Raw genomic sequence first — 912,674 nt, forward strand, 5'->3', positions numbered from 1 at the left:
TGCACAGACAGACAGCTGGACGCTGGGTGTCGGTGCAGCCTATACGCCGACCGAACATATCGAATGGCGCATCGCCGGCGCCGTGGGTCTGTTGACGAGCGGATCGTCCGGCGTTGTGACCCAGAATGGTGTCACCTTTGGAGATGATGTCTCCTATTCCTTCGGCAACGATCTGGTCACTGCACTGTCGACGAGCCTAAAGGTCAAGTTCTAATACTCCGGTTTGAAGAATTGAGAGCCCGGCACTGCCGGGCTTTTCTGTTTTACGTCCGTTAATCATACTATTCCCCGCCGATTTTGTGACGATTCAGCAACACTTTTTTACGACGGTTGGCATATGGTGACTGCGCGGCGAATTTGTCTATTTCCCGCCACAAAGAGAGCGCAGCGATATTGGCAGGCGACGAGACGGCAGACGTAGGGTGCGTGTAAAGAGTAGCATGGGTCGATTTTTTTCCGGCAACAGCAGGTCATACGACGCGATTGGCGACAGTCGTTCGATTGCGGCCGTTTCGCTCTCTGGACAAGGCTGTTCCGGCCGCAGATCCAGCCTCGCAACGAGGTTGTCGATCCGTCGAGTGCCGGTTTTTTCGACCAACACGCCTGAGCAGCGCGGCTTTGGCGGAGAAGCCGATACTGGTTTCGTCACATTTGCTGTTTACCAAAGCGATCAAGGCAGGAAGGCGAATACCGCGCCTGCCAAAGGAATGCCAGGCAGATTGCAGTGGGGCCATGCCGGGAGCCGGGTGGTTCTAGATGACATGCTGAAAATTCGGCTGGGAAACGGCCAATGGGCTGGATGCGACGCGGGCAAAGGGGCCATGGAGCCCACCGCGGGATCGCTCGCCTCGAATGAATACATCGACCGTCTGCCCGGCGCCCGCGCCGGCTGCGTGCGATGAACGAAAGAAATCGGTTGAAATGGTAACGTCCGAGTTCAAGTTGTTCAAATTCATGCTGATAGGCATAGGGATCGCGCTGGCAATGCCTGGCCCGGTTCGCGCTTTCGACATCAAAAGCGACGTCAGCAAGGAATCCGGTCCTTTCGACCTCTTCAAGTTCGGCTTCAAGGCCTACAAAAACGGACAGAAGGAGGAGGCGGTCGAAGCTTACAAATACGCCGCCGAAAAAGGCCATACCGGTTCACGCTGGGCGCTCGCCAATATGTATGCCGACGGCGACGGCGTCACCCAGGATGATTTCGAAGCCTTCAAGATCTACAGCGAGATTGCCCAGCAGGGTGTCGAACCCGGCTCGGAGGACACCGGCTTCTTCGTCAACGCGCTTCTCTCGCTCGCAAATTATTACAAGCACGGCATATCCGGCAGCCCGGTCAAGATCGATCTCACCCAGGCACGCCAGCTTTATTTCCAGGTGGCCTCCACCTTTGGCGTTCCCGAAGCTCAGTTCCAGCTGGCGCAGATGATGCTGGCCGGCGAGGGCGGCAATGCCAACCCGCAGCAGGCGAAGAAATGGTTGAACCAGGCGCGCAAGAGTGGCCATCCCGGCGCCATGGCAATTTTCGGAAATATTCTCTTCGACGAAGGCCAGACGGCCCGCGGTCTCGCGCTGATGACCGCCGCTCTCGACCGCTGCAAGCCCAAGGACTGCGGCTGGATGGAAGCCCTGCAGGAGCAGGCTTTCTCGGTTGCGAACGAGGCCGACCGCCGCACGGCAGTATCGCTGTCGCACGCCATCGCGAGCGGCTCCGACTGAAGCCTGCGATGCAGCGCCCTGATACGCGCTTGCAATGACGCGGTGCTATGGGCTGCGAATGTCAGGCCGCAAAATCGAAATAGGCGATGACAGGCACGTGGTCGGACGGCTTTTCCCAGGCCCGCACATGTTTTTCGATCGCCGCCGACGTCATCCGGTCGGCAGCCTCCGGTGAGAGCAGCAGGTGGTCGATGCGGATGCCGTTGTTCTTCGGCCACGCACCTGCCTGATAGTCCCAGAAGGAATAGAGCCGCGTCGCGTCCGTCGTTGCGCGCACCGCATCCGTCAGCCCGAGATTTTCGAGCCTGCGGAATGCCTCCCGCGTCTGCGGCAGAAACAGCGCATCGTTTTCCCAGACCTTGGGGTCGAAGCAGTCGTGCGGCTCGGGGATGACGTTATAATCGCCGGCAAGCACCAGCATCTCCTCATAGGCGAGGCGCTCTGCGGCAAAGCTCCGCAGGCGTTCCATCCAGGCGAGCTTGTAGGGATATTTCTCCGTTTCGACGGGATTGCCGTTCGGCAAATAGATGCAGCAGACGCGCAGGATGCGCGTGTTCGGCAGCGTGAACACCGCCTCGAGGAAACGCGACTGTTCATCCAGCGCATCGCCGGGCAGGCCGCGGTTGACTTCGGAAGGCGAAGTCTTGGAGAGAATCGCCACACCATTGAAGCCCTTCTGGCCGTGCGTCTCGACGTGATAGCCGAGCGCCTCAATCTCCAGCCTGGGAAAACCTTCGTCGATCGTCTTGATCTCCTGCAGGCAGACTATATCAGGATCGGAATCCTTGAGCCATTGCGTCAGATTGTCGATGCGCGCCTTGACGCCGTTGATGTTCCAAGTCGCGATCTTCATCTCTTCGTCCTATTTCGCTGCGTGCGCTTCTTTTATCGTGGTCTTTTACAACAGGACAAGACGATAAACCGGCCGGAAGCGCTTCTTCGGCCGGTTCGTTCGCACAGCGAAATGTTTCTGGAAGGTCAGATCGAGAAGCTGGTGCCGCAGCCGCAGCTTGCCACCGCATTCGGGTTCTTGATCTGGAAGGATTGACCAAGCAGATTATCGACGAAGTCGATCTCCGAGCCCGCCATATAGACGAGCGACAGACTGTCGATCAGCACTTTTGCGTCGTTCTTTTCGACGATGATGTCGTCGTCGCTCGCGCTGTCGGCGAGGTCGAACTTATAGGAAAAGCCCGAACAGCCGCCGCCTTCGACCGAAACGCGCAGCGCGCTCTTGCCGGCCTCCGCGCCGATGATCGCGGCGATACGCTTTGCCGCGGCATCTGAAAGGGTTACACTCGTATCCGTCATGTTTCCTCCTGCCGGGGTCAAGATCCGGAGAGAATGGGTTTTGGCATTGAAAGTTCAAATGCCTGATATCAAAAGAACTTACCATGATCTTCGCAAAAAGGCCATGATGTGCGCAACGGTCGGCGGGCGCCTCTTTGCCGTTTCGCCGGGCTATAGGTATGAAGAGGGCAAAGCGGCGTCAATGGGCAGATGCGGCAACAGGCAGAATGACGGTGAAGAATGACGGTTGACAGGCGGGCTTTAGGTTTCGGCGGCAGCGAAAGGGCGGTCTATGCGGCGGACCCCTGGACGACGCGTGGGCGTCTTTATCCGGAGGACGGCAGCCCGACGCGCTCGGACTTCCAGCGCGACCGCGACCGCATCGTCCACACGACGGCCTTCCGCCGGCTGAAGCACAAGACCCAGGTCTTCATCGCCCAGGATGGCGATCACTATCGCACCCGGCTGACGCATACGATCGAGGTGGCGCAGATCGCCCGCGCGCTCGCCCGCGCCATGAAACTCGACGAGGATCTGGCCGAGGGCGTGGCCCTGGTACACGACTTCGGCCACACGCCCTTCGGCCATACCGGGGAGGACGCATTGCACGAGGTGCTGCTGCCCTATGGCGGCTTCGACCACAATGCCCAATCGCTGCGCATCGTGACCAAGCTGGAGCGGCGTTATGCCGAATTCGACGGCATCAACCTGACGTGGGAAAGTCTCGAAGGCCTGGTTAAGCACAATGGCCCGCTGCTGACGCCTGATGGTGTCGGCACGCGCGGTCCGGTTCCGCAGCCGATCCTCGATTATTGCGAACTGCACGATCTCGAGCTTGCGACCTACGCCAGCCTCGAGGCCCAGGTCGCGGCGATCGCTGACGATATCGCCTACAATACCCACGATATCGACGACGGCCTGCGCTCCGGCTACCTGACCTTCGACATGCTGGAGGAAATCCCGTTTCTGGCGGGGCTAATGGCCGAGGTGAGGGCGCGGTATCCGCATCTCGAGCCGAGCCGCTTCACCCACGAGATCATGCGCCGGCAGATCACCCGTATGGTCGAGGACGTGATCGGCGTCGCCCAGCAGCGTCTTTCAATTCTTCGCCCTGAGAGCGCAGCCGACATTCGCGCTGCCGACCGGGTGATCGCAACCTTCTCCGACGCGATGGCCGAAACCGACAGGCAGATCAAGGCGATGCTCTTCAAACGAATCTACCGCAATCCGGATATCATGCGCATCCGCGCCGGCGCTGCTCAGATCGTCACCGACCTCTTCGGCGCCTACATGGCCAGCCCCAAGGAGATGCAAAGCCATTACTGGGTCGATCATATCGCCGGCCTCGCCGATGCCCCGAAGGCTCGCCATGTCGGCGACTATTTGGCCGGCATGACCGACACCTATGCAATCAGTGCCCACAGGCGATTGTTTGACCACACTCCGGATTTGCGATAGGCAGCGGTCGCCCGCCGAAGGCCGATTTGCGCCTTTGGCACAGCCTATGCATGGAAGAGTGCGATGAACCTTTTTACCGACTTCGAAGCCAGGATCAAAACCGCCCTTGAACAGATTGATCTGGTCAGGGAAAAGCGATCCGAGCTCGATTTCGGCCGCATCACCGTCGAGCCGCCGCGCGACGCCAGCCATGGCGATGTTGCGACCAACGCCGCGATGGTGCTGGCAAAGCCGCTCGGGTCCAACCCTCGCGCGCTTGCCGACGTCATCATCGCCAAGCTCAAAGAGGATGCCGACGTCGCCGATGTCTCGGTCGCCGGTCCCGGCTTCATCAACATCCGTCTCGCCGTCGGTTATTGGCAGCGGCTGCTCGCCTCGATGATCGCCTCCGGCACCGACTACGGCCGCTCGACCCTCGGTGCAGGCCGCAAGGTCAACGTCGAATATGTCTCGGCCAATCCGACCGGGCCGATGCATGTCGGTCACTGCCGTGGCGCCGTCGTAGGCGATGCGCTCGCCAACCTGCTCGCCTTTGCCGGTTACGGCGTCGAGAAGGAATATTACATCAACGACGCCGGCTCGCAGATCGACGTGCTCGCCCGCTCGGTCTTCCTGCGTTATCGCGAAGCGCTCGGGGAACGGATCGGCGAAATCCCCTCGGGTCTCTATCCAGGCGATTATCTCGTGCCCGTCGGCCAGTCGCTTGCCGCCGATTACGGCGTGCGGCTGCACAACATGCCGGAAGAGCAATGGATGCCGATCGTCAAGGATCGCACCATCAGTGCGATGATGGTGATGATCCGGGAAGATCTGGCGGCGTTGAACGTCCATCACGATATCTTCTTCTCCGAACGCACCTTGCATGCCAATGGCGCCGCCGCGATCCGCACGGCGATCAATGACCTGACCTTCAAGGGTTACGTCTACAAGGGCACTCTGCCGCCGCCGAAAGGCCAGTTGCCTGAGGATTGGGAGGATCGCGAACAGACGCTGTTCCGCTCGACCGAGGTGGGCGACGACATGGACCGGCCGCTGATCAAGTCGGACGGCTCCTACACCTATTTCGCCGCCGATGTCGCCTACTTCAAGAACAAGTTCGACCGCGGTTTCGACGAGATGATCTATGTGCTCGGCGCCGACCACGGCGGTTACGTCAAGCGCCTGGAAGCGGTTGCGCGTGGCGTTTCGGACGGTAAGGCGAAGCTGACGGTGCTGCTTTGCCAACTGGTCAAGCTCTATCGCAACGGCGAGCCGGTGAAGATGTCGAAACGCTCGGGCGATTTCGTCACGCTTCGGGACGTCGTCGAGGAAGTCGGCCGTGATTCGGTCCGCTTCATGATGCTTTACCGCAAGAATTCCGAACCGCTTGATTTCGATTTCGCCAAAGTGACGGAACAGTCGAAGGACAATCCTGTTTTTTACGTGCAGTATGCGCATGCCCGCTGCATGTCGGTCTTCCGGCAGGCGAGGGAGGCTTTCCCAGGCCTCGATGTTTCGTCTGAAGATCTGGCGAAAGCCGTTGCTGGCATTGGCGATCCGGCCGAATTGCAGCTCGTCGCCAAGCTCGCCGAATTCCCCCGTGTGGTCGAAGCAGCGGCTCAGTCGCAGGAGCCGCATCGCATCGCTTTTTACCTCTACGACCTCGCCAGTTCCTTCCACGCGCACTGGAACAAAGGTAAAGATCAGACGGAATTACGATTTGTTAATGATAAAAACCGAGAATCAAGTATTGCCAGACTAGGGCTGGTGTACGCCGTCGCGTCGGTTTTGAAGTCGGGACTTGCCATTACAGGCACTGCCGCACCTGACGAAATGCGATAACGTCACCATTTCCCCACAATGCGCTGGCATTTGAGCGTTGGCGTTTGCGAGTGGGAAAAGCATGGCTGAGAAACAACTTGCGTATGATACGCGCGGAAGAGACGATCTGTTTGCTGACGACGATCCGTTGGCCGAGCTTGCTCGTATCGTCGGCTTCGAACCGCGTGTTGCAGCAAATACGGTGACCGAAGCCGCACGGCGCGAGCCCGCCTTCGATCTCGAAGATGAGCTCGGGCGCGAATTCGACCGTTACGATTCGCCGCGTCCGCTCGCAGAGCTCGACCATCCGGCCGAGCCGATTTCCGACGAGATCGCGCCTGAGGATTATGTCGAGCCCATTCTCGATGCCTCTCCCGCTGTCGGACATGCCGAGATTTCCGAGCCGGGTTCCGTCGCCCCCGTTGTCGCCGAAGAAATAGCTGCCGCACCTGCCGCGAGCGGTGCAGACGAGCAGGCCGCCGCCTGGGCGGTTGCTCCCCAGCCGATCTCCATCGATCCTGCTTTCGAGGCGCCGGTGCAATCGGCCTTCGGCGGTGCGCGCGACCTCATCGAAGAGCTCGAATTGTCGATCGGTGCGGCGCCGGTTTCTGCTGTGCCGCAGCCTGTCAAGGCGCCGCAATGGTCGGCTGCCAGCATCCGGCTGCCGCTTGCCAATTTTCATGCCACCAAACGCGAGGAGCCGGTCGTTCAGCCGGAGCGGGTCGAGCCGGTGGCTGAACCGACCGCCGCAGCGCCGGCCGAGACGTCGCTTGCCGATCTTCCCGAGGTGGAGCCGGCGCCCGTGGTCGAGGAGCCGGCGCCCGTCGCCGCTATCGAAGCTTCGGCCGCCGTCGAACCTGCCGAGGAGTTCGCATCCGTTTCTCCGTCGCTCGGCTTCCCCGCCGAACTCGATCGTCACGATGATGAGATGGTCGCGCCGGAAGAGATTGCAGAGGTAGAGGATTTCGTTGAGATCGAGGAGGACCTTCAGGAATTTAGGCCCGACGCCGGTTTCGATCTCATTGCCGCCGCCGTCGAAGGCGAGATCCAGGCCGATGCGGCGCTGACCGAGGTCGTGCCTGAAGTGCCGCATACTGCCGGCACGTTCGATCTCGACGATCTGCTCGCCGATGTCTCGCGTTATCCCGTGCCGCATCCGGTATTGCAGCGTACCAATCCGGTGCCTGTCACATCGCAGCCTGCCTCGATCGACGTCGCGGCCGTGGCTGCTGCCCCCGTGGCCGAAGCGCCCGTCCGGCCTGCGCCGGCCGAATCGGCTCCGGCCCATGCCGTCGAAGCCGTAAGGCCGATCGCGCCGTCGCCTACTGCGGTTGCCGCACCCCAGCCTGCCGCGCCGTCATATTCGCGGGCGCCGCAGCCGGTGCCGGAAGCCGACGACCCCTTCGCCGGCCACGATTTCGAGCTGGATCTTGCCGGCATCGAGCTGGAACTTTCCGATCTCGATTTCTCGGAAGCATCCGAACCCGCGCCGCAGCCAAAGCCGCAGGCGCCGGTCATCGCGCCTCGGCCGCAGGCGGTCGCTCCCGCACCCCAGCCGATGGTGCCTCCGCCCCAGATGGAAATGCGCCCGATGGCCGCTGCCGCTCCACGACCCGCGCCGGCTTTCGTTCCCGAGCCGCCGGCCTCAGCTGCGGCTTTCAACTGGGCGCCGCCAGTCGCAGAATCGACCGAAGACCTGCCTTTCGATCCGGCGATGATCTCTGACCCGGAGGAACGTCCCGAAACCGTCGACGACATGCACGTGCCGGCGCTGCCGCCGGTCGAGCAACCTGCTCCGGTCGCGAAGACGGCAGACTTCGATTTCGATCTCGACGCGGAGATCGCGAGCTTCTTCGAACCGGCCAAGCCGCGGGAAATGCCGTCGTCGGCCCGGGATACCGAAGCCGCGGCCAAGCCGGTCAAGCCGACCATTGCCGACGGCCTCGACGATTTTGAACGGGCGCTGGAGGAGGATTTCCGCCGCAGCGTGCGCGAGCCGGTCGAGCGCCGCGAGACCTCGGAGGTCCGCATCGAGTCAGCAAGCCAGGCCGCCGATTTCAGCCGCGCCCGCTCGATGCGCCGGTTGCTAGCCGGGGCTGTCGTGCTCGTGGTCTTCGCCGGCGTCGGTTATGGCGTCTATTCCTCCGTCTGGAACGGCGAGGGACTTGGCATTGTCGCATCCGGCGAGCCGCGCGTGATCACCGCCGATAAGGAGCCGGTCAAGGTCGTTCCGGAAAATCCCGGCGGCAAGACCGTGCCCAACCAGGACAAGGCCGTTTATGATCGCGTTGCGGGTTCTGCCGAGGATCCGAAGCAGAAGGCGCTCGTGTCGTCCGACGAGGCGCCCGTCGATGTCGTCCAGCGGACACTGACACCGGAAGCGCTGCCCGAGGACGACGAGAACGCGGGCGTCGACGATCGGGTCACGCCGACTGCGGTCGGTGAGACGGAGGATCCGCGTCTGCTGCCGAACCAGGCGAACGCCGACGACGCGCCCGCAAGCAGCGCCGACAAGACGCCGTCCGTTTCGCCGCGCAAGGTCCGCACGATGATCGTCAAGCCTGACGGCACCCTGGTCGCCCGCGAGGAGATTGCGCCGCTCGATCAGCCGGAGCCGCCTGCACAGTCTGCCCAGACAACGCCGTCTGTCCAGCCGCCGGTCACCGCCCAGTCCGCGCCGTCGACCCCGGCCGTGCCGCCGGTCGGCGGAACGGCTGCAAGCTTCCCGGCAAGCGCCGAGGTTGCTTCCGCCGATTCGCGTTCGGCAGCACCTGTTGAAGCAGCGCCGGCTCAGCCGTCGCCTGCGGCAACTGCCGATGTGCAGCAGGCAAATCCCGCCCCGGTCGATGCGCCGGTACGGCCGGTCAAGACGACGGCGGTCGCCGATACGGCCCCGGTTCCGATCGCCCGCCCGGCCGATCAGCCCGTCAATGTCGTCGGCACCGTCACCGAAAGGGGCAATGTCCGCACGCCTGCGCAGCAGCCGAAGCCGACGCAGGTCGCCTCTGCCGCGCCGGCCGCCGCCCAGCCGCAGCAGGCCGCATCCACCGGCGGCTACGGCCTTCAGATCGCGTCCCTGCCGTCGGAGGACGAGGCCAACAAATCCTATGCCAACCTCTCGAAGAAATTCGCCGGGGTGCTGGGTGGCCGTGCTCACGAGATCCGCAGGGCCGATATCGCCGGCAAGGGCACTTTCTACCGTGTTCGCATCCCGGTCGGCTCTAAGGATGAGGCCGCAGCACTTTGCGAACAGTATCGCGCAGCCGGTGGAAGCTGCCTGATCTCCAAATAAAATCAGGTCACGGAATTGTGAGAGCGGCGGGCCGATCGGCCCGCCGCTCTTTTTTGTGCATCGCGCCCGCGCTTGCTCGCATTTGGCCCGGGGCGGTCTATGATTCCCAAATGACCGAATCAAAAGCGATGATCCTGGGCTGCAGCGGCCTTGCCCTCACATCCGAAGAGAAAGCCTTCTACCGGGGCGAACGGCCCTGGGGCTTCATCCTTTTTGGGCGCAACATTTCCGAAGCTTCGCAGATTGCCGATCTTGTCGCCGAACTGCGCGACAGCGTCGGTTGGCATGCGCCGGTGCTGATCGACCAGGAGGGTGGTCGCGTCCAGCGCATCCGCCCGCCGGTCCTGCCGCGTTATCCATCGGGTCAGGCGCTCGGTGATCTTTATCGCCGCGACACAGCACTCGGCCTGCGCGCCGCCTGGGTGATGTCGCGGCTGCATGCTTTCGACCTTGCGCGGCTCGGCATCAATGTCGATTGCCTGCCGGTGCTCGACGTGCCGGTCGAAGGCAGCAGCAATGTCATCGGCGACCGCGCCTATGGCGGCGATCCCGGGACCGTCATCGCCATGGGCCGGGCGGCGGCCGAAGGGTTGAAGGCAGGCGGCCTGTTGCCTGTGATGAAACATATGCCCGGCCATGGTCGCGGTTTTGCCGATTCCCATCTGGAACTGCCTGTCGTCACCGTCTCGCGCGATGAGTTGGAAACCCATGATTTCCCGCCCTTTATCGCCATGAAGGACGAGCTGATGGCGATGACCTGCCACCTCGTCTTCACCGCCATCGACCCCGACAATCCGGCGACGACCTCACGCAAGGTGATCGACGGCGTTATCCGTCAGCATATCGGCTTTACCGGTCTGCTGCTTTCCGACGACAGCTCGATGAACGCTCTTTCCGGCACAATCGGCGAGCGTGCGGCGAATATCATTGCAGGCGGATGCGATATCGTGCTGCATTGCAATGGCAAGATGGACGAGATGCTGGATGTCGTGGCAAACGTTCCGCCGCTCGCCGGCGCGTCGCTTGCGCGCGCAAAAGCGGTAGAAGCAGGTTTTGCCGCGCCGGATACAGCCCATGAGGCTGAGTTGCGGGCGGAATTCGAGGCGATGTTTGCGATTGTCTGATCGCAGAGGAGCAGGTTGGTGAACACGGTCAAGGGCACGGAGCGTCCGCAGGCGGCAACGCCGATGGACAAGCTGTGGCAGGACAACGGCGCCGAGCGCGCCAGCCATGAGCCGGCGCTGGTGATCGACGTCGCCGGTTTCGAAGGTCCGCTTGACCTGTTGCTCTATCTCGCCCGCAACCAGAAGGTCGATCTGTCGCGCATTTCGGTGCTGGCGCTCGCCGAGCAATATCTGCAGTTCGTCGAGAGCGCCCGGCGCATCCGCATCGAACTTGCCGCCGATTATCTCGTCATGGCGGCCTGGCTTGCCTATCTCAAGTCTCGCCTGCTCATTCCCCAGCAGGTCAAGGATGACGGCCCCTCGGGCGAGGAGATGGCGGCAACGCTCGCCTTCCGTCTGAAACGTCTCGAAGCCATGCGCCAGGCGGCCGAAGGCCTCGTCAACCGTAACCGCCTCGGCCGCGATATTTTTGCGCGCGGCGCGCCTGAGCATATTCCCGACCGGCAGCAGTCGGCTTATGCGGCCAGCCTCTACGATCTCCTGACCGCCTATGCGGCGCTGCGCCAGCGCCACGCCATCACCCAAGTGACGATCGAGAGGCGCAATGTCTGGTCGTTGACCGATGCCCGCGAGCTACTGACCCAGATGATCGGCGAGGTCGGGGACTGGACGGCGATGGAGCACTATCTGCTGCGTTATCTCGCGGCGCCCGAGGAACGTGTTACCGCCATCGCCAGCGCCTTTGCCGCTTCGCTGGAACTGGTGCGCGAGGGCAAGCTCGAAATCCGCCAAGACGGCGCCTTTCAGCCGATCTATATGCGCCGAGGCCCGAAACATGCGACGCTGCAGGTGGTGGAACAGGAGCGGCCGGCTTGATCGATCTGAAGGGCGACGAGGATTTCGAGGACGAGGGCCGCGATCTGCAGGCCGCGATCGAGGCCGAGCGCATCGCCGAGGCGCTGGTCTTCGCCTCATCGCAGCCGGTCCCCGAAGCTTTCCTCGCCGAGCGCCTGCCTGAGAAAGTCGATGTGCGGGCGATCATGCTGCGCCTGAAGGCGCAATATGCGCCGCGCGGCGTCAACCTCGTGCAGGTGGAGGGAGCCTGGGCCTTCCGGACTGCCGCCGATCTCTCCTTCGTCATCCGCCGCGATGAAAACGAGGTGAAAAAGCTTTCGCGCGCCGCCCTGGAAGTGCTTGCAATTATCGCTTATCACCAGCCGGTGACGCGCGCCGAAATCGAGGATATCCGCGGCGTGCAGACTTCGCGCGGCACGCTCGACGTGCTGATGGAAGCGGGCTGGGTGCGGTTTCGAGGCCGCCGGCGCACGCCGGGCCGGCCGGTTACATTGGGCACCACGCGGGATTTTCTCGACCATTTCGGCCTCGAGGAATTGCGCGATCTGCCCGGTCTCGAAGAATTAAAGGGAGCAGGCCTGCTCTCGGGCCGCATTCCGGCGAATTTCAATATTCCCTCGCCATTGATGAACGACGAGCTGAGCGAGGACGAAGACCCCATTACCCAGATGGATCTCGAAGAACTTGGGTTGCTTGCCCCGCGTTCTACGTCCGAAGATTGAAGGACTTCCTCTTGCTTTTGCCATGCTTGACGAAAACAATGGTGCTCACCATTTTTCGGCGGTTCTGTGGCTTGTCACAACGGGCGATACCGTGACATTAAGCGCAGTTCGAAGGGCTTGATGTTGGAAACGGTGTGGGAAATCCTTACATCGAGGGAACATCACAACAGGGAGTAAGCGTAATGGGTTCTTTTGGCATCTGGCACTGGCTGATCGTTCTGGTCGTCGTGCTGTTGTTGTTCGGTCGCGGCAAGATCCCGGAACTGATGGGCGATGTCGCCAAGGGCATCAAGAGTTTCAAGAAGGGCATGACGGACGAAGACGCGCCGGAAACGGCAAAGACCGTCGATCACAAGGCCGACGAAACCAAGTAACCAAGTCCGGGAAAAAGCGCCGCCCCCGCGCTTCCCGTCCAGGAGCCTTGCATGTTCGATATTGGTTGGACCGAGCTTTTGGTCATCGCGGTCGTGCTGATCGTCGTTGTCGGTCCCAAGGATTTGCCGCCGATGCTGCGCGCTTTCGGCAAGATGACGCAGCGCGCCCGCAAGGTGGCGGGTGACTTCCGTGCGCAGTTCGATGAGGCGTTGCGTGAAGCCGAGCTTGACGATGTCCGCCAGACCATCGGCGACGCCCAGAAGCTCAACCCGGTCAACAGTCTGCGCGAGGCAATGAACCCCCTTCGTCAGATGGGTAACGAGATCAAGGCCGATCTGCAGAAGGCAAGCACACCTCCTCAGAACAAGACCGAAGTGCCGCCGACTGCGGCTTCGGCCCCGGCGCCTTCGATGAGCCTGCCGGAAACGCCGCCACTGGTGCCGACACCGGCGCCGACGCCGGAACCCGTCGCCGCAGCGGCCGTCCAGGCCGACACGATTGCCGCCAAGCCGAAGGCTCCGAGGAAGCCGCGCGGCAAGGCCGCTGATAAGGCCGATGCCGTCGCGGCCACTGCAGCGCAGGTGGAAAAGCCGAAGCGCGCGACGGCAACCAGGAAGCCCGCAACGCCGAAAACGCCGGCGCAGACTGAGAAGAAGGACGAGGCATGAGCGGTGATATCGAAGACAAGCCGCAGCCGTTGATCGAGCACCTGATGGAGCTGCGCACGCGGCTTATGTGGTCGATCGGCGCGTTCTTCATCGCCTTCGTCGTGTGCTTCTTTTTCGCCAAGCACATCTTCAACTATCTGGTCTATCCCTATAAGCTCGCCGTCAGCTGGGCCAACCTCGATGTCGAGAAGGCGCAGCTCATCTACACCGCGCCGCAGGAATTCTTCTTCACGCAGGTCAAGGTCGCCATGTTCGGTGGCCTTGTGATCGCTTTTCCGATCATCGCCGCCCAGATCTACAAGTTTGTCGCTCCAGGCCTCTATAAGAATGAACGGGCGGCCTTCCTTCCGTTCCTGATCGCTTCCCCACTTCTGTTCCTCTTAGGCGCCGCGCTGGTCTATTTTTTCTTCACGCCGATGGTCATGTGGTTTTTCCTGTCGATGCAGCAAGCGCCGGGCCATGACGAGGTAGCGATCTCGCTTCTGCCGAAGGTCTCGGAATATCTGAGTCTGATCATGACGCTGGTCTTCTCCTTCGGCCTCGTCTTCCAGCTGCCTGTTGTCACGACACTGCTTGCCCGTGTCGGCCTGCTGACGTCGGAATGGCTCGCCGAAAAGCGTAAATTCGCCATCGTGCTGGCCTTTGTCGTCGCTGCCGTGCTGACGCCGCCGGACCCCTTATCCCAGATCGGCCTTGCGATACCGGCGATCCTTCTCTACGAGATTGCCATCTATGCGGCGCGACTCGTGGAGCGCCAGCGTGCCCGGCAGGCGGTCGAGAAGGAAACCGGATCCGCAGACGTTGCCAAGACGGACAGCGTCTGAAGCGGCGATCCGGCAATCCTTTCATGAGCGCCGTCCCATCCGGTCGAAGCCGATCAGGCTTTGGCCGGGTCACTTCTGTTGCAAGGACCTGGAACGACGATGCTCGATATCAAATGGATCCGTGAGAATCCCAAAGCGCTCGATGCCGCCCTTGCCAAGCGCGGTGCGGAGCCTCTTGCGCAAAGCCTCATTTCCCTCGATGAAAAGCGCCGCTCCGCCGTGCAGAAGGCGCAGGACCTGCTGTCCCGCCGCAATCTCGCCTCCAAGGAGATCGGCGCGGCGCTGTCCCAGAAGAACGGCGAACTCGCCGAGAAGCTGAAGGCCGAGGTCGCCGAGCTGAAGACGTTGCTGCCGATGGTCGAGGAAGAGGACCGGCAGCTGACGGCCGAGCTCAACGACGCGCTCTCGCGCATCCCGAACGTGCCTTTCGACGACGTCCCGGTCGGCAAGGACGAGCATGACAATGTCGTCACCCGCACCGTCGGCGAAAAGCCGCGCTGGAACCACACGCCGAAGGAGCACTTCGAAATCGGCGAGGCGCTCGGCTATATGGACTTCGACCGCGCCGCCAAGCTCTCCGGCTCGCGCTTCACGGTGCTGACCGGGCCGCTCGCCAGGCTCGAGCGCGCGCTCGGCCAGTTCATGATCGATCTCCACACCCGCGAGCACGGTTATACCGAAGTAAGCTCGCCGCTGATGGTTCGGGCTGAAGCGGTGTTCGGCACCGGCAGCCTGCCGAAGTTCGAAGAGGATCTCTTCAAGACGACGGATGGCCGCTATCTCATTCCGACGGCGGAGGTGACGCTGACCAATCTGGTGCGCGAGGAGATCCTCGACCAGGAAGAGCTGCCGCTGCGCTTTACCGCGCTGACGCCGTCCTTCCGCTCGGAAGCGGGCTCGGCCGGCCGCGACACGCGTGGCATGCTGCGCCAGCACCAGTTCTGGAAATGCGAGCTCGTTTCGATTACCGACGCCGAGAGCGCCATCGCCGAGCATGAAAGGATGACCGCCTGCGCCGAAGAAGTGCTAAAGCGTCTCGGCCTGCACTTCCGCACCATGACCCTTTGCACCGGCGACATGGGCTTCGGTTCGCGCAAGACCTACGATCTGGAAGTCTGGCTGCCGGGACAGAACACCTTCCGCGAAATCTCCTCCTGCTCGGTCTGCGGCGATTTCCAGGCCCGTCGCATGAACGCGCGCTATCGCGGCAAGGATGACAAGACCAACAGGTTCGTCCACACGCTGAACGGCTCCGGCACGGCCGTCGGCCGCTGCCTGATCGCCGTGCTTGAAAATTATTTGAACGAGGACGGTTCGGTCACGATTCCGGACGTTTTGCTGCCTTATATGGGCGGATTGACCAAGATCGAACGGGCGGCCTGAGGCGATGCGCATCCTGCTTACGAATGACGACGGCATTCACGCAGAGGGCCTGGCCGCACTGGAGCGGATCGCCCGCACGCTGTCCGACGATGTCTGGATCGTGGCGCCCGAGACCGACCAGAGCGGTCTTGCCCATTCGCTGAGCCTGTCCGAACCTCTGCGGCTGCGCAAGATTTCCGACAAGCATTTCGCCTTGCGCGGCACGCCGACCGATTGCGTCATCATGGGTATCCGCCAGGTGATGGACATCAAGCCCGATCTCGTTCTATCCGGCGTCAATTCGGGTTCGAACGTTGCCGACGATGTGACCTATTCCGGTACGATCGCCGGTGCCATCGAAGGCACGATGCAGGGCGTGCGCTCCTTCGCGCTCAGCCAAGCCTATCTCTATGAGGATGGCGCACGCATCGTGCCCTGGGAAGTCTGCGAGGCACATGCCCCGGCTCTTCTGGAAAAGCTGATGGGTCTGGACTTGCCGGAGGGCACGTTCCTCAATCTCAACTTCCCGAACTGCCGTCCCGATGAGGTCGATGGCGCCGAAGTGACCATGCAAGGCAAGCTCGCCTTCAATCTGCAGGTCGATGCCCGCTCCGACGGCCGGGGCTTTCCCTATTACTGGCTGAAGTTCGGCGAACGCGCCGGCGCCTTCATCGAAGGTACCGATATTCACGCCCTCAAGCATAACAAGATTTCGGTAACGCCTTTGAAACTGGATCTGACCGATTATTCCGTGACGGACCGCGTGGCGCGGGCCCTGGGATACGGAGCACAGGTTTGACGGCAAGACTGGCGGAGAAGGAGGGCTTTGCGGCGCTCGTCCTCAGATTGCGTGCCGAAGGCATCTCCGACCTCGATCTGCTGACGGCGGTCGAGCAGACGCCGCGCTCGCAGTTCGTGCCGGCGCAATTTTCCGACAATGCCTATTCGAGCCGAACGATCCCGATCGAATGCGGATCCTTCCTCGAAGGCATCGATTTTGCGGTCCGCATCCTGCATCACCTGAAGCTCAAGCCGGGCCAGCGGGTCCTGGAAATCGGCACCGGCAGCGGCTTCACCGCCGCCGTCATGGGGCGCCTGGCCGAGCGTGTGCTGTCGATCGACCGCTACAAGACGCTGACATCGGCAGCGCAGCGGCGCATGGAATGGCTTGGCCTGCGCAACGTCGTCATCCGCCATGCCGACGGCAGCGCCGGCATGCAGGGCGAGGGCACCTTCGACCGTATCCTGGTGACGGCGGCGTTCAATGCGATGCCGCGCTTTTATACCGACCAGCTCGTTTCCGGCGGTTCGATGATCGCGCCGCTGATGATTTCCGAAAACGAATGTCGCATGGTGCGGCTGACGAAAACCGGCAGCCGTTTCGAACGCGAGGAACTGTTCGAAGCCCCTTATCTGCCGATCGTTCCGCGTCTTGCCTCGCTGCTGTAGGCACTGCGATTTTTCACCCGTAAGCTATGGTTATCAACTCCTCAAAAATATCGCACTGATTCCAGCATCTTAACCGCGTGGTAATACTAACGCGTTTTAATAGACTCACAAATGGTTGCGTTCTCAGTGGGTCGAGTCAATGCGTTTCAGTCTTTCGCCAAAGTTCGGTAAGTCGGCCGGTAATCTTCTGGTTGTGGGCCTGCTGGCGAGTGCCGCAACGGGCTGCAGTTCCGATGTGACACGGTTTGGCAGTTTGTTTTCCTCCTCCGGTCAGGATCAGATCACCACAAGTTCCATTCCGCGCCGGGGCGGCGTCCAGGGCGATCCGGTGCCGCGTGCCGATCTCGGCGGTACGGCCCTCGCCAGCCAGCCCGGTTACGGCGGCAACAATGCGCCGAACCAGCCCTATCCGGTAAACCCGGGCTACGAGCCGGTCCGTCCATCGAGCGCACGTCTGGCTTCCTCGCCGGTCTCGATACAGCGTTCCGAGCTTGCCGCGCCGACCGCTGCCGCGCCACCCCGTCAGCGGGAAAAGGAAGTGGCGCTCGCCCAGCCGTTCCCAGCTTCGCCACGGGCTGAAAAACCGCGGCTGGTGGCGCCGAAGGCGGCGCCCGATTCGCTGACGACCGGCACGACGCCGAAGATTTCCGGCTGGTCGGCGACCAATGCGCCTTCCGTGACACTGCGTCCGGGCGAAAACATCGCCACGCTGTCCAGACGTTTCGGCGTTCCGGAAAAGGAAATCCTGCGCGTCAACAATCTGAAGACGGCCTCTGCCGCCCAACCCGGCCAGGCGATCCTGATCCCGACTTTCAATGGCGGCAATGCCGCCAAGGCGGCATCGCAGGCGGCCGACCTTTCCAAGCCCGGCAATATGCCGGGACCGGCCAAGGCGCCGGAGCAGAAGGTCGCCGTCGTCCCGGGCGCCAATTCCGCGCGTGACAAGACCATGGCGAGCGCCGATCCGACCGGCAAGCTTCCCGCCGGCGCGGGCAAGGATCCGAAGGCGCCTGCCGGCACTTATGTCGTCAAGCAGGGCGATTCGCTGGCAAAGATTGCCAAGGCGACCGGCGCCAATATCGACGATCTCAAGGCCGCCAACAATATTTCGGCGAGCTCGCTGCGTGTCGGCCAGGCCCTGAAGATTCCGAACGGCAAAGCCGACACGATCAAGACCGCCTCGATCCCGGCTGAAAAGGTCGAGTCGAAGCCGGTCGAGCCCGCGCCTGCCCAGCAGACGGCGTCCGTTCAGCCCGCACCCTATAAGGCGCCGGCCGCCACCCAGACCCTCGACGAGGTCGAGAAGAAGGCCGATGTCAGCGCCGACGCGCCGGAATCCACCGGCATCGGCAAGTATCGCTGGCCGGTGCGCGGCCAGGTCATTGCCGCCTATGGCGCCAACGTCAATGGCAACCGCAACGACGGCATCGATATCTCGGTACCGCAGGGTACGCCGATCAAGGCGGCCGAAAACGGCGTCGTCATATATGCCGGCAACGGCCTGAAGGAACTCGGCAACACGGTTCTCGTCCGTCACGACGACGGCACCGTCACCGTCTACGGCAATGCCGACACGCTGAGCGTTGCCCGCGGCCAGAAGATCCAGCGCGGTCAGACCGTCGCGGTCTCCGGCATGAGCGGCGACGTCAAGCAGCCGCAGGTCCATTTCGAGGTGCGCAAGGACGCGTCACCGGTCAACCCGATGACTTTCCTGGAATAGGTACAGCGTACCAGGAAGCGCAAAAGCCCGGCCAACCGCCGGGCTTTTGTCATTTTAGACTCTATCGATATGGACGCGCATGCGTCCCGCCAGATCCTGAATATACTGCCAGGCAACGCGGCCCGAGCGCGCACCGCGCGTCGTTGCCCATTCCAGCGCCTCGGCATGCAGCGTGTCGCGCGCGAGCCCGAGTTTGAAGTGATCGGCATAGCCGTCGATCATGCCGAGATAGTCTTCTTGGCTGCATTTATGAAATCCGAGCCAGAGGCCGAAACGGTCAGACAGCGAGACCTTCTCCTCGACGGCTTCGGACGGATTGATCGCCGTCGATTGTTCGTTTTCCATCATGTGGCGCGGCAGCAGGTGGCGCCGGTTCGAGGTGGCGTAGAAGAGCACGTTGTCCGGCCGTCCTTCGACGCCGCCGTCAAGCGCCGCCTTCAGCGACTTGTAGGCGGTGTCGTCGTGATCGAAGGAGAGGTCGTCGCAGAAGACGATCACCCGGTACGGCGTGTCCTTTAAGAGGTCGAGCAGGTTGGGCAGGCTGGCGATATCCTCGCGGTGAACTTCGACCAGCTTCAGCGCGACGCCGCTTTCGCGCCTGACATCCTCGTGCACGGCCTTGACCAGCGATGATTTGCCCATGCCCCGTGCACCCCAGAGCAAAACGTTGTTGGCCGCATAACCCTCGGCGAAACGCACCGTATTTTCATGCAGGATATCGCGCACGTGGTCGACACCGCGGATGAGCTTCAGCGCCACCCGGTTGGGTTTCTTGACAGGCTGCAGATGCTGGCGCAGCGGCGCCCAGACGAAACAGTCGGCCGCATCCCAGTCGTTGACGGAGGGTGCCGGTCCGGCAAGACGCTGGACGGCATCAGCGAGGCGCTTGAGCTCGGCAAGTAGGGCGGTGTTGATTTCCTCGGTCATCGCAAGCTCCTGATTTCTTGCTGCGGCTATCCGCTTTATCTTTCGATGCGGGTAGCATGGCGTTTTGCCCCCGGAAAGGTTATGAGGCAGCGGAATCGGTACTGTTCCCGGCTGTTTCTGTTGCATTCATCGAAGCGGCAACTATAGTCCGGCAACCTGAAAAACGAGGCGGAGTTCCGCCGCCAAGCCTGAGGAGTTTAGCATGTTCATCACCCCGGCATTCGCCCAGAGTGCGACCGATACCGCAACCGGTTTCGGCGGCTCCGGTTTCGAAATGATCATTCTGTTCGTGCCGCTGATGGTCGTCTGGTATTTCCTGCTGATCCGCCCGCAGCGCGCCCAGGCCAAGAAGCGTGAGGAAACCCTGAAGGCGATCCGTCGCGGCGACCAGGTCGTGACCGGCGGCGGTCTCGTCGGCAAGGTGACGAAAGTCGTCGACGACAAGGAAGTCGAAGTCGAGATTGCCGAAGGCGTTCGCGTGCGCATCGTCCGCAGCGGAATTTCGGAAGTTCGCGTCAAGGGTGAACCTGTAAAGGCCGACGCGGCGTAACAGGCGATAACGGCAAACCGCCGGATCGGAAGATCGTCGAGAGAATGTTGCATTTTTCCCGCTGGAAAACACTTCTGATTTGGCTGGCCGCGTTTGCGGCCGTCGTCATCGCTGCGCCCAATCTGCTGAGCGAGGCACAGCGTGCCTCTCTGCCGGATTGGCTGCGAAACGATCGCGTGATGCTCGGCCTCGATCTGCAGGGCGGTTCGCATATCGTTCTGAAGGTCGAGCGTTCCGATATCGTCAAGGACCGCCTGGAAGAGGCAGTCGCGAATGTGCGCAACGCGCTGCGCGGCGCCGGCATCCGCTATACCGGGCTGACCGGCAACGACCGGACCGTCACTGTCCGGATCACCGATCCTGCCGAGACGCAGAAAGCGGTCGATCGTCTGAAATCCCTGACGATGACCGGCGGCGATTCCGCCGCCGGACTCGCGCTGCAGCAGGGCGGCGAAGGGCAGCTTTCGCTGCAGATTTCCGACGCCGGCATTACAGCTGATGTCGCCTCCGCCCGGACCCGGTCGCTCGATATCGTCGGCCGGCGCATCGCCGGATTCGGTTACGAGAATTTCCTCGTTCGCCCCGACGGGGACGACCGAATCACCGTGCAGGTGCTGGGATCGGTCGATGCCGAGCGGTTGAAGAATCTCCTTAACCAGCCGGCCAAGCTTTCCTTTCATCTGATCGATGAAAGCATGTCGGGGCAGGAGGCGCTGAACGGCCGCTGGCCGGCGACATCGCAGGTGCTCTATTCGCTGGACGATCCGCCGGTTCCCTATCTCGTCGACCGTACGGCCTTTGTCACCGGCAGCAACATGGTCGACGTCGAGCCTGTCGTGGATCCGCAGACCCAGGATGTCTCGATCACCTATCGCCTGGACGCGGAAGGCACGCAGCGGCTGGCTGAGGCGACGGCGCGGAATATCGGCAAGCACCTTGCCGTCGTCTTCGACGACCAGGTTATGTCGGCGCCGGCCATCGATGCGGCGATAACCAACGGCGAAGGTCGGATCTCAGCGAACTTCTCCGAGGATGGCGTCCGCGACCTGGCAGTCATGCTGCGGGCAGGGGCCCTGCCGGCAACGCTGACGAGCGTCGAGGAACGCAGCGTCAGCCCGCGCTTCGGCGCCGACTCCATCTTCTCCGGCCTCATCGCCGGCTTCAGCGCCGTCGTGCTGGTCGCAGCATTGATGATCGCGCTCTATCGTATTCTCGGCCTTGTCGCCGTCGTCTCGCTCTTCTTCAATCTGATCTTGATCATTGCCGTGCTGAGCCTTGCCGGCGCGACGCTGACCTTGCCCGGTATTGCCGGCATCGTGCTCATCGTCGGCATGGCGGTCGATTCCAACGTGCTGATCTACGAGCGCATCCGCGAGGAGGAGAAAACCGCCCATTCCTTTGCGCAGGCCGTCGAGCGCGGTTTCTCGCGCGCCTTCGCAACGATCGTCGATGCGAATGTCACGATCTTCATCGCCGCCGTCATTCTCTTTTTCCTCGGCAGCGAATCCATTCGTGGATTCGCCGTGACACTGGCGGTCGGCATTCTGACGACGGTTTTAACGGCATTCACGCTGACCCGCTCGATCGTCGCCGTATGGCTGGCGCGACGCCATCCGCGGCACCTGTCGAAAAGCGTCCTGACCCATCTCTTCGAGCACGCCAATATCCGGTTCATGGGGATCCGCCGCTATGTCTTCACGGCGTCGGCTGCGATCTCGCTGATTGCCATGGCGGCTTTTGCCACTGTCGGCCTGCAGCTCGGCATCGACTTCACCGGCGGCTCGCTTATCGAGGTGACGGCGAAACAGGGCAATGCCGACATCGCCGATCTCAGATCGCGCCTCAACGATCTCAATCTCGGCGAGGTCGGGGTCGAACGCACCGGCGGGCCGGCCAACGCGCGAATCCGCATCGCGTCCCAGGGTGGCGGAGAGAATGCCGAGCAATCGGCAGCGACGCTGGTGCGCGGCGAGCTCGAGGCGGATTATGATTTCCGCCGCGTCGAAGTCGTCGGCCCTGCGATCTCGGGCGAATTGACGATGATGGCGACGCTTGGCGTCGTTGCCGCGCTGGCGGCAATCCTGCTCTACATCTGGATCCGCTTCGAGTGGCAGTTCGCCATCGGCGCCATCGTCGCAACGCTGCACGACGTCATCATCATGCTGGGGCTTTTCGTGCTAACCGGTATCGAATTCAATCTGACGAGTATCGCCGCGGTGCTGACGATTGTCGGCTATTCCCTGAACGACACCGTCGTTGTCTATGACCGGATGCGCGAGAACCTGAAGCGTTACACGAAGATGCCGCTGCCGATCCTGATCGATGCCTCGATCAATCAGACATTGTCGCGCACCGTCCTGACGGCGGCGACGACGCTGCTTGCCTTGCTGGCGCTCTACCTGTTCGGCGGCGACGTCATGCGGTCATTCGCCTTTGCGATGCTCTTCGGTGTCGCTCTCGGAACTTTCTCTTCGATCTATATCGCCGCTCCCGTGCTGATCGTCTTCCGGCTGCGGCCGGAGAGCCCCGACGGGCAAGAGAGCAACAAGACGGATGCTGGTGTAAGATCCGGCACGGTGGTTTGAGAACATGGCAAAAGGCATAGAAATCCGCGCCGCGCATTTTCCCGGCCGCGCCCCGATCGATACTTACGGCAATGGCGGTTTCCGTTTTGCCGACATGTCGCATCGCGGTTCGATCCTTTGCCTGCCCTCCGGGATTCATGGCTGGGACATGGACATGTCGAAGCCGCTGTCGCCTGAAAATTTTCGCCGCGTGCTGGAAGAGGCCGCCGATGTTGAGGTTCTGCTCGTCGGCACAGGAACCGAGCTTCGCCGTCTGCCCGAGGAATTGAAGCAGGCGCTGAAGGCGCGCGGCATCGCCTCCGATCCGATGAGCACGGGTGCCGCAGTGCGCACTTTCAACATCATGCTCGCAGAACAGCGCGCCGTCGCCGCGGCATTGATTGCGGTCTGACGATGGCGGAAGGAAATATTGCGACGAACCAGGATATCTGCCTGGCGATGCTGCGCGACAATGATCGCGACCGCTATCTCGCCTGCCTTCTGTCACCGCAGGACAAGCGCGGGGCGCTTGCGGCGCTTTACGCTTTCAATGCCGAGCTTGCCCGCATCCGCGACCTGGTGCACGAGCCGCTGCCAGGCGAGGTGCGCATGCAATATTGGCGTGACCTGCTGGAAGGCAGTGCGCATGGCTCGACGGCGGCCAATCCCGTCGCCGTGGGCCTTCTGGGCGCAATCGAAACGCATCGCCTGCCTCGTAAGACGCTGATCGATATGATCGAGGCTCGCACTTTCGATCTCTACGACGACCCTATGGAAACGCGTGTTTCGCTTGAAGGTTATGCCGGCGAAACGGCGTCCGCGCTGATCCAACTCGCAAGCCTTGTGTTGTCGCCTGAGGCAGCCGCCCAATCGGCCGGCGCGGCCGGCCATGCCGGTGTCGCCCAGGCGGTCGCCGGCCTGCTGCTGCTGATGCCGCTGCATCGTCGCCGCGGCCAGCTCTATATTCCGCTGCAGATCCTTTCGGCCACCGGCCTCGACCGCGATACCTTCCTTGCCGGCGAAGACCGGCCGCGCATCTCCGCCGCCGTCGAGGCCTTCGCCGGCCTCGGCCGCGAGCATCTGGCAAAGGCAAGGGGGGCAGGACCGATTGCGCCGGCCGTCTTTCCGGCCTTCCTGCCGGTCACGCTGGCCGAGCCGGTGCTCCGCAAGGCACAGAGGCGTGGCGCCCTTGTGTTCGAGCGGCCGCTGCAGCCGCCGCAATGGCGCCGCCAGCTCGCAATGGCGCTGGCTGCATCGCGCAGGAAAATCTGAGATCGGTCAAATTCGCGCAAGTCTCGCGCGCTACAAGCTCCTCACCGCTACCCATTGAACGGAGACTCGGCGTGGGCATTATCGTCTGGTGCGTCCTTTTCGCCATCGTCATTTTCTTTGCCTTCGTGGCAACACGCATGGCTGCGCAAAACAAGGACGACAGCCTGCACGACACCGGTCTCGCCATCATCGAGTTCGGCCGCGCCTTTCCCAACGAGGCGATCCGGCAGTTGCAGGCGACTGAAAACGGCCAGGCGATCTTCGTGCGTCTACACGACAACAAGGCTGGACTGATGCGCAACATGGCGCGCCACTTCTCCTGCCATCTGATCGAGCCCGGCCGTGTGCGCGTGGTAAGCTCGGAGACGGGCAGGGGACTGGCGATCGATTTTCTCGACGCCCCTCATCACAACGGCAAGTTCGAATTCGCCTCGCCCAAGGAGGCGTCCGAGGTCGCGCTCTGGCTGCTCGGCAACTACATCGCCGAGCCGGATAAGGATCTGCCTCCGGGCACTATCGCCGCGGCGAACAAACAGTAGAAGTGTTGCTTACGGCTTTGCGCGCTTGAAAAGACGCCCAAAAACGGTTTCAGCATAATGCAGAGGCGCTTTCGGCAACCCCCTGCGTCTGGCCGAGCCAGGCGGCGCAGTCAGCAAGCGCGCGACGCGCGATCAACTGCCGTTTCATGATCGTCTTGTCCTTGCCGCGGAAACGCTTCACGCCCTCGGGCTTGACGATCGAACCCGGCTGAAGCTCCGGAAACAGCCCGAAATTGATGTTCATCGGCTGGAATGACCGTTTGCCGGGCTCCTCGTCGGAGACGATGTGGCCGCCGGTGATATGACCGAGCAGCGAGCCGAGCGCGGTCGTTGCCGGCGGCAGCAAGATCGCTTCGCCCTTGCGTTCGGCGGCGGCGAAACGGCCGGCCATCAGCCCGACGCTGGCGCTTTCGACATAACCCTCGCAGCCGGTGATCTGGCCGGCAAAGCGCAGGCCGGGCCGCGATTTCAATGTCAGCGACGGATCGAGCAAGGTCGGGGAGTTGATGTAGGTGTTGCGATGCAGACCGCCGAGGCGGGCGAATTCGGCATTTTCCAGTCCGGGGATCATCCGGAAGATTTCCGCCTGCGCGCCGTATTTCAGCTTCGTCTGGAAACCGACCATGTTGTAGAGCGTGCCGAGCGCATTGTCCTGGCGCAATTGCACAACGGCATAGGCCTTGACTGTCGGATTATGCGCGTTCGTCAGCCCCATCGGCTTCATCGGCCCGTGGCGCAGCGTCTCGCGGCCGCGTTCGGCCATCACTTCGATCGGCAGGCAGCCGTCGAAATAGGGGGTGCCTTCCCATTCCTTGAAGCCGACGGTGTCGCCCGCTATCAACGCATCGACGAAGGCATTGTACTGCGCCTCGTCCATCGGGCAGTTGATGTAGTCCTTGCCGGTGCCGCCGGGGCCGACCTTGTCGTAGCGCGACTGATACCAACAAATATCCATGTCGATGCTGTCACGATAGGCGATCGGCGCGATGGCGTCGAAGAAGGCGAGCGAATCCTCGCCCGTCTGCGCCTGGATGGCGCTGGCGAGCGATGGCGCCGTCAGTGGCCCGGTGGCGACGATGGCAAGATCCCAGTCGCGCGGCGGCAGGCCGGTGACTTCCTCGCGCACGACGGTGATGAGCGGGTGATCGTGGATCGCCTTGGTCACGGCTTCAGAAAAGCCGTCGCGATCGACGGCCAGCGCGCCGCCGGCCGGCACCTGGTGGCGATCGGCGGCGGCCATGATCAGCGAGCCCGCCATGCGCATCTCGGCGTGGATGACGCCGACGGCATTGCTGGTCGCATCGTCGGACCGGAAGGAATTGGAGCAGACGAGCTCGGCAAGAGCGTCAGTCTTATGTGCGTCCGTGCCGCGCACCCCTCGCATTTCATGCAGAATGACGGGAACGCCGGAGCTGGCGATCTGCCAAGCGGCTTCCGAACCAGCAAGCCCGCCGCCGACGACGTGAATAGGAGGATAGGAGATCGTGTTCATTCCGGGCTGATATCATGTCGGCAGATGCGATCCAACACCCCCGAATCAAAAACGGCGCCCTGATGGCGCCGTCTTGAAGCATCGTGCCGGTTACCCGCTATTAGCGGAACGAGCGGGATGCAATATTGCGGATGTCGTAGCGGCTGACGCCGATGTCGGAAAGGGTCTGGTTCGACAGGCTGCCGAGTTCGTTCAGTGTACGGCGGTAGCTGAGCCAGCTTTTTGCAATGCGGATCGGGTTCATTGTCATCTTCCTCGAACAAATGTCCGCTGGACGGCGGGATCGCCTGTCTCTCTGCGGTTGATGTTTATATAGGCGCAAACCCTCTCATTGTGCAGTGCAAATAAAAGGCGTCTGCCATGCAAATGTGCAATATGATGCTTCAGAAATAAGCGGTGAACATTTTTTGAGCGGGCAAAGGAACCCGGAAGATCCTGCAACCGCGACGACCGTCGATCGCCGAAAAAGAAAACGCCCGCTGTGGTGCAGCGGGCGTTTTAATCTTGGAGGGATCTGCTTGGGAGGAAGCAGAAACCTTTGAATTAACGCGAAGAAGCTTCGCGGGCGACGCGATGGATGTCCGAACGGTCGATGCCGAGGTCATGCAATTCGCGGTTGGTCATGCGGCCGAGTTCGGTGACCGTCTGACGATACTTGCGCCAGTTGTTGAAAGAGCGTGTGATGTTCATGTTAAGCCCCTTTCCGAGGGTTTGATCTGCCAGCAGCCACCCATCGGCGCTGACCTCTATTTGATGGCCGGAATATATGTTGCGGCGCGAAGAACGAAAACAGCCAAGTTTTCAGGTCACCTATGCGAGATATGCAATGCTTTACACAATCTTACCGCACTCTGGTCAACGATTAGGCAAAGTCACTTGAGCGAATACTCGAGCTTTGAAGTGGCGAAGGGGCTGCGATGAGGAAAACCCGCCTCTGGCGAGTTGCGCGCTGGGCAAGTGATCCGGTGCCGGTTCGACAAGCCTGTCCGTCATTGCGTCTGGCCGCCGCAAAGCGTCGCGATCACGAATCCGGCGCCACGGCTTGATGCGAAGAAAAATCCGGTGAACCTTGTTTTCTCGGTGGCGCAGCGCAACCAGCCTCGAGGTGCTAACGCCTTGAACTTACGTAGTATGCCGTCATCAAATAAAACGCCCGCCGGGGGAGGATCCGGCGGGCGCATTATAGTGACTGGCAACTGGGAGGAGGAGTGTCGCCAGTCTATCGCGGCGCGCTTGGGAGGAGGAGTGCGCGGCTGCGAATCTCGTCACGGACAAAGCCATCCGCGGGCGTCCGGCAGTGCCGGGCCGGGGCGCCACCCCCGTGCTTCGATATGTCGGTAAATAGTATGACTAATTGATATTTTGCAGTGCAATAATTACATGTGAGATATGCCGATCGCGCATACCTCGTCCTTCATATGCTGATGTTAGCAGTTCCGACGTTAGCGCCCGGTTAACACCTGACCCAAATTAGACCAATGAGGAATTTGCATATTCAGCGCTGAGGCGTTTGCGAAGCTGCCTGCTGCGTCTATAAATGACGAAGCCGCAGCGCCGGGCGAGCGTCGCGAAACTGAGGGGTGGAATCATGTATCGCGGCAGATTGGAGCGGGATCTCTCGCTCTGGGTGGGCAAGGGTCTGCTGGCAAAGGAAACGGCCGGCGCGCTTCTCGCCGAATATGACAGCCGCCCGGCCAGCTTCAGCCTCGGCCGGGTGCTGATGGGGCTGGCGGCGGTGCTGCTTGCTGCTGCCGTTCTGCTGGTCGTCGCCTCCAATTGGGAAGCCATTCCGCGCCTCGTCCGCGTCGGCGCCATCCTCGCTCTGATCTGGGCGGTGCATATCGCCGCCGCCCTGATGCTCGCACGCGGTGCGACAGCCGCTGCAAGCGGCCTGCTGGTCATCGGGGCGATGAGCTTCGGGGGTGCCATTTCTCTGGTCGGGCAGATGTATCATCTCTCCGGCGACCAGCAGACGGTGATGTATCTCTGGTTCGCCATCGCGACGATCTCGGCGATCCTGTTCCGTTCGGGCGCTGTGGTGGTCGTCGCCGGCTTCCTCTCCTGGGCCTCCTTTGCCGTTTACCTCGAGAATAATGACACGCATTGGATCGGGCCTGATCCCTGGATGGCGCCTGTTATGGCGGTGATCGTCATCGCGCTGGTGCGTTACACCGGCGCTGCGCGGGCTCGTCATCTGGCCTATTTGCTGATGATCGGCTGGCTTGCATGGCTCTACACGCTTTATGAGGAGATGGCGGTAGCGCTTGCCTTCGCCATCGGCGGTATGGCGGTTTTCGTGCTGACGGCGTTGCCGCATCCCCGTATCGCGCCACTGGTCAGGAGTGCCGGCGCGGCCCCGGCATTCTACAGCTTCCTCGTCGCGGCGATCGGCTTGCTGCTGCTGCATATCGAGATAGAGCAGGGATGGCGGCTGGTGGTGCTCGGTCTGGCGACACTTGCCGCCGCCGTGCTGGCGATCGCGCTGCATGGCAGGAACAACGGTGCCGTGCGTTACCTTGCCTATACGGCCTTCGCTGCAGAGATGCTCTATCTCGCTTCCGTGACCGTCGGCTCGATCCTCGGCACGTCGAGCCTCTTCCTGTTTTCCGGTCTCGTGGTTGCGCTGGTCGCATGGATCGTCATCCGTCTCGAGCGGCGCTTTTCGGCAAATGCACGGGAGGAGCTCGCATGAGCTCGTTGATGGCACGGCTGCAGTCCGGCAAGGGCTACCTGCTTTCGGCAATCATCGTCGCCGGCCTGCAGACTGTGATCCTCGGCACGATCATCCAGAGCCGGGCGTCGATTCTCACCAACGGCACCGAAGTGCTGCTGAAGACGGCCCCGGTCGATCCGCGTGATTTCCTGCGCGGCGATTATGTCGTCCTGAACTACGACATTTCCACTGTGCCGGTGCAGACAGTTTCCGGCGGCATTCCGGCGGAGCCGGGCGAACGCACGCTGTGGGTCCGGTTGAAGAAGCAGGGGGACGGTTTTTGGACGGTGACCGAATCGTCCTTCCAGACGCTGCCGCGTCAGCCGGAAACGGTGATCCTGCGCAGCCAGCCATTCTATAGCGGCGGACTGGCTGCGGGTGACAGCATCCGCGTCGAATACGGCATCGAGCGCTATTACGTCCCCGAAGGTCAGGGTAAACCGCTGGAGGAGGCGCGCAATGATGGCAATGTCGCCATAGCGGTGCGCGTTTCGCCTGACGGAAGCGCGCAGATTCGCAGTCTGCTCGTTGACGGCAAGCCGGTTTACGACGAGCCGCTTTACTGATCCCGCAAGCCTTCGGAGCAGGGCGGCTGGAGACCTTAAATCCCTTGTCATTTGCCGTTCATTTTTCCTTTGCCTCGACCAAATCGGGTGATATAGAGACGCCGCGCTCCGGAAGGCCTCATGCGCAGGCATAGGCATGCGGTTCTGTGGACGCGGGTATGGTGAAATTGGTAGACACGCCAGATTTAGGTTCTGGTGCCGCAAGGCGTGGGAGTTCAAGTCTCTCTACCCGCACCAGGCTGTTTGCAGGGGGAGACTAAGATCTTAGTTGTCCCCGAATGACCGAAGGTTGTTCCGAATACTCGGAAGTGAGTGCCGTTCCCCTTTTTGGCGGAATGATACAGGAATTGGGAAAAGCCACGCGCGGCACGCAGCCGGCGTCGTGCTCATCGAAACGAACGGCGTCTGGGCACGGCCGCCACGACATGAAGGTAGGAAGACATGCAGGTTATCGAAACGCTCGCTGAAGGGCTGAAGCGCGAAATCAAGGTCGTTATCCCGGCCAAGGACATGGAAGACAAGATGAATGCGCGTCTTGCCGATGTGAAGGACAAGGTTCGCATCAACGGCTTCCGTCCGGGCAAGGTCCCCGCAGCTCACCTGAAGAAGGTCTATGGCAAGTCGATCATGGCCGAACTCGTCAACGAGATCGTCCGCGAACAGCCGTCCGCCATCCTGTCCAGCCGCGGCGAAAAGTCGGCCACGCAGCCGGAAATCGCCATGACGGAAGACAAGGACGAAGCCGACAAGATCCTCTCCGCCCAGCAGGATTTCGAATTCACCCTTTCCTATGAAGTGCTGCCGCCGATCGAGCTGAAGTCGGTCAAGGGCATCAAGGTCACGCGCGAAGTCATCGACATCTCGGATGACGAAGTCAACGAGCAGGTCCTGAAGGTTGCCGAAAGCGCCCGTTCCTACGAAAGCAAAACCGGCAAGGCCGCCAACGGCGACCGCGTCACCATGGATTATGTCGGCAAGGTCGACGGTGAAGCCTTCGAAGGCGGCACCGACCAGGGCGCCGAGCTGGTGATCGGTTCCGGCCGCTTCATCCCGGGCTTCGAAGACCAGCTCGTCGGCGTCAAGGCCGGCGAAGAGAAGACCATCACCGTGACCTTCCCGGCCGACTACCCGGCCAAGAACCTCGCTGGCAAGGACGCGACCTTCGACATCACGGTCAAGGATGTTGCAGCCCCCGGCGCTGTCGAGATCAACGACGAACTCGCCTCCAAGCTCGGCATCGAATCCGCCGACCGCCTGAAGGAGATCGTCCGTGGCCAGATCGAATCGCAGTACGGCTCGCTGACCCGCCAGAAGCTGAAGCGTCAGATCCTCGACCAGCTCGACGAGATGTACAAGTTCGACACTCCGGCTTCGCTCGTCGACGCCGAATACAACGGCATCTGGAGCCAGGTGAACAACGACCTCGCCCAGTCGGGCAAGACCTTCGAGGACGAAGACACGACCGAAGAGAAGGCGCGTGAGGAATACAAGACGCTCGCCGAGCGTCGCGTCCGCCTCGGTCTCGTTCTCTCCGAGATCGGTGAAAAGGCCGGCGTCGAAGTGACCGAAGACGAAATGCAGCGCGCCATCTACGATCAGCTGCGCCAGTATCCCGGCCAGGAAAAGCAGATCCTCGAATTCTTCCGCAGCCAGCCGGGCGCCGCCGCCTCGATCCGCGCCCCGATCTTCGAAGAGAAGGTCATTGATCACCTGCTGACCGAAATCGACGTCACCGACAAGAAGGTGACGAAGGAAGAACTGCTCGCCGAGGGAGAAGGCGAGGCCAAGGCTGACACCAAGAAGGCGGGGCCGAAGAAGAAGGCTGCCGCCAAGGCCGAAGCTGCCGACGCCGCTGAAGGCGAGGAAGCCGCTCCGAAGAAGAAGGCTGCTCCGAAGAAGAAGGCAGCCGACGAAAGCGCCGAATAATCGCTTTTCAGTTCTGAAGCTTGGAAAGGCCCCGCCATCGCGCGGGGCCTTTTGTTTTTTCGGATCATCCGGACGGTTCATTCTCCAATGCCGTCTTCGTGGTCTTGTCTTGAATGCAACAACAAAGAGTTGAAATGAAGTAGTATTCAAGGCAGATTTTACGGGGGAATGGGAGGACCGGAAAATGACTTCAACGCATGAGATGAAAAAGCTGGTAGAGGAAATCTATGCTGTGCGTGGTCGCGGCGATATCGAGGGCACGCTGGCGCTGCTCGGCGAGAATTGCACCTTTCGCATTGTCGGCAATACGCGGATGGCGCCTTTTTCTACTGAAACAGGCGGACCTGCCTTTCGCCAAGCGATTACGCAGCTGATCAATGACTGGGATCTGTCCGGCATGAGGACAGCTGGGATGTATGCCGATGAGGACCATGAGGTGGTCGTTGCGCATCGTGAAGGCGAGGTCCGACATATCCCGTCAGGGGTGCGCTTCCGCACCGAGTTCATCGACAAGATCCATTTCAGTGGCGGCAAACCAGTGAAGATCGTGGAATTTCTCGATACCCTGCAGGTGGCTGAGACCAGCCAAATGATCCGAGTGGCTTAGTCGCCGGTCAAAGTCGGAGCGCCAGGCTTCGCCTTTGACGTCTCCGGTGATTTCCGGCCAACAGGGCGTCAGCCGCCGTTGCCGGGATTGCAGCTCAATGCCGTGTCAGCTCCGCGACTTTCCGGACATGGCTGACGGCCGCCGCTCCCCCGGCGGTTTTGGTGAAGAGGCTGAGCGTCTCTTCCTCGTCGTCGGCGACCGGCGTCAGAGCCTGATCCGTGTAGCTCTTCGATTTGGCATCCCACGAAATCAGGAATGCCGAAATTGTCAGGCCGATAATCGTGCCGGCGAGCGAAGCATGTTTGCTCAAAGTTTCCCAGGCAAAGCGCGGCCAGAAGACCAGCGGGTTTTCGCGCGGCAGTTCCGGGCGTCGCTCGGCCGGCGTCTTCAGGCGCATGAGGCCGCTCTGCAGCGGATGCACGTTTTCCAGCGGAACGGTGGTCGCGAAGGAGACGAGAACCTTGACGAGCCTTGCGAGCGGCACCCCGGTCGCGACAGCGCGGCGCAGCAGCGTCTTCATATGATCAGGCGAATAATAGAGCGACCAGGCCTCGTGGTAGATGTCCTCCCACTCCTGCTTGCTCATCTTCTGATGCGCAGTGCAGACGTGCTCGACATCGTAGATGTTGAGGTCGCCATCCATCTCGACGCCCTTCTTCCACAGGACCTGATGGTCCTCGGAACCCGGCAACGGCGTCAGGATGAAGAATTCGATGACGTCGAGCGGCAGCTCTTCCTGAATGATCGCAATATCGCGGCGGATCGATTCCGGCGTGTCGGCGGGGAAGCCCAGAATGTAACCGGCCAGCGTCATGATGCCCTGCGCCTTCCAGGCGAGCAGCATCTTGCGGTATTCGGTGATCTTGTTCTGGTTCTTCTTGGCGGCGGTCAGATTGTCCGGATTGACGTTTTCAAGACCGATGAACACGCGGGTGACGCCGGCGCGCCGGGATTTCTCGATGAAGTTCGGGATTTTGTGGCAGAGCGTGTCGACCTGGATCATCAGGCCGAGCGGAATTCCGTCCCGCTCCTTGAGCTCGATCAACCGGTCGAAGATCGCTTCCCAATCTTTGTTGCGGGCGAAATTATCGTCGGTGATGAAGAATTTGTGGATGCCCTGCGCCCAGTTCATCCGCACCAGCTTTTCGACATCGTCGGCCGAGCGGAAGCGCGACTTGCGTCCCTGCACGTTGATGATGGTGCAGAACGAGCACTGGTAAGGACAGCCGCGCCCGGCATCGAAGCTGGTGCTGAGGCCGAGCGTGCGCTGGATATTGTCCTTCGGCAGGAAGGGAACCGGTGTGCCGCCGATGCCGGGAAGGTCGTTCATGAAATTGTAGAGGGGCTTCAGCTCGCCGTTGGCGGCATCGCGCAACACCATGTCCAGCCGCCCCTCGGCCTCGCCGGCGAACATCGAGATGCCCATGTCGCGGCAGGCGTCGAGCCCGACCGCCTTGCCGTCGAGCATCGACAGGCAGCCGGATACATGAAAGCCGCCCATCGAAACCGGCAGGCCGGCATCACGGAAGGGGCGGGCGATATCGAGCGCGCGCGGATACTGGTTTGACTGGACGCCGACCAGCGCGACCATGCCGAAATTGCCGTGGCGCTTGAACTGGGCGAGCAGCCTGGGGAAATCGATCCGCGTATTGGTCTCGTCGATGACGGTGATATCGATTGCGGTATCGGGCCCGAGCACCTGGCGCTCGGCGCATTCGGCGGCGATGCCGTAGAGAGCTGCGAGTGAATTGGAAGGGATCATCGCCCGCCACCAGCGGATGACGTAGCCGTCGTCATCATAATGCGACGGCTTGATCAGGATGAGCTGAAAACGTCTGCGTGCGGCTTCCAAAGCATGGGACAAGAGTATCTATCTTTCTTTAGAAACGTCTGCCCGGAGGCAAAATGGCGTTGAGGGCACAAATCAGGCACGGCGTATTAATGCGATTGATCACGGTTCAACCTAAGGCGTAAAATCGTACATTGCGCGCAAAAGTTTGGGCGGCGCGCGCCGTTCCTCAATATACTACACGATATCGAGCAGCAATGCGCGGTGGTCGGAGACCTCGGGGCTCGCCACCACCTCGAACTTGGCAATTTTCACCTCCGGCGTCACCAGCATGTAGTCGGCAAAGCGGCCTTGCTTCAGATAGTAGGAGGTCCGCGTATCGACAAGGCCGTTTCCGGTGACGAGATCGGAAAGACCTAATCGGGCGAGGATCCTAAAGGTCGCACTGTCAAAGTCTATCGCCTGGGCGATGACGGAATGCGATTTGCGCACGAAGGTCGCCAGCCCGAATTCGGCGACAATGGCGGCATCGCCGTCGAAGAGCGTGCCTCGCGATGTCGGGCAGAAGAAGCCGTCATGGCCGGGCAGGGCGGCGCTGATCTCCGCAAACAGATTGGCGCGCTGCGGCAGCTCCAGCCCCGAATCGCGATAGATCGGCCATCCGGAACCAGGATCCGGCGCCCGCAGCACCTCCTGCAGGCACAGCACATCAGCATCGGACTGCCTGACATAATCGATCAGGGCTTCATGCAGCCTGCCGCCCCATGCGTTCAGGGAAATGATGCGCAATGCCTTCGGCGCCCTTCAGGTGGCGGGATTGAGATGGCTGCTCTGTCGCCGTGCGGCTACAGTTCCGACTTGATGTCGCCCATCCGGTTCCAAGCATCGAGCCCGGCGATCTTGTAGGCTTCGGCGAGCGTCGGATAGTTGAAGGTGTTCTCCACGAAATATTCGACCGTGCCTTTGAGATTGAGCACCGCCTGGCCGATATGCACCAGCTCGGTGGCGCCTTCGCCGACGATATGCACGCCGAGCAGGCGGCGCGTCTTCAGCGAGAAGATCAGCTTCAGAAGTCCGGTGTCGAGACCCATGATGTGGCCGCGCGAGGTCTCGCGAAAGCGGGCAATACCGCATTCATAGGGAATACCGCGCTCTTTCATTTCCTCTTCGGTCAGGCCGCAAGTCGAAATCTCCGGCACGGCATAGATGCCGTAGGGGAAATATTTCTGCGGCTCCTTGGCAACCGCCCCGATCGCTACGCGCGCGGCGATGCGGCCCTGTTCCATCGAGGTCGAGGCGAGGCTCGGAAAGCCGACGACGTCGCCGGCGGCGTAGACGTTGGCAACCGATGTTTGAAACGTCTCCGGGTTGACCTTGAGGCGGCCGCGGCTGTCGGCTTCGAGGCCGATGGCCTCAAGGTTCAGCATGTCGGTCGCCCCCATACGGCCGGCGGCGAAGAGCACCATATCGGTGGTCAGGCGCCGACCGCTATCGAGCGTCAGCTCGACCTTGCCGTTTTCGAGCTTCTCAACTTTGTCGGCCTTCTGGCCGAGCAGTAGCTTCATGTTGCGGTCGCGCAGCTGATAGGTGAAGTCCTCGATGATTTCCTTGTCGATGAAGTCGAGCATCGTCGCCTTGGGGTCGATGACGGTGACGGCGGTGTCGAGTGCGCTGAAGATCGTCGCGTATTCGATGCCGATGACGCCGGCGCCGATGACGATCATCGAGCGCGGCAGCTCCTCGATGTCGAGCAGTTCGTCGCTGTCGAGGACCGTCTTGCCGTCGAAGGGCATGTAATCGGGGCGGAACGGCTTGGTGCCGACGGCGAGCAGCACGCTGGCGGCGCTGACCTGGGTGATCTCGCCGTCATCCTTGATGACCTGCAGCGTCGACGTATCGACGAAGCTCGCCCTGCCGCGCATATGGTGCACACGATTGCGGGCGAACTGATGCTCCAGCACTTCCACTTCATGGTTGAGCGTAATCAGCAGGCGACGGCGCAGATCTTCGGCGCTGATCTCCTGCTTGACGCGGTAGGATCGGCCGTAAAAACCGCGTTCGCGCCAGCCGGAAAGATTGAGCGCGGTCTCGCGCAGCGTCTTCGAGGGAATGGTGCCGGTATGGACGGACACACCGCCGACGCGCTTACCCTGCTCGATGACAAGCACTTTCTTGCCGAGCTTGGCAGCCTGGATCGCGCCGCGGCGCCCCGCAGGACCGCTACCCACCACAACGAGATCGTACTGAAACATCATCAAGCCCCGGATTGGAATGGAATCATTTGCGACAAAAATGTCGCGCCTCATCGGTAGCCGGTCAATGTTACAGATTGTTTTACGACCGCCGATTCAGCCGGACCTGTGTTTTATCAGCTTCAGCATCTTCAGGCGACATGGCCGTTCTTGCCGATGATGATCTGGTCGTGGACGATGATATCAAGTGCTTTCACCGCGTCGATGATCAGCTTCGTCCTATCGATGTCAGCACGCGACGGCTTTTCATGCGCGGGTGATGTAGTCCGCAGAAATATCGCCCACCTTGGTAACGCCGAGCAACGCCATATTGCTATGCAGTTCCGCCGTCAGGATATCCGCCGCCTTCAGCACGCCCGGCAGCCCCGCGACGGCTGCGGCATAGAGGAACGGCCTGCCGACGAACACGAAACGGGCCCCCAGCGCCAGCGCCTTCATGATATCAGTTCCCCGCCTGATGCCGCCGTCGATCATGACGGCAATGCTGTCTCCGACGCGTGCCGCAATCTCCGGAAGGACCTGAAGGGGAGATGCGGTGCCGTCGAGCTGGCGGCCGCCATGATTGGAGACGATCACGCCATCCGCCCCGGTATCGGCCGCCCGTGCTGCGTCTTCGGGATGCATGATCCCCTTGACCACGAGCTTGCCGGACCACCTCTTGCGGATCTGCTCCAAATGGGCCCAGTTGAGATGGTCACGCCTGCCGAAATCGCGCATGACGTTGGAGGAGATGATCGGCGCGCCTCTTGTGGCATAGGAATTTTCAAAATGCGGAATGCCGTGCCGGGCGATCGTGCGCAGCAATGTGCCGGTGGTCCAGCGGGGATGCGAGATGCCTTGCCATGCCAAGCGGAGGCCGGGACGCAAAGGCGTCGAAAATCCAGCCCTGACATTGTTTTCGCGGTTGGGCAGCGTGGCAGTGTCCACGGTCAGCAGAAGCGTGTCGATGCCGGCCGCACCGACGCGATCGATGAGGGCATCAATACGATCGGGTTCGCCGGGCAGATAGGCCTGAAACCATGCTTGTGGCGAAGCCGCAGCGATCTCTTCCAAGGGGATAAGCGACGAGCCGCTGATGATCATCGGGATTCCCGATTGGTCCGCGCCTTGCGCGAGCACGATGTCCCCCCGATAGGCCATCAGCGCGCTGATCCCCATCGGCGCGATGCCAAACGGGGCGGCGTGGGTCTTGCCAAAGAGGCTCGTCTCGGTGCTGCGCGTCGAGACGTCTCGAAGGACCCGAGGCCGGAAGGCATAGGCCTGGAAGGCCTCGGCGTTACGCCGCAGCGACGCATTGGTCTCGGTCGCGCCGGCGATGTAACCGAACAGCGGCTTCGGCAAATGTCGCCGTGCCTTCATTTCAAAGTCGTCGAGGCAGAGCACGCCGCGGCAGAGCCGGGTCGATCGATCAATGTTACCGCTGCGGATCGTCATGGAGCTTCATCTTCTCGGTATCCCCAGCGGGCATTGTTCAGCGAATGGAGCGCAGATTGCATACAATCGCGCGCCACCGACTGCTGTCAACTCCAGCCTTGCTTCTCAGATCAGCTTCAGCCCCTTGAGGCTGACATGTCCGTCCTTGCCGATGATGATGTGGTCGTGGACGGTGATGTCGAGCGCCTTGGCCGCCTCGATGATCACCTTCGTCATGTCGATGTCGGCGCGAGAGGGCGTCGGGTCGCCGGAGGGGTGGTTGTGGACGAGGATGATCGCTGTTGCCGAAAGCTCGAGCGCGCGCTTGACCACTTCGCGCGGATAGACTGGCGTATGGTCGACCGTGCCGCGGCCCTGTACCTCGTCGGCGATCAGCACGTTGCGCTTGTCGAGGAAGAGGATGCGGAACTGTTCGCGGGTCTCGTGCGCCATGGCGGCGTGGCAGTATTGAATGACCGAGGACCAGGAGGAGAGCACCTGTTTGCTTCTGATCTCGCTTTTCAACGTCCGGTGGGCCACCGTCGAGATCAGTTTCAGGTCGAGGGCTACATTCTCGCCGACGCCTTTGACCTCGGTCAGCAACGCCGCCGGCGCGCCAAAAACGCCGGAAAGTGAGCCGAAGCGTTCGATCAGCGCCTTGGCGATCGGCTTGGTGTCGCGCCGCGGGATCAGGCGGAAAAGCAGGAGCTCGAGGATTTCATAATCGGCCAGCGCCGTGTCGCCCTGCTCGCGGAAGCGGTCACGCAGCCGCTCGCGATGACCGTGGTAATGTTCCGGTGCGGAGAGCGAGGCGGGCAGGGCGGTCCGGGCATTCGGCACGGTTGGGTTTTGCGGCCGGCCGCCGAAGAACGAACGTTCGTCGGCAACAGGCTCTTCAGTCGCGAAAGGCAGCTCGTCGTCAGAAGATGTTGCAGCAGGCCCCTTCGCCATCGGATCGTCACCTGGCAAGCGACGGCAGTCCGGGCCGGTCGAGCCCAGCAGGTGACAGCGTGAAGATCTCGCAGCCGTCGGCGGTGACGCCGACCGTATGTTCGTATTGTGCCGAAAGCGAGCGGTCGCGGGTCACCGCCGTCCAGCCGTCGGCCAGCACCTTCACATGCGGCCGGCCGAGATTAATCATCGGCTCGATGGTGAAGATCATGCCTTCACGCAGTTCGGGCCCTTCATTGGCGCGGCCGTAATGCAGGATGTTCGGTGAATCATGGAACAGCCGGCCGACGCCGTGGCCGCAGAAATCGCGCACCACCGAACAGCGCTCGGCCTCCGCATAGGTCTGGATCGCTTCGCCGATCGCCCCGGTGCGGGTGCCCGGCCTGACCGCGGCAATGCCGCGCATCAGCGATTCATAGGTCACTTCGAGCAGTCGCTCGGCGGCGCGCTTGACGGTGCCGACGGGATACATCCGGCTGGAATCGCCGTGCCAGCCGTCGAGCACGAAGGTGACGTCGATATTGACGATATCGCCTTCGCGCAGCGGCTTGTCGTTCGGAATGCCGTGGCAGACCACATGGTTGATCGACGTGCAGGTCGACTTGGTGTAGCCGCGATAGTTCAGCGTCGCCGGATAGGCGCCGTGGTCCATGCCGAAATCGAAGACGAACCGGTCGATCTCATCGGTCAGCAGGCCGGGCTTGACGATATCGGCCAGCGCATCGAGGCAGCGGGCGGTCAGCTGGCATGCCTTGCGCATGCCTTCGAATGCTTGCGTGTCGTAAAGCCGGATGGCGCCGGTGTTCTTCGGCGGCGCGGAAGAGGCTTCGATATAGTTCACCATTGCAGGGCCTTAGCGGAGAATATTAGCTTTGTTCATAATTCAGCTATGACGGGTTCGTCCATCGCGATCAACCGTCGGGGCGAGATTTCTCAAGGGATTTGGCCGCCTCAAGCAGCCATTCGCAGCCGAATTATTCGTGCCGAACGAAATATCCACAATCTTCCCAAAGGGATAGGATTGATCGGAGGAAGCCTCCCCGCTACTCACCGATTGGTGACAGCGGGGAAGGGTCGGTCATGCTGAATGAAGCAATAAATCTTGATAGTTCGCCCGGCGCCGGTGGCGAGCCGGAACGGCGGGTGCGCGATCGCGGCGCCACCGAGCGCGCCATCCTTGCCGCCGCAAAGGGCCTGCTGGCGGAAGAAGGCTTCCAGAATTTCGGCATCAATGCCGTCGCCCGCCGCGCCGGTTGCGACAAGCAACTGATCTACCGGTATTATGGCGGCCTTGACGGTCTGGTCGAGGCGATCGGCGCCGATCTCGGCACATGGGTGAGGGATCGCATTCCGGAAGATGCTGGCGGCATGTTCCTGCTCACTTACGGCGATCTGATGGAGCGGTTGGCGCTGCTTCTGCTCGACGCCTTGAGAAATGATCCGCTGATGCGCCGCATCCTCGCCTGGGAGGTATCGGAAAATACCGAGCAGGTGAGGCGCCTTTCCGAAGCACGATCGAAGGCTCTCGCCCTTTGGCTGGATCGCATGCGCGGCTCGCTGGCGCCGCCGAAGGGTGTGGATGCGGCGGCTGTCAATGCCGTCGTCATCGCTGCAATCCAGCATCTCGTGCTTGCCGGGTCCGCCGGCGGCCAATGCGCCGGCCTGTCGCTCAAGACATCAAAGGACTGGGAGAAGGCGGCGACGGCGCTGAAGCGTCTCGTTCGCGGCGTCTATGGCTGACATTTCCGTTATCCACAGGAGGCGGATGCGGCGTTAACCTTAACGAATGGTTTACGTTGCGTGGGGCGGGTTAAGCCGACACTGTGACACCAGCAGAGATGGTACGAGTGAAAGTCCCCGAGTTGACATCCATGGGAAGCAAGATCGCCAAAGCCGCATTTTTGGTGACGGCAATGATGTTCTTCGCGCTCCTGGCGCTGGATATTGCAATTCCGACGCTGGTGCTTTGCACCATGGCATTGTCGACTTGGTTGGTCTCCCTCGATCTGCCCGTCGCGCGCAAGCATGGAGGAGAGGCCGCATGAAGTGGTTTCTGATCTTCTGGGCCGGCCCCATCGTCTTTCTGGGCGGATGGTACTGGCTCTCCTATTACGACATCAATTTCGGCATCTTCATGCTGACACGGCAGGTCCATGACCTGACGTTCCAGATCTACGGCGAGGCGCTCGGCATGCCCCCGGAGGCTATCCCGCCGCTCGTTGCCCGGGCAATCGCCGTCGACAGTGTCATCGTCTTCGCCCTCCTTGGCTTCAGAAAGCGCAAGTCGATCATTGCCTGGTGGCAGGCGCGTCAGGCGCTGAATTCCTCCCCTGCAGATCTTGCCAGCAAGGAAAGTCTGTCGAGCGCGCCCTGAAGAATGAAGCTGGCCGCGGCCGAATCGATCCGTTCGGCGCGTTTGGCGCGCGAGACGTCCATTTCGAGCAGCGTCCGTTCGGCCGCAACCGTTGAAAGCCGCTCATCCCAATAGACGAAGGGCAGCGCCGTTTTCTGCTCCATGTTGCGTACGAAGGCACGCGTCGCCTGCACGCGCGGGCCCGCCGATCCGTCCATATTCATCGGCAGGCCGATCACGAAGCCCGCGACCTTTTCCGTTGCCGCGAAACCCAGCAGCGCCTGCGCATCGATGGTGAATTTGACACGGCGGATCACCGGCCGTGGCGTGGCGAAACGCCGTCCGAGGTCGGACATCGAAAGCCCGATCGTCTTGGTGCCGAGATCGAGGCCGGCAATCGCCTTCCCGGGGGCGAGGGTTGCGGCCATTTCCTCGATGGTCAGCACCGTCATTGCCATTTCATCCCGTCAAAAGAAATTGAAGTCGCCGCCGCTTTCCTTCGCCGGCGCATGAGATATGTCCTTACCATCGAAATCAGATTTTGCATCACGTAAGGAGAGATTTTATGAAGATCACCTGGCTTGGCCATTCCGCCTTTCGCATCGAGACCGGAAAGGCGAAGATCCTGCTCGACCCGTTCCTCAATCATAACGCTTCCTTTGCCGGCCAGGACATCAAGGATGTTTCTTCAGGCATCACCCATATCCTGCTGACGCACGGCCATGGCGACCATGTAGGCGATACGGTCGCGCTCGCCAAGGAAACCGGCGCCGTCGTTCTCGCCAATGCCGATCTCGCCGGTTGGCTGGGTTCCAAGGGCGTCGACAGGATCGAAATGGGCAATACCGGCGGCACGATCACCTTCGGCGGCTTCTCGGCGACCTTCACCAATGCGCTGCATTCCTCCGCCCAGATCACCGAGGACGGCGTCTCGCATGCGCTTGGCAACGCCAACGGACTGATGCTGCATTTCGACGACGAAGCCTCGATCTTCGCCATGGGCGACACCGATATCTTTTCCGACATGGGGCTGATCAACGAACTGCACCAGCCGGATATCGGCTTCGTGCCGGTCGGCGACCGCTTCACCATGGGCGGCGCAGTGGCGGCACTCGCCTGCCAGCGTTACTTCAGCTTCAAGACCGCGATCCCCTGTCATTTCGGCACCTTCCCGATCATCGATCAGACGGCCGATAAGTTCATTGACGGCATGGAGGGATCGAAGACTGAGGTGAAGGCGCTGAAGCCTGCCGAGAGCCTGTCGATCTGACGAAACCCCGTTGCACCGGGCGGACATGGCCTTTATAGCGATAGGAAAAATCCTATCCGGAGAATGCCATGTCCGTCGATCTTGCCACCGTGAAGCGCGTCGCCAAACTCGCCCGTATTGCCGTCTCCGAGGACGAGGCAAACCGCATGGTCGGCGAGCTGAACGGCATCTTGGGCTTCGTCGAGCAGCTCTCCGAAGTCAATGTCGACGGCGTCGAGGCGATGACGTCGGTCACCCCGATGGCGATGAAGAAGCGGACCGACGAGGTGACCGATGGCAACAAGGCGGCCGATATCGTCGCTAACGCACCGGTCACCGACCACGATTTCTTCCTGGTGCCGAAAGTCGTCGAATAGGGCGCCACAAGCCTCTTTCCGACCCTGTTGCCATTTAAGATCTGAAGCGAAAACACGATGAGCGAACTTACCAGCCTGACCATTGCCGAAGCCCGCCGGAAGCTGCGCGCCAAGGAAATCACCGCACTCGAACTGACCGACGCTTACATCGCGGCGATCGATGCGGCCAATGAGCGGCTGAACGCCTATGTGAAGGTCACGCCGGATCTGGCCCGCGTCATGGCCAGGAAATCGGACGAGCGCATCGCCGCCGGCACGGCGGGCGAGCTCGAAGGCATTCCGCTCGGCATCAAGGATCTCTTCGCCACCGTCGGTGTCCACACCCAGGCCTGCAGCCATATCCTCGATGGGTTCGAGCCGCGTTATGAATCAACCGTCACGCAGAACCTTTGGGACGACGGCGCCGTTATGCTCGGCAAGCTGAACATGGACGAATTCGCCATGGGCTCGTCCAACGAGACCTCCTATTACGGCCCGGTGATCAATCCCTGGCGGGCTGAGGGCTCCAACCAGCAGCTCGTTCCGGGCGGCTCCTCCGGCGGCTCGGCCGCCGCCGTCGCCGCGCATCTTTGCGCCGGCGCCACCGCAACCGATACCGGCGGCTCCATCCGCCAGCCGGCTGCCTTCACCGGTACGGTCGGCATCAAGCCGACCTATGGCCGCTGCTCGCGCTGGGGCACCGTGGCTTTCGCGTCCTCGCTCGATCAGGCCGGTCCGATCGCCCGCGACGTGCGCGATGCCGCGATCCTTTTGAAGTCGATGGCAAGCGTTGACGCCAAGGACACGACCTCGGTCGATCTGCCCGTGCCGGATTATGAGGCAGCCCTCGGCCAGTCGCTGAAGGGCATGAAGATCGGCATCCCGAACGAATATCGCGTCGACGGCATGCCCGAGGAGATCGAGACCCTGTGGCGCCAGGGCATTGCCTGGCTGAAGGATGCCGGCGCCGAGATCGTCGATATTTCGCTGCCGCACACCAAATATGCGCTTCCGGCCTATTACATCGTCGCCCCCGCCGAGGCCTCCTCGAATCTGGCGCGCTACGACGGCGTGCGCTACGGCCTGCGCGTCGACGGCAAGGATATCGTCGACATGTACGAGAAGACGCGCGCCGCCGGCTTCGGCCAGGAAGTCAAGCGCCGCATCATGATCGGCACCTATGTGCTGTCGGCCGGCTATTACGATGCCTATTACATCCGCGCCCAGAAGGTCCGCACGCTGATCAAGCACGATTTCGAACTCGCCTTCGACGCCGGTGTCGACGCCATCCTGACCCCGGCCACCCCATCCTCTGCCTTCGGCGTCGCCGACGAGAACCTCGCCGCCGATCCGGTGAAAATGTATCTGAACGACATCTTCACCGTGACGGTCAACATGGCTGGCCTGCCGGGCATCGCCGTGCCTGCCGGCCTCGACCACAAGGGCCTGCCGCTCGGCCTGCAGCTGATCGGCAAGGCCTTCGACGAGGAAACTCTCTTCAAGACCGCTTACGTCATCGAACAGGCCGCCGGCAAGTTTACGCCGGCCAAGTGGTGGTAACGGATCTCACGATCCGAACGATAGTCCCCGCCGACCACGAAGCGGTCGGTGCCGTCGGCTTCGCCGCATGGGCCGCAGGCGGCGCCTTCGAGGATTGCTATCGCGATCCTCATGTGATCGCCAAGGTACAGCAAGAGTTCGCCGCCTTTCCACATGAGACGAAGGGCGAAATCTTCGTTGCTGAACAAGCGGGCGAGATCGTCGGCTGGACAGCACGGGAAGGCGAACGGAATTATGTGTCCGATCTCTGGGTGCATCCGTATTCTCAGGGCAAGGGTGTCGGCCGGGCTCTGCTGTCGTATTTATATGAGCTGATGGCGGCCGAAGGGCTGGCGACGGTCCGGCTCGACACACATGCAAGGAATGAGCGCGCGATCCGTCTCTACGAACGCTGCGGCTTCACCATCATCTGGCATGGCGTCGAATTCTCCAAGAGCATGGGCGTTCCGCTCGAAAAGGTGCATATGGAGAAGCAATTGGCTGATCGACCAAATCGGAGATGAGGTCTTATGGCGAATAGTGATCTTGTGCGACTGATCGAGGCAATCGATCGTCTGGCGGCAGGCGGTTTCGTCATGGGCGCGGATTGGCAGGCGGTTCACGATATCTGTCAGCGCCATGAAGGCGAACAGCCGTTCGACTGGGGCCATGCCCTCTGCCACCGCATCGAGGGCGACGACTGGAATGCCGATTACTGGTATCGCCGCGCCGGCAAGACGCGCGGCACCGGCACGATGGCCGACGAATGGTCGGCGATGCGAGCGGTATTGTCTCAGAAGGCTTGAGGCCGTGCCCTGACCGCGCCGGTTTGAGGCGCGATCAGGTTGATGGCCCTATTATCTGTTGTCCAGCTGTGATCTGACCAGCTTCAACCCCCTTTCGGTAATCCGGTAGGGCTGGCCGCCAGACGATTTGATCGCCTTCAGCCGCTTCAGCCTGCGGAAGAGATCGAGGTCGACGCCGGGATAGAGCCAGCCGTCACGGGTGAAGCAACTGACGTTCTCGATCTTCCTGTCGTCGTCGCGGGTGATTTCGATGCGGCCGCCTTGGGCCATGAGATGCAGGATGCGCTGATCCGTGCGGGAAATATCCATGTGTTGAGATCCGGTATTGCGCCCGGCAGGGCGCACAAAAACGGTCTGACGCTCAATCGAACGTCAGGGCTTCGTTTTTTCGGGCCCATGCGCGCAAGAAAACTTGCGGGCAGGGCCTTTACCGGGTCTCAGGCAGGTTCAACATAAACACCTCGATAATGTTTTGTATTGAGGTCGCAAAAAGCGGTCAAGAGCGCCCTTGTCGTTCAAAACCGGTCGAAAACCATGGTTTCCACCAGTCATCCTTTTGGGGGCACTGGTAAAATCCGCGACTCAATGGTCTAGTTGTGGGCTAACGCGGAGGTGTCGTTGATCCACATTCGCAATGCCCGCGACGGGGAAGCGGAACTTTTGAGTGAGATCGGGCTGAGGGCCTGGCAAAAGGCGATGGCGTCGATCGGCGAATCGGACGCGATGATCGACGCAGCGCGTAGCGCCTTTCGCAACTTCGTGGAAAACGACTGGCTGACCATCACCGTCCTCGAACAGAACGGCCAGGTCGCCGGCTGGGCGGCGCGCGAGGGCCTGGATGAAACCATCTCGGATTTCTGGATCGACCCCGTCTTCACTCGACAGGGGCTGGGTTCGGCGCTCCTCGAGCGCATTGAAAAGGAGATCGCCGAACAGGGCTTGGAGAAGGCGGCGATGCAGACTCACTCTGGCAACAGCGAGGCGATCGGTTTCTTTCGGAAGCACGGCTACAGCATCCATTGGCTCTCGGTCGCCTATAATCCGAAGCTCGACCGCGACGTACCCTCCGTCGGACTGACGAAGCAGCTCGTCTCCGACGGCGGCGGATACGGACAGGAATTCTGAGGTTTCAAATCCCCGCAGAAGGCGGATGAGTGCTTGCGGCGCGCATGTGCAAATGTCGCCGGGCGCCGTACGCGAGGCTATTCGGAGGTGACGCAGAAGTTGTTGCCTTCGGGGTCATTCAAGACCGTGTAGGCATCCGTCTCACGCACGAAAGTCGCGCCGAGGGATAAGAGCCGTTCCACTTCTTGTCTGCGATCCGAAGCGGCGATGTCGAGATGGACACGGTTGCGGGCGGGGCGCTCTCCCTGGCGAAGGTGGAAGCAGAGGCGTGTTCCGGGACCGTCGACCATCACGGTCGGGTCCGTCTCAGGTGTCAGCCCCATCTCGGCAAGGCGGGCCAGCTCCGCATCGTCATAAGGCATCACTTCGTAGCCATCGAGCGCCGCGGCCCAGAAACGGGCGACACGCGAGGGGATGTCGCAGTCGATGACGATCTCCTTCAGCCTTCCCATGACGCTTCTATGACTTGCGGGATCGGCGCTGGGAAACGCGCTCGACGATCGCGCCACCGATAGCCGGTAGCAGTGCGAAAAGCATGAGCTGCGGTGTTCCCTGCAGCGTCAACAAGGCGGAAATGATGAGCGCGACCAGCACCCCCGTGAGGGTTCCGACCAGATAGGGCAGATAATCCTTCAATCGAGCCTCCATATTGTCAGGGCCTCAAGTCCGAACGGTATTTTGAGACAAACATAGAGAGGACTGCGGTATCGACAATCGGGGACGGTCGAAGCTCGTTTCGGTCGCTTCGCATATCGGAGCATACCGCGCTCCGGTGCAAAGCAGCGTCTCGGCCTTAAGCGACCATAGGCGGCTGCTAACGCCGCGAAAGCCTTGCACCGGCACGCCATTTCCTTTACCTCACCAATGGAAAAGAACAGCCTGCAAAGAGTATCAGATGACCCTTGTCGACGTCCGCACGCCTGATCCGAAACGCTTCATCCCCGGCGCCACCGGCGACTGGGAAGTCATTGTCGGCATGGAGGTTCATGCCCAGGTGCTGTCCAATTCGAAGCTCTTCTCCGGCGCCTCGACGGAATTCGGTAAGCCGCAGAATTCGAACGTGTCGCTGGTCGATGCCGCCATGCCCGGCATGCTGCCCGTCATCAACGAGGAATGCGTCAAGCAGGCGGTGCGCACCGGTCTCGGCCTCAAGGCTCGGATCAACAAGCGCTCGCTCTTCGACCGCAAGAACTATTTCTATCCCGATCTGCCGCAGGGCTATCAGATCTCGCAGTTCAAGGATCCGATCGTCGGCGAGGGCAAGATCGTCATTTCGCTCGGGCCGGACCGTCAGGGCCAGTTCGAGGATATCGAGATCGGCATCGAGCGCCTGCATCTGGAACAGGATGCCGGCAAGTCGATGCATGACCAGCATGCGACCATGTCCTATGTCGATCTGAACCGGTCCGGCGTGGCGCTGATGGAAATCGTTTCCAAGCCCGACATGCGTTCCTCCGACGAAGCCAAGGCCTATATGACCAAGCTGCGTTCGATCGTGCGTTATCTCGGCACTTGCGACGGCAACATGGACGAGGGCTCGATGCGCGCCGACGTCAACGTCTCCGTCCGCCGCCCGGGCGAGGCTTTCGGCACCCGTTGCGAGATCAAGAACGTCAACTCCATCCGCTTCATCGGCCAGGCGATCGAATATGAAGCCCGTCGCCAGATCGGCATTCTCGAGGATGGCGGCGAGATCGAGCAGGAGACGCGCCTCTTCGACCCGAACAAGGGCGAGACGCGCTCGATGCGCTCCAAGGAGGATGCGCACGACTATCGTTACTTCCCCGACCCGGACCTGCTGCCGCTCGAATTCGACGATGCCTTCGTCACGGCGCTGGCAGCCGATCTGCCGGAACTGCCTGACGACAAGAAGGAGCGCTTCGTGCGCGAGCTCGGCCTGTCGGTTTACGACGCCTCCGTGCTTGTCTCCGAAAAGGCGATCGCCGACTATTTTGAGGCTGTGGCCGCGGGCCGCGACGGCAAGACAGCGGCAAACTGGGTGATCAACGACCTGCTCGGCGCGCTGAACCGCACCGGCAAGGACATCGAGCAAACGCCGGTCTCGCCGGCCCAGCTCGGCGCCATCATCGACCTTATCAAGGCTGGAACCATATCAGGCAAGATCGCCAAGGACCTCTTCGAGATCGTGCTGACCGAAGGCGGCGACCCCGCCGAAATCGTCGAAGCGCGCGGCATGAAGCAGGTGACGGATACCGGCGCGATCGAAAAGGCCGTCGACGAGATCATCGCTGCCAATCCCGATCAGGTGGAAAAGGTCAAGGCGAAGCCGACCATGGCCGCATGGTTTGTCGGCCAGGTGATGAAGGCGACCGGTGGCAAAGCCAATCCGCAGGCCGTCCAGGCGCTGGTCAAGGCAAAGCTCGGCATCGAGGAATAAGCGGTGTATTTCGTCCGCACCGCCGGCGAGGGCGACCTGGAGAAGGTTCGCGCTCTTCTGGTGGAGAGCTTTCACGCCACCTATGACGACCTGCATGGCAAGACCAAGGTGGACGAGCTGATCGCCCATCTTTTCACACCGGCGGCGCTGAAGGCGCGCCTGGCGCGCAAAGATGCCGAGTTCCTCGTTGCCGACGACGGCCGCAAGTTCGGCGGCGTGGGGTATGCGGCGATGTCGCAGGCGTTGACGAAAACGGTCATGCTGCATCTGCTCTATGTCAGCCCGACGCTGCAGCGCCAGGGCATCGGCCGCGACATCTTCGCTGAACTCGAAACCTGCTTTCCCGATGCGGAAATCATGCGTCTCGAAGTCGAGCCGCAAAATGCGGCGGCCATCGCCTTCTACCATGCGCACGGCTTCACCGAGGTCGGACGCAACGAGTATAGCGCGCCCGGGCAATCCGGCATTCCGGCGCTGATCTTGGAAAAACCGCTCGAGGGGCACTGAGCCATGCAGGTCGGGGTGCCTGATATTCTCGTTCGTCAGGCGCGAAAGGACGATCTCCCGGCCCTCGTGGCAATCTTTGCCGCCGATGCGCTCGGCGGTCACGGCGATACGACGGATCCTGAGGCCTTTGTCGATTATGTCAGGGCTTTCACAGCCATCGAGGCCTCGCCCAACCAGACGCTTTACATTGCCGAGCGCGGCGGCGAGGTCGTCGGTACGTTCCAGACGATGCTGACGATCTCGTTAACCGGCCGCGGCTCCTCGGCGATGATCATCGAGGCGGTGCAGACGCGCTCCGATATGCGCGGGCAGGGGATCGGCGCGCGGATGATCGAATTCGCCATCGCCGAGGCAAAAGGCCGCGGTGTGCGCCTTGTGCAATTGACCTCGAATGCGATACGCAAAGACGCCCATCGTTTCTATGAAAGGCTTGGCTTCAAACCTTCGCATCTGGGCTTCAAGATGGCCTTGAAATGACCCTTGGCTCTCGTGGAATCGCTGGACAATTCGGCTTGGCGACGGCATAAGCGAGAAAACGAATTCTGGTTTGGTCCGCGCTGGCGGGCACAAGGAAAAGACATGTGGAATCTTCTGGTTCAGACCTTCACCTGGTGGAATAGTCAGACGATGGGCACGCGTTTTGCGACCTGGCGTTTCGGCAAACGCGTCGGCGAGGATGAATTCGGCAACGTCTATTATGAAGGCGGCATGTCGTCCTACGGTCTGCCGAAGCGCTGGGTGATCTACAAGGGTTATGCCGAAGCCTCGGCCATTCCGCCGGGCTGGCACGGCTGGATGCACCATCGCACCGATGTACCTCCGTCCAAGGAAAACTACGTCGCCAAGGAATGGCAGAAGACGCACCGCCCCAACCTCACCGGATCGCCACAGGCTTACCGCCCGCCGGGCTCTCTCGCGGTTCCCGGCGAGCGTCCGCGCGTCACCGGCGATTACGACGCCTGGACGCCAGGCAACTGAGACGGCTGACCGGGCGATCCCCAAGCCCGGCTTTTGGCCACAATTGACCTTTACCCGCAGGTTGGCCGCGCTTGACCGCGGATGAAACTGAAAATTATCTGGAGACGGGTACATGAAGCTCTTCACGCGGAACATGGTCCTGCGTGCCGCCGGATCGCTGCTGGCGCTCACGGCTTTGCTTCCGATCGGTGCGGCACATGCCACCCGCATCGAAAACCCGGTTGCCGTCTTCTCCGGCCTCGACAAGATCACCGGCCGCATCACGACCTTCGACGTCTATGTCAACGAGACGGTGCAGTTCGGCGCGTTGCAGGTGACGCCGAAGGTCTGCTATTCGCGCGATCAGGCTGAAGCGCAGAAGATCGACGGTTTTGTCGAGGTCGACGAGATCACCCTCGACCGCAAGATCCGCCGCATCTTCACCGGCTGGATGTTTGCCGCCAGCCCCGGCCTCAACGCTGTCGAGCACCCGATCTATGACGTCTGGCTGAAGGACTGCAAGACAAGCTCCGACGTCCCGGCTCCTGACGGCACCAAGGCGACCGCCCGTTAACACGTGCCGCGCGAGGGCACCGCAGCGTCAGCGCGTCTTTTGAGACACGCAGGGGAAGCCGCAGCACTTTGCTGCGCTCGCGCGCGTACCGGTGGTGTTTTGTTCCTCGATCGCGCTTAAAACTTGAGGTGTGGCGATTCCATCGCGGCGGCAAGCAGCAGGGCATAATCGGCCTTCGGAACGTCGATCGCTCCGAACGTCTTCAGATGCTCGGTGGTGAACTGGGTGTCGAGCAGGGTGAAGCCCTTTTGCCGAAGCCGGTCGACCAGATGCACGAGGCAGATCTTCGACGCGTCCGTTCGGCGTGAAAACATGCTTTCGCCGAAGAAGGCCGAGCCGAGCGAGACGCCGTAGAGGCCGCCGACCAGTTCATCGCCGTGCCAGGCTTCAACGGTGTGGGCGTGGCCCATGTCGAACAGCGTCGAATAGAGCGATCGGATTGTCTGGTTGATCCAGGTGCTCGGGCGACCCGATGTCTCCTCGGCGCAAGCCGCAATCACCTGCTCGAAGGCGTGGTCGAAACGGATCTCGAAAGGATGCCGGCGCACCGTCTTGGCGAGGCTCTTCGATACATGGAAACGATCGAGCGGCAATACGCCGCGCATTTCCGGCTCGACCCAGAAAATCTCCGGGTCGTCTGCGGATTCGGCCATCGGGAAGAGGCCGATGGAATAGGCGCGCAGGAGAATGTCAGGGGTGATGCCTGGTGATTTCCTGCGCGGTCCTGCCATTCCTATCCTATGCCGCCGGTGTGTTGGCGAGGTGGTGTTCCAGCCAGTGGATGTCGTAGTCGCCGTTGGCGATATCCTGGTTGGAGACGAGTTCCTGGAACAACGGCAGCGTCGTCTTGATGCCGTCCACGACGAATTCATCGAGCGCGCGGCGCAACCGCATCATGCACTCGACGCGGGTGCGGCCGTGCACGATCAGCTTGCCGATCAGGCTGTCGTAATAGGGCGGGATCTTGTAGCCCTGATAGGCGCCGGAATCGATGCGCACGCCAAGGCCGCCCGGCGCATGGAAATGCGTGATCGTGCCGGGCGAGGGCACGAAGGTGCGCGCATCCTCGGCATTGATGCGGCATTCGATGGCGTGGCCGGAAAAATGCACTTCGTCCTGCGTCACCGACAGGCCGCCGCCGGAAGCGACACGGATCTGCTCGTGCACGAGGTCGATACCGGTGATCGCTTCGGTGATCGGATGTTCCACCTGCAGGCGGGTATTCATTTCGATGAAATAGAACTCGCCATTCTCGTAGAGGAATTCGATCGTGCCGGCGCCGCGATATTTCAGCTTCTTCATGGCGTCGGCGCAGATCTGGCCGATCTTCATCCGCTGCTCGACATTGAGCGCCGGCGAATTCGCTTCTTCCCAGACCTTCTGGTGGCGGCGCTGCAGCGAGCAGTCGCGTTCGCCGAGATGGATGGCGTTGCCTTCGCCGTCGCCGAACACCTGGATTTCGATGTGGCGCGGCTTGCCGAGATATTTTTCCATGTAGACGGCATCGTTGCCGAAGGCGGCTGCCGCCTCCGTGCGGGCCGTCGACCAGGCCTCGATCAGATCGGCCTCGCTCCTGGCGACCTTCATGCCGCGCCCGCCGCCGCCGGCGGTTGCTTTGATCAGCACGGGATAGCCGATTTCGGCGGCCGTCCGCAGCGCATCCTCTTCGGTCTTCACTTCGCCGTCCGAGCCTGGAACGACGGGAATGCCGAGTTCCAGTGCCGTCGTCTTGGCGGTGATCTTGTCGCCCATAATGCGAATATGATCCGCAGTCGGTCCAATGAAGGTGATGCCGTGGGCTTCGAGAATGTCGGCGAACTTTGCGTTCTCGGAGAGAAAGCCGTAGCCCGGATGCACGGCGTCGGCGCCGGTGATCTCGCAGGCGGCGACGATCTGGTGGATATTGAGATAGCTCTCGCGCGAGGAGGGCGGACCGATGCAGACGCTTTCGTCGGCAAGGCGCACATGCATGGCATCGGCGTCGGCGGTGGAATGCACCACGACGCAGGCAATGCCGAGCTCTTTGCAGGCCCGGAGCACGCGAAGGGCGATTTCCCCGCGATTGGCGATGAGGATTTTCGAAATCATGGGCATAGGCCTATTCGATGACGACGAGGGCTTGGCCGTATTCGACGGGATGTCCGTCATCGACGAGGATCTCAGTGACCTTGCCCGACTTCGGCGAAGGGATCTGGTTCATCGTCTTCATCGCTTCGATAATGATCAGCGTCTGGCCTTCCTTGACGGTGGCGCCGATCTCGATGAAGGGGCGCGCGCCCGGAGCCGGCGCCATGTAGACGGTGCCGACCATCGGCGCATTGACGACATTGGCCGGATTGCGGGTGGGTGCTGCGGCCGGTGCTGCGCCTGCCGCTGCCGGAGCGGCGACTGCGGGCGCGGCAAAGGCCGGTGCTGCGATCGGCGCCTGCACGTATTGCGTCGCGCCGGCGCGCGAAACGCGGATGCGCAGGTCGTCCTGCTCGACCTCGATCTCCGTCAGATCCGTCTCATTGAGGATGTTGGCGAGATCGCGGATCAGTGCCTGATCGATACCCGATTTCTTTTCAGCCATGGTGTTGCCCTGTCTTCTTCTTATGCCGTGATGTTTTTCAGCGCATGCAGCGCCAGGATGTAGCTGTGAGGCCCGAAACCGCAGATCACGCCCTTGCATGCAGGCGCGATCATCGATTTGTGGCGGAATTCTTCCCGTGCATGGACGTTGGAAATGTGCAGTTCGACGACGGGAATGGAAATAGCGCGGATCGCATCATGCAGCGCGACCGATGTGTGCGTATAAGCGCCTGCATTGATGGCGACGCCGACGGCCTTTTCGTCGGCCTCGTGAAACCAATCCACAAGCGTACCTTCGTGATTGCTCTGGCGGAAATCAATATCGAAGCCGAGTTCGCGGCCGGCGGCCCTGCAGTCCGTCTCGATGTCCTTCAGCGTCTTGCCGCCATAAATGCCGGGCTCTCTTTTACCGAGCATGTTCAGGTTGGGGCCGTTCAGGACAAAAATCGTTTGCGTCATCGAATGTTCCGTAAAATGCACGACGGCAACCTATAGACTCCGCGAGGGCTGAATGAAAGCCCTTACGGATTGGCCGGCCGGAATCGCGCCACATTTGTCCACATGGCTGAAACGCTTCGATTTTGGCGATTTGATGAGATGGCCGCTTTGCTCAGCAGGCGGTCTTGCCGCAGTTGCGCATATTCTTGACCTTGGCTTCGAGATCGTCGAGGCCGACGGCGCCCGGCACCAGTTCGTTGCCGATTACGTAGGACGGCGTGCCGCTGATGCCGAGGCTGGAGGCGAGCTGGTAGGTCGCCTGGACGATGCCGTCATTCGGGCTCTTCGCCATCTCGGCGCGGATCTTGTCTTCGCTGACGCCGAGCGAGGCGGCAACCCCGATCGCGCTTTCGTCGGAGGCGCGGCCCTCGCTGCTGAGCAAGGCAAAATGGAAATCGGCGTATTTCTCCGGCGCCAACTTGCGGAAGGCGTCCGCCACCTTGTGGGCGGCAACCGAATCCGGCCCGAGGATCGGAAATTCCTTGAGCACGAATCGGACATTCTTGTCCTTCTTCAGCATCGCCTGCATGTCGGAAAGCGCATGACGGCAGTAGCTGCAATTATAATCGAAGAACTCGACGACGGTGACATCGCCCTTCGGATTGCCGAGCGTGACGTCGTTCTTCGAATCGAAGATCGCGGCCGTGTTCTCTTCGATCGCCATATTGGCCTTCACCAGCCGCTGGGCTTCCTGCTTCTTCTGCAGCGCCTCCTGGACATCGAGCATGATCTCGGGATTCTCGATCAGATATTGCTTGATGAATTCGCCGAATTCCTTCTTCTGCTGGTCGTCGAGCGCTGCCGCCGGAAACGGAAGGGCGATCGATGCGGCAAGCGCCAGTGCGGTGAAGGTTTTCGGGAAGAAGGCCATGATATCCTCGTCAACGGCGATGGGTGGTCTCCTATTGAGAAGACCGTCGCCGGGTTAATGGACTTGAATGCGTCGCGTCAAGGTAGAGGGCGTTCGGTTCCGCTCAAACAGGAATTTTTCATCCCCGCGTAACGCTCGCGGGATTGTGATGAGCCGATTAATGCGGCAATTGTCGGGCCGTCATCGAAGAAGCCGAGCGAGAAACGACCTTGTTTTCCATATCCAAACGCAGCGAAGTCGAGCCTTTTCACGCCATGGATGTCCTGGCCGAGGCGACGAAGCGGCGCGCCGGCGGCCATCCCGTCATCTCCATGGCGGTCGGTCAACCCTCGCATCCGGCCCCTCAGGCGGCCCTCCAAGCGGCCCGCGAAGCGCTGGCAGAAGGCCGGATCGGTTACACCAATGCGCTGGGAACGGCGCGGTTGAAATCGGCACTTGCCTGGCATTACCGGAATCGCCACGGCCTGGAGATCGATCCGGCGCGTATCGCCGTCACCACAGGTTCCTCGGCCGGCTTCAATCTCGCCTTCCTGTCCCTCTTCGATGCCGGCGATGCGGTGGCGATCGCAAGACCCGGTTATCCCGCCTATCGCAACATCCTGGGCGCGCTGGGCCTGAAGGTTGTCGAAGTGCCGGTAAGTGCCGAGACTCACTTCACCCTGACGCCCGAGAGCCTCGAGGCGGCGCAGAGGGAAAACGACGTGACGCTGAAAGGCGTGCTGCTCGCAAGCCCAGCCAACCCGACCGGAACCGTGACTGGCCGGGACGGACTGAAGGCGCTTGCGGATTATTGCGCGGCGCATTCCATCGCCTTCATCTCCGATGAAATCTATCACGGGCTGACCTTCGCCAGTGAAGAGGCGAGCGCGCTGGAGCTGACCGACGAGGCGATCGTCATCAACTCCTTCTCCAAATATTATTGCATGACCGGCTGGCGAATCGGCTGGATGGTGCTGCCCGAGCGCCTGGTGCGGCCGATCGAGCGGGTGGCGCAGAGCCTTTATATCTCCCCGCCCGAGCTCTCCCAGATCGCCGCCACGGCGGCGCTCGGCGCAGCCGAAGAGCTTGACAAAGTCAAAGCAAGTTACGCCGCCAATCGTGATCTGCTGCTCGACCGCCTGCCGAAGATCGGCCTAGCACCCGCTTCACCGATGGACGGCGCCTTCTATGCCTATCTCGATGTCTCGCGCTTCACCAATGACAGCATGGGCTTTGCCAAGCGGATGCTCACCGAAATCAATGTCGCCGCAACCCCTGGGCTGGACTTCGATCCGCTGGAGGGACACCGCACCCTGCGCGTGTCTTATGCGGGATCGCAGGCAGAGATCGCTGAGGCGGTGGAGCGAATCGCTGCCTGGTTGAAGTAGCGTTCGGCGAGAGCAAAACTGCTTGTTCTCTTATCCATCAGCTGCGCGATGAAAACAGCGAGGCAAGCGTCGAAGCCGGCTTGTTGTTCAGCCGCGGCACGACCACGAGCTGCTTGATCTCGCCACGCTTGTAGGCGGCCAAGAAGCGCTTGTAATCCTTGAAGGAAACGCAGCCGTTGGAATCGCCGTTCTTGCCGAGCATGTAGGTGTGGGCGAGCAGGCCGACCCGATCGTAGATGGCGTCAGAGCCCTCGACCGGCGTCAGCCGCAATGCCTCGACGCCGTGGAACGGGGCCTCGCGCATGGTGAGGACATAGGTGTGGGGCGGTGTCGGTCCGCGCATCTTCTTGTTGGCGTAACGCGGATTGTCGCGCATCTTGCCGAGGCCGGAATGGGCCTCCAGCCGCTCGCCGTTCGGCAGATAGACGGTGCTGTTTTCGATATCGTAGATGGCGACGCCGGCGCGCAGCTTCGGCGAGAAGACCGGCTTGTCGTAACGCGGGACGGCGTCGTCCTCATCGTCCTCGATCGGCGCGTTCGGCTTGGCATAGGCAAGCACGGGCGCGGCGGAACGCTGCACCTCCTTGGAACCCAGGGCCGGTTTGCCGATCAGGCCATCCGGACGCGCCATCGGCAGCGGCACTGAACCGGCATCCGGCGCCAGCACGAGATCGAAGGGTTGCTGTTCTTCGGCCTCGGCAACTTCTACCGGCGCAGGCTTTTCCTGCGGCAGCGACGCCGTCTTGAGGGCGGGTGCGGCCGGCTCGACCGGGGCTGGCGCAATCTGCTGGGGCCCGGCATCCGCAAGGGCGAGCAGGGCAGGAAGTTCAACGGCTGCGACGGTTTCCTTGGAAGGAATGATGATGCGGTCGCCGTCGTTCTCTTCCGTATCCGCCCGGGCAAGCTCGACCGACGGCGTGATGCTGTCGTCCTTGACGAATTTCGCGGTGTCGGAAGGCGTTGCTGCGGCAACGGCGACCGGCGGTTCGGCAGGGGTGACAGGGCGATTCTTTGCAAGCGCCAGCGATGCCGCTGCGGCAGCGTTGGTCTTTTGCGCATGCGATTGGATGAGATGAGCCGTCAGGGCAACGACCGGCTTGGCATTGAAGGCGGCCAGCCGATCGGCTTTGCCGACATGGATCAGTCGTTCGTGCGACGTCGCCGGCTTAGACTTCGGCGCCGACGCGACATGCGTGAAGCTCTCGGACGGAGAAACGGGTGCGCCGATCGAATGCATTGTCGCGAAGGTCGCGATCAGCCATGTCGAGGTCAGGAATCCGGCGCCGACGACGCCGTAAAGAAAGCCGCGAGATCTGCGCAAACGAACAGCAGATCCACCAAGTGAGGTGGCGCCATTAAACGCCCCGACCGCAAACGCCATACCAGACTCGTCTTTCAAACTCGCTACGCAGGCCGGCGGCACTGACTGACTACACTTCGCCGGGGCCGGTAATGGCGCAAATGGGCCGAATTTAGACCATTCGCGACATCCGACTGTTTCGCAAGAATGACGAATTATGGTTTCTAATTTGTTTACGCGGGATTGCTCTTTCCCAAGACGTCTCAAAGAGAGATGCGGGTAGGCTTCTCAGACGCGTTCCATCACGTAACTTCCCGGCGCTTCCTCGATCGCATTCAGCGCATCGCCGCCGGGTTTGCGCGCCGCAACGCGTCTGCCGTCATGCGTCTCGATCCAGGCCCGCCAATGCGGCCACCACGATCCCGGCGTCTCGGTCGCCTGCTCGAGCCAGGTTTCGTACTCGCCCTTGGCCGGGCCGCCCGTCCAGAATTGATACTTCTTCTTGTCGGGCGGGTTGACAACGCCGGCGATATGTCCCGAGCCGGTGACGACGAATTCCACCTTGCCGCCGAAGAACCGGCTGCCGAGGAAGACGGATTTGGCAGGGGCGATGTGGTCCTCGCGGGTGGCGAGATTATAGATCGGGATCTTCACGTCCTTCAGCGACACGGGCTTGCCGTCGAGGATCATCTCGTTCTGCGTCAGCGCGTTGCGGAGATAGCAGTTGCGCAGATAGAAGGCATGATTTGCCGCCGCCATGCGGGTCGAATCGGCGTTCCAGAACAACAGGTCGAAGGGCAGTGGCTCCTGGCCCTTGAGGTAGCTGTTGACGAAATAGGGCCAGATCAGCTCGGAAGCGCGCAGCATGTTGAAGGCCATCGACATTTTCGAGCCGTCAAGATAGCCGGCGGACTTCATATGCTCTTCGAGCGCGGCAAGCTGCTCCTCGTCGACGAAGACTTTCAGGTCGCCGGCATGGGTGAAGTCGACCTGGGTGGTGAAGAGCGTCGCAGTCTTGATGCGCTTGTTCTTCTCCTTGGCGTGTAAGGCCAGCGTCGCCGCCAGCAGCGTGCCGCCGACGCAGTAGCCGACGGCATTGACCTCCTTCTCGCCGGTCGCCTTCTCGATTATCTCGAGCGCGAAATCGATGCCTTCTCGGGCATAGGCCGCCCAGTCCTTCTCGGCGTGCCGCGCATCCGGGTTGACCCAGGAAATCACGAAGACGGTCTGCCCCTGGTCGACGCACCATTTGATGAAGGATTTCTGCGGGTTGAGGTCGAGAATATAGAATTTGTTGATCCAGGGCGGGCAGATCAGCAGGGGCCGCTTCAGCACCGTCTCGGTGGACGCCTCGTACTGGATGATCTGGCAGATATCGTTCTGGGCGATCACCTTGCCCGGCGTCAGCGCCATGTCGCGGCCGACGGCGAATTTCGTCATGTCGGTCTGGCGAAGGCGAAGCTCGCCCCTGCCGGCGGCGATATCCTCGGCGAGCATTTTCATCCCGCGCACCAGGTTTTCGCCGTTGCTGGCAATCGTCTCGCGATAGAGCTGCGGATTGGTGGGGATAAAGTTGCTCGGCGAAAGCGCTGCCGTGATCTGCTTCACATAGAAGCCGGCCTTGTGCTTCGTGTGCTCGTCAAGGCCGTCGGTCTCCGACACCAGCTTCTCCACCCAGTCGGTGGTTACGAAATAGACCTGGCGGAGAAAATCGAAGAAGGGATTCTTCTGCCAGTCCTCGTCGGAGAAGCGCTTGTCCTTGCGGGTGTCCGGCTCGGGCGGCAGGGGCTCGCCTGGCAGTCCGCTCATGCTTTGCATGCGCTGCATCGAGCGCATCCAGATGCCGAAGAACGAAGACATCAGCTGCGTCTGCGCCTCGAAGGTGCGGCGGGGATCGGAGATCCAGTATTCGCTGACCTTGGAAAGCGTCTTGACCATGTCTGCCATCGGATCGATGACGGTTTCGCTGATCTCGCCGCGTTCGCGCGGCGCAAGCCAGGCCGAAGCGGCTTGCCCGAGATTTTCGAGCGCCCGGGCGAAATTCATCGCCATGGTCTCGGGATCCTTCAACACATAGGGATCGAGATCGGTTGCGTCGAAACCGGCCTTGCCGCCATTCTTCTGGCCGCCACTCTCCTGCTTGCTGTCGGTCACCATTTCCTCCGGCGGCAGCACCCTATTTATCCGTTCGTTGTACATCGTGATCGAACGAGAAAACAAGTTCCACCCGCATCGGCTCGTGCTATTGCTTTGTGGCTGCGACAAATTTAACAGTCGAAGCAGTCAGAACTGGATTTTGAGGCATGACGAAGAACGGCATTCGGCGCATCGCAACCTTCAACCGCACCGCATTGATTTGCGCCGCGGCGGCGATGGCCCTTGCCGGATGCAATCTTACGGCGGAGGAGAAGGCCGCGGCCGCTGCCAAGCGAGCGGCGCCGACCGCCGTCGTCATGCCGGCCACCAAGGGCGATGCAATCGAAGGTGGGCTTGCGAAGTCGCCGGACGGCTATCCGAATTTCGGCGCGCCGCTGACGGCCGCCAATGTCCAGATGAGCGACGAGCAGGCGGCCGAACTGCAGCATCAGCTGACAGCACTTGCCGCCCGGCGCAAGGCCGGCACGATCTCGGAAGCCGAATATCAGGCCAAGGTCGCCGAAATGCGCCGCCTGGCCGCCGAGCACGGCGAGCAGACGCTCTCCGAAATCTCCAAATAAACCTTGCCTTTCAAGCGATTTGGACGCAAAGCCTTCGGCAAGGATCGGAAGATGCAATTTTCCTGATAATGCGCTTTGCGCGGCCTTTTCGTCAAAGATTTGCCGCGTGGCTTGGGTCTGATGAATACGGCGCTGCGATTCTGAAGTTCGTGTCGCAGCCGCCGGGAGACGGAACGAACTTCGACTGCGGCCCGAAATGCCGCCTTTCCATGGGGAATGAAATGGAAGAGTTTCACAAAGTCCGGCGTTTGCCGCCTTATGTTTTCGAACAGGTCAACCGTTTGAAAGCAAGCGCGCGAGCGGGCGGCGCCGATATCATCGATCTCGGCATGGGAAACCCTGACCTTCCCACTCCCCAGGCGATCGTCGACAAGCTCTGCGAAGTCGTGCAGGACCCGCGCACGCACCGTTATTCGTCGTCCAAGGGCATTCCGGGGCTGCGTCGCGCTCAGGCCGCCTATTATGCCCGCCGTTTCGGCGTCAAGCTCAACCCGGATACGCAGGTGGTCGCCACCTTGGGCTCCAAGGAAGGCTTCGCCAATATGGCCCAGGCGATCACGGCGCCCGGCGATGTCATCCTCTGCCCGAACCCGACCTATCCGATCCACGCCTTCGGCTTCCTGATGGCGGGCGGCGTGATCCGCTCCATGTCGGTCGAGCCGGACGAGAGCTTTTTTCCGCCGCTCGAGCGCGCCGTCCGGCATTCGATCCCGAAGCCGCTGGCGCTGATCCTCAACTATCCCTCGAACCCGACCGCCCTCGTCGCGACGCTCGATTTCTACAAGGACGTCGTCGCCTTCGCCAAGAAGCACGACATCATCGTGCTGTCCGACCTTGCCTATTCGGAGATTTACTTCGACGGCGCTCCGCCGCCGTCGGTTCTCGAAGTGCCGGGCGCGATGGATGTGACGGTCGAGTTCACCTCGATGTCGAAGACCTTCTCCATGCCCGGCTGGCGCATGGGCTTTGCCGTCGGCAACGAGCGGCTGATCGCGGCGCTCACCCGCGTCAAGTCCTATCTTGACTACGGCGCCTTCACGCCGATCCAGGTGGCGGCGACGCACGCGCTGAACGGCGATGGTTCCGACATTGCCGAAGTCCGCAACGTCTATAAGCGCCGTCGCGACGTCATGGTCGAAAGCTTCGGCAAGGCCGGCTTCGAAGTGCCGCCGCCGGCTGCCACCATGTTCGCCTGGGCGAAGATTCCGGAAAAGTTCCGTCATCTCGGCTCGTTGGAATTCTCCAAGCTCTTGGTCGAAAAGGCCGACGTCGCCGTTGCCCCCGGTATCGGCTTCGGCGAACAGGGCGACGACTATGTCCGTCTGGCGCTTGTCGAGAACGAACACCGCATCCGCCAGGCTGCGCGCAACATCAAGAAGTTCATGTCGACGGCGGACGAGACGATGCATAACGTCATTTCGCTGAACGCACACCGCTAATTTCAACGCTCGGCAGCCGCCTTCCGCGGCTGCCGCCACACAGACATTTCAGGATCGATCCATGGCAGATGCCCTCAAAATCGGCATTGCGGGCTTGGGCACCGTTGGCGCCTCGCTTGTCCGCATCATTCAGCAGAAGAGCAACGAGCTTGCCGTCACCTGCGGGCGTCCGATCACGATCACGGCGGTCTCCGCGCGCGACAAGACGCGGGACCGCGGGATCGACCTTTCCGGCGTCACCTGGTTCGACCGGCCGGAAGAGCTTGCCGAAAAGGGCGACATCGATGTCTTCGTCGAGCTGATGGGCGGGGCCGAAGGGCCTGCCAACGTCTCGGTGCGTACAGCACTGCGGCGCGGTCTCCATGTGGTGACGGCCAACAAGGCTCTGCTTGCCTATCACGGCGTCGAGCTTGCAACGATCGCCGAGGAGAAAGGCTCGCTCCTGAACTTCGAAGCAGCGGTCGCCGGCGGCATTCCCGTCATCAAGGCCCTGCGCGAATCTCTGACGGGCAATGCCGTCTCGCGCATCTACGGCATCATGAACGGCACCTGCAATTACATCCTGACCAAGATGGAGAAGGAAGGGCTTTCCTTCGCCGAATGCCTCAAGGAAGCGCAGCGGCTGGGTTATGCCGAGGCCGATCCTGCCTTCGATATCGAGGGCAACGACACCGCCCACAAGCTCGCCATCCTGACGACGCTTGCCTTCGGCAATCGCATCGCCGCCGACGATATCTATCTCGAGGGTATCACCAACATTTCGATCGAGGATATCCATGCCGCGGCCGAGCTCGGCTACCGCATCAAGCTGTTGGGCGTTGCCCAGCGCACCGAGACCGGCATTGAGCAGCGCGTCCATCCCACAATGGTGCCGGTCGATTCGGTCATCGCCCAGGTGGACGGCGTCACCAATGCGGTGGCGATCGAATCCGATGTGCTCGGCGAGCTGCTGATGGTCGGTCCCGGTGCCGGCGGCAATGCCACGGCCTCGTCGGTGCTCGGTGACATCGCCGATATCGCCAAGAGCCGGCCGGGCGCCCAGCGCGTGCCGGTGCTCGGCCATCCTGCAAAGGCGCTCGAGCCCTACCGCAAGGCGCAGATGCAGAGCCACGAGGGCGGCTATTTCATCCGCCTGACGGTGCTCGACCGCACCGGCGTCTTTGCAAGCGTCGCCACCCGCATGGCCGAAAACCACATCTCGCTCGAATCGATCGTGCAGCGCTCCAAGCAGCATCTGGCGCCGTCGCACCACCAGACGATCATTCTCGTTACCCATGCGACGATGGAGGAATCGGTGCGTAAGGCCGTCGCCTCGATCAGGTCGGAAGGTTATCTCTTCGGCGAGCCGCAGGTCATCCGCATCGAGCGGCCGAAAGAGGAAGCTTGATCCTTTCCCGTTCGGGAACACGAGCCGCCCTGTCTTCTTGAACTGACCCGCGAAAGTTGGACATCAAACTTCGGGGCAGTTCACGATGGCAGCGCGGCTATTTCTGTTGATCGTGCAACCCGTCCGTAATGAAGTCTATATTAACAAAGACGCAAATATTGATATAAATAAAACCATAGATGGTGAGTCGTCGGCGTGGAGAATTTCATGAGCAAGGACAGCCATGCCGGGAAGGGGTATGGCTGCCCGAGCGAGGCGCCGCCAAACCGTCCTGATGTGCCTGGGGCAATTCTCAAGCCGGTCCATCGCGACATTCGCGGGGAGATTGCCGATGACATTGACGACGAAGAAAACACCGAGGGCCGCAACTGGGCCATTCTGCTGACGCTCTTTTCGTTCCTGCTGGTGCAAATCGGCGGCATTGCCATGATCATCTGGGCGATCTTCTGGTAAAAATCCGTGTCTGCACGTCGATCCCTATGTTATCTCCGCTGCTCCTGTAGAAAGAACAGATGACATCAGCGGAGTTTGGCATGGCAGATCTCGTCGATCCGGTACAACGCGCGTTTCTCGGCGTGGAGAAGTCCGCGCTCGACAATCGCTGGGTTGCGCGGCTCGACCAGGCCGGCCAGAATCGGGCGCTCGCCATGTCGCAGGTTCACGGGCTGCCGGATCTGATCGCTCGCGTGCTCGCCGGACGCGGCGTCCCGGTGGACGAGGCGATCGAATTTCTCGATCCGACGATCCGCAGCCTGATGCCCGATCCCCACACGCTGACCGACTGCGAGAAGGCGGCGACCCGCCTCATGCGGGCGATCGAGCGCGGCGAGAGCGTGGCGATTTTCGGCGACTACGATGTCGACGGCGCGGCCTCATCGGCGCTGATGTTTCGCTTTCTCAGCCATTTCGGCGTCAAGACGAACATCTACATTCCCGACCGGATCTTTGAAGGCTACGGCCCCAATCCGGCAGCGATCAACCAGCTGATCGACAATGGCGCCCGGCTGATCGTCACCGTCGATTGCGGCTCCACCAGTCACGAGGCGCTTGCGGCGGCTGCGGCGCGCAATATCGATGTCGTCGTTATCGATCACCACCAGGTGACACACGAGCTGCCGCCTTGCCATGCGCTGGTCAACCCGAACCGCGAAGACGATCTCTCGGGGCAGGGGCATCTGTGCGCGGCCGGCGTCGTCTTCATGGTGCTGGTCGCGACGCTGAGGCTGCTGCGCGCGGCCGGCAACAAGGGCATCCTGGCCATCGACCTGTTGCAATGGCTGGATATCGTCGCACTTGCGACGGTCTGCGATGTCGTGCCGCTGAAGGGGCTCAACCGCGCCTATGTGGTGAAGGGGCTGGTCGCCGCCCGCCACCAGAGCAATGCCGGACTTGCCGCGCTCTTCCGCAAGGCCGGGCTCGCCGGCCCGGTGACACCCTATCATTTCGGCTTCCTGATCGGCCCGCGCATCAATGCGGGTGGGCGAATCGGCGATGCCGCACTCGGAAGCCGCCTGCTGACGCTCGACGATGCGGGCGAGGCTGAAATGATCGCCCAACGCCTCGACGAGCTCAACCGCGAGCGCCAGGCAATGGAGGCCGTGATGCTACAGGAGGCGGAAGCCGAGGCGCTGGCCGAGTACGGCGACGGCGAGGGCGCCTCCGTCATCGTCACCGCCCACGAGAAATGGCATCCCGGCATCGTCGGGCTGATCGCGGCGCGGCTGAAGGAAAAGTTCAAACGGCCGGCCTTCGCGATAGCCTTCGATCCCTCCGGCCGCGGCACCGGCTCGGGCCGCTCCATCAACGGCTTCGACATGGGCAAAATGGTGCGGGCGGCGGTCGACGAGGGGCTGCTCGTCAAGGGCGGCGGCCACGCCATGGCCGCGGGCCTGACCGTCGAGCGCGCCGATCTCGGCAGGCTCAGAACTTTCTTTACCGAAAAGGCGGCAAGGACGGTGGCGAACCTCGTCGCCAACGAGACGCTGAAGATCGACGGGGCGATCGGCGCCAGCGGCGCCACGCTCGAACTCATCGATCGCCTGGAGGCCGCCGGCCCCTACGGCTCCGGCCACGCCCAGCCGCTCTTTGCCGTGCCGGCGCACCGCGTGCGCGACGCGCGCCTAGTCGGTGAGAAACATGTGAAGGTGACGCTGGAGGCGATGGACGGGTCGCGGCTCGATGGAATCGCGTTCCGCGCCGCCGATACGGCGCTCGGCAATCTTCTCGTCAATTCACGCGGCGCCAGCCTGCATGTGGCCGGTACGCTCGGCGCCGAGCATTACCAGGGCGCCCGCCGCCTCCAGCTGCGCGTCTGCGATGCCGCGCCGGCAAAATAGAAGGCCGCACAAAAGGGCTGATGTTGAGGAATTCGCGGGGAGAAAAGTGGCACGCCCTAGGGGAGTCGAACCCCTCTTCCCAGAATGAAAATCTGGTGTCCTAACCGATAGACGAAGGGCGCTTCCTTCGTGGTGGCGCCCTTATAGTCAGCACCTTCAAAAGCCGCAAGCGCCAAGGCGCGAAAAAATCATCGTTTTCGCCGATTTTTTTGCTGCTGTGGAAAACGTGGCGAACGGTATGGCGGACCGGGAGAATTCAAGCCCGGCGGATCATTTGGGGGGCACGCCCCACCCCTTACGAGAGCTCTGCGCAACGTCGGTTGTGTGCGTCAAGTTCAGCAAAATGGGGCAGTCATGAGACTGGTCATGCGGCATTGCGGAGAGCGAGTTTCTTGTGCTCTCTGAGGTCGTCCATGTTGATGTAGCGGTTGGCCTCCATCCAGTTTTCGTGGGTTTCGACGGCTAGTGCCCGGACTAGGCGCAAGCAGCTGTCGGTGTTGGGAAAGATGCGCACGACATAGGTTCGCAACGTCTTACGAGAGCTGTCGCCGCGATGACTGCCGCAAAGCGGTCGCCTCCTCGATGATCAGATTTTCTTCGGCGCGCCTTCGTCAAAGGCAAGCTCTAGCCCAAATGTGGTACGCCCTAGGGGAGTCGAACCCCTCTTTACAGAATGAGAATCTGTCGTCCTAACCGATAGACGAAGGGCGCAGGCCGGCTTTGCTAAAATAGGAGCGCACGCCGGCTTCTGCAAGCGGATGCGTTGGCTTCAATGTGGAGGAGAATGGCACGCCCTAGGGGAGTCGAACCCCTCTTCCCAGAATGAAAATCTGGTGTCCTAACCGATAGACGAAGGGCGCTTCCTTCGTGGTGGCGCCCTTATAGTCAGCACCTTCAAAAGCCGCAAGCGGCAAATTCAATTTTTTTCAAAAAAATGACAGATATTTTCGCGGCTCAAGGATGGGACATTACCGCTGCCGAATCAACGGCTTGTATGGCTTGCCGGAAGCGCGGCAAGCCGAGATGACGTAACGTGATGCCATTCCATGCGGTCGATATCAGATCGCTTTGGCGGTCGTCATGGGCGCGCGTTTGCCGCCGCAGCCCCAGTTCCAGTCGCGGCTCTTGCCGGTGTCGAGGTGGACGGACTCCGTGTGGCAATAGGTGCCGACGCCGCCGCGATCCGGCAAGGAGCGGATATAGGCGGCGACATCCCATTTCGACACGCCGTCGATCCGGATGTCGGCGGCCTCACAGCTCTTGTGCATCGATTCGTCAGCGCCGCCGACCAGGCGGTTATGCTCTTCGTCGCGATAGCCCGAGGTGACGATGACGGGCCGGCCGAAATGGTTTTCGACCATTTTGATCACTTTCAACAGGTCGGGCTTGAAGCAGCCGACCTCGACATGATCGTTCTGGACATGCAGCCCGTTCGGGGCGACACGCGTCACACCGGGCAGGGCGGCCTTGTGCAGGAGGCCGGAAAGGCTGCCGAGCAGGTTCTGCTTCGGCGCGCTGTAGAGCGCGTTCGTCGTCGAGGCCGGAATGCCCCCTGTTGCCAGCGCGGCGGTTTGAACGGGTAGAGGCTGCGTGCCGGAGTTCTCCGAGGATTGCTGCGGCAGCACCGGCGTCGCCGGCTGTGCGGGCACGGCAGGCTGGCTGTAAACGCTGCTTCTTGTCGGTGCCACGCCCTGCGTCGGCGCATAGGCTTGCGGCTGGATGATGGTGGACGTGCTGTTATTTTGCGGCAGCGGCTGGCGATCGGAAAAGATGCTCATCGCCTGGGCGTTGATCCGTGTCGACTGCATGACCAGCCCGCCGATATTGGCAGGCGCTGCCATTGCCGGATCGGCCGGCGGAACGGCGGCATTCGGATCCGCTAGCACGCCCTGGGGCGCGGCCTGGGCGCCGGAGACATTGACAAGGCGGGGGTCGGTGTAGACTGAGCGCGGCGCAGATTTCGCCGGCGCTGTCGCGGCAAGTTGGGGCGCTGCGGCGGCCGTTGCCGGAACGACCGGAACAGCGGCGGCTGAATCGAGCGCCTTCTTGTCCGACGCGCAGCCAGACAGCGCCAGCATCGAGGTGGCGATCAGCAAAGCGCCTGTTACGGGCATCCGCATCTCATTGTTACGCAAGCAACCAGTCTCCAGTTGATGCGGAAAACGGCCGAAAATCGCCATTTTCCGCGTCGAGTCAGCTGGAGATTGCCTGCGGGGCCGGACCGCGGCAAGCACCAAGGCGCCGGCCGGACCCGAAATCGCAAAAGCCGCAAGCTTCGCAAAAGCCTTGCGGCGAAAACCCTTACCAGGCGCCGGTATTGCCCATGGACGCCCAGGGTTCGGAAGGTGGAAGCGGGCTTCCCTTCTGCAGGATTTCGATCGAGATGCCGTCGGGCGAGCGCACAAAGGCCATATTGCCGTCGCGCGGCGGCCGGTTGATCGTGATGCCGTTGTCCATCAGCTTCTGGCAGATCGCATAAATATCGTCGACTTCATAGGCGAGGTGGCCGAAATTGCGTCCTCCGCTATAATCCTCTGTATCCCAGTTGTAGGTAAGCTCGAGGCAGGGCGCTTTTTCGCTGCGCGCACGCTCAAGATCGTCGCGGGCAGCCAGGAAAACCAGGGTGAAACGGCCCTTCTCGTTTTCGTGGCGGCGAATCTCCTCCAGCCCGAACAGGGTGGTGTAAAAGGCGAGCGAAGCGTCCAGATCTTTGACGCGAACCATCGTATGAAGATAACGCATTCTATCTACTCCTTTATTGGGGCTGGCCCTTATCGGCCAGCCGTGGTCAGCTTCGGGCAAGTCATCTTTATAAAATGTGCAGCTGGGAATAACCGAAAACTAGGACTTGCGCTTATCCGTTACCAAGATGTTAATCTTGATTTCAAGAATCAGTTAACCGTAACAGTGTGACGCGTATTCGAGGGGCTGGCGACTATGGCTGATAGGATTTCATCGAACGAATACACTGATCTCGACGAGCTGTCGTCAGAGACGGTCGATCTTGTTGAAATCACCGGGGTCGTCAAGTGGTTCGACGTCGCCAAGGGCTTCGGCTTCATCGTTCCGGACAATGGCATGCAGGATGTTCTCCTGCACGTGACTTGCCTGCGCCGCGACGGTTACCAGACGATCCTCGAGGGAACGCGGATCGTTGCCCTCATCCAGCGCCGCGAGCGTGGCTACCAGGCTTTCAAGATCCTTTCAATGGATCAGTCGACCGCGGTTCATCCCTCGCAGCTGCCCCCGGTCCGCACCCATGTGCAGGTCACCGCCACCAGCGGTCTCGAGCGTGCGCTCGTCAAGTGGTTCAACCGCACCAAGGGCTTCGGCTTCCTGACGCGCGGCGAGGGCACGGAAGACATATTCGTGCATATGGAGACGCTGCGCCGTTTCGGCCTGACGGAGCTGCGCCCCGGTCAGGTGGTTCTCGTCCGCTTCGGCGATGGCGAAAAAGGCCTGATGGCCGCGGAAATTCACCCCGATATTCCGAGCCCGGCAAGCCGGTCGCACTGAGATGCGAGATCTCGTCCTTCATGCGATTAGAAGCGCCATCACGGCGCTTTTTTTCTTGGTCGCCCTGCCGGCCCTGGCTGAGGAGCCGATGCGGTTCGACAAGGAGCCGCTGCTCATCCAGACGGCCGCCGGCAAGACGCTGCATTTCACCGTCGAGGTCGCGGTGACCCCCGACCAGCGCGCCCATGGACTGATGTTCCGCAAGACGATGGGCGATGACGCCGGCATGATCTTCGATTTCGGCGAGCCGCGGCGCGTCGCCATGTGGATGGAAAACACCTTCCTGCCGCTCGACATGCTCTTTGCCGACGACACCGGCACGATCCGCCACATCAAGGAAAACGCAACGCCCTATTCGCGCGACATCATCGATTCGATGAGCCCGGTGAAATACGTCGTTGAACTCAATGCCGGCATTGTCGACAAATTCGGAATCAAGGTGGGCGACAGGATCATGAGCGCCACGACGACAAAGGTGAAATGACGGCGCGCAAGCGTGTGCGCCCGCGGGCTGCGACGCAACTATCGAAAACTCGGGAATATCGGGATATTGAATGGTCGGAGTGGAGAGATTCGAACTCCCGACCCTCTGGTCCCAAACCAGATGCGCTACCAGACTGCGCTACACTCCGTGCCGTGATTGGCAGGGGGAATACACGGTTCACTTCGCCCTCGCAACCCATAAATCCCGCTCTGCCCGGAGATTTCTCACCTGCCTGTGGACGCAATGCGGAAAATCTTCAGCGGCCCCCGATTTGTTGGTGCGATCAGCCGCCAGCATGGTTCAGCCTTCAGCCGCGGGCGAGCAGGCCGATATATTGGGCATAGCTGATGGCGACATAGAAGAACGCGGTGATGCCGGCTCCTATCACAATGGCATTGAACTCTGCCGAACGTCTCATCATGCTTGCAAATCCACTGAAGTCGATTACGCCGTAAACTAGTTCCCGGCACCGACTGCGGCAATCAGGTTGTGATCACAACATGAGACAATCGGTTACATTGCGAAATCCGTCGGATTGGCCGTGACGGCGGGCGATAGGATGGAAGATGTCTGCAGCCGCCTGATCCGCCTTTTTTCTTGAAAAGGCAGGGATTCGCGGATAAGCAAAATTCACCTCTTCGCGTTATCCCTGACGACGAAGCAAAGCCCGGCGACGGGATTGAGACCATGAAAGGCGGGCACTGTCCCCGCATATTCGGAGATGCCGCAGTCATGTCTGCCAAGATCTATCGTCCTGCTAAGACCGCCATGCAGTCCGGCAAGGCCAAGACCCATCTCTGGGTGCTCGAATTCGATCAGGAGTCGCCCCGCAAAATCGATCCGATGATGGGATATACCTCCTCCAGCGATACCCGCCAGCAGGTCAAGCTTACCTTTGAAACGCAGGCGCTCGCGGAAGCCTATGCCCAGCGCAATGGCATCGAATACCGCGTCATCGCGCCGAAAGAGCCGGCTCGCCAGGTCGTGGCCTATCCGGATAATTTCCGATATACCCGCACGCAGCCCTGGACGCATTGAGGTTTCTCGTCCACATATGCCGCATCCGGTCGCGCTTCTTGGGCGCGGCCAGCAGACGGCCCCTTAGCTCAGCTGGATAGAGCACCTGCCTTCTAAGCAGGTTGTCGCAGGTTCGATTCCTGCAGGGGTCGCCACCATTTCAATAACTTAGCCCACGGCAGTTTCGGCAATCGGCGTCAGGGTAACAACTGGGGTAACGGTGGCGGCATTTCGCCTATGAGAAAACCCCGGCCCGCCAGTGACGGCGTCCGGGGTTTTGATAGAGGGTTTCTACGAAACCGACGTCAGTATCCATCTTCCGAAAAGTTGCTGTCCACCTCGTCGCCGTTCGGTTCCGTGTCGCCCCCGTCCTCGTCATTCTCGTCTTCGATTTCCAGATCGGTCTGTTCCGAACCCACCGGCATATACCAGTGGGTTTGCGTGACATGCTCAGGGGCGCCGAGGCTGGGTTCATTGTCGTTGTCAGGTTCCAGGTTCTCGTCGCCGTCCATGAAGTCCAGAATGCCGATAAGGTCCTCGATGCAAGCTTCGATGTTTGCACGATGGTTGACTATGGCGACGATGCCGAGTTTTTCGGCATCACTCATCGAGCCAAGTATCTGCACCAACCGCGAGACGCGCATGGTCACACCTCCTGACGAACTGGAAAGGCCGGTCGTTCGTCGCCCACGACGAGAACGAACTGAACCTTGTGGTCGATAACATGGCGCCACGCCATCTCGGGATGCATTGCGGCCATTGCTTCGGTCAGGGCGTTGGCGTGAAAGCTGGCAAGTTCGGCCGGAGTTGCCTCCGCGAAGAAAGCATTCCAGTCGAAAGTCTTCATTTTGGCAGGAGTTGCGGCTGCCGGGATAATGGCGGTCACGGCTCCAAGAAGCGTTCGTCTGCTCAATTTCGGCAAGCCTTCGGCGGCTGCCAGAATCGTTGCGTTCGGCATTTTGAGATCCTTTTGTGGTTAGTACCAAGGTTGATTGGTATCTTAACCATACGCCGCTTATTTGCTTGCAGTCAACAAGAACTTGGGTATGATACCAAAATAAATAGTCTGGAACACAAATGGCAATCACAGGAAATCAAATGCGAGCGGCACGGTCTCTCGTCGGGTTAGATCAAATCGCACTTGCCGAGATGGCTGGCGTCAGTGCCAATACCATTCGAAATATGGAGGGCGCAGGAGCCGGGCGGATAAATGTCCGGACGATGACCCTCGATGCGGTCACGGATGCATTAAAGGCAGCGGGGGTCGTTTTTGTGGAAGAGGGCATGAACGACGGTGGACCCGGCGTACGGCTGACGGCGCGCAGCGAGGATAAATAATGCAGGACGAGGACAGAAAGACGTCTCCTGGGCATAGCGGATTTTTCGCTATCGACCCGAGAAGATGGACAGAAGCTTGCGCCGACGGGATGAATTCAGCGGTCTCTTATCTGATCCTGTGCCGGGGCACTGGTGGCGACAACCGGACTACCTCATGGTCGGTTATGGCGATAGAGAGATGGACCGGCATTTCGAGACCTCGCGCTCAAGCGGCAATCGATCTCCATATAAAGAAGGGAAGGGTGGAATTGGTTCGTGGGGGAAGAAACCCACAGTATCGGATCGTAGCGTTCGAGAATGAGGGCACGGACGATGACCGGAGGATATGGCTTCCTAACACCCTAATTGACGGCGCTGCTGATGAGGCGCCTGCGATCGAACTCATTCGCCAAAACGGAAATGTAAAGGCTCTCGAATTACTGGTTGATCTCTACGAACAGCACTTTCTCGCAACTGAGGGCGGGATCGAGTGGCGTCAAGGTAAAGGCATTCGCGTAGGCTACGACCGAGACAAGGTGGTTGATTGGGGAGAATTCTCTGTTTGGACATTCACAGCCAATTCGAATGAAACAGCTTGGAGAGATTTCCCACCGTTCGCGAAGTTTTCGGAATCTTCTACCTTCTGGGAAGCTTGGCATCTTCTCCGGAATCTGGGCTTGGTCACCAGCGTTGCGCATCTGGTTGAAAGTGACAGTGAAGAAGGCGAAGTGATGCACCCACTTCCATACGATACCGATGGGATGCCCCATGAGAAAGAGATAGCCGAAGCAGCGCACGACGCAGCGGTTTCGATGATGGCCGAATGGCGGCAGGAGCACCCGGACTTTTATTACGCGGATCCGCTTGTGCCGTTGCGGCGGCATTTTCAGAAAGTCGAACTCGTAGGGATATTTCGTCTACGTTACTTGCCTCACACGAGAGCGACCGCCGAATGGATGAGGAAGCAATCTGAGTGGGCTGGCATAGCTGATGACTTCCGCGAGCTTGAGGCCGTAGCTACCGGGAAATCTGTTAGAAATCAGCATCATGCAATATCAAGGGTAGATCAAGGATGATCAATGCTGATCAAGGTAGTTCAATGGGAGATCAACGCCAGTCAAGAGCCGAAGGCGAATACTATCTGACCCACAAATCAGAAGCAGAGCAGCAACGTCACGTGACGGCCGACTGACGGTAGGAGGGTGTATGATAAACGTTCAGCTATATCGACATCTAATCAGGCAAGCGATCGACGGGGAGCGTCGAGCCAGCGGCGAGGAAGCATTGGCTCTTGAAAAGGGGCGCCGCGAGGCCCTGCCTCGATCTAACGTCGTGTGGATCGATTTCCGCAGATCAACGACGGTGAATCAGGACATGCCAGGCCCGGTACGTTAGAACGAATTGTCTCCGGCAGAGCGCGCCACGCAGACCGCTCGGCGCAAGGCGATATATGAGGAACTCCACCCGGAAACAGCGCACGGCAAAGCCACGGCAAACAAAGACGAAAAGTTTGCGTCTTTCGCTTCCGAGACGGCTAGCGCCACTGGCCATTCCGAGCGCCTTGTTCAACTGAATGCGGAGCGCGGCACGAAGGTCATCGCCGAAGTCATCGACATGATCACCGGCACGAGCGCGATACCGGCACATATCCTTACAGGCTCAAGCCACTGTCCCCGAACGAAATCGACACGCAAAGCTTGAATGCTGAGCTTTTTCAGAAAACTGAGGAAAGCTCCTGCATCGGCCTTGATTGGAACATTTTGCCACCAAGCCCCTGCCATATCATGTGCATAACTGAGAACAAATGGAAAACAAAATTCCCTTATGTACCTCGGATGTATGAGATTATGCTATGATGTGATTTGTTAGCGAGTGTGGTCACATGAACGCGAGTCAAGGAATGGAGTTCTAAACGGATGGCTTATTTGACAGCGAAACAAGTGCAGGAGCGATATCAGATCTGCTCGATGTCTCTCCACCGATGGCTGAAAAATGACGAAATGAATTTTCCCCGTCCAATGGTCATCAACCGACGGAGGCTCTTCGATGAAGACGACATCGTGGAATGGGAGCGCAGGCGCGCAAAGAAGGCCGCGTGACGGTCGCAGCGATGCAGCACGGGCGCTCCAGGTCGCCAAACTCAGAAACGCCCGTGCCGCGGATCATCGATAACGAAAGGATCGCTTTCAATGACAAGGAAAAGCAAAGCACAGGTCTATGGCCGAATCCAGCTTTATGACGGCGATATGCCGATGGGGCTGCCGATTACTGTGGTCGGCCGAGAATGGTGGGCGCTTCAGCAACTGATCCAGGCCGGTGGCAAGGGTTGCACGCCGATCGACAACCCGGCTCCTCGGTGGGCACATTATGTCTGGCTCATTCGCGGCAACGGCATTGATGTCGAGACCATCCACGAAGCCCATGGCGGGCCGTTTCCCGGATCGCATGCGCGATATGTACTACGGACAAAGCTTTCGATTGTGGAAGAGGTCGGGAGCTTGGCGGCATGACATCGAGAGACCATTCGACGGTCGACGGCGCTGCAAGGTGGCTTGCGGCGGAGATCGATCACATGCCGAACGTCATCGGCATTCTGCGGCAGAAGTTTGGGCTATCTACGGTGCAAGCTGCCCAAGCCTGCACCCTGGCGAATAAGTATCGCGTCGAGGCTCACCAGTTGCGGGCAGGACCTTCCGGAGACGTCGGGGCATCACGTGACGTCACGCGTGACCGTATCGCGTTGCGTAAAATTACGGGCGTCACCAATTCCGCGGATTCCTTGGAATTCCATCGACCCGTCAGTGCCGCGGCGCCGATCGATCTTTCCGATAGAAAGGGCGCGGCATGACGCCAATCCTCAACGTTACCCTCAACGAAGACGGCCAGTTCGAAATCACCGACGCCGGCGGCAAGATGGTCGAAGGTCCTTTTGATACCAACGCCGCAGCCTGGTCTGCGCTCGATCGCATCGACCAAGATACGATGCCCGGCAAGCCCCGCAGCAATAAAATGGTTCTCTGGGGCAAGCCCGAGAAGCCAGCAAAGCGCAATCGCAAGAAGGCGTCCAGGCGCCAGGCTGCGAAGGACGAGCACCGGATGAAGGTCAATGCCGCAAAGGCGCCTGCCTGGGTGCGGTCGGTCGCTGCAGCTAAGTTCGATCCGGCCGGCGAACGCAAGTTCCGGGATTACAAGCTAGGCACGTTCGGCGCCGCCTCCGAGGTGAAGCGTATCGATCCAGCAACGTATTTGGCAGAAAAGGCAGCGAGGGGCGAATGACGATCAAAGAACGACAGGAGCGCGAAGCGCATGATCGGGAAAACCCGTGGCGCCCGATGAGCACGGCACAGCGCGGTACCGGCATAATTTGCGATCTACTTTTCGATGATATGGTTGGACACTTCGCAGCGGAGGGGCTGCAGTTTTTCCTCGATGGTGACGGCAATTGGTATCAGATCGACCCACCGAGGCGGCACTATTCCCCGACGCCGATCAACTGGCGTCCTTCCTATGTGCGCATGACGCGAGAGCGCCGCAACGTGATCAAGAAGAGGGCCGGCGTATGAGGAACGACGATAGCATCTTTCCTTGGGTGCAGCTTGACCGATCAGGGCAGGCCGTACGGAGTGGTTATGTCATCCGCATCAAAGAGCGCGGACAGTGGAAGACGTGGGGGAATACGGTCTTCCCGACGGAGGACAGCGCGAATGTGACCGCGGCGCGTTGCGTCAACCGGGACTGCGACATCATACCCGCGAAAGAAGTCGTTCACCGCATCGGCAAGCCAGGGCGAGATGTTCGCTTCGCAACGAAGATCATCGTGGATGAAACGAGGGTATAGCAGCATGTGGAAGTATCGAAGCGCCGATGCGGTTCCAGAGGCCGAGTTTTACGAAGCAAGGAGAGGCGAGGGGCGGCGATCGGCGCCGGTGGAGACATGGTTCGCAGTTAAGGCCGCTCCTGGCGCTCAGCGCTGCCCATCAATACGGGAAGGGCAGGACCGCACGGGCGACAGCGTCGTCGAACGCAACCTCCGCAACGAGGGCTTCGAAGCCTTCATGCCGAGCTACCGGATCGAGGTCCGCCATCATCGCCAAGGGCACTGGATCGAGCGACGCTTCCCGACATTCACCGGATACCTGTTCGTCAACATAGGCCCGCACGACTACCGGGCCGTTGAAGCAGTCGACGGCGTGAGCAAGATCCTGCGCTTCACGAAGCAGTACGAAAAACGACCAATGCCATTCGAGTTCCCTCAGGAGACGATCGACCGCCTGCGCTACATCGCTTGGGAGCAGGAGCAAAACTTCCTAGTTGCCCGAGCCCGCCGGCAGCGCGAGGAAGAGATCGAGCAAGAGCAACGGAGCCGTGGGAAGCCGGTAAACGCCAGCAGCCGAAGGATTCGGAGAGCGCAGTTCACCGACCTGGGCGGCGGACTGTCATCCAGTATGTCCTCGGCGTCATCTCGATCGTTCATAACTGAAACGTTGAAAACTTTGAGCAATATTGCGGCCCGGCTTGATTAATAATAACCATCTGGTAATGTTTGCGCACTGATTTGTGGATGTACAGTGCGCAAACGACGCCGGTCCACGCGGATAAGCAGCAATCCGCGCGATGGAAGAAATGCGTCTAGCTTTAGCTGCTACCGATTTGCTGCCGGCGTCAGCCCGGCTTTCCACCAATCAACAACATCCCTGGTCAGAAGCACGGTCGGTTGCCCGGTTTTTTTGATTAACACGGCGGCCAGTTTCTCCGCCGCATCAAGGTCGGCCACCTTCTCGACCCACGGATCTTGTCCGTCGACCGGTGGGCAGTAAACCAGTACGTCTTCTGAATCGCTCGGCGCGATGATGATTACTCGGCGCATCACGCTTGTGGCGTCATAGGTGAAGTAAAATCGCATTTGCTAGCGGCCCTCATTGAATTCACTCTTCCCAGAACAGTTCGCGGCGCCGCCAAACCGCCTTCAACTGCTCTTTGATGTCGTCTTCGGTGCGATGTGAGAAATGGTCAGCCAGCATGGCGGCGACGGCCGATATATTCTGGTTCCTTGGCTTAGCTCGCTCTGCTAGATCGGCCTGAGCGTTGATTTCGCGCATCAAGAGGTCATCGTCTTCCTGACTCACTTCATCCTCCATAATGTGAGTTGCCCGGATTCAACACGTCACCGCTCAATTCTTTTGAACGGCGAACACCAGCAATTGCCAAACTATCGGAGCGAGGTTCGCGTGTTGATGGTGGTTTTGTGGTGGCAAAGGATTGCCCTTGTTTGCGGCGATTTCATCTCCGCAGTTCTTGCATCGGTAAATCCCCGAGTTCGGCGGCCTAGAGCCAGGCGCCCATTCGTTGTCATAGGCAACGCTATCCTCCTGATGGAGATGCCCACCGTATTTGTAGTTCGCCATGCATTCCTCCTTTTCGGTTGCACGGCATACCACTGCGAAAACAACTAAGAGTCGAGTCCATACTTGCGGCAATCCACTGCATTTGAGTTGCTGGCAATTGTTTAATCAATCGAAATGGGAGAAATGACGATGTACGATCTGTCAAAAGCAAACATCATCGGCGCCACGGGTATCTCTGCGGGCCTCAGTTCCCCTGCAACCCGCGCTGAGCCTAGCGCAATCAATGCCGCCGGCAGCGCTCTTGAATCTGCCCGTGAACTCGCCAATCGCATCGATGATCTGGTCAACCGTCTTTGCGGTGCTGTGCCACAGGCGGTCGGGCAAGCGGTCGATCAGAAGGCCGGCCCTATCCTCAGCGGTCTTCGCCAGGATGCCGAGCGGACAGCCGAGATGATCAGCAACGCCCAAGGCCAGCTCAACCGCCTTGAGCGCGAGGTGATGTGAGATGGACCCTTCAATTGCTCCGGCTTCCCGTGCAGCAGTGGTGACGCCGAATGATACCGCCATTGTAGGCGCCCGTGCGCTCTATATCGGCACGGCCGGCGATGTGGCGATTGCTCCGCGCCGCGACATGGATCCCGTCATCTTCAAGAGCGTGCCGGCGGGAACGATACTGCCGGTGCATGCGGCAATCGTAGCGCTGACCGGGACCACGGCGTCCAACATCGTTGCGTTGTTCTGACATGGGCACTGGCAAGAACGAACCGCTGAACGAGATCCCGTCGCTGGACAGCGGCGGTAAGGTAACCGCGCCAGTCTTCGCCACCACAGAACCGCACCAGCCGATCAGAAGGCAGGAGACAATGACAGGCAGACCGAGCAAGTTCACCCCTTCCATCGCTGACATCATCTGTGAGCGAATCGCGGATGGCGAAAGCCTCCGCTCGATCTGCAGGGATGACGCGATGCCGGCGAAGTCGACTGTGCTTGCATGGCTGGCTGATGACGAGAAGTCAGCATTTCGGACCAAGTACGCGCAGGCGCGAGAGATCCAGGCTGACGGCTTCGTCGACGAGATGATCGAGATTGCCGACGACGGCACCAACGACTGGATGGAAAAGCAGTTCGGGGAAGAAACACGCTGGGTTGAAAATGGCGAGGCGCTTCGACGCTCGCAGCTCCGTATCTCTACCCGTCAGTGGATCGCGGAAAAACTGAAGCCGAAGAAGTACGGCGCCAAGGTCGAGCTCGAGCACGGCGTGACGAGTGGCGTGGCTGAGTTGCTGGAAGCAATCAATGGCAAGACCCGCGGACTTCCAAACGGCGGTTGACCAGTTCTCGGACTGGCGCTGGCGGCTGAACAACCTGTACTGGATCACCGATAAGGGCGGCCGCCGCGTCAAGTTCGAAATGAACTGGGCTCAGATGACGTTCTTCGAGCAGATGCATTATCTGAACGTGCTGCTCAAGGCTCGCCAGCTCGGCCTGACGACGTTCATTCAGATCTTCATGCTCGATGCCTGCGTCTTCAACCGGGATATCCGCGCCGGCACCATTGCTCACACGCTCGGCGACGCCCAGACCATCTTTCGCGACAAGGTGAAATATCCTTACGACAATCTGCCGCAAGGCATCCGCGATGCGGTCCCGATCCAGAGGGACAATCAGACGGAACTGCTGCTGGGGAATAACTCGAGCATCCGCGTCGGCACGTCGCTCCGATCGGGCACGCTGCAGTACCTCCATATCTCGGAATATGGCAAGCTCTGCGCGAAGTATCCGGAGAAGGCGAGGGAGGTCAGGACCGGCGCACTCAACACCGTTCAGGCCGGGCAGCTGGTGTTCATCGAAAGCACCGCCGAAGGGCAAGAGGGTCATTTCTACAATCTTTGCGAGGACGCCCAGGTGAAGCAGCGGCAAGCCTCGGCGCTGACGCCGTTGGATTTCAAGTTCCATTTCTTCCCGTGGTGGAAAGAGCCGCAATATTCCATTGATCCGGCTGGCGTGATCATCACCGACGCCTTCGCCAAATATTTTCGAGGTCTCGCAGATCAGGGGATCGACCTCACAGATGGGCAGAAAGCGTGGTACGTGAAGAAGGCTGAGACGCAGATGGGCGACATGAAGCGGGAATATCCGTCGTCGCCGGCTGAAGCCTTCGAAGCGAGCGTCGAAGGCGCCTACTACGCCGACCAGATGGCGATGGTGGACGCAGAAGAGCGGATCGGCGCTTTTCCGCATGTGGCGGGCTATCCGGTGCACACCATCTCCGACATCGGCATGGATGACACCAACAGCGTCTGGCTGTTCCAGGTGCTCCCGAGCCGCGTGCGGATGATCGGTTACTTCGAACACACCGGCACGGGTATGGATGGCATGCTGGACGAGCTGGAGCGGCGCGCAAACGAGCGTGGTTACGTCTACGGCGTCCATAACATGCCACATGACATCCGCGTCAGAGAGTGGACGCGCGGGGGCATGACACGCATCGAGATCATGCTGCAGGAGGTCAAGGCGCGAAACCTTGGCACGGTCAGGAAGGTCGAGCGCGCCTATGTCCATGATCGCATCAGCGGTACCCGGCGCATCCTGGCGAAGGTCGAGTTCGACCAGGCCGGATGCGCCGACGGCATCAAGTGCCTGAGGAACTATCGGAAAGAATGGGACGAGGATCTAGGCGTGTTCCGCGACGAGCCGCTGCACAACTGGGCCTCGCACGGCGCCGACGCTTTTGGCGGGCTGGCAATCATTTTCACCGGATTGGCGGCCGAACCATTGAAGCCTGATCCAAAGCCTCTGCCGACGTTCCAGACAATGACGTTCAACGATTTCGTCAACTCCACACCGACATATAGAGAGCACGTTTGATGGATGACGAAGCAGCGACATTGCCGGCCGGCGACCAGTACGACCTGGCTAAGGTCGGCGCGCACTGGCAGCAGGAACTTGAGCGTGCGCAGCGCTATTTCAAGTCGTGGGTCGATCGCTGCACGAAGATTGAGAAGATCTATCTGCAGCAGCAGGCGGATCAGACGAGCGCGGCCAAGCGCCGGTTCCCTATGCTGTGGGCGAACACCTCGGTTCTTCAGCCGGCCGTCTATGCCCGGGTTCCTCAGCCTGTTGTCGAGCGCCGGTTCAAGGACTCGCAGCCTGTCGCTCGCATGGCGTCCGAACTAGTCGAGCGCAATCTAGCGTTCACCGCCGATGACGCCGATCTGGATTCCGTCATGCGGGCGGTTCGGGATGACTTCCTGCTCTGCGCCCGTGGGACTGTCTGGCTCCGATATGAAGCGGACTTCGAACCGATCGACATGGGCGTTGAACCGTCGGCGGCTGACGATGGCATGGGCGATGACCCGGTCTCTCCGCTCGAGGCGATTACGGACGAGCGCGTCTGCATCGATTATGTCCATTGGTCGGACTTCCTACATTCCCCGGCGCGCCGTTGGAAGGATGTAACGTGGGTCGCCCGGCGTGTGCCGATGACCGATCAGGAGTTCGACAAGCGATTTCCGGACGGTCGAGCAAGCCTTGCTGCCAATGGCGCCGGATCGAACCACGGCACAAACCAGACCGAGCGCGCTCAGAACGAGGGGAAGACCTACGTTTGGGAGATCTGGTGCAAAACAGAAGATTACACGGTCTGGATTGCCGAAGGCGCGCCCGTTGCTCTTGAGGTGTCGGAACCGCCGCTGAAGCTGACGCGCTTCTTCCCATGCCCGCGGCCGTCCTACGGCACGTTGTCGACGGGCTCGCTCATCCCGGTACCGGATTACGTCTACTATCAGCAGCAATGCGATGAGATCGACAACCTCACCCGGCGCATCAACAAGCTGACGGACCAACTCAGGCTGAAGGTGTTCTATCCATCGGGTGACGGCTCGGTATCGCCGGCAATCGAGAAGGCCATGCGGCCGGAGAACGACACCGTTATGGTGCCGATACCGGAATGGGCGGCGTTCACCGACAAGGGTGGATCGAAAGCCATCGTCACCTTGCCGATCGACGACGTTCAAAAGGTCATTGTCGCCTGTATAGAGGCGCGTAAGCAGCTCATCGAGGACGTTTACCAGATCACCGGTATCTCGGACATCGTCCGCGGCGATACGCAGGCTTCGGAGACGGCGACGGCCCAGCGCATCAAGAGCCAATGGGGATCCATCCGCATCCGTGACCGCCAGGCGGAACTGGCGCGATTTGCTCGGGATATCGTCAATATCGCCGGCGAGATCATCTGTGACCAGTTCCAGCCTGAGACGCTGATGCTGGTCAGCGGCATTCAGCTCCCGACCGCGGCGCAGAAGCAGCAGGTCCAGATGCAGATGCAACAGCAGCAGATGATGGCGCAACAGGCCGCGGCTCGCGCGCAGCAGATGGGTCAGCCCGCACCGCCGCCGCAAACGCCTCAGTTGCCGCCTGAGATCCAGCAGATGATGCAGCAGCCGACGATTGACGAAGTGGTGCAGTTGCTTCGCAATGACAGCGTGCGCGGCTTCCGCATTGATATCGAGACGGACTCGACGATCGAGCCGGACGAGGACGCCGAAAAGCAGCGCCGCATGGAATTCGTCGAAATGATCGGCGGTTTCATGCAACAGGCCGGCGCTATTGCACAGCAGACACCGATGCTCGTCCCCGTGATGGTCGAGACATTGCTGTTCGCCGCCCGCGGCTTCCGCGCCGGCCGCCAGCTGGAGAATACTCTTGAGCAGGTAGGGGCACAGCTTTCGCAGGCAGCGACCGCGCCAAAGCCACCTCCGGAGCCCACGCCAGAGCAGATGATCAATCTGAAGACCGCCCAGGTAAAGGCCGGCGCCGAGGAGCGAAAAGCACAGCTTGGCGTCGCTCAGGCGGAAATCGAGCATCGCACGACGGTAGAGCAGGCAAGGGGCGACATGGCACAACAGGCGCTGCAGCAGTTCCAGACGCAGCCGTCGAGTTACCAGTAGAATTTTAGGGGTCAAATAATGAGAGAACGCTATTGCCGCGTCTGCGGCGGCTGGCACGCACTCGACAGATGGCCGCACAATTGCATGCCGGCGCAGACCGTGGCGCGGTCGGATCTGCCGGCGCCGCATTTCGTCAGCGACAGCATCGAGATCCAATCGATGCATGACGGAAGACACTACACCTCGAAGGCCAAGCTGCGTTCCGCCTATCGGGCGGCAGGCGTGGTCGAGATCGGCAATGAGAAGCCGCAGCCGATCGAAAAACCCAAAGCGGACCGGAAGGCGATCCGCAACGAGTTGCGGCGGGTTCACGCCGAATACAACGCCTGAACGGGCATCAATCCCCGAGATAGGAACAGTCCGACATGGAAGACCTGATTGACGAGGCCGGGAACGGCAGCGAAGACCTCGGCGCGTCTAGCGACAAGCCTGTAAGCATCCGCGACAGCCTAAGGGCGGCCATGGACAGCGCAGAGTCCAGTCCGGCGCCAAGCGGCGCTGCCGATCGCCAGCGTGACGAGCATGGGCGTTTCGCGCCGAAGGAGACGGACAAAGCCGCTCCTGCGCAACAGCAGGCCGCTGCGCCAAAGGCTACGCAGACGCCAGCCGCGGCAAACGCTACTCCAGCCGCCCAGCAGACGCCGCAGGCTCAGCCCCAGGCATCAGAGCAGCAGTCAGCCGCGAATGCCCATCGCGTCCCGCCGGGATGGTCCGCAGAGGCAAAGGCCCAGTTCGCTACTCTGCCGCCAGAAGTGCAGGCCGCTGTCGCCAAGCGCGAGCAGGAAGTCGACAACGGCTTCCGGGTTCTCCAGGACTATAAGGGTCTCGAAGAATTCACTCCGATCGTCCGCCAAGCCGGCACCACTCACGCCGACGTCATGCGCCGCGCGATTGAATGGGAGCGTTCCCTACAGCAGGACCCGGTCAATACCGTCCTTCACGTCGCCAACATGGCTGGCGTCAATCTTCGCGCCCTTGTCGCCGGTCAGCAGGATCAAGTTCTGCAGCGCCGGCCGCAACAGGCCCAGCCACAGCCTTCGCCTCAACCCGTCAACGTCGAGGCAACGGTTGAACAGGTACTTCGGAAACGAGACACTGAAACTCAGGTCAATGCCTTCATTTCCGATCCAGCAAATGTGCATGCCGAGGCAGTTCTTGACGACATGGTCGCCCTTATCAGCGCGGGACGGGCATCGTCGCTCAAGGATGCATATGACGCAGCATGCTGGATGCGTCCGGACATTCGCCAGCAGCTGATCAGCCAGGCTGCACCAGCGAACACAGTTCAGGACCAGACTTCCCAGAGGGCAGCAGCGGCAGATCAGGCCCGCCGCGCCTCTCGATCCATCTCCGGCTCTTCCGCCCCCGGTCCGACCCAGGGCGCCGGCGCCGGCCAACCAACCTCCATCCGGGACTCGCTTCGCACTGCATTGCACGCTGCGCGCGGTCAGGTTTGATCAAAGGAAAATGATCAATGGTTTCTCCAAACCTCTCTGAAATCGTGACGACTACCCTGCGGAACCGCAGCGGTGTCGTTGCCGACGACGTGACGAAGAACAACGGTCTTCTCACGCGTCTGAACAGCCGCGGCCGCAAGAAGCCCGTCTCTGGCGGCCGCACCATCGTTCAGGAACTGCAATATGCCGAAAATAGCAGCTTCAAGCGCTACAGCGGCTACGAGATCCTGAACGTCCAGCCCTCCGACGTCATCACCGCTGCAGAATTCGATTACAAGCAGGCTGCGGTTGCCGTTTCCATGTCCGGTCTGGAACAGCTTCAGAATTCCGGCGAAGATGCCGTTCTTGATCTGCTCGAGCAGCGCATCGACAACGCGGAAACGACGTTGAAGAACAACATCGCGCTCGACTGCTATTCCGACGGCACTGCGGATGGCGGTAAGCAGATCGGCGGCCTGCAGCTGCTCGTCTCGACGTCGCCGACTTCCGGCACCGTCGGCGGCATCTCTCGCGCCACCTGGGGCTTCTGGCGGAACAACAAGTTCTCGGCCTTGGCCGATGGCGGCGCTGCAGCAACGACCGCCAACATCCAGTCCTACATGAACCGGCTCTACATGAGCTGCGTTCGCGGCGCCGATGCACCGGATCTGATCATCGGCGACAACAACTACTTCCGCCTCTACTGGGAATCGCTGCAGGCGATCCAGCGCATCACCTCGGCGGATAAGGGCATGGCCGGCTTCCAGACCCTGCAGTACATGGGCGCCGACGTCATCTTCGACGGTGGCTTCGGCGGTGGCGCACCGGCCAACCAGATGTTCTTCCTGAACACCAAATACCTGTTCTACCGCCCGCACCGCGACCGCGACATGGCTCCGATCGGCGACGAGCGCATGAACACCAACCAGGATGCCTTCGTCCAACTGATGGGCTTTGCCGGCAACCTCACCATGAACAACGCCTTCCTGCAGGGCGTGCTGTTCGCCTGATCGTCAACGAAAGGATCAACTCCAATGACTATCGCAACTTCCCAGACCGATCGTCTTGGCGCGAACCCGTTCGTCGTCGAAGGTCCGATCGTTTCGGGCTCCGGTGTTCCGGGCCCGAACTTCGCTCTTGGTGCTGTCTCTGGAGGCACCAAGGAGTCCGAATGGGTTTTCGTCAAGCTTGTCCTGGCGGCGACCACCACGCTCCAGCCCGGTCAATGGTTTCAGTGGGACCGGGACTATACCGCAACGCTGCTGACCACGGCTGCTGCTGTTGTCGGTTATCGCTGCGGCGTCTTCGCCGGGGCAAATCAGGCGCCCACGCAGTCCGGTGGACCGGCACAGGCCATCAGCCTTGCAGCCGGAACCTATTACATCTGGCTGCAGCGCAATGGTCAGGCTCCGGCACTGGTCACCACCGCAACGGCGGCTCTTGTCGTGGCCGAAACCACAGCCACGGCTGGTCTTGCAACTGCCCCGGCGTCCCCGACGGCATCGAGCAAGGCCATTCAGGGTGTCAACTTCCAGGCCGCCAACCAGACCTTCACGGCAACGACCGTCAACGGCTCGCCCGTGCTCTCGTCTCTGGGCAGCGTGACCCCGGAAGGCGGCCCGTTCATCGGGGCGTCGATCTCGGGCACCGGCATCCCCGGTTCCACGACGATCAGCAGCATCACTTACAGCCCCTCGGGCGTTGTGCAGAGCATCACCATGTCCGCTAACGCCACAGCCAATGGCTCCGCCATCACGGTCACGGCGACGGGCGTGCTCGAGGCGACACTGATGCGTCCTTACATCTCGAAGGTGAACTAACCTGCAATCCATGGCGGGCGCTTCGGCGCCCGTTTTCCTTTTCCCCGCCATCAACAGCGAGACAATCACCATGACCGACAGCAAGGGCGTCTACGCCTCCTTCAGCATCGAGCCCGTTGAACAGCCGTTCCTCACCGAACAGGAAGGACGGCCGATTTTCAAAGACACAGAATTCGTCACCATCTTCATCGCCGGCGACAAGCACACGGAAGTTCATCGCGTTGCGACAGAGCACGACAAAGAGCGGTTTTCGGACGCCTACAAGCGTTTCAAGGACGGCGCCGCGGCGCGCGAGCAGCTGATCGGCACGCCGCTTTCGCAGTGGGCGTATCTCAAGCCCAGCCAGATCAAAGAGCTGGAGGCTATCAACGTTTACAGCGTCGAACAGCTGGCCGCTCTTTCCGACACTGCCAAGCAGAAGATCGGTATGGGCGCGCACGAGCTCGTCGCTGCTGCCCAGGCGTTCCTGACGACCGCCAAAGATGCCAGCGCCGCGTCGGCTTTCGCTGCTGAGAACGAACGTCTCAAGGGTGACGTCACGCGCTTGCAGCAGCAGATCGACGAGATGGGCAAGCGTTTCGAAACCCTTGCCAAAGAACAGGGCGGCTCCGGCCGTCGCAGTGCAGCAGCCTAAACCGGAGACCCGCGCATGTCGCTGTTGTCGATCATTCAGAATGTATGCGCGGAAATCGATCTCGATCAGCCGACGGCCGTTATGTCGTCGGCTGATCCGCAAATAAGGCAGTTGCTGATCCTGTCCACCCGCGCCGGGCGTGATCTGCTGAAAGATCATGACTGGTCGGCGCTGATGACGATCCGGGATTTCACGGCAACCGGCGCAATCCCGGAGCCGACAGAGCCGCCAGCCGATTTCAAGCGCTTCGTCGCCAATTCGATGATCTGGAACGTCTCGCGTCTGTGGTCGCTCAATGGGCCGTTGGAGCCGGCAGCATGGGACCGGCTTAGGATCCAGAATTCCAACCCCGTGCCGCAGGTCTGGCGCATGCTCGGGGGTAAGCTGGCCTTCTTCCCGAACGATGTGAGCGAGATCCTTCGCTACGAATACATCTCGGGCAATTGGATCGCGGTCAACGGCGGCGCGACCTATGCCGAGAACTGGGCGAACGACACGGATACGGCGCGCTTCCCGGAAGACCTCGTTGAGCTTTCTCTCATCTGGAGATGGAAGCGAGCCAAGGGCCTCGATTACGGCGAAGAGCTCGAAAACTACGAGCGCGCCAAGGAGGCAGCCGTTGGCGCCGATCGCGCTGCGCAGCCCATGAGCATGTCGATGCCGTACCGCGGCGAAGTCCCTGAAAACTACTGGCCTGGCACGATCACGGTATGACGAGAAAACCAGTTCCCCCCGGACGCACCGGCCGCGTCTCGCCCAGCAAAGACTGGATTGCGCCTATTGGCGGCTGGCGAACCGACGTCGAAATGGCGGACATGCCGAAGGACGCGGCGTTCCAACTGGATAACTTCTTCCCGGAAGCGAACCGAGTCCGCGCGCGATATGGGCATAACGCCTTTGCGACAGGGCTTGGCGCTTCGGTGCTGACCGTCATCCCGTATGTCGGCGCAAGCAATCGTCTCTTCGCGGCCGCAGGGGGCAACATCTTCGAAATCACGGCCGGCGGCGCGGTCGGGGCTGCTGTCGTAAGCGGGCAGAGCAGTGCGCGCTGGTCCGTCCAGCAATATACGAACCCTGCCGGCCAGGAGTATCTTCGCCTCGTCAACGGGCTCGATCTGCCGCTACTCTACAATGGCACGACGTGGACCAACAACATACTCGTCGGCACCGCCACGCTCGCCACGCAGAACGTTGCGGTGAAGGCGGTTCAGTATACCCTCAGTTTCTTCGGAACGGGCTCCGTGACGCTCTCCGGTGCCTTCGCGGGCGTCCTGAACGGAACGGGCGTCGGCAACCGGGTGACGCTGACATTCACGCCAACGGCCGGCACGCTGACATTGACCGTGGCCGGATCGGTGACCAATGCCCAGTTGGAGACCGGCGCGACAGCCACGCCTTATGTCTCGTCGACGATGATCACCGGCATTTCGGATTCGTCGCTGCTGATCGCGGTGACGGCCTATCGTTCGCGCTTGTGGTTCATCGAGAAGAACTCAACCAACGTCTGGTATCTTGCCACGGACGCGGTGAGCGGAACCGCCACTGTACTGCCTGTCGGCGGCAACATGAAATATGGCGGCACGCTGGTGGCGATCGGCGCATGGACCATCCCTGTCTCCACCGGGCTGCAGCAGTGTCTGGTCCTCATGTCGACCGAGGGCGAGGTGATCGTCTATCAGGGCTCCGATCCCTCGAGCGCTTCGAATTGGAGCCTGCTCGGCACCTTCAAACTCGGCCGGCCGCTCGGGACAGAACGTTGCTTTCTCTCGGTCGGCGCCGATCTCGCCATCATGACCACGGACGGGATTGTTCCGATCACGAAAGCGGTGCAGCTCGATCGCGGCGCGACCAGCCTCGGAGCAATCACCGCGAAGATCGGCCCGACGTGGCGCGAAACCGTCATGACCGGCGGCACGACATCGCAGGAATGGCAGCTGGCAAGCTTCCCGGCGCGCCAAATGGCGATTGTCAACCTGCCGTCGTCTCTCGGGCCGTATCAGTATGTGATGAACACGGAAACGGGGGCATGGTGCCGCTTTGTCGGGCTTGCTGCGTCCTGCTGGGCCAACTGGCAAGACCGGCTGTTCTTCGGCTCCAGTGATGGCACAGTCTATGAGGCCGAGGTCGGGGCCAACGACAACGGCGCGGCGATCGACGCTCTCATGGTCGGTGCTTGGAACCGGTACGGTGAGGACCTGGCAACGAAGTTTTCCAAACTTATCGGCGTGACGGGCCGGATCGGCGTTTCGACGCTGATGTATGCCGGCATGTCCTTCGATTATCAGGTGAAGATCCCGACCGCGCTTCTGTCGTCGGTGGACAGCAATGCGGCGGCCAAGTGGGGAACCGCAATCTGGGGCGTGTCGATATTCCCAGGAACGTCGCTTGTCCGGAAGTTTGCGGCTGCAGGAGGTGTCGGCTCTGCCTTGGCGCCGACGATCCGGGCGCTGATTTCGGGGGCAACAGGTTCGGTATCCGAAGCGGCGGTCGTCGGCGGGTCGGTCCTCTATGAAAAAGGCGCTCCGATTTGATCGTCTCCGAACCCCGCGAGGATATCGCGGCGTGGGTCGGCGGGAAGATCGGGGTGGCCTTCCATCCGCCCTTCACAGCCATCGCCCAGGTTGAGGGCGGCCGGATCATCGCCGGCTATGTCTTCAACGTCTGGACTGAACATGACGTCGAGGTCTCGCTTGCCGCCGACCGCCTATCCAAGACGCTGATGCGGGCGGCGTTCCAGTATGTTGTCGAGCAGCTTGGATGCCGCCGTGCAACGTTCAGAACGCGCGCAGACAACATCCCGGCCCAACGGGCGCTGGAAAGGCTCGGTGCGCGTCTGGAAGGCCGACAGCGGGCTTATTTCGGCGACAGTGATGCGCTGCTCTACGGAATTTTGAAAGAGGACTTCCCCTATGGTCTCCACACCCAAGGCGCCTAAGGCACCGGACCCGACGCAGACCGCGGCGGCGCAGACAGCGACGAACGTGGATACCGCGATTGCGAACGCTGGCCTGAGCCATACGAACCAGTACACGCCCGATGGCTCACTTGAGTACAAGGTCAGCGGTTACACGACCATGACCGACCAGAACGGCAAGACCTACAAGCTGCCGACCTATTCCGCCTACCAGACCTATTCGCCCGAAAATCAGGCGATCTACGACCAAACACAGCAGACCCAGCTCGGGCTTGCCAAGCTCGCCAACGATCAAACCCAAAAGGTCTCCGGCATCCTTGGCACGAATGTCGATCTCAGTTCGGGCAACGTTGACAAATACGTCAACGACCATTGGCAGTCGGGGTTCAACAACCAGTGGGACCGCGAACAGGCGAGTCTTGATCAGAGCCTGGCTGATAAAGGCATCTCGATGGGCTCGGCAGCCTACAACAATGCCATGCAGGACTTCACCACACGCAAGCAGGCGGCGGCGGATCAGTACCTGGGCGACATGTATTCGAACGCACAGAATTCGATCCTCACGGAACGCAATCAGCCGCTGAACGAGATTTCAGCGCTGATGTCCGGGTCTCAGGTCAACCAGCCGAACTACGTCAACACGCCGACGACGCAGTTGCCGACGGTCGACCAGGCCGGGCTGATCAATGAGAACTTCAATCAGAAAATGGGCATCTACGATCGGCAGGTGCAGCAGTCCAACGCGGCCATGGGCGGCTTGTTCGGCCTTGGTGGTTCTCTGCTCGGCGGCTGGGCGATGTCCGATCGTCGGTTGAAGCGTGACATTCACCAGATCGGTGCAACTGCTTCCGGCATCCCGGTCTACGAGTACGAATATTCCTGGGGCGGCGGCCGGCAAGTCGGCGTCATGGCCGACGAGGTCGAGGCGATTGCTCCTCACGCCGTCGCTGAAGGCCCTGGCGGCTTCAAGATGGTCAACTACGCGGGGATTTTGTGATGGGGTTCATCTTCGGCGGCGATACCGGCCAGTCGCAAGCAGACGTCACCGACGCCCGCAAGCGCCTTGCCGCAGCGATGCTCCAGCAGGGCACCGACACGAGCCCTATTCAGTCGCCTTGGGAGGGTGCAGCCCGCATGGCCCAGGCGCTTATGGGTGGCCTTGCCATCAAGAACCAGGCGAACCAGCAGAAAGCCGCCGACGCTCAAGTGATCGCAGCCATCACCGGACAGCCTTACACGCCTCCAGAGCAGCCCAAGGGCTTCCTGTCATCGCTGTTCGGCGGCGGCAATAAGCCGGCCAACCCCGGCGCTTCCGGCTCCTCCATGCCGAAGGTGGACTCATCGGGGAATATTGCCGCCACCCCGACCAATGGTGACCTCCCGTCGTCTTTCCTTGCCGCGGTCGACAGGACCGAAGGGGCGGGCGATTACGACACTCTCTTCGGCCACGCTCAAAAGGATGGCCCTTTCGCTGGCACATCCATTTCGAGCATGCCGATCAGAGACGTCTTGGCCTTCACCGACCCGAGCGGCCCATATGCCCAGTATGTCAAAGGCAAGGTTGGCCGTGTCGCAACTCCGGTCGGGAAGTATCAGACTGTTGGCACAACGCTGCGCAACGCTGTTGGTGCGCTTGGCCTTGATCCGAACGCTCCCTATGACCGAGCCACTCAAGATCGGGTGGCGTCTTATCTCGCTCGCCAGCGTATCGCTTCCGCCGACACACTGCCTGGGAAGATCCAGGCGCTGCGTTCTGAGTGGGAAGGGTTCAAGAATATTCCCGATGCCGAGATGGCGCAGATCGTGGCCGATTTTCAATCTGGCGCTACGGCTGTCCCCGCTGGCACTCAGGTCGCAAGCGCGGGCCCCGTCGCGCCTCCTGCAGCGCCGATCCAGCCGCCCCCGGTCAATGCACCGGCAGCGGCGCCGACGCCCGGGTATCGTGATCCGATGGTGACGACGTCCGGACGCCCCGACGCACCACAGCCGCCAGCAGCTGCACCGGGTGAAGTTGCAAGCCTCGACCCTTCGATCGGCATTCCCATGCCCGGCGCTGCTGGCCAGATGCGCGCATCCGATCCGGCGCAGGTCATGCCGCCTCAGGCAGGCCCCCAGGTTGCGTTGCTTCCGACGTCGACAGTCGGCCCGACACCTCCCGTTGCGAGCGCGCCGTCTCTTGATCAGCAGCAGCCAGCGCCTGTTCGCCTCGCACAGGCGCTCGACAACGCCCCCCAGCAGCAGCCGAACCCGATGGCGAACCCGCGCGTCCAAGCGCTGGTGCAGGCGATCATGAATCCGAATACTTCGCCTCAGATTAAGGCGCTGGCAGCGCAGCAGTTGCAGGTTCTTACGCGGCCGCCGGAATACGGATTTGAGACGCTGCCCGACGGAACGGTTCTTCGTTCAGATCCGCGCACCGGGACGCTGACGCCGGTCTATCGGTCGGAAATGTCGCAGGCCGATCGGGCAAAGCTTGATTTCGATCGGGAGAAATTCGAGCAGGAGCAGGAAAACCGCCGGACGCTCACCGCAGCTGAGCAGGCAAACATCGATCTCGAGCGGCAGAAGTCCGATTTCGAGAGGAACAAGCCTGTGGTCGTGCAGCCAGGTGAGACCCTCTTCAGCCCCGGCCAGGAGCGCGTCGTCTACCAAGGCACCGGCTACAAGCCAGAAGATGTGTCGAACCTCCGCAAAGAGGTGCAGAACCTTCCGACCTACAAGAGCTATCAACAGGCAGCGCCGGTCTACCAGTCGATGATCGACACAGCGAAGACCGACAGCAAGGCGTCCGACCTGAACCTTGTCTATGGCCTCGGCAAGATCATGGATCCGAATTCCGTGGTCCGAGAGGGCGAAATGGTCATGGTCAACAACACGGCCAGCCTGCCGGACTGGTTTTCCGGAATAATCAACAGCGTCAACGGTGGCCAAAGGCTCACCCCGGAGACGCGCCAGGCAATCCTTGCAGAGGCTCGAAGCCGCATGGGCGCCTACCGAGGCGCGCTCGACAACGACATCGGGCAGTATCGCGGCATTCTCGGCCGGCGTGGCATGAACGAGGCGGACGTGTTGCCGACGCTTGGGGATATCCCCGAAGTGCCGAGTTTGGCGCCGCCGTCAGCGGGGGACATTGGAGCGCCGCCGGAAGGTATCCCGGCCGATGTTTGGGGCGCGATGACGCCCGCGGAGCGTAAGCTATGGCAGAAATGACACCCGAGCAGCAGAAAGCTATGGCGATTGCCGCCGCGCGCCTGCGTCTGAGTCGAACCCAGCAGACGCAGCAGCCTTCGGCGGCAGACCCGGCAGCAGAGCCGCCACCTAAGACTGGCGAAGAGTTGCGGGCCCGCGTCTACGCTGACCTCGCTGCCGAGCGCGAGGCCGCGCAGAGGCCGCCGGTGCTTGACCGGTATGGAGTGCCGGCGGACGACGCCCTTTCAGTCGCTAGAACAGGCGTCGGCGGACTGATCGAGGGTATTCCGATCATTGGTCCGCCCATCCGCTACGGTACCGAGAAGGCTGCAGCAGCGACTGTCGCGGCGTTCTCGGACGAAACCTACGACCAAGTCATGGATCGTATGAATGAAGCGACCAGAGCGGAAAAAGCAGCGAACCCGATAGTCGACAAGGGAGCGCAGTTAACTGGAGCCGTTGCTGGGACCATCCCGGCGGTCATGGCCGCCCCCGTCGCATTTGGAGCCGGCGGCGGGAGCTTGCTCGTCCGTTCGGGCATCTCTGGGTTGACAGGCGCGACAATTGGCGGGGCTGACGCTGGTGTTCGCTCTGGGGGTGACCCGGAGAAGATATGGGAAGGCATAAAGCTGGGTGGCCTGTTTGGCTTGGGCGGTCCCCTGGCGGGCAAGGTCATTGGGGCCGGAGCCAGATCGCTCGTCGATGCACTCCGCGCGCGCACGGCGGCGCAGACTGCCGGCATGGACCCTCAGGCGTTCGGCTACTTCCGGCGCGCAGTGACCGATGACGGCCTTGACGCGGTGACTCTTCCTCAAAGATTGGATGAGATGGGGTCTCAGGCTATTCCCGCGGACCTCGGGCCGAACCTTCAGAAGCAGGCCGGCGCGCTTGCGGCAACGCCTGGACCGGCGCAGACGACGATCCGAACCACGCTCGCCGATCGCGCGGCGGGCGCGAACACCAGAATTGGTCAAACGATCGACGAAACGACCGGTAGAAACATCGTCCCTTCCGAGATCCAAGCAGATATCGCCGCGAACCAGAATGCTTATTCGCCGCTCTATCGCGAGGTGTTCCGCGAGGCTAGGCCGTACAATACAGAGCCGATAGCATCCGCGATCGAGGCTGACATCAGCCGGCTTCGCGGCCCTGCACAAGCCCGGCTTCGCCAAGTCCGCGACATGATGAACGTCGCGGACTCTAATGTCCTGTCCACAGATCCCGGCGTCATGTTCCAGACGCGCCAGGCGATCGACGGGCTTTTGAAGACGGAAGTTGATCCGAAGGTGATCTCCGCGCTGACCGAAGCTCGTCAGATGCTCGACGACGGCCTCGCGCGCGCCGTTCCGCGCATCAAGGAGATTGACGCCGGATATGCGGAACTTGCCCGTCAGGATGAGGCTGTTACCCGCGGTCAACAGGTTTTGGACAGCGGTCGCACCGCGCCACGGCCATCCGAGCTTGCTGCAGAGGTCGAGCAGGGCGTTCAGCCGCAGGGGATGCAGATCGGTCCTTCGGCAGTGCCGTTGCGGCTGTCTCAGGGTGCGAGGGCTGAGATTGATCGCATAGTCGGCACGAATTCCAACGATATCGCCGCCATGAATAGGCTGATCAAGGGAGAGGGCGATTGGAACCGCGCGCGTCTCGCAACCCTGTTCGGCCCAGAGAAGGCGGAGCGGTTGTTCAAGGTGCTCGATAACGAGCGCATCTATGCCGATACCGCCAACACGGTTACCCGCAACAGCGAAACCGCGGCACGCCTCGCAGCTCAGAACGAGCTGGGTGGCGGCACTGGCGGAAATTTTGGAGTGAGGGAAGCATTCAAGGCCGGCGGCTTTCTGGGTGCGGCTCGATCGGCCGCTGTCGATAAGGTCGACAGCATCGTCAAAGCGCTCATGTCCAGCGAGACCGGCAATGCAACGCGCGAAAGCCTGGCCCGTGCACTTATAGGGGAACAGCGTGAAAAGCTGGTCGAAGGGCTGATCAGAGCTCAGGGGATGGGGACGACGCCCGCGCTAGTCGACCCTGTTGTCAAAGCGTTGCTTCTGAACGCCGGAGCCGCGAGGACGCGATGACGGGTCGATCCAGCAAATAGCGAGATAGAGCAGGGCAGCGAAACAGATACCCAGTACAAATCCCGCGTCAAACGACCCGCCAAGGACGTCTCCAATTCCGTCGACTGCCCAATTGATCCCATAGAGAACCGCGGCGGTAAGGACGATGCAGGTGATTTGCAGAACTCTCAGCATGCCGCAACCAATACTACACCATCGACGGCCTCGCAATTCGCGGGGCCGTTTCCTTTCGGAGAAGGTGAATGCCCAGAAACCCATCAACCGGCGTCTATTCCAAGCCCGCCGGGACGACGCCCTCTGTCGGCCAGGTCATCGATCCGGCGCCATGGAACGCGCTGACCACCGACCTCGGCAACGAAATCACCAACTCGCTGCCGCGGGATGGTTCCGCGCCGATGACATCGCCGCTCAAGGCCGCCAGCGGCACAGTTTCGGCGCCGGGACTCGGCTTCGCTTCAACGCCGCAGACCGGCCTTTATCTCAAGGGCGGCGGTCTGCTGGGGTTCACGCAAAATGGCGTCGATCTCGCGCTTGCGAAAGCTTCCGTCTATGCCGCTAAGGCCGGCGATTACACGGCGCTAGCATCGGACGACAACGCGGTTCACCGCTTCACAGCAACCGCCACGCTCACACTGACCGCAGCGGCAACGCTAGGCGCAAACTGGCAGTATACTGTTATCGCCGACGGCGGAGACGTGACTATCGATCCGAATGCATCGGAAACAATCAATGGCGCACTGACCCTCCGCGTCCCGAACGGTTCGAAGTGCTTCATCATTTGCAGCGGCGCAGCGTTCTTCGCCTTCGTCACGTCAGACGATACGCATGGTGAAGGCCGCCTCGCGCTCTCCGGTGGCAATCTGCTTCTTTCCCGCTTCAATGGCCGGCGACTGACGATCAACGGCGCGTCAGAAGTCATCCCAAGCGCGGGCATCAACCTTGCAGCCACCGGCCTGACGCCTTCCGCACTCTACTACATCTACGCCTTCATGAACGCCGGCATCATGACGCTTGAGGCATCCGCCACGGTTCCCGCTGTGGATGCGAGCACCGGGATTTCAATAAAGACCGCGGATGCCACTCGAACGCTTGTCGGTATGGCGAGGCCTGTCACCGGCCCTGCATGGTCCGACACGGTAAAGCAGCGCTTTGTCCGTTCCTGGTATAATGACCCCGGTGTCAGCCTGTTCAGCAACTTCACGGCAAACCGCGCGACCACAAGCACAAGCCTTGTCGAACTTAACTCCGAAATCCGGTGCGAGGCGCTTGTCTGGAGCGGCGAGATTTTTGAAGCCATAGCATCCGGTACATGCGTGAGCGGCGCGTCGAGCGGCGGCAATAGATCCTCGCTTGCCTTTAATGGCACGACACCAGAGCCGAGCGGGTCAATGGCAATCGTGGTCGCCGCCGGCGACTCCATCCCGTTTTCGGCCCAAGCCGTAAAAACCGGGCTTAGCGAAGGGTATAATTTCGTGACCTTGATAGGTGGCGTCCAAACGAGCGGCACCGGCACCTGGTATGGTGATGCGGATAGTCGCCGAACCAGCATCGCCGCTCGCGTCAGGAGGTAGAATGTTGAACATCGGGCCGAATTTTGCGAATGAGTTGCTTGCTGCTGGGCTCAGCGGTCTACCTATTGCGTGGGGAGGAGACGGCGATATCGAATGCGGCGCTCTGAGTGATGAGCAACGCGCAAAGCTGGATCTCGTCATTGCCTCACATGACCCGAGCAAGCCAGACCAATCGCAATTTGATCGGGTGACGGCCCGTCAGTTCAAGCTGCAGCTTCTGTCTGCGGGCCTTCTCGACGCTGTTGACACCTGGGTAGCTCACCAGCCCCGAGACGTTCAGATCGCCTATGAGTATTCTGGCACCTTCGTGAAAGACAGCCCCATGATGACGGCCGGATTCGCGGCGATGGGTTTCACGTCACTGCAGATCGACGCGTTCTTCACGGCGGCGGCGCAACTATGATCCTCCGCTACATCGCCTACCTCCCGATCAACCTCTTCTTCGTCGGCCTGGCCTATCTGCTTTCGCCCTTCCTGGCTGGCGCATCCGTCATCTTCGACAGCAACCCTCTCCCCGGTAGATGGCAATGGTTCTCCACCCTCGATGCGGACCTTGACGGCGGAATAGGGCAGGGCGTGAAGGGCTACAAGGCCGATTTGTCGGGCTGGCGTCTTTGGTGGCAACGCACAAGCTGGATATGCCGGAACCCTGCACACGGCTGGCAGTCGGAATTGCTTGGCATGCCGGCGGCCGGCGCGGTCATCCTCGAGCAGCAGATCGGCGAGCAGCCGAAGCGGCAATGGTACCTGATGGAAACGGCCAATGGGGTCCGGTTCTTTTGCTGGAAACGCGATCAACCGCTGATCGGCGGCTTCTACCTCAAGATCTGGCTCGGCTGGGTGAATAGGCCCTACGACGGCCGGAATCACCACTACTCATTCCAGATCGGCCCAAAGCGCCGGTCGTAACGACCATCCTCACAATCCGGAGCATACCCAATGGCGCGACAAGTCAACGCCACGACCGAAGCTGCGCTCAAGCAGTGGGAGTCCTTCATTCCATTCGTTTATGACGATGCCGACCCGAAGCCAGGGCTGAAGAAGACGCGGCTGCGGCCGGGAATGAAGGTTAGAGGCACGGCCACTCAAGGCTACGGCCACACTGGCCCGGGCGTCTATCCTGGCGCTCCTGACGTTACCGAAGCCCAGGCGCTGGCGTGGCTTCGTGGTGACCTTGATCCCTGCGAGCGCGCTGTCGCGACGGCGGTGAAGGTCGATCTGACTGATAACCAGTTCGGCGCTCTCGTCATGTTCGCATTCAATGCCGGGATCGGTGCCTTCAAGTCGTCCACGCTGCTGAAGAAGCTGAACGCCGGCAACTACGCCGCCGTGCCTGGCGAACTTGCAAAGTGGAACAAGACGACGATCGACGGCAAGAAGGTCGTCAGCAACGGTCTCGTGAACCGCAGGGGGGCGGAGGCGGGACTCTGGGCCAAAGGCGGCTATATCCAGTCCAGCGGCACGCCTGCGCTTCCGCAAAGGGCGCCGCTTATTTCAAAGGAAGTGACGACGACAATGACGGCCGTCGCGTCGGGCGGCGCTTTGCAGTTCGTTCCGACGAATGGCCCACTTGCCTATGCCCTGGCCGCCATCCTGATCGGGGCCGCGCTCTTCGGCCTTTATCTTTACATCGAGAAGCGGCGGGAGCGCTGATGAACTTCATCGTTAAGCTCATCCCTGACTGGCTCAAGCTTCCGCTGGCTGGCTTCCTCGGGCTCGTGATCGGTGCAGGCGTTGCCTACTATCCCTCAAAATTGGTGGGTGCGCGTGAGGAGCGCCAGGCTCAGCAGATCAAGGCGGCTAAGGAAGCGCTCGACCGGATCAATACCCTGGAGAAGAACAATGCGAATTTCCGCAATCTCCCTGCTCGGGATCGTTGCCTTGTGTTCATGCGTGACAGCGGGCTGCCAGAAGACAGCTGCGATCAACGGTAGCGGCTACCAGTTCGTCCGCTTCTCCGATGCAGCGGCGGCCGTAGCTGCGTCTCAAGACCCTACTGCCGGCCCCGCCATCTCCTCCAACAATCTCCAGTGCCGCAAAGATGCGGCGTGCCGAAAGTAATCACCCATGACGCTTGCACTAGGTATGGGGGTTGGCCTCCCGTTCAGGAACGTTGTCAACGATGATGGTCATCCTGAATGGGTGCCCGATCCGGCACGATATATGCCCTTCTCAATGGCTTGGCGCTGGCCGGCGGCCTTTGCCATGGTCGCAGGTGCAGGCCTCGGGGCTATCGGTGGAATCCTCGCGTTCGCCACCGGCGGATGGGACGTTACATCACCGCGGTTCCACTTCTCTGGTTGGGCGTGCACTGAAGGGAGCAATTCCCCGCAGGAAACCGTCTATCCGACCGCGGCATTCGATATCGGCTGTGATATCTCCACCGATCGCATCAACTGGGTTCCGTTCGACTTTAGCGGCTCGGCGAGCTTCAATATGCCTGCGCAGAGTCAAGGCACCTGGGCATCCGCGAACATCACCCTTCCTAAGAATTCGACCTTCTATCTGCGCCCCAAGCTGCTGATCGCCGAAGGTCAATCCTACATTGGCAATTACCGCATCCAGAAGCACCGGAATGAGAAAATGTGGGGTGCTGCTGATTGGACAGCACTGCAGGCTTTGATGGACGCCGACGCGTCGAACACCGCGGCGATCGACCAATTCTACAATACGGTGGGCAACGCCGGCAATTCGCAGCTTCTGCTATACGGTCCAGACTTGATGGTCGGGCTAGGGTGGGATGGCTCGCCCGTGCCGATCATCCTTTCCGATAGCCTAGTGGAGAGGCAAGAAATCGCCGCGTCGGCAGATGCTCGCAGAAACCTCGGTCTATGGCGCCGGTGGCTGGATGAGCCGGATCCGAAGCAGGGGCGGCTAGTTGGCCTCTTCATGGGTGTTCCCGGCACGAAAGCTGCGAACGAATTGACTGGCTCTGGATCGACGATTGCAACGCGACGTTGGGCCATCATTGATGAGGTGAAGACGCTCAATGGCGGAAAGAACTGCTGGACCGGGATCGCCGCCGCGGAAAGCGGCACGAACGACAACAATACTACCCTCTCGACTTGGCAGAACGCGATTTACAATCTGACGTCGACACGGTTTCTTGGCCGATATCCCGGCACGAAAATGCTCGCTGTTCCGATGCCGGGCCGCACCAACGTCGGAACGAGCCTCAATTTTCAGACCGTCGCGGGCCAGACAATCGGCGCACCGTGGAGCACGAACCTCGACTCCATCAATGCTGCTCTGCGTACAGGTGGCGGCGGCCGCTACTCCGAATATATCGATGCTTATGCCTTTACCATGGACCCTGCCAACCACGGGAAGTTCAAAGGCGCCGAAAGCTTCCCGATCGGAAACATCTCCGGCGCGACGACGAGCTCGACGGCGGCAAAGGCAACCCAGCCCATCCTTGCCGGCGCCAGGGTCAATTTTGAGACGGTTCCTGGCACCACCTACACCACTCAAATCGTCTTAACGTGCACGCCCGACGGTAGCGGCCTCTACGACCTCGTTTTGCAAGGCAGCATGACGTTACCTGACGGCGCTGCAATCTTCGGCCGGGCGACGGAAGACGGAACTCATTTGGCGCTCTACGGCATCATGGATGCTCTCGCGCGCTGGCCGCAATCTCAGAAATCAAAACTTTACCCGGTGGTTTAGGCAGCATGACATCCAATGACGATATCCTGCGTGCCCTCGGGCGTGTCGAAGGCAGATTGACGGGGATCGAGGAGAATGTTTCCCTCCTCCGAGAAGAGGTCAGCGATGAGAAGCAGAACGCTCATGAAAGTCGATCGGTCATTCACCGCCGGCTCGATGAGCAAGGGACTCAGATCAATCTTCTCGACAAGGCTGTGGTGATAAATGCCGGCGTCGATGCCCAGGTTCGTGACGAACTCAAAAGTATCAAGGAGACGGTGCAGAAAAACCATGAAACCATCCAGCCAACGCTGGAGGAGTGGAAGCGCCTCAAAACTCTTGGTTATGGGGTTTCAGGATTGATCGCCTTCGCTGGTCTCACCATCGGCGGGATGGTCGCCTATGCCAGCGACGGCGCGGCGACCTGGATCAAGCACTGGCTGAAGATCAGCTGAGGACGATGGGAACGCCGACGGGTGCGTGCGCCAAACGGCTTAATCCGTAGGAGCGGTGGGTCACTACTAATGGGTTTCTATCTCAATTTGACAACCTCTGATAATGTCGAACACCACACGCAACCTGTTCAGCCAACAGCTCGTTCGATTCAGAGGAGCAGGTCATGCCAATTGTAGCTGAAACCATCGGTGTCAGCGCGCCAGTTTGGACTTGGGCAGTTCCATTGATCGTAGGAGTGATTGCTCTTGCAGGTGTGATCGCCACCGCTGCTGTTGCCTATCTAAACACGAGGCGGCAGCTAAGATCGGCGCATACGCTCAAGATTGCGGAGATGCGGCAGAACTGGATTAACGAATTGCGCGATACCATGGCGTCGTTCCACTCTTACGGTACCTCACAGATATCGACCACCACAACAAGCGAGAGTTTTATGAGACGGGGACGAAAATCGAGCTGATGATGAATCCGCTCGACGAGGACTTCGATGCCCTCCGCCACAGCATTGAAAAGTATATAGAAGCATCGACTCAAGAGGAGAGGTTTGATGCAAATGACGAATATGTTGTGATATGCCAGAGAATTTTGAAACGAGAATGGACTGTCTTACGAGACGATGTGATGCCGTGGAGGATTGGTAAAAGGCCTAACGGCCCGTCGCGCATAATCGGCTAATGGCCGGAAATGTGTCGCCGTCGACGGCCGTCAGCGAGGCACAGAGGATCAATTCAGCAATAATCGCGTCGTCTCCTACTGGGGTCAGGAGCGGGCCGCCCAGCCAAACTGAGCGACCCGCGGTGCGGGATTGTATTCAGCGGCCACAGCAATGACCCAACATTCTTGTCGGTCTAACGCTCTATCTTAAAACGCTGACCCTTTGCCGTTACGGCAAGTAGGTGGCAATTATGTTCGGCGCACTCTACCAGTGCTTATCCAGGTCCTGCCTTTCCTACTTGAATTTGTCATGCCGCCGCTGACTGCTCCCGCACCTGTTCCGCTAATGCCTTCGGGTTAGAACGTCAATTTTCCACCAGTTCAGCCGGGGCGTGATAGCTTCCGCCCTTGGTCATCAACGCCCAGACCACTCTTGCAATCTTGTTGGCGAGCGCGACTGCGACCACTCTGAGCGGGCGCCTGTTCATAAGCCTGCGGAGCCACCCAGAGCCCGTGCCCCATCGCCTAGCTGCGGTCAGCACACCCATAGCCCCAATATATAGGAGGGAGCGTAACTCTGCGTTTCCCATTCTCGAAATGCTTCCGGATCGCTGCCTTTCGCCGCTCGAGTTCTGCTTTGGCGTTAGACCGAGCCACGCCGAAAAATGGCGAGCTGATTTGAAGCAGCCAGGATCAGGCACCTGCGCTTGAATCGTTGATGCTGTGAGTGTTCCAACGCCAGGAATCGCCGTCAGTCGGCGGATATCCTCGTCTCGCTTTGCATGGGCTGCGATCCGGTCGTCAATGCGCTGAATTCGCCCAGAGAGGTTTTCGATCTCCGCTAGGATTTCATCGAGCATGAGCCGCGCTGCGGGAGGAATGTGAGTATCGCCTCGGTCTGAAAGAGCAGCGACAAGTTTGCCGAAGTGGGCAACGCCGCGATCTGCAACGAGGCCGAACTCCGCCATATAACCGCGTAGTGCGTTGACCGCATTTGCTCTTTGACGGACGAAGAAGGTTCGCGTGCGCAGGGTCATCGTCGCCGCTTGTTGCACTGCCGTCTTCACGGGAACGGAACGGATATCCGGCCGCTTCATCGCTTCAGTGATGGCAATCGCATCGGCGGCATCCGTTTTCCCCCGCATCACAAACGGCTTGACGTACTGTGCCGGCAATATTTTCACCTCATGCCCCAAAGCGCTGATTTCTCTTGCCCAATAGTGAGAGCTTGCGCAGGCCTCCATCGCGACCACACACCTTGGAAGTTTTTCGAAGAACGGGCGGACTTCGCCCCGCCGGAGCTTTCGGTTGAACACGGTGGCGCCTTGTGCGTCCGCGCCGTGCACCTGAAACACCTGCTTGGCAAGATCCAATCCGATTGTTGCGATTTCTTTCATGCTCATTCTCCAGCTGAAGTGACAGCGGGAGCTATGTGGATGCCTGCTTTACACCATGTAAACGTCAGGCGATCCGAAGCATTTTTGCCTTCGATGACCGAACTGCAGCTGCTGTAATGCTTCCCGCCAGTTCGGTGCGACAGGGGCCGGCCCGTCCGTATCAGGCGCAACTTTACTTTTCGTCTTCTATCGCCTTAAGGCCGGCTGCGGGTAGGCTATCGAAATCGTCGGAAACTTTAATCTTGCCGCGCAAGGCACCGGGCTTGCGGACGGCCATACCGGCGTGAGTGTTAGCCATAAGCCGCCGCGACATGTCCTCCTCGTTCATTGTCTCTGGATCAAAACCGAGCCTGTCATACCATTTTTTTAGAAAATGCTGAGGATCGTCAACCACTGGATAGCCGCCGGCACCCGTCCGCCACTCTTTACCCTTATCGGAACCTAGCTCCCCGCTCTCCAACGCGCCATCAGCCCCTGCGCTGTGTGCGTTGATCAGTTCATTTGGATCAAGCGATAATAACCATTGGTCCAGCCTCAGCCTTAAGTACCGCTGGCCACCAACAGGTTCTGGGAATGAGATCGGCTTCACGGGGCAAAGTTGGCTGAAAAGCTCGTTAGAAATCCCGCAGTAAAGGGCTGCCATCTCCATATTGAGGACGGCCGGCCAATAGGGCAGGCGCCGTTCGTCGATGTCTTTCACTTTGGTACCTCACTCCCACTTGGCTAAAGTTGAGCAATCGCACAAGGACTGCGCCCGCAATCAATGGTCGCACTCCATGTCGGCAATATCCCCTTCCAAGGCCATGGCGTGCTCCGACAGAATGGCAGCAACATTGTCTAGAAGCATTGCCAATTCAGGGTCGGTGTCGCAGAACTGCTCCTGCTTAGCCTTCAGCTTCCCGATATAGAAATTGTGGATATGCAGCGAACCGGTCATCTGGGCGAGACTGGGCATCTTATGCTCCATTCTAAGAAGTATGGTTCGCGGAGGATAGCGTGGCTCAGGCATTCCCGTCCACATCGCCGTCTTCGTCGAGCTCGTGGACCGGCAGATAGGTGTTCTTCTCCAACCACTCCCGCACGATAAACCTAATCGTGTCGTTGCGCGTCATGCCGAACTCGCCGGCGAGGTTACGCAGAGCTTCTTCTGCATCGTCGTCCATTGAGATGTCGCCGGCATTGCGCAACCGCAGAGCCGCGCGCCGCAGCATGATCTGAAGATCCGCTCGCGAGATATCTGCGATCCGATCGGCGGCATCTTCAAGAAGCGTGGCAGTGTCCGCTGTGGTCATGGCGTCTCTCCCCGGCGTGAGTCTGTATTGCGGGACGAACGACGATCTGCTTTTCAGCCAGCCCAACCAGCGGACCCGAACAGCCATCTCTACTTGGGATGGCGTTTTTCCTTCGCGCATTCATAACCCGCCCGGCGGCTCTTTCGGTAATCGGACGTTTATTTCATTGATGACGCCACTACGCCCGCTACACCAAAGGGAACAAGAAACGTAGGGATGGCATGAAGGATCTTTGCCAGACCGATCCATTGGCTGAAAAACGCGGCTACCTGATTGTCGGGAGTTTCGAAGATATCGTGAATGGCCTCGAGGACGGACGTAGATTGCCACTCTCCCGTTTTCATATAATCAAAAACGGAGGCTCCCAGGATGAAGCATCCAAGGCCGATAAAACCTAGGATGATGATAGCCTTGATGACCATCCCGTTAACTGATGCGTTGCTCACGGTTCGCGCTCTCTCTTAAAAAGACAATCGTCCCGAAACGACCACGTCAATATCTTTTTTCCATCACCATCCCCCTGGACGAGACATTGCGCTTCTATGGCCACACCTGTTACCGGCGGCATCATATTGCCAATCGTACTGGCAGTTGCCGGGGTAGCGCCTCGGCGGATTGTAGGCACCGCCGCCGCAATTTCCGTTCGCGCACACGGCAGCCGCCGTCCCGACCAATGCGAGGCCGACAAGAACTGCGGCCGCCTGCTGTTGCTGAATGACCATCTGTTGACACTCCGGAATGCTCATCCCGCGGCGGCTCAACTCCGACGCGAGTTGGAGCTGAAAAGCTGGATCTTGCGTTTCCAGGACGGTCTTGCAGAGCGCTGCCTTACTAACCGCCGACGGCTTCTTGTTGAACTCAGCGGGCGTCGTTGTGCAGCTCGCCAAAGCAAGTGAAATCGCCACGACGCCGAAGCGCCGAGCACACAAATGAATATTCACGGATAACCCCTCAGTTGCCCGCTGCTAAGATGGCAGAACGCCGCTCCACGTCAAATTGCATTTTAACATAGCGTTAACGCACCTTTGGGATGCAACTGGCTGGCTACCGAAAGGCAGCCTTGCAGATTATGCGGCGTAAGCGTCGAAGTTCGAGCGATCATTTGGCTGGGGCCGGACCAGTCGTTCGTCGAGTGGCGACGCATTGCACTCGATTTAAACTTGTGTCAGATGATGAGGATTGAACGAGCATTACTTGAGTCTTATATGAGTTTGGACCAACTTTACGGCCCTGCTACTGAGCCTGGTCGACCTATCTCCGACGCGGAGCGTGTATTTTCGCCAGCAAGTTTGGACAAGCTGTGCAACGAGACCGCGCAGAAACTGCAGTCTTATTTGCGCCTTAGCGAAGGCCTGAAGATCCCTCAGGTGGTGCACCGAAGTGCGACTGTGCTATGGATTGTGGATACTGTAGGTGACATATATTTTGCCCTTGAAGAGATGGCAGATCGGGAGACGGGCATGTCGGAGTACGTAAGGCCGCGGTCCGACTTTACGCCTGCAACACACCATATCAAACTGGGCCACCCCGCACTGCTACCGCCAGGATCTAGCAAGGCTGCGAGAATCGGCGGAGAAATCCTCTGGGATCAGGTCGAAGGTGAAGAGAACCCCTGGGTGATCAACAGGTATTCTGGGCGGTATGGAACGCGCCCACATCAGGAGAGAAAGCACCTGGAGGCAGTCGCTACAAAATTTAAAGAATTCGGACTATATTTCCGGGTAGTGGAGTAGTTCACGTGCAAGGGGCTGGTTAATGTTATCTCTCGCGAGCCTGCGCCCATCGCAGTTCAAAGCTCTGGAAATAGAGCTTGGAAACAAACTGCCGCTGGAGGAGTTTGTCGACGCGGTATGCCGCTTTCTCGCCACCATCCCTGCAGACGGTGGCGCAGACAGCGACTTTATCTTTATGACCGCCAGGAAGCTGACATCTGCGCAGGTCTGGAAGAAGGTGCCGGCAGCAAGCTTGGGAGCAGCGCTGAGAAGCGTTCCGACGGAAGCTCTGAAGGTCTTCGCTGAGGGGTTACCACCGAACTACGCTGAGAAGGTGTTGACGAGTGCAGCGAAAGAGGAGCTTGAGAAAAAAGCTGCGCAAGGTGGCTTTTCTGTCCTATCGCACGGAGTTAGAGTAGGGAAGATATCCTCTGCATTAGCTGGAACGGGCGTAAAGGTTACCGGCGTACGCACCGCTAGAGGGGCTGATGTCGCCGCGGCTTTGGCGGGTCTCTACAGGGGTGAAACGATGAAGCCGCAAAGTCGCGCGGTTGCAGGAAAGCCCTCAGCCAAGCAGAAGACTAAGGATGAGGATGAGAATCGCCGCGCATGAGCCGACTTCCCTCTGTAAATTGAAGAGCGATTAGTCGTTCCCGTACTTCAGTGTCTTCTTCCAGTGAGGAAGAAAAGTTGATCGCGCTGCGGTTGACTCCGGAACGCCTTGATTCAAAAATCCGCCTCCTTGGGAGGATTTTTTATGTCCGAGCTAGAAGACCTTTTAAGACAAAAAGCTGAGATTGAAGCCCGGATCGAACAGGTCCGTGCATCGGAAATCGATGGGCTCAAGCGGCGATTTGCCGACATGGCCCTTCAATTGCGCGAGCTGAATGCGTTACCTGCCGCTATCGTCGAGGCGTTCACGGATAAAGCGGGAACCTTCAACGTCTTCCGAACCATGAAAGTCAAGAAGCCTTCCTAGAGGAGGGGATTTTGCACTTACGTGACTTAGCACGAGGCGCGGCGTCGGCCGCTCGCCTGCGCGGCCATATCCTTCGTTCCGGATATACCCTGTTCGGGCAGAAGGTCTGGACAGAAGGCGAGGACCTAGTCTGCCGGCTGTTTTATCCAGATTATTTCGCATTGAGGCAGATCCTCTATACGCGAACCCCAGACGCTATCCGTGCTCATTGCCGGGTTCTCGGTCTATGCAAAACTCGGCGCACTTGGGGACCGCTGGACAAAATGAGGCTGAAGAAGCTTTATCCGACCGGCACCCGAGAAGAAATCTGTGCGGCCTTCCCGGGCATCGAGTGGGAGAACATTTGCGCGGTTGCGCGATACTACGGGTATCATCGCAAAAAGAAGCCGTACAAAATTACCGGGGTGCCAGCATTGGATGCCGTAAGGCTTCGTTGCTACGACGTGAAGATCAATATGCGGGAACTCGATGAGGATTGCCGCACCAAGAGCTACTTCCAAAAGCGTGGGTGTCAGCCCCGATACCCGAACTTCAGAGCCATAAATCGGGCTGCGTCTTACCTGGGAGGATATCTCGACTTTCACTTTCCTCCTGATACCTGAGGCAGAGGGTTCGGCACCTAAGCTGGGTTTGCAGTCAGTTCCCTGACGAAGTCAGCCCAACCGATCAGCGCCGCACGCTTTTCCTCGGCATAGTCGTAGCGATTGTAGACGGCTGCGACCCCTTTGATTGATCCTGATCGGTGATTGATCACCGCTTCCACTACATGCACAGGCACACCTAACCGGGCCATTCCACTCGCTGCGGTTCGTCTCAGGTCATGGAATGTCCACGGCTCCAGTTCCACCTTTTCCGCGGGGCGTCCGGCGCCCTTTGCCTCCTCTTTGGCAATCTTGAGCATTTCCGTGTCGAGGTTCTTCTTTGCCCGACCGTAGCCAGAGACTTTCGTCGCGCCCGTCGTGGTGAAGAGAAAAACGGGCTGTTCGTCCTCGGCCGGCCGGACTTTTGGCAGAGCTTCGATTTCCGTGATGGCCTCGGCTGCAAGAGGAACATAGTGCTCCTTTGAATTCTTCGCCCGTTCCGGCGGAATGATCCATTGCTGATCGTTGCCCTCAAGGTGCATTTCTGCCCACCGAGCCCCGGAAACCTCGCTTCTGCGCTGCGCCGTCAGGAGGAGAAGGCGCACCATTGGTCCGAATGGGTAGCCGAGCTTACCAGACGCCAGCCAGACAAGCCTGACTTCATAGTCTGTCAGGATTCGATCTCGCGTCCTCTCCTGGCTTGGCTTGTCGATCTTCTTTTCCATTGGCGACGTGTCGATGATGTCTTTCTGGACTGCCCAGTTGAAAAACTTCCCGAGCAGAGAAAGAAGCCGGTTCGCAACGATGGGCGCCCGCTCAGCCACCTCATCCAGATGAGTGGCAATCTCCTGTCTGGTGAGGCTCCTCATCCTCCGCTTGCCGAACTTCGGCCGGAAGTCCTTATCAAAGAGACGCTTCCGCTCCTTGATCGTCGAAAGCCGGTTTTTCTTCTCAACGTACCGCTTGATAAACTCGTCGATCGCATCTTCGACAATGTCGAGCTTGAGCGTTTTTTGGGCCGCTTTAGCTGCCGCTGGATCTCTGCCCTCGGAGACACCGCGCAAAAGCTTCGAAGCCTCGTCACGGGCCTTCGCTAGTGGAAAGAGGGGCAGGGGACCTATCGTAAACTTCTTTGGTTTTCCGTCGAACCTATAGCGAATGGCCCAGCTCATCACTCCGGAAGGCTGGACGACCAGGTAGAGACCCGGCAGGCCACCGTCGGGAATCTCTTTTCGAACGTCCGGTTTTTTCAGGGCTTCGATCGCGCGGACGGTAAGGGCTTTTGCCATCTGCTTTTCCAGGGTAACGCCGGGGTAACGGCGGAGGGGTGATAGGTCGTGATTGCGAATGTTATTATCACGATTGATCACAAGCCCTGCAAGGCCTGGATTTCAGCAAGTTCACTGATATCTGTTGATAGCGTTTGATAGGCGGAGTTGGTTGGAATTACCTGCCTTCTAAGCAGGTTGTCGCAGGTTCGATTCCTGCAGGGGTCGCCACCATTTCAAAAAGTTAGCAGTCCTTGTTCTCTTTGGCCACTTACTACGAACATCTGATGGTTTTTCGCAGAAGGGCTTTAGCATTGATGTTTGTCAGCGAGGTATTGCCGGACCTTTTGCCCAACGGTGCTTCACTCGCATTCATAGGCATTTAGCACAAAGCTCGAATGCCCGTCTTTGAATGTGTAATCATACAAGGCTGACGTAAATTCACCTGCCTTGAATTTGGGCTTCCAAAAGTCGCACGCCTCTTTGCCCAACCCAGCCTTCATCACTTCTCCGCTAGCGGTGGGGACTGTGTCGCTCAGACGATAGAAGTACCTGATCGCCTTCCCATCCATCTCGACGCAACGTCGTGATTGCGTCTAGCTTCCTTGGAAGACCCTTATTGGCGTAATCGCTCGCCACTCTTGCAGCAACGAAATTTTCGGTAATGGGTCTGGAGAGAACTATCCCAATGATCACAAGGATCGTGCGGGCCTTGTCAAAACGCGCTGATAATAACCCGCCAATTAGGGCGCCAGCGGCCCCGCACACCGCGCCCACAAATCCATACATGGCCCAACTTGGCCACTCGCCCATAAATGCAAACATTTTCCCCCTCAGTCCGAAGCGCAGCCCTTCAATAGGTCGTCCCAGGTCTAGATTTTGGCATCAACATGTAGCTACTCCCGCGTGGAAAAGCCCTTTCTGGACTGCGACCGAAGGACTGATGCCCGGCAGTCACGGCAGCATGGACGATCATCGACGACGGCCGATGTTTCCGACCGGCCTCGCTTGACCTGATACCGTTTCGCTTGGCTGTGGCGCTCCCCCGAAAGCTGCTACCCGTGTCACATGGACCCCACAGTGTTGTCCAGGTCGAAACCCTCAGTCGATCAGAGCGGGTTCTGCACGGCAACGGGTGCGCCGGTAGAATATCACTGTGGTTGTAAATTGCGAGTGTGATTGCAGACCGTAGGCTCCGATCAAAAGCGATTGAGTTAGCGCGCCTTTAAGTATGCCTTTCACAAGTCGCCTTACCCCGACGAACCGCTCGGCAGAATTCTTCAAACTAACGCGGGAGAGGCACGAGACCGGTGCGGAATTATTGTTCGAGCTGATATCGCAACACCACGAACGCATTGCCACCTTGATCGCCAGCAGCTTTTCCGTTCGACGAATGCACGGCCTGCCCCGTATCCGGGCGCCCGACCGGCGCTCTGCTCGATCGCGTCACCCGCCATGTCAACATCCTCGAGATGAACGGCGACCGCTATCGCCTCCCGCAAAGCGGCACCGGAAAGGTCGGCTGACACCCGTCAAAAACGCAGCGCGTGGATGAGATCGCCGCTCGGGCTATGCCCTCCCAGCTTGCTCATCCACGCGCTGAAGTAAACCGAAGTTTGCGCGCCGTGGGGCGGTTTTTACTCCGCCGTCGACATGTTTCCGATTGTTGCGGCGGTCCGACGACCGCCGCAACGGATCGTTACAGGAGAAAATCGCCTGCCCCCAGCTGGACGTGGCCCTTCAGCTGAATCTCGAAGTCATGAACGCCGTCGCCGTTCAAGTCGGCCTGGATAACGGTATCATCGTCCTGGTAGTGCCAAGCGAGCGCGCCGGCCTTCCTATCGAACAAGGCATTCTCCTGCGCCTGGAAATGGAAGGTTGCATCGCCCTGCGCAGAGCCATTCGCATCGATCGCCGAGACGTCGATCTTATCGATGCCATGCCGGAAGTCGGTGATGAGGTCGCGGGCCCAGCCGGACCCGGTCTCTGTCGGTGCCTTGAAGGCGAAGGTATCCGAGCTGGTGCCACCGGTCATGATGTCCTTTCCGGTACCACCAATGAGGATGTCCGAGCCGGCGCCGCCCTTCAACACGTCATTGCCGCCGAGACCCTTGTAGGTTTCGTTACCGCCGTTGGACTGGCCGGTGTGTGGCAGGTAGTCGTTACCACTGGTGCCGGTGTATACCTTCGTCGATGTGGTCGGCGCGGTGGGCGCGGTGGGCGCGGTGGGCGCGGTCGGCGCGGTGGGCGCTGTCGGCGCGGTGGGCGCTGTCGGCTCTGTCGGCGTGGTTGGCGCTGTCGGTTGCGTCGGCGTGGTTGGCGTTCCCGAAACCGGGGCGGAGCCAGATTCGTAGGCACCCATATCGATAGTTCCAACGACGCGGGCGTCGCCGTCCAGGTCGACCGAGTCGACGCCGTACTTGGTGGTTCCGCTGTCGATTGCCGCCGAGCCCGAGGCGAGGTGGAAGTCGCCGTTCGCTGCATTCACGAAATGCGGGTCGACGCCAAGCTTGTTGCCGTTCGCTGTGCTCGGCATCGCGTTGCCGCCGTCGGTCTTGACCGAGGCCTGGCCGGCCGTGCCGTTATAGGTGATGTTGTTGGCCCAGACGACGTTGTTGTTGGTGTAGCCGCCGGTTGACGTGTTATCGATCGCAGTGTTGTTCTTGTTCAGCGATGGGTCGGCTACGCCAATGTTGTTGACCCAGGTGTTGTTGCTCGACGCCGAGTTGCTGAGCTCGCCGCGCCAGGTGCCGTCATTCTGCGGGTCCTGATTGTTGTGGTATGCGGTGTTGTTCGACACAGTGACGGAGTCGCTCCAGGTAACCTGGATGCCTTTGCCGCCGTTCTCGTAGACAAGGTTGTTGTCGACCAGGGTCTTGAATGTGTAGTTCGGATGACCGCTCGTCTGCGTGCTCTGGAAATCGTCGATGATGATACCGTTACCATCGGTGTGCGCACCCGATTTCGTGACGTTGTCATGGGAGATGTTGTCGCGCACGATGTTCCGGTAGCCGTCCGTCGAGGTATCACCGGTGATGTTCCGGTTCTGGTAGAGCGAGATGCCCGAGAACCAGCCCGACGACGCATTGTTGTAGGTCTCGTTGCCTTCGACGTGGATGAAGTCCGACTGGTTGAACTGGATGCCCGACTCCCCGTTGCCGTGGACCTTGTTATTGAGGATCTGGACGTGGTGGACACCGTTCGCTTCGATGCCGTCGCCGGCGGCGCCGCCGATGTCAAAGCCGTCGATGACCACGTAGTTGGCGTTGACACTGATCGCGTTCCACGAGCCCGCGGGCGGCCGGATCAGCGCTGCGCCGGGCACTTCCGAGCGCAGCGTGATGTCGGCTGCCGCCGAGCCGTCCTTATCGAAGTTGATGCTCTCATTGTAGGTCCCGGGCTTCACCACGACCTCGTCGCCTGGCTTAAGGTCCGCCCTCATCGCCTCACTGATCGTGCGAAAGGGGGAAGAGGCACTGCCGTTTCCGCCGCTGCTGGTCGTCGATACGTAATATGTTGTCATAGTCCTGTTCCTCAACTCTGACGTTGTGTTTGTCAGTTAATATTTTCTAGCTAATCAGCCGTTACGGCGGGGGTTATAGGACGTCATCCTGGGAAAGTGCAACAGCATCGCGACAGTAAGTACTTGAGAAGTATGGCCATATTGCTGCCATAATGTGCCGATCACTCCGGAGTTACATTTTGAAATATTTGCGGAATTTTGACTGACTCAAAATGTGGCAGTATTTCTATCCCGCAAGCCGCGAATTATTCTTTCTGCAACTATAGCGATATGCACAGATTGAAAACATTACAAAAAACTTGGTGGGCGTGAGCGAATTCCTCCGGCCAAAGGTGGAATCTGCATTTTTTGTGAATCCAGCCCTTTTTGGGTAGATTCGCCCTCAAAAGTGATACTTATCGACATGGTAAGGGAGGACATGACCGTCGAATCGCCCACACCTCGAACGTCAAAATGAGCCCCCAATCAAGGGAATTGCCGGTAAGGCAATGCTCTCGTGTTGAGCCCGACAACGATCGAGGTACTCGGAAAGCATGCCGCAAGGAACCGCGCCAACCACTCACTCGAGCGAGGCTGAACCAATTCCCAGTTATCCGCAGAGCAGGCGATCGCTTTTGATCGACCGTCAACATTGCAGCACGAACCGCAGCACTCGCATCACTCGGTCAATTGCTCGCCGCCGCAAACCCGTTGCCGACTGATGTCACAGGGAAAGCCCCGGCTCAGGCTAGGCGTTGACAAAGTCGAGAAGCAAAGATTTCCTCAAGGGACTGCTGCGGCAATTGGTCTGTCGTCAGCAGGCCGACCCGGACGGAACGTCACGGTCACTTTCTTCGCGCGGATGAAACCATCCAGCCCGTAACAGGGTCGGAGCTCGATTTCGATGTCTTCCGGTAGTAGCCAGCTCGACCGCGATCTCTTGCGTAGCGGAGGACGAGACCATTGATCACGTTCTGGTGGCTGAAGCCGTCCAACTGCAGGTCCATAATATCTTCGAAGGCGAAAGTGACGACTGCATGCTTGTCAAGGATGCAGTATCCATCTTGATCAACACCATCGGTGGCGATCCACCCATGAATCGTCAACTCGCTGACCCCAGTGCGATTGAGTGAGAGACTCAGAATTTCCGCGTCATGAAAGGTCGGCTTCTGGCGAAACCATGCCAGCAGTTCCGGGCCTCCTGCTATCTTCTCGTAGGTCATCTCTCATCTCACGCGTCAGATTGGTGATGCCACATGCCACACGATAGCAATCTCAGATGAGTTGGCCATCGGCCCTGAATGCACCGCGTGCGTCGCTTTCTGGGCGGCGGCTTCGCTCCGGAGCGAGTTGTCGACGGCTTGAGCTTGAGGCTGCAAGCCGCCGCGCGATCTTGTTTAGCGACCTTGGAAAATTTTGATTATTTTGGGAGTGGGCCGTTGGCGTTTGATATCAACGACGTCGTCATAGGTGGCGCGACCGGAAACGACCGCTGCAATAAAACGATCGCAACCAACGCGTACAGCGTCCTTGTCCGATGTGTCTGTCAAAAGGCCGAGGTTGCGACTGGACTTTCCATCGAAGCCCCTCACGCAATCTTTAGTTGCTTCATTTCTTGCTCTTGAGCTGCCCTGTAGCAATGTGACGTATGCATCATAGTCCTGGCGCGTCGGCACGCAGGCAGTCAGAAGTCCCATGGCAATTAATACTGTTGTGGTACGAGCGCGCATTATTATTCTATTCCCTAATTACCCAATGATCGGCGTCCGATGTTTATTTCGATTCGTGTGACGCCGGAAAGACCTCGCGCGAAATCACAAGGTTTTCACCGGAGCTGGAAGCAATTGCTTATTGTGGATTGCCGCAGCGACGGCCGAATTTCATCGCGTTCCCAGCCGTCGCGCTGAAGCTCTTCTCAGCGATCCAGGAAATGATCGAAGTAAACCTTGGGAATGGGGTAGGCATAGACGCCACGGTCGACGAAGCCGCGTCTGTAAAGGCAGTTTCTGAGCGCTGCGTTGTAATGCAGGCTTTGCGAATCCGGCGAGCCGCGTCGCGATGAACCGGCCTCCGGTACGCACCAGCCGAGGGCTTTGTCGTATCGAGCCAGGAGGACGGGATCGGTATCGACCCGAACACCGCTGTAGGATCGATAGTTTGAAGGGGATTCTGCGGCCGAGATACAGCCCAAGCTAAGTGCAACGCCAACGACTGCCATCAATCTCATTGGATTTAGATTCTCCCCTGATCGATCCTCGAAGTAATCGAGCGTGAGGTTATTTGCTTCAACGCCTGCGGGCAAGAGGGGGCGCACTGCCGGCGCATGGTGCCCAAAGTGTGAGCGGTTTTCGGATGACATCCTGTTCTAGCCTGGCCGGATGACCACCGCCGCAGCGTGGCGGCTGTGGTCATCCATCATTTTGATGGATCAATCCAGGAGATCGGCCGGCACCTTGCCGCCATTTTCCGAAAGCCGCTTCATCAGCGCCTTGTGCAGCCACATATTCATTTTTGCGGAATCACCGCTGTCGCCGGTATAGCCGAGCTCGGCGGCGAGCTCCTTGCGCTCGGTCAGGCTCGCATCCATCCCGACGGCTTTCATCAGGTCGACGATCGAGTGACGCCAATCGAGTTTCTGGCCGCTCTTTTTTACCGCCGCGTCGAGGATAGGGACGATATCCACTGCGGCTGTGGCCGGGGCGGTGGCCGGCTTGCTCTGAGCGGGGGAGGCCGCAGGCGCCGGACTGGGTGCTGGTGACGGCGAAACGGGCTGTGTCTTCGGCGCGCTGGCCGGTTCGGCTGCTTTCGCTTCTCGAAAGATTGCCTGTTTGATCTTGTCGAAAATGCCCATTCCAGAACCTCCACTCGGTTAGATGAGAACATGCTGAAACATGGATTTCTCGCCCGATATATCCAGGCGGAAGAGGAGTTATTTTTGGCGGCATCGATCAGCGGCAGAACGTCCGGTTCTGGACAAGGTATTGGCGATCTGCGCGACAGCGTTGCGATAGATCAATCGCGGCAATTCCGTCGACAACTGAGCTTTTCTTGCTCACCCCGGGGATTTCCTGATGCAACCCAAAAGGACATAATCGGTCGGCGTTCTACTCGCTGCAGGACACGTTTGTTTTTGGCACAGTCTGGCCGGCAATTGGTATTTCAATAACCCTGAAAGAACATTGCTCGCCCTAGAGCCGACTTGCCGGGCAGTGTCGTGAAACATTTGTCATCTCCTCACGTTGCCTTGCCGTGGACGCCCTGTAGGTTTGCAGGCGTCCGGACGATCGACGGCACGCGCGTTCCTCGATTTTCAACTGCCGGACAAGTTCGCCCGGCAAATGACAACGGAGAGGAAAACATGACCCACAAGCACCATAGACTATCCCTCGTAGCGCTTGCATCCACCTGCGTCCTGTTTGCCATACCCGCAGGCGATGCGCATGCGATTGATGTCGGCGTGTCCGTGAATGCAGGCAATGCCGCCAGCGCCGATGTCGGGGCTTCGCTTGGCGGCGGCATCAGCGCCGATGCCAATGCGTCACTCGGCGGCTCGAGTGGTGTCAATGCCGATGCGGCGGCCAATTTCGGCGGCGGCAGGGGCGTCGATGCCGATATCAATGCCGGTCGCGGCGGCGGCAATGGTCTCGACACGAATGCCAATGCCAGGCTCGGCGGCGGCCGCGGCGCCAATGCCGATCTCAATGCGCGCATCGGGAGGTCCGATAGGCTCGATAACGCCACCGCCTCCGTCAGACGCGGTAGCGGCGTCGAAGCTCTTGCGGTCGGCAGAGGAGCGGGGGCAGACGGCAGCAACGGGTCCGCGGCTGACGGCACGCTTAGCGCTGCCCAGGCTCGCACCCTGGACGACTTCCGGGCAAGGCCGGTCAGTGAGCAGCGCAAGATGCTTGTCCGCTGCGCTGATATCTCGTCGCCGGGCGGCTCTGCTTCAGGTGGCTCCGATTCCGGTCTTGCCGGCCTCTGCAGCCTGTTACAGGCGGCAACCTTCCGCTGAATGTAAAAGGCCCGCCGAACCGGAAGGCTGCGGCGGGTCTTTGAAAGCTTCGGCCTTGGCTCAGTGCAGAATCTGGCTGAGGAACAGCTTGGTGCGCTCGTGCTGCGGATTGTCGAAGAACTCGGCGGGCGAATTCTGCTCGACGATCTGGCCCTGATCCATGAAGATGACGCGGTTGGCGACCTGGCGGGCAAAGCCCATTTCATGGGTGACGCAGAGCATGGTCATGCCTTCCTCGGCAAGACCCACCATGGTGTCGAGTACTTCCTTGATCATTTCGGGATCGAGCGCCGAGGTCGGCTCGTCGAACAGCATGATCTTCGGGTTCATGCAGAGCGACCGGGCGATCGCCACGCGCTGCTGCTGGCCGCCGGAAAGCTGTCCCGGATATTTATTAGCCTGTTCCGGGATCTTGACGCGCTTCAGGAAGTGCATAGCGATCTCTTCCGCCTGCTTCTTCGGCATTTTGCGCACCCAGATCGGCGCCAGCGTGCAGTTTTCGAGGATCGTCAGGTGCGGGAAGAGGTTGAAGTGCTGGAACACCATGCCGACTTCGCGCCTGACTTCATCGATCTTCTTCAGATCGTTGGTTAGCTCTGTGCCATCGACGATGATCTGGCCCTTCTGATGCTCTTCCAGGCGGTTGATGCAGCGGATCATGGTCGATTTACCCGAGCCGGATGGGCCGGCGATGACGATGCGCTCGCCGCGCATGACCTTCAGGTTGATGTCGCGCAACACGTGGAAATCGCCGTACCACTTGTTCATGTTGATGATTTCGATCGCCACTTCCGTTGCGGAAACGGTGAGCTTTTTAGCTGGAGCTTCAGCCATGATTGTTTTCCCTCATTCTTATCGTTTGTGGCCGGTGTCGAGGTGACGTTCGACGAATGCTGAATAGCGCGACATGCCGAAGCAGAAGAGCCAGAAGGCGAAGCCGGCAAATATCAGTCCCGTCAGCGGCGTTACTGCGGTCGCCCAGTTCGGATCGACGAAGTTGAGGCGAACGATGCCGAGAAGGTCGAACATGCTGATGATCGAAACCAGCGAGGTGTCCTTGAACATGCCGATAAAGGTGTTGACGATGCCAGGGATCACCAGCTTGATTGCCTGCGGCATGATGACCAACCGCATCTTCTGCCAGTAGCCGAGCCCCAGCGAATCCGCTCCTTCGAACTGCCCCTTAGGGATTGCCTGCAGACCGCCGCGAATGACCTCAGCCATATAGGCGGAGGCAAAGATCGATACCCCGATGATCGCGCGCAAGAGCTTGTCCACCGTCCAGCCGGCAGGCAGGAAAAGCGGCAGCATGACGCTCGCCATGAAGAGGACCGTAATCAGCGGCACGCCGCGGACGACCTCGATGAAGACGATGCAGACCGTGCGGATGATCGGCATTTGCGAGCGCCTTCCGAGCGCCAGGATGATGCCGAGCGGGAAGGAGACGGCGATGCCGACGAAGGAGAGGACCAGCGTCACCAGCAAGCCGCCCCAGAGCGGGGTCTCGACGATTTCCAGGCCAAATCCACCATAAAGCACAAAGAAGGAAATGACCGGCAGCACGCCGAAGAGCAGGATGGCGTTGAGGCCCTTGCGTGGTGCCGAAGGGATGAGCATCGGCACCAGCAGGAGCACGAAAAGAATGCCGACCAGCGTCGGGCGCCAGCGCTCGTCAAGCGGATAACGACCAAAAATGAATTGGTCGAATTTGGCGTTGACGAAGGCCCAGCACGCACCGTTCCAGCTATCCGGCTGGATGCCGCCCTGTACGGCAGTGGCACAGAAGGTGCGGTCTGGGCCACTCCAGACAGCCTGTACGAAGAGCCAGTCGATCGCGTGGAGCATCGCCCAGGAGATAAAGACTAGCGCCACGATGGTAAGAACGATGTCTTTCGGCGTGGCAAGCAGGTTGCGGCGAATCCAGGCGACCGCGCCCCTTTCTCCCGGTGGAGGCGGCTCCGGCGCGAGTATGGCGGTTCTGACGAAACTGTTGCTCATCTTACCTCTCCACTAGCGCCATCTTGGCATTGAACCAGTTCATGAACAGCGAAGTCACGATACTGAGCGCGAGGTAAATGACCATCCAGATGAGAATCACCTCGACGGCCTGACCGGTCTGGTTCAGCGTTGTGCTGCCGACGGCGACGAGATCGGCGAAACCGATGGCGATCGCCAGCGATGAGTTCTTGGTCAGATTGAGATATTGGCTGCTCAGCGGCGGAATGATGATGCGGAACGCCTGCGGAATGACGACCAGCCGGGTGATCGACGAGGGATGAAGCCCAAGTGCACCTGCCGCCTCCGTTTGTCCCTTCGCCACGCCGCGAATGCCCGCGCGCACGATCTCGGCGATGAAGGCTGCGGTGTAGAAGGAAAGCGCCAGGAAGAGCGACATGAACTCAGGCCCGACGACGGAGCCGCCGGTGAGGTTGAATTTACCCACGATCGGATAATCGAAGGAAAGCGGCGCGCCTGCGATCAGGAAGGCGATGAGCGGCAGGCCGATCAGCAGGCCGATCGAAGCCCAGATCGTGTGGAACGGCTGACCAGTGGCCGCCTGCCGGCGATGCGCCCATCGGGCCGTCGCGATGACGGCGATGATCGCGATGACGAAGGAGACGCCGACGAGCCAGAAACCCTCACCGAAAATCGGCTTGGGGAAGGCAAGGCCGCGATTGTTCAGATAGGATCCGAGCGGCAGATGCAGCGATTCGCGCGCATTCGGCAGAACCGCCAGAACGCCCGAATACCAGAAGAAGATCACCAGCAGCGGCGGAATATTGCGGAAAACTTCCACGTAGACCGTACACAGCTTGGCAATCAGCCAGTTCCGCGACAAACGGCCGATGCCGATGATGAAGCCGATGATGGTGGCGGTGATGATGCCGGTCACCGCGATTAGCAGCGTGTTCAGAAGGCCGACGAGCAGCGCGCGGCCGTAGGTCGAATCGCTTGAATAGGCGATCAGCGACTGACCGACCTCGAAGCCGGCGCGGCCATTCAGAAAGCCGAATCCCGATGCGATGTTGGCGCGCGCCAGATTGACGGCAGTGTTATGTGCAACCCACCAGACGAAGGCCACCAGCAATACGATGGTGAGAATCTGGAAGAAAATGCCCCGAATTCTCGGGTCGTAGAGGGCAGTCTGGAAGCTCCAGCCGCTCTTGGGTAAATGTGTCGAATCCACAGCCTGATGCGTCATGCCTGGCCAATTCCCCATTACGCTCCTTTTCGGAGCTTTTTTATTGGAGGAGGAAAGGCGGTCGCCCGCCTTTCCGGCTTTCCTGCGTGATACCCCTCAGCGAACCGGCGGGGCGTACTGGATGCCGCCCTTGCTCCACAGGGCGTTGAGGCCGCGATCGATCTTCAACTGGCTGCCCTGGCCGATATTGCGCTCGAAGACTTCGCCGTAATTGCCGACGTTCTTGACGATGTTGTAGGCCCACTCATTGGTCAGCCCGAGATCGGTGCCGATCTTGGTGTCTGCTTCCACGCCGAGGAAGCGCTTGATGTCAGGGTTCGGCGAATTTTTCATGTCGTCGACATTGGCCTGAGTGATGCCGAACTCTTCAGCATTGATCATGGCGTAGCCAACCCAGCTGACGATGTCGAACCACTGGTCGTCACCCTGGCGAACAGCCGGCGCCAGCGGCTCCTTGGAAATGATTTCCGGAAGGATCGCGTGCTCGTCGGGGTTCTTCAGCGTCAGGCGCAGCGAATAGAGACCGGACTGGTCGGTCGTGTAGACGTCGCAGCGGCCGGCGTCATAGGCGGCGTTGACCTCATCCAGCTTTTCGAAAACAACCGGATTGTACTGAAGGTTGTTTGCCTTGAAGTAGTCGGCGAGGTTGAGCTCGGTGGTGGTGCCCGACTGGACGCAGACGGATGCGCCGGAGAGTTCGAGCGCCGACTTCACGTTCAGGCTCTTGCGGACCATGAAGCCTTGGCCGTCATAATAGTTAACGAAACGGAAGTTCAGGCCGAGAGCGGTGTCGCGGTTGATCGACCAGGTCGTGTTGCGAGCCAGAACATCGACTTCGCCGGATTGAAGCGCCGGGAAACGGTTGGCGGCGCTGAGCGGGGTGAACTTCACCTTCGTGGGGTCGCCGAAGACGGCTGAAGCGACGGCCTTGCAGAAATCGACGTCGAAGCCGGCCCAATTGCCGGAAGCGTCGGGTGCAGCAAAGCCGGCCAGGCCGGTATTGACGCCGCATTGTACGAAACCCTTCGCCTTGACGTCACCGAGAGTGGTGGCCGAGGCTGCCGATGCGCCAAGTGCCAAAACCGCTGCGCCGATGGCGGCGGACAGGAGCTTATTCTTCATTTTCCCAACCTTTTTCCGTTGTCTTATCTTTATCTTGTGGGGAGTGCGCCCGAACGTTGCGTCGGCCTCCCCAATCGTCTCGACACCCTCCCGGCGCGAGTGGGTCTATCACAGTCGCAAATGTCACCATGGTCAAGTGTCGCCATCGATAATTGCGGCAAAATTCAGAAATTTGGTCAATTGCGCCGCATTCATGGGCGGTTGGCCAGGAAATGGGCGTCCAATTGCGGAAAAATAACGCGAAAATCATACTTTTCGATGGGATCTACCCCAAGGTCCCAAGGGGTTGACCGGAGGCGGCGAGGTGTCCAAAAGTCTCGTTTTCGCGTTCTTCGCCAAAGGCTATTCCCGACCATGAAAGACAAAGACAGCTTGCTGCAGAATGCCGGTATCAACACCCGCTTGAGCCATATCGGCAACGATCCCTTCGACTATCACGGTTTCGTCAATCCGCCAGTCGTGCATGCCTCGACGGTGCTGTTTCCGAATGCCCGGACGATGGAGACGCGTTCGCAGAAATACACCTACGGGACCCGCGGCACGCCGACCACGGATGCGCTCTGCGAGGCGATCGACGCGCTCGAAGGTTCGGCCGGCACCATCCTCGTTCCCTCGGGGCTTGCGGCCGTCACCATTCCGTTCCTGGGTTTCGCCGCCGCCGGCGACCATGCTCTCGTCGTCGATTCGGTTTACGGTCCGACCCGACATTTCTGCGACACGATGCTGAAGCGCCTCGGCGTTGAGGTGGAATATTACGACCCGTCGATCGGCGGCGGCATAGAGGCGCTTTTCCGGCCGAACACGAAGATCGTGCACACCGAGGCTCCCGGCTCCAACACCTTCGAGATGCAGGATATTCCGGCGATCTCGGCGGTTGCCCACCGCCACGGCGCCGTCGTCATGATGGACAATACCTGGGCGACGCCGCTTTATTTCCGGCCGCTCGATCATGGCGTCGACATCTCCATCCACGCGGCGACGAAATATCCGTCCGGCCATTCCGACATTCTGCTCGGGACGGTGTCGGCCAATGCCGAGCATTGGGAGCGGCTGAAGGAGGCGAACGGCGCCCTCGGCATCTGCGGCGCGCCCGATGATGCCTATCAGATCCTGCGCGGATTGCGCACTATGGGCCTGCGCCTCGAGCGCCATTTTGAAAGTGCGCTTGCGATCGCCGAATGGCTGGAGGGCAGGGACGATGTTGCCCGCGTGCTGCACCCGGCGCTGCCGAGCTTCCCCTCCCATCATCTCTGGAAGCGCGATTTCAAGGGGGCCAGCGGCATCTTTTCCTTCGTGCTTGCCGCCAATGGTCCCGAGCAGTCCAGGGCAAAGGCGCATGCCTTCCTCGATGCGCTGCGGATCTTCGGCCTCGGCTATTCCTGGGGCGGTTTCGAAAGCCTCGCTCTGCACGCCTATCTCAACGACCGCAGGGTCGCCAAGGCCCCGACCGACGGTGCGGTCATCCGCCTGCAGATCGGCATCGAAGACGTGGCTGACCTCAAGGCCGATATCGAACGCGGGTTTGCCGCGGCAAGCGCCGTCTGAGGGCAGGCGTGGGCGCCTCCGTCGGTTGCGGCGCTCTATGGCCGCATGGCGCGATAGCCGTAGATCCAGTCGAGATCCGCCGCCAGGCTTTGCGGCGGCTTCAGCCCGAGCACGAGGTCGCGGCCGATGCGGATCGGCCCTCTCGCATGATAGGCAAACCGGTTGAAGGCGCCGCGCTGGCGAAGCTTGGCGATGCGCGGCGCGCGATGCCTTTCGAAATGCGCCAGCGCTTCGGTCACGGGACTATCCGACAGAAACGCGGCAAGTTCGTAGGCATCTTCGATTGCCATCGCCGCTCCCTGGGCGGCAAAGGGCATCATCGCGTGAGCGGCGTCGCCGATCAGAACCGCCCTGCCGTCCTGCCACGCGCCTGACGTCGTTTCGAACAGCGGCCAGAAGGTCAGCTTCCGCTGCCTTTCGAGCAGCGAGACGATGGCCGCGTTCCAGCCGGCGAGACGCGCTCGCAGCTGTGCGCGTTGCTCTGTCGTCGGCTCGCTTTGCCAGGTCTGGGGCGCAATGTTGCCGGCAGTGATTGCCACCATGTTGAAGCTGCCGGTCTCTTTTAGCGGATAGCTGACCAGATGCGCCGACCCGCCGAGGAAAGCGGAAACGCTTGTCCGATCGAGGAAGCCGGGGGCTTCATCCTCGGCAATGGTGAAGCGGTAGGCGATATTGCCGGAAAAACGTGGCGAGGGGCCGCCCGCAATAGATTGCCGCAGCTTCGACCAGACGCCGTCGGCCCCGATCACGACATCGGCCGGCCGCTCGGAAGGCGGACCCGCTTCCATGCGCATGCCGAGACGAAGCCGGCAGAGCGGATCGGCTTCGACCGCGGCGAGCAGCGCTTTCTGCAAAGTGGTGCGGTGCAGGACGCCATAGGGCGCGCCCCAGCGCTGCCGCGCGAATTTGCCTGCCGGCACTGCCGCAAGCTGGCGCAGCGAACTGCCCGAAATCAGTCGGATGCTCTCTGGTTCGAGCCAGATCTTGGAAAGTACGTTGAGGATGTCGAGGTCACCAAGAATACGCGAGGCATTCGGCGAAAGCTGCAATCCGGCGCCGATTTCGGTGAGTTCGTCCGCCTGCTCGAAAATCTCCGAGCTGATGCCCCGGCGCGAAAGCGACAGCGCAGCGGTCAGCCCGGCAATTCCGGCGCCGATGATGACGGCATGTTCGACGGGCATTGCCAGTCCGTTCCGGCTTCTAGTCGGGCTACGCCGCCTTCACATGGAAAACGCAGCCGGCCGGATTGGTCTGGCTGGGCTTGAGGGAGGAATTGAAGCGATAGAGCGTCGAACAGTAGGAGCAGACCTTCTCGTTGTCGTCGCCCATGTCGATGAAGATGTGCGGGTGATCGAAGGGAACCGAAGCGCCCGTGCACATGAATTCCTTGACGCCGACTTCGATGACGCGATGACCGCCGTCGTTCTGGAAGTGAGGAATGTTGTGGCCGGCCATATCGCTCTCCGAATGCTTTGCAAGGTGCGCGGACCTTATAAGCCTTCGCCGCAAATGTGTAGAGCCAAAGCGCCGCGGCAAGCACAGTTTTCAGCTACGGTTTTTGGCTTCACGCTGGCAGGCGGCTCAATTATGGTCGCGCCAAAAAGGAAGACCCGATGAACCTGAACACGCCCGCATTTTCAAGCTTCACTCATGACGGATTGCGGCTCGCCTTTTTCGACGAAGGCGATCCCTCCGGTGTGCCTGTCCTGTTGATTCACGGCTTTGCCTCGACGGCAAACGTCAACTGGGTGCATCCAGCCTGGCTGAAGACGCTCGGCGATGCCGGCTACCGGGTGATCGCCATCGACAATCGCGGTCATGGCGCAAGCGACAAGCCGCATGACGCTGAAGCCTATCGTCCGTGGGTGATGGCCGGTGACGCAATTGCGCTGCTCGACCATCTCGGCATCGCCGAAGCCAATGTCCTGGGCTATTCCATGGGCGCGCGCATTTCCGTCTTTGCCGCACTTGCCAATCCGCATCGCGTCCGCTCGCTGGTGCTCGGCGGCCTTGGCATCGGCATGACCGACGGCGTCGGCGACTGGGACCCGATTGCCGATGCGCTGCTGGCTCCGTCGCTGGACGTCGTGACGCATGAGCGCGGCCGCATGTTCCGCGCCTTTGCCGAACAGACAAAGAGCGACCGCACCGCGCTCGCCGCCTGCATTCGCGGCTCGCGCGATCTCGTCGCTCGCTCGGATATGGCCAAACTCGATATGCCGGCGCTGATCGGCGTCGGCACCAGGGATGATATCGCCGGCTCGCCGCAGCAGCTGGCCGCACTGATGCCCGAGGCCGAGGCGCTCGATATTCCCGGCCGCGATCATATGCTCGCCGTCGGCGACAAGGTTTTCAAGCAGGCGGTGCTCGCCTTCTACGCAAGGGTGGCCGGGCGCTGACATCATCGTGATGCCGAAAAACCGTGCTAAAAACCATGGTGACGGCACCCATTTATGTTATTGGCGTTTTCCACTATATACTGGCATTGCGAAAACGGCATTCCTGTTAGGTACCGAGGAGAGTGGCGATGGTCGCCAAGACAGACATTCGTGCTTTTGAGACAGGCCATCCGCTGAAAGTGATGGATCCCATCTGGGACAGCCTGCGCGAGGAAGCCCGCGCCGCCGCCGAAACGGATCCGGTTCTCGCCGCCTTTCTCTATTCGACGGTGATCAATCACCGTTCGCTCGAGGAATGCGTCATTCACCGCATTTGCGAACGCCTCGATCACCCCGACATGCAGGCGATCCTCCTGCGCCAGACCTTCGAGGAAATGCTCTCCGATTGGCCGGAATGGAGCTCGATCCTGCGAGTCGATATCCAGGCGGTCTATGACCGCGATCCCGCTTGCCTCCGCTTTATGGAGGCCGTGCTCTATTTCAAGGGTTTCCATGCGCTGCAGACGCATCGTCTGGCCCATTGGCTGCTGAACCGCGGCAGGCGTGACTTCGCCCTCTATCTGCAAAGCCGCTCCTCCAGCGTGTTCCAGACCGACATCAATCCGGCCGCCCGTATCGGCAAGGGCATCTTCCTCGATCATGCCACCGGCCTCGTAATTGGCGAAACGGCGGTTGTTGGCGACAATGTCTCGATCCTGCATGGCGTCACGCTCGGCGGCACCGGCAAGGAGGGCGCCGACCGCCATCCGAAGATTGGCAGCGGCGTGATGATCGGCGCCGGCGCGAAGATCCTCGGCAACATCGAAATCGGCTTCTGCTCGCGCGTTGCCGCCGGCTCCGTCGTGCTCAAGGCAGTGCCGCCGAAGAAGACGGTAGCCGGCGTGCCGGCCAAGGTCGTCGGCGAGGCCGGTTGTTCCGAACCGTCGCGCAACATGGACCAGGTGATCGGCGCCGATATCTGAGCGCCTGTTGGAAAAAGATAGGAAAACCGGCAGGAGCCGAGCGGGGACAGCCACTGCGCAAGCAGCAGCCCGCCTTTACACCGCTGCTTTTCCTGTGCGAGAAGCGGCCAATCAAGACCGCTTACGGAGATGACAGAGTGAAGCCTGAAGAAATCAAGAAGCTCGACGCCTATTTCAAGCGCATGTTCAACCCGCAGATCATCGTCAAGGCGCGTCCGCGCAAGAATGATTCCGCGGAAGTCTATCTCGGTGAAGAGTTTCTGGGCGTCGTCTATATCGATGACGAGGACGGCGACCGCTCCTACAACTTTTCGATGGCGATCCTCGACGTCGATCTTTGATCGCGCGCAGACGTTTCAAGAGGACCGGGCGGCGCGATCCGCCCGGTTTTTTCGTTTTTTGGCTTGTCAAAAAAATTTTTTTTTAAAATCTTGGGTTGTGGGCATTTGATATATATTAGCAAAATCAGTTAAAGACGTACGTGCCCCGGCGCGCGGCCTTTGTTTTATTACTGTCATGCAACCTCAGGGTTGTTTTGCATTGCACAAGACTACTTGACTATTTGTGCGTCGCAGTTACCCTGCCGCCATCCACAGCCCAACGGAGGACGGTCATGTTCAACTTTGATGATGCAAACAGGAAGAGCAAGGAAGCCGTCGATACGGCGCTGAGAACCTATTCCGAAACGGCGAGGGGCTTTCAGGCAATCGCCGCCGAAGCTGCTGATTATTCGAAGAAGTCCTTCCAGGATGCAGTGACGCATTTCGAAACGCTGGCCGGGGCCAAGAGCTTCGAGGCCGTGTTCGAACTGCAGACCAGCTACATCAAGTCCAGCTATGAGAGCTTCGTTTCCGAGGCCACCAAGCTCGGCGAAATGTACGCCGATCTCGCCAAGTCCGCCTACAAGCCTTACGAGGCTCCGATCGCCGCTGCCGTCGCCAAGACGGGCAGGCAGGCGCCGGCGGCAACGCCTGCCGCCGCATGAGTTGATTGCGACGGCGCAACCTGCGCGACATATTGAAATACCGGGGCCGGCTGCGCATCTGTAGCCGGTCTTTTTTGTTTCCACTTTCGCCACAGCGTCGGCTTGGATCGGCCCGGGGACTTTTTTGGTCTTTCCCGTGCATGCCGGCATTTCTTGATTGCAGTGTCTGACAGGGGGCTTAAAATCGGCCTATTATGAACTAAGTTAGTGTTTCAGATATTCGGCGGGAAAAGCACCCTCCCATGCTCCGCCGGATTGATTGAGGAATGAATGACAATGATCGCAAAGCCGATCCGGATGCAAAACGACAGCGAAAGGAACGGGGACAACGGAAATCGCGGAACCTCGGTCATCACGCGCACCAAGCCGAAGACCAAGAAACCCAACCTCTATCGCGTGCTGCTTCTGAATGACGATTACACGCCCATGGAATTCGTCATTCATATTCTGGAACGGTTTTTTCAGAAGGATCGTGAAAGTGCCACCCGCATCATGCTCCATGTCCACAATCACGGCGTCGGCGAATGCGGAATATTCACATACGAGGTAGCGGAAACGAAGGTCAGCCAGGTGATGGACTTCGCCCGGCAGCACCAGCATCCGCTGCAATGCGTCATGGAAAAGAAGTGAGGATCTGAACGTGCCAACATTTTCGCCTAGTTTAGAGAAGGCGCTCCATCAGGCACTGACCTTTGCCAACGAGCGGCATCACGAATATGCGACGCTCGAGCATCTGCTGCTCGCCCTGATCGACGATGCCGATGCGGCCGCGGTCATGGGTGCCTGCAATGTCGATCTCGACGCGTTGCGCAAGACGCTCGTCGAATATGTCGATAATGAACTTTCCAATCTGATCACCGGATATGACGAGGATTCGAAGCCGACCTCCGGCTTCCAGCGCGTCATCCAGCGCGCCGTCATCCATGTGCAGTCTTCCGGGCGCGAGGAAGTCACCGGCGCCAACGTGCTCGTCGCGATTTTCGCCGAGCGCGAAAGCCATGCCGCCTATTTCCTGCAGGAGCAGGAAATGACCCGTTACGACGCCGTCAACTACATCTCTCACGGCATTGGCAAGCGGCCGGGCGCCTCCGAGGCCCGCCCTCCGCGCGGCGCCGAAGAGGAAGCCGAGAGCAAGCCGACGGCACGCGGCGGCGAGGAAGAGGGCGGCCCCAAGAAGCAGCAGGATGCGCTGAAAGCCTATTGCGTCAACCTCAACGAGAAGGCCAAGGGCGGCAAGATCGATCCGCTGATCGGCCGTCACGCCGAGGTGAGCCGTACCATCCAGATCCTGTGCCGCCGTTCGAAGAACAATCCGCTCTATGTCGGTGATCCCGGCGTCGGCAAGACGGCGATCGCCGAGGGCCTCGCCAAGCGCATCGTCGAGGGCAAGGTTCCCGAGGCGCTTGCCGATGCGACGATCTTCTCGCTCGACATGGGCACGCTGCTTGCCGGCACGCGCTACCGCGGCGATTTCGAGGAGCGCCTGAAGCAGGTCGTCAAGGAGCTGGAGGAATATCCGGGTGCGGTGCTGTTCATCGACGAGATCCATACGGTGATCGGCGCCGGCGCCACCTCGGGCGGGGCGATGGATGCATCGAACCTGCTGAAGCCGGCACTGTCATCCGGCGCGATTCGCTGCATCGGGTCGACCACCTACAAGGAATATCGCCAGTTCTTCGAGAAGGACCGGGCGCTGGTGCGTCGTTTCCAGAAGATCGACGTCAGCGAGCCGTCGATCAACGATGCGATCGAGATCATGAAGGGCCTGAAGCCCTATTTCGAAGAGTATCACCACCTGCGTTATTCGAACGACGCCATCAAATCGGCCGTCGAACTCTCGGCCCGCTACATCTCCGACCGCAAGCTGCCGGACAAGGCGATCGACGTGATCGACGAAACCGGTGCGGCCCAGATGCTGCTGCCGCCGTCGAAGCGCCGCAAGCTGATCACCGAAAAGGAAATCGAGGCAACGATCGCTACGATGGCGCGCATTCCGCCGAAGACCGTCTCCAAGGATGACGAAGCGGTGCTCGCCAATCTCGAGCAGGAACTGCGCTCGGTCGTCTACGGCCAGGATATCGCCATCGAAGCCCTTTCGACCTCGATCAAGCTGGCGCGTGCCGGCCTTCGCGAGCCGAACAAGCCGATCGGCTCCTATGTTTTCTCCGGTCCGACCGGCGTCGGCAAGACCGAGGTCGCAAAGCAGCTGGCGTCGTCGCTCGGCGTCGAGCTTCTGCGCTTCGACATGTCGGAATATATGGAGCGGCATACGGTCTCGCGTCTGCTCGGTGCACCCCCCGGCTATGTCGGTTTCGATCAGGGCGGTCTTCTCACAGATGGCGTCGACCAGCATCCGCATTGCGTGGTCCTGCTCGACGAAATCGAAAAGGCGCATCCTGACATCTACAACATCCTGCTGCAGGTCATGGACCATGGCACGCTGACCGACCATAACGGCAAGAAGATCGACTTCCGCAACGTCATCCTGATCATGACGACCAATGCGGGCGCGTCCGAAATGGCCAAGGCTGCGATCGGCTTCGGCTCGTCCAAGCGCACCGGCGAGGACGAGGAGGCGCTGACCCGTCTGTTCACGCCGGAGTTCCGCAACCGTCTCGACGCGATCATTCCCTTCGCGGCGCTGCCGACGGCTGTCATTCACAAGGTCGTACAGAAGTTCATCATGCAGCTGGAGGCCCAGCTTTCCGAACGGAACGTCACCTTCGACCTGCATGAGGACGCGATCGCCTGGCTGGCGGAAAAGGGTTACGACGAGAAGATGGGCGCCCGCCCGCTTGCCCGCGTCATCCAGGACACCATCAAGAAGCCGCTTGCCAACGAAATCCTCTTCGGCAAGCTGAAGAAGGGCGGCGTCGTCAACGTCACCGTCGGTCCCAAGGAAGACGGCAAGCCGGGCATCGTGCTGGAAGCCATACCGGATACGGCGCCGATCAAGCCGAAGCCGGAAGCCGAAGTCGTGCATCCCGAAGCCGATGACGAGGGCGACGGCGAGCTGAAGACGAAGACGGCCCGCAAGACCCGCGCCAAGACGGTCCCGCAGGCAGAGCCTGAAGTCCGCGACGCCCCGAAGAAGGGAAGCACGGTCCCCAAGGTTCCCCGCAAGAAGTGAGATCTTGCCACTGAATTGGAAAAGGCCGCGTCATCCGCGGCCTTTTTGATTTTCCGCTTTGTGTTGCTAGCTAAGGGCGCACTGTAAAATCGCGTACGAAATCTGCGAAAAAGGCTGAGGCATGAACGGATCGCTTATGCACGGCGATCGTCTGGGGGATTTCGGAGAATGTTCCTTCCACGAGCCGGAAGCCTGAAATTCTTTCCGAAGTTTGGATGAGATACTCGGTCAGTCCAGCAGCCGCAGCGCACTGCGATTCGACAAGCAGATTGATGGCCGTTGCAGGGCTATCGGTGTAGGAGACTGAAGCTCTTTGAAGGATTCGTTCGAGCTGCTTCGTATAGGCTGCACTCCTTGCAGAGGCGATCTGGACTCCTTCGACGTCAATATCTTGGACACGCCGGAATGACGAACTGTCAGGCACGAGATAGGTCGCTTTGACGGAGATGTATGGAGGTGAGAAGGAGAAGCGGTCGGCTCTTGATGGATCCGAGGCAATGAAAGCGATGTCCCATTCGTCGCCGTCGGCATTGGCAAGTATGTCGGCAGCCGAGCCGTACTGGATTAGAGAGAGGCCGCAATCCAATTGTTCGGCAATCTCGTGGGCTATCTGGGCGCTCGGACCGACCAGGGCGCCCGCCTCATCGTCCCATCGGACCAACGCCGCATTTGACATATTGATGGCGGCCCTGATAGCGCCGGTCGGCGCTATCTCAGCCAAAATCTGCTTCCGCGTCGACATCTTCGCACTCCCTAAGATGCGAACCTGGCCGCGAGCGCTTCGGATCCTCTTGCGAGTAGGGCGACATCTACACCGACTGCGGTAAACAGCGTCCCCAGCGAAATGCAGCGGGCTGCGAACTTCTCGTCGGGGGTGAGTATGCCCGTCGGCTTTCCAAGCGCCTTCAAGCGCTTTATCGCGTCCTCGATCGCCACAGTCACTTCCGGGTGGCCCGGTTGACCAGGATGGCCAAAGCTCGCCGCGAGATCAGCCGGGCCGATGAAGATGCCGTCCACTCCTTCGACAGCGGCGATGGACTCGAGATGATCGAGCGCTTCCCGGGTCTCGATTTGAAGAAGCAAGCATATCTCCTGCTCCGCGACCTGTGCGTAGTTCAAAACGCGCCCGAAGCGCGTGGCACGCGTCAAGGCGGAGACACCGCGAATCCCGCGCGGCGGATACCGAATGGCTGCTACGGCGGCCATCGCCTCCTCTTCATTCTGCACATACGGAACGAGCAGCGTCTGCACGCCAATGTCCAGGAACCGTTTGATCAGCACAGGGTCATTGAAGGCAGGGCGTACGACGGGAGAAACGCTGTAGGGCGCGACCGCCTGCAATTGGGGCAGGACGGTGAGGACGTCGCTGGGAGAGTGCTCGGTGTCGAACAGCAACCAGTCGAAGCCTGCCGGCGCCACGATTTCCGCTGCGTAGCTTCCCGGAAGGCCGCACCATAGACCGATCTGGCTTTGCCCAGCCATAAGATTCCGCTTAAAGTGATTGACGGGGAGTTCCATCGCCGCCTCACACGAACGAAACGCCGATGGAGCCGACCGGCCCGTAATCAGCCTGGATGACATCGCCCTTGGCGATATCCACGGGGCGGGTGAACGAACCGGCAAGAACGATCTGGCCCTTCTTCAAGCCACCTCCGACAGCATGGAGCTTGTTCACGAGCCATGCGATTCCGGCGGCTGGATGCCCCATGATGGCTGCGGAAACGCCAGACTCCTCGATGATGCCATTTTTCGAAAGCGTCGCGCCGACCCAGCGGATATCGATATCCATCGGCCGGACGATACGACCACCCACGACGATCGCTCCGAAAGCCGCGTTGTCGGCGATCGTGTCGGTGATCGCTCTTGGCACTTCGGTTCGATAGTCGATGATTTCGAGAGCTGGAACGACAAATTCGGTCGCCCTCATCACGTCATAGATACGGGTGCTTGGACCTTCAAGATCCTCGCCCATTACGAATGCGAGTTCGACTTCGAGACGAGGTTTGATGAACAGATCCGCTTTGATCTGCGCTCCATCATTGAAGAGAGCGTCGTCGAGAATGACGCCGTAATCGGGCTCCGTCATCTTCGAGGCCATCTGCATTGCCCGCGACGTCAGTCCGATCTTGTGGCCGACGATCCGTGCACCTTTCGCAACCCGCGCCTGCGCCCAGAGCGCTTGTATATTGTAGGCGTCTTCGAGTTCCAGGTTCGGGTATGTCTTGCTTGGCTGGATGATTGGCTTGCGTTCGACTTCGGCCCTCAGCAGCGCGTCGGCTGCCTCCTGGCGTTCCTTTTCCGTGATCATGATTTGGCTCTGCTGGTTTCGTTATTTGATCGGAGGGCGCGGCAGGGCGGCCTCGCCCCGCTCCATGACATAGGTGTAATCGAGCGAGAACCACGGGCCTGCGACGTCTGAGTAGGACGGGTGCGGCTCTTCATGCCGGACAAAGTCGCCCGTCAGCGCCGCGGTCACGCCAAACTGCACGTCGGAGTCGATATTTGGATCGCTCGGGTCGAAGACCTGGGAGATGAGTGTCTTGTACCCGTGCTTGAAAATGAGTGCATGGAGGTGGGCGGGGCGATAGGGGTGACGGCCTTGCGCCTTGAGAAGGCGGCCCACGACCCCGTCGACGGGGATAGGATAACCAACCATCTTGACCGTTCTGAACCAGAAGCGGCCTTCTTCGTTCGTGGTGAGCTTGCCACGGAGATTCATTTCTGCCTGATCGGGATCCTGGTTTTCGTAAAGACCGACAGGCGACGCATGCCACACGTCGACCTCGGCGCCTGCTATAGGCTTGCCGTCCCGATCAATCACCTTCGCGTGGACGAACAAAGGCGTGCCTGGAGTCTCGGACCGGATGATGGTTCCGCCGTTCTCGACCCGCGGGGAGTTAAGCCGCCAGAATGGTCCGAGCAACGATTGCGACGTCTCCGTCTGCCCCTTGTCACCGTTATTGAGCAGGCAGACGAGCGAAGAGACGCCGAGCGATCCTGCCATCAGCACGAACTCGTTGTGGCTATTAGTCTGCAATTGGCCAATTTCGTTGAGGACCGCTGTGGCCTCGCGGAATTCAGCTTCCGAAAGCCTGACCTCCCGTACGAACGCGTGGAGATGCTTCACCATTGCGACGAGTATTTCGCGCAGTCTCGGATCCTCGGTGCGGTTCATCACGGCGAGGACGGCAGGCGTCAACTCGCTCTCGGTTCTGATTGGCATGCTGCCACCTCCTCATGGCGCTCCAGTATTGAAATAATCGATTATTTGTCAAGCTGAGTAAGTGCGTCTTAACCGCCAAGTTTGTCTGGCTGACCGGTAAAGCAGAATTAACTTATTGATTATGAATAATATTTCTACTAATCGTGAACCGATTTGTGGGAGTCGGGGAGCTTTTCTTAGGGGAAAGTTGACATAAATAATCGTTTATTATATCGATCATCGAAAGTTTTGATTGTCTGGGAGGAGAGATGGACTCGAGCGACGACGGCGCCCGTGGCGCACTGACAGAAGAAGACGCGCCGTCCGCTGCTTTTGCCGATGATGGAAAAAACACCATCGGCAGCCAGCTGGCTTCGCGTCTTCGAGAGGCCATCATTTCTGGGGAACTGGAGGCGGGCAGCAAGATCAATCTCGACAGGGCGCGAAAGACGTTCAACGTCAGCCTGAGCCCGTTGCGCGAAGGCCTGGCCCGACTCATTTCCGACGGCTTGGTTGAGTTTCAGGACAATCGAGGCTATCGCGTCGCCCCGATCTCGCTTGCCAATCTCGAAGAAGTTACGACACTTCGGGAGGAGCTCGAGGTCTTCGCGCTACGCGAATCTATTCGCGTCGGCGACGTCGAGTGGGAGGGCAACATCATGCGTGCGCTCCATCGTTTGAACCGCTCTGAGCGCGATGCCGCCCGTCCCGAAACCCTGGAGCACTGGGAAGCGCTGCACCGCGAATTCCACCTCACCTTGATCTCGGGCTGTGGCAAGCCCCTGCTTCTTCACTTTTGCAATCTTCTGCTGAATCTGAACGACCGATACCGCCGCGCCTTCCTTGTCCGCACATCCGGGGACCGCAATGTAGGTCAGGAACACAGCGAGATTGCGCAGGGCGCCGTGGCGCGCGACGTTGAATATGCTTGCGAGAAGCTGCGACAGCACATCCACCGCACCGGAACCAATCTTCGCAACCATCTTGCGACGAAAGGCGTCGCATGATGGCCGCCTCAAGACCAAGAGCGACGCTCCCGATCGGCGTCGCGCACTTCTCGTCTATAATGCTGCCCCCTGCGGAGTTCGCAAAGATAGCCGGACGCGCAGGTTTCTCCAGGATCGGCCTCAGGCTCCACCCAGCCTTTCCCGGTGCGCCGTACTATGAACTGCCTGTCGGTAGCGCAGCAGCCGGAGAGTTGAAGGCTGTGCTTGCCGGTGAAGAAGTAGAGGTCTTCGACATCGAGTTCTTCGTCATCGATCCCTCTTTCGACGCGTCGTCAGTGGAGTCGACCCTCGCCGCTGCTGCCAACATTGGAGCGCGTCGGCTCAGCGTCTGTGGTGACGATCAGGATCATGCCAGACTGTTATCGAACTTTTCGGATTTCTGCGTTCTCGCGGGACGGTACGGCTTGGCGGTCGACATCGAAAACATGGGCTGGCGGGTGGTCAAAGCCTTTGAAGACAGCATTGATCTCGTGAGAGGGGCGGGGATCGAGAATGCCGGCGTTCTCGTCGATGGCATCCATTTTTTCAGGAACGGCGCGGCTCTGGCAGAGTTGCGGGCCAACCTCGACAAAGTGAAACATGTTCAAATATGCGACGTAGCCGGCCCGGCGCCGACAAAGCCGGAGGAAATGATCGCGGAAGCACGAAGCGGCCGACTGCCTCCAGGCGAGGGGGAGCTGCCGCTGAGGGATTTGGTTGCTGTGGTCGGCACCGCCGCTTCCATCTCGGTGGAGGTGCCTCTGGTCGGATCCATGGCGCCGGAGGTCCACCTTAAACATCTTTTCAACTGCGCGGAAAGAATGGTCAGACCGGATCGATAGTCCGGCGCGGGTGCAAATTTTCCGCACGGGGAGGAGGAAATCATACATGGGTTATACGTTCGATTTTGGTGCGGTCTTTGACCGCGCCCCGGAGTTGCTTTGGGGTTCGCTCGGTACGATGGGGCTGGCGCTGGCCGGAATGCTCCTCGCGCTCCTAATCGGCGTTCTCGGCGTTGCCGCCAGAACGTCCAAGATTCCGCTCGTTCGAGCTCTCGTCATCGGGTTCGTTGAAGTCGTCCGGAACACGCCTTTCCTCGTGCAGATTTTCTTCATCTACTTCGCGCTTCCCTTGATGGGGATACGCCTAAACCCGACCGTCACCGCGATCATCGCGCTGGGCATCAACGGCGGTGCATACGCGATCGAGATCATCAGGGGCGGCGTCGAGAGCATCAGCAAAGGTCAGATCGAGGCAGGCTTCGCGCTTGGCCTCCATAAGGGCGACGTCTTCCGGTTGATCGTGCTGAAGCCGGCTCTGCGGGCAATCTACCCGTCGCTCACAAGTCAGTTCGTGATGCTGACCCTCACGACCTCCGTCTGCACCTCGATCGCAGCCTACGAGCTGACATCGGCGGCGCAGAGAATCGAATCCGATACGTTCCGCAGCTTCGAGGTCTACTTCACCGTAACAGCCATCTACCTCGTCATTTCGACCCTGATGATGGGTATGTTCGCCCTCATTTCCCGCCACCAGTTCAATTACCCGACGCGATAGGAGGCACTTATGAGTCCCATCGGCGAAAACGAATTTCTCTTCATCTTGCAGGGCCTCAAATGGACCGTACTGCTAGCGATCATCGGCTTTGTAGGTGGAGGCGTGTTCGGGATATTGATCGCCCTGGCGCGCACATCGAGAAATCGGACCGCGCGCATCGCGACTTCGGGCTACATCGCACTCTTCCAGGGCACGCCGCTCCTGATGCAACTTTTCGTCGTGTACTACGGCGTGGCGCTGCTCGGCATTGATGTCAATGCCTGGCTCGCGGTGGCTATTGCCTTCACTCTTCATGCGAGTGCCTTCCTCGGCGAGATCTGGCGCGGCTCCATCGAAGCCGTTCCGAAAGGTCAGAGCGAAGCCGCAAACGCGCTCGGCCTCCACTACGTATCGCGGATGAGGGACGTCATCCTTCCGCAAGCCCTGAAAATCTCCATGCCTGCGACCATCGGCTTCCTTGTCCAGCTCATCAAAGGAACCTCGCTTGCGGCGATCGTCGGCTTCATCGAGCTGACCCGAGCTGGACAGATTATCTCGAACCAGACCTACCGGCCGCTCCTCGTCTTCGGGGTCGTCGGCGTGATCTATTTCATCATTTGCTGGCCGCTGTCGCACCTTGGAAGCGGCCTCGAAAAACGGATGGCGAAAGCAGTCCGCTAACCGCTTCGTTCGAAGCAAAACCAAAGAGGAGGAATAAGCAATGCAGATCAACCGTAGGAAATTTCTGGGGATCGCTTTTGCGACGGCCGCTTTCGCCAACATCGGCGCTGCCGCCGCATCGGCCGCCACGGTCGAAGAGATCAAAGCCAAAGGCACTCTCGTCGTCGGCATCCAAGGCGACAACGCACCATGGGGCTTTGTGAATACGAGCGGCAAGCAGGACGGCTTCGACGCAGATATCGCAACGCTGTTCGCCAAGGAACTCGGCGTGAAGGTCGAGTTCCAGCCGCTCGCCGTCGCCAACCGAATTCCGGCGCTGACGACGGGGAAGGTGGATATCCTGTTCGCCACAATGGCCATGACCGAGGAGCGCGCCAAATCGATCCAGTACAGCAAGCCGTATGCGGCGAACACAATCTCGCTCTATGCCGCGAAGGCCAATGCCGCAAAGGCGCCGGCCGATGTAGCTGGCTGGGAGATCGGTGTGCCGAAGTCGAGCTCGCAGGATAAGGCTGTGACGGACGCCGTAGGATCGACTGCAACGATCCGCCGCTTCGACGATGACGCCGCCACTATCCAGGCTCTCATCTCGGGACAGGTAAAGGCTGTCGGCGGCAACCAGTTCTACGGACAGAGGCTCGATACGGCCAGCGCCGGGACTTACGAGCGTAAGATCGACTTCCTGAAGACCTATAACGGCGTCGGAACTCGCCTTGGCGAGAGGGACTGGAACGAAGCCGCCAACAGCTTCATCGACAAGATCAAGGCAAGCGGGGAGCTGGCGGCCATCACCAAGAAGTGGATGGGCATCGACCTTCCGACATTCCCCGAATCCATCCCCAACATCCCGTTCACTGTCAAGTAAAGCATAGATGGAGGGCGCCGTGCTCAATTCTTCAAACGATCAGTCGACGTTGATTTCACTCGAGAAGCTGGAGAAATGGTACGGCTCCTTCCATGCTCTGAAAAACGTCAGCCTGTCGGTTCGCAAAGGCGAGAAGATCGTCCTTTGCGGCCCATCGGGTTCTGGCAAATCTACTTTGATCCGCTGCATCAACGCGCTTGAAACGGTCCAGGACGGGAAGATCGTCGTCGAGGGACAGCTGCTGGATGGCAGCACCAAGGCTGTCGACACGATCCGACGCGAAGTGGGCATGGTGTTCCAGAGTTTCAATTTGTTCCCTCACATGACCGTACTTCAGAACTGCACGCTAGCGCCCATGCGCGTTCGCGGCACCAGCCGCGCCGACGCCGAACGACTGGCACGAAAATATCTGGAGCGTGTCAGGATTCTTGATCAGGCGGCAAAATATCCCGCCCAGCTTTCCGGAGGCCAGCAGCAGCGCGTCGCGATCGCGCGTGCGCTCTGCATGGAGCCGAAAGTGATGCTGTTCGATGAGCCCACGAGCGCGCTTGACCCTGAGATGGTCAAGGAAGTGCTGGATACGATGATCGGGCTCGCACGCGACGGCATGACCATGATCTGTGTGACCCATGAAATGGGCTTCGCCCGCCAGGTCGCAGATAGGGTCATCTTCATGGCCTCCGGTGAGATCATCGAAGAGGCTCAACCGGAGATTTTCTTCAAGTCTCCTCGGCACGAGCGCACCAAGGCGTTTCTCGGCGAAATACTTGCCCACCACTGATCCGGTAGAGCTATCAAAATGGACAACAGGAAATTTCATGTCGGGCTGATCGGAGCGGACATTCAGATGTCGAAGTCGCCCGCTCTCCATGAGACCGAAGCATGTCAGCTTGGACTGGAATATCGGTACGAGCTTCTCGATCTGGCCGAGCGTGGTCTCCCTGCATCTGCGCTGCCAGACCTTCTCGACGAGATCGAACGCCGGGGCTTTGCGGGAAGCAACATCACTCACCCGTGCAAGCAGACCGTCATCGCTCACCTTACCGATCTGTCGGAAGATGCCCGGATGCTCGGTGCAGTCAACACGGTCGTGCTTCGCAATGGAAAGCGGATTGGGCACAACACCGATTGGTATGGCTTCTATAAGAATTTCGAGCTTGGATTGCCCGATGTTGCCAAAACGCATGCGGTTCTGCTTGGCGCAGGGGGCGCGGGGGTCGCAGTCGCGCACGCAGCCATCAAGCTGGGAATCGAGCTGCTTTCGATCTTCGATCAGGACGCAAATCGCGCCGCCACGCTTGCCGATCAGCTCAATCAGCGCTTCTCAAAAAGGTGCGCGCAGGCGATCAGGGATGTCAGGGCCACGCTCGCTTCGGCCGACGGGCTGATCCACGCCACGCCGACGGGTATGCGAAGCCATCCTGGCATTCCGATCGACCCGGAAGCGCTTCAGTCGCGTCACTGGGTGGCCGATATTGTCTACATGCCCGTCGTGACCGAACTTCTGGCTTTGGCCGAGAAGAAGGGCTGCAGAACGCTGCCCGGTGGTGGAATGACGGTATTTCAGGCCGCCGCGGCGTTCGAATTGTTCACCAGCGTGCAGCCGGACGCGGAACGAATGTCGCGTCATTTTGAAGAGTTGTGCTGAGCTGGAGGACATGCGATGCCGCATATCATCATTGATTATAGCCGGGGCGCTGCCGAGCGCGTCGTTATCGACGAGCTGACCAGAGCAGTGCATCGCCGAGTCCGCGACGGGGGACTGGTAAAGCCTACTATAGTTCGTACATTCGCCAGGGAAGCGACTTTCTCCTGCGTCGGTGACGAACATGCCGACAATCACTTCATTCAAATAATTGTGCGTGTGGCTCCCGGACTGCCGGCGGAGACCAAGCGAGAACTGCTGAAAGCGGTTCTCGACGCCGCTCAGAATGTCGCAGCACCCGCACTGCAGGAAGGGCGGCTTGGGCTTCGCGCCGATCTCTACGAATCCGATCCGAATTTCGCATTCCAGGAAGTAGCACTCGCCTGAACTCGTCGGTGCTTTCACAAGGGTAATTGCAATGAGCCTGATCTATGTTTTGAACGGCCCAAACCTCAACCTACTGGGCAAGCGCCAGCCCCACATCTACGGCCACGAGACACTGGCCGACGTCGAGGCGTCCTGTCGGAGGCTGGCATCGGAACTCGGACACGAGCTCCGCTTCCACCAGAGCAACCGCGAATACGAAATCATCGACTGGATCCATGAAGCGCGTGAGAATGGAGCCGGGATCGTGATCAACCCAGCTGCATTCACGCACACGTCGCTTGCCATCCTCGACGCTCTGAATACGTTCGAAGGTCCCGTCATCGAGATCCATATCTCCAACGTGCATAAGCGCGAAAGCTTCCGCCATCACTCCTTTGTCTCCCATCGGGCAGACGGCGTAATCGCCGGCCTTGGGACGGAAGGCTACCAGCTCGGTATCCGCCGCGTCGCGACAATGCTGAAGACCCCGAAGAACGACTAGCGCAAAATGGTCGACCGGTTCAAACGAGCGGTCGGCCGGTCTTCCTAAACCTCATCCACGACATCGACGATCTTCGCTACCTGTTGGGGGATATCGCGGCCGTCCAGGCGCGGCTCCAACGCAATGCGCGGAAACACCGTCGAGGAGACAGCCGGGATCCTCATCGCTTAAGCGCGTTGCGCTGCCCTGAAGCACGTCACGTGATACCTATGCCAGAGCTGCCCTGATTTTCTCGGCGTTGGCGGCAAGCACCGCGCCGTCCTCCATCTTGCCGGAATGCGGCTTGAGCGCCACGCCTTCATGGCGGGGAATGACGTGGAAATGCAGATGAAACACCGTCTGCCCGGCGGCCGGTTCGTTGAATTGGGCGATAAACACACCATCGGCATCGAAGACCTCTTCGAGCGCCTTGGCGACCTTCTGGACGACGGTGATGGCATGGGCGAGGGTGGCGGGATCGGCATCGAGGATATTGCGGGAAGGCGCCTTCGGGACGACGAGCACATGGCCCGGCGCCTGCGGCATCACATCCATGAAGGCGACCGCATGCTGATCCTCATAGATACGGTGCGAGGGAATTTCGCCGCGCAGGATCTTGGCGAAGATGTTGTTGTCGTCATAGGCGGCCGGCTTGGTCATCGCGAAATCTCCTCTTTTCTGGTTGGGGTAACGCGGCCGGCAGGGCAACGTCAATCCTCCTGCTGGCGCTCGCCCTTGCGGAAGGGGCTGTGCTCGGCCAGCAGCTCGCCCATCTGTTCGACATCGGCGCGCTCGCGGGCGAGATAATCGCCGATCGCCCGACGAAGGCCGGCATGGGCGACATAATGGGCCGAATGCGTCGTCACCGGCAGGTAGCCGCGGGCGAGCTTGTGTTCGCCCTGGGCGCCGGCCTCGACCCGCTTCAACCCTTTCGTAAGGGCAAAATCGATCGCCTGGTGATAGCAGACCTCGAAATGCAGGAAGGGATGGTCCTCGATGCAGCCCCAGTGACGGCCGTAGAGCGTATCGCCGCCGATGAAGTTGATCGCGCCGGCGATATAGCGCCCGTCGCGCTTGGCCATGACGAGCAGGATGTCGTCGGCCATGCGCTCGCCGATCAGTGAGTAAAATTTGCGGGTGAGATAGGGCCGGCCCCATTTGCGCCCACCCGTATCCATGTAGAATTTGAAAAACTGGTCCCAGATGCGTTCGGTCAGGTCGCGGCCGGTCAGCCAGTCGATGCTGATGCCGTTCTCCAGCGCGACACGGCGCTCCTTGCGCAACGCTTTGCGTTTGCGCGAAGCGAGCGTTTCGAGGAATTCCTCGTGATTGGCATAGCCGTCATTGATAAAATGGAACTGCTGGTCGGTGCGGTGCAGATAGCCGTCCATCTCGAAGACGCCGATCTCTTCATCAGGCACGAAGGTGACATGGGCCGAGGAGATGCCGAGCCGGCGCACGACCTCCTTCAGGCTTTCGGCGATCGCACTCTGGATCGGCAGCCGTTGCAGCCCCTCGGTGACGAGAAGCCGCGGGCCCGTCGCAGGAGTGAATGGGATAGAGCATTGAAGTTTGGGATAATAGCGCCCGCCGGCCCGCTCGAAAGCATCGGCCCAGCCATGGTCGAAGACATATTCGCCCTGGCTGTGATTCTTGAGGTAGGCGGGCAGGGCGCCGATCAGTTCGCCGCGATCGGTCTCGAGCAGCAGGTGATGGCCGAGCCAGCCGGTCTCGGCAGTGGCCGAACCCGATTCTTCCAGCGACGACAAAAAGGCGTGCGAGACGAAGGGATTGTAAGCGATCGTGGTGGCGCTCTTCGATGCCCCGGAAAGCCTGGACCAGCTCTCCGGGGAAATCGCGGTGAAGGAGCGTTCTACGCGAATGGATAATTCATCGGTCATGGAGCAGATGCGAAGCCTGTGGGAAGATGGTCTCGGCTTTGCTTCAGTCTGCGCATGATCTTGGCCAAAAAGCGAGCCTCAAACCGCCGCACGCGGATCGAACCCTTCGAAGGTCATTTGGTCTGCGTTGGCGAAGGTCCGCTGGCGCGCCTCTTCGTCGCGGACCGTCCAGGTGATGACGGGAATGCCCTTTTCGCGTTCGCCTGATATGAAGGCATTCGGCAGGTCGTCGTAATAGTAGGAGATGAAATCGAGACCGATCTCCATCGCCTGGGCGTGGGTTGCGAACTCCTCCCGTGTGTTGCCGATGGCGGTCAGCCCGAGCGGGTAAGGGGGGCCAAGCGCCTTCAGATCGCGCAGCAGCCAATGGTCGAAGCTCATCAGCGCCACCTTGCCTTCATAGCCTTCCAGCACTTCGAGAACAGATTCGGCAAACCCTTCGTCATCGGCCTCGCGGCCCTTCAGCTCCAGTACCAGCGGCACCTTGCCCTGGACGAGATCGAGAAGCTGGCTGAGCGTCGGCACCTTGTCGCTGGTGCCGCCGACGGCGATCAGTCCAAGCTCCCGGGAGGTGCGCTCGCGAACGTCGCCGGTGAGACTGCACAGTCGCTGCAGGTCCTCGTCATGAAAAATGACCGGCACGCCGTCGGAGGCGTAATGCAGATCACATTCGATCGCAAAGCCCGCTTCGACGGCGCGCGAAAAAGCCGAAAGCGTATTTTCCCAGACGAGCTTATTGAGGTCGTGAAAGCCGCGATGGGCGACCGGCACGTCCTTGATCCAGTCTGCATTGGTCATTCTGTGATTTCCATGATAGCGTCGATCTCGACGGCGGCGTTCAGCGGCAGGGCTGCCATGCCGACGGCGGCACGCGCATGTTTGCCGGCCTCGCCGAGCACGCCGGCAATCAGGTTCGAAGCGCCGTTGATGACGAGATGCTGCTCGACGAAGTCGGGCGCCGAGGCGACGAAGCCGTTCAGCTTGATCACCCGGCGGATGCGGCCGAGATCGCCGCCAAGTGCGGCCTTGGCCTGAGCGAGGATGTTGATGGCGCAGAGTTCGGCGCCGCGTTGACCGCTTGCAACATCAACCGTCTTGCCGAGATGGCCGGCGACGGCGACCTTGCCGCCTTCGAGCGGCAGCTGGCCGGAGATGTAGAGAAGATTGCCGCTGATGACATAGGGAACGTAATTTGCGGCTGGGGCTGCGGCTTCGGGCAGGGTTATCCCCATCTCAGTCAGGCGCGCAGCAATTTCATCGGACATTTTCGTCTCCGCTTTTGTTGTCAATGTTTCAAAAATTATGCATCAAGACTAGAATCTTTATTATGACAGCTTCGAGCCTCGATTTGGCCGAAAGAGTTCATATAACATTGCGGCCGAGTCCAACAGGAGTGAATGAATGTTCCGATCGTCGCTTGCCGCTCTGCTTCTTGCCAGCGTATCCGCCAATGCATGGGCGGGCGCGCCTGCGGCAAGCGCTGCGGCCGCGACCGGCCTCATCGCCCATCGCGCCGTCTACGATCTGGAATTGAAGGACGCTTCGGACCGCTCCGGCATCGCCGGCATGTACGGCCGCATGGTCTACGAGTTCGACGGCAGCTATTGCCAGGGCTTCACCACCAATTTCCGCTTCGTGACGCAAATCGACACCGGCGACAGCGTGCGCGTCAGCGACCAGCAGACGACGACCTTCGAGAACCTGAAGGACGGCAAGTTCACCTTCGACACCAAATCCTTCACCGACGACCAGCTCGACAAGGAGGTCAACGGCGCCGCTCAGGACCAGCCTGATGGCGTCAAGGTCGATCTCAAGCAGCCGGCGAGCCGCGAGTTGCAACTGGCCGAAAGCCGCTTTCCCACCGAACACATGCTTGATGTGATCCAGAACGCCAAGGACGGCAAGCGCTTCTTCGAGGCGCGCGTTTTCGACGGTTCCGATGACGGCGACAAGGCGCTGGTGACGACGACGATCGTCGGCAAGCAGCAGACGCCGGTTGCCGAGGAGGCCGATGCCGGCAATGCCGGCGCCTTCTCGAAGACCGCGTTCTGGCCGGTGACGATCGCCTATTTCAACGAGAATGCGAAATCGGATGCGCTGCCGGTCTATCGCATGTCCTTCAAGCTTTATGAGAACGGCATCACCCGCGACCTGACGATGGATTACGGCGATTTCGTCCTGACCGGCAAGCTGGCCAAGCTGGAACTGCTTGAGCGCAAGGCCGAGGCTTGTCAGTAAACTGCGGCTTGTCCACTGTCATAAATCTGCAGCATAAAGTTCATTATTGTGTCGGGACCAGCGATGATTGAGTCGCCTTCTATCGTCCTGCTCACCGGGTCGATGCGATCCCAGCGGCCAGTCCATCGCGATGAGGCCTGTTTGTTGCGAAGATGGGCCTCCAGACGATTCCTGCCGCAAGCCTGGAAAGCCCTGCCTCATGGCCGATACCGATCTCGCGACTGTTCAAAACGCCGCCCTGCCGGTCGTCGCCGCCGATCCAGCGGAAATTGCCCGCATTTCCGATACGATCAACATCACCGACCGCGCCGGCATCTCGGTCTATGGCGACCGAGCCCAGCAGGCGGTCAGCGACTATGCCGACAGGATCCTGCGCGAGGTCCGCAACAAGGATCTCGGCGAGATCGGCCGACTCTTGAGCGATATCATCCTCAAGTCGAAAGGCCTCGATCCGGCGTCGCTGAAGGACAAGGGTTTCCTCAGCCGCATATTTCTTTCCGCCAAGGCCCGGCTCGAACGGTTCAAGGCGGAGTTCGAGGACGTGGCCGGCCAGGTCGACCGGATCGGCCTGGAGCTCGACCGTCACAAGGATACGCTGCGGCGCGACATCGCGCTGCTCGACGACCTGCATGAGGAAACCCGGCAGTCGATCATGCGGCTCGAAGCCTATGTGCAGGCCGGCAAGACTTTCGCCGAGCGTTTTCGCAGCACCGAGCTGCCGAGGTTGAAAGCGCAGGCCGAAGCGGCCGCAACCGGCCCCGGCGGCGGCATGCTGGAGGCGCAGACCTATCAGGACAGTCTGCAGGCGCTCGACCGGCTGGAAAAGCGGGTGTTCTACCTGCAGCAGGCGCGCCAGCTCGGCATTCAGCAACTGCCGCAAATTCGCATCGTCCAAGCGGGTGACGAGACGCTGATCGAGAACCTGCAGGCGACTTCGGCGCTGACGGTGCCGGCCTGGAAGCAGAAGATGGTGATCCTGCTCGGCCTGACGCGGCAGAAATCGGCGCTCGAGCTGCAGAAGGCGGTGACCGACGCCACCAACGACATGATCCGCCAGGCATCCGAGATGATGAAGGACCAGGCGATATCAATCGAGCAGCAGTCGCAGCGCGGCATCGTCGATATCGACACGCTCGCCAAGGCGAACAAGGATCTGATCGATACGATATCAGGCGTGCTTCGGGTTCAGGAGGAGGGGCGTCGGAAGCGGGCGCTCGCCGAACAGCAGATGGAGCAGATGACGAGCGAGCTTAAGAAGGCGATGACTCAGGCGTGATCGACAGGATGACGATGCGAGCGCTGCTTTCAGGCCTGGCACTTCTTGCCGCTCTCCCCCTTGCCGGCTGCAATCCCTTCGGCCAGGGGCCGGAGTTCTCGATCGTGTCGGGATCGGAGAATACCGTCCTGCAGCCAATCGTCGAGGAATTCTGCAAGCAGAAGAATGCCACCTGCACCTTCAAATACGAAGGCACGCTCGATATCGGCCTAGCGCTGCAGAGCGACCAGGGTGTCGCCCAGGATGCGGTCTGGCCGGCCTCGAGCGTCTGGGTGGACATGTTCGACACCAAACGCCGCGTCAAGAGCCTGACCTCGATCGCCCAGACGCCGGTGGTCTTGGGCGTGCGCCGGTCGAAGGCCGAGCAGCTCGGCTGGATCGGCAGGGATGTCTTCATGAAGGACATTCTTGCTGCCGTCGAAAGCGGATCGCTGAAATTCCTGATGACTTCGGCGACGCAATCCAATTCCGGCGCCAGCGCCTATCTCTCCATGCTGTCGAGCGCGCTCGGCAATAAGCCTGTGATCGAACCCGGTGATCTCGACGACAGAGCAGTCCAGGAGAGCGTCCGGTCGCTGCTGTCGGGTGTCGTGCGCTCGTCCGGCTCTTCCGGTTGGCTTGCCGATCTCTATGTCGATTCTGCCGGCAAGGGCACGCTCTACGACGCGATGTGGAATTACGAGGCGGTGCTGAAGGAAACCAACGACAAGCTTGCCGCCCTGTCGCAGGAGCCGCTTTACGCGATCTATCCGGCCGATGGCGTGGCTATGGCGGATTCGCCGATCGGCTTCGTCGATCATGGCCGCGGGCCCGAAGTCCAGACCTTCTTCAACGATCTGCTCGCCTATCTCCGCTCAGGCCCCGTGCAACAGCGCATTGCTGATACCGGCCGGCGCATCCCGTTAACCGACGTCGCCGCGAAGCCGGAACCAAACTCGAATTTCGATCCGAGCCGGCTGGTGACGGCGATCCGTATGCCGGAGCCGGGCGTCATCCGCCAGGCGCTCAACCTTTATCAGGCGGCGTTGCGCAAGCCGTCCCTGACCGCGCTCTGCCTCGACTTTTCCGGCTCGATGCAGGGCGACGGCGAGGACCAGCTGCAGAAGGCTATGCGATTCCTGCTGACACCGGACGAAGCGAGCAAAGTGCTGGTGCAATGGTCGCCGGCCGACCAGATCATCGTCATCCCTTTCGACGGCCGCGTGCGCAACACCTTCATGGCAAGTGGAAATCCGCTGGAGCAGGAAGGACTGCTGAACGAGATTTCCCGGCAGAAGGCCAACGGCGGCACCAACATGTATGCCTGCGCCGAACGGGCGCTGCAGCAGATCGCCAGAACCGACCGGCTCTCGACGTATCTGCCGGCCATCGTCATCATGACCGACGGCAGGTCCGATGATCAAAGCCGGGCCTTCATGAGCGAGTGGAACGCGATCGAGCCGCGTGTACCGATCTTCGGCATCACATTCGGCGACGCCGACAAGACCCAGCTTGACAGTCTTGCCAAGCAGACCTCGGCGCGTGTGTTCGACGGTGGTTCGGATCTCGCCACCGCCTTCCGCACCGCGCGCGGTTATAATTAGGACAGGCATGCGTAACTGGCTCGGCAATGACGGCAACTGGATCGTGGCGGGACTGGCGGCGGCCATCACCGTGCCGCTGTTGAGTTTTGCCGCCGGCATGCCCTTCTGGATTGCCGCCATCATCGCCCTTCTGGTCTTTGTCGGGCTCGTGTTTCTGCTGGCGCCGCGTCGGCTGTTCGAAGGTCTCGATTTCAAGCGCATCGGCAGCGGGCGCGTCGCTTTTGCCCGCGACCTCTTGGAGGCGGCCGTTCCCTTTGCTGAAAGGCTGGAGACTGCCGCCGATGCGATCGGCGACAAGCCGGCTGCAGCCGCCGTCCGGCACCTTGCCGAAATCGCCGCCGATGTCTTTCGCAAGGTCGAGGCCAAGCCCGAAAGCGCCAACGCCGTTCGCCGGTTTCTCTCCTATTATCTGCCGCGCGCCGCCGAGGTGGCGGAGGGGTTTGCCGTGATCGAAGCCAAGCGCGTTCCCGACCCGAAGCAGTTGGGGGAGGTGCGCGGCGTTCTGGTGAAGCTCGAAGAGGCTTTCGTTCATTATGCCGATAGTCTCGTCGACGAGGAACTCGGCACGCTCGACACCGACCTGCGCCTCATCCAGGCATCGCACAAAGAGGATATCGGACGCTGATGGCCCTTTCTCGTCGCGCCTTTGGAGTGGGATTGCTCGGAGCCGGTGTCGTCGGCACCGGCGGTTATTTCGCCGTTCGGGACCGGCCGGAATTGCAGGGCTTGCTGGGCAGCCGCACGACGCTGTTTGGCTTCGTCGGCGGTGAGAAGGAGGCCTTCCTCGCCGACCCCGAAGTTGTCAGGGCGCTCGGTTCATACGGATTGACGATGGACAGCCGCGTCGCCGGCTCCGTCGAGATGGTGCGCGAACAGGCGCTGCTGTCGCAGCATCCGCAATATTTATGGCCGTCCTCTTCGATCATGGTCGATATCGCCCGGCAGAGCGGCATCGGTATCCGCAACGACCCCGTCGTGCTGAATACGCCGATCGTCGTCTATTCCTGGCAGCCGGTGGTCGATGGGTTGATGAAGGCGGGTTTGGTGACGGTGACCAGCGAAGGTCATCATCAGCTCGATCTGAAGGCCCTGCTCGATGCGATCCTCGCTGGCGCCGACTGGTCGAAGCTCGGCGTCAATTCGCTCTATGGCCGCGCTCGCATCGTCTCGACCGATCCCAACCGCTCCAACTCCGGCTTCATGTTCGCGGGGCTGGTGCTGAGCCTTTTCAGTGGCAATGTCGCGACGGCAAGCGATCTTGCGACGTTCGGCGGCAAGGCGCAGGCGATCTTCCGCAATATGGGTTTCAAATCGCCGTCGTCAGGCAAGCTTTTCGACCAGTATCTGGCCGGCGGCCTTGGCGGCGAGCCGATGATCGTCGGCTATGAGAACCAGCTGGTCGAATGGATCCTCGCCGACCCCACGCGCTGGGATCGCATCAAGACGAGCGCGGGCGCGAAGCCGGTGGTGCTCTATCCCAGACCGACCGTCTATTCCGCGCATCCGCTGATCGTCGTCGACGAAAACGCCAACCGACTGATCGAGGCGCTGGTGAGCCCGCGGCTACAGGAACTTGCCTGGACGAGACACGGCTTCCGCGGTCCCTTGGGCACTGCGACCGGCAATGCCGACAGTGCGATCGGCAGCCTGTTGCCGGCCGAGGTCGACGCTATTCTGCCGATGCCGGACGCAGGCGTGATGCTGTCGCTGCTGTCGACGCTGGTGAGCTGAGCGGCGGCATTTGCAGGGCAGGGCAGCGTCGGGATGCGCGGCGGAGTCCGTGTTTCTGTGCCGAATGGAATGTTTTCCTTGCTTTTATGCCAAACGGGATGTATGGGCACCGGCATTCCACACGTAAGGCATGGGATCGTCCGGGAGAAATCCGGGCTGTTCCGCCCGGTGGCATCCTCGAAGAGGATGCTGTTTGCCTTGCGGAGGTTCAACCGGAAAAGGACAAAAAGGCATGGCATTGCCCGATTTCTCTATGCGCCAGCTTCTTGAGGCAGGCGTCCACTTCGGCCACCAGACGCACCGCTGGAACCCGAAGATGAAGCCGTATATCTTCGGCGATCGCAATAACATTCACATCATCGACCTGGCACAGACCGTTCCGATGCTGTCGCGCGCCCTGCAGGTTGTCAGCGACACCGTTGCTCGCGGCGGCCGCGTTCTCTTCGTCGGCACCAAGCGCCAGGCGTCCGAGATCATCGCCGACAGCGCCAAGCGCTCGGCCCAGTACTACGTCAACTCGCGCTGGCTCGGCGGCATGATGACGAACTGGAAGACGATCTCCAACTCGATCCAGCGCCTGCGCAAGCTCGATGAAATCCTCGGCGGCGAAGCCCAGGGCTTCACCAAGAAGGAACGTCTGAACCTCGAGCGCGAGCGTGAAAAGCTCGACAAGGCTCTCGGCGGTATCCGCGATATGGGCGGGACTCCCGACCTGATGTTCATCATCGACACCAACAAGGAAAAGATCGCGATCGACGAAGCCAAGCGCCTCGGCATCCCGGTTGTCGCCATCATCGACTCGAACTGCGATCCCGACCTGATCGACTATCCGATCCCGGGCAACGACGACGCATCGCGCGCAATCGCTCTTTACTGCGAGCTGATCTCCCGCGCTGCCATCGACGGTATCGCTCGCCAGCAGAGCTCTTCCGGCCGCGATCTCGGCGCATCCTCCGAAGTTCCGGTCGAGCCGGCTCTCGAAGAAGCAGCCGAAGGCTGATGAAAGCGGGCGGATCGGAAACTCCGCCAAAGCTTGCATAGACTGGGAAGGCCGCTCGCGACTCATCGAAGTTCGGCGGCCTTACCTGTTTCAGGGCGGAGGCGTCAGCCGTTCGCCAGATAAGTTTTCGTTATGACGCGTCTTCATCACGCTGTCATACATACAGGTACATTTCGTGCCTCAATCCGGTGTCGCGCCGCGCTTTGCGGTCCACCGTTTGAACCGACAAGAGGAAGATAATGAGCGAGATTACGGCTGCAATGGTGAAGGAACTGCGCGAAAAGACCGGCGCAGGCATGATGGACTGCAAGAAGGCGCTTGCCGAAACCAATGGCGACATGGAAGCGGCGATCGACTGGCTGCGCGCCAAGGGCATCGCCAAGGCCGACAAGAAGTCCGGCCGTACCGCTGCCGAAGGTCTCATCGGCGTTTCGAGCGAGGGCACCAAGGCCGTCGTCGTCGAAGTCAACTCCGAAACCGACTTCGTCGCACGTAACGACGCCTTCCAGGATCTCGTCCGCGGCATCGCCAAGGTCGCCGTCTCCACGAACGGCAGCGTCGAGGACGTTGCGGCCGCGACCTACCCGGCATCCGGCAAGTCGGTTTCCGACACGATCAAGGATGCGATCGCAACGATCGGCGAGAACATGAACCTGCGCCGCTCGGTCGCTCTCTCCGTCGAGGACGGCGTTGTTGCCACCTATATCCACAATGCCGTTTCCGACGGCCTCGGCAAGCTCGGCGTCCTCGTCGCGCTGAAGTCGACCGGCGACAAGGAAGCCCTGAACGCAATCGGCCGCCAGGTCGCCATGCATATTGCCGCGACCGCGCCGCTGGCGATCCGCCCCGAAGAAGTCGATGCCGCCGTCGCCGAGCGCGAGCGCAACGTCTTCATCGAGCAGTCGCGCGCCTCCGGCAAGCCGGACAATATCATCGAGAAGATGGTGGAAGGCCGCATGCGCAAGTTCTTCGAAGAAGTCGCCCTTCTCTCGCAGGCTTTCGTCATCAATCCTGATCTGACCGTCGCAGCCGCCGTCAAGGAAGCTGAAAAGGCCGTCGGCGCTCCGATCGAAGTTGCCGGCATGGCCCGTCTTCTGCTCGGCGAAGGCGTCGAGAAGGAAGAAACCGATTTCGCAGCCGAAGTCGCGGCTGCCGTCAAGGGTTGATCTTCCAGCCATAATTGGGAAAACAAGAAGGGCATCGCGTGACAACGCGGTGCCCTTCGTGTATCGGGCATTCACGGCAATTTACGAGGAGCCAAGATGTCTTTAGACCCTGTCTATAAACGCGTTCTGCTCAAGGCTTCCGGCGAAGCGCTCATGGGTGCTCAGGGTTTCGGGATCGATGTCGCGGTGGCGGACCGCATTGCATCCGATATCGCCGAGGCAAGGCATATGGGCGTGGAAGTCGGCGTCGTCGTCGGTGGCGGCAATATCTTCCGCGGTGTCGCGGTGGCATCCAAGGGCGGCGACCGGGTGACCGGCGACCATATGGGCATGCTCGGCACCATCATCAACGCGCTGGCGCTGGCGACCTCGCTGCGCAAGCTCAACATCGACACGGTGGTACTTTCGGCCATCTCTATGCCGGAGATCTGCGAGAGCTTTTCGCAGCGCGCGACCCTCTATCATCTGTCGATGGGACGCGTGGTGATCTTTGCCGGCGGCACCGGCAACCCCTTCTTCACCACCGATTCCGCCGCCGCGCTGCGCGCTGCCGAAATGGGTGCGCAAGCGATTTTCAAAGGCACGCAGGTCGACGGCATCTATACCGCCGATCCGAAGAAATATCCCGACGCGACGCGGCTTGATCGTCTGACGCACCAGGAAGTGCTGGACAGGGGGCTTGCGGTGATGGACGTTGCCGCCGTGGCGCTCGCCAGGGAGAATTCCATTCCGATCATCGTCTTCTCGATTCACGAGAAGGGCGGTTTTGCCCAAATCTTGACGGGCGGTGGCCTCAAGACCATCGTCTCCGACAATTGACAATAGTTAGAGCATGATGGTGTCCGAAACCGCTGACGCTTTTTCGGCATCGTGCTTGAGACGGGAGCATCGACATGAGTGAAGGTATCGATATCAAGGAACTGAAGCGTCGCATGGATGGCGCAGTTTCCGCATTCAAGAGCGACATCGCATCGCTGCGCACCGGCCGTGCCTCGGCCAACATTCTCGATCCGGTGACGATTGAGGCCTATGGTTCGCGCGTGCCGTTGAACCAGGTGGCCAACATCACCGTGCCCGAGCCGCGCATGCTGACTGTTTCCGTCTGGGACAAGTCGATGGTCAGCGCCGTCGAGCGCGGGATCCGCGAATCCAACCTCGGCCTCAACCCGATCGTCGACGGCCAGAGCCTGCGCATCCCGCTGCCGGAGTTGAACGAGGAGCGTCGCAAATCGCTCGTCAAGGTCGCTCACGACTATGCCGAAAAGAGCAAGGTCGCGATTCGCCATGTCCGCCGCGACGGCATGGACGGTCTCAAGAAGGCCGAAAAGGATGGCGTGATCGGCCAGGACGAGAGCCGTGCACAGTCGGAACGCGTACAGAAGATGACGGACGAGACGATTTCCGAAATCGACCGCTTGCTTGGCGAGAAGGAAAAGGAAATCATGCAGGTCTAGTGGATCTGTGCCTTTGCCTGGAAAGACCGGACGGGAAATGTCGGAAACTGTATTTTTGACTGTGCCAGAGCATGTTGCCATCATCATGGATGGCAATGGCCGCTGGGCCAAGCAACGTGGCCTGCCGCGCACGATGGGCCATCGCAAGGGCGTCGAGGCTGTGCGCGAGACAGTGCGCGCGGCCGGCGCGGCCGGCATAAAATATCTGACCCTCTTTGCCTTCTCCTCGGAGAACTGGCGCCGGCCCGAGGCTGAAGTCTCCGATCTGCTTGGTCTGCTCAAGGCTTTCATCCGCCGTGACCTGGCCGAGCTTCATCGCCAGAATGTGCGCATCAGGGTGATCGGCGATCGCCACAGCCTGCGCAGCGATATCCTCGGTCTGCTGCTCGAGGCGGAGGAGACGACCAAGGATAATACGGCGCTGACGCTGGTCATCGCGTTCAATTACGGCTCGCGTGATGAAATCTCCCGCGCTGTGGTGAGCCTGGCCAAGGACGTCGAGTCCGGCCGCCTGAGGGCGCAGGATATCACGCCTGCGCTGATCGACGCCCGTCTCGACACGGCGGGCATCCCCGATCCGGATCTCATCATCCGGACCAGCGGCGAGGAGCGGCTTTCCAATTTCCTGCTGTGGCAGGCCGCCTATTCGGAATTCATCTTCGTTCCGGAATATTGGCCGGATTTCAGCCCGGAAATCTTTCGCTCGGCGCTCGAAAAATTCGCCTCCCGCGACAGGCGTTTCGGCGGCCTGTCGTCGCAGGCAGCCGCGGTTGGCACCTGATGCAGCAGGAACTGAAACTGCGCATCGCTTCCGGGCTGATTCTCGCAGTCATCGTTCTTGCCGCCACCTGGTATGGCGGCCTTGCCTTCCGCATTCTGGCGGCCGTGATCGGCCTGCTGATCTATTATGAATGGTCGAAAATATCAGGCGTCGCACGTGACTGGGTTTCCAATGCCGTCGGCTGGATCGGCGAGGCGGCGATCGCTTTGCTGGTGCTTGTCGGCAATTTCGAATTTGCCGCCGGCATGCTGGCCGGCGTGACCGCCGTCGGCATCGCGCTGATCATCCTTCACGGCACCAGCCGCTGGTTCCCGGCGGGCCTGTTTTATGCCGGCGCCACCGGCGTGGCGCTCGCCGGTATCAGAGGCGACGACCGGCCCGGCCTTTATGCCATGCTCTTTGTCTTCGCCGTCGTCTGGACAACCGATATCCTCGCCTATTTCGTCGGCAGGGCTCTGCGCGGGCCGAAGCTTGCGCCCTCGATCTCGCCCGGAAAGACCTGGTCCGGCGCCATCGGCGGCGCCGTCTCGGCGGTCGCAGCCGGCGTCGTTCTTGTCCATTTTCTTGTTCCGGGCGCGGAAGTCGTTGCCGCCGGCGTGGCGCTCATTCTGTCGGTTTGCAGCCAGTCGGGCGATCTGTTCGAATCTTTCATCAAGCGAAAATTCAGGGTCAAGGATTCAAGCCGTCTCATCCCGGGCCACGGCGGCGTCATGGATCGAGTCGACGGACTGATTTTCGCCTGTTTTTCGGCGTTCTTGCTTGCTGGGCTTTTTTCCTTGATAAAGGGGGCTGAAATGACGTCTCTCGGCTCGGCATTGTTCGGCCTCTGATGAGGCTGCAGGCTGACGGAAGGAACTCAAGGAAGTGATGAGCGGCCTATATACATTTTTGATGGGGAATGTCGTCACCTTCATCCTGGTGCTGTCGCTGCTCGTCTTCGTGCATGAGATGGGCCATTACCTCGTCGGGCGCTGGAGCGGCATCCGCATCCTGGCCTTTTCTGTCGGCTTCGGTCCGGAGATATTCGGCTTCACCGATCGCTATGGGACACGCTGGAAGATTTCGGCAATCCCGCTTGGCGGTTACGTCCGTTTCTTCGGCGATGAGGATGTTTCAAGCAAGCCCGACAACGATGGGATCGCCGCCATGTCCGAGGAGGACAGGGCGCGCTCCTTTGCCGGCGCCAAGCTGTGGAAACGCGCCGCGACCGTCGCCGCCGGCCCGATCGCCAACTTCCTGCTGGCAATCGCCATTTTCGCCGTTCTTTTCTCGGTTTATGGCCGCATGATCGCCGATCCCGTCGTTGCCGAAGTTGCGCCGGACGGAGCGGCTGCTGCCGCCGGCATCCTTCCCGGCGATCTGCTGGTTGCCATCGACGGCAACAAGGTCGAGACCTTCGACGACGTGCGCCGCTACGTCGCCATTCGTCCAAGCCAGAAGATTATTGTGACGGTCGAGCGCGGCGGCCAGAAGCTCGATGTGCCGATGGTGCCGCAGCGGACCGACCGGACAGACCAATTCGGCAACAAGATCGAACTCGGCCAGATCGGCATCATCACCAACAAGGAAGCGGGCAATTTCCGCCTGCGGACCTACACGCCGCTTGAGGCGGTGCGTGAGGGTGTGATCGAAAGCGCTGGCATCGTTACCGGCACCTTCAAATATATCGCCAATATCTTCGCCGGGTCGATGCGGGCCGATCAACTGGGCGGGCCGATCCGCGTGGCGCAGGCGTCCGGCCAGATGGCAAGCCTTGGTATCGGCGCAGTGCTGCAACTTGCTGCCGCACTTTCAGTTTCGATAGGATTGCTTAACCTGATGCCCGTTCCGGTACTTGATGGCGGCCACCTGATGTTCTATGCGGTGGAGGCGGTGAGGGGCAGACCCCTGGGTTCCAAGGCTCAGGAAATTGCGTTTCGCATCGGCTTGGCAATGATACTGACATTGATGGTTTTTACGACCTGGAACGACATAAGCGTGAGCTCAGGGTAAACGCGCAAGGCAAGGGAATTACTATTTATTTACGATGTTTCAAGGCTGTAGTGGCGAATGGGTCACGCTTCGAAATGAAGTAAACAGAAATTAACGCCCTCCCTTGCTTGTATGTCAAAAGCGGGTAAAACGACACACGTGACCGGAATCGGGTTCTCCCGGGGACGGGGACGAGGGAAAAAAGGTAATAGGTGAAATGAAGGCTGGTTCAAAGTTTTTGAACGCAGTATCGGCGGTTGCGCTGTCTGCTAGTGTTGTTGCTTCGGGCGCAGGCGCTTTGACGTTCGTTTCCGCTACGGCCGTCGAGGCCGCGGTTATCCAGCGCATTGATGTGCGCGGCGCCAGCCGCGTCGGCGCGGAAGCTGTCCGGTCGAACCTGACCATCACGCCCGGCAAGAGTTTTTCGAACACAGACATCGATGACTCGGTCAAGCAGCTCTACGGCACCGGTTACTTCTCCGACGTCAAGATTTCGGTCTCCGGCGGTACGCTCGTCGTCAATGTCCAGGAGGCCCAGCTCGTCAATCAGGTCGTCTTCAACGGCAACCGCAAGATCAAGGACGACAAGCTCGCGACGATCGTCCAGACCCATGCCGCCGGCCCCTACAGCGACACCCAGATCCAGGCCGATATCCAGGCGATCAAGGAAGCCTATGCCGCCACCGGCCGCAGCGAAGTCGAAGTGACGACGCAGGTCGTGCCGCTCGGCGAGGGCCGCGTCAACCTTGCCTTCGTCATCAACGAGGGTGACCGCACCAAGATCGATGCGATCAATTTCGTCGGTAACAATGCCTACAGCGCCGGCCGCCTGGCTGCCGTCATCAACACCAAGCGTTCGAACTTCCTTTCGTTCCTGACCCGCAAGGACGTCTACAACGAAGACAAGCTTCACGCGGACGAAGAAGCGCTTCGCCAGTTCTATTACAACCGCGGCTATGCCGATATGCGCATTGTCTCTTCCGATGCGAGCTTCGACGAGGCAACCAACAAGTACACGCTCACCTTCAATATCGAGGAAGGTCAGCGTTACGACTTCGGACCGGTGACCGTGCAGTCGACCGTCGAAGGCGTCGGCTCGGATCAGCTGCTGCCGCTGGTGCGCACGAAGGAAGGCCATGTCTACAGCGCCAAGGAGGTGCAGAAGTCAATCGAAGCGATCTCCGATCAGGTGGCCTCTGCCGGTTATCCCTTCGCGCGCGTCACGCCGCGCGGTAACCGCGACCTCAACAACAACACGATCGGGGTCGAGTATCTGGTCGACCAGGGCGAGCGCGCCTATGTCGAGCGCATCGAAATCCGCGGCAACAGCCGCACGCGCGATTACGTCATCCGCCGCGAATTCGACATGAGCGAAGGCGACGCCTTCAATCAGCAGATGATCACCAAGGCCAAGCGCCGCCTCGAAGCGCTCGGCTATTTCTCCTCCGTCAATATCTCCACCCAGCCGGGCAGCTCGCCGGATCGCGTCGTGGTGGTCGTCGACGTGCAGGATCAGTCCACCGGTTCGTTCGGCGTCGGTGCGGGTTATGCCGCCGGCGGTGACGGTCTGCTGCTCGAAGCTTCGATCGAAGAGAAGAACTTCCTCGGCCGCGGCCAGTACATCCGCATCTCGGCCGGCGGCGGTCAGGAAGGTTCGCGCGCCTACGGCGTCAGCTTCACCGAGCCCTATTTCCTCGGCTATCGTCTGGCGGCGGGCTTCGACGTCAACCACAGCGAGACGTCGAGCAACGACAACTACGATTACGAGGAAACCAGCGTCGTCCTGCGCGTCACCGCGCCGATCACCGAAGATCTGGCGACGACCTTCCGTTATAACTACAAGCAGATGAAGTATGACGCTGATAACGGCGATCTTTCCGACCTGTCGGCTCCATATCAGCACCTCGTCGAGGACAGCCCGTGGACGCGGTCTTCCATCTCGCAGACGCTGACCTACAACACGCTCGACGACACCGTCCTGCCGCGCGAGGGCATCTACGCGACGGCGACGCAGGAAATCGCCGGTCTCGGCGGTGACTCGCAGTTCTACAAGATCTACGGCAAGGCGCGTTATTACCACCTGCTCGCTGACGATGCCGATATCATCGGCTCGGTTTCGGCCTCGGCTGGTTATGTCGTCGGCTTCGGCGAGCACCTGAACGTCTTCGACCAGTTCACGCTGACCAACGGCGACATTCGCGGTTTCGAAAACAAGGGCATCGGCCCTCGCGTTGCCGGCACCAACGACGATCCGCTGGGTGGTACGACGTATTTCACGGCGTCGGCCGAAGCAACCTTCCCGATGCCGGGCTTCCCGCGTGACTTCAATCTGCGCGGCGCGGTCTTCGCCGATGCGGGCACGCTGTTCGGCAACGACGTCGACCTCAGGGGCGACGGCATCGAGGGTGAAGACGCCTCGCTGCGCGCTTCCGTCGGTGTCGGCGTCGTCTGGCAGTCTCCTTTCGGTTCATTGCGTCTGGATTACGCAATCCCGGTCCTCAAGGAAGACTTTGACAAGACGCAGAACTTCAAGTTTGGCATCAACAACCAATTCTGATATCGGCAGTCCGGAACTGTAAGACTCAATTCCGTTCTGGAGCATTGCCGATGGAGCAAAACGTTTTTTTTCTGCCCCATGAAGGTCTGAAGCTCGCTGAGCTGGCAGAGTTTCTTGGGGCGGAACTCGCCAATTCCGATCATGCCGATGTCATTGTCCGATCCGTCGCTCCCATCAACCGGGCGCGGGCGGGCGATGTTTGTTACATCCTGTCGCGCCGCAGCCGGGATGAGCTGCTGACCTGCGAGGCTTCGGCGGTGATCTGCGACAAGGCGCTCGCCGACCTCGTACCTCAGCATATCCCGATCATCCTGTCGTCCAATCCGCATGCGGCTTTTGCGATAGCAGGCGGCCTGTTCTATCCGGCAGCACTGCGTCCGGTCGCCATTTCGCCGGGTGAAAGCGAGATCGCGCCGAGCGCGGTGATCGATCCGAGCGCCAGGCTGGAAAAGGGCGTGATCGTCGAGCCGCTGGCGGTTATCGGCGCCCATGCCGAAATCGGCGAAGGCACCCGCATCGGCGCGCACAGCATCATCGGTCCGGGCGTCAAGATCGGCCGGGATTGTTCGATTGCAGCCGGCGCCAGCATTCTCTGTGCGCTGATCGGCAACGGCGTCATCATCCACAACGGCGTTCGCATCGGCCAGGACGGTTTCGGGTATGCGCCCGGTCCGCGCGGCATGATCAAGATCGTCCAGATCGGCCGGGTGATCATCCAGGATAATGTCGAGATCGGCGCCAATACCACGATCGACCGCGGCGCCATGGACGATACGGTAATCGGCGAGGGGACCAAGATCGATAACCAGGTCCAGATCGGCCACAACGTCCAGATGGGCCGCCATTGCGCCATTGTCGCGCAGGTCGGCATCGCCGGCAGCACCAAGATCGGCAACGGCGTGCAGATCGGCGGCCAGGCCGGCATCAAGGGCCATGTGACGATCGGCGACGGCGTGCAGATCGCCGCCAAAAGCGGTATCATGACCGATCTTGCCGCCGGCGGGCAATATGGCGGCGTGCCGGCTCGTCCGCTGAAAGACTATCTGAGAGAGGCGGCGCAACAAGTGGCGAAGTCCAAGTTGCGCGGGCGGAACCCTGGAGGCAAGGAAAATGACTGAGGAAGCCACGACGACGCTTTCTTCGGCTGACATCATCGAGATCATGAAGCTGTTGCCGCATCGCTATCCGTTTCTGATGGTCGACAAGATCATTGAGATCGATGGCGACAACTCAGCGGTCGGCATCAAGAACGTCACGGTGAACGAGCCGCATTTCACCGGCCATTTTCCGGAGTCGCCGATCATGCCGGGCGTGCTGCTGATCGAGGGCATGGCGCAGACGGCGGGGGCGATCTGTGCCAAGAAGGAAGGCCAGCCCGGCAACCTTGTCTACTTCATGACCATTGAGAATGCGCGCTTCCGCAAGCCGGTTGTGCCCGGCGATCGCGTCGAATTCCACGTTAAGAAGCACAAGCAGCGTGGTAATATCTGGAAATTTCATTGCGACGCCAAAGTGGACGGCGCGCTGGTCGCCGAGGCCGATATCGGCGCGATGATCGTTCGTAAGGATCAGGCATGAGTACGATTGCCGAAAGCGCCCGCATTCACCCGATGGCCGTCGTCGAAGACGGGGCCACCATTGGTGAGGGCGTGAAGATCGGTCCCTTCTGCCATGTCGGGCCGCACGTCGTCCTGCATGAAAATGTCGAGCTCCTGGCGCATGCGATCGTCACCGGCCGGACCGTGATCGGCAAGGGCACGCGCATCTTCCCGATGGCGGTCGTCGGCGGCGATCCGCAGAGCGTGCATCACGCCGGCGAAGAGACGACGCTTTCGGTCGGCGCCAACTGCACGATCCGTGAAGGCGTGACGATGAATACCGGTACCGCAGATTTCGGCGGCCAGACGATCGTCGGCGACAACAATCTGTTCCTGGCCAATTCGCATGTGGCACATGATTGCCGCGTCGGCAACCACGTGATCATGTCGAACAACGTCATGCTCGCCGGCCACGTCGTCATTGAGGATCGTGTCATTCTCGGCGGCGGGTCGGCCGTTCATCAGTTCACCCGCGTCGGCCGCCAGGCTTTCGTCGGCGGGCTGTCGGCAGTGAGTTACGACGTCATTCCCTACGGCATGCTGAACGGCAATCCCGGGCTGCTGGGCGGCCTCAATGTCGTCGGCATGACGCGCGCCGGCATCGACCGCGCTGTCATCCACAGGGTCCGCCGCGCCTACAAGGCGATCTTCGAGGGAACGGCCTCCGTGCGTGAGAACGCCGCGGCCATCCGCGAGGAATATGCCGATTGCGCAGAGGTGATGCAGATCCTGGATTTCATCGCCGCCGATAGCGACCGCGCCCTGTCCTCGCCGACCCGAGGTCAGAAGGGCTAGCCGTGGCTTTATCAAGCGACACCGCGGCGGGCCGGCTAGCGATCATCGCCGGCGGCGGCCTTCTGCCTTCCTATGTCGCGGAAGCCGCACGCGCCGCTGGCGAAAATCCTGTTATCGTCGCCCTGAAGGACGAAAGCGACCGGCGTTGGGAAGGCTACGACCACGCCATTATCGGCATCGGCGATTTCGCTGCCCTCGATAGTCTTCTCAACCGTTATGGCATCGGCCGCGTGGTGATGTCGGGCAGCGTGCGCCGCCGGCCGGAATGGCGTGAGGTGCGCCCGACGCTGCGTATTCTGATGAGGGTGCCGGCTGCGATCCGCACCCTGCTCTCCGGCGGCGACGATACGGTCCTGCAGATGGTGATCCGGCTGATCGAGGGAAATGGCCGGCGCGTCGTCGGCGCCCATGAGATCGCCCCCGACCTGCTGGCTTCCGTCGGTCCGCTTGGCGCCGTCACACCCGGTGACGAAGATCGGCGCGATATCAGCCGTGCTGCCGAAGCCGCCGAGACGCTCGGCCGGCTGGATGTCGGGCAGGGCGCCGTCAGCATCGGCGGGCGGGTTGTCGCACTGGAGGGTCTTGAGGGCACCGACGAGATGCTTGACCGTGTCGCCGGGCTCAGAGCCGCCGGGCGCATTTCGACGCGCCGCCGCGGCGTGCTCGTCAAGCTCTGCAAGCCGCAGCAGGATATTCGTGCCGACCTGCCGGCGATCGGCGTTTCCACGGTGCTGAACGCCGGTAAAGCCGGCCTTGCCGGTATCGCCGTCGAAGCCGGCCGCTCGCTGGTGCTCGATCGTGCTGCCGTCATCCGCGCCGCCGACGAGACAGAGCTTTTCGTCTGCGGCATTGATCGCGGCCTGCCGGAATGGGGGCTGGAATGAACGGCGCGCCGCTGAAGATTGCCGTCATTGCCGGTGAGGTGTCAGGCGATCTCCTCGGCGCCGACCTCATCGCTGCGCTGAAGCGCATCCATGACGGACCGGTGGAACTTGTCGGCGTCGGCGGGGAGGGGCTGCAGGCGGAGGGCCTGCGATCCCTGTTCGATTTTTCCGAACTGTCGATCATGGGCATCACCCAGGTGCTGAGCCGGCTGCCGAAGCTGTTTGGCCTGATCCGCCGGACAACGGCCGAGATCATCGCCGCGAAGCCTGACATTCTGCTCATCATCGACAGCCCGGATTTCACTCATCGCGTGGCAAAACGTGTCCGCACGGCGCTGCCGGATTTGCCTGTCGTCAATTATGTCTGTCCGAGCGTCTGGGCCTGGAAGGAATATCGCGCCAACCGCATGCTTGCCTATGTCGATCACGTGCTCGCCGTTCTGCCATTCGAACCGGCGACGATGCAGCGCCTCAACGGCCCGGCAACGACCTATGTGGGGCATCGCCTGACCGCTGACCCTGCGCTCCTGGAGACCCGACGCCTGCGCGCCGGAAGACGGCCCGGCAGCGGCACAATCCTGCTTCTGCCCGGCTCACGCTCCTCGGAAATCCAGAAGCTCCTGCCGCATTTCGAGGCGGCGGTGAGCGAACTTGTCTCCCGCAATGGGCCGATGCGTTTTATCCTGCCGACGATGAGACACAAGGAAGGGCTTGTGCGCGAATTGACTGCGAAATGGGCGGTAACGCCGGAGATCGTTGTCGGCGCAGAAGCAAAGTGGAAGGCTTTCGTCGAGGCCGATGCGGCCATGGCCGCATCCGGAACCGTTATTCTCGAGCTGGCGCTTGCCGACGTTCCCGTCGTCTCAGCCTACAAGGTCGACTGGATCATGCGGTTGCTGACATCGGGCATCAAGACCTGGACAGGAGCGCTGCCGAACCTGATCGCCGATTACGCGGTCGTGCCGGAATATCTGAACGATATCGTTCGCGGGGCAAGTCTCGCACGCTGGATGGAAAGGCTGTCGGCCGACACTCTCCAGCTCAAGGCGATGAAGGAAGGCTATCAGCTGATCTGGCAGCGCATGCAGACCGAAAAGCCGCCCGGCGAACATGCTGCCGAAATCCTGCTCGAGGTGCTGAAAAAGAAAAAACCCGGTCGTTTCTGACCGGGTTTTCGTTTGAGCCGATTGGTCTCAAGCGATCAGCGCTTCGAAACCGGGATGTAGTCGCGCTTCGGTTCGCCGACATAGAGCTGGCGCGGACGGCCGATGCGCTGTTCCGGATCCTCGATCATCTCGTTCCACTGCGCGATCCAGCCGACGGTGCGGGCAAGCGCGAAGAGCACGGTGAACATGGTCGTGGGGAAGCCCAGCGCCTTCAGCGTGATGCCGGAATAGAAGTCGATGTTCGGATAGAGCTTCTTCTCGATGAAATATTCGTCGGTGAGCGCGATGCGCTCCAGCTCCATCGCCACTTCCAGCAACGGATCATCCTTGATGCCGAGTTCGCCGAGCACTTCATGCGTCGTCTTCTGCATGATCTTGGCGCGCGGATCGTAGTTCTTGTAGACGCGGTGGCCGAAGCCCATCAGGCGGAACGGATCGTTCTTGTCCTTGGCGCGGGCAATATACTCAGGAATGTGGTCGACCGTGCCGATCTCCGTCAGCATGTTGAGCGCTGCTTCATTGGCGCCGCCATGCGCCGGGCCCCAGAGGCAGGCGATGCCGGCGGCGATGCAGGCGAACGGGTTGGCGCCCGACGAACCGGCGAGGCGGACCGTCGAGGTCGAAGCATTCTGCTCGTGGTCGGCATGCAGGATGAAGATGCGGTCCATGGCGCGCGAAAGCACCGGATTGACCACATATTCCTCACACGGAACGGCAAAGCACATGCGCAGGAAGTTCGACGCATAGTCGAGGTCGTTCTTCGGGTAAACGAAGGGCTGGCCGATATGGTACTTGTAGGCCATGGCGGCAAGCGTCGGCATCTTGGCGATCATGCGCAAGCTGGCGACCATGCGCTGGTGCGGATCGGTGATGTCGGTCGAGTCATGATAGAAGGCCGACAGCGCGCCGACGCAGCCGCACATGACGGCCATCGGATGCGCATCGCGGCGGAAGCCGGTAAAGAAGCGGCTCATCTGCTCATGCACCATGGTGTGATGCGTGACGCGATAGTCGAAGTCCTTCTTCTGCGCTGCCGTCGGCAGTTCGCCGTAGAGAAGCAGATAGCAGACCTCGAGGAAGTCGCCATGTTCGGCGAGCTGCTCGATCGGATAGCCGCGGTGCAGCAGAACGCCTTCGTCGCCATCGATATAGGTGATTTTGGATTCACAGGATGCGGTCGAGGTGAAACCCGGATCGTACGTGAAGGAGGCGGTGTTCTTGTAGAGAGCACCGATATCGATGACGCTCGGGCCGATCGTGCCGCTTTTGACGGCGAGGTCGACTGATTTGTCACCGATTTTTATTGTTGCGCTTTGATCCGTCATGCTGATCCTCCGAAATGTCGGTGGCGCCACAAAAGCGCCATAGGGGTTAAGCGTCCTTTGCGATAGCTATATGATCGCGAGGCTAATGCCAAGTTACCGTGACGCCATTTTGTGCATTGCGGCATCACCTTTTAGGCACTGCAGCGATGAGCAGCACGCATAGCGGAAGCCGATGATTCAACTGATCTTTTCGCGCTCGCAATTTTCGCCCGTATTTCAATCGATTATTCTTGCCGGATGAGCTCGGAGGTTGCATTCTGGGCCCAGGGTGAGGTCATTTTGGGCGGCGCATGCAGGAGTTGACGACAGTCGAATTGCGGCCGCAAGCAGGCGTCGGCCTTGCCGATCCCGTCGCGTTTCCGGCTCCTGCCGTGGGATCGCGGCCGGCAAAAACGCAGTCTGCGGTGCCATTGCGCCACCGGCTGACGACCGCGGTCGCACAATTGCTGCGCGCTGCCGGCCGTTTGCTCAGCGAGGAGGCCGACCACGGCCGCCTGCTCCTGTTCTCGCCGGTCTTCCTCGGCGCCGGCGCGGCATACTGGTTTCTTGCTGCAACGGATTTTCCGCTCCTTCCATCGTTGCTCTGCCTGTCGGTGCTGATGCTTGCGGTGCTCGTCGCCGGCCGCAGCCGGCCGGCCTTGCGGGCAACCTTTATGGCGCTTGCCCTCGTGGCATGCGGCATGCTCTGTGCGCAGCTCGAAAGCTGGCGGGCGTCGACTGTCATCCTCGATTCATCCGTGACAACGACGGTGACGGGCCGCGTCGAGCGGCGCGAAGGCGACGATCGCGGGCGGTGGCGCTATGTTCTTGCGGTCACCGGCACCGAGGCGCCACAGGTGAAGCGGCCGCCGAGGCGCATAACCGTGATCGCCCGCGGCGCCGATGCGTCCTTCGAGATCGGTGACGTCATCACCGGCCGAGCACGGTTGACGCCGCCGGCGGGACCGGCGCTTCCCACCCTCAACGACTTTTCCTTCGGTGCCTATTTCGATGGCATCGGGGCCAACGGCTTCTTCTACGGCGCGCCCGAGAAAGTCGATTCGCAGGCAGGCCCGCAGCCTGCGAGATCGACGTCCGAAGCTCTGCTCGAATGGCTTTACCAGTTGCGCAGCGGCATCGGCGATCGCATACGCTCGATTCTGCCCGGCGACACGGGCGCTTTTGCCGCTGCTCTGGTGACCGACGAGCGGCGCGCCATCTCGAAGGAAACGACGGAGGCGCTGCGCCAGTCCGGCCTTGCGCATATCGTGGCGATCTCGGGCCTCAACATGGCGTTGTCGGCCGGCATCTTCTTCGTCGGTTTCCGGATGCTGCTCAGCCTCGTTCCTGGTGTCGCCCAAGCCTATCCGACAAAGAAGATCGCCGCCGCCGGCGCGCTCATCGCCGTCACGGCCTACTTCCTGATCTCAGGATTCGGGGTTTCGGCCGAGCGCGCCTTCATCATGATGGCGATCATGCTGATTGCCGTCTTCTTCGATCGGCCGTCGATCAGCCTGCGCAATGTCGTTCTCTCGGCGCTCGTCATCATCGCCATTTCACCCTCCGAAGTCTTGGGTCCGAGCTTCCAGATGTCCTTTGCCGCGACTTTGGCACTGGTATCGGGCTACCAGCTGTGGAAGGAGCGGCGCGTCCGGGAAAACCCGTTGCTGAAGCTGCCGGTGCTGCGGCTGGTCGTGGCGGTCGCCGGTTTCTTCGGCGGCGTCTTCCTGACCTCGCTGATCGGCGGCTTTTCCACGGCGTTGTTTGCGGTCGAGCATTTTCATCGCCTGACAGCTTATGGCCTGCCGGCGAACCTTGCGACGATGCCGATCATCTCCTTCATCGTCATGCCGGCCGGGCTGCTGGCGATGTTGCTCATGCCATTCGGCCTGGACGCTCCGCTCTGGACGGTGGTCGGCTTCGGCCTCGATCTGGTGATTGCGGTCGCCAAGACGGTGTCCGCCTGGGGCGGCGATATCGACCTCGGCCGTTTGCCCGCCTGGTATTTCGCGGTGGCCGTGGCAGGCTTTCTGCTGCTGACGCTGCTCCGCACCCGATTGCGCCATGCCGGCACATCGATCCTCGCCGTCTCGACGCTTATCGTGCTGATCCTGCCGGGTTCCCGACCGCCGGATCTGGTGATTTCCGAGGATGGTGGTCTGGTCGCGCTCGTCGCGACGGCGGCAATGGCTTCCAACCGTGAAAACCCGCCGGACTTCATCTTCGACCAGTGGCAGAGAGCGCTGGTCCTGCCGACGCACCACCCGCCGAAGATGCTGGATGGCCCTGCCATCCCGCCGCAGGGTGAGGACCGCCGCCTCAGGCTTTCCCGCGATCAGCAGAATGAGGCGAGGACGGCAATGATGGCCGCCGCAGCCGGCGGTGAGGCAAATCGTTTTTCCTGCGTCAAGAAAGCCTGGTGTATCGCCAGGCTCGGCAATGGCCATGTCGTCGCCGTCATCGACAATGCCGCCTATCTCGGCCCGGCCTGCGACGCCAGCGAGATTGTCGTGACCGCGGTGCGCCTGCGTTTCGACCGCTGCCACTCGGGTGCGACACTCTTCACCGGCGAGACGCTGCGCAGGACCGGTTCCGTCGAATTGCGTTTTGCGCAGACAGGCCCCGAGGTCGCAACCGCATTCGATACCTTGTCGCGTCCATGGATGCGCCATCGCGCCTATGATTGGCGCAAAGACGCTTTTACCGAATCAGCCCCGTTGGCTGTCAGTGATAGCGGCGAATGAGGCCGACCAGCTTGCCCTGCACCTTGACCCGGTCAGGCCCGAAGATGCGGGTCTCGTAAGCCGGGTTGGCGGCTTCGAGGGCGATCGAGGCGCCCTTGCGGCGAAAGCGTTTCAGCGTCGCTTCCTCGTCGTCGACGAGCGCAACGACGATATCGCCGGGGCTTGCGGTGCTGCCGTTGCGGATGATCACGGTGTCGCCGTCGAAGATCCCGGCGTCGATCATCGAATCGCCCTTGACCTCCAGCGCGTAATGTTCGCCCGAGCCGAGCATATCCGCAGGAACGACGATGTCGTGCGTATTGTTCTGGATCGCCGAGATCGGCACGCCGGCGGCGATCCGGCCCATGACCGGCACGGAGACAGAGCTGCCGTTGTCGGCGATCGGCTTTGCGGCAGCGGGGGCGGCGACCGGCTGGGGCTTGCCGAGGCTGCCTTCGATAACGCTCGGTGAAAAACCGCGGCGCGGCTGAAGACTGGGGCTATAGGCCTCCGGCAGCTTGATCACTTCCAAGGCCCGGGCCCGGTTCGGTAGGCGGCGAATGAAACCACGTTCCTCCAGCGCCGTGATCAGGCGATGAATGCCGGATTTCGAGGCGAGATCCAGGGCATCCTTCATCTCGTCGAAAGAGGGAGGAACGCCGGATTCCTTCATGCGCTCATGAATGAAAAGGAGAAGCTCCTGTTGTTTGCGCGTGAGCATCGACGTCAGACCCCTGATTGAAACAAATCCAGAACGGACCCTATATGTTCCATATGTGTTCCGCAAGTAGCTAAATTTCCGTAAAACTTCGCGCCAACTCGTCCAGATTTTTATTTTCATTCGCCGGATTGGCGCACATGTCTTGCATTGGGAATGGGGCTGTCGCACATCTCTTTGACGTGTCAGGAGGGGTCCTATGATCGCACATTCCGCCAAGCCGCACCCGCTGGATCATGTCGTGCTGCCCGTCGTCAATATCGATCTGGCGCGCGAAAGGCTCGGGAAGCTCGGCTTTACCGTCGCCGCCGATGCGCGCCATCCGTTCGGAACGGAAAATGCCTGCGTCTTTTTCGCCGACAAGACCTATATCGAGCCGCTCGGCGTGGCGAGCGTCGAGGAGAGCGAGGCGGCGGCCCGTCAGGGGAATGTCTTCATCGCCCGCAATCGTGCCTTTCGCTTCCGCTGCGGCGAGGAGGGGCTTTCGGCGCTGGCCTTCCTCACCGAGGATGCCGGCCTCGATCATCGGCGATTCGTCGGCAACGGCGCGAGTGCCGGCGAGATGCTGCAGTTCAGCCGGCCGATGCGGATGCCAGACGGTTCCGAAAGCGTCGGCAGCTTCAAACTGGCCTTTTCAGGAGATCTGCGCGCGCCCGACTTCTTTCTCTTCACCTGTCAGCGCATCAACTCCTTCCCGGCCGATCGCGCGGCGCTGGAGGCGCATGCCAACGGCGTGACGGGCATTGCCGAGATCGCGCTTTGTGCGCCGGAGCCGGTTGCGTTTGCCGCCTTCGTTGGTCTTGCGGTCGGGCAAACGGCGGTGGAAAAAACCGGTTTCGGTATGAATATCGCGGCATCGAATGCCAAGATCAGCCTGATGACGCCGGAAGGGCTGGAGGCCTATTTCGAGCTTGTCGTCTCCTCCGCCGATCGTGGTCTGCGCGGCCGGGCAATCCTCTTCACCGTTACCGATCTTGCCGTGACAGAAGCGCATTTGGCTGCTAACGGAGTGACATACACACGCAAGAACAATCGCATTCTGGTGAAGCCCACGCCCGGGCAGGGCGCGCTTTTTGCCTTCGAGGAACCACGATGAGCACTGATACCAATTCCGAGGTCAAGATCGGCGAAGGCGAAGGCCAGGTCACCTTTTCCAATACCGGCCGCCTGTCGCTGATTGCCGGCCCCTGCCAGATGGAGAGCCGTGATCACGCTTTCATGGTCGCCGGCACGCTGAAAGAGCTCTGCGCAAAGCTCGGCATCGGCCTCGTCTATAAGAGTTCCTTCGACAAGGCGAACCGCACCTCACTCTCGGCCGAGCGCGGCATCGGGCTTGAAAAGGGCATGCAGGTCTTCGCCGACCTGAAGCGGGAATTCGGCTTTCCCGTCCTGACCGACGTCCACACCGCCGAGCAATGCGCCGAGGTGGCGGAGGTGATCGACGTTCTGCAGATCCCTGCCTTCCTATGCCGCCAGACGGATCTTCTGATCGCTGCCGCCAAGACGGGCCGCGTCGTCAACGTCAAGAAGGGCCAGTTCCTCGCCCCCTGGGATATGAAGAACGTTCTGAAGAAGCTCAATGCCAGCGGCAATCCGAACGTGCTGCTGTGCGAGCGCGGCGCCTCCTTCGGCTACAACACGCTGGTTTCCGACATGCGCTCGCTGCCGATCATGGCGGCGATGGGTGCGCCCGTCATTTTCGATGCGACCCATTCAGTCGCCCAGCCCGGCGGGCAGGGCGAGTCCTCCGGCGGCCAGCGCGAATTCGTCGAAACGCTGGCGCGCGCAGCCGTGGCGACGGGTATTGCCGGTGTCTTTCTCGAAACCCACCAGGACCCTGACAACGCTCCGTCCGACGGCCCGAACATGGTCTATCTCAAGGACATGCCGCGGCTGCTTGAGAAATTGCTTGCGTTCGATGCGGTTGCCAAGGCTTGACGTTCAACAGGTTGACATGATCGTGGTTTAGGCCACTTCAGAACGCCGGTACGAAGGCTGGAAATTGCGGCATTGTAATTTGCACGCCTTCGATTATGACAGGCTTCGAACGATTGATCACCCACCGAGCAGGAAGAACCCATGACTGCAATCACCGATATCATCGCCCGCGAGATCCTCGATAGCCGTGGCAACCCCACCGTCGAAGTCGACGTCTATCTCGAAGACGGCAGCATGGGCCGCGCGGCTGTTCCCTCGGGCGCCTCGACGGGCGCCCATGAGGCGGTCGAGCTGCGCGACGGCGGCAAGCGCTACCTCGGCAAGGGCGTAGAGAAGGCCGTCGAGGCCGCCAACACCGAGATCTTCGACGCCATCGGCGGCATCGACGCCGAAAACCAGATCCAGATCGACAACATCATGATCGAACTGGACGGCACGCCGAACAAGTCGCGTCTCGGCGCCAACGCCATCCTCGGTGTGTCGCTCGCCGTCGCCAAGGCTGCCGCCCAGGCCTCCGGCCTGCCGCTCTACCGTTATGTCGGCGGCGCTTCGGCGAGCCTGCTGCCGGTGCCGATGATGAATATCATCAACGGCGGCGCTCATGCCGACAATCCGATCGACTTCCAGGAATTCATGATCCTGCCGGTCGGCGCCGATTCGATCGCCGAAGCCGTGCGCATGGGTTCGGAAGTCTTCCATACGCTCCGCAAGGAGCTTGCAGCCCAGGGCCACAACACCAATGTCGGCGACGAAGGCGGTTTCGCACCGGGCCTGAAGAGTGCTTCGGAAGCCCTCGACTTCATCGTCAAGTCGGTTGAAAAAGCCGGCTACAAGCCGGGTGAGGACATTTACCTCGGCCTCGACTGCGCCTCGACGGAATTCTTCAAAGACGGCAAATACGTGCTCGAAGGCGAAGGCCGCACGCTCGAATCGGGCGCCATGGCCGAATATCTGGCCGAACTCGCCGCCAAGTACCCGATCATCTCGATCGAGGACGGAATGGCTGAAGACGATTGGGACGGCTGGAAGGCGCTGACCGACCTCACCGGCAAGAAGACGCAGCTCGTCGGAGACGATCTCTTCGTCACCAACTCCGCCCGTCTGCGCGACGGCATCCGCATGGGTGTCGCCAACTCGATCCTCGTCAAGGTCAACCAGATCGGTTCGCTGACGGAAACGCTCGATGCGGTCAATACGGCGCACAAGGCGGCCTACACCGCCGTCATGTCGCACCGCTCCGGCGAGACCGAGGATTCGACCATCGCCGATCTCGCGGTTGCCACCAACTGCGGCCAGATCAAGACCGGTTCGCTGTCGCGTTCCGACCGTCTCGCCAAGTACAACCAGCTGATCCGCATCGAGGAGGGCCTTGGCCCGCAGGCCCAGTATGCCGGCCGCTCGATCATCCGCGGCTGATCGGATCTGATTTGAATGGCTTCACCCGCGCCCACCCGGCGCGGGTTTTTTATTGCCTGATTTTTACGGTCAACGAACGGTTAATCTCTGCGCATTATGCTGAACGAATTGGTAATGCGTTCAAGAGCATACGTGTATGTGGACAAAGCATCATAAGAAGAGAAAGCTCGGCCGCTTCGTCATTCCGGCCATGACGGTCGCCTTCCTTTCCTATTTCGGTTATCATTGCATCCATGGCGATTACGGGTTGCGTGCGACCGAGACGTTCGAGCGTCAGCGCGTCGAGCGCGAAAAAGAGCTTGCGGTATTGAAGGCGAAGCGCGAACATCTGGAAAGTCAGGTCGCGCTCCTCAGTGACGGTTCGCTCGACAAGGATATGCTGGACGAAAAGGCGCGCTATCAGCTGAACATGTCGCGCGCGGACGAGATCGTCATATTTAATCATTATGCCAATTAACCGGAATTCGGTTAATTGCGATTTCTGATGTATTTACAATAGCTTAGTGCCGAATACGAGCCATGCAATTATGGCATTGCTGTGGTCATATTTCTTCCCTATGGTACGCGCCATCGAGAAACGACAAACCCATAGGGAGGGTTGAATGGCGCCGCGAAAGACCGCGACCGTTTCCAGCCGCAAAACTGCAGCAAAACCAGCAGCCAAAGCATCGAATGGAGGCCCGGTAGCCGACTTCGATCGGGATGAGGAACTCAAGGCCTATCGCGAGATGCTATTGATCCGCCGCTTCGAGGAGAAGGCCGGTCAGCTTTACGGCATGGGCTTCATCGGCGGCTTTTGCCATCTCTACATCGGTCAGGAAGCCGTTGTCGTCGGCATGCAGATGGCGCAGAAGGAAGGCGACCAGGTCATCACCGCCTATCGCGACCACGGCCACATGCTGGCAACCGGCATGGAAGCGCGCGGCGTCATGGCGGAGCTGACCGGGCGCCGCAGCGGCTATTCCCACGGGAAGGGCGGCTCGATGCATATGTTCTCGAAAGAGAAGCATTTCTACGGCGGTCACGGCATCGTCGGCGCCCAGGTTTCGCTCGGAACCGGTCTCGCCTTTGCCAATCGCTACCGTAACAACGGCAATGTCGCGATCGCCTATTTCGGCGACGGCGCCGCCAACCAGGGCCAGGTCTACGAGAGCTTCAACATGGCCGCTCTCTGGAAGCTGCCGATCGTCTATATCGTCGAGAACAACCGCTACGCCATGGGCACCTCGACGGCCCGCGCCACCGCGCAGTCGAACTATTCGCTGCGCGGCTCCGGCTTCGGCATCCCTGGCATCCAGGTCGACGGCATGGACGTGCGCGCCGTCAAGGCGGCGGCCGACGAGGCGCTCGAACATTGCCGCTCAGGCAAGGGCCCGATCATTCTCGAAATGCTGACCTATCGTTACCGCGGCCACTCCATGTCCGACCCGGCGAAATATCGCTCCAAGGAAGAAGTGCAGAAGATGCGCTCCGAGCAGGATCCGATCGAGCAGGTCAAGGCGCGCCTCATCGAAAAGGGCTGGGCCTCCGAAGACGATCTGAAGGCGATCGACAAGGATGTCCGCGACATCGTCGCCGACAGCGCCGACTTCGCCCAGGCCGATCCGGAGCCGGATGCATCCGAGCTCTACACCGACATTCTGCTCTAATCGGGGGAGGGAACCCATGCCTATCGATATCCTCATGCCCGCCCTCTCTCCGACGATGGAAGAAGGCACGCTGTCCAAATGGCTGAAGCAGGAAGGTGACAAGGTCACCTCCGGTGACGTGATCGCCGAAATCGAAACCGACAAGGCGACGATGGAAGTCGAAGCCGTCGACGAAGGCATCATCGGCAAGCTGCTGGTCGATGCCGGCACTGAAGGCGTCAAGGTCAACACCAAGATCGCAGTGCTGCTGCAGGACGGCGAATCGGCTGACGCGATTTCCACCGCTCCTGCCGCTGCTCAGCCGGCTCCGGTCGCTGCTCCGCAGGTTGCTCAGGAAGAAAAGCCGACAAATACCGGTTCCGCTTCTGCTCCCGTTCCCGCAGAGCCCAAGGCCGTCGTTCCGAACGACCCGGAAATCCCGGCCGGCACCGAAATGGTGTCGATGACCGTGCGCGAAGCGCTCCGCGACGCCATGGCCGAAGAAATGCGCGCCAGCGACGACGTCTTCGTCATGGGCGAGGAAGTCGCCGAATACCAGGGCGCCTACAAGGTCACTCAAGGACTGCTGCAGGAATTCGGCCCCCGTCGCGTCATCGATACGCCGATCACCGAACACGGCTTTGCCGGTGTCGGCGTCGGCGCCGCCATGGCCGGCCTTCGCCCGATCGTCGAATTCATGACTTTCAACTTCGCCATGCAGGCGATCGACCACATCATCAACTCGGCCGCCAAAACGCTTTATATGTCCGGCGGCCAGATGGGCGCTCCGATCGTCTTCCGCGGCCCGAATGGTGCAGCCGCCCGCGTCGGCGCCCAGCACAGCCAGGATTATGCGGCCTGGTACAGCGCCATCCCCGGCCTGAAGGTCGTCATGCCCTACACGGCATCCGACGCCAAGGGCCTGCTCAAGGCGGCCATCCGCGATCCGAACCCGGTCATCTTCCTCGAAAACGAAATTCTCTACGGCCAGCACTTCGATGTGCCGAAGCTCGATAATTTCGTCCTGCCGATCGGCAAGGCCCGCATCCATCGTCAGGGCAAGGACGCCACGGTCGTCTCCTTCGGCATCGGCATGACCTATGCGACGAAGGCGGTTGCCGAACTCGAAAAGATCGGCATCGACGTCGAACTGATCGACCTTCGCACTATCCGCCCGATGGACCTTCCGACGGTCATCGAATCGGTCAAGAAGACCGGCCGTCTCGTCACCGTCGAGGAAGGTTATCCGCAGTCCTCTGTCGGCACCGAAATCGCCACCCGCGTCATGCAGCAGGCCTTCGATTATCTCGATGCGCCGATCCTGACGATTGCGGGCAAGGACGTGCCGATGCCTTACGCCGCCAATCTCGAAAAGCTGGCGCTTCCGAACGTCGGCGAAGTCGTCGATGCGGTGAAGGCTGTTTGCTACAAATAAGGGGAGGGTATCTCGATGCCGATCAATATCACGATGCCCGCCCTCTCTCCGACCATGGAAGAAGGCAATCTTTCCAAGTGGCTGGTCAAGGAAGGCGACAAGGTCAAGTCTGGCGATGTGATCGCCGAGATCGAGACCGACAAGGCGACGATGGAAGTCGAAGCCGTCGATGAAGGCACGGTCGCCAAGCTCGTCGTTGCCGCCGGCACCGAAGGTGTCAAGGTCAACGCGCTGATTGCCGTTCTTGCCGCCGATGGCGAGGATGTCGCCGCCGCCGCCAGCGGTGCGGGCTCCGCTGCTCCGGCAAAGGCTGAAGCCGCACCGGCTGCGAAGGCCGAGGCTGCACCGGCCCCGGCCGCTCCGGCTGCTGCGCCCGCTGCCGCACCCGCGGCAGTTTCGGCCGGCGGCAACCGCACCTTCTCTTCGCCGCTTGCCCGCAGGCTAGCGAGAGAAGCCGGCATCGACCTTTCGGCGGTTGCAGGCTCCGGCCCGCATGGCCGCGTCGTCAAGAGTGATGTCGAAGCCGCCGTTGCCGGCGGCGGTGCAAAAGCTGCCGCCGCGCCGGCCGCTGCTCCCCCGCAGGCTGCCGCAGCTCCGGCTCCGGCCGCCGCAGCGCCGAAGGGCGCTTCCGATGACGCCGTGCTCAAGCTGTTCGAGCCGGGCTCCTACGAGCTCGTGCCGCATGATGGCATGCGCAAGACGATCGCCCGGCGCCTGGTTGAATCCAAGCAGACGATCCCGCATTTCTATGTCAGCGTCGATTGTGAGCTCGACGCTCTGATGGCGCTGCGTGCCCAGCTGAACGATGCGGCGCCCCGCAAGGACAACGCTCCGGCCTATAAGCTTTCGGTCAACGACATGGTCATCAAGGCCATGGCGCTGGCGCTGCGCGACGTTCCCGAGGCCAACGTGTCGTGGACGGACAGCAACATGGTCAAGCACAAGCACGCCGATGTCGGCGTCGCCGTCTCGATCCCCGGCGGCCTGATCACCCCGATCATCCGCAAGGCCGAGCAGAAGACGCTGTCTGTCATCTCCAACGAGATGCGCGACCTCGGCAAGCGGGCCAAGGATCGCAAGCTGAAGCCCGAGGAATATCAGGGCGGCACCAGCTCCGTCTCCAACATGGGCATGATGGGCGTCAAGAACTTCGCCGCCGTCGTCAACCCGCCGCATGCGACGATCCTGGCGGTCGGCGCCGGCGAGCAGCGGGTCGTCGTCAAGAACGGCGAAATGGCGATCGCCACCGTCATGAGCGTCACACTGTCGACCGACCATCGCTGCGTCGACGGCGCGCTGGGCGCCGAGCTGCTCCAGGCCTTCAAGGGCTACATCGAAAACCCAATGGGCATGCTTGTCTGATCGCGAAGCGGAGGCGGAAATGACCAAGACCGTTCTTTGCTATGGCGACTCGCTGACCTGGGGTTATGACGCCGAGACGATCGGCCGTCATGACTACAAGAATCGCTGGCCGAGCGTGCTTCAGGCAGCGCTCGGCAGCGATGCCCGCATCATTGCCGAAGGCCTGAACGGTCGCACCACCGCCTTCGACGATCACCTCGCCGATTGCGACCGCAACGGGGCGCGCGTCCTGCCGACGATCCTGCAGACGCATGCGCCGCTCGATCTTGTCATCCTCCTGCTCGGCACCAACGACATGAAGCCGGTCGTGGCGGGTTCGGCCTTTGCCGCCTGCCAGGGCATCAGCCGCCTCGTGCGGCTGATCCGCAATCACGCCTGGCCCTTCGAATTCGATGGGCCGGAGATCCTGATCGTGGCGCCACCGGCGATCTGCGCGACGGGCAATGTGCCTTTTGCCGCATCCTTTCCCGGCGGAATCGAAGAATCGGCCAAGCTTGCAACGCTCTATCGTGACCTTGCCGACGAACTCGGCTGCGGCTTTTTCGACGGCAATTCCGTCGCCAAGACCACGCCGATCGACGGCATTCATCTCGATGCTGAGAACACGCGTGCGCTCGGACGCGGCCTGGAATCGATCGTGCGGATGATGCTGGGGATCTGAAAATGGCTGCCTTCGTCGCCCTGCGGCAGGCCTCGCGGCGGGATGCCTCGGAGCTGGCGATCCTGGCGGATATCGCCTCGCATGGCTTTGCCTCGTGGCTTTGGTTCGCCGATGTGGCGAACGGCATAAGCGACACACCTTTGGAGCGGGGGCGGCTGAAAATGAGTGAAGAGGAAGCCGTTGGCGGCTGGCGGGATGCGGTGATCGCCGAGGCTTATGGCGAGGTTGCGGGCGTGGCAATCGGCCATACGCTCGGGGAAGGCATAGGCGATATCGAGGCGACGAGCGCGGCGACCGAGCCGATGCTCGTCTTGCAGAAGACGGTTGTGGGAAGCTGGTTCATCGGCAGTCTCGGCGTCTACCGCCATCTGCGTGGCATCGGCATCGGGCGAACGTTGCTGGAGGATCAGATCGACAGGGCCGATGGCCGGCCTGTCAGTCTCATTACCGCAAGTGATAACGAGGCGGCTCTGTCGCTTTATGGAAGAAACGGATTCTCGGAGGCTGCGCGCGCTGATGCCGTGCCGCTCTTCGAAAACAGCAAGAGACACGCGTGGGTGCTCATGACCCGCAGCGCAGCGTAAACGAAGGGCAGGACACATATGGCTGAATCCTACGACGTCATCATCATCGGCTCCGGCCCCGGCGGCTATGTCGCCGCCATCCGTGCGGCCCAGCTCGGCCTGAAGACGGCGATCGTCGAGCGCGAGCATATGGGTGGCATCTGCCTGAACTGGGGCTGCATACCCACAAAGGCGCTACTGCGTTCGGCCGAGGTGCTGGATCACGCCAACCACTTCAAGGATTTCGGTCTCGTTCTCGAAGGTACCGTCAAGCCGGACGCCAAGGCCGTCGTCGGCCGCTCGCGCGCCGTCTCCGCCCGTCTCAATGCCGGCGTCGGCTTCCTGATGAAGAAGAACAAGATCGACATCATCTGGGGCGAGGCAAAGATCACCAAACCAGGCGAGATCGTCGTCGGCAAGTCGTCGAAGCCGGTCGTCGAGCCGCAGCATCCGCTGCCGAAGAACGTCAAGGGCGAGGGCACCTATACTGCCAAGCACATCATCATCGCCACCGGCGCCCGTCCGCGCGCACTGCCCGGAATCGAGCCGGACGGCAAGCTGATCTGGACCTATTTCGAGGCGCTGAAGCCCGACGCGCTGCCGAAGTCGCTGATCGTCATGGGCTCGGGCGCGATCGGCATCGAATTCGCCAGCTTCTACCGCTCGATGGGCGTCGATGTGACGGTTGTCGAAGTCATGCCGACGATCATGCCGGTCGAGGATGCCGAAATCACCGCCATCGCCCGCAAGCAGCTGGAAAAGCGAGGCCTGAAGATCTTCACCAGCGCCAAGGTCACCAAGGTCGAGAAGGGGGCGGGCAGCATCACTGCCCATGTCGAGACGTCGGACGGCAAGGTGCAGCAGATCACCGCCGACCGGATGATTTCGGCTGTCGGCGTTCAGGGCAACATCGAAAATCTCGGCCTCGAAGCGCTCGGCATCAAGACCGATCGCGGCTGCGTCGTCGCCGACGGTTACGGCAAGACCAATGTCGCCGGCATCTATGCCATCGGCGACGTCGCCGGCCCGCCGATGCTGGCGCACAAGGCGGAACATGAAGGTGTCGTCTGCGTCGAAAAGATCGCCGGCCTGCCGAACGTTCATCCCACAGACAAGGGCAAGGTCCCCGGCTGCACCTATTGCAATCCGCAGGTCGCCTCTGTCGGCCTCACCGAAGCCAAGGCCAAGGAGCTCGGCCGCGACATCCGCGTCGGCCGCTTCTCCTTTGCCGCCAACGGCAAGGCGATCGCGCTCGGCGAAGACCAGGGCATGGTCAAGGTGATCTTCGACAAGAAGACCGGCGAGCTGCTCGGCGCCCACATGGTCGGCGCCGAAGTCACCGAACTCATCCAGGGCTTCGTCGTTGCGATGAACCTCGAGACGACAGAGGAAGAGCTGATGCACACGATCTTCCCGCATCCCACAGTTTCCGAGACGATGAAGGAAGCGGTGCTCGATGCCTATGGCCGTGTGCTGAACGCTTGATAATTTCCGGGGCCGCCCTCTTTGTCCGGGGTGGAAATTTGCTCCCGGGGTGGAAAGCCACGCCGGGAGTGGAAAAATCGAAAGGAGATCCTCATGTCTATGGAGACGCAGGCGTTGCTGGTGTTTTTGCTGATCGGCCTGGTGGCGGGCTTCCTTGCAAGTCTCGTCGTCGGTGGCGGCGGCTTGATCAGGTGCCTGCTGAGCGGCATCATCGGCGCCTTCGTCGGCGGCTATCTGTTCAGCGCGCTCGGCATTTCGCTGGGCATTGAGAACGCGCTGGTCGTACAGATCATCCACGCCACCGTCGGTGCCATCATAGTGGTTCTGGTCGCCAGAGCGGTCGCTTAGGGGTAAGGGCGGGTATGGAAGGCGTGGGCTGGATCTCGGCAATCATCATCGGCGGGCTTGCAGGCTGGCTCGCCGGCAAGCTGATGGAGGCGCGGTACGGGATTTTCCTGAACATCGTGCTCGGCATCGCCGGCTCGGTCGTCGCCACCGCCATCCTCGCCCAATTCCATGTCCAGCTCGCCGGCGGCCGGCTCGGTTATTTCGTGACGGGTTTCCTTGGCGCCTGCCTGCTGATATTCCTTGCGCGGCTGGTGCGGCGCTAGATCAAGAGATGATGCCGCTTAAAGGGCGACGGAAAGCTGAAACTGCAATGGTGACCATTCTCGACACGATCAATCCCGACGCCAAGCGCGTGCGCCATCCCGAAAAGGCGCATCGGCCGGATACGGAAGTCATGCGCAAGCCGGACTGGATCCGCGTCAAGGCGCCGACCTCCAAAGGTTATGCCGAGACGCGGGCGATCGTGAAGGAGCACAAGCTCGTCACCGTCTGCGAGGAGGCCGGCTGCCCGAATATCGGCGAGTGCTGGGACAAGAAGCACGCCACCTTCATGATCATGGGCGAGATCTGTACCCGCGCCTGCGCCTTCTGCAATGTCGCCACCGGCAAGCCGAATGCGCTCGACATGGCCGAACCGGAAAATGTCGCCAAGGCGGTCAAGGAGATGGGCCTGTCCCACGTCGTCATCACCTCGGTCGACCGCGACGACCTCGAGGACGGCGGCGCCGAACATTTCGAAAAGGTGATCTGGGCGATCCGCGCCGCCTCGCCAATGACGACGATCGAAATCCTGACGCCGGACTTCCTGAAGAAACCGGGCGCGCTGGAGCGTGTTGTCGCCGCCAAACCCGACGTCTTCAACCACAATATGGAAACGGTCGCCGGCAACTATCTGACGGTTCGCCCCGGCGCCCGCTACTTCCACTCCATCCGGCTGCTGCAGCGGGTGAAGGAACTCGATCCCACCATGTTCACCAAGTCTGGCATCATGGTCGGCCTCGGCGAGGAGCGCAACGAAGTGCTGCAGCTGATGGACGACCTGCGCACTGCCGATGTCGATTTCCTGACGATCGGCCAATACCTGCAGCCGACCCGCAAGCACCACAAGGTCGAAAGCTTCGTCACCCCCGAAGAGTTCAAGTCCTATGAGACGGTCGCCTACAGCAAGGGCTTCCTGATGGTCGCCTCAAGCCCGCTGACCCGCTCCTCCCACCATGCCGGCGACGACTTCGCCCGGCTGAGAGCGGCTCGGGAAAAGAAGCTGTTGATGGCGGCTGAGTAAGGTTCGGCGCGCAATCTTTCGCCCTGGTCGGTCTGCGGACGACAATGCTTGCTAACCTCTCCTGCGTCATGCTCGGGCTTGTCCGACGGTTGTTCGGTTCACACTCACGATTGCCCCTCACCCTAACCCTCTCCCCGTTCTGACGGGGAGAGCCCTGCGAGTGACTGGAGAGAGGCGGAGAGGTCGCGACCCGCGGCTCGACCCCGGTCGGTGGCGGCAGGCGGATGAGGGGCAGCCTTCGCCGATCTCCCAGGCCGGGGGATGTCGCCTAGGTAGTGAGCTGCCGTTCGTGTCCCGAACAGCGAAAAACGCCAGAATCAAAGACAATCAGTGTCTTCCGTCCAGTCCAAATTTTTTAACCGGACGGCTGTGGGCTTGTCCGGAGCATCTGCTACCGATTAATGCGCAGCAGATCCTCCTTCTAATGATGCTCAAGCTGTGCAGATGCCGGCTACGGCGACCTTCTGAAACAGGTGCGGCCGAGCGACGGCGGATGCCGGGTATGCAGCGACCTGGGCGCGAAAGTCGGGATGAGTGAAGGCGGCTCGGAATGCCTCGTTCGATTCCCACATCGCATAATTCAGGTAGGTCATGCTCTCGCCGAGTGCTCGATGAAGCTGCGTCGAGATGAAGCCGGGCTGCCGCTTCATAAACTCGGCATCACGGCTCCAGACTTCGAGAAAACGCGGCTCATCAGCGGGATCGAGCGTGAAGAGGTTGATCAGCACGACCGGGGCTGCATCGACATCGAGCTGGCGGTGGATCGGAAAATTCTCATCAAGTGGTTGCATGTGCATGACTTCAGATCCCTTTCGTATTGGTGTAATGATGTCAATTTGGTGTGGTGCATACATAACTTGACATGATGATGTCAATAACAATATATGGTGACAAATGGATGAAGCGACGAGAACCACGACAGGCGACGCCTTGACGGAACTGATCCTTTCAATGTTTCGGGTGAATAACTTGACCTTGACCTGGGGAGACAGACTTGTGGCGGCCTATGGGCTGACCAGCGCACGCTGGCAAATCCTCGGGGCCATCGTCTATGCGGATCGGCCGCAGCCGGTGGCATGGCTGGCCCGGGACCTTGGTGCCAACCGCCAGAACGTGCAGCGCATCGTCAATGATCTGCACGGAGAGGGGCTGGTCGCCTTTGAACCCAATCCGCATCACCGGCGGGCGCAGCTCGTCGTGCTGACCGACAAAGGACGACAAACCTACGATGCTGCGATCGCAGCCTACAACCCGCGCGTCAACGCCATGGCCGCAGGGCTTTCACTTGCCGAAATCCAAACCGCACATCGCGTCATGACGAGGCTGCGGCACAGTCTCGAAGGAGAAATTGATGCTGAAAAGCACGACTGATCGCTACGGCGCCATCGCCGTCTCCATGCATTGGCTGACCGCCATATTCTTGCTCGTTGCCCTCGTCTCCGGCTTTCGAGCAGGCAATATCGTCGAACCGGTCGCAAAGGTGGCGCTCCTTCGTGTTCATATCCCAGCGGCGATCATGGTTCTTCTGCTGACCGTGTGCCGCATCGTGTGGTGGTGGCTTTTCGACAGGAAGCCGCTGCCTGTTCAGGGCGCGCCCTCGTGGCAAGAGTGGCTGGCCCGCGCCGTCCATCTTGCCTTCTACGTGGTCATCCTCGGCATGATTGCGAGCGGCGTCGGCATCATCGCGCTGAGCGGCGCGGCGCAAGCCATATTCGGTGCTGGCACGGAATTGCCGAACTTCTATCTCTATCCGCCGCGCCTGCCGCATGGGCTTGGGGCAAATCTCCTGCTGGCACTGCTTTCCGCACATATTGGAGCGGCACTGTTCCATCAGTTCGTCCGCAGCGACAGGTTGCTCCAGCGTATGTGGTATAGGCGCTGAGACCGCGCCGCCTTCGCCCCGTTCTCAGCTAAAATCCCGCCGTCGTATGCGCCAGCTTCTTGATCTTCTTGGCGCAGCCGCTTAAGTGCCGCCTATGCCGCACTTCGAAACGCACCGTTCCGTACCGCATACGCCCGACCAGATGTTCGATCTCGTTGCCGATGTCGAACGTTATCCCGAGTTCCTGCCGCTTTGCGAGGCGCTGTCGGTCAGAAGCCGCAAGGAGCGTGACGGCAGGATCCTGCTCGTGGCCGATATGACCGTCGGCTACAAGGCGATCCGCGAGACCTTCACGACCCAGGTGCTGTTGAACCGGGCCGAGCGTGTCATCGAAGTCAAATATATCGACGGTCCGTTCAAATATCTCGACAATCGCTGGCATTTCATCGAGACACCGGCTGGCGGCTGCACCATCAATTTCTTCATCGATTACGAATTCAAAAGCCGCATCCTTGGCGCTTTGATGGGCTCGATGTTCGACCGCGCCTTCCGCATGTTCACCGAAGCCTTCGAAACGCGCGCGAGTAAGATCTACGCTCCGGTCTGACGGCCGGTTGCAGGCACATCAATGCGTGAGCAGCAAACGCACCATCTCCAGCGCCGTCCTGACCGTTGCCAGCCGAACCTCACTGCGGCCGATGTCGCCATAGAGCATTTTCCGATGGATAAGGACGCCGGCGCGCGATTTGGCAGCGAGATGCACGAGGCCGACCGGCTTCTCGGCTGATCCGCCGCCGGGGCCGGCAATGCCGGTGACGGCGACGGCGATATCGGCGCGCGAGCGGAAGAGGGCGCCGTGCGCCATTTGCCGGGCGGTCTCCTCGGAGACTGCGCCGAAACGCAGCAATGTTTCCGCCTGCACCCCGAGCAGCTCGGTCTTGGCGCTATTCGTATAGGTGACGAAGCCGCGGTCGACGACGGCGGATGAGCCGGATATCTCCGTCAGCGCGCCTGATATCAGCCCGCCGGTGCAGGATTCGGCGGTTGACACCATCAGCCCTGCCGCGGTGAAGTCACGGATGATCGCCTCTGCCGCCGTAAGGATATCTGGAGGGAAAGGGCTCATCATTTCCTCCCGCGATAGACGACGGTCGCCGTGGCGATCGCCGCGATGCCTTCGCGCCTGCCCACGAAGCCGATCGTCTCGTTGGTCGTCGCCTTGACCGAGCAGCGCTCGAGATCGATGCCGAGATATTCCGACAGGTTCGCCCGCATGGCCTCGCGATGCGGGCCGACCTTCGGCGCCTCGGCGATCAGCGAGACATCGGCATTCATGATCGTGCCGCCGCGTTCGCGCACGATTCGCGCGGCATGCTCGATGAAGATCCGCGAAGCCGCTCCCTTCCACTGCGGGTCGGATGGCGGGAAATGATCGCCGATGTCGCCGGCGCCGCAGGTGGCAAGCAGCGCGTCGGTCAGCGCATGCAGCGCCACGTCGGCATCCGAATGGCCTTTCAGCTTCTGGTCGTGCGGAATGAACACGCCGCAGAGCGTGACGCCGTCGCCTGCTTCGAGCTGGTGCACATCGTAGCCGTTGCCGGTGCGCACATCAGGAAGCAGCGACGCCGACAGCTTGTCGTCGGCCATGACAATATCGCTTTTAACAGTCAGCTTGACGTTATCTCCCGTGCCCTCGACGATCGTCACCGGAATGCCCAGCCATTCGGCGATCGAGGCATCGTCGGTGAAATCGCTGCGCCCGCTCGCCGCCGCCTTTTCATGCGCGTCGAGAATGGTTTCGAAAGCGAAGGATTGCGGCGTCTGCGCCGAATAAAGCTGCTCGCGTGAAACCGTCGTCAGCACCGTGCCGGCGCCGTCGGCGCGTTTCAGAGTATCGGTTACCGGCATGGCCGGCAGCACTGCCGCCGCGCCGTTGCCAAGGCTTTCGGCAATGCGGTCGAGAAGCGCGTGGTCGAAAAAGGGCCGCACCGCATCGTGAATCAGCACATGGCTGACATGCTTGTCCTTGAGGTATCGAAGGCCGGCCAGCACCGATTGCTGCCGGGTGGGGCCGCCATGCACGATTTCGATCGGCGTTGCCGAAATGATATGGCGAAACGCCTTGGCAAACAGCGCCTCGTCATCGGGATGAATGACGACGACGATCTCGGTCGCCAGCTCCCATGTCATGAAGTTTTCAAGCGTATGGGCGATAACCGGCTTGCCGCCGATCAGGCGATATTGCTTGGGACCGTCCTTGGAGGATCCGGCCCGCTCGCCGCGGCCGGCGGCAACGATGACAATTCCGGCCGATATCGGTTGCTTGGACGGCATTTGCAGCATAAATCCCCTAAAATATGCGGAATTGACCGGAGTGCTCTAACCTCTTGCTTGGGCCTTTTCCAGCATCTGCCCGAAAAATATCGATTCCGATCCAAGCCCCCTTGGCAAAGCCATGGATCTATGGCTAAAAATAATGCAGTTACACGGTGTGCCTGAAAGATAATCATTTGATTTGCAAGGACCTCGCAGCGCCTCTCCGAATCGGATCCGTATCCGTGCGGAACCGCGTTGTGCTGGCGCCAATGTCCGGCGTCACGGACGTGCCGTTCCGCGAGCTGGCGTGGCGCTTTGGCGCCGGCCTTGTAGTCACCGAAATGGTGGCGAGCCGCGAACTGGTCAACGATACGGCCGAATCCTGGTCGCGGCTCAAGGCGGCGGGCTTCCGACCGCACATGGTGCAGCTTGCCGGCCGGGAGGCGCACTGGATGGCGGAGGCGGCGAAGATCGCCGCCGATCACGGCGCCGATATCATCGACGTCAATATGGGCTGCCCGGCAAAGAAGGTGATCGGCGGTTATTCCGGCTCGGCGCTGATGCGCGACCCCGATCACGCGCTCGGCCTGATCGAGGCGACGGTCAAGGCCGTCGACATTCCGGTGACGCTCAAAATGCGCCTTGGCTGGGACGAGAATTCCATCAACGCGCCCGACATTGCGCGCCGCGCCGAAGGCGCCGGTATTCAGCTCGTCACCATTCATGGGCGGACCCGCATGCAATTCTACGAAGGCCGCGCCGATTGGGATGCGATCCATGCCGTCCGTGACGTCATCTCCATCCCGCTGATCGCCAATGGCGATGTCGAAACCGCCGCGGATGCGCAGGAAATCCTGCGCCGTTCCGGCGCCGATGCCATGATGATCGGCAGGGGCTGCCAGGGCAGGCCGTGGCATGCCGGCGTGCTTGCCGGTGCGGCGGAGCCGCGACGCGAAGACATTGCCGATATCGCCGTCGAACATTACCGGATGATGCTCGATTTCTACGGCGAGGCGGTGGCGATCCGCCATGCCCGCAAGCATCTCGGCTGGTATCTCGAGCGTTTTGCCCCCGCGCTGGCCGGCGGCGAGAAGGCTGCGATCATGACCTCGCGCGATCCGGGCGAGGTGGCCGCGCGCCTTTACGATGCGCTTGATACAGCTCTTGTCGATAGCCGGGAGGCGGCATGACGAAGGATACGATATCTCCGCCCGATCAGACCGGCGGAACCGTCGCCATGGCCGTGCTGAACGCCATCCAGAACCCGGTCGTCATGGTCGACGAATCCGGCTTCGTCGCCTTCGCCAATTGGGAGGCGGAAGCCTTCTTCGGCGCCAGCGCCCCGCATCTGGCGCGTTACCGCATCTCCACCTTCATTCCCTTCGGCAGCCCGCTGCTCGCCCTGATCGATCAGGTGCGGGAGCGCAAGGCGCCGGTCAACGAATATCGCGTCGACCTGAGTTCGCCCCGCCTCGGCCAGGACAAGCTCGTCGATCTCTACGTCGCCCCGGTGCTCAGCGAGCCCGGCGCCGTCGTCATCGTGTTTCAGGAACGATCGATGGCCGACAAGATCGACCGGCAGCTGACGCATCGCGCCGCCGCCCGCTCGGTGACCGGTCTCGCCTCGATGCTGGCGCATGAGATCAAGAACCCGCTCTCCGGCATCCGTGGCGCCGCCCAGCTGCTCGAACAGTCCGCGGTTGACGACGACCGGGCGCTGACCCGGCTGATCTGCGACGAGACCGACCGCATCGTCTCGCTGGTCGACCGCATGGAAGTCTTTTCCGACGAACGTCCTGTTGACCGCATGCCGGTCAATATCCATTCCGTTCTCGATCATGTGAAGGCCGTCGCCAAGGCCGGTTTTGCTCGCAACATCCGCGTCACCGAAAGCTACGACCCGTCGCTGCCGGCCGTCTATGCCAATCGCGACCAGCTCGTCCAGGTCTTCCTCAATCTGGTGAAGAACGCCGCCGAAGCGGTCGGTGACCGGCCCGACGGCGAGATCATGCTGACGACCGCCTATCGCCCGGGCATCCGTCTTTCCGTCGCCGGCACCCGTGAAAAGATCTCGCTGCCCTTGGAATTCTGCGTTCACGACAATGGCCCCGGCGTTCCCGCCGATCTGCTGCCGCATCTCTTCGATCCCTTCATCACCACCAAGACGAACGGCAGCGGACTCGGCCTGGCGCTGGTCGCCAAAATCATCGGTGATCACGGCGGCATCATCGAATGCGACAGCCAGAACAGCCGCACGACTTTCCGCGTTCTCATGCCGGCGTCGAAAGACGTTTCGCTCGAGGATGCCTCTTCCGCAAGCTCGACAGGACCTTCTCGATGACAGCCACGATCCTCGTTGCAGATGATGATGCGGCGATCCGCACCGTGCTCAATCAGGCTTTGAGCCGCGCCGGCTATGACGTTCGCATCACTTCCAACGCCGCTACCCTCTGGCGCTGGATTTCGGCGGGCGAGGGTGATCTTGTCGTCACCGACGTGGTGATGCCTGACGAAAACGCCTTCGACCTGCTGCCGCGCATCAAGAAGGCGCGTCCCGATCTGCCGGTTCTCGTCATGAGCGCGCAGAACACCTTCATGACCGCCATCAAGGCTTCGGAGAAGGGCGCCTACGATTATCTGCCGAAGCCCTTCGACCTGACCGAGCTGATCGGCATCATCGGCCGCGCGCTCGCCGAGCCGAAGCGCAAGCCCGCCAAGCTCGAAGAGGATATGCAGGACGGCATGCCGCTCGTCGGCCGGTCGGCGGCGATGCAGGAAATCTACCGCGTGCTCGCCCGTCTTATGCAGACGGATCTGACGCTGATGATCACCGGCGAATCCGGCACTGGCAAGGAGCTTGTCGCCCGCGCGCTGCATGATTACGGCAAGCGCCGCAACGGCCCCTTCGTCGCGATCAACATGGCGGCGATCCCGCGCGACCTGATCGAATCCGAGCTCTTCGGCCATGAGAAGGGCGCCTTCACCGGCGCGCAGACCCGCTCGACCGGCCGTTTCGAGCAGGCCGAAGGCGGCACGCTCTTCCTCGACGAGATCGGCGACATGCCGATGGACGCCCAAACCCGGCTGCTGCGCGTGTTGCAGCAGGGCGAATACACCACCGTCGGCGGCCGCACGCCGATCCGCACCGACGTGCGCATCGTCGCCGCCACCAACAAGGATCTGAAGCAGGCAATCAACCAGGGCCTCTTCCGCGAGGACCTCTATTACCGCCTCAACGTCGTGCCGCTGCGCCTGCCGCCGTTGCGCGACCGCGCCGAGGATATTCCCGATCTCGTGCGCCATTTCATCCAGCAGGCCGAAAAGGAGGGCCTCGGCTCCAAACGCTTCGATCAGGAGGCGCTGGAACTGATGAAGGCCTATGCCTGGCCGGGCAATGTGCGCGAACTGGAAAACCTCATCCGCCGCCTGATGGCGCTCTATCCGCAGGATGTCATTACCCGCGAGATCATCGATGCCGAGCTGCGCTCCGACGTTCCCGATAGCCCGATCGACAAGGGGCCGATCCGCAACGGCTCGATGACGATCGCGCAAGCGGTCGAGGAGAACATGCGCACCTACTTCTCCAGCTTCGGCGAAAACCTGCCGCCGCCCGGCCTCTATGACCGGGTGCTGACCGAGATGGAATACCCGTTGATCCTTGCTGCGCTCACGGCAACGCGCGGCAACCAGATCAAGGCGGCCGATCTCCTCGGCCTCAACCGCAACACATTGCGCAAGAAGATCAGGGAACTCGGCGTTTCGGTTTACAGAAGCTCCCGCACGACCTGAAAAAGGCGGTGGGCTCCTCGTTTGCCCACCGCCTCCTCCTCCCAGTATCCGCCGCCACGCTCGGGAACAAAATTAAATCTATCCCAGCCCCGTCACGGTTTGTATCTGCGCCGGAAAACAAAAACGCAGTGTCATTTGATAGTCACATAGTATTTGCGAGCTATTGTTTGCCGCCGCGCAAATGTCATTGAAGTTGCTGCGGTCGCCGCCACCACGCCTGTGGATAAGCTGTGGATAACAGGTGGATGGCATGGACCGGTCAGCGGGCGACGGCGGCCCGATTTCGCCCGGATGTTGCTAGTTCGTTCCAAGGAGCGTCATCGCCGTTGCTTCCGTCGGGCTTAGGTCATTGAGGAAGTAGCTCTTCGCGGTCAGAGTGACGAGACAACCGCCGAAACAACCTGTTTCGCAGCGGCTACGGCCCCGGCAAGAAAGCCGGGTTCAATCGCGCTCGTCTCGCGGCCGGCCATGGCCAGCCGCCGGCTCCACCGTCCCGACACCCAATTCGTATCCTCGGCCGATAGGTGTCCCGCCGCGACGCGGTCACGGCTTGTGGCAGTCAATGGATCGGCTGCCCAGTCTTTCAAAATAGTGCTGCGCGGCTCCAATGCGCCAGCGCCGAAAATTCGCCCGAACTGAGCAAGGCAGGCCTTGTTCAACAGCTCTTCGCCGCGTGCCGCTCGCTGATCCGCGCCGGTGCCGATGAAGACGAAGAGGGCTGCCTTTCCATTCGCCAGCGTCGCGTCATGCATCTCGACCATCGGCCCGACCATGCTCTGGGCGGTGCCCGACAATCCGCCGTCCCGCCAGAAGGGCCGATCATAGATTGCGAAAAACTTGGCGTGCGGCGCCATCCAGGTCGGCGTATCGCGCCAGCGAGCCAAGCTGGATTGGTCCTGCTGCGGCGTGAAAGTCACGTTTGCTTCGAGCAGTCGAGGCGGCAGGGCGCAGATGACCTGCTGCGCGTGGATCACTGCGGCCATGCCGCCGGCAGCGTTCGAGGTAATCTCGACACCGTCACCGGTAAGCGCCATGGCCGAAACATAGCTGTTGAGTTGAATCCTGTCGGCCGGGATCCCTCGGTGCAATGCTCGCACCAGCGCCGCCGAACCGCCGGTCAGTCGAAGCGATTTTCACTGCTGTTCGACCGGGCGATACCTCTGCGGTCCTTCCCGCGACATTCGCTCGAATATTACATCGCCATCATTGTTTTGCGAGAACGAAGGGAGCCCCAGTTCCAGGACGAGGTCGGCCATGTCAGGCTGCATCAGCGGCCAGAACCAGGAAGGGCCGAGATCGAACCCGTCGTCCGAAGAAATTCCATGTTCGTCTGATGTCAGGATGCGGCCGCCCAGCCGATCCCTCGCTTCAAGCAACAGGAAGTCGATGCCCTTCGAATTGAGGGCCCGTGCGGCGCAGAGCCCGGCGAGCCCTCCGCCGACGACGGCAACTTGGCATCTTTTCATCAAAACACCTCTGGCCCGCCGGCAGAATGCGGATGCGGGCGAATTTCAGCGCAGGTTTTATTTACAGGACCACGCATGCCGGCGTCCAGTCAAAGACGCCGAGCAAGGTGATCTGCTACGATGGGAGCTTCAAAACATCGGCGTGCTGCAATGGTGCGTCTTTGATCCAGGCAGATGCACCCTCTGGACCGGCGCTCGCCATCAGGTTTTCGCCTTCGGGCAGCCGCATCCAGCTCTGGGATCGAAGTCGCTCCGTCCCGATAGACAGCTCGCCTTCGAGAACCAGCAGCTCCAATCCGCGATGATTCGAAAGTTTGATCGAGGCGCTGCTACCCCACCTTTGCAGACAGACCTGCTCATGACCGTCATCGAACAGGATCGTTGCGGTGACGGCATCGTTTTGAAGTCCAGGCTCTCCTTCACCGGGTTTGCGCACGATTTGCGCCTCGTCGCCCTCGCGAAACTGCCAGAGCTTGACGAAGATGGTGCAGCCGTCAGCGGATGCAGGCGCATGCGACGTACCCGGCGGATTTCGGAAGTATGATCCGGCCGGGAAACGACCGTGTTCGTCCTCGAATATCCCATCGAGCACCAATATTTCCTCACCGCCCGTGTGGGTATGAGACGGAAATACGCTGCCTGCGGCATAGCGGACAATCGAGGTCGCCCGAGCCACTTCCTGGCCGACACGATAAAGCATCCGACGATCGACCCCGCGGGCCGGACTGGCAACCCAGTCGAGTTTCGCGGCGTGCACAACGGTCGGCTTAGTGAAATCATCATTCAGACGCATTGTTTTTCTCCATGGTCAGCACCACTCGAAACTTGACGCCACCGGACTTCATCTTTTCGAAAGCGCTCGCGGCCTGTTCGAACTGCATGGTCTCGAACTGGGGACGCACGCCAACGAGGACGGAAAAGTCCAAGGTTTTTTCGTTCTCGAAAGGCGTTCCGGTGATCGAACCCAACACGCTGCGCTCACCGCCGACCAGCGGTCCTGACGACACCGTCAAAGGGTCCTTTCCGATCCCAAGGACGACAAGCCGGCTTTGCGCCGCGATCCCCGGCATGAGTGCCGAAACCATCTGCAGGTCTCCGATGGTGGAAATAACGGCCTTCGCACCGCCAAGGCGCTGCAGATACTCTACTGCGTTTTCCCTCGCCGTATCGATATAATCATGGGCGCCGAGCGATCTGGCGTCGTCAGCAATGTCGTCGCCCCGTCCGATGGCAGTCACCTTGAAACCCATCTTGCGGGCATATTGCAGCGCCATGTGGCCAAGACCGCCTATGCCGACAATGGCCACGACGTCGCCGGCTTCCGCGCCACATTTCTTCAGTGCGTTGAAGATGGCGAGCCCCGCGCACAGGATCGGCGCGGCCTCCTCGGCCGTGAGTTCGTCGGGTATCGCGACAAGCCCGGTATTGCGGGCGATCATCATCTCGGCATAGCCGCCGTCACAGGTCGCGCCGACGATCGGCTGGTTCGTGCACAGCTGAAATTGGCCACCGCGGCACGCGTCGCATTCGTTGCAGTGACCGCCAAGGCGACCGACTCCAACTCTTTGGCCGATTTTCCATCGTGCGGGTGTCCCCCGTCCTATGGCAGCAATCCTGCCGACCACCTCGTGACCCGGCACTCGAGGCAAACGGCCATTGGTGTCCGGCCTCTCAATGTCTTTAGCGTCCGCACCGCAGATTCCACAGGCATCGACCGCAATCAGCACTTCGCCGTCGCCCGGCGTCGGAATTGCTCTCTCCACCAACTCAAGCGTGCCTGGGCTCGTCACCTGCATCGCGCGATATGTCCGTTTCATATGAACCTCCTGGAATGTCACAAGGTGAATGCCGAGGCCGAGCGCTTGGGAAGGCCTTGCCATATCCGTTCAATGTCTGCCGCGACCCGTAGAGCCGCTTCCGCCGCGCCTTCCAGGTAGCCCGGGTTGGTCACGCTGGTTTCGGAACCGGCCAGCATCAGCACCGGCGACCAGTCTCCCGACACCCACGGCCGAGCGTCGGGGAGGGGATGACCGGCGGCGATCAGGTCGTCCTCGGTCGCCGTCAACGCGTCGGCGGCCCAGTCTTTGTACAAGGTCGCCACCGGTGTCCGGGCTTTATCTCCGAACAGTCGGACGAGCTGTTCAACAGACGCTTGGATGATCGGTTCGGGTCCGATCGTTCGACGCTGCGCGGCAGTTAGGCCGACGAAGCCGAACAGCGCTGCCTTGCCGGACGATGTCGTCGCGTCATGTATTTCCCCGAGCGGGCCGATCATACTCTGCGCCGCACCGGAGAGCCCGTCACTTCGCCAAAACGCTTCATTGTAGATTGCGAAAAACTTGGCGTGGGGAGCCATCCAGGTCGGCGTCGAACGCCACCGTCGAGTCAAGGCAGGATCGATGGGCGGCTCGAACGTAATGGAGCGGTCGATCAGGCGGGGCGGCATTGCGAGCACCACGATCGCAGCCTCCATCGTCTCGGCGGCTCCATCCGGGCCTTCCAGCGTTACCGACACCGAGCCGTCCAGACGAGTGAGACCCGTCACTCTCGTGCCGAGCCGCACATGTTCGGCGGCAATTCGACCTCTCAATGCCGCGATGAGCGAGGCGGTGCCGCCCTTCATGCGCATCGAGCGCGGCTCGCGTTGAAAGGTTGGAAAGCGCTGAGGCGCGATGCTTGCGGACCGCTCAAGGACGATGTCGCCCTCGTCATTCTGGGCAAAAAGCCGGATGCCCAGCCTATCTGCCAGAGAAGAGAGGGCTGGCTGCATCTCCGGCCAAATCCAGGATGGGCCGAGATCGAATCCGTCTTCGGACGGCAATCCGTCGTTCCCGGCCGAAAGAATTCGGCCTCCCAAGCGGTCACGCGCTTCGACGAGGACGAATTCAATGTCTGCCGACTGCATTGCATGAGCAACCGTCAGGCCCGCAATACCGCCGCCAACAATCATGACCGGAAGGGTCATTGGCCGCCCCGAAGGCAGGTCTCGTTATTCAACATGAGCTGCTTCCCCAAACCCCGGCGGAGAGCGCCAGGGATTTGATTGAAAGAAAAACTTTGTGTCTCCGCAAACCGCAATTGCGTCGCGCCCAGCGACACAGCGCCGCCGGAGACACTCCACTGATGTCAGGATTGATCGAAGCTGCATGAACTCGCAAACGCGAAGTTCTTCGTCGATCGGAAAGAAAAACTATTCGGTCTGCCGGCGCTCGGCGAGCGCTTCCGCGAAAAGCCAGTCCCGGAATGCGGCAAGACGCGGCAGTCCGGCAAAATCGGGCCGATAGGTCACGTAATAGGCCAGCGGCGAAGCGGCCGACCGATCGGGGAACAGTCTGACCAGCCGGCCGGCCGCAAGATCGTCATGCGCCAAAATACTTCGGGCCAAAGCGACGCCACGTCCATCGATTGCGGCTTGCAGCACAGCTGCCGAATTGTTGATGGTTAAGCCCCTTGGCTGCGTCGTCTGCGTAGAGCCGACCGTCTTGAACCACAAATCCCAGGTCATGAAGCCGGAACTCGGATCGACCGAGACGTCGTGAATAAGCGTGCAGGCAGCAAGTTCATCCGGCTGCTGTAATTTAAGGGAGCCCCTCAGCGTCGGAGAACACACTGGAAAAACCTCTTCCTCCATCAATTTCTCCGAAACCAGGCCGGGCCAATCACCGGCGCCGTATCGGACGCCGATATCGATGCCCTGGGCAGCATAGTCGGCGAGCTTCAGGCTGGTGTCCAAGCGAATATCGACCTCCGGTACCCTCGCTTGGAACCGCTCGATTCTGGGAAGCAGCCACTTTGCCGCAAAAGCGGGACTGACCGTGACCGTGAGGACCCGGCCGGCAGCCCCTTCCTTCAGGCGCTCAAGTCCGAGGCTCAGTCGATCCAATCCTTCCCGGATGTCAGGCAAGGCCCGGTTTGCCGCCTCCGTTGGCATCAGCCGGGTTTTCCCCGTCGCCGTTCGATAAAAGAGCGGCGTGCCGAGCCATTCTTCAAGGCCGCGCACGAGCTGTCCGACGGCAGGAGCCGTCACATTGAGCTCGGCGGCGGCTTCGACGAAGCTGCCATGCCTGGCGCTGGCTTCGAACGCGCGGAGAGCATTGAGATAGACGGGCGATTTCATGGAAATGTTTTCTTTGTCGTGAGCGGAATTTTCGATGTTGTCAGAACGGGGTGAAACTCTAAATTGCCTCCGCCTTCCCATGGCGATGTCGGGCGAGGGGTGCCGGCCCCTTTCTTGCATTATGGGTCAGTTTTTCTATTCGAGACAAGTCCGGGAAGTCGCCGCTGCGGGCGCCGGTCTGGCAGAACGAATTGCAGGTGAAGCTTGATCGATGAACGCGCCAAAAACCGAAACACATACATTCTGGCGGGAAGCCAGGTTTTTGGCGGCGCCAATGGTCCGATCGTGATTTCCCTGGGTGGATTGGTCGGACAGCATCTCTCCTCGAACCCGGCGCTCGCCACAGTTCCCGTCAGTCTCTACAATGTCGGGCTGGCGCTCGGCACCCTTCCAGCCGCTTACTTCATGCGCCGTCTGGGCCGCCGCAATGCCTATATCCTTGGAGCCTTCCTGGGGATATCAGGCGGTTTGATTGCCGCTTTCGGGATCATCGCGAATCTGTTCTTGATCTTTTGCCTGGGAACAATGGCTGCCGGCTTTTATGGCTCCTATGTTCAAAGCTACAGGTTCGCAGCCGGCGACGAGATGTCGGGATCGCAGCGGGACAAGGCTATTTCCCGCGTCATGGTGGGCGGGCTGCTTGCTGCTATCATCGGGCCGCAGCTCGTCATCTGGACGCGGGATTCCTTGCCCGGCTTTGCCTTCGCCGGCAGCTTTGTCAGCCAGGCGGGCCTCGCGCTCCTCGCGATCCCGCTGCTTCTGGCCTACCGCAGCACGCCTCCTGCAGCGAAGACTGGCCGCGGCGGTGGCGGACGTAGATTATCCGAGATCCTCACCACGCCCCGGTACGTCCTGTCGGTGGCCGCGGGCGTCGTCTCCTATGGTCTCATGACCTTCGTCATGACGGCAGCGCCGATAGCAATGGTCGGTCACGGCCATTCGATGGACAATGCGGCGCTCGGCATTCACTGGCATGTTCTTGCCATGTATGCTCCGAGCTTCATGACCGGTCGTTTGATGGCGCGTTTCGGCAAAGAGAAGGTCACGGCCGTCGAACTGCTTTTGATCGGCGGCTCGGCGATGGTGGCGCTATCCGGCCTCGACATCGGACATTTCTGGGGCTCGCTGATCCTCCTCGGCATCGGCTGGAATTTTGGATTCATCGGCGCGACGGCAATGGTGTCGGATTGCCACACGCCTGAGGAACGCGGCAAAGTCCAAGGGGCAAACGACTTCGTCGTGTTCGGCACCGTGGCGATGGCTTCGTTCTTCTCGGGCTCGCTGATGTTCAGCTCCGGATGGGAGACGGTGAACTGGTTCGTCATTCCCGCCGTCGCCCTGGTGCTCGTTCCGCTTGTATGGCAGTCGGCGCGGCTGCCACGAACGGCGTGATTGGCAGTTAGAGGTATCGAGGAGGCGTCAAAACCGCATCGAGCATCTTTCTCGGGGGCTGGTTTAAGCAGGTTGTTGCGCCGAGGCTCGCCTATCGTTGTTCATGCCATAGATTAAGCCGGTCGGTCGTTGATCGATTGTGTGAATGTCGAGGCCGGTCACCGGCCGGCACATGTTCAAAACCTGCGGGAGCTGCATGATGGAATATCGTCGTTTGGGAAAGTCGGGCCTGAAGGTGAGCGAGTTCTCCTTCGGCTCATGGGTGACTTTCGGCAAGCAGGTGGACGGCGGTGACGCCGTCGACCTCATGAGGCTTGCCTACGATAACGGGGTGAACTTCTTCGACAATGCCGAAGGCTACGAAAGCGGCAAGTCCGAGCTCGTCATGGGCGAGGCGCTGAAGGCGCTCGGTTGGAGCCGCGACAGCTTCGTCGTCTCCAGCAAGGTGTTCTGGGGAGGCCAGAAGCCAACGCAGCGCGGCCTGTCGCGCAAGCATGTGACCGACGCCTGCCATGCGGCGTTGAAGCGGCTTCAGGTCGACTATCTCGACCTCTACTTCTGCCATCGCCCTGACATCGACACGCCGATCGAGGAAACGGTGCGGGCGATGCACGATCTCGTCGCCCAGGGCAAGGTGCTCTATTGGGGGACATCGGAATGGTCGGCGCAGCAACTAACGGAAGCCTACGCCGTTGCCCGGGACCTGCGCATCACGCCGCCGACGATGGAGCAGCCGCAGTACAACATCTTCGAGCGCCAGAAGGTCGAGGCCGATTATCTCCCGCTCTATGACCTTATCGGCCTCGGCACCACCATCTGGTCGCCGCTCGCCTCGGGCGTGCTGACCGGCAAATACAATAACGGCGTGCCGGACGACAGCCGCATGAACCTGCCCGGCTATGAATGGCTGAAGGAGAAGTGGTCGAGCGACGCCGGCCGCGCCCAGCTCCAACAGGTCGGCCAGCTTGCAAAACTGGCCGACGAGGTCGGCCTGTCGATCACCCATCTCGCCCTTCTGTGGTGCCTCGCCAATCCCAACGTCTCCACTGTCATTCTCGGCGCCTCACGCGCCAGCCAGCTGCAGGACAACCTCGCGGCCCTCTCGCACCGGCACAAGATGACGCCTGAGGTGATGGAGCGGATCGATGCGATTGCAGGAAATAAGCCGGAAGGTGCACGTCGATTCTGACGCGTGTCGCGCAAAAGTGTCCCAGGCGGGGCTCCACCGGAGCTTGACAATGTGACAAGGCGCGTTGCATTTTCGCCACAATGCGTTGCTTAAAGGTCACGCAGGGTTTTGGACATTTCGCTCCCGATCGAGTCGTCTTGGCGCTGGCTTTCTCAAGCCGGCGTTGGCTGGTTTCGGTCGAAGGGCAGGGCGGCGGGCGCTGCCTGAAGAGAGGCCGAATGACGCAGGATGGGGTAGCGCCGGCGGCGGCGGGCGAGGCGGTGACGACGGTGACCGATCGCCGCGCCCTTTTTGCCGTGCCCGGCCTCGCGCTCGCCGGCGGTGCGCTTCTCTGCGCCACGATCACGCTTTTCATACTGCTGGGCCTGACGCCGATTGCGCCGACCTCGCATGTCGTCATCACCTCGGTCATCGTCAATTCCTTCTTCGTGCTGACGCTGCTGGCGCTGATCGGCCGCGAGGTGGCAAGACTGCTCAAGGCGCGCACACGTGGTCGCGCGGCCGCACGCCTGCATATCCGCATCGTCGTGCTCTTCTCGATTGTCGCGATCACGCCGGCGATCCTCGTCGCCATCTTCGCCAGCATCACGCTGAATGCCGGCCTCGACCGCTGGTTTGCGCTCCGCACCCAGTCGATCGTCAGCTCGTCGCGCAATATCGGCCAGGCCTATATGATGGAGAATGCCAGTTACCTGCAGGGGCAGACGGTTTCCATGGCGAACGACCTGGAGCGCAACCGCGCCCTTTACAGTCTCGACAGGACGGGGTTCGCCGAGTTGATGACGCGCCAGGCGAGGGGCCGCGGCTTGCTCGGCGCCTTTCTTGTCGAGAGCGACGGCTCGGTAAAGGTCCAGGCCGACATCGCCACCGAAAAACCGTTGCCGGCCATTCCGCAGGACGCGCTGCAAAAGGCGGCGGCGGGCCAGCCGACGCTGATCCCGCCCGGCGTCACCAACCTTGTCGGCGCCATCATCAGGCTCGATGCCATCCAGGGTACCTTCCTCTACACGGTGCGCGCCGTCGATCCCAAGGTCATGGGCGCCATGCGCATGATGGAGGAGAACGCCACCGAATACCGTTCGATGGAGGCCAACCGTTTCTCGCTGCAGATTGCCTTTGCCGTGCTTTACATCGGCTTTGCGCTGATCGTGCTCTTGGCGGCGATCTGGACGGCGATCGCCGTTGCCGACCGCATCGTTCGGCCGATCCGGTTGCTGATTACCGCTGCCGACAGCGTCGCCTCGGGCAATATGGACATCGTCGTGCCGGTGCATGCCGTCGATGGCGATGTCGCCAATCTGTCGCGCACCTTCAACAAGATGATCTCGGAAATCCGCACCCAGCGCGACGAGATCCTTGAGGCCAAGGACGAGGTCGACGACCGCCGGCGCTTCATCGAGGCGGTGCTGTCGGGTGTTACCGCCGCCGTCATCGGCGTCGAGCAGGACCGCCGCATCGCCATCGTCAACAGTTCGGCCGAGACGCTGATGTCATTGTCGGCCGACGCAATGCTCGGCAAGCAATTGGCAGACATTGCGCCGGAGGTCGATCAGGTGCTGACCGAGGCGGCGGTGCGCCATCGCGGCGATTTCCGCAAGCAGATCGCGCTGGTGCGCGGCGGCACGGTCAGGACGCTGAGCGTCCAGGTCACCCGCGAGGAAGTGCGTGACATGAGCGAATCCTATGTGATTACGCTCGACGACATCACCGACCTCGTCATTGCCCAGCGTTCGACCGCCTGGGGCGACGTCGCACGGCGCATCGCCCATGAGATCAAGAACCCGCTGACGCCGATTCAGCTGTCCGCGGAACGCATCCAGCGCCGCTATGGCAAGCAGATCGACCAGAACGACCGAACCGTCTTCGACCAGTGCACGGATACGATCATCCGTCAGGTCGGCGATATCGGCCGCATGGTCGACGAATTCTCCGCCTTTGCCCGCATGCCGAAGCCGACCAAGGAGCCGAGCGATCTGCGCGAGATTCTGCGCGACGCGATCTTCCTGCGTGAGATGGGCAACCAGCATGTCGCCTTCCAGCAGGATTTCGGGGACCAGCCGCTGGAGGGCCTGTTCGACAGCCGCATGCTTGGCCAGGCCTTCGGAAATCTCATCAAGAATGCGGTGGAAGCAATCGAAGCCGTCCCGAGCGACGAACGCGACGAGCGCAAGATTCTCGTCCGCGCCGCCCTCGACGCCGGCCGCGACCGCTTCACCGTCGACGTGATCGACAATGGCCGCGGCCTGCCGGTGGAAAACCGCCACAGCATTCTGGAGCCCTATATGACGATGCGCGAGAAGGGCACCGGCCTTGGCCTTGCCATCGTCAAGAAGATCATCGAGGAACATGGCGGGCAGCTGGAGCTGCACGATGCGCCCGCCGATTTTGACCGGGGAAGAGGGGCCATGATCCGCGTGCATCTGCCACGCCGGGATCCGACGCCTGCTGCCCCCGCAGCCAATGACAAGGAAAGTGTTTATGGCCTCTGATATTCTCGTCGTCGATGACGAGCACGATATTCGCGAGATCGTTTCCGGCATTCTCTCCGACGAGGGACACGAGACACGCACCGCCCATGACAGCGACAGCGCGCTGGCGGCGATTTCCGACCGCGTGCCGCGGCTGATCTTCCTCGATATCTGGATGCAGGGCAGCAAGCTTGACGGCCTGTCGCTGCTCGACGAGATCAAGACCCGCCATCCCGATCTGCCCGTCGTGATGATCTCGGGCCACGGCAACATCGAGACCGCCGTCTCGGCGATCAAACGCGGCGCCTTCGATTTCATCGAAAAGCCGTTCAAGGCCGACCGGCTGATACTGATCGCTGAACGGGCGCTCGAAAATTCTAAACTCAAGCGCGAGGTTTCCGAGCTGAAGCGGCGAACCGGCGATGCCTTGGAGTTGATCGGCACCTCGGTCGCCGTCTCGCAGCTGCGTCAGACGATCGAGAAGGTTTCGCCGACCAACAGCCGCATCATGATCCTCGGCGCCTCAGGCTCCGGCAAGGAGCTGGTGGCGCGGATGATCCACAAGAAGTCGGCCCGCGCCAACGGCCCCTTCGTGGCGATCAATGCCGCCAACATCACGCCCGATCGTATGGAAGTGGCGCTGTTCGGAACCGAGGGCACGCCCGGCCAGGCGCGCAAGATCGGCGCGCTCGAGGAAGCCCATCGCGGCATCCTCTATCTCGACGAGGTCGGCGAGATGCCGCGCGAGACGCAGAACAAGATCCTGCGCGTGCTGGTCGATCAGCAGTTCGAGCGGGTCGGCGGTTCCAAGCGCGTCAAGGTCGATGTCCGCATCATCTCCTCGACCGCCTATAATCTCGAGAGCCGCATCGCCGAAGGCTGGTTCCGCGAGGATCTCTATCATCGCCTCGCCGTCGTGCCGGTGCGCGTACCCGCCCTTGCCGAGCGGCGCGAGGACATTCCCTTCCTCGTCGACCAGCTGATGCGGCAGATTTCCGAACAGGCTGGCATTCGTCCGCGCCGCATCGGAGACGACGCCATGGCGGTGCTGCAAGCGCATGACTGGCCGGGCAATATCCGCCAGCTGCGCAACAATATCGAGCGGCTGATGATTCTTGCCCGCACCGACGGGCCGGATGCGCCGATCACCGCCGACATGCTGCCGACAGATCTCGGCGACATGCTGCCGAAGGTGTCGGCCAAGAATGACTATCACATCATGACGCTGCCGCTGCGCGAAGCCCGAGAGATGTTCGAGAAGGATTATCTGATCGCCCAGATCAACCGCTTCGGCGGCAACATCTCACGCACCGCCGAATTCGTCGGCATGGAGCGTTCGGCGCTGCACCGCAAGCTGAAATCGCTCGGCGTCTAAAGCATGATGCCGCAAAGTGTGAGCGGTTCGGGCAACATCATGCTCCACTTTTTGATCTAGCAGGAGCGGCCATTGCCGCCGCGCCATATCCTTCTATCGCTTCCCGGAAGATCAGGTTTCCCATGCCGAGAATCGCCTATGTGAACGGCCGTTACGTCAAGCATTCCGATGCGAGCGTCCATATCGAGGACCGCGGCTATCAGTTCGCCGACGGCGTCTACGAAGTCTGCGAGGTCCGTCACGGCTATATCGTCGATCTCACCCGCCACCTGAACCGTCTCGACCGGTCGCTCGGTGAATTGCGCATCGTCTGGCCGATGAGCCGGGCGGCGCTGACGCAGGTCATTCGCGAGACCCTGCGCCGCAATCATGTCCGCAACGGGCTTTTCTACCTGCAGGTGACGCGCGGTGTCGCACGCCGCGATCATGTCTTTCCCGCCGAGGGCACGCCGCCGTCGCTTGTCATCACTGCCAAGAGCACCGACCCGAAGATCATCGCCGCCAAGAACGCCAACGGCATCAAGGCGATCACCGTTGCCGACAATCGCTGGGACCGCGTCGACATCAAGTCCGTCGGCCTGCTGCCGAACGCCATGGCGCGTCAGCAGGCGAAGGAAGCCGGCGCCCAGGAGGCGATCTATGTCGATGGCGACGGCATGGTGAAGGAAGGGGCGGCGACCAATGTCTGGATCGTCGACCGGGACGGAACTCTGGTGACGCGGCCCGCCGAACACGGCATTCTGCGCGGCATTACGCGCACCACCTTGATCGACGTCGCAGCCCGGCTGGGGCTTGAGATCACCGAGCGGAATTTCTCCGTTTCAGAGATGCTCGCGGCCCGCGAGGTTTTCTTGACGGCAGCCACAAGTATTTGTTTTCCGGTGGTTTCCGTCGATGGCCAAGCCATTGCCAACGGTCATCCGGGCAGCGTCTCGCAGAAAGTCCGTGAAGCCTTTTTCGACGTTGCGGAAAAGATTGCGATTTGATACCAAGATTTGCTGGACAGGTGGAATGAGGGTGCCGCCGGTCTTGCATTGAGAGGTTGATTAATATTCAACCGGCCAGATCAGGTCGGCAATAAAGAAAGAAGCGGCGCGATGGCGGAACGTTCTCAGAATCTGCAGGACTTATTTCTCAATACTGTTCGCAAGCAAAAGATTTCCCTGACAATCTTTTTGATCAACGGCGTGAAACTCACGGGCGTTGTTACCTCTTTCGACAATTTCTGTGTTCTTCTTCGCCGTGACGGCCACTCGCAGCTGGTGTATAAGCATGCGATCTCGACGATCATGCCGGGTCAGCCGATGCAGATGTTCGAGAGTGAAGAAGCCGCGTCCTAACAGGATCAGCCGTCATTTCGACACGCGATACCAAGAACGATTCGATCATCCCTGAGGCAGCCAAGCACAGGGATGACATGCGCGCGACCGTCGTCGTGCCGGTTCTGAAATCCCGCAACCGCGGCGGCCAGACCGAATCGGCCTCGACCCGCACGCCGGAAAGCCGGCTGGAGGAGGCGACGGGCCTTGCCCAGGCGATCGACCTCGATGTCGTTAACGGCTCGATCGTCCCAGTCAATGATCCCCGACCGGCGACGCTGCTCGGCACCGGCAAGATCGAGGAGATCAAGGCGCTACTCGACGAGCGCGATTCCGGTCTGGTCATCGTCGATCATCCGCTGACCCCTGTGCAGCAGCGCAATCTCGAAAAGGAATGGAACGCCAAGGTCGTCGACCGCACCGGCCTGATCCTTGAAATCTTCGGCCGCCGCGCCTCCACCAAAGAGGGCACGCTGCAGGTCGATCTGGCGCATCTGAATTATCAGAAGGGCCGGCTGGTTCGCAGCTGGACCCACCTTGAACGCCAGCGCGGCGGCGGCGGCTTCATGGGCGGCCCCGGCGAAACTCAGATCGAAGCCGACCGGCGGCTGCTGCAGGACCGCATCATCAAGCTCGAGCGCGAGCTGGAGCAGGTCGTGCGCACCCGCCAGCTCCACCGCGCCAAGCGCCGCAAGGTGCCGCATCCGATCGTGGCGCTCGTCGGTTATACCAATGCCGGCAAGTCGACCTTGTTCAACCGCATCACCGGCGCCGGCGTGCTGGCCGAAGACATGCTCTTTGCCACGCTCGACCCGACGCTGCGCCGCATGAAGCTGCCGCACGGCCGCACCGTCATCCTGTCCGACACCGTCGGCTTCATCTCCGACCTGCCCACCCATCTCGTCGCCGCTTTCCGGGCGACGCTGGAGGAGGTGCTCGAAGCCGATCTCATCCTGCATGTCCGCGATATGTCGGATGACGACAATCAGGCGCAGAGCTCCGACGTGATGCGTATCCTCGGTGATCTCGGCATCGATGAGGCCGAAGCCGAGAAGCGACTGATCGAGGTCTGGAACAAGATCGACCGGTTGGAGCCCGAGGTGCATGATGCGATGGTGCAGAAGGCTGCCGGCGCTAGCAACGTGGTGGCGGTTTCAGCCGTCAGCGGCGAGGGCGTCGACACGCTGATGGACGAGATCAGCCGCCGGCTCTCGGGCGTGATGACCGAAACCACCATCCGCCTTCCGGTCGACAAGCTGGCGCTGCTGCCCTGGCTCTACGACCACGCGATCGTCGATGCCCGCGAGGACAACGAAGACGGCTCGATCACGCTCGACCTGCGCCTCTCCGAAACCGAAGCCGCCGAACTCGAACGCCGCATCGGCAACGGGCCGAAGGCTCCGAAGGAAGATTGGGAGCGGTAGCGTACGCGTTTGGTGCTACGCCTCTGACGGGGTTGAGTGGTGAGAAGCCACCCCGCTGGTGGGTGCGGTGTGGATGCTCGGCTCAGGGCCGAGCATGACGGAGGGTGGGGTTGAACCTCACGCCAACTCACTCAGCCGCAGTCATCACAGCCCTCTCAATCGCCTTCCCGGCTACAAGCTGGCGCTGCCGCTCTGGCACTACGAAGCCGCCGCGCGAGGATTGGGAGCGGGGCACGCATTTGGATGCTAAAACATTGATGGGGTTGAATTTGGCGAGAAGCCAACCCCACTCTCCGTCATCCTCGGCCTTGAGCCGAGGATCCATGCCTCGGCTGCTGTGGGTGTCGTGTGGATGCTCGGCTCAGGGCCGAGCATGACGGAGGGTGGGGTTGAACCTCACGCCAACTCACTCAGCCGCAGTCATCACAGCCCTCTCAATCGCCTTCCCGGCTACAAGCTGGCGCTGCCGCTCTGGCACTACGAAGCCGCCGCGCGAGGATTGGGAGCGGGGCACGCATTTGGATGCTAAAACATTGATGGGGTTGAATTTGGCGAGAAGCCAACCCCACTCTCCGTCATCCTCGGCCTTGAGCCGAGGATCCATGCCTCGGCTGCTGTGGGTGTCGTGTGGATGCTCGGCTCAAGGCCGAGCATGACGGAGGGTGGGGCTGACCCCACGCCAACTCACTCAGCCCCAGCCGTCACAGCCCGCTCAATCGCCTTCGCCGCCTGCCAGATCTCCTCCATCCGCTCCAGACTGGCCGCCTCCAGCGTCTCGCCTTCCGCATCAAGAACCTGCTCGATATGATTGAACCGACGTCGGAATTTCGTATTCGTTCCGCGCAGCGCTTGTTCCGGATCCGCCTTCACATGCCGGCCGATATTGACGACCGCGAAGATCAGGTCGCCAAGTTCGTCGTTGACCTTCGCGCGGTCACCGTCTCTGAGCGCCATCCGCAATTCGCCGATCTCCTCCTCGATCTTGTCGAGGATCGGCTCGGGCGCCGACCAGTCGAAGCCGACTTTGGCGGCGCGTTCCTGCAGCTTCAGCGCTTCCGTCAAGGCCGGGAAGCTGCGCTGCACCGAGCCGAGGAAGCCGCCGTTGAAATCCTCGGTAATCCCGCGCCGTGAGCGGCGCTCGGCGCGCTCGCGTTTTTCCGCTTGCTTGATCTCGTCCCACTGGATCTTCACCGCGTCGGGTGTATCCGCTTCCGAGCGGGCAAAGACATGCGGGTGGCGGCGGATCATCTTGGTGGTGATGGCGTTGACCACGTCGCCGAAGGAGAATTCGCCGGCTTCCTCGGCCATGCGGGCATGGAAGACCACCTGCAGCAGCAGGTCGCCGAGCTCGTCGCAGAGATCGTCCATATCGCCGCGCTCGATTGCGTCGGAAACTTCATAGGCCTCCTCGATCGTATAGGGCTTGATCGTCTGAAAGTTCTGCTCGATGTCCCAGGGGCAACCAGTCTCGGGATGGCGCAATGCCGCCATGATCTCGATCAGCCGCGAAATGTCTTTTGAAGGTTCCATGGTGCCTCGGTTCAGCATCCTCAGTTGAGGGGAATATCGTTGGCGCTCTTCGATGACTGGTAGCTGGCCGACAATGCGTCGTAGCGCGCCTTGATGCGGGCGGTCTGCGCCTTGAGCGCCTCTCTAATTTGAGCCTCTTCGGTCTCGACGAGATCGGCGACCGCAAAGCTGTTCCAGAAGGCGTTCTGCCTGCGATAGCCGCCGGGTTCAAGCCCGAAGACCTCCTTCAGGATCTTCAGGTCATGCGGAATGGCGAAGGCATCGCGGGAATCCTCGTGGCTGAAGAAATAATAGAAATTGTCGAAGCCCGCCCAGGTAATCGCCGACATGCACATGGTGCAGGGTTCGTGGGTGGAAAGGAAGATCAAATCCTTGGTCGCGGGCTCGTCGCCAAGTTCGTAGAAGCGCTTGAGCGTATGCACCTCGCCGTGCCACAGCCGATTCTCCAACTCGTTGTTGGTCTCGGCGACGACGAGCGACAGATCGGATTTGCGCAGGATCGCCGCGCCGAACACCTTGTTGCCAAGCGAAACGCCGCGTTCGGTAAGCGGCAGGATATCGTCCTCGATCACCGAAAGCAGGCGGGCGGCGATGGTCTTGTCAGGCATTGGCGTCTCCGGTTTTTCCCAGTCTATCGCCTTGGAGGCGCGAGCGAAATGCGCCAAACGCCGGTGGACGCCGTTTATCACAGGCTTTATACTGCAATGCAACAAAGGGAGTGGGCAAAGAGAATGGGAACAGGTGGTTTTCGTCGGCACGGTTGACTTTTCTCAAATCGCCGATGGCGCGAGCATAAGAATACGCGCTTGCTGGGGCTTTCGAATTTCTGTTCCTTCAATCCCTTGTCGATCACGGGCATATTCTGGCAACTTCGAAGTGGATTGATGATGTCTCCCAAGACTGAGCAGCTTTCGGTATTTCCAGCCTTCTTTCGCGTGGAAGGCCAGAAGACGGCTGTCTTCGGTAATGGCGACGAAGCCTTCGCCAAGGTGCGGCTGCTGCTCAACACGCGGGCGCGGATCGTCGCCTACGCCGAGCGGCCGGAAGCCGATTATCATGCCTTCCTGATCGCCAACCGCATCGAGACCGTGCGCGCCGCCTTTGCCGCCAAGCAGGTCGAGGGAGCTGCACTGGTCTTTGCCGCAACCGGTGACGAAGCTAGCGATCGCGCCATCGTCGATGCCGCGCGCGCCGCCAAAGTTCCGGCCAACGCCGTCGATCAGCCCGATTACTGCGATTTCTTCACACCGGCGCTGGTCAATCGTGCGCCGGTTGCCGTCGCAATCGGCACCGAAGGGGCAGGGCCGGTCCTGGCGCAGATGATCCGAGCCCAGATCGATCAGCTTCTCTCTCCTTCGCTTGGGCGTCTGGCCGCGCTGGCGACGAGCTACCGCAAGGCCGTCGATCAACTGATCCCCCGTGGCGTTTCCCGCCGCGTCTTCTGGCGCCGCTTTTTCTCCGGCGCCGTTGCCGATGCTGTTGCAAACGGCAACCTGCCGCAGGCCCGCCAGGCCGCCGACCGGCTGCTGGGCGCGATGGACAAGGTCGCGGGCCACGTCTGGCTGGTCGGTGCCGGTCCGGGGGCTGAGGATCTGCTGACGCTGCGCGCCCAGCGCGTGATGATGGAAGCCGACGTCATCGTTTTTGACGCGCTCGTGCCGCAGGCGATCGTCGATATGGGCCGCCGCGATGCCGAGCGGCTCTCCGTCGGCAAGCGCAAGGGCTGCCATTCGAAATCGCAGGAAGAGATCAACGAGCTGCTGGTCGAGCTCGGCCGCCACGGCAAACGTGTCGTCCGCCTCAAGTCCGGCGATCCGCTGGTCTATGGCCGGGCAGGCGAAGAGATGGCTGCATTGCGCGCTGCCGGCATCACCTATGAGGTCGTGCCCGGCATCACCTCGGCTTTCGCCGCCGCCGCCGATTTCGAGCTGCCGCTGACGCTGCGCGGCGTTGCCTCCTCGCTGGTCTTCACCACGGGCCATGATCTCACCGGCGATGTACTGCCCGATTGGGCAAGTCTTGCCGTCTCCGGCGCGACGATCGCCGTCTATATGGGCCGCACCGTTGCCGCATCGGTCGCCGAGCGGCTGATGCAGGCCGGTATTCCCGCCGAGACGACAGTCGCCGTCATCGAAAATGCCAGCCGCGCGGAGCGCCGCCTGCTGCATGGCACGCTTGCCGATCTGCCCGATCTGCAGCACCGCGACGAGCTGACCGGACCGGTCATGGTCATTATCGGCGATGCGGTCGCCGGCGCCAATTTCGAACTGTCCGAGCCGCTAGTGCGTGCGAACGCCCGGCTCGAGGAACTTGCAAGGAGCTGAATATGGTAGACAAGGTTCTGACGGCCAACCGGCTGACGGACGGCATTGCCGTCTGGCTGGATGCGAACGGGAAATGGTCCACCTCGCTGCAGGAGGCGCTTGTCGCCCGTCACAACGAAGCCGTCGAAGCGCTGGAAGCGATCGGCAAGAAATCTTATGCCGACAACGAAGTCGTTGACGTCGCCGTCGTCGAAGTTCAGGAAACCAACGGCATTCTCTGGCCGCTTCGCCTTCGCGAGCGCATCCGCGCCCAGGGCCCGACCATGGAATACGCACCGGGCTACGCTGTCGCCGATCCCGAATTCATTGCAGTCTGAGGAAGACGATGTACCGTTACGACGAATTTGACCATGCGTTTGTCACTGAGCGCGTCGAGCAGTTCCGCGACCAGGTTCAGCGCCGCCTTTCCGGTGAGCTTGCCGAGGATGCGTTCAAGCCGCTGCGCCTGATGAACGGCGTCTACCTGCAGCTTCATGCCTACATGCTGCGCATCGCCATACCCTATGGCACGCTGAGCGCGCGCCAGATGCGCATGCTCGCCCATATCGCCCGCACCTATGACCGCGGCTATGGCCATTTCACCACGCGCCAGAACTTGCAGTTCAACTGGCCGAAGCTGTCGGAAATCCCCGATGCGCTGGCCGATCTCGCCAGCGTAGAGATGCATGCCCTGCAGACCTCGGGCAACTGCATCAGAAACGTGACGGCCGATCACTTTGCCGGTGCGGCCGCCGACGAGGTCGCCGATCCCAGGCCTTATGCGGAAATCCTGCGCCAGTGGTCGTCGGTCCATCCGGAATTCTCCTTCCTGCCGCGCAAGTTCAAGATTGCCGTCACGGGCGCCGAGCGCGACCGCGCCGCCATCCAGGTCCATGATATCGGCCTGCATCTGAAGAAGAACGACAAGGGTGAGATCGGCTTTGCCGTCTATGTCGGCGGTGGCCAGGGCCGCACGCCGATGATCGCCAAGCTGATCCGCGACTTCCTGCCGGAGGAGGATCTGCTCTCCTACACAACGGCGATCGTCCGCGTGTACAATCTGCACGGCCGCCGCGACAACAAGTACAAGGCTCGCATCAAGATCCTCGTGCACGAAACCGGCGCCGAGGAACTGGCCCGCCAGGTGGAGGCTGAATTCGCTGCCTTGAAGGATAGCGAGCTCAAGCTGCCGGAACAGGATGTCGAGGCGATCGCCGCCTATTTCGCGCTGCCTGATCTGCCGCAGCGCCCCGAGGGCTGGGAAAACCTCGCCCGTTGGAAGAAGGCCGATCCGGCTTTCGCACGCTGGGTCCAGCAGAATGTGCAGCCGCACAAGAACCCCGATTACGGCATGGTGACGATCTCGCTGAAGCCGATCGGCGGCATTCCGGGCGACGCCACCGACGCGCAGATGGATGCGGTAGCCGATCTCGCCGAGGAATATGCCTTCGACGAAATCCGCGTCAGCCATGAGCAGAACCTGATCTTGCCGCATGTGGCGCTGGCCGATCTCGAAGCCGTCTATCGCGGCCTTGTCGCCATCGACCTCGCCGAAGCCAACGCCGGCCTGATCACCGATATCATTGCCTGTCCCGGGCTGGACTACTGCGCGCTTGCCAACGCGCGCTCCATTCCGGTCGCGCAGGAAATCTCCCGCCGCTTCGGCAATCCCGAACGCCAGGCCGAGATCGGCGAACTGAAGATCAAGATCTCCGGCTGCATCAATGCCTGCGGCCATCACCATGTGGGCCATATCGGCCTGCTCGGTGTGGAGAAGAAGGGCGCCGAACTCTATCAGATCACGCTCGGCGGCTCCGGCGACGAGCATACGTCGATCGGCGAAATCATCGGCCGCGGCTTCGAGCCGGACCGGGTGACGGATGCAATCGAGACGATCGTAGATACCTATCTCGGCCTGCGCCTCAATCCCTCCGAGACCTTCCTTGCCGCCTATCGCCGCGTCGGGCCGCAGCCCTTCAAGACTGCGCTCTACGGCTCGGCCGCCGAAGCCGCATAAGGAGGGGATGATGACGAAGATCTGGAGAGAAACCGGTTTTGTCGAAAACGATCCCTGGGTGATCGAGACCGACGAGGTGAAGGCGACCGGCGAGGAGAAGCCGCTGCTCGGCCTCGACGAGCTGATCGCCAAGGCGGATGAAAGCAATGAGATCGGCCTTGGCGTGCTGATCAAGCCGGCTGACGACGTGCGGAGGCTGGAGCCCTATCTCTCTCGCCTTGACATCGTCGCCGTCGCCTTCCCGGCCTTCAACGACGGCCGCGCCTTCAGCCATGCCTCGCTGCTGCGCCAGCGCTTGGGCTACGCCAACGAGCTGCGCGCCGTCGGCGACGTGCTGATCGACCAGGTACCGTTGATGCTGCGCGTCGGCATCGACAGTTTTGCCGTCAGCAACGCGACGGCGCTGAAGCGGCTTGCTGAAAATCGCCTTCCCGCCATTCCCCATCATTATCAGCCGGCGGTGCGTGACGCCGAAGCCGGCAAGGGCTATAGTTGGCGCCGTCAGGCGAAGCCGGCCGCATAAGCGGCTGGTCCGCCTCTTGCGATGGCGGAACAATAGCATGAAGACATTTGAAATCGCGGTGATCGGTGGCGGGCTCGCCGGCATGATCGCCGCAATTGCGCTCGCCGGCGGTGGCCGCAGCGTGGCGCTGGTTGCACCCGTTGCCGCGAAGGAGGACCGGCGCACCACGGCGCTGATGGATCAATCGATCCGCTTCCTCGATCGGCTGACGCTCTGGGACAGGCTGCGCCCGGCGGCAGCCCCGCTGACCAGCATGCGCATCATCGACGGCACCGACCGGCTGCTGCGCGCGCCGACGACGACATTCCGCGCCGCTGAGGTCGGCCTTGATGCCTTCGGTTATAATTTCCCCAACAAGGCGCTGATCGACATCCTCGAACAGGCCACGGCCGGCGAGGGCAACATCAGCCGCTTCACCGACATGGCCGAATCGATCGAGATCTCGGCCGAGAAGGTGTCGATCACCCTTGCCGGCGGCGAGACGCTCGCAGCGGATTTTGCCGTCGGCGCCGACGGTCGCGGCTCGAAGCTGCGCGAGACATCAGGGATCGGCGTTCGCAACTGGTCCTATCCGCAATCGGCCATGGTGCTGAATTTTGCCCATTCGCTGCCGCACCAGAACATCTCGAGCGAATTCCACACCAAACACGGCCCCTTCACCCAGGTGCCGCTGTCGGGAAGCCGCTCCAGCCTCGTCTGGGTGCAGAATCCCGCTGAGGCCGCCGCCCGCATGGAATTGCCGCTGGCCGAACTCGGCCGCCTTGTCGAGGCGCAGATGCAGTCCATGCTCGGCAAAGTCGACGTGGAAGAGGGCGTCCAGCTCTGGCCGCTGTCCGGCATGATGGCGCATCGTTTCGGCAAGGGGCGCATCGCGCTGATCGGCGAGGCGGCGCATGTTTTTCCGCCGATCGGCGCGCAGGGGCTGAACCTCAGCCTGCGTGATATCATGGCGCTCGTCGACATCCTCTGTGACAGGGCCGAATTGCTGTTGCCGGCCGATGCCGGCGACAGCTTCGACCGCAAACGCCGCGCCGACATCATGACGCGTACGGCGAGCGTCGATCTCCTCAATCGTTCACTGCTTTCCGATTTTCTGCCGGTGCAGATGCTGCGCGCTGCCGGCCTGCATATTCTTTCGGCCATTCCGCCGCTGCGCAACCTCGTCATGCGCGAGGGCATCGAGCCCGGCCGAGGCTTCCGCGATATTCCCGATTCCTTAAGGGAAAAGCTGAAGCGGAAGAAGGCCTGAGCGGATCACGATCAGCCAGAGCGAAACGCTCGCCACCGAAAGCACTGTCGTGATCAGGATCGTCGCCGAGGCGCGCTCCTGCCAGACGCCATATTGCTGGCCGATGACGAAGACGTTGGTCGCCGTCGGCAATGAGGCGAGCAGCACGGCTGCCTGGATCCAGACCGGCTCGAAACCGCCGACAGCTGTCAGCGCCAGAAAAAACGCGATGGGATGCAGGATCAGCTTGGCCGGCACGATATAGGAGATTTCCGCCGGGATGCGCTTCAGCGGCCGCAGCGCCAGCGTCACGCCCATGGCAAAGAGCGCGCAGGGGGCGGCCGCCTGGGCGAGGTAATCGACCAGGCGCTGAAACGCCAGCGGCTGGGCGATATCGAAGGCGGCGACGGCAAAGCCTGCCGCCGTCGACAGGATGAAGGGATGCAGCGTCACCTTCCGGGCGATATCGGCCGCAAGCTGGCCCGCTGAACGCTTGTCGTCGCCGGCCGCCGCCATCAGCGTCGGCGCGACGATGAAATGCAGCGCATTCTCGAAGCAGATGATCAGCGCCACCGGCACGGCGGCGCCTTCGCCGAGCGCCAAGAACGCCAGCCCCGGCCCCATATAGCCGATATTGCCATAGGCGCCAGCAAAGGACTGGATGGTGCAGTCATCAAGCGCATTGCCGCGCACGAAACGGCCGATGGCAAAGAGCAGGATGAAGACTGCATAGGTCGCGGCGATATCGGTGACGATGAATTCGACCCGCGTCAGCTCTTCGATCGGCGTGCGCGAGACGAGCTTGAAAAACAGAGCGGGCAGGGCGGCATAGATGATGAATGTGTTCAGCCAGCCGAGCGCTTCCGCCGGCTGCTTCGTCGCCTTGGCGGCGAAGTAACCGATCAGGATCAGGCCGAAGAACGGCAGAAGTAGACTGACGATATCAGCCAAAAGAGTTTTCCAATGTGCGGGGACAGATCGGCGAGGCTAAGAGCTGTTTAGCCGATTTTCATAAGGATCGGAAAGGTCTGCTGAAACCAGATCGCCACATCGCTGACCCAGCCGAACAGGAAGGCGAGGCCGGTGAGGATGAGGAAGACGCCCATCACCTTTTCCACCGTGCCGAGATGGCGGCGGAAGCGCGACAGGAAGCGCATGAAGGCGCCGGAAAATCCGGCGGCGATCCAGAAGGGAACGGCAAGGCCCAACGAATAGATGGCGAGCAACCCGGCGCCGGAGCCGACCGTGTCGCGCGAGGCGGCCACACCGAGAATCGCGCCGAGCACCGGGCCGATGCAGGGCGTCCAGCCGAAGGCGAAGGCCAGGCCCATGACATAGGCGCCCGTCAGAGTCGCGGGCTTCCCGCCACTTTGGAAGCGTGCCTCGCGGCCCAGAATTCCGATTCGGAAGAGCCCGAGGAAATTCAGCCCCATGACGATGATGATCAGCCCGCCGATCTTGGAGAGCAGGTCGAGATGCTGGCGCAGCGCCATGCCGATGCTGGAAGCGCCGGCGCCGAGCGCCACGAAGACGGTGGCAAAGCCGAGCGTGAAAAGCAGCGCGGAGAACAGCACGCCGCGCCTGACATCGGGCGCCACCGCCACCGCGGAGCCGCCCCGGAACTGCTCGACTGAAATACCGGCCATATAACAGAGATAGGGCGGGACGAGGGGAAGCACGCAGGGCGAGAGGAAGGAAAGCGCCCCGGCTATCAAAGCGCTCCACAGGGAAATATCGGCAATCGACACGCACTCTCTCCGGCTGCAATCTGCGCCCTGTTCCTAGCTTTGCGAGGCCCGGATTGCCAATCACCTTTTTGCGTGCGCAAGAACTCAAGTTGTCGCACGCAGGCGATAAGCCTCGAAAGCACAAGGGATACCCTTGAACGCGCAGGGATAACCCTTGCACGCGCGGGGGATAAGCCTTGCGCCCGCAAGAAATGTGCCGATCGCTGGAAAAAGCCGAATTTTTCGGTTGACCACAATGGGTCGCCTGCCTATGTTCCGCCCACTTCCAGCCGGGGTGCTTCACACCCGCGGAGAGGGAGAGCGTAGCTCAGCCGGTAGAGCAACTGACTTTTAATCAGTAGGTCTCGGGTTCGAACCCCGACGCTCTCACCATAAATCAAAGAACAAGTAAATTAGTGGCTTTTGCGACGCGGCGGAAGTCACACGCGTCACACGGTTAATTCGTCGACCGCTTTTGCGTCGTCTCGATCCGTTGCAGGTTCTCTTTCGTCGCGCGAGATGATTGACCTGTCATCTGATGACAGGAATGGCGGGAGTCTATCTAGCCAGGATTGGACGCGTAAGCCTACGGAGAAAACGAGTGACCGCACTCTTGGCCGTGATCTGAACTGGGGGCGTAACTACGCCTGTTCCAATGTACTGTCGGCCTTTATTCGTCAGGGAGAGTGTTTCGGTGAAGCCAAAACCGCCGCCATTATTCTCTCTTTTGATCAAGCCAAGCAACTCTGCCTCTGCATCACAAGGGCAATAGTGATCTTCCAAGACCTCGACACTGCCACCTTTGTCAGCGATCTCGCCAAGCATAGTCTTGATATCCACACGAAGCCCTTACCCAAATAGACCGCCAGCCGAACGTGAGAGCATTATCCCATCGCTTCTAAGAGCGAATAGTACAATTTCTCGGCATGAAAATTTACACCTGGATCGAGCTGCTTTCGCAATAGATCGGGATCGATGACGTCTGGCGATCTCAGGTAAGATATGCGGCAACTAGCGCAGAGGGCTGATTGGCCGGTGCGAGCAAAATACCGGGGCTTGGGTCGCGCCGGGTCGAAGTGGCGCCGCTCCGCCTGCGGCGGTGATGGGTGCGGCAGAGATTCTTCTCATGTCGGTGGGTTGGAAGCGCTGTCCTGCGCGTCTAGAACGACGAGATCAGCAGGATAGCGACTGGCAAGGCTGAAGACGCCACCGAGAATCAATGCGCGAGAAGTTTGGCGAAATCGGATCTGCAAGTGGCGCCGAGCGCGATAGTCGCCTCAGAGTAGCGGCAGGTGATTGAGAGTAATCATTTCTTTTCGCTCGGCGCGCGGCTCGCCGCTAAACAGCTGCGCCGGCCCATGCAGCGAAACGCGGTGCGAATTTTGGTAGAAGCAGGGATTGACGATTTCATCGATGTCGACGGCGCGGCGCGGCGTTTTCAACAATTCGACGACCAGCGAAGATGTCCGGTTGGCCGCATGCTCAGATCGTATTCTCAGTGAAGAGGTTCCAATACCCAGCGGCGTCTTCGGGCGCCGTCTTTTTATTGAGGCGCCGCCGATCCGCGGACGTTTGAGACTCTGAATTCGCCGGGCCAGCCTCACACCAACCGGATACGATAGCAGACATACAAGCCACTGCTAATGGTACCCATCACGCTGCGCCTGGCATCGTGCTCTGCGGCCAGAGCAGCGGCGCTGTTGCGTTGTGGATGGTGCGGTCGAGCCGCAGATCCCTTTCTCAACGGAAGCCGAAGAAGCTCAGGATAGCGAGCACGATGACGACGGCACCGACGATCCAAATAAGCTGGTTCATGTGAAATCTCCTTCGAAATGGAATGAGCCAAGTTGCAAGCATGTAATGCGTCGCGGCAGCTCTGGTTCCAATTTCGCACTACCATGCGCGTCTCCTCGCAATAACGCCCCGCGATCTCAGGCGAGACATGCGGCAACTGGGGCCGAGGGCTGATCGGCCAGTGCGAGCAAAAAATAAGCGGCGGTTTGATCGCCGTGTCGAAGCGCCGCCGCTCCGCTTGCCGTTTTGATGGGCGGCAAAGACCGCCACACCGAGAATCGACGCGCGAGAAAATTGGCGAAATTGGATCTGCAAGTGGCGCCGAGCGGGATCGTCGCTCAGGGCACGGGCAGGGAAACTAATGATTTCGTTTCGATCACCGGGCGGCTCACCGCTAAACGGTCCGGCCCCATATGTCGCGCGTGAACCGCGACGTGATCCGGAGGAATGAAAAAGCCCCGCCGAAACACGGCGAGGCTCTGATGCTATCGATCCGAGGAATTCTTATTAGAACTTCACACCGATACCGAACTTCAGTTCGTGCTGATCGAGGTCGACGTCAACGCCCAGGATATCTTGTTCGCCATAGTCATTGTAGCGGTATTCGCCGCGGGCGAAGATGTTGTTGGTGATAGCAAAGTCGACACCTGCTCCAACCGTGTACCCGTTGAACGTCTCGGTTTCCTTATCGAAGCCGGGCGCATCGACGTAACCGCGCGTGGCGGCCCAGCCGGCTGCGCCGTAGATCAGAGCCTTATCGAAGGCGTAGCCGACACGACCGCGAACGGCTCCAGCCCAATCCGTCCCGACTTCTGCGCCGAGCGCGTCCTCTTCATTCCAATTGTGTTCGAGGTTTCCTTCGATGCCCACGACAAAGTTATCGAACTGGAAATTGTAACCTGCGAACCCGCCGAAGACGCCGCCGTTAAAATCCTCAGAGGCAGAGGCACCGCCGGCGCTGAAATCACCGTTCAACCAAGCGGCGCCGCCATCGATACCGAAATACGGACCAGACCAGGTGAAAACAGGCGCTGCCGCAAGCGGGGCGGTCGGGGCCTCCTGAACGACATCGGCCGCGAACGCAGTCGTAGCGACAAGTGCGAGAAAGGTAGTGGCGATAGTTAACTTCATTTTCGTACCCCGTGGATTACATTAGAACCAAAGGATATACAGCTGTTCAACAGAAGGCTGTAGCAATAAGGACACACTCGCGGAATTGTAAGCTGTCGTACAAGTTGTCATGTCGCCGGGCCAGAGGGCGAGCCGAAGCCGGCGTCGTCAGAAACTGTCCTGATGCGGGCACATAGACCGACGATTTGCCTTTTCAAGATGTTCAACCCCGGAACCAAACGCGCTCGCATCTACTTTGACGGCTGAGCAATTTTGGAGATGCCATATGGAAGAGACACCCAAAACCGCTATCCGGGGAATGATGTTATACGTGCTCGCTCTCCTCGTCCTGGGCGTTCTGGCAGGCGCTGTCTACACGATCTACGGCCATCCCGCCGATCCCTCGGAGCCGCCGGCGGCTGAAACGATTCCGCAAAAAGCCACGGCTCCGCAGTGAGCGGCAACCACACCCAGCTATTCTGATCGCCCTTCGAGAACGAATGGTGAAATTGATGGAGTTTTGCCAAATCCGGCGCTGACCCGGTTTGGTCGCGTTGAAGCGCCTGGGTCTAAGCCAAGAAGCCGCACGAGCGGCAACGAAAAGGGCTTTGGAAGGCCAGACGGAAATCCTGTCGCAAGTCCTTCCCACCAGTAGAGAGCTTATATTTATAGGGGGAACAACCTGCGACAGGGGAATTAGGCACCTGAGAGAGCCGGTCAAACTGCAGGAGCACCAAGCCGGGCCGGTCGGTGTGGAATGCTGAGACGTTATCCTGACAGTCGGGGCAGAGGAGTTTGCGGATGAGGGAACATGCGGTCTTGATTGCCGGAGGAGGGCCGACCGGGCTGATGCTGGCGGGCGAGCTGGCCTTAGCCGGCGTCGATGTCGCCATTGTCGAGCGTCGCTTGAACCAGGAGATCGTTGGTTCGCGTGCCGGCGGCCTGAGCGCGCGCACGCTCGAGGTTTTCGATCAGCGGGGCATAGTCGAGCGGTTCCTGGCCGAGGGGCAGGTCGCCCAGGTGACCGGATTTGCGGTCACGCGGCTCGATATCAGCGATTTTCCGACGCGGCACAATTACGGGCTGGCGCTGCGGCAGAAGCATATCGAGCGCATCCTGGCCGGCTGGGTCGGCGAGCTACCGGTCGTGATCTATCGCGGTTGCGAGCTGACGGGCTTCGTGCAGGACGCTGCTGGTGTGACCGTCGAACTCTCCGACGCTTCGGAAATCCGCGCAGATTACCTGGTCGGCTGCGATGGCGGCCGCAGCCTGGTTCGCAAGCTGGCCGGTATCGAATTTCCCGGCTGGGACGCGACGACCAGCAATATTCTCGCCGAGGCGGAGGTGGAGGAGGAGCCGCCGCTCGGCGTCCATCGCACGGCACTCGGCATGCATGCCTTCGGCCGCGAGGATTATGAAATTCGCGACGGCAAGGTCGTCTTTGCCAGCGAAGGCCCGATCAACATCATGGTGACGGAAAGCAATGCCGGCGCAGCAGGCGAGCCGACGCTCGGCGATCTCAGGCAAGCGCTGATCGCCGCCTGCGGCACGGATTACGGAATTCATGGTCTCAAGTGGATTTCCAGATTCACCGACATGTCGCGGCAGGCGGCGGCCTATCGCAAGGGCCGGGTATTCCTGGCGGGGGACGCAGCGCATGTGCATTCGCCGGTGGGCGGGCAGGGCCTCAATACCGGCGTCCAGGATGCCGTCAATCTCGGCTGGAAGCTTGCCCAGGTGGTGAAGGGACTATCGCCTGAGCCCCTGCTCGATAGCTATCATGCCGAGCGGCATCCGGTCGCCGCCCGCGTGTTGCGCACGACAATGGCCCAGGTCGCCCTGCAGCGCTCAGATGACCGCACCGAAGCTCTGAGAGACATCGTGCTGGAGCTGCTTGGGCTGGAGGGGGCCCGCAAGACGATTGCCGGCGAGATGTCCGGACTTGCCCTCCGCTACGATCTCGGCGAGGGGCACCCGCTGCTCGGCCGCCGCATGCCCGACCTCGACCTCGCCACCCCGGACGGGGCCATCCGCGTCTTTGCGCTGCTCAGAAACGCGCGGCCGGTGCTGTTGAATCTCGGCGCCGCCGGCAGCCTCGACATCGCGCCATGGTTAGGCCACGTCCGGCTGGTTCAGGCGAGCTATGGCGGTCCATGGGAACTGCCGACGCTCGGGGCAGTTTCGGCGCCGAGCGCGGTGCTGATCCGGCCCGACGGATATGTGGCATGGGTCGGCGAGGGGACGCAGGATGGGCTTCACGACGCGATGATCACCTGGTTCGGACCACCCGCCTGAGAGCCGCAGCCCCGGTTAAGCGGCGAGCGGGATCGAGCCGCCCTCCGGTATCGCCTCGGGTTCCGGCATCGGCCTGCCGCGCCGTTCCCACGTCCGACGGCTGATGCCGAAGGCCTCCCATGGGCGGGACTGGCTGAGGGAGTTGGAGAGATAGTCGGCTCTGGGAACAGCGCCGGCGGCGCGGCGTTGCTGCTCTTTGCGGTTCTGCTCGCGCTGGCGGCGCTTTGCCTTTTGCAGTTTTGCCCTTTTCGCCTTCGGTACGTCGAAGGCGCCGACGGTGCGGATATCGAGCGCGCAGCGTTCGGCGTAGCTCAGATGCAGGGCATGGCCGAGCGCGTCGGCGGAAAGCGGGGAAAAGCGCACCTTTGTCCGCTCATAGATGATTTCCTCGATCGCGGCCTTCCCAGCCCAGGGGACCCACCGCGCCGCCCAGCCGAGCACCACCTCGACAAACCCTTCCTTGAACTCGACGAAAGCAAGGCTGGCGATCACCTCGACATAGATCAGGGCGTCATCCGCTTCCGGCACGATCTCTCCATGGCGGTGCCGGATCAATTTCTCGATCTCGCGCATGCGACCGCGGAAATGGTTCCAGCGGCCGCCCCGCATCCGGCGCTGCACGGCCTTGTAGCCCAGCAGACAATCGCCGATTTTGATCGCCGTGATATCCCGTGCGAGCGCCTCCGCATGAGCGGCTTTTTCCGCCGGCTTTGCCGATCGAGCCCCTTTCTCCTCAAGACGATCCATCGCTTCTCCTTCGTCGATCGGCCGGAGCCGAACCGATCGATTGTAAAGGAGGGCGAGGGGGTGATGCTCGCATTTTTCTCCGTTGTCCTGCAAATTGTTGAAACGGAGATGCAACGGGTGACGGGCGGCCCGACAGGCGATTGCTACCGGCGGACTCTGTCGATTGGCAAGCAAGCGGACCCATCGATTTCTATTGGCAGGTTGTCGTGTTATGATCGCGGCATTGACGTTGTCTGTCGTGTAATGCGCGTAGAGACTATCCAATGAGCGAAATGGACGTGCTTTTTGCCACCCTGCGACAGGCGGCTGACCCGCAGGTAGTCGAGTGCATCGAAAACGTCGTCAGGCATGGCGCCGATCGCGAGCTCAATCGCATCAATGTGCTCGCCTTCGCCGAAAAACATCATCTCGAGGAAGAGAAAACCATTGCCGCCTTTCTGCATGCCGCCCGCATTGGCGCGTTCGAGATGACCTGGAACGTGCTTTGTCCGGGATGCGGCGGCGTTCTGGACAGCGGCGCGACCCTGAAAGGCGTCGTCCAGGACACCTATCATTGCGCGCTTTGCGCGGCCGGATACGAACCGACCCTCGACGAGATGGTCGAGGTCACCTTTACCGTCAGTCCGCGGGTGCGCGGGATTGCCGCCCACGATCCCGACAGGCTGCCGCCGCTCGAATATTATCGCCAGATATTCTTCAGTTCCGGCGTCGACCTGCCGCAGGATCTGGAAGCGAAGTTTCAACGCATACTGCTGGAGATGATCGAGCTGGCCCCGGGCGAGAAGGCTTTCGTCTCGCTGCAGCTACCGGCGCAATTCGTCATCATCTTCGATGCGGTCACGCACTCGGCGCAGTTTATCGATGTGCAGGGTGAACCCACCAGCGAACGCCAGGCCCTGTCGATGGTCATCAGCCGCGGGCATGCGCTGAACGAAACCGTGACCCTGCGCCCGGGTCTGCTGCGGCTCACCCTGGAGAACCATACCGATCGCCGGGTGGTGCCGAATGTCTGCATCGCCGGAGATGATTTGCACGATCTCCTGGGCCGTCGCCGGCCTTTTCTGACGGCCAAGCGCCTGCTGACCAACCAGAGCTTCCGGGACATCTACAGGACCGATACGCTCGACGTCGACCAGCGCCTGAAGATCACCAGCCTGACTTTTCTGTTCACTGATCTGAGGGGCTCGACCGCGCTTTACGAGCGTGTCGGTGATCTTGCCGCCTTCGACCTGGTGCGGGCGCATTTCCGCGTTCTTCACGAGATCGTCGCCACCGAAGCGGGCGCCGTCGTCAAGACGATCGGCGATGCTGTCATGGCGACCTTCCCGAGCCCTGACCGTGCGGTGGCGGCAGCGCTCAGAATGCGCGAGGCGATGCGCCGGTTGAATGCCGAACACGGCAGCGAGGACCTGCTCCTGAAGATCGGCATTCACGAGGGACCGTGCCTCGCCGTCAACCTCAACGATCGGCAGGACTATTTCGGCCAGACCGTCAACATCGCCTCGCGCGTCCAGGGCCTTGCCGACCCCAACGTGATCATGACGACGGAGGCGATCGTCGAGGATGTCAATGTCTCGGAGATCCTGCGTGACAGCGGCATCAGCTCGGCCTCCCGGATGGCGGAACTCCAGGGCATCGGCAGGGAGGTCAGGATCTTTGCCCTGTCGTGAGCGTCGTTGCGCTGAACGCCGGCATCGAGGCGAAAGCGCGTTCGACCTGAACACAGCGCGGATGAGAAGGTCTGTGCGGTTTTGACTGGCGGGAACTGGGACTTGTGCGACCTGGCCGAGATATACCGGGTGGCCGAGTAGGATGCACGCCTAGTGAGAGGTAACGCCAGCACCGAATATCCGCTGCAGGAAGGGCCGGAGGGCCGCCTGAGAGTGTTCGCGCGGGATACGATGCCCGCATTCGAAGATGCTGAGACTAACCGGGACTCCGGCATCGGACAGAGCCTTCGAGAAACTTTCGGCCTGAGCAACGGGAGCGCGATCGTCGTGCCGTCCGTGCAGAAGGAGTGTTTCCGAGCGGATTTTTTGCGCATGGTGCAAGGCTGAGCGCTTTAGGAAAGCCTCTTTCGACAGGCCGGCTTCGGTTTCGATCGCTCTTTGCAGGCCGGGTGGGCTGTTTAAGAAGACGGCTTCAAGATCATAGACGCCGCTCGAGAGAACGACGGCTTTAAGGTCGGGAAACTGAGCCGCGACCATTGCCGAAGCAACGGCTCCCCTGCTGTTGCCGTAGAGGACGATGCGCTCGGGAGCGACGGACGGTTGTTGCTTCAGGAAGGAGAGGGCGGCCATGATCGCCCGCTGAGTGGATGGACCGCAGAAATCGGCCGGGCCGTCCGAAGCCCCAAAGCCGGGCTGTGATACGGCCGCCGCCGTGATATTCAGGCGGGACGAGAAGCGAAGCAAGGTTCCATCATCGGCGAATTCCTTCGCTCCAAGCAGAAGGCCGCCCTGATTGCCGTGGACGAACAGGATCGCACCGGCCGGCGCCGCACCGGTGGCCTCAGCCTGGAAAAGCTCGACAGCAGCGCCATCGCCTCGATCAATCAGATGCCGCGTCACTCCAGCCATGAACACCAAAAGGTTTTTCCGCCGGCCGACGATAGGCGGGCAGGGGAGGTTGTCAATCTCTGATGTTGGTAGAAGGCGGAGGTGGTTTGGGAGCAGTGGCCTTGGCGTTTCGGCCATTGGCAAACCTTGCCCTTAGCTCTGGTGCTTGAAAAGCCCCATGACGAAACGAAGGGGCGCCTCTTGTCAGTCGTCTGAATGCCGGGACGCCAGCCCCGGCATTCAGGTTCAGGCCACCAGTCCCTTGGTCAGTTCCAGTGCCTGGCGTTCGAACAGCCGGCGATAGATGCCGCGATTGAGCCGGATCAGCGCCTGGTGGTCACCCTCCTCGACGATCTTGCCCTTGTCGAAGACGAGCAGCCGGTCGAGCGCCCGCACCGTCGACAGGCGGTGGGCGACGACGAGCGTCGTGCGGCCGACCATCAGCCGTTCCATAGCCTGCTGGATCTGCTGTTCGCTCTCGCTGTCGAGGCTCGAGGTCGCCTCGTCCAGGATCAGGATTGGCGCATCGGCCAGAAAGGCCCGGGCGAGGGCGACGCGCTGGCGTTCGCCGCCCGACAGCTTGACTCCGCGTTCGCCGACCATCGTCTCATAGCCCTTGGGCAGGCCGATGATGAAGCCGTGCGCATTGGCCTGTTTCGCCGCCTGCTCGATCTCGCGCCGCGAGGCGTTCGGCCTGGAATAGGCGATGTTTTCCGCCAGCGTGCGATGGAACAGGATCGGCTCCTGCTGCACGATGGCGATCTGGCCGCGCAGGTCCGATTGCCTGACATCGGCGATATCCTGTCCGTCAATGCGGATGGCGCCTGAATTGACGTCGTAGAGGCGCTGGATGAGCTTGACGAAGGTCGTCTTGCCCGAGCCCGAATGCCCCACGAGGCCGACACGCTCGCCCGCTTTGATGGTGACTGAAAAGTCCTGATAAAGCGGATCGGGATGAGCACCATACTGGAAGGTGACGCGATCGAAGACGATCTCGCCCGTGTCGATCGCGATCGGCCTGGCGTCCGGCTTGTCCTCGACGCCAAGCGGCATCTTGTCGAGCAGCACCAGCTCTTCCATGTCGTTGACGGCGCGCTGCAGGTTGCGGATGTCCTGGCCGACATTGCGCAGATAGCCTTGCAGAACGAAGAACATGGCGAGCACGAAGGTGATGTCGCCTGGCGTCGCCAGCCCGCGCTGCCACATAACCAGGCCCGTTCCGAGGATGCCCGCCTGCATGGACACCATCATGAAGCCCTGGATGGTGCCACTCAACGTGCCGCGTTTCCAAGTGCGCCGGGTGCGCCTGTCCCATCTTGCCAGCACGTGGCGCAGGCGCAGTTCTTCGCGGCTTTCGGCGCCGAAGGCCTTGACCACCGAATTGCAGCTGATGGCATCGGCCAGCGCGCCGCCGAGCTTGGTGTCCCAGGCATTGGCAAGCCGCGCTGCCGGGGACACGAAACCCATGGAAAGCGCCACCGTCGCGCCGATATAGATCAGCGATCCCACTGCCACGAACAGTCCCATGACCGGCCAGTAGCTGCCGAGCACGATGCTGGCACCGATCAGCATGACGATGGAGGGCAGCAGGGCGACGAGCAGCAGGTCATTGAGCGAATCGAGCGCCCACATGCCGCGGGTGATCTTGCGCACTGTCGAGCCGGCAAAGCTGTTGGCGTGCCAGTCGGTCGAAAAGCGCTGCACCTTGTGGAAGCCGTTATTGACCACATCCGCCATGATGCGGAGCGTCAGCCGGATGATGCCGTTGAAGATGAACCAGCGCAACACCACGCTGGTGAGGCCGAGAACCACGACGACGGCGAAAGCGTTAAGGGCGCCGTCGGCTGCCGTGGCGCCGGCAATGGCATCGACGATGCGGCCGGAAAACACCGGCACCATGACTTCGGCCAGCGTGCTTGATATCACCAGCACGACAATAGCGCCGACAAGAGAGCGCTGATGGCTCCAATGATGAAAAACAAAGCCGAGCACCTGGCGATAGGCATCGGCACGGAAATCGAGCTTCTTGCGCGTCATTTTAACCTGCCCGGCCCGTAATTCGGCAACCGGCCTCAAAATAGAGAGTTGGATGACACAGCCCGGGCGGGAGGCGAAATGATCCCGTCAGATCAATCGGGCTATGAAGAGTGGAAAAACCGCATGTGGCGCGCTCGAGGCGGCCGCGAATGGCAAGGACCTAGTGTCGTCGCATGCCGTGCGGGAAGCTGTCGATGAATGCTGCTGTCACGCAACGCCTCCCTATGTTCGATCTGAAGCGGTGAGCTTTATGTACCGGAGCATTTCGCCATTGCCAAGCGGATTTTTACAACCCTGCAGACAGTGGTGCGGAAACGACACAATTTAAAGGCTGAAGAGGGCGGGAAGGGACGCATTCCAACGACGCTCGAGGCGGCCGGGCGGGCAGCCTGCGAACAGCTGTTACGGACAGATCGAATCCCCTATCGGTTGGCCTCGATCCACCTGCGCAGACAGGGCTCCCAGCCGCACGGGGAAGCTCCGTCACCGCTCTGCCGCTTCAGATGGTGCATCGCAGTACATATTCGGCTTTACAAATATGCAAAAATCTGTGAAGTAGTGTAAAGCTTCACAGACGGGACGAATGCCTTGAGCCAGACACGTTTTGCCACACGATTGAATTCCTTCGCCTCTGGTGCGCACCTCGCCTGGCCCGGGCAGTCTGGAAAGCCGTCCGTCCTGCAGATGGCGGAGCGTGCGGCTCGCGTGCAAGGATTGACTGACCTCGACCTGAATTACCCCGATCACGTGAACGACAATCCGGCTGAGTTGGCCCGGAAGCTTGGCGATTTCGGCCTGTCGATCAATGGCTTCGCGATGCGCTACTACACCAATCCGGATTTCAAGCTCGGCGCCTTCACACATCCGGAGGAAGCGGTTCGCCGCGAAGCGATCAATCTGACGAAGAAAGGCATCGACGCAGCGCGCGAGGCCGGCGCGAACCTGATGACCATCTGGCTCGGGCAGGATGGCTTCGATTACGCTTTCCAGGCCGATTATGCGAGGTTGTGGCAACACGAAATCGACGGAATCCGTGAAGTTTGTCAACATGACCCGGATTGCCTGATCTCCATCGAATACAAGCCGAACGAGCCGCGCTCCTACAGCCTGCTGCCTGATGCCGCGACAACGCTGCTCGCCATCAAGGAAGTGGGGGCCGGGAATCTCGGCGTGACGCTTGATTTCGCCCATGTCCTCTATGCCGACGAACAACCCGCCTTCGCGGCGGCCCTGATCGCACGTCACAGCCGGGTTCTCGGCGTCCATCTGAATGATGGCTACGCCAAGCGCGACGACGGGCTGATGGTCGGCGCCGTTCATACGCTGCAGACCATCGAGTTGCTCCGCCAGATTCGCCGGGATGGCTATGACGGCGCGATCTATTTCGACACGTTCCCCGATCTGACCGGTCTCGACCCGGTCCGCGAATGCGAGGTCAACATCAAGACCGTCCGACGGATGTTGAGGGTCGTCGACCGCCTCGAGCAGGACAACCGCCTTTCGAGCGCGATTGACCGACAGGACGCCCTTTCCACGCTGGCCATTGTACAGGAGTTGATGCTCGGCGCGGACCACTGAACCGACTTAACCCTCCGGGAGGAATTCCATGAACAGATTTTTTGCCGCGGCTCTTGCCGCCACCCTTTGTGCTGGCATCGCGACAGCGCAGGAACTGAAGCCGCTCAACTCGGACTCCGAGTCGGACAGCATGGACTGGTCCGACCTCGATGCCAAGCTCGGCGCACTGGCGAAACCGCCCGAAGGTCTCAAGGTCGGCGGTGTCTCCAAGACGCTGACCAATGAATACTGGCGCTCGCTCGGCGAGGGTTACCAGAAGTTCGCGGACAAGCTCGGTGTGAGCGTCGCCTATCAGGCTGCCCAAAGCGAAGGCGATCAGCTCGGCCAGCTGACGATCGCCGAAGGCATGGTCACGCAGGGCTACAATGTTCTGCTCGTCTCTCCGCAGACTGACGCCAATCTCCAACCGGTCATGGAACAGGCCAAGGCGGCCAATGTCCCTGTCGTCAATGTCAACGACGCCGTGATCCCGCAGGCGGAGCACTATGTCGGCAATGTCCAGCGCGACAACGGCGTCCGCGTCGCCAAGTGGTTCGTCGAAAACCGCCCGAACGGCGGCAAGGTCGCGATCATCGAAGGCCAGGCGGGAGTCTACGCCGCCGTGCAGCGCACCAGCGGCTTCAAGAGGACGATCGAGGAAGGTGGCAAGTTCACCGTGGTCGCAAGCGTTCCCGGCAACTGGGATTGGCAGATGTCCTATGACGCCGCGACCACCATCCTGCAGCAGCATCCGGATCTCGTCGGCTTCTACTGCAATAATGACGGCATGGCGCTCGGCGTCGTCGAAGCCGTGAAGGCGGCGGGACTGCAGGACAAGGTCGTGGTGTTCGGCACCGACGGCATATCGGACGCCTATAAGTCGATCGAAGCCGGCGAGCTCACGGGCACCGTCGACAGCTTCCCGGTTCTGACGGGCGAGGTCGCGATGGAAGTCGCTCTTCGCCTCGTTGCGGGCCAGAAGCTGCCGCGCGTTGTGGCGACGCCGCAGGCGCTGATTACCAAGGACAACGTCAAGGACTTCCAGGGTCAGGGCGTCGACATACGCACGGTGCTGATGAAGGCCGCAGGCAAGTAAGCGCCTCCCAAGGCGGGACGGCCGGCGCTCGGCCGGTCGTCCTCATTCACAAAGGGTTCGGTTCCATGGCTCCTTCCAGACTGGCATTCGAAGACATTTCCAAGGTCTTTCCCGGCGTCAAGGCGCTCTCGGAAGTCTCCTTCGACGTCGCGCCAGGTGAAATTCACGCGCTTCTTGGGGAGAACGGGGCGGGAAAATCGACGCTTCTGCGCATCCTCTCCGGTGTCTTTCGGCCGACGCAGGGCGAGGTGAAGGTCGATGGGACGGTCAATCATTTCCGCAAGCCGGAAAGCGCCCGCCAGGCAGGGATCGCCATGATCCATCAGGAGCTCCAGCAGGTTCCCCATCTCACCGTCGCCCAGAACATGTTTCTTGGTCATTCACTCACCAGGCTTGGAGGCATCATCGTTGACCGACGCGAGCAGGAGCGCCGAGCGGCTGAAGCCCTGGCGATGATCGATCCGGCGATCGACCCGTCTGCACCGATTTCCTCGTTGAAGGTGGCCCAGCGGCAAGTCGTCGAGATCGCCCGCGCGCTGCTCGACAAAGCCAGGATCGTTGCCATGGACGAGCCGACATCGAGCCTGACGCCCAGTGAGTTCGACCGGCTGGCCGAGATCATCGAACGGCTTGCCGACAGCGGCGTGTCGATCATCTATGTGTCCCACAAGATGGACGAGGTCTTCCAAGTTTGCCGCAGGGCCACGGTTATGCGTGACGGAAGGGTCGTGCGCACAGGCATCGATCTCAGGGCGAGCGCGCCTGATGAAGTCATCGGCATGATGGTCGGCCGCGAATTGCTGGCCGAAGAGCACCATTCGCACGCGACCCGCACGGTGAGTGTCGAAGTCCGCAATCTTTCAACGCACCGTATCCGCGATGTATCGTTCGACCTGCACAAGGGCGAGGTCCTCGGCGTGGCTGGTCTGGTCGGCTCCGGCCGGACGGAGCTTCTGCGCGCCATATCCGGCGCTGATAGGCTGACGTCAGGCACCGTCAAAGTCGATGGGACGACCTTGGCGCTATCCAATCCTCGTGCCGCGATCGCCGCCGGCATCGGTCTGCTCCCAGAGGAGCGTAAGCGGGAAGGAATTATTCCGGGGAGGTCGGTGACCTCGAACATGGCGCTGCCTTCGATGGCGCGTTTCTCCAAGGCAGGCATCATCAACCACCGCAAGCTCAAGCGAACCGCGGAAGACCTTCTCAACCGCGTCAATCTGCGGCCATTTCAGCTCGATCGCCAGATCAAGCTGTTCAGCGGCGGCAATCAGCAGAAGGCGATCATTGCACGGTGGCTGGCGGCCGGCTCGCGCATTCTGCTTTTCGATGAGCCGACCCGCGGCATCGACGTCGGCGCCAAATCCGAAATCTATCATCTGATCGAAGACCTTGCCGCCGACGGGCACTGCGTCATCGTCGTCTCCTCCGAGCTCCCCGAGGTGCTGAGGGTATCCGACCGTGTGCTCGTGATGCGCGACGGCGCTATCGCGGCTGAACTCGGCCGCGACCAGCTCAGCGAAGAAACCATCGTCTCCCATGCCGTCGGCACGACCGCAAGCCGCATCGGCGCGGTGTGACCAACAGGAAAGAGCCTATGTCTGACACCATCGAGAATACCGCAGCGCCATCAACCAGGCTTGTCGGATCCTTATCGGTCCGCGACGCCGGCACGCTGATCGGCCTTGTCGCCATCGTGATCATCTTCGGCCTTCTGGCTCCCGATTTTCTCTCGCAGCGAAACCTCCTGAACATCCTCCAGCAGTCCAGCATCAACGCCTGTCTGGCGCTTGGCATGACCCTGGTGATCATCTCCGGCGGCATCGACCTCTCCGTCGGTCCGACGGCGGCGATTGCGGCCGTCATTTCGGCGACGCTGCTTGTATCAGGCGTCCCGGTTCCTCTCGCCATCCTTGCCGGGCTCGGCATTGGCGTCCTCTGTGGCCTCGTCAATGGCGTGCTTGTCGCCTATGCCGGGCTGCAGCCCTTCATTGTGACGCTCGGCACGCTCAGCACCTATCGAGCTATTGCGCTCATCTATACCGGCGGCAACCCTGTGCTCGGTGTCCCGCAAAGCTTCCGGACGCTGTTCAACGGCAGCGCCGCTGGCATTCCAAATTCCGTCGTGATGGTGGCGGTCGTCGCACTCCTGGCCTGGGTGCTTCTCAAGAAGACTCCGCTGGGTGAATATCTGCTTGCGGTCGGCGGCAATGAAGAGGCGGCCTACGTCGCCGGTGTCCCGATCGCCATGACCAAGATCACGGCCTATGTGATCTCCGGTGTACTGGCGGCGCTCGCCTCGATGATCCTCATCGGTCGGCTTGGTGCCGCCGAACCTATCCTCGGCAATCTGTGGGAGCTCGACGCAATCGCCGCAGCGGCAATCGGCGGGGCGTCGCTGATGGGCGGCAAGGGCAGCGTCATCGGCACGCTGCTCGGGGCGATCATTCTAGGGGCGATGCGCAATGGATTGACGTTGATGAACGTGCAGGCCTTCTACCAACTTCTTGCCACTGGCCTTATTATCCTTGTCGCGATGATGATCGATCGCGTCACAAGGGGACGGGGATGAATTCTGCAAATGATCTCAAGGCGGTGGGCCCGCGCATCCGGATGATGATGCCTCAGCTCACCCCCTTGGAGGCGCGTGTCGTCGAGACGGTTTTCGGGCTGAGGGATTTCTCCGAAGACACCGCTCTCAAGGACCTGGCGGCCGAGGCCGGGGTTTCCGAGGCAATGGTCGTGAAGATCACCAAGAAACTGGGATTCAGCGGCTTTCGTGACTTCCGCACCGCCGTCTCAAGTTACAATAAGCTACCGACGGCGGAAATGCATCAGGAACTTTCCGCGGAAGACAGTTCCGCCGAAATTATCCAGAAAGTCTTCCGTACATCGATCAACGCGCTGGAGGAAACCCTTGCGATCCTTGATGTCGATGCCTTCGATCGCGCTGCCGACTTGTTGGCGAAACCGGGACAACGCGATTTCTATGGTGTCGGAGGTTCGGCGCAAATCGCCCGCGATGTCGCGCACAAATTCCTGAGGATCGGCGTGCGCTGCAGCGTCCAGGACGACTCGCACATGATGCTGATGTCGGCCTCCCTGCTGGGGACAGACGACGTGGCTATAGGATTCTCCCATTCGGGCAACACGACGGCGGTGATCGAGGCGATACAGCTCGCGCGGAAGTCCGGCGCGCGTACGATCGCCATTACCAATTACGGCGGATCGGCTTTGGCTCAGATCGCCGACATCGTTCTGTGTTCGACGGCGCAGGGATCGCCCCTGATGGGCGAAAACGCCGCGGCGCGGATTGCGCAGCTCAACATCCTCGACGCGCTTTTCATGGCCGTCGCCAAGAGAAACTACCAGGCGGCGGAGAGAAATCTCGAAAGGACGATGTCCGCCGTTACATCCAAACGCAAGGACAAGCTTCCATGACCAGTGCTTCACCCTCCGTCGTCGTGTTCGGCAGCCTGCACTACGACATTATGGTGTACGGCCCGGCGCGCCCGCGCAAGGGTGAAACGGTGACGGGAAGCAGCTGGCATCCCAAATGCGGCGGCAAGGGCGGCAACCAAGCGCTGTCGGCCGCCAAGGCAGGCGTCTCGTCACATATGGTCGGTGCTGTCGCCGACGATGATTTCGGGCGCGCTTTGACCGACCACCTTGCGCTTGGCAAAGTGGATCACCGCTTCGTCAAGACGGTGGCCGGCGTCGGCAGCGGCATGAGCGTTGCAATCTTCGATGGGCAAGGCGATTACGGCGCGGTCATCGTATCGGGCAGCAACCTTGCGCTCGGCCAGCCGGATGTCGATGCCGCCCGGGAGGTGTTTGCCGGCGGCGGCGTCCTGGTGTTGCAGAACGAGGTCCCCGATCCTGCCAACGTCGCGGCGGCACGGGCGATGAAGGAGGCCGGCGGGCAGGTGGTGCTCAATGCGGCGCCGGCGCGGCCCTTGTCGGACGACCTCGCGGAGCTTGTCGATATCGTCGTCGTGAATGCGATCGAGGCGGAGCAGTTGGCGCAGGTTCCGGTCGTCGACAGCTTGGCCGGGGCGCTGGCCGCGGCAAGGCGGCTGGCGGAACGTTTCCCGGTGGTCGTGGTCACGGCGGGTGGGGAGGGGGTAGCCTGCGCGACGAAGAACGGCGAAGCCTTCTCGATTGCAGCGGTCCAGGTTGACGTGGTGAGCACGCACGGCGCCGGTGACGAGTTCACGGGTGTGCTCGCTGCCGAGCTCGCCCGCGGTCGTGACATCCGCTCGGCGCTGGCTTCGGCGAACCGCGCCGCTGCTGTGCTGGTCAGCACGCCCCGCATCAGCTGAACGCGGCGCGCTTGGAGCGGCGCCCCTGGCGAGGTTGGCGCTCAGGGAAATCCCTGATGCTTTTCAATAGCTGCAGGAGCGAGCATTGCCGGGCCTGAACCCGCCTGCGCAAGCCGGGTTCCTCGATGTATCCAGCTGATACTGATAATCCTCCCTGTCGTGTTTCGCAGGTGAGGTGCAGGCGGAGCCCAGAGCGGAAAAGCCGATCAGCACGCCGGCTGCGGCCAATCTGATAATCCGGTTCATCTGCATCTCCTTCGGCTCGATTCTCGCAATCTATCATGGCAGCCCATGGATTCGCGAGCAGGGATGGACGTGATCACGCGCGCGGCAAAAGCTGTAATTGCATATTTTATGTTCAGCTGATCTGTCGCGCTATTCTGCCGTTATGGAAGTAGTTGCATTGTCTTTGTTGGCAAAAAATACTCGATTCATGTTGAAATATTCAAGCTTTTTCAGTAATATAAACCCATAAAAAAGTAATATAAATGGGAGGATACTATGCCAGAAGCTCGGTTCGAGCCGGTTTTTCTTCGCCGTCAGCATTTCGTCGCAGAGATCACGAGTCTCGACGAAATCATGGATTTTCTGGACGAATGGCCGCAGGACAAGCGAGGATTGGCATATGACACGCTTCTGAAGGCGTGCAGAGATACGGCGAGCGGCCGCTTCCCGTTGAACGCGGCGAGGGAGAATTTCCGCCGCTTCCTAAAAATGTCGGGCGTGCTTGCAAAAGGCGAGGGCGCGCCAATTCGAGCAGCTGATGAACGATCGAACGATCGGCGCTGCTTGATCTGATTGAGACAGGCGACGGATAAGGGCGCTGCCACGGCCGCATCGAGGCGGGTTCGGCCACCGCGAGAAATCGGCGGCGTGCTTGTCATGGCGCGTGGCGACGCGCACCGACCCGAAAATCGGGATGGTTTTTTCGGGTCGGTGCGCTAGCTCACTTGCCGGCGGGCGTTGGCCCAGTCGCATCGGAAGGCCAGCACGGGCTTGGCAAATCCCTTGAGACGGCGGCGTGTCGCGTGGGCGAAGAGATCGGCGGCGCCGTATTCCCGGAAAATATTCTCCGAGACGAGGATCTGGTCGCTGGCGGCTGCCGCGCAGAGGCGGGCCGCCAGCTGCACGGTCGAGCCGAAGAGGTCGTTGCTGTCCTCGACCGGCTCGCCGCAATCGATCCCGATGCGGATATGGATCGGCTGGGCATTGTTGCCGCTGTTGTAATGCTGGAATTCCTGCTGGATCGCCATGGCGCATTCGACGGCTGCCGTTGTCGCCGCGAAGGCCGCCATGATGCCGTCGCCGGTATGCTTGACTTCGCGGCCTGAATTCTTGCCGAGGCATCGGCGCACGATTGCGTCATGCGCCCTGACCAGCTCTGTCCCCATACGGTCTCCAAGGCGCGCCGTCATCTCGGTCGAGCCGACGATATCAGTAAAAAGGATCGCCCGGTGGCCTGGATCCATTTGCGGCGACGATTGGCCGGGCGCCGGATCAGGGTCATTGATGCGGCCGAGAAAAGCCTCCACCGCCGACAGCGCCACCTCGACGATCTCATTGGCGACAAACCCGTGCGCCTCGCGATGCACGCATTGGACGGTTTCCATATCGGGCGCATCCACCAGGCAGAAGGCCGTCCCGCGCCGCTCGTCGAACCAGTAGGTCAGGAACTTGACGCCGTATCGATCCTGAATGTCAATATCCATGCGATGTGCCTGGGCAACCTCGGCGGGCGAGGTACCTTCGAGAAAGTGCCGATCCATGAAGATGGGCATCGCGCGTCCTCCCAGATCCGCCGCGTGCAAGAGGCGGGCATTGTACGATCTGGATATCTCCCCGTCCACCTTCGGGATTATCGACGTTGCATTGTTGCGCTGCGTTGCTTCCGCAAAAGCAACGCGTTGCTGCATCGTCGGTAGAATAATCAAGAAAATAGCCAGTTTTAACGAGTAGGCTTGGCGCGCTAAGTCTGATATTTACCATAGTCTGTCGTTTATTGACTGATGGCAGGGTTTCCGGACCCCCTCGAGAGGCTGCAGGCGTTTCCTGTCTCAAGCCTAGCCCGCCGGATCCTGGATGGAGAGACATGTTTATCGCGGCCATGATTGGCCAGGATCGAAAAGCCGCCGCCAACGGCACGCAAATTGCTTATTATCGATTAGCTCGCCGAAATCAGGAAAAGCTGTAGCAAAGTGAGACAGAGGGCACATTTTCGACCGGTCGGCCTGGCCTCGATGCGGCTCGGGCACTATGCGGTTATTAACTCTGTGTGGGATGCCGCGCGCACGCTCCTCCATGACTGGCCGGTGGACGACGGCGAGGAATATTTCGAAGCCGTCAAAGCCTGCCTGGATGCGATCATCGGCGATTTGCCGCCGGATCATGTGCGGGCCGCCTTCGTCAGGGCTGCTCAGGAGGCGGGCATCGCCGTCATAGAAGCCGCCGACTGATCAGCGGCACATCTCGATCTCAGTTTCTCTCGTTTCCACGAGAAATCTCGCCGCACTTGACTTCTGCGGGTTAGGGTCTAAATTAGAACAAAACAGGAACACTGGAGATGGTCATGACACATACGGAACAGGTGATCGCCAACGCCCTGGCCCTCGTCGAAGCCTCCCGCGCGGCCCGCGAACGGGATCAGCAGCGTCGCGCTGCCTGGCAGAAAAAGGTCGAACTCAGCCGGCCGCTGCCGCCCTTGCCGCGGCCGGTCCAATTGCCGCTGGCGCTGAACTGATGCAGCCGGCAAAGACATTCAAACCCGATCCGGGGCGGCCGGATCCGGCTTGCTCCAACCCGGCTTGGCCCGATCCCGCATGGGAAGTGGAAGCCGTGCTCGCCTGGCATGACGACGATGCCAAGGCGGCGATCCGCACTCTGCTCGACGACTGCAGGCATCTGCGCCGGCAACTGGCGCTGGCGGAAAGCGTGATGAGCCGCGGGATGGCCCGCGGCTGGACACCGCGATACGAACGCGACACACTCTGAAACATGCCTGCCCGTGATATCAGTGACGATATCGGTAACGGCGCCGAGGAAGCGCAGGAAGAGGGCGGCTGATCGAAGCCGCAGAGAAGGCAGCGGGCATCCGAGTGATGGTGCAGGATGTCCGCCACGCCATCTAGGAACGGCAGGATTGGTTCTGACCTGGAAGACTCTAGTCGACCGGCGTCACACGGGTCCAAAAGGCGTTGAACGCGACCGAATCGAAGAAGGCCGAGGCACGGACGATGCGGCCGTCGCGCATGTCGAGAAACCAGGCATAGGTGTTTGCGTAGGGCTCTCCGTCGCGGGCGACGCCGCGGGCGTCGAAAAAGACGATCACAGTGTCGCCATCGACATATACGTTGCGGATCGCCGGCTTCAGCGGTGCCTTCATTCGGGCGTTAAACGGGCGGATCACCTCTCGCAGGAATGCCTCGCGGCTGGGATAGGTCTTCGATGCCAGCGAATAGCCCTCGATTGTCCAGCGGGCGTCGTCGGCGAGGAGGTCGTAAGGACTGCCTGTACCGGCCGCCCAGGCTTCGAATCCAGCCTCGACGGCTGCCTTGTTGCGGCGTTCGGCTTCAGTGAGAGACTGCGCTGCGGCGCGAGCTTCGAGCCCGCCCAGAGCAAGGATGGCGGCGGCGACGCCGAGAGTTGCATTGAAGATGCGCTTGGCCAGGGATTGCGGGCGGCAGACGGTTGCCGTTGCAGTGTAGGACATGGTTTTCTCCAGAGGTAAACGAGTGGGGCGACACCCGCTGGCCGGGTGCCGCTTGCGGCGCACGCAGCCGGCAATCTGCTTAGATCTGGTTTTCCCAGGCTCTCAGCTGATGCTCCTTCAGCATGTCCTCGATGACCTTCGGAACGACGTTGCGGAACCTGCCGATATCGGCCGGAACGACTTCGATCATCCGGTCGATCATCTCCTTCGGATCCATCTTGCCTTCGGGCGTCGCGAAGAAATCATCGAAGCCCTTTCGCAGATCTGCGCGCTTTGTGAAGTTCTTGCTGTCATCCAGCCAGCGGAACGGATTGTCCGCCATCGTCTCGTTATAGCCGGTGTAGTAGGCGCCTGGGTTGATCGTCTGGATCTTGATGCCATAAGGGGCGAGTTCCTGCTGCAGCGCTTCGGCGATCGATTCCAACGCGTGCTTGGTGGAGACATAGGTGCCCCAGTTGGCCGGAGTGAAAAGGCCGCCCATCGAGGAGGTGAACACGACTTTGCCCCTCTTGCCTTCGCGCACCCATCTCTGGACGACGCCCTGAGTCAGCACCAGCGGCAGGAAGACGTTGACTTCGTAATTTTTGCGAACAAGTTCGATCGGGATTTCCCAAACCGGGCCGGCTTCGCCCATGCCGGCATTGTTCCAAAGAACGTCGAAATCCCAGCCCTGCGCCTGCTTGATGTCGTAGGGATCGGTGAGGTCGAGCCGCTCGACACGGACGTTCTTGAGGCCGAGGGCGGCGACCTCCTCACGCAGTGGCGTAACCTGCGAGGAAACCTGCGTGGTCGCGATGATGCTGTGGCCGTTCCTGGCCATGCCGATGGCGGCGCCCTTGCCGAAGCCGGAGCCTGCGCCAGTGATCAAAATGGTCTTTGTCATGAGACGTTCCTTTCGAATGGTTTCGGGTTGGTCGAAGTCAAATCTTGGCACAGCATCACGCGACGGCCGCAGCTGCTGCCTGCGCGATTTCGAGGTCCTGTGGAACCGCTCCGCCGGACACGCCAACGGCGCCGATCACAGTGCCGTCGCGGGCAAAGAGCGAGATGCCGCCGGCAAAGGGAGTTAGGCCGCCATTGGATAGTTCGAGGGCATGGGCGGGAGCGCCGGGCTTGCAATAATCCCAGACGGCCTCGCTTGTCGTTTGAAACAATACGGCCGTCCGGGCTTTGCCTATAGCGAGGTCGATCGAGCCGAGCACTGCGCCGTCCATTCGGCTGAACGCCTTGAGATGCGCTCCGGCGTCCAAGACCGTGATATTGACCGGCACACCGATCTCATTAGCCCGCGCCTCACCTGCGGCGATGATCCTGCGAGCCTCGTCAATGGTAATCATCTCCTGTCTCCTCTTTTCGCTCGGGGCTAGCGCTCCCCGCGCGATGAGACAGGTGTATAGGCGGAACCGGTTGGCAGTATTTTCAGCTCTTGCTGCGCTATGCGCAAATCTTGCGCTCCGGCGTGCCGGCATGGGTGAACCGGGAATTATCTCCGATATGCGGAGCCCGCTAACCGGTGATAAGCGCGCGGTATTGGCCGGGCGTCAAGCCGGTCATCTTGCGGAAGACCCGGGTGAAATTGGCCTGCGAGCCGAAGCCGGTATCGAGCGCGATCTCCACCAGCGAGGATCGTGCGAGCCGCAGCTTTTCCTTGGCCGCTTCTATCCGTCGCTCGGTGACGTAGCGATGAGGCGTCAGGCCGGTAGCCTTGCGAAACATGCGGGCAAAATGAAAAGGACTGAGGCAAGCCTCCGCGGCAAGGTCATCCAGCGAGATTTCCGCTGCTATGCGGGCTTCAATGAAATCGAAGACGCGTTGCAGCCTTTTTGGGTCGACAGTCGGCGCCCGTGCGGCGGGTTGCCAGCGAACGGATGAATAGGTGCCGAGCAGGTGCGCCGCCAGCGCCATCTGAAGGCCGTCGAGGAGGAGTCGGTCAGTAGGCTCCAAGCTTCTGTTCAGCAAACCCCGGAAGAGCTGACCGATCTGCAGCACCGTAGGATCGGGGACGCCTCCGGCATAGGCGAGCTGCACCTTGGCCGGGTCGATGTCGAAATTCGAAAGTGCGCTCTCACCGACGAGCGGCGGCGGCAGGAAGATATGGAGGGACTCGGGCATGGTACCCAAGATTTCGACCCCGCTCTCATGGACACCCGCCGGACATATCCAAGCGACACCGGGGCGAGCGATCGCTTCCCGCCTGTGGCCATCACCAGTCCACCTGATCTTCGACTGACCCGACAGCAGGACGGCTATTTCCGTGCACTCGAGTGTAAGGTCAACCTGCCAGCCCGGATCGAAATGCCTGAGTTCGACCTGCAGCGATGAGCAGTCAACAAGCCCGCCCACTCGCTCGCTGGTCCGATACTTTCTGTCCCCTTGCGATTCCACGAAAGACATGTGGCATCCACGCCTTGAAGATAGATGTAAATTGGAGTTGTTTAGTCCCGGCAAGCCGATTTCGGTGCCGATACGCTGTCATCGATCTGCTGTCATCTTTGATGTATTGATGAATAACTTCCAGGGGTGCCGCGTTGCTGTCGGGCGCCTGAGTATTGCGACCAGTATTTTTGGCTAATTTTCAGGGGCGTGCAAGCCCCTTGGCACCAAGCGATACCGTACCTTTTGTTGCGGCTTCCGCGCCGGCATGTCAGGCGTATCCAGCCCCTGGACATGTTTGTTCGCCTTGCCGATCGCCGCGCCAGCAAGGCCAGCAAATCGATCTCGCCGGCCTTGGATTCCATCCCGTTCGGCAGGGCGGGCCGGACTGTTCCGTCGATGCAATCGAGGGGATTGGATGCAGCCTTGCGCCGGCGTGTCTGCAATGGTTTGGTAGCATCCTGCATTCGCAACACTTTCCGGTGATTCCCGATGTTCGATATTCTATTGCGCGGCCTGGCGATCGGCGCCGGCGCAACCATCCTGATGGATCTCTGGGCAGTTCTGCTCACCAAGGTCTTCGGCCAGACGCCGCCCAATTGGGCACCGGTCGGCCGCTGGTTCTGGCATCTTCGCCGCGGCAAGGTCTTTCACGAAAACATCGCCGATGCCGCACCTTATGCCGGGGAATTGGCGCTCGGCTGGATCAGCCACTACGCCGTCGGCATTCTCTATGGCGTGATCTTCGCGATCATCATGGGGCAGGGTTGGCTCGCCGCACCGACATTTCTCCCCGCCTGGATTTTCGGCATCATCACCGTTGGGGCAGGGTGGTTCCTGCTGCAGCCCGGCCTTGGCCTCGGCTGGGCCGCTTCCAAGCATCCGAAGCCGATGAAAGTCCGTTGCTTCAATCTGCTTGCGCATACGGTGTTTGCGCTAGGGCTATTTGGGACGGCGTTGATTCTGCGCTGAGATTGCCAAAAACCCCTCCCCAACCCCTCCCCACAAGGGGGAGGGACTATGCTGTGGCGTCCGGCGGCGACCGAACGCAGAGGTCTTGCTGGCTGTTACCGTTCGACGGATTGATACAGTAGAGTTTATGTTAAGCGGTGCGGCGTCTTAGTCCCTCCGCCTTGTGGGGAGGGGTTGGGGAGGGGGCTTTTGGTTCCCCGCGAAAGGCCCTATCTTACCGCGCCGCCCAGTTTGCGCCGCGGCGGAAGATCGTCTTCATCTCCGGCACGTCGAATTCCTTCGCTTGGTGGCCGAGCGAGGAATAGAAGACGCGGCCCTTGCCGTATTTGCGCTTCCAGACGACAGGCATGACGACGCCGTCGATCCAGTAGGCGTGCTCGCCGGTGAATTTGGTTGTCGCCAGAACCTCGTTCGAAGGGTCGACATGCATGTAATATTGCTCCGACCTATAGGGGAAATCGGAAATCCCCTCCATCAGCGGATCGTCCGGCCGGGTAATGTTGACGGTATAGTCGATGATGTTGCCGGGATGGGCCACCCACTGGCCGCCGATGATGAACTGGTAGTCGACGGAGTCGCGGAAGGCGTCGCCCGCGCCGCCGTGATAGCCGGCAATGCCGACGCCGCTCTCGATCGCCGCGGCGAGGTTCTTGACCTCCTCCTTCTCGATCTTCGACATCGTCATGATCGGCACGACCAAGCTGAGATCATGCACGGAAGGGTCGGCAAGCGCCTCGGTGCCATGTTCGAGATAGACCTTGAACCCGTCCTCCTCGAGCATCCCCTTGATGATTTCGGCGCATTCCTGCGGCTCATGGCCGCTCCAGCCGCCCCAGACGATCAGTGCTTCACGCATAGTCATTCCTCCTGAAATTATTTCGCCAGCCGTCCGTCGATGATGGAATCCGACAAGGGGGCAGGGCGCTCCGTCACCGTGGTGATGGTGACCGTCCGGCCGGTTTCGGCGGCGGTGTGGAAAGCTTCCATGACTTCGAGCACATGCAGAGCCAGGTCGCCATTGGCGCGATGTGGCCGGTTGGAGCGGATTGCATGCGCCATGTCGGCGACGCCGAGTGACCGGTAATTGCCCTCGGCATAGGGTGATGTGACCGGCTGATCCTCGAATGCGGCGCCCTTCTTCAGATATTCCACCGGGCCGCCAAATTTGTTCGGATCGGGAACGATCAACGTGCCTTCGGTGCCGTAGACTTCGAGCGGCACATGCTTGTGACCGGCGACATCGAAGCTCATGGCGATCTGGACAACGGCGCCGTTCTGAAAACGCATCATGCCGGCGACATGGGTCGGCACATGGACTGGAATGCGTTCGCCGTTGCGCGGCTCGCTGGTGATCAACCGTTCGGAACGAGGCGTCGTGGCAAAGCCGGCGACTTGAGCAACCGGCCCGAGAAGATTGACGAGATCGGTGATGTAATAGGGACCCATGTCGAGCATCGGCCCGCCACCGACCTCGTAATAGAAGGCCGGGTTCGGATGCCAGCGCTCATGGCCGGGGCACATGAAGGTGGCCGAACCGCCGACCGGCTGGCCGATGACGCCCTGGTCGATCAGGGCCCGCGCCGTCTGGTGGCCGCCGCCGAGGAAGGTGTCGGGCGCCGCGCCGATGCGCAGATTGCGGGCGCGCGCCGCTTCGGCCAATTTTTTCCCTTCAGCGAAATTAATCCCGAGCGGCTTTTCCGAATAGGTGTGTTTGCCGGCTTCGAGCGCCTGCAGCGCGACAGCGACATGGGCTTTCGGGATTGTCAGATTGACGATGATCTCGACCTTGGGGTCGGCGAAAAGCTCCTCGACCGATCTGGCGGGAACGTTGAATTCGCGTGCCTTGGCTTCCGCCAGTTCCCGGTTGAGATCGGCGACGCCGCGGATGTCGAGAATAGGAAAAGACGCCATTGCCGTGAGATAGGCGCCCGAAATATTGCCGCATCCGATGATGCCGATACCGACTTTATCCATAAACTCCTCCATTCATTGTGATTTTGTCGCTCGTCAGAGCGCCGGCCCGGTCGTGCTCCAGGGCGATTCGTAGAGCTCGTAGAGCGCCACCGCGGCGGCACCCTGCGCCCAGAAATCATCACTCGAATCGTCGAAGACGAGTTCGCTGACCCCCTTCAGCGAAGGCGGAATGGCGAGCGCATAGGCATCGCGCAGGCTGTTCAAAAAGGGTTCGCCAAGCGCCAGGCTCGACCCGACAAGAATGACCCGCGGCGGCGCAAACAGCGTGACGATATTGGCGATGGTCAATCCCACCGCTTCGCCGGCGCGAATGGCGGCGCTGATCAGCCGGTCGTCATCGGCCTTGATCAGCGCCTGGGCGTGGGTCATGCCGCGGCCGAGCCGGATTGCTTCGGCAAAACGCCCATCGGCCTGCTGTTCGCCGAGTATGGCGCTTTCGCCGGCCTGGCTGAACAGCCGCACGACGCCATTCGGCCCCATGCCGAGCACGAGATCGCCGAGATTGTGGCTGAGGCCGCCGGCGCCGCGAAACAGGCTGTTGCCGTGCAGAACGCCGAGACCCAGCGTCTGCTCCAATGAAATCAACACCATATCCTCGAGGTCGCGCGCTTTGCCGAACCAGTGATGGCCAAGCGTGATGGCATGCGCGTCGCTTTCGACAATGGTCGGCGTTGCGAGCCGCGTCGACATCTCGGCGGCAAAATCGACATTGATGTCGCGGAAGATCGGGCTGCTTCTGATGTAGCCAGTGCGGTGCTCGATGACGCCGGGAAAGCCGAGGCAGACGCTGTCGACATCTTCGAGCGACAGCCCAGCATCGACGACGCAACGCCGCACACCATCCTCGACGAGATCGGCGATAACGCCGATCGGCTGCCGGTCGATGCGGATCGGCAGCGCGAGCTTCGACAGCACGTCGCCGCGGAAATTGGTCACGACGAAGACCATCCGGTTGGCGGCGATTTTGCCGCCGACCACTCGCGCGGCGTCGGGATTGAGCTCCAGCGCCACGCGTGGCCTGCCGCGCACCGCTTCGTTGCGGATATCGCCTTCGTGGCGCGGCAGAATAAGCCCGTCGTCGAGCAGCGAAGCGGTGATGGCGGAAACCGTGGTGGTTGAGAGTTCGGTGCGTTCGCTGATCTCGATGCGCGAGATCGGCCCATGGCGCCGGACGGTATCAAGCACGTTCAAGCGATTGATCGCGCGCATCAATTCTGGATCTGCGGTCTTCATGAAAAACTAGCCGGCATCGTTCGTTGGGCGGAAGCCAATATTTTTAACGGGTTACGAAATAAATAGCAGGCAATCCCACGAGCCTGTCAAGCGCATTTGGTAAAAATAGCGCCTATTGGGTTGACATCCGACGAAAGCTCCGTTGAATTAATCCGCATAGGGGAAAAATTATGAGGATAGGTCCCCTGGGAGGAAAATCATGAAGTTCATGCTGAAGAACGCCGCATTCGGCGGCAGGCGTTTCGTATCCATGGCCGCGGCAGCCGGCATGCTGCTGGCGGGAGCAGGCGCTGCCTCGGCGACCACGGTGGTCAAATGGCTGCATCTCGAGCTCGACCCGAAAAATGTTGCGGCCTGGGAAGACATCGTCAAGAAATACGAAGCCCAGCATCCCGACGTCGACATCCAGATGCAGTTCCTCGAAAACGAGGCGTTCAAGGCCAAACTTCCGACGCTGTTGCAGTCCGACGACGTGCCGGATTTCTTCTATAGCTGGGGCGGCGGAGTGTTAAAGCAGCAATCCGAGACCGGCGCTCTGCAAGATGTGACGGCAGCCCTCGACGCCGATGGCGGCAAACTGCGCAAGGCTTATACGCCGGCATCGGTCAAAGGCCTGACTTTCGAGGGCAAGACCTGGGCTATCCCCTATAAGGTCGGCCTGGTCAGCTTCTTCTACAATAAGGCGCTGTTTGCCAAGGCAGGCGTCAAGGCCGAGGACATCAAGAGCTGGGCTGATTTTCTCGACACGGTGAAGAAGATCAAGGCGGCCGGTATCGTGCCGATTGCCGGCGGCGGCGGTGAGAAATGGCCGATCCATTTCTATTGGAGCTATCTCGTCATGCGCGAGGGTGGCCAGAAGGTCTTCGACGCGGCCAAGAACGGTGAAGGTGAAGGCTTCCTCGATCCCGCTATCATCAAGGCCGGCGACGATCTCGCCGAACTCGGCAAGCTCGAACCGTTCCAGCCCGGCTATCTCGGCGCCACCTGGCCGCAGACGCTCGGCGTTTTTGGTGACGGCAAGGCTGCGATGATCCTCGGCTTCGAAAACACCGAAGCTAACCAGCGCAAGAATGCCGGTGACGGTAAGGGGCTAGCGACCGACAATATCGGCCGTTTTGCCTTCCCGGCGGTCGAGGGCGGCGCCGGCAAGCCGACCGATACGCTCGGCGGTTTGAACGGCTGGGCCGTCACCAAGAAGGCGTCCAAGGAAGCGATCGACTTCCTCGCATTCCTGACGAACGCGGAGAATGAGCGGGCAATGGCCAAGGCCGGCATGCTTCTGCCGGTTGCCGTCGGCGCCGGCGACGGTGTCACAAGCCCGCTGCTCGCCGAATCGGCCAAGCAGCTTGCGGGTTCGACCTGGCATCAGAACTTCTTCGACCAGGATCTCGGCGCCGCCGTCGGCCGCGTCGTCAACGACGTCTCGGTGGAAATCGTCTCTGGCCAGATGAATTCCAAGGACGGCGCCCAGATGATCCAGGACGCTTTCGAACTGGAACAATAACCAGCGCCCGCAGAGCCTTCCCGGCGCTCCTGCCAAAAGCGGCGGAGCGCCGGCATTGCTGCCGACGAACGAAAGCAGGATCCATGGCCAATATTTCAGTCCCCTCGATGACATCGGCTGCAAGGCCGGCCCGACGAGCCGCAAACCGGAAAAGCTCGGTCGCTCACGACCGGCTGGCCGTGCTATTGCTCTTCCTGCCGCCGGCGCTGCTGCTGTTCACGCTCTTCGTCATCATGCCGATGGGCGAGGCGGCCTGGTACAGCCTCTATAAATGGAATGGCTACGGCACGCCGACCGAGTTCATCGCCCTGCGCAATTTCCAGGTCCTGTTCAGAAATGCGGCATTTACCCAGGCACTGGTCAATAACGGCCTGATCATCGTCATCTCGATCTGCATCCAGGTGCCGCTCGCCATCTGGCTTGCCACCATGCTCGCCCACCGCATTCCCGGTGTCGTCGGCTACCGGCTGATCTTCTTCCTGCCCTATGTTCTGGCGGATGTCGCCGCCGGCCTGATCTGGCGCTTCGTCTATGACGGCGATTACGGCCTGTTTGCCGCCATTTCCAACTTCTTCGGCTTCGCCAACCCCTATGTGCTCGCCGACAAGGACGTGGCGATCTATGCCGTGCTCGGGGTCGTCGTGTGGAAGTATTTCGGCTTTCACATGATGCTGTTCATCGCCGGCCTGCAATCGGTCGACAAGAGCGTGCTTGAGGCGGCCGAGATCGACGGCGCCACCGGCTGGCAGAAATTCCGTTACGTCACCTTGCCGCTGCTCGGCTCGACCTTGCGCCTGTCGATCTTCTTTGCCGTCGTCGGCTCGCTGCAGCTCTTCGACATGATCATGCCGCTGACCGGCGGCGGACCGTCCAACTCCACCCAGACGATGGTCACCTTCCTCTACACCTATGGCGTCATGCGCATGCAGGTCGGTCTCGGCAGCGCCGTCGGCGTCGTGCTCTTCATCATCTGCGTGACGCTCGCCTTCGGTTACAAAAGGATCTTCATGCGCCATGACTGATATGAGCTCTTCCATCCGCATGCGCACATCGACCCGCATCTACCTCTACGTGTCGCTGACCCTGATTGCCGCCATCGTGCTGATCCCGCTGCTGACGACGGCGCTTGGCGGCTTCAAGACGCTGGGCGACCTGCGCACCAACCCCTTCGGCCTGCCGACCGAGTGGCAGTGGGCAAACTATACCGACATACTGTTCGGCGAGCGTTACTGGCTGCAGATCGGCAATTCGCTGATCATTGCCGCACTCACCGTGCTGCTGACACTGATCGTCTCGTCGATGGCGGCCTTCGCCTTTGCCCATGTCCGCTTCTTCGGCTCGTCCTTCCTGCTCAATTATTTCCTGCTCGGCCTGATGTTTCCGGCCGCGACCGCGATCCTACCGCTCTTCATCCGCATTCGCGATCTCGGCTTGCTGAACACCTATTGGGGCGTGGTGCTGCCGCAGGTGGCCTTCGGGCTCGGCATGAGCATCCTCTTGTTCCGCAATTATTTCCGCAATCTGCCGGAGGAATTGTTTCAGGCGGCCTTCGTCGATGGCTGCGGCTATCTCCGGTTCTTCTGGCATATCTCGCTGCCGCTCTCCCGGCCGATCGTCGCCACCGTCAGCATCATCTCCTTCGTCGGCAGCTGGAACAGCTACATTCTGCCGCTGATCATGCTGAACTCGGAATCGAAATATCCCTGGCCGCTCGGCATCATGGTCTATCGCGGTGAATACGGCACGGAATGGCAGCTGGTGCTGGCCTTCATCACGCTGACCATCCTGCCGACGATTATCGTCTTCTTCGTCGCCCAGCGGCACATCATCGCCGGCTTGACCGCAGGCGCCGTCAAGTCCTGAGCCGAACCATTGGAGTTGCAATCATGGCATCCGTTTCACTGCACGATGTAAGCAAGGCCTATGGCGCCGTCGACGTCATCCACGGCATTTCGCTTCATATCGAAGATGGCGAATTCGTCGCCCTGGTCGGGCCGTCCGGCTGCGGAAAATCGACGCTGCTGCGGATGATCGCCGGCCTGGAAGAGATCACCGACGGCGAGATCGCGATCGGCGGCAATGTCGTCAACGGCATGACGCCGCGCGAGCGCAATATCGCCATGGTTTTCCAGTCCTACGCGCTTTATCCGCATATGACAGTCGCCGAAAACATGGGTTTCAACCTGAAGCTTGCCGGCGTTCAGAAGCCTGAGATCGAGGCGCGCGTCACGGAGGCCGCCCGCATGCTCGATCTCGCCCAGTTCCTCGACCGCAAGCCGGCCCAGCTTTCCGGCGGTCAGCGCCAGCGTGTCGCCATGGGCCGCGCCATCGTGCGCAATCCGGCCGTCTTCCTGTTTGATGAGCCGCTCTCCAACCTCGATGCTAAACTCCGCGTGCAGATGCGTTCTGAGATCAAGACGCTGCACCAGAAGGTGAAGACCACCTCGATCTATGTCACCCACGACCAGATCGAGGCGATGACGCTCGCTGACCGCATCGTCGTGCTCAACCAGGGCAGGGTGGAGCAGTCGGGGACGCCGCTCGAACTTTACAAGAAGCCGGCCAACCTCTTCGTCGCTGCCTTCATCGGCTCGCCGGCTATGAACATGCTTGAGGGTACTGTCGACGGTGAAAACGGTGCGCCCGCCGCCCGCCTCGAAGACGGCACGGCGATCCGCCTTGCGCCCGACCGCAGGGTCAGGCCCGGCCAGGCCATCACCATCGGCCTTCGTCCGGAACATCTCGTTCCCGGCCTTTCAGCCGGCACGCCGCTCGCCGGCCGCACCATGCTGGTGGAACCGACAGGCGCCCAGACCCATGTGGTCTTCGATCTCGCCGGCCAGCAGGTGACCGCAATTGTCGACGGCGAATATCCTGCCCGCTACGGCGCCGTCTTCGAGGCAAGCATCGCCAGCGACCAGGTGCATGTCTTCGACCGTGACAGTGGGGTGGCGCTGTAGGCGCGGTTTAGTCTGCTGGGGAACCGGAGAGGGTGCGGCAATTCCTCTTCTCCCCTCGGGGAGAAGATGCCGGCAGGCGGATGAGGGGGCGGCACCCCCTCACGTAAATTCTATTCCGACTCGCCGACGGAAATGTTGTGCCCAGCACCCCGAGCATGGTCGAGATGAGCCGGACGGTCGAAGCCCGCAGAGGGGTGAAGGAGAGACCGGCAATGCCGGCCCCCTCATCCGCCCTACGGGCACCTTCTCCCCGAGGGGAGAAGAGGGAATCGAGAGGGCGCGGCAGATACTCCTGCTGTCCTCCGTCGACGATTATTCCGCCGCGATCTTCGAGACGCCGTTGGCCTGGACGATCTTGTCCAAGAGCACCAGCTCCTCCTGCGTGAGATCCGTCAAAGGCGGGCGCACAGGTCCGGGGTTCTGGCCGAGGACTCGCAGGCCGGCCTTGATGATTGAGACAGCATAGCCCTTCTTGCGATTGCGCAAGGCGACGAAGGGGAAGAAGAAGCTTTTCAGGATTTCATCGACGGTCGCCTGGTCGCCGGTGCGCAAGGCGCCGTAAAAGCGCTGGGCGATGGCAGGGACGAAGTTGAAAACTGCGGACGAGTAGGTCGTCACACCGGCGGCAAAATAGGCTTGCGCATAGACCTCGTGGGTCGGCATGCCACCGACATAGACGAGACGGTCGCCGAGCAGCGTGGTGATCTCGATGACCTTGTCGACATCGCCGACGCCGTCCTTGAAGCCGATCAGGTTCGGGCATTCCTCGGCGAGCCGCGCGATGCTCCCGGCGGTCAGGACGGCATTGTCGCGGTTATAGACGATGACGCCGATGCCGACCGACTGGCAGACCGCCTTGACATGAGCGATCAGGCCGGCCTGTTCGGCAAACATCAGATAGGGCGGCAGCAGCAGCAATCCGTCGGCGCCTGCCTTTTCGGCCGCCTGTGCGATTTCGATGGCAAGCGACGTGCCGTAGCCGGTTCCGGAGATGATCGGCGTATTGCCCGCCGACACCTTGGCGGCTCGGACGACCTGCGGAATCTCGCTCGGATTGAGCGAGAAGAACTCCCCGGTGCCGCCGGCGGCAAACAGTGCGGCGGCGTCGTAACCAGCAAGCCACTCGACATGGCGGCGGTACTTCGCTTCGTCGAATTTCAGCTGGTCGTCGAAATGGGTGACTGGAAACGAGAGCAGACCACTGCCGACGGCCTTCTTCAATTCAATCGGGTTCATCATCAAGTCCTATTCCTTAGGTGTTGAAAATCGGCGGCGTCAGGCGCTCTCGAGCACTTGCAGGAGTGCTGCGATATAGCCGTAGCAGAAGGCGAATGCGGTGGCGGAAGGGTCCTGGCCGCTGACGGTCGGCACATGATCGGGCATCAGCATGTATTTGAAGCCGACTTCCTTATAGATCCTGGCCGAGCGGACCATGTCCATGTCGCCTTCATCGGGGAAGGTCTCCATGAAGGAAAGCTTGCCGCCGCGAATATTGCGGAAGTGGACGTTGAAGATCTTGTCGCGCTGACCGAACCAGCGAATGACGTCGTCGATCTCCTCGCCGGGATTTTCGAGCATCTCGCCGATCGATCCCTGGCAGAAATTCAGGCCGTGATAGGCATTTTCGCGCATCAGCACGAACTTCTTCAGGCCTTCCACCGTGCCAAGCACCCGCGTGACGCCGCGATAGCCGGGCGGCGTATAGGGATCGTGCGGATGGCAGGCGAGCCTGACGCGGTTACTTTCGGCAACCGGCACGACCCGTTCGAGGAAATAGTCGATCCGTTCCCAGTTTTCGTCCTCGGAGAGCACGCCGGCAAGACCAGGTGCGGCCTGCTGATCGGTCTTGTCCCAGCGGAAGCTGGCATTCATCGAGCCGCCGCGCCCCGGCTCATCCGGGGTGCGGGGAATGCCGATCAGGTTGAGATTGTATTTCACCGCGGGAATGCCAGCCTTCGCGACATTGTCGATCATTGTGCAGACCGCATCGATCTGCCGGTCGCGCTCGGGACCGGCGAGCAGAATATCGGGGTAAGAGGCCTTCTCGATCGGCTGCGAGGGTAGGGGCAGCTGGATCATGTCGAGGATCAGGCCGAAGCTTTCGACCTTGTCGCGATGGCGCTCGATGTCGGCAAGTGTCCAGCTGCTCGGCTTTCCCGGCGGATCGGCGCTGATATGCTTGACGCCCAATTGCGCGAAGATCCGATAATCGTCGTCATCCCGCGCCGCCACCTGTGTTCCCAAATACATTAGAGACCCTCTCGAATTCAACAATGTCATATGACATAATATGAATTTGAAAGGGTGTCGAGCCCTATTGCTGCTCCGCGAGCATTCGATAGCGCCTTTGGCTCGCCATCAAATGGGCGCGCATCGCTTGGCGCGCGCGGTCCGGATCCTGATCGGCGATCGCCGACAGGATCGCCACATGTTCGGCATGGACCTTTTGCAGATAGTCGCGGTCATTGGCTTCGGGCAGCGTCGGGAACTGCCCGCGCGGGATGGCGCGGGGGCCGAAATGGCGCAGCACGTCGACATAGAATCGATTGTTGGTGGCCGCGGCGATCGCCATGTGAAAGGCATAATCCGCCTCCACGGTTTGCTGTGCGCTCTCGATCAGCTGCGCCATTTTGCGGTTGGCCTCGCGGATCGCGGCCTCCTGTTCGGCGGTGCGACGATAGGCGGCAATCGCCGCCGCTTCGCCCTCGGTCGCCATGCGAAACTCCAGCAATTCAAGGGTTTCCGGAATGCTTTTGATTTCCACCGGCGTCAGCGACATCGCCGAATGGACCTTCGGATCCGCGACGAAAACGCCTTTGCCCTGGATCGGCCGGACGAAACCGGCAGCCCTCAGATCGGCGATGGCCTCGCGCACGACGGTGCGGCTGACGCCGAAGGTCGATTCGAGCTGCGGCTCGGTCGGCAGCTGGTCGCCGACGCGCAATTTCCCCGTCTCGATTTGTGCCCGCAGCTGATCGATGACCTGCTGCGCCAGTCTTTGCCGCCCACGGCTGAGTGTCGTCATTTTCTATTCCCCAGTTCCTTCGCCTCAAGTCTTCCGCACGGCTCTTGCAAATCGTTTTGGACTTCGATAAATCATAATACGACATACGGACGACATAATATGTCTCTTATAGTAATTCAGGGAGGAGTGACAATGAAGCATTTTTCTAAAGGCCTGTTCGTCGGCGCCGTCTTCGGTGCTCTGACGATCGCTGCGCCGCTCTCATACGCCGCCGCGCCGAAGGACCAGCTGGTGATCGGAACATCGTTGGCGCAGGTTCTGTCGCTCGATCCGCATCAGGCGACCGAGGGCAAGGCGGTCGAGATCATGTCGAACCTTTATGACCGGCTGGTCAACAGCACGCCTGATGGCAAGATCGTGCCGCAGCTGGCCGAAAGCTGGAAGGTCGACGACAAGGGCATCACCTTCACCCTGCGCCAGGCCAATTTCGCCTCCGGCAATCCTGTCACGGCAAAGGATGTCGTCTATTCGCTGGGGCGGCTATTGAAGCTCGACCAGGCGGCCGCCGCCAACCTTAAGCGCATCGGTTACGACAAGAGCAATGTTGACAAGCTTGTCACGGCGGTCGACGACAAGACCGTGCGCATTGATTTTTCCGGGCAGGTGACGGCGGAAATGCTGCTCTACCGGCTTGCGGCATCGACCACCAGCGTCGTCGACAGCGTCGAAGTGCAGAAGCATGTCACCGACAACGACTGGGGAAACGCCTGGATGCGCACGCACTCGGCCGGCTCCGGTCCGTTCACCCTGAACCGCTGGTCTCCTAACGAACTCGTGATCCTCGACGCCAACAAGGATTATGTCGCCGGTGCTCCGAAGATGAAGCGCGTCATCGTCCGCCATGTTCCGGAAAGCCAGGTTGAGCGGCTGATGCTGGAGCGAGGCGACATCGATATCGCAAGCGCGCTGACCGCAGCCGATCTCGCGACCTTCAAGGACAAAAAGGGCTTTACCATTCAGCGCATCCCGACAGGCGGCTTCTACGTGCTGTCGATGAATGCCGGCAACCAGTATCTCTCCAACCCGAAGGTCCGCGAGGCGATCGCCTACGGCATCGATTACAAGGGCATCGAGAAGACCATCATGGGTCCTTACGGGCGGGCGAGAACCGTTCCCGTGCCAGAGAATTTCGAATCTGCTATCCCGAGCCCCGATTGGCATCTCGACGTCGAGAAGTCCAAGCAACTGCTGGCTGAGGCAGGCTACAAGGACGGCTTCTCGCTAACGCTGAAGACGATCGCCCAGACGCCGCGCATCGATCTTGCCACCGCCATCCAGGCGTCGCTTGCCCAGGTTGGTATCAAGGTCGATATCCAGCAGGGCAACGGCTCGGAAATCATCGCCGCCCATCGCGCCCGGGATTTCGATCTGCTGATTCCGCAGACCAGCGCCTATATGCCGAATGTGCTCGGCTCGATGGAACAGTTCTCGTCTAACCCGGACAATTCGAAGGGGGCCAACAATGCCGGCAACTTCGTCTGGCGCTCGGCCTGGGACATTCCGGAACTCACGGCTTTGACGGCCAAGGCCTCGATGGAGCCGGACCCGAAGAAGCGCGGCGAACTCTATGTTCAGATGCAGAACATGTTCGTCGAACAGAAGCCGGCGGTGCTGCCGATGTTCGAGCGCTTCGAGCCGATCGTCCTGTCCAGCAAGGTTGAGGGTTATGTCGGCCATCCGACGCAGCTGACGCGCCTCGAGAACGTCACGAAGTCCGAAACCCAGTAATACTCCCGAGGCAGCCGATCATGAAGGAACTCTCTGTAGCCGAATTTGGCCGACGCCTGGCGCATCTGCTCGTCAGCCTGTTCATCCTCTTGTGTGTGACCTTCGTGATCGGCCGCGTCCTGCCCACGGATCCCGTCGGCGCCATCGTCGGCGAACTCGCCGATCCCGCCGCCTATGCGGCGATGCGGACGCGCCTGGGGCTTGATCTGCCGATCTATCAGCAGTTCTTCCTCTATCTGAACGGCCTCGCCCATGGTGATTTCGGCACGGCTGTGCTCACCGGCAATCCCGTTTCTTCGGACCTCGCACAGGCCTTTCCCGCGACATTCGAACTTGCGACGCTGGCGGTGATCATTTCGACCTTCGTCGGCGTGCCGCTCGGCCTGGTCGCGGCGCTGTTTCGCGACAGCCTGATCGACAAGATCGCCCGGGTTGTCGCCCTCGTCGGCCATTCGATCCCGGTCTTCTGGTTCGGTATCGTCGGACTCGTCATCTTCTATGCCGGCCTGAACTGGGTCGGCGGGCCGGGCAGGGTGGATGTCTTCTACGAGGGGCTGGTCACACCGCAGACCGGTCTGCTGCTGGTCGACAGCCTGCTGCAGGGCGAGACCGAAATCTTCTGGAACGCGCTCGGCCACATCATTCTTCCGGCCATCATCCTCGCCTATGCGGCGATGGCATACATCACCCGCATGACCCGCAGCTTCACGCTGGAGCAACTGAGCCAGGATTATGTCATTGCCGCCCGCGCCAAGGGTGTCAGCCCGACCGGCACGATCCTGCGCCATGTCCTGCCGAATATCGCGGTGCAGCTGATCACCATCCTTGCCATTTCCTATGGCGGGCTGCTCGAAGGCGCCGTCGTCACCGAGATCGTCTTCTCCTGGCCGGGCATCGGCCAATATATGACGAACGCGCTGATGATCGGCGACATGAACGCTATCGTCGCAGCCACCATCATCGTTGGATTCATCTTCATGTTCCTGAACTTCCTGGCCGACGTCGCCTATGCCCTGCTCGATCCGCGCATGCGGGAGGCGACCCGATGAGCGACGCCGTCCACAGCGAGATCCGGATCCGCCCGCCGAGCATGCCGAGCCGCGTTGCCGCCTCCTTCGGGCGCGCCGGCCGCAAACTGGCCGACGAGCCGCTCGGTCTTGCCGGCTTCGTCATTCTCGGCCTGCTCTGCATCGTTGCGATTTTCGCGCCGCTTCTGGCGCCCTACGATCCCACGATCCAGGCGCTTGGTGACGCCCTGCAGCCGCCGAGCCTTGCGCATCTGGCCGGCACCGACGAATTCGGCCGCGATATTTTGAGCCGCCTGATCTTCGGCACCCGCATCACCATCCAGACGGTGCTGTCGGTGTCCCTGATCGTCGGGCCGATCGGATTGCTGATTGGCGTCGTCGCCGGCTTCTTCGGCGGCAATACCGATGCCTTGCTGATGCGCGCCACCGATATCGTGCTCTCTTTCCCGTCGCTGATCCTGGCGCTCGCCTTTGCCGCCGCGCTCGGCGCCGGTCTCGGCACGGCGATCATTGCTATCTCGCTGACGGCCTGGCCGCCGATTGCAAGGCTTGCCCGCGCCGAAGCGCTGGTCGTCAGAAATGCCGATTATGTGGTCGCCGCCCGCCTGTACGGCGCTTCGCCGCTGCGCATCCTGCTGCTTTATATCGCGCCCATGTGCATTCCATCGGTGATCGTCCGCCTGACCCTCAACATGGCGGGCATCATCCTGACCGCGGCCTCGCTTGGCTTTCTCGGCCTCGGCGCCCAGCCGCCGGCGCCGGAATGGGGGGCGATGATCTCCAACGGCCGTAAGTTCATGCTCGATTACTGGTGGGTCGCCGTCATGCCCGGTGTCGCCATCCTGCTGACCAGCCTTGCCTTCAACATCGCCGGGGATGCTCTGCGCGACATTCTGGATCCGCGCCATGCCAGATCGTGAAAAGAAAGATCGTGACATGCAAGATCTTCATCAACCCGTTCTCTCCGTCAAGGATTTGACCGTCCGCTTCGGACGGGGCGCCGTGCCCGCGGTCTCCAATGTCAGTTTCGACGTCGGGCGCGAGCGTGTCGGCATCGTTGGCGAATCCGGTTCCGGCAAGTCGACGACCGGTCGCGCCGTCATGCGCCTGCTGCCGCCGGCTGCGATCGTCTCCGCCGAACGTCTCGATCTTGCCGGAAGTTCGCTGCTTGCCAAGACCGAGCGCCAGATGGGGGCGCTGCGCGGCAAGGATATCGCGCTGATCATGCAGGATCCGCGTTATTCCCTGAACCCGGTGCTGTCGATCGGCAAGCAGATCGCCGAGGCCGCCCGTCTTCACCTCGGGCTTCGCGGCAAGCAGGCGCAGGATGCCGTCCGCGCCATGCTGGAGCGCGTGCGCATCAGCGATCCCGATCGGGTCATGGCGCTTTATCCCCATCAGATATCGGGGGGCATGGGCCAGCGCGTGATGATCGCCATGATGCTGCTGGCACGGCCGAAGCTCGTCATCGCCGACGAACCGACCTCGGCGCTCGATGTCAGCGTCCGAAAGGACGTGCTGCTGCTGCTCGACGAGCTGGTGCGCGAAAACAATTCCGGCCTGCTTTTGATCAGCCATGACATCCGCATGGTGGCGGCCTTCTGCGAACGCATCATCGTCATGTATGCCGGCCGCATCGTCGAAACGCTGACCAGTCTCGAAGAGGCCCGCCATCCCTATACGCGCGGCCTGATCTCGGCGCTGCCCGACCCGAAGAACCCGGTTCGCCGCCTCGCCGTTCTCGACAGGGCGAAACTCGATCTGGAGGCGGCACAATGATCAATGTCCGTGATCTCGATGTCGTCTTTTCCGCCGGCAAATCCAGCAACCATGTCGTCAGGGGCATCAGCTTCGAGGTGAAGCGGGGCGAGACGCTTGGCATCGTCGGCGAATCCGGCTGCGGTAAATCGACGGTGCTGCGTTGCCTCGCCGGCATGGAGGCCGGTTGGACCGGTCAGATCGCGCTTGGCGGCAAACCGATCGGCAAGAAGCGCTCCCGCGAGGAACTGACGTCGGCACAGATGGTGTTTCAGGATCCTTACGGCTCGCTGCATCCCCGCCATCGCATCGGCACGGCGCTTGCCGAGCCGCTGCGCGCCATGCGCCATTCCGATATCTGGTCGAAGGTCGAAAGGGCACTGATCCAGGTTGGCCTGCCGGCCAGCTTCGCCAATCGTTTTCCGCATGAGCTTTCCGGCGGCCAGCGGCAGCGCGTGGCGATCGCCCGAGCGCTGATCCTGTCGCCGCCGATCATGCTGCTCGACGAGCCGACATCGGCGCTCGACGTCTCCGTCCAGGCCGAAATCCTCAATCTGCTGGCCGATCAGCGCGAGGAGAAGGGACTGACCTATCTGCTCGTCAGCCACGACCTAGCGGTGATCGCCCATATGTGCGACCGGGTGCTGATCATGAAGAACGGCGGCTTCGTCGACGAACTGACCAAGGAGGATCTGCAGGCCGGCACCACCCATGATGCCTATGCGCGCGAGCTGTTCGAGGCGAGCTTCATCGCGGCTTGATAACCTCTGCCTCTTGCCGTTGCTGTCCGGTTCGCACCGATCGCTCTTGCCCCTCACCCTACCGACCGGGGTCGAGCCATCCGATCCGTCCTTCGGACCCCCGTAAACGGGGCGAGGGGACGTGCCATGTGAGAGGTGGACAACGGACGGCGGCATGTCTCTTCGCACGTTTACGGGGAGAAGGTGCCGGCAGGCGGATGAGGGGCGGGTGCCCGCAATCTCTCGGCCGAGATCATCAGCGATCTGCCGGCGCCGCAGCAGGCCGGCTGACAGCCGCCACACTGCTCCTTTCGACGAGATGGCAGGCAAGCTCGACACGGCGGCGCGGCGCGGCAAGGCCGAGCATCATGTCGCGCAGGAGATCGAGCGCGGTGGCGCCGAGTTCTCGCATCGGAATATGCACGCTCGACAGCGGCGGATTGAGAAAGGCCGATTGCGGCAGGTCGTCGATGCCCATGACGGAGATGTCCTGTGGTACCGCATATCCCATCGCCTGTAATCCACGCATGGCGCCATTGGCAAGGCTGTCGCCCGCCGTCAGAACGGCGGTGAAGGTGAGGCCCTTGTCGCGCACGAGGCGGGTGATGGCTTCGGCGCCGAGTTCCGGCAGCCAGTCGTCGACCTCGAGCACCAGCTCGGCACCGGCCTTCAGCCCGTGATGCAGCAGGGCATCACGCCAGCCCTCCAGGCGCCGCTCGATCGTCCGCCGGCCCGGGCGCAGCATGAAAAGGATCTGTCGATGCCCGGCCTCGATCAGCCGCTCAGCGGCAATGAAGGCGGCCGAGCGGTTGCAGGGCGTGACACTCGAAAGCCGCATATAGGGGTCGTCGGTATTGACCAGCACGACCGGTTTTCCCAAGCGGGCGGCCGCCGCCAGCATATCCTCCTCGTCGACGGTCAGGATCAGCATGCCGCCAAAGCTCGGATCGTCGCGCATCTCGGCAATGACACGGGCTTCGTCTGCCTTGTCGGCGACTGGGCGCATCGCCATCTCGATGCCGAGCGCGGCCGCGCGCGCATTCAGGCCTTCGAGAACGTAGAGGGTGAACTGGTTGCGAACATAATCAATCATCGCCGCGCCGGAGGCGACGAGCATCACCTTCTTGCCGGCGACACTGGCCGGCAGGGCGTAGCTGACGGCACTGGCCGTTTCCAGCACCAGCTTGCGGATTTCGGGTCTGACGCCCTTTTCTCCGGCGAGCGCCCGGGAGACGGTGCTGATCGACACACCGCATCTTGCGGCGATGTCATCGAGGCGCGTGCGCCTGCCTTTTTTCTGATCCGGGCCCATGTCGTTTTCCTCGCTCTCCTCCTTTATGCAAAAATCTTTCAGATTGCGCAAATGGAATGCCTATGCACAATTGCCGGCGAGGAGTCCGCGACACCAGGCAGAGCAGGGAGGCTTTGAAGATGCGGCTTGACCGCCCGTACATGCGCCGGCGTTTTGTCAGAAATCCCAACGCCGGAGCGGCCTGAAATGGTCGAGCAATCTTACCTCGCCCGCGCCACCGGTAAAAACAGCCCGATCGTCTACTGGCAGCTCGGCCATCTCTCGCAGGCGCGCTACGATGTCGCCGACCGTCCGATGGAAGGCAGGATGGATCCGTTTTTCTTCGTTACCAAGACGAAGAATTTCATTCCGCATGAATATCCCTGCCGCACCGAATTCAAGGCTACTTTCGCGGGCCGGCGGCCGCAGCCGGCTGCCGAATTCGAGCCCATTCGCTGGTGGCTGCCTTTTGCCTCGCCACGTGTCGATCTCTCCGGCTTCTGGTTTCGCCCGACACGCATTGGCTGTTGGGCACGTACCTTCCTCGATGCCAGCGCGGCCGGGCCAGCGAACTTCCGCCTGTCGACCTGCGGCGGCGCCATTCTCATCGTCAACGGCCGCGAACAGGGTTTCATGGCGCCTTACGAGCGCAATCTGGAAGCCGAGCAGACCTTCGAGGTCGAGCTTGTCGCCGGCCTCAACGAGATCCGCGTCTATTTCGACGATCTCGCCGAGCGCGACGCCCGCTTCTATTTCCAGCTGGATTATCTCGACGGACCGGAAGTCGAAACATCTCTTCCCGTTCCGATCGCCGCCGATGAGGCCGATGGGCTGGAGGCGATCCTCGAAGGCATGCGCTTCGACCGCACCGCCTATCTCGGCGAGAACGTGACGATCCTGTTTCCCGCGCCGCTGCCGGTATCGCTGAACTGCCATGTCGAGATCGAGGGCGACTTCATGTCGGTCGAACGCTGCGACTATGATTTCGCGCTGGAAGCGGGGGCAACCAGGCTGGAACTCGGCACTTCGACCGATATGCCCGCCGATTTCCGCCATTTCCGCATAACCTTCAAAACAGGCGAACTTTCGCTTGGCCGCACGCTCGGCGTCGAGATCTGTCACGCCCGACGCCAGGGGCCGGTGCCCGCCGCGCTGGCTGACCGCGTCTCCGAGGCGCTTGCCGAAGTCGCCGCCCATTCCGAACCGGACACGGTCTGCGCTTTCGCCCGTCTTGCCCTGGGGCAGGGCGGCGAGGAGACCGAGGCGATGATTTCGGCTATGCTGCCGGTCATCGAGGATTGTCACGACTGCGCCGATTTCGTGCTGGTGCCGCTGCTCTTTGCCTATACGCGCTGGAGCGATCTGCTCTCACCGGCGCTGGGCGACAGAATCGCGCAGGCGGTCCTCAATTACCGCTATTGGATGGACGAGCCGGGCAACGACGTTCAGTGGTATTTTTCGGAAAACCATGCGCTGCTCTTCCATACCGCCGCTTATCTCGGCGGCAGGCTGTTTCCCGATGCCATCTTCGTCCGCTCCGGCCGCACCGGCGCTGAGCAGATGAAGGTCGGCGAAGAGCGGGTCCGCGCCTGGCTCGATCATTTCGAACGCTGGGAAATGGCCGAGTGGAATTCCGTTCCCTATTTCCCGATCGACCTGAAGGGCCTGACGGCGCTCGCCGCTTGCGCGCCGGATGAGACGATCCGCGCCCGGGCTAGCGCCAGCATCGTCCGCTTGATGGAAATCGTCGCCCGCTCGGCCCATCACGGCATGCTGACCGGTAGCCAGGGCCGCTCCTACGAACATACGCTGCGCCCAGGCCGCTCGGTCGAGCTGTCGGCCATCGCCCGGCTGCTCTGGGGTCGCGGCTGGTACGGCCGGCGCGTCCATGCGCTGCCGCAGCTTGCCGTCTGCATCCGCGATCACGGCCTGCAGTTCCCCGAGGCGCTCGCCGAAATGGCCGCGCACCAGTCCGACGACGCGCAGGAATGGACCTTCTCCCAGGGCGAAAATCGGTTCGCCGCCCTCTATCACTACAAGACGCGCGACACCGCGCTCGGCACCATCGCCCATTACCGCCCCGGCGCCTGGGGCTATCAGGAAACGGTGCTGCACCTGCGCTTAGGTCAACGGCCGGAAGCGCAGATCTGGATCAACCATCCCGGCGAAACCATCCAGTTCGGTTACGGCCGGCCGAGCTTCTGGGGCGGCTGCGGAACGCTGCCGCGCGTGCATCAATATCGCGATCTCGCCATTCTCGATTTCGAGATCCACGAGGGCCAGCCGGATTTCACCCATGCCTGGTTCCCGCTGGAGGCTTTCGACGAGGCGGCGGTCGATGCCAATCTGGCGCTCGCCCGCTCCGGCGGCGGCGTCGCCATGCTGATCGGCAACGGACCGCTAGAGCCGGTGAAGCAGGGCCCGACCGCGGATGTCGAGCTGCGGCTTGCCGGCCGCCGGGGCCGCTGGATCGTCCGTCTCTCCGATCTCGGCCGCGAAGGCGGTCTTGACGGCATGCGGGAGCGTTTCGCCAGCCTTGTGGCCCGCCGCACTAATGGGGGCGCATTGATCGTTGTCGATTCGGATTATGGCGAGGTCGTCTTCGAAGAGGACGGCACGGTGCGCGCCGAAGGCCGCATTCTTCGTCCCTCGGACTGGTCGGTGCGGGGAGACGCGGTACATCTAGAGATACCGGGCAGGCAGCTTCGCCGCGCCGCCTCGTAAACGATGCCCGGCAGGTGGAGGACCGGCCGGACCTGCTGCATAATTCCTTAAATCGGAATCGATTTAAGGATAAAATTAGGCAGCAATTCAAAGTGTTACAGCGTCCTTTGCGCGTCTGAAAAGACGCGCGGCGCTGTAGGAATTTATCGGTCAAGAGGAGGAGAAAATGACCAGAATGAAATCGATCGGCGCGGCCTTTGCCGCGGTTCTGTTGAGTTCCGTGGCTGCCCATGCCGGCGACGTGCGCATCATGTGGTATTCCGATGGCGGCGAAGGCGCTGTCATCAAGGACTTGCTGTCGCGCTTCTCCAAGGCCAATCCCGACGTCAACGTCATCCTCGACGAAGTCTCCTACGATGTCGTCAAGGAACAGCTGCCGGTGCAGCTCGAAGCCGGCAAGGGGCCCGACATCGCCCGCGTCACCAATCTGAAGGCGCAGGCGCAGCACTGGCTCGATCTTCGCCCGCTGCTGGCCGATGCGAAATATTGGGACGACAATTTCGGCGCCCAGGCCGACTGGATGCGTCCCGACGGCTCAAACGCCATTACCGGCTTCATGACCCAGCTGACGCTGACCGGCGGCTTCGTCAACAAGACGCTGTTCGAGCAGGCCGGTGTCGAAATTCCCGGCCCGAAGGCCACCTGGGATGATTGGGCAGCGGCCGCCAAGAAGGTCGCCGACAGCCAGAAGGTCTTCGCCATGGCGATCGACCGCTCCGGCCACCGCGTCTCCGGCCCTAATATCTCCTACGGCGCCAACTACATCGGCTCCGACGGCAAGCCGGCGCCAATCGATCAGGGCGCCAAGGAGCCTCAGCCGCTTGGTCAAGTGGAACGAGGAGGGCATCGTCAACAAGGATGTCTGGGTGAGTGCGGCCGGCACCACCTATCGCGCCGCGGCCGAGGACTTCATCAATGGCGGCCTTGCCTATTATTACTCCGGCAGCTGGCAGATTTCGGCCTTCGCCCAGAAGATCGGCGACAGTTTCGACTGGGTGATGGCGGGAAGCCCGTGCGGCACGGCCGCCTGCACCGGCATGCTCGGCGGCGCCGGTCTGGTCGCCGTCAAATACACCCAGAACCCGAAGGACGTCGCCAAGGTGATGGATTACCTGGCAAGTGCCGAGGTGCAGAAGGAATTTGCCGAGCGCAGCCTGTTCATTCCGGCGCATAAGGGTGTGGCCGCCGGCCAGATGGACTTCAAGACCGACAATCAGCATGTGCAGGCGGCGCTAAAGGCCTTCGTCGAATCGTCCGGCCAGACGGCCGCACCCGCAGTCAAACTGCCGGGCTGGAAGTGGTCGGACGCCTATTACAGCGCCATCGTCGCCCGCATCAGCCAGGTGATCGCCGGCGAAATGAAGCTTGACGACGCCTATGCCCGCATCGACGAGGACATCAAGGCCAAGGTCGCCGGCAACTGACGGAACAGCGCATGGCGGGAAAGACGGTTTCTTCCGAACCACCGGCAAAGGCCGGTCTGCGGCAGGCGCTCTCAGCGCCTGTCCGGCTTGTCATGGGGCTGGTCGACATCCCCATGCGCGCCTGGCAGAAGCTGACGGGGCTGAACGGCATGGCGGGCGTCTTCCTGGCGCCCAACATGCTGATCTTCACTGTCTTCGTGCTCCTGCCGCTGGTCATCAACTTCATCTATTCGACGACCAGCGGCAGCGCCATTTTCCTGCCGAACAGAACCTATGTCGGTGCCGAACAGTACCGCATCCTCTTCGACTGCGGCTCCTATCTCGACCCCTCGACCTGCGCGGCCGACACCTTCTGGGCGGCCGTGCGCAACACCGCCGTCTTCGTCGTCTTCCAGGTGACGGCGATGCTGATCGCGGCACTGGCGACGGCCTTGATCCTCAACCGCGAGCTTTCCAATCGCGGCTTCTGGCGCGCCGTCTTTTTCTTCCCGGTGCTGCTATCGCCTGTTGTCGTAGGGCTGATCTGGAAATGGATCCTGCAGCGCGAGGGGCTGTTGAACTATGCGTTGAGCCCCTTCGGCTTCGAGCCCTTCTCCTGGCTCAGCGATCGTTTCTGGGCCTTCTTCTTCGCCGTCTTCGTCTCGGTCTGGGCGCATATGGGCTTTTACGCGCTCATCCTGCTCGCCGGCCTGCAGGCGATCCCGAAAGATCTCTATGAGGCGGCAGCGATGGACAAGGCGAGCCCCACCCGCATCTTCCGGCGCATCACCCTGCCGCTTTTGATGCCGAACCTCATCGTCGTCCTGGTTCTAGCGCTGATCCGCGCCGTGCAGATCTTCGACGAGGTCTTCGTGCTCACAGGCGGCGGGCCGGGCACGAGCACCATGTACATCACCCAGTATATTTATGAGACCGGCTTTGCGAGTTCCTTGCGCAATCCGGGGCTTGCGTCGGCCGCCTCAATCCTGATGGGCATCCTGCTCGTCATCCTGACGCTGATCCAACTCAGCGCCAGCAATCGCAACGAGAAGAAGGGGAAACGCCAATGAGCGCCGTCGGCACCTTTCTCCTCCGCCGCCGCGGCGGCCGGGGCTGGCACTGGACTGACGTCGTCACCTGGATCTGGCTGATCTCGGGCGTCTTCCTGATGTTCGGCCCAGCCGTCTGGCTGGTCTTCTCCTCCTTCAAGACGCCGGCGGCCCTTGCCGAATTCCCGCCCTCCGTCCTGCCCTATGTCACCGAACAGGCTGTGGTGCCGGGCCACGACAAGCCATTGCCGCTCTATAACGTCACCATGCCGGATGGTAGCAGCCGCGTGCTCGCCGAAGTCCGCCGCATCGGTATCATGGGCCAGATGGTCGATCCGAAACAGCCGGGTGAAATCGTCAAAGTCAACATCAAGGACCGCACGCCGGTGCGTAAGGTCGAATTCGCCGCCGACAACTACACCGAACCATTCCAGCGCTTCGATTTCCTCCTGTTCCTGCGCAACTCGGTCTTCGTAACTGTGACGGCGACGGCAATCACGCTGCTTGTCAATTCCATGGCCGCCTTCGCCCTGTCGAAATACCAGTTCCCCGGCCGCACCGCCGTCATGCTGATGATCCTGGCGACGCTGATGGTGCCGCTATCGGTCATTGTCGTGCCGCTCTATTCGGTCATCGGCACATTGAACCTGTTCGACAGTCTCTGGGGCGTGATCCTGCCGACGGTCGCCACCCCGACCGGGGTCTTCCTGCTGCGGCAATATATGCTGACCATCCCCGACGAACTGATCGACGCGGCGCGCATGGACAAGGCTAGCGAATGGCAGATCTACTGGCGCATCATCCTGCCGCTGTCAGCACCCGCCCTTGCGGTGCTGGCGATCTTCTCGGTCGTCTGGCGCTGGAACGATTTCCTCTGGCCGCTGATCGTGCTGTCGCGCAAGGAACTCTATACGCTGCAGGTCGGCCTCAACGTCTATGCCGGCGAACTCAATGTGCAATGGCATTATATCCTCGCCATGACCGTCGTCTCGATGATCCCGGTGGTGCTGATCTTCGTCTTCCTGCAGCGCTTCATCACCACGGGCATTGCCGGCTCCGGACTGAAATAAGATGACACAGGAGAGTGCATGAGCGGCCTTGAGCTCAGAAACATCGTCAAGAATTTCGGCGCCGTCGAGGTCATCCGCGATGTCTCGCTTGCCGTCAATGACGGCGAGTTCGTCGCCTTCGTCGGCCCCTCCGGCTGCGGGAAATCAACGCTGCTGCGCCTGATCGCCGGCCTCGACAAGCCGACGGGCGGCAGCATTGCCATCGACGGCAAGGATGTGACCGAGATCGGCGCCGCCGACCGCGGCCTTGCCATGGTCTTCCAGTCCTATGCGCTCTATCCGCATATGAGTGTGCGGGAAAATCTGGCTTTCGGCCTGGAGAATACCAAGGTGGCGAAGCCCGAGATCGAAGCCCGCATCACCGACGCCGCCCGCATGCTGGAGATCGAGCCTTTCCTGCAGCGCCGTCCGGGTCAGCTTTCCGGCGGCCAGCGCCAGCGCGTGGCGATCGGCCGCGCCATCGTCCGCCGCCCGGACGCCTTCCTGCTCGACGAGCCACTTTCCAATCTCGACGCAGAACTCAGGGTCAGCATGCGCGCCGAACTCGCGGCCCTTCACGCGCGGCTGAAGGCGACGATGATCTACGTCACCCATGACCAGGTCGAGGCGATGACGCTTGCCAACCGCATCGTCGTGCTGAGAAGCGGCCGGATCGAACAGGTCGGAACACCGCTGGAACTCTATAACAGCCCGGCCAACCGCTTCGTCGCCGGCTTCATCGGCGCACCGCACATGAATTTCCTGGAAGGCTCGATCATCGGCCACGAGAACGGTTATGCCGAGGTCGAAACCGTCGGCGGCCACCGTCTTTCAGTCACTGCCCGGGAGACGCGCCCGGCGGGTGAAAGGGTCAGCATCGGCATCCGGCCGCAACACATCACCCTGGCTGATGGAGCCGCCGCAGGCCGGCTGGACACCCGCGTCACCCTTGTCGAGGAACTGGGCTCGGAGACCGTCGTCCACGCCGACGCATCAGGCAAGAAACTGATCGCGGTCTTTGCCGGCCAGCAGAAGATGAAATCCGGCGGCAGCCTGCCGCTGCATCTCGATCCCGCCGTGCTGCATCTCTTCGCCGAGGATGGCCGGCGTCTGTCCTGACACGAGACAAGGAAAAAGGCCCGCGCCGAAGCGCGAGCCCAATTTTCATTTCAGGACAGCTTTAGTGGCTGTTCTTGTGGCTTTGTTGACCAGCCTTTACATGCTGCTCATGGCTGCCGCCGCGGGTTCCGCTGGACTGCGCGTCGCGGCCGCCTGAAGAGGCGCTGCGGGTATTGGAGTCGTTCTTGTGACTCTGCTGTCCCGCTTTGACGTGCTGTTCGTGGGTTCCACCTTGGTTTGCCATTTGGTTTCTCCTTGGTTTTATCAACTGAGGCCACGTCGACCTCGTGTGAACAAACCTCGCTTCGGCGCGTGCGTTCCGCATTTTAACATTTCGTGATCTCATGCCGAAACGGGGAGATGAGGAAGCGGACCGGGCGGGTAGGGAGCTCGCCTGCCGTTTCGTTGGCCCTCGGGAGAAAGCGGAAAAATCCCGAGGTTCTCCAGCACCGCCGCGTCCGCTTGGCGCGGCCCGCAACCTCGCTTCGCAAACCAGCTATCGGCGAAAAGGTTCCGGAAAATCAGCCGCATCCGCCCCCCTTCACGGCCATGCGACTCTTTCCAAATGGGTGCGGCGCTCTAACTTAAAGGGCAGTTAATGAAAGGAGAAAACCATGACCGACGCACCGAAAACGGCGACCCCGGCGCGAAGAGTCCTGCGTGGCCGCCCCTACAGCTTCAGCGAATTCGCCAGGAAATACCGGCTGGACGACAAGGAGGCCAAGCGCCTCTATGAGAAGTTCGGCCCCTCTGCCACCGAACTCGATCTGCTGATGGCGGCAAAGCGGCGCCCGCCAGGGCTGCCCACCAGTCTCGATTCCTGACCGCCGCGATGCGGAGGCGAACGGGAGGCTGTCTTTGCGGGGCGGTTGTCTACAGCGTCGAGGGTGAGCCCCTCCGCGTCGGTCTCTGCCATTGCGCCGATTGCCGCAAAACGAGCGGTTCAGCCTTTGTCTTCTTCGCCGTCTGGCCGCGCCCGGCTTTTTCCCACACCGGCCAGATCGCCACTTTCGCCGGCCGCAGCTTCTGCCCCGCCTGCGGCGGTAGGCTCTTCTGCCTGCAGGAGAAGTCGGTGGAAGTCCGGCTCGGTTCCCTCGACAATCCCCCGACCGACCTTGAACCGAATTATGAACTCTGGATCAAGCGGCGCGACGCGTGGCTGCATCCGCTGCCGGCTGCGGATCAATATGCCGAGGATGCCGATTGACCGGCGCCGAGGGGTGTCGTTTGTCACGCGTCAGCTCTTTGGTTTCCCGATGTCATCATTGGGAAAAACGCTGCGCAGTTTCGCACGATAGGCTCCGCCGCTTCGAAACTTGAGTTTTCTTACCAATATTTCATTTCACCCGTCGGCAATTCCGTGCCAGTTCGGCGGCGACGCTAATTCCCGGTTCATCTGCGGTGTGATTAGTTCACTGCAGGGCCGAGGCGGCCACTGACTGATCGAGGATGACATGAACAAAATCGTGAGCGGCAACGAAACCGGAGCAAAGGCGGGCCCGACGCCCGACCTCGCAGCGGTTCTTGCCGCATCGGGCAAGCGGGACAAGCGCAGCCGCTGGCGCGGACGGCTGTTCATCCTGCTGATCCTCGTCGCTGCCGCCGCGGCCGCCGCTTATTTCTATGCCGGCCGCGGCCACAGTGAAGTGAGCTACACCACGCAGCCGGCCAAACGCGGCGACCTGACGGTGCTCGTCACCGCCACCGGATCGGTGCAGCCGACCGAGCAGGTGGATATATCGAGCGAACTTTCCGGCACCGTCCGCGACGTCAACGTCGATTACAACAGCACGATCAAGGCGGGCGATGTGTTGGCGCAGCTCGATACCAACAAGCTCGAGGCGGATGTGAAGAGTTCGCGCGCCAAGGTCAATTCGGCCAAGGCGAACGTCGCCAAGGCCAATGCCGATCTCCAGTCGGCAAGCACTTCGCTCGAGCGGCTGAAGAGCCTGGTCCGGAGTAATGTCTCCACCCAGCAGAGCCTCGACGATGCCACCTACAAATATGATTCCGCCGTCGCCGCCAAACAGATCAACGAAGCCGAAGTGCTCGCCTCGGAGGCCGACCTGCAGCTTGCCGAGGTCAATCTCGCCAAGGCTAAGATCATCTCGCCGATCGATGGCGTCATCCTCACCCGCTCGGTCAATCCCGGCGCCACCGTCGCAGCCTCGCTTTCGGCGCCGATCCTCTTCACCATCGCCGGCGATTTGAAGAAGATGGAGTTGCAGGTCGATGTCGACGAGGCCGATGTCGGCAAGATCGCCGTCGGCCAGAAGGCGAAATTTACCGTCGACGCCTATCCCGACCGGTCCTTCCCCGCCGAGATCGAGCAGATCCGCTTCGCCTCCGAAGTGGTCAACAACGTCGTGACCTATAAGGCGGTTCTCTCCGTCGACAATGCCGACCTGCTGCTGCGCCCCGGCATGACGGCGACCGCCGATATCACTGTCGAGGCTCTCAAGGATACGCTGATGGTGCCGAATGCCGCGCTGCGTTACGCTCCACCGCAGGCCGAGCGCCGCGGCCGCGGCATTTTGGGGATATTCGGCCCGCCACGCCGGCGCGGCGGCAATGCACCTCAGGCGTTGACGGGAGCGGAGCGCCGCGTCTGGGTGCTGCGCGACGGCCGCCCCACGCCCGTCGTCATCCAGGTCGGCTCGTCCGACGGCCAGTTCACCCAGGTCATCTCCGGCGAAATCAAGGAAAACGACGCGCTGGTGACCGACGCCGCGGTGCGGGCGAACTAGGCGGAGAGATGGATGACAAGCCCGCCGCTCATCGAATTCAGGCAGGTCTCGAAAATCTACGGCGAGGGCGAGGCGGCGATCCGCGCCCTCGACCATGTCGACCTGGCGATCGAGGCCCATGAATTTGTCGCGATCATGGGGCCGTCAGGCTCCGGCAAGTCGACGGCGATGAACATCCTCGGCTGCCTCGACGTGCCGACATCCGGCGAATACGTCTTCCAGGGTATTGCGACCAGCGGCTTCGACCGCGCCCAGTTGACGCTCCTGCGCCGCCACATGCTCGGCTTCGTCTTCCAGGGCTTCAACCTCCTGTCGCGCACCTCGGCGGTCGAGAATGTCGAGCTGCCGCTGATCTATCGTGGCATGGCGGTGCGCGAGCGGCGCGAACGCGCAAGGGAAGCTCTGGCCCTGGTCGGCCTCTCCGGCCGCGAACATCACAAGACGCAAGAACTGTCAGGCGGCCAGCAGCAGCGCGTCGCCATTGCCCGCGCCATCGTCACCGAGCCGGCGCTGCTGCTCGCCGATGAACCGACGGGCAATCTCGACACCAAGACCAGCGTCGAGATCATGGACCTGATGACGCGGCTGAACCGCGAGCAGGGCATCACCATCGTCATGGTCACGCACGAGCCCGATATCGCCGCCTATGCCGAGCGGCTGCTCAGGTTTGTCGACGGTAAGTTGGAGACCGAGGTCGAGCACCGGAGGAGGGCGGATCATGTTCTTTGAGACGCTGAAACTCGCGCTGCGCGCCATCAGCCGCAACATGCTGCGCTCCTTCCTGACCGTGCTCGGCGTCGTCATCGGCGTGGCCGCCGTCATCGCGCTGGTGACGATCGGCAACGGCACGACGGCGCAGGTCTCGACCGAATTGTCGCGGCTCGGTACCAACATGCTGTTCGTCCGTCCCGGCCAGTTCGGCCCCGGCCGGGCAAGCTCCGAGGCCAAACGCTTCAGCGTCAAGGACGTCGCCGCCATCCGCGACCAGATCGGTGGCCTGAGGGCCGTGGCGCCGCTCAATCAGTCGACGGCGACCGTTATTTTCGGCGGCCAGAACCATTCGACCAGTGTTTATGGCACCACGAACGACTATTTCGTCGCGCAGGACTGGAACCTGGCGCTCGGCCGCAATTTCACGCCTGCCGAGGAACGCGGCCAGTCCCGCTGCATCATCGGCGAGACGGTTCGCTCACAGCTCTTCGGCGCCGCCGACCCGATCGGCCAGCAGATCCGTGTCGGCAAGGTCTCATGCCCCGTCATCGGCGTGCTCGCCAGGCGCGGCCAGTCCGGCATGGGCACCGATCAGGACGACGTCGTCATCATGCCGGTCAAGGTGTTTCAGCGGCGCATCAGCGGCAACAGCAACGTGCCGCAGATCGTCATCTCGGCGCGCGACGGTGTATCGACTGCCAAGGTGCAGGCCGATGTCGAAAACCTGCTGCGCGAGCGCCGCAAGATCATTCCCGGCCGGCAGGACGATTTCAACGTCAACGACATGACCCAGATCGCCGAGGCGATGACCGGCACGACGACGCTGCTCACCGGCCTGCTCGGCGCGGTGGCTGCCATCAGCCTGCTTGTCGGCGGCATAGGCATCATGAACATTATGCTGGTCTCCGTCACCGAGCGAACCCGCGAAATCGGCATCCGGCTAGCGATCGGCGCCCTCGAAAGCCAGGTGCTCACCCAGTTCCTGGTCGAAGCGGTGGCGCTCTCGCTCTTCGGCGGCATCACCGGGATCGTGCTGGGGCTTAGCCTCGGCCTGGTGTCGGTCACCCTCCTGAAGGTCCCCTTCGTCTTCAGCCCGATGATGGTCGCCGTCGCCTTCCTCTTCTCCGCCGCAATCGGCATGATCTTCGGTTGTTTTCCGGCAAGACGGGCAGCCCAGCTCAACCCGATAGAGGCGCTGCGGCATGAGTGACGCAAGATAAAGGCGTTATGGCAAAGCGCGCGATCTCGTTCTTTATGCCGAGTGAGTTTGGGAGGAGCTCCAACCTGTCCTCCGTCTTCCTCGGCCTTGAGCCGAGGATCCATGCCGCGACTGCTGGCGGTTGCGGCGTGGATGCTAGGCTCAGGGGCCGAGCATGACGGAGAGTGGGGCTAAAGTCGCCGGAGATAGCTCACTCCAACAGACTTAGTCTCAGATCCGACCCTACCGCTCCCAATCTTCCCGCGGCGGCCTCGGCGTGGACAACCAAGTTATCAATGCATTCGCCGAAACTCACGCCGCTGTTATCTATTTGTCTCTGTTCTGGTATTTCAATGTTGTCTTCGGTTTTTGACCGTGCCACTATGTGATATATCAGTTTGGCCAGCGGACTTTCAGCATGCAGACGTCACAAAGCCATCGTGCCTATCTCGCGCTGGAGCACCTGATTGTCACCCTGGCGCTGAAGCCAGGCGCGCTCGTCACTGAGAAGCAGCTGATCGATCTGGCGGGCCATGGGCGCACGCCGGTGCGCGAGGCGATCCAGAAGCTTGCCTGGCAGGGGCTGATCCTGGTGAAGCCGCGCGTCGGGCTCCAGGTGGCCGAGATTGCGCCTGAGGATCATGGCAATGTCATGCAGGTTCGCCGCGAGCTGGAGCCGATTGCGGCCGCATCAGTCGCCGAACATGCGACTGATGAGCAGCGCGACCGCCTTGGCGACTGCGCCCGGGCGATGGAGGAATGCGCGGTGACCGGCGATCTCGCCGGGTTCTTCGCCGCCGACAAGGCCTTCGATGAAATCCTCGAGGATGCCTGCCCGAACGGCTTCATCGTGGCAGCACTCGGGCCGGTGCAGACGCATTCGCGTCGCCTTTGGTACTCGACGGCAAGCCCGGAGCGAATGGATCGCGCCATCGCGCTGCATGTTGCCGTCATTCACGCTATCCAAGAGGGCAGGGCGGAGGAGGCGCGCGCTACGATGACAGTGCTGATCGACTATCTGGCCGACAAATAGAAACGGCCCCGTTTCCGGAGCCGCCGCCTGATTTGATTATCGGGAAAAGTTCAGCCGACGAAAGCGCGTTCGATGACGAATTCCGCGGGCTTGCTGTTGGCGCCTTCATTGAGGCCGGCCTTTTCGAGCAGCTCCTTGGTGTCCTTCAGCATCGCCGAGGAACCGCAGATCATGCCGCGGTCGATTGCCGGGTCGAGCGGCGGCACGCCGAGATCGGTAAACAGCTTGCCTGACGAAATCAGGTCGGTGATGCGGCCGCGATATTCGAAGTCTTCGCGCGTGACGGTCGCATAATGGCGCAGCTTGTCACCGACAACTTCCTTCAGCAGCTCGTCGTTCTGGATTTCATGCACCAGGTCGAAGCCGTATTTCAGCTCGGCGACGTCGCGGGTCGTATGGGTGAGGATGACTTCCTCGAACTTCTCGTAAGTCTCGGGATCGCGGATCAGGCTGGCGAAGGGCGCAACGCCCGTTCCCGTCGAGAACATGTAGAGGCGGCGGCCGGGGGTCAGGGCATCGAGCACCAGCGTGCCGGTCGGCTTCTTGCGCATCAGCACCTGATCGCCAGGCTTGATCGCCTGCAGATGCGAGGTGAGCGGGCCGTCCGGCACCTTGATCGAGAAGAATTCGAGCTCTTCGGCCCAGGCGGGGCTGGCGATCGAATAGGCGCGGAACACCGGCTTGCCTTCGACCATCAAGCCGATCATCGCGAATTCGCCGGAACGGAAACGGAAGCCCTGCGGCCGGGTCATCGTGAAGCGGAAGAGCCGGTCGGTGTAATGCGTCACGGCAAGCACCGTCTCGGCATAGACGCCGGCGGGGATGGACGAGGCGAAGTCTTCGGTCTTTGCAGGCGCGTTCATTGCGGTAGAGGATCCCGTTTCGTCGGATGAACCATCAGATGCGAGGCAGATATTACATATCCGGCCGGAATTAAAGGCATTCCATTCCACGCAGCGCTCATGAAGGGAAATATGCATGTCATTGTCAGGATTCAATGGCCGCCGGGGAATGTCTCATTTCCCGCTGGCGAAGCCCGGCAAAGGATGCATATTAGGGCGGCGTGCCTGATGTGGACGCCGGTTTTCGGCAAAAGCGGTGCGACAACAACGATCTACGAGAACCGATTCAGCGACGGGATCGGTGCTGGTGGCAAAAAGACGCTTGCAGGGGCGAGCGCGATAGGGCGGTCGGGGAATATGAAGATTTTCAACTATAAGCGTGTTCCTTACGCGGAGATGCGCGCCTTTTCCGTCCATATATTGACGGCTTCCGGTTCCTTCCTGGCCTTTCTCGGTGTCGTCGCCGCCGCCGAGCACCGCTTCATCGACATGTTCTGGTGGCTGGGCCTTGCCCTCCTCGTCGACGGCATCGATGGCCCGATTGCCCGTAAGGTGCGCGTCAAGGAAGTGCTGCCGAACTGGTCGGGGGATACGCTCGACAATATCATCGATTACGTCACCTATGTGCTGCTGCCGGCCTTTGCGCTTTATCAGAGCGGCATGATTGGCGAGCCCTGGTCCTTCGTCGCCGCCGGCATGATTGTTGTTTCCAGCGCCATCTATTATGCCGATATGGGCATGAAGACGGAGGAATACTTCTTCTCCGGCTTTCCCGTTGTCTGGAACATGATCGTCTTCACCCTGTTCGTCATCGACGCCAGCGCGACGACGGCACTTGCCGTCGTCATCGTTTCTGTGGTGCTGACCTTCCTGCCGATCAATTTCCTGCACCCGGTTCGCGTCCAAAGGCTGCGCCCGCTCAATCTCGGCGTCTTTTTCCTCTGGTCGGCGCTCGGCATCTATTCGCTGCTGAAAAATTTCCAGACGCCCGAATGGGCGCTCATTCTCTTCATTGTGACCGGGATCTATCTTTACGTCATCGGCGCGGTGCTGCAATTCTTCCCGGCCCTCGGACGGAAAGCTTAAGGACGGCAATATGACGAAGACCCAGGCAGTTTCATTCTCCAAGACCGGCGGACCTGAGGTGTTCGAGTACGTCGACATCGACCTTGCGCCACCTGCTGCAGGTGAGGTGCAGATTCGTCAGGCCGCAGTCGGCCTCAACTTTATTGATGTCTATTTCCGCAATGGCTCCTACAAGGTGCCGCATCTTCCCTTTGTCACCGGCAAGGAGGGCGCCGGCACCGTGACGGCAGTCGGCCCTGGTGTGGAGGATTTCAAGGTCGGCGACCGTGTCGCCTATGCCAGCGCCGACGGCGCCTACAGTGTCGAGCGCAATATCGAGGCGCGTCATCTGGTTCATGTGCCCGGCGGCATAGAGCTCGAAACCGCGGCGGCAATGATGCTGAAGGGTATGACCGCGGAATATCTGCTGAACCGCACCTTCAAAGTTGGCCCTGAGACGGTACTGCTGTTTCATGCCGCCGCCGGCGGCGTCGGCCTGATCGCCGGCCAATGGGCGAAGGCGCTCGGCGCCACCGTCATCGGCACGGCGGGATCTGAAGACAAGGTCGCGCTTGCGCTCGCCCATGGCTACGACCATGTGATCAATTACAAGAGCGAAGACTTCGTCGGCCGGGTCCGCGACATAACAAGCGGCAAGGGCGTCGATGTCGTCTATGATTCGATCGGCCGCGATACTTTTCCACAGTCGCTCGACTGCCTGAAACCGCGTGGTCTTTTCGCCTCCTTCGGCCAGTCCTCCGGCCCGGTCGAGAATTTCACGCTTTCCCAGCTGGCGCAGAAGGGCTCACTCTTTGCGACACGGCCGACGCTCTTCACCTACATCGCCGCGCGTCAGGAACTGATCGACAGTGCGAAAGCGCTATTTAATGTTGTGCAAAGCAACAAAGTGCGTATCAATGTCAATCAAACCTATCCGCTGCGTGAGGTTGGGCGGGCTCACGCGGATCTGGAATCAAGAAAAACAACAGGAACGACGCTGCTGATTCCATGAGATCCGAACGGACCGGTTGGCAGAAGAAATGAGGGGAACGTGTCGCCATTGAATGTGCCGGATTCCGGTGCGTTACTATCCGTCCAGAAGTTGACGAAATTTTTCGGTGGCTTTGCCGCCTGCAATGAAATCGATCTCGATATCGCGCCGGGCGAAATTCACGCGCTTCTCGGTGAAAATGGCGCAGGCAAATCCACGCTGGTAAAGATGCTGTTCGGCGTTCTGGAGCCGACCCATGGTCATATCCGCTGGGAGGGCGCGCCGGTCACCGTTGCTTCGCCCGGTGAGGCCCGCAGGCTCGGCATCGGCATGGTGTTCCAGCATTTTTCGCTGTTCGAAGCGCTGACCGTTGCCGAGAACATTGCGCTGTCGCTCGATGACGCCATTCCAATCGACAGGATCGCCGAAGAGGCGAGGGCGCTCTCCGTCGCCTACGGCCTGCCGCTTGACCCCCATGCCCATGTCGCCGATCTCTCGGTCGGCGAACGCCAGCGCATCGAGATCGTCCGTGCGCTGCTGCAGAACCCCAAGCTGATCATTCTCGACGAGCCGACCTCGGTGCTGACGCCGCAGGAAGCCGACAGGCTGTTCGAAACGCTGTTCAAGCTGCGCGCCGAAGGGCGCTCGGTTCTTTATATCAGCCACCGCCTGGAAGAGGTGCAGCGCATCTGCGATCGCGCCACCGTGCTGCGCCATGGGCGCGTGACCGGCGCCTGTGATCCGAAGCAGGAGACGCCAGCCTCGCTTGCCCGCATGATGGTTGGCAGCGAGGTGGCGACTGTCACCCACCCCGAGCGTTCGGACAAGGGCGAGGTGCAGCTTGCCGTATCGAACCTATCAGTTGCCGCGCGCACGCCTTTCGCCATGGCTTTGCGCGACATCTCGCTCTCGGTGCGATCAGGCGAGATCCTTGCCATCGCCGGTGTTGCCGGCAACGGCCAGAGCGAGCTCTTCGATGCGCTATCCGGCGAATATCCGGTCGCCTCGGCCGAAGCGATCGTGATCCGCAAAAAGCCTGTGGGCAGCGAGGGCATCACGGCCCGCCGCTTGCTCGGAGCCGGCTTCGTTCCGGAGGAGCGTCACGGCCACGCCGCCGTTTCTACCATGAAGCTCTCCGACAATCTGGTGCTTGCCCGCAGCCAATCGGATCGCAAAGCCTTTCTCGGCGTGCTTGGCATTATCCGCCACGGCGCGGTGAAATCTGCCGCACGGCGCATTTCCGAAGCGATGGATGTTCGCAAGAGCGGCGATGACCCGGCCGCCGGATCGCTATCCGGCGGCAATCTGCAGAAGTTCATTGTCGGCCGTGAACTCGACCGCCAACCGGCCGTCCTCGTCGTCAACCAGCCGACCTGGGGCGTGGATGCCGGAGCGGCGAGCCGCATCCGCCAGGCTTTGGTCGATCTCGCAAAAACCGGCTCCGCCGTCGTCGTCATCAGCCAGGATCTCGACGAAATCTTCGAGGTGGCGACCGATATCGCCGTCATTTCCGAAGGCCGCCTTTCCAGGCCTTTCCCGGCGGGCGAGCTGACGCGCGAAAAGATCGGTCTGCTGATGGGTGGCCTGCATGAGAGCAGTTCTGCCGCGGAGGCAGCCCATGCGCATTGAACTGGAAAAACGCCCCGACGTTTCGAAGCTCTTCGGCTTCGTCTCGCCGCTCCTCGCTCTCGTCCTGACGCTGACTTTCGGCGCTATCATGTTCGCCTTGCTCGGCAAGGACCCCGCCGCGGCACTGAGCGCCTTCTTCGTCGAACCGCTGCTCGAGGTCTGGTCGCTGCATGAGCTGGCGATCAAGGCCGCCCCGCTGATCCTGATCGCGGTCGGCCTCGCCGTCTGTTATCGCTCGAACAACTGGAACATCGGCGCCGAGGGACAGTTCACCATCGGCGCCATCACCGGCTCCTATCTGCCGATCGTCTTCTACGACTGGCATTCGCCGCTAGTCCTGCCGCTGATGCTGATCCTGGGAGCGCTCGGCGGCGCGCTTTTCGCCGCCATTCCGGCGCTGTTGAAGGCGCATTTCAACACCAACGAAATCCTGACATCGCTGATGCTGGTCTATATCGCCCAGCTCTTCCTCGATTGGCTGGTTCGCGGCGCCTGGCGCGATCCGAAAGGCTTCAACTTTCCTGTTTCACGCGATTTCGCGCCGGAGGCCGTGCTGCCGGCAATCTGGGAAGAGTCGGGCCGAGCCCATTGGGCCTTCATCTTCGCCGTCATTGCGGCGATCGGCGTCTGGTTCATGCTGCGTTATACGCTAAAAGGCTTCGAGATCGTCGTGCTCGGCCAGTCGGAGCGGGCAGGGCGCTTTGCCGGCTTCTCCTCGAAGAAGATGATCTGGTTCAGCTTCCTCTTCTCTGGCGCTCTTGCGGGCCTCGCCGGAATATCGGAGGTGTCCGGTTCGATCGGCCATCTCCAGCCGGCAATCTCTCCGGGCTACGGCTTCACCGCCATTATCGTCGCCTTCCTCGGCCGTCTCAACCCGCTCGGGATCATCGCATCGGGACTGGTGCTGGCGCTGACCTATCTCGGCGGCGAGGCCGCGCAGCTTTCGATCGGCATTTCCGATAAGGTCACCCGCGTTTTCCAGGGGCTGCTGCTCTTTTTCGTACTCTCCTGCGATATGCTCATCTATTATAAAATCCGCTTTGTCTGGTCGCGGGTCAGGGGCGAGGCGGCATGAGCATCTTCGAAGCCATTCTGCTGACTGTCATCACCGCCTCGACACCGCTCGTTATCGCAGCCCTTGGCGAACTGGTGACGGAACGCTCCGGCGTTCTCAACCTCGGTGTCGAAGGCATGATGATCATCGGCGCCGTCGGTGCCTTTGCCGCAGCTCAGCTTACCGGATCGGCCTATATCGGCATCGTCGGCGGCATCGCCAGCGGAGCGGTTTTTTCGCTGCTCTTCGCCTTTCTGACGCTGACGCTCGTCACCAATCAGGTGGCGACGGGCCTTGCCCTGACGATCCTCGGCCTTGGCGCTTCCGGTATGCTCGGCGAACCCTTCGTCGGCGCGCCCGGCATCCGGCTTCTGCCGATCGAAATCCCGGTGCTCTCGGCTATTCCATATATCGGAACCGTCCTCTTCAAGCAGGATCTGATCTTCTACCTGTCGATCCTGCTCGTTATCGGCGTCAACTGGTTCCTCTTCAGGAGCCGCACCGGCCTGAAGATACGCGCCATCGGCGATAATCACGCCTCCGCCCATGCGCTCGGCATCAACGTCATCCGCACGCGTTATCTCGCCGTAATGTTCGGCGGTGCGTGCGCCGGCCTTGCAGGGGCGCAGCTGTCGCTGATCTATACGCCGCAATGGACCGAGAATATGTCGTCCGGGCGGGGCTGGATCGCGCTGGCGCTTGTCGTCTTCTCTTCATGGCGGCCTTGGCGGCTGCTGGCTGGCGGTTATCTCTTCGGGGCTGTGACGATCCTGCAACTGCACGCGCAGGCCTTCGGCATCGGCATTCCGTCGCAGTTCCTGTCGATGCTGCCCTATGCGGCGACAGTTGTGGTCCTCATCATGATCTCGCATAATCGGCGCACGACGATGATCAATACGCCGGCCTCGCTTGGCAAAGCCTTCGTGCCTGACCGGTGAGCAACAACAAAAAAGACGGGTTTCAAACTTCCAACCAACAGGGATCAAAATGAAAAAACTTGCACTTGCTCTCGCAGCGACAGCTGCCCTTGTCCTGAGCATCGGTTCTGCCGCCGAGGCTGCCGACAAGACCAAGGTCTGCTTCGTCTATGTCGGCACCCGCACCGATGGCGGCTGGACGCAGGCCCATGAAAACGGCCGACTCCAGGTCGAGAAGGAATTCGCCGACAAGGTCGAAACGTCCTTCCTCGAAAGTGTGCCGGAGGGTCCGGATGCCGAACGCGCCATCGAGCGCATGGCCCGTTCCGGCTGCGCTCTGATCTTTACCACTTCCTTCGGCTACATGGACGCGACCGTTGCCGTCGCCAAGAAGTTTCCGAAGGTGAAATTCGAGCATGCGACGGGCTTCAAGGCCGCAGACAATGTCGCGACCTACAACTCGCGCTTCTATGAAGGCCGCTACATCAGCGGCATTATCGCCGGCAAGCTGTCGAAGAACGGCACGGCAGGCTATATCGCCTCCTTTCCGATTCCCGAAGTGGTGATGGGCATCAACGCCTTCGAAACTGGCGCCAAGTCGGTCAACCCGAACTTCAAGATGAAGGTCATCTGGGTCAATACCTGGTTCGACCCGGGCAAGGAGGCTGATGCCGCCAAGGCGCTGCTCGACCAAGGCGTCGATATTCTCACCCAGCACACGGACACCACCGCACCGATGCAGGTTGCCGAGCAACGCGGCGTCAAGGCCTTCGGCCAGGCGTCCGACATGATCAAGGCTGGCCCGAACGTACAGCTTACCGCGATCATTGACACCTGGGGCAACTATTACGTCAAGCGCGTCCAGGCGCTCCTCGACGGCACCTGGAAGTCGGAACAGAGCTGGGATGGCCTCAAGGACGGCATTCTGACGATGGCGCCCTATACGAACATGCCCGATGATGTGAAGAAACTCGCCGAAGAGACCGAAGCCAAGATCAAGTCGGGCGAGTTGCATCCCTTCACCGGCCCGATCAACAAGCAGGACGGTACGCCCTGGCTGAAAGCGGGTGAGAAGGCCGATGACGGCACGCTGCTCGGCATGAACTTCTACGTCGAAGGCGTCGACGACAAGCTGCCGGCGCAATAACCGGTTGCTGATTTTGCACGTGCGAAGGGCGTCCCTGTGGACGCCCTTTTTTTGTTGCGGTGCATCCTAAAAAACCGATTTACAAAAGTAATACTATATGATTTTTTGACCCTGCGCCGCGAAGGAGCGGCATTGGGAGGATATCATGAAATTGAAGACTGCACTCTTGAGTGCTACGATTCTTGCTGCCTGCATGTTCGGTTCGGCTTCGGCCGCCGGCCTGACCGTCGGCTTCTCGCAGATCGGCTCGGAATCGGGCTGGCGTGCGGCTGAAACGACCGTAACCAAGGAGCAAGCCAAGAAGCGCGGCATCGATCTGAAGTTTGCCGATGCCCAGCAGAAGCAGGAAAACCAGATCAAGGCCCTGCGCTCCTTCATCGCCCAGGGCGTCGACGCCATCCTGATTGCTCCGGTCGTCGAAACCGGCTGGGACGATGTTCTCAAGGAAGCCAAGGAAGCCAAGATCCCGGTCATTCTGCTCGACCGCACCATCAAGGCTCCTGATGATCTCTACCTGACGGCTGTCACGTCGGACCTCGTCCATGAAGGCAAGGTCGCAGGCGACTTCCTGGTCAAGACCGTTGGCGACAAGAAGTGCAATGTCGTCGAGTTGCAGGGCACGACCGGTTCGTCGCCGGCCATCGCCCGCAAGAAGGGCTTCGAAGAAGCTCTCGCCGGCCACGACAACCTCAAGATCGTTCGCAGCCAGACCGGCGACTTCACCCGCACCAAGGGCAAGGAAGTCATGGAAAGCTTCCTGAAGGCCGAGAATGGCGGCAAGGATATCTGCGCGCTCTACGCCCATAACGACGACATGGCCGTTGGCGCCATCCAGGCGATCAAGGAAGCCGGCCTGAAGCCAGGCAAGGATATCCTCGTCGTCTCGATCGACGCCGTTCCCGATATCTTCAAGGCCATGTCCGAAGGTGAAGCCAATGCCACGGTCGAGCTGACGCCGAACATGGCTGGTCCGGCCTTCGATGCGCTCGAAGCCTATCTGAAGGACAAGAAAGCTCCGGCGAAGTGGATCCAGACCGAATCCAAGCTCTACACGCCCGCCGACGAGCCGATGAAGGTCTACGAAGAGAAGAAGGGTCAGGGCTACTGATTTGAACCTGGAACCGTACCGGTCCATCATGGACCGGTACGGAACTGCCGGTGCCGGACCGGGCGTCATGCCCGGTTTGGCGCAGGCGCAAGGCGAAATATCAGGAAACAGCAGCCCTCATGGTTCAAAATAACGAGACTATTCTCGCAGCCTCGGCCATATCGAAATTCTTCCCGGGCGCCATCGCATTGGACAAGGTGGATTTCACGCTGCGCCGCGGCGAGGTTCATGCGCTTCTCGGCGAGAACGGCGCCGGCAAATCGACGCTGATCAAGTGCATCACCGGCGCCTACCATCGTGACGAAGGCAGCCTGATGCTGGACGGCCAGGAGATCAATCCGGCCAATACGCTCGCTGCCCAGAATCTCGGCATCGGCACCGTCTATCAGGAGGTCAACCTCCTCTCTAATCTGAGCGTCGCCGAAAATCTCTTTCTCGGTCGCCAGCCGAAGCGTTTCGGCATGACCGACGTGCGCGCGATGAACCACAAGGCGCGCGAACTGCTCGCCGGCTACGGCATCGATATCGACGTCACCGCCGAACTCAGCCGCTTCTCCGTTGCCGTCCAGCAGGTGGTGGCGATCGCTCGCGCCGTCGATCTCTCCGGCAAGGTGCTGATATTGGATGAGCCGACGGCAAGCCTCGACAACCAGGAAGTGGCGCTGCTCTTCCGCATCATCGACGGCCTGAAGAAGCGCGGCCTCGGCATCGTCTTCATTACCCATTTCCTCGAGCAGGTCTATGCGATCAGCGATCGCATCACCGTGCTGCGCAATGGCAAGCTGGTCGGCACCCGCGACGCCGCCGATCTGCCGCGCCAGGGCCTGATCGCCATGATGCTCGGCCGCGAGCTCGCCCAGGCCGAAGAGACGGTCAGGAAACACAGCATTGCGGCGGGCGAGGTCCGCTACAGATTTGCCGGCTACGGCAAACGCGGCAAGGTCAAACCCTTCGATCTCGATGTGCGCGCGGGCGAGGTGGTCGGCATCGCCGGCCTGCTCGGCTCCGGGCGCACCGAAACCGCCGAACTGCTCTTCGGCGTCGAGCATGCCGATAGCGGCAGCGCCACGATCGACGGCCAGCCTGCAACCCTGTCCAGTCCGCGTGCCGCGATCGAAAAGGGCTTCGGCTTCTGCCCCGAGGACCGCAAGACCGATGGCATCGTCGGCGACCTGTCGATCAGGGAAAATATCGCCTTGGCGCTGCAGGCCCGCCGCGGCTGGACCCGGCCGCTGTCGCGCGCCGAGCAGAATGCGCTGGCCGACCGCTACATCAAGGCGCTCGACATCAGAACGACCGACCGCGAGAAGCCGATCCGGCTGCTCTCCGGCGGCAACCAGCAGAAGGCAATTCTTGCCCGCTGGCTGGCGACCAATCCCAAGTTTCTCATCCTCGACGAGCCAACCCGCGGCATCGATGTCGGCGCCCATGCCGAGATTATCCGGCTCATCGAACAGCTCTGCGCCGAAGGCATGTCATTGATCGTAATTTCCTCGGAACTTGAAGAGCTTGTCGCCTATAGTTCACGTGTTATCGTACTTCGCGACAGGCAGCATATCGCCGAACTCACGGGCGAGCGCATCACCGCCGCTGGTATCGTCGATGCCATTGCCGCCGCCGAACACAAGACGGAGGACGCATGAAATCCTCCCGGAATGCGCTGGCCTATCGCCTGGCGCCGCAATTGATCGCTCTCGCTGTCATTCTTCTGTTGAATTTCATAACGTCACCGCAGTTCTTTAATGTGGTGGTTCAGAACGGACGCCTCTATGGCAGCCTGATCGACGTTCTGAATCGCGGCGCGCCGGTGGCGCTCTTGGCGATCGGCATGACGCTGGTGATTGCCACCAAAGGCATCGACCTGTCCGTCGGCGCGATCATCGCCATCTGCGGCGCCGTTGCCGCATCATCGATCGTGTCTGGAAATTCAGTTGCCTACACCATTCTGTTGACGCTGGCGATCGGACTTGCCTGCGGCGTCTGGAACGGTTTCCTGGTGGCGATCCTCAACATCCAGCCGATTATCGCCACGCTGGTGCTGATGGTCGCCGGCCGCGGCATCGCCCAACTCATCACCGAGGGCGCCATCCTGACCTTCAACGATGACGGGCTGATCTTCTTCGGCAGCGGCTCCATGGCTCTCCTGCCGATGCCCGTCGTCATCTGGTTCCTCGTCGGCCTGCTCGTCATCCTGCTCGTCCGCCGAACGGCGCTCGGCATGCTGCTCGAGGCCGTCGGCATCAACCGCCGCGCCAGCACGCTCTCCGGCATCCAGACGCCGGTGCTGCTGATGGCCGTCTATATGCTGAGCGGGCTCTGCGCATCGATTGCAGGCATCATCGTCGCAGCCGACATCAAGGGCGCCGACGCCAACAATGCCGGTCTCTGGCTCGAACTCGACGCCATCCTCGCCGTGGTGGTCGGCGGCAATTCGCTGCTCGGCGGTCGCTTCAGCATCGTGGGATCGCTGATCGGCGCGATGATCATCCAGGCTGTCAATACCGGCATTTTGTCCTCCGGCTTTCCGCCCGAATTCAATCTGATCATCAAGGCGGTGATTATCATCGTGATCCTCGTCATTCAGTCGCCGGCGGTGCAGTCGCTCGCCATCTTTGCCAGCCGCCGGCAGGGCGGAAGGGAGCAGCCGAAATGAACTCCAAATACCTGCCGCTGCTTGCGACGATTGTCATTTTCGTGCTCGCCTATGCCGGCTGCACGCTGCAATATCCGAACATGCTGTCAACGCGCGTCATCGGCAATCTGCTGACCGACAACGCCTTCCTCGGAATTGCCGCGGTCGGCATGACCTTCGTCATCATTTCCGGCGGCATCGATCTGTCGATCGGCTCGATCATCGCATTTACCGGTGTCTTCCTTGCCGTTATCCTGCAGAACACCTCGATCCATCCGCTGCTCGCCTTCGCGCTCGTCCTCGTCATCACCACCGCCTTCGGTGCCGTCATGGGCGCGATCATCCATTATCTCGAAATGCCGGCCTTTATCGTGACACTTGCCGGTATGTTCCTGGCGCGCGGTATCGCCTTTGTGCTCTCGATCGACAGCATTCCGATCAACCACGACTATTATTCGACGCTGACGAGCCTCTATTGGCGGCTGCCCGGAGGCGGGCGGTTGACGCTGATCGGCGCCATCATGCTTCTGGTTTTCGCCGCCGGCATCTTCATCGCCCACCGCACCCGCTTCGGCACCAATGTCTATGCGCTCGGCGGTGGTCCGCAGACGGCGCGGCTGATGGGCGTGCCTGTGGGACGCACGACGATCCAGATCTATGCGCTGTCGGGTTTTCTCGCCGGCCTATCCGGAATCGTTTTTTCGCTGTACACCTCTGCTGGATATTCTCTTGCGGCGGTCGGCGTCGAACTCGACGCCATCGCGGCAGTCGTCATCGGAGGGACGCTGCTGACCGGAGGAGCGGGATTCGTGGCAGGAACCTTGATCGGTATCCTGATCCAGGGGCTCATTCAGACCTACATCACCTTCGACGGCACGCTGTCGAGCTGGTGGACGAAGATCCTGATCGGCCTTCTGCTGTTTGCATTCATCCTGATGCAGAAGGCGATCCTGTTCCTTTCCAGTTTGAACAAGAGGTATGCCTGAGGGGGAGACGGATCGCTTGCGCAACAAATTGATCGAGACACGCAAGACAGGGCGCCGGACGCGGACGAGCCACGCGCAGGTAGTCGACGAGCTCGGCAAGGGGATCGTCGCAGGCACCTATCCCGTCGGCTCGATCCTGCCGGGCGATACGGAACTGGCGCAACGCTTCAAGGTGTCGCGCACGGTCTTGCGCGAGACGATGAAGACGCTCGCCGCTAAGGGCATGGTCGTCGCCAAGGCGCGCGTCGGCACGCGTGTGACCGAGAAGAACCTCTGGAACATGTTCGACAGCGAGATTATCGCTTGGCACTTCGACAGTGGTGTGACGGAAGAATTCCTGTTGCAGCTTTACGATATCCGTCTTGCCGTCGAACCCTTCGCCGCCGGCCTCGTCGCCGAGCGGGCCAATGCCGAGGAAATCGAAACGCTGCGCGGGCTGGCGGAGGAGATGGCGGCAAGCGGCCATACGGCCGACAGCTTGGCGCTCGCCGACCTACACTTTCACCTGGCGCTCGCCGAAGCCTCGCACAATCCCTTCATGCGCACCCTCGGCAGCCTCATCGAGGCGGCTCTCGTCGGCATGTTCCGCATCAGTACGCCGCCTTCCGAAAATGGCTTTGCCAATATTGCCGACACCCATATGCGCATCGTCGATGCCATCGCTTCCGGTGACAGCGCCGCCGCGCGCCGGGCGATGGAAGTCGTCATCTTGGACGGCCGCGATCATGTGCGCGAATCCTTTGCGACCAGCGGCTCTCCTGATGTCATGGAGCCGCTTTCGCCGGAAATTTCACCTAAGTAAGGGCTTTGCCTGAGCTGTGGCTTTGTGCTTCTTTGGAGACGCGCAAAGCACGCCATCGCACTTTCGATCCTTCCATCGCGGCTTCCGAAAATCGATTCCGATTTCAGGAATTATGCAGTATGAGGCAGCAAAGCCGCCTTATCGCGCGGATTCGCGGAGCAGATCATGGAACGTACTTGCCTTGCCGTCATCCTTGCTGCCGGTGACAGCACGCGGATGAAATCCTCGAAATCGAAGGTGCTGCATCCGGTCGCCGGGCGGCCGATGATCGCCCATGTGGTCGAGGCGGTCGCCTCCGCCGGTATTTCCTCCGTCGCCCTTGTCGTCGGCCGCGACGCCGAGGCGGTTGCAAAGGCCGCAAGCACCGATGGTGTTGGCGTCGAATCCTATCTGCAGCAGCAGCGCCTCGGCACCGGCCATGCGGTGCTGGCGGCGCGCGAAGCGATCGCCAGGGGTTATGACGATATCCTCGTCACCTATGGCGACGTGCCCCTGCAGACCGACGGCCCGCTCAAAGCCGCCCGCCAGGGTCTTGCCGATGGCAGCGACATCGTCGTCATCGGTTTTCACACCGACCGTCCGACCGGCTACGGCCGGCTGCTTGTCAAGGACGGCGAACTCATCGCCATCCGCGAGGAGAAGGATGCGACCGATGCCGAGCGCGCCGTTACCTGGTGCAACAGCGGGCTGATGGCGATCAACGGCCGCAAGGCGCTCGATCTGCTCTCACGCATCGGCAATGCCAATGCTAAGGGCGAATTCTATCTGACCGATCTCGTCGAGATCGCCCGCTCGCTCGGCGGCCGCGTCACCGCCGTCGATGCCCCTGAAATCGAGATGACCGGCTGCAACAACCGCGCGGAACTCGCCGTCATCGAGCGCTTCTGGCAGGAACGCCGCCGCCGCGAGATGATGCTGGCGGGCGTCACCATGATCGCACCGGAAACGGTGTTCCTCTCCTACGATACCGTCATTGGCCAGGATGCGCTGATCGAGCCGAATGTCGTTTTCGGTCCCGGCGCAGTGATCGACAGCGGCGCCGTCATTCACGCCTTCTCGCATATCGAAGGCGCCCATGTCAGTGAGAGCGCGACCGTCGGTCCCTTCGCGCGGCTGCGGCCGGGGGCCGATCTCGCCAATGGTTCCAAGGTCGGCAATTTCTGCGAGGTTAAGAATGGCCGGTTGGGCGAGGGCGCCAAGGTCAACCATCTCACTTACATCGGCGATGCCGTCGTCGGCGCCGGCAGCAATATCGGCGCCGGCACGATCACCTGCAATTATGACGGGGTCAACAAGAGCGAGACGGTGATCGGCGAGAACGCCTTTATCGGTTCCAACTCGTCGCTGGTCGCGCCGGTGACGATCGGCGACGGCGCCTATGTCGGCTCTGGCAGCGTCATCACCGCCGACGTGCCGGCCGATGCGCTGGCGCTCGGCCGCGCCCGCCAAGAGATCAAGCCCGGCCGGGCGACCCTGCTGCGCGAGCGTGCGCTCGCCAGCAAGGCGGCGAAGAAGGCCAAGGCTTGAGGCCGCTTTCCGTAACCGGCGGAAATTGAAAGTGACCGCCGAGGCCATTGAGAAATAAGCGGAAATCAGTAGGACTGGCCTCATTGTTGGAGGCTCATGGGGATATTGCATGTGCGGAATTGTGGGGATCGTCGGAACTCAGCCCGTTGCCGGGCGCCTGGTCGATGCGCTGAAGCGTCTCGAATATCGCGGTTATGATTCCGCCGGTGTCGCCACCATCCATGAGGGCGTGATGGATCGCCGCCGCGCCGAGGGCAAGCTCTTCAATCTGGAAAAACGCCTCGATGCGGAACCGCTGCCGGGTTTGGTCGGAATCGCCCATACGCGCTGGGCGACCCACGGCGTGCCGAACGAAACCAATGCCCATCCGCATTTCGTCGAAGGCGTCGCCGTCGTCCATAACGGCATCATCGAGAACTTCTCCGAGCTTCGCGACGAACTGACCGCGGACGGCTCGGTCTTCGAAACCCAGACCGACACCGAGGTCGTCGCCCAGCTGATGGCAAAATATCTGCGCGAGGGCTTCGAGCCGCGCGCCGCCATGCTGAAAATGCTGAACCGGGTGACCGGCGCCTATGCGCTGGCCGTCATGCTCAAGGCCGATCCCGGCACGATCATGGCCGCCCGTTCCGGTCCGCCGCTTGCCGTCGGCTACGGCCGCGGCGAGATGTTCCTCGGCTCGGATGCCATCGCGCTCTCGCCCTTCACCAACGAAATCACCTATCTCGTCGACGGCGACTGCGCCGTCATCACCCGCGATAGCGTCTCGGTGCTGGATTTTACCGGCAAGCCGGTCGAGCGCGCCCGGCAGATCTCGCAGGCGACCGCTTATGTCGTCGACAAGGGCAATCACCGCCACTTCATGGAAAAGGAAATCTACGAGCAGCCGGAGGTCATCTCCCATGCGCTCAGCCACTATGTCGATTTCGCCGAGAACACGATCGGCGCCAATGCCGCGGCGATCGACTTCAAAGCGGCGACCGGCTTGGCGATCTCGGCCTGTGGCACCGCCTATCTCGCCGGCCTTGTCGGCAAATACTGGTTCGAGCGCTATGCCCGCCTGCCGGTCGAGATCGACGTCGCCTCGGAATTCCGCTACCGCGAAATGCCGCTTTCGCCGACGCAGGCGGCCCTCTTCATCTCGCAGTCCGGCGAAACCGCCGACACGCTGGCATCGCTGCGTTACTGCCGCGACAACGGCCTGAAGATCGGCGCCGTCGTCAATGTCCGCGAATCGACTATGGCGCGCGAATCCGACGCCGTGTTCCCGATCATGGCAGGCCCGGAAATCGGCGTCGCCTCGACCAAGGCCTTCACCTGCCAGCTCGCCGTGCTGGCGTCGCTGGCGATCGGTGCCGGCAAGGCGCGCGGCACGGTCAGCGCCGAAGAGGAGAGGGCGCTGGTGCGGCATCTCGCCGAAATGCCGCGCATCATGAGCCGGGTGCTGAACCTCATCCAGCCGCAGATGGAAAGCCTGTCGCGGGAACTGTCGAAATGCAAGGACGTGCTCTATCTCGGCCGCGGCACCAGCTTCCCGCTCGCCATGGAAGGCGCGCTGAAGCTCAAGGAAATCTCCTATATCCACGCCGAGGGTTATGCCGCCGGCGAATTGAAGCACGGGCCGATCGCGCTGATCGACGAGAACATGCCTGTTATCGTCATTGCTCCCTATGACCGCTTCTTCGAAAAGACCGTCTCCAACATGCAGGAGGTCGCAGCCCGCGGCGGCCGCATCGTCTTCATCACCGACGAAGCCGGTGCCGCCGCCTCGAAACTGCCGACCATGGCGACGATTACCCTGCCTGTCGTCGACGAAATCATCGCGCCGATGATCTTCTCGCTGCCGATCCAGCTGCTCGCCTATCATACGGCCGTCTTCATGGGCACCGACGTCGATCAGCCGCGCAATCTCGCGAAATCCGTGACCGTGGAATAAGCCTTTTGGACCGGGGTCTTCGCCCCGAAACATATTGTGCGACGCCCCGAATTCTGGCAATTTTGGGATGCGGACAAGGGGGAAGGGCCGGCGTTCCGGCCCGTCCAGGACTGAGATGGAGTTCATCAGGAAACGATGGCCGACAACGCCCCCAGAATGCCGGTCGCGACCCGGCTGAGGAACAATTTTCTCGCAGGCCTGATCATCTGCGCGCCGATCGCCATTACCATCTGGCTGACCTGGACCTTCATCCATTGGTCGGACAGCTGGGTCAGGCCTTATATTCCGGCGCGCTGGAATCCGGAAAGCTATCTCAATTTCGCCATTCCCGGCTTCGGCCTGCTGATCGCCATCGTGCTGATCACCGTCGTCGGTTTCCTCGGCAAGAACCTCATCGGCCAGAGCATCGTCCGTTTCGGCGAATCGATCGTCCAGCGCATGCCGCTGGTGCGCACGATCTATAAGAGCGTGAAGCAGATTTTCGAAACGGTGCTGAAAGAGCAGGCGAATTCCTTCAAGAAGGTGGGCCTCATCGAATATCCGAGCGCGGGCCTCTGGGCGCTTGTCTTTATCGCCACCGATGCCAAGGGCGAGATCGCCTCGAAGTTCAATGCCATGGGCCAGGATATGGTCGCCGTCTTCCTGCCGCCGACGCCGGTGCCGACGGCCGGCTTCCTGATCTTCGTGCCGCGCGAAAAGATCGTGATGCTCGACATGAGCCCGGAGGACGCCGCCAAGTTCCTGATCTCAGGCGGCCTCGTCGCCCCCGAACACAAGCCGTCCGAGCCGAAGCAGAAGCATCTGCCGCGGCCGAAGCCGGTGGCGGTGTCCAAGGCGGATTGATGCATGTCGCCCAAAAGTGTTTGGCGCTTTGAGATAACGACATGCATGGAAAGAAGATTGAAGCGCCGCGGCGCGATTTATCCTGCTCTTAAGAACCGGATCGCCTCGTCGCGGCGGAACAGGTAGAGCAGCGTGCGGATCGCCTGTCCTCTGTCGCTGGTCAACTCCGGATCGCGCTCGATGAGATAGGCCGCATCCTTGCGGGCAATTTCCAGCAGGTCGGCATGCGCCTCGAGGCTGGCGATACGAAAACCCGGCGTGCCGGACTGCCGGGTGCCGAGCAGCTCGCCTTCGCCGCGCAGCTTCAGATCCTCCTCGGCGATGCGGAATCCGTCCTCCGTTTCCCGCATGATCGAAAGCCTGGCATGGCCAGTCTCGCCGAGCGGCCCCTTGTAGAGCAGGATGCAGGTCGACGCTTCGTCGCCGCGTCCGACCCGGCCGCGCAGCTGGTGCAATTGCGCCAGGCCGAAGCGTTCGGCATGTTCGATCACCATGATCGTCGCATCCGGCACGTCGACTCCGACTTCGACGACAGTGGTGGCGACGAGCAGCCGGCTCTCGCCGTTCTTGAACGCCATCATCGCCGCATCCTTCTCCGGCCCGCTCATGCGGCCGTGGATGAGGCCGATATCGGGGCCGAGTGCGGCAACAAGTGTCGCATGCCGCTCCTCGGCCGACATCAGGTCGAGCTCTTCGGACTCTTCGACCAGCGGGCAGATCCAGTAGGCCTTCTTGCCCTCGGCAAGCGCGCTCTGCAGCCGGCCGACGATCTCGCCGGTGCGCTCCATCGGCACGGTGATCGTCTGGATCGGCTTGCGGCCGGCCGGCTTTTCCGTGAGCTTGGAAACGTCCATGTCGCCGAAGGCGGCAAGCACCAGCGTGCGCGGGATCGGCGTCGCCGTCATCACAAGCATGTGCGGCGAGATGCCCTTGGCCGTCAGCCTGAGCCGCTGATGCACGCCGAAACGGTGCTGCTCGTCGACGACGGCCAGCATGAGGTTGGCGTAAGATACAGTATCCTGGAACAGCGCATGGGTGCCGATGATGACCTGCGCCGCACCCGAGGCGATGCGCTCCAGGATCTCCTCCCGCTCGCGTCCCTTGGTGCGCCCGGTCAACACCTCGATGCCGAGCCCGGCGGAGGCGGCGAATTTCGAGATCGTCGCGTGGTGCTGGCGCGCCAGGATTTCGGTCGGCGCCATCAGAACGGCCTGGCCGCCGCTCTCGATCACCGCCGCCATCGACATCAACGCCACCAGCGTCTTGCCGGAACCGACATCGCCCTGCAGCAGCCGCAGCATGCGCTCGTTGCCGGCCATGTCATTCAAAATGTCGGCGATCGCCTCGTTCTGGCTTGATGTGGGTGAGAAGGGCAGCGCCTTCAGGATCTTGCCGCTGACCGCACCCGTCGCCTGCACAGGCTGGCCCGCCACCTTGCGCAGCCGCTGGCGCACCAGGCTCAGCGACAGCTGGCCGGCGAGGAACTCATCATAGGCGAGCCGCCGCCGCGCCGGGGCTTGCGGGTCGATATCGGCGGGGTCGCGCGGCTCGTGCAGCATATGGAAACTGTCGCGGATCGACGGCAGGCCCTGCTTCTGCGCCAGCGCCGAGTCGATCCATTCCGGCAGCTCGGGAAATCGCGGCAGGGCGGCATCGATGATCTTGCGCAATGTCTTCGGTGAAAGCCCCGCCGTCAGCGGATAGATCGGCTCAACCAGCGGCAGGTTCTCCGCTTCCTCCGCTCTGACGATATAGTCCGGATGCACCATCGAGGCGCGGCCGTTGAACCAGTCGACCTTGCCGCTGACCGTCACCTCGGCATCAACAGGCAGCTGCTTTTCCAGCCAAGCCGCTTGGCCGCGGAAGAAGACCAGCGTCAGTTCGCCGGTCTGGTCATGCAGGAAGACGCGATAGGGCACATTGGTCTTGCCGCGCGGCGGAACCTGGTGGCGGTCGACGCGGGCGGTTATCGTCACGATCGCACCCTGCGGCGACAAGGCGATTCCCGGCTGATTGCGCCGGTCGATCAGCGAGAAGGGCGCGTGGAAGAGGAGATCGATGACCCGGCAATCCTCCGGCGTCTCGCGACCGAGCAGCTTGACCAGCAGTTCGGCGATCTTCGGGCCGACGCCCGGAAGGCCCGAAATGGGGGAAAACAGCGGATCGAGAATGGCGGGGCGCATGCGGTCAAAATGCGATGAACAATGCGGCCTTGGCAAGGCTGACAAGCCGCTTTCGAGTGGCTATAGAGGCGCATCAACAGGAAGGTAATGCCATGACAGGTGTCACGCTCACGAGTGCCGGTCTCGACCCGCGCCGCCGCCGCATCCTTTTCCGCTGCTGGCATCGAGGCATCCGCGAGATGGATCTGGTCTTCGGCCAGTTCGCCGAAGCCGAGATCGCGACGCTTTCGGACGCCGAGCTCGACGAGTTCGAGACGATCATGGCCGAAGAGGATAATGACCTGCTCCGCTGGATCATGGGAACCTGGCCGGTGCCAGAGCGTTTCCAGACACCGATGTTTGCCCGCCTTGCCGCCTATACGCCCGATTTCGACAAGCCCCTCAGGACGCCGGAATGATCCCTGGTTTCGATGCGAAGAAGCTTGCGGCCATTGCCGAGCCGCTGACGATCGGCAATGTGCCTGCCGGCCTCGAACCGCTGCTGCTCGCCGAACTCGCCCGCACGGGAGAGCCGGTCGCCTATGTCATGTCAGACGGCCACCGCATGGCCGATCTCGAGCAGATGCTGGGCTTCGTCGCCCCCGACATTCCGGTTCTCACCCTGCCGGCCTGGGACTGTCTGCCCTATGACCGCGTCTCGCCGAGCGCCGATACCTCGGCCCGCCGGCTTGCGGCACTCGGCGGCCTCATCGCCCACCGGAAAAAGCCGCATGCGGCCATCGTGCTCGTCACCGCCAATGCCATGCTGCAGAAGGTGGCGCCGCATGATGTCATCGAAAGCCTGAGCTTTTCGGCCCGACCCGGCAACCAGCTGCGCATGGACGATCTCGCGGGGCGCCTGGAGCGCAACGGCTTCGATCGCGTTGCGACCGTTCGCGAGGTCGGCGAATATGCCGTGCGCGGCGGCATTCTCGACGTCTTCGTGCCGGGTTCGGAAGAGCCGGTCCGCCTCGATTTCTTCGGCGATACGCTGGAATCGATCCGCAGCTTCGATCCGGCGAGCCAACGCACGACGGGTCAGGTGCGCTCGCTCGATCTCAACCCGATGAGCGAGGTGACGCTGACGCCGGATACGATCAGCCGCTTCCGCAAGAATTACCTCTCGGCTTTCGGCGCGACGACCCGTGATGACGCGCTCTATCTCGCCGTCTCCGAAGGCCGCCGTTATCCCGGCATGGAGCATTGGCTGCCGTTCTTCTACGAGAAGCTCGATACCGTCTTCGATTATCTCAGCGGCTTCCGAGTCGTCACCGACCACACCGTGCGGGAGGCGGCGGAGGAACGCTCCAAGCTCGTCCTCGATTATTTCGATGCCCGCCTGAATTCCGGCCAGCCGTCCAAGGGTCAGATGGCGCAGGGCACACCCTACAAGCCGGTGGCGCCGGGGCAGCTCTACCTGGACAGCAAGCTTTTCGCCAAGACTCTCGACGCGCTCGGCGCGATCCGCATCAGCCCCTTCAACGAGATAGAGGGCGAGGCGAGGCGGGTCGTCAATATCGAGGCCCGCCAGGGCCAGCGCTGGGCCCGCTCGAATGCCGAAGGCGGCGGCGATGCCGAACGCGTCAATATCTTCGACGTCGTCGTCAAGCATATCGCCGACCGACGCGCCGACGGGGCGAAGGTGCTGGTCACCGCCTGGACCGAAGGTTCGCTGGAGCGCCTGCTGCAGGTGCTGAACGAGCACGGCTTGGAAAAGGTGAAGCCGGTCGAGGCGCTGAAGGATCTCGCGGCGCTGGGCAAAGGCGAGTCCGCCGCCGCCGTGCTCAATCTCGAATCCGGCTTCGAGGCCGGTGATCTCGTCGTCATCGGCGAGCAGGATATTCTCGGCGACCGCATGGTGCGCCGCTCCAAGCGCCGCAAGCGCGCCGCCGATTTCATCGCCGAGGTCGCCGGCCTCGACGAAGGCTCGATCGTCGTCCATGCCGAACACGGCATCGGCCGCTTCATCGGCCTCAAGACCATCGAGGCGGCGGGCGCCCCGCATGCCTGCCTCGAACTGCAATATGCCGATGAGGCCAAACTCTTCCTGCCGGTCGAAAACATCGACCTGCTCTCGCGCTACGGCGGCGACGGCACCGACGCCCAGCTCGACAAGCTCGGCGGCGGCGCGTGGCAGATGCGCAAGGCCAAGCTCAAGAAGCGCCTGCTCGACATGGCCGATGCGCTGATCCGTATCGCCGCCGAGCGCCTGACGCGCCATGCGCCCGTTCTGACGACGCCGGACGGCCTTTACGACGAATTTGCCGCCCGCTTCCCCTATGATGAGACCGAGGACCAGGATAACGCCATCGACGCGGTGCGCTCCGATCTGGGCGCCGGCCGGCCGATGGATCGTCTCGTCTGCGGTGACGTCGGTTTCGGCAAGACCGAAGTGGCACTGCGCGCCGCCTTCGTCGCCGCGATGAATGGCGTCCAGGTTGCCATCGTCGTGCCGACGACACTGCTCGCGCGCCAGCATTTCAAAACCTTTTCCGAGCGCTTCCGCGGCCTGCCGGTGCGCATCCAGCAGGCCTCACGCCTGGTTGGCGCCAAGGAGCTGGCGCTGACCAAGAAGGAAGTGGCGGAAGGGAAGACCGATATTGTCGTCGGCACCCATGCGCTGCTCGGCGCCGGCATCAAATTTGCCAACCTCGGCCTGCTCGTCATCGACGAGGAGCAGCATTTCGGCGTCAAGCACAAGGAGCGGCTGAAGGAGCTGAAGAGCGACGTGCACGTGCTGACGCTGTCGGCCACACCGATCCCGCGCACGCTGCAGCTTGCCATGACCGGCGTGCGCGAACTGTCGCTGATCACCACGCCGCCGGTCGATCGCATGGCGGTGCGCACCTTCATCTCGCCTTTCGACAGCCTGGTCATCCGCGAGACGCTGATGCGCGAGCACTATCGCGGCGGCCAGAGTTTTTACGTCTGCCCGAGGCTTGCCGATCTCGCCGATGTGCACGCCTTCCTGCAGTCCGATGTGCCGGAGCTGAAGGTTGCCGTGGCGCATGGTCAAATGCCGGCCGGCGAACTCGAAGATATCATGAACGCCTTTTATGAAGGCCGTTACGACGTGCTGTTGTCGACCACCATCGTCGAATCCGGCCTCGACGTGCCGACAGCCAACACGTTGATCGTTCACCGCGCCGATATGTTCGGCCTTGCCCAGCTCTATCAGTTGCGCGGTCGCGTCGGACGCTCGAAGGTGCGCGCCTTCGCACTCTTCACCCTGCCTGTGAACAAGGTGCTGACGCCGACGGCAGATCGCCGCCTCAAGGTGCTGCAGTCGCTCGATACGCTCGGCGCCGGCTTCCAGCTGGCAAGCCACGACCTCGATATCCGCGGCGCTGGCAACCTGCTCGGCGAAGAGCAGTCTGGCCATATCAAAGAGGTTGGCTTCGAACTCTACCAGCAGATGCTGGAAGAAGCGGTCGCCGAGGTGAAGGGCGTCGACGAGATCCACGATACCGGCTGGTCGCCGCAAATCTCGGTCGGCACGACGGTGATGATCCCGGAGGACTACGTTCCCGATCTGCATCTGCGCATGGCGCTTTACCGCCGTCTCGGCGAACTCACCGAGCTCAAGGAGATCGACGGCTTCGGCGCCGAGATGATCGACCGCTTCGGCCCGATGCCGATCGAAGTCCAGCACCTCCTCAAGATCGTCTACATCAAGTCGCTCTGCCGCACCGCCAATGTCGAAAAACTCGATGCCGGCCCGAAGGGCGTCGTCGTGCAGTTCCGCAACAAGGAATTCCCGAACCCGGCAAATCTCGTCGGTTACATAGGCAAGCAGGGTACGATGGCGAAGATCCGCCCCGACCACAGCCTGTTCCTGACCCGCGACCTGCCGACACCGGAAAAACGCCTCCAGGGGGCCGCGGTCATCATGACGCAACTGGCAGAGATGGCGAGATAAACCGAGGGAAAAGGGCATGGCGACATACGGCGCAACAATCGCCTGGCGGCGAAACGGCGAGACCTTCACGGACAACCGCTACAGCCGCGTCCATCGCTGGACGTTCGACGGCGGCATCGAGGTGAGGGCGTCCTCATCGTCGCATGTCGTTCCGCTTCCCTATTCCGCCCAAGACGCCGTCGATCCCGAAGAGGCTTTCGTCGCCTCGCTCTCCAGCTGCCACATGCTCTGGTTCCTGTCGATCGCCGCCAAACAGGGCTTCTGCGTCGACGGCTACACCGATGCCGCCGAGGGCATCATGGAGAAGAATGCCGAAGGCCGCCTCGCCATGACCGTCGTAACGCTCCGCCCGCATGTCGTCTTCTCCGGCGACAAGCAGCCCTCGTTGAGCCAACTCGAAGCGCTGCACCATCGCGCCCACGACGAATGTTTCATCGCCAATTCGGTGAAGACCGAGGTGCGCTGCGTGCCGGTTCTGGGGTAAATCTAGGGCCGTGTCCGGCCTTGCCCTCTGTTAGTTAAGCCCCGATCGCGCCTCGGCCTTCGCCTTGGCGATATCGCGCAGTGCATTCGCCAGCACATCCGGTGTCTGCGCGCCGCTGACGGCATATTGCTGGTCGAAGATGAAGAAGGGCACGCCGTTGACGCCCATTTCCTGCGCCGCCTTGATTTCGGCACCGATCAGATCACGATCGGCGTCGGAGGCGAGCAGCGAGGCGATGACCGAACGGTCTAGGCCGGCCTTTTCGCCGATATCGAGCAGCACCGCGTGGTCGCCGACATTGCGGCCTTCTTCGAAGTTGGCCTTGAACAGGGCGGCGACGACCCGGTCCTGCGCCTCGCGTCCTTCGATCATCGCCCAGTGGATTAGCCGATGGGCATCGAGCGTGTTGGGGCCGATCTTGATCGCCTCGAAATCGAAGGCAATGCCGACTTCGCGGCCGAGATCGGTCAGCATCTTGTGGGCCTGCGCCACACGCTCCTCGCCGCCGAGCTTCTCGGCCAGTGCCTTCTTCTGGTCGACCCCCTCCTTGGGATAGTCGGGATTGAGCCGGTACGGCCGCCAGTTGATGTCGACGCCGATCTCGTCCTGCACCTCGGCGATGGCGAGTTCCAGCCGCGCCTTGCCTAGATAGCACCAGGGGCAGACGACATCCGAGACCACGTCGATGGTGATGCGCTCCATGATCGTTTTCCTTATTCTCTGTGTCTCCGGAGGAGACATCGGGCCGAGGCGTTCGGCCGCTTCTATTGCGCGCTTGTATCCCACCATATCGGCAGCTGATAGCCATAAAGCGGAACCCTCTCGGGATGGCCGATGCGTTTGCTGCGCGCCACCCACTGCTGGTCCATGTGATAGAGCGGCAGCACATAGTGGCTCGAGAGCAGCAGCCGGTCGTAGGAGCGAACCGCCGCGGTGAATTCTTCCGCCGAGCGCGCCCTCAGCAGATGGTCGATCAGCGTGTCGAGATCGGGATCGTTGGCGCCGGCAAAGCTGTCCGAGCCCTCGCGCGTGCGGGCAGCCGAAGACCATCGGCCGAGCTGCTCGTTTCCAGGTGACAGCGAAGAGGTAAAGGACTTCATGATCATGTCGTAATCGAAGCTGTTCGTTCGGCTCTGATATTGCGAATCATCGACCGTGCGAATCGACGCCGCGATGCCGATCGCCTGTAGCGAACGCTGGTAAGCGACGGCGAGCTTCTCCTGGTCGGCATTCTGCGTCATGATTTCAAAAGCGAGTTGCCGCCCCGAGGGATCGGCCATCTTGCCGCCCTGGATCGTATAGCCGCCCTGTTTCAACTGCGCGACCGCCTGTTTCAGTACGTTGCGGTCGCGGCCGGAGCCGTCGGTAACCGGCAGCTTGTAGGTGCCGTCGAGAATCGCGGGCGCGATCTTGTCCTTGATCGGTCCGAGTAGCGCAAGCTCCGCGGCATTGGCGGGCACGCCGAAGCTCGAAAGCTCGGAATTCTGCCAGAAGCTCTGCGTGCGCTTGTAGGCGCCGGAATAGAGGTTCTTGTTCGCCCATTCGAAATCGAACACCAGCGACAGGCCTTCACGCACTTTCGGATCGGCAAAGATCGGCCGGCGCGTGTTGAAGACGAAGCCGAGCATGCCGCTCGGCAGTTTCGGCGTGAACACATCCTTGATGATAGCCCCGGAGGTGACCGCGGGGAAGTTATAGGCATTGGCCCAGTGACCGGGATTGCCGTCGGGATAGATGTCGACATCGCCCTTTTTGAAGGCTTCGAACAAGGTCGTGTCCTGCAGATAATACTGGACAGTGATCTGATCGTAATTGTCGGTGCCGACCTTGGCAGGAATGTCCTTGCCCCAGTAATTCGGGTCGCGCTCATAGGTAATACTTTCGCCGGGCTTGACCACCTTCACCTTGTAGGGGCCGGAACCGACCGGCGGCGTCAGCGATGTGCGATCAAAGGTTTCGGCATCGATCGCATGTTTCGGCAGCACCGGGAAAAGGCCGAAAATCAAAGGCGTCTCTCGGTCGGCCTTGTCATTGAAGGTAAAGCGCACGCTGTGTTCGCCGACCTTCTCCATCTTGGCGACGACCTTGAGGCGGTTGGCGAAAGGGACGCGGCCCCTGTCACGCAACAGCTCGAAGCTGAACATCACATCCTCGGGCGTTACCGGCTGACCGTCGGACCATTTTGCCTTCGGATTGAGGTTGAACTGAATGAAGCTCCTGTCGTCGTCCCATTCGACGGTCTGGGCAAGCAGGCCGTAAAGCGTGAAGGGCTCGTCCCTGGAGCGCTGCATCAGCGATTCGTAGACGAGGTTGCCGTAGTCCGGGTCCCACATGCCGCGTGCTGTCGTGCGCATGCTCTTCAGAATGAATGGATTGAGGTTGTCGAAGGTGCCGACGACGCCATAAGTGATCTTGCCGCCCTTCTTGACGTCGGGATTGACGTAAGGGAAGTGCTTGTAGTCAGGCGGCAGAGCCGGCTCGCCATGCATCGCGATTCCATGCAACGGCTCGGCGGCAACAGTGCCGCACAGCAGCGAGAGGACGAGCGGGACGACGATCCGGAGCATTCGGCAATCCTTGATCCGTGAAAGGGCATGATTCATCGCGAGATTATCATCTGGTCGACCGATTCCAACACGTGAGAGCCATTTCTTTGGCGTAGCGGCGAAATTGCTCCTTAAATTGCCAAAGAAAAGCTGGATATCTTGAACGCTGCGATGTAACAGGTGAACCCGAAGTTTCGGGGTCATGCATTTGCCTCATTTTTCCATGAGGTGGAGTGCCGAACGACCCGATGGTTGGGGCGGCAGGTCGCTGCCCCGAACGGATATCAGGAGACGGAATTCGTTATGATGTTCAAGTCTGAAAAGAAAATGCGGGCAGCACTGTCCGTTCTGGCAGTGATGTTCGGCGCCGCTTCGGCTCCGGTCTCCTCCTTCGCTCAGGATGCTGCGGCACAGGCTCCGGCCCAGGGCGTCGGCGCTCCCAAGCTCGGTTGGTATAAGACCTGCAGCAAGCAGGAAGACAACGACATCTGTGTCGTCCAGAACCTGATCCTCGCCAATGGCGGCCAGCTCGTTACGGCCGTCGGCCTGATCTCGGTCTCCGGCAAGATCAACCGCAAGCTCTTGCAGGTTTCCGTTCCGACCGCACGCCTGATTCCCCCCGGCATCATGATGCAGATCGATGGCGGCAAGGGTCAGAAGCTCGATTATGCCGTTTGCCTGCCGGACAAGTGCACCGCCGAAATCCCGCTGACCGACGCGATGATCGCCAGCCTGAAGAAGGGCAGCGACGTAATCTTCACGTCGATCAATTTCCGCCGCGCCCCGAACCCGATCAAGATCTCGCTCGAAGGCTTCACCGGCGCTTATGATGGCGAACCGGTCACCGAAAACAAGCTCGCCGAAAGCCAGCGCAGCCTGCAGGAAGGCATGCAGAAGAAGGCTGACGAAGCCCGCAAGAAACTGGAAGAGGCCCAGAAGGCAGCCAAGGCGCAGTAGTCCTGCCGCCATATCGAATGGAAACCCGGCTTCAGGCCGGGTTTTTTATTGGCCAACAGTTGTCTCGGTTTGGCTTTGCGCCTCGGTTGTGTGTTCGTGCTCTGGATATGCCCTTCACCCTAACCCTCTCCCCGTAAACGGGCGAGGGGACGTGCCCTGCGCGAGGTAAGTGCGAACTGAGACGCGGCTTGCTCCCTTCGCCCTGTCAGAACGGGGAGAAGGTGGCGGCAGCCGGAAGAGGGGCTTCCCAATGAAAAGCAAAAAGCCGGATCTGATAACAAAAGAAAAAGGCCTCGCTGGGAGAGGCGAGGCCTTGTTCAATGATCGGTACGTCTGACCTTAGTGGGCGAAGCTCATCTTCGGTTTGAACTGCCCTGATGGGGCTTGGTCGAAAATCTGGTAGACCTGCTGATTGCGAAGGGGCGTGCCGCTTTCGTCATTCACCAGGTTCTGCTCGGAGACATAGGCGACGTATTCGCTTTCGTCATTCTCGGCGAGCAGATGGTAGAATGGCTGGTCCTTGCTGGGGCGCACCTCGGCGGGAATGGAATTCCACCACTCCTCCGTATTCGCGAACTCCGGATCAACGTCGAAGATGACGCCGCGAAACGGGAATACCTTGTGCCGGACCACTTCGCCGATACTGAACTTTGCTACTCTTTCTTTCATGGTACGACTTCCTTTCATCACCGAATTTGGTGATTGGTGTCGTGCAAATCAAGATTTTTGCACTTGTCCGTCACATGAACGTCATATCCTCCTTCTGCCGTTCATGACCTGGGAAGGTGAAAGCCCCGGCGAACCGGGACTTTCAATATTGCAGCATTAGGCCGAATAATACATGTCGTATTCGACCGGGTGCGGCGTCATTTCGAAACGCATCACCTCTGCCATCTTCAGTTCGATGAAGGCATCGATCTGATCGTCGTCGAAGACACCTCCGGCCGTCAGGAACTTGCGGTCCTTGTCGAGGCTTTCGAGCGCTTCGCGCAACGAGCCGCAGACGGTCGGGATTTTCTTCAATTCCTTCGGCGGCAGGTCGTAAAGATCCTTGTCCATGGCCTTGCCGGGGTGGATCTTGTTCTTGATACCGTCGAGGCCGGCCATCAGCATGGCGGCGAAGGCGAGGTAGGGGTTGGCGGTCGGATCCGGGAAGCGGACTTCGACACGCTTGGCCTTGGGATTGGAGCCGAACGGAATGCGGCAGGAGGCCGAGCGGTTGCGGGCCGAATAGGCGAGCAGTACCGGCGCTTCATAACCCGGCACCAGACGCTTGTAGGAGTTCGTCGACGGATTGGTAAAGGCGTTGATCGCCTTTGCATGCTTGATGATGCCGCCGATATAGTAGAGGCAGCTCTCGGAGAGACCGGCATATTCGTCGCCGGCGAAGGTCGGCTTACCGCCCTTCCAGATGGACTGGTGGACGTGCATGCCGGATCCGTTGTCGCCGAAGATCGGCTTCGGCATGAAGGTCGCCGTCTTGCCGTAGGCATTGGCCACCTGATGCACGACGTATTTGTAGATTTGCATCTTGTCGGCGTTGCGCACCAGCGTATCGAACTTGATGCCGAGTTCGTGTTGGGCGGCTGCGACTTCATGGTGATGCTTTTCGACGACGACGCCCATTTCGGAGAGAACCGTAAGCATTTCCGAACGCATATCCTGGGCGCTGTCGACCGGCGGAACCGGGAAATAGCCGCCCTTGACGCGGGGACGATGGCCAAGGTTGCCGGTTTCGTAATCGGTGTCGTCGTTCGACGGCAGTTCGGTCGAATCCAGCTTGAAGCCGGTATTGTAGGGATCGGCCTTGTACTTGACGTCGTCGAAAACGAAGAATTCGGCTTCCGGGCCGACGAAGATCGTGTCGCCGATGCCGGAGGCCTTGAGATAGGCTTCGGCCTTCTTGGCGGTGCCGCGCGGATCGCGATTATACGCCTCGCCGGAGACCGGATCGAGGATGTCGCAGACGATGACCATGGTCGACTGGGCGAAGAATGGGTCCATATGCACCGTTTCGGTATCGGGCATCAGCACCATGTCGGACTCGTTGATGGCCTTCCAGCCACCGATCGAGGAGCCGTCGAACATCACGCCGTCGGCGAACATGTCTTCGTCGACGACGGCAACGTCCATCGTCACGTGCTGCAACTTGCCCTTCGGATCGGTGAAACGCAGATCGACGAACTTCACGTCGTTTTCCTGGATCTGCTTCAGAATTTCGCTTGCGGTCGCCATTAAATACCTTCCTCCAATTTGCAATGACAATAGGTGGGCGCGGTGACGGTATCGGACTTTGCGCGGTAGGCAAAGTGGTCAGATGGCATCGATGCCGGTCTCGCCGGTGCGGATGCGGATAACCTCTTCGACATTGGAGACGAAGATCTTTCCGTCGCCGATGCGGCCGGTTTGCGCCGCCTTGCGGATCGCGTCGATGACGGCCTCCGCGTTTTCGTCGGCCAGCACGACCTCGACTTTCACCTTCGGCAGGAAATCGACGACATATTCGGCACCGCGGTAGAGTTCCGTGTGGCCCTTCTGACGACCGAAGCCCTTGGCTTCCGTGACTGTGATACCCTGGAGGCCGACTTCCTGAAGGGCTTCCTTCACTTCGTCCAGCTTGAAAGGCTTAATGATCGCTTCGATCTTTTTCATGAGAAAATGCTCTCCGCTTCTCCCGTTATGGCAGGATGTTTCCCGCTCGCCGAATATGATGCAGATATCGTGCCAGTTTGAAATCCGTCTTTTCGAAAAAATACGCCGATTCTGTCAAAACCGGCGCGTTTGCGGGGCATTCGATATGGTTTTGGTGATGGAAAAGTGAAAAAACATGGCCTCCCGCCCAAAATCAGATCGAAAACCGCGAAAGTCACATTTTCCGGTGGTTGCCAAAGCAGATCTCGATTCGGTGAAAAGATAGGCAAATGCATAAAATAAGGGCTTCCGCTGGACGGTTCATGCGGTTGTTTTTTGAGCGTTTTTTGAATTGAATAGGCTGATGAGCAAACATCTCTCCGACCTTCTCCTTACGCCAGCCGAAATGGCAGCCGTCGATGCGGCTGCCGCCGCGTCGGGCATCGACTCCTTCGGTCTGATGGAACGAGCGGGGGCTGCGGTCGCCGCTGCCGCGCTGAGGCTTTACCCGGCTGCTCTGCGTTTCGTCGTGCTCTGCGGCCCGGGCAACAATGGCGGCGACGCCTATGTCGCGGCAAGGCATCTGCAGGAAGGCGGAGCGACAGTGGCGCTTTTCCATCTCGGCGATCCCTCCGGGCTGAAAGGCTACGCCGCCCGCGCTCGGGCCGGCTGTGCGCTTCAGGGTCAGGGGCTCGAGCTCTACCGGCCCGAAAGCGGCGATGTCGTCGTCGACGGCCTGTTCGGCGCGGGGCTCGCACGCGCGGTGCCGGCCGCTGTCCGCACGGTGGTCGAGCAGGTCGCCGAGGCCGACATCCCCGTGCTTGCCATCGACCTGCCCTCCGGCCTCGACGGCCGCACGGGTAAGGTGCTGGGCGCAGCCTTCGGCGCTCGCAACACCATCACTTTCATGACACGCAAGCCCGGCCATCTCTTGATGCCGGGCAGGGAGCTTTGCGGCGAGCTGGCGGTCTTCGATATCGGCATTCCCGCCCGCATCATCAGGGCCGAGGCAGGCGGTCTGATTGCCGAGAACAAGCCGGATGCCTGGAAGGCCGCGCTGCCGCCCGAGCAGCTGGAGACCCACAAATACAAGCGCGGCCATCTGGTCGTCTTTTCGGGCGACGCCGACAAGACGGGTGCCGCGCGCATGTCGGCGGCCTCCGGCCTGAGGGCTGGCGCCGGCCTGGTGACCATCGCAGCGCCCCATGCGGCAATGGCCGCCAATGCCGCCCATCTCACAGCCGTCATGCTGCATGCGATCGACGGCGAGGCCGAACTCGAAGACTGGCTGTCCGACTCCCGGCTGCAGACTTTCGTCCTCGGCCCCGGTTTCGGCATCGGCGCCAGGGCGCGCGCCTATGTCACTGCCCTTGCCGATCGCCGGCTGGTTCTCGACGCCGACGGCATCTCCTCGTTCAAGGACGATCCGCAACAGCTCTTCGATCTGTTCCAAGGCGAGCCGCGCCTGGTGCTGACGCCGCACGAGGGCGAATTTTCGCGGCTATTTCCTGAGATCGGCGGCGACGATGCGCTGGGCAAGGTCGACAAGGCGCTCGCCGCCGCCCGCCGCGCCAATGCCGCGATCGTCTATAAGGGCGCCGACACCGTCATCGCCTCACCGGACGGCCGCGCGCTGATCAATACCAATGCGCCGGCCTGGCTTGCGACCGCCGGTTCAGGCGATGTGCTCGCCGGCATCATCGGAGGACTGCTTGCGCAGGGCCTGCCGGCCTTCGAGGCGGCAGCCGCCGGCGTCTGGCTGCATGGAGAGGCAGGCCGCCGCGCCGGCAAAGGTCTGACAGCGGAAGATCTCGCAACGGCGGTACTGCCGTTGTAACTCGATTTATTTCGTCAGCAATTTCTGCAGGGCGATCGCCCCATGCGGTGCGTTCACCTTGCCCTCATGGATCATGAAGGCGAAGACGTCGCGCGGCTCGACCTTGATCTTGCGGTCTTTATCGATCAGCGGTAGGTCGTCAGGAACCTTGCCTTCCGCCCAGGTCTCGAGCCGGTCCGCCCAGGCCTTCAGGTCCTTGTCGGGATAGCAGGTCGCAATATCGTCCGATCCCTTCTGCAGCCTGGCATAGATGAAAGCGGCCGTGACGTCGGCAATCATCGGATATTCGAAATGTTCGGCGCAAACCGGCGCCACGCCGTATTTGGCAAGCAGGGCGACGAATTCCGGCACCTTGAAGGAATCGTGCCGGACCTCGACAACGTGGCGAAGCGCCAGCCCGTCCTGTTTTGCCGGCAGCAGCTTCAGGAAGGCTTCGAAGTCTTCCGGATCGAACTTCTTCGTCGGCGCGAACTGCCAGAGCAGCGGCCCGAGATGGTCGCCGAGTTCACTGATCCCGGATGTCAGAAAGCGCTCCATCGATTCCCCAGCCTCAGCGAGCACCCGCCGATTGGTGACGAACCGCGTCGCCTTCAGCGAAAAGATGAAGCCGTCGGGCACATCGGCCGCCCATTTCGCAAAGACCGCCGGCTTCTGAGTGCTGTAATAGGTGCCATTGACCTCGATGACCTTCAGCTGGCGGCTGGCATAATGCAGCTCGTCCTTCTGTTTGAGATCATCGGGAAAGAAATGCCCGCGCCAGGGCTCGAAGGTCCAGCCGCCGATGCCAGTGCGGATAGTGCCGGATTTCGTCATGTCGTCCTCCCCTTTGGCAGCCGCTCAGGCCGCAACAATCTCTTTCGCCATGTCGACGAGCGTCCATCCTGGCCGATAAGGCTTTTGCCGGCGACCCGTTTCCTGAAATCCGAAGGCGCGATAGAGCGCGACGTTCCGCTCCATCCGCGCATTCGTATAGAGCCGGATCTGCGGCGTGGCCCATTCCCGCGCCTTGCCTTTCAGCCAGCGCAGCATCGCAAGCCCGTGCCCGGCGCCCTGAAAGGCCGGCGAGACCCCGATGCTGAACAGCATGAGGTGGTCGGGATGCTGCTCGACGAAGACGAGGCCGACCGTTTCATCGCCGATCTCGCGCAGCCAGACCTCGCCGCGTTCGATGCGCGGCACGTAATCTTCTGTCGCTGGCACCGGTGGAACGCCGAAAAGTTCGGTATGGGGCAGATAGGCGGCTGCCGTCAGCGTCGTGATCGTTTGGAGATCGTCGCGCGACGCCAGCCTCATCGTCATTCCGCCGCCGCCGCCCTCTTCGCCGGGCGCCGCTCCAGCAATTCCTTGAGGAACTGTCCGGTATAGGAATGCTTCTCCTTGACGATTGCCTCGGGCGTGCCGGCTGCGACGATCTCGCCGCCGCCATCGCCGCCCTCGGGACCGAAATCGAGCACCCAGTCGGCCGTCTTGATGACTTCGAGATTGTGCTCGATCACTACAACTGAATTGCCCTGGTTGACCAGTTCGTGCAGCATTTCGAGCAGTTTGGCGACGTCGTGGAAATGCAGGCCGGTCGTCGGTTCGTCGAGAATATAAAGCGTGCGTCCGGTCGAGCGCTTCGACAGTTCCTTGGCGAGCTTGACGCGCTGCGCCTCGCCGCCGGAAAGCGTGTTGGCCTGCTGGCCGACCTTGATGTAACCGAGGCCGACATCCTTCAGCGATTGCAGCTTGTCGCGTACGGCGGGCACCGCCGCGAAGAAATCGACGCCTTCCTCCACCGTCATGTCGAGCACGTCTGCGATAGACCTCTGCTTGAAGGTGACGTCGAGCGTCTCTCTGTTATAGCGCTTGCCATGGCAGACATCGCAGGTGACGTAGACGTCGGGCAGGAAGTGCATTTCGATCTTGATGACGCCGTCGCCCTGGCAGGCCTCGCAGCGTCCGCCCTTGACGTTGAAGGAGAAGCGGCCCGGCTGATAACCGCGCGCCTTGGCTTCCGGCAAGCCGGCGAACCAGTCGCGGATCGGCGTGAAGGCGCCGGTATAGGTCGCCGGGTTCGAGCGCGGCGTGCGGCCGATCGGCGACTGGTCGATGTCGATCACTTTGTCGATATGCTCGAAACCGTCGATCCGGTCGTGGTCGGCAGGGATTTCGCGCGCACCCATGACGCGGCGCGCCGCCGATTTATACAGCGTCTCGATCAGGAAGGTGGACTTGCCGCCGCCGGAAACGCCGGTCACCGCCGTAAAGACGCCGAGCGGGATCGAGGCCGTGACATTCTTCAGATTGTTGCCGCGCGCGCCGACGACCTTGATCTCGCGACCCTTCTTCGGCTTGCGGCGCTGGTCGGGAACCGGCACGCCGAGTTCGCCAGAGAGATATTTGCCAGTCAGCGACTTCGGATTATCCATGATATCCTGCGGCGTGCCATGGGCGATGACCTGGCCGCCATGGATACCGGCCGCCGGGCCGATGTCGACGACGTCGTCGGCCGTCAGGATCGCATCCTCGTCATGCTCGACGACGATGACCGTGTTGCCGATATCGCGCAGGTGCTTCAGCGTGTCGAGCAGCCGGGCATTGTCGCGCTGATGCAGGCCGATCGACGGCTCATCGAGCACGTAGAGCACGCCCGTCAGCCCCGAGCCGATCTGCGAGGCAAGCCGGATGCGCTGGCTCTCGCCGCCCGACAGCGTGCCGGAATTGCGCGACAGGCTGAGATATTCCAGACCGACATCGTTCAAAAAGCGCAGCCGGTCGCGGATCTCCTTGAGGATGCGCACGGCGATCTCGTTCTGCTTGGCGTTGAAGCTGGCCGGCAGCGTCTCGAACCAGTCGCGCGCGACACGGATCGACATCTCAGTGACTTCGCCGATATGCAGCCTGTTGATCTTCACAGCTAGCGCTTCGGGTTTCAGGCGATAGCCGTTGCAGGCAGGGCAGGGGGCTGCCGACATGAAGCGCTCGATATCCTCGCGCGCCCAGGCGGAATCGGTTTCTTTCCAGCGGCGCTCGAGATTGGTGATGATGCCTTCGAAGTTCTTGTGGGTGGTATAGGAGCGCGCGCCGTCGGCGTAGTGGAACTCGATCTTGTCGTCGGTGCCGTTGAGGATGACGTCCTTGGCCTCTGCGGAAAGATCGTTCCAGCGGGTGCCGAGCTTGAAGCCGTAATGTTTTCCGAGCGCTTCCAGCGTCTGATTATAATAAGGCGACGTCGACTTCGCCCAGGGCGCGATCGCCCCGTCGCGCAGCGTCCGCTCCGGCTCGGGTACGATCAGATCGGGGTCGATCTTCTGCTGAGCGCCGAGGCCGTCGCAGGTCGGGCAGGCGCCGAAGGGATTGTTGAACGAGAAGAGCCGGGGTTCGATTTCCGGAATGGTGAAGCCGGAGACCGGGCAGGCGAATTTTTCGGAAAACAGCACGCGCTCATGCGTCTCGTTCAGCGACTTGTTGGCCGATCCGCCAGCCGAGGTCTCTTCCGGCGGCAGCGGCTTGTCGGCGAATTCGGCGACCGCCAGCCCGTCGGCGAGCTTCAGGCAGGTCTCCAGGCTGTCGGCCAGCCGCGCCGAAACATCGGTGCGCACGACGATGCGGTCGACCACCACGTCGATGTCGTGCTTGTATTTCTTGTCCAGAACAGGCGCCTCGGCGATCTCGTAGAACTGGCCGTCCACCTTGACGCGCTGGAAGCCCTTCTTCATCAGCTCCGCCAGTTCCTTCTTGTATTCGCCCTTGCGCCCGCGCACCAGCGGCGCGAGAATATAAAGACGGGTGCCTTCGCCGAAAGCGAGGATGCGGTCGACCATCTGGCTGACGGTCTGGCTCTCGATCGGCAGGCCGGTCGCCGGCGAATAGGGAACGCCGACGCGGGCAAAGAGCAGGCGCATATAGTCGTAGATCTCGGTGACGGTGCCGACGGTCGAGCGCGGGTTTCGCGAGGTGGTCTTCTGCTCGATCGAAATGGCCGGCGACAGCCCGTCTATCTGGTCGACATCGGGCTTCTGCATCATTTCGAGGAACTGCCGGGCATAGGCCGACAAGCTTTCGACATAGCGCCGCTGGCCCTCGGCATAGATCGTGTCGAAGGCGAGCGAGGATTTGCCGGAGCCAGAAAGACCGGTCATGACGATCAGCTTGTTGCGCGGCAGATCGAGATCGATGCTCTTTAGATTGTGCTCGCGCGCGCCGCGGATGGAGATCGTCTTCAGTTCGCTCATCGTCTCTGCTTTGGTTTTCTGGATAACAGCCCTTATTTAGTGATGCCGGCGGGCGAGTCGAGGCTGAATATCCGGGAAGGTTCAAGGTTTTCGATTCTGTTGACAGGATGATACGGATAAACTAGAACAAATAAAGAACAAATTTCCTGATGAATGCATGCGGCTTTCTGATGGATAAACATGTGGATTAAATGCCGCCCATGCGCATCGGCGGTCCGTGATGGTTTAAGGTGCGCCGATCGATTGAAACGCCGCCGGGCAGGGCGGCAGGCAGGGTGAGAAGATGGCTGGTAGCGTGAACAAGGTAATTCTGGTTGGAAACGTGGGTGCAGACCCCGAAATCCGCCGCACTCAGGACGGCCGGCCGATCGCCAATCTTCGTATCGCGACCTCGGAGACCTGGCGTGATCGCAATTCCGGCGAACGCCGCGAAAAGACCGAATGGCATACTGTCGTCGTCTTCAACGAAGGCCTCTGCAAGGTGGTCGAGCAATATGTGAAGAAGGGCGCCAAGCTTTATATCGAAGGCCAGCTGCAGACCCGCAAATGGCAGGACCAGCAGGGCCAGGACCGTTATTCGACGGAAGTGGTGCTGCAGGGCTTCAGCTCGACGCTGACCATGCTCGACGGCCGCGGCGACGGTGGTGGTGCGAGCTCCGGTTTCGGCGGCAGCCGCGGCGGCAGCAGCAATAATGATTACGGCGACGATTACGGCGCCCCGGCTTCGTCCCCATCGTCGAACCGCGGTGGTGGCGGCAACTTCTCGCGCGATCTCGACGACGACATCCCGTTCTGATCGGCCGCCTATCCCGGCTTGAAGAAGATCCGAGAGCATGATGCCTTTGACGGCGTCATGCTCTTTTTGTTTGCTCTCGCGCTGTTCAGTGCGGCGTCGCGCTGATCAGATTAAGCGCTGCCTTCGCGCCGTCGACGACGAACTGTACTGCAAGGGCGGCAAGGATGACGCCGAGGAGCCGTGTCAGGATCGCCCGCCCGGTGACGCCGAGGAAACGGTCGAGCCTGTCGGCAATCAGCAGCATGAGCAGTGTCAGCAGTAGGTTGGCGGCGATGACGGCGATCAGCTGGGCCTTTTCCACCGAGGTCGGCAGCGTGCCGGCCAATAGGATTGTCGCCGAGATCGCACCCGGGCCGGCGATCAGCGGCAAGGCGAGGGGGAAGACGGCGATATTCTCGATATGGTCCTTGGTGACAGCTGCCTCGCTGGCTTTCTCCTTCCGCTCCTGGCGCCGCTCGAACACCATTTCGAAGGCGATCCAGAAGAGCAGCAGCCCGCCGGCGATGCGGAAGGCGCCGATCGAAATACCGAGCACGCCGAGAACGCTTGAGCCGAACAGGGCGAAGACGGCGAGGATGATGAAGGCGATCGTTGAGCCGCGTAGCGCTACCTGGGTTCGCTGGCTCCGACTCATGCCGGTCGTCAGTCCCAGGAAGATCGGGGCGAGCCCGGGCGGATCGATGGTGACGAGAAGCGTCGTGAAGGCGTTGATCAACTGGTCGGCGCTTGCCATCGTCTCTCCGAAAGCCCATATGGGTGCGTGATTTTCTGCGATTGTGAAGCGGGGATTTGGATTTGGCAAATATGCCGCGGGCGGCCGCTGCGGATTTGTCCGGTCCGGCCGCACAAGTCCCGTGCTTTACCCTTTTTCGGCCGCAAAAGCCTGTTCAAAACGCGCTCGGAAATTGGCGCGGCAACAGGCTTTCCGCTATAAATCTTCAAGTGATTCTAGAAGAGATCGTGATCTGTTTTGACTGAGCAAACACCCCCCGGCGGCGGGAAGCTCCCGCCAGGCATCGAGCCCATCTCCATCATGGAGGAAATGCAGCGGTCGTATCTCGATTACGCGATGAGCGTCATCGTCAGCCGCGCGCTGCCCGACGTGCGCGACGGCCTGAAGCCCGTGCACCGGCGCATCCTTTACGGCATGTCCGAGCTCGGCATCGACTGGAACAAGAAATACGTCAAATGCGCCCGCGTCACCGGCGACGTGATGGGTAAATACCATCCGCACGGCAATGCCGCGATCTACGATGCGCTCGCCCGCATGGCGCAGCCTTGGTCGCTGCGGCTGCCGCTGATCGATGGTCAGGGCAATTTCGGCTCCGTCGACGGCGATCCGCCGGCGGCCGAACGTTACACCGAATGCCGCCTGGAAAAGGCCGCCCATTCGCTGCTCGATGATCTCGACAAGGAAACCGTCGACTTCCGCGACAACTATGACGGCACGCTCTCCGAGCCGGTGGTGGTTCCCGCCAAGTTCCCGAACCTGCTCGTCAACGGCGCCGGCGGCATCGCCGTCGGCATGGCGACCAACATTCCGCCGCATAACCTGTCGGAAGTGATCGACGGCTGTATCGCGCTGATCAACGATCCGGCGATCGAGCTGCCGGAACTGATGCAGATCATTCCCGGCCCGGATTTTCCGACAGGCGCAAAGATCCTCGGTCGCGCCGGCATCCGCTCGGCTTACGAGACCGGCCGCGGTTCCGTCATCATGCGCGGTGTCGCGACGATCGAGCCGATGCGCGGCGACCGTGAGCAGATCATCATCACCGAAATCCCCTATCAGGTGAACAAGGCGACGATGATCGAAAAGATGGCTGAACTGGTGCGCGAAAAGCGCATCGAGGGCATCTCCGACCTGCGCGATGAATCCGACCGCCAGGGCTATCGCGTCGTAATCGAGCTGAAGCGCGACGCCAATGCCGAGGTCATCCTTAACCAGCTCTACCGCTATACGCCGCTGCAGACCTCCTTCGGCTGCAACATGGTGGCGCTGAACGGCGGTAAGCCGGAACAGCTGACGCTGCTCGATATGCTGCGAGCCTTCGTCACCTTCCGCGAAGAAGTCGTTAGCCGGAGAACGAAATTCCTCCTGCGCAAGGCGCGCGAGCGCGCCCATGTGTTGGTCGGCCTTGCCATTGCGGTGGCCAACATCGACGAAGTCATCCGCGTCATCCGCCAGGCGCCGGACCCCCAGTCGGCCCGTGAAGAGCTGATGACCCGCCGCTGGCCGGCAGAAGATGTCGAAAGCCTGATCCGTCTGATCGACGATCCGCGCCACCGCATCAACGAGGACATGACGTACAACCTGTCGGAAGAACAGGCCCGCGCCATCCTCGAACTGCGTCTTGCCCGCCTCACGGCCCTCGGCCGTGACGAAATCGGCGATGAACTCAACAAGATCGGCGAGGAAATCCGGGATTATCTCGATATTCTTTCCTCGCGTGTCCGCATCCAGACCATCGTCAAGGATGAGCTCACCGCTGTGCGCGACGAGTTCGGCACACCGCGCCGCACCGAGATCGTCGATGGCGGTCTCGAAATGGACGATGAGGATCTGATCGCCCGCGAGGACATGGTCGTCACCGTCTCGCATCTTGGTTATATCAAGCGCGTACCGCTGACCACCTACCGCGCCCAGCGCCGTGGCGGCAAGGGTCGCTCCGGCATGACCACCCGCGACGAAGATTTCGTTAGCCGGCTATTCGTAGTCAATACCCATACGCCGGTTCTGTTCTTCTCCTCGCGCGGCATCGTCTACAAGGAGAAGGTCTGGCGCCTGCCGATCGGCACGCCGACCTCGCGCGGCAAGGCGCTGATCAACATGCTGCCGCTCGCCCCCGGCGAGCGCATCACCACCATCCTGCCCTTGCCCGAGGACGAGGCGAGCTGGGACAATCTCGACGTCATGTTCTCGACGACGCGCGGCACGGTTCGCCGCAACAAGCTGTCGGACTTCGTTCAGGTCAACCGCAACGGCAAGATCGCCATGAAGCTCGAGGAGGAGGGCGATGAGATCCTCTCCGTCGAGACTTGCACGGAACATGACGACGTTCTGCTGACGACCGCGCTCGGCCAGTGCATCCGCTTCTCCGTCGACGACGTTCGCGTCTTCGCCGGCCGCAACTCGATCGGCGTGCGCGGCATCAATCTCGGTGAAGGCGATCGCATCATCTCGATGACCATCGTCGGCCATGTTGATGCCGAGCCGTGGGAGCGCGCAGCCTATCTGAAACGCTCTGCCGCCGAACGTCGCGCGACGGGCGTCGATGAAGAGGATATCGCTCTCGTCGGCGAGGAAGTCACCGAAGAGGGACAGCTCTCGGACGAGCGTTATGAAGAGCTGAAGGCACGCGAGCAGTTCGTGCTCACGGTCTCTGTGAAGGGCTTCGGCAAGCGTTCGTCGTCCTACGATTTCCGCATCTCCGGCCGCGGCGGCAAGGGCATCCGCGCCACCGACACGTCGAAGACCGGCGAAATCGGCGAACTGGTCGCCGCCTTCCCGGTCGATGACGGCGATCAGATCATGCTGGTTTCGGATGGCGGCCAGCTGATCCGGGTGCCGGTCGGCGGCATCCGCATCGCCAGCCGCGCCACCAAGGGCGTCACCATCTTCTCGACGGCTAAGGATGAGAAGGTCGTTTCCGTCGAGCGCATCAGCGAGCCGGAAGAGGACGAGACGGAGGAAGCCGTCGAGACCGCCGAAGGTGCTCCTGTTGCTGAGGAAGGTTCAACCGGCGAGACGCCGGTTGCCGATGGCGATCCCGCCGGGACCACCGAGGAATGATCAAGAGAAAGGGCGGCTTCGGGCCGCCCTTTTCTGTTCGGGCTTAGCCTGGTTTATCCCAAGAAAAAAGCCGGATGCTGGGTGCATCCGGCTTTGTAGGGCCCGAGGCGGCGGAAGGGTGCCGCTCTTGGGTGGGGAAGAGAGGAATATCAGAATGCGCTATGCTTTTCGTTCAGCGCTTTCACCTCTTCGCCTTCGCGCCGGAGCGCTGAAATCGTCGAGGCCACAGACACGATGAACATGACGCTGATGAGGGCGGTGAGCACTGTCAAGATCGTGAACATAGGCATTCCTTTCCTGGGGAGTTGCGTTCTCGCCCCTCAGTACTGGCCAAGTACGGCCGTGCGGGCCGAAGCATAGGGACCATAAACCTTGGACGTATCTACCTTCTGATCATATAGAGCGACAGTTGCGGTGAGCATGCCCGTGACCATTACCATCCAGAGCACGTTAATCATCGTAATCTTGCCGGGCATCTTTAGTCCTTCCTGCCGCGATAATCGCATCTATGTGTCGGTTGAATGAACGCATCCGTTTTAAATTGGTTCCGCCGGATGTTGAGGCGGTGTTTACCAATGCCGATCTGAAGCCTCCTTGAATGTGTCGTTCATCTGGCGTTCAGATTCGAGGCCCGGTTTTGTTCGCGCAGCCGGCCTTGGGCGCGCACGATCGCGGCATGTTCGGCAACCTCCGGCCGCACCCAGCTCACTTGGTAGCGATCGGCGAAAAAGCCATAGGCCATTTCGGCAGCGAGAGAGAAAAAGACGGCAAGCGCAACGAGCACGATCAGCATGGATATGGTCCTTCGGGGAACGCCGGATGCCGGAATGGCATCGGCTGCCTTGATGATCCGAGTTAAGCAGGTCCTGTCTGAAACAGCCTTGAATGGCATGTTCATTCGCTGTTCAGCCGCAGGAAGCGGCGGGGCAAATCACTTGCGGCAAACCGGCATCCGTGACAAAAGGCGTCAAACCAACGGCCGAGCCAGATGACGACAGCTTTTTATCCTGGGTCCTTCGACCCGATCACCAACGGACATGTGGATGTTCTGGTTCAGGCCCTGAACGTCGCCGAAAAGGTGATCGTCGCGATCGGCATCCACCCCGGCAAGGCGCCGCTCTTTTCGTTCGACGAACGAGCCGAGCTGATCCGCCTTTCCCTGGCGCAAGCGCTGCCCGGCAAGACCGGCGGCATCACCGTCGTCGCCTTCGACAATCTGGTCGTCGATGCCGCCCGTGCCCATGGCGCAACGCTTTTGATCCGCGGCCTTCGCGACGGCACCGACCTCGACTACGAAATGCAGATGGCCGGCATGAACAGGGCGATGGCGCCCGACATCCAGACCATCTTTTTGCCGGCGGGCACGGCGTCGCGGCCCATTACCGCCACATTGGTCCGCCAGATCGCCGCCATGGGCGGCGATGTCAGCGCTTTCGTGCCGGCCGCCGTCTTGCAAGCCCTCACATCCAAGCGCCCGAACTAGCAAGTAAAAAGTCTAGCAAACGCAGACCAGGCGGAACCCGCCGCAACGGAGCCCATATGAAACTCTTTTATCTCGCATTTGCCGGCGTGCTCTATTTGGCCTCCTTCGCCGGGGATGCCTTCGCCCAGGCGGCCGATCATTATCTCACCATCCAGCTGAAGAGCGGCCCTGTCGTCATCCAGTTGATGCCCGGGGTGGCGCCGAAGCACGTCGCCCAGATCGAGGCGCTGGCCAAGAAGGGCGAATACGACAATGTCGCCTTCCACCGCGTCATCGACGGATTCATGGCCCAGACCGGCGACGTCAAATACGGCAACATGGAAAAGGGCTTCGATGCCAGCCTTGCCGGCACCGGCTCCTCCGACATGCCCGATATCCCGGCTGAGTTCTCCAAGACCCCGTTCGTGCGCGGCACGGTCGGCATGGCCCGTTCGCAGGATCCGAATTCCGCCAATTCGCAGTTCTTCATCATGTTCGCCGACGGTTCCTTCCTGAACGGCCAGTATACCGTCGTCGGCAAGGTCGTTTCCGGCATGGAAAACGTCGACAAGATCAAACGCGGCGAAGGCCAGAACGGCGAAGTCAGCAATCCCGACCGGATGATCAAGGTCACGCTGGGCAAGAAGTAAGTTACGAGACAAACAAGAGGAGTAGACAATGGCCGAGATCAAGGATCCCGAGAACACCATCATTCTGGAAACCACCAAGGGCAAGGTTGTCATTCAGCTGCTGCCGCAGGTCGCCCCGGAACACGTCGCCCGCGTCAAGGAACTCGCCCGCGAGAAGGCCTATGACGGCGTCGTGTTCCACCGCGTCATTCAGGATTTCATGGCCCAGACGGGCGATGTCGAATATGGCAAGAAGGGTTCTGAAACATTCAATCCCGGCCGGGCCGGCATGGGCGGCTCGTCCAAGCCGGACCTGAAGGCTGAATTCTCCGCCACGCCGCATGTGCGCGGCACCTGCTCGATGGCCCGTTCGCAGAACCCGAACTCGGCCAACTCGCAGTTCTTCATCTGCTTCACCGACGCTCCGTGGCTGAACAAGCAGTATTCCGTCTGGGGACAGGTGATCGAAGGCATGGACAATGTGGACAAGATCAAGCGCGGCGAACCGGTTTCCGATCCGGATTCGATCGTCTCGATGCGGGTTGCCGCCGACGTCTGATTGTGATTTCTGCTGGAACCCGCCCTTGCGCGAAAGCGCGGGGGCGGGTTTCGCTTTGAAAGTGCTCTTATGCGCGTAGACCTTTTCGATTTCGATCTGCCCGATGAACGCATCGCGTTGCGGCCCGCCGAACCGCGCGATAGCGCGCGCTTACTGGTCGTCGATCCCCATGCGGAAAGCGCGCTGTCTGATCATCACGTTTACGATCTGCCGTCGTTTCTGCGTGCCGGTGACGCGCTCGTCTTCAACGATACCAAGGTCATTCCAGCGCAGCTCGAGGGCATCCGCCACCGCGACGGCGCCGGCGGCCAGCAGGTGTCGGCAACGCTGCATATGCGCCTCGGCCCCAGCCGTTGGAAGGCCTTTGCCAAGCCCGGCAAACGCATCAAGGAGGGCGACCGCATCGCCTTCGGCCATTCCGGTGAAAGCTGCTTCCTCGGCTCGCTCGATGCCACCGTCGAGGAAAAGGGCGAGGCCGGCGAAGTGACGCTCGCCTTCGATCTCACAGGCCCGGCCCTCGACGAGGCGATCGCCGCCGTCGGCCATATTCCGCTGCCGCCCTATATCGCCGCCAAACGTCCCGAGGACGAGCGCGACCGCGCCGATTACCAGACGATCTATGCTCGCGAGGAGGGCGCCGTCGCCGCCCCCACCGCCGGCCTGCATTTCACGCCGGATCTGTTTGCGGCGTTGGACAAGGCCGGCATCGAGCGCCATTTCGTCACGCTGCATGTCGGGGCCGGCACCTTCCTGCCGGTCAAGGCCGACGATACCGACGATCACAAGATGCATCTCGAAAGCGGTTATGTCAGCGGTGAAATCGCCGCCCGGCTGAATGCCGTCAAGGCAAGGGGCGGGCGTATCGTCTGCGTCGGCACGACCTCGCTGCGGCTGATCGAAAGCGCGGCCGGGGAAAGCGGAGAGATCAAGCCGTGGGCCGGCGCCACCGGTATCTTCATTACACCCGGCTACCGTTTTAAAGCGGTCGACATGCTGATGACCAATTTCCACCTGCCGCGCTCGACGCTGTTCATGCTGGTCTCCGCCTTCTCAGGCTTCGAAACCATGCACGCGGCCTATGAACATGCCATTTCGACAGGCTACCGCTTCTACTCCTACGGCGACGCGAGCCTACTTTTCCGGAAAGACCAATGACCGAGAACTTCCAATTCACCCTGAATAAGACCGATGCCGGCGCGCGTCTCGGCGAAATCTCCATGCCGCGCGGCGAAATCCGCACGCCGGCCTTCATGCCTGTTGGAACGGTCGGTACCGTCAAGGCCATGTATCTCGACCAGGTGCGCGAGACCGGCGCCGACATCATCCTCGGCAATACCTATCACCTGATGTTGCGCCCGACCGCCGAACGCGTCGCCCGTCTGGGTGGTCTGCACAAGCTCATTCGTTGGGAACATCCGATCCTGACCGATTCCGGCGGCTTCCAGGTCATGTCGCTCTCCGGCCTGCGTAAGCTCGACGAACAGGGCGTCACCTTCAAATCGCATGTCGACGGCAGCCTGCATCACATGTCGCCGGAGCGCTCCATCGAAATTCAGGGGTTGCTCGGCTCCGATATTCAGATGCAGCTCGACGAATGCGTGGCGCTGCCGGCCGAGCCGAAGGAGATCGAGCGCGCCATGGAGATGTCGCTGCGCTGGGCCGAGCGCTGCAGGGTCGCCTTCGGCGAGCAGCCCGGAAAGGCGATGTTCGGCATCGTCCAGGGCGGCGACATCCCGGCGCTGCGCGTCCGCTCGGCCGAGGCGCTGAGCCAGCTCGATCTCAAGGGCTATGCCGTCGGCGGTCTTGCCGTCGGCGAGCCGCAGGACGTCATGCTGCGGATGCTGGAAACGACGCTGCCCGTGCTTCCGGTGGAAAAGCCGCGCTACCTCATGGGCGTCGGCACGCCTGACGATATCCTGAAATCGGTCGCCCGCGGCATCGACATGTTCGATTGCGTGATGCCGACCCGCTCCGGCCGCCATGGCCTCGCCTTTACCCGCCGCGGCAAGGTCAATATCCGCAATGCCCGTCATGCCGAGGATATGCGTCCGCTCGACGAACAGTCGAACTGCCCGGCCTCGCGCGATTATTCACGCGCCTATCTGCACCATCTCGTCCGCGCCAACGAAGCGCTCGGCGGCATGCTGCTCTCCTGGCACAACCTCGCCTATTACCAGGAACTGATGCAGGGCATTCGCAAGGCAATTGCCGAAGGCCGCTTTGCCGATTTCATGGCGGAAACGCAGGAGGAATGGGCGAGGGGCGACCTCGAACCTGTCTGATCGCGGCCTCAGCCTAGGTTGCTGATTGCGGGGCGATAGACGTCGGCTTCGGCAAAACCATGATTTTGAGCTTTTTGCGCACGGGCTCGTCGAAGCGAACGGCGAAGATGCCGGCAGCAATGAAAACTGCGATAACCACGATGATGCCGGCTCCCGGAGAGGCGGGAAGGTTGAAGCCCTTTTGCCGCAACGACTGCAGCAGGCTGAAGATGGGCCCATGCAGGATATAAATCGGATAGGACAGCCTCCCCAGCCACCGGAATGTCAGGTCAATTGAGCCGGTCTGCGTCGTGCGCATCGCAATCCAGACAATGGTCGGGAAAACCGTAAAGCATATTAGAAGATCGAAATACGGGAAGCCGAAGAATAGGGCGGCTGGTATGTTCGTGATCGTGAGTAAGCAACCACAGACAAGAAGGCCGATAAGATTGCCGTTCTCGGCAGTATTCGGTTTGCGGACGTCAAATAGCCTGTAGAGGCAAATTCCGAGCGAGAACGAGAAAAGCACGCGCGAAAAGCCAAATCCTAAATAGCCCGCCTGGTGGCCAATATCGAAATTGCCTCCGATCGATGCCCCATACGTTGTGATGCAGGCAGACCCCAGAGCCACCGCCAGCAAGCTTTGGAATGACAGCCGCATCAGCAGAACGGAGAACAGCAGTCCGGCCCAGAACTCGAAGAAAAGGGACCAACTGGGCTCGTTTAATGGAAACGCGCCTGCCGCATTCAGGTTTGGGACGAGCAGGATCGCCCTCACCAGAAGGCCTGCCAGAGCGCCGTAGTCCAGACCGAAGTGAACCGCATAGTTAACAAGGCCAATCGGGAGCGAAAGCAGATAGAGAGGGTAAAGCCGGATAATACGCTGGAGCAGAAATTTGACGGGTGAGATCTGTCCTGCGATCAACTGCTTCTCGTAGGAATTTGCCAGAACGACGCCGCTGAGAAGAAAGAAGAGGTCGACGGCAAGGTAACCGATGTTCGCCGGGATCGGGCCAAGCGTGCCTCCGGTATGCAGGAACATGACCATGATGGCCGCGATTCCTCGCAAGGCTTCAAGCGCCGTGAAAAATTGCTTGCCAGTATTCAATACGACAGTCCCCCGCTGGCGTTATCTTGCAACGGCAGGGTTTCAAAATTATTAGTGCAACCAGTCTGTGTTACGGCGAGCTTTCCTTAGCCCGTCAGATCCCCTTGCTGTCCGCATCCGGCATGATCTGCACGCCGTTGATCCCGTAGCTGCCGTCCGGCTGGCGGGTGATCTGGTAGATCGCTGTCCAATCCTTGCCGTCGCGGCCCGATATCAGCACCTCGTGGTAGATCAGCGCGCCGTTGTCGATCGAGCGGCTGCGGCCGAAGGCGTAGTTGCCGGGGTGGTAGACCGGCTCGTAGCTCTTCTTGACCATGGCGAAGAACAGGTTCTTGTCGGGATACATCGCCTTGATAGCGGGAGCGGCGAAGGAATAGGCGGTTTCGGCATCGTCCTTGAGGAAGGCTTTGATCTGCGCCTCGATCATCGTTCGCGTTGTGTCGATCGGATCTTCGGCGTGGGCCGAGACGATGGAGAGGAGGGACGCGGCACACAGAATGACAACTGCGAAGAAGGCGCGCATTGGGTGATCTCCGGCTCTATCGGAGAATAATCCCCGACAGAGCAGAGTGTAGGCCATTTCCAGCGTAAGAAAAGTGGACTTTACGACCAGCGCCGGAAGAGAGCACTGGCATTGACCCCGCCGAAGCCGAAACCGTTGGTGATGGCATAGTCCATCGCCACGGGTCGCGCTGTCTTGCCGACGATATCGATGCCGTCGGCATCAGGATCGGCTTCATCGAGGTTGCGGGTCGGCGGCGCGATCTGGTCGCGCAGCGCCAGGATGGTGAAGATTGCCTCCAGCCCGCCGGCGGCCCCGAGCAGATGGCCGGTCGCCGATTTCGTCGCGCTGACGGCAATGGCGCCATCGCGGCCGAAGACGGTGCGGATCGCAGCGATCTCGCCTTTGTCACCGACCGGCGTCGAAGTGGCGTGCGCATTCAGGTGCTTGACCTCGGAAGCAGGGATATTCGCCTGCCTGAGCGCGGCCTCCATGGCCCGGCGCGCGCCGTCGCCGTTTTCGGGACCTGCGGTCATGTGGTAGGCATCCGCCGCCGTGCCGTAGCCGACCAGTTCGGCAAGCGGTGTGGCGCCGCGGGCGAGCGCATGCTCCAGCGTCTCGATCACCAGGATGCCGGCGCCTTCGCCCATGACGAAACCGTCGCGTGCCGTGTCGAAGGGGCGCGAGGCCAGCTCCGGCGTCTCGTTGAAGCCTGTGGAAAGGGCGCGCGCAGCGGCGAAGCCGCCAAGGCTCACCTTGTCGATGCAGGCCTCGGCGCCGCCGCAGATCGCCACATCCGCCTCGCCGGAGCGGATCAGCCGTGCCGCATCGCCGATCGCCTGGACGCTGGCAGCGCAGGCCGTCACCGGCGCGCCGAGCGGCCCCTTGAAGCCGTAGCGGATGCTGACCTGGCCGGCGGCGAGGTTGACGAGGAAGGAGGGGATGGTGAAGGGCGACAGCCGCCGCACGCCGCGTGCCTCACCGATCCGCACCGCTTCAGCAATGGCCGGAAAGCCGCCGACGCCGGAGGCAATGATCGTTGCAGTGCGTTCGCGCTCACCTTCGTCGGTCGGCATCCAGCCGGCCTGCTTCACCGCTTCCTCCGTTGCCGCCATGGCGAACTGGATGAAGCGGTCCATCTTTTTCTGGTCCTTGGGTGTGATGTAGCGGTCGGGGTCGAAGCCCGCCTCAACATCCTCGGTGATACCGGGAACGATACCGCCGACCTTGGCCGCGAGTTCGCCGACGACATCCTCGGGCAGTGTCCTCAGACCCGAGGCTCCGCCGACAAGGCGTTTCCAGGCGGGCTCGACGCCGGTTCCGAGTGGCGAGGCAAGTCCCATGCCGGTGACAACGATGCGATCCATTTTATTATCCTTTCTATGCGTCGATGCCGAGATACCAGGCGCGCATGCGGGCGATCCGCGCGCGCACCTCGTCATCGGCTGCAGGGCCTGCAAGCAGGCCGGTGTTTTCGGGTGTCACTTGTTCGCCGGTCTGCGCATCGACCAACACGGTCTCGCGCGCTCTGCCCGAGGCCGCATCGCTGAGGAAAAAGGCGAGATCCTCTTCCGGAATGTGGCGGCTTCCCCAGGAAAACAGCGCCATCAGCACCGGAAAGAAATCGCGGCCCTTCGCCGTCAGCTGATATTCGTAACGGGCAGGGCGCTGCTGGTAGAGCCGTCGTTCGAACAGCCCCTGATCCGTCAGGTGTTTGAGCCGCCGCGTCAGGATGTTCGGCGCCACGCCAAGGCTTTTCTGGAATTCATCGAAGCGGGACAGACCCTGGAAGGCATCACGCACTATCAGAATGCTCCACCAGTCGCCGACGCTGTCGAGCGCGCGCGCCGCCGGGCATTTGGACTCACTGAAGCTGGTTCGTTGCATGATGATAGTCACTACAGCAGTGACTATCATCATGCAAGTTACATCTATCGCGCAAAAGAAAACGGGCGGGCAGGGTGCCAGTGACGCATGCCAGTTCTGCGGCAAACCGCGGGGCGCCCCACTTATCCCGAAGGAATGTCAGGCGAAACCGAGCGGCAGGTTTTCCGGTTTCCTGTCGGCGCCGTAATCGCGCTCATGCGGCGACCGGCGGCGGTCGTCGCGGCGCGAGGAAAGGTCGATACGGTTTTCGGCAAAGATCCCGTCGGGATAGGTGCCGGTATCATGGCAGTCGGCGTCGGTCTTCGGCGCAAGGATTTTCAGGATCATCGGGGTTCCTCCACGGCGCAGCATCAACACTCGGAAAGGCCGCATGGTTCCAACTATAGAAGCTGAATTATTAATAAATTAACCATAAATTCCGGCCGAGGGTAAGCCGCTGCAACCTCGGCGCGGCATTCACCCCGATTGAAATGGTATTGTCGCTGGAACTCCTGATGTTGCTCGCCGTTGATCTGGCATGAACACAGGAGGTTTCCATGCAGTTGATCGATACACGCGTGACACAGTCCGGCGACTTCTTCATCGTCGAATTCCTGGGCGAGGGAGGAGAATCGGTTTCCGTCAAAATCGATAATTCCCATGGCGAACTCGACAGCTCGACGGCGCTGGACCACGCCAAGGTGATGATGGTTCAGCTGACTGCATTTCCCGGCCGCGGCGCTGACGGCAGCATCAACCGTTACGACGCCTTGAGCAACGGCAACTTCGACGAAGGCAGCAAGGGTTTGAAAGGCCAGCCGAGCGCACGTTCGACCCATGACAGCGAAACGCTGGAAGAGGAGCTGAACGAAGGCCTCGAAGATAGCTTTCCGGCAAGCGACCCCGTTTCGGCAACCGTGTCGTCTATTCCCGCCACTGCGCCTCGGCACTGATCTCCGCGGAGCTTGCCGCTGACCGCCCCTTCGCGGGGGCGATCAACGCCCGTATGACGGATTGATGTCAAAACTGAAAAACAGCTGAAATCCGCGGATGTCTGATTGACATGCGAGCCTTCTAGAGAGGGTCCGAGAAGGGAGCGTCCGTGACGCGCTTCCCAGGTCTTGGAGACGCGCCCTCATGAAAATCATCCAGATCACCGACACTCATTTCAGCCCGAACAAACCGCATTTCAACGGCAATTGGGCGCCGCTTCAGAGCTGGATCGAAGCGACCGGCGCCGATCTGATCGTGCATACCGGTGATCTCACCGTCGACGGCGCCGACAAGGACGAGGATATAATCTTCTCGATGGATCTGATGCGGCAAGTGTCGATCCCGATGCTGATCGTTCCCGGCAATCACGATGTCGGCCACTTCAGGGAAACCGACCAGCCCGTCAACGCCGAGCGGCTGGCCCGCTGGCGCAGCCTAGCCGGTGACGATCGCTGGCTCGAGGATGCGGCCGGCTGGCGCTTCATCGGCTTGAATTCGCTGCTTCTCGGTCATGAGGATGACGAGGAAGAGGCCCAGTTCGAATGGCTCGCCAAGGCGCTCGAAGACAGGGCGGGGCGGCGCGTGGCTCTCTTCGCGCATAAGCCTCTGTTCGTCGATGCACCCGATGAAGGCGATACCGGCTACTGGAGCGTTCGCCCGGCTCAGCGCCGGCGGCTTTATGATCTGATCGCAGCCCATGACGTGGCGCTGTTTGCCAGCGGCCACCTTCACTGGGCCTGGCAGGGCCGTTTCGACAATACTCAGCTGACCTGGGGTCCATCGGCTGCCTTCATCATCGACAAGATGGAGCGCGAGATGCCGGGCGAGCGCCTGATCGGCGCCGTCGTTCACGAGTTCGATACCTGGGTCGAAAGCCAGATCGTCGCCGTTCCCGGCATGACCGCCCATGTGCTCGATGATGTTGTGCTCGATGTCTATCCCCAAGCGGTCAAGCAGCGGGAACCTGTCGAATGAGCGCGCTCTCGCTTCGCGGCATCACCAAGGCCTTCGGCGGAAACCAGATCCTCAACGGCGTCAGCCTCGATGTCGGCGCCGGTGAATTCATCGCCCTGGTCGGCCCCTCCGGCTGCGGCAAGAGCACGCTTTTGCGCGTCCTTGCCGGCCTCGACCATGCCGATAGCGGCGAAATTCTGATCGGTGGGCAAGACATGTCGGGCGTCGCGGCTGCCGAGCGCAACATCGCCATGGTCTTTCAGTCCTACGCGCTCTATCCGCATCTGACGGCGTCTCAGAATATCGCCGTGCCGCTGGCGATGCGCCGGCTCTCGAGGGTGCAGCGGCTGCCCTTCATCGGATCGCTGATACCAGGCCAGCGCGCCACTCGTGCGGCGATCGCCCGCGACGTCCGCGATATGGCGACCTCGCTGAAGATCGACCATCTGCTCGACCGCAAACCCGGCCAGATGTCGGGTGGCCAGCGTCAGCGCGTGGCGCTGGCCCGGGCAATGGTGCGCCAGCCGAGCATCTTCCTGATGGACGAGCCGCTGTCCAATCTCGACGCCAATCTGCGCGTTCACGCCAGAGGCGAGATCGTCGACCTGCATCGCCGCGCCGGCGTGCCGACGCTCTATGTCACCCATGACCAGGCGGAAGCACTGTCGATGGCGGATCGCGTCGCGGTGATGATGGGCGGCCGATTGCTGCAGATCGCAAGTCCTCAGCTCATCTACGACGATCCAGCCCATATCGAGGTCGCCCGCTTCATCGGCCAGCCGCGCATCAACCTGCTTCCGGCCTTTGCCGAAGGCGGCGTCGTTCTCTGCGGCGGCCTGCGGCTGACGCTTGAAAATTCACCCGCCGGAAAGATGCCGGTCACGCTCGCCATTCGCCCTGAATTCGTCTTTCTCGCCAAGAGCCGGCATGACGGCCTTGCCGCCCGGATCGAACGCGTCGAATTCCTGGGGTCCGAGGTTATCCTCCATTGTCGGCTCGACGCGATCGGTGAGACCGTCATCGCCAAGGTACAGCCGTCCGAAGCCTCCGGGCTTGCGGCCGGCGATGCCGTGGGACTGCGACTGTCGCCCGGCCGCACGCTGATCTTTGCCGAGGACGGCAGCCGGCTGGCCGGCTTCGTCGCCGGTAGTGATGCCGGGCTCAGCGCTGCTGATGCCGACGTCCAGCGGGAGTGGGCGCATGGCTAGCCTCGCCTCCATGGCCATCCCTGATAACTCCGCCGTTGCCCATCGCCGCAGCGAGGCCCGCATAGCCTGGATGCTGGTGCTGCCGGCGATGATCCTGCTCTTTCTCTTCGTGCTGTTGCCGGTCGCGGCTGTCGTCGTGCTCGGCTTTACCGATTTCGAACTCGGCTACGGCAAGTTCCGTTTCGTCGGCTTCGAGAATTACGCTCACCTGATCACCGACCGCACCTTCCGCAAATCGCTGTGGAATACGATGCTCTATACGGCGATCGTGGCGCCGGTCTCGATCCTGCTCGGTCTCGGCATCGCCTTGCTGATCGAGAGCGAGACCGCGGCGCGCAGCTTCTTCCGCACGGCCTATTTCCTGCCGGTCGCCTCGCTGATCGTCGCCATGGCGACCGTCTGGCAATATATGTTCCACCCGACGATCGGCCCGCTCAACGCGCTGCTGTCACTTGTCGGTCTGGCCGGTCCGAACTGGCTGGGCAGCTCCGGCACCGTGCTTTACAGCCTGTCGATCATCGGCGTCTGGCAATCGGCCGGCTTCAACATGGTGCTGTTTCTGGCCGGTCTGACGGCAATCCCGCGGGAGCTTTACGCAGCGGCCGAAGTGGACGGCGCCAGATCCGCCTTCGATCGCTTCCTGCTGGTCACCTGGCCGATGCTCGGGCCGACGACGCTCTTCGTCATCACCATTAGCATCACCAATGCGGTCAAGGTCTTCGAGACTGTCAAAACGCTGACCGAGGGCGGCCCGAACAAGGCGTCTGAAGTGCTGCTCTTCACGATCTACCAGGAGGGTTTCGTCTACCTACGCATCGGTTACGCCTCGGCGATGACCGTGGTCTTCCTGCTGATCCTCGTGGTGCTGATGTTCCTGCAATACCGCCTTCTCGATCGCCGGGTGCATTACACATGACGAGCGCATTTTCCCTTGGCAGGATCATCCGCCTGACGCTGCTTTCGCTGGGCGCAATCATCTTCCTGTCGCCCTACGTCTTCATGATCTCGGCGGCGGGCAAGACGCAGAGCGACATCTTTACCTCGTCGCTGTCGCTCATCCCGGCGCATCTCGCCTATGCCGAGAATTTCGCCAAGGCCTTGAGCCGGGTGCCGATGGCGCGGCTCCTGTGGAACGGCGTTGTCGTCTGCGGGCTGATCTTCTTCTTTCAGGTGCTGGTGGCCATCCCCTGCGCCTATGCCATGGCGAAGCTGCGTTTCGGCGCGGCGCGGGCCATGATGGTGCTGGTCATGCTCGGACTTCTCGTGCCGATCCATGCGACCGCGCTGCCGCTTTATGTCGCCTTCGACCGCGCCGCGCTGCTCAACAGCTATGCCGCCCTGGTCGCGCCTTTTACGATTTCGGTCTTCGCGATCTTCATGTTCCTGCAGTTCTTCCGTGCCATGCCTGACGACCTCATCCATGCCGCACGCCTCGACGGCATGTCGGAGCTCGGCATCGTCGCCCGCGTCATCGTGCCGAATGCCTGGCCAGCCGTCACCGCCTTCGCCATCTTCTCGGTCGTCGCCCACTGGAACGATCTCTACTGGCCATTGATCGTCATCAGCAAGCAGGACTATGCCACGCCACCGCTCGGGCTGATGTATTTCCGCGCCGCCGAGGCCGGCGACGACTACGGCGCACTGATGGCGGCGACCCTCATCATAACCCTTCCCCTCGTCGCCGCCTTCCTGCTTGCGCAGAAGCGTTTCGTCGAGGGCATCACCATGACCGGTCTCAAAGGCTGACCGGCTTCAACCAGGAGAACGAGCGATGAAACTTATCACCCAGATTCTCGCCGCAGCGGCCGTATCGATGGCAATCGCGCTTCCCGCGCATGCCGAGACGACGCTGACGGTTCACTACCCGATGCCGGGTTTCTTCAAGGACGTGATGGACACGATCTCGAAGAAGTTCATGGCTGAGAACCCCGATATCAAGATCCAGTTCGCCAGCCCCTCGGCCACCTATGAAGAAGGCATCCAGACGATCCTTCGCCAGGCCGGCACCAGCGAAATGCCCGATATCACCTTCATCGGCCTGAACCGCCTGCGCATGCTCGACGAACGCGATGTCGCCGTCGACCTCGGCCCGCTCGTCAAGAAGGACGGCAACATGGCCGAGCAGGGCTTCTCCGACACGATCCTCAAGCTCGCCCAGGTCAAGGGCAAGCAGGTTGGCCTCGCTTTCGCGACCTCCAACCCGATCATGTATTACAACGCCGATCTCGTGAAGGCGGCCGGCGGCGATCCCGACAATCCGCCGAAGACCTGGGATGAGGTCATTGCGCTCGGAGGCAAGATCAAGGCGCTCGGCAACGGCGTCGACGGCATCGATTTCCGCTGGCAGGGCGACGACTGGATGTTTTCGGCGCTGCTCTTCGGCGCCGGCGGCAAGATGCTGAGCGATGACGAAAGCAAGGTCGCCTTCAACGGTCCGGAAGGTCAGAAGGCCGTCGAGGTCCTGCATCGTCTGGTCACCGAGGGCGGCATGCCCGTCTTCACCAAGCCCGCCGGCGAACAGGCTTTCGCCGCCGGCAAGGTCGGTTTCGAATTCCAGACCACAGGCGCTCTGCGCAACACGATCAAGAATGTCGGCAATAAATTCGATCTGCGCACCGCCAAGATCCCGCTGATCGATCCGGTGAACGGCCGCCTTCCCACAGGCGGTAATGCCGTCGTCATCCTGACCCATGACGCCGCCAAGCAAGACGCCGCCTGGAAGTTCGCCAAGTTCGCCGCCGGCCCTTACGGCGCCTCGGTAGTCGTGCCCGGCACCGGTTATGTCCCGAACAACGAGCTTGCCGCCAAGTCGCCCGAATATCTCAGCGATTTCTACAAGCAGAACCCGCTGTTCCAGGCGGGCCTCAGCCAGGTGCCGGTCATGATCCCCTGGTATGCCTTCCCCGGCTCCAACGGTGTCAAGGTCACCCAGACGATCGTCGACAATCTTTCGCGCATCGTCGACCAGTCGGCCGAGCCGAAGGAAGCGCTCGACGATGCAGCCGCCGATGTCGAAGGGATGCTGCCGCGCAGCTGATCGTTTTCCGCGTCAGAAGAAGGGGCCGCCACGCCGAGCGCGCGGCGGCCCTTTATTCCGGGTGGTTAGATGGCGCGCACCGTGCCGCCGCGGCGCAGCGTATAGGCGACGTCGAGGTGGCGGGCAGGGGCGGCATTCTCTGCCATGTCGAGCAGCAGCGAGGCGGCCGTCGCGCCCATGCTGGCATCCGGCATTTCGATGGTTGTCAGCGGCGGATCGATCAGCCGGCCGATGGCGATGCCGTCGAAGCCGGCGACCGAAACATCCCCCGGCACCGACAGCCCCTCGCGCTTCAGCGCGCCGATGACGCCGAGCGCCAGAAGATCGTTGGAGGCGATGATCGCCGTCGGCGAAAGCGAGGTCATCGCCGCACTGAGATCGAGCTGGTCATAGCCGCCGACGAAGGAGATCTGAATAGCGTCGAGCGGCGTCAGGCCGTTCTCGGCCATGGCGTCGAGGTAACCCTGGTAGCGAAGACGAGCGCGATCGGAGGCGGCGAAATTGCCGGAGAGAAAGAGGATGTGGCGGTGGCCCATGCCGATCAGGAACGTCGTGATCACCCGGCCGGCGCCGCGATTATCGGCGGTGACGGCCGCCGGAAACTGCGCCGTCGGCAGGTTGTTGAGAAGCACGGTCGGCGGCAGCTTGGGGAGCAGCGCCTCGCTCGTCGACGGGTCGCAGACGGTGAGGATCAGCCCGGTCGGCCGGTCATTCAGGAGTGCGGCGACGGCATCGGCCTCGCGTGCCGGATCGTAATTCGACTGAGCGATCAACACCCCATGGCCGGCGACCAGCATGCGGTTCTGGATGCTCGACAGCGACGAGGCAAAGACCGGATTGGTGATGCTCGGGATCAAGACGCCGATTACCGGCCTGCGCCCGAGCCGCACGACAGCATGGCCGGCCGGGCGATAACCGAGTTCGGCGGCGGCACGGCGCACCTTGCGCACCATCAGATCGCTGGCCGGTCCGTTGCGATTGAGAACCCGGCTTGCCGTCGCCAGCGAACATCCTGCCCGGAATGCGACTTGCTGCAATGTCGCCATCGAATGCGCCCTCCTGGTCACAGCGTCGAAGCGCAATCTTTTAGTCGGGCTCGATGACAGTGATCTGACAATTGACGAGGTGTGGGGAATTCATCGGGAATGACGACGGAAGCCACGATCATAAGATTTAAATATCAACAGCCTATACAATAATTCTAAGATTTCTATGGAGCTCCCGCGAGCTCTAACCCGAATTATCTGCGTCTATCCATTCACACATGGAAGTTGAAGCAATATGCAACTTATGGAATGGTCGGTTCAAAGTCGTTTCCTCTCTTCATGCTCATCGCCTGGATAAGAATGTCTCCCAAACAAATGGAATGCGCCGCCGCTTGGCGGTTTCTCGCGACGGTCTCCCTTGTCGCAATTTTTGCATCGCCGGCCCATGCCGACACGCCGTCCACCGCTTGGCCGCAAACGCAAAGCGACATCCAAGCCGATTCCAATGTCCATTTCGGCGTGCTCGCCAATGGCATGCGCTTTGCAATCATGCGCAACGCCACGCCATCAGGACAGGCAGCGATCCGCTTTCGCATCGGCTCCGGCTCACTGGAGGAAAACGACGACCAGCAGGGCCTGGCGCATGTTCTCGAACATATGGCCTTCAAAGGTTCGACGCATGTCGCCGAAGGCGAAATGATCCGTATCCTGCAGCGCAAGGGCCTGGCCTTTGGACCGGACACCAACGCCCATACCTCTTATGACGAGACTGTCTATGCACTGGATTTGCCCGAGGTCGATCCAGAGACGCTATCCACGGGCCTGATGCTGATGCGAGAAACCGCGAGCGAGCTGACCCTCGATGCCGGCGCCCTCGATCGCGAGCGCGGCGTCATCCTGTCGGAAGAGCGGCTGCGCGATACGCCGCAGTACCGCGCGGGGCTCGCAATCCTGAATTCATTGCTCGCCGGCCGGCGCGTGACCATGCGCCCGCCGATCGGTAAAGCCGATATTATCAGCAATGCGCCTGTAGACCTCGTCCGCGATTACTACCGGGCCAATTACCGGCCCGATCGGGCAACGCTTATCGTGGTGGGCGATATCGACCCCGCTGCCATGGAAATCGAAATCCGGCAGCGCTTCGGCGACTGGAAAGCCATAGGACCTACGCCTGCAAGTCAGGATACTGGCGCGCTACAGGCGAAAGGCGAAAGCGCGGATGTCATCGTCGTTCCCGGCGGCATGACCAGCGTCCAGATCGCCTGGACGCGTCCTTATGACGCCGCACCCGACACCTTGGCCAAGCGCCGCACGCAGCTTATTGAAGATCTGGGCCTGATGGTGCTCAAACGCCGAGTCAGCACCATCGCCAGCAAGCCGGATGCGCCTTTCATCAGCGCGGGCGTCGGCTCCCAGGATCTCCTAGATTCCGCTCATGTCGTCCTGGTCACGGCGAATTCCGAACCGGACAAATGGCAGACGGCACTCGGGGCCATTGACCAGGAACAGCGTCGTATTCAACAGTTCGGCGTTGCCCAGGCTGAGATCGATCGCGAAATCCTCGAATATCGCTCAGCCCTGAAGGCTGCTGCCGCCGGAGCCACGACGCGCACGACCACCGATATCGCTTCGGCGCTGGCTGGCAGCGTCGATGACAATCAAGTCTTCACGTCGCCTGCCGACGACCTCTCGCTCTTTGAGAGGGTCACGAACGGCGTCACCGCGGCCGAGGTCAATAAGGCCCTGCAGCGTGCTTTCTCCGGCAATGGTCCGCAGATCGTGCTCCAGACCGCCCAATCGCCGCAGGGCGGAGCCGACGCGCTCCGGCAGGTCTATCACGCTTCCAAGGCGATTGCCGTCTCGGCGCCCTCCAGTGCAGCCGATGTCGCCTGGCCCTACACCCATTTCGGCGCGCCGGGCGCTGTGGTCGAACGCCGCGCCGTCGAAGATCTCGGCCTGACCATGGTCCGCTTTTCCAACGGCGTACGGCTTACCGTCAAGCCGACCAAGCTGCGCGCCAATGAAGTGCTGGTGCGCGAGGATATCGGCCGGGGCCGGCTGGACTTGCCGCATGACCGTCCCCTCCCGATCTGGGCATCGCCGGCGGTCGCGCTGTCCGGCGTGAAGGCCATGGACTACCAGGATATCCAGAAGGCGCTGACCGCCAACATCGTCGGCCTTGACGTCTCGGTAGGCGACAGCTCCTTCAAGTTCGACGGTCGCACGCGGACTGAGGATCTGGCGACGCAATTGCAGCTCATGACGGCATACACCTCCGATCCCGCATACCGCCCCGAGGCGTTCAGGCGGGTGCAGCAGGCCTTTTTGAGCGGCCTCGATCAGTATGAGGCCACCCCTGGCGGCGTTGTCAGCCGTAACCTCGGAGGTCTGGTCCACTCCGGCGATCCGCGCTGGACCTTTCCGGATCGCGCCCAGTTGTCCGCCGCCAGGCCGGACGATTTCGAGGCGCTGTTCCGGCCTGTGGTGTCTAATGGCCCGATCGATATCACCATCGTCGGCGACGTGACGGTGGACGACGCCATCCGGCTGACAGCTGAAACCTTTGGCGCTTTGCTGCCACGCCCGGAGGCGGCGCCGAGTAATGATTGGGGTAACGTGCGTTTTCCGGCGGCCACTGAGAAGCCCGTTCTGCAGACCCATAACGGAAGGGCAGATAGCGCCGCCGCCGTCGTCGGAGTTCCCGTCGGCGATTTGCTCTCCGATCTCCCGCGCTCCTTCACCGCCAATGTTGCCACCCAGATTTTCCAGAATAGGCTGACCGACCAGTTTCGTATTGCAGAAGGAGCAAGCTACGCGCTGGACGGCGACGTTAATCTGTCGAGGGAAATTCCCGGCTATGGCTACGCCTATTTCTACGTCGAGACGGATCCGACAAAGCTCGCGCGCTTCTATGCACTTGTCGACGAGATCGCCAACGATCTCGGGTCGCATGATGTTTCTGCCGACGAGCTCGCACGCGCTCGCGAACCCATCATCGAGACACTGAAACACCAGCGGCAGGGCAACGAGTACTGGATTGAATATCTGCGCGGCGCCCAGATGGATCCGCGTCGTTTGGACCGCATACGCAGCAATCTCAGCGGCTACAACGAGGTTACGGCCGCAAATATCCGCGAATTCGCCACAACCTATTTCCGCCCGGAAAAATTCTGGAAGTTCGAAGTGCTGCCGGCGGCCGTAAGGTAGTTTCTCGAACCGAAGCCCCTTAAATTGGACGGTGTTGGGGAGGAGACACCGTCCCGGCCGTTGAGCAACAACTCAGGCGCGGCGTTTGACCACCCGCATGTTCATCTCCGAGCGAAGCGTGAAGCCTTGCGCCTTGTAGAGGGAAATGGCGGAGGTGTTCCCGGCATAGACATGCAGATAGGCCGTGTCGCCGTTAGCAGCGATTTCGCCGGCAACGAAGCGGAACAGCAGGGTGCCGAGGCCACGCCCTTGGAAGTCGGGATGGGTGCAAAGGCCACTCAGCTCGATGAAACCGGTCTGCCGCATACGCTGCCCGGCCATCGCCACCACACGGCCTTCATGCCTGATCCCCCAGAAGCTGCCCAGGCTCTGAGCGCGCAGGGTGAACGGCCCGGGTCTGGTCAAGCTCGCCAGATCAAGCATGTCGGCGGCGTCGGCCTCGGTCAGCGGCTGAATGCGGGAATCCGAAATCCTCTCATGAGGCCGCTCGGCAACCATCTGGGTCACCGGCGCCTCCATGACGACGGCAAGACCCGCTGGAATCGCGATCGGCCCGGCCTCGACGAGAAACATCTTCTCTTCCGCTGACGGCAGATTCTCCAAGGCATCGAGGCTCTCAAGGCTATCGTCGGCAGAGGCCGCGAAGGGAACGATGGAGGGTGGGTATCGCCGTGCGTAGCTGTTGCCTTCGGCAAGAGCGGCATGCGCGGTTTTGAGCGCGCTCCAGATCGGCCGGTCAAGCACGTGATTCATCGTCTTTCTCTCCCTATTGCGCGGTGGAAAGGGCGTGCGGGCCTGCAACCGTGCTCCGTCGTATGAGCGGCAGTGCCGCCAGCCCGTCCTCGATGGCAGCGAGTTGCTCGAGGATCGGTCCGTCGAGGTCGCCGCAGAGATCCGCAACCGCAGCCGCAACGCGCGGCCAGATGGTTGCCTTCGAATGATCGACGAGTTCCTGTCCTTTGTCGGATAGCGACACCAATCTGCGGCGCTGATCGTCCGGCGCCGACTGCATATCGACGAAGCCGAGTTCGAGAAGCTGCCCGATGGTCCGCGTCACGCCGGGCTGGGTGATGCCCACCGCCTGCGCAAGCTCGCCGATCGTCAGCGGCCCGGCCCGGTCGATCGCTGCGAGGAACGGATACTGACCTGCCTGGATGCCGACGCCGGCCTCGTCGATGACCTGCTGCGTATCGGCCTGCAGTCTCTCGCCGATGCGACGCAACCGGCTGCCCAGGCACAAAAAGCCAAGTGTTCGCACCACATCTTCGACCATTCAATCTCTCCAATTGCATTGAATGTTATATAACACGTTATATATTTGCAACGCGAAATTCAAGAGTAGGTATCTAGCGGCCGGAGGGGACTTATCGAAAGCACGCGAGGTCCTTCATTGGTCACGCCGCCTCGCGGCCAACAGAGAAATCGCCAGGACACAACTGAGTAGGGCGAGGGACGACGGCAGCCCCTGGTGCCCGACCAGTTGCATTGCCAATCCGGCCGCGGGCGAGCCCGCCATGCCGCCGATGCCCCATGCGAAGGCGAAGGCCGCATTGCCGGCAATCAGGGCTTGACCGCTGAAACGCTCGCCGAGTTGGATCAGCGACATGGTGTAGAGCCCGAACGAGACGCCGCCCCAGATGAAAACGAGCGGCCAGATGAGCCAGGTGGTGAAGGTTGACGCCAGCAGCAGGCAGCCGGAAAGACAAGTGAGGACGCAGAACAACATGGTCCGCGTCGCGCCGAACCGTTCCGCCACGCGCCCGAGCAGGATCTGCAGCACGGCATTGCCGGCAACGAAACAGGTGATAAGCGAAGCGATGCGGCTTTCAGTGCTGCCGAGTGCCGCGCCATAGACGGCAAGCAGGGAGAGCAGGATCTGCTCGAAGGCGGCGGCGGTGAAAACCGCAAACAGCAGCAGCGGCGCCCGCGCAAGGAAGCCGCCGACCGATATTGCCTCGCCTTCGCCGGGCATGTCAGGCAGGCGGAGGGCAACAACAAGCACGATCAGGCCGCAGCCAAGGAAGGCCCCAATGCCGATCAGGAAGGGTGCCCAGCCTTCCGTGCCACTGAGGCCGAGCGAGAGCGGACCGACGGCAAAGCCGGCCGAAACGATCGATGAATAGAGGCCCATGATGCGGCCCCGGCGCGACGCCGGCGTGATCGCGATCAGCCAGGTCTCGCTGATGACATAGAGTGGATTGGCAAAGAAGCCGAGCAGGAAACGCAGCGGCATCCAGGCCCAGACGTCCTGCCGCCCGGCTATTGCAATAAGGGTGAAGGCGGCCAGGATCGAACAGAGGGTTGCAAGCCGCGCTGCGCCCACCCGCCGCGAGAGCGCTGGAATTACGGGTGCCGATATGATGAAGCCCAGGGGCGTCATCGCCGCCGACAGACCGATCAGACCAGAGGCCGTTCCTTGGCGCTCCAGGATGAAGCTCAGCAGCGGATAGGTTAGCCCTTGCGCCACGGCAAACACCGTGACCGTCGCTATGATGCCTGCCATCGCGGCCCCGCGGATCCGATCGTCTTGCTGTGCTGTCGTGCTTGCGGCAGTCATGCAGATCTCCTCGTCAGTCGGCATAGGTGAGGGGGCAGAAGCCCCGCCCGAAAGAGGATAAATTCTGCGGAATAGAAGGAGCGGCGTAATTAAGCCGCTCCAAAAAGTTCTCAAAAACTTCCAAACGGACTATAGATCCGCTCTATGCAGGGATTGCGCTTTGCCTTTGGTCCGTTCGTGCTTGATCCGGAGGCGGGAACGCTCCTTCGGAATGATGAACCCGTTGCCATTGGTCATCGCGGGTTGAAGCTGCTTGCGGCGCTCGTCGGGCGATCCGGCGAAATCCTTGCCAAGGCCGAACTGATGGACGCGGCTTGGCCGGGCATGGCGGTCGAGGAGGGCAACCTCACCGTCCAGATCGCGCAGCTGCGCAAGCTGCTCGGCCCCGCTGCCGACGGCGGCGAATGGATTGCAACGGTTCCGCGCGTCGGCTACCGCTTCACGGGTGCCATGCAGCGGCTGAGCGGCGTGAAGCGAAAGACCTTGCCGCTGCCTGCCAAACCATCGATCGCCGTGCTGCCCTTCCTGAACATCGGCAACGATCCCGAACAGGAATTTTTCGTGGACGGGCTGACCGAGGACCTGATTACCGACCTTTCGAGAATGCCGGGTCTGTTCGTCATCGCCCGCAACTCGGCCTTCGCCTATAAGGTCAGGGCGGTTGACGTACGGGAGATCGCCGAGGAGCTCGGCGTACGCTACCTGCTGGAGGGCAGCGCGAGGCGCGCCGCGGGGCGCGTGCGCGTCAACGCCAAGCTGGTCGACACCCTCAGCGGCACTCATTTGTGGGCGGAACGCTTCGATCGCAGCATGGACGATATTTTCGTCGTTCAGGACGAGGTCACCGCCAGAATCGTCGAGGCGTTGCTCGGCCGACTGCGCACCCCGCCGCCGCGCCATCGGCCCAGAAGTCTTGAGGCCTACGATCTCTGCGTGCGGGCGCGCAAGCTGATGGATGATTCCCCGCAGGCGGCTGAGGAGGCGCATCTGATGCTGACCCGCGCAGTCGCTCTCGACCCCGACTATGCCGAGGCCTATCGCTGGTTGGCCATGAACCACTGGATGGGGTGGGTTCATAGTGGCGGGCCGACGGAAGCGACCCGCAGCATCGCCTTAAACTTAGCGCGCAAGGCCGTTGCGATCGACCCCAACGATGCCGGCTGCCGCTGGGTGCTGGCCTACCTTCTTGCCTATGAACGCGATTTTGCCGCGGCGGATGCGGAGTTCGCCAAGGCGATCGAACTTGACCCGAACGAGGCCGATACCTTTGCGGCATTATCCGACGTTACCGTTCTAGCAGGGCGGGTCGAGGAGGGGCTTGAGCAGATTCGCAAGGCGTTCCGGCTGAACCCGTTTCCGGCAAGCTGGTATTATCTGACGCTCGGCCAGGCACAATATGCGGCCGGGCAATATGCGGCCGCCGTCGAGACGTTGCGCCGCGACGAGACGTATCGCACAAGCTCGCGCCGTTTCCTGGCGGCAAGCCTTGCTCAGCTCGGCCGGCTCGACGAGGCGCAGGCGGAGACCGAACTCTTCCTTGTTGCCAACCCCGGCTTTTCCATCCGCCATTGGGCGGCGACCGAACCGTTTCGCGACGCTCGCGTGCTTGACCATTTCGTAGAAGGCTACCGCAAGGCCGGTCTTCCGGATTGATCCGCCGCAGCACTCACGGCCGGCGAGCGTGCCATGGATGGCGCGGCGACGTCCGGATATCGACAAGAGGCCGCCCGGACACGCCTTCGCCGACCGCGGGCGCCGGCTTCCAATTTCGGATCAGGCGATTTAAGGCGGCCGCTTCAGACCGCCATATTGGCCGCCGCCGACATCACTTCCCGAGGGGCGGGAACGCCGAACATATGACGGCCGGCCTCCTCGACTTCAGTAAAGCACCAGCGCACGACGCCATCGCGATCGAGCAGGAATTCGCCGACAAGCTGGCCTTCGCCGGGGACGAGCATCCGTTTGTCATCCTCTGTCATTTCGTAGCCGTCGGCCCTGTCGAGAATTTCCATCGCCGCCATCGGGTTCATCGGTTCGGGAAGCTCGCCCGGCATGTCGACGCGCATCGACATCACCGTGTCCTTGCTGACCTTGTGCGGCCACTCGTTTTCGGTCTCGGTGAAATGAACGCGCGGCAGGCCGAAGGCGCGATGCGATACCCGTTCGGGATCGGAGGCCGCCAGCAGGTTGGGAAGCGGGTGGTAGCGGAAGTAAAGGCGGGCTCGCTCGATTGGGGTATTGACGACGGTCAGGCTGTCGATGCCCTTCTCCTGCAATGCATCGGTCAGTTCGGCCATGGCGGCGATCTGCCTGCGGCAGAAGGGGCAATGCAGTCCCCGGAACAGGCCGACGAGCAGCGGCTTCTGGCCGCGAAAGTCGTCGATGGCGATCTTGCCCTGGCGGGTGATCGCATCCAGCACCACGTTTGGCGCGCGATCTCCAGGCTGCAATGGTCTATCGGCGCGGTTCTCTTGCATTGTTCATTCCTCCCATTATATGTTTGAATCTCTTGATGGATTCGATATTGCAAGGTTATTGCGACGCGAACCATTCAGTCGAGAAACGGCAAGACGACGAGCGTACCTGGGTCGAGGTTGTGGCGGATGCACACATTCTGTGCCAGCGTGAAGTACCGTTCCGCTTCGTCCATATCGTCATGTTCGAGGCTCAACGTCGCCAAGCCATCATAACACGGAAAGAGCAGTTGCGGCTCGTCTATTTCCTGAGCAACCTCAAGAGCTTCTTCGTAATACTTACGAGCTAGCTTCGGCTGCCCATGGCATTGGTGGATCTGGCCGAGGACAATCAGCGGCACGGATAGATGATCGCGCTGATCGAGCGCCCGGTCGATTTCGACTGCCTTTTCCGCCGCCGGCACGCCTTCGGCGGCGCAGCGATCGGTGAAGGTGCAGCAGGACACTGCGAGATTGGCGAGAAGGCGCGCCTGAAAGCCGAGATCGCCGATGCGGGTTGCGACCTCCAGGCCACGGCGGCAGATCGTGATGGCGTTGGCCGGATCGACGATCGTGTAGAGAACGCCGAGATTGGAATAGGCGCGGCAGGCGGCACTTTGCAGATCGGCTTTTTCGGCGACCGAGAGGCTGCGCTCCACTTCCTGCACGGCATCGCGCCGGCGTCCGAGCCGCGCGAGCGCGGCACCCTTGGTGTTCAACGCTTCCGCCATCGCCCGGGCTGCCTCGCGACCGGCTTCGGTCGTGCCGTCGATCGGCAGCGTCTGCAGGCATTGCAGCGCCTGTGTCGCCCACTCGGCGGCGGCGGCCTGATCACCCATGCGGAAGGCGAGATGGCCGCGCTCCTGCAGTAGGTGGGCATGTTCGACCGGGGCATCGATCGTCGCAATCATCGCTTCCGCGGCGGCGCAATGCGTCTCCGCCTGGTCGCGGCGCCCCGCATCGAGATGCAGGCGGCCGATCTTTCGCAATATCCTTCCTGCGGCGATCCGGTCGTCGTTGGCGCGGTGGATCGCAAGTGCCTGCTGATAATAGGTCAAGGCATCGTCGCGGCGGCCGGCAGGGCCGCAGAGATCGGCAAGGCGCTCCAGCAGCTCCAATTGCTCCGGCGTCACCTCCGGCTCGTCAGCGAAGGCCGCGAGGGCTTGACGATAGAGGCGCATCGCATCGTCATTGGCATAGGTCTTGCGCGCCTGATCACCCGCCGCCATTAGGTAGGCTGCGCCTTTGGCTTTATCAGTCGTGAGGCTGAAGTGATGGCCGAGTTGCGCCAGATGCTCGGGACGCTCGGGCGCCAGGCCATATTGGCGCTCCAGAACCCGGCCGATCCTGCCATGGAGCTCCATGCGCCGTTGCAGCAGCAGATTCTGGTAGATGACGTCGTGCATCAGCGTTTGGCTGAAGCGATAGCCGGGCGACCCGCCGGCATCGGGGCCGCGCAATTCCTCGATGATATTGGCATCGCAGAGATAGTCCAGCGCGGCATCGATGGCGGCCGGCTCGGTGGCGACGGCGCGGAGCAGGGCGGTATCAAATTTCGGGCCGACCACCGCCGCCTCCTGCGCCAACCGTCTCATCTCCTGCGGCAGACGATCGACGCGGGCAAGCAACAAGGCTTGCAGGTTCACCGGAATGGCGACATCCGTGTCGTCGGCCGCAACATGCCAGCGCTCACCGTCATGATGCAACGTGCCCATGTCGATCAGTCCACGCAGGATTTCTTCGATGAAGAGCGGATTGCCCCCGGCGCGGTCGAGGATGCGTTTGCGCATTGCGACCGGTAGCTTGCCATGCGCCTCGCCAAAAAAGGCGGCAAGCAGCCTCTGCCCGTCGGCCGCGGCGAGTGGGCCAAGACGCTGCACGGTGACGTTGACGCGATTGGAGTTCAGTGGGTCGGTCTGCGATGTCGGCCGGTAGATCACAAGCAGCATCAGCCGGCTGCGCTCCAGCCGATCCATCATGAAACGAAGCACTTCCAACGAAGCCGCGTCTGCCCAATGTAGATCCTCGATGACCAGCAGAAGAGGGCCTTGCGCCAGCCGCCGCTCGAAGACGGTGCGGATCGCGTAGAAGATCTGCCGCCGCAACTGCTCCGGCTCGATGTGGCGCAACGCGCCATCGGGATCACCGAGGCCGAGCACATGCAGAAAAAGCGGCAGGAGCCCGTCGACATCGTCCTGCGTCAGATCGAGTGCGCGAAACCCCGTCGTCAACAGCTGTCGTGTCCTGTCGCGATCGTCGCGCTCGCCGATCCCGTAAGCGCTTCGCACGACCGCGGCGAGGGTGCCGTAGGATTGTTCGCCAAGGGGAGAGCAGGTGGCTTTGCGGATGGCAAGGCCAGGAAAGCGGGTCGCATTCGCGGCGATCCCGACGAATTCGGTGGCAAGACGCGACTTACCGATACCCGCTTCGCCGATCAGGCGGACGAGCTGCGCGGCACCGTCGCAGGCGAGATCGAGGCAGGCGAGCAGCCGCGACAATTCCGCATCCCGTCCGATCATCGGCGCCTGAAGGCCGAAACTTTCGAGCCCGCGCGCTGTATGCGGCGCGTCCAGCAGCCCGGTCAGCCGATGGACGTGGACGTTTCCGCTTTTGCCGCGCAAGGTCTGCGCGCCGAGGCTGTCGAAGGCAAAGGCATGCCGGGTGAGGCGGTAAGTCAGTGGACCGACAAGAATATCGTTTTCGCCGGCCATGGATTGCAGCCGTTGGGCGGTGTTCACCGTATCGCCGGTCACGGAATAGGATTTGGCGCCGACCGCGCCGAAGCCGCCGGTAACGACAGGGCCGCTATTGATGCCGATATGCAGGCGCAGCGGCACACCGGCGCGCGACTGCCAGCGTGTGCCGACCGCGGCGGCTCGGTCGATCATATCAAGCGCGGCGCCAAGCGCCCGCACCGGATCGTCCTCGTGGGCAACCGGCGCGCCGAACAGCGCCAGAAGGGCGTCGCCGACGAACTTGTCGACGAAGCCGCCATAGGCTTCCACCGCCCGGGTCATCTCTTCGAACAATTCGTTCTGCAGCGCCCGCATGGTTTCGGGGTCGATCTGCTCGCTCAGCGTGGTGAAGCCGCAGAGATCGGCAAACAGCACCGTCACCGGCCGTCGGTCGGCATCGCCGTCGGATTTCGCCGGCACGAGCTCAATAGTCGGCTTCGGCGCAGGCGGGGCTCTACCTGAGATCGATGCACCGCATTTGGGGCAGAAAGCAAAATCGGGCTGACACGCATAGCCGCAGGCGGCGCAGGAGAGGGGCTGCCTTGCGCCGCATCGCGGACAGAAAGCAAAACCGCTCTGAATATCGAAACCGCAGCCAGCGCAATCCATCGCAGGCGTCTCACGAACCCGGTATGCGACGGCTATATCAGCCGCAACCAACGGGCCTCAACAGAAGAGCAGCATGAACCTGTTGCCCTGTGCCCGCAAGCATCAAATCAGGGCGCAGAACGACGATCGCCGTTGAACGCCGGGCTCTCTTGCTATCGGCGTCGGAGGTCAAACGAGGTCACCTCGTCCCTGCCAGAAACTGGCGGAAGCGATCCGATTTCGGATGCGTGAAAAGCTCGGTGGGCTCCCCTGCTTCTTCGACGACGCCCCGGTGAAGAAAAACCACTTTGCTCGACACGTCTCGCGCGAAGGCCATTTCGTGGGTTACGACAAGCATGGTCCGACCTTCCTCAGCGAGAGAGCGCATCACTTTCAGCACTTCGCCGACGAGTTCGGGATCAAGCGCCGAGGTCGGCTCGTCAAACAGCATGACCCTCGGCCGCTGTGCGAGAGCGCGGGCGATCGCAGCGCGTTGCTGCTGCCCGCCAGACAAATGCGCCGGATAAAAATTTCGTTTTTCGGCGATGCCGACCCGTTCGAGCAGAGCTTCGGCCTCAGCGATACATTCCGCCCGGTTGCGCTTCTGCACGTGCACCGGCGCTTCGATTACGTTCTCCAGGATCGTCATATGCGACCAAAGGTTGAAATTTTGAAACACCATGCCGATGTGTTCGCGCATCCGGTCGACTTGCCTGCGGTCAGCCGGCACCGTTCTATGCCCCGATTTCTTCAGAGCATACATCTCGCCACCGATGCGAATTTCCCCGCTGTCGGGGATTTCGAGCATGTTGAGGCATCTCAGCATCGTCGATTTGCCGGAGCCGGATGAGCCGAGGATGGAAATCACGTCCCCCTCATGTGCTTCAAGCGAAATTCCCTTAAGGACTTCCAGCGGGCCGAAGCATTTGCGAAGATCCTTGACCGAAACGGCAGCGCTTTTGTCCTTATTGTCGCTGACCAAACCTGTTCCCCTGTCAGACATGCACACTCCCGTTTAAGATTGCAGCCGCATGCGCATATGAGGCGAAAGCCAGAAATCGACCACCATGAGCATTCGTGTGACGACGAAAATGATCGCAAGGTAGATCGCACCTGCGACGATGAATATCTCGAAAGCGCGAAAGCTGTCGGCGATCAATTTTCCAGCCAGGCCGGTGACTTCCATGATCGTGATCACAGACGCGAGTGCCGTTGCTTTGATCATCAGGATGATTTCGTTGCCATAGGCGGGCAGGGCATGCCTGATGGCAATCGGCAGGATGATCCGTCTGAACAAGAGAACGCCCGACATGCCGCATGCGCGCGCCGCCTCGATCTCCTGGACGGAAACGGCCTGCAGGCCGCCACGGAAAATCTCACTGCAGTAAGCGGCGGTGTTCAAAGTGAGCGCCAGCACCGCGCACCAGTATGGTTCGCGAAAGAAGCCCCACAGGCCGAGGTCCTGCAGTTCATGCCGAAATTGGCCTAGGCCATAATAGATCAGAAACATCTGGACCAGCAGGGGCGAACCTCTGAATACGAAGACATAAGCACTGGTCATGTTTCGACCCACTGCACCGCCCGTGACGGCCAGGAGCGAGATCGCAAGCGCCAAGATGCTTCCTGCCAAGATGGACGTAACGGCAAGCTCAAGCGTTAGCGGCAAACCGCTTAGAAGCGTGAGAAACGTATCCCACAGAAAGCCGGTATCCATTACAACGCTCCCCGTATGCCCTGGGTCGTTCGAGCTTCCATTCGTCTGAACAGGATTGAAGAGAACCAGGTGATGACGAGATAGAGAACGACGGCCATCAGATAGAACTCGAAGGGGCGGCGGGTCGATCCGGCAGCGATTTGCGATTGGCGCAGGAGCTCTACGAGACCGGTGACGGAGACCAATGCCGATTCCTTCAGCACCAGTTGCCAGGTATTTCCGAGACCCGGAATAGCGTAGCGCAGGACGAGGGGGGCGACGATGCGCCTGAATTTGGGCCATCGCCGCATGCCGACGGCGCTGGCAGCTTCGATTTCGCCGCGTGCAACCGACCTGTAGGCGCCGCGAAATACCTCAGCCTGATAGGCCGCCGAAACCACGCCAAGCGCCAGGGTTCCGGTGAGAAATGCCGGCATTCCGATGAACCCTTGATAGCCGAACAGGCCGCCCAAGGATCCCAGGAATGCGCTGCCGCCGAAATAGAAAAGATAGATGACCAGAAGGTCCGGGACGCCGCGCAGAACGGTGGTGTAACAGTCCGCAAGCCAGCGAATGGCCATGTGGCGGGACAGCTGCATGAAGGTGATCATCGTACCGATCACCGTTCCGGCCAGAAAGCCGCAGACGGATACGCCGATTGTCATGGCCGCTGCAGTGAGGAGGAGCCAACCCCAACCCGTCTGCCCGAAGCCGACGATAGCAAGGTAACTGTCGATGGGTGCCATGCGGGGACCTCTTTGAGAAGGATCGGGTTTGCGTCAGTCGGCTGCTCGCCGATGCGCCCAGATGCGCTGGAGCTTCGACATGTTTTTGAGCGAGCTTTGCACATGCGCTCGCGCGGCCGCGGCCGCCGCCTCCCGGTCGCGTGCGCAGATGGCGTCCGCGATCGCCCGGTGCTCGTCGAGGTCCGTATGCTCCAGATCGACCCAAAGAACTTCGAGCCAAAGGGCTAGGCGAAGCTGCTGATAAACTTGATCCGTCACCCTGACGAGGGCCTCGTTTCGGGTTGATTCCACGATGACGCGATGGATGTATAGTCCAAGATCGAGGTTACGGGCCGCGTCAGACGGCGTCTTGTTGGTCGTATCCTTGAGTTCGACCATCTGGGCAATGACGCCCCTGAGCCTATCGAGGTCTTCCTCGCTCGCCACCTCGCAGGCGAGTTGCGCCGCACAAACGTCGAGCGCTTCGCGAACGACCAGCAGATTGCAGAACTTGGTGACGTCGAGATCGGTCACCGTGTAACCAAAATTCCGCTGACCGACGATAAGCCCTTCTTCTTCCAGCTTCATCAGGGCTTCACGCAGCGGTGTTCGGCTGACGCCGAAGCGCTTGGCGAGCGTCACTTCCGAAAGGCGCTCGGAGGGGCGAAGTTGGCCGGTGAGGATCAGGTCCTTCAATTGCGAATAGGTGCTCTCACGCAACGATCCCCGCTGTTCAGTTTTGGTCGATGCCAATCGATTCCCCTTCCGTCTCCGGTCCATTCACCGCTCGGTGAGCGTCACCATAACTTTTTCCCTCTTGCTCGATCAAGAAGAATACGATTATGTATACAATGTTGGCTACAACAAGCAATCGTCTTTTCCCCGGCTTTCAAAGTCGCTGGCGATCTGGTCGCAACACCTGGAGGTCCAATGCCGGAGATTCTCAGTCTGGACGAATTGCGGAAGCGCTTTTCGAACGCCTCAGGCGGTGAGATGTTCGATCCGGAGTTTCGGAAGGTGGCCGACCTGGTCTTCGGCGAGGGCGATCGTCGCCAAGCGCCTTACTGCGGCGTCCCGACATTGCTGAAAGCGCCGTATCGTCCAGATGCCGCACCCAGCTTTGCTGATATAGACATTGCGCTTTTCGGTATTCCGATGGATCTCGGGGTGACAAACCGATCTGGAGCGCGTTTCGGGCCCCGGGCTGTGCGCAACGTCGACCGGGTTGGCCCTTACGATCATGTCTTGCGGACCGTCCCGACCGCCCATGCACGTGTTGCCGATGTCGGCGATGTCCCGTTCAAAAGCCGCTTCGATCTAGCTGCATCCCATGACGATATCGAAGAATTTGTCGGCGGCTTGATAAAGGCGGGGGTCGTGCCCCTGGCAGTCGGCGGCGATCACTCTATCGGCCTTCCGATCCTCAGGGCGGTCGGCAGGGATCGTCCTGCGGGGATGATCCACATCGACGCCCATTGCGACACGGGGGGTTCGTTCGAGGGATGCAAATTCCACCATGGCGGACCGTTTCGCCAGGCGGTTCTGGACGGTGTGCTCGATCCCAGGCGGACGATCCAGATCGGAATTCGCGGCAATTCCGAATATCTGTGGGAATTCTCGTATGCGTCCGGCATGACCGTCATTCATGCGGAGGAGGTCGGCGATCTCGGCATAAGCGCCGTCATCGCCAAGGCGCGAGAGATCGCCGGGGCGGGGCCCACCTATGTCAGCTTCGACGTCGATTCTCTCGATCCCGCATTTGCACCAGGGACGGGAACGCCAGAGGTAGGCGGACTGACCTCGGCGCAGGCCCTGGGCATTCTGCGCGGTCTTATCGGCTTGAACATTGTTGGCGGCGACGTTGTCGAGATCGCTCCGCAGTACGACCCGACGTCGAATACGGCGCAAATTGCCGCTCAGGTTTTGTTCGAACTCCTCTGCCTCGCGGCCGAGGCAATCAAGGTTCGCGCGTCCTAGCTTACGGACGTCGCGGAGTCTGCAACCGCCTTGCCTGGGAAAAGGGCAGGGCGCACCAAAAGGGGAATAAAAACATGCAAGTATCAAAGCTTTTTCTGACGTCCGCTCTGCTCGGCGTCATCTCGGCCGGCGCTGCCGTTGCGCAGACGAAACCAACCGAGATCACCATTGCGACCGAGGGCGCATACGAGCCCTGGAATTTTTCCGGTCCCGACGGCAAGCTCGCAGGGTTCGAGATCGATCTCGCCAACGACCTCTGCGCCCGCATGAAAGTGAAATGCACCATCGTGGCGCAGGACTGGGATGGGCTTATTCCATCGCTTACGGCCAAAAAGTTCGACGCCATCATGGCCTCGATGATCGTGACCGAAAAACGCCTTGCGGTCATCTCCTTCAGCAAGCCCTATGCCCCGACCGCCGCCACCTTCATGGTCGAGAAAACCGGCCCTCTCGCCGATCTGCCGGGGACGGGGACGACGGTCGACCTCGCCGCCGACAAGGCGAAGGTGGAGCAGGAATTACAGCCGCTTCGGGACGCCCTCAAAGGCAAGGCCGTGGGCGCGCAGGTATCGACGGCGAACGCCGCCTTTCTCGACAGCTATTTTAAGGGCGTTGTCGATCCGAGAGAATACAAGACCGTCGAGCAGCATGATCTCGACCTCCAGGCCGGCCGCATCGACGCCGTCGTTGCCCAGAAAACGTCACTGACTGCAACGCTCGGCAAGGACGACTTCAAAGACTACAAGATCGCCGGCCCGACCTTCAAAGGCGGGGTCTTCGGACAGGGGATCGCGGCGGGGATCCGTAAGGACGATACGGTGTTGAAGTCGATGTTCGACGCGGCGATCGAAGCGGCGGAAGCCGACGGCACGATCAACAAGCTTGCGCAGAAATGGATCAAGACATCCCTTAATTGATTAAGCGGCAAAGCTCCCTCGGCAGCAATTGGCAGCTGGTGCACCGACTAGGTCGCGCCGGCTGCCGGTGCAGCTTGCCAGGCGTCGCCTATGAATAAGATCCACATTTGGAGAACCTCTGTGACCATCCTTCTCAATTCCGTCGAATCCCGGGACGCTGCGTTTGTTCTTCATCCCTATACCAACGCTTCGCAGCATTTGAAGGACGGCCCGCTGGTGATCACCAGGGGCGAGGGGATCCATATCGTCGACAGCGAAGGCAACAAATACATCGAAGGTCTCGGCGGGCTGTTCTGCGCGTCGCTGGGCTTCAGCGAACAACGTCTGGTAGACGCGGCGACCCGCCAGATGAAGGAACTGCCTTTCTATCACAGCTTCGGCGGCAAAACGCATGAGACGGCGGTCGAGCTGGCCGAAAGGCTTATTCAGCTTTCACCAGTCGCCATGTCCAAAGTCTTCTTCGCAAATTCGGGTTCCGAGGCCAACGACACGGCCATGAAGCTTGTCTGGTATTATCACAATGCCATCGGCATACCGGAAAAGAAGAAGATCATCTCGCGCATGCGGGCTTACCACGGCGTGACCATCGCTTCGGCAAGCCTGACCGGACTGCCGAACAATCACCGCGATTTCGATCTGCCGATTGATCGGGTGCTGCATACGGATTGCCCGGAGTTTTATCGCTATGGCCGGCCGGGCGAAACGGAGGAAGAATTCGCCACGCGCTGTGCCCACTCGCTTGAACAGATGATCCTCGCAGAGGGACCGGAGACCATCGGCGCGTTCTTCGCCGAGCCCTTGATGGCATCCGGCGGCTGTATCGTTCCGCCGCCAACCTATTACGAGAAGATCCAGGCAATCCTCAAGAAATATGACGTACTGCTGATCGCCGACGAAGTTATCTGCGGCTTTGGCAGGCTCGGTACGATGTTCGGTTCGGAAAGCTTTGGGCTCCAGCCGGATATGATCGTCATGGCAAAGCAGCTTTCTGCCGCCTATCAGCCGATCTCGGCACTGATGATCAATGAAAAGATCCATTCCGCAGTCGTTGCTGAGAGCGAGAAAATCGGAACATTCGGCCATGGCTTCACCTATAGTGGCCATCCCGTCGCGACGGCCGTCGCATTGGAAACCCTGAAAATCTACGAGGAACGCGACATCCTTGGCCACGTCCGCACCATCGCCCCGGTATTCCAGCGGCGGTTGAACGAACTTGGCGACCATCCGCTCGTCGGAAACGCTCGCGGTCGTGGACTCATCGGCACCCTTGAACTGGTTCGCAACAAAGAAACGAAAGAGCCGTTCAAGCCGACGGACGGCATTGCCATTCACGCAGGCAAGCAGGCTCAGCTCCATGGCGTCATCACACGCGCCCTTGGCGACAACTACTCTCTTTGCCCGCCGCTCATCATCACCGAGGCAGAAATCCACGAATTGTTCGATCGCTCCACGCGCGCATTGGATGATACCTATACATGGGCGAGGGCAACCGGCCTCTATTGAGCGAAGGAAGCGACGATATGCGAAATTTCGAATTGCCGGGAAGATCGATGGCCGTCGGCCGCAATGGCATGGCCGCGACATCGCACCCGATGGCGACTTTGACTGCGATCGAGATCCTGAAAGCCGGCGGAAAGGCCATCGACGCCGCAGTCGGCGCCTGTGCCGTGCAATGTGTCGTGGAGGCCGGATCCACCGGCATAGGCGGCGATTGCTTTGCATTGCTGGCGTCGAATGGAAATGATGATGTCATTGCCTATAACGGCTCGGGGCGCACGCCGGCGGCGGCGTATTTTGGCTGGTTTCAGGAAAACGGCATCAGTTCGATCGAGCGGTCATCGCCGCATGCGGTGACCGTTCCTGGGGCGGTGGACGCCTGGACCCGCCTCGTTGCCGATCACGGCAGGATGCCGCTGTCGGAAATTCTTGCGCCGGCAATTGCATTGGCTCGCGACGGCTATGCGATCACGCCACGGGTTGCCGCCGACATCTCTAACCAACGGGACCTGCTGCTGCGCGATCCATCGACCCGTCGCCTTTTCCTGATCGATGACCAGGCTCCGCCGGTCGGATCGGTTCAACATCAGCCGGAACTGGCGCAGACGCTGGAAACGATCGCAGCGTCGGGCCGTGACGGCTTCTATCGCGGTCCGGTGGCAGCCGACATGGTGGCCCGGCTGAATTCCCTTGGCGGCCTCCATACAGTTGAGGATTTTGCCGCAACTGCCGGCGATTATGTGAAGCCGATCAGCGCGACATTTCGGGGATGGACGGTGCATGAATGTCCGCCGAACGGGCAGGGCATCGTCGCTCTGATGATCCTGAAGATCTTGGAGCGTTTCGAACGCAAAGGCGATCCGCTTGGTGTGGACAATCTGCATATCGAAGTCGAGGCCACGCGGCTGGCTTATGCGGCTCGTGATCGATGGGTTGCCGACATGGCGGCCTCGGACGTTCCGGTCGACTTCCTGTTATCCGATGAACTCGCCGACAGCCTTGCCGCCAGGATCGACCTGAATACCATCGCCGATGCCGGGGCCGTTATCGACGGCGTCGAGCATGCGGACACTGTCTACATTACGGTTGTCGACAAGGACCGAAATGTCGCCAGCTTCATCAACTCGATCTTTCATTCTTACGGAAGCGGATTGATGGCGCCGAATTGCGGTGTGTTGTTCCACAATCGCGGGCAGAGCTTCAGTATGAGGCAGGGGCATCCGAACGCGATAGGGCCGCGCAAGAGGCCCATGCACACCATCATCCCGGGTCTGGTCACCCGCAATGGCAAGAGCGTCTTGTCGTTCGGTGTGATGGGTGGGCACTATCAGGCGATGGGCCACGCCCACTTCCTCTCCAAGCTGTTCGAGTTCAATCTGGACATACAAAGTGCGATTGATCTGCCTCGGCTCTTTCCGCTTCCCGGCACGGCATCGATCGAAACCGAGGCGCTTCTGAGAACCTCGATCGGGCGTGAGCTCGAAGCCCGCGGCTTTAAGGTCGTCGCCCCGACTTGGGCGATCGGCGGCGCCCAGGCGATCTGGATAGATGATCAAAACAACACACTGCTCGGCGCCTCCGATCATCGAAAAGATGGTTGCGCGCTCGGTTACTAACAGCAGGAGAGCTGAATGTCGGCGTATCCGAGTACCCAACTTTATATCAACGGCCGCTGGAGGCAGGGTTCAAACGACGATCTGCCTGTCGTCAATCCGGCCTCGGGCGAAGTCATCGGCCGTGTTTCCAATGCCGGCGCTCCTGATCTCGACGAAGCGCTTTCGGCAGCCGCCGCCGGGTTTGAGCAGTGGCGGCGCATAAGTGCGTTCGACCGGGCAAAGATGATGCGTGAGTCGGCCGAGATCCTGCGCCAGCGCTCAGCAGCGATCTCTCGAATAATGACATTGGAACAAGGCAAACCGCTCGCCGAGTCCAAGGCAGAGTCAGCCGCAGCTGCCGACATCATAGACTGGTTTGCCGAGGAAGCTCGCCGTGCCTACGGCGGGCTGATCCCGCCACGAGCGACCAATGTCAGGCAGATGGTGATCAAGGATCCTGTTGGCCCGGTGGCGGCCTTCAGTCCCTGGAACTTTCCGCTGAACCAGGCTGTCCGCAAGGTCGCGGCCGCCCTTGCAGCCGGCTGCTCGATCATATTGAAGGGGCCGGAGGAGACGCCGGCGAGCTGCGCCGAACTGGTTCGCGCCTTTGCCGATGCGGGTCTGCCGGCGGGCGTCCTCAATCTCGTTTTCGGAATTCCGGCCGATATTTCAAATCACCTGATCCCACACCCCGTTATCCGGAAAATTTCCTTCACCGGATCGACGGTCGTCGGAAAGCAGTTGGCCTCCCTGGCCGGCGCCCACATGAAGCGGGTAACAATGGAACTCGGAGGCCATGCGCCTGCGCTCGTTTTCGATGATGCCGATATCGATCTCGCAGTCAGGCTATTGGCCGCTGCGAAATTTCGAAATGCCGGGCAAGTCTGCGTCGCGCCGACCCGGTTTCTCATTCAGCAACGCGTCTTCGATAAATTCCTCGATGGCCTGGTAAAGGCGGCCGAGGCGATCACAGTCGGCGATGGATTGAGCGACGGCGTCACCATGGGACCGCTTGCCAACGCGAGGAGGGTAGGGGCCATGGAGGCGCTGGTAGCAGACGCGGAGATGCGTGGTGCGAAGATTGCGACCGGCGGCAAAAGGATCGGCAATCTCGGTAACTTCTTCCAGCCGACGGTTCTCACCGACGTTCCGCAGCATGCCCGCTTGCTGAGCGAAGAACCATTCGGCCCCTTGGCGATCGTGAGTGCATTTTCGGACTACGACTCTGCCATTGCGGAGGCCAACCGTCTGCCATACGGCCTGGCGGCCTATGCCTACACAACTTCGGCAAGGACCAGCGCAGGCCTTGCTCGCGATATCGAAAGTGGGATGCTGTCGATCAATCATCATGGGTTGGCGCTGCCGGAGCTGCCGTTCGGAGGCATCAAGGATTCCGGCTACGGCTCGGAAGGCGGCGCTGAAGCAATGGAGAGTTACTTCAATACGAAACTCGTGACCGAGGCGGCTTGAGCAGGCTATCGGCTTGCCTTTGCCGTTCCCTTGCCCTTCATCCGGCAAAATTCGATCAACTGATCCGAGGTCATCGGTCGGGCCAGGGCGTAACCTTGCAGCAAATGGCAACCGAGATCTTTCAGGATCTTCGCATGCTCCATTGTCTCCACGCCCTCGGCAACGATGTCGATGTTTTGCGACCGGCCGATTTCGATGATGGAGGAGACCAGACGGCGTTGCGAGGGGGAGGCGATGATCGGCTTGATGATTTCTCGATCGATCTTAAGTCTGCGCGGCTCAAATCGAAGCAAGCTGACGATGCTGGCATGTTCCGTGCCGAAATCGTCGATCTCGATTTCAATGCCGAGCGCCTTGATCGTCGGAATGATCTCGCTGAGGGCAGGTTGAAGATCGTCGAAAGAGATCGTCTCGAGCAGCTCGAAACACAGACGGCCTTTCGCTATGGGAAGCTCCGACAGTTCGGTAAGCAGGCTCGGCTGCGCCAGGCGGCGCGCTGAAATATTGACGGAGACCCGCGGAATTTGCATTCCCAAGCCGTCCCATCTCGTCAGCTCGAACAGCGCCTTTTGCAGGATCAGCCGATCCATGTCGCCGGTGCGCCCCAGCTTTTCCGCGGCGTCAAGGAATTTGTCGGGTCCGAGCACACCCTTTCGCGGGTGGTTCCAGCGGGCGAGCGCCTCGACGCCTGCGATATCAAGCGTGACCGCGTTAAACTGCGGCTGGAAGAATGCGACGAGTTCGTCGCGATCGAGCGCCTGATTGAAGTCATCCGCCAATTCTTTTGAATGGATTGCGGCGCTGCGGAGCTCTTCGGTGAAAACGGCCGCGCGGCCGCGGCCGGCTTTCTTCGCCTCGTACAGAGCCAGATCGGCATTCAGAAGCAACTGACCGAGGTCCCGGTCGCGAGCCCGTTCCCAGGCGACACCGACGCTTGCGCCGACCACATAACCGGCTCCATCGATAAAGATGGTCTGCTGCAGTGCGTCGACAATCTGCCTGGCCAATTCGGTTGCTTTGGGCTCGGGATCGCTGCTCCAACTGGCGAAGACGAACTCGTCTCCGCCGATGCGCGCCGCGACATCGTTGGGGCCGGTCATTTCGGCAAGCCGCGAAGCCGTTGTTTGCAGGACCATGTCGCCGCCGGCGTGCCCCTTCGTGTCGTTGATCTCTTTAAAGCGGTCGAGGTCGATATGGATGAGGATCAGGCGATCTTGCGGATCGGGCCTCGGCGGCTGCGAGATCATCTGGTCGACAAACCGCCGATTGGGTAGTCCGGTGAGGGCGTCATGCAGTGACAGGTGCTCCAGCCTCTGTCGTGTTCGTACGAGCTTGCTCTTGTGAAGGCGCAATTTTTCGATGGTCTTCTGGCGCGATTTGGTCAGAAAGCCGACCCAGACGATCGGCGCGACGACACACAAGGCCAACAGACTGGCATAGAGCTCAAAAGTGCCGATGCCGTTATTCTGCCCCCATCCATGCCTGGGCAGTGCGGCGAGGGACCATCGGCCGTAAGTCATATCGACGGAGGCGACGACCGGTTTCTTCTCAAAGGTTTCCAGGCTGCCAAAAAAGACCTGTTTGGCCGAGTTCGGCTCCGGCGTCGTGCTGATGGCGATCTCCAGCTCGGTCGAACTAAGACCGCTATCCCGGTATAGCCTCGGAATATCGATGATGCCGGAAAGCAGACCCCAAAAGATCTGGCTGTTTCCATCGTCGATATAGACCGGGCACCTGACAACGAAAGCCGTTCCGCCTTGGACAAGCTCCACCGGGCCTGTCAGGACGATATTGTGTGTGTTGCGCGCCAGCATCGCGGCGGCCCGTTGCTTCTCATTTCTTCGGTAGTCGAGTCCGATGGCCCTTTCGTTTCCTTTTTCCGGATAGACCCACTGGACCACCATGTCGGGCGCAGCAGCGAAGCTTCGCAATTGCGAATCCGGCTGCAGAATCTGCGCGGCAAGTTTGGAAAATCTGTTCTGGCCCATCGCCGGATCGACCGCGATACCCGCCGCCAAACCTTGCAACAGCTTCACATTGCTATTGAGGTTGGTCTGAAGCCGAGATGACATCGTCGCAAGCTCGCCGGCAACAACCGAGCGCTCGTTGGCCAACGACCGCTCAAGCCGCCAGTTCGTTGCCACCCAAACGACGATGGCTGCGATAACGGCCGCAAATATTGCCGGAGCAAATGCGCTCGCATGGCTCATCAGGGAGCCAGCGAGGCCACGAATTGTCTTTGTGTTTCTTCGAAACTTCATCAAGTCGCCAGTATGAATGACAGGCTGGCATCCTTGCACAGTTTCTTTAAGGCAACGCTAAGCGGCCGATCCGGGTGCAGGAAGGACAATCCAGTGGGAATATGGTCAGTCCGGCGCGCGCGGGTTGCGGAGTCAGGAGGGCGAGGAGGAGGCGGGACCGTCGCACTTGGAAATAGAATGTACCCGGCTACATCAAAAGATCACATAAGATAGATTATGGAACAAAATCTTTCATCATTGACGCCAAAGGCTTGCGCCGCTCCAACGTTGCGCTGCCCCAGTCCGGCTCAGCTCCGATCGCGTTGCGGGTTCAGCGCGATATTCAGGCCCACCTTCACTCTGTCCATCGCTACAAAACTGCGGAACCGCTTGACGTTCCTGTTGGCGAAGAACAGGCGCCGGGTCATGGCTTCGTAGTCTCCCATGGTTCGGACGACGACGATCAGAATGAAATCCACTTCGCCCGTCACGTAGTAGCACTGCTGGACTTCAGGAGCCTCGGCGAAGGATTTCTTCGTCGCGTCGTGCGTGGCGCCGAACTCGCTGTGCATCTCGACTTCGACAAAGACCGTGATCTCGTGCCGCACATGGGAAGGCTCGATCACCGCGACGTTGGCGGCAATCGTACCCGTCTCCTCCATCCGCTTGATCCGGCGCTGCACGGCTGGTGCCGACAGACCGACGACTTCCGCGATCGAGCGCTGCGGTGTCTTGTTGTCCCGCTGGAGAATCTCGAGAATGGCGAGGTCGAAGCGGTCAAGCTCCACCATATCCGCTGAAATCTTGTCGATCATACAGTGATCCCTTTGAGAGGAGCATTTGGCGACAAAGTAAGAAAACCCTCCATTTTGGCGGCGGTAATGAGCGAATGTTGCATAATTGGTATCGAAATACAGCGCCAATTTCTATCGGGATGAAGTAATTATCAGGGCGTACGCATTTTCGAAAGGATGTCCGGATGGTTCTCCTGAACCAACACGCCGACTACCGCAAACCCATCGACGCAGCCGACGCCGAGGTTTTGGGAGTTGAAGCCGCCAAGACCGTCGAACGCTTCTTGCATCATCGCGAGGGCCACAAGCCGCCTCCTTTGCTCTCGCTCGCAAATCTTGCGCGTGAGATCGGGGTCGGTTCGATCCTGATCAAGGATGAGGGCCATCGCCTCGGTCTTGGCAGCTTCAAGGCGCTCGGCGGTTCCTATGCCGTGATCCGGCTCGTTCTGGAGGAGGCTTCGAAGCGCCTTGGCCGCGAAGTGGACGTGGCAGATTTGCAGACCGTCGATGTGAGAGCCATCGCATCGAAAATGACGGTCGCCTGCGCAACCGACGGCAATCATGGGCGCTCCGTCGCCATGGGGGCGCAGCTCGTCGGCGCCAAATGCTCGATCTTCGTTCATTCCGGCGTCAGCAAGGAGCGGATCGACGCAATCGCCCGCTATGGCGCAGATATGATCCGCGTCGACGGCAATTATGATGACTCCGTTCGCGAAGCCGCGCGCGTTGCCGAGGAGAAGAACTGGATCACGGTCTCCGACACGTCTTGGCCGGGCTACGAACGCATCCCGGGCTTCGTCATGCAGGGCTACACCGCGTTGCTGACCGAGGCGCTCCGCCAGATGCCGGAGCCGCCGACCCATGTTTTTGTGCAGGCCGGCGTGGGCGGCATCGCCGCTACGGTTGCGGGCCACTTCTCCGTCCTTTTCGGTGACAAGCGCCCCTTCTTCGTGGTCGTCGATCCCTCCCGCGCAGCCTGCATCGTCGAGACAGCGCGCGCCGGACATCCGGTGAAAGTCGATCATGGAGAGGCCACCGTGATGGCGATGCTGGAGTGTTATGAGCCGTCGCTGGTGGCGTGGCGGATCCTGTCGCATGCTGCGGACGCATTCATGACGGTCGACGACCCCGACGCGATCGAAGCGATGAAACTGCTTGCGAGCCCTGGTGGGTCCGACCCAGCGGTCGTTGCCGGCGAAAGCGGCGGCGTAGGTCTCGCGGCCCTTCTGAAAGTTGCCGCCGACAGGGAACTGCGGGCGAAGGTCGGCCTTGACGCGCAATCCCGCGTCTTCCTCATCAACACCGAGGGCGCGACAGACCCCCTCCTCTACGAGAAGTTTGTCGGCGCAACGCCGGCGGACATAGCAGCGAAAAACTCCGGCCAAAGCGGAGTTAAGGAAAAGGTGGTGTGATGAGCGAGATTTCCATCAACTCCGAACGGCTGCTCGGCCGGATCCTTGAGCTCGGCGAAATCGGTCGTGACGACGACGGTCGGCTGACCCGTCTCGCGGCTTCGGATACGGAGAAGCTCGGACGTGACAAGTTCGTCTCGTGGATTGAGCAGGCCGGCTTGGGAGTTGCCGTCGACCGTATCGGCAACATATTCGGCATCTGGAGGCCCGCAGCCGTTTCCGACGAAGCACCGCTCATGCTCGGATCGCACATCGATACCGTGATCAACGCGGGCATTTATGACGGATGTTATGGCGTTCTGTCTGGCCTTGAAGTCATCGAGACGCTTGTCGCAGCGGGTTTCCAGCCGTCGCGTCCGATCGTGGTCGCCGCCTTCACCAATGAGGAAGGTGTGCGCTACGCCCCCGACATGATGGGATCGCTCGTCTATGCGGGCGGCCTCGATGTCGACGCCGCTCACGCAACTGTGGGAACAGATGGCACGAAACTTGGTGAGGAGCTGCGGCGCATCGGCTACGATGGAGAGCATCAGCCAGGCTTCATCCGGCCACATGCCTACATCGAGCTGCATATCGAACAGGGTCCGGTTCTCGAGCGCGAAGGCATTCAGATCGGCGCCGTGGAAAACCTGCAGGGCATCTCCTGGCAGCGGGTGACCATCAGCGGCGACGCCAACCATGCGGGAACCACACCAATCTCGATGCGTCGCGACGCCGGACATGCCGCCGCGCTCGTCATCACCTTCCTGCGGGAACGCGCAAGGAACTCGAAGACGCCGACAGTGGCAACGGTTGGCTGCATGAGCTTCGAGCCGAACGCGATCAACGTCATCCCTTCCCGCGCAACCTTTACGGTGGATCTACGCGATCCGGACGAGGATCGGCTGAAGCAAGAGGAGGCCGCTCTCGAAGCCTACCTTGCGCAACTGGCGAAGGAGGAGGACGTGTCCTTCGAGGTCGAACGCCTCGCCCGCTTTCAGCCGGTGGCGTTCGACGGGAAGATCATCGAACTGATCGAGAAAGCGGCGGCCGGGCGCGGACACACGGTTCGCCGCATGACGTCGGGGGCGGGCCATGATGCGCAGATGATCGCGCGGATCGCCCCCTCGGCGATGATCTTCGTGCCGAGCCTCGGCGGCATCAGCCATAATCCGAGGGAAAAGACCCAGGACGAAGATCTGGTCGCCGGAGCGAACATGCTTCTCGACGTTGTAAAGCAGATTACGGGCGGAGGAGTTTGAGATGGCGATCGATATCGATGCTCTGAGGAACGAAATGACGGCGTGGCGGCGCGACCTGCATGCCCACCCCGAGTTCGGATTCGAGGAGCAACGCACCTCGGCCTTCGTCGCCGCCAAGCTGCGCGAGTTCGGCCTCGACGATGTGGCGGAGGGTGTTGGAGGAACCGGTGTCGTCGGCACGCTCAAGCGCGGATCCGGCAACCGCTCGATTGCGCTGCGGGCCGACATGGACGCGCTTCGAATCCCGGAGCAGGGAAATCTTCTCTACAAATCGTCGAACCCTGGGGTCATGCACGCCTGCGGCCACGACGGGCACACCACCATGCTCCTCGGAGCCGCCAAGCTGCTCGCCGAGGAAGGTGGTTTCGACGGAACCGTCCGCTTCATTTTTCAGCCAGCGGAGGAATGGGGACGCGGCGCACTTGCCATGCTCGCGGACGGATTGATGGAGCGCTATCCGTTTGAGGAGATCTACGGCATTCACAACATGCCCGGCCTCCCCGTCGGCACATTCGAAACCCGGCCGGGGGCGATCATGTCGGCCGAAGACAATTTCGAGATCGTGCTTCGCGGCGTCGGCGGCCATGCTGCCCGCCCTCACGGGGGCAACGAGGTTCTCATCGCCGCCTGCGCCCTTGTGACCAACCTGCAGACGATCGTCTCCCGCCGCCTCAGTCCCACGGACACCTCCGTGGTTTCGGTCACTGAACTCATCACCGACGGAACTCGAAACGCTCTGCCCGGAGAGGCGAGGATCCTGGGCGACGCACGAAGCTTCCGTTCGGAAGTCAGCGCCGAAATCGAGAAGCAGATGCGCATCATCGCTGAGGGAACCGCTCTCGCCTATAATGTCTCGGCCGAGGTGACTTACACCAGGGAATTCGTTCCGCTCCTAAACGATCCCGATCTGGTCGAGGAGACTTTCGCCGCCGCTTACAGCATTTTCCCTGAGAAAAATGTTCGCATGGCACGGGAGCCGATGACGGGAAGCGAGGATTTCGCACACTTTCTGGAGCATGCGCCCGGTGTGTTCGTATTCCTTGGCAACGGTGACTCGCCACCGTTGCACAATCCTCGCTATGACTTCTGCGACGATGGCCTGATCCATGGGACGAATTTCCACACGGCGATCGTCCGCCGCCGGCTGCCCCTGCCCTGATTTCCGCAGGCGGCTGCTATCTCACAGCCTTTGAGAACGACTAAGTCTTCTCGATACCGAGGCGCGCTGGATCGTTCACCACCGTCTGGTTTGCGAGACATGACCGGCAAATCCGCCCAGCAATACGCCGAACGGCAAGCGCCTGATCGCCCTCGCCGCGACGAAGGCTGCGCCGGTGGCGAAGGCGAGTTTCAGCCACGGATAGTCACCGAGCTGGACATGGGCATTCGCATCGACGGATGTAGCCTTGGCTTTCAGCGCCGCTTCCGCATCGTCACGCAGAAGGCCGATGCGGGCGTGCAGCAGCCTCAATTCCCGCTGCAGGTGGTGCAGACTTTGGTCGGCCTTGTCACGCGCGGACTCGGCGGCCGCATCGGCAAAAGGCAGTTCGCCCTCTGCGACCAGCTCATCGGGATCGGGCGGAAGAAAGCCGTCGCGATTGATGGATGATTGCATCGACATGTCCTCGAATTAGTCAGCGAAGCAACGCCCGGCATTGCCGCCGGCCTCGCTGCACATCAATGATCGCGCCGGAAACTCTGGCTCTGCTGTGATCCGCCTTGCGTCTGCGACTGCCGATCCGCATCGTTTGACGATGCGGAGGCGCCGGTGAATCTGTAAGCACGAACCTTGGCGCTTCCATGCGTTGTGTCGCGCATTGCGACCGGGCGCGCCTCGTCGGAAGCCGGCGCTTCGAACGCGCTTTCCGATACGGCCAGATCGTCCGCGGCTTTGCCGCCGCGGGCTGCACCGGCATAACCGGTATTGGATCCGCCTTGGCGTCCGCTTTCCGATAACCAGAGATCCGCCCGCTCGTCGATGTCGATGCTGCCCTCGTCGTCCAGGATATCGTGAACGGTTTCGTAGAGTGCGTCGTCGATATCGTTGACCTGGACGAGGAAGCCGCCTCGCCGCAGCCCTTCTGCGTACATAGCGCGATCCTCGTCAGGGAAGAAGAAGTCGGCAAGGGCATCGAAGAAGCCGCTGCGATCATCGCTCATGACGCCGGCATTTTTTTCATCCGCCTCATATCCCGGCATCAACCTTATTCTGGCGACGGGGACGCCTGCGTCTTCAAGACGGGAGACCGCTGATTCGGCGTCCGACCGGCTGTCGAAAAATGCGGTAAGGCTGCCGCCGCCCACGGGGCCTGAAAAACCCGGGTTGGTATCGTTGTGAATGTTGCTCACGGAACTCTCCTCTCGATGTCGCGTTCCAGCCGCCGACCCGACGCCTGGTTTCCTGACTCGGAGAACCGGCAGCCGAGATGAATGTTCCACGACGAAGACGATGGCTTTGGCGGCGGCGGCGCAGGCGGTTCATAACGTCATCGCCAGCTGTTTCGGATGCACTGCCCGCTGAATTGCATCGCCTACGGCGTCCTTCAGCGGTTGACGTTAAACCGTCGAGACGCTAGCACGGCTCTGGACGCATTGGGGATATTTCATATGGACATGTTTACGGCAGCCGGTATGACGGCTTTGCTGCAGGTCATTGCTATCGACCTCGTTCTCGCCGGCGACAACGCCGTGGTTATCGGTCTTGCCGCTGCCGGCCTCGAGGCTACGCAGCGCCGCAAGGCGATCATCGTCGGCATCGTCGCCGCGACCCTTCTTCGTATTCTGTTTGCCAGCGTTGCAGTCTATCTGCTGGCGATCGTCGGCCTGCTGCTGGCCGGCGGACTCCTGCTCCTGTGGGTCTGCTGGAAGATGTGGCGCGAGCTTCGCGCCGGTCATCACGAGAGCCACGAGGCGGTGGGCGGCGAAGGCGCGCCGAAAAAGACCTTCTTCCAGGCGGCGACCCAGATCGTCATCGCCGACGTCTCGATGTCGCTCGACAACGTCCTCGCCGTTGCCGGTGCTGCGCGCGAACATCCGAGCGTGCTGGTCATCGGTCTTGCCCTGTCAATCGCGCTGATGGGTATCGCCGCAAACCTGATCGCCCGGTTGCTCAGCAGCCATCGCTGGATCGCCTATGTCGGTCTGCTAATCATCCTCTACGTCTCGCTCGACATGATCCACCGCGGTGGCGTCGAACTGTGGCCGTACGTGCAAGCGAGCGGGTTCAAGCTTTAGTCTAGAGCCTGATCTCGGTCTCGAAGCTCATCTGGTCATACGCCGGCACCACATGGTCCGGCGTCTCGGCCATCACCACGTCGTAGTCGAGCGGCGTGTGCATATGGGTGAGGATCGCCCGTTTCGGCTTCAGCCGGCCGATCCAATCGAGCGACTGTTCCAGCGACAGATGGCTCGGGTGATAGGTATATTGCAGCGCGTCGATGACCAGCACATCGAGATCCTGCAGCTTCTCGACGGTCTGCGGCGGGAAATCGCTGATATCGCTGCAATAAGCCACATCGCCGATGCGGAACCCGAGCGAATGGATATCGCCATGCTGCTGGATGTGCGGGTAAAAGTCGATCTTGCCGCCGGGACCGCGGATTTCGACGGGTTCGTCGATACTTTTGATGACAACAGGCAGCACGATCGGCGGGTAATTGCTGCCGGGCGGCGTTTCCAGGCAATAGCGGAAGGCTTCACGCAGCCTGTCCATCGTATACTGGTCGGCAAAGATCGGCACCCGGCGGCGCGTATTGTGGAAATAGCCGCGCAGATCATCGATGCCGTGAATATGGTCGGCATGCGGGTGGCTGTAAAGCACGGCATCGACATGGTCCGCCCCTGCCCTGATCATCTGCTCACGAAAATCCGGCCCGGTATCGACGACAACCGTCGTGACGCCGTCAGGGCCGAATTGCTGCACCATGAACGAGGCGCGCGTGCGCCGGTTTTTCGGATTGTCGGGGTTGCAGGCGCCCCAGTCTCCGGTAATGCGCGGCACGCCCGGTGACGACGAACAGCCGAGAATGGTGAAACGCCGCCGGTAGAGCACGCCGCTAGATCCTCGGCATTTTCGTAAACAGGCGCAAAGCGTTCTCGGTCGTGATCCGCGCGGTATCGGCGTAGGAAAGGCCGATCGTCTCGGCGAGCACTTCGGCCGTGTTGACGACATAGGACGGCTCGTTGCGCTTGCCGCGCCAGCGCTTCGGCGCCAGATACGGCGCGTCCGTTTCCACCAGCAGCCGCTCATGCGGGACCGTCTTGGCAATCTCGCGCAGCTCTTCCGATTTCGGGAACGTCAGGATGCCAGAGAAGGAGATATAGCCGCCGAGTTCGACACCGGTTCGCGCCAGTTCCGGACCCGCTGAAAAGCAGTGCAAGATAAAGGGGAAAGCCCCCTTCCCTGTTTCCTCGGTCAGGATGGAAGCCATATCTTCGTCAGCGCTGCGGCTGTGGATGACGAGCGGAAGCTGCGTTTCCCGAGCGGCGGCAATATGCCGGCGAAAGCCGGTCTGCTGGTCCTCGGGCTTCTGCGTGTCATAGAAATAGTCGAGGCCGGCCTCGCCGATCGCCACTACCTTTTCATGGGCGTTTGCCAAGCGCACCAGATCTTCCGTCTGGATGTCCAGCTCGTCGCCAGCATTGTTCGGATGCGTACCGACCGAGCAGAACACCGATGGATATTTCTCGGTGAGAGCGAGCAACCCGTCGAGCTTCCGCACGCGCGTCGAGATCGTCACCATCTGTTTGACACCAGCCTGATGCGCGCGCGTGACAATCTCGTCGCGCTCGGCCTCGAAGTCGGCGAAATCGAGATGGCAATGCGTATCGATCAGCACGGCCTCAAGCCTCCGGAGCCACGTAACGCGGGAAGACCGGCGTCGGCGCCTCGAGCGGCGTTCCGGCGATCAGGCGGCCGGCCTCGCCGAGGGCGGCAAAATCGCGCTTGTCGGCAGGCGCAGCCACGAGATCGAGCAGTTTGCCCGATGAGTCCGGCATGAACGGCTGCAACAGGATGGCGATCTGGCGCACGACTTCGGCGGTGACGTAAAGCACCGTACCCATGCGCGCCGGATCCGTCTTTTTCAGCGCCCACGGCGCCTGGCCGGCGAAATAGCGATCGGTATCGGAAACGACGGCTATGATCGAGGCAAGCGCCCGGTGAATCTGCTGCTTGCCCATGTCTTCGCGCGTCGACGCGTGCAGCGCGTCGACCTGCGCCAGCATCGCCTTGTCCTCGTCGGTCAGCGGCCCGCATTCCGGGATTTTGCCGTCACAGTTCTTGACGATCATCGACAGCGAGCGGCTGGCGAGATTGCCGATGCCGTTGGCGAGGTCGGAATTGATGCGGATGCCGATCGCCTCTTCGCTGTAGCTGCCGTCCTGGCCGAAGGACACTTCGCGCAGGAAGAAGTAGCGCACCTGATCGAGACCGAAATGGTTCACCAGATTGACGGGATCGACGACATTGCCGAGCGACTTCGACATCTTCTCGCCCTTGTTGAGCAGGAAGCCGTGGGCAAAGACCCGCTTCGGCAGCGGCAGCTTCGCCGACATCAGGAAGGCCGGCCAGTAGACGGCATGGAAGCGGATAATATCCTTGCCAATGATGTGCACATCGGCGGGCCAGTACTTCGCCCGCGGGCCGTTCCTGTCCTCGATATAACCTGTGGCGGTGATGTAGTTGGTCAGTGCGTCCACCCAGACATACATGACGTGGGACGGATCGTTCGGCACTTTGATGCCCCAGTCGAAGGTCGTGCGCGAGACCGACAGGTCCTTGAGGCCCGATTTGACGAAGGAGATCACCTCGTTCCGGCGCTCGGCCGGACCGATGAAATCGGGATTGGCCTCGTAATGCGCCAGCAGCTTCTCCTGGTATTCGGAGAGCTTGAAGAAATAGCTTGCCTCTTCCACCCACTCGACCGGCGTGCCCTGCGGGCCGTAGCGCACACCGTCGGCGCGCAGTTCCGTCTCGTTCTCCTGGTAATAGGCCTCGTCGCGCACCGAATACCAGCCGGCATAGCTGTCCTTGTAGATGTCGCCATTGTCGGCCATCAGCTTCCAGATATTCCGCGAGGTCTCGTGATGACGCTCCTGCGTGGTGCGGATGAAGTCGTCATTCGAGGCGTTGAGCAGCGTCGCCATCGCCTGGAATTCGCCGGAGTTGCGGTCGGCGAGCGCCTGCGGTTCGATTCCTTCGGCGCGCGCTGTCTGCTGCATCTTTTGGCCGTGTTCGTCGGTGCCGGTCAGGAAGAAGACATCCTTGCCGTCCAGGCGCTGGTAGCGCGCCATCGCATCCGTCGCGATCAGCTCATAGGCATGGCCGATATGCGGCTTGCCGTTGGGATAGGAAATCGCGGTGGTGATGTAGAAGGGTGTCTTGTCTGTCATGGCGGCCAATGTCCGGCTTACTCTATAAAAATGGTCAGCCGCTCTTAGCGCATGTCACCGACAAGCGAAACATCAAGTTTTGGCGCCTTCGATGATTTCCGGGACACCGTCGTGAACTTGACTCCGCTTCGCACGCAATTTACCGGTCGTCCCAAAGAGGGCGGGACAGAACGAAGTGCCAGTTTTCATCTACCGGGATAGTCGTGGTCGCGCGCCGTCGGGGGCGCTTGCTTGACATTCGAGCCGCTCTATTCGCTTTCCGGCCTGTTCGTCGGCGCGCTTGTGGGCATCACCGGCGTTGGTGGCGGTTCGCTGATGACGCCGCTGCTGGTGCTGCTCTTCGGCGTTCATCCCGCAACCGCGGTCGGCACCGATCTCCTCTATGCGGCGATCACCAAGACGGCGGGCACTGCCGTGCACGGCATGCATGGACGGATTAACTGGAAGATCGTCGGCAGCCTTGCCGCCGGCAGCGTGCCGGCCGCCGTGCTGATGCTCTGGCTGTTGGCCGGCGTCGATCGCAAAAGCATCGGCGTGACCAACACCATCACGGTTGCGCTCGGCTGGCTGCTTGTCATGACCGCGATCATGCTGGTCTTCCGCGGTTCCATATTGGAATTGGCGCGCCGCGCCATCGGCGATCGCACACCGCCGCGGCCCACAACCATTCTGATCCTCACCGTCATTCTCGGATTCTGTCTCGGCGTCTTGGTCACGCTGACTTCGGTCGGCGCGGGTGCGCTCGGTGTGACGATCCTGCTGGTCCTCTATCCCAGGCTCAATGTGCGTGAGATCGTCGGGTCCGACATTGTTCACGCAGTTCCGCTGACCCTGATCGGCGGCATGGGCTATTGGCTCATCGGCGAGATCGACTGGGCGATGCTGTTTGCCCTGCTCATCGGCTCGATCCCCGGCATCATCATCGGCAGCCTTTTGGCGCCGAAGCTGCATGAACGCACGATCCGCATCGTCCTGGCCGCCACGCTCGCCGTCGTCGCCGGCAAGCTCTTGACCGGCTGATCAGCCATCAGAATTCGAATACATTTCGCCCGGAAGTGTGCAGCGGTTCCGGGACAACGACATGCATAAAAACAAAAAGCTAAAGCGCGTCGCATGAATCAAATTCGATGCGGCGCGCTTTAGAGCGTATCTGGATTTAGTTGAATCGGAAGGGATTCCGTTTTTGGCTGTTTTGTGATTCAAGATGCTGGCTGGAGTGGAGGCCAGCATCGGATGACTCGACCTCTTTCAAATGATCTTCGCAAGCGTGTTGTTGATGCAATCGAAGCCGGCGAGAGCTGCCGGTCGGTGGCGGTGCGGTTCGGTATTGCCGTGTCTTCAGCGGTGAAGTGGTCTCAGCGCTACCGTTCGAGCGGATCTGTCGCGCCTGGGAAGATGGGCGGCCACCGCAAGCGGGTTCTTGAGCCGTACCGGGCGTTTATCGCCGAGCGGATCAACCAGACGCCGCATGTGTCACTGAACAGGTTGAAGGAAGAACTGGCCGCGCGAGGGGTGAAGGTATCCCACGACACCGTATGGCAGTTTCTGCGGCGCGAGGGACTACGGTTCAAAAAAAACACTGTTCGCCCTTGAGCAGGCGCGCGCTGACGTCGCGCGACGGCGACAGCGCTGGCAATCCTGGCAGGCTGGCCTCGATCCAAGCCGGCTGGTCTTCATCGATGAAACCTGGATCAAGACCAACATGGCGCCGCTTCGAGGCTGGGGGCCGAAGGGCAAACGGCTGCGCAGCTTCGCCCCGCACGGACATTGGCGCACCCTGACTTTCCTCGGCGCGTTGCGCTGCGATCGGCTCACCGCACCCTGTGTCTTCGATGGACCGATCAACGGTGAGTGCTTTCGCGCTTATGTCGAACAGCAACTCGTACCGGTGCTCAAACCCGGCGATATCGTCGTGATGGATAATCTCGGCTCCCACAAGTCGGTCGCCATCCGTCAGATGATCCGCAACGCTGGTGCTCGGCTCTGGTACCTGCCGCCATACTCCCCCGACCTTAACCCGATCGAACAGGCTTTCGCCAAAATCAAGCACTGGATGCGCCTGGCTCAGAAGCGAACCATCGATGACACCTGGCGCCACATCGGACACCTCGTCACAACCATCGAGCCCAGAGAATGCAGCAACTACTTCGCCAATGCCGGATATGCTTCCGTGAAAACCTGAAACGCTCTAGAGGCCCGGCTGCTTGATATCGGAGAGAATGCTGATGATCGTCTGCTTGCGGTCGAGATTATAGGCATCCGAAATGGTGAGCCGCTCGGTGATCTCGGAATAGAGCCGCGCCAGACGTTCGGCAGCAGCGATCTGCCCCTCACCCGCTGCCACACGCGCACGATTCATGATGTCGTCGCCGACATGGCTGACGAAGAAATCGAAAATCGTGTCGCTTTCCTTTCCCGACAGCGCATCGGCCAGCCGGTGCATCGCCTTGCGGGCCGCCGGCCCTTCGGCCGAAAGCACCTCGCCATAGGCCGCAATGATCTCTCCGCCGCCATAGTTCAAGAGCTTCAGTGCTTCGCCGACGCTGCCCTTGGCCGCCGCAAGCACCGCCCCGCCCTCTCCCGATATGCCGAGATGGTCAAGGGCTGCCGCCAGCGCATCGTCCGAAAGCGGCGACAGTTTCAGCGGCAGGCAGCGCGAGCGGATCGTCGGCAGCAGCCGACCCGGCGCATGCGACAGCACCAGAAACAGCGCCCGCTTCGGCGGTTCCTCGAGGATTTTTAGAATAGCGTTGGCCGCATTGCGGTTCATGTCGTCGGCCGGGTCGATGATGACGATCCGCCAGTTGCCGGTGCCTGACGTCTGCGAGAAGAACTTGCCGGCGCGGCGCACCTCGTCGACTGTTATCGCCGATTTCACCTTGCCGGTCTTTTCGTCCACCGGCCGCGCGAGATGCAGGAGATTGTGCGAGGCGCCGGAGACGATCTGCCGGCTGACGGCGGAGTCAGGATGCGGATCACCGATCGTCTCGGGCGCAGTCTCGGGATCGGGATACGAGAGCACGTGGTTGGCGAAACGGAAAGCGAGCGTCGCCTTGCCGATGCCCTCCGGCCCTTCGATCAGGATGGCGTGATGGCCTTTGCCAGATCGGTAGGATTGCGCAAGGAAGGCCTCCGCCTCCTCATGGCCGAATAATCTGGTGTTCTCGGCGGGCCAGATGGCGCCGTCGAGCAGTCCCGGCCTCTCCTCACTCATAATGGACTTCACTCATGATGGGCGGCTTCCGGCATTCGGGCGCGGTCTGCGGGCGACTTGAGCTGCTTGACGATCGCCAGGATCTCGGCCGCGATCGCCTCTTCCGTCTGCATGGCGTTGATCACGCGGCAGCGCTCCGGCTCGCGCGCGGCAATATCGAGAAAGGCTTCGCGCCGTTTCTCGTGGGTTTCGAGCCGCTCCTTCTCGAATCGGTCGGGCGCTTCGGCAGCGCTGCGCTTCTGCGCCCGCTCCAGGCCGACCTTTGCGGGAATGTCGAGTATCAAGGTGCAATCCGGCACGACGCCATTGATGGCGATGCGCTGCAGCGTCTCGATAAAATCGGGTTCAAGGTTGCCGGTGATCCCCTGATAGACGCGGGAGGAATCCATGAACCGGTCGCAGAGCACGATCTTGCCGGCAGCAAGCGCCGGCCGGATCACCTCTTCGACATGGTCGTTGCGCGCAGCGGCAAAAAGGATCGCCTCCATCCGGGTGCCGAAGGCCTCGGCAGCCCCCGACAAAAGCACGTGGCGCACAGCCTCGGCGCCGGGCGACCCGCCCGGTTCCCGCGTCACCAGCACCTCGTGACCTTCGCCCTTCAGCGCCTCCGCGAGGCGGCGGATCTGCGTGGATTTGCCCGCGCCTTCCCCGCCTTCAAACGTAACGAACAATCCCGTACCGGATGACAATGACAGCTTCCCGCATTCCCGGCGCCGCACGCGCGCGCCCTGCCTCTTCTATCTATCCGAAGACATCGGGAAGGAAAACCTTTCGCCGCGGCGACATAATCACCTTCCCCGGCAAATTGTATCAGAAGGCTGGGCGCTCAAGTCCAGAACATGTGGCGTGCGACACTGGACAATCGCTTCAGCCGGGCGCGGACTTTTCCCAGAGCCAGGAGAAGAACAGCGATTCGCCGAGTTCCAGCATGGCATCGACCGCGCGGCTGCTGAGCGAGCCTTCGCCAACCGCCTGTGCCGTATAGAGCGGAACTTCCCTGAGAAGCCGGCTGCCGGCGAAAATCCTGAGCGTGCCGGCCTGATAATCCGGCGGCACCGGCGCTGTCAGCGGCCAGCGATAGACGATGCGCGCCGACAGCCGGTCGGGGTTGCTGACCGGAATATAGACGCTGACCGGCGCTTTGGCGATCAGATCGACGGTGCGCGCTGTGCCGCCATAAACGCTGGCTGCGCCGATCACTTCATGCTCGGCGAAAATCTGCCGGTTCTCGAAGGCCGTCAGACCCCATTCAAGCACACGCTTGGCCTCTTCCGTCCGCTCCTTGTCGGAGGCGATTCCGGCAAGCGCCAGAAACAGCCGCCGGCCGTCACGCTGGACCGAGGCAACGATCGAATACCCCTCACCCTCTGTAAAGCCCGTCGCAAGTCCGTCAGCGCCGAGATCGAGCCCGAGCAGCGGGTTGCGGTTGCGCTGGAAGATCTTGTTCCACTCGAAATCGGGCAGGGCAAAATAGGGATAGAGATTGGGATAGGATTGCTGGAGGGCGGCGGCAAGCGTCACCATTTCGCGCGCCGTCACCTTGCTCTTACCATCCGGAAGGCCGGTGGAATTGCCGAACACCGCCTTGTCCATGCCGATTTCGCGGGCGCGGCGCGTCATCGATTCGGCGAATTGCTGCTCGCTTCCGGCCATACCCTCGGCGAGGATGATGCAGCTGTCATTGGCACCCTGGATGGCGACGCCCTTGATCAGATCCTCGACGCGCACACGCGATTTCAGGGCGGCGAACATGGTGGCTGTCCGCGACGGCGCGCCGCCGGTGCGCCAGGCATATTCGGAAACCGGATATTCGGTGTCGAGCGTGATCTGGCCCTTGGTCACCGCATCGAAGACGAGGTTCATCGTCATCAGCTTGGCAAGCGAAGCCGGCGAAAAACCCTGATCCTCGTTCTTGGCGAGAAGCACCGTGCCGGTGGACGCCTCGATCATATAGGCCTGCGCCGCCTTGGTGGCGAAACCGGCAGCACCCCCATCGGCTGCCTGCGCGCCTGCGGCGAGCGGCATCAGGCATGCAAGAGCAACGGCAGCTAAAGTCAGGAGCGGTTTTACGTCCGGAATTGCAGAAAGACAAAAGGTTAGAGCGGCTCTGCGCTTCGGTGAAAAGCGCAACCGCTCTAGAGGGCGAAGCACAGGCCTCAGCATCGCAATTCCCATCGGTCAACGGCAGTTTTGAGAAGGTTAGAGCGCGGCGAAATCCGATGCAATCGCGATGCTCAGCGCGCCGCGGATTTTGCCTGCTGTCGCTTGGCCGAGGCAAGGATCGAGGCCTGCGTCAGCCCGTCATTGCGCACCATCACCGCGTCGAAAGCGAGATCGACGGTCACCGTCTTCACGTCCCCGTTCTGATAGCCGAGCGCGAGGGAAGGCTGGGAGCCGCCGTAGGGCCGCTCATAGGGCATGGGACCGATCTCCGGCAGCACGACCATCTGTTCGAAGGCCGGCGCGGCGTTTGCGGACGGTGCCGGTGGCGCCACCAGAACATGGGCGCCGGGGGCAAGCGCGGGCGTCGCATTGTAGCGCACGCTCGGCGTCGAACCGGCAAAGGAGGTCGCCGACATCGGCACCGGCACCTTGGCCGGCTGCGCCTGGTAATCTTCGGCGCTCTGCAGCTGATCGCGGGTGATCTTGCGGCTGTTGGAGGCAACCATGACGCCGCTTGCAATCTGCCCTTCCGGATTGACGCCGGGAATGCGGCTGCCCTTCGGTACGTAGGAAGCCATCAGATAGGGCATGTCGTGGCCGTCCATGCGGGCGCGTCCGACATATTGCACACGCACCTTGCCGGTGCCGCTGTGCTGCAGATCCAGCATATTGGCGGTCTTGTTGGAAAGATCGATGATGCGGCCTTCATGATAGGGACCGCGATCGTTGACGCGCACGATGACCGACGAGCCGTTCTCGACATTGGTGACGCGAGCATAGCTCGGCAGCGGGAAAGTCGGATGCGCGGCGGAAAGATGCATCTGGTCGTAGACTTCGCCGTTCGCCGTGAGGCGTCCATGAAAGGCCGAACCATACCAGGAAGCGATGCCGACCTTGCTATAGGAGAAATCTTCCTTCGGATAATACCATTTACCCTTCACCACGTAAGGATTGCCGACGATGTAGCGGCCGCCGCCCTTCGGGATGTTGTTGCCGGTGGCGACGCGGGGGCTGGCCTTCACGCCATATTCGGATTCGGAGAAATATTCTTTGCCATGGGCTTTTTTCTTCGGCACGGCCTGTGTCGTGCCGCATGCAGCAACCGTCGCACACATCGCCGATATCGCCAGCCACCGCGCTGTCGTTGCGAAAGACGCCGCCCCGTATCCCAATGTCATATGTCCCACGCCGCTCAAAGATCATTATGGTTAAGGAACTTTGCCCCACACTGGGCCAATACGCCTTATCCCCGCCCGCCTAACGAGGCTTTAATCTTGTTAAGTTCGTGGCAAATTTGCGAACGTTTTCCCAGCGATAGCAACAATTCCATTGATTATGGTTTATAAGTTGCTAACGCCGCAGCTCCTCCCCTGCTCTCCCATTGCCGCAATCGGGCTCGAAATGAGCGTGCCGATGCGAGACATTGCCTAGACCCGCCGCCTGCTCTTGAAAGGGCAGGACGTACCGGATCGACACGCAGGAGACCGTTGTCGAATGCGGTTACGCAGCTATTCCTCAAGCGCCCGATGAGGCGTGATACCTCTCCCCATAGTAGTGGATTTCCTTCCGTGATCTCCCGCATAGGTGCGTATGACAGCCCAGGTACGGGCTCCCGCTCCCTTAGCGCGTGTAGTTTGTTGCTTGACTCAAAGTGGAGTAGAAAGTTTATTTGCGACGTTCGGGTGGTAGCCCGGCGTCCTTTCCACGCTCATCTTTAGGGAGACGAGCTATGGCAAATCACAAACCAGCAGTGCCTGACGTGTCGATCCACGACTACGCACCAGCGGAAGCCATTGAAGGAAACCTTCTCGACAACGCCTCAGATTCCGACGGCGACCTGCTTCAGGTTCAATTCGTCAACGGAATAAGAATTCCCAACAAGGCGGGTGAAGCAGGCTATCTGACCATCGAGGGTGAACACGGAACGCTGACGATCTGGAGCAACGGCAGCTATAGTTACACGGTCAGTGATCCCGCAAGCCTTGAGTCCGGCGAAGTCTTCGCCGAAAAATTCTCCTTCAAGATCTCCGATGGAAAAGGCGGCACCGATGTCGCCAGTCTCAACATCGGCGTGCATGCGCCGCCGCAAGGGCTGTATTCCATCGATTTCGAAAACGCTCCGACGGAATATCCCGGGCAGCCGGATATCGCTTCGGGCTATGGCGGTTTCAGGTTTGGCGACAAGCTCGACGGCAATCTGTGGACGGTCGCCGAATCCGGCGGCAACGAATACGTCGTCACCAACCCCTACAATCCTTTCTTCGACCGCGTTGACGGCAAGCTCTTCACGATCGAGGGTGTCGACGTCGCGACTGTCTTCGACCCGGCCTATCAAGGTGTCGATGCGCTTGTGACGTTCGAAGGCTATATCGGCGGCAACAAGGTGAGCGAGATGTCGCTAACGGTCTATGGGGACACCATTGGCGATGGCCAGCACATTTCGCTGGAAGCCTTGGGAGCAGTCGATTTCATCCGCTTCGATATTCAGCCCGATGTAGAGCCGACGGGCTTTCCGCAGCTCGCATTTGACAACTTCACCGTCCTGGTCTGACGACGGCAGAGAGAAGCGGCTGTCGAAGCCGCTTTTCTGCAGAACAAGTTGACGCTGCGGTCAAAGCTGCTAAAAAGCCGGCCTGTGAGTGAATGGGCAGCAAATCGGCAGAAACCACCGATGCACCAGAAATCCAGCAACGGAATTTCTTTGGGCTTCTCAATTACTTGGAAGAGTGTCCGAGTGGTTTAAGGAACCGGTCTTGAAAACCGGCGTGCGGGAAACCGTACCGTGGGTTCGAATCCCACCTCTTCCGCCAGTTTCCATTTTCATGTGCCAGCGTTCTGCCGCCCGAATAAGCGGTCTTTGGGGCGTGCCGTTAAGAGATCGAGTGCAGGCGGCGAGAGAAAACGGCGGCTCCGCCGTTTTCTGCAGCGATAATCCTCATGTCGAAAAGAAAGCCGCCGGACTTGCCGCAGCCTAGTCGCTTACGGCCGTTATTCCAGAACGACGACGGCTTCGACCTCGAAGAGCATCGGGTCTATTGCAAGTTTGGGAACCGGGACAAGGGTCTGCGCCGGCAGCGCCGCGCCGAAGGTTTCTTTGACGTTTCTGGTCAGTACTTCGAGCTTGGACATGTCGTGATCGACCACGAAAACAGTAAGCTTGGCGACCTGATCCGGCCTTGCGCCGAGCCCATCGAGAGCGGCGCGCAGATTTGCGTAGGCCTGCTTAACCTGGGCGGCGAAGTCCGGCGACAAGGCGCCGCTGCTGTCCTGGCCACCCTGTCCTGAAATAAAGGCCAACCTGGCGCCGCGCGGTGCGATCACCGCCATGCTGTAGCCGTTCGGCGTCGGGTCGTAGAGGTTTTTCGGATTGACGATGGTTGGCTTGAGGTCGCCCGCATTCGCCGTCGTCGCAGTGGAAATTCCCGTGGTCATGATGATCAGCCCTCCGATAAGCAGATTGATGGTGTGTGACATGATTTTCTCTGGCCGTGCGGACTGCGAGCAACGTCGCCCGCGGTCTCCGGTTGAATTTTCGTTCGATCGTCGCATAATTGACTCGTACAACGTACGATCAAATCGCATCGTACGTTGTACGAGTCAATCGGGCGAAGTCGACATTCGTAGCTTTGTCGGCTTAAAACGACCTTCAGATCATTTAGGAAGGACGCATGGCAGCCAAAGGCGGCGGCGCTCAGGGTAAACGGCCTCAACGGCAAGCTGGGTCGGTCCCGTCCATGCAGCAGGCGGGCAGTGAACCGGCGCTATCGATCGAACGGATCGTGGCGACCGCGGTCGAATTGCTGGATGCCGAAGGTGTCGACGGATTGAAGATGCGCCGCCTGGCCGATCGCCTCGGCGCGGGCGCGATGAGCCTCTACTGGCACGTCGACAACAAAGAGGAAGTCTTTGATCTGGCGCTCGACGCAGTGCTCGAATATCGCGGGCCGCCGCAAAGGATCGAGGCTGCCGACTGGCGTGGTGCAATCTTTCACATGCTGGAGGACTGGCGCGCCAGCATGCTCCGCCATCCCTGGTCGGCATCGCTGCTGCCGCGCCGGGCACTCGGCCCGAACATCCTCAATCGTCTGGAACTGCTGGGCAGGATTCTATCCGGAGCCGGCGTCGCAGAGGCAGATTTGAACGGCGCGATATGGTCGCTCTGGAACTATGTGATCGGCGCGACCATCACCCGGGCGAATTTCGACCTTTCCGACGACGACATGGCCGCCGCGCAGCAGCGCCTTGCTCATCTCAGCGAAAAATATCCGACGATCGAGCGTGCTCGTCTGCTGCTGGATAATGATTGGGACGGCGCTTTCAGGAAAGGTCTGGATTTCCTGCTTGACGGGCTCGTGCCAAGACAATGAACCGGGCTCGGCCTTCCAGTTGATCAGCACTCTTGGTCCGAAGCTTTGACCATGATCCCGGTTTGATTGAGATTGCCCAGGACCGGCGCCGGCCATGACTTCGCTTCGCCCGACTGCCCGATGAAATGATCGAGGACTGAAGGTGTGAGGAGCCCTCACGATAACAGCGAGTAGACCCAGACGCCGATAGAACCCCAGAAGATCACCGGCGTCAGTATCATTCCTACAACGATAAATTTCGTCACGGCTATAAAACTCCGCAATTCCGCCCCGCCGCGAGAACCTATTGCAGCAACCAAGCGTTTGGTATCGGCACGAAGTCCGGGTCTGATCGGACCTTGGTCTCAGTTTTGCAGAGGCGCCAATTAAGGCCGGCCAGAAGCGTGCATGGCCGACGCCTGGGCTTATGACGGCATCAGAGCTGCGAACGAAACGTTCAGCCGTGCGATAAGGCGCTCTTTTCGGGCGTGGAATTCGAGGATCGAATGCAGCCGGCGGGTGAAATCGGCGGTATCGCCGTTTTCGTCAGCGATCGCTTTCAGGTCGATGAGAAGGCTGGTTGCTTTGTCGTAGCCGGAAGCGTTGCGGTGTTCGATCTCGACCTCGACCTCGCGCCAGACATGATCGCCCCGCTCTATGATGGCGTTCAGCCGGGCGGATGTCGTCGGCTGCAGCCACTTTTTCCCTTGGCGATACCCTGATCCACTGTTTCTTGCGGCGCCATATCCTCGGCCTATATTCGTTGAGAATATCGGTTGTGTTTCGTGAATCCGGCGGGATAGAATGGCAAACCACGAGAGGTGAGCAGTGCGATGAAACTGGGCTGGCAGCCACGGAAATGGCTCGAGAAAAAGACCAAGCGAGGTGTACGCAGCTATCCCATCGGTACGATCGCTTACTATGGTCCCGACAATCGCCGAGCCACGAAGGCGGCCGTCAGCATCATCCTGGCGCCGCATGCGGAGCCGGCCGACCTGCGCCGATGGTTTGCTGAAACCGGTGATCTCAGGACGGACGAAACCATTGTCGCTGAGATCGTGGCATTCCTGCGCGAGAATGACGTGAAATCAGTGGCGGCGATGGATGGGATCATCGGCTGCCCTCACGAAGAGGGAATCGACTATCCGCTTGGTGAGGACTGCCCGGCTTGCTCATATTGGAAGGGGCGAAACCGCTGGAGCGGCAAGCTCGAAGCGAGTTGAATTCCCGACGGCCTGTGCTCGATAAATCCGTTCAGCGCACCGCAGGCTGCCGTGCTCTGCCGCCCCTCGCCGCGGTTGACTATCCCCCGTCGCCGTGATTTTGCGTCTCGCATCATCAAGCGAGGACATCATGGCCGACGACATCATCATAAGGGACAGCAACGGAAGCCAGCTTCACGACGGCGATTCGGTGACGCTGATCAAAGACCTCAAGGTCAAGGGCACCTCGGAGACGCTGAAGCGTGGAACCCTGGTCAAGGGCATTCGCCTGACCGACAATCCCGGTGAGATCGAGTGCAACACCAAGCAGGTAAAAGGGCTCGTGCTCAGAACGGAATTTCTGAAGAAGGCATAGATTGCTCACCCCGGCGATCCCTGAGCGTCCTTTACGGCACTTCCTCGGTAATCACCTCGAAGCGAGAAAGTGTGGCCGGGCCGAATGCCGTCGACATGGCGACGTCGGTTGCGTCGCGGCCGGTCGCCATCAATATTCTGCCGATGCGCGGGGTGTTGTGGCGGGCATCGACCGTATGCCAGTGGCCGCCGAGAAAGACCTCGAACCAGGCGCTGAAATCCATGGGATTGGGATCGGCTGGAACGCCGATATCGCCGAGATAACCCGTGCAATATCTGGCAGGAATATTCATGCATCGGCAAAGCGCCATGGCGAGATGCGCAAAGTCGCGGCAGACGCCGCTCTTGTCGGTGAAGCCGCCATGCGCGGTTCTGAGAACGTCGGCCTTCTGATAATCGAAGGTGATGTGATTGTGGACGAAATCGCTGATTGCCTGCACGCGCGCCCAGCCGAGCGGTGTCGACGAGAAGGTTTCCCAGGCGAAATCCGAAAGCCTGTCGATGTCGCAGTAACGGCTGCCGAGCAGGAAGACGAGTACCTCGTCCGGCAGGTCCTTGATCGCGTGCTGTACGGCCTCGGTCGGCACGGTATCGGGTTGCCCTGTATCGTAGATCTCGAACTCGGTCGAAATCGTCGTCAGCCCCGGCGGAGCGACGATCCGGCTGCAGGCGTTGCCGAAACTGTCGGTATATTCCCAGGCGTCGATCGGCCGATCGAATGTCAGGACCTGCTCGCTCAGAAGATCGGCGCGACGCGAGGGGTGAATGTTGAGGACCAGCAGCATCGGAGTCGGCTGGATGCATTCATAGCCCAGATGAAACCCGGCGCGTATCTTCATTGCGGTTTCCTCGTCCTCCCCCTGCATGGGTGGAGGTGAGTATGGAACGCCGATCGCGCTGCCCGGTTCCGCCGACCGCGGCTATCGTCCGGCGCCGATCCAGCATCGCCGGCTGGCAATCGACCGCTACCCCTCATTGATCCATGGCTGCTGCGTGGTCACGTTGACCTGCACCGTCATGCTGTCGAAATCCGACCCGTTTCCGTCATAGCTGCCGCTCAAAGGAACTGCCTGGCGCGGATCACGGGCAACGGCCACGCGAATGAGATCGCGGTTGCCGACGATGCCGTTGGTCGGATCGAATTCCGCCCAACCGGCCCCGGGAAGATAGACCTGGCACCAGGCATGCGTGGCGCCGCCGCCGAGCACCGTGGAGCCGTCCCGATCGGGAACGTAAACATAGCCGCTGACGAAACGCGCTGCCAGGCCGAGCGTGCGGGCAGCCTCCATCATCAGAAGCGCGAAATCCCGGCACGTGCCGGAGCGAAGATGCAAGGTCTCAAGCGGTGCCTGCGTCCCGTGTTCGTGGCGCCGCGCATAAACGAAGCTTTCCCGAATGGCATAACAGAGCGTCATCAGCAGGTGCCCGGTCTCGGTCGGGTGCCCCAAGCGCACAAACCGGCGCGCCCAGCGGCCGATCTCATCGCCCGGATCGAGATAATGGCGCTGCATCGCCGGCGCGAGATCGGCGATTTCGTCCTTGTCGTAGGAGAAGGGATAGGTGAGCGCCGCCTCGTCGATTCGAATATCCGGGGCGAACTGGGGTGTATGGTCGAGCGTGATCCAGGTTTCGAAGCGAAGCTCGGCCGACGGCCGCGAAAAATCGACGAGCGCCACGCAATTGCCGAAAACATCATGGATCCAGCGCACATGACTTTGCTCCGGGTAGGTCGTCAGCGACGCCTCGATCAGCCGCTGGTCGAAACTGTCGCGCGGCCGGAACATCAGGCGATGCTCGCCGAAATCGACCTCCCTGCGGTATCGATAGGCCGTGATATGGCGGACCGTAAAAATCGTCATGGCCCGCCACCGGGTGATCTATTCACCTTACTGCTCCCAAGATGGCGACTCCGTCTTCTCATGAAGCGCCCTTCCCGCTTCCCCGCATATCCCGATTTCTTGTCATATAAGCAGGTTTGAAAGATTGCTATTGTACTTTGACCGATCGACGGCAGAGCCGTCCAACCTAAGAGGATACCATGCATATCATCTGGGACGTTCTGACGCTTCTGCTGACCATCGGTTCGCTCTATGGCGGTCGCGAATATCGGATTATTCGCGCCCGCGCTCGCGCTCAGAATTGGGGCAACTTTTGAACCCCATCCTGGCGGTCGCGGCCGGAATCTGTCGGTCGCGGTTACGTCGAATGACGCAAGGCCATACGCTTAAGGAAATGCTGTATTAGTCGGGGCGGTTTCCATCCGTCCATTCTCTCTGTTATGCCAAGCCCGCCTCACCCCAGGCGGGCTTTTTCATGCAAGCTTGGCCGCTCGGTGACGGCGCGCATTTCGCTGCTGCCCTTACTTCTTGGCACCGGCCGAAAGCACCCGATGCGTCGCGTTGTCCATTGCGTGGCTGGCCTCCTGTCCATCCTTCTTCAATCCGTACGCGGTATTGCCGCAGGCGGAAAGCGTGAGCAGGCAGAGGCAGGCAAAGGCGACAGCAGCTTTTGACATCGAGTTTTTCCCTGATAGAGGCGAACTCCCGGAAAAATGATGCAGTCGGCGCCAAAATCAATCCGCCGCATCAGGACATGAAAGCGGGCTCTAGCCGAAGAGTTTAAGCACCCGCGCCAAATCGGGGTACATTCTGGCGCCCATTCCACAATGGTCCAGCTTATGCCAGGTAAAAACTCCACGAAATGACGCATTGTTTGACATTGGCGAGAGCACCACCAGTAAGCGGTGTATATTTACTTCGAATCATAATACATCGGTGGTATTTATAATTTTACTTAAATATCGCACTTAACTACTTATTAACAATAATCTTGCGTCGACCGCACTTAGGCTTATTCTTTACTCAATAGGGGAGAGGAAAGAATGTTTAGCAAAAGCCTGATCATGCCTTTCGGCTTCGCAATGCTTGCTGTAGCCGGCCTGCTGTTCCAGCTGATGGCCTACCTGCTGGAGGCGCCGGTTACCCTGCTTCAGCCATAATCGACTAAGTTCCTCCAGGAGTGGAACTTTCTGCGGTTTCGTGCTTACTTGCGAGTCGGTTTACCAGGAGGGATTACCATGGAAGGCGTGGGTTGGATTGCAGCCATCATCATCGGCGGCATCGCCGGCTGGCTGGCGGAAAAAGTCATGAGCAGCAGCATGGGCGTGCTCATGAACATATTGCTTGGCATCGTCGGCGCGATCGTCGCCAACTGGATCCTCGGTCTTTTGCACATTCAACCGCTGGCCGGCTGGCTGGGTTACCTGATCACCGGCTTCGTCGGTGCCTGCCTTCTGATTTTCATCGGCCGCGCCATCCGCCGCTGACGGCCCGGATATAACTATTTAGACACGACTGGCCGGGCGCGCCTTGCGTCCGGCTTTTTCTGTTCCGAATTCCGTGTCAGCGGCGGCTCAGCAGGCCGAAAACATAGGCGATGCCCGCCGTCACCGCGAGCGCCATGATCGGTTCTTCGCGAACCTTGTCGCGCAGCCGTTCCGTCATCAGCGAAGCTTCGTCCGTAACCACCGACTTCGCGCCCTGTCCCAGCGACCGCACACTGTCCGTGAGTCTGGACAGATCTTCACGGAGTGCCGTGACCTGGGCCGACAGATCGTCTGCTGCGATATCCGCCTTGACGCGCGCAGCGGTGGATTCGGCGGAAGCGGTTTTCAAATCTGCCATGGTCTGCTCCTGTTTCATGGGATGCCGCTTCAACGAAATGGCGGCCCGAAAGGTTCCGCCGAAGCCGATCTTTTGTTTGCCGTCAACGCCTTGCGCCGCCACCGCCGCTCTGCGCAGCTTTTCGCGTGACAACCCTTCATTTCCTGTCGGGTTTGTTCTAAGGAACGTCGAATGTCTGCCCGCGCGCGGGTCAATGAATACTGCGAGGTTTGCGTTTCCATGTTCCATTTTCTGAGAAGAGCCGCTCAGACCTGGGTTGCCAAGCTGCTCCTGCTTCTCTTGGTCGCCTCCTTCGGCGTCTGGGGCGTATCACGCGAGCTGATATCAGGCGGCAACAGCACCACGGTCGTGACCGTCGGCGATCAGCGTGTCGATGTGAACGAATTCCACCTCGCCTATCAACGTCAGGTGGCAAGCCTCGGCCAGCAATTCGGCATGCGCCTCACGCCGGAACAGGCCCGCGCCTTCGGCGTCGAACAGCAGGTCCTCTCTCAGCTCATCGCGGGCGCTTCGCTCGACCAGCTCGCCGCAGACATGAATCTCGGCCTGTCCGAGGATCGCCTCGCCCAACTGATCGGCGATGATCCGGCGTTCAAGGCCGTTAACGGCCAGTTCGACCGCGACCTGTTCGTCTCGCGCCTGCGCAATGCCAACATCCGCCAGGACGATTACATCCAGGAGCGCAGCAAGGTCGCCGTCCGCAGCCAGATCGTCGATGCGGTTTCCAACGGCTTCACCGCGCCGAAGACGCTGGTCGACGCAATGAAGCTTTATGGCGGTGAAAGCCGCAGTGTCGATTATCTCTTGCTGACCAACGCCAATATCGAACCGATCAAGGCGCCGGCCGACGACGTGCTGGCCTCCTGGTTCGAGGGCGTCAAGCAGCGTTACCGCGCGCCGGAATATCGCAAGATCGCCTATCTGAAGCTGCAGCCGGCCGACATCGCCGATGCCGCGACGGTCACCGACGACCAGGTGCGCGAGGCATTCGACAAGGGCAAGGATAGCTACCGTACACCCGAAAGCCGCACCATCGAGCAGCTGACCTTCACCAGCAAGGATCTTGCCAACGCCGCCGAAACCGCGCTGAAGAGCGGTACCAGCTTCGATCAGCTGGTCTCCGACCAGGGCAAGACGGCAAGCGACGTGCTGCTCGGCGAATTCACCAAGGACAAGGTTCCCGATCAGGCCGTTGCCGAAGCCGCCTTTGCGGTTTCCAAGGATGGTGGCACGACGCCGGTTGTCGACGGTTCCTTTGGTCCCGTCATCCTGCGCATCACCAACATCAAGGCGGAAACGGTGAAGAATTTCGACGAGGTGAAGGAGGAGATCCGCAAGCAGCTGGCCCTTTCCAATGCCTCTCAGGAAGTGATCAACGTTCACGACCAGATCGAGGATCTGCGCGCCGGCGGCGCCACGCTTGAAGATATCGCCAGCCAGCTGAAGCTCAACGCCGTCACCATCGACGCCGTCGACGCGACCGGTGCCGACAAGGACGGCAAGGAGGTCAAGGATATCCCCGTCAAGCAGCAGCTGCTCGGCGAAGCGTTCAAGACCGAGGTCGGCGTCGATGCGCCGCCGCTTCCGATCGGCAATGACGGCTATGTCTGGTTCAATGTCCGCGAAATCACGCCGGACCGTGACCGCCCGATCGCCGAAGTGCGCGAGAAAGCCGTCGAGGACTGGACGGCGGAGCAGCAGAAGGCCGAACTCGCCAAAAAGGCCGACGAATTGAAGGCCCAGGCGCAAAAGGGCACCGCCCTTGCCGACATTGCGACGCCACTCGGCATCGCCGTCGAAAGCAAGAGCGGCATCACCCGCTCCACCGACGATCCGGTTCTGGGCCGCGCCGGCGTCAAGGCCGCCTTCTCCGGCCCTCTCGACACGGTGGCGAGCGCTGTCGGCGCCGATCCCTCGACCCAGATCCTGATGAAGGTCACCGAGGTCAACAGCCAGCCGACCGGCGACGTGCTGAACAACCGCGATGCCCAGCTCACCGCCCTGGCCAACGCCGCCGGCGATGATATCCTCGATCAGATGGTCAACCTGCTGCAGACGCAGTACGGCGCTGAAGTCAACCAGACGCTCGCCGAACAGACGGCGGCCCGCTAGAACAGGATGATTTTAGGCCAGGTCGGCTTAAAATCTGAATCCCGTTCCGAATTCAACAGTTAGAGCATGATGTCCGCCGAAGGTCGCTCACAGTTTTCGGCGTCATGCTCTGGGAGGTTTTATGTCCGATCTGAAACCGTTCCTGGCCAAGGCCGCAAGCCGCGAGCCGCTGACGCGTGACGAGGCGCGCGCCGCCTTCGACATCCTGATGTCGGGCCAGGCCACACCTTCGCAGATCGGCGGCTTCCTGATGGCGCTGCGCGTGCGCGGCGAAAGCGTCGACGAGATCGTCGGCGCCGTCACCACCATGCGGTCGAAAATGCTGACCGTCGAGGCGCCGGCCGATGCCATCGACATCGTCGGCACCGGCGGCGACGCCAGCGGCACCTACAATATTTCGACGCTGGCGGCGCTGATCGTTGCCGGCGCCGGTGTGCCGGTGGCAAAGCACGGCAACCGGGCGCTGAGTTCGAAATCCGGTGCGGCGGATAATCTGTCGGCCCTTGGCGTCAATATCGATGTCGGTCCCGAGATCATTTCCCGCTGCATTGCGGAGGCTAGCGTCGGCTTCATGTTCGCGCAGCTTCATCATGCCGCCATGCGCCATGTCGGCCCGTCCCGCGTCGAACTCGGCACCCGCACGATCTTCAACCTTCTGGGGCCGCTCTCCAATCCGGCCGGTGTGCGCCGCCAGCTGCTTGGTGTCTTTTCGCCGCAGTGGCTGGTGCCGCTGGCCGAAGTCATGCGCGACCTCGGATCCGAATGCGTCTGGGTGGTCCATGGCGACGGTCTCGACGAGATCACCACAACCGGCATCACCAAGGTTGCAGCCCTCGAAGACGGCAAGATCCGCACCTTCGAACTGTCGCCGGCCGACTTCGGCGTCAGCCCCTGCGTGCTCGCCGATATCAAGGGCGGCGATGGTATCGCCAATGCCGCAGCACTTCGCGAGGTTCTTAGCGGCGCGAAAAATGCCTACCGCGATGTCTCTCTGGCCAATGCCGCCGCCTCGCTTGTCATCGCGGGCAAGGTCGAAACGATCCGCGACGGCATGACCCTTGCCGCGCATTCGCTCGATAGCGGCGCCACGGCGCTCGCTCTCGACAAACTCATCGCCGTTTCCAACGATATCGATTAGGATTGCCGGATGAGCGATATCCTGAAGAAGATCGAACTCTACAAGCGCGAGGAAATCGCTGCCGCCAAGGCGACGGTGTCGCTGGCTGACCTGAAGGCGATGCAGGCCGGGCAGTCGGCGCCGCGCGGTTTTTACCAGGCGCTTACGGCCAAGCGTGAGGCTGGCCATTTTGGGCTGATCGCCGAGATCAAGAAGGCAAGCCCGTCCAAGGGCCTCATCCGTCCGGATTTCGATCCGCCGGCGCTGGCAAAGGCCTACGAAGCCGGCGGCGCAGCCTGCCTTTCCGTGCTCACCGATACGCCGAGCTTTCAGGGTGCGCCGGAATTCCTGACGGCGGCACGGGCCGCCTGCGCCCTGCCCGCTTTGCGCAAGGACTTCATGTTCGAGACCTATCAGGTCCATGAGGCCCGCGCCTGGGGCGCCGATTGCATTCTGCTGATCATGGCGTCGCTCACCGATGACGAGGCGGAGCGTCTGCAGGACGAAGCTTTTTCGCTTGGTATGGATGTTCTGGTCGAGGTTCACGACGCGCCGGAAATGGAACGCGCGCTGAAGCTCTCTTCACCGCTTATCGGCATCAACAACCGCAACCTCAGGACTTTCGAAGTCAGCCTGACCGTCAGCGAGACGCTTGCCTCCCTGGTTCCTGATGATCGGTTCCTCGTCGGCGAAAGCGGCATCTTCACCCATGCAGATTGCAAGCGCCTGCAGGCCGCCGGCATCAATAGCTTCCTGGTCGGCGAAAGCCTGATGCGCAAGGACGACGTGACGGCCGCCACCCGCGCGCTGCTCATTGGCGAAGCGGCAATCGCGGCCGAATAAGATGAGCGGCGGAAAGCCCGGCCTCACCCATATCGACGCGTCAGGCGAGGCGCATATGGTCGATGTTTCCGATAAGGCCGAGACGGTGCGCGCCGCCACCGCCGAAGGCCATGTGAAAATGGCGCCGGAAACGCTCGCGCTGATTCGCCAGGGCAATGCCAAGAAGGGCGATGTGATCGGCACGGCCCGGCTTGCCGGCATCATGGCCGCCAAACAGACCGCCAATCTGATCCCGCTCTGCCATCCTCTGATGCTGACGAAGGTCACCGTCGAGATCGCGGAAGATGCGACCTTGCCCGGTCTGCGCGTCACGGCAACCGCCAAGCTGACCGGCAAGACCGGCGTTGAGATGGAGGCGCTGACCGCCGTCTCCGTCGCATGTCTGACGATCTACGATATGGCCAAGGCCGCCGACAAGGCAATGGAGATCGGCGGCATTAGGCTGCTCGAAAAATCCGGCGGAAAATCCGGCGATTTCCGTCATCCGGAGGCGAGATGAACCTTCTCCCCGTCACCGAGGCGCAAAACCGCCTGCTCTCTCGGGCTAAGCCGGTCGCAGAATCCGAAACGCTGCCGCTCGCCGAAGCAGAGGGCCGGGTCCTGGCCGTCGATCTGACGGCGGGCCTGACGCAGCCACCATTCAATGCGTCGGCGATGGACGGCTATGCGCTGCGCCGTGACGACGCGCCGGAGCCGGGTGCTGTGCTGAAGGTCATCGGCACCTCGGCCGCCGGCCACGGCTTCGAGGGAACCGTCAGCCACGGCGAAGCCGTCCGCATCTTCACCGGCGCGCCGGTTCCGCAAGGCGCCGACAGCGTCCTGCTGCAGGAGGATGCGGAGAAGATCGAAGGCGGCATCCGAACCAATTTTCCCGTGCGGCAGGGACAGCATATCCGTCCCCGTGGCCAGGATTTTGTCGAAGGCGAAGCCGTGCTTTCTGCCGGAACGGTGATCGATTTCTCGCGGCTGACGGTCGCAGCCGGCATGAACCGGCCCGACGTCGAGGTGCTCCGGCGCCCGCTGATCGCCATCCTGGCGACCGGCGACGAATTGCTGCCGCCGGGAAGCACACCCGGCCATTCGCAAATCATCGCGTCCAACACCTTCGGTATCGCAGCCCTTGCCCGCAAAGCCGGCGCCGATGTGCTCGACCTCGGCATCGTCCCGGATGACAAGGCCAGGATCACCGCGGCGATCGACACGGCGCGGGGAGCCAAGGTCGATGTCATCGTCACGCTCGGTGGCGCCTCGGTCGGCGATCACGATCTGGTGCAGCCGACGCTGATCGAGGCCGGCATGCAGCTGGATTTCTGGCGCATTGCCATGCGTCCCGGCAAACCGCTGATGGTCGGCAGCTTCGGTGAGACCCATGTGCTCGGCCTGCCCGGCAATCCGGTCTCGAGCCTCGTCTGTTCGCTGCTCTTCCTGGAACCGCTGATCCGCAAGCTCGCCTCCCTGCCGCCGGCACGGCGCGAGGCGACGATGGAGGCAGCCGTCCCGCTGCGCGCCAATGACCATCGGCAAGACTATATCAGGGCAAAACTGTCGAAGTCCGCCGCCGGGACTTGGCTCGCCGAACCCTTCGACAAGCAGGACTCGTCGATGATGAAAACCTTCGCCCGTTCGGACTGCCTTATCATCCGCCCACCGCATGCACCGGAATTGCCCGCTGGAGCACCCTGCCCGGTCATGCTGTTGCGGCCGGACCTTCTGGCTTAATTGCGTCTTTAAGCATCGCGGAAAGCGAAAAGACGCCCGCCTGCACCGCCTTGGCAGCCGATCCCGCCCCGAAATCCGCAACCCCATGGGTTGCGATTCGCGTAAGTTCCCCATGCGGCAGATGTGCGCGCTCGGGATCGCCGATCAACATCTCGATACCGGCTGCCTGGCAGCGCCGCAGGAAGGCCATTACCCGTAAAGCAAGTGAGGGATCGTAGAACAGGTCGCCCACCAAAAGGAGATCGATCTCCTCCGGCGGCGGCTCGTCGATGATATCGGCGGCGACCGCAACGATGCTCACACCGTTCACCGCCGCGTTGAGGCCGATCGCGGCAATGGCATTGGCATCGACATCAATCGCCGTCACGGCGGCAGCGCCGGCCTTCGCCGCCGCGATGGCGACGAGCCCGGAGCCCGCGCCGAGATCGAAGACACGGCGGCCGATAACCTTTTCCGGCCGATCGAGCAGGTGGCGGGCAAGCACGGCGCCGCCAGCCCAGGGATAGGCCCAGTAAGGCGGCGGATCGGCTTCTTCGCGGCCGGCAAGCCGCCAGAGCCCGCTCGCAGGCCCTGCCGTATGCAGCAGAATCTCGGGAATGGCCGGAACGGGTGAGATCGACAGATTGGCCTGGATGAAGGCCGCCGGATCGGGATGCGGCATGCCGGAGCTTTTCATCGTCATCCTCCCGATCCCATTTAGGCACAAGCAGTAGAAAATTGTCGCCCTAGGAGATCGCCGCCTGCCCCTCATCCGGCTGCCGCCACCTTCTCCCCGCGAGCGGGGCGAAGGGACATGCCGCACCGGCTTTCCGTACCCTCGACGTTGCGTTTGGCACGTCCCCTCTCCCCGTTTTTACGGGGAGAGGGTTAGGGTGAGGGGCAGCTTCGCCACCCGGCTGCCGGCGAAATCAGCCGGGCTTCTTCTTCGAAAACTTGCTTTTCGCCCCGGCGCCGCCCTTGCCCTCGTATTTCGGGCGTTCAGATTTGGCGCCTTCGAATTTCGGCTTGTCATATCTCGGCTTATCGCCTTTCGGGCCATCGAAGCCGGGCTTGCCTGGTTTCTTGCTCCAGGGCTTGCTGTCCCGCTTCTCCCCGCCGGCATTCTCAACCGCGGCATATCCGCCGCCCGGGCCTTTGCCGAACTTATTCTTCGGCCGCTCATCGCGGAAGCCCTCGCCCGGCCGTTCGTCGCGCGACGACTTGCCGGCATAGGGCTTCTGTGCCGCCGCGCGGCTGAAATCCGGTGTGCCGGAAAGCCTCGTGACGCGGATGCCGCGTTCGAGCGTCTTGTTTGGCCCCAGCGCTTCCTGGAAACCGTCGGCGCTTGCCGTGGCAATCTCGACATAGGTTTCCTCGGGCTGCATCTTGATCGCGCCGATCTCGCGCTTCGTCACGTTGCCGTTGCGGCAAAGCATCGGGATCAGCCAGCGCGGCTCGGCATTCTGCTTGCGCCCGACCGAGACGGAGAACCACACGCTGGGGCCGAAATCCTCGCGCGGTCCCTTTTGTGCCGGCGCGTATGGCTCGGCATTGTCGCGGCGCTTGCGGCTGCGCTCATCCTGCACGGTGACCTCGATCAGGTCCTCCGGCGCCGAATGATTGGTGCGGTAGAGACGCAGGAAGGCGGCGGCGAGCTTCTCGGCGCCGTGGCTGGAAAGCAGCTGCTGCACCAGCCCCTGTTCTTCTTCCTGCGGCGCTTCGCTGAAGATCGGATCGGCGAGCAGCCGCTCGTCGTCGCGCTCATTCACCTCTTCGGCCGACGGCGGCCGTGCCCAGGCTGCGGAAATGCCGGCATTCTCCAGCAGGCGTTCGGCCTTGCGCCGTGCATTCAGCGGCACGATCATGGCGCTGATGCCTTTGCGCCCGGCCCGGCCGGTCCGGCCGCTGCGGTGCAGCAGCGTTTCCGGATTGGTCGGCAGGTCGGCGTGGATAACCAGATCGAGGCCCGGCAGATCGATGCCGCGGGCGGCGACATCGGTTGCGATGCAGACGCGGGCGCGCCCGTCGCGCATCGCCTGCAGCGCATGGCTGCGTTCGTTCTGCGTCAGCTCGCCGGAGAGCGCCACCACAGCGAAATTGCGGTTGTTGAAACGCGCGGTCAGATGGTTGACGGCGGCGCGCGTCGAACAGAAGACGATGGCATTGGTCGCCTCGTAATAACGCAGCACGTTGATGATCGCGTTCTCGCGGTCGCTCGGGGCCACCATCAGCGCGCGATATTCGATGTCGATATGCTGCTTTTCCTCGGCGGCGGTGCTGATGCGCACGGCGTCGCGCTGGTAGCTCTTGGCAAGCTTGGCGATCGCCGCCGGCACGGTTGCCGAAAACATCAGCGTCCGGCGTTCGTCCGGCGCTGAGTCGAGAATGAATTCCAGATCTTCGCGGAAGCCGAGATCGAGCATCTCGTCGGCCTCGTCGAGCACGGCGGCCTTCAGTTCCGACATGTCGAGCGCGTTGCGGCGGATATGATCGCAGAGCCGGCCCGGCGTGCCGACGACGATATGGGCGCCGCGTTCGAGCGCCCGGCGCTCGCTGCGGATGTCCATGCCGCCGACGCAGCTGGCGATCACCGCGCCGGTCATCTCATAGAGCCATTCGAGCTCGCGTTTCACCTGCAGGGCAAGTTCACGCGTCGGCGCGATGACGAGGGCGAGCGGGGCGCCGGCATTGCCGAAGCGTTCCCTGCCCTCGAGCAGCGTCGGCGCCAGCGCCAGCCCGAAGGCGACGGTCTTGCCGGAACCGGTCTGGGCGGAAACCAGAGCGTCGGATGCGGCAAGATCAGGATCGAGCATCGACTTCTGCACCGGGGTGAGTTCGGCGTAACCGCGCTTCTGCAACGCCTTGGCGATCGCCGGAACGACGCCGTTGAATTCTGTCATGAGTTCGATCTTTCGGAGCTGTCAGGCGCGAAATGCGCCATGGCCGGAGCCAGCCGGCGGGATATTTGCGCCGTTCCTAGCCGCTCCCGCAGCGATTGTCAAAGCGTGCGGCTGCGCCACAGCCAGGCGTCGATATGGCTTGCCCGGCCGCGCAGCTCCGTTTCCAGCGGACCATCCATCCGCCCGGCCCGCAGCAGCACGCTGTCGGGGCCTGCGGCACGGACGATTTCGGCGCTCAGCGCCAGCTCGACGCCGTTGCGGGCGGCGACCTCCATCAGCCGGGCGCCGACATTCACGGTGTCGCCCGCCGCCGTGATCTGCTGCCGGTCGCCGGTGCCGAGCCGCGAGGCGACGATCGGGCCGCAATGGGCGCCGACCTTGAAGCCGATCTTCTTCTCGGCAAAGCCCGCATGCGCGCCAAGCCAGGTCCGCGTACGCTCGCAGAGGCTGACCGCGCAGGCGACGGCGCGGGCGGCATCGTCATCGGCCGGCTCCGGCAGGCCGAACAGGATCATTGCCCCGTCGCCCATGAAGCTGGTGATGGCGCCGCCGTGAGAGCGGGCCTCCTCGTCGATGATTTCGAAGAAACCGCTGAGCACTTCGCTGACCTTGACCGGCCCGAGCGTTTCGCTGAGGCCCGTGAAGCCTGAGAGATCGATGAAGATGACGGCAGCGTTCTGACGCACCGGCGTGGCAAGGAAATTCGGATGGCGCGCCAGCCATTCGCCAAGGCCGGGAGCCTCGATACGCTGCAGCAGCGCGCTCTGCTCGGCGAAATGGCGGGCGCGGCCGCGGTCGAGCCAGAGTTCGGCCGCACCGAGCATCAACGCCGGCGGAAGCGCCGCCGCGATCGGCAGCGCCGCACTCAGCCAATAGCCATGGGCGAAGGCCGACAGATTGAGCATGGCCCAGACCACCAGCACCAGCACCATGATGAGATAGCCCGCAGCACTCCGCCGCCAAGCCACCAGCGAAACGAGCAGGAGCGCCAGGCCGATGGCCGTGCCGGCATCGATCAGCCTCATCCTGTGGTCGCGCACCATGCCGTCGCCGGTGACGAGATGGGTGATTGCCGTCGACATCACCTCGACGCCGGGCATGACGGGATCGAACGGCGTCGGGAAGACGTCGCCGCCGCCGGTGACCGTCGAACCGATGACGACAATACGGCCTGCCACAGTCGCCGCCGGCAGCTTGCCGTCAAGCGCATCGGCGGCGCTGAACGTGGCGATGCTGCCGCGTCCGCCATAGAAGGTCACCGGCAGGCGTTGACCGATATCCGTCGGAATACGCAGCGCTCCGAGCATGACGGCACCGCGCTCGATACGGGGATCGGCGCCCAGCGCGACGGAGGCGGCACGCAGCGGAAAAGCCGGATCCAGCCGGTCGGCGCTGCGCGAAATCAGCGGAATGAACCGCGGCGTGCCGGTCCGATCGGTTGCGACATTGACGATGCCGACGGCGGAGGCCTCGGCAAAGCGCGGGAGCGGCAGCAGAAGCTGGTTTGCCTCGGGTATGGCGGCCAACGGATCCTCGGCGGCGTCGGTGACCCGCTGCCTGCTTTGCGCAAAGGTGGCCGCCCCCGCGATGACGGTTGGCCCCTGGCGCAAGGCGGCGGTCAGCGCCGCATCACCCTCCTCCGCCCCGGGATCGACCAGCAGAATGTCGAGCGCCAGGGCTTTCGGCTTACCCGCATTGATCGCGCCGACAAGACGGGCAAGCGTGGCCCGGTCGAGCGGATAGCCGTGGGCGGCGGCGGTGCGGTCATCGATCGCGACGATCGAGACGACGGGCGGCGGCTCTCTTGCCCCAACGACGAGGCTGCGGATATCAGCAAGCGTCGCCTCCATCCGGTCGAGAAGGCCGACCTCGCCGTTGAGATTGAGATAACCGAGCGCCGCGCCCCAGAGACCGGCGAACAGCAGCGCGATCACGGTCAGCAGACGATGGCTCATGATATTTACTGGCCGAGGCGGGCAAGAAGGGCAGCGACGCGTGCCGCAGGCCAGCGGCGCACGACAAGAGGTTCGGTTGAGCTGGACACATCGACGCCCTCGCCTGGCGACAGCACCACCGGCTCGCCGGCCGGCCGACGGACGGCAACGCTGCCGCTGACCACCAGCACCGAGGTCTTGCCGCCTGCGACGTCGACAGCCCACTGCGTGCCACGGACGGCAGCAATCGCCTGCGGCGTTACCACCTGGAAGCCACCTGTGTGCTGACTGCTGTCGACATCCACGAGAATGGCCTTGCGCCGTAGCGACGCCGAATCGGGACTGCCGTCACGGTTGCGGTCGGTGAGGCGGAAAGACGCCCCGGCTTCTGCCGTCACCTTGACGCCGCCGGGGCAGCTCAGCACCTGACGGGCGCCGGCGTCACGCGATATCGCGCAGCCCACAGACTGCGCTAAGGCCGCCTCATACGGAATGAGGCCGGCAGCCAGCGCGGCGACAAACAGGTTGCGAAGCGTCGTATGCATGGAAAGCCCCCGTGACCGGGCGGAGCAGCTTTTGCGAAAGCGCCCGCCAACCGTCTTCTTCCATATCGGGCATGATAGCCGAATTCCGATATTTCCCTAGGCGAAAAGTACACCGCTGAGACCGCCGGCGAATTCTCAGACACCGCTTCTCATCTGCGGCGCCGGCCCGGCATAACGCGCGCGCGGGCGGATCAACTCTCCGCTCTCGATCTGCTCCATCGCATGAGCGAGCCAGCCGGTGGAACGGGCAAGCGAAAAAATGATGATCGGCGCCTCTCGAGGCAGATCGAACGCGGCCGCCATGGCGGCAAGCGCGAAATCGACATTGACCTTCTCGCCGACCATCTCCTCGCCCCTTTCCCGAAGCTCGGTAAATTGCGGCGGCAGGGAAAAATGCGAAAGCAGCGCCAAAGCCCTGATATCGCCATCGGGATAGAGCGGATGGCCGAAGGCAGAAAGGTGATTGCCCTGGACAAGCGAGCGGCGGATCGCCTGCTCCGCGCCAAGCGCCGAAGATGACTGGATCAAGGCGTCGACGCCTTGCCAGGCAGCGCCGTGCAGCGGCCCCGTTAGTGTCGCCAGACCGGAGAGCACCGCAGCCGACAGTGCGGCACCCGCCGAGGCGGTGACCCGCGCCGCAAATGCCGACGCGTTGAGTTCGTGATCGGCAAGCAATACCAGGGCGCGGCGCAGGCAATCGGCGGCATCCGGCCGCTTCCAGCTCGCCGCCAGCCGCAGATGCAGCGGCTGGTCTGAGGGCCCCGGCGCCACCGCATCGGCGATGGTCGAGAGAACGCCGTGCGCCTCGCGCCGCAGGGCGGCTTGCGAACGGCCGAGCGATGGCAGATCCGCCATCACCCGCCCGGCCAGCGCCAGGAACGCAGCCTGAAGCGACGGCGGGCCATTTCCGGCTACCGTGCCCGAGAACAGCGTTTCCGTGCCGTTCCAGAGCAGTGCCGCCGTCTGCTCCAGCGTCGCTGCCTCGGCGAAATCGGCGGCATCCCGTCCGCGATAGAACAGCCGTCCTGCGATGATGGTGGAGATCGCCGAGGAGAGAACCGGGTCGCCCCAGCGGATCGTCTCGGCAGCAACCGTTTCGGCCTTGCGGCGGCCGGCATGGCGTTCGGCCAGTCGCTGCACGTCGGCAGCCTGGTAGAGGCTGCGGCGCGGGTCGGCGGGATCGGGCTTGGCGCGGATGCGCCCGCGGCTGACATTGGCGTAAAGCGTCTGCGGCTTGGTCTTCAGCGCCTGCAGCGCCTCCTCGGCGGTCAGCCACGGCATCGGAGCCTCATATTGATCAATTGCATCAAGATTGACGTCAATGAGACTAGGTCGGATCATCCTTATCGTAAAGGAGAAACAACATGAAAAATGGCTTGGAAGACGTCATTGCCGCCGAAACGCAGCTCTCGGATGTCGATGGCGAAGCGGGGCGGCTGATCATTCGCGGCGTTTCGCTGGATCATCTCGTCGCGGAGGGGACCTATGAGGGCGTTGCCGCCCTGTTGCTTGATGGCCTGATGGAGCGGAGCGTCGATGAAGTGGAATTGCGCAGCTGGCTGGCGAAAGCGCGAACGAAGACCTTCGTCCATGTCCAGGCCGCCGACGCTGCCCTGCTGGCACTGCCGCCGGTCGATGCGATGCGGGCACTGATCGCACGGCTGCCGGACGGAGAGGATTTCGACACCGCGCTCGGCCTTCTGGCAGCGCCTGCAGTCTTCCTGCCTGCATTGCTGCGGCTGCAGCGCGGCCAAAAGCCGATCGCGCCCGACGCCGCGCTGTCGCAGGCGGCCGATATCCTGCGCATGCTGACCGGAAAAATGCCGAGCAAGGAGCAGGTGGCGGCGCTCGATACATATCTCGTGACGATCTCAGACCACGGCCTCAACGCCTCGACCTTCGCATCGCGGGTCATCGCCTCGACCCAGGCCGGCCTCACCTCTTCGGTGCTGGCGGCGCTGAGCGCGCTGAAGGGGCCGCTGCATGGCGGCGCGCCCGGGCCTGTCCTCGACATGCTGGATGCAGTGGGAACGGCGGAGAATGCTTGCCGTTGGCTGGCCGAAGCGCTCGATCGCGGCGAAAGGCTGATGGGCTTCGGCCACCGCATCTACCGCGTGCGCGATCCACGCGCCGATGCCCTGAAAGGCGCGCTGAAGCCGCTGATCACGTCAGGACAGGTGGACAGCGCCCGCGGCGCGCTCGCCGAAGCCGTCGAGGCCGCCGCGTTGGCGATCTTGAAGGCGCGCAAGCCGGACCGGCCGCTCGACGTCAATGTCGAATTCTACACCGCCTTGCTGCTCGAAGCCCTCGGCTTCCCGCGGGAAGCCTTTACCGGCGTCTTTGCGATCGGTCGAACGGTTGGATGGCTGGCGCATGCCCGTGAACAGGCGCTCGACGGCCGGCTGATCCGCCCCCGTTCGGTCTATGTAGGACCGCTTCCGGCCGCAGCCTGACGCTTGGATTCGGCGGCGGGGCATGTCTTGGATCGGCCGCCAATCTCAACCACCGACGAAAGTGGCAAGTTTGCCGAGCGTCAAGCGGCAACCTTCTTCATTGTCTTCAAGCCGAATGCCGGCTGGAATGTTCTCGCAGACGATCGTCACGTCGGTGCCGCCGTCAGCAGGCGACAAGATCGTGCTGACGGTCATCTCGCCTGAAAATCCCTCGTCCTCGGAATCGAATACGGTCGCCCAGACGATCCGTTCGTCAGGCACAAGTCTGGCAAAACGGCCCTCGAATCTGTCGGTCTTGTCAGAGGTTTTTCCCGGCTGTGAGGCCTCGTCGTCGGGGTAGACGAGCGACATGCTGAAGGCACCGCCTTCCCGGCCTTCGAAGGCGTGGACAATGCCTATCATCGAACCGGGGGGAAGCCATGTAGCGACGGCTTCCGCATCGAGAAAGGCACTGTAGATGCGCTCGCGCGGCGCGGCGATGAAGCGTGAGACGGTCGTGCTGCGGGCTGCCATGCCGCCAACATAGCGCAAACATGGCCATTATCCAGATCGCGCGAAGGCGGCGCGATCTGGTATGCGCATTCGTCAGACGAGGCGGCTCTGTTCCGTTGCCGCTTCGATGAAGCTGGCAAACAGCGGATGCGGGTCAAGCGGGCGGCTCTTCAGTTCTGGATGATACTGCACGCCGATGAACCAGGGGTGATCGGGATATTCGATCGTCTCCGGCAGAACGCCGTCCGGCGACATGCCGGAGAAGACGAGGCCGCAACTCTCGAGGCGGTCCTTGTAGTCGACATTGACCTCATAGCGGTGGCGATGACGCTCGGAAATATCGGTCGAACCGTAGATTTCCGAGATTTTCGTGCCCTTCTTCAGCGCCGCCTTGTAGGCGCCGAGGCGCATCGTGCCGCCGAGATCGCCGGCCGCGGTGCGCTTCTGCAGTTCGTTGCCCTTGACCCATTCGGTCATCAGGCCGACCACCGGTTCCTTCGTCGGGCCGAATTCGGTCGACGAAGCGGCGTGTACGTCGGCGAGATTGCGCGCCGCCTCGATGACGGCCATCTGCATGCCGAAGCAGATGCCGAAATACGGCACCTTGCGCTCGCGGGCGAAGCGCGCAGCGTGGATCTTGCCTTCCGAACCACGTTCGCCGAAGCCACCCGGCACGAGGATGCCATGCACCTTTTCGAGATAAGGTGCCGGATCTTCCTTCTCGAAGACCTCGGACTCGATCCATTCGAGCTTGACCTTGACGCGATTGGCGATGCCGCCGTGATGCAGGGCCTCGATCAGCGACTTATAGGCATCCTTAAGGCCGGTATATTTGCCGACGATCGCGATCGTCACCTCGCCTTCCGGCGTCCGGATGCGATTGCAGACCTCTTCCCACTGGTCAAGGCGCGGCTTCGGCGCCGGCTCGATGCCGAAGGCGGCAAGCACTTCGTCGTCGAGGCCTTCCTTGTGGTAGGCCATCGGCACGTCGTAGATATTGGCGACATCGAGCGCCTGGATGACGGCGGACGGGCGCACATTGCAGAACAGCGACAGCTTGCGGCGTTCGGCTTCCGGGATTTCGCGATCGGCGCGCACCAGCAGGATATCGGGATGAATACCGAGCGCCTGCAGTTCCTTCACCGAGTGCTGGGTCGGCTTGGTCTTCAGTTCGCCGGCCGCCGGAATATAGGGCATCAGCGTCAGATGGACGTAGACGGCGGTGCCGCGCGGCAGGTCGTTGCCGAGCTGGCGGATCGCCTCCATGAAGGGCATCGCCTCGATGTCGCCGACCGTGCCGCCGATCTCGCAGATGACGAAGTCGTAGTCCTTATTGCCCTCGGTGACGAAATCTTTGATCTCGTTGGTGACGTGCGGGATGACCTGCACCGTCGCGCCGAGGTAGTCGCCGCGCCGTTCCTTGTCGATGATGTTCTTGTAGATGCGGCCGGTGGTGATGTTGTCGGTCTTGGTTGCCGAACGCCCTGTGAAGCGCTCGTAGTGGCCGAGATCGAGATCGGTTTCCGCGCCGTCGTCGGTGACGAAGACCTCGCCGTGCTGGGTCGGGCTCATCGTGCCCGGATCCACGTTCAGATAGGGGTCGAGCTTGCGAAGCCGGACTCGATAACCACGAGCCTGCAGCAAGGCTCCGAGAGCAGCGGCCGCGATTCCTTTTCCGAGGGAGGAAACCACGCCGCCTGTGATGAATACGTATCGCGCCATGGGATTCACCGGATACCTTTTCAAAAACGATTCCACCAGCCCAAAAATTCTTTTCCAGAACTTTCGAAGCCTGACGCGGGAATCTGAACAAAAGAAAACCGGCAGACCCGAGGGCCTGCCGGCGGTTTATGTCGAAGACCGGTTTACTGTCCCGTCGGGACGCCGGAGGGCTGAGCCGGCGCCGGCGCGGCAGGAGCTGCGGGCGTTGCCGGGGCAGTCGTTGCCGGAGCGCTTGCTGCCGGCGCATCCGTTGAAGGCGCGCTGGCCACCGGGGCCTGGGCTGCCGGAGCCTGCGGAACAGGTGCGGCGGCGCCGCTGCTCGGAACGCCGTTGCCGGCCGGCTGGTTGGCCGGAGCCTGTGCGCCGCCGAGCGAATCGAGGATACCGTTGCCCTGGCCGCTCGTGGCCGGGATGCGGTCGAGAATATCGCCCGGACGGCCCTCGTAACGCGTCAGTATGCCGAGGCCGAGCGACGTCAGGAAGAACAGCGTGGCAAGGATCGCGGTCGTGCGCGTCAGCGCATTGGCCGTGCCGCGGGCCGACATGAAGCCCGAACCGCCGCCGATGCCGAGGCCGCCGCCTTCCGAGCGCTGGATGAGCACGACGCCGACGAGGGCGAGCACGATCATGAGATGGATGACAATCAATACTGTCTGCATGGGTCCAGTCCTGCCCGCCGGAAGACGGACATAATTAAAAATTCTGGCGGCTCTTTACATGAGGCGTTCGTCTATTCCAAGCCCTTCGGCCGAGAATACGCCCCGGATTGAACGAATTAGCCCGGGAACAAACAACGCCTCAGGCGAGCAGCGCCTCGTAGGCCCGGTAGATGGCGAGGAAGTCGGCGGCTTTCAAGCTCGCCCCGCCGATCAGTGCGCCGTCGACATTGGCAATGCCCATCAGTTCGCCGGCGTTGGCCGGCTTGACCGAGCCGCCATAGAGAAGGCGCATCTTGCGGCCCTGATCGTCGAAGCGAGCCGCCATTTCGGCGCGCATGAAGGCATGCGCCTTTTCCACGTCGCCCGATGTCGGCGTCACACCGGTACCGATCGCCCAGATCGGCTCATAGGCGATAACCGTATTTTCGGCGGTCGCGCCATCGGGAACGGAGGCCGAAAGCTGGCGCTTGATGATGTCGAGCGCCTGACCGGCGCGGCGTTCATCCGCCGTCTCGCCGATGCAGATGATCGCCGTCAGCCCCGCGGCAAAAGCGGCCTCCGCCTTGGCGCGCACCAGATGGTCCGTTTCGGCGTGGTCGGTACGGCGTTCGGAATGGCCGACGATCACATAGGTGCCGAAACTGTCGGCAATCATTTCTGCCGAGATGTCGCCGGTGTGCGCCCCGGAGGCCTTCTGATGGCAGTCCTGCGCGCCGATCGAAAGCGGGCTGTCGGTGCAAAGCGCGGTCGCCACATAGAGCAGCGTCGCCGGCGGGCAGATCAGCGCCTCGACCTTATCGGCGAGCGGCGGGCGAACACCCTCGGCGATCGCCTTGATCTGATCCAGAGAGGCACGGGTGCCGTTCATTTTCCAATTTCCCGCCACGAGCGGGCGCACGTCAGGTGTCATGCCGGCCTTCCCTAAATCTGCTTATGCCTGCGGCCATATCAAAAGCTTGCGGCAAAGAAAAGCATCATGCCCCTGACGTAAGGGGAATCTCGGCAATCCCAGGCAAATTTTGCCTAAAATCCCGCGCTAAGCCGCAAGAATCCAGTTCAACACCCTGCGCCAGTCGATCATTCGGATCGGCGTTCCGTGATTGCCGGTTTGAAACAGCGTGAAGCGCGCCGGATATTTTGCCTTGCGCAGTCTTTCGAACAGCGCCTGCTGGTCGCTGGCGGCATAGACCGGATCGCGGCTGCCATGCGCGAACCAGAGCGGCAGCTTCGCCCTGTAGAAGGCGCTTTTGGTGAAATCGGGATCGGTAACCCCGCTCATGACAAGCATGCCCTTCAGCCGCTTGACGCTGCCCTCGTCGCGGGCAATGCCCCAGCAGACCTGGCTGCCCATCGAGGCGCAGGAGAGGATGACTGGCCGGCCGGGCGATTGGGCGCTGGCATAGCGGACGAGGCCGGCGATGGCGGCAACGCCGTTGCTGTCGAAGCTCTTGACCGTCGGCGAATAGTAGACGCCGCCATTGCCGGCGGCGAGGTTCTTCAGCCGGTTGAAATTGCCGCCGAAGCTGTAGTCGTTGGCCCCGAGCCTGCGGTCGCCGTCGCGGCCGTGAATGAAGATCACCGTGAATGCGGCATTTTGCGGCGGTCCCACCCTGGTGACATCGAGCTTGATGCCGTCGAGCGAGAGCGTTTCGTCCGCTTGGGCCTTGCGGATGCCGAGCGCCACATATTTCTGCTGCACCCGCTTTTGCGGGATCTGGTCGCGGCCGTTGATATCGCGCATTTCGTCGTAGTCGATGACCTCGAAAGCACCGTCGTCGCCGGTCTGCAGGATGGTCTGCTTCGAGAACAGTTCATCCTTGAAGGGCGCCAGCGTGCCGGCCGCTTGCGCCGGCCCGCCTGATGACAGCATGGCCGCAGACAGGAAAAACGCCGCAATTACCGATATAACAGCGCAATCACTTGTGGACATTCGCATGCGGATGGTTTCCTGAAGCCTGCCGCCGCTTGCCATTCCGCGCCCGGCAACGCAAATCATGTGTCAACTCCGCCAGAATTGGCGGTGTCGCGTATTGAGGTGCTTTCTGGCAGAATCTGCCTGATTCGCAAACGTGACATGAAATGCGGTGATTTTGGGTCGGCGGCGGATGCAAGCCCAAGACAGGATGAAGATCTGAACGGCTCCATGGACGACAGCAACGACCTTTTTTCCGGACTGCCCCTTTCTGAAAAACGCGAGGAGGCACAGAAGCCCGTAGCGCCGGCCGAGCGGCCGGCAGCCGCAGCGCCCGTCGCCGCGACGCCGCCCGCCGCCTCCGCGCGCCCGGCGCCCGCCGGATCGAACTCGGACGAATACGGCGCCTCGTCGATCCGCGTCCTCGAAGGGCTCGAGCCGGTGCGTATGCGCCCGGGCATGTATATCGGCGGCACCGACGAAAAGGCGCTGCATCACCTCTTTGCCGAAGTCATCGACAATGCGATGGACGAGGCGGTCGCCGGACACGCCAATTTCATCGAAGTGCATCTCGATCTGCAGGGTTATCTCACCGTCACCGACAACGGCCGCGGCATCCCCGTCGAGAACCATCCGCAGGTTCCCGGCAAATCGACGCTCGAAGTCATCATGACCAAGCTGCATGCCGGCGGCAAGTTCGACGGCAAGGCCTACGAGACATCGGGCGGTCTGCACGGCGTCGGCGTCTCGGTCGTCAACGCGCTGTCCGACTTCCTCGAGGTCGAGGTGGCGCGCAACCGCAAGCTCTACCGCCAGCGCTTCTCCCGCGGCCTGCCTCAGGGCGGGCTCGAGGAACTGGGCGACGTCCATAATCGCCGCGGCACCCGCGTGCGCTTCCATCCCGACGCCCAGATATTCGGCGATCATATGAAGTTCGACGCCGCCCGCGTCTTTCGTATGGCGCGCTCAAAGGCTTACCTCTTCGGTGGCGTCGAGATCCGCTGGAGCTGCGAGCCCGGCGTTCTGCCGGAAGGATCCGAGGTGCCTGATAAGGCCACCTTCCATTTCCCCGGCGGCCTCAAGGATTATCTCCAGGCGACGATGGGCAAGGAGTTCACCGTTACCCGCGAGATCTTCGCCGGCAAGACGGAGAAGGCCAGCGGCCACGGCTCGATGGAATGGGCGATCACCTGGTATGGCGGCGATCCGCAGGTGCATTCCTATTGCAACACCATCCCGACCCCGGAAGGCGGCACGCACGAGGCAGGCCTGCGCATCGCGCTGACCAAGGGGCTGAAGGCCTATGCCGAGCTGACGCAGAACAAGCGGGCCGCACAGATCACCACCGACGACGTGATGATCTCGGCCGTCGGCATGCTGTCGATCTTCATCCGCGAGCCGGAATTCGTCGGCCAGACCAAGGACAAGCTGGCGACCGTCGAGGCCCAGCGCATCGTCGAGAACGCGCTGCGCGACCCGTTCGATCACTATCTCGCCGACAATCCGAACGAGGCGGCCAAGCTGCTCGACTGGGTGATCGAGCGCGCCGAGGAACGCCTACGCCGCCGCAAGGAAAAGGAAGTCAACCGCAAGACGGCGGTGCGCAAGCTGCGCCTGCCCGGCAAGCTCGCCGACTGCTCGCAGAATACCGCCGAAGGCGCCGAACTGTTCATCGTCGAGGGTGACTCGGCAGGCGGTTCGGCCAAGCAGGCGCGCAATCGCGCCAATCAGGCGATCCTGCCGCTGCGCGGCAAGATCCTCAACGTCGCCAGCGCCGGCCGTGAAAAACTCGGCGCAAACCAGCAGCTCGCCGATCTCATCCAGGCGCTCGGCTGCGGCACGCGTTCGAAGTATCGCCAGGAAGACCTGCGCTACGAGCGCATCATCGTCATGACCGATGCCGACGTCGACGGCGCCCACATCGCTTCGCTGCTCATCACCTTCTTCTATCAGGAGATGCCGGAACTGGTCCGCGGCGGTCACCTCTTCCTTGCCGTTCCGCCGCTCTACAAGATCACGCAAGGGGCGAAATCCGCCTATGCCCGCGACGACAACCACCGCGCCGAGTTGATGCAGACGGAGTTCAAGGGCAAGGCCAAGGTCGAGATCAGCCGCTTCAAAGGTCTCGGCGAAATGATGCCCGCCCAGCTCAAGGAAACCACGATGGATCCGTCCAAGCGCACCCTGCTGAAGGTGCTGATCGACGAGGTGGATTTTGAGGGCACCCGCAGCGCCGTCGACGATCTGATGGGCACCAAGCCGGAAGCCCGCTTCCGTTTCATCCAGGAGCGTGCGGCCTTCGCCGAAAACCTCGATATTTAAGCAGGTCTGAGGCGCGCCGAACCTCCGACAAATACTCTCGGCCCGCCCTTATTTTAGCAGTCGCGATTTCACGGAACTGACGAAGAACCGTAACAACTCCGTCAAACAACCGGCGCATGAAGCGGTCGGCGCGCCCTCCCCGGGGAGGAACGCCTGCCTCCGTTCGAAACTTTTCAACCCTTGCCGGATATTTTTCATGACCAAGCGTTTTCTCGCGACTGCCGCTTTCGTTCTCCTGTCCAGCACCGTGACTGTCCGCGCCACCGATATCGGCGCTACCTTCGAGACCGCCTGCCCGTTCGGCGATTGCGCCGCCGGCATCGCGCTCTCCTATCTCGGTGAATTCGTCATCCCGACCGGGCAGATGGAAAACGGCGTCGAATTCGGCGGCATTTCCGGCCTCGATTTTGATGCCGCCACCGGCCACTATATCGCCATCAGCGACGATCGCTCGGACAAGGCCCCGGCCCGCTTCTATGAACTCGACGTCGATGTCGACGCATCCGGCCTCAAGGGTGTTTCCGTCGTCAAGCACGTGACCCTGAAGGACAAGAACGGCGAGCCTTTCGCGGCAAAAACCGTCGATCCGGAATCGATCCGCCTCGGCAAGGACGGCATCTATTGGGGCAGCGAAGGCGACGCCAAGGTGCTGTTGCCGCCCTTCATCCGCGTCGCTGCGCCGGACGGTTCTTTCCTGCGCGAATTCAAGCTGCCGGAAGGCTTTGCACCGACCATCGACAGGTCGACCGGCATCCGAGACAATCTCGCCTTCGAGGATCTCGCCGTCGCACCCTCGGGCGAAGTTTTCGTCGGCCTCGAAGCCGCCCTCTACCAGGACGGTCCGAAGCCGTCGCTGACGACGGGCAGCCTGTCGCGCATCATCCGTTACGACGGCGCATCCGGCGAGCCGAAGGCGCAATATGTCTACCCGGTATCGCCTATACCGCAGGCCGCCGCCAAGGCCGACGGCGGCAATGACAACGGCATGTCGGAAATGCTCGCGCTCGACGATCACCGCCTGCTTGCCGTCGAGCGAAGCTATGCCGAAGGGGTCGGCAACAACATCAAGATCATGATGATGGATCTCGCCGACGCGACCGACATATCGGCCATCTCCTCGCTCGCCAAGAACGACCAGCGCGTCGTCCCGGTTCGCAAGAGCCAGATCCTTGATCTCAGAGCAATCGGCCTTGTCCCCGACAATATCGAGGCGATGTCGTTCGGCAAGGCCAAGGATGGAAGCGACGTCCTCATTCTCGGCTCGGACAATAATTTCTCGGCCGCGCAGAAGACGCAGTTCTACGCCTTCAAGATTTTGCGTCGTCCGCAACAGTAAGACATCGGCTCTGATGGCTGAATAGCGACGCATTGTATACGCTTTCACGGCGCGGACCTTGAAACCGCCGGGTTCATAGCCCATAACCAGAAGACAAGAACAAGAAGAGGCGCGCGTGGGTGTGTTTGACCGTCAGAGAAGCAATCATGAACCGCGATGGCTGGGCTCGTCGGCGCCGACACGCACGCCGCTGATACCCTCCATCTCAGCGGCGCGCTGGCTGCTGGTGCTGATCGTCGCCGCCGGCGTTTATTTCTTCTACGGTTTCCTTGTGCCGGTGCTGGCCGCCCTTGTCATCGGTTTCGCCAGCTGGCCGCTCTACCGCAAGCTTCTCGCCCGTGTCGGCGGCAATACGACGATCGCCGCGACCATCGCCATCATCATGATTGTCACGTTCCTGGTCATCCCGATCGGATTTGCGGCCACCTATACCACGGGCGAAGTGCGCACCTGGCTCGCCTGGGCAATCGACGCCAACCGTTCAGGGGCCGCGACACCTGGCTGGATCGTCGCCTTGCCGTTTGCCGGCCCCTATCTCGACGACCTTTGGACAAAATACATCGGCAGCCCGGGCGCGCTCGGCGAGCTCATCCAGGCGGTCAGCGGCGCCCATATCGGCAATATCTACCGGGCCGTTCTTGCGGCCGGCGGTGGCGCCTTCCATCTTCTCCTGACGCTGCTCTTCATGCTGATCGCGCTGTTCTTCGTCTATCGCGACGGCGTCTCCTTCTCGAAGCAGATCGACATGCTGGGCGAGCGCATCCTGCCGAACCGCTGGGAACGCATTTCCCGCGTCGTTCCGGCGACAATCAGCTCCACGGTCATGGGCATGACGCTGATTGCGATCGGCGAAGGCATCGTGCTCGGCCTTGCCTATTGGGTCGCCGGCGTGCCGTCGCCGGTGACGCTCGGCGTGCTGACGGGCGTGATGGCACTGATACCGGGCGGTGCGCCCCTCTCCTTCACGCTGGTCTCCATCTATCTCCTGGCGAGCGGCTCGCATGTCGCCGGCGTCGGTCTCTTCGTCTGGGGCACGGTCGAGCTCTTCATCGTCGACAAGACATTGCGGCCGAAGCTCGTCGGTGGTCCGATAAAGCTGCCCTTCCTGCCGACCTTCTTCGGCCTTGTCGGCGGCGTCAAGACGATGGGTTTCCTCGGCCTCTTCATCGGCCCGGTGCTGATGGCGCTCATCGTCGCCATCTGGCGCGAATGGATCCACGAGGCCCGCAACGCCGAGACTAGCGAGAGCGGGCAGCAGTTCGTCATCGACGAACAGGCCCCGCCGTCCAAGCCGGTTCCCCGCGTCGCAGAAGGCTGAACCAGGCCTTTTGGCCCTATCCCAGCCGCTTTTCCATGAACAGGCTGAGCGGGTCCGGCAGATAGGCGCCGAAAGCCTCGATCTCCCTATATCCGTATTTGCGATAAAGAGCGATCGCCTCGGGCTGATAGATGCCGGTTTCGAGCCGGATCGCCGTCAGCCGCTTTTCCCTTGCGACGGCCTCCAGCGCGTTCATCAAGCCGCTGGCGACCCTCAGTCCCCTCGCCTGCGGGTCGACGAACATGCGCTTGATCTCCGCCGTATCGTCGCCGGCCTCCACCAATGCGCAGCATCCGACGATTGCGCCGTGGTTGCGCGCGACGAAGAAACTCACGGAAGGCCTTTCCAAGAGAGAAAGATCCACCAGATGATTGCTCTCGGCCGGATAGAGCGACTGCGCATAAGCATCGGAAAGATCGAGAAGGCGGAGTACGCCCTCCTGCCGCGGCGGCTCCTGGGCAATGGTGACGGACATGCTGGCTCCCGATGCTTGCGAGGCGCAATTTTTCGCGGAGATGACGAAGAGTTAATCCTCTTGCCTTCATTCGGTTGGAATTGCGCCGTCTAAGGCGATGTCAGGTTCAATAGCCAAGGAAGCAGAATATGCAAGCGGTGCTCATCGCGATGACGATTCTCGGTTGCGACGATTCCGTCAGCCAATGCAGCTATGTCGCGACAGTCGACAAGCGTTGGGAAACGGTTGCCGCCCGCGATGCCGAGGCCGAGCGCCGGCTGAAGTCCTATGCCAATGTCCACTATCCCTCGGTGATCGCGGTCTGCGAGGCGCCGAAAGCCGTCGCCGCCGCCGAGCCGCCGAAGCCGGCGCCCATACCGGCCCCCGTTCCTGCGCCCGAGCCTGTCGAAGAACCCGTGGGAAAACTCGCCAGCTTCGCTGAAAATATCGCCGGCCAGGTTCGCGCACATCTTCCCTCGGGCCGGGACGTCAAGGAGACGCTCTCCAAGCCCGCGCATTTCGTATCCGCCAGCTATTCCTGGGTGGTGACACGGATCGCCGATTAAAGCATGTCGCGCAAAAGTGTGCGCGGTTTTGCGGCAACAACATGCGTGAAAACAAAGAGCTAAAGCGCAGGATCGAATCTGAAAGATCGCGATGGGGCTTTAGGCCGCTGCAAGCGCCGCATAGACGCGGGCTGATTGCCGCTGTTCGGCGACGTGCAGTTTCTCCACCATGTCGAGCAGTTCGCCGACCGCAGCATGGGCGCCGTCGTGATGGCGGAATTTTTCGAGAAGACGACCGCAGACAGTGCCGAGCACGCTGCCTGGCGCCTTGCGGGCTGCCTCGCGCCACAGAAGCGTCGCCTCCACGAAGATCACGCTGATATCCCTCGGGAGGCCGGCGGATTCATAGAGCGCGCGCACCGCATGCATGCGTCCCGTCGCCAGGATCGCGCGCACGCGGCGCTCGCCGCAGCCTGTCAGATCGACGATCGCTCCGGCGAAGAAGTCCACCTTGCCGGAGCAGAGGGCGTGCATCAGGAAGGACGGCGTCAGGCGGCCGTTGAGGCGCAAATGCTCGACGAGGTCAGGTATCTCCCGCGGCGCGATATCGCCGGCGATCGATACGATTGCCGCTTCCGTCGCCTCGCGGCTGATCCGCTGCAGCCGCTGCAGCCCGATCGCCGCCTGAACAAGCGGCAGACCGACCAGCGCATTGCTGACATGCTGGGTGAGCAGCTGGCGGGCATCGGCCGGGAGATCGCTGCGTTCGAGAAGCAGATTGCGGATATCGCAGCAGTCGCCGAGCCGTTCGGCGATGCGCTTCAACGACAGGCTGGAAATGACAGCGCCCTCGTTCTCGAGCAGGCAGAGCAGCTCCTCTTCATCGCCGACCTCCGCAAGGGCGGCTGAAACCGGCCGCGTCACACGCGCCCTCGCCGCGATCAGCATCCGGGTCGCGCCATTGCCGCGTGCGGCGAGATCGACGAGATCGGCATCGGTCAGAAGCGGTGAACAGGTGACGGCGTGGCAGGCGATCTCAGGCTGATCCGCGGCAAGCGAAAGGACCAGGCTGCGCGGCGCGTCGGGCGACCAGGCGACCGCCTCGGCAAGCGCAAGCCGCACGCGCGGCGACGGATCGTCGAGCAGAAAGGTCATTGCCATCTCGGCCGCCGCCCGCTCCTCCGCGCTCATCTGAGATTGCAGATAGGCTCGACCGAGTGCGTTCGCGGCCCGGGCCCGATCGCCGGTCTTGGCCGTTTCGATCCAACGAAGGAAAGCTTCTACGATCACGCGACGCCCCAGCACTTGAACGCGATTCCCTCGCGTTCCTTTCATTGCTGCGACCGTAGCGGCAAAAGGTTTAAGATTCGTTCACCATATTTCTTAAGCCCTTGTATGCCTTCTTGTATGCCTTCGCGTCAGCCCTCGACCTGCGGCCGGAGCATCTCGAAGACATCGCTGCCCTCGCTGTAATCCATGTAACCCATGCGGGCCACAGGCCGGGCAATCGACATGTCGAGGCGGCCGTCCCTGACAATCGCTTCGTCGATGCGGATGCCGATCACCTCGCCGAACACCATGACGTTTTCGGATGGCGTACCCGACAGCGTCTTCGGCTCGATGATCTCGGTCACCCTGCATTCGAGCACCGAGAAGGCCTCGCCGACATAGGGGGCATCGATGAGTTCGGCCTGCTTCGGCGTCAGCCCGGCGAAGCCGAATTCGCTCTCGCCGTAGGGCAGTGCGGCAGAGGAGAGGTTCATCTTTTCGGCGAGATCGCGGCTGACGAAATTGCAGGTAAAGACGCCGGTCTCCGCCGCGTTGCGCTGGCTGTGCTTGCGCCCGGCGGACGAAAACATCACCAGCTTCGGACGGTCGGCGACGGCGTTGAAGAAGGAATAGGGCGCGAGATTGATCGAGCCATCCCTGCCCTTGCTGCCGATCCAGCCGATCGGCCGCGGCGACACGATCGCCTTGAAGGGATCATGCGCCAGCCCATGGCGGTTGCTGTCGGTGGTGTAGAACATCAATCCTCTCCGCCGACCCAGGTGACGGTGTCGGTAAGCTCCGGCCGCGGCCGCTCGATTGCCGGAAATGTCGTCGAGCCGATATGGATGAAGCCGGCCACCTTTTCATCGGCTCCGACGCCGAGCAGTGGATAGGCGCGCTCGTCATAGGCGAACCACTCCGTTAGCCAGTTGGCGACGTAGCCGTGGGCATTGGCTGACAGGAGGACGTTGAGGCAGAGTGCGCCGGCCGACATCAGCTGCTCCCATTCCGGGATCTTGATGTGCGGCCCCGCCTTGCTGACGACGGCCACGACCACAGGCGCGCGGGTGAAGCGGGTGCGCTCGACCTGGATCATCTCTTCGGAAAGATCGGGTTTCGTCTCGAGCGCCAGCTTCAGCAGCGCCTCTCCGAGGCGGACGCGTTCCTGTCCGCGATAGACGATGAAGCGCCAGGGTGCGATCTTGCCGTGATCGGGAACACGCGAGGCGAGACGCAGGATTTCTTCGATTTCCGCCTTCTCGGGGCCCGGCTCGCACATCTGGAAAGCGGGGATGGAGCGGCGCACGGCGAGATAGTCGATCAGCTTAATATCGGATTTCATGCGGGAGAAACTTTCATTTTTATGCTGCTGCAAAGGGTGGGTCTTGAATTTGCCATCGCGTTGGTCTTGAAGTGGCCTTTGCGATTTCAGAAGTCAATCGGTTCACGAAACAGATGTTTGGCATTTCGCCTCTTGTACGCACCGGCCTCGCCATCGCGCTGATGGTATTGATGCCTCTCAGCGCCGGGGCGCAGGATGCCTTCAAGGATTTCAAACAGCTCGATTCGACATCGAAGATGCCGAAGCTCAACGCCTTCATCGCTCCTGGCACCGCGCCCGAAGGCGCAAAACTGCGCGATGTCGCAATGGAAGCCAAGCTGACGACCGACGGCACGGCTGTCGAGGACGGCCTGTCCTGGTACGTCTTCAGCCCGATCGCCGGACCGGACGGCAAGCTGCCGCTAATCGCCAGCGCCAAGGGCGGACCCGCCGCCTTCCAACTCGCTCCAGGCGATTATTTCGTCAATGTCTCCTTCGGCCGTGCCGGCGTCACCAAGAAGCTGACGGTTCCGGCCGACGGTGAGGTCGACAAGCAGGTGATGGTGCTCGATGCCGGCGGCCTGCTGCTCAATGCCGTCTCCGGCACCGATGCCCGCATCCGACCCGATCAGTTGAGCTTCTCGATCTATTCCTCGGAAGTGCGCGACGATGGCGAGCGCGGCCTCGTCGTGGCCGACGTCTCCCCGAACACGGTAGTGCGCCTCAATGCCGGCACCTATCACATCGTTTCCGAATACGGCAACGTCAATGCCGTTATCCGCGCCGACATCCAGGTTGATGCCGGCAAACTGACTGAGGCGACGATCCAGCACCGCGCCGCCCAGATCACCTTCAAGCTGGTCTCCGAAGCCGGCGGCGAGGCGATCGCCGATACGGCCTGGTCGATCCTGACGGCAGCCGGCGACAGCGTCGGCGAAAGCGTCAGCGCCTTTCCAACCATGGTTCTTGCCGAAGGCGAATATTCGGCCGTTGCCCGCAACAAGGACAAGATCTACCAGCGGGATTTCAAAGTGGTCGCCGGCAGGAACACCGATGTCGAGGTTCTGATGAAGGACCAGCAGCCGCAGCAGCCGGCGAGTGCGGCCCGCACGGTGCAGCAGGTGCCCGCCGGCACACCGCCGCCACCGGGCGTCCAGCCGCCCCCCGAAACGCCTCTGCCCTCCTATGAACAGCTCGTGCCGCAAAGCGGCGACGGCGCCAGCCTGGATTGATTTTCCCGCGCACGCGCCTCGGACGGATGCAAAACTCACGCGGATCGGCCAGCGCTTTAAGCGCCGGTTTCCATCATTGCTGAAAGATACTTCGAAGAGCAGCCGGGTTCGGAATGCACCGCTTTTATTCGACAGCGCCGAGGTTCGGCGCTGTCGTATTCCGGCTGTTTTCAGGCCGCCTTGGCTTTTCTTGCTTCGGCCTTGCGGCGGATATCAGGCGGTGTCGCCTCGAGCGTCAGGCTCTCGACCGCAGCGTCGAGCCCCATCGAAACCTGGTCCTGGCTGCCGAGGCGGCGAATGTTGACCGTACGCTCCTCGGCTTCCTTCCTGCCGCAGACGATGATGACGGGAACCTTGGTGACCGAGTGCTCGCGGATCTTGTAGTTGATCTTCTCGTTGCGGAAGTCGGTCTCGACGTTGAGACCGGCCTCGCGCAGCGCCTCGGCCACTTCAAGCCCGTAGGCATCGGCCTCCGAGGTGATCGTCGCTACGACCACCTGCAGCGGCGATACCCAGAGCGGCATATGGCCGGCGAAGTTCTCGATCAGGATGCCGAGGAAGCGTTCCATCGAGCCGCAGATGGCGCGGTGGATCATCACCGGCTGCGTCTTTTCGGAATTGCTGTCGATGTAGAAGGCGCCGAAACGTTCCGGCAGGTTGAAGTCGACCTGCGTCGTGCCGCACTGCCATTCGCGGCCGATCGCATCCTTCAGCGTGTATTCGAACTTCGGACCGTAGAAGGCGCCCTCGCCCGGCAGGATACCGGTCTTGATGCGGCCCTCGGACTGTGCCTCGATCGTCTTCAAGACGTCGGTCATCACGGCTTCGGCGCGATCCCAGAGCGCATTGGAACCGACGCGTTTCTCCGGCCGGGTGGAGAGCTTGACGACGATTTCCTTGAAGCCGAAATCTTCATAGACCGACAGGATCAGATCGTTGATCTTCAGGCATTCGGCCGCCATCTGCTCGTCGGTGCAGAAGATATGCGCGTCGTCCTGCGTAAAGCCGCGCACGCGCATCAGCCCGTGCAGCGCGCCCGACGGCTCGTAACGATGCACCAGACCGAATTCGGCAAGCCGGATCGGCAGCTCGCGATAGGACTTCAGGCCATGCTTGAAGATCTGCACATGGCCGGGGCAGTTCATCGGCTTCAGCGCAAAGACGCGGTTGTCGGCTTCCTTGTCTTGTGGGTGCGTCATCGCATGTGCCGATTTCACGGCAAACATGTTCTCCTGATACCAGCCCCAGTGACCCGAGGTTTCCCAGAGCGACGTGTCGAGCACCTGCGGCGCGTTGACCTCTTCATAATCGACGGCAAGCCGACGGCGCATATAGGCAACGAGCGTCTGGAAGATGCGCCAGCCCTTGCCATGCCAGAAGACGACACCGGGGCCTTCCTCCTGGAAGTGGAAGAGATCCATCTCGCGGCCGAGCTTACGATGGTCGCGCTTCTCGGCTTCGGCCAGCATGTGCAGGTAGTTGTCGAGATCGGCCTGGTCAGCCCATGCCGTGCCGTAGATGCGCGACAGCATGGCGTTGTTGCTGTCGCCGCGCCAGTAGGCGCCGGCGACCTTCATCAGCTTGAAGGCGGTACCGACCTGACCGGTGGAGGCCATGTGCGGGCCGCGGCAAAGGTCGAACCAGTCCCCCTGATGATAGATCTTCAGATCCTGCCCTTCCGGGATCGCATCGACGAGCTCGACCTTGTACTGTTCGCCCTTGGCGGCAAAAACTTCCTTGGCCTTGTCGCGCGACCAGATCTGCTTGGTGAAGGGCGCGTTGCGGGCGATGATCTCCTTCATCTTCTTTTCGATCTTCGGCAGATCGTCGGGCGTAAACGGCTCGTTCTTGGCGAAGTCGTAATAGAAGCCGTTCTCGATCACAGGGCCGATCGTCACCTGGGTGCCGGGCCAGAGTTCCTGCACGGCTTCGGCCATCACGTGCGCGGCGTCATGGCGGATGAGTTCCAGCGCGCGCTGATCCTTGCGGGTGATGATTTCGATCTTGCCATCGGTGACGGCGTCGGAAAGGTCGCGCACGGCGCCGTCGATCGCAATGGCGACGGCGCTCTTGGCAAGCGACTTGGAAATGGATTCGGCGACATCCTTGCCAGTTGCGCCGGCCGGGAAGCTGCGCACGGAACCATCGGGAAATGTCAGGGAAATAGCTTGGGACATCGAAATTCTCCTTGTCCAGTCCCGCCAACGAATGCGGGTGGTTGAAACGAAGCGCCTCCGTCCTTTGGAGGCGCTGCCGCCTGATACCCAGATTTCCCTCGGGAGTAAAGAAGAAGACGGTCTACATGATCATCTGAGCGAGGCCGCAGACCGTGTTCCAGTTGCGCATCGTACCGATGCCTATCCGCTTGGTGGTCAGCGCCGAAAGCAGCTTGGACTGGCTCGGCTTGCCGGCGAAATCGATCCAGAGGTCGCCGCCGACGATGGCGATGCGCTGGCCTTCCGTCATCAGCGGCTTCAAAGCCTCGACCTTCTCAGGGTCGACCGGCAGACGCATCACCCGGACGATCACCTGGTCGCCGCTGCCGTCCCTGAACGGATTGGTACTGCAAAGCGCCATCCAGGTGCAGTCGCTGCGCACGATGATATCGACATGTTTGCCGAACTTCTCTTCGAAGCCCTCTTCCAGCGCGACCTCGAGTTCATGCGGCCGCATTTCGTCGGCTTCGAAAACGAGATTGCCGGTTGAAACCAAGGTCCGCGGTTCGCGATAACCCAGCTCTTTGGCAAGCGCGCGCAAATCTTCCATGATCACGCGGCGATCCGGCGTCAGGACGATGCTGTGCAGGAGAGCGATGAAGGTGCTCATGGCCGCCAGGACTCCTCAATTATCCCAGGTGAGAAACCACGGTCACCGAATGGTGACCACACCTCGCCCGTCGTCAATGCCGGAACTCCGCCACGCACGCGTATTCGCTTGATATCGTCATAGCACTCACCCTCTTTTGCGTCCGAGGGAGAGATACCGCCAGGGCGTCCACCAGTGGAAGCCGTCGCCGAGCGCTTCGGGCACCGGGTCGAGGCCGCTGGTGCCGCCCGGGCCGCAGCGGCTGACGCGAAACAGCGTCATCCAGCCGCCGGCCCACAATCCGTGCCGGGCGATCGACTCATAGCCATATTCGGAACAGGTCGGGATATGGCGGCAGGAATTGCCGACGAAGCCGGAAAGCGTCAACTGATAGAGGCGGATCAGCCCCATGCCGAGCAGGCGGTCGGGACTCTTGCGGAACGCGCCGGTATAATTGCGGGAATAACGCGCCGGCCTTCCGCGCGGCTGGCTCGATCCGGCCGCGCCGCCATCGTCCTCATCCTCAGCCTGCCGGACGCAGAACTCGCACATCTCGGTTACGCCTCGATCACTTCCGCCCGTTTCGCCTCGATCTGTCCGATCGCATCGACGACCGCGTCGAAGGTCAGCATCGTCGAGGCATGGCGGGCCTTATAGTCGCGCACGGGCAACAGATAGCGCATGTCCTCGAACCGTCCGGTGGGACCCACCCCGTCTGCCTTCAACATGGCAAGCATATCCTGACGGGCCTGCCGCAATTCACCCGATGTGGCGCCAACGACATGGCGGGCCATGATCGAGGACGATGCCTGGCCGAGTGCGCAGGCTTTCACGTCATGCGAAAAGGAAGTGACGACATCGCCGTCCATCTTCAGCCAGATCCGAACCTTCGAGCCGCAAAGCCTGGAGTGTGCCTGGGCGGTCGCATCGGCGTCCGCCAGCGTGCCGGTCAACGGAATATTGCCGGCGAATTCGAGGATTTTGCTGTTGTAGATGTCGTCCATGCTGGGTTTCCGCTCCAAAATCGCTGCGGATCGGCCTTAATGGCGCTGTTATTGTTATTGAAACAAAAAACACACCGTGTCATCTGAGGATACTTACATAAGGTGGCCGTCTTCCTATATGTATGTCGTTCGAAGGCCATGAAAATGCAATGGCCTCGTGTAAGTTTGATTGGGAAACCGTGCCGGACGGGCGTTGAATTTGCCCCGAAAGCCCCGGAGCCTGCCAAAGGTGCATGAATTCCCGCATGGGACTGACCAGTGGCAATTCCGACAGATGGGTTCGCGGTGCGGACCAGGAGACCATTGATCATGGACGCCATCGTAAAGAACTTTCCGCAGCCGAACCGCGACTCGGACCGCCCCTCCCAGCAGGAGGCGGAGGAAGCCGTGCGCGTTCTGCTGCGCTGGGCCGGTGACGATCCGACGCGCGAAGGCCTCATCGAGACACCCGCCCGTGTCGCCAAGGCCTATCGCGAGCTCTTCGCCGGTTATGACATGGCGGCCGAGGACGTGCTCGGCCGGACCTTCGAAGAGGTCGCAGGTTACGACGACATGGTCCTCGTCAAGGACATTCCCTTCTACTCGCATTGCGAACACCACATGGTGCCGATCATCGGCAAGGCCCATGTCGCCTATATGCCGGATGGACGCGTGCTCGGCCTGTCGAAAATTGCCCGTGTCGTCGAGATCTATGGCCGCCGCCTGCAGACGCAGGAAACGATGACGGCCCAGATTGCCCGCGCCATCGACGATACGCTGCAGCCGCGCGGTGTTGCAGTGATGATCGAGGCCGAACATATGTGCATGGCGATGCGCGGCGTTCAGAAGCAGGGTTCGACGACGTTGACGACCACGTTCACGGGAACGTTCAAGACGGAACCGGCCGATCAGGCCCGTTTCATGAGCATGGTGCGGAGCCGCTGATACCGGCTCCCGCAGGAGGGCCGCGATGAGTCACCTGATCTTCAATCAACCATCCGAGGACAAATCGGCGTTGGAAGACGCCGGCGATTTCACGCCGCGGTTCGACGATCGCGGCCTGATCACCGCGATCGTCACCGACGCCGGCGACGGCGAACTGCTGATGGTCGCGCATATGAACGCCCAGGCGCTGGCGCTGACCATCCAGACGGGAACGGCCCATTATTTCAGCCGCTCGCGCGGCAAGATCTGGAAGAAGGGCGAGACCTCGGGCAACCTTCAGACGGTCAAGGAAATTCGCACCGATTGCGATCAGGACGCCATCTGGCTGAAGGTCGAGGTCGCCGGCCATGACGCCACCTGTCACACCGGCCGCCGCTCCTGCTTCTATCGCACAGTCACGCTTCGGGACGGAAAACCAATGCTCGATATCGTTGACGACGAACGTCATTTCGATCCGCAGGACGTCTACGGAAAATAGGTCGAACTTCCCGCATTTGCCCCTTATTGTGCCAGAAACCGCTTCTATATACCATTTGGCAACTGAACGGGCACACTATGGGACATACGTGTTCTGCTGGGAGGGGAGAGCGCAATGCTGAACTGGAGTCTGCATCGTCAAAGCGCTGAAGGCGAAGATTCCGGTTCCAGCATGTCGACGATACTCGAGACAATCCCTTCCCCTGCGCCAGCCAAGAAAATCAAGATCGCGCTCGCGCTTGGCGGCGGCGCGGCCCGCGGCTGGGCCCATATCGGCGTATTGCGCGCCCTTGACGAAGCCGGGGTCGACATCGGCATGATTGCCGGGACGTCGATCGGCGCCCTGGTCGGCGGCTGCTATCTTGCCGGCAAACTCGACGAACTCGAAACCTTCGCACGCTCGCTGACCATGCGCCGGATCGCAAGCCTGCTCGATCTGACCATCGGCGGCAGCGGCCTGTTCGGCGGCATGCGGCTGACCAAGCGCATGCAGGAGCATCTCGAAGGCCTGAATGTCGAGGATCTGGACCGGCCTTTCGTCGCGGTCGCCGCCGAGGTCAACACCGGCCATGAGGTCTGGATCGCCAACGGTTCGTTGATCACGGCGCTGCGCGCTTCCTATGCCCTGCCCGGCATCTTCGAGCCGGTGCGCAGCAATCACCGCACGCTGGTCGACGGCGCGCTGGTCAATCCCGTTCCCGTCTCCGTTTGCCGCGCCTATGAGCAGCCGCTGGTCGTCGCCGTCAATCTCAATTACGATCTCTATGGCCGCTCGGCCGTCGTCCGGCACAATGCCAGCCTCTCGCCGCAGGAAGTGCAGAAACAGGAAGAGGCGCCCTATGCCCGCCTCGGAATGACCGGCGTCATGGTGCAGGCCTTCAACATCATCCAGGACAGGATTGCCCGCGCCCGCCTTGCCGGCGATCCGCCCGACATTTCGCTGCAGCCGCGCCTCAGTTATATCGGTCTTTCAGAATTCCACCGGGCCGGCGAGGCGATCGAACGCGGCTACGAGGAAGCCAGAGCCAGGCTTCCCGAAATCAAGCGTATGCAGGAAGTCTACGCCACCACTCCGTGAGGCGTCGTCCCGCAACAGGCGGCTGGGGACGACGGCATCGTTTGGACAAATAGGCGAGCTCAGCCGGCAATATAGGCCTTGATATCCTCGGCCTCGCGCACGACTTCGGCAATCCGCGATTTCACCACGTCGCCGATCGAGATGATGCCGGCGAGCTTGCCGTTGCTTTCCACCGGGACGTGGCGGAAGCGGCGGCTGGTCATCAGTTCCATCAGTTCGTTGACGGTCGTCTCCTCATGGCAGCGATAGACCTTTGCTGTCATGACCTGGGCAAGCGGCTGGTCAAGACCCTCCTTGCCGTGCTTGGCAATCGCATGCACGAGATCGCGCTCGGTGAACATGCCCGAAATCCGATTGTCCATGCCGACGACGACGATGGCGCCGATCTTCTTCTTGCTGAGGATGACGGCTGCCTCGGCGACGGTCGTGTTCGACCCGGCGGTAACGACGTCCCTACCCTTCAGGTCGAGGATTGCTTTGACTGAACTGGTCATTCGAACCTCCTATGTCGAAACTGTAACGCTTGTCACAGCTATCCGCGGCGGTTTCTCCCCCCAATCGCGAATGGTTCGATGGTGCACTGCCCCGCTCAGGATTGCAACACATCCTTCTCCGCTTCGGCTGGTTCGATCGGCGGCTGCGGCGCCGCTCGGTCGAACAGCGAAAATAGAAAGAAGCCGAAGACGAAGCCGCCGATATGCGCGTCCCAGGCAATCTCCTGATCGCTGTCGCCGACGAGCGGGATGCCGACCGCGATCAGGGCGTTGCCGACCAGCCAGAGCAGCATGAAAAAGACGACGGTCCGGTTCTTCAGCGCCCCGACGATGGAAAGCCGGGCGTTGAGATGCGCCGCCAGCATCGGACGTCGCTCAGCGGGAAAGGCGAACCGGCAAGCGGCCCCCATCAACCCGGAAATGACGCCGGAAGCGCCGATCAGCAGCGACACGTCTCCCCAGTTGAGCACCGCGTGCAGGGCGGCGGAGGCGGCGGCGGAAAAGAGCCAGAAGAACACGAATCGCAGCGTCCCGATGCGGCGCACGACCGGGGCGCCGAAGGCCATCAGCCAGAAGGCATTGAAGACGATATGCTGAACGCTGCCGTGCAGCAGTGAATAGGTGACCGGCGTCCAGAACAGCTCCAGGCCCTGCTGCGACAGCGGAATCACATAGCGGGCGGGAACGAAGCCAAAGGTGAAGAGCAGCCAGCTGACAGCATCGTCGGACAGCACGAGCGCCTGCACCGCGTAGATGGCGACAAGCAGGCAAAGGCTGAAGAACAGCGCCGGCGGAAGGTTGAAGACTGGCTCGCGCGGAGGACGTGCCGGCGGGACCTCAAAAGGTTCGGGCGCCTTCTGCGGCTCGCCCGTCTGCTCATTCATCTGTGTTCGCCTCGTTGTGGCCCCAGCCATACAGGAGCGATGGCCAAAAAAAAAGCCGCCCGGAATGTCGGGCGGCGTACCGGGAACCCTGAGGAAAGATCTCGGCCCGGGCAGGTTGTGCAGAACTTCGAAAGTCGAAGTGATGACGCGACAGTGTCACGACAGCCGTCACGCCTCAACCGAAACCCTTTCTTAACCTTAATGGCCGGGATCTGGCATGAAATCCGCAAGGTAGAAGTTGTCCGGGCAATGAGTGCCCGAAAATGATCCGGAATGGGACAGGTTGGTGTGAAATGCGTGTGCAAACGACCATCGAAATTTTTGACTATTGGAACCGTATCCGCGGCGCTGCCGATGCGCCGCTGAAATCCCAGGTCGAGCCGTCCGCCGTACCCCATCTACTGCAAAGCCTCTTCATTCTTGAGGGGCGCGAGGACGGAGACATCGTTTTCCGGCTCGCCGGCACCCGCATCTGCGACCTCTTTGGACGGGACCTGCGCGGCGAACGGTTCTCCTCGCTCTGGGCGCATGGCCAGCACGGGGATATTGAACGCACCGCGATCGGCGTCATGGACCACGCCATACCGGCCCTGTTCAATGCCACCGGCTACAGCACCGTCGGCCACCAGGCCGCCTTCGAGATCATCATGATGCCGCTGCGCTCGTCGCACGCCGCTTGCGACCGGGTGCTCGGCGCGATCGCGCCGGTGGCGGCTGCAAGCTGGCTGGAGATCGTGCCGCTCGAATTGCTGGCGCTCGACCGCAGCCGTCTGCTGCCGGAAAAATTCAGCAAGGTCGCGCCGGCCGAACTGCGCCCGATCAACGAGATCGTCGCGGGAAAAGGCATCGGGTTCGGCCAGGCCATGCGCCGCGTGGTATCGCAGCTGCTCAGTGCCGAGGCGCGCTGAGCGTCTCGTTTCAGGACAGCGGCCATACTCGTTTTTGGCTATGTCGGCAGGGGCCGAGACAACCTTCTGTTAATGGATTGGCGGTAAGGATTGGTCTCTGCGATTTTCATGAAGAAGCCTTTTGATGCACTCGTTCCAGCCAGCTCAGACGCAACGACCTGCGCCGCGCCCTGAACAAGGCGTTTTCCAGCGCGTGCCGATCAATATGCAGGGCCGGCTGATGCTTGCAAATTACGAGGAGTTTGAATGCATGGTGATCGACATGTCGCCCGGCGACATGTACGTCACCTGCTCCGGCCGGCCGCGCGCCAACGAACGCGTCGTCGCCTATATCGACCATCTCGGGCGCGTGGAAGGTTATGTCCAGACGCTCGACGGCCGCGGCTTCACCATGTCGATCAATGCCACCGAGCGCAAACGTGAGAAGCTCGCCGCCCAACTCACCTGGCTTGCCAACAAACACGAGCTCGGCCTGCCGGAAGATCGCCGCCACGACCGTCTGACGCCGCGCGACGTCAAGACCGAACTGACGCTCGATGACGGCACACGCTATGCCTGCCGTATCATGGACCTTTCGCTCTCCGGCGCCGCCGTCGACGTCGAGATGCGTCCTTCCATCGGGACGGCCGTGCGTCTCGGCAATATGCGCGGCCGCGTCGTTCGCCATTTCGTCGAAGGTGTGGCGATCGAATTCCTGTCGATCCAGTCCCGCGAGACGCTGCGGGAATTCCTCTGACAATTGCTGGGAAGGCGCGCTGCCCTGTCGGGATTTCCGGGGCGGCCGAAATTCCCAAAAGACTTCCGCCGAAGCTGCTGCCAACGCCGGCGCGCACCTGCTCAGGTCGCGTCGAGAACGCCCGGATTTCACCGCAACGGATCTGCAAGCGGCAACAGATCTGGCTTTCGAAGGCAAGCCGAAATCCTGTCGCAAGTTGTTCCAACCATTAGATACGTACTCTTATGAGCGGAATAACCTGCGACACCGATCAGGCGGGAGCGGGCCTTCTCAACGGTGCCTTGCTGGAGGACGGCGTACTGAGGAATGCCGCACGGCTTGTCGGCATTCCAGGCATCCTGTTGCAGGGACGGTTCGACATCGAGGCACCGCTTGTCACGGCCTGCGAACTGGCGCGCTGGCCAGAAAGTGAGCTCAGGATTCTCCCGCAGGCTCCCCCTTCGACCGCAAATCCCGACATGAGCGCCGCAATCGTCGCCGCCACCGACCATTTTCGCGATTTCCCTCAAAAATAATTTTTCCGTCTGAGCCGGTCGGCGCGGTATTTTCCCGGTGATCGGCGCGACGATACGCGCCATTCCGGCTCTCTTTGTCCGAAGACCGCGCGTCGCCGGTAAGGTCGCTTTCCGCAGAAGTTTACTCGGCTCAAGGAAAACCATTAATGGTCGGACCGCAGCACAGCCTTTTCTCGCGCGAAAGCCTTGCCACGTAAATTACAATTTTAACCGAATTCGAGACAAATGCGCCTCGAATTTTATGCGCATTCGACTTTGTTTTTAGCCAAGTTTTATCGGCATTTGATTCAACTAAGTCTTTAATTCTATTACGCAATTTTGCGCGAGATAAAAACGTCTGTGTCATTGTCGCCTCAACTTAGGGGAGATGGCAATGACGACTGCGAATATCCTGAAAGGCGGCTTTTTGGCCGGTGCGATCATGATGGCCATGGCGGGTTCGGGACAGGCAACCCCAGCAAGCATGGCACTGGCAGGCAATGCTAGCCCGCCGATCGGACACTATGAATTCTGCAAGGCCAATCCAACGGAATGCGCCTATGCCGGCGGCGACGCCGGACCGGCCATTCTCACCGAGGAGCGCTGGAAGGAAATTCTCAAGGTCAACTACACCGTCAATTCGTCGGTCCAGCCGGAAACGGATGAACAGATCTATGGCGTCGAAGAGCGCTGGGCCTATCCGACCAGCGTCGGTGACTGCGAGGACTATGTCCTGCTGAAGCGCAAGATGCTGATCGAGGACGGCTTTTCGCCATCCGACACGCTGATTACGGTCGTGCTGCAGCCGAACGGCGAAGGCCATGCGGTGCTGACGGTCCGTACCGACCACGGCGACTTCATTCTCGACAACATGCGCAATAAGGTGCTGCTGTGGTCGGACACTGAATACACCTATCTCAAGCGCCAATCCGCTAATGATCCGGGCCGCTGGTCGAAGCTTCAGGACGGCCGCGCCGTCGCGGTCGGTAGCGTCAAGTAAGCCAGGCCGCCGGCCAAGCCGGCACAGGTTTCGGCCCGGTCACGTCCCCGCATCCCGTCCCCGACCGGTGCCCAAGAGCCGTTCCCGCTGTCCCGGGAACGGCTCGCCTCATTTTAGGCAGAGGCGATGGCTTCCGGCCCCGAAATCTTAGCAAAGTATTAACCCTGCCGGTCCGATGATGCCGATCAGATTCATCATCGGCACCGGCGGCTCATGTTCTTCCTGCGGCGGACCGAAAGGCAACGAGCCGCCATGAGCCATACCGCGCAAAGCGCCCCCAATGAGCAGCCGCTGCTTTCCATGGGGTTTCTCCTCCGCACGACGGCGGTGATCGCCGTCCTGGCGGTCCTGACGGTCGCCATCAGCATCGGCGGCCGTTGGTTCGGCCGGCACATCTCCCTTGCCGGCAACACCGACAGCACAGCTGAAATCACGCTGACCATCGGCCGCGACACCGTGAAGCTTCCCGAAAATACCATCCGCTTTCCGAGCCAGCGGCATGACGGAGCAACCGAGCGCGTCGATCTCTACCTCGCCTGGCCTGATATGCGGGGTTACGGCAAGGACAACCATCTTCGATTCGACGACGTCGCCCAATCCTCCGGGCTGATCTTCCTGCAGATCGCACAGAGCACCATGTCGCGCGATATGTCCGGCCGGCTGGAGCCGATCTATTCGCATCTGATCGAAGGCCCGGCCGAGCCTTTTCGCGACGGATTGACGCTCCACCGTCTCCGCGCCGACGCCGGTTATGGCGACGAAGTGCTGCTGACGGCACCCGTCGAGGGCGGACCGGACTATGTCGTGCGCTGCATATTGCCTTCAGCCCCGGGCAAGGCGGCAAGCGGAGATTGCCAGCGAGATATCAAGGTCGGCAAGGATCTCAGCGTCCTCTACCGCTTCTCCAGCAGCCATCTCGCCGATTGGGGACATATTGATGCCGCGATCCGCACCTTTGTAGAGGCCCGTCTTGTGAACCGTTCTGCGACAGGTCCCTAAAATGCTTCCGGACGGCGAGTGAAACGATTCATCATAAACGGATTGGTAACGCTGAATCGGTAATTTCAAAAGACGAGCTGTGCGGCGGGGGGTGTGCGGTTCCTGCCCAATATCTGAAATGCAAGCGAAGAGTGGAATAGTGTCAAGGTCAGTCTCCTCCGTATCATCATTCCGGTCCGGCAGCTTTTTCGCAAAGCTCCTGGCGATCCTTTCGGTGGCTTTCACGGTCGTCCTGGTCGATTCGGTCAATGCCGAAGCGGAAGCGGCCAACTCGAAATATGCCGGCATCGTCGTCGATGCCAAGACCGGCAATGTCCTCTACAGCGAGAACGCCGATCGGCTGCAATATCCCGCTTCGCTGACCAAGATGATGACTCTCTATCTGGTCTTTGAAGCATTGGAGCAGGGTCGCATCCGCCTCGATACGCCGGTTCCCTTTTCTGCTCATGCTGCAGCCCAGGCGCCGACGAAGCTCGGCGTGCGCGCCGGCGGCACTATTACCGTCGAGCAGGGTATTCTCGGTCTCGTCACCCTGTCTGCCAATGATGCCTCAACTGCCCTTGGAGAAATGCTTGCCGGCAGCGAGGATCGCTTCGCCCAGCTGATGACTGCCAAGGCACACGCCCTCGGCATGACGCGCACCACTTATCGCAACGCCAACGGTCTGCCGAACACGGCGCAGATGACGACGGCGCGCGACCAGGCTCGCCTCGGTATCGCCCTGCGCCAGCATTTCCCGCAATATTACGGCTATTTCTCCACCCGCGCCTTCAAGTTCGGCAGCCGCACGATCCGCAGCCATAACCGCCTGGTCGGCTCGGTGCGCGGTGTCGACGGAATCAAAACCGGTTACACGCGGGCTGCCGGCTTCAATCTTGTGAGTTCTGTCCAAGTTGACGGCAAGTCGATCGTCAGCGTGGTGCTTGGCGGTACTTCCGGCGCGGCTCGCGACGCCCAGATGCGCAATCTGATCGCTACTTATCTGCCCAAGGCGTCGAGCCGCGGCGGAAACTCGGCGCTGGTGGCTCAAGCAGCCCCTGCCCCGGCGATTATCCAAACGCCCGCTCCGGTTCAGCCGCAGAAGGCCCGGCAGCAGCTTGCCCCGCAGCCGGTCGTTCAGCAGGTCGCCCAGCAGCAGGTCGCAAAGACGATCACCGCAGCGCAGCCGCCAATTTCCGCCGCTGCCGCCGACCTCGGCCTGCCGCGTAAGGGACCGCTGCCGGACGCCCGCTATCAGGTGGCCGAGACCGAGGTCGCCTATACCGAAACATCCGCGACGAAGTCCGACAACCCGTTGGTCGCCCAGGCCATGCCGGCACCGACCAAGGTCAAGACCACGAGCTTCAAGCAGCAGGCTCCGGCCACTGCACCTGCCGAACCCGCAGACGCCGCCGTCGATCACGTCACGACTGCTTCGACCAGCGCCGCCCCGGCAAGCGCCGCGCCTGCGGGCTGGGTCGTACAGGTCGGCGTCTCGCCGAGCCGGCAAATGGCCATGGACCTACTGGAGGGTGCCAAGAGCAAGGGCGGCAAGGCGTTGGCCTCGGCAAAACCCTTCGCCGTCGCCTACGGTACGGGCAATGACCAGGTCTACCGCGCCCGCTTCGGCGGCTTCGACGATCAGCGCGATGCGGTCAACGCCTGCAAGGCCTTGAAGAAGGCCGGCATCAAGTGCTGGGCGGCTGCACAATGAGATATTCGATGCTGCCTGCAACATGGCCGGCGGCATTGGTAACGGCCGGAATCGGTGTTTGCGTTTCCGGCCACCATTCTTGAACTCGATCAGTAGTGCGTACGGGGAAAACAATGGCGATCAATGAAAATGTTCCGGGAATGCCAGGCGACCGCCGCATCGGGGCCAAGGGGCGCTCAGCCCTGCATCCGCTGCACGAAGCGGCGCTGCGGCTCGCCGAGATGGGCCTGCAGCGGCCGAGAGCGAAATCTGCCAAGACCCGCGATCTCATCAACCTGCTGCTTTGCCACGGCGCTCGCGCCTGGCGCTATTCCCAGCCGGAAGCCCGGATCCATCTGCATGTGACCTCGCCCGACGGCAGCGCCCCCGTGCAACTGCGTCTGCGCTGAAATGCGGTCGCCCGCCCCCGGTGTTTCGGGCGGAAAGATTAGAGCAGGCCAAGCTCGGTAAGCTCGCGTCGAAGGTCGGCCGGCATTTCGGCGATGCCGGCGCCCAGGCTCGTCAGATCGACCGGCACGTCATCCTGAGTACAGTAGCGCCAGCCCTGGAACGGCCGCTTCGGCTGTACCGCGGTTTCGATGACTTCGGGACCGAGCATCAGGCGGCAGCGTGAGATCCCTTCGTCGTCGGTGAAGGTCTTTATGTCGAGCAGCCGCTGTCTCGCCTGCACCTGCCCCTTGATCACCCAGTAGAGCGAGCCGCCGTCAAGCAGCTCCTCCATGCGTTTGGGCACCATGCGGGTCGTATGAACGGAATGCGGCTCGAGCCCGGCGGCAATGGCGCGCAGCGAACGCTCCGCCACCCATTCGCGCAGATCGTCGATCGAGTCGGCGCCGACGCAGAGTTTGATGAGATGCAATGCCATGCCGCCGTTGAAATCCTTTTGGCGGCGAGCGTCAAGCGCCTACGGCATGCCGCACGAAACTGTGCAGCAGTTTTGCGCCTGCCTGAAATGTTTAAACCGTGCTAACGCGGTCGTAAACTCAGCATTCGACGACATTGACGGCGAGGCCGCCGGTCGAGGTTTCCTTATATTTCTCGCTCATGTCGTGGCCGGTCTGGCGCATCGTCTCGATGCAGGCGTCCAGCGGCACGAAGTGCTGGCCGTCGCCCTTGACGGCGAGCGATGCCGCCGTGACGGCCTTGACCGCCCCGAGCGCGTTGCGCTCGATGCAGGGAACCTGCACGAGGCCCGCAACCGGATCGCAGGTCATGCCGAGATGATGTTCGAGCGCGATCTCGGCGGCGTTCTCGATCTGCTCGGGCGTGCCGCCCATCACGGCCGCAAGGCCGGCAGCCGCCATCGCCGCGGCCGAGCCGACCTCGCCCTGACAGCCGACCTCGGCGCCCGAGATCGAGGCGTTATGCTTGATGATGCCGCCGATGGCGGCAGCCGTCAGCAGATAATCGCGAATACCATTCTGGTCCCAGTCTTCATGGAAATGCTCGTAATAGCGGATCGTCGCCGGAATGACGCCGGCTGCCCCGTTGGTCGGTGCGGTGACGACGCGGCCGCCAGCCGCATTTTCCTCGTTGACGGCCATCGCATAGACGCTCAGCCAATCGTTGGCGAGCAGCGGATTGACGCGATTGCTGCGCCACTCCTCCTGCAGCTTGTCGTGGATCCTGCGGGCGCGGCGCTTGACGTTGAGGCCGCCCGGCATGACGCCCTCGACCTTAAGGCCGCGCTCGATGCAAGAGCGCATTGCCTCCCAGATTCTGTCGAGCCCCTGATCGAGCTCCTCTCGGCTGCGCTGGCTCTCCTCGTTCGCCCGCTTCATCTGTGCGATCGAAAGCCCCGAGCGCTCCGCCATTTCGAGCATCTGCTTCGCTGTGGAGAAGGGATAGGGCACGCGTGTGCCGCCGGCGGCGTTCTTCTTCGCCCGCATCTGTTCCAGCTCGGTGTCCGTGACGACGAAGCCGCCGCCGACCGAATAATAGATGCGTTTCAGGAGCAGCCGGCCATCCCTGTCAAAGGCTGAGAAAATCATGCCGTTGGCATGGCCGGGCAACGGCTGTTTCTTGTCGAAAACCAGGTCGGTTTTCGGCTGGAATTGGTAGGCGGGATGGCCCGCCGGCGTGATCCGGCCGGTGCGCTCCACCGTATCGATGATGCCGTCCATCTTGTCGGGGTCGACACTGTCTGGCGCCTCGCCCATCAGGCCGAGAATAACTGCCCTACCCGTTCCATGGCCGATACCGGTATGAGCAAGCGAGCCATGCAAGCTGACCTTGATCGCGGCGACCTGCGCACCCGACGACGGGCGCGGCCATTCGTCCGACAGGATCAGGTCGAGAAAGCGGTTGGCGGCCGACATCGGACCCATCGTGTGCGAACTCGACGGCCCGACACCGATCTTGAAGACATCGAATACCGAAAGAAACATGGATGCGCCTTCTGAACACGAGGATGCAAGCTTAAACGACGCCGGTTTCGGATCCACGCGGCGAACCGACATCGCATGGAACCGGTGCGACATTCAGCCAGCATACCAGAACGACACACACCAGACTCAGCCCAAGCAGCGATGCGGAGTTTATTCGCCGATCGTGACGGACAGTACACCCGGAGGAGCCCGAGCCGAGACAAAAACTCTTCTCACTGATTGAACAGCCATGCAAGATCATGGTGCTGGTCAGGCGACGTTTCTACCTCCAGATGCCCCATTCTCGGCGACAAGTGATGTCCGATGCCGCCAAACAGGCCGAACTCCTGTTCGCTTGCATCGCTCGACGCGTCAGTCCATCGAAGACCAATCCGACTGAACTTTGCCATTGTGCTCACCAAGCCTCGGCGATTTGTGATGCGAGGTCAGCGCCGTCCCCGAGAAGATGATCGGCGTCCGGATGCCAGGTATCCCTTCATTCTCCACCGCCATCTTCCGATGCGCGACCTGCGGATCCGCGAATACGTCTTCCACGGTATTGATCGGTCCGGCGGGAACGCCCACACGCGCAAGGTCGGCTAATAAATCGGTCCGTTTGAAAAGCACCGTCTGCGCTTCCATCACGGATGTCAGCTCCTCTCGATGACGCACTCTGTCCGCGTTCGTCTTGAAACGGACATCGGAGGCCACAGCGGACAGCCGGAGGATATCGCATATCCGCGTAAACTGAGCGTCATTGCCGCAGGCGATAATGATATTGCCATCAGATACCGGAAAAACTTGGTACGGGGCGATATTGGGATGCGCATTGCCAAGCCTCGTCGGCGCCTTTCCGGAGGCCAGGAAGTTCATCGCCTGGTTGGCCAGCACGCCTACGGCGCTGTCAAGGAGCGCCATATCTATGTGCTGCCCCTCGCCTGTGCTGTTTCGCAGCAACAGAGCGGCTTGGATCGCGATGACCGAATAGAGCCCCGTGAAGATGTCGGCAAACGCCACGCCGATTTTCTGCGGCTCCCGACCTGGTTCACCCGTCAAATCCATAATGCCGGCCATGCCCTGGACGATGAAGTCGTATCCTGCCCGCCCGGCATAGGGGCCGGTTTGGCCAAAGCCGGTAATCGAGCAGTAGATCAGCTTCGGATTGATCGCCTTCAGGCTCTCGTAATCAAGGCCGAACTTCTTCAGCCCGCCCACCTTGAAGTTCTCGATAACGACGTCCGCGTGGGCGATCAACGCGCGGACCCTTTCCACGTCTTCCGCCGAGTTGAAATCCGCCGTGATGCTGAGCTTTCCGCGATTGCAGCTATGGAAGTAGGCTGCAGCGACGTCATCGCCATCCTGAATGAAGGGAGGTCCCCAGCGGCGCGTATCGTCGCCCTCCGGGCTTTCCACCTTGATGACCGTCGCTCCCAGGTCGGCAAGGGTTTGTCCAGCCCACGGACCAGCCAGGATACGTGCCAACTCCACGACCCGCACGCCTTCAAGTGGAAACTGCATCGATAACTCCCTGATCTATTCCCAAGTTCGCTGATCGTCGTTTGGCTACATATTCGGATAGACCGGCCCCTCGCCGCCCTGCGGCGGCACCCAGTTGATGTTCTGGTTGGGGTCCTTGATGTCGCAGGTCTTGCAGTGCACGCAGTTCTGGGCGTTGATGACGAAGCTCTTGTCGCCATCCTTCTCCACCCATTCATAGACGCCGGCCGGACAGTAGCGGGTCGACGGGCCGGCATAGATGCCGAGCTCGGAGCTTTTCTGCAGGCCCATGTCCTTGACCTGCAGATGCACCGGCTGGTCCTCCTCGTGATTGGTGTTCGACAGGAACACCGAGGACAGACGGTCGAAGGTCAGGACGCCATCCGGTTTCGGATAGGCGATCGGCTTGTGCTGCGAGGCCGGCTCCAGCGAGGCCGCATCGGTCTTGCCGTGACCAAGCGTGCCGAAGAAGGAGAAGCCGAACAGCGTGTTGGTCCACATGTCGAGACCGCCGAGCGCCACGCCAAGCGCGGTGCCGAACTTCGACCACAGCGGCTTGACGTTGCGCACCCGCTTCAGATCGCGGCCGATGTCACCCTTGCGCCAGTCGGTCTCGATCTCGACGACCTCGTCATGGCTGCGGCCTGATACAATCGCCGCCGCCAGCTTCTCGGCCGCCAGCATGCCCGACAGCACCGCATTGTGGCTGCCCTTGATGCGCGGCACGTTGACCAGACCGGCGGAACAGCCGATCAGCGCCCCGCCGGGGAAGGTGAGCTTCGGCACCGACTGATAGCCGCCCTCGGTGATGGCACGCGCCCCATAGGAGAGCCGCTTGCCGCCCTCGAAGGTGGAACGGATCGCCGGATGCGTCTTGAAGCGCTGGAACTCCTCGAAGGGATAGAGATAGGGGTTCTTGTAGTTCAGATGGACGACGAAGCCGACCGCCACCAGATTGTCTTCGAGGTGATAGAGGAAGGAGCCGCCGCCGGTCTTCATGCCGAGCGGCCAGCCGAAGGAATGCTGCACCAGGCCCTGTTTGTGGTTCTCCGGCTTGACCTGCCAGAGTTCCTTGATGCCGATGCCGAATTTCTGCGGCTCGCGATCCTTGGAGAGATCGAACTTGGCGATCAGCTGCTTGGCGAGCGAGCCGCGCACGCCTTCGCCGATCAGCGTGTATTTGCCGCGCAGCTCCATGCCGCGGGTATAGTTCGGGCCGGGCTCGCCGGTCTTCTCGATGCCCATGTCGCCGGTGGCGACGCCGATCACGGCCCCCTTGTCGTCATAGAGCACTTCGGCGGCGGCAAAGCCCGGATAGATCTCGACGCCGAGTTCCTCCGCCTTGCCAGCCAGCCAGCGACAGACATTGCCGAGCGAGACGATGTAATTGCCGTGATTGTTCATCAAGGGCGGCATCATGACATTCGGCAGGCGGATCGAGCCGGCGGGCCCAAGCAACAGAAACTGGTCATCGGTCACTTCGGTCTTGAAGGGATGATCGGCATCCTCGCGCCAGCCGGGCAGCAGCCGGTCGATGCCGATCGGATCGACGACGGCGCCGGAGAGAATATGGGCGCCGACTTCCGAGCCCTTCTCCAGCACGACGACCGACAGTTCCGGATTGACCTGCTTCAGCCGGATCGCCGCGGAAAGACCGGCAGGACCCGCGCCGACGATCACCACGTCGAATTCCATGCTCTCGCGTTCGTCTGCGTATTCTTCCGTCATGATGGTTGCCTGCTAAATCTCGATGTTGGAAAGAATGGGATCAGCGAGTAGCTCGAGCCGGAACGTACCTGTAGTCGTAGAACCCGCGTTGTGCCTTGCGACCGAGCCAGCCCGCTTCCACATATTTGACCAGCAGCGGGCACGGCCGGTATTTGCTGTCAGCCAGTCCTTCATGAAGGACCTGCATGATGGAAAGGCATGTGTCCAGACCGATGAAATCGGCCAATTCGAGCGGCCCCATCGGATGATTGGCGCCAAGCTTCATGCCGGTGTCTATCGCCTCCACGTTTCCGACGCCCTCATAGAGCGTGTAGATCGCTTCGTTGATCATCGGGATGAGAACGCGGTTTACGATGAAAGCCGGAAAATCCTCGGAGACAGTGACGGTCTTGCCGATGGATTCGGCGAAAGCCTTGGCTGTGGCGAAGGTCTCTTGATCCGTTCCGATGCCGCGGACCAGCTCGACCAGCTTCATAACCGGTACGGGATTCATGAAGTGTATCCCTATAAAACGATTGGGTCTGTCGGTTGACGCGGCGAGCCGCGTGATGGAGAGCGACGATGTGTTCGTCGCCAGGATCGCGTCGGGCTTCAGAACGGTGCACACATCCGCAAAAACCTTCCTCTTGATGTGTTCATTCTCGCTGACCGCTTCGACGACCAAATCGGCCTCCGCCAGGTTCGGGAGAGAGAACGCGCCCTTGATCCGGGAGATGGCCTGCTCAGCCGACTCGCCCGGCATTTTACCGGTTTCGACCTGACGTCCGAAATAACAGGCACTCGCTTCGAGGCTCGCCCGGATCCGATCTTTATCGAGATCGTAAACCAAGGCCTCATAGCCATGTTTCGCCACGACTTCCGCGATCCCGGTCCCCATCTGGCCGGCGCCAATGACGGCGACGGTAGAAATCTTATTCGCTATAGGCATGCTGCCTCTCGTTGATCCGGAGATGGAAGGTCGATCTGCGCCGAACAGATTGCGGTCGTCAGAAGAAAGCCTGGAGGCCCGTCTGGGCGCGTCCAAGGATCAGGGCATGGACGTCGTGGGTGCCCTCGTAGGTATTGACCGTCTCCAGGTTCTGCGCGTGGCGCATGACATGGTATTCGATCTGAATGCCGTTGCCGCCGTGCATATCGCGGGCGTGCCGCGCTATTTCAAGCGCCTTTCCGCAATTGTTGCGCTTGACGAGCGAGACCATTTCCGGGGCCATCTTGTGCTCATCCATCAGGCGGCCGACCCGAAGCGAGCCCTGCAGTCCGAGGGTGATCTCGGTCATCATATCGGCGAGCTTCTTTTGGTAAAGCTGCATACCTGCAAGCGGTTTGCCGAACTGCTTGCGGTCCAGACCGTATTGACGCGCACGGAACCAGCAGTCCTCGGCAGCTCCCATGACGCCCCAGGAGATGCCGTAACGGGCGCGGTTGAGGCAGCCGAACGGCCCCTTGAGGCCGGAGACATCGGGCAGAAGCGCATCCTCGGTGACTTCGACACCATCCATCACGATTTCGCCCGTGATCGAGGCCCGCAGCGAAAGCTTGCCGCCGATCTTCGGAGCCGAAAGGCCCTTCATGCCCTTCTCGAGAACAAAACCGCGAATTTCGTTGTTGTGAGCCACAGACTTTGCCCAGACGACGAAGACATCGGCAATCGGCGAGTTCGAGATCCACATCTTCGAGCCGCGCAATCGGTAGCCGCCCGCAATTTTCTCGGCACGGGTTTTCATGCCGCCGGGATCGGAGCCGGCGTCAGGCTCGGTCAGACCGAAACAGCCGATCAGCTCACCCGAAACCAGGCCCGGCAGGTACTTCTTCTTCTGCTCCTCGGAGCCGTAGGCGAAGATCGGGTAAATGACCAACGAGGACTGCACGCTCATCATCGAGCGATATCCGGAGTCGATGCGCTCGACCTCGCGAGCGACCAGGCCATAAGCGACGTAGGAGGCGTTCGCGGCCCCGTACTCTTCCGGCAGCGTCACACCGAGGAGGCCGGTCTGCCCCATCAACCTGAACAATTCGGGGTCGGTCGCTTCTTCGAGATAGGCTTCCTGGACACGCGGCAGGAGTTCGGATTCTGCGAAAGCCGCCGCGGACTCGCGGATCATCCGTTCATCTTCGGTCAGCTGGTCGTCGAGCAGAAAGGGGTCATTCCAAGAAAAGGCCAAGGTCGTCATCCTCCCGTTGAGGTTTTCGGCAATTCGAATTTGATGGGATTAAAGCCGCTTTTGGGCGATTGACAAAGCGAGCTTTACTCATCGGCCTATGAGCTCTAGTAATAGCCAATGGCAAACCTCTCTCGAAGACTCCTTCCCTCGACCTCCGCTCTCGCAGCTTTCGATTCCGTCGCGCGGCTGAGCACCTTCTCTGCGGCGGCTGAGGAACTTTCCCTGACTCAGGGCGCCATCAGTCGGCAAATTGCCGGATTGGAAGAGCAACTGGGCGTTTTACTGTTCGAGCGCACAAGCCGCGGCGTCATTCTCACAGAGGCCGGCGCTGATTATGCACGGGCGATCGCCAACGCTCTGGCGGAAATCCGTTCCGCTTCGCTGCACGCCATGACCAAACAGCATAATGATCAACTCAATCTCGCCATCCTGCCAACATTCGGCACACGCTGGCTGATGCCACGCATTCCGCAGTTTGTCGCGAGACATCCGGAGATCACGTTGAACTTCGCAACGCGCATAGGGATGTTCGATTTCGACCGCGACGACATCGACATGGCGATCCATATCGGCCAGCCTGATTGGCCGGGTGCGGAAAGCACCTTTCTCATGGAGGAGATGGTGGCACCGGTCGCGTCCCCGTCTTTTCTGAGTTCGCATCCCATATCGAAGCCTGAAGATCTGCTTCGCCTTCCGTTGTTGCAGATGGCGTCCCGTCCGGGTGCGTGGAACCATTTTTTCGAGAGCCTCGAGGTCAACGGCACCCCATCCCAGGCCATGCGCTTCGAACAGTTCAGCAACGTGGCCCAAGCCTGCATTGCCGGACTGGGGCTCGCCTTGATGCCGCTTTTCCTCATCGACTCCGAGCTTGCGAATGGCCAGCTGGTCCAAGCCTTCCCGCATCAGGTCAAAAGCCCCAGTGCCTATTATGCCGTCGCGCCACTTAGCAGGAAAGACTTCCGTCCTGTCGGAGCATTCCGCGCATGGCTTCTGGAAGAGGTCGCGCGCTACCAGGAAAGCGCGGCCGCTGATGCGCGAGCATGGTTGCGATAGCAGCCGCTCGCGCCCATCTGCGCCTCCGCTCATGATCGATTGCGAGCATCCTTGACTCCTGGCGGAAATCCTGCCACCTTATGCTAACGTTAGCACAAGGAGCGGACATTTGCATCTTCAGTTGAAGAAAGCAAGCATGCAGGGAAGACGCCTCACGGCCAGCAGGGCCTTGGTGAGGGATGTTCGCCTCCTCGGCCGCCTGTTATGCGAGGCTATAGAAGCAAGCGACGGCAAGGAGGCCCGCGAGATTGTGGAACAGGTCCGCACTCTCTCGATTGCCGGCCGCAGAAAGACCAGTCCGCGCTTGAACGAGAAGCTCGCCCCCTTCTGCGCAGACATGCCTCCCCGCACCCTCAAGCGCGTGATCCGCGCGTTCAGCCAGTTCTCGCAGCTCGTGAACATTGCAGAAGACGCTCATCAGGCCAGGGTGCAGCGCTTCAGCATCGCCGATGGCGAACCCGCCATGCCGGGGACGATTGCCAGATCGCTGTCTGTTCTGGCCGCCGCCGGCGTAGAGGCGGAAGCTATTCGCAAGCTGCTCGTTGAAGCGGTCGTCTCGCCTGTTTTCACGGCGCATCCGACCGAGGTTCGGCGAAAGAGCGTGATCGACATCGAACAGCAGCTGGCACAATGCTTGAGCCGGCTCGAGCAGGCCGGCCTGACCGCGCAGGAGACAGATCGATATCAGGCAGATTTGGAAAGAGCGACGACGACCCTTTGGCAGACGAACAGCTTGCGAGGTCGGCGACTGCAGGTCGTGGATGAAATCCTCAATGGCCTGTCCTATTACGACAGCACCATTTTCCGGGTTATCCCGGAAGTTTATGAGGGTCTCGAAAATCAACTCCGAGGCTCGCCTTGGAGGTTTGCTCAAGACGCGCTGCCGCCATTCCTGCGCATGGGTTCCTGGATCGGCGGCGACCGGGATGGCAACCCTTTTGTCAACGGCGAGACCCTCAGGGAAGCGCTCCGGCTGCAGAGCGAGAGGGTTTTCTCCTTCTATCTCGGAGAACTCCACAGCCTTGGCGCCGAACTTTCTTTGGATGATCGGTATGTAAAAGTCTCGCAGGAACTCCAGCGGCTTGCGACCGACTCTCCCGATCGATCGGAGCAGCGCCGGCACGAGCCGTATCGCCTGGCGATCTCGGGCATGTATGCTCGCCTGGCGGCCACTGCACGGAAGTTCGGCAGTACGGAATTGGTTCGCGAGCCTGTGGCGGCCGCCCCCTGCTATCTGAGCCCTGCCGAGTTCGCCGAAGACCTGGCAACGATCGGCAAATCCTTGATCGCCAATGGCGCAGGAAAGATCGCCGCTGGAAAACTGCGTAGCCTCCAACGCGCCGTCGACGTCTTCGGCTTTCACCTTGTCAGCCTCGATCTGAGACAGAATTCCGAGGTTCATCAGCGCGTCGTTCATGAGCTTTTCGAGAAGGTGCGGCCCGGCACAGGCTACGAGGCGCTCGCCGAAAGTGACAAGATCCACTTGCTGACGGAGGAGCTTCGGTCTTCCCAGCTGCTGGTGACATCGCTCAAGACCTATTCGGCCGAGACGATGTCGGAGCTTTCCGTGCTGCGTGAGGCTGCCGAAGCCCACAAGCGCTACGGCCGCGCCAGCATCCCCAATTACATCATCTCGAAGGCCGGAAGCCCTTCCGACCTTCTGGAGGTCATGGTGCTATTTCGGGAAGTCGGACTGTTCCGGCCCGATGAACCCGAAGCAGCCTCAGTCAACATCATACCGCTTTTCGAAACGATCTCCGACCTCCGCAGCTCGCATGACGTGATGCAGACGGTTTTGGCCATCGAAGCCTATCGAACATACCTGCGCGCACTCGGCGGCAAGCAGGAGATCATGCTCGGCTACTCCGACAGCAACAAAGATGGCGGATATCTGACATCGGGATGGGAGCTGTACAAGGCGGAGATGGCCTTTATTCAGCTCTTCGACCGTGAAGGCATTCGCCTCAGCCTGTTTCACGGCCGCGGCGGTTCCGTGGGCCGCGGCGGCGGCCCAAGCTATGAGGCGATCACCGCCCTGCCCGCCGGCGCGGTTGCCGGATCGATTCGGCTGACGGAGCAAGGTGAAGTCATAGCGGCGAAATATTCCAATCCGGCACTCGGCCGCAGGAACCTGGAACTTCTTATCGCCGCGACTTTGGAAGCCTCCTTGCTGCCTTCCGACGCACAAGAACCGGATCCCGAATTTCTCCACGCCATGGAGGAGCTGTCCGGACTGGCTTTCGGCGCCTATCGCTGCCTGGTTTACGAGACCGAGGGATTTGAACGCTTCTTCCGGGAAGCCACGATCATTGGCGAAATCGCAAAACTGAACATCGGCAGCCGTCCGGCCTCACGCAGCTCGTCACGTCGCATCGAAGATCTTCGGGCGATCCCCTGGGTGTTCGGCTGGTCGCAGAGCCGCATCATGTTGCCGGGCTGGTTTGGTTTTGGCTCGGCCGTCGAACAGTGGCTGACTGGACATCCCGACGGGCTGCCAACTCTGCAAAGAATGCATCGGGACTGGCCTTTCTTCCAGACGCTGATCGCCAACATGGAGATGGTGCTGGCAAAAACCAACATGGCGATCGCGGCGCGGTACGTGAACCTCACCCCTGACGCACCCGCGCATGAGAAGATCTTCGCACGCATAAAAGACGAATGGGAAGCGACAACCGCTGCCCTGCTCGGCATAACCGATCAGGCCTCGCTGCTGGAGAACAATCCGGCGCTGAAGCAGTCGATCCATCATCGCTTTCCATGCCTCGATCCGCTTAATCACATGCAGATCGACCTTCTTCGCCGCCACCGTGCCGGAGAACGAGATCAGGACACCGAAGAGGCGCTGCACCTGACAATCAACGGAATTGCCGCGGGGCTGCGAAACAGCGGGTAGCCAACCGCAATGCGGATGGCATTCGCTTTTTTCTTGACCTCGGCAAAACTGGTGCGCTAACGTTCGCACAAATTGGGAGGAAATCATGACACGGACCGTGCTGTTGACGGACTACGCCTGGCCGGATGACAAGGTGGAGCGGGAGGTGATCGAGCGGGCCGGGTTTACCCTCGTCAGCGGCCCCGCCGAGCCGTCGCCCCCTGCTGAGATCGACGCTTTGGCTGCAGAGCATCGTCCGGACGCTATCCTGACCTGCTGGGCTCAGGTCAGCGCGACGGCGATCGCCGCCTCGCCTAATCTCAAGATCGTCGCGCGCCTTGGAGTTGGCCTGGACAATATTGCAGTCGATGCAGCGACGGAGCGGGGGATCTGGGTCACGAACGTTCCCGACTATTGCGTTGCAGAAGTGTCCGACCACGCCGTCGGTTTCGCAATTACCTGGGCGCGCGGCCTTGTCCACTTCGATCGTGAAGTTCGCGATGGGCGCTGGGACCCCGCCTCTGCAAATCTGCGCAGGCTTTCGGAACTGACCTGCGGCATCGTTGGCTTCGGCCGCATCGGCCGCGCGACGGCAGCAAAGATGCAGGCGCTGGGATGCCGCGTGTCGGCCCACGACCCCTATGCCTCGAATGCCCCCGCCGGCGTGGAGCTTACCGACTTCGATACGCTGCTGGCCAGGAGCGATATCGTCATCGTCCATGCGCCGCTTTCGCCCGCGACCCGCCACCTGATCAACAAAGACGCTATCTTGAAGATGCGTCGTGGAAGCTTGCTGATCAACGTCAGCCGAGGCGGCGTCGTGGATACTGCCGCCGTGATCGAGGGGCTGGCGTCCGGCATTCTGAGCGGTGTCGGCCTTGATGTGCTCGAGGATGAACCACGCGTGCCGGCGGAGCTGATCGCTCACCCCGGCGCGATGATCACGCCGCATGTCGCCTTCTCCTCGGATGCTTCGCTGATCGAACTGCGTCGCCGGGCCGCGGAGGAAGTCGTCAGGGTTCTTTCCGGAGAGATGCCCGAACAAGCCCGCAACAGCCCCCGCCGCTAACGCAGCAAGGACAATAGTTTTATGTCTGTAGCCGAGATGATGATTTTCGACGATTTCCTGCTGAAGAGCGGCCTGAAGAGCGCTTCCGAGGAGGCGGTCTACAAGCCCCTGACGGGTGGTGTTTCCTCAGATATCTACCGCGTGGAGCTCCCCGGCCGGCTCATCTGCGTGAAACGCGCACTGGCCAAGCTTAAAGTATCTGCCGATTGGCAGGCGCCGGTGTCGCGAAATGTATACGAATGGAACTGGATTTCCTTCGTGGCGGAGCATTTCCCTTCTGCCGTTCCGAAGCCTCTCGCGCACGACGAGTCGTGTGGTATTTTCGCAATGGAGTTTCTGCCGAGCGACGAGTACCCGCTGTGGAAGACCAGCCTGCTTCAAGGAAGCGTCGACCGAATGGCAGCAGAGGTCACAGGCCGGCGGATCGGGCAGATCCATTCCGTGAGCGCCCGCACATCGGGCTTATCGGACAAATTTGACTCTGGACCGAATTTCTATGCGCTCCGGCTTGAGCCCTACCTGGTTGCGACTGCCGCCAAACATCCCTTCGTCAGCGATCGCCTCGCCGAGCTCGTTCAGCGCACGGCGGAAACAAAGCTGGCGCTCGTCCACGGCGACGTCAGCCCGAAGAACATCCTGCTGGGCAAGAACGGACCTGTGTTCCTGGATGCCGAATGCGCCTGGTTCGGTGATCCGGCTTTCGACCTGGCCTTCTGCCTGAACCATCTGTTGTTGAAGAAGATCGTTGCGGAAAAGGCGGCATCTGAGCTCGCATCGTCATTTGCGGCTTTGACCGCAGCCTACATGGATCAGGTCGATTGGGAGGATCGGGACGCTCTCGAGGCTCGGGCCGCAAGCCTGCTGCCCGCACTCTTCCTCGCCCGGATCGACGGCAAATCGCCCGTCGAATACATAACCGACGAATGCCAGCGCGAAGCTATCCGCAAAGCCGCCATTCCGTTGATCGCATCGCCTCCGCAAAAGCTTGCTGACGTGGCGCAGGCCTGGTTTTCTTAAGGAAGCCAGGTGCTTCCGGAGCGGTTGCGCTTTCCACTTCGAATGAAAAAGAAAAAGCCACCGCGCTGTGTTCGCGATGGCCGACGAAGTCTTGCTCTGCTTCGGCTCAGAACCGGCCGACCCAGCCTTCGAACGCAACCAGGAAGCTCTCGATGAACTTCTGGGTTCCTTCGTTGAGGAATACGCCATGGTCGCCCACCAATTTGTCGGCCGTACTGAGGTAAACTTCAGGCTGGGGCATGGTCGGCACGTTGATGTTGGTTAGGATAACCCTGAGCTGGAGTGCTGCCGCAGCGCCGCCAATCAGGCCGGGAGAAGCCCCGGTCACCGCACCGGGCTTATGATCCCATACGCTTTTCCCGAACGGTCGAGAGCCGACTTCGATCGCATTCTTCAATGCCGCCGGTACGGATCTATTATATTCCGGCGTCACGAAGATTGCCCCGTCGCAAGCCTTGATGCGCTCGCGGAAGGATGTCCATTCCACCGGCGGCGTTTCGGTCTCGAGGTCCTGGTTATAGAGCGGAAGATCGCCGATCGGTACGATTTCCAGGTTCAGCCCGTCGGGCGCTACTTTCTGCATTGCACGGGCAAGCTTCAGGTTGATCGAAGCCTGACGAAGGCTTCCAACCAGGACCGCGATATCTTTCTTGGACATGTTCTCTCTTCTCGCGTGAGGGCGGCGCCGGCCGCAACCGGCGCCGGTGATTGTTATTGATAGGCGGCAGGAACCGGAGGAATGACCACGTAGTTACTGAAGCCGCCATCGCGTTCGCCGATGCCGGAGATGGCCTCGTTCACCCGCTCGAGCGGATAGATCTTGTGCTCGAGATAGGAGAGGTCGAGCGCGCCGGTGCGAACCATGTCGGCCATCTCCTGCCCCTGGGCAGCGCTGAACCAGTTGGAGCCGATCAGCTGAACCTGCTCGTCCATCAGCCACTTAACGTCGACCGGAACATCTTCCGCGACGCCGCCAACGACAACCACACGGCCGCCTCGACGAACGCCGCGCATGGAGTCGACCACGGTCGCAGCGGGAGCTCTCGCGCCCAGCGCACTGATGACGAAATCCACACCCTCGCCGCCGGTCTGGGCCTTCGCCCACTCTCCGGTCGAGCCTTCACCGAGCATGATCGTGTCGATGCGGTCGGGAGCGATGGCCTTTATGCGGTCCATCAGTTCCTTGTTCCTGCCGGTGCCCAGAATTTTGGAGAGGCCCATTGCAAGAGCGAGCTTGGTTGCCGCGACACCGAGCGTGCCGGTAATCCCGTCGATGAGGCAGACCTGGCCGGGACCGGCCTGCGCATTCTTCAGGGCGCCGTAGGATGTGCCGAGGTAGCCGAAACGGCCGGCCTGTTCGAAGCTGAGATTATCCGGCAGGCATACGAGTGAATATTCCGGGGCGGTCATGTACTGGCTGAAGCCGCCGTACGGATAGAGATCGAAGATTCTTTGACCATCACGGCTGGTGCTGAAGTACCCATTCAAGGTGTAGTAGCGGCATTGGCTGCGGTTGCCCGACCGGCACGCCTTGCAGGAGCCACAGGATCTGAGGGGGCTGACATAGACACGATCGCCAATCTTGACATTGGTGACCGCCTCGCCGACTTCGGCGACGACCCCGGCTGGATCCAGGCCGAACACTGCCGGAAACTTCGGCAGCGGCTGGTGGGGAAACCAGGTCGGCCAGTTATTGATGACGTTGGCCATGTTGGGCACGATACCGCAAGCCCTGACCTGCACCAGAACGTCGTTGGGCCGGGGCGCGGGAATCGGAATCTCATCCAGCGACATCGGCTGATGCAGAGCATGCAGCCGAGCAGCGATCATAGTCTTAACCATTAACTCCTCCATAGGGACATCGGTCAGACCTTGGCTGACCGAATGCATTCTTGCAGTTTCAGGCGGGTGCGCGGCCGCGCGATGCGTATCCGTCACGGGACGAGGAACGCCTTGTCAGCCGGTCGGAAATCCGCGGGCCAGACCGTCACCCAATCCTTTCCTTGAACTTGCTTGAGCTTCGTCGATGGCTTCCCGGCATTGAACTTGCCGTCGAAAGTCCTTGGCCCGACGACCGTCTCGACGGTATTCGAGCGCAACCATGCAGCCATCGCGGCGTCGTCCAGCTTCCCTGCCCCTTCGGCTGCTGCCGCCAGAATTTGCCACGCAGCATATTCGACGGCGGCCTGATACTCGGTGCGCGGATAGGGGAAGCCTGCCGCCTTCGCCTTGTTGTCATAAGCGCTGACGAACTCCTGAGCGCCGTGATATTTGAGGAACGGCTCGTGCTCCTCGAACCAGGTCAGCGAGGTCAAGCCATTGGCTTTCGGGTGAGCTGCGGTCGGGCCGGGTGCCGGGAACAGGTAGAACTGGTTCCTTGGTTGGTAATCGATCCGGCTCATGGCATCGAGAAGCTGCACTGCCTCCATGCCGATCGCACCGGACCACAGCAGATCCGGATCAGCCGCTTTGATGCGGTTTGCGATTGCGCCGAAGTCCTTCGTGCCGAATTCGTATTCGAGGTCCAGCACGCTTTTGATGCCACGCTTGTCAGCGACCTGCTGACCGCCCTTGGCGATCGTCAGCGCGGACGGGAATTTGCTGGTGACGAAGGCGATCGTCTTGGGAGGGGTTGGCAGGCTGGCATAGGCATCAAGAACGACCTCGGTGTCGGTCAACTGCGGCTCGGCCCCGATCGGAAGAGAGGGGAACTGCAGCGGATAGGGTGCAAGGCTTGGGTCGCCAAGGCTGCTCTGAACAAGCATCTTCTTGAACCGAGCGGCAACGCCCATGGCTGCGATAATCGACGACGTGCCATAGGGGCCCATCAGGAGATCGACCTTATCGGCCGTCACCAGGCGTTCATAAAGCGTTCGCGCATTGGCGGGAAGCGATTGATCGTCGAGAAGGACGAACTCCACCCTTCGTCCGAGAATACCGCCTTTGGCGTTGATCTGCTCGACGAACACCTCGGCCGCGAGCTTATGGATCGCGCCGACGCCCGCAAGCGGACCGGTCAGCGGCAGCGTTCCGCCGACGCGGATCGGCCCCTCCTGGGCAAAAACTCTCGGCATCGAGCTGAAAGCCGCCGCGGCGGCGGCTGAGCCGAGAAATGCACGTCTGTTCATTTTAATGGAATTTGCACTCATCTCATCCTCCCATGTGCTTCCGGCATGTCTCGCGCTTGCAGCTGTCGCAGCGCGTCAGTCTCCTGCCTCAGGCGGCAGGTCAGCTCTTCGCGAGCCCTTCTGCGTATCGCTCCAGCGTCATCGGGTTCGGCATTTTCTCGGGGTGCTCCAGCGGCACTCCCGTAAATTCGCTGGCCTCGAAGAACCACTTGGAGACGGCCGGCATCCCCCAATGCACGTTGGTGCTCAGGGATGCCGCGTCCCAACGAATGGGCTCCAACTCCGCATCTATCGTGGTGTAGTGATTGTTGAAGAATTCCACCCGGTGTCCATCGGGATCGCGCAGATAGACGAACAGAACTCCCGAAGGGCCGTGGCGGCCAGGCCCGCGCTCGACGCTGTCTCCATATCCGTAACGGCTGGCAAAGTCGCACACGGCGAAGATGTCGCTGATTTCGGGGACCGTATAGGCAAAATGGTGCAGTTGCGGGCCGATGCCGGGCACCAAGGCCAGGTCCAGGCAGACACCTTTGCGATACATGAAGTTCGCAATGAGAGTGTCGCCCGCCGCTATATATTCCGAAGTGCGGAAACCCAGTTCGCCGTAGAACGCGCTCAGCCCCAGTGGATCGGCAACCATGATCTGGCAATGGTCGAGGCCCTGGGCTCGAGCACCACGATGTTCATGCACGTCGAGAAATTTACGAGGATGGACGCTCATGCTGGAGCAAAGCTCGATGCGAGCGCCCGAGGGATCGCTGACAAGCAGCGTGCGGCCCTGGTTTCGAACCTCGACCCACTCCGCCGGAAGGCCCTTCTCCTCAAAGAAGATCTTGGCCTTGTCGAGATCTTCCTCCAGGAACACCCGGTACCCGATCCGCCTGCACGTCGGCTTGCCGCCGGCGGGTGTGAGCACGAGGCTGTGATGGCAGGCCTCGGACAGCCCGCGGAGGTAGGAGACACCGTCCGCGAATTCTGTTTCGACGAGGCCGCCGACATTGACATAGAAATCTCGGCTACACCCCACGTCATCGACTTCAAGCACGACGTGGCTGAAGCGCGTGATGTTGAAGGGAGGTTTCAAATTAACAGCCGGTAGCATGTCATCCTCGTCTATTTATTGCTAACGTTAGCATAAGAGGGCCGGTTGTTTTGTCAACGCCTGTTTTGTGCGAGACGCGCATTCGGCCCATCAAAAATTCTAACCTACGGCGGCAACCGCGGCCGGCCTTTCAGCCAAGTCTAGCGCCGACCAGCCAGCGAACGAAGCCTCTTTTCCAAGAGCCTCCTCGATCCGGAGAACCTCGTTCCACTTGGCCATGCGCTCGGAGCGGGAGAACGATCCGACCTTGAGCTGCTTGGCATCCCAGCCGACCGACAGATGGGCGATCGTCACATCTTCCGTCTCGCCGGATCGCGCCGAAACGATTGTCCGAAAACCTGCCCTTTTGGCGACCGAGAGTGCTTCGAACGTCTCTGTGATCGTGCCCGCCTGGTTCGGCTTGATCAGAACGGCATTGGCGCTTTTATCCCCGATCGCTTCCGTCACCCGCGCCGCGTTCGTCACGAAGAAGTCGTCGCCGATGATCTGGCATCGGGAGCCGTAGCGGGCGGTAAATTCCTTGAAGCCATCGGGATCATCCTCGGCGAGCGGATCCTCGATAGAGACGATCGGATATGCCTTCAACCAGCCGCCAAGCATGTCGATCATCTCGGCCGTGTCGAGCTGCCGATCTTCCAATGCCAGCGAATACTTGCCTTCGCGGCCGAATTCGGAAGCCGCGATATCGAGCGATATCGCGACCTCGCCGCCGGGTTTCAGACCGGCAGCCTCGATCGAACGCACCAAGGCATCGAGAGCCTCTTCATTGCTGGTGAAGGCAGGCCAGTAGCCTCCCTCGTCCGCCACGCCCTGGAGCTTGCCGGCACGCTTCATGATGTCGCCCGCCGCGCGGTAGACCTCGGCCGTCCACTCCAAAGCCTCCGAGAAAGTCGAGGCGGCAGGGCACATGATCATGAAATCCTGGACGTCTACCCGGCGCGCTGCATGCGCTCCGCCACCGAAAATCTGGATTTCCGGCAGCGGCATCGTAATTCCCCTGTCGGAGCCTGCGAGATACCGCCAGATCGGTTGGTCGGCCGCAGCCGCAGCGGCGTGAAGCAACGCCATCGACGTTGCTACCGACGCATTTCCACCTAGTCTGCTCCGGTTCGGTGTACCATCGAGTGTGATAATCGCGCGGTCTAGCTCGGCCTGATCCCTGGCATCCCGGCCAACCAGCAATTTGGCGATTTCCCCGTTGACGGCGGAGAGGGCCTTGTTGATGCCCAAGCCGGCAAGGGCGCTGCCGCCATCGCGTAGATCGAGAGCTTCGCCGGTTCCGGTCGATGCGCCAGCCGGGGCAATCGCCCTGCCCGTGGCACCGGAGGCCAGCTCGATTTCTACCTCAACGGTGGGCCTGCCACGGGAGTCCCAGACGCGACGGCCCTGCACTTTTCGAATTTCGGTGTTCATCATGTTCAACTGGTCCACAAAGTCAGGTTGAAATATTGGGTCATCGAGGCTCACAGGCCGTCATCGTTAATCCGTCATATCGGGGGTCCGTGCGCCAACCAGCACCACGGCGATGGTTGCCGGTCTGTCGCTTTTGTTTCGCCAGGCGTGACGCGTTCCGTTCTGTACGAAGGTGTCGAATTGGCCCAGGCGAGTCTCATTGGCATCGTCGAGCTCCATCCAGATCTCGCCGTCGAGAACGATGCCGTAATCGACGGTCGGCGTTTGATGTTTACCATCCGGCTCGAAACGTTCGGCCAGGCCTGGGCTGACCGCCAGGTTCTCCGCCACAGCCGCCGGCCCATCGAAATCCGGAGCCATAAAAACGGCATCCGGTGGGAACGTTAGCACTAAAAACCGCGTTTCACCCGGCTCGGGAACGAAGCTCGTCACCAGCGGAGTTGGATCGGTTCCGTTGAGTGGGACCGTCGTTGAAGCCGAAGTCGACCAGACCATCCGCGACACCAGTCCGGGAACCGTCTTGAATATGTCGGTGCGCGGAACGGCGCCGTCCTCGGCGAACCTGGCAACACCCTGACTGCCGTGCTCCGTCACAACGCGCCTGATATGCACGGGAACTCTCCCGCTCAATTTTTCAGATTCCAAGATAGGCCTCCCTGATGCTTGGATCATTGATGAGAACTTCGGGCGCTCCGGAGGCCGTCACGCGGCCTTGCTCGATCACGTAGGCCTGATGGGCAATTTCAAGCGCCTTGTTCACGTTCTGCTCGACGAGCAGCACGGCTACGCCTCGCTCATTGATCATCTGGATGATTTTGAACATTTCGCCGACGATCAAAGGCGACAGCCCGAGCGACGGCTCGTCCATGAGCAGCACGCGCGGCTTGGCCATCAGGCCGCGGCCGATCGCAACCATTTGCTGCTGCCCGCCCGACAAGGAACCCGCCAACGAATTCTGACGCTCTTCCAAGACAGGGAAAAGCTGAAACACCTCAGCGAGGGTAGCATCGCGCTCAGCACGAGCGAGCGAGCGGTATGCTCCGAGCAACAGATTGTCCAAGACCGTCATTGCCGTGAAAAGACGCCGCCCTTCCGGGACTACCGCTATGCCGTAATCGCACACCCGATGGCTGGGCACCTTGGAGACGTCCTTCCCCTCGATGACGATCTTTCCTTTGTGCGGACGAAGAATGCCGGCGATGGCATTTACCAGCGTGCTCTTCCCCGCCCCGTTCGGGCCGACGACCGAGACGATCTCGCCTGCTCTTACACCGATTGACAGATCCCACAGAGCGATCGCATCTCCGTAGCCGACCTCGATCTTATCGACCTCAAGCAGCATGACTGCCTCCCAGATATACGCTGACCACTGCCGGGTCTCTCATCGTTTCGCTTGGCTGCCCAAGCGCCAGAACTTTCCCCTGGTCCAGCACCGCGACACGGTCCGCCAGCGCGACAACCGCACGCATCAGGTGCTCAACGAAGATGATCGTCGTACCGCCAGCCCTGATCCGCTTGATCATTTCGACCGCATGGTCGACCTCGGCCGGATTCAAGCCGCAAAGCACCTCGTCGAGCAGCAGCAGCCGCGGTTTTGCCGCCAGTGCTCTGGCGAATTCGACAAACTTGCGGTCATGCAGGTTCAACGCCTCCGGGAGCAAGTTGGCCTTGTCAGCCAGGCCGGTAAAGGCGAGAGCCTCCCTGGTGACTGCGTCGACCGCATCCAAGCCCATGCCATCTGCGCCGCCAAATCTAGCGCAGAGCCGAACGTTTTCGAGGACAGTCAGATTATCGAACAGGCGCGGGATCTGGTAGGTACGCGCCACGCCCTGCTGCGCGATCAGATGCGGTGATCGACCGGAGATCTCCTCGCCTTCCAGCGTGATCTTACCGGAGGTCATGGCGTAATGGCCGCTGATCATGTTGATCAGTGTTGACTTGCCGGAGCCATTCGGCCCGACCAGGGCGAGAATTTCCCCCCGCCGGACGTCCAGGGTCACGCCGGTCAAGGCACGGATGCCGCCAAAGGACTTGGTGACATCCTCGCATTTGAGAAGCACCGGACCGGAGCCTGCCGGGGCTGAGGGCGCGAACCGCGCAGCGGCCTGATCACTCGCCTCCTGTGCGCCAGCTCCGCTGCGCCTGTCGGCAAACCGGCGGATCAGGCTGGGAACAATGCCGGACGGCAGCACCAGTATGACAATGATCAGCGCGAGAGCCACGCCCGCACGGCCGAATTCCGCATGAGCGCCGCTGACGATGGCGCTTTGCAGCACGGTGATGATGACCGCGCCGATGGCAGGTCCCGCCCAATGGCGCGCACCGCCGAGAATGCTCATGAGCACGACATAGAGAGGAACGGTCACCGCGAACGTCTCGCCAACCGTGACGTAGCCTACATATACCGCGTGTATTGCACCCATTGCGCCTGCAAGCGCCGACGAGATCGCAAACGACATCAGCTTGTAGCGGAACGTCGGAACGCCTTTCACCTCTGCGACGTCTTCATCGTCGTGGATTGCAAGCAAGCCCTGGCCGAACTTGCTGTGAAAGATGAAATAGGACGACGCCAGCGCGGCAAGAGCCGCGATAAGCCCGAACATATAGAGCGAGCCAGACGCCGTCGCGCCGATCATTGGGATTTCGATTCCCGAGAGGAATACGCCCGTGCCCGAATCCAGCGCGGTGTTCGACACAATGGCCGCAATGACGAAGGTTACCGACAGCGTCAGCAGCGCGAAGAACTCGCCGCGCAGAGCTCCCGAGCGAAAGACCACCAAGCCAATCAGGACAGCGACCGCGGCCGCAAGCAGTGCCGCGGCAGGTATCGTCGCCACGAAGGGCCATGACAACTGCGTCGTCAGCGTCGCCGTCGTGTAGACCCCGATGCCGAAAAACGCGGCGTGACCAAAACTCCAGTAGCCGGTGTAACCGCTGAGGATGCCCCAGCTCGTAGCCAGCACGACCCAAAAGAAGATGATGTACAGGTAGGAAAGGTAGTAATCCGCCATTCCCAGGTAAGGCAGCGAGGCCAGGACCGCGACGGCGGGTGCTGTGATTAGGAGCTTTTTCATGGTCAAATCACCGGTTTGCGCAGGAGGATGACGATGAGCACGCTGAATGCCACGAGCGGCGCCCAAGCGGGGTTCACGACGGACATGGTCAGGCTCTCGGCCACGCCAATCAGCATTCCGGCACCCAATGCGCCGATGGGGCTGCCCAATCCTCCAATGATGGCGACGGCGAACACAACCCCGATCCAGGCCTCGATTTGAGATGGAGCCAAAGTTCCGATCAGGGCGATGAAGACACCCGCGATACCTGCCGTCGCTGAGCAGAGGCCGGCCAGGATGTACGACACGCGGGTGGAATTGATTCCGAAAGCCGATGCTACGGGGGCGTCATGGGCAGCGGCACGCAGTGCCTTGCCGAGCATGGTCTTGTTCAATGCGTACCAAGCCGCTCCGGCAAGCACGCCGGCGCAGGCAAAGGCGGAAAGATCCAATACGGGCACGAAGATCGGGCCGAGCCGGATGGTGGTCTGCGCATAGGGCGTTTCGTAGCGAAGGAAATCGGCCGACCAGACCCATTGGATCAGCGACTCGATCAGGATCGTGACGCCGAACGTGACCAGGAGAGAAGCGAATTCCTTCACCTTGAAACGCACGAACACGCTGTGCAGCGCAACGCCAAGCGCGAAGAACAGCGGAGCGATCAGAAGGGCGCTTAAATATGCCGGGACACCATAGACCGTGCCGAGCTGGTAGGTCAGGTAGGCGCCAAGGAACGCAAGCGCGAAGTGGCTGAGGTTCACAAGTTTCAACAGCCCCCAGCTCAGGCTGAGCCCCATTGCCAGCAGGCCATAAATCCCGCCCAGCAAAATGCCACCAACAGCCGACTGCAAGAAGAGAGCAAGGGTCATCAGCATCCACGTCCTTCTGTGGGCACGATGATCATCTCCAAGATTGCCAGAACATCCATCCGTTATGCCTCCTCCTGCGCTAACGTTTGCACAACATTGGTCTCATAGGGCGGCGGCCATGTCAATGACATTCACGAGGTAAAATTCCTCAATGCGCGTCGCCCGAGATGCGGCAATACCGAGAGATAATTCCAAAAGGTGAAATCAACCCCATGAGATCGCTAGCTATTACGACGGGGACCCAGTCAGCGCACCGAAGATCCGTGAACGAACATCAGAGCATCTTGATTCGCCGGAGTTGTTCTGCGATTTCGGCGTTTGACAACCGCCGCGCCAATGCTATCGTTGGCGAAAGTGATCATTCGGGCTAAGCACAATGGTAACAATCAAAGATATCGCCGCCAGACTTCAGGTTTCACCCTCAACGGTGGGTCGCGCCCTCGCCGACGATCGACGCATAAGCGCCGAGATGAAGCGAAAGGTGAACGAGGCCGCAGCTCAAGCCGGTTACGTTGCCAATCGTGCTGCACGAATGATGCGCGGGGTTCAAAGCAACCTCGTTGGCCTGATCGTGCCGGATATCCGCAACAGCTTTTATTCGACCATCGCCCATGCTCTGTCGAGATGCCTTCTTTCGGCGAATTATCAGCTGACTTTGTGTGAAACCGATGACGACAGAATGCACGAGCTTCGTCATATCAGGGAACTCACCAGCGTCAACGTCGCCGGGATCATTCTGGTCCCAAGCGCCAAACCTCATCCCGATTCTGCGCGAATCCTGAAGATGACACCTCACATCCAATTGCTGCGCAAGGCGCCGTTGCTCGGCGACCAATGGTTTGGGATCGATGACAGAAGGGCGCTTTACGAGAGTACGGAACATATCATCAATGAAGGTCACAGACGGATCGCTTATATCGGCGGCACGGAAGAGCTGCCCACCGGCGCGGCTCGCGTGCAGGGTTTCCGTGACGCGGTCAAAAACTCCGGCGAGAAGATTGTCGTTCATGAGGAACTAGGCGCTCCCTCCTCGCCCGAATTCGGCCGCGAGGCCGTACGCCGCCTCCTCTCCCGCAAGGATCGACCGACGGCGCTGGTGATCGGTGCGGTACAAAACACCTCCGGAGTCATTGATGAAATCCAGGACCAAGCTTTGAGCGTCCCGGGAGACATTTCCGTCATCGGGTTCGGCGATGAACTTGGATATCGGTGGTGGGGCCCCGGACTTACGACAGTTCAGTTACCGGTTTCGGAATTGGCAACCGCCTGCGGGCTGTGGTTCCTCCATCACCTTCAGAACAAGGGGGACCTTAGCAAGCCTTATAGCTTCATCTCGCCGCCACAATTGATCATTCGCGGCAGCACGGGCGCTCCATAAACGCCGGCAGGCCAATGGATATCCAGCGGTAGGCTGCTGAATCGGGGAGAGGCGCCCGTCCCGCGACGCGCACCTCTCTTTATTGGCCGTGATTCACCCCATCCCGAGCGCGACGCTGAAAGCCCTGGATTTAGATGAGCCGCTGCCAAGACTATGCGGCATGACGAAGCGAACGCAGCTCCCGCGCTGCCAGCTTGCTCATCGGTATCCCTCTTCAAGATCAATTTTCAACGCGCCCATCAGACGAACACCGGAATTGTACCAGGCAACATTGATCGCGAGTTCGACAAGTTGCTTCTCCGACAGGAACTTCGCGACTCCACCCCAGACTTCATCCGACACATCGACGTTCAGCGTCGAGTCCTTGGCAAAGGCCATCACAGCCTTCTCCTGCTCATTGAAAAGGTCCGAGGTCTCGAAATCCGGAATGGCATGAAACTGCTCCTCCGTAAGGCCCGCCTTGAGGCCATGGGAATGATGATGCTTCACCTCGTACTCCGAGTTTGTGCAATAGCCGACCGTAAGGATCGCCATCTCACGCAGCTTCGGGCTGAGGTCGGCAGCCCGCACAGCGTTCGCGTAGGTCAGGAAATCGTTAAGGACTGCGGGAGCATTGGCGAGCGCGAGGAAGATATTTCCGGTCGGAACCTTCCTCTCCTTCAGCAAGCGCTCATTCAGCGCGGGTTGCGTCTCAGCCAATTCGGTATTTGAGACGTATCGGACTCGTGCCATTCCACCACCTCAGATTTTTTCGCAAATCGCCTGCCTAAGACCATTCGATCGGCCAGAATTTGCTAACGTTAGCATTACTTGTGTTAGAGAACCTGAGTCAATCAGATTTTCTGGCTGCAACGAAATTCCTTTGCAGGATCTCTCGCGCTCCGCTTAATGCCGCGCAGGAACCACGTGATTTTTCAACACGCCGATACCGGGAATCTCCACCTCGAGATCGTCGCCGGGAACGATCGGTCCAACGCCGGCCGGCGTGCCGGTCATGATCACGTCGCCGGGGAGCAGCGTCATGAAGCGGCTCAAGTAAGCAACGATGTCAGCAACCGGGTAGACGAGGTCTCGCGTATTCCCCGACTGTCTGACTGTGCCGTTCTGACGAAGGATGACGTCAAGGTTGGTCGGATCGATATCCGTAATGATGGCCGGACCGATCGGGGCAAAAGTGTCGTAGCCCTTGCCCGCCAACAGGCAGCCGAACTTGCTTTCCTGCCGCTGGATGATGCGGTCGCTGATATCATTGCCGCATGTGTAGCCGAGCACGTGCTGCAAGGCGTTTTCTGGGCTGATGTGGCGCCCTCCTTTGCCCACGATAGCGACCAGTTCAGCCTCGTAATGGACGATTTCGCCATCACTCGGATATTCAATGGCATCTCCGTTGCCGCACGCGGCCGTGCTTGGCTTCATGAACAACACAGGAAGCGTCGGTTGCTCTTTTCCCGTCTCGTCGGTGTGCTGCCTGTAATTATACGCGACCCCGAATATCCGCGGCCGCTCGATCGGGCACAGCAGATGGACGCTCGAAAGGTCATCCGCCTGCCCCGTTCGTTCGATCGACTGGAAGGGATCACCAGCGAGCCGTTCGATCACGCCTTCGCTTTCGACCCCATAGTGAATTCCATCGCCGGACCGGTAACGCACAATCTTCATTCTGGTCTCCATTTTTGCTAACGTTAGCGCAGACGCGATGTCTCGTCAACGCACTTCGTGCCCGGCGGTTGGGGATTGGAATTGGATCCTAGAATGCTGCAAAACAATCGGCATCGGTGCCGTCTTGCTACGAATTTCGCGCCGATAGGATGCGCGAACGGCGCTCAGCATTTTGGCTGTGCGCATCGAAACCGGTTTTCGCCTTTGGTGCTTAAACCAGCCAGCTCGCCTTACCAGTCATTGCAGCATCTCGATGCATATGTAAGGTGGCCGCACTTCATGCGGAGACTGAATCACCGATGACGACGGCGGACTACATTGCTCTGGCCTTCTTTGCCTGTGTCTGGATGGGCTATTCCTGGCTGCTGAAGGGCCGCACATTTTTCGGCCGCACCAGTCTGACGCATGCGATGACCGAACGGCGCCGCGAGTGGATCTACAATTCGCTGCGCCGCGACCTGAAGATGATCGACACGCAGATCATGGCCGGACTGCAGAACGGCACGGCCTTCTTCGCCTCGACCTCGATCTTCGCGATCGGCAGCTGCTTCGCGCTGCTGGGCGCCACCGAGAAGGTCGACGCCGTCTTTGCCGACCTGCCCTTCGTCTTCCATGGCGGTCATGCCGTCTTCGAGATGAAGGTCGGCGGACTGGCAGCGCTTTTCGGTTATGCCTTTTTCAAGTTCGGCTGGTCCTATCGGCTGTTCAACTACTGCACCATTCTCTTCGGCTCCATCCCGATGCTGCGCGATGCCGAGAGCGACGTCATCGCCGCCGAGCGGGCCGCCGAACGCGTCATCCGCATGAACGTCATTGCCGGCAGCAATTTCAACGAGGGCCTGAGGGCGATCTTCCTGTCGATCGGCTATCTCGGCTGGTTCATCAACCCTTATGTCTTCATGCTGACGACGGCGATCGTCATCTTCGTGCTGGCGCGCCGGCAATTCTTCTCTGAGGCGCGGCTGGCGATCATGGATGCCGGCCCGCCGCCCAATCTTCACCTTTCTCCTGTTCGCCGCGACATGCCGTCGAGCAGTGGAAGTGATTTGTCCGAGGGACTTTGATGACAATGCCGGCAATGCAGGCCGATGCGACTGCGAGACCCCCGCGCATCGGTCTATTGGATACGGCGCGCGGCGTCGCGCTGATCGCTATGGCAAGCTACCATTTCACCTGGGACATGGAGTTCATGGGCTATCTTGCGCCGGGCACGGCCGAGACCGGCTGGCTGAAGATCTATGCCCGGGCGATCGCCACGACCTTTCTCTTCATCGTCGGCGTCAGCCTGGTGCTTTCGAGCACGCCCGCGGTTCGCTGGCCATCTTTCTGGAAGCGTTTCGGCATGATTGCCGCGGCCGCCGCGGTCATCTCGATCGCGACGCGGATCGCGATGCCGGACGGGTGGATCTATTTTGGCATCCTGCATTGCATCGCGGTGCTCACGCTCATCGGCATCGTTTTCATCCAGCTGCCGCTCGCCGTCACGCTCGTTTTCACGCTGGCGCTCCTGGCCGCCTGGATCATCGATAATTTCGGCACACCGGGCCTGCTGCGCTCGTCCTTTTTCGATCCGCGATATCTCGCCTGGATCGGCCTTGCCGCCATGCCGGAACGGTCGAACGACTACGTGCCGCTGTTTCCCTGGGCAATGCCGTTCTTTGCCGGACTGAGCTTCGCCTCGATCGCCATCAGAACCAGGCTGCCGCACCGGCTTGCCACCCTCGGCACCGGCTCCTGGTGGCCGGCGCGACTTGGCCGCCACAGCCTTGCCTTCTACCTCATCCACCAGCCGGTGCTGATCGCCATCGCCTATGGGCTTTCCCTTCTCGTCCCGCCGCCGACGCCGGATCCGGCGGAAACTTACCTAAGGCAATGCAACTCCACTTGCGTGATGCAGCAAGGCGAAGCGCTGTGCCGCAGCTTCTGCCAGTGTACGCTCGGAAAATTGCAGGCCCAAAGCCTGTTGATCCCACTGCAGGCAAACGAGATCGACGTCCAGAACGATGAACGGGTCCAGACACTCGTCGCCGAATGCAGCGCCGAGGCGGAATAAAGACGGGCGAGGCTCTGCCCGTTGTCAGGTAGTGACGCCGATTTCGGCGAGGCGGCCGAGGCAGGCCTCTTCGATATTGTCGAGTTCCGTCAGCGTGTCGTCTATATCCTTGCGCTTCTGGCGCAGGTCCTCACGCTTCTCGTCGACGCGCTTCATCAGAAGCTTCAGCTGGCCGAGTTCGCCCGGCGGCTCCTTGTAGACCTGGATGATCTCGCGAATTTCCGCGATGGTGAAACCGATCCGCCGCCCGCGCAGGATTTCGCCGATCAGCCGGCGGTCCGCCGGCCGGAACAGGCGGGTGCGCCCTCGCCGCTCCGGATGGATCAGTCCCTCGTCCTCGTAGAATCGGAGCGTGCGCGTCGAGACACCGAATTCGCGCGTGAGCTCCGTTATGCTATAATATTTGTTCACCGGCATGTGTTCCCCGTCGTCGAACCGGCAATAATATTGACTTTTACGTAATAGTCAATTTCAGCCACCATTCAGATGCCGAACCACCAGGTCGCGATGCCGAGAAAGGCGAAAAAGCCGGTACAGTCGGTCACCGTCGTAACAAAGACCGAGGAGGCGATGGCCGGATCGGCCCCCATCTTGTCGAGCAGCAGTGGCAACAGGATGCCGGCAAGGGCTGCCGCCATCAGATTGATGATCATCGCCGCCGCGATCACCCCCCCGAGCTGGTAGTCGTGAAACCATGTGCCGGCTATCGCGCCCATGATCGTCGCGAAGATGACGCCGTTGAGGATGCCGACGCCCGCCTCTCTGCGGATGATGCGGCCGGCATTGTAGATGTCGAGATCGCGGGTGGCGAGCGCGCGCACCGTCACCGTCATCGTCTGCGTGCCGGCATTGCCGCCCATCGAGGCGACGATCGGCATCAGCACCGCAAGCGCGATCATCTTCTCGATCGAGGCGTCGAAGAGCCCGATGACGCTGGCCGACAGCATCGCCGTGCCGAGATTGATCAATAGCCAGAGGAAGCGCGAGCGCGCCGTCGACAGCACATTGTCGGACAGCTCTTCGTCGCCGACGCCGCCGAGGCGCTTGATGTCCTCGTCCGCCTCTTCATGGATGACGTCGACGACGTCGTCGATGGTCAATACGCCGACCAGCCGGCCGTTTTCGTCGACGACGGCGGCGGAGAGAAGGTCGTACTGTTCGAAGAGCTGGGCGGCCTCTTCCTGGTCCATCTCGGCCGGAACCGGATGATTGGTTTCGCGCATGATCTGCTCGATCTTCGTCTGCCGCTTGGTGCGCAGGATCTGATCGAGGTCGACGGCGCCGAGCAGCTTGAAGGTCGGATCGATGACGAAGATCTGTGAGAAGGAATAGGGCAGATCCTCCTCGTCGCGCATGTAGTCGATCGTCTGTCCCACAGTCCAGAACGGCGGCACGGCGACGAATTCCGTCTGCATGCGGCGCCCGGCCGAGCTTTCCGGATAGTCGAGCGCCCGGCGCAACCGCACCCGTTCGGTAAACGGCAGTTGCGCAAGGATCTCTTCCCGGTCTTCCTTGTCGAGATCTTCGAGAATGTAGACGGCATCGTCCGAATCGAGCTCGCCGATCGCAGCGGCGATCTGCTCGTTCGGCATCTGGTCGACGATCTCGCGGCGGATCGCCTCGTCGACCTCGGTCAGCGCCGTCATGTCGAAATCTTCGCCGAGCAGGCGCACCAGCGCCAGCCGCTGATCCGGCTGGATCGCTTCCAGCAGGTCGCCTATTTCGGATTCATGCAGGCGGGCGACATTCTGGCGCAGGAACAGCGTATCGCGATCGGCGATCGCGGCGCCGACGAGGGCAAGGAAATCGCCACGGACATTGCCGTCCTCGTCGTAAATATCCGCTTCCTCGTCATCGCGCCGGCGAATGCGGTCTTCCGTATCGGTCGTCGTCATCTGCCGCCCTCGCACCTGGTTCCAATTTCAACGGCTACCGCGCCGCATTCGCAAATGTCGGCCGAAAACACATTGTCAACAAGCGGATAGTAAATTCCGCGCGAAGCTCCCGCAGTCGGAATTCTGCTCCTGCTAGCTCAAAGCAACCCTGCCGTAAAGCGTCAAACCGCGCTTCTTGATGACAATGCCTGCGGCCAACGATAGTTTTCCCGTCGTTCAAACAGAGGAAGCCCGCTTCATGCCCGTCCGTCCGATCCTGCGTTATCCGCATCAGGGCCTGAAGACTGTCTGCGCCCCGGTGACGGCCTTCGATGACTCGCTCGCCGCGCTGGCCGACGACCTGCTGGCGACGATGCGCGCGGCCCCCGGTGTCGGCATCACCGCCGCCCATATCGGCGTCTTCCTTCGTGTGACGGTGCTCGAGCTGGACAAGACCGATGGGGTGCGCCTCTATGTCAATCCTGAGATCACCTGGCAGTCGCAGGAGACGATGATCCATACCGAGGGCAGTGTCTCCATGCCCGGCGCGACCGATGAAGTCACGCGTCCGCGGGCAATCCGCTTCCGCTATCGGGATGCCGACGGCAAGATGCACGACGAGGCCGCCGAAGATTTCCTCGCCATTTGCATCCAGCACGAGGTCGACCAGCTCGACGGCATTTTCTGGCTGCAGCGGCTTTCGCGGCTGAAGCGCGACCGCCTCGTCAAGAAATGGGAGAAGACGCAGGGCTGACAAATCGCCCGGCACACCGAACCATTCGCCCCTGTCGGCGTTTTCCCGCAGAGAAACAAGGAGCGACCATAATGGCAAGGATCGGTGACAAGACCCCGATTTCACGCGAGTCCCCGGAGCTTTCCCGTGAAGAGGATTATCGCGACCTCGAAGAACGCAATCTCGACGACGGCTGGCCCTATGCCGACGGCACCGCTGGCAGCGACCCGGCCAACCGCCCCTATGGCGAGACAAAAGCGAATTTCGACCGCGATCCAAACCAAGGCTTTCGCATCGACGGCACGGATAAGGACGGCAACGAGAACCGCCTGAAGGATACGCTGCGCCCCGGCACGATCGATCGTGACGACAGCGACGAGCTCGAAGCGCGGGTAAACGACATTCTCGAAAACATTCCCGAAGTGGATATCAACAGCATTGAGGTCCACGCCGACGGCCACGTCATCACCCTGGAAGGCTCGGTGGAGACGATCGGCATCGCCCGCAAGGTCGAGCTCGGCGCGCTGTCTGTCGACGGCGTCCATCATGTCCGCAACAGGCTGCAGCTGACCGGCGTCGACGCCCACATCCCCAACGAAGACTGAACCTCACTTGACGATCATGACGGGAGGCCGCTGCCGCCTCCCCTTAGGTTCTGTTCAACATTACCAAAAGTTAACAATCTTCGATTGTAGCGATCACGGATGATCAGATTGGCTATTTTGTTAGGCGGCTGCCGTAACGGCAACGTCAAGTTCATTGACAAGACCGTGATTTCATTTGAACAAAAGGTTGCGGGCCAGCCGTAATCCGTTCACAATTTCGCCAGAATTGGAGCGCGAACTCTATCCGCCGGGGATGGTTTATGTTGTTGAATTCAACAACAGATTGAGGAGAAGAAACCATGCGCATCAAATTTGCCCTCGCCGCATCTCTGTTCGCCGTCAGCCTCGCAGGCGCTGCCTTCGCCCAGCCGACATATTCCGACGACTATACCAATGACAGTGACGGCTTTGCGCCGAGCCCGATGGCCAAGCCCGCTCCGGTTCACTACAGCAACCGCAAGGCCCCGGCCTATTCCAGCGATTACACCAATGACAGCGACGGCTTTGCCCCGTCCGCCGTGGCCACCCCAGTCGTCGACAAGACGGCGACCGCGAGCATCAAGCCCCTGCCGCCGTGCCACAGCATGGTCGGTCCGAGCGGCTCCCATACCAAGGGTGCCGACAGCGGCGCCTCGCGCACCGAAGCCTGCCGCGCAACTCATTGATCCAATAGAAGGGGCCGAAAAATCGGCCCCTTCCTTTTAATCCGGTTCTGTCGCCTCAGAACGAACGGAACGAGCCGGTAACGGGTCGTGGTCATGAAGGCGTCGTCTCAAAATCAGATCGCGATCTTTCGAGGATCACTTTTCGCTTGAGTCGCGGTTCAGATCAGCGCGACGTGTTTCACCGTCGTCGATGCTTATGTCCGACGCGGCGGCAATCACGGCCAACTGGCCGTGTCACACATATAAAAGGTGATCAAGCTATACCGAAATCATCGCCCGGCGAGCGTTCCCTGAAGGGGATGGTGCGGTCGAGAAGACTCGAACTTCCACGGGTTGCCCCACAGCGACCTCAACGCTGCGCGTCTACCAATTCCGCCACGACCGCATCGTGGTAGGTGCCGATTTGCGTCGGCGGGGCAGCATGTAGCAAAAGCATTTGGGGTGCACAAGGGCGATATGACAGTTTTTTTGAAAACCTTTCACAGCATTTGAATTGGCTGGAAAACGGGTCCATATAGGTTGCCTGCCGCCCCTATTTATCAGGCATTTCGGGGCAAGCGGCAAGGAATGGCCATGCTTCGCACCGATCTCGAATTCTCCATGCTCCCCAAACTCGATACCCGCCCGGTGCGCTGGCGCATCGCCGACGGGCTCGTCGCCTATGAGGAAGCGGTGGAAGCGATGGAGCGCGAGGTCGCGGCGATCGCAGAGGGCGGCGACGAGCTTGTCTGGCTCGTCGAGCATCCGCCGCTCTATACCGCCGGCACCAGCGCCAATGCCGGCGACCTCGTCCAGCCGGATCGCTTCCCGGTCTTTGCGACGGGACGCGGCGGCGAATATACCTATCATGGACCCGGCCAGCGCGTCGCCTACGTCATGCTCGACCTGAAGCGCCGCCGCCAGGACGTGCGCGCCTTCGTCGCCGCCCTCGAGGAGGTCGTCATCCGCACGCTCGACATGATGAACGTGCGCGGCGAGCGGCGCGAGGATCGCGTCGGTGTCTGGGTGCGCCGCCCGGAAAAACCGCTGCTGGCCGACGGAACCATGGCTGAAGACAAGATCGCCGCCCTCGGCATCCGCTTGCGCAAATGGGTGACCTTCCACGGCCTGTCGCTGAACGTCGATCCGGACCTCGATCATTTCAGCGGCATCGTGCCCTGCGGGATATCGGCCTATGGCGTGACCAGCCTCGTCGACCTCGGCCTGCCTGTCATGATGGCGGATGTCGACATCAGCCTGCGCGCCGCTTTCGAGACGGTTTTTGGCGAGACAGTGAACGCGCCCTGACCGCTTGCGAGGTTTGACGGCTTGATTTGCCTGGCTTTCCCGTGATGATGGGCGCCGTCCCCGAAAGAATCGGCCGCCAATGTCAGAGCCCCATCAAAACTCCCTGCAGGGCATGGCCATCATGTCCGGCGCCATGTTCATCCTGCCGACCATGGACGCCATCGCCAAATACATGGCCACCTTCGAGGCGATGTCGCCGGGCCAGGTGACATTCTACCGATTCTTTTTTCAGATCGCCTGCACCCTGCCGATCCTCGTCGCTCTTTTCGGGTTGAGGGCGTTTTCGGCCAAACGACCATGGATGAATATTCTGCGGGGCGTGCTGCATGGGGCTGCAAGCCTGCTATTCTTCGTCGCCGTCAAATACATGCCGCTTGCCGACGTCTTCGCCATCTATTTCGTCGAGCCCTTCATGCTGACCGCCATGTCGGCTGTATTCCTTGGAGAGAAGGTCGGCTGGCGGCGCTGGATGGCGATCGCGGTCGGTTTCGGCGGCGCGATGATCGTCATTCAGCCCAGTTACGAGATTTTCGGCCTCAAGGCGCTGCTGCCGGTCGCCTGCGCCTTTCTGTTCTCGCTCTATCTTTTCCTCAATCGCGCAATCGGCGAGGCCGATTCGCCGCTCACCATGCAGACGATGGCGGGCATTGGCGGGACGGTCTTCATGGCCGCCGCCCTTCTCGCCGGCAGCGGCGCCGGCAGCGAGGATTTCGCCATCTCCCTGCCCGCCTCCGGTCTCGGTCTCGCGCTGCTTCTCGCCCTTGGCTCGATCTCCGGATATGCGCATATGCTGGTGGTCCGGGCTTTCCGGCTTGCGCCGCTATCGCTGCTTGCGCCGTTCCAATATTTCGAGATCATCTCGGCCACGGTGCTCGGCTATGCGTTGTTCAACGATTTCCCGAGTTTTTCCAAGTGGATCGGCATCTTCATCATCGTTGCATCGGGCCTTTTCATCATCTGGCGCGAGCGGCAGCAGCACAATCGCTAAAGTCCTAATGATTTCGGGAATGTCAGGTTAACGCCTCTTCTTGAGGGATCGTCAATTCGCAGGCGATAAAACTGTCTCCGGCTTCATGATGAAGCCTGGAGTTAAAACATGAGCGAATTCCGTCTCGCTTTTCCGGCCTGTGTCGTGGCCGGCAAGCATCGGCTGACGGCCGAAGATATCGTATTGTTGCGCAAACATGCCTTTCCCGAGGGGATCCGGACATCCCAGGATGTCGGGGCGATGTTGGCGCTCAACAATTCCTGTCCTGAAAAATGTGCCGAATGGAACGCTTTTTTCGTGGAGCAGCTCGCCGGTTTCATCGTCAACCACACCCATCCGCAGGGCTCGTTGGATGACATCAACGTTGCCTGGATCATGCGCATGTTCACCACCGATGGCGTCGTCAACTCGGCGCTGGAGCTCGAGCTCATTCTCCACATCATGGAGCTTTCGGCCGATGTCCCGGGTGAACTGCGAGCGCTTGCCCTCGACCAGCTTCGCCTGGCGATCACCGACGGCATCGGCGGCTACAAGCAGTCACGCGCCGTCGACCGAAGGAGCATCACCCGCCAGGACGTCGATTTTACGATGCGCATCTTCAGAAGCATTGCCGCAGGCGGCGTCATCGCCGTGGCTCCGGCCGAATATGGCGTCTTCCAGCAGATCGAGCAGGCAACCCTGCCGGCTGCCAACCATCCGCACTGGGCCGGCATCATGGCTGCCGTCGAACTGCTCGATCGTTTCGAGCCGCGCCGCAGCCGCTGGCTTCGCATCGTCGACGAAGAACCGGTAGCCCAAGCCGCCGTCGCCTGAGCTTTCTCAAGCCCGATTGTGCGTTCCGGTGTTTTATGCGTAAAACTCCGGAACGCATTTCTGGGTGGAGTCTCGATGTTCAAGAAAATCCTGATCGCGAATCGCGGCGAGATTGCCTGCCGCGTGATCAAGACCGCGCGCCGCATGGGCATTTCGACCGTCGCGGTCTATTCGGATGCGGATCGGGATGCGCTGCATGTCGAGATGGCCGACGAGGCCGTGCATATCGGCCCCGCTGCGGCCTCGGAAAGTTATCTGGTCGCCGAGAAGATCATCGCCGCCTGCAAGGCGACCGGCGCCGAGGCGGTTCATCCCGGTTACGGCTTTCTTTCCGAGCGCGCCTCCTTCTGTGCCGAATTGGAAAAGCAGGGCATCGTCTTCATTGGCCCGAAGCCGAAGGCGATCATGGCGATGGGCGACAAGATCGAATCGAAGAAATTCGCCAATGCCGCCGGCGTCTCCACCGTGCCCGGCCATCTCGGCGTCATCGAGGATGCCGCCCATGCGGAAACGATCGCCGGCGGCATTGGCTATCCCGTCATGATCAAGGCGTCGGCCGGCGGTGGCGGCAAGGGCATGCGCATCGCCTGGAACAAGGCCGAAGTCCGCGACGGCTTCGAGCGCGCCCGCTCGGAGGCGAAAAGCTCCTTCGGGGACGACCGCGTCTTCATCGAGAAGTACGTCGTCGAGCCGCGCCATATCGAGATCCAGGTGCTGGCCGACGCCCATGGCAATGTCGTCTACCTTGGCGAGCGCGAATGCTCGATCCAACGGCGCAACCAGAAGGTGGCCGAAGAGGCACCCTCGCCTTTCCTCGACGAAAACACCCGCAAGGCCATGGGCGAACAGTCGGTTGCGCTGGCCAAGGCCGTCGAATACCAGAGCGCCGGCACCGTCGAATTCATCGTCGACCGCGACCGCAACTTCTACTTCCTCGAAATGAACACCCGCCTGCAGGTCGAGCACCCCGTCACCGAGCTCGTCACCGGCATCGACCTCGTCGAACAAATGATTCGCGTCGCGGCCGGGGAGCCGCTCAGCTTCGGCCAGGAGGATGTCAGCCTCGATGGCTGGGCGATCGAAAGCCGGCTCTATGCCGAAGATCCCTACCGCAACTTCCTGCCTTCGATCGGCCGGCTGACGCGTTACCGCCCGCCGGCGGAAGGCCGAAGCGGCAACGTCGCCATCCGCAACGATACCGGCGTCTTCGAGGGTGCGGAGATCTCGATGTATTACGACCCGATGATCGCCAAGCTCTGCACCTGGGCGCCGACGCGCGGCGAGGCGATTGACGCCATGGGCCGGGCGCTCGACGGTTTCGTCGTCGACGGCATCGAACACAATGTCCCCTTTCTGTCGGCGCTGATGAAACATCCGCGCTGGCGCGAGGGTCGGCTTTCCACCGGTTTCATCGCCGAGGAATATCCTGACGGCTTCGCGCCGACGAAGCCGGACAGGCACGAGGAGACCACGCTTGCCGCGATCGCGCTGTCGGCTTCGCTCATCGAAACGAACCGCCGCGACGGTTTTGCCGATCGCCTGCGCGCCGCATCCGGCCCGCTGCGTGAGCATTGGGTGGTTAAAACAGGCGAAGACTACGTCGATGTCAGCTTGCTCGACGGCCTCGTCACCATCCCCTTCGATATGGACATGGCGATAGAGGGCGAAAACCGGAGCGTTGTCACCGATTGGAGACCGGGTGATCCGGTCTGGAGCGGCAAGGTCGGCGGCCGGGATATTACTGCCCAGATCCGTCCCGTTCTCAACGGCCTGCGCATCGACTGGCAGGGACTGTCCGTTATCGCCAAGGTCTTTTCGCCGCGCCATGCCGAACTCGACAGGCTGATGCCGGTAAAGCTGCCGCCCGATACATCCAAGCTTCTACTCTGCCCGATGCCAGGTCTCGTAGTGTCCATTGCGGTCGCCGAAGGCCAGGAGGTCAAGGCCGGTGAGACGCTTGCGATCGTCGAGGCGATGAAGATGGAGAATGTCTTGCGCGCCGAGCGCGATCTCGTCGTTTCGAAGATCAATGCCGCGGCTGGCGAAAGCCTGGCCGTCGATGCCGTGATCATGGAATTCGCCTGAGAGAAAGCCCGCGGCCGGCCGTTTTCGCTTGAGCGCGGCGCGCCGACCATGCCAAGCTCCGCCCCAGTAACATTGTCAGGGAGATATCAAATGGACGTTCGCGCCGCCGTAGCCGTTCAGGCCGGAAAACCGCTCGAAGTGATGACCGTACAGCTCGACGGCCCGAAGGCCGGCGAAGTGCTGGTCGAGGTCAAGGCGACCGGCATCTGCCACACCGACGACTTCACCCTGTCCGGCGCCGATCCCGAAGGCCTGTTCCCGGCGATCCTCGGCCATGAGGGTGCCGGCATCGTCGTCGATGTCGGCCCCGGTGTCACCTCGGTCAAGAAGGGCGACCACGTCATTCCGCTCTACACGCCGGAATGCCGCGAATGCTACTCTTGCCTTTCCCTCAAGACCAATCTCTGCACCGCCATCCGCTCGACCCAGGGCCAGGGCGTGATGCCTGACGGTACTTCGCGCTTTTCGATCGGCAAGGACAAGATCCATCATTATATGGGCTGCTCGACCTTCGCCAATTACACCGTGCTGCCGGAGATTGCCCTTGCCAAGGTCAATCCCGACGCCCCCTTCGACAAGATCTGCTACATCGGCTGCGGCGTCACGACAGGCATCGGCGCGGTGATCAATACCGCCAAGGTCGAGATCGGTTCAACCGCGATCGTCTTCGGCCTCGGCGGCATCGGCCTCAACGTGCTGCAGGGCTTGCGGCTCGCCGGTGCCGACATGATCATCGGCGTCGACATCAACCCTGACCGCAAGGCCTGGGGCGAAAAGTTCGGCATGACGCATTTCGTCAATCCGAAGGAGGTCGGCGACGACATCGTGCCCTATCTCGTCAACATGACCAAGCGCAATGGCGACCTGATCGGCGGCGCCGACTACACCTTCGACTGCACCGGCAACACCAAGGTGATGCGCCAGGCGCTGGAAGCATCCCACCGCGGCTGGGGCAAGTCGATCATCATCGGCGTTGCCGGCGCCGGCCAGGAGATTTCCACCCGGCCGTTCCAGCTGGTCACCGGCCGCAACTGGATGGGCACCGCCTTCGGCGGCGCGCGCGGCCGCACCGATGTTCCCAAAATCGTCGACTGGTACATGCAGGGCAAGATCCAGATCGACCCGATGATCACCCACACCATGCCGCTCGAGGACATCAACAAGGGCTTCGAGATGATGCACAAGGGTGAAAGCATCCGCGGCGTGGTTGTTTATTGATGGCTGCGACGACCTACACCGCCGTCCTCAAGAACGTCGATGAGCTCCTCGCGCGGGAGCTCTACGAACTCTTGAAAATGCGCGTTGATGTCTTCGTCGTCGAGCAGAACTGCCCCTATCCGGAACTCGACGGCAAGGACATCGACGCCCTGCACCTAAGGCTGCTGCAGAGCGGCGAACTCCTGGCTTCGGCGCGGATCCTGAAACCGCATGAGCCGCATGATCCGTCAAAGATCGGTCGCGTCGTCGTCTCGCCGGCCCATCGCGGAAAGCGGCTGGGCGATGCATTGATGAGCGAAGCGATCTCTGCTTGCGTACGGCTTTTTCCGGCAAACCCCATCGCCTTGTCGGCGCAGGCTCACCTGCGCCGATTCTACGAAGGCTTCGGTTTCGTCGTGGCGTCGGAGGAATATCTGGAAGACGGCATTCCCCATATCGATATGGTCCGCCAGCCAGCCATCCAGCCGGCAAGGATATTGTCATGATCTATGTCGACGCCGATGCCTGCCCGGTGAAGCCGGAGATCATGAAGGTCGCCGAACGTCTCGGCCTCGAAGTCACCTTCGTCGCCAATTCCGGCCTGCGCCCATCGCGCGATCCGATGATCCACAACGTCATCGTTTCCAGCGCGTTCGATGCCGCCGACAACTGGATCGCCGAGCGCGCCGGAGCGGGCGATGTCGTCGTCACCGCCGACGTGCCGCTCGCCGTGCGCTGCGTCGCCACAGGCTCCTTCGTCAGCGGCCCGACCGGCCGTGTCTTCGACGAGACCAATATTGGCATGGCGAGCGCCATGCGCGATCTCGGCGCGCATTTGCGCGAAACCGGCGAGAGCAAGGGCTATAACGCCGCCTTCAGCCCGAAAGATCGCTCACGTTTCCTCGAAACCTTCGACCGCCTCTGCCGCCGCGCCAAGAGCCTTTCCGCCGAGGCTGGCGGGAAGCCCTGATCACACCCGCATGAAACGGGTGGCATGGCTGCCATGCGGATTCCCACCTTGAATGCATCCGTCCCCTCACGCATATAGACGCTATCGCAGACGACTGCGGCATCCTGACGGATGCAACGTCGCGGGGACGGCCTCGCTCTTGACAAGGAGAGTCGCATGGCCTGGTTTCTGCTTTTTCTTGCCGGTCTTTTCGAATGTGGTTGGGCGATCGGCCTCAAATATACCGATGGCTTCACGCGGCCGTTGCCGACAGCGTTGACGGTCATATCCATGGTCGTCAGCGTGGTGCTGCTCGGCCTGGCGGTGAAGCATCTGCCGATCGGCACTGCCTATGCGGTCTGGACCGGCATCGGCACGGTCGGCACCGTGCTGCTCGGCATCTGGCTGCTCGGCGATGAGGCAAGTGTCTCCCGTCTTGCCTGTATCACGCTGATCGTCGGCGGCATCGCCGGTCTCAAGCTCACTGCCTAAATAAACAAAACGCTGCGGGGCACCGCAATGCCCCGCAGCCTATCATCAGGCTAGCTTGCGGTTATCGACAGCAAAAGCGCCGGGACCGGAGAAGAACAGGTAGAGGAAGACGAAGCAGAACAGGATGGCAGCGTCGCCCTGGTTGACGGCCGGGAAGAAGCTGTTCGGAGCATGCGCCATGAAATAGGCGACGGCCATTTGGCCGGCCAGCAGGAAGGCGACGGGACGGGTCAGCAGGCCGACGAGAATGAGGATGCCACCGACGAGCTCGAGAAGAGCCGCGAAGAGCATCAGCGGCGGAAGCGGGCCAGACATCTGCGAAGCTGGAAAGCCGAAAAGCTTCATCGTGCCGTGTTCGATGAACAGCAGCGCGGTGATGATTCTGAGAGCGGCCAGCCCATAGGGGCGATAGGCGGAAAGACGCTCGAAAGTTGACATAAAACCTCTCCATTTGAAACAATGCAGCCGAGCGTTAGCTTGTCCCCCGCAAGGATTGAACACACGGATCGTTGACGGCCGTTCACTTTTTCGACAGCGGGTAAACACCCGGCCGTGCGCCTTTATTCGGTGAAAAATCTCAGAGCGGAATGTTGTCGTGTTTCTTCCAGGGATTGGCGAGATCCTTGTTGCGCAGCATCTTCAGCCCGCGCGCCAGCCGCCGCCGGGTCGAATGCGGCATGATCACCTCATCGACATAACCGCGTTCGGCGGCGACGAAGGGGGACAGGAACCGGTCCTCGTACATTTTCGTATGGGCGGCGATCTTTTCCGGATCGGCGATATCCTTGCGGAAGATGATCTCGACCGCGCCCTTGGCGCCCATCACGGCGATCTGCGCCGTCGGCCAGGCATAGTTCAAGTCGCCACGCAGATGCTTCGACGCCATCACATCATAAGCGCCGCCGAAAGCCTTGCGGGTGATGACGGTGAGCTTCGGCACCGTCGCCTCGGCATAGGCAAAGAGCAGCTTGGCGCCATGCTTGATGAGCCCGCCATATTCCTGTGCGGTGCCCGGCAGAAAGCCCGGCACGTCGACGAAGGTGACGATCGGAATGTTGAAACAGTCGCAGAAGCGCACGAAGCGGGCGGCCTTACGCGAGGCGTCGCTGTCGAGCACGCCGGCCAACACCATCGGCTGGTTGGCGACGAAACCGACGGTGGAACCTTCGATGCGGCCGAAGCCGCAGACGATGTTGCCGGCAAAGCTCGCCTGGATCTCGAAGAAATCCCCCTCGTCCGCCACCTTCCGGATCAGCTCCTTGATGTCATAAGGCCTGTTGGCGCTCGCCGGCACCAGCGTGTCGAGCGAGACGTCGGTCTCCGTCACCGACTGGTAACATTCGATCTCGGGCAGCGGCGCGGTGTTCGAAAGCGGCAGGAAATCGATCAACCGGCGCACCTGTAAGAGCGTTTCGACATCATTGTCATAGGCGCCGTCGGCAATCGAAGAGCGCGTGGTATGCACCACGGCGCCACCGAGTTCCTCAGCGGTTACCGTCTCGTTGGTGACGGTTTTCACCACATCGGGGCCGGTGACGAACATGTAGGAGGTATCGCGCACCATGAAAATGAAATCGGTCATGGCCGGCGAATAGACGTCGCCGCCGGCGCAGGGGCCCATGATCACCGAGATCTGCGGGATGACGCCCGAGGCGAGCACATTGCGCTGGAAGACTTCGGCATAACCGCCGAGCGCGGCGACACCTTCCTGAATGCGGGCGCCGCCCGCGTCATAGATGCCGACGATCGGCGCGCGGTTCTTCAGCGCCATGTCCTGCACCTTCATGATCTTCTCGGCATGCGCTTCCGAAAGCGAGCCGCCGAAGACGGTGAAGTCTTTGGCGAAGACGAAGACCGTGCGGCCATTGACCGTGCCCCAGCCGGTCACGACGCCGTCGCCCGCAATACGGCTCTTGTCCATACCGAAATCGGTGGAGCGATGTTCGACGAACATGTCGAACTCCTCGAAGGAGCCTTCGTCGAGGAAAAGGTCGATACGCTCGCGCGCCGTCAGCTTGCCGCGCTTATGCTGAGCCTCGATACGTGCCTTGCCGCCGCCAAGGCGAGCGATGCCGCGGCGGCGTTCCAGTTCTTCGAGAATTTCCTTCATGCGATTTCCCTCACCGCCTGCGTGTTCGATATGCCCTAAAGCATGATGCCGAAAAGTGTGAGCGGTTTCCGGAGGACACCATGCTCTAACTCACTAATCTAGAACAGGATTCAGATTTACGTCCGACCGGGCCTAAAATCATCCTGTTCTAGCACTACGACCGCTGAGCGAGAAAACCGAGCGTATCCTGGCTGCCACATCCTCGGCGATGATTTCGTCGGCAAGCTTGGGATCGGCGGCCATGCTGGTCACGTCAAAGGCGCTGACAGCGATCACCGACCCATCCTCCACCGAAGCCGCGTCGACGCTGATCTTGGCGACGTTGCGGTCCTTCTGGAAACCGAGGCCTTTCTGGATGGATATCACGCGAATCGTCAGTACAACCCGCGGCAGCGCGGTATCACGCACGGTGGCGTTGATCGCGGCATTGACGCGGTCGTTGATGCCGGAGAGCAGCTCGGCCGGCATGTTCGGCCCGGAGAGAACGACAGCGCTGCGCACATCGTAGAGCGGCGCCGCAGGCTTCGGACCCAAAAGGCTGGCGCAGTTCGTGAGCGCAATACAGACGAGTACGGCCCGGCAAAAACACGACCTCAGCCAATTCATCACAAAATCCCGCACCGCCCCGTTGGAGTCGCAGATTTCGTCATAATGTCCGGGAAGGCAATATGTTTCAGGCGCTTAGGGCGAAAAAAACATCCGCGGCCGCCTTGAACTCGACAAAGCGCTTGGCGCGGCGCTCCTCGGCGTCCTCGTCGCGCCCCCAATGCTCGATCGTCCAGTCCTCGTCGAGATGAGCAAGCGACCACACCTCTTCCACCGTCAGCCGGCGCTCGGCGAAGGCGAGCGCAAGGATCGCCGAGCCGGTCAGCGTCGTGATGGTGTGGAGCGCGGCGAGCGCCATCGGGCTCTGATGCCGCGCCAGCGTGATGGCAAAGGCTGCGGTCGCCTCGCGCGGCTGTTCATGGTGCATCACCCCTTCTATGAGGATGAAGCGGGCGCCCAGATCATTTGCGGCCCAGTCGATTACCGGATCCCAGCGCTCCCTCTGGCGCTCGACCAGCAGTTCGGGGCCGTCCGCGCGGTAGCAGAGGAGGTCGCTCGAGGAAAAGCGCAGGATGTCTTCGAAGATCGCCTGCGCATTGGTGGCCACGCCGTCGAGCGCGGTGTTGACGAGCCGCGTCACTGGCATGGTCACGGGATCGATCTCCTGGCCTTGGGCTTGCCATTCGGCGGCGACAAGCTGCGCGAGCGCTTCGGTCGGCACAGCGAGAACCTGCCGCGCCGGCGTGCGCACCATCTTGCCGTCGAGCGTGATCGCAAAACCACCCTCATGTTGGGCAACGGCGACCTCGGCATAGAAGCGCTTCGGCAGCGGTTTCTTCATCTGAATTTGCGCCCGGCGGATGGGATCGGGATGGCTCAGGCCTTCGGAAAGATCGTTCAGCAGATCACGCATGGGCTCACCTCAGGAAAAATGGCGCAATATCTCGTTTGGATGATAGGCGATCGCATCGGCGCCATTGGCGATCAGCTCATCCACGCTGGCATAGCCCCAGGCAACGCCGATCGCCTTGGCGCCGGCAGCCTTTGCCATCTGCATATCGTAAACCGCGTCGCCAATGACAATGGCGTCACGCGGATTCATGCCGGTTTCGTCGCAGCATTCCGTCACCATGGCCGGATGCGGCTTTGACGGGCAATCGTCGGCGGTGCGGGCAACGACAAAATGCTGATCGAAACCGTGCGTCTCCATTACGAGGTTGAGCCCACGCCGGGATTTGCCGGTCACCGCCCCGATCAGCAGGTTCTCGCGGCCGCTGATCGCGTCGATCATCTCGCGAATGCCGGCAAACAGCGGCTCCCTGTAGTCGAGATCCTGGCGCACGACGGTAAACAGCGATTTATAATGCGCCGTCATGTCGATATCTTGCTGCTCGACATGCGGCCTGCCCTGCATGCGAGCAATCGCGATATCGAGCGACAGGCCGATAATGGCCTTGGTATCCTCAAACCGCGGTTCCGGCTTGCCGAATTTATCGAAAGTCCGACGCATGGTTTCGTGGATCAGGCCGGCGCTGTCGACCAGCGTGCCGTCGCAATCGAAAAGCGCAAGTTTCATTCGCTGTCCCTTTCAGCCCCGGCAAGGTCGAGACCGAGCAAATTCCAGGTCTGCACCATATGCGGCGGCAGCGGCGCGCTGACGCGCAAGCGGCCACCGGATGGGTGCGGGATGTCGATATGGCGCGCGTGCAGATGCAACTTCTTCTGGATGCCGCCTGGAAAATCCCAATTCGGATCGTCGTCGAAATATTTGGGATCGCCGATGATCGGATGGCCGATATGCAGGGCATGGACGCGCAGCTGGTGGGTACGGCCGGTATAAGGCTCCATTTCCAGCCACGCGAGGTTCTGCGCCGCCGTCTCCAGCACGCGGTAGAAGGAAATCGCATGATCGGCGCCGTCTTCGCCGTGTTTGGCGATGCGCATGCGGTCGCCATCGGCTGTCGGTTCCTTGACGAGCCAGGTCGAGATCTTGTCCTCGTGTTTGCGCGGCACGCCCTTGACCAGCGCCCAATAGGTCTTCTTGGTGTCGCGCTCGCGGAAGGCGGCCGTCAGTTTCTGGGCGGCGCCGCGGGTGCGGGCGATGACAAGAACACCTGACGTGTCGCGGTCGAGGCGGTGAACGAGCCGCGGCTTTTCGCCCTTGGGGCTGGTCCAGGCTTCGAGCATCTGGTCGATATGCCGGGCCACACCGGAGCCGCCTTGCACCGCAATACCGGGCGGCTTGTTGAGCACGATCACCTTTTCGTCCTCATGCAGCACCATCCGCGACAGGAGTTCGAAATCGCTGGAATGCTTGAGATCCTTGCCGGCGATCGGACCCGATTTCAGCTTCGCATCGACATCCAGCGGCGGCACGCGCACCGTCTGGCCGGGCTGCACGCGCGCATCCGATTTGACACGGCCGCCGTCGACGCGCACCTGGCCGGAGCGCAGCAGTTTCTGCAGCGGACCGAAGCCGAGCCCGGGAAAATGCACCTTGAACCAGCGATCGAGGCGCATGCCGGCTTCGTCGGGTTCAACCTTGATATGTTCTATACCAGCCATAAAAAATCTTTCGGAAATAACTGCACGGGCCGAGCCGGCGTTCTTGCCGCAGCCTTTAGAGCATTTTCATGCAAAACGGAAACCGGAATCAGACCAAAGCGCGCATGATGGCGAGCCCGGCGATGACCGCCGCCATCGAAAGGCCGACGCTAGCTACGATATAGATGCCGCCGGCGACGGCCTCGCCGCCCTCGAACAGCGAGATGGCGTCTAGCGAAAAAGCCGAAAAAGTGGTGAAGCCACCGAGGAAGCCGGTGATGAGCAGCAGGCGCAGTTCGGTTGAGGCGTTGAATTTTCGGGCGATCAGTTCCGCGAAGACACCGATGACGAAGCAGCCGACAACATTGACGGCGAGCGTGCCCCAGGGAAAGGCCGGCCCCATGAGCTTCAGCGCCCATCGGCCAACATAATATCTAAGCACGGAACCGATGGCGCCGCCGACGGCGACGAGGAGAGCCTGGATCATGGGCGGAACATCCTGACTAGAACGCTTTCAATCGTGACGGAATAAATTCTTATAATTCAGTAAAATGCCAGAGGTTTTCTTATGCTGGCGCCAACATCCTGCCGATACTGTGCCGGCATGACCCAGCTCCTTTCCATTTCGGCAAACACCGCTGCCATTGCCGCTGAAACGCTGAGAATACCGCAGCGTGTTGCGAACAGCACCGCCGCGCGTGAGTCGCGCCGTCTCGCGGACCGGCAATTGAAAGCCGAGAGCACCGAAGGGGTGGACGATCCATCCAGCATCATTCAATCAACCGAAGTGGCGCTCGACCTGATGACGAAGGGCAACCGCCAGCCGCAGGCCGGCCTGAAGCAGGCGCTGCAATCCTACGAAGATTTCTGAGGCTCCCGCCTTTCCAACGAAAAGCCCGCGTCGCGGGCTGTTCTATTTTGATCGGCTTTAACTCACTTGCCCTGGGCCGACAACACCTGCAGCACCAGGTCGACCTTGCCGGCCTTCTCGAAGGTCAACGTCACCGGCACGGTATCGCCCTGCTTGAACGGCGTTTTCACCTTCTGGAACATCAGATGCAGGTTACCGGGCTCAAGCTTGACGGTTTCACCCGCAGCGATGGCGATGCCATCCTTCAGCTGCCGCATCCGCATGACATTGTCTTTCGTTTCCATCGCATGGATCTGAACCTCGCCTGACACCGGCGAGGTTACCGACACCAGGCGATCGTTCGTCTGGCCGCTATTCTTCACCGTAAGGAAGCCGCCGCCGACCGGCTGGCCGGGCAGCATCGCCTTGGCGAAGCCGCCGGAGATTTCGAGGTCGCCGGCCTTGACTGTTTCGCCGGCCGGCACCGCGGCCGCCATACCCGACATGTCCATGCCGGCCATGTCGTGGTCGTGACCATGGCTGTCCCCCGCGACGATCTTCAAGAGCGGCGCCGGATTTTTCATCCCATGCGGGTCGCTGCCGTCCTTTGCCACCTGATCCCAGGCGGCCACCGCGTCGCCGCACATCTGGATTACCGGAAAGGCCAGCGACGTACCAGCCTCAACGCCCGATACCTTCCCCTGGATGACAAAGGTGTCGTAGAAATCGTCGGAGAGGTTGCCGTTCTTCCAGCGGATCTCGACCGCGCCCGTCTTCACCTTGTCGCCGTGGTTGTCGTAGGTCTTCTGGTAGTCGCCTTTGATCACCTCGAGCTCCCAGCCGGCTTTCGGCTGCGGCTTGGCGAAGACGAAGCCTTCCGGGAGTTTGACCCGCACTTCAGTGGTCGCCTTGCCGTCGCAACCATGCGGCAGCTGCAGCATGGCGAGAATGGTAGTTTCCTGTGTCGCCTCCTTGTTAAGGAAGGTCATATGGGCCTCGGCGCCGGCAAAGGCAGTTGCGGAAAGAAGCGCCGCAAGCGCGAAAGTCTTGGCAAATGTTTTGATGGTCTTCATCGGATATCTCCTCGCCGGCCGCGGACGCTGTTGGGCGGATCGGCATGCTTCATCATCGGTTGCAAAGGCAGGTCAGATGAGAACCGGTGGAGCGCGGGAATTCGCCCGACTGACGGCGCTGGCGCCGGCAACGGCTGATGTTTCGATCGGGGCATTGATGAGCGAGGCGAGCTTGCGCTCGAGCCAGGAACCTGCATCCGGCGTCGGCAGGATCACCGAGGCTGATAGCCGGCAGGCCTCGCAATTCGGCTTGAAGGCAACGGTCTTGCCGCCGGTGTCTTTCACCGTGACGCAGAGCGAGGCAAAGCTGCCGTCGGGCAGCATATAGGCGGCAGCGTCATAACCGTCGGAAGCGACAGCCTGCGGCGCCTGGTGGGCAAATCCGAGCAAAAGCAAGCTCAAGGCGCAAAGCATGCGCAGAAAGAGTGTTGCTTTCGGTCCGTTCTGCCGCATGAGATCCCCTTCAACAGCATGTCGCGATAGCCGGTTTCCCCTTGAATTGCAAAAGCAGATTTGCCGCAGTTCAGGGTCGGACCTGACTATCGCGACAAAAATTTGTTCGGCGACGACATTTGCCGCTTGCCAAGTACCGCAGCCGCCGGATAATTGCGCCAACCTTGTTGGGAGAATCCGGTGCTTTCGCCACCGGTGCCGAAGGAGCAACCGCCCCGGAAACTCTCAGGCCAAAGGACCAGCAAGGGGCAGACGGAACTCTGGAGAGAAGCGTTCTCGAAACGCTCGCCGAAGGGATAACAATCTCAGGCGTCAAGGACAGAGGGGGCTCAGGAGAGAAGTGCGCAGCCGCGCCTTCAGATTTGAGCCCGCGCCTTCGTGAGAAAGCGCAAACCCCGGAGGCGTCGTTTGGACGATACTGCTGCCCTGAAGAAAACCCCGCTGCATGCCCTGCATCTCCAGCTCGGCGCCCGCATGGTGCCGTTCGCGGGTTACGACATGCCGGTGCAATATCCCGCCGGCGTGATGAAGGAACATCTTCATACCCGTACTGAGGCCGGCCTCTTCGACGTCTCCCATATGGGTCAGGTCATCGTGAAGGCGAAGTCGGGCAGTTATGAAGATGCGGCGCTGGCGCTCGAAAGCCTGGTGCCGGTCGACATCCTCGGCCTTGCCGAGGGTCGCCAGCGCTACGGCTTCTTCACCGACGACACCGGCGGCATTCTCGACGATCTGATGATCACCCATGTCGACGACCACCTCTTCGTCGTCGTCAACGCTTCTTGCAAGGAGGCCGACCTCGCCCATCTGCAGGCCCATATCGGCGACCAGTGCGACATCACGCTTCTGAACCGCGCTTTGATCGCTCTGCAGGGGCCGCGCGCCGTCGAGGTTCTCGCCGAACTCTGGGCCGATGTCGCGGCGATGAAGTTCATGGATGTGCGCCATTGCCGCCTGCACGACGTCTCCTGTCTCGTCTCGCGCTCGGGCTATAGCGGCGAGGACGGCTACGAGATCTCCATCCCTACGGACAAGGCCGTGGATGTCACCATGCGGTTGCTCGAACATCCCGATGTTCAGGCGATCGGCCTCGGCGCCCGTGATTCGCTGCGCCTGGAAGCCGGTCTCTGCCTCTATGGCAACGATATCGACACCACCACCTCGCCGGTCGAGGCCGCTCTGGAATGGGCGATGCAGAAGGCCAGGCGAGGCAATGGCGCACGCGCCGGCGGGTTCCCGGGCTCCGGCCGCATCCTTTCCGAGCTCGAAAACGGCGCCGCCCGCCGCCGTGTCGGCCTGAAACCGGAAGGCAAGGCGCCGGTGCGCGGCCACGCTAAACTCTACGCCGATGCCGAGGGCAAAGTCGAAATCGGTGAAGTCACTTCGGGCGGCTTCGGCCCCAGCGTCGAAGGCCCCGTCGCCATGGGTTACGTGCCGGTCTCCCATGCTGCGGCCGGCACGCTCGTCTACGCCGAGGTGCGCGGCAAATATCTGCCGATCACCGTCAGCGCCCTGCCCTTCGTCACACCGACCTACAAACGATAAACCCATTCCAGAGAGGACGAACAATGCTGAAATTTACCGAAGAACACGAATGGCTGAAGATCGAAGGCGGTGTTGCGACCGTCGGCATCACCAATTATGCCGTCGATCAGCTCGGCGACCTGGTTTTTGTGGAACTGCCGGAAGTCGGCGCGACCTTCTCCAAGAACGGTAATGCCGCGACCGTTGAATCGGTCAAGGCCGCTTCCGACGTCTATTGTCCGCTTGACGGCGAGATCACCGAGGTCAATCCGGCCATCGTTGCCGATCCGTCGCTGGTCAATTCCGATCCTCAGGGTGCCGGTTGGTTCTTCAAGCTGAAGCTTGCCAATGCCGCGGATGCCGACGGCCTGCTCGACGAGGCCGCCTATAAGGAGCTCACCGCGTAATGACGACGCCGACCGAATTCCAGTTCACCGATTATCAGCCCTACGATTTCGCCAATCGCCGCCATATCGGCCCCTCGCCGGCCGAGATGACCGACATGCTGAAGGTGATCGGTTACAACAGCCTCGACGGGCTGATCGACGCGACGCTGCCGCCCTCGATCCGCCAGAAGGCGCCGCTCGTCTGGGGCGCGCCGATGACCGAACGCGAGGCGCTCGACAAGCTGCGCGAGACCGCCAACAAGAACAAGGTGCTGGTCTCGCTGATCGGCCAGGGCTACTACGGCACGATCACGCCGCCGGTCATCCAGCGCAACATCCTGGAGAATCCCGCCTGGTACACGGCTTACACGCCCTATCAGCCTGAGATCAGCCAGGGCCGGTTGGAAGCCCTCTTGAATTACCAGACGATGATCTCGGACCTGACCGGCCTCGATGTCGCCAACGCCTCGCTGCTCGATGAGGCGACTGCCGCTGCCGAAGGCATGGCGATGGCCGAGCGCGTCTCCAAGTCGAAGGCCAAGGCTTTCTTCGTTGATGCCGACTGCCACCCGCAGACAATCGCCTTGATCCGCACCCGCGCCGAACCGCTCGGCTGGAGCGTCATCGTCGGCAATCCCTTCACTGATCTCGATCCCGTGGATGTCTTCGGAGCGATCTTCCAGTATCCCGGCACGCACGGTCACGTGCATGACTTCACCGGCCTGATCGCACGCCTGCATCAGGCGGGCGGCATCGCCGTCGTCGCGGCCGATATCCTGGCGCTGACGCTGTTGAAATCGCCCGGCGAAATGGGCGCCGACATCGCGGTCGGATCCTCGCAGCGCTTCGGCGTCCCGGTCGGCTATGGCGGCCCGCATGCAGCCTTTATGGCGGTCAAGGACGCGATCAAGCGCTCCATGCCTGGCCGCCTCGTCGGCGTTTCGGTTGATGCCCGCGGCAATCGCGCCTACCGCCTGTCGCTGCAGACCCGCGAGCAGCATATCCGCCGCGAGAAGGCAACCTCGAACATCTGCACTGCCCAGGTGCTGCTCGCCGTCATGGCCTCGATGTATGCGGTCTTTCATGGGCCTGATGGCATCAAGGCGATCGCCCAGCAGGTGCACCAGAAGGCCGTGCTGATGGCCAAGGGCCTGGAAAAGCTCGGCTATAAGGTTGACCCCGAAAACTTCTTCGACACGATCACCGTCGATGTCGGCCATATGCAGGGCCTCATCCTGCGCGCCGCCGTCGCCGAAGGCGTCAATTTGCGCAAAGTCGGCGAAACCCAGATCGGCATGAGCCTCGACGAGCGCACCCGGCCGGCGACCCTCGAAGCCGTCTGGCGCGCCTTCGGCGGCAATTTCACCATTGCCGATTTCGAGCCCTCCTACCGCCTGCCGAAGGGCCTGCTTCGGACCAGCGACTACCTCACCCATCCGATCTTCCACATGAACCGGGCCGAAAGCGAGATGACGCGTTACATCCGCCGGCTCTCCGACCGGGATCTCGCCCTCGACCGCTCGATGATCCCGCTCGGCTCATGCACGATGAAGCTCAATGCGACGGCGGAAATGCTGCCGATCACCTGGCCGGAATTTTCCGACATCCATCCCTTCGTGCCGGCCGACCAGGCGCTCGGCTATCGCGAGATGCTCGACGACCTGACGGAAAAGCTCTGCGCCGTCACCGGCTACGACGCCTTCTCGATGCAGCCGAATTCCGGCGCTCAAGGCGAATATGCCGGCCTGCTGACGATCCGCAACTACCACATCGCCAATGGCGAGGCTCATCGCGACGTCTGCCTGATCCCGACCTCGGCGCATGGCACCAACCCGGCTTCGGCCCAGATGGTCGGCATGAAGGTGGTCGTCGTCAAGGTGCGCGAGAACGGCGACATCGACATGGAGGATTTCCGTGCGAAGGCAGAGGAGCATGCGGCAAATCTCTCCTGCTGCATGATCACCTATCCCTCGACGCACGGCGTGTTCGAGGAAACCGTCAAGGAGATCTGCGATCTCGTGCACAAACAGGGCGGCCAGGTCTATCTCGACGGCGCCAACATGAACGCCATGGTCGGCCTATCCCGCCCCGGCGACATTGGCTCCGACGTGTCGCATCTCAACCTGCACAAGACCTTCTGCATTCCGCATGGCGGCGGCGGTCCCGGCATGGGCCCGATCGGCGTCAAAGCGCATCTGGCGCCCCACCTGCCCGGCCATCCCGAGACCGACGGCCGTCCCGGCGCGGTGTCTGCGGCAGCCTTCGGCTCGGCTTCGATCCTGCCGATCTCCTGGAGCTACTGCCTGATGATGGGCGGCGAAGGCCTGACGCAAGCGACTAAGGTGGCGATCCTCAACGCCAACTACATCGCCGCCCGGCTGAAGGGCGCCTATGACGTGCTCTACAAGTCGAAGACCGGCCGCGTGGCGCATGAATGCATCATCGACACCCGGCCGCTGGTCGACAGCGCGGGCGTCACCGTCGACGACGTCGCCAAGCGGCTGATCGACTGCGGCTTCCATGCGCCGACCATGAGCTGGCCGGTGGCCGGCACGCTGATGATCGAGCCGACGGAAAGCGAGACCAAGGCCGAGCTCGACCGTTTCTGCGAGGCGATGCTGGCGATCCGTGAGGAAGCCCGCGCCATCGAGGAAGGCCGCATGGACAAGGTCAACAACCCGCTGAAAAACGCCCCGCACACGGTGGAAGACCTCGTCGGCGAATGGGACCGGCCCTATTCGCGCGAGCAGGCCTGCTTCCCCCCCGGCGCCTTCCGCGTCGACAAATACTGGTCGCCGGTCAACCGCGTCGACAATGTCTATGGCGACCGCAACCTCATCTGCACCTGCCCGCCGGTGGAAAGCTACGCGGAAGCAGCGGAGTAACAGCAATTCGGCAAGCCCCTCCCGTCGTCGGGAGGGGCTGGTTGCCTGTCGGCCTCAATGTTTGGCAAGCGGTCGAACCCCGCGATGCCCGTTTCGGGGCACAGGGTTCAAATTTAACCTTTCTTAGCAAGTCCCTGTTAGCTTTTCATAAAGGCGGTTCCGATCACCGTCGATCTCTTGTTTTGCGTACAGGTTCTCATGCGTCCATCGGCTGTATCTGCAATCTTCCTCGCCGCCCTGATCCTGTCGGGATGCGCCGCCAGTTCCGGGGCCGAAGATGTGCTCACTCCTGTGCCTTCGGCGGAAACGACCAATGCGATCACCAAGCCGGACGGCCCGATACCGGCCGCCGCCGTGGGCGACACCGCTGCGCAGACAAGCCCGCAGCAGCAGGCGCTGAGCTGGACAGGGCCGGTTCCGCAGCCGCAAGCGCTGGTGCCCGCAGAAAGGCCGGTCGGCATGCAGATGCCGACGGAGAGACCTGTCGCGATGCTCATGCCCAACAACCCGGCAATCGATCCCGGCATCGGCACGAAATCGCCGTCGCGCGGGCGGATCTACGGCCACCGCTTCCGCGACGCCAAGCCGATCAACTTCGGCAGAACCTCGCCGAGAAATCTGGCCGTGCACGGCGTCGACGTATCGCGCTGGCAGGGCGAGATCGACTGGGAGACGCTGCGAAAGCAAGGCGCGAACTTCGTCTACATCAAGGCGACGGACGGTGGCGATCACCTCGACCCAATGTTCAAGAAGAACTGGCGACGCGCCAAGGAAGCCGGTCTGAAACACGGCGCCTATCACTTCTTCTACTGGTGCCGGACAGCCGGCGAACAGGCCGACTGGTTCATCCGCAATGTGCCGAAGGAAGCAAACGCGCTTCCGCCCGTCATCGACGTCGAATGGAATGGCGAATCGAGCTGCAAGCGGCGCATTTCGCCCGCCCGCGTCCGGGAAAAGATGCAGGTCTTCATGGACAAGCTGGAGCGTCATTACGGCCAGCGCCCGATCATCTACACGGCGCCGGATTTCTACCGCGACAATCTGAAGGGCCAGATGCTCGACTATCCCTTCTGGCTGCGCTCGGTCGCCGCCCATCCCTCCAAGGTCTATCCGGGCCGCAAATGGGTCTTCTGGCAATATTCCGGTTCGGGTCTTTCCGACGGCGTCGACGGCAAGATCGACCTCAACGTCTTCAACGGCAACGAAAGCGATTGGCACGACTGGGTGGCGTCGCGCTAGCGAAGCTGATTCCCGTGCCAATCCGGAACAGGCGGAACGGCAGGGCCCACGTCCTGTAGGTCTTTGCTAATGCAAGGCCTTCAGCATTCCCTAAATCCTTGCGGGTAAAAGACGATCATCCAGTTCTGGGGAAACGGCTGATGAGCATATCGGGCATTACGAACACTGCTCTTTCGGGAATGCGGGCGCAGACGACGCGGATCGGCGCGATCGCCAACAACATCGCAAATAGCAGCACACCTGACTACGCCAGGCTGAACACCAGCCTCACTGCCGTTACATCAGGTGGTGTCAAAGCCGTCGTCAGCCCGACGGCGTCGGACGTCGATCCCGCCACCGAACTGACCGACCTGCTCGAAGCCGAACTGGCCTACAAGGCGAACGCCGTGGTCTTCGAGACCGGCGCGGATCTGTGGGAAATGCTAATGAGCATTACGCGCGATTGAGCGCTCCGTCCTAAGATAGGTCGCGCTATTCTACGCCGTCGCGATTCTTCAGGAATGCGCCGGCTCGCTCTGGCGCTGTGCGGCAAGGGACGCTAAATCGGCGGGTTTCAGCTCGACGGATTCGCCGCAGCCGCAGGCCGATGTCTGGTTCGGGTTGGTGAAGGTGAAGCCGGAGCGCAGCGTCGTCTGCTCGAAACCCATCTCTGTACCAAGCAGATAGAGCACGGCCGATGGTTCGACCCAGACCCTGGCGCCGTCGCGCTCGATCAGGTCGTCCTTGGCGTTGGGTTCGGTCACGAGGTCGATGGTATACTCCATCCCGGCGCAGCCGCCCTTCTTGATGCCGACGCGAACGCCTTTGGCCTCCGGGCCGGAATTTTCCACGATTGCCTTGACGCGGGCCGCGGCGCCGTCCGTCATGCTCATCACTGCAAAGCCCATCGGCTTCATCTCCTTCCACAACCGGGGTCAAGATCCGGTGCTTCGTGATTCAAATGTAGTCGTCCGAGGTAAACGGATCAATACCGCGGGATGTCAGTACCAGCCGACGGCGACCTGCGCCTCTTCGGACATGCGGTCCGGCGTCCACGGCGGATCGAAGGTCATTTCGACCTCGACGCCGGACACGCCTTCGACGGCGCCGACGGCGTTTTCCACCCAGCCCGGCATCTCGCCGGCCACCGGGCAGCCCGGGGCGGTCAGCGTCATCATGATCTTCACCATCCTGTCGTCCTCGATGTCGATCTTGTAGATCAGACCGAGTTCGAAGATGTCGGCGGGAATTTCCGGATCATAGACGGTCTTCAGCGCGCCGATGACGTCGTCGCTCAGCCGTGCCAGTTCATCGGCCGGGATGCTGGAATGCACGATGCCTTCGCGCACGTCGATCTTCTGTTCGCTTTCGTCCAGGCTCATCACGGACACTCCTCAAGCAAAGAACTTGCGCGCATATTCAAGCGCATCGGCCAGGGCATCGACCTCGGCGCGGGTATTGTACATGCCGAAGGATGCACGGCATGTGGAGGTGACGCCGAAGCGTTTCAAGAGCGGCATGGCGCAATGCGTGCCGGCGCGCACCGCAATGCCCTGTCGGTCGATCACCATCGAGACGTCGTGAGCGTGGATGCCGGCAAGCTCGAAGGAAAAGATACTGCCCTTGTCGGGCGCCGTGCCGAACATGCGCAGCGAATTGACCGATTTCAGCCGTTCCACAGCATAAGAGGCAAGATCGGCCTCATGCCGGGCAATCGCCTCGCGGCCGACCTTCTCCATATAGTCGAGCGCATAACCGAGCCCGATCGCCTGGACGATCGGCGGCGTGCCGGCCTCGAAGCGATGCGGCGGATCGTTGTAGGTGACCGCATCCTCGGCGACCTCGAAGATCATCTCGCCGCCGCCCTGGAAAGGACGCATCTGGGCAAGCCGCTCCTTCTTGCCGTAGAGAACGCCGATGCCTGACGGGCCGTAGAGCTTGTGGCCGGTCATGACATACCAATCGCAATCGATATCCTGAACGTCAACGGGCAGATGCACGGCACCCTGGCTGCCATCGATCAAGACCGGGATGCCGCGCTCATGGGCGATGCGGCAGACTTCATTGACGGGGACGATCGTGCCGAGCGCATTCGACATATGGGTGATGGCGACGAGCTTGGTGCGCTCCGTCAGGCTCTTCTCGAAATCCTCGATATGGAAGGCGCCCTCGTCGTCCACCGGCACCCAGACCAGTTTGGCGCCCTGCCGCTCGCGAATGAAATGCCAGGGCACGATGTTGGAGTGGTGCTCCATGATCGTCAGGACGATCTCGTCACCTGCGCCGAGCTTGGGCATGCCCCAGCCATAGGCGACGGTGTTGATCGCTTCCGTCGAATTCTTTGTGAAGACGATGTCGTTGACCGACGGGGCGTTGAGGAAACGGCGGACCTTTTCGCGCGCCGCCTCATAGGCATCGGTCGCGGCATTGGAGAGATAGTGAAGACCGCGATGCACGTTGGCGTATTCATGGGCGTAGGCATGCGAGATCGCGTCGATCACCGACTGCGGCTTCTGGGCCGAGGCGCCATTGTCGAGATAGACCAGCGGCTTGCCGTGCACCTTCTCCGCCAGGATCGGAAAATCCCGGCGGATGGCTTCGACGTCGTATTGCGTGGCCGGCACGATCTTGTCCATTGTTATATCCGATCAGGCGTGCTTTTCGAGCCAGGCCGAAATCACGCCTTCCAGCGCCTCGACCAGGGCTTCGTCTTCCAATTCCTCGACGATCTCGGCGACGAAGGCGTTGACGAGCATTGCCCGCGCCTTGTTCTCCGGAATGCCGCGCGCCATCATGTAATAGAGATGATTGGCGTCGATATCGGTCACCGTCGCGCCGTGGCCGCATTGGACGTCGTCGGCGAAGATCTCGAGCTCGGGCTTGACCGAGAACTCGGCATCGTCGGACATCAGCAGCGTGTTGCAGGCCATTTTGGCGTCGGTCTTCTGTGCATTGGGCGCCACCCGGATCATGCCCTGGAAGACGCCCTTGGCGCGGTCGAAGACGACATTGCGGATCACCTCGGTCGAGCCGGTATGCGGCACGTCGTGACCGAGCACCATCGTCACGTCGGTATGGCTGTCGGCTCCAAGCAGGTTGATGCCGCGCAGGGTAAGGTCGGCGCCCTCGCCCGTCACCTTGATGTGCAGTTCCTGACGCACCAATTTGCCACCGGCATTGATGACGAACAGGCGAAGCTTGGCGTCAGCGCCGAGATCGACGCGGATCTGGCCGAGATGCGTATCGTCGGCCCCCTGCTGCTGCAGGATGATCCAGGTCAGCTCCGTGCCTTTGTCGATGGTGATGTCACTGATATGGGACACGAAGGCAGCATCGCCCGTCACCGCACGGTGACGCTCGATAACGGTTGCCTTGACGCCGGCGCCGAAGGAAACCGGAAGGCGCGTATGCGTCTGCCCGCCAGCATGGATGAACTGGATCTCGAGCGGATTTTCAAGCTCGGTATTAGCAGGCACATCGACCACATAGCCGTCGCGTACGAAGCTGCCATTGATGCGGCCGACCGCATCGTCGCTGCCGAGCGCATCGAGCCGGACCGCGGCCGAACCGTCGCGCAGACTTTCGCTATAGGCGGACACGCCAAGAGCCTCTGCGGCCACCTTCTGATTGGCATGGCCCTGGATCACCGCCAGCACCCTGGATCCCGCGACGAGCGGCTCGAGCGGGTCGGAGCCGGCATCGCCTGCCTGCGGCGGCAAGGCGCGCAGCAGGCTTTTGAAATCAGTGTAATGCCAGGCTTCGATGCGGCGCGTCGGCAGGCCGGCCTTCTTCAGGTCATCGAGAAGCCGGTCGCGCAGCGCCGTCACCGCGCCGTTGCCCGGCAGGTCGCCGATCTGCTGATTGAAGGCCTCGATCAGCGCCGTTTCGGCCGCGGTCAGGCGGCTCGTCGTCTGCATGTTCATGGAGGTTGTCCTTTCCACCCGAACTCAGGCCGCCGTGCCGATGATATCGGCGTAGCCGTTGGCTTCGAGCTCATGCGCCAGCGTCTTGTCGCCCGACTTGATCACCTGGCCCTTGTAGAGCACGTGGACGGTATCCGGAACGATATAGTCGAGCAGGCGCTGATAGTGAGTGATGACAACGACGGCGCGATCGGGCGAACGCAACGCGTTGACGCCGTCGGCGACGATCTTCAGCGCGTCGATATCGAGGCCGGAATCAGTTTCGTCGAGCACGCAGAGCTTCGGTTCCAGCAGCGCCATCTGCAGGATCTCGGCGCGCTTCTTCTCGCCGCCGGAGAAGCCGACGTTCAGCGGACGCTTCAGCATCTCGGTGTTGATCTGCAGCTTGCCGGCAGCATCCTTGACGCGGCGCATGAAGTCCGGCGTCGTCAGCTCGTCCTCGCCGCGCGCCTTGCGCTGCTCGTTCATCGCGACCTTGAGGAACTGCATGGTGGCGACACCGGGGATTTCGACCGGATACTGGAAGGCGAGGAAAATGCCCTTTGCGGCGCGCTCGGCAGGGTCGAGCTCGAGGATGCTCTCGCCATTATAGAAGATGTCGCCTTCGGTCACTTCATAATCTTCGCGGCCGGACAGCACATAGGAGAGCGTCGACTTGCCGGAGCCGTTCGGCCCCATGATAGCGGCCACTTCCCCGGCCTTCACCGTCAGATTCAGACCACGGATAATCTCGGTGCCGTCTTCGGCGATGCGGGCATGAAGGTTTCTGATTTCAAGCATCTTTGTCTTTCCTGTTATCCGGCGGATTTCAAGGATCCGCCCAATTGACCGCTCGCGCTGGTCTCGATCCGTCATCCTCGGGCTTGTCCCGAGGATCTAAGCCCTCAATTGTAATCGCTCCACTCCCGCGTATTCGGATGCGGTCGATAGACATTCTCAATTTCATCAATCCGCTCATAAAGGTCTATCCAGGTCGGATTGAGCTCCTCTATGAGCTTGATTTTCCACTCTCGCATATAGCGCTTCAGAGATTTCTCTCGCTGGATCGCCAACACGATGTTCGGATGGTTCTCGAACCAAACGAGATTCTTTGCTCTGTATTTCTGCGTGAAACCCTTATGGATTTCGTTGCGGTGTTCCCATATGCGACCGTGCAGATCACTCGTAACGCCGGTGTAGATCACGCCCCGCGGTTTGTCGGACATCATATAGACAAAACCAGTCATCCCTGTCCTTGACCGCAGCAGATCCTCGGGACAAGCCCGAGGATGACGGAGGCTGTGTTTTAGCCGACACTCCCCTCAAGCGAAATGCTGATCAGCTTCTGCGCCTCGACGGCAAATTCCATCGGCAGTTCCTGCAGAACTTCCTTGACGAAGCCGTTGACGATCAGGGCGATCGCCGCCTCGGTCGGGATACCGCGCTGCAGGCAGTAGAACAGCTGGTCCTCGGAGATCTTCGAGGTCGTCGCTTCGTGCTCGAACTGCGCCGTCGAATTCTTCGCCTCGATGTAGGGCACGGTATGGGCGCCGCACTTGTCGCCGATCAACAGCGAATCGCACTGCGTGAAGTTGCGCGCGTTCGACGCCTTGCGGTGGGCCGAGACCTGGCCGCGGTAGGTGTTGTTGGAGACGCCGGCGGCGATGCCCTTGGAGACGATGCGGCTCGACGTATTCTTGCCGAGATGGATCATCTTAGTACCGCTGTCGATCTGCTGATGACCGTTCGAGACGGCGATCGAATAGAATTCGCCCCTGGAGTCGTCGCCGCGCAGAATGCAGGACGGGTACTTCCAGGTGATCGCCGAGCCGGTTTCGACCTGCGTCCAGGAGATCTTCGAGCGGTCGCCGCGGCAATCGCCGCGCTTGGTGACGAAATTGTAGATGCCGCCCTTGCCTTCCTTATCACCCGGATACCAGTTCTGGACGGTGGAATATTTGATCTCGGCATCGTCGAGAGCCACGAGCTCGACCACGGCGGCATGCAACTGGTTTTCATCGCGCTGCGGCGCCGTGCAGCCTTCGAGGTAGGAGACGTAGGCGCCCTCTTCCGCGATGATCAGCGTGCGCTCGAACTGGCCGGTGCCCTTCTCGTTGATGCGGAAATAGGTGGAAAGCTCCATCGGGCAGCGAACGCCCTTCGGCACGAAGACGAAGGAGCCGTCGGTAAAGACAGCCGAATTCAACGTCGCGTAATAATTGTCCGAGGTCGGCACGACCGACCCGAGATATTTCCGGACGAGATCGGGATGTTCGCGGATGGCTTCCGAAATCGACATGAAGATCACGCCGGCCTTCTTCAGCTCCGCCTTGAAGGTGGTGACGACCGAGACGCTGTCGAAAACCGCGTCGACAGCGATCTTCGGCTTCTCGACGCCGGCCAGGATCTCCTGCTCACGCAGCGGGATGCCGAGCTTCTCATAGACCTTCAACAGCTCCGGATCGACCTCGTCAAGCGACTTCGGACCCGGCGTGCTCTTCGGCGCGGCGTAGTAATGGATGTCGTTGAAATCGATCTTCGGATAATTGACGCGAGCCCAGGTCGGCTCTTCCAGCGTCAGCCAGCGCCGATAGGCTTCCAGACGCCATTCCAACATCCATTCCGGCTCCTGCTTCTTGGCCGAAATGAAGCGGATGATATCCTCGGACAGGCCCTTCGGCGCCTTGTCCATTTCGATGACGGTCTCGAAACCGTATTTGTACTGGTCCACATCGATCAGGCGCACCTGGTCGATCGTTTCCTGCACGGCAGCCATTTCATTCTCCAATCTCGCCGGATCCAAGGTCCGGCAGCTTGTAGCATATGGGCAATCGTCTCGCCCTTCCTGTTGGGCAATCCTTTGCCCTGATGGTCGGGCAATGCCTTGCCCTGATGTAAGAGGCCAAAAGGGACTTTTCAGCCCGATTGGCAAGCGGAAATTTGCGTTTCCGCAAGTTTATAATGCGGTCAGGCCGCCTCGCCCGCCGACCTGCGCCGGCAGGCGATCTTCGCAAAAGCGGCAACCGCCCTGTCTATGTCTTCTTCCGTGGTCGAGAAGCCGAGCGAGATGCGCAGTGCGCCGAGCTTGGCGTCGCGGCCCATCGCCGTCAGCACATGGCTTTCGCCAAGCCGTCCCGACGAGCAGGCCGAGCCCGCCGAGAGCGCGACACCTTCGAGATCGAAAGCGATCTGTCCGGTCTCGGCCTTCAACCCCGGCAAGGTGAAGAAGATCGTATTGGCGACACGCTCGCCGCTCTCGCCATGGATGATCACGTCGGCGGCGTGCCGTCGCATGCCTTCCTCCAGCCGCTCGCGCAACGCGCCGATTGCCGCATTGCGCGTCTCCAGCTCGCCCGTGGCCCTCTCGGCCGCCGCGCCAAAACCGATCAGCGCCAGCGAATTCTGTGTCCCCGACCGGTGACCACGCTCCTGCCCGCCACCCTGGATCAGCGGCCGCGGCATCAGCGCCTCGCCGCGCGCAATCAGCGCGCCGGCACCTTTCGGTCCGCCGATCTTGTGCGAGGAGACGATCATGAAATCGGCACCGATCCTGTTGATATCGAGCGGGATACGGCCGGCCGCCTGCACGGCGTCGACCACGAAAAGTCCGCCATGGGCATGCACGATTTTTGCCGCCGCCTCGACCGGCTGGACAATGCCCGTCTCGTTGTTAACAAGCATGACGGCGACCATCGGCAGGCCGGCGGCCTTGTCATGGGCAGCAAGCAGGCGGTCAAGCGCGTCGAGATCAACGATGCCGGCTTCCGTCACCGGAACCTCAGTCATCTTCTCCTTGGGAAAACGCCCGCCCTCGCGCACGGCGGGATGTTCGATCGCCGAAAAATAGAGACGGCCAAGCTGAAGCGGCGTACGCCCCATGCGGAAATCCGGCGTCAGCACCAGATTGGCGGCTTCCGTCGCGCCGCTGGTGAAGACCACATTGCCGGCATCGGTGCCGGCCAGTGCCGCTACTTTGCGTCGCGCGCCTTCGATGGCGGCGCGCGCGGCGCGCCCCTCACCATGCACGCTGTTCGGATTGCCAAACACGTCGATGGCGCGCATGATCGCCTCGCGCGCTGCCGGATGCAGCGGCGCTGTGGCATTCCAGTCGAGATAAAGGCGTGGCGGCGCCATGATCTTCAGTCCTGCGCTTGACGAGCTTGCTTCAGCACCCGCGGTTCATTTTTCTTGAAATTTCCGCCGGGCTTGCCTTATGACACGTTCCACGAAGCGTGGATCGCCATGCAAGTTTCGAATTGTTCTAAACTGCGTTTTAGAAAAGCTGACAACGTTAGTCAAGTCATGTTGTCGTCCAACGCAGCGCGAACGCGAAATAAAACCCGGAGTACCAATGCCCGAAGTAATTTTCAACGGCCCAGCCGGCCGTCTTGAAGGCCGCTACCAGCCCTCCAAGGAAAAAAGCGCGCCCATCGCCCTGATCCTGCATCCGCATCCGCAGTTCGGCGGCACGATGAACAATCAGATCGTCTACCAGCTCTTCTACATGTTCCAGAAGCGCGGGTTCACGACGTTGCGCTTCAATTTCCGGGGCATCGGCCGCAGCCAGGGCGAATTCGACCACGGCGCCGGCGAATTGTCGGATGCCGCCTCGGCGCTCGACTGGGTGCAGAGCCTGCATCCCGATTCGAAGACCTGTTGGGTCGCCGGTTATTCCTTCGGTTCCTGGATCGGCATGCAGCTCCTGATGCGCCGGCCGGAGATCGAGGGCTTCATGTCGATCGCGCCGCAGCCCAATACCTACGACTTCTCCTTCCTGGCGCCCTGCCCCTCCTCCGGCCTGATCATCAACGGCGAGGCCGACAAGGTGGCGCCGGAAAAGGACGTCAACGGCCTCGTGGAGAAGCTGAAGACCCAGAAGGGCATTCTCATCACCCATCGCACCGTCCCCAACGCCAACCACTTCTTCAATGGTCAGGTCGAGACGCTGATGAGCGAATGTGAGGACTATCTTGACCGCCGCCTCAACGGCGAACTGGTGCCGGAGCCGGCCGCAAAGCGGATCCGCTGACCTCATAGAGCCGGCGTCCGCTCGATGCGGCACGTCCGGCCGCACCGGCTCCCTTGTGCCTGAACAGATCACTTACCCTGTCCATCATCACGAGGCGCTGGGCCTTCCCGGCCGCATATCGGCGGTCATCTCGAAAGCGGCATCGAGGCCTCCATCGATCAGGATCGGCGTACGTTCGCGCATGCCGATCTTCCTGAGAACGCGCTGCGAGGCGATATTTTCGGGATGGGTGAAGGCGATGAAGCCAAGCGCAAATCTCCTATCGAAAAACCAGTCGGCCAGCGCGCTTGCCGCTTCCGTTGCCAGGCCCTTGCCCCACACTTCCTCGCTCAGGGAATAACCGAGTTCGAACTGCTCACTCCTGAACCGCGAAATGCCGGCGCGGCCAATGAACCGGCCGTCCTCCCCGAGAAGCTTGTATTTGGTCGTGCCATCGCGCGCCTGTTCCTCAAACCAGCCCCGCACCCGCTGTTCCGCCTTCTCGAGGCTCCATGGCGCGTTCCCGGGCAGATATCGCGTCGTCGCCATCGTCGAATGCAGCCGCTGTACCAACGGCGCATCGGCTTGGTCCCACATGACGAAGGTGAGCCGCGGCGTTCGGAGGATCACCCTATCCTCATTCATGGCCTTGCCAGCAAGCCGCCGCTGACCGGGATCTCGACCCCGGTGGTGCCGGGAAAGGTCAACGGCAATCCATCCAGCGAGCGGACGGCGAGATAGGCCCAGGCCTCGGCCTCCATCGCGTCGCCGTCAAAACCCGCCTCCTCCGCGGTCAAAACCTTCGATCCAAGCGCTTCGGCCATGACTGAAAACTCAGCCATCAAGGTGGCGTTAAGCCGCCCGCCGCCGCAGACAATATAGATCGACGGCTTCTCAGGCAGGAAACCGGCGGATTTGACGATCGAGGCGGCAGCGACATGAGCGAGTGTGCGGGCGCCGTCTTCGAGGCTCGCGTCGCCCTGATGAAGCGGCGCGAAATCGCCGCGGTCAAGCGACCGGCGGACATTGCCGCGGAAGAACGGGCTCTCCAGATATCGCTGCGCCAGGGCGGCGACCACCTTGCCGCGTCCGCCGATCTCGCCGCCGGAATCATAGGTTTTGCCGGTCTGCATCTCCACCCATTGGTCGATCAGCGTATTGCCCGGGCCGCTGTCGAAGGCCGATATGCGGCCGTCAGGGCCGATCGAGGTCAGATTGGAGATGCCGCCGATGTTGACGAAGCACACCGCTTCCCCCGCCTGCTGGAATTTTCCCGCGAGTGCGGCGTGATAGGCCGGCACCAGCGGCGCGCCCTGCCCACCATGGCGCATGTCGTTGGCGCGCATGTCGTAGACCACCGATATGCCGGTTCGCCGGGCGAGGTCGCCGCCGTCGCCGATCTGAATCGTCAGTCCTTCGTCGGGCCGGTGAAGCACGGTCTGGCCATGAAAGCCGAGAACATCGACGGCATCGGCTGACAGCCCGAAACGCTCAAGGAATGCCGTAACGGCAATTGCATGCCGCTTGGTCAACTCAAGCTCGATGTCACGAAGTTCCGCGGGTCGCTCGCGCCTATCGGTTAGCGGACGCGCCAGGTCCAGCGCCCGCTTGAGCCGCTCGCGAAATTCGGCCTCATACGGCACGCCCAGGAATGGCCCGCGCTCGATGAAGCCGCGGCCGTCTGTCTTGACCAGCGCGACGTCGATTCCATCCATCGACGTGCCGCTCATCAGGCCGATCGCGGTTCTGATCACGTCCATGAGGCTTGCCTCCCATGCGATTCACGGATGCACTTTTGTAAAAACAGTGCTAAACGCGCCGCGACAGATCAACAACAACGAAGTTGCGCAAGGCCACACGGGACCGAACGCAGACACCAAGAGACGAAAGCCATGTCCGAGTTCAAGTCCGATTTCCTCCGTACGCTGAAAGAGCGCGGCTTCATTCATCAGATCTCTGATGAGCGCGGCCTCGACGACCTGTTCGCCAAGGAAACCGTGACGGCCTATATCGGCTACGACCCGACCGCATCCAGCCTCCATGTCGGCCATCTCACGCAGATCATGATGCTGCACTGGCTGCAAGCGACGGGCCACCGGCCGATTTCGCTGATGGGCGGCGGCACGGGCATGGTCGGCGATCCCTCCTTCAAGGAGGAAGCGCGTAAGCTGATGACGATCGAGACGATCGAGCAGAATATCGCCTCGATCAAGAGCTGCTTCTCGAACTATCTTGATTACGACAAGCCCGGAAACGCCGCGCTGATGATCAACAACGCCGAATGGCTGCGCTCGTTGAACTACCTCGAATTCCTGCGCGATGTCGGCCGCCATTTCTCGGTCAACCGCATGCTGTCCTTCGACAGCGTGAAGACGCGCCTTGACCGCGAACAGTCGCTGTCTTTCCTGGAATTCAACTACATGATCCTCCAGGCTTATGATTTCGTCGAACTGGCCAAGCGCTACGATTGCCGTCTGCAGATGGGCGGTTCGGATCAGTGGGGCAATATCGTCAACGGCATCGATCTCGGTCACCGCATGGGGACGCCGCAGCTCTATGCGCTGACCTCGCCGCTGCTGACCACCTCGTCCGGCGCCAAGATGGGCAAGTCGGCCTCCGGCGCGGTCTGGCTGAACGCCGACCTGCTTCCCGTTTATGACTTCTGGCAATATTGGCGCAACACCGAGGACGCCGATGTGCCGCGCTTCCTCAAACTCTTCACCACCCTGCCGATGGATGAAATCGCACGGCTTTCGGCAATCGGCGGGTCGGAGTTGAATGAAGTCAAAAAGATCCTGGCAACCGAAGTCACCGCGATCCTGCACGGCCGTCCGGCAGCCGAACAGGCTGCGGAGACGGCGCGCAAGACCTTCGAGGAAGGCGGGCTCTCCGAAAACCTGCCTTCCGTCGAGATCCCGGCCATCGAACTCGACGGCGGCATCGGCCTGCTGTCGCTGATGGTCCGCGCCGGCCTTGCCGGCTCCAACGGCGAGGCCCGCCGCCACGTCCAGGGCGGCGCGGTGCGCATCAACGACGAGGCGGTCAGCGACGAACGCCGCCTGATCGGCAGCGACGAAATCACCGCCGACGGCGTCATCAAGCTGTCGCTCGGCAAGAAGAAGCACATCCTGATCCGCCGGGCGGCGTAAGCGGCGGCTTAAATAAAACAGAGACAACGGCCGGCGATTGAGCCGGCCGTTTTCGTTTGGCTGAAGCCGTGGCGAGTCAGAAGATCACTCAACCCCGGACCGAGATATCGCATCCGTTCGTTCGACCGCTTGAAAGAAATAGGGTGACGGATTGACGTCTGTAGCGGGCGGCACGCGTGACCACCAGCTGATTGAGAAGACCGGCGGGGTGACCGTCGCGTCGAGGGGAACCATGAGGATATGGTCGGAGCGGACGGGCGCCGGCCTCAGTCGCGCTCCCTTCTCTGCGGCATAGGAAAACTGGTGGCCAGACGTGATCGCGATCACGGCGGCAAATGCGAAAGAGATTGTCCGAGCACACAGCATGGCATTCTCCGCCGGCCGTCGATTTCCGGCCGAACCCTATTTTACATCAGAACTTGCTAAAATGCTCAAGCGTCGATCACGAATTTGTCGGTCGCGGTTGCGCACCAGCCGTGAACCCTCACCACCCTTCCGGAACCTTTTCCGTCCGGCGGGATTTGCGACCAGATGGATTTGGAGCGCCGGCATGATCAATGACCTCTGGTACAAAAACGCCGTCATCTACTGCCTGTCCGTCGAGACCTTCATGGATGCGAACGGTGACGGCGTCGGCGATTTTCAGGGACTGATGCGCCGTCTCGACTATCTCTCCGGCCTCGGCGTGACAGCGATCTGGCTGATGCCGTTTCAGGCGTCTCCCGGTCGTGACGACGGTTACGACGTCTCCGACTATTACAATGTCGACCGGCGCTACGGTTCGCTCGGCGATTTCGTCGAATTCACCCACGGCGCCAAGCAGCGCGGCATCCGGGTGCTGATCGATCTGGTGATCAATCACACCTCGAAGGATCATCCCTGGTTTCAGGACGCCAGAAGCGATCCGAATTCGCGCTATCGTGAATGGTACGTCTGGTCGGACAAAAAGCCTGCGAATGCGGATCAGGGCATGGTTTTCCCTGGCGTCCAGAAGACCACCTGGACCTATGACGAAAAAGCCAAGGCCTATTATTTCCACCGCTTCTACGATCACCAGCCCGATCTCAACACCTCCAACCCAGAGGTCCAGGCGGAGATCCTCAAGATCATGGGCTTCTGGATCCAGCTCGGCGTCTCGGGCTTCCGGATGGATGCCGCCCCTTTCATCATCGCGACGAAAGGTGCCGAGGTCGCCAAGCCGGTCGAGCAGTTCGACATGCTGCGGAAGTTTCGCGAGTTCCTGCAATGGCGCCTCGGCGACTCCATCGTGCTGGCGGAGGCCAACATCCTGCCGAAGGATAATTTCGAATATTTCGGCGACGATGGCGACCGCATGCAGATGATGTTCAATTTCCAGGTCAACCAGACGCTGTTCTATGCACTCGCGACGGCCGATACCCGCCCGCTGAAGAAGGCGATGGAGGCCACCAAGCCGCGCCCGGCAACTGCCCAATGGGGGCTGTTTCTTCGCAACCACGATGAATTGGATCTCGGTCGTCTGACGGATAAGCAGCGCAACGCAGTATTTGCCGCGTTCGGACCCGAGAGGGACATGCAGCTTTATGACAGAGGCATTCGTCGTCGCCTGGCGCCTATGCTTGGCGGCGACCGGCGCAGGATCGAGATGGCCTACAGCCTGCTATTCTCGCTGCCCGGAACTCCAGTCATCCGCTACGGCGATGAAATCGGCATGGGCGATGATTTGTGCCTGCCGGAGCGCAATTGCGCGCGCACCCCGATGCAATGGTCGACGGAGCCGGAAGGCGGCTTCACCAAAAGCCAAAAACCCATTACGCCGGTCATCAAGGACGGCCCCTACGGCTTCGAACATATCAACGTCGCCGTCCAGCGGCGCGACCCGAACTCGCTCCTGAACTGGACCGAGCGAATGATCCGAATGCGCAAGGAGGCTCCCGAAATCGGTTGGGGCGATTTCTCGGCGGTCGACACAGGCGACGACGGCGTACTGGCGCTGCGGTATGACTGGCGCGGCAATTCGGTGCTGATCCTGCACAACCTGCATCCGCACCCGTCGGAAATAAGCTTCGATCCCGATGTCGGTGAACAGGGGCGAAAGTTGATTGATATTGCCGAGGGTGCGAGCAGCGAGGCGGACGACAAAGGGTGCCATAAGGTCATGCTCGATGCCTATGGCTATCGCTGGTATCGCGTCGGCGGTCTCGACTATCTCCTCAGGCGGAAGGACATTTAGAGCCCTGTCTCACTGGAATTCGAAGATCTGCCGGAAGACGCCCGGCGCGATGATCGACAGCGGATTGATCTGCAGGTTCGGCTGGTCGAACTTGCCGGTGAGCTTGAAGGTGATGCCGATCAGGCCGCGATCGCTGCCGTTGCCGAGGATGACGCCGATCAGCGGCAGTTCGGCGAACAGGCGATTGAGGCCGTAGGCCGGCATGAATGTGCCGGTCATATCCATATTGCCCTTGCGGTCGCGCACCACGCCCTGGAACGTCGCGCCGATCTGGTCGCCGCGCAGCACCCCGTTCTCGATACCGATCATGCCACCGCGCGAAACGATGCGGGCAAAAGCGCGCTGGAAGCGTTGCGACGAAGTGTCGATGTCGCGTTTGACGGCCTCGTTGAGGCTGCGCTGCTCGTTTCCGACGGGCGTGGAGACGATCGAACGCAGGCGCTGTTCGTTGACGATCGAGAAACGGCGCACATCGAGCGAGCCGTCCCAGCCGCCCTGCGCACCCAAGCGGATCGCCAGATTGAGCAGGCCGCCCTGCATGTGCTGGTAGAGATCGGCGAAGCGCGAAACCGCGCCCGCATCACCGCTGGTGATGTTGATGACGCCGCCATCCTTCATCTGGCTGACAACGGCCTCGCCGCTGTCGGTGATGCCGGAAAAATTCAAGGCCTGCAGCTTGTCGCCGCGCAGTGACACCTGCGCCTGGAAATTGCCGACCTTTTCGTCGTTGAAACCGACGACGTTTTTCAGCCTGGCGCGCACCGACACGCCGGTGTTGTCGGAATCGCCGCCCTCGTCGTCGCCCGAGCCCGATTTCAATCGCGCGATGACCGGCCGCGCATCGGCGCTGGTTCCTGAAACGGAGACGTCGAAATTGCCCTTGCTGCGCTTCACCGACAGGGCGAAATCGTCGAGCGAGGAGAGCCTGACGCTGTCGAAATCCGCGGAGATCAGGCCCGTCTTGCCGACGTTCAGCGATCCAGTGGCGCCGAAACCGTCACCCTTCAGCCGGAAATTCTTGATCTGAGTATTTTCGGGCGGACCGGACATCTCGAATTCCGCGGATGCGGCAATGCCGCTGCCTTTCGACCAGCCGATCCAAGGCAGGTCGAGCATCGATTTGGTGAGGTCGAGCTGAACGTCTTGCCGGTCGTCGTCTATCCGTGTCAGCACCATCTTCAGGTTACCCCTGACGATATCGGAAAGCCCGGGCATCACCTTGCTGCGCTGATCATCCGAGAGCGTCGCCGTGATCACGCGCTGCCGCTCCACGCCAGACGACGCTTCGACCGGCTCGGTCAGATCGATATCGGCGGGAATGCCGTCGATCTCGCCCTTGGCATCGAGCGTGATCTGCTTCGGATCGCCATTCAGCATGCCGCTGACATTGCTGATCGTGCGGCCGGAAAACGGCTTGGCCAGATCGACGTCGACGAGCTTCATGGCAGCCTTCCACTCGGCCGGCGGCGGGTTCTGCGACGACAACAGGCCGAAATGCGCCTTCACATTCGCGTCGATATGTCCCTTGAAATCGTCGGGCGTAAAGCCGGCGCGCTGCAGCACCCGGATCGGTTTGTAGGTCAGGAGCTCGCCGACTGCGTCCGCTGCACCGGAGACTGCAAGATCGATATCGGCCATCAGCGGTTTGTCGTAGGCGGAAGGTATGACGAAGGTTCCCTGCCCGAGACCGACGGACCGGCCGGAGGGGAAATAGGAGGTGCCGCTCTTGATCGAAATCGTGGCAACCGGGCCGGTCAGATCGAAATGCGCCGCCGTATCGCGCACCGGCGGAATGTCGCCGGCCACGTTCATCCGCGCGCCGGCAATGTCGAAGCCGATGCGGATCTGGTTGGCGTCGAGCTTCAATCCCTTGCCGCCGGCTGCCTCGTCAAGCCGTCCGAACGGAATGAAGACGGATATGGCGGCGTCGGTGACGGTGCCGCCGAAGAGATTGCCATGCACCCATGTGCGCACCTTGGGCGCCATCCAGAACGGCCAGAGTTGCTTGATCGCCGTCGTCTGCAGCTCTCTGGACTGCCCGGCAAAGCTGATTTCCGGCGACTTATCGCCGAGCCTGACGTGCAACGCCCCGTAAAGCGCGCCGAGCGGGCTGGAAACGGTCATGTTGGGGAACAGGAATTCCCGGCCGGCGACCATATAACGCCCGGTCGCCTGAATATCGAAGGAGAGCGGCTGTTCGCCGGAGCCGCCAGGCGCGGCGGTACCGCCGCTGACAAGCAGGTCGATGCCGAAGCCCTTGCCGGCCTGCGGGTCGAGCTTGTCGAGATCGATCAGCGCGCCGTTGATGGGAACCGTGGTCGCGCCGAACCGGGCGTTCGACTTGGCGATCTCGAGTGTCTGCTTGGCGAAATCATAGGCGAGGTTGATCTGCCCGCCCGACAGCTCCTGCGGATCGCCATCCGCATAAATCAGGCCGGGATCGATATCGACCGTTGCGGCAAGCGCCGGCTGCACGCCCTCGCGTTGCCTGGTCGCCGACACCGTCAAGTCGACGAAGGCGCTGAGCCCCTGCCGTATTACGCCCTGATCGTTGCGTTTCAGCGCGAAGGGCGTGAGGTCGGCGTGCTTGAGCGTCGCCATCACCATGGACACCTGGCCGCCTTCCTTCTCGGCCAGAACGTCGAGCTCCGCCACCTCGCCGTTGAGCGCAACCTCACCCCTCAATTGCAGCGAGGATGGCCCGGCATGCGCAAAGACGAGATTGTCGACGACGAGCGACAAGGGGCCGTTTGCGGTATCGGCGAATTTGATGTCGATCCCCGAGACGCGCACGGAATTGGTCGAGCCGCGTGTCACGATGCTGTCGAACATGTCGAGCTGCGAGAAGATCCTCTCCATCGCCGCCGGCATGGCGTCGATGCGCAAATCGTCGAGCTTGACGGGATTGCCGGAGGGCAGAAGCGCGGTGTCGAGGGCGATATCCTCCGCTTCGATATCGGCCACGGCGATACGGCCGCGGAAAAGCTGCAGCGGATCGAGCCCGAGCCGCACCGAACCCGTCGTCGACAAGTGCTGACCGCTCTGTTGGTCGATCATATTGACGTTGCGCGCTTCCAGCGCCAGCCGGAAGTCAGAGGTGAAGCGGATGACGGTGGAGCCGACCTCGGCGCGGTAGCGCGGTCCGGCTACACCGTTCAGCGCCGCCTGCGCATGCTGCGACAGCGGCTTGTCGAACATGCCGCTCTCGACGGTGAAGACGATGGCGCCGAGGATCAGGAGAATCAGTCCCAGAAATCCCAAGGTCACCTTCGCCGTGCGCCGCATCGGCGAACGCGGCGGCGGGCAATGAACAATGATCGGATCCTCGGTCTGGGCGGACGGCAAGCGGTCCAGCGCAACGATATCCTTCTTGCGAAACGTGACCTTTTCGCCGCGGATGGCTGACATGCGCCTTCGGGCTCTCCCTAAATCGAAAGAATTGAACCCGGCCATGCTGGACGGGTTTCCGTCCACTATATAATTCGGGGAGAGACAGTGTCATCCACAAACCCGGCAAAAGAAAGGTTTTCCCAATGGCGGTTCCCGGCATCGGTGCCCTGGCCCCCGATTTCAATCTCCCCCGCGACGGAGGCGGCCGTATCTCGCTTTCCGATTTTCATGGCAAGCCGCTGGTTTTGTTCTTCTATCCGAAGGACGACACCACAGGCTGCACCGCCGAATCGCTGGCCTTCACGGCGCTGGCGCCGGAGTTCGAAGCAGCCGGTGCTGCCGTGATCGGCATGTCGCCCGATTCGGCCGCCTGCCATGACAAGTTCATCAGGAAACACCGGCTTTCGGTGGCGCTCGCCTCGGACGAAGAAAAGACGACGCTGCAGGCCTATGGCGTCTGGAAGGAAAAGAGCATGTACGGCCGCAATTTCATGGGCGTCGAGCGCACCACTTTTCTCATCCGTCAGGATGGTACGATCGCCACAATCTGGCAGAAGGTGAAGGTGCAGGGCCATGCCGAAACCGTGCTCGAGGCCGTCAGGAATCTGGCCGCGTGAGCAATGATTTCGCGATAAGTTCGCTGCGCGGCGGCGCCGTCGACGCCATCCTCTCGGCCGATCTCGACCGCAAGACGGCCCTGGCGCAGGAAAGCGCCACCCGCTGGTTCGCCCGCCGGGTGTCGCTGCGCTCCCCGCTCGACGACGCCCTGCCGGAAAGGCCCGGCCGTCCTGACAAACCGGTGCTGACGCCGCCGACCCAGGTGGAGAAACGGTCGCTGCACACCCTCAAAGGCCGGATCGCCCTGCTGCATGCCATCGCCCATATCGAACTCAACGCCGTCGACCTGGCGCTCGATATCGTCGCGCGGTTCGCGACCGAACAGGTGCCGAACTCCTTTTTCGACGGCTGGATGCAGGTCGCCTTCGAGGAAGCGAAACATTTCCGCATGGTGCGCGCCCGCCTCAACGATCTCGGCGCCGATTACGGAGATCTTCCCGCCCATGATGGGTTGTGGCAGGCGGCCCATTCGACGCGCAACGACCTGACGGCAAGGCTCGCCGTCGTGCCGCTGATTCTCGAAGCCCGCGGCCTTGACGTCACGCCGTCGCTGCAGGCGAAGATGCGCGAGACCGGCGATCTCGAAAGTGCCGCCGTTCTCGATGTCATCTACAACGACGAGAAAGGCCACGTCGCCGTCGGCGCCAAATGGTTCCGTTTCCTCTGCGCCCGCGAGAAGCGCGATCCGGCAAAAGCCTTCCAGGAGCTGGTGCGCGCCAATTTCCGCGGGCCGCTGAAGCCACCCTTCAACGATCTCGCCCGGGCCGAAGCCGGATTGACGCCATCCTTCTACCGCTCGCTGGCGTCGATCAGCCACGCCTGAAACGACGCGCATTTTCGACACGGATGGCGAGAAGGAAAGCATTCATTAACCATAACCGTGTCTAATTTTCCGAAAGAGGCGTAGAGCATCATCGGGAGAGCCTGCGTGAACAGCGGACATCAGCACCGGGTATTCGGCAGGCGGGCGCAGGAACACATCCTCATCCTGGCAAGCGGCGACAAGGTGCGCCACATGACGGTCCGGCCATGGATGGCGGCGCTTGCCTTCTGCTTCGTCGGCGTGTTCTCGATCGGCTATCTCCTGGCGACCTCCTACCTCGTGCTGCGCGACGACCTGATCGGCGCCACCATGGCGCGCCAGGCCCGCATGCAGCACGACTACGAGGACCGCATCGCCGCCCTTCGCGCCCAGGTCGACCGCATCACCTCCCGCCAGCTTCTCGACCAGCAGGTGGTCGAGGACAAGGTCGACAAGCTGATGGAGCAGCAGATGGCGCTGACCTCTCGACACGGCAAGCTCGACAATCTGCTCGACCGCGCCGAAAGTTCCGGCCTGACGGAAAAGAACGGCGCCCTGCCCGCGCCGTCATCACCCGTCCAGTCCTTTGCCCCCGATATCAAGGACAAGCGCGCTTCACTCACCGACGGCATCGAGGCGATCGAGAGACAGCTGGCGAGCGGCGCGCCCGCCGACGCGACGCCCGATAATTCGACGCTTGCCTATGTGCCGTCCGCCGAGACGGTCGGCGACCGCGCCGACCGGATCTTCTCCAAGGTGACGCTGTCGCTGAAGGATGTCGAGCAGGACCAGCGCAACCGCGTCGAGCAACTGACGAGCGACGCCGGCCACGCCGCCAGCGCCATCGAGACCGTGCTGACCCGCTTCAAGATTCCTGTGCCTGAGGAGACGGCCGCCGCCAGGCAGGAGGAGGAGAGCGCCATCGGCGGCCCCTATCTGGAACCCGAGAGCAACGACGACTTCAACAATTCGCTGGCTGCCCTCGACGGCGCGCTGACCCGGCTGGAGGCCGTGCGCAGCACCGCCGAGTCCCTGCCCTTCCGCAATCCCGCCATCGGCAAGGAAGTCACCAGCCCCTTCGGCAACCGCCGCGACCCGTTCCTTGGCCGCCTGGCGCTCCATTCCGGCATCGACTTCCGCTTCTCGCCGGGCGAGAGGATCCGCCCGACGGCGCCCGGAAAGGTCATCGCTGCCGGCTGGACGGGCGGCTACGGCAATATGGTCGAGGTCGACCACGGCAACGGCATCTCGACGCGCTACGGCCATATGTCACAGGTTCTCGTCAAGGTCGGCGACACGGTCGGCCGCAACAATGTCATCGGCCTTGCCGGCAGCACCGGCCGCTCGACCGGCACCCATCTGCACTATGAAGTGCGCCAGAACGGCCAGGCGGTCGATCCAGTATATTTCATGAATGCCGGCCTTAAACTCGCCAGCTATATCAAGTAACAGCCATCAGGTAACCATCGCTTCACTCTGCACGGCGTGCCGCCTCTCTATTTCTTGACTTGCCGGCCATTCGGGGCTATGTCGCGCTGCATTGCGGCATGCAATCCCGCCGACTCGTTCAGAGCTCGGCCGAACCGGAACGGAAACAGTTTTCCCTTTGACGACATTCGCTGACCTTGGCTTGAGCCAAAAAGTGTTATCCGCTGTTACCGACGCGGGCTATACGATCCCCACGCCTATTCAGGCGGGGGCCATTCCCTTTGCGCTCGAACGCCGCGACATTTGCGGCATTGCGCAGACCGGAACCGGCAAGACCGCATCCTTCGTGCTGCCGATGCTGTCGCTATTGGAAAAGGGCCGCGCCCGCGCGCGCATGCCCCGCACGCTGATCCTCGAGCCGACCCGCGAACTTGCTGCCCAGGTCGCCGAGAATTTCGAGAAGTATGGCAAGAACCATCGTTTGAACGTCGCCCTGCTGATCGGCGGCGTGTCCTTCGAAGACCAGGACCGCAAGCTTGAGCGCGGCGCCGATGTGCTGATCTGCACGCCTGGCCGCCTGCTCGACCATTTCGAGCGCGGCAAGCTCTTGATGAGCGGCGTCGAGATCCTCGTAATCGACGAAGCCGACCGCATGCTCGACATGGGCTTCATCCCCGATATCGAGCGCATCGCCAAGCTGATCCCCTTCACCCGTCAGACGCTGTTCTTCTCGGCGACCATGCCGCCTGAGATCCAGAAGCTCGCCGACCGCTTCCTGCAGAATCCGGAGCGCATCGAGGTGGCCAAGCCGGCATCGGCCGCCAAGACGGTGACGCAGCGCTTCGTCGCCTCGCACAGCAAGGACTACGAGAAGCGCGCGGTCCTGCGCGAACTCGTCCGTGCGCAAACCGAACTGAAGAACGCCATCATCTTCTGCAACCGCAAGAAGGACGTCGCCGATCTCTTCCGTTCGCTGGAGCGCCACGGCTTCTCCGTCGGCGCCCTGCATGGCGACATGGATCAGCGCTCCCGGACAATGATGCTGCAGAGCTTCCGTGACGGCAATCTCCAGCTGCTCGTCGCCTCCGACGTCGCCGCCCGCGGCCTCGACATTCCCGATGTCAGCCACGTCTTCAATTTCGACGTGCCGATCCACTCCGAGGATTACGTCCACCGCATCGGCCGCACCGGCCGTGCCGGCCGCTCGGGTGCTGCCTTCACGCTGGTCACCAAGCGCGACACCAAATTCGTCGATGCGATCGAGAAGCTGATCGGTGAAAAGATCGAATGGCTGAACGGTGACCTGAACGCGCTGCCACCGGCCGAAGAAGGCAAGGACAGCGAGCGTCCGCGCCGCAATGGACGCGAGCGCGGCGACAAGGGTGAGCGGGGCGAGAGGGATCGTGGGCGCGGACGCGGCAATCGCGGCGCCGCGAGTCATAAATCTGATAACGACATACAGGATAATGACGTCCAAGTGATCGAAGCAGCACCAGCAAGGGCCGAAGTCTTGAAGAACGAGCGCAAAGCAGAGCAGAAGCCGCAAAACAACGCGCGCAACAATCGGCCCTACCCGGCAAATGACGACAGCCGAGACCGCCGCCGTCATCGCGATCACGACGACGGCCCGACTCCGGTCGGATTCGGCGACGACATCCCCGCCTTCATGCTGATCGCCGGCAGCGCCAAGGTCTGAACATCCAATGGGCAGGCCCGGCCTTGACTTCCCGGGCCTCGGCGTCGGTCTGGTGATCCTGCGAGACGACCAGATCCTCCTCTACAAACGTCTGAATCCACCTGAAGCCGGCTACTGGAACATCGTCGGCGGCAAGGTTGATCACATGGAGCCGGCTGAAGAGGCTGCTCGCCGCGAGGCGGAAGAGGAAACCGGCCTGACGATCGGCCGGATCGAACGCATCGGCGTGACCGAGCAGATCATCGACGCTGACCGCCAGCACTGGATTTCCATCCTCTATCTCGCCCGCGACGTCGAAGGCGAGCCGCAATTGACCGAACCGGCCAAGCTTTCGGATTTCGGCTGGTTTCCGCTGAATGGTTTGCCTGAACCGCTGTCCGCCTTCACCAGGGCGGCAATATCGGCCCTGCCCGCCAAGGAACGCGCTTAGCCCTCGGCGCGAAGCGCTGCCTCATAGGCCAGCCTGACCCATTTCGCCATCAGGTCGGGATCGTCGTAGGCCTCTTCGGGAATCGACCAGTAGGGCATCTTCACCGGCTTGCCCTTCTTGCCCTCATAGGCCCATTGCGTGGCGCCGGCGGCGGCAAATTCCGGGGCGCTTGTTTCGTCGGCCTTCAGCAGCATCTCGTCGCGCACTTCGACTGCAACGATGCGCCCGAGGTGATAAATGCCTTTGCCGCCGAACATGCGCTTGATCGTGACAGGGCCGAGCCCCTGAAACATTTCCTCGATCCCGGCATTGTCCATTCTCAGTCCCTCGAATTCCCTGCCAGACGGATCACAGCGTGTGATAATCCCGGTTCATGTAAATAAGCGCCGGGTGCTTCTCGCTGAAGCGGACGGCCGCGACTTCGCCGAAGATGACGTTATGCGTCGGCATTTCCTTGATGTCGGTCACCCGGCAATCGAAGGCGGCAAGCGCATCGGCAAGGACCGGCGCGCCGGTGACGAGCGTTTCGAAACGGGTGCTGGCGAAGCGTTCGTCATCGGCAAGCGACGTGCGTCCGGAGAAAGCGTCGGCGACGCCCTGGTGGTGAGCGCCGAGCGTATTCAGCACGAAGATGCCGCTGCGGAAAAAAATCTCGTTCTTCGGATTGGTGTTGTTGAGGCAGATCAGCACCGAGGCCGGATTATCCGAGACCGAGCAGGCGGCTGTGATGGTGACGCCCCGGCGCATGCCTTCCATCACCGTCGTCACGAGTTGCACATGGCCGGCATAACGGCTCATGGCATCCCGATAAAGGCCGGGGTCGATATGCTGCCTGTTCAACACCTGCTTCTCCGTACGCTTTTCTGCCGACTGCATACATCCATAAATCGGAATCGACTTGAGGACCAAATTACGCGGCTATTCAAAGTGCTGCAGCGTCCTTTGCGTCACCGAAAGGACGCGCTGCGCTGCAGTTCGACTTTCCATCGCGCCAATATGGCGAGCATGGGTTACCTTTTCTACAATAGGACCGCTGAAAAGCATGGAGTTACGCTTGTTTTTCTTTGACGATCGCGGCCTTGCGGATAAAAGGGCATGGACGATGGCTAGGGATCTCCGCCTTTCATGATCAACCTGCGTGGCATAGCAGCCGTTCTGATGCTGCTGGGAGCGGCGGCGCAAGGCCATGCGGCCGGCGTGACGATTGGCGTCGTCGCGCCCCAGAATGGCCCGCTCGCCCTGCTCGGCGCCCAGATTGCCGCCGGCGCCGGTTTCGAGATCCAGCAGTCCGGCAATACGCTCGTCGCCGTCAACGAGCCCTGTGAGGACAATAGCGGCGCGGCAGTCGGCGATGCGCTTGTCGCGGCCAAGGTGCAGATCGCCGTCGGCTTTCTCTGCAGCGACACGCTGGAAGGCGCCCTACCGAAGTTGAAGGATGCCGGCATTCCGGCGATCACCGTCTCCGTGCGCTCCCGCATTCTGATGGAGGATGCGCTGAAAAACGGCTGGCCGCTCTTCCGCATGGCGCCCGCCGATGGCGCCGAGGCGGCAAAGATCAACGAAGTGATCTTGAAGAACTGGGCAGCCGATCCGATCGCCCTGATCGAGGACGGCACCATTCACGGCCGCGAACTGACGGAAGCGGTGCGCAATGCGCTGGAACAGAACGGCCTGAAGCCGGTCTTCACCGATACCTATCGCCCGGGGCAGGAGCAGCAGATCGCTCTTGTCCGCCGCCTGAAACGGGCCGGGGCCACCAGGGTCTTCGTCGGCGGCGACCGCAACGACATCGCCGTCATCGCCCGCGACGCGGAAGCCGAGAACATCCCGCTCTCCATCCTCGGCGGCGACGCCATGCGCGCCGCCGATCAACCGCTGCCGCTCGGGCCCGGCGTGCGCGCCGTCGCCCTGCCCGAATATGCCGTTCTGCCGGAAGCCGCGGGGGCGGCCGAAGCGTTGCGCGCCAAAGGGATCGAGCCGGAAGGTTATGTCCTGCCGTCGCTGGCGGCGGCATTCATTGCCGGCCAGGCAGCCGAAGCCGCGGCTGCGGCCGGCAAGCCCCTCCAGGAGACGCTGCTCGGCACGACTTTCCAGACCCCGGTCGGTGCCGTCGCCTTCACCGGCACGCATGAACTGTCGCAAAACCCGTACCGCCTGCTCGAATGGCGCGGCAACGGCTTTTTTCCACCGGCTGCGCCGACGCAATGAGCGGCGGCCAGCCTTGATTCCGGCGCCGTGCTCGGCTGGCGCCCATACGGAGTAAGACTTGATGACGCTGCCCATTCGCATTGCCCCCTCGATCCTCGCGGCGGATTTCGCCAGGCTCGGCGAGGAAGTACGCAATGTCACCGCGGCCGGGGCCGACTGGATCCACCTCGACGTGATGGATGGGCATTTCGTGCCGAATATCTCCTTCGGCCCCGATGTCATCAAGTCGCTGCGCGCCTATACCGACGCCACCTTCGACTGCCACTTGATGATCTCGCCGGTCGACGACTATCTCGAAGCCTTCGCCAAGGCCGGCTGCGACCGCATCACCGTCCATGCCGAATCCGGGCCGCATCTGCACCGGTCGCTGCAGACCGTCCGTAATCTCGGCAAGAAGGTCGGGGTGACGGTCAATCCGGCAACCCCGCTGAGTGCCATCGAGAACGTGCTCGATGATGTCGACCTCATCCTCATCATGTCGGTCAATCCCGGCTTCGGCGGACAGAAGTTCATTCCGGCGATGGCCGCCAAGATCGCGGCGGCAAAGTCGCTGATCGGTGACCGGCCGATCGAACTTGAAGTCGATGGCGGCGTCACGGTGGAGACGGCGGCGGCAATCGCACAGGCCGGCGGCAACGTCCTCGTCGCGGGCTCGGCGATTTTCAAGGGCGACACGGTCGAGGATTATCGCCGGACGGTTGCCGAGCTGCGACAGGCAGCCGAGGGGGCACGCGCATGAAGAAGCAGCTTTTCATCGCCGGTAGCCTGCTCGTCGCCGCACTCGCCGGCTTGCCCGGTCTGTCACTTGCCGGCGACATTGCCAGCATCCAGCCGATCGGCTTTTCCGCCGACGGCAAGGTCTTCGCTTTCCAGGAGTTCGGCATCAAGGAGGGCAGCAATGTCCCCTATTCCAACACATATTTCATCGATACCGATAAGGGCCAGTATCTCGAGGGCACGCCCTTCCGCACCGAGCTGACCGACCAGGACGCCAATCTTTCCAAGGCGCGGCGGCAGAATCTCACGGCGGCGCGCGGCCAGATGGACAGATACGATCTTCTGACCAACCCCGGCCTGATCGCCGCCTTCAATCCGCCGACCGAACTCGGCTCTCCCGCAAAGACGCTGCGTTACACCACGCTTGCGACCGACGGCCCGCCGAAATCGCCCTATACGCTTTCGCTCGGCGAGTTGCCGATAGCGGTGCCGAAGGACTGCGCGGCGATCGCCAAGCGGGTCCTCGGCTTCAGCCTGCAGATGATCGAGAAGGAAGGCGCTCCGAACCGGCAGGCAGCGCGCCAGGTGCAAACGGTTCCGGCCGAACGCGCATGTTCGGTCGAATACAGGATCGGCGGCGCCGTCGTCTATCAGCCGGAAGCCGCAAACCAGGTTCATATCGCCCTGGTCCTCGCCTTCGATGCGCAAAGGAACGGCCGCTGGATCGCCGTTCCGGTTCATCCCTGAGGCTGGTTTCCCGACATGAAGCGCCTCAGGGCGGCATGGCCGCCCTACTCCCATCTGATCCTCGGCGCCTTGCTTTGGGCCGTGCAGATGCTCGTCTCCGCCATGCTGGGTCTCTATCTGCGCAACGGCCTGGAGACGAGCCGGCTTGCCGAAGTCGCCACGCTCTATTTCCTCGGTGGCCTGCTCGCCTGGCCCTTCGCTTTGCCGGCCGCCCGCTTCCTTGCCTATGGCAAGCCGCCGGAGGCGCGTTTCGCCGCCTTTTTCGTCACGCTGATCGCTGCCACGATCGCGATGACTGCCTTCCTCTTCGCGATGGAATATCGGATCTTCTATTCGCGCTGGCACGCGCCCTTCGGAAGCGGCATCTGGGTCTTCCAGTTCATCTTTACCAGCATCAGCGCCGTCTATCAGTTCCTGGTGATCGGCCTGCGCCTTTTCCTGCCGCTCGGTCTCCTCTGCCTCGTCGTCAGCAGCTACTATCTTGCCAAACGCATGCGTTGAGATTGCCGCCCGTCTTTGCTACAGGGGCGCTGAAGCAATTCAGCAAAGACGCTAGGCGGCTTTACCAGGAATTGCGTGAAAACAGAACTTCGACGCTCAAACCTCTTGAAGTGAAGGCAGCCGCCCATGATCCCGCGTTACTCCCGGCCCGAAATGGTCGCCATCTGGTCTCCCGAAACCAAGTTCCGCATCTGGTTCGAGATCGAGGCGCATGCCTGCGACGCGCTGGCCGAACTCGGCGTCATCCCGAAATCGGCGGCAAAGACCATCTGGGAAAAAGGCGGCGCTGCCACCTTCGATGTCGCCCGGATCGACGAGATCGAGGCTGTCACCAAACATGACGTCATCGCTTTCCTGACCCATCTTGCCGAGATCGTCGGCCCGGATGCACGCTTCGTCCATCAGGGCATGACCTCGTCCGACGTGCTCGACACCTGCTTCAACGTCCAGCTGGTGCGCGCCACCGATATTCTGATTGCCGATCTCGACCGTTTGCTCGCGGCACTGAAAACCCGCGCCTTCGAACACAAGGACACCGTCACCATTGGCCGCTCGCACGGTATCCACGCCGAGCCCACAACCTTCGGCGTCAAGCTGGCGCTCGCCTATGCCGAATTCGAGCGCTGCCGCCAGCGTCTCGTCGCCGCCCGCGAAGAAGTCGCGACCTGCGCCATCTCGGGCGCCGTCGGCACCTTCGCCAATATCGATCCGCGCGTCGAAGAACATGTCGCCGAGGCCCTCGGCCTGAAGGCCGAGCCGGTCTCGACCCAGGTGATTCCGCGCGACCGCCACGCCATGTATTTCGCCACCCTCGGCGTCGTCGCCTCCTCGATCGAGCGGCTCGCTACCGAGATCCGCCACCTGCAGCGCACCGAGGTTCTGGAAGCCGAGGAATATTTCTCGCCTGGCCAGAAGGGCTCCTCGGCCATGCCCCACAAGCGCAACCCGGTTCTCACCGAAAACCTCACCGGCCTCGCCCGGATGGTCCGCTCCTACGCCATGCCGGCCATGGAAAACGTCGCCCTCTGGCACGAGCGCGATATCTCGCACTCCTCGGTCGAGCGCATGATCGGCCCCGACGCCACCGTCACCCTCGACTTCGCCCTCTCCCGCCTCGCCGGCGTCATCGAAAAGCTCTTGGTCTATCCGGAGAACATGGAGAAGAACCTCAACAAATTCCGCGGCCTCGTCCACTCCCAGCGCGTCCTCCTGGCGCTGACCCAGGCCGGCACCTCCCGCGAAGACGCCTACCGCCTGGTCCAGCGCAACGCCATGAAGGTGTGGGAACAGGGCAAGGACTTTTTGGAGGAACTGCTGGCGGATGCTGAGGTCCGCGCTGCGCTGTCCGAGGAGGATCTTCGCGAAAAGTTCGATCTTGGGTACCACACCAAGCATGTCGACACGATTTTCCGGCGCGTATTTGGGAATGCTTGAGAGAATCCCAACCCATCGGCGTCATCCTCGGCCTTGTGCCGAGGAGCTGCCACATAGCAACCGGCAGTAGATTCGGGACAAGCCCGAGGATGACGAGAGAGGGGTTGTAGGCGTTGTTTTAGCTCATTGTTTTTATGCATCTCCTCGAAGCCGCCGCTCTCTCCGGGTGACATCCATTAAAAGGTCTGACCTCACCCGTGCATGAGTCGTCTTCTTAATATAATCCCGAATTGTCTTCAGCTTTTCTCAAGCGGCCGTTGTTTCATCTTTGAGGCTTTAGCGTTCCCAGGACGTTTACGCGCCTCGGCCTTTTTCGGCGTAACGGTTTCTGCGGCATCCGTCGTCCTGCACGCCTCCGTCTCGCCCCTGCCCTTGGCAGCCTTGGCGACAAGTCGGTCGAGATGCTTCAACTCATCCTCGTCGAGGTTTTCGATGCCGATGAAGCGGTTTTCGGCGTGGCTCGTCAGAATGATTTCGTTGAGCTTGGCCTGGATCGCCCGCGTGTCGCGCGTCTGGGCGTTCTGCAGCACGAAGACCATCAGGAAGGTGATGATCGTCGTGCCGGTATTGATGATCAGCTGCCAGGTTTCCGAATAGTCGAAGAAGGGGCCGAGTGCGGCCCAGACGATGACGATGCTCAGCGCCAGGATGAAGATGACGGGTTTGCCCGCCCATTCCGATGTCTTGGTTGCGAAGCGGGCGAACAGATGTTTCATCGTCACCTCTGAAATCCTCCCTCGGAGCCATATTAAAACTCCGAGGCAGGTTCGAGGTTCCCCTGGGGAATCGGAATCCGAAATCCCCGAGGGGCAAAGCCGTGGCTACGCGATCTCCCGCGCAACCAGCTTGCGGTAGAGATGCCAGGTCGCATGGCCGAGGATCGGCATGACGAGCGCAAGCCCGGCAAAGACCGGAATCGTGCCGATGACGAGGAGTGCGGCGACGATCAGACCCCACAGCAGCACCGGTACCGGATTGGCGACCGTGGCCCGGATCGAGGTCACGACGGCGGCGACGGCCCCGACATCGCGGTCGAGCAGCAGCGGAAAGGTGATGACGGAGATAGCCAGCACCACCAGCGCGAAGACGAAGCCGATGAGATTGCCCCAGATGATCAGCTGCAGGCCTTCAGCCGTACCGAAGACCTGGCGGGTGAAATCCGCCATGGTGCGCGGAAACACGTCTCCGAGAAGATTGGTGTAAAGCGTCTGCGCAGTCACCAGCCAGACGACGAAAAGGGCAAAAAGCATCAGCCCGACCGCGACGATCGACGGCAGTGCCGGTGAATGGCGCACTTCGAGTGCATGCGTCCAGGACGTATCCAGGCCTTCTTCGCGCCGGCGGCTGATCTCATAAAGGCCGATCGCCGCGATCGGGCCGATCAGCACGAAACCGGACATCAGCGGGAAAACCATCGGCAGAAGATTGGCGCCGGAGGTCCATAGCGTCAAGAAGATGCCGGCGATCGGATACATCAGGCACAAGAACACATAATGCGAAGGTTTTTCCTTAAAATCGTCGAGCCCGCGCTTTAACGCGTCGAAGACGTCAGCAATGCCAATGCGATTGACGACGGGCCGCGCCAAGCTTTCGCTGGCACCGGTCATGACATGAAATGCCGCCATGGCTTTCTCCTCCTCAGCCGAGACTTAATCGGCGGCGGCACGCATAGGCGGGCAAGCCGATACGAAATCCGCAACCGGCACTGGAGCAATATAACAAATATCAATGCCCGTGTCGCTCTCTCCCTTGACCGCCTCTTGACATCTTCGTCAGGCTTTCTCACATCGGCGGCACTATGAAAGCCTCAGACGCAGATATCCTCATCATCCCCGGCTACACCAATTCCGGCCCCGGCCACTGGCAAAGCCGCTGGGAAGCGAAGCTCAGCACGGCGCGGCGCGTCGAGCAGGCGGAATGGACGAAGCCTGTCCGCGAGGACTGGATCGCTCGCATCGCCGAGGAGGTGAACGCCTCGACCCGCCCCGTCGTTCTCGTCGCCCATTCGCTCGGCGTTCCCTCGGCGATCCACGCCATCCCACTTTTCCGCAACCGGGTGGCGGGCGCCTTCTTCGTCGCCCCGCCCGATGTCACCAATCCCGACATCCGCCCGAAGCATCTGATGACCTTCGGCCCCTACCCGCGCGAGCCGCTGCCCTTCCCGTCGATCACGGTGGCGAGCCGCAACGACCCGTTCGGCAGCTACGACCATGCCGACGATATCGCCAGCAGCTGGGGCTCTTTTCTCGTCGATGCCGGTGAAGCGGGACATATCAATGCCGATTCCGGTCACGGACCCTGGCCCGAGGGCACGATGGTCTTCGCCCAGTTCCTGAGCCGTCTCTCCGCTGCTTGAGGAAAACCGCCTTCTCGTTAATTCAGCAATTGCTTTCTAAGTCTTTCTTAATGGAAAGGCAGCAGACTGCGCCCGAGATGAATAAGCGAGAATGCCCGTGAAGAATGCCCACCCAAAGGCCGAGAACCCGCATGGCGATGCCACAGCGGCTGAGGCCGGCGTCGGCGGGGCAGCCGGCGGTTCCGAGCTGGCGGAACGGGAGAGCCGATGGAACCATGCGCTGGTCGGCTCCGGCCTTGGCGTATGGGATCATAACTACCGCCTCGACCGGAAATATTACTCGCCCACGTGGAAAACCATCCGAGGCATGGCCCCCGACGAGGAGGTCGCCGGCGATTACAATGCCTGGCTGCAGCTCGTCCATCGCGACGACCGCGATTTCGTCGCCCATGCCATCGAGCGCCAGAACGCCGGCGATCCGGATTACCAGGTCTTTCAATACCGCGAGCGCCACAGGGACGGCCACTGGGTCTGGATCGACTGCCGCGGCGCCTGCGTGGAATGGGACGAGAACGGCGTGCCGACGCGAATCGTCGGCACGGATGTCGATATCACCGCCCGCAAGGAAGCCGAGGAGACGCTGTCGCGCTTGTCGCGCCGGCTCGATCTGGCGCTGGAGATCTCCCATATCGGCGTCTTCGAGGCCGATATCGAAAATGATACGGTCGAATGGGACGATCGCCTCATTGCCATTTACGGGCTGAAAGGCGCCCCGCATCAGATCGCGGCCGACGCCTGGGCCAAAAGCCTGCATCCCGACGACCGCGAACGCGTACTGGGCCTCGCCGGCCGCAGCGTTGAAAGCGGCAGCGATTTCCAGCAGGAATATCGCATCATTCGCGGCGACGGCGCCGAACGTATCATTCGCGCTCGCTCCGCCTTCTTCGTCGACGGCAACGGCCACCGCAAGCTCATCGGCGCCAACTGGGACGTCACCGAGGACGTCGCGCTGCGCAATGAGCTGCAGCGCGCCAAGGATCTGACCGAGGCCCGCAACCGCGAACTCGAAGCCGCCAAGGAGAGCATCGAGCGCTTGGCGCTGCATGATTACCTCACCGGCCTTCCGAACCGGCGCTATCTCGACAAGATGCTGGACGAGCGCTCGGCCGAATGCCGCGCCAAGAGCTTTGCGCTTGCGATCCTCCACATCGATCTCGACCGTTTCAAGCAGATCAACGACACGCTCGGCCACCGGGCCGGGGACGCCATGCTGCAGCACGCGGCGAATGTGCTGAGAAACTCCGTCCGTGCCGCTGATTTCGTCGCCCGCATCGGCGGCGATGAATTCGTTATCCTCTGCACCGTCGATCCCGCCTCGAAGAAGATCGGTGGCCTTGCCGAGCGCGTGATCCGCGAATTGCGCAAACCTGTCAGATATGAGGGACACGACTGCCGTTTCGGCGCCAGCATCGGCATCGCCATCGACAGCGGTCCAAAGCTCGACGCCAAGCAGACGCTGCTCGATGCCGATATCGCGCTCTATCGCGCCAAGGGCCTCGGCCGCAACCGCTTCGAATTCTTCTCCGCCTCCGACCGCCGCGACATCGTCTTGGCCAAACATCTCGCCGACGAGATCCTGATCGGCCTCGAACGCAGTGAATTCATCCCCTTCTATCAGCTGCAGTTCGATGCCCGAACCCTCGACGTTACGGGCATCGAAACCCTGGCCCGCTGGCAGCATCCGCGGCGCGGGCTGATGACGCCCGACCTTTTTCTTGATATTGCCGAGGATCTCGACGTCGTTTCGACCATCGACGCGCTGATCCTGGAGCGTGCGCTGGCCGACCGCCGTGCCTGGATCAAGGACGGCTTGTCGATTCCGAAGGTATCGGTCAACGTTTCGGCCCGCCGGCTTGCCGATCCCGATCTCGGCAAAAAGCTCCGCGCCCTGAAGATAGAACCCGGCGCCATCGCCTTCGAACTGCTGGAATCGATCTCGCTGGACGATTGCGACGCGCTGGTCGCGGCCAATCTCAAGAAGCTCCGCAAGCTCGGCATCGACATCCAGATCGACGATTTCGGCACCGGCCACGCCTCGATCGTCAGCCTGCTGCGCCTGAGCCCGACGACGCTGAAGATCGACCGCGAGCTGATCCGCCTGCTGCCGCAATCGGCCGAGCAGCGCAAGCTGGTCGGCTCGATCATCGATATTGGCCGCTCGCTGAACATCCGCGTCATTGCCGAGGGCGTCGAAACGGCGGATCACATCCGCATTCTCGAAGAACTCGACTGCGGCACCCTGCAGGGCTACGCCCTCGCCCGGCCGATGCCGGCGATGCAGATCCCCTCCTTCATCCGTGCCGGAAGCTGGCGCCAGGGGCAGACCACTGCGCGTGCCCTGCAGACGCGTCTTCGCCGCGCACTGCCGGAAAGAGCCGCCAAATAAAACCTGTATAAGCGGCCCGCCATTTCGCCTTCATTCCACCCTATAGGAAAAGGCGCTAGGCTCGTCCTGCAAATTCATTCGATTCTCTTGGCGGTATTCCGTAAAATCCGGAAACCGGGACCGGAAATCCCGAAACGGGGGAAGGAGCGACAGGCGGATTGTGAAACTCACTCTTTTCCTTTAAGGGGACGCCACGAGATCGATCCACTCGCGCCATCCCAAGAGCGCCAACAACAGAGAATGACCACGATGAACCGTCGCCGCCGTATCTACGAGGGCAAGGCAAAGATTCTGTATGAGGGTCCGGAACCGGGCACCTTGATCCAGTTTTTCAAGGACGATGCCACCGCCTTCAACAAGAAGAAACATGAGGTCATCGACGGCAAGGGCGTCCTCAACAACCGCATTTCCGAATATATCTTCAGCCATCTGAACAAAATCGGCATCCCCACTCATTTCATCCGCCGGCTCAATATGCGCGAGCAGTTGATCAAGGAAGTGGAGATGATCCCGCTTGAGATCGTCGTGCGCAACGTCGCCGCCGGTTCGCTGGCCAAGCGCCTCGGCATCGAAGAAGGCGTCGTGCTGCCGCGTTCGATCATCGAATTCTATTACAAATCCGATGCGCTGGACGATCCGATGGTCTCGGAAGAGCACATCACCGCCTTCGGCTGGGCCAATCCGGCCGAACTCGACGACATCATGGCGCTTGCCATCCGCGTCAACGATTTCATGACCGGTCTTTTCCTCGGCGTCGGCATCCAGCTCGTCGATTTCAAGATCGAATGCGGCCGCCTCTTCGAAGGCGATATGATGCGCATCATCCTCGCCGACGAGATCTCGCCGGACAGCTGCCGGCTCTGGGATATCGAAACCCGCGAAAAGATGGACAAGGACCGCTTCCGCCGCGATCTCGGCGGCTTGCTCGAAGCCTATTCCGAAGTTGCACGCCGTCTCGGCATCATCAATGAAAACGAGCCTGTGCGCGGCACCGGCCCCGTTTTGGTTAAGTAAAAATCGTCTCGTCAAGCAAGGCAGGATAGGCAAAGTGATCAAGGCTCGTGTCACCGTCACGCTGAAAAACGGCGTTCTCGATCCGCAGGGCAAGGCCATCGAAGGCGCGCTCGGCGCCCTCGGCTTTTCGGGCGTCGGCCATATCAGACAGGGCAAGGTCTTCGACCTGGAGCTCGAGGGCGCCGACAAGGCGAAGGCCGAGGCCGACCTCAAGGCGATGTGCGAAAAACTGCTCGCCAATACGGTGATCGAGAACTACGCGATCGCGATCGACGGATGATCACCGACCTGCCGGCCGGCAGATTTTGAGGATTTGGCGTCATGACGAAGGCACAGCTGGAGACGGAAGTCTCGAAATATATGAGCTATGTCCTGCGCCATGCGCCCGATGCCGCCGGCTTGACGCTTGATGGCGAGGGCTGGGTGTCGTTCGACGAGCTCGAAAAGGCTTTGACGTCGAAATACGATGTCTCCCGCGCCGAGATTATCGCGATCATCGAAAACAATCCAAAGAAGCGCTTCACGCCCGCCGACAACAGAATTCGCGCGAACCAGGGTCATAGCGTCGAGGTCGATCTCGCGCTGACCGCGGTCGAGCCGCCGGCAGATCTTTTCCACGGCACCTCCGCGATTGCCTGGCACTCGATCGAGCGCGACGGCTTGAAGAAGATGCAGCGCCACCACGTGCATCTGTCGGCGGATGTCGAAACGGCGAAAATCGTCGCAACGCGCCGCAAGGGTGAATATGTCATCCTTCGCGTGGATGCGGCCCGCATGTTTTCAGAGGGTCATTCTTTCTTTGTTTCCGACAATGGAGTATGGCTCACCGAAAGCGTTCCAGTTCAATATCTTTCGCCAGACGCAGGGACCCCATGAAATCAGCTGTCGTTCAACTTCCGGGCCTTAACCGCGACCGCGACATGATCGCAGCCCTGACCAAGATCTCCGGCCGCGAGCCGATGACGATCTGGCAGACGGAAGCCGAAATCCCTGAAGTCGACCTGATCGTCATTCCCGGCGGCTTCTCCTATGGCGACTACCTGCGTTGCGGCGCGATCGCCGCCCGCATGCCGGTCATGCAGGCGATCATCGACAAGGCTGCAAAGGGCGTGAAAGTGCTCGGCGTCTGCAACGGCTTCCAGATCCTCGTCGAGGCAGGCCTGCTGCCCGGCGCGCTGATGCGAAATGCCTCGCTGAAATTCGTCTGCCGCGAGATCAAGCTTGAAGTGGTCAATGCCGAGACGGATTTCACCCGCGCCTACGCGCAAGGCCAGGTCATCCGGTGCCCCGTTGCCCATCATGACGGCAATTATTTCGCCGACGAAGCCACGCTGGCGAAAATCGAAGGCAATGGCCAGGTTGTCTTCCGTTATGCCGAAGGCACCAACCCCAACGGCTCGCTCAACGATATCGCCGCGGTCATGAACGAAAAGGGCAACGTGCTCGGCATGATGCCGCATCCGGAAAACCTGATCGAAGCCGCCCATGGCGGTTCGGACGGCCGCGGCCTTTTCGCCTCGGCGCTCGACGTCATCGCCGCCTGAGCCCTGCTCGTTGCCTAAAAGCGCGCGCGGTCTTGGGCAACGGCATGCACACGAAAATTCCGTCTGGATCGGAGCAAGATCGATGCGCCATCGCCTCGCAAACCCCGCTTTGTTGACCGCTCTCGCAGCCATGCTCGCAGCCTGCCAGACGCCGGCGCCGACGACAGGCCCCAACCGCGCCGCGCTGCCGACGATGGAACGCGTGGCGCTCGGCGCCAGTGCATGCTGGTTCAAGTCAGGTGACCCCGCTTTTGCAGCCTATAAACTCGCCCCGGAGCTCAACTCCTTCACCGGCCGGCCCCGCATCCTGCTCGTCCACAAGGGCAGCCCGGAAAGCCGGCCGCTGCTTGTCGTTCAGGCCGAGGGAAGCCCGTCGCGTCTCCAGGCCTTCGGTCCGATGATGTCGGAACCGGTCGCCGACCGCATCGTCGCCGACGTCAATCGCTGGTCGGGCGGCAACAAAGCCTGCAGCTGATCGCAGCCGGCGATCCCGATAACGCATTCAGTCCCAGAAGAACGACTTGCCGACTTCGCGTGCGGCTTCGGACTGCGACACGCCGATATCCTTGAGCTCGCTCGTCGTCAGGCCTCTCAGCGCCCGCCGGCCTTCCCGCTTCTGATGCCAGAGAAGAATTGCGGTCCAAATCCGCCCCAAACGCGTCGTCACCTCAGGAGGCGCCGCGGGAAGGACGACCTGCCTCCTATCTTCATAAGAGACAATCGGTACAATTGGCATTTTGATCTCAGGCAAGGCAGACATTCCAGAAATCCTCTCGGTTTGCCACTGGAATTGACTCATACGCTTGACCGATACAATGTGCCAATATATACAATTGTCACCATGACAAATTGGCTTCCTGATCTTTCCCGCGGTTCCGGGCCGGTCTATCTCCGGCTTGCCGACAGCATTGAATCCGCCATCGCGAGCGGCGCCCTACCCGCCGGCAGCAAATTGCCGCCGCAACGCAACCTCGCCTATGATATCGGCGTGACCATCGGCACGATCGGCCGCGCCTATGCGCTGGTGCATGAGCGCGGCCTGGTCGCCGGCGAGGTCGGGCGCGGCACCTATGTGCTGAACCGCTCCGAGACGCAGCCCGGCGAACAGACCGACCCGCTGACTGTCTCGCTCAGTGGCACCCGCGTCCAGGACGCGCCTGCCGACAAAATCCGCTTCGATACCACGGCCGCACCAGATCTCGGCCAGGGCAAGATCATATCCGGCATCCTAGCCGAGATCGGCGAACAGCATCTCGCCGAGATTTCGTCCTATTCCCGCACGTTTCCGCGCAACTGGTTCGAATCCGGTCGTCTCTGGCTTGCCCGCAGCGGCTGGACGCCGGATGTCGAAAACATAGTGCCGACGCTCGGCGCTCATGCGGCGGCGGTTGCAGCCATCGCCGCCGTCTCGGCGCCGGGCGACAAGATCGTCTTTGAGGATCTCACCTATACGCAGGTCAGCCGCAGCGCCCGCCTTCTCGGACGCCGCACGCTGACGGTCGATTCAGACGAACAAGGAGTGATCCCGGACGATTTCGAGCGGCTCTGCCAGCAACAACATCCAAAGATCGCCTTCCTGATGCCGACCGTTCACAATCCTACGGTGACGATCATGCCCCTCGAGCGGCGCGCGGCAATCGCCGCGATCGCCAGGAAACACAGCGTCTGGCTGATCGAAGATGATCTCTACGGCGGCATGTCCGACGATGATACGCCACTGCTCGCCTCACTTGCCCCCGATCGCACCTTCCTGGTCAACGGGCTGTCGAAATCGGTCGCCGCCGGCGTACGCGGCGGCTGGGTCGCCTGCCCGCCGCATTTTGCCCAGCGCATCCGGGTGACGCATAAGATGATCACCGGCGGCCTACCCTTCATTCTGGCCGAGACCTGCGCACGCCTCGTCGAAAGCGGCACTGCCCACGAGATCCGCAAGCAGAGCGTCGAGGAACTCTCCCGGCGTGTCCGACTCGTTCGCGAGCAGCTGCAGGGCTTCGATTTTGCGTCACACCCGCATGCGCCCTTCCTCTGGCTGAAATTGCCGGAGCCCTGGATGTCGGGCACCTTCAAGAATGCCGCTTTCCGGGATGGTGTGCTCGTCGACGACGAGGACGAGTTCAAGGCAGCCCGCGGGGAGAAATCCTATCATCGAGTCCGCATTGGTTTTTCCTCGCCAAAGACAGGGCAGGAACTGACCTCCGGCCTGATGATCTTGCGCCGGCTGCTGGAAAATGGCGGATCCGCCTATGATGGTGAAATCTGACCTGTTGCAAATACACGTCATAATCTACAAAAAATCCCTGGGGCTATTCGCAGCCGTTTACCGACTCAATCTGCATGCTACCTCTTCGATATTCTCGCCTGACGCGAATCAAGGGACAGCAAATGAGTGCGGACTTCGGAAGCATCGTGTTGCGTTTTTTGACCACGGCGTTATTCGCAGCGGTAGCCGGCACCGTCGCAGGCTCGGCATCCGCCGGCGAGCAGATATTTGATGAACTGCGTTTCGGGGTCTCGACCTCGCTGCAATCGGGACATTCCCGGGAAGATGGCGTCTTTCCCGAAATCACCGCTCTCTTCGACCCTTTCGGATACGAGCAGGCCGTCGGCTGGCAGCAACAGTTGCTGCGTCCCCGTGTCCATCTCGGCACCTCGATCGGCACCGCGGGTGAAGCCACCCAATTCTTCACCGGCTTCACCTGGACTGTCGATCTCAACGAGAAGCTCTTTGCCGAAGCCGGCTTCGGCGGCGTCATCCACACCGGCGACCTGGACAACAATGATGACGGCCCGGACCTCGGCTGCCGCGTCCTCTTCCACGAATATGCCGGCGCCGGCTATCGTTTCACCCCGCATTGGAACGTAATGGCCCAGATTGCCCACTCCTCGCATGCCAATCTCTGCGACGGCCCGAACGACGGCATGACGCGCGCCGGCATCCAGATCGGCTACAAGTTCTGAGCAATTGCCGCCTTCATGAAAAAAGCCTGCCTGCCCCTGTGAACTGCCCCCGAAGTTGGGTGTCCAACTTTCGGGAGTCAGTTCACTGTGTTGACGGCAGGCTTTTTTCTGTCGCGCGCCGCCGCTACTTAAGCTAAAGACAGCGCAAAACGCGCCAGGGACTTTCCGCTCATGACCATTCCAAACACCATCCCGATCACGCCGGAACTCATCGCGGGCCATGGCCTGAAGCCGGACGAGTACCAGCGCATCCTGGATTTGATCGGCCGCGAACCGACCTTCACCGAGCTCGGCATCTTCTCGGCCATGTGGAACGAGCATTGCTCCTACAAATCCTCGAAGAGATGGCTGCGCACGCTGCCGACCAAAGGGCCGCGCGTCATCCAGGGGCCAGGCGAAAATGCCGGCGTGGTTGATATCGATGACGGCGACTGCGTCGTCTTCAAGATGGAGAGCCACAACCACCCCTCCTACATCGAACCCTACCAGGGTGCTGCGACCGGTGTCGGCGGCATCCTGCGCGACGTCTTCACCATGGGTGCGCGCCCGATCGCCGCGATGAACGCCCTGCGCTTCGGCGAGCCGGATCATCCGAAGACCCGCCACCTCGTTTCCGGCGTCGTTTCCGGCGTCGGCGGCTACGGCAATTCCTTCGGCGTGCCGACGGTCGGCGGCGAGGTCGAGTTCGACGCCCGCTACAACGGCAACATCCTCGTCAACGCCTTTGCCGCCGGCATTGCCAAATCCAACGCCATCTTCCTATCCGAAGCCAAGGGCGTCGGCCTTCCGGTCGTCTATCTCGGCGCCAAGACCGGCCGCGACGGCGTCGGCGGCGCCACCATGGCGTCGGCCGAATTCGACGAATCGATCGAGGAAAAGCGCCCGACCGTTCAGGTCGGCGACCCCTTCACCGAAAAGTGCCTGCTCGAAGCCTGCCTGGAACTGATGCAGACCGGCGCCGTCATCGCCATCCAGGACATGGGTGCTGCCGGCCTCACCTGCTCGGCCGTCGAAATGGGCGCCAAGGGCGATCTCGGCATCCTGCTCGAGCTCGACAAGGTGCCGGTGCGCGAAGAGCGGATGACCGCCTATGAGATGATGCTGTCGGAAAGCCAGGAGCGCATGCTCATGGTGCTGCAGCCGGAGAAGGAAGAGCAGGCCAAGGCGATCTTCGTCAAATGGGGCCTCGATTTCGCCATCGTCGGCAAGACGACCGACGACCTGCGCTTCCGCGTCGTGCACCAGGGCGAAGAAGTCGCCAATCTGCCGATCAAGGATCTCGGCGATCAGGCGCCGGAATATGATCGCCCCTGGCGCGAATCCGGCAAGCCTGCCCCCCTGCCCGCCAACCTCGTCGCCGCACCGAAGAATTACGGCCAGGCGCTGCTGCAGCTCGTCGGCTCGGCCAACCAGTCGAGCCGACGCTGGGTCTATGAGCAATATGACACGCTGATCCAGGGCAATTCGCTGCAGCTTCCGGGCGGCGACGCCGGCGTCGTGCGCGTCGACGGCCATAAGAGCAAAGCGCTTGCCTTCTCTTCCGACGTGACGCCGCGTTATGTCGAGGCCGATCCCTTCGAAGGCGGCAAGCAGGCGGTCGCCGAATGCTGGCGAAACATCACCGCGACGGGCGCCGAACCGCTCGCCGCCACCGACAATCTCAACTTCGGCAATCCCGAAAAGCCGGAGATCATGGGCCAGTTCGTTCAGGCGGTGAAGGGCATCGGCGAGGCCTGCCGCGCGCTCGACTTCCCGATCGTGTCGGGAAACGTCTCGCTTTACAACGAGACCAACGGCGTCGCCATCCTGCCGACGCCGACGATTGCAGGCGTCGGCCTGCTGCCGGACTGGCGCAAGATGGTTCGCATCGGCAGCGCCAACGCCGGCGACAAGGTGATCATGATCGGCCTCGACGGCAGCCATCTCGGCCAGTCCGTCTATCTCAGGGATGTGCTCGACAGCCGCGAAGGTCCCGCCCCCGAAGTGGATCTCTTCGCCGAACGCCGCAACGGCGATTTTGTCCGCTCCGTCATCCGCAACGATCAGGCAACCGCCTGCCACGACATTTCCTCGGGCGGCCTTGCCGTCGCACTGGCTGAAATGGTCATGGCATCCGGCAAGGGGCTGACGATCGATCTCGGCGAATGCAAGGGTGCGCCGCATGCGCTGCTCTTCGGCGAAGATCAGGCGCGTTATGTGCTGACGGTGCCGGCCGATGTGGCGGATTTCGTCTGCGCCAATGCGGAAGGCGCCGGCGTCCCTTTCCGCCGCCTCGGCACGGTCGGTGGCGATGCGCTCGTCGTCGGCGATCTCATTGCGCTGCCGATTCAGCAATTGCGCGATACCCATGAATCGTGGTTCCCTGATTTCATGGAAGGCCGCGGCGAACTCGCCGCGGAATAATGCGCAAGGAGTAACGATCATGGCCATGAAACCCGGCGATATTGAAGACATGATCAAGGCTGGGATTCCCGGTGCCAAGGTGACGATCCGCGATCTGGCGGGCGACGGCGATCACTACGCCGCCGAAGTCGTCGCCGAAGCCTTCCGCGGCAAGAGCCGCGTGCAGCAGCACCAGATGGTCTACGAGGCGCTGAAGGGCAATATGGGTGGCGTATTGCACGCGCTCGCACTGCAGACCTCGGCGCCTGATTGACATTTGCGGTAGCCCACCCTCTCCACATTCCTGTGACGAGCACAGGTGGTAAGAGAAGGCGAATCTGTGCCGGCCTATGAAGCAATGCTGTGATTTGTCTTTGTACACTGACAGCGAGTTTGGCGAGAACACCAACCACGCTCTCCGTCATCCCAGGCCCTGAGCCTGGGGATCCATGCGACTGCTGCTGATGGATGCGGTGTGGATGCTCGGCTCAAGGCCGAGCATGACGGAGGGTGGGTTCGGGGCTGTGGTGAACGCCCATTGATCCCGGCACCCTGCCGGCTGGAATTAAGTCGAGTGCCCAAAAAGAAGCCACCAACGCACTCGACGTAAACGCCATGCGTCCATCGCTAACGAGGTACTCGGGCCTTCAAGCCGGCAACCTGTCCTGCTCCGGATAAGCAAACACCGAAGCCGGCATCGGTCCTGATGTCATCAGCGTGAAGTCGAAGGGCGCCTTGAGATCCGGCCCCAATACATATTGCCGATGGACGCGCAGCTGATCCTTGCGGATCTTGCGGTAATGTTCGCGCGCCAGCATCTGCTTGACGCGGATCAGGAGCATCTTCGCCGGGGGCGCCTCCGCATGACCGCAGACGGTGACAACCGGCACTTTGTAGAAATTGATCGAATCCGTCAGGCACTGCACATCGAGCCAAGAGATCTCGGGACAGCGGGCGATCAGACCGACACGGGCGCGCAGCAGGCTCGCAGACGATAGCAGCGCGCATTGCAGAATGGCGCTGCCGAGGGTTGCAAATACCACACGTTTGCCCTTGAAGATCTCCGGCTCCCTTTCCAGCAAGATGCCGATGACATGGGCCGCCACATTCGATCCCATGCTGTGCGAGGAGATCACATATTCATCCGCCTCCTCCTCAAGCGCCTTGCGCACCGCGGTGGCCCGGTCTTCCAGCCAGTCGTTGAAATCGGCACGGTGCATGCGGCCGAGCGCCACCGCCATTGCCCAATCGGCAAAGAGATGCAGCGTATGGAAGCGTTCGGAAAACGGCAGGAAAGCGAAGATGAAGAAGCAGAGCGCCAGCGGCCCGCTCCACAGCATGTGCCATAGCGAAAAACCGAGACGATAGGGCGCGACAGCGATCAGCGCCGTCAGCGCAATCGCCAGCCCCGTCAGCAGAAATGGAAAGAGGAAGAACAGGCCGAAGCGCCAGGCATGACGGAAATATCGCCGCATGCCGCCTTCGAGCATGATCTGGGCGCAGCTGCGAAAACCTGCAGCGATCTGGCTCAGCGTATTGCCACTGCGCAGCCTGCGCACGAACATGTCGTGATCGACCATGTGGATTCGGCTCTTCGTCTGCCAAGTGGCAGGAGCAGGGTCTTCCCCGGGCGCCGAACCGGCTGCCCCGGGCGCCATCTCGGCTGCCCCGGGCACCTCGCCGCTGGTCGTAACCTCGAAACTGAGGGGATCGCTGCCGCCGTCCGGCGTCCCGACCTCGAGCGAGTAGCCCCAAACGGCGGAACTCTGCCTGGCTGAGCGCTCGTAGCGCGCCCGGTGGGCAGCGCCGTCAAGCGGCTCGAAGCCCGGAAAATGCAGGACGACCCGCTTTTTTATCAATCTCATTCCGCTCTTTCGGCCGGGCGAATGGCCGGCATGTTCGTGCGATCCGGCTGCTGTGCCGCCGATCTCGGCGAAAAAGCAGGTATGATCTCGAAGGCGTCTTGCTAACCGAAGTCATCAGGAATTCAATAGCCGCCATGTCGTTTCCACCGTGAGCGGAGGGGTTTTGTGGCCGATCTTGTCAAAGAACTGATATCAGGCGTTGTCGACAGCGTATTGAAGGAAATCCTGAAGAAAACCAGCGGCCGCATCACGACGAAGCGCAGGAGGCGTAAGACGCGCCCCGCTGCGACAACTGCTGCCGCCCGAAAGACGACCTCCGCCAAGCGCAAACCCGCCCGCAAACAGGTCAGCAAGCGACGCACAGCCGCCGGTCGCAGCCGCCAACGCCGCAGCTGACGCAACTATCCGACCGCTGAACCCCGACCCTCGGCGACGTCGAGATTGACCGGATGCAGGCCCATCTAGCCCGACAACCGAAACGTGATAGCAACATCGCCGAAGTGGCCTGACCAGATTGGTCTTTTTTTGGTTTAGGCGTCTGGAATTCCTGCTGTCACATGCTATCTAAGGACAACGATTGAAACGGTGGGCCTTTAACCCGCCCGTTGAAAGGATCAGGTCCCATGAGCGGCATTCACGAATTCATCGACAACGAAATCAAGAGCAACGACGTCGTCCTCTTCATGAAGGGCACGCCGCAGTTTCCGCAGTGCGGTTTCTCCGGCCAGGTCGTGCAGATTCTCGATTACATCGGCGTCGACTACAAGGGCATCAACGTGCTCGCCGATTCGGAGATCCGCCAGGGCATCAAGGATTATTCCAACTGGCCGACGATCCCGCAGCTTTACGTAAAGGGCGAGTTCGTCGGCGGCTGCGACATCGTCCGGGAAATGTTCCAGGCCGGTGAACTGCAACAGCATCTCCAGGAAAACGGCGTCACCGTTCGCGGCGCCGCCTGACCGGTCACCGGACGTCCGCCCGGTTTCCAAATCTGTTTCTCGAGTCCGAGGCGCTGCGTTGAGCAGCGCCTTGGCCTGTTTATGGGAATTTCATTGTGACAGATTCATCGCAAGCCGTGTCCGCGGGCCGCCTGCCCATGGGCAAGCGTGAATTCATCGCGCTCGCCGCGTTTCTGATGGCCGTCAACTCTCTGGCGATCGATATCATGCTGCCGGCGCTGCAGCAGATCGGGGCGAGCCTCGGCGTCGAGAGCGAAAATCATCGACAATTCGTCGTCTCTACCTATCTGCTCGGTTTCGGCTGCGCTCAGCTGTTCTACGGGCCGCTCTCCGACCGCTTCGGCCGCCGCACGCCGCTGTTGATCGGTCTCGTCATCTACATTCTCTCCGCCATCAGTATCGTTTTCGTCCCCTCTTTTGCCGGGTTGCTCGCCCTGCGCTTCCTGCAGGGCGTTGGTTCGGCCGCAACCCGCGTCATCACCGTCTCCATTGTCCGCGATATCTATGGCGGCCGGCAGATGGCCGAAGTGATGTCGCTGATCATGATGGTCTTCATGATCGTGCCGGTGATCGCGCCCGGCGCCGGCCAGATCGTCATGTTCTTCGGCAACTGGCACCTGATCTTCCTCTTTATTGCCGCCATGGCGACCGGTATCGCCGTCTGGGCTTACATCCGCCTGCCGGAAACCCTGCATCCGCAGAATGTCCGCCCCTTCACCGCCCGTTCGATCTTCGGCGCCTTCAAGCTGGTGCTGACCAATCGCGTCGCGCTCTGCTACACCATCGCCAGTACCTTCATTTTCGGCGCACTGTTCGGCTTCATCAATTCCGCCCAACAGGTCTATGTCGGCATTTATGATCTCGGCGTCTATTTCCCCTTCGCCTTTGCCGGCGTGGCGATCTTCATGTCGTTGTCGTCCTTCTTCAACTCGCGATTCGTCGGCAAGCTCGGCATGCGTCGCCTGTCGCATGGCTCCCTCATCGGCTTCATCGCCATCAACACCATTTGGCTCATCGTCCAGATGGCGAGTTCCGAGCCGATGCCCTTCGCCTTGTTCATCAGCTTTTTCGGCCTGGTCATGTTCCAGTTCGGCTGGATCGGCTCGAACTTCAACTCGCTCGCCATGGAGCCGCTCGGCCATGTCGCCGGCACCGCCTCCTCCGTGCTCGGCTTCATGAGCACGGTCGGCGGCGCCTTGATCGGCGCCGGCATCGGCCAGGCCTTCGACGGCACTGCCCTGCCGATGGTAGCCGGTTATTTCATCGTCTCGATTGTCGGGCTGATCTTCGTGCTGATCGCCGAAAAGGGCCGCCTCTTCCAACAGCAGAACCCGGCCGTCTGAACGGCCGGCCTCGTCTGCATCCGGGATTTCACCACATGACGCCGCATAAACCGCACCAGGAAAACCAGGGCTCCCGCCGCATCGGCATGGGTTTCGGCGAGTTCGTCGTCACCATTGCGATCATGACGGCCAGCATCGCCATGGCCATCGACAGCATGCTGCCGGCATTGCCCAATATCGGCCATTCCCTCGGCGTCACCAATACCAATGACGCCCAGCTGATCATCGGCGTGTTCTTCTTGGGCTTCGGCGTCTCGCAGATATTCTTCGGCAGCCTTTCCGATACGTTCGGCCGCCGCAACATCCTGCTCGGCGGCCTGGTTTGTTACATAATTGGAATGTTTGCCGCCGCAGCCACCGGCAGTTTCGAAATGCTGCTCCTGATGCGTTTCGTTCAGGGCGTCGGCGGTGCAGCCGTACGCATCACCACCATGGCCATCGTCCGCGACTGTTTCGGCGGCCGCGAAATGGCCCGCGTCATGTCCTATGTCATGATCGTCTTCATGATCGTGCCGATCGTCGCCCCATCGGTGGGCCAGCTCATCATCCTATATACCGACTGGCACTGGATCTTTATCCTGCTCGGCGCCGTCGCCACCATCCTGTTCCTCTGGGCTCTTCTGCGGCTGAAGGAATCGCTGCCGCCGGAAGAGCGCCTGCCGCTGTCAGTCAGCTCGGTCACCGACGGCTTCAAGACCGTGCTCACGAACCGCATCACCTCAGGCTACATGATCGGTCTCACCATGTTTACCGGCGTCATCAGCGCCTACGTGATCTCGGTGCAGCAGGTCTTCGGCGAAGTTTACGGCCTCGGCGATTGGCTGCCGATCGCCTTTGCGGCTACCGCCGGCGGCATCGCGGTGGCTAATTTCGCCAACGGCTTCTTCGTCCGCAAATTCGGCATGCGCCGCATTTCGCATGCCGCGCTGCTGATCTTCACGGCACTGTCGGCAGCAGGCTTTCTCATTGCGCTGGCCGGCAAGGCGGATTTCGCCACAGCCTACGGCATCTTCACCATCGTGCTGATGATGTTTGCCGTGATCGCCACCAATTTCACCGCCATCAGTCTTGAGCCGATGGGCAATCTCGCCGGGACGGCGACCGCCATCACCGGCTTCGTCTCGACGACGGTAGGCGCCATCCTCGGCGGCCTGGTCGGCCAGATGTTCAATGGCACGGTGCAGCCTCTCTTCGGCGGCTTCGCGCTCTTCGGCCTGGTGACGATCGCAGCCACCCTCTGGGCCGAGAACGGCAAGCTCTTCACCCATCCCGGAGACAGCCCGCAGCTGGATCCGGGTGCAGCGCATTTCTGACATCGAAATCATTGGCGTCAGCGCGACAGGCATATCCGATGGACGACCGAATTCTGATCAGGCCTTACGCGCCAAGCGATGCAGACGCGACGATCGAGATTTTTCTGCGCGCCATTCGGGAGGTTTCATCGAAAGACTATTTGCCCGCTCAGATCGAGGCTTGGGCAAAGGTGGAAGATCGCAGGCTATGGGCGCAGCGCCGGATAAGCAGACCTGGCTGGATCGCGGAAATCGATGGAGCGCCGGTGGGGTTTTCCGACCTGACCGATGACGGATGCCTGGACATGATGTTTGTGCACCCTGAATTTCAGGGGCTCGGTATCGCAAGCCGCCTGTTGAGCAGGGTCGAGAAGGAAGCTCTGAACCTCGGATTCACCCGAATCTATACGGAGGCGAGCCGAACCGCCCGGCCGTTTTTCGAGCGCAGGGGTTTCCGCGTGATAACCGGGCAAACCGTCGAGAAACGCGGGCAAAGCCTGGAAAATTTTCTGATGGAAAAGCTCTACGCGAAGTAGGGTCGAACCGCCGATCCGCGTCGTCGAACGAAGCCGGCATTCCCCGTCGAAGGCTACGGCCGCAAAACAGTGTTCTGCGGCCGGTTTTCATGCGTTCAAACGGTAACCACCTCACGGCGCAGCACCTCCCACGAGGCCTTGTCGGGGGCAATCAGCAGCCCGCCGTCGAGATGGTGTGGCAGATAGGAAGAACCGTCGAAACGGGCGGCATGGGCGCCGGCCTCCTGGGAAATGAGCGTGCCGGCGAGGTGATCCCAGGGCATCAGCTTGTTGTACATGAGGTAATGCACATGGCCGCCCGCAAGGGTGCGGTATTCATGGGCCGCGCAGCGATAGTTGGTGAGGAAGCGCACCTTGGCGAGATTGCCGAGGATCTCGGCCCGCTTCTCCTGCGGCAGGTAGCCGGTGGAGGCCATGCCGACCATCTGGTCGAGCGCGACAGGCTCGGCGGCACGCAGCCGCCGCGCTTCGCCGTCCGGCCGCCGCAGCCAGGCGCCGCCCCCCTTTTCCGCCATCACCCAATCGTCGCCCATCGGATCGTAAATGATGCCGGCAACCGTCTCTCCGCCTGATATGACGGAGGCCATGACGCCGAAGGCCGGAATGCCGGCGGCGAAATTGAACGTGCCGTCGACCGGATCGACCACGATGGCGAGATCCGCGTCTGCCAGCCTGCCAAGCAGCGCCGGCTCGGCCGCGACCGTTTCTTCACCGACGAACAGCGCGCCGGGCCAAAGCCGTTCGGCTTCCGCCTTGATCATCCGCTCAGCCTGCTCGTCGGCCTCGGTGACGAGATCGGTTGCTTCGCTCTTGGCGCGTACGTCATCCCGACCAAGCCGGCGGAAGCGTGGCAGAATCTCCGCCTTCGCCGCCCGGCGCAAGAGATCGGCAAGAGCGGTCACATCGACAGTCGCAGTCATGTCAAATCCTTTCGCGTGTCAAATCATATGCCGATGATTTCGCGGCGGATCAGCTGCCAGCTTTCCCTGTCGGGTGCGGAGATGATGCCGCCCGTCGTCTCGCCGGGCCGATAGGGCGTGCCGTCGAATTTCGCGGTATGGCCGCCGGCTTCCTGATGCGCAAGCACTCCGGCCAGGTGATCCCAGGGCATCAGTTTCGCATGACCGATGAAATGCAGCTTGCCGGAGGCGACCATCCAGTATTCGTAGGCCGAGCAGTTGAAAGCGAAGGTCATCCTGATCTTCGCCAGGTTGGAGCAGATGCGCGAGCGATCCGGGTCGTCCATATGGCCCCAGGAGATGCCGCCGACCATCTGATTCAGGGCGGCGGGCTCCGCCACCTTGAGCCTGCTCGATTGCCCGTCCTGTCGCGTCAGGAAGGCGCCCGCTCCCTTGATCGTCGTCACCGTGTCGCCAAGGACCGGATCATGTATGATGCCGGCGACCGTCTCGCCCCTGACGGTGACCGCCAGCATGGTCCCGAAGACGGGAAGCCCGGCGGCGAAATTGAAGGTGCCATCGACAGGATCGATGACGAAGGCGAGCTCGGCGTCGGCAAGGGCAGGAACGACGGACCGATCGGCGTCATAGGCCTCCTCGCCGACAACGAGGGCTGTGGAAAAACGCTCTTTCAGCGCCGCGGTAATCCTATGTTCGGCGAGCACGTCCGCCTGCGTCACCAGATCGGTCGCTGAGGTCTTTTCCGAAACATCGGCAGCGCCGAGATTGCGGAAACGCGGCATGATTTCGGCGCGTGCAGCCTCCCTGACGCTATCGCCAAGAAAGAGAATATCCTTATCTGAAATGCTCATGCGAAATCCTGTCCTTCATGCAACGACCAGCCTCCCCGCAGCCGGCCTTTCACGAAGGGTCGGCGACTGTCAAGCCGGAAAAGTCGAAGAGCTTCGGATCAAGCAGATGCGAGGGATTCACATGCGCAAGCGCCCGCAGCATCGTGTCTTTTCGCCCCGGCATCCGCCTTTCGATATCGGCGAGCATGTCCTTCATCGCATTGCGCTGCAGCCCGTCCTGCGAGCCACAGAGATCGCACGGGATGATCGGAAACTGCATAGCGGCAGCGAACTTGGCGAGGTCGTCTTCGGCCGCATAGGCAAGCGGCCGCAGCACCATCAGGTCACCCTCGTCGTTCAGAAGCTTCGCCGGCATCGAGGCCAGCCGCCCGCCATGGAAGAAATTCATGAAAAAGGTCTCGAGAATGTCCTCACGGTGATGGCCGAGCACCAGTGCATCACAGCCCTCCTCCCGCGCGATACGGTAGAGATTGCCGCGCCGCAGCCGCGAACAGAGCGAGCAGTAGGTCGCCCCTTCCGGCACCTTTTCCTTCACGATCGAATAGGTATCGCGATATTCGATCCGGTGCCGGACGCCGATCCTCGTCAGGTAATCCGGCAGAACATGATTGGGAAAGTTTGGCTGGCCCTGGTCGAGATTGCAGGCGATCAGTTCGACCGGCAGCAGCCCGCGCCATTTGAGATCGAGCAGCAGCGCCAGCAGGCCGTAGGAATCTTTGCCGCCGGAAAGGCCGATCAGCCAGCGCTTCTGCCCCTTCAGCATATCGAAATCGTCGAAGGCCTGGCGCACCTGCCTGAGCAGCCGCTTGCGCAGCTTGTTGAAGGAGACCGAGCGCGGCGCGTCGGCAAACAGCGCGTGGCCGCTGGTATCGGCCTCGCCACTCTCCATTTCGTCGGCGATGTTGGCTGCGATATTCATTGCTTCGTCCAATCAAGATTGCAGGCTTGAATTGCGAGCCCGTCTTATCAAGCTGCCTTTAGCAGAAAGTCGCCGGCCAACACAGCATCAATCACCGAACACCGACCAGCCGGTGCGCGCCGCCAGCATCTCCAGCGCCACGGCGCCGAGCTGCGAATTGCCGACCTTGTTCAACCCGGGCGACCAGACTGCGATCGATGCAATGCCCGGCGCAACAGCGAAGATGCCGCCGCCGACACCGCTCTTGCCGGGCAGACCCACGTGATAGGCGAAATCGCCCGAGCCGTCGTAATGGCCGCAGGTCAACATCAGTGCATTGATGCGCCGTGCCCGCTTCGGCGAGACCACCGAATGGCCGGTCATCGGATTGCTGCCACGCGCAGCCAGGAACAGCCCAGCGCGAGCCAGCTGCTCACAGTTCATAGACAGGGCGCATTGATGGAAATAGACGCCGAGCACGTGTTCGACCGGATGGTCGAGATTGCGGTAGGCGCGCATGAAGTTGGCAAGCGCGACGTTGCGATATCCCGTCTGCGTTTCCGAGCGCGCCACCTTGTCATCGATGGTGATCGACTCGTCGTCGGCGAGATAACGCACGAAGCGCAGCAACTCGCCGATCGCCTCGCGCGGCGCATGCCCGGCCATGACGACGTCGGTGACGGCGATCGCGCCGGCATTGATGAAAGGATTGCGCGGGATGCCGCTCTCATGCTCGAGCTGGACGATCGAGTTGAAGGCCGATCCCGACGGTTCGCGCCCGACGCGCTTCCATAGACTTTCGCCGACCTTGCCGAGCGCCAAGGTCAGCATGAAGACCTTAGAAATGCTCTGGATCGAGAAGGCGATATCGGCATCGCCGACACGATAGACCTTGCCGTCGACGGTGACGATCGTCATGCCGAACTGCCGTGGATCGATCTTGGCGAGCTCGGGAATATAGTCGGCGACCTTGCCCTCGCCGACCCGGGGCAGAATATCGGTATAGATACTGTCGAGGATCGCCTGCAGATCCGCCATCGCTTCTCTCCGGATAACAAAAAAGCCGCCCGAAAGAGCGGCTTTTCCATAAGCGAAAACGCCTGGTTCTTCTTAACGCGAATAGAATTCGACGACCAGATGCGGTTCCATGACAACCGGGAACGGAACGTCGCTGAGCGTCGGAACGCGGCCGTAAGTGGCGACCATCTTGTTGTGATCGACTTCGATATAGTCGGGAACGTCGCGTTCGGCGAGGCTGACAGCTTCCAGAACGGTCACCAGCTGCTTCGACTTTTCACGAACTTCGATGACGTCGCCGGCCTTGCAGCGATAGGAACCGATGTTGACGCGCACACCGTTGACGGTGACGTGGCCATGGTTGACGAACTGACGGGCAGCAAAGACCGTCGGAACGAACTTGGCGCGATAGACGATCGCGTCTAGGCGGGATTCCAGAAGACCGATCAGGTTTTCGGAGGTGTCACCCTTGCGACGGGAAGCTTCAGCGAAGATCGCGCGGAACTGCTTCTCGCGCAGGTCGCCATAATAGCCCTTGAGCTTCTGCTTGGCGCGCAGCTGCACACCGAAGTCCGAAAGCTTGCCCTTGCGGCGCTGGCCGTGCTGGCCCGGACCGTATTCGCGGCGGTTCACCGGGGACTTCGGACGGCCCCAGATGTTTTCGCCCATACGGCGGTCAATTTTGTACTTGGACGATTCGCGCTTGCTCATCGTATTTCCTTTCAAAGGTTTATGGCGGCTTGTTACCAAACCGCACGAAGGAAACACGCCCTCCTCTGATCTCTTTCGAGAGCTGACAGGATGTTTCGGTTACGCGAACAGAAACGGTCCACGGGACATGTCAAATGAAACACCGGACATTGCTGCCCGGTGCTTGGCGCGGTCTTTAGAGGCCCCTCATGAAAATGTCAACTGCGCCGACGCCCGAAAGCGCCACTATTCCGCAGCGAGCGGCTGATCGCCTGTATCCGGCGCATTGGCATCACCCGGTGCGGTCTGGCAATTCATGTCGGGGAAAGCCACGATACGTTTGCCGGAGAAGTCCGTGTGCACGACGACAATCCCCTGCTCCTCGAAATAGCCGAGCAGACGGCGGGCGCGCCGCGCCGAATGGGTGCCGTAGGCCCGAGCGATGCGGGCGTCGGACGGGCACGGTTCGCCGCAGACGGCGGCCTTGGCGAGCATCAGGAAAACACCCTGCAGGTCATCCGTGACGCCTGACGACAGCGACAGCGCCGTCGCCCACTCATCGCTCGCCGCTGTCGCGGCATCGACGCCGGAACGGGAAATCGCCACGCGCCTGCGGAAATCCGGCAGTGCGATCGGCGGTCCCGGCACGCGGCGCATGCGCAGCCGTACGAGAAAATCCTGATAGAGCACGGAATCGGTGCGGAAGGCTGAGGTGGGATCGTCGAGTATCTCGGCAAGAACGCCGGCAAGGCGCTCTTCCCGCTCCTCGGCGGAGATCTCCGGCTGGCTCGCCCGCGGCTCGACCGGCGCTGGGGATGCCGCCGGCGTCGAGCGCGAGAGCTCCGCCAAAATGTCGGTGGTCGGCCGCGGCGCCGGCGGCACGCGGCGCACGAGCGGACGTTGGAATTCCTCCGGATCGGGTGTGAAGATCAGGTCCTCGACATCCTGCGGCGCATCCGGCAGCGGCATGAGCTTTGGGCTGGAGGACCGCGCCGAGGTTTCCACCGCGCCGATCTGGATCGGCAACGGCCGGCGCGACAATGCCGGCCCAAGAGCGACGAAATTGCCGCGCTTCAGGTCGCGAAACATCTCGGCCTGGCGCCGGTCCATGCCGAGAAGGTCGGCTGCACGCGCCATGTCGATATCGAGGAAGGTGCGGCCCATCAGGAAGTTCGAGGCCTCGGCCGCGACGTTCTTGGCGAGTTTGGCAAGCCGCTGGGTGGCGATCACCCCGGCAAGCCCGCGCTTGCGGCCGCGGCACATCAGATTGGTCATCGCCCCGAGCGACATCTTGCGCGCATCTTCTGAGACATCGCCGCCCACCGAAGGCGCAAACATCTGCGCCTCGTCGACGACGACGAGAACCGGATACCAATATTCCCGATCGGCATCGAACATGCCGTTGAGGAAGGCAGCAGCGGCACGCATCTGCTGCTCGATATCGAGGCCTTCAAGCGTCAGCACGCAGGACACCCGATGCTGGCGGATACGGTTGGCGATGCCCGCCAGCTCCGCCTCGGTGCGCTCGCCATCGACGACGATATGGCCGAACCTGTCGCTGAGGGTGACGAAATCACCCTCAGGATCGATGATGACCTGCTGCACCCATTGCGCGGATTGCTCGAGCAGACGGCGCAACAGATGCGATTTCCCCGATCCGGAATTGCCCTGCACGAGCAGACGCGTTGCCAGCAGCTCCTCGATATCGAGCGTCGCCGGGCTGCCGGACGCCAATCCCATATCGATACCAACCTGCAATGCCGATCCTCGCGACGAAAAGACTCACATGAACGAAGCGCCATTCTTCCGAAACGGCAACGCCCCGTCTATCAAAGAATCTGTTGATTTTCAGGGCCGGATTTCGCCAACCCACAGGACAATTCCCGGCCTCAATCGAGAAGCCGATCCATCGCCGTTATCGGCAGCACGAGACGAAGCGCCGCGCCGGAAAGCCGCCGAAAACCGAAGCGCTGGTAGAAGTCTGCCGCACGCTCGTCTTTGGCATCAACGATCATGCCTAGAATTCCGATCTGGCCCGCGGCTGATCGCGTTATCGCAAAGGCATGAACGATCAATGCGTCTCCGAGGCCTCGGCCCTGATATTCACGATCGACGGCAAGCCGGCCCAGTATCAGGAACGGCAATTCCTCATAGGGTCCCGCCTGGATCTTCGGTGGAAGATCTTGACGGGAAACCGAATGAGCGCTCAGCGAGAAATAGCCGGCAATTCGCGCCTCCTCACCTAGAACATAGACGCGTGTCAGACCACGCTGATTGGCGAAGCGTCTCAGGTAGGTATTCAATGCGTCCACGCCGCAATCGAATCCCTCTCGGTCATGCCGTTTTGGGTCGAGCAATTCAAATTTCATGAGCCGCCGATGATATCGCGATATTTCTTGACGGCATTGATCATACGCTCTGTCGGCTTTGCCGGTTCGTCGAATGCCGCGAAAAAGTCTTCCCAGTCCTCGGCCGTAAAGCGCGTCCGCCCATGTACGGCAATTACGGCCTCGGCCTTCTCGCGAATGCTTTCGCGGATGAATTTGCTCTTGTCGAGATGAAGGTAATTACGCGCAGTTTCCATCAGTTCGAACGTCGGTCGGTCGACGCGGATCTTCAACGTATCGTCTCTGTGAGCATTCTGGGCCATATCAGCTCCTTGTCTTTGTGGGTGCAATTGTACCCACAAATCATCTGGCGTCAAATATAGCTCTATGCTTTTAGGCCGAATCCCTGCATCAGCCGCCGCGTCGCGAAATCCTGCTGGCCTGACGTAAACATGGCGAAGTCGAAATTATCAGGATGCACGGCATCGGCAACCAGCGGAACCAACGTGCGGGCGCGCCGCGCTATTGCTTCGGCCGGATCAAGCCAGTCGACCGGCCAAGGGGCAATCCGCCGGAAAAGATTGGCCATGAAAGGATAGTGCGTGCAGGCAAGCACGACGATATCCGTCTTCTGACCGTCCTTTTCGACGAAACACTGGTCGATTTCGGCAAGCACCGCGTCATCGGAGACGGCGTCGCCACGGATATAGGCTTCCGCCATGCGCGCCAGATTCTCCGAACCGACGAGACGGACATGGCATTGCTGCGCGAAGGACTGGATGAGATCGCGCGTATAGGCCCGCTTCACCGTTCCCGGCGTTGCGAGCACCGAGACGAGGCCGGAGCGCGTGCGCTCAGCCGCCGGCTTGATCGCCGGCACGGTGCCCACGAAGGTCATCTGGGGAAAGGCGGCGCGCAGATCGGCGCCGACAAGGGTGAAAGCGGTGTTGCAGGCAATGATGCAGACTTCGGGATCATAGTCATTCAGGAGCTTGCCGAAGAGCCCGATAATCCGCTCTTTCAGCGCCTGTTCCTCCCAGCCGCCATAGGGAAAGCCGGCATCGTCAGCGACATATATGAAGCCTCGCTCCGGCATCAGCACGCGCGCTTCGCGCAGCACTGTCAGTCCGCCGATCCCTGAATCGAAGACGAGGACGGGTTTCAGCTCATTCGTCGGCGCTGTCATCGGTGGGCGCTTTCTTGCCGGATCTGATGGAGCCGCCTTTGCGCGGACTGTTGCGCGTAAAGCGGTCGAGAGAGGAAATGACGCCACGCAGCACGCTGATTTCCTGTTCCGTGAATGCCCGGCGGGAGAGGACTGCGCGCAGGTTGTCGACCATTTTCGGCTTTTTCGAGGGCGGATGAAAATAGTTGCGCGAATCGAGCGCCTCTTCCAGTTGATCGAACAGACCGAAGAGCTGCTCCTTGGTGGACGGGCGCTGCTTGAGCGCCTGGAACGGCACGGCTTCCAGATCCTCCATGCCCGATTTCATCCACTCATAGGACATGAGCAGCACGGCCTGGGCGATGTTGAGCGAGGCGAAGGCGGGATTGACAGGGAAGGTGACGATCTCGTCGGCAAGCGCCACTTCCTCGTTGGTCAGGCCCCAGCGCTCGCGGCCGAAGAGGATACCGGTCGCCTCACCTGCCCGGAATTTCGTGCGCAGCGTCTCGGCAGCAAAAACCGGCGAGCGCACCGGCTTGTAATTGTCACGGCTGCGCGCCGTCGTGGCATAAACGAAGTTGAGGTCGGCTATCGCCTCGTCCAAGGTGGCAAAGACCCTCGTGCCCTCAATCACGTGGTCGGCCTTGGAGGCTGCAGCCTGCGCCTTCTCATTCGGCCAGCCGTCACGTGGATTGACGAGACGAAGATCGACAAGGCCGAAATTCGCCATGGCGCGCGCCACCATTCCGATATTTTCGCCCATCTGCGGCTCGACCAGAATGATAACCGGCCCCTCGGCCAGAAGTTGACGCTCGCTGTTCGTGCCTGCCATGGTCTTATCCTTGTTTCGAGCGCGCAATAGCCTCGCCCGCCGCAAACGGCAAGACGTCGGCCTGCGGATAGAGCCTTTCCAGCGCCGAACCAATCATTTCGAGCCCCAGCCTGGCGCCCTCGCGCGACAGCGGCAGATGTCGTCCTGTCGTCCGCGACGCCTTGCGCTTGATCAGGAAACAGCTCGAGCCGCGCGGAGCGGCATCGTCGATCAGGGCAAGGTCCGCCGCGATCAGCCTGTTCAGATTGTCGTCGGAGGCCGGCGCTTCATAACTCTTCGCCAGGATACGCGCCCAGTAGGTGCAGGACAGGAAGATCGCCAGCGTCTGGCGGATCTGGCCGGGCCGCGTCACCACCGACCAGGAAGAGCCGAGTGGCCGCGCCGCCACCGTTACATCACGGTAGCAGGCATCGATTTTCTGCGACAGTGCCATCAGCTCGAAACCGCTCTTGCCCTCACCGAGGGCGCCAAGCAGATCGCGCAGCGCCTGGAACCAGCGGGCAAGCGCAGAATCGAGCGCGCCACGTGTGCGTGTGGGAAAGACGATGAAAGCGACCGCCGTTCCGGCCGCCGCTCCGATCATGGTCTCCCCGATCCGCAGCTTCAGCAGATCGAGCGTCAGCACGCCCGTCATGCCGTAAACCAGGCAGAGCACGATTGAGATGAAGAAGGTCATGGTCGCATAGGAAACCTGCAGAAAATAGAAGGCGAGGAAGATACAGACGGCGGCAACCGGAATGGCGATATCAGGCTCGCCTGAAATCAGCGTCGCCAGCACAAGACCGATAGCGATCCCGAACACGGTCCCCAGCGAGCGCGACAGCGCCCTCATCGCGGTGTCGCCGCGCGAATTGGTGTTGGTGAAGACGAGGAAGGAGGCCAGCACCGCCCAGAACCATCGTTCGCGCGACAAGAGCAGCCCGAAGCTCATGGCGATCGCCGACGCGATGGTGATTTGCAGCGCTGCGCGCAGCAGCGGATTGGCAAGGGAAAAGTCGATTGCCTGGGATTGCACCATATCCTTGCTGTCATCGATCTCGGAGAAACCGGAGGCCCGCCCCTCGCCGATCGCCTGCGTCAACTGCTGCCGCGCCTTGCCGAGCCAGAGAAGCGCCCGCACGGTTTCGCCCTGCGGCTGATCCCCAACGGCGTCGACCATCCCCTCAAATCGTGCAAGTTCCGCCATATCCGCCTCGATGACGGCGTGGACGAGCGGGAAAGGCGGCGGGCTCTGGAAGCTCAGCACGATCGCGCTCTCGGCGGCAAGATGGGCGTCGAAAAGGCGGATCACCAGTTCGGCGGCGGGATCGGCGGCGCCATCGAAAACGCCGGCCGGCGGGCGCGGAATGAAGGTCTCCGCCATCAGCACCACTTCCTTCAGCCGGTCTTCAAGCTGGCGCAGCTCCTGCCGGTCGGTTTCGCCGATCTCGGCGCCGTTGATAACCGCGAGCTTGAAGAGGATCTGGTTGATCCGGCCCCTGACGCTTTCGAGCGAGCGCAGCAGGTCGCGCCGCCAATCGTCGGGCAGCAGCACCGCCCTTACCAGATGGCCGACAAGTACCGCGACGACGGGGCCGATCGCCACCGCCGGCAGTTCGCCAATCGGCGGCCGGAAATAAGCGCCCATGAAATAAGAGGTGAAGGCGAACATGCCAATGGCAAAACCGCGTGGCCCGAACACCCGTCCGGCCGATGCCAGCGCGATCACCGCGAGGAAGATGAGATCGGAGAGCAAGCGGTGATCCTCGAGCCCCGCCGCAATGCCAACGACGGCAAGGCTTGCCGCACAGCCGAAGAGCCGCGTTATCAACTGGCGGGAATTGCCCTTGTCGCGCACCGCCACGCCGCCTTCGATCGATGCCGAGGCCGAAGGCCGCAGTCGGCAGTGGCAGGATTGCCATGTGGATGGCTAGAAGGACCAAAAAGGAGAAAACGATCGTCAGCGTCACCCGCAGCGCCATGCGCAAGCGCGAAAGCGCCGGATCATTGGCAAGCAGCCAGTCGCGAGCCTGAAAGCCGGAAAACAAATGCAGGAACCCCTCGTGCCGCGGAAGGATCGACACATAATGCCATGCCTGACGAAAGAAAACCGCCCGACATCGAGTCGACGCACGCGAATATGACCGCCTATTGGCCCTTGGCAATCAGCGTCATCGTCGCCTTCAGGGAATTGCGGCCCTGAGTTTCCTTATTCTCGGTGACGATATCGTCGATCACCGGCTGACCGGCCTCCTCGACCACCTCGAAGCGAACGGTCGTATAATCCTTGGCATCGGGCGCGTCCGAACAGGCGGATTTCCTGAAGCGCACCGTGACCTCGGTCGTTCCGTTGACCGGGGGAGCCGCCTCCATCGTAAGATCCTCCAGCGGGCATGCATCCTGGCCGTTGACGATGACGTCATAGTCGAACGGCGATATGCCGTCGTCGTCGACGGCGGGAAATTGCGCGGCCGCCTGGTATCTGGCGACGAAGTCTTTGCTGTAGAGATGGTCGAGCCGGCTCGCAGCGAAAATGTCGGTCCAGTCGCTGTTGTTATCGGCCCAGTTGCTCTTGGTCGCGTCCATGATCTCCTGCACGGGAGCGGTAGCATCGGCAGCATGGGCAGCACCCGAAAAGCCGATAAGACTTGCGATAACAATGGCGATTGTCTTCATGGTCGAATGTTCCGGGGCGGGCAAATCAAGGCGGACACAGAGCATGATGCCGAAAAGTGTGAGCGGTTTTCGGACAATATCATGCTCTAACTCTTTAATTGAACAGGATTCAGATTTTAGGCCGATCCGCCTAAAATCATCCTGTTCTAGCCAGATTTCAGCGCTTGGCAATGGCGGCAAAAACGCATTGCGAGAACCGTTGCAGCTTTGCGTTCCCGGTTCACAATGCTATAGCGCTCCTCATCACGTCACCCACCCGGGACGCTTGTCCCCCTTCAAGCTCGAACGAGGCAGATACATGAACAAGATCAAGGTCGCCAATCCCGTCGCCGATCTCGACGGCGATGAAATGACACGCATCATCTGGCAGCTCATCAAGGATAAGCTGATCCATCCGTATCTCGACCTCGACATCGACTATTTCGACCTCTCCGTCGAAAACCGCGACGCCACCAACGACCAGGTCACCGTCGACGCCGCCAACGCCATCAAGAAATACGGCGTCGGCATCAAGTGCGCGACGATCACGCCGGATGAAGCCCGCGTCAAGGAATTCAACCTCAAGGAAATGTGGAAGAGCCCGAACGGCACGATCCGCAACATCCTCGGCGGCGTCATCTTCCGCGAGCCGATCATTTGCCGCAACGTTCCGCGCCTGGTTCCCGGCTGGACCCAGCCGATCGTCGTCGGCCGCCATGCCTTCGGCGACCAGTACCGCGCCACCGATTTCAAATTCCCTGGTAAGGGCAAGCTGACCATCAAGTTCGTCGGCGAAGACGGCACGGTCATCGAGAAGGAAGTCTTCAACGCGCCGGGCGCCGGCGTTGCCATGGCCATGTACAACCTCGACGAATCGATCCGCGAATTCGCCCGCGCCTCGATGATGTACGGCCTGATGCGCAAGTGGCCGGTTTATCTGTCGACCAAGAACACCATCCTCAAGGCCTATGACGGCCGCTTCAAGGACATCTTCGAAGAAGTCTACGAGACCGAATTTAAGGATCAGTTCAAGGAAGCCGGCATCACCTACGAACACCGCCTGATCGACGACATGGTTGCTTCGGCGCTCAAGTGGTCGGGCGGCTACGTCTGGGCGTGCAAGAACTATGACGGCGACGTCCAGTCCGACACCGTTGCCCAGGGCTTCGGCTCGCTCGGCCTGATGACCTCGGTTCTGCTGACGCCCGATGGCAAGACGGTCGAAGCCGAAGCCGCCCACGGCACGGTGACCCGCCACTACCGCCAGCACCAGAAGGGCCAGGAAACCTCGACGAACTCGATCGCCTCGATCTTCGCCTGGACCCGCGGCCTCGCTCACCGCGCCAAGCTCGACGACAATGCCGAGCTTGCGAAGTTCGCCTCGACGCTGGAAAAGGTCTGCGTCGACACCGTCGAATCCGGCTTCATGACAAAGGACCTGGCGCTGCTCATCGGCCCCGATCAGCCGTGGCTCTCGACCACTGCCTTCCTCGACAAGATCGACCAGAATCTGCAGACGGCGATGGCGTAAGCCAGCCCTTTCGGGATAGCATTGAAACGGCGGGGATTTCCCCGCCGTTTTCATTTTGGGAGAACCGCAGATGACCGCGACCGTGCGCCCGCTCGAACCCTCTGACCGCACCGCTTGGGAGCCCCTATGGAAGGCGTATCAGCGCTTCTACGAGGTGGTCATCCCTGCCGAAACCACGGATCTCACCTGGACCCGCTTCCACGATTTGGACGAACCGATGCACGCGCTCGGCGCCTTTGATCAAGACGGCCGCCTCGTCGGCATCGTCCATGCGATCTTTCACCGCTCCTGCTGGCTGCCGCAATGGACCTGCTATCTGCAGGATCTCTATGTCGCCGATACCCAGCGCGGCATCGGCACCGGTGCCGCACTGATCGATGCGGTCGCCGATTTTGCGCGCGCGCACGGCGCAGGCAGGCTCTACTGGATGACGCACGAAACGAATGCCACGGCGCGGCGGCTGTACGACCGGATCGCCGAACGCTCAGGCTTCATCCAGTATCGCAAAGCTCTCTGACGATCGGACTTGCACAAAGACCTTGCCGCGCTATTGATTCCGGGCGACGGCTATGCCTGACAGAACGGCAACAGGAGGAAGATGTCATGGCCGAAGAGTTGGTATTCTATACAAACCCGATGTCACGCGGGCGCATCGCGCGCTGGATGCTGGAGGAAATCGGTCAGCCCTATCGCACCGAACTCCTGACCTTCGGCGAAACTATGAAGGCGCCGGAATATCTTTCCGTCAACCCGATGGGCAAGGTGCCGGCAATCCGCCACGGCAACACAGTGGTCACCGAATGCGCGGCAATCTGCGCCTACCTCGCCGAGACCTTCCCGGAAAAGGGGCTGGCCCCAAGACCGGAGGAGCGCGCCCGCTATTACCGCTGGATGTTCTTTGCCGCCGGTCCGCTGGAATCGGCGGTGACGATGAAGGCGCTCGGTTTCGAAATTCCGACGGAGCGCCTGCGAATGGCCGGCTGCGGCGGTTTTGGCGACGTCATGAACACGCTCGAAATGGCCGTTTCCGGCTCGACCTATATCACCGGCGAGCGCTTCACCGCCGCCGACGTCTATGTCGGCGCTCATATCGGCTGGGGCCTCGGCTTCGGCTCCATCGAGAAACGTCAGGCCTTCGTCGATTACTTCGGCCGCGTCAGCGAGCGCGAAGCCTATAAGCGCGCCAATGCACTGGACGACGAGGCCGGCAAGACGATGCAGGCGGCCTGAGCGTTCAGGCACGATCGAGCACGCGGCGACTCCGCCGCGTCCTCGCGCGAGGTCAGGCAAGCGGCATGTGGATCTCTGTCAGAAGCTCGGTTGGCGGCACGTCACGTGGGTTGTTGAGATATTCCTCGAACATGACGCTGTCCTTCAACTGCCGTCCCGATTTGGGTAGCCATTCCGCATAAAGCCACTGATAGGCCTTATGCATGTCGGCATAGGGGCCCTTGTGACGCAATACCGCATAGGTGCCGCCGTCGACCCTGCGCCGCTCGAACGGCGCTTCGGCCGGAACGTCGGCTGAGCTGGTCACACAGGCGATCGAGCGCAGCTGTTCGGCCGGCACGATATCGGGATCGTCGAGATAGACACCGATCATCCGCATGTCGGGCCTGGCGAGGCCGCGGGCGTAAAGCGTGCCGAACAATGTCTCGAAGGCTTTGCCGATCTGCATATAAGAGCCGGTATGGGCGACGCCGATCAGCTCGGTCGGCGCGATCTCACGTATGGTAACGTCGAACATGGTTTGGGTCTTTCCGTTAGGTGAGGGTTCAAAGGCTGTGTGGCTTCCCTCTTTCCGATAGCGGGCCGGCGGCATGCCGTAGACCGACTTGAAAATGCGATTGAAGGATTGGAGATTGGGATAGCCTGATCGTTTCGCAATCTCGCTGACGGCAAGCTCCGTGCCGACGATCTCGCCCGCCGCGCGATGCAGCCTCAGCCGCTTGACGGTCGCCGCCAGCGTCTCGCCATAAATCGCCCGGTAGATCCTGTGCCAGTGATAGCTCGACAGGCAGGCGATCCCGGCAAGGCGCTCCATATCCAGCTCCTCGTCGAGGTGATCGTGGATATAGGCAGAAACCCGTCTCAGACGGCTTTCATAAAGTGCCCATGCCGTTTCGCCATTCATGTCAAACCTCGTGCAAATCGATCGGCTGCAGAGAACCATAGCTCGATTTGACAAATCCTGCGGACTTGCACTGGCGGCGAATCCAACGCTACGCGGCAGAAGAAGCGTCGCTATTGCCGACTACGCAGCCTAACCTCCCTCATTCCTGTGCTCGTCACAGGAATCCAGCCACGGCGCGTCCGCGCCGTGAATGAATCAGTATCTAAAGAAAAAACTCCTTCGCCCCCAAGGACTTGGGCGCACTGGATTCCTGTGACATCCCTCGGGCGAAGCCCTGAGGATACAGGAATGAGGGAGGTCTGGGAGAACGCCGAGTAAAGAACGTTCACAGCCAAGCTAAGGCAGGAGCCGAGCTTCCGCCTTAGAATCAACCGTCAGCTCAGCCGGCGAGAGCCAAGGCCACCGCCTCGATCGCCTCGTCGGCCTTCGATCCATCCGGGCCGCCAGCCTGCGCCATGTCGGGACGGCCGCCGCCGCCCTTGCCGCCAAGGGCGGCAGACGCGATGCGCACCAGATCGACGGCGCTGTAACGCTCGACGAGGTCAGGCGTCACGGCGACGACCGCACTTGCCTTACCGTCATCGGACACGCCGACGAGCGCGACGACGCCGGAGCCGATGCTGGTTTTGCCATCATCGGCAAGGCCCTTGAGGTCCTTGGGATCGACGCCCGAAATAGCCTTGCCGAGGAACTTGACCCCGGCGACTTCGCGCACCGCATCGACCGAGCCGCCCTGCCCGCCGCCCATGGCGAGCTTGCGCTTGGCGTCGGCCAGTTCCTTTTCGAGCTTGCGGCGCTCGTCCATCATCGCTTCGACACGCGAAAGCACTTCGCCCGGCTGCACCTTCAGCGAGGCGGCAAGCGCCTTCACGCGCTCGTCCTGTTCGGCCAGGTATTCGCGCGCCGATTCGCCGGTGACGGCCTCGATGCGGCGAACGCCTGCTCCGACCGCACTTTCGCCGAGAACGCGGATCAGCCCAATCTGACCGGTGGCAGAAACATGCGTGCCGCCGCAAAGTTCGATCGAATAGGGCTTGCCAGCCTTAGCGCCGCGCACACCCTCACCCATCCCGACGACGCGGACTTCGTCGCCGTATTTCTCACCGAACAGCGCCATGGCGCCTTCGGCGATCGCATCGTCGACGCTCATCAACCGCGTGGTAACAGGCGAATTCTGCAGCACGATTTCATTTGCCATATCCTCGACGATCTTCAGCTCTTCGGCCGACATCGGCTTGGGATGCGAGACGTCGAAGCGCAGGCGCTCGGGCGCGACCAGCGAGCCCTTCTGAGCGACATGGGTGCCAAGCACTTCGCGGAGCGCCTCATGCAGCAGGTGCGTTGCCGAGTGGTTGGCGCGCAGCCGCGATCGGCGGGCGTGATCGACCGTCAGCACGACCGCATCGCCGTCCTTGACGACGCCGTCTATGACAGTGCCCTGATGCACGAACAGGCCTTCACCCCTCTTCTGCGTATCTGAAATCTCGATCTTGCCGTGGTCGGACGAGATCACGCCGGTATCGCCCATCTGGCCGCCGGATTCGCCGTAGAACGGCGTCTGGCTGACGACGATCTGCACCTTGTCGCCGGCCTTGGCCTCCGCAGCAACGGCGCCGTCCTTGACGATCGCCTGCACCACGGCTTCTGCGGTTTCGGTGTCGTAGCCCAGGAATTCGGTCGCACCGTGTTTTTCCTTAAGCTCGAACCAGATGGTTTCCGTCGCCTTTTCGCCGGAGCCGGCCCAGTGCGAGCGGGCTTCGGCCTTCTGGCGCTGCATGGCATCGGTAAAGCCGGAAATATCAACGCCAATCTCGCGGGCGCGCAGGGCGTCCTGCGTCAGGTCGAGCGGGAAGCCGTAGGTGTCGTAGAGCTTGAAGGCGGTCTCGCCATCCAGCATATCGCCCTTGCCGAGATCCGTGGTGGCATCCGACAGCAGCGACAGGCCACGCTCCAGCGTCTTGCGGAAACGGCCTTCTTCGAGCTTCAGCGTCTCCGAGATCAGCGCCTCGGCGCGTAGGAGTTCCGGATAGGCGCGACCCATCTCCTGCACCAGCGTCGGCAGCAGCTTGTACATCAGCGGCTCCTTGGCGCCGAGAAGCTGGGCGTGCCGCATGGCGCGGCGCATGATACGGCGCAGCACATAGCCGCGGCCTTCGTTCGACGGCAGCACGCCATCGGCGATCAGGAAAGCCGAGGAGCGCAGGTGGTCGGCGATGACGCGGTGGCTGGCGCTGCCCTCCGCCTTGGCGCCCATCGTCTCTTCGATGGTGCCGATCAGCGTGCGGAACAAGTCGGTGTCGAAGACGCTCTGGACGCCTTGCAGAATGCAGGCCATGCGCTCCAGACCCATGCCGGTATCGATCGACGGACGCGGCAGCGGGTTGCGAACGCCGGGCTCGGTCTGCTCGAACTGCATGAAGACGAGGTTCCAGAACTCCAGGAACCGGTCGCCATCTTCCTCCGGCGAACCGGGAGGGCCGCCCCAGACGTTCTCGCCCTGGTCGATGAAGATTTCAGAGCATGGGCCGCAGGGGCCGGTATCGCCCATCTGCCAGAAATTGTCGGAGGTCGGGATGCGGATGATCTTGTCGTCGGAAAAACCGGCGATCTTCTTCCACAGCGCCGCGGCCTCCTCGTCTTCGGAATAGACGGTCACCAGCAGGCGATGCTTCGGCAGGCCGAAGCCTTCGGTCACAAGCTTCCAGGCAAGTTCGATCGCATTCTCCTTGAAATAGTCGCCAAAGGAGAAGTTGCCGAGCATTTCGAAGAAGGTCAGGTGGCGCGCGGTATAGCCGACATTGTCGAGGTCGTTATGCTTGCCGCCGGCGCGCACGCATTTCTGCGAGGTCGTCGCCGTCGAATAAGGACGCCTCTCCAGGCCGGTGAAGACGTTCTTGAACTGCACCATGCCGGCATTGGTGAACATCAGCGTCGGGTCGTTGCGCGGCACGAGCGGGCTCGACGGAACGATCTCGTGGCCGTTCTTCTTGAAATAGTCGAGGAAGGTCGACCGGATATCGTTCACGCCGCTCATTCTATGCCCTTCAATGCTGCCGGAGGCAGATAATACAAATCCATCGGCTTTTAACGTTCGCCCCCGCCACTGTCCAGCCGACAAACGAAACCGGCCGCATTCTCATCAGGAATGCGGCCGGCTGAGATATCCGACAAAATCAGGCGCGAAGCTTACATTTCCCCGGCAGAATCGCCGTCATCCGCATCCGGTCCGCCGTTCTGCAGGAAGCGGTCGGCGATCAGACCGGCATTCTGGCGCAGCGCCAGCTCGATCTCGCGGGCGAGATCCGGGTTGTCGCGCAGGAAGGTCTTGGCGTTTTCGCGGCCCTGGCCGAGACGCTGGCTGTTATAGGAGAACCAGGCGCCCGACTTTTCCACGATCCCGGCCTTGACGCCAAGATCGACAAGTTCGCCGGTCTTCGATACGCCTTCGCCATACATGATGTCGAATTCGACCTGCTTGAAGGGAGGCGCCATTTTGTTCTTGACGACCTTGACGCGGGTCTGGTTGCCGATCACCTCTTCGCGCTCCTTGACCGAGCCGATGCGGCGGATGTCGAGGCGCACGGAGGCATAGAATTTCAGCGCATTGCCGCCCGTCGTCGTTTCCGGCGAACCGAACATGACGCCGATCTTCATGCGGATCTGGTTGATGAAGATCACCATGGTATTCGACTTGGAGATCGAGGCGGTAAGCTTGCGCAGCGCCTGGCTCATCAGGCGCGCCTGCAGGCCTGGAAGGCTGTCGCCCATTTCGCCTTCGATTTCGGCGCGCGGCGTCAGTGCGGCGACCGAGTCGACGACCAGAACGTCGACGGCGCCGGAGCGCACCAGCGTATCGGTGATCTCAAGCGCCTGCTCGCCGGTATCGGGCTGCGAAATCAGAAGGTTTTGGAGATCGACGCCCAGCTTGCGGGCATAGACGGGATCGAGCGCATGTTCGGCGTCGACAAAGGCGCAGATGCCACCCTTCTTCTGCGCTTCCGCAATGGTCTGCAGCGCAAGCGTTGTCTTGCCCGAGCTTTCCGGCCCGTAGATTTCGATGATGCGGCCCTTCGGCAGGCCGCCGACGCCAAGCGCGATATCGAGCCCAAGCGAACCCGTCGAAATCGTCTCGATTTCGATGACGTTCTCGTTGGAACCGAGTTTCATGATCGAGCCCTTGCCGAACGACCGCTCTATCTGTGAGAGTGCCGCTTCAAGCGCCTTGCTTTTGTCCACCGATTTGTCCTCTACCAGCCGCAATGAATTCTGAGACATCTGATCCACCTTTAGGTTATTGAAGCCGCCCAAGCAATGTCGAGTTTGTACCCTATTTGTTCCATACTCGCAATAGGCGATCAAACGATTGAAAGAAAAAGGTAAAACAGCTCGTGTTCTATATTTGTTTTATCGATGCAAAGCAACGGCTTAGGCCAGATGCGGCGGCTTGGTCGCGTCAGGCGGCACCGTCTCGATTCGCGCTTGCGGGCGTCGGAAGGCGGTTGAAATGAAGAAAAAGATTCTTGTTCTCGGCGGCGCCCATATCGACCGGCGCGGCCGCATTTCCGGGGAAACGGCACCGGGCGCCAGCAATCCCGGCACCTGGTTCGAGGAGCCGGGCGGCGGCGGCTTCAATGCGGCGCGCAACCTTGCAAGGCTCGGTTTTCAGGTGACGATGATTTCGCCCCGCGGCGGCGACCCCATCGGCGAGATGGTCGGCGAAGCCGCCGATTTCGCCGGCATCGACGACCGGCCCTTCGTTTTCCTCGACCGCAAGACACCGAGCTACACCGCGATCATCGAGAGGGACGGCAACCTGGTGATCGCCCTTGCCGACATGGATCTCTACCGCTTCTTCGTGCCGCGGCGTCTATCCATCCGCTGGGTGCGCGAAGCCTTCGCCGCGCATGATCTCATCCTTTTCGATGCCAATCTGCCGGAAGAGACGATCGCGGCAATCGTCGCCAAGGCACGGTCGCTGGCCAAGCCCGTCGCGGCGATCGCCATTTCGCCGGCTAAGGTCGCCAGGCTGAAATCCTGCATCGCGGATATCGACTACCTGTTCCTGAACGAGGCCGAAGCCGCTGCCCTTGCCGGTGAACGGCCGGACGACGCCGGCGGCTGGCCGCCGCTTCTAAAAGAAATCGGCATCCGCAGCGCCGTCGTCACCCGCGGCCAGCGCGAGCTGGTCGCTTTTTGCGACGGCCGCGCCGTGACGTTGCAGCCGCCGATCGCCGAGACCCTCGCCGATGTCACCGGCGCCGGCGATTCCCTTGCCGCCGGCACCCTCGCCGCCCTGATGCATGGACTGCCGCTCGATGAAGCCGTCCGCCACGGCACCGCGGCAGCAGCGCTGACTGTACAGTCGCCGCATGCGGTCAACGAAAATCTGACGCCGGATCTGCTGAATGAGGCGCTTGCCCTTGTTCCCGAGATCAGAATTCTGCATTGAAGCGGCCAAATGAAATAGTCGAGCATGATGTCATCGGAATACCGCCGACACATTCGGCATGATGCTCTATCGACGACAGGACAAGATCATGACCCAGCCCATCTCCCCTCTTCTGCCGATCGCCTATTCGAAGGAGGTCGCCAGCGCCAAGCAGCGCGGCGCGCCGCTGGTGGCGCTGGAATCGACCATCATCACCCACGGCATGCCCTATCCCGGCAATATCGAGATGGCCCGCAGCGTCGAGGCGATCATTCGCGAACAGGGTGCGGTGCCGGCAACGATTGCCGTCATTCACGGCACGCTGCATATCGGCCTTGAAGCCGGCGAACTGGAGCAGCTCGCCAAAGCGACCGACGTGATGAAGGTGTCGCGCGCCGATCTCGCCTTTGCGATCGCCGAGCGCCGCACCGGCGCCACCACGGTCGCGGCGACGATGATCGCGGCCGCCCGCGCCGGCATCCGCGTCTTTGCCACAGGCGGCATCGGCGGCGTGCACCGCGGCGCCGAGGAAAGCTTCGATATCTCGGCCGATCTCGAAGAACTGGCCCGTACCGGCGTCATCGTCGTCTGCGCCGGCGCCAAGGCAATTCTCGACATTCCGAAAACGCTGGAAGTGCTGGAAACCCGCGGCGTGCCCGTCGTCACCTATGAGAGCGAAGAATTCCCCGCCTTCTGGTCGCGTTCCTCGGGACTTCGCAGCCCGCTGTCTCTGAACAGCCCGGCGGCAATCGCCAATTTCCAGGCAACGCGCGAGCAGCTCGGCATCGACGGCGGCATGCTGATCGCCAACCCGGTGCCCGAGGCCGACGAGATCCCGCGCGAAGAGATGGAAATCTATATCGAGCGCGCGCTGGACAGCGCCGAGCGCGACGAAGTGACCGGCAAGGCGGTGACACCCTATCTGCTCTCGACGATCTTCGATCTGACGGACGGCCAGAGTCTCAAGACGAATATTGCGCTTGTTGAGAACAATGCGCGGCTGGCGGCAGAGATTGCCGTGGCGCTTGGGTAGTAAGGGTTGACGGGGCGGGTTGTTCGTTCCCGCCCAGCCTTTGCCGGACTGCCGTGGATCACCCCCTCTGCCCAGCCAATCTCCCCCACAGGTGGGGAGATTGGCTGGGAGCGCCGGCCTCACGAATAATGAACATTGCAAACTGCACAACGTTAGCGACGTGCAAAGGTCCAGCCGAGTGTCAATCTCCCCCTTGTGGGGGAGATGCCCGGCAGGGCAAAGGGGGTACCACACCCCACGCCCTCTCCGAGCCTTTCAGCGCCTAGCTATCCAGCGTCTCTTTCACCACCACAGCAAGCTGTTTCAGCGAAAACGGCTTCGGCAGGAACCCGAATTTCGCATCCGGCGGCAGGTTGCGGGCAAAGGCGTCCTCGGCATAGCCGGAGACGAAGATGAATTTCAGGTCGGGATAGTTCTTGCGCAACTCGCGCAGCAGCGTCGGGCCGTCCATTTCAGGCATGACGACGTCGGAAACGACGATGTCGACTTTGCCCTCGAGCTCTTCCATGATGCTCAGCGCCTCGACGCCGGAGCCCGCCTCATGCACGGTGTAGCCGCGCGTTTCCAGCATCCGCTTGCCGCCACGGCGCACGGCCTCCTCGTCTTCGACGAGCAGGACGACGGCGGAGCCGGTCAGGTCCTCGGGCTGCTGCGCAGCAGGCGCCTCGGGGGGCGTGCCGATTGCGGCAATGGCACTGTCGATCGCGCCGGCTTCGGCGGCAACTGCCGGCTCGGGGATATGGCGCGGCAAGAAGACACGGAAGGTCGTGCCTTTGCCGACTTCGGATTCCGGCTGGATGTAACCGCCCGACTGCTTGACGATGCCATAGACCATGGCAAGACCAAGCCCGGTGCCTTTGCCGACGTCCTTGGTGGTGAAGAAGGGTTCGAAGATCTTGTCCATGATCTCAGGCGCGATGCCGGTGCCGGTATCGGTGACCTCGACCAGCACCATGTCCTCGGCGGGCATGTAGGAATAGTTGAAGGCGGAGACCTCGTCAGCCGTCAGATTGCGGGTGCGCAGCGTCAGCGTGCCGCCTTCCGGCATCGCATCGCGCGCATTGACGCAGAGATTGATCAGCACCTGCTCGAACTGCGACAGGTCGGTTTTGACGGGCCAGAGATCGCGGCCATATTGCACGTCGAGCTTGACGTTGGTGCCGGAGAGCAGCCGGTCGACCAGCATGCGCAGGTCGCCGACCACATCCGTCAGGTTCAGCACCGATGGCCGCATCGTCTGCTTGCGCGAGAAGGCAAGCAACTGGCGGACCAGCACGGCGGCGCGGTTGGCGTTGCGTTTGATCTCCATCAGGTCGGCGAAGCTCGCATCGGAAGGACGGGCCTGCAGCAGCAGATGGTCGGACGACAGCAGGATCGCCGTCAGCACATTGTTGAAGTCGTGCGCGATGCCGCCGGCAAGCGTTCCGACAGCGTTCATCTTCTGCGTCTGCGCCATCTGAGCTTCCAGCGCCTTCTGCTCGGTCACCTCGACAGCATAGACGATCGCCGCCTCCTCCGGCGCCTCGTCGCTCTGGTCGATGACCGCATTGACATAGAAGCGGAAATAGCGGGCCTCGTCGGTCGGTGTGCGGGTGTCGAGCGGCGCGATGTCGCCCTGCCGGTCCTTGGCCGCCGCCAGCGCCGCGGCCAGCTGTGGCCGGTCGCTCTCCTGCACGATGGTTTCGAGTGAGGGTGATTTCTCGAGATCGTCGCGGGACACGACACCGGAAAACAGTTTCAGGAACGGCGCATTGGTGCGTAGAATGCGCCCTTCGCCATCAACCGAGGCAATCGCCATCGGCGTATTGTTGAAGAAGCGCGTGAAGCGCATGGCGGCGGCCGAAGCGGACTGGCCGCTCTCGCTGCTCTTTTCGCGCGCCAGCACGATCGTCCGGCTTTCGCCGGGCGCGCCGTCGCGCATCGAGGTGACGCTGTGGATGATCTGCACCGGCAGGCTCTGGCCGTTGGTCTTGCGCAGATCGAGATCCAGCGTAACCGTCTTTTTCAAGCCGGGTTCGGCCTGCACCGACTGGATCAGCGCCAGCCCCTCGCCCGCCACCAGGTCGCCGATCGACATCGAGCCCGGCAGGAACTTGGTCAGGTCGAGGCCCAGCCACTCGGCAAGCGTTGCATTGAGGTAGAAGATTTCGCCCTTCCGGCCGGCGGAGAAAAAGCCGGCGGGTGCGTGATCGAGATAGTCGATCGCGTTCTGCAGCTCCTTGAAGAATCGCTCCTGATCGTCGCGTTCGGCGGTGATGTCGGTGATCTGCCAGATCTGCAGCGGCTTGGCGCCATTATCCTCCTGCTGCAGCAGCCGCGCCTTCAGCCGGTACCAATGCGCGCCCGAGCTGCTGGAGCCGGGGCCGACGGCGCGCAGCAGACGGAATTCCTCGCGGCCCTCCTTGCCCTCGCGCAGACCGTTGACCAGCCGGTAGAGCGCCTCGTTGGACTCACGATGGCGCGACAGCAGCGTTTCGAGCGTCTGCACTTCGGTCGCCTTGCGCGCCCCGGTCAGCGCGCCGTAGGCAGCGTTGGCATAGATGATCCGGCCCTTGTCGTCGGTGATCAGGGTGCCGTCCGGATGGCTGTTGAGGAAGGCGCGCGCCAGGCTGTCGGACTGGTGCTGCGGCATCACCTCGATGAAGCCGATGACCGAGGAGACCAGGAAGAAGATGCCAACCATGGCGAGCACGCCGAGGCCGCCGAGCACCATCTCGTTGTCGAGTGATCTTTTGAAGACGACGAAGGCACCGGCTGCCGCGATCAGCACGAGCGCCAACAGGAGGATGCGCAAAACCGTGCCAGAACGCCCCCCACGATCCACAAGCGGTGCGTTATAGTCGTCGGCCTGACGCGGTTTCGTCATGTATTCCTCGCATAAGCCCTTCCCGTTTCATAGCACGAACACGAAGCAGGAATCAGGCACTCTTTCCTTCTTAGCAATTTGCCACGCCGGCAAAAACACCGGTCGCCGGCAAGACTGCTTGAATTCACAGGCTAGAGCGCCATCTGCCTCTCGGGCCGCCGCCGCTGCCCGTGCGCAAGCCGGCAGCCGTCATCCGGCACAATCGGGAATCGCCTTCGTGCGTCGCTGGACAAGACGTTCGGCCCTTGTTTAAGGAACGGAAAAGTCGTCAATATGTGCCGAATGCGAAATGGAGTGAGTGACTATGTTCGATGATCTTGTCGGAGCTTACGGCAGCCGTTTCCTGCTTGCGGCCGGTGGCGTCGGCCTGGCGCTTCTCCTGCTCATCCTCGTGCTCTGGGTGATCCGCAGCCGCGCCCCCTCGCCCTTCGTGCGCGGCGGCCGCAACCGTCAGCCCCGCCTGCAGGTGCTGGATGCTGCAGCCGTCGATACCCGCCGCCGGCTGGTGCTGGTGCGTCGTGACGACGTCGAACATCTGATCATGATCGGCGGTCCGACCGACATCGTCATCGAAAGCCGTATCCTGGCCGAGACGGCCGGACAGCCCGAAAGCGTCAAAGGGCCAGAGCCCGCCGGGGAGTGGCCGTCGAAAGTGTCGAACCCCGAATCATCGGCCGTTTCCGTAGGCCGTCCACCTCTTGCTGCCCGTACCGAGCCGGCCGCCGAGCCCGCCTTCGCGGCCCCAGCCGTCCCGGAGCCTCGGCCTCGCCCCGAACTGCCGGCCCAGCCGGCCGTGCCGCCGCCGGTGGCCACCAGCCCGCTTCCGGCGGAGCCCACAACGGTTCCGCTGTCGGCCGAACGCGACCATTCTCCGCGCCCCGCTCCGCCCCAGCCGCGCCCACCGGAACAACCAGTTGCTCCGCCGGTCGCGCAGCCCGCACCGTATCACGATAGGGCGAGTGCTGCCGAAATCCTTGACGCCGCACGCCAGCGGGTCCTGCCGCAGCAGCGCATCGATCCGGAAGTCTCCGCCCCTGACAGGCCGGCGCCGCGCACCGCGCCCGCGACGCCCGAGGACGAAGCGGCTGCGCAATCGGCAGCGGCGATTCGCCGCGATTTCCAGCGGGTGCTGGAACAGGAAATGGCAAACAATCTGACGGCCGAGCGCATCGTGCCGGCGCCGGCAAACCAGACCCAGCGCCCAGCCGCGCCGCAGCCCGCCAACCTGCCGCGCCGCGATCCCGAGCTTGCCCCGATCACCGGCGCCGACACGGAGCTGCAGAAAGAAGTCGCCCGCATTTTCGGCGAAATGAGCGTCAATCGCGACAAGTGACTGCCGGCGCAGGCGCGGTTGCGCGCATTCGTGACCTCATCATGAAGTTGCAGAAATGCCGCAACGCCGCGGCTTCTTCAGTCCTGGAGCCCTTCGGGCCTCCCCACCGCGTCGATCATTTGTTATCAATCGACGCGAAGAGCTTTGGCGCATCGAGGTCACACTTTGCCTAAGTAAATACCGGTCTCACCCCAGTTTCACCCGTACTGCCGCAAAGCGAGACGCTGGCGGCATGCGACCATGTTCATCGGGTGGTGGCGAGAGACCGGTTTGGCATTGTTAGAATGTGCCATGCGCAGCTCCGCTGCTCAGCTCTTCAGCCGCCGACAACATCGCCACACCGCGCCCGCAAGGCTTTCTCATGCACCATCTTGGTGGACTTCCGAACGGAAGACCAAGACGATATGTGCAAGACGCTTCGGGTCCGATGGACCATCACGCCCAAGACAGCCCCCCAGCCATGGATCGCGTGTAGCGGATGCGGAGGCCTCAGAGCTTTCCGATCCAGCGGCAAGATCCGGGTGAATGCCAACGGTCGCAAGCTCGACGCCTGGCTGATCTACAAATGCCTGATCTGCGAAAGGACATGGAACCGGCCGATCTTCGAGCGCCGGAATATCCGCGACATCGATCCGCTGACGCTCGAGGCGCTGCAGTCGAACGACCCGGATTGGATTTGCGCGGAAACCTTCAATCTCGATGGGCTGCGGCGCAAATCACAGCGCGTGGACGAGTTCGCCGAATTCGACATCGCCAAGGAGATACGCCACGAGATCGCAGGCTGGACAAGCCTGGAAATCGAACTGACAGCCCGGTTCGCAACAGCGATACGCCTGGATCGGCTGTTGGCCGGGGAGTTGAAAATGTCGCGCTCGCGCCTGCAGGCTCTGCACGATCAGGGCCTATGTCGAACGGACCCCGGCGGGGCAGACATCATGCGGCGGCGGATCAGGAGTGGCACGCGCGTCACGATCGATCTCGCCATGGAGGCAGAGCGGGAGCGACTGTGGGAACCACTGGCGACAAGCGGCCCGCTCTAACGCATGTCTCCCGGAAGTGTGCAGCGGTTCCGGGACTACGACATGCATAAAAACAACAGCTGAAGCGCGTCGCAGGAAGACCGATCGACACCCGGGGAGTGGGACTTAACAAAAAGGCGCCGCGATCAGATCGCGGCGCCGATTATATCTCTGCCTATATGGAATCCGTCATTCGTCGCGGTAGACTTTTTCACGACGTTCGTGGCGCTCCTGCGCCTCGATCGACAGCGTCGCGATCGGGCGGGCGTCGAGGCGCTTGAGACCGATCGGTTCGCCGGTCTCCTCGCAATAGCCGTAGGTGCCGTCTTCGATCCGCTGCAGGGCCGCGTCGATCTTGGAGATCAGCTTTCTCTGCCGGTCGCGGGCGCGAAGTTCGATCGCCCTGTCGGTTTCCGACGACGCCCTGTCGGCGAGATCGGGATGGTTTGCGCTTTCCTCGGCCAGATGGTCGAGTGTTTCGCGCGCTTCTCTAAGGATATCGTTTTTCCAGGCGACCAGCTTCGCCCTGAAATAGGCACGCTGGTTTACGTTCATGAACTCTTCCTCTTCCGAGGGAACGTAATTGCTAAGATCGATCTTCTCACTCAACGCGATTCTCCTGAAGAACATCTCATCTGGGCGGGTGTATATCCCAAGCGCTAGCCGCGATTCAAGCCAAATACGACAGGTAAACAGATTTTTAAATCTGTTACAATTTTAAGCTAACGGCCTATTTTGTCATGGTTATTCCGGCTGTCGTTTTTGGCTTCGCCCTCAAAACGCCGTGTTGTCAGCCACGTTTTAGGCAGTTGCGGCATGGCTGGCGATTGACGGCTGCCGACCGCAGCCGCTACTGAAAAGACCCGCCCGATCCTGGATTTGCCCATGACCGTACCGCTGCCTCCGCCCAATCGCATCTACCTCCTGCGTCATGCCGAGGCCGCCTTGGCCGAGCCCGGACAGCGCGATTTCGACCGGCCGCTCAACGAAAAAGGTTATGGCGATGCCGAGATCATCGCCGACAAGGCAGCCGACAAGGGCTACCGTCCGGATCTTCTGATCAGTTCGACGGCGCTGCGCTGCCGCGACACCGCCGATGCCGTCCACCGGGCGGTCGGCAGCGGCCTCGACGTGCGCTATGTCGATGCGCTCTACAACGCCACCGTCGACACCTATCTCGAAATCGTCGACGCGCAGGATCAGGCGGCCGTCATGCTGGTCGGCCACAATCCGACCATGGAGCAGGCGCTGGAGGCACTGATCGGCCCCGAGGCGATGGTCAGCGCCCTTCCCGGCGGCTTTCCGACGGCAGGCCTTGCCGTGATCGATTTCGATGTGTCCGTCACTGCCTGGCGCCTGACCGATTTCGTTGTCGTCTGAAGTCGTCGGAGCAATTGGAAGAGCGGCAGATAATTTCGTTTTCTGCGGGAAACGAAAATGCGTTCGCGCCACTTCTTTTGCGGACAACGTCGCCTTCCTATATTGCCGGCAGTCATCAATCGGAATCGCGCCTTGCCGCCACGCCTGACATCCCTTGCGGACGACGCCCGCATCGCCTTCGACAATCTCGCCGACCGGGCGACCGGCCTCGTCAATCCGACCTTAAGGCTCGGCGTCACCGGCCTCTCGCGATCCGGCAAGACGGTTTTCATCTCCTCGCTTGTCCACAATCTCCTGCATGGCGGCCGACTGCCGCTGTTCGAGCCGGTGCAATCGGGGCGCGTTTCCGCCGTGCGGCTCGAGCCGCAGCCTGATGATGCCGTGCCCCGCTTCCAATACGAGGATCATATCCGGGCGCTGGTGAAGGACCGCATCTGGCCGGATTCGACCCGCGCCATTTCCGAGTTGCGCATCACGCTCGATTATCAGAGCGCCAGCGGGTGGAATCGCCTGTTCTCGCCCGGCCGGCTGTCGATCGATATCGTCGATTATCCCGGTGAATGGCTGCTCGACCTGCCGCTGCTCGGCAAGGATTATCGCACCTTCAGTGAGGAGACGATCGCGCTGGCGCAAACCGGCGTCCGCTCCGCCTTGTCGCAGGGATGGTTGGCGCTGACACGTGCCGCCGATATAAATGCCGGCGCCGACGAGATGGTCGCCCGCGAACTTGCCACCGCCTTTGCCGATTATCTCAAGGCCTGCAAGGCCGACGAACGCTCGCTCTCCACCTTGCCGCCCGGGCGCCTGCTTCTGCCCGGCGATCTCGACGGCTCGCCGGCGCTGACCTTCGCTCCGCTCGCCTTGCCGCCCGACGGACGTCCCGATCGCGGCTCGCTCTGGGCGATGATGGATAGGCGATACGAAGCCTATAAGTCGGTGGTCGTCAAACCCTTCTTCCGCGAGCATTTCGCCCGGCTCGACCGCCAGATCGTGCTGGTCGACGCGCTGCAGGCGATGAACCGCGGCCCCGAAGCCGTTCAGGATCTGGAACGCGCACTGACCGATGTGCTCGCCTGTTTCCGCCCGGGCACCAATTCGCTGCTCTCCTCGCTGCTTGGCCGCCGTATCGACCGCGTATTGGTCGCCGCCACCAAGGCCGATCATCTCCATCATGAGAGCCATGACCGACTCGACGCATTGACCCGCCGCCTCGTCGATCGCGCCATCGCCCGCATTGGCATGGCCGGCGCCGGCATCGATGTGATGGCGCTTGCCTCCGTGCGAGCAACTCGAGAGGCGTTGGTCAAACGTGACGGCCATGACCTGCCCGTCATTGTCGGGACGCCGATGGCGGGTGAAACCATTGCCGGCGAGCGCTTCGACGGCCAGAGAAAGACCGCGATCTTCCCCGGCGACCTGCCGCAGGATCCGGAAGGGCTGTTTGACCGTATCGCCTCGGGCGACAACGGTGGAACCCTGCCCGAAGTCAATGTCGTCAGGTTCCGTCCGCCGCATCTCGAGGAAACCGGCGGCGGCATCAAGCTGTCGGTGCCGCATATCCGCCTCGACCGCGCCATGCAGTTCCTGTTCGGAGACCGTCTCGCATGAGCAAGCCCCCGTCCGATCCGCCGCGCTGCCCACCCGCAGCCTTCGCTTATGAAGATGAGGCATCCGAGCCGCGCGATAGCGGCCGCCAGCAGCAAGGCCGGCGCAAACCCGAAAGCTTCTCTGAGAATATCCTCGTGACGCCCGACGAGGATGACCCCTTCATCAATCCTGAAGGGGATCTGAGCGCGCTGCCGGTCGCGACGCCACGCGAGCGGCGTACCTCCTTCGGCAAGATCGCCGCCGGCGCCTTCGGCATCCTGCTGTCGCTCGGCCTCGGTCTCTGGACCGACCGGCTGATCCGCGATCTCTTCACCCGCGCCGACTGGTTGGGTTACGCAGCCCTTGGTGTGCTCGCGATCGGCATCCTCGCCGTGTTTGCCCTCATCATCCGCGAGACCGCGGGCATGATGCGCCTTGCCGCCGTGCAGACGATCAAGGCCGAAGCGGAAGCCGCGATTCTCGAAACTGGGCCGGCGAAGGCGCGCGCCGTCGTTGCGCGCCTCACCACGCTGCTTGCCGCCAACCCCGAGACATCGAAGGGACGTGCGACGCTGAAGGCGACCGAGGGTGAGGTCATCGACCCCCCGCATCTGATTGCCTTGGCCGAACGAGAACTGCTCGCCCCGCTCGACCGCAAGGCCCGCGCACTCATTGTCAATGCCTCCAAACGTGTGTCGATCGTCACCGCCGTCAGCCCGCGCGCGGTCGTCGATTTGCTGTATGTACTTTACGAGGCCGTCCGCCTCATCCGCGCCATGGCGGAACTCTACGGCGGCCGCCCCGGCACGTTCGGCATGTTCCGCCTGCTGCGCGACGTGCTGGCGCATCTGGCGGTCACCGGCTCGATCGCCGTCGGTGACAGCCTCGTCCAGCAGGTGCTCGGCCATGGGCTGGCCTCGAAGCTCTCGGCCCGACTCGGCGAAGGTGTCATCAACGGCTTGATGACCGCCCGGATCGGAATCGCAGCGATGGATCTTTGCCGCCCGCTGGCCTTCCGCGCCCTGAAACGGCCGGGAATCGGTGATTTCATCGGCGATCTCACGCCTTCCATGTCGCCGCGCAGCAACAATCCTTAATCGACGAAGCAATTCCGTACCTTTCGCCTTCCCCAGCGTGAAGTCGTAAAATAGCATTTTCCTCAACAGGTTAGCGGCAGGATATTAAAATCCTTACGGCATGGAACGCCTGTAATCCCTTGCATTTCGGCACAGTCGAAAGGAAGGATTAACCATTCTTCGGCAAAACTTGGCACCAGTTCGTGAGTGGTGTTTGCCAAGGAAAATCCATGTATTCGCGCAAGTTTCTCTTCGTATGCGGCCTCGCCGCCGCGGCATTGTCTCCGGTCGCAGATGTCGCTCCGGCAGCCACCGCCGCAACCCGTGACAAGGCCTTCTTCGAATCCGTTGCGGGCTCCTGGAAGGGCCCCGGCGAGATCGTCGCCGGTAAGTACAAGGGCACGAAATTCACCTGCAACCTGATCGGTGAGCCCACCGGCGACAGCAATGCCGGCATCAAACTCGATGGCACCTGCCGCGTCGGCGTCTTCAAGCAGCCGATGACCGCCGTCATCTCCCAGTCAGGCTCCAGCTATAAAGGCAAGTTTCTCGATGGCGCCGCCGGCAAAGGTCTTGACGTCGTCTCCGGCGCCGTCACCGAGGATACCGTCGTGGTCGGCATCAACCGCGCCAAGCTGAACGGAGCAATGATCGCCCGCGTGCGCGACGACAAGACGATGAACGTCACCGTTTCTGTCAAGGTCGAAAGCCAGATGATCCCTGTTATCGGCCTGACATTGACGCGTCAGGTCGACGAAATGGCCGTCGGCTCCATCCAGTAGACAGAACGCATAACGGATTTTCCTGAAGCGGCGGGTTTCCCGCCGTTTCGCGTTTCAGGATCCCGGCTTCAGGCGCTCCGCCACCACCAGTCGCCGCTGTCATCGGCGACCTCGATGCCCGTCACGTCGGCGTCGAGCAGCCAGTCGCTGACCGGCCGCCCCCTGACGAGAAGGCTTGGCGCGATATCGGCAAGCGGCATCAGCACGAAACCGCGCTCCGTCATCCGCGGATGCGGCAGTTCCAGCCGCGGCGCGTCCTGGACGACGTCGCCATAGGTCAGCACGTCGATATCGAGCGTGCGCGGCCCCCAGCGTTCGACACGCTCGCGTTTCATCTCGCGTTCGATCGACAGGCAGAGATCGAGCAAAGCTTCCGGAGGAAGCCAGGTTTCGATGGCGGCGCAGGCGTTGAAGAAGAAGGATTGGTCCGTCTTGCCCCAGGGCGGCGTGCGATAGAGCCGTGACACGGCGGTAATACGGCACTCGTCGTGCCCGTCGAGCCTTTGCAGCGCCGCCGCCATCGCCTTTACCGGCTCGCCGATATTGCCGCCGAGGCCTAGGGTGGCGGATCGCAATGCGGCCTCAGGCAAAGTGCTCAACGCTCACCTGCACGAAATCGAGCACGCCGGGCACCGGCGCATTCGGCTTGCGCACCGTGATCTTCGCCCGCCTCACCTGCGGAAATGTCTCGCAGAGCCCTTTGGCAATATCGAGCGCTAAGGCCTCGATCAGATAGCGCCGCTTGCCGGTGACGATCTGCTCGATCACGGTGAAAGCGATGCCGTAATTGACGGTATCGTCGATCGAGTCGCTTTTCAGCGCCTCGCCGGCGACGACATCGAGCTCGGCATCGACGAAGAAGCGCTGGCCGAGGAATTCCTCCTCGTCATGCACGCCGTGGCGCGCAAAGAAGGCGCAATTCTGCAGCGTGATCGTGTAGGTGGTCATGTCGGCCGCTTCCTCTCGAATTCCTGGCGCGCATTCAGCATAGCATCGGCGATATCAAGCGCATCCCTGTTGATTGCGACATTGTGCACCCGGAAAACCGCAGCTCCTTGGAGGCGCAGCAGCACGCTCGTCGCAGCCGTCGCCACGTCCCGGTCCGAAGCATCCCGCCCGGTCACGGTGCCGAGGAAACGTTTGCGTGAGGTGCCGGCAAGCAACGGTAGGCCAAAGCGCGAAAGTTCGGAAAACCGCGCCATCAGTTCCAGATTCTCCTCCGCCGTCTCCTTGGCAAAGCCGAAGCCCGGATCGAGCACGATGCGGTCGCTGTTGACACCTGCCGCAGCGGCGATCGCAAGCGACCGTTCGAGAAAGTGCACCTGGTCGGCGATCACATCGGCAAGCTTGATCCGGTCGCGGCCGGTATGCATGATGCAGAGCCCCGCCCCTGTCGCCGCAGTCAGCTCCGCGATACCGCTCTCCTTCTGCAGTCCGGAGACGTCGTTGACGATATGGGCGCCGGCGCTGACTGCAAGCCGCGCCGTCTCGGCGCGATAGGTGTCGATGGATATCAGCGCCTGGGTGCGGCCGCGCAGCGCCTCGATGACGGGCAACACTCGCGCCTGCTCCTCCGAAGGGCTGACCGATGCTGCGCCCGGCCGGGTCGATTCGCCGCCGATGTCGACAATCGCGGCGCCATCGCTCACCGCCTGCAGCGCGTGTTCGACGGCGGCATCGACGGTTTTGAAGCGTCCGCCATCGGAAAAGGAGTCCGGCGTCACATTAATGATCGCCATGATGAGAGAACGACGGCCGAGTTCGATCTCCCGGCCATGGCCGACACGCCATAAACTGCCTTCGAGCCCTGTCACCAGACTTGTCCTATTGATGACGAAAAAAGCCGCCATCCGATATTGCGCTTGCGGTGGCTATGCCCCAAGCTCCTGTCGATTTCAACATGGGTTGCGTTCAGAATGCCGCTTGCAGTGCGTAATATGGTCCTTCCTGTCGCCTTTTCCATTGCTCTGTCTCTCAGCGGCGAAGCTGCAGCCGAAGTGATCGCAACGAAAAGCTATTCCTATTTCGACATCCGCGGCAAAACCGCGGAGGAGCTCGACCAGGAACTCAGCCGGCGCGGCCCGACGGCGAGCGGCTCGTCGGCGCGCCATCCCGGCGCCACCAAGATCCGCTTCGGCGGCGAGGCCACCTATATTCAGGATGACGGCCGCTGCCGCGTCGGCAACGTCAAGGTCACGGTCCACACCCAGATCATTCTGCCGCGCTGGAACAGCCGCCGTGGTGCTAGCAAGGAACTGTCGATGATCTGGGACGCGTTGTCGAGCGACATCAAGCGCCACGAGGAGCGCCATGCGGAGATCGCCAGAGATCAGGCCCGCGCCATGGAGCGCGCCATCCGCGCCCTGCCGCAGCAGCGCAGCTGCGAGGCCATGCAGGAGCTCGTCTCCAACGAGTCAGCTCGCGGTATAGAGGAGCACGATCGGCTGCAGGCGCGATTCGACCGGGTTGAGGCGGTCAATTTCCAGAAGCGCATGTTGCGATTGCTGAATAATCGAATCAAAGGTCGAGCCGGCGCAAAATAAGGATTTTTCAAGCTGCTTGCGAGCGGAAAAACTTAGCTGCGCAACTAAACTTGTGCGAAACTTGCGCGCTCCCCAGCGTCTTAATGGTCATTTTTCATCCTGGCAGACTCAACCGGAACGCGTTAATATGAACGCATTCGAAAGTTCAGCTACGGCATCTGGACTTCCTCGCTGGGTTCTCCTGGCGCGTTCCGAAACCGCGGATGGTCCTCCCTCATCCGTAGGTAATGCGCCCGCCTCGCCTCGCTCGCACCAGCGCGCGAGGCGTCTTTTTTGTGGTTATAGCGGCGAAAGGCCGACCTCAGGCCTGGCGTTCAGGCACGTGCACTATGAGCCCGTCATAGGCGGCCTTCATCCGGATCTGACAGGAGAGCCGCGAGGTGGGGCGCACATCGAAAGCGAAGTCGAGCATGTCCTCTTCCATCGCTTCGGGCTGGCCGACCTTCTCCGTCCATTCTTCGTCGACATAGACGTGACAGGTCGCGCAGGCGCAGGCGCCGCCGCATTCGGCCTCAATGCCGGGCACCGAATTGCGCACGGCATTTTCCATCACGGTGGAGCCTTGATCGACGTCGAGGTCGAAGCGCGTGCCGTCGAAGGCGACGATGGTAAGTTTGGGCATCAGGACTATTTCCGGTCTTGAAATGGGTGGGCGGCTCTACTTCCGACAATTCGACGCATCAGTCAACATTGCGAAATTCGCCATAACCTCGCAGATCGGGCCGTCGCCCGTCGTCTTCAATGCGCCATATCGGAGGTCGCAAAAAGACCCGTGGTTCCGCAATGGAACATCGGCCTGCTGCCTAATTCCTTAATTAATGGCCGTTCAAACTGCTACAGGTCTGAAAAGACGCGCGGCGCTGTGGTTCGAACAACGGTGAAAGAGAGATCAGCCGCGGCAGAGCTTCAGGATGAAATTCTCCGCGTCGAGGACGGCAGCGCCCAGCGCCGCCATCGCACCGGCATCGCCGCCGGTCTCCTCGATGACTTCCGCCGTCTGCGACACGCGGAATGCGCCGACCGAACTAGCCGCGCCTTTCAGCCTGTGCGCGGCGGCGCCGACACGGACGGTTTCGCCGCTCGCAATATCCTGAAGACAGGCGCGGGCTTGGCGGGCAAACATCTGAAGGACTTCGATTTCCAGCGTCTTGTCGCCCATCGTCTGCTTCGCGAGGTGAACCAGGTCGATCGGCCGGACCTTCGAGGGACAAGGTCCCTTTGCATTGTCCGGCGCCTCGAATACGATATTCAATGCTGCCATCTGGGCCGCCATCTGCCAATTCTCCGTCTCACGTCGTCCGCACTTGCAACAGTTCTGCGTCACGAGGGTGGCCATCCCGTTAAATTCCGGCACAGCGGGCGCGGAAATCTCGGCATATGGTTAACGTCCGTTAAATATCCCTAAATTATTGGTTTTTAAGCCGGCTCTCGGATTCAAAATTGTTAACAACGAGTTAACGAGCTGGAAATCTCAAGCCTTCATTAATTGTGTGATGAGCCCAGATGTGTCACTACGATACTGGTGGAGCGGGTTTATGGTACGCGCCTTTGCCGAGTGAGTGGATAATGGTAGTGTTTTGATACCTTCCGTTTGAAAAAGCGGCTATCTACTCTGAAATGACATGCTTATCCGTCCGCGGTTGGGATGGAGGGCATAACGGCAAAGTTGTTCCGGGATAAGGCGGAAGCCTGGGCAGCGCTGGCGGACCGGCCGACAGTAACGAGGCGTAACCGAATGGCGAATAACAAATACAATGAGTCGATAGAGGACAAGGCGTTCAAGGCATTGGACGAGGCGCTCCAGATCGATTTCGGCAAGGATAATGTGCCGTCTCGCCGCGGCGACGCGCCTGAGGCGCCGGAGGGGAATGTGTCTGATCCATCGAATGCGCGTAATCAGCAAGCCCAGGAAGAAATGCAGCGCCGCAACCGCCGCAGCGCCAATGGCGAGCAGGCTTCCAGGGCTCCGGCCTTTGCGCCCGCCAATGATGCCAGCCGCAATACGCCCGCCTCGATCCTGAAATCCTTCGACGGCGCCTCCAGCCGCTCGGCAATGCGCACCGCCACCCTGTTTTCCGTGCTCTGGGTGATGGCGGGCCTCGGCCTGATGTCGCTGCTTTACGCGCCGCAGATCTGGCAGATCCGTTCGATTGCCGACCTCGTCGCCCTGCCCGGTGTCATTGCCGGCCTGGTCGGCATCATCATTCCGGTGACGATGTTCTATGCGTTTGCGGTCATGATCTCCCGCGCCCAGGATATGCGCAACGCCGCCCGTTCCATGGCAGAGGTGGCATTGCGCCTGGCGGAGCCGGAAACCATCGCCTCCGAACGCATCATGACCGTTGGCCAGGCGGTGCGCCGCGAGGTCTCGGCCATGAATGAAGGCATCGAGCGCACCATTGCGCGTGCTACCGAGCTGGAAACGCTGGTCCATTCCGAAGTCAACGCGCTGGAACGCTCCTATGCGGACAACGAATTGCGCGTGCGCGGCCTTGTCCATGAACTCGGCTCCGAACGCGAGGCGATCGTCAACCATGCCGACCGCATCCGCACCTCGATCGGCAGCGTCCACGATCAATTGAAGGAAGAATTGTCGCTGGCGACCGAAGAGATCGCCGTGCGTCTCGCGACGTCGGGCGAAGCCTTCGCCTCGCTGATCGACACGCGCGCAGCGACGATCCTGGAAAAATCGGACAGCGCTTTGCAGTCGATGGGCAGCCTGCTTGCCGCCAAGACCGACAGCCTGCTCCAGACGCTCAACGCGTCCGGCTTTGCGCTGGCCACCGAATTCGACAACCGCCTCGAAGCGCTCACCGTCAATCTCAACGAGCATGGCGAAAAACTGCTCAGCCAGTTCGAGACGCGCGCCTCGACCATGGACAGCAGCACCGAGAAGCTCAACGCAGCACTGAACGAGCGCACGCATCAGCTCAACGAAATCCTGATCGCCCGCACCCGCGAGATCAACGAAAGCCTGACATCAGGCGAACGCACCATCGGCGGTACGCTCGACGACGTCTTGTCGAAACTGAACAGCGCGCTTGACGAAAAGGGCGCAAGCTTCCGCCAGAGCCTGCAGAGCACCGCCGACGACGCCGTCATGGATCTCGACCTTCGCTCCGGCTTCTTCGAGGAACGGCTGCAGACGACCGTCGCTCAGCTTTCGACCGCCTTCGATGAGCGCGTCGCCGAATTCACCAGCGCTTTCGACAAACGCACCGGCTCGCTCGACACGAAGCTGATGGAAAGCCTTGCCCGCATCAACGAGACGCTGACCGGCGGCTCGGATTCGATCGATGGCATCCTTAATTCCGGCATCGACCGCATCGGCTCCTCGATGACGGATCACTCGCTGGCGCTCGCCACCGCCCTCGCCACCAGCCACGAAGTGCTGGAAAACACGCTCGGCACTCGCAGCGAGGAAATCACCACCGCGCTGACCAGCCGCACCGGCGAGCTGACCTCGGCGCTGCAGAACGCGACGTCCGACATCTCGCTAGCGCTTGCATCAGGCACTTCCGACCTGCAGAACAATCTCCAGGCTCGCTCAGCCGAGTTCCGCGACACGCTGCGCGCCACCACCACCGAGCTGACCGCCGCCGTCGCCGCCGGCACGCAAGAGGTGACCACCGCCTTCGGCGGCCGCGCCGAGGCGTTGAGCGGCGTGCTCACGGCACGCACTGCCGAAATCAGCGAGGCGCTCGGCGCTGCGCATGGACGCATCGACAGCGTCATGGCAGAGCGCGGCGGCGCGCTCGTGGATGCGCTGACCAGCCATCACGGTCGTTTCGAGGAAGCGCTGTCCACTCGCTCCGACGCGATCATCAACGCTGTCGCGGGCACCCACGACCGTCTCGCCGAAACGCTCGACGAGAAGGCCATGGCGCTTGCCATTTCGTTGAACGAGAGCCAGGCCCGGATCGAAGATACGCTCGAAACCCGTTCCGCCACCCTGCTGAACGCGGTTTCCGGCACGCATGACCGACTGTCGGAGACGCTCGACGAGAAGGCAATGGCGCTCGCCATCTCCTTGAACGAAAGCCAGAGCCGCCTCAAGGACACGCTCGAAACCCGCTCCGCAGCCTTCCTCAATGCCGTGTCCAGCACGCATGAGCGGCTGTCGGAAACACTTGATACGAAGGCAGCTGCGCTGACGACGTCCCTCGACGAGAGGCACGCGCGCATCGAGGATGCGCTCGGGACACGCGCGGAAGCCCTGCTCAGCACCATAGCCGGCACGCGTGACCGCCTTGCCGAAACGCTTGATGAAAAGGCTATGACGCTTGCCATTTCCTTGAACGAAGGCCAGGCCCGTATCGAGGACACGCTGGAAACCCGCTCCGCAGCCCTGCTGAACGCTGTCTCCGGCACCCACGACCGCTTCGCCGAGGCGCTGGACGGTAGGGCGTCGGCTATTGCCGCCTCGCTGAGCGAGACCCAGGCGCGTATCGAGAATACGCTCGAAACCCGCTCCGCCGCCCTGATGGATGCGGTTTCCGGCACGCATGACCGCCTCGCCGAAACCTTGGACGAAAAAGCGATGGCGCTTGCCATCTCGCTCAACGAGAGCCAGGCTCGCATCGAGGATACGCTGGAAAGCCGCTCCGCGGCTTTGCTGAATTCCGTTTCCGGCACCTACGACCGTTTCTCCGAAACAATCGACGAGAAGGCGATGACGCTTGCCATCTCGCTCAGCGAGAGCCAGGCACGGCTCGAAGACACATTGGAGACCCGGTCCGAGACCTTCCTCAAGGCCGTGTCTGGCACACCGGAGCGTATCGCCGAAATGCTCGACCAGAATACATCGGCGCTCACCGCTTCCTTGAACGAGGGCCAGCGGCGACTGCAGGACACGCTGGAGACGCGCTCGGAATCCTTCCTCAATGCGGTTTCCGCCACCCATGACCGGCTGTCCGAGACACTTGACGATCGGGCGATGGCGCTGGCCATCTCGCTGAACGAGAGCCAGAGCCGCCTCGAGGAGGCGCTGACATCGGGTGCCGATGCGATCACCAACGCCGTCTCCGGCACGCATGAACGCCTGAACGGCGTGCTCGACCAAAAGGCCACCGCGCTGGCCGCCTCATTGAACGAAGGCCAGGTCCGCATCGAGGAAGCCCTGGGACACCGAACCGCGGCGATCATCGGCGCCGTGACGGCAAGCCACGACCGGCTCACCGATACGCTCGACGAAAAGACCATGGCGCTCGCCATTTCGCTCGACGACAATCAGAGCCGCTTCGACAGCGCGCTCGAAGCCCGCAGCAATTCCATCATGGAAGCCGTCGCCAGTGCCGAGGCGCGCGTCGCCGGCGCCTTTGCCGACAAGACCGATGCGATCCATAACGCTTATGCCGACAATCAGCAGCGGCTCGAAAATGCGCTTTCCCAGCACAGTGCGACCCTCTCGGGCGTTCTCGATGCCGGCGGCGCCCGCTTCGAGGATATCGTCGGCGGCTTGACCGGCCGCATCGAAGGCCGCCTGAGCGATGCCCATGCGCGGCTCGGAGGTCTTGCCGAGGAGGCCGCGGCGCGCATCGAGAGCGGACTGGATTCTGCCCATGAGCGCATCCGCACGACGCTGGAGGATCGCGCCAACGCCATCGACCTGTCGCTGAACCAGGCCCATACGTTGATCAGCGATACGCTGACCGAACAGGCGACCAGCATCGGCACATCGGTGGCGACGACCGTGAGCATGCTCGAGATGTCGCTGGAGCAGCGTGAAGCCTCGATCCGTCAGGCGATCGATGCCGGCGCTCAGTCATTGGAAGATCGCATGCATGCCGGCGCCGGCCAGATCGCCGGTCGCTTCCAGGAGGCGGCAAACACAATTTCGAACTCCGCCCAGAACCTTTCCACCCATCTCGACCAGTCGGTTGCAAACCTTGCGGGCAGTCTTGAAGAAACCGGTTCTCGCATGGAAGCCGGCCTGACGGCGATCGAGAGCCGCATCCGTGACGGCGTCGGCGGCGTTGCCGACAAGGTTGAAGCTGCCAGCAGCCAGCTGTCCGGCGTGCTTGCCGACGGCATATCCCGTCTCGGCGCTCTTGGTGACGACACCACCCGACGCATCTCGGCGACGCTCGAAGGCAGCGCCGCAAATCTCACCCAGGCGATCGACAGCCGCACCGCGAATCTGGCCGAGACCCTGGACAGCCGCACGACCACGCTGGCGGGCGCCATTGAGGGCCGCACGGCAAGTCTCGGCGAAACTCTCGACCGCGGCAACGAGCGCATCGAGGAACGCCTCTCGACGATGGATCGCGCTTTGACTGTCGGCCTCGAAGCCGTCAACCGCACCATCGAAGGCAAGGCCGCCGGCCTCGCTTCGACGCTACGCAGCGCCGTGGCAGAAGCCGCCCAGGGAATGGAAGGCGAAGCGACGAGAACCACCGAACTGCTCGGCAAGACCGGCCAGCAATTCGCTGAGGAACTCAATGCAAAAAGCGACGAATTCACCCGCACCATGGATGAACGTTCGTCGCAGATCGTCACCCGCGTCGCCGAAGCCCAGAACCGCCTGGCAACCCAGGCCGCTGCCGTCGCCCAGACTTTCTCGGAAGCCGGCAATGCCATTGTCAACAAAGTCGCCGAGGCCGAGACCATCGTCGGCACGCAGGTCAACGCCATTTCCAAGGCCCTGTCGGATGCCGGCCAGTCTCTCGAAGCGCGCGGCAATGCCATCCGCACGACGCTGTCGGGGGCCGGCAGCGAGATTTCCGCCACCATGGCGGATGTCGACCGGGCGCTCGAAGCCCGCAGCAGCGCCATCCGCACAAATCTCGAGGAGCGCAGCCGCGAGATCGATACCACCCTCTCCGATATCGACCGGGCGCTCGAAGCGCGCGGCAACTCGATCCGCTCGACGCTCGAGGAACGCACCCGCGACCTCAACTCGATGCTATCAGGCCGCTCTGTCGAATTGACCCGTATCCTCGACGAAACGGCCCGCCCGATCATCGATCGCTACACCGATGCCGGTGAGCAGGCTGCCGCCCGCATCACCGCCGCCGCCAACCTGAGCGCCGACCGTCTGCGCGCCGAAAACGAAGCGCTCGCCAGCGCCGTTGCCGCCCGCACCGAGAATGTCGCCAATGCCGTCAGCGCCATCGAGAGCAGCCTGGTCGGCAATGTCAACGGTCTGGTCCAGCGCATGTCGGAAAGCAGCGCGGCGATGGCCATGATGATGAACCGCGCCGCCGAGCAGTTGACGAGCGTCGACGGACGTCTCGGCGAAACCACGACGCGCTTTGCCGACTCCGCCACCAAGGCCGCCGAAATGGTCAATGCCTCGACCCGGCTTCTCGAAGGCAAGGTCGACCGCCTCTCCGACATATCAGGCCAGACATTGGCCCAGGTCGGCGGCATCATCGGCCGCTTCGACGAACATTCCAAGGTTCTGACCCAGGCCTCACAGCTTCTGGGTGCCGCCCAGTCCAACCTTGCCTCGACGCTCGAGGAGCGTGAAGGCGCGCTGCAGGCGCTCTCCGTCAGCCTGGTCCAGCGCTCCGACGAGATCAAAAAGACCATGCAGGGCCTCGGCGGCATGATCGAGACCGTGTTCGAGCGGGCCGAGCAGCGCTCCAACCAGGTCACCGGCAATCTGCGCCAGGGCGTACAATCCTCCTTCGCCGATATCGGCCGCATTCTCACCGAAACCGAGAAGCGCGCCCAGGAGGCGGCCGAGACGATGCGCCAGGCGATCACCCGCGCGGGCGAGGAAGCCAACACGACGATCGACGGCACTTTCGCCAATGTCGAGCGCCGTTCCGGCGACCTCTCCAATCGTATTCGCGGCGGCCTCACCGCCTCGTTGTCGGAAGTCGAGCGCATGCTCGGCGAGGCCGGCCGCGCCTCCGACGGTGCCGCTCAGCACATGCGCGAATCGCTGCGCGAGGCGATCGAGGATGCCGTTGGACGCTTCTCCGGCGCCACCGAGGATATTCGCCGCTCCGCCGCCGACATTCGCAGCGAGCTCGACGCCACCCGCGCCGAACTGAAGCGCGGCGCCTTCGACTTGCCAGAGGAAGCCAAGGAAAGCGCCTCGGCCATGCGCCGCGCCGTCGCCGAGCAGATCAAGGCGCTTCAGGATATCTCCCAGCTCGTCGGCCGCTCCAGCCAGCAGCTTGAAATCTCCCAGCCCGTCGCCCGCTCGCTTGCCCAGGCACAGCCGGCGCCGCGCCCCGCCCAGCCGGCCGCTCAACCGCCGCAGCCGGCGGCACCGCCGCCGATCGAAGCGACGGGGCTGCGCGGAACGATCGCGCCCTCCGCTCCGGCTGTCGCCGCTCAGCGCGCCGCCCCGCAGCCGGCCCCCGCTCGCCAGGAAGCAGCCCGTCAGGAACCGACCCGGGAAGGCGGCGGCTGGATCAGCGATCTTCTGCGCGGCGCTTCGCGTGACGAGGCCGCGGACGAGGCGCCTGCCCGGGCTCCGGCTCGGCCGGCGGAAACCCCCGCACCGGCCGCACGCAGCAACGACAGCCGCAATCCGCGCCACGTCGTAGAATCGCTGAACTCGCTCTCCGTCGATATCGCCCGCGCCATCGACCACGATGCCTCGGTTGATCTCTGGCGCCGCTACCAGCGCGGCGAGCGTGACGTCTTCACCCGTCGTCTCTACACGCTTAAGGGCCAGCAGACCTTCGACGAGATCAAACGCAAATACGACCGCGAGCCGGAATTCCGCACCGCCGTCGACCGCTATATCGGTGATTTCGAAAAGCTGCTCGCCGATGTCGCCCGCACCGACCCGAACCAGACTGTCACTCAGTCTTATCTGACCTCGGATACGGGCAAGGTCTACACCATGCTCGCCCATGCAGCCGGCAGGCTCCGCTAAGCCTGTCCGATAGCCGTGATTAAAAGCCGCCTGAACGTCTCAGGCGGCTTCACTTATGTGAGCGGTTGATCTGCTCCTCTGCGATGGAACCGCGAAGCAAATGACCAAGGCCCTCCTGATCATCGATGTGCAGAATGCAATTCTCTCCGGCAAGGCCAAGCCGGAGCGGCAGTCTCTCGTCGATTCAGCACTGGATCAAACCGTCGCTCGCCTCGCATCGCTCCAGGAGCAGGCGAGACAGGCAGGCGCGCCGGTCGTGCTGGTCCAACATGACGGCGACAGCAGCCATCGGTTGGCGGTCGGCACGGTGGGATGGGCACTGCGCCGGGAGATTGCGCCTGGGGAAGGCGAGGTCGTCGTCCGCAAGCAAAGCGCCGACTCCTTCTTCGAGACCGATCTCGCCGAACGCCTGAACGAACGGGCGGTCACCCATCTCGTCATCGGCGGCTGCATGTCGCAATTCTGCGTCGACACGACCGTCAGGCGCGCCGTTTCGCTCGGCTATGATGTGACGCTGGTTGCGGACGGCCATACCACAGGCGATACTGCGACCCTCACCTTCTCCGAGATTGTCGCCCACCACAACGAAACGCTCGACGGGTTCGACGCGGGCAAGGCGGCGGTGGAAATCCGCCCCGCGGCCGACATCGCCTTTTCATAAAGCACCGTAGCAACAGCCGATATCATATCGGAAGCAGGCGCTCGGTCCTCAGCTTGACGATCAGCGCCTCGACGATCTCCGGCACATCCCTCGCAGCCGTATCGACAATGATCGGCCTCTGCCCCCAGTCATCATAAATTCGCTCGACGATTTCTTGCCACGTCGGTTTGACCAGACCTTCCACATCCGTTTTCCGTGCCTCGACCCGGCGGCGATGTTCGGTTTTGTCGGAACAGATCACCTCGACCTCGGCCGCGATCACGCCGGAGCGCTGAGCGACCGCCAGCCATGCCTCGCGGGTTATCGTCAGCGGGTTGACCGAATCTGCGATCACGACCCTGCCGAGCGCTAGATTGTCCGCGGCAATGCCGTAGGCCACGACATAACCTGCCGGGCCGATGTCCGTGGAAGGATCAACCGACGTTCTGATTGCCTGCTCGATTGTATCGACCCTCACATATACGGCTCCGAGCCGTCTCGCGAGGGCGCGCGAAATAGTCGTCTTTCCACTACCCGGCAAGCCGCCCAAGATCACCAGCATCGTCTCTCGCCCGTTTGCGAATGCGCAGCGAAGCCGGACTGACAAGTCCAGCTTCGTCCATCACTTCTTTGTAGAGGAGATGTTTCGCAAAGCAAGCGGAAGTAGTATTTCAACGCGAACCGGCACCATTGCTGCCCTGCCCTGTCCTATCGATCGGCTGCCATGCCCCAATTGTAAACGCACCGATCGAGACCGACGGCCATTTCCAGCACGAGGAAGACGGGACAAAAGGAATCAGCAGTGGATAGGGCCTTTTAATTGCCGCCTGTCCTTCATTTTGTCACAAACTTTATAGATCCGCTTGCGTTTAGCCAACAGCCCACCGACGCCCAACGACAGAGACAGTAACATCGATGACCAAGACGACATCCCGGCTTCTTGCCTCCGCGCTCCCATTCGCCTTACTGGTGGGTGCTTTCATTCCGGCCGAGGCCGGCCAGGCAAGCTTCGTCCTCGATGTACAGTCCGGCCAGGTGCTCGAAGCCTCCAATCAGGACGATCTCAACTATCCGGCGTCGCTGACCAAGATGATGACGCTCTATCTCGCTTTCGAGGCATTGCACGACGGACGCCTCACCTGGGATCAGAAGCTCACCATGTCGGAAAATGCCGAGAGCAAGGAGCCATTCAAGCTTGCCGTCGGCGCCGGTCGCAAGGTAACCCTGCGTGAAGCGGTCGAAAGCATCGTGGTCTTGTCTGCCAACGACTCTGCCGTGGCGATCGCCGAACAGCTCGGCGGCTCCGAACAGGCTTTCGCCAGAACGATGACCGACAAGGCGCGCCAGCTTGGTATGAAGGACACGGTCTTCAAAAATCCCTCGGGCCTTCCCGATCCGGAGCAGGTCACAACGGCGCGTGACATGGCGACCCTCGGCGTCTCGTTGATGCGGGACTTCCCCGAGGAGTTCAAACTCTTCTCCATGCGCCGCTTCCAGTTCCGCGGCATGAAACTGCGGGGCCACAACAACCTGATGTATCGCTATGACGGCGTCGACGGCATCAAGACCGGCTATACCGACGCATCCGGCTATAATGTCGTGACGTCGGCGCTGAAGGGTGGCCGGCGCGTGGTTGGCGTCGTCATGGGTGAAAAGACTGCTGGCCTGCGTGACGACAAGATGGCCGGACTACTGGACAGCACCCTGTCATCGACCGCTACTGCGTACACCACACCGGGCAGCCAGCCCGGAGCGACGATGACGGATTCGCAACCGACGAAATAGGCCGCTATCTATTTGAACGCCACTTCCAGGTGTTGCCGGTCTTGCGCAATTACCCTGCAATTCGTTTCGAAGCCTTCTCCTTTAATGGCAAGAACGAATTCAGCAGGAATGCCCGATGTATTCGAAACCAAGATACCGGCGCTCTCCGAGCCGATGGACTTGACGGTGCAGTCGATGGTCGAGCGCCGATCGTTGAACAGGATCGAACCTGCCTTCAGCACCCGCCGGCGAGCGCCGATCGCGTGATCGGCGTGAATGGAGCTCCAAGATACGCAGCGATTCCGGCCTCCGTGTTTGGCCTGATACATGGCGGCATCCGCCTGCCCCAGCAAGGTCTCGATGTCCTTGCTGACGATAGAGAGCGCCGAGCTGCCCAGACTCGCCGTGACGTGCAGGACACCATAATCGCTGCGGACGGGCTGCGAGGCGATGGCGGCTCTGATCTTTTCGGCGACGGCGACTGCACCCTCACGGTCGACATGCGGCAGCACGACGGCGAATTCCTCCCCGCCGATCCGTCCGAACAAATCACCGGCGCGAAGGGTCGCCTTGCAGGCGGATGCCACCGCCTTGAGGACTGCGTCTCCGGCGGCATGTCCATGCCTGTCGTTCACCTGCTTGAAATGGTCGATGTCGAAGACGATACATGACAGGTCGTGCTGGTGCCGCAGGGCGAGCGAGATAAGCTGATCGGCCTCCTGCTTGAAGGCGCGCCGGGTCATCGCCTCGGTCAGGCTGTCGGTAGCGGCCGACTGCATGAGATCAATGCGGTCCATCGCCGCCCCCGCGAGTTCCAGGAGAATGCTAAGGTCTCTGCTGCCGAACGATCGTGGCTGGCGGTCGATCGCGCAAACTGTTCCGATCATATGCCCGGCCTTAGTTCTGAGCGGCACACCGGCATAAAACCGGATATGATCCTCGCCGGTCACCGCGGAATGCTTTAAAAATCGTGCGTCCTTGGTGGCATCCTGCACGATGACAGGTTCGTCACAGTCGACCACGCAGCGGCAGAACGTATCTTCCAGCGACACCTCGTCGGCCGCGAGGCCGGAACAGGCCTTGTACCACTGCCGGTGCCCGTCGATCAGGGATATGATGCCGATGTCGATGGAAAAGATCTGCTTTATCAGACGGACGATCCGCTCGAAGCCTTCGTCCCTCGGCGTATCGAGGAGATCGAGTTGCTGCAGCGCAGCCAAACGGTCGTTTTCGCGCTGGATCGCCTCCGGCGACGACTTCCCGAACACTCGTGCAACCACCATGCAGCGTGCCTCCTGATAGCGTTAACATGATGGGTTCCACAAATTCGTGAAAAATTTGAATACGGCGGCGGCCCCAATCACAGGGGACGAGATTTTTTCCGAATTGGCAACTCTTGATTTGGAGCCAGCGATTGCCAAACGCCATCTCAGATTGAGCGCAGCGTCCAGTTGACGATCTCCGATACAACAGCGGCGAAGGCGCGGTCGAGACCCTTGACGAAAGCGACATTGTCGCCGCCGGCCGGCGCCATGGCGCGGAACACCTTCTGGGCGCGCACGGTGCCGTTGCGGTCGTTGAGAATCTTGGCGGAGATTTCGACCACCGCCTGATTGCCGTTCGAAGCATCGATCTCGAACGAGCGGATGTCGGTGACGATCTGGTAGTCGATCGCCAGCCCCTGCCCCGGCATGCCGACGCCGCCGACCTTGCCGGAATTCTCGAAGGCTTCCACCAGTTTCGACTGCACGATGCGCGGCAGCCTGTCGCCCCACTGCGCCCGCGAAAGATATTGAATTTCCGAAGGCGAAACGCGGATGACGATCTGCTCGCTATCCAGCGCCTTCAGCGCCGTCGGACCGGCAATCAGGATTTGGCGGGTTTTGGCTGCGGGTCCGTCGCCGTCGACGGCGCCCGCCAGGTCATAGGTGTCGTTCTTGGCCGCGGTGCCGCACCCGGAAAGGATCAGCGCAGTCAGCGGCAGCGCGATCACCGTTCCCCTGATCCATGAACGGCGCGACAACAGATGCGATGCGACCATATTAGGCTATCCCTGACTTACCCTATTAGCGCCGCGTCCGGCCGTCATACTGCTTGACCGTGTCCCCACCGAAGATCAGGCGTTGCGGATTGCGGTCAAAGTTGGTGATCGTCTCGTTCAGATTGTTCACTGTTCCGCGCATGTCGTTGACGAGAGTCTGCACGTCGCGCAAGCCGCCGCTCGAGAACTTCTGCAGATTGTCGGCGATCGGCCCGATTCGCGCATTCAGATTGTCTGCGACTTTCTTGAAGGATTCCAGCGTTTCCCGCGCTTGCGCGAACATCGATTGTGTATTGTCGGTCCCGAGCAGCGCATCGACCTTGATGAGAATGCCGTCGATGCGGGTCGAGGCTGAATTCAGCTTGTTGGCAAGCTGCGATACGTCCTGGATCGTCTGGTCGATATCTTTCTGGCGTCCCGAAACCGTGTTGGCGACATCGCGGATCGAAGCGACAGCGGCGCGCGCATCCTTGGTCGCCTGCGAGATATCGTCGACCGACCCCTTGAGCTTGGCGGGATCGATCTGGGCGACGAGTGTATCGACGCGGTCGAGTGTGGCCTGCGCCTGCTTGCCGAAATCGTTGAATGTGGTGGCCGTCTCGTCGAACTTCTGGATCGCGCCCCTGAGATCGCCTGAGGCATCAGCGACGTTGGCGGTAATCTTCTCGGCATTGGAGACGATATTGTCGATCTTCTGAGCGTCGACAGCCTTGACGAGCGATTCCACCGCTTGAAGGGTCGAATCGACCCGGCCGGAGACCGCCTTCACCGTATCGGAGAGCTCACCGACGCTCTGCAGGAAGGCGTCGATATTGTCGGAATTCTTGGCAAGCGCGTCCGAGAATGTCTCCGCATTCTTGAAGGTCTGGGTCAGCGGAGCGCGCGAATCCTCGATGAAACCCTGGAGTTCGCCGACGGCGTCGTTGGCGCGGTCGAGGATCTTGTCGGCGGTGGCGAGAAGATTGGTGACGCTCGACTGGTCGGCGACGATGACGGCACGTTTGTTATTGTCGATCGCATGTTGGAGGATGCTTTCCTCGCCCTTGCGACCGCCCGAGAGTTCGATATAGGCAGCCCCGGTCAGGCCCTGGATTTCAAGGGCGGCCTTGGTCGACGGGTAGATCGGCGCATCGGTGCGCACCTGGGTGAAAGCCAGCGAATATTGCGGATCGTCGGCATCGATCGACAATGTCTGCACAGAGCCGATCTGGATACCGTTGAAGCGCACCGGCGAGCCGACGCTGAGGCCGTTGGCCGAACCCGGAATCCGCACGATCAACTCGGTCATCGGGCCGCCGCGGCCATATTCGGCCATCCAGTAGACGAAGCCGAAGGCCGCCGCGATCACCAGCACCGTGAAAAAACCGACAATCGTGTAATTGGCTTTAGTTTCCATCTATCCGGTCACTTCCCGCCGCTGCCGTGCCGCGCGCCATTGTCCTGCGGCACGATCGACCGCGCCCGCTTACCTCTAAAATAGGCCTGCACCCATGGATCGTCATAGGCCAGCATGTCGTCGATCGTGCCTTCCACCATTACCCGCTTCTTTCCGAGCACGGCAATACGGTCACAGACGGAAAACAGGCTGTCGAGATCGTGTGTTACCATATAAACGGTCAGTCCCAGACTATCCCGCAAATTGGCGATCAGTTCGTCGAACTCGGCCGCCCCGATCGGATCGAGACCTGACGTCGGTTCGTCCAGGAAGACGAGATCCGGATCGAGCGCCAGGGCGCGGGCAAGGGCGGCGCGCTTGATCATGCCGCCTGAAAGCTCGGACGGATATTTGTCGGCGGCATCGGCCGCCAGTCCCACCATGCGGATCTTCAGATGCGCCAGTTCGTCCATCAGTGAGCGCGGCAGATCGAGATATTCGCGCATCGGCACCTGGATGTTTTCCTTGACCGTCAGCGACGAAAACAATGCACCTTGCTGGAACAGCACGCCGAGCCGCATGTCGAGCGCGTTGCGCTGCGGCTCGTCGAGTTCGTCGAAGTCCTGACCGAGGATCTTGATCGTGCCCGAGCGGCGCGGCAGTAGCCTCAGCACCGTGCGCATCAGCACCGATTTGCCGGTGCCCGACGCGCCGACGAATCCAAGGATTTCGCCGCGATAGATATCGAGGTTCAGATTGTCGAGCACCACCTTCGAGCCAAACCCGACGGTGACGTTGCGCGCCGAAAGCACGACATCCCTGCCCTGTCCTTCGCTTTCGATCGCTTGCTCGTTCACGCGGTCCGCCATGCTAGAAGTTGATCGCTGCATAGAACATCGCAAAAAGCCCGTCCATCAGGATGACGACGAAAATCGCCTTCACGACAGAGGCCGTCACGTGCTGGCCGAGCGATTCGGCGCTGCCGCCGACCTTCAGCCCTTCGACGGCGGCGACGATACCGATGACGAGCGCCATGAACGGCGCCTTGATCATGCCGGACAGGACGGTCGACAGTGTCACCGCCTCGTGCAGGCGCGCCAGGAAGTTGGCGAAGGTGATGCCGGAATAGCCCCAGGCGACGGCCGCCGCACCGGCAAGCGAGGCGAAATTCGCCAAGACCGTCAGCAGCGGCAGCGCGATGGTCAGCGCCACCAGCCGCGGGAAGATCAGCACGCCGATCGGGTTCAGGCCCATCACCTTCAGCGCGTCGATCTCCTCGCGCATCTTCATCGAGCCGATTTCGGCGGTGATCGCGCTGCCGGAGCGGCCGGCGATCATGATCGAGGTCAGCAGCACGCCGATTTCGCGCAATTGCAGGATGCCGACGAGATCGACGACGAAGACTTCCGCGCCGAAATAGCGCAACTGGAAGGCGCCCTGCTGGGCGATGATCGCTCCGATCAGGAATGACATCAGCAGGATGATCGGAACGGCGCGAACGCCCATATGGTCGATCTGATTGACGATGGAGGCCGGCGAAACGCCGCTGCCGCGGCCGAATTTCATCTGCGCGCCGCGCACCGCCGAGCCCAGGATATACATGGCGGCGGCGAGATTGTCCCAGACGTCGTAGGTCATTTTGCCGATCGGCGCGAGGATGCGCGCAGCAAGGGAGATCTTCTCCCTCGGCTCCGGCTCCGGTTTGGCCGGCTCCTCGGAAAACATCGCCAGCATTTCGTCGATATGCGGATTGGTGCCTTCGAAGCGAACCGTCCGCCCGGCCGCCTCCGCTTCTTTTTTCAGCCGGCACAGCAACCAGATGCCCGCCGTATCGATATCGGTGATATCAGACAGATCGACCGTCAGGTCACCGGACTTCTGGTGCAGGAGCTTTTCGAAATCGCGCAGCACAAGATGCACATAGGCGCTGCGCCAGTTACCACTAAGACGCACACGCTGTCCCGAACCTGTGGACTGGTCGTCCACGGCAAGCGAGGCAGCGTTGCGATTATCGGCGTTCAAGATACTTGTGTCTTTCAAGGCTTACAGCGACAGTGCCGACTCGCGAAGCGGTTCGTCGCCCGGCGCGTCAATATACAGAAGCAACGTGCAATTTCCATGCTCGCAGGACAGCAATAATGCCGCGCATCCTTGATATCCAGATGAATTCCTTTCCGATTGCCGGGAGCTTTACCATCGCCCGCGGCGCAAAGACGCAGGCTGAGGTCATCACCTGCACGCTGACGGACGAAGGGGCTGAGGGGCATGGCGAATGTGTGCCCTATCGCCGCTACGGCGAAACGATGGGGAGCGTTCTTGCCCAGATCGAAGCCGCGCGTCCGCTGATCGAGGCAGGCATCTCGCGGCACAACCTGCTGTCGGCGATGCCGCCCGGCGCTGCCCGCAATGCCGTCGATTGCGCCCTCTGGGATCTGGAAGCCAAACAGATGGGCCAAAGCGTCGCGTCTCGACTGGGCATTGCCGATCCGAAACCGCTGACGACGGCCTATACCATCTCGCTCGGCGAACCGGAGGTGATGGCGGCCCAGGCGCGCGAACATGCCGGCCGCGCCCTGCTCAAGGTCAAGGTCGGCACCGGCGACGATGAAAGCCGCATCCGCGCCGTCCGCGCGGCCGCGCCGGAAGCCGCAATCATCCTCGATGCCAATGAAGGCTGGCCGGAAGCGGTGCTGGAACGTCACCTCAACATCGCCGCGGAGGCGGGTGTGACGCTCGTCGAGCAGCCGCTGCCGGCTGGCCGCGACGCCTTGCTTGCCGAGATCCGCCGCCCGCTGCTCGTCTGCGCCGACGAGAGCGTCCACCATACCGGCGATCTCGCCAGCCTTGCCGACCGCTATGACGCGATCAATATCAAGCTCGATAAGTCGGGCGGCCTCACCGAGGCCCTGGCGATGAAGACAGAGGCCGAGCGGCTCGGCTTCTCGATCATGATCGGCTGCATGGTCGGCACCTCGCTTGCCATGGCACCGGCGGTGCTGCTCGCCCAGAATGCCGATTTCGTCGATCTCGACGGTCCGCTGCTGCTCGCCCGCGACCGGCAGCCCGGCCTCCGTTACGCTGCCTCCCTGGTTTTTCCGCCCGAAAGCAGCCTCTGGGGCTGAAGGTAATAGGCTGCGATGACGATGCCGAGGCCACAGAGCGCGACCAGCGCCATGACGCAATAGCTGACGACGCCCAGCCAGGCATAGAGATAACCGGACGCCAGGGTCATCAGCGCCATCGCCATGCCGACATAGAAGAAATAGGCGCCTTGCGCCGATGATTCCTGCGTTTCCTGTACCGTCGCCACGATCCGCCGCTGCACGCCGGTATGTACGAAGGCATAGGTGAAGCCGTGGAAACATTGCAGCAGGAAGAAACCGGCAAAGCCCGTGTTCATGGGAAAGAGGATCCAGCGGCAGACGCTGACGGCGCAGCCGAAGCGGATCAGCGTCCATGCATCGAAGCGCCGGTTTAGACGCTTCGAAAGAAAGAACACCGTCACCTCCGAGGCAACGCCGGCGCTCCAGAGCAGGCCTATTTCGGTGCCGGAAAAGCCGAGCTGATGCCAGTAGATCGACGAAAAAGTGTTGAGCACCGCATGGCTCGACTGCTGGATGGCCACGCCGATCAGAAGCAGCAGCAGATGCGGCTCGCGCAGGCCGCTGCCGGTGGCCGCCGGAATGTTTATCGGCTGGCCGCGCCGCCGCGTCGGCCCGATGCGCGGACAGAAGATCGCCATGACGATCGTCATGGTAAAGCCGAACACCATGACGATGAGCACCATCCCGCCGCCCCAGCGGCTGACCAACTGCCCCCCGACCAGCGTCGAGGCGATGAAGGCGATCGAACCCCATACGCGCATCGACCCGTAATCGAGCCCCCAGCGGCGCACGCCCGAGATGACGATCGATTCGACGACCGGCAGATACGGCGCGAAGGTGGCGCCCTGCAGCGCATAGACGATCGTCACCGGCCAGAAACTTGTCGTCCAGTAAAGCGCGATCGCCGTCAGCAGCGACAGGCCACCCGACCACAGCAGCACATCGGCGCGTTCCTTCAAGCGGTCGGCGATCATGGCGACGATGGGCGCCACCAGCACCCGGACCACCATCGGTATGGCAAGGATGATGCCGATCTCATGGTCGCTGAAACTGTGGGTCGCGAGCCAGACGGGGAAGAACGGCAGAACGATGCCGTTGACCAGCAACGGCGCACAATAGGAAAGCGCGCTGAGCAGCCGGAAGCGCGGCGGCGCTCCCTCACTCGTCGGGGAATGGTGAACGGGAATCATGGGGGGACCTGAAGGAAACTGACGTTGTCCTACCACGGCCACCCCGGATGCGACTATTGCGAGAAATAGCCCTGCTGAAACGTTTTAGAAAATAAATAGGGCCTATCGCCTGACGGTACCGGCTAAATTCCTGGAAAGTACCGGCGCGGGCGCGCCGGCACGAAATAATCAGCCGAAATCAGGCAGCCTGGGGTGCCAGCTCCGCCTCTTCGCGCTCGACCGCGGTCAGCGCCGGCACTGTGCTGGCGAGCGCCCGCCAGGTGATCAATTCAAACGTGCCGTCCTCGTGCTCGGCGACCGCCGTGCAGCTTTCGACCCAATCGCCGGTATTGATGTAGCGGATGCCGTCCATGTCCTGAATGATCGCGTGGTGGATATGACCGCAGATCACCCCGTCGGCACCGCTCTTGCGCGCCTCTTCGGCGACGACGCGCTCGAATTCCCCGATGAAATTGACGGCATGCTTGACCTGCAGCTTGGCCCAGGCCGAGAAAGACCAGTAGGGCATACCGAGGCGGCGGCGCACGGCGGCCAGCAGGATGTTGATGCGGATCGCCGTATCGTAGGCCCAGTCGCCGAGATAGGCGAGCAGGCGGGCATTGCGAACGACGACGTCGAACTCGTCGCCATGCAGGATCAGGTATTTCTTGCCGTCGGCGCCGTCATGCATCATCCGCTCGACGACCTCGATGCCTCCGAAATGCATGCCCGGAAAATCGCGCAGGAACTCGTCGTGATTGCCGGGGATATAGACGACGCGCGTGCCCTTGCGTGCCTTGCGCAAGAGCTTCTGGACGACATCGTTGCAGACCTGCGGCCAATACCAGCTGCGCTTCAGGCGCCAGCCATCGACGATGTCGCCGACGAGCACGATCGTATCGGCTTCGTGGTAGCGCAGGAAGTCCAGGAGGAAATCAGCCTTCGCGGCCTTCGAGCCGAGATGCACATCGGAAATGAAGAGCGTGCGGAAATGTCTGGGTTCCATCATGTCTATCACGAGCTACGGCTCATGCCCCATCTTTCATATAGCCTTCCAAAACCAGACTCGTGTTTCAGGAAGATGACAGACTGGGGAAAAGGCCTGCACCGCTGGTTATCCCAACGGCAATAAGTCAATCGTCGGGGCAGGAATCGCCTTCCTGCAATGTTGCCCCGCGCATCGCTCGCGTTCATGATGCGGCGATTCACGTCCGACAATGCGGGGACGGCTGATGCGCCTTTTTCTCGTTCGCCACGGCGAATCCCTCGGCAACATCGATGAACGGGCCTATCGGCAGTTCGGCGACCACAGCGTGCCACTGACGCAATGGGGCTACCGGCAGGCTTTGGAGGCCGGCTGCGTGATCACATCCTATCTGCGGGGATTGCCCGACAGCGGATTTCAGAAGCTACGCATCTGGTACTCGCCGTTTCTTAGAACACGACAGAGCAAAGACGCTTTGCTCGATGCCCTTCCGGAAGATTTCGTCGGCGATGTCAGGGAAGATTATCTGCTGCGCGAGCAGGATTTCGGCCTCTTTACCGAAATCTACGACCATTCCGAGAGAAAACAGAAATTTCCCGAGGAATTCGAAAAATGGGCGCGTCTGCGCAGCAATAGCGGCAAGTTCTATGCGCGTCCACCCGATGGCGAGAGCCGGGCGGACGTCGCTCAACGGGTGCGGCTCTTCCTCCAGACGGTGATGCGCGACGGCGAGAACGACGACCATAACATCGCCATTGTCGGCCATGGCGTCACCAATCGGGCGGTCGAAATGAACTTCCTGCACCACCCTGTCGAATGGTTCGAGCGCTCCGACAATCCCGGAAATGCCGACATCACGCTGATCGAGGGCACGCGCTCGCAAGGCTATGCGTCGATCCTGCTGCACCGGGCGGCCGACCGGCTGCCTGGACATGAAGGCGATCTGCGCGATGCCCATGGCGCCGACGTGACGATCACGCCAAGGCCTGGTGGCTAGTCATCTGAGTGGAAAGAGAGGCTCGGATCCATTTCATCATTCCGATGTCTGCTCCAGCTGGCGCGCACAACTAGTCCCTCCCCCCGTGTGGGGAAGGGTTTTGACAGTCGCCTGACCGCACCAATCAGGCTACCCGCACAGCCGCCAGCGGTTTCACATTCTGGTTCATGCGGAACAGGTTGTTCGGATCATAGCGCAGCTTGATTTCAGCGAGACGCGCATAATTGGCGCCATAAGCCATCTCGACCCGATCCGTCTCATCCTCCGGCATGAAGTTGATATAGGCCGTACCCACAGCATGCGGCTTGGTTGCCTCGAAGAGTTCGCGCGCCCAGCCGATGCAGCTTGCATCCATTCCGGTTTCCCGCCAGCGCGCATGCACATTCATGACGAAATGCGAGCTGCGCTGCGGAAATGCCGTGGCTTCGGTAGGAATACGCCCGGCGGCCCCACCGACATGGCCGATGAATATTTCGCATTCCGGCCCTGGCAGCTTGCGCACGGCTTTCAGCAGCATGTCGATCGCCGCATCCGAGAGGGATGCGAAATCCTGGCTCTTCCAGTAATTGCGCGCGCCGGGTGTCAGAAGCGGATCGAATGCCTGCTGCCAGCCGGTAAACGGGACCGGACCGACGACATCGGCAATCGGATTGCCGATCGCCCGCAATCTGGCCGTCGCCTTTTCCCCCGCCGTTATATCTCCGCAATAGCACATGGCGAGGACCACGATCTCCTTACCGTGCCATTCGGCCGGCAGGAAAGGCAGCGGCGGCGCCTGGCGCATCACCACCCAGCAGGTCAGTTCATCGGGTGCCGCGTCCAGCGCCTGCCGATACTCCCGCAGCACCTTCTCCGCATCAGCGAAGGGATGCACGACCAGCCCCGCAAGAACCTCGGAATGCAGCGGGTTGAGCTGGAATTCGAAGGAGGTGACGACGCCAAAATTGCCGCCGCCGCCACGCAGCGCCCAGAAGAGATCCGGCCTTTCCCTTTCGCTCGCTTTGACCAGTTCGCCGTCGGCCGTCACCACATCCACCGAAACCAGATTATCGAGGGTCAGCCCGAATTTCCGTGTCAGCCAGCCGAAACCGCCGCCGAGCGTCAGGCCGGCGATGCCGGTCGTCGAATTGATGCCTGTCGGCAGCACCAGCCCGAAGGCCAACGTTTCCTTGTCGACGTCGCCAAGCGTGGCGCCCGGCTCGACCCTGGCGCGGCGTATCTCGGGATCGACCCGGACCGACTTCATCGTCGACAGATCGATGACGATGCCTCCTTCGCACATGGCGTTGCCGGCAATGCCATGGCCGCCGCTGCGCACCGAAACGAGCAGATTGTTGTCGCGGGCAAACCGCACCGCGCGCACGACGTCGGCCGCCCCGGCGCAACGCGCGATCAACCCAGGCCGACGGTCGATCATCGCGTTCCAGATCGCCCGAGCCTCGTTGTAATCCGTATCCTTGCTGGTCAGAAGATTGCCGCGAAATCCAGCGGCAAAAGCATCCATGGCCACGTCATTGACCATCGTCTGCCCGCTTTGCAGCGTCGTCAGGTTCAAATTGTCCATGATTTCCTCCCTGCGACCGGCGCCCCGCACTGTCGCGGCGGCATATTGCGCCTGCAGTGGTCGCCAAACAAGTTTTCCAAAAGGATTAGCTCTTTGCCACCGCCGCGAATGGGGCTCCACGCAAAAGAACGTTTTAGGTGTGCCGTGGATACCCCCCTCTGCCCTACCGGGCATCTCCCCGACAGGTGGGGAGATTGGATGGGCGCGATGGCTTGCTCAAACAATTACCGCACGAATATGCCGATGCGTAGAGAGGGAACGATGATCCAGCCTCCTGCCGATCTCCCTCCTTGTGGGGGAGATGCCCGGCAGGGCAGAGGGGGTATCCACGGCACACCCTCTCGACGAAAACTTCGTCCATCCCCGATTTCCATACTGTCGCCGGTATCCGATTGATGTATGGAGGGAACTCCAGAAAAAGACGTGCACGGAGGCGGCAATGGATCACCAGGATAAATCCAAGACGGACAAGAACCTGACGAGCGGCGATCTCGACGAGCAGGCGCTCTTCTTCCACCGCTATCCCCGCCCCGGCAAGCTGGAGATCCAGGCGACCAAGCCGCTCGGAAACCAGCGCGACCTGGCGCTCGCCTATTCGCCGGGGGTCGCCGCCCCCTGCCTTGCCATCCGCGACAACCCTGAAACGGCGGCCGACTACACGTCCCGCGCCAATCTCGTCGCCGTCATCTCCAACGGCACCGCCGTGCTCGGCCTCGGCAATATCGGCCCGCTGGCTTCGAAGCCAGTCATGGAGGGCAAGGCCGTGCTCTTCAAGAAATTCGCCGGCATCGACGTCTTCGATATTGAAATCGACGCCGCAAGCGTCGAGCAGATGGTCTCGACCGTCAGCTCGCTGGAGCCGACCTTCGGCGGCATCAATCTCGAAGACATCAAGGCGCCGGAATGTTTCGAGGTCGAGCGGCGCCTGCGCGAGAAGATGAAGATCCCGGTCTTCCACGACGACCAGCACGGCACGGCGATCATCGTCGCCGCCGCGATCCTGAACGGGCTCGAACTTGCCGGCAAGGCGATCGAGAACGTCAAGATCGTCGCATCCGGCGCGGGTGCCGCCGCGCTTGCCTGTCTCAACCTGCTGGTAACCCTCGGTGCCAAGCGCGAAAACATCTGGGTCCATGACCTCGAAGGCCTCGTCTATGAGGGCCGCACCGAGCTGATGGATGAGTGGAAGGCCGTCTACGCCCAGAAGAGCGACACGCGTACACTGGCTGAAAACATCGGCGGCGCCGACGTCTTCCTCGGCCTGTCGGCCGCCGGCGTGCTGAAGCCCGAGCTGCTGGCGCAGATGGCCGACATGCCGCTGATCATGGCGCTTGCCAATCCGACGCCGGAGATCATGCCGGATCTCGCCCGCGCCGCCCGTCCGGATGCGATGATCTGCACCGGCCGCTCGGATTTCGCCAACCAGGTCAATAACGTCCTCTGCTTCCCCTATATCTTCCGTGGCGCGCTCGATTGCGGCGCCGAGACGATCAACGAGGAAATGAAGATGGCGGCCGTGCGTGCCATTGCAGCGCTTGCCCGCGAAGAGCCGTCCGATGTCGCCGCCCGCGCCTATTCCGGCGAGACCCCGGTCTTCGGCCCGGATTATCTGATCCCCTCGCCCTTCGATCCGCGCCTCATCCTGCGCATCGCGCCGGCCGTCGCCAAGGCCGCCGAACAGAGCGGTGTCGCCCGCCGCCCGATCCAGGATTTCGACGCCTATTTCGATCAGCTGAACCGCTTCGTCTTCCGCTCCGGCTTCGTCATGAAGCCGATCTTCACCGCAGCCAAGGCTGCCGAGCGCAAGCGTGTCATCTTCTCCGAAGGCGAAGACGAGCGCGTGCTGCGCGCCGCCCAGGTGCTACTTGAGGAAGGCCTGGCCAAACCGATCCTCATCGGCCGTCCGCAGGTCATCGAAACGCGCCTCAAGCGCTACGGCCTGCGCATTCGCCCGCTGCAGGATTTCGAGGTCATCAATCCAGAAGACGACCCGCGCTTCCGCGAATATGTCGATCTCTACTTTTCGCTCGTCGGCCGCCGCGGCGTCATCCCGGAAGCCGCCCGCACCATCGTGCGCACCAACACGACAGTCATCGGCGCGCTGGCGCTGAGGCGCGGCGAAGCCGATGCGCTGATCTGCGGCCTCGAAGGCCGCTATGAAAAGCATCTGCGCGATGTGCGCCAGATCATCGGCAAGCGCAAGGACGTGCGCGATTTCTCCGCGCTCAGCCTGATGATCTCGCAGCGCGGCGCCACCTTCTTCACCGACACCTACGTCACCTTCAATCCGAGCGCCGAAGAGATCGCCGAGGCGACGGTGATGGCGGCCGAGGAAATCCGCCGTTTCGGCATCACCCCGCGCGCCGCCCTCGTCTCGCATTCCAACTTCGGCTCGCGCGAATCCGAAAGCGCCACCAAGATGCGCAATGCCCTGCAGCTCGTGCGCGACGCCGCGCCCGATCTCGAGGTCGATGGCGAAATGCACGGTGAAAGCGCCATCACCGAAGCCCTTCGCAAGCGCGTCATGCCGCACACGACGCTGCACGACGAGGCAAACCTGCTGGTCTTCCCGAACCTCGACGCCGCCAACATCACGCTCGGCGTGGTCAAATCGATGACGGATGGACTGCATGTCGGCCCGATCCTGCTCGGCGCCGCCATGCCCGCCCATATCCTCGCGCCCTCCGTCACCTCCCGCGGCGTCGTCAACATGGCGGCATTGGCCGTCGTCGAGGCATCGCAGCCGGCATAAGCCGGCTGCTCGCAACCCGGCGAGAAATATCACACAGCCCGGATCGACAGGCGCCCTTCGTCCGCGAGCGCATCGGCGCGTTCGTTGCCGACAATGCCGGAATGGCCTTTGCACCAGGTACCGGTCACCAGGGCGTTCTGGGATAGCTGAAGATCGACTGCCTTCCACAGTTCCGCATTGTCGATCGTTCGCCTTCGAGCATTTCCATTCGGGCTGCTTTTCTTCCAGCCGTTGTTTTTCCCAGATATGTCGCCGGCTGTTGCAGCCTTTGACGGCATAGACGGAATCGGACCAGATGGTCGCAGCTTCGCCGGCTGCTTCGCTATTGATCCAGATTGCGGCCTTCAGGACGGCGGTCAATTCCATCGAATTATTGGCCGACTCCTGGACGCCACCGAATCCGGAGGCGATCTCCACTGCATCGCGATAGGTGACAAATGCCCAGCCGCCGTGTTGGGAACCGGGTTCGTAACAACCGTCTACGAAGATGTGAAGGCCGTGTTGAGCTTCGCGCATCCGGCCGGTTGCTCCAGGCAAGCTAAGTTCGTTAAAGATGCCTATCATTCTCGCCTCGCTCCCGCCTTTGCTACGCTCGCCGCCCAGACCAGCGCCTATCGCGACGGTCTGCGCGCCGCTTGACGCGGAATGCACCCCGTCGATTGTGTCGACCATTTGACGATAGTAGCGGCAGTGGTGCCTATTGCCGAGGGGGGAACTATGGGGCAGCGTGGATCATGGACAATCCGTTGAGCAACGCCGGTAAGCGCGATCGAACCGTAACCGTACGTCGTATTCTCAAGGTCAATCATGCTGGCGAATTCGGCGCAATACGCATTTATGGCGCACAGATCTGGATGGCCCGTAGGCTGTTTCCCGACATCGTTCCTGCACTCCGCGATATGCGAGATGACGAGATCAAGCATTGCCGCCTGTTTCGCGACGCGATGCCGTCCAGGAAGGCCAGGCCATGCCGCGTCATGGCATTCTGGAGCCTCGGCGGTTACCTGCTGGGTTTCCTGACTGCCCTCGGTGGACGTAACATGGTCTGGATCTGTACCGAGGCGGTTGAAAGCACTGTTCACCGTCACCTTGAGGATCAACTGGCCTTTCTGGCGGCCGGAGACCCCGAGCTTCATGGCCTTATTGCCTCCATTCAAGAGGAAGAATTGGCTCATCTCAGGGAGGCCGAGAAAAACCAGACCGCACGCGGAATGAGCCACACACTGCTCCTGCCCGTCATCGCCGCACTCACCGATTTGATGATCTGGCTCTCGAAATGGCGCGCTCGAAGCAGATCTGACAGTCCGCGACCGGATCTGTCCGCGAGCGACGTCTGGCGCGACGCGTGGAATCGCCGGCCTCTGCTGGATAAGATCGCGAAAATACGCTAAGAATTTCTCTGAGCTTATTAAGAGAAACACGCTAAGAGGAAACGCGCGGCGAAGTGACGTCGCATTCGACCACCAACCGTTTGCTCATTCCGGGACGACGCCGTGAAACGCCGAAACCTGTCTTTTGTGCTTCTCGTTGCCTTCGCGACGCCCGTCGCCGCGCAGACGAGCGCCATCTGCGACGACCTGCGCGGTCGCCTCGCCGACCTGCCGCGATCGATCGGCAACGGCAATGGTCTGGAAGCGCGCCAGTTTGCTGGTGCCATCGCCGAGCAGAACCTCGAGCTGCGCAAGGTCCGCAACGACCTGCGCAGCTACGGTTGCACCTCGGGCAGCATGGTGGTGATCGGCGGCGAGAATGCCGATTATTGCGACGAGCTCTCGCAGGCCGAAGCCCGGATGATCGACAATATCCGCTATCTCCAGGATCGTCGCGCCGAACTGCGCAGTCAGGGCGGTGATGACGGCGGGCGCCGCGAACTGATGGCAGCTCTTGAGCGCAATGGCTGCAACAGCGAGAATTTCTACGCCCCGTCCGATCGCAGCGCCAACGATCCTGCCCCGAGCATCGAGGAACAGGCGATGCGCGGCGATACCTTCATTCCGCTCGGCGGCGGTGAAGAGTTCGATCCGCGTTATGACCTGCCGCGGGCCGAGATGATGTCGCCGGTCAGCACCATCTGCGTGCGCAGCTGCGACGGCGGCTTCTTCCCGATCAGCTCGAACGCCATTTCGGTCGATTTCGGCCGCGATGCTGAGACCTGCGCCAAGATGTGCCCCGGCATCGAGACCGAGCTTTTCTATCGCGACGTAAGGAGCACGGAAGCCGCGAACATGATTTCGGTGGCAACCGGCACACCCTACAGCGCTATGCAGAACGCCTTCGCCTATAAGAACCGCGCGCCCGGCGAGAAAAATGCCTGCGCCTGCAATCTCGCCGCCTATTACGAAGAGATGCGCGGCAAGCAGGCCCTGAGCGAACCGCAGCAGCAGAGCTCGATCACGACGATCCGCACCAATCCGCCGGCGAAAGATACCGCGGCTGCGCCAACGGCACCCCGGCCGTCAGTCCCGGAGCGTCCCTATGACCCTGCGCAAAACAAGGTCCGGCAGGTTGGCCCGCAATTCCTCGCAGGCGACCAGGGTTCGATCGATCTTGCCAACCCGGCAACACCTGGCCCGCAGCCGCAACAGCAGTGACCGCTACGGCTCGCTCCGTCCCCAGCCATCGTGGAAGACGAGCTCCTCGAGCGGTAGGCGCTGGCGCCAGCCTTTGACGGAAAGCTCCGGCTCGTCATACAGCCGGTCAACGAAGCCTGCGCAGAGCCAGGCGACCACCTCTATATGATCGGGTATGCCGAGAATGGTTTTCAGCTCGCCTTCGCGAAAGATGCTGACCCAGCCGATGCCGATTCCTTCGGCGCGCGCCGCAAGCCAGAGGTTCTGGATGGCGCACACCGTCGAATAGCTATCCATCCGCGGATTGTGCGTGCGGCCCAGCACGACGCTGCCGCTGCGCGTGGGATCGCAGGTAACGCATATGCCGAGCGGCGCCTCGACGATGCCTTCGAGCTTGAGAGAGCGGTACGCCTGCCGCCGCTCGCCGTCAAACATCAGTGCCGCCTCTTCGTTGGCCTGTGCAAAAGCGTCCCGGATGCGCGCCCGCACGGCTTCGCTCTTCACCAGGATGAAGTTCCACGGCTGCATGAAGCCGACGGAGGGGGCGTGATGGGCGGCCGTCAAGAGCCGCGCCACGACATCGTCCGGCAAGGGATCGGGCAGGAACTGGCTGCGCACGTCGCGTCGCGTCATGATCGCGTGATACACGGCCTCGCGTTCGGCCAGAGAAAAACCGGGTGCCGCCGACATGGCATCCTCATCAAAGGGTCGCATCGTCAAATCCCCAACAACGCAACCGCCCGCCGTCCGCGCGGGTTGGGTCTATCTTGCCAGGCCGGTCTTCTGACTCGGCGTCATCCGTCTGCCGCAGCCTTCCCGGCAAAAGCCAGTGGCATGATGAAGCGGCAGGCGTCGGCCTTACAGCGTTGGGCACGTTCCGGTCTTCCACCGGATTCCCGATTCTCCCGCGCGAAAGCGGGCACCTGACGAAGCATCTATTTCAGGAAAGCACTTCGCGGGCAAGCGCCGGCAGCACAGCGATTTGCCCGCTGACGGGCCAGTGCACAGCCAGCAGCTGGTCACGACCACGCTTGCAAATGCATTGAAGAAACTTGCCGCCAGAAGACGGATTGCTGCACGCCGGAGCCCTCTTTCAGGCCGCCAGATTCTGCGTGACAACGGGAGGCCGCCACGCTAAACACGCCGCATGTCGATCACTTCCGTCTACGCCTCGCGATTTTATTGGTACCGCTGCTCCCAGCGGATGCGGGTCCATGCGTAACTGAAGTCGACGCGACGACAACCCGAACAGCCGCTAGTCTACCTGGCGGCTTTTTTGTTTCCGCACGGTATGACCAAACAGGAGCCACACCGTGTCCGATACCATCGACGATCTGCGTATCCTCGAAATCACCCCACTGACCAAACCCGCCGATATCCTCGCGGAAATTCCCCGAACCGCTGACGTCAGCGAGACGGTGACCAGTAACCGCAATGCGATCCATAAGATTCTGGAGGGAAAGGACGACCGCCTGATCGTCGTCATCGGCCCCTGCTCTATCCACGATCCTGCCGCCGCCCGCGAATATGCCGAGCGGTTGGTGCGACAGAGGCAGCGCTACTCCGGTGATCTCGAAATCGTCATGCGCGTCTATTTCGAAAAGCCCCGCACCACGGTCGGCTGGAAGGGTCTGATGAACGACCCGCATCTCGATGGCAGCTACCGCATCGAGGAAGGGCTTCGGATTGCCCGGCGCCTGCTGCTCGACATCAATGCGATGGGCCTGCCCGCCGGTGTCGAATTCCTCGAGACGATCACGCCGCAATACATTACCGACCTCGTCAGCTGGGGGGCGATCGGCGCCCGCACGACCGAAAGCCAGATCCATCGCCAGCTCGCCTCCGGCCTCTCCTGCCCGATCGGCTTCAAGAACGGCACGGATGGCGGCGCACGCGTCGCGCTCGATGCCATCCTCGCCGCCTCGCAGCCGCATCACTTCCCCGCCGTCACCAAGGACGGGCAGGCTGCCATTGCCTCAACAAAGGGCAACGAGGACTGCCACATCATCCTGCGCGGCGGCAGGCGGCCGAACTATGAAGCGGCCGATGTTCAAGCTGTCGTCGGCGAAGCCGTCAAGCTCGGTGTTCTCCCGCGCATCCTTATCGATGCCAGCCATGCCAACAGCAACAAGGACCCGATGAACCAGCCGCATGTGGTCAAGGACGTCGCCGCACAGATCACCGCAGGCAATCGCCACATCAAAGGCATGATGATCGAGAGCAACCTCGTCGCCGGCCGCCAGGATCTCGTCCCCGGCAAGCCGCTCGTCTACGGCCAGTCCATCACCGACGGCTGCATCGATTGGGATATGTCGGTCGCCGTGCTGGAAGACCTCGCCGTTTCCGCCCGCGAACGGCGCAAGGCGGCGGCCGCAGCTTAACCGGCCGGGAAGTATCTGACATAGGCGAATTCTTCGCCGTCTGGTGACCAGCAGGGCACGTTGATCGTGCCCTGCCCGCCGAAAAGCTCGAACAAAGTCTTCAGATTGCCGCCATCCATGTCCATCAGCCGCAGCCGCACGTCGAGATCGCGGGGATGATCGAAAACGCTGGGGTCGTAGGACAGGATCAGCACCTTGTCGTTCTTGGGCGCCGGATGGGCGAACCAGTTGCCGTAATTGTCCGAAGTCACCTGCTCGAGGCCGGTGCCATCGGGATGGATGCGCCAGATCTGCATCAGGCCGGTGCGGCTGGAGTTGAAATAGATCCATTGCCCGTCGGCGGAATAATCCGGCCCATCATTGCGGCCCTCGCCATGCGTCAGCCGCGTTTCGGCGCCGCCGTCGACGGAGATCGTATAGATGTCGAAGAGATCGTCGCGGATGCCGCAATAGGCGAGCTGGCGGCCATCCGGCGACCAGCCATGCCAATAGGAGGGCTGATTTTTCGTGACGAGCCGCGGCGTTCCGCCGTCGATCGGCAGGATATAGATAGCCGACTTGCCGAACTCGCTCTTGTCGGAGATGACGATCTCGGTGCCGTCGGGGGAAATGCCGTGATCATTATTGCAGTTGACGGCAAAGCCGGTATCGACCTGAACAACCTCGCCGCCATCGAGCGGAAGCCGGAAGAGCAGCCCGTCACCGTTCAGCAGCAGATAGGAGCCGTCGGGAGCATAATTCGGCGCTTCCACCAGCCGATCTGTCTGCCACACCTCACGCGCCCTGCCCGTCCTGACATTGTAGATCTCGACCGAGCTGCGCATCAATGCTCCTCCTGACCTCTCGATCGTGCTAGCGATCCCGATCATCCTAACGATCTCGATTGGGTAACGGTCTCGATCGCTTCAGCGATCACGGAACCGGTTGGTGATGGGATAACGCCGGTCGCGGCCGAAATTCTTCTTGGTGATCTTCACGCCCGGCGCCGACTGCCGACGCTTGTATTCGGCCAGATAGAGCAGGTGCTCGACGCGGTGAACGGTCGCCACATCATGGCCGCGTGCGACGATCTCTTCGACAGCCATCTCCTTCTCGACCAGGCATTCGAGGATATCGTCGAGAACAGGATAGGGCGGCAGCGAATCCTGGTCCTTCTGATCGGGACGCAGCTCGGCGGACGGTGCCTTGTCGATGATGTTCTGCGGGATCACCTCGCCCGACGGCCCCAGCGCACTCGGCGGCACATTCTCGTTGCGCCAGCGGGCCAGCGCATAGACCTGCATCTTGTAGAGGTCCTTGATCGGGTTGAAGCCGCCGTTCATGTCGCCATAGAGCGTGGCGTAACCGACCGACATTTCCGATTTGTTGCCCGTCGTCACCACCATCGCGCCGAACTTATTGGAGATCGCCATCAGGATGACGCCGCGCGCGCGGCTCTGCAGGTTCTCCTCGGTGATGCCGCTCTCCGTGCCCTCGAAGAGATCGGAAAGCGCACTGCTGAAACCCGTCACCGGCTGCTCGATCGGCACGATGTCGTAGCGGCAGCCCAGCGCCTTGGCGCAATCGGCCGCGTCCTTCAGCGAATCCTCCGATGTATAGCGGTAGGGCAGCATGACGGTGCGCACCCGCTCCTCGCCGAGCGCATCGACGGCGATGGCCGCGCAGATCGCCGAGTCGATGCCGCCGGAAAGGCCGAGCACGACGGTCTTGAAGCCGTTCTTGTTGACGTAATCGCGAAAGCCGAGCAGGCAGGCGCGGTAATCGGCCTCCTCATCCTCGGGGATACGCGCCATCGGCCCTTCGGCGCAGTGCCAGCCGCTTTCGCCGCGCTTCCACGTCGTCACCGCAAGCGCCGTCTCGAACTCGCTCATCTGGAAAGCAAGCGACCTGTCGGCATTGAAGGCGAAACTCGCGCCGTCGAAGACGAGCTCGTCCTGGCCGCCGAGTTGGGCGGCATATATCAGCGGCAGACCGGTCTCGATCACCTGCTTCAGCACCACCTGATGACGGATATCGACCTTGCCGCGGTAGTAGGGAGAACCATTCGGCGACAGCAGGATTTCCGCGCCGCTTTCAGCCAGCGTCTCGCAGACGCCGAGCTCACCCCAGATATCCTCGCAGATCGGAATGCCCAGGCGCACTCCGCGGAAATTGACCGGCCCCGGCATGGCACCCTGATGGAAGACGCGCTTCTCATCGAACTCGCCGTAATTTGGCAGATCGACCTTGTCACGCACCGCGACGACCTTGCCACCGTCGAGCACAGCGACGGAGTTATAGCGCCCGGTCTCGTCCTGCCGGGGAAAACCAATGACGACCCCAGGTCCGCCGTCGGCGGTATCGGCGGCCAGGCTCTCAACTGCCTTCCAGCAAGCGCGGATGAAGGCCGGCTTCAGCACCAGGTCCTCCGGCGGATAGCCGGAGATAAACAGCTCGGTCAGGACGAGCAGATGCGCACCCTCCCGGGCAGCATCGGCGCGGGCCTCGCGCGCCTTGGCAAGATTGCCGGCCACATCACCGACCGTTGGGTTGAGCTGGCCGATGGCGATGCGGAAGATTCCAGAAAGAGCGTTTTCCTGTGTCATGTCATTTATTTAGCCTGCGCCTTCCGTTACCGCAACACGTTCGCTGTCAAAGCGTTGCATCGCGTCGACGAAATTTTTGTGAACGGCTGCATCAAAACCTTGCGGCAACGATCCGCATTGCAATTTCCTGGCGGAGCAGAATACTGGCGCCGAAATCCACTGCATCGATAACGGGCATCGGAAAAAGGCCATGAATAATCTTTCGAACTTCGTGCACCATCATTTCGGCAAGCCGGCCGATGAACTCGGCGCTGTCGAAAAACACGTGCTGGCGAAAACGCATGAGCGCAAGATCATCTCGACCGACGTCAATGCCGCCTTCTCCGCCGAAGCTTCGTTCGGCGAGCGTGTCGCCGACGGCATCGCTCGTGTCGGCGGCTCCTGGTCCTTCATCATTGCTTTCCTCGCCTTCCTCGCCGTCTGGACCGTGATCAACACCGTCGTTCTCGCAAGCGGTGCCTTTGACCCCTACCCCTTCGTTTTCCTCAATCTGATCCTTTCGATGCTCGCAGCCATCCAGGCGCCGATCATCATGATGTCGCAAAACCGCCAGGCCGAACGCGACCGCTTCGAGGCCGCCAAGGATTATGAAGTCAATCTGAAGTCCGAGCTCGAAGTACTTTCGCTACACCAGAAGATCGACATGAGCGTACTGACCGAGTTGAAGGCGCTGCGCGAGGATGTCGCTCGCCTGACCGCCGCTCTTGCTGCGAGAAGCTAAGCTCGGCACTCATTGATTAAAAAGCAAGAAGGACGCTTGCAGCCCTTGGAAATCCATCTGATCCGGGGGAAGATCATCCCACTCTAGCTTTTTGGGGACTCTGATGGACAACCACGAACCGTTTTTACGCGAGGCGATTGCGCTCTCGAAATCCGCGATGGCAAAAGGCGACGAACCGTTTGGCTCGGTACTGGTAAGGGATGGCGACGTCATCCTGCGCGCCGAAAACAGCGTCTTCACCGGCCACGATATGACAAACCACGCCGAGATGAACCTGGTTAAACTAGCGGCGAAGCACTACGATCCGGCATTTCTCGCGGACTGCACGCTCTACACCAGCACCGAGCCATGCGCCATGTGCTCCGGGGCGATCTACTGGTCGGGTATCGGACATATGGTGTTTGCTTGCTCCGAAACCCGGCTCGGCGAGATTGCCGGGATCGGGTTGAACGTGCCCAGTCGGGCGGTGTTGCAGAGCGGCGCGCGGGCCGTCACCGTGGTCGGCCCGACAAGCCTCGAAGACGAAGCCGCCGAAGTCCACCAGGAATTCTGGCCCAAGCACCTGGGCAAGGTTTAGGTTCAGGGCTCGTTCAGCCAGACGATGGCGGCTGGGATGCGGATGGCTGACAAGAAGGTGTGGACGTATCAGTCGAGCGGCCGGAATGAATAGGTCCTGAGCCTAGACGGGATACCTGTCATATTGCGGCAGTCCGTCTGATATCTCATAGAAATCGCCCTTGTCGGCGCAGTAGATGTGGTGACTGAAGACAAGGCCGCTCGGTTCGTCGAAGCTTCCGGCCAGGACCGAAACCTCCACCGCTTCGTCTCCCTGCCAGAACAGCGCCGATCCGCAATTCGAACAGAAGCCGCGCTGCGCTTTGCCGCTCGACCGATACCACCGCACCGTATCGGCGTCTTCGACCGAAAAAGCCGTGCGCGGCACGTTGACCGCGGCATAGTAGAACCCCGTCTGCCGGCGGCATTGCGAGCAGTGGCAGCCGACGACGGGGCCGAGCTTGCCCGTAATCGAATATCGCACGGCGCCGCAAAGGCAGCCGCCTGTATGCCGTTCGGTCATGACCACTCCTCCATTTTTCAGAACGTTGCCGCCCTTCGGATCCTGCGTCAAATCCATTCCGTTCAATGAAAGATCAGAAATCTTGAAGCTCGCTGACATCGAGGGACAACCCTCTGGTGTTGCCCATCGACAACACCCGCCGACCTCCTAACCGTCCCCGCGTTGAATTGATGCCGGTTCGCGGTGATACTGAGGGCTCAACCATTCAAGCCTGGGAGACTGACATGAGAGCGACCCTGTCCAAACAGAAAGGAAACATCGCCCACAAGGACATTCTGCCTCATGAATATTCCGTTCTCCCGCGCGAGGAAAAGCTCGCGACGCCATAACGCCTTCCTCAAATTCCTCCTCAACGACCCCGCCGCCGATCGCAGCCGGCGCTGGTTGCGCATGCGAAAATTTCTCTCCTACTACCGCCCGCATCTGCCTCTGTTGCTGGCGGATCTGCTTTGCGCCATCCTCGTCGCAGGCACGGCGGTGGCCCTTCCGCTCTGCGCCAATATCGTCACCAGCCGGCTTCTGGCCCTGCCCGATGCGCCGCAGGCCTTCACCCAGATCCTTGTGATGGGCGGCGTCATGCTGGCCGTTCTGGCGGTCCAGATCGCCGCGGTCTTTTTCGTCGATTATCGCGGCCACGTCATGGGCGCCCGTATCGAGGCGACGGTCCGGCAGGAACTCTTCGAGCATTGCCAGAAACTCTCCTTCAGTTTCTACGATCGCCAGCGCACCGGCCAGCTGATGAGCCGCATCACCAACGACTCCCTGTGGCTGGGAGAGCTCTTTCACCACGGCCCCGAGGATCTCTCCATCGCCGTGCTGAAATATGGTGGCGCCATGCTGGTGCTGTTCTTCATCGATCCGCCATTGGCCGGCCTTATCCTGCTGCTGACCCCTGTGGCAGTGGCTTATGCCCTTTATTTCAACCGGCGCATGAACCGCGCGCTCGAAGCCAGCAAGCGGCAGATCGCTGCCGTCAACGAGCGGGTCGAGGACGCTCTGGCAGGCATTCGTGTCGTCCAGTCATTCGCCAACGAGGCACTGGAAAGGCAGCGCTTCGACGTACAGAACCAGCGCTTCCTGCAAAGCCGCGCCGAAGGCTACCGCAGCGAGGCCTGGTTTTCGGTCGGCACGGAAACCTTCGCCCAGCTCGTGACGATATTGGTGATCATCGTCGGGGGATTGCGTATCCTGTCGGCGGATCTCACCGTTCCCGACATGCTGACCTTCCTGCTCTGCGTCGCCGTGCTGGTCGATCCGGTGCAGCGGCTCGCCAATCTCGTGCGGCTCTGGCAGGAGGGCTATACCGGTTTCATCAGGGCCATGGAAATCCTGGAAATTGCCGCTGATATCACCGACCGGCCGGCCGCCCGGCCGATGCCGGCACCAAGGGGCGAGATCAGTTTCTCCGACGTCTCCTTCGGCTACGAGGCCGATGGCCCGCGTGTACTGGAGCGGCTGTCGCTGACCATCGCCCCCGGAGAGTTCGTCGCTTTGGTCGGCCCTTCCGGCGTCGGCAAGAGCACGCTCTGCGCCCTCATACCGCGCTTCTACGATGTCGCGGCCGGGACGATCCGGATCGACGGCACCGATGTAAGAGATGTAACACTGGCCTCGCTCCGGCGCCATGTCGGGGTAGTGCAGCAGGATGTCTACCTCTTTGCCGGCTCGGTTGCGGAAAACCTGCGCTACGGCAGGCCCGACGCCAGCGATGCCGAGCTGGAAGCGGCGGCCCGGGCCGCCAATGCGCACGACTTCATCATCGCCCTGCCCCAGGGCTATGATACCGATATCGGCCAGCGCGGCGTCAAGCTCTCCGGCGGCCAGCGCCAGCGCATCACCATCGCCCGCGCCTTCCTCAAGAATCCTGAGATTCTGATCTTCGACGAGGCGACCAGCGCGCTCGACAATGAAAGCGAACGGGCGGTGCAGCAGGCGCTGCTGAGCTTGGCGAACGGCCGAACCACCCTGGTCATCGCCCATCGCCTCTCGACCGTCCGCCATGCCGACCGCATCTTGGTCCTGACGGGCGACGGCATCGTCGAACAGGGGACGCATGACGATCTGATGGCGCAAGGCGGCGTTTACGCCAATCTGCACAGCGTTCAGGCCAGCATCTGAAGACAATAAAAAACCCGGCATCACGCCGGGTTTTTCGTCATTCCTTTCGGCTGTCTCAGCCGTTGGCGACCATGCGCTTCTCGTCGCGGCCGCCCTTCATGCGCTCGGCAAGCAGGAAGGCCAGTTCGAGCGCCTGGTCGGAGTTGAGGCGCGGATCGCAATGGGTGTGGTAGCGATCCTGCAGGTCGTCGGCGGTGACGGCGCGCGCACCACCAGTGCATTCCGTCACGTCCTTGCCGGTCATCTCGACATGGATGCCGCCCGGATGCGTGCCTTCAGCGCGATGGATCTGGAAGAAGCTTTCGACTTCGGAAAGAATCCGCTCGAAGGGACGAGTCTTGTAGTTGTTGAGCGTGATCGTGTTGCCGTGCATTGGGTCGCAGGACCAGACCACCTTGCGCCCTTCGCGCTCGACGGCGCGGATGAGGCGCGGCAGGTTTTCGGCGACCTTCTCATGGCCGAAACGGCAGATCAGCGTCAGCCGCCCGGCTTCATTAGCCGGATTCAAGATATCGATCAGCTGCAGCAGATCATCGGCCTGCAGCGAGGGGCCGCACTTAAGCCCGATCGGGTTCTTGATGCCGCGGCAATATTCGATATGCGCATGGTCGGCCTGACGCGTGCGGTCGCCGATCCAGATCATGTGGCCTGATGTGGCGTACCAGTCGCCCGAGGTGGAGTCGACGCGGGTCAGCGCCTCCTCGTAGCCGAGCAGCAGCGCCTCATGGCTGGTGAAGAAATCGGTCTCGCGCAGGCTCGGGTGGTTTTCCGAGGTGATGCCGATCGCCTTCATGAAATCCATGGTTTCGCTGATGCGGTCGGCAAGCTTGCGGTAACGCTCACCCTGCGGGCTGTCCTTGACGAAACCGAGCATCCACTGATGCACGTTTTCGAGGTTGGCGTAACCGCCCATCGCGAAGGCGCGCAGAAGGTTCAGAGTCGCGGCCGACTGGCGGTAAGCCATCGCCTGCCGTTCCGGGTTCGGAATGCGCGACTCCTCGGTGAACTCGATGCCGTTGATTATGTCGCCGCGATAGGCCGGCAACGTCACGTCGCCCTGCTTCTCGACATTCGACGAACGCGGCTTGGCGAACTGGCCGGCGATGCGGCCGACCTTGACGACCGGCAACTGTGCGCCGAAGGTCAGGACAACAGCCATTTGCAGGAAAGCGCGGAAAAAGTCGCGGATATTGTCGGCGCCGTGTTCGGCGAAGCTCTCGGCACAGTCGCCGCCCTGCAGCAGGAAGCCGTCGCCTTCGGCGACACTGGCGAGATGCTTCTTCAGGCGGCGCGCCTCACCGGCAAAAACGAGCGGCGGATAGCTGGCGAGCGTGGCCTCCGTTGCCGCCAAAGCGGCTGCATCCGGATATTCGGGAACCTGCAGGATCGGTTTCTGCCGCCAGCTGCTCGGGGTCCAATTCTCTGCCATCTCACTCACCTGTTCTCGCCCCAGTTCCTGGAATGCGGCCTACCCTTGATAATCCGGCGGCTTATAGACCTTTAGATCCGGCTTGCAAAGATCAATCGCCCAAAGCGTCTCGTCTGGCCGCCGCAGTCGGCCATTTCCCGGTTAAACCGGCATATACCATGTCGCTTTCCCCATATTTTAGACTTTGCAGGTAGAACCGAAAGGAGTTTCACATCGGGGACATGGCATGGCGATCCTTCCGTCCGGTTTCATATCGGACCGCTCGGGCAATTTCGGCATCATGACGGCATTGCTGATGGTGCCGCTTCTCGGGACGGCAGGCATGGCGGTGGATTTCGCCCATGCGCTGAGCCTGAGAACCCAGCTTTATGCCGCTGCCGATGCCGCCGCCGTCGGTTCGATCGCCGAAAAATCCGGCGCGGTCGCAGCAGCGATGGCGATGAACGGCAACGGCACGGTCTCGCTCGGCAAGACCGACGCGCGCAACATCTTCATGTCGCAGATGTCAGGGGAACTGGCCGAGGTCCAGGTCGATCTCGGCATCGACGTCACGAAGACCGCCAACAAGCTGAATTCGCAGGTCTCATTCACTGCGACGGTGCCGACGACCTTCATGCAGATTCTTGGCCGGGACTCGATTACAATTTCCGGCACGGCGACTGCCGAATACCAGACCGCCGCCTTCATGGATTTCTATATCCTGCTCGACAATACGCCCTCCATGGGCGTCGGCGCGACCCCGGACGACGTTTCCAAGCTGGAGGCCAAGGCAGGCTGCGCCTTTGCCTGCCACCAGATGGACAAGACCATCAACAACTACACCATAGCCAAAAGCCTCGGTGTCGCCATGCGCATCGACGTGGTGCGCCAGGCGACCCAGGCGCTGACCGACACGGCCAAGACCGAGCGCGTCAGCAGCGACCAGTTCCGTATGGGCGTCTACACCTTCGGCACCAAGGCCGAGGACGCGAAGCTGACGACGATCTCCGGCCTTACCTCTGACCTGACGAAGGTGAAGAACTACACCGACTCGGTCGATCTGATGACCATTCCCTATCAGAACTACAATAGCGACCAGATCACGAACTTCGACAGCGCCATGACGCAGATGAACACCATCATCGACCCGGCCGGCGACGGCACGTCGAATACCAGCGCCGAAAAAATCCTGTTCTTCGTATCCGATGGCGTCGGCGACAGCTACAAGCCGTCCACATGCACCAAGAAGACGACCGGTGGCCGCTGTCAGGAGCCGATCGACACCTCTTTCTGCAAACCCTTGAAGGATCGCGGCGTCAAGATCGCCGTGCTCTATACCACCTATCTGCCGTTGCCGAGCAACAGTTGGTACAATACCTGGATTAAGCCCTTCCAGGGCGAGATCCCGACGAAAATGCAAGCATGCGCCTCGCCCGGTTTCTATTTCGAGGTGTCGCCGACCGAAGGTATCACCGATGCGATGAAGGCGCTTTTCCTCAAGGTCATCCGCGCGCCACGGATCACCAGCTAAAGAACTGGACTTAGACGCGCTTTCCCTCGCGAATGCGGTAGCTCGGCGCATACATGGTGACGAGCTCCTCGGCCGCCGTCGGGTGAAGCGCCATCGTCTGGTCGAAATCATCCTTGGTGCAGCCGGCCTTCAGCGTGATGCCGAGCAGCTGCGCCATCTCCCCGGCATCATGGCCGAGGATGTGGGCACCGACCACCTTCCGGCTCGCCGCATCGACGATCAGCTTCATGACCATGCGTTCGGCCCGGCCGGATAGCGTGGCCTTCAGCGGCCGGAACTGAGCACGATAAACCTCGAGTTCGCCGTAACGCTTGCCCGCCTCCTCTTCCGAGAGGCCGACGGTGCCGATTTCCGGCTGCGAGAAGACGGCGGTCGGGATCAGATCATAATCCGGCCTCGTCGGATTGTTCTTGTACTCGGTTTCGATGAAGCACATCGCCTCGTGGATTGCCACCGGCGTCAGCTGTACCCGGTTGGTGACATCGCCGAGGGCATAGATGTTTTCGACATTGGTACGGGAATAGTCATCAACGATGATGGCGCCACGCTCGTCGACAGCGACGCCGGCCGCCTCCAGACCGAGCCCCTCGGTGTTGGGATCGCGTCCGAGCGCCAGCAGGACGACGCCTGCCTGCAGCGTGCCATTATTCATCGTCTCCAGAGTGAGCCCGCCCTCGCCTTTGGAGACCTTCTGCAGCGTGTCGTGGCAGAGAATGCGTATGCCCTTGGCGACCATCGCCTCGTGCAGTCCGCGCCGCAGATCCTCGTCGAAACGCGACAGGATTTCGGCGCCGCGATAGATCAGCGTCGTCTCGACGCCGAGACCGTGAAAAATATTGGCGAACTCGACGGCGATATAACCGCCGCCGGCGATTACGATTGATTTCGGCAGCTCCTCGAGATGAAAGGCCTCGTTGGAGGAAATGCAGAACTCGTGACCGGGCAGCGCGACATGTGGATTCGGCCTTCCACCGGTGGCGATGACGATCGTTTTTGCGGTCACCGTCTGCCCTGTTTTCGCAAGCCGGACCGTATGAGAATCGACCAGTTCGGCGCGCGTTTCCAGGATATCGGCATTGGCGCCGGCGAGCCCCTTCTTGTAGAGGCCTTCCAGCCGCGCAATCTCGGCATCCTTTGCCGCCACCAGCTTCTTCCAGTTGAAGCTGCTTTCGCCGACCGTCCAGCCGAAGCCCTCCGCATCCTCGAAATGCTCGTGAAACTGCGAGGCATAGACGAAGAGCTTCTTCGGAACGCAGCCGCGGATGACGCATGTGCCGCCATAGCGATATTCCTCGGCGATCGCCACCCTCTTGCCGAGCGAGGCGGCAACGCGGGCGGTGCGCACGCCCCCGGAACCGCCGCCGATGACGAAGAGGTCGTAGTCGTAGGAAGACATGAGGAACTCCGGAAGGGAATCGCAGGAAAGGACGTTCCTGATATAGGGGCGATCCTCATGAAAACAAAAGCCCCGCTCCTGCGTCTTCCGACTCTCCATTGCCGAATCATGGTCTGAACCGGTCACCGTTTACGGTTGACCCGGTCACCGTTTTACGGTTGACCGAGCCAGCTGAGGCTGGCAGGCAATGCTTGAGATGCAAAAGGATGCCGGAGCAAAAGATGGATCAAACTCAGTTCGCCAAGCTGTGCAAGGCCGGCAAATTCAAGGAGGCGCTGAATCTCGCCATCGAGGGCCACGAAGACGAGAAATTCACACCGAGCCGCTTTGCGATGGACAAGAAAACCGGACTGCCGATTTTCTACCGCGGCAACAAGCGCGTTGAGCCGGACGAGACAGGAGCATGGCAATTGGCCAAGAGCTCGAAGGATTGGGGCTGAGCGTCACATCCATCTGCGATGGCCGCCCTTGGTGGATTGCCGCTATCAGCCTGTGATGCGGAAATCCGTCGGCATCTCATCAAGCCGGATCGCTTCCTTCTCCACGCCAGAAACCCATGCCCCTGCAGGCCCGCGCCTCAAACGCTCGATTATCGTTGAGATCGCATTGTCCGGCCCGGCGATCAAGGCGGCGACGGATCCGTCCGCTTCGTTGCGCACCCAGCCGGTCAGCCCGAGCCGCAGCGCCTCATCCCGCGTCCACATGCGAAAACCCACACCTTGGACCCTGCCTGATATTCGTACCCGCACAGCCTCGTAACGATCGGACATGTCTGCCTCGCCAACCTTCGCCACCGGCTCTAGATGATTTTAGGCCCGATGGGCCAAAGAGCATGATGTCGTCCGGAAACCGCTCACACTTTCGGCATCATGCTCCGATGCATCATAACAAAAAAGCCCGGGCGATGCCGGGCTTTCGCGAATTCTGGCCAGCAGTCGTTACTGCTGGGCGGCCGGTGCCGGAGCGACCGGACTGTCGGTTGCCGGCGGCGGTGCCTTGATAACCTTGGAAAGCTCTGCATTGCTCTGCTTTTCCAAGTCGCGCGAAATTCCCTGCGCCCAGATGTCGGCAGCCTTGGCCGTTTCGCGGGAGGCGACCGGGCCATCGCGCAGCAGCTTCTTGCCGACGTCGGAATTATAGAAATCGGCAATCGCCTTCAGCTCGTCGATCGTAAAGGTCTTGGCATAGGTGAGTGCCGCCTCCTTTTCGAGATCACCGCGGCGCGGCGCCAGCTTCAGCGCCTGCTCGTCGACCGTCGAGGAAATAATGTCCTGGTAGTTTGGCGAATCCTGAATCAGGCCGGCCTTCAGGCGCTCGGCGAGACCGGGCAGGATGTTGTCGAACTGGGCAGTGGCGCCGATGGCGTCGATCGCGGCGCGAGACGCCTTCAGCTGTTCCTCGGAGACTTCCTGCGCCTTGACGGCGGAGCCGAAGGCAAGCCCGGAAAGAACGAGGGTCGCAGCGGCGAGACGGCCAAGACCTGCAATGTTCATCATGAGTGTATGCTCCTGTTATCTGTTTGCCTGCAGCGTGCGTGCACCTGCAGGACCGGCAATGATCGCAAGTGCCGCCATATTGATAAAGAGCCCGTGTTCGACGACGCCGGGTATGGAATTCAGCTCGCTCGAAAGCGCCTCTGCATCAGGAATGCGGCCAAAAGATGCATCGATAATGTGATGGCCGCCATCCGTGGTAAACTCTCCGTCACCCGACTGGCGCAGGCTGAGTTCGCCGGAAAGGCCGAGCCGGGCCGCAACCTTTTCGATGGCGATCCGTGTCGACACGAGACCGAACGGGTTGACCTCGATCGGCAGCGCGTAGGCGCCAAGCGTATTGACCAGCTTGCTCTCGTCGGCGATGACGATCATCCGCTCCGAAGCGGCGGCAACGATCTTTTCGCGCAGCAGCGCGCCGCCGCCGCCCTTGATCAATCTGAGCGCCGGATCGACCTCGTCGGCGCCGTCCACCGTCAGATCGAGCGCCGGCAGCTCGTCGAGCGACTTCAGCGGGACACCGAGCTCGACGCAGAGCCGCGCCGTTCTTTCGGATGTCGGAACGCCTTCGACCCTGAAGCCGCCCGCAACTTTTTCCGCCAGCAGCCGGACGAATTCTTCCGCCGTGCTGCCCGTCCCGATCCCGAGACGCATTCCGTCTTCGACATGGGCGAGTGCGGCCTCGGCGGCCTTGATCTTCATTTCGCGGGCATCCATGCGCCGCCAGCTCCGATTTATTGCGTTGGATGTGCTGTTTACACGGCTGGCCTGGCAAACGAAAGTCAAAACATCACGGAAAATGAAAAGCCGAAACAAATGCCTGCGGCCGCCCCGGCCATCACAGGAAGTTGCTTTCCTCCGCGCGATCGCCTACCTCAGGAACGATCCCTCGCCCGAGGCGCGACCCGTCGCTTGCCCGGAGGACCCATCGCTCAAAGAGGCAAGCCCTTGACCCCTGCCCCCATGCACCCGGCGCTCATCGTCTTCGATCTCGACGGTACTCTTCTCGATACCCATGCAGACCTAGTCGAAAGCCTGAACCATACGATCGCAGCCCTTGGCCTCGAACCGGTCAGCTATGACGATCTCACTCATCTCGTCGGCCAGGGCGCGCGCGTGATGATCGAGCGTGCCTGCCGGTTGCGCGGCCATCCGCTCGAAAGCGCCGCCGTCCCGCAGCTGCTCGAACGCTTCGTCGCCCATTATGCCGGCAACATGCCCGGCCACACCGAACCCTATCCCGGTCTGGTCGCCGCGATGGACCGGCTGAAAGCCGACGGCTACCGCCTCGCCGTCTGCACCAACAAGTTGGAAAGCCTGGCATTCGGCCTGCTCGACAAGCTCGACCTTGTCAGCTACTTTGACGCCATCACCGGTGGCGATACTTTCGAATATCGCAAACCCGACGCCCGCCATCTCACCGGCACCATCGACCGCGCCGGCGGCGACATCGCCCGCACAGTGATGATCGGCGACAGCATCAACGACATCGCCGTGGCGAAGAACGCTGCCGTGCCTTCGATCGCCGTGCCTTTCGGTTATTCGGATGTGCCGGTTTCAAGCCTCGATCCGGATGTGATCATCACGCATTACGATGAGCTGACGCCGGAGCTGGTGGCGCGGTTATTGCGGGAGTATGCGCAGAAGGTCGCGGTGTAAGACTAATAAATCTGGCTGAAGCGATTACGGATGAGAAGGCCACGCGGCACAGCCCTTTCCAAAAGACCGCCCCAAAACAAAACGGGCGGCCCGGAGACCGCCCATTCGATAACCCAATAAAGCCTACGTCAGATTTGCGCGCCGCGCGCCTTCGTCGTCGCGTCGAAGGCCTTTTTGACATAGGCATCACGGCCGTACACGTCGTCAAAATATTCCACGACGCCGTCCTTGTTCGGCCAGGCGGTGAAGTAGGACACGTAGACCGGGATCTTCTGCGGCACCTTCACCGCATGATTCTGCCCGTTGGCGATCTGCTTGGCAACGTCGTCGACCGTCGTGCCGAGCACGGCGGCAGCCATTGCGCGCGGATTGGAAAGGCGCACACAGCCGTGGCTGAGAGCCCGCATGTCGCGCTTGAAGAAGCTCTTCGACGGCGTGTCGTGCATGTAGATCGCATGGCTGTTCGGGAACAGGATCTTGAGTTCGCCGAGGGCATTGTCGCTGCTTGGCGGCTGGCGGACCGAAACATTGTCGGTCGAGCCGTACCAGTCGACGCTGGACGAGGCGACAGCGTGGCCGTTCACTTCGACCTCGTAGCCGAGCTGATCGAGATAGTTTGGATCCGAGCGCAGCTTCGGCAGCATCTCGTTGATAATGATCGACTGCGGCACGCCCCAGAACGGGTTGAACTCCACCGTCTCGATCTCGTCGTTGAAGAAATAGGTCTGATTGTTCTTGCCGCCGACGACGACACGCATCGACAGCTGTTCCTTGCCGTCATCGTGATAGTAGGCCATGTAGGCCGGCTGATTGATCATGACGTAACGCGAACCGAGATCTTCCGGCAGCCAGCGCGCCTGTTCCATGGCAACTTCGAGCTTGTCGATCTTGGAGGCATTTGTGTCGCCGCCGGTCATGGCGCGCACCGTCGCCTGACCGATAACGCCGTCGGCCTTCAGCCCGCGCTCCTTCTGGAAATCCTCGACCAGCGCGACGATCTCAGGCGAATAGTCGCTGCCGCCGGCGTAAGCTGCAAAGGTCGCGGCGTGATCGGTCCTCAGCGTGTCGGAACCGTGCTTCTGGACGGCCTTGACGATGTTGGCGATCTCGGGCGAGCTGTCGCCGGGCCTCAGCAGGCCGCTGAGCGAGACGACGATCTGCTCCTCATTGCCGTCATCGGCGGCGCGAAGCTTGGCTAGCTCCGCCTTCAGCGCCTCGAACTGCGGACTATCCGGCGAGCGGCTGGCGATATAGGCGCCGGTATCGGGGCTCAAGCGGGCAAGCTTCAGGACCGGCGCCAGATTGACGACCTTACGCTGGAAATCGTGATAGCCGGAAATCTTGTTCGGATCGATGCGGCCGCGGACCGTGTCCTGCACGAAGGCAAGCACCTTGGCCGAGAGTTCGAGTTCGAACTGGGTCAGCGCCCGGTCGCGGGCGGCGGGATCGGGATTGGCCGGATCGATAGCAGGTGTCTGGATGGCGTAATCGGCGGGATCAAGGCCGACGGAGGCCGCATCGGCAAGTGCCGCCATCGCCGATTTGGCGCGCTCGTTGATCCCATTGCCTTCGACCCAGACGAGCGGGTTTCGGCTGTCACCGTAGTAGGCCTCGAGCGCCTTGCCGACGTCGGCATTGGCGCGCACCTTGGCCTGCGCCAGGAAACGGCGCTGCACGGCCGGTTCGGCGCCGGCCTCGCCGCTCGGCGAAACCTCGGCGACCGCGCCGGTGACGACGGGATCGGCAAACTTGCCGGTGTCGACGAACTGCAGCGTTTCGGTTTTATAGGTGTAATAACGCGGACCGCTGACCTTCGGCAGCGGCGCTTCCGGATCAAGCCCGCCGAGCGAGCCTCCGGCGGCACCACGCGGCACCGGTCGGCCCGGCGCCTGATCCATGAAGATGGTGCTCTGGCTCCGCTGCCTGTCGCCACGCAGCATATCCATCAGCGTATAGGCATGCGCGGGAGCGGCCATTACTGCCAAGCCGCTGGAAACTGCTAATGCGGATACCGCGCTTTTCAAAAAGAACGTCATATATATTCCAGTCCCGATGTCATGCTGTTCTCAGCTCAAATCCCGCGAAACTCAGGCAGCGTAGGGGCTCATTGATCAGAAACCGGCCTTCGCCGCCAGCGCCGGCGGACTCAATTCTCTGTGACGGAAATGCTGCACGGCGCCGCGCAACAGTTCACACAAAATTATGAAATTATTAGTTAATTTTTTACCGAATTTTTGCCGCCAGACCAGTGCGGCAAACACCGGCCTATGCATAAAATTTTCGAAGTGGCCGAAAAAGCACGGCCGCCAGTCAGCATAAACCTGACTGGCATTTTCAATATTTCTCATGGCATCCGGTTTTCTTGGCCTGGTTTCCAACCTATAAAACCTCATCTTTCGAAGATGCCCGAAACAGCACAGGAAGGCAGGCCCCAATGACCGCAACCCGTACCGAAACCGATACTTTTGGCCCTATCAATGTCGCCGCCGACCGATATTGGGGGGCACAGGCCGAGCGTTCGCTCGGCAATTTCAAGATCGGCTGGGAAAAGCAGCCGCTCTCGATCGTGCGCGCACTCGGCATCGTCAAGCAGGCGGCCGCCCGTGCCAATATGTCGCTCGGCCAGCTCGACCCAGCCCTCGGCGAGGCGATCGTCAATGCCGCCCAGGAGGTGATCGACGGCAAGCTCGACGACCATTTTCCGCTGGTCGTCTGGCAGACCGGATCCGGCACGCAGTCCAACATGAACGCCAACGAAGTGATCTCCAATCGTGCCATAGAAATGCTGGGCGGCGTCATGGGTTCCAAGAAGCCGGTGCACCCGAACGATCACGTCAACATGAGCCAGTCGTCCAATGACACCTACCCGACGGCGATGCACATCGCCTGCGCCGAACGGATCGCCCATCATCTGCTGCCGTCCCTGAAGCACCTGCATGCCGCCCTCGACATGAAGGTCACCGAATTCAACCACATCATCAAGATCGGCCGGACCCATACCCAGGATGCGACGCCGCTGACCCTCGGCCAGGAATTTTCGGGCTATGCCGCCCAGGTCGGCTCCGCCATCAGGCGCATCGAGATGACCCTGCCCGGCCTTTGCGAACTCGCCCAGGGCGGCACCGCCGTCGGCACCGGCCTCAACGCGCCGGTGGGCTTTGCCGAGAAGGTGGCCGAAGAGATCGCCGCAATCACCGGCATGCCCTTCGTCACCGCGCCGAACAAGTTCGAGGCGCTTGCCTCGCATGACAGCATGGTCTTTTCACATGGCGCCATCAACGCCGCAGCAGCTGCCCTCTTCAAGATCGCCAACGACATTCGCCTCCTCGGCTCCGGCCCGCGCGCCGGTCTCGGCGAACTGGCGCTTCCGGAAAACGAGCCCGGCTCGTCGATCATGCCCGGCAAGGTCAACCCGACGCAATGCGAGGCGCTGACCCAGGTCTGCATCCACATCTTCGGCAATCACGCCGCCCTGACGTTCGCCGATAGCCAGGGCCATTTCGAGCTCAACGTCTACAATCCGATGATGGCCTATAATTTCCTGCAGTCGGTACAGCTGCTTGCCGACGCCGCCGTCTCCTTCACCGACAACTGCGTCGTCGGCATCGAGGCGCGCGAGGACAATATCAAGGCCGGCCTCGAACGCTCGCTGATGCTGGTGACGGCACTTGCCCCGAAGATCGGCTATGACGCGGCCGCCAAGATCGCCAAGACTGCCCACAAGAACGGCACGACGCTGAAGCAAGAGGCCCTCGCCAGCGGCCTCGTATCAGCCGAGGATTATGACGCGATCGTCCGCCCGGAAACGATGATCGGCCCGAAATAAGCCGGTGTCCCATCCCGCCCGCGACAAGTGTCGGGTTGAGCCACAGGTTCAACCCACCCTTCCATTCCGACGCGGCCGCGACTTATTCAGCAGGCATGTATGAAGCGGCTCTTCTGCCTCTCTCCAACCGTTTGATAAACTGCGCAATCTTCTTTTCGACGCAGAAGTAAAAGACGAGTCCAACAGAAACGCAGAATATCGTCGTGACCACGAGCAATGGAATTCGCAGGGCAAGCGGCGCAGTCCAGCGTTCCACCCCGGCAATATAGATGGCGAGCTTTGCCACACCGATCGCAATCATATGAGTGAGGTAGAGCGAGTAGGACGAATCCCCCAATATCTTCAACCATGTCAATTTCGGAAAAAGGCTTGCACGTTCGCCGACCAGGGCACCCAGGACGATAAGGACCGACGGAACGCCCCATACGAGAACCCGAACGAAACCGTGTGGCTTGTCAAGGAAGAAGGAAGCGGCGATGGACACGAGACCCACTACCATCAATGCCACCGCCAGCCTGGTCGACGCGACGTCGGCTCTCGACATAACGAATGCGATGACGACGCCGGCCAGAAACTCCAGCAACAGTGGCGATGCGTAAACGATAGAATATGGGGTCACTGGCGCGAACAGGCCGATTGCCACGCAAAGCGTCAGAAAACCCGTTATCGCCAGAAGACGCTGCGTTCTTCCTTTCAAAAACAGGACAAGGCAAAAGGCGGTATAAAAGAACATCTCATAATTCAGCGTCCAACCTGGAACGAGAACCGGCTGAACGACACCAGTGCCGTCTGCATAGGGGACAAACAGCAGTGACCGGATGATATCGGCTGCGTTAAAGACGGCATTGTCGTAATTTTTGGGCGAAACGGTAGCTGCAATCACAAATAGCAGAGTGCAGATCCAATAGATGGGCAGAACCCGCTGAATGCGGTTTCGGATGAACTGTAGCGGCGCGGTCGGTCTCGCGTCCGAAATAGTCCACATGATGAAGCCACTGATGATGAAAAACAGGTCTACGCCAGCTGCCAGCGGAACAAAATTCCAACCAAAAATGAACGCAACATGAAAGATCGTAACCGCAATAGCCGCAACAGCACGGAGGTATTGTATAGAGTAAACCATGAGCTCCTCGCTTTGTGCGTCGCAACATGACACGAGAGAGTTGTACATTCAATCAAAGTTTCGAAAACTTAAATAGCGCGCTATCAACCGGACGGGCGTTTTTGCCGAGGCTTCGGCCTCGCGAATTCGAAAGAAAAGGCGATAGCGCGGGCACGATAAGAGCGACTGACGAGCCTCATACCAGCAGCGAAAAATTGTCCATCACGACAGAATTCCCCATGAAATCGAAACGGATTTCTTCGATGTCTTCGATATTGAGCTCGAGATTGGGACCGGTGACCTCAAGCTCCTGCTGATAGACAATCTGGCCGTCGTTCAGGGCGGTGAGCGTCAGGTGAAAGGGCGATGCAGACAGTTCGGCGATCGAGACGCTCTGAAAGGTGAACTCCCCGCCATCGAGCATTTTCAGGGTTACGGGCGCAGAACCGGGGGCTAGTACGGTATCGCTGAAACCGTCCTCGGTAATGGCGTCGACACCAGGAATGGTATCATAGACGATGCCGTTCAGAAGCGTCACGTCGTGGCTGCCATTCACGGAGAGCGCAAAGCCCCGGTAATTGGGAAGGGAGAAATTATCTGCCCTCGATAAGACGCCCATATCGTCGAAATCCAGGACCTCATGGTATTTGTCCTCTTCGTTGACGCCGTCGATCGCCTGAGTCAAAATGCCGACATCCGTCCCCCCGGCGCCATCCGAGATCTTGTAGCGGATCTCTTCAATCAGCTGTTCGTGCGCCCGCAGGTTCTTCACCACGTCGAGCGTGTAATCCAGCTCGTAGGTAAAATGACCATCGGGCCGCACGGTGAAAGTCCCGTATTTCCCCTGTATGATCGTCTCCTGCGTCGATCCCTGTTTCGCATCGACGCGGACACCGTCGAAAAAGCGAAGATAGAGAGGCGCGCCCTCAGGATCGCTGTCGTTATCGAGCAGGTTCCCTCTGATCGGATCATGTTCGAAAGAAATGAAGAGGTCGTCGTTAGCAGTTGGCTTTGCGTTCGTCATCGGAAGCTCCTGCAAGTTAACGCGACCGGGAATATGGACTGGCTCCGAACCGAAGGCAACTGAAGTGGTCTTGTGTCGACGCGGTCGCCGCCTCGCCTCGTCCACTTCGCTTGGCGCACCCGCCGAACTCTCGCGGCATCCTGATTGCTTTTGCCCGACAGGAGATTTAGACCGGTTCCAATTTAGCGACGCGCCCACCAGAAAGGTCACTTCGATGGCTGACGATCTTTTTCCGCTCGGCAAGGATGCCACCCCCTATCGCAAGATCAGCAGCGATTACGTCTCGGTCGATAGCTTCAAGGGTCAGGAAATCCTGACCGTCGAGCCGGAAGGCATCCGCATGCTTGCCGAAACCGCCTTTGCCGATATCAACCATCTGCTCCGGCCCGGCCATCTGAAGCAGCTCGCCTCGATCCTTGATGATCCAGAGTCGACCGATAACGACCGCTTCGTCGCCTACGACCTGTTGAAGAATGCCAATATCGCCGCCGGCGGCGTGTTGCCGATGTGCCAGGATACCGGCACGGCGATCATCATGGGCAAGAAGGGCCGCAGGGTTTGGACCGAGGGCGGGGATTCCGCCGCACTCGCCCGCGGCGTCATGGATGCCTATGAGAAGAAGAACCTGCGTTATTCGCAGCTCGCGCCGGTGAAGATGTTCGAGGAGAAGAACACTAGGAACAACCTGCCGGCGCAGATCGATATTTACGAGGAAGGTACCGACGCCTACGAATTCCTCTTTGTCGCCAAGGGCGGCGGCTCGGCCAACAAAACCTTCCTCTATCAGGGCACGCCCTCGCTCCTGACGCATGACAGGATGATCGACTTCCTCAAGGAGAAGATTCTGACGTTGGGGACGGCGGCCTGTCCGCCCTATCATCTGGCGATCGTCATCGGCGGCACCTCGGCCGAGATGAACCTGAAAACGGTCAAGCTCGCCTCGACGCGCTATCTCGACGAGCTGCCGACCGAAGGTTCGGAAAGCGGCCATGCCTTCCGCGACCTCGAGATGGAAAAGGAAATCCACAAGCTGACACAGCAGATGGGCGTCGGCGCCCAGTTCGGCGGCAAGTATTTCTGTCATGACGTGCGTGTCATCCGCCTGCCCCGCCACGGCGCCTCGCTGCCGATCGGCCTTGGCGTCTCCTGTTCCGCCGACCGCCAGGCAAAGGGCAAGATCACCCGCGACGGCATCTTCATCGAGCAGCTCGAAACCGACCCGTCGAAATACATGCCCGAGATCGACGAGGCGAAACTCTCGGAATCGACCGTTCATATCGACCTCAACCGGCCGATGGCCGAGGTGCTTGCCGAGCTGTCGCGGCATCCGGTCAAGACGCGCCTGTCCTTGACCGGGACGATCATCGTCGCCCGCGACCTCGCCCACGCCAAAATCCGCGAACGGCTGGAAAAGGGCGAAGGCATGCCTGATTACCTGAAAAACCACCCGGTCTACTACGCCGGCCCGGCAAAGACGCCGGCCGGCTACGCCTCCGGCTCCTTCGGCCCGACGACGGCCGGCCGCATGGATAGCTACGTCGACCAGTTCCAGTCCTTCGGCGGCTCGATGGTGATGCTCGCCAAGGGCAACCGCTCGCGCGCCGTACGCGAGGCCTGCAAGAAGCATGGGGGTTTCTACCTCGGCTCGATCGGCGGCCCCGCCGCCCGCCTCGCGCAGGACTGCATCCGCAAGGTCGAAGTATTCGAATATCCCGAACTCGGCATGGAAGCGGTCTGGAAGATCGAGGTCGAAGACTTCCCCGCCTTCGTCGTCATCGACGACAAGGGCAATGATTTCTTCCAGGAATTGAACTTGGGGTAATTGCGGCGCCAATCGGTTGGCGAGCAGCAGAGCCAAGAGTGTGTTGAACGTCAGCGAGAGGCATGGAACAACCGGAATCGTCTGCGGTATCTGCCTCTCACACCGCGTCTACCGGGTCGACGCCTTGTCCAAGACACTGATATCCTGCGCCATCACGGCCATGGGCGGGAACGCGCAACATCTGCGTCATCCACCCTGGCCAGGATCTCCGTACGGAATACTCCGGTGAAGGTACCGGCATGCTCCAGCAGCACGGCACTGGCGGCGATGGCAGTTAAGCCGAGGATGGCGACAGAGATGGGACGAGACCTTTTCATGTTCTCATCTCTTGGTCTGCAGGTGTCGACAAGATGAATACGATCCGTGAAGCTGAGAATAACTGTAAGTTTTCGAAAAACCGTACTCGCCAAGCGGGTACGGATTGTCCCTACGAAGATACGTTTTCTGATGCAGAATCATAGGCCTACTTGAGGCGCCGCCTCACTTCGTAGTTCTCATATGTAATCTTTGGTATATGTCGCTTTAATCTTTTCCCAAGAAATTTAAGCTACCAAATAGAATATTGCCTTCGAATACATGAGGAGTTCGCCGGATGAATACGGCTGTCGCGCCCAAGGTGCAGGTCCCCGACGTAGCGGGTCAGATCACCTATGCCATGCGCTCGATGGGCGTTGCCCCGATACCCCGCAATTACGAACTCTTCTACGAAGCCTATATCGGCTCCAATCCTGCCCTGACCCGAGAACTTGCGGCCCTCGGCACCCATGCGACACAGGCCGAACTCGACGCGCTCGGCGCGCAATATTTCAACACGAGCCCAGGTCAGGTCTTCGATGACGCCCATACCCGCATATCAGGCGAACTCGACGGCTTGCTTCGGATTCTGCGGCAGGAGCAGAGTTCACTCGAAAGCTATACCAGGCTGCTCGGCGAAACCCATAAGCGGATCACCTCCAAGAGCAATGCCAGCGTCGAACTGATCGAAAACGCTATAGAACTTTTAAGCCGGGCGACGGGCGATACCATGGCGCATGGCGAACGCACCGTGGAGGACGTCGTCCAGCGTTCCCAGGAGATGGATCAGGTCCGCAAGGAACTCGACGAATATAAGCGCATCGCCAACACCGATTCGCTGACGCGCCTATCCAACCGCCGCGCCTTCGACGATCGCCTTGCTGCCGTTTTCGACAATCCCGGCATGCGGCCGGTGACGGCTCTGCTGCTTGCCGACATCGACAATTTCAAGAAGATCAACGACACCTACGGGCATCCCGTCGGTGACAAGATCCTCGCCACCGTCGCCTCCGTCATCCGCAGCAATGTCCGGCGCGACGTCTTCGTCGCCCGCGCCGGCGGTGAGGAATTCGCGCTGATCATCGAGGGCAACACGGCCGAGGAAGTGTCGGCGATCGCCGAACGCATACGCCGCACGCTGGAGACCACCCCGTTCAAAAACTCGCGCACACGGGTGAATTACGGCCCGATCACCGTGTCGATCGGCATCTGCATGGCCTCGAATGCCGAGGATGCCGGCGAGCTTTACAGCAAGACCGACATCGCCCTTTACGGCGCCAAGAATGCCGGGCGCAACTGCATCGTCCTCTATCAGGACGGGATGCAGAAAGATTTCAGCAAGAGCTGGCTGATCTACAAGGCCTGACGGCTTTCACCACATCGTCTTCGCCGCGCGACCGGGCCATTCCCGGTCGTAGGTTTCCTGGTCGAAATCGCCGACGGCGGCCTTCAGCATCTGCCCCGGCGTCGGCAGGCCTGCCGGATCAGCGAAATGCTCGGCATTCCAGAGTTCGGCCCGCATCACGGCGCGCGCGCATTGGAAATAGACCTCGTCGATCGAAATGACCACGACGGTACGCGGATGTTTGCCGTCCATCTCAAAGCCCCGGAGCAGCGTCTCGTCGTCGGAGACGACGCCGCGGCCATTGATGCGCATCGTCGTGTTCGAGCCGGGGATCAGGAACATCAGCGCAAGCCTGGGATCGCGGACGATATTGGAAAGCGAATCGACGCGGTTGTTGCCGCGCCAATCCGGCAGTTGCAGCGTCTCATCGTCGACGACACGCACCACGCCGCCGAGATCACCACGCGGCGAACAGTCGAGCCCTTCCGGCCCGACGGTCGCAAGCGCGGCAAAGGGCGAGATCTCGATCATCTCACGGTAAAGCGGCGTCAGCCGCTTGGTTACCTTGTCGACTGAGGCCTGCGATAGGCCTGCGCCATAGATCGTATTGAGTTCTTCGATGCTGCTGATGATTCTCATGAGGCGTCCCGCCGCGGCTTGATCTTCGCGCCGGACGCTACAATGCCGCGCGCCGTGCCGGAAGCTCAAAAATCGGAATGATTTCCGCATCTTTTTTGATGCTTTCGTCGGAAGCGCCGTCTTCGCCCCGACCACCTTCGAGAAATGCCGCAATTGCGCCAAGGACGGGAGCTGCGCCGACTATGCGCCGGTGCCCGAAGCCGTTCGCCCAGAACAGCCGCACATTCTCGCCGGCTGCGTCATAGCGCCTCGCATGGACCGGCGGCACCTCCTTGTCGTCCTCGGCATGGATGACGAGCACAGGCCGGCTGATCGCGCCCACCGTATTGCCGGCGTCGAACTCGTCAAGTCTCCGTCCGGTGACGCGATGGACCTCATTCTGCAGTGCCGCTTGCGCAGCGGGGCGAAGGCCGATCATCCGGCCGAAATCGACAAACAGCCAGCGCATCTCGCTCGGCGCGCCGATCAGCACCAGTCGCCCGCAGGCGACCGGCGCCGCGGCTGGCAGCAGGCCAGCCGCTGAAACCATCAGCGCCGCACCGCCGAAGGAATGGCCGATGACCGCATCGAAGACACCGAAACGCTCCTCGGCCGCGGCGATCGACCGGACGGCAAGTCCCATGTGCAGGAAATGCCCGCCGGCACGCCCGTGTCCGGGAAAATCGAGCGCCACCACCTCCGCACCGGTCGCCGAAAGCATCGATACCAGCTCGGCCATATATTCGGCGCTCGAGCCCCAACCATGCGTCACCAGGAAACGCTTGCGCTTCCCCCGCGCCCCGCCATTCAGCCGATAGGCATGCGCTTTCGCCCCGCCTGCAAGCTTGAGCGTAAAGCGTTCTGCGTCGGCGAGCCGGGCGGCGCCCGACGCGTGCGCCGCCTTCGCCCTTGCTCCCTTCGGCCGGGGCGACGGTGTGCGGCAGAACAGCCGGAACGCCGCTTTGCCGGCCAGACCAGGCGAAATTGCCTGCAGAGCCGAAATACCCAGGCGGGTGACCTCAAGCGCAAAATTTGCCATAGTGAGAATCCAAAAGACTGTTCAACACTGAACAATAAAGTACAACGATGAACAAAAATCAATCCCTTCCCTGGGATCATCCGCGTTTTCGCAGCTGGATCGCAGTGGCGCGCGCCTGCCAGCTGATGCAGCAGTCGCTGACCCGCCAGCTTGCCGATCTCGACATCAAGCCGCCTCACCTCGACATTCTCGTCAATCTCTACCGTTTCGAAGGCATCTCGCAGCAGGAGCTGGCCCGCAAGTTGCTGGTCGGCCGCTCCAATATGAGCATGCTCTTGCCGCAGATGGAAAAGCGGGGGCTGATCGAGCGACGCGGCGACACGCGTGACAAGCGCGTGCTGCGCCTTTACCTTACCACGGAAGGCCGCAGGCTAACCGAAGCGGCGATGGCGATCCAGACCGACCTCATCGAGCGCACGCTCTCCGACGAGCCGATCGAGCAGTGCATGGCGACCGCCACCTCGATGGAGCGGATCATCGGCGTGCTGCTACAGGATCTCAGGGAAGAGGACTGACATTCAATGTATCGTCGGCGCCGCCGCTGTGCCGGTCAGCGAACGGTATTCCCAGGCCGCGACAATGATCAGCACCAGCGTCGCCAGGATGCCCAACAGATAGATCTCGATGAGCGGCGCCACAAAGGCGAGCAGGATCACAATCACGAGACCGGCCAGGTGCGACAGCGGCATTCGCCCGCTGGTCGCGCCCTTGAACCAGAGATTGCCGATCAGGAACAGGCCGGAACCGCCGAGCACCGCTGCGGCGATGCCGAGATCGCCCGTCTCATGCGGATGCGAGAACATGAACTCGACCGCGACCGCATGGACAATGATCCCGGCCAGGATCGGGATATGCCCATAGGTGAAGGCTTGCCGCGCCAAGGCTCCCGGCGTCGCCTCATGCTCGATACGGTGGGCGGCGCGCCCGTGGCCGAAGCGGAAATAGAGCCACCACATGGCGACCGTGCCGATGAAGCCGGTGACGAAGACGATGCTGGTCAGCCCCGAAACCGGCAGCTCCGAAAAGGTGCGGCCGGAAACGAGGATCGCCTCGCCGAGGCAGATGATAACGAAGAGCGCGCAGCGCTCGGCCATATGCGCGCCGGACACATCCCAGTCGCTCGGCCTCGACCGGCCGAGCCGAGGCACGGCAAAACCCGCGGCCGGCCCGATATATTCGATCGCAAGCGCGATCACCCAGGCGATCAGCCGAGCTTCATGCTCCAGCAATCCACCGGCAATCCAGAAGACGGCGGCTGCCACGAGCCAGGCGGTAATGCGGATGAAATTCAGCGTGTTGGCGCGGTCGACGCGCGTCATCGCATAAGTCGTAAAAAGCGAACGCCCGACCTGCATCGCTACATAGGCTCCGGCAAAAAGCAGCCCCTTGTCGCCGAAAGCTTCGGGAATGGAGGCTGACAGCACCAGCCCTAGCATCATCAGCACCACTAGCATGCCGCGCACCGGCATCTTGTCGGGATCGAGCCAGTTCGTCACCCAGGCGGTGAAGATCCACACCCACCAGACGGCAAAGGTCATCAGCGCCGCTTCGGCGGCACCGAGCGGCGTATAATGGGCGGCGAGCGCATGCGAAAGCTGCGAGATCGAAAAGACGAAGACCAGATCGAAGAACAGCTCGAGGAAGGTCACCTTGCTGCCGGCCGCACTCCCCTTAGCGCGCAGCCAGTTCTTTCCGTTCGCTTTCGCCATGTATCCCCCAATACCCATTGATTTCAGCGCGGCTTTTCCGCCGTGTCGCGGTTCATGCCCTTATCCCTGAGCTCTTCCTCATAGACCGAAAACAGCTCCGCACCCCGTTCGCCGAGTTCGCGCAGATAGGTCCAGGTATAGATGCCGGTATCGTGCATGTCGTCGAAGCCGATCCTGACGGCATAATTGCCGGTCGGCGTCATCGAGATGATTGCCACGTTGCGTTTCCCCGGCACCGTCACCTTCTGGCCTGGCCCGTGGCCCTGCACCTCGGCCGATGGCGACAACACGCGCAAAAGCTCGGCCGACAGGTCGAAGCTGCGGCCGTCGTCGAAGGTTATTGCCAGCCGCTGCCGGTCTTTCGAAACACGAAGCTCGCTGGGCCAGGTATCGCTCATCTCTATCACCCTCTTTCCCCTGGAGAAGTAGGCGTTCGCCTTTTTCGTGGCAAGCGCAAATTAGCGTGTGCGAAATCCGTTTCCCTTGACGGCGCAATCACATATGCACAAATAGAAAGATATCGCTTGAAAACAGGCAGGCACACGGTCTGGCTCGTCAGATCCGGTTGCGGAGGAATAAGTGAATACGAGAATAGGAACGATAGGCGCCGCATCGCCGCTGGCTGCGGGCGCACACCCAATGATCGACCCTTTCGGCCGGGCAGTCACCTATCTCCGCGTCTCCGTCACTGACCGCTGCGATTTCCGCTGCACCTATTGCATGGCCGAGAACATGACCTTCCTGCCGAAGAAGGATCTGCTGACGCTCGAGGAACTCGATCGGCTCTGTTCCGCCTTCATCGCCAAGGGCGTGCGTAAGATTCGGCTGACCGGCGGCGAGCCTTTGGTGCGCAAGAACATCATGTATCTCGTGCGCCGGCTCGGCGAAAAGATCGGCTCCGGCCTCGATGAGCTGACGCTGACCACCAACGGCTCGCAGCTGTCGCGCCATGCCGAGGAGCTCTATGAATTCGGCGTGCGCCGCATCAATGTCTCGCTCGATACGCTCGACCCCGACAAATTCCGCAAGATCACCCGCTGGGGTGATTTTGCCAAGGTCATGGAGGGCATCGATGCGGCTCATAAGGCCGGCATACAGATCAAGCTCAACGCCGTGGCGCTCAAGGAATTCAACGACGCCGAGATACCCGATCTCCTGCGCTTCGCCCATGGCCGCGGTATGGATCTGACGGTCATCGAAACCATGCCGATGGGCGAGATCGACGAGGACCGTACCGACCAGTACCTGCCGCTCTCCGAGCTCCGCGCCGATCTCGAAGGTCAGTTCACGCTGACCGATATCGACTACCAGACCGGCGGCCCGGCGCGTTACGTCAGGGTCACAGAGACCGGCGGCCGCCTCGGCTTCATCACGCCGATGACTCATAATTTCTGCGAGAGCTGCAACCGTGTGCGCCTCACCTGCACCGGCACGCTCTATATGTGCCTCGGCCAAAACGACGCCGCCGATCTGCGCGCCGCACTGCGCGCCACCGAAGACGACGCCCTCCTCCACACCGCCATCGACGAGGCCATCACCCGCAAACCGAAAGGCCACGATTTTATCATCGACCGCACGCATAACCGCCCGGCGGTGGCGCGGCACATGAGTGTCACTGGTGGGTGAGACGCGATCCCGCAAAGCGGGAGCGATCGATCCAGTGAATCGATCGCAGCGTCGAACGCCCTGCGCCCAGGCGAAGGGCCGGGCAACGGTGCGACTTGCTCCCTCTTCTCCCCAGCGGGGAGAAGATGCCCGTCAGGGCAGATGAGGGGGTGAGCGACGACAGGAGCGATGCGCTGAGCCCAAGCGAAGAGCAATAAATGGCCTGCCGCGTGCCCCCTCATCCGACCCTTCGGGCCACAAACCAGGGTCGAGCCACGTGTCTGAAATTGCCGCAGCATCGGCGCCAATCTATCCCCATCACCCGGGCTTACGCGCACAAATCGCAAACCGCTCCTGCACCATGCGCTCCAACCCACGCAAAAACGGCATCTTGCGCGCCTGTGCCCAGTGAATATCCCCGAGCTTGCGGTCGACGACGATGTCCACAAAGCCGGCCTTGCGCAGAAGATCGACGACCGCTTCGGCCGGCATCTCGTGCGAAAAATGCACGCGCGAGCGGATCTTCTGGTGCCGCGCCATCATCTCAGGCGACATATGGCTCGCCGCAGGCTTGCCTGATATCTTCGTCCAGAGCTTCTGCAGGCCCTTGACCCAGGTTTCCCGACCCATATTGCCGTCGAGGATCAGCACCTTGCCGCCCGGCTTCAACACCGCGAACCATTCCTTGAAAGCCGAAGCCGGATCGACCAGCGTCCAGACGAGATGCCGGTTGGTGATGACATCGTAGCTGTCGCGCGGCTCCATGGTGTTTTCGGCGTCGCCGGAAACGAAACGAATATCGGTGCCGCGCTTCTTCGCCTTGGCGCGCGCCTGCGCCAGCATCGCGTCCGACCAGTCGAGCCCGGTGACCTTGAAACCGACATCGTTCATCAGATGCGAGATGACGGCGGTGCCGCAGGCAAGATCGAGCGCCGCGCGGCCCTGCCCCTCGCCGAGATGCTTTCGGATCAGCCGCTGCCAGCCCTTCCGCTCGCCTTCCGAAAAGATTTCATGGCCGACGCTCTGGTCGAAGGTCGCCGCCCTCTCCGACCAGAAATCGCGAATTTCGTCGCGGATCGAGTAATTTGTATTCATCGAATTCATCTCAAGTGCCTCGGCATCGGATTAGTTTGGAAAAGCTCTAAAACATATAACTTGATTCATAAAGTCATATTTCTTATGCCTGCGGACATTATTCAGACCTCGGGGGAATTTCCAGATGAATTTCGTGAAAATGCTCGCAGTTTCCGCAGCTGCGATTGCCGGCTTGATGCCGCTTTCGGCCTGGGCGCAGTCCTTCACCATCAAGGATGTGGCAGGCCGTGAAGTGACCTTCGACAAGCCGGTCGAGCGTGTGATCCTTGGGGAAGGCCGCATGCTCTACGCCGTCGCGCCGATCGAGAAGGAAGATCCCTTCGCCAAGATCGTCGGCTGGCGTAACGACCTCTGGACCACAGACAAGGATGGCTTCAACGCCTATGTCGAGAAGTTTCCCAAGGGCAAGGATCTGCCCTTCCTCGGCAACCTGACCGACGGCACGCTGCAGACCGAAACGGTCGTCAAGCTTCATCCCGACGTGCTGCTGCTGCCGATCGGCAACAAGACGGCCGCCGACGAGGTGAAGCTCGAAGAGATGCTCGCCGGCATCGGCGTGAAGATCGTCTATATCGATTTCCGCGAGCACATTCTCGCCAACACCGAGCCGAGCCTGAAGATCCTCGGCAAGCTCTTCGGCCACGAGGACCGCGCCGAAGCCGTCGCCGCCTACTGGAAAGAGCAGATGGCGAGTGTCACCGACAAGCTGAAGGCCGCCAACCCGCCGAAGCCGAAGGTCTTCATGTACCGCGCAGCGGGGTTGGTGGAGTGCTGCGGCACCTTCGGGCCTGATAATTTCGGGCTGATGGTCGATTGGGCCGGCGGCCACAATCTCGGCTCCGACTTCCTTCCCGGCTATACCGGCTCCATCAATGCCGAACAGGTGGTAGCCTCCAATCCCGAGGTCATCGTCGTCACCGGCTCCAACTGGAGTCAGTCCAAGAATGCCAAGGATTATGTGAATGTCGGCCCAAGCGCTGCGTCTACCCTCGGCGACAGCCGCAAGGTGCTGAACACGCTGATGGAAAACCCGGCCTTCACCGGCTCCAAGGCAGTCGCCGGCGGCAATGTCCATGCGATCTGGCACCAGTTCTATACCAGCCCCTACCAGTTCGTCGCCGTCCAGCAGCTCGCCAAATGGTTCCATCCGAACCTCTTCGCCGATCTCGACCCGGACGCCACCTTCAAGGAGTTCCACGAGAAATTCCTACCGGTCGCTTATCAGCCGGGTTACTGGGTCGACGCCAAGGCGGGCCAGTAGTCCAAAATGGCCGAGGTCGCCGCCATATCGATCGAAGCTGAAGCCGGGAGGGAGCGCTACCGCGCCCTCACCCGGCGCAAGCTTTTGATCCTAGCCGCCATGACGGCAGCACTCTGCCTGTCCTTCGCCGTCGATCTCGCCTGGGGGCCGGCCCGCTACAGCCTCGGCGAGGTCATCACCGCCCTCTTCGATCCCTCCTCCGTTTCCGATCAGGTGCGGGCCGTCGTCTGGAACATCCGCATGCCGGTCGCCGTCATGGCGATCGTCGTCGGCGCGTCACTCTCCGTTGCCGGCGCCCAGATGCAGACGATCCTCGCCAATCCGCTCGCCAGCCCCTTCACGCTCGGCATCTCGGCCGCAGCAAGCTTCGGTGCGGCGCTCGCAATCGTCACCAGCGTTCCGCTGCTGCCGGTCGCTGCCGGCCTGCTCGTGCCGGTCAATGCCTTCGTCATGGCGCTGATCGCCACGCTCTTCATCCATTTCGTCTCGCAGGCCCGCGGCGTATCGGTGCAGACGGTCGTCCTCCTCGGCATCGCGCTGGTCTTCACCTTCAACGCGCTTCTCGCCTTCCTGCAATATCTCGCCTCCGAACAGGCGCTGTCGGCCGTCGTCTTCTGGACGATGGGCAGCCTCACCAAGGCGACATGGCCGAAGATCTGGGTGACACTTGCCGTCCTGCTGATCGCCCTGCCGCTCTTCGCCCGCAATGCCTGGGCGCTAACCGCGATCCGCCTCGGAGAGGACAAGGCCGCAAGCTTTGGCGTCAATGTCCGTCGCATTCGGCTGGAAACCATGCTTGTCGTCTCGTTGCTTGCCGCCGTGCCCGTCAGCTTCGTCGGCACCATCGGTTTCGTCGGCCTCGTTGGTCCCCATATCGCACGCATGATCCTTGGCGAGGATCAGCGCTTCTTCCTGCCGGGCTCGATCCTCTCCGGCGCGCTGCTGCTGTCGCTCACCTCGATCGTCTCGAAATCGATCATCCCCGGCGTCGTCTTCCCGATCGGCATCATCACCGCACTGGTCGGCGTGCCCTTCTTCTTCTCGCTCATCCTCTCGAACAGGAGCCGGTCATGGTAGCGCTTCAGTTACAGTCGGTCGGCGCCTATCACGGCCGCAAGCTCTTCGTCGAAGATGTCACGACGCCGGTGATGAAATCGGGCGAGATCGTCGCGGTCATCGGCCCGAACGCTGCCGGCAAGTCGACGCTTTTCAAGCGCATCACCGGCCTACTCAAGGGCCCGGGCGATGTCGTCGTCGAAGGCTCGAAGGCGAAAAACGCTATCAGCTACATGCCGCAGGATACCTCAGCCAATGCGGTGCTGACCGTCTACGAATCCATCCTGCTCGCCCGCAAACAAGGACAGTCTTGGGCCGTCGGCGACAGCGACCTGCGCTTCATCGACGAGATCATGAAGGCGCTCAATATATCAGCCATCGCCTTCCGCGATCTCGGGGCGCTGTCCGGTGGCCAGCGCCAGCTCGTCTCGATCGCGCAGGCGCTCGTCCGCGAACCCGAGATCATGCTGATGGACGAACCCACAAGCGCGCTCGATCTTCACCGCCAGATCGAGGTCCTCGATTTCATGCGCCGCCGCGCCCGCGCCAAAGGCATGCTCGTCCTCATCGCCATCCACGACCTCAACCAGGCGCTCCGCTTCGCCGACAAAGTCCTCGTCATCGCCAACGGCCGCATGCGCGCCTGCGGCGCCCCAAGGGACGTCGTCACCGCTGAGATGCTGCGGGAGATCTACAGGGTCGAAGCTAGGGTGGAGAAATGCTCGCTGGACCACGACCATGTCATCGTCGACGGGACGGCGCATTGAGGCTGGCAGGGCCAACGCGAAAGACAGCGCATCCTGAAGCCCACATGCATGAGAGCCTCAGCCTGAAGTGCCAACACCCGAGAACGCGTCAGCCTAAGATGCCAACGCCCAAGAGAGCCTCATCCTGAGGCGCGTAGCCCGTAGGGCGAAGCCTCGAAGGACCAGGCGGGCGCTCCCACCCAGGCGCAACCATCTTGAGTAAGCACATAGGCACGCTGCGGCAGCATCCTTCGAGCCTGCGGATCACACCTCAGGATGAGGACCCGTGGAGGATGCCGCTGCCCTTCAATCAATCAATCGCTGCGCGGTAAACTTGTCCGTAACCAGCATGTCGATGACCCCGACGCGGAGCGCACCTGCAATTGCGTCGGTCTTTTTGGCACCGCCGGCAAGGGCAATGACCCGGTCCACTCGCTCAAGATCCTCAAGTGGAAGCCCGATGACCCGATCATCCAGGGGCGTCTTGACCGGCTTGCCGTTCTTATCGAAGAAGCGAAGCGAGATATCGCCGACGGCACCCGCTTCCGCGAGATCAGAGAGTTCGCGCGAGGAAAAGATATTCCCTGATCGAGCGAGAAGTTCGGATGGTTCGACCGCTCCGATGCCGACGATCGCAAGCGTTATGCTGCCGAACAGGTCCATCGTCTCGCGGACGAACGGGTCGGCCTGCATCAGAAGTTTTGCTTCTCTTGATGTCGTCACGCCCTGCACCGGCAGCAATTTCGGCTCGGCGCCGGTCAGCCGTGCAAGCCGCGTCGTCAGCTGCGTCGCATGCGTCTGCACGGAAGGGTCACCCATGCCTCCAAGGGTCTGGACGACATACTTCGCCTGAGCGCTCTTCTGCGGATGAATGTTCTCGACCATCTTGAAGATGGTCTGGCTCCAACTCGAAACGCCGATGATCTCGCCGGGCGCAAGTGTCACCTCCAGGAGATGCGCCGCCGCCTCCCCGATACGAGCCATGATGGCTCCGTCCCGATCTTCCGTGCACTCCACGACGATTGCCTCCGGCAGATCGTATTTCTCGCGAAGCGCGCCCTCCAGCTCGCTATAGGTGCCGACGGGAGGGATCACGCTGGTTCGGACGATATCTTCAGCCTCGGCACGTTTGAGCATGCGCGATACCGTCGCCTGCGACAGGCGAAGGTGCTCTGCGATCTCCGCCTGTCGCCGCCCCTCGATGTGGTACATCTGGGCGACCCGTGAAATGAGGCGGAGTTCGTTGAGGCGAGTCATCACTGATCCCGGAGTGAATTTTTATTCACCTTTAACCTGTGTTTCGCGGGACGTCGAGCGGGCTAGCGCATCATTCCAAGTCGCCAGAAGGGCAGCTCGATCCACGGCTTGCGGCTCAATGGTTTGGGTGTTTCGCGGCAGCTCCGAGATGACATGCAGATCGCTCCATAAGCCGAGGGAGAGCCCCGCCAGATAAGCGGCGCCCAGGGCCGACGCTTCGGGCGCTTCGCATTGAATCACGGGATGTTCGATGAGATTCGAGACACACTGCATCAGGAAGCGGTTCTGGCTCGGTCCGCCGTCCACATAGAGCGCGCCGAGCTCACCGCCGCTCTGCGCCCGCATGGCCGCAATCACATCATGCACCTGGAAGGCGATGGAATCGGTTACCGACCGCGCCATTTGCGCACGTGATGTATTGAAGTTGATTTGGGAGAACAGAGCACGGGCGTCGGAATTCCAGTAAGGCGCACCGAGCCCCACGAACGCCGGCACAAAACCAGGCGCGCCCGGCGCAGCACTCGCCGCAAGTTCGACAAGGGCGGCTACATCCGCCAGGCCGAGAATGTCAGCCATCCAGGGAAGGCTGGCGGCGCAAACGAGGATATTGCCCTCGAAAGCGAAAGCCGGCTTTCCCGCGATCCGCCATGCGACGGTAGTCGTGATGCCGTTGCGCGGGGCTATGAATTGCGGCAACGTCGTCATGACCGAAGAGCCGGTTCCGAAGGTCACCTTGCCGTCGCCCGGCTTGAATGCGCCGTGACCGAACAGGGCAGCGTGGCTGTCTCCGATCGCGGCCTTTATCGGAGTGCCATCGGGCACTCCCGGCAATCCCTGCGTTCTGCCGAAATCGGCGGAACTGTCGAGCACCTCGGGCAGGAGCGCGATGTCGACGCCGAAGATCTCGCCAAGTTCCTCGCTCCATCTCTGTTCCCGGAGATCGAACAACTGGCTCCTGGCGGCATTGGATGCATCGCAGACATGCCGGCGCCCGCCCGTCAGGCAGTGAACCAGCCAACTGTCGATCGTTCCCAGCCGCACCGATCGCCCAGCCGGAATACGGTCGAGCAGCCATCTGAATTTCGAACCCGGGAACATCGGATCCAATGGCAGGCCGGTCAGCGCCTGCACACGATCGAGGCGGCCTTCGGCAATCAGACGTTCGCAATCCTGCGCCGTTCGACGGCACTGCCAGCTGACCACCGGTCCGAGCGCCTCTCCCGTTTCGGCGTCCCAGGCGGTAACGGACTCGCGCTGGTTGGAAATGGCGACCGCCTCGATGCTCGCAGCCGGGCTGGCCTTCAGGCAGGCGTCGATCGCTTCGCAGACCGATGCGTAGAGCCGGCGCGGGTCTTGTTCGACCCAGCCCTCCTTCGGATAGGAGATGCCGACAGGAGACGAACCTCTGCCGATGATGTCTCCCTTTTCGGAAACGAGAACTGCTTTTGAATTGGTCGTGCCCTGGTCGATTGCCAGAATTGCCCGCATTCTATCCTCCCGGATCAGGTGGCGGCCGGGCGACAAAAACCTCCGGCCGGTCACGCCATCCCAGTTTACTTACGCTTGATCAGCGACTGTGCGGCGTCGGCGATAGCCGACGGCGCCATCCCGTATTCGTCGAGCAGGAACTCTGCCGAACCGGTGGGGGCATAGACGCCGGGAACGCCGAGACGCTTCATCGGGACCGGAGCATTGTCAACCACCACTTCGGCGACCGCGGAACCGAGCCCGCCAAAGATCGAATGCTCTTCGGCCGTGACGATCGCTCCGGTCTCCTTCGCCGCGGCGATGATGGCCTCCTCGTCGATCGGACGAACCGTGGCGAGGTTGAGCACCCTGGCCTCGATGCCGCGGCCGGCGAGAATCTCGGCCGCCTTTACAATGCGATGGGTCAAGGTGCCGTTGGCAATCAGCGTGACGTCGGAGCCCTGGCGAAGGAGATTCGCCTTGCCGAGTTCGAACCTGTGCCCCTCCGGAAGAAGGTCGGGCACTCCGACCCGTGACAGACGCAGGAAACACGGCCCGCTATAGGTCGCCGCCCACGCAACGGCGGCAGCGGTTTCGATGCGGTCGCAGGGCGCGATGACGGGAAGATTGGGCAGGACGCGCGTCCAGGCGAAGTCTTCGATCGAATGATGCGTCGGACCGAGTTCGCCATAGGCCATTCCGGACGAAATGCCCACCAGCTTGACGTTGGCATTCGAGTAGGAAATGTCGGCCTTGATCTGCTCCAGCGACCGCCCCGTGAGAAACGGCGCCGCGCCGCACACGAAGGGCAGCCGTCCGCCATTGGCGAGGCCTGCTCCGACGCCGACCATGTTCTGCTCGGCGATGCCGACGTTGACGAGGCGTTCCGGAAACTTCGACTTGAAGCCGCCGAGCTTGGAGGAACCGACGGAGTCGTTGCAGACGGCAACGATCGTTTCGTTTTCGGCTGCCAGCCGCTCGAGCGTAGAGGCGAATGCGTCGCGGCAGTCGTGGAGCTTGGGTGGGTTTACTGGCGCGTTCATTACAGTGCCTCCGACAATTCTGCCAATGCGATTTCGTATTGTTCCTTGCTCGGCACCTTATGATGCCACTCGACCCGGTCCTGCATGAAGGATATTCCATGGCCCTTGTTGGTATGGGCGACGATGCAATGCGGTCTCGACCCCCGGTGTTCGAGGCCCGGAACGATCTCGCGCATATTGTTGCCGTCGATCTCGGTGACTTCCCAATCGAAGGCTTCGAGCTTCGGACGAAGTGGAGCGAGATCGTTGGTTTCGGCAAGTGCTGCGCCCTGCTGGAACCTGTTGTGATCGATGACCAGCGTCAAGTTGTCGAGCTTGAACTGGGCTGCCGCCATGATCGCTTCCCAGTTGGAACCCTCCTGCATCTCACCGTCGCCGGTGACGACATAGGTGTGATATCCAGCGCCCGAGAGTTTAGCGGCTTTCGCCATTCCGACTGCAACCGGAAGACCGTGGCCGAGCGGCCCTGTATTCGTTTCGACGCCGGGAACCTTGTTGCAGTTCGGATGCCCGTTCAGCCTCGAATGCGGCTGCAGGAAGGTGGAAATCTCCCCCTCCGGGATGAAGCCGCGTTTTGCGAGCGTCACATAGAGAGCGCAAGCCGTATGTCCCTTTGAAAGAACGAACCTGTCGCGGTCGGGATGTCTCGGCTGATCCGGCCAGACATTCAGCACACGAAAATAGAGCGCCGTCAAAATGTCGATGACCGACATCTCCCCGCCGATATGGCCGGCGCCCGCTTCAAAGACCGCCTGGAGATCGCGCAATCGGATCTCGCGGGCGATGCGCTCAAGTTCTGTCGTATCCATGGGTTCCTCTTAATGCATAAATATTCACTATTCAATATTTTTGCATAACGCGCCGATTAGTCAAGCCTCTAAGCGAGAAGCCGGCAGCGCCATGCCGGAACAAATCCTGTTGACAGGGGAAAAGCAAGTTGTTAATGAATTTTCCGGCAATACTGAATAATTATTCTAGCTTGCACAAATATCGGATACAAGCCTAAGCATAGGGAGGAGCAATGGTGGCGCTCGATATCAATGAACAAAGGCTTTCGTCCGGCGCTTGGCTCGGCAAGCTCAAGGGAGCAACCGGTCCGCTCGTGGGATTGCTCGCGCTGTGCATCTTTCTGAGCTTCAGCACAGACACGTTTCTTTCGGTTCGAAACGGCCTCAATATCCTCGACCAGATCACCGTCCTCGGCATCATGGCGGTCGGAATGACGTTCGTCATCCTGATCGGCGGCATCGATCTCTCCGTCGGCTCCGCCCTCGCCCTGGCGATGATGGTCATGGGCTGGACCGCCAATGTCGCCGGCCTGCCGCTGCCCGTCGGCATCGCCTTCGCGCTGATCGCATCGGCGGTATCAGGCCTCATCGTCGGGCTTCTGGTGACGCAGTTCAGGGTTCCAGCCTTCATCGCTACGCTTGCGATGATGTCGGCGGCGCGCGGCGTTGCGAACATGATCACCGACGGCCAGCAGATCGTCGGCTTCCCCGACTGGTTCATGATGCTGGCGATCGATCGTCATTTCGGCGTCATGACTGCCACGGTCTTCCTCATGCTCGCGGTCGTTCTTGCGGCATGGCTCTTCCTGCACTTCCGGTCCGAAGGCCGCATGCTCTATGCGGTGGGCGGTAACCCCGAAGTCGCCCGTCTCGCCGGCATCAACGTCCCGCTGGTGACGATATCAGTCTATGTCGTGAGCGCCGTCCTCGCGGGACTTGCAGGCATCGTGCTCGCTGCCCGGCTGGATTCCGTCCAGCCGTCCAGCGGTCTCGGTTATGAACTGGACACGATCGCCGCGGTCGTCATCGGCGGAACGTCGCTCTCCGGCGGCGCCGGCGGCATCGGCGGAACGCTGATCGGCGTCCTGATCATCGGTGTGCTTCGCAACGGTCTCAACCTTCTCAACGTCTCGCCCTTCCTGCAGCAGGTGATCATCGGCATCGTCATCGTGCTCGCGGTCGGTGCAGAGACCATTCGTCGGCGTCGCGCCTGACGCGCATCGTCCGCCACGTTGGCGGACGCGGAATTCCGCCCCGAAAATTTTGGGGCGGATCAATACCCCGAGGGGGAGGACATACCCGAGGGTTCCATCAAACAACGGAGGAAATACAATGAAAATAGCGCGCACCATGTTCGCGTCCGCTGCACTACTCGGTCTCATGCTCGGTCCTGTGCACGCGGCGGAACTGAAGAAGCTCGGCCTGGCCGTTGCCAACCTTCAGGCAAACTTCTTCAACCAGATCAAGCAATCGGTCGAGGCCGAAGCCAAGAAGCGCGGCATCGAAGTCATCACGGTCGACGCCAAGGGCGACGGACCGACGCAAGTCAACCAGATCCAGGATCTTCTGACCCAGAAAATCGACGCGCTGATCTACATTCCGGCAGGTGCGGCAGCGGCGACCGTTCCGGTCAAGCTTGCAAAGAACGCCGGCATTCCTGTTGTCAACGTCGACCGCAACGCCGAGGGCGCGCCGGGCGATACTTTCCTTGCAACGGATTCCGTCGCATCGGCCAAGGCAGTGTGCGACTACATTCTGAAGGAAGCCGGCGGCAAGGGGAAGATGGTCATCATCCATGGCCAGAAGGGCACCACCCCGGAAGTCGATCGCTCGAAGGGCTGCGGTGAATCGCTCAAGGCCTATCCGGATGTGAAGGTTGTCGCCGAGCAATATTCGAACATCTGGAGCCAGGACGAAGGCTTCCAGATCATGCAGAATATGCTGCAGGCAAATCCCGACGTCTCGATCGTCTTCGCCCAGGCCGATGGTCTCGCGCTTGGCGCCGCTCAGGCGATCAAGGTCGCAAATCCCTCGCAGAAGATCGTGGTCGGCGGCTTCGACGGCGATACCGGGGCTCTCGAAGCCCTCAGCAAGGGCGTCTTCAACGTGACGGCGACGCAGCAGACGCAGAAAATGGGCCGCGATGCAGTCGAAAACGCCGCCAAGCTTGTCGCCGGTGAAAAGGTACCGCCGGTACAGCTGTTGGATGCCACGCTGACAACCAAGGAAAACGTCGCAGGCTTCATCGCCAACCATCCATAATGAAAACGAGGTCTTGAGGAGGTGTGCCGTGACTGATCCCGTTCTTTCCCTGAGGGGCATATCCAAGTGGTATGGGCCGCTCCAGGTGCTGAAGAATGTCAGCCTGGACGTCTACCCCGGTGAAGTGGTGGCACTTCTCGGCGAAAACGGAGCGGGCAAGTCGACGCTGTCAGGCATCATTGCCGGCTCACGCACACCCTCCGAGGGATCGATGACGTGGCTGGGGCAGCCTTATGCCCCGGCCACCCCACGCGAAGCGATCGACAAGGGCGTTGTCCTGATCCATCAGGAACTGCAGCTTCTGCCGCAGCTGTCGATCGCCGAAAACGTCTTCATCGGACGCTGGCCGATGAAGAACGGCGTCGTCGATCGAGCTCAGATGGTCCGCCGGGCCCAGGACCAGCTCGCTCGCTTGAACCTTCATATACCTGCCACACGGATGGTCGCCGGCCTTTCCACGGCAAATCAACAGCTCATCGAGATCGCCAAGGCGCTCGCTCTCAATGCCAAGCTCCTGATCCTCGATGAACCGACAGCCGCCCTTGGCGGCGCCGAGACGGAAGCTCTGTTCGAACAGGTTCGCAAGCTTCGCTCGGAAGGTGTCGGCATCGTCTACATCTCGCACCGCATGGAAGAGATCAAGCAGATCACCGACCGCATCGTCGTTCTTCGCGACGGGGAGCGGGTGCAGGAATTCTCAGACAGTGCCACCCCGGTGCGAACGATCGTCGAGAGCATGGTCGGACGCCCGCTTGATCGCCTGTTCCCTGCCCTGCCGGTTCCAACCGACCGCCCGGTCCTTGAGGTGTCCGGGCTGAGCTCGCCTGAGAACTCTTTCCGTGACGTTACCTTCGAGGTTCGGGCAGGCGAAATTCTCGGCATCGCCGGACTGGTCGGCGCCGGCCGCACCGAACTGGTGCGGGCGATTTCGGGAGCAGACCCGATCAGTGCGGGTTCGATCAAGCTGGAAGGCGAGGAACTCAGGCTGCGGGACCCGGCCGACGCGATCGCCAAAGGCATCGTGATGGTTCCGGAAGACCGCAAGGAGCAGGGCCTGATCGTCGGGCACCGGATCAGCGAGAACATTGTCTACGCCAACCTCGACAAATTGGGCGGTGGCTGGATTACGCCGCGCATCAAGCGCTCGTTTGCGGAAAAGGCTGTTGCGAAGTTCGGCGTCAAGGGCCGCGCCGAGCAATTCGCCTCTGACCTTTCCGGCGGCAACCAGCAGAAGGTGGTGATCGCGAAGTGGCTGTTGCGTGATCCCAAGGTCGTCGTGCTCGACGAACCGACGCGAGGCATCGACGTCGGCGCCCGCGCGGGCATCTACGACATCATCGTCAATCTTGCCAAACAGGGTGTGGCCGTCATCGTCGTAAGCTCGGACCTCGAGGAAGTTCTCGGAATTTCCAATCGCATTCTCGTGCTTGCCCAGGGCAAGCAGGCAGGCATCCTCGATCGTGACCAGGCAAATGACGTCTCAGTCATGGAATTAGCGACCATCTAAACAGACAGAGAAAGGAAGAGCGGTGTCCGACATCACTCTGAACGCCCCGAAACTTTTCGATCTTTGCGGCCAGGTTGCCATCGTCACCGGTGCCGGCAGCGGCATCGGGCAGCGCATTGCCATTGGACTTGCGCAATGCGGCGCTGATGTGGCGCTGCTCGACCGTCGAACCGACGACGGACTGGCCAAGACTGCTGAACATATTCGCGCCGCCGGTCGCCGTTCGATCGAGATCGCGGCCGATGTCATAAACAAATCCTCGCTTGCCGATGCCGTCGCACGAACCGAGGCGGATCTCGGCTCCCTGACGCTGGCCGTCAACGCTGCAGGCATCGCCAATGCGAACGCGGCGGAAGATATGGAGGAGGATCAATACCAGACGTTGATGGATATCAACCTGAAGGGCATATTCCTTTCCTGCCAGGCCGAGGCCCGCGCCATGCTGAAGAATGGGCGCGGCTCCATCGTCAACATCGCCTCCATGTCGGGCGTCATCGTCAACCGGGGCCTCAGCCAAGCGCATTACAACGCCTCCAAGGCCGGTGTCATCCATATGTCGAAGTCGATGGCGATGGAATGGGTCGACCGCGGCATTCGCGTCAACACCATCTCGCCGGGATATACGGCAACGCCGATGAATACCCGTCCGGAGATGGTTCATCAGACCAAGCTCTTCGAAGAGCAGACACCGATGCAGCGCATGGCTGATGTCGACGAGATGGTCGGTCCGGCCGTGTTCCTGCTGTCGAACGCAGCAAGTTTCGTGACGGGCGTCGATCTTCTCGTCGATGGCGGTTTCTGCTGCTGGTGATGCGGATGTGAAAGCTTGCTGCCGGCAACCGGCACCTGAAACGATCTCGCTTCCTCCTTGGCTGAGATCGAGGCGCTGAAGGGACCAACGGGCAAGACGGCGCGATATCGTCGTCCGCCCGCCCTTCCCGCCGATAAAGGAGCTGAGGCTACGGCGCCGCCATTGGCGCTCAAGACCGCGCGCATCCGTTGAACGGATTGCCGTCGCCGAGGGATATTTGAAAGGAAAGAGGATGAAACGCTTCGAAAACAAGACTGTCGTTATCACAGGGGCCAGCCGCGGCATCGGCGCGGCCATCGCCAAGCGCTTTGCGCGCGAAGGCGCCAATCTCGTCGTCTCGGCGAACGAGGATCTGGTCCACGGCGTTGCCGAAGCGATAAGGGCCAAAGGCGGCAAGGCGATCTCCTTCATCGGCGATGTCACCGACAAGGCGAGCGTCCAGGCGCTCTACGATGCCGCCGAGGGTGAGTTCGGCGCGGTTGACGTCTCGATCCAGAATGCCGGCGTCATCACCATCGCCCGCATCGAGAACATGACCGAAAACGAGTGGGACAAGGTCATGGCCGTCAACACCAAGGGCGTCTTCCTCTGCGCCCAGGAGGCCATTGCCAGAATGCGCAAGCACAAGCGCGGCGGCCGCATCATCAACACCGCCTCCGGTCAGGCCCGCGACGGCTTCATCTACACGCCGCACTACGCCGCCTCGAAAATGGGCGTCGTCGGCATCACCCAGAGCCTCGCCAAGGAAGTCGCGACCGACAACATCACCGTCAACGCCTTCTGCCCCGGCATCATCGAAACCGACATGTGGGCTTATAACGACCAGGCCTGGGGCAAGCTCCTCGGCAACTACGCCCCCGGCGAACTGATGAAGGAATGGGTCGAAGGCATTCCGATGAAGCGTGCCGGAACCGGCGAAGATGTCGCCGGCCTGGTCACCTTCCTCGCCAGCGACGACGCCGCCTACATCACCGGCCAGACGATCAATGTCGACGGTGGGTTGATTATGTCCTGAGCCCAGGGACGGTGGCCGACCTCGTCCTTCGAGGCCCCATTTGGGGCACCTCAGGATGAGGTCGGAGAGAGGCCTGTAGCGCTTGTCGCACCAAAAGCCGCAGCCGCATGGCACCACAATCAGCCCTCATCCTGAGGCGTGCAGGCCGCGGGCCGGAGCCTCGAAGGACGAGGGCGGGTGGCTCGACCGGCAACAGGCCGATCCCACCCTCGCCCACCCTACGTCCGGCTGATCGAAACCCCGCCATCGGCGAGCATCGCCGTGCCTGTCACGAAGCTCGCCATATCGGACGCCAGGAACAATGCGGCATTGGCGATCTCCTCAGGCTGGGCCATACGTTTCAGCGCATGCAGCCCCTCCACAAAAGCCAGGACTTCCGACGTCGCGTCGGGCGCATTGGTAATGCTGGCCGGCGTATCGGTGCCGCCGGGAAGCAGGGCGTTGACGCGGATGTTCTGCCGTCCGAGTTCGGCGGCGAGCACCTGCACGAAACCTATTAGCCCGGCCTTGCTCGCCGCATAGGCAGCCATGCCAGGCATGCCGGCAGTGTGGCCGACGAAGGTTGAGGTGAAGATCAATGATCCACCTTTTCCCATCGCCGCCGACTGGTGTTTGGCGCCGAGGAAGGCGGCGGTGAGGTTGGTCTCGAGCGTCTCGCGCCAGCTCTCCGGCGACAGCTCCGCCACTGGTCCCATCTCCCCGACGCCGCCGGCATTGTTGAACGCGATATCGAGCTTGCCGAAACGCGAAACCGCCGTATCTACGAGCCTTGCCTGCAACGCCTCGTCCTTGACATCGCCCGATATGGCGACGGCCTGCCCGCCCCCCGCCTCGATTTCGCCGACGACGGCATCGAGCGCCTCCTGTCGCCGTCCCGTGACCACGAGCTTCGCACCCTCTCGCGCAAAGAGTTTCGCCGCCGCGCGGCCGATGCCGGAGCTCGCGCCTGTGATGATTGCGACCTTGTCGTTCAGAAGTGTCATGTCCGTATCTCCTCAGTTGTCGAGGCATCCCAAATCTCAAACATCAGGCGATGCAGCCACCCGTTTCCCGTGCCCACAAACGAAAACCGCCGGCAATCGATGTTCTCGGTCGGCGATCAGCTCGATCGCCGATGGAGGACGGAAGCATCGATACGCATTGGAAGTACCGGAATTCACATTGCAAACCTTCACTTGCCGCGGTTTTCAATCATTCACTTGCCGCAACGTCGGCACCATTGTGCGCTGCATCAACGATTTATCCGCGGTGTGGCATTCATTCGATTCCCTTGATGTATCTTCCCGACTAAGAAGGGGCGCACAGGTAATGGGAATCTCTTCATGCCGCGGTCACGCAATACTGAGGGCGCCATCTATATGAGCTTGGCGATGGCCGGCTTTTCCGCGAGCGACGCTCTCTCCAAATCGGTGATCGCCTCTATGAATGCCGGCGAGATCATGTTCCTGCGCGGCCTGTTCACCAGCGTGCTCGTCTATCTGATCGCCTGGAAAATGGGCGCGCTGCGCTCTTGGCGCATTGTGCTGCAGCCGATGATCATCTTCAGGATCATCTGCGAGATGCTGTCGGCGGTCACCTATATCACCGCGCTCGGCATGATGCCGATCGCCAATGCCTCGGCGATCCTGCAGTCGCTGCCGCTGGTCGTCACCTTCGGTGCCGCGCTGTTCTTCAACGAGCCGGTCGGCTGGCGGCGCTGGTTGGCGATCCTGGTCGGCCTCGTCGGGGTGATGATCATCATCCGTCCCGGCCCCGAAGGCTTCACTGCCGCCGCCCTCCTCTGCGTCAGCGCGGTGCTGACGACGGCCAGCCGCGATCTCGCCACCCGCTCGATCGATCCGGAGATTCCCTCGCTGATGATCACGGTCATCACCGCCATCTCCGCCTCCTTCTTCGGCGCTTTGCTCATCCCGATGCTCGGCGGCTGGCAACCGGTCAGCGCGACGTCGCTAGGGCATCTGCTGCTCGCCTCAGTGCTGGTGCTCGTCGGCTACCAGTCGGTCATTCTCACCATGCGCACTGGCGAAATCTCCTTCGTCGCGCCCTTCCGCTATACCAGCCTGATCTTTTCCTCGCTGCTCGGCTTTTTCTTCTTCGCCGAAGTGCCCGACAGCTGGACGCTCCTGGGCGCTGCAATCGTCATCGCCTCCGGCCTCTATACGTTCTATCGTGAAGCCAAGCGCCGTGTGCCGCCGATCGCTCCGGAATCCGCGCCGCGCTCACCGGTTTGAGGCAGGATTGATGACGGAGTTCTCGCTCGACAGATCCGAAATAGCAGGCGTCGTGCTGGCCGGCGGCCGCTCACAGCGCATGGGCCGCGACAAGGCGAACGTGATTCTCGGGGCCGAAAGCCTGCTGCACCATGTCCTGAGCCGCCTCTCGCAACAGGTCGCCGCCGTCGCCGTCAATGCCGATGCCGCTGCAGAAGATGTGCCCGTCGTGCCCGACCGTCTTCCCGGCAAGGCCGGGCCATTGGCCGGCATTCACGCGGCCATGCTCTATGCCGCCGGCCTTCCCGGGATCACCCATGTCGTCACCGTCTCGGTGGATTGCCCGTTCTTCCCCGCCGACCTCGTCGCCCGGCTGGCAGCAGCGCTCGACCGCCCGTCGCAGATCGCCATCGCGGCCTCCGAAGGCCGCAGCCATCCCGTTTTCGGGCTCTGGCCGGTGACGCTCGCCGCCGATCTCGAAGCCTGGATCGCCAACGACGAGAAACGCCGCGTGCGCGACTTCCTGTTGCGGCATGACGTTACGGAAGTCGCGTTTCCGCTTCATCCGACCCGCGCCAGCCTTCTCGATCCCTTCTTCAACATCAACACGCCGGACGATCTTGTCGAGGCGCAACGCTGGCTGGAGGCCCTTCGCGCATGACCGCACCCAAAATCTTCGGCATCGCCGGCTGGAAGAACTCGGGCAAGACCGGCCTCGCCGTCCGGCTGGTGACGGAGTTTACGCGCCGCGGCTACAGGATCTCGACGATCAAGCATGCCCATCATGATTTCGATATCGACAAGGTCGGCGCCGACAGCTACCGCCACCGCCAGGCCGGCGCCCACGAGGTTACCATCGTTTCCGGCACGCGTTACGCGATCATGCATGAGCTACGCGGCGCGCCCGAACCCGAGTTCGAGGAAATCCTCGCCCGTCTCGCCCCCTGCGATCTCGTTCTGATCGAAGGCTATAAGCGCGAGCCGATCCCGAAGATCGAAGCCCGCCGCCTGGAAGCCGCAAACCGTACGCCGCTCGCGCCTGACGATCCTCACATCGCGGCGATTGCTGCCGATCATCCCGTCACCGATACGGCCCTGCCTGTCTTCAACCTCGACGACACCGCCGCTATTGCCGATTTCATCGCTGAGATTCTCGGTCTTGAGGCCGGCGTTAGCTAGCTCGCTGATTTGAGGGGCATGTCCGTGTCGCTTGCCATCGCCTTGTGAATTTCCCTTGCGAGCTGATCCTGGTTGTACGGCTTTCCCAATCTTGGAAGGTCGACCTCGGCGCCGGCAGGAAGATCGGCATAACCCGTTGCCAGCACGATCGGCAGTGTCGGCCGAATGGTCCGCACCGCCTGGGCAAGCTGCGCGCCGGTCATGCCCGGCATCGAATAGTCAGTAATCATCACGTCGAAATGTCCGCCGGTCCTGATCAGCTCCAGCGCCTGCGAGCCGGAATTTGCTTCGACGACTTCATGGCCGAGATCTTCAAGCATCTCGACCGAACTCATGGCAATTAACGTATCATCGTCGACTAAAAGGATTTTTAGCTTCGATGCGGTTTGCGGGAGAGGCAAATCGGTTTCAGCCGGCTGCTCAGGGCGCCGTTCGGTTGCGGGAAGCCATAATTCGGCAGTCGTTCCCACGCCGAGCTTGCTCGTCAGGCGCAGCGCGCCATTGAGCTGGACGGCAAGGCCGTGAATCATTGAGAGCCCAAGGCCAGTGCCCTTTCCGAGCTCCTTGGTCGAGAAGAAGGGATCGACGGCCTTCTTCAGCGTCTCCGCGTCCATCCCGCTGCCGTTGTCGGTCACGCTGAGGACGAGATAGGGCCCCCCGTCGAGGTCGCCGGCGTCACCTACGACTTGTTCTTCGCGCAGCGAGATCGACAGCACGCCTCCATCCGGCATCGCATCGCGCGCATTGACGGCAAGGTTGAGCAGCGCCAGTTCGACCTGGTTGGCATCGACCAGTGCCGGCTGCAGCCCCGGCAGCAGCCGGGTTTCGATGCTGACTGACGATCCCACCGAGCGACGCAAGAGGTCGTTCATTCCGGATACCAGTTCGACCAGATCGACCGGCTTTACCTGAAGATCCTGCCGTCTGGCGAAAGCCAGCAGACGCTGTGTTAGGGCCGCCCCGCGGCGAGCGCCCTGAACGGCGCCTTCGACCAGCCGCGACGCTTTCCGATCTCCCGTTACATGCTTACCGAGCAGTTCGAGATTGCCGAGAACGACCATCAGCAAATTGTTGAAATCATGCGCGACGCCGCCGGTCAGTTGGCCGATCGCTTCCATTTTCTGCGAATGGCGAAGCTGCTCCTGGGCCTGTTCTCTCTGAGCTACCTCCTCGAGCAAGCTCCGATGGGCAGCATGCACCTCGCCGGTCCGTTCCCTCACCCGCTCTTCGAGGCTCTCATTCAGTCGTCTGAGGTTCTCCTCGGTGGTCTTGCGGGCCGTGGCATCGGAGGAAACGCCGACGAGCTTCTTCGCCGAGCCATATCTGTCGGCATAAAGCTGCGCATGCACCTCCACCCAATGCAGCGATCCATCCGGCCAGATCGTTCTGTGTTCGACCGAATAATCGCGTCCTGTTTCGATCGTCCAATCTAGGTTTGTCTGAACGAGCTCTCGATCATCGCGATGGATGCTCGCAATCAAATCGGGATAAGTGAATTCCTCGTTCGGACCTCGGCCGAAGATCGCCTTGCAGGTATCGGAGGCCGATAATCTCATTGAGAATAGTTCGAGTTCCCATGCACCGAGGCGGCCGGCAGCAAGCGCGCCCTGCAGCCGCCGCTCTCCCTCGCTGAGAGCCTCAAGATGGGCGCGCGCCTGGTACTGTCGCAGCCGTCCCCTCAACGCCGTCCTGGCAATACTGATGAATGATGTGGCGTGAAAAGGTCTCTCCAGGAAGGTAACATTGGCAAGGACCTCGGAAAGCCTGGCAGCAGCTGGATTTCGCTCCGGCCCGCCGCCCCGCGTGGTGAGCACGATGAACGGCAGATCAGACCAGCTCGGCTGAGACGAAATCCAGGCAGCGATCGGCTTCAGATCACTTGAGCGAACAGCCTCCTCCGTCAGGATGCCGAAGGCGACATCGTCATCAAGCAATGCCGCGAACATCGGAAGGTCCTGAGCAGTAACCGCTGTTGCGCCGGCTTCGTTCACCAGGGATGCCGCCACCAGAGCATCGCGTCCGGTCGGTGCGTAGATCAGCGCCTTTGGTTGACCGGAATTAGGAATTGCCGCCATCCCCGCTATCGCGCGACATAAGCGACGCGGTGTCTGAAACAAATTCCGGAACGCCGCGCAGCACTCCCTGAAATCCGACAAGCGGTCCTCCGAATGTCAGGCCCGCCGCGCCGATGCGATATTCCCGGATTGTATCCTCGTGGAATCCGGTCCTCTTCTTGATCACCGATACTGCGCGTCGTACCCTTCCCGCCGCCTCGAAATAGCGCAGCAGAATGACGGTATCGGCAAGATAGGTGACGTCGACCGGCGCCTTCATGTCACCGACCAACCCGTGTTGGGCGACGGTGAGGAAGGTGTTTGCGCCTTGTCTGTTCAAATATTGCAGTAGCTCATGCATGTGGAGGATCAACGAATTCTCATCCGGCATCGAAGCCTGATATCCGTTGATGCTGTCGATGATGACGGTTTTGGCGCCTGACTTGTCGACGCAGTCCCGCACACGATGCGCAAATTCGCCGGGTGACAATTCGGCGGCATCCACTTGCTCGATATGAACAAGGCCAGCGTCCCTCATCGCTTCCAGATCGATTCCAAGCAGCTTCAGCCGCCCGAAAAGCAAGCCAAGCTCTTCATCGAAAATGAAGGCCGCCGCCTTCTCTCCCCGCCCGATCGCTGCGGCAAGGAATTGAAACGAAAAAGTGCTTTTCCCGGTCCCGGCCGGCCCAAGAATGAGCGTACTGGAGCCCCTCTCGAGTCCGCCGCCCAACAGAAGGTCCAGTTCCGCAATATCGCTCGAAACATCGTCACGGGCGTAACTCGTCCTGTGCTCTGATGCAATGAGGCGGGGGAATACGACGACGCCGCCGGTTTGAATGGTGAAATCGTGATAACCACCGCGGAAGGCTTGGCCGCGATATTTTATGACCCTCAGGCGTCGCCGTTCGGAGCCGTAGCCGGGCGCCAGTTCCTCGAGATGGATGACCCCATGTACGACGCTGTGAACCGTCTTGTCGAGGACGTCTGACGTCAGGTCGTCGAGCAGAAGCACGGTCGCCCCCTGCCGGGCGAAGTAATGTTTGAGCGCAAGGATCTGCCGGCGGTAGCGCAGCGAGCTTTGCGCCAGCAGCCTTATCTCCGACAGGCTGTCAAGAACGACACGGCTTGGCCGAACCCTCTCGAACGCGGCGAAAATTTCCTTGGTCGTCTCCCCGAGCTCAAGGTCTGACGAATAAAGCAAGCTCTGCTGCTGGTCGGAATCCAGCAGGCTTTCCGGGGGCACGACCTCAAAGACTTCGATATTGCCATCGATGATCATGCCGTGCGACGCGGCTCCAGCTCGCAATTCGCTCTCGGTTTCCGAGAGCGTGATGTAGAGCCCGCGCTCGCCAAGCCGCGCGCCTTCAATCAGAAACTGCAGTGCAATAGTGGTCTTTCCAGCCCCTGGATTTCCCTCGAGTAGAAACACGTGGCCGGCGGAAAGGCCCCCTGCCAGAATTGTGTCCAAACCGGACACTCCGGTCCGAGCTTTCGCGGCAGGAATAGCAGTATTCATTCATTGTTTCCTTCATTTTCACTTTGAATTAGTGGTGAAGGGTGGAATGTCAAACGGCAGGCGCGCTATGACCTGACACTGCTTCAACGCGCCGCCCACAGGGCTAAATATAAGTCTCTACCCTCGATACCGAAGCGCATCGGCGACGACCACAAAGGCCACCGATGCATGCCAGCCGGAGGGATAATCAAGATGCTACTCGGAAAACGGCGGACACTGGACTTCGAGCACCCGCACCAGTTGCCCGTCCTCAAGATAGGCCTGCACGGCGTCCCAGCTGCAGGCTAGGGTCAACCGCTGAGACGGAAATGGCCGCAATCCGTTGCGGCCGCGTCCTCACCGATAACGTCATTTCCTCGGCGCCGGCGCATTCTCCTGAAAAGCCGGTAACGCCTCCAGCCTGCCGACAATCTCGGCGATGTTCGGCCACCGCGCGAGATCGAACCCCATGCGCCTGGCGCTGATCGCCTGCGGGAAGAGGAATATGTCGGCAATGCCAGGCTGATCGGAGACCGCGAACGCCCCACGCCTGCGGCTGGCAATCATCGTCTCCACAGCGGCCATTCCTTCGCCGACCCAGTGACGGCCCCATGCCGCAATCGAGTCGGCATCAGCTTTGAAGGCGGTTTTGAGATGCAGGCCGATCCGCGGCGGCAGCAGCGCATGGATTTCGGCCGCGATCGCAAGCGCGATGGACCGCGCCTGCGCCCTGTCTTCCGCCGTGTCGGGCAGCAGCGGCGGTTCAGGCTGGATCTCATCGAGATATTCGATGATGGCCAGCGACTGGGTGACGAGGACGCCGCCGTCGGTGAGCAGGGCCGGCACCAGCCCCTGAGGATTGACGCTGCGGTATCCGGCCTGCCGGCTTTCTGCCTCCTCGCCGAGAATGGTGACCGGCAACGCCTCCGCCGTCAGCCCCTTCAGGGCGAGGGCAATCGGACCCTCGATGTCGCCGAGGAAATTTCGTTCTGGTAAAGCTTCATTGTCTTTCTCCCTTATGGTCGCGGAGGAGCGGCAACCCCTCCGCGGAAGACGCGGCCGATGCCGCCGTCACAAGGCCCGCGAGGGGCGAAGGCTCCTGCGAGCGTATGTCGTAAATGCAGGGCGCGGCAAACACCGCCGCTCCCAGAACGCAGACGATCATCAATCTCATGAAATCCTCCAGCGGCGAGGCCCGACAGCCTCGCCCTGTTCCTTCGGCGTCTGCCGGTCAGGCAATGCTCAGCTCCACATGGATATTGCCGCGTGTCGCCTTCGAATAGGGGCAGGTCCGGTGCGCCTCGTCGACAAGCGCCTTCGCGACATCCGCTTCGATGCCGGGCAGTCTGACCTTGAGACGGGCTTGCAGGAAATAGTCGCCCTCCGTCGTTCCGAGATCGACTTCGGCGTTCACAGCCGTATCAGTGGGTAGCCTGATCTTCAGCTTGCCGGCGGCAATGCCGATCGCGCCGATGAAGCAGGCAGACCAGCCTGCGGCGAAGAGCTGTTCGGGATTGGTACCGGGCCGCGCGCTGCCGGGAGGCGAGAGCTTGATGTCGAGCTGCCCGTCATCGCTTTGCGAAGCGCCGTCGCGCCCGCCTGTCGTGCGGGTCTTGCCGGTGTAGAGAACTTTTTCGATCTTTGTCATTGAACACTCCGTATATGGGCGCCGTAAGCGAGGAGATCGCTGCTGCGGCCGGGTTGACGAAGTGAGTTTTGACCGGCCGATATATCCTGCATGTTTCCGAAATCGGCTGAAATGTCACAAAACGTAGCTTCCGGTATCCGAGACATCTTTTCGTACAAACTGCCGGAAAATCCCGGCGTCCAAAATCACCGAAGGGTAACTTCCGCCGCCAGTCCGCCGCCGGGCCGATTGTAGAGCCTGAGCGAGCCGCCGAGCTTCGCCGTCAGCTGCTGGGCGATCGCAAGACCGAGGCCCGTGCCGCCGGTCTCGCGGTTGCGGGATTGCTCGAGCCGGAAGAACGGCTGCATGGCGGCTTCCAGCATATCGTCTGGAATTCCGGGCCCGCGATCCATGACCGATATGACGACATGCCTTTCCGCGTCGTGCCCGACGCTGATCTCGGCGGAGCCCGCAAACTTCAGGGCGTTGTCGATGAAGTTCGACAGTATCCGGCGCAGGGCATGCGGTCTGGTGAAGGCGGCGCCCTCAACCAGCCCAGCGACCGTGACGGTCTTTCCGGTGTCCTGATAGTCGTAGGCTATGCTGTCGATAAAAGAGGCGAGATCGATGCGGGCATTCTTTTCGCCGCTCCCGTGAGCGCTGCGCGCATAGGCGATGCCGTCCTGGACGAGGCGCTGGATCTCGGCAAGGTCGCGCACTAGCTTCTCCTTCTCGGGCGAATCCTCCGCCATGTCGGCCCGCAGCCGCATGCGAGTGATCGGTGTCTGCAGGTCATGCGAGATCGCCGCCAGGATCTGCACACGCTCCTCGAGGTAGTGGGCGATCCTCTCCCGCATCGCATTGAACGCCCTCGCCGCATGCGCGACTTCGCTCGGCCCCGCCTCGCTCAAACCGGGACCGTTCTTGTCGGGGTCGAGGGCATCGGCGGCCGCGGCAAGCTCGCCGAGCGGCCGGATCGCCTGGCGGACAGCAAACCAGGTACAGAGGACGAGCAGCGCCATCTGGACGGCAAAGACATAGGGTAGCCATTCCGCAATCGGCATGACGCCCCTTGGCGTCACATCGATGGTGAGCGGGCTGCCGTCGCTCAGCGTCAGATGTGCCTGCAGCCGGTTGACTTCGCCCGGTATCCGTTCAATGCGGATCGGGAAGCGGTGCCCGACGGCCGCCTCTATCTTTCCTGCGATCTCCCTGCCCTTGCTGGAGGCGTCGGGCACGCCGGCCAAACCGGGCCCGAGTTCGAAACGATAGTTGCCGCGGCTCAGCCAGTCCACAAGGTCACCGCGCTCGGTTGCCGGGAGCCGGTCGAGAACGGCAATCGATGTTGCAACATCGTTCTCCAGCGTGCCGAGCATTACCGCCTTGGCCGACATGTAGCGCTCCATGTAGAGAACGCTGAAGGAAAGCCCGTAGGCGAAGGCCAGGCCGATCAGCAGGATGAGAAAAATCCTCGATCGCAGTGTTCTCGGCCACATCAGGCCCGGCAGCATGGCGATCGCACTCCTCATTGGCGCGGCTCCGAAATTTCGACCGGAACCGAGAAGACATAGCCTTCGCTGCGCACCGTCTTGATGTAGGTCGGCTCGCGCGCATCGTCTCCCAGCCGCTGCCGCAGGCGGCTGACCAACAGATCGATCGAGCGATCGAAGAGCTCGGCGTCGCGCCCCTGCGTCAGGCTCAGAAGCTGATCGCGGTTGAGCACCCGCTGCGGATGGTCGATGAAGACACGCAGCAGGCGGTATTCGGCGCCGCTCAGCGCAATCGCCGTTCCTTCCTTATCCAGGAGGTGGCGCGCAACCGTATCGAGCCGCCAGTCGCCGAAGGTCAGCAATTGTCCCGCCTCGCTGATCTGCAGGTTGGGCGGCAGCATGCGCGTGCGCCGCAGCACCGCCTTGATGCGCGCGAGAAGCTCGCGGGCGGCAAAAGGCTTGGCGAGATAGTCGTCGGCGCCCATCTCCAGCCCGAGGATCCTGTCCATCTCGTCGGTGCGGGCCGTCAGCATCAGGATCGGGATCGCCTTGTGCCGCCCGCCGCGCAGTTCGCGGCACAGCACCAGACCGTCATCGCCCGGCATCATCACGTCGAGCACGATCAGATCGACGGCATTGGCGTCCAGAAAACTGCGCATCTGGCGCCCGTCCGCGGCAACACTGGTCCTGAGGCCATTCTTCTGCAGATAGCCCGAGACCAGCTCGCGGATTTCACGATCGTCGTCGACGATCAGGATGTGATCGACATGATCCATATTTGCTTATTCCTCAACGATATGGCCGCGCCCGCCGCCTCGGCCATGATGCCGAAGCGACAGACGCGACCTACGCATATTCCGCCGGTCGGAGCAACGAGGCTCTGCGGCTTGATGCCGCCTCTAAGCATGTCGCGCAAAAGTGTGCTGCGGTTTTGCGTTGACGACATGCGAGAAAATAAAGACCTAAAGCGCGGGAAGCGAATCTGACAGATCGCGAAGTGCTTTAGAAGCGATCGACGTCGATCAAGGCTTGCGCAAAGGCCTGCGGCGCCTCCTGCGGCAGGTTGTGGCCGATGCCGCCACCGATCGTGCGATGCTCGTATCTGCCGGAGAACTTTGCGGCATAGGCGGAGGGCTCCGGATGCGGCGCTCCGTTTGCATCACCCTCCATGGTGATCGTCGGCACCGAAATCATCGGCAAAGCGGCCAGCTTCTTCTCATAGGCGTCGTACTTGGCCTCGCCTTCGACAAGCCCCAGGCGCCAGCGATAATTGTGAATGACGATGTCGACATGGTCGGGATTGTCGAAGGCGGCGGCGGATCTGTCGAAGGTCGCATCGTCGAAATTCCACTTCGGCGAGGCCGTCTGCCAGATGAGCTTTGCGAAATCATGGGTGTTGCTGGCATAGCCCAGACGGCCGCGTTCGGTGGCGAAATAGAACTGGTACCACCAGGCAAGTTCGGCCTTCGGCGGAAGCGGCTTCTCGTTGGCTGCCTGGCTGCCGATCAGGTAGCCGCTGACCGATACCATCGCCTTGCACCGCTCCGGCCAGAGCGCGGCCATGATATTGGCTGTCCGCCCGCCCCAGTCGTAGCCGGCAATTACCGCCTTCTCGATCTTGAGCGCATCGAGCAGGGCGATCATATCGGCGGCGAGCGCCGAAGGCTGGCCGTTGCGCGGGGTCTTGTCGTCGAGGAAACGTGTCGTGCCGTAGCCGCGCAGGTAAGGAATGATCACCCGGTAGCCGGCCGAGGCAAGCAGCGGCGCGACGTCGACGAAACTATAGATGTCATAGGGCCAGCCGTGCAGCAGCAGGACAACAGGACCATCCGCCTTCCCGGCTTCGGCATAGCCGATATCGAGCACGTCGGTCTTGATCTGCTTCAGCGCTTCGAAGGACGTATGGGTTCCGGCCTTCACATCAGGCAAGGACGCGGGCGAAGCCGGCGACGGCTGGGCAGAGACCGCGCCTGCTACGCCGAATTCGACTGCCGCAAGGGCGATGGCTGTCATGCCGAAGAAGCGGCGGCGGTGGTGGTCGATTTGCTCGGACATCGGTCTCTCCTGTCGAATGGATCACGGTGCTCAGAAGACGTTCGGCTTGTATCGCCCGTATGTCGCAAAGGCGCGGTTTTTGAATACGAATGTAGACTCCGCCCTGTCAGATACACTCTGATACAATTGCGTTGACTGCGCAGAGCATCGCGGGTCCGCCTCGACTATATTGCCGCCGCCTCTGCGGATGAGGCAGTATGTATTCTTTTGTATCGCTCCTGCCCCAGCGCAATAGTTCGGTACATTTTCCCGCCAAACCAGACACATCGGAGATACCTCCGCCCGGCTACATCGCGCCGTTGCTGGTTCAGGCCCATCGCCGTCCAGAGTCCGATCAATCGGTTTCAGAGGAAACGATGATGACACTTCTGATCATTGCCTATCTCGGAGGCGTGCTGACCATCCTCAGCCCCTGCATCCTCCCCATCCTCCCCTTCGTCTTCGCCCGCGCCGGCCAGCCCTTCGTCAAAAGCACGCTGCCGATGCTGGCCGGCATGGCCGCCACTTTCGCGCTCGTTGCCACCCTTGCCGCGGTCGGCGGCAGCTGGGCCATCCGCGCCAATGAATATGGCCGGCTTGCCGCGATTGTCCTGCTTGCTCTCTTCGGCGTGAGCCTGCTTTCGCCGCGCTTTGCCAGCACCCTTGCCCGTCCGATCGTCGATCTGGGAAATAACCTCGTAAACGCCAGCGGCAGCGGACGCACGGCGCCGACGGTCAGGAGCGCCCTCGTTCTCGGCGTCGCCACCGGACTGCTCTGGGCGCCTTGCGCCGGGCCGATCCTCGGCCTCGTGCTGACGGGTGCTGCCTTGCAGGGCGCCAACCTTGAGACCAGCTTCCTGCTCGCTGCCTATGCAGCCGGTGCCGCGACCTCCCTTGCCGTCGCCTTGTCGGTCGGCGGAAAGATATTCACCGCCATGAAGCGTTCGCTCGGCCTGGGCGACCGCATTCGCCAGGTGCTCGGCGCTGCTGTGCTCGCCGGTGTCGCTATCATCGCCCTCGGCCTCGACACCAGCCTGCTGTCCCGCCTCTCCTATGCCAGCACTGCATCTCTGGAACAGGCCGTGCTCGACCGGCTGCATGCAAAGGAGCTCGCCGCTGCACCCTCCGAACTCGCAAGCAACGACGCGACGATCGTCGCGGCCGATGCGAAGAAGCCTTTCCGCAGCGATCTGCCGGTCGAGGGTTATGCGCCCTCGCTCAACGGCGCAGTCGAATGGCTGAACTCCAAGCCCCTGACCACCGAAGAGCTGCCTGGCAAGGTCGTTCTCGTCGACTTCTGGACCTATTCCTGCATCAACTGCATTCGCACGATCCCCTACACCAAGGCCTGGGCGGAAAAATATGCCGATCAAGGTCTCGTAGTGATCGGCGTCCACGCCCCGGAATTCGCTTTCGAAAAGAAGATCGACAACGTCAAAAGCGCAATCGATGACTTCAAGATCGGCTATCCCGTTGCCGTCGACAACGACTACAAGATCTGGCGCGCCTTCGAGAACAGCTACTGGCCAGCCGCCTACCTGATCGATGCCAAGGGCCAGATCCGCTACCACCACTTCGGCGAAGGCAATTACGGCAGGACCGAGAAGGCCATTCAGGACCTGCTGCGCGAAGCCGGAAGTGAAATGACCGCCAGCGCGCCGGTCACCCCCGATGCAAAGGGCGTGGAAGCCGGTCCCGATCTCGGCAACATCCGCTCCGGCGAGACCTATCTCGGCTACGAGCAGGCGACGAACTTCAGCTCACCCGAGGGGCTGCAGGCAGATGCTCCGCAGAACTACTCGATCAGCAAGCCGAGCCTCAATGGCTGGGGCCTGTCGGGAACCTGGACCGTTGGTAAGGATCAGGCAACGCTCGATCAGGCAGGCGGTGGCATCACCTATCGCTTCAGCGCCCGTGACCTGCATCTGGTTCTCGGACCCGGCGATGAAGCTAAACCGGTCCGTTTCCAGGTGAAGATCGACGGCAAGTCTCCGGGCCCGGACCACGGCTCCGACATCGATGCCGACGGCAACGGCGCGGTCACCGCGACGCGTCTTTACCAGCTCGTGCGGCAGTCGGGCACCGTCGCTGCCCGCAACTTCGAGATCCGCTTCCTCGATCCCGGCGTCCAGGCCTACGCCTTCACGTTCGGCTGACCCGACACCGTTCCATTTCAAGACCTTCAACATCGACCACAAGGAGTAAACCCATGAACAAGCATCTGACTTTCATCGCAGCCCTTGCCTTTGCCACCGCCGGGATCGCATTTGCAGCCGAGGCTGCCTCGGTCAAGAACATCGTGATCGTCCACGGCGCGCTGGCCGACGGCTCGGGCTGGCGCAAGGCGACAGAGATCCTCGAAAGGCGCGGCTTCAACGTCACAATCGTCCAGGAACCCCTCACCTCTCTCGAAGACGACGTAGCGGCGACGAAACGGGTTCTCGACCTCCAGGAAGGACCGTCCCTGCTCATCGGCCACAGCTATGGCGGCATGGTGATCACCGAGGCCGGCAACGATCCTCATGTCGCCGGCCTCGTCTATGTCGCCGCGTTCCAGCCCGACCAGGGCGAAAGCCTGCTGAGCCTCGCCAGCTCGAAGCCGGCCGGCAGCATGGACATCAAGGAGACGAAGGATGGCAAATACCTCTATCTCGACCCCGCGGCTTTTGCGGCGGATTTCGCAGCCGACCTTCCGAAAGCCGAGACCGATTTCCTGGCAAAGTCGCAAGTCCTCGCCTCAAAGCAAGCCTTCGCAGCCAAGATCGCGGAACCCGCATGGCGCACGAAGCCCAGCTGGTCGATTGTCGCCACCGAGGACCGCTCCATCAACCCCGAACTGGAGCGTGATATGGCCAAACGCGCCGGCAGCGAAGTGACGGAGATCAAGTCCAGCCACGCCGTCTTCGCATCCCAACCGGAAAAAGTTGCCGACGTCATCGAAAAGGCGGCCAGAAAAGCCGGCGAGTAGAACCGGCAGTATGGGGCGGCAGGTGCTCGAAGCCCGCATGCCGTCCCTATCCAACTTTTGTCCCCATAGAGTGTGGGACAGCCAGTCCAGTTTGCCCCTCTCGACGAATGGAGAGGGGCAACATCGTTTACTGTTTGGCGGCTACCGGACGAACCAGCGGCGTGACGCGGCGGATGGTGACGCGGCGGTTTTCCTGCTCCGGGTCTGATGTATTGACCTTCAAGTAGCGCTCGCCATAGCCCTGCGTTGCCAGGTTTTCCGGCGCGATGCCGTAGACGTCGGTGAGCACGTTGGCGACCGATTCCGCCCGCTGGTCGGAAAGGATCAGGTTGCTCTGGTCGGAGCCGACCGCATCCGTATGGCCTTCAATCAGGAAAGTCTCGCTCGGATCCTTTTCGAGCACCTGGTTGATTGCGTCGGCAACCTTGCGCAGCGTGCGTGCCTGCGTCATCGGGATCTCGGCGCTGCCGGTGGCGAAGGTGATCGTATCGAGGTCGATGCGGCGCACCTTGTCGCGAATACGAGCGGAGTACTTCACCTCGTCAAGCGAATAGACCCGCTCCACCTGCTCGACCGGCGGCTCGCTGAGGAACTCGTAATAGTCCCGGTCAGGATCGCTGCTGGTGTCGATGATATAGTCGTTGAGCGGGACACGCAGCCGCATTGGCGGCAGATCAGCGCCCGGGTCGTCGAAATAGCCGCGATCAGGATCCTCGTAGAGATCAGGTGAGTAGTAGAGCACGTATTCGCGCCCGCGGGCATCGACGCGCGACCGCTGGATGATGTCGCCGTAGCGGTTGCGAATGGTGACGATACGATAGCCTTCCGGCCGCGTGATGGTCTCGCGATAGCGATTGTCCGGGAGCTCTTCATAGATCGGTCGTTCACCGTCGCGCAGGAACCGTCTGTCGTCGTCGCTGCGCACGATCACCTGGTTGTTGTATTGGATGATCACCCGGTTATCGTCGGTTTGGTCGTCGATGCGCGCTCCCTCGGGACGGGCAAATTGCGGCCGCGTGTCGAGCCTCGTGCCCTTCTCGCTGGTGACTGCCTCGAGCTTTATCGCCGGCGCAGCAGCAGCTGCAGCGGCCTGCGCATCGGCATCCGAGGTCGGCACCTTCACCTCCTGGCTCTCGGCGCGCAGCTTGTCGCGATCACGGCGGCTTTCGCGGCCCTTGCTGCGATCGGCATCCTTGTCGCTGTCAAGCACGGCGGCACCGTTCTCGACCGGCAGCACGACGGTCTCGTTGCTCTTGGCCGGATCCGCGGCAATCTTCTTGCGGCGCTCCAGTTCCTCGGGAGAAACCTTTTCCGGTGCCGGAAGCGCCTGCTCGACCTGCTGGCCGCCGCTGGAATCCGGCGCCGGCTGGGCAGTGTCGGTGCTGGGCGCGACCGTTGGTGCCTCGGAAGGTTTTTCGGCCGTGCCTTCCATCGGCTTTTCAACGGGCGCGGCCTCAGGTGCGGCAGCCTTGTCTTCGGTTGGCTTATCTCCCGGCGCTGTGGCCTCGCCCTTTGCCGGCTTCTTCTCGGCCGGCGCCTCGGCTGTCGGTTTTACCTCGGGTTTTGCTTCGGGCTTGGCCTGCTCCTCGGCCGGCGTTACCGCCTCAGGGGCGGCGGTCTCGGCCTTGCCCTTGCCTTTGTCCTTGCCTTGGGCCCTCTCCTGACGTTGCTTGCCCTCCGGCTTGGCTTCAGGCTCAGCCTGTTCCACCTGCGGCTGAGCTTCCTTGGCGGCCGGCTGCTGTTCGGGCTCCGGCTGAGCTTCCGGCTCGGCCTGCTGTACCTGAGGCTTCTTGGGCTTCTTCGGCTTTTCCTGCGTCACCGGCTGCTGCTCTTCCTGCTGCGGCTGGGCCTCGGGCTCTACTTCGGACTGAGCCTCCTGCTTGGCTTTGCGCTGGGGTTTGCTTTCGGCCTTCGGTGCGGGCTCCTCCCTTGGCGCTTCTGCCTTCGACGGTTCCGGCGCTGCCTTCGGCTCGGGCGCCGGGGCCTCCTTCTGCTCGGCCTTCCTCGGCTTTTCGGCAGGTTCTTCCTTCTGCTGCTCGGCTGCCGGCGCCTGTTCGGCCGGGGCCTCCTTCTTTTCCTTGCGCTTCTTCTTCAGCAGTTCCTCTTCCGACGGCGCGTCCTGCGCCACTTCGAAACTGCCTTGTTCCGCCTGCTGCACGGCCGCGGCCGGCGTCGCGACGTCGCGGACGGCAGCCATCGTCGTGGCGGGCTGGAGAGCCAGCGATAGGGAAAGCAGCGGGAAAGCTGCACTCGCAAACAATCTAGATTTCTTGCCCATCGGGTTTCCTCGATCCTGTTTGAGCTTCCTGAAGGCCGACAGGCCTTGCTTCGCCCCTAGCTTCGCAATGAGGCGAAACGGCGAATTGGCAAAGCGCCAAGTCGCCGATTTGTTCCGGTTCTAGGAAGCCCTTGATTAACCTCCCGTGAATGTTGCGGTCTGCTTTCGTTCATCTCGCCTGTTATTTGCACCGCACAATTGCGCGGGAATTTGTGTTGCAATTTCATGAAAAAAAGTCTGATTATCGCCGCAAGGCGGTGTCGACACCGTTGAATTGCGGTCGCGAGTCCAAGAGAAAAACAGACAGCGGCCACCAACAGAGAGGATCCTCATGTTTAACTCCACCCGCATCTTCGCGGCAGCCTCGATCGCGGCAATGTCGCTCTTTGCCGGCTCGGCCATGGCCGAAGGCGAAAAATACGTGATCGGCACCGATTCGACCTATCCGCCCTTCGAATTCGTCGACGCCAGCGGCACGATCCAGGGCTTCGACATCGATATCGCCAAGGCGCTCTGTGCCGAGATGAAGGCTGAATGCAGCTTCGTCAGTACCGATTGGGACGGCATCATTCCGGCGCTCAACGCCAAGAAATTCGACATGATCGTCTCTTCCATGTCGATTACGCCGGAACGCCTGAAGCTCGTCGACTTCTCCAATAAGTACTACAACACCCCGCCGGCCATCGCCGTCCCGAAGGATTCCAAGATCACCGACGTTGCTGGCCTCAAGGGCAAGGTGATCGGCGCGCAGACCTCGACGACGCACGCCAACTACGCCGAGAAGCACCTTGCCGACACCGAGCTGAAGCTCTATCCGACCGCTGACGAATACAAGCTCGACGTTTCCAGCGGCCGTGTCGACGCCGTCATCGACGATGTCGTGGTTCTCTCCGAATGGGTCAAGTCCGACGCCGGCGCCTGCTGCAAGATCCTGACAACCTTGCCGGTCGACAAGGAAATCAACGGCGAAGGCGCAGGCATCGCCATCCGTAAGGGTGATCCGCTGAAGGAAAAGCTGAACACCGCGATCGCAGCGATCCGCGCCAACGGCGAGTACAAGAAGATCCAGGACAAGTACTTCGATTTCGACGTTTACGGCGACTGAGAAATTCGGTATCTGGCCGATCAAGCGAATGGCGGAAGGCTTGCTCTTCCGCCATTTTTGTTTGACAAAGGTGGCAAGATCAAAACGGCAAAAGCCGTGAGGGGAATTCTCGCATGGGCGGATTATTTTCCGCGCTTGGCTCCTTCTGGAGCTCACTTGTGCACATTTTCGATCCGCTGTGCGGACCCGTCGGCATCTTCACCTGGTTTGGTCAGTCGACGATTCTTGCCTGCGGCGATACTGGCTGGGGCGACGAAATCGCTCTCGGCTTGCAGGTTACCGTTTCGGTGGCAATCGTCACCCTGCCGATCGGGCTCGTGATCGGTTTCCTCGTGGCGCTGGGCCAACAGTCGGAGGAGAAGCCGCTGCGGCTGGCCGCCGGCATCTACACGACGATCTTCCGCGGCCTGCCGGAGCTTTTGACGCTCTTCATCATCTATTATGGCATGCAGATGCTGATCCAGTCCCTTCTGGAGCTTGCCGGCTATGTCGGACCGCCGATCGAGATCAACGCTTTTCTCGCCGGCGTGATCGCGCTGTCGGTCGTCTTCTCCGCCTACTGTTCGGAAGTGCTGCTCTCGGCTTTCCGCGCCATACCCAAGGGCCAGTATGAGGCGGGAGACTCGCTCGGCCTGCATCGCGGCCGCACGCTGCGGCTCATCATCCTGCCGCAGCTTGTGCGAATCGCACTCCCCGGCCTGACGAACCTCTGGATGGTGCTGCTGAAGGACACGTCCTATGTCTCGATTATCAGTCTTGCCGACATCCTGCGCCAGACGAGCGTCGCCGTGCGGGTGACCAAGGAACCCTTCTTCTTCTATGGCATCGCCTGCTGTCTCTATCTGGTGCTCGCCATCCTCTCTTCGTTCCTGCTCGTCCGCATCGACCGCTGGGCCAAACGTTCCGAGGTCCGCCGATGAGCTATGCCGAAACCTTGATCCCGCCGCAGCCCGCCCCTCGAGAGGTGGCAAAGCCGATGACCGCGACCCGCCTCAGCGGCTATATCCTCGTTGCCTTCTGGGCGCTGCTCGCAACGCTGCTGATCTTTACCGTCGTCAATGGCTGGGATCCTGAAAAGTTTACCCGCTATGGGCCGCGTTATCTGCACGGTCTCTGGGTGACGCTGAGCCTTGTCGCCATCTCCGTCGTCTGCGGCGCCATCCTGTCGCTGCCTCTCGCCATGGCGCGGCTGTCGAAGAACCGGGCGCTCAACTGGTTCGCCTATTGCTATATTTATTTCTTTCGCGGCACGCCGCTGCTTGCGCAGCTCTTTCTGGTCTATTACGGCCTCGGCGTTTTCCGTCCGCAGCTGGAAGCCATCGGCATCTGGTGGTTCTTCCGCGAGGCCTGGTATTGCGGCCTCTTCGCCATGACCATCAATACGGCCGCCTATCAGGCGGAAATCCTGCGCGGCGCAATCGAGAGCGTGCCGCACGGCCAGCACGAGGCGGCCGCCGCACTTGGCATTCACAAGGCCATTGCTTTCCGCAAGATCATCCTGCCGCAAGCCTTCATCGTGGCGCTGCGCCCTTATGGCAACGAGATTATCCTTCTGATCAAGGGCTCGGCAGTCGTTGCCATCATCACCGTGCTCGATCTGATGGGCGAAACCCGCTACGCCTTCTCCCGCACCTTCGACTACCAGACCTATCTCTGGGCGGCGATCTTCTATCTCGCCATCGTCGAGGCGCTGCGCCATCTCTGGGCGTGGATCGAGCGTCGGCTGACCCGCCATCTCAAGCGCTGACGGCGCTGGCAGCACTCTTCGACCCGTGCTGCCAAGCCATTGATATTAAAAATAAATTGTCCTTTCCCAAAGTATCTGTAAAGTTTCCGTTAACCACTCGCATGTTTCCATATCACGTAGCGCTAATAAGCGCGCGAGTGGGAACGAGAAGAAGCGGAATAAAATGCACACGGACATGGAAAGACAATTGCAAGGTTACGGCCTGACGACCGCCCAGATCCTCTACCGACTGCCGGACCACCCGACGATCCTGCAGACCTACGTCTGGCAGGATTACGATCTCGCCCCGGATTTTCCCGAGATGCGCGGCTTCCTGAGATTCTGGCAGGAGAAGCTCGACGGACCGCTGCATTCGGTGCGCTACGTCCACCGCAAGCTGATCTCGGCAAGCGAATGGCGGGCGCTGAGGGGTGAGCTCATCCTGCACTGATCAGACATGCGCCTCGCCACGGCCGAACTCGCCCTCGTCACGATCCGGACGCAGTGCAAAACAGAGAATGCCGAGATAGAAGGCGACGACCGCAGCAATGACCGCAAGGCCGGGCATCGGCCCGAGCACCGCGTTGTCGACAACATAGGCCCATGAATGCGCCTGCAGCGCCGGCGCGCCCTCCGTCTGCAGCTTCGGCGTCGAGATCTTCAGGCACCAGGCAAGCAGCAGGATGAAGTACATCCAGCCGTAATTGCGCTTGAGACGGCGATGCATCGCCTCACCATAACTCAGCAGGAATCGCGGATGGCGCAGGCTGCCGGCGATCACCGAGGCCCATTCCCTGCCGCTATTGGGGTCGGGCGCCAGAATCTGTGCGAAATAGCAACGCTCGATCTGGCGGATGCGGGCGCGGTAAATGTCGAAGAATCGATAGCGCCGCGCCTCTATCATCAGAAGCAATGTAATCAGCATCATCCCGAACACCAGCACGCCGTGATGCGAGGTCGGCGTCGACAGGGACACTGAGAGCAGTGCCGCCACCACGGTGATCGCCCAATTGGACGTCCGGTCGATGCGATCGCGCCAGCTCGTCATGCGTCCGAGTTCGCCACGGTAATAATGGATGAGCGTATTGGTGGTCTCACCTGGCGTACCCGGCAGCAGCGACATCCGCACATCCTCTCTTTCCCTTATCGTTGATATCCTGTCCTGCTCCGTCTCCATAATTTTCCTCCCTTCGTCTCCCTTTCGGCTGCCTCTCATAGGGCGCCCGACCATTCTGCGCCTGCAGCCACGCCATTGCAAAAGATTGAAAGCCGCCTTAGAGCCGTGCCTTGAACAGAAGGATGGTGACCGCGATGGCAAAGAAGATCGATGAAGAAGCTCTTGCCGAGGCCTATAACCGCGCACTGGCGCTGGAAAAGGCCGGTGATGTCGACGCGGCCGTGGCGGCCTATCAGGAAGTATTGGCGATCGACCCGGACGACCACGGCGGAGCCGCCGTCCGCATCGCCGCCATGGGCCGCGGTGAAACGCCGGCCAAGGCGCCGGACGCCTATATCGAGACCTTGTTCGACCAGCATGCCGAGGTCTTCGAGGATGTGCTCGTCGAGCAGCTTGGCTATCACGTGCCGATGCTGGTGCGCCAGCGCCTGCAGCATTTGAAGCTCGGACCGTTCAAGCGGCTGCTCGATCTCGGCTGCGGCACGGGTCTGACCGGCGGCGCCCTGCGCGACCTGTGCGAAGATATGACCGGCATCGACATATCGGAAAAGATGGTCGAGATTGCCCATGAGAAGGATCTTTATGAAACGCTTTTCGTCGCCGAGGTCGAGGATTTCCTCGAGGACAATGACGAGGAAGCCTTCGACATCATTACTGCAACCGACGTCCTGCCCTATCTCGGCGCGCTCGAACCGTTGTTCTTCGGTGCCGCCGAGAATCTGACGGCGGGCGGCCTCTTCATCTTCTCCTCCGAAACCCTCCCGGCAGAAATTCTCGCCGGCCGCGCCTTCATGGTCGGACCGCACCAGCGCTTCGCCCACGCCGACGCCTATGTGAGAGAACGGCTGACCGCCACCGGTTTCGAGCTTGTCGAGATATCGGATATCAACGTGCGCATGGAAGAGGGACAGCCGACGCCCGGCCATTTGGTCATCGCCAGATACATCGGCTGACGGAATACTTGCATGATCGGCGAAGTATCTATTGCGTGATGCGCAGCAACCTGTTACTTAGTCGATCGGTAAAGTTTTTCCGAATTGGAAAGGTCGCCCCATGTCGCTCGTGCTTTATGGGCATCCGCTCGCCTCCTTCTGCCACAAAGTGTTGATTGCGCTTTACGAAAACGACACCCCCTTCGAGAACCGTCTCGTCGATCTTTCCGACGAGACCTCACGCGCCGATCTCTTTCGGTTCTGGCCAATCGGCAAGATGCCGCTGCTGCGTGACGAGGCCCGCGACAGCACCATCCCCGAAACCTCGATCATCATCGAATATCTCGATCATTATTATCCCGGTCCCGCACCCTTGCTGCCGCAGGAAATCGACCGGGCGCTGCAGGTCCGTCTCTGGGACCGTTTCTTCGACCACTACATCCAGGTGCCAATGCAGACACTGGTCAGCAATCGCCGGCGCCCCGAAGGCAAGGCGGACGAAATCGAAATTGCCTCTTCCCGGGAGACGCTCGCCACGGCCTACGCAATGATCGAAAAGCAGTTGGGCGGCAGCCCATGGATAACCGGCGGGGCCTTCACCATGGCGGACTGCGCCGCAGCCCCTTCTCTCTTCTACGCCGAGACGCTAGTTCCCTTTTCACCCGATCAGCCGAGACTGCGCGCCTATTACGAGCGGCTGCTGGCGCGCCCGTCCTTCGCCAGGGCATTGGAGGAGGCTCGTCCTTATTTCAAGTTTTACCCTTACCATGACAGGCTGCCCGCCGGCTTCCGGGATGCAGCGGGATGATCGACGGCCAGGCGGATCTCGACCGCATGTTCCATGCGCTTTCCGACCGCAGCCGCCGCGGTATGATCGACCGCCTCGGCCGCGGCCCGGCCTCCGTCACCGAACTGGCGGCGCCGCTCGCCGTAGCCCTGCCGACGGTGATGAAACATCTGCAGGTGTTGGAAGACAGCGGCCTCGTATTCTCCGAAAAATCCGGTCGGGTGCGGACCTACCGCCTGCAGCAGGATGCGCTTGCCGCTGTCGAGCGCTGGGTGGAACAGCGAAAGAGCCGCTGGACCACCACCTTCGACAGGCTGGACCAATTTCTCGCCGATGAGCCGGAGACCCTCCCCGAATGACGACACGATCCGCAGAACACGCCACCCTCGTCATCGAACGCCACCTGAAGGCGCCCGTCGCCCGGGTCTTCCGCGCCTGGTCGATGCCGGAATCCAAGCGCCAGTGGTTTGCCTGCCACGGCGATTGGGTGCCGCTGGAATACGGCCTGGATTTCCGCCCCGGCGGACTGGAGAGGAATTATGTCGGCGATACGGACGGACTCCTGCACGCCTATGACGCCCGTTACATTGACATCGTGCCCGATGCGCGGATCATCTACGCTTATGAGATGAAGCTCGGCGAAGCCCGCATCTCGGTCTCACTCGCCACCGTCGCCTTCGAAGTCGAACCCGGCGGCACAAAGATGGTCTTTACCGAACAAGCGGTGTTCCTTGACGGCTATGCCGACAACGGCGCCCGTCTTCAGGGCACCGAAATCGGCCTCGACAATCTTGAACTCTTTCTCGAGCGCGAGACAAGCCCGATCCATTAGCAAGTTTCAGATATTGAATCACTTTTTAGAACGAGAGGCCTTGGCTGACATGTTCAACGCGGCGGCGGCGCGAACGAGCGCCTTCAATGCCTCCTCGTCGATCTTGTCGCTCTCGTGGATATCGATGGCGCGCCGAGTGTTGCCTTCGAGGCTGGAGTTGAAGAGCCCCGAAGGATCCTCCAGCGCGGCACCCCTGGCAAACGTCAGTTTCACCACCGTCTTATAGGTCTCGCCGGTGCAGATGATGCCGCTGCGCTCCCAGACCGGAACCCCTCGCCAATTCCATTCCTCGACAACGTCAGGCTCGGCCTGCCTGATCAGCGCCCGGACCCGCGCAAGCGTCTCGCCGCGCCAATCCTTGAGCTCCTCGATCCTCGCATCGATCAGCTGGGAGGGCGAGGTTTGTTCGGCCTCCTGCCCGGACCCGCTCTTCTTCATGCTTGCCGCTTTCGTCATGCTTGGCGCTTTCTTCATGCTTGCCTCTCTTCATCGGCCCTGATGTCGATGACATCGCTGCGGTCACATCCGCTCCCCGGGCAATCGGCTGGCCTGCTCCACCCAGGCGGTGAGTTGGGCTTCATCGATGTCGTCGTCCTCGCGGATGTCGAGGTAACGCACGTCTTTCTGCTTGGACGCGCCCGGCGGCGGAGGATCGAGCAGGGCGCCGCAGAAGAAGGCCACCTTGACGTATTTCGTGAAACAATGGACGCCAAGGAACCAGCCCTGCCCTTCGATGCCGTAGAAGGGAGAATTCCATTTGACGGCCTTGGATACGCCGGGCACCGTGTCGGTGATTATCCCATCGAGGCGACGCCCGATCTCGCTTTTCCAGCCGGGCATCGCCGCGATATAGGCTTGCACGGGCGCGTCGCCATAGCCTTTGGCGATCTGCGGGTTGCCACCCGACAGCAGCTTCGGCATCGCGGCCGGTTCGGCGGCCGGCTTGCTTTCCACCTTGGCCGCCGTCTTGGATTTCTTCTCCGCCATCGCATTCACTCGCATCTGGCGCGCCACCTCGCGGCATAGGGCAGCAGGAACAGGTAAAGACCGGTCAGCATCAACAGGCAGAGCGGCAGCAGCGCCAAGAAGCCTACCCAGACGGTCGATTTCTGCTGCAACACCGCGATGATATTGACGATGACAGCCGCCGTAAAGGCGACGGACAGCCAGCGATGAATTAGCCGAAACCGGTTGTTCCAGTTCAAAGAGACCTCCTATGCCGGGAAAATAAGCCTCAGCGACGGACGAACCGCCCATCGACGATCTTACTCCGACCGCGCCAAAACCTGCTCCAGCTTTGCAAAGAACTGCGTCCACCCGCTCCTGGCGCCCCCGTAAGCCTGCCGCTGATCCGGCCGGAAGCCAGACTGCTCCATCCGCAAATGCGTGCCGGTGCCGGTTGGGGTGAGCGTCCAGGTGACCACGCTTTCCAGCCCATAGGCTTCCCAGCTATAGGACAGGCTCTTGTTCGGCTCGACTTCCAGGACCTTGCAGTCGACAGAGCCCCAATCCGCGCTGAAACTGAAACGATGGTCGATGGCGGGCTTGAAGTCGCTCTTCATCAGCCACTCCTGGAGCAAGTGCGGCTGGGTGAGCGCCCGCCAGATCTTTTCCAAGGGACAGGGCATTTCCCGCTCGATGACGACGGAGCGCGTTTCTGTCGATGTGTCGGTCATTGATCCATCCTTTTCAGCAAATCTTCGAGAGCGTTAAAGCGGCTTTGCCAGAAGCCGGCCATCTCGCTCGTCCAGTCGACCAGCGGGGCCAGCGCGCCAAGCTGCGCACTGTAATGGGTCTGGCGTCCTTCGTGGCGATAGCGCACCAATCCGGCCTGCTTCAGGATCCCAAGATGCTTCGAAACAACCGGCTGCGACACGCCGGCCCGCTCCGTCAGAGCCCCGACCGTCTTCTCCCCTTCCCGGCACAGCCGCTCGAACAGAGCCCGCCGCGTCGGATCGGCAAGTGTCCGGAAAAGCACGTCGTGAGCATCTGGCATTGATGATTCATACCTCTAGAGCTATGAATAAACCTATAGCCGCTGAGGCATACGTGAGTCAAGCCAAACCGAGCGGAAGAGCACCAGAGCGCTCTAGCACATATCGAACAATGGAGAATTCACATAGCTATAGAGCTATGCATAGAAGCATTTCGCATAGAGTGCGAACCGCCGCCGCAGCAGCATCGAGCGCCGCGCCGTGCTAACCCGACAACTTGCCTCAACAACTCTCCGGACGCTCGGCCTCCAGCCGCTCTCGAATGAACGTGGGGCCACCGGCAAGACGCGCCGCAAGCAGGCTCGCGGGATCGACCAGACGCCAGTAGGGCGTCACCGTCGAAACCCGCTCGCCCGTCGCCAACGCGCCGAAGGACAGTTCGGCGATGGCTCGCAAATGCCGCTGCACCGTCACCGGGCAGCAGGCATCCGCCCCGTATTGGGCGGCGAGGCGGCGGCGGAGGGCGCCGAGATCGGTGTGAACACCTGGCGGTGCTGATCTGATCTGCTCCGCCACCATCTGCTGCGACGGAATGAGCATCGCTTGCATGCCACTGCGGCCCTTGCGCCGCTGCTTGATCGTCGGAATTTCGCTCATACCGTTCCCCGCAGTATTGCGCCTTCCTGCAATCTAGGGCTGGACCGAATGACGGCCAGCCTCACGTCAATCGACAGAAGTCGCTTCTGACGGCTTTTCTGCTCCCGCCGTTTCGGTTAATCCTCGGGGCCTCTCACTCAGGAAAGGATAGGACATATGGCTAAAGTCGCGTTCATCGGTCTCGGCGTCATGGGCTTTCCCATGGCCGGCCACCTGAAGATCAAGGGCGGCCACGATGTTACCGTCTACAATCGCACCGGCGAGAAAGCCGCCGCCTGGGCTGAGAAATTCTCCGGCAAGTCCGCCCCTACCCCGGCCGAGGCGGCGGAGGGGGCCGATTTTGTCTTCGTCTGCGTCGGCAACGATGAAGATCTCCGATCGGTGACATCAGGCGATAGCGGCGCTCTGCACGGCATGAAGCCTGGGTCGGTGCTGGTCGACAACACCACCGCCAGCGCCGAGGTCGCTCGCGAACTTTATGCAGCGGCAAAGCAAAAAGGTGTCGACTTTATCGACGCTCCGGTATCCGGCGGCCAGGCCGGCGCCGAAAACGGTGTGCTGACCGTCATGTGCGGCGGCGACGAAGCCGTTTATGAGCGCGCCAGGCCCGTCATCGAAGCCTATGCTAGGATGGTCGGCCTGATGGGGCCGGCAGGCTCCGGCCAGTTGACCAAGATGGTCAACCAGATCTGCATCGCCGGCCTCGTCCAGGGACTCGCCGAAGGGCTGCATTTCGGCAAGCGCGCCGGCCTCGATATCGAAAAGGTCGTCGAGGTGATCTCCAAGGGTGCGGCAGGCTCCTGGCAGATGGAAAACCGCCACAAGACCATGAACGCCGGCAAGTATGATTTCGGTTTCGCAGTCGACTGGATGCGCAAGGATCTGGGCATTGTGCTCGCCGAAGCCCGCCGCAACGGCGCCAAGCTGCCGGTCACGGCCGTCGTCGATCAGTTCTACGGCGACGTTCAGGCGATGGGCGGCAATCGCTGGGACACGTCCTCGCTGCTCGCCCGTCTCGAGAAATGATCGGCCCCTCCTCCGATTCGGCAGAATTGATCGCGCATCTCGAAACGCTGCGCTCGGAGGAAAATGTCGCCGGGATGGCGCGATTCGGCATCGTCACCGGTCGCGCCCTCGGCATTTCCAATCCCGACATCAGGGCGGTCGCCAGATTGGCGAAGAGGGATCACCTCAGGGCAATGCAGCTCTGGCAAAGCGATATTCGCGAAGCCCGCCTGCTCGCACTCTGCACAGCTGAGCCGAAACGGCTGACGGCGGAAGAGGCCAAAAGCTGGGCCAATGACTTCAACTCTTGGGAGATCGTCGACTGCGCCGCCGATCTCTTTATCGAGGCCCGGCTGGACGAGCTCATACCAGAATTCGCTGCAGACGAGCACGAGTTCGTTCGCCGCGCCGCCTTCGCCATGATATCAGGCGCCGCCGTCCACAGGAAGAACGAGAGCGATTTGACAATCCTTGCCTGGCTGCCGCTGATCGAGACCCATTCCCGCGATTCCCGCAACTTCGTTCGCAAGGCGGTCAATTGGGCACTGCGCAGCATCGGCAAGCGCAATCGCGGCTGCCATGGCCCGGCGCTGCGGCTGGCGACGCTTCTTGCCGAAAGTCCGGATAAAACCGCCCGCTGGATCGGCAGGGATGCGGTCCGGGAGCTGACCGGCGAAATGCTTATGGCGCGGCTAAGATAGCGCGACACAGCGTCTAGCGCATGTCCCGGAAAAGTATGCAACGGTATTGCGGCAGCCACATGCGCGAAAACAAGGATGATCTTACCGATCGCGCGCCTTGAGCCAGTCTTCGGTCTCTGCCTTATTCCGACGGCCTATTCGGGAGCCCTTTGTCGTTTGGGTTCTGTGCCGGCGTCTCTCTTGTATCTCGTGGCGGATGTTGGCGATCGTCAGACCCCGCGGGGGCCACTTGGTCGTCGGAACGGTGGACAGGCTGCTCTTTAGGGTCGATCCGTCTGGCGGGGGCGGCAATTTTTCTAGGCATAGCCAGCTCCTCTAGCTTCACCGACAGGAACCGACTGCCGCACTGAAGGTTCCGAGTCCAGAAGCGCAGCTTGGTTCGAAATCAGTGTCACCAAACTCCGATCACGAGGATGCGGCCATCAGCGAGGCGAATGAAGCTGTACACCCCGGCACGCAATCAGAGGACCGGGTCTTGGCAGGAACGTTTTCCAACGGCGCGCGTTGATTCTTCTTCTCCCGTGCGAGAGGCGCGGGCAGCACCAGGGAGGTTATCATGAAAGTCAGCGATTGCATGACCACAGACGTGCAGATCACCGATCCGGAGCACACATTGCGAGATGTCGCCTCAATGATGGGACGTCTCGACGCCGGTGTTCTCCCGGTGGGCGAAAATGACCGGCTGGTCGGCATGATCACCGATCGCGACATCGCCATCCGTGGCGTGGCAGAGGGCAAAGGCCCCGACGCAAAGGTCCGCGACGTAATGAGTACCGATGTCAAATACTGCTTCGATGACGAAGATATCGAAGACGTCCTTCACAACATGGGGGATCTTCAAGTGCGGCGCTTGCCGGTGTTGAACCGAAGCAAGCGGCTGGTCGGCATCATCTCGCTTGGCGATCTCGCCATGATGGGTGAGACCATGGAAACAGGCAAAGCACTGAGCGACATTTCGCAGCGCGGCGGTGCACATTCACAGACGCCCCACTGACCGTCCGCGTCGCGCCACAGAAAGGCTGCCACGGGCCGGCGGTCATATGCTCATTCAACTCTCGAAGCTCGCTCTATTGCCTTTGGCGCGAGAGTTCTGCAATTGCGCACACAGGACGCTTCACGTGGCTCCGTTGTTAGCCATGAGCGCCAGTTGGAACGAACTAGACTTGCTTCTGTTTGCCGAGGCCTTGGGCCGAAGCTTTCGCCTTGCCGTCAATGATGCCTGGATTTTTCGACCAGAAAGTCGATCAGCACTCTTACCGCCGGCGGCATGCCCCTGGCCGTCGTGAAGACGATATAAAACTGGCTTTCTTCCGACTGCCATTCCGGCAGGACCCGCATCAGCCTTCCAGCCTGCAGATCCGCCTCGCAGGCGCTTTCGAGCAGCAGCCCGAAGCCGAGGCCGGCGCGGGCTGCATCGAGAATGGCGGTCATGCTGCGGCAGGTCAGCCGCGGCTGATGGCGGATGACCCGTTTTGCGTCATTCGGACCGATGAGTTCCCAGGTATGAAACGACACCCACTAGGTCATTGCCAACGTCGGCAGGTCGGCGAGATCGTCCACGCAATTTAAACCACCGCTGCGTTCCACGAGCGAGGGACTTGCGACGAGGATGCGCCGCGCTCGATCAAGCTTACGCATCGTCAGGCTCGTCTGCGTCTCCGGCTCGTTGGTCGCCCTCACCTCAAGATCGATCCGTTCGTTGATGAGGTCGGCGCGCCGGTCGGAGCCGATGATCTGCAGCTTGATCTTCGGGTAACGTTCCAGGAATTCAGGCAGAATGCCGCCAACGGAGATGTCGACAAGACCGAGCGGGCAGGCCATCCGCACCACACCCTGCGGGTCGGACTGGGCTTCGGTGACGATCGATTTGGCACGATCGGCCTCTTGCAGAATGGTCTGGCATCTTTCGTAAAAAGCCTGGCCTATATCTGTCACCCGAAAGTGGCGGGTCGAACGCTCGATCAGCCGTGCGCCGAGCCCGTCCTCAAGCCGACTGATTCGCCTGCTGAGTTTCGAACGCGGTATCTTTAGATCGCGACTGGCAGACGCAAATCCACCGCTGGAGACGACGGCTGCGAAATAATAATAGTCGTTGAGATCTTCCATAAGAACAAGCTATCCGAGAGTAGGAATGAATGCTGCCCCGCTGCAAGCGGTTGTATCCTCTCTCCCAAAAAGCTGTAATCACATTGTCGGCATTGGATTTTCTTTCCGCGACCCGTCGCGGCAAGGCAAACCGATGCTCATCGGTCTAGTCAAATCTCGTGTATTAATAACTGCGAAGCCTCAATGAGGCTGTGCCGACGTGCGATATGCAACATGCCGGTTCGGCCTACCTGGATGGCGATCAAAAAAGACTACCATGAAGATGGGAGCGAAAACACTGCAAGGACGGTCCGGCAGGGAAGACCGGACCCGTCCCCGTAGCTGATCGGAGGTCACTCGGATCAGAAACTGATTTGAAACGCCCCCGGTCCGAAGACCGGGAGCATTCACCAAGTCGATTAGAACGAACGCTGCAGGCGGAAGTAGCCCGAAGTGGAGTCGTCAGCATCTTCCGGATCGAGGTACTGAACCGAAGCCTTGGCGTAGAAGTTGTCGACGATCTGGTAATCAACCGTCAGACCGACCTTCCAAGCGTCGCCATCGCTGAAGTCGTCACCGGAGACGTAGTAGTCACCGTAGTACTGGACGCCAGGAGTGATCTTGAGCTTGTCGGTTGCCTTGATTGCGTATTCGGCAGCGACAGCCCATTCAGCTGCGGAGTAGTAGGAGTTCGGGCCGGAAGAGTATACGGCAGCGAGGCCGAGCGTGCCGGGACCGATTTCAACCGTACCCATTGCACGGACGGCGCCGTCTTCGTTGTCGAAGTCCCAGCCGCCGGTGACCTGGTAGCTAAACGCACCAGCAGTGCCGCCAACGCCGAAGGCAACGCCAACGTTGTTCGGCTCTTCGCCCGTCTTGTAGAAGCCGTCTTCCAGTTCGTCGACGCTGATGCCAGCGTAGAAGGTGCCGCTTTCGTACTGATAACGGATGGAGTTGTGCAGGGTTACGATCGAACCGATGTCGTCGGTTTCACCCGAGAGACCATCGTCCCACCAGCTGTAGAAAAGACCAGCGCGGAAGCCCGCGATGTCGAGGTAAGCGGAGTCGAGGATGGCATCCTGATCCGAAGCGTTGTCAGCATTGAACTGCATGACGATGACGCCGGTCAGCGGACCATATTCGGTGTCGCTCTTGGCCGTGAACTGAACCTGGCCGCGCGTACGAGCATCCCAATCCGAGTCGTTGCTGAGCGAACCGTTGAGCGGCTGATCACCAACATCAACCTGGAAACGGATGTAGCCTTCGATCTTGAGGCAGGTTTCGGTGCCGGGGATGTAGAAGTAGCCGGTGCCGTAAGCGTCGCAGACGCGAACATATTCAACCGGTTCCGGCTCGGCAGCAACGATAGCGTCAGCTGCAAGAACCGGCGTCGATGCAGCAAAAGCTGCTGCTGATGCGAGCAAAACCATTCTGATGTTCATTTACCAATCCATTCCTTTGTCGATCGGGGCTGGCTTCCAATCGGGTAGTCGATTCGAAGCCGGCCCAGTTTGAACAGCCATCTCGGCGTGCGGATCGATCGAACCGCCAAACCGTCATCACACACCGGGCGTTATCAAGCAATTCTGGATATATGCTGGAGGGGTCCGACCGAGCCATTTTCCCCGAAAGCGTGATTTTTATACAACAATTACAATTGCTTGAAGCAAAAAACGCACAAAACGGCCCGGCGACGGAAGTCTTCCATCGCAAGCCGCAAACGCCATATTCTTTCATCAAAATCCTCACCGCCCGATCTTCGTCGGACATAGTGGTGAAGCTCATAAAACACTACCGCCGGCTAATGAACACACACAAGATGGCGGCTTAGAACATAGTGTCCTGAATTCGATACCAATGCGTCAAAATGATGACATATGGCCCACTGGTTGTACGCACAATAGCCCCTTAATCATTATCAGGCTATTTATTTTTCAGGATTTCGCCGCGATTCAAGCGCTTTTTCGTTGTTTTTGAGTCTTTTCTGCAGTCAGAACCTTCTCGCAGCCCTGCTTGCTGCCCCATTGCGGACATTCTCACGGATGATGAGAATACCGCTCGAAGCCCATTTCTTGAGGAGGACACCCCCTACGGTAGCAGACCATTCCTCGATATTTGAGTATCAGCCTCCATTCAACGGGTCGCAGATCGCATGCTCGGACTCAGTCTTCGTTTGACTTGGCGTTCTCGAGAATCATGTAGTCCAGCGGCAACTGCGTCGAATACTTGATCTGCTCCATCGCGAAGGCGGAGGAAACGTCGCGAATCTCAATCTTGGCGATCATCCGCTTATAAAAGGCGTCATAGGCGGCGATATCGGGCACGACGACTCGCAGGAGATAATCGACATCACCGCTCATGCGGTAGAATTCGACCACTTCGGGGAATTCGGCGACCACCTCGGAAAAGCGGCGCAGCCACTCGATCGAATGGGTAGCCGTGCGAATCGACACGAAAACGGTGACCTTGGTGTTGACCTTCTCGGGGTCGAGGATGGCAACCCGACGCTTGATGACGCCGTCTTCCTCCATTTTCTGGATGCGGCGCCAGCATGGCGTCGTCGACAGCCCCACTTTCTTGGCGAGGTCGGCAACGGCAAGGGTCGAATCTTCTTGCAGCAGACGCAGTATTTTTCGGTCGAGGCGGTCCATGCGCACGTCAGTCCTTTCGAATTATTTTCTTTGTATAACTCGATTCCGCGCGACGAAAAGAATTTTGTTTCAGGAAAGCAGCATTTTCGTCCGTGCCCGCAAGACAGGAAGCAATTCTTCCTCGAACCAGGAATTGCGTTTCAGCCAGCCGCTGTTGCGCCAACTCGGATGCGGCAGCGGCAGCACCGCCGGCGATCGCCCGGACATGAGGCTGTCGCGCCACCCCCGCACCGTCTCGGTCATGCCGCCCCGCGATTCGCCGGCGATATGCCAGGTCTGTGCATATTGACCGATGACCAGCACCAGTTCGATTTGCGGCATCGCCGAAAGTACTCTTTGCCGCCAGAACGGTGCACATTCGCGCCGCGGCGGCAAATCCGCGCCTTTGTCGTCGTAGCCGGGAAAGCAGAAGCCCATCGGCACGATGGCGAATCGGTCGCGGTCGTAAAAGCTTGCTCTGTCGACGCCGAGCCACGATCGTAGCCGGTCACCCGAGGCATCGTCGAATGGCAAGCCGCTCTCATGCACGCGAAGTCCGGGCGCCTGACCGGCGATCAGGATACGGGCGTTCGAAGAGATCACGGCCACCGGCCGCGGCTCGTGCGGCAACCGGTGCGCAGGCCCATTTGCCGGCGCGTCACGACAGATGCGGCAGGCAGCGATTTCACGCCGCAAAGTTTCCAAGCTGGCTTCGTCGGTCATCGCTTACTCCCACCCGACGATCCGCCCGATGAAGCGCAGCGCCTCGTCGAAGCCGGAATTCTGGCGGGCATGGTCGCGCACATCGCGCGGCCGCTCGAAACTTCCGGCCCACATCCCCGCCTTCGCAACCCTCGCTTCGTCTTCCTCCTTGCCGTAACCGCCATAGGAAATGGCCATGCCCCGCCGCACCATGGCGGCGTTGATGTCTCCGCCTGCCCCACTGCGGCAGATGACGAGCAGCCTATCGTAGCGGTCTCGCCGGCTACCCTCGCAAAGCGTTTCCGATGTCAGCACCATCTCCTGCAGCGCCTGGCGCGCGGCCCGCCCGCAAGCCCAGACCGTTCCTGCCCGCTCGCAGCTCTGATTAAGCTCCGGCGCATCGATGCCTTCGAGACGGAAGCGTTCCCGTCCCAAAGACAGACTGTCGCCGTCGGCGGCATGAAAGGCGCCCGCATGCTTGATGGCTGCAATATCGTTGACCTTGGCGGCGATCAGCGCCAGGAGCGCCAGCAGGGCAAAAGCAGTCACGCCATCGCGAATCAGGCGCAGGCCCCGTGTCACGCTTTCGCCTCCTTAAAAAACAAATCCTTGGCAAAGATGGCAAACATCTTCTTAAGAATTGCCGGTTAAGCTCTTATCCACCCTGGGATGAAGTTTCAACGTGCACATGAGTACCGGCGTAAGCACATCGACCGACAAGATTATCGTCGACAGGTCGCGCAGCCACCGCAACAAGGCCGTTTCCAAGGCCGTGCGGCAGACGCGCGAACGTCTTCAGTCCGGCCATGCGTCCAATTCCTCCTTCGACCGTGACGTACTCAAGATGTACATAGCGTCGATGCTGCAGGGCGCGACGATCATGCCACTCTTTGTCGTCATCATCACTGCCCTCGGCGTCTATTTCACTCAAGATACGCGATTGCTCTTCTGGGCGCTGCTGACGCTCACCTGCCACACCGGCAATATACTGCTCGCGCGGCGCGCGCGACGCCAGGAGATCACCGCCGAGAGCGCCCGTAAATGGCGCCGCCTGCTGCTCTCCGGCCAATTCCTGGTTGGCTGCTGCTGGGCCGTTTTCGCGCTTCAGGGCTGCGACACCTGCGAGCCGTCGAGCTTCATTCTTTATAAGGGCGCAACATTGCTGATTGCGCTTTCCGTCACGGCGATGTCGAATTTCATGCTGACGCCTGCCGTCCTCGTCGCCTTCGCACCGGCGGTCCTGGCGCTGGGCGCCAAGAGCGGCCTGTCGCGCGACCTCCTCGAAATCAGCCTGACCGGGCTGTTCACGGCCACCCTGGTCTTCTTCAACTATATCAGCGACCGGCTGTTCAAATCGAACCTCAGGATTCTCTCCTATCAGTCGGAGAAAGACGACCTGATCGCCGAGCTGGAAGTGGCCAAATCGATGTCTGACGAGGCGCGTCGTCGCGCCGAGGAGGCAAACCTCGCCAAGTCCCGCTTCCTTGCCTCCATGTCGCACGAACTCAGGACCCCGCTCAACGCCATTCTCGGCTTTTCCGAGGTGATGTCGGCCGAAGTCATGGGGCCGCTCGCCAATCCGACCTACAAGGAATATGCCGGCGATATTCATCGCTCCGGCCAGCATCTGCTCGATCTCATCAACGAAATCCTCGATCTGTCGCGCATCGAGGCCGGCAAATACGAACTGAGCGAAGAGGCGATCTCGCTGCTCGATATCACCGAAGATTGCATCGGCATGGTCCAGCTGCGCGCCCGCGCCAAGAATATCGCCATTTCGGATCAGTTCGAGCGGCAGTTGCCGGCCATCTGGGCAGACGAGAAGTCGATGCGGCAGGTGGTGCTCAATCTTCTCTCCAATGCCGTCAAATTCACGCCACAGGGCGGCGAAATCCACGTCAAGGTCGGCTGGACGGCCGGCGGCGGCCAGTACATCTCGATCAAGGATAACGGCCCCGGCATTCCGGAAGAAGAGATTCCCGTTGTCCTGTCGGCCTTCGGCCAGGGCTCGATCGCCATCAAGAGCGCCGAGCAAGGCACCGGCCTCGGCCTGCCGATCGTCCAGGCGATCCTTGCCAAGCATGACGGACAGTTCCTGCTGAAATCGAAGCTGCGCGAGGGCACAGAGGTCATCGCCATCCTGCCGGCCAAGCGCGTGCTCCAGAGCCTGCCGGCTGTCGAAGAGGCTCAGGCCGTCGCGCGCAAGCGCAAGAGCTTTGCCTGATTCAACCAAAAAACAGGTGTTTGCCGAGAACGAAGCCGAGATAAAGGCAGCAGGCGGCGATCATACAGGTCACCGCGAAGGAACCGAGATCCTTGGCATGTTTGCCGACGATCGATATCTCCGGCGAAATCCGGTCGATCACCTCTTCGACGGCGGTATTCATCGCCTCCATCGAAAAGAGCCCGAGAAACAGCAGAACCGCCACGACGATCTCGCCGGCCGTCGCGCCCACCAGCGCCAGCGCTGCGATCGAAACGACGAAAAAACCAAGTTCCTGGCGGAAGGCCGCCTCTTTCAGCACACGCAGAAAGCCCGCCCAGGAATAGCTGGCGGCGGCGATGAAATGCCGAAATCTGGTCTCTTTCGTCAGCGCAGGCTTCGTCAAGACGCCCTCTCCTCTTCCGGTTGCGCCACGGCCCCGGGAAAGGTTTCGCCATCTCCCCTTTGGTGAGCCAATAGGCAAATAGCGAATCCGCCTGAACGGCGCAAGCCAACCGGAGCCCGCATCGCCGGGGCCGGCCGCAGCCTCAATGTTTGCCGCTCACACCCGCCTGCGCAAAGGTTGCCATTCCGGAATGGCAGGCGGCCGCCGCCTTGACGATGCCGGCGGCCAGCGCCGCACCGGTGCCTTCGCCGAGCCGCATGCCGAGCGCCAGAAGCGGCGTCTTGCCAAGCATCTCGATCGAGCGCAGATGCCCGGGTTCGGCCGAGACGTGGCCGATCAGGCAATGATCGAGCGCGGTAGGGTTTGCGGCTTTGAGGATCGCCGCCGCGGCAGTCGCGACATAACCGTCGATCAGCACCGGAATGCGCTCCACGCGGGCGGCAAGAATGGCGCCGGCCATCGCCGCAATCTCGCGCCCGCCGAGGCGCCGCATGATCTCGAGCGGATCGTCGAGATGGTCGCTATGCAGCGCCACTGCCTTTTCGACCGCCGCGATCTTGCGCTCCAGCATGTCGCCTTCAGAGCCGGTGCCTGGTCCCACCCAGTCGCGCGCCGAACCGCCATAAAGGGCATAATTGATCGCAGCCGCAATCGTCGTATTGCCGATGCCCATCTCGCCGATGCAGAGCAGATCGGTGCCGCCGGCGATCGCTTCCATGCCGAAAGCCATGGTCGCGGCACAGTCACGCTCGGAAAGCGCCGCCTCTTCGGTAATGTCGCCCGTGGGATAGTCGAGTGCCAGGTCGAAGACTTTCAGCCCGAGATCGTGGGCGACGCAAATCTGATTGATCGCCGCGCCGCCGGCTGCGAAATTCTCGACCATCTGCTGCGTCACCGCTGGCGGAAAAGGCGTGATGCCGTGCCTGGTGACGCCGTGATTGCCGGCGAAGATTGCCACCAGCGGCCGGTTGACGGCGGGTGGGCGACCGGTCCAGGCGGCGAGCCAGAAGGCGATTTCCTCGAGCCGTCCGAGCGCACCCGGCGGTTTGGTCAGCTGCGCGTCGCGTTCGCGTGCAGCCACCAGCGCGCGGGCATCCGGCCCCGGCAGGTCGCGGAGCAAGGTACGGAAGTCGTCGAACGGCAGGCCTGAAACGCTCATCTGTGCGGTGTTCCTATGAATCGGCTATTCTTGTTTTCACGCAAACCACTTGTTTGCGTCGAGCAAATCAGCTTCTTTGCGGTGGCTCTCTCTTAAAGCCGGCGAACGAAGCGAACAACACCAAAAGCGCCGCGACCATAAGTCGGGACCTGCGGCAGAACGAAACAGAATGAAGATCAAGGATTATGCGGTCGATACCGCCCGCGCCGTCGCCTTCCTCAGCCGCCTTCCTATGCCGCCAGCGCTGTTCAACGGCTATGACGGCAGGCTCGGCCGCCTGGTGCGCGCCTTTCCCGTCGCCGGCCTTCTCATCGGCTTTGTCCCAGCCCTCGCCCTCCTCCTTCTTTTAGGCCTGCGCGCCGATCCACTGGTGGCCGCACTGGTCGCACTTGCCGTCCAGGCGCTTGTCACCGGCGCGCTGCATGAAGATGGGTTAGCCGATACCGCCGACGGCATCGGCGGCGGCAAAAGCCGCGAACAGAGCCTCATCATCATGAAGGACAGCCGGATCGGCACCTATGGCGCCATCGCGCTTTTTCTCTCCTTCGCGATCCGCGCGGCAGCCCTTGCCGCCATTGTCGGCCATTCCTCGCCTCTCGCAGCAGTCCTTACCATTCCCGCCGTCGCGGCGCTAAGCCGCGGCGCGATCGCCTGGCATTGGCAGCGGCTGCCGCCGGCAAAGGCCGATGGCGTGGCCGCCTCGACCGGGCAGCCTGATGAGGCGGCGATGCATTTTGCGCTCGTCTCGGCCGGTCTCCTCGCAGCACTTCTGATCTGGCCGGCATTCGGGCTGTGGCCGCTCGTCGCCAGCCTGCTCGCCGCCGGCATCGCAGGATTTGCCTGCACCGTCTTCATCCGCCGCCGGCTTGCCGGCCACACCGGCGACACGCTGGGGGCAACGCAGCAGATATGCGAAATCGCCACTTTTTGCGCCCTTGCCACGGCTCTTTGAAACTCCGATATATCCTCCATGCAAACACCCTGCATTCACGTCTGCTCTATAGTTTCAGTCAGCGGTTTTTGCGCCGGATGCGGCCGCACTCTTGAGGAAATCGGTGACTGGATGAACTATACCGATGCCGAGCGCGGCGGGATCATGGCGCTGCTGCCGGCGAGACTCGCAGCCGCCGCCCCAAGGAGCCACATGAAAACAAGCCTCGCGGCACGGCCGGAGCGGCCCTGATGATCCGTTTGACTGTCCTCCTCGTCGTGATCGGCATCTGCCTTGCCGCGTTGATCCTCAGCAATGACGGCAGCCGCATCCTCGGCCTGCAAAGCGACGATTTCGGCCGCTTCGTCTACCTTCTACCGATCGCACTGATGCTGTCGGCCGGCATCTGGGGAAGCCGGCGCAGCGTCGGTGAAACCATGCGCCAGATGATGATCTGGCTGGTCATCATCCTGGCGCTCGTCACCGTCTATCTCTATCGCCAGGAAGCGCTTGGGGTCGGCAATCGCCTGCTCGCCGGCCTCGTTCCCGGCCGCGCCGTCGTCGTCACGACGAGCGAGGGTGGCAACGAAGTCATCCTGCATAAGCTGTTGAACGGCCATTTCGAAGCCGACGTCAATGTCAACGGCCGAAAGGTCGAGATGCTTGTCGACACCGGTTCCAGCATGGTTGCGCTCTCGCACGAGGATGCCGAACGCATCGGCATCGATCTCACCGGCCTCACCTACTCGATGACGGTCATGACCGCAAACGGCCGTAGCCGTGCAGCCCCCATCACGCTTGACCAGGTGGCGATCGGTCCGATCGTCCGCAACAACGTCGCAGCCAGCGTCGCCGAGGACGGCCGACTCGACCAGAGCCTGCTCGGCATGAGCTTCCTGGAAACGCTCGACTCCATGCAGATGCAGACCGACGAACTGCGCCTGCGGGATTGAACCCTGGCGTCGCAGCGCTCGTCATCTGCCTTCCAATAGCGGGCCTCACCCACTCGGTCGGGTTTCGACAGGCTCTCCATGCGGGGCGCCCCGAGCAGTTCGCCCGTCGACGAACGCCGCCGAAAGTGCGGCAACGCTGGACATTTTCGTTCAACATTTCCGGGCTACTTCGCCAAGCGTGGGTCCATTGCCGCCTGGTCCTCTTTGTTGATATTCTGCGCCCGCGCAATACCGGAACCTGACATGACCCCACGACAGCTGAAGACATTCCTCGCCGTCATCCGCCACGGAAACCTCACGCGCGCCGCTGCCGAGGTCAACCTCGCCCAATCGAGCCTCAGCGACCAGATACAGGCGTTGGAAGAGGAATTGGGCGCCGAGCTCTTTGTCCGATCCCGGCAGGGCGTCGTCCCCACGCCGGCTGGAACGGCTTTGAAGGCTTATGCGGAAGAGATCTTGGCGCTGAATGGCGAGGCGAAGGACGCCGTCCGCTCGGCCGCCGGCAACGACGAACAATCAGTCATATTGGGCACGCTCGAAACCATCGCCGCTGAAAAGCTGGCGCCCTGGCTCTCCAGCTTCCGTCGGCAGAACCCCGGCCTTGCTCTCAAACTCAAGGTTGGCGGCAGTGGCGAATTGTATGCGCAATTGCAGAACGGCTCGATCGACGTCGCCTTCACTTTCGATCGCGGCCATCAGGACGAGCGCTTCGCGACGCGCCATATCTGTAGCGAACCGCTGGTGTTGATCGCGGGCCACAACTCACAGCTGTCCTCATTTGATAGCCTGGCGGCGCTGAGTACGGTCCACTTTGTTGCGACTGAAGCCGGCTGCGTCTATCGCCATCTGTTCAATACGGCCTTTGCGGAAGCGGGCGTGACGCCGCCGCCCATTGCGACGGAAGCAGACAGTATTGCGACGATCATTCGCCTCGTTGCATCCGGCACCGGCTATGGGCTTGTCCCGCGCCTCGCGATCGGACTGTCTCCGGCGCGTAGCGATATCGTCGAATTGTCGTGGCCTGGCAAACCACCAGCCGCTTCGCTGGTGATGACGTGGCGGCGCCGGCGCGTTCAGCCGCCGGCACTCACCCTTATCCTGCATTCAGCAAGCGAAAATCTCTCACCGGTCAAACCAGCCGATGCCCACCTTCGACATGCAGGATCGTGCCTGTGGTGAAACCGTTGCCGATGAGAAAACGGATTGCGTCGGCAATATCCTCCGGCTGCCCGACCCGGCCGGCCGGCAGGCGCTCCGCCATCGCGTCCAGCGTCGCTTGTTTGGCTTCGCCGGCGACAAAGGCCCAGATCGGCGTATCGACCCATCCGGGCGATACGGCATTGATGCGGATCGGAGCCAGCTCGACGGCAAGTGCTCTCACCAGGCCTTCGAGCGCCGCGTTGACGGCTGCGACCACCGATCCACGCGCTGCCGGTCGATAGGCGGCGACTCCTGAGGTATAGGTGATCGACCCCGCCGGCGGCAGATTGGCGGCGCCATGCTTCGCCAGCAGCAGCGGTCCGTAGAACTTGCTTTCGACCACCCGCTGCGCCGCCGCAAGCTCGATTGACGGCAGCAGCTGATAGGCGCCTTCGATATCGGCCGCCGTGCTGACGATATGATCCAGCGGTTCGCCGTCCTGAAACAGCGCTGCGACCTCCACCTCGCGGGCTATGTCGACCGCACGTGTCGCAAGTTTCGGATGGTCGCCGAGGTGGCGGCGGGCTGCCGCGAGCTTCGCCCGGCTGCGCCCCGCAATCGTCACCGACGCCCCTTCGGCAAGCAGACGCATGGCAAGCGCCAGTCCCATGCCGGAACCGCCGCCGACGATCAACACTTTCGCACCTTCAATCCTGATAGCAGTCATCTCGCATCTCCATTTGAATGAGAGAGCAGATGCCCCGGACCGCAGCGGAAGAAAAACGGAAGAAATCGATAGCGACATCGGAGTTTCCGATGACGCGCGTTCAGCGATCAGTTGCGCAGCCGGTAGCCGGTCTTGAAGATCCAGCCGAGTGTCCCGAGGCAGATCGCCAGGAACACCGTGATCATCGCCAGGCTGATGATGGGATTGACGTCGGCGATCCCGTAGAAACTCCAGCGGAAGCCGCTGACGAGATAAAGCACCGGGTTGAAATGGCTGACCGCCTGCCAGAAGGGCGGCAGCATGTTGACCGAGTAAAAGCTGCCGCCAAGGAAGGTCAGCGGCGGCACCACCAGCATCGGAATAAGGTTCAGCTGTTCGAAATTGCCGGCCCAGATGCCGATCATGAAGCCGAACAGGCTGAACGTGATCGCCGTCAGCAGAAAGAACAGGATCATCATGAAGGGATGTTCGATCCTGACGTCGACAAAAAGATTTGCGGTCAGCAGGATAATGAAACCGATGATCATCCCCTTGGTCGTCGCCGCCCCGACATAACCGAGCAGGATTTCCGTCATCGCCACCGGCGCCGACAGCACCTCGTAGATCGTGCCGGTGAATTTCGGGAAATAGATGCCGAAGGAGCCGTTGCTGATGCATTGGCCGAGCAGCGTCAGCATGATCAGGCCGGGCGTGATGAAGGCGCCGTAGGATACACCCTCCACTTCCTGTATGCGCGAGCCAATCGCCGCGCCGAAGACGATGAAATAGAGCGATGTCGAAATCACCGGCGAGATGACGCTCTGTAGCAGGGTGCGGCGTGTGCGCGCCATCTCGAAGAGATAGATCGATTTGATTGCCTCGACGTTCATTTTGCCGCTCCCACCAGCGCCACGAAGATATCTTCGAGCGAACTCTGCCGCGTCGAGAGATCCTTGAAATGGATATTGTTCTCGCCCAGCCGGGTGAGCAGGGTCGCGATGCTCTCCTGCTCATTATCGGCATCGAAATCATAGGTCAGCCGGCAGCCATCGGCTTCCAGCGTCAATCCGTTGCCGGCAAAACAGTCCGGCAGCCGGCTCAGCGGTTCGGTGAGATCGAGGATGAGCTGCTTGCGGCCAAGCTTGGCCATCAGCGCCGCCTTGTCCTCGACAAGCAGCAATTGCCCGCCATTGATGACGCCGACCCGGTCGGCGATCTCCTCGGCCTCTTCGATGTAATGTGTTGTCAGGATGATGGTCACGCCGGAAGCCCGCAGTTGCTCGACGACATTCCACATATCCTTGCGCAGCGTCACGTCGACGCCGGCGGTCGGCTCGTCGAGGAAAAGAATCTCCGGCTCATGGGAGAGCGCCTTGGCGATCAGCACACGCCGCTTCATACCGCCGGAGAGCTGACGCAGCATATTGTCCTTCTTGTCCCAAAGCGAAAGGGCGCGAAGCACCTTCTCGATATGGGCGGGATCGGCTTTCTTGCCGTGCAGCCCGCGCGAAAAGCTCACCGTGTTGAACACCGTTTCGAACTGGTCCGTGGTCAGTTCCTGGGGCACCAGCCCGATCATCGAGCGGGTGGCGCGGAAATCCTTCACGACGTCATGGCCGGCGACCAGCACCTGCCCGCCGCTCGGATTGGCGATACCGCAGATGATTGAGATCAGCGTCGTCTTGCCCGCGCCATTTGGCCCGAGCAGCGCCAGGATTTCGCCCTTTTCAACAGTAAGATTGATGCCTTTCAGGGCCTCGAAGCCATTGGCATAGGTCTTTGTGAGGTTCTGAACGGAGATGATGGGGGCCATGCAGGACTCTTGCGGATTCGGAAAGTATTTCGGCCCGCTATATAAGCTGTCTGTGACGGTTTGACATCCTTCGGGAACGTGAACACTGCATTCACGCAGCACCAACACCGTCACCGACGACGAAGTCACCCCATGGTGACATGATCAAGGCGCCGGCTTTTCAGCTATCCTGGGCACACCAAGCCCGCGAAAAGAAAGGTAACGGCCGGATTGGGATGTCATCATCCGGTGATCTTCATGCCCGATAAGGGTGCCGAGGCAAGCACCGGCATCCGCCCCGCCGCCCATCCCTTTGCGGAGCCGTCCTCTGGCGTTCTCGTTGCGCCTTTTACCGCTGCCTCGGCTTGTAATGAAAGTTATTGTTCAATCACGAAGTGTTTGGAACCGGCGAGTATCCCCTGTCCAGCCGCGTTCGTCTCAGCCGGCCCCAGGCCGGCTTCCTTTTTATCGGTTCCGAGTAGGCCGCTTTCACCACTCCTCGTAATTAAACCAGTCAAAATCCGCGACCTTCCCTCGCCCCGACGTATCGAAAGCAAACAGGCCGGCGAAAGCGCCGGTGAAGGAGCCGTGTTCGCCGCGACCACCCTCGTCGGAGATCATCCCGGCGTCGAGCACCGGGCCGATTGCCTGCCAGGCCCCCTTGCCTTCGGTCTGCCAGAAGAACTGCAGGTCGTTCTCGCGAATTTCCATCGCGAGCTGGACGCGGCCCTCGGCGGCGATCGCCACCCCGCTTTCAGCCGGAAAGCTCAGGCGCCCGTTCGGATAGTCGCCATTGCAGGAAAGGATGGTGACGCAGCGGCCGAGTGTTTCATGTAGCGTGACAGCGAGCGCGTGGAACTTGTGACGGTTATAATAATGCGTCAGTCCGGCAACCTGCTGGTAGGTGTCGGGTGAGAACTCGATCACCGTCTCGGCGCGGAAGCTGTGATGCTCCTGCCGGCGGGCGACCAATGCCTGTTCGAACCAGGAACCGATACTTTCCCGCCCGATCAGGCGGAGATGGCCGGGACGATCCGTCAGGTTGAAGATACGCTGCGGCTCGGGCGTGCGCAGCCACTGGAAGTCAGCAGGCAGTGCCGTGCCATCGAAGCTGTATTCACTGCGCATCGGCTTTTCCACCGGCGCAGCACCAAAGAGACCCGGCACATCGACATCAGGCACTGTGGTGCCGTTTTCGAGATAGAGCCAGTCATCGTCGCGCCAGACGCATTTCTGCAGGCTCGTCTCTCGCCCCAGCGTGCAACGCCGCTTCGGCGGCAGCGGTCGGCCGCAGAGATGGGTGTGGTACGCCTCGCCCTCCGGCGTCTCGACATATTGGCCGTGCCCGGCCCGCTGCAGCACCGCACCCGGGTGATCCTTGGAGGTAATGAGATGCCTGTTCGGATGCATCTCATATGGCCCTTCGATGCGGCGCGAGCGCGCCATCGTGACCGCGTGGTCGTAACCGGTGCCCCCCTCGGCGGTCGTCAGATAATACCAGCCGTTCTTCTTGAAGAGATGCGGGCCTTCGACGAGGCCAAGCTGACTGCCGGCAAAGATGTTCTTGATCGGCCCCTTCAGCGCCTTCGCTACCGGGTCCCATTCCTGCAGCAGGATGCCGTCGAAGGCAGGCGATTTCGGCGAGCCGCCGAAGCTTTCGGTGCGGTGGTTCCACTGCATGTTTACGAACCACTTGCGGCCGTCATCGTCATGGAAGAGCGAGGGATCGAAACCGGAGGAGTTGACATAGACCGGAGCGGACCATTCGGCCTCGATCGAGGGCGCGGTGACGATGTAGTTCGGCGCATCCTTGAAATTGCCGTCGAAGCGCTTGACGTCGGTATAGACGAGCCAGAATTGCCCGTCGGCATAGGAAAGGCACGGCGCCCAGATGCCGCAGCTGTCCGGGTTCCCCCGCATGTCGAGTTGCGAGGCGCGCTCCAGTGGCCGGCGCACCAGCGTCCAGTTTACCAGATCGCGCGAATGGTGGATCTGCACGCCGGGATACCACTCGAAGGTGGAGGTTGCGATATAATAATCCGCGCCGACGCGGCAGATCGACGGATCGGGGTTGAACCCGGGCAGGATGGGATTGCGGATCATGGGCGGCTCCTTCAGAATTGCGGTACGTACGTCAGACGAGGGCGGGAAAAAACCTCTCCTCCCCAGCCAGCCCAAGTCCTTGGGCTGAAAGAACTCTTCTCGCCGTGCAGACGCGCGGCGGCTGGATTCCTGTGACATCCTCGGGCAAGGCCCGAGGCCACAGGAATGAGGGAGCCTGAGACGACATGCTGCCACAAACTCCCACTGTCCATGCTACTCCAGCTCTGCGGACTTGGCCCACAGGTTGATATCCGCTTCCTTGGCGTAGACATCGATCTGCTTCAGCTCCTCGACCGTGAATTCGAGATTATCCAGCGCCTTGACGCAATCGACGATCTGCGAGGAACGGCTGGCGCCGATCAGCGCCGAAGTCACGCGTCCGCCGCGCAGCACCCATGCGATCGCCATCTGCGCCAGCGTCTGGCCCCGGCGCTCGGCGATCTCGTTGAGCTTCCGGATATTGTCGATGATCGAAGGGCGAATGAAGTCGCGCTTCAGGAAATGGTTCTGGGCTGCGCGGCTGTCATCAGGAATGCCGCCGAGATACTTCTTGGTCAGCATACCCTGGGCAAGCGGCGAGAAAACGATCGAACCCATGCCGACCTCGTCGAGCGCATCGAGCAGCCTGTCGTCCTCGACCCAGCGGTTGAGCATGGAATAGCTCGGCTGGTGGATCAGGCACGGCGTGCCGAGTTCCCTGAGGATTGCAGCGGCTTCGCGGGTGCGCTGCGAATTATAGGAGGAGATGCCGACATAGAGCGCCCGGCCGGAGCGGACGATATGGTCGAGCGCACCGCAGGTCTCTTCCAGTGGCGTGTCCGGATCGAAACGGTGCGAATAGAAGATATCGACATAGTCGAGGCCCATGCGCTTCAGGCTCTGGTCGCAGGAGGCGACCAGGTACTTGCGGCTGCCCCACTCGCCGTAAGGGCCTGGCCACATATCGTAGCCGGCCTTTGAGGAGATGATCAGCTCGTCGCGAACCCCGGAAAATTCAGTGCGCAGGATCTCGCCGAAGGCGGTCTCGGCACTGCCGGGGGGCGGGCCGTAATTGTTGGCGAGGTCGAAATGAGTGATGCCGAGGTCGAAGGCCGTGCGGCACATGTCGATCTTGCGGTCATGCGAGGTGTCGCCGCCGAAATTGTGCCAGAGGCCGAGAGAGACGGCCGGCAGCTTCAGGCCGGAACGCCCGACGCGGTTATACTTCATCTTCGAATAGCGGTCTTCGGCCGGCTGCCAGCTCATATGAAAGTCTCCTTCGTACAATATCCGTGTCATCGTCATGCGACATCCTCGGCTAACGAGAATGCCGACACCTGCCCCTTGTATCTGCACGTTAGTAATTTCGTGCGATGGAAGCGATTGAGCCTCTGGCCGGGTGGCCACCCGGCCAGAGGCTTGACGAAGTCGCCCGTCCCCCCTCCGGTTACAACCGTGGATGAGCCTGGGATCTTCGTCATCGTCACGTACGACCGAATAGTCGCTTGGCTCCAATCGCACGCACAAGGCAGGTTACCGTGAACAGAATTATATGTGGAGTGGATGTTTCGAAAGACTGGCTGGATGCGTTCATCCGCCCGTCCGGGACGTTTGAACGGTTCAGCAATGACGCCACCGGCATTGGCGCGCTGGCCGATCTTTGCCGGGCCGAGAATGTCGAGCTCCTCGTCATGGAGGCTTCCGGCGGTTATGAGCGGACGGCCTTCCTGCTGTTGTGGGAATTGGGCATCGCCTGCGCGCTTGCCAATCCGCGCCATGTGCGCCGCTTTGCCGAATCCATGGGCTTTCTGGAAAAGACCGACCGCATCGATGCAGCGATGATCGCCCATTATGCCGAAACCAGGCGGCTGGCTGCCCTGCCGCCGCCGAAAGCCGCGCAGATGCGGCTGTCGGCGCTGATGGCGCGGCTGTCCCAGGTCACGAGTGATCTGACCATCCAGATGCAGCGCCGCAGTGCAGCCCGCGATCAGCAGTGCGAGGCAAGCCTCAACGAGGTGATCGCACTTTTGGTGCGCCAGAGCCGCACCCTCGAAGGCGAGATTGCCTCGATGATAGACGACGATCCGCTCTGGGCCTGTCTCAACCAGGCCTTTCGATCAATCAAGGGCGTGGCCAACCGTACAGTTGCCCGGTTGATGGCCCAACTGCCTGAGATCGGCCAGATCTCCAATAAGGCGATCGCCAAGCTGGCCGGCCTGGCGCCGATTGCCAACGACAGCGGCAAACGCAGCGGACACCGGCCGGTGCGCGGCGGGCGCTCCGGACCACGCGCCATTCTGTTCCTGGTCGGCGCCATCGCAGCCCGACACGATCCGCACCTGGCCGCCTTCCAGCAAAGGTTGCAAAGCGCCGGCAAACCCAAAATGGTCATCCGCATCGCACTCGCCCGAAAACTCCTGGTTATTCTCAATGCAAAAGCACGAGACGCGCGAAGAGAATTCGAATATGCAACTTGACAATCCAGATAGTCGCTCATCCGCCTGCCGGCACCTTCTCCCCGCAAGCGGGGAGAAGGGAAATTGCCGCAGCCCCTCCGTTCCCCATGCAGCTCTCGCATGGCATGTCCCCTCGCCCCGTTTACGGGGAGAGGGTTAGGGTGAGAGGCAGCCATCGGCATGAAATGGACGACGGCGTATGGTCTTACATGACGGAACTATTGGAGCAACCGCGCCGATACGGCAAGCGCAGGCGCGAATGCTCTATCACTTCAACAACGCCTGTGCCTCTTCTATGCCGAGCGCGGCCGGCTGGGTGCAGGTCGTGCTAAGGTCGATGAAGCGCCCCTCCTCGCCCGACTTGAGGATCGAGGTCATGACGTCGACCCCGTGGAGCGTGCGGTCGAGCGAGCAGCGTGCGTCGCGGCCTTCGATCAACGCCATCGCCATGTCGGCAAGGCCCGCCGTGCGGTAGTTGGCGCGCGAGCCGCTGGGGCTTTCCTGGTTGATCTTGCCGAAGGGATGTTCCCAGTCTTTAAGCGGCTTGATGTCCTTGTCGCGGCCACTTGCCTCGACGATGCCGCCGAAGAAGTTCGGGTCCGGCACGTAGAGCGAGCCGTCGGTGCCGTAGAGCTCCATGTTGGCATGGCGATGCGACCAGACATCCCAGCTTGCCGAAAGCGTCACCGTGGCGCCGTTGACGAACTCGAGCAGCGCCTGGATCGTCGTCGGTGTTTTGACCGGGATGATCTCGCCATGGCGCGGCTGGCTGGTGATCGTGCGGGTCTCCGATGCCATCGAGGTCATGGCGCCAACGCGCTTAACCGGACCGATCAGATTGATCAGATTGGCGATGTAGTAAGGGCCGAGATCGAGGATCGGGCCGCCGCCCGGCAGGAAGAAGAAATCCGGGTTCGGATGCCACATCTCCATCCCGGGGCTCATGACATAGCAGGCCCCCGAGGTAACCCGGCCGATGCCGCCATCGTCGATGAACTTGCGGGCGAGCTGGTGTGCGCCGCCGAGGAAAGTGTCCGGCGCGCAGCCGACGGCGAGATTCTTCGCCTTGGCGATGCGGCGAAGCTCTTCGCCCTGCTCCAGCGAAAGCACCAGCGGCTTTTCCGAATAGACGTGCTTTCCGGCTTCGAGGATCGCCTTCGAAACCGGAAAATGCGCATCCGGAATGGTCAGGTTGACGACGACGTCGATCTCCTCATTGGCGAGCAGCGCGTCGATTGTCTGTGCCTTCACGCCATATTCCTTGGCGCGGGCCTCTGCGGCCTGCACGTTGATATCGGCGCAGGCCAGCACCTTCAGCCCCTTGAAGAGCGGTGCCAGCGAGAAATAAGTGGTGGAGATGTTGCCGCATCCGATGATGCCGACGCCAAGTTCCCTGGTCATGATGTGCCTCAATAAGTCTGGAAGGATGCGATCGAACGGCTGATGTTGCGGTCGATGTCTTTCGGATTGTCATGTTCGACGACGAAGTGCTTGGCCTTGGTGCCGCGAAGCGCCGCAATCAGCTTGGCCCACTCGACCTTGCCATGGCCGACGTCGGCCCAGCCGTCCTCGTCCGTCGCTTCGCCTGCCGGCGCAATGTCCTTGACGTGGACTGCAGTGATGCGCGGCCCGAGCTTCTCGATCCAGGCGAAGGGATCGGCGTCGCCGCGGATGACCCATGCGATATCGGCTTCCCAGGAAATGTCGGGAGCGCCTTCGAAGATGCGCTCGATCGGCAGCGAGCCGTCGGCGAGCTTGACGAACTCGAAATCATGATTGTGCCAGCCGAATTCGTAGCCGGCTTCCTTGTAAGGCTTGCTCATCTCCTGCAGGCGCTTGCCGAAGGCGGTCCAGCCGGCGGCGTCGGAAGGGCGCTGGTCAGCTGCCAGATGCGGCGCATAGATCGAATCCATGCCGAGAATCCTGGCAATATTGAGTGACTTCTGAACTTCCTTCTCCAGGAAATCGGGACTGAAATGGCCGCTCGCCATGACGAGACCGTTCTTGTCGAGCTCGGCGCGAAGGCTCTTCAGGCCGGCATCGTCGAGATCGGCATAGATGCCGCCGAAACCTTCGACTTCGCCGTAGCCGGCCTTGCCGAGCTTTTCGAAGATTGCCGAATAGGGCTGGAAGTTGCGCGCGCTGTAGAGCTGGTAGCTAAGTTTCGTCATCATATTCTCCTTGGGCCTCGTGCCCACGCTTGGGAAGATCAATCCGCCGATTGGCAGGAATGCAGGTCGTAGAACCGGAAGTCCGGCAGCCTGCCGCGTTCGAGCGGCTGTGCCGGGGTGAAGGTAATGCGGCGGCTCTCGCCGGCCGCAAGATCGAAAGCGTTGTCGGAATATTTGCCGTCCGTCTCGCTCTCGATCATCACGAAAAGCGCAAGTCCCCTAGCGGTGACATTGATATCGACGGCGCCACTCGCCTCGACATATTCATGGGTGACAACAAGGCCCGCGGGCTCGAGCTCCAGCGCCTTATAGGTGCCGTTGACATGGTGCCCCTCGCCGCCCATGCCGTTCGACGCGGTGAAACGCCAGGCAAGCAGCGTCCCCTCGCCGATTTCGGAAACGTCGATGGTCGCAGCCGTCACCGCCGCATCCGGCGAGCAGACCGCCTGCACGTCTTTGAGGTGCTTCCGCTCCCCTTCCATCGTCAGCAGAGAGATCGAAAGATCGACGCTGACATCGGCAAGCGTGTCGTTGACCAGCGAGAAGTTGATCGTCTTGCCGTCCTCGGAAGGAATGGCGGCGATCGCCACCGGCTGGAAGAAGCGCTTGACGAGATAATGCATCGACTTCCAGCGCCCGCCATAATCCAGGCTAGACCAGGAGGCCACCGGCCAGGTGTCGTTAAGCTGCCAGTAGATCGTGCCCATGCAATGGGGTTTCAGCGAACGCCAATATTCCACCGCCGTCTTGATCGCCAAGCCCTGCTGGATCTGGGAGAGATAGACGAAGTTCGGAAAATCCTTGGGGAAGCGGAAATAGCGGAACATCGTGCCGGCGATGCGCTCGTTGCCGCCGGCATTCTTCTGGTGCAGTTCCATCACGGGAGAAGCGATGTTCATGTCCTTCTCCTCGGCATAGGTCCTGATGACCGGCAGCGAGGTATAGGACTGGAAGCCGAATTCCGAGCAGAAGCGCGGCCGCACCGAGCGGTAATTGTCGAACGACTTGTTCTCGTGCCAGACCGACCAATAATGCATGTCGCCGGACCCATCGGCATGCCAGGCATCGCCGAAATCGAGATAGCCGGAAGCCGGGCTCGACGGCCACCAGAGCGCGCCGGGCAGTGCCTTCTTCACCGCCCGCTCGATCGTCCGGTTGAGCCGGTCGTAGGAGACGAGATAGCGGTCGCGATCCTTCCTGGATTCCTCGAACCAGGTCAGCGCGCCGACCAGTTCATTGTCGCCGCACCAGAGCGCGATCGAAGGATGCGAGGAAAGCCGGCGCACTTGGTAATCCACCTCGATCGCCACATTTTCAAGGAAGTCTTCTGTCGAGGGATAGAGGTTGCAGGCGAACATGAAGTCCTGCCAGACCATCAGGCCCAGCCGGTCGCAGAGATCGTAGAAATGATCCTGCTCGTAGAAACCGCCGCCCCAGACGCGGATCATATTCATGTTGGCGGCTTTCGCCGATTGCAGCAGGTCTTCCGTCTTCTCCGGCGAGGAGAGCGAATAGAGCGCGTCGGCGGGAATCCAGTTGGCGCCGCGGCAGAAAATCTCGCGGCCATTGACCTTGAAGGCAAAACGGGCGCCTGATGCATCCGGGGTGGTGATCAGCTCGATGGTGCGAAGACCGATCTGCCTCGTCACCACCTCGTCGGATAGCTCGACCGAAAGCGTATAGAGCGCCTGCTCGCCGCTGCCGGACGGCCACCAGAGGCGCGGCGTGTCGATGTGAAAGAGATAGTTGACATCAGTCTCGCCCTTGACCCCGACATCGAGGCGCACGCGCTCGCCGTCCAGATCGAAATAGACCTGGGCGACGCCGGTCTGCTTGGCGTAGAGGCTCGCCGTTACCGTCAGGTCGACGGAACCGTCACTGTTATGCGTCTGGCGGGTGACGACATGTTCGATGCGCGCCGTCTCGAGCTTCTTCAGCGCGATCGTGCCGTAGAGGCCGAAAGGCGCAATGGCGATATTCCAGTCCCAGCCGAAATGGCATTGCGGCTTGCGCAGCATGTTGCCGTCCGGGATCGGCGAATTGCCTGTGCTGTAGGGAATGTAGAAGGGCTGCTGCTTCTGCCGCTCGGCGCCAACGGCGGGGTTGGAGGCAAACACGATGCGGATGACATTGTCACCCGATTTCAGCATGCTCGAGACATCAGGCCGATAGCGACGGAAACTGTTGTCGGCTTCGAGCGCCACGAAGCCATTGACGTAAATGCTGGCGACCGTGTCGAGATAGTCGATATCCAAATACCAGTCGCCCTCGGCCTCCTGCAGCGTGAAGCTGCGTTCGACCGCCCATTCACGCTCAGCGACCCATTGCACCTTTTCCTCGTTGCGGCCGAAATACGGATCGGGAATCAGACCGGCCCGGTGAAGCGCCGTATGCACATCGCCCGGCAGCGTGATCGCTGTGCGGATCTCACCATCGACAGAGGTCAGCTGCCACGAACCGGAAAGTTCGATGCTGGTGTTGGTTGATTGCTGCGTCACGATTTCATTCCAATTTCGAAAAGGATTGTGGTCTTGAAGGAAGGGCAAAGCTGTTCGGTGGCCTTCACCTAGTCGTTGGTCAGAGCCGTGTTTCTCCTCATCCGCCCACTCCGCTCTCCGTCATCCTCGGGCTTGACCCGAGGATCTAAACCGCATCCACCTGCAGCAGCGGGCATGGATCCTCGGGTCAAGCCCGAGGATGACGGAGGGCGGGGTTGGCCTTTCGTCAAACTCGCTCCGGCTCTAGTGGCCTCAAAGCCGCAGCTCGCTCTCCGCATCGAACAGCGACGCCAGCGCCATGTCGAAACTGAGCTTCACCTTGGCTCCGACGTTGAAGCGGCGGGCACCATTGACGCGTACCGACATCGTGTGACCGGCATGTTTCAGCCACAGAAGATTGTCCGCGCCCATCGGCTCCTCGATATCGACGGTCGCGTCATGTTCTTCGCCGCCGGCATTCTCATTGACCTTGATGTGCTCGGGGCGAACGCCGAGCACGACCTTGCGGCCGGGCTGCAACGGCTCGTTGGCGTCATAGCCGGCGAGCGAGAACGTCACCCCATTTGCCATGAAGGCGATGCCGTCGCCTGATTTGACCAGTTCACCGCGCAGGAAATTCATTGACGGCGAGCCGATGAAGCCGGCGACGAAGAGGTTGCGCGGCCGGTTATAGATCGTCGTCGGATCATCGAGCTGCTGAATGATGCCGCTCTTCATGATGGCGATGCGGTCGGCCAGCGTCAGCGCCTCGATCTGGTCGTGCGTGACGTAGATCATCGTATTCTGCAGTGACTGGTGCAGGCGCTTGATCTCGACACGCAATTCCGAGCGCAGCTTGGCGTCGAGGTTGGAAAGCGGTTCGTCGAACAGGAAGACGTCGACATCGCGCACCAGCGCCCGTCCGATCGCCACACGCTGGCGCTGACCGCCGGAAAGCTCGGCCGGTTTTCGCTTCAGGAGCGGCTGGATCTGCAGGATCTCTGCAGCGCGCGCCACGCGCTTGTCGATCTCGGCCTGCGGCACCTTGGCAACGCGAAGGCCGAAAGAGAGGTTTTTCTCGACCGTCATCTGCGGATAGAGCGCGTAGGACTGGAAGACCATCCCGATGCCGCGGTCCTTTGGCTCCTCCCAGGTGACGTTCTTGCCCTTGATGAAGATCTGGCCTTCCGAAGCATCGAGCAAGCCGGCAATGCAGTTCAGCAAGGTCGACTTGCCGCAGCCGGATGAGCCGAGCAGCACAAGGAATTCGCCGTCGTTGATGTCGAGGTTGAGATCCTTCAGCACGCTGACCGATCCGAAGTTCAGCGACAGATCCCTGATCGAGACGCTCGAATTGGAGACAGTAGAATTCATGTTCATGTGATCACCCCTTCACTGCGCCGGCGGCGATGCCGCGAACGAAAAGCCGTCCCGAGACGAAATAGACGATCAGCGGCACCAGGCCGGTCAGGATCGTCGCCGCCATGTTGACGTTGTATTCCTTTACTCCCTGGACGGAATTGACGATGTTGTTGAGCTGCACGGTCATCGGATAGGTATCCGGCCGAGTGAAGACGACGCCGAACAGGAAGTCGTTCCAAATGCCGGTCACCTGCAGGATCATCGCAACAACGAAGATCGGCAGCGACATCGGCAGCATGATCTTCAGGAAAATCTGCCAGAAACCCGCGCCATCGACACGCGCCGCCTTGAACAGCTCTTCCGGCAGCGACACGAAATAATTGCGGAAGAGCAGCGTCAAGATCGGCATGCCGAAGATCGAATGCACGATGACGAGGCCGGTCAGCGTGCCGTAAATGCCGATTTCGCGCAGTATGATGACGATCGGATAGATCATCACCTGATAGGGAATGAAGGCCCCGATGATCAGGATCGAGAAGAAGAGCTCAGACCCTTTGAAACGCCAGTTCGCCAGCGCATAGCCGTTCACCGAGGCGATGGCGATCGAGATGATCACAGACGGCACCGTGATGCGCACGGAGTTCCAGAAACCGCGTGACAGGCCATCGCAGTTCAAGCCCGTGCAGGCCTCCGCCCATGCCTTCACCCACGGTTGAAATGTGATTTCCATTGGCGGCGAAAAGATATTGCCGAGACGGATTTCCGGCATGCCCTTCAACGACGTCACCACCATCACGTAGAGCGGCAGCAGATAATAAAGCGCCGCGATGGTCAGCGTGCCGTAGAGCATGATATTACGCGGCGACAATGCCGGGCGCGGCTTTGGACCGGTCGGTCCGTCGCCGAGCCTCCCTGAGACGGCGTCGATGCCAGCCGCCGTGGTGTTAAGAGTTGCGATATTAGCCACGCTTGCGCCCTCCTCCGAATTCCAGATAGGCCCACGGAACGATGATGATCGCGACCGTGACCAGCATCATGGTCGATGCGGCGAAGCCCTGCCCCAGATTCTGCGCCTGGAACATGTAGTCGTAGACGTATTTGGCCGGCACTTCCGAGGCGATACCCGGGCCGCCCGATGTTTGCGCCACGACGAGATCGTAAACCTTGACGATGCCGGAGGCGATGATGACGATCGTCGTGATGAAGACCGGCCGCATCATTGGTATGACGATGAGGAGATAGGTCTTCCACATCGGAATGCCGTCGACACGCGCCGCTTTCCAAATATCCTCATCGATACCGCGCAGGCCGGCAAGCATCAGGCACATAACCAGCCCCGTGCCCTGCCACAGCGCCGCAATCAGAATGCCGTAGATGACGATCTCGGGAGTATAGAGCGGATTGAAGGTGAAGCTCGTCCAGCCGAGCGAGCGCACGACCGACTGGATGCCGAAGTCCGGGTTCAGAACCCATTGCCACACGAGGCCCGTCACGATGAAGGACAGCGCGAAGGGATAAAGAAAAATGGTACGGAAGGTATTTTCGAACCGGATCTTCTGGTCCATCAGCGCAGCCAGCAGGAAGCCGATAACCAGGCTGAAAATCAGCGAGAGAATACCGTAGAGGGCGAGGTTCTCGATCGCTGTCACCCAGCGCGGCGCGGCCCAGAGCCGCTCGTATTGATCGAAACCGACGAAGCTCAACCGCGGAAGGAGCTTCGAATTGGTGAAGGAATAAAACACCGTCCAGAGCGTGCCGCCGACAAAGATTACCAGCGCTGTCAGGATCATCGGGATAGACGCAATCTTGGCGTTCAGATTGCGTAATAACTTGCTTGGCCGGCCTGCTTGCGCTTGACCCGTCATGAGCTCTTCTCCTCAAATGGCAGCTGCGGCCGATGACGGCCCTCTTTCATCCCCACCCTGCGATCTGCCGGGAGTACCGGCGAGACCATCCGGGGGATCCGGCTCCGAGGAGCCGGATCGCAAGGACAGCAAATCTGCCGATCAGTCGGCCGAAGAAATGATTTCGGCGAAACGCTTCTGGGCGTCTTCCGGCGTCATCGACGGGTTGGCGAAAAATTCGGAGAAGAGGTCTTCCTTCTGCTTCTGGCTGTCGGCCGAAAGCAGCTGATCGGTACCCTGGATCACGTTGCCCTTCGCCAGGATGTCGAGGCCCTTCTTCATGCAATCATTGGCGGCGGCGAGATCGACGTCGCCGCGCACCGGCAACGAGCCCTTCTTCAGGTTGAAGGCAACCTGAGTCTTGGGATCGAGCAGAGTCTTGGCAAGTACCGCCTGCGCCTTGGACTTTTCCTCATCCTTCAGCAGCGGGAAGTAGAAGGCGTCACCGCCGGTCGAGATGATCTCGTTGACGCCGAGGCCCGGCAGGCAGGTATAGTCGGTACCGGCCTTCTGGCCGGCGAGTGCGAATTCGCCCTGCGCCCAGTCACCCATGATCTGGCCGCCGGCCTTGCCCGTGATGACGAGGTTGGTCGCCTGATTCCAATCCTGGACGTTGCTGCCCTTGGACATGCGGCGGGCATCGTCGGCCGCCTTGAAGACCTTGGCAATCTCAGGACCGGCTGCAGCTTCGGCATCCTTGTCCTTGAAGACCTTGTTGAACGTATCCTTGCCGGCGATCGCGACCATCAGCACGTCGAAGGCGCCTGCGGCCTGCCACGGCTGACCGCCGACGGCGAGCGGGATGATGCCGGCCTTTTCAAGAGCCGGAGCAGCGGCGACGAACTCGTCCCAGTTTTTCGGAACTTCGACTCCGGCCTTCTTGAAGGCAGCATTCGAAAGCCACAGCCACTGCCAGGAATGGATGTTGACGGGAGCGCAATAGATCTTGCCGTCGATGGTGCAGGAGTCGAGCAGGCTCGACGGACGGATGATGTCCTTCCACTTCTCGGCAGTGGCGACATCGGTCAGATCGCGCATCAGGCCGGCCTGAACGAGCTCCTCGGCCTGACGGCCGTGGTTGAACTGAGTCGCACCCATCGGGTCGCCGCCGGTGATGCGGCTGATCATGATCGGACGGGCGGTGCCGCCTGAACCGGCAATGGCGCCGTCGACCCAATGGTTGCCGGTGGCGTCGAATGCCTTGGCCAGTTCGGCGACGGCCGCGGATTCGCCGCCTGACGTCCACCAATGCGTGACTTCGAGATCGGTCGCGGTCGCGCTGATTGGAAGCGCGGCGGAAGCGGCAAGCACAGCCGCCATCATACGAATTTTCATGAGTTCTCCTCCCTCACTGAAACGTTGCCGGAAAAACTTAGATCAATCAATTTCCGCACGCAACTGCCCGCCCTCAAATTTTTTGCCGAATGCCGGAATTGCTACTTCTGGCTGTTACGGACCGCACCGATGCTCTCATTCTATCACCGCATTATTAAGCAATATCGCATATGCACAATCAACTTATCTACCTGTAATATAATAATTAATTATGGCATCAAGAGCTGCCGCTCGCTTTACCTTCTTCGCTGTTGCGGGAAAACCGGGCACAAATGACAGATTCAACCACCGGGAACAATGCCGCAATGCACATAAGAAAAAGCCCTCGACATTTCTACTGTATCGTTACAGATTGCGTTCCTCAGGGAGGCGCGATTTTGGCAGGCGACGGGCTTACGGCGCTTGAAAAAGCCTCTATAAGCGACACCAATTCGCGCGGGGCAGGCCTACAGGCATGGAAAGCAAGGGAAATTTCGAGAAAGCAGCATCGGTGCAGGCGGCACGCGAACGCCCGACATTGAAGACGATCGCCTTCATGACCGGACTAGGCGTAACGACGGTGTCGCGCGCGCTGAAGGATGCGCCGGATATCGGCGCCGAAACCAAGGAGCGGGTGCGCATGGTCGCCCGTCAGCTCGGTTACCAGCCGAACAGGGCCGGCGTGCGCCTGCGCACCGGCAAGACCAATGTCATCGCCCTCGTCCTCAGCATCGACGAAGAGATCATGGGCTTCTCGAGCCAGATGGTCTTCGGCATCTCGGAGGTCCTGTCCGGCACGCCCTATCATATCGTCGTCACGCCGCATTCCCACAGCAAGGACCCGATGCTGCCGGTACGCTATATCCTCGAGACGGGCTCGGCCGACGGTGTCATCATCTCGCGCATCGAGCCGGACGATCCTCGTGTACGGTTGCTGACCGAGCGCGGCATGCCCTTCGCCACGCATGGGCGCACCGATGCGGGTCTCACGCACCCTTTCCACGATTTCGACAACGAAGCCTTCGCCCATCAGGCCGTGGAAAAACTCGTCCAGCGCGGTCGCCGGCGCATCGCCCTGCTCCAGCCGCCGAGCAAGCTCACCTATTACGCCCACATCCGCATCGGCTTCCAGACCGGTTTGCACGATTGCGGCGCGGAGGAAGTGCCGCTGCGCATCAACACCGATGCGCCGCTCGCCGACATTCGCGACGTCGTCGAGGTGATGATGCGTTCGGCGAACGCGCCTGACGGCATCGTCTGTTCCGCCGGCAGCGCGGCGATTGCCGTCAATGCCGGCGTCGAGGCCGCCGGCAAGGCGCTGGGGCGCGATCTCGACATGGTTTCGAAGCAGTCGGTGCCGATCCTGAACTGGATCCGTCCCGAGATCATCACCGCCCAGGAGGACGTGCGCCAAGCCGGCCGCGAAATGGCCAAAGCCGTCATCGCCCGCATCGACGGCGTCGAGCCGGAACTGCTGCAGAGCATCAGCCAGCCCGTCTGGCCGGAGAGCAGCCGGTAGGCGGGACGGTGGGGTGAGATGCGCAGCGTTGCTCCTTGCATACATCGTACGCAGGCACGCCGGCCTCGAACATTGGTCGGCACCGATCTCCTGACGAAAAACGAGCCCTACCCTCGAATTCGCCAGCAGCCATCGGCTCGAAAAAAGCCAAGATTGCCCGCCATCTCAAGCCCAGCCACGGGGATTCGACATAATGCAAGAGAGCGGCGTGCCCTATTTCAGCCAATGGGAAACACCCGGCATGACGCTGCCGGTGCTTGCCGAGGGATGGCAAGCTCTGCTCAGCGATCCGCTCTGGCGCCAATCCGGAGCCGGCACGGTTGAGGAATATGCGCGCTGGGCGGTTAATGTCTGCGGCATGGCCTGTCTGAAGATGATCCTCGCCGCCCGTGGCGAAATCCATCCGACGCTCGAGCTTGCCCGCGTCTGCACCGCCTATGGCGGTTATGTCGTCAACGAGATCGATGCCTCGATCAAGGGACTGATCTATGCGCCCTTCGTGCGCTTCGCAGCCGAGCATTTCGGGCTCGGCGCCGAGACGATGACCGGCGTCGAGACATCGGCCATTCCTGACCTTCTGTCGAAGCGCCGGTTCTTCATCGCTTCGGTGCATTCGGCCATTCGCTGGCCGCAGCGCAAACCGCCGTCGAAGGGCGGACATTTGGTGCTGGTGACGGCAGCCTCGCAGCAAACGATCCGCTTCCACAATCCATCCGGCCATGACAAGGCGAGCCAGGCCGACGTGACGCTGCCGCTTGCCGTCTTCGACCGCTTCTTCGCCAATCGTGGCATATCGGTCGACGCCTGACCCTTTCAACACCTGATCCTTCCGGAGGCTTGCATGAACCCTTCCCCCAACAGGCTGCGCATCGCCGTGCTTTTCGGCGGCCGCTCGGCCGAGCACGAGGTTTCCATCCTTTCGGCAACCAACGTCATGGGTGCGCTCAAGCCCGAAAAGTATGACGCCTTTCCGATTTTCATCACTCGCGAGGGTCGGTGGCTCACGAGCGCCTTCGTGGACGGCGCCTTGGCGACACCATCGTCGGGCACGGAAATCTGCCTCGTGCCGGGCGGCTGCGGCCGGGTGATGGCGATCCCCGCTAATGGCGCACCGCATGAGTTGGCGGCGATCGACATGCTGTTTCCCGTGCTGCACGGCTTGCATGGCGAAGACGGGTCGGTACAGGGTGTGGCGCAGGTGGCGCGTGTGCCGCTGGCAGGTTGCGGCATCCTTGGTTCGGCCGCAGCGCTCGATAAAGAGATCGCCAAGCGGCTGCTCAGGGCGGCCGGCCTGCCGGTCGCCCGCGCCGTAACGATCCATGAAGGGACGACCCCGTCACTCGCAGCGCTCGAAGGCGAACTCGGCCTGCCACTGTTCATCAAACCGGCGCGCCAGGGGTCTTCGGTCGGCGTCGCCAAGGTCCATGCCAGCCAGGAATTCGCAGGCGCTCTTGCCGAAGCCTTCCGCCACGATGGCACCCTGCTTGCCGAGGAATTTATTGCCGGCCGCGAGATCGAATTCAGCGTGCTGGAGGATGCGGCTGGAAAGCTTTTCGTTTCACGCCCCGGCGAGATCGTCCCGGCGGATAGCCACGGCTTCTACAGTTACGATGCGAAATACATCGATGAGACGGGCGCTGCGCTGAAGGTGCCGGCCGAGCTGCCGCCGGAAATCGAGGCCGCCATGCGCGACGCGGCGGCAGAAGCCTTCCGGGCCGTTGGTTGCGACGGCATGGCACGCGTCGATTTCTTCCTGACCCCCGACATGCGCTTCGTCATCAATGAGCTCAACACCATCCCCGGCTTTACCGATATCAGCATGTATTCCAAGGCGATGGCGGCAAGCGGCGTCAGCTATGCCGAAGTCATCGACCGGCTGGTGGAGCATGGCATGGCGCGCGCAGGCCGGACTGCCTGAGGCAATGTCGGAAAAGGATATCGGCGAGGTAAACCTCACTGTCTGCGAAAGACACACCATTGAAAGGACTGACGCCCGCCGCGGGGTGTCGTGTGCTCCTGGCGCCAGTCGCGTTCGAGCGCGAAGGCGGGGGAAAACTCGGTCGCAAGCACTGCCGCGTCGTAACGCTCCACTGGCAAGCCACTGCACCGCTCCGGCCCGTCCGGCGCGAAGGTCGCGATGATCATGATGCTTCCCGGTGCCGTAGCGGTTTCGAGCGCATGGCGATAGGCCAGCCGCTGCCCGGGATCGGTGAGGAAGTGAAAAACGGCCCGGTCGTGCCACACATCGTACCGGCGGTCAGGTCTCCATACGGTGACGTCGGCAACCAACCAGGTGATTCGAACAGCCTCGCCCCCGAGCCGCGCCTTGGCGACGTCTAGCGCCGGCGCGGCGATATCGAGCACGGTGAGATCGGGCCAGCCGCGCTCGACGAGACGGTCGACAAGGCTCGATGCGCCGCCGCCCACATCGATCAGCGAAGCCGTGGCCGGCAGTTGCAGCTCATCGAGCACATGTAACGAAGGACCCGGCGTCGGCTGATACCAGCTGACGCTGTCGGCCGCTTTCGTGCGATAGACCTCATCCCAGTGTTCGCGCTTCGCGTCCGCCATCCGGCACCCCAGCTCTTGCAGAGCCCGATCCTACCTAACAAGATGTAAGCATTGAGACGTCCGTCAACCGCGTTACGCCTGCGGGCATGATCTCACGAAGCCGAGTGACGATAGACGAGATCGGCAGGATCTGTCCGGGGCGCCGTGGGGTCGAGACGTGCCCGCAGCCGTTCGGCAACGGCAACGGATGCGGCATTGCCGGGAGCAATATAGCTGACGAGCGATGAAAGCTTTAGCGCCGAAAAGGCCCAGTCCCGCAGCGCCAGGGCTGCCTCGGTCGCATAACCGCGGCCCTCATGCCCATCATAGACGAACCACCCCAACTCCTTCTCAGGAAAGAGCGGCCCATGATTGATCCCCACCTGGCCGACGCATTCGCCATTCTCCGCCAGCTCGATCATCAGAGCTCCATGCCCGAAAAGCTGCCAGAGCGCCACGTCGTGGCAGAACATCCCCCACGCCGCCCGCAGATCGAATGGTCCGCCCATCCCGGCGGACCGCGGCGAAGCCATCAGCCCCGCATAGGCTTCGAAATCGTCGATCTCAGGCTTGCGGAGAATCAGCCGCTCGGTTCGGAGAGTGATCGCGCCGGTTCCGGGCATGTCATCGCCTTTCTGCTAGCTTTCGAACGCCGGAGCGAACCGAAGCGTGCCACTCGGCGCCGGCCCGCGGAGGACAATGTGCTGCACGAACAGCGTATCGAGATCGTGATAGCTGAGTCTTCCGTCGCTGCAGAAGCCCGCGCTGCGATAGACCTCGGGATTGCCGATCAGCGCGCATCCGCTGGCTCCCATCTCCTCCAGCAATGCAAGTCCCTTTGCGATCAGCGCCTTGCCGATACCCTGCCGCTGCCTCTCCGGCCTGACCGATATCGGACCCAGCCCGAACCAGCCGCCATGCACGCCGTCGATCCTCACCGGCGAAAACGCCACATGCCCCAGGATCTCGCCTTCCTCTTCGGCGACCAGCGAAATCGTCAGGTCGCCGCTCGCGCGAAGCCTCCGGATGATCTCCGCCTCCGTACCGTCGCTGTAAGGCATAGGCGCGAAGGCGATCGACGTCAGATCATGGATCGCGTCGATATCCGCCGGCGTCTCGTATCGGATTAGCATCTCCATCCATTCCCCGGGGTGCACCAGATTATATCCTACACTTTTCCCTGCTTGCACGCTGGTTTTGCACGGGCGCAGTGGCACGCATAACCACGAAAAAGCCCGGCGCGATGGCCGGGCTTCTCGATCTCTTTCCAGAAAACCTCAGAAGGTCGCCGCGCCGCTGCCCCAGGGTCCGTGGTGGAAATCCTTGCCATCAAGGCGGTCGAAGCCGTGGGCGCCGAAGAAATCGCGCTGGGCCTGGATGAGGTTCGCGGTTCCCCTGCCCTGGCGGTAGGCGTCGAAATAGGTGAGCGCCGAGGTCAGCGCCGGCACTGGAAGGCCGGCCGAGATGGCGGCAGCGACGACGCGGCGCAGCGCCGGGATCGATTCCTTGACCATTTCCGAGAAGGCCGGGGTGACGATGAGATTTGCAGCGTCAGGCGCCTTGGTGAAGGCCGAGGTGATCTCGTCGAGGAACTGTGAACGGATGATGCAGCCGGCGCGCCAGATCCGAGCAATGGTCGGCATGGGCAGCGACCAGTTGAACTCGCGCGAGGCTTCCGCCATCACTGCGAATCCCTGGGCGTAGGCGCCGATCTTGGCGGCAAACAGCGCCAGTTCCAGATCCTTGTTGAGCTCGGGACCGTAAGCGATCGGGAACGAAACGGCCTGGGTGCCGAAGATCTTTTCCGCGGCTTCGCGCTGCGACTTCATTGAGGAGAGGCTGCGGGCGGCGACAGCGGCTTCGATCGCCGTTGCCGGAATGCCCATGTTCTGCGCCTCGATCGCCGACCATTTGCCGGTGCCCTTCTGGCCGGCCTTGTCGAGGATCATATCGACCATCGGGCCGCCGGAAACCGGATCGGTCGCCGCCAGCACCTTCTCAGAAATCTCGATCAGGTAGGAGTTCAGCCGGCCCTTGTTCCATTCGCCGAAGATGCCGGAGATTTCGGAGGCGCTCTTACCGAGGCCGTCGCGCAGGATGCCGTAGATTTCAGCGATCATCTGCATGTCGGCATATTCGATGCCGTTATGAATGGTCTTGACGAAATGGCCGGCGCCGTCATTGCCGAGCCAGGCGACGCAGGGCTCGTCATTGTAGCGGGCGGCAATCGAGGTCAGCACCTTTTCGACGCGCTTCCAGGACTCTTCGGTGCCGCCGACCATGATCGACGGACCGTGGCGCGCACCTTCCTCGCCGCCGGAAACGCCCATGCCGATAAAGGTGAGATCGGTATCCTTAAGACGGTCGAAGCGGGCGACGGTGTCGCGAAAATTGGCGTTGCCGGCATCGATCATGATGTCGCCCTTGGACAGATGCGGGCGCAGCGCCTCCATCTGCTGGTCGACGGCGTCACCCGCCTTGATCATAATGATGATCGGCCGCGGCGGCCGGATCGCATCGACGAATTCTTCGATGGTCTTGCAGGGAATGATCTGCTTTTTCAGATCGCCGGCGCTTTCGTAGAATTCGTCGGTTTTCTCAGGCGTGCGGTTGAACACCGCAATTTTATTGCCTTTCTCCGCGATGTTGAGCGCCAGGTTGGAGCCCATGACCGCAAGGCCGATCAGTCCGATTTCTGCCTTTTCCACGACAAACCTCCGATGTGTCATTTGGACCGGTGTTGTGGCACTGTCTCGGTCAAACGGCAAGCCTGCCAAGGGTCTAATCGGTTCGCAAAAGCCAATGAAATGAAGCTTTCAATACCGGCTTGTCCGACAACCTGCCTCTGATCGGCCAGCAGCAATGTGGTGTGACCTGCCCTTAGCGCATCTGTAATGCCCTGTCTCGTGTTATCATGGGTCGGGTGGGTTGTTACTCTCGCTCGACCAAGATCAAGGATCTGCAAGCCATGTCGACAATGCCTGCAAAAATCATCCACCAATCGATCGAGCGTGACTGGCGCGACGTCTATGAGTTCGCCGGCAAGCCGGAGAATATGCCGCTCTGGGCCTCCGGCCTCGCAAGCGGCCTTGAGCCAAATGGCGCCGACTGGATCGCCCATGGGGCTCTCGGCACTGTCAAGGTGAGCTTCGTGCCCGCCAATGAATTCGGCGTGATCGACCATACGGTGACGATCGAATCCGGTCTCAGGGTCTATAATGCATTGCGCATCGTGCCGAACGGCGATGGTTGCGAGATCATGTTTACGCTGCTGTGTCTGCCCGGCATGACCGACGCGCAGTTTTCCGCCGACGCCGCCCATGTCGAGAAGGACCTCACCATGCTGAAAGCCCTGATGGAGAGATAAATGGCCGATAAGTCAGAAAACCACGACCGCCGCATCGATTATGTCGAGTTCAACGTCGCCGACGTTGCCGCCGCCAAAGCCTTTTACGGCTCGGCCTTCGGCTGGCGTTTCACCGATTACGGTCCGAACTACTGCGAATTCGACGATGGCCGTCTCAAGGGCGGCTTCACCGATTTTGGACCCGTGCGCCCGGGCGGTCCGCTTGTTGTCGTCTACGCCAATGATCTGGAGGAGGTGCTGACGTCGGTCGAAAGAGCCGGCGGCACGATCTGCCGGCCGATCACGGATTTTCCCGGCGGCCGCCGCTTCCATTTCCTTGATAGAGACGGTTATGAGCTCGCCGTCTGGGCGACTGCCTGATCTGATTACTGGCCCATCACGATCAGAGCACCGATCACGGTGCCGCCGCCGTCGCGCAGCGGCGACATGCGACAGCGCACCTGCCGCGACGCGCGGCCGCCGGCCGCCCGCTCATAAGTGTAGTCGATCTGCTTGCCGGCAAAGCAGGCGTCCAGCTTATGTTTAGCGCATCCGGCAAAGCGTTCTTCGCCGATGAATTCGGAAATGTGCCGGCCAATGAGTTCCATCGGCTTCCTGTTGAGATGGGCGCTGTTGGCCGCATTGGAATAGAGATAGCGATAGTCCCTGGTCAGCACCGCTACCCGATCCGGCAGGCTCTCGAGGATCGCTGCATTGAGAAACTGGCCATTGTCGGTGTCGGGTTCATAGGCTGCCGGCGGTTCAATGCGCACATCCTGCGGCGAAGGCACCCTCCAGCCCGGCCCATGAGTGCCGAAATAGCGGTCGAGCAGGTAGGAAAGCACCGTCGTATGTTCTCGGACGCTGGCACTGTCGTCGGCATCTCGGGCGATGAGATGACTGACGAACTGCAATTGCATATACACTTCCAGCAGATTGGCTGCCCGGCATGCCAGAATCGCCTCGACCAGCGGCTCGACATGCCGGTCGAGCGACATGACGCGCTGATCGTCGCCGAGGCGTATGGCTTCCTCTATTTGCGCGTAGCGCAAGGAAAAGGCTCGAAAAAGCTCCAGCAAGACACCTCTCACTCCCATTGTCCCAAGCGGCGTGTCAAATAACCGATGTGGCTCCATTTTACCAAATGCGCCTTACGGTAGACTTTACTCGCGCCCTGGTGGTGACGGGTAACATGAAGTGTACTCGGTTTCAATCTGAGGGCACCTGCCGCTTTTCACCGCTGATAAATGGGGGCTGGACCTTCTTACGCGAGCGTCTTCTTGATCTGCCAGCGGTCGTGATACCAGAGCCACTGCTCCGGATATTCCCGCACCCAACTCTCCACCTTGTCGTTGAGCAGCTGGGCGGCTGCCGGCAGGTCGAGATTGCCTTTCTGGTCGCGCGGCATATCGAGACGCGGTTCGATTTCCAGGCGGTAGCGGTTTCCCGGCAGGCGAATGCAGCGCGCCGGATAGACCTCGCAATCGAACTGGCGCACCAGTTTCGGCAACAGCGGATTGGTCTTGACCTCGCGCCCGAAGAAGGTGCCCTTCAGCCCCTTGCCGAATTTCTGGTCGACAAGCACGCCCACCCCCTGGCCCGCTTCCAGCTGACGCGCGAGCGCGAAGGAGGAACCGGCATGAGAGGGCACCAGCTTGCCCATGCGGGCGCTGCGGAAGTCGAAAACCTTCTTGGCGACGTAAGGGTTGTTCGGCGGCCGGAACAGCACGGTTACCGTCAGCCCGAAGGCAGCACCCGCCACTGGCAGCAGCTCGAAATTGGCGGTATGGCCGGTGAAGACGATGAAGGGGCGCGGATTGTCGCGCAGGTCGAGGAAGATCGGAATGCCCGAGACCTCCACCCTGCCCGGCTCCGATTTTTCAGGATCATAGTCGAACAGCTGGTCGAGGAAGACATATTCGGCCGCAAGCCTTCCCATATTGCCCCAGCTGGCGAGCGCGATCTCCTCGATCTCGGCCTCGCTCTTCTCGGGAAAGGCGTTGCGCAGATTGGTCAGCATCAGCTTATGGCGGCGGGTCCGCCGGCCGAGGCGGCGCATCACCTTATCGGCAAAGCGGATCGCGCCATCGGCCGGAAACAGCTTCAGCAGGTTCAGGAAGCCGAACATCGCCTGTGCCACCAGCCACTGCTGGAAATTCCTGAGCGCCAGGACGATCCGGGTAATGATCAGCTTCACGTGTGCTCAATCCATCTTCAGGATGATCTTGCCGAAGATCTGGCGCGATTCCATCCGCTCTAGCGCCCGGTCGATATCGTCGAAGCCGACTTCGGTATCGATAACGGGATGGACGAGCCCGCGGCCCATCTTCTGCATCGCTTCCGCCATGTTTTCCATGCGGCAGCCGAAGGAGCCGAGAAGCTTCAATTGCTGCTGGAACAGCATCATCAGGTTCATTTCGGTGGAAACGCCTGAAGTCGAGCCGCAGGTGACGAGACGCCCGCCGCGCTTCATGCAGAGCATCGAACCGGCCCAGGTATCCTTGCCCACATGTTCGAAGACGACGTCGACGCCCTTCTTCTTGGTGAGCTTGCGCACGACGCCTTCGAAGCGGTCGGTGCGGTAGTTGATCACGTGATCGGCGCCGAGTGCCTTGGCCTTCTCGATCTTGTCGTCGGAGCCGACAGTGGTGATGACGGTGCAGCCGATCTTCTTGGCAAGCTGGATCGCCGCCGTGCCGATGCCGGAGCCGCCGGCATGGACGAGGATCGTTTCGCCGGGCTCGAGCTTGGCATTGTCGAACAACATGTGCTCGACCGTGCCGAAGGTGACCGGCGCAAGCGCCGCGCCGATCGCGTCAACACCGGGAGGAGCCGGAACGAGCAGGCGCGCCGGCAGATTGACCTTCTCCTGCGCGAAACCGTCGAGATGGAAACCATGCACGCCGGAAACGTGTTCGCAGAGATTGTCGCGGCCTTCGCGGCACGGGCGGCAGAGCCCGCAGGTACGCGCGCCGTAAATCGAGACCAGCTGACCTGGCAGCACGTTGGCGACACCCGGCCCGATCGCTTCGACGACGCCGGAGGCTTCCGCGCCGATGACGAGCGGCATCTTGCGCTTGGCGAATGCCATGCCGCGCCAGCCCCAGACATCGATATGGTTGAGCGCAACCGCCTTGACGCGCAGCGTCACCTCGCCGGCTGCGGGCGCGTCCGGTTCCGGCAGGTCGGTGATCTCCAGCTTGCGGTCGTCGATCAGTTGCAAAGCACGCATGGCAAAACCCCTCGCCTCGAAGGCGTCATCTCGTCTCGAAAATTGTCGGGAACCGCTTAAGCCGGTTCGAGCGCCATGACAAGGCTGGCATTCTGCCCGCCGAAGCCGAAGGAGTTGGAAAGCACGGCCGAAACCTGGGCTTCCCTCTTCTTGTTCGGCACGACATCGAGCACGATCGACGGATCGGGATTGTTGTAGTTGATCGTCGGCGGCAGCGTGCCCGTCAGCATCGTCTGCAGCGAGAACACCGCCTCGACCGCGCCAGCCGCCGTCAGCGTATGGCCGATCATCGACTTGTTCGACGAAACCGGAATGCCGACCAGCCGTTCGCCGAAGACGGCGGACATGGCGCCATATTCCATCTTGTCGTTTTCAGGCGTCGAGGTGCCGTGCGCGTTGATGTAGCCGATGCCGCTCTCGTCGATACCCGCATCGGCAAGGGCCGCGCGGATCGTCGCGATCGCCGGGCCGCCGTCGGGCGAAGACCGGGTACGGTGGAAGCTGTCGGCCTTGTCGCCGGCACCCTTCATGATTCCGAGCACCTTGGCGCCGCGAGCGACCGCCGATTCGAGCGATTCCAGCACCAGCGTCGCAGCACCTTCAGCGATGACAAAGCCGTCGCGATCTTTGCTGAACGGCTTGGAGGCCTTGGTCGGCGGATCGTTCTGCGTCGAAAGAGCCGACAGCAGCGAGAAGCGGATCAACGCTTCGGCGCTGAGCGATCCGTCCGTGGCAACGGTCAGCGCGCGGTCGGTGCGGCCCTGGCGGATTGCCTCGATGCCGAGCTGGATCGCGGTCACGCCGGAAGCACAGGCCGTCGACAAGGTCACGGGAAGGCCGCGCGTGCCGAACCGGTCGGCGAGGCGCTCGGAAATCGCACCGAACAGGGCCGCCTCGTGGAAGGCCGGATCCGGCCGCTGGCGCAGTGCCGTCAGGAAGCGCTCATAGGCATCACCGGGATGGTCGGCAGCCGGCGAACGGTCTGCAAGCTCGAAACGGGCGCTCCATTCGGGCTCGATCGGCGGCGCGGCAAGAAACAGCGGGCCGTTGAAATCGCCTGATAAGCCGGCATCGGCCAGCGCCTCGATGGTCGTCTCGCGCGCAAAGGCGTAGGAGCGCTCGACGGCGTTCGGCACGGGAATCTCGATGAAATCGACCGTGCCGGCGATCCGGGTCGATAGGCCCTCGGTCGGAAAGCGGTTGATCGCGTGGATACCCGAGGTGCCGGAAGAAAGGGCCTCCCAGTTGTCCTTCAGGCCCTGACCCAGCGACGTGATGATGCCCATGCCGGTCACTGCGACGATCGGCCGGCCGAGATGATCCTTGTAAGCGGAATCTGTCATATCTCTCTCCTCACGCCTCTGCGGAAAGAACGGCGACGCCCTCGCCGCGCTGGTGTCCGATTGTCGTTACGACGGCGGCTTTCGTGCCCACCTTCATCGGCGCTTCATGAGCAGCGTCGAAGGGCGGAACCTTGGCCTTGGTATCGATGGCAAGGGCGGCGAGCGCCAGCCCCAGCGGGAAATGCGCCTCGATCGTGTGACCGGAAAGGCCGCCGAAACCGCGGATCGCAGCACCGGGAAGCTGATGTTCCAGCACCGCCTTTTCACGGGCGGCGATTTCATGCATGCCGGTCGAGCCGGAGAAGATCGCCGTCCCCTCTGGCGGCAGCTCGGCGGCAGGCTTCAGCAGCCGCTCCATGCGCACTTCGAAATTGCCACCGCTACGGCTGCCGCGGTCGCCTTCGACGGCGCTGATCGTCGCATAGATATGCGCGCCGCGCTCTTCCGCATGCTTGCGCGATTCCAGTACCAGGAAGGCGCCGGCCGAACCAGTGATCATGCCGCCGCCTTCAAGGCCGGAGCGCGACCAGAGCGGCGCCCATTCGTCGCGCGTATGCGCGCCGATTGCTTCAGTGAGCAGGATCATGTCGGGACGTTCGGCAGCGAAGGCGCCGCCGACAAGCGCATGGGTAGATTCACCCGAACGGATGCGCCAGAACGCCGTCTCGACGGCGGAAACGCCCGAGGCTTCCTCGCCCATGAAGGTGCGCGACGAGCCGGTAACCTTGTGAACGATGGAAATGTTACCGGCCAGCAGGTTGGAAAGCTGCGCCAGGAACAGCGTCGGCCTGAGCTCCGTCGTCAGCTTTTCGTTGAGCAGCAGCTCGCGGTCGTTGCGCTTCAGGCCCTCGTCGACGATCAGCGTATCGACATTGATGTCGCGCTCGCCGCCGCCGGCCGCCACGATCATGTCCATCGTGCCGCAGGCCTCGATATTGTCCTTGAAGCCGGCATCGTCGAGCGCCAGACCCGCGGCGAAGACGCCGATGCGCTGCCAGTTTTCCATCTGGCGCTGGTCGCCGCGCTTGGCAATCTGCTGCGACCAATCGATCTCCGGCAGCGGATGCACCGGATAGGGTTTGAACTTCTCGGTCTCGACGATCGCCTTCGGCGCACTTTCGGCCGAAAGCAGCGCGATATGCGCGTCCTTGCCGACACCCTGACAGGTAACGATGCCGACGCCCGAAATGACGACGTCGTTTGCAGCCTTGCTCATCCAATCACTCCCTGCGCTGCGATCGCTTCGAGAAGCCCGACTTCGCCTGCGCGTTTTTTTACGATATCGCCGAGCGGCACCTCGCTGAAGGGCATGGTGCGCAGTTTCAGCTGCGCATCGCAGACCTTCTTGCCGCCGCTGGTGATCTTGGCCTTGGTGACCGCGAAACCCGAACCGTCATGCTCCAGCACAGCCTCGATATCAAGCACGGCTTCCGGCTCGACAAAGGTGCGCATCTTGGCGCCGTCGACCGACATCAGGAAGGGCATGGCGGCAAAATCCGTGGCGGCAAGCACCAGCATGCCGGAGGCCTGCGCCATGGTCTCGATCAAGAGCACGCCGGGAACGAGCGGCATGCCGGGAAAATGGCCTTCGAAGACGGGGCTTTTGGCCGGCACGAAGGATCGTGCCGCAAGCGTGCCCTTCTTCAGGTCCACCGCTTCGACGCGGTCAATCATCTGGAAATATTCCAGCAGCATTCGGATCCTCCGGCCCGACGGGCAAAATCCGCCCGCCGGTGACGCCTACTTAGGAACGAAACCGCCCGGCCGCCATATCAAGGGCGGCAGGGCGTTCAAAAAAGACTGATATGTCGCTCAGGCCTTGGCTGCTTTGAGCTCGTCGATCTTGGCGCACAGGTTCTTCAGCACGAAATATTCTTCGGTGGAAACCTTGCCCTCATTGACTTCCTGCGTCCACTTTTCGAGCGGAATCTTGATGCCAAATTCCTTGTCGATTGCAAAGACGATGTCGAGGAAATCGAGGCTGTCGATACCGAGGTCGTCGATCGTATGGCTCTCCGGCGTGATCGTGGCGCGGTCGATCTCGCTGGTTTCTGCAATAATGTCGGCAACTTTATCGAATGTAGCGGTCACGCGCTGTACCTCATGAAATGACGATTTAAACCCCCTCATAGGCAAATCCATTTCAAAAGCCAATGCTTTCGTCCGGCCGTTGCGGCAATTTGGCGATGAGGTGTTGCCTAAACAGCAATGGAATGGAGGCATTTACAAGCGCCGAGGCGGAAGGCAATGGCGCATCCCGCCCGCAACACGCGAGACCGAGCCGAATCGAGTCCCGCAGACGCCGCCGCGATGCCGGCCGCAGCCCGCTGCAGCGTTAGGCCCAGCCCGAAAGGTTTGATCTGGATCAAGTCGCGGCCGTGAGAAAATTGATAATCATCAAGGCCGCGCTGAAAGAAATCGGGATAGCCGAGCCCGCATCCTCGGCGTAATCGTGGTGGACATGCCAGGCATGTTGGGGTTTCAAAGGGATCAGTACAATGGACGTCGCACACAGTGAGGTTTTCCATACCGGCACGCCCGTTGCCTGCAGCTCCTGCCAGGCGCGGCACGGCGTCGTCTGCGGCGCCCTGTCAGACCACCAACTGAAGGAACTCGGCCGCCACTCGCTGCGCCGCAAGGTCGATGCCGGCGCGGAAATCATCGCGCAAGGGGCGGAAACTTCTTTCTATTCGAACATCATGCGCGGCGTCGTGAAGCTCTGCAAAGTGATGCCGGATGGTCGCCAGCAGATCGTCGGCCTGCAATTCGCGCCCGATTTCGTCGGCCGGCCCTTCGTACGCGAAAGCACCTTGTCGGCCGAGGCGGCCACTGATGCCGAAATCTGCGTCTTCCCCCGCAACCTGCTGGACCGCATGATAGCGGAGACGCCGGAGCTGCAGCGCAGCCTGCACGATCAGGCGCTGAAGGAGCTGGATGCCGCGCGCGAATGGATGCTGACGCTCGGTCGCCGCACGGCGGAAGAGAAGGTCGCAAGCCTGCTCCATCTCATCGCCACCCATGCCGAGCCGCAGACCGCCATCAGCGCCGCCTTCGACCTGCCGCTGTCGCGCGCCGAAATCGCTGATTTTCTCGGACTGACGATCGAGACCGTGAGCCGGCAGATGACCAGACTGCGCAAGCGGGGTGTCATCGTGATTGAGAACTCCAGACATATCGTCGTTCCTGATATGGATGAGTTGGAGAAAATCAGCGCGTGATGATCACCCGGGTATTGGCGAGACCTGCCTGGCGCGCCAGCGAAAAGAATGCCGCCGCATTGTCGGGATGCAGACGAACGCAGCCATGCGAGGCCGGCCTGCCGAGACGCTTTAGATCAAAGGTGGCGTGAACCGCGTAACCGCCGTTGAAAAATACGGCGTAAGGCATCGGCGCGTTGTCGTACTTGCGGGAGCGGTGATCGCGCGACAGCCACTTGGCGCTCCAGGAACCGGTCGGCGTAACATAACCATTGCGCGCGGTCGAAACCTTCCAGCGATACTTGACGAAGCCGTTCTCGGTGACGGTTATTGTCTGCTTGCCGATGCTGATATTGGCAACCAGCGTTGCTGCCTCAGCCGTAACCGGAGAAAACTGCAGCAATAAACTTGCGGCCGCAGCCGCAAAAATCGTCTTCATGATAACCCCTCTTCGCACCCGCGCAGTTTGATTGCGCCCTCACGACAGAGAGACTACGATGATACTTATTATATAGCTTTAACCCGAATGGTAATCACAATTATAACGAGCGAAAGCATGACCGAAACGCCGCAAGACGGCGGCGCTTGCTCACTGAAGCTTACGCGCCGTCGATGGCCGCTTGAGCTGCTGGTAGGCCTTGTTCATCTTTTCACGAATCGAGGCCATCGTCCCGAGATTATGGCCGCAAGCCGCGCAGGTGATGATATCGGTCTCGCGGATCTCGGGGCGCTCGAATTTCATCTTGGTGCTCTTGCACTTAGGGCACGGGAGTTCAACCTGGACTGTCATCGCTATCTTCCGGTCTGATCGATTTGAGGCGCTTCGCATAAACCTTTGCGGCGGGAGTGTCCACTGGGGTGCCTTACGGCCCATCCTACAAGAAACACAGAAACAACCCGAAGATCAGACCAGTGAACACCATGCAGCTGGCATAAAACACCGACACACCGTCCTCGATATCGCCGGCGGTGGCAACGTCCCGGCCGGCGTTGTTGATCATCGGCTCGGTCACGACCACACCGCCATAGATGCGCGGGCCGGCGAGCTGGACGTTCAGAGCACCGGCCATAGCCGCCTCCGGCCGGCCGGAATTCGGCGAGCGGTGCAGGCCGCCGTCGCGCATCGCCACCCGGATCGCCTCGCGGCAGGGGCTCATGCCGCGCCGGATCCAGGCGCCGGCGGCGATCAAAAGGACGGAGAGCCGCGCGGCCGGCCAGTTGGCGATATCGTCCAGCCGAGCCGCGGCCCAGCCGAAATCGATGTATTTTTCCGACCTGTGGCCGATCATCGAGTCCGCCGTGTTCAGCATCTTGTAAGCCAGCAGGCCCGGCAGCCCGAAGACGGCATACCAGAGGGCCGGTGCCACGACGCCGTCGGAGAAATTTTCTGCAAGGCTTTCGATCGCCGCGCGGCAGACGGCCGGCTCGTCGAGTGTCTCGGGATCGCGCCCGACGATGCGGGAGACGGCGTTCCGGCCACCGGCAAGCCCCTCGCCGCGCAAGGCCATAGCGACGGCCGCGACATGATCGGCAAGGCTCTTTTGCGCCAAGAAGATCGCCACCAGCCCGGCCTCCAGCACGATGCCGGCAAGGCCGAAGAGCGCAAAAAACCGGTCGAACACGAAGCCCGCAGCAATCGAAAGCACAAGCAGCGCCAGGATCGCCGCGACGCCGTTCATCCGGCGCTGGGAGCCCGTAAGGCTTGAGGGATTGAGCTGCTGGTCGGCGTAAGAGATCGCCGCGCCGAGGATGACGACGGGATGCGGCACCCGCGACCACAGCCATTGCGGATCGCCGACGATCCGATCGAGCAGCAGCGCCAGGAGCAGCACGAGGAGGTTTTCGTCGATCGTCATCGCTCAAATCCTTGAAGGGCTGCGCCAAGCCGTCTGTTTGCCGCCGGATCGGGCGTCAACCCGAAACGCAGCCAATCCGGCGCATAATCGAACTTGCGGACGAGAATATGATGCCGGCAAAGATGCGTGTAAATGTCGCTCGCCCGGCTATCGGCAACAAGCGTGAACAACGCAGTTCCTCCCCTGATCCGCAACCCGGCAGCGCTCAGCGCCGCCTGCAGCGCGGCGCTGCGTTCATCGAGAGAGCGGCGGATCGCAGCCACGTCCGAACCGAACAGCGAGGCGGCAAGCGACAGCGCCGGGCCGGAGACCGCCCAGGGGCCAAGCCAGTCCTCGATACGCGCGAGAATATCCTCGCGCGCGATTGCAAAACCGAGCCGCAGGCCGGCAAGCCCGAAGAACTTGCCGAACGAACGAAAGATTATCAGATTGGAAAGCTCTGGCGCGCGGGCTGCGAGGCTGAGCGCTGGATCCGTATCCCCGAAAGCCTCATCGACAACAAGCAGCCCGTCTGCCGATTTCATCCTGTCGTGCAGGGCCGCCAACGCTTCGGCCGGCCATGTCCGCCCGTCCGGATTGTTCGGATTGACGACGACCGCAAGCCTGTACTGGCCGCCGATCGCAGCGATATCGTTGACCGCGTCGACGGCAAAACCGGCCGAGGCGAAGGCGCGCGCATATTCGCCATAAGTCGGCGACACCACGGCAATCCTATTGTCCGCCACGGCGACTTTGTCGTCCGTCGCGGCGACCCTGTCGTCCGTCACACCGAGCTGGCGTCCCTGTCGAAGCAGGCGCGGCAGAAGCTGAATCACCGATTGCGTGCCGGGCACCGGCAGCGGCAGTATCGCGCCGCTGCCATAATAATCCCGCGCCGCCCGCCTCGCCTCATCGACCAGATAGCTGTCCGGCAGACGGTGCCAGGCCCTTGTGGGGATCTCCGGCAGAGCGAGCGGGCACGGATTGATGCCGGTGGAAAGGTCGAGCCAGTCCTGCGGCCTGCCGCCAAAGGCGGCGGCTGCGGCGGTGATGCCGCCGCCGTGGGCGATCGGCGCGCTCATCCGGCCGCTTTCGCAAGATCGATCAGATGCATGTAGGAGCCCGCCACCTGGCCGCGCCGGAGCCCGACCGCACCGAGATCAGTGCCGAGTGCATCTTGCGCGGTAAACAGCCGGTTTCCCTCCCCCTCGGAGACGACTGTTGAATAGTGGAATTCATGCGCCGTCATCGTCCGAGCGAAGAAGGCGCCGTCAAGCGGCGTCACACGACGATAGCCGAGATGGCGCCGGCGCTTGGCATAGCTGGTGACAACAGGCAGCAGCCCGAGCATTTCGTGGCGCCTGCCCTCAGCATCGATCAGCCCATCGCCCAACACCATGTAGCCGCCGCACTCACCGTAGATCCGGATGCCGCGCGCCGCCGCATCGAGCATGCCGGCGCGGAAATTCTGCGCTTGGGAAAGCCGCCCGGCATGCAGCTCGGGATAACCGCCCGGCAGATAGATCGCATCGGCATCTGCGGCCGGCGCCTCGTCGGCAAGCGGCGAGAAAAAGGAGATATCCGCGCCGCGCCGCCGCCATCCGAGCAGCATATGCTGATAGGAAAAGGCGAAGGCGACATCGCGCGCCACGGCGACCCGGGCGCCGATCGGCATCAGTCGATCGATATTGGCCGCCGACGGCCGGTTGAGGCCCTGCCTTGCGGTGCGCAGCAGGAATTCGAAATTGCACTCCTCGGAAACGGCGTCCGCCGCATGGTCGATGAAATGCTCGAGGGTGGCATGTTCGCCGGCCTGGACGAGGCCGAGATGGCGTTCCGGCAAGGCCAGCGCCTTGTCGCTGCCGATCACCGCTATAACAGGCATGCGAATCGCTTCGAGCGCCTGACGCAGCATCGCCTCGTGCCGCTCGCTGCCAACCTTGTTGAGGATGACGCCGGCGACGCGGACATCGGCGCGGAAACCGGCAAAACCTGATACCAGCGGCGCTACCGACTGCGACATGCGCGAGGCATCGACGACGAGCACGACTGAAAGCCCGAGCTGGGCGGCAAGATCGGCCGCCGTCCCCTTCCCGTCAGCCGCACCGTCGAACAGCCCCATCATCGCCTCGATCACGAGAATACGGTCACCGGAACGATGCAGCGTGGCATTGGCCAAGATCAGCTCTGGTCGCATCGCCCAGGGGTCGAAATTCAGGCAGGGCGTGCCGTTTGCCGCCGCATGGAAGGCGGGATCGATGTAATCGGGTCCGGCCTTCCCCGGCGCGACCGCCACGCCGCGCCGGCGAAGCGCCCTCAGCAGCCCAAGCGTTACCGTCGTCTTGCCGGCGCCGGAGGAAGGGGCTGCAATCAGGAGGCCGCTCATGCCGTCACCTTGCCGGACCGGCCAAAAGGATCAGGTTGCAGCCGCCTGCCCGCAAGGGCGCCGAGCCAGTCGAGCGATGCCCGCAGCCGCACCACTTCACCGACCACGACGATCGCCGGCGGCTCGAGCCCGGAGGCGGCCACGGCATCGGTCGCTTCGCCGAGCGTCGTCTCCAGCACCTGCTGCGAGCCGGTCGCCGCATTGCAGACGAAAGCGACGGGCTCGGACGCTGGGCGGCCCGACGCGATCAGATTGGCGCTGATTTGGCCGATATGCTTCATCGCCATATACATCACGATGACGGGAGAACCCTTCCCGATCGCTTCCCAATTGATGGCATCGGGCACGATGCCAGAGGAATCATGGCCAGTGAGAAAGGTCACGGCATGATTGATCTCCCGATGGGTCACCGGAATGCCGGCATAAGCAAGCCCGCCGATGCCAGCGGTAATGCCCGGCACGATGCGGAAGGGGATGTTGTGCTCGACCAGCGTCAGCGCCTCTTCCCCGCCCCGCCCGAAGACGAAGGGATCGCCGCCCTTCAACCGCAGCACCCGCTTGCCGGCGCGCGCCAGCTCCACCAGCCGGAGCGAAATATCCCGCTGCTTGGCGGAGGGTTTGCCGCCGCGCTTTCCGGCATATTCCAATTCCGCGCCCGGCCGTGCGAGCTTCAGACAGTCCTCGTTGACCAGCGCATCGTGCACAACCACATCCGCCTCCGCCAATCCCTTGGCGGCAAGCAGCGTCAACAGCCCGGAATCGCCGGGACCGGCCCCAACGAGCCAGACGCTGCCCGGCTCCAACGCCGGCAAATGTGAAAGTGGATTAATCAACATTTTGTTGATCTAGGCCCAGTGAAGAGCAAGGTCAACGCCGCCTGCGCCATCTCACTTGAAGTTGCTGAGTTGACGATGATTCACTTTGCGAGGAGGCGGATTCGAATGCTCGAAAAATCCGGGCAACCGCATGAATATTTATCACAAATAACACTTCGCTCTCTGTTTTGCGTCATCCTCGGCCCTGTGCCGAGGATCAGCTTCCCTAACAAACGGAGGCAGATGCTCGGGACAAGCCAGGACAAGCCCGAGCATGACGAAAGCGGTGTTGGCGGGCCGGGCCAGCAGTCTGCACCGGCCTGCCGGCTGTTCAGGCCCGAAGCAGTGTATCGCGGATCAGATCGATCACCTTTTCAGACTCGATACCCGTAGCGACGATCTGGCTCGGCAGGCCGTCCCAGTCGCCCGGCGGGAAACGGCGGCCGTCCGGTTTGATCACCGTCTGGCCATCGGCAATGCCGCCGCAGACGACGCGCACCGAACCGGTGATGGTGGTGAAAAGCTCAGGCGCCACGAGGTAAACGGCGGCGCAGCTGTCATGCACCATCATGCCGTCATCGACCGCATGGCTGTAGAAATCGATGTAATGCTGCGACAGCCCGTCAAGCAGCTTCACCGCCGCGTCGCCCTTGGCCGCCATTGCGCCGAGATAGCTGCGGCTCATCGTGGTGATCGAGGTGACGTCGAGGCCGATGACGACCACCTTCCACGGCGCCGTCATGACGATGTCTGCCGCCTCCGGATCGCCGTGAATATTGGCTTCGGCGACCGGCGAGACATTGCCCGGCACATAGAAATTGCCGCCCATGATGACAACGTCCTTCACCAGGCCGGCAATCTCGGGGTCTTCCTTCAGCGCCATCGCCAGATTGGTCATCCGGCCGACGGCCACCAGCCTGACCTCGCCGGGATTAGCCCGTACCGTGTCGATGATGAAGCGGTGCGCCGGCCGGGGATCGAGCGGCAAGTCGATCGTGTGCGGCACCTCGATATTGCCGAGGCCGTTGTCCCCATGCACCATGGCCGGCCATTCCCGCTCGGCGCGCGCCGCATCGATGGTCACGCTCGCGCCCTTGGCGACGGGTGCCTGAATATCCCACTCGCGCTTGAGGAAAAGCGCATTGCGCGTCGTCGTCTCGACCGAGGCATTGCCGAAAACGGTGGTGATGCCGATCACATCGATCTCGGGATGGCGGTGCAGGAAAAGAAGCGCCATGGCGTCGTCAACGCCCGGGTCAGTGTCATAAATGACCTTGTGCATGATTGTCCTCTAGACATGAATCGCTGAGCTGCCGGTTGGCGCCGCGAGTTGCCGCCAACATAACGTCCGTCAGGCTTTCTGCAACCCGATGCGGGCAATCGCCGCTGTCGCATGCGCCGATTTGATCTTGCCGAGCACCAGTTCGGCATCCGCGCCGATCGCCGCAAGTGCCGCTGATTCCGCCACGCCATGGCAGCCGACGCGGGCAAAGACGATGGCGGAGGGATTTTTGAGCCGTGGCGTTTCCTGCTCCAGCCGCAGTGCATCGAAGAAAACGGCAGGCACGGCAAAATGCGCCGCAACGGCAAGGATCGCCGCTTCTTGCCCGCGGCTGTCGATGGAAGCGACGGCCGCAAGCTCCGACTCGCGGATGCCGGCCGCTTGCAACGCCGCGATGGCAAGCGCCAGCACCTGCGCAGGTGACGTCCCGCGCTCGCAGCCGAGCCCAAGCACATGTTGCTTCGCCCTATCGAAAGAAATGTCACTCATGGAAGCCGTCGAATGCACCGTCGCTGTGTCCTCGCAGCCATTGCAGCTCGGCGGGGGAAATGCAACAAGACCGGCTGAACGCTCTTCTGGAATAGCCTCTTGCCTGACATCGCCCTCCATCTGCTGCTGCTGCTCTGTGCGGCTGCCTTCTTCGCCGGTTTCGTCGATGCCATAGCCGGCGGCGGCGGCCTGATCACCGTCCCCGCCATGCTGATCGCGGGCATTCCGCCGCTACAGACGCTCGGCACCAACAAGGTGCAGTCGATCTTCGGCTCCGCCTCAGCAACGCTCGCCTATGCCCGCAACGGCCATGTGCAGTTGCACGAACAGCTGCCCATGGCGCTGATGGCCGTGGTGGGTGGGGCGATCGGGGCTGCCCTTGCCACCATCGTGCCCGGACAGGTGCTGCAGGCGATCATGCCGGTGCTGCTCCTGGCGATCGCGATATTCTTTGCCGTCAAACCGAACCTCAACGATCTCGACAAACACCGGATCATCACGCCTTTCGTCTTCGGCCTGACCTTGGTGCCGGCCATCGGCTTTTATGACGGCGTCTTCGGTCCCGGCACCGGTTCCTTCTTCATGCTCGCCTTCGTCACCCTCGCCGGCTTCGGCGTGCTGAAGGCCACCGCCCATACCAAGCTTCTCAATTTCGGCTCGAATCTCGGCGCGCTGGTCGTTTTTGCGAGCTTCGGCGCCATCCTCTGGAAGATCGGCCTGCTGATGGGCATCTGCCAGTTCCTCGGCGCCCAGCTTGGCTCACGGCTCGCCATGCGTATCGGCGCGAAGCTCATCAAGCCGCTGCTCGTCATCGTCTGCGTCGCTCTCGCGGTAAAGCTGCTTGCCGACCCGGCAAATCCGCTGCGTGTCTGGCTCGGCGTCTAACCGCCGAGCCATCTCCAGACGCATCAGAATTCTACGCCCGCCTGGCCCTTGATGCCGGAGCGGAACGGATGTTTGACGAGTTCCATCTCGGTTACAAGATCGGCGATCTCGATCAATTCATCCTTGGCGTTGCGGCCGGTCAGCACGACGTGCGTCATGGCCGGCTTCTCGCTTTTCAGGAAGGCAACGACGTCATTGATGTCGAGATAGCCGTAACGGAGCGCGATGTTGATCTCGTCGAGCAGCACCATCGAATTGCGCTCGTCGCGGATTAGCGCCTTGGCCTTTTCCCAGGCGGCCGAGGCGGCTGCAACGTCGCGGGCACGATCCTGCGTTTCCCAGGTGAAACCTTCGCCCATCGTATGAAACTGGCAGAGGTCGGAGAAATGCTTCTCGATCAGATCGCGCTCGCCTGTCCACATCGCACCCTTGATGAATTGCACGATGGCCGAAGGCTTGCCGTGGGCGATATGGCGGAAGATCATGCCGAAGGCGGCCGATGATTTGCCCTTGCCCTTGCCGGTATGGACGATGATAAGCCCCTTGCCGCCCGTCTTTGTCGCCATGATCTTGTCGCGCGCAGCCTTCTTCTTCGCCATCTTCTCGGCATGGCGCGCATTGTCCTTGGCGGCTTCATTTTCCGGGGTTTCGTCGTTCATCGGTGCACCTCATTCAGTTGCGTGGCGGCCAGGTCAAACCGGGCCGAATTGCTGCGCGGCGTCCAGAGCTCGCGGTCGATCGCCTCGCGCAGCCGCTTCTTCATCTCGTCGAATGCCGCAGGGTTCTTCTCGACCATGAAATCGCGCACGGCGGGATCTGCGACGAAAGCCTGATAGACCGCTTCGAAATGGTGCGCGCCGACCGCCCCCGTCGTCGCCGCGAAGGCGAAGAGATAGTCGACGGTGGCGGCGATTTCCGCCGCTCCCTTGTAGCCGTGGCGCATGACGCCGGATATCCATTTCGGATTGACCACGCGCCCGCGCACCACCCGGCCGATCTCTTCCTCCAGCGAACGGATCACTGGCCGCTCGGCTCTCGAATGATCGTTATGATAGATTGCCGGACGCGCCCCGGCGAGCTGTCCGGCCGCCGCCGCCATGCCACCCTCGAACTGGTAATAGTCGTCGCTGTCGAGCAGGTCATGCTCGCGGTTGTCCTGATTCTGAATGACGGCTTGCACAGATCGTAGCCGCTCCTCGAACAAGCCGCGTTCGGCCTTGCCCTCCTCGCCGGCGCCATAGGCATAACTTCCCCAGACGAGATAGGCTTCGGCAAGATCGGCACGCCGCTCCCAGCCCTTTTCGTCGATCAGCGCCTGCAACCCGGCGCCGTAAGCGCCGGGTTTCGAGCCGAAAACCCGATAACCCGCCCGCCGTTTCGCCGAGGCGGCATCGAGACCGGCGGCCGCAAGCTTTGCCGCTTCGCCGCGCATGCGCGCTGCTACCGGATTGTCGGCATCGTCCTCTTCGAGCGCGCCGACGGCGCGAACCGCCTTGTCGAACAACGCAATCTGCTCGGGAAAAGCGTCGCGAAAGAAGCCGGAAATTCTCAGCGTCACGTCAACGCGAGGCCGCCCAAGCACCGCCTGCGGGATGATCTCATAGCCGGAGACCCGCCGCGAGCTCATATCCCAGAGCGGCTTGACGCCGATCAGCGCCAGCGCCTGGGCGATATCGTCGCCGCCGGTGCGCATGTTCGACGTGCCCCAGGCCGTCAGACCGAAGGAAACGGGCCATTCTCCATGATCCTGCACATAGCGGCGGATTAGCAGTTCTGCCGATTTCCTGCCGAGTTCATAAGCCGCCGGCGTCGGCACGGCGCGGCTGTCGACCGAGTAAAAATTGCGGCCAGTCGGCAGCACATCGGGCCGCCCGCGTGTCGGCGCGCCGGAGGGACCGGGGGCCACGAAATGGCCGTCGAGGCCGGCAAGCAGGCCTGAGATCTCCGCCGGGCCGCAGGCAAGGATCGAGGGCTTGAGACGGGTCTCGACCTCGGAGAGCACCGCCTGCGTCGCCGTCCATTCCGCAGGACAGGCAATCTCGCCGGAGACGAGCTTGGCCGCCAGCAGTTCGATGCGCTCGACGGTGTCTCCGCTGGTCCGCCAGGGGGCATCCATAATGTCGGCGAGAATCTGAGGGCGTGGGCCGGTCCAGGAAGCGGCCATGTCGCAGTCGAGTGGGTCAAAAGAAGACCCCTCCCCAACCCCTCCCCACAGGTGGGAGGGGCTTACCGTCGCACTTGCGGCAACCTCTCCGACCAAAGCTGATGGTGGGACGGCGCGCCCAGCAAGCCCCTCCCCCTTGTGGGGAGGGGTTGGGGCGGGGTTTTGAAGCACATCCCCAGCAATCGCCCGCTGCAAACTCGCATCCCCACCCTCGCCCAGCCCGCGCGGCACTCGTGCCAGTGCCACGGTCAGATCCGTCAGCAGCCGCCCTTCCGGCGACACCCCGAACACATGCAGCCCGTCGCGGATCTGCATTTCCTTGAGGTCGCAGAGATAAGCGTCGAGCTTCTTCAGCGCCTCGCCTTCGCTTTCGCCGCTGATTATGCCGGCATCCCGGTCGAGGCCGATATCGGTGACAAGATCGAGGATCTGCCGGCTGAGCAGGCGGATGCGGCGGGGATCGCCGCCGGAGGCCTCGTAATATTCGTCGACAAGCGCTTCCAGATCTTTCAGCGGCCCATAGCTCTCGGCGCGCGTCAAAGGCGGCGTCAGGTGATCGATGATAACGGCGGTAGCCCGCCGTTTGGCCTGTGTGCCCTCGCCCGGATCGTTGACGATGAAGGGATAAAGATGCGGCAGCGGTCCGAGGATGGCCTCGGGATAACAGTTCTCCGACAGCGCCAGCGCCTTGCCCGGCAGCCATTCGAGATTGCCGTGTTTGCCCATGTGGATGACGGCGTCGGCGCCAAATTCGCGGCGCAGGAAAGCGTAGAAGGCAAGATAACCGTGCGGCGGCACGAGGTCCGGCGAATGGTAGCTTTCCTTCGGATCGATGTTATAGCCGCGCGCCGGCTGAATGCCGACGAGGACGCCGCCGAAGCGGGCGAAAGGCAGAGCGAAGACGCCCTCGCGAAAATACGGATCTTTCTCGGGATCGCCCCAGCGAGCCCTCACCTCATCCTGAATCTGATTGGGAAGAGACGCCAGGAAGCTGTTGTAACGACTCAGGGATAACGTCTCGCGGATCACTCGGCCGTCATGCCCTGAATTGGTCGGCCCCTGCATCAGATGCCTGATCAGCGCGTCGCCGTCGGCCGGAATATCGGCGGCTGAATAACCCGCTGCTTTCATCGCCCGCAGCACCTCAATGCTGCCGGCCGGCGTATCCAGACCAACCCCGTTGCCGAGCCGGCCGTCGCGATTCGGATAATTCGCCATGACAAGGGCGATGCGCCGGTCACGCGCCGGTGTGGCGCGCAGCCGCGCCCAATTGGCGGCGAGTTCCGCCGTATAGCGCACCCGACCGGCGTCCGGTTCGCTGGCGACGATGTTGGTCTCGACCGCCGCATCGTAACGCGCCGCCGTCTTGAAGGAGACCGCCCGCGCCAGCACCCGACCGTCGACCTCGGGCAGCGCCACGTTCATGCCGAGATCGCGCGCAGACAGGCCTTGCGAGGAGGCCGCCCATGCTTCCCGCGACGAGGCCGACAGGATCGCCTGCAGCACGACCGCGCCATTCGCCTCCAGCACCGTCGGCTGCCGATCGGCGCCGGGTGCCGAGACCGCAAAACCGGTCGTGTTGATCACGACCTCGGGTTTCAGCGCCGAAAATACGCTTTCGAGAATGCCTGTGGAGACAGGATCCTTGAGGCTGTAGGCAAATACCGGCAGCGGCCGAAGACCAAGTGCCCGCAAGGCTTCGATCAGCGCTTCTACTGGTTTGGTTTCGCCGCTCTGCACAAGCGCGCGGTAGAAGCTGATGGCGACGACGGGGGATGTTGTGGGTTCGAGTTCCACCTTCTCCGTCCCACGCTCGGCGGCCGAAGGTGGCGCAACATGCGAACCGGCAACCCGCCGCCATTCCTCCACCCCGATCAGCCCCCGTCCCGGCCACCAGATGCCGGCCTTCATCAAAGGCACCGCCGGCGCCGGCTTCTGCGCGCCCGACAGCATCGCACCGGCATAATCGAGAAAGGCGCGTGCATTGGCATCGCCGCCCTCGATCAGATAGGTCCAGAGGGCATTGAGATCATCGAGCCCGATGTTGGAAAACGGAGTCAGCCCCGCATCCCGCCTGGCGTCACCCGGCAGCACTGCAACCAGCGCGCCGCTGCGGGCCGCACAAGCATGCAGCGCCTCCAGCGCATAGTGGAAATAGCTGGCGCCGCCCAGCGCGCGCACGATGATGAGCTTGGCGTGCCGCGCCGTGCGCTCGACATAGGTATCGACCGACATCGGATGCTTGAGGCTCATCAGGCTGGCGAGCCGCAGCGAATGCGGCCCACCGCAGGCGCGATGGGCGGCCGCGATCGCCGCCAGCTCGCTGTCGGCCGCCGACAGGAACAGGATCTCGCCCGGGGTCTGCCCGAGGTCGATCGCCTCCTCGCCGTCGCTGATCGTTCCCTGCTGGGCCAGAAGCAGATGCATCGATTACGCCAGCGCCTCGATCGCCGTCCTCACGGCGTCCTCATCCATCTCGTGCAGGCCGATGACGACGAGGCGCGTGGCGCGCCTTTCATCGGCTGCCCAGGCACGATCGAAATAGTGATCGATGCGGCTGCCGACCGCCTGAAGCTGCAGGCGCATCGGCTTCCCGGAAACGTCGACAAAGCCCTTGAGGCGCAGCACGTCATGGGCTGATATGATCGCCTTCAACTGTTCAACGAAGCCGGCAACATCGGCGATCGGGCCAAGCTCGACGACGAAGCTGTCGAATTCATCGTGATCGTGCGGCGCGCCGTCCTCATGCTCCAACTCGTGGTGCGACTTGCGGTTGGCCAGATCATTCTCCGTGCCGATGCCGAGGCCGAGCAGGATGCCGGCCGGCACCTCGCCGTTTCTCGCCTCGATCATCACGGGCCTGCGCTGGGTGCGGGACGCGACCTCGTCGCGCACGCGGCCGAGGCCCGCCACATCGATCAGGTCGGTCTTGTTGAGCACGATCAGATCGGCGCAGGTCAGCTGATCCTCGAACAGCTCCTCGATCGGACTCTCGTGATCGAGCGATTCGTCCTCGCTGCGGGCCGCCTCGACGGCATCGTGGTCGTCGGCGAAACGGCCGGCAGCAACAGCAGCGCTGTCGACCACCGTGATGACGCCGTCGACGGTCACCTGGGTGCGGATGTCAGGCCAGTTGAAGGCGGCGACCAGCGGCTGCGGCAAGGCGAGGCCCGAGGTTTCGATGACGATATGGTCGGGCCGCTGTTCACGCTCGAGCAGCTTTGTCATCGTCGGAATGAAATCGTCGGCAACGGTGCAGCAGATGCAGCCATTGGTCAGCTCGATGATATCGTCCTCGCTGCAGTTTTCGGCCCCGCAGCCCTTCAGCACGTCGCCATCGACGCCGAGATCGCCGAACTCGTTGATGATGAGCGCGATTTTTTTGCCGCCGGCATTGGTGAGCAGGTTGCGGATCATCGTCGTCTTGCCGGCACCAAGAAAGCCGGTGATGACGGTTGCGGGAATCTTCTGGTTCATGAAACTTCAACCCTTCATTTTCAGCGGCAGGCCTGCCGCGATGAAATAAACTTCGGCGGCTTTCGCCGCGATCAACTGGTGCAATCGGCCGGCATGATCGCGAAAATCCCGCGCCATGCGATTGTCCGGCACGATGCCGAGGCCGACCTCGTTGGAGACGAAGACCAGCCGCGCCTTTGCTCGCGCCACGAAATCCCCAAGCGCGGCAAACTCCGCTGCCATGTCCCGCTCTTCCATCATCAGGTTGGTGACCCAGAGCGTTAGGCAGTCGATGAGCACCACACGGTCCTCGCCGTCGATGGCGGCGAGCTTGCCGACAAGATCGAGCGGCTCCTCATGCGTGGTCCAAGACGGGCCGCGGTCGGCCTTGTGGTGGGCAATGCGCGCCCGCATCTCCTCGTCCCACGCCCGGCCGGTCGCGAGATAGTGGCGATCAAGGCCGGTCGAAACGACGAGGGATTCGGCGAATTGCGATTTGCCTGAGCGGGCGCCGCCGAGGATGAAGACGGTGGTGAATGGGGCAGTCGTCATGAGCAAACGGTCCCTTTGCTGGAGGCGGCATCCCACCTTCTGCCCTCATTCCTGTGCTTGTCACAGGAATCCAGCAACGGCGCGTCGGCGCCGTGAATGACTCTATTTGACGTAATAATTCTCCTGTGCCCAAAGACTTGGGCACGCTGGATTCCTGGGACAAGCACAGGAATGAGGGAGGAGAGGTAAGCGCCTTGCAAGAGCCTAGCGTCAGCAAGCCTCGAAACGGCACCAGTTGATCGCGCCGCACCAGGCAGCGCCGAATTCATTCGTTCAGCCAAAACAACCTCCGTGCTGGCAGCGGGCCACTTGCCCAGGGTGGGCTTTTCGCCCGGCACGGAAGGCAGGTCTCCTGGCTCGCGGTTATCGGCCGCGATCGGGGCGGACCGGAAAACCGGTCGCCCCTGATCGTGCCAGCGGATCCGCCTCGCCTTCCCGGCTGCATCGGTGAAAAGGTGGACGATTCGTAGAGATGGAGGCGTCCGACCCCGGTTGATCACCATGCATTTCCAGTGGCTTTTCCGGCATGCGCTCCTTCCGCCCGCCTGCACCATTGCAGGCTGCCGGCCGAAAGAGCTCGATGCCGGATGGAAGACCCTGACCGCTCTACAGTCGCGGGGTCGGCTGTGATGAAGGCGCCCGGCTTGGGTCCGCCCCGTCACATTCCCTTTTCATCCGGAAAGGCAACTGCCGATCCGGAACCATCCGTTATGTCGAGATGGCAAAACGACCATCCGTTGAGGGATGGTTAGGCAAGCCAGGGGATGGAGTCAACGGCCTTGGTGTGACGGCGACGATGGCCGGTCGGAGGAGGATCTCGCATAAAAACGACTTATCCTAGATAAAAAGTCGTCTTATATCAGAGACTTACGTCATAAAAATTTATCCCGCGCGCCGGCTTTTCGCCGCAATTGCGTTGCAAGCGGACGGCACCGCCGCCCTTGACCGGGCCTCTCCCCGCCTAGTTGTCTAGCCATGCTTATGAAATTGGATCGGCGCCGCCTGCGCGCGCTGCGTGTTTTCTTCGATCCGGGCCGGGTGCGTGCGCTGACCCGCCGCAGCGAAGTCGGCCTGTCGCTGGCGGGCGCCGTCGTCGGCATCGCCTCCGGGCTCGCCGTCACCGGCATGAGCTTCGTCTCCAACGAACTGCACCAGCTGGTTTTCGGCATCGCCGACAGCGAAAGATTGAGTTCGTCGGTGATCGACGACAAGATGCTGCTGCTGACTGCCCCCGTGATCGGCGGTGTCCTGCTCGGCTTGCTTCTTTTCGTGCTGGCAAAACGGCGCAAGAAGCCGATGGTCGACCCCATCGAGGCCAATGCGCTGCATGGCGGTCGTCTCTCCCTGACCGACAGCATCATCGTCGCCGTCCAGAACCTGATCTCCAACGGCTTCGGCGCCTCAGTCGGCCTGGAGGCCGGCTATACCCAGCTTGCCGCCGGCATTGCCTCCAAGTTTGGCCTGAAGCTGCAGCTGCGCCGCTCGGATCTGCGCATTCTCGTCGGCTGCGGCGCAGCCGGCGCCATCGCCGCCGCCTTCAACGCGCCGCTGACCGGCGCCTTCTACGCCTTCGAACTGATCATCGGCACCTATACCATCGTCTCGCTGACCCCGGTCGTCGTCTCCGCCCTCGTTTCCACCCTCATCGCGAGATTGCTCGCCGAGGGGGATTTCACCATCGATATCGGCAGCTTCGGCTCGGTCGTGCCGGCCGATTATGTCCCGGCGCTGCTGCTCGGCGTCTTCTGCGCCGGCGTTGGCATTCTTCTCATGCAGGGCGTGGCCTTCGTCGAGGAGCTTGCGCGCAAAAGCGCGATCGCTCCGCCCTTTCGCCCGGCGCTCGGCGGCATAATCGTCGGGCTCCTGGCGATGATCTCGCCACAGGTGCTATCGGCCGGTCACGGCGCACTGCATCTCAACCTTTCCCGCGACGTGACCATCCCGGCGCTGATCAGCCTTTTTCTGCTGAAATCGCTGGCCTCGGCAATTTCGATCGGTTCAGGCTTCAGGGGCGGCCTGTTTTTCGCCTCGCTGTTCATGGGCGCCCTGCTCGGCAAGCTCTTTGCCTATTGCGGTCCTTATTTCGCAGATGCCACGCTGACGCCGGTGATCTATGCCGTGGTCGGCATGAGTTCGCTGGCCGTCGCCGTCATTGGCGGACCGCTGACGATGACCTTCCTGGCGCTCGAGATCACCGGCGATTTTCCGATCACTGCGCTGGTGCTTGCCGCCGTCATCACCTCCTCGCTCGTCGTGCGCTCGACCTTCGGTTATTCCTTCGCCACATGGCGCTTCCATCTGCGCGGCGAAAGCATCCGCAGCGCCCACGACGTTGGCTGGATCCGCAACCTGACGGTGGACAAGCTGATGCGCGCCGACGTCAAGACCGCAAAGGCGGGCATCTCCTTGGAGGAGTTCAAGAAGGCCTTCCCCATCGGCTCGACCCAGCGTGTCATTCTCGTCGAGGAAAACGACAAATATGCCGGGCTCGTGCTGGTGCCGGAGATCTACGCCAACCCGACCGATGTTCAGGACGAGAGCCAGACGCTTGCCGATTTCGTCCGCTACCGCAATGACTTCCTGCAGCCGCAGATGAATGCCAGGCAGGCGGCGGCGATCTTCGACAAGAGCGAAAGCGAAGCGCTCGCCGTCGTCAACAATCTGATCGAGCGCAAGGTGGTCGGCCAGCTTAGCGAAAGCCACACGCTGCGCCGTTACAGCGAAGAACTCGATCGCCGCCGCCGCGAAGTATCGGGCGAGATTTAGGTGCCTTATGAGGCGGCGCCGGCAAGCCTGAAAACGTCGGCCGCCTTCGACACGCCGCGCAGCTCGAAAGATCCGAGATAGTCACAGGGCACGGCACAGGTCGTCGCGAAGCTCGCTGACAGCAGCAGGGGCTGCTCAAGCATCCCGCACAGCTTTTCCAGCCGCGAAGCCTCGTTTACCGCTCTGCCGATCACCGTGAAGTCCAGCCTGCCGTGAGCGCCGACATTTCCGTAGAAAACCTCCCCGAGATGCAAGACGACATCGATGCCGATATCCGGGCCGCCGTGGCGCGTGCGCTCCCGATTGAGCTCTTCGTTTGCCTTCAGCAGATTCTGAGCCGAAGCTAGCGCCGCCTTGCAGGCCTTTTGCGGGTCCTCGGCCTCTGTTGGAAAGATCGCCAGCACGCTGTCGCCCATGAATTTGAGGATCTCGCCGGAATTTTCCTCGACATGCCGGTCGATCAGCTCGAAATGCTCGTTGAGAAACCCGACGATCTCTGCGGGCTGGAATACCTCGGTCAGCGCGGTGAAATTGCGCAGGTCGGCAATCAGGATCGCTGCATCGATGGAGCCGCCCATTCCCCTGCGGGTTTCCCCCGCAAGGATACGCGCGCTCGTTCTGGCGCCGGTATAGACCGCGAGGATTTCGGTTGCGGTCTTCGACACCGCGACACGGTAGGCCGCCAGCCCCAGAGCCGGCAACAGCTCCTGGATGATCGCCAGCTGGTCGTCGGAAAATCCGCCGGGCGCATCGCTGGTGAGCGAAAAGCCCAGTCCGCGTAACGCGACCTCCTTCGGGAATTCGAAAATGCTAATGACGTGATCCGTGCCGCCGGCAAGCGCGAATTCGTGAAGCTCGGCATACTCAAGCCCCTCGCCTTTCGCCAGGTTCCATCGCCCGGTTTTTTCGTCGCGGCTCAAAAGGTGAAAGATCGGCGTCTTCTCGAAGCTGCGTTCCGTCTCACTGCCATGCTCGGCATTCTCGAGAACGATTGCACCGCCCCGCTCGAAATTGGCGGCGACGCCACGATACATGGGATGGAGGGAAGGCATTCTGATGCTCGCACGCCAGATCGGAACGCCGTCTGCAATCAGCCGGTCGCATAAACCGGCGACGAGATCGCCAATATGCTCACAGGTGATTCCCTGCTCGATAAGCCACTGAATATGATCGTTAATTTTTTGCATCTCCGAATGAGGGCGACAAAGTGAAGGAATCTTTCCGCCGTCGGGCCTGCTGCGCCTAACTCGCCGGACAGACGATGAAAGAGCGAAATCGCGCTTCTTATTCATTAGCCTGCTTGATGTCGCGATGCTACTCCCGGTTGAGTGAAAGTGATGCGCAATTCGGCCGCACCGCTGCGGCTAGCCGAGCAGCCCCGCCAGCCAGTGCGGATCGAGGTGACGCTCCAATGCCAAGGCGATCTCGTCGAGCGCCTGCTCGACGCTGTCACGGTAATTCCGCCGCTCGCCGGATAGGCCGAAGCTCTGAAGCAGCCGGGCGCGATAGGCGTCGCTGCCGAAGAGCCCATGCAGATAGGTGCCCATGATCCGCCCGTCGGTCGACAGCGCTCCATCGGGCGCGCCGTCGACGATCGCCGAGGGCCGAACGCAATCCGGGCCGCGGGTGACGCCGAGATGGATCTGGTAGCCGGCGAGCGGTACGTCGTATTCGGTCGAACGGGCCTGGCTGTTGCGCACCGTCTTCTCAGGCGCCATCTCGGTCTCGACGTCGAGCAGCGCAAGCCCCGCCGCCTCGCTCGTCCCGCCTTCGATGCCGAGCGGATCGCGTACCGTGCGACCGAGCATCTGGTAACCGCCGCAAATGCCGATCACCCGGCCACCGCGCCGGACATGCGCCGCAAGATCGCGGTCCCAGCCTTGAATCCTGAGATCGGCGAGATCCGAAATCGTCGATTTCGAGCCGGGAAGAATGACCAGGCACGCATCGACAGGTAGCCGCTCGCCTGATCGCACGAAGACCAGTTCGACATCCGGCTCCGCTCTCAACGGATCGAGATCATCGAAATTGGCAATGCGCGGCAGCATCGGCACGGCGATTTTCAGCGCGCCCGTCCCGCTCCTCACCAGCCGTTCGAGCACGACCGAATCTTCGGCCGGCAGGCGCGCGGCATCCGGCAGCCACGGCACGATGCCGAAGCAGGGCCAGCCGGTGAAGCCCCGGATGGCGTGGATGCCATCGGTAAACAACGAGACGTCGCCGCGAAACTTGTTGATGATATAGCCGGCGATCATCGCTCGATCGCGGCCATCGAGAATCGCGTGCGTGCCGACCAGCGAGGCGATGACGCCACCGCGGTCGATATCGCCGACGAGCACGACGGGCACGCCCGCCTTGGTCGCAAAGCCCATATTGGCGATATCGCCGGCTCTGAGATTAATTTCGGCCGGCGAGCCGGCGCCCTCGATGACGACGAGGTCGGCTCCGGCAGCCACTGTTTCGAAGCTCTCGAGCACGGCGCCGAGCAGGCGCGGCTTCAACCGCTGATAATCCCGCCCCTTCGCCTGTCCGAACACGCTGCCCTGCACGATGATCTGGCTGCCGTTTTCCGATTGCGGCTTGAGCAGCACCGGATTCATATGCACCGAGGACGGCGTGCGGGCGGCCAATGACTGCAGCCATTGCGCTCGGCCGATCTCGCCGCCGTCGTCGGCAACCGCCGCATTGTTCGACATGTTCTGAGGCTTGAACGGCCGGACCGCCAGTCCGCGATTGGCCGCCAGCCGACAGAGACCCGCGACCAGCACCGTCTTTCCGACATCCGAGCCGGTTCCCTGCAGCATGATCGCTCTTGCCATGGCCATCGCCTTTCGTTGCGGCGAGGCCTACAATGGCGGCCGATCCTGGGTCAAGGCGTGATCTGCCCAGGCAAAACGCGAAAACCGCGCATGGCCTTGGCTCTGCGCGGTTTGCCGAAAACTCAGGCGTCTTCGCCCCTACACGGCGAAGCTCGCTTTCTCCGGTACGCACTACCTGAACCGGAGAAGCAGCGGTCGTTGCCGCTACGACCTCACTGATAGCGGCACATTCTTACCGGAGAGTTATTGAAGACTTACGCAAATGTTAATTTTGACTTTTTTCAGCAGTGCCGGCGAATTTTCTTCCGAAAACCCATCTGCGGTCGCGAGTCCATCGGCGGCGCCATTGTCGGCCCATTTGACATAAATTCTTCGAATTCAATCATTTAGTCTCGCAACCATGAGCAAAATGCGGTTGATTTCTGCGGGCGAACGCGTAGGCTTGATCAAAATGCGCCATTGTTGAACATGACCTGCGATCCGCCGCCGAAGCCGCAAGGATGAACGGCGTCCGTGAACAGGATGGCCTGTTGCGGCATCGCCGGCAGGCATCCTCCCTTTCGGGCGCACCAAAGCTTTGCAGATAATTTTTTTGGGACCCAGCGGCGCGTCCCAGCAAAGTAAATTCGGGGAATGACGATGAAGACGCTTCTGATATCGGCCGTCTTTACCGCGGCTTTTTCCATTGCTGCGCCGGCTGCCGCCGAAGATTGCGGCCAGGTGTCCATCGCCGAGATGAAATGGGCCTCGGCCGGCATTGCGGCAAATTTCGATAAGATCATTCTGGAAAGGGGCTATGGCTGCTCCGTCACCATCGTCGCCGGCGACACATTGCCGACCTTCGCCTCGATGAATGAAAAAGGCACGCCCGACATCGCCTCGGAATACTGGATCAATTCCGTCAGGGCCTTGCTCGATCAGGCCGTCAAAACCGGCCGGCTGGTGCAAGGCGCCGAGATCCTCGCCGACGGCGCCGTCGAGGGCTGGTTCATCCCGAAATTCATTGCCGACGCCAATCCCGACATCCGCTCTGTCGAGGACGCGCTAAGACATCCTGAGCTTTTTCCGGCCGAAGACGATACATCCAAGGGTGCAATCTACAATTGCCCGGCCGACTGGAGCTGCCACATATCGACCACCAACCTTTTCAGGGCGCTTGCCGCGGACAAGAAGGGCTTCGAGCTCGTCGAGACCGGCAGTCCGGAACGGCTCGACGCGTCGATCGCCCGCGCCTTCGAGAACAAGGTCGGCTGGCTCGGCTATTACTGGGCGCCGACCGCCATCCTCGGCAAATACGACATGACGCGTCTGAGCTTCGGCGTCGGCCATAACAAAAGCGAATGGGACGGCTGCACCGCCGTTGCCGGCTGCACCAGGCCGCAGCTCAATTCCTACCCGGTCTCGCGCGCTTTCACGCTTATGACCAGATCCTTCGCCACCCGCTCCGGGCCTGTCACGGCCTATCTCAAGGCTCGCAAATGGGACAACGCGACGATCAACCAGGTGCTCGCCTGGCAGGACGAAAACCGCGAAAGCAACGAGGATGCCGCGATCCACTTCCTGCGCAATTACGAGAATCTTTGGTCGAAATGGGTGCCGGCCGATATAGCCGAGAAGATCAAGGCGAGCTTATAACCGCGGGAGACGATCAACGACCGGACGATTCGAATGACAGCCAGCGTTCCCTTTCCCGACCGCGATACCGTTGCGGAGAAGCTCGCCGCGCTGTCGGAGCCCGATAAATCCTACCTGACGCTTCTCATGGAGAATGCCGCCCAGGACGACAATCTGCTTGACGGCCTGCGCCGCCACCTCGATCTTGCCGCGGGATCGCCTTTCCTGAACTCGCTGAAGCTCGAAAATCTCGGATTGTGGCTCGGAACCCAGGCGCCGGACCGATTGCAAATCCGGCTGATGGAAACGGCCCGCTCCAGCCAGCACCCCGCCTATCAAGCCTTCCGGACCGGGCTCGGCCGATCCGGCGGCCTAGAAAGGGCACATCCCCCGGCCACTCGTTAAAGTGGTCCGGACCCCGGCCCGGTCCCGGCCGTTTGACAGAATGGTCCGGCTTTAGGCGTCAGCCAGCCTCATCAGCCCGGCAAACCTACCTACCGCTTACTTCTTCGCAGCGCGATCAACCGAGCGGCCGGCATCCTGCGTGGCATTCACTGTGTTTGCCGTGTCCTTCCCTATGCCGCGGATCGTGTTGCCGCAGGAGGAAAGAGCAAGAAGAACCATGAAGGCTGCGGCAATTTTGGCCGTTGTCGTCATTTCGAATATCCTTGTTTGAAATCAACCCCGAACGGCTGTCATGCCGTTCGCGCCGATAACGCACAAGGGAACAAAAGGTTCAACCGCTGAAAGACATCCTTAGGCGGCGACCGCCTTCGCTCTTTCGGCAAAAGCGCCGCGGATGCTATCGGCTACCGTCTCGATCGGGCCTGACAGCTGCGCGGCGGTCAGCAGCCGGATATCGAAGGAGCCGAGCTCCGGCAGCCCCTCCTGAAGTCCGAGGATCGCCATGTCCTCGCTGACATAGGAGAGCGGCAGCGGCGCGATGGCGAGATCGGAGAGCACGGCGGCGCGCTGCGCCATCGTGTGGCCGCTGAGATAGGCGACCCGATAAGGCCGCTTGTTGCGTTCGAGCTGGGCGAGAGCCTCCTGCCGCCAGATGCAGCCGTCCTCCCAGATCGAGATCGGCAGGGGATCGCGGCGATGCGCCGACCCGCAGCGGGCGCCGGCCCAAACCAGCCGCTCGCGGAACACCACCTCGCCGCCTGTCGGGAACGGCCGCGTGGCGCAGTTGATCAGCGCCAGGTCGAGCCGCTGCTCCTCCATGCGCTTCTTGAGGCCAACGCTCATGTCGATCGTCACATCGACCATGATGCCAGGATAGCTTTCGGCAAAGCTCTTCAGGATTCTCGGCAGCAGCCGCTCGCCGATATCCTCCGGGGCGCCGAGCCTGACGACGCCGGTCAGCTCCGGCATGATGAAGCGCGACACCGCCTCGTTCGACAGCGCCAGTATGTTGCGGGCGTAGGAGAGTAGCATCTCGCCATGACGTGTCAGCGTCACCGAGCGGGCGTCGCGCAAAAACAACGTCGCGCCGAGTTGCTCCTCGAGCTTCTTGATCTGCATGGAAACCGCCGACGGCGTGCGGAAGACAGCCTCGGCGGCAGTGGAAAAATTGCCCGTCTCGGCGATGGCGACGAAAGTGCGCAACACATCGTTGTCAAGCAAAGGAATGGGACGGCGAAAGGGTAGGCTCATCGTCGCATCTTTCAATTTTTCTGATTTATAACCCAATATCATTTTGTTTGATTGAATGTCAATCGCTCCGCATAGTCTGTGTATCGGAACTGATGCAGCAAAGGAGGCTCGACATGGCGCAACCAAGCACCTGGAATATCCTACAGACCCTTTCCGCATTCAAGTCGCGCCGGCGCAGAGATGCAAATCACGAACATGCCCTGCGCGAATTGAAACGATTCCCATCGCACCTGCTGGCCGATTGTCAGCGGGAGGAGTTGCCTTTGCCGAGCGCAGCCGCCCGGCCGACCCGCCACCTGAGGATCGTGGAATCGCGCGCATAATGTGCGCAGCTGAAGTTTTTCGGATCTTGGCGCAAGGTCACGGTGGTCGGAAGCGCCCATCCGTCAAAAGCTAGCCACCCCCATTGACCCACCTGACCCTGGTGCCGAGATGTCGCGATCCGCATGATCGTTCCGTCGAACAGCGCTCACATTCCGCCCATGAGCTTGAAGGCGATGATCCACATGGTCGCAGCGACTAGCGTTTCCAGCATCCGCCAGGACGATGGCTTCGAGAAGATCGGCCGCAGCCATGTCGCGCCATATCCGAGGGAGAAGAAGAACAGGAAGGAACCGGTCACCGCGCCTGCGGCAAACGAAGCCTGCTGCCCAGGATAACGCGTCGATATTGTGCCGAGCAGTACCACCGTGTCGAGATACACATGCGGATTGAGCCAGGTGAGTGCAAGGCAGGTCGCAAGCGTCTGCCTGAAGCTTGCCGTTTTGGCCTCGGCCGCCGCGAGAGCGGCGTTCGACCGCAAGGCGGAATAGAGGCTTTTTGCTCCATACCAGGCAAGAAACGCGGCTCCTCCGTAACGCATGACCGGATCAAGCCAGGGCATCACCCGGGCAATCTGCTGCAGGCTGGTGACGCCGAGCACGATCAGCACGGCGTCTGACAGTGCGCATGCGAGGCAGACGGCAAAGACATGCTGGTTGCGCAGGCCCTGGCGGAGAATGAAGGCGTTTTGAGCGCCGATCGCGACAATCAGGCTGAGGCCCATCACCAGGCCGGTAAAATAGATTGAAAAATTCATAGCTTCTGCAAACGCCTTTCGCTTCGACCAGACTTCGCTATCGCGGCGACGGCAATTAGGCTAATTAATCTGCCTAATCTCAATTAAGCGGCGCTAATCCATGCTTGACTACCCCGCCCTCCGTGCCGTCGCGACTGTTGTCCAGACAGGCAGCTTTGAACGCGCAGCGACCGTGCTGAACGTCACCCCTTCGGCAGTTTCGCAGCGCGTCAAGCAGCTCGAGGAGCGTCTCGGCGTTGTGCTCGTCGTTCGAGGCACGCCGTGCACGGCAACCGAAAAGGGAGAATGGTTGTGCCGTCATATGGAAAATGTCGGCATGCTCGAAGCCGAGCTCTTCGGCCAGCTGCCGGCGCTCGTTGATCCCGACGAACCCCGCCAGAGGGTGACGCTTCAGATTGCCACCAATGCCGACAGTCTCGGCACCTGGTTCGTGGAGGCGATGTCGACCTTCGCTAGAAACTCCTCCTATCTGTTGAATATCGCCGTCGACGATCAGGATCACACCGCCGAATGGCTGCAGCGCGGCCGCGTGATTGCGGCCGTCACCAGCCTGGAAAAGCCGATAAGGGGCTGCCGGCGTTTCGCGCTTGGCGTTCTGCGCTATCATGCGACGGCAACGCCCGACTTCGTCGCCAGTAATTTTCCGCAAGGGGTGACCGCCGAGGCGATCCGCAACGCTCCGGCTCTGACCTTCAGCCAGAAGGACAGGCTGCAGAGCACGTGGGTCCGCCAAACCTTCGGACGCGATCTCGACTATCCCACCCATTGGCTCCCCTCGCCGCAAAGCTTCGTCGAGGCAACCCTATCGGGCATGGGATGGGGAATGAACCCGACTCAACTGACCCGCGAGCATCTGGCGTCGGGGCGGCTGGTGGAGCTGGTGCCGGACACCCCCCTCGATGTTCCGCTATTCTGGCAGATAAACCGCTTTGCCGCCGATCGGCTAGCGGAGCTGACGCGCGAAGTCATCAGCGTAGCAGGGCGCAATCTCGGAAAAGACAGATCGAAAACCGATTCCCCGGGCCTTTGATCGACGGTTGGCTCCGCTTCCCCGGCGGCCGCTTCTGCATCGTCTCTATGCGATGGCGATGATCTCCAGCTCGTGGCCACCCGCCTCCGCGGCATCGCCGGCAGCCTTGCCCATCAAAAGCCGCGCCACCGGCGAGACGTAGGAGATCGAGCCGGCCTTGGGATCGGCCTCGTCCTCTCCGACGATCCGATAAGTTTGCACCCGCCCGTCGTCACGGCGGAAGGTCACCGTGTTGCCGAAGGCAACCACATTGACTGACGTTGGGTAAGGCATCAACTGGGCGGTGCGAAGTCTTGCCGCTAAGTAGCGAAGATCACGCAATGGATTGGCAGCCTGCCGCCGCCGTTCATTCACATCTTCAATGGTGTTCGTCGCATCATAGGCCTCGCGCGCCTGCTGGAACTGCAGTTCGAGAGCCTTCAATCCCGCTTCCGTAACGAGATTCGGATGCGGCGAAACCGGGCGGTCGGGCAATAGGGTTTCCGACGCGGTTTCGAAACTCTCTTCCTTGGTGAAGGCAACGGCCAATCAAAACTCCATGTCCGGCGCAGTGCGCGCCAATCACCGATGGCAACTGCGCCCTGTATTCGTCGACACCATACAATATACCGACTGCGAGCGAACCGCCAATCTCCCCCATCGGCAGCGGCTTTCCCGGTCACGACTTCGGGAACGTCCTGCCGCGCACAGCGTTTATCGCCGCATAGCGTCGAGGAGGATCGAATGCCCGGCGAACGGCGAAATGCCTGCGACAAGGACTGGAGCAAAACATGCCTTCGTTCCTGACGGATAGCATGCCGCTGACCCCGAGCTGGTGGGATATCGCCGCGCGGATCGTACTGACAGTGATCGCCAGCGGCCTTATCGGCCTCGATCGCGAGCGCGGCGGCCACGCGGCCGGCTTCAGGACGACGATTCTGGTGGCGCTTGCCGCCTGCCTGGCAATGATCCAGGCCAATCTCCTTCTGTCGACATACGGAAAGACCTTCAGCTACTTCACGCAGATGGACGTATTGCGCTTTCCCCTGGGCGTCCTGACGGGCGTCGGCTTCCTCGGCGGTGGAGCGATCCTCAGGCGCGGCGACATGATGACCGGCGTCACCACGGCAGCGACCCTGTGGTTCATGACGGTGGTCGGCCTCTGCTTCGGCGGCGGCCAGATTGTCACCGGGACGGCGGCGACGATTGTCGCCTACATCGTCCTGTCGCCCATGAAGCGCCTGGATGCCTGGCTGACCTGCGAACGCAAGGCAACGCTGGTCATCAATAGCTCCGAAGTCGAGGTACCGGACTTGTCGGCGCTGCTGAACCCCTTGGGATGCCGTGCCCTCTTTGTTGCATACGGGCCAACAAGCGATGGCCGCACAGGCGTGACGTACGAGCTGAGATGGATGGCAGACGACCGCGAGGCGTCATCGAGGGCGATTCTGAAAGCGCTTTCCGCCCTTGATGTCGCAGGGTTCTCGATGCAATCAACGACCACCTGATACCCCGGAGCCTTCCTATTTGGAGACGTGCTCGGGCTTGCCCTTTCTCTTGGTCGAGGCGAATTCCTCCAGCTGCTTTTCACTCATGGACTCGACCATCTGTTTTGAAGCGCCCTTCAATTCTTTTTTGGGCGTCTCACCGCGCTTGGCCGAGAGTGCGGCGCCTGCCGCCTTCTGCTGAGCCTTGGACTTGGCTGGCATATCGAAACCTCCTTTTGCTTGGGATCAGCCGCCCCCAAGCTGGTATCCAGCTCTCGTCGCCCTCTTTGTGGCCTCCCTTGCGGGGAGAAGGCTGCGGCGAAAGCCGCAGCCGACCGCTCGTCAGTTGATGGTGGCCCACTGGCTGCGGACATCCCTGGCGTTCTTCGACAGGTGAACATGCGCGTCGACGTGATCGACCCAATCGATTGGGATCAGGTGGTGCTTGCCGTCTTCCGAGTCGGCCTTCGTCAGCTTGATGCGGGTGGGACCATCGAGATGATCGACCGTCCCCATATGGGTGCCGTCTGCAGCCCGCACTTCCATATGTTCTCGGATCTGATCTGCGGAAATCATCATTTCCTCCTTTGCGTCATTGTCAGCTACGAAGCGGCAACGACGTGGAGCGGACTTGGTTCCAAGCACGCTGAACGTGTTCAATCGGCCGTCACCTCCCAGTTGTCGTCCGGGTTGAATGTCCTGATGCCGGCAGCTATTTTCTCGGTCTCCCGGCCGAGATTGGCCTGATAAACCGTACCGTTCGCGTTCACTGCGAAAGTGTGCATGCCGGTTTCGCCATATCGGATGGGCCAGGCGATAAGGGCAAATCCTGCAATCATGTTGCCGTTGATCACATAATTGAACTCTCCGCCCGCGATGTTCGGCCCTTGGCTGTCGATGATCCTGTAGCGGTAGCCGTAATAGCCCTCACCGGCTTTCGCCTTGTCAAGCGCCGCATTGTCTTCGAGCGCGTTGCCCGCCGGGCTATCGCCCGCGCCCAAATCGGGCGACCAGTAGAGACCATCGGTTTTGCCGTCGCTGCTGATCAGTTTCTGCGCATATTCCAGCACGCCGTCATCGTCGTGGTCGGCGAAGGAATACTCCTTTTGAGCGTCGACATAGGCCCGCATCGTTTCGATGGTCTGCAATTCGTTCTCGCCGACGCGGCGCTCGATGATCTCCTCGAAGCCGGCGAAGGTGTCGAAGTTCCATTTGCCATCGCCACCCTTCACGATCGGAAATGGCAGAGGCCATAATTTGTCGCCGATCTCGATGATCTTGCGGCCATCGACATCATTCACGACGATCTTCTTCTGTGTGCCGTCCCGGATTTGTGCGTAGGTGTCCATCACCCCTTCGCCCGCCTTCGCTTTCGCTGCATCGATACCGAGCAGTGCCGCGAATTTGTCGAAATCATCAGCTGCGAGCGCCGCTTTAAAGGCGTCGACGGCCTGTTCCGGCGTGTCGAATACCGGCGGATCGCTCTGCGAAGCGAAGCCCGCGATGACGGTTGTATCGGATGGCTCTGCTGCAGACATCAAAACCGGATCGGTGGCGAGAGCCGCAAGGGCGAATACCAAACCCAGAAGCATGTTTCTGACTGACTTTGTCATGACGTTCCTCCTTCTTCCGGTCACCGGCGACGGCCGCCGCCGCGGCGCATTTCTCCACCGCCACCGCGATTGCCACCGGCCATGGCCTGCCTGCCTCGGCTGGACTGCATCTGAGCGCGCCTGCCGCTGTCGACCTGACCGAGCGCCGAAGGCTTTCTCGGCCGGCTGTCGACCTTGGCCGCGGGCTTCGGCTTTGCGACCGGGCGTTTGGCGTTGACCCCAGGCTGTGCAATTTCGGCTGCCCTGTTCGTCGTTCTTGCGTCGGGCCTGTGGTTCTGTGCGGCCTGCGCTGCCTTCCCGCCTCCAACGGCGGCTCCTGTATTGCCTGCCTTGTTGCGAGCAGCATTTACCCTGTCCGCATCGATCTTGCTCTTGCGGACATCGTTGACACTGACTTTGCCCGGCTGGTCGCGGATCGTGTTCGCACGGTCGTTGCCTCTTGCTCCGACCCTGTTGCCGGCGTTCGCCACGATACTGGTCCGGAAGGCGTTGCGATCGATCTTGTTGAACTGGGCGCCGTCGAACACGATCTTGCTGCGGTCGACGTTTTTCCAGTCGACATCGTTGATGTTCACCTTGCCGTTAATGTTGTTGAGGCAATTGTTGCAGTCGATATCGACGTTGCCGTTCCAGCGCCCGCCCCATACGCCCCAGCGATTCCAGTCGACGGCGGCGGCCCACACCGCTCCCGTCACCACGCCTGCGAAAAAGGTGGCTGTTGGATAGTAGTAGTTTGGATAGGGGTCGGGATAGAAGCCGATCGGCTCGGCGACAAAGTTCGGTTCATACAGCATCTCCGGCGCGTATTGCGGAACATAGATCTTTTCGGGACTGGCGGAGACGATCACGACGTTGTCGTTCTCCTGGCTGACCTTGATCTTGTCATCGGTCTTGATGATGCCGTCGGCGACCGCTTTGTCGCGCAGTTGCTGTATGGCGATCAGAACGTCCTTCTGCTGGTAGGAGAGCGCCTCACCGAGAGACTGCGTCCAATCCAGATCCTCGCTCATCATCGTGACGATCTGCGGATAATTCAGCAGGGAAACGATGCTGCCGTCCCACGTCGTCTTCGGCTTGAGCTCGGGCTGCTTCTTCAAGGTTTCGAGGAACCGGGCCGCTTCCACGACCTGCAGCGGATAGAGCGATGCCGACGTGACGAGGGCAACGAGTTCGTCCGGATAAAGCGCGATTCGCGCCACCAATATATCGAGTTCGTCTTCGCTGAGCGGCGCCGGCGCGTCATCTTCGGCCGCGACGGGACCGGAAGCGACCGGCTCCTGCGCGGTGGCGGTCAGAAACAGATGTGGTGAAAACGGGGGGCCTGGAAAAGGCAGGAACAGGGCCGTGGCGAGCAACAATGCGTGAGGTCTAGCCATCTCAAATCCTCCTTACGGTCAGACATGGTGTGTCGGCTGTTCGCACCATACATTCAATCGCGCTTACATTCATTCCGGTGACGGGAATCGACAGCGGAAGCGTCACTGGTACCGCTGATGCACCGAGCTGCGGCGAAGCGGCCGTTCACGCCGGCATCCTCTTCGCTTCCCCCGTCCGCGGCCACAGGATCGCGGCAAACAGCAGCGCGTAGATCAAGGCTGCCGCGACATAGATGATGCGGGTGGCGAAGGATTCTGCAGCGCTGCCCGGCAGAGGCGAGACCCCGAGACCGAAGAGGATCAGGAAGATTGTCAGGGCGCCGGCAAAAACCGGAGCGTTCCTCGAGCGGCCGGCAGCACGCCCTCCAATGAGAAGGACGACGATGAGAACGATGAGGAAGATCGAGAGGAGATTGGGGCGCAGCGACAGGGCGGCATAGGCGACGGAGGCAAGCACGCCGCCGAAGAGGTTGACGAGCACGAGCCCGATCGCCGTTCGCGCGCTTGCGGCAATGTCCAGCTGCCCGAGCAGCGACGCCACCGTTATCGGAATGACCGCCGCAGCAGTCAGGTTGTCGCTCGTCAGGCAGATCACGACGGAGCCGAGAAGGATCACCGTGTTTGCTAGCGCCCGAAGCAAGGCCGGCGGTCGCCGCTCGATTGGTGCCGCCTCGACATTCCCGGAGAGCGGTTCGGGAAAGACCGCATGGGCGAACCACATTAGAACCGTGCCCGACAGCACCCCGGCGACCAGGATGGACAGGATGGAATTGGCGAGTTCCTTGTTCAGGATGCCGAGCAGAGGCACGATGATCGAAACGACGAGTACGAGAAAGACCGCGGGTCCTCCCTTTCCCGTCGACTGTGCGGCAAAGCACGCAAAATAGGTCAGCCCCAGGATCAGAAGAAAGGGCGCCGGACGGTCGCCGAGGACGTTGGTCAGAACCATCATCGCCATCCCGGCGATCAGAATGACCACCGCCGCGCCGACGGTCTTACCGAACGGCATAGGGCGCGAGCTGCCGAGCAGGAACTGGGCGGCAAAGAGCGGACCGAGGAACGGCACGATAGCCCCAGCATGGACCGCGAGCGTGAAGCCGACGGAGACCGCCAGCGCCACCCGCAACCCCTGGCGTTTCTGCGCCTCGACCGCAGGGCTCCTTTCAATTGACATAGGTCAGCACCGATTTGATGCGGATCCAGAGCGATCCCCAGGCATTGGTCACCGGGTTGTCGCCCGTATAGATGACGACCGTCGCCTGCGAGCCGTAGCGCACGCCGCCCTTGGGCCGCTGCGCCTCCTCGATGACGAGCCGGACGGGAAAACGCTGCGCCTCCTGGACCCAGCCGCTATCGTTTCGGATCGTCGGCAATCCGGTGTTCGGGTCCGTGCTGCCTTGCGATACGCCAAACCCGACGCTCTCGACCGTCGCCGGAAACAGCCGGCCGGGAAGCGCATCGAAAAGTATGTCCGCCTTGTTGCCGACGGCGACCTTCTCCAGGCTGTTCTCCTTGAAGGCCGCATTGATCCAGATGGTGCCGGCGTCGATGAAGGTCATGGCAGGCTGGCCGGCCGAGACCACCTTGCCGATGGTGAGCTGCAGGTTGGTGACGACACCGGCAGAAGGCGCGTGCACGGTCGTGCGCACCAGATCGAGCCGCGCCTTCTCCAGTCCGGCAAGAGCAGCGCGCAGTTGCGGATTGTCGTTGCCGGACGGGCCGAGTTGCTCTTTCGCCTTGGCAAGGTCGGCCTGCGCCCCCGAAACGGAAGCCTCCGCCTGATCATAAGCGGATTTGGCTGCATCGAACCGAGCCTTCGAGAAAACGCCGCGTTTCACCAGTTCGGTCGCCCGGGCATATTGATCGCGCAAATTGTCTCTGTCGGCCTGCATCTGGACAAGCTTGGCCTGCGCCGCATCGACTGATGCAGTCGATGCCCCGATCGATTGGCCCACGCTCGCAAGCGCTGCTTCGGCCTCGCTGACGGCCAGTTCATAGCGCTCGGGATCGATACGAAAGAGAACCTGATCGGCCTCGACACGGGAGTTGTCGGCAACCCCGACTTCCACGACCCGGCCGGTGACTTCGGGCGCGATGCCGACAATATAGGCCTGAACCTGAGCCTGCGAGGTCGATGGCGTCCGCCGCTCCATGAAGATGGAGAGCACGAACAGGGCGAGCGCCAGCAGGACGACGATCAGGGCGATCCTGCGCAGCGGATTGCGCGGCGTCGACGAAATGGCAGGCTCGTCCAAGTTCTCGGAAACCACGACAATATCCTTCCGAAGCGTTGCGTAAAGCGCGGAGAGTTTCAGCGCCGGACGTTTGTCACAATGGTCATGACCGGCAAGATGAAACGCAAGTAGATAACCGTAACATACGCCGTCCGACGGCTTGCCGCCGGCCCGTTGCGCGCATCAGCGAACAGATGGTGGCCGCAAAACCTGGTCGAGCGCGCCCTCTATTTCCTTCGAAAGTTCTGCGATCAGTTCCTGGTACTCGGCAACGCGCTCATTGCGCTTCGGATCGGTTGAGACGGTCCATTTCTTCAGCGCGGATTGGGCGTCGGCGAAATCTCTGCAGATTTCCCGGAAGTCTTCGCTGCGGGCAGAAAGATCGTCGATCGTCTTGATCCTGGCTGGAAACTGCCGACAGACTGCGGCCACCCCTTTGTCCATGGTTCACTCCTTGACCGCATTTGAGAGGCTGCCACTGCAAGATGTGTCGATCCCGATCTTCGTGGACGACGACCGGTTCGTGGAGTATGTTACTGTAAGATACGGTCTGGCTGATGTGACTCAACGGGGGATTGGGGACAGAGATGCAGACGTCGATACCAGCGGAGGGGTCTGCGGGGGCTCCCTCAAAACCTGCGCCTCAGGCCGACGAGATCCAGGCGCAACTTGAACGTGTCATTTCCAGCCCTGAATTTCCCGGTGTAGGTCGTGCCGCAGCGTTTCTCCGCTACGTCGTGTCGGAAACGCTGAACGGTCGGGGCAACCGGATAAAAGCCTATTCGATTGCAATCGAAGTGTTCGGCAGGGATGCCGGCTTCACCCAGGACGATCCGGTCGTCAGGATCGAGGCTGGACGGCTGCGACGGTCTCTCGAGCGTTATTATCTCGTCGCTGGGCAGCATGATCCGGTCAGGATCGACATTCCAAAGGGTGGCTATATCCCAACCTTCACCTGGTCGTCCTCGGCCTCGGCCGACACGCGCACCGAAGAACCTCGCGAAATAATACCCTCCCCGGCCCCGCCCGGGCGCTGGCGGCAGGCACGCCGGCTTTCGCTGCCAAGCGTTGCCGCCCTCGCCGCAGTCGCCATGTCGCTCTATTGGATCGGGACATGGTCGCCCGCGCCGCCGCTCGAACGGCTTGCAAGTCTGTCGCCCGATCGTCCGGCCCTCGTGGTGGCTCCCTTTGCCAATCTCGGAGAAGGCCCGGAGGCGCAGCTCTATGCTGCCGGCCTGACCGAGGAATTGATGACCATCCTGCCACGGTTCAAGGAAATCAAGGTCTTCGGGCGCGAGACCTCCAAGTCCCTTCCCGCCGATATCGGCGCATCGGCAATCCGGGCCGAATTCGGCGCGCGCTATCTCCTTGCCGGCGGGGTGCGCACGTCGGGCAAGCGTCTTCGTGTAACGGCCAGATTGCTCGATACGTCAGACGGCGAGATTCTTTGGTCGCAGAATTATGACAAGGATCTTGCATCGGGAGACCTGTTTGCGATCCAGACCGACGTCGCCAGAAAGGTGGCGACCGCGATCGCTCAGCCATACGGGGTCATGGCGCAGGTCGACGCCGCAAGTCCTCCGCCGGACGATCTGGGCGCCTATGAGTGCACCTTGCGCTTTTATGCGTATCGTTCGGAACTGAGCGTCGAGGCGCATGCGCAAGTCCGCAACTGCCTTGAGACGGCGCTTGCCCGGTTTCCGAACTACGCCACCGCCTGGGCGATGCTGTCGATCGTCTACCTCGATGAAGATCGCTACAAGTTCAATCCAACAGCAAACCAGAACGCAGCCATACATCGCGCACTCGATGCCGCCAGACGCGCAACGCAAATCGATCCGAGCAATACCCGCGGACTTCAAGCACTGATGACGGTGCTGTTCTTCGACAGACAGCTTTCTGAATCGTTTCGCGTCGGAGAACTGGCGCTCGCCACGAATCCCAACGACACAGAACTGATGGGTGAGTTCGGAACGCGGCTCGCGATCGGTGGCCAGTGGCAGCGCGGCGCAGCCCTCCTCGACCAAGCCATCGCCCTCAATCCGGGTGGTGGCGGCTTCTATCATGGAACACGGGCTCTGGCCGCATACATGCTTCACGACAACCAGACCGCGGTGCTGGAGATACGACAGGCCAATATGCAGAAGTTCCCTCTGTTCCATGCTGTCGCCGCCATCATCTATGCCGAGGCCGGCATGACGGACGAGGCCCGCCGGGAGGGAGAGGTTTTCGTCAGCATGCGGCCTGACTTCCTGCCGAACATTCTCGCCGAACTGGCGATGCGTAACATGCAGCCTGGCGATCGCGATCGGCTGATTGAAGGGCTTCGGAAGGCGGGGCTGGCAGTGCCCGATCCGGAAAAAATGGCGTCGACTGCCACGGGCACCTCGGACCCGCAACCCCGCTGATGCCGTCTCCCCGACCGTAACATACCCGATCATACGGGTAAGCCGTCTCATCTTCGCATAGTCTGACCTCGGTGCCGCGTTGAGCGCCGCGGCGGTTAACGCTGCGGGCCTGATCCTTTCCGCTGCGGTTCGGGGACCGGTTCATAGATCAGGGTGGAAAATGACTTTATTCTCCAGGATCCGCATGGTTGTGCCGCTTCCCATGGCGGCTGCCCTGGCTTCCGCTCTCCTTTGGGCTTCGATCGCCGTGGCCCAGGGTACGGCACCTGTGAGCCCGCAGCCTGAAAGCGTTCATCGCTTTATCGGCATGCTCGCGGATCCCGACGTCCAGCGCTTCCTCCAGCAGCAGTCGCAAGCCGCCAAGGATGCGACAGAGCCGCCGCCGCCGGAAACGCCGAACCGCGACCCTTCATTTTCCGAATTCGCAACACGCTTCCGCGCGCACGCCGCAGGCCTTCTCGGAGCCGTCAATTCCTTTCCCTCGGAAGCGACCCGGGGCAGGAGTGCACTCGAAGGCGACATTCAGGCAAATGGCGGAACGCGGCCGATCGTCTTGATCATCGCCTTTATCGCCGCCGGATTGGCCGCGCAGTGGCTGTTCCGGTCGATCAGCGCGGGCTGGCGGTCATGGATGGCCCGCGCGCCCTATCGAACGGTTCTCGAAAGAATGACCGCGCTGGCTGCGAGGCTTCTGTGGGCGGCATGCTATGTTCTTTCGTTCGGCCTTGGCAGCATCGGCTTCTTCCTGCTGTTCCAATGGCCACCGATCATCAGAGAAATCGTCGTCGGATACCTGTTGGCGATCGTCGTCTTCCGTCTGGCGAGCGCGCTTTTCGATGTGTTTCTGGCACCCCGGGCCGAGGCAGAAAACGGCTTTCGTGTCGTCCCGCTTGGAAACGAGGCGGCCCGCCATTGGGCAAAGCGCCTGAGCTATCTCGTCGGTTGGTTTGCCTTTGGCTGGGTGACCATCCGCCTGTTGGGCACGCTCGCCTTTTCCCTCCCGGTCCGGCAGCTGGCCGCCTATTCCCTCGGCCTCGTGCTCCTTGTCATCGGTGTCGAAGCCGTCTGGAGGCGGCCATCGCAACTATCAGCCGGCCCGCCGAGGCGGATCAGTCTGCGGGTGCGGAACTGGCTGTGGACAGTCTATTTCGTCACCCTTTGGCTGCTGTGGGTGGTCGGCGCCATGCGGCTGTTCTGGATTGCGCTGGCCTGCGCGGCGCTGCCCTGCGCCATCGCCCTGACCAACGCGTCGGTCAACAATATCCTTCGCCCTTCCTCAGCCGAAGAGGGCGGCCACAAGACAGGAACGGTCGCCTCGGTGATCGTGGAGCGCGGCATCCGGGCGACACTGATCGTTGGAGCCATCATTCTGCTCGCTGGTGCGCTGGATGTGCGGCTCACTGAGATGACGACGCAGGATTCCCCGCTTCTGCGCCTGGTGCGCGGCCTTCTCAGTGCCGGGATCATTCTCATGATCGTCGATCTTGCCTGGAACATCGTGAAAGTGCTGATCGATCGCAAGCTCGGCGACACCGAGGCGACCCATGAAATCGGCAGCGAACGGGAGCGGCGGCGCCTGCGTCTCAGAACGCTGCTGCCGATCCTGCGCAACTTCGTCATGATCCTTTTTTCGGCCGTCGCCATCATGATGGCCCTGTCGTCGCTCGGCGTTGAAATCGGCCCGCTGATCGCAGGCGCAGGAGTGGTCGGCGTCGCAATCGGCTTCGGGGCGCAGACGGTGGTCAAGGACGTCATCAGCGGCATGTTCTACCTGCTCGACGACGCCTTCCGCGTGGGCGAATATATCCAGAGCGGCAGCTACAAGGGCACCGTCGAGTCCTTCAGCCTGCGATCGGTCAAGCTCAGGCACCACCGCGGCGCCCTCTACATCGTTCCCTTCAGCGAGCTCGGAGCGATCCAGAACATGAGCCGCGACTGGGTGATCGAGAAGATGACGATCACCATCACCTACGATTCCGATATCGAGAAGGCCCGAAAGATCATCAAGAAGATCGGCTTGGAGCTATTCGAGGATCCGGAGTTCAAACCGACGACGATCGAGCCTCTGAAGATGCAGGGAATCGACAGTCTAGGCGACTCCGGCCTGCTCCTGCGGATGAAGGTGATGACCCTTCCCGGCCAGCAGTTCACGCTGAAGCGGCGGGCCCTCAGGATGATCCATCAGGCGTTCAACGAACACGGCATCAAGCTCGCCGTGCCCACAGTCCAGGTCTCGGGCGGAAAGGACGACGCCGTCGCTGCCGCTGCCCAGCAGACGCTCGCAGCGCACAGCGCAGCGGCCGCCGCAAACCCGGCCTGAGGGGACCTCTTTGGAAATGGCACGAAACACGAGAGCAAGGGAGGATTTGAAATGAAGATCTTGGTCAATCTATCGCACATGCTGACGACACTTGCCGTGCTGATGATGATCAGCGCGCCCGTCCTCGTTCCGGCGACGGCCGAGGCCGCCCGTCGTGGAGTGGCGGCCTGCGGCCCGAGAGGTTGCGGCGCTGCGGCTTGCGGGCCGCGCGGATGCGCTGCGGTCCGGACCCGTCCGGCATACCGACCCGCCGTTCGGCCGCCCCTTCGGCGTGGCGTCGTGGTCGTTACCCCTCGCCGCTACTGGCGTCCGGGTACCGCCATTGCCGCAGGTGCTGCCATCGGCTTCGTCGCCGGAGCTGCCGCCGTTTCATTGGCAGGTACGCCGCCTCAATCCGGTCAATGCTGGTACTACACCTCGCCCGCCAAGACGACGGGCTTCTGGGACGTATGCCCGCGCTGAGCGGCTCGCAGAAAGACCGGCGAGTCCGTCTGGTTTACTACGTCAACGCCCTCCCCACAGTGGGGAGGGCCACGATTTTCGCGTCGCGAATTTTAGAGGGCACGTTCCATGGATTTCACAGTCATCGACATCGCACTCGTCGGAAAACTTCTGCTGCTGCTTCTGATCGGCATGGGGCCGAAGATCGCCCTGGTGCCGTTTCTGGAAAAGACCCACGCCTTCGACACCGAAACCAAGGTGCGCATCGGCCGCCAGATGGTTCTGATCGCTGTCGTCACGGCGCTGATCCTGTTCGCGACAGGCGCTCTGCTGATGCGGCTTCTCCACATTACCGGTGGCTCCGTCGCCGTCGCCGGTGGCATCATACTCGCGCTTATCGCCATTAAGATGGCGTCTGGACCGACAGAGAAGCCGCACGACGAGTTCGCCGCTCCGGTCGACCCGGACAAGCTGGCCATATTTCCGCTCGCCGTCCCTTATCTGCTCAATCCCGTCGGCATCACCGTCATCATCATCGCCTCCGGCGCAGTCACCTCGATCGCCAGCGCGATACTGGTCGCCGCTCTGATCCTGCTCGTCGGCGCGTTCGACTATCTGGTGTTTACCAACATCGACAAGCTCGCCAAGCGCATGAAGCCGGTCAGCATGATCGTCTCGGAGGTCGTCTTCGGCATTCTGCTGACGGCGGTCGCAGTTCAGCTGATCGTCACCGGCCTTGGCAGCCTCGGCATCATCACCCCAGCCGCCGCGCATTAAGAGGTCGGGAGATAGCTGCCAAATAAGGTGGAATACGCGGATCCAACCTGTATAAATACAACCTGCCGCGAAAAGGTTACCGTTCGATAGATTATCCAGATACTGAAGGGCGCCCGGCTTTATACTGTCTTCCATCGGGTGAGACCCCGCTTTAATAGACTGCCAGGGTACGCCTGATGAAACTGACTATTTTCGACTGCGATGGCGTCCTTGTGAATAGCGAGGAGATTTATCTCGCTGCTGAACTCGAATTTCTGGAATCCATCGGCGCTGGTTTTGAACCCAAAGCCTACATGCAGTCACTCATGGGGCTCTCTCCCAGTATGTGGGAAGCGAAGCTTCAGAATTGCGTGGAGGCGAAAACCGGAACACCTCTTCCGCGCGATTTCTATGCTCAAATCGAGCACATATCGACAATGAGATTGGAAGCTGATTTGGCGGAAATACCGTTCGCGCGGCAAGCGATAAACAAGATCGCGACACTGCGGTGCGTAGCCTCCAGTACCCCTTCCAGAAGGTTGCGTTGGAAATTGCAGCATGTTGGATTGATCGATCTGTTCGACCCGCATATTTTCTCAGCTGATCTGATCGCAAATGGAAAGCCAGCCCCGGATCTCTTTCTCCATGCAGCCACGGCGATGAACGTGCTCCCGCACGAGTGCGTCGTTTTCGAAGACAGCGTCAATGGCGTCATTGCAGGCAAAGCGGCTGGCATGCGTGTCATCGGCTTTACCGCTGGCAACCATTGCTCGGCGAATCATGGTGAAAGCCTAATGCGATCCGGCGCGGATATTATTGTCGAAAACTACGACGACCTGGCAGCGGCGATTGAACGGTTTGCAGGACCACGTTGAGCGTCGCCGCTCGGGGTATTTTCTGGTCGCATCGTCCAGCAGGTACGCTGCCCGCCTGCTGGAGCTTCGAAGTGTCGATGAGTCCGAGAGCTGGCATCAAGGATATGCAGGCTAAGGAGGTGCGCCCGCCCACCTGAGCGGCCCATATGGGTCGTCTCCCTCATTCGACATCGTGTAGCAACGCGGACGGTTCGCTGCAGGTCAGCGTCCAAGGCTGCCAGCGGCGGCGACGATCTCCGCCGCGGTCGGAAAAATGCAGAGGCTGTTCGGCCCGTCGAGCGCTTCGAGTTGAGCCCAGCCGATAGTGCCGTTCGCATCGACCAGGAAGTGCCCGACGAGCTGAGTAGCGTGCTTCTCGAATATTGCCTTATCGGCTTCATCAAGCTCGAAGCGGTCTTTGGCGTTGAGGATCGTGTTGGCTTCCATCGGCTGTAGCGGTTCTGGCAGCTCGCCCGTTGGGTTGATGCGTGCCGCTTGGAATTGCGGCATCGTTGCGCCATATGGCCATTCGGACTGTCCGCTGCTCCCATCTGGCAAGAACTCGGCATGCGGCACGCCGTAGGCGCGATGCGTGCGGCAGTCGGGGTCGCACAGAAGCGTTACCGGCGTCGGCCGGTGCCGGAAATACAGGCGGGCGCGTTCCACCGGTGTGTTGATGACGGCCACGGTCTCCAGCCCGGCGGCGCGCAGGGTCGGCTGCACGCCGGCGAGCTGTTCTACCTGACGCCGGCAGAACGGGCAGTGCAGCCCGCGAAAGAAGCCGATCAAGAACGGGCGACCGCTCAAGTCGGCGAGCGAGATCGTTCCGTCGAAGTTTGCCGTGGCCAGCGCGAACGCGGGCGCGGAATCTCCAGGCTGTAGCGGGCGCTTCTGGTCTGTCATGGGAATAGTTCCTTTTTCTCCAGCTGAACGACCGAAATTCAACTGTATCACTTGTCGCAAGAAGGCCAAACGCTCGATGTAAAGACGACGGGGCGCGGTTCGGCGTGCAGCTCCGGCCAGTGTCGAAGGCGCCCCCACCTCTTGCCTCACCGGCCAGTAGAAAATCCAACACCCCGCAAAAGGCCAAAACCGGGCCCATCGATCGGTGGCCACCATGTCCTTCCCAGCGGTCCTGCTGCTATCTGCTCCAGTCGTGCCGACCTTATCCATGGACATCCTTTTTGTAGAAACCAACCAAAAGAGATTCAGCCAACTAGCTGATTTCGCCTGCACCTACCGAAAAATGTCGATTCAACCGCCATGGCGAGCTACCTTTTACTAGCTTGTACATCGGCCCATTTCAAACGAAGGCGCGACACATCGAATGTCGCGTCCTCCGGGTTGATCGCTACTTCTGGCAGTAGGTGGTCAAGACCCAAGAACCGCAAACTCTCTGCACGCCGAACTACGCGGTCGCCGTTCGACCGAATGCCTGCATTAGTCAGCTGCTCGGATAACGCTTTGCGGCTCACACGTTTACCCTTGATCGCTGTTAATTCCGAGAGATCGTCGACAAAGATGAAATCCCTGGAAAAGGCATGTAGATCGTTAAGTGAGGTCCTTATCTTGAAGTCGAACAGGGTTTGCGCAGCGCCCAAACTCATGTTGAGGTAAAACGCAACCTCCGGACTGGTTAGGGGAAAGTCAGCACGGTCAGTCATTCCGTCTGCGTTATTGAGAAACGCTCGCCAGGTCGCGAAATCTGAAATGTATAAAGAATCCAGGCCATCGCCTGAATTCGACGCGCGTTTGCATGGCAAATTCCCTTTCAATAGCTCGCTCAAGACAAGTGGCCAAACGTCTCCACGCTTCCGGAACATCACATTGACGCCTTTTTGGAGCAGCACGGCCCGTTTGAGGTGAGCCGTTGTCGGAATGTGGCCGAACGACAATCTACTGGCCCATTCCAGCACCTGTGGCCCTATGTTCTCGGAGCGTTGACACAGGGCCCCAGTCAACCCGCTCAGATAGCAATCATAGAGAACGAGTGGAGGTACCTTGGCCTTAGCGACGGCCTTAAGATAGGGGCCGGTGGCTGCAACGGATGTAAACTGTGCGATTTCCGTGGATAGGTTCCCCGCGACGTCGGAGTTGACGACCTCCAAGCGCCTAAGCCATCGCGGTTGTTTCCCGCCAACGCGAGACAGCATTACGACCTTTCGCACTGCGCTCATAAGCGGCTCATTGAGCACGCCACTGTGCTTACAGAAAATCGCGAAGGAGTGAGCCTCTCCCTTATCGGTAGCGGATTTGAACGTACCCTGATTTGTCAGAACTTCTACAAGGCTCTCCGGCCAATTTAAGACCGCACGCCCAGCTGACGCTAAGCTTTCCGGCGTTGCCGCTGTCCCAGCGATAATTCTTCGCCCCGATTGCCTTTGTTGATGGTCGATTGCACCCGCGATAAGAATACAAAGGCTGAATATGTGACCGGCGTTCTCATTACGAAGGTCGGGGTGCAAGGAGGCAACTGCGTTCTTGCCGCCCGCCCGCTCTGGGTCAACTAATCCTGTAACAAAATCCAAGGCCTCTTTATCGCTCACTGAGATTTTCGGCTGCTGGAAATCACGTAGGTCAACAGAGGGGCCGCAACGGTGGCAATGGCAAATACCGCTAGTGTAAATAAAGTTGAGTTCAGTTTCGCAGGCGGGACATTTGTCGACCAGAAGTTCGTAATTCTGGGGATCAAAAGTCAGGGCGGTGAGATGCCAAATTGCCTTGGAATGAGGGGACACTCGGAGGGCCAGTGGAGACACTCGTCTCCTTCCCGTAAGTTGTCGAGAAGGCAATGACGCTTGGAAGAAATCAATTCTCCCAGGTTCCCCTGGTCGCCTCGGGTAACGTAAGGGAGCGAGGTCTTGGTCTCCAGTTGGCGTGCCGAGGATGTCAGCTAAGTCTGGCAGATGTCGGTTATTAACGGCGAACGCCGAGTGGCTAAATCTGCCGCTACCCAGCAGTTCCCCAACCTTTTTGTATCCGTTTATAGAGACTGCACGATAGATAATGTCTGCAAGGCCTTCGCCCCCGCGAGGCTTCACTGGAATAGGTACACGTCGGCCGATGAGGTTCATCAGGCGCTCGGCGACGGCAGCTGACATTGGTCCTTCGTTCTGCCCAAGATACATGTCCCTACCTTTTTATCTGCCTTGTCCGCCCGTCTGGCATCACCAGGGTGGTCCCAATCACAACCGAAGGCGTACGCCCGCACCCACGTCAGCCTCTTCGGCAAGAATTACGACCCCGTTTTCAAAGAGAACATCACGAAGTCGACGAGCCGCCGCCTCATTGATCCTCTTGCGCTCCGTCTTTTCCAGACGAGCAATGACGTACCTGCCGACACCAGACTTCTCTGAAAGTTCATCAAGCGTGTAGCCCAGCATCGAGCGGGCATGCCGCAGGCAATCCACCCACACCTTTCCACTGGGTTTAGCCCACCTTACCCCCTCGCCCGCAGCCTCAGTAGCATCAACGAAGACCAGCCCTTCGCGTAGAAGGGCTTCGAGTAATTTAGAGAGTGCCAGTTGATCTGGAAGCTTTCGTCCGGGCTGCTCAAGACCAAGCAAGACGCTGCGCGTGATCACAGCTTTGCTGGCGAGGTCGCTCTGTTTGAGCCCAAGCATCGAGCGTGCCGCTCTAATCTGACTGTGAGTTGGAAGCCCCGCCATGCACCGGAACAAATGCCAAAATCCCAAAATGTCAACATATCTACTCCTGTTGCGTATTATCTGTCCAAGCGGCGATTTTCCCACTTGTATTGCGCGAATCGGTTTAAACATCATGCAAGGAAATCAGAAATCGAATCGAAGGAGGCTTCGAATGAACGACAAATGGCTTGGCGGTCCCCCCAGCGTGATAATCCCGCGACTACAGTCGCTTCTTGCCGATATTCAAAGCCTTGCCTCACCCGGCGGCTTCGATGGACCTGTTGATCCTGTCATCATCCGCAACTGCATGCTCGTGCAGCGCTCAGTACCGTGCCTCATTGGCGAGATGTCCGGTCATCCGCACATCAAGGAAGGAAGCCCAGGCGTAACAAGCGAACTGTTTTACATCGATCAAAAACGCAAAATCGGCAGGACCCTCAGCAGGTGGTACCATTTTGACCACGGGCTGATCGGCTAGCGAGGAAGTGGAGCGAACCAATGAACAACGCCCTGACCGATAGCCTGGAACGATACATCGTGAAGCTGCAGGAAGTGGCCGAACAGTTAAAAGGCCCCCGAACAAACGAGTTTCGGATCACCAAACGGAATCTTCCGGCAATTGCCCTCAAATCTGCGACTGACTTTTTAGCGTACTGCGCTCTCGTAGCACTCTTCCGCAGAAACATTGGCGGCCTATCAGAACCGTCTTGCGTCGCAGTAATCGCCGTCCCGTCTCGATGGCAACTGAAAGACGTTCATGATGCAGCTAAGATTATCCTAAAGGATAAAAAGGGGGTCAAATTCTGCCTCCATCCCACATCCAAGCACCGGCGTGGATGGGAGATCGACCCCGCCGAATTCCTTGAGTCGGGAGAGAAATTGATCATCTTCACTCAGGAGGGCTCTGTCCTTCATGATGACTTCGAGCTTGCTGCCACACTCTTCGACAAGCTCGCTGTATGCGATGTCCGGCACTTGCGAGCGCTCAGTGTATTTCGGAGATGCGGCAAACTTACCGACGAACAAGCAGCGGTGATTGCAGAACAAGCATCGGAGCGAATGGAGGCGATCTTCCGCCGAGACCAACCAGCGTGCCGGGCCGCGACGAAGCTGCTAAAGGCCGCCGAGGTAGGTTCCGGTACTCAGCGACTTCTAGATGTCAGTAAGGGCTTCGGCGAAGCGAGCGTTTGGGCTGAGGGTTTGAAAAAAGACCTTGAGGATTGGCGACAAGGAAATCTGCCATGGGCGGAGGTGGACAAGGGTTGCTTGTTGTACGGGCCACCGGGAACAGGAAAGACGCGCTTTGCGGCTGCTCTCGCGGCCCATTGTGGGCTGCATTTGGAAGCAACGTCGATTCCGAAGTGGCAGGCTTTTAAGGACGGCGACCTGGGTGACATGTTGAAGGCCATGTATCAGGCGTTCAATGCCGCTAAAGAAAATGCGCCGTGTCTTTTATTCCTTGATGAATTCGACGCCATTGGCGACCGAGCCAAATTTCCTAGCCGCCACGAGACCTATTCAACGACTGTCGTGAACGCTCTCTTAGAATGCTTGGACGGAACGGAAGGCCGTGAGGGCGTCATTGTCCTCGGCGCGTGCAACTATCCGGAAAGGATCGACCCTGCTCTTTTGAGAAGCGGTCGGCTCGAAAAACATGTCAGATTTCCTTTGCCTGACGCAACAGCACGAGGAGAAATCCTTGAGTTTCATCTTCCGAATTTAGCGGGCGATGCAGCCCTCAAGGAAATTGGAGCACGACTGCCTGGTAAAAGCGGCGCTGACCTCGAACGACTAGCCCGAGAAGCGAGAAGGACTGCCCGAAAAGAGACCCGAGATGTCAACATTTCTGACGTTAGGGCCCAAATACAAGTGCCGTCTCCGCTCGACGCTAAAACGCTATATCGCGTAGCAATTCACGAGGCAGGGCATGCGCTTGTGAGCCACGCACTGCTGCTGGGCAAGGTTGAGCGCGTTGAAATCTATGACAACGTTGAAAGCTTTGCGACCACTGTTGACGCCAACGGCGGCACGTTCATGCAAAGACCCTCGCGCGAGTTTCTAACCCGCTGGGACGCTATGAAGATGATCACGGCGGACCTGGCAGGAGCCGCAGCCGAGGACCTGATTTTCGGGCACCGATCCAATTGGTCGACGGGATACCAAGGGAGCGACTTTGCGAAGGCGACGACGTTAGCGATCCGGATGGTGACAGAATACGCTTTCGGAAATTCGCTCTTTTATCTTCCTGGATCGGTAGATATGACGTCCCCTCCCAAGCTTTGGGAGGACCTCGCGCTCCGTGATGACGTCACGGAAATCCTTCAAGAGCAATATCAGCGAGCAAGAGATATGCTCGATGGCCTAAAGCCAGCATTGCTTAAACTCGCCGAGGCGTTGGTCAAACACAAGCGCCTGGACGCCTCACAATTGGAACCGTACTGGCCAGGATCGCGGAAGGTTCCTCCATCGACGTCCCAAAGCCGAAGCCGCCGTCAACATTAGCGGCCCTTAACGCACAATCGAACCCTACCGACCAACCACGCGCCGTGTCCGACACGGCCGATGGAGGCTCCATGAAAGCCTGGATCATCAGCGATATCCATGAAAGCGGGCTCGCCCGGTTTCTTCGCGACCCGCCCAAGACCCCAAAAGCTGACATCTGTCTATGTGCGGGCGACATCACGAACTTCATTGACGACAGCATCGCCTTCATCCGTCGTGTCATCGAGCCAAGGATGCCGGTGGTGCTCGTGCTCGGCAACCACGATTATTACGGGAGCAGCATCAGCGGCGCACTGGAGAGGGCCCGGCGGCTCGTTGAAGGAAGCCGAATCCATCTTCTTGAAAACGAGACCATCACCGTCGGTGACTGTCGATTCATCGGCGCGACTTTATGGACTGATTTCGCCGTATCCATCGGCGATGACGAGCATATCCCGCCGGAGGAGAGGCGCGTCAAAGCTTTGGAACTCGTGCCGTCGCGCATGATGGATTTTCAGTGCATTTTCCGTTCGGACCCTCGACAACCAGGTGAAAACGGCATGGTTACGGCCTGGGAAATCCTTGAACGCCATAGAGAAAGCCGGAGATTTATCGACAGAGAACTATCGGTTGATTTTCCAGGACGCACGGTCGTCGTGACCCATCATGCGCCCTTGATGCAAAGCTTCAACCCTGATTTTTTCGGAAATATCACGAACGCTGCCTTCGCGTCCGATCTTTCCGACCTGATCATGCGCCGAGGCCCGGGCCGATGGATTCACGGTCACATACATAAGTTTCGGGATTACATGGCCGACCGCACGCGGGTTATTTGCAACCCGCTCGGCTACCGGGGAGAACTATACACATCGGGATTCCGTCCCGGCTTTACCATCGATCTATAGGTCAGCAGCGCCGGAAGGTTCGGTTATACATGAGCGAGCCTTACGACCTCGATACTCAACGAGGTGACGAGCAATTTCCAAAACAGCTTGGGGAGCCATATTTTCGAAGTTCGAAGACAGTCCTGCAAAATGAGAGCGCAATCGCGAAGCGTCCAGGCTAACGTCCGGGTTCATGTCCTGAAAATCTTCAGCGTTCTTTTTGGTGATCGAATACACCATTTCCTAAGCTCCTGATGCGACAAGGAAATGTTCAGGAATTTTGAGTCTTCGTCAAAGCGAATTTGCGCGATTTCCTTGAAAAGCACAGAACTCATGAGGACCAGACAAATATGAACGACGATCTTTTCACCGGGTCTCTGATCGTCGTGTTGGCGTTTGCCGCCTACCCTCTCTTTTTATGTATCTGGCACGTTATCGGTGCTTACACCGACAAGTTTGCGCCAAGCCAATGGGAACTCGACCCAGAGAAACAAATCAGCCTCGGCCGCATGAAAATCCCAGTCTTGTCAGTCCTCATGATCGTGGGCATCGGTGCTTTTTCAGTGGTCCTTGGACAAACGCTGCTGATGCTCGGTCTTCATCCTCGCTGAAGTCGTTTTTGTGATTTTGAACATCCGTTTGGTAAGATCAAAAGAAATTCTCTGAAAATCGTATTATTGATGAGGCTATACGATAGCCTACGGGGTCGGCGCTTTCCTACGACGGGGAGAAGGCACGATTTGGGTCAAACATACAAAGCATTTCAACCTTCCCTGAGTGACGCTTTACACTCTCGCAAAGCCAGCTGGCTTTAGGCACTCTCGTCGGTTGGGTGTTTCAAAAGGCAATGCTTGATCGCAAAGTCGATGGCAATGCCGTCCTTTCGAACCGCCCAAAAACATCTTTCGGGATATGGGTCAGGTGCACGATCAACAAATGAAATCCCGGAGCAGATTTTCTCCTCCGCCTCGCTGTGGCGAAAAAGTAAATGGGCAAGGTCTTCGGCATCTTTCGCTGAGACGGCTTCACCTAATTCATATCGACCAAGCATTTGGCTGAAAAATGCGGAAGCGTCTCCGGCCCTCCCAAAAAGTCGATTTCCGATTTTGACTGGATGCGCCTTCGCCATCGCTGCACCTATTGTTTATTAGAGAGGACATGTTGCACAACAACTACTTATGATAGAATGATTCCCAGGAAGTCTGTCATTCGTATCATGAGCCTTTATGCCGATTATTTCTGACGCTGGTGGGGTTGCAGCCCGAGTAGGCTTTAAGTTTCAAGACCACATTGCGGCGATGTACGTCTTGGAGATGCTTTCCGACCGTCGCATTAAGCAGGTTGAGTGCGAGACCAGCGACGATATCGCGGTACTCAGGTCACGCAGGAATGGCGACGCCATCGACTATGTGCAGGTAAAAACTACTGACGGGAATTCGAAATGGAGCCTCACGGAGATCGCGCATCGTCCGGTTAAAGGGCAGCCGACGTCGCTTATAGAGAAGTCGCTTCTTTGCGACAGTGGCGTGCTGGATGCAACTTTCAGGCTGGTTACAAGTCGCGCCCCTAACAACGCCCTATCCATACTCAGGCAACCGATAGACACGCGCGATCCGTTGGGTGACATCGAACGCCTGGCAACAACGTTGTACACCAAATATAAAAACACCATCTCCGCGAATGGTCGTGACCTTGGGTACTGGGCGAGAAACACACAGTGGGAAGTGCATTCATCTTCGGACGCAGTCATGATGCGAAACCTGCAGACCCTTAGTAGTCTGGCCGAGGAGAAAGGAGCAAACCCAACTAACAGCCACACAAAGGAGATTTATAACGATCTCCTGCGCATCGTTGAAGACGCGGCTTCGGCACCGCGAAGCAATCCGGACGCAAAGGTCATAACGAACCAGCTTGCCGCTGCCTGGTGGCTAGTAAAAATCGAAGAAACTCAACAAAGACAGCGCTCGACGGCAAAGCCATATCGCACTCGCGGCGAAAGATTCTTCATTCGGGTTCACGAATTCCGAGAGGATGCCAGTCGGCGCTACGCCAGTGGTTATGATGCTCAGTACGAGCGGCGTGTGTGGCGAGGAGAAAAGCTGGCGAGGTACCTCGCAGACTGGGTCCCTGAGGTTTCCCTTAAAGCTAGTGAGCTGCCGGAAATCGACCAGCTAAACCTTCGACGGAAACTTGAAGAAGGCTTTCGAGCAATCCAGGCTGATCGAAGCCTTGATGAACATCTACTGCTCGGCGAGACATTACTCCATGCGGTTTTACGCCACTTCTTTGCCAGCGAACCGATTGCCTGCAAGATTTTCCATCGGTCTCCAACAGGTGACAAGCTTACAAAAAATGCTCATATAGTCCATTCAAGCGACGGCGATCAGGTATGGCTGGGGCGAACCCACCTGGTTCAAGGAACAGAGTGGGGCGAGATGCTAGCCCATGCTACAAGCACTCTTGATGATGCCCTCCGGACTGAAATCCTCGTAGAAGAGCGCGATATCATTCTCCAATTGCGAGAGCCTCAGCACTTGCTCGCAAACAGTTTGGAAGATGCGCTCGACCGAGGATCGCCCATCGATCTACTTCTTGAAGTGCTTTGTCTTCCCATCCTGATCGCGTACGAAAGTGCCGTTTTGGGCGCTGGTCACTCTGCTGACTACCAGCAAAAGCTCAAGCTTGAGGTGGAAGAGCGGGCAAACTCGCTGCTGGAGGCGCTTCCTGATAGCTTGGTCGAGGTGCAGGTCCACGTCTTTCTGGTGCCAGTCCAGAACTTGAATGCCCTCATCGAACAATTCGCAGCCTTGGTAGGTCTCTATGCAGTACCGTGAAGTCCTCGCTGCATTGAAGCGCGACGATCTTGAACAGGCTGACATGTTCGCCATCCTGAAAGCCGTTTCGCGTTTTGTGAATGACAAGGGCAGCATCGCGATGGGTAGAGACCTAATCATCAGACTGTTGGCGAGGCGAAAACTCCTGGATGAATTCGAAACAAGGATTTTGACTTCGCTGGTCCGAGCTGTTGGACTCTACCCATATATGTCTGAGGTACTTGAGTTCGCCGAGGTCGATGACCGCATGGCGTACGAATTGCACAGGCCGGACAACATCCCAGAAGTTTTCCACAGCCTTCAGGCCAGGATTTACTATCAGCTCCGCAGCGGAGTTAACGTTGTATTGAGTGCGTCGACCAGTGTCGGAAAAAGCTTGGTGATCGACGCGATTATTGCCCTTAGGAAACACCGCAAGATTGTCATCGTTGTTCCGACGTTGGCGCTTATCGATGAAACCCGTAAACGCATCTCGCAAAAATTTCGGGATTTTTGCAACGTCATCACCCACCCATCCCAGACCGCCCAGAGTGGAATGGTGAATGTTTATGTGCTTACACAGGAGCGAGTTAAGCAACGCATTGATCTGTCTAACGTAGATTTCTTCGTCATCGACGAGTTCTACAAACTAGATTTCAAGCGCGAAGAAGACAATCAGCGGGCCGTCGACCTGAACCTTGCTTTCCACAGATTGGCGAGCACCGGGGCCCAGTTCTATATGCTCGGGCCGAACATCCAGGCGATCAAGGGCCTCGATAAATACGAAATCCATTTTATACCGTCCGAGTATTCCACAGTCGCCGTGGATGTCTTCACCTACAATCTCCCTACCCAAGGTGACGACCGACCAAATAAGCTCGTCGAGATTTGCCAGTCACTCAGCACTCCTACCTTGATTTATTGTCAAGGGCCGACCAGCGCGATGCGAGTCAGTCGCCTTCTTATGCGCGAGTGCATGCGCGAAACAGTTCCAGCCTGCGCAGGCGCAGCGGATTGGATCGCAGATTCCTATCATCCCGACTGGATTGTCGCTGAAGCGTTGCGTCACGGGATTGGCATTCACCACGGGGGCGTACCACGAGCGCTGCAGCAGAACATGGTGAGAATGTTCAACGACGGCTTGCTTTCGATTATGGTCTGCACGTCAACGCTAATCGAGGGCGTTAACACTGTGGCCGAAAACGTGATCGTCTATGATCGTCGACGGAATAACAAGGTATTGGATTTTTTTACTTATCGGAATATCCAAGGCCGCGCGGGCCGAATGGGCAGATATTTCATCGGAAACGTCTTTCTATTGGAAAAGGCTCCCGATGACGCTGAGGTTTCCGTTGAATACCCCGTTGGCCTACAAGATGCCGACACCCCACTGACCCTGGTCATGCAGCTTGATGACGATGCCCTGACTGATGAATCGCGAACGAGGTTGGCGGACGCGCTGGATCGCAACTTCTTGTCGGCAGCAACGGTACTCAAAAATGGCTCGGTTGAACCTGCTATTCAGGACCTTCTTGCGAGGGAAATGTTTCAGATCATGCAGCAGGACCCGACGGTCTTTTCATGGAAGGCCAATCCATCTCAAGCACAGTTGATCGCTGCCTGTCGCCTGATGGTCCGACATCTTTGGAGCATTAGAACAAAGGGCTTGGGCGTGAATTCACCGGAACACTTGGCGTGGTACGTGCGAGCGCTCGGGTCATCTGACGGGATGAAAGGCTACCTATTGCAAATTACGCAGGGATTGGATTCCAAGGAAGAGATCAGCCGCAAGGTTGATGAAGGAATGAAGATTCTCCGTAACATACTGACCTTCAAGTTTCCGCAAGACCTGATGGTAGTCAGCAGCATCCAGGCCGAACTTGCGCAACGACTTGAGATCGCGGCCGGTGATTTCGGTTTTTTCGCCGAGACGGTTGAAAACATGTACCTCCCCGCGCTTCTTGTTGCCCTGGAAGAATATGGCCTCCCAATGCCAATTGGCAGAAAAATCCAAGGTTTTCTGTCACCGTTCAATGACCTTAACGATGTTCTAGATCAGCTGCGAGCGTTCAACGTTGGAAACGCTGAAGACCTTTCTGCTTTCGAATGGTCGCTAATTGAGGCAATCCAGGGGGGCGTCTAAGCGTTACTAGGTCGCTTGCCAGAATGCCGACGTTCTGAATTGGCGAGATAGCTGGAGCGGTGCATAATCTAGCGTGTAGCCCTCCGGCAACCATTAGCCAGCAAATGTCGACCAATAGTTTTGGCTTGATCGCGGACCGGCGTCAGATTGCGTGTCACAACCAACACAGACGATTCAACTCCAAGACACACTGCAGCCAGATGGTTTCGATACTTCACTTGTCTGATATTACTGTGGCAAGGGACAGCTTGTGACGAGGACCTCAAGGATCACGTCCCAACGCAGAGCGGTCAAAGCAACTTGTTTGACTGCGAGAATACATGACCGAGCTTCCGAAGAAACCTGATTTCGTCATCGTGAGCGGTGACATCACAATTCGGGGCCACGAGGATGGGTTCGAGGAGTTTCGACACTGGCTTAATGCCAAAACCTACGAGCTTCGGCTCTAGACGGAATGCTCCAAATCGGTGAGATTGCAACCTCCGGTGCGGGCCGGGGAGCAGCCATAGCCCAATGAGGCGTGCTGCGCTTTTGTCCATGAATTTCGACGACAAGACCAGGGGTGGGAATTGGAACCTAAGCTTAAATGTGCGCTCGCAACAAAGCCCGTACTGTGGAGCACGAACGGATACACGGGCCCCTGCGGGCCAAAGGTAGTCGGTGGGTTCGTTTCGAAGTACGGCTACGGTGCAGAAGAGTGGAATAACGATGACGACCGCGTGTGGAAGGATTATCGAATCTTTCACACGGAGACGAGCCCCAAATTAGATGCCTTCGCGGAATTCGCTCACCTTGGGCTGATCATGACTGCGATGCATGGCGACGTTCAGTATATCGTCGGCATCGCATGCGGCGTTTCATATAATACGGATACCGAGACCAGCGTGATTGCCAAACATCTGAAACTTCGCTCGATAGGAAAGGAGATTTGGAAACTGGAAAGCGTCCAGAGAAAATTTAAAGATCGAGCGGCCTTTGATGAAAATTGGGGAACGGGGCAACACACGATCAGATGGAAGTGCCCGGTCCAACTTTATCACTGGTTTGATGAACCACTCGCGCTTCCGAAGCATCCACTCAGAGAAGATAAGCTGGTATTGGCCAAGATGCACGGTGGCTACCAGGCAATTCGGCCGGAAGATGGACTGAAATTGCTGGGTGACGCATTGCCAGTGGATCACCCGATCCGTGAATGGCTTATCAACAACGAATTCGACGAAGCGTTCCTAAATCCTAAGGATCGCAAGCAATCCAAACCGCTGACTCCGAAGCAGCGCCGGGAACAATATAGCGCTCCGGCTGCTATGTCTCCTTATGAACGATATCTCCAGGAACGGATCATTTGCGTCGATCCTGCTCACGGAAACCTGGAACGGAAATTCCACGCGTTTCTTGAAACGGAGGGTTTTCGAGATTTAGCAAAGAATATCAGCGGAATTGATGTGGCGTTCACCTGCCCGACGCGAGGTGCCATTATTGCTGAATTGAAGCCGACAAGGGGGGGTGAAACCAGATTCGCCGTTAGGACCGCCGTCGGTCAAATTTTGGAATATCGCCACTTCGTGCGACCTGAAGCAAAACCACTCATCGTCCTCGGTTCCCCTCCATCAACGGACGACTTATCGTTCTTGAAGACGCTCGGCATCTCTTGCGGCTGGCTGTCAGAGGAGATGTTTGACTTCGCCTGGCTTTGAGCAAATTCGGCTGCCGGTCATCACGCGAACGTTGCCGCACTCGTCCCCTTCATCATCTGCCGCGTGAATATCACTGAGTAGCCTGATGGAGGTCACTCAGCCGCTGGAGATTTCGGAAACCTTCGACTGGAATCATGAAGGCTTACTACCAGCCCTTCGAAGGTCAGGCTGTCGACAAGCTGGCAACGTTGCTCACTCGTCCTGACACGGCTCGCTGGACGAATTTCACTGATCTGTCCAGGCTTCAGAAAATTGGTGTCGCACCGAACGCGGCCGCCGATCCAGCCGAACAACGTCACCACCATCTCAGCTTTAGTCAAAGGGCATCTCTATGCTGGTCGTCTCTTTTCCAGTAGGTATGGCGTCCAAGAGCGCTCTGGAGGTTCGCCGCTAGTGCCGCCATTCTGTGCTTCAATTCTTGATCGGGCGCGCTTGGCAACAGGTCGGAGAGGTCGAATTGGTCTCGCAGTGCACTGACAGTCTCTCGACGATCAGCGAAATCTTTGAGCGAATTTCGGAAGGTATCTTCAGGACGCCACTCTTTGCGATCAAGCAGCGGAACACCGTAGCGTATGTGAAGGATGGCGTTGAGTTCAAGAGCGTTGAGCCCGATTTGAGCATACAGCTCTTCCCGCTCCTGTAATACGTCCAGCAAATGCCCCTCCCCATCGTCCCAGCTTTTGGCGAGTGTACGTTCAGCAACATGAATCTCATTCGGCAACGATCTGATGCGGTGCTGAAGCTCCTTGTCAAAAACGGTCCAAGGCAAATCGTCAGAAAAAGATAGGTTGGCGCTTCCTGACCGATCTCGAACCTGCCCGCTCTCTGGGTCGAAGTCATAGCCAGAGGCAACGACCTCAAAGCACTTGCTGACGAATTGGTCGATCTGAGAGGCCACAGTGAACGCGAGCACTCCCGCCTGGTTTTGCCGCGTCCATCTCGCGGTCAGATAGTCCCGAAACCAATTCAGGGCGAACAGGACGATACCGCCACCCAGTGCAACAGCCAGACCCGTGAAAATGGTCGTCCAAAGTGACGTGGGCACACTAACCGCCCCGAGCGATATGGTAATAATGCTCATGTCGACCCAGCTAGATCGTGGTCCGGCCGCGCTCCGTAGAACTTGCCGTTTTCGATGATGAGGTGGTGATAGTCATGCAATCCTCCGAGGTGTGTTTCTTCAGTTAGCTGTACGAGTAATAGGGCGTCGCATGAGAGGTGCGTCATAAATTCAGGCCGGGGCACTCAGCAGCCATCGCCAGCAGCGCCGTGGTGAACCCCCCGGAGAATACCTTCTTCACGCCCATATCGGTAGAAAGCTCAGGGTGCACGATCTCAACGTCGAGCCTGCTTCCTCGACCTATTGAAGTTGCAATCGCGGCCGATTGCTCAGCTGTCATCGAGGCACGGATTGAAAGCGCGTCTCCCGCTGACACTATCGGCTTGCCATCCAATGCGACCTTGCGTTGATCTCCTTCGCGCGTCTTGTATCCCAGCACAATCTTGGCACCCTGATAGTCCGCCAGCTCGTTCGGCTTGGCGGAATTCACGGTCAGCACCTCGAAAGTCAGAAGACTGCCATTGCAGGTTAGATAGGTAGCGGTCGTTGTCTCGTCTGGATTGATGGCGACACCCATCAAATGAGTTTGCCACCACTGTCTGTCCGGGCAAACCAGTCAGCGTTCGCTTGAGTTGCAACCAGGGAAAAAGCAGTAATGAAGGCGATAGATGGCTTCATCAAGTAACTACTGGGCTCGGTTGACCTACATTGGTCGCCAGAATCGCCTGCATGCGCCCGCGCCAGGCGTTCAGTTCATTCATGGCCATGCTCAAATCGCCTACTTTCGTGCCTCCCGAGCCTAAGTGCTTATGAAATACGACACCATAGGTCGGCCGGATGAAGTCACTGACGTAGATCATCAAAGACAGCTTCGTGATCGTTTCGATTGACCGTTTCGACCCCGTCAAACCACCCAACAGAAGGCCAGCGGGTCCAAGCAATACGGCACCGACGGCGGCCCCGGCAGCCTGACCACTGCGATTTGTCTTCGTGATGGAGCTACCGTCCCGGAACACTTCTACAGCGGTGAGCTGCGAGAAATCGAAAATTTTGGGTGCATTGTCACCCTGCAGGATCGCAAATTTCCGTCTGGTGCCGTCGATAGCAATCCCCAATTCGCCGAAGGACGAACCAAGCATAACGTCCGCGTTGAAATCAGTCCTCGACAACTCCTCCTTTTGGCGTTCTGTTTCCTTCTTCTTTGAGTTCTCGACCATCAACGAAATGACAACCATCACAGCCGCGAAAGCAACGATGGCCAGCATAACAATTGGAATGTCGTCCATGCTCTAACCCCAAAATCGAGCGCCCAGATCGCTCAGAAATTGCATGGAACCGATAATATTTCTAGCGTTTTTTCTTGTGCCAAATCTGCTGAAAAATAAGCATAGACATATCTCAAGGCCGAACGGGACGAGCGGGCGGAACTGGCCAGGGCTCAGAAGGAGGAGCAGAAGTTGATCCGCGACATGGAGCGGACCGAGGAGGACGAAGCCCGCTATCAGCAGCTGCTCGATAAAGCGAAAACGGAAGCAGAGAGGGCCGTCGGGCCGAAGCTCGAAGCCTTTAACGTATTTATCGATGTCATGATTTCCGCCATTTGATGAGGATGGCTTCTTCATGAAGCGGCAACTTCTGGGGTTATTTTTCGTGCATGCTACGTTAACGAAGCGGCCCAAATCGGAGGGTGAAACTACCCTCTGCCCGTTCTCTGAAGTGCCGCAGTGGTAATCGGCGGGATTTATTCAGCCTCCAAGCAGCTTGCCACAGGGAAGTCGAGGCTGCATATTTCGCTTCCTTAATCCCTATGTGCCTCCCACATCCTAACTCAGTTCTTATTGGGGACTAGCGTGAATAGAATCTGCGCAACGCTTGCGGCATGCATTTGGGCAACAAATTCATTCGCAGCTCCAATGGAGAGCGACAGAATCGTCTTTCAGATGATTTTTCAGGATTTCCGAGATCAGCTTAATCCGGATGTGGCATTACGCTCTCGTTTAGCTGCTGCGATTGCCAATTTCTGGCGTGATTTTGATTCGAAGATACCTCGAAATTCACCGGCTATTGCGGAGTGGCTGACGAAGGAACTGAATACAAGCGATCTGGCGCGTCTCAATCGAGTAACGTCGACCGAGGAATATGCACTGATGCAACTGAGCGCCTCAACCGACTCCTGTCTTTCCGATTCAGCCCTTTTGAAGCAGTCAGTCGGGCAACAATCTCTAATCGAAATGTACGCGTGGCTTCGCATGACAGATTGTTACGCGAATCCACATGCCACGGAAATATATCTGAAGCAGGCGAAGCTCTCAGCGGGACTATATGACGGCCCAATCACAATGGTCCATGCGACGGCGCTGCATAGCCTGATCGCTGGAAAAATCGCAAACGCAATCGTGCAACAACTGCGCTGAGTTCGGCACCTGATGCGGCTGTCGCGTTAGTAACTCGTCTTTTACGTGTAACGGAATATTATAGTCGCTGATCGAAATTTGCAGCCGCCAGCATGCCAAAAGCACTATCAGCATTTCATTTTCAGACTTTGATGGTCGTGGCATTTGCCGCCAGCTGCATATTGTCTTCTTCCGTATTCGCAACGAACACGCCCTGCAGTGGCAAGAAGGGCGGTATCGATCACTGTCAGGGCTCGACTTTCATCTGCCGCGACGGATCGGTAAGCGGAAGTAAGAAGTCCTGCGCGGAATTGGGCGGTCTCGGCTGCTGGGGGCTGGCGCAGGTGAGATGCAACCGGCCAGTTCACCCAGTTGTTCCTGTCGAACTGGCTCATATTGCACCGGCCTTCGTGGCGGTCGCTATTGCATTACCGACGACGGGTCGAAGAGCTATCTGAGGCGTTGAGACGAAAGTCGCTGCGTCCAAGCCTCACTTAGATTGGCTCCGGCCATTCGCACTCTGGAATCAGTTCGCGAAGCATTTTGGTCCGTTCGCCATCAAGGACGATTTCCGCATCGAGGTTTCCTTCATCCACCTGGCGCATGAATTCACGGCATACGCCGCAAGGCGGCAGGACGTGAAGGCGTCCCGTTTGCTGATCGCGCCAAACGGCCACCGCCTTGCGAAAGCGATATTCGCCATTCGTGACCATGGCAGCCATCGCGCTTCTTTCCGCACACAGCCCCCAGCTAGGCGTGTCAACGCAAACGCCGACATAACGATTTCCGGTGCTGGATATCACCACGGCACCGACATCGCCAAACAAGCGACCGTTCATTGTTTGATGCGGTTTGAGTAGGTGGGCAGCCTGCTCAATTAGATCATTGTTCTTCATGACGGCAGGTTGTCACCTTGTAACGAGCAGGAGAATTGCCGAATTCTGCAAGAAGAGCCTCCATTATTTTGCTTTGAGATTGTCCCTGCGAATGCAGGTCTACGACCCGGGTGACAAGGCCATGGTCGGGAGAAACCCTTAGCTCGTTGCAAGCATCGGCAATAATCGCCTCCAATAGGTCGAGGTCATCGATATCAATCGCAATATCAGAAAGTAAGCCCACTTCACACTCCGCTGATAGAGCCATAGCGGTAGCATCCGCCGACTGGGCTCCAAGCGACCAGCGAGAAGATGATAACGAAATTACGTCCGCGATCCAGTGAAATCCAGGAACGCCTTGACCAGCCGATGTGCTTCGATGTCGGATGGCGGTGCGTTTATCGAGACATCTCCCCGGCACCATGCCGTCCGCCGATGGCCCCAATGCAACCCACCATCGACCTAGAGCCCCTAACTGCAAGTCGGCATTCGGAAATTGTCGGTCTTGAGGTCGCAATCTCATCAGAATCTCGTTATCTCGGCATGCTGCCGTTGCTCATCGCAACAATGGACGAGGCAACTTAGGGCGCTCCGATATGCAGTGGTAGAGCGCCCATCCCTTTCCATGCCGCGAGCCTTCACAGCCAGTCACGTCAGGTAACCAATCGTCAATTACGAATTTGGCATCCAGGCGTATAGTGCTCTCCAGGGATTGCGATCCCTGCCTTGAGGTCGACAACAATGGACTGGGACGCAACGTCTGCATTCACACCCGTCGGGCTGACACTGCGCGGTCAGCCAGCTCACAGGATCATCCGCACCCTCGGCGACGCGGCATATGTCCTGCTCAAGGACTGGCCTTCCGATGACGGCGAAGAATATTTCACTGCGGTAAAGGCTTGCGTGGATGCGATCAGCGGTAAGATTGCTGCGGAACAGTTCAGGGAGGCGTTTTTGCGTGCGGCCGATGAGGCAGGAATCGTTGCGCTGACCGTCGTTCAGCGATCACAACTAGGAAGGAAACGGTTGGCTGCAATCCGCTCCATTTGACTGATCATCGATCATGCCAGATGAGGTTGGTTACGCTTTCTCAGCGACTTTCGCCCATTCTCGGCCCAATGAAGAAAGTCGCCAACCACGGCCTGACAGATAACTGGAAGCAAACGCGCCGCGTTGTCCTGCAACGTGATGGCTTTCAATGCGTGTCCTGCTCAACGAAGGTGACGTCCGCCGAGGCTGACGTGCATCATCTACTGCCTCGGTCCATGGGCGGGTCCGATAACCCCTCAAATCTTGTCACTCTCTGCGATGGCTGTCACGCGGCCCATCACCCAAACCTGGCAGGAGGTCTGGCGCGGCGGGTAATCGAACGCTGGGCGATGCGGCTTGCCCGATGGCTGGACAAGGAAGCGCGAGCTCTTGAGGCCGATATGAACTTCGGTCCTATCCTCCGGCTTTTTGGTGCATCCCATTTTCGCGACGGTCAGCTCCCAATCGTTTTGGCAGCGCTCACCGGAAAATCCATTCTGGTCGTGAGCCCGACGGGGTCCGGCAAGTCGCTCTGTTTCCAGCTCCCCGCCCTGCTGCGAAAGGGGATGACCATTGTCGTCAGCCCTTTGAAGACGTTAATGACCGACCAGGTTTCGGGGCTGCTCCGCAAGAAAATACCGGCCACTTTCGTCAAAAGCGGCCTCAGTCACGACGAGAAGGAAATCCGTTACTCCATGGTAGAGCAGCAGGCCGTGAAGTTCCTCTACCTCGCGCCGGAGCGCTTCTTCGTTCGGCGACAAGAGGAGCGAGACGCCTTGGCACGAAGCCAGCCAGAATACATGGTCGTCGACGAAGCTCATTGCGTCGATCAATGGGGCCGCGATTTTCGCCCCGAATACGGGCGTTTGCGGGAGGTGCGCCAGAGCTTGGGTTCGCCGCCGATTTTGGCGTTCACCGCGACTGCCGGACTAACGATGCAGAAACGCATCTTGGCATCCTTGGGGATTGAGGATGCAACGGTGTTCGTTCGCGGCGTTGATCGACCGAACATCGCATTGATCCGGTGGCGCTGTGCCACCGCCTCTCGTCATCTGGAAATTGCGAAGTTGCTGCGCACGCCGTTTATCGCGGGACGGAAGGCCATGATCTTCGTTCCGACGGCTCGTATTGGTCAGGAACTGCAATCGAACCTGCGGAACAGTGGCCTTGACGTCCCGTTTTACCATTCGAAACTCGGTACGGAATGGGAGCGCCAGGAACTACTAAAACGCTTCCAAGGGGAAAGCCGACCGGTTGTCGACCATATAATCTGTACGAACGCCTTCGGCATGGGCTTGGATGTGCCCGACGTTCGCCTCGTTATCCACTGGCAGCAGCCGTCGTCTGTCGAAGATTATCTTCAGGAGTTCGGTAGAGCCGGACGCGATGGCGATCAGTCGGCAGCGATCATATTTACCGAAGGCAATCGTGCCGGGCGCGATGTTGGCCTCCTTCGTTTTATGGCCGAAAAGACGTCCGGCAGCTCAGAACTCGATGAAGTCACTGCTCAGTCGATGCTCCAACAGCGGTATTCGCAGATTGAGGACCTAAGTGTGCTGCTCAGCGCCAAGGGCTGTCTGCGAACTGGACTCGTCGAATATTTCGAGGGGCCGAAAGTCCCGGCGCGGCAAGGGCTCGGACGCATGATCCTCAACTGGGTCTTCAGTAGCGATAGCAAGGCGCGGCGCTTCCGATACTGTTGCGACGCCTGTGCGCGACAAGGCCGCCAGTCCAAGGCTCTCTCAGACCATTTGATGTCAGTATTTACCCGTTTCTGAGGCTGTGGCTCCGGACCAACGGTCGTAGAGCGCCCGCTTGTTTGCACGAGCCGGTCCACGTTGTGGGTTCGCTTCTTTAGCTCATGCAAGCCGTCGATCTTCGTTTTGCGGGATGCGAGAATCCCAGATGTCCCCAACCGTTCTATAAAGGAAAAAAGCAGTTCCTGAGGTTGGCTATGAGATTGAAATGGCTGTTCGCCAAGGGCCTAGATTTTGGCATCACCGACAAGTCGATGTTTGCTCTGTTCGGTATCGTGTTGGCAGTCAACGCGCCGGAGTATCTCCCCTTCTTGCTCGGGGTGTGGAGGTGACGGCAACAACGCCATCACCTCTCCGGCCTAACCGATACCAAAACAGCAGTTTGGGCACTGGCGATAAGAAGCAGTTAATACTATATATAGTGTTTGCGGCCACCGTCACCACAGGATAACTCAATTTCGGTCCAACCGATGTGTCGAGGCTGCACATGGAATTCATATGGAAAAAAAGGCGTGGGGTTTAAAGTCACGGTCGCGCCGAGATTTGCTCTTATCGTATGCAGCCTTATTCTTGCTGTGCAAGCGCCCGATCATTTGCCTCGCTGGTTTTCAATCCTTCGTGCGGAGCTGGTGGGTTGGTCCCCATAACGAAAGCCTCGCGACGCAAACCGAGAAGGTTCATGTCGCTCAATCTTCCATTACGAAATTGCGGTATGGCAGCCCGAGGAATGAAAACACTAAGAAATCACTGAGTTGCAACGGCTATTCGCCAACAGTGATAAGCCGAAGTCTCTCCAAGATCGTGTCAGACCGGGAACTCGCACGTTTTTCCGAAGCTGGAAGGTTTTATGTGTCGAATGATGCGGGAGTTGCAGTCCGATTCAAACCACAAGTGCTTCGCCTCTAACGCGGCATCGTTGCCAGAAACTCATAAATTTTTTGATCGAGAATTTCCGTTGGGTCGTTATCCGCCCACGATGCCGGGTGCTCGTTGACCTGTGTGTCTCGAAGCCTCAACATCGTGGCTAGGTCCTCGTCATGAAGGAAGATGATCAACTTACCGGTTTCTCGCATCGCTCCTTGTGCTGCGACTATCGCGTGAGGATGGGCGGCGGTACGGCTGAGAACGAAACACACTGACCTGAGGGCAACAGTGCTCATATAGCGTTCAGTGGTGAACACCTGCATCGGACCCACTGGCCCCGTATAATTCTTGCATTCAAAAACTATAACGCGAGCGCGAAAATCCCGGGCTAAAGCAGACCAAAATTGATCCTGCGATTTCACGCGATACACAATATCAAGGATACTCAGGCCGTCATCCAGCCGTGGGTGCCTGCGACCATCCAGCAACACGCCACCGAACAAATAATCGACGATCTCCTCACATACCAATTCATATTCGCTCGCGTGCTCGGCCCCATACTCGACGGCGCTGAGCAGGGCTATTAACTGCTCTCCCCTTGGCTGCATGGGCGCGTCGTCTTGTTCGGCGTCATCACCTTCCTCCGAAACAGTCGGGCCCGACGGCATCTCAGTGGCAAGCGCGGAAAGGCTCCTCGCCTCGGCAAATGGCTTGCAAACTCCCGCAGCACGGGTAGTGTTCCACTATCAGCAATAGAATATCACCGCATTCACATTTCCTAAACTTGAGGGGGTTTATCGAAATGAACTGCTTGCGCTCGCTTTTATTCGTGTCCGGTACGCTGCTTGCCACGCATTCTTTGGCGGCTGACGTCAAAATCGTTTCCTGGAACGTTGCTGCCTCGCCTTATGAGGAAGTCCTCACGCGGGCATCCGACTACAAGAAGATGGCCGACACCTTGTCGCCCGACGTGATTGTGCTGGTCGAGTTGACAGGGCGACCCGATCTGACGGCCATCGCCAACGCAATCGGCTGGCAGACCTACTATGCGACTATGTCTGACGGTCAGGTCCAACGCAACGAAATCCATATGAGCTTGGAAGTCGGTGTCCTCTCGAAGATACCGATCACGTCTGTGATCGAATTCGACCCAAAACCGGAAGGACGCACCCACCCGGTCATGACGAAGTCCAAGCCAGACGGCGATAGCTCTATACCGGTGACGGAGATGCCGCTAAAGGGCACCGACATGATGGGCCTAGCGGTGACCGACCGTGGGACCCTGCGTGTCGATCTGGCAAACGGCCTGACCGTTTTCCCGGTACACCTGAAATCGAATTCTAACGACGCCTGCTATGCGGCTGATCAGAGTATTGGCCATCTGAAAAAGCTGGGACTGCCTGCGCTCCCTGCCCTTCAAACAGTCCTGGACAACGGGTCCGATGTGAAGGCAAAGGAGGACAAAGACAACGCCTTCAAACGTGAGCGGGTGATCGCAGCCACCAAGACAGTTGCCGATCAGGCTGTAGCTGACGGCCGCACCGTTCTGATCGAGGGCGACTGGAACACGTCCTTCGAGCCGGGCAAGTTCGGCCAGTCCTTCGATGACTGTCAGCTTACGGCCTTCACCTGTGCGAAGGCACCGTTCCCTGCCAGCGCCTGTACAGGTGATGGGTTCGATGACACTTTCGCCATTATGACGGTGCCGCTGTCCGGCAGCCAGAAGTGGACGATGGTGACCAAGGACCTGGGCCGCACCTTTAACGAGACTGAATTTGCCGACAAAGCCATTGACCACATGGCGGTCCCCGCAGCACAAGCGTCGTCCTTCGCAGCACCCAAGATAGGATCAGACACTTTTGGTTCCGATCATTTCCCGATTTTCATCGTCTGGACAGCCGGTCCCTGATCGCTCGTTCGAACGGAGATAATCATGGGAAGAATGCGCAGCGCCCGTCCCGACAACGTGCACAGGCGAATTGGGCGGCTCACTGCAGGGGACCGGCTTGATCTCACAGAGGGTCAATATGAGAAGCCTATAATACTGTCAGCACTGGCTGGAACCGAGTCTGAGCCAATCGTGATCCGTGGTCCCGATGCGATACTCGGACCAAGGGTGTCCTTCGAAGAATACAAAGAAACCGGCAATATGTTGGCCGCAGCGCAGGAGGCCGGTGGTCGCTTCCCTGGGCTATACTATCTTGCCGACAACGGCATGCTCGTCCTCAAGAATTGTCAGTGGATCACAATCGAGAAACTGCATTTTGAAGGCTGCTGGCCAACAGCGATCTACCTCGAAAACTGCCAGCACATCACGCTGCGGGGCCTGAGGATCAGCGGTGGAACCTTTGCCATCGGTGCCACCGGCACGAACACGCGTCACATCCTCGTTGAGGGATGCGATTGGGTTCAGGACATCAGTGGGAACGGCTGGGAAATCTGCGACGCGATCCGCGCGAAGCGGCCAATCGACAGGGAGCTGGAAGGCACGCCATCGAAACTATGGCAGGAGATCGATTGGATTCAGGTGCATGGTGAACGGCGGGACACTGGGAAGTCCGTCAGCATCGAGAAGGATGCACGTGCTTACGACGGCGACTTCTTTCGGGCCTGGAGTATCGCGGGCTACGTGGTCATCAAGAACAACATCATCGTCGACGCCTTCAACGGCATCCATTTCTTCAACCAAGTCGCCGAGTCCATCGTCGACAGCTGCTCACGCAACGTCCTGGTCGAGGGCAACTGGTTCATTCGAATTCGCGACAATGCCATCGAGCCTGAGCACTTCGCCTGGAACTGGACGATCCGCCATAACATGATCGTCGATTGCTACGTGCCGTTTTCGCTGGAAATGGCGCGTTCGGGTTACTTCTATATCTACGGAAACCTCGGTTGGAATTTGCGTAAGCCCGGCCCCGAAGAAGATACGCACACGAGGGGCCAGCTCTTCAAATTCCCGACTGACCACGTCGCGGACGGCCCCCACTACGTCTTTAACAACAGCTGGGTGCTGCGTGCTCCGATGGCGAAGAAGAAGCGCTTCTCAAAATTCGTGCACGTTAATAATGCTATCGACTATTACGAAGCTGACGCATCGATAACGGCACCGTTTGGCAAGAATTTCAACGATCCAACACCATATTGCGCGAATACTGCCAAAACCCTGGAATTTGAGCGGGAGCACTTCACGAGGCTTTGGCCGTTTTTGGGAATTCGGTTCGACGGCGATGTAATCCACCACCCCTCGATTCCCGACGCAATACGCAATGCGGGATACCCGATAGGCAAAGCTCTCAGCGGAGAGTCGCCTACTTTCGCAGACCGAAGGCCGGGGCTTCCGCACGGCTTGAAGACCAAGAACAGGATTGATGCTGTTGATCTCATCGTGCAGCGGCCCGATGGCACGACGGAGATCGCCGTCGATACGACGCACCATCAGGTCGGAGCTTGGCAAGGAAACGAATTCATCCGGTTTGAAGACCCGGCGTTCTGGTCCTATTGGCCAGGACGGACACACAAACGGCGTGAGGTTTCGTGAGGATAATAGCATTTCTCGTAGGCATCACGCTGGCTGTAACCGCTTCGTCCTCTCAGACGACCGCAGAAGAACCGTCCAAGTCTCTTCCCATTACCGCCCCTCCGCAGGCATCGCCTCTCTATGATGACGGGCGTCGCCTCTCCGATATTGACGTATGGTGTTCGTTGGAGACGCGCTGTGATATCCGGCAGTATGTGCAGCAAATGGGTGTCTGTGGCCTCTATGTCATCAAAAACCGAACCGTCCGCGTCGAGCTGTATCACGAGACGGACATCTGCGAGGGAGGCAAAAATGGCATCGACAAGATGTACGGAGTCGCCTCTGTGGCGAAATCGCTGACGTCGACGCTGCTCGGGCAAGCTCTCGCGGAAAGGTATCATCTTCGAACCAGAGCAGAATTCGAAGCCATCGTGCAAAGGCCGGTTGGCAGCTTTCTAAAACTTCGCAATCGCATGACGCTGGCCGAAAGCTATTCGACGGTGCGGCTCAACAAGCTGCTATTGATGCGGTCGGATATTCAATGGCGTGAGGGCTATTGGCCAGCATTGCTTTCCGACTCCATCGCATTCGACAATCAAGTTCGGACACCCCCAAGAAAGCAGTCCCTGATCAGCTTCGCATCCCGATACAGACCTACCCGACATCGTCCAGAACGATTCAACTACTCGGCGCTCGATTCAGCGATGGCTATAGCTGTCGCACGGGACCTATCGCGCCTTCCCCCGCTGAAGGCCTTCGAAAAGGGAGTCTGGTCGATGATCGGAGCAGCGCATTCCGCAAGTTGGAACGTCGACATCAATGGCGATCCCATTGGTTCTTGCTGCTTCAAAGCCAGGATCGATGATCTTGCTCGTTTTGGCGATTTCGTTCTCCACCAAGGACGGGGCAAAGGCATTCCGGCCGCATGGTTCGACTTGGCGACTGCCCCTCTCGAAGGCCGTTTCAAGGGCCTTGAGAAAGAAAGCGACGCGTCGGTTGACGGCTGCAAACTGGGCTATGGGTATTTCTGGTGGCTAAGGCAGAAGCGGCCGGATTATTTTGCATATGGTCGGGATGGTCAGTTCATTCACATTTACCCGCACGACGATGTCGTTATCGTTCAGCTGTCAGATTGGGATGCGGTCCCCGTGAGCAGTCATGCGAGGTGTATCGCACTTAAGACGCACGATGCCATCGTGAAGAGGCTCGGCCGTTGAGAGAGGTCATTCAGCAATTGCTGCAGCTTTTCGCGAACCGGCCGAGGAAATGGTCCCATATTCTGCGGTTGGTCGCAGCGTTCATTTGCTCGCCGTCCTCGGGCTTCAGCAATGACGACGTCACTCTGAACGACAACTCGATGTTTCCTTCGTGTGGCGGCGTATTCGACTTGTGCGGATACGCCGACGGACGGACTGGCAAAGAATTGATCCCGAAGGCATTTGAGCGGGCCATGCCGTTTTCGGAGGGCATGGCCGCAGTGCGCATTAACGGGCTTTTCGGATACGTGGACGCGACGGGCAAAGTCGTGATCGAACCCCAGTTCGATCTAGCCGGACCCTTTCATGACGGATTTGCGGAAATACTCGTCGGTCAGCATACAGGCATCGTCGCAAAGACCGGGAAGGTGGTGTTGGAGCCGCAATTCGCTCGTTCGACACCGGTCATGGGCGATGTCCTCGTCGTGCGGAAGGGGCAGTATAGGCAAAGGCGGCCCCCCGAATTGGAAGAATTGGCCCCATTCGACGGGTTGTTCTTCGAATATCAACCAATGGGCCTTTTCAGCCTGACCAAGGGCTGGCTGACCGCAGACACTTACGAATTCAAACCCTTCGAACGTGGCCGTCCAACTTACGTTTGGGCTCGCGACCTTAATTCGAAACAGGGGCGTTTTGGCCTCATGGATCAAGACGGTCATTGGAAGATTGAACCGGCCTTCGACGCGGTTCAGTCACTCTATGACGGGCGGGCCGTTGTTTCGATCAAAATGAAAGAAGCTGGAACGCGACGTCAACTGTCGGGAGCGGTCGATGCGGACGGACGCGTCGTCATTCCCCTCGCCTACGACTGGTTGTCGTATTGGCAGCAGGGCTATTCGGTCGCCCGCCTGAATGGCGAAGAAGGCTTTCTGGATACAGGCGGCAGTCTCCTTGGAGGCAGGCTTTTCAAAAAGGCCGAACGCGATCTTCAAGGGAAGCCGTCCAAGGTGCTTGTTGATGAAAAGTGGTTCGGCATTAGCCCGGATGGCAGCCTTATTGATGCTCCCGAGGAAAAGCCCTACCCCTTCAGGCGCGGGGAACCGATTATTCCTTCCAAAAACACCCAGTGCAAATTTGGCGCGTCGATTGTGTCGAAGGACGGGCTCTGGGGACTGGAAGGGCCTGACGGGCGCATTCTGGTCGAACCCAAATTTGAAGCGATCTCGTGTTTCCATCAAGGAGTCACATGGGTTCCCGACACCGCCAAGAACGCATGGTGCCCAATCGGCCCGAACCGCAAAGTTCGCAGTAAGCCGGACTGCCTCCCCGCCTACTACGAATTCGAGACGCCTCATTATTATCCGGAGAAGCTCGATCCCGATCCGTTCAGAAGCAGCGTTCTATGGATGCAGGCTTACTTAAAGCATGGTCTGGACCCATCGAATCCACCACCAAGGCTGATCGGGGACGGGATACAGGCGAGAGGCACGATTTCTGTGTCATGCAGGGAGATCATTCCGTGCGAATGAGGTCGATGCCACGGCTCCTGTACGTTCGGACATCGGTAGGTTCGAGCGATGAGAAGACGTATTTGCACTCATCGGCGGCCTGGTAATTTTGCGACGATCTGGGAACGGCCTCGATTGACAATTTGACTTGCCCGTTTACCTTTAGATCGGACGGAGGCAAGTCGATTTGCTTGCTTGGGGCTGGTGAAAGGCCCGTCAGCGTTGCGCGATTTTAAGCGCTCGTACCGTTCAGAGACTGCGGAGTGACGCCAATCGGCGTCGTCTTGTGCGAGGTTTTCCTCCCAACTGAGGGGCGGCTCTTAAGTCGCTGCACGTCCGCTTCAGCAATGAAGCAAAGGACGTGAGCTCATGAAATCAAACAGTCGAATCAGAATTTTAAGAAACAAAGCTGCCGAGAGCCAAGGCTGGCGATGTTACTATTGCTCCTTTCCCATGTGGGAACGCGACGCGGAGATTTTCAAAACACGCTATTCCTTATCTTCTCGGTCAGTCCGGCACTTCCGCTGCACTGCAGAGCATTTAAAGGCTCGATGCGATGGAGGTCGCGACATCCAGGAGAACATCGTCGCCGCCTGTCATTATTGCAACAGGACTCGTCATCGGAAGAAGCGGCCGAAAGATGCAGCTTCCTATGCCAGCTTTGTTCGATCCAGGATCGAAAAAGGTCGATGGCATCCTGTCCAGTTAACGCATCAGCAGTCTGAAGCCGACGTATTGGATAGTCACGCGGGGTGATGACCAACCTATATAGGCTTCACCACAAGCAGTCTGGCAAAGAAATGAAGGAGAACGCCACGGCTACGCACCACGAGCGGAGTTGTGGAAGCCAGCGTCGGAGATGCGGGCCGGACACAACATTCGAAGGCGCGAATCTTTGAACGCAACCACAGCATGTTTACGGGTTGGAGATTGTTGGCGTTCATCAATGGTGTGATGAGAAAATTATACAATCCGAAATTCATCGGCGCTGTTGTCATTGTTGTCTTAGTTACTGCCATCGTGCTGATTGACGATGTAAGCTCCTCACGGCGGTCCGCAATGCTGACAGCGATATTTGGAGCGGCTGGAACGCTTTGGCTTTTCCGCCTGATCTGCATGCTATTCATCGGCCTTGCGCTATGGGCGATGTGGCATGATATGAAATCGCAAAGGCGAATTGCTCGGATCATCGCTCAGCGGGAATCCCTCGACAAGAGTATTAGTCGCGACAAGTAAGCGCGTTTGAACTGTATCGGTTACGGGAACAACAGCAGAGTTCGGGAGACCTGCCGTCAGAGGTAAAATGAAGCCTAGATTATTCGCTACAATGATATGCCTTGTCACCCTGTGGGCTGCGTCCGCTGAGACATCGTCTGCAGCCATGTGGTTGGTGAGGGGACCTGGCAATACCTCCATGGCCGCAGACTCAGCCTGTAAGGCCCGCGAGGTTAAAGCGCCTGATGACGGTCATCTGTGGATCGATTGCTGGATTGCCGAAAAAAAAGTCACACTCCTGATTGCTTCGGTCGCGCCTTTCGTGGCGAAGGACTTCACCCACCGAAATGCGCGAGAGTTTTTTGCAAAGATTACGGCCGGAACGGAATGGTCCGCCCTGAAGGATAGCGCTTCGTTCTTCGGCGGCTCGTCCTTCCCCGGCTTCGAGCCGTTCGCTCAAATGCGATTGATTGGCAGGCTCTGTGAGCCCGGAAAGCAATGCGCGAGGGCAGAGGAAAAACTCGTCGCCTTCAAGGTGCTTGGAACGGCAAGGATGACGGTTGCACTGATCGTGATGGGAGACGTGGAGCAAAAGGATTATATCGTGAAGGGCAAATCCGTTGCCAGTTATCGCTACTTCCCTGACCCTATCACCACCATGATTGATACATTCAACTTCGCGACAATTCAAAACCCCCCGTACTAAACTATTGCAGAGACACGGAATTTCCCTAACGTAACCCTGAACGTGGTCTACACATCCAAAATGCCGTTCGTCGTCTCCGGAAGAGCTATGAATTCAAAGCCGAACAAGGACTTCCTCGAATTCCATTCGTTACCGGCGGATACAATCATTAAACTCATCGACCGCTCGCATCAGCTCGCGAAGCATTGGCACAGCCGTACCATGCCGCAATCACTGTCTGGCAAGCGGATCGGCATCATCGTCGATGACACTGGGTGGCGGAACACAACAGCCTTCGAACTAGGTGTGAAGGCCATGGGCGGAATATCTGTGGAGCCGCCGATCAGCTTCAATATTCGAGAGAGCACATCCGATCTGGCGGGCTATCTCGACAACTGGTTCGATCTCCTCGTTGTCAGGACGAAGGAGCTCGCCACCTTGCGAGAGCTTGCCTTAGTCGCCAACGCGCCCATCATCAATGCTCGAACAAAATCCAATCATCCCTGCGAGACCCTTGGTGATCTTGCCTACATCAAAAGCGTCAGGGGAACACTGGAAGGCATAAAGGTCGTTGGGATCGCGCCGGACGCCAACATTTTCCGGTCATGGGTTGAGGCGTCGAAGGCGATGCCCATCCACGTCGTCCAGGTATATCCGGAGCGCTGGCAGATCACTGATCCGCACCTGCTAAACCCGAATTTCGATACCAGCCACGACATCCGCCACGTCTTCGATGCGGACGTGATTGTCACAGACTCGTGGCCCGGCGACGCAAAGGAAGGCGAATTGGCACCCTATCAGGTGTCAGCATCACTCCTCGACCAAGGGCGGCAAGACATGATCTTTCTGCCTTGCCCACCCGTTGCAAGGGGTCAGGAAGTGACAGCCGACGCGATGTCGCACCCGTCGTGCTGCAGCCGCGAGGCAAAGGCCTTTCTGCTTCACGCTCAGAATGCCTTGATGGAGTGGGTTACTTCCTGAATCACGGCACCCTCGCCACGACGGATGGACAGCAGAAAACCGGCTTCGACCGGACGTCAGTTGCGAACCTTATTCCCTTGCGACAAAGTTCACCAAGCGGCCCGGGACTACTATTTCCTTCGCAATTATCCTACCGGCAAGCAAGGTCGCCACCTCAGGCTGTGATCGCGCGGCCTCCAGCAAACCGCCTCCCAGATCGGCCGCCGCTCTGAAACGGTGCCGAACCTTGCCATTGATCTGAACAACGTACTCACGCGTCTCCTCCGCTGGCAGGTCAGGATCAAAACTTGGCCACGGAACGAGCGCTATCGTTCCGCGATGACCAAGCTTGCTCCACAGCTCTTCAGCAATGTGAGGAGCGAACGGCGACAGCAACAACACCAATGTTTCCACGACTTCGCGCGGTCGCTCGGCCGCTGCCATCAGAGCATTGGACAATTCCATAAGGCGGGCGATAGCAGTGTTGAAGCGCAGGGCTTCAATATCATCAGTGACGAACTTCACCGTCTGATGTCGCAACCGAAGGAGTTCGGGGCTGGGCGCGACGTCCCGCACATCCCGATACATTCTGTCGGCATCATCACAGACAATGCGCCAAACCCGATCCAGGAACCGGCGCACACCGATCACTCCTGAAATTTGCCAAGGCTTGGTGCCATCCAGTGGTCCCATGAACATCTCGTAGAGCCGCAGTGCGTCAGCCCCATATTCCTCAACGACCTCATCGGGGTTCACCACGTTCAGGCGCGACTTGGACATCTTCTCGACGGCTCGATGCACCTCGACCGATCCGGCAAACCATCGGCGGTCCCTTTCGGTGACATCGGACGGTTCATAATATCGCCCACTCGTATCCCGGTAGGAGTGCGCTAGGATCATTCCTTGATTGAACAGGCGTTGGAACGGCTCCTCGGTTGAAACCACCCCGATATCGTAGAGGACCTTGTGCCAGAAGCGTGCATAGAGCAGATGCAAGACGGCGTGCTCGGCTCCACCGATGTAGATATCGACAGGCATCCAGTAGCGCTCGGCCTCATGTCCAACCAACTCGCGCTCGTTATGCGGATCGAGGAAGCGTAAATAGTACCAGCAGGAGCCAGCCCACTGGGGCATCGTGTTCGTTTCTCGCCATGCCGGAATGTCAGTGCCCGGCACGGTCGTCTGGACCCACGCCTCGGCACGGGCGAGCGGTGGCTCTCCGTCAGTCGTCGGAGCATAGTCATCCAATTCGGGCGGCAACAGCGGCAGGCACTCTTCCGACAGGGGCATAACCGAACCATCTGCCAGATGCAGCACCGGGATCGGCTCACCCCAATAACGCTGACGCGAAAAGAGCCAATCGCGAAGCCGATAGGTAACCTTCGCTTTTCCTGCCCCGTTATCCTCAAGCCAGTCGATCACACTTCGTCTGGCCGTCGAGGAGTCCAGGCCATCCAGAAATCCGGAATTGACCATCGGACCGTCACCCTCGTAGGCGACCCGTTCGACAGTCTGCTCACTCTCAACAACGCGAATGATTGGCAGGCCATGCGTGAGAGCAAAGGCGTGATCGCGAGAATCGTGGGCGGGTACGCCTATCAGGGCACCAGTGCCATACTCACCCAGAACATAGTCCGCCACCCAGATCGGCAAGCGGGCTCCCGTTGCCGGATTGATCGCGTACGCACCCGTGAAAACGCCGGTCTTCTCGCGTGCGGCATCGCTGCGCGATGGCTCATCGAGGGTTGCGGTCTGTGCAACATACCTTTCCACCGCATCTCGCGCCTCCTGAGTCACAATGACAGTCACCAGCGGATGCTCAGGCGCGACCACGATGTAGCTCACGCCAAACAGGGTCTCGGGTCTGCTCGTAAAGGTCACGATTTCCGATCCGCCATGCTCAACAGCGAACGCAATCTCGGCCCCTTCCGAGCGACCGATCCAATTGCGCTGCATGGCCTTCAGGCTCTCAGGCCAGTCGAGATCATCCAAGCCATCCAACAGCCTGTCGGCATAGGCGGTGATGCGTAACATCCATTGACGCATCTGGCGGCGGACGACCGGATCACCGGTCTCGACATAACGCCCGTCTTTGACTTCCTCGTCAGCGAGTACGGCTTTCTGCGCTGGGCACCAGTTGACCGGCACTTCGGCTTGGTACGCGAGGCCACGCTCGAACAACTTCAAGAAAATCCACTGCGTCCACCGCACATAGGAAGGATCGGTGGTGGCGAGTTCGCGGCTCCAGTCATAGGAAAACCCCAGCCGCTGCACCTGGCCACGAAATGTCTCGATATTGCGTTTCGTCGTAATGGATGGATGAACAGCGGTGCGCATCGCGTGGCGCTCCGCAGGCAGACCAAAGCTGTCCCACCCCATTGGATGCAACACATTGAATCCACGCATGCGCTTGTAGCGGCACAGAATGTCCGTCGCCGTATAGCCAAGAGGATGGCCGACATGCAGCCCTGTCCCCGAGGGGTAAGGAAACATGTCGAGTGCATAAAATTTCGACTTGGAGGGCTCGATCTCCGCGTGAAAGGTGTGGTGCTCGGCCCAATAGGCCTGCCATTTGGCTTCAATGGCCCGTGGATCGTAAGGCATACTTCGCTCCTCGCGCCGACCAACTGTGGTGGCGTCTTTTAAAATGTCTCTGGTTTTCGAGTTTCAGGAGCAGCTACGGCTGCCGGTACTCCGATGGCTTCCGGCAGCCGTAGCTAAGTCGACGCACATACATCCGCAGCGCCAACCAGGGCTCGGCGGTGAATGCACGATAAGGCGAAGGAGACGTTCTGGTGTTCACGGATGATGACCACGTAAATCAGGTGAAGGCAAATGGCACGATAGCCCCGGCTCCAGTCAGGAGGCCGGGTTGGTAAGTCGTGCGTCCAGGATACGCACACATGCTGCTTTGCTCGCGAAGGTCATCATGGGGTTAAGAGTGCCTGATATGATCGCTTCTGCCAAGAGCATTTGTCTGGTTACTGCAGGAGCCGATCATAGGGGCTTGTCGGGATAATATCGGGGCGGAGCAGTCGAAACCATAATGGCACCCTGTGCGATGCGGTTCAGGAGCGAGAGGGCCTCTTACGCTCTTCTGGGCCGACGTTCCCTTCCGGTGGGATACTCCGCTGCTGCATGGCGCTTTAGTGGAGATTGGCATGGAGCCGATCTCAGTCGTATCTGCCAACAACCTCAAACGATATCGCGTCTCCATAAACACACGTAGCCGCATCGCTGACGTGACCCGCAAGCGCTAGAATCCTACGAAAAGCCCCATAGGGGCGCGGATGCACTTCCTTGATAGTCTGAGATGCGGGTGTTACATTTCGAGCGGGAGCCTTACCGAACCTGCTGCCGGGTTGAAGGGTATTAAGATCAATGACGTCCCCTGTCCGGAGGTCGAAGTGTAATCGGCAGACTTCGATGAGGATAAGGGATTGCCAATGTTCTATGAGACAATAAAGTTTTCGTCGCACAACATAGCAGCTCTCAAAAAGGCGCTACGCAAGCAGTATCCGGCCATCGGCTCGTCGCATGCCGATGAAGCTGTCGCGGCCTCTTTCGGCTTCAGAACGTATGCCGCAATGCGGGGTGTACTCCAGCAGGTGAGTGGCTCCGCTCGCTTCATGGTTCAAATAGATGCTGCCTTGCTTGTGTTGCGCCTTGAGGAGCTGGGCTATAGCGGGCTCGTAGTCCAGCGGACAATTGTGGGAGCGCCGTATCCTGATCGATGGCTGGGGGACGAATTGGAGCGATCACTCGTGCGACGTCGCATACCAGACGCGGCGAACGGCTAGACAATGTCAATAGTCCTACGTCCCGCGACAAGATCGGATGCGGCTTTCCTGCTTAACCTAGAGGAAGTCTGCATGCGCGGCTACGCCGAGGAATTGTGGGGCGACTGGAAACAGTCTAACACGGCGGAGAGCCTAGATGTTACGGGTCATGAGGTGATTGAACTGAACGGCAAGGCCGTTGGATGTGTTGCCGTGATCTGGCACGAAGATCATATTTTTGTAGAAAAGCTCTATATAGCCCCCGGCTTTCAAAATAGGGGAATAGGGTCGTATGTTTTGAACATGAAGTCTTACCACGCAGCACAACAGGGACTTCCTACCAAGCTCAGCGTCCTAACCACAAATCCTGCGGACCGATTCTATAAGCGAGCGGGGTTCGTACTAGAGGCGGAAACGCTGGAACGCCGCCGGTTTTCCAAGGCAGTATTGACATCCTGATCCCGCGCCACGCCCAAGCCATGGCGCAAAATCATGGTAGTCCCATAGAACGCAATTTCGCTCCCGGCCGAAGCCGACCTTCGGCCAACTCTCGAATGGCAGCATTGTCGATGGTCGCGTCACGGCTGGAAACTAGCGGGCGACGCTGGCATTTTTAAACTTTGTACCAAGTCAATTTTGATGGGGACAATCTCAAGATGGATGTTTCTTGGAAGCCAAAGATGGCAGGATTTGCTGCTGGAGACATCGTCCGTCTAGTCTCGCCAGCGAGCACTCCGAGCGACGCCGACGTCGATATCTGTGTTAGATATCTCGAAGGACTGGGTCTTAAACCTCAGGTCGGACCTCATGCCCTTGACCGGCTTGGCTACCTCGCTGGCCGGGATGAAGACCGTCTCTCGGACCTGAATGATGCCATTCGGGACCCCTCCGTCCGCGCCGTCATAGCGACCAGGGGCGGAAAGGGGGCCTACCGTATCGCAGATGCCATCGACTTCGCCGCCATGCGTGCGAACCCAAAGGTCCTGATCGGATTCAGTGAGATCACGATCCTTCACCTATCGATCTGGCAACAATGTGCGGTGCCAGGAATACATGGTGCTGCGTGGAACCCGATCCAATCAGGCGAGACCTCTTCCAAATCATTCGAGCGTGTTATCTCATCCATGGAAGATACCATCGTTCATTCAGATGAAGCCGAACCTACGGCTGGCCTCACGACGTCTGGAAAGGTTCGAGGCAGACTACTAGGCGGCAATCTGGACATGATCGCAACGGCAGCCGGTTGGGCACTCCCAAGCCTGCACGGTGCCATTCTGCTGATCGAAGATGTCGAGAAGGGTCTAGGCCATATCGACAGAACTTTGACCCGTCTCATAAAATCTGGATGCCTCGCAGGTATCGCAGGCGTTGCTGTCGGACAGTTTTCCAAATTCGCGCCTTCTAAAGGATTGACGGTGATTGATGTGTTACGGGACCGTCTGGGCGTGCTTGGCGTTCCAATACTGGGCGGTCTGCCGTTAGGACACGGTCCTGACGCGCTGGCGATCCCGATTGGTACTGAGGCAACGTTAGACGCCGACAATAAGGCGCTGACGATCACGTCTACTTTCAACTAATCGACCGAAGCTGCCTCGATTATAAGATCGATCCAAATCGCCAACCGAGAACGACGATCTCTATATCGGCGTGGGCGTCGTTTTACTGCCTTCTTTAACGGAATCGTCGACCAAGGGTTCTGTGTTTCCGTACGGACACAAGTTCTCTGTAGTGAGGATGACCGAGCGTCTCCACACCCTGGCAAGACAACCTCATCTTTCCTAAGTCCTTAAAACCAATTTAGGCAATTGTTGTGGCACGCAGAATTTCAGGTCTCCTTGATGATTCCCGCATGTTCCGATTTCTTCCTCAACATATCACCGACTAAGCAATATTGGGCGACTTAAACGCACTATAAGTATCTGTTATTGCTGCTTATATTTAGACATCACCAGTTCCACCCCCCCATCAGATGTAGCACACGCACGAGACCCGCCTCCGACTGCATAGGTGGCGCACTCATGCGGCACTCTGAACGGGAAGCGGAGCACATGCTCAAAACACTCGCTGCAGCATGCCTGACTATTTCTCTTTCTTTCGCCGCAGCATTCGCCGCCAAGAGCGGCATCGGCGACCTGGATCGCGGTTACACTCGACTTCTTATTTCGGAATGCAAGTTGCGCGGACTACTGCGCAGTCAATGCGCATACGTGCTCGCGACAACCTTTCATGAGACCGGAGGCCTTATGACGCCGGTCCGCGAGACCTTCGCGGCCACTGACCGTCAAGCCATCGCTCGCCTTGACGCCGCTTGGGCAAAAGGCAAGCTGCCTTGGGTGTCCTCCCCATACTGGCGTCAAGGCTGGTTTGGGCGGGGCTATGTCCAGCTAACACATTATTACAATTACCGTCTGGCCAGCATCAAGCTGGGCGTCGACCTCGTGTCGGATCCGGCTGAAGCACTAGCACCGGACACTGCGGCAAAGATTCTAGTTATCGGCTCAAAGGACGGCTGGTTTACGGGCAAGAAGCTGTCGGATTACATCAACCTTCGGGGAGCCGACTTCCTCGGCGCTCGCCGAGTTATCAATGGAACGGATTGTGCCAGTAAAATCGCGGCACATGCCGTCGCATACGACGCCAGCCTTGAGCAAACTGGCTATGGCGTTGCTGAAGCTACACCGAAGATCGCCGCTCGATAGCTGGAACTCACTGTTTGAAGAGAAATACCTGGTCCCGTTCCAGTGTCCTCGGCGTTGCTTCAGGCATGAAGTGCAGACTATATTCCGTCCGCTCTCTTCGCACATCAGTCCGTAAGGAAAGCACAGATGCTCCATCATGAGTCATTCGGCGTCTCAAACATCGAGAAGTCGTACACCTTCTATGATGCCGTCTTGCTGCCTTTAGGCTATTCGAGAGTGTCGGAAGATTTAACGCCCGGCGATGCGTCAAGCTGTCGGCTACGGACCGCCAGGCTCTGGGGATAAATTAGCCAACAAGCTTCGTGCCGGGGCAGCGTCCTCCGTTGGTCCAGGACATCATCTTGCCTTTGCTGCTCCAATTCGAGAAGCAGTCAAAAAACGCCACAGGCACCAAACCGCCTAGATGTCTCGGATTATAACACTGACTCTTTCGGAGAATTGTCGTCTTGGCTCTGTCTTTGGAATGGGTTCCACGTCTGGAACGACTTGGATCACGACTACCATCGCCGAAACCGCGATCTCTGAAAGGTCGCTTTGGGTCGATGGTAAGCGTCCGGCGAACGCATTTTCGGGTGTCGAGAGATGGAATCTATAGGCCGCGTTTCATCTCATCGGCCATGATGCGGTCGATTATTTCAGGATCGCACTGTGTGTCGATGAGGAACTCGCGGATACCGCCGTCCCACGTCCTGATGTCGGCGAGTAGGCTTTGAAGTTCTTCGATGCCATTCTCGGTCAGACCCTTCGTGCCGTCTTCACTGCCATCGCCGACGTAAACCAGTTCGCCTTCGGAGATGTTGTCCGAGTTTGCGGTCACTTCTTCGATCAGTTCGAGGTTTTCGCCGATCATGCCGGCGACTTGGCTGAGTGTGTAGATGAACCTCGAGCGCGCCATCAGGCGGCCTCGCATCGAGCTTTTGCCGGCGTCCAGTTCCAAGGCAGGAGGTCTTCAATTCGGTCTTCGGGGTGATCCTGGATCCGGGTCAGGACATCCGTCAGATAGACCTCTGGATTATGGCCTTGCAGTTTGACCGTCTCGATGATGGTGAGGATGTTGGCGATGCGCTCGCCGCCCTTGTCCGAGCCGGCAAACAGCCAGTTCTTCCTTCCAATTCCAAGCGGACGCATGGCTCGTTCAGCGATGTTGTTGTCGATTTCGACACGGCCATCGTCGATGTAGACGCTCAAGGCTGCCCATCGCGACAGGGCATATCGCATCGCCTCGGCCAGCCTCTGCTTCTGAGGCAAAGTCGAGAGTGTCGCCTCGATCCAGGCCTTGAGTTCGTCCAGAACAGGCCGGGCATGGTGTTGGCGCAGGGTGCGCCGCTCGTCAGCCGACATGCCTCGGATACGGTTCTCGATATCGTAGAGAGCGCCGATGCGTGACAGCGCTTCCTCAGCGATCGGAGACGGCTTGAGCTTTATCACATCATGGAACTTGCGGCGCACATGCGCCATGCAGGCGGCTTCAATGATCTGGTTGCCATAGAGCTTCTTGTAACCCCCGTAGCCGTCGGCATGCATGACGCCGCTGAAGCTTGCCAGGTGATCAGCCGGATGTGCGCCCCTGCGGTCGGGGCTGTAGTAATAGGCAATGGCTGCGGGAGTGGCGGATTGATAGCCACTGCCGTCAAAGACGTAGACCCAGACCCTGCCGGTTTTTGTCTTGCCCCGCCCGGGGTCGAGAACATCGACCGGGGTATCGTCCGTATGTATTCGGTCGAGTGCGGCGATATGGGCCCTGATTAACAGGACAAGTGGTGTCAGCAATGCAGATACCCGGCCGACCCAGTCGGCCATTACGGATCGGGAGATGTCTATCCCCAACCGGTCGTACATCTCTGACAGGCGGTAGAGGGGAATGTGATCGTCGAATTTGGCGATCATGATGTGGGCGAGCAGCCCCGGCCCGGGTTTGCCGCGCTCGATCGGCAAGGTCGGCATCTCGCCAGCCACTGTCGTATCGCATTCCCTGCAGATCATGCGCTTCTCGACATGCCGGACAATCTTGACCGACGCCGGCACGTGCTCCAGCACCTGGACCACTCTGTCGGCCGCCTTCAGGAACGAAGTGCCACCGCAGGTCGGGCAATTGCAGGGAGCTGCATAGACCAGTTCTTCGGTGGTGAGATCATCGGGTAGAGGCTTGCGCTTCGGCTTCTCGGATGCGTCGTCCAACTCCGGCAGAGGCGGTTTCCCGGAGCGCTGTTCAGCCTCGGCCCGGGAGGCCTCGATCTCCTCCAACATCAGCTCGAATTGCTCGATCTTCCTGTCGATCTTTTCCGAAGACGCGCCATGTTGCCGATGTCGGAGAAGCTCCAGTTGCGCGCGAAGAAGCCCGATTATGGAGTCTCGCTTGATGACCTCGGCTTCCTGGCTCTCAAGTTTTGCCGCCTGTTCCGCGACGAGTGCGCGCAAAGTATTGAGCTCGTCCTGACTGTCCAGCGGCGCTGTTTCCATATCCGCGAAACTAGCCGATTTGCCTCTGACGCACCAGCGTTAAGCTTCCCATGCCCCTGCAAAATATAGCTTTTATCCCGTTCGGCCGGGAGCGGAAGTCCACGCCGGGCGTCGCCAATCGATCCCCTCAACGAGCATCGAAAGCTGCGCCTGCGTCAGGTGCGCTACACCCTCTTTCGCCGTCGGCCAGGGAAAGTATCCGCGCTCCAAAATCTTGTAGAACAGACAGAACCCCTGGCCATCCCACCAAAGAAGCTTGATCCGGTCCGCGCGTTTTCCGCGAAAGCCGAAGATTGCGCCCGAGCCCGGTGCCTCCCTCACGACCGTCTCGACCAGCGCGGACAGACCATCAATGCCACGCCGCATATCGGTCACTCCGCAGGCCAGATAGACCCTCACATTCCCCGATGGGCCGATCATACCGCCTCCACGCAAGCGACGAGCGGGCCAAGCAGCTTCAACTCAACGTCAACCGCAACCTTCAAGCTCCGACCGTTTCGAAGCAAGATCTCAACGATCGTCGGCCTTGTTGATGCGGTAGACGGCTGGCTTACGCCAACCTCCTCCGTGATTTCCACCGGGAGGAACACCGTCGGCCGATCGGCATAGTTGAATGATTGCCGCCACAAGCGGATCTGGCCCGGATGAATGTCGTGCCGGCGCGCCACATCGCCAATGCGAGCACCGGGCTCATCAGCTTCCGCAAGTATCCTCAGCTTCGCCTCGTCCGACCAACGCCGTCTGCGCTCGGTACCGGACATGATCTCTATGCGAGCCATGAAACCTCTTCGTTCTGGTATTAATGTCAGCACTAATGCTGGTTCTAATGCCAGAACATCGCCTGATTTGGCCGATCAGCAAAAACAGCTCACCGTACGCTCACGGTCGATGGGAGGCAGAACACCGGTTACTCCCGATTTTGCGAAATTATGCTTTGCACCACGGCCGAGGCGTTGGCGGGCAGCTGGTCTCTCCGCAAATGAACGGCACGGCAAGGCCCTCGCTGATCAGGATATTTCCGACATCCTTGCCGTCGACCAGCAGCGTTCCGCAGGATCGTCCATGATTGCACTTACTGGTACCTTCCGTGCCCGGCGGACACGAGCACGCGACCTTGGTCAGCTGCGCACTGCCGCTGGCTACCAGTTCCCGAAGCCGTGCCGATGCTCGCTCACCAAGTCGGCGCTCATGTTCACATTGGGGCGAGAACTTCTCCGGCGTATTGAAGCCGACCAGGCGTGTCCCTGCCCGCTCTCCCGAGACTTGGACCGTATCGCCGTCGGTGATCGTGAATGCTTGGTCGGACCGTACCGACGCAACGGACGACGGCTGGGCAGCACCTTGAAATGTCGTTTTGCCGATTTCGAATAGTGAATAGAAAAGGCCAACCAGTGCGATTATAGCCACGATCATAATGTCGCGGACAAGTCTCCTGCGCCCCCAGGCGGCCTTCCGCGACAGATACGAGCGTGGGCGATGTCGGAAGAGCCGTGTGTTTACAGCCGTTCGCGGCTCCTGCCGCACTACTGGACGACCCGTTCCTTCACCGCCGAGAATTTGGTGCAGTTTGGAAAGCTGTTTGTCGCTTAAGCGCGTCTTGCTGCCATACCTCTCCAACCTGGCGAGCACGTCCGACAGGAAGTTCCGCTGCCAAGGAGTCAGTGTCGCCTGCGTGAGCGCAGTTCGAATGCTGCTTTTGAGGTGTTCCGTCTCGAACAGAACGAGCACCGCGCCGCCTGGCTTCGAGTTTGAGGTGCCACGCATTTTAGTGAGACAACCCCACGCGTCGGGTGGCTCTCTTATAGTGAACCCAAACGGCCGCGATGAACCCCATCATGGCGATGCCATACCAGCCGAGCAAGAGCGCGAGCATCCATGGATGCTCGCCGCCAAGGGCGAACACCGCTGCTGCAAGGGCAACGTGGGCTATAAGAAGTCCAATCGAAATGAAGAGCACCGGGCACAACCTTTGTTAGTTTTTTCACTCTAAACAAAACAACCATCGCTTCCAAGGTGCGCCCGGGTTCAGCATAAAAGCTAGTAAACGCACGATTACGAAAACGTGTGCTGTGTAGGCCATCCATATTGCCAAGCCGAGTTGCATTTCGATCCGAATCTCGTCATTTGGCGTGCTGCTGTCGGCCACATCGCAACAAAGGCCATGCAGCTTGGGGCGCTCCGGCATTAGGTCGTCGAGCGCCCTCTCCTTGCAAGCAGCCTAGTTGGGGTTTTGCCACGAGGCGATGCCAACGTTCCCGCCGCACTGCGTTGAAAATTGCATGCTTTTTTTTAATTTCGGTTGCGATTTTCGTCGTAGTTTTCGGTGGTCGGAATGTAGAACTGCAGACATGCCAGACTCAAATGGTAAGCGCTCGCCGGACTATTAGAAACGGATAACAATTCGGGTTCCAGGTAACAGATGTCTGAAATTGACGAAAAAATCGCATGGCTTATCGATCACGGATTTGCAGCCGATCTGTTGCAAATGCTGACTGGGGAAAATGATTATGCGGACCTAGATGCGTTCGAGCGACTTGATGTTCATTCAAGCATTCTACGCGGTATGGCAATTCAACACCTGCAGTTCATAATCGAACACGGGGACAGGACAGACGCCGTGACCGTGAACAATCGCGTTGTGTCACCCCATCCAGAATACTTTGCAGCATGGAAACTAGCGTTATGCCCTGGGATTTCTCTTGTTCAACTCGACCGCCTGATTGCGGGAAAACCGGCGCTCGTTCGAAGTCCATGATGCTGCAGCGGACCTGCGCTATGAGAACCTCTCGCTTGCAGGAGCGTTGAGACATCGCTAGCGAGCGCTCATCCATTACGGATCGAAACCGGCGAGAAAGTTGGCCTCGGCATCGCAATGACACCGTGCCCCTATTCGGAAGATTTCGATGCCACGTTTATCCTGGATGATCCTTTTTCGTGATGGCTTTGCGATCTCGCCCTGCTAACAGCACCTGTCGTTTTGCTTTTTCACATTTGAGGGATCACGCATGGATGTGCAAGTGGAAGTCGACCTTCGAACTCGGAGACAAACGTGGGCTTGGGCCTCGGCGACGTTGCTTTGTGTTCTGGCATCGCCGATCTTCCTCGTTCTGAAAACATTCGGTTTTATGATCGGCCTGGAACCGATCCTGTTTTTCGGGGCATTCCTGGTCGTCGCTGTCGCGGGGTTTCTTCTTGGCCCCGTGTCGGTGGCTTGGAGTGGGTACATAGCCGTAACCGAGGTCATCCTTGGGCTTTCGGAAGACCACAAATACTTCTTGTGCTGTTCGTCGAAAGACAGATTTGAATCCGCAGTTGTTTCATTGCTGCCAGTTTTGATGTTTCCGGCAGGAATGACGAGCTGCCTACTTCTAGCTCGGTTTAGGTTTTCGAAATCCTTCACGCTCGGACAGATGATATTGGTTGTCGCCGTCTCAACTGTTATCGCGCACGGCCTGTTGTGGTACTACGAATGGCAAGAGGTGATTGTGAAATGTTCGGCCGTCCAGTGCAATTTTTGAAATGATTTGCGAACTTGTTGAGGTAGACCAACTTAGGCGAGTTACAGCATCCATGAATTAGTTTGGTGGTTTTTCTACGTAATCCCCCGAAAAACCCAATAGCACAGTAAGTCTTCTCCCAGCCGGATCTCTCGTTCGCAAGGCGGCGTTTGATCGTGAAACGCCCATTCTTCTGTTTTTGACAGCTCCCGTTCAGGCAGTGTCGCTTGTAGATTTTTCAATTCCAAATTTTAGAATACCCGCGTATATTGCAGACGGGGTTGCAGTATCGGTGTCTTGAGGGGTTGGGGACATGTGCTGGAATACGTCATCGGCATTCACGCCGGTCGCGCTTGCTTTGCGCGGCCCGGCAACTCGCAAGATCGTTCGGACGCTGGGCGACGCAGCGCATCTCCTGCTCAAAGACTGGCCTTGCGATGATGGCGAGGAATATGTCGCCGCTGTAAAAGCCTGCGGCGACGCAATTACCGGGAAGATTGCCCCGGAGCAATTCCGGGAGGCGCTTTTGCGTGCGGCCGATGAGGCGGGTATCACAGCTCTGATCGTCGTCCAACAGGCCCTGCCCGAGCGGCAATGGGAGTATCCTCCCGAACGTAAAGCAAGCCCTCATCAAACGGCAACTCGCCTGTCATTGTGGCGTTAGGCTGGTATTGGTGGTTACGCACGTCGGCAGGTCGGTTCGCGGGCTCAGCCGGAACCATTGAAGGAGCAAAAAGCTCCCTCGGCTTCGTGATCCACAAAATCGAGAATGGCGAAGACCCAACCTGGAGGCTGGTCTGACCATCGCTTAGGCTGCCGCATCTAAAAAACGACAGGCTAAATCCACCCCGCAGATCGCTGCGGCCTACCACGTCAACGAGACCGCCGTGCGCCGAGCTTACGGAATCATCCAGAACGTTTTTAGATCGCCTACGGTATATATCGGCTACGGCTTAGTGCCGCTGTTGGTCTATATGCGGGCTTTATCGAAGAGGGTATATGTCTAATTTGGCCGTCGCCTTGGCAATCGTCATTTCCTATTTAGATCGGCGTTCCGCCACATCCACGGAGGATGATGACATCCAGGTTTTGGAAGCTGTCGCGGCAGAGCTTCAGCAAACTCCGCCAGACGAAAAGAACGAGGTGGTCTCGGCTCTCCTTCGTATTGGCAGAGCCGATCTCATCGACGGGTTGGGCTTGAGGTAGATTCCATGACGAGCGCAACCGCTGTTCAGCTTTTCGGACGGTCTGTAGAACATTTGCGACATGGAAATTCCTCCGCGCCAGCTTGGTGATGACGTCGAAGCACCGGCTAATCGATCCCGGCAAGAGTTCGCTTAACGACGCGCGGGCTCAGAGAAGGTTCGGCGGCGACACCGGCTCCCCCGACGAGGAGACAATCGTCGAACCATAGGGCTCCCGTGCCGTCACCATAATCTGGTCGTTCGCCAGCGGCCGGGCCAGCGCTTTCGCCTCCTCCCAGGGTGCACTCATCCAGACATAAGTTTCTTCCTTCGTCAGGAGCAGGACCGGCATTGCCTTCTGATGGATTGGCTTGACCACATCGTTGGGATCGGTCGTCAAAAAAGCATAGAGATCGTCTGTCGTCAGGCCGTCCTTCACTTTCCGAACGCTCTGCCACTGGGGGACGTGAACACCCGCGAAGAACATCAGTGGCTTGCTTACGTCACGCGCGAACCAGGCGTTCGGCGTACTGCCACCCTCTTCCTTGCTGGCGGGGTCCGGCTCGGCAAAAGAGGTCACTGGTACGATGCAACGGCTCTGGACGCCAAACCATTTCTTCCAATGCGGAAGATTGAGATTTCGGATGTTTGTGGTGCCCTTATCCGGCTCCATCCGGATCAGCACCTCCATATCGACCGGCTCGCCCTTCTGCCGCAATTTTTCGGCCCGGGCTTCAGCCGCTTGCTTGATCGCGAAAAACGGTGACGGCAATCCCCACCGCGCATGCACGAGCTGTTTGCGGCCGTCGGCTGTGTTGCGGATAATTGGTCCCGCCTGGTCGGGGTTCATCTGGTAGGCAGGCATAAGGTTGATCAGGCTCTCTGCGTCCTGCGCCCATTTGCTGACCCAGTCCTTGTCCTCCATGCGGTAGAGATTGCACATGGATGCATTAACCTTTCCGTCTCGCAAGCTTATACCTTAGGGCAACCCTGGCCAACCCGCCTGTTAATTCAACGGGCGGAGTGACCTGCATGGCATCTCGAATGTGTATGATTGGCTCTCTCTATTGAACTCCAACGTCGAAGCAACGATCTCACATTTGGCGGCTTCCCAACCTTGAAACGCTTGAAATATATCTTTGTCTGCTCCGACATCGACCATAAAACGAAGTCGGGTGCTCGTTTTTGGCAGCACCGTTGGCACCGTTTCCGGCGAAACGTCTGCCTCGTAGATTTTTTTGTTTTCCCCTAAATTGACGATCACTTCGACCTTGGCAATAGCTCCAGGACCGTTTCCGCCGTTTGTTACGAGCAGGAAAAGACCCGCTTCTGTATCATCTCCACCGTAAGAAGCTTGGAGATTTGATCGATCTGAAGAAAGGAGCTTAAATAGAGCGGGCACCGAGGTGGTAGCGACTGAAAGGAGTGCTGTTATCAATGCAACCATAGTTGTGTTTGTAGAAGCAACACGCCGCCAGCCTTGGAAGCTCTCGCATTTGACGCACTTGATTGCGGGGGTCGGCATAGTTGCCCCACAAATCGCACAGGTTTTGGTCGGAGTGTCCTCCGGAAACTCTCCAATCTTTAGGCTCACCTTAATTGCCCCCGCCAACTTAGAAGAGGTAGAAAAGCTGTACTTGGCTAAAGTGTAAAAATGCTTATAATGACTAATGATTGCAAGATATCACGTTAAATGTACTCACAGAAGTCATGGATCGAAAAAATGGCGCAACTGCCCCCAACGCTGCTGACGATTTTTCTACTCAGTGCGGCGATGGAACCTGAGGTCGCTTACGGCGACGCTGTCATCTGTGTGGGCAGATATAAGAGAAATTGCCCGGAAAAGCACGATTACTTTTACACTTGCGGTACCAATGTTGAGAAATTGGCAGAGGCGATTTGTGGCGCAGGCGATCCTCCGACCTACAACCTCCTGCCTATTGTTACGCAAAAGGTACCGAAAGGAGTTTGTGACTACCGCGTTTTAACAGTTGCTTGCAAAAAGTAGTAACTCGTGTCCACGTGGAGCGGAGAAATGATATGCGATTGATGGCGTTGGCGATTATTGCAATTTTGGGGACTCCATCGTCCACGTTAGCCCAAGATTTGCCATCTTTCGCATTGTGTGAAGGAGAATACCAATCTCGATGCCCAGCCAACACTGAAGCTTATACATATTGTTATACAGTCAAGGATTGGGCGGAACGTGTATGCAAACAATCGGAATTGTCCGGAAATTATACGGCGGTTCAGCTCTATAGTAAGGGGGGAAATAAATGTGGTTACTCAGTTTGGAAAATCACATGCAAGCGCTAGTAAGTTCGCCTGAACGCTAATGGAAGTTCCGGCTCTTCACCTTGAGCTGATCGATATGCAGGTCCGGAATGAAAATATCCCGCGATTTCATTCCCTGCCCTGACGGCTCCCGCGAATCCGGCTTGCCCGGCGTGCCATGGTCGAACTCATCGCCCCTCCCCGTCGGCAGCCTGAATTCCAGATCGCGATCTGTGAGGCTCGTCAGACTTCCCGACAGGTCAAACAGTTGCTGCGCTACCAGGTGAACAACATCGCCCTCCCTCTGGATGCGGCCGTTGATCGCCATCATCGAGGCCCCGAGCGCAACGCGTCTGGCCCGCTCGAACAGCTTCGGCCAAATGACGACGTTGGCGACGCCGGTCTCGTCTTCAATGGTCATGAAGATCACACCCTTTGCCGAACCGGGTCGTTGGCGCACCAGCACCAATCCCGCTGCCATCAGCCACCGGCCATCGCGAGCCGACATCGCATCAGCGCAGGTGACGATGCGCCGTTCAGCAAGCTCCTGACGAAGGAAGCTGACGGGATGTTCGCGCAACGTCAGCCCGGTGTGCCCATAATCGAGGACGACATTGTGCCCCTGGGTCATCTGCCGCAGCTCGACCGTCGGCTCCTGCTGCTCGGCAATCGTTCTGGCCTCTCGTTCGGCCGCCGCTGCAAAGAGTGGCAGAGGCTCGTCTCGCAGTGCCTTGATCGCCCAAAGCGCATCACGCCGTTCGAACCCGAGAGACGGCAAGAAAGCATCTGCTTCTGCAAGCTCCACCAGCGACGCTGCAGGCACACCAGACCGTCGCCACATGTCATCGACGCTGTCGAAGGATTGATCGGCACGCGCGGCAACGATCCGAGCCGCATCCGCCGTGGCTAGGCCGCGCACCATGCGCATGCCAAGGCGGATGGCATGAAGGTCCGAGCCGTCGATAGCTTCCAGTGTGCAATCCCACCGTGACTGGTTGATGCAAACCGGTCGGACTTCCACGCCATGTTCCCGAGCATCCCGGACGATTTGGGCCGGTGCATAAAAGCCCATGGGCTGAGAGTTCAAAAGCGCCGCGCAGAAGACGTCGGGGAAATGGCATTTGATGTAGCTCGACGCATAGGCGATCAGCGCAAAGCTTGCGGCGTGACTTTCTGGAAAGCCATAAGACCCGAATCCTTCCAATTGGCTAAAGGTCTTCTCGGCGAACTCTCTTGTGTAGCCATTTCTGATCATCCCATTCACGAGCTTGTCCTGGAATCGCGAGACACCGCCCGTGAACTTGAAGGTAGCCATCGATTTCCGGAGTTGGTCCGCTTCACCACCGGTAAAGCCTGCACAGACCATCGCCACCCGCATCGCCGACTCTTGAAACAGCGGCACACCCAGCGTTTTGTGGAGAACCGCCTCCAACTCGGGCGTCGGGTATTCGACTTTCTCCTTCTCTTCCCGGCGGCGGAGATAGGGATGCACCATGTCCCCCTGGATGGGACCGGGTCGAACGATGGCCACCTGGATCACCAGATCGTAGAAAGTCTTTGGCTTCAGGCGCGGCAGCATGCTCATCTGGGCCCGGCTTTCGATCTGAAAGGTGCCGAGCGTGTCGGCCTTGCGGATCATCGCATAGGTAGCCGGGTCCTCCTGCGGGATTGTCGCGAGATCGAGATCGATCTCCTTCTCCTGGGCGAGGAACGCAAAACTCTTGGCCATGCAGCTCAACATGCCGAGTGCCAAGATGTCCACCTTCATAAATTTCAGCGCCTCGACATCGTCCTTGTCCCACTCGATGACCTGGCGATCCACCATCGACGCAGGCTCGATAGGAACCAGGTCGTCCAGACGATCATGTGTCAGGACAAAGCCGCCGGGGTGTTGTCCGAGATGGCGTGGGGCTCCCATCAGTTGCTGAGCGAGCTGGAGCGTCAGGGCAAGACGCCGGTCCTCGGGATTGAGGTTGAGGTCCCTGACCTGCTTCTCTCCGACCTCCTCAGTCCAAGCCCACACCCCTGATGACAACGCTGTGATCAGGTCCTCAGGCAGACCGAGCGCCTTGCCGACGTCGCGGATCGCTCCCTTTGTGCGATAGCGTGTGACTGTCGCACAGAGCGCCGCCTTGTGCTTCCCATAAGTCTTGTAAATCCACTGGATGACCTCCTCCCGACGTTCGTGCTCGAAGTCGACGTCGATGTCCGGTGGCTCATCGCGTTCCTGGCTGACGAAGCGCTCGAACAGGAGGTCGTTGGTGTCGGGATCGATGGAGGTGATACTTAGCACATAACAGACAGCAGAGTTCGCCGCAGAACCGCGCCCCTGGCAGAGGATGCCCTGGGAACGGGCAAACCGGACGACGGAGAAAACCGTCAAAAAATAGGGGGCGTAACGCATCGTCTCGATCAGCGCGAGTTCGTGCCGGATGGTCTTTTCGACATGAGCTGGCAGCCCTTCCGGATAACGGCGTGGCACGCATTCCCAGACAAATTGCTCAAGCGACTGCTGTGCCGTCTTGCCGGGAACGATAGCCTCCTCCGGATACTGATAGGTCAACTCTTCCATGCTGAAGCGACAGCGCTCGACGATTTCCATCGTTCGGGCGAGCGCTTCGGGGTACCGGGAGAAAAGACGCTCCAATTCCTCTGGCGGCTTGATAAACCTGTCTGCGTGCCGTTCGCGCTCAAAGCCGACATCATCAATAGTCGTGCGCATTCTAATGCAGGTTACGACGTCCTGCAGCTGGCGGCGGCCCGGCTCATGGAACAGAACGTCGTTGGTGACGACGGTCTTCACCCGGTGCCGGACTGCCGCGTTGGAAATTTCATGCAGCCGCATCTGGTCATTTGGCCGTCGGCGCAGGCAAAGCGAAACATAGGCCCGATCACCAAAGACCTCGGTCATCTTTCGAAGCTGGATCGCACAGGTCTCGTCCGGCAGGTCGGGCACGAGGATACCGATCATCCCCTCCGCGTAGAGGGCGACGTCATCGAGCGTTAGAATACATTTGGCTTTGCCGCCTCTGCCCTTTCCGAGTGTCAGCAGCCGGGTCAGTCGGGAGTAGGCAGCCCGGTCCGTTGGATAGACCAGCATCGACATGCCGTCCTGCAGGTCGACACGACAACCGACAACCAGCCGCAGGCCTGTGGCACGAGACGCCTCCAGTGCCCGCACAATGCCTGCCAGCGAATTGCGGTCGACAATGCCAAGAGCCTCGACGCCAAGTTCCTTTGCGGTCGCAAACAGCTCCTCCGCCGACGATGCGCCGCGCAGGAAGCTGAAATGCGTTGTGACCTGGAGTTCGGCGTATCTCATGCGAATGTCCCGTGAAGAAACCACCGATGGGAGCCGGTTTGCGGATCGACACCGTCACCGGACCGGAAAATCCAGTAGCGTTCACCGGCCTCGTCCTCGACGGTGAAATAGTCCCGAACGGCCGTCCATTCCGATGTTCGTTGCCACCATTCGCCGAAGATGCGCTCGGGGCCGTCAGCCCGTTTGACGCGCCGCCGCTTCCCTCGCCAGGTAAACCAGACGGGTGGATGGTCAGGTAGCAGGGCCATGACCTCGATCAGTTCCGGTCGATCCATCAACCGGATCGGACGGGGCCAAACTGTTGGCCAGGTTTGCCCAACCTCAGCGGCGACGGCGGATATGCGCTGAACTGAACGTTCGGGAACATCGCTCGCGACAGGAGCAAAGCGATAGATGCGATAGGTTCCACGGTTGCCCAGGACATCGACGAACGCCCCGACGTCAACCGTGGCATCCTCAACCAGACTGGATGCCATTTGCTTGTCATCGAGTGGCTCGACCATGGTGGCCGCGAGACAGAGTTTTTCGATGCCGAAACCGGGATCGATCTTCTCGATGCGGTCACGCAGCAGCTTGGTCAACCAGACGACATCTCGCACCGGCTTGGCGGTACCGGCCCTGAGCGCCTGGATCGTGTTATCGACCCGGTGGACGATCAGGTCAGTGCGCCGGACGCCCAGCCCCTTTGCCTGAAGTTCCAGACAGAGCTTCGTTACGAGCCGCGCGATGTATTTTCCGATGGTCTCCGCAGCTGCAATTGGCTCGGCGAAAGCACGTTGGACCTCGATGATCTCGGGACATCGGATCGGATCAATGGGCTCGGCGACCCGGCCGAACATCTGGTCAAGACGGCGGCCAATCTCAGGGCCGAAGCGGAGGATGAGCGGCGCACGCGCTGTTGCAGCCAGCTCCCCGATGGTCTTGAAGCCGAGCGTACGCAGGCTGACTATCGCCTCGGCGCTCAGCCGCAGCGACGAAAGAGGAAGCCGTGCAACGGCATCTGCCGTTTTCCCTGTTGGAATAACCTTCGTCTCCGCCCTCATGGACCGCGCCAGCCCGAATGCAGCTCCCCAGGTATCGGCAATGACAGCACGAGCTGGCAGACCGCGTGCACGAAACCGGTTCACGAGACCGGACAGCATCAGCTCCTCGCCACCTTGCAGATGATCGGCTCCTTCTGTGTCCATCACGATGCCATCAGGAGGATCGGCTGCCACAACCGGCGAGTATTGAGACAGCGCCCAGAGCGTCACGCGTTCGAGTGCGGCAAGATCGGCGGCGGGATCGGCGTCAACCATGTGCAAGCCCTGAACAAGCGCCCGCGCTTTTGCAGCGGCCATGCCAACGTGCAAACCGAGCTTGGCGGCATTCGCATCGACGGCGGACAGCCACCGCTTCGACCCACTCCGGGCGACAATGACAAGCGGCGCTTCAGCCGGAATGGAGGGATCGGCGCGTCTGATCCGATCCGTCGGCAGCGTCGGAAGAAATACTGATACGACCCTGGTCATCACATGCACCTATGACGAAATCTGCGCTCTCTCCTGCTTTCACCCTGATCAGTTCAGCCAGCCATCGCGCTCGGCCGACACCTGGCACCGGAAGCGGGTCCGATGGTAGGACTGATATGCGCCAGCGTGAGGTCGCAGCCGTCGGATGCCCGAAATCTCCGGCCTCGGTCGGCCGCCGCCATCGTCGGATCACCAGACCCACGGTCCCGGACCCTTCGGCTGCAAGCTGGAGCCGCCGTGACACGGTCATAGGCAGCCGGACCACTTCGCCGACCACAGCGCCAAGGCCACCGAAACGAAGCGCCTCCTCGAAACTTTCCAGGACGAACTCCTCCTTGATCGCTTCGACATAGATGACCCGATCTGGATGAAGGCCGACCTGAGCAAGCGCCGGGGCGAACAGGTCCGGGCGAGCCAGGCACCAGACGACCTTGCCTTTGGTGCGAGCTGCGATGCCCGCGACAAACAACGCTGTCGCCGCACCATTAATCGCGCCTGCTCCTCCTCCAGCGAATTCGTGGATCGCACCATATGCCAAGCCGCCGCCGGGAAGTCGCCCGTCGATTTCGCGAACACCGAACGGCAAGACGGTTTTGGCACGGGCGACCGTCCCTTCGAGGTGCTGGATGCGATCTCGAAGATCGGAAATGATGGCGTTCGCCGCGTTCTGCGCCATACGGAGCCCTTGCTAAAATCAGGTTTTCATCTCGCTCAAAAGCGGATATGTTCTTTGTTTGTTCCTTATCGGAATGTGAGTCAATGTGCATATTCAGGCGAGCGTTCAGCGAACTGCAACCTGACAAATATCGCTTGAGCCGAAGAACGAATGGATTCAACCGCCTAACAACGGAACATCCACAGTTGCTAAAATGTCATCGATAAGAAAAAATACCTAAGATGAACTGGCCGTGGTTCGTCCGATGCCGGGTTGAAGAGGAGAATATCCGATGGCAGAGAATGTGGCCTCTTTCGACGAAAACCTGCAGAAATTGGTGGTAACGCCATTTGGCAACCACCCCCGAAGAACTGCGCATCGCGGCGATTGGATCGAAGATCGAGTTTGCGAAGAGTGAACTTCAGACGGTCCATGCAGGAAGGGTCAGGGTGGCAACCGATGACGGCAGTGAGCTGCCCATCGACTGTCTGGCGCATCTCGGGAGCGTCCTTTCAAACTACGAGCAAATGTTGTTCGACCAAATTGCGGACCTTGAATATCAGCAGGAGCTGCTGCGCTTTCCGCCAGACAAGAAAGAGGACCGCGAAGATGATGGAATTTCAGATAATCAAGACACCTGATTAAACCATGGATGATGCGACACGCGACAACGGCAATCGACAGCGCAAGGTAATTCATGTGGACATGGATGCCTTTTACGCCTCCGTCGAGCAGCGCGATAATCCCGATCTTCGCGGCAAGCCAGTCGCTGTCGGCGGGTCAGAAGCGCGTGGCGTCGTTGCTGCCGCAAGTTACGAGGCCCGCAAGTTTGGCGTCCATTCGGCAATGCCATCAGTCACTGCCAAGCGCAAATGTCCCGACCTGATCTTCGTCAGGCCCCGTTTCGATGTCTACAAGGCGGTCTCGCAGCAAATCCGGGAGATATTCGCCGAATACACGCCGATGATCGAACCACTATCGCTCGACGAAGCATATCTCGATGTCACCGACAATCTAAAGGGCATGGAAATCGCGACTGAGATCGCGCAGGAGATACGCGCCAAGATCAAGGCAGCGACCGGGCTGAACGCGTCTGCCGGAATTTCATATAATAAGTTCCTGGCGAAAATGGCGAGCGATCTCAACAAGCCAAATGGACAGGCGGTGATCACTCCGAAGAACGGCCCGGCGTTCGTGGAGGGCCTTACCGTCAAGAAATTCCACGGCGTCGGCCCAGCAACGGCGCAGAAGATGCATCGACTTGGCATCGAGACCGGAGCTGACCTCAAAGCTCGCAGCCTCGACTTCCTGATCGAACACTTCGGCAAGTCTGGGCCTTATTTCTATGGCATCGCACGCGGCCTTGACGACCGGCAGGTCAAGCCAGATCGCGTGAGGAAATCCGTTGGCGCAGAAGACACGTTTATGGTCGACATTCATTCGTTCGATCCGGCCCGGGAAGGCATCCAACCGTTGATCGAGAAGGTATGGACCTATTGCGATGCCAACGAAATCAGCGCCAAAACCGTGACGTTGAAGGTGAAGTACGCTAACTTCACTCAGATCACGCGCAGCAAGACGACAGCGATGCCGTTCGGGTCGCTTGCTGACTTGGAGGAGGCAGTGAACCTGCTTCTGCACGCGGTTTTCCCGGTCAACCGAGGGATCAGACTGCTCGGGGTGACGCTGTCATCGTTGGAGCGCCGGGCGGCTAAGCATGAACCGCCACAGCTTCTGTTGTTCACCTAGCTCGGGGCCAACTCGCTTTATGTCGCACCTCGCAGAGATTGTTGTAGGGGGCATCCGGGGTACCCGCCGCCGCCGTCTCGTTCCATACATCAGCCTGCTCGGCTTGATCGGTCGATGAAATCTGGTGTCTCGACGCGTAAGGGCCTCACCTTTTCCGAGTATCACCTTGCCGAATACATGTCGCCAACCGATAAAAGGTTTGTCACAACAGGAGCGAGCAGTGAGTTCTAAACCCACCCGCCAGGAGGTTCTACCTCTAAGGACCAGGCATGTTTTTCTCGATACCGAGGTTTATAGGCGGGCGGGATATAACGTCCGCAACAGCCAGTTCAAAGTCTTTGGAGATTATATTCTGGCTGGGAAGCTCGCCCTTCACACCACAGACATCACTTACGCTGAAGTCAACCGCCAAATCATGGAACTGGTTTCGGAACGCGCTGCGCGGTTGAAGAAAATTGCCCGCGACTTTCAACGCATGTCCCAATTGAGCAGTGCCATTCCCAAGCTTCCGGAAATCGACGATAAAGAGTTGGGCCATTCTCTGTGGAAAGCGTTTCTGGACGTCATCGTCAACGACTTCAACTCCAATCACATTTTGGCGCAACAGATACCGGCTTCCAGGATTTTTAAAAAATATTTTGCAGGCGCTGCCCCATTCGCAGAACGAGGCAGCAAGGAATTTCCAGACGCCTTTATGGTAGAGGCGCTTGCAAATTTTTGCGACGAAAACTCCGCAAAAATGTACGTCGTGTCAGGGGATGCGCAGCTTCGCTCCGCCGCAGGATCGCACCCAGCGCTGATCCCTTTAAGTTCCATCGATGACCTCCTGGCGTCGTGCGCTGCCGAAAGTGACATTGATCTGGAGCCGTTAGTTGACCAGCTTTTTGACCATCCCGGATTCGATGATCAGCTGACTGAGGCACTGTTGAACGAAGCGCCTTATCTTGAAGGCCTCTATTTCGGCGACCTAACGGATGGGAGCGTCAAGGACATCTGGATTGACGAGGTGTTGGCTGTTGATGGCTACACTCTCGCGGCAATCGATGATGTCTTCGTCTCTCTTATTCTTGATGTACCATGCGTCCTGAAAGCCTCCGTAGACTACATTTACGAAGACCCTGACGTCGAAGAAGGTGACGCTCAGTACGTGACGACCGCAACCGACGCGATTAGCGACCATGTGCACCTCAAAGTTTACGTGCGCATCGATACCTCAACCGGGCGATTTGTCGAAAAAGAGCTTCTGACAAAACGAGCAATCTTCCAATGACGATTTCAAAAAGCTGAACCGACCTGATAAACGAGAAAATCGATGTCCCGTAAGTCTCCAAGCAAGCCCCCCGAAGTTCACACCGTGCTGGTCGTTGATTCAATTACTATGTGGGAGAAGCTGTGCTGGGATGTCGAACAATTTCAGGACATCCAGCGCTCTTATCCGAAGGAACGGCAGCCCCTCGCGTTTGCAGCCATCAATGTCTGCATTGCAGCTTGGAGTTTGGAACAATGGGCGAAGATCGCGTGGATCAAGAAGATGCGATCTGAAGGCAAGGAAGTTTCTGGCTTCTCCACTCTGGTTCGCCAGAACGTTCCTGGTCAGGGCATTTGCGCCGATGTCGCGAATACGTCAAAACACGCGAACCACAGAGACGAGGACTGGCAAGGCGGCGAAGTTCTCTTGGAATGGGAGGACGGCGACGAAGACGTGCCCTCTACCTTCTCGCTGAGGCACGTTGGTTCATCCAATATAGACAGAGCATCAGCCTACGAAACTTTCGAAAAAGTCCGTAACGACTGGTGGAAATTTCTGGTGTCGATTGGGCTAGCAAGCGGCCCTCAATATTCGCCAGAATTCATGCAAAACAAACTGAGACGAATTTTTGGTAGCCGAGACTATGAATTGCCGCCGAGAGGAAGGCCCACTGAGAAAAATTAGTTGGCCTGACAATTCGAGGCACGATGCCAGATCGTCTCACACGACAATACGAAAAGTTGTGGCTTAACACGCTGAGTTGCTACAGCTGATTGTCTTCCACATCGAAATACACTTCAATGAACCATTCGTAAGCTCAATGGTGATTTGATGCTGGCTGATAACGGTCGTCCCCTCAAAAAATATCGTGGCTCTCGATTCTTCAAATGTGATCTACAGATGCAGACGCCGTTCGATACCGGCCACTGGGTCGGAGAAGGGCACCAGACAGTTGAAGCCGCTGCGGAAGCATACATTCGCAGGTGCTACGAGGTCGATCTTGAAGTTATTGCCTTGACGGAGCACAACTTCGTATCGAAGCAACACATACCCGTCTTCCAGCAAAAAGCGAAGAAATTTGCCGAAGAGTTTGGCTACGAACTTGTCATCTTTCCTGGATTCGAATTCACTGCGAACGTTGGCAAGGGTGTTCATGTGCTCGCGTTGTTCGAGCCGAACGCTAACCTGGAACATCTCGATCACATACTAACCGAATGCGGCGTACCTTCACCGCGCCAGAACGAGTCGGGGCAACATGAGCCTTCGACGAAATCTTTGGACGAAATCATTCGCATCATCCAGGCTTCCAAGGAAAAAGGCGGAAAGCGCGGCCTTGTTGTGCTTCCCCACATCCAATCCAACTCGGGTATCTTTGACGGCGAGAAGATTGCGGAATGGCTCCAACAAAAGGAGTTCACTAATCCGGAGTTGCTCGCGGTGGAGGTGCCGAAATCGCCAAGCAAGATGAACAAGGCGTTCCAGAAGTTGTTTGGAAACGGCGATGATTGCCAACCCGGTTGGAAGCGAACACGTTCAATATGCTGTGTGATGTCGTCGGACGCGAAAACCTTGGTCGCCAACGACCTGTCAAGCAATGCTATTGGATCGAAATATACCTGGATAAAGATGAGTACGCCATCAATCGAAGCACTTCGGCAGGCGTTCCTCGACCACGAATCCCGCATCCGCAGGTCAGACGAGTATCCAGGTCGACCGGAGTTGGCTCATACTCACCCGCATATCGAAAGCATCAGGATCGGGGGAGCAAAATTTCTAGCAGATGAGGAGATACACTTCAGCCAAAACCTGACGACACTGATAGGTGGGCGCGGAACAGGAAAGTCTACCCTGGTGGAGTACCTCCGCATCGCGTTGGAGCAAGAGAACGCGCTAGGGACGGATACCAAAAGTCAGCTCTTCATCGATTTTGAGAACGTGCGCGACACGCTGGGCCTTCCGGGGTCAATGGTTGAGGTGACCTACAATAAAGGGGCCGACTTTAAAAACCAGAAAATACTGTTGTCGGTCGAAAACGGTCTCGCGAAAGGCATAGATGCCAGCTTTGGTGATATAAACACCTACCTACCAATCAAGATTTACAGCCGGGGCCAAATCGAAGCGATTGCGAATGACCCTCAAAAACAGGCCTCCATCATTGACGACTTAATCCTAGCGCCTTTGGAAGCCCTTAAAAACGAGGAGCGCGATGTCGTGCGACGCCTGCGCGACCTTAATGAGTCGCTACGGCAAGAACCGGACGTAGCATCTGCGCGGGGAAAGCTGGTCGCCGATATCTCTAACCTGAATGCGCAGATCGAGGCCATTCAAGGAAGAAGCTCCGGCCTTGAGAAGTGGTCGAAGTGGAATGGCGAACGACAATACCTTATTGGGCTCGAAGGTGCGGCGACAGAGCATGTTGATCGGTATTCCACAACGGTCGTGGGCAACGCGTTCAGCTACAAGGAGGCCGATCAGCCAGGGGAGAATACCTCGTTCCTCAACAGTCACCGCCAGCGAGTCGAAAAAGCGTTATCCGATTTCCAGACTGAAATTGCGAACGTCGTGGCCAATGTTAAGCAAGCGTTGACCATTCTTTCCAATTCGGATGAACGCGCCGCCTGGCAGACCGAGTTCGAAAAGATCGACGCCGAGAACAAAGCGACGGTCAAAGAACTGGCAGAAATGGGTATCAGTTTCGAGGCCTACGACGAGCTGTTCCGCCGCCGCGAGACAGCGCAGTCACAGCTCGTCGCGCAAGAAAAGCGTTTGGCCGAAATTGTTTCCAATCGCGAGGAATTCAACACAATATACACCAGCAAGCTTCTCGATATCTGGAAGCGGCAATTCGAACTACGGCAGGACATGGCGACGCGACTGAACGGCCAAGTCACCAAAACAAAAATTGGAACTCCTACGGTCAAGTCCGAAATAACGAAGCATGGTGATTTTAAGAGTTTTGCCGAATTGATGGCCGCTCACCACAAAGACAAACGCATTGTGAGTCAGGCGGACTGGGAAGCTATGCTCAAGGCAGCGTTCGATGTGGGACTGCAGAGCGATCAATCGCCGTTGGATGTGATCGAAAGTTGGATAAAGCTCGGCGGAACGCCGCCTGGTTTTCCAGCTGATGATGTGCAACCAAAGAAGCTGACTTCTATGGGCGAATGGCTGAGCGAGTGCGACATCAACGAGCTTCGAACGAACCGTATTTCAGATGCCGTTACCGTTAGCCTGAACCGCCGCGAAGACGGAAAACGAGTTGGTGATCTCGTGGGTAGAAAGTTATCCGCTGGTCAGAAGGCAACCACAGTCCTTTCACTTCTCCTCGCTGAAGGCACGTGCCCCATTGTCATTGATCAGCCCGAGGACGATTTGGATAACGAGTTTGTGTTCGAGCAGCTTGTCCCGATGCTTCGGGCAAGTAAAGAGAAACGGCAGATCATCGTCGTGACCCATAATGCAAACGTTCCCGTCAACGGAGACGCCGAGTTGATAGTGCCGCTCGAAGTCAGGGACAGCCGTGGCACCCAGAAGACAATTGAAAATGAGCTAACCGTTGGCGCATTGGATCGTCATCCGGTCCAGAGAGCAGTAGAGTTGATCCTGGAAGGGAGTTCTGAAGCCTTCAGGCGTCGTCGAGAAAAATACGGTGTTTGATGCCAATGAGGCGGCGGGTTAGTGAAGCCATTTACCAAGCGATGAATAAGACTTGAGGCACTGAGAAAGCCATCGCTATTTTTCCAAGGGCTGCGGATAGTGGTGCCGTGGTCGGAGGACGGCGGTCACTTCGAAGCGGCTTATGCATTGCTTTGATTCGGAACGAATCGGCCCCGAAACAATTGAGTCGCGACTCGTTGATTCGGGAGTAAAGCGTCATGCCAGGCGGCGGTCACCGCGCCCAGTGGAAGGGCTTCATCAGGTTCGGCGAAGTGAGTTGCGGAGTCGGGCTATATACGGCCGCAAGCACTTCAGAGCGGATTGCCTTCAACACCATCAATAAAGCCACCGGCAACCGAGTGAACCGTGTGTTCGTCGACAGCGAAACCGGCGACCCCGTGCCGCGCGAAGCCCAGGTCAAAGGCTTCGAGATTGAGAACGGTCAATACGTCATGATTGATCCCGAAGAAGTGGCAGCCGCCATTCCGGAGAGCAACAAGACGCTGGAGATCGAGGCTTTCATTCCCTGCTCGGATGTCGACGACGTCTATTTCGACAAGCCCTACTATCTCACCCCTACCGACAAGGTTTCGGAGGACGCATTCGCAGCCCTGCGCGACGGCATGCGCAAAACAAAGGTCGCGGCGATAGCGAGGACGGTGCTTTTCCGACGCATGCGGACTGTTCTCATCCGCGCTCAGGGGAAAGGGCTGATCGCGACCACCCTCAATTACGATTATGAAGTCCGGTCCAGCGCCAAGGCATTCGAGGAAATGCCGAAAATGAAAATCGAGGGCGAGATGCTCGATCTCGCCAAGCACATCATTTCCACGAAAAAGGGCAGCTTCAATCCGGCCGAATTCGACGACCGCTACGAGAGCGCTCTGGCAGAATTGGTCAAAGCGAAGATCGACGGTCGCTCCCTGCCGAAGAAGAAGCCGGTCAAGGTATCGCAGCCTAACGAACTGCTGGCGGCGTTGCGCGAGAGCGCTGGTATGATGAAAACGGCCGATAAGCCCAAGCGAACAGCCGCCAACGCCAACGCGGGCACCGGCCGTGCCAAGGCCCAACGGGCAGCTCCGAAATCTGGGTCCGCGCCAGCTGCGCACCGCAAGGCGAGCTGAGGAGGACGGCTATGGCCCCGCGTCCCTACTGGAAGGGCTACCTCAAACTTTCGCTGGTCACCTGCCCTGTGGCGATGTCTCCCGCGACAAGCGAGAGCGAGAAGGTTCGCTTCCACACCCTGAACAAGGAGACGGGCAATCGTGTCGTCTCCCAATATGTCGATTCCGTCACCGGTAAGCCGGTAAAGGACGAAAACGAAGCCAAGGGCTACGCTCGCGGCGAGAACGATTACATTATCCTGACGGATGACGATCTCGACGCCGTGGCGCTGGAAACGGTTCGGACAATCGATATCGAAAAGTTCGTCCCGCGAGACAGCATCGAATGGGTCTACTTTGAGAAGCCCCATTATCTGATGCCCGATGATCCGGTCGGTCAGGAGGCCTTTGCGGTCATCCGCGACGCCATGGCGGCTGACAATGTGCTGGGAGTTTCCCGCTTGGTTATTGGCCGCCGCGAGCGGGCGGTCGTACTCGAACCCCGTGGCGAAGGCATCGTTCTTTGGACGCTGCGGTTCGGCGACGAGGTTCGGCCGGAGGAAAGCTATTTTGAAGACATCGATGAGGACGCGGACCCGGACCTTGTTCCGCTTGTCCAGCAGCTCATCAAACAGAGGACGAAGAAGTGGTCTCCAACCATGGTTACTGATGCGATCCAGGAAAGCCTGCTGAAGATCATCGCCGAGAAGAAAAAGGCACTCACACCCAGGAGGAAATCAAAGGGCTCGACCAGCGGGACGAAGGAACCTTCATCCAACGTCGTCAACATCATGGACACGCTGCGCAAAAGCATGGAGGCCGAGCTTACAGGTCGGAAACAAAGCAAGGGATAGTCCCAAGCTTTCTGGTCTCGTGAGCCATATGAAATGACCGTCCGACGGCCAGCATGCGCCAGAAGAACCCAAGGCTTCCGGCAGTCGTGAAACCAGGCCCACACAACCCGTTGGGCACGCGAGCGATTTACCTTGCCGACGGGCTGCTACGCACACACGGGACCAATGAACTCTCCTCCATCGGAACCAACGCGTCGAGCGGATGCTTTCGGACGTATCGCGAGGACGTCGAGGAGCTTTATGAGATGGTGCAGCCAGGAACCCGAATAATCGTGAAGCGTTAAGGGGATCGGGCGCTCCGCTCGCGTGGACCAGCTAGTAGCTACGACCTACCCTTGCGGGCTAAGTGAAGCTGCGCTTCCTTTTGAAGCTTGCTCTCCCAACTTTTCAAACCCAGCTCCTCAACATCTGGGAGATGTCCCATCACCTTCCCGACAGCACCACCTTCTACCTGTCGGCATAGAAACTTGGTGCAGCGGAGCGGGTCTCCCCGTTCATCACGGAAGTCAACGCCCAATACGAGAAGAGCTAGGACGGCTTCGTCATCTGTCATTTGGCCTGTAGAAAACTGGTCCTCAAACTCGGTGGCGCTAGACTGCACGCGCCACCACTCGGGCATGCCTTCAATCAAGTTCTCAAAATTTAGGATATTTGAAGTGGGTGTCTTCTTCGATGATGCCGAAAAGCTTGCTAGAAAGCCGATCAATGTATTCTGCGACCTGCGGTGCAACTTTGCCATTCCTGGGCGGATTCAACAAGTTTCCTAATTGAAAGAAGCGAGGCACCGATCTGAGTGATCGCAGCATCAATTTCCGAAGCTCGAAGCTTCCATTCTGCGTAACTGCTGGCCATTTGTGATCTCTCCAAAAGACGCTGCAATCATACAATCGATACCGTGTGTCTCGATCCGCACGCCATTCGCATCCACAGAAAAACTGCGTTTCGTCACGCATTCGCGCCGGTTTTTCCTAATTTTTTAAAGTGAACGCTTGCTCTTTGAATTTAGGTCGATCAAATCGTTCACTATGGATCAATCGACAACAATCGTCAGGGACTTCCGAAAACGGCTCGAACACTATCACCGCGACGATGGTCTAACACTTCAAACATTCCCCAACGGCGCATGTGGAGACGCTTCAATTCTTCTGGCGCATCACCTAACCTGGCATGGCTTTGGCCCATACCGATACATCTGCGGCCGACGTGGTGATGCATCCCACGTCTGGCTTTCAGACGGCGAGTTGATCATCGACATAACAGCCGATCAGTTTGAGGACTTCAACCAAGCCGTCTTCATTGCCACGACTTCTCCGTGGCATGATGCATTGAATGGCGAAGACCTTCATGAAGCAACGGTTTCAGTGTGGGGAAGTGACTGGGAAGCGCGATTCCGGTCAACCTATGCCACCCTTATGAACGCCATGTCTTCGAACCCGCAAACGGTGAGAGGACAAACTACACCGCCGGGAGAGCCGCACGCTTCTGTTGACCGCCGGGCGGAATCCTCAATTGCCGATGGACAAACATTCTCGAACACCAAGACGTGACCAGAGCGTCGTATCTCCTATAGAGATGCGAGCTACCTTGGAAGCTCCGAGCACTTGGCGAAGGTTTGAGACGTCCTTTCCGTCAAGAGAAGCGAGATCGCTGATCTCGGCTAAGAACATCCACTTCCGCCGCAGCTCACAAATGTCGAGTCCGGTCGGATTTGAGGGCAGCATCTCATTGTTGACCAGGTTGTGGATGGTCATTCGTGATCGGCCCAACGCGAATGAGGCATCGCACTGTGTCAGAGGCACCTCGTCTGTGTAGGATGTGCAAATGCCGGAGTTAAGCACACGCGAGAGAGCGCCGATGTCTTCGCAACGCAGCTGTTTAACCAGCGCCGGTCCTGATGGCCGCCATCTCGCCGTCTGAAGGTCTCCATCGACAATCGCCTGGAATATGCGAACCCAATGTGGACCGGTTAAATGCGTCAGCGCGAAGCACATTGGCCAGAGGGGTAACATGTTGTCTGTCGCGGCAGAACTTGTGGTTCTTGACAGTTGATCGTGTACGGACGACCCCCAATGACCTGTACAACTCCCCCTCACCTCCTTCAGTAGCGCACCCAGCTCTGGCAACATACCTGCATCGAAGAGGTCAACCAGAAATGGGAGTGGAAGCCCCAGTTCTGCGGCGATGCTCCGAGCATGTGGCGAATTCCGCAGCAGCAGAACCGCCGCGTCGATTGGCGAGACATCAGTCGGGCTGCTGGCCAGCCGTTTCAGTTCGCCTCGGCTGTGCTTCAATGTGCGACCAGGTCGTGTCCCAGCCAAAGGTGATGACCAGTCAATTTTCCTCGCAACGCGCTTCCGGAGCCTTTTTTCGAAACGCTGCTTCAAAATCCTTCGAACTTGAGCAGAGAGCGTTCGATCAACGTGAAGTCTTTCAAATCCGACACCTAGTTCAGCTTCCTCTCGTGAAGCAGCATCATGGCTTTCTGCCAGTAAGTCGAAGCCATTTGGCCATTCCATTATCGCTCGCCCAGCCCGCTCGATGGAACTGACAGTTAAGCAATCACCCCAGCCTGGCGGAGTCTTGTCCAACCGACCGGCAATCTGAATCGCCAATTGGAATAGTTCCCCTCGCCCGACGTCAGTAAAGTCAGGATGCAACGTGCGAGCGGAACGACAGTGAGCGACCTCAGGGTCAATGATGTCTGTGACGAATTGCAGAGCTGCATCATCTCCTGCACCAACAAGTGGCTGCGGAAAGTCTCGCAGGTCGACAGCCCCCTCGAAGCAGTTCTGAGCGCTCGGGCATCGATCACAGAATTCCACGCCAAAGCTTCGTGACCAGCCGAGTTGCTCCTGGCAAACTGGGCAGTGGTCGAGTAAGCGCTCCCGCGTTGCAACATCAAAATTGAAGGGCTGCAGTGACCACATCGCCTTCTGCTTTCCGTATTTGCGAAGTGACGTTGGCGAAACACGACGTCGACTGGTCAGGTGCCCACGGCGCAAATTGACACCAAAAAACTCAACCCAATCCCGACTGCTTCCAGCGGTTTCCGTTAGAAACTGCTTTACGGCATCAGCATCCTTCCGGATACCAAGGGCGTCAATCAGGCGGCTTATATCGTCGGCCGCCGCGCCATGGAGTGCGGCCAAGCTCTTAAAAGACTTCGACTTCGCCAAATTCAGAACGACAGAACTGTCTGAGAATCCGTTACGGCTCACCGCTCGGAATGCAGCGTCCCGCAGGTGTTCGCCAGCCTCCAGATCGACTGGCACGGCTAAAGTACGGCCAACACTGGCGGCCAGTCCAACAATGTGGGCAATCTCAGCTTCGGGGCGCTCCAACAACTCAGTCATGAGCCGCCGCTCCCGTCGCAGGTGCAGCCTGGCTCCCCCGATCTGCTTTATCAAACGGATTATTGGTCGCAAGCTCGTTGAATACGGTATAATCGTCGGCCGCCGCCCGTAAGTGGTCGAACTCGACCCGCGCTGCACCGTCCTCAATTGCATAAAGAGCGGCTCGCTCGATCAAGTTTGCCGCATGGCCGAGATAGCCCCCACAAGCGACGAAAAGTCGCGCGGACACCTCCTTACTGATGAAGTTAGAGCGTTCGGCCAATAACCCCGAACGCTGTAGATGCAGGCCGATGAGACCAACAAACTCGCCGAACGCGTTGCGATGCTTCGGGTTCCTAAAGTTCAAGGGGCCCAGGAAGAGCTGTTTGAGGCATCTGGCGCGTATCTGTTTGTCGAGGAAGACCTTCTTCCTCGCTTCGCTGGTTCCCACAAAAACGACCGGGCAGCCACCAAGGAGAAAATCCTTCAGCGTGTTGTGCACCCTGGTAGCCTCCGACCTTGCATTGATGGAAGCCGCACCAATTCTGAGATGATTCATCTCGTCAAAGATCAACAGCTCCGTCCGAAATTCATTGATGTAGGTGAGAACGCGGTGCTTTTTGTTCCCTAGATTGCCAGTTTCTGGGCAGGGGTCGTGGTAGGCCCTGAGTATGTCTTCAAGAAGCGACATAAGGGTCGAGGTACCTGAGACGGAGATATGCACGACCACTCTCTGCAGTAGTGCGACGGCAACTCGCGGTGTGTCCCTCTCGAACAGCCCGGTTTCGTAGCAGTAGTCGACAATAGTTCGTTCCAGATAGGCCATCACGACCGTTGTTTTGCCACTCTGGGTATCGGCAAATAGCGTCGCGCACCTTGCCTCTTTTGCAAGGCTGGACCTTCCATTATCCGACGCCTGGCGTTACGAAGCGCGTCGAAGGTCTTGTGTGCCTCGCTCATGAAAGAATGCTCAATTCGCATATTTTTGAACAGGTGTTCGAGATCATCAACAGGGGACGTGATGTGCACGTTGGTCTCCTCAATGTCGGGATTTGCTGAACGGGGGACAAGCGGACAGCTTGTCCCCGCCAAGTTAGAAGCCGTAGCGACGCGCCAGCTCGTCGAGCGCAGCTTCGCTTTCGTCGACATCTGGTTGAGCGGCCCAATCGACGCACGCTGCCTCGCGCTCGTGAGGTTTTGCCTGATCGTTCGCCACTTCCGCAACTGCCGCGTCCTTGCGGGTTTTCGGCCGCTTTTTGGGTTTACGGCCTTTTGGTGCAGTCAGAACTTCCGCTCGCTCGGTGAACGGCATCGACACCGGAACCGCTTCGGCGACCGGCATCCCACTGATCGAAGGCTTGATTTTGACGTCGATGATCTGGCTTCCCGGGGCTAGTTGCGGCTTCTCACGCCCCTGCAGCACGCGAATGGTTCGCTTCGCTTCAGCGTGATTGTCGTTCGCGAGTTTCGCCTCAAGCTCCTTTGTGTATTCGCGACGAGCCTTGGCCTTCTCTTCCCGCGTGTGGAAGTTTTTGTTGAGCTTGGCCTGATACTCTCGCTCACCCTTGGAGAACGCAAAAGACACCGGCTTTTCGGCATAGAATGGATCGCTGTTCGGAAGTTCCACGATCTCGTTGGTCAACTCGTCAATGACCGAGATCGAAGAGCAATCCATGTCATCAAAGAAGAGGTGCACACGGAACGATGCGGTCTGACCCGGCTTCCGCTCCCGCCTTTCACGATGGAATCGTGCCATGTGATCAAGCAGCATCGAGGTGATCCCTTGATCATGGAAGGTGTGGCCATTGAGAAGAATGCCTTCCGCGTCGAGCGTCCGGGTCTCATAGCGCCCCAGGACGAGTTTGAACGAGCGAGCGTCATCGACAGAAAGACGACCAAACTCGGCGACGCCTTCGGTCCACTTGCGAGCAGGAGCCATACCAATGCCATCGTGCTCATCGAGGTTATATTCGATGATCTTGTGATCCATAAGGTCTCGGATCGAGTCGAGGGTCAACGCAGCGCTCTTTTGTGGATCGATACCCCTAATCTCCAACTCATCGGGCGGATAAGGAATACCTCCTGGCAGAGCATGCAGTGCACCATTCATCGTGCGAACCAAGCGTTCGATCCAGGGTTTGTACTCTGGCGTCCGAATCGGGGCGTAGTCGACCTCGAATCCTACGATGTCACCAACCAGCTGGAGGCTTACACCAATATGGGCCAATGCGTTGTCGAGGATAACAGTTTTGAACTTCCCCCAGCCATCGGTAGCGCCCTTAGAGAAACCAAAGCGCTCCATCAATGCTGTTTTCGGGCTGACGACGTCACGCAAGCAAGCCATCAGTGTCGCGATACAAGGCGGATCGAATGTCATGATGAATCCGACGTTTATCCGCGAGAACAAGTCCATCGCCCACACTAGCCAAGGTCGCTTCAGGACGATTGCTATCGTGCCATCAACCTGAACCTCTTCGCACGCCCAGACGTCACCCAGCGTCTGATCCAATACGATGATTTCCAGTGGGGCAATCGCGGTGACGCTCTCGCCTCGACCGCGCAGCTCTCGGTTCGCCTGCCGTATGCCGAACTTCGACTTTATCGTTGCATGACACCGCGCTTCATTTATCCAATTGGTGAGCGTCTGCTTGCAGGGCGGCTCGAACATCAAGTCGGCGTTTTCGTCAGACTCCGAAGAACTGCTGGAGGAACCTTCTCCTTTCTTCTCTCTACGAGCGCTCAGTAGCTTATCGCGTTTTGCGTAGAACCTGTCATCGAAATAGGTGTGGGCGTGGGTGAAGAGCACAGCCGGATCACCCCAGTAATGGGCTACCGTCTCTTGCCCCAGTTCGTATACCCATTGGGGCCACTTCGATTGCTTCCTGGCGCTTCCCCTTTTGCGAAGATAGAGAGCAATCGTGCGATTGTTCTCCCCTCCCTTCTTCAACGCTTTCCGGACAGCACTGGCAGACGGTGTCCATTCGAGCCCGGCCGCTTTTGCCTCACTGGCTCTGCCACCAATAAATTCGTCGAGCGCCTGCGTGCTTTTCTTCGTTCTAGGTACAGCATCAAAGGCTCGCACGTAAAAAAGAAGCGTTGCTGCACGCTCAAAATCAGCCCTCCTGATTTTCCAGTCTTTCAACTGCCTGTTGGTAAGATGCTTTCTGGGAGGTTCGTGCAGACTTCGGATGTCGAAGGCGGTGACGGTGCGTATTGTCTCGCCTTGGCGCTTAGTGCGAACCGCGCCGCCTCTTGCTTGAAGCACGGCCAGGTCAAGCGCCTTGATATGAACTTCTCGTCCATCCGACAGACTTCTGAGAGAAATCAGGTTTTCCGCGTTTTCGCTTTCGACCTCAAAAGTACCTCGGACCGTTCCGCTGCAGAACTGGTATTGATCACCTACGGAGATGTCTAGGGTCATCGCGCTGCCCCCTGTTGGATTAGGTGAACTGGCGCACTGCTTTTTGTACCGGCGGCAAGGTCGATGGATATAAATCGCCGGTAATGAAGGGCGAACACCTTCGCTTGCGCTAGTGGACCATTTCCAAATGCCTGCTCTAACGAGGAAAGCGGAACCGTGTCCCTTCCCGCAAAGTGGGCAAGGCACGTCATGAAGTCGCGCTCGTCAACCGTAGTATATTTGTGGAGATCGGCACGCCTCGCGACTGCGGTGAACTGCTTTTTCAGATGCACGGACGGCCTAATCGTGAAGAACGCAAATCCGCGACGGTCATAGAGTTCCTGAGCAAGGCTGAGCTTATGCTGATATGCCGGATCGTCGTCACGCGGGTCTTTGTCAGCCTTAATTTCAAGTAGCAGGTTTTGCAGTCGATGAGGCGGAACATCACGATTGGCTGAAACGCATGCAGCCTGCGCGAACGGCATTCCTCTGCGAAGGTCCTCGACGAACGAAGGATGCACCTGCAAGAGCAGGTCGGGAAAGTAGATCAGAGGCCGCCCCTTGTTGCCGCGCACGGAGATTTCAAGTCGGTGCGGCTGCGCTAGCAGATAGTGGACGCGAGTTGAGAAGTCGGCCAAGCACATTGCGGTGCGTTCAAGCTTCGATTCCCAGGGCATAGCTCTCGCACCACCCTTAAGCGCGTGAAAAGTACCCGTCGGACGGGTCTTGCGCCCATCAATGATCGTTCTGATTGGCCCGCCATTTTCAGCCCAAAAGAGCTTGGCGACCACGTCCAGCATGTTGGGTCGAACATCCTGGGGGACGTAATCGTCCTTCTGGTCGTACGCCGCTGGGTCGAAGTCGAAGTCAGGGCTCCGTTGGGTACAGAACACTGCGAAAGGGTCGAAGACGTTGTCAGACCTGTGTTTCATTTGAAGCTCCTTGTGAGATTCCTGTGAATTGGCGCAAGGAAATAGGCTCCGACAGGGGCTGAACGGCCCCTAGCGGATGACTGAATCCTTTAGTCGTGATAATGGCTACCAAATACAGCGCCGCTCGCGACAACCAACGGGAGCATCACAGCGCACTTTGTACCTATAGCGATTCTCTAGGATACGGAAGACCCTCATGCAGCAATCTTCAAATCAGCCCCAGGGAAGACCGCAACATGCAGCGATGGCCCCGATTGATCGTCAAGTCGCAACCCTGGAGAAGCGGCGCGAGGAGATTCGGGCTGAGATGGCACGATTGGAAGCCGAGACACGGCAGGTTGAGCTTGATCTGAAACATCTCCGCGACGCCAAGAGATCGCTCAGCATGCTTGGCGCGAACCCCGGCGACGGTCCCAGCCACCTCGACGAGCTTCCAGATGTGCCCCAAGAATTTGCAAAAAGGCGAATTGAGCGCCCTGAAACGCAAGCGTGGCAAGTCCGGCAACAGGCTTACCGGATATTAAAGGATCAAGGGCATCCTCTGAGCCGGATCGAAATCTATGACAGGCTTAAAGCGCTGGGCATCGAAATCGACCACCCCACCCCGGCGAAAAGACTGGGAAGAATTTTGACCGACGCAAAGGGGGAGTTCGTGTACCGCGATAACGGTTACTGGATATCCGGTGAGCCAATAACCGTTACGGTTGAACGCCCTAAGCGCTATCGGACTCGGCGGAAGCGCAAGGAAATCTGAGCAGAAAGTCCGCACATAATTCGTAGCCAAAAATGGCCTTGGATACGGAATTCCTTTAAGTGACAAATGTTGACATTTTTGGATACGCAAGGAAATAAATCGACTACGGGCGCTAAAACCCGTTCCCATCGGCAAAATACGTTTCCTTGTTTTTTGGCCTTCATCTCAAGGTAATCCGTGCGCTAAAGGCAAGGAATTCTTTTCGCGGCATGGCTATTACGAGACGATCTCCTTGGCTCATTTGTGGGACAAGCGGTCTAGGACCCTCGCATTCACACCCCTAAAAAAGGCCGCGCCGCTGGGGGCCGAGAAAATTTCCAGCACGGGGACGGTGCGGGATGGGGGAGAACCAATAATTTCCGAGAGCGGTATTCCCCGACCGAATTTGAATCGGATTATTGGCTTGCATGTCGCGTCACAGCCGATGACGAATGTTTACTCCCAGGTGAGCTATGAAAGGCCGAAGGGGCCAAAAGTCCTGTCACGGGTTCCACTGCAAAGCTCAACGCTGAGCTTCGAAATTCAACGGGCTTTGTTGAAGAATTTCGACTACCTGGTTGCCGTCGATACCAACACGCGCATTATCAACACTAGAAACGTGTCAGTGACAGCGGTAGTGACCTTCAAAGAGGCATCACCCCTCCGGGCGCTAGAGCTTACTGGAAGCTGGATGTGCCTTTTGCTGGGAGTTCATCGACCTCAGGACTGACAAGATCAAAAACCTGGGTTGGATCGCAGCGCTGGAACAGCTCTACGCAGCGGGGCACGTTGCCCAAGGGACTAGGATCGGGATGATTGTCGACTCCGATCTCGGCAATATCCCCGCCTTCAATGATCGAACGCTACCGGTCTTTGAGCAATCCTTGCTCCCAGCTGGGGTTCAGCTGATCTACGCAAGCGCGGACTCGGGGAGCGAGAACGTGATCAATCGCGTGCTGCAAACCGCAGACTATGCATCGAAACAAGTTCTTGACGCTATCTCTGTTGGGGCTGTGGAGTTCAGCAAGTGCGACAAGCCTGGCCGATTGTACGCCGGTATGCGGCTTGTGAACGCTTCGGTCGAAACGTACGACGTAACCTTCTGAGTTCAGCTCTAGTACCGACGCGCACCCGCACCAGGCCCTCCCCGGTACTTGATTGATCGAAGCTCCTCAGACCGAAAATATGAAAATCGCTATTCTTTGGGGAAAATCGCAAATTTCTTGAGTTGGTCAGCGACATCCCTTCTCGGGAAGTCACGTAGGGGCTCGGCGATAACCACCTGAACTACCTAAAGCCCTACAACGATAGCGATTCAAAAAATCGCAATGCTTTGGGTTTGAATTGCAATCCTTTGGATCGAAAATCGCATTTAGTTGGGTTCTACACTTTTAGCGACAAAACCGCCCCGGAGCGCGCACCGGGATCATTCAAATTCGTTGATGTTATCCATAAACTCTATTCGTTTGAATGATGGGTTCGCGAAGCCCATATTAACAGCATGGACAAGGACGAACCTCCCATCGCGACCATGTCCCGGCTCAAGAAAGGAACCGAAAAATGACCACGCTCACCTATCGGGGTGGTGGCAAGACCCTCACCTCCAGCGAAGGCCGCTTCGATCTGGGCCATTATGCCCACAAGCTCGTGCTCGCCTGGACCCGCTGGCAGACTGCCCGCGAAATCGAAGCCATGCCGTTCGACGTCCGCAAGGATATCGGCTGGCCGAGCACCGACGACAGCAAACACCGGACCATGTAATGAATGCGACATTCCTCCTGAGATGAGGGCGGCGTCTGCATCTTGCAACGCCGCCTTTTTCGTGTCCGCCATCTCGTTCCCCATTCCACTTCAGCCCCTGAATTTCGGTTGGCTGTGAGCTCTCCTCCGCCCCGCTGGCGCCCTCGCCTGCGACTTGACCGGTCAAATCGCGGTCAATGTCGCATATTTGCTCTTCCCGGCCGCATTTTTCCATGCCAGTGTCGCTTTCAGGACATCGGCGCGACGCATTCCGCGCAACGAATATGTCATCGTCCCTCGAGCATGGATTTCGCTATGAACAGGATGCAGATCAAGAAGCGTTCACTGGTCTTCTTTATGGTACCGCAATTCACCATGCTGCCCTTCTCGGCCGCCGTGGACACCTTGCGCATCGCCAATCGCATGCTCGGCTATCAGGCCTATACCTGGCGGCTTGCCTCCCTCGACGGGGAGAAGGTCTATTCCTCCTGCGGCATCGGCGTCGAGGCGAATTCCTCGCTCGCCGAGGAGCGCCGCCATCTCGGCGGCGAAAACCGGCCGGGCATGGTGCTCGTCTGTTCCGGCATCGATGTCGAAGAGTTCAACAACAAATCGGTCAATGCCTGGCTGCGCGAATGCTACAATCGCGGCGTTGCCGTCGGCAGCCTCTGTACGGGCGCACATGTGCTGGCCCAGGCCGGCCTCTTGAACGGCAAGCGCTGCGCCATCCACTGGGAAAACCTGCCGGGCTTCTCCGAAGCCTTCCCGCAGGCGGAGGTCTATGCCGATCTCTACGAAATTGACGGCAATCTTTATACCTGCGCCGGCGGCACCGCCTCGCTCGACATGATGCTGAACCTCGTCGGCGAGGATTTCGGCGAAAGCCTCGTCAACCGCATCTGCGAACAGCACCTGACCGATCGTGTGCGCAATCCGCACGACCGCCAGCGCCTGCCGCTGCGCGCCCGCCTCGGCGTGCAGAATGCCAAGGTGCTGTCGATCATCGAGCTGATGGAAGGCAATCTCGCCGAGCCGCTGTCGCTGATCGAGATCGCCGACGGCGCCGGCCTCTCGCGGCGCCAGATCGAACGGCTGTTCCGCCAGGAGATGGGCCGTTCGCCCGCCCGCTACTATCTCGAAATCCGCCTCGACCGCGCCCGCCACCTGCTGGTGCAATCCTCGATGCCCGTCGTCGAAGTCGCCGTCGCCTGCGGCTTCGTCTCGGCCTCGCATTTCTCCAAGTGTTATCGCGAACTCTACCATCGCTCGCCGCAGCAGGAACGCGCCGAGCGCAAGTTGACCATGGCGACAGCGCGCCAGGCAGTTGCGGCTTGAGATAAGAGGCCGTCACCACGAGGGTAGGCAGTGGCCGAGGTGGCGCCGAGCAGGGTCGAGCGGCGCTACTGCGCCGCCTCCTCCGTCATCCTAGCGTCGGAATAGACCTGGTTGCGGCCCCGGTGTTTGGCCATGTAGAGGAATTGGTCGGCGGCGTTCAAATAATTCTCGAAAGTCTCGTAGCCGCCGATCTCGGCAATGCCGATCGAAATCGTAACGCCGAGGTCCTCGTCGTCAGCGGTGACCTTCAACCGCGATATATCCGAGCGGATCTCATCGCACAGCTTGGTCGCAGCGGCCGAATCCATCTGCGGGAAGAGGATGGCGAATTCTTCGCCGCCAAGTCGCGAGAGAAGATTGTCGCTGCCTTCGAAGATTGTAAACAGCCGGTTCGCCACCGCCTTCAGCACCTTGTCGCCGATCTCGTGACCGTAGGTATCGTTCAGGCGCTTGAAATGGTCGATATCGAGGATGGCGACTGAACTCGGCACTTTCAGCCGCAGGCATTCGTTCACCAGCTTCGGGCCGTTGTCGTAGAAGTAGCGGCGATTGTAGAGGCCGGTCAGGTAGTCGCATGCGGCCGCCGCCCTCAGCTGCCGCATCTGCGCCAGCGTCTCGGCATTATTGGCAATGCGGCATTGCAGCTCCTCTGCGACAAAAGGTCGGTAGAGGAAGTCGCTGGCCCCCGCCTTCAGGAAACTGGCTGACAGCATGCGGTCGTTGGACGAAGACACTCCGATGACGCGCAGCCTGTCGGAACCGAAGCGATGGCGGATGCGCCGCGTCAGCTCGTAACCGCTCATATCGGGCATATGGTGATCGGTGACGACGAGTTCGATGTCGCTGTAGGCTTCAAGAGCGGCCAGCGCCTCGAGCCCCGAGCTTGCCTCGACGACGAGATATTGCTGCGCCTTCAAGAGATCGACGAGAACCTGGCGTGCCGAGACGACATCGTCGACGACGAGGACCCGCGTCTTGCGGTTGGAGATCGCCCGGCGGACGGTGGCGACCAGATTGTCGAGCGCGAACTCATTGTCCTTCAACACGTAATCGATGACATTGCGCTCCATGATCCTGTTGCGCGTGTTGAGATCGAACGTGGCGGTAAAGACGATCGCCGGGATATCGTGCTCGATCGTGCAGTCGAGCGCCTCGCCATAGGGCGAATCCGGCAGGTTGAGGTCGACGACGGCCATGGTGTAGCCATGACCATCTTCGGCAAGTTCCCGGCGAAGCGCTTTCAGCGACGAGCAGGATTTGACGGCAAGCCCAAGTTCCGTCTGGAACCGGTGACAGAGCACGGCGGAAAACATCCGGGAATCTTCAACCAGAAGTATTTTGAGCCCGCCGGAGCGCAGCCCGATTCCATCCCGCTGAAAATCCGCTTGAAAGGCCACAGCCGCTATTCCCCCCTGCGCCGCACGGGCTCGACTCGGCCCTCCCCCCGGCGGGGCGGACGATAACCGAGAGGCCTGTGCGCGTGAGGGGGACAAATGATGTTGTTACTTATAATTGCAAAAACTCGATGCCGGTCCCCGACCTGCATCTTCGCCTCACTGACAATACTCAAGCTAGGAGAGCCGTCAGGCAACCGCCCGCTCCTTGCGCATCGACTGGATTTGCAAAAGCGTATCGAGATTCTGGTTGACGCGGCAGTAGAACTCCTCGTCAATGAAGGGGCGCAGCATGAAATCATTGCCGCCGGCTTTCAGGAACCGCGCCGAAAGCAGCCGGTTCGATGAGGAGGAAACGCCGATGATGCGCAGCTCGTGCGAGCCGATATTGGCGCGGATGCGCCGTGTCAGCTCGAAGCCGTCAATGTCGGGCATGTTGTAGTCGGTGATCATCAGGCCGATATCCCGGTTGGCCTTCAGGATCTCCAATGCCTTGCCGCCGCTGTCGGCGACGCTGACGCGGAAATTGTAGCGTTTCAGCCGGCTCGACAGCAGGGCGCGCGCCGTCGCGCTGTCGTCGACGATCAGCACATGGTGGCGATGATTGGTCAGGAACCGGCAAATCGACTCCGCCAGCAGATCGACCGCGAATATATTGTCCTTGAGGATATAGTCGACGATATCCTTGGCCATCAGCTTGTCGCGCATGCTTTCATGGAAGGTGCCGGTAAAGACGATGGTGGGAATGGAGAGATCGACCAGATATTCCAGCGCCTCGCCGTTTTCGGCGCCCGGCAGATTGATGTTCGAGATCGCCAGCGTGATCGGATCGGAAGATTTGTCGTAGGAAAACTGCAAATCCTCGAAGTTGCGGCAGATCTCGACATTAATGTCGAACAACTCCTTGAGGCGTTTGCTGATCATCGAGGTGAACACGTTTGAATCTTCCGCGACAATAATGCGCGCGCCGGCAAACATCTCTCCGGAATATTGCATCCCCGAAATACCCAAAAACGCCATGGTAAACCTTTAATGTAAAATCCATCCCCGGCTCAAACTGATACATCAATTGATTTGACTAATCATTAATCAGCGAGAGACGGCGAAGCGTCCAGCTGGACCCGCCCGCGATTTTCTTGCAGATATGATTAAGAAATCAGGCGCCAAGCGCCGCGTTGTCCGCATCGAACGGGCTTTCGCCGACAATTGTCACGTTATAGGTCGTGAACCTTGATCTCAGCTCCGTGCTCTCTTTGGCGCAGTCGGGCCGCGGCATGGCAAGCATTTGCTTACCGACTGATCGAAGGCAGATCTCGTATGCGACGGCCGGAACCAGGTAGACCGGTGCGGCGATAGAGCGTCGCAACGCCGCGAGACAAGAGCTGCCTTGAACCCGTCCGGCTGGCGAAGCTCCGCAGAAGCCATTATAAGTGCGTGATCGACCCACACCTATGGGCGGATGTGCTCATGACCCAACCCGACCCGGAAATCGAATGGCTGCTCGATTCCGACCCGGCAATCCGGTGGCAGGTGATGTGCGATCTCATCGATGCCCCCGAGACGGACTGGATGGCCGAGCGGGCCAAGGTGGAGACGCAAGGCTGGGGCGCGAGGCTGCTTACCTGCCAGGACGAGGACGGCCAATGGGCGGGCGGCGCCTTTCTTCCCGCCGGTTTCGACCCTCGCGAGTGGCGGGAGCGCGGCCAGCCGTGGACGGCGACAAATTTCTCGCTGTCGCAACTGCGGGAATTCGGTCTCGATCCCGCCTGCGAGCGGGCCAGGCGCACCGTCGCATCGATCGGCGCCAATGCCCATTGGGAGGAAGGCGGTCAGCCCTATTGGAACGGCGAAGTCGAGGAATGCATCAATGGCCGCACCGTTGCCGACGGCGCCTATTTCGGTATCGACGTCTCCTCCATTGTCGAGAGGCTGACCGGCGAGCGCCTCGAGGATGGCGGCTGGAATTGCGAACGGTGCAACGGCTCCATTCGGTCGTCCTTTGCCAGCACCATCAACGTGCTGGAAGGGCTGCTGGAGTTCGAGCGAGCGACCGGTGGTACGCCGCAATCCCGGGAGGCGCGTAGAACGGGCGAGGAATTCCTGCTCAAGCGCGACCTTTTCCGCCGTCTCGGCACCGGCGAGCCAGCCGACGAACGCTTCCTGCACTTCCTGCACCCGAACCGCTGGCACTACGACATCCTCCGCGCCCTCGATTATTTCCGGTCAAGCGCCCTCCTGACCGGCTCCGCCCCCGATCCGCTGCCTCGGCGAGGCGATCGCCCATCTTCGCTTCTGCCGTCTTCAGGACGGCAGATGGCCACTCGACTGGACCCTGCCGGGGCGCGTCTGGTTCGAGATCGACGAGGGAGTAGGTCAGCCCTCGCGCTGGATCACGCTCCGGGCGATGCGGGTGCTCCGATGGTGGGATGCCCACGCCTCAGTCAACGCCTGACGCCAAGCCCAGCAAGAGCAAGGCATGCGCCTCGACCGCGCGCAGCAATTCGTCGCAGCCCACCATTGCCCCATCCCCGCAGGTCTCTACGCGCAGCAGCCGCCCTCCGCCGCTGACGGACCGCAGCAAGCTGCAGCCTTTCTGGTCTCCTCGGCGAGCCAGCGGTCGCGCGGCTTGCAGCTTGCCGGCCGCGGCGAAAGATCGACATGCACGGCCCCGCCACGCAAAATCGGCATTGCCGCGCAATAAAGCTGCATCGGCCGCACGCCGTCGCTGACTTCGAAGGTAAGTTTGGCCGAACCGTCGAGCTGCACATGCTCCGTCACCTTGCGAATGATCGCAAGGAATTTGCCGGCCGGCATATGCGTGCGCTCACCCTCGGCGATGTCCCAGAGCTGGATGAAGATCTCAGTCCAGGCCTCGGGATTGGCACCGCAATCAAGCGCCGAGAATTGGCCCGCCTTGACCTCGGTGATATGATAGCCCGGCTTCACCCGCCGGCCATCGTAATGGAAAACCAGCGTCGCGTCCTTGTCGCCGGAGAGCGCATCAAGCAACAGGCCGAGACTGATCTCCTCCGCCTGGATTTTATTGTTGTCGATGGCGTTCATCTGCGCTAATCCTTGTTTCAACGATTCAAGGATTATTGAAATATGGATCAACGTCAAGCCCTCGCCGCGTTCGGAGCGCTTTCGCAGGAAACCCGCCTCCACATCATTCGCATGCTTGTCGTCTCGGGTCCTGACGGAATGGCGGCGGGCTCCATCGCCGAAAAGGCGGAGGTTTCGCCGTCCAACGTCTCCTTCCACTTGAAGGAGCTGGAACGAGCCGGGCTGATCGCCCAGCAGCGTGAATCGCGCTCAATCATCTACACCGCCAATTATGAGGCGCTTGGCGGCCTGATCCGTTTTCTGATGGAGGATTGCTGCGGAGGGAACGCCGAGATCTGCGCGCCCGCCGCCGCCGTCGCCGCATGCTGTACACCTGCAACCAAGGAGGAACTGCAATGACCACAGATCGCGTTTACAATGTGCTCTTTCTCTGCACTGCCAATTCTTCGCGCTCGATCCTGGCCGAGTCGATCCTCGAGACCGAAGGCAAGGGCCGGTTCAAGGCCTACTCCGCCGGCAGCCAGCCGAGAGGCGAAGTCAACCCGTTGGCGCTGAAGGAGCTGCAGGCGTTGGGTTATCCCGCAACCGGCTTTCGCTCGAAGAGCTGGGACGAATTCGCTAAGCCCGATGCACCTCAGATGGATTTCATCTTCACCGTCTGCGACACCGCCCACGGCGAAGCTTGCCCTGTCTGGATCGGCCATCCGATGACCGCTCACTGGGGCGTCGAGGATCCGGCCGCCGTCGAGGGCAGCGAGGTCGAGAAGGGCCGCGCCTTCGCCCAGGCCGCCCGTTTCCTGAAAAACAGGATCATGGCCTTCCTCAGCCTGCCCTTGGCCTCGATCGACAAGCTGGCGCTGGAAGCGCACCTGCGCCAGATCGGCGCGATGGAAGGCACGACGGCAAACCGACAGGAGCCGGCTGATGGCGCCATATGATCTATCGCGGCGACTGGTCGCTGAGGCGCTCGGCACCGCCATGCTGGTCGCAACAGTGGTCGGCTCCGGCATCATGGCGACATCGCTGACTACGGATGTCGGCCTCGCTCTGCTTGGCAATACGCTGGCGACCGGCGCGATCCTGGTGGTGCTGATCACCGTGCTGGGGCCGATTTCCGGCGCCCATTTCAACCCGGCCGTCTCGTTGATCTTCACCATATCGGGCTCGCTGCCGAAACGCGACCTTGGCGGCTACGTGCTGGCGCAGTTTGCCGGCGGCGTGGTCGGCACGATCTGCGCCCATCTGATGTTCAACCTGCCGCTGTTGGAACTGTCGAGCAAGGTCCGCACCGGCGGCGCGCAATGGTTTTCCGAGGGGATTGCGACCTTCGGCCTCGTCGCGGTCATTCTCGCCGGCATCCGCTTCGAGCAGAAAGCCGTTCCATGGCTGGTGGGACTCTACATCACCGCCGCCTACTGGTTCACCGCCTCGACCTCGTTTGCCAATCCGGCCGTGGCCTTCGCCCGCTCCCTAACCGACACTTTCTCGGGCATCCGCCCGGTCGACCTGCCGGGCTTCTGCCTTACCGAAGTATCAGGTGCGGTCGCAGCCTTCTTTCTGTTCACCTGGCTGCTGCAGCCAGCCGCATCATCGTCATCAACCCTATCCTCCGAGGCGAAACTATGAACGTCACCATCTACCACAATCCCGCTTGCGGCACGTCGCGCAACACGCTGGCGATGATCCGCAATGCCGGAATCGAGCCTGATATCATCGAATACGTCAACACCCCGCCATCGCGTGCTGAGCTGGTCAAGATGATCGCCGATGCCGGCCTGACCGTGCGCCAGGCCCTGCGCGAGAAGGACACGCCCTACGCCGAACTCGGCCTCGGCAATCCCGATCTGAGCGACGATCAGCTGCTCGACGCTATGCTCGCCCAGCCGATCCTGATCAACCGGCCCTTCGTCGTCACCCCGCTCGGCACGCGCCTGTCGCGCCCCTCCGAGCTGGTCCTGGAAATCCTGCCGGAGACGCACAAGGGCCCCTTCACCAAGGAAGACGGCGAGAAGGTGCTCGATGCCGAAGGCAAGCGCATTGTCTGACCTTCCAGCGACTTCACCGGCCCATCTTCACCAGCCGGATCTGGAGGCCCTGCGGCCGCCCTTCTCGACGCACAAGCCGCGCATCCTCATCCTCTACGGCTCGCTGAGGGCCGTATCCTACAGCCGCCTCCTGGCGCATGAGGCATCACGGCTGCTCGAGCACTTCGGCTGCGAGGTGCGGATCTTTGATCCCGAAGGTCTTCCCCTTCCCGACGGAGCTCCGGTCGCCCATCCGAAGGTGCAGGAGTTGCGCGAGCTCTCTGCCTGGTCGGAAGGCCAGGTCTGGGTCAGCCCCGAGCGACACGGCGCAATGAGCGGGATAATGAAAGCGCAGATCGACTGGATACCGCTGTCGGTGGGTTCGGTCCGGCCGACGCAAGGCAAGACGCTCGCCGTCATGCAGGTATCGGGCGGATCGCAGTCGTTCAATGCCGTGAACCAGATGCGCATCCTCGGCCGGTGGATGCGGATGATCACCATTCCCAACCAGTCGTCGGTGGCAAAGGCTTTCCAGGAGTTCGACAGCGACGGGCGCATGAAGCCGTCATCCTATTACGACCGCGTCGTTGACGTCTGCGAGGAACTGGTGAAGTTCACATGGCTGACGCGCGACGCCTCGGCCTATCTCACCGACCGCTACAGCGAGCGCAGGGAAGAAGCCGACAAGCTTGAACGACGTGTGGGTCTCAAATCCATATGACCCCCGCCGCTTCCGAACGGCCGCCGGTTGCCGCCATCCTCGCGCTCGGTCTGACGCAGGTCATTGGCTACGGCACCCTCTATTACAGCTTCAGCATCCTGGCGCCCGAAATGGCGCGCGGGCTCGATTGGTCGGCGGAATGGATCTTCGGCGCGCTGTCGGCGGCGCTGCTGATCGGCGGCCTGGCGGCACCCGCCATGGGCAAGTGGATCGATCGCTTCGGCGCCGGCCGGATCATGACCTTTGGCTCGGCGATTGCGGCAATCGCCCTTGCCGGTTGCGCTTTTGCTCCCGGCAAGGTCGCCTTCGTCATCGCCCTGATCGCCGTCGAGACGGCGTCGAATCTCGTGCAATATGGCGCAGCCTTTGCCCTGCTGGTTCAGATAAGGCCGCAGGTGGCCAAGCGCAGCATCACCTATCTCACGCTGATCGGCGGTTTCGCCTCGACCATCTTCTGGCCGATCACCACGGCGCTGCATGCCCACTTCTCCTGGCAGAGCGTCTATCTCATCTTCGCCGCGATCAATCTGCTCGTCTGCCTTCCCATTCATGCCTGGCTGGCGCGCAGTGCGGGCCATAACAGCACGGGCGAGAAGAGCGCTGCGACCAGGCATATCGAACCCAGCCTTCCCGCCGCTGCGCGCACGCCGGCCTTCATCCTGATGGTGACCGGCTTTGCGCTGGAAAGCTTCGTCAACGCGGCACTTCTGGTCCATATGGTGCCCGTGATGTCGGCGCTCGGACTCGGCGCCATGGCCGTGATGGTCGGCACGCTTTTCGGCCCGTCGCAGGTGCTGAGCCGCTTCATCAACATGGTCTTCGGCGGCAGCCTGCCGCAGCTCACGCTCGCCGTCATCTCCGCCGTGCTCCTGCTGGCGGCTCTTGTCATTCTCCTCCTCACCGCCCCGTCCGTTCCGGGCGCGGTGGTCTTCGCCGTGATCTTCGGCCTCGGCTCCGGCCTCAGCAGCATCGTGCAGGGAACGCTGCCCTTGGCGCTCTTCGGAAGCGAAGGTTATGGCCAGCGGCAGGGAAAAGTGATGTCGGCCCGCCTCGCCGTCTCCTCGGCGGCGCCTTTCGCCCTGGCCTTCCTGATGGGCAATGTTGGCGTATCCTGGTCGCTGTCGATCACTGTCGCGCTCGGCGCCGCTGCCGTGGCGGCATTCCTCGCCATCCGGCCGCTGATGCGGATGTCCGCACCGGCGCAAACGGCACTGGCGCGCGGACGGCCGTAGCCCCACGGGGCCGCAGCCTTATTTAACGACGGCGGAGCCCTTGATGATGTCGATCGTCTCGCCGCCATCGAGGCCGATGCGGTCACCGTCGGGCGTCGTCATGAAGCAGCCAGAAGTGCAGAGATTTTCCGAAGCCCCGGCATCGACGACGACCTCGACGCGCTGGCCGCCCTCAGTGATGACGAGCACCACGGCTGCAGGATCGGTGTTGGTGACGGATGCCGCATGGGCCGCCGGCGCGGCAAGCAGCGGGATAAGCAGAACGGCGGCAAATCTTGCCATCATGTGCGGCGGCGCGGGTGCGCCCTCCCCTCGAACGATCGGTGCTGCCCTCGGCAGCGATCCCGATGCGAGGGATCATGCACATAGACCTGTGAATGATGGCTGAATGAGCCGTTCAGCTCTTCAGACTGGCCTCGGCGGTGCGGCCACGCAGCTGTCGCACCCGATGTTCATCGTCGCCGGCAGCCCCGTCCGCGGAACTGGGCCTGACGTCCCTGCCCTCGTTCGCGATGGCCGCGGGCGCCTCGCGGTGGATGGTCAGATCGCTCTGCGGCAACGGGATCTCGATGCCCTCGGCCTTGAAGCGCTGGAGGATCTCGATCCTCAGATTGTTGCGCACCGTCATGCTGTCGCCCATGTCAGCGAGGAAGAAGCGCAGCTCGAAATCCAGCGAATAGGGGCCGAAGCGCAGGAATTCGACATGCGGTTCCGGATTGCGCATGACGAGCGGAACCTTGGCCGTCAGTTCCAGCAAGATGTCCATCACCTTCTGCGGATCGGCGTCGTAGCTGACCGAAACTGGAATTTCCGAGCGGCCGATCTTATTGCGGTGCGTCCAGTTGCCGACCAGGCCGTTGATCAGCTCGGAATTCGGCACGATGATCGACTGCTTGCGGAAGGTTTCGATCTCGGTAGCGCGCACCGAGATGCGCTTGACGATGCCTTCGGCCGTGCCGGAAACCACATGATCGCCGACCTTGAACGGCCGCTCCACCAGCAGGATCAGGCCGGAGACGAAGTTGGAGACGATGTTCTGCAAGCCGAAACCGATGCCGACCGAGAGCGCCGAGGCAACCAGCGCAAAGCTCGACAGATCGATGCCGGCGGCCGAAACGCCGATGATCGCCGCAATGCCGACGCCGAGATAGCCGATGCCCGTCTTGACCGAATTGCGCACGCCGAGATCGACATGGCTTCGCGCCATGACATTGCCGTCGAGCCAGCGCTGCAACCAGCGCGTCAACAGGTAGACGCCGGCAAACAGCAGAATGCCGGTACAGATGCCGAGCAGCGAGATGCTGATGCCGCCAAGCTTGACCTCGGTAAACAGCCGGTAGGCGATCAGCTGCAGGTCCTGCACATGGAATCCCCAGAGCAGCAGGATCAGCGGGATGCCGACGAGCAGCGCCACCGCATAGATCGCAAGGCCGACGAGCAAGCCGACCTGGTCGATCGCCACCGGCCCGAGATTGAAGCGGCTCGTCAGGAAGCGCGCGAAGAAGGTATCGCCGAAGCTCTCCTGCCGCGAGATCGCCTTGCCTGAGAGCAGGCCGACATACATGGTGGCGACCACTGCGCCCGTGATGATGAGCTGCGTCGCGACGAAGCGCGCCAGCCCGACATAGCCTGAGAGCGCCGCGACGATGAGGCCGGCGCCCACGACGCGCAGGATGATCGCCATGCCGCGCGGCCAATGCCGGCCCGGCGCATCCGGATCGCCGCTTCTTGCCAGTATCGGCTTGCCGAAGGAGGCAGCGATCAGGATCACGCCAATGATGAGCGCAGCGATCAGGCTCCTGACCACCGTCAGCACCAGTGGCGAACCCATCGCCTCGCTGACCGTGCCGAACAGATAGTCGAGCCCGTTGACGACAGCCATCGCCAGCAGGCAGTAGCCGATCGAGCGGGCGCCGAGATTGGAAAGCTTCACCAGCCGCCAACGCGGTTCGCGCGGCGCGAAGATGGCGTTGACGAACCGGCCGACGAAATAGACGAGCCCGATCGTGCCGAACAGCGCGCCGATGACGGGTGCGATATCGGGCCTGAGCACATTGAAACTATTGAGGAAGAAGAACGAGGTGACGAGCAGCACCGCAAGCGCCAGGGTGCGGATCAACGTCGACCAGAAGGCAATCGACAGCCGGCCGATATAGGACGGGTTCTCGACCGCCTCATCGCGGCGCAGATATGCGCCAAACAGCCGGTAGCTGCCGGAGAGCAGAATGAGCGCCGAGGCGAGCGACAGGAAGATCGCCGCAAACAACGGGAAGCGCTTGAACTTCCAGACGAAGGCGGCCCAGCTCGACAGGGCCTGCGAGAATTCGCTGACCTCGCGCACGAAAGCGCCGGCGGCATCGTCGAGCACCGAGACGGAGATTTCGGTGCGTCTGAAAAGCGTATCGGCAAAAAGCCGTCGTCGCATCTCGATAATTTGGTTGACAAGCTTCGTCACCGCGATCGACAGGTTTTCGGCGTCGCCTGTCACCGCATTGATCTGCGCACGCTCGGCGGCAAGCGCATTGCGTTCCTGAGTAACGATCTCAGCCTCGGGCGGCTGTCCATCCTTCGGCGCATCGCCGATCTCGCCAAGGCGGTTTTTGATCTGATCGAAACGCGGCCTGAGATTGACCGAGATAGTGATGACGGCGCGGCTGAGTTCGTCGGCCTTGGCCGCAATCCCGACCAGTGCATCGTCATTATCGGCGTTCTGCTTGACGCTGTCCTGAAGCGAACCAAGCTGGACTTTCGCCTTTTCGAGTTCCTTCGCCGCCTGATCGGATGGCGTATCGACAATCGGCGTCTCTGCCGCCGCCTGCGTCTGCGGCTCCTGCGCCAAGGCTGCAGCACTCTCGAAATGCGCCCCGGCAAACGCCAGCGTCATCAGAAGAATTGTGCGAAGCAGGATCGTTCTCAGCCGCAAAAGCGCCTCCGGGAAGGTTGTCGTCAGGATAGAATGTCAGCTTTTCATTGCAAACAAAGGCGACAGAAAGGCGGAAGATGCCTAAAACGCCGCGTAGCGAACTTGAAAGATCTGCATGACAAGCACTCAGAAGCCGGCGCCGGGCCGGGAGAGATAGTCGCGCTCCGCAGCCGTCGCCTCCCGTCCGACGATAGCATTGCGGTGCGGAAATCGGCCATAGGCGGCGATCACGTCGCGATGCCGGATGGCATAATCGAGATATTCCGCGTCGCCAAGCGCCGTGAACAAGGCCACCGAACGTTCCTGCTCGTCGAGGTTTTCGGCATGTTCGAACGGCAGGTAGAAGAAGGTGCGACAGGCGACCTCGACCGCCTTGTCGGCACCGGCCGCAAGCGCGAGCTTGGCTTCCCGCAACGCCAGTCCGTCAGTTGCGAAGGCGAGCGGCGTGCCGCGATAGATGTTGCGGGGGAACTGGTCGAGCACGATGACCGCCGCCAGCCGGCATATCGGATCGGCCCGCCACTCGTCACTGATGCCTGCGGCCAGCGCCAGATGGGTATCGCGGAAAACATCGCGGATCTCCTCGTCGAGTTCCGGCGGCGGCTGGAACCACAGCTCCCGGCCCCATCGAACGAACCAGAAATCATAGACTTCACGCGGCGTGCGGATCGTCGTCATGTCTGTCCTCCCCTTGCGTCAGGTTTGATGATGCGATGTCAGTAAGCTATTGCGGAAAAAGGGTAACGCCGTGCCGTGAGGCCCCCCTCATCCGCCCTACGGGGCACCTCTCCCCAAGCGGAGAAGGGGAATCGAGACGGTGCCACGAGTCTCTTCTCCCCTCGGGGAGAAGGTGCCGGCAGGCGGATGAGGTGGCCTCACGGCACGTCCTGCACCACACGTCCTACTTCCCCTCCTGCAACGAAAACACCAGCGTCGCCCTCGTCCCGTCATGACCGGGATCATAGGCGAAATCCGATTTCAAGCTTGCAGCCATGGCAGTCAAAATACGCGTACCGAGCCCCGTTCCCCTTGCCGGGCTCTCCGGATCGAACCCGGCACCGTCATCCTCGACGATAACCTTCAGCACCTCTTCCATCTGGTCGACGCTGACGCGGATCTCGCCCGTCACGCTGTCCGGATAGGCATATTTGAAGGCATTGGTGACGAGTTCGCTGACGATCAGCCCGAGCGTGATAACCTTGTCGGTTGCCAGATTGACGGGTGCGGCAGTCAGCATGATACGGTGCGGCCGCTTGTCGTCACGCATAGACGCTTCGAGTTCGGTCAGCAGGCTGTTCAGATATTCATCAAGCTGCACCGATCCGACCTGCCGGTTTGTATAAAGCCGACGGTGCACGCTGGCGATGGCATTGATGCGCATCTGCGTTTCGTGCAGCGCGTCGATCGCCACCTGGTCCTTGGTCATCGAGGATTGCATGCGGATTAGCGCGCCGACCAGCCCGAGGCTGTTGGCAATGCGGTGATTGACCTCGGCAAGCAGCATCTCGGCAAGATCGCGCTGCTGGCGGATCACCTCCTGCGCCTGCGCTGTCTCGCGGCGAAAACGCGCCCGCTCCAATGCCTGTTCGAGAGCAGCCGCGAGCAGATCGAAATAATCGGCCGAAATCCCCTTCAGTACGTAGTCGTCGGCACCCGCCTTCAGCGCCGCGACCGCGATGCTGGTATCGTCCGAACCCGTCGCATAGATGACCGGGGGATGATCCGGCATCGCCGTGATGCAGGGTAGAATGTCGAGGCCGGTTTCGTCGGCCAGCACATGATCGAGCACGACGGCATCGATTCCGCCTTCGCCAAGTCTCGCCAGACCGGCAGCGCCGTTCTTAGCCCACTCGACCGAAAAGCCGCGCCGAAGCAGGTTTTTCTGCATCAGCAATGCCAGCCCTTCGTCATCGTCGATATAGAGGATGTGGATCAGGACATCCGCATCGCCGCTAGAATTGCTCATTCCGTCTCCCGGCGTTCTCCCGCAGCGACGATGGATCGCAAGCGTCCGACTCGTCCGCATGGCAATGTCGTATTGCATTGACCGCCCGAGGTAAACAGCCGCTCACCCTCGCTCTTGTCGCAGGCGGCACGAAAGGACGACAACGGAAAACCGGTACCGCAGAGCGACTTGATGGGTTTCGTCGGCAGGTTAGTTTTTCCGGAATTTCCGATGACCCGAAACTTCCGCTCCCGCCTCCGCCGGCAATTGCATGAAGCGCAGCGACGAGACGACCCCGATCGCTCCGACCAAGACGAAGGCCCAGCGGAAGTCGGCGAGAACGGGCGTCTCGGCGCCTCTGAGAGCCGCCGCGATGTTGAGTACGGCGGCCGCCACGGCCACGCCGAGCAGCATCGACACCTGCTGCAGCATGCTCGACAGCGTCGAGGCCGAGCTTCGCTGCGCCGGGCCGATATCGGCGAAAGCCAGCGTGTTCAGCGCGGTGAATTCCATCGACCGCGACAGGCCGGCAAGAAAAAGCAGCGCATGGATCAAAAACTGCGGCGTGTCAGGCGTCAGAAACCCGCAGGCGACGATCGAAAACGCCGCGATCAGCCCATTCAGCACAAGCACCGTGCGGAAACCGAACAAGCGCAGGAGCGGCGTCGTCACCGTCTTCATGCCGAGATTGCCGAGGAAATAGACGAGCAGATAAGTGCCGGCGGCAATTGAACTCAGCCCGAAACCGAGCTGGAACAATAGCGGCAGCAGGAACGGCGTCGCATTGACGGCGACCCTGCAGGCCGTGCCCGCCGACAGCGTCGACATCGAGAAGGTCTGTACGCGGAAGGCCGAAAGGTCGAGAAGCGGATTGTCGACTGCGAGGAAATGCCGCGTCGCCATGACGGAGAGCACGATGCCGGCTGCGAGCATTGACATGACCGGCAGGAGCCCGCCTTCCCATTTGACCGAGAGTTCCAGGGCGGCGAGCAGGAAGGTGAGCCCTGCCGCACTGAACACGAAGCCGACGAGATCGAGCCGGCCGGTGTCGGCTTCGCGCTGCTCCGGCACGAAGCGCAGCACCAGTCCCATGCCGAGAATACCGATCGGGATGTTGATGAGAAAATTCCAGTGCCAGCTGGCATAGGTGGTGATGAAACTGCCGAGCACGGGGCCGATCACCGGCGCGGTCAGCGCCGGCCAGGTGATCAGCGCAATCGCCTGGACGAGTTCGGACTTGCGGGCGTTCTTCAGCACGATGATGCGCCCAACCGGCGTCATCAGCGCGCTGCCCGCCCCCTGGACGGCGCGCCACAGCACGAATTCCATTAGGCTGCCGGAAAGCCCGCAGAACAGCGAGGCGCCGGTGAAGACGCCGATCGACATCAGGAAGACACGGCGCGCGCCGAAGCGATCGCCGAGCCAGCCCGACAGCGGAATGAAGGCGGCCATCGTCAGCATATAGACTGTTATGCCGATGCTCATCGACACCGGCTGCACGCCGAAGCTTGCCGCCATCTGCGGCAACGAGGTGGCAACGATCGTACCGTCGAGAATCTGCATGAAGAAGGAGACGGCAACGACCAGCGCCACGATCTTCGCCTGGCGGCCGCTTGCCGCCTCTTGCCGGTTCTCGCTTGTCTCTGCCGTGGTCATCGATCTCACAATGCGAATTGTCGGCGCGGCGGGAAACTGGAAGGAGCCGATCGGAGGATCTGCCGCGGGAAGCGCGCGAACGACGCCGCGCGTTGGCTGAATACGCCCGTTGCATCAGGCCGGAAAGGCTAAATCTTGCAGTGGGACAGAATATTCCCGATACGGCCGGCGGTCGGCCCAAAGAAAAAGCCCCGCCGAAGCGAGGCCAAGTTTGAACCCTCCCGGGAAAACAGGAGCGGCGTCGACTCCATATCCTGCGGCCCATATCGCCGCGAGGCCAGATTTCGTCCCATTGGTACGCCTGCCGCAGAAATTTCCCGGATTTTCGGAAATAGAGGGCCGGACCCGCTGCCGCCGACCGACGCGGCGCGTGCGCTGCAGCGACGATTGTGCCTTGCAATGTTTATAAAAATGCGTATCACTAAACATATTGCTAAACATGATGATTGAGGAGTTCATGTGAGCATTCTCTAAAACGGGTGAACATGCGACGCCGGCGGGGAGCCGGCATTGGTTCTGGGAGGAACTTATGCAGAAAACATCGAAAGCCCTTCTTGGGCTGTCCGCGGCATTCGTCATGTCGTCGGCATTGCCCAATCTCGCCAAAGCCGATGAACTGACGCTGTGCTGGGCCGCCTGGGACCCCGCCAATGCGCTGGTCGAGCTGTCGAAGGACTTCACCGCCAAGACTGGCACGCAGATGAAGTTCGAATTCGTTCCCTGGACGAGTTATGCCGACCGCTTCCTCAACGAGCTGAATTCCCATGGCAAGCTCTGCGACCTCATTATTGGCGACAGCCAGTGGATCGGCGGCTCGGCCGAGAACGGCCACTACGTCAAGCTCAACGACTTCTTCGGCAAGGAAGGCATCAAGATGGATGACTTCGTGCCGGCGACGGTCGTCGGCTACTCGGAATGGCCGAAGAACACGCCGAACTACTGGGCGCTGCCCGCCATGGGCGATGTCGTCGGCTGGACCTACCGCAAGGACTGGTTCGAGAAGCCGGAACTGCAGAAGGAATTCAAAGCGAAATACGGCCACGATCTCGCAGCCCCGAAGACCTACGACGAACTGAAGCAGATCGCCGAGTTCTTCCAGAAGCGCGAGATCGACGGCAAGACCGTCTACGGCGCCTCGATCTATACCGAGCGCGGTTCCGAAGGCATCACCATGGGCGTAACCAACGTGCTTTACGACTGGGGCTTCCAGTACGACAACCCGAAGAAGCCTTACGATATGGAGGGCTTCGTCAACTCGGCCGACGCGGTCAAGGGTCTCGAATTCTACAAGTCGCTCTATGATTGCTGCACTCCGCCCGGCAGCTCCAACGTCTATATGGTCGAATCCGCCGACGCCTTCAAATCCGGCCAAGTCGCGATGCAGATGAACTTCGCCTTCACCTGGCCCGGCCTCTACAAGGACGAGAAGGTCGGCGGCGACAGGATCGGCTTCTTCCCCAATCCTGCTGAAAAGGCGCATTTCGCCCAGCTCGGCGGCCAGGGCATTTCTGTGGTGTCCTACTCCGACAAGCGCGACGCCGCCCTGCAATACATCAAGTGGTTCGCACAGCCCGAAGTGCAGGCCAAATGGTGGGAGCTCGGCGGGTTCTCCTGCCTGAACTCCGTCGTCAACGCGCCGGATTTTACCAAGAGCCAGCCCTATGCCCAGGCCTTCCTGGACTCGATGGCGATCGTCAAGGACTTCTGGGCCGAGCCGAGCTACGCCTCGCTGCTACAGGCCATGCAGAAGCGCGTCCATAACTACGTGGTCGCCGGCAACGGCACCGCCAAGGAAGCGCTCGACGGCCTGGTGAAGGACTGGAGCGACGTCTTCAAGGACGACGGCAAGATCTAGTGCCGGACGACGCGACAGTCGGCATCCTTCTGCGCGCCATCCTGACTAGGATGGCGCCCGGATCGGCAGACGAGCCGGGCCGCCAGATCTTCCGTATCCCTATAGACCGGGTGAAAAATTGACCATTTCCCATTCCTCCATTGTCGAGAAGGCGGCCGATGCGACAGCAAGGGCAACGCCGGTCTCGGTCGCCAGGCGCGTTCGCGGCCTCTCCGACAGGGCGATCGCCTGGCTGTTCATTGCGCCGGCCATCACCTTGCTGTTGGCGATCAATATCTTCCCGCTGCTTTGGGCGGTCTATCTCTCCTTCACCAATTACCGCGCCAACCGGCCCAATGCGCCGGTCCAGGGCGTCGGCCTTGGAAACTACGAACGCGTTCTCAACGATCCCGATATCTGGCAGGCGATGCAGACCACTGCGCATTTCGTCTTCTGGACGATCGTGCTGCAGACGGTGATCGGCTTTACACTCGCATATCTCATCGACCGCAAGTTCCGCGGCCATGCCTTCTGGACGACGATCATCCTGATCCCGATGATGCTGTCGCCCGCCGTGGTCGGCAATTTCTGGCGCTTTCTCTACGAGCCGCAGATCGGGCTCTTCGCCTATGCCGTCTCGCTGGTATCAGGCGTTCCGACCTCAGATATCCAGATGCTCGGCAACGTCACACTGGCGCCCTGGGCAATCATCATCGTCGATACCTGGATGTGGACGCCCTATGTGATGCTGATCTGCCTCGCCGGCCTGCGCTCGATCCCCGACTATATCTACGAGGCGGCAGAGGTCGACCGTGCCGCGCCATGGCGCCAATTCTGGTCGATCACGGTGCCGATGGCCCTGCCCTTCATCATGCTCGCCGTGCTCTTCCGCGGCATCGAGAATTTCAAGATGTTCGACATGGTGACGCTGCTCACCGGCGGCGGGCCGGGTTCGGTCACCGAGGTAGCCTCGATCACGCTGAAGCGCGCCGCCTTTGAAAGCTGGGCGACCGGCCGGGCTTCGGCCTTCGCCATCGTCCTCTTCGTCGCGGTGTTCGGCCTCGCCAACATCTATGTCAAGGCATTGAACAAGGTGAAGCAACGATGAGCGCCGCCAACTCCGCCCATTCGGTCGTCGTACCGAGCCTGTCCAGCAAACGCATCGCCGGGACGATCGTCGTGCTCTACGCGCTGATCACCCTCATCCCGCTCGTCTGGATCTTCCTGACCAGCATCAAGTCGCCGCCGGATTCGATCAGCTATCCTCCGAAGATCGTCTTCACGCCGTCTCTCGAAGGCTATTGCAACCTGTTCACGACGCGCACCCGGCAGACCCCTGACTATATCGCTTCGCTGCCGGCTCCGGTCGGCGCCTGTGATGAGGTGACGCGCAAGCGCAACATGGTTATCGCCGGTCTGTCGAATTTCTTGCCGCGCTTCGTCAATTCGCTGGTGATCGCCTTCGGCTCCACCTTCCTCGCAGTCTTCCTCGGCACGCTCGCCGCCTATGGCTTCTCCCGCTTCAAGATCCCGCTCGCCGACGACCTGCTGTTCTTCATCCTGTCGACGCGAATGATGCCGCCGATCGCCGTCGCCATCCCGATCTACCTGATGTACCGCGAGCTCGGCCTGTCGGACACGGCCCTGGGCATGATCCTGCTCTACACTGCCGTCAACGTCTCGCTCGCCGTCTGGCTGCTCAAAGGCTTCATCGACGAGATCCCGCGCGAATACGAGGAAGCGGCCATGATCGACGGCTATACCAGGCTGCAGGCCTTCCGCAAGGTCGTGCTGCCGCAGGCAACCACCGGCATCGCAGCGACCGCGATCTTCTGCCTCATCTTTGCCTGGAACGAATATGCCTTCGCCGCCCTGCTGACCTCGGGCGAGGCCCAGACCGCACCGCCCTTCATCCCGACGATCATCGGCGAAGGCGGGCAGGACTGGCCGGCCGTTGCCGCCGGCACGACGATCTTCCTGATCCCGATCCTCGTCTTCACCATTTTATTGCGCAGGCAGCTGCTGCGCGGCATCACCTTCGGAGCCGTCCGCAAATGAGCCACCTGATCGAAACACGCACCCGCACCCCTGCCCGCCCGAAACGGTCATTCTTTCTGCGCCGCCGCCCGATGGAAAACATCGCAACCGTGCTGATCGGGCTCGGTTTCCTGATGCTGTTCCAGCCCTTCCTGCTGGTGCTCTACACCTATTCGCTGGTGACCCTGCTCTTGGGTACCGTGATGTTCATCATCGTTTCGAAGTTCCCGGAGTGAACCATGGCGGACATCCGTATTGAAAATCTCCGCAAGGAATTCGGCAGCTTCGTCGCCGTTCAGGATTCGAGCTTCACCGTCCATGACGGCGAGTTCCTGGCGCTGCTCGGGCCTTCCGGCTGCGGCAAGACGACGACGCTTCGTATGATCGCGGGGCTCGAACTGCCGACAAGCGGCAGGATCTATCTCGATGGCGAGGACGTCACCTTCAACCGCGCCAGCGCCCGCGACATCGCCTTCGTCTTCCAGCTCTTTGCGCTCTACCCGCATATGAACGTGCGCAAAAATATCGGCTTCCCGCTGCTGTCGCAGGGCATGCCCAAAGCCGAGATCCGTCAGCGAGTCGAAGAGACGGCCCGCCTGCTGCAGATCGACCATATCCTCGATCGTTCGGTCTCAGGGCTTGCCGGCGGCGATCGGCAGCGCGTAGCGCTCGGCCGCGCTATCGTCCGCCGGCCGAAATGCTTCCTGATGGATGAGCCGCTCGGCACGCTTGACGCAGAGTTCCGGGAGATCATGGTTCACGAGCTGCGCGAACTGCACAACCGCATCCACGCCACCACCGTCTACGTCACACACGACCAGCACGAGGCAATGGCGATGGCCGATAAGATCGCCGTGATGAACCATGGCGTCATCGAGCAGTTCGGCACGCCGCAGGAAATCTACGCCAAGCCGGCTACGATGTATGTCGCCGATTTCATCGGTTCGCCGCCGATGAACTTCATGCGCTTCATCTCGGGCCTGAAAAGCGGTGACCGCTCCATCCTGCTCGACGGCGTCGATGTCGCCGTTCCGGAGATCCATCAGGACATGGCCCAAAGCGAGCTGGCGCTCGGCGTGCGGCCGGAGCATATCCGCTTCAGCGACGCCTCGCGGCTGCGCGGCGCCGTCTACGGCAGCGAATATCTCGGCACCAACCAGGTCGTGGCCGTGGAAACCCAGGGCGGCCTGATCAAGGCCCGCGTTCCCGCCAATCGCAGCTTCCGGATCGGCGAGACAGTCGGCCTTGAATTCAACCCGGCAAAACTCGCGCTCTTCGACTGCACGTCGGGCCGCGCGGTGCCCTCCCAGCTCTATCAGGAGACCCGGAATGGCTGATGTCGTCCTCAGAAACCTCAATAAGCACTTCGGCGATACCCAGGCTCTGTCCGATCTCGATCTGTCGATCCGCGACGGCGAATTCGTCGTGCTGCTCGGTCCCACAGGCGCCGGCAAGACGACGACCCTGCGGTTGATCGCCGGCCTCGAAAAGCCAGATGGCGGCCGCATCGAGATCGGCGGCCGCAACGTCGCGGCCGAAGCGCCCGCCGAACGGGATGTCGCCTTCGTCTTCCAGCAATATTCGCTCTATCCGCACATGACGGTTTACGAGAACCTCGCCTTCCCGCTGAAGGCGCCGGTCCGCAAGCTGAGCGCGGAGGAGATCGACCGGCGCGTGCGAGAGGTCGCGCGCATGGTCAGGATCGACCACAAGCTGGAGAACCGCTCGACCAGGCTTTCCGGCGGCGAGATGCAGCGTGTCGCTATCGGCCGCGCGCTGGTGCGCCGGCCGGCGATCTATCTGATGGACGAGCCGCTCTCCTCGCTCGACGCCAAGCTGCGCGCCGAACTGCGCTTGGAGCTGAAGCGCATCCAGAAGGAGCTGGGCTCGACACTGCTCTATGTGACCCACGACCAGGTGGAAGCCATGACGATGGCTGACCGCATCGGCATCCTCGCCGAGGGCCAGCTGATGCAAGTGGGAACGCCGCGCGAGATCTACGGCAATCCCGCCAACCTGCATGTCGCCGCCCGCCTCGGCCAACCGCATATCAACTTTCTGCCGGCGGACCTGCTTCCGGGCGGCAAGCCGCCGGCCGGCACGAAGACGGTCGGCGCCCGTACCGAGCATCTCGACATCACCGTCGGCAAGGAAGCCAATGCCGAGATCGACTGGATCGAACATCTCGGCGACCAGAACCATCTGCATATCAGGGCGGGCGATCACAAGCTCGTTACACTTGCTGATCCATATCTGGCGATCGCGCCGGGCGACCGGATCAGTCTGGCGTTGCGCGATCCCCTTTATTTCGATGCGGCTGGACAGCGCCTGTCCTGACCGGCAAACAGACGTGACGATGGCATGAAGAAACAAACAGACGGGTCTCAATCGATGAAACACTTCTTCAACCGCAGGGAAAACATCGTCACCGAAGCTCTGGATGGTCTGCTTCTGACGAGCAGCAACGATCGTCTCGCCCGCCTCGACAGCTTCCCCGATATCAAGGTCATCCTGCGCGCGGATTGGGACAAGTCGAAGGTGGCGATCATCTCGGGCGGCGGCGCAGGCCATGAGCCCTCCCATGCCGGCTTCGTCGGCAAGGGCATGCTGACGGCGGCCGTCTCCGGCGAAATCTTCGCTTCGCCGAGCGTCGATGCGGTGCTGACGGCGATCCGCGCCGTCACTGGACCAAAAGGCGCCCTGCTGATCGTCAAGAACTATACCGGCGACCGCCTGAATTTCGGCCTTGCCGCCGAAAAGGCGCGCGCCGAGGGCTTCGATGTCGAGATGGTCATCGTTGCCGACGATATCGCCATTCCCGGTATCAACCAGCCGCGTGGCGTCGCCGGCACGCTGTTCGTTCATAAGATATCGGGCTACCACGCCGAAAGGGGCGACGACCTGAAGACGGTCGCGGCCCATGCCGCTGCTGCTGCCGGCGACATCGTGTCGCTCGGCATGTCTCTCTCCACCTGCAGCGTGCCTGGCCAGGCGCATGAGGACCGCCTCGGCGAGAACGAAAGCGAACTCGGCCTCGGCATCCACGGTGAGCCTGGCGTCGAGCGCATCACGCTGCAGCCGGTCGCAGATATCGTCGCCACCATGGTGGCGCGCCTGTCGCCTGCGCTGCGCGAGGGGGAAAGCCATGCCCTCCTCATCAACAATCTCGGCGCGGTGCCGCCGCTCGAAATGGCTGTGATTGCCAATGCCGTGCTGTCCTCGCCGCTTGGCCGCCGCGTCCGGCTGATCATCGGCCCGGGGCCGATGATGACCGCGCTCAACATGAACGGTTTCTCGCTGTCGCTGATTCGGCTGGATGACGCTCGCGATGCGGCGCTGATGGCGGCGGTCGAGCCGCATGCCTGGATGCCGGCGGTCGAACGCCACGAGATCCGGATCATCGCCGCACCGAGGACGGCTGCCGGCTTGAACGGCGCGGCTGCGGCCGGGGAGAACGCCCGCAACCGCCGCCTGATCACGGCGCTCTGCGAGCATCTTATCTCTCGGGAAAGCGAACTCAACCGGCTGGACGGCCGCGTCGGCGACGGTGACACCGGCTCGACGGTGGCGTCAGGCGCCCGCAGCGTGCTTGCTCGCCTCGACACGCTGCCGCTCGACCGGCCGGCGGCAACACTTGCCTCGCTCGGCGATATCCTCGGCGCCAGCATGGGCGGATCGAGCGGCGTGCTGCTGTCGATCTTCTTCACCGCTGCCGCGAAGGCCATGGCCGACAGAGCCGATTTATCGGCAGCCCTCCTTGCCGGGCTGGACAGGATGACATTCTATGGCGGAGCCACAGTCGGCGACCGGACGATGGTCGATGCGCTGTCGCCTGCCCTGCAGGCGCTCGCCTCCGGCGATCTCGCCGCCGCGGCCAGAGCTGCGGCAGCGGGTGCGGAATCGACCAAGGCGATGACGAAGGCCGGCGCCGGACGCGCCTCCTATGTCGGCGAAAGAGATCTACTTGGCGTTGCCGATCCCGGTGCCGTCGCGGTTGCCGGCGCATTCGGCGTGGTGGCAAGCCTCGCCTGACCGGAGTAAGGTTTGAGAGCCGCGCGGGAGATGCGACGACAGGGAGGATGACAGTGCAGGCGGAACCGATGCTTGTTGCGGGATTGATCGAGGTGTGCCGCGCGACGATCGCGGAAAACACCGATCACCTTTGCGCGCTCGATCGTGCCATCGGCGATGGCGATCACGGAACCAACATGCGGCGCGGCTGCGAGGCGGTGAGCGCCGAAGGCGAAAGCCTGTCCAGCCTGCCCTTCGCTGACGCCGTGGAAAAGATCGGCCTGACGCTTGTCATGAGTGTCGGCGGTGCGGCCGGCCCGCTCTACGGCACGCTGCTGATGGAAATCGGCCGTGAGCTTCGCAAAAGCGAGGAAAAGGCCGATTTTTCGCTGGTGCTGAAAAAGGCGATCGATGCCGTCGCAAGGCGCGGGCGCGCGCATGCCGGCGACAAGACGCTGCTCGACGTGCTCTATCCTGTGCATGCCGAGTTGGAGGCTCGGTCTCCACTCGGTGACATTGCCCGCAAGGCCGAACGCTCCGCCAGCCGCACTGCCGACATGAAGGCAATGCGCGGCCGCGCGGCCTATCTCGGCGAACGTTCGATCGGCCATGTCGATCCCGGAGCGTCGAGCTGCGCGCTGCTAACCACGGCGATCTGCCGCTATCTCGGGGAGCATCGTCCGGAATGAATGGAAAGACCGCAAATGTGGGTATCGTGATCGTCTCCCACTCGCCGCTGGTGGCCAGGGGTATCGCCGACATGGTGCGGCAGATGGTCGGCGACTGCGTGCCGCTCTCCTGGTCCGGCGGCAATGTCGATGGCGAACTCGGCACCGATGCCGGCGGCATCCTGAGAGCGATCGAGGCCGCCTGGTCCGATGCCGGCGTTGCCGTCTTCGTCGATCTCGGCGGCGCCGAAACCAACAGCGAGATGGCGATCGAAATGCTGGGGCTTCCCCGCTCGGGCCTCGTCTCCATCTGCAACGCGCCGCTGGTCGAGGGAGCCGTCATCGCTGCCGCCGAAGCGTCGGGTGGCGCGTCCCTGGCCAAGGTCGTCGCTACAGCCGAGGAGCTGTCCCCCTGATGACCAGCGGATTGCGAATAGAAAAACAGGAGCCCGAGCCATTGCCCGAGCCATCTAAGGTGAACTGCCAGACGGAGGTGGAAGTCAAGCATGGCGTGGGGCTGCATGCCCGCCCGTCGGTCACCTTCACGCGGCTTGCCAAATCCTTCCCCTGTTCGATCGAGATCGCAGTCAACGGCAGCGATGTCTGGCTGAACGGCAAGAGCATCATCAAGATCATGGGCGCGAGAATCCGCAAAGGTTCGATCCTCAGGATCCGCGCCAACGGCATCCTCGCCGAAGAGGCGATCCGCGCGTTGAAGGAACTCATCGAGCGCAACTTCGATGAGGAAAAAAAACATGGCCGAACCGCTTAGGCTGAGAGCAAAGAGCGCATCCCCGGGCATCGCATCCGGCCCGGCCTTTCTGGCCGAGCGGTCGGGTGCTGGTCGTGCGCCCCAGACCGCCGGCGGATACGGCGCGCTGGAGAAGGCGATCGACATCTCGATCGGCGAGCTTGAGCGGCTTGCCGAGGGGGCCGACGCCGAAAGCCGCGATATCATCGATTTCCAAATCGAGGTACTGCGCGATCCCAGCATCGCCGAAGCGACCGGCGCACGCATGGAAGAGGACCAGAACGTCGTCTTTGCCTGGGTCGCCACTCTGGATGCCTATATCGCTGAACTCGAAACGGCCGACGAAGAGCAGATGCGGGCGCGTGCCGTCGATATTCTCGACATCAAGAATCGTGTGCTCGATGCGCTCTCCGGCACCCCGACCGCCGATTTCCCGCCAGGCTCCGTCTTTGTCGGCAAGGACATAGAGCCGAGCCGCTTTCTCGCCCATGACTGGTCGAAAGGCGGTGGCATCGCGCTCTTCTCTGGCAGCATCGCCGGTCATGTCGCTATGCTCGCGCGGGCGAAGTCCGTGCCGATGGTGGTCGGCACGGGCCGCTTTTCCGCCGTGGACGGAGATCCGGTGAGGGTGGACGGCGACGCCGGTGCGGTCTTCCTCAAGGCGGGCGGCATGCTGATCCCATCGCCGGTGCCTGCACGAACTCCCCCCGCCGACAGGCAAACCGAAAGCGGCGAGCTACGCACGGCGGACGGCGTGCCGATCCTCATCTCCATCAACATCAACGATCCCGCCGAGATCGGCGCGCTGGATCCGGCAACGGCAGGCGTCGGCCTTATGCGCTCGGAATTTTCGGTCACCTCGATCGCCGATGTTGCCAACGAGGAACGGCAGCTGGCGATCTATCGCCGCGTGCTGGAACAGGCGGACGACAGGCCAGTGAGCATTAGAATGCTTGACATTGGCGCTGACAAGCCGCTCCCCGGCCTTGAAGATCTGCCTGCCGTGGCCTCGGGTCTGCGCGGCATCCGGCTGCTGCTTGCCTGGCCTGAAATCGCCCGCGTCCAGGCCCGCGCCCTGCTACGCGCCGCTGTCTTCGGCAGGCTTTCGGTGATGCTGCCGATGGTGACTTTGCCCGACGAGATCGACAGGATGCGCGAGCTGTTTCGCGAAGAAGCCGAAAAGCTCGGCCGCCGTGGCCTGCTTCACCGAATGCCGCCGATCGGAATGATGGTGGAGGTGCCGGCAGCCGCGTTGATGCTCGACACCTTTGGGTCGGCTTCATTCTTTTCTTTCGGGACCAATGATCTCACGCAATATCTTGCCGCCTCCGCCCGTGACGACATCGATGCCGATGCCGGAACGGCAGCCCCCGCCGTGCTCCGGCTGATTGCCCAGGCGGTGAAGCTCGCCGCCGGCAAGCCGGTCAGCATTTGCGGCGACATGGCCGGCGACCCCGGCTATCTGCCGGGACTGCTCGCCGCCGGCCTCAGGCATTTTTCCGTGGCGCCGGCCCGGCGTCCCGCGATAAGATCGGCGATCATCGGGCTCAACGCCGATGGCACAAGGGCAGCCGGAGAGTAGGATGGCGCGCGAAGACACCGAAGACGCCATTATTGCCTACAAGTCCATTCTGGCGCAGATCATCGACAACAGGCCTTCGGGCACGCGCCAGCGCCTGGCAACGGCACTTGGAAAACACCGAAGCTTCGTCACCCAGATCACCAGCCCGACCTATGCGACGCCGCTGCCGGCGCGCCATCTCGCGACGATCGTCCGCGTCTGCCATTTCAGCGCCACTGAGGAGGAACGCTTCCTCGAAGCCTATCAGGCCGCCCATCCTGGCAAGCTGCCGGATCTCGGCCACTCCGAGAAATTGCGGCACCTGTCGCTGATGGTGCCGGATTTCGGCGACGACAGGAAAAACCGCCTGCTGGAAGAGGCGATCTCCGATCTGGTGCAGAAGATCGTCGCGATATCGGTGCGGAATGACGAGTGACATGCTTGACGTAACGTAATGCCCTTGGCCTTGGGAGGGGCTTGATGAAGAAGTTCATGAACACTGCGGAAACCATGGTCGCCGAAAGCGTCGAAGGCTTCGTGCGCGCCCATGAGACTTTCGTGATGTTCGGGCCGGAGCGCAGATTCATCCGCCGCCGCCATCTTACATCGGGCAAGGTGGCGCTCATATCAGGTGGCGGCGCCGGCCATGAACCGATGCATATCGGCTTCGTCGGCCACGGAATGCTGGACGCCGCCTGTGTCGGCCACATTTTTACCTCGCCGACGCCGGGCCAGATCATTGCCGCCATCGAAGCAGCCGATACCGGCGCCGGCTGCCTGCTCGTGGTCAAGAATTACGACGGCGATCTGATGAATTTCGAAATGGCGATCGAGATGGCTGGCGAGCGCCACCGCCTCGACATGGTCATCGTCAGTGATGATATCGAAACGTCGAGAACAGGCGAAAGCCGAGGCCGTCGGGGCGTCGCCGGAACGCTGATCGTCGAAAAGATCCTGGGTGCTGCGGCCGAACGCGGCATGTCGCTTGACGAGCTGAAGCAGCTCGGCGAAGGGTTGAACACACGCATCCGCTCGATGGGGGTGGCGCTGAACGGCGTGACGGTGCCGCAGACCGAGCGCACGACGTTTGCGCTCGAACCCGGCGAGATGGAAATGGGCGTCGGCATCCATGGCGAGCCCGGCCATGCCAGGCAGCCCTTCGCCACCGCCGACGCCATCGTCGGCCATCTCTGCAAGACGATCATCAGTGACATCGCCGCGGCGCCGGGCGCCCGGGCGCTGCTCTTCGTCAACGGCCTCGGCGGCACGCCGCCGGCCGAACTTTACCTCGCCTATAACGGTGCCCGCCGGTTCATCGAGGAGAGCGGCATCCCGATCGAGCGCTCGCTTGTTGGAAACTACGTCACTTCCCTCGACATGCAGGGACTGTCCGTTACTCTCGCTTTGCTGACTGACGAGGAGCGCTCGCTCTGGGACGCGCCGGTGGCAACGGCGGCTTTATATTGGCCGTGACCGACAGTATTCAGATGTAAAGTGGCGCCATCTTCCGCCAGGCGCCGGCGCGATGAGCGCGGCCGTCCCAGACATGCAGCTGATGGCGAATATTCTTCTCGCCCAGCAGCCGGCTGAGATAGCGATTGTTGGCGAGGAAGGGATCGGCATCGCCGATGGTCAGCACGATGTCGATCTCGCGCAGCCTGTCGAGCCGCCAGTCGGCGCCGAGGCCGGGCAGGAAATGTGTTGGCGTGTGGAAATAGACGCTGTCGTCGTAATAGCCGTCGAACAGGTCGCCGAAGGATTCCACCTTCATCGTCAGGTCGTAGCGCCCGGAAAAGGCGACAAGCTTGCGGAAGAGATGCGGGTGGTGGAAGACGAGGCTCGCCGCCTGGAAGGCGCCGAGGCTGCATCCATGCACAATGGTGCAGTCATGCGAATTCTTCGCCGCCATCAGCGGCAGCACCTCGTTGAGGATATAATCCTCCAGCGCCGCATGCCGGCGGATGCTCTCGGCCGGATGCCGATGGAAGCCGTAGAGGCTGTCTGCCGCCGGGCCCTCGATGCAATAGAGCGTTTCAGGTTTTCACGGAAGCATATCCGGCATTGGCGAAGTAGTTGCTGCATTCGCTGGGCTCGATGGTTGTGACGAGGTGTCCGATGTGGCGCCAGGTGTCATCGATGGTTCGCTTCTGAGCCAGGCGCATCCAGTGCTTGATTTTGGCGAAAGCCTGTTCGATCGGGTTAAGGTCGGGGGAGTATGGCGGCAGGTACCAGAGCCGAGCACCAGCGTTGCGGATCATCTGACGGATGGCGACCGACTTGTGGGAGCCGAGATTATCCATCACGACGATATCGCCGGGTTTGAGCACCGGTACGAGTTGCTGTTCGACATAAGCACGAAAGCACTCACCGTTGATCGGTCCATCGAAGACACAAGGCGCGGTGAGCCGATCGCAGCGCAACGCGCCGAGGAAAGTCAGGGTGCGCCAATGTCCGTGCGGGGCGAAGCTGCGCAGCCGTTTGCCCTTCGGCCCCCAGCCTCGAAGCGGCGCCATGTTGGTCTTGATCCAGGTTTCATCGATGAAGACCAGCCGGCTTGGATCAAGGCCAGCCTGCCAGGATCGCCAGCGCTGTCGCCGTCGCGCGACGTCAGCGCGCGCCTGCTCAAGGGCGAACAGTGTTTTTTTTGAACCGTAGTCCCTCGCGCCGCAGAAACTGCCATACGGTGTCGTGGGATACCTTCACCCCTCGCGCGGCCAGTTCTTCCTTCAACCTGTTCAGTGACACATGCGGCGTCTGGTTGATCCGCTCGGCGATAAACGCTCGGTACGGCTCAAGAACCCGCTTGCGGTGGCCGCCCATCTTCCCAGGCGCGACAGATCCGCTCGAACGGTAGCGCTGAGACCACTTCACCGCTGAAGACACGGCAATACCGAACCGCACCGCCACCGACCGGCAGCTCTCGCCGGCTTCGATTGCATCAACAACACGCTTGCGAAGATCATTTGAAAGAGGTCGAGTCATCCGATGCTGGCCTCCACTCCAGCCAGCATCTTGAATCACAAAACAGCCAAAAACGGAATCCCTTCCGATTCAACTAAATCCAGATACGCTCTAGAGCTGGAGATGGCCGGCCTGCAGCTTGTCTGCAAGGCTTGCGACCAGGCCGAGCTGCTCATATTCGAAAAAGCGCCCTTCCCGCGTCGGGAAAACCAGCACCTTGGCGCCGGCATGGCCGAACACCAGCATCTCCATGTCTCGATGCAGACGCTGACTGTACCAGCGCAGATATTCGCGGTTCATGACACCCTGAAGAACTGTCCGATCTTGTCGCGGAGCACCGCCTCTTGCTCAGCACTTCCAGGATAGTCGAAATGCCCGGCGTCCAGGATGAAGATTTCGTTAAATTTCGGTATCGAATTGGCGACAGCGAACTGGCAGGGCGGCGCGACCGAAGGATCGAAAAGCGCCACCGCCGTCAGCATCGGCACCCTGATCCGCCTCGCGGCCGTTGCCGCATCGAAGAAGCGCAGCGTCTCCAGCACGTTTGCATGTTCCGCCTGATATTCCTGCACCGATTGGGCGCTGCCGACGCTCGGCAGCTTGAGGCGCAGCGGCTGGTGCCCGAAGCTCGGAAGCGCGAGATGCCCGCGGTCGATGCGGTCATCATAGGCGATCGCCATCGCCCCGACACCGCCGCCGAAGCTGATGCCGCTATAGCCGATATGCCCTGAAAGCCAGGGATAGACCGCAACGAGCGTCGAGACGGCAAGCCAGATATCCTCAACGCAGCCGCCGATGATATAGGAATCCTTCTTGTCGATATCGTGCAGCACATGCCAGGAAGGATTCTCGGAAATCGGCGGATGGGCGCTGAGCGATAGCCCGCGGCAGCAGGGAAAGATGAGCGCCGTTTCGGTGACCGGCAGGTCGAAATCCGGACGCTCGCGTCCACCGTAACCATGCCCGACGACCAGGCCGCGCCGCACCCGCCCAGCCCGCGGCAGCAGCAGCCAGCCGCCGATCCGGAACGCATCCGTGGAGAGATAGACGAGGTCGAGCACGTGCCAGTCGGGATGGGTGAGCTCGCCGCGGGAAAGCGCCGGCTGCGGATCGACCGTCAGCGCCTTTTGATACCGCGTCTCCCAGAATGGGTCGAATCCATCCGGCTCCTCCGGCGGCTCGACCGCAAGCAGCTCGTCGAGCTGCATGCCGTAAGTAGGATCGAAGGCGAAAGGATGTGTCGCGGGAATGCTCATCCGGACTTTGTCGCCTGAAAGCTCCGGTCATGCAAGGCTATGTGGCGGCTACTTGCCCATCTGCTCTCGCCGCAAGGCTACGCGGCCCAAAGGCCATTGGAGCAGACCGCCCCCCGCCTCCGTCATTCCTATGGTTGTCACAGGAATCCAGTCACGGCGCGTCCGCGCCGTGGATTGCCTCCAGGCGAGCCTAAAGTGAGTCTCCCAGCGCCCAAGGACTTGGACGCGCTGGAAATTCGGCTGATACGTCCGACGCCGAATCTAGCCGCCGCCGGCAGCTCTGCGGTAGGCGACGGCCGGGCGGTCACCTGAAATCACGCCATCACCATTGCGATTTAATCGGATGCGATATATATAATTGCGGTAGTAACCGAGACAGGATAAACCCATGCCCACGTCCAAGGCCGCAAAACAGTCTGTACCCGCCCCTCCTGGAAGTGGCGGTGAGGTCCGTAAGCTTTCGACCTTCCTGTGCTTCGCGGTCTATTCGGCCAATCTCGCCTTCGGCCGCGCCTACAAGCCGATCCTGGACGCGCTCGGCCTGACCTATACCCAGTATATCGCCATGGTGGCCCTCTCCGAGGAGGACGACCAGACGGTCAGCATGCTGGGAGAAAAACTGTTCCTCGAATCCAACACGCTGACGCCCATTCTCAAGAAGCTGGAGTCGGCCGGCTTTATCACCCGCCATCGCGATCCCGCCGACGAACGGCAGGTGCGTGTCAGCCTGACGCCAGCGGGGCGCGATCTTCTCGAAACCGATCCCGGCTCCGCCCTGACCGACGCCGTCGGCCTCGGCGACGATTTCCCCGTCGTGCAGAAATCGGTGACGCGGCTGCGCGACAACCTGCTGCGGGCGCAGGCGGAGCCGCAAAAATTATGATCGCGGCACATGTCGGCACCTGGTGACATGGCCGAGATCGCAATCGGCGCATTGATTGGGAATGGGAGCGTTCTTCTCGTCAGACGAAGTTCGGAGCGCAGGACACACCCGGATCGGTGGAGCCTGCCGGGCGGTCACGTCGAAGACGGCGAAGATGCCGAGACGGCACTGCGCCGGGAATTGCTGGAAGAAATCGGCGTGACGCCGCAGCACTGGCTGTCTGCCGGAGAGTTCGTTTCGGAAAGCCCGCCCGGGGCATTCGCCACTTCCGTGTCTATCACGTCGACCGATGGCAGGACTCTCCGCGACTTATCGGCGATGAACACACGGCGCTCAGATGGTTTACCGCCGCGGAGATAGAATGCGAAACCGAACTGGCGCCGCCTCAGCTTGGTGAAATGCTCTTAAACCTGCTCAGACCGAAAACGGACAACCAGGCGTGATGACGCGGAGAAGCAGCGCCACACCTACAGCGCACGCTGCCGAACCTTGGCAAGCGCGCGCTCCTCCATCATCTCGGCCGCTTTCGCGTAACCGCCGCCCATTCCATCGAGGAAATGCAGATGCGAATCCGGCCGGCCCGATGGCACGAAGCAGGTCATCAGCGCGTGAGACTGGCGGTGCAGCCCGAAGTCGATCTCACCGCGCGCCCGCGCTGCAACGAGCATGGCTTCGACGCTGTCGATCTGGTCCGGCGCGCAGTCCAGCGTCAGGCGCAGGCCGTCGTCGAACTTGCGGAAATCCGAATTGGAGGCGACCTCCGACCAGCGTTTCGCGCTGACCTGCTTCTCTCTTGCCATACCCGTCCCTCCGGAAAGCGGATGGGACCGGCACGGCGCGGCATCGAAAACCGCGAGAAGGCGTCTTGCCAGCGCCGCAAAGACCTCCGGGCGCGTGTGGTCGCGCGGCTCAACCAACAATGACAGGATCTCGCCGCGCTGGCTCGGGAACGGCGCCCAGTCGCAGCTCAAGCCCGTCAGGTCAGGCTTCATCGCATAGCGGCCGGGCTTGACCAGAAAGCGGCCATTCTTGATCTGCTGCTCCGCCCATTTGATCCCGCCTCCGGCAAACATCGCATAGGTCGCGCTCTCGGAGGCGGCATAGCGCGCGATCCTGACGTCGCGCCCGTTGGCACGGATTTCGCCGACGGTGACGAGCCCGACACGCAAGTCGAGATGAAGCTCGGCTTTGGCGAAGCCCGCGACGTCACGCAAGGCCGATGTCGCCGCCATGATGCCGTTCGCCGGCAAGGCGAAGGCTGCTCCGTCTCCGCGAAACACGAAGGGAAAATCGAACGAACCCCAGGCATTGCCGAGGGCGGCGATGATCGATGCGCCGGCATAATTGACGTCTTCATAACGTCCCGATCGGATCGCCGCGGTCGAGCTGACGACATCGGTGATGCCGATCAGCCAATCGTCGGGTAACGGCTCGTAGACATCGGGATCGAGCACAAGCGAAAACTCGGCATAGGCCCGGCGCGGCTCCGCGTGGCTGTTGATCATGGCATGTTCTCCGGATCGGTGGGCTGTGGATTCAGAAACGGGTCTGCCGCCGTCGGCAGACCCCCGCTTGAAGGTGACGGCGCGAGGCCGGCCCTTCCTGTTCAGATAAGCTTGGTTTCGACGTCGATATTGCCGTGGACCGCCTTGGAGTAAGGGCAGATGCCGTGGGCCGCCTCGATCAGTTCCTGTGCGATCTCACGGTCGATGTCTGCAAGGCTGACATTGAGTCGTGCACGCAGGAAGTAGGAGCCGTTATCGCCGTTGAGCGTAATCTCGGCATCGACCTCGGGACTGGCCGGCAAGGTGATTTTCCGCTGCGCGGCGGCGAGCTCGATGGCACCGATATAGCAGGCTGACCAGGCGGCCCCGAACAGGTTTTCGGCCGCCGGATGCGGCTGCGGCAGCTTGATGTCGAGCGTGCCGTCGCTGCTGCGTGCATAGCCGTTGCGACCGCCGGCGATGTGGGTCTTGCCGGCGAAAAGAAGCTTCTCAGTCATTGTTGTATCCTTTCGGTTGATGATTATTAGCGTATCCGATTAAATCGGATGCGTGTTAATACGCCGAGCCGAATTCGATGTCAACACCATTCCGATTTAATCGGATACGATTTATCTCTCTAAAAGATTTGAGCCAGCCGCGCAGGCAGGCTGGACCGGTTGCGCGTTCACATCTTGTCCGGGAAGGAGCCCCCCTAGATGGAGAGTTGAGATGTCCTCCACAGCCGAAGGCAATGCGGGAGTCGGCCGCTGCAGCGCCGGAGCGGCGCTCAGACCTTCTCTTTTTTCCTGGTCTTTTCCTTCGGTTCGACCGGCGCATCCGGCGTCGGCGCTAAAAGCTTGCGCAGCGATGCGATTTTGTCCTTCACCAGCGGCCGGAAGCGCGTCGCGCGATAGGGCATGTCGGCCGCACCGTAGCCTTCCGGCCCGTCATCATTGCCGCGATGGATTTCCGCGAGCTTCACGCCGATAAACGTGCCGTCGACATAATGGGTATATTCGCCCACCCAGCGGATCGTATAGATCTCGCCCTTGCGGATCAGCTGGTCGATGCTGACATGTTTGAAGGTGTCGTTGATGCAGACCACCTTCTGGCCGACATGAAACTCATAGCTCATTGATCATACTCTCAAACGGCAATCCGCCTCGCCGATCTATAGCGCGCCCGGCGGCCGGGATGAACCCTTTTCTGCCGGCGGACGTCATGCGGCGTGACTGCGCCCCTGCCCGACAATGCGACAAGCTCAGTCGCAATAGACCTTGCCGCTCTTGCGGGAGCGCAGATCGAAGTGGAAGTGGTTCCAGTGTTCCGGGTTGCTGCCGGGCCCGAGCACGGTGTTGAAATAGCGGCAGCTATCGGTGCGCACCGCCTTCAGCAGCCGACCCTCGCGCAGCGAGAACAGGCCCTTCTTGCGCACGTCGATCTCATGGCCGTTCTTCAGCACGAACTTGCCGACGTCGATGGCGTTGCCGCGGGCGTGTTCCGACATCGGATTGTATCGCTGACGGCTGTTGTTCATGCGCCGGCAGGAATAGCCGCCGAGCGGCTGGATCGTTCTGATGCCGCTCCAGTAGCGGTAGCGGGCCGACGGCGCCAGCTCGTTCTTCACCCATTTGGCGAAGGCGAGCGTCACCTGGCAGTTCAGCGTCACGGCCGGCCTGACGCCGATATTGCCGGAGAGGCCCTTCAGCGATACCGGATACGGCACCTGGCAGGCCGGCCCTTGCGAGATCGGCGGCTTCTCGTCGAAGAGCACGCCCATGCGCTTCAGCTCGCGCCGGCAGGCCAGCTCGGAAGCCGGCATGACGCTCGGGTCGAACGGTGCGGCGGGCTCACTCATCATCGGGTTGTTCGGCCGCAGCATCGCCACTTCTTCGGCCTCGTCCTCCTCAGGATCTCGGGACGGTGCCGTGACCGGACTGCCGTCGCTCCAGGTGGGCGCCCGGCTCATCTGCGACTGCGCGGCCGGCTGCGGCATTGCCTGTGGTGGGGGCTGGCGTATCGGTTGGTTGACCTGAAGCGGATTGTCGGTGCCGATGCCGTCGACGACCGGCTCGGTGGCATTGCCCTCGGCGATTTGTTGTTGCTGCTCCTGCGCCAGCCCGACGACCGGTTCGGCGCCGAGCTCATCGTCCATGTTGACGCCGCCGGACGGGACGGCGAGGTTCTGTGTGCCGCCCCAGTTGCCGTTCGACTGGCCGGCCGCCATCGCCTCGTCACTGTCGATCATCGGCAGTCTTCGCCCCTGCGCCCCCGGCGCAGACAGCGCCCGCGGCGCGCGAGCCGCATGGCCGGTACCGGCGAGGTTCGGCGTATCGAGATAATCGACCGAACCTTGCGTGTTGCCGACCGGAGCGCTGGAAACCGGATAGGACGCTTGGCTTTCCACCGGCGCCATGCGCACGGCCGGCGCCATGCGCGCGGCACCCCGTGACGGCGAAATCGAGCTGACCCGGGTGCCGTTGTCGACATTGGCCGGCGGCACCAGTCCGTCGCTGATCGAGCAGGTCGTCAGCGCCACTGAGAGCAGCACGGGCAGGAAGGCTCGCCGAGGAAAGGAAACAAACGCCATACTCTTATCGCTTCCGTGGGCCGGCCGCAGAGTGACCGAAAAAACTCGGTCCAATTTTAATTAAAAACGGTGAATGAAAACTTACCGACGCAATCTACACGCGACGGAACTGAAAAAGGCGGCTTTCGCCGCCTTCCAACTGCTGCCGAACTCACGCTGCCCGTGTGTAACGGGTGTCCCGCTGCTGCTCTGCTCCGCGCAGGCGGAAATTCGCAAGCAGCGTCTTCAGCTGGGTGCTTTCCTCGGCGAGCGTGCGGCTTGCCGCCGTCGTCTCCTCGACCATCGCCGCGTTCTGCTGCGTCATCTGATCCATGTGGTTGACGGAGCTGTTGATCTCGTTGAGCCCTGTCGACTGCTCGCGCGCCGCCGTCGCGATCGAGGCGACGTGATCGTTGACCTGATTGACCAAGGCCTCGATTTCCAGGAGCGCATCGCCCGTCGAACGCACCAGCGCCACCCCGCCCTCGACTTCCGTCGCCGACCGGCGGATCAGTTCCTTGATCTCCTTGGCGGCGTTGGCCGAGCGCTGCGCAAGCTCGCGCACTTCCTGCGCAACGACGGCAAAACCGCGGCCCGCCTCGCCGGCCCGCGCCGCTTCGACGCCGGCATTGAGCGCCAGAAGGTTGGTCTGGAAGGCGATCTCGTCGATGACCGAGATGATCTGGTTGATGCGGCTTGAGGATTCTTCGATCCGGCCCATCGCCGTCACCGCATTGCGGACGATCTCGCCGGAGCGTCCCGCACTCGCCTTGGTCTCGGCCACCATCTCACGCGCCTCGTTCGCCCGCTCCGATGCCGTCTTGACCGTCGCGGTGATCTCGTCGAGGGCTGCGGCCGTCTCTTCAAGTGCCGCCGCCTGCTGCTCCGTCCGTTTCGACAGGTTGCCGGTCGCTTCACTGATATCCGAGGCGCTGTCGTTGACGACGCGGCTCGATTCGGCAATCGCCTGGATGACGCCATTCAGCGCATCGACGGCCGTGTTGAAATCATTCCTGAGCTTGGCGTAATCCTCGCCGATATCGCCGATCGCAACCGTCAGATCGCCGCCCGCAAGCTTCTCCAGGCCGACGCCGAGCGCCTGCATGGCGCGGCTCTGCCGCTCGGAAGCCGAGCGCAGGCTCGCCTCGTTGCCGCGGCGTTCGTCCTCGATCTGCCGCTGCCTTTCGTCTTCACGCCCACGCAGCGCGCTGCGCTCATCGACGGAGTCGCGCAGCACCAATAGCACCTTGGCCATCTGACCCACTTCGTCGCGGCACTCGCTGCCGGCAATCTCCACCGATGCTTCTTCGGCGGCGATCGCATTCATCGCCGTCTTCAGCCGCGCGATCGGCGCCGTCACGCTGCGCACGATGGCGAAGGCGATCGCGATCGTCGCCAGCGCGCCGATCAGGCAAACCACGGCGGCCCACATCGCATTCTGGCGATAGAGCGCCGCAAGGTCGTCGCCATAGACGCCGGTGCCGACGATCCAGCCCCAGGGCTCGAAACCGGCGACGTAGGAGTATTTCAGCACCGGCTCATCGGCGCCCGGCTTCGGCCAGTAGTAATCGACGAAGCCCTTGCCGTCCTTCTTCACCTTGTTGACGAACTCGACGAACAGGAACTTGCCGTTCGGATCCTTCATCTGGGAGATATCGGTGCCGTTGAGCGCCGGCTTGATCGGGTGCATCACCATTTTCGGATGCATGTCGTTGATCCAGAAATAGCCGTCTGCGCCGTAGCGCATCGCGCCGATGACATCCTTCGCCGCCGTCTGCGCCTGCTCGCGGGTCATGGTGCCCGCCTGCTCCATCTTGTAATATTTGTCGAAGATGCCGAGCGCTGTCGCATCCAGCTGCGCCAGCCCTGCCTTTCGCTCCTCTTCCAGCTCGGAATAGGAATAGTTCAGAAAAAAGACCATCGTCGCTGCGAGCACGACAAGCGTGAAGGCGACGAGGCAATAAAGACGAGTGGAAATCTTGACGTTGCGCATGAGGTTCCCGGCGATTCTTATGAGAGATCTGTCTCATTCTGCACCACCGGAATTACTGGAGCGTAAAGCTTATTTAGGGTTGACTTAAACAGCGCCTGGTGAGGTGTTGGTTGTAAAATTCAACCGTTGAATGAGGTTGGGATTTAGGTCGGCATCACCCGTTATTTTCCACAAATAGTGTTATCCAGAGTGCGACCTCGAACTTTTCTGTCGACTCTGGGAAAACCGCTGACACGGCTCGCGATCATGCACTAGGGTGATCTCGATGAATCGCCGGCCCCATGACCAACATCAGATGGAGAACCCTTGATGACCGATGCCGCCAAGCCGAGAGGCGAACTGACGCTGCGCACGCTCGCCATGCCCGGCGATGCCAATCCCGCCGGCGATATTTTCGGCGGCTGGGTTATGGCGCAGATGGACCTTGCCTCCGGCATCCGCGCCGCCGAGCGCGCCAAGGGCCGCGTCGTCACCGCCGCCGTCAAGGAGATGGCCTTCGAACTGCCGGTCAAGATCGGCGACACGCTGTCGGTTTATACCGATATCGACCGCGTCGGGCGCACCTCGATCACGCTGATTGTCGAAGCCTGGGCGCACCGTTCGCGTTACGCCAAGATGGAAAAGGTCACCGCCGGCACCTTCATCATGGTGGCGCTCGACGAAGAGGGCAAACCAAAACAAGTCCCCGAGGAGTGACAGACCAGGATCGAGGGCATGGAAACGGTCAGCTCGCCGGAGGGGCAGCGGCTTGCTCCACAACTGCGTCTCAAGCCCCCGCCATCTGTCCAGCCTCATCCTGAGGCGCCCCGCAGGGGCCTCGAAGGACGGGGTGGCCACCGCTTCGCCAAATGCCAAGGCTGGCGTGGCCCCAAGCCACCCGCCCCCGTGGTTTGAGACGGCCCTTCTGGCCCCCTCACCATGAGGGCTGGTCGGTGTGCCGTGCCGTCCCGCCTCTCCTCACAGTGCCCGTCACTCGGAAGAGGAAGAAAATCGCCGCCCTTCACACCTTCAAAAACTGCGATCCCTTATCAAAGCTCAATCCGGGAAAAATCTTCCCCGTCAGATCATCCGGACCCACATCGAACTGCCGGTAGAGCATCGCCGCCGCCACTTCTCGCACGTCGGCCGTCGGCATCAGGTCGCGGTCATCGAGCAGCTGGCCGTCACCGAGCCCGGGCCACTTGCCGAGGATACGGCCGCCGTTGATGGCGCCGCCTGATAGCAGGGCGCAGCTGCCGGTGCCGTGGTCGGTGCCATCAGAGCCGTTCTGGCGGACGGTGCGGCCGAATTCGGTCATCGCCAGCACCACCGTCTTCGTCCAGATCTCCGGCCCGAGCGTCGCCTTCAGCGTATTGATCGCCTGCGCCAGATCCCGGGCCGGCCGCTTGAACTGACCGGCCTGGCCGATATGCGTGTCCCAGCCGGTGATGGAAAAGCTGGCGATGCGGTAATCGCCTTTCAGCATGTTGGCGGCGAGTGCCGCCACATCGGCGGTCTTTTCGCCGCGCTGGCCGTCCGGCTCGGTCATCATCGAGGCGCTATCGGCCCGCGTCGCCTCGGCAAGTGCTGCGGCAAACGGCGGATCGCCGGCATAGAGCCGCGCCAGGAACTGCATCTCGTCACGCGCCGGCGCCAGATTGGAATCCGAAGCCCAGACATCGACCTCGTTCGGCCCGGAGAGGATCAGTTCCGTCGAGGTGTTGACGTCGATCGCCTTGCGGGAATCCGAGCGCGGAATGACGGCAAGCGCCCGGTTCAGCCAGCCGGTCCTTTCCTCGGCGACATGCTCGCCGCCTGACTCCAGCATGTCCTGCCCGTCGAAATGGCTGCGTTGGTCACGATAGGGTGTCGAGACGGCGTGCACGAAGGCAAGCTCCTTGCTCTTCCACAGCGGCATCAGATCCGCGGCGGCCGGGTTAAGCCCGAAATGCCCGTCGAGATCGAGAAGCCCGGTATCGGGCGTCAGCGCCAGCGTCGGCCGGAGCGCCGCAAAGCCGGCATCGCCATAGGGCTGCACCAGATCCAGCCCGTCCATCGCGCCGCGCAGCACGATGGTGACGAAGCGCTTATCACCCGGCATCGCCGCGAAGGCGACCGGTGTGAAGACGGGAGCGGCGGCAAGACAGCAGGCAGACGTCAGAAAGCCGCGGCGGGAAAGCGAGATCCTGTTCATCGACAGCGTCATGGGCGGGGCTCCTGAGCAGGGTCCGGAAAAGTGTACAGCGGTTTTCCGGTCAGAACCTGCGACAAAACAAATGAGCTGAGCAGACAAAGCGTTGGCTTGCCAACGAAAGTCTGCTTAGCGGCGGTTGAATTCGGGCGATGCCAGCACCAGGGTAAGCCCGCTGATCTTGTTCGGCGCCTGCGACACCACGCGGATCGTCTCGTCGCGCGCCGCATCGGCAAGCGTCGACTTCAGGAATTCGCGCGGATCCTCGTCGCGGCCGAACTGCGCTGCGGCCCGCCTTGCCCAGGCCAGCCGCTCGGCGAGCTGGCTGCCGGTGATCCAGGCGGAAAAGCCTTCCTCGAAACCGGCCGGGCTCGGCGGCAGCCAGGTCGGCTGACCCATGCGCTTCAGCGCCCCCTGCCCCAGCGCCCGCGCCGTCCGGAAGGCCTTGAGACGCTTGTCCCTCGCCTCGCCGGCGGGGTCCGTCGGCACCGGCGATCCGGCCATGCCAGGTGTATTCGCCGCCATGTCGCCGTCATCGGTGCCCTGCTGATTGGCGGCAAGGAAGCTGCCGACGACGCCGTTGACCGGCCCGGCATTCAGCGCCCTGAGGCCGGCAACGACATAATCGAAGGGCTGGCGCGCCTTGGCGCCTTCGTTCTGCCAGGCAGCGGGATGGTCGAGCATGGCGGTGTAGACGGCGGTGAGATCGCCATCCGTCTTCTTCCAGGCCGCGGCCATGTCGGAGACCATGCCCTCGTCGGGCTGATCGGAAACGAAGTGAACCGCGAGCTTCCGGCTGATATGCGCCGCCGTCTTCGGATGAACGGCGAGGTCATCCAGCATGTCGAGATAGTCGTCGCGCGAGCGTTTGCGCCCGCCATAGCTGACGCCGAGCACCTCATGCGCCCCAGGCTCGGAAATATTCGGCCGGAAGGCGATGTCCATCTCCTTGCGATCGATGGTAAGTCCCGTCAGCACCTTGGCCGCAGCGGTGACGTCCGCCTGGGTATAACCGCTGCCGGCGCCGAGTGTGTGCAGTTCCAGAAGTTCGCGGCCGAGATTTTCGTTCAGCCCCTTGTTGCGCTTCATGCCGCCGGCCGAATCCGGCCCGAGCGAATCCGCCTGATCGAGATAGATCAGCATGGCGGGATGCGCCGTGGCGCTGCGCAGGAGATCGCCGAACCTGCCGGATATGAACGGCCGGATCGCCTCTGCCTCGTAGAGCGGCACGATAAGGCGCATCGACAGGTTCTTGTTGGCGCTGGTGGAGAAATGATCGGTCCAGAAGGTCGAAAGCCGCTCGAAGAAGCCGTAGGGCGACAGCACCGCCTGCATCAGCCGCAGGTTCGCGTCGTGCTGGAATTGCTGCTGCGCCTGACGCTGGACGCCCTTGCGCATCTCGCGCCGCGCCGGATCGTCTTCCGTCGTCTTCGCCTCCTGGCGGATCTGCTTCAACTGCTCCTGCAGGCTGAGGATTGCGCGGTAACGCATGTCCGGGCCGCCAAGCGGAAAATCCGGCGTTGCCGCGGCCCCTATGACAAGCTGGCCGATCAGCTCATCCTTGTTTTGCGGCGGCGCCTCGCCCGGCCGGAATCCATAGCCGAACCGTATCGCCGCCATCGTCGGGAAAGAGAGGCTCATGGCCGATCAACTCCTGATCACTACGTAGTGACACGCTGACAGCCGAATGCGACGCCAATCTGTAGGAAATGTGGCGTTATCAAGACATGGACGATTTGTAATCTATTGAAAAGGCTAGGGGTTTACGCCCGGAAAATGAAGGATGCTCCGATTGCGATGAGCGCGAAGCCGATCGCATGGTTCCAGGTCAGGTCCTCGCCGAGCCAGAAGATCGAGAAGCCGGCAAAGACCAGCAGCGTGATCACCTCCTGCATCGTCTTTAGCTGCGCCGTCGTATAGACCGCCGAGCCGATCCGGTTGGCCGGCACCGCCAGGCAATATTCGAAAAAGGCGATGCCCCAACTGACGATAATGGCAAGGAAGATGGCCGTGCCCTTGTGCTTGAGATGCCCATACCAGGCAAAGGTCATGAAGATGTTGGAGGCAAACAGCATGACGACAGGCCAGAGGGCGGCGGGAGAAAATAGCATGGAGAAACTCGGGGGCTGTGGAGGAAACGGTCGATCCGGTAGCGAAAGCTCGATACCGGCGGGTCTTACCTAGCATGCTGCCATCCGACGGCAAGCCCACAAGGTCATGACCAATCGTCTCACGCCGCCAGCGATTCAAATCGAGAGAGCCCATGCGCCTCGCCTTCCGCCGTTGCTGCCGGAACGCCCGCGCCAGCCGGGTTGTAAGGAACTCGAAGGACACAGCGGCAGCCAGCAAGGAAGGACGGCGACATCGCCGCCGGCCCTCCATAGCCGCAGGCAGCGCTAGATTTGCATCGCGCGATGCGGTTCGTCGGCCTCCTCCGTGCCGAAGCGCACATCTTTCTTCTCGTAGCCGAAGCCGGCAAGTGCTGCGACGACGAGCGCCACGATCGCTGCGACGATCAGCAGCGCATAGGCATAGTCGCCGTCCCAGCGGACAGCTAACCCCGCCTGCAGCGTCGCATTGCCTGACGCCAGCAGGTTGCCGAGCTGGTAGGCAAGACCCGGGAATGTGCCGCGCACCTCGTCCGGCGACAGCTCGTTCAGATGCACCGGCACGATGCCCCAGGCGCCCTGCACGAAAAACTGCATCAGGAAGGCGCCTATGGCGAGCAGCACCGGCCCCGGCGCATAGGCCCAGAGCGGCGCGACCGGCACGGCGATCAGCGCAGCGATGACGATGGCGCGTCTGCGTCCGATCCGCTGCGACAGCGCCCCGAAGAACAGCCCGCCGCAGATCGCCCCGATATTGTAGACGATGGCGATGGCGCCGACCGTATAGCTCGAATAGCTGCGCTGGGTTTCCAGGAAGGTCGGGTAGATATCCTGGGTGCCGTGGCTGAAGAAGTTGAATGCCGTCATCAGCAGCACTGCCCAAATGAACAGCGGAATATTTTGGCGCAAGGCCGTGAGGAATGGCCGGCTTCCCTCGGCCTGCCGCTTCAGGAAGGCTGGGCTCTCCTCGACATTGCGCCTGATGTAGAGCACCAGCAGCGCCGGAGCCGCGCCGACGAAGAACATGCCGCGCCAGCCGATGACCGGAAAAAGCAGGAAGAACACGATCGAGGCGAGGAGATAGCCGGTGGGGTAGCCGGTCTGCAGAATGCCCGAAACGATGCCGCGGCTCTCCTCCGGCACCGTCTCCATAACAAGCGAGGCGCCAACGCCCCATTCGCCGCCCATGGCTATACCATAGAGCGCCCTCAACACGAGGAACATGGTGAGGCCGGTAGAGAAACCGGTCAGGAATTCGAAGATCGAATAGAGCAATACATCGGCCATCAGGGTGATGCGCCGGCCGTATCGGTCGGCCGCCAGTCCGAAGATCAGCGCGCCGAGCGCCCGCATGGCGAGCGTCAGGAAGATCGCCACCGAGACGGCGGGGACGTCGGTATGGAATTCCTCGGCGATATATTTGAGAACGAAGACGAGAATGAAGAAATCGAAGGCGTCGAGCGTCCAGCCGAGATAGCTGGCGATAACGGTGTTGCGCTGCTGCGGCGTCAGCCGGCGCAGGCTTTCCAAAGCGGACATCTAATATTCCTCCGTCCGAAAGCGGCGGCGAGGCGGGCAATTCCGGATGCCGTCGGAAGGGGTGCCCGAACCGGGCGGGTGGATGTCAGGGGCTGCGATTGCGCGAGGTGTGCTCGGTCGCAGGCGAGACAGCGGGGATAATGTCAGCGGTCGTGGCCTAGTTCCATCACGTTTCGCGTGATTGGGGCGCGTTGCGGAGACGCAGCGTCGGGCGCTCTATTCCGCCGTGCGGAGCTCCGACACCTATGTCACCGACGCCTACGGGACCGCCCAACCTCTCTTCCCTCATTCCTGTGCTCGTCACAGGAATCCACGGCGCGTCTGCGCCGTGAATAAGGAAGGAGTCTTTTGCGCCCAAGGACATGGGCGCACTGGATTCCTGTCACGAGCACAGGAATGATGGAGAGTGGAGTGGGCGATCCGTCGAATCGACAAGAAAGCGGATGCGGCGCAATGGCTGGTCGTCACAACCAACCTACCCGCCGCCCGCCACCCTGCCCCGGCATGCCCACGCCACCGACGCAAACGACCGCGGCCCATCCGGCTCGCCGGCTTCATATGCGGCTCTCATGGCAACGCCGAGCGCCTTTCGCTTCGCTGACTCGAGCCCCCAGACATACTTGCCGAGCGGCCCCTCGCCTGCGGCGATCGGCCCCCAATAGTCCTCAAAGGAGCCGTATTCCATCCGGATCAGCAGCGACCTCTCCTCGACGTCGACAAGGCCTTGACTGAGAAAACTCTGCTTCATCTCCCCCGGCCGCATCATCGGCTGGAAGCAGTATTTGCGACGCAGCGGCAGCGCGTCCTCGTCGAGCATGACAGCCGTGTCCCACATCATCCGCATGACCGGCATGCCGCCGTAATGGTCCCAGACGGCGGCGGCGACCACACCACCCGGGCGGACGACACGGGCCATTTCCGAAACAGCCTTGCCCGCCTCCGGCACGAAATGCAGCACGAGCAGCGACATCGCCCTGTCGAAGCGGTTATCCTCGAACGGCAACGCGCAGGCATCGGCTTGCCGAATGGCGATGCGCGGATCGGTATTGCGCCGCATTGCCGCCTCGACGAAAACCGGCGAATAATCAATGGCGACGATTTCTTGCAGGCTTGGCTTTTCGGCCAGCGTAAATGTCAGGCTGCCGGTGCCGCAACCGACGTCGAGCACACGATCCCCATCCGCCAAGCCGGCGAAATCGATCAGCATCGGCGCCAGCCTCTTACTCCAGCGCCCCATCAGCCGCTCATAACCATCCGCACTTTCGACATTGAAACTCGATGGCATCGAAGCCTCCCTCTTCAAGGACGATGGTCGATCGCCGCAGAGCTGAGCGATCCGTCGCCTTGGGCGAGGCGGATCCGGCTCTCCGTCGTCCCCGGTTCGGGCTGGGGACGACGGAGAGTGTATCAGGCGGATGCCTTGCCGAGAACGCTCCAGTCGAAGCCGCGCGCCCAATCGGCATAGCTGTGCCAGCCGACATCGGGAAAATCCCGGCGCAGGGCGGCGATATCGGCGTCGTAGCCGGTGCGATCGAACCATTCGAACATCAGCGCCGCGTCCTCGCTCTGCTGCCGCATCGCGGCGATCGGCAGTTCCTGATAGCGTATCGGCCGGTCGAGCGCCTCGGACAGGATCTCCGCCTGCTGCTCGCCAGACAATTCGTCGCCGGCAATATCGAAACGCTTGCCGAACACCTGTTCGCGTCGCTCGGCCAAGGCCGCGACGAACACCCCGATATCCTTTATGGTGATCTGTTGCAGCACGCGTGCGGGCGGCAGCGCTGCCGCATAGACGCCCTGTCGGAGCCCATCAATCGCCCAAGGTTCCACACTATTTTCCATGAAGGCGACGGGTGCGCTGATCGTATAGGGGATGCCGAGGCCTGCGATGTGCTTTTCGACGAGATACTTGCTGTCGAAATGTGGAATGCCGGTTTTCTTGTCGGCGTCGCCAACGGAGGAATAGATCAGGTGACCGACGCCGGCTGCCTTCGCCGCATTGGCGACGGTGATGCCCTGGCGCGTTTCCGCTTCCGTCCCGGCCTCGTAGCTGTTGCCCATCAGGAACATCGTGTCGACGCCGCTTGCAGCCTTCGCCACAGATGCGCCGTCATCCAGGTCGCCGGCAACGACCTCGACCCCTGCCGCGGCCAACCGCTTTGCGCCGTCGCCGTCCGGCTTACGCGAGAGCGCCTTGACTCGGTGTCCCCGCGCGAGAAGCGCGTGCACGACCGCGCCGCCCTGCTGGCCGGTGGCGCCCGTCACCAGAACGCTTCGTGTGTTGCTCATCTGTCTGCTCCTTGTTGTGAACGATGGAGCAAAACTAAGGCCTGTCGGATTGAGCCATAATAGCCTATAGTTGGGAAACATCGTACCATCTCATGATACAATGCTGGATCTCAACGACATTATGATTTTCGCCCGCGTTATCGAGGCCGGCAGCTTCACCGCCGCGGCGCGCCTGCTTGGCATGCCGAAAACGACGGTGAGCCGCCGCATCGCCGCCCTCGAGCGCGAACTCGGCGTGCGCCTGCTGCATCGCACGACCCGCAGCCTCCACCCGACGGATGCCGGCCGCCTCTATTACGAGCAAAGCAGCCAGGCGCTCCGCACAATCGAAGGCGCCAACCTGCGTCTCGCGGAAGCAAGGACGGAGCCCGCCGGCACGATCCGCATATCGGCGCCGGTCGGCTTCGGCGGCCACTTCCTGCAGGATGCGATCTTCGATCTTCTGGCGACCTACCCCAAGTCGAGGGTCGAGTTGCGCCTGACCGACGACAGGCTGAACCTCGTCGAAAATGGCATAGACCTCGCCTTCCGCACCGGCATCCTGGAGGATTCCACGCTGATCGCCCGCAAGCTCGGCTCTACCCACCGCTTGCTCTGCGCGAGCCCCGACTATCTCGCCCGCTGCGGCGCGCCCGATCGCCCGGCAGATCTCGTCCGCCACGACTGCGTCATCGCCGGCCAATCCACCCATGCGCAATGGCTGCTCGAAGGCCCGCACGGACAGGAAACGGTCACGGTCTCGGGACGCTTCGCCGCCAATGAAATGCAGGCGGTCATGGCCACAGCGATCGCCGGCTATGGCATCGCCCGACTGCCCCATGGGGTCGCCAATGGCTTCATCAGGGATGGGCGGCTGTGCCGCGTCCTGGACGGTTACACGACTCCGGCCGGCGGCCTCTATGTCGTCTATCCCAGCAGCCGGCACCTGCCGCCTCTGGTCAAGACCTTTATCGAACTTGCCGCCAGACGGTTGAACGCGGGAATCGGCAGCAGCGACGACTTCGCCATTATATAGCGGCAGCCCCCGTCACACTTCCTTCAGCACCACCTTGCCGTCGAGGCTTTCGATCAAGGTGGCGCTGGCATCATTGAGGCCCGCGACTTCCACGGCGAGTGCATGCTTCATCCGGCAAGCTCCTGCTTGCATCGGCGGCCCGAGGCCGCGTTCCACGCTCGCGCGGTCACATGATGGCATTGCCTCCATTGAAGTCCCTGCGTAAAGCCTGCGCCCGCGCGAGCGCGCCGGCAATCCTTTCATCGGTAAAGGGCTTTGGTATCACATCAAGCGCACCTTCGATGCCGTGTCCGACGCTTTCCGGGCTGCCGGTCACGAAGATGACATCGACGCCGAAGCGGTCGATCAGCCGGCGGGCGAGTTGGGCGCCGCTGAGGCCGTCGGAGAGGCTGAGATCGACGAGTGCAATGTCGCTCTTTGGAGCATAGGCAAGAGCCTGCTCGATTGTCGACACCGGCCCGACCGTCTCATGCCCGGCATCCTGAGCGATCCGCTCGAGCTCCAGGGCGATAAATCCCTCGTCCTCAACGATCATGACTTTCATGGATCATCCTCCTCCCGCGGCAAGATGCCGGTGAGCACAACCCCGGCCATCGGATCAACGCAACTCCCGCTCGAAAGTTTCCTATACAGCCCGGCCTGCCTTTGAAAAAGGTAACCAATTCACCAAGATCATCGGCCGCTACCGCTCGATGCTGCCGTTGCGACGGATTTTTCGCTGCAGAAGCAGGATGCCGTAGAGCAGCGCTTCGGCCGTGGGCGGACAGCCGGGCACGTAAATATCGACGGGCACGATCCGGTCGCAGCCGCGCACCACTGAATAGGAATAGTGGTAATAGCCTCCGCCGTTGGCGCAGGAGCCCATGGAAATGACGTATCGCGGCTCCGGCATCTGGTCGTAAACCTTGCGAAGCGCCGGCGCCATCTTGTTGCACAGGGTGCCCGCCACGATCATCAGGTCAGATTGCCTCGGACTGCCCCGCGGAGCGACGCCGAAACGCTCTATGTCATAACGGGGCATGGACATCTGCATCATCTCGATGGCGCAGCAGGCAAGGCCAAAGGTCATCCACATCAGCGATCCGGTGCGCGCCCAGGTGATGAGTTCGTCGGTGCTGGTGACAAGGAAGCCTTTGTCGGCGAGCTCGGCATTAATTGTCCCCATCATCGGGTCGCCCTGCCGCTGTTCGCCGGGAAACTGGAAGTTCGCCGGTGCTGAGTGAGGCTGCGTCAATGGGGCCATCGTCTTCTCCCGTGAGCCGGCCTCAAACTGGGCTGAAGACGCCAAAGTTCCGACTCCGACGGGCCGTGTACGATACCGCACGCCGCGATTTCAGCAATGTGGAACGCCTTGCCCACTCAGGGATCCTTATCGAGAAACCAGCCGAGGGCGGGATCGGTCCGGCATCGGGACAGCGGCAATTGCCGCACGGAACGAATGCGGGTAATGCCTCCCTCGCCATCCGTGTCGACGTCCATGCAGGCGCAGGCATAGCCATGGACGGCATGGGTGTAGACATATTCGCCGGTCGTCAGATCTGGAATATGATTCATTCCCTCGGCCTTGTAGCCGCTGCCGTTCTCCATGATGATCCAGCTGCCGCTTGCGTCGTTGAGCGACCAGGTCGCCGTCGCCGGATTGTCCAGCCAGCCGCAGCGCTTTTCCCCCTGTGGCGGCGGGCACGAGAAACATCATCAAAACAAGCGCATGCAATCTGGTCATCGGCCCTCCGCGTCGTCGCCACTATGCATGGCCTGCGGCCGGCAAGGCAACCGCCTTGCCGGCTCGTTTTCACGACGAAGGCGGCGATGGCCGTGGCAGATTTCGCTCAAGGCTTCTCGTTTGCGCTCTCGGCCCGGAAAGCCGCTTCGCCGGCGTCGGAGACCTCGACCCATGTCTTGTCGGGCGCCGCATCCGGCACGTAGCTGTCGTGCCAGTTCCACCACTTGTAAGTCGGCGTCTGCGGATAGCCCTCGGGCGAATCCTCCCAGACCTCCTGCCGGCCGAGCGGCGTGATGTCGAGATAGTTCCAGGTGCCGCCCATCTGCTCGTCGCCGCGGTTGTTGACGAAATAGGTGCGGAAGATGCGTTCGCCGTCGCGGTAGAACACATTGGTGCCGTGCCATTCGTCGACGCCGAAATCCTTGTCGAAGCTGTCGGTGATGGTCACCCACGGCATGCTCCAGCCCATCCGCGCCTTCAGCCGCGCGATCTCGGCCTGCGGCGCGCGCGAGGCAAAGACCAGCGTCGTGTCGCGGGCGTTGAGATGGGCGATATGGGCGACCTGATCGGCCACCATCGAGCAGCCGCGGCAGGCGTGGTCAGGCCAGCCGAAGACGCCGGGCTCGTAGAAGGCGCGGTAGACGATCAACTGATGCCGGCCCTCGAACAGATCGAGCAGACTCACCCTGCCCTCAGGTGCTTCGAAGACATATGTCTTCTCCACCGCCATCCACGGCATGCGCCGCCGCTCGGCGGCAAGCGCGTCGCGGGCGCGGGTTTGCGCCTTCTCCTTCACCAGCAGCTGCTTGCGCGCCGCCTCCCAGGCTTCGGGCGATACTACCGCGGGTTTCTGCATGGGCTGTCCGCCCTTTCCATTCTCGGCTGTTGCAGTCATCGCATTAATCTCCTCGTTCGGGCGAATTGCCGCGCCTCATCATCGATCCGCGGTTCTGTGCGCATTGATCGGACATAGTTTCGCATCGGAAATCGAACAGCGGGAGTAACAAGTGTGACCGAATTTCCACCGCCGCCGTTGCAGCAACGGCGGGGGAGAAGTTCGGGCAATCATCGCTCGGGACAAGGAGGTGCTCCCGAGCCAAATGGATGAATTGCCAAAAGCCACCAACTGAAGGAAGCTTGATGCCGGCTATTGTGGACGGACTACGCGAGATGATGACAGAATCCACTTCCAGGGAGCCAGTCAGGCACGGCAGCGCCAGGATCTGCCGCGGCTGCTGGGACCAGATGCACATGCCGATCCCCATCGGCGGCCCGCTCGCCTTGCCCTTCCGCGCCTTGGGCATCACTCGCAGCAAGATGAACCCCGATATCTGCACGATCTGCGAACGATCCTTCCAATATGTCAAAAAGCAGCGCCAGATCACCGTCGACGCCACCATCCTGTTTGCCGATATCCGAGGATATACGGATTTGTCGGAGCGCATCGAGGCGGTACAGCTGAGCGAGATCGTCAGCCTGTTCCAGGATCGCTGCGCCCAGGCGATCTGGGCACATGACGGCATCGTCAACAAGCAGATGGGCGACGGCCTGATGGCAATCTTCAATTTTCCCATTGTGAGGAAGGATCACGCCGGCGCCGCGATCCTGGCCGCCCAGGAGATCCAGCGAAACTGCACCGCGGCGCTGAATGGCTTGGCGCTCGAAGCCCTGCCCGGCCGCACCCTCGGCGTCGGCGTCGGCATCCATTCCGGCGAGGTGCAGATCGGCGAATTCTCCAGCTTCCGCAGCGATTTCACCGCCATCGGCGGCGTCGTCAATCAAGCCGCGAGGTTGGAATCCCAGGCCGCCGCCGGCGAGATCCTGATCTCGGCGGAAACGGCCGCGAAGGCCCCCGACCTCGCGGCAGGCGCCGAAACCCGCATGCTGGCCCTGAAGGGCATCGAGCAGCCGGTGCAGGCACGTGTACTTGTCAAGCACTGAGCGACGGCGATTGCGGCCTGCTCAAAGCATCATCCCGCCGCCAACATGGCAGCCGCAGTTTCTCACGCTGTGATTGCGAAACATATTCGATTACCAGCCGGTTAATCCTCCGGAAACAAACATCGCTTATCTCTAAGCCGTTTTAACAGCTGGGGTTTCTCATGGGCAGTTTTTCTCTGTTTCACTGGTTGATCATCGTGGTCCCGCTGAGTGTGGGGCTGTTCCTCGCCTTCAGAAAGCCGGCGGCCGGGCCGAACCGCTTCGGTGACCTGCCGCAGGCGATGGGTTTCGGCCAGGCGATCAGCAGCTTTTTCAGGAAATATGTGGATTTCACCGGCAGAGCGAGCCGATCGGAATTCTGGTTTTCGACGCTCTTCGTCGTTCTCGTCGACATCGCTTTGTACCTTATCGAGCCAACCGGAGCATTGGCGGGGATTTGGTCGCTGGCGGTGTTCCTCCCATCAATCGCCATGGCCACCCGCCGACTTCACGATATCAACCGCAGCGGCTGGTTCCAGTTGGTTGCGCTGTTGGTTCCCATCGGAACGATTGTCGTCATCGCCTGGTATTGCAGAGCGCCGGCTGCGGCAGATTCCAGGGCGCACGCATTCTGAGGGGACCGTGGCGACCTTCGGCGGTTCTGGTTGCGCGGAACCCGATCGTCTGCACGAGGCAATGACGCTGCGGGAGGGAGGACGGTTCGCGGGTTTAGAGCTTGGCTTTGCTGTGCCGGCGCTGCTTGGCATCATTGCAGCAATGACGGGTGCAGCCGTGCCGCATGGCTGCATCCGCGGTCGCTTCTAATATCCAGGCATAGCCTAGCCGTAAAACAGCGCTTATCGCGATTAAACCTCGTCTCTTTCGTCATGTCTTCATGCCGGTCAACTCAGGAAACGAGTAGTAACGCAGCCGCTTGTCTTTGCAGCGATTGTCATTCGCCGTCGCGCCCAGGATCTGGCTGTCCGTGAAGGAGACACCGAGATAGGCCCAGTCTCCCCAGCTGCGCTTTGGCACCACGCGCACACAGTAAGCATAGATCTTCTTCTCGGGATCAAGCAGCACCACGCTTGAAATCCGGGCCCAAACCACTTCTCCCGCTTCGTGTCGATAACTTCTCTTGAACACGATGTTGATGAAGTTCTGCCGGACTTCGTTCGAGGGAGGCCGCTGGGAATCTGCAACGGATTGCGACACAGGGGCGTTGCAGCCGGCCAGCATCAGCAGGGCAGCGCAAGCAAGGACTTTTATTCTCATTCAGGTGGATCTCCAAGAATCGCAGTAAAATAACCGCTGCGCATTCCTACAAACACAGCGGGAACAATATTTGCAATGCACGAAAATAAACATTATTTATTCTGAGCAGGTGACAGCGTAACCGCGAGATGTGCGCCGCTCGGCTTATACCGGAGGATTTGAACCGGAACTTGCGGTCCCATCCTCATCATCGACGATTGGTACCCCGGCCTCCAGCGCCGCAAGGATAAAAGCTTGCCGCACCGTTTCGGCCGGCATGCGACCCGCTAGCCAGGCGCGGCAGAAATCGATCGCTCTCTGCTGATGCACGCCGCCATTGACCGGCCAGTCGGAGACCAGCGCATAAAGCGCGTCCTGCGGTGAGCGGAGAACCAGCCGTACGCCGGTATCAAGATCGATCGAAATCGGTTTCTTCCAGAAGGCGGAATGGTCGTTAATGGCATTAGCACCTGCAGCTGAGTGGACAGCGAACTAACTGCGGAAGGCCGATCACGGTTCCACTGCAGGTCAGGTGGTATCAGTCTGCAGAAGGTGTGCCGGCGGGATGGTTGCAAGGAGCACGGTTGCTAAGGCGCCGAAGCCTAAGGCCGGTCTTCGAAGGACAATGCGAGGGCGCCGGCATGACGGCGCCACCCTGCGCGCGCCTTGCCATCAACCTGGCAGCTTGCAGCCTTTGCTCATGCCGGCGGATTGCATGGCTGAAACCTTGCCTTTCGATGCAGCAATTTCGCCTTCCTTGTCTCCTCCGGCAACGCTGCCGATCGGGACGCCGACGAGAAAGACGCCGAAAGCATCGCCGTTCGCCGCGCTGATCTGCTGCTTCGACAAGTCGTCCAGCTTGCCCCGCTCCTTCTTGAGTTCGGCAGCAAGAGCTTCGCAGCTGAGGTTCGTATAAGCCGCCATTGGAATATCGACCTGCACGATGGCGTCAGGACGTTTGGCGCAGCCGGCAAGTGTCGCCGTCGCCACGAATGCGATAATGATCTTTTTCATGAATGGTCCCCTATTCCCGCAGCAGCTGTAACACCACCGCTCGCAATGCGGGAGGTGGCCTACTCTTCAACCACAGACTTTTTAATCACCCGCGCAAACCTTAAACGCAGGCGCTTCACCAACATTCCGCGCCAACATTATCCACCATCCCGAACGATTCATTCGTTTCCCTTTTGTACCCTTTCCCTCTTCCCTTTCGCGCTGACTCTCTCCATATTCCCGCCATGGCCAAATCTCCGAAGAAATCCCCCGCCCCGAATGGCTTCGAGGAAGCTCCGCAATCGTCCTTTGAAGGCGCCCCGCTCTCCGGTTCCGTTGCCGATTGGGTGAAGCAGCTCGAGGCAGATGCGGAAGCATCGGGCGTCGAGAGCCAGCGTGATATCGCCTCCAAGGCCGGCAAGCATCGCAAGGCCGTGGAAAACCAGGCGCGCAAGCATTCGGAAGCCGTCAGCGTCAACAAGAAGGCGACGGTGGGCAAGACCGCACGCGGCGTTTCCATCGGCGGTTCCAGCGATCCGAAGACCCGCGCCGCCGCCGGCCTCAACCCGGTCGCCGGCCTCGATATCTCGCTGGAGGATGCCGGCAATATCGCGCCCGGCGGCGTCACCGCCACGGTCGAGGCGCTGTCGAAGCTGATCGAGAGCGGCAATCCGCTGCACAAGAACGGCAAGATCTGGACGCCGCACCGCCCTGCCCGCCCCGACAAGTCCGAAGGCGGCATCCGCATCCTGATGAAGTCGGATTATGAGCCGGCCGGCGACCAGCCGACCGCCATCCGCGATCTCGTCGAGGGCTTGGAGAATGGCGACCGCAGCCAGGTGCTGCTCGGCGTCACCGGCTCCGGCAAGACCTTCACCATGGCCAAGGTGATCGAGGCGACGCAGCGCCCGGCGGTCATCCTGGCGCCGAACAAGACGCTGGCCGCCCAGCTCTATTCCGAATTCAAGAACTTCTTCCCCGACAATGCGGTGGAATATTTCGTTTCCTACTATGATTATTACCAGCCGGAAGCCTATGTGCCGCGCTCCGACACCTATATCGAGAAGGAAAGCTCGATCAACGAGCAGATCGACCGCATGCGCCACTCGGCGACGCGCTCGCTGCTCGAACGCGACGACTGCATCATCGTCGCCTCGGTCTCCTGCATCTACGGTATCGGCTCGGTCGAGACATATACGGCGATGACCTTCCAGATGTCGGTCGGCGACCGGCTGGACCAGCGCCAGCTGCTAGCCGACCTCGTCGCCCAGCAATACAAGCGCCGGGACATGGATTTCACGCGTGGCTCCTTCCGGGTGCGCGGCGATACGATCGAGCTCTTCCCCGCCCACTTGGAGGATGCCGCCTGGCGCATCTCGATGTTCGGCGACGAGATCGACGCCATCACCGAGTTCGATCCGCTGACCGGCCAGAAAGTCGGCGACCTGAAATCGGTGAAGATCTACGCCAATTCGCACTATGTCACGCCGCGCCCGACGTTGGACGGCGCCATCAAGTCGATCAAGGAGGAGCTTCGGCTTCGTCTCGCCGAGCTGGAAAAGGCCGGCCGCCTGCTGGAAGCCCAGCGCCTGGAGCAGCGCACCCGCTACGATATCGAGATGCTCGAAGCCACCGGCTCCTGCCAGGGCATCGAGAACTATTCGCGTTATCTCACCGGCCGCGACCCCGGCGACCCGCCGCCGACGCTGTTCGAATACATTCCCGACAATGCCCTCGTCTTCATCGACGAAAGCCATGTCACCGTGCCGCAGATCGGCGGCATGTATCGCGGCGACTTCCGCCGCAAGGCGACGCTGGCCGAATACGGCTTCCGCCTGCCCTCCTGCATGGACAACCGGCCGCTGCGCTTCGAGGAATGGGACGCCATGCGCCCCGACACCATCGCCGTCTCCGCAACGCCGGGCAGCTGGGAGATGGAACAGTCCGGCGGCGTCTTCGCCGAACAGGTGATCCGCCCGACAGGCCTGATCGACCCGCCCGTCGAGGTTCGCTCGGCCCGCACCCAGGTCGACGACGTGCTCGGCGAGATCCGCGAGACCGCCGCCAAGGGCTACCGCACGCTGTGCACCGTGTTGACCAAGCGCATGGCCGAGGACCTGACCGAATATCTGCATGAACAGGGCGTGCGCGTGCGCTACATGCACTCCGATATCGATACGCTGGAGCGTATCGAGATCATCCGCGATCTGCGCCTCGGCGCCTTCGACGTACTCGTCGGCATCAACCTCTTGCGCGAGGGCCTCGACATTCCCGAATGCGGCTTCGTCGCCATCCTCGACGCCGACAAGGAAGGTTTTCTGCGCTCGGAGACCTCACTGATCCAGACCATTGGCCGCGCCGCGCGTAACGTCGACGGCAAGGTCATCCTCTACGCCGACCAAGTCACCGGCTCGATGCAGCGCGCCATGGACGAGACCGCCCGCCGCCGCGAAAAGCAGATGGCCTATAACCTCGAAAACGGCATCACGCCGGAATCGGTCAAGGCTAAGATTTCCGACATCCTCGATAGCGTCTACGAACGCGACCACGTCCGCGCCGATATCTCCGGCGTCTCCGGCAAAGGCTTCGCCGACGGCGGCAACCTCGTCGGCAACAACCTGCAGGCCCATCTCAACGCGCTCGAAAAAAGCATGCGCGACGCCGCCGCCGACCTCGACTTCGAAAAAGCCGCCCGCCTCCGCGACGAAATCAAACGCCTCAAGGCCGCCGAGCTGGCGGTCATGGACGACCCGATGGCACGCGAAGAATCGAAGGCAATGGAAGGAAAGGCCCGCGGCAAGTCCCCTTCTCCCCAACGGGGGTCCGGAGGACGGGTCGAGACAAGCGGCTCGACCCCGGTCGGTGCCCGCAGGGCGGATGAGGGGGCCACACCCTCCTACTTCTCGCGCCCCTCCCTCGACGACATGGGCCCGGGCACCGACACGACCACGCCCCTATTCCGCAAACCCGACCTCGACGAAATGGGCCGCGACCCGACCACCCCCGCCGGCAAGAGCCTCTTCCGCAAGAACGACCTCGACGAGATGACGGTCGGCCGCACGGAGAAGCCGGTGATCGGTCGGGTGCCGGAAAAGCCGGATGCATCAAAGAGCACGAAGCACTTTTCGCCGCTGCTGGAAGGACAGCCGGAGCGCGATGACGGCGTACGGCCTGTAGTGCGAGGGCGCGTCGGCGCCGGGAGCTATGAGGAGCCGGGCGAGCAGAAGCGCAAGGGGCGGACGAAGGGGAAGACCGGGCGGCCGGGGCGGTGAACTTCAATGCTCCTGAAAGACCGGCGGCGCCTCCCTCGGTCGCCGCCCCACTCTCCTCCGTCATTCCTGTGCTTGTCACAGGAATCCAGTGCGCCCAAGTCCTTGGGCGCGGGAGACTCCCTTTTCAGTAAGAGAGTCATTCACGGCGCGGACGCGCCGTGGCTGGATTCCTGTGACAAGCACAGGAATGACGGAGGATAGCGGGGCCGGCCTCGTGTCAAGGCACAGAGGAATTTGCCCCGCCGCAGCGATGAAACCTATTGCGAAGTGACCGCAATCGGCAGAAAAACCTAGCAAGCGCCGCCACAGACAATCCGGTCCCACCATGCCCGACCTGCGCATCGACCCCTTCCCCTCGTCCGCCGAACTCACCACACTCTGGTCCGCCGCCTGGAACACTGCCACCGCGCCTGACTTCTCACGCATCCTGCCCCGCAGCCTCGCCCATATCGGCGCCTATCACGACAACAGGCTCGTCGGCTTCGTCAATATCGCCTGGGATGGCGGCATTCATGCCTTCCTTCTCGATACCTGCGTTCACCCCGACATGCGCCGGCAAGGCATCGCCACGCAGCTGGTCAGGGAAGCCACGCGGATTGCCCGCGAGCGCGGCGCCGAATGGCTGCATGTCGATTTCGAGCCGCATCTGACTTCCTTCTATCGCGCCTGCGGCTTCCGGCCGACCGGAGCCGGCCTTATCAAGCTGACGTAAGCCTCCCCCTCACCCAAACCTCTCCTCGCCCTTCGCCAGCGCAAAATAAATCCGCTCTACTCGACAGGCCGCACTCCTCGCGCTCGCTTCATACCCCGCCGCCGGCCAGCCGCGCCGGGGGCTCCCGTCGGCCGCGATCAGCCAATACCAGCGCTCACTTGAATCCATCAGGTCGATCTTGAAGATCCGTCCCATACAGGCATTGCCGTCAAAGCCGATGAAATCGTCACCGGGCTTTTCCTTCCAGGCGTGGCGCCATTGGCCCTTCGGCTTCTCGCCGCTGGTGATCAACTCCCAGCTCTTCCAGCCGTTAAAGTCCGATTGCGCGGTCAGGGAGCCGTCATAGGGCCTATGGTCGATTTGCAGGCAGCCTTCCAGAAACTCCGCCACAGAATGACAGAGGGTTGTCCACGCCTCGTCACTGTGCCGGGTCAGCTTGAAGGCAAGCTCGTCGGAGACATTCCTCAAGGCCGCGGCGATGGCGGAGGCGACGCCTTCCTTGCTCGCCGGTTCACCGCGCAGGCTGATGCAGAGATAAGTGCAGAGAAATTCCGCCGTATCCCGCGCGATCGGTTCGATGACATGCAGGTTGCGGCGCTTGCCGACCTGATAGCCGCCGAAATCCCGAATGCGGCGCTGAGACTGTTTGCGAAGGGCATTGTTGAGGAACGACCGCAGGAGTGTTGCGATATCGTCTTGCATGCGTGGTCCTCTCCTCGTGAGGATGTGTTTGCCGCATGGTTTCGTGGATGGCTCCCGCCCGAGCCGGTGACATCAGAGCGATTCCGGACGCAAGATCGCCGCGGCTTGCCGGAAGTATCCTAGATCAGCGTCGGCTCGGAATCGTCCTCGACCTCGTCGATGAGGTCGGGCCTGTCGTTCTTCGGCGAGCCGACATCCCGGCCGATTTTCCACATCACCATCAGTTCCGCCGGGAAAGGCTTCATGAGATCGTAAGGATCCGGCTCGGGGGAGAGCCACCGCTCATAATCCTCGCGATGCAGGATGACAGGCATGCGATCGTGAATCTCCGCCATCATCTCGTTCGGCTCGCAGGTGACGATGGCGAAGTTGCGGGTGGACACGCCGTTTTCGTCCTTCCAGGTCTCCCAGATGCCGGCGAGCGCGAAGGCGGAGCCGTCCTTCATGGCGATCGCATAGGGCTGCTTGTTCTTGCCGGTGCCGTGAATGTCCTTCCATTCGAAGAAGCCGTTGATCGGCACCAGGCAGCGACGCGAGCGGTAGGCGGCGCGGGACATGCCGTTGGAACTGATGCCCTCGCAGCGGATATTGACCGGCGGCGGCCGGCCGCCGGGCTTTGCCCAGATAGGCATCAAGCCCCAGCGCGCCACCACGAACATAGGACCTGAGGTATCGGGTTCGCGCACAATATCCCGGATGATAACAGGATAATCCTGCGATGGCGCGCCGTTCCAGCGGGGGAAGCGATTTCCAAGCCCATCGATATCTCCGCCTTTCACGGCAAAGGGAAAATTGCTGATCAATTCTTCGAGCGACGTCTTGACGAAAATGCGTCCGCACATAGGCCCTCGCTGCCGGTAGATATTAGATGTTCCCATTATGTTCCGGAACCAAGTCCGGTCAACAAAGCGTCAGTTGTGCACTTGCCGGAATGCCCCTCCCGCCAGGTACCGCGGCGGCAGGCCGGTTACCGGTCTTGCTCAGGCCAATCTGAAGCACGCCGTGAAGAATAGTTCGCACTTACAGCGAGAATTATATACGCCAGGAAGGGGTATAAATTAAAAGACTAAAATACGACTTTTGGTTTGCAAATTCAAAGTTATTTCCCAGTATTTCAGCCTTAGTTTTTCGCTACAAAACCAAGAAAAAATCACAATTTTTCATTGAAAACATCATTAATGATTGGCATAGATCCCCGTGGGGTTGTCCTGCGCCGAACCAATTAACGAGTTTTTCCGCGGATTTCTGAGTTTTCGAAGTACAACGCATCTACTGGGGGTAATTTTAAATATGGCCTTGAATATACTGGACACCAACGGCGCCACAGTCACCAAGACCGGCGCCGAGTTCGAAGCTTATGACGTTATCCGCGACTCCGCAGCCAATCCTTCCGCACCTGTCTCACTCACTGTCTCCGATTCCTCGGCCGCAGATCTGGCCGGCGAGTTGGGCTCAGTCACGGCGGCCGTGAACGGCTCGAGCGGCGACAACACGATCACGACGGGCGCCGGCAACGACACCATCTCCGGCGGCGACGGCGCGGACACGCTGAACGGCGGCGCCGGTGATGACACGATCTACGGCAATGCCGGCAACGACACATTGATCGGCGGCGACGGCAACGATAGAATTACCGATGGCGGCTTTAACTTTGGACCGGACGGCTTAGTGCCGGAAATCCTGAATATTGACGCCGGCAACGGCGACGACGTCATAACCATAGACAGCTTCGCTGCGCTTATATCAGGAACGATTGATGGCGGTGATGGGATCGATGCGTTACGCGCCTGGTCGCTCCATGGCCTGACGCTCACCAATGTGGAAAACCTTGAAACGGCAGCGTTTCAGATCAGCGGCTCCAGCGCACAATTCGAGAGCTTTGACAGGATCGTCAGGTCGACCGACCCCGTCTTCAGTTATGACCCCTCGCTGGTGGTGATGGACAGCGCCCACCTTGATCTTTCCGATGAACTCGGAAATCTCGGCACTCGTGTTAGCGGCTTCTCCGGCATTGACGTCAAAACAGGCAACGGCAACGATGAGTTTGCAGGAAGTGACGTCAACGACATTTTCGACGGCAGCGGCGGCAGCGACCTCATCAACGGCAACGGCGGCGATGACAAATTGACCGGCGGTGCCGGCAACGACACCATCAATGGCGACGCCGGCGTCGACACAGCTGTTTTCGCCGGCAATTTCGTCGATTATTCCCTCGCGGCCGACAATGGCAGCCGCGTCGTGACGAGCGCTCTGGAAGGCACGGATTGGCTGATGGGCGTCGAATTTGCGCGCTTTGCCGATGGCGTTTACGACTTCGCGACAGAAACCTTCACGGTCAACAGCACCGATCCGGGTACTCCGCTGAATATCCTGGACACCAACGGCGCCACAGTTACCAAGACCGGCGCTGAGTTCGAAGCCTACGACATCATCCGGCACTCCGAAAGCAATCCTCTCGTCGCGGCTGACCTGGTAATCTCGGATTCCGGCACGGTGGACCTTGCCGACGAACTGGGATCGGGCCCCGCAAATGTGACGGGCTCAAGCGGCAACAATGTGATCACGACAGGCGCAGGAAACGACACCATTTCAGGCGGTGACGGCGCAGACACGCTGAACGGCGGCGCAGGAAACGACAGGCTCAATGGCGGAGTTGGCAATGACACGCTGAATGGCGGTGATGGCAATGACCAGATTTCCGGCGACGTCGGAAACGACATGATCAGAGGCGGTGCAGGCAACGATAGGATCGACGATGGTGAGCTTTTCGGCTCGACCTCGGAGGTCATCGACATCGACGCCGGAGACGGCGACGATTACGTAGCCATAGAAACATTCGCTCCTTGGAATTCCGGAACGATCGATGGCGGCGCCGGGATCGATGTCTTACGTGTCACTTCGCTCCAGGGCCTGACGATCAAAAACATCGAAGTCCTTGAGACGGCAGGAGTGGCGGTCGCCGGTTCGAGCGCGCAATTCGAGAGCCTTGATAAAATCGTCTGGTCGACCGATCCGTTCGACGATTTTCGCGCCTCTGTGGCACTGACGGACAGCGTTCACCTCGACCTCTCCGATGAACTCGGAAATCTCGGATCCTTCATCGCCGGCAGCGCCTTCGGCATCGACGTCAAAACCGGCGATGGCGATGACGAGTTTACCGGCACCAACGGCAACGACATTTTCGACAGCAGTGGCGGCAACGACATCCTCAACGGCAATGCCGGCGATGACAAATTGACCGGCGCCGCCGGCAACGACACCATCGATGGCGGCGTTGGCATCGACACCGCGGTCTTCGCTGACAATTTCACCAATTATTCCTTCGCGTTGAACAACGGCGATCACATCCTGACGAGCGCCAAGGAGGGGACGGATACGCTGACCGACGTCGAATTCGCCCGTTTTGCCGACGGCGTCTATGACTTTGCCACGCAAACATTCACGAGCACCAATAACGCACCGACCAATATCCAGCTCTCGAAAACCGCCCTGTCCGAGGATACGCCGATCTGGACGACGGTCGGCCTGCTCAGCGCCAAGGACGCCGATGGCGACGCCCTCAGCTACACGCTCCTCGACGGCGCCGGCGATCACTTCCGCCTGAAGGGCAATCGCATCGTCACCTCGAAGGCGCTGGACTACGAGACGGCGAAGTCCCACACGATCAAGGTGGCGGTCTCCGACGGCAAGGTTACGGTCGAGAAGGACATCACCATCAACGTCCTCGACGTCAACGAGGCCCCGGCCAACCAGGCGCCGATCAAGCTCTCTTTCTCGCGCAGCTCGATCTCCGAGAATGTCGCGATCGGCACTTCGGTCGGCCTGCTCTCGGCCGTCGACCCGGAAGGCGGCGTGGTCAAGTGGCGGCTGACCGATAATGCCGACGGCATCTTCAAGCTGGTCGGCAACAAGATCCAGACCAAGGCGGCAATCGACTACGAAAGCACCCACAGCCTGACCTTCACCGCCGAAGCCTATGACGCGGCCGGTAACGTCACCAGCCACGACTTCACGCTGGCCGTGAAGGACGTCTTCGAGCCGATGTCATCGAGCTTGGGGCATGAGGCGTTGATCTAGCACGACAGTTTGCCTTAGCACCGGTGGGACTTGCAGTCTTGCGAGCCCCACCGGTGAGACTCTTCCGGCGGTCGTCGCGGGCGCCACCCGAAACCGGCGAGGCCGGCGGCCATGCGGACACCCTCCGAAAATGCCGCTCCACGTCGACGCCCGTTTCGGCTATGATCCTCCACCCATCCGAGGAGAGCCGCATGCGTCTGCCCACATTCATCCTCGCCCTCGCCATTTCGGCCTCCGTAGCTCTGCCCGCTTTGGCGGAGACCTACAAGACGCCGAAAGCGCTGCTCAAGGCGCTTTACAGCTACGACACCGACAGAAGCGACGCCGAGGCGCCCTCGCCCTATTCGATCTTCTTTTCCGACCACCTGAACAAGCTTCTCCAGGCCGATCTCGACAACACGCCGGAGGGTGATGTCGGCGCGGTCGATTTCGATCCCGTCATTGCAGGCCAGGACGGCGAAGCGAGCAACGTCCGGATCGGCCAGCCGATCCTGCTGGACGACAAGGCCGAGGTGGAAGTGCAGTTCGAAAACGGCGAAGAGGTGACGCTCTTCTATACCCTGGTGCGCGAACACGGCGGCTGGAAGGTGGATGACATCGCCAATCAGAAAGGCGATTCTCCCTGGAGCCTGGCCGAACTGTTGGGGGATGCGCAGTAGGCGGCGACAGTCCCAACGCGCTGCCCTCTTCCGCCCGTCAGCAGGGGCGTGCCGGCACGTGAGCAAAAGAGAGCCCATGCACCGAGCGCGAGCAAAGAGCAATGCAAGGTTGTTGCGCACTGCCTCGTTCCGTTTCGGCACGCCGATCCCGCTATGGCACAGCCATGCAAGGATTTGCCAACTTTTCGTCAAGTATCTGAATCTTCGGGATTTCCTGTCACGGCAAACGGCATGCCACAATAATGTCGCTTGCCTTTTGACCGAAAAGATGGCACCAATCCACCTACTCGGGCATTAGCATGCCGGTGACTGGACTGATGTGGCAATCCCTTCCGTTACGGAAGGAGACGCGGGAATACCCGCCTGCGTAGACGTTCTTTCCCCGTACGTGACTTCTCCGACTGACCCTTCGTCCCATCGATTCGGGGCGAAAGCTAAAGCCGTCCGCTTCCCCTCGGGGGCGCGGATACTAGACAGACTAAGGGAAAAGGACGATCCCAATGGCCACCAAAGGCACCGTAAAATTCTTCAACCAGGACAAGGGTTTTGGTTTCATCACGCCGGACGGCGGCGCAAAGGACGTTTTCGTCCACATTTCCGCGCTGCAGGCTTCTGGCATCCAGTCGCTGCGCGAAGGCCAGCAGGTTACCTTCGACACCGAGCCGGACCGCATGGGCAAGGGCCCGAAGGCCGTCAACATCTCGGCTTCGTAAGTCATATATCCGCTTTCTGCGGCATGAACGGCGCTCCGCAAGGGGCGCCGTTTTCGTTTGCGCTTGCGAATTTGTCGATCGCACCGGCAAGTGTTATATGCGCCTTTTATGATAACCCGCCGGCGGGCTGCAGGTGCAGCGCCCTGCCGCCTGCGACAAGGAACAAGAAAACCTCGATGATGCAGAAAAGGCCGATTTTTGCGGTCGCCCCGATGATCGACTGGACGGATCGGCATTGCCGCTATTTCCACCGCCAGATCAGCCGCCAGGCGCTGCTCTATACCGAGATGGTGGTCGCCGATGCGATCATCCACGGCCCGCGCGAGCGGCTGCTCGGCCATGACGTGGCGGAACATCCGCTGGCGCTGCAGCTCGGCGGATCGGATCCGGGCAAGCTTGCCGAGGCGGTGAAGATCGGCGAACCCTATGGCTATGACGAGATCAACCTCAATGTCGGCTGCCCCTCCGACCGCGTGCAATCGGGCACCTTCGGCGCCTGCCTGATGCTGACGCCGGAGACGGTGGCCGCATGCGTCGCGGCGATGAAGGCGGTCGCGACCGCGCCGGTGACGGTGAAATGCCGCATCGGCGTCGATGAGCAGGAGCCGGAAGAGGCCCTGCCCGCGCTTATCACGCGCGTTCTCGATGCCGGCGCCGACGCGATCTGGATCCATGCGCGCAAAGCCTGGCTGAAAGGCCTGAGTCCGAAGGAGAATCGCGAGATCCCGCCGCTCGACTACGAGATCGTCTACCGGATGAAACAGCGCTGGCCTGACGTCTTCATCGGCATCAACGGCGGCATCCGCACGCTCGACGAGGCCGCGAGCCACCTCGCCCATGTCGACGGCGTCATGCTCGGCCGGGCAGCCTACCAGAATGCGGCGGTGCTTGCCGACGTCGACCACCGCTTCTTCGGGGCGCCGGCGGCAGAACCCGACTGGCCGGCGCTCTGTGAGCGGATGATGACCTATGCCGAGCGCCATATCGCCGCCGGCGGACGGCTGCAGCACGTGGCCCGCCACATGGTCGGCCTTTTCACCGGCCTGCCCGGTGCCCGGCGCTACCGCCAGATTCTCTCCACCGACGCGGCAAAAACCGGCGCCGGACCGGAGGTGCTGGCGGCGGCCTTCGCGGCGGTGGATTTTTCCGGGACGGAACAGGAAGCGGTCAGCGCCTGACGTAAGGTTATGTGTTCGTCGCCACGTCGAATGTACTTACCTTGTGTTACGAACTCTGCCACGGCTTATGACCGCGCCATCGGCAGCAAGATCTTCTTTTCGATCCGGCCGGCCACGGAGAACACCAGGATTTCCGTTTCTCTGCCGATCCGGCTGCCGTCCATCAGCCTGACAATATCGTCGACGCCGCCGACCGGGCTTGCGTCGATGGCGAGAATGTAATCGCCCTCCTGCAGCCCGCCCTTTGCCGCCGGCCCTTCCGGCTCGACACGCCGGATGCGAACGGAGGTCGTCTGCAGCGTGCCCGCTGCCAGCGCAACCCGGCGCGGCAGCACGATCGTGTCGCCTGAAATACCGATGAAGGCCCGTCGGACCTGGCCGTAGCGGAGGATTTCCGAAACGACGAAATTGGCCGTATTCGATGCCACGGCAAAGGCAATGCTCTGCGCGCCCTGGATCACGGCGGTGTTGACGCCGATGACCTCGCCGCCCGAAGACACCAGCGGCCCACCGGAGTTGCCGGGATTAAGCGCCGCGTCGGTCTGAATGACATCCTCCATCAGCCTGCCGCTTGCCGCCCGCATCGAGCGGCCGAGCGCCGAGACGATGCCTGCAGTGACCGTCCATTCGAAGCCAAGCGGGTTTCCGATCGCGATCGCAATATGCCCCCGGCGCAGGCGCTGCGAGTCGCCGAGCCTCGCCCAGGCTCCGGTGCTCGCATTGGCCCGAACAAGAGCGATATCGGTATCGATATCGCGGCCGAGCACACGTCCCTCGGTGATGAATTCGTCCGGCGTGGTGATGCGGACGAGCTTGGCGTCGCCGACGACATGGCTGTTGGTGATGATCAGGCCATCGGGCGAAACGGCAAAACCCGACCCATGCCCCTGCCGGCCTCCCACCCGCTCGATCCGGCTGACCGCCGGCCCAACCCTGTCGACTGCGGCTGCGATCGATTGCGAATAGGCATCGATCAGCGCCACGTCATCCCCGGGCGCGATGTCCTTGTCCATGAAACCCATGATCTGATCCTCTGGCGGCAGCAACGGCCGTCCCGCCGCCGGCAAAGCAATCGCGATTGCGATCGTTGGCCATGGCGCTGTTCGAGAGAATTAGATGGTTGGGCGTCGATCCGCGTTCAAGTGAGCGCCAGCGGAGCTTGCATCCCGGCGCAACAGGAGGGAAGGCGAACCTAGCCGGAAGGATAAATCGAACTACCGCGACAGATAGATTGAACGAATGGAAATAAAATGGCTCATTATCAGCCCGTATCTCGGCGCATTCCGCAACCGAGATGCGGGGTATCAAAAGGAATATTCGCAGCGCGAAGCAGCAGGCAAGGCGCGCCATGTCCTGCTGCCGCGGCTTGGAAGGATGGGCACCCGGCATGAAGACTAGCCTATCAAACCGCTGTCATATCAATGAAATACAATGATGTGCTCAATAAGCACTTCATTATCTTGCCAATTTTAACCCCCGCAGGCGCGGTTCTCCGGCCCCTGGCGTAACGACCCTCCCGGGCCTTGCCGATCACGCCTGCAACTGTCTGTCTAGTTCAATCCACCCAATCAAGGAGTCATGACATGAGCACAGTCACAACCAAGGACGGCGTCGAGATTTTCTACAAGGACTGGGGGCCGAAGAACGCCCAGCCGATCATGTTCCACCACGGCTGGCCGCTGAGCGCTGACGACTGGGATACTCAGATGCTGTTCTTCCTCGAGAAGGGCTACCGCGTCGTCGCCCATGATCGGCGCGGCCACGGCCGCTCCACCCAGGTCGGCGACGGTCACGACATGGATCATTACGCCGCCGATGCCTCAGCCGTCGTCGAGCATCTCGATCTTAGGAACACCGTCCACGTCGGCCATTCCACCGGCGGCGGCGAAGCGACCCATTATGTCGCCCGCCACGGCCAGCCGCAGGGCCGCGTTGCCAAGCTCGTCATTATCGGCGCCGTGCCGCCGCTCATGGTCAAGACGGATGCCAATCCCGGCGGGCTGCCGATCGAAGTTTTCGACGGCCTGCGCCAGCAGCTCGCCGCCAATCGCTCGCAGTTCTACCACGACCTGCCGGCCGGCCCGTTCTACGGCTTCAACCGGCCGGGCGCGAAAGTGTCGGAACCGGTCATCAACAATTGGTGGCGCCAGGGCATGATGGGCGGCGCCAAGGCGCATTACGACGGCATCAAGGTGTTCTCGGAAACCGACTTCACCGAGGATCTGAAGATCATCACCGTGCCGACCCTCGTCATGCATGGCGATGACGACCAGATCGTGCCGATCGCCGACTCCGCCCTGCTCTCGTCCAAGCTGCTGCAGAACGCCACGCTCAAGGTGTACGAGAAACTCCCGCACGGCTTGTGCACCACCCACGCCGATATCGTGAACCCCGACATCCTCGCCTTCATCAAGGGCTGACGCTAGGCCGGCGGGCGCTGGAGGCGCCCGCGGGCCATGCCGTTTCCGGTAAAACGGCTTTCGCATGAAACCGTTTTCGCCGATTTGCGTTTAGCGGCCATGAAAAGAGAACGTGAACCCTCATCAAAGGCTTACCGGCAGGATCGTTTTGAAAATACCGAGCGAGCCGCCAAGGAAACCATCGAGGCGGAGCAGCGGGCCCGCCGGGAAAAGACCAAGCGGTTGAAAGAACTGCGCTTATCGCAGCAGGGCGGCAAGGATCCGGCGGCGAGGTAGGCCTATTCTGATGCCGTCGACCAGCGCATCTCCATGCCCTCGCCTGCGTCTCCGCGTGCCCTGTTTCCAACGCCGCGCTTTTTTGGGGACGCGCACATGGCACTGCAGCATCTTGAAGCGTTGCGCTGCTTTTTCAATTCAGACGTTCGCCCATCTTGCAGAGCAAGGCCTGCGAAATTATCTTTTTTCGCAATAGCGATTCACGGCATCGAAAAAGGGCAGACTGCGATGTCAGACAAGCTGTTCAGCACGCGTGACGAACCGCTCGCCTCGGAAGACCTCGCTGTCTGCAGGCGTGTGCATGAAGCTCTTTGCAGCGGGCTCAATATCGACAGATCAGGCGCGGAAGCCGATCGTCTCGGCGCCCTCATCATCGAGCTATATCGGCAGGGTGTGCATGACGAGACCCAGCTTCGCCTGCTTGCCGGCGGGAAACGAGGCTGACCGGGCAAGTCATGCCATGCCCGGCCTCCCCTCTTCTTCGCGCCCCTGACCTTCCTCGTTACGAGCGAGATAGGATGCACGTTTTCCCATGACCCCTGCTGACGTTATCAGAGGCCGCTGGTTTCCGTGCTCGTGGCCGCCGAGGTTTCAGTCGGATCGATGGCCGGCGTGGATTCGATCGCTCCCGCTACCTCTTCCGAGCTGCCCGTGTCGGCTGCCGGCGTTTCCGCAGTCACGGCAGGATCTGTCGTCTCGGTGCTGTCGACCGCTTCGCTGGTCTCGGTTTCGGTTCCCGCTGCTGGGGTTTCCGCTGGGGCTTGCGCCGCCATGGTCTCCCGCATCTGGTCAATCTTGCCGACCGCCGTGCCGATGCCAAGCGTATCCTTTGCCCAGCTTAAGGCCTCAGGGCTGACCGTGCCGGTCTTGGTGGCGGAAGCAAGCGCGGCCGCCAGCGCGGCGTCGCCAAGAGCGGGATCGTCGGCCGGCGGGGCAGCCCCCTTGGTCAGTTCGTACTGCGCATAGGCGGTGGCGAATGCCGAGATCGCCGCCATGCGCGGGTCAGCCGTATTCATCAGGGCATGGAAGTTGCGTTTGAGCGAATTGAGACCGGCGAGCTCGGCCGCCGGCTTCTTCGCGGGCTTTGCCGCAGGCGCCGAGGCGATGGTCGTCTTCTTGGCCGAGCCCTTCGTGCTGACGGTCTGCTTGGCCGACTTCGCCTTGCCGGCCTGGCCGGTCTGGACCGATTTGCCGGCGCTCTTGGCGCTACGGCCGTTTTCGGACTTGCCGCTGGAGCGGGTGCTGCTCTTTCCGCTGCCGCCGCTGTTGCTGCTGCCGCCACCGTGGCTGCCGCTGTTGCCGCTACCGCTCCCGCCGCCATGGCTGCCCCCGCCACCGCCATTGCCTCCGCCGCTTCCGCCTCCTCCGCCGCCGTTACCGCCGCCGCCTCCGTTGCCGCCCTTGGCGAAAGCCGGCGAGAGATCGGTAGAAACTATGGTGAGAGGTGAAAGCGCCACTGTCGTGGAGAGACAGAGAACGCCGAGAAGCCTGCAGAGCCGCATGATAATCCTTCCGCACTGGAGTGCCGTTGCATCAGGATTGAACCAGCAAGCCCATGAAGATCTCATTGAGCAACTGCTTTCAATTTGAACTTCCTGCCGAATATTTCTGCGAGAAATGCCTTCATCATTCCCAGAATGAAACTAATTCCCTTCCCTTGCGTTATCCCCCGATAGTCTGTCTACCCAAGGTGAATGAAATGAAGAAATTCGCCATCATTGCCCTGTCGATAGCGACGGCTTTCTCCGGAACGCCGGTTTCGGCAGGCCCGGCCTTCGTGCCGAGGCCGGTGCAATCGGCTGCCCAGCCGGCTCCGGGGGATAACGATGCCCGGATCATGACCGTCGGATGCAGCAGGTTCTCGATCGTCTGCTCGCGCTATGGTGAACGGCGCAGACATTACAGCGATCGCCGTTACTATCGTGACCGCAGCTACTATCGCGACCGAGACTACTATCGTGGCGACCGCTACGGTTGGGATCGCCGTTATGACCGCAGATGGCGGCGCCACAACGACAACACCGGCGCCATAATCGGCGGCTTGGCGGCCGGCGCCCTGATCGGCGGCATCATCGCCTCGCAACCCCGCGCCTATAGTTCGCGTGGCTATAGCTCTCATGCCGAATATTGCTACGCCCGCTATCGGTCGTACCGCGCCTATGACAACACCTACCAGCCGAACTACGGCCCGCGCCGTCAGTGCCGGTAATTTTGTCACCCCTGTTCCAGAGCAAGCCCCGCATAAAGATGCGGGGCTTTTTGTTGTCACTCGTTTGAGAGAACACCCGAACGCAAAAGACGGACGGAGCACGGCTTTTCGGTCCCGGCTCCGTCCGTCCCGTCCGCCCAGCCTCGGGGTTGGCTGAGCACGGTCAATAAGCGACGGCCGCCTTCGGCTTCTTCTCCGTCCATTGCGGCGGCGCGCCGTATTTGGCGGCGACGGCGCCGACCAGCCCGGGCTCGCGGCCGAAGGCGAGGTATTTCGGCTTGCCGCCGAGCCAGGATTTCATCCGCTGGCGCGAGGGAAGCGAGAGGTCCAATCCCTTCGGCTCCTTGCCTGCGATTAGCATGCGTGAAAATTCGCTGCTGAACTTGGAGGCGAGGCCATAGGCGTCACCCACCTCGGAAACGCGCGGATTGTTCTGAAGCGAATTTGCCCCGCGCGCCCAGACCATCGCCGCCCGCTGCGCGCCCGATTTGTCGACCGCCTCGGCTTCCACCGCCAGCCCGCCGAGCCCGACCGGCAGGCGCGGCACTCCGACCGGCAGCGCAAAGCCCGTGCCGACGGTCACGACGGTGGAAACGCCCGCCATGGTCTTGTTGGTCGGCACGATGTCGGTGATCATCGAGCGGATCGTCAGGTCCGCGCTCTCGCCTGCCGCCACCATCTGGTATCTGTCGCTCAGGGAAATGCAGAGCGCCCGGTCAAGCGCGTTGGCGACCATCGCGCGGTCGGCCGGCGATTTGATCCGGCTTGCCGCAGCGAAGCCGAACCGCGTCGGCTCGATGGCGACCGTCTTGATCGGGGCGAGAGTGAGGCCATCGACAAAGGCGCGTGATTTCGAAAGCTTGCCCTTCGGCGCGCCGAGATTGGAATAGGTGGAGAGTGTGCCGCTCTCCTTGAGCGGGACCGAGCTGCACCCGACCGCAGCCACGGTCAGCACCAGCGGCAATGCGAGGGACACGGCTTTCGAAGCCTTTGAAAAAGATGAAGTAAAAAGATTCCTGCGCACTCCGATGGCCTCCGTCGCCGATAATGTGCGGGGAAATTGGCGGCGAAGAATTGCCGCAGCATTACATCGTTTCCGGCAGCATCGGCTGCCGGCAACAACCGGCGTCATCCGAGTTGGATCGCCACCTGGGTGCCGGCGGCAGCGCTCGCGATGCGAACCTCGCCGCCATGATTCAAGGCGATCTGCTTGACGAGACTGAGGCCCAGCCCCGCCCCCGTACTCTTCGGAGTGACCCGGTAGAACGGCTCGAACACCAGTTCCCGGTGCTCGGCCGGAATGCCCGGCCCTTCATCGGTGACGCTGATCCGCCCGCCGCCTGCATCCGAGACTGCGACCGTGATCATGCCTCGGTTGCCGCCATGGTCGATGGCATTGCGCACCAGGTTGCTGACGGCCCGCGGCAGCGCCGAAGGACTGCCCTTGCGCTTCAGGCTCTCGACCTCGCTCTGAAACGAGATCTGGTAGCCGGCGCCGATGGCGAGCGGCGCAAGATCGGCCACTACGCCGCGGGCGATCTCGACGAGATCGACCATTTCATGGAGATCGGTTGCCTGGCCGTTGCGCTCGAAATCGAGCAGCTGTTCGGCCGTCTCGGCCAGGCGCGCGACGTCGTCGAGCAATCGCCGGCGGTCCTGCCCCTCTGCCGTCCCGTCAATCCTGGTCTGCATGATGGCGATCGGCGTCCGCAGCTCGTGGGCCGCATCGATCAGGAAGTGCTGCCGTTTGCGGTACTCATTCTCCAGCCGGTCGAGCGCCTCGTTGAAGGCGCTCACCAGCGGCGCGACCTCCCTCGGAATGCCGTCGAGCGGCAGGCGGGCATCGTAGCGGCGGGCTTCGATTTCCGAGGCCTTTCGGGCAACCTCGCTGACGCTGGCAAGCCCCCGCCCGACGATCCTGGGAACGGCGAGAAAGACTGCGGGCAAGGCAATGACGAGCAGCGGCACATAGATCGGATAGACGGCGCCCATCAGCGTAATCACCGGCCAGCCCTTGTCGGCGACGCCGCCGAACAAAACCCTGAGCTCGCCGATCGCGGTCTCCACGCTTTCGACCGAGGCGATCTCGTCCGTGCCGACCGATCCCCTAATATCGGCCCCTTCGAACAAATAGGTCAGACGCGCAAGCTCGGCGTAGGCTGGAGGAATGGTCCCGTAGGACACGAAAGAACCGTTCGTCGTCGCCGCGACATACCAGAGCCCGTCATATTGTCGCTTGAGCGCCTCAAGCTCCGGCATATCCTTTATCTCAAGCCGTCCTTCGGCATCGAGCGCAGCGGCCGGAGCCAGCGCTGCGGTAATATGATCCTCCAGCGCGACATTCGGAGAGAGGATCGTCGCGCCATAGAAGCAGAGCCCGATGGTGACGGCCGTCACCACGCTGACGAAGACCAGGCTAAGCTGCCAGCTGAGCCGCCACCAGAGCGATGGATTGGTGCTTCCTGCCCCCATCATTCTTCCTTCATGAGATAGCCGACGCCGCGGATATTGTGGATCGAAACCTCCGCACCCACATCGGCAAGCCGCTTGCGCAGCCGTGATATATGGGCATCGAGGGCGTTCGACTGAATTTCTTCTTCATAATTGTAAACGGCTGCCTCCAGCGTCGCGCGCAGCACGGTCTTCTCCTTGCGCCTGGCGAGCGCGGCGAGCACCAGAAGCTCGCGCCGCGGCAGATCGAGCGGCATATCGCCGACGGTGACGCTCAAATGCAGGGGATCGATCACCATCCGCCCGGCCGTGATCTTCAGCTCGGAAAGGCTCGGCGGCCGCCGCAGCACGGCCCTGAGCCGCGCCATCAGTTCCTCGACTAGAAACGGCTTGCCGAGATAGTCGTCGGCGCCGAGATCGAGCCCCTCCACCCGCTCCTTCGGCGCGTTCAGCGCCGTCAGCACGATGATCGGCGTATCCTTGCCGGTCCGCCTCAGCTCCGGAATGAAGCGCAGCCCCTCGCCGTCAGGCAGGCGCCGGTCGAGCAGTATCGCGTCATAGGGGTTCTGCCGCGTCAGCTCCACGGCATCGGCAAGATGCACCGTGTGATCTGTCACGATCCCATGCTTGCCGAGCGCCGCAGTCAGCGCTTCGGCCAGCTCCTTCTCATCCTCAATCAGCAGAATCCGCATCGCCCAACCAACCCTCACGCCCCTGTTTCGGCCGCAAGGGTTGCAGCAACATTGCGGAACTTGAAAGGCAGCCGGTCATGCTGCTGCAATTGTTCCACCGGAGGATCAGGCACCACAACTCAGGACCTCGACATGATCCATTTCAAATCCATCCTCCGCCTCCTGGAGACTTATCTCCTCTCCGCCTTCATCCTCGCGAGCCTGCTGGCCGGGCCGTTGATCATTTTGTTCGTGAGGTAGAGACGAAATTCAACCCAAGGAACGATAACGAAAATTGGAGATTGACCGTAATTGGCTTTTGCTGCCAGGTGGAAGCAAAGGCGTGCCGTGCGGCCCCCTCATCCGACCCTTCGCCTAAATCACGCCACCCCAGCCGCCATCTTCTCCCGCACCTTCAGAAATGCCGCCGTCAGCCGCGCAAGCACCGGCGAGGTCACCGTCCCGTTCGCCCCGCCAACCGGATCGACGATGTGGATCTGCCGGAGATCCTCCATGAATTCATCCCAGAGCGACTGTCCGCCTTCCTCCAGAAGCTGCGCGCGAATGCTGAGATCCTCCGTCACCGGCAGGTGACGCCTGCCCCAGGCGCCGATCATCGCGAAGACGGGCACGAGCTGAATCGCCGGCTCCGTCAGGCTGTAGATTGCCTTCTGGCTGTGGCTCGGATCGTCCCGCTTGCTGATGAAGCCGAGCGAGAGCAGCCGTTTCAGCCGCGCCGCCAGGATATTGGAGGCGATGCCCTCCTCCGAATTGTTGAGCAGATCGCGGAAATGCCGGCGGTTGCCAAACATGATGTCGCGGATGATGATCAGGCTCCACCGGTCACCCAGCACTTCCATTGTCAGGTTGATCGGGCAGCCGGACCGCAATTCAATATCCACGAAGCATCTCCTGTAGAAACCAGTTGCACTATAGGATCGCTTATGGGAGAACACAACTAGTTTCAAACTGCAATCACATGGAGGAGAGCATGTCCAAGGTGCGCGTTGCAGGGTTTTCCGTTTCCGTCGACGGTTTCGGCGCCGGTCCGGAACAGAGCCTGCAGGATCCGCTCGGCAAGCGGGGACCCGAGATGTTTCAATGGTTTTTCCATACCCGCACCTTCCGTGCGATGCTGGGAAAGGACGACGGTTCGCAAGGAGTTGACGAGGATTATGCCGCTCGCGGCATGGCCGGTTTCGGCGCCTTCATTCTCGGCCGCAACATGTTCGGTCCGATCCGTGGCGAGTGGCCGGACGATGCCTGGAAAGGTTGGTGGGGTCCGAACCCGCCATACCACGCACCGACCTATATCCTGACCCACTATCCGCGCGAGTCGCTGGTCATGGAAGGCGGCACGACCTTCCACTTCATCACATCTGGCATTCATGAAGCGCTCGACAAGGCCAGGGCGGCGGCCGGCAGCAAGGATGTAAAAATCGGCGGCGGCGTCAGCACCGTGCGGCAATATCTGCAGGCCGGCCTGATCGATGAACTGCACTTCGCCGTCGCCCCCGTCGTGCTCGGCAAAGGCGAAGCGCTGTTTTCAGGCATCGACCTGCCGGCCCTCGGATTCCGCGTCACCGAACATGTCGCCAGCGAACACGCCACCCATATCGTGCTCGCGAAATAATTGCCAGCTCAGGCCGTCCGGGCAAGGCGGTCGCAAGGGTCGCCTGCTCGCGTCAGATCTAACCCGGAATCACTCGGTATACGCATGCCGTTCCCTCGACGCCCCGCAACGGGGCCTCGAAGGCGGCCAGCCGTTGGCCGGAAAGCAACTGGGCGACACCAGGTGCCGAAAACAGCGCTTCGGAAATGCATATCTCGCCGGCATCGGCCAGCGACTGCACCCGGGCAGCGACATTGACGGTCTGTCCGAAATAATCGAGGTTGTGGTTCAAGGTCACGGCGATGGACGGGCCGCAATGGGCGCCGATTTTCAGGATGATGCTGGGATCGCCATGTTCGCTGTTGAAACGCTCGATTTCCCCAAGCATATGCAACGCCGCCGAAACCGCATCGGCCGGGCGGGAGAAGGCAGCCATCACGGCATCGCCGATCGTCTTGACGATTGCGCCCGAATGCTCCTGCACCGTGGCGCCGAGCAAGGCGAAATGCTCGCGCACCAGCGCATAGGCGTTGAGATCGCCGAGCCGTTCGTACATTGCGGTTGAGCCCTTGAGATCGGTGAACAGCAGCGTCACCTGGCGGATGCCGAGCCCCTCCCTTTCGTCAACGCGCTCGGAACGAAACAGCCGCCGGAAGGTTTGGCGCGCCAAAAGCATTCCGCCCGATACATAGGGATCGAAGTCGAGGACCGGCTTGGTGGTCTGCGCCAGGATTTCGGGCGGCCAGTTGATCAGCAGCAGCGAGCCTCGCATGGCCGCCGAGTTCTCGACGTCGACGATGACGGGGCCGGGCCGCACCGACGGCAGCGAAGCGCAGAACCGCTGACCGTCATATCGGACGCGCAGGAGCGTCGGCACCGTCACAGGTTCGCCTGCCACCGGCAGCGCAAAGCTCGCCTGCGTCTGCACGTTAATGCCGGCGAGCGCCCCGGGACCGAGCTCCGCCCTCACCGTCGTGACGGATGCGGGCGCCAGGAAGGTCAGGCCGCGCACCATCCCCTTGAGGACATCGACAAAGCGGGCCTGCTGGCCGGGCAGCCGCGCATCGCTCAGAAACCGCGCCTTCCAGTGAAAATCCTCGACCGAAAGCGAGCCGGGATCGTGAAACGGCAGCCGGCGCAACTGCGGCGACACCGTGAAGGTCACTTCGATGAAGTCGTCGAGGTCGGTTTCGCCGGAGACGTCGCAAAGGCCGCAGACATAGTGGGTCTTCAGCATCCGCAGCGCGCCGAAACTGTCGAGCACCATGCCGGATTGGGGACACACGACGTCCCAGCTCATCTCGAACAGGCCGCTGCGCGTCGCATGGAGAAAGAGATCGATGCTTTCGGCCTCGGAGATCGCGTGATCGCGCGCAAAAGCCAGCGGATTGATGCGGTAGAGCGAGAAATCGTCGCCGCTGCGGATCAGGCTTTCGAACTTGGAGATGACGCGCGGGCTCCATGACCGGGCAAGCTCCATCTCGGTCATCTTGCTGTCGAGGAGTCGTTCCCGAACATCGATCATCTCACACCTGCGCCTCGATTGGCCAGGCCATGGGATCCACGGCGGCTCCCGCAACTATAGCAAAAAACGGGCCGTGCGTCCGCCTTCGGCAGCCTTGGATGCGCCGGTCGCAGCGCCCGCCGGGCGGCCGGCTCGACCGCGCCAAAATAGCTCTAGCATTGCTGCGGAATGAGCGTAGAGTGAGCGTCATCGCCCATCGCATCATCGGCGCGACCGCTTGGGAGATCATAAGTGCTCTTGCCGCTTTATGGAGGGTACGACGTTGCTCCTATCGCTCATCTCACTCGACGACCACGAAATAGCCATCGTCACCGATGCCGTTCGGCAATGGTGCGGCGAGAAGAAACTCGACATCGACAGCGTCGAGGGACGCCGCGCCATCACGGTCGCGGTCGATCTGCTCCAGATGAACACCCGCGGCGACAGGCTTTTTGCCGAACTGTCGAAGCAGCTGGACCACTAAAAGATCCGATATTCTCTCGATGAGCGCGGACACCTCTTAGGTGCCGGTGCCGGTGCCGGCCAGATCGCGCAGGTCCCGGCTTGAAGGTCGAGGCCCTGCGAAATAACCGCACTCCCCACCCACCTTGCACATCTCCACTCCCTGCCTAAGGCAATGCAACCTCCTTCCGCAAGTCCGCCCGGTGCTCCGCTTCATCATCCACGCCCTCGCCGCTCTCATCCTGACGCTGCTCACCCAGATCGGCGGCATCGCCTATCTCATCGCCCTCGCCGCCGCGCGAATATGCGGCCTCAGGCGATTTCCCGCCAAGCTCGCGCTCTTCCTTTTGTGCTACGCCGCCGCGACGGTCGCCACGCAGTTTGCGGCACCGGCATTCGGCCGCGTTCCTCTCTCCTGCCTGCCAAGCGTTGAAGACAGGCTCGTGGTCCGCTCGCCAATACTGCGCGCTGAACCGCAACTACGTCACGCCCAAGCTTCGCGATCTGGCAGCGGCGCTCGCCGCCCATATGGACAAGCAATTCCCCGGCACCGTCACCGTCCAGCTGGATGCGAACTTCCCCTTCGTCAACGGTTTCCCGCTGCTGCCGCATCTCTCGCATGCCGACGGCAAGAAGCTTGATTTCGCCTATTACTACAAGGATGCAAATGGCGCCTTCTTGAATGGCGCAACCCGCTCGCCGATCGGTTATTTCGCTTTCGAGGAGCCTGGCCCGGGCGACGAACTGCCGTGCGCGGGTCGCCATGACTGGCTCACCACCCGCTGGAATTTCGATGCGCTGCAGCCATTGTTCCCGGCCTACCGGATCGAGGAGCAGCGCACCGCGGCGGCGGTCGCCTGGCTGACGACGGAAGGGGTCGCGCGCTTTGGTCTGCAGAAGATCTTCATCGAACCGCACCTGAAGAACGCGCTCGGGATCACCGACGCCCATGTCAGCTTTCAGGGCTGCCGGGCCGCCCGCCACGACGACCATCTTCATATCCAGGTCGAATGAGACCTGCCCAACTCGCTTGCACGCGACAGGAAATCCGCTAGAGCTGATCCGGCAACGAACCAGCGGCTCCGATATCGAGAGTGGATCATGGAACATACTATCGTCGCTGTTGTCGGATCGCCTGCCGCTGTCGCGGCGATGGTCGCGGCGACGGGCTGCCCGGAGCCGACGGCATTGCTGTTTGGCCTGGCGATCAAAGCCAATCGACCGGCTGACGAAACTGCAGCCCGCCGCTCTCCGACAAGCCCTCGCGACCGCCCCGGAGAATGTTTCGATCGAGCGCGCGCCGCAACCATCCATGGCAGCACCTCTTTCCGGCTGCCGCCCGATTGTCTATTTTCGCCATCCATGTCCCTAAACGAGAGGTTTGCTTGTGAGTGTCGGCCTGATTGCCCTGCTTGATGATGTTGCCGCGCTTGCAAAGGCGGCCGCTGCTTCCCTGGACGATGTCGTCGCTCACGCGGGCAGAGCCGGCGCCAAAGCCGCCGGCGTCGTGATCGACGACGCTGCCGTCACGCCGCGTTATGTGACCGGCCTGTCGGCGGCGCGCGAACTGCCGATCATCGGGAAGATCGCCGTCGGCTCCCTCAAGAACAAACTTCTGTTCCTCTTGCCGGCAGCACTCGCCCTCAGCCTCCTCCTGCCGCAAGCGGTGACGCCGCTGCTGATGCTCGGCGGGCTCTACCTCTGCTACGAAGGTGCCGAAAAGGTCTACGAACTCGTCGTGCCGCATGCCGCCCATTCACACGAGGCGGGGCTCGAGACGATCAGCGTCGATGCCAAAACCTTCGAGGACGAAAAAGTCGCGAGCGCAGTCAGGACCGATTTCATTCTGTCGGCCGAGATCATGGCGATCACGCTCGGCTCCCTGTCCGAGTCGGGGCTGGCGATGCAGGCGCTGGTTCTCGCCCTGGTCGGAATCATGATCACGGCTGCCGTTTACGGCGTCGTCGCTCTGATCGTAAAGGCGGACGATTTCGGCCTCTGGCTTGCCCAGCGCTCCTCCCCTTCTCAAGCCGGCGCGCTCCTGCGCATGCTCGGGCGCGGCCTCGTGCAGGGCATGCCCTATCTTCTCAAGGTGCTCGGCCTGATCGGGACGGCGGCGATGATCTGGGTCGGCGGCGGCATCATCGTGCACGGCGCCGAAACTTTCGGCCTCGCCTGGCCGAGCCATCTCCTCCACGATGCCGGGGAAGGTATCGCCCATGCGGTGCCGGCCGGCGGCGCCGTGCTTTCCTGGCTGGTTCAGGCGGCCGGTGCAGGTCTCGTTGGCATCCTCATCGGGCTGGCGACAATCCCAGGCCGTCGGCTACGTCGTTGCGCCGGCATGGCAGTGGTGCTCAACACGCCTACGCCGGATCAGGACCGCATGAGGGGCTAGAACAGGATGATTTTAGGTTCGGTCGGCTTAGAATCTGAACCCTGTTCTAAATTAAAGAGTTAGAGCATGATGTCGTCCGAAAACCGCCTCACCCTTTTCGGCATCATTCTATAGCAGCGGCTCGGCGCCATCCTGACTGCCGGCCGAGACACGTTCACCGCGGGCCGACAAGTGTGACGCCTCGCCCGTCAACTAGCATCCCTTTCATCATAGGTACGCTGCGCCGCAAGGATCGCGTCCATGTTCTTCTCCGCCCAATGGGTGAGCGCCGAAACGGTCTCCGTCAGGGTGCGCCCGAGCGGCGTCAGCGCATATTCGACGGTTACCGGCACGGTCGGGAAGATGGTGCGTGTGATCAAGCCGTCGCGCTCCTGCTTTCTCAGCGTTTGCGACAGAACCTTCTGCGATATGCCCTTGATCTCTCGGCGGATGTGGTTGAAGCGCAATGGCCCGCCCCGCAGCCGGTCGAGGATCAAAAGCGCCCATTTGTCTGCCAGCCGGTCGAGTACCAGCCTCGTCGGACAACGATCCTCGTAAACATTATAGGGCTGCTCTGGCATCGTCATCCGCTCCCGGCTTGCCCCCCTGGTTTCCTCGGGGAAACCAGGTGAGAAAAAAGTGCTCTCTTTTCCAATCCCATTTTCTCTGTATCTATCCCATGGAAAGATAGTTTCCAATAGAAACCAATGGAGAATGACATGAGCGGCAAGATTCTGGTTATCGGCGCAACGGGCACCGTGGGGAGGCACGTGGTGGACGGGCTCCTGGCAAAGGGCGAGGCCGTCAAGGCCGCCTCGCGCGCCGGCAAGCCGGTGGCAGGCGCCGAGGGCGTCATCTTCGACTACGCCAAGCCCGAAACCTTCGGGCCGGCCTTCGATGGCGTCGATCGCGCCTATGTGCTGCTTGCCTCCGGCCATGCCGATGCCAAAGGCATGCTGCTGCCGGTCATCGAGGCGGCCGCGGCCCGCAAGGTCAAGGTCGTGCTCCAGAGTGCGTTCGGAGTGGATGCCGACGATTCCATCCCCTATCGCCAGGTCGAAATTGCCCTGGAAAAATCAGGCACGCCTTACGTCATCCTCCGTCCGAACTGGTTTTCCGACAACTTCCACACCTTCTGGAAACCCGGCATTGATCACGGCCAGATTGCCCTTCCCGCCGCCGAAGGCAAGTCGAGCTTCATCGATGCCCGCGATATCGCGGCAAGCGGCGTGGCGGCGCTTACCTCCTCGTCCTTCGACGGCAAGGCCTTCAATCTGACCGGGCCGGAAGCGCTCTCTTATACGCAAGGCGCCGCCATCCTCTCCGAAGCGATCGGCAAGCCTGTCGCCTATAACGCCGTCTCCGACGAAACCTTCATCGACATGCTCACCGGCGCCGGTGTACCGGCCGATTACGCAAGCTTCCTCGCCTCGATCTTCTATCCCGTCCGCCAAGGCTGGACCGCCGTCGTGAACGGCGATGTTGAGACGCTGACCGGCAAGGCCCCGCGTTCACTGCAGACTTATGCGGCCGATTACGCCGCCGCGTTGACGGCGTAACCACAACGACGCATGCAGACGACGGTTCTCCGCCGTCTGCCCGCGACGCCGGGGATAACCGATCCGATTACGGCCAAGGAATTCGACGCGCCTTCTCTCCCACCCGCCCCACCTGGCAATACCAAGCACGCCCTTTCTCCAGCCGTCTCAGGCGCGCCCTTCGCGATCGGCTTCGAGAGCGGCGACCCTGTTTCCGTGAACGGCAGGCCGATGACGCCGGCCGCTTTGCTCGCCGAACTCAACGAGCGCGGCGGGCGACACGGCGTCGGCGGCTCGATCTGGTGGAAAACCGCTACATCGGCATGAAGTCGAGGGGCGTCTACGAGACACCGGGAGGCACGATCCTGCTTGCCGCCCATCGCGGCATCGAATCGTTCACCCTCGATCGCGCCGCCGCGCATCTGAAGGATGAGCTCATGGCCCGCTACGCCGAACTGATCTACAACGGTTTCTGGTTTTCTCCTGAACGCGACATGCTGCAAGCCCTGATCGACCGCAGCCAGGCCTTGGTTAGCGGCGAAGTCACGCTCAGGCTCTACAAGGGAAACGCGGTCATATCCCGAGCCTCCCCTTCCTCGCTCTATTCCGCCGATCTCGTCACTTTCGAGGAAGGGCGGGTCGCCTATGACCACCACGACGCCGAAGGCTTCATCAGGCTCAACGGATTGCGCCTCAGAAACTGGGCCGCCCGCAACGGAAGATACCGCTCCTGACCCACGCAGCGGCAAGCCTGATTGACCGCTTCATGCCGCCGTTCAACCCGATTGGTAGTCGCCGCAGAATTTCAAACGATTTTAAAAATCAGGCACCCAGAATTAATCGATTTTAATTTTACGATTAAAATTTTCTTGTTGCGACGCAAAAGAAACTCAGCATTAGCTTTGACAGATGCTCAGTTTGTCGTTTGGAGGACTCGCATGACTGTGACATTTCCGCTGACCGAGAAGCGCGACGCAGAAGCGTTGCTCCAGCATTTGACGCTGCACAAGCTCACCTATCCCGGAAACTGCGTCGTGTCGCTCAAGGCGCACGTCGCCCAGGTTTCATCCTCGCACACAACCGCCCTCGGTACGGCCCGTACCGCCTGGTAGTAATTTTCAGAGGGCTCTTTGCCGCTGACTACCCCATCTGCTTGCCGGAGACCAAGTGAGGGTGACAGAGTATCGGCGCGCTGCCTTCACCTACCGGTTAGCGCCGATACCACATCGAAAAGGCATTCGACGCGGCGGAGCGAGTGCGCCGGCATATTTGCATTCAGAGGCCACCCAGCAGCAATTGTCGGTTGCCGGTCACAGAAATGCGATTATTGCAATATTTACGGAGTTCCCACGCCCCGCAGTGCCGCCGGAGCGGAAATCGGATTCCAGCTCGGCGGCGGCAAATCGGATGCCTGACCCATATGACCTATCTGAAACCTGGCATGCTCGCTCTGGCCTTGATGCTGGCAGCCCTATTGCCCCTGCACCACGCGCAAGCCGAGCAATGCGGACAGGAGACTTTCGATGAGGCGAAATACGTCGTCTGCACATTGGAAGTGGGGAAGGTCGACCTGCGTCTGTTCTGGAAGGGCGCCGACGGCGAGCCTTATCGCGCTTTTTCAAGCCTTGCCGAAGCCGTTCGCGCCGAAGGGCGAAAGCTGACTTTCGCCGTCAATGCCGGCATGTACCGGGCCGACTTTTCGCCGTTGGGACTGTATGTCGAGAACGGCAGGGAACTGAAACCCGCCAATATGGCGGCTGCCGAACGCGCCGCCGGCCAGGTGCCGAATTTCTACAAGAAGCCGAACGGCGTGTTCTTTCTGGGCGAAGCCGGCGCCGGTATCCTACCGACCGACGCGTTCCTCAAACTCGCCCCCAAGGCGCGCTTCGCCACCCAGTCCGGCCCGATGCTTGTCATCGCCAACAGGCTCAATCCAATCTTCATCATCGGTTCGACGGACCGCACCCGGCGAAGCGGTGTCGGTGTCTGCGAGAACGGGACCGTTCGCTTCGCGATCAGCGAAGACGGTGTCAATTTTCACGATTTCGCGCGGCTCTTCCGCGATCGTCTGCAATGTCCGGACGCCTTGTTTCTCGATGGCGGACGCGGCGTCGGCCTTTACAGTCCGGCGATGGGGCGTAACGACTGGTCGTGGCACGGCGGCTATGGCCCGATCTTCGGGCTGGTGGAATAGCCCGCGGGTAAATTGCATCGAGACTCGCAATCGTCATCCGGGCCTTTGCATTCGGCCGAACATCGATATCGATCACGACGGCGGAAAGCGGACGCAGATATGACAGCGATTTCCATCACCGCCGTGCGCGATCAGATCGCCGGCGAGGCCGGCAACGGATCGTCGATGTCTTCAGGAATGAAACCGCCGGTCTGGCGTTTCCACAGGCGGGCAAACAGGCCGTCGCGTTCGACCAGTTCGTCCGGCCTGCCCTCTTCCACGATCCGCCCGTGATCGAGCACGACGATCCGGTCCATCCTGGCGATCGTTGAAAGCCGATGCGCGATGGCGATGACCGTCTTGCCCTCCATGACGAGGTTGAGCCTTTCTTGGATTGCGGCTTCGGATTCGCTGTCCAGCGCCGAGGTCGCTTCGTCGAGCACCAGGATCGGCGCGTCCTTCAGCAGCACGCGGGCGATGGCGACGCGCTGCCGCTGGCCGCCAGACAGTTTGATGCCGCGGTCACCGACGAAGGCTTCATAGCCCTTGCGGCCCTCGCTGTCGGCAAGATCGGTGATGAAGGCATCGGCGCTCGCCATCTTCGTCACCCTTTCTATCTCTTCCTGCGTCGCCTCCGGCCGGCCGTAGCGGATATTGTCGCCGACCGAACGGTGCAGCAGCGCGACGTCCTGGGCGATGACGCCGATGGCGCGGCGAAGGCTTGACTGCGTGACCGCGCGGATGTCCTGTCCGTCGATCAGGATCGCGCCCGCCTTGATATCGTAGAAGCGCAGGAGCAGATTTGCGAGCGTGGTCTTGCCGGCCCCGGAGAGGCCGACCAGCCCTACTTTCTCCCCCGGCCGCACCGTCAGCGACAGATCGTCGATCACTGGTTTGCCCGACTTATAGTCGAAGCGGACATTCTCAAACCGGATCTCGCCCCGCTGCACGGCAAGTTCGCCCGCATCTGGCCGGTCGCTGATCGTCGGCGGCGTGGTCATGACGGGCATGGCGTCCTTGATCGTGCCGATCGCCTGGAATATCTGCTGGCCCATCTGCAGGAAGACGAAGATCTGCGACGACAGCCGGTTGAGGATGTAGACCGCGCCGACGAACTCGCCGACCGTGAGGAAGCCTTTGACGAGGCCGGAAAATCCGATCGACAGCATGGCCAGCCACAGCAGCGTGTTGAGAACCACGACGGTCACTTCCGACGAGCGATAGATGCGCTGCTCGCTGTGCTGCGTCTGCACGGCCTTCTGAATGATGCGGCGGATTGCGCCTGCCTCACTGTCTTCGGCCGCAAACTGCTTGATCATCTGCATGTTGGTATAGAGATCGGTGATGGCCCCGGCCACCATGCTGCGCTGCTTGGCGGTGCGGCGCGAACGCTCGACGAAAACAGGCACGATCCTGGCGGTGAATGCGACGTTGAGCGCGATCCATAGGACGACCGGCAGGGCAAGCTGCCAGGCCAGAGCGCTCAACAGAATCACGGAGCCGACCAGTTGCATCAGGAAGCGCGGGATGGTCTGGAAGCCGGCAAGAATCTGCTGCTGGACGGCGGACGATACCTGCTGCAGCCGCGAGGAAACCTGCCCGGCATAGAGATCATGGAAGAAGGCAAGGTCCTGCCGCTCCACCGCCTTGTGGCCTTGCCACTGAATGGCAGCGGGCATGGCGATGCCCAATGTGTGCGAACTCAGCGTGTTGAGCGTGAACGAAACGATCGGCATCACGGGAAAGATCAGAAAGCCGAGGACAGCAAGCAGCAGCCATTCCTTCTCCAGGAAGGCGGCAGCACCTTGTTGCGTCACGCCATCGACAATGACCGAAAGCCCCCAGACGATCGTCAGGTTGATCACCTCGAACACCATGGAGCAAAGCGCAAGTGTGATCAGCACGCCGCGAAACATCGAAATGAAGTGCAGAAGGACGGCCACGGGCCCCTTGGACGGCAGCGGTCGATAGGCAATATCGAGCGGCCTGATCCAGGTTTCGAAAGGACGATAGATCGCATCTGAGATCGACATTGGCCACCCGGAGCAAATGGGGAAGAGACGTGGACTCAACTACGCCAGGTCGGATGGGATCATCTTCCGGCCTCAACCTCAATTAGAAATTTCAAGATGATCGAATGGACGTTATCGCGATGGCTCGGGCCCGGGAAGCAACGTCGCAATGTCCAATTGCCGTCACTATCCGATTGAGGCAGGATTCGGCGTGTGAAGAGGCGTAGAGGTTGAACGCACGCGCATGCTGACGGGCTCATGTCATTGCGGCAAGACGAGTTGGACGCTCGAGGGCGATCCCGGCTCGATTACCGCCTGCAACTGCACCCTCTGCCGACGCTACGGCGTTCTGTGGGCCTATGACTATGAGGGTGAGCGTATCGCTCTAACCGGGCAGACCGCTTCCTATACCCGCGCCGGCAGGGAGAACTCATCTCTCGAAATTCTGTTCTGCCCCTCCTGCGCCTGCGTCTTGAGCTGGCGCGGCCTGCGGCTTCAAAAGGATGGCCGCCGCCGCATGGCCGTCAACATTCGGCTTGCGCCCCCGGATCTCGTCGCCGACCTGCCCATCGATCACTTCGATGGGCTTGAGACATTCGAAGACCTTCCCTCCCAGGGACGCTGCGTGCGCGATCTCTGGTTCTGAAAAACCCCGCCATGCACGTGCCTCGGCCGGGGCGCCGATCGTCCGCGCCGGGCCGGCTCAGCCGCGCCGGGCGGCCTCGATCGCGGCAACGTCGATCTTCCGCATGGTCATCATCGCATCAAAGGCGCGCTTTGCCTCGTCGCCACCTGCGGCCAGCGCCTCGGTCAACACCCGCGGCGTAATCTGCCAGGACACGCCCCATTTATCTTTACACCAGCCGCATTCGCTTTCCTGGCCGCCATTGCCGACAATGGCGTTCCAATAGCGGTCGGTCTCCTGCTGATCCTCGGTTGCGATCTGAAATGAGAAAGCTTCGCTGTGTTTGAACGTAGGACCGCCGTTCAGACCAATGCAAGGAATACCCGCAACAGTGAATTCGACAACCAACACGTCTCCCTGCTTGCCCTCGGGATAATCTCCCGGCGCACGAATGACGGCACCGACGGCGCTGTCCGGAAAAGTCGCGGCATAAAAGCGGGCGGCAGCCTCAGCCTCTTTGTCGTACCATACGCAAATCGTATTCTTCGCCATCACGGGCCCCTTTCGCTGTTCGTTTCCTGCTCCCTCTGAAGTAAGAGCCGAACCGTCTATCTCCAGCCTATGCAGAATATTTCCTGCAGATGAGGATCGAGCCGCCGCATCGGCGGCGCTGGCCTTGGCAACGCATCGAGCCGCGGCCTCAATCAACGCGGCAGAAGTCCGAGCCGGCATAGAAATCGAGCCCGGCGCCGCCAGTTGAATCCAATTCTACGCGGCGTGGTTTTTGTGTCTTCAACACAAAACTCGTGTCAGACTGCCATGCCTGCGCGACCATCGGGAGCCGAAGCCATGCATAAGTTCACCGTATCAATTACCCGCGAGATCGAGGCCGATACCGCCGAGGAGGCCGCTCTGCTTCTGTATCAGGAATTATCAAAGGGGCCGATTCCTGACACCTACTCGGTCACCGACGAGACGCAGGTGACGACCAAGGTCACGCTGGACCGGAATAAAGCTGACGAGTTTGCCAGCATCGATCATACCGCCGACCCCGGCAATTGGTAGATGCCAGGCAGCCCCGAGAAGGCGCCGGGCCCGGCGCCGGCATCATTCTGATCGCTGTCTTCGCGGAAATACCGATCCTACTGGTTGTCTACACCATGGCTCTGTTTTATTTGCGTCCAGCTCGACAAAACCCCTCCGCCAGCGCTCACCCTCCTGAGTTAGGAAAGAACGTGACCACACCGATCAAAGTAGCCGTCGCCGGCCCGAACGGCCGCATGGGCCGAGCCATCTTGTCGCTGCTGGCAGCCGATCCGGATTTTGCCTTCGTCGGCGGCATCGGCCGTGAGGCCGCCGCGGGCGCCGGGTTGATCGATCGTTCGGCTGCGATGGCGGCCGCCGACGTGATCCTGGATTTCACGACGGGAGCTGCTGCCGCCGAACTTGCCGGTCTATGCGCCGCGGCGGGCGGACCGGCTCTGGTGATCGGCGCCACCGGTTTCGAGCCGGACGAAGTCGAGCGGATCGCCGAGGCCGCGCGCACCATTCCGATCCTGCGCTCCGGCAATTTCTCGATCGGTGTCAACATGCTGGTCGGCCTCGTCACCCAGGCCGCGCGCGCCCTTCCTGCCCATGGTTGGGATATCGAAATCCTGGAAGCGCATCACAACAAGAAGATCGACGCGCCATCCGGCACGGCGCTGATGCTCGGCGAAGCGGCCGCCGAAGGACGCGGCGTTTCCCTCGCATCCGTCGAGCGGCGCGGGCGTGACGGCATCACCGGTGAGCGGCCGCCCGGCGAGATCGGCTTTGCCGTGCTGCGCGCCGGCGGGCTCGTCGGAGAACACAAGGTGCTGTTTGCCGCCGCCGAGGAAGTTCTCACGCTTTCGCATTCGGCTCTCGATCGCGGCATGTTCGCCCGCGGTGCGCTTGCCGCTGCCCGCTGGATCGCAGGGCGCGCGCCCGGCGAATACAATATGCGAGACGTCCTGGGCCTGACGTGAGAAGGGCGAACAGACGCTGCGCGCACCACGATCGGCCATCATCCTGAGGTGCCCCGAAGGTGCCTCGAAGGGTCATCCTGAGGTGCCCCGAAGGACGAGGGCTGGTGATCGGAGTATCGCCGACGCGACTACGACTTCCGTTCCCGCCAGACCCACCGAGCAGAACAGCGTTATCTCCGCGGACGATCGCCGACCGGCCGCTTTCCCGGCAATGATGTCGGCAAGATCGGCCATGCGATCATCGTTGCCGGAGCCGGTGAGGAAAAACGGCGAAGCATAGGCGAGCGCCTGTTCGGGGGAGTCCGTCGCGATCACGGCTGCGGCATCGGCGACATCCAAACCGAGTTCGTATCCTTGAAGCGTTTTCGGGCCGACGGTGGTGACATGCACGCCGGGCTTCAAATCCCGCGCATAGACGACAGGCGTTAGGCTCGCGGTCGCGCAGATGACGATGTCGGCGTCATCAACGGCTTTCGAGACGCTGTCGACCGGTTCCACATCAAGCCCCAGGGCCTGCTGCATCTCGCTTGCGAAGGCTGCGCGATTTGTCTCGTCGCGGCTATAGACGCGGGCGCGGTCGAGATTGCGAACGGCGGCCGCCGCGGCAAGCTGGGTTCGCGCCTGCGCCCCACTGCCGATGATCCCGATATTCCGGGCATCAGGCGCGCTGAGATGGCGGATGGCGAGCCCTCCGATGGCGCCGGTCCTGAGGCTGCCGAGGCGCTCGCCGAGAATGACGCCCTCGAGCTTGGCGTCGTCGGCCGACCACACGGCGACGATTTGCGTATGCTCCGCCCCATTGAATGTGTCGTAGACGCGAAAACCCGCGATCGGTTTCTCGCCCATGAGGCCGCCGACCGTGAAAACGAGATCGCCTCGATCGGGGAACGAGACATGATGCCGAGGCGGAGAGATCAAGCGATTGCAGGCTTTCGCGAGAAACGCGGCCTCGAGCGCGTCGATGGCGATGGACATCAAAGCGCCGCCGACCAGATCCTCGTCTTTCAGAATTTTCGTCATGGCACACCTCCCGCTCGTGGCCGCATCCTGCGACCCCAACCGCGGTTGAGGTCAAGAGGTGAGATAAACCGTTACGCGAAGAAACCCGTGTGACGCCTAATCCACGATACGGCGCGCCATCATCACGTCATCGATCTCCCTGCCCTCCTCGAGCACCCCACCGGGAATCCTGCCGACCTCCGAGAAGCCCTGGCGCTGGTAGAAGCGAATTGCCGCGGGGTTCTCCGCGCTGACGAAAAGTTCGAGCTGCCGAATCCCAGTCGCGCGCGCATGATCGGCAACCACGTCCAGCAATCTGCCCGCAAGACCGGTCCCGCGCAGGCTCTTGCTGATGTAGACCATGATGATCGTCGCACGATGAGACATTTTGCTCGAGCGCTGCCGAAGCAGGCCGGTTATGCCGACAGGTTCGCCGTCCTGGAACGCCACGAACACCGGCTCATTCAAGCGACTGCGCCACTCTTCCTCCGAAAGAGCCTTCCAATCTTCGAGGCGGCTGGCAAAGGAGGACGGTTCCACACGAAGCGCTTCCAGGCGGATGCGCCGGAAAGTCTCCACCTCGTCTGCCTCGATAAGCCTGATCGTCACACAGCTCACATCCATCGCAACCTCCTGCAATCAACCCGCTACTGTCAATACTGACAGTTCGGGCCAATGCAATCGAGGCCGGTGACGATAATCGTGATGCGGCAGTGCAGCCGTGTGGATGCCCAACCTCAGGTCGCCGGCACCGAAGCGTGGAGCAGCCTGAAATTGCCGACTGTTATTCTTTAGGCTGTACACTTTGATAGTCGCAGCAACCGGAGACAAGCATGAGCAGCGTTACCAGACTTCTGCTTCACTGCATCGGCGTTCCCACCCGACCGCCCTTTCGTGCAACCGATGAATTGAATGGATCCTCCGCCGGCGAATTCGTTGGCCGGAGGTCCCATTGGTCGGACCGTTGGACGGGCGGTTGATGAGGCGCAGGCGCAGGAGTTGATCCTACAACCAGGTCATCCGGCCGGATCGGCGCACTGCCGACTGTCCCGGTCGCAGTGTCGTCGATCATTCGCTCGGCGACAAAATGGTTCGACCCGTCCGTGTCGAACGGCGCGATCTGATGGATGACGACGAGAAGGACTAACCCAACCGTCGAGCACACGAGCGCGTAGAGAACAAAATATCTCAGTGCATATCCCTCGCTGATTGGCAGAACGACATTGACAGAACTGCGAATGATATTTCCATATCTTTGAGCGATACTTACAGAAAAGGCAATGGATTTTAAAGTTACCCGGAATGATTAAAAGACACAGCAGGAAATCGCTAACAATATTTAAAATCACCTCACGTAATGATCGATTTTATCCTACGTGTCGCGGCTAACGCGAGGGATCCTCATATAACGGCTAATTCCGCACGCTCACATCCTCCGGTACCGCGCCCGAAATTGGCTTGGGCTGCAACTTTCACGCTCGTGAAAGAGGCGCGAGAAATAAAACGGATCGTCGATGCCGATCCCGGCGGCGATTGCTTCAATCTTTTCATCGCTGGTGGCCAGCAATTGCTTGGCATGGTCCATGCGGATCCGAAGCTGAAATACCTTAGGCGGCAAACCCGTCTCAGCCACGAATTTGCGCCGCAGCGTGGCCGGCGACATCCCGTGCTCCACGGCGAAGGCGGCAAGGTCGAGCGGCTGTAGCGCCCTCGCCCGCAACGTCTCGATGATGTCGCTGGCATCAACCTGGCGTCCGCTCACCGCAGCGCTCGTCTCCTTTGCGGCCGAGATCACGATGTTATGCAGCGCCGATGCCGCTGAGGCCTGACCGAGAGGGGTGTCGTTGATGAGATCGGCCTGCAGAGATGCGAAGAGCCGCGCCACCTCCTCGACATGGCGCAGCGCCACCACGGGCTGCCGCTCGGCGATCAGGTGCAGGCGCACGAAATCACGCGTGAACGAGCCGTCGAACAGCGCCCACCGCTCATCCCAGCCGGCCTCATCCGGCCCATAGGAATGGAGGCGATTGGGAAAGAGCCAGAAGAGCGCCGGTGCCCCGATATGCCGGCGCCCGCCAGCGGCGGTTTCCAGAAAACCCTGCCCGCGCTCCACCAGCACCACTGCAAAACTCGGCAGCTTCCTCCTCATTACGGCATGGCGTGCATGCTGTCTGCCGCTCCCGGTGACGGCAAGCCCGCCGGCCGCGTCCAGCGGCGACCGATAAATCGCCTCAGCCGCTCTCATATTGAGCGAAAAGTCCAGCTATGACTTTCCTCCATGTCCTCAGGTCCTTTTCATCGCCTATTTGGAGACACAATAATCCAAGCGATGGGTGGGCGAAATGTCAATTTCTGCAAATGCCGAGGCGCGAAAAACCGATCTTTCCCTTGCCGCCCATGGCCGGACGATCCCGGCGGAAAGGCTTGGCCCGCTTCAGTCGACCGACCCGGCCATCGGTATCGAGGCCATCCGCCGCCGCTATGAGGAGGACGGCTACGTCTGGCTGAAGGGCCTCCTGCCGCGCCCCGAAGTGATCGATTTTCGCCGCTGGGTCTTCTCCCGCCTTGCCGAAACCGGGCTGCTGGCACCAGGCCATGATCTTGCTCTCGGCATCGCCGCCGCCGAAGGCGTCGACTGGAGCCTGGCCGACCGGCGGCTGATGTCGATCGTCCGCTCGGCCGCCTATGAGGGTTTCTGCGCCCAGCCGCCGCTCGTGCGCTTCATGGACGCCTTTCTCGAAGGCATTTCCTACCTCCATAAGCGCAAGCTGATGCGCTATACCAAGCCGGGCACGGCGACGGCCACTCCGGCCCATTACGATCTCGTCTACCTCCGCGGCGGCACCAACCGGCTGGTGACTGCCTGGATTCCGATCGGCGACATCCCGGTCGAAATGGGTGGCCTCGTCTATCTCGAAGGCTCGCACGCCATCGGGCGGGGCACGGAGGCCGAATTCCGACGCCGCAGCGGCGATCTCTCGCCGGAGGAGCGGATCAGCGCCTATAACAGCCATATGGCCGAAGGCGGCTGGGTCTCGAAGGATCTGCCCGACATGGCCGAACGCTTCGACACCCGCTGGCTGGCCGCCGATTACGAAGCCGGTGACGTGGTCCTGCATTCGCCCTACATGATCCACGCCGCCACCACCAACCAGGATCCCGCCGGACGCCTGCGCCTCTCCACTGACATCCGCTTCCAGAACGTCGATGACGAAATCGACGCCCGCTGGAGCAATCACTGGAGCCTCGGGGATATGCTGTAGCGACGACGGCCGCGCAGGAACGAACGGACCTGCACCCATCCGATCGCCCTCAGGATCTCGGCGCTGCCCATTTCCTGATTGCCGACCGAATGCCTCGCGAATAGGTCGTGGTGCCCGCCTGTTCAGAGGAGCGGCAAGACAGCGTCGGCAAGATCGGCTAGACTGCCTGCGTCAACAGCTTGCTTTGAGGAGGTTCTGACAGGGGCCGGCAGCCGTTGGCGCGGGGGATCCGATGTCGGCAATCGCAACTCTGTTTCAGGAGGCCGCCCGGCTTGCGGCCGGGTTTCGGGAAAAAGCCTTTGCCCGCCATGTGCCAAGCAGCGATTACGCCGCCTGTCTTGCCGTCTTCGACGAGCCGCTTTCGGCGACGGGCGCCGATATGCTCGATGTCATCCGGCAGCTCTCCGACGGCGCCGAACCCGGACTGCATGCAACCACCGGTCCACGCTTTTTCGGCTGGGTCATCGGCGGCTCCCATCCGGTCGGTGTCGCAGCCGATTTCCTCACCAGCGCCTGGGGCCAGAATGCCGGAAACCATTTCGCCGCTCCGGCTGCGGCAGCCGTTGAAACCATAGCGGCGCGGTGGCTTCTCGACCTCCTGAAACTGCCGGCTGAAAGCTCGGTCGGCTTCGTGACCGGCGCCACGGTGGCAAATTTCACCTGCCTTGCCGCCGCCCGCGGCGAGGTGTTGCGAAAAGTCGGCTGGGATGCGGATGCCGACGGCCTGTTCGGCGCACCTGAGATCACCGTGCTGATCGGCGACGACGCTCACACAACCGTCTTCTCCGCGCTTCAGTTCCTCGGTCTCGGACATGACCGTGTACTGCGCCTGCCCACCGACACGATGGGCCGGATCGACCCGGCGGCACTTCCCGGCGCACTCGAGGCGGTCGACGGCCCCTTGATCGCCGTTCTTCAGGCCGGTCAGATCAATACCGGCGCTTTCGACGATTTTGTCAGGCTCATTCCGCCTCTGAAGGCGAAAGGCGCCTGGGTGCATGTCGACGGCGCCTTCGGATTGTGGGCGCAGGCATCGGCGAAGGTGAGCCATCTCAGCCGCGGCATCCAAGCGGCCGACAGCTGGGCGACCGACGGCCACAAATGGCTGCAGACGCCTTATGATTGCGGTTATGCGATCGTGCGCGACGAACTCGCCCATCGCCGCGCCATGACGATCGCCGCAAGCTATCTGCCGCTCGCCGGCGAAGGCGAGCGTGATCCCTCCCATTACGTGCCGGAGCTTTCGCGGCGCGCCCGCGGTTTTGCCACCTGGGCGATGCTGAAACATTTCGGCCGCAACGGCATCGAGGCCCTCGTCGACCAATGCTGCGCCTCGGCCCGTCTGATGGCCGACCGGCTCGCGCGCGAACCCGGCATCGCCATTCTGAACGAGGTGGCGCTGAATCAGCTCGTCATCCGTTTCGGAGCCGATCGCCCGGACGACGAAAGCAACGCGCTGACGCGAAAGACGATCGAAAAGATCCAGGCGGACGGGATGCTCTTCGCCGGTGGCGCCAAATGGCGCGGCCGCGACGTCCTGCGCCTCTCCGTCACCAACTTCCAGACGACATCGGATCAGGCCGAACTGGCGGCGGAGAGCATCATCGCTGCGTTCAGGAGCGTCAGCCGAGGGTGATGCCACGGCGGCGTAGCCGCTATCCTGTTCCGTTCGCCTTCCCATTGCCATAGACTGCAACTATAGCTTGCCGCCCGTTCGAACCGGGCAAGGAGAGAGCCATGAACGCCAATGACGTTGCCGCCCATTGGGAGAGCAATGCCGAGACCTGGACGATCTATTCCAGGGCAGGTTACGACAAATATCGCGACGCGCTGAACACACCGGCTTTTCTGAACATGCTGCCGCCTGTCGCGGGCCTGGCAGGACTCGATCTCGGCTGCGGCGAAGGTTCCAATACCCGCGCCGTCGCTCGTCTCGGCGCCCGCATGACGGGCCTCGATATTGCCCCAACCTTCATTCGCTATGCCCGCGAGAGCGAGACCCAGGCGCCGCTGGGCATAGACTACGTGCTCGGCGACGGCCAGAGCATCGACTTTCCAGAGGCGAGCTTCGACTTCGTTACCGCCTTCATGTCGATGATGGACATGGCCGACCAGCGTGGCGTGCTGAAGGGCGTGCACCGTATCCTCAAATCCAGCGGCTTTCTGCAGTTTTCTATTTTGCATCCCTGTTTCGTGCCGCCCAAGCGCCGCAATGTCCGCAACGAGGCAGGCGAGCCGATCGCGGTCGAAATCGCCGAGTATTTCGACGAGAGCGACGGCCGGATCGAGCGCTGGATCTTTTCATCCATACCTCAAGCCGAACGGGCGGCGCTGACACCATTCTCCATACCGCGCTTTCACCGCACGCTTACGACTTGGGTGTCGATGATAGTCGAAGCCGGGCTTGTCATAGAAGCCTTCGGCGAACCCATGGCTTCAGCTGAAGTGGCGCTGGCCGAACCCGTTGTTGCCGACACACGCATTGCGCCGATCTTCCTTCATGTCAGAGCGCGCAAGCCATGAGCCCGCCGCTATCGAGGTTGGGATCGAACGTCAAGGAACTCAGAATGCGCTTCGTGACTGGCGGCCCACTGTCATCGTCGAACGGCGATGACAGAGCTCGCGCGGTATCGTGACAGCTGTACCCGGTTGGATTGATTGCCGCCGAACAGATAGACGTATTGACGCCGCTGGTCGAAATGGTCGAACAGGCTGACGTGGAAACGCCTGCCGCTTCGGATCACCACCACGTCGCCACGCCTGGCCGAGCGGGCGAAAACGGGCTTGCCGAAGTTTTTCCAGGAGACCGCCATATTTGGATTTGCCGGCGGCTGCCGCGAGGATCGTTTGGCGATGAAGGCGAGGAAGGCGCCGCACCACGACGTTCTGCGGGGATTGATGTCGAGGAAAGAGATCGAGCGTTCGTGCATGCGGTCGTATCTGGAAGCCGTACGCAACATATCGGCCTTACAGGGGATGGCGAAAAGCGTGAGGGCCATGACGAGAATAATTTTCATTGTTTCTCACCATTGTTTGGACAATCTGGAATATTCGAAATGTGGCGAAGAAAAAATCGCGGTCGGGAACGTATATTCGAATAATGGCAGTAATTAGAAACAATCTTTCCGCGAATTTTTCGAAATTGCGCAGATAATCTCGCAGCATTCCAGAGCAATACTGTCTCTAAAAGGTCATTTCGGAAAGTTCTGCCTATCGCAGCTAAAACCTGAATTCTGCCGCAGAATGGGCCATTGACGTCAAACGACATTGGATGACGTCGCATAGCGCCGTCACCACCCGCACGGCTTATAGTTCCACCGATAAACATAATACTTTCGGCGCAGACGGTAATACGTCGTCGATTTTGAGACTCACCGGATCAGGCCGTGGCGGAGATCGCACTCAGCTCCTCAAGATCGAGATCCCGCACCAGCTCGTGCAATGTCTCATCGTCCGATCTCTTGCCGTCTGCGTCATGCCAGCAGCGCGACGGAGGGCGGCAGTCCGAGCCTGTGGATCGAAAATCGATTCATTCCGGCCGGTTCCGGGCCATCATACCAGCCCGCATTTGGCGGCTAGCCGTCAAGAAAAGTTTGCATCGGCGCGAATTTACTTGCCGTTCTCCAATGCGGCATATGTTTCTGCTTGTAAGCAAGCGGTATGAGCGGGGAACCATGACTTCAACACATGCAGACAAAACCGGTGACGCCGGCAGCCGGAGCGGCTTTGTCGGGTTGGTCGTCGGCGCAATCGGCGTCGTTTACGGCGATATCGGCACCAGCCCGCTCTATGCCTTTCGCGAGGCGCTGAGGCCCTTTGCCGCCGATGGCATCCACGAGCCGGAGGTGATCGGCCTGATTTCGCTGATGGTCTGGACGCTCACCGTCATCGTGACCTTCAAATATGTTCTGTTTCTTCTCAGGGCCGACAACGACGGCGAAGGCGGAACCCTCTCGCTTCTCGCCCTCCTGATGAAGAAAATGGGGCGAAACGTGCCGGTGCTGTTCTTCGCCGGGCTGATCGGCGCCGCCCTCTTCATCGGCGATGCGATGATCACGCCTGCCCTCTCGGTGATGTCGGCGCTGGAAGGCCTGAAATTGGTCACCCCGGCCTTCGCTGACTACGTCCCGCTCGCGTCGGCTGCGATCATGATCGTTCTCTTTGCCGTCCAGTCGAGAGGAACGGCCGCCGTCTCGATGTTTTTCGGGCCGATAACGGTCTTGTGGTTTCTGGCGATGGCGGTCGGCGGTGTGATCCATATCGGCGACGACTGGAGAATTTTGGCCGCGCTCAATCCGCTCAACGCGCTCTCGTTCCTCGCCCATGCCGGAACCGTCGGCCTGATCGTGCTCGGCGCCGTCTTTCTGACGGTGACGGGCGCCGAAGCACTCTATGCCGATCTCGGGCATTTCGGGCGCCGCCCGATCCAGACGGCATGGTTCGTGCTCGTCTTTCCGGCATTGCTCCTGAACTATCTCGGTCAAGGCGCTCTGGTTCTCGCCCATCCCGAAACGGCGACAAACCCGTTCTTTCTGATGTATCCCGATTGGGTCTTGCTGCCGGTGGTTATCTTGGCGACGATGGCAACGATTATCGCCAGCCAGGCCGTCATAACAGGCGCGTTTTCGCTCGCCCGTTCGGCGGTCCATCTCGGCTTCCTGCCGAGACTGCGCATCAAATTCACCTCGGAGACCAACACCGGCCAGATCTATGTGCCGAGCGTCAATCTGCTGCTGCTGGTCGGCGTGTTGATGCTGATCTTTTCTTTTGGCGATTCGGAGTCACTGGCGACCGCCTACGGCATCTCGGTTACCGGTACCATGGTCATCTCGACGATGCTGGCCTTCCAGTTCCTGCGGGCAGTGTGGGGCTACTCCCTCGTGCTCGCCACCGCCCTTCTGCTGCCGCTCTTCGCCATCGAAGTCATGTTCCTGGCGGCCAACCTGATGAAGATCCACGACGGCGGTTGGGTTCCGGTCGCCCTGGCGCTGGCGATCATGATTTTGATGTGGACATGGACCCGTGGGCAGGCCTACCTGAAGAGACTGCGGGCCAACAATGAGATCCCCCTCGATTCCTTCATCAAATCGATCGAGCGGAAGTCTGACCATGCGCCGGTCACCGTTTCGGGAACGGCGGTCTTTCTGACCAGTGTCCCCGACCGGACGCCGAGTGTTCTGCTCCACAACCTCAAGCACAATCATGTGCTCCACGAACAGAACGTCATCCTGACCGTCTGGACCGAGGACGAGCCTTATGTCCCCGACAGCAGACGCATCAAGATCAGCCAGCTTTCGCCGCGATTTGTCCGCCTGGACATCACCTTCGGCTTCATGGACGATCCGGATGTCACCAGGGCCTTGGCTCTCTGCCGGGAGGCGGGTTTCAAGTTCGAGATCATGAAGACCTCCTTCTATCTCGGTCGCCGCAACCTCGTCAGAACGCCGAACACCGGACTGCCCGGCTGGCAGGAACGGATCTTCATGGCGTTGGAAGGCTTTGCGATCGACCCGTCCGATTATTTCAACCTGCCGTCAAATCGCGTCGTCGAGCTCGGCGAACAGGTCGCCATCTGAGGTGCGAGGATCGTCTCGCTGCCGTCGATCATTGCCGGGATTTAACTCGAAATCCCGGTCCATTCGCTTTACACGCTCTTCTGCGGCAAGGGAGGACAGATGAAGAGGCGGACCCTTATGCTTGGCGGTGCGACCATTGTCGCATCATCCGTCGCTGCGGCCGCATTCTGGCCGCGGCGACATATCGCCGTGGCCGCCAGGACATTCGACTGGAAGGGCACTGATTTCCTCAGCGGCGGCACACGGTCCGTCGCATTGGAAAAGCTGCCCGCGCCGCTCTTCCGGACGCGCCCGAATTGCGTCGCGACCGTCGCCCAGACCCTTGGCCCCTGCCATGTCAACGACATCCCGGAGCGTCAGGACGTCACCGAAGGAAAGGCCGGGCTGCCCTTGCGGCTGGCCGTCCGCATTGTCCATGCAGCCGATTGCCGACCGGTCGAAAACGCCGATATCGACATCTGGCATACCGATCACCGCGGCATCTATTCCGGCCGGGAAGCGGCTGACATGTGTACGCTCGACGATGCCGAGGCGATAAGCGGGCTTGCCTTCCGCGGCCGCCAGCTGACGGACGCGGCCGGGCAGGCAAGCTTTTTGACCGTCTATCCCGGGTGGTACAAGGGCCGCACGCCGCATGTCCACTGCCGCATCCTTGTCGAAGGCAGGGAACTTCTCGTCAGCCAGATCTATTTCGACGATGCGCTGAGCGACATCGTCTATGGCGGGCATCCCGACTATCGCCAACGCCCTCCCCGCGATACCCGCAACGATGAGGACGGCCTCATTCCGCGGGACGCTGTCGATTACATATTCGATTTTGAAAAGCTCGATGGCGGCGTGCTTTCCGCCACGATTACCATCGGCCTTTCCGCCTGAGCTGACAGGAGCGAGAAACTTTCCTGCATCAGCGATGAAACCAGAAGCAGCATTTCTGCGTACTACCTCTCGACAGCAGCACCTCACCAGGCATGTCTCGTAAAAGTGTGCAACGGTTTTGCGATAAAGACATGCGTGAAAACAAGACCTGAAGCGTGCCAAGCGAATCTGAAAGATCGCGACACGCTTTAGATTGAGGCAGCGAGGGATGAGCATGATCAGAAAAGAAGGCATCGCTCCCATTGCCAGGCATGCCGCCGAACAGGGGCTGGCCAGGCTGATGATGAGATTGCCCGCCACGCGGGCGACGATCAGAGCCGCCGCAGCGAGCCGGCCCCATCTCTACGAATTGTGCGGCGCCTATGGCGAAGCCTGCTCCGTCCTCGACCGCATGCGCAAGGATAGATCGGCCGATCCTGCCATCATCGCTGAATATGAGATCATTTGTGCGGAAATCGAAGCCGACGTCTTGCGGAGCCTGTTCGGCGACCGCTGAGTGTCCTGCCGCTACGGCATCTAGAACCCTTTAATGCAGAACAGGATTCAGATTCTAGGCCGACCGGGCCTAAAATCATCCTAGTCGTAGCGGCGATGGGACCGGCTACCCTCAGTGCAGCATGCCGTCTTGCAGGATGGAGACGGTCGGCGCGTCAGCTTGTGAATGATGAAACGGCTGAGCTGCGATCTCTTGATGGAAAATTCCGCTGCCGTTTTCCGGGCCGACGAGATCGGCAGCTTCGATCGTGACGCCGTGATCGCCGTTGCCAAGGGTCGGCCCGTGCTTTTCGAAGGCCGCCTGGCCGAAATGACGCAGCAGCAAGGTTCCATCCGACACGCCGTTTTCTCCGACAGGATCGTCGTGCTGGGCGCCCGCCTTGTCTGATGCGGTTTTGTCGGCGCTGAGTTTCAGGCCGTCATGGGATGTGAGCCCGGTGTCCGACACGAGGTTGATGCTGGCATCCGTGGCGGCCAGACTGTCGGCGCTTGCAAGTGTGACACCACCTTCTTCGATGGTCGTGTTGTCGCTGACGGGAAAGGTGCCTGCGGCAATGATCGACGGGGAGATGCTGAAAGGCGTGACATCGCTCGCAATGAAATTGTCGTGGAAGGATCCAGATGCGGGTCGGTCGACCTTCAGCGCCGCCTGCGTCAGGTCATCGAACAGGTTGCCGTAAATATCGATGCCCTCACGAACATAGGTCGTCGTGCCGGCTGCGCTGACCGACACGCCCCACACGCCGTCATGGATATAGTTGCCGGAGATATCGTAGTTGCGGGTATCGCCCTGGTCACCCAGGCCGATGGCGTAAGACCAGCTGTAGCCGCCATAGCCGGAGATATCATTGTCATGGATGGCGACATTGGTGCCGGCCTGCGCGCTGATCCCGAAGCCGCCGCCGATAATCGTATTTCCCTCGATCACCGCATCCACTGGCCGCACCAGCGTCAGCACGCCTTTTGGCGTCACCGCCCCGGTCTGATCAAAAGTATTGCCGCTGATGACGATGTTCTTGCTGTCGTTTAGTTGCACGGCATCCGCCGCGGTGCCGTGGGCGTTGGTGACAGTATTGTTGAGAAGAGTGACGCCGTTGATCTTCTCGATCCAGATGCCGTCGCCGTTGACGTCGTTGATGGTGCTGTTTTCGATGGTGATGTTCGAGCCGGTCCGGAAGGTGATCGAACCGGATTTGGACAATCCGGTGTGGTCGACCTCGACATTGCGCACGGTCCAATTTGAGACATAACCGGCGTAGATAGCCGCGCCCGATGTGTCGGAGATAGCGATGTTTTCGATGACGATGTTCGACGCATAGAGGCTGTGAATGCCGTCATTGGGGCTATGGATGACGGGGGCGTCGCCGATGCCGTAGCTGCCGATGGTGATCGGGGCATCGACAGTGCCGGAATATTTCAGGTCGAGCTGATCGTTGAACACGCTTCCGGCTGCGAGCAGGACACTGTCGCCAGGCTGCAGCTTCAGGCTTTCCACCGCCGAGAACGACGCAAAGGGCGCGTCCTCGCTGGTACCGGCGTTTGTGTTCGCGCCAGTCGCTGAATTCACATAATAAATTGTCATATCGCCTTGTTCTCGCATTGTCGCTCAGCCGTCTCAAACGGCTGAGCGCGTGGATCGGATGCGGTCGGGGGCTGAGGCCATATAGGATGGCGTTCGATTGCCGTTATGGCGGCGACAGGCAATGGGCCTGCCTCGCTCCCGAGATGTGCCTGGCGGTGGCTACATCCCAAGCAATACAACTTTTAAGAAAATAATCTAGAAAACAACGACTGAAAGGTGAACGAACGGTAACGCCACGTCTGACAATTTACGTTACGGGAGTTGGACAATATGCCGACGAGCGCTCGCTGGCCGAACAGCGACGGCGGCTGGGGGAGGCGCCCGTCCAGGGCGCCTCTGCGTCAGGTCGGAGAGAGATCGGGCTGGATAGCCCACCCCTCAGCTCAGCAGGCCATCCATATGGATGAAGACGGTCAGCGTATCCCAGTCCTTATGCTGCGAGGTGCCATCGTTGACCCCGTAGCTGAAGGTTTCGCTCACATGTCCGTCATGATCGGCAGGCAGCTTCGTCTCATCGAGCGTATAGGCATAGCTGCCATCCCGGTCGACATGGATAGTGCCGTATTCCCCGGTCAGGGTCAGGCCGTGCTTGCCGACGCTTTCGTCGCCGAAGCGGCGAAGCGCCAGGGTTCCATTGTCGGAGCTGTCGTTTTCCAGGAGATTGCCGCGATGGGCCTCGCCCGTATCCGTGAAGATCTTCAAATTGTCATGAACCGCGACAACCGCCGGATCCGCCATCGCGTCCGTCGTTGCCGCCGCCGTGGTGGCAGTCGTTGCCAGCGCCGTCTCGACATTGGCGACTGTATGGTTGTTGCTGATGGAAAAGGTACGCGCGTCGGCGACGGCAGGCGACATGCTGTAGACGTCGACGCCGCTTTCGATCGTATTGTTGTAGAATGAGCCGGATGCCGGCCGGTCGACTTTCAGCGCCGACTGCGTGAGGTCGTCGAAGACATTGTCATGGACCTTGATACCGCTGCGGACATAGCTCGTGCCGTCGACGGGAGCGGTGACGACCACGCCCCACGCCCCGTCATGAATATGGTTGCCTGCTATATCGTAATCTCTGCTATTACCCTGATCGCCGAGACCGATGGCGAACGACCAGCTGTAACCGTGAAAGCCCGATATGTCGTTGTCGCGGATGGCGACATTCTTGCCCGCGGGGGCGCTGATGCCGAAGCCGCCGCCGGTCAGCGTATTGTCCTCGATCACTGCATTGGTGGCTCGCACCAGCGCTATGACGCCTTTCGAACTATCGGCTTGCGTCTGATCGAGATGATTGCCCTGGATCAGAATATTGCTGCTGTCGTTCACCTGGACGGCATCGGCCCTGGCGCCATGGCTGTTGGTCACCGTATTGTTGAGGAGTTTGACGCCATCGACCTTTTCGATCCAGATGCCGTCGCCTTTGACGCCCGAGATCTTGCTGTCTTCGATCGTGATGTTCTTGCTGCTGCGAAAGGTCACCGAACCTGCTTCGGCCGACGATCCCGCCTTGTCGATCTCGACGTTGCGCACCGTCCAATTCGAGACATTGCCGCCATAGATGGCCGCACCGCCAGTGTTTGATATCTTGAGGTTCTCGATGACGATGTTCGAGGCGTAAAGACTGTGGACGCCGTCATTGCCCCCATGAATGACAGGCGCCGCGCCCGTGCCGTAACTGCCGATCTTGATCGGCGCATCGGCGCTGCCGGAATATTTGATATCGAACTGCTCGTTGAACACGCTCCCCTTGGCGAGAAGCACGCTGTCGCCCGGTTTCAGCGTCAAGGATTCAACTTTGGACAAAGTCGCAAAAGCCGAGTTCTGGCCCGTTCCGCTGTTGCGGTCGGAACCAGTCGCTGAGTTCACATAGTAGATTGTCATATCGCCATGTTGCCCTGTTCGTCGGATCGCTATGTCGCCGCGCGATCGGCCGGGGTCGGCTGATCGGAACGCGGCGGGGCAACCGTCCATGGCAAGAAGGCGAGAAGATGTTGTCAATGCGGCAGCGAGAAGGTCCTTCCGCTTTCTTCCCCAGTCAATCGGCCGAATGTCGGCCAGGTCGAGATAGCTGCAACCCAGGCCGAGAAATCAACGACTTCGGGGCGAATAAATCGCGGTTGTAACGCCGCCGGTCTACCTCGTTCGGACTACGCAAGCAGGTGATTCGCCCTAAGGGAAGGCTGGCGCGAGCGACAGACAATGAGGAGCACCCTACCCCCTCGCCCGCAACGCCGCACGCAGTGGCAGCTGCGCGGCCGCCAGCGCCGGCAGGGCGCCGCCGATCATGCCGACCGCGAGCCCGAGCAGCCCGGCAGTCAAGATCACATCAGGCGTAACCTCGAGCTGGAAAGCCATCTTGGTGTGGTTGGCGCCCATCGTGCTTGCCTGCCAACCGTCGAAAGCCAGCCTCGAGGCGAGGACGCCGAGGCCGGCGCCCGCCAGCGAGAGCAGGACCGCCTCCACCCAGCTCGCCGCGAAAATCGGCAGCCGGGCGAAACCGAGGAGGCGCAGAGTAGCGATCTCGACGCTACGGTCGGAGACCGAGCTCATCATCGTATTAAAGGCGCCCGCCGTCGCTCCGATCGCCATCAACAGGGCAATCGGCCAGCCGAACACTCGGATGAGGCTCGCGGTCCGCTCGGCCTGGCCGGCATAGAAATCGATCTCCGAGACGGCGGCGAGCGGCGTGCCGGGCAAGGACGACAGGCGATCGCGCAAGGCCGCCAGTGCTGTTGAGGGATCGCCTCCGCCATCGAGCCGCACCCGCAGGCTCTGCACCTGCCCGTGCTGGTCGAAGGCCGACTGCACCGGCTCCAGATCCGCCCAAAACTCGGATTCAAAAGCGCTGCCGTCCGACGTGAACTGCCCGACGATCCTCCAGTCGAGCGCACCGAGCCGGATCGTGTCGCCGACCGCAAAGCCGGGGAAGGTGTCCGCGATGCGGTCGCCGACAACGATCTCGCGCGCACCCGGCGAAAACAGCCGCCCTTGCGAGAGCCGCGCGCGCTCGCGCAAGGCAGGGCCGGTCACGTCCATGCCCCTCAAAGACAGCGTCTGCTCCGTGCCGTCGCCTTGCCTGACATCGACGGGCACGACGGTTTCGCGCGACAAAGCCGGCTCGCCTGCTCCGTTGCGAGCAATCCCGGTATCGCCGCTCATGGCGGCAAGGCTGCGGATTGCTTCGGCCGGCACCTCCGAGCCCGTCTCCTGGTTGGTGCCGCCGCCGAGAACGATGGCGATATCGGGCGAGCCGGCGCCGGCAAGCGCGGCCTCGAAGCCGCGCGCCATCGCCAGAAAGCCCGCCAACACCGCCACGACGAGGGTGACCGACAGCACCATCGACAGCGAGATCGCGAGCCGCCGGGGCAGACTGCCGAGATTGACTCTGATCATGAGAAAGATCTGCTTGAGCGCTGACGACATTGGACTATCTCGTTCTGAAGGCGTTGATGATCGGCAGGCGCATGGCGCTGATCGCAGGCAACAGCCCGGTCAGCAGGCCGAGCCCCGCGATGATGGCGAAAGATTTGATGAGAAGGGTCGCGCCGAAAACGAGGCCGAATTCCGGCCCGATCGAAAGCGTCGCGAGCTTGGCGAGAAGGAGCCCGCCTGCGCCGCCGAGAACGAAGATGAACAGCGTCTCGCCGACGACAAGCGCCATGATCCGCCCACTGGAAAAGCCGAGCACCTTCATAACGCCGATCTCGAAACGACGCTCGCGCACGGCAAACAGCATGGTGTTGATCGCGATCATCAGGATGGTGACGAAGGCCGCACCGACGACGAGGCTGACGATGAGGCGGACATCGGCGAGTTGCCTGAGAAACGCCTCGAGGAATTGCTTTTCCGATTGCGTCCTTGTTTGCGCCGCCGAATTGGCGAACAGAGCGTCGATCCGCGCCGCCAGTATGCCTGGCGACACGCCCGGGCGCGGACGCACCACGAAGGCGTCGACCGTATCCTTGTCGCGCGCACGCGCGGCATTGAGCGCGTCATAGCGAGCCAGCATGAAATAGGTGTCGGTGCCGGCATCGCCGCCCTCGAAGATGCCGGCGATGGTGAAGTTCCAGTTCCGGCTGCCGTCGGCCCTGGTCAGTTGGCCGGTAAAGCCGATGCGCTGGCCGACCGACCAGCCCTGAGCCTCCGCCAGCGCCCTGCCGACCAACACGCGGTCGCCGCCCTCTTCGAGCGCCGCGGTCAGCTCCGGCGTCAGCCCGAGTTCTTCGCCGTTGGCCGCCGCAATGGCCTGCGGCTCGACGGCGCTGACGACAACCACATTCTTCTCGACCTCGACGAAGCCCCGCATGCGCGCGGTATAGGCGACGGCGGCGACATCGTCCTCCGCGGCGATCCGGCTGAGATAAGCAAGCGGCAGCGGCAGCCCGCGGCCTGCCTTGTTGAAGACGCCGAGCAGGTTGTCGCTGGCGCCCGCCGCTCCCTGGCTGCCGGCAACGAAGCTCGCCGTCAGCCCGTAGATCAGGAAGGCGACGCCGATCGAAAACATCAGCAGGATAGCGCGCAGCCGCTTGCGCCAGGCATTGCGCCGCATGAGCTCGAAGAAGGTCATCGGCCGGCCCTTTCCTCGCTGACGAATTCCCCCTTGTTGAGATGCAGCGTGCGCCGGGCGAAGGCGGCGGCCTCGGGATCATGCGTGACCATGATGATCGTCTTCTGAAGCTCGCGATTGAGAAAGCTCAGCATCTCCAGGATATCATTGGCCGATCTTCGATCGAGGTCGCCGGTCGGTTCGTCGCAGAGCAGAAGATCGGGATCGCCGACGATGGCGCGGGCAATGCCGACGCGCTGCTGCTGCCCGCCCGACATGCTCGAGGGAAACTGCCGCTGCCGGCCCGCAAGGCCGACGAGTTCCATGACGGTATCGACGCGGGCCCGCCGCTCCTTTCGACCGAGCGGCTTCAGAAGCAGCGGCAGCTCGATATTCTCCGCGGCATTCAGCATCGGCAGCAGATTGTAGAACTGGAAGACGATGCCCATTCTGTGCGCCCGCCACGCGGCCCGGGATCCCTCGCCCATCTGCTCGAGACGGCTGCGGCCGATCCTGATCTCCCCGGCATCGGGGCTGTCGATGCCGCCAAGCATATTCAGCAGCGTCGATTTTCCCGAGCCGGACGGTCCCATGACCGCGACGAAATCGCCGCGCGGAATGAAAAGGTCGAGGCCGGAAAAGATTGGTATCGTTTCCGTCCCGATCCTGAACGCCTTTCTGACGCCGGCGAGCGCGATGAAGGGGTCTTGGCTGTCGGTCATTGTTTTGCTCCTTGGTGATGGAATGTCGCTATCGCAGAGGCCGCCCTCGTCCTTCGAGGCCCCTGCGGGGCACCTCAGGATGAGGTCGGGTGAAGGGCGCCCGCGCTCTCCTCACCCACCACAAGCCGGATGCGCGCCGCCATCGCAGGCCGCATGCCCGAAGGCGGCGAGGTGAGCGACAGGCGCAGCGTCACCGTCCCCTTCTCCCGTGAGATGACCGGCGCGATCTTCGCCACCTCGACTGCAAAGGGCTGGCCCGGAAAGCCATCGAGCACCGCCTCGCCTGAGAGGCCCGGCCGCATCAGCGCGATATTGGCTTCGGCCACATCCGCATCGATGACCATGTTTGCCGTATCGGTAATCGCAAGCAGGCTTTCATTCTCCCGCACGCTGTCCTCGCGCGACAGCACGGTATCGCCGACATGCGCATCAAGTCGCGTCACGGTGCCCGAAATCGGCGCTCGCACGGTCAGCGCCTCGACCTGCTCGCGCGCCCTATCGATATCGAGCCGGGCCTTGGCGAGATCCTGCCGGGCTTGCTCCGCGCCATTCTCGGCCGTGTCGTAAGTGGTTTTCGCCTCCTCCAGCGCCTGCGCCGACATCGCATCGCGCCCGGCAAGCCGTCCGATGCGCGTGAGGGAAGACCGCGCTTGCACCCGCGCGATATTCCTCGCATCAAGCGCCAGCTTCGCCGCCCGCTCCGATATCTCCGCACCGCGGAGCGCAAACCGGGCGCCGGCATCATCGAGCCGCACGAGCACCTGTCCCGCCACGACCTTGTCGCCCGCCTCGACCTCAACCGTAACGATCCGGCCTTCATATTTGGAAAAGACCGTGGCGACATCGGGCGCCACGACGTAGCCGGAACCGGTAACCTCGCGGGACGGCGCGGCCCTGGTCTTCGCCCCATCGTCGGCCGCAGGCCGCATTCCCTCGACGATCGCACCGCCCCTGGCCGGCACCTCATGAGCGGATATCGCAGGGTGGTCGCCCGCCCCACCCGCAATCGCAGCTTCGATACGCTCCAGCGTCCGAGGTCCATAGAGAGCGACGACCGCCAGCGATGCCGTCGCCGCAAGGACGAACATAGCGCCATGGATCATGCGCCGCTGGGCACGAGGCTCCGGCAGCTCCGTCTCGAAGGCCGCAGGTTCGATCGACAGCGATCTCAGCTGGGCGGCAAGGGTTCGATCATGTTCTGATGTCGTGTTCATACCGGCCAACATCGCCGACCCGGCAGAAATCGCGACCTCGAACACGATCCGGGACGGCCTCGATCGCGATCGTGTACCTGGCAGCGCCCGGCCTCGTCCGTCGAGGCCCCTGCGGGGCACCTCAGCATGAGGGCGGAGAGAAGGCACGGCTTGCCTCACCCAGCGAACGCTGGCGCCCTGCCGCCGAGAGCCGAGCCGCAGGGCGCACCAATCAGCCCTCATAGTGAGGAGGCCCACAGGGCCGTCTCGAACCACTAGGGCGGGTGGCTGGGCGCTACAGCCCTCCATTTGCCGATGAAACGCCAGTGGCCGCCCTCGTCCTTCGAGGCCCCTGCGGGGCGCCTCAGGATGAGGGCGGAGAGAGGTCGAGGCTCACGAACCCTCGTATTAGTCTACCCCTCCGCCTTCTTCTGCCGCCAGGCAAGTGGCGTCATATCCGTCACCCGGCGGAATTCGCGATTGAAGTTGGACTTGGTCTGGAAGCCGACGTCGAACATCACTTCGGTCACCGATTTTTCGGTGGCCGAAAGCAGGCGGCAGGCTTCGCCGATCCTGTAATCGTTGACATATTGTGAGACGTTCTTGTCCATTGCCCGGTTGATCGCCGCCGAGATCTGGCGCGCGGGGATGCCGGCCTTGCGGGCGAGCCGATCGAGATTGAGATTGGCGTCGCGATAGAGCTTCCTTGTCTCCATCAGCGCGTCCACGATAGCGATCGTCGCCTTGTCTTCGCTCGCCTCCGGCCTCGCCGCCGCCTCCGCCGTTTCGGTCGGCGCCCGGCTTCGGCTGGCGGCCGCCGCCGCGGTGGCGAGAATGGCGAGGGCGGCGAGACTGCCGAGGCTGATCACGGTCAGCGCGTGCTCGCCATGTGCCCAGGTGAAGTCGAAGAAGACGAAGGTATCGACCGCGGCCGACAGGCAAAGCGCCGCCGCCGCAAAGATGATGGCACGATAAGCCGGCACCGCTCCCTCGAAAGGCGCAAGCCGAAGCGCATCTGCGCCCGGGCGCATCAGCAGCAGGATCGCCAGGGCGTAACCGACGAAGATCAGCACCAGCGCAATGTCGATCGCCTCCCGCCAGAACGCCACCAGCAGCAGTATGAGCACGGCGGGCACGGCATGCAGCGCAATGCGCGCCGGCAAGGGTCGCCGGTTCGTCCTCACCAGCCTGGAAACGCCGGCATAGGCAAGCGGCGGCACCGTCGCCGCGATGACGGGAGCGATCACGCCGACCACCTGCATTCCATAGCCCCAACGCAAGCCGGAGAGGATGGATTGCAGCGCGCTCAGCAGGATCAGCACCAGAAACGGCCGGTTGGGTTGGCCCTCCTCGTCGCGTCTGAGGACGACGACGAAGAGGATGAGCAGAAGGAGGGCGACGACGAAGGGAAGCGGAATGAACAGCATGGCCTGGCGGGATCGGGGTCACGGATAGGTGCCATCATTGCCGACATCCTCGCGCGACGCGACCTCCATCGTGTTTTAGAACGCGTTTTCAGGAGAAATTCTTTTGAACTGGCCGCCGCCGGCCCAGCTAGACGCGTTGCAGGAATGCAAGCACGCGCGCCGTGAGGAGCGCGGTCGCATCCGCGTCATAGGACGCAAGCGAGCTATCGGCGAAATAGTGCTGGTCGCCGGGGTAGAGAAAGAGCTCGGCGTCCGCGACCTTCGCGACGATCTCGCGAGCCGCATCGATGTCGCCCTCGCCGACGAAGATCGGGTCGTTGTCCATGCCGTGGATCTGCACCGCCACACCATCGGGCCAGGGTCCGAAGGCCCATTCGCCGCTTATCGGCAGGCAGGAATAGAAAAGCAGAGCACCACGGGCTCCTGGCCGTGTTTGGGCCAGCTTCTGCGCCGGCAGCACGCCGAATGAAAAGCCGGCATAGACAAGTTCGGCAGGCAGTTCGTCGGCAATCCGCACGCCGCGTTCCCGGATAGCGTGGAATCCGATCTCGCCGATATAGCCGAGCCCCTCCTCGATGCTTCCGAATGTGCGTCCGTCGAACAGGTCAGGCGTGTGCACGATATGGCCTGCAGCCCTGATATCATCGGCGAAGGCGCGCACTCCAGGCGTCAGCCCCTGTACGTGATGGAACAGCAAGATTTCAGCCATAGGCGCCCCCGGGGCGAGATGTCGGCACATTTTGATAAAAGTTCGAAGCAGTCCGGATTGAGCGGGCGGCAGTCGGCGATGTCGCACCTCCGTTCCGAAGACCGGTTCTACGGCGTCGCGCCGAAGAAAGCGAGCCGGGTGAAGATGGTATACTGCGATTCCGATACCATCAGCGCAACGAAGACCAGCACCAGCACCGGCGGCAGCAGGATGGCGTAGACGAGCGCCAGCCGTTCCCAGGCCATGTGCATGAAGACGGCGACGATCAGCCCCGCCTTCAGCATCATGAATACCAGGATCAGCGTCCACCTGAGATAACCCTGGATCCCGAGATAATCGACCATGTAGGAAAGGGCGCTGAGCACGAAGAGCAGGCCCCAGACGAAGAGATAGAGCCGGATCGGGTGCTGCTGCCCGCTATGTGCCTGTACATGCACCGTCTGGCTTTGCCCATGCGCTGTTGTCTCGCTCATGACGACCTCACCACAGATAGAAAAACGCGAAGATGAAGACCCAGACCAGGTCGACGAAGTGCCAGTAAAGACCCATGATCTCGACGGCCTCGTAGTGGCCTCTCCGGCTGGTGAAGAAGCCGCGCCGCTCCACGTCGAAATCGCCGCGCCAGACCTTGCGGGCGACGATGAGGAGGAAGATGACGCCGATCGTGACGTGGGTGCCGTGAAAGCCGGTGATCATGAAGAAGGTCGAGCCGAACTGTGCCGCCCCCCATGGATTCTCCCAGGGGCGCACGCCTTCGGTGATCAGCTTGGTCCATTCGAAGGCCTGCATGCCGACGAAACATGCCCCGAGAAGCGCTGTCAGCAGCATCAGGACGGCGGTCCTGCCGCGGTCGCGGCGATAGCCGAAATTGACCGCCATCGCCATGGTGCCGCTGCTCGAGATCAGCACGAAGGTCATGATCGCGATCAGGATCAGCGGCACGTCCTGGCCGCCGATATGCAGCGCGAAGACCTCGCTCGGATTGGGCCAGGCAACGGGCGTCGACATGCGGGCGGTCATATAGGCGAGCAGGAAACAGCCGAAGACGAAAGTGTCGCTGAGCAGAAATATCCACATCATCGCCTTGCCCCAGGAGGCGGTCTTGAAGGCGCGCTGGTCCGAGGCGAAATCGGCGGCGACGCCGCGCAAGCCGACCGGCCTGAGACCCGGCTCGCCGTGTGTCTGGACAGGATGTGCCATCTGCAATTCTCCCGGTTGCGCCCCTAGCTCAGCAATGTGCGGCAGAGATCGACGAAATCATTCGCCCACCCGGCAAAGAGCACAAACAGCAGCAGCCAGACGGCAAGCATGAAATGCGAATAGATCGCCGAAAGGTCGACGCTGAGGCTGAGCCTGTCCGACGCGATGTCGGTCGCGAAAGCGCGCAGGGTCGTGTGACCCAGCACCGCCAGCCCGCCGAGAATGTGCAGGCCGTGCAGACCGGTCAACATATAGAAGAAACTGTTGGCGGGATTGTCGGCCAGCACGTATCCAGCCGCCGTCAGCTCGCGCCATGCCTGGATCTGTCCGGCGAGAAAGAGGACGGCAAGAGCAAATGCGACGGCAAGCGCCGGCCGCAGGCGTTCCACGCGGCCATGCAGCGCTTCGCGTCTGGCCCATTGCAGCGCGGCGCTGCTCAGGGCGAGTGCCGCCGTGTTGACCCAGAGCAGACGCGGAACCGGCGTCGCCCACCAGTCCGCCGACGCTGCACGCATGAAATAGGCGCTGACGGCAAGGCTGAAGACGGCACCGACGACGCCAAGAAATACGAAGAGACCGATCTTAACCGCCGGCGCGGGCCGCTCAGTGCCGACGTGATCCGGCAGCTGCACCGAGCCGGTTTCGAGCCAGGGCTTCGAGGTCAGCCGCTGCCCCGCCAACCACCAGATGATGATGGCGGCGATGGCCGCGAGGAAGATCAGCGTGACGTTCATGTCGGACGCTCCCGTGTGACGTCGCCGCTTGCCGGCACCGTCTGCGGAATGAAATCCTCTGCGGCACCAGGCACGCTGTAATCATAGGCCCAGCGATAGACCACAGGCAGGTCCTTGCCCCAGTTGCCGTGCGCCGGCGGCGTCTGCGGCGTCTGCCATTCGAGCGTCGTCGCCCGCCACGGATTGCCGCCCGCCTCTCTGCCCCGGAAAAGGCTCCAGACCAGATTGAACAGGAAGACCACCTGCCCGGCCCCGACGACGAGCGCCATGACCGATATGAAAATGTTCAGCGTATGCGCCGAAGGCGGAACGAAGGCCGCCTCTCCCATCTCGAAATAGCGGCGCGGCACGCCGAGCAGGCCGAGATAATGCATCGGAAAGAAGATCGCATAGGTGCCCAGGAAGGTGATCCAGAAGTGGATATGGCCGAGCACGTCGTTCAACATGCGTCCCGTCACCTTCGGATACCAGTGATAGATCGCCCCGAAGATGACGAGGATCGGCGCGACACCCATCACCATGTGGAAATGCGCGACGACGAACATCGTATCCGACAGCGGCACGTCGACGACGACATTGCCGAGGAAGAGGCCGGTCAGGCCGCCATTGACGAAGGTGACGATGAAGGCGAGCGCAAACAGCATCGGCAGCGTCAGGTGGATATCGCCGCGCCAGAGCGTCAGCACCCAGTTATAGACCTTGATCGCTGTCGGGACGGCGATGATCAGCGTCGTGGTGGCAAAGAAGAAGCCGAAGGCGGGGTTCATGCCGCTGACATACATGTGGTGGGCCCAGACGACGAAGCTCAAGCCGCCGATGATGACGATCGCCCAGACCATCATGCGGTAGCCGAAGATATTCTTGCGCGCATGCGTGCTGATCAGGTCCGAAACGATGCCGAAGGCTGGCAGCGCGACGATATAGACCTCGGGATGCCCGAAGAACCAGAACAGGTGCTGGAACAGGATCGGGCTGCCGCCGCCATGCTGCAGCTGCGTGCCCATTTCGACGATGGCGGGCATGAAGAAGCTGGTGCCGAGCAGGCGGTCGAACATCATCATCACGCAGGCGACGAAGAGGGCGGGAAAGGCCAAGAGCGCCATGACGGTCGCGGTGAAGATGCCCCAGACGGTGAGCGGCATCCGCATCAGCGTCATGCCGCGCGCCCGCCCCTGCAGCACGGTCACCACATAGTTCAGCCCGCCCATGGTAAAGCCGATGATGAAGACGATCAGCGAGGTGAGCATCAGCAGGATGCCCCAGTCTCTGCCGCCTGGTGTGCCTGAGAGAACCGCCTGCGGCGGATAAAGCGTCCAGCCTGCCCCCGTCGGGCCGCCGGGGACGAAAAAGCCTGCGGCGAGGATCAGCACCGCCACCAAATAAATCCAGTAGCTCAGCATGTTGGCGTAGGGAAACACCATGTCGCGGGCGCCGACCATCAGCGGAATGAGGTAATTGCCGAAGCCGCCGAGGAAGAGCGCGGTCAGGAGATAGATCACCATGATCATTCCGTGCATGGTGATGAACTGGTAATAATGATCGGCATCGATGAAGGTGAAATAGCCGGGAAAGGCAAGCTGGATCCGCATCAGCCAGGAGAGCACCAGCGCCATCAGGCCGATCGCGATCGCCGTCAGTGAATATTGTACGGCGATGATCTTGGCGTCCTGGCTGAACACATATTTCGTCCACCAGCTGTGTGGATGGTAAAGTTCGACATCCTCGACTTCGGCGGATGGGATGCTGCCGGATGGAATCTCGACCATGATCTCTCTTCCCTTTCCCCGCTGGTTCCCTGAACCGGCTTGCGGCCTCCGGCCGTCCTGGTCGCGTCAGTTCGCCGGCCCAGCCGACGCCGTCAGCTGGGTGAATGTCTGCTGTTGCCCGAGCCAGGTCTGATAATCCGCGTCGCTTTCGACGACGACAGTGCCGCGCATTTGCGGATGGCCGACGCCGCAGAGTTCGGCGCAGAGGATGTCGAAGGTCCCCGTCCGCGTTGGCGTGAACCAGAAATAGGTGATCATGCCGGGGATCATGTCCATCTTGGCGCGGAACTCCGGCACGTAGAAATCATGGAGCACATCGACGGAGCGCAGCAAAATGTGCACCGGTTTGCCGATCGGCAGATGCAGCTCGCCGCCCTCGATGATGACATCGTCGAGGCCGCTTGCATCGTTCTTGTCGAGACCGAGCGGGTTTTCCGGGCTGACGTCGCGCGTCTCGGCACGGCCGAGTTTTCCGTCCGCTCCCGGCAGACGGAAGCTCCACAGCCATTGTTGGCTGACGACCTCGACCGATGCGGCATCGGCAGGCACCGATATGAACTGGTTCCACACGATGAGGCCGGGCGCCAGCATCGCCGCGACGCCGACCGCAGTTCCAGATGCCAGCAGCACCTCCAGCTTGCGGTTTTCAGGCTCGTAATGCGCCTTGTTGCCCGGCCTGTGCCGGAAGCGGAAGACGCAATAGGCCATGAACGAAACCACCGCCACGAAGACGATGCCGGTGATCCAGAAGGTGATGACAAGGGTAGTGTCGATATAGGTCCAGTTGGACGCGATCGGCGTCCACCACCACGGGCTCAGCACATGAAACAGCACGGAGCCGACGACAATCAGGACGAGGATCAGCACGACAGCCATTTCCGCTCCTCCTCGAGCAGGTTGACCCGTGAAACCGCATTCCGCAAAAAGTCCGTGTTTATTATCGCACAGATAGAAAATATCGCAATTAAGGCGATTTAGCCATTCGTCGCCGGCCGCGAACCCGTCATTCGGAGTATTGCCGTCTGGGATTCTTGCCCGTCACTGCGAATATTGTTTGAGATAGGCGATGAGATCGGTGATCTCCTTTTCGTCCTTCACGCCGACAAAGGCCATCTTCGTGCCCTTCACCTTCGCCTTCGGATTGTGCAGATATTCGCGCAACACCGTCTCGTCCCAGACGAGACCGCCTTCGCCGGCCGCCTTCATTCCGGCCGAGTAGGCGAAATTGGGATGCGTCCCGGCCTTCCTGCCGAACAGTTTGTTCAGAGACGGGCCGACCTTGTTCGTATCTGAATCGACGACATGACAGGTCGCGCACTTCTTGAAAACAACGGCGCCCGCCGCAGCGTCGCCCTCCTGCGCCCCGGCGTTAGCGGGAGCAAAGGCAGTCACAGCTGCACCAATCAGCAGAACGACACGATAATCCATGGCAAACCTCATCCTCCTCAAGGTCGCCAGCCACTCACACCGTCCACTATCTCTCGCGTGTGGGTGGTGGTTGATATAGCAGGAAGATTAGTCCTTCGCGGATGCAAGTCAATCGCTTCCACGGTTGGAATGACCTGAACGCATTTGATATCAGGTAGATCCGACGCGGATAACGGCCGCTACACCCCGATCGAAAGAGCCTCCTTGACCGCCAACTCGGCCATGGCAAGCGCCGCCTCGCGGCTCCTGGCGGCGGCGATGAAGCGGCCGTTATGGCAGAAGCTCGCGCCCTCTATGCCGCAAACCGCCGCCAGCTCTCCATTGGCAAGACCGGCCCAGGCTGCAGGCAGGTCGGCCCTGAGCTCGAACCCCTCCTCGGCGCGGCGGATGCCGGTTACGCACCAATCCTTTTCGCGCGGGTGGACGACGAACAGCAGGTGATCGGCACCGGCCTTGACGATAGCAGGACGGAAGGGCATCCCCCTCGGCAGTTCCAGAATATGGCCCTGCCCCGCAGCCTTGATAGCCTCGTGAACGATCGCCTCGGCCCGCAATTTTGCAGCGCTCTGAGCGATCTTGGCCTCGACGAAACTGCGGGCAATGGCAAGGGCCGCGTGGAAGGCGCGATCGTCGGCATCCGGCTCCGCTTCGTCGAAAACCGGTTTCAGGGTCTCGAGCAGCGCCGGCAGCGTCAGGCCCGCCAATGGCCCCGAGGGGCTAAGCGCGCCATTGTCGGTCAGGTCGATCGGCAGCACGAAGCTCGCATCGAAAGAGCCGTGCAAGGCTTCGACGTGGTCTGCGGGAAGGCCGCAAGCAGCGAGATAGTCGCGGCCGTAATGTTTCCAGATCAGGCCGAACGAGCTGTAGGGCTGGCCATCGTCGCGCAACGGCGCGCCGCGCTGGTGATGATCGAATATGCCGGCATCGGCGTCATAAACTCCGCCGACATCATAGATGATCCGGTCCTGCCCTGGCGTGATCCACT

Annotated in this window: 878 protein-coding genes, 10 tRNA genes, 24 pseudogenes and 3 riboswitches (2 of these 915 running past the window's edge); of the genes and pseudogenes, 493 read left to right on the plus strand and 419 right to left on the minus strand. The window is 61.0% G+C overall.

Annotated elements, in window-relative coordinates:
* From N2597_RS07590 to exoR, 3 genes are all read left to right on the plus strand, one after another.
* On the plus strand, nt 1-214 hold the 3' portion of the coding sequence (locus N2597_RS07590; protein WP_077993970.1) for an OmpP1/FadL family transporter. Its footprint begins 1,052 nt before the window's first position; the window shows 214 of its 1,266 coding nt (coding positions 1,053-1,266); the start codon falls outside the window, past its left edge; its stop codon occupies nt 212-214.
* Between the two features lie 226 nt (nt 215-440).
* Nucleotides 441-902: a hypothetical protein gene (locus N2597_RS07595; protein ID WP_183596538.1), complete on the plus strand. Its 462-nt coding sequence runs from the start codon at nt 441-443 to the stop codon at nt 900-902.
* A gap of 19 nt (nt 903-921) precedes the next feature.
* Nucleotides 922-1,716, plus strand: coding sequence for an exopolysaccharide production regulator ExoR (exoR, locus tag N2597_RS07600; RefSeq protein ID WP_183596534.1), 795 nt, complete (start codon nt 922-924; stop codon nt 1,714-1,716).
* A 61-nt stretch (nt 1,717-1,777) separates the two neighbouring features.
* Here the strand turns inward: exoR and xth are convergent, their stop codons facing one another.
* On the minus strand, nt 1,778-2,569 hold the full coding sequence (xth, locus tag N2597_RS07605) for an exodeoxyribonuclease III (RefSeq protein ID WP_039619369.1): 792 nt from the start codon (nt 2,567-2,569) through the stop codon (nt 1,778-1,780).
* Between the two features lie 125 nt (nt 2,570-2,694).
* Nucleotides 2,695-3,027: an iron-sulfur cluster insertion protein ErpA gene (gene erpA / locus N2597_RS07610; protein WP_038688475.1), complete on the minus strand. Its 333-nt coding sequence runs from the start codon at nt 3,025-3,027 to the stop codon at nt 2,695-2,697.
* Nucleotides 3,028-3,085: 58 nt separating this feature from the next.
* Between erpA and N2597_RS07615 the strand changes: the two genes are divergently transcribed.
* The 14 genes from N2597_RS07615 to N2597_RS07680 all read left to right on the plus strand — a co-directional run bounded on the left by N2597_RS07615 (nt 3,086) and on the right by N2597_RS07680 (nt 18,655).
* On the plus strand, nt 3,086-3,250 hold the full coding sequence (locus N2597_RS07615) for a hypothetical protein (protein WP_170961434.1): 165 nt from the start codon (nt 3,086-3,088) through the stop codon (nt 3,248-3,250).
* The gene (locus tag N2597_RS07620) at nt 3,247-4,464 is read left to right on the plus strand and encodes a deoxyguanosinetriphosphate triphosphohydrolase (RefSeq protein ID WP_183596528.1); all 1,218 of its coding nucleotides are present in this window, start codon (nt 3,247-3,249) and stop codon (nt 4,462-4,464) included. The genes N2597_RS07615 and N2597_RS07620 overlap by 4 nt, the downstream gene beginning before the upstream one ends.
* 63 nt (nt 4,465-4,527) lie before the next feature.
* Nucleotides 4,528-6,285, plus strand: coding sequence for an arginine--tRNA ligase (gene argS, locus N2597_RS07625; RefSeq protein ID WP_183596526.1), 1,758 nt, complete (start codon nt 4,528-4,530; stop codon nt 6,283-6,285).
* Between the two features lie 61 nt (nt 6,286-6,346).
* Nucleotides 6,347-9,556: an SPOR domain-containing protein gene (locus N2597_RS07630; protein WP_183596523.1), complete on the plus strand. Its 3,210-nt coding sequence runs from the start codon at nt 6,347-6,349 to the stop codon at nt 9,554-9,556.
* 110 nt (nt 9,557-9,666) lie between these two features.
* On the plus strand, nt 9,667-10,680 hold the full coding sequence (gene nagZ / locus N2597_RS07635) for a beta-N-acetylhexosaminidase (protein WP_077994098.1): 1,014 nt from the start codon (nt 9,667-9,669) through the stop codon (nt 10,678-10,680).
* Nucleotides 10,681-10,698: 18 nt separating this feature from the next.
* Nucleotides 10,699-11,556 (plus strand): segregation and condensation protein A, encoded by an 858-nt coding sequence (locus tag N2597_RS07640; RefSeq protein ID WP_038688483.1) that lies wholly within the window; start codon nt 10,699-10,701, stop codon nt 11,554-11,556.
* Nucleotides 11,553-12,257 (plus strand): SMC-Scp complex subunit ScpB, encoded by a 705-nt coding sequence (gene scpB / locus N2597_RS07645; protein ID WP_077993964.1) that lies wholly within the window; start codon nt 11,553-11,555, stop codon nt 12,255-12,257. The genes N2597_RS07640 and scpB overlap by 4 nt, the downstream gene beginning before the upstream one ends.
* Nucleotides 12,258-12,439: 182 nt before the next feature.
* Nucleotides 12,440-12,631 (plus strand): twin-arginine translocase TatA/TatE family subunit, encoded by a 192-nt coding sequence (locus tag N2597_RS07650; protein WP_009990121.1) that lies wholly within the window; start codon nt 12,440-12,442, stop codon nt 12,629-12,631.
* Nucleotides 12,632-12,682: 51 nt separating this feature from the next.
* On the plus strand, nt 12,683-13,300 hold the full coding sequence (gene tatB / locus N2597_RS07655) for a Sec-independent protein translocase protein TatB (protein WP_009990120.1): 618 nt from the start codon (nt 12,683-12,685) through the stop codon (nt 13,298-13,300).
* Entirely contained in the window at nt 13,297-14,124 is an 828-nt protein-coding gene (tatC, locus tag N2597_RS07660) for a twin-arginine translocase subunit TatC (protein WP_038688492.1), read from the plus strand. The genes tatB and tatC overlap by 4 nt, the downstream gene beginning before the upstream one ends.
* Before the next feature lie 99 nt (nt 14,125-14,223).
* The gene (gene serS / locus N2597_RS07665; protein WP_077993961.1) at nt 14,224-15,507 is read left to right on the plus strand and encodes a serine--tRNA ligase; all 1,284 of its coding nucleotides are present in this window, start codon (nt 14,224-14,226) and stop codon (nt 15,505-15,507) included.
* 4 nt (nt 15,508-15,511) lie between these two features.
* Complete coding sequence (gene surE, locus N2597_RS07670; RefSeq protein ID WP_038688496.1) at nt 15,512-16,285, plus strand: 5'/3'-nucleotidase SurE; 774 nt, start codon at nt 15,512-15,514, stop codon at nt 16,283-16,285.
* Complete coding sequence (locus N2597_RS07675) at nt 16,282-16,935, plus strand: protein-L-isoaspartate(D-aspartate) O-methyltransferase (protein WP_077993958.1); 654 nt, start codon at nt 16,282-16,284, stop codon at nt 16,933-16,935. Before surE ends, N2597_RS07675 begins: the two co-directional genes overlap by 4 nt.
* 139 nt (nt 16,936-17,074) lie before the next feature.
* A complete protein-coding gene (locus N2597_RS07680) occupies nt 17,075-18,655 on the plus strand; it encodes a peptidoglycan DD-metalloendopeptidase family protein (RefSeq protein ID WP_183596520.1) in 1,581 nt (526 codons plus the stop codon).
* A gap of 54 nt (nt 18,656-18,709) precedes the next feature.
* Here N2597_RS07680 and N2597_RS07685 read toward each other — a convergent pair whose 3' ends face one another.
* Nucleotides 18,710-19,582 carry an ATP-binding protein gene (locus N2597_RS07685; RefSeq protein WP_009990833.1) on the minus strand — a complete coding sequence of 291 codons (873 nt, stop codon included), beginning with the start codon at nt 19,580-19,582 and terminating at the stop codon, nt 18,710-18,712.
* A 202-nt stretch (nt 19,583-19,784) separates the two neighbouring features.
* Between N2597_RS07685 and yajC the strand changes: the two genes are divergently transcribed.
* The 5 genes from yajC (at nt 19,785) to N2597_RS07710 (ending at nt 24,507) form a co-directional block, all read left to right on the plus strand.
* Nucleotides 19,785-20,132: a preprotein translocase subunit YajC gene (gene yajC, locus N2597_RS07690; RefSeq protein WP_004678848.1), complete on the plus strand. Its 348-nt coding sequence runs from the start codon at nt 19,785-19,787 to the stop codon at nt 20,130-20,132.
* A gap of 44 nt (nt 20,133-20,176) precedes the next feature.
* On the plus strand, nt 20,177-22,717 hold the full coding sequence (secDF, locus tag N2597_RS07695; protein ID WP_183596518.1) for a protein translocase subunit SecDF: 2,541 nt from the start codon (nt 20,177-20,179) through the stop codon (nt 22,715-22,717).
* 4 nt (nt 22,718-22,721) lie between these two features.
* Nucleotides 22,722-23,108 (plus strand): Mth938-like domain-containing protein, encoded by a 387-nt coding sequence (locus N2597_RS07700; RefSeq protein WP_183596516.1) that lies wholly within the window; start codon nt 22,722-22,724, stop codon nt 23,106-23,108.
* A gap of 2 nt (nt 23,109-23,110) precedes the next feature.
* On the plus strand, nt 23,111-23,968 hold the full coding sequence (locus tag N2597_RS07705; RefSeq protein WP_077993948.1) for a phytoene/squalene synthase family protein: 858 nt from the start codon (nt 23,111-23,113) through the stop codon (nt 23,966-23,968).
* A gap of 71 nt (nt 23,969-24,039) precedes the next feature.
* Complete coding sequence (locus tag N2597_RS07710) at nt 24,040-24,507, plus strand: hypothetical protein (protein ID WP_077993945.1); 468 nt, start codon at nt 24,040-24,042, stop codon at nt 24,505-24,507.
* A gap of 49 nt (nt 24,508-24,556) precedes the next feature.
* Here N2597_RS07710 and trmFO read toward each other — a convergent pair whose 3' ends face one another.
* The 3 genes from trmFO to N2597_RS07725 form a co-directional block, all read right to left on the minus strand.
* Nucleotides 24,557-25,999, minus strand: a complete 1,443-nt coding sequence (gene trmFO, locus N2597_RS07715) for a methylenetetrahydrofolate--tRNA-(uracil(54)-C(5))-methyltransferase (FADH(2)-oxidizing) TrmFO (protein WP_183596513.1) — start codon at nt 25,997-25,999, stop codon at nt 24,557-24,559.
* A 100-nt stretch (nt 26,000-26,099) separates the two neighbouring features.
* Complete coding sequence (locus tag N2597_RS33705) at nt 26,100-26,243, minus strand: DUF1127 domain-containing protein (protein WP_004678841.1); 144 nt, start codon at nt 26,241-26,243, stop codon at nt 26,100-26,102.
* A gap of 299 nt (nt 26,244-26,542) precedes the next feature.
* The gene (locus tag N2597_RS07725) at nt 26,543-26,689 is read right to left on the minus strand and encodes a DUF1127 domain-containing protein (RefSeq protein ID WP_004678838.1); all 147 of its coding nucleotides are present in this window, start codon (nt 26,687-26,689) and stop codon (nt 26,543-26,545) included.
* Nucleotides 26,690-27,587: 898 nt separating this feature from the next.
* On the opposite strand from N2597_RS07725, the gene N2597_RS07730 reads away from it, so the two are divergent.
* From N2597_RS07730 to N2597_RS07750, 5 genes are all read left to right on the plus strand, one after another.
* Nucleotides 27,588-28,691 (plus strand): DUF2157 domain-containing protein, encoded by a 1,104-nt coding sequence (locus N2597_RS07730; protein ID WP_077993941.1) that lies wholly within the window; start codon nt 27,588-27,590, stop codon nt 28,689-28,691.
* Nucleotides 28,688-29,278: a GDYXXLXY domain-containing protein gene (locus N2597_RS07735; RefSeq protein ID WP_086156208.1), complete on the plus strand. Its 591-nt coding sequence runs from the start codon at nt 28,688-28,690 to the stop codon at nt 29,276-29,278. Before N2597_RS07730 ends, N2597_RS07735 begins: the two co-directional genes overlap by 4 nt.
* A 152-nt stretch (nt 29,279-29,430) precedes the next feature.
* A tRNA-Leu gene (locus N2597_RS07740) sits at nt 29,431-29,515 on the plus strand.
* Between the two features lie 204 nt (nt 29,516-29,719).
* Nucleotides 29,720-31,204: a trigger factor gene (gene tig, locus N2597_RS07745; protein ID WP_183596510.1), complete on the plus strand. Its 1,485-nt coding sequence runs from the start codon at nt 29,720-29,722 to the stop codon at nt 31,202-31,204.
* Nucleotides 31,205-31,388: 184 nt separating this feature from the next.
* Nucleotides 31,389-31,811, plus strand: coding sequence for a nuclear transport factor 2 family protein (locus tag N2597_RS07750; RefSeq protein ID WP_009996534.1), 423 nt, complete (start codon nt 31,389-31,391; stop codon nt 31,809-31,811).
* 94 nt (nt 31,812-31,905) lie between these two features.
* Here N2597_RS07750 and N2597_RS07755 read toward each other — a convergent pair whose 3' ends face one another.
* From N2597_RS07755 to map, 7 genes and pseudogenes are all read right to left on the minus strand, one after another.
* A complete protein-coding gene (locus tag N2597_RS07755) occupies nt 31,906-33,675 on the minus strand; it encodes a B12-binding domain-containing radical SAM protein (protein ID WP_077993934.1) in 1,770 nt (589 codons plus the stop codon).
* Nucleotides 33,676-33,837: 162 nt separating this feature from the next.
* Nucleotides 33,838-34,389: an endonuclease/exonuclease/phosphatase family protein gene (locus N2597_RS07760; protein ID WP_183596507.1), complete on the minus strand. Its 552-nt coding sequence runs from the start codon at nt 34,387-34,389 to the stop codon at nt 33,838-33,840.
* Nucleotides 34,390-34,445: 56 nt separating this feature from the next.
* Complete coding sequence (gene sthA / locus N2597_RS07765) at nt 34,446-35,852, minus strand: Si-specific NAD(P)(+) transhydrogenase (protein ID WP_038692490.1); 1,407 nt, start codon at nt 35,850-35,852, stop codon at nt 34,446-34,448.
* A gap of 131 nt (nt 35,853-35,983) precedes the next feature.
* Nucleotides 35,984-36,094: pseudogene (locus N2597_RS07770) on the minus strand (JAB domain-containing protein); the annotation flags it as partial.
* Between the two features lie 4 nt (nt 36,095-36,098).
* Nucleotides 36,099-37,286 (minus strand): alpha-hydroxy acid oxidase, encoded by a 1,188-nt coding sequence (locus tag N2597_RS07775; RefSeq protein ID WP_106795565.1) that lies wholly within the window; start codon nt 37,284-37,286, stop codon nt 36,099-36,101.
* A gap of 105 nt (nt 37,287-37,391) precedes the next feature.
* Complete coding sequence (gene radC, locus N2597_RS07780; RefSeq protein WP_077993932.1) at nt 37,392-38,216, minus strand: RadC family protein; 825 nt, start codon at nt 38,214-38,216, stop codon at nt 37,392-37,394.
* 7 nt (nt 38,217-38,223) lie between these two features.
* The gene (gene map, locus N2597_RS07785) at nt 38,224-39,060 is read right to left on the minus strand and encodes a type I methionyl aminopeptidase (RefSeq protein WP_077993931.1); all 837 of its coding nucleotides are present in this window, start codon (nt 39,058-39,060) and stop codon (nt 38,224-38,226) included.
* Nucleotides 39,061-39,296: 236 nt separating this feature from the next.
* Here map and N2597_RS07790 point away from each other — a divergent pair, with 236 nt between their 5' ends.
* From N2597_RS07790 to N2597_RS07800, 3 genes are all read left to right on the plus strand, one after another.
* Nucleotides 39,297-39,956: a TetR/AcrR family transcriptional regulator gene (locus tag N2597_RS07790; RefSeq protein WP_009994753.1), complete on the plus strand. Its 660-nt coding sequence runs from the start codon at nt 39,297-39,299 to the stop codon at nt 39,954-39,956.
* A gap of 131 nt (nt 39,957-40,087) precedes the next feature.
* Entirely contained in the window at nt 40,088-40,261 is a 174-nt protein-coding gene (locus N2597_RS07795; protein WP_009994755.1) for a hypothetical protein, read from the plus strand.
* Nucleotides 40,258-40,590: a DUF6105 family protein gene (locus tag N2597_RS07800; RefSeq protein ID WP_077993930.1), complete on the plus strand. Its 333-nt coding sequence runs from the start codon at nt 40,258-40,260 to the stop codon at nt 40,588-40,590. The genes N2597_RS07795 and N2597_RS07800 overlap by 4 nt, the downstream gene beginning before the upstream one ends.
* On the opposite strand, the gene ruvX is transcribed toward N2597_RS07800, so the two are convergent.
* Nucleotides 40,527-41,021, minus strand: a complete 495-nt coding sequence (gene ruvX / locus N2597_RS07805; protein ID WP_106795652.1) for a Holliday junction resolvase RuvX — start codon at nt 41,019-41,021, stop codon at nt 40,527-40,529. The genes N2597_RS07800 and ruvX overlap by 64 nt on opposite strands.
* A gap of 113 nt (nt 41,022-41,134) precedes the next feature.
* Between ruvX and N2597_RS07810 the strand changes: the two genes are divergently transcribed.
* The 5 genes from N2597_RS07810 (at nt 41,135) to N2597_RS07830 (ending at nt 44,519) form a co-directional block, all read left to right on the plus strand.
* Complete coding sequence (locus N2597_RS07810; protein ID WP_009992750.1) at nt 41,135-41,839, plus strand: metal-dependent hydrolase; 705 nt, start codon at nt 41,135-41,137, stop codon at nt 41,837-41,839.
* A 68-nt stretch (nt 41,840-41,907) separates the two neighbouring features.
* Nucleotides 41,908-42,195 carry an Asp-tRNA(Asn)/Glu-tRNA(Gln) amidotransferase subunit GatC gene (gene gatC, locus N2597_RS07815; RefSeq protein WP_183596504.1) on the plus strand — a complete coding sequence of 96 codons (288 nt, stop codon included), beginning with the start codon at nt 41,908-41,910 and terminating at the stop codon, nt 42,193-42,195.
* A gap of 57 nt (nt 42,196-42,252) precedes the next feature.
* On the plus strand, nt 42,253-43,734 hold the full coding sequence (gene gatA / locus N2597_RS07820; protein ID WP_077993928.1) for an Asp-tRNA(Asn)/Glu-tRNA(Gln) amidotransferase subunit GatA: 1,482 nt from the start codon (nt 42,253-42,255) through the stop codon (nt 43,732-43,734).
* Complete coding sequence (locus tag N2597_RS07825) at nt 43,725-44,237, plus strand: GNAT family N-acetyltransferase (protein ID WP_077993925.1); 513 nt, start codon at nt 43,725-43,727, stop codon at nt 44,235-44,237. Before gatA ends, N2597_RS07825 begins: the two co-directional genes overlap by 10 nt.
* A gap of 6 nt (nt 44,238-44,243) precedes the next feature.
* Nucleotides 44,244-44,519, plus strand: coding sequence for a hypothetical protein (locus N2597_RS07830; protein WP_077993923.1), 276 nt, complete (start codon nt 44,244-44,246; stop codon nt 44,517-44,519).
* Between the two features lie 51 nt (nt 44,520-44,570).
* Here N2597_RS07830 and N2597_RS07835 read toward each other — a convergent pair whose 3' ends face one another.
* A complete protein-coding gene (locus tag N2597_RS07835) occupies nt 44,571-44,828 on the minus strand; it encodes a YjhX family toxin (protein WP_039619461.1) in 258 nt (85 codons plus the stop codon).
* Between the two features lie 309 nt (nt 44,829-45,137).
* Between N2597_RS07835 and N2597_RS07840 the strand changes: the two genes are divergently transcribed.
* Nucleotides 45,138-45,644 (plus strand): GNAT family N-acetyltransferase, encoded by a 507-nt coding sequence (locus tag N2597_RS07840; protein ID WP_077993920.1) that lies wholly within the window; start codon nt 45,138-45,140, stop codon nt 45,642-45,644.
* Nucleotides 45,645-45,721: 77 nt separating this feature from the next.
* On the opposite strand, the gene N2597_RS07845 is transcribed toward N2597_RS07840, so the two are convergent.
* Nucleotides 45,722-46,096: a VOC family protein gene (locus tag N2597_RS07845; protein WP_039619465.1), complete on the minus strand. Its 375-nt coding sequence runs from the start codon at nt 46,094-46,096 to the stop codon at nt 45,722-45,724.
* Between the two features lie 7 nt (nt 46,097-46,103).
* Entirely contained in the window at nt 46,104-46,280 is a 177-nt protein-coding gene (locus N2597_RS07850) for a hypothetical protein (RefSeq protein ID WP_009991334.1), read from the minus strand.
* Nucleotides 46,281-46,539: 259 nt separating this feature from the next.
* Between N2597_RS07850 and gatB the strand changes: the two genes are divergently transcribed.
* The 5 genes from gatB (at nt 46,540) to N2597_RS07875 (ending at nt 50,080) form a co-directional block, all read left to right on the plus strand.
* Nucleotides 46,540-48,042 carry an Asp-tRNA(Asn)/Glu-tRNA(Gln) amidotransferase subunit GatB gene (gene gatB / locus N2597_RS07855; RefSeq protein WP_077993918.1) on the plus strand — a complete coding sequence of 501 codons (1,503 nt, stop codon included), beginning with the start codon at nt 46,540-46,542 and terminating at the stop codon, nt 48,040-48,042.
* 3 nt (nt 48,043-48,045) lie between these two features.
* The gene (locus N2597_RS07860) at nt 48,046-48,549 is read left to right on the plus strand and encodes a GNAT family N-acetyltransferase (protein WP_096764049.1); all 504 of its coding nucleotides are present in this window, start codon (nt 48,046-48,048) and stop codon (nt 48,547-48,549) included.
* A gap of 3 nt (nt 48,550-48,552) precedes the next feature.
* A complete protein-coding gene (locus tag N2597_RS07865; RefSeq protein WP_009995150.1) occupies nt 48,553-49,026 on the plus strand; it encodes a GNAT family N-acetyltransferase in 474 nt (157 codons plus the stop codon).
* 102 nt (nt 49,027-49,128) lie between these two features.
* Complete coding sequence (locus N2597_RS07870) at nt 49,129-49,527, plus strand: NADH:ubiquinone oxidoreductase subunit NDUFA12 (protein ID WP_004671258.1); 399 nt, start codon at nt 49,129-49,131, stop codon at nt 49,525-49,527.
* 112 nt (nt 49,528-49,639) lie between these two features.
* Entirely contained in the window at nt 49,640-50,080 is a 441-nt protein-coding gene (locus N2597_RS07875; RefSeq protein WP_009995152.1) for a DUF2155 domain-containing protein, read from the plus strand.
* A gap of 116 nt (nt 50,081-50,196) precedes the next feature.
* Here the strand turns inward: N2597_RS07875 and aat are convergent, their stop codons facing one another.
* The 5 genes from aat to N2597_RS07900 all read right to left on the minus strand — a co-directional run bounded on the left by aat (nt 50,197) and on the right by N2597_RS07900 (nt 54,020).
* Nucleotides 50,197-50,811 (minus strand): leucyl/phenylalanyl-tRNA--protein transferase, encoded by a 615-nt coding sequence (aat, locus tag N2597_RS07880; RefSeq protein ID WP_009995153.1) that lies wholly within the window; start codon nt 50,809-50,811, stop codon nt 50,197-50,199.
* Nucleotides 50,812-50,818: 7 nt separating this feature from the next.
* A complete protein-coding gene (accC, locus tag N2597_RS07885; RefSeq protein WP_179363877.1) occupies nt 50,819-52,174 on the minus strand; it encodes an acetyl-CoA carboxylase biotin carboxylase subunit in 1,356 nt (451 codons plus the stop codon).
* A 4-nt stretch (nt 52,175-52,178) separates the two neighbouring features.
* On the minus strand, nt 52,179-52,652 hold the full coding sequence (gene accB, locus N2597_RS07890; protein WP_077993912.1) for an acetyl-CoA carboxylase biotin carboxyl carrier protein: 474 nt from the start codon (nt 52,650-52,652) through the stop codon (nt 52,179-52,181).
* A gap of 20 nt (nt 52,653-52,672) precedes the next feature.
* Nucleotides 52,673-53,110, minus strand: a complete 438-nt coding sequence (aroQ, locus tag N2597_RS07895; protein ID WP_038688586.1) for a type II 3-dehydroquinate dehydratase — start codon at nt 53,108-53,110, stop codon at nt 52,673-52,675.
* Between the two features lie 151 nt (nt 53,111-53,261).
* Nucleotides 53,262-54,020 (minus strand): DsbA family protein, encoded by a 759-nt coding sequence (locus N2597_RS07900; RefSeq protein WP_039619477.1) that lies wholly within the window; start codon nt 54,018-54,020, stop codon nt 53,262-53,264.
* 209 nt (nt 54,021-54,229) lie between these two features.
* Here N2597_RS07900 and N2597_RS07905 point away from each other — a divergent pair, with 209 nt between their 5' ends.
* Nucleotides 54,230-55,387 (plus strand): pyridoxal phosphate-dependent aminotransferase, encoded by a 1,158-nt coding sequence (locus tag N2597_RS07905; protein ID WP_077993910.1) that lies wholly within the window; start codon nt 54,230-54,232, stop codon nt 55,385-55,387.
* Between the two features lie 37 nt (nt 55,388-55,424).
* Here the strand turns inward: N2597_RS07905 and N2597_RS07910 are convergent, their stop codons facing one another.
* Together N2597_RS07910 and N2597_RS07915 are read right to left on the minus strand one after the other, a co-directional pair.
* A complete protein-coding gene (locus tag N2597_RS07910; RefSeq protein ID WP_077993908.1) occupies nt 55,425-56,768 on the minus strand; it encodes a DUF2778 domain-containing protein in 1,344 nt (447 codons plus the stop codon).
* 207 nt (nt 56,769-56,975) lie between these two features.
* Nucleotides 56,976-58,844, minus strand: coding sequence for a PHA/PHB synthase family protein (locus tag N2597_RS07915; RefSeq protein ID WP_225881373.1), 1,869 nt, complete (start codon nt 58,842-58,844; stop codon nt 56,976-56,978).
* Between the two features lie 146 nt (nt 58,845-58,990).
* On the opposite strand from N2597_RS07915, the gene N2597_RS07920 reads away from it, so the two are divergent.
* The 5 genes from N2597_RS07920 to recJ all read left to right on the plus strand — a co-directional run bounded on the left by N2597_RS07920 (nt 58,991) and on the right by recJ (nt 64,566).
* Nucleotides 58,991-59,404 carry a hypothetical protein gene (locus N2597_RS07920; RefSeq protein WP_183596501.1) on the plus strand — a complete coding sequence of 138 codons (414 nt, stop codon included), beginning with the start codon at nt 58,991-58,993 and terminating at the stop codon, nt 59,402-59,404.
* 221 nt (nt 59,405-59,625) lie between these two features.
* Nucleotides 59,626-60,843, plus strand: a complete 1,218-nt coding sequence (locus N2597_RS07925; protein WP_038692505.1) for an LL-diaminopimelate aminotransferase — start codon at nt 59,626-59,628, stop codon at nt 60,841-60,843.
* 61 nt (nt 60,844-60,904) lie between these two features.
* A complete protein-coding gene (locus tag N2597_RS07930) occupies nt 60,905-62,230 on the plus strand; it encodes a homoserine dehydrogenase (RefSeq protein ID WP_077993904.1) in 1,326 nt (441 codons plus the stop codon).
* Between the two features lie 207 nt (nt 62,231-62,437).
* A complete protein-coding gene (locus tag N2597_RS07935) occupies nt 62,438-62,683 on the plus strand; it encodes a hypothetical protein (RefSeq protein WP_009996435.1) in 246 nt (81 codons plus the stop codon).
* An 80-nt stretch (nt 62,684-62,763) separates the two neighbouring features.
* Nucleotides 62,764-64,566 (plus strand): single-stranded-DNA-specific exonuclease RecJ, encoded by a 1,803-nt coding sequence (gene recJ, locus N2597_RS07940; protein ID WP_077993902.1) that lies wholly within the window; start codon nt 62,764-62,766, stop codon nt 64,564-64,566.
* Between the two features lie 47 nt (nt 64,567-64,613).
* Here recJ and N2597_RS07945 read toward each other — a convergent pair.
* The 6 genes and pseudogenes from N2597_RS07945 to gloA form a co-directional block, all read right to left on the minus strand.
* Nucleotides 64,614-64,688, minus strand: a tRNA-Glu gene (locus N2597_RS07945).
* Nucleotides 64,689-64,930: 242 nt separating this feature from the next.
* Nucleotides 64,931-65,092 (minus strand): annotated as a pseudogene (locus N2597_RS07950) (transposase); the annotation flags it as partial.
* A 110-nt stretch (nt 65,093-65,202) separates the two neighbouring features.
* Nucleotides 65,203-65,277: transfer RNA gene (locus N2597_RS07955), tRNA-Glu, on the minus strand.
* A gap of 74 nt (nt 65,278-65,351) precedes the next feature.
* Nucleotides 65,352-65,426, minus strand: a tRNA-Glu gene (locus N2597_RS07960).
* Nucleotides 65,427-65,624: 198 nt separating this feature from the next.
* A complete protein-coding gene (locus tag N2597_RS07965; protein ID WP_077994093.1) occupies nt 65,625-66,701 on the minus strand; it encodes a D-Ala-D-Ala carboxypeptidase family metallohydrolase in 1,077 nt (358 codons plus the stop codon).
* Nucleotides 66,702-66,867: 166 nt separating this feature from the next.
* Nucleotides 66,868-67,308 (minus strand): lactoylglutathione lyase, encoded by a 441-nt coding sequence (gene gloA, locus N2597_RS07970; protein WP_038688600.1) that lies wholly within the window; start codon nt 67,306-67,308, stop codon nt 66,868-66,870.
* A 195-nt stretch (nt 67,309-67,503) separates the two neighbouring features.
* Here gloA and N2597_RS07975 point away from each other — a divergent pair, with 195 nt between their 5' ends.
* Together N2597_RS07975 and N2597_RS07980 are read left to right on the plus strand one after the other, a co-directional pair.
* Nucleotides 67,504-68,082, plus strand: a complete 579-nt coding sequence (locus tag N2597_RS07975; RefSeq protein ID WP_004675946.1) for a cold-shock protein — start codon at nt 67,504-67,506, stop codon at nt 68,080-68,082.
* A 1-nt stretch (nt 68,083) separates the two neighbouring features.
* On the plus strand, nt 68,084-68,566 hold the full coding sequence (locus N2597_RS07980; RefSeq protein ID WP_077993901.1) for a DUF192 domain-containing protein: 483 nt from the start codon (nt 68,084-68,086) through the stop codon (nt 68,564-68,566).
* Between the two features lie 71 nt (nt 68,567-68,637).
* Here the strand turns inward: N2597_RS07980 and N2597_RS07985 are convergent.
* Nucleotides 68,638-68,714: transfer RNA gene (locus N2597_RS07985), tRNA-Pro, on the minus strand.
* Between the two features lie 584 nt (nt 68,715-69,298).
* Here N2597_RS07985 and N2597_RS07990 point away from each other — a divergent pair.
* Both N2597_RS07990 and N2597_RS07995 read left to right on the plus strand, forming a co-directional pair.
* Entirely contained in the window at nt 69,299-69,604 is a 306-nt protein-coding gene (locus N2597_RS07990) for an ETC complex I subunit (protein WP_009995432.1), read from the plus strand.
* Between the two features lie 57 nt (nt 69,605-69,661).
* Nucleotides 69,662-69,738: transfer RNA gene (locus tag N2597_RS07995), tRNA-Arg, on the plus strand.
* A gap of 150 nt (nt 69,739-69,888) precedes the next feature.
* Here N2597_RS07995 and N2597_RS08000 read toward each other — a convergent pair.
* Nucleotides 69,889-70,227 (minus strand): hypothetical protein, encoded by a 339-nt coding sequence (locus N2597_RS08000; RefSeq protein WP_183596498.1) that lies wholly within the window; start codon nt 70,225-70,227, stop codon nt 69,889-69,891.
* Between the two features lie 2 nt (nt 70,228-70,229).
* Nucleotides 70,230-70,541: a hypothetical protein gene (locus N2597_RS08005; RefSeq protein ID WP_183596496.1), complete on the minus strand. Its 312-nt coding sequence runs from the start codon at nt 70,539-70,541 to the stop codon at nt 70,230-70,232.
* A gap of 119 nt (nt 70,542-70,660) precedes the next feature.
* Between N2597_RS08005 and N2597_RS08010 the strand changes: the two genes are divergently transcribed.
* Both N2597_RS08010 and N2597_RS08015 read left to right on the plus strand, forming a co-directional pair.
* On the plus strand, nt 70,661-70,921 hold the full coding sequence (locus N2597_RS08010) for a helix-turn-helix domain-containing protein (protein WP_183596493.1): 261 nt from the start codon (nt 70,661-70,663) through the stop codon (nt 70,919-70,921).
* Nucleotides 70,921-71,976 (plus strand): hypothetical protein, encoded by a 1,056-nt coding sequence (locus N2597_RS08015; RefSeq protein ID WP_183596490.1) that lies wholly within the window; start codon nt 70,921-70,923, stop codon nt 71,974-71,976. The genes N2597_RS08010 and N2597_RS08015 overlap by 1 nt, the downstream gene beginning before the upstream one ends.
* A 489-nt stretch (nt 71,977-72,465) precedes the next feature.
* On the opposite strand, the gene N2597_RS08020 is transcribed toward N2597_RS08015, so the two are convergent.
* Nucleotides 72,466-72,681: a hypothetical protein gene (locus N2597_RS08020; RefSeq protein ID WP_183596488.1), complete on the minus strand. Its 216-nt coding sequence runs from the start codon at nt 72,679-72,681 to the stop codon at nt 72,466-72,468.
* A gap of 186 nt (nt 72,682-72,867) precedes the next feature.
* Here N2597_RS08020 and N2597_RS08025 point away from each other — a divergent pair, with 186 nt between their 5' ends.
* The 6 genes from N2597_RS08025 (at nt 72,868) to N2597_RS08050 (ending at nt 75,423) form a co-directional block, all read left to right on the plus strand.
* The gene (locus N2597_RS08025) at nt 72,868-72,999 is read left to right on the plus strand and encodes a DNA-binding protein (protein WP_341356236.1); all 132 of its coding nucleotides are present in this window, start codon (nt 72,868-72,870) and stop codon (nt 72,997-72,999) included.
* A gap of 90 nt (nt 73,000-73,089) precedes the next feature.
* Nucleotides 73,090-73,410: a winged helix domain-containing protein gene (locus N2597_RS08030; protein ID WP_183596486.1), complete on the plus strand. Its 321-nt coding sequence runs from the start codon at nt 73,090-73,092 to the stop codon at nt 73,408-73,410.
* 62 nt (nt 73,411-73,472) lie between these two features.
* Nucleotides 73,473-73,748: a hypothetical protein gene (locus tag N2597_RS08035; protein ID WP_183596485.1), complete on the plus strand. Its 276-nt coding sequence runs from the start codon at nt 73,473-73,475 to the stop codon at nt 73,746-73,748.
* Nucleotides 73,745-74,176, plus strand: coding sequence for a hypothetical protein (locus N2597_RS08040; RefSeq protein ID WP_183596482.1), 432 nt, complete (start codon nt 73,745-73,747; stop codon nt 74,174-74,176). The genes N2597_RS08035 and N2597_RS08040 overlap by 4 nt, the downstream gene beginning before the upstream one ends.
* A complete protein-coding gene (locus N2597_RS08045; protein ID WP_183596480.1) occupies nt 74,173-74,463 on the plus strand; it encodes a hypothetical protein in 291 nt (96 codons plus the stop codon). Before N2597_RS08040 ends, N2597_RS08045 begins: the two co-directional genes overlap by 4 nt.
* A gap of 279 nt (nt 74,464-74,742) precedes the next feature.
* Complete coding sequence (locus N2597_RS08050; protein WP_183596478.1) at nt 74,743-75,423, plus strand: transcription termination/antitermination NusG family protein; 681 nt, start codon at nt 74,743-74,745, stop codon at nt 75,421-75,423.
* A 119-nt stretch (nt 75,424-75,542) separates the two neighbouring features.
* On the opposite strand, the gene N2597_RS08055 is transcribed toward N2597_RS08050, so the two are convergent.
* The 3 genes from N2597_RS08055 to N2597_RS08065 are packed head-to-tail and all read right to left on the minus strand — an operon-like array spanning nt 75,543 to nt 76,305.
* Nucleotides 75,543-75,803, minus strand: coding sequence for a hypothetical protein (locus N2597_RS08055; RefSeq protein WP_183596477.1), 261 nt, complete (start codon nt 75,801-75,803; stop codon nt 75,543-75,545).
* Between the two features lie 22 nt (nt 75,804-75,825).
* Complete coding sequence (locus N2597_RS08060) at nt 75,826-76,038, minus strand: hypothetical protein (RefSeq protein ID WP_183596476.1); 213 nt, start codon at nt 76,036-76,038, stop codon at nt 75,826-75,828.
* 33 nt (nt 76,039-76,071) lie between these two features.
* Nucleotides 76,072-76,305, minus strand: a complete 234-nt coding sequence (locus N2597_RS08065; RefSeq protein WP_003539161.1) for a hypothetical protein — start codon at nt 76,303-76,305, stop codon at nt 76,072-76,074.
* Nucleotides 76,306-76,434: 129 nt separating this feature from the next.
* Here N2597_RS08065 and N2597_RS08070 point away from each other — a divergent pair, with 129 nt between their 5' ends.
* The 24 genes from N2597_RS08070 (at nt 76,435) to N2597_RS08185 (ending at nt 99,391) form a co-directional block, all read left to right on the plus strand.
* On the plus strand, nt 76,435-76,749 hold the full coding sequence (locus N2597_RS08070; RefSeq protein ID WP_130755763.1) for a hypothetical protein: 315 nt from the start codon (nt 76,435-76,437) through the stop codon (nt 76,747-76,749).
* A gap of 1 nt (nt 76,750) precedes the next feature.
* A complete protein-coding gene (locus N2597_RS08075) occupies nt 76,751-76,987 on the plus strand; it encodes a spike base protein, RCAP_Rcc01079 family (RefSeq protein WP_033182850.1) in 237 nt (78 codons plus the stop codon).
* A gap of 121 nt (nt 76,988-77,108) precedes the next feature.
* On the plus strand, nt 77,109-77,576 hold the full coding sequence (locus N2597_RS08080; RefSeq protein ID WP_183596716.1) for a terminase small subunit-like protein: 468 nt from the start codon (nt 77,109-77,111) through the stop codon (nt 77,574-77,576).
* The gene (locus N2597_RS08085) at nt 77,542-79,113 is read left to right on the plus strand and encodes a terminase large subunit (RefSeq protein ID WP_183596475.1); all 1,572 of its coding nucleotides are present in this window, start codon (nt 77,542-77,544) and stop codon (nt 79,111-79,113) included. Before N2597_RS08080 ends, N2597_RS08085 begins: the two co-directional genes overlap by 35 nt.
* On the plus strand, nt 79,113-81,194 hold the full coding sequence (locus N2597_RS08090) for a hypothetical protein (protein WP_183596474.1): 2,082 nt from the start codon (nt 79,113-79,115) through the stop codon (nt 81,192-81,194). The genes N2597_RS08085 and N2597_RS08090 overlap by 1 nt, the downstream gene beginning before the upstream one ends.
* Before the next feature lie 18 nt (nt 81,195-81,212).
* Nucleotides 81,213-81,524, plus strand: a complete 312-nt coding sequence (locus N2597_RS08095; RefSeq protein WP_183596473.1) for a hypothetical protein — start codon at nt 81,213-81,215, stop codon at nt 81,522-81,524.
* 35 nt (nt 81,525-81,559) lie between these two features.
* Entirely contained in the window at nt 81,560-82,651 is a 1,092-nt protein-coding gene (locus tag N2597_RS08100) for a hypothetical protein (protein WP_183596472.1), read from the plus strand.
* Nucleotides 82,652-82,668: 17 nt separating this feature from the next.
* Complete coding sequence (locus N2597_RS08105; RefSeq protein WP_183596471.1) at nt 82,669-83,640, plus strand: phage major capsid protein; 972 nt, start codon at nt 82,669-82,671, stop codon at nt 83,638-83,640.
* A 24-nt stretch (nt 83,641-83,664) separates the two neighbouring features.
* The gene (locus N2597_RS08110) at nt 83,665-84,450 is read left to right on the plus strand and encodes a hypothetical protein (RefSeq protein WP_183596470.1); all 786 of its coding nucleotides are present in this window, start codon (nt 83,665-83,667) and stop codon (nt 84,448-84,450) included.
* A gap of 70 nt (nt 84,451-84,520) precedes the next feature.
* The gene (locus N2597_RS08115; protein WP_183596469.1) at nt 84,521-85,084 is read left to right on the plus strand and encodes a hypothetical protein; all 564 of its coding nucleotides are present in this window, start codon (nt 84,521-84,523) and stop codon (nt 85,082-85,084) included.
* 15 nt (nt 85,085-85,099) lie between these two features.
* Nucleotides 85,100-85,798 carry a phage adaptor protein gene (locus N2597_RS08120; RefSeq protein WP_183596468.1) on the plus strand — a complete coding sequence of 233 codons (699 nt, stop codon included), beginning with the start codon at nt 85,100-85,102 and terminating at the stop codon, nt 85,796-85,798.
* Nucleotides 85,795-87,615 carry a hypothetical protein gene (locus tag N2597_RS08125; RefSeq protein WP_183596467.1) on the plus strand — a complete coding sequence of 607 codons (1,821 nt, stop codon included), beginning with the start codon at nt 85,795-85,797 and terminating at the stop codon, nt 87,613-87,615. The genes N2597_RS08120 and N2597_RS08125 overlap by 4 nt, the downstream gene beginning before the upstream one ends.
* On the plus strand, nt 87,612-88,019 hold the full coding sequence (locus N2597_RS08130) for a GNAT family N-acetyltransferase (protein WP_183596466.1): 408 nt from the start codon (nt 87,612-87,614) through the stop codon (nt 88,017-88,019). The genes N2597_RS08125 and N2597_RS08130 overlap by 4 nt, the downstream gene beginning before the upstream one ends.
* Entirely contained in the window at nt 87,994-88,995 is a 1,002-nt protein-coding gene (locus tag N2597_RS08135; protein WP_183596465.1) for a tail fiber domain-containing protein, read from the plus strand. Before N2597_RS08130 ends, N2597_RS08135 begins: the two co-directional genes overlap by 26 nt.
* Nucleotides 88,995-91,208 carry a lysozyme family protein gene (locus tag N2597_RS08140; RefSeq protein ID WP_225881366.1) on the plus strand — a complete coding sequence of 738 codons (2,214 nt, stop codon included), beginning with the start codon at nt 88,995-88,997 and terminating at the stop codon, nt 91,206-91,208. Before N2597_RS08135 ends, N2597_RS08140 begins: the two co-directional genes overlap by 1 nt.
* The gene (locus tag N2597_RS08145) at nt 91,196-93,262 is read left to right on the plus strand and encodes a hypothetical protein (protein WP_183596464.1); all 2,067 of its coding nucleotides are present in this window, start codon (nt 91,196-91,198) and stop codon (nt 93,260-93,262) included. Before N2597_RS08140 ends, N2597_RS08145 begins: the two co-directional genes overlap by 13 nt.
* A gap of 242 nt (nt 93,263-93,504) precedes the next feature.
* Entirely contained in the window at nt 93,505-94,833 is a 1,329-nt protein-coding gene (locus N2597_RS08150) for a hypothetical protein (RefSeq protein ID WP_225881365.1), read from the plus strand.
* A gap of 1 nt (nt 94,834) precedes the next feature.
* Nucleotides 94,835-95,236 (plus strand): hypothetical protein, encoded by a 402-nt coding sequence (locus tag N2597_RS08155; RefSeq protein WP_225881364.1) that lies wholly within the window; start codon nt 94,835-94,837, stop codon nt 95,234-95,236.
* Nucleotides 95,233-95,742, plus strand: a complete 510-nt coding sequence (locus N2597_RS08160) for a DUF7338 family protein (protein ID WP_183596462.1) — start codon at nt 95,233-95,235, stop codon at nt 95,740-95,742. Before N2597_RS08155 ends, N2597_RS08160 begins: the two co-directional genes overlap by 4 nt.
* A 30-nt stretch (nt 95,743-95,772) precedes the next feature.
* The gene (locus N2597_RS08165) at nt 95,773-96,486 is read left to right on the plus strand and encodes a lysozyme (protein ID WP_183596460.1); all 714 of its coding nucleotides are present in this window, start codon (nt 95,773-95,775) and stop codon (nt 96,484-96,486) included.
* On the plus strand, nt 96,486-96,767 hold the full coding sequence (locus N2597_RS08170) for a hypothetical protein (RefSeq protein WP_183596458.1): 282 nt from the start codon (nt 96,486-96,488) through the stop codon (nt 96,765-96,767). Before N2597_RS08165 ends, N2597_RS08170 begins: the two co-directional genes overlap by 1 nt.
* Before the next feature lie 133 nt (nt 96,768-96,900).
* On the plus strand, nt 96,901-98,499 hold the full coding sequence (locus N2597_RS08175; protein ID WP_183596456.1) for a hypothetical protein: 1,599 nt from the start codon (nt 96,901-96,903) through the stop codon (nt 98,497-98,499).
* Between the two features lie 5 nt (nt 98,500-98,504).
* Entirely contained in the window at nt 98,505-98,933 is a 429-nt protein-coding gene (locus N2597_RS08180) for a DUF1515 domain-containing protein (protein WP_183596454.1), read from the plus strand.
* Between the two features lie 164 nt (nt 98,934-99,097).
* Complete coding sequence (locus N2597_RS08185) at nt 99,098-99,391, plus strand: hypothetical protein (protein ID WP_183596452.1); 294 nt, start codon at nt 99,098-99,100, stop codon at nt 99,389-99,391.
* 559 nt (nt 99,392-99,950) lie between these two features.
* Here N2597_RS08185 and N2597_RS08190 read toward each other — a convergent pair.
* From N2597_RS08190 to N2597_RS08215, 6 genes and pseudogenes are all read right to left on the minus strand, one after another.
* Entirely contained in the window at nt 99,951-100,982 is a 1,032-nt protein-coding gene (locus tag N2597_RS08190; RefSeq protein WP_183596450.1) for an IS110 family RNA-guided transposase, read from the minus strand.
* 172 nt (nt 100,983-101,154) lie between these two features.
* Nucleotides 101,155-101,259 (minus strand): annotated as a pseudogene (locus N2597_RS08195) (antitoxin of toxin-antitoxin stability system); the annotation flags it as partial.
* Between the two features lie 483 nt (nt 101,260-101,742).
* Nucleotides 101,743-101,937, minus strand: coding sequence for a hypothetical protein (locus N2597_RS08200; protein ID WP_183596448.1), 195 nt, complete (start codon nt 101,935-101,937; stop codon nt 101,743-101,745).
* Nucleotides 101,938-101,983: 46 nt separating this feature from the next.
* Entirely contained in the window at nt 101,984-102,274 is a 291-nt protein-coding gene (locus tag N2597_RS08205) for a ribbon-helix-helix protein, CopG family (RefSeq protein WP_183596446.1), read from the minus strand.
* 158 nt (nt 102,275-102,432) lie between these two features.
* The gene (locus tag N2597_RS08210; RefSeq protein WP_183596444.1) at nt 102,433-102,720 is read right to left on the minus strand and encodes a hypothetical protein; all 288 of its coding nucleotides are present in this window, start codon (nt 102,718-102,720) and stop codon (nt 102,433-102,435) included.
* Between the two features lie 63 nt (nt 102,721-102,783).
* Entirely contained in the window at nt 102,784-103,209 is a 426-nt protein-coding gene (locus N2597_RS08215; protein ID WP_406549636.1) for a hypothetical protein, read from the minus strand.
* Between the two features lie 820 nt (nt 103,210-104,029).
* Between N2597_RS08215 and N2597_RS08220 the strand changes: the two genes are divergently transcribed.
* The 3 genes from N2597_RS08220 to N2597_RS08230 all read left to right on the plus strand — a co-directional run bounded on the left by N2597_RS08220 (nt 104,030) and on the right by N2597_RS08230 (nt 105,567).
* Entirely contained in the window at nt 104,030-104,599 is a 570-nt protein-coding gene (locus N2597_RS08220) for a hypothetical protein (protein ID WP_183596440.1), read from the plus strand.
* Between the two features lie 144 nt (nt 104,600-104,743).
* The gene (locus tag N2597_RS08225) at nt 104,744-104,965 is read left to right on the plus strand and encodes a hypothetical protein (RefSeq protein ID WP_183596438.1); all 222 of its coding nucleotides are present in this window, start codon (nt 104,744-104,746) and stop codon (nt 104,963-104,965) included.
* A gap of 11 nt (nt 104,966-104,976) precedes the next feature.
* Nucleotides 104,977-105,567 (plus strand): hypothetical protein, encoded by a 591-nt coding sequence (locus N2597_RS08230; protein WP_183596437.1) that lies wholly within the window; start codon nt 104,977-104,979, stop codon nt 105,565-105,567.
* 17 nt (nt 105,568-105,584) lie between these two features.
* Here the strand turns inward: N2597_RS08230 and N2597_RS08235 are convergent, their stop codons facing one another.
* Complete coding sequence (locus N2597_RS08235) at nt 105,585-106,835, minus strand: tyrosine-type recombinase/integrase (RefSeq protein ID WP_183596435.1); 1,251 nt, start codon at nt 106,833-106,835, stop codon at nt 105,585-105,587.
* A gap of 140 nt (nt 106,836-106,975) precedes the next feature.
* On the opposite strand from N2597_RS08235, the gene N2597_RS08240 reads away from it, so the two are divergent.
* Both N2597_RS08240 and N2597_RS08245 read left to right on the plus strand, forming a co-directional pair.
* Nucleotides 106,976-107,045, plus strand: a tRNA-Ser gene (locus N2597_RS08240).
* Nucleotides 107,046-108,117: 1,072 nt separating this feature from the next.
* Nucleotides 108,118-108,340, plus strand: a pseudogene (locus N2597_RS08245) (ATP-binding protein); the annotation flags it as partial.
* A gap of 173 nt (nt 108,341-108,513) precedes the next feature.
* Here N2597_RS08245 and N2597_RS08250 read toward each other — a convergent pair.
* The 5 genes from N2597_RS08250 to N2597_RS08270 all read right to left on the minus strand — a co-directional run bounded on the left by N2597_RS08250 (nt 108,514) and on the right by N2597_RS08270 (nt 113,167).
* On the minus strand, nt 108,514-110,337 hold the full coding sequence (locus N2597_RS08250; RefSeq protein WP_039619486.1) for a M10 family metallopeptidase C-terminal domain-containing protein: 1,824 nt from the start codon (nt 110,335-110,337) through the stop codon (nt 108,514-108,516).
* A gap of 824 nt (nt 110,338-111,161) precedes the next feature.
* Complete coding sequence (locus N2597_RS08255; protein ID WP_225881363.1) at nt 111,162-111,539, minus strand: immunity 50 family protein; 378 nt, start codon at nt 111,537-111,539, stop codon at nt 111,162-111,164.
* A gap of 174 nt (nt 111,540-111,713) precedes the next feature.
* Nucleotides 111,714-112,046, minus strand: coding sequence for a hypothetical protein (locus N2597_RS08260; RefSeq protein WP_077993898.1), 333 nt, complete (start codon nt 112,044-112,046; stop codon nt 111,714-111,716).
* A 185-nt stretch (nt 112,047-112,231) separates the two neighbouring features.
* The gene (locus tag N2597_RS08265; protein WP_009990942.1) at nt 112,232-112,543 is read right to left on the minus strand and encodes a hypothetical protein; all 312 of its coding nucleotides are present in this window, start codon (nt 112,541-112,543) and stop codon (nt 112,232-112,234) included.
* A 201-nt stretch (nt 112,544-112,744) separates the two neighbouring features.
* Nucleotides 112,745-113,167, minus strand: a complete 423-nt coding sequence (locus N2597_RS08270; RefSeq protein WP_038688611.1) for a DUF3597 domain-containing protein — start codon at nt 113,165-113,167, stop codon at nt 112,745-112,747.
* 507 nt (nt 113,168-113,674) lie between these two features.
* Here N2597_RS08270 and N2597_RS08275 point away from each other — a divergent pair.
* On the plus strand, nt 113,675-114,328 hold the full coding sequence (locus N2597_RS08275) for a hypothetical protein (protein ID WP_183596433.1): 654 nt from the start codon (nt 113,675-113,677) through the stop codon (nt 114,326-114,328).
* Between the two features lie 60 nt (nt 114,329-114,388).
* Here N2597_RS08275 and N2597_RS08280 read toward each other — a convergent pair whose 3' ends face one another.
* The 4 genes from N2597_RS08280 to N2597_RS08295 all read right to left on the minus strand — a co-directional run bounded on the left by N2597_RS08280 (nt 114,389) and on the right by N2597_RS08295 (nt 118,652).
* A complete protein-coding gene (locus tag N2597_RS08280; RefSeq protein ID WP_038688615.1) occupies nt 114,389-115,162 on the minus strand; it encodes an amino acid ABC transporter ATP-binding protein in 774 nt (257 codons plus the stop codon).
* 18 nt (nt 115,163-115,180) lie between these two features.
* Nucleotides 115,181-116,326: an amino acid ABC transporter permease gene (locus N2597_RS08285; protein WP_077993892.1), complete on the minus strand. Its 1,146-nt coding sequence runs from the start codon at nt 116,324-116,326 to the stop codon at nt 115,181-115,183.
* Between the two features lies 1 nt (nt 116,327).
* Nucleotides 116,328-117,530, minus strand: a complete 1,203-nt coding sequence (locus N2597_RS08290; protein WP_077993889.1) for an amino acid ABC transporter permease — start codon at nt 117,528-117,530, stop codon at nt 116,328-116,330.
* 96 nt (nt 117,531-117,626) lie between these two features.
* Complete coding sequence (locus tag N2597_RS08295; protein ID WP_077993886.1) at nt 117,627-118,652, minus strand: amino acid ABC transporter substrate-binding protein; 1,026 nt, start codon at nt 118,650-118,652, stop codon at nt 117,627-117,629.
* Between the two features lie 354 nt (nt 118,653-119,006).
* Here N2597_RS08295 and N2597_RS08300 point away from each other — a divergent pair, with 354 nt between their 5' ends.
* Nucleotides 119,007-120,197 carry a cystathionine beta-lyase gene (locus tag N2597_RS08300; protein ID WP_183596431.1) on the plus strand — a complete coding sequence of 397 codons (1,191 nt, stop codon included), beginning with the start codon at nt 119,007-119,009 and terminating at the stop codon, nt 120,195-120,197.
* Between the two features lie 35 nt (nt 120,198-120,232).
* On the opposite strand, the gene N2597_RS08305 is transcribed toward N2597_RS08300, so the two are convergent.
* Nucleotides 120,233-121,378, minus strand: coding sequence for an FAD-dependent monooxygenase (locus N2597_RS08305; RefSeq protein ID WP_183596429.1), 1,146 nt, complete (start codon nt 121,376-121,378; stop codon nt 120,233-120,235).
* Between the two features lie 28 nt (nt 121,379-121,406).
* Nucleotides 121,407-121,652, minus strand: a complete 246-nt coding sequence (locus N2597_RS08310) for a zinc-finger domain-containing protein (RefSeq protein ID WP_010024961.1) — start codon at nt 121,650-121,652, stop codon at nt 121,407-121,409.
* 158 nt (nt 121,653-121,810) lie between these two features.
* On the opposite strand from N2597_RS08310, the gene N2597_RS08315 reads away from it, so the two are divergent.
* From N2597_RS08315 to clpA, 6 genes are all read left to right on the plus strand, one after another.
* A complete protein-coding gene (locus N2597_RS08315; RefSeq protein ID WP_183596427.1) occupies nt 121,811-122,596 on the plus strand; it encodes an alpha/beta fold hydrolase in 786 nt (261 codons plus the stop codon).
* Between the two features lie 128 nt (nt 122,597-122,724).
* Entirely contained in the window at nt 122,725-123,558 is an 834-nt protein-coding gene (cysE, locus tag N2597_RS08320; protein ID WP_096770995.1) for a serine O-acetyltransferase, read from the plus strand.
* A 137-nt stretch (nt 123,559-123,695) separates the two neighbouring features.
* Entirely contained in the window at nt 123,696-123,899 is a 204-nt protein-coding gene (locus N2597_RS08325) for a DUF3126 family protein (protein WP_010021897.1), read from the plus strand.
* Between the two features lie 272 nt (nt 123,900-124,171).
* A complete protein-coding gene (locus N2597_RS08330; RefSeq protein ID WP_183596425.1) occupies nt 124,172-124,543 on the plus strand; it encodes a phasin family protein in 372 nt (123 codons plus the stop codon).
* 276 nt (nt 124,544-124,819) lie between these two features.
* Nucleotides 124,820-125,173: an ATP-dependent Clp protease adapter ClpS gene (clpS, locus tag N2597_RS08335; RefSeq protein WP_008526939.1), complete on the plus strand. Its 354-nt coding sequence runs from the start codon at nt 124,820-124,822 to the stop codon at nt 125,171-125,173.
* A 10-nt stretch (nt 125,174-125,183) separates the two neighbouring features.
* Nucleotides 125,184-127,673 carry an ATP-dependent Clp protease ATP-binding subunit ClpA gene (gene clpA, locus N2597_RS08340; RefSeq protein WP_038688631.1) on the plus strand — a complete coding sequence of 830 codons (2,490 nt, stop codon included), beginning with the start codon at nt 125,184-125,186 and terminating at the stop codon, nt 127,671-127,673.
* Nucleotides 127,674-127,743: 70 nt separating this feature from the next.
* Here the strand turns inward: clpA and N2597_RS08345 are convergent, their stop codons facing one another.
* From N2597_RS08345 to N2597_RS08360, 4 genes are read right to left on the minus strand one after another with little or no spacing between them, the layout of a single operon-like run.
* Complete coding sequence (locus N2597_RS08345) at nt 127,744-128,415, minus strand: transporter substrate-binding domain-containing protein (protein ID WP_038688634.1); 672 nt, start codon at nt 128,413-128,415, stop codon at nt 127,744-127,746.
* Between the two features lie 11 nt (nt 128,416-128,426).
* Complete coding sequence (gene hpaI, locus N2597_RS08350) at nt 128,427-129,191, minus strand: 4-hydroxy-2-oxoheptanedioate aldolase (RefSeq protein WP_183596423.1); 765 nt, start codon at nt 129,189-129,191, stop codon at nt 128,427-128,429.
* Nucleotides 129,192-129,198: 7 nt separating this feature from the next.
* Nucleotides 129,199-129,981 carry a 2-oxo-hept-4-ene-1,7-dioate hydratase gene (hpaH, locus tag N2597_RS08355; RefSeq protein ID WP_009983483.1) on the minus strand — a complete coding sequence of 261 codons (783 nt, stop codon included), beginning with the start codon at nt 129,979-129,981 and terminating at the stop codon, nt 129,199-129,201.
* A gap of 21 nt (nt 129,982-130,002) precedes the next feature.
* Entirely contained in the window at nt 130,003-130,896 is an 894-nt protein-coding gene (locus N2597_RS08360; protein WP_039619514.1) for an intradiol ring-cleavage dioxygenase, read from the minus strand.
* Between the two features lie 248 nt (nt 130,897-131,144).
* On the opposite strand from N2597_RS08360, the gene N2597_RS08365 reads away from it, so the two are divergent.
* From N2597_RS08365 to N2597_RS08410, 10 genes and pseudogenes are all read left to right on the plus strand, one after another.
* Nucleotides 131,145-131,882 (plus strand): GntR family transcriptional regulator, encoded by a 738-nt coding sequence (locus N2597_RS08365; protein WP_183596421.1) that lies wholly within the window; start codon nt 131,145-131,147, stop codon nt 131,880-131,882.
* A complete protein-coding gene (locus tag N2597_RS08370) occupies nt 131,882-132,703 on the plus strand; it encodes a sugar phosphate isomerase/epimerase family protein (protein ID WP_183596710.1) in 822 nt (273 codons plus the stop codon). The genes N2597_RS08365 and N2597_RS08370 overlap by 1 nt, the downstream gene beginning before the upstream one ends.
* Nucleotides 132,704-132,749: 46 nt before the next feature.
* On the plus strand, nt 132,750-133,418 hold the full coding sequence (locus N2597_RS08375; protein ID WP_039619521.1) for an amino acid ABC transporter permease: 669 nt from the start codon (nt 132,750-132,752) through the stop codon (nt 133,416-133,418).
* Nucleotides 133,419-133,427: 9 nt separating this feature from the next.
* On the plus strand, nt 133,428-134,078 hold the full coding sequence (locus tag N2597_RS08380; protein WP_039619523.1) for an amino acid ABC transporter permease: 651 nt from the start codon (nt 133,428-133,430) through the stop codon (nt 134,076-134,078).
* A 40-nt stretch (nt 134,079-134,118) separates the two neighbouring features.
* Nucleotides 134,119-134,943, plus strand: a complete 825-nt coding sequence (locus N2597_RS08385; protein WP_183596419.1) for a transporter substrate-binding domain-containing protein — start codon at nt 134,119-134,121, stop codon at nt 134,941-134,943.
* Between the two features lie 19 nt (nt 134,944-134,962).
* Nucleotides 134,963-135,724: an amino acid ABC transporter ATP-binding protein gene (locus N2597_RS08390; RefSeq protein ID WP_039623222.1), complete on the plus strand. Its 762-nt coding sequence runs from the start codon at nt 134,963-134,965 to the stop codon at nt 135,722-135,724.
* 18 nt (nt 135,725-135,742) lie between these two features.
* Entirely contained in the window at nt 135,743-136,591 is an 849-nt protein-coding gene (locus N2597_RS08395) for a shikimate dehydrogenase (RefSeq protein ID WP_010057705.1), read from the plus strand.
* A gap of 15 nt (nt 136,592-136,606) precedes the next feature.
* Nucleotides 136,607-136,975, plus strand: a complete 369-nt coding sequence (locus tag N2597_RS08400; RefSeq protein WP_183596417.1) for a 5-carboxymethyl-2-hydroxymuconate Delta-isomerase — start codon at nt 136,607-136,609, stop codon at nt 136,973-136,975.
* A gap of 31 nt (nt 136,976-137,006) precedes the next feature.
* Nucleotides 137,007-137,456 (plus strand): type II 3-dehydroquinate dehydratase, encoded by a 450-nt coding sequence (gene aroQ, locus N2597_RS08405; RefSeq protein ID WP_038688656.1) that lies wholly within the window; start codon nt 137,007-137,009, stop codon nt 137,454-137,456.
* 35 nt (nt 137,457-137,491) lie between these two features.
* Nucleotides 137,492-137,621, plus strand: a pseudogene (locus N2597_RS08410) (gfo/Idh/MocA family oxidoreductase); the annotation flags it as partial.
* 42 nt (nt 137,622-137,663) lie between these two features.
* Here N2597_RS08410 and N2597_RS08415 read toward each other — a convergent pair.
* The 4 genes from N2597_RS08415 to N2597_RS08430 all read right to left on the minus strand — a co-directional run bounded on the left by N2597_RS08415 (nt 137,664) and on the right by N2597_RS08430 (nt 140,601).
* On the minus strand, nt 137,664-138,095 hold the full coding sequence (locus tag N2597_RS08415) for an HIT family protein (protein ID WP_009985296.1): 432 nt from the start codon (nt 138,093-138,095) through the stop codon (nt 137,664-137,666).
* Nucleotides 138,096-138,145: 50 nt separating this feature from the next.
* On the minus strand, nt 138,146-139,336 hold the full coding sequence (locus tag N2597_RS08420; RefSeq protein WP_183596415.1) for a GNAT family N-acetyltransferase: 1,191 nt from the start codon (nt 139,334-139,336) through the stop codon (nt 138,146-138,148).
* 78 nt (nt 139,337-139,414) lie between these two features.
* A complete protein-coding gene (locus N2597_RS08425; RefSeq protein WP_183596413.1) occupies nt 139,415-140,134 on the minus strand; it encodes a glycerophosphodiester phosphodiesterase in 720 nt (239 codons plus the stop codon).
* Complete coding sequence (locus tag N2597_RS08430; RefSeq protein WP_009986485.1) at nt 140,131-140,601, minus strand: RidA family protein; 471 nt, start codon at nt 140,599-140,601, stop codon at nt 140,131-140,133. The genes N2597_RS08425 and N2597_RS08430 overlap by 4 nt, the downstream gene beginning before the upstream one ends.
* Nucleotides 140,602-140,737: 136 nt before the next feature.
* Between N2597_RS08430 and N2597_RS08435 the strand changes: the two genes are divergently transcribed.
* The 18 genes from N2597_RS08435 to lpxB all read left to right on the plus strand — a co-directional run bounded on the left by N2597_RS08435 (nt 140,738) and on the right by lpxB (nt 159,536).
* The gene (locus N2597_RS08435; protein WP_038688665.1) at nt 140,738-141,574 is read left to right on the plus strand and encodes a cell envelope integrity EipB family protein; all 837 of its coding nucleotides are present in this window, start codon (nt 140,738-140,740) and stop codon (nt 141,572-141,574) included.
* 199 nt (nt 141,575-141,773) lie between these two features.
* Nucleotides 141,774-142,850, plus strand: coding sequence for a toxic anion resistance protein (locus N2597_RS08440; protein WP_183596411.1), 1,077 nt, complete (start codon nt 141,774-141,776; stop codon nt 142,848-142,850).
* 14 nt (nt 142,851-142,864) lie between these two features.
* Complete coding sequence (locus N2597_RS08445) at nt 142,865-144,433, plus strand: substrate-binding domain-containing protein (RefSeq protein WP_183596707.1); 1,569 nt, start codon at nt 142,865-142,867, stop codon at nt 144,431-144,433.
* Nucleotides 144,434-144,440: 7 nt separating this feature from the next.
* Nucleotides 144,441-145,058, plus strand: a complete 618-nt coding sequence (locus N2597_RS08450) for a 5-bromo-4-chloroindolyl phosphate hydrolysis family protein (RefSeq protein ID WP_183596410.1) — start codon at nt 144,441-144,443, stop codon at nt 145,056-145,058.
* A complete protein-coding gene (locus tag N2597_RS08455; protein ID WP_183596408.1) occupies nt 145,058-146,164 on the plus strand; it encodes a type 2 periplasmic-binding domain-containing protein in 1,107 nt (368 codons plus the stop codon). Before N2597_RS08450 ends, N2597_RS08455 begins: the two co-directional genes overlap by 1 nt.
* 232 nt (nt 146,165-146,396) lie before the next feature.
* A complete protein-coding gene (rpsB, locus tag N2597_RS08460; RefSeq protein ID WP_008526906.1) occupies nt 146,397-147,164 on the plus strand; it encodes a 30S ribosomal protein S2 in 768 nt (255 codons plus the stop codon).
* Nucleotides 147,165-147,403: 239 nt separating this feature from the next.
* Nucleotides 147,404-148,330: a translation elongation factor Ts gene (gene tsf / locus N2597_RS08465; RefSeq protein ID WP_183596406.1), complete on the plus strand. Its 927-nt coding sequence runs from the start codon at nt 147,404-147,406 to the stop codon at nt 148,328-148,330.
* 96 nt (nt 148,331-148,426) lie between these two features.
* Entirely contained in the window at nt 148,427-149,149 is a 723-nt protein-coding gene (gene pyrH / locus N2597_RS08470) for a UMP kinase (RefSeq protein WP_096771008.1), read from the plus strand.
* Between the two features lie 74 nt (nt 149,150-149,223).
* Nucleotides 149,224-149,784 carry a ribosome recycling factor gene (gene frr, locus N2597_RS08475; RefSeq protein ID WP_004678618.1) on the plus strand — a complete coding sequence of 187 codons (561 nt, stop codon included), beginning with the start codon at nt 149,224-149,226 and terminating at the stop codon, nt 149,782-149,784.
* A 37-nt stretch (nt 149,785-149,821) separates the two neighbouring features.
* Entirely contained in the window at nt 149,822-150,565 is a 744-nt protein-coding gene (locus tag N2597_RS08480) for an isoprenyl transferase (protein WP_077993852.1), read from the plus strand.
* Entirely contained in the window at nt 150,565-151,395 is an 831-nt protein-coding gene (locus N2597_RS08485; RefSeq protein WP_183596404.1) for a phosphatidate cytidylyltransferase, read from the plus strand. The genes N2597_RS08480 and N2597_RS08485 overlap by 1 nt, the downstream gene beginning before the upstream one ends.
* 37 nt (nt 151,396-151,432) lie before the next feature.
* Nucleotides 151,433-152,557, plus strand: coding sequence for an RIP metalloprotease RseP (gene rseP / locus N2597_RS08490; RefSeq protein WP_183596402.1), 1,125 nt, complete (start codon nt 151,433-151,435; stop codon nt 152,555-152,557).
* Nucleotides 152,558-152,753: 196 nt separating this feature from the next.
* Nucleotides 152,754-155,093, plus strand: coding sequence for an outer membrane protein assembly factor BamA (gene bamA, locus N2597_RS08495; protein WP_183596400.1), 2,340 nt, complete (start codon nt 152,754-152,756; stop codon nt 155,091-155,093).
* A 50-nt stretch (nt 155,094-155,143) separates the two neighbouring features.
* The gene (lpxD, locus tag N2597_RS08500) at nt 155,144-156,211 is read left to right on the plus strand and encodes a UDP-3-O-(3-hydroxymyristoyl)glucosamine N-acyltransferase (protein WP_183596398.1); all 1,068 of its coding nucleotides are present in this window, start codon (nt 155,144-155,146) and stop codon (nt 156,209-156,211) included.
* Nucleotides 156,204-156,671: a 3-hydroxyacyl-ACP dehydratase FabZ gene (gene fabZ / locus N2597_RS08505; protein ID WP_077993839.1), complete on the plus strand. Its 468-nt coding sequence runs from the start codon at nt 156,204-156,206 to the stop codon at nt 156,669-156,671. The genes lpxD and fabZ overlap by 8 nt, the downstream gene beginning before the upstream one ends.
* Complete coding sequence (gene lpxA, locus N2597_RS08510) at nt 156,668-157,486, plus strand: acyl-ACP--UDP-N-acetylglucosamine O-acyltransferase (protein WP_038688686.1); 819 nt, start codon at nt 156,668-156,670, stop codon at nt 157,484-157,486. The genes fabZ and lpxA overlap by 4 nt, the downstream gene beginning before the upstream one ends.
* Before the next feature lie 2 nt (nt 157,487-157,488).
* A complete protein-coding gene (locus N2597_RS08515; RefSeq protein WP_077993838.1) occupies nt 157,489-158,370 on the plus strand; it encodes an LpxI family protein in 882 nt (293 codons plus the stop codon).
* Nucleotides 158,367-159,536 carry a lipid-A-disaccharide synthase gene (lpxB, locus tag N2597_RS08520; RefSeq protein WP_183596396.1) on the plus strand — a complete coding sequence of 390 codons (1,170 nt, stop codon included), beginning with the start codon at nt 158,367-158,369 and terminating at the stop codon, nt 159,534-159,536. Before N2597_RS08515 ends, lpxB begins: the two co-directional genes overlap by 4 nt.
* Before the next feature lie 35 nt (nt 159,537-159,571).
* Here the strand turns inward: lpxB and gltA are convergent, their stop codons facing one another.
* The gene (gene gltA / locus N2597_RS08525; protein ID WP_038688692.1) at nt 159,572-160,861 is read right to left on the minus strand and encodes a citrate synthase; all 1,290 of its coding nucleotides are present in this window, start codon (nt 160,859-160,861) and stop codon (nt 159,572-159,574) included.
* 290 nt (nt 160,862-161,151) lie between these two features.
* Between gltA and N2597_RS08530 the strand changes: the two genes are divergently transcribed.
* Nucleotides 161,152-163,584: a ComEC/Rec2 family competence protein gene (locus N2597_RS08530; protein WP_077993837.1), complete on the plus strand. Its 2,433-nt coding sequence runs from the start codon at nt 161,152-161,154 to the stop codon at nt 163,582-163,584.
* Here the strand turns inward: N2597_RS08530 and lexA are convergent.
* The gene (gene lexA, locus N2597_RS08535; RefSeq protein ID WP_009995727.1) at nt 163,565-164,284 is read right to left on the minus strand and encodes a transcriptional repressor LexA; all 720 of its coding nucleotides are present in this window, start codon (nt 164,282-164,284) and stop codon (nt 163,565-163,567) included. The genes N2597_RS08530 and lexA overlap by 20 nt on opposite strands.
* A 196-nt stretch (nt 164,285-164,480) precedes the next feature.
* Here lexA and N2597_RS08540 point away from each other — a divergent pair, with 196 nt between their 5' ends.
* The 13 genes from N2597_RS08540 to lipA all read left to right on the plus strand — a co-directional run bounded on the left by N2597_RS08540 (nt 164,481) and on the right by lipA (nt 176,399).
* Nucleotides 164,481-165,377, plus strand: a complete 897-nt coding sequence (locus N2597_RS08540; RefSeq protein ID WP_039619556.1) for a VOC family protein — start codon at nt 164,481-164,483, stop codon at nt 165,375-165,377.
* Nucleotides 165,374-166,219 (plus strand): 3-deoxy-8-phosphooctulonate synthase, encoded by an 846-nt coding sequence (gene kdsA / locus N2597_RS08545; RefSeq protein WP_009994476.1) that lies wholly within the window; start codon nt 165,374-165,376, stop codon nt 166,217-166,219. The genes N2597_RS08540 and kdsA overlap by 4 nt, the downstream gene beginning before the upstream one ends.
* Nucleotides 166,220-166,360: 141 nt before the next feature.
* Nucleotides 166,361-167,635 carry a phosphopyruvate hydratase gene (gene eno, locus N2597_RS08550; RefSeq protein WP_038688698.1) on the plus strand — a complete coding sequence of 425 codons (1,275 nt, stop codon included), beginning with the start codon at nt 166,361-166,363 and terminating at the stop codon, nt 167,633-167,635.
* Between the two features lie 136 nt (nt 167,636-167,771).
* The gene (locus tag N2597_RS08555; RefSeq protein ID WP_010053587.1) at nt 167,772-168,092 is read left to right on the plus strand and encodes an FtsB family cell division protein; all 321 of its coding nucleotides are present in this window, start codon (nt 167,772-167,774) and stop codon (nt 168,090-168,092) included.
* Between the two features lie 145 nt (nt 168,093-168,237).
* On the plus strand, nt 168,238-169,284 hold the full coding sequence (pdhA, locus tag N2597_RS08560) for a pyruvate dehydrogenase (acetyl-transferring) E1 component subunit alpha (RefSeq protein ID WP_038688700.1): 1,047 nt from the start codon (nt 168,238-168,240) through the stop codon (nt 169,282-169,284).
* A gap of 16 nt (nt 169,285-169,300) precedes the next feature.
* Nucleotides 169,301-170,698: a pyruvate dehydrogenase complex E1 component subunit beta gene (locus N2597_RS08565; protein WP_183596394.1), complete on the plus strand. Its 1,398-nt coding sequence runs from the start codon at nt 169,301-169,303 to the stop codon at nt 170,696-170,698.
* Between the two features lie 15 nt (nt 170,699-170,713).
* Nucleotides 170,714-172,060 (plus strand): pyruvate dehydrogenase complex dihydrolipoamide acetyltransferase, encoded by a 1,347-nt coding sequence (locus N2597_RS08570; RefSeq protein ID WP_183596392.1) that lies wholly within the window; start codon nt 170,714-170,716, stop codon nt 172,058-172,060.
* 19 nt (nt 172,061-172,079) lie between these two features.
* Nucleotides 172,080-172,721: an SGNH/GDSL hydrolase family protein gene (locus N2597_RS08575; protein WP_183596389.1), complete on the plus strand. Its 642-nt coding sequence runs from the start codon at nt 172,080-172,082 to the stop codon at nt 172,719-172,721.
* A gap of 2 nt (nt 172,722-172,723) precedes the next feature.
* Nucleotides 172,724-173,305: a GNAT family N-acetyltransferase gene (locus tag N2597_RS08580; protein ID WP_077993829.1), complete on the plus strand. Its 582-nt coding sequence runs from the start codon at nt 172,724-172,726 to the stop codon at nt 173,303-173,305.
* 18 nt (nt 173,306-173,323) lie between these two features.
* A complete protein-coding gene (gene lpdA / locus N2597_RS08585; RefSeq protein ID WP_077993826.1) occupies nt 173,324-174,769 on the plus strand; it encodes a dihydrolipoyl dehydrogenase in 1,446 nt (481 codons plus the stop codon).
* A gap of 93 nt (nt 174,770-174,862) precedes the next feature.
* A complete protein-coding gene (locus N2597_RS08590) occupies nt 174,863-175,117 on the plus strand; it encodes a GlsB/YeaQ/YmgE family stress response membrane protein (protein WP_011425215.1) in 255 nt (84 codons plus the stop codon).
* 14 nt (nt 175,118-175,131) lie between these two features.
* Nucleotides 175,132-175,380: a GlsB/YeaQ/YmgE family stress response membrane protein gene (locus N2597_RS08595; protein WP_009984605.1), complete on the plus strand. Its 249-nt coding sequence runs from the start codon at nt 175,132-175,134 to the stop codon at nt 175,378-175,380.
* A 47-nt stretch (nt 175,381-175,427) separates the two neighbouring features.
* A complete protein-coding gene (gene lipA / locus N2597_RS08600) occupies nt 175,428-176,399 on the plus strand; it encodes a lipoyl synthase (RefSeq protein ID WP_077993824.1) in 972 nt (323 codons plus the stop codon).
* 431 nt (nt 176,400-176,830) lie between these two features.
* Here lipA and N2597_RS08605 read toward each other — a convergent pair whose 3' ends face one another.
* Nucleotides 176,831-177,190, minus strand: a complete 360-nt coding sequence (locus tag N2597_RS08605) for an antibiotic biosynthesis monooxygenase family protein (protein WP_077993821.1) — start codon at nt 177,188-177,190, stop codon at nt 176,831-176,833.
* A 103-nt stretch (nt 177,191-177,293) separates the two neighbouring features.
* On the opposite strand from N2597_RS08605, the gene N2597_RS08610 reads away from it, so the two are divergent.
* From N2597_RS08610 to N2597_RS08620, 3 genes are all read left to right on the plus strand, one after another.
* Nucleotides 177,294-177,770 carry a MarR family winged helix-turn-helix transcriptional regulator gene (locus tag N2597_RS08610; RefSeq protein WP_106795583.1) on the plus strand — a complete coding sequence of 159 codons (477 nt, stop codon included), beginning with the start codon at nt 177,294-177,296 and terminating at the stop codon, nt 177,768-177,770.
* Nucleotides 177,751-178,281, plus strand: a complete 531-nt coding sequence (locus tag N2597_RS08615) for a cytochrome b (RefSeq protein WP_183596387.1) — start codon at nt 177,751-177,753, stop codon at nt 178,279-178,281. Before N2597_RS08610 ends, N2597_RS08615 begins: the two co-directional genes overlap by 20 nt.
* Before the next feature lie 94 nt (nt 178,282-178,375).
* Nucleotides 178,376-178,828, plus strand: a complete 453-nt coding sequence (locus tag N2597_RS08620) for a type II toxin-antitoxin system RatA family toxin (RefSeq protein ID WP_077993816.1) — start codon at nt 178,376-178,378, stop codon at nt 178,826-178,828.
* Nucleotides 178,829-178,846: 18 nt separating this feature from the next.
* On the opposite strand, the gene N2597_RS08625 is transcribed toward N2597_RS08620, so the two are convergent.
* Together N2597_RS08625 and N2597_RS08630 are read right to left on the minus strand one after the other, a co-directional pair.
* The gene (locus tag N2597_RS08625) at nt 178,847-179,347 is read right to left on the minus strand and encodes a CinA family protein (protein WP_077993813.1); all 501 of its coding nucleotides are present in this window, start codon (nt 179,345-179,347) and stop codon (nt 178,847-178,849) included.
* Nucleotides 179,347-180,564, minus strand: a complete 1,218-nt coding sequence (locus N2597_RS08630; protein WP_106795584.1) for a bifunctional 2-C-methyl-D-erythritol 4-phosphate cytidylyltransferase/2-C-methyl-D-erythritol 2,4-cyclodiphosphate synthase — start codon at nt 180,562-180,564, stop codon at nt 179,347-179,349. The genes N2597_RS08625 and N2597_RS08630 overlap by 1 nt, the downstream gene beginning before the upstream one ends.
* 146 nt (nt 180,565-180,710) lie before the next feature.
* On the opposite strand from N2597_RS08630, the gene dusB reads away from it, so the two are divergent.
* From dusB to ntrC, 3 genes are read left to right on the plus strand one after another with little or no spacing between them, the layout of a single operon-like run.
* On the plus strand, nt 180,711-181,727 hold the full coding sequence (gene dusB, locus N2597_RS08635; RefSeq protein WP_183596384.1) for a tRNA dihydrouridine synthase DusB: 1,017 nt from the start codon (nt 180,711-180,713) through the stop codon (nt 181,725-181,727).
* Nucleotides 181,724-182,878, plus strand: a complete 1,155-nt coding sequence (locus N2597_RS08640; protein WP_038688730.1) for a two-component system sensor histidine kinase NtrB — start codon at nt 181,724-181,726, stop codon at nt 182,876-182,878. Before dusB ends, N2597_RS08640 begins: the two co-directional genes overlap by 4 nt.
* Nucleotides 182,875-184,326 (plus strand): nitrogen regulation protein NR(I), encoded by a 1,452-nt coding sequence (ntrC, locus tag N2597_RS08645; RefSeq protein ID WP_183596382.1) that lies wholly within the window; start codon nt 182,875-182,877, stop codon nt 184,324-184,326. Before N2597_RS08640 ends, ntrC begins: the two co-directional genes overlap by 4 nt.
* Nucleotides 184,327-184,697: 371 nt before the next feature.
* On the opposite strand, the pseudogene N2597_RS08650 reads toward ntrC, so the two are convergent.
* The 5 genes and pseudogenes from N2597_RS08650 to gcvA all read right to left on the minus strand — a co-directional run bounded on the left by N2597_RS08650 (nt 184,698) and on the right by gcvA (nt 189,909).
* Nucleotides 184,698-185,792 (minus strand): annotated as a pseudogene (locus tag N2597_RS08650) (flavin monoamine oxidase family protein).
* Nucleotides 185,793-185,907: 115 nt separating this feature from the next.
* Nucleotides 185,908-186,585 carry a cupin domain-containing protein gene (locus tag N2597_RS08655; protein WP_183596380.1) on the minus strand — a complete coding sequence of 226 codons (678 nt, stop codon included), beginning with the start codon at nt 186,583-186,585 and terminating at the stop codon, nt 185,908-185,910.
* Nucleotides 186,572-187,609, minus strand: coding sequence for an alcohol dehydrogenase catalytic domain-containing protein (locus N2597_RS08660; protein WP_183736544.1), 1,038 nt, complete (start codon nt 187,607-187,609; stop codon nt 186,572-186,574). The genes N2597_RS08655 and N2597_RS08660 overlap by 14 nt, the downstream gene beginning before the upstream one ends.
* Before the next feature lie 17 nt (nt 187,610-187,626).
* On the minus strand, nt 187,627-188,757 hold the full coding sequence (locus N2597_RS08665; RefSeq protein ID WP_183596376.1) for a flavin monoamine oxidase family protein: 1,131 nt from the start codon (nt 188,755-188,757) through the stop codon (nt 187,627-187,629).
* A 225-nt stretch (nt 188,758-188,982) separates the two neighbouring features.
* Complete coding sequence (gene gcvA, locus N2597_RS08670; protein WP_183596374.1) at nt 188,983-189,909, minus strand: transcriptional regulator GcvA; 927 nt, start codon at nt 189,907-189,909, stop codon at nt 188,983-188,985.
* 204 nt (nt 189,910-190,113) lie between these two features.
* Between gcvA and N2597_RS08675 the strand changes: the two genes are divergently transcribed.
* The 7 genes from N2597_RS08675 (at nt 190,114) to hflX (ending at nt 199,076) form a co-directional block, all read left to right on the plus strand.
* A complete protein-coding gene (locus N2597_RS08675; protein ID WP_183596372.1) occupies nt 190,114-191,301 on the plus strand; it encodes an MFS transporter in 1,188 nt (395 codons plus the stop codon).
* A gap of 199 nt (nt 191,302-191,500) precedes the next feature.
* Nucleotides 191,501-192,490, plus strand: a complete 990-nt coding sequence (locus N2597_RS08680) for a potassium channel beta subunit family protein (RefSeq protein WP_183596370.1) — start codon at nt 191,501-191,503, stop codon at nt 192,488-192,490.
* 218 nt (nt 192,491-192,708) lie between these two features.
* Nucleotides 192,709-194,979 carry a sensor histidine kinase NtrY-like gene (locus tag N2597_RS08685; RefSeq protein WP_183596368.1) on the plus strand — a complete coding sequence of 757 codons (2,271 nt, stop codon included), beginning with the start codon at nt 192,709-192,711 and terminating at the stop codon, nt 194,977-194,979.
* A complete protein-coding gene (ntrX, locus tag N2597_RS08690) occupies nt 194,969-196,333 on the plus strand; it encodes a nitrogen assimilation response regulator NtrX (RefSeq protein ID WP_038688769.1) in 1,365 nt (454 codons plus the stop codon). The genes N2597_RS08685 and ntrX overlap by 11 nt, the downstream gene beginning before the upstream one ends.
* A gap of 122 nt (nt 196,334-196,455) precedes the next feature.
* The gene (locus tag N2597_RS08695; protein ID WP_038688771.1) at nt 196,456-197,319 is read left to right on the plus strand and encodes a D-amino-acid transaminase; all 864 of its coding nucleotides are present in this window, start codon (nt 196,456-196,458) and stop codon (nt 197,317-197,319) included.
* 111 nt (nt 197,320-197,430) lie between these two features.
* Nucleotides 197,431-197,673, plus strand: a complete 243-nt coding sequence (gene hfq, locus N2597_RS08700) for an RNA chaperone Hfq (RefSeq protein ID WP_003539403.1) — start codon at nt 197,431-197,433, stop codon at nt 197,671-197,673.
* Nucleotides 197,674-197,750: 77 nt separating this feature from the next.
* Nucleotides 197,751-199,076, plus strand: a complete 1,326-nt coding sequence (gene hflX, locus N2597_RS08705) for a GTPase HflX (protein ID WP_183596366.1) — start codon at nt 197,751-197,753, stop codon at nt 199,074-199,076.
* A 684-nt stretch (nt 199,077-199,760) separates the two neighbouring features.
* Here the strand turns inward: hflX and mazG are convergent.
* Both mazG and N2597_RS08715 read right to left on the minus strand, forming a co-directional pair.
* Nucleotides 199,761-200,606, minus strand: a complete 846-nt coding sequence (mazG, locus tag N2597_RS08710) for a nucleoside triphosphate pyrophosphohydrolase (protein WP_086156454.1) — start codon at nt 200,604-200,606, stop codon at nt 199,761-199,763.
* Between the two features lie 20 nt (nt 200,607-200,626).
* On the minus strand, nt 200,627-201,214 hold the full coding sequence (locus tag N2597_RS08715) for a deaminase (protein WP_183596364.1): 588 nt from the start codon (nt 201,212-201,214) through the stop codon (nt 200,627-200,629).
* Between the two features lie 279 nt (nt 201,215-201,493).
* Between N2597_RS08715 and cysG the strand changes: the two genes are divergently transcribed.
* The 5 genes from cysG to N2597_RS08740 are packed head-to-tail and all read left to right on the plus strand — an operon-like array spanning nt 201,494 to nt 206,698.
* Nucleotides 201,494-202,930, plus strand: a complete 1,437-nt coding sequence (gene cysG / locus N2597_RS08720; protein WP_096762797.1) for a siroheme synthase CysG — start codon at nt 201,494-201,496, stop codon at nt 202,928-202,930.
* Nucleotides 202,931-202,932: 2 nt separating this feature from the next.
* Nucleotides 202,933-203,247, plus strand: a complete 315-nt coding sequence (locus N2597_RS08725; protein ID WP_039619623.1) for a DUF2849 domain-containing protein — start codon at nt 202,933-202,935, stop codon at nt 203,245-203,247.
* Between the two features lie 8 nt (nt 203,248-203,255).
* Nucleotides 203,256-204,926, plus strand: coding sequence for a nitrite/sulfite reductase (locus N2597_RS08730; RefSeq protein ID WP_183596362.1), 1,671 nt, complete (start codon nt 203,256-203,258; stop codon nt 204,924-204,926).
* Nucleotides 204,927-204,936: 10 nt separating this feature from the next.
* Entirely contained in the window at nt 204,937-205,449 is a 513-nt protein-coding gene (locus tag N2597_RS08735; protein ID WP_096762798.1) for a DUF934 domain-containing protein, read from the plus strand.
* A gap of 37 nt (nt 205,450-205,486) precedes the next feature.
* Nucleotides 205,487-206,698, plus strand: coding sequence for a UbiH/UbiF family hydroxylase (locus tag N2597_RS08740; RefSeq protein ID WP_183596360.1), 1,212 nt, complete (start codon nt 205,487-205,489; stop codon nt 206,696-206,698).
* Here N2597_RS08740 and N2597_RS08745 read toward each other — a convergent pair.
* Nucleotides 206,666-207,628, minus strand: coding sequence for an AEC family transporter (locus N2597_RS08745; RefSeq protein ID WP_183596358.1), 963 nt, complete (start codon nt 207,626-207,628; stop codon nt 206,666-206,668). The genes N2597_RS08740 and N2597_RS08745 overlap by 33 nt on opposite strands.
* A gap of 47 nt (nt 207,629-207,675) precedes the next feature.
* Nucleotides 207,676-208,425, minus strand: coding sequence for a cytochrome c biogenesis CcdA family protein (locus tag N2597_RS08750; protein WP_077993784.1), 750 nt, complete (start codon nt 208,423-208,425; stop codon nt 207,676-207,678).
* 296 nt (nt 208,426-208,721) lie between these two features.
* Between N2597_RS08750 and N2597_RS08755 the strand changes: the two genes are divergently transcribed.
* Nucleotides 208,722-208,797, plus strand: a tRNA-Lys gene (locus N2597_RS08755).
* A gap of 126 nt (nt 208,798-208,923) precedes the next feature.
* The gene (locus N2597_RS08760; RefSeq protein WP_164519035.1) at nt 208,924-209,265 is read left to right on the plus strand and encodes a hypothetical protein; all 342 of its coding nucleotides are present in this window, start codon (nt 208,924-208,926) and stop codon (nt 209,263-209,265) included.
* Nucleotides 209,266-209,681: 416 nt separating this feature from the next.
* Here the strand turns inward: N2597_RS08760 and N2597_RS08765 are convergent, their stop codons facing one another.
* Together N2597_RS08765 and N2597_RS08770 are read right to left on the minus strand one after the other, a co-directional pair.
* The gene (locus N2597_RS08765) at nt 209,682-209,846 is read right to left on the minus strand and encodes a hypothetical protein (protein ID WP_183602213.1); all 165 of its coding nucleotides are present in this window, start codon (nt 209,844-209,846) and stop codon (nt 209,682-209,684) included.
* Nucleotides 209,847-210,705: 859 nt separating this feature from the next.
* Nucleotides 210,706-211,329, minus strand: coding sequence for an outer membrane protein (locus N2597_RS08770; RefSeq protein ID WP_009992255.1), 624 nt, complete (start codon nt 211,327-211,329; stop codon nt 210,706-210,708).
* A gap of 265 nt (nt 211,330-211,594) precedes the next feature.
* Here N2597_RS08770 and N2597_RS08775 point away from each other — a divergent pair, with 265 nt between their 5' ends.
* Nucleotides 211,595-211,765, plus strand: coding sequence for a hypothetical protein (locus tag N2597_RS08775; RefSeq protein WP_010053075.1), 171 nt, complete (start codon nt 211,595-211,597; stop codon nt 211,763-211,765).
* Between the two features lie 344 nt (nt 211,766-212,109).
* Nucleotides 212,110-213,603 carry an FAD-dependent monooxygenase gene (locus N2597_RS08780; protein ID WP_106795606.1) on the plus strand — a complete coding sequence of 498 codons (1,494 nt, stop codon included), beginning with the start codon at nt 212,110-212,112 and terminating at the stop codon, nt 213,601-213,603.
* Nucleotides 213,604-213,618: 15 nt separating this feature from the next.
* Here N2597_RS08780 and N2597_RS08785 read toward each other — a convergent pair whose 3' ends face one another.
* Nucleotides 213,619-214,350 carry a hypothetical protein gene (locus N2597_RS08785; protein WP_106795607.1) on the minus strand — a complete coding sequence of 244 codons (732 nt, stop codon included), beginning with the start codon at nt 214,348-214,350 and terminating at the stop codon, nt 213,619-213,621.
* A gap of 263 nt (nt 214,351-214,613) precedes the next feature.
* On the opposite strand from N2597_RS08785, the gene N2597_RS08790 reads away from it, so the two are divergent.
* Nucleotides 214,614-216,020 (plus strand): adenylate/guanylate cyclase domain-containing protein, encoded by a 1,407-nt coding sequence (locus N2597_RS08790; protein ID WP_106795609.1) that lies wholly within the window; start codon nt 214,614-214,616, stop codon nt 216,018-216,020.
* Between the two features lie 150 nt (nt 216,021-216,170).
* Here N2597_RS08790 and N2597_RS08795 read toward each other — a convergent pair whose 3' ends face one another.
* Together N2597_RS08795 and N2597_RS08800 are read right to left on the minus strand one after the other, a co-directional pair.
* The gene (locus N2597_RS08795) at nt 216,171-216,929 is read right to left on the minus strand and encodes an alpha/beta hydrolase family protein (RefSeq protein WP_183596704.1); all 759 of its coding nucleotides are present in this window, start codon (nt 216,927-216,929) and stop codon (nt 216,171-216,173) included.
* A 225-nt stretch (nt 216,930-217,154) separates the two neighbouring features.
* On the minus strand, nt 217,155-218,945 hold the full coding sequence (locus tag N2597_RS08800; protein ID WP_183596356.1) for an ABC transporter ATP-binding protein: 1,791 nt from the start codon (nt 218,943-218,945) through the stop codon (nt 217,155-217,157).
* A gap of 588 nt (nt 218,946-219,533) precedes the next feature.
* Here N2597_RS08800 and N2597_RS08805 point away from each other — a divergent pair.
* The 7 genes and pseudogenes from N2597_RS08805 (at nt 219,534) to N2597_RS08835 (ending at nt 226,710) form a co-directional block, all read left to right on the plus strand.
* The gene (locus N2597_RS08805) at nt 219,534-220,523 is read left to right on the plus strand and encodes a sugar phosphate isomerase/epimerase family protein (protein ID WP_096771034.1); all 990 of its coding nucleotides are present in this window, start codon (nt 219,534-219,536) and stop codon (nt 220,521-220,523) included.
* A 28-nt stretch (nt 220,524-220,551) separates the two neighbouring features.
* Nucleotides 220,552-221,598 carry a sugar ABC transporter substrate-binding protein gene (locus N2597_RS08810; RefSeq protein WP_183596354.1) on the plus strand — a complete coding sequence of 349 codons (1,047 nt, stop codon included), beginning with the start codon at nt 220,552-220,554 and terminating at the stop codon, nt 221,596-221,598.
* A gap of 65 nt (nt 221,599-221,663) precedes the next feature.
* Nucleotides 221,664-223,175 carry a sugar ABC transporter ATP-binding protein gene (locus N2597_RS08815; RefSeq protein ID WP_183596352.1) on the plus strand — a complete coding sequence of 504 codons (1,512 nt, stop codon included), beginning with the start codon at nt 221,664-221,666 and terminating at the stop codon, nt 223,173-223,175.
* Nucleotides 223,176-223,192: 17 nt separating this feature from the next.
* The gene (locus tag N2597_RS08820; RefSeq protein WP_183596350.1) at nt 223,193-224,167 is read left to right on the plus strand and encodes an ABC transporter permease; all 975 of its coding nucleotides are present in this window, start codon (nt 223,193-223,195) and stop codon (nt 224,165-224,167) included.
* Complete coding sequence (locus N2597_RS08825; protein WP_038688805.1) at nt 224,164-225,036, plus strand: MurR/RpiR family transcriptional regulator; 873 nt, start codon at nt 224,164-224,166, stop codon at nt 225,034-225,036. The genes N2597_RS08820 and N2597_RS08825 overlap by 4 nt, the downstream gene beginning before the upstream one ends.
* Nucleotides 225,033-225,917, plus strand: a complete 885-nt coding sequence (locus N2597_RS08830; RefSeq protein WP_183596348.1) for a ribokinase — start codon at nt 225,033-225,035, stop codon at nt 225,915-225,917. The genes N2597_RS08825 and N2597_RS08830 overlap by 4 nt, the downstream gene beginning before the upstream one ends.
* 501 nt (nt 225,918-226,418) lie before the next feature.
* Nucleotides 226,419-226,710 (plus strand): annotated as a pseudogene (locus N2597_RS08835) (DUF982 domain-containing protein).
* Nucleotides 226,711-226,858: 148 nt separating this feature from the next.
* Here the strand turns inward: N2597_RS08835 and N2597_RS08840 are convergent.
* The gene (locus N2597_RS08840) at nt 226,859-227,695 is read right to left on the minus strand and encodes a nickel-binding protein (RefSeq protein WP_183596346.1); all 837 of its coding nucleotides are present in this window, start codon (nt 227,693-227,695) and stop codon (nt 226,859-226,861) included.
* Nucleotides 227,696-228,112: 417 nt separating this feature from the next.
* On the opposite strand from N2597_RS08840, the gene N2597_RS08845 reads away from it, so the two are divergent.
* From N2597_RS08845 to N2597_RS08855, 3 genes are all read left to right on the plus strand, one after another.
* Nucleotides 228,113-228,370: a DUF982 domain-containing protein gene (locus N2597_RS08845; RefSeq protein WP_106795611.1), complete on the plus strand. Its 258-nt coding sequence runs from the start codon at nt 228,113-228,115 to the stop codon at nt 228,368-228,370.
* 113 nt (nt 228,371-228,483) lie between these two features.
* The gene (locus tag N2597_RS08850; RefSeq protein ID WP_164517744.1) at nt 228,484-228,654 is read left to right on the plus strand and encodes a hypothetical protein; all 171 of its coding nucleotides are present in this window, start codon (nt 228,484-228,486) and stop codon (nt 228,652-228,654) included.
* Nucleotides 228,654-228,905: a hypothetical protein gene (locus N2597_RS08855; protein WP_183596344.1), complete on the plus strand. Its 252-nt coding sequence runs from the start codon at nt 228,654-228,656 to the stop codon at nt 228,903-228,905. The genes N2597_RS08850 and N2597_RS08855 overlap by 1 nt, the downstream gene beginning before the upstream one ends.
* A gap of 169 nt (nt 228,906-229,074) precedes the next feature.
* Here N2597_RS08855 and N2597_RS08860 read toward each other — a convergent pair whose 3' ends face one another.
* The 4 genes from N2597_RS08860 to N2597_RS08875 all read right to left on the minus strand — a co-directional run bounded on the left by N2597_RS08860 (nt 229,075) and on the right by N2597_RS08875 (nt 232,017).
* Nucleotides 229,075-229,623, minus strand: a complete 549-nt coding sequence (locus N2597_RS08860) for a nuclear transport factor 2 family protein (RefSeq protein ID WP_077993750.1) — start codon at nt 229,621-229,623, stop codon at nt 229,075-229,077.
* A gap of 79 nt (nt 229,624-229,702) precedes the next feature.
* Nucleotides 229,703-230,506, minus strand: coding sequence for an SDR family oxidoreductase (locus tag N2597_RS08865; RefSeq protein WP_183596342.1), 804 nt, complete (start codon nt 230,504-230,506; stop codon nt 229,703-229,705).
* A gap of 55 nt (nt 230,507-230,561) precedes the next feature.
* Nucleotides 230,562-230,960, minus strand: coding sequence for a GlcG/HbpS family heme-binding protein (locus tag N2597_RS08870; RefSeq protein ID WP_096771046.1), 399 nt, complete (start codon nt 230,958-230,960; stop codon nt 230,562-230,564).
* A gap of 169 nt (nt 230,961-231,129) precedes the next feature.
* Nucleotides 231,130-232,017: an AraC family transcriptional regulator gene (locus N2597_RS08875; protein WP_183596701.1), complete on the minus strand. Its 888-nt coding sequence runs from the start codon at nt 232,015-232,017 to the stop codon at nt 231,130-231,132.
* A gap of 471 nt (nt 232,018-232,488) precedes the next feature.
* Here N2597_RS08875 and N2597_RS08880 point away from each other — a divergent pair, with 471 nt between their 5' ends.
* Nucleotides 232,489-232,968, plus strand: coding sequence for a DUF2938 domain-containing protein (locus N2597_RS08880; RefSeq protein ID WP_096771048.1), 480 nt, complete (start codon nt 232,489-232,491; stop codon nt 232,966-232,968).
* A 214-nt stretch (nt 232,969-233,182) separates the two neighbouring features.
* On the opposite strand, the gene N2597_RS08885 is transcribed toward N2597_RS08880, so the two are convergent.
* The 3 genes from N2597_RS08885 to N2597_RS08895 are packed head-to-tail and all read right to left on the minus strand — an operon-like array spanning nt 233,183 to nt 236,175.
* Nucleotides 233,183-233,824: a ThuA domain-containing protein gene (locus tag N2597_RS08885; protein WP_183596340.1), complete on the minus strand. Its 642-nt coding sequence runs from the start codon at nt 233,822-233,824 to the stop codon at nt 233,183-233,185.
* 17 nt (nt 233,825-233,841) lie between these two features.
* Nucleotides 233,842-234,942, minus strand: coding sequence for a Gfo/Idh/MocA family protein (locus N2597_RS08890; protein ID WP_183596338.1), 1,101 nt, complete (start codon nt 234,940-234,942; stop codon nt 233,842-233,844).
* Between the two features lie 33 nt (nt 234,943-234,975).
* Nucleotides 234,976-236,175, minus strand: coding sequence for an ROK family transcriptional regulator (locus N2597_RS08895; protein ID WP_077993734.1), 1,200 nt, complete (start codon nt 236,173-236,175; stop codon nt 234,976-234,978).
* Nucleotides 236,176-236,374: 199 nt separating this feature from the next.
* Here N2597_RS08895 and N2597_RS08900 point away from each other — a divergent pair, with 199 nt between their 5' ends.
* The 4 genes from N2597_RS08900 (at nt 236,375) to N2597_RS08915 (ending at nt 240,639) form a co-directional block, all read left to right on the plus strand.
* Complete coding sequence (locus N2597_RS08900) at nt 236,375-237,679, plus strand: ABC transporter substrate-binding protein (RefSeq protein ID WP_096762729.1); 1,305 nt, start codon at nt 236,375-236,377, stop codon at nt 237,677-237,679.
* A gap of 83 nt (nt 237,680-237,762) precedes the next feature.
* The gene (locus N2597_RS08905) at nt 237,763-238,701 is read left to right on the plus strand and encodes a carbohydrate ABC transporter permease (RefSeq protein WP_009989437.1); all 939 of its coding nucleotides are present in this window, start codon (nt 237,763-237,765) and stop codon (nt 238,699-238,701) included.
* Nucleotides 238,694-239,542, plus strand: coding sequence for a carbohydrate ABC transporter permease (locus N2597_RS08910; protein ID WP_183596335.1), 849 nt, complete (start codon nt 238,694-238,696; stop codon nt 239,540-239,542). Before N2597_RS08905 ends, N2597_RS08910 begins: the two co-directional genes overlap by 8 nt.
* A gap of 23 nt (nt 239,543-239,565) precedes the next feature.
* A complete protein-coding gene (locus tag N2597_RS08915; protein ID WP_183596333.1) occupies nt 239,566-240,639 on the plus strand; it encodes an ABC transporter ATP-binding protein in 1,074 nt (357 codons plus the stop codon).
* A gap of 312 nt (nt 240,640-240,951) precedes the next feature.
* Here the strand turns inward: N2597_RS08915 and kdgD are convergent, their stop codons facing one another.
* The 3 genes from kdgD to N2597_RS08930 all read right to left on the minus strand — a co-directional run bounded on the left by kdgD (nt 240,952) and on the right by N2597_RS08930 (nt 243,664).
* Nucleotides 240,952-241,878 carry a 5-dehydro-4-deoxyglucarate dehydratase gene (kdgD, locus tag N2597_RS08920; protein ID WP_183596331.1) on the minus strand — a complete coding sequence of 309 codons (927 nt, stop codon included), beginning with the start codon at nt 241,876-241,878 and terminating at the stop codon, nt 240,952-240,954.
* A 36-nt stretch (nt 241,879-241,914) separates the two neighbouring features.
* On the minus strand, nt 241,915-242,889 hold the full coding sequence (locus N2597_RS08925; RefSeq protein ID WP_183596329.1) for a mannonate dehydratase: 975 nt from the start codon (nt 242,887-242,889) through the stop codon (nt 241,915-241,917).
* Nucleotides 242,890-242,953: 64 nt separating this feature from the next.
* Nucleotides 242,954-243,664, minus strand: a complete 711-nt coding sequence (locus tag N2597_RS08930; RefSeq protein WP_183596327.1) for a FadR/GntR family transcriptional regulator — start codon at nt 243,662-243,664, stop codon at nt 242,954-242,956.
* A 132-nt stretch (nt 243,665-243,796) separates the two neighbouring features.
* Here N2597_RS08930 and N2597_RS08935 point away from each other — a divergent pair, with 132 nt between their 5' ends.
* Genes N2597_RS08935 through N2597_RS08955 form a run of 5 tightly spaced genes read left to right on the plus strand, consistent with a single transcriptional unit; the run spans nt 243,797 to nt 248,939 of the window.
* On the plus strand, nt 243,797-245,392 hold the full coding sequence (locus tag N2597_RS08935; protein WP_183596325.1) for an ABC transporter substrate-binding protein: 1,596 nt from the start codon (nt 243,797-243,799) through the stop codon (nt 245,390-245,392).
* 20 nt (nt 245,393-245,412) lie between these two features.
* Nucleotides 245,413-246,441, plus strand: a complete 1,029-nt coding sequence (locus N2597_RS08940) for an ABC transporter permease (RefSeq protein WP_183596323.1) — start codon at nt 245,413-245,415, stop codon at nt 246,439-246,441.
* The gene (locus tag N2597_RS08945) at nt 246,438-247,340 is read left to right on the plus strand and encodes an ABC transporter permease (protein WP_038688840.1); all 903 of its coding nucleotides are present in this window, start codon (nt 246,438-246,440) and stop codon (nt 247,338-247,340) included. The genes N2597_RS08940 and N2597_RS08945 overlap by 4 nt, the downstream gene beginning before the upstream one ends.
* Complete coding sequence (locus tag N2597_RS08950; RefSeq protein WP_038688842.1) at nt 247,327-248,199, plus strand: ABC transporter ATP-binding protein; 873 nt, start codon at nt 247,327-247,329, stop codon at nt 248,197-248,199. The genes N2597_RS08945 and N2597_RS08950 overlap by 14 nt, the downstream gene beginning before the upstream one ends.
* Nucleotides 248,196-248,939 carry an ABC transporter ATP-binding protein gene (locus N2597_RS08955; RefSeq protein ID WP_183596321.1) on the plus strand — a complete coding sequence of 248 codons (744 nt, stop codon included), beginning with the start codon at nt 248,196-248,198 and terminating at the stop codon, nt 248,937-248,939. Before N2597_RS08950 ends, N2597_RS08955 begins: the two co-directional genes overlap by 4 nt.
* Before the next feature lie 235 nt (nt 248,940-249,174).
* Here N2597_RS08955 and N2597_RS08960 read toward each other — a convergent pair whose 3' ends face one another.
* Nucleotides 249,175-250,230, minus strand: coding sequence for a LacI family DNA-binding transcriptional regulator (locus N2597_RS08960; protein WP_183596319.1), 1,056 nt, complete (start codon nt 250,228-250,230; stop codon nt 249,175-249,177).
* 186 nt (nt 250,231-250,416) lie between these two features.
* Between N2597_RS08960 and N2597_RS08965 the strand changes: the two genes are divergently transcribed.
* From N2597_RS08965 to N2597_RS08985, 5 genes and pseudogenes are all read left to right on the plus strand, one after another.
* Entirely contained in the window at nt 250,417-252,933 is a 2,517-nt protein-coding gene (locus tag N2597_RS08965) for a hypothetical protein (RefSeq protein WP_183596317.1), read from the plus strand.
* Nucleotides 252,934-253,099: 166 nt separating this feature from the next.
* Nucleotides 253,100-254,357 (plus strand): annotated as a pseudogene (locus N2597_RS08970) (ABC transporter substrate-binding protein).
* 11 nt (nt 254,358-254,368) lie between these two features.
* Entirely contained in the window at nt 254,369-255,406 is a 1,038-nt protein-coding gene (locus tag N2597_RS08975; RefSeq protein WP_183596315.1) for a carbohydrate ABC transporter permease, read from the plus strand.
* Nucleotides 255,403-256,455 carry a carbohydrate ABC transporter permease gene (locus N2597_RS08980; protein WP_183596313.1) on the plus strand — a complete coding sequence of 351 codons (1,053 nt, stop codon included), beginning with the start codon at nt 255,403-255,405 and terminating at the stop codon, nt 256,453-256,455. The genes N2597_RS08975 and N2597_RS08980 overlap by 4 nt, the downstream gene beginning before the upstream one ends.
* Before the next feature lie 18 nt (nt 256,456-256,473).
* Complete coding sequence (locus tag N2597_RS08985; protein WP_183596310.1) at nt 256,474-257,553, plus strand: ABC transporter ATP-binding protein; 1,080 nt, start codon at nt 256,474-256,476, stop codon at nt 257,551-257,553.
* A 61-nt stretch (nt 257,554-257,614) separates the two neighbouring features.
* Here the strand turns inward: N2597_RS08985 and N2597_RS08990 are convergent, their stop codons facing one another.
* The gene (locus N2597_RS08990) at nt 257,615-257,797 is read right to left on the minus strand and encodes a hypothetical protein (RefSeq protein ID WP_004673791.1); all 183 of its coding nucleotides are present in this window, start codon (nt 257,795-257,797) and stop codon (nt 257,615-257,617) included.
* A gap of 370 nt (nt 257,798-258,167) precedes the next feature.
* Between N2597_RS08990 and N2597_RS08995 the strand changes: the two genes are divergently transcribed.
* From N2597_RS08995 to N2597_RS09020, 6 genes are all read left to right on the plus strand, one after another.
* Entirely contained in the window at nt 258,168-258,377 is a 210-nt protein-coding gene (locus N2597_RS08995; RefSeq protein WP_009993527.1) for a hypothetical protein, read from the plus strand.
* Nucleotides 258,378-258,385: 8 nt separating this feature from the next.
* On the plus strand, nt 258,386-258,760 hold the full coding sequence (locus tag N2597_RS09000) for a GFA family protein (protein ID WP_096762743.1): 375 nt from the start codon (nt 258,386-258,388) through the stop codon (nt 258,758-258,760).
* Between the two features lie 247 nt (nt 258,761-259,007).
* Nucleotides 259,008-260,300, plus strand: coding sequence for an efflux RND transporter periplasmic adaptor subunit (locus N2597_RS09005; protein WP_183596308.1), 1,293 nt, complete (start codon nt 259,008-259,010; stop codon nt 260,298-260,300).
* 12 nt (nt 260,301-260,312) lie between these two features.
* The gene (locus N2597_RS09010; protein WP_009996316.1) at nt 260,313-261,029 is read left to right on the plus strand and encodes an ABC transporter ATP-binding protein; all 717 of its coding nucleotides are present in this window, start codon (nt 260,313-260,315) and stop codon (nt 261,027-261,029) included.
* Entirely contained in the window at nt 261,019-262,221 is a 1,203-nt protein-coding gene (locus N2597_RS09015; protein ID WP_183596306.1) for an ABC transporter permease, read from the plus strand. Before N2597_RS09010 ends, N2597_RS09015 begins: the two co-directional genes overlap by 11 nt.
* 406 nt (nt 262,222-262,627) lie before the next feature.
* A complete protein-coding gene (locus tag N2597_RS09020; protein WP_010060956.1) occupies nt 262,628-263,242 on the plus strand; it encodes a GntR family transcriptional regulator in 615 nt (204 codons plus the stop codon).
* A gap of 50 nt (nt 263,243-263,292) precedes the next feature.
* Here N2597_RS09020 and N2597_RS09025 read toward each other — a convergent pair whose 3' ends face one another.
* The gene (locus tag N2597_RS09025) at nt 263,293-264,105 is read right to left on the minus strand and encodes a ferredoxin--NADP reductase (RefSeq protein ID WP_010060954.1); all 813 of its coding nucleotides are present in this window, start codon (nt 264,103-264,105) and stop codon (nt 263,293-263,295) included.
* A gap of 336 nt (nt 264,106-264,441) precedes the next feature.
* Between N2597_RS09025 and pcsA the strand changes: the two genes are divergently transcribed.
* From pcsA to N2597_RS09095, 14 genes are all read left to right on the plus strand, one after another.
* Nucleotides 264,442-265,170: a phosphatidylcholine synthase gene (gene pcsA / locus N2597_RS09030; RefSeq protein ID WP_010060952.1), complete on the plus strand. Its 729-nt coding sequence runs from the start codon at nt 264,442-264,444 to the stop codon at nt 265,168-265,170.
* 10 nt (nt 265,171-265,180) lie between these two features.
* Nucleotides 265,181-266,161, plus strand: coding sequence for a quinone oxidoreductase family protein (locus N2597_RS09035; protein ID WP_077993708.1), 981 nt, complete (start codon nt 265,181-265,183; stop codon nt 266,159-266,161).
* A gap of 39 nt (nt 266,162-266,200) precedes the next feature.
* Nucleotides 266,201-267,769: an ABC transporter ATP-binding protein gene (locus N2597_RS09040; RefSeq protein WP_086156219.1), complete on the plus strand. Its 1,569-nt coding sequence runs from the start codon at nt 266,201-266,203 to the stop codon at nt 267,767-267,769.
* The gene (locus N2597_RS09045) at nt 267,759-268,844 is read left to right on the plus strand and encodes an ABC transporter permease (RefSeq protein ID WP_096762747.1); all 1,086 of its coding nucleotides are present in this window, start codon (nt 267,759-267,761) and stop codon (nt 268,842-268,844) included. The genes N2597_RS09040 and N2597_RS09045 overlap by 11 nt, the downstream gene beginning before the upstream one ends.
* Nucleotides 268,841-269,761 (plus strand): ABC transporter permease, encoded by a 921-nt coding sequence (locus N2597_RS09050; RefSeq protein WP_038688869.1) that lies wholly within the window; start codon nt 268,841-268,843, stop codon nt 269,759-269,761. The genes N2597_RS09045 and N2597_RS09050 overlap by 4 nt, the downstream gene beginning before the upstream one ends.
* A gap of 49 nt (nt 269,762-269,810) precedes the next feature.
* Nucleotides 269,811-270,887 carry a BMP family ABC transporter substrate-binding protein gene (locus tag N2597_RS09055; RefSeq protein WP_038688871.1) on the plus strand — a complete coding sequence of 359 codons (1,077 nt, stop codon included), beginning with the start codon at nt 269,811-269,813 and terminating at the stop codon, nt 270,885-270,887.
* Between the two features lie 145 nt (nt 270,888-271,032).
* The gene (gene ytfQ, locus N2597_RS09060; RefSeq protein ID WP_003559333.1) at nt 271,033-271,995 is read left to right on the plus strand and encodes a galactofuranose ABC transporter, galactofuranose-binding protein YtfQ; all 963 of its coding nucleotides are present in this window, start codon (nt 271,033-271,035) and stop codon (nt 271,993-271,995) included.
* Between the two features lie 119 nt (nt 271,996-272,114).
* Nucleotides 272,115-273,638 (plus strand): galactofuranose ABC transporter, ATP-binding protein YtfR, encoded by a 1,524-nt coding sequence (ytfR, locus tag N2597_RS09065; protein WP_183596304.1) that lies wholly within the window; start codon nt 272,115-272,117, stop codon nt 273,636-273,638.
* Nucleotides 273,635-274,648, plus strand: a complete 1,014-nt coding sequence (locus tag N2597_RS09070; protein ID WP_009995723.1) for an ABC transporter permease — start codon at nt 273,635-273,637, stop codon at nt 274,646-274,648. The genes ytfR and N2597_RS09070 overlap by 4 nt, the downstream gene beginning before the upstream one ends.
* Nucleotides 274,645-275,613 carry a galactofuranose ABC transporter, permease protein YjfF gene (yjfF, locus tag N2597_RS09075; RefSeq protein WP_009995722.1) on the plus strand — a complete coding sequence of 323 codons (969 nt, stop codon included), beginning with the start codon at nt 274,645-274,647 and terminating at the stop codon, nt 275,611-275,613. Before N2597_RS09070 ends, yjfF begins: the two co-directional genes overlap by 4 nt.
* 16 nt (nt 275,614-275,629) lie before the next feature.
* Complete coding sequence (locus N2597_RS09080) at nt 275,630-276,415, plus strand: FadR/GntR family transcriptional regulator (protein WP_039623240.1); 786 nt, start codon at nt 275,630-275,632, stop codon at nt 276,413-276,415.
* 165 nt (nt 276,416-276,580) lie between these two features.
* The gene (gene glmU, locus N2597_RS09085; RefSeq protein WP_077993700.1) at nt 276,581-277,942 is read left to right on the plus strand and encodes a bifunctional UDP-N-acetylglucosamine diphosphorylase/glucosamine-1-phosphate N-acetyltransferase GlmU; all 1,362 of its coding nucleotides are present in this window, start codon (nt 276,581-276,583) and stop codon (nt 277,940-277,942) included.
* A 109-nt stretch (nt 277,943-278,051) separates the two neighbouring features.
* Nucleotides 278,052-279,878 (plus strand): glutamine--fructose-6-phosphate transaminase (isomerizing), encoded by a 1,827-nt coding sequence (gene glmS, locus N2597_RS09090; protein ID WP_106795633.1) that lies wholly within the window; start codon nt 278,052-278,054, stop codon nt 279,876-279,878.
* A 135-nt stretch (nt 279,879-280,013) separates the two neighbouring features.
* A complete protein-coding gene (locus N2597_RS09095; RefSeq protein WP_096762753.1) occupies nt 280,014-280,721 on the plus strand; it encodes a DUF502 domain-containing protein in 708 nt (235 codons plus the stop codon).
* Nucleotides 280,722-280,798: 77 nt separating this feature from the next.
* On the opposite strand, the gene recG is transcribed toward N2597_RS09095, so the two are convergent.
* Nucleotides 280,799-282,904, minus strand: coding sequence for an ATP-dependent DNA helicase RecG (gene recG / locus N2597_RS09100; RefSeq protein ID WP_183596302.1), 2,106 nt, complete (start codon nt 282,902-282,904; stop codon nt 280,799-280,801).
* 92 nt (nt 282,905-282,996) lie between these two features.
* On the opposite strand from recG, the gene N2597_RS09105 reads away from it, so the two are divergent.
* Genes N2597_RS09105 through N2597_RS09115 form a run of 3 tightly spaced genes read left to right on the plus strand, consistent with a single transcriptional unit; the run spans nt 282,997 to nt 287,286 of the window.
* On the plus strand, nt 282,997-283,302 hold the full coding sequence (locus N2597_RS09105) for an FAD assembly factor SdhE (RefSeq protein ID WP_009993873.1): 306 nt from the start codon (nt 282,997-282,999) through the stop codon (nt 283,300-283,302).
* Nucleotides 283,299-286,802, plus strand: coding sequence for a transcription-repair coupling factor (mfd, locus tag N2597_RS09110; protein WP_183596300.1), 3,504 nt, complete (start codon nt 283,299-283,301; stop codon nt 286,800-286,802). The genes N2597_RS09105 and mfd overlap by 4 nt, the downstream gene beginning before the upstream one ends.
* 16 nt (nt 286,803-286,818) lie before the next feature.
* The gene (locus tag N2597_RS09115) at nt 286,819-287,286 is read left to right on the plus strand and encodes an OsmC family protein (protein WP_183596298.1); all 468 of its coding nucleotides are present in this window, start codon (nt 286,819-286,821) and stop codon (nt 287,284-287,286) included.
* A gap of 30 nt (nt 287,287-287,316) precedes the next feature.
* Here the strand turns inward: N2597_RS09115 and N2597_RS09120 are convergent, their stop codons facing one another.
* A complete protein-coding gene (locus N2597_RS09120) occupies nt 287,317-287,988 on the minus strand; it encodes a DsbA family oxidoreductase (RefSeq protein ID WP_038688886.1) in 672 nt (223 codons plus the stop codon).
* Between the two features lie 62 nt (nt 287,989-288,050).
* Complete coding sequence (locus tag N2597_RS09125; protein ID WP_183596296.1) at nt 288,051-289,853, minus strand: extracellular solute-binding protein; 1,803 nt, start codon at nt 289,851-289,853, stop codon at nt 288,051-288,053.
* Between the two features lie 282 nt (nt 289,854-290,135).
* Between N2597_RS09125 and N2597_RS09130 the strand changes: the two genes are divergently transcribed.
* Nucleotides 290,136-290,789, plus strand: coding sequence for an invasion associated locus B family protein (locus tag N2597_RS09130; RefSeq protein ID WP_009994474.1), 654 nt, complete (start codon nt 290,136-290,138; stop codon nt 290,787-290,789).
* Nucleotides 290,790-291,128: 339 nt separating this feature from the next.
* Here N2597_RS09130 and hspQ read toward each other — a convergent pair whose 3' ends face one another.
* The 3 genes from hspQ to N2597_RS09145 all read right to left on the minus strand — a co-directional run bounded on the left by hspQ (nt 291,129) and on the right by N2597_RS09145 (nt 293,441).
* Nucleotides 291,129-291,458 (minus strand): heat shock protein HspQ, encoded by a 330-nt coding sequence (hspQ, locus tag N2597_RS09135; RefSeq protein WP_009992774.1) that lies wholly within the window; start codon nt 291,456-291,458, stop codon nt 291,129-291,131.
* Between the two features lie 156 nt (nt 291,459-291,614).
* Nucleotides 291,615-293,024: a type I glutamate--ammonia ligase gene (gene glnA / locus N2597_RS09140; RefSeq protein WP_038688890.1), complete on the minus strand. Its 1,410-nt coding sequence runs from the start codon at nt 293,022-293,024 to the stop codon at nt 291,615-291,617.
* Nucleotides 293,025-293,102: 78 nt separating this feature from the next.
* Complete coding sequence (locus N2597_RS09145; RefSeq protein ID WP_003539626.1) at nt 293,103-293,441, minus strand: P-II family nitrogen regulator; 339 nt, start codon at nt 293,439-293,441, stop codon at nt 293,103-293,105.
* Nucleotides 293,442-293,784: 343 nt separating this feature from the next.
* On the opposite strand from N2597_RS09145, the gene N2597_RS09150 reads away from it, so the two are divergent.
* On the plus strand, nt 293,785-295,257 hold the full coding sequence (locus N2597_RS09150; RefSeq protein WP_077993690.1) for an NAD(P)H-hydrate dehydratase: 1,473 nt from the start codon (nt 293,785-293,787) through the stop codon (nt 295,255-295,257).
* A gap of 6 nt (nt 295,258-295,263) precedes the next feature.
* Here N2597_RS09150 and N2597_RS09155 read toward each other — a convergent pair whose 3' ends face one another.
* Genes N2597_RS09155 through uvrA form a run of 3 tightly spaced genes read right to left on the minus strand, consistent with a single transcriptional unit; the run spans nt 295,264 to nt 299,474 of the window.
* Nucleotides 295,264-296,070, minus strand: coding sequence for a DUF72 domain-containing protein (locus N2597_RS09155; protein WP_077993688.1), 807 nt, complete (start codon nt 296,068-296,070; stop codon nt 295,264-295,266).
* Between the two features lie 24 nt (nt 296,071-296,094).
* Entirely contained in the window at nt 296,095-296,556 is a 462-nt protein-coding gene (locus N2597_RS09160; RefSeq protein ID WP_077993686.1) for a GNAT family N-acetyltransferase, read from the minus strand.
* The gene (gene uvrA, locus N2597_RS09165; protein WP_183596293.1) at nt 296,553-299,474 is read right to left on the minus strand and encodes an excinuclease ABC subunit UvrA; all 2,922 of its coding nucleotides are present in this window, start codon (nt 299,472-299,474) and stop codon (nt 296,553-296,555) included. Before uvrA ends, N2597_RS09160 begins: the two co-directional genes overlap by 4 nt.
* 283 nt (nt 299,475-299,757) lie before the next feature.
* Between uvrA and N2597_RS09170 the strand changes: the two genes are divergently transcribed.
* A complete protein-coding gene (locus tag N2597_RS09170) occupies nt 299,758-300,270 on the plus strand; it encodes a single-stranded DNA-binding protein (RefSeq protein ID WP_086156221.1) in 513 nt (170 codons plus the stop codon).
* A gap of 85 nt (nt 300,271-300,355) precedes the next feature.
* Here N2597_RS09170 and N2597_RS09175 read toward each other — a convergent pair whose 3' ends face one another.
* Nucleotides 300,356-301,003 carry a MarC family protein gene (locus N2597_RS09175; RefSeq protein WP_038688903.1) on the minus strand — a complete coding sequence of 216 codons (648 nt, stop codon included), beginning with the start codon at nt 301,001-301,003 and terminating at the stop codon, nt 300,356-300,358.
* 237 nt (nt 301,004-301,240) lie between these two features.
* Between N2597_RS09175 and gyrA the strand changes: the two genes are divergently transcribed.
* Nucleotides 301,241-304,063 carry a DNA gyrase subunit A gene (gene gyrA, locus N2597_RS09180; RefSeq protein ID WP_077993681.1) on the plus strand — a complete coding sequence of 941 codons (2,823 nt, stop codon included), beginning with the start codon at nt 301,241-301,243 and terminating at the stop codon, nt 304,061-304,063.
* Between the two features lie 149 nt (nt 304,064-304,212).
* Here the strand turns inward: gyrA and N2597_RS09185 are convergent, their stop codons facing one another.
* The 3 genes from N2597_RS09185 to N2597_RS09195 form a co-directional block, all read right to left on the minus strand.
* Nucleotides 304,213-304,347, minus strand: coding sequence for a hypothetical protein (locus N2597_RS09185; RefSeq protein WP_010056528.1), 135 nt, complete (start codon nt 304,345-304,347; stop codon nt 304,213-304,215).
* 36 nt (nt 304,348-304,383) lie between these two features.
* Complete coding sequence (locus N2597_RS09190; RefSeq protein ID WP_003539654.1) at nt 304,384-304,539, minus strand: hypothetical protein; 156 nt, start codon at nt 304,537-304,539, stop codon at nt 304,384-304,386.
* A 131-nt stretch (nt 304,540-304,670) separates the two neighbouring features.
* Complete coding sequence (locus tag N2597_RS09195) at nt 304,671-304,961, minus strand: hypothetical protein (RefSeq protein WP_106795639.1); 291 nt, start codon at nt 304,959-304,961, stop codon at nt 304,671-304,673.
* A gap of 90 nt (nt 304,962-305,051) precedes the next feature.
* Between N2597_RS09195 and coaD the strand changes: the two genes are divergently transcribed.
* The 5 genes from coaD to tgt all read left to right on the plus strand — a co-directional run bounded on the left by coaD (nt 305,052) and on the right by tgt (nt 308,995).
* Nucleotides 305,052-305,546, plus strand: coding sequence for a pantetheine-phosphate adenylyltransferase (gene coaD, locus N2597_RS09200; RefSeq protein ID WP_077993679.1), 495 nt, complete (start codon nt 305,052-305,054; stop codon nt 305,544-305,546).
* Nucleotides 305,547-305,602: 56 nt separating this feature from the next.
* Nucleotides 305,603-306,175, plus strand: coding sequence for a peptidylprolyl isomerase (locus tag N2597_RS09205; protein WP_077993677.1), 573 nt, complete (start codon nt 305,603-305,605; stop codon nt 306,173-306,175).
* A gap of 28 nt (nt 306,176-306,203) precedes the next feature.
* The gene (locus tag N2597_RS09210; RefSeq protein WP_004671916.1) at nt 306,204-306,713 is read left to right on the plus strand and encodes a peptidylprolyl isomerase; all 510 of its coding nucleotides are present in this window, start codon (nt 306,204-306,206) and stop codon (nt 306,711-306,713) included.
* Between the two features lie 69 nt (nt 306,714-306,782).
* Entirely contained in the window at nt 306,783-307,868 is a 1,086-nt protein-coding gene (queA, locus tag N2597_RS09215; protein WP_077993675.1) for a tRNA preQ1(34) S-adenosylmethionine ribosyltransferase-isomerase QueA, read from the plus strand.
* Entirely contained in the window at nt 307,865-308,995 is a 1,131-nt protein-coding gene (gene tgt / locus N2597_RS09220; protein ID WP_077993673.1) for a tRNA guanosine(34) transglycosylase Tgt, read from the plus strand. Before queA ends, tgt begins: the two co-directional genes overlap by 4 nt.
* Nucleotides 308,996-309,008: 13 nt before the next feature.
* Here the strand turns inward: tgt and N2597_RS09225 are convergent, their stop codons facing one another.
* The 5 genes from N2597_RS09225 to N2597_RS09245 form a co-directional block, all read right to left on the minus strand.
* Complete coding sequence (locus tag N2597_RS09225) at nt 309,009-310,082, minus strand: acyltransferase family protein (RefSeq protein WP_183596291.1); 1,074 nt, start codon at nt 310,080-310,082, stop codon at nt 309,009-309,011.
* 94 nt (nt 310,083-310,176) lie between these two features.
* Nucleotides 310,177-310,605 carry a DUF4864 domain-containing protein gene (locus tag N2597_RS09230; protein ID WP_039619726.1) on the minus strand — a complete coding sequence of 143 codons (429 nt, stop codon included), beginning with the start codon at nt 310,603-310,605 and terminating at the stop codon, nt 310,177-310,179.
* An 80-nt stretch (nt 310,606-310,685) separates the two neighbouring features.
* Complete coding sequence (gene fabF / locus N2597_RS09235; RefSeq protein ID WP_183596289.1) at nt 310,686-311,951, minus strand: beta-ketoacyl-ACP synthase II; 1,266 nt, start codon at nt 311,949-311,951, stop codon at nt 310,686-310,688.
* A gap of 13 nt (nt 311,952-311,964) precedes the next feature.
* Nucleotides 311,965-312,471, minus strand: coding sequence for a winged helix-turn-helix transcriptional regulator (locus N2597_RS09240; protein ID WP_077993665.1), 507 nt, complete (start codon nt 312,469-312,471; stop codon nt 311,965-311,967).
* Between the two features lie 138 nt (nt 312,472-312,609).
* On the minus strand, nt 312,610-312,798 hold the full coding sequence (locus N2597_RS09245) for a hypothetical protein (RefSeq protein ID WP_039619729.1): 189 nt from the start codon (nt 312,796-312,798) through the stop codon (nt 312,610-312,612).
* Nucleotides 312,799-313,007: 209 nt separating this feature from the next.
* On the opposite strand from N2597_RS09245, the gene N2597_RS09250 reads away from it, so the two are divergent.
* The 6 genes from N2597_RS09250 (at nt 313,008) to N2597_RS09275 (ending at nt 318,642) form a co-directional block, all read left to right on the plus strand.
* Nucleotides 313,008-313,403: a hypothetical protein gene (locus tag N2597_RS09250; protein ID WP_077993663.1), complete on the plus strand. Its 396-nt coding sequence runs from the start codon at nt 313,008-313,010 to the stop codon at nt 313,401-313,403.
* A gap of 184 nt (nt 313,404-313,587) precedes the next feature.
* On the plus strand, nt 313,588-314,418 hold the full coding sequence (locus N2597_RS09255; protein WP_183596287.1) for a metallophosphoesterase family protein: 831 nt from the start codon (nt 313,588-313,590) through the stop codon (nt 314,416-314,418).
* Nucleotides 314,415-315,605: an ABC transporter ATP-binding protein gene (locus N2597_RS09260; RefSeq protein ID WP_183596285.1), complete on the plus strand. Its 1,191-nt coding sequence runs from the start codon at nt 314,415-314,417 to the stop codon at nt 315,603-315,605. The genes N2597_RS09255 and N2597_RS09260 overlap by 4 nt, the downstream gene beginning before the upstream one ends.
* On the plus strand, nt 315,598-316,521 hold the full coding sequence (locus tag N2597_RS09265; RefSeq protein ID WP_183596283.1) for a carbohydrate ABC transporter permease: 924 nt from the start codon (nt 315,598-315,600) through the stop codon (nt 316,519-316,521). The genes N2597_RS09260 and N2597_RS09265 overlap by 8 nt, the downstream gene beginning before the upstream one ends.
* Entirely contained in the window at nt 316,518-317,351 is an 834-nt protein-coding gene (locus N2597_RS09270) for a carbohydrate ABC transporter permease (protein WP_077993657.1), read from the plus strand. Before N2597_RS09265 ends, N2597_RS09270 begins: the two co-directional genes overlap by 4 nt.
* Nucleotides 317,352-317,376: 25 nt before the next feature.
* Nucleotides 317,377-318,642, plus strand: coding sequence for an ABC transporter substrate-binding protein (locus N2597_RS09275; RefSeq protein WP_183596281.1), 1,266 nt, complete (start codon nt 317,377-317,379; stop codon nt 318,640-318,642).
* A gap of 65 nt (nt 318,643-318,707) precedes the next feature.
* Here N2597_RS09275 and N2597_RS09280 read toward each other — a convergent pair whose 3' ends face one another.
* Nucleotides 318,708-319,688: a substrate-binding domain-containing protein gene (locus tag N2597_RS09280; protein ID WP_077993655.1), complete on the minus strand. Its 981-nt coding sequence runs from the start codon at nt 319,686-319,688 to the stop codon at nt 318,708-318,710.
* 300 nt (nt 319,689-319,988) lie between these two features.
* Here N2597_RS09280 and N2597_RS09285 point away from each other — a divergent pair, with 300 nt between their 5' ends.
* Nucleotides 319,989-322,835 carry a M16 family metallopeptidase gene (locus N2597_RS09285; RefSeq protein WP_225881360.1) on the plus strand — a complete coding sequence of 949 codons (2,847 nt, stop codon included), beginning with the start codon at nt 319,989-319,991 and terminating at the stop codon, nt 322,833-322,835.
* A 72-nt stretch (nt 322,836-322,907) separates the two neighbouring features.
* On the opposite strand, the gene N2597_RS09290 is transcribed toward N2597_RS09285, so the two are convergent.
* From N2597_RS09290 to N2597_RS09300, 3 genes are all read right to left on the minus strand, one after another.
* Complete coding sequence (locus N2597_RS09290) at nt 322,908-323,588, minus strand: GNAT family N-acetyltransferase (RefSeq protein WP_009996873.1); 681 nt, start codon at nt 323,586-323,588, stop codon at nt 322,908-322,910.
* A gap of 13 nt (nt 323,589-323,601) precedes the next feature.
* Complete coding sequence (locus N2597_RS09295; protein WP_096762759.1) at nt 323,602-324,108, minus strand: MarR family winged helix-turn-helix transcriptional regulator; 507 nt, start codon at nt 324,106-324,108, stop codon at nt 323,602-323,604.
* Between the two features lie 114 nt (nt 324,109-324,222).
* On the minus strand, nt 324,223-325,392 hold the full coding sequence (locus N2597_RS09300) for an MFS transporter (protein WP_077993651.1): 1,170 nt from the start codon (nt 325,390-325,392) through the stop codon (nt 324,223-324,225).
* A gap of 144 nt (nt 325,393-325,536) precedes the next feature.
* On the opposite strand from N2597_RS09300, the gene N2597_RS09305 reads away from it, so the two are divergent.
* Nucleotides 325,537-327,045: a winged helix-turn-helix domain-containing tetratricopeptide repeat protein gene (locus N2597_RS09305; protein ID WP_077993648.1), complete on the plus strand. Its 1,509-nt coding sequence runs from the start codon at nt 325,537-325,539 to the stop codon at nt 327,043-327,045.
* A gap of 143 nt (nt 327,046-327,188) precedes the next feature.
* Here the strand turns inward: N2597_RS09305 and N2597_RS09310 are convergent, their stop codons facing one another.
* From N2597_RS09310 to N2597_RS09335, 6 genes are all read right to left on the minus strand, one after another.
* Complete coding sequence (locus N2597_RS09310; protein WP_038688944.1) at nt 327,189-327,869, minus strand: peroxiredoxin-like family protein; 681 nt, start codon at nt 327,867-327,869, stop codon at nt 327,189-327,191.
* A gap of 74 nt (nt 327,870-327,943) precedes the next feature.
* Nucleotides 327,944-331,189, minus strand: a complete 3,246-nt coding sequence (locus tag N2597_RS09315; protein ID WP_077993644.1) for an adenylate/guanylate cyclase domain-containing protein — start codon at nt 331,187-331,189, stop codon at nt 327,944-327,946.
* A 178-nt stretch (nt 331,190-331,367) separates the two neighbouring features.
* Nucleotides 331,368-332,171 carry an ABC transporter ATP-binding protein gene (locus tag N2597_RS09320; protein ID WP_096762762.1) on the minus strand — a complete coding sequence of 268 codons (804 nt, stop codon included), beginning with the start codon at nt 332,169-332,171 and terminating at the stop codon, nt 331,368-331,370.
* Between the two features lie 12 nt (nt 332,172-332,183).
* The gene (locus tag N2597_RS09325; RefSeq protein WP_086156225.1) at nt 332,184-332,882 is read right to left on the minus strand and encodes an ABC transporter permease; all 699 of its coding nucleotides are present in this window, start codon (nt 332,880-332,882) and stop codon (nt 332,184-332,186) included.
* Complete coding sequence (locus tag N2597_RS09330; RefSeq protein ID WP_077993641.1) at nt 332,882-333,607, minus strand: ABC transporter permease; 726 nt, start codon at nt 333,605-333,607, stop codon at nt 332,882-332,884. The genes N2597_RS09325 and N2597_RS09330 overlap by 1 nt, the downstream gene beginning before the upstream one ends.
* A gap of 33 nt (nt 333,608-333,640) precedes the next feature.
* The gene (locus N2597_RS09335; RefSeq protein WP_038688953.1) at nt 333,641-334,366 is read right to left on the minus strand and encodes a GntR family transcriptional regulator; all 726 of its coding nucleotides are present in this window, start codon (nt 334,364-334,366) and stop codon (nt 333,641-333,643) included.
* A 150-nt stretch (nt 334,367-334,516) separates the two neighbouring features.
* On the opposite strand from N2597_RS09335, the gene speB reads away from it, so the two are divergent.
* The 5 genes from speB to N2597_RS09360 all read left to right on the plus strand — a co-directional run bounded on the left by speB (nt 334,517) and on the right by N2597_RS09360 (nt 341,042).
* Complete coding sequence (speB, locus tag N2597_RS09340) at nt 334,517-335,563, plus strand: agmatinase (protein WP_183596277.1); 1,047 nt, start codon at nt 334,517-334,519, stop codon at nt 335,561-335,563.
* 74 nt (nt 335,564-335,637) lie between these two features.
* Nucleotides 335,638-336,480 carry a transporter substrate-binding domain-containing protein gene (locus N2597_RS09345; protein ID WP_183596275.1) on the plus strand — a complete coding sequence of 281 codons (843 nt, stop codon included), beginning with the start codon at nt 335,638-335,640 and terminating at the stop codon, nt 336,478-336,480.
* Between the two features lie 120 nt (nt 336,481-336,600).
* Nucleotides 336,601-337,983 (plus strand): aspartate aminotransferase family protein, encoded by a 1,383-nt coding sequence (locus N2597_RS09350; protein ID WP_077993637.1) that lies wholly within the window; start codon nt 336,601-336,603, stop codon nt 337,981-337,983.
* 17 nt (nt 337,984-338,000) lie between these two features.
* The gene (gene ggt / locus N2597_RS09355) at nt 338,001-339,593 is read left to right on the plus strand and encodes a gamma-glutamyltransferase (RefSeq protein ID WP_183596273.1); all 1,593 of its coding nucleotides are present in this window, start codon (nt 338,001-338,003) and stop codon (nt 339,591-339,593) included.
* A gap of 15 nt (nt 339,594-339,608) precedes the next feature.
* A complete protein-coding gene (locus N2597_RS09360; RefSeq protein WP_183596271.1) occupies nt 339,609-341,042 on the plus strand; it encodes an NAD-dependent succinate-semialdehyde dehydrogenase in 1,434 nt (477 codons plus the stop codon).
* A gap of 5 nt (nt 341,043-341,047) precedes the next feature.
* Here N2597_RS09360 and N2597_RS09365 read toward each other — a convergent pair whose 3' ends face one another.
* Together N2597_RS09365 and N2597_RS09370 are read right to left on the minus strand one after the other, a co-directional pair.
* Nucleotides 341,048-343,303 carry a bifunctional diguanylate cyclase/phosphodiesterase gene (locus tag N2597_RS09365; protein WP_106795647.1) on the minus strand — a complete coding sequence of 752 codons (2,256 nt, stop codon included), beginning with the start codon at nt 343,301-343,303 and terminating at the stop codon, nt 341,048-341,050.
* A gap of 287 nt (nt 343,304-343,590) precedes the next feature.
* Nucleotides 343,591-344,097, minus strand: coding sequence for an Lrp/AsnC family transcriptional regulator (locus N2597_RS09370; RefSeq protein WP_183596269.1), 507 nt, complete (start codon nt 344,095-344,097; stop codon nt 343,591-343,593).
* A 164-nt stretch (nt 344,098-344,261) separates the two neighbouring features.
* On the opposite strand from N2597_RS09370, the gene N2597_RS09375 reads away from it, so the two are divergent.
* Genes N2597_RS09375 through N2597_RS09385 form a run of 3 tightly spaced genes read left to right on the plus strand, consistent with a single transcriptional unit; the run spans nt 344,262 to nt 347,888 of the window.
* Nucleotides 344,262-345,488: a diaminopropionate ammonia-lyase gene (locus N2597_RS09375; protein ID WP_183596267.1), complete on the plus strand. Its 1,227-nt coding sequence runs from the start codon at nt 344,262-344,264 to the stop codon at nt 345,486-345,488.
* Nucleotides 345,488-346,729, plus strand: coding sequence for a Zn-dependent hydrolase (locus N2597_RS09380; protein ID WP_096762771.1), 1,242 nt, complete (start codon nt 345,488-345,490; stop codon nt 346,727-346,729). The genes N2597_RS09375 and N2597_RS09380 overlap by 1 nt, the downstream gene beginning before the upstream one ends.
* A 1-nt stretch (nt 346,730) precedes the next feature.
* Nucleotides 346,731-347,888 (plus strand): M20 aminoacylase family protein, encoded by a 1,158-nt coding sequence (locus N2597_RS09385; RefSeq protein ID WP_096762772.1) that lies wholly within the window; start codon nt 346,731-346,733, stop codon nt 347,886-347,888.
* A 75-nt stretch (nt 347,889-347,963) separates the two neighbouring features.
* Here N2597_RS09385 and N2597_RS09390 read toward each other — a convergent pair whose 3' ends face one another.
* Together N2597_RS09390 and N2597_RS09395 are read right to left on the minus strand one after the other, a co-directional pair.
* Nucleotides 347,964-348,344, minus strand: coding sequence for a hypothetical protein (locus tag N2597_RS09390; RefSeq protein WP_077994070.1), 381 nt, complete (start codon nt 348,342-348,344; stop codon nt 347,964-347,966).
* A 62-nt stretch (nt 348,345-348,406) separates the two neighbouring features.
* Nucleotides 348,407-349,078 carry a hypothetical protein gene (locus N2597_RS09395; RefSeq protein WP_077993628.1) on the minus strand — a complete coding sequence of 224 codons (672 nt, stop codon included), beginning with the start codon at nt 349,076-349,078 and terminating at the stop codon, nt 348,407-348,409.
* 258 nt (nt 349,079-349,336) lie between these two features.
* Between N2597_RS09395 and N2597_RS09400 the strand changes: the two genes are divergently transcribed.
* The gene (locus N2597_RS09400) at nt 349,337-349,963 is read left to right on the plus strand and encodes a TerC family protein (protein WP_009996016.1); all 627 of its coding nucleotides are present in this window, start codon (nt 349,337-349,339) and stop codon (nt 349,961-349,963) included.
* A gap of 1 nt (nt 349,964) precedes the next feature.
* On the opposite strand, the gene N2597_RS09405 is transcribed toward N2597_RS09400, so the two are convergent.
* Genes N2597_RS09405 through metG form a run of 3 tightly spaced genes read right to left on the minus strand, consistent with a single transcriptional unit; the run spans nt 349,965 to nt 353,122 of the window.
* The gene (locus N2597_RS09405; RefSeq protein ID WP_183596265.1) at nt 349,965-350,780 is read right to left on the minus strand and encodes an MBL fold metallo-hydrolase; all 816 of its coding nucleotides are present in this window, start codon (nt 350,778-350,780) and stop codon (nt 349,965-349,967) included.
* A gap of 4 nt (nt 350,781-350,784) precedes the next feature.
* Entirely contained in the window at nt 350,785-351,567 is a 783-nt protein-coding gene (locus N2597_RS09410) for a TatD family hydrolase (protein WP_039619766.1), read from the minus strand.
* A gap of 4 nt (nt 351,568-351,571) precedes the next feature.
* A complete protein-coding gene (gene metG, locus N2597_RS09415) occupies nt 351,572-353,122 on the minus strand; it encodes a methionine--tRNA ligase (protein ID WP_096762773.1) in 1,551 nt (516 codons plus the stop codon).
* Between the two features lie 231 nt (nt 353,123-353,353).
* Here metG and N2597_RS09420 point away from each other — a divergent pair, with 231 nt between their 5' ends.
* Together N2597_RS09420 and N2597_RS09425 are read left to right on the plus strand one after the other, a co-directional pair.
* Entirely contained in the window at nt 353,354-354,142 is a 789-nt protein-coding gene (locus tag N2597_RS09420) for a sulfite exporter TauE/SafE family protein (RefSeq protein ID WP_077993625.1), read from the plus strand.
* A gap of 213 nt (nt 354,143-354,355) precedes the next feature.
* Nucleotides 354,356-355,304 (plus strand): IS630 family transposase gene (locus N2597_RS09425; protein ID WP_183740986.1). Its coding sequence is split into 2 segments (ribosomal slippage): nt 354,356-354,691 and nt 354,693-355,304, totalling 948 coding nucleotides; the frame shifts between segments, so codons are not numbered across the junction.
* Between the two features lie 6 nt (nt 355,305-355,310).
* Here N2597_RS09425 and N2597_RS09430 read toward each other — a convergent pair.
* The 4 genes from N2597_RS09430 to N2597_RS09445 all read right to left on the minus strand — a co-directional run bounded on the left by N2597_RS09430 (nt 355,311) and on the right by N2597_RS09445 (nt 359,677).
* Entirely contained in the window at nt 355,311-356,336 is a 1,026-nt protein-coding gene (locus tag N2597_RS09430; RefSeq protein ID WP_096770773.1) for a DNA polymerase III subunit delta', read from the minus strand.
* A gap of 8 nt (nt 356,337-356,344) precedes the next feature.
* On the minus strand, nt 356,345-357,025 hold the full coding sequence (gene tmk, locus N2597_RS09435) for a dTMP kinase (protein ID WP_039619772.1): 681 nt from the start codon (nt 357,023-357,025) through the stop codon (nt 356,345-356,347).
* Nucleotides 357,026-357,203: 178 nt separating this feature from the next.
* Nucleotides 357,204-358,361, minus strand: coding sequence for a D-alanyl-D-alanine carboxypeptidase family protein (locus N2597_RS09440; protein ID WP_009997069.1), 1,158 nt, complete (start codon nt 358,359-358,361; stop codon nt 357,204-357,206).
* Between the two features lie 209 nt (nt 358,362-358,570).
* On the minus strand, nt 358,571-359,677 hold the full coding sequence (locus tag N2597_RS09445; protein WP_106796222.1) for a septal ring lytic transglycosylase RlpA family protein: 1,107 nt from the start codon (nt 359,675-359,677) through the stop codon (nt 358,571-358,573).
* Nucleotides 359,678-360,228: 551 nt separating this feature from the next.
* Here N2597_RS09445 and N2597_RS09450 point away from each other — a divergent pair.
* The gene (locus tag N2597_RS09450; RefSeq protein ID WP_038688989.1) at nt 360,229-361,050 is read left to right on the plus strand and encodes a cadherin-like domain-containing protein; all 822 of its coding nucleotides are present in this window, start codon (nt 360,229-360,231) and stop codon (nt 361,048-361,050) included.
* Nucleotides 361,051-361,219: 169 nt separating this feature from the next.
* A tRNA-Ser gene (locus N2597_RS09455) sits at nt 361,220-361,309 on the plus strand.
* Nucleotides 361,310-361,487: 178 nt separating this feature from the next.
* Here the strand turns inward: N2597_RS09455 and N2597_RS09460 are convergent.
* Nucleotides 361,488-361,973 carry a RidA family protein gene (locus N2597_RS09460; protein WP_009987341.1) on the minus strand — a complete coding sequence of 162 codons (486 nt, stop codon included), beginning with the start codon at nt 361,971-361,973 and terminating at the stop codon, nt 361,488-361,490.
* 194 nt (nt 361,974-362,167) lie between these two features.
* Between N2597_RS09460 and N2597_RS09465 the strand changes: the two genes are divergently transcribed.
* The 4 genes from N2597_RS09465 (at nt 362,168) to N2597_RS09480 (ending at nt 364,423) form a co-directional block, all read left to right on the plus strand.
* Nucleotides 362,168-362,866: a TetR/AcrR family transcriptional regulator gene (locus N2597_RS09465; RefSeq protein WP_077993621.1), complete on the plus strand. Its 699-nt coding sequence runs from the start codon at nt 362,168-362,170 to the stop codon at nt 362,864-362,866.
* Between the two features lie 485 nt (nt 362,867-363,351).
* Entirely contained in the window at nt 363,352-363,567 is a 216-nt protein-coding gene (locus N2597_RS09470; protein ID WP_164519036.1) for a hypothetical protein, read from the plus strand.
* 111 nt (nt 363,568-363,678) lie between these two features.
* A complete protein-coding gene (locus N2597_RS09475) occupies nt 363,679-364,068 on the plus strand; it encodes a hypothetical protein (protein ID WP_009993553.1) in 390 nt (129 codons plus the stop codon).
* 130 nt (nt 364,069-364,198) lie between these two features.
* Nucleotides 364,199-364,423: an alkylphosphonate utilization protein gene (locus N2597_RS09480; protein WP_038688999.1), complete on the plus strand. Its 225-nt coding sequence runs from the start codon at nt 364,199-364,201 to the stop codon at nt 364,421-364,423.
* Between the two features lie 31 nt (nt 364,424-364,454).
* Here N2597_RS09480 and N2597_RS09485 read toward each other — a convergent pair whose 3' ends face one another.
* The 3 genes from N2597_RS09485 to N2597_RS09495 all read right to left on the minus strand — a co-directional run bounded on the left by N2597_RS09485 (nt 364,455) and on the right by N2597_RS09495 (nt 366,937).
* Nucleotides 364,455-365,261 (minus strand): transglutaminase-like domain-containing protein, encoded by an 807-nt coding sequence (locus N2597_RS09485; protein ID WP_077993618.1) that lies wholly within the window; start codon nt 365,259-365,261, stop codon nt 364,455-364,457.
* A 126-nt stretch (nt 365,262-365,387) separates the two neighbouring features.
* On the minus strand, nt 365,388-366,281 hold the full coding sequence (locus tag N2597_RS09490; RefSeq protein WP_183597760.1) for a transglutaminase family protein: 894 nt from the start codon (nt 366,279-366,281) through the stop codon (nt 365,388-365,390).
* A gap of 500 nt (nt 366,282-366,781) precedes the next feature.
* On the minus strand, nt 366,782-366,937 hold the full coding sequence (locus tag N2597_RS09495) for a hypothetical protein (RefSeq protein WP_009995299.1): 156 nt from the start codon (nt 366,935-366,937) through the stop codon (nt 366,782-366,784).
* 561 nt (nt 366,938-367,498) lie between these two features.
* Here N2597_RS09495 and N2597_RS09500 point away from each other — a divergent pair.
* The gene (locus tag N2597_RS09500; protein WP_038689007.1) at nt 367,499-367,747 is read left to right on the plus strand and encodes a GlsB/YeaQ/YmgE family stress response membrane protein; all 249 of its coding nucleotides are present in this window, start codon (nt 367,499-367,501) and stop codon (nt 367,745-367,747) included.
* A gap of 76 nt (nt 367,748-367,823) precedes the next feature.
* On the opposite strand, the gene N2597_RS09505 is transcribed toward N2597_RS09500, so the two are convergent.
* Nucleotides 367,824-368,105 (minus strand): hypothetical protein, encoded by a 282-nt coding sequence (locus N2597_RS09505; protein ID WP_038692554.1) that lies wholly within the window; start codon nt 368,103-368,105, stop codon nt 367,824-367,826.
* A gap of 219 nt (nt 368,106-368,324) precedes the next feature.
* On the opposite strand from N2597_RS09505, the gene N2597_RS09510 reads away from it, so the two are divergent.
* The 5 genes from N2597_RS09510 (at nt 368,325) to N2597_RS09530 (ending at nt 373,896) form a co-directional block, all read left to right on the plus strand.
* Entirely contained in the window at nt 368,325-370,217 is a 1,893-nt protein-coding gene (locus N2597_RS09510) for a peptidylprolyl isomerase (protein ID WP_183597768.1), read from the plus strand.
* Between the two features lie 121 nt (nt 370,218-370,338).
* Nucleotides 370,339-371,355, plus strand: coding sequence for an anthranilate phosphoribosyltransferase (gene trpD / locus N2597_RS09515; protein WP_077993616.1), 1,017 nt, complete (start codon nt 370,339-370,341; stop codon nt 371,353-371,355).
* A 9-nt stretch (nt 371,356-371,364) separates the two neighbouring features.
* Nucleotides 371,365-372,177 carry an indole-3-glycerol phosphate synthase TrpC gene (gene trpC / locus N2597_RS09520; RefSeq protein WP_077993614.1) on the plus strand — a complete coding sequence of 271 codons (813 nt, stop codon included), beginning with the start codon at nt 371,365-371,367 and terminating at the stop codon, nt 372,175-372,177.
* A gap of 1 nt (nt 372,178) precedes the next feature.
* A complete protein-coding gene (gene moaC / locus N2597_RS09525; RefSeq protein WP_096764609.1) occupies nt 372,179-372,676 on the plus strand; it encodes a cyclic pyranopterin monophosphate synthase MoaC in 498 nt (165 codons plus the stop codon).
* Nucleotides 372,673-373,896 (plus strand): molybdopterin molybdotransferase MoeA, encoded by a 1,224-nt coding sequence (locus tag N2597_RS09530; RefSeq protein ID WP_077993610.1) that lies wholly within the window; start codon nt 372,673-372,675, stop codon nt 373,894-373,896. Before moaC ends, N2597_RS09530 begins: the two co-directional genes overlap by 4 nt.
* Here N2597_RS09530 and N2597_RS09535 read toward each other — a convergent pair.
* The 5 genes from N2597_RS09535 to N2597_RS09555 all read right to left on the minus strand — a co-directional run bounded on the left by N2597_RS09535 (nt 373,865) and on the right by N2597_RS09555 (nt 380,535).
* Nucleotides 373,865-374,572: a class I SAM-dependent methyltransferase gene (locus tag N2597_RS09535; protein ID WP_009992086.1), complete on the minus strand. Its 708-nt coding sequence runs from the start codon at nt 374,570-374,572 to the stop codon at nt 373,865-373,867. The genes N2597_RS09530 and N2597_RS09535 overlap by 32 nt on opposite strands.
* Before the next feature lie 232 nt (nt 374,573-374,804).
* Nucleotides 374,805-376,775: a DEAD/DEAH box helicase gene (locus N2597_RS09540; protein ID WP_183597758.1), complete on the minus strand. Its 1,971-nt coding sequence runs from the start codon at nt 376,773-376,775 to the stop codon at nt 374,805-374,807.
* 98 nt (nt 376,776-376,873) lie between these two features.
* Nucleotides 376,874-378,730, minus strand: coding sequence for a CHASE2 domain-containing protein (locus tag N2597_RS09545; protein WP_183597756.1), 1,857 nt, complete (start codon nt 378,728-378,730; stop codon nt 376,874-376,876).
* Nucleotides 378,731-378,735: 5 nt separating this feature from the next.
* The gene (locus N2597_RS09550) at nt 378,736-379,254 is read right to left on the minus strand and encodes a FecR domain-containing protein (protein ID WP_106796212.1); all 519 of its coding nucleotides are present in this window, start codon (nt 379,252-379,254) and stop codon (nt 378,736-378,738) included.
* A 135-nt stretch (nt 379,255-379,389) separates the two neighbouring features.
* Nucleotides 379,390-380,535: a citrate synthase gene (locus tag N2597_RS09555; protein ID WP_183597754.1), complete on the minus strand. Its 1,146-nt coding sequence runs from the start codon at nt 380,533-380,535 to the stop codon at nt 379,390-379,392.
* An 83-nt stretch (nt 380,536-380,618) separates the two neighbouring features.
* Between N2597_RS09555 and N2597_RS09560 the strand changes: the two genes are divergently transcribed.
* On the plus strand, nt 380,619-381,707 hold the full coding sequence (locus N2597_RS09560; protein ID WP_183597752.1) for a citrate synthase/methylcitrate synthase: 1,089 nt from the start codon (nt 380,619-380,621) through the stop codon (nt 381,705-381,707).
* Between the two features lie 45 nt (nt 381,708-381,752).
* Here N2597_RS09560 and N2597_RS09565 read toward each other — a convergent pair whose 3' ends face one another.
* The 5 genes from N2597_RS09565 to N2597_RS09585 all read right to left on the minus strand — a co-directional run bounded on the left by N2597_RS09565 (nt 381,753) and on the right by N2597_RS09585 (nt 386,516).
* The gene (locus N2597_RS09565) at nt 381,753-382,220 is read right to left on the minus strand and encodes an SRPBCC family protein (RefSeq protein ID WP_106796234.1); all 468 of its coding nucleotides are present in this window, start codon (nt 382,218-382,220) and stop codon (nt 381,753-381,755) included.
* Between the two features lie 72 nt (nt 382,221-382,292).
* On the minus strand, nt 382,293-383,921 hold the full coding sequence (locus N2597_RS09570) for a CTP synthase (protein ID WP_183597750.1): 1,629 nt from the start codon (nt 383,919-383,921) through the stop codon (nt 382,293-382,295).
* A gap of 143 nt (nt 383,922-384,064) precedes the next feature.
* A complete protein-coding gene (secG, locus tag N2597_RS09575; RefSeq protein WP_183597748.1) occupies nt 384,065-384,580 on the minus strand; it encodes a preprotein translocase subunit SecG in 516 nt (171 codons plus the stop codon).
* A gap of 139 nt (nt 384,581-384,719) precedes the next feature.
* Complete coding sequence (tpiA, locus tag N2597_RS09580) at nt 384,720-385,490, minus strand: triose-phosphate isomerase (RefSeq protein ID WP_183597746.1); 771 nt, start codon at nt 385,488-385,490, stop codon at nt 384,720-384,722.
* A 126-nt stretch (nt 385,491-385,616) separates the two neighbouring features.
* Nucleotides 385,617-386,516 (minus strand): alpha/beta hydrolase family protein, encoded by a 900-nt coding sequence (locus N2597_RS09585; protein WP_077994068.1) that lies wholly within the window; start codon nt 386,514-386,516, stop codon nt 385,617-385,619.
* A gap of 207 nt (nt 386,517-386,723) precedes the next feature.
* Between N2597_RS09585 and parE the strand changes: the two genes are divergently transcribed.
* The 3 genes from parE to N2597_RS09600 all read left to right on the plus strand — a co-directional run bounded on the left by parE (nt 386,724) and on the right by N2597_RS09600 (nt 391,468).
* A complete protein-coding gene (gene parE, locus N2597_RS09590) occupies nt 386,724-388,814 on the plus strand; it encodes a DNA topoisomerase IV subunit B (protein WP_183597744.1) in 2,091 nt (696 codons plus the stop codon).
* A 196-nt stretch (nt 388,815-389,010) separates the two neighbouring features.
* Nucleotides 389,011-390,150: an esterase-like activity of phytase family protein gene (locus tag N2597_RS09595; RefSeq protein WP_183597742.1), complete on the plus strand. Its 1,140-nt coding sequence runs from the start codon at nt 389,011-389,013 to the stop codon at nt 390,148-390,150.
* 115 nt (nt 390,151-390,265) lie between these two features.
* Nucleotides 390,266-391,468: an AI-2E family transporter gene (locus N2597_RS09600; protein WP_183597740.1), complete on the plus strand. Its 1,203-nt coding sequence runs from the start codon at nt 390,266-390,268 to the stop codon at nt 391,466-391,468.
* Between the two features lie 16 nt (nt 391,469-391,484).
* Here the strand turns inward: N2597_RS09600 and N2597_RS09605 are convergent, their stop codons facing one another.
* A complete protein-coding gene (locus tag N2597_RS09605; protein WP_183597738.1) occupies nt 391,485-391,943 on the minus strand; it encodes a GNAT family N-acetyltransferase in 459 nt (152 codons plus the stop codon).
* Between the two features lie 128 nt (nt 391,944-392,071).
* Here N2597_RS09605 and N2597_RS09610 point away from each other — a divergent pair, with 128 nt between their 5' ends.
* Nucleotides 392,072-392,488, plus strand: a complete 417-nt coding sequence (locus tag N2597_RS09610; protein WP_183597736.1) for a hypothetical protein — start codon at nt 392,072-392,074, stop codon at nt 392,486-392,488.
* A gap of 99 nt (nt 392,489-392,587) precedes the next feature.
* On the opposite strand, the gene N2597_RS09615 is transcribed toward N2597_RS09610, so the two are convergent.
* The 3 genes from N2597_RS09615 to N2597_RS09625 form a co-directional block, all read right to left on the minus strand.
* A complete protein-coding gene (locus N2597_RS09615; RefSeq protein WP_096764600.1) occupies nt 392,588-393,733 on the minus strand; it encodes a DUF2336 domain-containing protein in 1,146 nt (381 codons plus the stop codon).
* Between the two features lie 113 nt (nt 393,734-393,846).
* Nucleotides 393,847-394,455, minus strand: coding sequence for a flavin reductase family protein (locus tag N2597_RS09620; RefSeq protein WP_183597734.1), 609 nt, complete (start codon nt 394,453-394,455; stop codon nt 393,847-393,849).
* Nucleotides 394,455-395,039, minus strand: a complete 585-nt coding sequence (locus N2597_RS09625) for a nitroreductase family protein (protein ID WP_077993590.1) — start codon at nt 395,037-395,039, stop codon at nt 394,455-394,457. The genes N2597_RS09620 and N2597_RS09625 overlap by 1 nt, the downstream gene beginning before the upstream one ends.
* Nucleotides 395,040-395,152: 113 nt before the next feature.
* Here N2597_RS09625 and N2597_RS09630 point away from each other — a divergent pair, with 113 nt between their 5' ends.
* Nucleotides 395,153-396,250, plus strand: coding sequence for an RgsD C-terminal domain-containing protein (locus N2597_RS09630; RefSeq protein WP_077993588.1), 1,098 nt, complete (start codon nt 395,153-395,155; stop codon nt 396,248-396,250).
* 170 nt (nt 396,251-396,420) lie between these two features.
* On the opposite strand, the gene thrS is transcribed toward N2597_RS09630, so the two are convergent.
* The 4 genes from thrS to N2597_RS09650 form a co-directional block, all read right to left on the minus strand.
* On the minus strand, nt 396,421-398,427 hold the full coding sequence (gene thrS, locus N2597_RS09635; RefSeq protein ID WP_086156227.1) for a threonine--tRNA ligase: 2,007 nt from the start codon (nt 398,425-398,427) through the stop codon (nt 396,421-396,423).
* Nucleotides 398,428-398,548: 121 nt separating this feature from the next.
* Nucleotides 398,549-399,076, minus strand: coding sequence for a DUF1697 domain-containing protein (locus tag N2597_RS09640; RefSeq protein WP_010020106.1), 528 nt, complete (start codon nt 399,074-399,076; stop codon nt 398,549-398,551).
* A gap of 126 nt (nt 399,077-399,202) precedes the next feature.
* Complete coding sequence (gene yidD, locus N2597_RS09645; protein ID WP_086156228.1) at nt 399,203-399,607, minus strand: membrane protein insertion efficiency factor YidD; 405 nt, start codon at nt 399,605-399,607, stop codon at nt 399,203-399,205.
* A 5-nt stretch (nt 399,608-399,612) separates the two neighbouring features.
* Nucleotides 399,613-400,059, minus strand: coding sequence for an iron-sulfur cluster assembly scaffold protein (locus N2597_RS09650; RefSeq protein WP_183597732.1), 447 nt, complete (start codon nt 400,057-400,059; stop codon nt 399,613-399,615).
* Nucleotides 400,060-400,368: 309 nt separating this feature from the next.
* On the opposite strand from N2597_RS09650, the gene folE reads away from it, so the two are divergent.
* The 3 genes from folE to N2597_RS09665 all read left to right on the plus strand — a co-directional run bounded on the left by folE (nt 400,369) and on the right by N2597_RS09665 (nt 402,538).
* On the plus strand, nt 400,369-400,983 hold the full coding sequence (gene folE / locus N2597_RS09655; protein WP_009986788.1) for a GTP cyclohydrolase I FolE: 615 nt from the start codon (nt 400,369-400,371) through the stop codon (nt 400,981-400,983).
* 25 nt (nt 400,984-401,008) lie between these two features.
* A complete protein-coding gene (gene hisI / locus N2597_RS09660) occupies nt 401,009-401,461 on the plus strand; it encodes a phosphoribosyl-AMP cyclohydrolase (protein ID WP_077993581.1) in 453 nt (150 codons plus the stop codon).
* Nucleotides 401,462-401,575: 114 nt separating this feature from the next.
* On the plus strand, nt 401,576-402,538 hold the full coding sequence (locus N2597_RS09665; protein WP_183597730.1) for a patatin-like phospholipase family protein: 963 nt from the start codon (nt 401,576-401,578) through the stop codon (nt 402,536-402,538).
* 59 nt (nt 402,539-402,597) lie between these two features.
* Here the strand turns inward: N2597_RS09665 and N2597_RS09670 are convergent, their stop codons facing one another.
* On the minus strand, nt 402,598-403,032 hold the full coding sequence (locus tag N2597_RS09670; protein WP_009983498.1) for a CBS domain-containing protein: 435 nt from the start codon (nt 403,030-403,032) through the stop codon (nt 402,598-402,600).
* 95 nt (nt 403,033-403,127) lie between these two features.
* Nucleotides 403,128-403,916 (minus strand): rhomboid family intramembrane serine protease, encoded by a 789-nt coding sequence (locus tag N2597_RS09675; RefSeq protein ID WP_039619832.1) that lies wholly within the window; start codon nt 403,914-403,916, stop codon nt 403,128-403,130.
* A 263-nt stretch (nt 403,917-404,179) separates the two neighbouring features.
* Here N2597_RS09675 and N2597_RS09680 point away from each other — a divergent pair, with 263 nt between their 5' ends.
* The 7 genes and pseudogenes from N2597_RS09680 to N2597_RS09710 all read left to right on the plus strand — a co-directional run bounded on the left by N2597_RS09680 (nt 404,180) and on the right by N2597_RS09710 (nt 410,135).
* Nucleotides 404,180-404,824: a PAS domain-containing protein gene (locus N2597_RS09680; protein ID WP_183597728.1), complete on the plus strand. Its 645-nt coding sequence runs from the start codon at nt 404,180-404,182 to the stop codon at nt 404,822-404,824.
* Nucleotides 404,825-404,948: 124 nt separating this feature from the next.
* A complete protein-coding gene (locus N2597_RS09685; protein WP_038689051.1) occupies nt 404,949-405,560 on the plus strand; it encodes a PilZ domain-containing protein in 612 nt (203 codons plus the stop codon).
* A gap of 272 nt (nt 405,561-405,832) precedes the next feature.
* Nucleotides 405,833-406,075: pseudogene (locus tag N2597_RS09690) on the plus strand (prolyl aminopeptidase); the annotation flags it as partial.
* A 373-nt stretch (nt 406,076-406,448) separates the two neighbouring features.
* A complete protein-coding gene (locus N2597_RS09695; protein WP_096764593.1) occupies nt 406,449-407,054 on the plus strand; it encodes a transglutaminase-like cysteine peptidase in 606 nt (201 codons plus the stop codon).
* Nucleotides 407,055-407,267: 213 nt separating this feature from the next.
* On the plus strand, nt 407,268-408,053 hold the full coding sequence (locus N2597_RS09700) for a hypothetical protein (protein ID WP_096772176.1): 786 nt from the start codon (nt 407,268-407,270) through the stop codon (nt 408,051-408,053).
* A gap of 118 nt (nt 408,054-408,171) precedes the next feature.
* Nucleotides 408,172-409,746 carry a D-alanyl-D-alanine carboxypeptidase gene (locus tag N2597_RS09705; RefSeq protein ID WP_077993572.1) on the plus strand — a complete coding sequence of 525 codons (1,575 nt, stop codon included), beginning with the start codon at nt 408,172-408,174 and terminating at the stop codon, nt 409,744-409,746.
* 113 nt (nt 409,747-409,859) lie between these two features.
* The gene (locus N2597_RS09710) at nt 409,860-410,135 is read left to right on the plus strand and encodes a hypothetical protein (protein WP_009994808.1); all 276 of its coding nucleotides are present in this window, start codon (nt 409,860-409,862) and stop codon (nt 410,133-410,135) included.
* Between the two features lie 38 nt (nt 410,136-410,173).
* On the opposite strand, the gene N2597_RS09715 is transcribed toward N2597_RS09710, so the two are convergent.
* The 6 genes from N2597_RS09715 to N2597_RS09740 form a co-directional block, all read right to left on the minus strand.
* Nucleotides 410,174-410,611, minus strand: a complete 438-nt coding sequence (locus tag N2597_RS09715) for a DUF1489 family protein (RefSeq protein WP_183597724.1) — start codon at nt 410,609-410,611, stop codon at nt 410,174-410,176.
* 118 nt (nt 410,612-410,729) lie between these two features.
* The gene (locus tag N2597_RS09720) at nt 410,730-412,133 is read right to left on the minus strand and encodes an L-serine ammonia-lyase (protein WP_077993559.1); all 1,404 of its coding nucleotides are present in this window, start codon (nt 412,131-412,133) and stop codon (nt 410,730-410,732) included.
* Between the two features lie 351 nt (nt 412,134-412,484).
* Nucleotides 412,485-413,630 (minus strand): CaiB/BaiF CoA transferase family protein, encoded by a 1,146-nt coding sequence (locus N2597_RS09725; RefSeq protein WP_096764590.1) that lies wholly within the window; start codon nt 413,628-413,630, stop codon nt 412,485-412,487.
* Between the two features lie 45 nt (nt 413,631-413,675).
* Complete coding sequence (locus N2597_RS09730) at nt 413,676-415,337, minus strand: electron transfer flavoprotein-ubiquinone oxidoreductase (protein WP_183597722.1); 1,662 nt, start codon at nt 415,335-415,337, stop codon at nt 413,676-413,678.
* A 40-nt stretch (nt 415,338-415,377) separates the two neighbouring features.
* Entirely contained in the window at nt 415,378-416,265 is an 888-nt protein-coding gene (locus tag N2597_RS09735; protein WP_096764955.1) for a 3-hydroxybutyryl-CoA dehydrogenase, read from the minus strand.
* 58 nt (nt 416,266-416,323) lie between these two features.
* A complete protein-coding gene (locus N2597_RS09740) occupies nt 416,324-417,508 on the minus strand; it encodes an acyl-CoA dehydrogenase (protein WP_183597720.1) in 1,185 nt (394 codons plus the stop codon).
* Nucleotides 417,509-417,616: 108 nt separating this feature from the next.
* On the opposite strand from N2597_RS09740, the gene N2597_RS09745 reads away from it, so the two are divergent.
* The 4 genes from N2597_RS09745 (at nt 417,617) to N2597_RS09760 (ending at nt 423,510) form a co-directional block, all read left to right on the plus strand.
* On the plus strand, nt 417,617-418,552 hold the full coding sequence (locus N2597_RS09745; RefSeq protein ID WP_096764957.1) for a LysR family transcriptional regulator: 936 nt from the start codon (nt 417,617-417,619) through the stop codon (nt 418,550-418,552).
* Nucleotides 418,553-418,688: 136 nt separating this feature from the next.
* Nucleotides 418,689-421,445 (plus strand): phosphoenolpyruvate carboxylase, encoded by a 2,757-nt coding sequence (ppc, locus tag N2597_RS09750; protein WP_183597718.1) that lies wholly within the window; start codon nt 418,689-418,691, stop codon nt 421,443-421,445.
* 85 nt (nt 421,446-421,530) lie between these two features.
* A complete protein-coding gene (locus tag N2597_RS09755) occupies nt 421,531-422,493 on the plus strand; it encodes a C-terminal binding protein (RefSeq protein WP_077989175.1) in 963 nt (320 codons plus the stop codon).
* A gap of 21 nt (nt 422,494-422,514) precedes the next feature.
* Nucleotides 422,515-423,510: a phosphotransferase family protein gene (locus N2597_RS09760; RefSeq protein ID WP_077989176.1), complete on the plus strand. Its 996-nt coding sequence runs from the start codon at nt 422,515-422,517 to the stop codon at nt 423,508-423,510.
* A gap of 106 nt (nt 423,511-423,616) precedes the next feature.
* On the opposite strand, the gene N2597_RS09765 is transcribed toward N2597_RS09760, so the two are convergent.
* From N2597_RS09765 to N2597_RS09805, 9 genes are all read right to left on the minus strand, one after another.
* On the minus strand, nt 423,617-424,168 hold the full coding sequence (locus N2597_RS09765; RefSeq protein ID WP_009989216.1) for an NADPH-dependent FMN reductase: 552 nt from the start codon (nt 424,166-424,168) through the stop codon (nt 423,617-423,619).
* Nucleotides 424,169-424,221: 53 nt separating this feature from the next.
* Nucleotides 424,222-425,340 carry an alcohol dehydrogenase catalytic domain-containing protein gene (locus tag N2597_RS09770; RefSeq protein WP_170961525.1) on the minus strand — a complete coding sequence of 373 codons (1,119 nt, stop codon included), beginning with the start codon at nt 425,338-425,340 and terminating at the stop codon, nt 424,222-424,224.
* Between the two features lie 104 nt (nt 425,341-425,444).
* Entirely contained in the window at nt 425,445-426,659 is a 1,215-nt protein-coding gene (locus N2597_RS09775; RefSeq protein ID WP_183597716.1) for an amino acid ABC transporter substrate-binding protein, read from the minus strand.
* Nucleotides 426,660-426,738: 79 nt separating this feature from the next.
* Complete coding sequence (locus N2597_RS09780) at nt 426,739-427,740, minus strand: VOC family protein (RefSeq protein ID WP_096771994.1); 1,002 nt, start codon at nt 427,738-427,740, stop codon at nt 426,739-426,741.
* Nucleotides 427,741-427,839: 99 nt separating this feature from the next.
* On the minus strand, nt 427,840-429,156 hold the full coding sequence (gene eno / locus N2597_RS09785) for a phosphopyruvate hydratase (RefSeq protein ID WP_077989178.1): 1,317 nt from the start codon (nt 429,154-429,156) through the stop codon (nt 427,840-427,842).
* A gap of 63 nt (nt 429,157-429,219) precedes the next feature.
* A complete protein-coding gene (locus N2597_RS09790) occupies nt 429,220-429,798 on the minus strand; it encodes a cupin domain-containing protein (protein ID WP_210281893.1) in 579 nt (192 codons plus the stop codon).
* On the minus strand, nt 429,788-430,495 hold the full coding sequence (locus tag N2597_RS09795) for an ABC transporter ATP-binding protein (protein WP_183597712.1): 708 nt from the start codon (nt 430,493-430,495) through the stop codon (nt 429,788-429,790). Before N2597_RS09795 ends, N2597_RS09790 begins: the two co-directional genes overlap by 11 nt.
* Nucleotides 430,485-432,227: a branched-chain amino acid ABC transporter ATP-binding protein/permease gene (locus tag N2597_RS09800; RefSeq protein ID WP_183597766.1), complete on the minus strand. Its 1,743-nt coding sequence runs from the start codon at nt 432,225-432,227 to the stop codon at nt 430,485-430,487. The genes N2597_RS09795 and N2597_RS09800 overlap by 11 nt, the downstream gene beginning before the upstream one ends.
* Before the next feature lie 2 nt (nt 432,228-432,229).
* Nucleotides 432,230-433,081 carry a branched-chain amino acid ABC transporter permease gene (locus N2597_RS09805; protein ID WP_077989183.1) on the minus strand — a complete coding sequence of 284 codons (852 nt, stop codon included), beginning with the start codon at nt 433,079-433,081 and terminating at the stop codon, nt 432,230-432,232.
* Nucleotides 433,082-433,451: 370 nt separating this feature from the next.
* On the opposite strand from N2597_RS09805, the gene N2597_RS09810 reads away from it, so the two are divergent.
* Nucleotides 433,452-434,453 carry a LacI family DNA-binding transcriptional regulator gene (locus N2597_RS09810; RefSeq protein WP_106796191.1) on the plus strand — a complete coding sequence of 334 codons (1,002 nt, stop codon included), beginning with the start codon at nt 433,452-433,454 and terminating at the stop codon, nt 434,451-434,453.
* A gap of 198 nt (nt 434,454-434,651) precedes the next feature.
* On the opposite strand, the gene N2597_RS09815 is transcribed toward N2597_RS09810, so the two are convergent.
* Both N2597_RS09815 and N2597_RS09820 read right to left on the minus strand, forming a co-directional pair.
* Complete coding sequence (locus N2597_RS09815) at nt 434,652-435,152, minus strand: carboxymuconolactone decarboxylase family protein (protein WP_225880841.1); 501 nt, start codon at nt 435,150-435,152, stop codon at nt 434,652-434,654.
* Nucleotides 435,153-435,338: 186 nt separating this feature from the next.
* Nucleotides 435,339-436,112: a fumarylacetoacetate hydrolase family protein gene (locus tag N2597_RS09820; protein WP_077989186.1), complete on the minus strand. Its 774-nt coding sequence runs from the start codon at nt 436,110-436,112 to the stop codon at nt 435,339-435,341.
* A 299-nt stretch (nt 436,113-436,411) separates the two neighbouring features.
* Here N2597_RS09820 and N2597_RS09825 point away from each other — a divergent pair, with 299 nt between their 5' ends.
* Nucleotides 436,412-437,176, plus strand: coding sequence for a DUF599 domain-containing protein (locus tag N2597_RS09825; protein WP_039619890.1), 765 nt, complete (start codon nt 436,412-436,414; stop codon nt 437,174-437,176).
* Nucleotides 437,176-438,165 carry a heparan-alpha-glucosaminide N-acetyltransferase gene (locus tag N2597_RS09830; protein WP_096764969.1) on the plus strand — a complete coding sequence of 330 codons (990 nt, stop codon included), beginning with the start codon at nt 437,176-437,178 and terminating at the stop codon, nt 438,163-438,165. The genes N2597_RS09825 and N2597_RS09830 overlap by 1 nt, the downstream gene beginning before the upstream one ends.
* Nucleotides 438,166-438,189: 24 nt before the next feature.
* Here N2597_RS09830 and N2597_RS09835 read toward each other — a convergent pair whose 3' ends face one another.
* A complete protein-coding gene (locus tag N2597_RS09835; protein WP_011425479.1) occupies nt 438,190-438,582 on the minus strand; it encodes a MerR family transcriptional regulator in 393 nt (130 codons plus the stop codon).
* Between the two features lie 65 nt (nt 438,583-438,647).
* Complete coding sequence (mgtE, locus tag N2597_RS09840; RefSeq protein WP_096764970.1) at nt 438,648-440,060, minus strand: magnesium transporter; 1,413 nt, start codon at nt 440,058-440,060, stop codon at nt 438,648-438,650.
* 238 nt (nt 440,061-440,298) lie between these two features.
* Between mgtE and N2597_RS09845 the strand changes: the two genes are divergently transcribed.
* The 3 genes from N2597_RS09845 (at nt 440,299) to N2597_RS09855 (ending at nt 442,042) form a co-directional block, all read left to right on the plus strand.
* Nucleotides 440,299-440,793, plus strand: coding sequence for a peptide deformylase (locus N2597_RS09845; protein ID WP_096764978.1), 495 nt, complete (start codon nt 440,299-440,301; stop codon nt 440,791-440,793).
* 71 nt (nt 440,794-440,864) lie between these two features.
* Entirely contained in the window at nt 440,865-441,377 is a 513-nt protein-coding gene (locus N2597_RS09850) for a BON domain-containing protein (protein WP_096764971.1), read from the plus strand.
* A gap of 299 nt (nt 441,378-441,676) precedes the next feature.
* A complete protein-coding gene (locus tag N2597_RS09855) occupies nt 441,677-442,042 on the plus strand; it encodes a hypothetical protein (RefSeq protein WP_038689127.1) in 366 nt (121 codons plus the stop codon).
* 300 nt (nt 442,043-442,342) lie between these two features.
* Here the strand turns inward: N2597_RS09855 and N2597_RS09860 are convergent.
* Nucleotides 442,343-442,427 (minus strand) — tRNA-Leu (locus N2597_RS09860).
* A gap of 182 nt (nt 442,428-442,609) precedes the next feature.
* Here N2597_RS09860 and lipB point away from each other — a divergent pair.
* The 8 genes from lipB (at nt 442,610) to sugE (ending at nt 449,853) form a co-directional block, all read left to right on the plus strand.
* Nucleotides 442,610-443,329 carry a lipoyl(octanoyl) transferase LipB gene (lipB, locus tag N2597_RS09865; protein ID WP_096764972.1) on the plus strand — a complete coding sequence of 240 codons (720 nt, stop codon included), beginning with the start codon at nt 442,610-442,612 and terminating at the stop codon, nt 443,327-443,329.
* Nucleotides 443,330-443,408: 79 nt separating this feature from the next.
* Nucleotides 443,409-444,317: a DMT family transporter gene (locus N2597_RS09870; RefSeq protein WP_096764973.1), complete on the plus strand. Its 909-nt coding sequence runs from the start codon at nt 443,409-443,411 to the stop codon at nt 444,315-444,317.
* 108 nt (nt 444,318-444,425) lie between these two features.
* On the plus strand, nt 444,426-445,130 hold the full coding sequence (locus N2597_RS09875) for a hypothetical protein (RefSeq protein WP_096764974.1): 705 nt from the start codon (nt 444,426-444,428) through the stop codon (nt 445,128-445,130).
* Nucleotides 445,131-445,205: 75 nt separating this feature from the next.
* Nucleotides 445,206-447,215, plus strand: a complete 2,010-nt coding sequence (locus N2597_RS09880) for an acetyl-CoA carboxylase biotin carboxylase subunit (RefSeq protein ID WP_183597710.1) — start codon at nt 445,206-445,208, stop codon at nt 447,213-447,215.
* Between the two features lie 90 nt (nt 447,216-447,305).
* Nucleotides 447,306-448,433 carry an S-(hydroxymethyl)glutathione dehydrogenase/class III alcohol dehydrogenase gene (locus tag N2597_RS09885; RefSeq protein ID WP_183597708.1) on the plus strand — a complete coding sequence of 376 codons (1,128 nt, stop codon included), beginning with the start codon at nt 447,306-447,308 and terminating at the stop codon, nt 448,431-448,433.
* Nucleotides 448,433-448,918: a GNAT family N-acetyltransferase gene (locus N2597_RS09890; RefSeq protein ID WP_183597706.1), complete on the plus strand. Its 486-nt coding sequence runs from the start codon at nt 448,433-448,435 to the stop codon at nt 448,916-448,918. The genes N2597_RS09885 and N2597_RS09890 overlap by 1 nt, the downstream gene beginning before the upstream one ends.
* Nucleotides 448,915-449,382, plus strand: a complete 468-nt coding sequence (locus tag N2597_RS09895) for a YaiI/YqxD family protein (protein WP_183597704.1) — start codon at nt 448,915-448,917, stop codon at nt 449,380-449,382. The genes N2597_RS09890 and N2597_RS09895 overlap by 4 nt, the downstream gene beginning before the upstream one ends.
* A 156-nt stretch (nt 449,383-449,538) precedes the next feature.
* On the plus strand, nt 449,539-449,853 hold the full coding sequence (gene sugE / locus N2597_RS09900; RefSeq protein WP_009991822.1) for a quaternary ammonium compound efflux SMR transporter SugE: 315 nt from the start codon (nt 449,539-449,541) through the stop codon (nt 449,851-449,853).
* A 45-nt stretch (nt 449,854-449,898) separates the two neighbouring features.
* Here sugE and N2597_RS09905 read toward each other — a convergent pair whose 3' ends face one another.
* The 7 genes from N2597_RS09905 to crcB form a co-directional block, all read right to left on the minus strand.
* Complete coding sequence (locus N2597_RS09905; RefSeq protein WP_010060625.1) at nt 449,899-450,291, minus strand: DoxX family protein; 393 nt, start codon at nt 450,289-450,291, stop codon at nt 449,899-449,901.
* Nucleotides 450,292-450,430: 139 nt separating this feature from the next.
* The gene (locus N2597_RS09910) at nt 450,431-451,963 is read right to left on the minus strand and encodes an acyl-CoA carboxylase subunit beta (protein WP_038689138.1); all 1,533 of its coding nucleotides are present in this window, start codon (nt 451,961-451,963) and stop codon (nt 450,431-450,433) included.
* A 138-nt stretch (nt 451,964-452,101) separates the two neighbouring features.
* Nucleotides 452,102-452,569, minus strand: coding sequence for a calponin homology domain-containing protein (locus N2597_RS09915; RefSeq protein ID WP_096769538.1), 468 nt, complete (start codon nt 452,567-452,569; stop codon nt 452,102-452,104).
* A gap of 67 nt (nt 452,570-452,636) precedes the next feature.
* Nucleotides 452,637-453,422, minus strand: coding sequence for an ATP12 family chaperone protein (locus tag N2597_RS09920; protein ID WP_183597702.1), 786 nt, complete (start codon nt 453,420-453,422; stop codon nt 452,637-452,639).
* A gap of 9 nt (nt 453,423-453,431) precedes the next feature.
* Nucleotides 453,432-454,085, minus strand: coding sequence for an HAD-IA family hydrolase (locus N2597_RS09925; RefSeq protein WP_039619912.1), 654 nt, complete (start codon nt 454,083-454,085; stop codon nt 453,432-453,434).
* Nucleotides 454,082-455,074, minus strand: a complete 993-nt coding sequence (locus tag N2597_RS09930) for an RluA family pseudouridine synthase (protein ID WP_038689146.1) — start codon at nt 455,072-455,074, stop codon at nt 454,082-454,084. Before N2597_RS09930 ends, N2597_RS09925 begins: the two co-directional genes overlap by 4 nt.
* An 88-nt stretch (nt 455,075-455,162) precedes the next feature.
* Nucleotides 455,163-455,540, minus strand: a complete 378-nt coding sequence (crcB, locus tag N2597_RS09935) for a fluoride efflux transporter CrcB (protein ID WP_038689148.1) — start codon at nt 455,538-455,540, stop codon at nt 455,163-455,165.
* 117 nt (nt 455,541-455,657) lie between these two features.
* On the opposite strand from crcB, the gene N2597_RS09940 reads away from it, so the two are divergent.
* Complete coding sequence (locus N2597_RS09940) at nt 455,658-455,924, plus strand: hypothetical protein (protein ID WP_038692570.1); 267 nt, start codon at nt 455,658-455,660, stop codon at nt 455,922-455,924.
* 62 nt (nt 455,925-455,986) lie between these two features.
* Here the strand turns inward: N2597_RS09940 and N2597_RS09945 are convergent, their stop codons facing one another.
* Together N2597_RS09945 and N2597_RS09950 are read right to left on the minus strand one after the other, a co-directional pair.
* A complete protein-coding gene (locus tag N2597_RS09945) occupies nt 455,987-456,976 on the minus strand; it encodes a copper chaperone PCu(A)C domain-containing protein (protein WP_183597700.1) in 990 nt (329 codons plus the stop codon).
* Between the two features lie 72 nt (nt 456,977-457,048).
* A complete protein-coding gene (locus N2597_RS09950; RefSeq protein ID WP_096761767.1) occupies nt 457,049-457,429 on the minus strand; it encodes a hypothetical protein in 381 nt (126 codons plus the stop codon).
* Between the two features lie 158 nt (nt 457,430-457,587).
* Nucleotides 457,588-457,680: riboswitch (glycine riboswitch) on the plus strand.
* A gap of 157 nt (nt 457,681-457,837) precedes the next feature.
* Between N2597_RS09950 and gcvT the strand changes: the two genes are divergently transcribed.
* The 5 genes from gcvT to N2597_RS09975 all read left to right on the plus strand — a co-directional run bounded on the left by gcvT (nt 457,838) and on the right by N2597_RS09975 (nt 463,909).
* A complete protein-coding gene (gene gcvT / locus N2597_RS09955) occupies nt 457,838-458,974 on the plus strand; it encodes a glycine cleavage system aminomethyltransferase GcvT (protein ID WP_183597699.1) in 1,137 nt (378 codons plus the stop codon).
* A 23-nt stretch (nt 458,975-458,997) separates the two neighbouring features.
* Nucleotides 458,998-459,360 (plus strand): glycine cleavage system protein GcvH, encoded by a 363-nt coding sequence (gene gcvH, locus N2597_RS09960; RefSeq protein ID WP_017964444.1) that lies wholly within the window; start codon nt 458,998-459,000, stop codon nt 459,358-459,360.
* Nucleotides 459,360-462,224, plus strand: coding sequence for an aminomethyl-transferring glycine dehydrogenase (gene gcvP, locus N2597_RS09965; protein WP_183597697.1), 2,865 nt, complete (start codon nt 459,360-459,362; stop codon nt 462,222-462,224). Before gcvH ends, gcvP begins: the two co-directional genes overlap by 1 nt.
* A 198-nt stretch (nt 462,225-462,422) precedes the next feature.
* Nucleotides 462,423-463,463 (plus strand): GH25 family lysozyme, encoded by a 1,041-nt coding sequence (locus N2597_RS09970; RefSeq protein ID WP_183597695.1) that lies wholly within the window; start codon nt 462,423-462,425, stop codon nt 463,461-463,463.
* Nucleotides 463,464-463,603: 140 nt separating this feature from the next.
* Complete coding sequence (locus N2597_RS09975; RefSeq protein ID WP_038689161.1) at nt 463,604-463,909, plus strand: flagellar basal body rod protein FlgC; 306 nt, start codon at nt 463,604-463,606, stop codon at nt 463,907-463,909.
* A gap of 48 nt (nt 463,910-463,957) precedes the next feature.
* On the opposite strand, the gene sufA is transcribed toward N2597_RS09975, so the two are convergent.
* The 8 genes from sufA to N2597_RS10015 all read right to left on the minus strand — a co-directional run bounded on the left by sufA (nt 463,958) and on the right by N2597_RS10015 (nt 471,478).
* The gene (sufA, locus tag N2597_RS09980) at nt 463,958-464,350 is read right to left on the minus strand and encodes a Fe-S cluster assembly scaffold SufA (RefSeq protein ID WP_009996894.1); all 393 of its coding nucleotides are present in this window, start codon (nt 464,348-464,350) and stop codon (nt 463,958-463,960) included.
* Between the two features lie 93 nt (nt 464,351-464,443).
* Nucleotides 464,444-464,824, minus strand: a complete 381-nt coding sequence (locus N2597_RS09985) for an SUF system Fe-S cluster assembly protein (protein ID WP_004675587.1) — start codon at nt 464,822-464,824, stop codon at nt 464,444-464,446.
* A gap of 12 nt (nt 464,825-464,836) precedes the next feature.
* Nucleotides 464,837-466,078: a cysteine desulfurase gene (locus N2597_RS09990; protein WP_183597693.1), complete on the minus strand. Its 1,242-nt coding sequence runs from the start codon at nt 466,076-466,078 to the stop codon at nt 464,837-464,839.
* A 12-nt stretch (nt 466,079-466,090) separates the two neighbouring features.
* Nucleotides 466,091-467,365, minus strand: coding sequence for a Fe-S cluster assembly protein SufD (gene sufD / locus N2597_RS09995; RefSeq protein ID WP_183597691.1), 1,275 nt, complete (start codon nt 467,363-467,365; stop codon nt 466,091-466,093).
* Nucleotides 467,366-467,389: 24 nt separating this feature from the next.
* Nucleotides 467,390-468,145, minus strand: coding sequence for a Fe-S cluster assembly ATPase SufC (gene sufC / locus N2597_RS10000; RefSeq protein ID WP_183597689.1), 756 nt, complete (start codon nt 468,143-468,145; stop codon nt 467,390-467,392).
* A gap of 104 nt (nt 468,146-468,249) precedes the next feature.
* On the minus strand, nt 468,250-468,591 hold the full coding sequence (locus N2597_RS10005) for a GIY-YIG nuclease family protein (RefSeq protein ID WP_010057058.1): 342 nt from the start codon (nt 468,589-468,591) through the stop codon (nt 468,250-468,252).
* Between the two features lie 59 nt (nt 468,592-468,650).
* Nucleotides 468,651-470,120, minus strand: coding sequence for a Fe-S cluster assembly protein SufB (sufB, locus tag N2597_RS10010; protein ID WP_097665920.1), 1,470 nt, complete (start codon nt 470,118-470,120; stop codon nt 468,651-468,653).
* Between the two features lie 191 nt (nt 470,121-470,311).
* Nucleotides 470,312-471,478 (minus strand): cysteine desulfurase family protein, encoded by a 1,167-nt coding sequence (locus N2597_RS10015; protein ID WP_183597687.1) that lies wholly within the window; start codon nt 471,476-471,478, stop codon nt 470,312-470,314.
* Nucleotides 471,479-471,695: 217 nt separating this feature from the next.
* Between N2597_RS10015 and N2597_RS10020 the strand changes: the two genes are divergently transcribed.
* A complete protein-coding gene (locus tag N2597_RS10020) occupies nt 471,696-472,373 on the plus strand; it encodes an alpha/beta hydrolase (protein ID WP_009996479.1) in 678 nt (225 codons plus the stop codon).
* Nucleotides 472,374-472,460: 87 nt separating this feature from the next.
* Here N2597_RS10020 and N2597_RS10025 read toward each other — a convergent pair whose 3' ends face one another.
* On the minus strand, nt 472,461-472,997 hold the full coding sequence (locus N2597_RS10025) for a GNAT family N-acetyltransferase (RefSeq protein WP_009996481.1): 537 nt from the start codon (nt 472,995-472,997) through the stop codon (nt 472,461-472,463).
* Nucleotides 472,994-474,112: an anhydro-N-acetylmuramic acid kinase gene (locus tag N2597_RS10030; RefSeq protein ID WP_077989208.1), complete on the minus strand. Its 1,119-nt coding sequence runs from the start codon at nt 474,110-474,112 to the stop codon at nt 472,994-472,996. Before N2597_RS10030 ends, N2597_RS10025 begins: the two co-directional genes overlap by 4 nt.
* A 132-nt stretch (nt 474,113-474,244) precedes the next feature.
* On the opposite strand from N2597_RS10030, the gene tyrS reads away from it, so the two are divergent.
* A complete protein-coding gene (gene tyrS / locus N2597_RS10035; RefSeq protein WP_077989209.1) occupies nt 474,245-475,501 on the plus strand; it encodes a tyrosine--tRNA ligase in 1,257 nt (418 codons plus the stop codon).
* A gap of 550 nt (nt 475,502-476,051) precedes the next feature.
* Complete coding sequence (locus N2597_RS10045) at nt 476,052-477,713, plus strand: alpha-amylase family protein (protein ID WP_106796169.1); 1,662 nt, start codon at nt 476,052-476,054, stop codon at nt 477,711-477,713.
* 9 nt (nt 477,714-477,722) lie between these two features.
* Here N2597_RS10045 and N2597_RS10050 read toward each other — a convergent pair whose 3' ends face one another.
* Nucleotides 477,723-481,121 carry a YhdP family protein gene (locus N2597_RS10050; RefSeq protein ID WP_183597685.1) on the minus strand — a complete coding sequence of 1,133 codons (3,399 nt, stop codon included), beginning with the start codon at nt 481,119-481,121 and terminating at the stop codon, nt 477,723-477,725.
* Between the two features lie 125 nt (nt 481,122-481,246).
* Here N2597_RS10050 and N2597_RS10055 point away from each other — a divergent pair, with 125 nt between their 5' ends.
* The 5 genes from N2597_RS10055 to N2597_RS10075 all read left to right on the plus strand — a co-directional run bounded on the left by N2597_RS10055 (nt 481,247) and on the right by N2597_RS10075 (nt 486,077).
* Complete coding sequence (locus N2597_RS10055; protein ID WP_009983859.1) at nt 481,247-481,720, plus strand: peroxiredoxin; 474 nt, start codon at nt 481,247-481,249, stop codon at nt 481,718-481,720.
* Nucleotides 481,717-482,544: a ferritin-like domain-containing protein gene (locus N2597_RS10060; RefSeq protein ID WP_183597683.1), complete on the plus strand. Its 828-nt coding sequence runs from the start codon at nt 481,717-481,719 to the stop codon at nt 482,542-482,544. Before N2597_RS10055 ends, N2597_RS10060 begins: the two co-directional genes overlap by 4 nt.
* A 105-nt stretch (nt 482,545-482,649) precedes the next feature.
* Nucleotides 482,650-483,972: a M23 family metallopeptidase gene (locus N2597_RS10065; RefSeq protein WP_183597681.1), complete on the plus strand. Its 1,323-nt coding sequence runs from the start codon at nt 482,650-482,652 to the stop codon at nt 483,970-483,972.
* A 157-nt stretch (nt 483,973-484,129) separates the two neighbouring features.
* Nucleotides 484,130-485,647 (plus strand): DEAD/DEAH box helicase, encoded by a 1,518-nt coding sequence (locus N2597_RS10070; RefSeq protein WP_038689188.1) that lies wholly within the window; start codon nt 484,130-484,132, stop codon nt 485,645-485,647.
* A gap of 7 nt (nt 485,648-485,654) precedes the next feature.
* Complete coding sequence (locus tag N2597_RS10075; protein ID WP_183597678.1) at nt 485,655-486,077, plus strand: NUDIX domain-containing protein; 423 nt, start codon at nt 485,655-485,657, stop codon at nt 486,075-486,077.
* Here N2597_RS10075 and N2597_RS10080 read toward each other — a convergent pair.
* Nucleotides 486,074-486,394, minus strand: coding sequence for a TfoX/Sxy family protein (locus N2597_RS10080; RefSeq protein ID WP_038689192.1), 321 nt, complete (start codon nt 486,392-486,394; stop codon nt 486,074-486,076). The two genes, N2597_RS10075 and N2597_RS10080, sit on opposite strands and share 4 nt — an antisense overlap.
* 31 nt (nt 486,395-486,425) lie before the next feature.
* Nucleotides 486,426-486,920 carry a flavin reductase gene (locus N2597_RS10085; RefSeq protein ID WP_077989212.1) on the minus strand — a complete coding sequence of 165 codons (495 nt, stop codon included), beginning with the start codon at nt 486,918-486,920 and terminating at the stop codon, nt 486,426-486,428.
* Between the two features lie 282 nt (nt 486,921-487,202).
* Between N2597_RS10085 and N2597_RS10090 the strand changes: the two genes are divergently transcribed.
* From N2597_RS10090 to purB, 5 genes are all read left to right on the plus strand, one after another.
* On the plus strand, nt 487,203-488,285 hold the full coding sequence (locus tag N2597_RS10090) for an ABC transporter substrate-binding protein (RefSeq protein WP_077989213.1): 1,083 nt from the start codon (nt 487,203-487,205) through the stop codon (nt 488,283-488,285).
* A gap of 61 nt (nt 488,286-488,346) precedes the next feature.
* Nucleotides 488,347-489,024 carry a ribulose-phosphate 3-epimerase gene (gene rpe / locus N2597_RS10095; protein ID WP_096761781.1) on the plus strand — a complete coding sequence of 226 codons (678 nt, stop codon included), beginning with the start codon at nt 488,347-488,349 and terminating at the stop codon, nt 489,022-489,024.
* Nucleotides 489,021-489,749 (plus strand): DUF2259 domain-containing protein, encoded by a 729-nt coding sequence (locus tag N2597_RS10100; protein ID WP_183597675.1) that lies wholly within the window; start codon nt 489,021-489,023, stop codon nt 489,747-489,749. Before rpe ends, N2597_RS10100 begins: the two co-directional genes overlap by 4 nt.
* 15 nt (nt 489,750-489,764) lie before the next feature.
* Nucleotides 489,765-490,250, plus strand: a complete 486-nt coding sequence (locus N2597_RS10105) for a hypothetical protein (RefSeq protein WP_183597673.1) — start codon at nt 489,765-489,767, stop codon at nt 490,248-490,250.
* Between the two features lie 126 nt (nt 490,251-490,376).
* Complete coding sequence (gene purB, locus N2597_RS10110) at nt 490,377-491,684, plus strand: adenylosuccinate lyase (protein ID WP_183597671.1); 1,308 nt, start codon at nt 490,377-490,379, stop codon at nt 491,682-491,684.
* Between the two features lie 236 nt (nt 491,685-491,920).
* Here the strand turns inward: purB and N2597_RS10115 are convergent, their stop codons facing one another.
* The gene (locus N2597_RS10115) at nt 491,921-492,400 is read right to left on the minus strand and encodes a low affinity iron permease family protein (protein ID WP_183597764.1); all 480 of its coding nucleotides are present in this window, start codon (nt 492,398-492,400) and stop codon (nt 491,921-491,923) included.
* 105 nt (nt 492,401-492,505) lie between these two features.
* Complete coding sequence (locus tag N2597_RS10120) at nt 492,506-493,309, minus strand: DUF2189 domain-containing protein (protein WP_010060723.1); 804 nt, start codon at nt 493,307-493,309, stop codon at nt 492,506-492,508.
* 173 nt (nt 493,310-493,482) lie between these two features.
* Here N2597_RS10120 and N2597_RS10125 point away from each other — a divergent pair, with 173 nt between their 5' ends.
* The 7 genes from N2597_RS10125 (at nt 493,483) to N2597_RS10155 (ending at nt 499,459) form a co-directional block, all read left to right on the plus strand.
* Entirely contained in the window at nt 493,483-494,040 is a 558-nt protein-coding gene (locus N2597_RS10125; protein WP_010060721.1) for an RBBP9/YdeN family alpha/beta hydrolase, read from the plus strand.
* Between the two features lie 91 nt (nt 494,041-494,131).
* Entirely contained in the window at nt 494,132-496,426 is a 2,295-nt protein-coding gene (locus tag N2597_RS10130; protein ID WP_183597669.1) for a putative bifunctional diguanylate cyclase/phosphodiesterase, read from the plus strand.
* A 249-nt stretch (nt 496,427-496,675) separates the two neighbouring features.
* Nucleotides 496,676-497,440, plus strand: coding sequence for a phosphoribosylaminoimidazolesuccinocarboxamide synthase (gene purC, locus N2597_RS10135; protein ID WP_004676256.1), 765 nt, complete (start codon nt 496,676-496,678; stop codon nt 497,438-497,440).
* A 34-nt stretch (nt 497,441-497,474) separates the two neighbouring features.
* The gene (gene purS, locus N2597_RS10140) at nt 497,475-497,720 is read left to right on the plus strand and encodes a phosphoribosylformylglycinamidine synthase subunit PurS (protein WP_038689209.1); all 246 of its coding nucleotides are present in this window, start codon (nt 497,475-497,477) and stop codon (nt 497,718-497,720) included.
* A gap of 41 nt (nt 497,721-497,761) precedes the next feature.
* A complete protein-coding gene (locus tag N2597_RS10145; protein ID WP_183597667.1) occupies nt 497,762-498,316 on the plus strand; it encodes an RNA 2'-phosphotransferase in 555 nt (184 codons plus the stop codon).
* Entirely contained in the window at nt 498,313-498,984 is a 672-nt protein-coding gene (purQ, locus tag N2597_RS10150) for a phosphoribosylformylglycinamidine synthase subunit PurQ (RefSeq protein ID WP_077989220.1), read from the plus strand. The genes N2597_RS10145 and purQ overlap by 4 nt, the downstream gene beginning before the upstream one ends.
* Before the next feature lie 82 nt (nt 498,985-499,066).
* Nucleotides 499,067-499,459: a hypothetical protein gene (locus tag N2597_RS10155; RefSeq protein ID WP_038689213.1), complete on the plus strand. Its 393-nt coding sequence runs from the start codon at nt 499,067-499,069 to the stop codon at nt 499,457-499,459.
* 27 nt (nt 499,460-499,486) lie between these two features.
* Here N2597_RS10155 and N2597_RS10160 read toward each other — a convergent pair whose 3' ends face one another.
* Complete coding sequence (locus tag N2597_RS10160; protein ID WP_010060226.1) at nt 499,487-499,744, minus strand: DUF1127 domain-containing protein; 258 nt, start codon at nt 499,742-499,744, stop codon at nt 499,487-499,489.
* A gap of 81 nt (nt 499,745-499,825) precedes the next feature.
* Between N2597_RS10160 and N2597_RS10165 the strand changes: the two genes are divergently transcribed.
* From N2597_RS10165 to N2597_RS10180, 4 genes are all read left to right on the plus strand, one after another.
* Nucleotides 499,826-501,244 (plus strand): aminotransferase-like domain-containing protein, encoded by a 1,419-nt coding sequence (locus N2597_RS10165; RefSeq protein ID WP_077989221.1) that lies wholly within the window; start codon nt 499,826-499,828, stop codon nt 501,242-501,244.
* A 122-nt stretch (nt 501,245-501,366) separates the two neighbouring features.
* Nucleotides 501,367-501,942, plus strand: coding sequence for an acyloxyacyl hydrolase (locus N2597_RS10170; protein WP_096761787.1), 576 nt, complete (start codon nt 501,367-501,369; stop codon nt 501,940-501,942).
* A 171-nt stretch (nt 501,943-502,113) separates the two neighbouring features.
* A complete protein-coding gene (purL, locus tag N2597_RS10175) occupies nt 502,114-504,345 on the plus strand; it encodes a phosphoribosylformylglycinamidine synthase subunit PurL (RefSeq protein WP_038689219.1) in 2,232 nt (743 codons plus the stop codon).
* Nucleotides 504,346-504,364: 19 nt separating this feature from the next.
* Nucleotides 504,365-504,598 carry a BolA/IbaG family iron-sulfur metabolism protein gene (locus tag N2597_RS10180; RefSeq protein ID WP_004676237.1) on the plus strand — a complete coding sequence of 78 codons (234 nt, stop codon included), beginning with the start codon at nt 504,365-504,367 and terminating at the stop codon, nt 504,596-504,598.
* Nucleotides 504,599-504,971: 373 nt separating this feature from the next.
* Here N2597_RS10180 and N2597_RS10185 read toward each other — a convergent pair whose 3' ends face one another.
* Entirely contained in the window at nt 504,972-506,189 is a 1,218-nt protein-coding gene (locus N2597_RS10185; protein WP_077989224.1) for a hypothetical protein, read from the minus strand.
* 165 nt (nt 506,190-506,354) lie between these two features.
* On the opposite strand from N2597_RS10185, the gene N2597_RS10190 reads away from it, so the two are divergent.
* The 5 genes from N2597_RS10190 to N2597_RS10210 all read left to right on the plus strand — a co-directional run bounded on the left by N2597_RS10190 (nt 506,355) and on the right by N2597_RS10210 (nt 510,319).
* Entirely contained in the window at nt 506,355-506,585 is a 231-nt protein-coding gene (locus N2597_RS10190) for a hypothetical protein (RefSeq protein ID WP_009994515.1), read from the plus strand.
* A gap of 227 nt (nt 506,586-506,812) precedes the next feature.
* A complete protein-coding gene (gene grxD / locus N2597_RS10195) occupies nt 506,813-507,148 on the plus strand; it encodes a Grx4 family monothiol glutaredoxin (RefSeq protein ID WP_096769515.1) in 336 nt (111 codons plus the stop codon).
* Between the two features lie 137 nt (nt 507,149-507,285).
* Nucleotides 507,286-508,491 (plus strand): multidrug effflux MFS transporter, encoded by a 1,206-nt coding sequence (locus N2597_RS10200; RefSeq protein WP_183597665.1) that lies wholly within the window; start codon nt 507,286-507,288, stop codon nt 508,489-508,491.
* A gap of 35 nt (nt 508,492-508,526) precedes the next feature.
* Nucleotides 508,527-509,804, plus strand: coding sequence for a multidrug effflux MFS transporter (locus N2597_RS10205; RefSeq protein ID WP_183597663.1), 1,278 nt, complete (start codon nt 508,527-508,529; stop codon nt 509,802-509,804).
* A gap of 38 nt (nt 509,805-509,842) precedes the next feature.
* Entirely contained in the window at nt 509,843-510,319 is a 477-nt protein-coding gene (locus N2597_RS10210) for a GNAT family N-acetyltransferase (RefSeq protein WP_096769512.1), read from the plus strand.
* Between the two features lie 95 nt (nt 510,320-510,414).
* Here the strand turns inward: N2597_RS10210 and N2597_RS10215 are convergent, their stop codons facing one another.
* The 12 genes and pseudogenes from N2597_RS10215 to N2597_RS10270 all read right to left on the minus strand — a co-directional run bounded on the left by N2597_RS10215 (nt 510,415) and on the right by N2597_RS10270 (nt 521,674).
* Nucleotides 510,415-511,239, minus strand: a complete 825-nt coding sequence (locus tag N2597_RS10215; RefSeq protein WP_077989226.1) for an inositol monophosphatase family protein — start codon at nt 511,237-511,239, stop codon at nt 510,415-510,417.
* Nucleotides 511,240-511,262: 23 nt separating this feature from the next.
* Nucleotides 511,263-512,090, minus strand: coding sequence for an inositol monophosphatase family protein (locus N2597_RS10220; RefSeq protein ID WP_183597661.1), 828 nt, complete (start codon nt 512,088-512,090; stop codon nt 511,263-511,265).
* A gap of 49 nt (nt 512,091-512,139) precedes the next feature.
* Entirely contained in the window at nt 512,140-513,009 is an 870-nt protein-coding gene (ttcA, locus tag N2597_RS10225; RefSeq protein ID WP_183597660.1) for a tRNA 2-thiocytidine(32) synthetase TtcA, read from the minus strand.
* Nucleotides 513,010-513,096: 87 nt separating this feature from the next.
* Entirely contained in the window at nt 513,097-514,026 is a 930-nt protein-coding gene (locus N2597_RS10230) for a glutaminase (RefSeq protein ID WP_038689233.1), read from the minus strand.
* A 72-nt stretch (nt 514,027-514,098) separates the two neighbouring features.
* On the minus strand, nt 514,099-514,716 hold the full coding sequence (rpsD, locus tag N2597_RS10235; RefSeq protein WP_009994534.1) for a 30S ribosomal protein S4: 618 nt from the start codon (nt 514,714-514,716) through the stop codon (nt 514,099-514,101).
* 225 nt (nt 514,717-514,941) lie between these two features.
* Nucleotides 514,942-516,453 (minus strand): helicase HerA domain-containing protein, encoded by a 1,512-nt coding sequence (locus tag N2597_RS10240; RefSeq protein ID WP_077989229.1) that lies wholly within the window; start codon nt 516,451-516,453, stop codon nt 514,942-514,944.
* A 131-nt stretch (nt 516,454-516,584) separates the two neighbouring features.
* On the minus strand, nt 516,585-517,007 hold the full coding sequence (locus N2597_RS10245; protein WP_341356234.1) for a GNAT family N-acetyltransferase: 423 nt from the start codon (nt 517,005-517,007) through the stop codon (nt 516,585-516,587).
* 53 nt (nt 517,008-517,060) lie between these two features.
* On the minus strand, nt 517,061-517,345 hold the full coding sequence (locus N2597_RS10250) for a type II toxin-antitoxin system TacA family antitoxin (RefSeq protein ID WP_096769508.1): 285 nt from the start codon (nt 517,343-517,345) through the stop codon (nt 517,061-517,063).
* Between the two features lie 62 nt (nt 517,346-517,407).
* The gene (murI, locus tag N2597_RS10255; protein WP_038689242.1) at nt 517,408-518,208 is read right to left on the minus strand and encodes a glutamate racemase; all 801 of its coding nucleotides are present in this window, start codon (nt 518,206-518,208) and stop codon (nt 517,408-517,410) included.
* Nucleotides 518,189-519,019, minus strand: coding sequence for an RNA methyltransferase (locus N2597_RS10260; RefSeq protein WP_183597656.1), 831 nt, complete (start codon nt 519,017-519,019; stop codon nt 518,189-518,191). Before N2597_RS10260 ends, murI begins: the two co-directional genes overlap by 20 nt.
* A gap of 4 nt (nt 519,020-519,023) precedes the next feature.
* Nucleotides 519,024-521,052 (minus strand): annotated as a pseudogene (locus N2597_RS10265) (FUSC family protein).
* 94 nt (nt 521,053-521,146) lie between these two features.
* Entirely contained in the window at nt 521,147-521,674 is a 528-nt protein-coding gene (locus tag N2597_RS10270; RefSeq protein ID WP_183597654.1) for a hypothetical protein, read from the minus strand.
* 298 nt (nt 521,675-521,972) lie between these two features.
* On the opposite strand from N2597_RS10270, the gene N2597_RS10275 reads away from it, so the two are divergent.
* From N2597_RS10275 to N2597_RS10285, 3 genes are all read left to right on the plus strand, one after another.
* Nucleotides 521,973-523,184, plus strand: coding sequence for an NADP-dependent isocitrate dehydrogenase (locus N2597_RS10275; protein ID WP_038689249.1), 1,212 nt, complete (start codon nt 521,973-521,975; stop codon nt 523,182-523,184).
* A gap of 70 nt (nt 523,185-523,254) precedes the next feature.
* Nucleotides 523,255-523,701 carry a GNAT family N-acetyltransferase gene (locus N2597_RS10280; protein ID WP_183597651.1) on the plus strand — a complete coding sequence of 149 codons (447 nt, stop codon included), beginning with the start codon at nt 523,255-523,257 and terminating at the stop codon, nt 523,699-523,701.
* Between the two features lie 86 nt (nt 523,702-523,787).
* Nucleotides 523,788-524,414 carry a glutathione S-transferase family protein gene (locus N2597_RS10285; protein ID WP_183597649.1) on the plus strand — a complete coding sequence of 209 codons (627 nt, stop codon included), beginning with the start codon at nt 523,788-523,790 and terminating at the stop codon, nt 524,412-524,414.
* 52 nt (nt 524,415-524,466) lie between these two features.
* Here N2597_RS10285 and N2597_RS10290 read toward each other — a convergent pair whose 3' ends face one another.
* The 3 genes from N2597_RS10290 to recA form a co-directional block, all read right to left on the minus strand.
* Nucleotides 524,467-525,318: an AraC family transcriptional regulator gene (locus N2597_RS10290; protein ID WP_096761794.1), complete on the minus strand. Its 852-nt coding sequence runs from the start codon at nt 525,316-525,318 to the stop codon at nt 524,467-524,469.
* A 379-nt stretch (nt 525,319-525,697) separates the two neighbouring features.
* A complete protein-coding gene (gene alaS / locus N2597_RS10295; RefSeq protein ID WP_096761795.1) occupies nt 525,698-528,352 on the minus strand; it encodes an alanine--tRNA ligase in 2,655 nt (884 codons plus the stop codon).
* A 152-nt stretch (nt 528,353-528,504) separates the two neighbouring features.
* A complete protein-coding gene (gene recA / locus N2597_RS10300; protein ID WP_096761969.1) occupies nt 528,505-529,593 on the minus strand; it encodes a recombinase RecA in 1,089 nt (362 codons plus the stop codon).
* A 229-nt stretch (nt 529,594-529,822) separates the two neighbouring features.
* Here recA and N2597_RS10305 point away from each other — a divergent pair, with 229 nt between their 5' ends.
* Together N2597_RS10305 and N2597_RS10310 are read left to right on the plus strand one after the other, a co-directional pair.
* Nucleotides 529,823-530,767 carry a carbohydrate kinase family protein gene (locus N2597_RS10305; RefSeq protein WP_096761796.1) on the plus strand — a complete coding sequence of 315 codons (945 nt, stop codon included), beginning with the start codon at nt 529,823-529,825 and terminating at the stop codon, nt 530,765-530,767.
* 88 nt (nt 530,768-530,855) lie between these two features.
* A complete protein-coding gene (locus tag N2597_RS10310; RefSeq protein ID WP_096761970.1) occupies nt 530,856-531,779 on the plus strand; it encodes a pseudouridine-5'-phosphate glycosidase in 924 nt (307 codons plus the stop codon).
* Nucleotides 531,780-532,041: 262 nt separating this feature from the next.
* Here N2597_RS10310 and cckA read toward each other — a convergent pair whose 3' ends face one another.
* Nucleotides 532,042-534,645: a cell cycle histidine kinase CckA gene (cckA, locus tag N2597_RS10315; protein WP_183597647.1), complete on the minus strand. Its 2,604-nt coding sequence runs from the start codon at nt 534,643-534,645 to the stop codon at nt 532,042-532,044.
* Nucleotides 534,646-534,949: 304 nt separating this feature from the next.
* On the opposite strand from cckA, the gene N2597_RS10320 reads away from it, so the two are divergent.
* Together N2597_RS10320 and N2597_RS10325 are read left to right on the plus strand one after the other, a co-directional pair.
* On the plus strand, nt 534,950-535,978 hold the full coding sequence (locus N2597_RS10320) for a flagellar biosynthetic protein FliO (protein WP_183597645.1): 1,029 nt from the start codon (nt 534,950-534,952) through the stop codon (nt 535,976-535,978).
* A 404-nt stretch (nt 535,979-536,382) separates the two neighbouring features.
* Nucleotides 536,383-537,018 carry a DUF1062 domain-containing protein gene (locus N2597_RS10325; RefSeq protein ID WP_077989238.1) on the plus strand — a complete coding sequence of 212 codons (636 nt, stop codon included), beginning with the start codon at nt 536,383-536,385 and terminating at the stop codon, nt 537,016-537,018.
* Nucleotides 537,019-537,186: 168 nt separating this feature from the next.
* Here the strand turns inward: N2597_RS10325 and dksA are convergent, their stop codons facing one another.
* Entirely contained in the window at nt 537,187-537,606 is a 420-nt protein-coding gene (dksA, locus tag N2597_RS10330) for an RNA polymerase-binding protein DksA (RefSeq protein WP_008525884.1), read from the minus strand.
* A 276-nt stretch (nt 537,607-537,882) separates the two neighbouring features.
* On the opposite strand from dksA, the gene N2597_RS10335 reads away from it, so the two are divergent.
* The 4 genes from N2597_RS10335 (at nt 537,883) to N2597_RS10350 (ending at nt 541,822) form a co-directional block, all read left to right on the plus strand.
* Nucleotides 537,883-538,377 (plus strand): SixA phosphatase family protein, encoded by a 495-nt coding sequence (locus N2597_RS10335; protein WP_096761799.1) that lies wholly within the window; start codon nt 537,883-537,885, stop codon nt 538,375-538,377.
* 132 nt (nt 538,378-538,509) lie between these two features.
* On the plus strand, nt 538,510-539,985 hold the full coding sequence (locus N2597_RS10340; RefSeq protein WP_077989418.1) for a YcjX family GTP-binding protein: 1,476 nt from the start codon (nt 538,510-538,512) through the stop codon (nt 539,983-539,985).
* On the plus strand, nt 539,982-541,061 hold the full coding sequence (locus N2597_RS10345; RefSeq protein ID WP_183597642.1) for a YcjF family protein: 1,080 nt from the start codon (nt 539,982-539,984) through the stop codon (nt 541,059-541,061). Before N2597_RS10340 ends, N2597_RS10345 begins: the two co-directional genes overlap by 4 nt.
* 209 nt (nt 541,062-541,270) lie before the next feature.
* Nucleotides 541,271-541,822 (plus strand): hypothetical protein, encoded by a 552-nt coding sequence (locus N2597_RS10350; protein ID WP_038689266.1) that lies wholly within the window; start codon nt 541,271-541,273, stop codon nt 541,820-541,822.
* A 68-nt stretch (nt 541,823-541,890) separates the two neighbouring features.
* On the opposite strand, the gene folK is transcribed toward N2597_RS10350, so the two are convergent.
* Genes folK through folP form a run of 3 tightly spaced genes read right to left on the minus strand, consistent with a single transcriptional unit; the run spans nt 541,891 to nt 543,636 of the window.
* A complete protein-coding gene (gene folK, locus N2597_RS10355) occupies nt 541,891-542,412 on the minus strand; it encodes a 2-amino-4-hydroxy-6-hydroxymethyldihydropteridine diphosphokinase (protein ID WP_096761801.1) in 522 nt (173 codons plus the stop codon).
* Nucleotides 542,405-542,770: a dihydroneopterin aldolase gene (folB, locus tag N2597_RS10360; RefSeq protein WP_009986496.1), complete on the minus strand. Its 366-nt coding sequence runs from the start codon at nt 542,768-542,770 to the stop codon at nt 542,405-542,407. Before folB ends, folK begins: the two co-directional genes overlap by 8 nt.
* Entirely contained in the window at nt 542,767-543,636 is an 870-nt protein-coding gene (folP, locus tag N2597_RS10365; protein ID WP_096761971.1) for a dihydropteroate synthase, read from the minus strand. The genes folB and folP overlap by 4 nt, the downstream gene beginning before the upstream one ends.
* A gap of 102 nt (nt 543,637-543,738) precedes the next feature.
* Between folP and N2597_RS10370 the strand changes: the two genes are divergently transcribed.
* Nucleotides 543,739-544,365: a DUF922 domain-containing Zn-dependent protease gene (locus N2597_RS10370; RefSeq protein ID WP_096761802.1), complete on the plus strand. Its 627-nt coding sequence runs from the start codon at nt 543,739-543,741 to the stop codon at nt 544,363-544,365.
* A 301-nt stretch (nt 544,366-544,666) separates the two neighbouring features.
* Here the strand turns inward: N2597_RS10370 and N2597_RS10375 are convergent, their stop codons facing one another.
* Both N2597_RS10375 and N2597_RS10380 read right to left on the minus strand, forming a co-directional pair.
* Nucleotides 544,667-544,987, minus strand: coding sequence for a 2Fe-2S iron-sulfur cluster-binding protein (locus N2597_RS10375; RefSeq protein ID WP_009993280.1), 321 nt, complete (start codon nt 544,985-544,987; stop codon nt 544,667-544,669).
* Between the two features lie 267 nt (nt 544,988-545,254).
* Nucleotides 545,255-545,638 (minus strand): Hpt domain-containing protein, encoded by a 384-nt coding sequence (locus N2597_RS10380; protein WP_010060336.1) that lies wholly within the window; start codon nt 545,636-545,638, stop codon nt 545,255-545,257.
* A gap of 462 nt (nt 545,639-546,100) precedes the next feature.
* On the opposite strand from N2597_RS10380, the gene N2597_RS10385 reads away from it, so the two are divergent.
* Together N2597_RS10385 and N2597_RS10390 are read left to right on the plus strand one after the other, a co-directional pair.
* Nucleotides 546,101-553,204 (plus strand): apolipoprotein A-IV repeat region-like domain-containing protein, encoded by a 7,104-nt coding sequence (locus tag N2597_RS10385; RefSeq protein WP_183597640.1) that lies wholly within the window; start codon nt 546,101-546,103, stop codon nt 553,202-553,204.
* 100 nt (nt 553,205-553,304) lie between these two features.
* Nucleotides 553,305-553,865 carry a cysteine hydrolase family protein gene (locus N2597_RS10390; RefSeq protein WP_039620036.1) on the plus strand — a complete coding sequence of 187 codons (561 nt, stop codon included), beginning with the start codon at nt 553,305-553,307 and terminating at the stop codon, nt 553,863-553,865.
* Nucleotides 553,866-553,887: 22 nt separating this feature from the next.
* Here N2597_RS10390 and N2597_RS10395 read toward each other — a convergent pair whose 3' ends face one another.
* Nucleotides 553,888-554,406 (minus strand): P-loop nucleotide/nucleoside kinase family protein, encoded by a 519-nt coding sequence (locus tag N2597_RS10395; protein WP_183597638.1) that lies wholly within the window; start codon nt 554,404-554,406, stop codon nt 553,888-553,890.
* Nucleotides 554,407-554,759: 353 nt separating this feature from the next.
* On the opposite strand from N2597_RS10395, the gene N2597_RS10400 reads away from it, so the two are divergent.
* Entirely contained in the window at nt 554,760-555,629 is an 870-nt protein-coding gene (locus tag N2597_RS10400) for a D-alanyl-D-alanine carboxypeptidase family protein (RefSeq protein ID WP_183597636.1), read from the plus strand.
* Nucleotides 555,630-555,637: 8 nt separating this feature from the next.
* Here N2597_RS10400 and N2597_RS10405 read toward each other — a convergent pair whose 3' ends face one another.
* The 5 genes from N2597_RS10405 to N2597_RS10425 form a co-directional block, all read right to left on the minus strand.
* On the minus strand, nt 555,638-556,891 hold the full coding sequence (locus N2597_RS10405; RefSeq protein WP_096761806.1) for a sensor domain-containing diguanylate cyclase: 1,254 nt from the start codon (nt 556,889-556,891) through the stop codon (nt 555,638-555,640).
* A gap of 146 nt (nt 556,892-557,037) precedes the next feature.
* The gene (locus N2597_RS10410; RefSeq protein ID WP_009992459.1) at nt 557,038-557,649 is read right to left on the minus strand and encodes an ABC-type transport auxiliary lipoprotein family protein; all 612 of its coding nucleotides are present in this window, start codon (nt 557,647-557,649) and stop codon (nt 557,038-557,040) included.
* A gap of 25 nt (nt 557,650-557,674) precedes the next feature.
* Nucleotides 557,675-559,045 (minus strand): MlaD family protein, encoded by a 1,371-nt coding sequence (locus N2597_RS10415; RefSeq protein ID WP_096761807.1) that lies wholly within the window; start codon nt 559,043-559,045, stop codon nt 557,675-557,677.
* A gap of 8 nt (nt 559,046-559,053) precedes the next feature.
* Entirely contained in the window at nt 559,054-559,893 is an 840-nt protein-coding gene (locus N2597_RS10420; protein ID WP_038689284.1) for an ABC transporter ATP-binding protein, read from the minus strand.
* Nucleotide 559,894: 1 nt separating this feature from the next.
* Nucleotides 559,895-561,064: an ABC transporter permease gene (locus N2597_RS10425; protein WP_183597634.1), complete on the minus strand. Its 1,170-nt coding sequence runs from the start codon at nt 561,062-561,064 to the stop codon at nt 559,895-559,897.
* A gap of 98 nt (nt 561,065-561,162) precedes the next feature.
* On the opposite strand from N2597_RS10425, the gene dgcA reads away from it, so the two are divergent.
* Nucleotides 561,163-562,146, plus strand: coding sequence for an N-acetyl-D-Glu racemase DgcA (dgcA, locus tag N2597_RS10430; RefSeq protein ID WP_183597632.1), 984 nt, complete (start codon nt 561,163-561,165; stop codon nt 562,144-562,146).
* On the opposite strand, the gene N2597_RS10435 is transcribed toward dgcA, so the two are convergent.
* Nucleotides 562,098-563,318 carry an MFS transporter gene (locus N2597_RS10435; RefSeq protein WP_183597629.1) on the minus strand — a complete coding sequence of 407 codons (1,221 nt, stop codon included), beginning with the start codon at nt 563,316-563,318 and terminating at the stop codon, nt 562,098-562,100. The genes dgcA and N2597_RS10435 overlap by 49 nt on opposite strands.
* A gap of 178 nt (nt 563,319-563,496) precedes the next feature.
* The gene (locus N2597_RS10440; RefSeq protein ID WP_009996812.1) at nt 563,497-564,306 is read right to left on the minus strand and encodes a UDP-2,3-diacylglucosamine diphosphatase; all 810 of its coding nucleotides are present in this window, start codon (nt 564,304-564,306) and stop codon (nt 563,497-563,499) included.
* A gap of 223 nt (nt 564,307-564,529) precedes the next feature.
* Between N2597_RS10440 and N2597_RS10445 the strand changes: the two genes are divergently transcribed.
* Nucleotides 564,530-565,279: a histidine phosphatase family protein gene (locus N2597_RS10445; RefSeq protein ID WP_183597626.1), complete on the plus strand. Its 750-nt coding sequence runs from the start codon at nt 564,530-564,532 to the stop codon at nt 565,277-565,279.
* A gap of 124 nt (nt 565,280-565,403) precedes the next feature.
* On the opposite strand, the gene N2597_RS10450 is transcribed toward N2597_RS10445, so the two are convergent.
* Nucleotides 565,404-566,843 (minus strand): FAD-binding oxidoreductase, encoded by a 1,440-nt coding sequence (locus tag N2597_RS10450; RefSeq protein ID WP_183597625.1) that lies wholly within the window; start codon nt 566,841-566,843, stop codon nt 565,404-565,406.
* Nucleotides 566,844-567,282: 439 nt separating this feature from the next.
* Here N2597_RS10450 and N2597_RS10455 point away from each other — a divergent pair, with 439 nt between their 5' ends.
* The gene (locus N2597_RS10455; RefSeq protein WP_183597623.1) at nt 567,283-569,595 is read left to right on the plus strand and encodes an NADP-dependent malic enzyme; all 2,313 of its coding nucleotides are present in this window, start codon (nt 567,283-567,285) and stop codon (nt 569,593-569,595) included.
* Nucleotides 569,596-569,624: 29 nt separating this feature from the next.
* On the opposite strand, the pseudogene N2597_RS10460 reads toward N2597_RS10455, so the two are convergent.
* Nucleotides 569,625-570,159, minus strand: a pseudogene (locus N2597_RS10460) (ribonuclease H family protein).
* A 170-nt stretch (nt 570,160-570,329) separates the two neighbouring features.
* On the opposite strand from N2597_RS10460, the gene N2597_RS10465 reads away from it, so the two are divergent.
* Together N2597_RS10465 and N2597_RS10470 are read left to right on the plus strand one after the other, a co-directional pair.
* On the plus strand, nt 570,330-570,986 hold the full coding sequence (locus N2597_RS10465; RefSeq protein ID WP_183597620.1) for a demethoxyubiquinone hydroxylase family protein: 657 nt from the start codon (nt 570,330-570,332) through the stop codon (nt 570,984-570,986).
* A gap of 102 nt (nt 570,987-571,088) precedes the next feature.
* Entirely contained in the window at nt 571,089-572,186 is a 1,098-nt protein-coding gene (locus N2597_RS10470) for a DUF2865 domain-containing protein (protein ID WP_077989252.1), read from the plus strand.
* A gap of 3 nt (nt 572,187-572,189) precedes the next feature.
* Here the strand turns inward: N2597_RS10470 and bluB are convergent, their stop codons facing one another.
* Nucleotides 572,190-572,879 (minus strand): 5,6-dimethylbenzimidazole synthase, encoded by a 690-nt coding sequence (bluB, locus tag N2597_RS10475; protein ID WP_183597618.1) that lies wholly within the window; start codon nt 572,877-572,879, stop codon nt 572,190-572,192.
* Between the two features lie 42 nt (nt 572,880-572,921).
* Nucleotides 572,922-573,107, minus strand: a riboswitch (cobalamin riboswitch).
* Nucleotides 573,108-573,478: 371 nt separating this feature from the next.
* Between bluB and N2597_RS10480 the strand changes: the two genes are divergently transcribed.
* Nucleotides 573,479-574,546, plus strand: a complete 1,068-nt coding sequence (locus N2597_RS10480; protein WP_183597616.1) for a 3-deoxy-7-phosphoheptulonate synthase — start codon at nt 573,479-573,481, stop codon at nt 574,544-574,546.
* Here the strand turns inward: N2597_RS10480 and N2597_RS10485 are convergent.
* Entirely contained in the window at nt 574,543-575,370 is an 828-nt protein-coding gene (locus N2597_RS10485; protein WP_183597614.1) for a TolB family protein, read from the minus strand. The genes N2597_RS10480 and N2597_RS10485 overlap by 4 nt on opposite strands.
* An 81-nt stretch (nt 575,371-575,451) precedes the next feature.
* On the minus strand, nt 575,452-577,131 hold the full coding sequence (locus N2597_RS10490) for an NAD+ synthase (protein WP_038689304.1): 1,680 nt from the start codon (nt 577,129-577,131) through the stop codon (nt 575,452-575,454).
* Nucleotides 577,132-577,321: 190 nt separating this feature from the next.
* Here N2597_RS10490 and N2597_RS10495 point away from each other — a divergent pair, with 190 nt between their 5' ends.
* Together N2597_RS10495 and N2597_RS10500 are read left to right on the plus strand one after the other, a co-directional pair.
* Complete coding sequence (locus tag N2597_RS10495; protein WP_077989256.1) at nt 577,322-577,852, plus strand: DUF1003 domain-containing protein; 531 nt, start codon at nt 577,322-577,324, stop codon at nt 577,850-577,852.
* Between the two features lie 103 nt (nt 577,853-577,955).
* Complete coding sequence (locus N2597_RS10500) at nt 577,956-578,429, plus strand: nucleoside deaminase (protein WP_096761820.1); 474 nt, start codon at nt 577,956-577,958, stop codon at nt 578,427-578,429.
* A 102-nt stretch (nt 578,430-578,531) separates the two neighbouring features.
* Here the strand turns inward: N2597_RS10500 and N2597_RS10505 are convergent, their stop codons facing one another.
* A complete protein-coding gene (locus N2597_RS10505; RefSeq protein ID WP_183597612.1) occupies nt 578,532-578,930 on the minus strand; it encodes a GFA family protein in 399 nt (132 codons plus the stop codon).
* Nucleotides 578,931-579,212: 282 nt separating this feature from the next.
* Between N2597_RS10505 and N2597_RS10510 the strand changes: the two genes are divergently transcribed.
* Complete coding sequence (locus N2597_RS10510; protein WP_096761821.1) at nt 579,213-581,048, plus strand: ABC transporter ATP-binding protein; 1,836 nt, start codon at nt 579,213-579,215, stop codon at nt 581,046-581,048.
* A gap of 55 nt (nt 581,049-581,103) precedes the next feature.
* Here N2597_RS10510 and N2597_RS10515 read toward each other — a convergent pair whose 3' ends face one another.
* Nucleotides 581,104-582,477, minus strand: a complete 1,374-nt coding sequence (locus N2597_RS10515) for a class II 3-deoxy-7-phosphoheptulonate synthase (protein ID WP_038689310.1) — start codon at nt 582,475-582,477, stop codon at nt 581,104-581,106.
* A gap of 226 nt (nt 582,478-582,703) precedes the next feature.
* Here N2597_RS10515 and N2597_RS10520 point away from each other — a divergent pair, with 226 nt between their 5' ends.
* Nucleotides 582,704-583,987 carry a pilus assembly protein TadG-related protein gene (locus tag N2597_RS10520; protein WP_096761822.1) on the plus strand — a complete coding sequence of 428 codons (1,284 nt, stop codon included), beginning with the start codon at nt 582,704-582,706 and terminating at the stop codon, nt 583,985-583,987.
* Nucleotides 583,988-583,997: 10 nt separating this feature from the next.
* On the opposite strand, the gene gor is transcribed toward N2597_RS10520, so the two are convergent.
* Nucleotides 583,998-585,383, minus strand: a complete 1,386-nt coding sequence (gene gor / locus N2597_RS10525; protein WP_183597610.1) for a glutathione-disulfide reductase — start codon at nt 585,381-585,383, stop codon at nt 583,998-584,000.
* Between the two features lie 221 nt (nt 585,384-585,604).
* On the opposite strand from gor, the gene N2597_RS10530 reads away from it, so the two are divergent.
* Nucleotides 585,605-585,823, plus strand: coding sequence for a hypothetical protein (locus tag N2597_RS10530; protein ID WP_038689316.1), 219 nt, complete (start codon nt 585,605-585,607; stop codon nt 585,821-585,823).
* Nucleotides 585,824-585,868: 45 nt separating this feature from the next.
* Here N2597_RS10530 and N2597_RS10535 read toward each other — a convergent pair whose 3' ends face one another.
* The 3 genes from N2597_RS10535 to rpiA form a co-directional block, all read right to left on the minus strand.
* Nucleotides 585,869-586,153: an acylphosphatase gene (locus N2597_RS10535; protein ID WP_183597608.1), complete on the minus strand. Its 285-nt coding sequence runs from the start codon at nt 586,151-586,153 to the stop codon at nt 585,869-585,871.
* A gap of 168 nt (nt 586,154-586,321) precedes the next feature.
* Nucleotides 586,322-586,879: a DUF2059 domain-containing protein gene (locus N2597_RS10540; RefSeq protein ID WP_009995053.1), complete on the minus strand. Its 558-nt coding sequence runs from the start codon at nt 586,877-586,879 to the stop codon at nt 586,322-586,324.
* 15 nt (nt 586,880-586,894) lie between these two features.
* On the minus strand, nt 586,895-587,593 hold the full coding sequence (gene rpiA, locus N2597_RS10545; RefSeq protein ID WP_096761972.1) for a ribose-5-phosphate isomerase RpiA: 699 nt from the start codon (nt 587,591-587,593) through the stop codon (nt 586,895-586,897).
* A gap of 231 nt (nt 587,594-587,824) precedes the next feature.
* On the opposite strand from rpiA, the gene N2597_RS10550 reads away from it, so the two are divergent.
* A complete protein-coding gene (locus N2597_RS10550) occupies nt 587,825-588,535 on the plus strand; it encodes an HAD family hydrolase (RefSeq protein ID WP_096761825.1) in 711 nt (236 codons plus the stop codon).
* A 128-nt stretch (nt 588,536-588,663) separates the two neighbouring features.
* Here the strand turns inward: N2597_RS10550 and N2597_RS10555 are convergent, their stop codons facing one another.
* Both N2597_RS10555 and N2597_RS10560 read right to left on the minus strand, forming a co-directional pair.
* Complete coding sequence (locus N2597_RS10555; RefSeq protein WP_183597606.1) at nt 588,664-590,571, minus strand: L,D-transpeptidase family protein; 1,908 nt, start codon at nt 590,569-590,571, stop codon at nt 588,664-588,666.
* 75 nt (nt 590,572-590,646) lie between these two features.
* Nucleotides 590,647-590,883 carry a hypothetical protein gene (locus N2597_RS10560; protein WP_038689326.1) on the minus strand — a complete coding sequence of 79 codons (237 nt, stop codon included), beginning with the start codon at nt 590,881-590,883 and terminating at the stop codon, nt 590,647-590,649.
* A gap of 86 nt (nt 590,884-590,969) precedes the next feature.
* Between N2597_RS10560 and fumC the strand changes: the two genes are divergently transcribed.
* Nucleotides 590,970-592,361: a class II fumarate hydratase gene (gene fumC, locus N2597_RS10565; RefSeq protein WP_183597604.1), complete on the plus strand. Its 1,392-nt coding sequence runs from the start codon at nt 590,970-590,972 to the stop codon at nt 592,359-592,361.
* Nucleotides 592,362-592,443: 82 nt separating this feature from the next.
* On the opposite strand, the gene N2597_RS10570 is transcribed toward fumC, so the two are convergent.
* Nucleotides 592,444-593,484 carry an acyltransferase family protein gene (locus N2597_RS10570; RefSeq protein WP_183597602.1) on the minus strand — a complete coding sequence of 347 codons (1,041 nt, stop codon included), beginning with the start codon at nt 593,482-593,484 and terminating at the stop codon, nt 592,444-592,446.
* 175 nt (nt 593,485-593,659) lie between these two features.
* The gene (locus N2597_RS10575) at nt 593,660-594,487 is read right to left on the minus strand and encodes a cadherin-like domain-containing protein (RefSeq protein WP_038689330.1); all 828 of its coding nucleotides are present in this window, start codon (nt 594,485-594,487) and stop codon (nt 593,660-593,662) included.
* 214 nt (nt 594,488-594,701) lie between these two features.
* Between N2597_RS10575 and N2597_RS10580 the strand changes: the two genes are divergently transcribed.
* Complete coding sequence (locus N2597_RS10580; protein ID WP_096769469.1) at nt 594,702-596,309, plus strand: fumarate hydratase; 1,608 nt, start codon at nt 594,702-594,704, stop codon at nt 596,307-596,309.
* A 592-nt stretch (nt 596,310-596,901) separates the two neighbouring features.
* Nucleotides 596,902-597,969: a GGDEF domain-containing protein gene (locus N2597_RS10585; RefSeq protein WP_038689334.1), complete on the plus strand. Its 1,068-nt coding sequence runs from the start codon at nt 596,902-596,904 to the stop codon at nt 597,967-597,969.
* Between the two features lie 6 nt (nt 597,970-597,975).
* On the opposite strand, the gene N2597_RS10590 is transcribed toward N2597_RS10585, so the two are convergent.
* Both N2597_RS10590 and N2597_RS10595 read right to left on the minus strand, forming a co-directional pair.
* A complete protein-coding gene (locus tag N2597_RS10590; RefSeq protein ID WP_096769468.1) occupies nt 597,976-598,587 on the minus strand; it encodes a pyridoxamine 5'-phosphate oxidase family protein in 612 nt (203 codons plus the stop codon).
* A gap of 37 nt (nt 598,588-598,624) precedes the next feature.
* Nucleotides 598,625-599,605, minus strand: coding sequence for an alpha/beta hydrolase (locus tag N2597_RS10595; protein ID WP_183597600.1), 981 nt, complete (start codon nt 599,603-599,605; stop codon nt 598,625-598,627).
* Between the two features lie 47 nt (nt 599,606-599,652).
* Here N2597_RS10595 and N2597_RS10600 point away from each other — a divergent pair, with 47 nt between their 5' ends.
* Entirely contained in the window at nt 599,653-600,120 is a 468-nt protein-coding gene (locus tag N2597_RS10600) for a MarR family winged helix-turn-helix transcriptional regulator (RefSeq protein ID WP_009988727.1), read from the plus strand.
* A 3-nt stretch (nt 600,121-600,123) separates the two neighbouring features.
* On the opposite strand, the gene N2597_RS10605 is transcribed toward N2597_RS10600, so the two are convergent.
* A complete protein-coding gene (locus N2597_RS10605) occupies nt 600,124-601,314 on the minus strand; it encodes a low temperature requirement protein A (protein WP_183597598.1) in 1,191 nt (396 codons plus the stop codon).
* A gap of 23 nt (nt 601,315-601,337) precedes the next feature.
* The gene (locus N2597_RS10610; protein WP_183597596.1) at nt 601,338-601,712 is read right to left on the minus strand and encodes a gamma-butyrobetaine hydroxylase family protein; all 375 of its coding nucleotides are present in this window, start codon (nt 601,710-601,712) and stop codon (nt 601,338-601,340) included.
* 181 nt (nt 601,713-601,893) lie between these two features.
* On the opposite strand from N2597_RS10610, the gene moaA reads away from it, so the two are divergent.
* Nucleotides 601,894-602,940, plus strand: a complete 1,047-nt coding sequence (moaA, locus tag N2597_RS10615) for a GTP 3',8-cyclase MoaA (protein ID WP_183597594.1) — start codon at nt 601,894-601,896, stop codon at nt 602,938-602,940.
* Nucleotides 602,941-603,237: 297 nt separating this feature from the next.
* Here moaA and N2597_RS10620 read toward each other — a convergent pair whose 3' ends face one another.
* Nucleotides 603,238-604,023, minus strand: coding sequence for a class I SAM-dependent methyltransferase (locus N2597_RS10620; protein ID WP_039620103.1), 786 nt, complete (start codon nt 604,021-604,023; stop codon nt 603,238-603,240).
* A gap of 115 nt (nt 604,024-604,138) precedes the next feature.
* Between N2597_RS10620 and N2597_RS10625 the strand changes: the two genes are divergently transcribed.
* Genes N2597_RS10625 through N2597_RS10635 form a run of 3 tightly spaced genes read left to right on the plus strand, consistent with a single transcriptional unit; the run spans nt 604,139 to nt 607,098 of the window.
* Nucleotides 604,139-605,275 carry an ABC transporter substrate-binding protein gene (locus tag N2597_RS10625; protein ID WP_009996930.1) on the plus strand — a complete coding sequence of 379 codons (1,137 nt, stop codon included), beginning with the start codon at nt 604,139-604,141 and terminating at the stop codon, nt 605,273-605,275.
* Nucleotides 605,276-605,281: 6 nt separating this feature from the next.
* Entirely contained in the window at nt 605,282-606,352 is a 1,071-nt protein-coding gene (locus tag N2597_RS10630) for a FecCD family ABC transporter permease (protein ID WP_009996929.1), read from the plus strand.
* Nucleotides 606,346-607,098, plus strand: coding sequence for an ABC transporter ATP-binding protein (locus N2597_RS10635; RefSeq protein WP_038689350.1), 753 nt, complete (start codon nt 606,346-606,348; stop codon nt 607,096-607,098). Before N2597_RS10630 ends, N2597_RS10635 begins: the two co-directional genes overlap by 7 nt.
* 285 nt (nt 607,099-607,383) lie before the next feature.
* Here N2597_RS10635 and N2597_RS10640 read toward each other — a convergent pair whose 3' ends face one another.
* The 4 genes from N2597_RS10640 to N2597_RS10655 all read right to left on the minus strand — a co-directional run bounded on the left by N2597_RS10640 (nt 607,384) and on the right by N2597_RS10655 (nt 611,653).
* Nucleotides 607,384-608,334, minus strand: coding sequence for a sugar-binding transcriptional regulator (locus tag N2597_RS10640; RefSeq protein WP_009996926.1), 951 nt, complete (start codon nt 608,332-608,334; stop codon nt 607,384-607,386).
* Nucleotides 608,335-608,355: 21 nt separating this feature from the next.
* Nucleotides 608,356-609,822, minus strand: a complete 1,467-nt coding sequence (locus N2597_RS10645) for an FGGY family carbohydrate kinase (protein ID WP_077989270.1) — start codon at nt 609,820-609,822, stop codon at nt 608,356-608,358.
* Nucleotides 609,823-609,887: 65 nt separating this feature from the next.
* Nucleotides 609,888-610,844, minus strand: coding sequence for a transketolase family protein (locus N2597_RS10650; RefSeq protein ID WP_077989271.1), 957 nt, complete (start codon nt 610,842-610,844; stop codon nt 609,888-609,890).
* Nucleotides 610,844-611,653 carry a transketolase gene (locus tag N2597_RS10655; RefSeq protein WP_077989272.1) on the minus strand — a complete coding sequence of 270 codons (810 nt, stop codon included), beginning with the start codon at nt 611,651-611,653 and terminating at the stop codon, nt 610,844-610,846. The genes N2597_RS10650 and N2597_RS10655 overlap by 1 nt, the downstream gene beginning before the upstream one ends.
* Nucleotides 611,654-611,865: 212 nt before the next feature.
* Between N2597_RS10655 and N2597_RS10660 the strand changes: the two genes are divergently transcribed.
* The 5 genes from N2597_RS10660 to N2597_RS10680 all read left to right on the plus strand — a co-directional run bounded on the left by N2597_RS10660 (nt 611,866) and on the right by N2597_RS10680 (nt 617,227).
* Nucleotides 611,866-612,846, plus strand: coding sequence for an ABC transporter permease (locus N2597_RS10660; protein ID WP_183597591.1), 981 nt, complete (start codon nt 611,866-611,868; stop codon nt 612,844-612,846).
* Between the two features lie 118 nt (nt 612,847-612,964).
* Nucleotides 612,965-613,894: a sugar ABC transporter substrate-binding protein gene (locus tag N2597_RS10665; protein ID WP_183597589.1), complete on the plus strand. Its 930-nt coding sequence runs from the start codon at nt 612,965-612,967 to the stop codon at nt 613,892-613,894.
* Between the two features lie 28 nt (nt 613,895-613,922).
* Entirely contained in the window at nt 613,923-615,401 is a 1,479-nt protein-coding gene (locus N2597_RS10670; RefSeq protein WP_077989275.1) for a sugar ABC transporter ATP-binding protein, read from the plus strand.
* A gap of 22 nt (nt 615,402-615,423) precedes the next feature.
* The gene (locus N2597_RS10675) at nt 615,424-616,212 is read left to right on the plus strand and encodes an SDR family oxidoreductase (protein ID WP_077989276.1); all 789 of its coding nucleotides are present in this window, start codon (nt 615,424-615,426) and stop codon (nt 616,210-616,212) included.
* A gap of 232 nt (nt 616,213-616,444) precedes the next feature.
* Nucleotides 616,445-617,227, plus strand: coding sequence for a glucose 1-dehydrogenase (locus N2597_RS10680; RefSeq protein ID WP_077989277.1), 783 nt, complete (start codon nt 616,445-616,447; stop codon nt 617,225-617,227).
* Nucleotides 617,228-617,445: 218 nt separating this feature from the next.
* Here N2597_RS10680 and N2597_RS10685 read toward each other — a convergent pair whose 3' ends face one another.
* A complete protein-coding gene (locus N2597_RS10685; protein WP_183597588.1) occupies nt 617,446-618,210 on the minus strand; it encodes an SDR family oxidoreductase in 765 nt (254 codons plus the stop codon).
* 339 nt (nt 618,211-618,549) lie between these two features.
* On the opposite strand from N2597_RS10685, the gene N2597_RS10690 reads away from it, so the two are divergent.
* From N2597_RS10690 to mobB, 3 genes are read left to right on the plus strand one after another with little or no spacing between them, the layout of a single operon-like run.
* Nucleotides 618,550-619,458, plus strand: a complete 909-nt coding sequence (locus tag N2597_RS10690; RefSeq protein WP_183597585.1) for a DMT family transporter — start codon at nt 618,550-618,552, stop codon at nt 619,456-619,458.
* Nucleotides 619,459-619,468: 10 nt separating this feature from the next.
* Nucleotides 619,469-620,098 carry a molybdenum cofactor guanylyltransferase MobA gene (gene mobA, locus N2597_RS10695; RefSeq protein WP_077989279.1) on the plus strand — a complete coding sequence of 210 codons (630 nt, stop codon included), beginning with the start codon at nt 619,469-619,471 and terminating at the stop codon, nt 620,096-620,098.
* Complete coding sequence (gene mobB, locus N2597_RS10700) at nt 620,095-620,616, plus strand: molybdopterin-guanine dinucleotide biosynthesis protein B (protein ID WP_096761844.1); 522 nt, start codon at nt 620,095-620,097, stop codon at nt 620,614-620,616. Before mobA ends, mobB begins: the two co-directional genes overlap by 4 nt.
* Here mobB and N2597_RS10705 read toward each other — a convergent pair.
* From N2597_RS10705 to N2597_RS10740, 7 genes and pseudogenes are all read right to left on the minus strand, one after another.
* A complete protein-coding gene (locus N2597_RS10705) occupies nt 620,613-622,691 on the minus strand; it encodes an ATP-binding protein (RefSeq protein WP_183597583.1) in 2,079 nt (692 codons plus the stop codon). The two genes, mobB and N2597_RS10705, sit on opposite strands and share 4 nt — an antisense overlap.
* Entirely contained in the window at nt 622,675-624,186 is a 1,512-nt protein-coding gene (locus N2597_RS10710) for an ATPase domain-containing protein (RefSeq protein ID WP_096769457.1), read from the minus strand. Before N2597_RS10710 ends, N2597_RS10705 begins: the two co-directional genes overlap by 17 nt.
* A 348-nt stretch (nt 624,187-624,534) precedes the next feature.
* Nucleotides 624,535-625,169: pseudogene (maiA, locus tag N2597_RS10720) on the minus strand (maleylacetoacetate isomerase).
* 227 nt (nt 625,170-625,396) lie between these two features.
* Nucleotides 625,397-625,813, minus strand: coding sequence for an organic hydroperoxide resistance protein (locus tag N2597_RS10725; RefSeq protein WP_009993038.1), 417 nt, complete (start codon nt 625,811-625,813; stop codon nt 625,397-625,399).
* A gap of 185 nt (nt 625,814-625,998) precedes the next feature.
* Nucleotides 625,999-627,321, minus strand: a complete 1,323-nt coding sequence (locus N2597_RS10730; RefSeq protein ID WP_096769455.1) for an ATP-binding protein — start codon at nt 627,319-627,321, stop codon at nt 625,999-626,001.
* Entirely contained in the window at nt 627,318-628,058 is a 741-nt protein-coding gene (locus N2597_RS10735; protein WP_077989283.1) for a response regulator, read from the minus strand. Before N2597_RS10735 ends, N2597_RS10730 begins: the two co-directional genes overlap by 4 nt.
* Before the next feature lie 226 nt (nt 628,059-628,284).
* Entirely contained in the window at nt 628,285-629,337 is a 1,053-nt protein-coding gene (locus N2597_RS10740; RefSeq protein WP_183597581.1) for an alpha/beta fold hydrolase, read from the minus strand.
* A gap of 359 nt (nt 629,338-629,696) precedes the next feature.
* On the opposite strand from N2597_RS10740, the gene N2597_RS10745 reads away from it, so the two are divergent.
* Both N2597_RS10745 and N2597_RS10750 read left to right on the plus strand, forming a co-directional pair.
* Nucleotides 629,697-631,472 (plus strand): cytochrome c biogenesis protein DipZ, encoded by a 1,776-nt coding sequence (locus N2597_RS10745; protein WP_183597579.1) that lies wholly within the window; start codon nt 629,697-629,699, stop codon nt 631,470-631,472.
* Nucleotides 631,473-631,525: 53 nt separating this feature from the next.
* A complete protein-coding gene (locus N2597_RS10750) occupies nt 631,526-632,284 on the plus strand; it encodes an alpha/beta hydrolase (RefSeq protein ID WP_183597577.1) in 759 nt (252 codons plus the stop codon).
* A gap of 127 nt (nt 632,285-632,411) precedes the next feature.
* Here N2597_RS10750 and N2597_RS10755 read toward each other — a convergent pair whose 3' ends face one another.
* Nucleotides 632,412-634,562, minus strand: a complete 2,151-nt coding sequence (locus N2597_RS10755) for an OmpA family protein (protein ID WP_096761850.1) — start codon at nt 634,560-634,562, stop codon at nt 632,412-632,414.
* A gap of 331 nt (nt 634,563-634,893) precedes the next feature.
* Between N2597_RS10755 and N2597_RS10760 the strand changes: the two genes are divergently transcribed.
* The 4 genes from N2597_RS10760 (at nt 634,894) to N2597_RS10775 (ending at nt 637,844) form a co-directional block, all read left to right on the plus strand.
* Entirely contained in the window at nt 634,894-635,667 is a 774-nt protein-coding gene (locus tag N2597_RS10760) for a transporter substrate-binding domain-containing protein (RefSeq protein ID WP_038689394.1), read from the plus strand.
* A 113-nt stretch (nt 635,668-635,780) separates the two neighbouring features.
* Complete coding sequence (locus N2597_RS10765) at nt 635,781-636,587, plus strand: ABC transporter permease (RefSeq protein WP_038689396.1); 807 nt, start codon at nt 635,781-635,783, stop codon at nt 636,585-636,587.
* Nucleotides 636,584-637,414 carry an ABC transporter permease gene (locus N2597_RS10770; protein WP_009993147.1) on the plus strand — a complete coding sequence of 277 codons (831 nt, stop codon included), beginning with the start codon at nt 636,584-636,586 and terminating at the stop codon, nt 637,412-637,414. The genes N2597_RS10765 and N2597_RS10770 overlap by 4 nt, the downstream gene beginning before the upstream one ends.
* A 163-nt stretch (nt 637,415-637,577) precedes the next feature.
* Nucleotides 637,578-637,844: an usg protein gene (locus N2597_RS10775; RefSeq protein WP_010056865.1), complete on the plus strand. Its 267-nt coding sequence runs from the start codon at nt 637,578-637,580 to the stop codon at nt 637,842-637,844.
* Here N2597_RS10775 and N2597_RS10780 read toward each other — a convergent pair whose 3' ends face one another.
* A complete protein-coding gene (locus N2597_RS10780) occupies nt 637,845-638,570 on the minus strand; it encodes a DUF2270 domain-containing protein (RefSeq protein WP_077989288.1) in 726 nt (241 codons plus the stop codon). It abuts the gene before it with no gap.
* A 134-nt stretch (nt 638,571-638,704) separates the two neighbouring features.
* Here N2597_RS10780 and N2597_RS10785 point away from each other — a divergent pair, with 134 nt between their 5' ends.
* The 4 genes from N2597_RS10785 to N2597_RS10800 all read left to right on the plus strand — a co-directional run bounded on the left by N2597_RS10785 (nt 638,705) and on the right by N2597_RS10800 (nt 641,121).
* Nucleotides 638,705-639,523 carry a class I SAM-dependent DNA methyltransferase gene (locus N2597_RS10785; RefSeq protein WP_106796228.1) on the plus strand — a complete coding sequence of 273 codons (819 nt, stop codon included), beginning with the start codon at nt 638,705-638,707 and terminating at the stop codon, nt 639,521-639,523.
* A 100-nt stretch (nt 639,524-639,623) separates the two neighbouring features.
* Nucleotides 639,624-640,310 carry a glutathione S-transferase family protein gene (locus tag N2597_RS10790; RefSeq protein WP_077989289.1) on the plus strand — a complete coding sequence of 229 codons (687 nt, stop codon included), beginning with the start codon at nt 639,624-639,626 and terminating at the stop codon, nt 640,308-640,310.
* The gene (locus tag N2597_RS10795) at nt 640,307-640,648 is read left to right on the plus strand and encodes an ArsR/SmtB family transcription factor (RefSeq protein ID WP_038689404.1); all 342 of its coding nucleotides are present in this window, start codon (nt 640,307-640,309) and stop codon (nt 640,646-640,648) included. The genes N2597_RS10790 and N2597_RS10795 overlap by 4 nt, the downstream gene beginning before the upstream one ends.
* Complete coding sequence (locus tag N2597_RS10800) at nt 640,645-641,121, plus strand: SRPBCC family protein (RefSeq protein WP_009993742.1); 477 nt, start codon at nt 640,645-640,647, stop codon at nt 641,119-641,121. Before N2597_RS10795 ends, N2597_RS10800 begins: the two co-directional genes overlap by 4 nt.
* An 18-nt stretch (nt 641,122-641,139) precedes the next feature.
* Here the strand turns inward: N2597_RS10800 and N2597_RS10805 are convergent, their stop codons facing one another.
* From N2597_RS10805 to N2597_RS10830, 6 genes are all read right to left on the minus strand, one after another.
* The gene (locus N2597_RS10805; RefSeq protein ID WP_406549658.1) at nt 641,140-641,577 is read right to left on the minus strand and encodes a DUF1801 domain-containing protein; all 438 of its coding nucleotides are present in this window, start codon (nt 641,575-641,577) and stop codon (nt 641,140-641,142) included.
* Between the two features lie 63 nt (nt 641,578-641,640).
* Nucleotides 641,641-642,108 (minus strand): DUF1801 domain-containing protein, encoded by a 468-nt coding sequence (locus N2597_RS10810; protein WP_086156458.1) that lies wholly within the window; start codon nt 642,106-642,108, stop codon nt 641,641-641,643.
* Between the two features lie 5 nt (nt 642,109-642,113).
* Nucleotides 642,114-642,326, minus strand: coding sequence for a hypothetical protein (locus N2597_RS10815; protein ID WP_077989290.1), 213 nt, complete (start codon nt 642,324-642,326; stop codon nt 642,114-642,116).
* A 60-nt stretch (nt 642,327-642,386) separates the two neighbouring features.
* Nucleotides 642,387-642,797: an SRPBCC family protein gene (locus tag N2597_RS10820; protein ID WP_183597575.1), complete on the minus strand. Its 411-nt coding sequence runs from the start codon at nt 642,795-642,797 to the stop codon at nt 642,387-642,389.
* Entirely contained in the window at nt 642,794-643,117 is a 324-nt protein-coding gene (locus N2597_RS10825) for an ArsR/SmtB family transcription factor (RefSeq protein ID WP_009995928.1), read from the minus strand. Before N2597_RS10825 ends, N2597_RS10820 begins: the two co-directional genes overlap by 4 nt.
* A gap of 220 nt (nt 643,118-643,337) precedes the next feature.
* A complete protein-coding gene (locus tag N2597_RS10830; RefSeq protein ID WP_077989291.1) occupies nt 643,338-643,712 on the minus strand; it encodes a hypothetical protein in 375 nt (124 codons plus the stop codon).
* A 156-nt stretch (nt 643,713-643,868) separates the two neighbouring features.
* On the opposite strand from N2597_RS10830, the gene N2597_RS10835 reads away from it, so the two are divergent.
* The 3 genes from N2597_RS10835 (at nt 643,869) to N2597_RS10845 (ending at nt 646,412) form a co-directional block, all read left to right on the plus strand.
* Nucleotides 643,869-644,738 carry an NAD(P)-dependent oxidoreductase gene (locus N2597_RS10835; RefSeq protein WP_183597566.1) on the plus strand — a complete coding sequence of 290 codons (870 nt, stop codon included), beginning with the start codon at nt 643,869-643,871 and terminating at the stop codon, nt 644,736-644,738.
* Entirely contained in the window at nt 644,735-645,418 is a 684-nt protein-coding gene (locus N2597_RS10840; RefSeq protein ID WP_096761860.1) for a DNA alkylation repair protein, read from the plus strand. Before N2597_RS10835 ends, N2597_RS10840 begins: the two co-directional genes overlap by 4 nt.
* Before the next feature lie 556 nt (nt 645,419-645,974).
* Nucleotides 645,975-646,412: a CBS domain-containing protein gene (locus N2597_RS10845; RefSeq protein ID WP_077989292.1), complete on the plus strand. Its 438-nt coding sequence runs from the start codon at nt 645,975-645,977 to the stop codon at nt 646,410-646,412.
* Nucleotides 646,413-646,627: 215 nt separating this feature from the next.
* Here the strand turns inward: N2597_RS10845 and N2597_RS10850 are convergent.
* From N2597_RS10850 to N2597_RS10870, 5 genes and pseudogenes are all read right to left on the minus strand, one after another.
* A pseudogene (locus N2597_RS10850) lies at nt 646,628-647,524 on the minus strand (LysR substrate-binding domain-containing protein).
* A 398-nt stretch (nt 647,525-647,922) separates the two neighbouring features.
* On the minus strand, nt 647,923-648,945 hold the full coding sequence (locus N2597_RS10855) for a porin (RefSeq protein WP_077989294.1): 1,023 nt from the start codon (nt 648,943-648,945) through the stop codon (nt 647,923-647,925).
* A 720-nt stretch (nt 648,946-649,665) separates the two neighbouring features.
* On the minus strand, nt 649,666-650,154 hold the full coding sequence (locus N2597_RS10860; protein ID WP_004678404.1) for an Lrp/AsnC family transcriptional regulator: 489 nt from the start codon (nt 650,152-650,154) through the stop codon (nt 649,666-649,668).
* A 69-nt stretch (nt 650,155-650,223) separates the two neighbouring features.
* The gene (locus tag N2597_RS10865; RefSeq protein WP_096761862.1) at nt 650,224-650,856 is read right to left on the minus strand and encodes a uracil-DNA glycosylase family protein; all 633 of its coding nucleotides are present in this window, start codon (nt 650,854-650,856) and stop codon (nt 650,224-650,226) included.
* Nucleotides 650,857-650,859: 3 nt separating this feature from the next.
* On the minus strand, nt 650,860-651,417 hold the full coding sequence (locus N2597_RS10870) for a thermonuclease family protein (protein WP_009993546.1): 558 nt from the start codon (nt 651,415-651,417) through the stop codon (nt 650,860-650,862).
* Nucleotides 651,418-651,523: 106 nt separating this feature from the next.
* Here N2597_RS10870 and N2597_RS10875 point away from each other — a divergent pair, with 106 nt between their 5' ends.
* On the plus strand, nt 651,524-653,059 hold the full coding sequence (locus tag N2597_RS10875) for a sensor histidine kinase (RefSeq protein WP_077989296.1): 1,536 nt from the start codon (nt 651,524-651,526) through the stop codon (nt 653,057-653,059).
* A 1-nt stretch (nt 653,060) separates the two neighbouring features.
* Here the strand turns inward: N2597_RS10875 and N2597_RS10880 are convergent, their stop codons facing one another.
* On the minus strand, nt 653,061-653,444 hold the full coding sequence (locus N2597_RS10880; protein WP_183597564.1) for a diacylglycerol kinase: 384 nt from the start codon (nt 653,442-653,444) through the stop codon (nt 653,061-653,063).
* Nucleotides 653,445-653,586: 142 nt separating this feature from the next.
* The gene (gene cobT, locus N2597_RS10885) at nt 653,587-654,603 is read right to left on the minus strand and encodes a nicotinate-nucleotide--dimethylbenzimidazole phosphoribosyltransferase (RefSeq protein ID WP_077989298.1); all 1,017 of its coding nucleotides are present in this window, start codon (nt 654,601-654,603) and stop codon (nt 653,587-653,589) included.
* Nucleotides 654,604-654,772: 169 nt separating this feature from the next.
* Between cobT and N2597_RS10890 the strand changes: the two genes are divergently transcribed.
* The 4 genes from N2597_RS10890 to N2597_RS10905 all read left to right on the plus strand — a co-directional run bounded on the left by N2597_RS10890 (nt 654,773) and on the right by N2597_RS10905 (nt 657,666).
* On the plus strand, nt 654,773-655,555 hold the full coding sequence (locus tag N2597_RS10890; protein ID WP_038689434.1) for an adenosylcobinamide-GDP ribazoletransferase: 783 nt from the start codon (nt 654,773-654,775) through the stop codon (nt 655,553-655,555).
* An 18-nt stretch (nt 655,556-655,573) separates the two neighbouring features.
* Complete coding sequence (locus N2597_RS10895; RefSeq protein ID WP_183597562.1) at nt 655,574-655,786, plus strand: DUF1289 domain-containing protein; 213 nt, start codon at nt 655,574-655,576, stop codon at nt 655,784-655,786.
* A complete protein-coding gene (locus N2597_RS10900; protein WP_183597560.1) occupies nt 655,786-656,487 on the plus strand; it encodes a TIGR02281 family clan AA aspartic protease in 702 nt (233 codons plus the stop codon). The genes N2597_RS10895 and N2597_RS10900 overlap by 1 nt, the downstream gene beginning before the upstream one ends.
* A 243-nt stretch (nt 656,488-656,730) precedes the next feature.
* Nucleotides 656,731-657,666: a LysR family transcriptional regulator gene (locus N2597_RS10905; protein ID WP_183597762.1), complete on the plus strand. Its 936-nt coding sequence runs from the start codon at nt 656,731-656,733 to the stop codon at nt 657,664-657,666.
* On the opposite strand, the gene N2597_RS10910 is transcribed toward N2597_RS10905, so the two are convergent.
* The 5 genes from N2597_RS10910 to mgrA all read right to left on the minus strand — a co-directional run bounded on the left by N2597_RS10910 (nt 657,617) and on the right by mgrA (nt 663,473).
* Nucleotides 657,617-658,354, minus strand: a complete 738-nt coding sequence (locus N2597_RS10910; RefSeq protein WP_183597558.1) for an SDR family oxidoreductase — start codon at nt 658,352-658,354, stop codon at nt 657,617-657,619. The two genes, N2597_RS10905 and N2597_RS10910, sit on opposite strands and share 50 nt — an antisense overlap.
* 107 nt (nt 658,355-658,461) lie before the next feature.
* Entirely contained in the window at nt 658,462-659,223 is a 762-nt protein-coding gene (locus N2597_RS10915; RefSeq protein WP_183597556.1) for an ABC transporter permease, read from the minus strand.
* Nucleotides 659,220-660,146, minus strand: coding sequence for an ABC transporter ATP-binding protein (locus tag N2597_RS10920; protein ID WP_183597554.1), 927 nt, complete (start codon nt 660,144-660,146; stop codon nt 659,220-659,222). Before N2597_RS10920 ends, N2597_RS10915 begins: the two co-directional genes overlap by 4 nt.
* Nucleotides 660,147-660,614: 468 nt before the next feature.
* On the minus strand, nt 660,615-662,228 hold the full coding sequence (locus N2597_RS10925) for a glycoside hydrolase family 43 protein (RefSeq protein ID WP_183597552.1): 1,614 nt from the start codon (nt 662,226-662,228) through the stop codon (nt 660,615-660,617).
* 213 nt (nt 662,229-662,441) lie between these two features.
* Nucleotides 662,442-663,473 (minus strand): L-glyceraldehyde 3-phosphate reductase, encoded by a 1,032-nt coding sequence (mgrA, locus tag N2597_RS10930; RefSeq protein WP_183597550.1) that lies wholly within the window; start codon nt 663,471-663,473, stop codon nt 662,442-662,444.
* A gap of 272 nt (nt 663,474-663,745) precedes the next feature.
* Here mgrA and N2597_RS10935 point away from each other — a divergent pair, with 272 nt between their 5' ends.
* Nucleotides 663,746-664,684 (plus strand): IS110 family RNA-guided transposase, encoded by a 939-nt coding sequence (locus tag N2597_RS10935; RefSeq protein WP_077992921.1) that lies wholly within the window; start codon nt 663,746-663,748, stop codon nt 664,682-664,684.
* A gap of 246 nt (nt 664,685-664,930) precedes the next feature.
* Here the strand turns inward: N2597_RS10935 and N2597_RS10940 are convergent, their stop codons facing one another.
* The 7 genes from N2597_RS10940 to N2597_RS10970 form a co-directional block, all read right to left on the minus strand.
* Nucleotides 664,931-666,064, minus strand: a complete 1,134-nt coding sequence (locus N2597_RS10940) for a Gfo/Idh/MocA family protein (RefSeq protein WP_183599364.1) — start codon at nt 666,062-666,064, stop codon at nt 664,931-664,933.
* A gap of 8 nt (nt 666,065-666,072) precedes the next feature.
* Nucleotides 666,073-666,834 (minus strand): sugar phosphate isomerase/epimerase family protein, encoded by a 762-nt coding sequence (locus tag N2597_RS10945; protein WP_183599362.1) that lies wholly within the window; start codon nt 666,832-666,834, stop codon nt 666,073-666,075.
* 38 nt (nt 666,835-666,872) lie between these two features.
* Complete coding sequence (locus N2597_RS10950) at nt 666,873-669,332, minus strand: beta-mannosidase (protein WP_183599360.1); 2,460 nt, start codon at nt 669,330-669,332, stop codon at nt 666,873-666,875.
* A 252-nt stretch (nt 669,333-669,584) separates the two neighbouring features.
* Entirely contained in the window at nt 669,585-670,691 is a 1,107-nt protein-coding gene (locus N2597_RS10955) for an ABC transporter ATP-binding protein (protein ID WP_077989310.1), read from the minus strand.
* A gap of 4 nt (nt 670,692-670,695) precedes the next feature.
* A complete protein-coding gene (locus N2597_RS10960; protein ID WP_038689456.1) occupies nt 670,696-671,640 on the minus strand; it encodes a carbohydrate ABC transporter permease in 945 nt (314 codons plus the stop codon).
* The gene (locus N2597_RS10965; protein ID WP_039620210.1) at nt 671,633-672,538 is read right to left on the minus strand and encodes a carbohydrate ABC transporter permease; all 906 of its coding nucleotides are present in this window, start codon (nt 672,536-672,538) and stop codon (nt 671,633-671,635) included. Before N2597_RS10965 ends, N2597_RS10960 begins: the two co-directional genes overlap by 8 nt.
* 141 nt (nt 672,539-672,679) lie before the next feature.
* Nucleotides 672,680-673,912: an ABC transporter substrate-binding protein gene (locus N2597_RS10970; RefSeq protein WP_039620212.1), complete on the minus strand. Its 1,233-nt coding sequence runs from the start codon at nt 673,910-673,912 to the stop codon at nt 672,680-672,682.
* Nucleotides 673,913-674,366: 454 nt separating this feature from the next.
* Between N2597_RS10970 and N2597_RS10975 the strand changes: the two genes are divergently transcribed.
* The 3 genes from N2597_RS10975 to N2597_RS10985 all read left to right on the plus strand — a co-directional run bounded on the left by N2597_RS10975 (nt 674,367) and on the right by N2597_RS10985 (nt 677,328).
* Nucleotides 674,367-675,410 (plus strand): LacI family transcriptional regulator, encoded by a 1,044-nt coding sequence (locus tag N2597_RS10975; RefSeq protein WP_183599358.1) that lies wholly within the window; start codon nt 674,367-674,369, stop codon nt 675,408-675,410.
* 193 nt (nt 675,411-675,603) lie between these two features.
* A complete protein-coding gene (locus N2597_RS10980) occupies nt 675,604-676,218 on the plus strand; it encodes a cysteine peptidase family C39 domain-containing protein (protein ID WP_106796718.1) in 615 nt (204 codons plus the stop codon).
* Nucleotides 676,219-676,251: 33 nt separating this feature from the next.
* Nucleotides 676,252-677,328 carry a D-alanine--D-alanine ligase family protein gene (locus tag N2597_RS10985; RefSeq protein WP_183599356.1) on the plus strand — a complete coding sequence of 359 codons (1,077 nt, stop codon included), beginning with the start codon at nt 676,252-676,254 and terminating at the stop codon, nt 677,326-677,328.
* Between the two features lie 35 nt (nt 677,329-677,363).
* Here the strand turns inward: N2597_RS10985 and N2597_RS10990 are convergent, their stop codons facing one another.
* From N2597_RS10990 to gndA, 4 genes are all read right to left on the minus strand, one after another.
* A complete protein-coding gene (locus N2597_RS10990) occupies nt 677,364-677,981 on the minus strand; it encodes a class I SAM-dependent methyltransferase (protein ID WP_183599354.1) in 618 nt (205 codons plus the stop codon).
* A 92-nt stretch (nt 677,982-678,073) separates the two neighbouring features.
* The gene (locus N2597_RS10995; RefSeq protein WP_009988670.1) at nt 678,074-678,583 is read right to left on the minus strand and encodes a GNAT family N-acetyltransferase; all 510 of its coding nucleotides are present in this window, start codon (nt 678,581-678,583) and stop codon (nt 678,074-678,076) included.
* Nucleotides 678,584-678,598: 15 nt separating this feature from the next.
* Nucleotides 678,599-679,093, minus strand: coding sequence for a GNAT family N-acetyltransferase (locus tag N2597_RS11000; RefSeq protein WP_183599370.1), 495 nt, complete (start codon nt 679,091-679,093; stop codon nt 678,599-678,601).
* A 144-nt stretch (nt 679,094-679,237) separates the two neighbouring features.
* Complete coding sequence (gene gndA / locus N2597_RS11005; protein WP_170961392.1) at nt 679,238-680,689, minus strand: NADP-dependent phosphogluconate dehydrogenase; 1,452 nt, start codon at nt 680,687-680,689, stop codon at nt 679,238-679,240.
* A gap of 239 nt (nt 680,690-680,928) precedes the next feature.
* On the opposite strand from gndA, the gene N2597_RS11010 reads away from it, so the two are divergent.
* Together N2597_RS11010 and N2597_RS11015 are read left to right on the plus strand one after the other, a co-directional pair.
* Nucleotides 680,929-681,327: an SRPBCC family protein gene (locus N2597_RS11010; RefSeq protein ID WP_183599352.1), complete on the plus strand. Its 399-nt coding sequence runs from the start codon at nt 680,929-680,931 to the stop codon at nt 681,325-681,327.
* On the plus strand, nt 681,328-681,687 hold the full coding sequence (locus N2597_RS11015; RefSeq protein ID WP_183599350.1) for a VOC family protein: 360 nt from the start codon (nt 681,328-681,330) through the stop codon (nt 681,685-681,687). It abuts the gene before it with no gap.
* A 5-nt stretch (nt 681,688-681,692) separates the two neighbouring features.
* Here N2597_RS11015 and N2597_RS11020 read toward each other — a convergent pair whose 3' ends face one another.
* From N2597_RS11020 to N2597_RS11050, 7 genes are all read right to left on the minus strand, one after another.
* On the minus strand, nt 681,693-682,385 hold the full coding sequence (locus N2597_RS11020) for a PAS domain-containing protein (protein WP_183599368.1): 693 nt from the start codon (nt 682,383-682,385) through the stop codon (nt 681,693-681,695).
* 185 nt (nt 682,386-682,570) lie between these two features.
* Nucleotides 682,571-683,503 (minus strand): lipid A biosynthesis lauroyl acyltransferase, encoded by a 933-nt coding sequence (locus N2597_RS11025; RefSeq protein ID WP_009990509.1) that lies wholly within the window; start codon nt 683,501-683,503, stop codon nt 682,571-682,573.
* A 6-nt stretch (nt 683,504-683,509) separates the two neighbouring features.
* The gene (locus N2597_RS11030) at nt 683,510-684,538 is read right to left on the minus strand and encodes a zinc-binding dehydrogenase (RefSeq protein ID WP_096761880.1); all 1,029 of its coding nucleotides are present in this window, start codon (nt 684,536-684,538) and stop codon (nt 683,510-683,512) included.
* Between the two features lie 56 nt (nt 684,539-684,594).
* On the minus strand, nt 684,595-685,881 hold the full coding sequence (locus tag N2597_RS11035; protein WP_096761881.1) for a beta-ketoacyl-ACP synthase: 1,287 nt from the start codon (nt 685,879-685,881) through the stop codon (nt 684,595-684,597).
* 10 nt (nt 685,882-685,891) lie between these two features.
* Nucleotides 685,892-687,097 (minus strand): beta-ketoacyl-ACP synthase, encoded by a 1,206-nt coding sequence (locus N2597_RS11040; protein WP_096761882.1) that lies wholly within the window; start codon nt 687,095-687,097, stop codon nt 685,892-685,894.
* Nucleotides 687,094-687,576 carry a 3-hydroxyacyl-ACP dehydratase FabZ family protein gene (locus tag N2597_RS11045; protein WP_183599348.1) on the minus strand — a complete coding sequence of 161 codons (483 nt, stop codon included), beginning with the start codon at nt 687,574-687,576 and terminating at the stop codon, nt 687,094-687,096. Before N2597_RS11045 ends, N2597_RS11040 begins: the two co-directional genes overlap by 4 nt.
* Nucleotides 687,577-687,693: 117 nt before the next feature.
* On the minus strand, nt 687,694-687,972 hold the full coding sequence (locus N2597_RS11050; protein ID WP_003540486.1) for an acyl carrier protein: 279 nt from the start codon (nt 687,970-687,972) through the stop codon (nt 687,694-687,696).
* Between the two features lie 407 nt (nt 687,973-688,379).
* Between N2597_RS11050 and N2597_RS11055 the strand changes: the two genes are divergently transcribed.
* Entirely contained in the window at nt 688,380-689,099 is a 720-nt protein-coding gene (locus N2597_RS11055) for a Crp/Fnr family transcriptional regulator (protein WP_096761883.1), read from the plus strand.
* Here the strand turns inward: N2597_RS11055 and N2597_RS11060 are convergent.
* From N2597_RS11060 to N2597_RS11095, 8 genes are all read right to left on the minus strand, one after another.
* On the minus strand, nt 689,089-689,517 hold the full coding sequence (locus tag N2597_RS11060; RefSeq protein ID WP_183599346.1) for a L,D-transpeptidase: 429 nt from the start codon (nt 689,515-689,517) through the stop codon (nt 689,089-689,091). The two genes, N2597_RS11055 and N2597_RS11060, sit on opposite strands and share 11 nt — an antisense overlap.
* Before the next feature lie 150 nt (nt 689,518-689,667).
* Nucleotides 689,668-689,868: an ECs_2282 family putative zinc-binding protein gene (locus tag N2597_RS11065; RefSeq protein ID WP_183599344.1), complete on the minus strand. Its 201-nt coding sequence runs from the start codon at nt 689,866-689,868 to the stop codon at nt 689,668-689,670.
* Between the two features lie 85 nt (nt 689,869-689,953).
* Nucleotides 689,954-690,934, minus strand: coding sequence for an adenosylcobinamide-phosphate synthase CbiB (cbiB, locus tag N2597_RS11070; protein ID WP_183599342.1), 981 nt, complete (start codon nt 690,932-690,934; stop codon nt 689,954-689,956).
* Complete coding sequence (locus tag N2597_RS11075) at nt 690,931-691,995, minus strand: threonine-phosphate decarboxylase (protein ID WP_096761885.1); 1,065 nt, start codon at nt 691,993-691,995, stop codon at nt 690,931-690,933. The genes cbiB and N2597_RS11075 overlap by 4 nt, the downstream gene beginning before the upstream one ends.
* Nucleotides 691,992-693,299: a cobyrinic acid a,c-diamide synthase CobB gene (locus N2597_RS11080; RefSeq protein ID WP_183599340.1), complete on the minus strand. Its 1,308-nt coding sequence runs from the start codon at nt 693,297-693,299 to the stop codon at nt 691,992-691,994. Before N2597_RS11080 ends, N2597_RS11075 begins: the two co-directional genes overlap by 4 nt.
* Nucleotides 693,296-694,135: a uroporphyrinogen-III C-methyltransferase gene (cobA, locus tag N2597_RS11085; RefSeq protein ID WP_183599338.1), complete on the minus strand. Its 840-nt coding sequence runs from the start codon at nt 694,133-694,135 to the stop codon at nt 693,296-693,298. The genes N2597_RS11080 and cobA overlap by 4 nt, the downstream gene beginning before the upstream one ends.
* 310 nt (nt 694,136-694,445) lie before the next feature.
* A complete protein-coding gene (locus tag N2597_RS11090; protein ID WP_183599336.1) occupies nt 694,446-695,396 on the minus strand; it encodes a nucleoside hydrolase in 951 nt (316 codons plus the stop codon).
* 69 nt (nt 695,397-695,465) lie between these two features.
* The gene (locus tag N2597_RS11095) at nt 695,466-695,885 is read right to left on the minus strand and encodes a cobalamin biosynthesis protein (RefSeq protein WP_183599334.1); all 420 of its coding nucleotides are present in this window, start codon (nt 695,883-695,885) and stop codon (nt 695,466-695,468) included.
* 99 nt (nt 695,886-695,984) lie between these two features.
* On the opposite strand from N2597_RS11095, the gene N2597_RS11100 reads away from it, so the two are divergent.
* Nucleotides 695,985-696,770, plus strand: a complete 786-nt coding sequence (locus tag N2597_RS11100; RefSeq protein WP_183599332.1) for a TSUP family transporter — start codon at nt 695,985-695,987, stop codon at nt 696,768-696,770.
* Between the two features lie 23 nt (nt 696,771-696,793).
* Here the strand turns inward: N2597_RS11100 and cobO are convergent, their stop codons facing one another.
* The 4 genes from cobO to cobU are packed head-to-tail and all read right to left on the minus strand — an operon-like array spanning nt 696,794 to nt 702,942.
* The gene (cobO, locus tag N2597_RS11105) at nt 696,794-697,429 is read right to left on the minus strand and encodes a cob(I)yrinic acid a,c-diamide adenosyltransferase (RefSeq protein WP_183599330.1); all 636 of its coding nucleotides are present in this window, start codon (nt 697,427-697,429) and stop codon (nt 696,794-696,796) included.
* Complete coding sequence (gene cobN, locus N2597_RS11110) at nt 697,426-701,361, minus strand: cobaltochelatase subunit CobN (RefSeq protein WP_183599328.1); 3,936 nt, start codon at nt 701,359-701,361, stop codon at nt 697,426-697,428. Before cobN ends, cobO begins: the two co-directional genes overlap by 4 nt.
* A gap of 3 nt (nt 701,362-701,364) precedes the next feature.
* The gene (gene cobW, locus N2597_RS11115) at nt 701,365-702,411 is read right to left on the minus strand and encodes a cobalamin biosynthesis protein CobW (protein ID WP_183599326.1); all 1,047 of its coding nucleotides are present in this window, start codon (nt 702,409-702,411) and stop codon (nt 701,365-701,367) included.
* A 6-nt stretch (nt 702,412-702,417) separates the two neighbouring features.
* Nucleotides 702,418-702,942, minus strand: a complete 525-nt coding sequence (gene cobU / locus N2597_RS11120; protein WP_106796706.1) for a bifunctional adenosylcobinamide kinase/adenosylcobinamide-phosphate guanylyltransferase — start codon at nt 702,940-702,942, stop codon at nt 702,418-702,420.
* 572 nt (nt 702,943-703,514) lie between these two features.
* A riboswitch (cobalamin riboswitch) is annotated at nt 703,515-703,663 on the minus strand.
* Between the two features lie 254 nt (nt 703,664-703,917).
* Here cobU and N2597_RS11125 point away from each other — a divergent pair.
* On the plus strand, nt 703,918-705,708 hold the full coding sequence (locus N2597_RS11125) for a chloride channel protein (protein ID WP_077989331.1): 1,791 nt from the start codon (nt 703,918-703,920) through the stop codon (nt 705,706-705,708).
* 5 nt (nt 705,709-705,713) lie between these two features.
* On the opposite strand, the gene N2597_RS11130 is transcribed toward N2597_RS11125, so the two are convergent.
* Nucleotides 705,714-706,802 (minus strand): adenylate/guanylate cyclase domain-containing protein, encoded by a 1,089-nt coding sequence (locus N2597_RS11130; protein ID WP_086156459.1) that lies wholly within the window; start codon nt 706,800-706,802, stop codon nt 705,714-705,716.
* A gap of 270 nt (nt 706,803-707,072) precedes the next feature.
* Nucleotides 707,073-708,527 (minus strand): cobyric acid synthase, encoded by a 1,455-nt coding sequence (locus N2597_RS11135; RefSeq protein ID WP_183599324.1) that lies wholly within the window; start codon nt 708,525-708,527, stop codon nt 707,073-707,075.
* Nucleotides 708,528-709,160: 633 nt separating this feature from the next.
* On the opposite strand from N2597_RS11135, the gene N2597_RS11140 reads away from it, so the two are divergent.
* A complete protein-coding gene (locus tag N2597_RS11140) occupies nt 709,161-710,162 on the plus strand; it encodes a glycine betaine ABC transporter substrate-binding protein (RefSeq protein WP_179363772.1) in 1,002 nt (333 codons plus the stop codon).
* A 33-nt stretch (nt 710,163-710,195) separates the two neighbouring features.
* Entirely contained in the window at nt 710,196-710,546 is a 351-nt protein-coding gene (locus N2597_RS11145) for a hypothetical protein (protein ID WP_009994696.1), read from the plus strand.
* Nucleotides 710,547-710,642: 96 nt separating this feature from the next.
* Here N2597_RS11145 and N2597_RS11150 read toward each other — a convergent pair whose 3' ends face one another.
* Together N2597_RS11150 and N2597_RS11155 are read right to left on the minus strand one after the other, a co-directional pair.
* Nucleotides 710,643-710,798, minus strand: a complete 156-nt coding sequence (locus N2597_RS11150; RefSeq protein WP_003560194.1) for an entericidin domain-containing protein — start codon at nt 710,796-710,798, stop codon at nt 710,643-710,645.
* 99 nt (nt 710,799-710,897) lie between these two features.
* On the minus strand, nt 710,898-711,839 hold the full coding sequence (locus N2597_RS11155) for a LysR family transcriptional regulator (protein WP_170961533.1): 942 nt from the start codon (nt 711,837-711,839) through the stop codon (nt 710,898-710,900).
* A gap of 71 nt (nt 711,840-711,910) precedes the next feature.
* On the opposite strand from N2597_RS11155, the gene N2597_RS11160 reads away from it, so the two are divergent.
* Nucleotides 711,911-712,120 carry a hypothetical protein gene (locus N2597_RS11160; protein WP_183599322.1) on the plus strand — a complete coding sequence of 70 codons (210 nt, stop codon included), beginning with the start codon at nt 711,911-711,913 and terminating at the stop codon, nt 712,118-712,120.
* Nucleotides 712,121-712,266: 146 nt separating this feature from the next.
* Here N2597_RS11160 and N2597_RS11165 read toward each other — a convergent pair whose 3' ends face one another.
* A complete protein-coding gene (locus tag N2597_RS11165; RefSeq protein WP_039620276.1) occupies nt 712,267-712,875 on the minus strand; it encodes a LysE/ArgO family amino acid transporter in 609 nt (202 codons plus the stop codon).
* Nucleotides 712,876-712,975: 100 nt separating this feature from the next.
* Here N2597_RS11165 and N2597_RS11170 point away from each other — a divergent pair, with 100 nt between their 5' ends.
* Nucleotides 712,976-713,905 carry a LysR family transcriptional regulator ArgP gene (locus N2597_RS11170; protein ID WP_183599320.1) on the plus strand — a complete coding sequence of 310 codons (930 nt, stop codon included), beginning with the start codon at nt 712,976-712,978 and terminating at the stop codon, nt 713,903-713,905.
* Between the two features lie 45 nt (nt 713,906-713,950).
* Here the strand turns inward: N2597_RS11170 and greA are convergent, their stop codons facing one another.
* Nucleotides 713,951-714,433 carry a transcription elongation factor GreA gene (gene greA, locus N2597_RS11175; protein ID WP_077989333.1) on the minus strand — a complete coding sequence of 161 codons (483 nt, stop codon included), beginning with the start codon at nt 714,431-714,433 and terminating at the stop codon, nt 713,951-713,953.
* A gap of 242 nt (nt 714,434-714,675) precedes the next feature.
* Here greA and N2597_RS11180 point away from each other — a divergent pair, with 242 nt between their 5' ends.
* Nucleotides 714,676-715,392 (plus strand): MgtC/SapB family protein, encoded by a 717-nt coding sequence (locus tag N2597_RS11180; protein WP_183599318.1) that lies wholly within the window; start codon nt 714,676-714,678, stop codon nt 715,390-715,392.
* A 15-nt stretch (nt 715,393-715,407) separates the two neighbouring features.
* On the opposite strand, the gene N2597_RS11185 is transcribed toward N2597_RS11180, so the two are convergent.
* From N2597_RS11185 to N2597_RS11215, 7 genes are all read right to left on the minus strand, one after another.
* The gene (locus N2597_RS11185; RefSeq protein WP_038689520.1) at nt 715,408-715,593 is read right to left on the minus strand and encodes a DUF3008 family protein; all 186 of its coding nucleotides are present in this window, start codon (nt 715,591-715,593) and stop codon (nt 715,408-715,410) included.
* A gap of 120 nt (nt 715,594-715,713) precedes the next feature.
* Nucleotides 715,714-715,947 carry a DUF2171 domain-containing protein gene (locus N2597_RS11190; RefSeq protein WP_038689522.1) on the minus strand — a complete coding sequence of 78 codons (234 nt, stop codon included), beginning with the start codon at nt 715,945-715,947 and terminating at the stop codon, nt 715,714-715,716.
* Between the two features lie 80 nt (nt 715,948-716,027).
* Nucleotides 716,028-716,984, minus strand: coding sequence for a DUF2950 domain-containing protein (locus tag N2597_RS11195; protein WP_183599316.1), 957 nt, complete (start codon nt 716,982-716,984; stop codon nt 716,028-716,030).
* Between the two features lie 20 nt (nt 716,985-717,004).
* Nucleotides 717,005-718,360, minus strand: coding sequence for a DUF3300 domain-containing protein (locus tag N2597_RS11200; protein ID WP_106796701.1), 1,356 nt, complete (start codon nt 718,358-718,360; stop codon nt 717,005-717,007).
* Between the two features lie 145 nt (nt 718,361-718,505).
* A complete protein-coding gene (locus tag N2597_RS11205) occupies nt 718,506-719,534 on the minus strand; it encodes a DUF2955 domain-containing protein (RefSeq protein ID WP_077989337.1) in 1,029 nt (342 codons plus the stop codon).
* Nucleotides 719,524-720,630 (minus strand): HlyD family secretion protein, encoded by a 1,107-nt coding sequence (locus tag N2597_RS11210; RefSeq protein WP_077989338.1) that lies wholly within the window; start codon nt 720,628-720,630, stop codon nt 719,524-719,526. Before N2597_RS11210 ends, N2597_RS11205 begins: the two co-directional genes overlap by 11 nt.
* Before the next feature lie 147 nt (nt 720,631-720,777).
* Entirely contained in the window at nt 720,778-721,038 is a 261-nt protein-coding gene (locus N2597_RS11215) for a KOW domain-containing RNA-binding protein (protein ID WP_010033769.1), read from the minus strand.
* A 143-nt stretch (nt 721,039-721,181) separates the two neighbouring features.
* On the opposite strand from N2597_RS11215, the gene N2597_RS11220 reads away from it, so the two are divergent.
* The 5 genes from N2597_RS11220 (at nt 721,182) to N2597_RS11240 (ending at nt 727,394) form a co-directional block, all read left to right on the plus strand.
* Nucleotides 721,182-723,002 carry an adenylate cyclase gene (locus N2597_RS11220; RefSeq protein WP_077989340.1) on the plus strand — a complete coding sequence of 607 codons (1,821 nt, stop codon included), beginning with the start codon at nt 721,182-721,184 and terminating at the stop codon, nt 723,000-723,002.
* A gap of 160 nt (nt 723,003-723,162) precedes the next feature.
* A complete protein-coding gene (locus tag N2597_RS11225; protein ID WP_183599314.1) occupies nt 723,163-725,322 on the plus strand; it encodes a mechanosensitive ion channel family protein in 2,160 nt (719 codons plus the stop codon).
* Between the two features lie 51 nt (nt 725,323-725,373).
* On the plus strand, nt 725,374-725,784 hold the full coding sequence (locus tag N2597_RS11230) for a hypothetical protein (RefSeq protein WP_077989342.1): 411 nt from the start codon (nt 725,374-725,376) through the stop codon (nt 725,782-725,784).
* A gap of 108 nt (nt 725,785-725,892) precedes the next feature.
* A complete protein-coding gene (locus tag N2597_RS11235) occupies nt 725,893-726,540 on the plus strand; it encodes a MarC family protein (protein ID WP_077989343.1) in 648 nt (215 codons plus the stop codon).
* Between the two features lie 176 nt (nt 726,541-726,716).
* Nucleotides 726,717-727,394 carry an HAD family hydrolase gene (locus tag N2597_RS11240; RefSeq protein WP_183599312.1) on the plus strand — a complete coding sequence of 226 codons (678 nt, stop codon included), beginning with the start codon at nt 726,717-726,719 and terminating at the stop codon, nt 727,392-727,394.
* A 201-nt stretch (nt 727,395-727,595) separates the two neighbouring features.
* On the opposite strand, the gene N2597_RS11245 is transcribed toward N2597_RS11240, so the two are convergent.
* From N2597_RS11245 to N2597_RS11255, 3 genes are all read right to left on the minus strand, one after another.
* Nucleotides 727,596-728,276 carry a redoxin domain-containing protein gene (locus N2597_RS11245; protein ID WP_009986939.1) on the minus strand — a complete coding sequence of 227 codons (681 nt, stop codon included), beginning with the start codon at nt 728,274-728,276 and terminating at the stop codon, nt 727,596-727,598.
* Between the two features lie 368 nt (nt 728,277-728,644).
* The gene (locus N2597_RS11250) at nt 728,645-730,132 is read right to left on the minus strand and encodes a hypothetical protein (protein ID WP_183599310.1); all 1,488 of its coding nucleotides are present in this window, start codon (nt 730,130-730,132) and stop codon (nt 728,645-728,647) included.
* A 426-nt stretch (nt 730,133-730,558) separates the two neighbouring features.
* Nucleotides 730,559-730,996, minus strand: coding sequence for a helix-turn-helix domain-containing protein (locus tag N2597_RS11255; protein ID WP_183599308.1), 438 nt, complete (start codon nt 730,994-730,996; stop codon nt 730,559-730,561).
* A gap of 196 nt (nt 730,997-731,192) precedes the next feature.
* Here N2597_RS11255 and N2597_RS11260 point away from each other — a divergent pair, with 196 nt between their 5' ends.
* From N2597_RS11260 to N2597_RS11275, 4 genes are all read left to right on the plus strand, one after another.
* A complete protein-coding gene (locus N2597_RS11260) occupies nt 731,193-731,498 on the plus strand; it encodes a hypothetical protein (RefSeq protein ID WP_183599306.1) in 306 nt (101 codons plus the stop codon).
* 20 nt (nt 731,499-731,518) lie between these two features.
* Nucleotides 731,519-733,522: an AAA family ATPase gene (locus tag N2597_RS11265; RefSeq protein WP_183599304.1), complete on the plus strand. Its 2,004-nt coding sequence runs from the start codon at nt 731,519-731,521 to the stop codon at nt 733,520-733,522.
* 71 nt (nt 733,523-733,593) lie between these two features.
* On the plus strand, nt 733,594-734,406 hold the full coding sequence (locus N2597_RS11270; RefSeq protein ID WP_183599302.1) for a metallophosphoesterase: 813 nt from the start codon (nt 733,594-733,596) through the stop codon (nt 734,404-734,406).
* A gap of 329 nt (nt 734,407-734,735) precedes the next feature.
* Nucleotides 734,736-734,996: a hypothetical protein gene (locus N2597_RS11275; protein WP_183599300.1), complete on the plus strand. Its 261-nt coding sequence runs from the start codon at nt 734,736-734,738 to the stop codon at nt 734,994-734,996.
* 200 nt (nt 734,997-735,196) lie between these two features.
* On the opposite strand, the gene N2597_RS11280 is transcribed toward N2597_RS11275, so the two are convergent.
* Nucleotides 735,197-735,514 (minus strand): DCL family protein, encoded by a 318-nt coding sequence (locus N2597_RS11280; RefSeq protein WP_183599298.1) that lies wholly within the window; start codon nt 735,512-735,514, stop codon nt 735,197-735,199.
* 97 nt (nt 735,515-735,611) lie between these two features.
* Between N2597_RS11280 and N2597_RS11285 the strand changes: the two genes are divergently transcribed.
* The 3 genes from N2597_RS11285 (at nt 735,612) to N2597_RS11295 (ending at nt 741,035) form a co-directional block, all read left to right on the plus strand.
* Nucleotides 735,612-737,219 (plus strand): HamA C-terminal domain-containing protein, encoded by a 1,608-nt coding sequence (locus N2597_RS11285; protein WP_183599296.1) that lies wholly within the window; start codon nt 735,612-735,614, stop codon nt 737,217-737,219.
* A complete protein-coding gene (locus N2597_RS11290; protein WP_183599294.1) occupies nt 737,206-739,341 on the plus strand; it encodes a DEAD/DEAH box helicase in 2,136 nt (711 codons plus the stop codon). Before N2597_RS11285 ends, N2597_RS11290 begins: the two co-directional genes overlap by 14 nt.
* Before the next feature lie 719 nt (nt 739,342-740,060).
* On the plus strand, nt 740,061-741,035 hold the full coding sequence (locus tag N2597_RS11295) for a hypothetical protein (RefSeq protein ID WP_183599291.1): 975 nt from the start codon (nt 740,061-740,063) through the stop codon (nt 741,033-741,035).
* A gap of 316 nt (nt 741,036-741,351) precedes the next feature.
* Here N2597_RS11295 and N2597_RS11300 read toward each other — a convergent pair whose 3' ends face one another.
* The 3 genes from N2597_RS11300 to N2597_RS11310 all read right to left on the minus strand — a co-directional run bounded on the left by N2597_RS11300 (nt 741,352) and on the right by N2597_RS11310 (nt 743,381).
* Complete coding sequence (locus tag N2597_RS11300; RefSeq protein ID WP_183599289.1) at nt 741,352-742,116, minus strand: hypothetical protein; 765 nt, start codon at nt 742,114-742,116, stop codon at nt 741,352-741,354.
* A 142-nt stretch (nt 742,117-742,258) separates the two neighbouring features.
* The gene (locus N2597_RS11305) at nt 742,259-742,672 is read right to left on the minus strand and encodes a hypothetical protein (protein WP_225881461.1); all 414 of its coding nucleotides are present in this window, start codon (nt 742,670-742,672) and stop codon (nt 742,259-742,261) included.
* 100 nt (nt 742,673-742,772) lie between these two features.
* Nucleotides 742,773-743,381: a hypothetical protein gene (locus N2597_RS11310; RefSeq protein ID WP_183599287.1), complete on the minus strand. Its 609-nt coding sequence runs from the start codon at nt 743,379-743,381 to the stop codon at nt 742,773-742,775.
* Nucleotides 743,382-743,552: 171 nt separating this feature from the next.
* Between N2597_RS11310 and N2597_RS11315 the strand changes: the two genes are divergently transcribed.
* Nucleotides 743,553-743,699, plus strand: coding sequence for a hypothetical protein (locus N2597_RS11315; RefSeq protein ID WP_183599285.1), 147 nt, complete (start codon nt 743,553-743,555; stop codon nt 743,697-743,699).
* A gap of 309 nt (nt 743,700-744,008) precedes the next feature.
* Complete coding sequence (locus N2597_RS11320) at nt 744,009-744,509, plus strand: hypothetical protein (protein ID WP_183599283.1); 501 nt, start codon at nt 744,009-744,011, stop codon at nt 744,507-744,509.
* Nucleotides 744,510-744,982: 473 nt separating this feature from the next.
* Here the strand turns inward: N2597_RS11320 and N2597_RS11325 are convergent, their stop codons facing one another.
* Both N2597_RS11325 and N2597_RS11330 read right to left on the minus strand, forming a co-directional pair.
* On the minus strand, nt 744,983-745,384 hold the full coding sequence (locus tag N2597_RS11325) for a cytidine deaminase family protein (RefSeq protein ID WP_183599281.1): 402 nt from the start codon (nt 745,382-745,384) through the stop codon (nt 744,983-744,985).
* Complete coding sequence (locus tag N2597_RS11330; RefSeq protein WP_183602398.1) at nt 745,371-745,607, minus strand: hypothetical protein; 237 nt, start codon at nt 745,605-745,607, stop codon at nt 745,371-745,373. Before N2597_RS11330 ends, N2597_RS11325 begins: the two co-directional genes overlap by 14 nt.
* A 497-nt stretch (nt 745,608-746,104) precedes the next feature.
* On the opposite strand from N2597_RS11330, the gene N2597_RS11335 reads away from it, so the two are divergent.
* The 3 genes from N2597_RS11335 to N2597_RS11345 all read left to right on the plus strand — a co-directional run bounded on the left by N2597_RS11335 (nt 746,105) and on the right by N2597_RS11345 (nt 748,481).
* Nucleotides 746,105-746,413 (plus strand): DUF982 domain-containing protein, encoded by a 309-nt coding sequence (locus N2597_RS11335; protein ID WP_183599277.1) that lies wholly within the window; start codon nt 746,105-746,107, stop codon nt 746,411-746,413.
* Nucleotides 746,414-746,481: 68 nt separating this feature from the next.
* Complete coding sequence (locus N2597_RS11340; protein WP_183599275.1) at nt 746,482-748,170, plus strand: RecQ family ATP-dependent DNA helicase; 1,689 nt, start codon at nt 746,482-746,484, stop codon at nt 748,168-748,170.
* Between the two features lie 182 nt (nt 748,171-748,352).
* On the plus strand, nt 748,353-748,481 hold the full coding sequence (locus N2597_RS11345; protein ID WP_341356173.1) for a hypothetical protein: 129 nt from the start codon (nt 748,353-748,355) through the stop codon (nt 748,479-748,481).
* Nucleotides 748,482-749,051: 570 nt separating this feature from the next.
* Here the strand turns inward: N2597_RS11345 and N2597_RS11350 are convergent.
* Nucleotides 749,052-749,621, minus strand: coding sequence for a hypothetical protein (locus tag N2597_RS11350; protein ID WP_183602401.1), 570 nt, complete (start codon nt 749,619-749,621; stop codon nt 749,052-749,054).
* Between the two features lie 194 nt (nt 749,622-749,815).
* Between N2597_RS11350 and N2597_RS11355 the strand changes: the two genes are divergently transcribed.
* The 8 genes from N2597_RS11355 (at nt 749,816) to N2597_RS11385 (ending at nt 758,115) form a co-directional block, all read left to right on the plus strand.
* Nucleotides 749,816-750,922 carry a hypothetical protein gene (locus N2597_RS11355; protein WP_183599271.1) on the plus strand — a complete coding sequence of 369 codons (1,107 nt, stop codon included), beginning with the start codon at nt 749,816-749,818 and terminating at the stop codon, nt 750,920-750,922.
* A gap of 24 nt (nt 750,923-750,946) precedes the next feature.
* The gene (locus tag N2597_RS11360) at nt 750,947-752,551 is read left to right on the plus strand and encodes a right-handed parallel beta-helix repeat-containing protein (protein WP_225881462.1); all 1,605 of its coding nucleotides are present in this window, start codon (nt 750,947-750,949) and stop codon (nt 752,549-752,551) included.
* On the plus strand, nt 752,548-753,747 hold the full coding sequence (locus N2597_RS11365; RefSeq protein WP_183599269.1) for a serine hydrolase: 1,200 nt from the start codon (nt 752,548-752,550) through the stop codon (nt 753,745-753,747). The genes N2597_RS11360 and N2597_RS11365 overlap by 4 nt, the downstream gene beginning before the upstream one ends.
* Nucleotides 753,744-755,255 carry a WG repeat-containing protein gene (locus N2597_RS11370; protein WP_183599267.1) on the plus strand — a complete coding sequence of 504 codons (1,512 nt, stop codon included), beginning with the start codon at nt 753,744-753,746 and terminating at the stop codon, nt 755,253-755,255. Before N2597_RS11365 ends, N2597_RS11370 begins: the two co-directional genes overlap by 4 nt.
* 432 nt (nt 755,256-755,687) lie before the next feature.
* The gene (locus N2597_RS33710; protein ID WP_225881465.1) at nt 755,688-755,990 is read left to right on the plus strand and encodes an HNH endonuclease; all 303 of its coding nucleotides are present in this window, start codon (nt 755,688-755,690) and stop codon (nt 755,988-755,990) included.
* 84 nt (nt 755,991-756,074) lie between these two features.
* Nucleotides 756,075-756,470, plus strand: coding sequence for a hypothetical protein (locus N2597_RS11375; RefSeq protein WP_183599265.1), 396 nt, complete (start codon nt 756,075-756,077; stop codon nt 756,468-756,470).
* A gap of 178 nt (nt 756,471-756,648) precedes the next feature.
* Entirely contained in the window at nt 756,649-757,155 is a 507-nt protein-coding gene (locus N2597_RS11380; RefSeq protein ID WP_225881463.1) for a hypothetical protein, read from the plus strand.
* Between the two features lie 87 nt (nt 757,156-757,242).
* On the plus strand, nt 757,243-758,115 hold the full coding sequence (locus N2597_RS11385) for an ornithine carbamoyltransferase (RefSeq protein ID WP_183599263.1): 873 nt from the start codon (nt 757,243-757,245) through the stop codon (nt 758,113-758,115).
* 69 nt (nt 758,116-758,184) lie between these two features.
* Here the strand turns inward: N2597_RS11385 and leuS are convergent, their stop codons facing one another.
* Nucleotides 758,185-760,698 (minus strand): leucine--tRNA ligase, encoded by a 2,514-nt coding sequence (gene leuS, locus N2597_RS11390; protein WP_183599262.1) that lies wholly within the window; start codon nt 760,696-760,698, stop codon nt 758,185-758,187.
* A 1,268-nt stretch (nt 760,699-761,966) separates the two neighbouring features.
* Here leuS and N2597_RS11395 point away from each other — a divergent pair.
* The 4 genes and pseudogenes from N2597_RS11395 to N2597_RS11410 all read left to right on the plus strand — a co-directional run.
* Nucleotides 761,967-762,332: a GNAT family N-acetyltransferase gene (locus N2597_RS11395; RefSeq protein WP_183599261.1), complete on the plus strand. Its 366-nt coding sequence runs from the start codon at nt 761,967-761,969 to the stop codon at nt 762,330-762,332.
* A gap of 221 nt (nt 762,333-762,553) precedes the next feature.
* Entirely contained in the window at nt 762,554-763,450 is an 897-nt protein-coding gene (locus N2597_RS11400; protein ID WP_183599260.1) for a S66 peptidase family protein, read from the plus strand.
* 471 nt (nt 763,451-763,921) lie between these two features.
* Nucleotides 763,922-764,572 (plus strand): glycoside hydrolase family 19 protein, encoded by a 651-nt coding sequence (locus tag N2597_RS11405; protein ID WP_183599259.1) that lies wholly within the window; start codon nt 763,922-763,924, stop codon nt 764,570-764,572.
* A 126-nt stretch (nt 764,573-764,698) separates the two neighbouring features.
* Nucleotides 764,699-764,951: pseudogene (locus N2597_RS11410) on the plus strand (VOC family protein); the annotation flags it as partial.
* 210 nt (nt 764,952-765,161) lie between these two features.
* On the opposite strand, the gene N2597_RS11415 reads toward N2597_RS11410, so the two are convergent.
* The 5 genes from N2597_RS11415 to N2597_RS11435 all read right to left on the minus strand — a co-directional run bounded on the left by N2597_RS11415 (nt 765,162) and on the right by N2597_RS11435 (nt 768,760).
* Nucleotides 765,162-765,467: a hypothetical protein gene (locus N2597_RS11415; protein ID WP_009996984.1), complete on the minus strand. Its 306-nt coding sequence runs from the start codon at nt 765,465-765,467 to the stop codon at nt 765,162-765,164.
* Nucleotides 765,467-767,032 carry an IS66-like element ISRel19 family transposase gene (locus tag N2597_RS11420; protein WP_183844595.1) on the minus strand — a complete coding sequence of 522 codons (1,566 nt, stop codon included), beginning with the start codon at nt 767,030-767,032 and terminating at the stop codon, nt 765,467-765,469. The genes N2597_RS11415 and N2597_RS11420 overlap by 1 nt, the downstream gene beginning before the upstream one ends.
* Nucleotides 767,033-767,104: 72 nt before the next feature.
* Nucleotides 767,105-767,452, minus strand: a complete 348-nt coding sequence (gene tnpB, locus N2597_RS11425; RefSeq protein ID WP_009996986.1) for an IS66 family insertion sequence element accessory protein TnpB — start codon at nt 767,450-767,452, stop codon at nt 767,105-767,107.
* Nucleotides 767,449-767,811, minus strand: a complete 363-nt coding sequence (gene tnpA, locus N2597_RS11430) for an IS66-like element accessory protein TnpA (RefSeq protein WP_009996987.1) — start codon at nt 767,809-767,811, stop codon at nt 767,449-767,451. The genes tnpB and tnpA overlap by 4 nt, the downstream gene beginning before the upstream one ends.
* 148 nt (nt 767,812-767,959) lie before the next feature.
* The gene (locus N2597_RS11435) at nt 767,960-768,760 is read right to left on the minus strand and encodes a thermonuclease family protein (protein WP_341356174.1); all 801 of its coding nucleotides are present in this window, start codon (nt 768,758-768,760) and stop codon (nt 767,960-767,962) included.
* Between the two features lie 691 nt (nt 768,761-769,451).
* Between N2597_RS11435 and N2597_RS11440 the strand changes: the two genes are divergently transcribed.
* The 3 genes from N2597_RS11440 to N2597_RS11450 all read left to right on the plus strand — a co-directional run bounded on the left by N2597_RS11440 (nt 769,452) and on the right by N2597_RS11450 (nt 771,193).
* Nucleotides 769,452-769,787 (plus strand): hypothetical protein, encoded by a 336-nt coding sequence (locus tag N2597_RS11440; RefSeq protein ID WP_183599715.1) that lies wholly within the window; start codon nt 769,452-769,454, stop codon nt 769,785-769,787.
* A 250-nt stretch (nt 769,788-770,037) separates the two neighbouring features.
* Nucleotides 770,038-770,550: a hypothetical protein gene (locus N2597_RS11445; RefSeq protein ID WP_183599717.1), complete on the plus strand. Its 513-nt coding sequence runs from the start codon at nt 770,038-770,040 to the stop codon at nt 770,548-770,550.
* A 292-nt stretch (nt 770,551-770,842) separates the two neighbouring features.
* Nucleotides 770,843-771,193: a DUF982 domain-containing protein gene (locus N2597_RS11450; protein ID WP_183599719.1), complete on the plus strand. Its 351-nt coding sequence runs from the start codon at nt 770,843-770,845 to the stop codon at nt 771,191-771,193.
* Between the two features lie 689 nt (nt 771,194-771,882).
* Here the strand turns inward: N2597_RS11450 and N2597_RS11455 are convergent.
* Together N2597_RS11455 and N2597_RS11460 are read right to left on the minus strand one after the other, a co-directional pair.
* Nucleotides 771,883-772,656: an SOS response-associated peptidase family protein gene (locus N2597_RS11455; RefSeq protein ID WP_183599721.1), complete on the minus strand. Its 774-nt coding sequence runs from the start codon at nt 772,654-772,656 to the stop codon at nt 771,883-771,885.
* 63 nt (nt 772,657-772,719) lie between these two features.
* On the minus strand, nt 772,720-773,160 hold the full coding sequence (locus tag N2597_RS11460; protein WP_183599723.1) for a hypothetical protein: 441 nt from the start codon (nt 773,158-773,160) through the stop codon (nt 772,720-772,722).
* 276 nt (nt 773,161-773,436) lie between these two features.
* Between N2597_RS11460 and N2597_RS11465 the strand changes: the two genes are divergently transcribed.
* Nucleotides 773,437-773,721: a hypothetical protein gene (locus N2597_RS11465; protein WP_183599725.1), complete on the plus strand. Its 285-nt coding sequence runs from the start codon at nt 773,437-773,439 to the stop codon at nt 773,719-773,721.
* Nucleotides 773,722-774,045: 324 nt separating this feature from the next.
* Here N2597_RS11465 and N2597_RS11470 read toward each other — a convergent pair whose 3' ends face one another.
* The 3 genes from N2597_RS11470 to N2597_RS11480 are packed head-to-tail and all read right to left on the minus strand — an operon-like array spanning nt 774,046 to nt 779,496.
* Nucleotides 774,046-777,309: an error-prone DNA polymerase gene (locus N2597_RS11470; RefSeq protein WP_183599727.1), complete on the minus strand. Its 3,264-nt coding sequence runs from the start codon at nt 777,307-777,309 to the stop codon at nt 774,046-774,048.
* Nucleotides 777,306-778,820, minus strand: a complete 1,515-nt coding sequence (locus N2597_RS11475) for a Y-family DNA polymerase (protein WP_183599729.1) — start codon at nt 778,818-778,820, stop codon at nt 777,306-777,308. The genes N2597_RS11470 and N2597_RS11475 overlap by 4 nt, the downstream gene beginning before the upstream one ends.
* A complete protein-coding gene (locus tag N2597_RS11480) occupies nt 778,741-779,496 on the minus strand; it encodes an ImuA family protein (protein WP_183599731.1) in 756 nt (251 codons plus the stop codon). Before N2597_RS11480 ends, N2597_RS11475 begins: the two co-directional genes overlap by 80 nt.
* A 329-nt stretch (nt 779,497-779,825) precedes the next feature.
* Between N2597_RS11480 and N2597_RS11485 the strand changes: the two genes are divergently transcribed.
* The 8 genes and pseudogenes from N2597_RS11485 to N2597_RS11520 all read left to right on the plus strand — a co-directional run.
* A complete protein-coding gene (locus N2597_RS11485) occupies nt 779,826-780,116 on the plus strand; it encodes a hypothetical protein (protein WP_225881482.1) in 291 nt (96 codons plus the stop codon).
* 7 nt (nt 780,117-780,123) lie between these two features.
* The gene (dinB, locus tag N2597_RS11490; protein ID WP_183599737.1) at nt 780,124-781,224 is read left to right on the plus strand and encodes a DNA polymerase IV; all 1,101 of its coding nucleotides are present in this window, start codon (nt 780,124-780,126) and stop codon (nt 781,222-781,224) included.
* A 220-nt stretch (nt 781,225-781,444) separates the two neighbouring features.
* Nucleotides 781,445-782,494 (plus strand): PIN domain-containing protein, encoded by a 1,050-nt coding sequence (locus N2597_RS11495; protein ID WP_183599739.1) that lies wholly within the window; start codon nt 781,445-781,447, stop codon nt 782,492-782,494.
* A gap of 42 nt (nt 782,495-782,536) precedes the next feature.
* Entirely contained in the window at nt 782,537-783,157 is a 621-nt protein-coding gene (locus N2597_RS11500) for a hypothetical protein (RefSeq protein ID WP_183599741.1), read from the plus strand.
* Nucleotides 783,158-783,304: 147 nt separating this feature from the next.
* Complete coding sequence (locus N2597_RS11505) at nt 783,305-786,130, plus strand: TrlF family AAA-like ATPase (protein ID WP_183599743.1); 2,826 nt, start codon at nt 783,305-783,307, stop codon at nt 786,128-786,130.
* Nucleotides 786,131-786,348: 218 nt separating this feature from the next.
* Nucleotides 786,349-787,254: a non-homologous end joining protein Ku gene (ku, locus tag N2597_RS11510; RefSeq protein WP_183599745.1), complete on the plus strand. Its 906-nt coding sequence runs from the start codon at nt 786,349-786,351 to the stop codon at nt 787,252-787,254.
* A gap of 11 nt (nt 787,255-787,265) precedes the next feature.
* Nucleotides 787,266-788,087 (plus strand): non-homologous end joining protein Ku, encoded by an 822-nt coding sequence (gene ku, locus N2597_RS11515; protein WP_183599747.1) that lies wholly within the window; start codon nt 787,266-787,268, stop codon nt 788,085-788,087.
* A 38-nt stretch (nt 788,088-788,125) separates the two neighbouring features.
* A pseudogene (locus N2597_RS11520) lies at nt 788,126-788,371 on the plus strand (L,D-transpeptidase); the annotation flags it as partial.
* 38 nt (nt 788,372-788,409) lie between these two features.
* Here N2597_RS11520 and N2597_RS11525 read toward each other — a convergent pair.
* Complete coding sequence (locus tag N2597_RS11525; protein WP_183599749.1) at nt 788,410-788,826, minus strand: hypothetical protein; 417 nt, start codon at nt 788,824-788,826, stop codon at nt 788,410-788,412.
* 286 nt (nt 788,827-789,112) lie between these two features.
* Here N2597_RS11525 and N2597_RS11530 point away from each other — a divergent pair, with 286 nt between their 5' ends.
* On the plus strand, nt 789,113-789,634 hold the full coding sequence (locus N2597_RS11530; RefSeq protein ID WP_210289377.1) for a hypothetical protein: 522 nt from the start codon (nt 789,113-789,115) through the stop codon (nt 789,632-789,634).
* On the opposite strand, the gene N2597_RS11535 is transcribed toward N2597_RS11530, so the two are convergent.
* The 4 genes from N2597_RS11535 to N2597_RS11550 form a co-directional block, all read right to left on the minus strand.
* Nucleotides 789,593-791,440: a hypothetical protein gene (locus N2597_RS11535; protein WP_183599753.1), complete on the minus strand. Its 1,848-nt coding sequence runs from the start codon at nt 791,438-791,440 to the stop codon at nt 789,593-789,595. The two genes, N2597_RS11530 and N2597_RS11535, sit on opposite strands and share 42 nt — an antisense overlap.
* Nucleotides 791,433-792,245, minus strand: a complete 813-nt coding sequence (locus N2597_RS11540; protein ID WP_225881483.1) for a TniB family NTP-binding protein — start codon at nt 792,243-792,245, stop codon at nt 791,433-791,435. Before N2597_RS11540 ends, N2597_RS11535 begins: the two co-directional genes overlap by 8 nt.
* Before the next feature lie 267 nt (nt 792,246-792,512).
* Nucleotides 792,513-794,840 (minus strand): TnsB C-terminal domain-containing protein, encoded by a 2,328-nt coding sequence (locus tag N2597_RS11545; protein ID WP_183599755.1) that lies wholly within the window; start codon nt 794,838-794,840, stop codon nt 792,513-792,515.
* Nucleotides 794,837-795,751: a hypothetical protein gene (locus N2597_RS11550; RefSeq protein WP_183599757.1), complete on the minus strand. Its 915-nt coding sequence runs from the start codon at nt 795,749-795,751 to the stop codon at nt 794,837-794,839. Before N2597_RS11550 ends, N2597_RS11545 begins: the two co-directional genes overlap by 4 nt.
* A 196-nt stretch (nt 795,752-795,947) precedes the next feature.
* Between N2597_RS11550 and N2597_RS11555 the strand changes: the two genes are divergently transcribed.
* The 4 genes from N2597_RS11555 to N2597_RS11570 all read left to right on the plus strand — a co-directional run bounded on the left by N2597_RS11555 (nt 795,948) and on the right by N2597_RS11570 (nt 799,559).
* The gene (locus tag N2597_RS11555; RefSeq protein ID WP_183599759.1) at nt 795,948-796,505 is read left to right on the plus strand and encodes a hypothetical protein; all 558 of its coding nucleotides are present in this window, start codon (nt 795,948-795,950) and stop codon (nt 796,503-796,505) included.
* Between the two features lie 791 nt (nt 796,506-797,296).
* A complete protein-coding gene (locus N2597_RS11560) occupies nt 797,297-797,590 on the plus strand; it encodes a hypothetical protein (RefSeq protein ID WP_183599761.1) in 294 nt (97 codons plus the stop codon).
* 454 nt (nt 797,591-798,044) lie between these two features.
* Nucleotides 798,045-798,245, plus strand: coding sequence for a hypothetical protein (locus N2597_RS11565; protein ID WP_010034163.1), 201 nt, complete (start codon nt 798,045-798,047; stop codon nt 798,243-798,245).
* Between the two features lie 294 nt (nt 798,246-798,539).
* A complete protein-coding gene (locus tag N2597_RS11570) occupies nt 798,540-799,559 on the plus strand; it encodes a GlxA family transcriptional regulator (protein WP_010059399.1) in 1,020 nt (339 codons plus the stop codon).
* Nucleotides 799,560-799,624: 65 nt separating this feature from the next.
* Here the strand turns inward: N2597_RS11570 and N2597_RS11575 are convergent, their stop codons facing one another.
* Together N2597_RS11575 and N2597_RS11580 are read right to left on the minus strand one after the other, a co-directional pair.
* Nucleotides 799,625-800,956 (minus strand): diguanylate cyclase, encoded by a 1,332-nt coding sequence (locus N2597_RS11575; protein WP_039620426.1) that lies wholly within the window; start codon nt 800,954-800,956, stop codon nt 799,625-799,627.
* Nucleotides 800,957-801,142: 186 nt separating this feature from the next.
* The gene (locus N2597_RS11580; protein ID WP_039620428.1) at nt 801,143-801,973 is read right to left on the minus strand and encodes a response regulator; all 831 of its coding nucleotides are present in this window, start codon (nt 801,971-801,973) and stop codon (nt 801,143-801,145) included.
* A 447-nt stretch (nt 801,974-802,420) separates the two neighbouring features.
* Between N2597_RS11580 and N2597_RS11585 the strand changes: the two are divergent.
* Nucleotides 802,421-803,405, plus strand: a pseudogene (locus N2597_RS11585) (squalene cyclase).
* 86 nt (nt 803,406-803,491) lie between these two features.
* Here the strand turns inward: N2597_RS11585 and N2597_RS11590 are convergent.
* The gene (locus N2597_RS11590; protein WP_106796694.1) at nt 803,492-804,016 is read right to left on the minus strand and encodes a DUF6428 family protein; all 525 of its coding nucleotides are present in this window, start codon (nt 804,014-804,016) and stop codon (nt 803,492-803,494) included.
* 42 nt (nt 804,017-804,058) lie between these two features.
* Here N2597_RS11590 and N2597_RS11595 point away from each other — a divergent pair, with 42 nt between their 5' ends.
* From N2597_RS11595 to arsK, 6 genes are read left to right on the plus strand one after another with little or no spacing between them, the layout of a single operon-like run.
* Nucleotides 804,059-804,415, plus strand: a complete 357-nt coding sequence (locus N2597_RS11595; RefSeq protein ID WP_009996912.1) for an ArsR/SmtB family transcription factor — start codon at nt 804,059-804,061, stop codon at nt 804,413-804,415.
* On the plus strand, nt 804,412-804,954 hold the full coding sequence (locus N2597_RS11600; RefSeq protein WP_096761901.1) for an arsenate reductase ArsC: 543 nt from the start codon (nt 804,412-804,414) through the stop codon (nt 804,952-804,954). The genes N2597_RS11595 and N2597_RS11600 overlap by 4 nt, the downstream gene beginning before the upstream one ends.
* Nucleotides 804,941-805,642, plus strand: a complete 702-nt coding sequence (locus N2597_RS11605) for an aquaporin (RefSeq protein ID WP_183599765.1) — start codon at nt 804,941-804,943, stop codon at nt 805,640-805,642. Before N2597_RS11600 ends, N2597_RS11605 begins: the two co-directional genes overlap by 14 nt.
* Nucleotides 805,639-806,061, plus strand: coding sequence for an arsenate reductase (glutaredoxin) (gene arsC / locus N2597_RS11610; RefSeq protein WP_183599767.1), 423 nt, complete (start codon nt 805,639-805,641; stop codon nt 806,059-806,061). Before N2597_RS11605 ends, arsC begins: the two co-directional genes overlap by 4 nt.
* Nucleotides 806,036-806,761, plus strand: a complete 726-nt coding sequence (gene arsH, locus N2597_RS11615) for an arsenical resistance protein ArsH (protein WP_039620443.1) — start codon at nt 806,036-806,038, stop codon at nt 806,759-806,761. The genes arsC and arsH overlap by 26 nt, the downstream gene beginning before the upstream one ends.
* Nucleotides 806,758-807,993, plus strand: coding sequence for an arsenite efflux MFS transporter ArsK (arsK, locus tag N2597_RS11620; protein WP_183599769.1), 1,236 nt, complete (start codon nt 806,758-806,760; stop codon nt 807,991-807,993). The genes arsH and arsK overlap by 4 nt, the downstream gene beginning before the upstream one ends.
* An 18-nt stretch (nt 807,994-808,011) precedes the next feature.
* Here the strand turns inward: arsK and N2597_RS11625 are convergent, their stop codons facing one another.
* From N2597_RS11625 to N2597_RS11650, 6 genes are all read right to left on the minus strand, one after another.
* A complete protein-coding gene (locus N2597_RS11625; RefSeq protein WP_038689555.1) occupies nt 808,012-808,278 on the minus strand; it encodes a hypothetical protein in 267 nt (88 codons plus the stop codon).
* 112 nt (nt 808,279-808,390) lie between these two features.
* On the minus strand, nt 808,391-810,916 hold the full coding sequence (locus tag N2597_RS11630) for a mechanosensitive ion channel family protein (protein WP_183599771.1): 2,526 nt from the start codon (nt 810,914-810,916) through the stop codon (nt 808,391-808,393).
* Nucleotides 810,917-811,042: 126 nt separating this feature from the next.
* The gene (locus N2597_RS11635) at nt 811,043-811,594 is read right to left on the minus strand and encodes a DUF924 family protein (RefSeq protein WP_183599773.1); all 552 of its coding nucleotides are present in this window, start codon (nt 811,592-811,594) and stop codon (nt 811,043-811,045) included.
* Between the two features lie 223 nt (nt 811,595-811,817).
* On the minus strand, nt 811,818-812,882 hold the full coding sequence (locus N2597_RS11640; protein WP_038689563.1) for a sensor histidine kinase: 1,065 nt from the start codon (nt 812,880-812,882) through the stop codon (nt 811,818-811,820).
* A gap of 189 nt (nt 812,883-813,071) precedes the next feature.
* Entirely contained in the window at nt 813,072-814,517 is a 1,446-nt protein-coding gene (locus tag N2597_RS11645; RefSeq protein ID WP_096761906.1) for an MFS transporter, read from the minus strand.
* 114 nt (nt 814,518-814,631) lie between these two features.
* On the minus strand, nt 814,632-814,976 hold the full coding sequence (locus tag N2597_RS11650; protein ID WP_164519011.1) for a hypothetical protein: 345 nt from the start codon (nt 814,974-814,976) through the stop codon (nt 814,632-814,634).
* A gap of 70 nt (nt 814,977-815,046) precedes the next feature.
* Between N2597_RS11650 and N2597_RS11655 the strand changes: the two genes are divergently transcribed.
* From N2597_RS11655 to dhaK, 13 genes are all read left to right on the plus strand, one after another.
* Nucleotides 815,047-816,372, plus strand: coding sequence for an ABC transporter substrate-binding protein (locus tag N2597_RS11655; protein WP_077989350.1), 1,326 nt, complete (start codon nt 815,047-815,049; stop codon nt 816,370-816,372).
* 118 nt (nt 816,373-816,490) lie between these two features.
* Entirely contained in the window at nt 816,491-817,459 is a 969-nt protein-coding gene (locus N2597_RS11660) for a carbohydrate ABC transporter permease (protein WP_096761907.1), read from the plus strand.
* On the plus strand, nt 817,456-818,409 hold the full coding sequence (locus N2597_RS11665; protein ID WP_183599775.1) for a carbohydrate ABC transporter permease: 954 nt from the start codon (nt 817,456-817,458) through the stop codon (nt 818,407-818,409). The genes N2597_RS11660 and N2597_RS11665 overlap by 4 nt, the downstream gene beginning before the upstream one ends.
* Nucleotides 818,406-818,624, plus strand: a complete 219-nt coding sequence (locus N2597_RS11670; protein ID WP_064682447.1) for a hypothetical protein — start codon at nt 818,406-818,408, stop codon at nt 818,622-818,624. Before N2597_RS11665 ends, N2597_RS11670 begins: the two co-directional genes overlap by 4 nt.
* A 3-nt stretch (nt 818,625-818,627) precedes the next feature.
* Nucleotides 818,628-819,725 carry an ABC transporter ATP-binding protein gene (locus N2597_RS11675; protein WP_077989353.1) on the plus strand — a complete coding sequence of 366 codons (1,098 nt, stop codon included), beginning with the start codon at nt 818,628-818,630 and terminating at the stop codon, nt 819,723-819,725.
* Nucleotides 819,718-820,725 (plus strand): ABC transporter ATP-binding protein, encoded by a 1,008-nt coding sequence (locus tag N2597_RS11680; protein ID WP_077989354.1) that lies wholly within the window; start codon nt 819,718-819,720, stop codon nt 820,723-820,725. The genes N2597_RS11675 and N2597_RS11680 overlap by 8 nt, the downstream gene beginning before the upstream one ends.
* Nucleotides 820,726-820,779: 54 nt before the next feature.
* On the plus strand, nt 820,780-822,420 hold the full coding sequence (locus N2597_RS11685; protein WP_096761909.1) for a dihydroxyacetone kinase subunit DhaK: 1,641 nt from the start codon (nt 820,780-820,782) through the stop codon (nt 822,418-822,420).
* Between the two features lie 47 nt (nt 822,421-822,467).
* A complete protein-coding gene (gene dhaL / locus N2597_RS11690) occupies nt 822,468-823,088 on the plus strand; it encodes a dihydroxyacetone kinase subunit DhaL (RefSeq protein WP_077989356.1) in 621 nt (206 codons plus the stop codon).
* Entirely contained in the window at nt 823,085-823,483 is a 399-nt protein-coding gene (gene dhaM / locus N2597_RS11695; RefSeq protein ID WP_009983349.1) for a dihydroxyacetone kinase phosphoryl donor subunit DhaM, read from the plus strand. Before dhaL ends, dhaM begins: the two co-directional genes overlap by 4 nt.
* Nucleotides 823,483-823,839, plus strand: a complete 357-nt coding sequence (locus N2597_RS11700; RefSeq protein WP_077989357.1) for an HPr family phosphocarrier protein — start codon at nt 823,483-823,485, stop codon at nt 823,837-823,839. Before dhaM ends, N2597_RS11700 begins: the two co-directional genes overlap by 1 nt.
* Complete coding sequence (locus N2597_RS11705) at nt 823,823-825,400, plus strand: putative PEP-binding protein (RefSeq protein WP_183599777.1); 1,578 nt, start codon at nt 823,823-823,825, stop codon at nt 825,398-825,400. Before N2597_RS11700 ends, N2597_RS11705 begins: the two co-directional genes overlap by 17 nt.
* Nucleotide 825,401: 1 nt before the next feature.
* The gene (locus tag N2597_RS11710; protein WP_077989359.1) at nt 825,402-825,815 is read left to right on the plus strand and encodes a hypothetical protein; all 414 of its coding nucleotides are present in this window, start codon (nt 825,402-825,404) and stop codon (nt 825,813-825,815) included.
* A 44-nt stretch (nt 825,816-825,859) separates the two neighbouring features.
* On the plus strand, nt 825,860-826,852 hold the full coding sequence (gene dhaK / locus N2597_RS11715) for a dihydroxyacetone kinase subunit DhaK (RefSeq protein ID WP_009983281.1): 993 nt from the start codon (nt 825,860-825,862) through the stop codon (nt 826,850-826,852).
* Nucleotides 826,853-826,862: 10 nt separating this feature from the next.
* Here dhaK and N2597_RS11720 read toward each other — a convergent pair.
* The 4 genes and pseudogenes from N2597_RS11720 to N2597_RS11735 form a co-directional block, all read right to left on the minus strand.
* A pseudogene (locus N2597_RS11720) lies at nt 826,863-827,408 on the minus strand (alpha/beta hydrolase-fold protein); the annotation flags it as partial.
* Between the two features lie 4 nt (nt 827,409-827,412).
* Nucleotides 827,413-828,361 (minus strand): IS630 family transposase gene (locus N2597_RS11725; protein WP_097622115.1). Its coding sequence is split into 2 segments (ribosomal slippage): nt 827,413-828,024 and nt 828,026-828,361, totalling 948 coding nucleotides; the frame shifts between segments, so codons are not numbered across the junction.
* A 93-nt stretch (nt 828,362-828,454) separates the two neighbouring features.
* Nucleotides 828,455-828,640, minus strand: a pseudogene (locus tag N2597_RS11730) (esterase); the annotation flags it as partial.
* A complete protein-coding gene (locus N2597_RS11735; protein WP_096761912.1) occupies nt 828,637-829,596 on the minus strand; it encodes an acetylxylan esterase in 960 nt (319 codons plus the stop codon). The gene N2597_RS11735 and the pseudogene N2597_RS11730, both read right to left, overlap by 4 nt.
* 388 nt (nt 829,597-829,984) lie before the next feature.
* Between N2597_RS11735 and N2597_RS11740 the strand changes: the two genes are divergently transcribed.
* Nucleotides 829,985-830,479 carry a MarR family winged helix-turn-helix transcriptional regulator gene (locus N2597_RS11740; RefSeq protein WP_096761913.1) on the plus strand — a complete coding sequence of 165 codons (495 nt, stop codon included), beginning with the start codon at nt 829,985-829,987 and terminating at the stop codon, nt 830,477-830,479.
* A gap of 27 nt (nt 830,480-830,506) precedes the next feature.
* A pseudogene (locus N2597_RS11745) lies at nt 830,507-830,922 on the plus strand (NUDIX hydrolase).
* Between the two features lie 24 nt (nt 830,923-830,946).
* Here N2597_RS11745 and N2597_RS11750 read toward each other — a convergent pair.
* The 5 genes from N2597_RS11750 to N2597_RS11770 form a co-directional block, all read right to left on the minus strand.
* Nucleotides 830,947-831,984: a DUF3095 family protein gene (locus N2597_RS11750; RefSeq protein WP_183599251.1), complete on the minus strand. Its 1,038-nt coding sequence runs from the start codon at nt 831,982-831,984 to the stop codon at nt 830,947-830,949.
* Between the two features lie 101 nt (nt 831,985-832,085).
* Nucleotides 832,086-832,481 carry an Ohr family peroxiredoxin gene (locus N2597_RS11755; RefSeq protein ID WP_039620462.1) on the minus strand — a complete coding sequence of 132 codons (396 nt, stop codon included), beginning with the start codon at nt 832,479-832,481 and terminating at the stop codon, nt 832,086-832,088.
* 269 nt (nt 832,482-832,750) lie between these two features.
* A complete protein-coding gene (locus tag N2597_RS11760) occupies nt 832,751-833,098 on the minus strand; it encodes a CAP-Gly domain-containing protein (RefSeq protein WP_008535048.1) in 348 nt (115 codons plus the stop codon).
* 126 nt (nt 833,099-833,224) lie between these two features.
* Entirely contained in the window at nt 833,225-834,553 is a 1,329-nt protein-coding gene (locus N2597_RS11765) for an extensin-like domain-containing protein (protein ID WP_096761916.1), read from the minus strand.
* Between the two features lie 151 nt (nt 834,554-834,704).
* A complete protein-coding gene (locus N2597_RS11770; protein WP_096771864.1) occupies nt 834,705-836,525 on the minus strand; it encodes a methyl-accepting chemotaxis protein in 1,821 nt (606 codons plus the stop codon).
* A gap of 309 nt (nt 836,526-836,834) precedes the next feature.
* On the opposite strand from N2597_RS11770, the gene N2597_RS11775 reads away from it, so the two are divergent.
* Nucleotides 836,835-837,221, plus strand: a complete 387-nt coding sequence (locus N2597_RS11775) for an acyl-CoA thioesterase (RefSeq protein WP_038689585.1) — start codon at nt 836,835-836,837, stop codon at nt 837,219-837,221.
* Nucleotides 837,222-837,525: 304 nt separating this feature from the next.
* On the opposite strand, the gene N2597_RS11780 is transcribed toward N2597_RS11775, so the two are convergent.
* The 6 genes from N2597_RS11780 to N2597_RS11805 all read right to left on the minus strand — a co-directional run bounded on the left by N2597_RS11780 (nt 837,526) and on the right by N2597_RS11805 (nt 844,631).
* Complete coding sequence (locus tag N2597_RS11780; protein ID WP_096761918.1) at nt 837,526-838,710, minus strand: DUF1501 domain-containing protein; 1,185 nt, start codon at nt 838,708-838,710, stop codon at nt 837,526-837,528.
* Nucleotides 838,711-838,824: 114 nt separating this feature from the next.
* The gene (locus tag N2597_RS11785) at nt 838,825-840,336 is read right to left on the minus strand and encodes a DUF1800 domain-containing protein (RefSeq protein ID WP_096761919.1); all 1,512 of its coding nucleotides are present in this window, start codon (nt 840,334-840,336) and stop codon (nt 838,825-838,827) included.
* Nucleotides 840,337-840,458: 122 nt separating this feature from the next.
* Nucleotides 840,459-840,806: a DMT family protein gene (locus N2597_RS11790; RefSeq protein ID WP_009994093.1), complete on the minus strand. Its 348-nt coding sequence runs from the start codon at nt 840,804-840,806 to the stop codon at nt 840,459-840,461.
* 285 nt (nt 840,807-841,091) lie between these two features.
* Nucleotides 841,092-842,342 carry an MFS transporter gene (locus tag N2597_RS11795; protein WP_183599249.1) on the minus strand — a complete coding sequence of 417 codons (1,251 nt, stop codon included), beginning with the start codon at nt 842,340-842,342 and terminating at the stop codon, nt 841,092-841,094.
* Between the two features lie 475 nt (nt 842,343-842,817).
* Entirely contained in the window at nt 842,818-843,627 is an 810-nt protein-coding gene (locus N2597_RS11800; RefSeq protein ID WP_009996741.1) for a class I SAM-dependent methyltransferase, read from the minus strand.
* Nucleotides 843,628-843,749: 122 nt separating this feature from the next.
* Complete coding sequence (locus tag N2597_RS11805) at nt 843,750-844,631, minus strand: NmrA/HSCARG family protein (RefSeq protein WP_009996739.1); 882 nt, start codon at nt 844,629-844,631, stop codon at nt 843,750-843,752.
* Between the two features lie 100 nt (nt 844,632-844,731).
* On the opposite strand from N2597_RS11805, the gene N2597_RS11810 reads away from it, so the two are divergent.
* Complete coding sequence (locus N2597_RS11810; RefSeq protein ID WP_038689600.1) at nt 844,732-845,646, plus strand: LysR family transcriptional regulator; 915 nt, start codon at nt 844,732-844,734, stop codon at nt 845,644-845,646.
* Between the two features lie 166 nt (nt 845,647-845,812).
* Here the strand turns inward: N2597_RS11810 and N2597_RS11815 are convergent, their stop codons facing one another.
* The 4 genes and pseudogenes from N2597_RS11815 to N2597_RS11830 all read right to left on the minus strand — a co-directional run bounded on the left by N2597_RS11815 (nt 845,813) and on the right by N2597_RS11830 (nt 848,264).
* Entirely contained in the window at nt 845,813-846,190 is a 378-nt protein-coding gene (locus N2597_RS11815) for a response regulator (protein WP_009996734.1), read from the minus strand.
* 138 nt (nt 846,191-846,328) lie between these two features.
* Nucleotides 846,329-846,889 (minus strand): NuoB/complex I 20 kDa subunit family protein, encoded by a 561-nt coding sequence (locus N2597_RS11820; protein WP_009996731.1) that lies wholly within the window; start codon nt 846,887-846,889, stop codon nt 846,329-846,331.
* A gap of 116 nt (nt 846,890-847,005) precedes the next feature.
* Nucleotides 847,006-847,369, minus strand: a pseudogene (locus N2597_RS11825) (DUF4087 domain-containing protein).
* A 106-nt stretch (nt 847,370-847,475) separates the two neighbouring features.
* Entirely contained in the window at nt 847,476-848,264 is a 789-nt protein-coding gene (locus N2597_RS11830) for a DUF899 domain-containing protein (protein ID WP_106796680.1), read from the minus strand.
* Between the two features lie 278 nt (nt 848,265-848,542).
* On the opposite strand from N2597_RS11830, the gene N2597_RS11835 reads away from it, so the two are divergent.
* The 3 genes from N2597_RS11835 (at nt 848,543) to N2597_RS11845 (ending at nt 850,114) form a co-directional block, all read left to right on the plus strand.
* Nucleotides 848,543-849,310 (plus strand): adenylate/guanylate cyclase domain-containing protein, encoded by a 768-nt coding sequence (locus N2597_RS11835; RefSeq protein WP_077989432.1) that lies wholly within the window; start codon nt 848,543-848,545, stop codon nt 849,308-849,310.
* 161 nt (nt 849,311-849,471) lie between these two features.
* Nucleotides 849,472-849,924, plus strand: a complete 453-nt coding sequence (locus N2597_RS11840; protein WP_039620480.1) for a DUF805 domain-containing protein — start codon at nt 849,472-849,474, stop codon at nt 849,922-849,924.
* 7 nt (nt 849,925-849,931) lie between these two features.
* Nucleotides 849,932-850,114, plus strand: a complete 183-nt coding sequence (locus N2597_RS11845; RefSeq protein ID WP_096761922.1) for a hypothetical protein — start codon at nt 849,932-849,934, stop codon at nt 850,112-850,114.
* Between the two features lie 60 nt (nt 850,115-850,174).
* Here N2597_RS11845 and N2597_RS11850 read toward each other — a convergent pair whose 3' ends face one another.
* The 3 genes from N2597_RS11850 to N2597_RS11860 form a co-directional block, all read right to left on the minus strand.
* Nucleotides 850,175-850,564, minus strand: a complete 390-nt coding sequence (locus N2597_RS11850) for a hypothetical protein (protein ID WP_096761923.1) — start codon at nt 850,562-850,564, stop codon at nt 850,175-850,177.
* A 144-nt stretch (nt 850,565-850,708) separates the two neighbouring features.
* Nucleotides 850,709-851,002, minus strand: coding sequence for a DUF982 domain-containing protein (locus N2597_RS11855; protein ID WP_341356238.1), 294 nt, complete (start codon nt 851,000-851,002; stop codon nt 850,709-850,711).
* Nucleotides 851,003-851,215: 213 nt separating this feature from the next.
* Nucleotides 851,216-851,557: a lipoprotein gene (locus N2597_RS11860; RefSeq protein WP_077989373.1), complete on the minus strand. Its 342-nt coding sequence runs from the start codon at nt 851,555-851,557 to the stop codon at nt 851,216-851,218.
* 224 nt (nt 851,558-851,781) lie between these two features.
* Between N2597_RS11860 and uvrB the strand changes: the two genes are divergently transcribed.
* On the plus strand, nt 851,782-854,808 hold the full coding sequence (gene uvrB / locus N2597_RS11865) for an excinuclease ABC subunit UvrB (RefSeq protein ID WP_183599247.1): 3,027 nt from the start codon (nt 851,782-851,784) through the stop codon (nt 854,806-854,808).
* A gap of 325 nt (nt 854,809-855,133) precedes the next feature.
* Complete coding sequence (locus tag N2597_RS11870) at nt 855,134-855,520, plus strand: GNAT family N-acetyltransferase (RefSeq protein ID WP_096761925.1); 387 nt, start codon at nt 855,134-855,136, stop codon at nt 855,518-855,520.
* A 9-nt stretch (nt 855,521-855,529) separates the two neighbouring features.
* Here N2597_RS11870 and N2597_RS11875 read toward each other — a convergent pair whose 3' ends face one another.
* On the minus strand, nt 855,530-856,222 hold the full coding sequence (locus tag N2597_RS11875; RefSeq protein WP_183599245.1) for a hypothetical protein: 693 nt from the start codon (nt 856,220-856,222) through the stop codon (nt 855,530-855,532).
* Between the two features lie 119 nt (nt 856,223-856,341).
* Nucleotides 856,342-857,064, minus strand: coding sequence for an SOS response-associated peptidase (locus N2597_RS11880; protein WP_183599243.1), 723 nt, complete (start codon nt 857,062-857,064; stop codon nt 856,342-856,344).
* A gap of 448 nt (nt 857,065-857,512) precedes the next feature.
* Between N2597_RS11880 and N2597_RS11885 the strand changes: the two genes are divergently transcribed.
* The 4 genes from N2597_RS11885 (at nt 857,513) to dusA (ending at nt 862,849) form a co-directional block, all read left to right on the plus strand.
* A complete protein-coding gene (locus tag N2597_RS11885) occupies nt 857,513-860,299 on the plus strand; it encodes a metal-binding protein (RefSeq protein WP_183599241.1) in 2,787 nt (928 codons plus the stop codon).
* 191 nt (nt 860,300-860,490) lie between these two features.
* Nucleotides 860,491-860,958, plus strand: coding sequence for a DUF3828 domain-containing protein (locus N2597_RS11890; RefSeq protein ID WP_183599239.1), 468 nt, complete (start codon nt 860,491-860,493; stop codon nt 860,956-860,958).
* Nucleotides 860,959-861,458: 500 nt separating this feature from the next.
* On the plus strand, nt 861,459-861,671 hold the full coding sequence (locus N2597_RS11895) for a cold-shock protein (RefSeq protein WP_003540801.1): 213 nt from the start codon (nt 861,459-861,461) through the stop codon (nt 861,669-861,671).
* Nucleotides 861,672-861,847: 176 nt separating this feature from the next.
* Entirely contained in the window at nt 861,848-862,849 is a 1,002-nt protein-coding gene (dusA, locus tag N2597_RS11900; RefSeq protein ID WP_183599237.1) for a tRNA dihydrouridine(20/20a) synthase DusA, read from the plus strand.
* Between the two features lie 65 nt (nt 862,850-862,914).
* Here the strand turns inward: dusA and N2597_RS11905 are convergent, their stop codons facing one another.
* Nucleotides 862,915-863,871: a S1C family serine protease gene (locus N2597_RS11905; protein WP_106796737.1), complete on the minus strand. Its 957-nt coding sequence runs from the start codon at nt 863,869-863,871 to the stop codon at nt 862,915-862,917.
* A gap of 561 nt (nt 863,872-864,432) precedes the next feature.
* On the opposite strand from N2597_RS11905, the gene N2597_RS11910 reads away from it, so the two are divergent.
* From N2597_RS11910 to N2597_RS11920, 3 genes are all read left to right on the plus strand, one after another.
* The gene (locus N2597_RS11910) at nt 864,433-865,269 is read left to right on the plus strand and encodes an alpha/beta fold hydrolase (RefSeq protein ID WP_009996941.1); all 837 of its coding nucleotides are present in this window, start codon (nt 864,433-864,435) and stop codon (nt 865,267-865,269) included.
* Between the two features lie 36 nt (nt 865,270-865,305).
* Nucleotides 865,306-865,545: a hypothetical protein gene (locus tag N2597_RS11915; protein ID WP_009996943.1), complete on the plus strand. Its 240-nt coding sequence runs from the start codon at nt 865,306-865,308 to the stop codon at nt 865,543-865,545.
* 228 nt (nt 865,546-865,773) lie between these two features.
* The gene (locus N2597_RS11920; protein WP_038689620.1) at nt 865,774-865,989 is read left to right on the plus strand and encodes a hypothetical protein; all 216 of its coding nucleotides are present in this window, start codon (nt 865,774-865,776) and stop codon (nt 865,987-865,989) included.
* Between the two features lie 107 nt (nt 865,990-866,096).
* On the opposite strand, the gene N2597_RS11925 is transcribed toward N2597_RS11920, so the two are convergent.
* Nucleotides 866,097-867,047 carry a hypothetical protein gene (locus N2597_RS11925; RefSeq protein ID WP_106796676.1) on the minus strand — a complete coding sequence of 317 codons (951 nt, stop codon included), beginning with the start codon at nt 867,045-867,047 and terminating at the stop codon, nt 866,097-866,099.
* A 197-nt stretch (nt 867,048-867,244) separates the two neighbouring features.
* On the opposite strand from N2597_RS11925, the gene N2597_RS11930 reads away from it, so the two are divergent.
* The gene (locus N2597_RS11930) at nt 867,245-867,754 is read left to right on the plus strand and encodes a BA14K family protein (RefSeq protein WP_183599233.1); all 510 of its coding nucleotides are present in this window, start codon (nt 867,245-867,247) and stop codon (nt 867,752-867,754) included.
* A 163-nt stretch (nt 867,755-867,917) separates the two neighbouring features.
* On the opposite strand, the gene N2597_RS11935 is transcribed toward N2597_RS11930, so the two are convergent.
* The 4 genes from N2597_RS11935 to N2597_RS11950 all read right to left on the minus strand — a co-directional run bounded on the left by N2597_RS11935 (nt 867,918) and on the right by N2597_RS11950 (nt 871,778).
* Entirely contained in the window at nt 867,918-868,730 is an 813-nt protein-coding gene (locus tag N2597_RS11935) for a DUF3313 domain-containing protein (RefSeq protein ID WP_183599231.1), read from the minus strand.
* Between the two features lie 152 nt (nt 868,731-868,882).
* A complete protein-coding gene (locus tag N2597_RS11940) occupies nt 868,883-870,229 on the minus strand; it encodes a sensor histidine kinase (protein ID WP_406549682.1) in 1,347 nt (448 codons plus the stop codon).
* The gene (locus tag N2597_RS11945) at nt 870,226-870,897 is read right to left on the minus strand and encodes a response regulator transcription factor (protein ID WP_183599227.1); all 672 of its coding nucleotides are present in this window, start codon (nt 870,895-870,897) and stop codon (nt 870,226-870,228) included. Before N2597_RS11945 ends, N2597_RS11940 begins: the two co-directional genes overlap by 4 nt.
* A 359-nt stretch (nt 870,898-871,256) precedes the next feature.
* Nucleotides 871,257-871,778 (minus strand): winged helix-turn-helix transcriptional regulator, encoded by a 522-nt coding sequence (locus N2597_RS11950; RefSeq protein WP_183599225.1) that lies wholly within the window; start codon nt 871,776-871,778, stop codon nt 871,257-871,259.
* An 89-nt stretch (nt 871,779-871,867) separates the two neighbouring features.
* Between N2597_RS11950 and N2597_RS11955 the strand changes: the two genes are divergently transcribed.
* A complete protein-coding gene (locus tag N2597_RS11955) occupies nt 871,868-872,509 on the plus strand; it encodes a dihydrofolate reductase family protein (RefSeq protein ID WP_183599223.1) in 642 nt (213 codons plus the stop codon).
* Nucleotides 872,510-872,567: 58 nt separating this feature from the next.
* Here the strand turns inward: N2597_RS11955 and N2597_RS11960 are convergent, their stop codons facing one another.
* On the minus strand, nt 872,568-874,013 hold the full coding sequence (locus N2597_RS11960; protein WP_183599221.1) for an adenylate/guanylate cyclase domain-containing protein: 1,446 nt from the start codon (nt 874,011-874,013) through the stop codon (nt 872,568-872,570).
* A gap of 262 nt (nt 874,014-874,275) precedes the next feature.
* On the opposite strand from N2597_RS11960, the gene N2597_RS11965 reads away from it, so the two are divergent.
* The 3 genes and pseudogenes from N2597_RS11965 (at nt 874,276) to N2597_RS11975 (ending at nt 876,841) form a co-directional block, all read left to right on the plus strand.
* Nucleotides 874,276-874,476 carry a hypothetical protein gene (locus N2597_RS11965; RefSeq protein ID WP_096761983.1) on the plus strand — a complete coding sequence of 67 codons (201 nt, stop codon included), beginning with the start codon at nt 874,276-874,278 and terminating at the stop codon, nt 874,474-874,476.
* 181 nt (nt 874,477-874,657) lie between these two features.
* Nucleotides 874,658-875,468: pseudogene (locus N2597_RS11970) on the plus strand (hypothetical protein).
* A 373-nt stretch (nt 875,469-875,841) separates the two neighbouring features.
* A pseudogene (locus N2597_RS11975) lies at nt 875,842-876,841 on the plus strand (DUF808 domain-containing protein).
* Between the two features lie 196 nt (nt 876,842-877,037).
* Here the strand turns inward: N2597_RS11975 and N2597_RS11980 are convergent.
* Nucleotides 877,038-877,415, minus strand: coding sequence for a winged helix-turn-helix transcriptional regulator (locus tag N2597_RS11980; RefSeq protein WP_096761938.1), 378 nt, complete (start codon nt 877,413-877,415; stop codon nt 877,038-877,040).
* Between the two features lie 132 nt (nt 877,416-877,547).
* Between N2597_RS11980 and N2597_RS11985 the strand changes: the two genes are divergently transcribed.
* The 4 genes and pseudogenes from N2597_RS11985 to N2597_RS12000 all read left to right on the plus strand — a co-directional run bounded on the left by N2597_RS11985 (nt 877,548) and on the right by N2597_RS12000 (nt 880,560).
* Nucleotides 877,548-878,387 carry an SDR family oxidoreductase gene (locus tag N2597_RS11985; protein WP_183599219.1) on the plus strand — a complete coding sequence of 280 codons (840 nt, stop codon included), beginning with the start codon at nt 877,548-877,550 and terminating at the stop codon, nt 878,385-878,387.
* 165 nt (nt 878,388-878,552) lie between these two features.
* Nucleotides 878,553-879,100 (plus strand): annotated as a pseudogene (locus N2597_RS11990) (adenine nucleotide alpha hydrolase family protein); the annotation flags it as partial.
* Between the two features lie 204 nt (nt 879,101-879,304).
* Nucleotides 879,305-879,478, plus strand: a complete 174-nt coding sequence (locus N2597_RS11995) for a hypothetical protein (protein WP_167482289.1) — start codon at nt 879,305-879,307, stop codon at nt 879,476-879,478.
* Nucleotides 879,479-879,786: 308 nt separating this feature from the next.
* A complete protein-coding gene (locus N2597_RS12000; RefSeq protein ID WP_009993519.1) occupies nt 879,787-880,560 on the plus strand; it encodes a phosphodiester glycosidase family protein in 774 nt (257 codons plus the stop codon).
* Nucleotides 880,561-880,691: 131 nt separating this feature from the next.
* Here the strand turns inward: N2597_RS12000 and N2597_RS12005 are convergent, their stop codons facing one another.
* Entirely contained in the window at nt 880,692-882,572 is a 1,881-nt protein-coding gene (locus N2597_RS12005; RefSeq protein WP_183599217.1) for an ABC transporter ATP-binding protein, read from the minus strand.
* A gap of 223 nt (nt 882,573-882,795) precedes the next feature.
* Between N2597_RS12005 and N2597_RS12010 the strand changes: the two genes are divergently transcribed.
* On the plus strand, nt 882,796-883,197 hold the full coding sequence (locus N2597_RS12010; RefSeq protein WP_009995622.1) for a GFA family protein: 402 nt from the start codon (nt 882,796-882,798) through the stop codon (nt 883,195-883,197).
* A 57-nt stretch (nt 883,198-883,254) separates the two neighbouring features.
* On the opposite strand, the gene N2597_RS12015 is transcribed toward N2597_RS12010, so the two are convergent.
* Nucleotides 883,255-883,728: a VOC family protein gene (locus tag N2597_RS12015; RefSeq protein WP_009995621.1), complete on the minus strand. Its 474-nt coding sequence runs from the start codon at nt 883,726-883,728 to the stop codon at nt 883,255-883,257.
* 297 nt (nt 883,729-884,025) lie between these two features.
* Between N2597_RS12015 and N2597_RS12020 the strand changes: the two genes are divergently transcribed.
* Nucleotides 884,026-884,241 (plus strand): hypothetical protein, encoded by a 216-nt coding sequence (locus tag N2597_RS12020; protein WP_106796669.1) that lies wholly within the window; start codon nt 884,026-884,028, stop codon nt 884,239-884,241.
* Between the two features lie 170 nt (nt 884,242-884,411).
* The gene (dapB, locus tag N2597_RS12025) at nt 884,412-885,182 is read left to right on the plus strand and encodes a 4-hydroxy-tetrahydrodipicolinate reductase (protein WP_183599215.1); all 771 of its coding nucleotides are present in this window, start codon (nt 884,412-884,414) and stop codon (nt 885,180-885,182) included.
* 72 nt (nt 885,183-885,254) lie between these two features.
* On the opposite strand, the gene N2597_RS12030 is transcribed toward dapB, so the two are convergent.
* The 3 genes from N2597_RS12030 to N2597_RS12040 all read right to left on the minus strand — a co-directional run bounded on the left by N2597_RS12030 (nt 885,255) and on the right by N2597_RS12040 (nt 888,426).
* The gene (locus tag N2597_RS12030) at nt 885,255-886,202 is read right to left on the minus strand and encodes an ornithine cyclodeaminase family protein (protein WP_038689653.1); all 948 of its coding nucleotides are present in this window, start codon (nt 886,200-886,202) and stop codon (nt 885,255-885,257) included.
* 96 nt (nt 886,203-886,298) lie between these two features.
* Nucleotides 886,299-886,805 (minus strand): GNAT family N-acetyltransferase, encoded by a 507-nt coding sequence (locus tag N2597_RS12035; protein ID WP_106796668.1) that lies wholly within the window; start codon nt 886,803-886,805, stop codon nt 886,299-886,301.
* 802 nt (nt 886,806-887,607) lie between these two features.
* Nucleotides 887,608-888,426, minus strand: a complete 819-nt coding sequence (locus N2597_RS12040; protein WP_183599213.1) for a helix-turn-helix transcriptional regulator — start codon at nt 888,424-888,426, stop codon at nt 887,608-887,610.
* A gap of 97 nt (nt 888,427-888,523) precedes the next feature.
* Between N2597_RS12040 and N2597_RS12045 the strand changes: the two genes are divergently transcribed.
* From N2597_RS12045 to N2597_RS12055, 3 genes are all read left to right on the plus strand, one after another.
* A complete protein-coding gene (locus N2597_RS12045; protein ID WP_183599211.1) occupies nt 888,524-889,444 on the plus strand; it encodes a phytanoyl-CoA dioxygenase family protein in 921 nt (306 codons plus the stop codon).
* Nucleotides 889,445-889,676: 232 nt separating this feature from the next.
* A complete protein-coding gene (locus tag N2597_RS12050) occupies nt 889,677-891,080 on the plus strand; it encodes a pyridoxal phosphate-dependent decarboxylase family protein (RefSeq protein ID WP_077989392.1) in 1,404 nt (467 codons plus the stop codon).
* Between the two features lie 101 nt (nt 891,081-891,181).
* Entirely contained in the window at nt 891,182-891,967 is a 786-nt protein-coding gene (locus N2597_RS12055; RefSeq protein WP_096761943.1) for a class I SAM-dependent methyltransferase, read from the plus strand.
* 71 nt (nt 891,968-892,038) lie between these two features.
* Here N2597_RS12055 and N2597_RS12060 read toward each other — a convergent pair whose 3' ends face one another.
* Complete coding sequence (locus N2597_RS12060) at nt 892,039-892,461, minus strand: TIGR02594 family protein (protein ID WP_009990113.1); 423 nt, start codon at nt 892,459-892,461, stop codon at nt 892,039-892,041.
* Between the two features lie 657 nt (nt 892,462-893,118).
* Between N2597_RS12060 and N2597_RS12065 the strand changes: the two genes are divergently transcribed.
* From N2597_RS12065 to N2597_RS12075, 3 genes are all read left to right on the plus strand, one after another.
* Nucleotides 893,119-895,020, plus strand: a complete 1,902-nt coding sequence (locus N2597_RS12065) for a potassium transporter Kup (RefSeq protein WP_038692620.1) — start codon at nt 893,119-893,121, stop codon at nt 895,018-895,020.
* Between the two features lie 99 nt (nt 895,021-895,119).
* On the plus strand, nt 895,120-895,896 hold the full coding sequence (locus N2597_RS12070) for a dioxygenase family protein (RefSeq protein WP_039620553.1): 777 nt from the start codon (nt 895,120-895,122) through the stop codon (nt 895,894-895,896).
* Between the two features lie 214 nt (nt 895,897-896,110).
* Nucleotides 896,111-896,392 (plus strand): hypothetical protein, encoded by a 282-nt coding sequence (locus N2597_RS12075; RefSeq protein WP_038689666.1) that lies wholly within the window; start codon nt 896,111-896,113, stop codon nt 896,390-896,392.
* Between the two features lie 111 nt (nt 896,393-896,503).
* Here the strand turns inward: N2597_RS12075 and N2597_RS12080 are convergent, their stop codons facing one another.
* The 15 genes and pseudogenes from N2597_RS12080 to N2597_RS12150 all read right to left on the minus strand — a co-directional run.
* Nucleotides 896,504-897,973: a right-handed parallel beta-helix repeat-containing protein gene (locus N2597_RS12080; RefSeq protein WP_183599209.1), complete on the minus strand. Its 1,470-nt coding sequence runs from the start codon at nt 897,971-897,973 to the stop codon at nt 896,504-896,506.
* A gap of 378 nt (nt 897,974-898,351) precedes the next feature.
* Nucleotides 898,352-899,845 (minus strand): right-handed parallel beta-helix repeat-containing protein, encoded by a 1,494-nt coding sequence (locus tag N2597_RS12085; protein WP_077989395.1) that lies wholly within the window; start codon nt 899,843-899,845, stop codon nt 898,352-898,354.
* Nucleotides 899,846-900,175: 330 nt separating this feature from the next.
* Nucleotides 900,176-901,387, minus strand: a complete 1,212-nt coding sequence (locus N2597_RS12090) for an ABC transporter permease (RefSeq protein WP_096761946.1) — start codon at nt 901,385-901,387, stop codon at nt 900,176-900,178.
* A 4-nt stretch (nt 901,388-901,391) separates the two neighbouring features.
* Nucleotides 901,392-902,531 (minus strand): ABC transporter permease, encoded by a 1,140-nt coding sequence (locus N2597_RS12095; protein WP_077989397.1) that lies wholly within the window; start codon nt 902,529-902,531, stop codon nt 901,392-901,394.
* A complete protein-coding gene (locus N2597_RS12100) occupies nt 902,528-903,232 on the minus strand; it encodes an ABC transporter ATP-binding protein (RefSeq protein ID WP_039620563.1) in 705 nt (234 codons plus the stop codon). The genes N2597_RS12095 and N2597_RS12100 overlap by 4 nt, the downstream gene beginning before the upstream one ends.
* A gap of 28 nt (nt 903,233-903,260) precedes the next feature.
* Nucleotides 903,261-904,491: pseudogene (locus N2597_RS12105) on the minus strand (efflux RND transporter periplasmic adaptor subunit).
* Nucleotides 904,492-904,838: 347 nt separating this feature from the next.
* Nucleotides 904,839-905,852: a helix-turn-helix domain-containing protein gene (locus tag N2597_RS12110; protein ID WP_009995073.1), complete on the minus strand. Its 1,014-nt coding sequence runs from the start codon at nt 905,850-905,852 to the stop codon at nt 904,839-904,841.
* A 127-nt stretch (nt 905,853-905,979) separates the two neighbouring features.
* Nucleotides 905,980-906,561: a dienelactone hydrolase family protein gene (locus N2597_RS12115; RefSeq protein WP_077989398.1), complete on the minus strand. Its 582-nt coding sequence runs from the start codon at nt 906,559-906,561 to the stop codon at nt 905,980-905,982.
* A gap of 107 nt (nt 906,562-906,668) precedes the next feature.
* Complete coding sequence (locus N2597_RS12120; RefSeq protein WP_009989279.1) at nt 906,669-907,034, minus strand: cytochrome C oxidase subunit IV family protein; 366 nt, start codon at nt 907,032-907,034, stop codon at nt 906,669-906,671.
* Nucleotides 907,035-907,041: 7 nt separating this feature from the next.
* Entirely contained in the window at nt 907,042-907,761 is a 720-nt protein-coding gene (locus N2597_RS12125) for a heme-copper oxidase subunit III family protein (RefSeq protein WP_077989399.1), read from the minus strand.
* A gap of 23 nt (nt 907,762-907,784) precedes the next feature.
* Nucleotides 907,785-908,495 carry a cytochrome c oxidase subunit 3 gene (locus tag N2597_RS12130; RefSeq protein WP_009991021.1) on the minus strand — a complete coding sequence of 237 codons (711 nt, stop codon included), beginning with the start codon at nt 908,493-908,495 and terminating at the stop codon, nt 907,785-907,787.
* Nucleotides 908,492-910,261: a cytochrome c oxidase subunit I gene (ctaD, locus tag N2597_RS12135; protein ID WP_183599207.1), complete on the minus strand. Its 1,770-nt coding sequence runs from the start codon at nt 910,259-910,261 to the stop codon at nt 908,492-908,494. The genes N2597_RS12130 and ctaD overlap by 4 nt, the downstream gene beginning before the upstream one ends.
* A 66-nt stretch (nt 910,262-910,327) precedes the next feature.
* Nucleotides 910,328-911,137, minus strand: coding sequence for a cytochrome c oxidase subunit II (locus N2597_RS12140; RefSeq protein WP_009997015.1), 810 nt, complete (start codon nt 911,135-911,137; stop codon nt 910,328-910,330).
* Nucleotides 911,138-911,299: 162 nt separating this feature from the next.
* Nucleotides 911,300-911,689: a c-type cytochrome gene (locus N2597_RS12145; RefSeq protein WP_009997013.1), complete on the minus strand. Its 390-nt coding sequence runs from the start codon at nt 911,687-911,689 to the stop codon at nt 911,300-911,302.
* Between the two features lie 179 nt (nt 911,690-911,868).
* Nucleotides 911,869-912,674: the 3' portion of an MYG1 family protein gene (locus N2597_RS12150; protein ID WP_009997011.1), read on the minus strand. 118 nt of this gene lie beyond the right edge of the window; 806 of the gene's 924 nt are visible here — the last part of the coding sequence; its start codon lies beyond the right edge, outside the window — the gene reads right to left on this strand; the stop codon is at nt 911,869-911,871.

It is taken from the genome of Rhizobium sophoriradicis, from assembly GCF_025200795.1.
Classification (GTDB): Bacteria; Pseudomonadota; Alphaproteobacteria; order Rhizobiales; family Rhizobiaceae; genus Rhizobium; species Rhizobium sophoriradicis.

Coding starts and splice junctions, on each gene's coding strand:
- N2597_RS07595 (WP_183596538.1), top strand. CDS start 441: ATGGGTCGATTTTTTTCCGGCAACAGCAGGTCATACGACGCGATTGGC.
- exoR (WP_183596534.1), top strand. CDS start 922: ATGGTAACGTCCGAGTTCAAGTTGTTCAAATTCATGCTGATAGGCATA.
- xth (WP_039619369.1), bottom strand. CDS start 2,569: ATGAAGATCGCGACTTGGAACATCAACGGCGTCAAGGCGCGCATCGAC.
- erpA (WP_038688475.1), bottom strand. CDS start 3,027: ATGACGGATACGAGTGTAACCCTTTCAGATGCCGCGGCAAAGCGTATC.
- N2597_RS07615 (WP_170961434.1), top strand. CDS start 3,086: ATGCCTGATATCAAAAGAACTTACCATGATCTTCGCAAAAAGGCCATG.
- N2597_RS07620 (WP_183596528.1), top strand. CDS start 3,247: ATGACGGTTGACAGGCGGGCTTTAGGTTTCGGCGGCAGCGAAAGGGCG.
- argS (WP_183596526.1), top strand. CDS start 4,528: ATGAACCTTTTTACCGACTTCGAAGCCAGGATCAAAACCGCCCTTGAA.
- N2597_RS07630 (WP_183596523.1), top strand. CDS start 6,347: ATGGCTGAGAAACAACTTGCGTATGATACGCGCGGAAGAGACGATCTG.
- nagZ (WP_077994098.1), top strand. CDS start 9,667: ATGACCGAATCAAAAGCGATGATCCTGGGCTGCAGCGGCCTTGCCCTC.
- N2597_RS07650 (WP_009990121.1), top strand. CDS start 12,440: ATGGGTTCTTTTGGCATCTGGCACTGGCTGATCGTTCTGGTCGTCGTG.
- tatB (WP_009990120.1), top strand. CDS start 12,683: ATGTTCGATATTGGTTGGACCGAGCTTTTGGTCATCGCGGTCGTGCTG.
- tatC (WP_038688492.1), top strand. CDS start 13,297: ATGAGCGGTGATATCGAAGACAAGCCGCAGCCGTTGATCGAGCACCTG.
- serS (WP_077993961.1), top strand. CDS start 14,224: ATGCTCGATATCAAATGGATCCGTGAGAATCCCAAAGCGCTCGATGCC.
- surE (WP_038688496.1), top strand. CDS start 15,512: ATGCGCATCCTGCTTACGAATGACGACGGCATTCACGCAGAGGGCCTG.
- N2597_RS07680 (WP_183596520.1), top strand. CDS start 17,075: ATGCGTTTCAGTCTTTCGCCAAAGTTCGGTAAGTCGGCCGGTAATCTT.
- N2597_RS07685 (WP_009990833.1), bottom strand. CDS start 19,582: ATGACCGAGGAAATCAACACCGCCCTACTTGCCGAGCTCAAGCGCCTC.
- yajC (WP_004678848.1), top strand. CDS start 19,785: ATGTTCATCACCCCGGCATTCGCCCAGAGTGCGACCGATACCGCAACC.
- secDF (WP_183596518.1), top strand. CDS start 20,177: ATGTTGCATTTTTCCCGCTGGAAAACACTTCTGATTTGGCTGGCCGCG.
- N2597_RS07700 (WP_183596516.1), top strand. CDS start 22,722: ATGGCAAAAGGCATAGAAATCCGCGCCGCGCATTTTCCCGGCCGCGCC.
- N2597_RS07705 (WP_077993948.1), top strand. CDS start 23,111: ATGGCGGAAGGAAATATTGCGACGAACCAGGATATCTGCCTGGCGATG.
- trmFO (WP_183596513.1), bottom strand. CDS start 25,999: ATGAACACGATCTCCTATCCTCCTATTCACGTCGTCGGCGGCGGGCTT.
- N2597_RS33705 (WP_004678841.1), bottom strand. CDS start 26,243: ATGAACCCGATCCGCATTGCAAAAAGCTGGCTCAGCTACCGCCGTACA.
- N2597_RS07725 (WP_004678838.1), bottom strand. CDS start 26,689: ATGAACATCACACGCTCTTTCAACAACTGGCGCAAGTATCGTCAGACG.
- N2597_RS07730 (WP_077993941.1), top strand. CDS start 27,588: ATGTATCGCGGCAGATTGGAGCGGGATCTCTCGCTCTGGGTGGGCAAG.
- N2597_RS07735 (WP_086156208.1), top strand. CDS start 28,688: ATGAGCTCGTTGATGGCACGGCTGCAGTCCGGCAAGGGCTACCTGCTT.
- tig (WP_183596510.1), top strand. CDS start 29,720: ATGCAGGTTATCGAAACGCTCGCTGAAGGGCTGAAGCGCGAAATCAAG.
- N2597_RS07750 (WP_009996534.1), top strand. CDS start 31,389: ATGACTTCAACGCATGAGATGAAAAAGCTGGTAGAGGAAATCTATGCT.
- sthA (WP_038692490.1), bottom strand. CDS start 35,852: ATGTTTCAGTACGATCTCGTTGTGGTGGGTAGCGGTCCTGCGGGGCGC.
- N2597_RS07775 (WP_106795565.1), bottom strand. CDS start 37,286: ATGACGATCCGCAGCGGTAACATTGATCGATCGACCCGGCTCTGCCGC.
- radC (WP_077993932.1), bottom strand. CDS start 38,216: ATGGCGAAGGGGCCTGCTGCAACATCTTCTGACGACGAGCTGCCTTTC.
- map (WP_077993931.1), bottom strand. CDS start 39,060: ATGGTGAACTATATCGAAGCCTCTTCCGCGCCGCCGAAGAACACCGGC.
- N2597_RS07790 (WP_009994753.1), top strand. CDS start 39,297: ATGCTGAATGAAGCAATAAATCTTGATAGTTCGCCCGGCGCCGGTGGC.
- N2597_RS07795 (WP_009994755.1), top strand. CDS start 40,088: ATGGGAAGCAAGATCGCCAAAGCCGCATTTTTGGTGACGGCAATGATG.
- N2597_RS07800 (WP_077993930.1), top strand. CDS start 40,258: ATGAAGTGGTTTCTGATCTTCTGGGCCGGCCCCATCGTCTTTCTGGGC.
- ruvX (WP_106795652.1), bottom strand. CDS start 41,021: ATGACGGTGCTGACCATCGAGGAAATGGCCGCAACCCTCGCCCCCGGG.
- N2597_RS07810 (WP_009992750.1), top strand. CDS start 41,135: ATGAAGATCACCTGGCTTGGCCATTCCGCCTTTCGCATCGAGACCGGA.
- gatC (WP_183596504.1), top strand. CDS start 41,908: ATGTCCGTCGATCTTGCCACCGTGAAGCGCGTCGCCAAACTCGCCCGT.
- gatA (WP_077993928.1), top strand. CDS start 42,253: ATGAGCGAACTTACCAGCCTGACCATTGCCGAAGCCCGCCGGAAGCTG.
- N2597_RS07830 (WP_077993923.1), top strand. CDS start 44,244: ATGGCGAATAGTGATCTTGTGCGACTGATCGAGGCAATCGATCGTCTG.
- N2597_RS07835 (WP_039619461.1), bottom strand. CDS start 44,828: ATGGATATTTCCCGCACGGATCAGCGCATCCTGCATCTCATGGCCCAA.
- N2597_RS07845 (WP_039619465.1), bottom strand. CDS start 46,096: ATGGGAAGGCTGAAGGAGATCGTCATCGACTGCGACATCCCCTCGCGT.
- gatB (WP_077993918.1), top strand. CDS start 46,540: ATGACCCTTGTCGACGTCCGCACGCCTGATCCGAAACGCTTCATCCCC.
- N2597_RS07865 (WP_009995150.1), top strand. CDS start 48,553: ATGCAGGTCGGGGTGCCTGATATTCTCGTTCGTCAGGCGCGAAAGGAC.
- N2597_RS07870 (WP_004671258.1), top strand. CDS start 49,129: ATGTGGAATCTTCTGGTTCAGACCTTCACCTGGTGGAATAGTCAGACG.
- N2597_RS07875 (WP_009995152.1), top strand. CDS start 49,640: ATGAAGCTCTTCACGCGGAACATGGTCCTGCGTGCCGCCGGATCGCTG.
- aat (WP_009995153.1), bottom strand. CDS start 50,811: ATGGCAGGACCGCGCAGGAAATCACCAGGCATCACCCCTGACATTCTC.
- accC (WP_179363877.1), bottom strand. CDS start 52,174: ATGCCCATGATTTCGAAAATCCTCATCGCCAATCGCGGGGAAATCGCC.
- accB (WP_077993912.1), bottom strand. CDS start 52,652: ATGGCTGAAAAGAAATCGGGTATCGATCAGGCACTGATCCGCGATCTC.
- aroQ (WP_038688586.1), bottom strand. CDS start 53,110: ATGACGCAAACGATTTTTGTCCTGAACGGCCCCAACCTGAACATGCTC.
- N2597_RS07900 (WP_039619477.1), bottom strand. CDS start 54,020: ATGGCCTTCTTCCCGAAAACCTTCACCGCACTGGCGCTTGCCGCATCG.
- N2597_RS07910 (WP_077993908.1), bottom strand. CDS start 56,768: ATGGCGTTTGCGGTCGGGGCGTTTAATGGCGCCACCTCACTTGGTGGA.
- N2597_RS07915 (WP_225881373.1), bottom strand. CDS start 58,844: ATGGTGACCGACAGCAAGCAGGAGAGTGGCGGCCAGAAGAATGGCGGC.
- N2597_RS07920 (WP_183596501.1), top strand. CDS start 58,991: ATGACGAAGAACGGCATTCGGCGCATCGCAACCTTCAACCGCACCGCA.
- N2597_RS07925 (WP_038692505.1), top strand. CDS start 59,626: ATGGAAGAGTTTCACAAAGTCCGGCGTTTGCCGCCTTATGTTTTCGAA.
- N2597_RS07930 (WP_077993904.1), top strand. CDS start 60,905: ATGGCAGATGCCCTCAAAATCGGCATTGCGGGCTTGGGCACCGTTGGC.
- N2597_RS07935 (WP_009996435.1), top strand. CDS start 62,438: ATGAGCAAGGACAGCCATGCCGGGAAGGGGTATGGCTGCCCGAGCGAG.
- recJ (WP_077993902.1), top strand. CDS start 62,764: ATGGCAGATCTCGTCGATCCGGTACAACGCGCGTTTCTCGGCGTGGAG.
- gloA (WP_038688600.1), bottom strand. CDS start 67,308: ATGCGTTATCTTCATACGATGGTTCGCGTCAAAGATCTGGACGCTTCG.
- N2597_RS07975 (WP_004675946.1), top strand. CDS start 67,504: ATGGCTGATAGGATTTCATCGAACGAATACACTGATCTCGACGAGCTG.
- N2597_RS07980 (WP_077993901.1), top strand. CDS start 68,084: ATGCGAGATCTCGTCCTTCATGCGATTAGAAGCGCCATCACGGCGCTT.
- N2597_RS07990 (WP_009995432.1), top strand. CDS start 69,299: ATGTCTGCCAAGATCTATCGTCCTGCTAAGACCGCCATGCAGTCCGGC.
- N2597_RS08000 (WP_183596498.1), bottom strand. CDS start 70,227: ATGCGCGTCTCGCGGTTGGTGCAGATACTTGGCTCGATGAGTGATGCC.
- N2597_RS08005 (WP_183596496.1), bottom strand. CDS start 70,541: ATGCCGAACGCAACGATTCTGGCAGCCGCCGAAGGCTTGCCGAAATTG.
- N2597_RS08010 (WP_183596493.1), top strand. CDS start 70,661: ATGGCAATCACAGGAAATCAAATGCGAGCGGCACGGTCTCTCGTCGGG.
- N2597_RS08015 (WP_183596490.1), top strand. CDS start 70,921: ATGCAGGACGAGGACAGAAAGACGTCTCCTGGGCATAGCGGATTTTTC.
- N2597_RS08020 (WP_183596488.1), bottom strand. CDS start 72,681: ATGGCAGGGGCTTGGTGGCAAAATGTTCCAATCAAGGCCGATGCAGGA.
- N2597_RS08025 (WP_341356236.1), top strand. CDS start 72,868: ATGTCTCTCCACCGATGGCTGAAAAATGACGAAATGAATTTTCCCCGT.
- N2597_RS08030 (WP_183596486.1), top strand. CDS start 73,090: ATGACAAGGAAAAGCAAAGCACAGGTCTATGGCCGAATCCAGCTTTAT.
- N2597_RS08035 (WP_183596485.1), top strand. CDS start 73,473: ATGCCGAACGTCATCGGCATTCTGCGGCAGAAGTTTGGGCTATCTACG.
- N2597_RS08040 (WP_183596482.1), top strand. CDS start 73,745: ATGACGCCAATCCTCAACGTTACCCTCAACGAAGACGGCCAGTTCGAA.
- N2597_RS08045 (WP_183596480.1), top strand. CDS start 74,173: ATGACGATCAAAGAACGACAGGAGCGCGAAGCGCATGATCGGGAAAAC.
- N2597_RS08050 (WP_183596478.1), top strand. CDS start 74,743: ATGTGGAAGTATCGAAGCGCCGATGCGGTTCCAGAGGCCGAGTTTTAC.
- N2597_RS08055 (WP_183596477.1), bottom strand. CDS start 75,803: ATGCGATTTTACTTCACCTATGACGCCACAAGCGTGATGCGCCGAGTA.
- N2597_RS08060 (WP_183596476.1), bottom strand. CDS start 76,038: ATGGAGGATGAAGTGAGTCAGGAAGACGATGACCTCTTGATGCGCGAA.
- N2597_RS08065 (WP_003539161.1), bottom strand. CDS start 76,305: ATGGCGAACTACAAATACGGTGGGCATCTCCATCAGGAGGATAGCGTT.
- N2597_RS08070 (WP_130755763.1), top strand. CDS start 76,435: ATGTACGATCTGTCAAAAGCAAACATCATCGGCGCCACGGGTATCTCT.
- N2597_RS08075 (WP_033182850.1), top strand. CDS start 76,751: ATGGACCCTTCAATTGCTCCGGCTTCCCGTGCAGCAGTGGTGACGCCG.
- N2597_RS08080 (WP_183596716.1), top strand. CDS start 77,109: ATGACAGGCAGACCGAGCAAGTTCACCCCTTCCATCGCTGACATCATC.
- N2597_RS08085 (WP_183596475.1), top strand. CDS start 77,542: ATGGCAAGACCCGCGGACTTCCAAACGGCGGTTGACCAGTTCTCGGAC.
- N2597_RS08090 (WP_183596474.1), top strand. CDS start 79,113: ATGGATGACGAAGCAGCGACATTGCCGGCCGGCGACCAGTACGACCTG.
- N2597_RS08095 (WP_183596473.1), top strand. CDS start 81,213: ATGAGAGAACGCTATTGCCGCGTCTGCGGCGGCTGGCACGCACTCGAC.
- N2597_RS08100 (WP_183596472.1), top strand. CDS start 81,560: ATGGAAGACCTGATTGACGAGGCCGGGAACGGCAGCGAAGACCTCGGC.
- N2597_RS08105 (WP_183596471.1), top strand. CDS start 82,669: ATGGTTTCTCCAAACCTCTCTGAAATCGTGACGACTACCCTGCGGAAC.
- N2597_RS08110 (WP_183596470.1), top strand. CDS start 83,665: ATGACTATCGCAACTTCCCAGACCGATCGTCTTGGCGCGAACCCGTTC.
- N2597_RS08115 (WP_183596469.1), top strand. CDS start 84,521: ATGACCGACAGCAAGGGCGTCTACGCCTCCTTCAGCATCGAGCCCGTT.
- N2597_RS08120 (WP_183596468.1), top strand. CDS start 85,100: ATGTCGCTGTTGTCGATCATTCAGAATGTATGCGCGGAAATCGATCTC.
- N2597_RS08125 (WP_183596467.1), top strand. CDS start 85,795: ATGACGAGAAAACCAGTTCCCCCCGGACGCACCGGCCGCGTCTCGCCC.
- N2597_RS08135 (WP_183596465.1), top strand. CDS start 87,994: ATGGTCTCCACACCCAAGGCGCCTAAGGCACCGGACCCGACGCAGACC.
- N2597_RS08140 (WP_225881366.1), top strand. CDS start 88,995: ATGGGGTTCATCTTCGGCGGCGATACCGGCCAGTCGCAAGCAGACGTC.
- N2597_RS08145 (WP_183596464.1), top strand. CDS start 91,196: ATGGCAGAAATGACACCCGAGCAGCAGAAAGCTATGGCGATTGCCGCC.
- N2597_RS08150 (WP_225881365.1), top strand. CDS start 93,505: ATGCCCAGAAACCCATCAACCGGCGTCTATTCCAAGCCCGCCGGGACG.
- N2597_RS08155 (WP_225881364.1), top strand. CDS start 94,835: ATGTTGAACATCGGGCCGAATTTTGCGAATGAGTTGCTTGCTGCTGGG.
- N2597_RS08160 (WP_183596462.1), top strand. CDS start 95,233: ATGATCCTCCGCTACATCGCCTACCTCCCGATCAACCTCTTCTTCGTC.
- N2597_RS08165 (WP_183596460.1), top strand. CDS start 95,773: ATGGCGCGACAAGTCAACGCCACGACCGAAGCTGCGCTCAAGCAGTGG.
- N2597_RS08170 (WP_183596458.1), top strand. CDS start 96,486: ATGAACTTCATCGTTAAGCTCATCCCTGACTGGCTCAAGCTTCCGCTG.
- N2597_RS08175 (WP_183596456.1), top strand. CDS start 96,901: ATGACGCTTGCACTAGGTATGGGGGTTGGCCTCCCGTTCAGGAACGTT.
- N2597_RS08180 (WP_183596454.1), top strand. CDS start 98,505: ATGACATCCAATGACGATATCCTGCGTGCCCTCGGGCGTGTCGAAGGC.
- N2597_RS08185 (WP_183596452.1), top strand. CDS start 99,098: ATGCCAATTGTAGCTGAAACCATCGGTGTCAGCGCGCCAGTTTGGACT.
- N2597_RS08190 (WP_183596450.1), bottom strand. CDS start 100,982: ATGAAAGAAATCGCAACAATCGGATTGGATCTTGCCAAGCAGGTGTTT.
- N2597_RS08200 (WP_183596448.1), bottom strand. CDS start 101,937: ATGCCCAGTCTCGCCCAGATGACCGGTTCGCTGCATATCCACAATTTC.
- N2597_RS08205 (WP_183596446.1), bottom strand. CDS start 102,274: ATGACCACAGCGGACACTGCCACGCTTCTTGAAGATGCCGCCGATCGG.
- N2597_RS08220 (WP_183596440.1), top strand. CDS start 104,030: ATGTTATCTCTCGCGAGCCTGCGCCCATCGCAGTTCAAAGCTCTGGAA.
- N2597_RS08225 (WP_183596438.1), top strand. CDS start 104,744: ATGTCCGAGCTAGAAGACCTTTTAAGACAAAAAGCTGAGATTGAAGCC.
- N2597_RS08235 (WP_183596435.1), bottom strand. CDS start 106,835: ATGGCAAAAGCCCTTACCGTCCGCGCGATCGAAGCCCTGAAAAAACCG.
- N2597_RS08250 (WP_039619486.1), bottom strand. CDS start 110,337: ATGACAACATATTACGTATCGACGACCAGCAGCGGCGGAAACGGCAGT.
- N2597_RS08255 (WP_225881363.1), bottom strand. CDS start 111,539: ATGACCTACGAGAAGATAGCAGGAGGCCCGGAACTGCTGGCATGGTTT.
- N2597_RS08260 (WP_077993898.1), bottom strand. CDS start 112,046: ATGCGCGCTCGTACCACAACAGTATTAATTGCCATGGGACTTCTGACT.
- N2597_RS08265 (WP_009990942.1), bottom strand. CDS start 112,543: ATGAGATTGATGGCAGTCGTTGGCGTTGCACTTAGCTTGGGCTGTATC.
- N2597_RS08270 (WP_038688611.1), bottom strand. CDS start 113,167: ATGGGCATTTTCGACAAGATCAAACAGGCAATCTTTCGAGAAGCGAAA.
- N2597_RS08275 (WP_183596433.1), top strand. CDS start 113,675: ATGACCCACAAGCACCATAGACTATCCCTCGTAGCGCTTGCATCCACC.
- N2597_RS08280 (WP_038688615.1), bottom strand. CDS start 115,162: ATGGCTGAAGCTCCAGCTAAAAAGCTCACCGTTTCCGCAACGGAAGTG.
- N2597_RS08285 (WP_077993892.1), bottom strand. CDS start 116,326: ATGAGCAACAGTTTCGTCAGAACCGCCATACTCGCGCCGGAGCCGCCT.
- N2597_RS08290 (WP_077993889.1), bottom strand. CDS start 117,530: ATGACGCATCAGGCTGTGGATTCGACACATTTACCCAAGAGCGGCTGG.
- N2597_RS08295 (WP_077993886.1), bottom strand. CDS start 118,652: ATGAAGAATAAGCTCCTGTCCGCCGCCATCGGCGCAGCGGTTTTGGCA.
- N2597_RS08300 (WP_183596431.1), top strand. CDS start 119,007: ATGAAAGACAAAGACAGCTTGCTGCAGAATGCCGGTATCAACACCCGC.
- N2597_RS08305 (WP_183596429.1), bottom strand. CDS start 121,378: ATGCCCGTCGAACATGCCGTCATCATCGGCGCCGGAATTGCCGGGCTG.
- N2597_RS08310 (WP_010024961.1), bottom strand. CDS start 121,652: ATGGCCGGCCACAACATTCCTCACTTCCAGAACGACGGCGGTCATCGC.
- N2597_RS08315 (WP_183596427.1), top strand. CDS start 121,811: ATGAACCTGAACACGCCCGCATTTTCAAGCTTCACTCATGACGGATTG.
- cysE (WP_096770995.1), top strand. CDS start 122,725: ATGGTCGCCAAGACAGACATTCGTGCTTTTGAGACAGGCCATCCGCTG.
- N2597_RS08330 (WP_183596425.1), top strand. CDS start 124,172: ATGTTCAACTTTGATGATGCAAACAGGAAGAGCAAGGAAGCCGTCGAT.
- clpS (WP_008526939.1), top strand. CDS start 124,820: ATGATCGCAAAGCCGATCCGGATGCAAAACGACAGCGAAAGGAACGGG.
- N2597_RS08345 (WP_038688634.1), bottom strand. CDS start 128,415: ATGTCGACGCGGAAGCAGATTTTGGCTGAGATAGCGCCGACCGGCGCT.
- hpaI (WP_183596423.1), bottom strand. CDS start 129,191: ATGGAACTCCCCGTCAATCACTTTAAGCGGAATCTTATGGCTGGGCAA.
- hpaH (WP_009983483.1), bottom strand. CDS start 129,981: ATGATCACGGAAAAGGAACGCCAGGAGGCAGCCGACGCGCTGCTGAGG.
- N2597_RS08360 (WP_039619514.1), bottom strand. CDS start 130,896: ATGCCAATCAGAACCGAGAGCGAGTTGACGCCTGCCGTCCTCGCCGTG.
- N2597_RS08365 (WP_183596421.1), top strand. CDS start 131,145: ATGGACTCGAGCGACGACGGCGCCCGTGGCGCACTGACAGAAGAAGAC.
- N2597_RS08370 (WP_183596710.1), top strand. CDS start 131,882: ATGGCCGCCTCAAGACCAAGAGCGACGCTCCCGATCGGCGTCGCGCAC.
- N2597_RS08375 (WP_039619521.1), top strand. CDS start 132,750: ATGGGTTATACGTTCGATTTTGGTGCGGTCTTTGACCGCGCCCCGGAG.
- N2597_RS08380 (WP_039619523.1), top strand. CDS start 133,428: ATGAGTCCCATCGGCGAAAACGAATTTCTCTTCATCTTGCAGGGCCTC.
- N2597_RS08385 (WP_183596419.1), top strand. CDS start 134,119: ATGCAGATCAACCGTAGGAAATTTCTGGGGATCGCTTTTGCGACGGCC.
- N2597_RS08395 (WP_010057705.1), top strand. CDS start 135,743: ATGGACAACAGGAAATTTCATGTCGGGCTGATCGGAGCGGACATTCAG.
- N2597_RS08400 (WP_183596417.1), top strand. CDS start 136,607: ATGCCGCATATCATCATTGATTATAGCCGGGGCGCTGCCGAGCGCGTC.
- aroQ (WP_038688656.1), top strand. CDS start 137,007: ATGAGCCTGATCTATGTTTTGAACGGCCCAAACCTCAACCTACTGGGC.
- N2597_RS08415 (WP_009985296.1), bottom strand. CDS start 138,095: ATGACCAAGCCGGCCGCCTATGACGACAACAACATCTTCGCCAAGATC.
- N2597_RS08420 (WP_183596415.1), bottom strand. CDS start 139,336: ATGACCGATGAATTATCCATTCGCGTAGAACGCTCCTTCACCGCGATT.
- N2597_RS08425 (WP_183596413.1), bottom strand. CDS start 140,134: ATGACCAATGCAGACTGGATCAAGGACGTGCCGGTCGCCCATCGCGGC.
- N2597_RS08430 (WP_009986485.1), bottom strand. CDS start 140,601: ATGTCCGATGAAATTGCTGCGCGCCTGACTGAGATGGGGATAACCCTG.
- N2597_RS08435 (WP_038688665.1), top strand. CDS start 140,738: ATGTTCCGATCGTCGCTTGCCGCTCTGCTTCTTGCCAGCGTATCCGCC.
- N2597_RS08440 (WP_183596411.1), top strand. CDS start 141,774: ATGGCCGATACCGATCTCGCGACTGTTCAAAACGCCGCCCTGCCGGTC.
- N2597_RS08445 (WP_183596707.1), top strand. CDS start 142,865: ATGCGAGCGCTGCTTTCAGGCCTGGCACTTCTTGCCGCTCTCCCCCTT.
- N2597_RS08450 (WP_183596410.1), top strand. CDS start 144,441: ATGCGTAACTGGCTCGGCAATGACGGCAACTGGATCGTGGCGGGACTG.
- N2597_RS08455 (WP_183596408.1), top strand. CDS start 145,058: ATGGCCCTTTCTCGTCGCGCCTTTGGAGTGGGATTGCTCGGAGCCGGT.
- rpsB (WP_008526906.1), top strand. CDS start 146,397: ATGGCATTGCCCGATTTCTCTATGCGCCAGCTTCTTGAGGCAGGCGTC.
- tsf (WP_183596406.1), top strand. CDS start 147,404: ATGAGCGAGATTACGGCTGCAATGGTGAAGGAACTGCGCGAAAAGACC.
- pyrH (WP_096771008.1), top strand. CDS start 148,427: ATGTCTTTAGACCCTGTCTATAAACGCGTTCTGCTCAAGGCTTCCGGC.
- frr (WP_004678618.1), top strand. CDS start 149,224: ATGAGTGAAGGTATCGATATCAAGGAACTGAAGCGTCGCATGGATGGC.
- N2597_RS08480 (WP_077993852.1), top strand. CDS start 149,822: ATGTCGGAAACTGTATTTTTGACTGTGCCAGAGCATGTTGCCATCATC.
- N2597_RS08485 (WP_183596404.1), top strand. CDS start 150,565: ATGCAGCAGGAACTGAAACTGCGCATCGCTTCCGGGCTGATTCTCGCA.
- rseP (WP_183596402.1), top strand. CDS start 151,433: ATGAGCGGCCTATATACATTTTTGATGGGGAATGTCGTCACCTTCATC.
- bamA (WP_183596400.1), top strand. CDS start 152,754: ATGAAGGCTGGTTCAAAGTTTTTGAACGCAGTATCGGCGGTTGCGCTG.
- lpxD (WP_183596398.1), top strand. CDS start 155,144: ATGGAGCAAAACGTTTTTTTTCTGCCCCATGAAGGTCTGAAGCTCGCT.
- fabZ (WP_077993839.1), top strand. CDS start 156,204: ATGACTGAGGAAGCCACGACGACGCTTTCTTCGGCTGACATCATCGAG.
- lpxA (WP_038688686.1), top strand. CDS start 156,668: ATGAGTACGATTGCCGAAAGCGCCCGCATTCACCCGATGGCCGTCGTC.
- lpxB (WP_183596396.1), top strand. CDS start 158,367: ATGAACGGCGCGCCGCTGAAGATTGCCGTCATTGCCGGTGAGGTGTCA.
- gltA (WP_038688692.1), bottom strand. CDS start 160,861: ATGACGGATCAAAGCGCAACAATAAAAATCGGTGACAAATCAGTCGAC.
- N2597_RS08530 (WP_077993837.1), top strand. CDS start 161,152: ATGCAGGAGTTGACGACAGTCGAATTGCGGCCGCAAGCAGGCGTCGGC.
- lexA (WP_009995727.1), bottom strand. CDS start 164,284: ATGCTCACGCGCAAACAACAGGAGCTTCTCCTTTTCATTCATGAGCGC.
- N2597_RS08540 (WP_039619556.1), top strand. CDS start 164,481: ATGATCGCACATTCCGCCAAGCCGCACCCGCTGGATCATGTCGTGCTG.
- kdsA (WP_009994476.1), top strand. CDS start 165,374: ATGAGCACTGATACCAATTCCGAGGTCAAGATCGGCGAAGGCGAAGGC.
- eno (WP_038688698.1), top strand. CDS start 166,361: ATGACTGCAATCACCGATATCATCGCCCGCGAGATCCTCGATAGCCGT.
- N2597_RS08555 (WP_010053587.1), top strand. CDS start 167,772: ATGTGGACAAAGCATCATAAGAAGAGAAAGCTCGGCCGCTTCGTCATT.
- pdhA (WP_038688700.1), top strand. CDS start 168,238: ATGGCGCCGCGAAAGACCGCGACCGTTTCCAGCCGCAAAACTGCAGCA.
- N2597_RS08565 (WP_183596394.1), top strand. CDS start 169,301: ATGCCTATCGATATCCTCATGCCCGCCCTCTCTCCGACGATGGAAGAA.
- N2597_RS08570 (WP_183596392.1), top strand. CDS start 170,714: ATGCCGATCAATATCACGATGCCCGCCCTCTCTCCGACCATGGAAGAA.
- N2597_RS08575 (WP_183596389.1), top strand. CDS start 172,080: ATGACCAAGACCGTTCTTTGCTATGGCGACTCGCTGACCTGGGGTTAT.
- N2597_RS08580 (WP_077993829.1), top strand. CDS start 172,724: ATGGCTGCCTTCGTCGCCCTGCGGCAGGCCTCGCGGCGGGATGCCTCG.
- lpdA (WP_077993826.1), top strand. CDS start 173,324: ATGGCTGAATCCTACGACGTCATCATCATCGGCTCCGGCCCCGGCGGC.
- N2597_RS08590 (WP_011425215.1), top strand. CDS start 174,863: ATGTCTATGGAGACGCAGGCGTTGCTGGTGTTTTTGCTGATCGGCCTG.
- N2597_RS08595 (WP_009984605.1), top strand. CDS start 175,132: ATGGAAGGCGTGGGCTGGATCTCGGCAATCATCATCGGCGGGCTTGCA.
- lipA (WP_077993824.1), top strand. CDS start 175,428: ATGGTGACCATTCTCGACACGATCAATCCCGACGCCAAGCGCGTGCGC.
- N2597_RS08605 (WP_077993821.1), bottom strand. CDS start 177,190: ATGCAACCACTTGATGAGAATTTTCCGATCCACCGCCAGCTCGATGTC.
- N2597_RS08610 (WP_106795583.1), top strand. CDS start 177,294: ATGGATGAAGCGACGAGAACCACGACAGGCGACGCCTTGACGGAACTG.
- N2597_RS08615 (WP_183596387.1), top strand. CDS start 177,751: ATGCTGAAAAGCACGACTGATCGCTACGGCGCCATCGCCGTCTCCATG.
- N2597_RS08620 (WP_077993816.1), top strand. CDS start 178,376: ATGCCGCACTTCGAAACGCACCGTTCCGTACCGCATACGCCCGACCAG.
- N2597_RS08625 (WP_077993813.1), bottom strand. CDS start 179,347: ATGAGCCCTTTCCCTCCAGATATCCTTACGGCGGCAGAGGCGATCATC.
- N2597_RS08630 (WP_106795584.1), bottom strand. CDS start 180,564: ATGCTGCAAATGCCGTCCAAGCAACCGATATCGGCCGGAATTGTCATC.
- N2597_RS08640 (WP_038688730.1), top strand. CDS start 181,724: ATGACGAAGGATACGATATCTCCGCCCGATCAGACCGGCGGAACCGTC.
- ntrC (WP_183596382.1), top strand. CDS start 182,875: ATGACAGCCACGATCCTCGTTGCAGATGATGATGCGGCGATCCGCACC.
- N2597_RS08655 (WP_183596380.1), bottom strand. CDS start 186,585: ATGCGTCTGAATGATGATTTCACTAAGCCGACCGTTGTGCACGCCGCG.
- N2597_RS08660 (WP_183736544.1), bottom strand. CDS start 187,609: ATGAAACGGACATATCGCGCGATGCAGGTGACGAGCCCAGGCACGCTT.
- N2597_RS08665 (WP_183596376.1), bottom strand. CDS start 188,757: ATGACCCTTCCGGTCATGATTGTTGGCGGCGGTATTGCGGGCCTGACG.
- gcvA (WP_183596374.1), bottom strand. CDS start 189,909: ATGAAATCGCCCGTCTATCTCAATGCTCTCCGCGCGTTCGAAGCCAGC.
- N2597_RS08680 (WP_183596370.1), top strand. CDS start 191,501: ATGGAATATCGTCGTTTGGGAAAGTCGGGCCTGAAGGTGAGCGAGTTC.
- N2597_RS08685 (WP_183596368.1), top strand. CDS start 192,709: ATGACGCAGGATGGGGTAGCGCCGGCGGCGGCGGGCGAGGCGGTGACG.
- ntrX (WP_038688769.1), top strand. CDS start 194,969: ATGGCCTCTGATATTCTCGTCGTCGATGACGAGCACGATATTCGCGAG.
- N2597_RS08695 (WP_038688771.1), top strand. CDS start 196,456: ATGCCGAGAATCGCCTATGTGAACGGCCGTTACGTCAAGCATTCCGAT.
- hfq (WP_003539403.1), top strand. CDS start 197,431: ATGGCGGAACGTTCTCAGAATCTGCAGGACTTATTTCTCAATACTGTT.
- hflX (WP_183596366.1), top strand. CDS start 197,751: ATGCGCGCGACCGTCGTCGTGCCGGTTCTGAAATCCCGCAACCGCGGC.
- mazG (WP_086156454.1), bottom strand. CDS start 200,606: ATGGAACCTTCAAAAGACATTTCGCGGCTGATCGAGATCATGGCGGCA.
- N2597_RS08715 (WP_183596364.1), bottom strand. CDS start 201,214: ATGCCTGACAAGACCATCGCCGCCCGCCTGCTTTCGGTGATCGAGGAC.
- cysG (WP_096762797.1), top strand. CDS start 201,494: ATGTCTCCCAAGACTGAGCAGCTTTCGGTATTTCCAGCCTTCTTTCGC.
- N2597_RS08725 (WP_039619623.1), top strand. CDS start 202,933: ATGGTAGACAAGGTTCTGACGGCCAACCGGCTGACGGACGGCATTGCC.
- N2597_RS08730 (WP_183596362.1), top strand. CDS start 203,256: ATGTACCGTTACGACGAATTTGACCATGCGTTTGTCACTGAGCGCGTC.
- N2597_RS08735 (WP_096762798.1), top strand. CDS start 204,937: ATGACGAAGATCTGGAGAGAAACCGGTTTTGTCGAAAACGATCCCTGG.
- N2597_RS08740 (WP_183596360.1), top strand. CDS start 205,487: ATGAAGACATTTGAAATCGCGGTGATCGGTGGCGGGCTCGCCGGCATG.
- N2597_RS08760 (WP_164519035.1), top strand. CDS start 208,924: ATGATTGACCTGTCATCTGATGACAGGAATGGCGGGAGTCTATCTAGC.
- N2597_RS08770 (WP_009992255.1), bottom strand. CDS start 211,329: ATGAAGTTAACTATCGCCACTACCTTTCTCGCACTTGTCGCTACGACT.
- N2597_RS08775 (WP_010053075.1), top strand. CDS start 211,595: ATGGAAGAGACACCCAAAACCGCTATCCGGGGAATGATGTTATACGTG.
- N2597_RS08780 (WP_106795606.1), top strand. CDS start 212,110: ATGAGGGAACATGCGGTCTTGATTGCCGGAGGAGGGCCGACCGGGCTG.
- N2597_RS08785 (WP_106795607.1), bottom strand. CDS start 214,350: ATGGATCGTCTTGAGGAGAAAGGGGCTCGATCGGCAAAGCCGGCGGAA.
- N2597_RS08790 (WP_106795609.1), top strand. CDS start 214,614: ATGAGCGAAATGGACGTGCTTTTTGCCACCCTGCGACAGGCGGCTGAC.
- N2597_RS08795 (WP_183596704.1), bottom strand. CDS start 216,929: ATGGCTGGAGTGACGCGGCATCTGATTGATCGAGGCGATGGCGCTGCT.
- N2597_RS08800 (WP_183596356.1), bottom strand. CDS start 218,945: ATGACGCGCAAGAAGCTCGATTTCCGTGCCGATGCCTATCGCCAGGTG.
- N2597_RS08810 (WP_183596354.1), top strand. CDS start 220,552: ATGAACAGATTTTTTGCCGCGGCTCTTGCCGCCACCCTTTGTGCTGGC.
- N2597_RS08815 (WP_183596352.1), top strand. CDS start 221,664: ATGGCTCCTTCCAGACTGGCATTCGAAGACATTTCCAAGGTCTTTCCC.
- N2597_RS08820 (WP_183596350.1), top strand. CDS start 223,193: ATGTCTGACACCATCGAGAATACCGCAGCGCCATCAACCAGGCTTGTC.
- N2597_RS08825 (WP_038688805.1), top strand. CDS start 224,164: ATGAATTCTGCAAATGATCTCAAGGCGGTGGGCCCGCGCATCCGGATG.
- N2597_RS08830 (WP_183596348.1), top strand. CDS start 225,033: ATGACCAGTGCTTCACCCTCCGTCGTCGTGTTCGGCAGCCTGCACTAC.
- N2597_RS08840 (WP_183596346.1), bottom strand. CDS start 227,695: ATGCCCATCTTCATGGATCGGCACTTTCTCGAAGGTACCTCGCCCGCC.
- N2597_RS08850 (WP_164517744.1), top strand. CDS start 228,484: ATGACACATACGGAACAGGTGATCGCCAACGCCCTGGCCCTCGTCGAA.
- N2597_RS08855 (WP_183596344.1), top strand. CDS start 228,654: ATGCAGCCGGCAAAGACATTCAAACCCGATCCGGGGCGGCCGGATCCG.
- N2597_RS08860 (WP_077993750.1), bottom strand. CDS start 229,623: ATGTCCTACACTGCAACGGCAACCGTCTGCCGCCCGCAATCCCTGGCC.
- N2597_RS08865 (WP_183596342.1), bottom strand. CDS start 230,506: ATGACAAAGACCATTTTGATCACTGGCGCAGGCTCCGGCTTCGGCAAG.
- N2597_RS08870 (WP_096771046.1), bottom strand. CDS start 230,960: ATGATTACCATTGACGAGGCTCGCAGGATCATCGCCGCAGGTGAGGCG.
- N2597_RS08875 (WP_183596701.1), bottom strand. CDS start 232,017: ATGTCTTTCGTGGAATCGCAAGGGGACAGAAAGTATCGGACCAGCGAG.
- N2597_RS08880 (WP_096771048.1), top strand. CDS start 232,489: ATGTTCGATATTCTATTGCGCGGCCTGGCGATCGGCGCCGGCGCAACC.
- N2597_RS08885 (WP_183596340.1), bottom strand. CDS start 233,824: ATGCGTGAAGCACTGATCGTCTGGGGCGGCTGGAGCGGCCATGAGCCG.
- N2597_RS08890 (WP_183596338.1), bottom strand. CDS start 234,942: ATGGATAAAGTCGGTATCGGCATCATCGGATGCGGCAATATTTCGGGC.
- N2597_RS08895 (WP_077993734.1), bottom strand. CDS start 236,175: ATGAAGACCGCAGATCCAGAATTGATGCGCGCGATCAATCGCTTGAAC.
- N2597_RS08900 (WP_096762729.1), top strand. CDS start 236,375: ATGAAGTTCATGCTGAAGAACGCCGCATTCGGCGGCAGGCGTTTCGTA.
- N2597_RS08905 (WP_009989437.1), top strand. CDS start 237,763: ATGGCCAATATTTCAGTCCCCTCGATGACATCGGCTGCAAGGCCGGCC.
- N2597_RS08910 (WP_183596335.1), top strand. CDS start 238,694: ATGACTGATATGAGCTCTTCCATCCGCATGCGCACATCGACCCGCATC.
- N2597_RS08915 (WP_183596333.1), top strand. CDS start 239,566: ATGGCATCCGTTTCACTGCACGATGTAAGCAAGGCCTATGGCGCCGTC.
- kdgD (WP_183596331.1), bottom strand. CDS start 241,878: ATGATGAACCCGATTGAATTGAAGAAGGCCGTCGGCAGTGGTCTGCTC.
- N2597_RS08925 (WP_183596329.1), bottom strand. CDS start 242,889: ATGTATTTGGGAACACAGGTGGCGGCGCGGGATGACGACGATTATCGG.
- N2597_RS08930 (WP_183596327.1), bottom strand. CDS start 243,664: ATGACGACACTCAGCCGTGGGCGGCAAAGACTGGCGCAGCAGGTCATC.
- N2597_RS08935 (WP_183596325.1), top strand. CDS start 243,797: ATGAAGCATTTTTCTAAAGGCCTGTTCGTCGGCGCCGTCTTCGGTGCT.
- N2597_RS08940 (WP_183596323.1), top strand. CDS start 245,413: ATGAAGGAACTCTCTGTAGCCGAATTTGGCCGACGCCTGGCGCATCTG.
- N2597_RS08945 (WP_038688840.1), top strand. CDS start 246,438: ATGAGCGACGCCGTCCACAGCGAGATCCGGATCCGCCCGCCGAGCATG.
- N2597_RS08950 (WP_038688842.1), top strand. CDS start 247,327: ATGCCAGATCGTGAAAAGAAAGATCGTGACATGCAAGATCTTCATCAA.
- N2597_RS08955 (WP_183596321.1), top strand. CDS start 248,196: ATGATCAATGTCCGTGATCTCGATGTCGTCTTTTCCGCCGGCAAATCC.
- N2597_RS08960 (WP_183596319.1), bottom strand. CDS start 250,230: ATGGGCCCGGATCAGAAAAAAGGCAGGCGCACGCGCCTCGATGACATC.
- N2597_RS08965 (WP_183596317.1), top strand. CDS start 250,417: ATGGTCGAGCAATCTTACCTCGCCCGCGCCACCGGTAAAAACAGCCCG.
- N2597_RS08975 (WP_183596315.1), top strand. CDS start 254,369: ATGGCGGGAAAGACGGTTTCTTCCGAACCACCGGCAAAGGCCGGTCTG.
- N2597_RS08980 (WP_183596313.1), top strand. CDS start 255,403: ATGAGCGCCGTCGGCACCTTTCTCCTCCGCCGCCGCGGCGGCCGGGGC.
- N2597_RS08985 (WP_183596310.1), top strand. CDS start 256,474: ATGAGCGGCCTTGAGCTCAGAAACATCGTCAAGAATTTCGGCGCCGTC.
- N2597_RS08990 (WP_004673791.1), bottom strand. CDS start 257,797: ATGGCAAACCAAGGTGGAACCCACGAACAGCACGTCAAAGCGGGACAG.
- N2597_RS08995 (WP_009993527.1), top strand. CDS start 258,168: ATGACCGACGCACCGAAAACGGCGACCCCGGCGCGAAGAGTCCTGCGT.
- N2597_RS09000 (WP_096762743.1), top strand. CDS start 258,386: ATGCGGAGGCGAACGGGAGGCTGTCTTTGCGGGGCGGTTGTCTACAGC.
- N2597_RS09005 (WP_183596308.1), top strand. CDS start 259,008: ATGAACAAAATCGTGAGCGGCAACGAAACCGGAGCAAAGGCGGGCCCG.
- N2597_RS09010 (WP_009996316.1), top strand. CDS start 260,313: ATGACAAGCCCGCCGCTCATCGAATTCAGGCAGGTCTCGAAAATCTAC.
- N2597_RS09015 (WP_183596306.1), top strand. CDS start 261,019: ATGTTCTTTGAGACGCTGAAACTCGCGCTGCGCGCCATCAGCCGCAAC.
- N2597_RS09020 (WP_010060956.1), top strand. CDS start 262,628: ATGCAGACGTCACAAAGCCATCGTGCCTATCTCGCGCTGGAGCACCTG.
- N2597_RS09025 (WP_010060954.1), bottom strand. CDS start 264,105: ATGAACGCGCCTGCAAAGACCGAAGACTTCGCCTCGTCCATCCCCGCC.
- pcsA (WP_010060952.1), top strand. CDS start 264,442: ATGAAGATTTTCAACTATAAGCGTGTTCCTTACGCGGAGATGCGCGCC.
- N2597_RS09035 (WP_077993708.1), top strand. CDS start 265,181: ATGACGAAGACCCAGGCAGTTTCATTCTCCAAGACCGGCGGACCTGAG.
- N2597_RS09045 (WP_096762747.1), top strand. CDS start 267,759: ATGCGCATTGAACTGGAAAAACGCCCCGACGTTTCGAAGCTCTTCGGC.
- N2597_RS09050 (WP_038688869.1), top strand. CDS start 268,841: ATGAGCATCTTCGAAGCCATTCTGCTGACTGTCATCACCGCCTCGACA.
- N2597_RS09055 (WP_038688871.1), top strand. CDS start 269,811: ATGAAAAAACTTGCACTTGCTCTCGCAGCGACAGCTGCCCTTGTCCTG.
- ytfQ (WP_003559333.1), top strand. CDS start 271,033: ATGAAATTGAAGACTGCACTCTTGAGTGCTACGATTCTTGCTGCCTGC.
- ytfR (WP_183596304.1), top strand. CDS start 272,115: ATGGTTCAAAATAACGAGACTATTCTCGCAGCCTCGGCCATATCGAAA.
- N2597_RS09070 (WP_009995723.1), top strand. CDS start 273,635: ATGAAATCCTCCCGGAATGCGCTGGCCTATCGCCTGGCGCCGCAATTG.
- yjfF (WP_009995722.1), top strand. CDS start 274,645: ATGAACTCCAAATACCTGCCGCTGCTTGCGACGATTGTCATTTTCGTG.
- glmU (WP_077993700.1), top strand. CDS start 276,581: ATGGAACGTACTTGCCTTGCCGTCATCCTTGCTGCCGGTGACAGCACG.
- glmS (WP_106795633.1), top strand. CDS start 278,052: ATGTGCGGAATTGTGGGGATCGTCGGAACTCAGCCCGTTGCCGGGCGC.
- N2597_RS09095 (WP_096762753.1), top strand. CDS start 280,014: ATGGCCGACAACGCCCCCAGAATGCCGGTCGCGACCCGGCTGAGGAAC.
- recG (WP_183596302.1), bottom strand. CDS start 282,904: ATGCGCCCCGCCATTCTCGATCCGCTGTTTTCCCCCATTTCGGGCCTT.
- N2597_RS09105 (WP_009993873.1), top strand. CDS start 282,997: ATGACAGGTGTCACGCTCACGAGTGCCGGTCTCGACCCGCGCCGCCGC.
- mfd (WP_183596300.1), top strand. CDS start 283,299: ATGATCCCTGGTTTCGATGCGAAGAAGCTTGCGGCCATTGCCGAGCCG.
- N2597_RS09115 (WP_183596298.1), top strand. CDS start 286,819: ATGGCGACATACGGCGCAACAATCGCCTGGCGGCGAAACGGCGAGACC.
- N2597_RS09120 (WP_038688886.1), bottom strand. CDS start 287,988: ATGGAGCGCATCACCATCGACGTGGTCTCGGATGTCGTCTGCCCCTGG.
- N2597_RS09125 (WP_183596296.1), bottom strand. CDS start 289,853: ATGCTCCGGATCGTCGTCCCGCTCGTCCTCTCGCTGCTGTGCGGCACT.
- N2597_RS09130 (WP_009994474.1), top strand. CDS start 290,136: ATGATGTTCAAGTCTGAAAAGAAAATGCGGGCAGCACTGTCCGTTCTG.
- hspQ (WP_009992774.1), bottom strand. CDS start 291,458: ATGAAAGAAAGAGTAGCAAAGTTCAGTATCGGCGAAGTGGTCCGGCAC.
- glnA (WP_038688890.1), bottom strand. CDS start 293,024: ATGGCGACCGCAAGCGAAATTCTGAAGCAGATCCAGGAAAACGACGTG.
- N2597_RS09145 (WP_003539626.1), bottom strand. CDS start 293,441: ATGAAAAAGATCGAAGCGATCATTAAGCCTTTCAAGCTGGACGAAGTG.
- N2597_RS09150 (WP_077993690.1), top strand. CDS start 293,785: ATGAGCAAACATCTCTCCGACCTTCTCCTTACGCCAGCCGAAATGGCA.
- N2597_RS09155 (WP_077993688.1), bottom strand. CDS start 296,070: ATGACGAAATCCGGCACTATCCGCACTGGCATCGGCGGCTGGACCTTC.
- N2597_RS09160 (WP_077993686.1), bottom strand. CDS start 296,556: ATGACGATGAGGCTGGCGTCGCGCGACGATCTCCAAACGATCACGACG.
- uvrA (WP_183596293.1), bottom strand. CDS start 299,474: ATGAGCGAACTGAAGACGATCTCCATCCGCGGCGCGCGCGAGCACAAT.
- N2597_RS09170 (WP_086156221.1), top strand. CDS start 299,758: ATGGCTGGTAGCGTGAACAAGGTAATTCTGGTTGGAAACGTGGGTGCA.
- N2597_RS09175 (WP_038688903.1), bottom strand. CDS start 301,003: ATGGCAAGCGCCGACCAGTTGATCAACGCCTTCACGACGCTTCTCGTC.
- N2597_RS09185 (WP_010056528.1), bottom strand. CDS start 304,347: ATGTTCACGATCTTGACAGTGCTCACCGCCCTCATCAGCGTCATGTTC.
- N2597_RS09190 (WP_003539654.1), bottom strand. CDS start 304,539: ATGCCCGGCAAGATTACGATGATTAACGTGCTCTGGATGGTAATGGTC.
- N2597_RS09195 (WP_106795639.1), bottom strand. CDS start 304,961: ATGAACATGCCATTCAAGGCTGTTTCAGACAGGACCTGCTTAACTCGG.
- coaD (WP_077993679.1), top strand. CDS start 305,052: ATGACGACAGCTTTTTATCCTGGGTCCTTCGACCCGATCACCAACGGA.
- N2597_RS09205 (WP_077993677.1), top strand. CDS start 305,603: ATGAAACTCTTTTATCTCGCATTTGCCGGCGTGCTCTATTTGGCCTCC.
- N2597_RS09210 (WP_004671916.1), top strand. CDS start 306,204: ATGGCCGAGATCAAGGATCCCGAGAACACCATCATTCTGGAAACCACC.
- queA (WP_077993675.1), top strand. CDS start 306,783: ATGCGCGTAGACCTTTTCGATTTCGATCTGCCCGATGAACGCATCGCG.
- tgt (WP_077993673.1), top strand. CDS start 307,865: ATGACCGAGAACTTCCAATTCACCCTGAATAAGACCGATGCCGGCGCG.
- N2597_RS09230 (WP_039619726.1), bottom strand. CDS start 310,605: ATGCGCGCCTTCTTCGCAGTTGTCATTCTGTGTGCCGCGTCCCTCCTC.
- fabF (WP_183596289.1), bottom strand. CDS start 311,951: ATGGATCGCATCGTTGTCACCGGCATGGGACTTGCCTCGCCACTCGGA.
- N2597_RS09240 (WP_077993665.1), bottom strand. CDS start 312,471: ATGCAACGAACCAGCTTCAGTGAGTCCAAATGCCCGGCGGCGCGCGCG.
- N2597_RS09245 (WP_039619729.1), bottom strand. CDS start 312,798: ATGATCCTGAAAATCCTTGCGCCGAAGACCGACGCCGACTGCCATGAT.
- N2597_RS09250 (WP_077993663.1), top strand. CDS start 313,008: ATGCAGTTGATCGATACACGCGTGACACAGTCCGGCGACTTCTTCATC.
- N2597_RS09255 (WP_183596287.1), top strand. CDS start 313,588: ATGAAAATCATCCAGATCACCGACACTCATTTCAGCCCGAACAAACCG.
- N2597_RS09260 (WP_183596285.1), top strand. CDS start 314,415: ATGAGCGCGCTCTCGCTTCGCGGCATCACCAAGGCCTTCGGCGGAAAC.
- N2597_RS09265 (WP_183596283.1), top strand. CDS start 315,598: ATGGCTAGCCTCGCCTCCATGGCCATCCCTGATAACTCCGCCGTTGCC.
- N2597_RS09270 (WP_077993657.1), top strand. CDS start 316,518: ATGACGAGCGCATTTTCCCTTGGCAGGATCATCCGCCTGACGCTGCTT.
- N2597_RS09275 (WP_183596281.1), top strand. CDS start 317,377: ATGAAACTTATCACCCAGATTCTCGCCGCAGCGGCCGTATCGATGGCA.
- N2597_RS09280 (WP_077993655.1), bottom strand. CDS start 319,688: ATGGCGACATTGCAGCAAGTCGCATTCCGGGCAGGATGTTCGCTGGCG.
- N2597_RS09285 (WP_225881360.1), top strand. CDS start 319,989: ATGTCTCCCAAACAAATGGAATGCGCCGCCGCTTGGCGGTTTCTCGCG.
- N2597_RS09290 (WP_009996873.1), bottom strand. CDS start 323,588: ATGAATCACGTGCTTGACCGGCCGATCTGGAGCGCGCTCAAAACCGCG.
- N2597_RS09295 (WP_096762759.1), bottom strand. CDS start 324,108: ATGGTCGAAGATGTGGTGCGAACACTTGGCTTTTTGTGCCTGGGCAGC.
- N2597_RS09300 (WP_077993651.1), bottom strand. CDS start 325,392: ATGACTGCCGCAAGCACGACAGCACAGCAAGACGATCGGATCCGCGGG.
- N2597_RS09305 (WP_077993648.1), top strand. CDS start 325,537: ATGCAGGGATTGCGCTTTGCCTTTGGTCCGTTCGTGCTTGATCCGGAG.
- N2597_RS09310 (WP_038688944.1), bottom strand. CDS start 327,869: ATGCAAGAGAACCGCGCCGATAGACCATTGCAGCCTGGAGATCGCGCG.
- N2597_RS09315 (WP_077993644.1), bottom strand. CDS start 331,189: ATGGATTGCGCTGGCTGCGGTTTCGATATTCAGAGCGGTTTTGCTTTC.
- N2597_RS09320 (WP_096762762.1), bottom strand. CDS start 332,171: ATGTCTGACAGGGGAACAGGTTTGGTCAGCGACAATAAGGACAAAAGC.
- N2597_RS09325 (WP_086156225.1), bottom strand. CDS start 332,882: ATGGATACCGGCTTTCTGTGGGATACGTTTCTCACGCTTCTAAGCGGT.
- N2597_RS09330 (WP_077993641.1), bottom strand. CDS start 333,607: ATGGCACCCATCGACAGTTACCTTGCTATCGTCGGCTTCGGGCAGACG.
- N2597_RS09335 (WP_038688953.1), bottom strand. CDS start 334,366: ATGGACCGGAGACGGAAGGGGAATCGATTGGCATCGACCAAAACTGAA.
- speB (WP_183596277.1), top strand. CDS start 334,517: ATGCCGGAGATTCTCAGTCTGGACGAATTGCGGAAGCGCTTTTCGAAC.
- N2597_RS09345 (WP_183596275.1), top strand. CDS start 335,638: ATGCAAGTATCAAAGCTTTTTCTGACGTCCGCTCTGCTCGGCGTCATC.
- ggt (WP_183596273.1), top strand. CDS start 338,001: ATGCGAAATTTCGAATTGCCGGGAAGATCGATGGCCGTCGGCCGCAAT.
- N2597_RS09360 (WP_183596271.1), top strand. CDS start 339,609: ATGTCGGCGTATCCGAGTACCCAACTTTATATCAACGGCCGCTGGAGG.
- N2597_RS09365 (WP_106795647.1), bottom strand. CDS start 343,303: ATGAAGTTTCGAAGAAACACAAAGACAATTCGTGGCCTCGCTGGCTCC.
- N2597_RS09370 (WP_183596269.1), bottom strand. CDS start 344,097: ATGATCGACAAGATTTCAGCGGATATGGTGGAGCTTGACCGCTTCGAC.
- N2597_RS09375 (WP_183596267.1), top strand. CDS start 344,262: ATGGTTCTCCTGAACCAACACGCCGACTACCGCAAACCCATCGACGCA.
- N2597_RS09380 (WP_096762771.1), top strand. CDS start 345,488: ATGAGCGAGATTTCCATCAACTCCGAACGGCTGCTCGGCCGGATCCTT.
- N2597_RS09385 (WP_096762772.1), top strand. CDS start 346,731: ATGGCGATCGATATCGATGCTCTGAGGAACGAAATGACGGCGTGGCGG.
- N2597_RS09390 (WP_077994070.1), bottom strand. CDS start 348,344: ATGCAATCATCCATCAATCGCGACGGCTTTCTTCCGCCCGATCCCGAT.
- N2597_RS09400 (WP_009996016.1), top strand. CDS start 349,337: ATGGACATGTTTACGGCAGCCGGTATGACGGCTTTGCTGCAGGTCATT.
- metG (WP_096762773.1), bottom strand. CDS start 353,122: ATGACAGACAAGACACCCTTCTACATCACCACCGCGATTTCCTATCCC.
- N2597_RS09430 (WP_096770773.1), bottom strand. CDS start 356,336: ATGAGTGAGGAGAGGCCGGGACTGCTCGACGGCGCCATCTGGCCCGCC.
- N2597_RS09440 (WP_009997069.1), bottom strand. CDS start 358,361: ATGCCGCTCGCCGCAGGCGCGCAGGCAGCCGATGGGGGTGCTGCCGGT.
- N2597_RS09445 (WP_106796222.1), bottom strand. CDS start 359,677: ATGACATTGGGATACGGGGCGGCGTCTTTCGCAACGACAGCGCGGTGG.
- N2597_RS09450 (WP_038688989.1), top strand. CDS start 360,229: ATGGCAAATCACAAACCAGCAGTGCCTGACGTGTCGATCCACGACTAC.
- N2597_RS09460 (WP_009987341.1), bottom strand. CDS start 361,973: ATGTCACACACCATCAATCTGCTTATCGGAGGGCTGATCATCATGACC.
- N2597_RS09465 (WP_077993621.1), top strand. CDS start 362,168: ATGGCAGCCAAAGGCGGCGGCGCTCAGGGTAAACGGCCTCAACGGCAA.
- N2597_RS09470 (WP_164519036.1), top strand. CDS start 363,352: ATGCAGCCGGCGGGTGAAATCGGCGGTATCGCCGTTTTCGTCAGCGAT.
- N2597_RS09475 (WP_009993553.1), top strand. CDS start 363,679: ATGAAACTGGGCTGGCAGCCACGGAAATGGCTCGAGAAAAAGACCAAG.
- N2597_RS09480 (WP_038688999.1), top strand. CDS start 364,199: ATGGCCGACGACATCATCATAAGGGACAGCAACGGAAGCCAGCTTCAC.
- N2597_RS09485 (WP_077993618.1), bottom strand. CDS start 365,261: ATGAAGATACGCGCCGGGTTTCATCTGGGCTATGAATGCATCCAGCCG.
- N2597_RS09490 (WP_183597760.1), bottom strand. CDS start 366,281: ATGACGATTTTTACGGTCCGCCATATCACGGCCTATCGATACCGCAGG.
- N2597_RS09495 (WP_009995299.1), bottom strand. CDS start 366,937: ATGTCAAAAGCTGCTGTCGCCTTTGCCTGCCTCTGCCTGCTCACGCTT.
- N2597_RS09500 (WP_038689007.1), top strand. CDS start 367,499: ATGGAAGGCGTGGGTTGGATTGCAGCCATCATCATCGGCGGCATCGCC.
- N2597_RS09505 (WP_038692554.1), bottom strand. CDS start 368,105: ATGGCAGATTTGAAAACCGCTTCCGCCGAATCCACCGCTGCGCGCGTC.
- N2597_RS09510 (WP_183597768.1), top strand. CDS start 368,325: ATGTTCCATTTTCTGAGAAGAGCCGCTCAGACCTGGGTTGCCAAGCTG.
- trpD (WP_077993616.1), top strand. CDS start 370,339: ATGTCCGATCTGAAACCGTTCCTGGCCAAGGCCGCAAGCCGCGAGCCG.
- trpC (WP_077993614.1), top strand. CDS start 371,365: ATGAGCGATATCCTGAAGAAGATCGAACTCTACAAGCGCGAGGAAATC.
- moaC (WP_096764609.1), top strand. CDS start 372,179: ATGAGCGGCGGAAAGCCCGGCCTCACCCATATCGACGCGTCAGGCGAG.
- N2597_RS09530 (WP_077993610.1), top strand. CDS start 372,673: ATGAACCTTCTCCCCGTCACCGAGGCGCAAAACCGCCTGCTCTCTCGG.
- N2597_RS09535 (WP_009992086.1), bottom strand. CDS start 374,572: ATGAAAAGCTCCGGCATGCCGCATCCCGATCCGGCGGCCTTCATCCAG.
- N2597_RS09540 (WP_183597758.1), bottom strand. CDS start 376,775: ATGACAGAATTCAACGGCGTCGTTCCGGCGATCGCCAAGGCGTTGCAG.
- N2597_RS09545 (WP_183597756.1), bottom strand. CDS start 378,730: ATGAGCCATCGTCTGCTGACCGTGATCGCGCTGCTGTTCGCCGGTCTC.
- N2597_RS09550 (WP_106796212.1), bottom strand. CDS start 379,254: ATGCATACGACGCTTCGCAACCTGTTTGTCGCCGCGCTGGCTGCCGGC.
- N2597_RS09555 (WP_183597754.1), bottom strand. CDS start 380,535: ATGCCGTGGCTGACCGCCGAGGAGGCGCTGCAGGCGCTGAAGACCAAG.
- N2597_RS09560 (WP_183597752.1), top strand. CDS start 380,619: ATGAAAAATGGCTTGGAAGACGTCATTGCCGCCGAAACGCAGCTCTCG.
- N2597_RS09565 (WP_106796234.1), bottom strand. CDS start 382,220: ATGGCAGCCCGCAGCACGACCGTCTCACGCTTCATCGCCGCGCCGCGC.
- N2597_RS09570 (WP_183597750.1), bottom strand. CDS start 383,921: ATGGCGCGATACGTATTCATCACAGGCGGCGTGGTTTCCTCCCTCGGA.
- secG (WP_183597748.1), bottom strand. CDS start 384,580: ATGCAGACAGTATTGATTGTCATCCATCTCATGATCGTGCTCGCCCTC.
- tpiA (WP_183597746.1), bottom strand. CDS start 385,490: ATGACACCTGACGTGCGCCCGCTCGTGGCGGGAAATTGGAAAATGAAC.
- N2597_RS09585 (WP_077994068.1), bottom strand. CDS start 386,516: ATGCGAATGTCCACAAGTGATTGCGCTGTTATATCGGTAATTGCGGCG.
- parE (WP_183597744.1), top strand. CDS start 386,724: ATGGACGACAGCAACGACCTTTTTTCCGGACTGCCCCTTTCTGAAAAA.
- N2597_RS09595 (WP_183597742.1), top strand. CDS start 389,011: ATGACCAAGCGTTTTCTCGCGACTGCCGCTTTCGTTCTCCTGTCCAGC.
- N2597_RS09605 (WP_183597738.1), bottom strand. CDS start 391,943: ATGTCCGTCACCATTGCCCAGGAGCCGCCGCGGCAGGAGGGCGTACTC.
- N2597_RS09610 (WP_183597736.1), top strand. CDS start 392,072: ATGCAAGCGGTGCTCATCGCGATGACGATTCTCGGTTGCGACGATTCC.
- N2597_RS09620 (WP_183597734.1), bottom strand. CDS start 394,455: ATGTTCTACACCACCGACAGCAACCGCCATGGGCTGGCGCATGATCCC.
- N2597_RS09625 (WP_077993590.1), bottom strand. CDS start 395,039: ATGAAATCCGATATTAAGCTGATCGACTATCTCGCCGTGCGCCGCTCC.
- N2597_RS09630 (WP_077993588.1), top strand. CDS start 395,153: ATGTTTGGCATTTCGCCTCTTGTACGCACCGGCCTCGCCATCGCGCTG.
- thrS (WP_086156227.1), bottom strand. CDS start 398,427: ATGTCCCAAGCTATTTCCCTGACATTTCCCGATGGTTCCGTGCGCAGC.
- N2597_RS09640 (WP_010020106.1), bottom strand. CDS start 399,076: ATGAGCACCTTCATCGCTCTCCTGCACAGCATCGTCCTGACGCCGGAT.
- yidD (WP_086156228.1), bottom strand. CDS start 399,607: ATGTGCGAGTTCTGCGTCCGGCAGGCTGAGGATGAGGACGATGGCGGC.
- N2597_RS09650 (WP_183597732.1), bottom strand. CDS start 400,059: ATGGACGACATCTACAACAGCAAAATCCTCGAATTCGCCGGCAATATT.
- folE (WP_009986788.1), top strand. CDS start 400,369: ATGGACGCCATCGTAAAGAACTTTCCGCAGCCGAACCGCGACTCGGAC.
- hisI (WP_077993581.1), top strand. CDS start 401,009: ATGAGTCACCTGATCTTCAATCAACCATCCGAGGACAAATCGGCGTTG.
- N2597_RS09665 (WP_183597730.1), top strand. CDS start 401,576: ATGCTGAACTGGAGTCTGCATCGTCAAAGCGCTGAAGGCGAAGATTCC.
- N2597_RS09670 (WP_009983498.1), bottom strand. CDS start 403,032: ATGACCAGTTCAGTCAAAGCAATCCTCGACCTGAAGGGTAGGGACGTC.
- N2597_RS09675 (WP_039619832.1), bottom strand. CDS start 403,916: ATGAATGAGCAGACGGGCGAGCCGCAGAAGGCGCCCGAACCTTTTGAG.
- N2597_RS09680 (WP_183597728.1), top strand. CDS start 404,180: ATGATCCGGAATGGGACAGGTTGGTGTGAAATGCGTGTGCAAACGACC.
- N2597_RS09685 (WP_038689051.1), top strand. CDS start 404,949: ATGCACTCGTTCCAGCCAGCTCAGACGCAACGACCTGCGCCGCGCCCT.
- N2597_RS09695 (WP_096764593.1), top strand. CDS start 406,449: ATGACGACTGCGAATATCCTGAAAGGCGGCTTTTTGGCCGGTGCGATC.
- N2597_RS09700 (WP_096772176.1), top strand. CDS start 407,268: ATGTTCTTCCTGCGGCGGACCGAAAGGCAACGAGCCGCCATGAGCCAT.
- N2597_RS09705 (WP_077993572.1), top strand. CDS start 408,172: ATGCAAGCGAAGAGTGGAATAGTGTCAAGGTCAGTCTCCTCCGTATCA.
- N2597_RS09710 (WP_009994808.1), top strand. CDS start 409,860: ATGGCGATCAATGAAAATGTTCCGGGAATGCCAGGCGACCGCCGCATC.
- N2597_RS09715 (WP_183597724.1), bottom strand. CDS start 410,611: ATGGCATTGCATCTCATCAAACTCTGCGTCGGCGCCGACTCGATCGAC.
- N2597_RS09720 (WP_077993559.1), bottom strand. CDS start 412,133: ATGTTTCTTTCGGTATTCGATGTCTTCAAGATCGGTGTCGGGCCGTCG.
- N2597_RS09725 (WP_096764590.1), bottom strand. CDS start 413,630: ATGCAGTTTCCACTTGAAGGCGTGCGGGTCGTGGAGTTGGCACGTATC.
- N2597_RS09730 (WP_183597722.1), bottom strand. CDS start 415,337: ATGACGGAAGAATACGCAGACGAACGCGAGAGCATGGAATTCGACGTG.
- N2597_RS09735 (WP_096764955.1), bottom strand. CDS start 416,265: ATGCCTATAGCGAATAAGATTTCTACCGTCGCCGTCATTGGCGCCGGC.
- N2597_RS09740 (WP_183597720.1), bottom strand. CDS start 417,508: ATGACGACCTTGGCCTTTTCTTGGAATGACCCCTTTCTGCTCGACGAC.
- N2597_RS09745 (WP_096764957.1), top strand. CDS start 417,617: ATGGCAAACCTCTCTCGAAGACTCCTTCCCTCGACCTCCGCTCTCGCA.
- ppc (WP_183597718.1), top strand. CDS start 418,689: ATGCAGGGAAGACGCCTCACGGCCAGCAGGGCCTTGGTGAGGGATGTT.
- N2597_RS09755 (WP_077989175.1), top strand. CDS start 421,531: ATGACACGGACCGTGCTGTTGACGGACTACGCCTGGCCGGATGACAAG.
- N2597_RS09760 (WP_077989176.1), top strand. CDS start 422,515: ATGTCTGTAGCCGAGATGATGATTTTCGACGATTTCCTGCTGAAGAGC.
- N2597_RS09765 (WP_009989216.1), bottom strand. CDS start 424,168: ATGTCCAAGAAAGATATCGCGGTCCTGGTTGGAAGCCTTCGTCAGGCT.
- N2597_RS09770 (WP_170961525.1), bottom strand. CDS start 425,340: ATGATCGCTGCTCGGCTGCATGCTCTGCATCAGCCGATGTCGCTGGAT.
- N2597_RS09775 (WP_183597716.1), bottom strand. CDS start 426,659: ATGAGTGCAAATTCCATTAAAATGAACAGACGTGCATTTCTCGGCTCA.
- N2597_RS09780 (WP_096771994.1), bottom strand. CDS start 427,740: ATGCTACCGGCTGTTAATTTGAAACCTCCCTTCAACATCACGCGCTTC.
- eno (WP_077989178.1), bottom strand. CDS start 429,156: ATGATGAACACCGAAATTCGAAAAGTGCAGGGCCGTCGCGTCTGGGAC.
- N2597_RS09795 (WP_183597712.1), bottom strand. CDS start 430,495: ATGCTGCTTGAGGTCGATAAGATCGAGGTCGGCTACGGAGATGCGATC.
- N2597_RS09800 (WP_183597766.1), bottom strand. CDS start 432,227: ATGAAAAAGCTCCTAATCACAGCACCCGCCGTCGCGGTCCTGGCCTCG.
- N2597_RS09805 (WP_077989183.1), bottom strand. CDS start 433,081: ATGCTGATGACCCTTGCTCTCTTCTTGCAGTCGGCTGTTGGTGGCATT.
- N2597_RS09810 (WP_106796191.1), top strand. CDS start 433,452: ATGGTAACAATCAAAGATATCGCCGCCAGACTTCAGGTTTCACCCTCA.
- N2597_RS09820 (WP_077989186.1), bottom strand. CDS start 436,112: ATGAAGATTGTGCGTTACCGGTCCGGCGATGGAATTCACTATGGGGTC.
- N2597_RS09825 (WP_039619890.1), top strand. CDS start 436,412: ATGACGACGGCGGACTACATTGCTCTGGCCTTCTTTGCCTGTGTCTGG.
- N2597_RS09830 (WP_096764969.1), top strand. CDS start 437,176: ATGACAATGCCGGCAATGCAGGCCGATGCGACTGCGAGACCCCCGCGC.
- N2597_RS09835 (WP_011425479.1), bottom strand. CDS start 438,582: ATGCCGGTGAACAAATATTATAGCATAACGGAGCTCACGCGCGAATTC.
- mgtE (WP_096764970.1), bottom strand. CDS start 440,060: ATGACGACGACCGATACGGAAGACCGCATTCGCCGGCGCGATGACGAG.
- N2597_RS09845 (WP_096764978.1), top strand. CDS start 440,299: ATGCCCGTCCGTCCGATCCTGCGTTATCCGCATCAGGGCCTGAAGACT.
- N2597_RS09850 (WP_096764971.1), top strand. CDS start 440,865: ATGGCAAGGATCGGTGACAAGACCCCGATTTCACGCGAGTCCCCGGAG.
- N2597_RS09855 (WP_038689127.1), top strand. CDS start 441,677: ATGCGCATCAAATTTGCCCTCGCCGCATCTCTGTTCGCCGTCAGCCTC.
- lipB (WP_096764972.1), top strand. CDS start 442,610: ATGGCCATGCTTCGCACCGATCTCGAATTCTCCATGCTCCCCAAACTC.
- N2597_RS09870 (WP_096764973.1), top strand. CDS start 443,409: ATGTCAGAGCCCCATCAAAACTCCCTGCAGGGCATGGCCATCATGTCC.
- N2597_RS09875 (WP_096764974.1), top strand. CDS start 444,426: ATGAGCGAATTCCGTCTCGCTTTTCCGGCCTGTGTCGTGGCCGGCAAG.
- N2597_RS09880 (WP_183597710.1), top strand. CDS start 445,206: ATGTTCAAGAAAATCCTGATCGCGAATCGCGGCGAGATTGCCTGCCGC.
- N2597_RS09885 (WP_183597708.1), top strand. CDS start 447,306: ATGGACGTTCGCGCCGCCGTAGCCGTTCAGGCCGGAAAACCGCTCGAA.
- N2597_RS09890 (WP_183597706.1), top strand. CDS start 448,433: ATGGCTGCGACGACCTACACCGCCGTCCTCAAGAACGTCGATGAGCTC.
- N2597_RS09895 (WP_183597704.1), top strand. CDS start 448,915: ATGATCTATGTCGACGCCGATGCCTGCCCGGTGAAGCCGGAGATCATG.
- sugE (WP_009991822.1), top strand. CDS start 449,539: ATGGCCTGGTTTCTGCTTTTTCTTGCCGGTCTTTTCGAATGTGGTTGG.
- N2597_RS09905 (WP_010060625.1), bottom strand. CDS start 450,291: ATGTCAACTTTCGAGCGTCTTTCCGCCTATCGCCCCTATGGGCTGGCC.
- N2597_RS09910 (WP_038689138.1), bottom strand. CDS start 451,963: ATGAAGGAAATTCTCGAAGAACTGGAACGCCGCCGCGGCATCGCTCGC.
- N2597_RS09915 (WP_096769538.1), bottom strand. CDS start 452,569: ATGAATTGGCTGAGGTCGTGTTTTTGCCGGGCCGTACTCGTCTGTATT.
- N2597_RS09920 (WP_183597702.1), bottom strand. CDS start 453,422: ATGCGTGATCTGCTGAACGATCTTTCCGAAGGCCTGAGCCATCCCGAT.
- N2597_RS09925 (WP_039619912.1), bottom strand. CDS start 454,085: ATGAAACTTGCGCTTTTCGATTGCGACGGCACGCTGGTCGACAGCGCC.
- N2597_RS09930 (WP_038689146.1), bottom strand. CDS start 455,074: ATGGCTGGTATAGAACATATCAAGGTTGAACCCGACGAAGCCGGCATG.
- crcB (WP_038689148.1), bottom strand. CDS start 455,540: ATGATCCAGGCTCTCCTCGTCGCCGTCGGCGGCGCCATCGGTTCCGTG.
- N2597_RS09940 (WP_038692570.1), top strand. CDS start 455,658: ATGACCCAGCTCCTTTCCATTTCGGCAAACACCGCTGCCATTGCCGCT.
- N2597_RS09945 (WP_183597700.1), bottom strand. CDS start 456,976: ATGAAGACCATCAAAACATTTGCCAAGACTTTCGCGCTTGCGGCGCTT.
- N2597_RS09950 (WP_096761767.1), bottom strand. CDS start 457,429: ATGCGGCAGAACGGACCGAAAGCAACACTCTTTCTGCGCATGCTTTGC.
- gcvH (WP_017964444.1), top strand. CDS start 458,998: ATGCTGAAATTTACCGAAGAACACGAATGGCTGAAGATCGAAGGCGGT.
- gcvP (WP_183597697.1), top strand. CDS start 459,360: ATGACGACGCCGACCGAATTCCAGTTCACCGATTATCAGCCCTACGAT.
- N2597_RS09970 (WP_183597695.1), top strand. CDS start 462,423: ATGCGTCCATCGGCTGTATCTGCAATCTTCCTCGCCGCCCTGATCCTG.
- N2597_RS09975 (WP_038689161.1), top strand. CDS start 463,604: ATGAGCATATCGGGCATTACGAACACTGCTCTTTCGGGAATGCGGGCG.
- sufA (WP_009996894.1), bottom strand. CDS start 464,350: ATGGGCTTTGCAGTGATGAGCATGACGGACGGCGCCGCGGCCCGCGTC.
- N2597_RS09985 (WP_004675587.1), bottom strand. CDS start 464,824: ATGAGCCTGGACGAAAGCGAACAGAAGATCGACGTGCGCGAAGGCATC.
- N2597_RS09990 (WP_183597693.1), bottom strand. CDS start 466,078: ATGGACAAGATCGTGCCGGCCACGCAATACGACGTCGAAGCCATCCGC.
- sufD (WP_183597691.1), bottom strand. CDS start 467,365: ATGAACATGCAGACGACGAGCCGCCTGACCGCGGCCGAAACGGCGCTG.
- sufC (WP_183597689.1), bottom strand. CDS start 468,145: ATGCTTGAAATCAGAAACCTTCATGCCCGCATCGCCGAAGACGGCACC.
- N2597_RS10005 (WP_010057058.1), bottom strand. CDS start 468,591: ATGACTGGTTTTGTCTATATGATGTCCGACAAACCGCGGGGCGTGATC.
- sufB (WP_097665920.1), bottom strand. CDS start 470,120: ATGGCTGCCGTGCAGGAAACGATCGACCAGGTGCGCCTGATCGATGTG.
- N2597_RS10015 (WP_183597687.1), bottom strand. CDS start 471,478: ATGGCGCCGCCACGCCTTTATCTCGACTGGAATGCCACAGCGCCGCTG.
- N2597_RS10020 (WP_009996479.1), top strand. CDS start 471,696: ATGCCCGAAGTAATTTTCAACGGCCCAGCCGGCCGTCTTGAAGGCCGC.
- N2597_RS10025 (WP_009996481.1), bottom strand. CDS start 472,997: ATGAATGAGGATAGGGTGATCCTCCGAACGCCGCGGCTCACCTTCGTC.
- N2597_RS10030 (WP_077989208.1), bottom strand. CDS start 474,112: ATGGACGTGATCAGAACCGCGATCGGCCTGATGAGCGGCACGTCGATG.
- tyrS (WP_077989209.1), top strand. CDS start 474,245: ATGTCCGAGTTCAAGTCCGATTTCCTCCGTACGCTGAAAGAGCGCGGC.
- N2597_RS10045 (WP_106796169.1), top strand. CDS start 476,052: ATGATCAATGACCTCTGGTACAAAAACGCCGTCATCTACTGCCTGTCC.
- N2597_RS10050 (WP_183597685.1), bottom strand. CDS start 481,121: ATGTCAGCCATCCGCGGCGAAAAGGTCACGTTTCGCAAGAAGGATATC.
- N2597_RS10055 (WP_009983859.1), top strand. CDS start 481,247: ATGGCGGTTCCCGGCATCGGTGCCCTGGCCCCCGATTTCAATCTCCCC.
- N2597_RS10075 (WP_183597678.1), top strand. CDS start 485,655: ATGGGCAGGCCCGGCCTTGACTTCCCGGGCCTCGGCGTCGGTCTGGTG.
- N2597_RS10080 (WP_038689192.1), bottom strand. CDS start 486,394: ATGGACAATGCCGGGATCGAGGAAATGTTTCAGGGGCTCGGCCCTGTC.
- N2597_RS10090 (WP_077989213.1), top strand. CDS start 487,203: ATGATCAACCTGCGTGGCATAGCAGCCGTTCTGATGCTGCTGGGAGCG.
- rpe (WP_096761781.1), top strand. CDS start 488,347: ATGACGCTGCCCATTCGCATTGCCCCCTCGATCCTCGCGGCGGATTTC.
- N2597_RS10100 (WP_183597675.1), top strand. CDS start 489,021: ATGAAGAAGCAGCTTTTCATCGCCGGTAGCCTGCTCGTCGCCGCACTC.
- N2597_RS10105 (WP_183597673.1), top strand. CDS start 489,765: ATGAAGCGCCTCAGGGCGGCATGGCCGCCCTACTCCCATCTGATCCTC.
- purB (WP_183597671.1), top strand. CDS start 490,377: ATGATCCCGCGTTACTCCCGGCCCGAAATGGTCGCCATCTGGTCTCCC.
- N2597_RS10115 (WP_183597764.1), bottom strand. CDS start 492,400: ATGAAACATCTGTTCGCCCGCTTCGCAACCAAGACATCGGAATGGGCG.
- N2597_RS10120 (WP_010060723.1), bottom strand. CDS start 493,309: ATGGCGGCATTTCATGTCATGACCGGTGCCAGCGAAAGCTTGGCGCGG.
- N2597_RS10125 (WP_010060721.1), top strand. CDS start 493,483: ATGAAAGCCTCAGACGCAGATATCCTCATCATCCCCGGCTACACCAAT.
- N2597_RS10130 (WP_183597669.1), top strand. CDS start 494,132: ATGCCCGTGAAGAATGCCCACCCAAAGGCCGAGAACCCGCATGGCGAT.
- purC (WP_004676256.1), top strand. CDS start 496,676: ATGAACCGTCGCCGCCGTATCTACGAGGGCAAGGCAAAGATTCTGTAT.
- N2597_RS10145 (WP_183597667.1), top strand. CDS start 497,762: ATGACGAAGGCACAGCTGGAGACGGAAGTCTCGAAATATATGAGCTAT.
- purQ (WP_077989220.1), top strand. CDS start 498,313: ATGAAATCAGCTGTCGTTCAACTTCCGGGCCTTAACCGCGACCGCGAC.
- N2597_RS10155 (WP_038689213.1), top strand. CDS start 499,067: ATGCGCCATCGCCTCGCAAACCCCGCTTTGTTGACCGCTCTCGCAGCC.
- N2597_RS10160 (WP_010060226.1), bottom strand. CDS start 499,744: ATGTCTGCCTTGCCTGAGATCAAAATGCCAATTGTACCGATTGTCTCT.
- N2597_RS10165 (WP_077989221.1), top strand. CDS start 499,826: ATGACAAATTGGCTTCCTGATCTTTCCCGCGGTTCCGGGCCGGTCTAT.
- N2597_RS10170 (WP_096761787.1), top strand. CDS start 501,367: ATGAGTGCGGACTTCGGAAGCATCGTGTTGCGTTTTTTGACCACGGCG.
- purL (WP_038689219.1), top strand. CDS start 502,114: ATGACCATTCCAAACACCATCCCGATCACGCCGGAACTCATCGCGGGC.
- N2597_RS10180 (WP_004676237.1), top strand. CDS start 504,365: ATGGCCATGAAACCCGGCGATATTGAAGACATGATCAAGGCTGGGATT.
- N2597_RS10185 (WP_077989224.1), bottom strand. CDS start 506,189: ATGAGATTGATAAAAAAGCGGGTCGTCCTGCATTTTCCGGGCTTCGAG.
- grxD (WP_096769515.1), top strand. CDS start 506,813: ATGAGCGGCATTCACGAATTCATCGACAACGAAATCAAGAGCAACGAC.
- N2597_RS10200 (WP_183597665.1), top strand. CDS start 507,286: ATGGGCAAGCGTGAATTCATCGCGCTCGCCGCGTTTCTGATGGCCGTC.
- N2597_RS10205 (WP_183597663.1), top strand. CDS start 508,527: ATGACGCCGCATAAACCGCACCAGGAAAACCAGGGCTCCCGCCGCATC.
- N2597_RS10210 (WP_096769512.1), top strand. CDS start 509,843: ATGGACGACCGAATTCTGATCAGGCCTTACGCGCCAAGCGATGCAGAC.
- N2597_RS10215 (WP_077989226.1), bottom strand. CDS start 511,239: ATGACTGCGACTGTCGATGTGACCGCTCTTGCCGATCTCTTGCGCCGG.
- N2597_RS10220 (WP_183597661.1), bottom strand. CDS start 512,090: ATGAGCATTTCAGATAAGGATATTCTCTTTCTTGGCGATAGCGTCAGG.
- ttcA (WP_183597660.1), bottom strand. CDS start 513,009: ATGAATATCGCAGCCAACATCGCCGACGAAATGGAGAGTGGCGAGGCC.
- N2597_RS10230 (WP_038689233.1), bottom strand. CDS start 514,026: ATGGCGGATCTGCAGGCGATCCTCGACAGTATCTATACCGATATTCTG.
- rpsD (WP_009994534.1), bottom strand. CDS start 514,716: ATGAGCAAGCGCGAATCGTCCAAGTACAAAATTGACCGCCGTATGGGC.
- N2597_RS10250 (WP_096769508.1), bottom strand. CDS start 517,345: ATGGCCCAGAATGCTCACAGAGACGATACGTTGAAGATCCGCGTCGAC.
- murI (WP_038689242.1), bottom strand. CDS start 518,208: ATGACAGCGCCGACGAATGAGCTGAAACCCGTCCTCGTCTTCGATTCA.
- N2597_RS10260 (WP_183597656.1), bottom strand. CDS start 519,019: ATGGCAGGCACGAACAGCGAGCGTCAACTTCTGGCCGAGGGGCCGGTT.
- N2597_RS10270 (WP_183597654.1), bottom strand. CDS start 521,674: ATGAAGACAATCGCCATTGTTATCGCAAGTCTTATCGGCTTTTCGGGT.
- N2597_RS10275 (WP_038689249.1), top strand. CDS start 521,973: ATGAACAAGATCAAGGTCGCCAATCCCGTCGCCGATCTCGACGGCGAT.
- N2597_RS10280 (WP_183597651.1), top strand. CDS start 523,255: ATGACCGCGACCGTGCGCCCGCTCGAACCCTCTGACCGCACCGCTTGG.
- N2597_RS10285 (WP_183597649.1), top strand. CDS start 523,788: ATGGCCGAAGAGTTGGTATTCTATACAAACCCGATGTCACGCGGGCGC.
- N2597_RS10290 (WP_096761794.1), bottom strand. CDS start 525,318: ATGAATGGCGAAACGGCATGGGCACTTTATGAAAGCCGTCTGAGACGG.
- alaS (WP_096761795.1), bottom strand. CDS start 528,352: ATGAGCGGCGTGAACGATATCCGGTCGACCTTCCTCGACTATTTCAAG.
- recA (WP_096761969.1), bottom strand. CDS start 529,593: ATGTCTCAGAATTCATTGCGGCTGGTAGAGGACAAATCGGTGGACAAA.
- N2597_RS10305 (WP_096761796.1), top strand. CDS start 529,823: ATGAAGAAAAAGATTCTTGTTCTCGGCGGCGCCCATATCGACCGGCGC.
- N2597_RS10310 (WP_096761970.1), top strand. CDS start 530,856: ATGACCCAGCCCATCTCCCCTCTTCTGCCGATCGCCTATTCGAAGGAG.
- cckA (WP_183597647.1), bottom strand. CDS start 534,645: ATGACGAAACCGCGTCAGGCCGACGACTATAACGCACCGCTTGTGGAT.
- N2597_RS10320 (WP_183597645.1), top strand. CDS start 534,950: ATGTTCGATGATCTTGTCGGAGCTTACGGCAGCCGTTTCCTGCTTGCG.
- N2597_RS10325 (WP_077989238.1), top strand. CDS start 536,383: ATGTGCAAGACGCTTCGGGTCCGATGGACCATCACGCCCAAGACAGCC.
- N2597_RS10335 (WP_096761799.1), top strand. CDS start 537,883: ATGACCGTACCGCTGCCTCCGCCCAATCGCATCTACCTCCTGCGTCAT.
- N2597_RS10345 (WP_183597642.1), top strand. CDS start 539,982: ATGAGCAAGCCCCCGTCCGATCCGCCGCGCTGCCCACCCGCAGCCTTC.
- N2597_RS10350 (WP_038689266.1), top strand. CDS start 541,271: ATGTATTCGCGCAAGTTTCTCTTCGTATGCGGCCTCGCCGCCGCGGCA.
- folB (WP_009986496.1), bottom strand. CDS start 542,770: ATGACCACCTACACGATCACGCTGCAGAATTGCGCCTTCTTTGCGCGC.
- N2597_RS10370 (WP_096761802.1), top strand. CDS start 543,739: ATGCCGCTTGCAGTGCGTAATATGGTCCTTCCTGTCGCCTTTTCCATT.
- N2597_RS10375 (WP_009993280.1), bottom strand. CDS start 544,987: ATGCCCAAACTTACCATCGTCGCCTTCGACGGCACGCGCTTCGACCTC.
- N2597_RS10380 (WP_010060336.1), bottom strand. CDS start 545,638: ATGGCGGCCCAGATGGCAGCATTGAATATCGTATTCGAGGCGCCGGAC.
- N2597_RS10385 (WP_183597640.1), top strand. CDS start 546,101: ATGGCGAATAACAAATACAATGAGTCGATAGAGGACAAGGCGTTCAAG.
- N2597_RS10390 (WP_039620036.1), top strand. CDS start 553,305: ATGACCAAGGCCCTCCTGATCATCGATGTGCAGAATGCAATTCTCTCC.
- N2597_RS10395 (WP_183597638.1), bottom strand. CDS start 554,406: ATGCTGGTGATCTTGGGCGGCTTGCCGGGTAGTGGAAAGACGACTATT.
- N2597_RS10400 (WP_183597636.1), top strand. CDS start 554,760: ATGACCAAGACGACATCCCGGCTTCTTGCCTCCGCGCTCCCATTCGCC.
- N2597_RS10405 (WP_096761806.1), bottom strand. CDS start 556,891: ATGGTGGTTGCACGAGTGTTCGGGAAGTCGTCGCCGGAGGCGATCCAG.
- N2597_RS10410 (WP_009992459.1), bottom strand. CDS start 557,649: ATGGTCGCATCGCATCTGTTGTCGCGCCGTTCATGGATCAGGGGAACG.
- N2597_RS10415 (WP_096761807.1), bottom strand. CDS start 559,045: ATGGAAACTAAAGCCAATTACACGATTGTCGGTTTTTTCACGGTGCTG.
- N2597_RS10420 (WP_038689284.1), bottom strand. CDS start 559,893: ATGGCGGACCGCGTGAACGAGCAAGCGATCGAAAGCGAAGGACAGGGC.
- dgcA (WP_183597632.1), top strand. CDS start 561,163: ATGCCGCGCATCCTTGATATCCAGATGAATTCCTTTCCGATTGCCGGG.
- N2597_RS10435 (WP_183597629.1), bottom strand. CDS start 563,318: ATGATTCCCGTTCACCATTCCCCGACGAGTGAGGGAGCGCCGCCGCGC.
- N2597_RS10440 (WP_009996812.1), bottom strand. CDS start 564,306: ATGATGGAACCCAGACATTTCCGCACGCTCTTCATTTCCGATGTGCAT.
- N2597_RS10445 (WP_183597626.1), top strand. CDS start 564,530: ATGCGCCTTTTTCTCGTTCGCCACGGCGAATCCCTCGGCAACATCGAT.
- N2597_RS10450 (WP_183597625.1), bottom strand. CDS start 566,843: ATGGACAATTTGAACCTGACGACGCTGCAAAGCGGGCAGACGATGGTC.
- N2597_RS10455 (WP_183597623.1), top strand. CDS start 567,283: ATGGATCACCAGGATAAATCCAAGACGGACAAGAACCTGACGAGCGGC.
- N2597_RS10465 (WP_183597620.1), top strand. CDS start 570,330: ATGGACAATCCGTTGAGCAACGCCGGTAAGCGCGATCGAACCGTAACC.
- bluB (WP_183597618.1), bottom strand. CDS start 572,879: ATGCGACCCTTTGATGAGGATGCCATGTCGGCGGCACCCGGTTTTTCT.
- N2597_RS10485 (WP_183597614.1), bottom strand. CDS start 575,370: ATGCGCAGCTCGGTCGAGATCTACAATGTCAGGACGGGCAGGGCGCGT.
- N2597_RS10490 (WP_038689304.1), bottom strand. CDS start 577,131: ATGACACAGGAAAACGCTCTTTCTGGAATCTTCCGCATCGCCATCGGC.
- N2597_RS10495 (WP_077989256.1), top strand. CDS start 577,322: ATGAATAATCTTTCGAACTTCGTGCACCATCATTTCGGCAAGCCGGCC.
- N2597_RS10500 (WP_096761820.1), top strand. CDS start 577,956: ATGGACAACCACGAACCGTTTTTACGCGAGGCGATTGCGCTCTCGAAA.
- N2597_RS10505 (WP_183597612.1), bottom strand. CDS start 578,930: ATGACCGAACGGCATACAGGCGGCTGCCTTTGCGGCGCCGTGCGATAT.
- N2597_RS10510 (WP_096761821.1), top strand. CDS start 579,213: ATGAATATTCCGTTCTCCCGCGCGAGGAAAAGCTCGCGACGCCATAAC.
- N2597_RS10515 (WP_038689310.1), bottom strand. CDS start 582,477: ATGGCAGAGAATTGGACCCCGAGCAGCTGGCGGCAGAAACCGATCCTG.
- N2597_RS10520 (WP_096761822.1), top strand. CDS start 582,704: ATGGCGATCCTTCCGTCCGGTTTCATATCGGACCGCTCGGGCAATTTC.
- gor (WP_183597610.1), bottom strand. CDS start 585,383: ATGTCTTCCTACGACTACGACCTCTTCGTCATCGGCGGCGGTTCCGGG.
- N2597_RS10530 (WP_038689316.1), top strand. CDS start 585,605: ATGGATCAAACTCAGTTCGCCAAGCTGTGCAAGGCCGGCAAATTCAAG.
- N2597_RS10535 (WP_183597608.1), bottom strand. CDS start 586,153: ATGTCCGATCGTTACGAGGCTGTGCGGGTACGAATATCAGGCAGGGTC.
- N2597_RS10540 (WP_009995053.1), bottom strand. CDS start 586,879: ATGATGAACATTGCAGGTCTTGGCCGTCTCGCCGCTGCGACCCTCGTT.
- rpiA (WP_096761972.1), bottom strand. CDS start 587,593: ATGGATGCCCGCGAAATGAAGATCAAGGCCGCCGAGGCCGCACTCGCC.
- N2597_RS10555 (WP_183597606.1), bottom strand. CDS start 590,571: ATGACGTTCTTTTTGAAAAGCGCGGTATCCGCATTAGCAGTTTCCAGC.
- N2597_RS10560 (WP_038689326.1), bottom strand. CDS start 590,883: ATGAGAAATATTGAAAATGCCAGTCAGGTTTATGCTGACTGGCGGCCG.
- fumC (WP_183597604.1), top strand. CDS start 590,970: ATGACCGCAACCCGTACCGAAACCGATACTTTTGGCCCTATCAATGTC.
- N2597_RS10570 (WP_183597602.1), bottom strand. CDS start 593,484: ATGGTTTACTCTATACAATACCTCCGTGCTGTTGCGGCTATTGCGGTT.
- N2597_RS10575 (WP_038689330.1), bottom strand. CDS start 594,487: ATGACGAACGCAAAGCCAACTGCTAACGACGACCTCTTCATTTCTTTC.
- N2597_RS10580 (WP_096769469.1), top strand. CDS start 594,702: ATGGCTGACGATCTTTTTCCGCTCGGCAAGGATGCCACCCCCTATCGC.
- N2597_RS10585 (WP_038689334.1), top strand. CDS start 596,902: ATGAATACGGCTGTCGCGCCCAAGGTGCAGGTCCCCGACGTAGCGGGT.
- N2597_RS10590 (WP_096769468.1), bottom strand. CDS start 598,587: ATGAGAATCATCAGCAGCATCGAAGAACTCAATACGATCTATGGCGCA.
- N2597_RS10595 (WP_183597600.1), bottom strand. CDS start 599,605: ATGGCAAATTTTGCGCTTGAGGTCACCCGCCTGGGTATTTCGGCTCTG.
- N2597_RS10600 (WP_009988727.1), top strand. CDS start 599,653: ATGAACAAAAATCAATCCCTTCCCTGGGATCATCCGCGTTTTCGCAGC.
- N2597_RS10605 (WP_183597598.1), bottom strand. CDS start 601,314: ATGGCGAAAGCGAACGGAAAGAACTGGCTGCGCGCTAAGGGGAGTGCG.
- N2597_RS10610 (WP_183597596.1), bottom strand. CDS start 601,712: ATGAGCGATACCTGGCCCAGCGAGCTTCGTGTTTCGAAAGACCGGCAG.
- N2597_RS10620 (WP_039620103.1), bottom strand. CDS start 604,023: ATGAATTCGATGAATACAAATTACTCGATCCGCGACGAAATTCGCGAT.
- N2597_RS10625 (WP_009996930.1), top strand. CDS start 604,139: ATGAATTTCGTGAAAATGCTCGCAGTTTCCGCAGCTGCGATTGCCGGC.
- N2597_RS10630 (WP_009996929.1), top strand. CDS start 605,282: ATGGCCGAGGTCGCCGCCATATCGATCGAAGCTGAAGCCGGGAGGGAG.
- N2597_RS10635 (WP_038689350.1), top strand. CDS start 606,346: ATGGTAGCGCTTCAGTTACAGTCGGTCGGCGCCTATCACGGCCGCAAG.
- N2597_RS10640 (WP_009996926.1), bottom strand. CDS start 608,334: ATGACTCGCCTCAACGAACTCCGCCTCATTTCACGGGTCGCCCAGATG.
- N2597_RS10645 (WP_077989270.1), bottom strand. CDS start 609,822: ATGCGGGCAATTCTGGCAATCGACCAGGGCACGACCAATTCAAAAGCA.
- N2597_RS10650 (WP_077989271.1), bottom strand. CDS start 610,844: ATGAACGCGCCAGTAAACCCACCCAAGCTCCACGACTGCCGCGACGCA.
- N2597_RS10655 (WP_077989272.1), bottom strand. CDS start 611,653: ATGGATACGACAGAACTTGAGCGCATCGCCCGCGAGATCCGATTGCGC.
- N2597_RS10660 (WP_183597591.1), top strand. CDS start 611,866: ATGGTGGCGCTCGATATCAATGAACAAAGGCTTTCGTCCGGCGCTTGG.
- N2597_RS10665 (WP_183597589.1), top strand. CDS start 612,965: ATGAAAATAGCGCGCACCATGTTCGCGTCCGCTGCACTACTCGGTCTC.
- N2597_RS10680 (WP_077989277.1), top strand. CDS start 616,445: ATGAAACGCTTCGAAAACAAGACTGTCGTTATCACAGGGGCCAGCCGC.
- N2597_RS10685 (WP_183597588.1), bottom strand. CDS start 618,210: ATGACACTTCTGAACGACAAGGTCGCAATCATCACAGGCGCGAGCTCC.
- N2597_RS10690 (WP_183597585.1), top strand. CDS start 618,550: ATGCCGCGGTCACGCAATACTGAGGGCGCCATCTATATGAGCTTGGCG.
- mobA (WP_077989279.1), top strand. CDS start 619,469: ATGACGGAGTTCTCGCTCGACAGATCCGAAATAGCAGGCGTCGTGCTG.
- mobB (WP_096761844.1), top strand. CDS start 620,095: ATGACCGCACCCAAAATCTTCGGCATCGCCGGCTGGAAGAACTCGGGC.
- N2597_RS10705 (WP_183597583.1), bottom strand. CDS start 622,691: ATGGCGGCAATTCCTAATTCCGGTCAACCAAAGGCGCTGATCTACGCA.
- N2597_RS10710 (WP_096769457.1), bottom strand. CDS start 624,186: ATGAATACTGCTATTCCTGCCGCGAAAGCTCGGACCGGAGTGTCCGGT.
- N2597_RS10725 (WP_009993038.1), bottom strand. CDS start 625,813: ATGACAAAGATCGAAAAAGTTCTCTACACCGGCAAGACCCGCACGACA.
- N2597_RS10730 (WP_096769455.1), bottom strand. CDS start 627,321: ATGAGGAGTGCGATCGCCATGCTGCCGGGCCTGATGTGGCCGAGAACA.
- N2597_RS10735 (WP_077989283.1), bottom strand. CDS start 628,058: ATGGATCATGTCGATCACATCCTGATCGTCGACGACGATCGTGAAATC.
- N2597_RS10740 (WP_183597581.1), bottom strand. CDS start 629,337: ATGTCCGAGCAAATCGACCACCACCGCCGCCGCTTCTTCGGCATGACA.
- N2597_RS10745 (WP_183597579.1), top strand. CDS start 629,697: ATGACACTTCTGATCATTGCCTATCTCGGAGGCGTGCTGACCATCCTC.
- N2597_RS10750 (WP_183597577.1), top strand. CDS start 631,526: ATGAACAAGCATCTGACTTTCATCGCAGCCCTTGCCTTTGCCACCGCC.
- N2597_RS10755 (WP_096761850.1), bottom strand. CDS start 634,562: ATGGGCAAGAAATCTAGATTGTTTGCGAGTGCAGCTTTCCCGCTGCTT.
- N2597_RS10760 (WP_038689394.1), top strand. CDS start 634,894: ATGTTTAACTCCACCCGCATCTTCGCGGCAGCCTCGATCGCGGCAATG.
- N2597_RS10765 (WP_038689396.1), top strand. CDS start 635,781: ATGGGCGGATTATTTTCCGCGCTTGGCTCCTTCTGGAGCTCACTTGTG.
- N2597_RS10770 (WP_009993147.1), top strand. CDS start 636,584: ATGAGCTATGCCGAAACCTTGATCCCGCCGCAGCCCGCCCCTCGAGAG.
- N2597_RS10775 (WP_010056865.1), top strand. CDS start 637,578: ATGCACACGGACATGGAAAGACAATTGCAAGGTTACGGCCTGACGACC.
- N2597_RS10780 (WP_077989288.1), bottom strand. CDS start 638,570: ATGGAGACGGAGCAGGACAGGATATCAACGATAAGGGAAAGAGAGGAT.
- N2597_RS10785 (WP_106796228.1), top strand. CDS start 638,705: ATGGCAAAGAAGATCGATGAAGAAGCTCTTGCCGAGGCCTATAACCGC.
- N2597_RS10790 (WP_077989289.1), top strand. CDS start 639,624: ATGTCGCTCGTGCTTTATGGGCATCCGCTCGCCTCCTTCTGCCACAAA.
- N2597_RS10795 (WP_038689404.1), top strand. CDS start 640,307: ATGATCGACGGCCAGGCGGATCTCGACCGCATGTTCCATGCGCTTTCC.
- N2597_RS10800 (WP_009993742.1), top strand. CDS start 640,645: ATGACGACACGATCCGCAGAACACGCCACCCTCGTCATCGAACGCCAC.
- N2597_RS10805 (WP_406549658.1), bottom strand. CDS start 641,577: ATGACGAAAGCGGCAAGCATGAAGAAGAGCGGGTCCGGGCAGGAGGCC.
- N2597_RS10810 (WP_086156458.1), bottom strand. CDS start 642,108: ATGGCGGAGAAGAAATCCAAGACGGCGGCCAAGGTGGAAAGCAAGCCG.
- N2597_RS10820 (WP_183597575.1), bottom strand. CDS start 642,797: ATGACCGACACATCGACAGAAACGCGCTCCGTCGTCATCGAGCGGGAA.
- N2597_RS10825 (WP_009995928.1), bottom strand. CDS start 643,117: ATGCCAGATGCTCACGACGTGCTTTTCCGGACACTTGCCGATCCGACG.
- N2597_RS10830 (WP_077989291.1), bottom strand. CDS start 643,712: ATGAGCGAAATTCCGACGATCAAGCAGCGGCGCAAGGGCCGCAGTGGC.
- N2597_RS10835 (WP_183597566.1), top strand. CDS start 643,869: ATGGCTAAAGTCGCGTTCATCGGTCTCGGCGTCATGGGCTTTCCCATG.
- N2597_RS10840 (WP_096761860.1), top strand. CDS start 644,735: ATGATCGGCCCCTCCTCCGATTCGGCAGAATTGATCGCGCATCTCGAA.
- N2597_RS10845 (WP_077989292.1), top strand. CDS start 645,975: ATGAAAGTCAGCGATTGCATGACCACAGACGTGCAGATCACCGATCCG.
- N2597_RS10855 (WP_077989294.1), bottom strand. CDS start 648,945: ATGAACATCAGAATGGTTTTGCTCGCATCAGCAGCAGCTTTTGCTGCA.
- N2597_RS10860 (WP_004678404.1), bottom strand. CDS start 650,154: ATGGACCGCCTCGACCGAAAAATACTGCGTCTGCTGCAAGAAGATTCG.
- N2597_RS10865 (WP_096761862.1), bottom strand. CDS start 650,856: ATGACCGACGAAGCCAGCTTGGAAACTTTGCGGCGTGAAATCGCTGCC.
- N2597_RS10875 (WP_077989296.1), top strand. CDS start 651,524: ATGAGTACCGGCGTAAGCACATCGACCGACAAGATTATCGTCGACAGG.
- cobT (WP_077989298.1), bottom strand. CDS start 654,603: ATGAGCGTTTCAGGCCTGCCGTTCGACGACTTCCGTACCTTGCTCCGC.
- N2597_RS10890 (WP_038689434.1), top strand. CDS start 654,773: ATGAAGATCAAGGATTATGCGGTCGATACCGCCCGCGCCGTCGCCTTC.
- N2597_RS10895 (WP_183597562.1), top strand. CDS start 655,574: ATGCAAACACCCTGCATTCACGTCTGCTCTATAGTTTCAGTCAGCGGT.
- N2597_RS10900 (WP_183597560.1), top strand. CDS start 655,786: ATGATCCGTTTGACTGTCCTCCTCGTCGTGATCGGCATCTGCCTTGCC.
- N2597_RS10905 (WP_183597762.1), top strand. CDS start 656,731: ATGACCCCACGACAGCTGAAGACATTCCTCGCCGTCATCCGCCACGGA.
- N2597_RS10910 (WP_183597558.1), bottom strand. CDS start 658,354: ATGACTGCTATCAGGATTGAAGGTGCGAAAGTGTTGATCGTCGGCGGC.
- N2597_RS10915 (WP_183597556.1), bottom strand. CDS start 659,223: ATGAACGTCGAGGCAATCAAATCGATCTATCTCTTCGAGATGGCGCGC.
- N2597_RS10920 (WP_183597554.1), bottom strand. CDS start 660,146: ATGGCCCCCATCATCTCCGTTCAGAACCTCACAAAGACCTATGCCAAT.
- N2597_RS10925 (WP_183597552.1), bottom strand. CDS start 662,228: ATGATCCGCAATCCCATCCTGCCCGGGTTCAACCCCGATCCGTCGATC.
- mgrA (WP_183597550.1), bottom strand. CDS start 663,473: ATGAGCTGGCAGCCGGCCGAAGACCGCTATTCGAAGATGAAGTATAAC.
- N2597_RS10940 (WP_183599364.1), bottom strand. CDS start 666,064: ATGACCAGGGAACTTGGCGTCGGCATCATCGGATGCGGCAACATCTCC.
- N2597_RS10945 (WP_183599362.1), bottom strand. CDS start 666,834: ATGACGAAACTTAGCTACCAGCTCTACAGCGCGCGCAACTTCCAGCCC.
- N2597_RS10955 (WP_077989310.1), bottom strand. CDS start 670,691: ATGAACATGAATTCTACTGTCTCCAATTCGAGCGTCTCGATCAGGGAT.
- N2597_RS10965 (WP_039620210.1), bottom strand. CDS start 672,538: ATGACGGGTCAAGCGCAAGCAGGCCGGCCAAGCAAGTTATTACGCAAT.
- N2597_RS10970 (WP_039620212.1), bottom strand. CDS start 673,912: ATGAAAATTCGTATGATGGCGGCTGTGCTTGCCGCTTCCGCCGCGCTT.
- N2597_RS10975 (WP_183599358.1), top strand. CDS start 674,367: ATGGAAAGCAAGGGAAATTTCGAGAAAGCAGCATCGGTGCAGGCGGCA.
- N2597_RS10980 (WP_106796718.1), top strand. CDS start 675,604: ATGCAAGAGAGCGGCGTGCCCTATTTCAGCCAATGGGAAACACCCGGC.
- N2597_RS10985 (WP_183599356.1), top strand. CDS start 676,252: ATGAACCCTTCCCCCAACAGGCTGCGCATCGCCGTGCTTTTCGGCGGC.
- N2597_RS10990 (WP_183599354.1), bottom strand. CDS start 677,981: ATGGCGGACGCGAAGCGCGAACACTGGGATGAGGTCTATCGCACGAAA.
- N2597_RS10995 (WP_009988670.1), bottom strand. CDS start 678,583: ATGCCCGGAACCGGCGCGATCACTCTCCGAACCGAGCGGCTGATTCTC.
- N2597_RS11000 (WP_183599370.1), bottom strand. CDS start 679,093: ATGCTAATCCGATACGAGACGCCGGCGGATATCGACGCGATCCATGAT.
- gndA (WP_170961392.1), bottom strand. CDS start 680,689: ATGACACATCGGAGGTTTGTCGTGGAAAAGGCAGAAATCGGACTGATC.
- N2597_RS11010 (WP_183599352.1), top strand. CDS start 680,929: ATGTCGACAATGCCTGCAAAAATCATCCACCAATCGATCGAGCGTGAC.
- N2597_RS11015 (WP_183599350.1), top strand. CDS start 681,328: ATGGCCGATAAGTCAGAAAACCACGACCGCCGCATCGATTATGTCGAG.
- N2597_RS11030 (WP_096761880.1), bottom strand. CDS start 684,538: ATGCGTGCTTTGCAACTGATCGACGACCGCAAGCTGGAGATCACCGAC.
- N2597_RS11035 (WP_096761881.1), bottom strand. CDS start 685,881: ATGACAGATTCCGCTTACAAGGATCATCTCGGCCGGCCGATCGTCGCA.
- N2597_RS11040 (WP_096761882.1), bottom strand. CDS start 687,097: ATGAGCAAGGCTGCAAACGACGTCGTCATTTCGGGCGTCGGCATCGTT.
- N2597_RS11045 (WP_183599348.1), bottom strand. CDS start 687,576: ATGCTGCTGGAATATTTCCAGATGATTGACCGCGTCGAAGCGGTGGAC.
- N2597_RS11055 (WP_096761883.1), top strand. CDS start 688,380: ATGGACGTCGCACACAGTGAGGTTTTCCATACCGGCACGCCCGTTGCC.
- N2597_RS11060 (WP_183599346.1), bottom strand. CDS start 689,517: ATGAAGACGATTTTTGCGGCTGCGGCCGCAAGTTTATTGCTGCAGTTT.
- N2597_RS11065 (WP_183599344.1), bottom strand. CDS start 689,868: ATGACAGTCCAGGTTGAACTCCCGTGCCCTAAGTGCAAGAGCACCAAG.
- cbiB (WP_183599342.1), bottom strand. CDS start 690,934: ATGACGATCGACGAAAACCTCCTCGTGCTGCTCCTGGCGCTGCTGCTC.
- N2597_RS11075 (WP_096761885.1), bottom strand. CDS start 691,995: ATGAGCGCGCCGATCGCCCACGGCGGCGGCATCACCGCCGCAGCCGCC.
- N2597_RS11080 (WP_183599340.1), bottom strand. CDS start 693,299: ATGAGCGGCCTCCTGATTGCAGCCCCTTCCTCCGGCGCCGGCAAGACG.
- cobA (WP_183599338.1), bottom strand. CDS start 694,135: ATGTTGATTAATCCACTTTCACATTTGCCGGCGTTGGAGCCGGGCAGC.
- N2597_RS11090 (WP_183599336.1), bottom strand. CDS start 695,396: ATGCACAAGGTCATTTATGACACTGACCCGGGCGTTGACGACGCCATG.
- N2597_RS11095 (WP_183599334.1), bottom strand. CDS start 695,885: ATGAGTGACATTTCTTTCGATAGGGCGAAGCAACATGTGCTTGGGCTC.
- cobO (WP_183599330.1), bottom strand. CDS start 697,429: ATGAACGACGAAACCCCGGAAAATGAAGCCGCCAAGGACAATGCGCGC.
- cobN (WP_183599328.1), bottom strand. CDS start 701,361: ATGCATCTGCTTCTGGCCCAGCAGGGAACGATCAGCGACGGCGAGGAG.
- cobW (WP_183599326.1), bottom strand. CDS start 702,411: ATGAACCAGAAGATTCCCGCAACCGTCATCACCGGCTTTCTTGGTGCC.
- cobU (WP_106796706.1), bottom strand. CDS start 702,942: ATGACGACTGCCCCATTCACCACCGTCTTCATCCTCGGCGGCGCCCGC.
- N2597_RS11125 (WP_077989331.1), top strand. CDS start 703,918: ATGCTTATGAAATTGGATCGGCGCCGCCTGCGCGCGCTGCGTGTTTTC.
- N2597_RS11135 (WP_183599324.1), bottom strand. CDS start 708,527: ATGGCAAGAGCGATCATGCTGCAGGGAACCGGCTCGGATGTCGGAAAG.
- N2597_RS11140 (WP_179363772.1), top strand. CDS start 709,161: ATGACGATGAAGACGCTTCTGATATCGGCCGTCTTTACCGCGGCTTTT.
- N2597_RS11145 (WP_009994696.1), top strand. CDS start 710,196: ATGACAGCCAGCGTTCCCTTTCCCGACCGCGATACCGTTGCGGAGAAG.
- N2597_RS11150 (WP_003560194.1), bottom strand. CDS start 710,798: ATGACGACAACGGCCAAAATTGCCGCAGCCTTCATGGTTCTTCTTGCT.
- N2597_RS11155 (WP_170961533.1), bottom strand. CDS start 711,839: ATGATATTGGGTTATAAATCAGAAAAATTGAAAGATGCGACGATGAGC.
- N2597_RS11160 (WP_183599322.1), top strand. CDS start 711,911: ATGGCGCAACCAAGCACCTGGAATATCCTACAGACCCTTTCCGCATTC.
- N2597_RS11165 (WP_039620276.1), bottom strand. CDS start 712,875: ATGAATTTTTCAATCTATTTTACCGGCCTGGTGATGGGCCTCAGCCTG.
- N2597_RS11170 (WP_183599320.1), top strand. CDS start 712,976: ATGCTTGACTACCCCGCCCTCCGTGCCGTCGCGACTGTTGTCCAGACA.
- N2597_RS11180 (WP_183599318.1), top strand. CDS start 714,676: ATGCCTTCGTTCCTGACGGATAGCATGCCGCTGACCCCGAGCTGGTGG.
- N2597_RS11185 (WP_038689520.1), bottom strand. CDS start 715,593: ATGCCAGCCAAGTCCAAGGCTCAGCAGAAGGCGGCAGGCGCCGCACTC.
- N2597_RS11190 (WP_038689522.1), bottom strand. CDS start 715,947: ATGATTTCCGCAGATCAGATCCGAGAACATATGGAAGTGCGGGCTGCA.
- N2597_RS11195 (WP_183599316.1), bottom strand. CDS start 716,984: ATGACAAAGTCAGTCAGAAACATGCTTCTGGGTTTGGTATTCGCCCTT.
- N2597_RS11200 (WP_106796701.1), bottom strand. CDS start 718,360: ATGGCTAGACCTCACGCATTGTTGCTCGCCACGGCCCTGTTCCTGCCT.
- N2597_RS11205 (WP_077989337.1), bottom strand. CDS start 719,534: ATGTCAATTGAAAGGAGCCCTGCGGTCGAGGCGCAGAAACGCCAGGGG.
- N2597_RS11215 (WP_010033769.1), bottom strand. CDS start 721,038: ATGGACAAAGGGGTGGCCGCAGTCTGTCGGCAGTTTCCAGCCAGGATC.
- N2597_RS11220 (WP_077989340.1), top strand. CDS start 721,182: ATGCAGACGTCGATACCAGCGGAGGGGTCTGCGGGGGCTCCCTCAAAA.
- N2597_RS11225 (WP_183599314.1), top strand. CDS start 723,163: ATGACTTTATTCTCCAGGATCCGCATGGTTGTGCCGCTTCCCATGGCG.
- N2597_RS11230 (WP_077989342.1), top strand. CDS start 725,374: ATGAAGATCTTGGTCAATCTATCGCACATGCTGACGACACTTGCCGTG.
- N2597_RS11235 (WP_077989343.1), top strand. CDS start 725,893: ATGGATTTCACAGTCATCGACATCGCACTCGTCGGAAAACTTCTGCTG.
- N2597_RS11240 (WP_183599312.1), top strand. CDS start 726,717: ATGAAACTGACTATTTTCGACTGCGATGGCGTCCTTGTGAATAGCGAG.
- N2597_RS11245 (WP_009986939.1), bottom strand. CDS start 728,276: ATGACAGACCAGAAGCGCCCGCTACAGCCTGGAGATTCCGCGCCCGCG.
- N2597_RS11255 (WP_183599308.1), bottom strand. CDS start 730,996: ATGCTTGGGCTCAAACAGAGCGACCTCGCCAGCAAAGCTGTGATCACG.
- N2597_RS11260 (WP_183599306.1), top strand. CDS start 731,193: ATGAACGACAAATGGCTTGGCGGTCCCCCCAGCGTGATAATCCCGCGA.
- N2597_RS11265 (WP_183599304.1), top strand. CDS start 731,519: ATGAACAACGCCCTGACCGATAGCCTGGAACGATACATCGTGAAGCTG.
- N2597_RS11270 (WP_183599302.1), top strand. CDS start 733,594: ATGAAAGCCTGGATCATCAGCGATATCCATGAAAGCGGGCTCGCCCGG.
- N2597_RS11275 (WP_183599300.1), top strand. CDS start 734,736: ATGAACGACGATCTTTTCACCGGGTCTCTGATCGTCGTGTTGGCGTTT.
- N2597_RS11280 (WP_183599298.1), bottom strand. CDS start 735,514: ATGGCGAAGGCGCATCCAGTCAAAATCGGAAATCGACTTTTTGGGAGG.
- N2597_RS11285 (WP_183599296.1), top strand. CDS start 735,612: ATGCCGATTATTTCTGACGCTGGTGGGGTTGCAGCCCGAGTAGGCTTT.
- N2597_RS11290 (WP_183599294.1), top strand. CDS start 737,206: ATGCAGTACCGTGAAGTCCTCGCTGCATTGAAGCGCGACGATCTTGAA.
- N2597_RS11300 (WP_183599289.1), bottom strand. CDS start 742,116: ATGAGCATTATTACCATATCGCTCGGGGCGGTTAGTGTGCCCACGTCA.
- N2597_RS11305 (WP_225881461.1), bottom strand. CDS start 742,672: ATGGGTGTCGCCATCAATCCAGACGAGACAACGACCGCTACCTATCTA.
- N2597_RS11310 (WP_183599287.1), bottom strand. CDS start 743,381: ATGGACGACATTCCAATTGTTATGCTGGCCATCGTTGCTTTCGCGGCT.
- N2597_RS11320 (WP_183599283.1), top strand. CDS start 744,009: ATGGAGAGCGACAGAATCGTCTTTCAGATGATTTTTCAGGATTTCCGA.
- N2597_RS11325 (WP_183599281.1), bottom strand. CDS start 745,384: ATGAAGAACAATGATCTAATTGAGCAGGCTGCCCACCTACTCAAACCG.
- N2597_RS11335 (WP_183599277.1), top strand. CDS start 746,105: ATGGACTGGGACGCAACGTCTGCATTCACACCCGTCGGGCTGACACTG.
- N2597_RS11340 (WP_183599275.1), top strand. CDS start 746,482: ATGAAGAAAGTCGCCAACCACGGCCTGACAGATAACTGGAAGCAAACG.
- N2597_RS11350 (WP_183602401.1), bottom strand. CDS start 749,621: ATGCAGCCAAGGGGAGAGCAGTTAATAGCCCTGCTCAGCGCCGTCGAG.
- N2597_RS11355 (WP_183599271.1), top strand. CDS start 749,816: ATGAACTGCTTGCGCTCGCTTTTATTCGTGTCCGGTACGCTGCTTGCC.
- N2597_RS11360 (WP_225881462.1), top strand. CDS start 750,947: ATGGGAAGAATGCGCAGCGCCCGTCCCGACAACGTGCACAGGCGAATT.
- N2597_RS33710 (WP_225881465.1), top strand. CDS start 755,688: ATGTGGGAACGCGACGCGGAGATTTTCAAAACACGCTATTCCTTATCT.
- N2597_RS11380 (WP_225881463.1), top strand. CDS start 756,649: ATGGCCGCAGACTCAGCCTGTAAGGCCCGCGAGGTTAAAGCGCCTGAT.
- N2597_RS11385 (WP_183599263.1), top strand. CDS start 757,243: ATGAATTCAAAGCCGAACAAGGACTTCCTCGAATTCCATTCGTTACCG.
- leuS (WP_183599262.1), bottom strand. CDS start 760,698: ATGCCTTACGATCCACGGGCCATTGAAGCCAAATGGCAGGCCTATTGG.
- N2597_RS11395 (WP_183599261.1), top strand. CDS start 761,967: ATGCGCGGCTACGCCGAGGAATTGTGGGGCGACTGGAAACAGTCTAAC.
- N2597_RS11400 (WP_183599260.1), top strand. CDS start 762,554: ATGGCAGGATTTGCTGCTGGAGACATCGTCCGTCTAGTCTCGCCAGCG.
- N2597_RS11405 (WP_183599259.1), top strand. CDS start 763,922: ATGCTCAAAACACTCGCTGCAGCATGCCTGACTATTTCTCTTTCTTTC.
- N2597_RS11415 (WP_009996984.1), bottom strand. CDS start 765,467: ATGGCGCGCTCGAGGTTCATCTACACACTCAGCCAAGTCGCCGGCATG.
- N2597_RS11420 (WP_183844595.1), bottom strand. CDS start 767,032: ATGGAAACAGCGCCGCTGGACAGTCAGGACGAGCTCAATACTTTGCGC.
- tnpB (WP_009996986.1), bottom strand. CDS start 767,452: ATGATCGGCCCATCGGGGAATGTGAGGGTCTATCTGGCCTGCGGAGTG.
- tnpA (WP_009996987.1), bottom strand. CDS start 767,811: ATGGCTCGCATAGAGATCATGTCCGGTACCGAGCGCAGACGGCGTTGG.
- N2597_RS11440 (WP_183599715.1), top strand. CDS start 769,452: ATGTCTGAAATTGACGAAAAAATCGCATGGCTTATCGATCACGGATTT.
- N2597_RS11445 (WP_183599717.1), top strand. CDS start 770,038: ATGGATGTGCAAGTGGAAGTCGACCTTCGAACTCGGAGACAAACGTGG.
- N2597_RS11450 (WP_183599719.1), top strand. CDS start 770,843: ATGTGCTGGAATACGTCATCGGCATTCACGCCGGTCGCGCTTGCTTTG.
- N2597_RS11455 (WP_183599721.1), bottom strand. CDS start 772,656: ATGTGCAATCTCTACCGCATGGAGGACAAGGACTGGGTCAGCAAATGG.
- N2597_RS11460 (WP_183599723.1), bottom strand. CDS start 773,160: ATGGTTGCATTGATAACAGCACTCCTTTCAGTCGCTACCACCTCGGTG.
- N2597_RS11465 (WP_183599725.1), top strand. CDS start 773,437: ATGGCGCAACTGCCCCCAACGCTGCTGACGATTTTTCTACTCAGTGCG.
- N2597_RS11470 (WP_183599727.1), bottom strand. CDS start 777,309: ATGAGATACGCCGAACTCCAGGTCACAACGCATTTCAGCTTCCTGCGC.
- N2597_RS11475 (WP_183599729.1), bottom strand. CDS start 778,820: ATGACCAGGGTCGTATCAGTATTTCTTCCGACGCTGCCGACGGATCGG.
- N2597_RS11480 (WP_183599731.1), bottom strand. CDS start 779,496: ATGGCGCAGAACGCGGCGAACGCCATCATTTCCGATCTTCGAGATCGC.
- dinB (WP_183599737.1), top strand. CDS start 780,124: ATGGATGATGCGACACGCGACAACGGCAATCGACAGCGCAAGGTAATT.
- N2597_RS11500 (WP_183599741.1), top strand. CDS start 782,537: ATGTCCCGTAAGTCTCCAAGCAAGCCCCCCGAAGTTCACACCGTGCTG.
- N2597_RS11505 (WP_183599743.1), top strand. CDS start 783,305: ATGCTGGCTGATAACGGTCGTCCCCTCAAAAAATATCGTGGCTCTCGA.
- ku (WP_183599745.1), top strand. CDS start 786,349: ATGCCAGGCGGCGGTCACCGCGCCCAGTGGAAGGGCTTCATCAGGTTC.
- ku (WP_183599747.1), top strand. CDS start 787,266: ATGGCCCCGCGTCCCTACTGGAAGGGCTACCTCAAACTTTCGCTGGTC.
- N2597_RS11525 (WP_183599749.1), bottom strand. CDS start 788,826: ATGGCAAAGTTGCACCGCAGGTCGCAGAATACATTGATCGGCTTTCTA.
- N2597_RS11530 (WP_210289377.1), top strand. CDS start 789,113: ATGGATCAATCGACAACAATCGTCAGGGACTTCCGAAAACGGCTCGAA.
- N2597_RS11535 (WP_183599753.1), bottom strand. CDS start 791,440: ATGACTGAGTTGTTGGAGCGCCCCGAAGCTGAGATTGCCCACATTGTT.
- N2597_RS11540 (WP_225881483.1), bottom strand. CDS start 792,245: ATGGCCTATCTGGAACGAACTATTGTCGACTACTGCTACGAAACCGGG.
- N2597_RS11545 (WP_183599755.1), bottom strand. CDS start 794,840: ATGACCCTAGACATCTCCGTAGGTGATCAATACCAGTTCTGCAGCGGA.
- N2597_RS11550 (WP_183599757.1), bottom strand. CDS start 795,751: ATGAAACACAGGTCTGACAACGTCTTCGACCCTTTCGCAGTGTTCTGT.
- N2597_RS11555 (WP_183599759.1), top strand. CDS start 795,948: ATGCAGCAATCTTCAAATCAGCCCCAGGGAAGACCGCAACATGCAGCG.
- N2597_RS11560 (WP_183599761.1), top strand. CDS start 797,297: ATGATTGTCGACTCCGATCTCGGCAATATCCCCGCCTTCAATGATCGA.
- N2597_RS11565 (WP_010034163.1), top strand. CDS start 798,045: ATGACCACGCTCACCTATCGGGGTGGTGGCAAGACCCTCACCTCCAGC.
- N2597_RS11570 (WP_010059399.1), top strand. CDS start 798,540: ATGAACAGGATGCAGATCAAGAAGCGTTCACTGGTCTTCTTTATGGTA.
- N2597_RS11580 (WP_039620428.1), bottom strand. CDS start 801,973: ATGGCGTTTTTGGGTATTTCGGGGATGCAATATTCCGGAGAGATGTTT.
- N2597_RS11590 (WP_106796694.1), bottom strand. CDS start 804,016: ATGAACGCCATCGACAACAATAAAATCCAGGCGGAGGAGATCAGTCTC.
- N2597_RS11595 (WP_009996912.1), top strand. CDS start 804,059: ATGGATCAACGTCAAGCCCTCGCCGCGTTCGGAGCGCTTTCGCAGGAA.
- N2597_RS11600 (WP_096761901.1), top strand. CDS start 804,412: ATGACCACAGATCGCGTTTACAATGTGCTCTTTCTCTGCACTGCCAAT.
- N2597_RS11605 (WP_183599765.1), top strand. CDS start 804,941: ATGGCGCCATATGATCTATCGCGGCGACTGGTCGCTGAGGCGCTCGGC.
- arsC (WP_183599767.1), top strand. CDS start 805,639: ATGAACGTCACCATCTACCACAATCCCGCTTGCGGCACGTCGCGCAAC.
- arsH (WP_039620443.1), top strand. CDS start 806,036: ATGCCGAAGGCAAGCGCATTGTCTGACCTTCCAGCGACTTCACCGGCC.
- arsK (WP_183599769.1), top strand. CDS start 806,758: ATGACCCCCGCCGCTTCCGAACGGCCGCCGGTTGCCGCCATCCTCGCG.
- N2597_RS11625 (WP_038689555.1), bottom strand. CDS start 808,278: ATGATGGCAAGATTTGCCGCCGTTCTGCTTATCCCGCTGCTTGCCGCG.
- N2597_RS11635 (WP_183599773.1), bottom strand. CDS start 811,594: ATGACGACGATCCGCACGCCGCGTGAAGTCTATGATTTCTGGTTCGTT.
- N2597_RS11640 (WP_038689563.1), bottom strand. CDS start 812,882: ATGAGCAATTCTAGCGGCGATGCGGATGTCCTGATCCACATCCTCTAT.
- N2597_RS11645 (WP_096761906.1), bottom strand. CDS start 814,517: ATGACCACGGCAGAGACAAGCGAGAACCGGCAAGAGGCGGCAAGCGGC.
- N2597_RS11650 (WP_164519011.1), bottom strand. CDS start 814,976: ATGAACTCCTCAATCATCATGTTTAGCAATATGTTTAGTGATACGCAT.
- N2597_RS11655 (WP_077989350.1), top strand. CDS start 815,047: ATGCAGAAAACATCGAAAGCCCTTCTTGGGCTGTCCGCGGCATTCGTC.
- N2597_RS11665 (WP_183599775.1), top strand. CDS start 817,456: ATGAGCGCCGCCAACTCCGCCCATTCGGTCGTCGTACCGAGCCTGTCC.
- N2597_RS11670 (WP_064682447.1), top strand. CDS start 818,406: ATGAGCCACCTGATCGAAACACGCACCCGCACCCCTGCCCGCCCGAAA.
- N2597_RS11675 (WP_077989353.1), top strand. CDS start 818,628: ATGGCGGACATCCGTATTGAAAATCTCCGCAAGGAATTCGGCAGCTTC.
- N2597_RS11680 (WP_077989354.1), top strand. CDS start 819,718: ATGGCTGATGTCGTCCTCAGAAACCTCAATAAGCACTTCGGCGATACC.
- N2597_RS11685 (WP_096761909.1), top strand. CDS start 820,780: ATGAAACACTTCTTCAACCGCAGGGAAAACATCGTCACCGAAGCTCTG.
- dhaL (WP_077989356.1), top strand. CDS start 822,468: ATGACAGTGCAGGCGGAACCGATGCTTGTTGCGGGATTGATCGAGGTG.
- dhaM (WP_009983349.1), top strand. CDS start 823,085: ATGAATGGAAAGACCGCAAATGTGGGTATCGTGATCGTCTCCCACTCG.
- N2597_RS11700 (WP_077989357.1), top strand. CDS start 823,483: ATGACCAGCGGATTGCGAATAGAAAAACAGGAGCCCGAGCCATTGCCC.
- N2597_RS11705 (WP_183599777.1), top strand. CDS start 823,823: ATGGCCGAACCGCTTAGGCTGAGAGCAAAGAGCGCATCCCCGGGCATC.
- N2597_RS11710 (WP_077989359.1), top strand. CDS start 825,402: ATGGCGCGCGAAGACACCGAAGACGCCATTATTGCCTACAAGTCCATT.
- dhaK (WP_009983281.1), top strand. CDS start 825,860: ATGAAGAAGTTCATGAACACTGCGGAAACCATGGTCGCCGAAAGCGTC.
- N2597_RS11735 (WP_096761912.1), bottom strand. CDS start 829,596: ATGAGCATTCCCGCGACACATCCTTTCGCCTTCGATCCTACTTACGGC.
- N2597_RS11740 (WP_096761913.1), top strand. CDS start 829,985: ATGCCCACGTCCAAGGCCGCAAAACAGTCTGTACCCGCCCCTCCTGGA.
- N2597_RS11750 (WP_183599251.1), bottom strand. CDS start 831,984: ATGATCAACAGCCACGCGGAGCCGCGCCGGGCCTATGCCGAGTTTTCG.
- N2597_RS11755 (WP_039620462.1), bottom strand. CDS start 832,481: ATGACTGAGAAGCTTCTTTTCGCCGGCAAGACCCACATCGCCGGCGGT.
- N2597_RS11760 (WP_008535048.1), bottom strand. CDS start 833,098: ATGAGCTATGAGTTTCATGTCGGCCAGAAGGTGGTCTGCATCAACGAC.
- N2597_RS11765 (WP_096761916.1), bottom strand. CDS start 834,553: ATGGCGTTTGTTTCCTTTCCTCGGCGAGCCTTCCTGCCCGTGCTGCTC.
- N2597_RS11770 (WP_096771864.1), bottom strand. CDS start 836,525: ATGCGCAACGTCAAGATTTCCACTCGTCTTTATTGCCTCGTCGCCTTC.
- N2597_RS11775 (WP_038689585.1), top strand. CDS start 836,835: ATGACCGATGCCGCCAAGCCGAGAGGCGAACTGACGCTGCGCACGCTC.
- N2597_RS11780 (WP_096761918.1), bottom strand. CDS start 838,710: ATGACGCTGTCGATGAACAGGATCTCGCTTTCCCGCCGCGGCTTTCTG.
- N2597_RS11785 (WP_096761919.1), bottom strand. CDS start 840,336: ATGAGCCTCTCTTTCCCGACGATGGCGGCGATACGGTTCGGCTATGGA.
- N2597_RS11790 (WP_009994093.1), bottom strand. CDS start 840,806: ATGCTATTTTCTCCCGCCGCCCTCTGGCCTGTCGTCATGCTGTTTGCC.
- N2597_RS11795 (WP_183599249.1), bottom strand. CDS start 842,342: ATGTCCGCTTTGGAAAGCCTGCGCCGGCTGACGCCGCAGCAGCGCAAC.
- N2597_RS11800 (WP_009996741.1), bottom strand. CDS start 843,627: ATGCCATCGAGTTTCAATGTCGAAAGTGCGGATGGTTATGAGCGGCTG.
- N2597_RS11805 (WP_009996739.1), bottom strand. CDS start 844,631: ATGAGCAACACACGAAGCGTTCTGGTGACGGGCGCCACCGGCCAGCAG.
- N2597_RS11810 (WP_038689600.1), top strand. CDS start 844,732: ATGCTGGATCTCAACGACATTATGATTTTCGCCCGCGTTATCGAGGCC.
- N2597_RS11815 (WP_009996734.1), bottom strand. CDS start 846,190: ATGAAAGTCATGATCGTTGAGGACGAGGGATTTATCGCCCTGGAGCTC.
- N2597_RS11820 (WP_009996731.1), bottom strand. CDS start 846,889: ATGGCCCCATTGACGCAGCCTCACTCAGCACCGGCGAACTTCCAGTTT.
- N2597_RS11830 (WP_106796680.1), bottom strand. CDS start 848,264: ATGACTGCAACAGCCGAGAATGGAAAGGGCGGACAGCCCATGCAGAAA.
- N2597_RS11835 (WP_077989432.1), top strand. CDS start 848,543: ATGACAGAATCCACTTCCAGGGAGCCAGTCAGGCACGGCAGCGCCAGG.
- N2597_RS11840 (WP_039620480.1), top strand. CDS start 849,472: ATGGGCAGTTTTTCTCTGTTTCACTGGTTGATCATCGTGGTCCCGCTG.
- N2597_RS11850 (WP_096761923.1), bottom strand. CDS start 850,564: ATGAGAATAAAAGTCCTTGCTTGCGCTGCCCTGCTGATGCTGGCCGGC.
- N2597_RS11860 (WP_077989373.1), bottom strand. CDS start 851,557: ATGAAAAAGATCATTATCGCATTCGTGGCGACGGCGACACTTGCCGGC.
- uvrB (WP_183599247.1), top strand. CDS start 851,782: ATGGCCAAATCTCCGAAGAAATCCCCCGCCCCGAATGGCTTCGAGGAA.
- N2597_RS11870 (WP_096761925.1), top strand. CDS start 855,134: ATGCCCGACCTGCGCATCGACCCCTTCCCCTCGTCCGCCGAACTCACC.
- N2597_RS11875 (WP_183599245.1), bottom strand. CDS start 856,222: ATGCAAGACGATATCGCAACACTCCTGCGGTCGTTCCTCAACAATGCC.
- N2597_RS11880 (WP_183599243.1), bottom strand. CDS start 857,064: ATGTGCGGACGCATTTTCGTCAAGACGTCGCTCGAAGAATTGATCAGC.
- N2597_RS11885 (WP_183599241.1), top strand. CDS start 857,513: ATGGCCTTGAATATACTGGACACCAACGGCGCCACAGTCACCAAGACC.
- N2597_RS11890 (WP_183599239.1), top strand. CDS start 860,491: ATGCGTCTGCCCACATTCATCCTCGCCCTCGCCATTTCGGCCTCCGTA.
- N2597_RS11895 (WP_003540801.1), top strand. CDS start 861,459: ATGGCCACCAAAGGCACCGTAAAATTCTTCAACCAGGACAAGGGTTTT.
- dusA (WP_183599237.1), top strand. CDS start 861,848: ATGATGCAGAAAAGGCCGATTTTTGCGGTCGCCCCGATGATCGACTGG.
- N2597_RS11905 (WP_106796737.1), bottom strand. CDS start 863,871: ATGGGTTTCATGGACAAGGACATCGCGCCCGGGGATGACGTGGCGCTG.
- N2597_RS11910 (WP_009996941.1), top strand. CDS start 864,433: ATGAGCACAGTCACAACCAAGGACGGCGTCGAGATTTTCTACAAGGAC.
- N2597_RS11915 (WP_009996943.1), top strand. CDS start 865,306: ATGCCGTTTCCGGTAAAACGGCTTTCGCATGAAACCGTTTTCGCCGAT.
- N2597_RS11920 (WP_038689620.1), top strand. CDS start 865,774: ATGTCAGACAAGCTGTTCAGCACGCGTGACGAACCGCTCGCCTCGGAA.
- N2597_RS11925 (WP_106796676.1), bottom strand. CDS start 867,047: ATGCGGCTCTGCAGGCTTCTCGGCGTTCTCTGTCTCTCCACGACAGTG.
- N2597_RS11930 (WP_183599233.1), top strand. CDS start 867,245: ATGAAGAAATTCGCCATCATTGCCCTGTCGATAGCGACGGCTTTCTCC.
- N2597_RS11940 (WP_406549682.1), bottom strand. CDS start 870,229: ATGATGGGGGCAGGAAGCACCAATCCATCGCTCTGGTGGCGGCTCAGC.
- N2597_RS11945 (WP_183599227.1), bottom strand. CDS start 870,897: ATGCGGATTCTGCTGATTGAGGATGAGAAGGAGCTGGCCGAAGCGCTG.
- N2597_RS11955 (WP_183599223.1), top strand. CDS start 871,868: ATGTCCAAGGTGCGCGTTGCAGGGTTTTCCGTTTCCGTCGACGGTTTC.
- N2597_RS11960 (WP_183599221.1), bottom strand. CDS start 874,013: ATGATCGATGTTCGGGAACGACTCCTCGACAGCAAGATGACCGAGATG.
- N2597_RS11980 (WP_096761938.1), bottom strand. CDS start 877,415: ATGACGATGCCAGAGCAGCCCTATAATGTTTACGAGGATCGTTGTCCG.
- N2597_RS11985 (WP_183599219.1), top strand. CDS start 877,548: ATGAGCGGCAAGATTCTGGTTATCGGCGCAACGGGCACCGTGGGGAGG.
- N2597_RS11995 (WP_167482289.1), top strand. CDS start 879,305: ATGACTGTGACATTTCCGCTGACCGAGAAGCGCGACGCAGAAGCGTTG.
- N2597_RS12000 (WP_009993519.1), top strand. CDS start 879,787: ATGACCTATCTGAAACCTGGCATGCTCGCTCTGGCCTTGATGCTGGCA.
- N2597_RS12005 (WP_183599217.1), bottom strand. CDS start 882,572: ATGTCGATCTCAGATGCGATCTATCGTCCTTTCGAAACCTGGATCAGG.
- N2597_RS12010 (WP_009995622.1), top strand. CDS start 882,796: ATGCTGACGGGCTCATGTCATTGCGGCAAGACGAGTTGGACGCTCGAG.
- N2597_RS12015 (WP_009995621.1), bottom strand. CDS start 883,728: ATGGCGAAGAATACGATTTGCGTATGGTACGACAAAGAGGCTGAGGCT.
- N2597_RS12020 (WP_106796669.1), top strand. CDS start 884,026: ATGCATAAGTTCACCGTATCAATTACCCGCGAGATCGAGGCCGATACC.
- N2597_RS12030 (WP_038689653.1), bottom strand. CDS start 886,202: ATGACGAAAATTCTGAAAGACGAGGATCTGGTCGGCGGCGCTTTGATG.
- N2597_RS12035 (WP_106796668.1), bottom strand. CDS start 886,805: ATGGATGTGAGCTGTGTGACGATCAGGCTTATCGAGGCAGACGAGGTG.
- N2597_RS12040 (WP_183599213.1), bottom strand. CDS start 888,426: ATGAGAGCGGCTGAGGCGATTTATCGGTCGCCGCTGGACGCGGCCGGC.
- N2597_RS12045 (WP_183599211.1), top strand. CDS start 888,524: ATGTCAATTTCTGCAAATGCCGAGGCGCGAAAAACCGATCTTTCCCTT.
- N2597_RS12050 (WP_077989392.1), top strand. CDS start 889,677: ATGTCGGCAATCGCAACTCTGTTTCAGGAGGCCGCCCGGCTTGCGGCC.
- N2597_RS12055 (WP_096761943.1), top strand. CDS start 891,182: ATGAACGCCAATGACGTTGCCGCCCATTGGGAGAGCAATGCCGAGACC.
- N2597_RS12060 (WP_009990113.1), bottom strand. CDS start 892,461: ATGAAAATTATTCTCGTCATGGCCCTCACGCTTTTCGCCATCCCCTGT.
- N2597_RS12065 (WP_038692620.1), top strand. CDS start 893,119: ATGACTTCAACACATGCAGACAAAACCGGTGACGCCGGCAGCCGGAGC.
- N2597_RS12070 (WP_039620553.1), top strand. CDS start 895,120: ATGAAGAGGCGGACCCTTATGCTTGGCGGTGCGACCATTGTCGCATCA.
- N2597_RS12075 (WP_038689666.1), top strand. CDS start 896,111: ATGATCAGAAAAGAAGGCATCGCTCCCATTGCCAGGCATGCCGCCGAA.
- N2597_RS12080 (WP_183599209.1), bottom strand. CDS start 897,973: ATGACAATTTATTATGTGAATTCAGCGACTGGCGCGAACACAAACGCC.
- N2597_RS12085 (WP_077989395.1), bottom strand. CDS start 899,845: ATGACAATCTACTATGTGAACTCAGCGACTGGTTCCGACCGCAACAGC.
- N2597_RS12090 (WP_096761946.1), bottom strand. CDS start 901,387: ATGTCGTCAGCGCTCAAGCAGATCTTTCTCATGATCAGAGTCAATCTC.
- N2597_RS12095 (WP_077989397.1), bottom strand. CDS start 902,531: ATGACCTTCTTCGAGCTCATGCGGCGCAATGCCTGGCGCAAGCGGCTG.
- N2597_RS12100 (WP_039620563.1), bottom strand. CDS start 903,232: ATGACCGACAGCCAAGACCCCTTCATCGCGCTCGCCGGCGTCAGAAAG.
- N2597_RS12110 (WP_009995073.1), bottom strand. CDS start 905,852: ATGCTGTTCATTCCGCTTCCCTTCGTCGTCGCCCTCCTTCTGCTCATC.
- N2597_RS12115 (WP_077989398.1), bottom strand. CDS start 906,561: ATGGCTGAAATCTTGCTGTTCCATCACGTACAGGGGCTGACGCCTGGA.
- N2597_RS12120 (WP_009989279.1), bottom strand. CDS start 907,034: ATGAGCGAGACAACAGCGCATGGGCAAAGCCAGACGGTGCATGTACAG.
- N2597_RS12125 (WP_077989399.1), bottom strand. CDS start 907,761: ATGGCACATCCTGTCCAGACACACGGCGAGCCGGGTCTCAGGCCGGTC.
- N2597_RS12130 (WP_009991021.1), bottom strand. CDS start 908,495: ATGAACGTCACGCTGATCTTCCTCGCGGCCATCGCCGCCATCATCATC.
- ctaD (WP_183599207.1), bottom strand. CDS start 910,261: ATGGTCGAGATTCCATCCGGCAGCATCCCATCCGCCGAAGTCGAGGAT.
- N2597_RS12140 (WP_009997015.1), bottom strand. CDS start 911,137: ATGGCTGTCGTGCTGATCCTCGTCCTGATTGTCGTCGGCTCCGTGCTG.
- N2597_RS12145 (WP_009997013.1), bottom strand. CDS start 911,689: ATGGATTATCGTGTCGTTCTGCTGATTGGTGCAGCTGTGACTGCCTTT.